The organism is Pseudomonas flavescens (assembly GCF_013408425.1).
Classification (GTDB): domain Bacteria; phylum Pseudomonadota; class Gammaproteobacteria; order Pseudomonadales; family Pseudomonadaceae; genus Aquipseudomonas; species Aquipseudomonas fulva_A.
Genome location: NZ_JACBYV010000001.1, coordinates 2,528,581 through 3,439,334, shown reverse-complemented (window position 1 = coordinate 3,439,334; position 910,754 = coordinate 2,528,581). Strand labels below are relative to the sequence as shown.

Annotated in this window: 802 protein-coding genes, 20 tRNA genes, 7 pseudogenes and 1 riboswitch (2 of these 830 only partly in view); of the genes and pseudogenes, 471 read left to right on the top strand and 358 right to left on the bottom strand. The window is 62.2% G+C overall.

Features of this window, described 5'->3' with window-relative positions:
* On the top strand, positions 1-659 hold the 3' portion of the coding sequence (locus FHR27_RS15355; RefSeq protein ID WP_042556272.1) for a FadR/GntR family transcriptional regulator. The gene continues 97 nt to the left of window position 1, outside the view; the window shows 659 of its 756 coding nt (coding positions 98-756); its start codon lies beyond the left edge, outside the window; the stop codon is at positions 657-659.
* A gap of 83 nt (positions 660-742) precedes the next feature.
* Here the strand turns inward: FHR27_RS15355 and FHR27_RS15350 are convergent, their stop codons facing one another.
* The 6 genes from FHR27_RS15350 to FHR27_RS15325 form a co-directional block, all read right to left on the bottom strand.
* On the bottom strand, positions 743-1,654 hold the full coding sequence (locus FHR27_RS15350) for an EamA family transporter (protein ID WP_179538991.1): 912 nt from the start codon (positions 1,652-1,654) through the stop codon (positions 743-745).
* A 119-nt stretch (positions 1,655-1,773) separates the two neighbouring features.
* A complete protein-coding gene (locus FHR27_RS15345) occupies positions 1,774-3,054 on the bottom strand; it encodes a TRAP transporter large permease (protein WP_179538990.1) in 1,281 nt (426 codons plus the stop codon).
* Positions 3,055-3,582: a TRAP transporter small permease gene (locus FHR27_RS15340; protein WP_042555368.1), complete on the bottom strand. Its 528-nt coding sequence runs from the start codon at positions 3,580-3,582 to the stop codon at positions 3,055-3,057.
* 63 nt (positions 3,583-3,645) lie between these two features.
* The gene (locus tag FHR27_RS15335) at positions 3,646-4,620 is read right to left on the bottom strand and encodes a TRAP transporter substrate-binding protein (protein ID WP_179538989.1); all 975 of its coding nucleotides are present in this window, start codon (positions 4,618-4,620) and stop codon (positions 3,646-3,648) included.
* Between the two features lie 88 nt (positions 4,621-4,708).
* Positions 4,709-5,602, bottom strand: a complete 894-nt coding sequence (locus tag FHR27_RS15330) for an SMP-30/gluconolactonase/LRE family protein (RefSeq protein WP_179538988.1) — start codon at positions 5,600-5,602, stop codon at positions 4,709-4,711.
* A gap of 39 nt (positions 5,603-5,641) precedes the next feature.
* On the bottom strand, positions 5,642-6,469 hold the full coding sequence (locus FHR27_RS15325; RefSeq protein ID WP_179538987.1) for an NAD-dependent epimerase/dehydratase family protein: 828 nt from the start codon (positions 6,467-6,469) through the stop codon (positions 5,642-5,644).
* Between the two features lie 599 nt (positions 6,470-7,068).
* On the opposite strand from FHR27_RS15325, the gene kdgD (FHR27_RS15320) reads away from it, so the two are divergent.
* From kdgD (FHR27_RS15320) to FHR27_RS15295, 6 genes are all read left to right on the top strand, one after another.
* A complete protein-coding gene (kdgD, locus tag FHR27_RS15320) occupies positions 7,069-7,980 on the top strand; it encodes a 5-dehydro-4-deoxyglucarate dehydratase (RefSeq protein WP_042555372.1) in 912 nt (303 codons plus the stop codon).
* A gap of 628 nt (positions 7,981-8,608) precedes the next feature.
* On the top strand, positions 8,609-9,520 hold the full coding sequence (kdgD, locus tag FHR27_RS15315; protein WP_042555373.1) for a 5-dehydro-4-deoxyglucarate dehydratase: 912 nt from the start codon (positions 8,609-8,611) through the stop codon (positions 9,518-9,520).
* 336 nt (positions 9,521-9,856) lie between these two features.
* On the top strand, positions 9,857-10,900 hold the full coding sequence (locus FHR27_RS15310) for a LacI family DNA-binding transcriptional regulator (RefSeq protein WP_179538986.1): 1,044 nt from the start codon (positions 9,857-9,859) through the stop codon (positions 10,898-10,900).
* 417 nt (positions 10,901-11,317) lie between these two features.
* Complete coding sequence (locus FHR27_RS15305; RefSeq protein ID WP_179538985.1) at positions 11,318-12,670, top strand: MFS transporter; 1,353 nt, start codon at positions 11,318-11,320, stop codon at positions 12,668-12,670.
* A gap of 74 nt (positions 12,671-12,744) precedes the next feature.
* Positions 12,745-14,301 carry a galactarate dehydratase gene (gene garD / locus FHR27_RS15300; RefSeq protein ID WP_179538984.1) on the top strand — a complete coding sequence of 519 codons (1,557 nt, stop codon included), beginning with the start codon at positions 12,745-12,747 and terminating at the stop codon, positions 14,299-14,301.
* A 92-nt stretch (positions 14,302-14,393) separates the two neighbouring features.
* Complete coding sequence (locus FHR27_RS15295) at positions 14,394-15,326, top strand: 2-hydroxyacid dehydrogenase (RefSeq protein WP_179538983.1); 933 nt, start codon at positions 14,394-14,396, stop codon at positions 15,324-15,326.
* Between the two features lie 109 nt (positions 15,327-15,435).
* Here the strand turns inward: FHR27_RS15295 and FHR27_RS15290 are convergent, their stop codons facing one another.
* Together FHR27_RS15290 and FHR27_RS15285 are read right to left on the bottom strand one after the other, a co-directional pair.
* Complete coding sequence (locus tag FHR27_RS15290; RefSeq protein WP_179538982.1) at positions 15,436-16,113, bottom strand: GntR family transcriptional regulator; 678 nt, start codon at positions 16,111-16,113, stop codon at positions 15,436-15,438.
* A 48-nt stretch (positions 16,114-16,161) separates the two neighbouring features.
* Entirely contained in the window at positions 16,162-16,896 is a 735-nt protein-coding gene (locus FHR27_RS15285; RefSeq protein WP_042555379.1) for an SDR family NAD(P)-dependent oxidoreductase, read from the bottom strand.
* Positions 16,897-17,332: 436 nt separating this feature from the next.
* On the opposite strand from FHR27_RS15285, the gene FHR27_RS15280 reads away from it, so the two are divergent.
* The 3 genes from FHR27_RS15280 to FHR27_RS15270 all read left to right on the top strand — a co-directional run bounded on the left by FHR27_RS15280 (position 17,333) and on the right by FHR27_RS15270 (position 20,819).
* Positions 17,333-18,364: an ABC transporter substrate-binding protein gene (locus tag FHR27_RS15280; protein WP_179538981.1), complete on the top strand. Its 1,032-nt coding sequence runs from the start codon at positions 17,333-17,335 to the stop codon at positions 18,362-18,364.
* A 71-nt stretch (positions 18,365-18,435) separates the two neighbouring features.
* Positions 18,436-19,503 carry a phosphotransferase gene (locus FHR27_RS15275; RefSeq protein ID WP_179538980.1) on the top strand — a complete coding sequence of 356 codons (1,068 nt, stop codon included), beginning with the start codon at positions 18,436-18,438 and terminating at the stop codon, positions 19,501-19,503.
* Positions 19,500-20,819, top strand: a complete 1,320-nt coding sequence (locus FHR27_RS15270; protein ID WP_042555382.1) for an aspartate aminotransferase family protein — start codon at positions 19,500-19,502, stop codon at positions 20,817-20,819. Before FHR27_RS15275 ends, FHR27_RS15270 begins: the two co-directional genes overlap by 4 nt.
* Here the strand turns inward: FHR27_RS15270 and FHR27_RS15265 are convergent.
* Both FHR27_RS15265 and FHR27_RS15260 read right to left on the bottom strand, forming a co-directional pair.
* Positions 20,816-21,358: an RNA 2'-phosphotransferase gene (locus FHR27_RS15265; RefSeq protein WP_179538979.1), complete on the bottom strand. Its 543-nt coding sequence runs from the start codon at positions 21,356-21,358 to the stop codon at positions 20,816-20,818. The two genes, FHR27_RS15270 and FHR27_RS15265, sit on opposite strands and share 4 nt — an antisense overlap.
* A 156-nt stretch (positions 21,359-21,514) precedes the next feature.
* The gene (locus FHR27_RS15260; RefSeq protein WP_179538978.1) at positions 21,515-22,078 is read right to left on the bottom strand and encodes a tetratricopeptide repeat protein; all 564 of its coding nucleotides are present in this window, start codon (positions 22,076-22,078) and stop codon (positions 21,515-21,517) included.
* A gap of 209 nt (positions 22,079-22,287) precedes the next feature.
* Here FHR27_RS15260 and FHR27_RS15255 point away from each other — a divergent pair, with 209 nt between their 5' ends.
* The 3 genes from FHR27_RS15255 to FHR27_RS15245 are packed head-to-tail and all read left to right on the top strand — an operon-like array spanning position 22,288 to position 25,507.
* Positions 22,288-23,577: an NAD(P)/FAD-dependent oxidoreductase gene (locus tag FHR27_RS15255; RefSeq protein ID WP_179538977.1), complete on the top strand. Its 1,290-nt coding sequence runs from the start codon at positions 22,288-22,290 to the stop codon at positions 23,575-23,577.
* An 11-nt stretch (positions 23,578-23,588) separates the two neighbouring features.
* Positions 23,589-24,146, top strand: a complete 558-nt coding sequence (locus FHR27_RS15250) for a helix-turn-helix domain-containing protein (protein WP_082045850.1) — start codon at positions 23,589-23,591, stop codon at positions 24,144-24,146.
* A 20-nt stretch (positions 24,147-24,166) separates the two neighbouring features.
* A complete protein-coding gene (locus FHR27_RS15245) occupies positions 24,167-25,507 on the top strand; it encodes a glutamine synthetase family protein (protein WP_179538976.1) in 1,341 nt (446 codons plus the stop codon).
* 85 nt (positions 25,508-25,592) lie between these two features.
* On the opposite strand, the gene FHR27_RS15240 is transcribed toward FHR27_RS15245, so the two are convergent.
* Positions 25,593-26,204: a Yip1 family protein gene (locus FHR27_RS15240; RefSeq protein ID WP_156152762.1), complete on the bottom strand. Its 612-nt coding sequence runs from the start codon at positions 26,202-26,204 to the stop codon at positions 25,593-25,595.
* Between the two features lie 432 nt (positions 26,205-26,636).
* Between FHR27_RS15240 and FHR27_RS15235 the strand changes: the two genes are divergently transcribed.
* The 8 genes from FHR27_RS15235 (at position 26,637) to FHR27_RS15200 (ending at position 33,513) form a co-directional block, all read left to right on the top strand.
* Positions 26,637-26,939, top strand: a complete 303-nt coding sequence (locus FHR27_RS15235) for a hypothetical protein (protein ID WP_042555387.1) — start codon at positions 26,637-26,639, stop codon at positions 26,937-26,939.
* Positions 26,940-27,551 carry a DUF6436 domain-containing protein gene (locus FHR27_RS15230; protein WP_042555388.1) on the top strand — a complete coding sequence of 204 codons (612 nt, stop codon included), beginning with the start codon at positions 26,940-26,942 and terminating at the stop codon, positions 27,549-27,551.
* A 450-nt stretch (positions 27,552-28,001) separates the two neighbouring features.
* Positions 28,002-28,898, top strand: coding sequence for a ubiquinol oxidase subunit II (cyoA, locus tag FHR27_RS15225; RefSeq protein WP_042555389.1), 897 nt, complete (start codon positions 28,002-28,004; stop codon positions 28,896-28,898).
* Between the two features lie 3 nt (positions 28,899-28,901).
* Positions 28,902-30,875, top strand: coding sequence for a cytochrome o ubiquinol oxidase subunit I (cyoB, locus tag FHR27_RS15220; protein WP_042555390.1), 1,974 nt, complete (start codon positions 28,902-28,904; stop codon positions 30,873-30,875).
* A gap of 3 nt (positions 30,876-30,878) precedes the next feature.
* On the top strand, positions 30,879-31,502 hold the full coding sequence (cyoC, locus tag FHR27_RS15215) for a cytochrome o ubiquinol oxidase subunit III (RefSeq protein ID WP_042555391.1): 624 nt from the start codon (positions 30,879-30,881) through the stop codon (positions 31,500-31,502).
* The gene (locus FHR27_RS15210) at positions 31,502-31,834 is read left to right on the top strand and encodes a cytochrome o ubiquinol oxidase subunit IV (RefSeq protein WP_042555392.1); all 333 of its coding nucleotides are present in this window, start codon (positions 31,502-31,504) and stop codon (positions 31,832-31,834) included. Before cyoC ends, FHR27_RS15210 begins: the two co-directional genes overlap by 1 nt.
* 12 nt (positions 31,835-31,846) lie before the next feature.
* Positions 31,847-32,791, top strand: a complete 945-nt coding sequence (gene cyoE, locus FHR27_RS15205) for a heme o synthase (protein ID WP_218878656.1) — start codon at positions 31,847-31,849, stop codon at positions 32,789-32,791.
* Between the two features lie 335 nt (positions 32,792-33,126).
* Complete coding sequence (locus FHR27_RS15200) at positions 33,127-33,513, top strand: 3-phosphoshikimate 1-carboxyvinyltransferase (RefSeq protein ID WP_179538975.1); 387 nt, start codon at positions 33,127-33,129, stop codon at positions 33,511-33,513.
* Here the strand turns inward: FHR27_RS15200 and FHR27_RS15195 are convergent.
* Both FHR27_RS15195 and FHR27_RS15190 read right to left on the bottom strand, forming a co-directional pair.
* Positions 33,500-34,438, bottom strand: coding sequence for a class I SAM-dependent methyltransferase (locus tag FHR27_RS15195; RefSeq protein ID WP_179538974.1), 939 nt, complete (start codon positions 34,436-34,438; stop codon positions 33,500-33,502). The genes FHR27_RS15200 and FHR27_RS15195 overlap by 14 nt on opposite strands.
* 167 nt (positions 34,439-34,605) lie before the next feature.
* Positions 34,606-34,905 (bottom strand): hypothetical protein, encoded by a 300-nt coding sequence (locus tag FHR27_RS15190; protein ID WP_179538973.1) that lies wholly within the window; start codon positions 34,903-34,905, stop codon positions 34,606-34,608.
* Here FHR27_RS15190 and FHR27_RS15185 point away from each other — a divergent pair.
* Positions 34,904-35,179 (top strand): hypothetical protein, encoded by a 276-nt coding sequence (locus tag FHR27_RS15185; protein ID WP_042555396.1) that lies wholly within the window; start codon positions 34,904-34,906, stop codon positions 35,177-35,179. The two genes, FHR27_RS15190 and FHR27_RS15185, sit on opposite strands and share 2 nt — an antisense overlap.
* A gap of 149 nt (positions 35,180-35,328) precedes the next feature.
* On the opposite strand, the gene FHR27_RS15180 is transcribed toward FHR27_RS15185, so the two are convergent.
* Positions 35,329-36,573 (bottom strand): OprD family porin, encoded by a 1,245-nt coding sequence (locus tag FHR27_RS15180; RefSeq protein WP_179538972.1) that lies wholly within the window; start codon positions 36,571-36,573, stop codon positions 35,329-35,331.
* 545 nt (positions 36,574-37,118) lie between these two features.
* Here FHR27_RS15180 and FHR27_RS15175 point away from each other — a divergent pair.
* Positions 37,119-37,475, top strand: coding sequence for a 5-carboxymethyl-2-hydroxymuconate Delta-isomerase (locus tag FHR27_RS15175; protein WP_179538971.1), 357 nt, complete (start codon positions 37,119-37,121; stop codon positions 37,473-37,475).
* A 56-nt stretch (positions 37,476-37,531) separates the two neighbouring features.
* Here FHR27_RS15175 and gcvT read toward each other — a convergent pair whose 3' ends face one another.
* From gcvT to FHR27_RS15150, 5 genes are all read right to left on the bottom strand, one after another.
* Positions 37,532-38,653, bottom strand: a complete 1,122-nt coding sequence (gene gcvT / locus FHR27_RS15170; RefSeq protein ID WP_042555399.1) for a glycine cleavage system aminomethyltransferase GcvT — start codon at positions 38,651-38,653, stop codon at positions 37,532-37,534.
* Positions 38,654-38,739: 86 nt separating this feature from the next.
* Entirely contained in the window at positions 38,740-41,592 is a 2,853-nt protein-coding gene (gcvP, locus tag FHR27_RS15165; RefSeq protein ID WP_179538970.1) for an aminomethyl-transferring glycine dehydrogenase, read from the bottom strand.
* A 9-nt stretch (positions 41,593-41,601) separates the two neighbouring features.
* Positions 41,602-41,985, bottom strand: a complete 384-nt coding sequence (gene gcvH, locus FHR27_RS15160; RefSeq protein WP_179538969.1) for a glycine cleavage system protein GcvH — start codon at positions 41,983-41,985, stop codon at positions 41,602-41,604.
* A 294-nt stretch (positions 41,986-42,279) separates the two neighbouring features.
* Complete coding sequence (locus FHR27_RS15155; RefSeq protein ID WP_179538968.1) at positions 42,280-43,083, bottom strand: SirB1 family protein; 804 nt, start codon at positions 43,081-43,083, stop codon at positions 42,280-42,282.
* A gap of 106 nt (positions 43,084-43,189) precedes the next feature.
* Positions 43,190-43,453, bottom strand: coding sequence for a YebG family protein (locus FHR27_RS15150; RefSeq protein WP_042555403.1), 264 nt, complete (start codon positions 43,451-43,453; stop codon positions 43,190-43,192).
* 513 nt (positions 43,454-43,966) lie between these two features.
* On the opposite strand from FHR27_RS15150, the gene FHR27_RS15145 reads away from it, so the two are divergent.
* Positions 43,967-44,440 (top strand): phosphate-starvation-inducible protein PsiE, encoded by a 474-nt coding sequence (locus FHR27_RS15145; RefSeq protein WP_082045851.1) that lies wholly within the window; start codon positions 43,967-43,969, stop codon positions 44,438-44,440.
* A 9-nt stretch (positions 44,441-44,449) separates the two neighbouring features.
* Here the strand turns inward: FHR27_RS15145 and FHR27_RS15140 are convergent, their stop codons facing one another.
* The 7 genes from FHR27_RS15140 to yaaA all read right to left on the bottom strand — a co-directional run bounded on the left by FHR27_RS15140 (position 44,450) and on the right by yaaA (position 51,720).
* Positions 44,450-47,083 (bottom strand): DEAD/DEAH box helicase, encoded by a 2,634-nt coding sequence (locus FHR27_RS15140; protein WP_179538967.1) that lies wholly within the window; start codon positions 47,081-47,083, stop codon positions 44,450-44,452.
* A 146-nt stretch (positions 47,084-47,229) separates the two neighbouring features.
* Complete coding sequence (locus FHR27_RS15135) at positions 47,230-47,463, bottom strand: hypothetical protein (RefSeq protein WP_042555406.1); 234 nt, start codon at positions 47,461-47,463, stop codon at positions 47,230-47,232.
* 65 nt (positions 47,464-47,528) lie between these two features.
* Positions 47,529-48,947, bottom strand: coding sequence for a GGDEF domain-containing protein (locus FHR27_RS15130; protein ID WP_052493838.1), 1,419 nt, complete (start codon positions 48,945-48,947; stop codon positions 47,529-47,531).
* Positions 48,948-49,014: 67 nt separating this feature from the next.
* Positions 49,015-49,401 carry a hypothetical protein gene (locus FHR27_RS15125; RefSeq protein WP_042555407.1) on the bottom strand — a complete coding sequence of 129 codons (387 nt, stop codon included), beginning with the start codon at positions 49,399-49,401 and terminating at the stop codon, positions 49,015-49,017.
* A 56-nt stretch (positions 49,402-49,457) separates the two neighbouring features.
* Positions 49,458-50,288, bottom strand: a complete 831-nt coding sequence (locus tag FHR27_RS15120; protein ID WP_179538966.1) for an SDR family oxidoreductase — start codon at positions 50,286-50,288, stop codon at positions 49,458-49,460.
* Between the two features lie 46 nt (positions 50,289-50,334).
* The gene (locus FHR27_RS15115; RefSeq protein WP_042555409.1) at positions 50,335-50,799 is read right to left on the bottom strand and encodes a hypothetical protein; all 465 of its coding nucleotides are present in this window, start codon (positions 50,797-50,799) and stop codon (positions 50,335-50,337) included.
* A gap of 141 nt (positions 50,800-50,940) precedes the next feature.
* Positions 50,941-51,720 (bottom strand): peroxide stress protein YaaA, encoded by a 780-nt coding sequence (gene yaaA / locus FHR27_RS15110; RefSeq protein ID WP_179538965.1) that lies wholly within the window; start codon positions 51,718-51,720, stop codon positions 50,941-50,943.
* A 406-nt stretch (positions 51,721-52,126) separates the two neighbouring features.
* Here yaaA and FHR27_RS15105 point away from each other — a divergent pair, with 406 nt between their 5' ends.
* The 4 genes from FHR27_RS15105 to moaE all read left to right on the top strand — a co-directional run bounded on the left by FHR27_RS15105 (position 52,127) and on the right by moaE (position 54,818).
* Positions 52,127-53,518, top strand: a complete 1,392-nt coding sequence (locus tag FHR27_RS15105) for a PhoH family protein (protein ID WP_042555411.1) — start codon at positions 52,127-52,129, stop codon at positions 53,516-53,518.
* A gap of 121 nt (positions 53,519-53,639) precedes the next feature.
* Entirely contained in the window at positions 53,640-54,119 is a 480-nt protein-coding gene (moaC, locus tag FHR27_RS15100; RefSeq protein ID WP_042555412.1) for a cyclic pyranopterin monophosphate synthase MoaC, read from the top strand.
* Positions 54,116-54,358, top strand: a complete 243-nt coding sequence (locus FHR27_RS15095) for a MoaD/ThiS family protein (RefSeq protein ID WP_042555413.1) — start codon at positions 54,116-54,118, stop codon at positions 54,356-54,358. The genes moaC and FHR27_RS15095 overlap by 4 nt, the downstream gene beginning before the upstream one ends.
* A 1-nt stretch (position 54,359) precedes the next feature.
* A complete protein-coding gene (gene moaE / locus FHR27_RS15090) occupies positions 54,360-54,818 on the top strand; it encodes a molybdopterin synthase catalytic subunit MoaE (protein WP_042555414.1) in 459 nt (152 codons plus the stop codon).
* A gap of 22 nt (positions 54,819-54,840) precedes the next feature.
* Here the strand turns inward: moaE and FHR27_RS15085 are convergent, their stop codons facing one another.
* Positions 54,841-55,005: a hypothetical protein gene (locus FHR27_RS15085; protein ID WP_179538964.1), complete on the bottom strand. Its 165-nt coding sequence runs from the start codon at positions 55,003-55,005 to the stop codon at positions 54,841-54,843.
* Between the two features lie 296 nt (positions 55,006-55,301).
* Between FHR27_RS15085 and purT the strand changes: the two genes are divergently transcribed.
* Positions 55,302-56,483 carry a formate-dependent phosphoribosylglycinamide formyltransferase gene (gene purT / locus FHR27_RS15080; RefSeq protein ID WP_042555415.1) on the top strand — a complete coding sequence of 394 codons (1,182 nt, stop codon included), beginning with the start codon at positions 55,302-55,304 and terminating at the stop codon, positions 56,481-56,483.
* Positions 56,484-56,521: 38 nt separating this feature from the next.
* On the opposite strand, the gene FHR27_RS15075 is transcribed toward purT, so the two are convergent.
* Positions 56,522-57,769 carry a CNNM domain-containing protein gene (locus tag FHR27_RS15075; RefSeq protein ID WP_042555416.1) on the bottom strand — a complete coding sequence of 416 codons (1,248 nt, stop codon included), beginning with the start codon at positions 57,767-57,769 and terminating at the stop codon, positions 56,522-56,524.
* A 2-nt stretch (positions 57,770-57,771) separates the two neighbouring features.
* Complete coding sequence (locus FHR27_RS15070) at positions 57,772-58,572, bottom strand: cytochrome C assembly family protein (protein ID WP_042555417.1); 801 nt, start codon at positions 58,570-58,572, stop codon at positions 57,772-57,774.
* Positions 58,573-58,765: 193 nt separating this feature from the next.
* Between FHR27_RS15070 and ffh the strand changes: the two genes are divergently transcribed.
* From ffh to thrC, 10 genes are all read left to right on the top strand, one after another.
* On the top strand, positions 58,766-60,142 hold the full coding sequence (gene ffh, locus FHR27_RS15065) for a signal recognition particle protein (protein WP_042555418.1): 1,377 nt from the start codon (positions 58,766-58,768) through the stop codon (positions 60,140-60,142).
* Positions 60,143-60,286: 144 nt separating this feature from the next.
* Complete coding sequence (rpsP, locus tag FHR27_RS15060) at positions 60,287-60,538, top strand: 30S ribosomal protein S16 (protein WP_042555419.1); 252 nt, start codon at positions 60,287-60,289, stop codon at positions 60,536-60,538.
* Between the two features lie 7 nt (positions 60,539-60,545).
* A complete protein-coding gene (gene rimM / locus FHR27_RS15055) occupies positions 60,546-61,082 on the top strand; it encodes a ribosome maturation factor RimM (RefSeq protein WP_042555420.1) in 537 nt (178 codons plus the stop codon).
* Positions 61,083-61,086: 4 nt separating this feature from the next.
* Positions 61,087-61,839, top strand: coding sequence for a tRNA (guanosine(37)-N1)-methyltransferase TrmD (gene trmD, locus FHR27_RS15050; RefSeq protein ID WP_042555421.1), 753 nt, complete (start codon positions 61,087-61,089; stop codon positions 61,837-61,839).
* A gap of 41 nt (positions 61,840-61,880) precedes the next feature.
* Positions 61,881-62,231 carry a 50S ribosomal protein L19 gene (rplS, locus tag FHR27_RS15045; protein ID WP_042555422.1) on the top strand — a complete coding sequence of 117 codons (351 nt, stop codon included), beginning with the start codon at positions 61,881-61,883 and terminating at the stop codon, positions 62,229-62,231.
* Between the two features lie 268 nt (positions 62,232-62,499).
* Entirely contained in the window at positions 62,500-62,907 is a 408-nt protein-coding gene (locus FHR27_RS15040; RefSeq protein ID WP_042555423.1) for an acyl-CoA thioesterase, read from the top strand.
* 50 nt (positions 62,908-62,957) lie between these two features.
* The gene (gene xerD / locus FHR27_RS15035) at positions 62,958-63,854 is read left to right on the top strand and encodes a site-specific tyrosine recombinase XerD (RefSeq protein WP_042555424.1); all 897 of its coding nucleotides are present in this window, start codon (positions 62,958-62,960) and stop codon (positions 63,852-63,854) included.
* A 107-nt stretch (positions 63,855-63,961) separates the two neighbouring features.
* Positions 63,962-64,687: a DsbC family protein gene (locus tag FHR27_RS15030; RefSeq protein WP_042555425.1), complete on the top strand. Its 726-nt coding sequence runs from the start codon at positions 63,962-63,964 to the stop codon at positions 64,685-64,687.
* A 105-nt stretch (positions 64,688-64,792) separates the two neighbouring features.
* Positions 64,793-66,097: a homoserine dehydrogenase gene (locus FHR27_RS15025; RefSeq protein WP_042555426.1), complete on the top strand. Its 1,305-nt coding sequence runs from the start codon at positions 64,793-64,795 to the stop codon at positions 66,095-66,097.
* Between the two features lie 179 nt (positions 66,098-66,276).
* Positions 66,277-67,686 carry a threonine synthase gene (gene thrC, locus FHR27_RS15020; protein ID WP_179538963.1) on the top strand — a complete coding sequence of 470 codons (1,410 nt, stop codon included), beginning with the start codon at positions 66,277-66,279 and terminating at the stop codon, positions 67,684-67,686.
* A gap of 207 nt (positions 67,687-67,893) precedes the next feature.
* Here the strand turns inward: thrC and FHR27_RS15015 are convergent, their stop codons facing one another.
* A complete protein-coding gene (locus FHR27_RS15015; RefSeq protein WP_179538962.1) occupies positions 67,894-68,616 on the bottom strand; it encodes an endonuclease in 723 nt (240 codons plus the stop codon).
* Between the two features lie 260 nt (positions 68,617-68,876).
* Here FHR27_RS15015 and bacA point away from each other — a divergent pair, with 260 nt between their 5' ends.
* From bacA to FHR27_RS14975, 8 genes are all read left to right on the top strand, one after another.
* Positions 68,877-69,491, top strand: coding sequence for a biofilm formation regulator BacA (gene bacA, locus FHR27_RS15010; RefSeq protein WP_179538961.1), 615 nt, complete (start codon positions 68,877-68,879; stop codon positions 69,489-69,491).
* Between the two features lie 12 nt (positions 69,492-69,503).
* Positions 69,504-70,199, top strand: coding sequence for a PspA/IM30 family protein (locus FHR27_RS15005; protein WP_179538960.1), 696 nt, complete (start codon positions 69,504-69,506; stop codon positions 70,197-70,199).
* Between the two features lie 89 nt (positions 70,200-70,288).
* Positions 70,289-70,915 (top strand): OB-fold-containig protein, encoded by a 627-nt coding sequence (locus FHR27_RS15000; RefSeq protein ID WP_179538959.1) that lies wholly within the window; start codon positions 70,289-70,291, stop codon positions 70,913-70,915.
* Positions 70,916-71,005: 90 nt separating this feature from the next.
* The gene (locus FHR27_RS14995) at positions 71,006-73,054 is read left to right on the top strand and encodes a flotillin family protein (RefSeq protein ID WP_042555432.1); all 2,049 of its coding nucleotides are present in this window, start codon (positions 71,006-71,008) and stop codon (positions 73,052-73,054) included.
* A gap of 128 nt (positions 73,055-73,182) precedes the next feature.
* The gene (locus FHR27_RS14990) at positions 73,183-73,422 is read left to right on the top strand and encodes a hypothetical protein (RefSeq protein WP_042555433.1); all 240 of its coding nucleotides are present in this window, start codon (positions 73,183-73,185) and stop codon (positions 73,420-73,422) included.
* A gap of 85 nt (positions 73,423-73,507) precedes the next feature.
* The gene (locus FHR27_RS14985; RefSeq protein ID WP_179538958.1) at positions 73,508-78,739 is read left to right on the top strand and encodes a DNA repair ATPase; all 5,232 of its coding nucleotides are present in this window, start codon (positions 73,508-73,510) and stop codon (positions 78,737-78,739) included.
* Positions 78,736-79,314, top strand: coding sequence for a rhomboid family intramembrane serine protease (locus FHR27_RS14980; RefSeq protein WP_264650072.1), 579 nt, complete (start codon positions 78,736-78,738; stop codon positions 79,312-79,314). Before FHR27_RS14985 ends, FHR27_RS14980 begins: the two co-directional genes overlap by 4 nt.
* A 2-nt stretch (positions 79,315-79,316) precedes the next feature.
* The gene (locus tag FHR27_RS14975) at positions 79,317-80,003 is read left to right on the top strand and encodes a phospholipase D-like domain-containing protein (RefSeq protein WP_042555435.1); all 687 of its coding nucleotides are present in this window, start codon (positions 79,317-79,319) and stop codon (positions 80,001-80,003) included.
* Between the two features lie 27 nt (positions 80,004-80,030).
* On the opposite strand, the gene FHR27_RS14970 is transcribed toward FHR27_RS14975, so the two are convergent.
* The 5 genes from FHR27_RS14970 to FHR27_RS14950 all read right to left on the bottom strand — a co-directional run bounded on the left by FHR27_RS14970 (position 80,031) and on the right by FHR27_RS14950 (position 85,744).
* Complete coding sequence (locus tag FHR27_RS14970; RefSeq protein WP_042555436.1) at positions 80,031-81,071, bottom strand: DUF2157 domain-containing protein; 1,041 nt, start codon at positions 81,069-81,071, stop codon at positions 80,031-80,033.
* A 123-nt stretch (positions 81,072-81,194) separates the two neighbouring features.
* Positions 81,195-82,619 (bottom strand): ATP-dependent RNA helicase RhlB, encoded by a 1,425-nt coding sequence (gene rhlB, locus FHR27_RS14965; RefSeq protein ID WP_042555448.1) that lies wholly within the window; start codon positions 82,617-82,619, stop codon positions 81,195-81,197.
* Positions 82,620-82,721: 102 nt separating this feature from the next.
* Entirely contained in the window at positions 82,722-83,885 is a 1,164-nt protein-coding gene (locus tag FHR27_RS14960) for a dipeptidase (RefSeq protein WP_179538956.1), read from the bottom strand.
* 57 nt (positions 83,886-83,942) lie between these two features.
* Positions 83,943-84,881 carry a GGDEF domain-containing protein gene (locus FHR27_RS14955; protein ID WP_179538955.1) on the bottom strand — a complete coding sequence of 313 codons (939 nt, stop codon included), beginning with the start codon at positions 84,879-84,881 and terminating at the stop codon, positions 83,943-83,945.
* A 209-nt stretch (positions 84,882-85,090) separates the two neighbouring features.
* Positions 85,091-85,744 carry an alpha/beta hydrolase gene (locus tag FHR27_RS14950; RefSeq protein WP_042555439.1) on the bottom strand — a complete coding sequence of 218 codons (654 nt, stop codon included), beginning with the start codon at positions 85,742-85,744 and terminating at the stop codon, positions 85,091-85,093.
* A 482-nt stretch (positions 85,745-86,226) separates the two neighbouring features.
* On the opposite strand from FHR27_RS14950, the gene FHR27_RS14945 reads away from it, so the two are divergent.
* From FHR27_RS14945 to FHR27_RS14910, 8 genes are all read left to right on the top strand, one after another.
* Positions 86,227-87,255, top strand: a complete 1,029-nt coding sequence (locus tag FHR27_RS14945; protein ID WP_042555440.1) for an amino acid ABC transporter substrate-binding protein — start codon at positions 86,227-86,229, stop codon at positions 87,253-87,255.
* A gap of 64 nt (positions 87,256-87,319) precedes the next feature.
* Positions 87,320-88,498 (top strand): amino acid ABC transporter permease, encoded by a 1,179-nt coding sequence (locus FHR27_RS14940; RefSeq protein ID WP_042555441.1) that lies wholly within the window; start codon positions 87,320-87,322, stop codon positions 88,496-88,498.
* Between the two features lie 12 nt (positions 88,499-88,510).
* Positions 88,511-89,611, top strand: coding sequence for an amino acid ABC transporter permease (locus FHR27_RS14935; RefSeq protein WP_042555442.1), 1,101 nt, complete (start codon positions 88,511-88,513; stop codon positions 89,609-89,611).
* A gap of 11 nt (positions 89,612-89,622) precedes the next feature.
* A complete protein-coding gene (locus FHR27_RS14930; protein ID WP_042555443.1) occupies positions 89,623-90,384 on the top strand; it encodes an amino acid ABC transporter ATP-binding protein in 762 nt (253 codons plus the stop codon).
* A 360-nt stretch (positions 90,385-90,744) separates the two neighbouring features.
* On the top strand, positions 90,745-91,251 hold the full coding sequence (locus FHR27_RS14925; RefSeq protein ID WP_042556422.1) for a nuclear transport factor 2 family protein: 507 nt from the start codon (positions 90,745-90,747) through the stop codon (positions 91,249-91,251).
* Between the two features lie 105 nt (positions 91,252-91,356).
* On the top strand, positions 91,357-92,067 hold the full coding sequence (gene pcsA / locus FHR27_RS14920) for a phosphatidylcholine synthase (protein WP_042556421.1): 711 nt from the start codon (positions 91,357-91,359) through the stop codon (positions 92,065-92,067).
* Between the two features lie 9 nt (positions 92,068-92,076).
* Entirely contained in the window at positions 92,077-92,391 is a 315-nt protein-coding gene (locus tag FHR27_RS14915; RefSeq protein WP_042556420.1) for a GIY-YIG nuclease family protein, read from the top strand.
* A 55-nt stretch (positions 92,392-92,446) separates the two neighbouring features.
* On the top strand, positions 92,447-93,382 hold the full coding sequence (locus tag FHR27_RS14910) for a glutathione S-transferase family protein (protein ID WP_179538954.1): 936 nt from the start codon (positions 92,447-92,449) through the stop codon (positions 93,380-93,382).
* Between the two features lie 987 nt (positions 93,383-94,369).
* Here FHR27_RS14910 and eutC read toward each other — a convergent pair.
* From eutC to exaC, 4 genes are all read right to left on the bottom strand, one after another.
* Positions 94,370-95,179, bottom strand: a complete 810-nt coding sequence (gene eutC / locus FHR27_RS14905; RefSeq protein ID WP_042556418.1) for an ethanolamine ammonia-lyase subunit EutC — start codon at positions 95,177-95,179, stop codon at positions 94,370-94,372.
* 9 nt (positions 95,180-95,188) lie between these two features.
* Positions 95,189-96,583 (bottom strand): ethanolamine ammonia-lyase subunit EutB, encoded by a 1,395-nt coding sequence (locus FHR27_RS14900; protein WP_179538953.1) that lies wholly within the window; start codon positions 96,581-96,583, stop codon positions 95,189-95,191.
* Positions 96,584-96,628: 45 nt separating this feature from the next.
* Complete coding sequence (gene eat, locus FHR27_RS14895) at positions 96,629-98,074, bottom strand: ethanolamine permease (RefSeq protein ID WP_042556416.1); 1,446 nt, start codon at positions 98,072-98,074, stop codon at positions 96,629-96,631.
* A gap of 76 nt (positions 98,075-98,150) precedes the next feature.
* Positions 98,151-99,671 (bottom strand): acetaldehyde dehydrogenase ExaC, encoded by a 1,521-nt coding sequence (gene exaC, locus FHR27_RS14890; RefSeq protein ID WP_179538952.1) that lies wholly within the window; start codon positions 99,669-99,671, stop codon positions 98,151-98,153.
* Positions 99,672-100,014: 343 nt separating this feature from the next.
* Between exaC and qhpR the strand changes: the two genes are divergently transcribed.
* Both qhpR and FHR27_RS14880 read left to right on the top strand, forming a co-directional pair.
* Positions 100,015-101,106, top strand: a complete 1,092-nt coding sequence (qhpR, locus tag FHR27_RS14885) for an AraC-like transcriptional regulator QhpR (RefSeq protein WP_179538951.1) — start codon at positions 100,015-100,017, stop codon at positions 101,104-101,106.
* 175 nt (positions 101,107-101,281) lie between these two features.
* Positions 101,282-102,292, top strand: coding sequence for an NAD-dependent epimerase/dehydratase family protein (locus FHR27_RS14880; protein ID WP_042556413.1), 1,011 nt, complete (start codon positions 101,282-101,284; stop codon positions 102,290-102,292).
* Here the strand turns inward: FHR27_RS14880 and FHR27_RS14875 are convergent.
* Positions 102,240-102,623, bottom strand: coding sequence for a MerR family transcriptional regulator (locus FHR27_RS14875; protein WP_042556412.1), 384 nt, complete (start codon positions 102,621-102,623; stop codon positions 102,240-102,242). The genes FHR27_RS14880 and FHR27_RS14875 overlap by 53 nt on opposite strands.
* Positions 102,624-102,816: 193 nt before the next feature.
* On the opposite strand from FHR27_RS14875, the gene FHR27_RS14870 reads away from it, so the two are divergent.
* Positions 102,817-103,305: a GNAT family N-acetyltransferase gene (locus tag FHR27_RS14870; protein ID WP_179538950.1), complete on the top strand. Its 489-nt coding sequence runs from the start codon at positions 102,817-102,819 to the stop codon at positions 103,303-103,305.
* 32 nt (positions 103,306-103,337) lie between these two features.
* Here the strand turns inward: FHR27_RS14870 and FHR27_RS14865 are convergent, their stop codons facing one another.
* Both FHR27_RS14865 and yejK read right to left on the bottom strand, forming a co-directional pair.
* On the bottom strand, positions 103,338-103,661 hold the full coding sequence (locus FHR27_RS14865) for a glutaredoxin family protein (protein WP_179538949.1): 324 nt from the start codon (positions 103,659-103,661) through the stop codon (positions 103,338-103,340).
* 24 nt (positions 103,662-103,685) lie between these two features.
* Positions 103,686-104,693, bottom strand: a complete 1,008-nt coding sequence (gene yejK / locus FHR27_RS14860) for a nucleoid-associated protein YejK (RefSeq protein WP_042556409.1) — start codon at positions 104,691-104,693, stop codon at positions 103,686-103,688.
* Positions 104,694-104,846: 153 nt separating this feature from the next.
* Here yejK and FHR27_RS14855 point away from each other — a divergent pair, with 153 nt between their 5' ends.
* A complete protein-coding gene (locus FHR27_RS14855; RefSeq protein WP_179538948.1) occupies positions 104,847-109,796 on the top strand; it encodes a tetratricopeptide repeat protein in 4,950 nt (1,649 codons plus the stop codon).
* A 2-nt stretch (positions 109,797-109,798) separates the two neighbouring features.
* On the opposite strand, the gene yjeH is transcribed toward FHR27_RS14855, so the two are convergent.
* Positions 109,799-111,055 (bottom strand): L-methionine/branched-chain amino acid transporter, encoded by a 1,257-nt coding sequence (gene yjeH / locus FHR27_RS14850; protein ID WP_179538947.1) that lies wholly within the window; start codon positions 111,053-111,055, stop codon positions 109,799-109,801.
* A 179-nt stretch (positions 111,056-111,234) separates the two neighbouring features.
* Between yjeH and FHR27_RS14845 the strand changes: the two genes are divergently transcribed.
* Positions 111,235-111,654: an Lrp/AsnC family transcriptional regulator gene (locus FHR27_RS14845; protein WP_042556423.1), complete on the top strand. Its 420-nt coding sequence runs from the start codon at positions 111,235-111,237 to the stop codon at positions 111,652-111,654.
* An 83-nt stretch (positions 111,655-111,737) separates the two neighbouring features.
* Here the strand turns inward: FHR27_RS14845 and FHR27_RS26945 are convergent, their stop codons facing one another.
* Entirely contained in the window at positions 111,738-112,019 is a 282-nt protein-coding gene (locus tag FHR27_RS26945; RefSeq protein ID WP_231570233.1) for a tyrosine-type recombinase/integrase, read from the bottom strand.
* A gap of 97 nt (positions 112,020-112,116) precedes the next feature.
* Positions 112,117-112,200, bottom strand: coding sequence for a hypothetical protein (locus tag FHR27_RS26940; RefSeq protein WP_264650104.1), 84 nt, complete (start codon positions 112,198-112,200; stop codon positions 112,117-112,119).
* Between the two features lie 240 nt (positions 112,201-112,440).
* Here FHR27_RS26940 and FHR27_RS14835 point away from each other — a divergent pair, with 240 nt between their 5' ends.
* From FHR27_RS14835 to FHR27_RS14805, 6 genes and pseudogenes are all read left to right on the top strand, one after another.
* A complete protein-coding gene (locus FHR27_RS14835) occupies positions 112,441-112,878 on the top strand; it encodes a barstar family protein (RefSeq protein ID WP_306456091.1) in 438 nt (145 codons plus the stop codon).
* A gap of 336 nt (positions 112,879-113,214) precedes the next feature.
* Positions 113,215-113,760: pseudogene (locus tag FHR27_RS26935) on the top strand (DUF3916 domain-containing protein).
* A gap of 174 nt (positions 113,761-113,934) precedes the next feature.
* Complete coding sequence (locus FHR27_RS14820; protein WP_179538944.1) at positions 113,935-114,345, top strand: hypothetical protein; 411 nt, start codon at positions 113,935-113,937, stop codon at positions 114,343-114,345.
* Positions 114,346-114,482: 137 nt separating this feature from the next.
* Complete coding sequence (locus tag FHR27_RS14815; protein WP_179538943.1) at positions 114,483-114,803, top strand: hypothetical protein; 321 nt, start codon at positions 114,483-114,485, stop codon at positions 114,801-114,803.
* 1,107 nt (positions 114,804-115,910) lie between these two features.
* Complete coding sequence (locus FHR27_RS14810; protein WP_082045669.1) at positions 115,911-116,180, top strand: hypothetical protein; 270 nt, start codon at positions 115,911-115,913, stop codon at positions 116,178-116,180.
* An 80-nt stretch (positions 116,181-116,260) separates the two neighbouring features.
* Positions 116,261-116,554 carry a hypothetical protein gene (locus FHR27_RS14805; protein ID WP_156152628.1) on the top strand — a complete coding sequence of 98 codons (294 nt, stop codon included), beginning with the start codon at positions 116,261-116,263 and terminating at the stop codon, positions 116,552-116,554.
* A 210-nt stretch (positions 116,555-116,764) separates the two neighbouring features.
* On the opposite strand, the gene FHR27_RS14800 is transcribed toward FHR27_RS14805, so the two are convergent.
* The 4 genes from FHR27_RS14800 to FHR27_RS14785 all read right to left on the bottom strand — a co-directional run bounded on the left by FHR27_RS14800 (position 116,765) and on the right by FHR27_RS14785 (position 120,161).
* A complete protein-coding gene (locus FHR27_RS14800) occupies positions 116,765-117,460 on the bottom strand; it encodes a lipopolysaccharide kinase InaA family protein (protein ID WP_179538942.1) in 696 nt (231 codons plus the stop codon).
* The gene (locus FHR27_RS14795; protein WP_179538941.1) at positions 117,460-118,137 is read right to left on the bottom strand and encodes a class I SAM-dependent methyltransferase; all 678 of its coding nucleotides are present in this window, start codon (positions 118,135-118,137) and stop codon (positions 117,460-117,462) included. The genes FHR27_RS14800 and FHR27_RS14795 overlap by 1 nt, the downstream gene beginning before the upstream one ends.
* Before the next feature lie 79 nt (positions 118,138-118,216).
* Positions 118,217-119,488: a sensor histidine kinase gene (locus tag FHR27_RS14790; RefSeq protein WP_179538940.1), complete on the bottom strand. Its 1,272-nt coding sequence runs from the start codon at positions 119,486-119,488 to the stop codon at positions 118,217-118,219.
* The gene (locus tag FHR27_RS14785) at positions 119,478-120,161 is read right to left on the bottom strand and encodes a response regulator transcription factor (protein WP_042551849.1); all 684 of its coding nucleotides are present in this window, start codon (positions 120,159-120,161) and stop codon (positions 119,478-119,480) included. Before FHR27_RS14785 ends, FHR27_RS14790 begins: the two co-directional genes overlap by 11 nt.
* Positions 120,162-120,267: 106 nt before the next feature.
* Here FHR27_RS14785 and FHR27_RS14780 point away from each other — a divergent pair, with 106 nt between their 5' ends.
* Genes FHR27_RS14780 through FHR27_RS14765 form a run of 4 tightly spaced genes read left to right on the top strand, consistent with a single transcriptional unit; the run spans position 120,268 to position 124,040 of the window.
* A complete protein-coding gene (locus tag FHR27_RS14780) occupies positions 120,268-122,223 on the top strand; it encodes an LTA synthase family protein (protein WP_179538939.1) in 1,956 nt (651 codons plus the stop codon).
* Positions 122,224-122,249: 26 nt separating this feature from the next.
* Positions 122,250-123,008, top strand: a complete 759-nt coding sequence (locus tag FHR27_RS14775; RefSeq protein ID WP_218878487.1) for a phosphatase PAP2 family protein — start codon at positions 122,250-122,252, stop codon at positions 123,006-123,008.
* Positions 123,005-123,655 (top strand): dual specificity protein phosphatase family protein, encoded by a 651-nt coding sequence (locus FHR27_RS14770; RefSeq protein ID WP_179538938.1) that lies wholly within the window; start codon positions 123,005-123,007, stop codon positions 123,653-123,655. The genes FHR27_RS14775 and FHR27_RS14770 overlap by 4 nt, the downstream gene beginning before the upstream one ends.
* Positions 123,656-123,680: 25 nt before the next feature.
* The gene (locus tag FHR27_RS14765; protein ID WP_179540098.1) at positions 123,681-124,040 is read left to right on the top strand and encodes a hypothetical protein; all 360 of its coding nucleotides are present in this window, start codon (positions 123,681-123,683) and stop codon (positions 124,038-124,040) included.
* Between the two features lie 7 nt (positions 124,041-124,047).
* Here FHR27_RS14765 and FHR27_RS14760 read toward each other — a convergent pair whose 3' ends face one another.
* Positions 124,048-125,331, bottom strand: a complete 1,284-nt coding sequence (locus FHR27_RS14760; RefSeq protein WP_179538937.1) for an arsenic transporter — start codon at positions 125,329-125,331, stop codon at positions 124,048-124,050.
* A gap of 287 nt (positions 125,332-125,618) precedes the next feature.
* Here FHR27_RS14760 and chrA point away from each other — a divergent pair, with 287 nt between their 5' ends.
* Together chrA and FHR27_RS14750 are read left to right on the top strand one after the other, a co-directional pair.
* Positions 125,619-126,800: a chromate efflux transporter gene (chrA, locus tag FHR27_RS14755; protein WP_179538936.1), complete on the top strand. Its 1,182-nt coding sequence runs from the start codon at positions 125,619-125,621 to the stop codon at positions 126,798-126,800.
* A gap of 27 nt (positions 126,801-126,827) precedes the next feature.
* Entirely contained in the window at positions 126,828-127,058 is a 231-nt protein-coding gene (locus FHR27_RS14750) for a DUF6434 domain-containing protein (protein ID WP_179538935.1), read from the top strand.
* Positions 127,059-127,084: 26 nt separating this feature from the next.
* On the opposite strand, the gene FHR27_RS14745 is transcribed toward FHR27_RS14750, so the two are convergent.
* Genes FHR27_RS14745 through FHR27_RS14735 form a run of 3 tightly spaced genes read right to left on the bottom strand, consistent with a single transcriptional unit; the run spans position 127,085 to position 129,969 of the window.
* Positions 127,085-127,771, bottom strand: a complete 687-nt coding sequence (locus FHR27_RS14745; protein ID WP_042551843.1) for an HAD family hydrolase — start codon at positions 127,769-127,771, stop codon at positions 127,085-127,087.
* A gap of 50 nt (positions 127,772-127,821) precedes the next feature.
* The gene (locus FHR27_RS14740) at positions 127,822-129,171 is read right to left on the bottom strand and encodes an APC family permease (protein ID WP_042551842.1); all 1,350 of its coding nucleotides are present in this window, start codon (positions 129,169-129,171) and stop codon (positions 127,822-127,824) included.
* Positions 129,172-129,174: 3 nt separating this feature from the next.
* Positions 129,175-129,969: a methyltransferase domain-containing protein gene (locus FHR27_RS14735; RefSeq protein ID WP_042551841.1), complete on the bottom strand. Its 795-nt coding sequence runs from the start codon at positions 129,967-129,969 to the stop codon at positions 129,175-129,177.
* Between the two features lie 233 nt (positions 129,970-130,202).
* Here FHR27_RS14735 and sbcD point away from each other — a divergent pair, with 233 nt between their 5' ends.
* Entirely contained in the window at positions 130,203-131,420 is a 1,218-nt protein-coding gene (sbcD, locus tag FHR27_RS14730) for an exonuclease subunit SbcD (RefSeq protein ID WP_179538934.1), read from the top strand.
* Positions 131,421-131,584: 164 nt separating this feature from the next.
* Here sbcD and FHR27_RS27460 read toward each other — a convergent pair whose 3' ends face one another.
* The 3 genes from FHR27_RS27460 to FHR27_RS14715 all read right to left on the bottom strand — a co-directional run bounded on the left by FHR27_RS27460 (position 131,585) and on the right by FHR27_RS14715 (position 136,224).
* Entirely contained in the window at positions 131,585-133,222 is a 1,638-nt protein-coding gene (locus FHR27_RS27460; protein ID WP_179538933.1) for a methyl-accepting chemotaxis protein, read from the bottom strand.
* A 314-nt stretch (positions 133,223-133,536) separates the two neighbouring features.
* Entirely contained in the window at positions 133,537-135,171 is a 1,635-nt protein-coding gene (locus tag FHR27_RS14720; RefSeq protein WP_179538932.1) for a methyl-accepting chemotaxis protein, read from the bottom strand.
* A 315-nt stretch (positions 135,172-135,486) separates the two neighbouring features.
* On the bottom strand, positions 135,487-136,224 hold the full coding sequence (locus FHR27_RS14715; protein WP_179538931.1) for a GntR family transcriptional regulator: 738 nt from the start codon (positions 136,222-136,224) through the stop codon (positions 135,487-135,489).
* A 175-nt stretch (positions 136,225-136,399) separates the two neighbouring features.
* Between FHR27_RS14715 and FHR27_RS14710 the strand changes: the two genes are divergently transcribed.
* A complete protein-coding gene (locus tag FHR27_RS14710; protein ID WP_179538930.1) occupies positions 136,400-137,227 on the top strand; it encodes an amidohydrolase family protein in 828 nt (275 codons plus the stop codon).
* Between the two features lie 33 nt (positions 137,228-137,260).
* Positions 137,261-138,562, top strand: coding sequence for an SLC13 family permease (locus FHR27_RS14705; protein ID WP_179538929.1), 1,302 nt, complete (start codon positions 137,261-137,263; stop codon positions 138,560-138,562).
* 60 nt (positions 138,563-138,622) lie between these two features.
* Here the strand turns inward: FHR27_RS14705 and FHR27_RS14700 are convergent, their stop codons facing one another.
* Positions 138,623-139,645: an AraC family transcriptional regulator gene (locus tag FHR27_RS14700; protein ID WP_179538928.1), complete on the bottom strand. Its 1,023-nt coding sequence runs from the start codon at positions 139,643-139,645 to the stop codon at positions 138,623-138,625.
* A 312-nt stretch (positions 139,646-139,957) separates the two neighbouring features.
* Between FHR27_RS14700 and FHR27_RS14695 the strand changes: the two genes are divergently transcribed.
* From FHR27_RS14695 to FHR27_RS14670, 6 genes are all read left to right on the top strand, one after another.
* Complete coding sequence (locus tag FHR27_RS14695; RefSeq protein ID WP_179538927.1) at positions 139,958-141,205, top strand: dienelactone hydrolase family protein; 1,248 nt, start codon at positions 139,958-139,960, stop codon at positions 141,203-141,205.
* A 9-nt stretch (positions 141,206-141,214) separates the two neighbouring features.
* Positions 141,215-142,018, top strand: a complete 804-nt coding sequence (locus FHR27_RS14690) for an SDR family oxidoreductase (protein WP_179538926.1) — start codon at positions 141,215-141,217, stop codon at positions 142,016-142,018.
* 96 nt (positions 142,019-142,114) lie between these two features.
* Positions 142,115-143,353, top strand: coding sequence for a styrene monooxygenase/indole monooxygenase family protein (locus FHR27_RS14685; protein WP_179538925.1), 1,239 nt, complete (start codon positions 142,115-142,117; stop codon positions 143,351-143,353).
* Positions 143,354-143,370: 17 nt separating this feature from the next.
* Positions 143,371-143,907 carry a flavin reductase family protein gene (locus tag FHR27_RS14680; RefSeq protein WP_179538924.1) on the top strand — a complete coding sequence of 179 codons (537 nt, stop codon included), beginning with the start codon at positions 143,371-143,373 and terminating at the stop codon, positions 143,905-143,907.
* A 38-nt stretch (positions 143,908-143,945) separates the two neighbouring features.
* The gene (locus tag FHR27_RS14675; protein ID WP_179538923.1) at positions 143,946-144,881 is read left to right on the top strand and encodes a SphA family protein; all 936 of its coding nucleotides are present in this window, start codon (positions 143,946-143,948) and stop codon (positions 144,879-144,881) included.
* An 87-nt stretch (positions 144,882-144,968) separates the two neighbouring features.
* Entirely contained in the window at positions 144,969-146,507 is a 1,539-nt protein-coding gene (locus FHR27_RS14670; protein ID WP_179538922.1) for a methyl-accepting chemotaxis protein, read from the top strand.
* Between the two features lie 322 nt (positions 146,508-146,829).
* On the opposite strand, the gene antC is transcribed toward FHR27_RS14670, so the two are convergent.
* The 6 genes from antC to FHR27_RS14640 all read right to left on the bottom strand — a co-directional run bounded on the left by antC (position 146,830) and on the right by FHR27_RS14640 (position 154,124).
* Positions 146,830-147,861, bottom strand: a complete 1,032-nt coding sequence (antC, locus tag FHR27_RS14665) for an anthranilate 1,2-dioxygenase electron transfer component AntC (protein WP_179538921.1) — start codon at positions 147,859-147,861, stop codon at positions 146,830-146,832.
* Positions 147,862-147,879: 18 nt separating this feature from the next.
* Entirely contained in the window at positions 147,880-148,371 is a 492-nt protein-coding gene (antB, locus tag FHR27_RS14660) for an anthranilate 1,2-dioxygenase small subunit (protein ID WP_179538920.1), read from the bottom strand.
* Positions 148,372-148,374: 3 nt separating this feature from the next.
* The gene (antA, locus tag FHR27_RS14655; protein ID WP_179538919.1) at positions 148,375-149,778 is read right to left on the bottom strand and encodes an anthranilate 1,2-dioxygenase large subunit; all 1,404 of its coding nucleotides are present in this window, start codon (positions 149,776-149,778) and stop codon (positions 148,375-148,377) included.
* A gap of 315 nt (positions 149,779-150,093) precedes the next feature.
* Positions 150,094-151,221 (bottom strand): PQQ-dependent sugar dehydrogenase, encoded by a 1,128-nt coding sequence (locus FHR27_RS14650; RefSeq protein ID WP_179538918.1) that lies wholly within the window; start codon positions 151,219-151,221, stop codon positions 150,094-150,096.
* A gap of 175 nt (positions 151,222-151,396) precedes the next feature.
* Positions 151,397-152,698: a C4-dicarboxylate transporter DctA gene (gene dctA / locus FHR27_RS14645; RefSeq protein ID WP_179538917.1), complete on the bottom strand. Its 1,302-nt coding sequence runs from the start codon at positions 152,696-152,698 to the stop codon at positions 151,397-151,399.
* Between the two features lie 70 nt (positions 152,699-152,768).
* Positions 152,769-154,124 carry a class-II fumarase/aspartase family protein gene (locus tag FHR27_RS14640; protein WP_179538916.1) on the bottom strand — a complete coding sequence of 452 codons (1,356 nt, stop codon included), beginning with the start codon at positions 154,122-154,124 and terminating at the stop codon, positions 152,769-152,771.
* A 113-nt stretch (positions 154,125-154,237) separates the two neighbouring features.
* Here FHR27_RS14640 and FHR27_RS14635 point away from each other — a divergent pair, with 113 nt between their 5' ends.
* The 14 genes from FHR27_RS14635 (at position 154,238) to FHR27_RS14570 (ending at position 172,712) form a co-directional block, all read left to right on the top strand.
* Complete coding sequence (locus tag FHR27_RS14635; RefSeq protein WP_179538915.1) at positions 154,238-154,975, top strand: GntR family transcriptional regulator; 738 nt, start codon at positions 154,238-154,240, stop codon at positions 154,973-154,975.
* 73 nt (positions 154,976-155,048) lie between these two features.
* Complete coding sequence (gene sbcC, locus FHR27_RS14630; protein ID WP_179538914.1) at positions 155,049-158,462, top strand: exonuclease subunit SbcC; 3,414 nt, start codon at positions 155,049-155,051, stop codon at positions 158,460-158,462.
* The gene (locus tag FHR27_RS14625) at positions 158,452-158,913 is read left to right on the top strand and encodes a hypothetical protein (protein ID WP_179538913.1); all 462 of its coding nucleotides are present in this window, start codon (positions 158,452-158,454) and stop codon (positions 158,911-158,913) included. Before sbcC ends, FHR27_RS14625 begins: the two co-directional genes overlap by 11 nt.
* Before the next feature lie 133 nt (positions 158,914-159,046).
* On the top strand, positions 159,047-160,690 hold the full coding sequence (locus tag FHR27_RS14620; protein ID WP_179538912.1) for a glucan biosynthesis protein D: 1,644 nt from the start codon (positions 159,047-159,049) through the stop codon (positions 160,688-160,690).
* A gap of 96 nt (positions 160,691-160,786) precedes the next feature.
* Complete coding sequence (locus FHR27_RS14615; protein WP_042551833.1) at positions 160,787-161,338, top strand: YaeQ family protein; 552 nt, start codon at positions 160,787-160,789, stop codon at positions 161,336-161,338.
* Between the two features lie 69 nt (positions 161,339-161,407).
* Positions 161,408-163,120 (top strand): single-stranded-DNA-specific exonuclease RecJ, encoded by a 1,713-nt coding sequence (gene recJ, locus FHR27_RS14610; protein ID WP_179538911.1) that lies wholly within the window; start codon positions 161,408-161,410, stop codon positions 163,118-163,120.
* 220 nt (positions 163,121-163,340) lie between these two features.
* A complete protein-coding gene (locus FHR27_RS14605; protein ID WP_042551831.1) occupies positions 163,341-164,069 on the top strand; it encodes a tellurite resistance TerB family protein in 729 nt (242 codons plus the stop codon).
* 200 nt (positions 164,070-164,269) lie between these two features.
* Positions 164,270-165,892, top strand: coding sequence for a methyl-accepting chemotaxis protein (locus FHR27_RS14600; protein WP_179538910.1), 1,623 nt, complete (start codon positions 164,270-164,272; stop codon positions 165,890-165,892).
* Positions 165,893-165,896: 4 nt separating this feature from the next.
* The gene (locus tag FHR27_RS14595) at positions 165,897-166,412 is read left to right on the top strand and encodes a chemotaxis protein CheW (protein ID WP_042551830.1); all 516 of its coding nucleotides are present in this window, start codon (positions 165,897-165,899) and stop codon (positions 166,410-166,412) included.
* Positions 166,409-167,656, top strand: a complete 1,248-nt coding sequence (locus FHR27_RS14590) for a CheR family methyltransferase (protein WP_179538909.1) — start codon at positions 166,409-166,411, stop codon at positions 167,654-167,656. The genes FHR27_RS14595 and FHR27_RS14590 overlap by 4 nt, the downstream gene beginning before the upstream one ends.
* The gene (locus FHR27_RS14585; protein WP_179538908.1) at positions 167,646-168,326 is read left to right on the top strand and encodes a chemotaxis protein CheW; all 681 of its coding nucleotides are present in this window, start codon (positions 167,646-167,648) and stop codon (positions 168,324-168,326) included. The genes FHR27_RS14590 and FHR27_RS14585 overlap by 11 nt, the downstream gene beginning before the upstream one ends.
* A complete protein-coding gene (locus tag FHR27_RS14580; RefSeq protein WP_179538907.1) occupies positions 168,323-170,614 on the top strand; it encodes a hybrid sensor histidine kinase/response regulator in 2,292 nt (763 codons plus the stop codon). The genes FHR27_RS14585 and FHR27_RS14580 overlap by 4 nt, the downstream gene beginning before the upstream one ends.
* Positions 170,611-171,615 carry a chemotaxis response regulator protein-glutamate methylesterase gene (locus FHR27_RS14575; protein WP_042551826.1) on the top strand — a complete coding sequence of 335 codons (1,005 nt, stop codon included), beginning with the start codon at positions 170,611-170,613 and terminating at the stop codon, positions 171,613-171,615. The genes FHR27_RS14580 and FHR27_RS14575 overlap by 4 nt, the downstream gene beginning before the upstream one ends.
* Positions 171,616-171,680: 65 nt before the next feature.
* The gene (locus tag FHR27_RS14570) at positions 171,681-172,712 is read left to right on the top strand and encodes a diguanylate cyclase domain-containing protein (RefSeq protein WP_042551825.1); all 1,032 of its coding nucleotides are present in this window, start codon (positions 171,681-171,683) and stop codon (positions 172,710-172,712) included.
* A 1-nt stretch (position 172,713) separates the two neighbouring features.
* Here the strand turns inward: FHR27_RS14570 and FHR27_RS14565 are convergent, their stop codons facing one another.
* Complete coding sequence (locus tag FHR27_RS14565; protein ID WP_179538906.1) at positions 172,714-174,366, bottom strand: sensor domain-containing diguanylate cyclase; 1,653 nt, start codon at positions 174,364-174,366, stop codon at positions 172,714-172,716.
* Positions 174,367-174,529: 163 nt separating this feature from the next.
* On the opposite strand from FHR27_RS14565, the gene prfB reads away from it, so the two are divergent.
* The 5 genes from prfB to FHR27_RS14540 all read left to right on the top strand — a co-directional run bounded on the left by prfB (position 174,530) and on the right by FHR27_RS14540 (position 179,701).
* Positions 174,530-175,625 (top strand): peptide chain release factor 2 gene (gene prfB, locus FHR27_RS14560; protein ID WP_156152626.1). Its coding sequence is split into 2 segments (ribosomal slippage): positions 174,530-174,601 and positions 174,603-175,625, totalling 1,095 coding nucleotides; the frame shifts between segments, so codons are not numbered across the junction.
* A gap of 60 nt (positions 175,626-175,685) precedes the next feature.
* The gene (lysS, locus tag FHR27_RS14555; protein WP_042551821.1) at positions 175,686-177,188 is read left to right on the top strand and encodes a lysine--tRNA ligase; all 1,503 of its coding nucleotides are present in this window, start codon (positions 175,686-175,688) and stop codon (positions 177,186-177,188) included.
* Positions 177,189-177,342: 154 nt separating this feature from the next.
* Entirely contained in the window at positions 177,343-177,894 is a 552-nt protein-coding gene (locus FHR27_RS14550; RefSeq protein WP_179538905.1) for a hypothetical protein, read from the top strand.
* A gap of 130 nt (positions 177,895-178,024) precedes the next feature.
* Positions 178,025-179,320: a flavohemoglobin expression-modulating QEGLA motif protein gene (locus tag FHR27_RS14545; RefSeq protein ID WP_042551819.1), complete on the top strand. Its 1,296-nt coding sequence runs from the start codon at positions 178,025-178,027 to the stop codon at positions 179,318-179,320.
* A gap of 60 nt (positions 179,321-179,380) precedes the next feature.
* Complete coding sequence (locus FHR27_RS14540; RefSeq protein ID WP_042551818.1) at positions 179,381-179,701, top strand: hypothetical protein; 321 nt, start codon at positions 179,381-179,383, stop codon at positions 179,699-179,701.
* Between the two features lie 95 nt (positions 179,702-179,796).
* On the opposite strand, the gene FHR27_RS14535 is transcribed toward FHR27_RS14540, so the two are convergent.
* From FHR27_RS14535 to FHR27_RS14515, 5 genes are all read right to left on the bottom strand, one after another.
* Positions 179,797-180,585 carry an OmpA family protein gene (locus tag FHR27_RS14535; RefSeq protein WP_042551817.1) on the bottom strand — a complete coding sequence of 263 codons (789 nt, stop codon included), beginning with the start codon at positions 180,583-180,585 and terminating at the stop codon, positions 179,797-179,799.
* Positions 180,586-180,631: 46 nt separating this feature from the next.
* Positions 180,632-181,051 carry a DUF4398 domain-containing protein gene (locus FHR27_RS14530; RefSeq protein WP_042551816.1) on the bottom strand — a complete coding sequence of 140 codons (420 nt, stop codon included), beginning with the start codon at positions 181,049-181,051 and terminating at the stop codon, positions 180,632-180,634.
* Between the two features lie 470 nt (positions 181,052-181,521).
* Positions 181,522-182,310 carry an OmpA family protein gene (locus FHR27_RS14525; protein ID WP_042551815.1) on the bottom strand — a complete coding sequence of 263 codons (789 nt, stop codon included), beginning with the start codon at positions 182,308-182,310 and terminating at the stop codon, positions 181,522-181,524.
* A gap of 43 nt (positions 182,311-182,353) precedes the next feature.
* Positions 182,354-182,788, bottom strand: coding sequence for a DUF4398 domain-containing protein (locus tag FHR27_RS14520; protein ID WP_042551814.1), 435 nt, complete (start codon positions 182,786-182,788; stop codon positions 182,354-182,356).
* Between the two features lie 251 nt (positions 182,789-183,039).
* The gene (locus tag FHR27_RS14515) at positions 183,040-183,384 is read right to left on the bottom strand and encodes a hypothetical protein (protein ID WP_042551813.1); all 345 of its coding nucleotides are present in this window, start codon (positions 183,382-183,384) and stop codon (positions 183,040-183,042) included.
* 182 nt (positions 183,385-183,566) lie between these two features.
* Here FHR27_RS14515 and ppc point away from each other — a divergent pair, with 182 nt between their 5' ends.
* From ppc to FHR27_RS14485, 6 genes are all read left to right on the top strand, one after another.
* Positions 183,567-186,203 (top strand): phosphoenolpyruvate carboxylase, encoded by a 2,637-nt coding sequence (ppc, locus tag FHR27_RS14510; RefSeq protein WP_042551812.1) that lies wholly within the window; start codon positions 183,567-183,569, stop codon positions 186,201-186,203.
* A 344-nt stretch (positions 186,204-186,547) separates the two neighbouring features.
* Positions 186,548-187,195: an adenylate kinase gene (gene adk, locus FHR27_RS14505; protein WP_042551811.1), complete on the top strand. Its 648-nt coding sequence runs from the start codon at positions 186,548-186,550 to the stop codon at positions 187,193-187,195.
* A gap of 293 nt (positions 187,196-187,488) precedes the next feature.
* Entirely contained in the window at positions 187,489-188,274 is a 786-nt protein-coding gene (locus FHR27_RS14500; RefSeq protein WP_179538904.1) for a 5'-nucleotidase, lipoprotein e(P4) family, read from the top strand.
* A gap of 191 nt (positions 188,275-188,465) precedes the next feature.
* Complete coding sequence (tsaB, locus tag FHR27_RS14495) at positions 188,466-189,158, top strand: tRNA (adenosine(37)-N6)-threonylcarbamoyltransferase complex dimerization subunit type 1 TsaB (protein WP_042551809.1); 693 nt, start codon at positions 188,466-188,468, stop codon at positions 189,156-189,158.
* Between the two features lie 117 nt (positions 189,159-189,275).
* The gene (locus tag FHR27_RS14490) at positions 189,276-189,617 is read left to right on the top strand and encodes a hypothetical protein (RefSeq protein ID WP_042551808.1); all 342 of its coding nucleotides are present in this window, start codon (positions 189,276-189,278) and stop codon (positions 189,615-189,617) included.
* 71 nt (positions 189,618-189,688) lie between these two features.
* Positions 189,689-190,552 carry a DUF72 domain-containing protein gene (locus tag FHR27_RS14485; RefSeq protein ID WP_179538903.1) on the top strand — a complete coding sequence of 288 codons (864 nt, stop codon included), beginning with the start codon at positions 189,689-189,691 and terminating at the stop codon, positions 190,550-190,552.
* Positions 190,553-190,702: 150 nt separating this feature from the next.
* On the opposite strand, the gene FHR27_RS14480 is transcribed toward FHR27_RS14485, so the two are convergent.
* From FHR27_RS14480 to FHR27_RS14445, 8 genes are all read right to left on the bottom strand, one after another.
* On the bottom strand, positions 190,703-191,797 hold the full coding sequence (locus FHR27_RS14480; RefSeq protein WP_042551864.1) for a DUF1513 domain-containing protein: 1,095 nt from the start codon (positions 191,795-191,797) through the stop codon (positions 190,703-190,705).
* A 9-nt stretch (positions 191,798-191,806) separates the two neighbouring features.
* Positions 191,807-192,868 carry an imelysin family protein gene (locus FHR27_RS14475; protein ID WP_179538902.1) on the bottom strand — a complete coding sequence of 354 codons (1,062 nt, stop codon included), beginning with the start codon at positions 192,866-192,868 and terminating at the stop codon, positions 191,807-191,809.
* A gap of 11 nt (positions 192,869-192,879) precedes the next feature.
* Positions 192,880-194,298 (bottom strand): di-heme oxidoreductase family protein, encoded by a 1,419-nt coding sequence (locus tag FHR27_RS14470; RefSeq protein WP_179538901.1) that lies wholly within the window; start codon positions 194,296-194,298, stop codon positions 192,880-192,882.
* Between the two features lie 300 nt (positions 194,299-194,598).
* A complete protein-coding gene (locus FHR27_RS14465; RefSeq protein WP_179538900.1) occupies positions 194,599-195,936 on the bottom strand; it encodes an imelysin family protein in 1,338 nt (445 codons plus the stop codon).
* Between the two features lie 159 nt (positions 195,937-196,095).
* Entirely contained in the window at positions 196,096-198,159 is a 2,064-nt protein-coding gene (locus FHR27_RS14460; RefSeq protein WP_042551803.1) for a putative bifunctional diguanylate cyclase/phosphodiesterase, read from the bottom strand.
* A gap of 295 nt (positions 198,160-198,454) precedes the next feature.
* Positions 198,455-199,036, bottom strand: a complete 582-nt coding sequence (sodB, locus tag FHR27_RS14455) for a superoxide dismutase [Fe] (protein WP_042551802.1) — start codon at positions 199,034-199,036, stop codon at positions 198,455-198,457.
* A 201-nt stretch (positions 199,037-199,237) separates the two neighbouring features.
* Positions 199,238-200,077 carry an EamA family transporter gene (locus tag FHR27_RS14450; protein ID WP_042551863.1) on the bottom strand — a complete coding sequence of 280 codons (840 nt, stop codon included), beginning with the start codon at positions 200,075-200,077 and terminating at the stop codon, positions 199,238-199,240.
* A gap of 69 nt (positions 200,078-200,146) precedes the next feature.
* A complete protein-coding gene (locus FHR27_RS14445) occupies positions 200,147-200,749 on the bottom strand; it encodes a LysE/ArgO family amino acid transporter (RefSeq protein WP_042551801.1) in 603 nt (200 codons plus the stop codon).
* A gap of 152 nt (positions 200,750-200,901) precedes the next feature.
* Here FHR27_RS14445 and FHR27_RS14440 point away from each other — a divergent pair, with 152 nt between their 5' ends.
* The 3 genes from FHR27_RS14440 to FHR27_RS14430 all read left to right on the top strand — a co-directional run bounded on the left by FHR27_RS14440 (position 200,902) and on the right by FHR27_RS14430 (position 203,893).
* On the top strand, positions 200,902-201,795 hold the full coding sequence (locus FHR27_RS14440) for a LysR family transcriptional regulator ArgP (protein ID WP_179538899.1): 894 nt from the start codon (positions 200,902-200,904) through the stop codon (positions 201,793-201,795).
* A gap of 61 nt (positions 201,796-201,856) precedes the next feature.
* Positions 201,857-202,843, top strand: a complete 987-nt coding sequence (locus FHR27_RS14435) for an NAD-dependent epimerase/dehydratase family protein (RefSeq protein WP_179538898.1) — start codon at positions 201,857-201,859, stop codon at positions 202,841-202,843.
* 180 nt (positions 202,844-203,023) lie between these two features.
* A complete protein-coding gene (locus FHR27_RS14430; RefSeq protein ID WP_179538897.1) occupies positions 203,024-203,893 on the top strand; it encodes an ATPase in 870 nt (289 codons plus the stop codon).
* A gap of 278 nt (positions 203,894-204,171) precedes the next feature.
* Here FHR27_RS14430 and FHR27_RS14425 read toward each other — a convergent pair whose 3' ends face one another.
* Complete coding sequence (locus FHR27_RS14425) at positions 204,172-205,221, bottom strand: alkene reductase (RefSeq protein ID WP_042551797.1); 1,050 nt, start codon at positions 205,219-205,221, stop codon at positions 204,172-204,174.
* Between the two features lie 92 nt (positions 205,222-205,313).
* Positions 205,314-205,625, bottom strand: coding sequence for an ArsR/SmtB family transcription factor (locus FHR27_RS14420; protein ID WP_179538896.1), 312 nt, complete (start codon positions 205,623-205,625; stop codon positions 205,314-205,316).
* Positions 205,626-205,781: 156 nt separating this feature from the next.
* Here FHR27_RS14420 and FHR27_RS14415 point away from each other — a divergent pair, with 156 nt between their 5' ends.
* Positions 205,782-206,357, top strand: a complete 576-nt coding sequence (locus FHR27_RS14415; protein ID WP_042551862.1) for an acyl carrier protein phosphodiesterase — start codon at positions 205,782-205,784, stop codon at positions 206,355-206,357.
* Positions 206,358-206,413: 56 nt separating this feature from the next.
* Here FHR27_RS14415 and FHR27_RS14410 read toward each other — a convergent pair whose 3' ends face one another.
* Positions 206,414-207,325, bottom strand: coding sequence for a GntR family transcriptional regulator (locus FHR27_RS14410; RefSeq protein WP_042551795.1), 912 nt, complete (start codon positions 207,323-207,325; stop codon positions 206,414-206,416).
* Positions 207,326-207,755: 430 nt separating this feature from the next.
* On the opposite strand from FHR27_RS14410, the gene FHR27_RS14405 reads away from it, so the two are divergent.
* Complete coding sequence (locus FHR27_RS14405) at positions 207,756-208,805, top strand: AbrB family transcriptional regulator (protein WP_179538895.1); 1,050 nt, start codon at positions 207,756-207,758, stop codon at positions 208,803-208,805.
* A gap of 3 nt (positions 208,806-208,808) precedes the next feature.
* Here FHR27_RS14405 and FHR27_RS14400 read toward each other — a convergent pair whose 3' ends face one another.
* On the bottom strand, positions 208,809-209,585 hold the full coding sequence (locus tag FHR27_RS14400) for a lysophospholipid acyltransferase family protein (protein ID WP_179538894.1): 777 nt from the start codon (positions 209,583-209,585) through the stop codon (positions 208,809-208,811).
* A gap of 120 nt (positions 209,586-209,705) precedes the next feature.
* Positions 209,706-210,449 carry an L-ornithine N(alpha)-acyltransferase gene (gene olsB, locus FHR27_RS14395; RefSeq protein ID WP_444964386.1) on the bottom strand — a complete coding sequence of 248 codons (744 nt, stop codon included), beginning with the start codon at positions 210,447-210,449 and terminating at the stop codon, positions 209,706-209,708.
* Between the two features lie 238 nt (positions 210,450-210,687).
* On the opposite strand from olsB, the gene FHR27_RS14390 reads away from it, so the two are divergent.
* Both FHR27_RS14390 and FHR27_RS14385 read left to right on the top strand, forming a co-directional pair.
* The gene (locus tag FHR27_RS14390) at positions 210,688-210,981 is read left to right on the top strand and encodes a hypothetical protein (protein ID WP_042551791.1); all 294 of its coding nucleotides are present in this window, start codon (positions 210,688-210,690) and stop codon (positions 210,979-210,981) included.
* A 133-nt stretch (positions 210,982-211,114) separates the two neighbouring features.
* Positions 211,115-212,272: a phospholipase D-like domain-containing protein gene (locus FHR27_RS14385; protein WP_042551790.1), complete on the top strand. Its 1,158-nt coding sequence runs from the start codon at positions 211,115-211,117 to the stop codon at positions 212,270-212,272.
* On the opposite strand, the gene FHR27_RS14380 is transcribed toward FHR27_RS14385, so the two are convergent.
* The gene (locus FHR27_RS14380; protein ID WP_179538893.1) at positions 212,247-213,560 is read right to left on the bottom strand and encodes a sensor histidine kinase; all 1,314 of its coding nucleotides are present in this window, start codon (positions 213,558-213,560) and stop codon (positions 212,247-212,249) included. The genes FHR27_RS14385 and FHR27_RS14380 overlap by 26 nt on opposite strands.
* A 302-nt stretch (positions 213,561-213,862) precedes the next feature.
* A complete protein-coding gene (locus FHR27_RS14375; protein WP_179538892.1) occupies positions 213,863-214,954 on the bottom strand; it encodes an NADH:flavin oxidoreductase/NADH oxidase in 1,092 nt (363 codons plus the stop codon).
* A 53-nt stretch (positions 214,955-215,007) separates the two neighbouring features.
* On the opposite strand from FHR27_RS14375, the gene FHR27_RS14370 reads away from it, so the two are divergent.
* Positions 215,008-215,343 (top strand): ArsR/SmtB family transcription factor, encoded by a 336-nt coding sequence (locus tag FHR27_RS14370; protein ID WP_082045663.1) that lies wholly within the window; start codon positions 215,008-215,010, stop codon positions 215,341-215,343.
* A 157-nt stretch (positions 215,344-215,500) separates the two neighbouring features.
* Complete coding sequence (locus FHR27_RS14365) at positions 215,501-215,938, top strand: hemerythrin domain-containing protein (protein WP_042551785.1); 438 nt, start codon at positions 215,501-215,503, stop codon at positions 215,936-215,938.
* Positions 215,939-216,006: 68 nt separating this feature from the next.
* Here FHR27_RS14365 and FHR27_RS14360 read toward each other — a convergent pair whose 3' ends face one another.
* A complete protein-coding gene (locus FHR27_RS14360; RefSeq protein ID WP_179538891.1) occupies positions 216,007-218,775 on the bottom strand; it encodes a PAS domain-containing protein in 2,769 nt (922 codons plus the stop codon).
* A 252-nt stretch (positions 218,776-219,027) separates the two neighbouring features.
* Here FHR27_RS14360 and FHR27_RS14355 point away from each other — a divergent pair, with 252 nt between their 5' ends.
* Positions 219,028-220,632, top strand: a complete 1,605-nt coding sequence (locus FHR27_RS14355; RefSeq protein ID WP_179538890.1) for a histidine kinase famiy protein — start codon at positions 219,028-219,030, stop codon at positions 220,630-220,632.
* Positions 220,633-221,176: 544 nt separating this feature from the next.
* The gene (locus FHR27_RS14350; RefSeq protein ID WP_179538889.1) at positions 221,177-221,728 is read left to right on the top strand and encodes a thioesterase family protein; all 552 of its coding nucleotides are present in this window, start codon (positions 221,177-221,179) and stop codon (positions 221,726-221,728) included.
* Positions 221,729-221,780: 52 nt separating this feature from the next.
* Here the strand turns inward: FHR27_RS14350 and FHR27_RS14345 are convergent, their stop codons facing one another.
* From FHR27_RS14345 to FHR27_RS14325, 5 genes are all read right to left on the bottom strand, one after another.
* Positions 221,781-223,799 (bottom strand): TonB-dependent receptor, encoded by a 2,019-nt coding sequence (locus FHR27_RS14345; protein WP_179540097.1) that lies wholly within the window; start codon positions 223,797-223,799, stop codon positions 221,781-221,783.
* 140 nt (positions 223,800-223,939) lie between these two features.
* Positions 223,940-224,338, bottom strand: a complete 399-nt coding sequence (locus tag FHR27_RS14340) for a DUF2946 domain-containing protein (RefSeq protein WP_042551780.1) — start codon at positions 224,336-224,338, stop codon at positions 223,940-223,942.
* Positions 224,339-224,488: 150 nt separating this feature from the next.
* On the bottom strand, positions 224,489-225,589 hold the full coding sequence (locus FHR27_RS14335) for an NADH:flavin oxidoreductase (RefSeq protein ID WP_042551779.1): 1,101 nt from the start codon (positions 225,587-225,589) through the stop codon (positions 224,489-224,491).
* Between the two features lie 112 nt (positions 225,590-225,701).
* On the bottom strand, positions 225,702-226,475 hold the full coding sequence (locus FHR27_RS14330; protein WP_179538888.1) for an SDR family NAD(P)-dependent oxidoreductase: 774 nt from the start codon (positions 226,473-226,475) through the stop codon (positions 225,702-225,704).
* A gap of 10 nt (positions 226,476-226,485) precedes the next feature.
* Positions 226,486-227,280 (bottom strand): SDR family NAD(P)-dependent oxidoreductase, encoded by a 795-nt coding sequence (locus tag FHR27_RS14325; protein WP_179538887.1) that lies wholly within the window; start codon positions 227,278-227,280, stop codon positions 226,486-226,488.
* Positions 227,281-227,434: 154 nt separating this feature from the next.
* Between FHR27_RS14325 and FHR27_RS14320 the strand changes: the two genes are divergently transcribed.
* From FHR27_RS14320 to FHR27_RS14310, 3 genes are all read left to right on the top strand, one after another.
* Positions 227,435-228,001, top strand: coding sequence for a TetR/AcrR family transcriptional regulator (locus tag FHR27_RS14320; RefSeq protein WP_042551776.1), 567 nt, complete (start codon positions 227,435-227,437; stop codon positions 227,999-228,001).
* Between the two features lie 83 nt (positions 228,002-228,084).
* On the top strand, positions 228,085-228,540 hold the full coding sequence (locus FHR27_RS14315) for a MaoC family dehydratase (protein ID WP_042551775.1): 456 nt from the start codon (positions 228,085-228,087) through the stop codon (positions 228,538-228,540).
* 48 nt (positions 228,541-228,588) lie between these two features.
* The gene (locus tag FHR27_RS14310; RefSeq protein ID WP_042551774.1) at positions 228,589-229,596 is read left to right on the top strand and encodes an aldo/keto reductase; all 1,008 of its coding nucleotides are present in this window, start codon (positions 228,589-228,591) and stop codon (positions 229,594-229,596) included.
* Between the two features lie 53 nt (positions 229,597-229,649).
* Here FHR27_RS14310 and FHR27_RS14305 read toward each other — a convergent pair whose 3' ends face one another.
* Positions 229,650-230,552, bottom strand: a complete 903-nt coding sequence (locus tag FHR27_RS14305) for a LysR family transcriptional regulator (RefSeq protein WP_042551773.1) — start codon at positions 230,550-230,552, stop codon at positions 229,650-229,652.
* Between the two features lie 90 nt (positions 230,553-230,642).
* On the opposite strand from FHR27_RS14305, the gene FHR27_RS14300 reads away from it, so the two are divergent.
* From FHR27_RS14300 to FHR27_RS14275, 6 genes are all read left to right on the top strand, one after another.
* Positions 230,643-231,419: an SDR family NAD(P)-dependent oxidoreductase gene (locus FHR27_RS14300; protein ID WP_179538886.1), complete on the top strand. Its 777-nt coding sequence runs from the start codon at positions 230,643-230,645 to the stop codon at positions 231,417-231,419.
* A gap of 56 nt (positions 231,420-231,475) precedes the next feature.
* Complete coding sequence (locus tag FHR27_RS14295) at positions 231,476-232,231, top strand: SDR family NAD(P)-dependent oxidoreductase (RefSeq protein WP_179538885.1); 756 nt, start codon at positions 231,476-231,478, stop codon at positions 232,229-232,231.
* Between the two features lie 43 nt (positions 232,232-232,274).
* A complete protein-coding gene (locus FHR27_RS14290; RefSeq protein WP_179538884.1) occupies positions 232,275-233,666 on the top strand; it encodes an aspartate aminotransferase family protein in 1,392 nt (463 codons plus the stop codon).
* A 101-nt stretch (positions 233,667-233,767) separates the two neighbouring features.
* On the top strand, positions 233,768-235,135 hold the full coding sequence (locus FHR27_RS14285) for a glutamine synthetase family protein (RefSeq protein ID WP_179538883.1): 1,368 nt from the start codon (positions 233,768-233,770) through the stop codon (positions 235,133-235,135).
* 155 nt (positions 235,136-235,290) lie between these two features.
* Positions 235,291-236,283 (top strand): hypothetical protein, encoded by a 993-nt coding sequence (locus FHR27_RS14280; RefSeq protein ID WP_179538882.1) that lies wholly within the window; start codon positions 235,291-235,293, stop codon positions 236,281-236,283.
* Positions 236,280-237,374, top strand: coding sequence for a hypothetical protein (locus tag FHR27_RS14275; RefSeq protein WP_179538881.1), 1,095 nt, complete (start codon positions 236,280-236,282; stop codon positions 237,372-237,374). The genes FHR27_RS14280 and FHR27_RS14275 overlap by 4 nt, the downstream gene beginning before the upstream one ends.
* 108 nt (positions 237,375-237,482) lie before the next feature.
* Here the strand turns inward: FHR27_RS14275 and FHR27_RS14270 are convergent, their stop codons facing one another.
* Positions 237,483-237,947 carry a hypothetical protein gene (locus FHR27_RS14270; protein WP_042551766.1) on the bottom strand — a complete coding sequence of 155 codons (465 nt, stop codon included), beginning with the start codon at positions 237,945-237,947 and terminating at the stop codon, positions 237,483-237,485.
* A gap of 231 nt (positions 237,948-238,178) precedes the next feature.
* A complete protein-coding gene (locus FHR27_RS14265; protein ID WP_042551765.1) occupies positions 238,179-238,397 on the bottom strand; it encodes a hypothetical protein in 219 nt (72 codons plus the stop codon).
* A 358-nt stretch (positions 238,398-238,755) separates the two neighbouring features.
* Here FHR27_RS14265 and FHR27_RS14260 point away from each other — a divergent pair, with 358 nt between their 5' ends.
* The 3 genes from FHR27_RS14260 (at position 238,756) to FHR27_RS14250 (ending at position 243,229) form a co-directional block, all read left to right on the top strand.
* On the top strand, positions 238,756-240,348 hold the full coding sequence (locus tag FHR27_RS14260) for a YdgA family protein (RefSeq protein WP_179538880.1): 1,593 nt from the start codon (positions 238,756-238,758) through the stop codon (positions 240,346-240,348).
* Between the two features lie 272 nt (positions 240,349-240,620).
* Positions 240,621-240,845 (top strand): hypothetical protein, encoded by a 225-nt coding sequence (locus tag FHR27_RS14255; protein ID WP_052493728.1) that lies wholly within the window; start codon positions 240,621-240,623, stop codon positions 240,843-240,845.
* Positions 240,846-241,135: 290 nt separating this feature from the next.
* Positions 241,136-243,229 carry a putative bifunctional diguanylate cyclase/phosphodiesterase gene (locus FHR27_RS14250; protein ID WP_052493727.1) on the top strand — a complete coding sequence of 698 codons (2,094 nt, stop codon included), beginning with the start codon at positions 241,136-241,138 and terminating at the stop codon, positions 243,227-243,229.
* Positions 243,230-243,242: 13 nt separating this feature from the next.
* Here the strand turns inward: FHR27_RS14250 and FHR27_RS14245 are convergent, their stop codons facing one another.
* From FHR27_RS14245 to FHR27_RS14230, 4 genes are read right to left on the bottom strand one after another with little or no spacing between them, the layout of a single operon-like run.
* Positions 243,243-243,965, bottom strand: coding sequence for a Crp/Fnr family transcriptional regulator (locus FHR27_RS14245; protein WP_042551763.1), 723 nt, complete (start codon positions 243,963-243,965; stop codon positions 243,243-243,245).
* Between the two features lie 15 nt (positions 243,966-243,980).
* Positions 243,981-244,244, bottom strand: a complete 264-nt coding sequence (locus FHR27_RS14240) for a hypothetical protein (protein ID WP_179538879.1) — start codon at positions 244,242-244,244, stop codon at positions 243,981-243,983.
* 25 nt (positions 244,245-244,269) lie between these two features.
* Positions 244,270-244,485: a CsbD family protein gene (locus FHR27_RS14235; protein ID WP_042551761.1), complete on the bottom strand. Its 216-nt coding sequence runs from the start codon at positions 244,483-244,485 to the stop codon at positions 244,270-244,272.
* Positions 244,486-244,490: 5 nt separating this feature from the next.
* Positions 244,491-253,142 (bottom strand): GH36-type glycosyl hydrolase domain-containing protein, encoded by an 8,652-nt coding sequence (locus FHR27_RS14230; protein ID WP_257026905.1) that lies wholly within the window; start codon positions 253,140-253,142, stop codon positions 244,491-244,493.
* Between the two features lie 388 nt (positions 253,143-253,530).
* On the opposite strand from FHR27_RS14230, the gene FHR27_RS14225 reads away from it, so the two are divergent.
* The 3 genes from FHR27_RS14225 to FHR27_RS14215 all read left to right on the top strand — a co-directional run bounded on the left by FHR27_RS14225 (position 253,531) and on the right by FHR27_RS14215 (position 255,409).
* Positions 253,531-253,692 carry a hypothetical protein gene (locus FHR27_RS14225; RefSeq protein ID WP_156152625.1) on the top strand — a complete coding sequence of 54 codons (162 nt, stop codon included), beginning with the start codon at positions 253,531-253,533 and terminating at the stop codon, positions 253,690-253,692.
* A 196-nt stretch (positions 253,693-253,888) separates the two neighbouring features.
* The gene (locus tag FHR27_RS14220) at positions 253,889-254,269 is read left to right on the top strand and encodes a hypothetical protein (protein WP_042551759.1); all 381 of its coding nucleotides are present in this window, start codon (positions 253,889-253,891) and stop codon (positions 254,267-254,269) included.
* 216 nt (positions 254,270-254,485) lie between these two features.
* Positions 254,486-255,409, top strand: a complete 924-nt coding sequence (locus FHR27_RS14215) for an SDR family oxidoreductase (protein ID WP_179538878.1) — start codon at positions 254,486-254,488, stop codon at positions 255,407-255,409.
* Between the two features lie 90 nt (positions 255,410-255,499).
* On the opposite strand, the gene FHR27_RS14210 is transcribed toward FHR27_RS14215, so the two are convergent.
* Positions 255,500-256,294, bottom strand: coding sequence for a molybdate ABC transporter substrate-binding protein (locus FHR27_RS14210; RefSeq protein ID WP_179538877.1), 795 nt, complete (start codon positions 256,292-256,294; stop codon positions 255,500-255,502).
* Between the two features lie 134 nt (positions 256,295-256,428).
* Positions 256,429-257,196, bottom strand: coding sequence for a type 1 glutamine amidotransferase domain-containing protein (locus FHR27_RS14205; protein ID WP_179538876.1), 768 nt, complete (start codon positions 257,194-257,196; stop codon positions 256,429-256,431).
* Between the two features lie 182 nt (positions 257,197-257,378).
* Here FHR27_RS14205 and FHR27_RS14200 point away from each other — a divergent pair, with 182 nt between their 5' ends.
* The 4 genes and pseudogenes from FHR27_RS14200 to FHR27_RS27310 all read left to right on the top strand — a co-directional run.
* Complete coding sequence (locus tag FHR27_RS14200; RefSeq protein WP_179538875.1) at positions 257,379-258,281, top strand: LysR family transcriptional regulator; 903 nt, start codon at positions 257,379-257,381, stop codon at positions 258,279-258,281.
* A 49-nt stretch (positions 258,282-258,330) separates the two neighbouring features.
* Complete coding sequence (locus tag FHR27_RS14195) at positions 258,331-258,783, top strand: HIT family protein (protein ID WP_042551755.1); 453 nt, start codon at positions 258,331-258,333, stop codon at positions 258,781-258,783.
* Positions 258,784-259,145: 362 nt separating this feature from the next.
* Positions 259,146-260,042, top strand: a complete 897-nt coding sequence (locus FHR27_RS14190; RefSeq protein ID WP_042551754.1) for a formate/nitrite transporter family protein — start codon at positions 259,146-259,148, stop codon at positions 260,040-260,042.
* Positions 260,043-260,045: 3 nt separating this feature from the next.
* A pseudogene (locus tag FHR27_RS27310) lies at positions 260,046-260,266 on the top strand (helix-turn-helix domain-containing protein); the annotation flags it as partial.
* A 25-nt stretch (positions 260,267-260,291) separates the two neighbouring features.
* Here FHR27_RS27310 and FHR27_RS14185 read toward each other — a convergent pair.
* Positions 260,292-260,753, bottom strand: a pseudogene (locus tag FHR27_RS14185) (IS5 family transposase); the annotation flags it as partial.
* Between the two features lie 308 nt (positions 260,754-261,061).
* Complete coding sequence (locus FHR27_RS14180; protein WP_042551753.1) at positions 261,062-261,376, bottom strand: hypothetical protein; 315 nt, start codon at positions 261,374-261,376, stop codon at positions 261,062-261,064.
* A gap of 230 nt (positions 261,377-261,606) precedes the next feature.
* Between FHR27_RS14180 and FHR27_RS14175 the strand changes: the two genes are divergently transcribed.
* Positions 261,607-261,963 (top strand): response regulator, encoded by a 357-nt coding sequence (locus tag FHR27_RS14175; RefSeq protein ID WP_042551752.1) that lies wholly within the window; start codon positions 261,607-261,609, stop codon positions 261,961-261,963.
* A 6-nt stretch (positions 261,964-261,969) separates the two neighbouring features.
* On the opposite strand, the gene FHR27_RS14170 is transcribed toward FHR27_RS14175, so the two are convergent.
* Both FHR27_RS14170 and FHR27_RS14165 read right to left on the bottom strand, forming a co-directional pair.
* Positions 261,970-263,100: an HWE histidine kinase domain-containing protein gene (locus tag FHR27_RS14170; RefSeq protein ID WP_179538874.1), complete on the bottom strand. Its 1,131-nt coding sequence runs from the start codon at positions 263,098-263,100 to the stop codon at positions 261,970-261,972.
* Positions 263,101-263,605: 505 nt separating this feature from the next.
* Complete coding sequence (locus FHR27_RS14165) at positions 263,606-263,866, bottom strand: DUF2790 domain-containing protein (RefSeq protein WP_042551750.1); 261 nt, start codon at positions 263,864-263,866, stop codon at positions 263,606-263,608.
* A gap of 239 nt (positions 263,867-264,105) precedes the next feature.
* Here FHR27_RS14165 and FHR27_RS14160 point away from each other — a divergent pair, with 239 nt between their 5' ends.
* The 3 genes from FHR27_RS14160 (at position 264,106) to FHR27_RS14150 (ending at position 266,811) form a co-directional block, all read left to right on the top strand.
* Positions 264,106-264,798 carry a heavy metal response regulator transcription factor gene (locus FHR27_RS14160; RefSeq protein ID WP_042551749.1) on the top strand — a complete coding sequence of 231 codons (693 nt, stop codon included), beginning with the start codon at positions 264,106-264,108 and terminating at the stop codon, positions 264,796-264,798.
* 11 nt (positions 264,799-264,809) lie between these two features.
* Positions 264,810-266,222 (top strand): heavy metal sensor histidine kinase, encoded by a 1,413-nt coding sequence (locus FHR27_RS14155; protein ID WP_042551748.1) that lies wholly within the window; start codon positions 264,810-264,812, stop codon positions 266,220-266,222.
* A gap of 292 nt (positions 266,223-266,514) precedes the next feature.
* On the top strand, positions 266,515-266,811 hold the full coding sequence (locus FHR27_RS14150; RefSeq protein WP_179538873.1) for a hypothetical protein: 297 nt from the start codon (positions 266,515-266,517) through the stop codon (positions 266,809-266,811).
* A 434-nt stretch (positions 266,812-267,245) separates the two neighbouring features.
* Here the strand turns inward: FHR27_RS14150 and FHR27_RS14145 are convergent, their stop codons facing one another.
* Positions 267,246-267,524, bottom strand: a complete 279-nt coding sequence (locus FHR27_RS14145; RefSeq protein ID WP_179538872.1) for a hypothetical protein — start codon at positions 267,522-267,524, stop codon at positions 267,246-267,248.
* Positions 267,525-268,066: 542 nt separating this feature from the next.
* On the opposite strand from FHR27_RS14145, the gene kdpF reads away from it, so the two are divergent.
* From kdpF to FHR27_RS14115, 6 genes are read left to right on the top strand one after another with little or no spacing between them, the layout of a single operon-like run.
* On the top strand, positions 268,067-268,156 hold the full coding sequence (gene kdpF / locus FHR27_RS14140; protein ID WP_082045652.1) for a K(+)-transporting ATPase subunit F: 90 nt from the start codon (positions 268,067-268,069) through the stop codon (positions 268,154-268,156).
* Between the two features lie 5 nt (positions 268,157-268,161).
* Entirely contained in the window at positions 268,162-269,856 is a 1,695-nt protein-coding gene (gene kdpA / locus FHR27_RS14135) for a potassium-transporting ATPase subunit KdpA (RefSeq protein ID WP_179538871.1), read from the top strand.
* A 12-nt stretch (positions 269,857-269,868) separates the two neighbouring features.
* On the top strand, positions 269,869-271,917 hold the full coding sequence (kdpB, locus tag FHR27_RS14130) for a potassium-transporting ATPase subunit KdpB (RefSeq protein WP_179538870.1): 2,049 nt from the start codon (positions 269,869-269,871) through the stop codon (positions 271,915-271,917).
* 10 nt (positions 271,918-271,927) lie between these two features.
* Entirely contained in the window at positions 271,928-272,521 is a 594-nt protein-coding gene (gene kdpC, locus FHR27_RS14125; RefSeq protein WP_231570098.1) for a potassium-transporting ATPase subunit KdpC, read from the top strand.
* Entirely contained in the window at positions 272,518-275,160 is a 2,643-nt protein-coding gene (locus FHR27_RS14120; protein ID WP_042551743.1) for a sensor histidine kinase, read from the top strand. Before kdpC ends, FHR27_RS14120 begins: the two co-directional genes overlap by 4 nt.
* Entirely contained in the window at positions 275,153-275,848 is a 696-nt protein-coding gene (locus FHR27_RS14115) for a response regulator (RefSeq protein ID WP_179538869.1), read from the top strand. Before FHR27_RS14120 ends, FHR27_RS14115 begins: the two co-directional genes overlap by 8 nt.
* Before the next feature lie 100 nt (positions 275,849-275,948).
* On the opposite strand, the gene FHR27_RS14110 is transcribed toward FHR27_RS14115, so the two are convergent.
* The gene (locus FHR27_RS14110) at positions 275,949-276,443 is read right to left on the bottom strand and encodes an AAA family ATPase (RefSeq protein WP_042551741.1); all 495 of its coding nucleotides are present in this window, start codon (positions 276,441-276,443) and stop codon (positions 275,949-275,951) included.
* Positions 276,444-276,497: 54 nt separating this feature from the next.
* On the bottom strand, positions 276,498-276,854 hold the full coding sequence (locus tag FHR27_RS14105) for a winged helix-turn-helix transcriptional regulator (protein WP_042551740.1): 357 nt from the start codon (positions 276,852-276,854) through the stop codon (positions 276,498-276,500).
* Positions 276,855-276,959: 105 nt separating this feature from the next.
* Between FHR27_RS14105 and FHR27_RS14100 the strand changes: the two genes are divergently transcribed.
* The 7 genes from FHR27_RS14100 to FHR27_RS14070 all read left to right on the top strand — a co-directional run bounded on the left by FHR27_RS14100 (position 276,960) and on the right by FHR27_RS14070 (position 284,687).
* On the top strand, positions 276,960-277,667 hold the full coding sequence (locus FHR27_RS14100; RefSeq protein ID WP_042551853.1) for an SDR family NAD(P)-dependent oxidoreductase: 708 nt from the start codon (positions 276,960-276,962) through the stop codon (positions 277,665-277,667).
* A 142-nt stretch (positions 277,668-277,809) separates the two neighbouring features.
* Positions 277,810-278,673 carry a LysR family transcriptional regulator gene (locus FHR27_RS14095; protein ID WP_042551739.1) on the top strand — a complete coding sequence of 288 codons (864 nt, stop codon included), beginning with the start codon at positions 277,810-277,812 and terminating at the stop codon, positions 278,671-278,673.
* A 122-nt stretch (positions 278,674-278,795) separates the two neighbouring features.
* Complete coding sequence (locus tag FHR27_RS14090; protein ID WP_042551738.1) at positions 278,796-279,836, top strand: putative 2-aminoethylphosphonate ABC transporter ATP-binding protein; 1,041 nt, start codon at positions 278,796-278,798, stop codon at positions 279,834-279,836.
* On the top strand, positions 279,836-281,545 hold the full coding sequence (locus FHR27_RS14085) for a putative 2-aminoethylphosphonate ABC transporter permease subunit (RefSeq protein WP_179538868.1): 1,710 nt from the start codon (positions 279,836-279,838) through the stop codon (positions 281,543-281,545). Before FHR27_RS14090 ends, FHR27_RS14085 begins: the two co-directional genes overlap by 1 nt.
* A 17-nt stretch (positions 281,546-281,562) precedes the next feature.
* Positions 281,563-282,390, top strand: coding sequence for a phosphonoacetaldehyde hydrolase (gene phnX, locus FHR27_RS14080; protein WP_042551736.1), 828 nt, complete (start codon positions 281,563-281,565; stop codon positions 282,388-282,390).
* 50 nt (positions 282,391-282,440) lie between these two features.
* Positions 282,441-283,460, top strand: coding sequence for a putative 2-aminoethylphosphonate ABC transporter substrate-binding protein (locus FHR27_RS14075; RefSeq protein ID WP_179538867.1), 1,020 nt, complete (start codon positions 282,441-282,443; stop codon positions 283,458-283,460).
* 69 nt (positions 283,461-283,529) lie between these two features.
* Complete coding sequence (locus tag FHR27_RS14070) at positions 283,530-284,687, top strand: TIGR03364 family FAD-dependent oxidoreductase (RefSeq protein WP_179538866.1); 1,158 nt, start codon at positions 283,530-283,532, stop codon at positions 284,685-284,687.
* 160 nt (positions 284,688-284,847) lie between these two features.
* Here FHR27_RS14070 and FHR27_RS14065 read toward each other — a convergent pair whose 3' ends face one another.
* Positions 284,848-285,678, bottom strand: coding sequence for a hypothetical protein (locus tag FHR27_RS14065; RefSeq protein ID WP_179538865.1), 831 nt, complete (start codon positions 285,676-285,678; stop codon positions 284,848-284,850).
* Positions 285,679-285,999: 321 nt separating this feature from the next.
* Here FHR27_RS14065 and FHR27_RS14060 point away from each other — a divergent pair, with 321 nt between their 5' ends.
* Positions 286,000-287,625, top strand: a complete 1,626-nt coding sequence (locus FHR27_RS14060) for a methyl-accepting chemotaxis protein (RefSeq protein WP_179538864.1) — start codon at positions 286,000-286,002, stop codon at positions 287,623-287,625.
* A 227-nt stretch (positions 287,626-287,852) separates the two neighbouring features.
* On the opposite strand, the gene FHR27_RS14055 is transcribed toward FHR27_RS14060, so the two are convergent.
* The 6 genes from FHR27_RS14055 to FHR27_RS14030 form a co-directional block, all read right to left on the bottom strand.
* The gene (locus FHR27_RS14055; protein WP_179538863.1) at positions 287,853-288,131 is read right to left on the bottom strand and encodes a hypothetical protein; all 279 of its coding nucleotides are present in this window, start codon (positions 288,129-288,131) and stop codon (positions 287,853-287,855) included.
* Between the two features lie 593 nt (positions 288,132-288,724).
* Entirely contained in the window at positions 288,725-289,750 is a 1,026-nt protein-coding gene (locus tag FHR27_RS14050; protein ID WP_179538862.1) for a GlxA family transcriptional regulator, read from the bottom strand.
* Positions 289,751-289,858: 108 nt separating this feature from the next.
* Positions 289,859-291,802: a methyl-accepting chemotaxis protein gene (locus tag FHR27_RS14045; RefSeq protein ID WP_179538861.1), complete on the bottom strand. Its 1,944-nt coding sequence runs from the start codon at positions 291,800-291,802 to the stop codon at positions 289,859-289,861.
* A gap of 199 nt (positions 291,803-292,001) precedes the next feature.
* Positions 292,002-293,237 carry an aromatic ring-hydroxylating oxygenase subunit alpha gene (locus FHR27_RS14040; RefSeq protein ID WP_179538860.1) on the bottom strand — a complete coding sequence of 412 codons (1,236 nt, stop codon included), beginning with the start codon at positions 293,235-293,237 and terminating at the stop codon, positions 292,002-292,004.
* A 220-nt stretch (positions 293,238-293,457) separates the two neighbouring features.
* Positions 293,458-294,801, bottom strand: a complete 1,344-nt coding sequence (locus FHR27_RS14035; protein WP_042553951.1) for an MmgE/PrpD family protein — start codon at positions 294,799-294,801, stop codon at positions 293,458-293,460.
* A 114-nt stretch (positions 294,802-294,915) separates the two neighbouring features.
* Entirely contained in the window at positions 294,916-295,875 is a 960-nt protein-coding gene (locus FHR27_RS14030) for a LysR substrate-binding domain-containing protein (protein ID WP_179538859.1), read from the bottom strand.
* Between the two features lie 337 nt (positions 295,876-296,212).
* On the opposite strand from FHR27_RS14030, the gene FHR27_RS14025 reads away from it, so the two are divergent.
* The 7 genes from FHR27_RS14025 to FHR27_RS13995 all read left to right on the top strand — a co-directional run bounded on the left by FHR27_RS14025 (position 296,213) and on the right by FHR27_RS13995 (position 304,289).
* Complete coding sequence (locus FHR27_RS14025) at positions 296,213-297,244, top strand: quaternary amine ABC transporter ATP-binding protein (RefSeq protein WP_179538858.1); 1,032 nt, start codon at positions 296,213-296,215, stop codon at positions 297,242-297,244.
* A gap of 47 nt (positions 297,245-297,291) precedes the next feature.
* Complete coding sequence (gene proW / locus FHR27_RS14020; protein WP_042553954.1) at positions 297,292-298,248, top strand: glycine betaine/L-proline ABC transporter permease ProW; 957 nt, start codon at positions 297,292-297,294, stop codon at positions 298,246-298,248.
* A gap of 52 nt (positions 298,249-298,300) precedes the next feature.
* Positions 298,301-299,314, top strand: a complete 1,014-nt coding sequence (gene proX, locus FHR27_RS14015; protein ID WP_231570160.1) for a glycine betaine/L-proline ABC transporter substrate-binding protein ProX — start codon at positions 298,301-298,303, stop codon at positions 299,312-299,314.
* A gap of 31 nt (positions 299,315-299,345) precedes the next feature.
* The gene (locus FHR27_RS14010; protein WP_042553956.1) at positions 299,346-300,407 is read left to right on the top strand and encodes a GlxA family transcriptional regulator; all 1,062 of its coding nucleotides are present in this window, start codon (positions 299,346-299,348) and stop codon (positions 300,405-300,407) included.
* Between the two features lie 94 nt (positions 300,408-300,501).
* A complete protein-coding gene (locus FHR27_RS14005; protein ID WP_042553957.1) occupies positions 300,502-301,821 on the top strand; it encodes an NAD(P)/FAD-dependent oxidoreductase in 1,320 nt (439 codons plus the stop codon).
* Positions 301,822-301,894: 73 nt separating this feature from the next.
* Complete coding sequence (locus FHR27_RS14000) at positions 301,895-302,797, top strand: dihydrodipicolinate synthase family protein (protein WP_042553958.1); 903 nt, start codon at positions 301,895-301,897, stop codon at positions 302,795-302,797.
* A gap of 1 nt (position 302,798) precedes the next feature.
* On the top strand, positions 302,799-304,289 hold the full coding sequence (locus tag FHR27_RS13995) for an aldehyde dehydrogenase (protein WP_179538857.1): 1,491 nt from the start codon (positions 302,799-302,801) through the stop codon (positions 304,287-304,289).
* A gap of 114 nt (positions 304,290-304,403) precedes the next feature.
* On the opposite strand, the gene FHR27_RS13990 is transcribed toward FHR27_RS13995, so the two are convergent.
* Positions 304,404-304,730 carry an AzlD domain-containing protein gene (locus FHR27_RS13990; RefSeq protein WP_179538856.1) on the bottom strand — a complete coding sequence of 109 codons (327 nt, stop codon included), beginning with the start codon at positions 304,728-304,730 and terminating at the stop codon, positions 304,404-304,406.
* Positions 304,727-305,467 (bottom strand): AzlC family ABC transporter permease, encoded by a 741-nt coding sequence (locus FHR27_RS13985; RefSeq protein WP_179538855.1) that lies wholly within the window; start codon positions 305,465-305,467, stop codon positions 304,727-304,729. The genes FHR27_RS13990 and FHR27_RS13985 overlap by 4 nt, the downstream gene beginning before the upstream one ends.
* 691 nt (positions 305,468-306,158) lie before the next feature.
* Here FHR27_RS13985 and FHR27_RS13980 point away from each other — a divergent pair.
* A complete protein-coding gene (locus FHR27_RS13980) occupies positions 306,159-307,013 on the top strand; it encodes a glycine betaine ABC transporter substrate-binding protein (protein WP_042553962.1) in 855 nt (284 codons plus the stop codon).
* A 418-nt stretch (positions 307,014-307,431) separates the two neighbouring features.
* On the opposite strand, the gene FHR27_RS13975 is transcribed toward FHR27_RS13980, so the two are convergent.
* A complete protein-coding gene (locus FHR27_RS13975; RefSeq protein ID WP_042553963.1) occupies positions 307,432-308,751 on the bottom strand; it encodes a CitMHS family transporter in 1,320 nt (439 codons plus the stop codon).
* A 431-nt stretch (positions 308,752-309,182) separates the two neighbouring features.
* Between FHR27_RS13975 and FHR27_RS13970 the strand changes: the two genes are divergently transcribed.
* Positions 309,183-310,118, top strand: a complete 936-nt coding sequence (locus FHR27_RS13970) for a GntR family transcriptional regulator (protein ID WP_042553964.1) — start codon at positions 309,183-309,185, stop codon at positions 310,116-310,118.
* 149 nt (positions 310,119-310,267) lie between these two features.
* On the opposite strand, the gene FHR27_RS13965 is transcribed toward FHR27_RS13970, so the two are convergent.
* The 3 genes from FHR27_RS13965 to FHR27_RS13955 all read right to left on the bottom strand — a co-directional run bounded on the left by FHR27_RS13965 (position 310,268) and on the right by FHR27_RS13955 (position 315,259).
* Positions 310,268-310,993, bottom strand: a complete 726-nt coding sequence (locus FHR27_RS13965) for an ABC transporter substrate-binding protein (protein WP_042553965.1) — start codon at positions 310,991-310,993, stop codon at positions 310,268-310,270.
* Positions 310,994-311,070: 77 nt separating this feature from the next.
* On the bottom strand, positions 311,071-313,827 hold the full coding sequence (acnA, locus tag FHR27_RS13960; RefSeq protein ID WP_218878483.1) for an aconitate hydratase AcnA: 2,757 nt from the start codon (positions 313,825-313,827) through the stop codon (positions 311,071-311,073).
* A 505-nt stretch (positions 313,828-314,332) separates the two neighbouring features.
* Positions 314,333-315,259: a GntR family transcriptional regulator gene (locus FHR27_RS13955; protein ID WP_042553967.1), complete on the bottom strand. Its 927-nt coding sequence runs from the start codon at positions 315,257-315,259 to the stop codon at positions 314,333-314,335.
* A gap of 149 nt (positions 315,260-315,408) precedes the next feature.
* On the opposite strand from FHR27_RS13955, the gene prpF reads away from it, so the two are divergent.
* The 4 genes from prpF (at position 315,409) to gabD (ending at position 322,660) form a co-directional block, all read left to right on the top strand.
* Positions 315,409-316,578 (top strand): 2-methylaconitate cis-trans isomerase PrpF, encoded by a 1,170-nt coding sequence (prpF, locus tag FHR27_RS13950; RefSeq protein WP_042553968.1) that lies wholly within the window; start codon positions 315,409-315,411, stop codon positions 316,576-316,578.
* Between the two features lie 1,328 nt (positions 316,579-317,906).
* A complete protein-coding gene (locus tag FHR27_RS13945; RefSeq protein WP_042553969.1) occupies positions 317,907-319,253 on the top strand; it encodes an MFS transporter in 1,347 nt (448 codons plus the stop codon).
* Positions 319,254-319,498: 245 nt separating this feature from the next.
* Positions 319,499-321,148, top strand: a complete 1,650-nt coding sequence (locus FHR27_RS13940) for an acetolactate synthase large subunit (RefSeq protein WP_042553970.1) — start codon at positions 319,499-319,501, stop codon at positions 321,146-321,148.
* A 63-nt stretch (positions 321,149-321,211) separates the two neighbouring features.
* Complete coding sequence (gene gabD / locus FHR27_RS13935) at positions 321,212-322,660, top strand: NADP-dependent succinate-semialdehyde dehydrogenase (RefSeq protein WP_179538853.1); 1,449 nt, start codon at positions 321,212-321,214, stop codon at positions 322,658-322,660.
* 35 nt (positions 322,661-322,695) lie between these two features.
* Here the strand turns inward: gabD and FHR27_RS27455 are convergent.
* A pseudogene (locus tag FHR27_RS27455) lies at positions 322,696-322,779 on the bottom strand (anti-virulence regulator CigR family protein); the annotation flags it as partial.
* Positions 322,780-322,886: 107 nt separating this feature from the next.
* The gene (locus FHR27_RS13930; RefSeq protein WP_197077027.1) at positions 322,887-323,876 is read right to left on the bottom strand and encodes an AraC family transcriptional regulator; all 990 of its coding nucleotides are present in this window, start codon (positions 323,874-323,876) and stop codon (positions 322,887-322,889) included.
* Between the two features lie 3 nt (positions 323,877-323,879).
* Between FHR27_RS13930 and FHR27_RS13925 the strand changes: the two genes are divergently transcribed.
* The 4 genes from FHR27_RS13925 to FHR27_RS13910 all read left to right on the top strand — a co-directional run bounded on the left by FHR27_RS13925 (position 323,880) and on the right by FHR27_RS13910 (position 327,025).
* Entirely contained in the window at positions 323,880-324,932 is a 1,053-nt protein-coding gene (locus tag FHR27_RS13925) for a zinc-dependent alcohol dehydrogenase family protein (protein WP_257026901.1), read from the top strand.
* Positions 324,933-325,033: 101 nt separating this feature from the next.
* Complete coding sequence (locus tag FHR27_RS13920; RefSeq protein WP_179538852.1) at positions 325,034-325,783, top strand: SDR family oxidoreductase; 750 nt, start codon at positions 325,034-325,036, stop codon at positions 325,781-325,783.
* Positions 325,784-325,922: 139 nt separating this feature from the next.
* Positions 325,923-326,708, top strand: a complete 786-nt coding sequence (locus FHR27_RS13915; RefSeq protein ID WP_042554568.1) for a PhzF family phenazine biosynthesis protein — start codon at positions 325,923-325,925, stop codon at positions 326,706-326,708.
* A gap of 98 nt (positions 326,709-326,806) precedes the next feature.
* Positions 326,807-327,025 carry a hypothetical protein gene (locus FHR27_RS13910; RefSeq protein WP_179538851.1) on the top strand — a complete coding sequence of 73 codons (219 nt, stop codon included), beginning with the start codon at positions 326,807-326,809 and terminating at the stop codon, positions 327,023-327,025.
* Positions 327,026-327,172: 147 nt separating this feature from the next.
* Here FHR27_RS13910 and FHR27_RS13905 read toward each other — a convergent pair whose 3' ends face one another.
* Positions 327,173-328,531, bottom strand: a complete 1,359-nt coding sequence (locus FHR27_RS13905) for an FG-GAP repeat domain-containing protein (protein ID WP_179538850.1) — start codon at positions 328,529-328,531, stop codon at positions 327,173-327,175.
* Between the two features lie 204 nt (positions 328,532-328,735).
* On the opposite strand from FHR27_RS13905, the gene FHR27_RS13900 reads away from it, so the two are divergent.
* Positions 328,736-329,632: a LysR family transcriptional regulator gene (locus FHR27_RS13900; RefSeq protein WP_042554574.1), complete on the top strand. Its 897-nt coding sequence runs from the start codon at positions 328,736-328,738 to the stop codon at positions 329,630-329,632.
* 92 nt (positions 329,633-329,724) lie between these two features.
* Here FHR27_RS13900 and FHR27_RS13895 read toward each other — a convergent pair whose 3' ends face one another.
* Positions 329,725-330,624 (bottom strand): LysR family transcriptional regulator, encoded by a 900-nt coding sequence (locus FHR27_RS13895; protein ID WP_042554567.1) that lies wholly within the window; start codon positions 330,622-330,624, stop codon positions 329,725-329,727.
* Between the two features lie 222 nt (positions 330,625-330,846).
* Here FHR27_RS13895 and FHR27_RS13890 point away from each other — a divergent pair, with 222 nt between their 5' ends.
* The 4 genes from FHR27_RS13890 (at position 330,847) to FHR27_RS13875 (ending at position 334,888) form a co-directional block, all read left to right on the top strand.
* The gene (locus tag FHR27_RS13890) at positions 330,847-331,344 is read left to right on the top strand and encodes a (R)-mandelonitrile lyase (protein ID WP_042554566.1); all 498 of its coding nucleotides are present in this window, start codon (positions 330,847-330,849) and stop codon (positions 331,342-331,344) included.
* A complete protein-coding gene (locus tag FHR27_RS13885) occupies positions 331,322-332,101 on the top strand; it encodes a carboxymuconolactone decarboxylase family protein (RefSeq protein ID WP_179538848.1) in 780 nt (259 codons plus the stop codon). Before FHR27_RS13890 ends, FHR27_RS13885 begins: the two co-directional genes overlap by 23 nt.
* Before the next feature lie 160 nt (positions 332,102-332,261).
* Entirely contained in the window at positions 332,262-333,854 is a 1,593-nt protein-coding gene (locus FHR27_RS13880; RefSeq protein ID WP_179538847.1) for a carboxylesterase/lipase family protein, read from the top strand.
* Positions 333,855-333,895: 41 nt separating this feature from the next.
* On the top strand, positions 333,896-334,888 hold the full coding sequence (locus FHR27_RS13875) for an aldo/keto reductase (RefSeq protein WP_179538846.1): 993 nt from the start codon (positions 333,896-333,898) through the stop codon (positions 334,886-334,888).
* Positions 334,889-335,074: 186 nt separating this feature from the next.
* Here FHR27_RS13875 and FHR27_RS13870 read toward each other — a convergent pair whose 3' ends face one another.
* Complete coding sequence (locus tag FHR27_RS13870; RefSeq protein WP_179538845.1) at positions 335,075-335,353, bottom strand: hypothetical protein; 279 nt, start codon at positions 335,351-335,353, stop codon at positions 335,075-335,077.
* A 413-nt stretch (positions 335,354-335,766) separates the two neighbouring features.
* Positions 335,767-336,459 carry a DUF421 domain-containing protein gene (locus FHR27_RS13865; protein WP_042554562.1) on the bottom strand — a complete coding sequence of 231 codons (693 nt, stop codon included), beginning with the start codon at positions 336,457-336,459 and terminating at the stop codon, positions 335,767-335,769.
* A 275-nt stretch (positions 336,460-336,734) separates the two neighbouring features.
* Between FHR27_RS13865 and FHR27_RS13860 the strand changes: the two genes are divergently transcribed.
* Positions 336,735-338,837, top strand: a complete 2,103-nt coding sequence (locus tag FHR27_RS13860) for a TonB-dependent receptor (RefSeq protein WP_179538844.1) — start codon at positions 336,735-336,737, stop codon at positions 338,835-338,837.
* A gap of 532 nt (positions 338,838-339,369) precedes the next feature.
* On the opposite strand, the gene FHR27_RS13850 is transcribed toward FHR27_RS13860, so the two are convergent.
* Complete coding sequence (locus tag FHR27_RS13850) at positions 339,370-340,554, bottom strand: aldo/keto reductase (RefSeq protein ID WP_042554561.1); 1,185 nt, start codon at positions 340,552-340,554, stop codon at positions 339,370-339,372.
* 188 nt (positions 340,555-340,742) lie between these two features.
* Here FHR27_RS13850 and FHR27_RS13845 point away from each other — a divergent pair, with 188 nt between their 5' ends.
* Complete coding sequence (locus FHR27_RS13845) at positions 340,743-341,738, top strand: AraC family transcriptional regulator (protein ID WP_179538843.1); 996 nt, start codon at positions 340,743-340,745, stop codon at positions 341,736-341,738.
* Between the two features lie 108 nt (positions 341,739-341,846).
* On the opposite strand, the gene FHR27_RS13840 is transcribed toward FHR27_RS13845, so the two are convergent.
* Positions 341,847-342,812 carry a LysR family transcriptional regulator gene (locus FHR27_RS13840; protein WP_042554559.1) on the bottom strand — a complete coding sequence of 322 codons (966 nt, stop codon included), beginning with the start codon at positions 342,810-342,812 and terminating at the stop codon, positions 341,847-341,849.
* Between the two features lie 166 nt (positions 342,813-342,978).
* On the opposite strand from FHR27_RS13840, the gene FHR27_RS13835 reads away from it, so the two are divergent.
* From FHR27_RS13835 to FHR27_RS13815, 5 genes are all read left to right on the top strand, one after another.
* Positions 342,979-344,292, top strand: a complete 1,314-nt coding sequence (locus tag FHR27_RS13835) for an MFS transporter (protein WP_042554558.1) — start codon at positions 342,979-342,981, stop codon at positions 344,290-344,292.
* The gene (locus tag FHR27_RS13830; protein ID WP_179538842.1) at positions 344,289-345,044 is read left to right on the top strand and encodes a class II aldolase/adducin family protein; all 756 of its coding nucleotides are present in this window, start codon (positions 344,289-344,291) and stop codon (positions 345,042-345,044) included. Before FHR27_RS13835 ends, FHR27_RS13830 begins: the two co-directional genes overlap by 4 nt.
* Positions 345,045-345,048: 4 nt before the next feature.
* Positions 345,049-345,981, top strand: a complete 933-nt coding sequence (locus tag FHR27_RS13825) for a 2-hydroxyacid dehydrogenase (RefSeq protein WP_179538841.1) — start codon at positions 345,049-345,051, stop codon at positions 345,979-345,981.
* 78 nt (positions 345,982-346,059) lie between these two features.
* The gene (locus tag FHR27_RS13820) at positions 346,060-347,076 is read left to right on the top strand and encodes a histone deacetylase family protein (protein WP_179538840.1); all 1,017 of its coding nucleotides are present in this window, start codon (positions 346,060-346,062) and stop codon (positions 347,074-347,076) included.
* A gap of 327 nt (positions 347,077-347,403) precedes the next feature.
* The gene (locus FHR27_RS13815; RefSeq protein WP_179538839.1) at positions 347,404-358,347 is read left to right on the top strand and encodes an Ig-like domain-containing protein; all 10,944 of its coding nucleotides are present in this window, start codon (positions 347,404-347,406) and stop codon (positions 358,345-358,347) included.
* Between the two features lie 132 nt (positions 358,348-358,479).
* Here FHR27_RS13815 and FHR27_RS13810 read toward each other — a convergent pair whose 3' ends face one another.
* Positions 358,480-359,967, bottom strand: a complete 1,488-nt coding sequence (locus tag FHR27_RS13810) for an MFS transporter (protein WP_179538838.1) — start codon at positions 359,965-359,967, stop codon at positions 358,480-358,482.
* Positions 359,968-360,066: 99 nt separating this feature from the next.
* On the opposite strand from FHR27_RS13810, the gene FHR27_RS13805 reads away from it, so the two are divergent.
* A complete protein-coding gene (locus FHR27_RS13805; RefSeq protein WP_042554552.1) occupies positions 360,067-360,624 on the top strand; it encodes a TetR/AcrR family transcriptional regulator in 558 nt (185 codons plus the stop codon).
* A 263-nt stretch (positions 360,625-360,887) separates the two neighbouring features.
* Here the strand turns inward: FHR27_RS13805 and FHR27_RS13800 are convergent, their stop codons facing one another.
* Complete coding sequence (locus FHR27_RS13800) at positions 360,888-361,412, bottom strand: nuclear transport factor 2 family protein (RefSeq protein WP_179538837.1); 525 nt, start codon at positions 361,410-361,412, stop codon at positions 360,888-360,890.
* 231 nt (positions 361,413-361,643) lie between these two features.
* On the opposite strand from FHR27_RS13800, the gene FHR27_RS13795 reads away from it, so the two are divergent.
* The 4 genes from FHR27_RS13795 (at position 361,644) to FHR27_RS13780 (ending at position 366,283) form a co-directional block, all read left to right on the top strand.
* Positions 361,644-362,543: an AraC family transcriptional regulator gene (locus tag FHR27_RS13795; protein WP_179538836.1), complete on the top strand. Its 900-nt coding sequence runs from the start codon at positions 361,644-361,646 to the stop codon at positions 362,541-362,543.
* Between the two features lie 350 nt (positions 362,544-362,893).
* Positions 362,894-363,322 carry a DUF2231 domain-containing protein gene (locus tag FHR27_RS13790; RefSeq protein ID WP_179538835.1) on the top strand — a complete coding sequence of 143 codons (429 nt, stop codon included), beginning with the start codon at positions 362,894-362,896 and terminating at the stop codon, positions 363,320-363,322.
* Positions 363,319-364,611: a PQQ-dependent sugar dehydrogenase gene (locus FHR27_RS13785; protein ID WP_042554548.1), complete on the top strand. Its 1,293-nt coding sequence runs from the start codon at positions 363,319-363,321 to the stop codon at positions 364,609-364,611. The genes FHR27_RS13790 and FHR27_RS13785 overlap by 4 nt, the downstream gene beginning before the upstream one ends.
* Positions 364,612-364,996: 385 nt before the next feature.
* The gene (locus FHR27_RS13780; RefSeq protein ID WP_373565154.1) at positions 364,997-366,283 is read left to right on the top strand and encodes an OprD family porin; all 1,287 of its coding nucleotides are present in this window, start codon (positions 364,997-364,999) and stop codon (positions 366,281-366,283) included.
* A 314-nt stretch (positions 366,284-366,597) separates the two neighbouring features.
* On the opposite strand, the gene FHR27_RS13775 is transcribed toward FHR27_RS13780, so the two are convergent.
* From FHR27_RS13775 to FHR27_RS13765, 3 genes are all read right to left on the bottom strand, one after another.
* Positions 366,598-366,927: a DUF2790 domain-containing protein gene (locus FHR27_RS13775; protein ID WP_179538833.1), complete on the bottom strand. Its 330-nt coding sequence runs from the start codon at positions 366,925-366,927 to the stop codon at positions 366,598-366,600.
* Positions 366,928-367,049: 122 nt separating this feature from the next.
* The gene (locus tag FHR27_RS13770; RefSeq protein ID WP_257026899.1) at positions 367,050-368,432 is read right to left on the bottom strand and encodes a heavy metal sensor histidine kinase; all 1,383 of its coding nucleotides are present in this window, start codon (positions 368,430-368,432) and stop codon (positions 367,050-367,052) included.
* Positions 368,429-369,103 carry a heavy metal response regulator transcription factor gene (locus FHR27_RS13765; protein ID WP_042554528.1) on the bottom strand — a complete coding sequence of 225 codons (675 nt, stop codon included), beginning with the start codon at positions 369,101-369,103 and terminating at the stop codon, positions 368,429-368,431. Before FHR27_RS13765 ends, FHR27_RS13770 begins: the two co-directional genes overlap by 4 nt.
* Positions 369,104-369,565: 462 nt before the next feature.
* Between FHR27_RS13765 and FHR27_RS13760 the strand changes: the two genes are divergently transcribed.
* The 5 genes from FHR27_RS13760 to FHR27_RS13740 all read left to right on the top strand — a co-directional run bounded on the left by FHR27_RS13760 (position 369,566) and on the right by FHR27_RS13740 (position 376,979).
* Positions 369,566-370,783 (top strand): TolC family protein, encoded by a 1,218-nt coding sequence (locus tag FHR27_RS13760; RefSeq protein ID WP_179538832.1) that lies wholly within the window; start codon positions 369,566-369,568, stop codon positions 370,781-370,783.
* Between the two features lie 524 nt (positions 370,784-371,307).
* Positions 371,308-372,387, top strand: coding sequence for an efflux RND transporter periplasmic adaptor subunit (locus FHR27_RS13755; RefSeq protein WP_264650105.1), 1,080 nt, complete (start codon positions 371,308-371,310; stop codon positions 372,385-372,387).
* A gap of 21 nt (positions 372,388-372,408) precedes the next feature.
* Positions 372,409-375,573 (top strand): CusA/CzcA family heavy metal efflux RND transporter, encoded by a 3,165-nt coding sequence (locus tag FHR27_RS13750; protein WP_179538830.1) that lies wholly within the window; start codon positions 372,409-372,411, stop codon positions 375,571-375,573.
* Positions 375,574-375,722: 149 nt separating this feature from the next.
* Positions 375,723-376,547, top strand: a complete 825-nt coding sequence (locus FHR27_RS13745; RefSeq protein WP_042554531.1) for an AraC family transcriptional regulator — start codon at positions 375,723-375,725, stop codon at positions 376,545-376,547.
* A 48-nt stretch (positions 376,548-376,595) separates the two neighbouring features.
* Complete coding sequence (locus FHR27_RS13740; protein WP_042554532.1) at positions 376,596-376,979, top strand: cupin domain-containing protein; 384 nt, start codon at positions 376,596-376,598, stop codon at positions 376,977-376,979.
* Between the two features lie 46 nt (positions 376,980-377,025).
* Here FHR27_RS13740 and FHR27_RS13735 read toward each other — a convergent pair whose 3' ends face one another.
* The 4 genes from FHR27_RS13735 to FHR27_RS13720 form a co-directional block, all read right to left on the bottom strand.
* The gene (locus tag FHR27_RS13735) at positions 377,026-378,102 is read right to left on the bottom strand and encodes a polyamine ABC transporter substrate-binding protein (protein WP_179538829.1); all 1,077 of its coding nucleotides are present in this window, start codon (positions 378,100-378,102) and stop codon (positions 377,026-377,028) included.
* A 185-nt stretch (positions 378,103-378,287) separates the two neighbouring features.
* Positions 378,288-378,629, bottom strand: coding sequence for a cupin domain-containing protein (locus FHR27_RS13730; protein ID WP_179538828.1), 342 nt, complete (start codon positions 378,627-378,629; stop codon positions 378,288-378,290).
* A gap of 31 nt (positions 378,630-378,660) precedes the next feature.
* Positions 378,661-380,067, bottom strand: coding sequence for an NAD(P)/FAD-dependent oxidoreductase (locus tag FHR27_RS13725; RefSeq protein WP_179538827.1), 1,407 nt, complete (start codon positions 380,065-380,067; stop codon positions 378,661-378,663).
* Positions 380,068-380,112: 45 nt separating this feature from the next.
* On the bottom strand, positions 380,113-380,928 hold the full coding sequence (locus tag FHR27_RS13720) for an AraC family transcriptional regulator (RefSeq protein ID WP_042554535.1): 816 nt from the start codon (positions 380,926-380,928) through the stop codon (positions 380,113-380,115).
* A 187-nt stretch (positions 380,929-381,115) separates the two neighbouring features.
* Between FHR27_RS13720 and metE the strand changes: the two are divergent.
* Positions 381,116-383,412, top strand: a pseudogene (gene metE, locus FHR27_RS13715) (5-methyltetrahydropteroyltriglutamate--homocysteine S-methyltransferase).
* 165 nt (positions 383,413-383,577) lie between these two features.
* Here the strand turns inward: metE and FHR27_RS13710 are convergent.
* Together FHR27_RS13710 and FHR27_RS13705 are read right to left on the bottom strand one after the other, a co-directional pair.
* Positions 383,578-384,126, bottom strand: a complete 549-nt coding sequence (locus tag FHR27_RS13710) for a cysteine hydrolase family protein (protein WP_042554537.1) — start codon at positions 384,124-384,126, stop codon at positions 383,578-383,580.
* A gap of 81 nt (positions 384,127-384,207) precedes the next feature.
* Positions 384,208-384,882: a DUF1028 domain-containing protein gene (locus FHR27_RS13705; protein WP_042554538.1), complete on the bottom strand. Its 675-nt coding sequence runs from the start codon at positions 384,880-384,882 to the stop codon at positions 384,208-384,210.
* Positions 384,883-385,038: 156 nt separating this feature from the next.
* Between FHR27_RS13705 and FHR27_RS13700 the strand changes: the two genes are divergently transcribed.
* The 3 genes from FHR27_RS13700 (at position 385,039) to FHR27_RS13690 (ending at position 389,115) form a co-directional block, all read left to right on the top strand.
* On the top strand, positions 385,039-385,626 hold the full coding sequence (locus FHR27_RS13700) for an RNA polymerase sigma factor (protein WP_042554539.1): 588 nt from the start codon (positions 385,039-385,041) through the stop codon (positions 385,624-385,626).
* Positions 385,623-386,603, top strand: a complete 981-nt coding sequence (locus tag FHR27_RS13695; RefSeq protein WP_179538826.1) for a FecR family protein — start codon at positions 385,623-385,625, stop codon at positions 386,601-386,603. The genes FHR27_RS13700 and FHR27_RS13695 overlap by 4 nt, the downstream gene beginning before the upstream one ends.
* 103 nt (positions 386,604-386,706) lie before the next feature.
* Positions 386,707-389,115, top strand: a complete 2,409-nt coding sequence (locus tag FHR27_RS13690; RefSeq protein WP_179538825.1) for a TonB-dependent siderophore receptor — start codon at positions 386,707-386,709, stop codon at positions 389,113-389,115.
* 595 nt (positions 389,116-389,710) lie between these two features.
* On the opposite strand, the gene FHR27_RS13685 is transcribed toward FHR27_RS13690, so the two are convergent.
* Together FHR27_RS13685 and FHR27_RS13680 are read right to left on the bottom strand one after the other, a co-directional pair.
* Positions 389,711-389,995: a hypothetical protein gene (locus FHR27_RS13685; RefSeq protein WP_179538824.1), complete on the bottom strand. Its 285-nt coding sequence runs from the start codon at positions 389,993-389,995 to the stop codon at positions 389,711-389,713.
* Positions 389,996-390,168: 173 nt separating this feature from the next.
* Positions 390,169-391,692 (bottom strand): fumarate hydratase, encoded by a 1,524-nt coding sequence (locus FHR27_RS13680; protein WP_042552060.1) that lies wholly within the window; start codon positions 391,690-391,692, stop codon positions 390,169-390,171.
* Between the two features lie 196 nt (positions 391,693-391,888).
* Here FHR27_RS13680 and FHR27_RS13675 point away from each other — a divergent pair, with 196 nt between their 5' ends.
* Both FHR27_RS13675 and FHR27_RS13670 read left to right on the top strand, forming a co-directional pair.
* On the top strand, positions 391,889-393,016 hold the full coding sequence (locus FHR27_RS13675; RefSeq protein WP_042552059.1) for a GGDEF domain-containing protein: 1,128 nt from the start codon (positions 391,889-391,891) through the stop codon (positions 393,014-393,016).
* Positions 393,009-393,947 carry an iron-sulfur-binding ferredoxin reductase gene (locus FHR27_RS13670; protein ID WP_042552058.1) on the top strand — a complete coding sequence of 313 codons (939 nt, stop codon included), beginning with the start codon at positions 393,009-393,011 and terminating at the stop codon, positions 393,945-393,947. The genes FHR27_RS13675 and FHR27_RS13670 overlap by 8 nt, the downstream gene beginning before the upstream one ends.
* An 81-nt stretch (positions 393,948-394,028) precedes the next feature.
* Here the strand turns inward: FHR27_RS13670 and pyk are convergent, their stop codons facing one another.
* Both pyk and FHR27_RS13660 read right to left on the bottom strand, forming a co-directional pair.
* On the bottom strand, positions 394,029-395,480 hold the full coding sequence (gene pyk / locus FHR27_RS13665; RefSeq protein ID WP_042552057.1) for a pyruvate kinase: 1,452 nt from the start codon (positions 395,478-395,480) through the stop codon (positions 394,029-394,031).
* Between the two features lie 71 nt (positions 395,481-395,551).
* Positions 395,552-396,460 (bottom strand): universal stress protein, encoded by a 909-nt coding sequence (locus tag FHR27_RS13660; RefSeq protein WP_179538823.1) that lies wholly within the window; start codon positions 396,458-396,460, stop codon positions 395,552-395,554.
* 188 nt (positions 396,461-396,648) lie between these two features.
* Here FHR27_RS13660 and FHR27_RS13655 point away from each other — a divergent pair, with 188 nt between their 5' ends.
* The 3 genes from FHR27_RS13655 to FHR27_RS13645 all read left to right on the top strand — a co-directional run bounded on the left by FHR27_RS13655 (position 396,649) and on the right by FHR27_RS13645 (position 397,900).
* Positions 396,649-397,026 (top strand): tetratricopeptide repeat protein, encoded by a 378-nt coding sequence (locus FHR27_RS13655; RefSeq protein WP_042552055.1) that lies wholly within the window; start codon positions 396,649-396,651, stop codon positions 397,024-397,026.
* 30 nt (positions 397,027-397,056) lie between these two features.
* On the top strand, positions 397,057-397,482 hold the full coding sequence (locus tag FHR27_RS13650; RefSeq protein ID WP_042552054.1) for a DUF4124 domain-containing protein: 426 nt from the start codon (positions 397,057-397,059) through the stop codon (positions 397,480-397,482).
* A 61-nt stretch (positions 397,483-397,543) separates the two neighbouring features.
* The gene (locus tag FHR27_RS13645) at positions 397,544-397,900 is read left to right on the top strand and encodes a PilZ domain-containing protein (RefSeq protein WP_042552053.1); all 357 of its coding nucleotides are present in this window, start codon (positions 397,544-397,546) and stop codon (positions 397,898-397,900) included.
* A gap of 595 nt (positions 397,901-398,495) precedes the next feature.
* On the opposite strand, the gene fdxA is transcribed toward FHR27_RS13645, so the two are convergent.
* Both fdxA and mutS read right to left on the bottom strand, forming a co-directional pair.
* Positions 398,496-398,819 (bottom strand): ferredoxin FdxA, encoded by a 324-nt coding sequence (gene fdxA, locus FHR27_RS13640; protein WP_042552052.1) that lies wholly within the window; start codon positions 398,817-398,819, stop codon positions 398,496-398,498.
* 143 nt (positions 398,820-398,962) lie between these two features.
* Positions 398,963-401,536 carry a DNA mismatch repair protein MutS gene (gene mutS / locus FHR27_RS13635; protein WP_042552051.1) on the bottom strand — a complete coding sequence of 858 codons (2,574 nt, stop codon included), beginning with the start codon at positions 401,534-401,536 and terminating at the stop codon, positions 398,963-398,965.
* A gap of 78 nt (positions 401,537-401,614) precedes the next feature.
* Between mutS and FHR27_RS13630 the strand changes: the two genes are divergently transcribed.
* The 3 genes from FHR27_RS13630 to recX all read left to right on the top strand — a co-directional run bounded on the left by FHR27_RS13630 (position 401,615) and on the right by recX (position 403,728).
* Entirely contained in the window at positions 401,615-402,127 is a 513-nt protein-coding gene (locus tag FHR27_RS13630) for a CinA family protein (protein ID WP_179538822.1), read from the top strand.
* An 83-nt stretch (positions 402,128-402,210) separates the two neighbouring features.
* Positions 402,211-403,254, top strand: coding sequence for a recombinase RecA (recA, locus tag FHR27_RS13625; protein ID WP_042552049.1), 1,044 nt, complete (start codon positions 402,211-402,213; stop codon positions 403,252-403,254).
* Positions 403,255-403,263: 9 nt separating this feature from the next.
* A complete protein-coding gene (recX, locus tag FHR27_RS13620; RefSeq protein ID WP_179538821.1) occupies positions 403,264-403,728 on the top strand; it encodes a recombination regulator RecX in 465 nt (154 codons plus the stop codon).
* Positions 403,729-403,947: 219 nt separating this feature from the next.
* Here recX and FHR27_RS13615 read toward each other — a convergent pair whose 3' ends face one another.
* Complete coding sequence (locus FHR27_RS13615) at positions 403,948-405,021, bottom strand: LOG family protein (protein WP_179538820.1); 1,074 nt, start codon at positions 405,019-405,021, stop codon at positions 403,948-403,950.
* A gap of 77 nt (positions 405,022-405,098) precedes the next feature.
* Positions 405,099-405,500, bottom strand: coding sequence for a quorum-sensing-regulated virulence factor family protein (locus FHR27_RS13610; RefSeq protein ID WP_042552046.1), 402 nt, complete (start codon positions 405,498-405,500; stop codon positions 405,099-405,101).
* A 260-nt stretch (positions 405,501-405,760) separates the two neighbouring features.
* On the opposite strand from FHR27_RS13610, the gene FHR27_RS13605 reads away from it, so the two are divergent.
* Positions 405,761-406,474 (top strand): tRNA-uridine aminocarboxypropyltransferase, encoded by a 714-nt coding sequence (locus FHR27_RS13605; RefSeq protein ID WP_179538819.1) that lies wholly within the window; start codon positions 405,761-405,763, stop codon positions 406,472-406,474.
* Here the strand turns inward: FHR27_RS13605 and FHR27_RS13600 are convergent.
* Positions 406,455-407,357 (bottom strand): DMT family transporter, encoded by a 903-nt coding sequence (locus tag FHR27_RS13600; RefSeq protein ID WP_179538818.1) that lies wholly within the window; start codon positions 407,355-407,357, stop codon positions 406,455-406,457. The genes FHR27_RS13605 and FHR27_RS13600 overlap by 20 nt on opposite strands.
* A 145-nt stretch (positions 407,358-407,502) precedes the next feature.
* Between FHR27_RS13600 and erdR the strand changes: the two genes are divergently transcribed.
* Both erdR and FHR27_RS13590 read left to right on the top strand, forming a co-directional pair.
* On the top strand, positions 407,503-408,153 hold the full coding sequence (gene erdR / locus FHR27_RS13595; protein WP_179538817.1) for a response regulator transcription factor ErdR: 651 nt from the start codon (positions 407,503-407,505) through the stop codon (positions 408,151-408,153).
* An 85-nt stretch (positions 408,154-408,238) separates the two neighbouring features.
* Positions 408,239-408,604 (top strand): diacylglycerol kinase, encoded by a 366-nt coding sequence (locus tag FHR27_RS13590; RefSeq protein ID WP_042552042.1) that lies wholly within the window; start codon positions 408,239-408,241, stop codon positions 408,602-408,604.
* Here the strand turns inward: FHR27_RS13590 and FHR27_RS13585 are convergent.
* Positions 408,601-409,527 (bottom strand): LysR family transcriptional regulator, encoded by a 927-nt coding sequence (locus FHR27_RS13585; protein WP_042552041.1) that lies wholly within the window; start codon positions 409,525-409,527, stop codon positions 408,601-408,603. The genes FHR27_RS13590 and FHR27_RS13585 overlap by 4 nt on opposite strands.
* A 120-nt stretch (positions 409,528-409,647) precedes the next feature.
* Here FHR27_RS13585 and fpr point away from each other — a divergent pair, with 120 nt between their 5' ends.
* A complete protein-coding gene (gene fpr / locus FHR27_RS13580; RefSeq protein WP_042552040.1) occupies positions 409,648-410,427 on the top strand; it encodes a ferredoxin-NADP reductase in 780 nt (259 codons plus the stop codon).
* Positions 410,428-410,698: 271 nt separating this feature from the next.
* On the opposite strand, the gene bfr is transcribed toward fpr, so the two are convergent.
* From bfr to pyrC, 5 genes are all read right to left on the bottom strand, one after another.
* The gene (bfr, locus tag FHR27_RS13575; RefSeq protein WP_042552039.1) at positions 410,699-411,169 is read right to left on the bottom strand and encodes a bacterioferritin; all 471 of its coding nucleotides are present in this window, start codon (positions 411,167-411,169) and stop codon (positions 410,699-410,701) included.
* Positions 411,170-411,373: 204 nt separating this feature from the next.
* Positions 411,374-411,592 (bottom strand): bacterioferritin-associated ferredoxin, encoded by a 219-nt coding sequence (locus tag FHR27_RS13570; RefSeq protein ID WP_042552038.1) that lies wholly within the window; start codon positions 411,590-411,592, stop codon positions 411,374-411,376.
* A gap of 216 nt (positions 411,593-411,808) precedes the next feature.
* Complete coding sequence (argC, locus tag FHR27_RS13565) at positions 411,809-412,741, bottom strand: N-acetyl-gamma-glutamyl-phosphate reductase (RefSeq protein ID WP_042552037.1); 933 nt, start codon at positions 412,739-412,741, stop codon at positions 411,809-411,811.
* 5 nt (positions 412,742-412,746) lie between these two features.
* Positions 412,747-413,421 (bottom strand): ribonuclease T, encoded by a 675-nt coding sequence (gene rnt, locus FHR27_RS13560; RefSeq protein WP_042552036.1) that lies wholly within the window; start codon positions 413,419-413,421, stop codon positions 412,747-412,749.
* Positions 413,418-414,464, bottom strand: coding sequence for a dihydroorotase (gene pyrC, locus FHR27_RS13555; RefSeq protein ID WP_179538816.1), 1,047 nt, complete (start codon positions 414,462-414,464; stop codon positions 413,418-413,420). The genes rnt and pyrC overlap by 4 nt, the downstream gene beginning before the upstream one ends.
* 150 nt (positions 414,465-414,614) lie before the next feature.
* Here pyrC and FHR27_RS13550 point away from each other — a divergent pair, with 150 nt between their 5' ends.
* Together FHR27_RS13550 and FHR27_RS13545 are read left to right on the top strand one after the other, a co-directional pair.
* The gene (locus tag FHR27_RS13550; protein ID WP_179538815.1) at positions 414,615-415,544 is read left to right on the top strand and encodes a flagellar protein MotY; all 930 of its coding nucleotides are present in this window, start codon (positions 414,615-414,617) and stop codon (positions 415,542-415,544) included.
* Between the two features lie 99 nt (positions 415,545-415,643).
* Positions 415,644-416,861 (top strand): argininosuccinate synthase, encoded by a 1,218-nt coding sequence (locus tag FHR27_RS13545; protein WP_042552033.1) that lies wholly within the window; start codon positions 415,644-415,646, stop codon positions 416,859-416,861.
* Between the two features lie 225 nt (positions 416,862-417,086).
* Here FHR27_RS13545 and FHR27_RS13540 read toward each other — a convergent pair whose 3' ends face one another.
* The 6 genes from FHR27_RS13540 to FHR27_RS13515 form a co-directional block, all read right to left on the bottom strand.
* A complete protein-coding gene (locus FHR27_RS13540) occupies positions 417,087-417,428 on the bottom strand; it encodes a HopJ type III effector protein (protein ID WP_042552032.1) in 342 nt (113 codons plus the stop codon).
* Entirely contained in the window at positions 417,425-417,727 is a 303-nt protein-coding gene (locus FHR27_RS13535; RefSeq protein ID WP_042552031.1) for a DUF1244 domain-containing protein, read from the bottom strand. The genes FHR27_RS13540 and FHR27_RS13535 overlap by 4 nt, the downstream gene beginning before the upstream one ends.
* Before the next feature lie 84 nt (positions 417,728-417,811).
* Positions 417,812-418,183, bottom strand: a complete 372-nt coding sequence (folX, locus tag FHR27_RS13530) for a dihydroneopterin triphosphate 2'-epimerase (protein WP_042552030.1) — start codon at positions 418,181-418,183, stop codon at positions 417,812-417,814.
* Between the two features lie 2 nt (positions 418,184-418,185).
* The gene (gene folE / locus FHR27_RS13525) at positions 418,186-418,746 is read right to left on the bottom strand and encodes a GTP cyclohydrolase I FolE (protein WP_042552074.1); all 561 of its coding nucleotides are present in this window, start codon (positions 418,744-418,746) and stop codon (positions 418,186-418,188) included.
* A gap of 21 nt (positions 418,747-418,767) precedes the next feature.
* Positions 418,768-419,478: a dihydromonapterin reductase gene (gene folM / locus FHR27_RS13520; RefSeq protein WP_042552029.1), complete on the bottom strand. Its 711-nt coding sequence runs from the start codon at positions 419,476-419,478 to the stop codon at positions 418,768-418,770.
* A gap of 153 nt (positions 419,479-419,631) precedes the next feature.
* A complete protein-coding gene (locus FHR27_RS13515; protein WP_042552028.1) occupies positions 419,632-420,204 on the bottom strand; it encodes an antibiotic biosynthesis monooxygenase in 573 nt (190 codons plus the stop codon).
* A 384-nt stretch (positions 420,205-420,588) separates the two neighbouring features.
* On the opposite strand from FHR27_RS13515, the gene FHR27_RS13510 reads away from it, so the two are divergent.
* A complete protein-coding gene (locus FHR27_RS13510; RefSeq protein ID WP_042552027.1) occupies positions 420,589-421,542 on the top strand; it encodes a MerR family transcriptional regulator in 954 nt (317 codons plus the stop codon).
* 11 nt (positions 421,543-421,553) lie between these two features.
* Here the strand turns inward: FHR27_RS13510 and FHR27_RS13505 are convergent, their stop codons facing one another.
* Together FHR27_RS13505 and FHR27_RS13500 are read right to left on the bottom strand one after the other, a co-directional pair.
* Complete coding sequence (locus FHR27_RS13505; protein WP_052493738.1) at positions 421,554-422,123, bottom strand: PilZ domain-containing protein; 570 nt, start codon at positions 422,121-422,123, stop codon at positions 421,554-421,556.
* A 63-nt stretch (positions 422,124-422,186) separates the two neighbouring features.
* A complete protein-coding gene (locus FHR27_RS13500; protein WP_042552025.1) occupies positions 422,187-422,669 on the bottom strand; it encodes a PAS domain-containing protein in 483 nt (160 codons plus the stop codon).
* Between the two features lie 139 nt (positions 422,670-422,808).
* On the opposite strand from FHR27_RS13500, the gene FHR27_RS13495 reads away from it, so the two are divergent.
* On the top strand, positions 422,809-423,261 hold the full coding sequence (locus FHR27_RS13495; RefSeq protein ID WP_042552024.1) for a flavodoxin: 453 nt from the start codon (positions 422,809-422,811) through the stop codon (positions 423,259-423,261).
* A 120-nt stretch (positions 423,262-423,381) separates the two neighbouring features.
* Complete coding sequence (locus FHR27_RS13490; RefSeq protein WP_052493737.1) at positions 423,382-423,780, top strand: hypothetical protein; 399 nt, start codon at positions 423,382-423,384, stop codon at positions 423,778-423,780.
* An 84-nt stretch (positions 423,781-423,864) separates the two neighbouring features.
* Here FHR27_RS13490 and FHR27_RS13485 read toward each other — a convergent pair whose 3' ends face one another.
* Entirely contained in the window at positions 423,865-425,394 is a 1,530-nt protein-coding gene (locus FHR27_RS13485) for a sigma-54-dependent transcriptional regulator (protein WP_179538814.1), read from the bottom strand.
* A gap of 170 nt (positions 425,395-425,564) precedes the next feature.
* Here FHR27_RS13485 and mdcA point away from each other — a divergent pair, with 170 nt between their 5' ends.
* The 8 genes from mdcA (at position 425,565) to FHR27_RS13445 (ending at position 433,275) form a co-directional block, all read left to right on the top strand.
* Positions 425,565-427,226, top strand: a complete 1,662-nt coding sequence (mdcA, locus tag FHR27_RS13480) for a malonate decarboxylase subunit alpha (protein WP_179538813.1) — start codon at positions 425,565-425,567, stop codon at positions 427,224-427,226.
* Positions 427,226-428,104, top strand: coding sequence for a triphosphoribosyl-dephospho-CoA synthase (locus tag FHR27_RS13475; protein ID WP_179538812.1), 879 nt, complete (start codon positions 427,226-427,228; stop codon positions 428,102-428,104). Before mdcA ends, FHR27_RS13475 begins: the two co-directional genes overlap by 1 nt.
* A 2-nt stretch (positions 428,105-428,106) precedes the next feature.
* Positions 428,107-428,406: a malonate decarboxylase subunit delta gene (locus FHR27_RS13470; protein WP_179538811.1), complete on the top strand. Its 300-nt coding sequence runs from the start codon at positions 428,107-428,109 to the stop codon at positions 428,404-428,406.
* Positions 428,399-429,256: a biotin-independent malonate decarboxylase subunit beta gene (locus FHR27_RS13465; protein ID WP_179538810.1), complete on the top strand. Its 858-nt coding sequence runs from the start codon at positions 428,399-428,401 to the stop codon at positions 429,254-429,256. The genes FHR27_RS13470 and FHR27_RS13465 overlap by 8 nt, the downstream gene beginning before the upstream one ends.
* Positions 429,253-430,059, top strand: a complete 807-nt coding sequence (gene mdcE / locus FHR27_RS13460; RefSeq protein ID WP_179538809.1) for a biotin-independent malonate decarboxylase subunit gamma — start codon at positions 429,253-429,255, stop codon at positions 430,057-430,059. The genes FHR27_RS13465 and mdcE overlap by 4 nt, the downstream gene beginning before the upstream one ends.
* A 36-nt stretch (positions 430,060-430,095) precedes the next feature.
* Positions 430,096-430,743, top strand: coding sequence for a malonate decarboxylase holo-ACP synthase (locus FHR27_RS13455; protein ID WP_179538808.1), 648 nt, complete (start codon positions 430,096-430,098; stop codon positions 430,741-430,743).
* Positions 430,740-431,675, top strand: a complete 936-nt coding sequence (gene mdcH, locus FHR27_RS13450; protein WP_179538807.1) for a malonate decarboxylase subunit epsilon — start codon at positions 430,740-430,742, stop codon at positions 431,673-431,675. Before FHR27_RS13455 ends, mdcH begins: the two co-directional genes overlap by 4 nt.
* 253 nt (positions 431,676-431,928) lie before the next feature.
* The gene (locus FHR27_RS13445) at positions 431,929-433,275 is read left to right on the top strand and encodes an SLC13 family permease (protein ID WP_042552015.1); all 1,347 of its coding nucleotides are present in this window, start codon (positions 431,929-431,931) and stop codon (positions 433,273-433,275) included.
* A gap of 15 nt (positions 433,276-433,290) precedes the next feature.
* On the opposite strand, the gene FHR27_RS13440 is transcribed toward FHR27_RS13445, so the two are convergent.
* Both FHR27_RS13440 and FHR27_RS13435 read right to left on the bottom strand, forming a co-directional pair.
* Positions 433,291-434,208, bottom strand: coding sequence for a LysR family transcriptional regulator (locus FHR27_RS13440; protein WP_042552014.1), 918 nt, complete (start codon positions 434,206-434,208; stop codon positions 433,291-433,293).
* 66 nt (positions 434,209-434,274) lie between these two features.
* Complete coding sequence (locus tag FHR27_RS13435) at positions 434,275-434,586, bottom strand: I78 family peptidase inhibitor (RefSeq protein WP_042552013.1); 312 nt, start codon at positions 434,584-434,586, stop codon at positions 434,275-434,277.
* A 224-nt stretch (positions 434,587-434,810) separates the two neighbouring features.
* On the opposite strand from FHR27_RS13435, the gene FHR27_RS13430 reads away from it, so the two are divergent.
* The 5 genes from FHR27_RS13430 to FHR27_RS13410 all read left to right on the top strand — a co-directional run bounded on the left by FHR27_RS13430 (position 434,811) and on the right by FHR27_RS13410 (position 438,029).
* Positions 434,811-435,737, top strand: coding sequence for an ABC transporter ATP-binding protein (locus FHR27_RS13430; RefSeq protein WP_179538806.1), 927 nt, complete (start codon positions 434,811-434,813; stop codon positions 435,735-435,737).
* Positions 435,734-436,495, top strand: coding sequence for an ABC transporter permease (locus tag FHR27_RS13425; protein WP_042552012.1), 762 nt, complete (start codon positions 435,734-435,736; stop codon positions 436,493-436,495). The genes FHR27_RS13430 and FHR27_RS13425 overlap by 4 nt, the downstream gene beginning before the upstream one ends.
* 193 nt (positions 436,496-436,688) lie before the next feature.
* Positions 436,689-437,291, top strand: coding sequence for a CoA pyrophosphatase (locus FHR27_RS13420; protein WP_042552071.1), 603 nt, complete (start codon positions 436,689-436,691; stop codon positions 437,289-437,291).
* A gap of 22 nt (positions 437,292-437,313) precedes the next feature.
* Complete coding sequence (locus tag FHR27_RS13415) at positions 437,314-437,838, top strand: gamma carbonic anhydrase family protein (RefSeq protein ID WP_042552011.1); 525 nt, start codon at positions 437,314-437,316, stop codon at positions 437,836-437,838.
* Positions 437,838-438,029: a DUF1289 domain-containing protein gene (locus tag FHR27_RS13410; RefSeq protein ID WP_042552010.1), complete on the top strand. Its 192-nt coding sequence runs from the start codon at positions 437,838-437,840 to the stop codon at positions 438,027-438,029. Before FHR27_RS13415 ends, FHR27_RS13410 begins: the two co-directional genes overlap by 1 nt.
* A 50-nt stretch (positions 438,030-438,079) precedes the next feature.
* Here the strand turns inward: FHR27_RS13410 and FHR27_RS13405 are convergent, their stop codons facing one another.
* Positions 438,080-438,751 (bottom strand): COG3650 family protein, encoded by a 672-nt coding sequence (locus FHR27_RS13405; protein WP_179538805.1) that lies wholly within the window; start codon positions 438,749-438,751, stop codon positions 438,080-438,082.
* A 65-nt stretch (positions 438,752-438,816) separates the two neighbouring features.
* Here FHR27_RS13405 and FHR27_RS13400 point away from each other — a divergent pair.
* Positions 438,817-439,194 (top strand): annotated as a pseudogene (locus tag FHR27_RS13400) (DUF488 domain-containing protein).
* A gap of 222 nt (positions 439,195-439,416) precedes the next feature.
* Here the strand turns inward: FHR27_RS13400 and FHR27_RS13395 are convergent.
* The 3 genes from FHR27_RS13395 to FHR27_RS13385 are packed head-to-tail and all read right to left on the bottom strand — an operon-like array spanning position 439,417 to position 440,924.
* The gene (locus FHR27_RS13395; RefSeq protein WP_179538804.1) at positions 439,417-439,731 is read right to left on the bottom strand and encodes an NIPSNAP family protein; all 315 of its coding nucleotides are present in this window, start codon (positions 439,729-439,731) and stop codon (positions 439,417-439,419) included.
* 52 nt (positions 439,732-439,783) lie between these two features.
* Complete coding sequence (locus FHR27_RS13390) at positions 439,784-440,035, bottom strand: hypothetical protein (protein WP_042552008.1); 252 nt, start codon at positions 440,033-440,035, stop codon at positions 439,784-439,786.
* Positions 440,036-440,048: 13 nt separating this feature from the next.
* Positions 440,049-440,924, bottom strand: a complete 876-nt coding sequence (locus tag FHR27_RS13385; protein WP_042552007.1) for a LysR family transcriptional regulator — start codon at positions 440,922-440,924, stop codon at positions 440,049-440,051.
* Positions 440,925-441,012: 88 nt separating this feature from the next.
* Between FHR27_RS13385 and FHR27_RS13380 the strand changes: the two genes are divergently transcribed.
* The 5 genes from FHR27_RS13380 (at position 441,013) to FHR27_RS13360 (ending at position 446,897) form a co-directional block, all read left to right on the top strand.
* Complete coding sequence (locus FHR27_RS13380) at positions 441,013-441,477, top strand: multidrug/biocide efflux PACE transporter (RefSeq protein ID WP_042552006.1); 465 nt, start codon at positions 441,013-441,015, stop codon at positions 441,475-441,477.
* Positions 441,478-441,598: 121 nt separating this feature from the next.
* Positions 441,599-442,135: a sugar ABC transporter ATPase gene (locus tag FHR27_RS13375; RefSeq protein WP_179538803.1), complete on the top strand. Its 537-nt coding sequence runs from the start codon at positions 441,599-441,601 to the stop codon at positions 442,133-442,135.
* 246 nt (positions 442,136-442,381) lie between these two features.
* Positions 442,382-443,851 (top strand): IMP dehydrogenase, encoded by a 1,470-nt coding sequence (gene guaB / locus FHR27_RS13370; protein WP_179538802.1) that lies wholly within the window; start codon positions 442,382-442,384, stop codon positions 443,849-443,851.
* A 78-nt stretch (positions 443,852-443,929) separates the two neighbouring features.
* Positions 443,930-445,507, top strand: a complete 1,578-nt coding sequence (gene guaA / locus FHR27_RS13365; protein ID WP_042552003.1) for a glutamine-hydrolyzing GMP synthase — start codon at positions 443,930-443,932, stop codon at positions 445,505-445,507.
* 817 nt (positions 445,508-446,324) lie between these two features.
* Positions 446,325-446,897 carry a hypothetical protein gene (locus FHR27_RS13360; RefSeq protein ID WP_179538801.1) on the top strand — a complete coding sequence of 191 codons (573 nt, stop codon included), beginning with the start codon at positions 446,325-446,327 and terminating at the stop codon, positions 446,895-446,897.
* A gap of 52 nt (positions 446,898-446,949) precedes the next feature.
* Here the strand turns inward: FHR27_RS13360 and FHR27_RS13355 are convergent, their stop codons facing one another.
* Positions 446,950-448,134, bottom strand: a complete 1,185-nt coding sequence (locus tag FHR27_RS13355) for a hypothetical protein (protein ID WP_179538800.1) — start codon at positions 448,132-448,134, stop codon at positions 446,950-446,952.
* Positions 448,135-448,609: 475 nt separating this feature from the next.
* On the opposite strand from FHR27_RS13355, the gene FHR27_RS13350 reads away from it, so the two are divergent.
* Genes FHR27_RS13350 through FHR27_RS13340 form a run of 3 tightly spaced genes read left to right on the top strand, consistent with a single transcriptional unit; the run spans position 448,610 to position 450,350 of the window.
* On the top strand, positions 448,610-448,783 hold the full coding sequence (locus FHR27_RS13350; RefSeq protein WP_156152632.1) for a hypothetical protein: 174 nt from the start codon (positions 448,610-448,612) through the stop codon (positions 448,781-448,783).
* 1 nt (position 448,784) lies between these two features.
* Positions 448,785-449,903, top strand: coding sequence for a hypothetical protein (locus FHR27_RS13345; protein WP_042552001.1), 1,119 nt, complete (start codon positions 448,785-448,787; stop codon positions 449,901-449,903).
* Between the two features lie 3 nt (positions 449,904-449,906).
* Positions 449,907-450,350, top strand: coding sequence for a hypothetical protein (locus FHR27_RS13340; RefSeq protein WP_042552000.1), 444 nt, complete (start codon positions 449,907-449,909; stop codon positions 450,348-450,350).
* A 691-nt stretch (positions 450,351-451,041) separates the two neighbouring features.
* Here FHR27_RS13340 and FHR27_RS13335 read toward each other — a convergent pair.
* Positions 451,042-452,988: a putative bifunctional diguanylate cyclase/phosphodiesterase gene (locus FHR27_RS13335; protein ID WP_179538799.1), complete on the bottom strand. Its 1,947-nt coding sequence runs from the start codon at positions 452,986-452,988 to the stop codon at positions 451,042-451,044.
* 680 nt (positions 452,989-453,668) lie between these two features.
* Here FHR27_RS13335 and FHR27_RS13330 point away from each other — a divergent pair.
* The gene (locus FHR27_RS13330) at positions 453,669-456,737 is read left to right on the top strand and encodes an autotransporter outer membrane beta-barrel domain-containing protein (RefSeq protein ID WP_179538798.1); all 3,069 of its coding nucleotides are present in this window, start codon (positions 453,669-453,671) and stop codon (positions 456,735-456,737) included.
* 648 nt (positions 456,738-457,385) lie between these two features.
* Entirely contained in the window at positions 457,386-459,512 is a 2,127-nt protein-coding gene (locus FHR27_RS13325; protein ID WP_179538797.1) for a TonB-dependent siderophore receptor, read from the top strand.
* Positions 459,513-459,692: 180 nt separating this feature from the next.
* Here the strand turns inward: FHR27_RS13325 and FHR27_RS13320 are convergent, their stop codons facing one another.
* From FHR27_RS13320 to FHR27_RS13310, 3 genes are all read right to left on the bottom strand, one after another.
* Positions 459,693-460,064 (bottom strand): PH domain-containing protein, encoded by a 372-nt coding sequence (locus FHR27_RS13320; protein ID WP_179538796.1) that lies wholly within the window; start codon positions 460,062-460,064, stop codon positions 459,693-459,695.
* A 137-nt stretch (positions 460,065-460,201) separates the two neighbouring features.
* On the bottom strand, positions 460,202-460,801 hold the full coding sequence (locus FHR27_RS13315; protein WP_179538795.1) for a TetR/AcrR family transcriptional regulator: 600 nt from the start codon (positions 460,799-460,801) through the stop codon (positions 460,202-460,204).
* A 17-nt stretch (positions 460,802-460,818) separates the two neighbouring features.
* Positions 460,819-461,415 (bottom strand): NAD(P)H-dependent oxidoreductase, encoded by a 597-nt coding sequence (locus FHR27_RS13310; protein WP_179538794.1) that lies wholly within the window; start codon positions 461,413-461,415, stop codon positions 460,819-460,821.
* Between the two features lie 167 nt (positions 461,416-461,582).
* On the opposite strand from FHR27_RS13310, the gene FHR27_RS13305 reads away from it, so the two are divergent.
* From FHR27_RS13305 to FHR27_RS13280, 6 genes are all read left to right on the top strand, one after another.
* Entirely contained in the window at positions 461,583-462,599 is a 1,017-nt protein-coding gene (locus tag FHR27_RS13305; protein WP_179538793.1) for an extracellular solute-binding protein, read from the top strand.
* A gap of 2 nt (positions 462,600-462,601) precedes the next feature.
* Positions 462,602-464,176 (top strand): ABC transporter permease, encoded by a 1,575-nt coding sequence (locus FHR27_RS13300; protein WP_042551994.1) that lies wholly within the window; start codon positions 462,602-462,604, stop codon positions 464,174-464,176.
* 160 nt (positions 464,177-464,336) lie between these two features.
* Positions 464,337-465,713, top strand: coding sequence for a multicopper oxidase family protein (locus FHR27_RS13295; protein WP_179538792.1), 1,377 nt, complete (start codon positions 464,337-464,339; stop codon positions 465,711-465,713).
* Between the two features lie 15 nt (positions 465,714-465,728).
* Entirely contained in the window at positions 465,729-466,205 is a 477-nt protein-coding gene (tadA, locus tag FHR27_RS13290; protein ID WP_042551992.1) for a tRNA adenosine(34) deaminase TadA, read from the top strand.
* Between the two features lie 278 nt (positions 466,206-466,483).
* Positions 466,484-467,131, top strand: coding sequence for a hypothetical protein (locus FHR27_RS13285; protein WP_179538791.1), 648 nt, complete (start codon positions 466,484-466,486; stop codon positions 467,129-467,131).
* Positions 467,132-467,395: 264 nt separating this feature from the next.
* Entirely contained in the window at positions 467,396-467,857 is a 462-nt protein-coding gene (locus FHR27_RS13280) for a hypothetical protein (protein ID WP_179540095.1), read from the top strand.
* Between the two features lie 63 nt (positions 467,858-467,920).
* On the opposite strand, the gene FHR27_RS13275 is transcribed toward FHR27_RS13280, so the two are convergent.
* The 3 genes from FHR27_RS13275 to FHR27_RS13265 all read right to left on the bottom strand — a co-directional run bounded on the left by FHR27_RS13275 (position 467,921) and on the right by FHR27_RS13265 (position 471,027).
* Positions 467,921-468,706, bottom strand: coding sequence for an HAD hydrolase-like protein (locus FHR27_RS13275; protein WP_179538790.1), 786 nt, complete (start codon positions 468,704-468,706; stop codon positions 467,921-467,923).
* Between the two features lie 131 nt (positions 468,707-468,837).
* Positions 468,838-470,421 carry a rhodanese-related sulfurtransferase gene (locus FHR27_RS13270; protein ID WP_179538789.1) on the bottom strand — a complete coding sequence of 528 codons (1,584 nt, stop codon included), beginning with the start codon at positions 470,419-470,421 and terminating at the stop codon, positions 468,838-468,840.
* A gap of 3 nt (positions 470,422-470,424) precedes the next feature.
* Positions 470,425-471,027, bottom strand: coding sequence for a cysteine dioxygenase family protein (locus tag FHR27_RS13265; protein ID WP_042551988.1), 603 nt, complete (start codon positions 471,025-471,027; stop codon positions 470,425-470,427).
* 396 nt (positions 471,028-471,423) lie between these two features.
* Between FHR27_RS13265 and FHR27_RS13260 the strand changes: the two genes are divergently transcribed.
* The 3 genes from FHR27_RS13260 to FHR27_RS13250 all read left to right on the top strand — a co-directional run bounded on the left by FHR27_RS13260 (position 471,424) and on the right by FHR27_RS13250 (position 474,520).
* Entirely contained in the window at positions 471,424-472,497 is a 1,074-nt protein-coding gene (locus FHR27_RS13260; protein WP_179540094.1) for an LLM class flavin-dependent oxidoreductase, read from the top strand.
* Positions 472,494-473,438, top strand: coding sequence for an ABC transporter substrate-binding protein (locus FHR27_RS13255; protein ID WP_179538788.1), 945 nt, complete (start codon positions 472,494-472,496; stop codon positions 473,436-473,438). The genes FHR27_RS13260 and FHR27_RS13255 overlap by 4 nt, the downstream gene beginning before the upstream one ends.
* 98 nt (positions 473,439-473,536) lie before the next feature.
* Positions 473,537-474,520 (top strand): ABC transporter substrate-binding protein, encoded by a 984-nt coding sequence (locus tag FHR27_RS13250; RefSeq protein ID WP_179538787.1) that lies wholly within the window; start codon positions 473,537-473,539, stop codon positions 474,518-474,520.
* A gap of 746 nt (positions 474,521-475,266) precedes the next feature.
* On the opposite strand, the gene mltF is transcribed toward FHR27_RS13250, so the two are convergent.
* Complete coding sequence (mltF, locus tag FHR27_RS13245) at positions 475,267-476,730, bottom strand: membrane-bound lytic murein transglycosylase MltF (protein ID WP_042551983.1); 1,464 nt, start codon at positions 476,728-476,730, stop codon at positions 475,267-475,269.
* 199 nt (positions 476,731-476,929) lie between these two features.
* Between mltF and purL the strand changes: the two genes are divergently transcribed.
* Positions 476,930-480,826: a phosphoribosylformylglycinamidine synthase gene (gene purL, locus FHR27_RS13240; RefSeq protein ID WP_179538786.1), complete on the top strand. Its 3,897-nt coding sequence runs from the start codon at positions 476,930-476,932 to the stop codon at positions 480,824-480,826.
* Positions 480,827-481,175: 349 nt separating this feature from the next.
* Positions 481,176-481,493: a Nif3-like dinuclear metal center hexameric protein gene (locus tag FHR27_RS13235; protein WP_042551981.1), complete on the top strand. Its 318-nt coding sequence runs from the start codon at positions 481,176-481,178 to the stop codon at positions 481,491-481,493.
* A 56-nt stretch (positions 481,494-481,549) separates the two neighbouring features.
* Here FHR27_RS13235 and FHR27_RS13230 read toward each other — a convergent pair whose 3' ends face one another.
* The 4 genes from FHR27_RS13230 to tatA all read right to left on the bottom strand — a co-directional run bounded on the left by FHR27_RS13230 (position 481,550) and on the right by tatA (position 484,242).
* A complete protein-coding gene (locus FHR27_RS13230) occupies positions 481,550-482,560 on the bottom strand; it encodes an alpha/beta hydrolase (protein ID WP_179538785.1) in 1,011 nt (336 codons plus the stop codon).
* Positions 482,561-482,975: 415 nt separating this feature from the next.
* Complete coding sequence (tatC, locus tag FHR27_RS13225; RefSeq protein WP_042551979.1) at positions 482,976-483,725, bottom strand: twin-arginine translocase subunit TatC; 750 nt, start codon at positions 483,723-483,725, stop codon at positions 482,976-482,978.
* Positions 483,722-484,009, bottom strand: coding sequence for a Sec-independent protein translocase protein TatB (gene tatB, locus FHR27_RS13220; protein WP_042551978.1), 288 nt, complete (start codon positions 484,007-484,009; stop codon positions 483,722-483,724). The genes tatC and tatB overlap by 4 nt, the downstream gene beginning before the upstream one ends.
* The gene (gene tatA, locus FHR27_RS13215) at positions 484,009-484,242 is read right to left on the bottom strand and encodes a twin-arginine translocase TatA/TatE family subunit (RefSeq protein ID WP_042551977.1); all 234 of its coding nucleotides are present in this window, start codon (positions 484,240-484,242) and stop codon (positions 484,009-484,011) included. Before tatA ends, tatB begins: the two co-directional genes overlap by 1 nt.
* 149 nt (positions 484,243-484,391) lie before the next feature.
* Between tatA and gspK the strand changes: the two genes are divergently transcribed.
* Positions 484,392-485,363, top strand: a complete 972-nt coding sequence (gene gspK / locus FHR27_RS13210; RefSeq protein ID WP_042551976.1) for a type II secretion system minor pseudopilin GspK — start codon at positions 484,392-484,394, stop codon at positions 485,361-485,363.
* 1,315 nt (positions 485,364-486,678) lie between these two features.
* Here gspK and FHR27_RS13205 read toward each other — a convergent pair.
* Positions 486,679-488,721 carry a PhoX family protein gene (locus FHR27_RS13205; RefSeq protein WP_179538784.1) on the bottom strand — a complete coding sequence of 681 codons (2,043 nt, stop codon included), beginning with the start codon at positions 488,719-488,721 and terminating at the stop codon, positions 486,679-486,681.
* 242 nt (positions 488,722-488,963) lie between these two features.
* Here FHR27_RS13205 and FHR27_RS13200 point away from each other — a divergent pair, with 242 nt between their 5' ends.
* The 12 genes from FHR27_RS13200 to FHR27_RS13145 all read left to right on the top strand — a co-directional run bounded on the left by FHR27_RS13200 (position 488,964) and on the right by FHR27_RS13145 (position 499,868).
* Positions 488,964-490,595: a lipoprotein UxpA gene (locus FHR27_RS13200; protein ID WP_179538783.1), complete on the top strand. Its 1,632-nt coding sequence runs from the start codon at positions 488,964-488,966 to the stop codon at positions 490,593-490,595.
* On the top strand, positions 490,592-491,017 hold the full coding sequence (locus FHR27_RS13195) for a pilus assembly protein PilZ (RefSeq protein ID WP_042551973.1): 426 nt from the start codon (positions 490,592-490,594) through the stop codon (positions 491,015-491,017). The genes FHR27_RS13200 and FHR27_RS13195 overlap by 4 nt, the downstream gene beginning before the upstream one ends.
* A 21-nt stretch (positions 491,018-491,038) precedes the next feature.
* A complete protein-coding gene (gene gspD / locus FHR27_RS13190) occupies positions 491,039-492,973 on the top strand; it encodes a type II secretion system secretin GspD (RefSeq protein WP_373565153.1) in 1,935 nt (644 codons plus the stop codon).
* A 5-nt stretch (positions 492,974-492,978) separates the two neighbouring features.
* Positions 492,979-494,427 (top strand): GspE/PulE family protein, encoded by a 1,449-nt coding sequence (locus tag FHR27_RS13185; protein WP_082045693.1) that lies wholly within the window; start codon positions 492,979-492,981, stop codon positions 494,425-494,427.
* 2 nt (positions 494,428-494,429) lie between these two features.
* Complete coding sequence (gspF, locus tag FHR27_RS13180) at positions 494,430-495,632, top strand: type II secretion system inner membrane protein GspF (RefSeq protein WP_179538781.1); 1,203 nt, start codon at positions 494,430-494,432, stop codon at positions 495,630-495,632.
* A 14-nt stretch (positions 495,633-495,646) separates the two neighbouring features.
* Positions 495,647-496,081: a type II secretion system major pseudopilin GspG gene (gene gspG, locus FHR27_RS13175; RefSeq protein WP_179538780.1), complete on the top strand. Its 435-nt coding sequence runs from the start codon at positions 495,647-495,649 to the stop codon at positions 496,079-496,081.
* A 246-nt stretch (positions 496,082-496,327) separates the two neighbouring features.
* Positions 496,328-496,777, top strand: coding sequence for a type II secretion system minor pseudopilin GspH (gene gspH / locus FHR27_RS13170; RefSeq protein ID WP_042551968.1), 450 nt, complete (start codon positions 496,328-496,330; stop codon positions 496,775-496,777).
* Positions 496,774-497,139, top strand: coding sequence for a type II secretion system protein (locus FHR27_RS13165; RefSeq protein ID WP_042551967.1), 366 nt, complete (start codon positions 496,774-496,776; stop codon positions 497,137-497,139). Before gspH ends, FHR27_RS13165 begins: the two co-directional genes overlap by 4 nt.
* The gene (locus tag FHR27_RS13160; protein WP_179538779.1) at positions 497,136-497,726 is read left to right on the top strand and encodes a prepilin-type N-terminal cleavage/methylation domain-containing protein; all 591 of its coding nucleotides are present in this window, start codon (positions 497,136-497,138) and stop codon (positions 497,724-497,726) included. The genes FHR27_RS13165 and FHR27_RS13160 overlap by 4 nt, the downstream gene beginning before the upstream one ends.
* Positions 497,723-498,829, top strand: coding sequence for a GspL/Epsl periplasmic domain-containing protein (locus tag FHR27_RS13155; RefSeq protein ID WP_179538778.1), 1,107 nt, complete (start codon positions 497,723-497,725; stop codon positions 498,827-498,829). Before FHR27_RS13160 ends, FHR27_RS13155 begins: the two co-directional genes overlap by 4 nt.
* Positions 498,826-499,212, top strand: coding sequence for a type II secretion system protein GspM (gene gspM / locus FHR27_RS13150; RefSeq protein WP_179538777.1), 387 nt, complete (start codon positions 498,826-498,828; stop codon positions 499,210-499,212). The genes FHR27_RS13155 and gspM overlap by 4 nt, the downstream gene beginning before the upstream one ends.
* Positions 499,209-499,868, top strand: coding sequence for a general secretion pathway protein GspN (locus FHR27_RS13145; protein WP_179538776.1), 660 nt, complete (start codon positions 499,209-499,211; stop codon positions 499,866-499,868). Before gspM ends, FHR27_RS13145 begins: the two co-directional genes overlap by 4 nt.
* Before the next feature lie 10 nt (positions 499,869-499,878).
* Here the strand turns inward: FHR27_RS13145 and FHR27_RS13140 are convergent, their stop codons facing one another.
* The 3 genes from FHR27_RS13140 to FHR27_RS13130 form a co-directional block, all read right to left on the bottom strand.
* Positions 499,879-500,382 carry a L,D-transpeptidase family protein gene (locus FHR27_RS13140; protein WP_179538775.1) on the bottom strand — a complete coding sequence of 168 codons (504 nt, stop codon included), beginning with the start codon at positions 500,380-500,382 and terminating at the stop codon, positions 499,879-499,881.
* Between the two features lie 229 nt (positions 500,383-500,611).
* Positions 500,612-501,334, bottom strand: coding sequence for a pirin family protein (locus tag FHR27_RS13135; protein ID WP_179538774.1), 723 nt, complete (start codon positions 501,332-501,334; stop codon positions 500,612-500,614).
* 129 nt (positions 501,335-501,463) lie between these two features.
* A complete protein-coding gene (locus tag FHR27_RS13130; protein WP_179538773.1) occupies positions 501,464-502,351 on the bottom strand; it encodes a LysR family transcriptional regulator in 888 nt (295 codons plus the stop codon).
* A 97-nt stretch (positions 502,352-502,448) separates the two neighbouring features.
* On the opposite strand from FHR27_RS13130, the gene FHR27_RS13125 reads away from it, so the two are divergent.
* Together FHR27_RS13125 and FHR27_RS13120 are read left to right on the top strand one after the other, a co-directional pair.
* Positions 502,449-503,597 carry a pyridoxal phosphate-dependent aminotransferase gene (locus FHR27_RS13125; protein ID WP_179538772.1) on the top strand — a complete coding sequence of 383 codons (1,149 nt, stop codon included), beginning with the start codon at positions 502,449-502,451 and terminating at the stop codon, positions 503,595-503,597.
* A gap of 171 nt (positions 503,598-503,768) precedes the next feature.
* Positions 503,769-504,551 (top strand): amidohydrolase, encoded by a 783-nt coding sequence (locus tag FHR27_RS13120; protein WP_179538771.1) that lies wholly within the window; start codon positions 503,769-503,771, stop codon positions 504,549-504,551.
* Positions 504,552-504,766: 215 nt separating this feature from the next.
* Here FHR27_RS13120 and FHR27_RS13115 read toward each other — a convergent pair whose 3' ends face one another.
* From FHR27_RS13115 to FHR27_RS13105, 3 genes are all read right to left on the bottom strand, one after another.
* Positions 504,767-505,714 (bottom strand): aldo/keto reductase, encoded by a 948-nt coding sequence (locus FHR27_RS13115; RefSeq protein WP_179538770.1) that lies wholly within the window; start codon positions 505,712-505,714, stop codon positions 504,767-504,769.
* A 163-nt stretch (positions 505,715-505,877) separates the two neighbouring features.
* Positions 505,878-506,942 (bottom strand): NAD(P)-dependent alcohol dehydrogenase, encoded by a 1,065-nt coding sequence (locus FHR27_RS13110; protein WP_179538769.1) that lies wholly within the window; start codon positions 506,940-506,942, stop codon positions 505,878-505,880.
* Between the two features lie 652 nt (positions 506,943-507,594).
* Positions 507,595-508,485 carry a LysR family transcriptional regulator gene (locus tag FHR27_RS13105; protein ID WP_179538768.1) on the bottom strand — a complete coding sequence of 297 codons (891 nt, stop codon included), beginning with the start codon at positions 508,483-508,485 and terminating at the stop codon, positions 507,595-507,597.
* Positions 508,486-508,628: 143 nt separating this feature from the next.
* Here FHR27_RS13105 and FHR27_RS13100 point away from each other — a divergent pair, with 143 nt between their 5' ends.
* From FHR27_RS13100 to FHR27_RS13080, 5 genes are all read left to right on the top strand, one after another.
* The gene (locus FHR27_RS13100; RefSeq protein WP_042551954.1) at positions 508,629-510,011 is read left to right on the top strand and encodes a glutamine synthetase family protein; all 1,383 of its coding nucleotides are present in this window, start codon (positions 508,629-508,631) and stop codon (positions 510,009-510,011) included.
* A gap of 13 nt (positions 510,012-510,024) precedes the next feature.
* Positions 510,025-511,518, top strand: a complete 1,494-nt coding sequence (locus tag FHR27_RS13095) for an aldehyde dehydrogenase (protein WP_179538767.1) — start codon at positions 510,025-510,027, stop codon at positions 511,516-511,518.
* Positions 511,519-511,630: 112 nt separating this feature from the next.
* Positions 511,631-512,908 (top strand): NAD(P)/FAD-dependent oxidoreductase, encoded by a 1,278-nt coding sequence (locus FHR27_RS13090; RefSeq protein WP_179538766.1) that lies wholly within the window; start codon positions 511,631-511,633, stop codon positions 512,906-512,908.
* 51 nt (positions 512,909-512,959) lie between these two features.
* Positions 512,960-513,715, top strand: coding sequence for a gamma-glutamyl-gamma-aminobutyrate hydrolase family protein (locus tag FHR27_RS13085; protein ID WP_179538765.1), 756 nt, complete (start codon positions 512,960-512,962; stop codon positions 513,713-513,715).
* Positions 513,716-513,781: 66 nt separating this feature from the next.
* On the top strand, positions 513,782-515,311 hold the full coding sequence (locus tag FHR27_RS13080; protein WP_042551950.1) for an APC family permease: 1,530 nt from the start codon (positions 513,782-513,784) through the stop codon (positions 515,309-515,311).
* 70 nt (positions 515,312-515,381) lie between these two features.
* Here FHR27_RS13080 and leuA read toward each other — a convergent pair whose 3' ends face one another.
* Positions 515,382-517,058, bottom strand: a complete 1,677-nt coding sequence (gene leuA / locus FHR27_RS13075) for a 2-isopropylmalate synthase (protein ID WP_179538764.1) — start codon at positions 517,056-517,058, stop codon at positions 515,382-515,384.
* Between the two features lie 335 nt (positions 517,059-517,393).
* Positions 517,394-518,644, bottom strand: coding sequence for a mechanosensitive ion channel family protein (locus tag FHR27_RS13070; protein ID WP_042551948.1), 1,251 nt, complete (start codon positions 518,642-518,644; stop codon positions 517,394-517,396).
* Positions 518,645-518,814: 170 nt separating this feature from the next.
* On the opposite strand from FHR27_RS13070, the gene FHR27_RS13065 reads away from it, so the two are divergent.
* Positions 518,815-519,222, top strand: a complete 408-nt coding sequence (locus FHR27_RS13065; protein WP_042551947.1) for a DUF6491 family protein — start codon at positions 518,815-518,817, stop codon at positions 519,220-519,222.
* Between the two features lie 61 nt (positions 519,223-519,283).
* Here the strand turns inward: FHR27_RS13065 and FHR27_RS13060 are convergent, their stop codons facing one another.
* From FHR27_RS13060 to xseA, 6 genes are all read right to left on the bottom strand, one after another.
* Positions 519,284-521,764, bottom strand: a complete 2,481-nt coding sequence (locus FHR27_RS13060) for a TonB-dependent siderophore receptor (protein WP_179538763.1) — start codon at positions 521,762-521,764, stop codon at positions 519,284-519,286.
* A 149-nt stretch (positions 521,765-521,913) separates the two neighbouring features.
* Positions 521,914-522,885, bottom strand: coding sequence for a FecR domain-containing protein (locus FHR27_RS13055; protein ID WP_042551945.1), 972 nt, complete (start codon positions 522,883-522,885; stop codon positions 521,914-521,916).
* The gene (locus tag FHR27_RS13050) at positions 522,882-523,400 is read right to left on the bottom strand and encodes a sigma-70 family RNA polymerase sigma factor (protein WP_042551944.1); all 519 of its coding nucleotides are present in this window, start codon (positions 523,398-523,400) and stop codon (positions 522,882-522,884) included. The genes FHR27_RS13055 and FHR27_RS13050 overlap by 4 nt, the downstream gene beginning before the upstream one ends.
* Before the next feature lie 175 nt (positions 523,401-523,575).
* Positions 523,576-524,244: a glutathione S-transferase gene (locus tag FHR27_RS13045; RefSeq protein ID WP_179538762.1), complete on the bottom strand. Its 669-nt coding sequence runs from the start codon at positions 524,242-524,244 to the stop codon at positions 523,576-523,578.
* Between the two features lie 101 nt (positions 524,245-524,345).
* On the bottom strand, positions 524,346-525,167 hold the full coding sequence (locus FHR27_RS13040) for a M23 family metallopeptidase (protein WP_179538761.1): 822 nt from the start codon (positions 525,165-525,167) through the stop codon (positions 524,346-524,348).
* A 175-nt stretch (positions 525,168-525,342) separates the two neighbouring features.
* Positions 525,343-526,722 (bottom strand): exodeoxyribonuclease VII large subunit, encoded by a 1,380-nt coding sequence (gene xseA, locus FHR27_RS13035; protein ID WP_042552067.1) that lies wholly within the window; start codon positions 526,720-526,722, stop codon positions 525,343-525,345.
* Positions 526,723-526,905: 183 nt separating this feature from the next.
* Here xseA and FHR27_RS13030 point away from each other — a divergent pair, with 183 nt between their 5' ends.
* Positions 526,906-527,658 (top strand): response regulator transcription factor, encoded by a 753-nt coding sequence (locus FHR27_RS13030; RefSeq protein WP_179538760.1) that lies wholly within the window; start codon positions 526,906-526,908, stop codon positions 527,656-527,658.
* A 29-nt stretch (positions 527,659-527,687) separates the two neighbouring features.
* Positions 527,688-529,013, top strand: a complete 1,326-nt coding sequence (locus FHR27_RS13025) for a sensor histidine kinase (RefSeq protein ID WP_179540093.1) — start codon at positions 527,688-527,690, stop codon at positions 529,011-529,013.
* Between the two features lie 644 nt (positions 529,014-529,657).
* On the opposite strand, the gene FHR27_RS13020 is transcribed toward FHR27_RS13025, so the two are convergent.
* On the bottom strand, positions 529,658-530,554 hold the full coding sequence (locus FHR27_RS13020) for a LysR family transcriptional regulator (protein WP_042551939.1): 897 nt from the start codon (positions 530,552-530,554) through the stop codon (positions 529,658-529,660).
* A gap of 181 nt (positions 530,555-530,735) precedes the next feature.
* Between FHR27_RS13020 and FHR27_RS13015 the strand changes: the two genes are divergently transcribed.
* Both FHR27_RS13015 and FHR27_RS13010 read left to right on the top strand, forming a co-directional pair.
* Positions 530,736-531,764, top strand: a complete 1,029-nt coding sequence (locus tag FHR27_RS13015; RefSeq protein ID WP_218878644.1) for an SDR family oxidoreductase — start codon at positions 530,736-530,738, stop codon at positions 531,762-531,764.
* 22 nt (positions 531,765-531,786) lie between these two features.
* Complete coding sequence (locus tag FHR27_RS13010; protein ID WP_179538758.1) at positions 531,787-533,124, top strand: NTP/NDP exchange transporter; 1,338 nt, start codon at positions 531,787-531,789, stop codon at positions 533,122-533,124.
* A gap of 688 nt (positions 533,125-533,812) precedes the next feature.
* On the opposite strand, the gene FHR27_RS13005 is transcribed toward FHR27_RS13010, so the two are convergent.
* The 11 genes from FHR27_RS13005 to FHR27_RS12955 all read right to left on the bottom strand — a co-directional run bounded on the left by FHR27_RS13005 (position 533,813) and on the right by FHR27_RS12955 (position 544,080).
* Positions 533,813-535,777 (bottom strand): TonB-dependent receptor domain-containing protein, encoded by a 1,965-nt coding sequence (locus FHR27_RS13005; protein WP_179538757.1) that lies wholly within the window; start codon positions 535,775-535,777, stop codon positions 533,813-533,815.
* Positions 535,778-535,944: 167 nt separating this feature from the next.
* A complete protein-coding gene (locus FHR27_RS13000) occupies positions 535,945-536,358 on the bottom strand; it encodes a hypothetical protein (RefSeq protein WP_179538756.1) in 414 nt (137 codons plus the stop codon).
* A gap of 202 nt (positions 536,359-536,560) precedes the next feature.
* Positions 536,561-536,950 (bottom strand): hypothetical protein, encoded by a 390-nt coding sequence (locus FHR27_RS12995; protein ID WP_179538755.1) that lies wholly within the window; start codon positions 536,948-536,950, stop codon positions 536,561-536,563.
* A 102-nt stretch (positions 536,951-537,052) separates the two neighbouring features.
* A complete protein-coding gene (locus FHR27_RS12990) occupies positions 537,053-537,640 on the bottom strand; it encodes a hypothetical protein (RefSeq protein ID WP_156152630.1) in 588 nt (195 codons plus the stop codon).
* An 89-nt stretch (positions 537,641-537,729) separates the two neighbouring features.
* Positions 537,730-537,891: a DUF2986 domain-containing protein gene (locus tag FHR27_RS12985; RefSeq protein WP_082045683.1), complete on the bottom strand. Its 162-nt coding sequence runs from the start codon at positions 537,889-537,891 to the stop codon at positions 537,730-537,732.
* A gap of 107 nt (positions 537,892-537,998) precedes the next feature.
* Positions 537,999-539,324: a 30S ribosomal protein S12 methylthiotransferase RimO gene (gene rimO / locus FHR27_RS12980; RefSeq protein ID WP_042551933.1), complete on the bottom strand. Its 1,326-nt coding sequence runs from the start codon at positions 539,322-539,324 to the stop codon at positions 537,999-538,001.
* Between the two features lie 153 nt (positions 539,325-539,477).
* Positions 539,478-540,737, bottom strand: a complete 1,260-nt coding sequence (locus tag FHR27_RS12975) for a virulence factor family protein (RefSeq protein WP_179538754.1) — start codon at positions 540,735-540,737, stop codon at positions 539,478-539,480.
* On the bottom strand, positions 540,737-543,367 hold the full coding sequence (gene mprF / locus FHR27_RS12970) for a bifunctional lysylphosphatidylglycerol flippase/synthetase MprF (RefSeq protein ID WP_179538753.1): 2,631 nt from the start codon (positions 543,365-543,367) through the stop codon (positions 540,737-540,739). The genes FHR27_RS12975 and mprF overlap by 1 nt, the downstream gene beginning before the upstream one ends.
* 242 nt (positions 543,368-543,609) lie before the next feature.
* Positions 543,610-543,686 (bottom strand) — tRNA-Met (locus FHR27_RS12965).
* Positions 543,687-543,806: 120 nt separating this feature from the next.
* Positions 543,807-543,883, bottom strand: a tRNA-Met gene (locus FHR27_RS12960).
* Positions 543,884-544,003: 120 nt separating this feature from the next.
* Positions 544,004-544,080, bottom strand: a tRNA-Met gene (locus FHR27_RS12955).
* Between the two features lie 276 nt (positions 544,081-544,356).
* On the opposite strand from FHR27_RS12955, the gene dinB reads away from it, so the two are divergent.
* Complete coding sequence (dinB, locus tag FHR27_RS12950; RefSeq protein WP_179538752.1) at positions 544,357-545,427, top strand: DNA polymerase IV; 1,071 nt, start codon at positions 544,357-544,359, stop codon at positions 545,425-545,427.
* Positions 545,428-545,583: 156 nt separating this feature from the next.
* Here dinB and FHR27_RS12945 read toward each other — a convergent pair whose 3' ends face one another.
* The 25 genes from FHR27_RS12945 to FHR27_RS12825 form a co-directional block, all read right to left on the bottom strand.
* Entirely contained in the window at positions 545,584-545,985 is a 402-nt protein-coding gene (locus FHR27_RS12945) for an META domain-containing protein (RefSeq protein ID WP_179538751.1), read from the bottom strand.
* On the bottom strand, positions 545,985-546,422 hold the full coding sequence (locus tag FHR27_RS12940; RefSeq protein WP_179538750.1) for a hypothetical protein: 438 nt from the start codon (positions 546,420-546,422) through the stop codon (positions 545,985-545,987). The genes FHR27_RS12945 and FHR27_RS12940 overlap by 1 nt, the downstream gene beginning before the upstream one ends.
* 93 nt (positions 546,423-546,515) lie before the next feature.
* Positions 546,516-547,109 carry a biliverdin-producing heme oxygenase gene (locus FHR27_RS12935; RefSeq protein ID WP_179538749.1) on the bottom strand — a complete coding sequence of 198 codons (594 nt, stop codon included), beginning with the start codon at positions 547,107-547,109 and terminating at the stop codon, positions 546,516-546,518.
* Between the two features lie 94 nt (positions 547,110-547,203).
* Entirely contained in the window at positions 547,204-549,354 is a 2,151-nt protein-coding gene (locus tag FHR27_RS12930) for an HlyD family efflux transporter periplasmic adaptor subunit (protein WP_042551926.1), read from the bottom strand.
* Positions 549,355-550,710 (bottom strand): efflux RND transporter periplasmic adaptor subunit, encoded by a 1,356-nt coding sequence (locus FHR27_RS12925; protein ID WP_179538748.1) that lies wholly within the window; start codon positions 550,708-550,710, stop codon positions 549,355-549,357.
* A complete protein-coding gene (locus tag FHR27_RS12920) occupies positions 550,707-551,477 on the bottom strand; it encodes an efflux RND transporter periplasmic adaptor subunit (protein ID WP_052493736.1) in 771 nt (256 codons plus the stop codon). The genes FHR27_RS12925 and FHR27_RS12920 overlap by 4 nt, the downstream gene beginning before the upstream one ends.
* Positions 551,467-553,173: a TolC family protein gene (locus tag FHR27_RS12915; protein ID WP_179538747.1), complete on the bottom strand. Its 1,707-nt coding sequence runs from the start codon at positions 553,171-553,173 to the stop codon at positions 551,467-551,469. The genes FHR27_RS12920 and FHR27_RS12915 overlap by 11 nt, the downstream gene beginning before the upstream one ends.
* A 23-nt stretch (positions 553,174-553,196) precedes the next feature.
* Positions 553,197-563,471: a beta-propeller fold lactonase family protein gene (locus FHR27_RS12910; RefSeq protein WP_179538746.1), complete on the bottom strand. Its 10,275-nt coding sequence runs from the start codon at positions 563,469-563,471 to the stop codon at positions 553,197-553,199.
* 56 nt (positions 563,472-563,527) lie between these two features.
* Positions 563,528-565,132 (bottom strand): Tad domain-containing protein, encoded by a 1,605-nt coding sequence (locus FHR27_RS12905; RefSeq protein ID WP_179538745.1) that lies wholly within the window; start codon positions 565,130-565,132, stop codon positions 563,528-563,530.
* A gap of 249 nt (positions 565,133-565,381) precedes the next feature.
* Positions 565,382-565,837: a YbaN family protein gene (locus FHR27_RS12900; protein ID WP_042551921.1), complete on the bottom strand. Its 456-nt coding sequence runs from the start codon at positions 565,835-565,837 to the stop codon at positions 565,382-565,384.
* 90 nt (positions 565,838-565,927) lie between these two features.
* Complete coding sequence (locus FHR27_RS12895; RefSeq protein WP_042551920.1) at positions 565,928-566,515, bottom strand: TadE/TadG family type IV pilus assembly protein; 588 nt, start codon at positions 566,513-566,515, stop codon at positions 565,928-565,930.
* A complete protein-coding gene (locus tag FHR27_RS12890; protein WP_042551919.1) occupies positions 566,512-567,021 on the bottom strand; it encodes a TadE/TadG family type IV pilus assembly protein in 510 nt (169 codons plus the stop codon). Before FHR27_RS12890 ends, FHR27_RS12895 begins: the two co-directional genes overlap by 4 nt.
* A 4-nt stretch (positions 567,022-567,025) precedes the next feature.
* On the bottom strand, positions 567,026-567,877 hold the full coding sequence (locus tag FHR27_RS12885; RefSeq protein ID WP_179538744.1) for a tetratricopeptide repeat protein: 852 nt from the start codon (positions 567,875-567,877) through the stop codon (positions 567,026-567,028).
* A gap of 13 nt (positions 567,878-567,890) precedes the next feature.
* Complete coding sequence (locus FHR27_RS12880) at positions 567,891-568,862, bottom strand: type II secretion system F family protein (protein WP_042551917.1); 972 nt, start codon at positions 568,860-568,862, stop codon at positions 567,891-567,893.
* A complete protein-coding gene (locus FHR27_RS12875) occupies positions 568,859-569,848 on the bottom strand; it encodes a type II secretion system F family protein (protein ID WP_042551916.1) in 990 nt (329 codons plus the stop codon). Before FHR27_RS12875 ends, FHR27_RS12880 begins: the two co-directional genes overlap by 4 nt.
* The gene (locus FHR27_RS12870; RefSeq protein ID WP_042551915.1) at positions 569,848-571,215 is read right to left on the bottom strand and encodes a CpaF family protein; all 1,368 of its coding nucleotides are present in this window, start codon (positions 571,213-571,215) and stop codon (positions 569,848-569,850) included. Before FHR27_RS12870 ends, FHR27_RS12875 begins: the two co-directional genes overlap by 1 nt.
* Positions 571,216-571,228: 13 nt before the next feature.
* Positions 571,229-572,455, bottom strand: coding sequence for an AAA family ATPase (locus FHR27_RS12865; RefSeq protein ID WP_042551914.1), 1,227 nt, complete (start codon positions 572,453-572,455; stop codon positions 571,229-571,231).
* A gap of 32 nt (positions 572,456-572,487) precedes the next feature.
* Positions 572,488-573,141 (bottom strand): CpaD family pilus assembly lipoprotein, encoded by a 654-nt coding sequence (locus FHR27_RS12860; RefSeq protein WP_179538743.1) that lies wholly within the window; start codon positions 573,139-573,141, stop codon positions 572,488-572,490.
* 11 nt (positions 573,142-573,152) lie between these two features.
* Positions 573,153-574,706, bottom strand: coding sequence for a type II and III secretion system protein family protein (locus FHR27_RS12855; RefSeq protein ID WP_052493734.1), 1,554 nt, complete (start codon positions 574,704-574,706; stop codon positions 573,153-573,155).
* Between the two features lie 23 nt (positions 574,707-574,729).
* Positions 574,730-575,650: a Flp pilus assembly protein CpaB gene (gene cpaB / locus FHR27_RS12850; RefSeq protein ID WP_179538742.1), complete on the bottom strand. Its 921-nt coding sequence runs from the start codon at positions 575,648-575,650 to the stop codon at positions 574,730-574,732.
* Between the two features lie 15 nt (positions 575,651-575,665).
* The gene (locus FHR27_RS12845) at positions 575,666-576,229 is read right to left on the bottom strand and encodes an A24 family peptidase (protein ID WP_042551911.1); all 564 of its coding nucleotides are present in this window, start codon (positions 576,227-576,229) and stop codon (positions 575,666-575,668) included.
* A 21-nt stretch (positions 576,230-576,250) separates the two neighbouring features.
* Positions 576,251-576,451 (bottom strand): Flp family type IVb pilin, encoded by a 201-nt coding sequence (locus tag FHR27_RS12840; RefSeq protein WP_042551910.1) that lies wholly within the window; start codon positions 576,449-576,451, stop codon positions 576,251-576,253.
* Between the two features lie 125 nt (positions 576,452-576,576).
* Positions 576,577-578,010 (bottom strand): sensor histidine kinase, encoded by a 1,434-nt coding sequence (locus FHR27_RS12835; protein ID WP_179538741.1) that lies wholly within the window; start codon positions 578,008-578,010, stop codon positions 576,577-576,579.
* A complete protein-coding gene (locus FHR27_RS12830; protein WP_042551909.1) occupies positions 577,997-578,662 on the bottom strand; it encodes a response regulator transcription factor in 666 nt (221 codons plus the stop codon). The genes FHR27_RS12835 and FHR27_RS12830 overlap by 14 nt, the downstream gene beginning before the upstream one ends.
* A 274-nt stretch (positions 578,663-578,936) precedes the next feature.
* Positions 578,937-581,678 (bottom strand): response regulator, encoded by a 2,742-nt coding sequence (locus tag FHR27_RS12825; RefSeq protein WP_179538740.1) that lies wholly within the window; start codon positions 581,676-581,678, stop codon positions 578,937-578,939.
* A gap of 134 nt (positions 581,679-581,812) precedes the next feature.
* On the opposite strand from FHR27_RS12825, the gene FHR27_RS12820 reads away from it, so the two are divergent.
* The 14 genes from FHR27_RS12820 to FHR27_RS12755 all read left to right on the top strand — a co-directional run bounded on the left by FHR27_RS12820 (position 581,813) and on the right by FHR27_RS12755 (position 599,312).
* Positions 581,813-582,523, top strand: a complete 711-nt coding sequence (locus FHR27_RS12820; protein WP_042551907.1) for a response regulator transcription factor — start codon at positions 581,813-581,815, stop codon at positions 582,521-582,523.
* A gap of 1 nt (position 582,524) precedes the next feature.
* A complete protein-coding gene (locus tag FHR27_RS12815; protein WP_179538739.1) occupies positions 582,525-583,880 on the top strand; it encodes a HAMP domain-containing sensor histidine kinase in 1,356 nt (451 codons plus the stop codon).
* 162 nt (positions 583,881-584,042) lie between these two features.
* Positions 584,043-586,337 (top strand): FepA family TonB-dependent siderophore receptor, encoded by a 2,295-nt coding sequence (locus tag FHR27_RS12810; RefSeq protein ID WP_179538738.1) that lies wholly within the window; start codon positions 584,043-584,045, stop codon positions 586,335-586,337.
* Positions 586,338-586,406: 69 nt separating this feature from the next.
* Positions 586,407-587,909, top strand: a complete 1,503-nt coding sequence (locus FHR27_RS12805; protein WP_179538737.1) for a class I SAM-dependent methyltransferase — start codon at positions 586,407-586,409, stop codon at positions 587,907-587,909.
* Positions 587,909-588,865, top strand: a complete 957-nt coding sequence (locus FHR27_RS12800) for an alpha/beta hydrolase (protein WP_179538736.1) — start codon at positions 587,909-587,911, stop codon at positions 588,863-588,865. The genes FHR27_RS12805 and FHR27_RS12800 overlap by 1 nt, the downstream gene beginning before the upstream one ends.
* 167 nt (positions 588,866-589,032) lie before the next feature.
* Positions 589,033-589,956 (top strand): ABC transporter substrate-binding protein, encoded by a 924-nt coding sequence (locus FHR27_RS12795; protein ID WP_179538735.1) that lies wholly within the window; start codon positions 589,033-589,035, stop codon positions 589,954-589,956.
* Positions 589,953-590,966, top strand: coding sequence for a FecCD family ABC transporter permease (locus FHR27_RS12790; RefSeq protein ID WP_042551901.1), 1,014 nt, complete (start codon positions 589,953-589,955; stop codon positions 590,964-590,966). The genes FHR27_RS12795 and FHR27_RS12790 overlap by 4 nt, the downstream gene beginning before the upstream one ends.
* Positions 590,963-592,027, top strand: coding sequence for a FecCD family ABC transporter permease (locus tag FHR27_RS12785; protein WP_042551900.1), 1,065 nt, complete (start codon positions 590,963-590,965; stop codon positions 592,025-592,027). Before FHR27_RS12790 ends, FHR27_RS12785 begins: the two co-directional genes overlap by 4 nt.
* 39 nt (positions 592,028-592,066) lie before the next feature.
* Positions 592,067-592,903 carry an ABC transporter ATP-binding protein gene (locus FHR27_RS12780; protein WP_179538734.1) on the top strand — a complete coding sequence of 279 codons (837 nt, stop codon included), beginning with the start codon at positions 592,067-592,069 and terminating at the stop codon, positions 592,901-592,903.
* Positions 592,904-593,115: 212 nt separating this feature from the next.
* Positions 593,116-594,021 (top strand): cysteine synthase CysM, encoded by a 906-nt coding sequence (cysM, locus tag FHR27_RS12775; RefSeq protein WP_042551898.1) that lies wholly within the window; start codon positions 593,116-593,118, stop codon positions 594,019-594,021.
* Positions 594,021-595,373, top strand: a complete 1,353-nt coding sequence (gene rlmD / locus FHR27_RS12770; RefSeq protein ID WP_042551897.1) for a 23S rRNA (uracil(1939)-C(5))-methyltransferase RlmD — start codon at positions 594,021-594,023, stop codon at positions 595,371-595,373. Before cysM ends, rlmD begins: the two co-directional genes overlap by 1 nt.
* A 185-nt stretch (positions 595,374-595,558) precedes the next feature.
* Positions 595,559-597,805, top strand: coding sequence for a GTP diphosphokinase (gene relA, locus FHR27_RS12765; RefSeq protein WP_042551896.1), 2,247 nt, complete (start codon positions 595,559-595,561; stop codon positions 597,803-597,805).
* Positions 597,806-597,866: 61 nt separating this feature from the next.
* Complete coding sequence (gene mazG, locus FHR27_RS12760) at positions 597,867-598,694, top strand: nucleoside triphosphate pyrophosphohydrolase (protein WP_042551895.1); 828 nt, start codon at positions 597,867-597,869, stop codon at positions 598,692-598,694.
* A gap of 78 nt (positions 598,695-598,772) precedes the next feature.
* Positions 598,773-599,312 (top strand): DUF2058 domain-containing protein, encoded by a 540-nt coding sequence (locus tag FHR27_RS12755; protein WP_042551894.1) that lies wholly within the window; start codon positions 598,773-598,775, stop codon positions 599,310-599,312.
* Between the two features lie 59 nt (positions 599,313-599,371).
* Here the strand turns inward: FHR27_RS12755 and FHR27_RS12750 are convergent, their stop codons facing one another.
* The 4 genes from FHR27_RS12750 to purM form a co-directional block, all read right to left on the bottom strand.
* A complete protein-coding gene (locus FHR27_RS12750) occupies positions 599,372-599,554 on the bottom strand; it encodes a hypothetical protein (RefSeq protein WP_042551893.1) in 183 nt (60 codons plus the stop codon).
* A gap of 227 nt (positions 599,555-599,781) precedes the next feature.
* Positions 599,782-600,498 carry a DUF3108 domain-containing protein gene (locus FHR27_RS12745; RefSeq protein WP_042551892.1) on the bottom strand — a complete coding sequence of 239 codons (717 nt, stop codon included), beginning with the start codon at positions 600,496-600,498 and terminating at the stop codon, positions 599,782-599,784.
* Positions 600,483-601,157 carry a phosphoribosylglycinamide formyltransferase gene (purN, locus tag FHR27_RS12740; RefSeq protein WP_179538733.1) on the bottom strand — a complete coding sequence of 225 codons (675 nt, stop codon included), beginning with the start codon at positions 601,155-601,157 and terminating at the stop codon, positions 600,483-600,485. Before purN ends, FHR27_RS12745 begins: the two co-directional genes overlap by 16 nt.
* On the bottom strand, positions 601,157-602,215 hold the full coding sequence (gene purM / locus FHR27_RS12735; RefSeq protein ID WP_179538732.1) for a phosphoribosylformylglycinamidine cyclo-ligase: 1,059 nt from the start codon (positions 602,213-602,215) through the stop codon (positions 601,157-601,159). The genes purN and purM overlap by 1 nt, the downstream gene beginning before the upstream one ends.
* A 303-nt stretch (positions 602,216-602,518) precedes the next feature.
* On the opposite strand from purM, the gene FHR27_RS12730 reads away from it, so the two are divergent.
* The 3 genes from FHR27_RS12730 (at position 602,519) to hda (ending at position 605,675) form a co-directional block, all read left to right on the top strand.
* A complete protein-coding gene (locus tag FHR27_RS12730; protein ID WP_179538731.1) occupies positions 602,519-603,601 on the top strand; it encodes a DUF2066 domain-containing protein in 1,083 nt (360 codons plus the stop codon).
* 113 nt (positions 603,602-603,714) lie between these two features.
* Complete coding sequence (locus FHR27_RS12725) at positions 603,715-604,785, top strand: AI-2E family transporter (RefSeq protein WP_042551888.1); 1,071 nt, start codon at positions 603,715-603,717, stop codon at positions 604,783-604,785.
* 185 nt (positions 604,786-604,970) lie between these two features.
* A complete protein-coding gene (hda, locus tag FHR27_RS12720; protein ID WP_179538730.1) occupies positions 604,971-605,675 on the top strand; it encodes a DnaA regulatory inactivator Hda in 705 nt (234 codons plus the stop codon).
* A gap of 345 nt (positions 605,676-606,020) precedes the next feature.
* Here the strand turns inward: hda and FHR27_RS12715 are convergent, their stop codons facing one another.
* The 5 genes from FHR27_RS12715 to arsC form a co-directional block, all read right to left on the bottom strand.
* The gene (locus FHR27_RS12715) at positions 606,021-606,827 is read right to left on the bottom strand and encodes an IS3 family transposase (RefSeq protein WP_264650106.1); all 807 of its coding nucleotides are present in this window, start codon (positions 606,825-606,827) and stop codon (positions 606,021-606,023) included.
* A 26-nt stretch (positions 606,828-606,853) separates the two neighbouring features.
* Entirely contained in the window at positions 606,854-607,156 is a 303-nt protein-coding gene (locus FHR27_RS26930; protein ID WP_257026799.1) for a transposase, read from the bottom strand.
* 132 nt (positions 607,157-607,288) lie between these two features.
* Entirely contained in the window at positions 607,289-607,699 is a 411-nt protein-coding gene (locus FHR27_RS12710) for a DUF2069 domain-containing protein (RefSeq protein ID WP_042552063.1), read from the bottom strand.
* On the bottom strand, positions 607,683-608,297 hold the full coding sequence (gene wrbA, locus FHR27_RS12705; RefSeq protein WP_179538729.1) for an NAD(P)H:quinone oxidoreductase: 615 nt from the start codon (positions 608,295-608,297) through the stop codon (positions 607,683-607,685). The genes FHR27_RS12710 and wrbA overlap by 17 nt, the downstream gene beginning before the upstream one ends.
* Positions 608,294-608,647: an arsenate reductase (glutaredoxin) gene (gene arsC / locus FHR27_RS12700; RefSeq protein ID WP_042551885.1), complete on the bottom strand. Its 354-nt coding sequence runs from the start codon at positions 608,645-608,647 to the stop codon at positions 608,294-608,296. The genes wrbA and arsC overlap by 4 nt, the downstream gene beginning before the upstream one ends.
* 277 nt (positions 608,648-608,924) lie before the next feature.
* Here arsC and FHR27_RS12695 point away from each other — a divergent pair, with 277 nt between their 5' ends.
* The gene (locus tag FHR27_RS12695) at positions 608,925-610,154 is read left to right on the top strand and encodes a YihY family inner membrane protein (RefSeq protein WP_179538728.1); all 1,230 of its coding nucleotides are present in this window, start codon (positions 608,925-608,927) and stop codon (positions 610,152-610,154) included.
* Positions 610,155-610,507: 353 nt separating this feature from the next.
* Here FHR27_RS12695 and FHR27_RS12685 read toward each other — a convergent pair whose 3' ends face one another.
* Complete coding sequence (locus FHR27_RS12685) at positions 610,508-610,906, bottom strand: hypothetical protein (protein WP_179538726.1); 399 nt, start codon at positions 610,904-610,906, stop codon at positions 610,508-610,510.
* A gap of 104 nt (positions 610,907-611,010) precedes the next feature.
* On the bottom strand, positions 611,011-612,408 hold the full coding sequence (locus FHR27_RS12680; RefSeq protein WP_179538725.1) for a PilZ domain-containing protein: 1,398 nt from the start codon (positions 612,406-612,408) through the stop codon (positions 611,011-611,013).
* A 30-nt stretch (positions 612,409-612,438) separates the two neighbouring features.
* Here FHR27_RS12680 and FHR27_RS12675 point away from each other — a divergent pair, with 30 nt between their 5' ends.
* Together FHR27_RS12675 and FHR27_RS12670 are read left to right on the top strand one after the other, a co-directional pair.
* Positions 612,439-612,918, top strand: coding sequence for a TlpA disulfide reductase family protein (locus FHR27_RS12675; RefSeq protein ID WP_042551881.1), 480 nt, complete (start codon positions 612,439-612,441; stop codon positions 612,916-612,918).
* 19 nt (positions 612,919-612,937) lie between these two features.
* Entirely contained in the window at positions 612,938-613,198 is a 261-nt protein-coding gene (locus tag FHR27_RS12670) for an acylphosphatase (RefSeq protein WP_179540092.1), read from the top strand.
* Between the two features lie 4 nt (positions 613,199-613,202).
* Here FHR27_RS12670 and FHR27_RS12665 read toward each other — a convergent pair whose 3' ends face one another.
* The 3 genes from FHR27_RS12665 to FHR27_RS12655 form a co-directional block, all read right to left on the bottom strand.
* A complete protein-coding gene (locus tag FHR27_RS12665) occupies positions 613,203-614,156 on the bottom strand; it encodes a hypothetical protein (RefSeq protein ID WP_042551879.1) in 954 nt (317 codons plus the stop codon).
* 17 nt (positions 614,157-614,173) lie between these two features.
* Positions 614,174-615,889, bottom strand: coding sequence for a proline--tRNA ligase (locus FHR27_RS12660; RefSeq protein WP_179538724.1), 1,716 nt, complete (start codon positions 615,887-615,889; stop codon positions 614,174-614,176).
* Between the two features lie 297 nt (positions 615,890-616,186).
* A complete protein-coding gene (locus FHR27_RS12655; protein ID WP_179538723.1) occupies positions 616,187-617,449 on the bottom strand; it encodes an OprD family porin in 1,263 nt (420 codons plus the stop codon).
* Positions 617,450-618,124: 675 nt separating this feature from the next.
* Between FHR27_RS12655 and FHR27_RS12650 the strand changes: the two genes are divergently transcribed.
* Positions 618,125-618,550: an HIT family protein gene (locus tag FHR27_RS12650; protein WP_042551876.1), complete on the top strand. Its 426-nt coding sequence runs from the start codon at positions 618,125-618,127 to the stop codon at positions 618,548-618,550.
* Positions 618,551-618,757, top strand: a complete 207-nt coding sequence (locus FHR27_RS12645) for a SlyX family protein (protein ID WP_179538722.1) — start codon at positions 618,551-618,553, stop codon at positions 618,755-618,757.
* Between the two features lie 59 nt (positions 618,758-618,816).
* On the opposite strand, the gene FHR27_RS27450 is transcribed toward FHR27_RS12645, so the two are convergent.
* Together FHR27_RS27450 and FHR27_RS12635 are read right to left on the bottom strand one after the other, a co-directional pair.
* On the bottom strand, positions 618,817-619,419 hold the full coding sequence (locus FHR27_RS27450) for a cold-shock protein (protein ID WP_042551874.1): 603 nt from the start codon (positions 619,417-619,419) through the stop codon (positions 618,817-618,819).
* A 253-nt stretch (positions 619,420-619,672) separates the two neighbouring features.
* A complete protein-coding gene (locus FHR27_RS12635; RefSeq protein WP_042551873.1) occupies positions 619,673-620,143 on the bottom strand; it encodes a Dps family protein in 471 nt (156 codons plus the stop codon).
* A gap of 306 nt (positions 620,144-620,449) precedes the next feature.
* On the opposite strand from FHR27_RS12635, the gene aspS reads away from it, so the two are divergent.
* A complete protein-coding gene (gene aspS / locus FHR27_RS12630; protein WP_042551872.1) occupies positions 620,450-622,225 on the top strand; it encodes an aspartate--tRNA ligase in 1,776 nt (591 codons plus the stop codon).
* Positions 622,226-622,299: 74 nt separating this feature from the next.
* Positions 622,300-623,049: a YebC/PmpR family DNA-binding transcriptional regulator gene (locus FHR27_RS12625; protein ID WP_042551871.1), complete on the top strand. Its 750-nt coding sequence runs from the start codon at positions 622,300-622,302 to the stop codon at positions 623,047-623,049.
* Between the two features lie 1,361 nt (positions 623,050-624,410).
* On the opposite strand, the gene FHR27_RS12620 is transcribed toward FHR27_RS12625, so the two are convergent.
* Entirely contained in the window at positions 624,411-624,686 is a 276-nt protein-coding gene (locus FHR27_RS12620; protein ID WP_179538721.1) for a hypothetical protein, read from the bottom strand.
* A gap of 593 nt (positions 624,687-625,279) precedes the next feature.
* Between FHR27_RS12620 and ruvC the strand changes: the two genes are divergently transcribed.
* From ruvC to FHR27_RS12555, 13 genes are all read left to right on the top strand, one after another.
* Positions 625,280-625,804, top strand: coding sequence for a crossover junction endodeoxyribonuclease RuvC (gene ruvC, locus FHR27_RS12615; protein WP_042553179.1), 525 nt, complete (start codon positions 625,280-625,282; stop codon positions 625,802-625,804).
* A gap of 106 nt (positions 625,805-625,910) precedes the next feature.
* Complete coding sequence (ruvA, locus tag FHR27_RS12610) at positions 625,911-626,516, top strand: Holliday junction branch migration protein RuvA (protein ID WP_042553170.1); 606 nt, start codon at positions 625,911-625,913, stop codon at positions 626,514-626,516.
* Complete coding sequence (gene ruvB, locus FHR27_RS12605; RefSeq protein WP_042553169.1) at positions 626,517-627,572, top strand: Holliday junction branch migration DNA helicase RuvB; 1,056 nt, start codon at positions 626,517-626,519, stop codon at positions 627,570-627,572.
* Between the two features lie 50 nt (positions 627,573-627,622).
* Positions 627,623-628,075, top strand: coding sequence for a tol-pal system-associated acyl-CoA thioesterase (gene ybgC / locus FHR27_RS12600; protein WP_042553168.1), 453 nt, complete (start codon positions 627,623-627,625; stop codon positions 628,073-628,075).
* A gap of 2 nt (positions 628,076-628,077) precedes the next feature.
* On the top strand, positions 628,078-628,773 hold the full coding sequence (gene tolQ, locus FHR27_RS12595; RefSeq protein WP_042553167.1) for a protein TolQ: 696 nt from the start codon (positions 628,078-628,080) through the stop codon (positions 628,771-628,773).
* Positions 628,774-628,807: 34 nt separating this feature from the next.
* Positions 628,808-629,260: a protein TolR gene (tolR, locus tag FHR27_RS12590; protein ID WP_042553166.1), complete on the top strand. Its 453-nt coding sequence runs from the start codon at positions 628,808-628,810 to the stop codon at positions 629,258-629,260.
* On the top strand, positions 629,257-630,273 hold the full coding sequence (gene tolA, locus FHR27_RS12585; RefSeq protein ID WP_156152679.1) for a cell envelope integrity protein TolA: 1,017 nt from the start codon (positions 629,257-629,259) through the stop codon (positions 630,271-630,273). The genes tolR and tolA overlap by 4 nt, the downstream gene beginning before the upstream one ends.
* Positions 630,270-631,568, top strand: coding sequence for a Tol-Pal system beta propeller repeat protein TolB (gene tolB, locus FHR27_RS12580; RefSeq protein ID WP_179538720.1), 1,299 nt, complete (start codon positions 630,270-630,272; stop codon positions 631,566-631,568). Before tolA ends, tolB begins: the two co-directional genes overlap by 4 nt.
* A 58-nt stretch (positions 631,569-631,626) precedes the next feature.
* The gene (gene pal / locus FHR27_RS12575; protein ID WP_042553163.1) at positions 631,627-632,124 is read left to right on the top strand and encodes a peptidoglycan-associated lipoprotein Pal; all 498 of its coding nucleotides are present in this window, start codon (positions 631,627-631,629) and stop codon (positions 632,122-632,124) included.
* Positions 632,125-632,130: 6 nt separating this feature from the next.
* On the top strand, positions 632,131-632,949 hold the full coding sequence (gene ybgF, locus FHR27_RS12570) for a tol-pal system protein YbgF (protein WP_042553162.1): 819 nt from the start codon (positions 632,131-632,133) through the stop codon (positions 632,947-632,949).
* Positions 632,950-633,136: 187 nt separating this feature from the next.
* The gene (gene queE, locus FHR27_RS12565) at positions 633,137-633,784 is read left to right on the top strand and encodes a 7-carboxy-7-deazaguanine synthase QueE (RefSeq protein ID WP_179538719.1); all 648 of its coding nucleotides are present in this window, start codon (positions 633,137-633,139) and stop codon (positions 633,782-633,784) included.
* A 1-nt stretch (position 633,785) separates the two neighbouring features.
* A complete protein-coding gene (queC, locus tag FHR27_RS12560) occupies positions 633,786-634,460 on the top strand; it encodes a 7-cyano-7-deazaguanine synthase QueC (protein WP_179538718.1) in 675 nt (224 codons plus the stop codon).
* Positions 634,461-634,520: 60 nt separating this feature from the next.
* Positions 634,521-634,596 (top strand) — tRNA-Lys (locus FHR27_RS12555).
* 122 nt (positions 634,597-634,718) lie between these two features.
* Here FHR27_RS12555 and FHR27_RS12550 read toward each other — a convergent pair.
* Positions 634,719-635,738: a branched-chain amino acid aminotransferase gene (locus FHR27_RS12550; RefSeq protein WP_042553160.1), complete on the bottom strand. Its 1,020-nt coding sequence runs from the start codon at positions 635,736-635,738 to the stop codon at positions 634,719-634,721.
* Positions 635,739-636,141: 403 nt separating this feature from the next.
* Here FHR27_RS12550 and nadA point away from each other — a divergent pair, with 403 nt between their 5' ends.
* Positions 636,142-637,200: a quinolinate synthase NadA gene (nadA, locus tag FHR27_RS12545; protein ID WP_042553159.1), complete on the top strand. Its 1,059-nt coding sequence runs from the start codon at positions 636,142-636,144 to the stop codon at positions 637,198-637,200.
* Positions 637,201-637,283: 83 nt separating this feature from the next.
* Here nadA and FHR27_RS12540 read toward each other — a convergent pair whose 3' ends face one another.
* On the bottom strand, positions 637,284-638,717 hold the full coding sequence (locus tag FHR27_RS12540) for a M48 family metalloprotease (protein WP_042553158.1): 1,434 nt from the start codon (positions 638,715-638,717) through the stop codon (positions 637,284-637,286).
* A 109-nt stretch (positions 638,718-638,826) separates the two neighbouring features.
* On the opposite strand from FHR27_RS12540, the gene FHR27_RS12535 reads away from it, so the two are divergent.
* Positions 638,827-639,078, top strand: coding sequence for a sulfurtransferase TusA family protein (locus FHR27_RS12535; protein ID WP_179538717.1), 252 nt, complete (start codon positions 638,827-638,829; stop codon positions 639,076-639,078).
* Positions 639,079-639,138: 60 nt separating this feature from the next.
* Here the strand turns inward: FHR27_RS12535 and FHR27_RS12530 are convergent, their stop codons facing one another.
* Positions 639,139-639,609: a peroxiredoxin gene (locus FHR27_RS12530; RefSeq protein ID WP_042553156.1), complete on the bottom strand. Its 471-nt coding sequence runs from the start codon at positions 639,607-639,609 to the stop codon at positions 639,139-639,141.
* A 10-nt stretch (positions 639,610-639,619) separates the two neighbouring features.
* Positions 639,620-640,177, bottom strand: a complete 558-nt coding sequence (locus tag FHR27_RS12525) for a glycine cleavage system protein R (protein WP_042553155.1) — start codon at positions 640,175-640,177, stop codon at positions 639,620-639,622.
* A gap of 226 nt (positions 640,178-640,403) precedes the next feature.
* Here FHR27_RS12525 and dapA point away from each other — a divergent pair, with 226 nt between their 5' ends.
* The 4 genes from dapA to FHR27_RS12505 all read left to right on the top strand — a co-directional run bounded on the left by dapA (position 640,404) and on the right by FHR27_RS12505 (position 644,597).
* Positions 640,404-641,282 carry a 4-hydroxy-tetrahydrodipicolinate synthase gene (dapA, locus tag FHR27_RS12520; RefSeq protein WP_042553154.1) on the top strand — a complete coding sequence of 293 codons (879 nt, stop codon included), beginning with the start codon at positions 640,404-640,406 and terminating at the stop codon, positions 641,280-641,282.
* Positions 641,283-641,299: 17 nt separating this feature from the next.
* Positions 641,300-642,418 carry an outer membrane protein assembly factor BamC gene (gene bamC / locus FHR27_RS12515; protein ID WP_042553153.1) on the top strand — a complete coding sequence of 373 codons (1,119 nt, stop codon included), beginning with the start codon at positions 641,300-641,302 and terminating at the stop codon, positions 642,416-642,418.
* 301 nt (positions 642,419-642,719) lie between these two features.
* A complete protein-coding gene (locus FHR27_RS12510) occupies positions 642,720-643,586 on the top strand; it encodes a phosphoribosylaminoimidazolesuccinocarboxamide synthase (protein ID WP_179538716.1) in 867 nt (288 codons plus the stop codon).
* A 393-nt stretch (positions 643,587-643,979) separates the two neighbouring features.
* A complete protein-coding gene (locus FHR27_RS12505; RefSeq protein WP_042553151.1) occupies positions 643,980-644,597 on the top strand; it encodes a recombinase family protein in 618 nt (205 codons plus the stop codon).
* Positions 644,598-644,640: 43 nt separating this feature from the next.
* Here the strand turns inward: FHR27_RS12505 and FHR27_RS12500 are convergent, their stop codons facing one another.
* Entirely contained in the window at positions 644,641-645,171 is a 531-nt protein-coding gene (locus FHR27_RS12500; protein ID WP_257026896.1) for a leucine-rich repeat domain-containing protein, read from the bottom strand.
* 613 nt (positions 645,172-645,784) lie between these two features.
* On the opposite strand from FHR27_RS12500, the gene putA reads away from it, so the two are divergent.
* From putA to FHR27_RS12475, 5 genes are all read left to right on the top strand, one after another.
* On the top strand, positions 645,785-648,961 hold the full coding sequence (putA, locus tag FHR27_RS12495) for a bifunctional proline dehydrogenase/L-glutamate gamma-semialdehyde dehydrogenase PutA (protein ID WP_179538715.1): 3,177 nt from the start codon (positions 645,785-645,787) through the stop codon (positions 648,959-648,961).
* Between the two features lie 191 nt (positions 648,962-649,152).
* Positions 649,153-650,643: a sodium/proline symporter PutP gene (gene putP, locus FHR27_RS12490; RefSeq protein WP_042553149.1), complete on the top strand. Its 1,491-nt coding sequence runs from the start codon at positions 649,153-649,155 to the stop codon at positions 650,641-650,643.
* 101 nt (positions 650,644-650,744) lie between these two features.
* On the top strand, positions 650,745-650,957 hold the full coding sequence (locus FHR27_RS12485; RefSeq protein WP_042553148.1) for a VF530 family protein: 213 nt from the start codon (positions 650,745-650,747) through the stop codon (positions 650,955-650,957).
* Positions 650,958-651,345: 388 nt separating this feature from the next.
* On the top strand, positions 651,346-652,236 hold the full coding sequence (locus tag FHR27_RS12480; protein WP_042553147.1) for a LysR family transcriptional regulator: 891 nt from the start codon (positions 651,346-651,348) through the stop codon (positions 652,234-652,236).
* 112 nt (positions 652,237-652,348) lie between these two features.
* On the top strand, positions 652,349-654,223 hold the full coding sequence (locus FHR27_RS12475) for an MFS transporter (protein WP_042553146.1): 1,875 nt from the start codon (positions 652,349-652,351) through the stop codon (positions 654,221-654,223).
* 56 nt (positions 654,224-654,279) lie between these two features.
* Here FHR27_RS12475 and sugE read toward each other — a convergent pair whose 3' ends face one another.
* The 3 genes from sugE to rdgC all read right to left on the bottom strand — a co-directional run bounded on the left by sugE (position 654,280) and on the right by rdgC (position 656,872).
* Positions 654,280-654,597: a quaternary ammonium compound efflux SMR transporter SugE gene (sugE, locus tag FHR27_RS12470; protein ID WP_042553145.1), complete on the bottom strand. Its 318-nt coding sequence runs from the start codon at positions 654,595-654,597 to the stop codon at positions 654,280-654,282.
* A 223-nt stretch (positions 654,598-654,820) separates the two neighbouring features.
* On the bottom strand, positions 654,821-655,759 hold the full coding sequence (locus tag FHR27_RS12465; RefSeq protein WP_042553144.1) for a bile acid:sodium symporter family protein: 939 nt from the start codon (positions 655,757-655,759) through the stop codon (positions 654,821-654,823).
* Between the two features lie 192 nt (positions 655,760-655,951).
* Complete coding sequence (gene rdgC, locus FHR27_RS12460) at positions 655,952-656,872, bottom strand: recombination-associated protein RdgC (protein ID WP_179538714.1); 921 nt, start codon at positions 656,870-656,872, stop codon at positions 655,952-655,954.
* 320 nt (positions 656,873-657,192) lie between these two features.
* On the opposite strand from rdgC, the gene FHR27_RS12455 reads away from it, so the two are divergent.
* Together FHR27_RS12455 and FHR27_RS12450 are read left to right on the top strand one after the other, a co-directional pair.
* A tRNA-Val gene (locus FHR27_RS12455) sits at positions 657,193-657,268 on the top strand.
* A gap of 12 nt (positions 657,269-657,280) precedes the next feature.
* Positions 657,281-657,357, top strand: a tRNA-Asp gene (locus FHR27_RS12450).
* A gap of 144 nt (positions 657,358-657,501) precedes the next feature.
* Here FHR27_RS12450 and FHR27_RS12445 read toward each other — a convergent pair.
* The 5 genes from FHR27_RS12445 to FHR27_RS12425 are packed head-to-tail and all read right to left on the bottom strand — an operon-like array spanning position 657,502 to position 659,614.
* Complete coding sequence (locus tag FHR27_RS12445) at positions 657,502-658,152, bottom strand: DUF3618 domain-containing protein (protein WP_052493767.1); 651 nt, start codon at positions 658,150-658,152, stop codon at positions 657,502-657,504.
* Positions 658,149-658,553 carry a phage holin family protein gene (locus FHR27_RS12440; RefSeq protein WP_042553142.1) on the bottom strand — a complete coding sequence of 135 codons (405 nt, stop codon included), beginning with the start codon at positions 658,551-658,553 and terminating at the stop codon, positions 658,149-658,151. The genes FHR27_RS12445 and FHR27_RS12440 overlap by 4 nt, the downstream gene beginning before the upstream one ends.
* Positions 658,550-658,963, bottom strand: a complete 414-nt coding sequence (locus FHR27_RS12435; protein ID WP_042553141.1) for a transcriptional regulator — start codon at positions 658,961-658,963, stop codon at positions 658,550-658,552. Before FHR27_RS12435 ends, FHR27_RS12440 begins: the two co-directional genes overlap by 4 nt.
* Positions 658,964-659,005: 42 nt before the next feature.
* Positions 659,006-659,431, bottom strand: coding sequence for a YgaP-like transmembrane domain (locus FHR27_RS12430; protein ID WP_052493766.1), 426 nt, complete (start codon positions 659,429-659,431; stop codon positions 659,006-659,008).
* 45 nt (positions 659,432-659,476) lie between these two features.
* A complete protein-coding gene (locus FHR27_RS12425; protein ID WP_156152678.1) occupies positions 659,477-659,614 on the bottom strand; it encodes a hypothetical protein in 138 nt (45 codons plus the stop codon).
* Between the two features lie 285 nt (positions 659,615-659,899).
* Between FHR27_RS12425 and FHR27_RS12420 the strand changes: the two genes are divergently transcribed.
* The 3 genes from FHR27_RS12420 (at position 659,900) to FHR27_RS12410 (ending at position 664,555) form a co-directional block, all read left to right on the top strand.
* Positions 659,900-661,693, top strand: a complete 1,794-nt coding sequence (locus tag FHR27_RS12420; RefSeq protein WP_179538713.1) for a thiamine pyrophosphate-requiring protein — start codon at positions 659,900-659,902, stop codon at positions 661,691-661,693.
* A gap of 257 nt (positions 661,694-661,950) precedes the next feature.
* Positions 661,951-662,751, top strand: a complete 801-nt coding sequence (locus tag FHR27_RS12415) for a glucose 1-dehydrogenase (RefSeq protein ID WP_179538712.1) — start codon at positions 661,951-661,953, stop codon at positions 662,749-662,751.
* On the top strand, positions 662,744-664,555 hold the full coding sequence (locus FHR27_RS12410; RefSeq protein ID WP_179538711.1) for a glycoside hydrolase family 15 protein: 1,812 nt from the start codon (positions 662,744-662,746) through the stop codon (positions 664,553-664,555). Before FHR27_RS12415 ends, FHR27_RS12410 begins: the two co-directional genes overlap by 8 nt.
* Positions 664,556-664,570: 15 nt before the next feature.
* Here the strand turns inward: FHR27_RS12410 and FHR27_RS12405 are convergent, their stop codons facing one another.
* Positions 664,571-664,819 carry a hypothetical protein gene (locus tag FHR27_RS12405; protein ID WP_042553137.1) on the bottom strand — a complete coding sequence of 83 codons (249 nt, stop codon included), beginning with the start codon at positions 664,817-664,819 and terminating at the stop codon, positions 664,571-664,573.
* Between the two features lie 339 nt (positions 664,820-665,158).
* Positions 665,159-666,013 carry a DMT family transporter gene (locus FHR27_RS12400; protein ID WP_179538710.1) on the bottom strand — a complete coding sequence of 285 codons (855 nt, stop codon included), beginning with the start codon at positions 666,011-666,013 and terminating at the stop codon, positions 665,159-665,161.
* 110 nt (positions 666,014-666,123) lie between these two features.
* Here FHR27_RS12400 and FHR27_RS12395 point away from each other — a divergent pair, with 110 nt between their 5' ends.
* On the top strand, positions 666,124-666,990 hold the full coding sequence (locus FHR27_RS12395) for a LysR family transcriptional regulator (RefSeq protein ID WP_042553135.1): 867 nt from the start codon (positions 666,124-666,126) through the stop codon (positions 666,988-666,990).
* A 50-nt stretch (positions 666,991-667,040) separates the two neighbouring features.
* Positions 667,041-668,096, top strand: a complete 1,056-nt coding sequence (locus FHR27_RS12390) for an NAD(P)H-dependent flavin oxidoreductase (RefSeq protein ID WP_042553134.1) — start codon at positions 667,041-667,043, stop codon at positions 668,094-668,096.
* Between the two features lie 6 nt (positions 668,097-668,102).
* Here the strand turns inward: FHR27_RS12390 and FHR27_RS12385 are convergent, their stop codons facing one another.
* Together FHR27_RS12385 and FHR27_RS12380 are read right to left on the bottom strand one after the other, a co-directional pair.
* A complete protein-coding gene (locus FHR27_RS12385; RefSeq protein ID WP_042553133.1) occupies positions 668,103-668,465 on the bottom strand; it encodes a VOC family protein in 363 nt (120 codons plus the stop codon).
* A gap of 135 nt (positions 668,466-668,600) precedes the next feature.
* Positions 668,601-668,870, bottom strand: coding sequence for a hypothetical protein (locus tag FHR27_RS12380; protein ID WP_042553132.1), 270 nt, complete (start codon positions 668,868-668,870; stop codon positions 668,601-668,603).
* Between the two features lie 479 nt (positions 668,871-669,349).
* Between FHR27_RS12380 and FHR27_RS12375 the strand changes: the two genes are divergently transcribed.
* The 15 genes from FHR27_RS12375 to FHR27_RS12305 all read left to right on the top strand — a co-directional run bounded on the left by FHR27_RS12375 (position 669,350) and on the right by FHR27_RS12305 (position 683,362).
* Positions 669,350-670,573: an aspartate aminotransferase family protein gene (locus FHR27_RS12375; RefSeq protein ID WP_042553131.1), complete on the top strand. Its 1,224-nt coding sequence runs from the start codon at positions 669,350-669,352 to the stop codon at positions 670,571-670,573.
* 126 nt (positions 670,574-670,699) lie between these two features.
* Positions 670,700-671,716 carry an arginine/ornithine succinyltransferase subunit alpha gene (gene aruF, locus FHR27_RS12370; RefSeq protein WP_179538709.1) on the top strand — a complete coding sequence of 339 codons (1,017 nt, stop codon included), beginning with the start codon at positions 670,700-670,702 and terminating at the stop codon, positions 671,714-671,716.
* Positions 671,717-671,768: 52 nt separating this feature from the next.
* Positions 671,769-672,785, top strand: coding sequence for an arginine N-succinyltransferase (gene astA, locus FHR27_RS12365; protein ID WP_042553129.1), 1,017 nt, complete (start codon positions 671,769-671,771; stop codon positions 672,783-672,785).
* 139 nt (positions 672,786-672,924) lie between these two features.
* Entirely contained in the window at positions 672,925-674,379 is a 1,455-nt protein-coding gene (gene astD / locus FHR27_RS12360; protein WP_179538708.1) for a succinylglutamate-semialdehyde dehydrogenase, read from the top strand.
* A complete protein-coding gene (gene astB, locus FHR27_RS12355) occupies positions 674,376-675,737 on the top strand; it encodes an N-succinylarginine dihydrolase (protein ID WP_179538707.1) in 1,362 nt (453 codons plus the stop codon). The genes astD and astB overlap by 4 nt, the downstream gene beginning before the upstream one ends.
* Before the next feature lie 41 nt (positions 675,738-675,778).
* Positions 675,779-676,063, top strand: a complete 285-nt coding sequence (locus FHR27_RS12350) for a hypothetical protein (RefSeq protein WP_042553126.1) — start codon at positions 675,779-675,781, stop codon at positions 676,061-676,063.
* A gap of 9 nt (positions 676,064-676,072) precedes the next feature.
* Positions 676,073-677,083 (top strand): succinylglutamate desuccinylase, encoded by a 1,011-nt coding sequence (gene astE, locus FHR27_RS12345; RefSeq protein ID WP_179538706.1) that lies wholly within the window; start codon positions 676,073-676,075, stop codon positions 677,081-677,083.
* A 43-nt stretch (positions 677,084-677,126) separates the two neighbouring features.
* Positions 677,127-678,128: a low-specificity L-threonine aldolase gene (ltaE, locus tag FHR27_RS12340; RefSeq protein WP_179538705.1), complete on the top strand. Its 1,002-nt coding sequence runs from the start codon at positions 677,127-677,129 to the stop codon at positions 678,126-678,128.
* A gap of 221 nt (positions 678,129-678,349) precedes the next feature.
* The gene (gene alaS, locus FHR27_RS12335) at positions 678,350-680,974 is read left to right on the top strand and encodes an alanine--tRNA ligase (RefSeq protein ID WP_179538704.1); all 2,625 of its coding nucleotides are present in this window, start codon (positions 678,350-678,352) and stop codon (positions 680,972-680,974) included.
* Positions 680,975-681,085: 111 nt separating this feature from the next.
* Entirely contained in the window at positions 681,086-682,324 is a 1,239-nt protein-coding gene (locus tag FHR27_RS12330) for an aspartate kinase (RefSeq protein ID WP_042553122.1), read from the top strand.
* A 181-nt stretch (positions 682,325-682,505) separates the two neighbouring features.
* Complete coding sequence (gene csrA / locus FHR27_RS12325) at positions 682,506-682,691, top strand: carbon storage regulator CsrA (protein ID WP_013792214.1); 186 nt, start codon at positions 682,506-682,508, stop codon at positions 682,689-682,691.
* Between the two features lie 61 nt (positions 682,692-682,752).
* Positions 682,753-682,843 (top strand) — tRNA-Ser (locus tag FHR27_RS12320).
* Positions 682,844-682,913: 70 nt separating this feature from the next.
* A tRNA-Arg gene (locus tag FHR27_RS12315) sits at positions 682,914-682,990 on the top strand.
* Between the two features lie 110 nt (positions 682,991-683,100).
* Positions 683,101-683,177, top strand: a tRNA-Arg gene (locus FHR27_RS12310).
* A gap of 108 nt (positions 683,178-683,285) precedes the next feature.
* Positions 683,286-683,362, top strand: a tRNA-Arg gene (locus FHR27_RS12305).
* Positions 683,363-683,404: 42 nt separating this feature from the next.
* Here FHR27_RS12305 and bamE read toward each other — a convergent pair.
* Positions 683,405-683,896, bottom strand: a complete 492-nt coding sequence (gene bamE / locus FHR27_RS12300; RefSeq protein ID WP_179538703.1) for an outer membrane protein assembly factor BamE domain-containing protein — start codon at positions 683,894-683,896, stop codon at positions 683,405-683,407.
* A gap of 320 nt (positions 683,897-684,216) precedes the next feature.
* Between bamE and mgtE the strand changes: the two genes are divergently transcribed.
* Complete coding sequence (gene mgtE, locus FHR27_RS12295) at positions 684,217-685,665, top strand: magnesium transporter (RefSeq protein WP_042553120.1); 1,449 nt, start codon at positions 684,217-684,219, stop codon at positions 685,663-685,665.
* Positions 685,666-685,731: 66 nt separating this feature from the next.
* On the opposite strand, the gene FHR27_RS12290 is transcribed toward mgtE, so the two are convergent.
* Complete coding sequence (locus tag FHR27_RS12290) at positions 685,732-686,061, bottom strand: Arc family DNA-binding protein (protein WP_042553119.1); 330 nt, start codon at positions 686,059-686,061, stop codon at positions 685,732-685,734.
* Between the two features lie 471 nt (positions 686,062-686,532).
* Here FHR27_RS12290 and phnN point away from each other — a divergent pair, with 471 nt between their 5' ends.
* Positions 686,533-687,090 carry a phosphonate metabolism protein/1,5-bisphosphokinase (PRPP-forming) PhnN gene (phnN, locus tag FHR27_RS12285; RefSeq protein WP_179538702.1) on the top strand — a complete coding sequence of 186 codons (558 nt, stop codon included), beginning with the start codon at positions 686,533-686,535 and terminating at the stop codon, positions 687,088-687,090.
* 36 nt (positions 687,091-687,126) lie between these two features.
* On the opposite strand, the gene FHR27_RS12280 is transcribed toward phnN, so the two are convergent.
* The 3 genes from FHR27_RS12280 to FHR27_RS12270 form a co-directional block, all read right to left on the bottom strand.
* Complete coding sequence (locus FHR27_RS12280; protein ID WP_042553117.1) at positions 687,127-687,312, bottom strand: PA3371 family protein; 186 nt, start codon at positions 687,310-687,312, stop codon at positions 687,127-687,129.
* A gap of 187 nt (positions 687,313-687,499) precedes the next feature.
* The gene (locus FHR27_RS12275; RefSeq protein WP_042553116.1) at positions 687,500-687,736 is read right to left on the bottom strand and encodes a hypothetical protein; all 237 of its coding nucleotides are present in this window, start codon (positions 687,734-687,736) and stop codon (positions 687,500-687,502) included.
* Positions 687,737-687,913: 177 nt separating this feature from the next.
* Complete coding sequence (locus tag FHR27_RS12270; protein WP_042553115.1) at positions 687,914-688,381, bottom strand: Lrp/AsnC family transcriptional regulator; 468 nt, start codon at positions 688,379-688,381, stop codon at positions 687,914-687,916.
* Positions 688,382-688,583: 202 nt separating this feature from the next.
* Here FHR27_RS12270 and FHR27_RS12265 point away from each other — a divergent pair, with 202 nt between their 5' ends.
* The 4 genes from FHR27_RS12265 to FHR27_RS12250 all read left to right on the top strand — a co-directional run bounded on the left by FHR27_RS12265 (position 688,584) and on the right by FHR27_RS12250 (position 694,777).
* A complete protein-coding gene (locus FHR27_RS12265; RefSeq protein ID WP_179538701.1) occupies positions 688,584-692,051 on the top strand; it encodes an indolepyruvate ferredoxin oxidoreductase family protein in 3,468 nt (1,155 codons plus the stop codon).
* 88 nt (positions 692,052-692,139) lie between these two features.
* Positions 692,140-692,214, top strand: a tRNA-Arg gene (locus tag FHR27_RS12260).
* A 376-nt stretch (positions 692,215-692,590) separates the two neighbouring features.
* Positions 692,591-693,250 (top strand): YceH family protein, encoded by a 660-nt coding sequence (locus tag FHR27_RS12255; protein WP_042553113.1) that lies wholly within the window; start codon positions 692,591-692,593, stop codon positions 693,248-693,250.
* A 195-nt stretch (positions 693,251-693,445) separates the two neighbouring features.
* Positions 693,446-694,777 carry an MFS transporter gene (locus FHR27_RS12250; protein WP_042553112.1) on the top strand — a complete coding sequence of 444 codons (1,332 nt, stop codon included), beginning with the start codon at positions 693,446-693,448 and terminating at the stop codon, positions 694,775-694,777.
* A 2-nt stretch (positions 694,778-694,779) separates the two neighbouring features.
* Here FHR27_RS12250 and FHR27_RS12245 read toward each other — a convergent pair whose 3' ends face one another.
* The 4 genes from FHR27_RS12245 to flgA all read right to left on the bottom strand — a co-directional run bounded on the left by FHR27_RS12245 (position 694,780) and on the right by flgA (position 697,443).
* Positions 694,780-695,529, bottom strand: a complete 750-nt coding sequence (locus FHR27_RS12245) for a flagellar brake protein (protein ID WP_042553111.1) — start codon at positions 695,527-695,529, stop codon at positions 694,780-694,782.
* Positions 695,530-695,609: 80 nt separating this feature from the next.
* Positions 695,610-696,077, bottom strand: coding sequence for a flagella synthesis protein FlgN (locus tag FHR27_RS12240; RefSeq protein ID WP_179538700.1), 468 nt, complete (start codon positions 696,075-696,077; stop codon positions 695,610-695,612).
* A gap of 106 nt (positions 696,078-696,183) precedes the next feature.
* A complete protein-coding gene (flgM, locus tag FHR27_RS12235) occupies positions 696,184-696,519 on the bottom strand; it encodes a flagellar biosynthesis anti-sigma factor FlgM (protein WP_179538699.1) in 336 nt (111 codons plus the stop codon).
* A gap of 165 nt (positions 696,520-696,684) precedes the next feature.
* Positions 696,685-697,443, bottom strand: coding sequence for a flagellar basal body P-ring formation chaperone FlgA (gene flgA, locus FHR27_RS12230; RefSeq protein WP_042553108.1), 759 nt, complete (start codon positions 697,441-697,443; stop codon positions 696,685-696,687).
* 79 nt (positions 697,444-697,522) lie between these two features.
* Between flgA and FHR27_RS12225 the strand changes: the two genes are divergently transcribed.
* The 28 genes from FHR27_RS12225 to FHR27_RS12090 all read left to right on the top strand — a co-directional run bounded on the left by FHR27_RS12225 (position 697,523) and on the right by FHR27_RS12090 (position 728,748).
* Positions 697,523-698,458, top strand: a complete 936-nt coding sequence (locus FHR27_RS12225) for a chemotaxis protein CheV (protein WP_042553107.1) — start codon at positions 697,523-697,525, stop codon at positions 698,456-698,458.
* 106 nt (positions 698,459-698,564) lie between these two features.
* Positions 698,565-699,392 carry a protein-glutamate O-methyltransferase CheR gene (cheR, locus tag FHR27_RS12220; protein WP_042553174.1) on the top strand — a complete coding sequence of 276 codons (828 nt, stop codon included), beginning with the start codon at positions 698,565-698,567 and terminating at the stop codon, positions 699,390-699,392.
* A 284-nt stretch (positions 699,393-699,676) separates the two neighbouring features.
* The gene (flgB, locus tag FHR27_RS12215) at positions 699,677-700,087 is read left to right on the top strand and encodes a flagellar basal body rod protein FlgB (protein ID WP_042553106.1); all 411 of its coding nucleotides are present in this window, start codon (positions 699,677-699,679) and stop codon (positions 700,085-700,087) included.
* Positions 700,088-700,098: 11 nt separating this feature from the next.
* Positions 700,099-700,542 (top strand): flagellar basal body rod protein FlgC, encoded by a 444-nt coding sequence (flgC, locus tag FHR27_RS12210; RefSeq protein ID WP_042553105.1) that lies wholly within the window; start codon positions 700,099-700,101, stop codon positions 700,540-700,542.
* A gap of 14 nt (positions 700,543-700,556) precedes the next feature.
* A complete protein-coding gene (flgD, locus tag FHR27_RS12205; RefSeq protein WP_042553104.1) occupies positions 700,557-701,231 on the top strand; it encodes a flagellar hook assembly protein FlgD in 675 nt (224 codons plus the stop codon).
* Between the two features lie 43 nt (positions 701,232-701,274).
* Positions 701,275-702,756, top strand: a complete 1,482-nt coding sequence (locus FHR27_RS12200) for a flagellar hook protein FlgE (protein ID WP_042553103.1) — start codon at positions 701,275-701,277, stop codon at positions 702,754-702,756.
* A 196-nt stretch (positions 702,757-702,952) separates the two neighbouring features.
* Positions 702,953-703,693: a flagellar basal body rod protein FlgF gene (locus tag FHR27_RS12195; RefSeq protein WP_042553102.1), complete on the top strand. Its 741-nt coding sequence runs from the start codon at positions 702,953-702,955 to the stop codon at positions 703,691-703,693.
* Positions 703,694-703,740: 47 nt separating this feature from the next.
* On the top strand, positions 703,741-704,526 hold the full coding sequence (gene flgG, locus FHR27_RS12190; RefSeq protein WP_042553101.1) for a flagellar basal-body rod protein FlgG: 786 nt from the start codon (positions 703,741-703,743) through the stop codon (positions 704,524-704,526).
* A gap of 62 nt (positions 704,527-704,588) precedes the next feature.
* Positions 704,589-705,302 (top strand): flagellar basal body L-ring protein FlgH, encoded by a 714-nt coding sequence (gene flgH / locus FHR27_RS12185; protein WP_042553100.1) that lies wholly within the window; start codon positions 704,589-704,591, stop codon positions 705,300-705,302.
* Positions 705,303-705,313: 11 nt separating this feature from the next.
* Positions 705,314-706,411: a flagellar basal body P-ring protein FlgI gene (locus FHR27_RS12180; protein ID WP_042553173.1), complete on the top strand. Its 1,098-nt coding sequence runs from the start codon at positions 705,314-705,316 to the stop codon at positions 706,409-706,411.
* A gap of 12 nt (positions 706,412-706,423) precedes the next feature.
* Positions 706,424-707,641 (top strand): flagellar assembly peptidoglycan hydrolase FlgJ, encoded by a 1,218-nt coding sequence (flgJ, locus tag FHR27_RS12175; RefSeq protein ID WP_179538698.1) that lies wholly within the window; start codon positions 706,424-706,426, stop codon positions 707,639-707,641.
* A 6-nt stretch (positions 707,642-707,647) separates the two neighbouring features.
* Positions 707,648-709,687, top strand: coding sequence for a flagellar hook-associated protein FlgK (flgK, locus tag FHR27_RS12170; protein ID WP_179538697.1), 2,040 nt, complete (start codon positions 707,648-707,650; stop codon positions 709,685-709,687).
* A 149-nt stretch (positions 709,688-709,836) separates the two neighbouring features.
* Positions 709,837-711,081: a flagellar hook-associated protein FlgL gene (gene flgL, locus FHR27_RS12165; protein ID WP_042553097.1), complete on the top strand. Its 1,245-nt coding sequence runs from the start codon at positions 709,837-709,839 to the stop codon at positions 711,079-711,081.
* A gap of 76 nt (positions 711,082-711,157) precedes the next feature.
* Positions 711,158-712,075: a GNAT family N-acetyltransferase gene (locus FHR27_RS12160; protein WP_179538696.1), complete on the top strand. Its 918-nt coding sequence runs from the start codon at positions 711,158-711,160 to the stop codon at positions 712,073-712,075.
* Positions 712,065-712,802 carry a class I SAM-dependent methyltransferase gene (locus tag FHR27_RS12155; RefSeq protein ID WP_042553095.1) on the top strand — a complete coding sequence of 246 codons (738 nt, stop codon included), beginning with the start codon at positions 712,065-712,067 and terminating at the stop codon, positions 712,800-712,802. Before FHR27_RS12160 ends, FHR27_RS12155 begins: the two co-directional genes overlap by 11 nt.
* The gene (locus FHR27_RS12150; RefSeq protein WP_156152676.1) at positions 712,783-714,171 is read left to right on the top strand and encodes a hypothetical protein; all 1,389 of its coding nucleotides are present in this window, start codon (positions 712,783-712,785) and stop codon (positions 714,169-714,171) included. Before FHR27_RS12155 ends, FHR27_RS12150 begins: the two co-directional genes overlap by 20 nt.
* A gap of 36 nt (positions 714,172-714,207) precedes the next feature.
* Complete coding sequence (locus FHR27_RS12145) at positions 714,208-715,335, top strand: DegT/DnrJ/EryC1/StrS family aminotransferase (RefSeq protein WP_082045752.1); 1,128 nt, start codon at positions 714,208-714,210, stop codon at positions 715,333-715,335.
* A 24-nt stretch (positions 715,336-715,359) separates the two neighbouring features.
* Positions 715,360-715,779, top strand: a complete 420-nt coding sequence (locus FHR27_RS12140; RefSeq protein WP_082045750.1) for a sugar 3,4-ketoisomerase — start codon at positions 715,360-715,362, stop codon at positions 715,777-715,779.
* The gene (locus FHR27_RS12135; RefSeq protein ID WP_179538695.1) at positions 715,772-719,491 is read left to right on the top strand and encodes a glycosyltransferase; all 3,720 of its coding nucleotides are present in this window, start codon (positions 715,772-715,774) and stop codon (positions 719,489-719,491) included. Before FHR27_RS12140 ends, FHR27_RS12135 begins: the two co-directional genes overlap by 8 nt.
* Positions 719,492-719,744: 253 nt before the next feature.
* Positions 719,745-720,905 (top strand): flagellin, encoded by a 1,161-nt coding sequence (locus FHR27_RS12130; RefSeq protein WP_042553091.1) that lies wholly within the window; start codon positions 719,745-719,747, stop codon positions 720,903-720,905.
* Between the two features lie 80 nt (positions 720,906-720,985).
* On the top strand, positions 720,986-721,366 hold the full coding sequence (locus FHR27_RS12125) for a flagellar protein FlaG (protein ID WP_042553090.1): 381 nt from the start codon (positions 720,986-720,988) through the stop codon (positions 721,364-721,366).
* A 78-nt stretch (positions 721,367-721,444) separates the two neighbouring features.
* A complete protein-coding gene (gene fliD, locus FHR27_RS12120; protein ID WP_042553089.1) occupies positions 721,445-722,863 on the top strand; it encodes a flagellar filament capping protein FliD in 1,419 nt (472 codons plus the stop codon).
* Positions 722,864-723,250: a flagellar export chaperone FliS gene (gene fliS, locus FHR27_RS12115; RefSeq protein ID WP_179538694.1), complete on the top strand. Its 387-nt coding sequence runs from the start codon at positions 722,864-722,866 to the stop codon at positions 723,248-723,250.
* Positions 723,251-723,495: 245 nt separating this feature from the next.
* Positions 723,496-723,876: a flagellar export chaperone FliS gene (fliS, locus tag FHR27_RS12110; RefSeq protein WP_042553087.1), complete on the top strand. Its 381-nt coding sequence runs from the start codon at positions 723,496-723,498 to the stop codon at positions 723,874-723,876.
* A gap of 26 nt (positions 723,877-723,902) precedes the next feature.
* On the top strand, positions 723,903-724,199 hold the full coding sequence (locus FHR27_RS12105; protein ID WP_179538693.1) for a flagellar protein FliT: 297 nt from the start codon (positions 723,903-723,905) through the stop codon (positions 724,197-724,199).
* Positions 724,200-724,434: 235 nt separating this feature from the next.
* On the top strand, positions 724,435-725,907 hold the full coding sequence (locus tag FHR27_RS12100) for a sigma-54 dependent transcriptional regulator (RefSeq protein ID WP_042553085.1): 1,473 nt from the start codon (positions 724,435-724,437) through the stop codon (positions 725,905-725,907).
* 223 nt (positions 725,908-726,130) lie between these two features.
* The gene (locus FHR27_RS12095; protein ID WP_179538692.1) at positions 726,131-727,336 is read left to right on the top strand and encodes a sensor histidine kinase; all 1,206 of its coding nucleotides are present in this window, start codon (positions 726,131-726,133) and stop codon (positions 727,334-727,336) included.
* Between the two features lie 2 nt (positions 727,337-727,338).
* Complete coding sequence (locus FHR27_RS12090; RefSeq protein WP_179538691.1) at positions 727,339-728,748, top strand: sigma-54-dependent transcriptional regulator; 1,410 nt, start codon at positions 727,339-727,341, stop codon at positions 728,746-728,748.
* Positions 728,749-729,426: 678 nt separating this feature from the next.
* Here the strand turns inward: FHR27_RS12090 and FHR27_RS12085 are convergent.
* Positions 729,427-729,502 (bottom strand) — tRNA-Asn (locus tag FHR27_RS12085).
* A 67-nt stretch (positions 729,503-729,569) separates the two neighbouring features.
* Entirely contained in the window at positions 729,570-730,766 is a 1,197-nt protein-coding gene (locus FHR27_RS12080) for an amino acid aminotransferase (RefSeq protein WP_042553082.1), read from the bottom strand.
* 187 nt (positions 730,767-730,953) lie between these two features.
* On the opposite strand from FHR27_RS12080, the gene uvrB reads away from it, so the two are divergent.
* The 9 genes and pseudogenes from uvrB to FHR27_RS12035 all read left to right on the top strand — a co-directional run bounded on the left by uvrB (position 730,954) and on the right by FHR27_RS12035 (position 738,078).
* Positions 730,954-732,969 carry an excinuclease ABC subunit UvrB gene (gene uvrB / locus FHR27_RS12075; protein WP_042553081.1) on the top strand — a complete coding sequence of 672 codons (2,016 nt, stop codon included), beginning with the start codon at positions 730,954-730,956 and terminating at the stop codon, positions 732,967-732,969.
* On the top strand, positions 732,966-733,487 hold the full coding sequence (locus tag FHR27_RS12070) for a nucleoside 2-deoxyribosyltransferase (protein WP_179538690.1): 522 nt from the start codon (positions 732,966-732,968) through the stop codon (positions 733,485-733,487). Before uvrB ends, FHR27_RS12070 begins: the two co-directional genes overlap by 4 nt.
* 79 nt (positions 733,488-733,566) lie before the next feature.
* A pseudogene (locus FHR27_RS12065) lies at positions 733,567-735,180 on the top strand (FMN-binding glutamate synthase family protein).
* A 131-nt stretch (positions 735,181-735,311) separates the two neighbouring features.
* Positions 735,312-736,793 carry a glutamate--tRNA ligase gene (gene gltX, locus FHR27_RS12060; protein ID WP_042553078.1) on the top strand — a complete coding sequence of 494 codons (1,482 nt, stop codon included), beginning with the start codon at positions 735,312-735,314 and terminating at the stop codon, positions 736,791-736,793.
* A 146-nt stretch (positions 736,794-736,939) separates the two neighbouring features.
* Positions 736,940-737,015, top strand: a tRNA-Ala gene (locus FHR27_RS12055).
* 58 nt (positions 737,016-737,073) lie between these two features.
* Positions 737,074-737,149, top strand: a tRNA-Glu gene (locus FHR27_RS12050).
* Positions 737,150-737,198: 49 nt separating this feature from the next.
* Positions 737,199-737,274, top strand: a tRNA-Ala gene (locus tag FHR27_RS12045).
* A 47-nt stretch (positions 737,275-737,321) separates the two neighbouring features.
* Positions 737,322-737,397, top strand: a tRNA-Glu gene (locus FHR27_RS12040).
* A 246-nt stretch (positions 737,398-737,643) separates the two neighbouring features.
* Complete coding sequence (locus FHR27_RS12035) at positions 737,644-738,078, top strand: acyl-CoA thioesterase (protein WP_042553077.1); 435 nt, start codon at positions 737,644-737,646, stop codon at positions 738,076-738,078.
* 3 nt (positions 738,079-738,081) lie between these two features.
* Here the strand turns inward: FHR27_RS12035 and FHR27_RS12030 are convergent, their stop codons facing one another.
* Complete coding sequence (locus tag FHR27_RS12030) at positions 738,082-738,471, bottom strand: hypothetical protein (protein WP_179538689.1); 390 nt, start codon at positions 738,469-738,471, stop codon at positions 738,082-738,084.
* Positions 738,472-738,654: 183 nt separating this feature from the next.
* On the opposite strand from FHR27_RS12030, the gene FHR27_RS12025 reads away from it, so the two are divergent.
* Positions 738,655-739,632, top strand: a complete 978-nt coding sequence (locus tag FHR27_RS12025; protein WP_179538688.1) for a tRNA dihydrouridine synthase — start codon at positions 738,655-738,657, stop codon at positions 739,630-739,632.
* A 9-nt stretch (positions 739,633-739,641) separates the two neighbouring features.
* On the opposite strand, the gene FHR27_RS12020 is transcribed toward FHR27_RS12025, so the two are convergent.
* Entirely contained in the window at positions 739,642-740,388 is a 747-nt protein-coding gene (locus FHR27_RS12020; RefSeq protein ID WP_179538687.1) for an SDR family oxidoreductase, read from the bottom strand.
* Between the two features lie 116 nt (positions 740,389-740,504).
* On the opposite strand from FHR27_RS12020, the gene FHR27_RS12015 reads away from it, so the two are divergent.
* Positions 740,505-740,951 (top strand): Hsp20 family protein, encoded by a 447-nt coding sequence (locus FHR27_RS12015; protein WP_042553073.1) that lies wholly within the window; start codon positions 740,505-740,507, stop codon positions 740,949-740,951.
* Between the two features lie 52 nt (positions 740,952-741,003).
* Here FHR27_RS12015 and FHR27_RS12010 read toward each other — a convergent pair whose 3' ends face one another.
* Both FHR27_RS12010 and FHR27_RS12005 read right to left on the bottom strand, forming a co-directional pair.
* The gene (locus tag FHR27_RS12010) at positions 741,004-743,931 is read right to left on the bottom strand and encodes a bifunctional diguanylate cyclase/phosphodiesterase (protein WP_179538686.1); all 2,928 of its coding nucleotides are present in this window, start codon (positions 743,929-743,931) and stop codon (positions 741,004-741,006) included.
* A 93-nt stretch (positions 743,932-744,024) separates the two neighbouring features.
* Positions 744,025-744,930 (bottom strand): LysR family transcriptional regulator, encoded by a 906-nt coding sequence (locus tag FHR27_RS12005; RefSeq protein ID WP_042553071.1) that lies wholly within the window; start codon positions 744,928-744,930, stop codon positions 744,025-744,027.
* Between the two features lie 156 nt (positions 744,931-745,086).
* On the opposite strand from FHR27_RS12005, the gene leuC reads away from it, so the two are divergent.
* The 23 genes from leuC to FHR27_RS11890 all read left to right on the top strand — a co-directional run bounded on the left by leuC (position 745,087) and on the right by FHR27_RS11890 (position 767,322).
* On the top strand, positions 745,087-746,514 hold the full coding sequence (leuC, locus tag FHR27_RS12000; protein ID WP_042553070.1) for a 3-isopropylmalate dehydratase large subunit: 1,428 nt from the start codon (positions 745,087-745,089) through the stop codon (positions 746,512-746,514).
* A gap of 10 nt (positions 746,515-746,524) precedes the next feature.
* Positions 746,525-747,172, top strand: a complete 648-nt coding sequence (gene leuD, locus FHR27_RS11995; RefSeq protein ID WP_042553069.1) for a 3-isopropylmalate dehydratase small subunit — start codon at positions 746,525-746,527, stop codon at positions 747,170-747,172.
* A 27-nt stretch (positions 747,173-747,199) separates the two neighbouring features.
* Positions 747,200-747,958 carry a class I SAM-dependent methyltransferase gene (locus tag FHR27_RS11990; protein WP_179538685.1) on the top strand — a complete coding sequence of 253 codons (759 nt, stop codon included), beginning with the start codon at positions 747,200-747,202 and terminating at the stop codon, positions 747,956-747,958.
* Positions 747,959-748,129: 171 nt separating this feature from the next.
* Positions 748,130-749,212, top strand: coding sequence for a 3-isopropylmalate dehydrogenase (leuB, locus tag FHR27_RS11985; protein WP_179538684.1), 1,083 nt, complete (start codon positions 748,130-748,132; stop codon positions 749,210-749,212).
* Between the two features lie 54 nt (positions 749,213-749,266).
* Positions 749,267-750,379: an aspartate-semialdehyde dehydrogenase gene (gene asd, locus FHR27_RS11980; RefSeq protein WP_179538683.1), complete on the top strand. Its 1,113-nt coding sequence runs from the start codon at positions 749,267-749,269 to the stop codon at positions 750,377-750,379.
* 138 nt (positions 750,380-750,517) lie between these two features.
* Positions 750,518-751,528, top strand: a complete 1,011-nt coding sequence (locus FHR27_RS11975; RefSeq protein WP_179538682.1) for an aspartate-semialdehyde dehydrogenase — start codon at positions 750,518-750,520, stop codon at positions 751,526-751,528.
* 146 nt (positions 751,529-751,674) lie between these two features.
* Positions 751,675-754,536 (top strand): FimV family protein, encoded by a 2,862-nt coding sequence (locus FHR27_RS11970; protein ID WP_179538681.1) that lies wholly within the window; start codon positions 751,675-751,677, stop codon positions 754,534-754,536.
* Positions 754,537-754,572: 36 nt separating this feature from the next.
* The gene (gene truA / locus FHR27_RS11965; RefSeq protein WP_444964385.1) at positions 754,573-755,406 is read left to right on the top strand and encodes a tRNA pseudouridine(38-40) synthase TruA; all 834 of its coding nucleotides are present in this window, start codon (positions 754,573-754,575) and stop codon (positions 755,404-755,406) included.
* A gap of 78 nt (positions 755,407-755,484) precedes the next feature.
* The gene (locus FHR27_RS11960) at positions 755,485-756,117 is read left to right on the top strand and encodes a phosphoribosylanthranilate isomerase (protein WP_042553062.1); all 633 of its coding nucleotides are present in this window, start codon (positions 755,485-755,487) and stop codon (positions 756,115-756,117) included.
* Between the two features lie 172 nt (positions 756,118-756,289).
* A complete protein-coding gene (accD, locus tag FHR27_RS11955) occupies positions 756,290-757,174 on the top strand; it encodes an acetyl-CoA carboxylase, carboxyltransferase subunit beta (protein ID WP_042553061.1) in 885 nt (294 codons plus the stop codon).
* Positions 757,171-758,478: a bifunctional tetrahydrofolate synthase/dihydrofolate synthase gene (gene folC / locus FHR27_RS11950; protein ID WP_179538679.1), complete on the top strand. Its 1,308-nt coding sequence runs from the start codon at positions 757,171-757,173 to the stop codon at positions 758,476-758,478. The genes accD and folC overlap by 4 nt, the downstream gene beginning before the upstream one ends.
* Complete coding sequence (locus FHR27_RS11945) at positions 758,462-759,097, top strand: SPOR domain-containing protein (protein WP_179538678.1); 636 nt, start codon at positions 758,462-758,464, stop codon at positions 759,095-759,097. Before folC ends, FHR27_RS11945 begins: the two co-directional genes overlap by 17 nt.
* Positions 759,098-759,170: 73 nt before the next feature.
* Positions 759,171-759,737, top strand: coding sequence for a CvpA family protein (locus FHR27_RS11940; protein WP_179538677.1), 567 nt, complete (start codon positions 759,171-759,173; stop codon positions 759,735-759,737).
* 28 nt (positions 759,738-759,765) lie between these two features.
* A complete protein-coding gene (purF, locus tag FHR27_RS11935) occupies positions 759,766-761,271 on the top strand; it encodes an amidophosphoribosyltransferase (protein WP_179538676.1) in 1,506 nt (501 codons plus the stop codon).
* 66 nt (positions 761,272-761,337) lie between these two features.
* Positions 761,338-762,549, top strand: a complete 1,212-nt coding sequence (locus FHR27_RS11930) for an O-succinylhomoserine sulfhydrylase (RefSeq protein WP_179538675.1) — start codon at positions 761,338-761,340, stop codon at positions 762,547-762,549.
* Between the two features lie 83 nt (positions 762,550-762,632).
* Positions 762,633-762,708 (top strand) — tRNA-Val (locus FHR27_RS11925).
* Between the two features lie 37 nt (positions 762,709-762,745).
* Positions 762,746-762,822: transfer RNA gene (locus FHR27_RS11920), tRNA-Asp, on the top strand.
* Between the two features lie 97 nt (positions 762,823-762,919).
* Positions 762,920-762,996 (top strand) — tRNA-Asp (locus FHR27_RS11915).
* A gap of 330 nt (positions 762,997-763,326) precedes the next feature.
* Positions 763,327-764,139, top strand: a complete 813-nt coding sequence (locus FHR27_RS11910) for an energy transducer TonB (RefSeq protein ID WP_179538674.1) — start codon at positions 763,327-763,329, stop codon at positions 764,137-764,139.
* An 87-nt stretch (positions 764,140-764,226) separates the two neighbouring features.
* Positions 764,227-764,952 (top strand): MotA/TolQ/ExbB proton channel family protein, encoded by a 726-nt coding sequence (locus FHR27_RS11905; RefSeq protein WP_179538673.1) that lies wholly within the window; start codon positions 764,227-764,229, stop codon positions 764,950-764,952.
* 1 nt (position 764,953) lies between these two features.
* Positions 764,954-765,355: an ExbD/TolR family protein gene (locus tag FHR27_RS11900; RefSeq protein WP_075929518.1), complete on the top strand. Its 402-nt coding sequence runs from the start codon at positions 764,954-764,956 to the stop codon at positions 765,353-765,355.
* Between the two features lie 87 nt (positions 765,356-765,442).
* Positions 765,443-766,375: a LysR family transcriptional regulator gene (locus FHR27_RS11895; protein WP_179538672.1), complete on the top strand. Its 933-nt coding sequence runs from the start codon at positions 765,443-765,445 to the stop codon at positions 766,373-766,375.
* Entirely contained in the window at positions 766,372-767,322 is a 951-nt protein-coding gene (locus tag FHR27_RS11890; RefSeq protein ID WP_179538671.1) for an alpha/beta hydrolase, read from the top strand. The genes FHR27_RS11895 and FHR27_RS11890 overlap by 4 nt, the downstream gene beginning before the upstream one ends.
* Positions 767,323-767,325: 3 nt before the next feature.
* Here the strand turns inward: FHR27_RS11890 and FHR27_RS11885 are convergent, their stop codons facing one another.
* The 4 genes from FHR27_RS11885 to FHR27_RS11870 all read right to left on the bottom strand — a co-directional run bounded on the left by FHR27_RS11885 (position 767,326) and on the right by FHR27_RS11870 (position 774,266).
* Positions 767,326-767,979, bottom strand: coding sequence for a DUF6250 domain-containing protein (locus tag FHR27_RS11885; RefSeq protein ID WP_179538670.1), 654 nt, complete (start codon positions 767,977-767,979; stop codon positions 767,326-767,328).
* A 48-nt stretch (positions 767,980-768,027) separates the two neighbouring features.
* Positions 768,028-770,784, bottom strand: coding sequence for an exo-rhamnogalacturonan lyase family protein (locus FHR27_RS11880; RefSeq protein WP_179538669.1), 2,757 nt, complete (start codon positions 770,782-770,784; stop codon positions 768,028-768,030).
* A gap of 139 nt (positions 770,785-770,923) precedes the next feature.
* Positions 770,924-773,155 (bottom strand): TonB-dependent receptor, encoded by a 2,232-nt coding sequence (locus FHR27_RS11875; protein ID WP_179538668.1) that lies wholly within the window; start codon positions 773,153-773,155, stop codon positions 770,924-770,926.
* Positions 773,156-773,234: 79 nt separating this feature from the next.
* Complete coding sequence (locus FHR27_RS11870) at positions 773,235-774,266, bottom strand: ABC transporter substrate-binding protein (protein WP_179538667.1); 1,032 nt, start codon at positions 774,264-774,266, stop codon at positions 773,235-773,237.
* A 278-nt stretch (positions 774,267-774,544) separates the two neighbouring features.
* Between FHR27_RS11870 and FHR27_RS11865 the strand changes: the two genes are divergently transcribed.
* Both FHR27_RS11865 and glpT read left to right on the top strand, forming a co-directional pair.
* Positions 774,545-775,741, top strand: a complete 1,197-nt coding sequence (locus FHR27_RS11865) for an MFS transporter (protein ID WP_179538666.1) — start codon at positions 774,545-774,547, stop codon at positions 775,739-775,741.
* Between the two features lie 238 nt (positions 775,742-775,979).
* Complete coding sequence (gene glpT / locus FHR27_RS11860) at positions 775,980-777,326, top strand: glycerol-3-phosphate transporter (RefSeq protein WP_179538665.1); 1,347 nt, start codon at positions 775,980-775,982, stop codon at positions 777,324-777,326.
* A gap of 135 nt (positions 777,327-777,461) precedes the next feature.
* Here the strand turns inward: glpT and FHR27_RS11855 are convergent, their stop codons facing one another.
* The 5 genes from FHR27_RS11855 to FHR27_RS11835 all read right to left on the bottom strand — a co-directional run bounded on the left by FHR27_RS11855 (position 777,462) and on the right by FHR27_RS11835 (position 782,299).
* Positions 777,462-778,280: an ABC transporter ATP-binding protein gene (locus tag FHR27_RS11855; RefSeq protein ID WP_179538664.1), complete on the bottom strand. Its 819-nt coding sequence runs from the start codon at positions 778,278-778,280 to the stop codon at positions 777,462-777,464.
* Complete coding sequence (locus FHR27_RS11850; protein WP_179538663.1) at positions 778,277-779,857, bottom strand: ABC transporter permease; 1,581 nt, start codon at positions 779,855-779,857, stop codon at positions 778,277-778,279. The genes FHR27_RS11855 and FHR27_RS11850 overlap by 4 nt, the downstream gene beginning before the upstream one ends.
* A gap of 156 nt (positions 779,858-780,013) precedes the next feature.
* Complete coding sequence (locus FHR27_RS11845; protein WP_179538662.1) at positions 780,014-781,066, bottom strand: ABC transporter substrate-binding protein; 1,053 nt, start codon at positions 781,064-781,066, stop codon at positions 780,014-780,016.
* Between the two features lie 34 nt (positions 781,067-781,100).
* Complete coding sequence (locus FHR27_RS11840) at positions 781,101-781,253, bottom strand: hypothetical protein (RefSeq protein WP_179538661.1); 153 nt, start codon at positions 781,251-781,253, stop codon at positions 781,101-781,103.
* A gap of 92 nt (positions 781,254-781,345) precedes the next feature.
* The gene (locus tag FHR27_RS11835) at positions 781,346-782,299 is read right to left on the bottom strand and encodes a LysR family transcriptional regulator (RefSeq protein WP_179538660.1); all 954 of its coding nucleotides are present in this window, start codon (positions 782,297-782,299) and stop codon (positions 781,346-781,348) included.
* A gap of 191 nt (positions 782,300-782,490) precedes the next feature.
* On the opposite strand from FHR27_RS11835, the gene FHR27_RS11830 reads away from it, so the two are divergent.
* The 3 genes from FHR27_RS11830 to FHR27_RS11820 are packed head-to-tail and all read left to right on the top strand — an operon-like array spanning position 782,491 to position 787,968.
* Positions 782,491-784,842 (top strand): TonB-dependent receptor, encoded by a 2,352-nt coding sequence (locus FHR27_RS11830; RefSeq protein WP_179538659.1) that lies wholly within the window; start codon positions 782,491-782,493, stop codon positions 784,840-784,842.
* A 10-nt stretch (positions 784,843-784,852) separates the two neighbouring features.
* Complete coding sequence (locus FHR27_RS11825; RefSeq protein WP_179538658.1) at positions 784,853-786,175, top strand: aryl-sulfate sulfotransferase; 1,323 nt, start codon at positions 784,853-784,855, stop codon at positions 786,173-786,175.
* Positions 786,176-786,225: 50 nt separating this feature from the next.
* Positions 786,226-787,968 carry an aryl-sulfate sulfotransferase gene (locus FHR27_RS11820; RefSeq protein ID WP_179538657.1) on the top strand — a complete coding sequence of 581 codons (1,743 nt, stop codon included), beginning with the start codon at positions 786,226-786,228 and terminating at the stop codon, positions 787,966-787,968.
* Between the two features lie 32 nt (positions 787,969-788,000).
* On the opposite strand, the gene FHR27_RS11815 is transcribed toward FHR27_RS11820, so the two are convergent.
* Positions 788,001-789,002: an AraC family transcriptional regulator gene (locus FHR27_RS11815; RefSeq protein ID WP_179538656.1), complete on the bottom strand. Its 1,002-nt coding sequence runs from the start codon at positions 789,000-789,002 to the stop codon at positions 788,001-788,003.
* 449 nt (positions 789,003-789,451) lie between these two features.
* On the opposite strand from FHR27_RS11815, the gene FHR27_RS11810 reads away from it, so the two are divergent.
* Entirely contained in the window at positions 789,452-790,252 is an 801-nt protein-coding gene (locus FHR27_RS11810; protein WP_179538655.1) for an EAL domain-containing protein, read from the top strand.
* A gap of 97 nt (positions 790,253-790,349) precedes the next feature.
* The gene (locus FHR27_RS27445; protein WP_179538654.1) at positions 790,350-791,975 is read left to right on the top strand and encodes a methyl-accepting chemotaxis protein; all 1,626 of its coding nucleotides are present in this window, start codon (positions 790,350-790,352) and stop codon (positions 791,973-791,975) included.
* Positions 791,976-792,040: 65 nt separating this feature from the next.
* On the opposite strand, the gene FHR27_RS11800 is transcribed toward FHR27_RS27445, so the two are convergent.
* Genes FHR27_RS11800 through FHR27_RS11790 form a run of 3 tightly spaced genes read right to left on the bottom strand, consistent with a single transcriptional unit; the run spans position 792,041 to position 797,803 of the window.
* On the bottom strand, positions 792,041-793,483 hold the full coding sequence (locus tag FHR27_RS11800; protein WP_042556152.1) for an efflux transporter outer membrane subunit: 1,443 nt from the start codon (positions 793,481-793,483) through the stop codon (positions 792,041-792,043).
* Positions 793,484-793,487: 4 nt separating this feature from the next.
* A complete protein-coding gene (locus FHR27_RS11795) occupies positions 793,488-796,622 on the bottom strand; it encodes an efflux RND transporter permease subunit (protein WP_042556151.1) in 3,135 nt (1,044 codons plus the stop codon).
* 14 nt (positions 796,623-796,636) lie between these two features.
* Positions 796,637-797,803: an efflux RND transporter periplasmic adaptor subunit gene (locus FHR27_RS11790; protein ID WP_042556150.1), complete on the bottom strand. Its 1,167-nt coding sequence runs from the start codon at positions 797,801-797,803 to the stop codon at positions 796,637-796,639.
* Between the two features lie 188 nt (positions 797,804-797,991).
* On the opposite strand from FHR27_RS11790, the gene FHR27_RS11785 reads away from it, so the two are divergent.
* The 3 genes from FHR27_RS11785 to FHR27_RS11775 all read left to right on the top strand — a co-directional run bounded on the left by FHR27_RS11785 (position 797,992) and on the right by FHR27_RS11775 (position 799,369).
* Positions 797,992-798,549, top strand: coding sequence for a TetR/AcrR family transcriptional regulator (locus FHR27_RS11785; protein ID WP_042556149.1), 558 nt, complete (start codon positions 797,992-797,994; stop codon positions 798,547-798,549).
* Between the two features lie 131 nt (positions 798,550-798,680).
* Entirely contained in the window at positions 798,681-799,007 is a 327-nt protein-coding gene (locus FHR27_RS11780; protein ID WP_042556148.1) for a helix-turn-helix domain-containing protein, read from the top strand.
* Entirely contained in the window at positions 799,004-799,369 is a 366-nt protein-coding gene (locus tag FHR27_RS11775; protein WP_179538653.1) for a hypothetical protein, read from the top strand. Before FHR27_RS11780 ends, FHR27_RS11775 begins: the two co-directional genes overlap by 4 nt.
* Here the strand turns inward: FHR27_RS11775 and FHR27_RS11770 are convergent.
* Both FHR27_RS11770 and FHR27_RS11765 read right to left on the bottom strand, forming a co-directional pair.
* Positions 799,351-801,135 (bottom strand): bifunctional diguanylate cyclase/phosphodiesterase, encoded by a 1,785-nt coding sequence (locus FHR27_RS11770; protein ID WP_042556146.1) that lies wholly within the window; start codon positions 801,133-801,135, stop codon positions 799,351-799,353. The genes FHR27_RS11775 and FHR27_RS11770 overlap by 19 nt on opposite strands.
* A gap of 241 nt (positions 801,136-801,376) precedes the next feature.
* Positions 801,377-803,467 carry a carboxy terminal-processing peptidase gene (locus FHR27_RS11765; protein ID WP_179538652.1) on the bottom strand — a complete coding sequence of 697 codons (2,091 nt, stop codon included), beginning with the start codon at positions 803,465-803,467 and terminating at the stop codon, positions 801,377-801,379.
* Between the two features lie 128 nt (positions 803,468-803,595).
* On the opposite strand from FHR27_RS11765, the gene FHR27_RS11760 reads away from it, so the two are divergent.
* Positions 803,596-804,564: an NAD(P)H-quinone oxidoreductase gene (locus FHR27_RS11760; RefSeq protein ID WP_179538651.1), complete on the top strand. Its 969-nt coding sequence runs from the start codon at positions 803,596-803,598 to the stop codon at positions 804,562-804,564.
* Between the two features lie 86 nt (positions 804,565-804,650).
* On the opposite strand, the gene FHR27_RS11755 is transcribed toward FHR27_RS11760, so the two are convergent.
* Entirely contained in the window at positions 804,651-805,355 is a 705-nt protein-coding gene (locus FHR27_RS11755; RefSeq protein ID WP_179538650.1) for an SDR family oxidoreductase, read from the bottom strand.
* A gap of 106 nt (positions 805,356-805,461) precedes the next feature.
* Between FHR27_RS11755 and gcvA the strand changes: the two genes are divergently transcribed.
* From gcvA to FHR27_RS11735, 4 genes are all read left to right on the top strand, one after another.
* Entirely contained in the window at positions 805,462-806,358 is an 897-nt protein-coding gene (gene gcvA, locus FHR27_RS11750) for a transcriptional regulator GcvA (protein WP_179538649.1), read from the top strand.
* Positions 806,359-806,533: 175 nt separating this feature from the next.
* Positions 806,534-807,658 (top strand): beta-ketoacyl-ACP synthase III, encoded by a 1,125-nt coding sequence (locus tag FHR27_RS11745; protein WP_179538648.1) that lies wholly within the window; start codon positions 806,534-806,536, stop codon positions 807,656-807,658.
* 262 nt (positions 807,659-807,920) lie between these two features.
* The gene (locus tag FHR27_RS11740; RefSeq protein ID WP_042556140.1) at positions 807,921-809,240 is read left to right on the top strand and encodes an OprO/OprP family phosphate-selective porin; all 1,320 of its coding nucleotides are present in this window, start codon (positions 807,921-807,923) and stop codon (positions 809,238-809,240) included.
* Between the two features lie 120 nt (positions 809,241-809,360).
* Entirely contained in the window at positions 809,361-810,485 is a 1,125-nt protein-coding gene (locus FHR27_RS11735; RefSeq protein WP_042556139.1) for a GNAT family N-acetyltransferase, read from the top strand.
* A 45-nt stretch (positions 810,486-810,530) separates the two neighbouring features.
* On the opposite strand, the gene FHR27_RS11730 is transcribed toward FHR27_RS11735, so the two are convergent.
* The 4 genes from FHR27_RS11730 to FHR27_RS11715 all read right to left on the bottom strand — a co-directional run bounded on the left by FHR27_RS11730 (position 810,531) and on the right by FHR27_RS11715 (position 814,556).
* Positions 810,531-810,794: a DUF2790 domain-containing protein gene (locus FHR27_RS11730; RefSeq protein ID WP_042556167.1), complete on the bottom strand. Its 264-nt coding sequence runs from the start codon at positions 810,792-810,794 to the stop codon at positions 810,531-810,533.
* Positions 810,795-810,990: 196 nt separating this feature from the next.
* The gene (locus FHR27_RS11725; RefSeq protein WP_179538647.1) at positions 810,991-812,826 is read right to left on the bottom strand and encodes an ABC transporter ATP-binding protein; all 1,836 of its coding nucleotides are present in this window, start codon (positions 812,824-812,826) and stop codon (positions 810,991-810,993) included.
* Positions 812,827-812,981: 155 nt separating this feature from the next.
* On the bottom strand, positions 812,982-813,536 hold the full coding sequence (locus FHR27_RS11720) for a peptidylprolyl isomerase (protein WP_042556137.1): 555 nt from the start codon (positions 813,534-813,536) through the stop codon (positions 812,982-812,984).
* 93 nt (positions 813,537-813,629) lie between these two features.
* On the bottom strand, positions 813,630-814,556 hold the full coding sequence (locus FHR27_RS11715; RefSeq protein WP_179538646.1) for a LysR family transcriptional regulator: 927 nt from the start codon (positions 814,554-814,556) through the stop codon (positions 813,630-813,632).
* Between the two features lie 76 nt (positions 814,557-814,632).
* Between FHR27_RS11715 and FHR27_RS11710 the strand changes: the two genes are divergently transcribed.
* From FHR27_RS11710 to FHR27_RS11695, 4 genes are all read left to right on the top strand, one after another.
* Positions 814,633-814,947 carry a hypothetical protein gene (locus tag FHR27_RS11710; RefSeq protein WP_042554413.1) on the top strand — a complete coding sequence of 105 codons (315 nt, stop codon included), beginning with the start codon at positions 814,633-814,635 and terminating at the stop codon, positions 814,945-814,947.
* A gap of 146 nt (positions 814,948-815,093) precedes the next feature.
* A complete protein-coding gene (locus tag FHR27_RS11705; RefSeq protein ID WP_179538645.1) occupies positions 815,094-815,693 on the top strand; it encodes an FMN-dependent NADH-azoreductase in 600 nt (199 codons plus the stop codon).
* 243 nt (positions 815,694-815,936) lie between these two features.
* Positions 815,937-816,839, top strand: coding sequence for an EamA family transporter RarD (rarD, locus tag FHR27_RS11700; protein WP_042554411.1), 903 nt, complete (start codon positions 815,937-815,939; stop codon positions 816,837-816,839).
* 96 nt (positions 816,840-816,935) lie between these two features.
* Positions 816,936-818,288, top strand: coding sequence for a DEAD/DEAH box helicase (locus FHR27_RS11695; protein WP_179538644.1), 1,353 nt, complete (start codon positions 816,936-816,938; stop codon positions 818,286-818,288).
* Positions 818,289-818,341: 53 nt separating this feature from the next.
* On the opposite strand, the gene FHR27_RS11690 is transcribed toward FHR27_RS11695, so the two are convergent.
* The gene (locus FHR27_RS11690; RefSeq protein ID WP_042554409.1) at positions 818,342-818,632 is read right to left on the bottom strand and encodes a hypothetical protein; all 291 of its coding nucleotides are present in this window, start codon (positions 818,630-818,632) and stop codon (positions 818,342-818,344) included.
* Between the two features lie 81 nt (positions 818,633-818,713).
* A complete protein-coding gene (locus FHR27_RS11685; protein WP_179538643.1) occupies positions 818,714-820,489 on the bottom strand; it encodes a S8/S53 family peptidase in 1,776 nt (591 codons plus the stop codon).
* A gap of 183 nt (positions 820,490-820,672) precedes the next feature.
* Between FHR27_RS11685 and FHR27_RS11680 the strand changes: the two genes are divergently transcribed.
* Complete coding sequence (locus FHR27_RS11680) at positions 820,673-821,080, top strand: hypothetical protein (protein WP_042554407.1); 408 nt, start codon at positions 820,673-820,675, stop codon at positions 821,078-821,080.
* Positions 821,081-821,197: 117 nt separating this feature from the next.
* Entirely contained in the window at positions 821,198-821,923 is a 726-nt protein-coding gene (locus FHR27_RS11675; RefSeq protein WP_231570176.1) for a substrate-binding periplasmic protein, read from the top strand.
* Between the two features lie 16 nt (positions 821,924-821,939).
* Here the strand turns inward: FHR27_RS11675 and FHR27_RS11670 are convergent, their stop codons facing one another.
* A complete protein-coding gene (locus tag FHR27_RS11670) occupies positions 821,940-824,156 on the bottom strand; it encodes an LTA synthase family protein (RefSeq protein WP_179538642.1) in 2,217 nt (738 codons plus the stop codon).
* 273 nt (positions 824,157-824,429) lie between these two features.
* Positions 824,430-824,621, bottom strand: coding sequence for a hypothetical protein (locus FHR27_RS11665; protein ID WP_175154230.1), 192 nt, complete (start codon positions 824,619-824,621; stop codon positions 824,430-824,432).
* Between the two features lie 166 nt (positions 824,622-824,787).
* Between FHR27_RS11665 and FHR27_RS11660 the strand changes: the two genes are divergently transcribed.
* The 4 genes from FHR27_RS11660 to FHR27_RS11645 all read left to right on the top strand — a co-directional run bounded on the left by FHR27_RS11660 (position 824,788) and on the right by FHR27_RS11645 (position 826,765).
* Positions 824,788-825,627, top strand: a complete 840-nt coding sequence (locus tag FHR27_RS11660) for a CvfB family protein (RefSeq protein ID WP_042554406.1) — start codon at positions 824,788-824,790, stop codon at positions 825,625-825,627.
* 68 nt (positions 825,628-825,695) lie between these two features.
* Positions 825,696-825,771: transfer RNA gene (locus tag FHR27_RS11655), tRNA-Thr, on the top strand.
* Between the two features lie 98 nt (positions 825,772-825,869).
* Positions 825,870-826,307 carry a VOC family protein gene (locus FHR27_RS11650; RefSeq protein ID WP_042554405.1) on the top strand — a complete coding sequence of 146 codons (438 nt, stop codon included), beginning with the start codon at positions 825,870-825,872 and terminating at the stop codon, positions 826,305-826,307.
* A gap of 179 nt (positions 826,308-826,486) precedes the next feature.
* Positions 826,487-826,765 carry a hypothetical protein gene (locus FHR27_RS11645; protein ID WP_042554404.1) on the top strand — a complete coding sequence of 93 codons (279 nt, stop codon included), beginning with the start codon at positions 826,487-826,489 and terminating at the stop codon, positions 826,763-826,765.
* A 165-nt stretch (positions 826,766-826,930) separates the two neighbouring features.
* Here the strand turns inward: FHR27_RS11645 and FHR27_RS11640 are convergent, their stop codons facing one another.
* Positions 826,931-827,311 (bottom strand): winged helix-turn-helix transcriptional regulator, encoded by a 381-nt coding sequence (locus FHR27_RS11640; protein ID WP_042554403.1) that lies wholly within the window; start codon positions 827,309-827,311, stop codon positions 826,931-826,933.
* A gap of 97 nt (positions 827,312-827,408) precedes the next feature.
* Between FHR27_RS11640 and FHR27_RS11635 the strand changes: the two genes are divergently transcribed.
* Both FHR27_RS11635 and FHR27_RS11630 read left to right on the top strand, forming a co-directional pair.
* Positions 827,409-827,816: a DoxX family protein gene (locus FHR27_RS11635; protein WP_042554402.1), complete on the top strand. Its 408-nt coding sequence runs from the start codon at positions 827,409-827,411 to the stop codon at positions 827,814-827,816.
* A 15-nt stretch (positions 827,817-827,831) separates the two neighbouring features.
* The gene (locus FHR27_RS11630; RefSeq protein ID WP_179538641.1) at positions 827,832-828,575 is read left to right on the top strand and encodes an SDR family NAD(P)-dependent oxidoreductase; all 744 of its coding nucleotides are present in this window, start codon (positions 827,832-827,834) and stop codon (positions 828,573-828,575) included.
* Positions 828,576-828,619: 44 nt separating this feature from the next.
* Here FHR27_RS11630 and FHR27_RS11625 read toward each other — a convergent pair whose 3' ends face one another.
* Together FHR27_RS11625 and FHR27_RS11620 are read right to left on the bottom strand one after the other, a co-directional pair.
* Complete coding sequence (locus FHR27_RS11625) at positions 828,620-829,768, bottom strand: MFS transporter (protein ID WP_231570172.1); 1,149 nt, start codon at positions 829,766-829,768, stop codon at positions 828,620-828,622.
* A gap of 245 nt (positions 829,769-830,013) precedes the next feature.
* The gene (locus tag FHR27_RS11620; RefSeq protein ID WP_257027083.1) at positions 830,014-831,012 is read right to left on the bottom strand and encodes an alpha/beta hydrolase; all 999 of its coding nucleotides are present in this window, start codon (positions 831,010-831,012) and stop codon (positions 830,014-830,016) included.
* Between the two features lie 272 nt (positions 831,013-831,284).
* Between FHR27_RS11620 and FHR27_RS11615 the strand changes: the two genes are divergently transcribed.
* Positions 831,285-832,229, top strand: a complete 945-nt coding sequence (locus FHR27_RS11615) for an AraC family transcriptional regulator (protein ID WP_179538639.1) — start codon at positions 831,285-831,287, stop codon at positions 832,227-832,229.
* Between the two features lie 6 nt (positions 832,230-832,235).
* On the opposite strand, the gene FHR27_RS11610 is transcribed toward FHR27_RS11615, so the two are convergent.
* From FHR27_RS11610 to FHR27_RS11585, 6 genes are all read right to left on the bottom strand, one after another.
* The gene (locus FHR27_RS11610; RefSeq protein WP_179538638.1) at positions 832,236-832,535 is read right to left on the bottom strand and encodes a hypothetical protein; all 300 of its coding nucleotides are present in this window, start codon (positions 832,533-832,535) and stop codon (positions 832,236-832,238) included.
* A gap of 171 nt (positions 832,536-832,706) precedes the next feature.
* A complete protein-coding gene (locus FHR27_RS11605) occupies positions 832,707-833,387 on the bottom strand; it encodes a DsbA family protein (RefSeq protein ID WP_179538637.1) in 681 nt (226 codons plus the stop codon).
* A 129-nt stretch (positions 833,388-833,516) separates the two neighbouring features.
* Positions 833,517-834,443, bottom strand: coding sequence for a cation diffusion facilitator family transporter (locus FHR27_RS11600; protein WP_042554396.1), 927 nt, complete (start codon positions 834,441-834,443; stop codon positions 833,517-833,519).
* 340 nt (positions 834,444-834,783) lie between these two features.
* Positions 834,784-835,098, bottom strand: a complete 315-nt coding sequence (locus FHR27_RS11595; protein ID WP_042554395.1) for an AzlD family protein — start codon at positions 835,096-835,098, stop codon at positions 834,784-834,786.
* The gene (locus tag FHR27_RS11590) at positions 835,095-835,808 is read right to left on the bottom strand and encodes an AzlC family ABC transporter permease (protein ID WP_179540091.1); all 714 of its coding nucleotides are present in this window, start codon (positions 835,806-835,808) and stop codon (positions 835,095-835,097) included. The genes FHR27_RS11595 and FHR27_RS11590 overlap by 4 nt, the downstream gene beginning before the upstream one ends.
* 304 nt (positions 835,809-836,112) lie before the next feature.
* Positions 836,113-837,825: an amidase gene (locus FHR27_RS11585; RefSeq protein ID WP_179538636.1), complete on the bottom strand. Its 1,713-nt coding sequence runs from the start codon at positions 837,823-837,825 to the stop codon at positions 836,113-836,115.
* A gap of 191 nt (positions 837,826-838,016) precedes the next feature.
* On the opposite strand from FHR27_RS11585, the gene FHR27_RS11580 reads away from it, so the two are divergent.
* The 4 genes from FHR27_RS11580 (at position 838,017) to FHR27_RS11565 (ending at position 841,096) form a co-directional block, all read left to right on the top strand.
* A complete protein-coding gene (locus FHR27_RS11580; protein ID WP_042554393.1) occupies positions 838,017-838,589 on the top strand; it encodes a flavin reductase family protein in 573 nt (190 codons plus the stop codon).
* Between the two features lie 78 nt (positions 838,590-838,667).
* A complete protein-coding gene (locus tag FHR27_RS11575) occupies positions 838,668-839,009 on the top strand; it encodes a hypothetical protein (protein ID WP_042554392.1) in 342 nt (113 codons plus the stop codon).
* Between the two features lie 123 nt (positions 839,010-839,132).
* Entirely contained in the window at positions 839,133-839,444 is a 312-nt protein-coding gene (locus FHR27_RS11570; protein WP_042554391.1) for a DUF485 domain-containing protein, read from the top strand.
* The gene (locus tag FHR27_RS11565; protein WP_042554390.1) at positions 839,441-841,096 is read left to right on the top strand and encodes a cation acetate symporter; all 1,656 of its coding nucleotides are present in this window, start codon (positions 839,441-839,443) and stop codon (positions 841,094-841,096) included. The genes FHR27_RS11570 and FHR27_RS11565 overlap by 4 nt, the downstream gene beginning before the upstream one ends.
* A gap of 150 nt (positions 841,097-841,246) precedes the next feature.
* Here FHR27_RS11565 and FHR27_RS11560 read toward each other — a convergent pair whose 3' ends face one another.
* The 9 genes from FHR27_RS11560 to FHR27_RS11520 form a co-directional block, all read right to left on the bottom strand.
* Positions 841,247-842,278, bottom strand: coding sequence for a GGDEF domain-containing protein (locus tag FHR27_RS11560; protein WP_179538635.1), 1,032 nt, complete (start codon positions 842,276-842,278; stop codon positions 841,247-841,249).
* A 174-nt stretch (positions 842,279-842,452) separates the two neighbouring features.
* The gene (locus FHR27_RS11555) at positions 842,453-842,851 is read right to left on the bottom strand and encodes a GNAT family N-acetyltransferase (protein WP_042554388.1); all 399 of its coding nucleotides are present in this window, start codon (positions 842,849-842,851) and stop codon (positions 842,453-842,455) included.
* 72 nt (positions 842,852-842,923) lie between these two features.
* Complete coding sequence (locus FHR27_RS11550) at positions 842,924-843,256, bottom strand: DUF2025 family protein (protein ID WP_179538634.1); 333 nt, start codon at positions 843,254-843,256, stop codon at positions 842,924-842,926.
* Between the two features lie 177 nt (positions 843,257-843,433).
* Positions 843,434-843,688: a hypothetical protein gene (locus FHR27_RS11545; protein WP_042554386.1), complete on the bottom strand. Its 255-nt coding sequence runs from the start codon at positions 843,686-843,688 to the stop codon at positions 843,434-843,436.
* Positions 843,689-843,811: 123 nt separating this feature from the next.
* Positions 843,812-844,216, bottom strand: a complete 405-nt coding sequence (locus FHR27_RS11540) for an NUDIX hydrolase (RefSeq protein ID WP_042554385.1) — start codon at positions 844,214-844,216, stop codon at positions 843,812-843,814.
* A 5-nt stretch (positions 844,217-844,221) separates the two neighbouring features.
* On the bottom strand, positions 844,222-844,812 hold the full coding sequence (locus FHR27_RS11535) for a hypothetical protein (RefSeq protein WP_179538633.1): 591 nt from the start codon (positions 844,810-844,812) through the stop codon (positions 844,222-844,224).
* A 165-nt stretch (positions 844,813-844,977) separates the two neighbouring features.
* Entirely contained in the window at positions 844,978-845,679 is a 702-nt protein-coding gene (locus FHR27_RS11530; RefSeq protein WP_042554383.1) for a YebC/PmpR family DNA-binding transcriptional regulator, read from the bottom strand.
* 159 nt (positions 845,680-845,838) lie between these two features.
* The gene (locus FHR27_RS11525; RefSeq protein ID WP_179538632.1) at positions 845,839-846,351 is read right to left on the bottom strand and encodes a hypothetical protein; all 513 of its coding nucleotides are present in this window, start codon (positions 846,349-846,351) and stop codon (positions 845,839-845,841) included.
* A 94-nt stretch (positions 846,352-846,445) separates the two neighbouring features.
* Positions 846,446-847,702: a serine hydrolase domain-containing protein gene (locus FHR27_RS11520; RefSeq protein ID WP_179538631.1), complete on the bottom strand. Its 1,257-nt coding sequence runs from the start codon at positions 847,700-847,702 to the stop codon at positions 846,446-846,448.
* A 155-nt stretch (positions 847,703-847,857) separates the two neighbouring features.
* On the opposite strand from FHR27_RS11520, the gene FHR27_RS11515 reads away from it, so the two are divergent.
* Complete coding sequence (locus FHR27_RS11515; RefSeq protein WP_042554380.1) at positions 847,858-848,103, top strand: DUF2789 domain-containing protein; 246 nt, start codon at positions 847,858-847,860, stop codon at positions 848,101-848,103.
* A gap of 119 nt (positions 848,104-848,222) precedes the next feature.
* Here FHR27_RS11515 and FHR27_RS11510 read toward each other — a convergent pair whose 3' ends face one another.
* On the bottom strand, positions 848,223-848,843 hold the full coding sequence (locus tag FHR27_RS11510) for a LysE family translocator (RefSeq protein WP_042554379.1): 621 nt from the start codon (positions 848,841-848,843) through the stop codon (positions 848,223-848,225).
* A 65-nt stretch (positions 848,844-848,908) separates the two neighbouring features.
* Between FHR27_RS11510 and FHR27_RS11505 the strand changes: the two genes are divergently transcribed.
* Positions 848,909-849,838 carry a LysR family transcriptional regulator gene (locus FHR27_RS11505; RefSeq protein WP_179538630.1) on the top strand — a complete coding sequence of 310 codons (930 nt, stop codon included), beginning with the start codon at positions 848,909-848,911 and terminating at the stop codon, positions 849,836-849,838.
* A 36-nt stretch (positions 849,839-849,874) separates the two neighbouring features.
* Here the strand turns inward: FHR27_RS11505 and FHR27_RS11500 are convergent, their stop codons facing one another.
* Positions 849,875-850,069: a hypothetical protein gene (locus FHR27_RS11500; protein WP_042554377.1), complete on the bottom strand. Its 195-nt coding sequence runs from the start codon at positions 850,067-850,069 to the stop codon at positions 849,875-849,877.
* A gap of 118 nt (positions 850,070-850,187) precedes the next feature.
* Between FHR27_RS11500 and dgt the strand changes: the two genes are divergently transcribed.
* The gene (gene dgt, locus FHR27_RS11495; RefSeq protein WP_042554376.1) at positions 850,188-851,660 is read left to right on the top strand and encodes a dGTPase; all 1,473 of its coding nucleotides are present in this window, start codon (positions 850,188-850,190) and stop codon (positions 851,658-851,660) included.
* Between the two features lie 4 nt (positions 851,661-851,664).
* On the opposite strand, the gene FHR27_RS11490 is transcribed toward dgt, so the two are convergent.
* Positions 851,665-852,399 carry a sulfite exporter TauE/SafE family protein gene (locus FHR27_RS11490; protein ID WP_042554375.1) on the bottom strand — a complete coding sequence of 245 codons (735 nt, stop codon included), beginning with the start codon at positions 852,397-852,399 and terminating at the stop codon, positions 851,665-851,667.
* Positions 852,400-852,496: 97 nt separating this feature from the next.
* Here FHR27_RS11490 and FHR27_RS11485 point away from each other — a divergent pair, with 97 nt between their 5' ends.
* Entirely contained in the window at positions 852,497-853,327 is an 831-nt protein-coding gene (locus FHR27_RS11485; RefSeq protein ID WP_179538629.1) for an inositol monophosphatase family protein, read from the top strand.
* Between the two features lie 7 nt (positions 853,328-853,334).
* On the opposite strand, the gene FHR27_RS11480 is transcribed toward FHR27_RS11485, so the two are convergent.
* From FHR27_RS11480 to FHR27_RS11465, 4 genes are all read right to left on the bottom strand, one after another.
* Positions 853,335-853,751, bottom strand: a complete 417-nt coding sequence (locus FHR27_RS11480) for a GFA family protein (RefSeq protein ID WP_179538628.1) — start codon at positions 853,749-853,751, stop codon at positions 853,335-853,337.
* Positions 853,752-853,804: 53 nt separating this feature from the next.
* Positions 853,805-854,953, bottom strand: a complete 1,149-nt coding sequence (locus FHR27_RS11475; RefSeq protein WP_042554372.1) for a zinc-binding metallopeptidase family protein — start codon at positions 854,951-854,953, stop codon at positions 853,805-853,807.
* A 145-nt stretch (positions 854,954-855,098) separates the two neighbouring features.
* On the bottom strand, positions 855,099-855,380 hold the full coding sequence (locus FHR27_RS11470) for a peptidylprolyl isomerase (RefSeq protein WP_042554371.1): 282 nt from the start codon (positions 855,378-855,380) through the stop codon (positions 855,099-855,101).
* Between the two features lie 115 nt (positions 855,381-855,495).
* Positions 855,496-856,419, bottom strand: coding sequence for a LysR family transcriptional regulator (locus FHR27_RS11465; protein WP_179538627.1), 924 nt, complete (start codon positions 856,417-856,419; stop codon positions 855,496-855,498).
* 148 nt (positions 856,420-856,567) lie between these two features.
* Here FHR27_RS11465 and FHR27_RS11460 point away from each other — a divergent pair, with 148 nt between their 5' ends.
* Positions 856,568-856,834 (top strand): DUF2798 domain-containing protein, encoded by a 267-nt coding sequence (locus FHR27_RS11460; protein WP_179538626.1) that lies wholly within the window; start codon positions 856,568-856,570, stop codon positions 856,832-856,834.
* Positions 856,835-856,955: 121 nt separating this feature from the next.
* Positions 856,956-858,005, top strand: a complete 1,050-nt coding sequence (locus tag FHR27_RS11455; protein WP_179538625.1) for a DUF2167 domain-containing protein — start codon at positions 856,956-856,958, stop codon at positions 858,003-858,005.
* Positions 858,006-858,109: 104 nt separating this feature from the next.
* Here the strand turns inward: FHR27_RS11455 and FHR27_RS11450 are convergent, their stop codons facing one another.
* The 4 genes from FHR27_RS11450 to stpA form a co-directional block, all read right to left on the bottom strand.
* On the bottom strand, positions 858,110-858,670 hold the full coding sequence (locus FHR27_RS11450) for an MFS transporter permease (RefSeq protein WP_179538624.1): 561 nt from the start codon (positions 858,668-858,670) through the stop codon (positions 858,110-858,112).
* A gap of 163 nt (positions 858,671-858,833) precedes the next feature.
* The gene (locus FHR27_RS11445) at positions 858,834-859,160 is read right to left on the bottom strand and encodes a hypothetical protein (RefSeq protein ID WP_042554366.1); all 327 of its coding nucleotides are present in this window, start codon (positions 859,158-859,160) and stop codon (positions 858,834-858,836) included.
* 485 nt (positions 859,161-859,645) lie between these two features.
* On the bottom strand, positions 859,646-860,542 hold the full coding sequence (locus tag FHR27_RS11440; protein WP_042554365.1) for a bestrophin family protein: 897 nt from the start codon (positions 860,540-860,542) through the stop codon (positions 859,646-859,648).
* Between the two features lie 84 nt (positions 860,543-860,626).
* Positions 860,627-861,895, bottom strand: coding sequence for a glucosylglycerol 3-phosphatase (gene stpA, locus FHR27_RS11435; protein ID WP_042554364.1), 1,269 nt, complete (start codon positions 861,893-861,895; stop codon positions 860,627-860,629).
* Positions 861,896-862,003: 108 nt separating this feature from the next.
* On the opposite strand from stpA, the gene FHR27_RS11430 reads away from it, so the two are divergent.
* Positions 862,004-862,882 (top strand): CAP domain-containing protein, encoded by an 879-nt coding sequence (locus tag FHR27_RS11430; protein ID WP_042554363.1) that lies wholly within the window; start codon positions 862,004-862,006, stop codon positions 862,880-862,882.
* A gap of 440 nt (positions 862,883-863,322) precedes the next feature.
* On the opposite strand, the gene FHR27_RS11425 is transcribed toward FHR27_RS11430, so the two are convergent.
* The 11 genes from FHR27_RS11425 to napE form a co-directional block, all read right to left on the bottom strand.
* Entirely contained in the window at positions 863,323-865,206 is a 1,884-nt protein-coding gene (locus tag FHR27_RS11425) for a M48 family metallopeptidase (protein ID WP_179538623.1), read from the bottom strand.
* A gap of 14 nt (positions 865,207-865,220) precedes the next feature.
* Positions 865,221-865,817 (bottom strand): LemA family protein, encoded by a 597-nt coding sequence (locus tag FHR27_RS11420; protein ID WP_042554361.1) that lies wholly within the window; start codon positions 865,815-865,817, stop codon positions 865,221-865,223.
* Between the two features lie 104 nt (positions 865,818-865,921).
* Positions 865,922-868,123 carry a mechanosensitive ion channel family protein gene (locus tag FHR27_RS11415; protein ID WP_179538622.1) on the bottom strand — a complete coding sequence of 734 codons (2,202 nt, stop codon included), beginning with the start codon at positions 868,121-868,123 and terminating at the stop codon, positions 865,922-865,924.
* A 49-nt stretch (positions 868,124-868,172) separates the two neighbouring features.
* On the bottom strand, positions 868,173-868,760 hold the full coding sequence (gene lpcA / locus FHR27_RS11410; RefSeq protein ID WP_042554359.1) for a D-sedoheptulose 7-phosphate isomerase: 588 nt from the start codon (positions 868,758-868,760) through the stop codon (positions 868,173-868,175).
* A 7-nt stretch (positions 868,761-868,767) separates the two neighbouring features.
* The gene (locus tag FHR27_RS11405; RefSeq protein WP_042554358.1) at positions 868,768-870,057 is read right to left on the bottom strand and encodes a M18 family aminopeptidase; all 1,290 of its coding nucleotides are present in this window, start codon (positions 870,055-870,057) and stop codon (positions 868,768-868,770) included.
* 200 nt (positions 870,058-870,257) lie between these two features.
* The gene (locus tag FHR27_RS11400; RefSeq protein WP_373565121.1) at positions 870,258-870,980 is read right to left on the bottom strand and encodes a 4'-phosphopantetheinyl transferase family protein; all 723 of its coding nucleotides are present in this window, start codon (positions 870,978-870,980) and stop codon (positions 870,258-870,260) included.
* A gap of 21 nt (positions 870,981-871,001) precedes the next feature.
* A complete protein-coding gene (locus tag FHR27_RS11395; protein ID WP_042554356.1) occupies positions 871,002-871,598 on the bottom strand; it encodes a cytochrome c3 family protein in 597 nt (198 codons plus the stop codon).
* 9 nt (positions 871,599-871,607) lie between these two features.
* Positions 871,608-872,093 carry a nitrate reductase cytochrome c-type subunit gene (locus FHR27_RS11390; RefSeq protein ID WP_179538620.1) on the bottom strand — a complete coding sequence of 162 codons (486 nt, stop codon included), beginning with the start codon at positions 872,091-872,093 and terminating at the stop codon, positions 871,608-871,610.
* A gap of 11 nt (positions 872,094-872,104) precedes the next feature.
* Positions 872,105-874,609: a nitrate reductase catalytic subunit NapA gene (gene napA, locus FHR27_RS11385; protein ID WP_179538619.1), complete on the bottom strand. Its 2,505-nt coding sequence runs from the start codon at positions 874,607-874,609 to the stop codon at positions 872,105-872,107.
* Positions 874,606-874,866 carry a chaperone NapD gene (locus FHR27_RS11380; RefSeq protein WP_042554353.1) on the bottom strand — a complete coding sequence of 87 codons (261 nt, stop codon included), beginning with the start codon at positions 874,864-874,866 and terminating at the stop codon, positions 874,606-874,608. Before FHR27_RS11380 ends, napA begins: the two co-directional genes overlap by 4 nt.
* A gap of 29 nt (positions 874,867-874,895) precedes the next feature.
* Positions 874,896-875,063 (bottom strand): periplasmic nitrate reductase, NapE protein, encoded by a 168-nt coding sequence (napE, locus tag FHR27_RS11375; RefSeq protein WP_042554417.1) that lies wholly within the window; start codon positions 875,061-875,063, stop codon positions 874,896-874,898.
* 299 nt (positions 875,064-875,362) lie between these two features.
* On the opposite strand from napE, the gene FHR27_RS11370 reads away from it, so the two are divergent.
* The 5 genes from FHR27_RS11370 to FHR27_RS11350 all read left to right on the top strand — a co-directional run bounded on the left by FHR27_RS11370 (position 875,363) and on the right by FHR27_RS11350 (position 880,576).
* On the top strand, positions 875,363-875,971 hold the full coding sequence (locus FHR27_RS11370) for an outer membrane protein (protein ID WP_042554352.1): 609 nt from the start codon (positions 875,363-875,365) through the stop codon (positions 875,969-875,971).
* A gap of 162 nt (positions 875,972-876,133) precedes the next feature.
* Entirely contained in the window at positions 876,134-876,811 is a 678-nt protein-coding gene (locus FHR27_RS11365; RefSeq protein ID WP_042554351.1) for a response regulator, read from the top strand.
* Positions 876,808-878,178 (top strand): ATP-binding protein, encoded by a 1,371-nt coding sequence (locus FHR27_RS11360; RefSeq protein ID WP_179538618.1) that lies wholly within the window; start codon positions 876,808-876,810, stop codon positions 878,176-878,178. The genes FHR27_RS11365 and FHR27_RS11360 overlap by 4 nt, the downstream gene beginning before the upstream one ends.
* A 352-nt stretch (positions 878,179-878,530) precedes the next feature.
* On the top strand, positions 878,531-879,859 hold the full coding sequence (locus FHR27_RS11355; protein ID WP_042554349.1) for a dicarboxylate/amino acid:cation symporter: 1,329 nt from the start codon (positions 878,531-878,533) through the stop codon (positions 879,857-879,859).
* 372 nt (positions 879,860-880,231) lie between these two features.
* A complete protein-coding gene (locus FHR27_RS11350; protein ID WP_179538617.1) occupies positions 880,232-880,576 on the top strand; it encodes a hypothetical protein in 345 nt (114 codons plus the stop codon).
* A 142-nt stretch (positions 880,577-880,718) separates the two neighbouring features.
* On the opposite strand, the gene FHR27_RS11345 is transcribed toward FHR27_RS11350, so the two are convergent.
* Entirely contained in the window at positions 880,719-880,994 is a 276-nt protein-coding gene (locus tag FHR27_RS11345; protein ID WP_179538616.1) for a hypothetical protein, read from the bottom strand.
* A 674-nt stretch (positions 880,995-881,668) separates the two neighbouring features.
* Between FHR27_RS11345 and FHR27_RS11340 the strand changes: the two genes are divergently transcribed.
* Positions 881,669-882,796 (top strand): GGDEF domain-containing protein, encoded by a 1,128-nt coding sequence (locus tag FHR27_RS11340; RefSeq protein ID WP_257026888.1) that lies wholly within the window; start codon positions 881,669-881,671, stop codon positions 882,794-882,796.
* Positions 882,797-882,874: 78 nt separating this feature from the next.
* Here FHR27_RS11340 and FHR27_RS11335 read toward each other — a convergent pair whose 3' ends face one another.
* Positions 882,875-886,294 carry a GAF domain-containing protein gene (locus tag FHR27_RS11335; RefSeq protein WP_257027079.1) on the bottom strand — a complete coding sequence of 1,140 codons (3,420 nt, stop codon included), beginning with the start codon at positions 886,292-886,294 and terminating at the stop codon, positions 882,875-882,877.
* Positions 886,295-886,608: 314 nt separating this feature from the next.
* On the bottom strand, positions 886,609-888,729 hold the full coding sequence (locus FHR27_RS11330) for an HD domain-containing phosphohydrolase (protein WP_179538613.1): 2,121 nt from the start codon (positions 888,727-888,729) through the stop codon (positions 886,609-886,611).
* A gap of 104 nt (positions 888,730-888,833) precedes the next feature.
* Here FHR27_RS11330 and FHR27_RS11325 point away from each other — a divergent pair, with 104 nt between their 5' ends.
* Together FHR27_RS11325 and FHR27_RS11320 are read left to right on the top strand one after the other, a co-directional pair.
* Positions 888,834-889,298, top strand: coding sequence for a FecR family protein (locus FHR27_RS11325; RefSeq protein WP_042554345.1), 465 nt, complete (start codon positions 888,834-888,836; stop codon positions 889,296-889,298).
* 14 nt (positions 889,299-889,312) lie between these two features.
* Entirely contained in the window at positions 889,313-889,909 is a 597-nt protein-coding gene (locus FHR27_RS11320) for an OmpA family protein (protein WP_179538612.1), read from the top strand.
* Positions 889,910-889,928: 19 nt separating this feature from the next.
* Here the strand turns inward: FHR27_RS11320 and FHR27_RS11315 are convergent, their stop codons facing one another.
* Together FHR27_RS11315 and FHR27_RS11310 are read right to left on the bottom strand one after the other, a co-directional pair.
* Positions 889,929-892,049, bottom strand: coding sequence for a CHASE2 domain-containing protein (locus tag FHR27_RS11315; RefSeq protein ID WP_179538611.1), 2,121 nt, complete (start codon positions 892,047-892,049; stop codon positions 889,929-889,931).
* A gap of 165 nt (positions 892,050-892,214) precedes the next feature.
* A complete protein-coding gene (locus FHR27_RS11310) occupies positions 892,215-893,846 on the bottom strand; it encodes a hybrid sensor histidine kinase/response regulator (RefSeq protein ID WP_179538610.1) in 1,632 nt (543 codons plus the stop codon).
* Positions 893,847-894,129: 283 nt separating this feature from the next.
* Here FHR27_RS11310 and FHR27_RS11305 point away from each other — a divergent pair, with 283 nt between their 5' ends.
* The 4 genes from FHR27_RS11305 to FHR27_RS11290 all read left to right on the top strand — a co-directional run bounded on the left by FHR27_RS11305 (position 894,130) and on the right by FHR27_RS11290 (position 896,829).
* The gene (locus FHR27_RS11305; protein WP_042555548.1) at positions 894,130-894,432 is read left to right on the top strand and encodes an ArsR/SmtB family transcription factor; all 303 of its coding nucleotides are present in this window, start codon (positions 894,130-894,132) and stop codon (positions 894,430-894,432) included.
* A gap of 61 nt (positions 894,433-894,493) precedes the next feature.
* On the top strand, positions 894,494-895,468 hold the full coding sequence (locus tag FHR27_RS11300; RefSeq protein ID WP_179538609.1) for a zinc-dependent alcohol dehydrogenase family protein: 975 nt from the start codon (positions 894,494-894,496) through the stop codon (positions 895,466-895,468).
* A gap of 41 nt (positions 895,469-895,509) precedes the next feature.
* Complete coding sequence (locus FHR27_RS11295; RefSeq protein ID WP_179538608.1) at positions 895,510-895,878, top strand: antibiotic biosynthesis monooxygenase family protein; 369 nt, start codon at positions 895,510-895,512, stop codon at positions 895,876-895,878.
* Positions 895,879-896,277: 399 nt separating this feature from the next.
* Positions 896,278-896,829 carry a hypothetical protein gene (locus tag FHR27_RS11290; protein WP_257026887.1) on the top strand — a complete coding sequence of 184 codons (552 nt, stop codon included), beginning with the start codon at positions 896,278-896,280 and terminating at the stop codon, positions 896,827-896,829.
* A gap of 117 nt (positions 896,830-896,946) precedes the next feature.
* Here FHR27_RS11290 and FHR27_RS11285 read toward each other — a convergent pair whose 3' ends face one another.
* The gene (locus FHR27_RS11285; RefSeq protein WP_179540090.1) at positions 896,947-897,912 is read right to left on the bottom strand and encodes an AraC family transcriptional regulator; all 966 of its coding nucleotides are present in this window, start codon (positions 897,910-897,912) and stop codon (positions 896,947-896,949) included.
* A gap of 99 nt (positions 897,913-898,011) precedes the next feature.
* On the opposite strand from FHR27_RS11285, the gene FHR27_RS11280 reads away from it, so the two are divergent.
* Positions 898,012-899,262 carry an MFS transporter gene (locus FHR27_RS11280; protein ID WP_179538606.1) on the top strand — a complete coding sequence of 417 codons (1,251 nt, stop codon included), beginning with the start codon at positions 898,012-898,014 and terminating at the stop codon, positions 899,260-899,262.
* Positions 899,263-899,707: 445 nt separating this feature from the next.
* Here FHR27_RS11280 and FHR27_RS11275 read toward each other — a convergent pair whose 3' ends face one another.
* Positions 899,708-900,478, bottom strand: coding sequence for an SDR family NAD(P)-dependent oxidoreductase (locus FHR27_RS11275; protein ID WP_179538605.1), 771 nt, complete (start codon positions 900,476-900,478; stop codon positions 899,708-899,710).
* A gap of 340 nt (positions 900,479-900,818) precedes the next feature.
* Positions 900,819-901,382: a type 1 glutamine amidotransferase domain-containing protein gene (locus FHR27_RS11270; RefSeq protein ID WP_179538604.1), complete on the bottom strand. Its 564-nt coding sequence runs from the start codon at positions 901,380-901,382 to the stop codon at positions 900,819-900,821.
* A gap of 127 nt (positions 901,383-901,509) precedes the next feature.
* On the opposite strand from FHR27_RS11270, the gene FHR27_RS11265 reads away from it, so the two are divergent.
* The gene (locus FHR27_RS11265; protein WP_179538603.1) at positions 901,510-901,698 is read left to right on the top strand and encodes a hypothetical protein; all 189 of its coding nucleotides are present in this window, start codon (positions 901,510-901,512) and stop codon (positions 901,696-901,698) included.
* Between the two features lie 298 nt (positions 901,699-901,996).
* Here the strand turns inward: FHR27_RS11265 and FHR27_RS11260 are convergent, their stop codons facing one another.
* Positions 901,997-903,223 (bottom strand): hypothetical protein, encoded by a 1,227-nt coding sequence (locus tag FHR27_RS11260; protein WP_179538602.1) that lies wholly within the window; start codon positions 903,221-903,223, stop codon positions 901,997-901,999.
* A 372-nt stretch (positions 903,224-903,595) separates the two neighbouring features.
* Positions 903,596-905,506 carry a hypothetical protein gene (locus tag FHR27_RS11255; protein WP_179538601.1) on the bottom strand — a complete coding sequence of 637 codons (1,911 nt, stop codon included), beginning with the start codon at positions 905,504-905,506 and terminating at the stop codon, positions 903,596-903,598.
* 510 nt (positions 905,507-906,016) lie between these two features.
* Here FHR27_RS11255 and FHR27_RS11250 point away from each other — a divergent pair.
* The 4 genes from FHR27_RS11250 (at position 906,017) to FHR27_RS11235 (ending at position 908,742) form a co-directional block, all read left to right on the top strand.
* Positions 906,017-906,454 (top strand): hypothetical protein, encoded by a 438-nt coding sequence (locus FHR27_RS11250; RefSeq protein ID WP_264650076.1) that lies wholly within the window; start codon positions 906,017-906,019, stop codon positions 906,452-906,454.
* 193 nt (positions 906,455-906,647) lie between these two features.
* The gene (locus FHR27_RS11245) at positions 906,648-906,917 is read left to right on the top strand and encodes a hypothetical protein (RefSeq protein ID WP_179538600.1); all 270 of its coding nucleotides are present in this window, start codon (positions 906,648-906,650) and stop codon (positions 906,915-906,917) included.
* A gap of 339 nt (positions 906,918-907,256) precedes the next feature.
* Positions 907,257-908,075: a suppressor of fused domain protein gene (locus FHR27_RS11240; RefSeq protein WP_179538599.1), complete on the top strand. Its 819-nt coding sequence runs from the start codon at positions 907,257-907,259 to the stop codon at positions 908,073-908,075.
* 67 nt (positions 908,076-908,142) lie between these two features.
* Complete coding sequence (locus FHR27_RS11235; protein ID WP_179538598.1) at positions 908,143-908,742, top strand: hypothetical protein; 600 nt, start codon at positions 908,143-908,145, stop codon at positions 908,740-908,742.
* A 110-nt stretch (positions 908,743-908,852) separates the two neighbouring features.
* On the opposite strand, the gene FHR27_RS11230 is transcribed toward FHR27_RS11235, so the two are convergent.
* Positions 908,853-909,128, bottom strand: a complete 276-nt coding sequence (locus FHR27_RS11230) for a hypothetical protein (protein ID WP_052493845.1) — start codon at positions 909,126-909,128, stop codon at positions 908,853-908,855.
* Positions 909,129-909,732: 604 nt separating this feature from the next.
* Positions 909,733-909,792: riboswitch (Fluoride riboswitch) on the top strand.
* Positions 909,793-909,853: 61 nt separating this feature from the next.
* Here FHR27_RS11230 and crcB point away from each other — a divergent pair.
* Entirely contained in the window at positions 909,854-910,231 is a 378-nt protein-coding gene (gene crcB / locus FHR27_RS11225; protein WP_042555814.1) for a fluoride efflux transporter CrcB, read from the top strand.
* 48 nt (positions 910,232-910,279) lie between these two features.
* Here the strand turns inward: crcB and nhaA are convergent, their stop codons facing one another.
* Positions 910,280-910,754, bottom strand: partial view of a Na+/H+ antiporter NhaA gene (gene nhaA / locus FHR27_RS11220; RefSeq protein WP_179538597.1) — the end only. 791 nt of this gene lie beyond the right edge of the window; 475 of the gene's 1,266 nt are visible here — the last part of the coding sequence; the start codon falls outside the window, past its right edge — the gene reads right to left on this strand; its stop codon occupies positions 910,280-910,282.

Sequence of the window (910,754 nt, the reverse complement as noted above, 5' to 3'; positions counted from 1 at the left end):
TGATAAAGCGTGGCGAAAAGTTGCCGACCGAGTCGGCGATCATGGAAGAGCAGGGCGTCAGCCGCACCGTCGTGCGTGAAGCCTTGTCGCGGTTGCAGGCTTCCGGCCTGGTGGAAACCCGCCATGGCATCGGCACCTTCGTTCTGGATACGCCCAATCCCGGTGGCTTTCGCATCGACCCCGCGACCATCGTCACGCTGCGTGAAGTGCTCGCCGTGCTCGAGCTGCGCATCAGCCTGGAAGTCGAGTCGGCTGGCCTGGCTGCGCAACGACGGACGCCCGAACAACTGGCGTCCATGCGTCAGGCTCTGGATGCGCTGAATGAAGGCGCGGCCCACGAGAGCGATGCGGTGTCGTCCGATTTCCAGTTTCACCTGCAGATCGCTCACGCCACTGGCAACCGCTACTTCACCGATATCATGAGCCATCTGGGCACCAGTATCATTCCGCGTACCCGGCTGAACTCGGCGCGCATCGCCCATGACGATCACGCCCATTACATGGCGCGCCTCGAGCGTGAGCATGAGCAGATCTTCGAAGCCATCGCCCGCCAGGACTCCGACGCCGCACGCGCCGCCATGCGCCTGCACCTGACCAACAGCCGCGAGCGGCTGCGTCAGGCCCACGAGGCCGCTGAAGTGGTCGTCAAGCAGGCCTGAGCCCTGCAAGGCAGAAACGGGCTGCGGAGCCAGCCTGTTTCTAACGCCGCAAAATCGATGCACAGCCGATCGCAGGCAGATGCTCAGGCGTCCTTGCGATAGGTCAGTAGAACGATCCCCGCCAGCACGATCGCGCCGCCGATCATCTGTATACCGCTCAATACCTGATCCAGCAGCAGCCAGCCGAACAGTAGCGTGGCGATGGGCTCCATGTTCATCACGGGCGCGTTCTTGGCCATGTTCAGGCGCGGCACGGTGACGAACAGCATGCAGAAGGCGATGCCGTAGAGCAGCACCAGTGCGCCCAGCGCGATCCAGCCGGTCTCGTTGCCCGGCAGGTTCATGCCGCCAGGAATCAGGTCGGCGCTGCCCGCCAGCGCCATGCTGCTGAACACGATCATCAACGTCAGCATGCTGCGCACCGAGCCGCGCAGGCTCGACAGCTTGTGGTCGGTGATCCACAGCGCGCAGGCGAATACGCAGGCGGCGAGGAACGACACGCTGACTCCGACCACCCATTCCGGGCCGGCCGGCTCGCTGGCGCTCAGGCGTGCGGGAAGATCCAGGGCGAACACCAGGCCAAGCAGAATCAGGCCCATGAGCATCACCGTGCGGCGCGTCGGTGCCGAGCCGCCCAGCGCCCAGGTGAGCAGGGCGAGCAGGATCGGGAAGGTATTGCCGATCAGCAACGCGAGCGCCACCGGAATGCGCGCCACGGCCGAGTACAGGCAGATGCTCTGCGTGGCGATCAGCAGCCCCAGCAGCAGTTGCCAGCGCCAGGCACCCGGTGGCATCTGCAGCGCCTGGCGTTGCCAGAGCACGATGCCCAGCAGCACCAGCATGGTGACACCGGAACGACACAGGATCGCAAGCAGCAGGCCGGTGTCGTTGTCGAAAGCGATGCGTGCAGCGATGTGGTTGCCGGCGAAGGAGCATGCCAGCAGGGCCAGCAACAGCACGGCGATGTGGCGGGGAAACAGGGCAGGGGACGTCATGGCAGCAATTTCCGTATCGAGTTTAGCCTTGAGCGCCTGACGGTTTGGTGGCCGTTCTCGCCGCGCTAAAAAAAACGGCGGGTCGCGTATGCACGCGACCCGCCGCGGGTGTAGCAGTATCAGAGTACGACGCTAGGCAGCCACAGCGAAATTGCCGGGATGTAGGTCACCGCCATCAGCACCATGAACAGTGCAGCGTAGAACGGCAGCAGTGCTTTCACGGTGTTTTCGATGGTGACCTTGCCGATCGCCGCGCCGACGAACAGCACCGCACCCACTGGTGGCGTTATCAGCCCGATACCCAGGTTGACCAGCATGATCATCCCGAAGTGCACCGGATCGACACCGATCGACAGCACCACCGGCAACAGGATCGGGGTGAGGATCAGGATCAGCGGCGCCATGTCCATCACCGTGCCCAGAGCCAGCAGCATGAAGTTGATGCACATCAGGATCACGTAGCGGTTGTCCGAGATGGTCATGAACGCGGTGGTGATCTTCGACGGAATCTGCATCAGCGTCATGATGTAGCCGAAGCTGGCGGCGAAGGCGATCAGGATCATCACGATCGAGATCGTGCGTACCGTGCGATGCATCAGCTTGGGCAGGTCACGCCACTTGTAGTCACGGTAGATGAACATGGTGACGAAGAACGCCCACAGCACGGCGATGGCCGCCGACTCGGTGGCCGTGAAGATGCCGGAGATGATGCCGCCGAGGATGATCACCATGGTGAACAGGCCCCAGATGGCATCCATGCAGATCTTCAATGCCTGCTTCAGCGGGATGACTTCGCCTTTCGGGTAGTTGCGCTTCTTGGCGAAGAACATGCACAGACCCATCATCACGGCGCTGAGCAGCAGGCCCGGGCCAATGCCGGCGATGAACAGCGAGGCGATGGAGACGGTACCACCAGCGGCCAGCGAGTAGATCACCGAGTTGTGGCTCGGCGGGGTCAGCAGCGCTTGTACCGAGCCACTCACCGTTACGGCGGTGGCGTATTCGCGCGGATAACCGTTGCGCTCCATTTCCGGAATCATCACCGACCCTACCGAGGCGGTATCCGCCAGGGCCGAGCCGGAGATCGCACCGAAGAAGGTCGAGGCCATGATGTTGACCAGCGACAGGCCACCGCGGACGAAACCTACCAGTACACCAGCGAAAGCCACCAGACGGCGGGACATACCGCCCTCGGCCATGATCGCACCGGCGAGCACGAAGAACGGAATGGCCAGCAGTGAGAACTTGCTGATGCCGCCGGTGACGGAAATCATCACCGCATGCAGCGGGATGTCGATCCACCAGGCGCCGATCAGCGCAGACAGACCCAGCGCATAGGCCACCGGCATACGCAGCAGAATCAGCAGGACGAAACTACCAAGCAGGATGAGCGCGTCCATTTACACGGCCTCCTTGGCTTCTTCAACATGCTCGTAATTGCCCACTCGTCGACCACTCTGATCGCCGAACAACAGTCTTTCGAGGATAAAGATCAGGGTCACGAAACCACCGATTGGAATAGGGGAGTAGGCCATGCCCACGCGTACCGATGTCAGTGAGGCGAGGAACTGATTCCAGGTAGCCATGCACAGTTTGATGCCCCAGATGAGCATGAACAGGCATACCGCTGCCATCAGCAGTTCCACCAGTAGGGTGATTGCGCCATGCCAAGCTTTCGGCAGGCGATCGGTCAGGGAAGTCACGGCCATGTGCGCCCCAGCGCGGTAACTGGCTGCGGCACCGACGAACGTGAACAGTGCCATCAGCAAAATGGCTACAGGCTCTGGCCAGCTGGAGCCGGCGCCGAGTACGTAGCGGGCAAAGATGCCCCAAGGAATGATCAGGGCCATCACCGTGATGGACAGCCCCGCTACCCAGATACAGGTCATGTACAGGGCATCACAGGCGCGTAAGAATGTATTCTTCATGAGACTTCACCACAGCGTGGCGGCGCAGGACGCGCCGCCACAGCGTTCGTCGGAGTGATCGGTTTACTTGACGGCTTCGATGCGCTTGATCAGCTCGACATAAGGTGCGCCGTACTTCTCGCGAACCGGAGCAGTGGCGTCATAGAAGGGCTTGGTGTCGATTTCGATGAACTCAACGCCGGCCGCTTTGAGTTTCTCGACGCTGGCTGCGCTCTTCTCGTCCCACAGCTTGCGCTCTTCGAGTTGTGCTTCCTTGGCGAACTTCTTGACCAGTGCCTGCTGTTCCGGGGTCAGTTTCTCCCAGGCAGTCTTGGACATCATCAACGGCTCCGGCAGGATCAGGTGATGGGTCTGGGTGTAGTACTTGGCCGACTGGAAGTGGTTGTGCTCGAGCAGGGTAGGCGGGTTGTTCTCGGCACCGTCGATCACGCCGGTCTGCAGGGCGCTGAAGATTTCACCGGTGTCCATGGCGATGCCGTTGGCACCCATGGCGTTGAGGGTATCGATGAACAGCGGGTTGCCGATCACGCGGATCTTCATGCCCTTGAGGTCTTCGATCTTGCGAACCGGCTTCTTGGTGTAGATGCTGCGGCTGCCGCCATCCATCCACGCCAGACCGACCATGTTGAATTCGGAAGCGGTGATCTTGTCGAGGATCTCCTGACCGACGTCGCCGTCGATGACTTTGCGCATGTGGTCGACGTCGCGGAACACGAACGGCATGTTGAACACGTTGGTATCCGGTACCACAGGGCCCACCGAGCCAAGGCTCACACGGGTGATCTGCACGGCACCGATCTGAGTCTGTTCGATGACTTCTTTTTCCGAACCCAGTACGCCGCCGGCGAACATGCGGTACTTGATCTCGCCGTTGGTGGCTTCTTCGAGTTTCTTGCCGAGGTTTTCCATGGCCACTACGGTCGGGTAACCGGCGGGATGGATCTCAGCCATCTTCAGGGTGGTCGCAGCCTGAGCCAGGCTCGACAGGCCGATGGCCAGCGGGAGTGCGGCGATGAGCAACTTGCGCTTGAGGTTCATGTGAAACTCCATTTTGTTGTTGTTGGTGTGCAGCGTTATGAAGCGCCAGGGTGGCCCGTCGGATCACGGGTTCCCGGGGGGTTGGTAATCAGGACTGAAACGGTGTTTCTTCAAGGCCACTGACGCCTGGCTGCAGGGCGAAAACGCCACCGGCCAGAGGTTGATCGTCCAGGTTGCCGCCCGGGCGAATCGAAGTGACGTACAGGGTGTCGAGGTTGGCGCCGCCGAAGGCGCACATGGTCGGCTTCTTCACCGGTACTTCCAGCGAGCGATCGAGGCGACCGGCTGGGGTGAAACGGTGAATCAGGCCGGCATCGTTGCCGCAGATCCAGTAGCAACCATCGGCATCCACGGCAGCGCCATCAGGGCGACCGGGGTAGTCGTTCATGTCGACGAACAGGCGGCGGTTATGCGGCGTGCCGCTGTCGGTGTCGTAATCGAACGCCCAGATGAGCTGCACCGACGGGTGCGAGTCGGACAGATACATCGTGCGGCCGTCCGGGCTGAAACCCAGGCCATTGGGGACGATCAGGTCATCGAGCAGCACCGGGAGGGTGCTTTGCCCGGCGCCGTCATAGCGATACAGGGCGCCGACGCTGGCGCCTGCCGCCATGTCCAGGAGCATGCTGCCTGCCCAGAAACGGCCCTGGCGGTCACTGCGACCGTCGTTGAAGCGCATCCCCTCGCGGGCATGGTTGACGTCGATCAGGCGTTCGCCGCTGAGCCGCCCATCGTCACCGGCAGTCAGCTGGAAGATGCCGCTTTCCATGCCGGCTATCCAGCTGCCGTCGCCGTGTCGGGCGATGCAGGCGAGCATCTCGTCCGCTTCCCAGCTTTGCGTGGTGGCGTCGGCCAGGTTCCAGCGGTACAGGCGCTTGTTGGGGATGTCGGCCCAGTAAAGGGCCTGATCCTGCACGCTCCACACCGGGCTTTCACCCACGCTGTTGCGTGCATCGAGAATCAGTTCGGCTTGCTTGGGCATGTCCGACCTCTTTTTTATTGTTATCGAGGATGCGAGGTGTCAGTCGTCGCCGAACGGGCCGGCTGCCGTGAAGGCGCCGCCGTGATACAGGGCGTTCGGGTCGTCTGCCGCCACGGGTGGCTGTGCCTCGACCTTGTCGCGGAATACTTCGGAGCTGTCCTTGGGCTGGAAGCCCAGGTGAGCGGCCTTGCTGTTGTCCCACCACACGGTCTTGTTCGCCGAAGCGCCGTAGACCACGGTGTGGCCGACATTCGGAGTGGTGAGGCCGCGCTCGATCAGTTGCACCAGGTCGTCGTAGCTCAGCCAGGTGCTCATCATGCGGCGGTTGAGCGGCTCGGTGAACGAGGAGCCGATGCGAATGCTGACGGTCTCGATACCGTAGCGGTCGAAATAGAAGCTGGCCATGTCTTCGCCGTAGGACTTCGACAGACCGTAGTAACCATCCGGACGGCGCGCAGCGCTGGCGTCGATGGTGTCGGTCTGTTTGTGGAAGCCGATGACATGGTTGGAGCTGGCGAAGATCACGCGTTTGACGCCGTGGCGGCGAGCGGCTTCGTAGATGTGGAACACGCCGCTGATGTTCGGGCCGAGGATTTCCTCGAACGGACGTTCCACCGACACCCCACCGAAATGCAGGATCGCATCGACACCTTCAACGAGCTGATGAACGGCCTGCTTGTCAGCCAGATCGCAGAGCTGAATCTCGATGTGCTCACCTTCGGCCGGCGCCATTTCGACGATGTCCGAGAGACGCAGGATCTTGGTCAGGGGCTGCAGACGTTCGCGCAGTACCTTGCCCAGCCCGCCGGCTGCGCCGGTGAGCAGCAGGCGATTGAAGGGTACTGGGGCGTTGGAAGTCGTAGTCATGGGCGGAAGGCCTGTTCTCTGCTTGTTGTTATTTAGAGATTGTCATCTGTTGTCGTATGACATTACGGGATTATCGGCATCCCTCGAATCGTTTGTCAACGCGCTCACCTAACAAGAATATTGCTTCATTGTGGCACTTGATAGGGCTGTAATGGGCAGAATAGACGGCTTGCTCTCCTACGTTGTGGGAGTGGGCTTGGCGACCGCTGGCACCCTGCTTAAGTCTAAGGTTGTCTGATGACGTTATCATTGGTACGCCGTCCTGGTGGCCGGCCAGTTATCCCGAGCGGGCCAGCGCGGCGGCGAAAAAACGCGTGGCGAGACGGCCGCCTGGCTTGAGCGAAGCGATACCTGGCGGCAGCATCGGACGTTTGGCGACATTTATGGATGGAGGAGGGCGCAGAGGGTTGTCATATGACGGCGCCCCAAAAATACTTCCGCTGCCTGTCGCAGCGCCTGAGCGTTGCACGTAGCGCCCCATGTAGAGGGCTCTGTAGGTAAGTGAAGAGAAAAGTATGGCTTTCAATAATGTCGTACGATAACGTATCTCTAACAGCCAAGGCTGCTCCATTTCCATACGCGCTACAGGTGTTCGAAGAATGACCCCACAAGAATTAAAATCCGTCCTCTCCTCCGGTCTGCTGTCTTTCCCGCTGACCGATTTCGATGCCCAAGGCGAATTCAATCCCGAAGGTTACGTGCGCCGCCTCGAGTGGCTGGCCCCGTACGGCGCCACCGCTCTGTTCGCGGCTGGCGGTACCGGTGAATTCTTCTCCCTGGCTGCCGACGAGTACTCGTCCGTCATCAAGACCGCCGTCGACACTTGCGCCGGTAGCGTGCCAATCCTCGCTGGCGTGGGCGGTTCCACTCGCCAGGCCATCCAGTACGCCCAGGAAGCCGAGCGCCTTGGCGCCAAGGGCCTGCTGCTGCTGCCGCACTACCTGACCGAAGCGTCGCAGGAAGGCGTTGCCGCCCACGTCGAGCAGGTCTGCAAATCGGTGAAGATCGGTGTGGTGGTCTACAACCGTAACGTCTGCCGCCTGACCGCTCCGCTGCTGGAGCAGTTGGCCGAGCGTTGCCCGAACCTGATCGGCTACAAGGACGGTCTGGGCGACATCGAGCTGATGGTCTCGATTCGCCGTCGTCTCGGCGATCGCTTCAGCTACCTCGGCGGTCTGCCGACCGCTGAAGTCTATGCCGCTGCCTACAAGGCACTGGGCGTACCGGTCTATTCGTCGGCGGTGTTCAACTTCATCCCGAAAACCGCGATGGACTTCTACCACGCCATTGCCAAGGACGATCACGCCACCGTCGCCAAGATCATCGACGACTTCTTCCTGCCGTACCTGGACATCCGCAATCGCAAGTCCGGCTACGCCGTGAGCATCGTCAAGGCTGGCGCCAAGATCTCCGGTTACGACGCAGGCCCGGTCCGCGCTCCGCTGACCGATCTGCTGCCCGGCGAATACGAGCAACTGGCTGCGCTGATCAAGGCGCAAGGCGCTCAGTAAGCAACCGGCTCGAAAACAAAAGCCCAGGCCTAGTGCCTGGGCTTTTGCGTTCGGGGCAATTATTCATGCTGTGGTCGGTAATCCATAGATAGCTAGGCCATTGGTGGTCTGACGGGTGTTACAGAGGGCAGTCATCCATTGTGGGACGGTCACGCGCCAATGGTGGGCTGAAGCCCCACCCTACGAGGGGGGGTAGACGCGCTTTTTGTCCATTATTGCGATAGCGCAGTAGGGGGCCGCGCAGTCGACCCTGCGAGGAGGGTGGGAGCCGTAGGGGGGGGGCGGGCGGCGATCCGTTACAGCCCACCAGTTGATCTGTTATTTCTCTACGTCATCGTACGACTTGTCTGGCATTCACTCTCCTTGAAGAGGCGGGTTGGTGGGAATTCTTTCTGCTAGAAAGCGGCTTTCCACCCATCCAAGGCATGACATTCCCAATTTAATAGCTGATTTTCCCCGCGTATTTCCTGGACTTAGCCATTTCTTTGAATTTCCATGCATTGCCCTCAAACGGTGCAACTCGTAGAAAAAAGCTTCCGAGGGCTTGGAATATATGTAGTTGTACGATAACGTATGACTTCAGTTGCCGGTAACGGCCTCCATGTCCTCATCCAAGGGTGTAAGAAGAATGACTCCACAAGAACTAAAAACCGTCCTCTCCTCCGGCCTGCTGTCCTTCCCGCTGACCGACTTCGATGCCGCTGGTGAATTCAACCCGGCCGGCTACGTGCGTCGCCTCGAGTGGCTGGCCCCGTACGGCGCCACCGCTCTGTTCGCGGCAGGCGGTACCGGTGAGTTCTTCTCCCTGGCTGCCGACGAATACTCGTCCGTCATCAAGACCGCCGTCGACACCTGCTCCGGTAGCGTGCCAATCCTCGCTGGCGTGGGTGGTTCCACTCGCCAGGCCATCCAGTACGCACAGGAAGCCGAGCGCCTGGGCGCCAAAGGTCTGCTGCTGCTGCCGCATTACCTGACCGAGGCCTCGCAGGAAGGCGTTGCCGCCCACGTCGAGCAGGTCTGCAAATCGGTGAAGATCGGTGTGGTGGTCTACAACCGTAACGTCTGCCGCCTGACCGCTCCGTTGCTGGAGCAACTGGCCGAGCGTTGCCCGAACCTGATCGGTTACAAGGACGGCCTGGGCGACATCGAACTGATGGTCTCGATCCGCCGTCGCCTGGGTGATCGTCTCACCTACCTGGGCGGCCTGCCGACCGCTGAGGTCTATGCCGCTGCTTACAAGGCGCTGGGCGTACCGGTTTACTCGTCGGCGGTGTTCAACTTCATTCCGAAGACTGCGATGGAGTTCTACCACGCGATCGCTCGTGAAGATCACGCCACCGTTGGCAAGATCATCGATGACTTCTTCCTGCCGTACCTGGATATCCGCAACCTGACAGCCGGTTACGGGGTCAGCATCGTCAAGGCTGGCGCCAAGATCGCCGGCTACGACGCCGGCCCGGTCCGTGCGCCGCTGACCGACCTGTTGCCGGCCGAGTACGAGAAACTGGCTGCGCTGATCGACGCCCAGGGCGCTCAGTAAGCGACTCGCCTTCGCAGGCACCCAGAAAGCCCGGGCCTCGTGCCCGGGCTTTTTGCATTCGGGAGCAACACCCGACTACAGCTGTGTCTAGGGTCTGTTGACGTTTTACGCACGGCCGCGCCGGCCCTGTGGGTTGCGCGAGAAATCTCGCCATGCGCTGTTGGAGGACTTGGCAAGGGAACAGCCATTCCCTGCGTCCTCCGCCTAGCGGATCGCCGCCCGGCCTGGCGAGATTTCTCGCGGCAACGCGGCTCGCGTTTAAACGTCAACAGACCCTAGTTACTGCCCTGTCCGCTGGTTAAGATGCGGCTTCTCTTGCATAACCCACGGCCCGTCATGGCAAAGAAATCCTCTCGCTCCTCATCTTCTGCTGCCCCGGCGAACAAGGGCGCGAGCGTTACCCTGATCGATGTGGCCAAGGTCGCTGGCGTTTCGCCGATCACCGTATCGCGCGCGCTGCACCGGCCCGAGGTGGTCAGCGAGGATGCGCGCAAGAAGGTACTCGAAGCGGTGCGGGTGACCGGTTACGTGCCGAACATGCTGGCCGGTGGTCTGGCGTCGAACAAGAGTCGGTTGATCGCCATCTTCGTGCCGACCATCGCTCACTCGATCTTCGCCGAGACCGTACAGTCGCTGATGGATCACCTGACTGCCGCCGGCTACCAGACCATGATCGGCCTCACCGGCTATTCCGCCGAGCAGGAAGAGCGGCTGCTCGGCGCGGTGCTGGGGCGGCGCCCCGACGGCATCGTGCTGACCGGCACGTTGCACACCGAGGAGAGTCGGCTGCGTTTGCAGGCCGCGGGCATTCCCGTGGTCGAGGCCTGGGATCTGGGCGCGTCTCCCATCGACATGCAGGTGGGCTTCTCCCACGAAAAGGTCGGCCAGGCGCTCGCCAATCATCTGCACGGCAAGGGCTATCGACGCTTTGCCATCGTCTCTGTGGACGACTCCCGGGCCTTCAGACGTGGCAACAGCGTGATCGCGCAGCTCAAGGAGCTGGGGGTCGATGAAGTACCCATGGCGGTGCTTGGCGCGCCCGCCACGCTGCAAAGCGGGCGGGAAGGGTTGCGCCAGTTGCTTGCCGACGGTCATCAGCCGCAGGTGATCGTCTGCAGTTCGGACACCGTGGCCCAGGGCATCCTGGCCGAGGCGGCGAGCCGCGGCATCGAGGTTCCCGGGCAGTTGGCGGTGATGGGCTTTGGTGATCTGTCCAGCGCAGCGCACCTGCATCCGGCGCTGTCGACGGTGAACGTCGACGGCGCGCGTATGGGCAAGCAGGTCGCCAACGCACTGTTGCAGCGCTTTCGCGATGCTGGCGAGCAGGCTCCCGTGCGTGTGGATACCGGTTTCACGCTGGTCGACCGCTCTACTACCTGACCTCTCATCAGACAACTGACAACGTAACAAGAAATTGCTTGAATGATTGCGCAATCATAGTAAAGTCGACTGTGTAGCGAACTGCGTGGTGCCATGTTCACTGCCGGATTGATTGCGCAATCATCGATTGCCGTCACCGTGCCAGGCGCCGTCAGCCAATAAGGATAATAAAACCGTGAAAAACAGTATCCGCACGTCCTCCCCAAGCCCCAAAACGGGCTGCGTCCGACCGTCCTTGTCTGCGCCCAACGTCCTGAGATCCGATCCGGGTGTCATGACGGCTGCCGCCACGAGCTAGCGCGCCAAGTACAACCTCGTTCAAAACTTGATGATCCCCGCCCCAAGGCGGCTGGTACGCCCGCACGTGCCTGATAAGAACCTTTTCAGTAATAAAAATAACACTGAGGTGAGATCTCCATGGGAGACACGAAGAAAACCCACGTCCGTTACCTGATACTGCTGATGCTGTTTCTGGTAACCACCATCAACTACGCCGACCGCGCCACCATCTCCATCGCTGGCTCCAGCATGCAGAAGGATCTCGGCATCGATGCGATCACCCTTGGCTACATCTTCTCGGCCTTCGGCTGGGCCTATGTGATCGGGCAGATCCCGGGTGGTTGGCTGCTCGACCGTTTCGGCTCCAAGCGCGTGTATGCCGCTGGCATCTTCATCTGGTCGCTGTTCACTCTGCTGCAGGGCTTCGTCGGCATGATGCCGGTCGCCTGGGCCGTGGTGACCCTGTTCGTATTGCGCTTCATGGTCGGCTTCGCCGAAGCGCCTTCGTTCCCGGGTAACGCCCGTATCGTCGCCGCCTGGTTCCCGACGGCGGAACGGGGCACGGCATCGGCCATCTTCAACTCGGCGCAGTATTTCGCCACCGCGCTGTTCGCACCGCTGATGGGCTGGATCGTCTACACCTACGGCTGGGAGCACGTGTTCGTGGTCATGGGCGTACTGGGCATCGTCTTCGCCGGCGTGTGGATGAAAACCATCTACAACCCCAAGGAGCACCCGAGCGTCAGCGCTGCCGAGGTCGAGTACATCGCCAACAACGGTGGGCTGGTCGATATGGATCAGGCGAAGGGCAGCGGTGGTCCGAAGTGGAACTACATCACCCAGTTGCTCACCAACCGCATGATGGTCGGTGTCTATCTGGGCCAGTACTGCATCAATGCCATCACCTATTTCTTCCTCACCTGGTTCCCCGTGTACCTGGTGCAGGAGCGCGGCATGACCATTCTCAAGGCCGGCATCATCGCCTCCTTGCCAGCGATCATGGGCTTCATCGGCGGTGTGCTGGGCGGGGTGATTTCCGACTGGCTGCTGCGTCGCGGCCACAGCCTGACCCTGGCGCGCAAGTTGCCGATCGTCTGCGGCCTGATGCTGTCGACCAGCATGGTGCTGTGCAACTACGTGTCGGCCGAGTGGATGGTCGTCGGGTTCATGACCCTCGCATTCTTTGGTAAAGGTCTCGGGGCCCTCGGTTGGGCCGTGGTATCGGATACTTCGCCCAAGCAGATCGCTGGCCTGTCCGGCGGCCTGTTCAACACCTTCGGCAACATCGCTTCGATCACTACCCCGATCGTCATCGGCTACATCATCAGCGCCACCGGCTCGTTCAAGTGGGCACTGGTGTACGTCGGCGCCAACGCACTGGTCGCGGTCTGCAGCTACCTGTTCATCGTCGGCCCGATCAAGCGTGTCGTGCTGAAGGATGAAAACGGCCAGGCGCTCAACGATCAGGCTTCGCCTGCTCCGGCGACCTGAGTCCCTCATGGCTTCGCCTGGCACCGGCAGGCGAAGCCATGAACGTGTCTTACAACAAGAAAAGGATTAGCCCCATGGATCTCATTCAACATCTGGACTCCCCGCGTTACATCCGCCTGCACGCCGACGACAACGTCGGCGTAGTGGTCAATGAACAGGGGGTGGCGGCCGGTGGCCGTTTCGCCGATGGCCTGGAGGCGCTGGAGGGCATTCCGCAGAGCCACAAGGTGTCGCTGGTGGCGATTCCCGAAGGTGGCAACGTGGTGCGTTATGGTGAGGTGATCGGCTATGCCCTGAACCCCATCGCCGCTGGCACCTGGGTGACCGAGGCGGTGCTGCGCATGCCCGAGCCGCCGGTGCTGGACAACCTGCCCAAGGCGACGATCAAGGCCCCGGTGCCCGCGCCGCTGGAAGGCTACACATTCGAAGGCTTCCGCAACCCGGACGGCACCGTCGGCACGCGCAACATCCTCGGCGTGACCACCACCGTGCAGTGCGTGGTCGGCGTGCTCGACCATTGCGTCGACCGCGTGCGCAAGGAAATCCTTCCCAAATACCCCAACGTCGACGATGTGGTGGCGCTGTCGCACAGCTATGGCTGTGGCGTGGCGATCAACGCGCCGGACGCCGTGGTGCCCATTCGCACCCTCTACAACATCAGCCGCAATCCCAACCTCGGTGGCCAGGCGCTGGTGATCAGCCTGGGCTGCGAAAAGCTGCAGGCCAACCAGTTGATGGATGGCGACCAGCTCACCAACGGCATGCAAGAGGAGGAGTGGCTGTTCCGTCTGCAGGACTCCAGCACCGGCTTCGTCGGCATGGTCGAAGAAATCATGGCGATGATCGAGACGCGCCTGAAGGTGCTCGATCAGCGTCGCCGGGAAACCGTACCGGCCTCCGAGCTGGTGGTCGGCATGCAGTGCGGCGGCAGTGACGCGTTCTCCGGTATCACCGCCAACCCGGCCCTTGGCGTGGCCTCGGACCTGCTGGTGCGCGCTGGCGCCACCGTGATGTTCTCGGAAAACACCGAAGTGCGTGACGGCATCCATCTGCTCACCCCGCGGGCCGCGACCACCGAAATCGCCGATGCGCTGATTCATGAGATGGACTGGTACGACCGTTATCTGGAACGCGGCATGGCCGATCGCAGCGCCAACACCACGCCAGGCAACAAGAAGGGCGGCCTCAACAACATCGTCGAAAAGGCCATGGGCTCCATTGCCAAGTCCGGCAACAGCCCGATTGCCGGGGTCGTCTCCCCGGGTGAGCGAATTCGTGGCAAGGGCCTGTACTTCTGCGCCACCCCGGCCAGTGATTTCATCTGCGGCACGCTGCAACTGGCGGCCGGTATGAACCTGCACATCTTCACCACTGGTCGCGGTACCCCCTATGGCCTGTCCATGGTGCCGGTGATCAAGGTGGCTACCCGTACGCAACTGGCGGAGCGCTGGCCGGATCTGATCGACGTCGATGCCGGGCAGATCACTTCGGGGCGCATGACCCTCGATGAAATGGGCTGGCACATTTTCCAGCTCTACCTGGATGTCGCCAGCGGTAAGAAGCAGACTTGGGCGGAGAAGCATCGTCTGCACAACGACCTCGTTCTCTTCAACCCCGCTCCAGTGACCTGACCGATTACCGGACAGAGATGCCTGCCTCGGTGCTTCCCTGAGCGTCGTGGCAGGTATCATCGGTTCTTTGATCGCCATTACAGGAGAGCTGCATGAGTCGCCCCAACGTGCTTCAGGTCGGTCGCTTCCCGAATCGTTTCAACGAGCGCCTGCAGCGCGACTACTCGCTGACCCGCCTCTGGGAACAGCCCAAGGATTATCTCGCCGAGCACGGTGCCGATATCGACATCGTGGTCACTTCGGCCCGTTACGGTTGCTCGGCCGAGCAACTGGCGCAGATGCCCAACCTGCGGGCCATCTGCAGTTTCGGTGTCGGCTACGATTCGATTGCCGTCGATGAGGCGAAAGCGCGGGGCATTCCGATCAGCACCACGCCGGATGTGCTCAACGAATGCGTCGCCGACACCGCCATCGGCCTGATCATCGACACCGCACGGCAGTTTTCCGCTTCCGATCAGCATGTGCGTCAGGGCAAATGGCTCAAGGGCCAGTACCCGCTGACCCGCAAGGTCAGTGGCAAGAAGCTGGGTATCGTCGGCTTCGGGCGGATCGGCAAGGACATCGCCAAGCGTGCTGCGGGTTTCGACATGGACATCCGCTACCACAATCGCCGTCCCGATCCGACCACCGACTATGGCTACGAGGCCGATCTCAAGGCCTTGGCAGGTTGGGCGGATTTTCTGGTGCTGGCCTGTCCGGGTGGGGCGTCGACCCATCACCTGATCGATGCCGCGGTGCTCGAGGCGCTTGGCCCGCAAGGTATCGTCGTGAACATCGCCCGCGGCAGCGTCATCGATGAGCTGGCGCTGGTCGCTGCGCTGCAGGCAGGGACCTTGGGCGGTGCAGGATTGGACGTGTTCGAAGATGAGCCGCGGGTGCCCGAAGCCTTGTTCGAGATGCCCAACGTGGTGCTGTTGCCCCACGTCGGCAGTGCCACCGAGGAAACCCGGCTGGCCATGGAGAACCTGGTGTTCGATAATCTCGATGCCTTTATAGAGCGTGGTGAGCTGGTCACCGCGCTCTGACCGAATAGGCGGGTCGCCTCGGCGGCCTCGCTTATACGCGCCGGGCCACAAGCCTGACCGCGGTTCTTACCCTTGAGCGTCACCCGGTGCGCCACGAGCGCACCGGTTCTCAGATCACCGTGGCTTCGCGCTGAGCGATGAATTCCATCATCTTCTGATTGCCATCGAGAATATCGGTGCAGATCGCCTGGCGCGCCGCCGCGCCGTCGCCTTTTTGCAATGCACGCAGCACTTCCCAATGATGCTCGATGGCCATGCGCTCGTTGAAGTCGCCATAGGCCAGGGCGATCAGTGGGCCGGTGCGCATCCACAGGCTATCGAGCACATCGCGCAGCAGCGGCATGCCGGCAATATCTGCCAAGGCAAAATGAAAAGCCTGATTGAGCTTCAGCGCGGCGACCAGTTCACCGCTGTGCACGGCTTGCAGATTGTCGCGAACATTGCCTTCCAGCATCTGCAACTGCTCGGCCGTCACCTTGCCGGCTGCGGTTTCCGCCGCCAGGCCTTCCAGCGCCAGACGGATACTGCGGATCTCGGCGTACTGTTCCTGGCTCAGTACCGGCACGCGGATATCTCGCGGCGTTCTGAGGACCAGGGCCTTCTCCTTGGCCAGTTGCAGAATGGCGTCGCGCACCGGGGTGACGCTGGTCCCCAGCTGTTCGGCCAGATCGCGTATGCGCAGACGGTCATCAGGCCGGAAGCGGCCGGTGATCAGTGCCTCGCGCAGCAGTGCATAAACGCCACTGCCGAGGTAGGCGTGGCTGAGGCCTTCGATGGGGTACTTCATGGCGTTCTCTTGTGCAGCGGGTCGCAGGCGGATTCTACTCCGGCCGCCTCACACGTGCTGCCCGCCATTGACGTGAATCTCCGCACCGTTCACGTAACCTGCGCCCGAGGTGCACAGAAAATGTACCAGCGACGCCACTTCTTCGGGTTTGCCCAGGCGGTGCATGGGAATGTCGCGCTCGACGATCAGTTCGGTACCCGAGGAAAGAATCGAGGTGTCGATCTCCCCCGGCGCGATGGCATTGACCCGCACGCCGTGGCAGCCGAATTCATGAGCCATCTCGCGGGTCAGGGCGGAAAGGGCGGCTTTGGAGGCTGCGTAGGCCGACCCGGCGAAAGGGTGCACCCGTGAACCGGCGATGGAGGTGACGTTGATGATGCTGCCCTTGGCTGCCTTCAGCTCTTCGAACAGGCCGCGGGCGAGCAGGGCGGTGGAGAACAGGTTGACGTTGAACACCTGGATCCAGGTCGCGTAGTCGCTGGCCAGCACACCGAGGCGCTGGCCTTCTTCGCCCTTGGGCGATACGCCGGCATTGTTGACCAGCGCATCCAGGCGCCCGCCGAGCTTTTCGCGGATCAGCGGCAGGCTTTCTTCAAGGTGCTCGATGTCTTCCAGATCCAGATGGATATGGTTGAGCTTGCCTTCCGCCCACGGGCATTCAGCCACCCAGTCATGTCGCGAGGCGGTGAATACCCGCCAACCGGCCGCGTTGAAATGCTTCACCGTGGCATGGCCGATGCCACGGCTGGCGCCGGTCAGCAGCAGCGTTTTCTGATCGCTCATGGCGTATCTCCCGGAATAGAAGGCATGTTCAGGCACTACTGCCTGGATGGATCATGGCTCAATTAAAAATATGATGCATCATATTTTTTGTGGTGCTTTAATGGCTCTGCCGTGCCAGCCAACAACAATAACCAGATGGCCTGATGAATCCTGTCAGCCCTACAGCGCTAGGCTCCCGCTCCATCCCGGGTGCTTAGGGTCTGTTGTCATTTCAGCACTGCCGCGCCGGAGCCCGTTTTGCCGCGAGGCAAGGCACGAGCCGCGAAGTTTGGCTGGCCAAATGAGCCGGCGAGAAACGCAGTATTGCGGTAACGCGGCTTGTGCTGAAACGGCAACAGACCCTAGTGGTTCTTGTCGGTAAAGCATCGGTGTTTCTTCCTTGAAGCTGCCCTTACCTAACCAGTGCCAAGTGAGGCCCTGCCAGGAGCACCCCTCAATGTTCAAGAAAACCGCATTACTGATCGCCATCACCTGCAGCGCCGCGACCGTGCAAGCGGCTGAAAAGCTTGCCGTGGTCTCCTTCGGCGGTGACAACAAGGTGGTACAGGAAAAAGCCTTCTACAAACCTTTCGAAGCGCGCGAGAACGTGCGCATCGAGGCGTCCGAGTACAACGGTGAGATGGCCAAGATCAAGGTCATGGCCGATACCGGTCAGGTCACCTGGGATGTCGTAGAAGTGGAGACCCCGGAATTGATCCGTGGTTGCAGTGAAGGGCTGTTCGAGCCGCTGGACTGGGCGAGCATCGGCAAGCGTGAAGACTTCATCCCGGAAGCGGTAAGCGAATGCGGCGCCGGTATCTTCATCTGGTCGACGGTGCTGACCTACGACAGCAGCAAGCTCAAGGGCACGCCGGCCGGCTGGGCGGATTTCTGGGACGTGAAGACATTCCCCGGCAAGCGTGGCCTGCGTCGTGGCGCCAAGTTCACCCTCGAATTCGCCTTGCTCGCCGACGGCGTGGCGCAGGCGGATCTCTACAAGGTGCTGGGGACCGACGAAGGCGTCGAGCGGGCGTTCCGCAAGCTCGATCAGATCAAGTCGAACATCCAGTGGTGGGAAGCCGGTGCACAGCCGCTGCAATGGCTGGCCGCGGGGGACGTGGTGATGACCTCGGCCTACAACGGTCGGGTTACCACGGCGCAGAAGGAAGGCCGTGATTTCGTCATGCAATGGAACGGCAGCCTCTATGATCTGGACCACTGGGCGATCGTCAAGGGCAGCAAGAACAAGGCGCTGGCCGAGACATTCATCGCCATGGCCAGCACCCCGGAACTGCAGAAGGTCTACGCCGAGGGGATTCCCTACGGCCCGACCAATACCCATACCATCGAGCTGATCGATCCGGCGATCCAGGGCAGCCTGCCGACGGCGCCGCAGAACCTGAAGAATGCACGGGCCATGGATATCGAGTTCTGGATCGACCATGGCGAGGATCTGGAGCAGCGCTTCAACGCCTGGGCCAGCAAGTAAACGCGCGCCGCCCGGCCGCCTAGACGCAGCCGGGCAGCGCCAGTAACCAGTCAATTGCGGAGTGTATGGATGTGTCGCTGAATACCCTGGTTGTGCATGACCCCTTGTTGCAGGCGCAACCGGCCCGGGTCGGCCCGGTACGGGCCGGCGCCATCGCCAGCGAGTGCTTTGGCGTATCGGGCGCCGTTCGGCCGTTGGCCGGCGAGCGCGACCTGAATTTCCAGCTGTCCTGTGCGGACGGCTCATCCTACCTGCTGAAAATTTCCCATCCCCTGGAGAACCCTCAGGTGGTGGACTTCCAGAATCAGGCCTTGCTGCATATCCAGCAGGCCGATCCAGAACTCCCCGTGCAGCGCGTGTACGCCGCGCGCGACGGGCGTTATCTGGCCAGGGTCGATGTAGAGGGGCAGCAGATGCTGGTGCGTCTGTTCTCCTTCGTCGATGGCTTGCCGCTGCATCAGGTCGAGCAGCGCAGCTCCGCGCTTCGCCATAACCTGGGCGAGGCGATGGCGCGGCTCGACCGCGCGCTAGGCGACTTTCACCACCCCGCCTCCAGCCACGAGCTGCTGTGGGACATGCAGCAGGCGGCGCGGTTGCGACCATTGCTGCAGCATATAGATGACGGTGAACTGCGTGATCGGGTGACGCAGGCGCTGGATGCCTTCGAGCGCCATGCACAGCCGCGTTATCCGCAACTGCGTGCGCAGGTCATCCATAACGATCTGAACCCGCACAACGTCATCGTCGACCCCCGGCATCCGGAGCGACTGCTCAACATCCTCGACTTCGGCGATATGGTGCACGCGCCGCTGATCAATGAAGTGGGCGTGGCAGCCGCCTATCAGCTGGGCCGCGAAGGTGACGTGCTGGCGCCGGCGCTGACCTTCATCGCGGCCTACCACCGCCTCAATCCGTTGCGCGATGCCGAGCTGGACATTCTTGCCGAACTGATCGCCACGCGGCTGGTGATGACCATCAGCATCACCGCCTGGCGGGCCAGCCTGCACCCGGAAAATCGTGATTACATCCTGCGCAACGTGCGCCAGGCGAGTGCCAGTCTGCGTGGTTTGGCGGCCATCCCCAGCGATACGGCGCGGGAGCGAATTCATCAGGCCTGTCGGGGAGCGCTGCAGCCATGAGCATGATCAACGGATTCAACGCCGCCGATGCGGCGCGGTTGAGCGAAAAAGAACGAAGCCTGATCGAACGCCGGGAGCGGCTGCTTGGCCCTGCCTATCGGCTGTTCTACGAGCGCCCGCTGCACACGGTGCGCGGGGAGGGCGTATGGCTGTACGACGAAGCTGGGCGTGCCTATCTGGATGCCTACAACAACGTCGCCTCCATCGGCCACTGCCACCCGCGGGTGGTGCAGGCCATCGCCGAGCAGGCGGCACGCCTGAATACCCACACCCGCTATCTGCAGGAAGGCATTCTCGATTACGCCGAGAACCTGCTGGCGACCTTTCCCGCTGCCCTGCAGCAGGTGATGTTCACCTGCACCGGCAGCGAAGCCAACGACCTGGCCCTGCGCATCGCCCGCCACTACACCGGCGGCACCGGGGTGATCATCACCCGGTTCGCCTACCACGGCGTTACCGGCGACATTTCCGCTCTGTCACCGTCGCTGGGGGCCAGCATCCAGCTGCCCGCCCATGCACGCACCGTGCGTGCGCCGGACGCCTATCGCCTGGGCGCCGAGCAGGCGGGCAAGCGCTTCGCCGAAGACGTGCGTGCCGCCATTGCCGATCTGCGCGCCAATGGCATCAAGCCGGCAGCGCTGCTGATCGACGGCATCTTCGCCAGTGACGGTATCTTTCCCGGCCCCCAGGGCTGCATCAGCGAAGCGGTTGCCATCGCTCAGGCCGAGGGGCTGCTGTATATCGCCGACGAAGTGCAGTGCGGTTTTGCCCGTACCGGCGATTGCATGTGGGGGTTCCAGCGGCATGCGGTGCAACCGGATCTGGTCAGCCTGGGCAAGCCGATGGGCAATGGTCAGCCGATTGCCGGGGTGGTGGTGCGTCCCGAGGTGCTCGAACCGTTCGGGCGCAGCATGCGCTACTTCAATACCTTCGGCGGCAACCCTGTGTCCTGCGCCGCCGGCCAGGCCGTGCTGGATGTGATTCGCGACGAAGGCCTGCTGCAACGTTCGGCGCAGGTCGGCGGTTACCTGCTCGACGAGCTCGGCAAGCTGGGTGAGCGTCACGAGTGGATCGGCGATGTGCGCGGCGCCGGGATGTTCATTGGTGTCGAGCTGGTGAGCAACCGGGCAAGCAAGGCCGCGGCAGCGGAGCAGACGCGGCGTGTGGTCAACGGCATGCGAGAGCGTGGTGTGCTGATCAGCGCGGCCGGGCCGCTGGAAAATATCCTGAAGATTCGCCCGCTGCTGGCCTTCGAGAAGCCGCATGCCGATCTGTTGGTCTCGGCGCTGGACGAGGCGTTGCAGGCGTTGGGCTAATCGAAGAACTCGACGGGCACCTTGTCCGTCAGCCACACGCCGTTATCCGCCTGGAAGAACTTGAAGCCCTGCTGGTGCATGCGCAGGGCTTCGATTTTCAGGAGCACCGGGGTGCCGTAGCGTTTGCCCACGTCCATGGCCGTCGATCTGTCCGCAGATAGATGCACGTGGTGGCGAGCCCCGGGGATCAGCCCCTCGCGTTCGATGGCGGGCAGGAAACGCGTGGCAGTACCGTGGTAGAGCCACTCGGGGGGCTGCTTCTCGGTGTGCTGAAGCTGCACGTCGGCAGTGGAGTGCCCTTGTACCGCGCGAATCCGCAATCCGTCTTCGGAAATACCGAAGCGTTTCTTGTCGCTGCCGCTGACCACGGCCCGGATCAGTTGCAGATCCAGGTCGCGGCCTTCTCGGGCTGCACCTTCTATCAACCTGTCGATGGAGGCCCAGCCTTCGCTGTCCAGCTGCAGCCCGATTGCCTGAGGCTCGTGCCTGAGCACGAAGCTGAGAAATTTACTGATGTCGTCCAGTTGTCTGTTGCTCATGTCATCCCTGCCTGTCTTGAGTTTCCATTCTGTATGCCCTGATGCCGCCGCTGTCGCCGATGGCGGCAGGTCGGCGATGATAAGCGATAAGCACGACGCGCCACGGCTATCGGTACGCAAAATCCACACGGCACGCGCTCGGCGGGCAGGTGTTGATCAGGCGCCCGGCTTGCTGTCCAGCGCCTTGCAGCTGGCTGCGTAGTTCTGTCGGCAGGCGCTCTGGAACAGGCGGCGGGCCTGGTTGGGGTCGCGTTCGACACCCTGGATACCGCGCATGTAGAGGTTGCCGAGAATGTGCTGAGCCATGGGGTTGCCGCTACTGGCGGACTGATTCAGGTACTTGAGCATGGCCTGCGGGTTGCCGAATTCCGGGTTGTCGCGTCCTGTATACAGGTAGGCGAGGCTCACGGCCGCTTCGGCATGGCCGCGATCGGCTGCCTGTTTCCACCAGTACTCGGCCTGCTTGAGATCCTTCTGCGGTTTGCCGACGAAGTAGAAGCTGCCGAGCTTGAACTGGCTGTCCAGGTCGCCGCGCTGCGCGAGGCTGTTCAGGCGTTGGAAGTCGTCGTCACCTGCCTGTTGTTCGGGCGTCACCACCGTGGCCGGATCCTGATGGGGGGGCGCCTTGGCAGCGTCTTCTTCCCGGCTGGCGCAACCGGCGATCAGCAGAATGCCGCAGGCCAGCAAGAGGGGAGTGGTCAGGTGTGAACGTCGGATCATTTCTAGGCTCCTGGGCAAGGGCGAACTGTACTCGATGGCCGCTTTCGGTCATGCAGTCGCCAGTGCTTCGATTGTTGTGGGGGCTTCGACCCGGTCGCGGCCCAACGGTTCGTTCATCCCGGGAAAAGGTGCCTTCGGTTGGAACCTGCTTGGCGATATGAAATTAATGTAGTATTTTTTCATGAAATATCTTTCGATAATTTCATTTCATGTTCAAGCAGTCCTCCCAGCATGTCGGCACTTATTACGCTGGCAGCTATCCCGGCTCGATTCCGCTTCGCCCCAGCCTGGACGCCAGTCTCGATTGTGACGTGCTGATCATCGGCGCTGGTTTCAGCGGGCTGCATACCGGCCTGCGCCTGGCCCTGGCTGGCAAGCGCGTGGTGCTGCTGGAAGCCAGCCGGGTCGCCTGGGCGGCGTCCGGGCGTAACGGCGGGCAGGCCTTGCTGGGCTGGTCCTGCGATATGCCGCCGCTGGAAAGGGCGCTTGGCCCCGACGGCGCGCGGCGCCTCTGGGACAGCATGTGCTGGGCTGCCGAAGAAATGCGCGAGTTGCCTGGGCGCCATGGTTTCGAGGTCGATTACCGGCTCGGCAGCTTGTGGACTGCGGTCCAGCAGCGGCGTGTCGGTCAGTTGCGCGAGGCGCAGAGCGAAGCGCTGCACAAATGGGGCTACGGGGATCTGCGCCTGATCGAGGGCGAGGAACTGCGTGAGTGGGTCGATAGCCCGCGCTACATCGCTGCGCTGCATGACGCCCGGGGCGCCCATCTCAATCCGCTGAAATTGGCCCAGGGCCTGGCGACGGCCATCGAGCAGGCTGGGGGGCTGATCTTCGAACAGAGCCAGGTGCTCGCGTACGAAGCGTCGGCTGGCGGCTACCGTGCGCGTACCGACCAAGGTGAAGTACGGGCCGATGTGCTGGTGTTGGCCTGTAATGCCTACCTCGACGATCTGGACAGATCCCTGTCCCGGCGCATTCTGCCGGTGGGTTCCTATCAGGTGGCGACGGCGGTGCTCGAGCCACAGCTGGCGCGATCGCTGTTGCCCCATGACAGTTGCGTGATCGACAACCAGTTCGTCCCCGACTATTTCCGCCTCACGCCGGACAACCGCCTGCTGTTCGGCGGTGGTTGTACCTATCTGGGTGGATTGCCCAGCGACGTGCCCGCGGCTACTCGGCCCTATCTGGAACGTGTGTTTCCGCAGCTCGCCGGTGTGGATATCGAGTTTGGCTGGGGCGGGCATATCGATGTCACCCTGAAGCGCACACCCGATGTTGGCCGCCAGGGCCAGCGTTACTGGCTGCAGGGTTTTTCCGGCCACGGCGTGCTGCCGACCCTGGCCGCGGCGCGGGCGGTGAGCGATTCGATTCTCGGCGATGAACAGTTGCTGGCACTCTATCAACGCATCGGCAACCCGCGGTTTCCCGGCGGCTCGTGGCTGGCTGCGCCGCTCGAAGCGGCGGGCAAGGCCTGGTACCGGCTGCGCGACAGCATATGAAGGACAGCAGCATGGACATGCAAGAAGAAATCGAGGGGCTCGCGATCCTGATTCGCGACCTGCGCAAGCACAAGAACCTGACGTTGGGTGAGCTGGCCGCCCGTATCGGTCGCTCGGTGGGTTTTCTGTCCCAGGTCGAACGTGGCCTGTCACGGCCGACCGTGGCGGATCTGACCGCCATCAGCGAGACCCTCGGGGTGCCGACCACCTATTTCTACAGCCTTGCCAAGCCCCGGGCGTTGCCCTGGGTCACCCGGCCCGGGGAGCGTCGCACGCTTTACTACGCCGGAGGGATCACCGATGTGCTGGTGTCGCCGAGCATGTCGGCTGGCTTTGCCATGCTGGAGAGTCACCTGGCGCCTGGCGCCACCAGTGGTGACGGGCACCTGAACGACAGTTCGGAGCAGGGCGGCTTCGTGCTCGAAGGGCAGTTGAGCATCTGGCTGGACGATCAGCCCGATCCCATCACTCTGGGCCCCGACGACAGCTTCCAGTTGCCGCCCCATCGCCACTTTCGTTACGCCAACCTTACCGATCAGCCCGCACGGGTACTCTGGGTGTTCCGCTGAGCGGACACGGGATCCTCGCCATGACCACCGACAACCTGCTCGACGAAGTCCGCGCCTTTCGCGCCGCTCACCCTGACGTCCGCTACGTGGACCTGATCTGTCTGGACATTCCCGGGCACTTCTATGGCAAACGCTATCCCATCGACATGCTGGAGAAGGTCGCCGCCGGCAGCCTGCTCAAGCTGCCGCAGAACTGCGTGCTGCTCGGCGCACAGGGCGGCCTGCACGTGATCGGCGACTACTGCTTCAACGATGGCGACCCGGATGCCACGCGCCGGCTGATTCCCGGCACGCTCAAGCCGGTACGCTGGGGAAGCCAGCCCCTGGGGCAGATGCTGATCAGCTCCGATGGCACCGAATCGCCCATCGAGTTCGAGCCACGGGAGGTGCTGTCGCGGGTTCTGCAGCGGTTGGCGGCCAAGGGCATTCGTCCGGTAGTGGCTTTCGAGCTGGAGTTCTATCTGTTTGACCGTGCCCTCAAGGACGGGCTGCCCCAGTACCCGCGCGACAGCCTGTGTGGCGACGAGGACGATCAGCCCACCCTGCATATCGACCGGCTGTCGCGTTTTTCCACGGTGCTGCACGAGATCGTCGAGGCGGCCGAGGAGCAGGGCATCGATGCCAACGTGATCACTGCGGAAATTGGCCCGGGGCAGTTCGAGATCAATTTCGGTCACTGTGACGACGGCCTGCAGGCGGCGGACTGGGCAGCGCTCTTCACTCGGCTTACCCGCGGCGTGGCGCTCAAGAATGGCCATCGGGCCAGCTTCATGAGCAAACCCTATCTCGATGCTCCCGGCAGCGGCATGCACGTGCACGTCAGCCTCTATGACGCGCAGGGCAACAACTTGCTGGCCATCGATGAACAGCGGCCGTTACGTCACGCCGTGGCCGGCTGCCTGGCATGGCTGCCGCATTGCATGCCGATCTTCGCCGCCCATCACAATGCCTACCGACGCTACGGCTCGCGGGTGAATGCGGCGAGTCGCGCCAGTTGGGGGCATGAAGATCGTGACGCCTGCGTGCGTATCCCCGATTCGGATGCCCGCAACCTGCGCATCGAACACCGCCTGGCGGGTGCCGACGCCAACCCCTATCTGGTGCTGGCGGCGATTCTGGCGGCCATGGAGCATGGTCTGGAGCAGCGCATCGAGCCCATCGCTCCGTTGAACGAGAACCGCCAGAGCGGTATCGATTTTCCCATGGACATGCTTTCCGCGGTCGCAGCCATGCGCCATCACCCGGCGGTGAATGCCGGGCTGGGCGAGGAGTTCGTGATGGTCTATTGCGAGAACAAACGCCAGGATCACCTGGCGTTCATGGACAGCATCAGTGCCCGCGAGTACCGCTGGTTTCTATGACCGACCTGTAAACCAGGAGCCGCAAGTGACGAGCCTTCGCAGGCTCGCAACCTGCGGCTCCAGGCGTGGCGTGTGGGGCTGGCCGTTAGCGGAACAGCGACCAGCTTACCGCGTAGTCGTTGAAGCCCAGGCCCCAGAGCGCTACGGTCAGTGCCAGAATCAGCTCCAGTACCAGCACGCCGATCGCCAGGGTACCTCCCGAGATGGTCAGGCCCTCGTTGACCGGAATGCGCAGAAACGCCGGCATGCCTACATAAAGAAGGCGAGCGCTGTAGGCGAGGGCGATGATGCCGACCATCAGCAGCAACCAGGCTTTCGGGTACAGCAGCGCGATACCGGCGATGAACAGCGGCGTGGCCACGTAGCCGGCGAAGACGATGCAGCGGCGACGGCTCGGGCGGCTGGCGAACGAATCCGACATCCAGTGGATGACGTTACCCATGATGGCGACGCCGACCAGCATCAGGATATAGAACACGATACCCAGCGCTGCTGCCGTGGGGATCGCCACCTTGTAGGCCTCGCCACCCAGATGCCAACCGATTTGGGTGGTGCCGATGAAGGCACTGACGACGGGAATGAGTGCCATCAGTAGTACGTGATGGGCGTAAAGGCGCGTGATGCTTTCCTTTTCCCGGTCGATGTTGCGCCACTCGCGGCCCGGATTGGCCAGTAGCCCCCAAATGTGATTGATCATGACTCTTCTCCTCTGGCTCCGGCATTCCTGCCGGCATGGGATATCCGAGAGCTGATCAGCCTGGATCGTGCGGCACCCGCAATACAATTCAGCCCTCACAAGGTATGAGTGAAGTTCACCGCAATAGGTTTGACCAGAAATTTGCCCGCCGCCCTGATGAGGCATGCTTGGCCAGCCAGGCAGGGCGCCAGAGGCTACGGTTGGCGGGACGATCGGCGGGTTCCCCGGGCCGGCACACGGGTCGTAACGGCGTATGTCGGCTGTCGGTCGGAGAGGCTCGGGCGGCTGCCGCAGAGCCCCCTGATGGCGCGCTTCTGCGCCCCGGCGGGGCAGGGGAGGGCGATAACCCTGATTTTCATGTGTGCTTTTTGGCCCCTGCCCCGCCCAGAGTAAAAATGCTATGTTCCGCACCCTCTTCGGCAGGGGTAGATCATGAGCGACGACAAGGCACGCAATCCATCCACTGAGCAGCCAGACACTGGCAAGCGCGGTGGCTGTCTGTGGCTGACCCTGCTGGGTCTGGGGTTCATCGTGCTGGTGTTCGGCATCATCATCTACGCCATCACCCGCGAGCAGACCGCCGACATTCAAGCCAACGAGCTGGGTGCCATTCAGGCCTGCTGGGTCAAGGCGAATGACCCGACGGCCAAGCCGACCTCGCGCTCGTTCGCTACCGATAGCTGCAAGGAAATGGAAAAGCAGTTCCGTATCAAGTACGGCCGTGAGCCCGAGTAGATGAGCAAGGATCAGACCGCTCCGTCCAAGCGCTTCCTGCTGATTCTGTGCCTGCTGCTGCTGGCCATCGTGCTGGCGATCGGGGCGTGGGTGTGGGGCCGTTTTGGTGTCGCCTACCTGCGCCCCTTCGGCGATCAGGAACAGCAGGCGGTATTCTTTCAGGGCGGCGGGCTGAAACTGCCCGCCGAGCTCGCCGGGCCGGGCAAGATCCGCGTGGTGCATTTCTGGGACCCCCAGTGCCCGTGCCACAAGGAAACCGATGCCCACCTCAATTATCTGATCAGCCTCTACCGCTTTTCCGGCGTCGAGTTCTACAGTGTGCAGAAGCCGGGAAGCGAGGGCGAAATGCTGCCGTTCCTGCGCGGCAAGCTCACGCCTCTTGAGTCGCTGGAGGGCATGGAGTCGATTCCGGCCAGCCCGGCCATCGCCATCTGGGATCAGCAGGGGCGTCTGGCTTATGCTGGCCCCTACAGCGAGGGGTTGGTGTGCAACTCCTCGAACAGTTTCGTGGAACCGATTCTCGACGCGCTTTCGGCGAACCGCAGTGTTTCCGCGGCCAATACCATGTCGGTTGGCTGCTACTGTGATTGGAAGCCTGTAGAAGGATCGTGATTTGAGGCAATGCCCTGCTTTTTTCAGGGTTATTGCTGTGCGACATATTGCCGCGCAATCGCGCCGATATGAGCCACTATTATAAGTCGCAACTCATCCATCCATTCGCGGCCCGCCAGCGGGCCGCGGTTTCGGCTCGCGCTACAGGTGCGGCCACATGGGGCTTTGCGAGCTGAGCGAGATATCACCGGGCGCAGGGTTGCGGCCGGCGGTGTAGGGCTGGGGCAGTGCGGGGCGAGCTATACACCCTGACTATTTGTAGGCCCATCGTCGTTATGCGGTTGGTTTTTTTGGCTGCGTAACCGAAAATGTCGCCCCCTCCGTTTAGTAGTTTCGATGCTGAAACGATTTCGGTGCGCCTGTGCACCGTTTTCCTGGCATGCCCTGCCGTATTGGGCATCAGGCTGAACAGAACGCTATGTGGGATATCACTTTGCTGAAGGTCGTGAAATGAGAGAAGAGAAGTACCACCGCTTGTTCCGCACGCTTCTGACGATTGTCGTGGCCGTCTCCCTGAGTGGCTGCGATTGGATTCTTTTCGATTCGAAAGGCCAGATCGGCATTGAGCAGCGCAACCTCATCATTACCGCCACTCTGCTGATGCTGATCGTGGTGGTACCCGTCATTTTCATGACCATTCTGTTCGCCTGGCGCTATCGCTCCTCGAACAAGGACGCGACCTACGCGCCCGAGTGGGCTCATTCGCACAAGATCGAGGCCATCGTCTGGGGCGTTCCTTGCGTGATCATCGCCGTACTGGCGGTCATCACCTGGAAGACCACGCACGAGCTGGACCCGTACAAGCCGATCGAATCCGATGTCAAACCACTGGTCGTCGAAGTGGTTTCGCTGGATTGGAAATGGCTGTTCATCTACCCGGAGCAGGGCATCGCTACCGTCAATGAACTGTACGTTCCTGCGAACACCCCGCTGAGCTTCCAGATCACCTCTCAGACCGTGATGAATACCTTCTTCATCCCGCAGCTGGGCGGCATGGTCTATGCCATGGGCGGCATGCGCACTCAACTGCATCTGATTGCCAACGAGCCGGGCGAGTTCTTCGGCGTATCGGGCAACTACAGCGGTCACGGTTTCTCGGGCATGAAGTTCAAGACTCATGCAACCAGCAACGAAGAGTTCGAGCAGTGGGTGGCCAAGGTCAAACAGTCGCCGAACACGCTGGACTTCAACGGTAGCTACCAGCTGCTGAGCAAGGCAAGCGAGAACAACCCCGTCGAGTACTTCAACGCTCAGCCTGGTCTGTTCCGTCAGATCCTTGGCCAGTACATCGATTACAAGAGCAACCCTGTGAGCGAAGCCGCGCACGATTCAGGTGCGGAGGAATAAACGATGTTCGGAAAGCTGACACTAGATGCAATACCCCTGCACGAGCCCATCCTTGTCGTCACGATGATTGCCGTGGTGCTGGGTGGTCTCGGGCTGTTCGCCGCCCTGACCTACTTCAAGAAGTGGGGCTACCTGTGGCACGAATGGCTGACTTCGGTCGACCACAAGAAAATCGGCGTGATGTACATCATCGTCGCCCTGGTCATGCTGCTGCGCGGCTTCGCCGACGCGATCATGATGCGTACCCAGCTGGCGATCGCCACTGGCGGCTCCGAAGGGTATCTGCCACCGCACCACTACGATCAGATCTTCACCGCTCACGGTACGATCATGATCTTCTTCGTGGCCATGCCACTGGTGGTCGGTCTGATGAACATCGTCACGCCGCTGCAGATCGGTGCGCGCGACGTTGCCTTCCCGTTCCTCAACTCGCTGAGCTTCTGGCTCTTCGTGGTGGGTGTACTGCTGACCAACGTTTCGCTGTTCGTGGGCGAGTTCGCCATGACCGGCTGGGTCGCGTATCCACCGCTGTCAGGCATCGAGTACAGTCCGGGAGTCGGGGTCGACTACTACATATGGGCGCTGCAGATATCCGGTATCGGTACGCTGCTGACCGGTGTCAACTTCTTCGTGACCATCATCAAGATGCGTGCCCCTGGCATGACCCTGATGAAAATGCCGATCTTCACCTGGACCATCCTGTGCACCAGCGTGATCATCTGCGGCGCGTTCCCGATTCTGACCGCCGTACTCGGCATGCTGACTCTGGATCGCTACCTGGATTTCCACTTCTTCACTAACGAAGCTGGTGGCAACCCGATGATGTACGTCAACCTCCTGTGGGCCTGGGGCCACCCTGAGGTGTACATCCTGATCCTGCCGGCCTTCGGCGTGTTCTCCGAAGTAACCTCGGTGTTCGCTCGCAAGCGTCTGTTCGGCTATGCCTCGATGGTCTGGGCTACCGTGGCGATCACCGTACTGTCGTTCGTGGTATGGCTGCACCACTTCTTCACCATGGGCTCCGGCGCCAGCGTCAACGCCTTCTTCGGTATCGCGACGATGATCATCGCCATCCCGACCGGTGTGAAAATCTTCACCTGGCTGTTCACCATGTACCGCGGTCGTCTGGAGTTCACTTCGCCGATCCTGTGGACCCTGGGCTTCATCATCACCTTCTCCATCGGTGGTATGACCGGCGTACTGCTGGCCGTTCCAGGTGCTGACTTCCTGCTGCACAACAGCCTGTTCCTGATCGCCCACTTCCACAACGTGATCATCGGCGGTGCGGTATTCGGCTACATGGCCGGTATCACCTTCTGGTTCCCGAAAGCGTTCGGCTTCAAGCTGCACGAAGGTTGGGGCAAGGCATCGTTCTGGTTCTGGATCGTCGGTTTCTACCTGGCGTTCATGCCGCTGTACATCCTCGGCTTCATGGGCATGACCCGTCGTCTGAACAGCACCACCAACCCGGAATGGGAGCCGTGGCTGCACATCGCCGTGGTCGGCGCCGTGCTGATCGGTATCGGTATCCTCTGCACCCTGATCCAGTTCGCTGTGTCGATCATCAAGCGCAAGGAACTGGCCGACGTGACTGGCGACCCATGGGACGCTCGTACCCTGGAATGGTCGACTTCGTCGCCACCGCCGTTCTACAACTTCGCGGTCACCCCGCGTGGTGATCGTATCGACGAGTTCCACGAAATGAAGCGTGACGGTCTGCCGGCTGCGCCCACCAAGTACTCGCCGATCCACATGCCGAAGAACACCGGCGTTGGCCTGATCATGTCCGTAGGTGCTCTGGCCTTCGGTTTCGCGCTGATCTGGCACATCTGGTGGCTGGCTGCATTGAGCTTCGTGGGTACCTTCGCCGTCCTGATTCGCAACAGCTACAACACGGACGTCGACTACTACGTGCAGCCCGATGAAATCGAACGCATCGAGAAGGCACACATTCAAGCAAAGGCTAAGCAGGCTTAAACCATGTCTAGTGAAGTGATCAGCAACCACGCTGCTCATGCCGATGAGCATGAGCACGAACATCACCACGACGCGGGTGAGATGAAGGTCTTCGGGTTCTGGATTTACCTGATGACCGACTGCATCCTGTTCGCGAGTATCTTCGCAGGCTTCGCGGTGCTCAGCACCGCGTACGCCGGCGGTCCTACTCCGAAGGATCTGATCGACCTGAAACTCGTTCTGGTCGAAACATTCGCCCTGTTGTTCTCGAGCATCACCTACGGCATGGCCATGCTGGCCATGTACCGTGGCGATAAAGGCAAGGTGCTGTCCTGGCTGGCAGCCACCTTCCTGTTCGGTGTGGTGTTCATCTCGATCGAGCTGTACGAGTTCCATCACCTGATCCACGAAGGTGCCGCTCCGCAGGTCAGTGCTTACTGGTCCGCGTTCTTCACCCTGGTCGGCACCCACGGTCTGCACGTCAGTGCCGGTCTGGTGTGGATGGCGGTGATGATGCATCAGGTCGCCAGCCGCGGCCTGACGCCGGTTACCCAGACCCGCCTGAGCTGCCTGAGCCTGTTCTGGCACTTCCTCGACGTGGTGTGGATCTGCGTGTTTACCGTTGTCTATCTGATGGGGGCTCTGTAATGGCTCATGATCACCACTCTGCCGCCGGCGCGAGCCATGGCAGCACCAAGGATTACGTAGTCGGTTTCGTACTGTCGGTAATCCTCACCGTGATCCCGTTCGCGATCGTGATGAACCCCGTCATGTCGAAAGCGGCCACGCTGTTCACCATCGTCGCTTTCGCGGTCGTGCAGATCTACGTACACCTCGTGTACTTCCTGCACATGAACACCTCGTCCGAGCAGCGTTGGAATACGGTGGCGTTCGCGTTCACCATCCTGATCACCATCATCGTCGTAGCGCTCTCGATCTGGATCATCTGGAGCATGCACTACTACATGATGGCCAACTAAAAAGAGAGCAGCCTGATGTTCAAGCAATACCTGCTCCTGACCAAGCCGGGCATCGTCTTCGGAAACATGATTTCCGTTGCCGGTGGCTTCTTCCTGGCTTCGAAGGGGGATATCGACCTGATGCTGTTCCTGGCAACAGCGCTCGGCGTCGCTCTGGTCATTGCTTCCGGTTGCGTGTTCAACAACTACATCGATAGGGACATCGATGAAAAGATGGAGCGGACCAAGAACAGGGTGCTGGTAAAAGGCCTGGTTCCGCCGACTCATGCCATCGTTTACGCCTGCATCCTCGGGATTGCAGGCGTTGCCTTGCTCTATAAAGCCACGAACCTGCTTGCTGTCGCCTTGGTCCTGATGGGCTTCGTCGTCTACGTCGGGCTGTACAGCCTGTACCTCAAGCGGAATTCGGTTTATGGAACCCTGGTTGGCAGTCTGTCGGGCGCCGCTCCCCCTGTTGTGGGCTATTGCGCTGTAAGCAACGAGTTCGATGTAGGTGCGGCGATTCTGCTGCTGATCTTCAGCCTCTGGCAGATGCCTCACTCCTACGCGATCGCGATCTTTCGTTTCAATGACTACCAGGCCGCCAACATTCCGGTGTTGCCGGTGATCAAGGGCATTCCTGCTGCCAAGCGCAGCATCGTCCTGTACATCGCCGCGTTCCTGGTCGCCACCCTGATGCTGACCATCAGTGGTTACGCCGGTTACAGCTACTTCGTGGTAGCGGTGGTCAGCGGTGCCTACTGGTTGTGGATGGGGGTGTCGGGCTACAAGGCAGTCGATGACAAGGTCTGGGCACGCAAGCTGTTCGTGTTCTCGATCGTCACCATCACCGCGCTGAGCGTGATGATGTCGGTAGACTTCCAGGCTACGCCGAGCCAGATGCTGATGACCTCGGTCAACAACATCTGCGGTGCGGACAACGTCAGTGGTTTCTGCGCGGCGTTCGCCGCCCGCTAAACCTCGACGCGCGAATCGAACGGGCCCCGTCATCGCTGATGACGGGGCCCGTTTTCGTTTGGCAGGTATCGAAAAACGATCTGCGCTTTCTGGTAGACAGGGCCGTGTGCTGTCACCTGTCGACATGCTCGTTCACGACGCGTGAACGCCGCTTTCGGCTCGCCTCCTTCGCCCTGCGGGCCAGCTTTCGGCCGTTACCCCGCTGCGCTACGGCTCGCCTGTTTTCGTGGCGGCGCCCCGGCTTTGCGCTGGCGGCCTCGTTTACCTTTTTAAACTCTCTGCAAGGGCTGTTAAGGTGTCTGCCCTGAAGGGTTCGGCTATCTGGAGAAACGACCATGAGGGAGCAGGATCCTTTCATCAAGGGCCTCAAGGAGCGTCTGCCCGACGACCTCAGGGACTCCTTCAGCGCCGAGCAGCTCGATGCGCTTCAGGTCGCTTTCGGGGCGCGTCAGTGGGGGCGGCATAGTCTGGATCTGCGCGGTACGGTCAAGCTGTGGCGCTGGCGCTATTACTTCGTGCTGCTGGCCGGGCGCAACAAGCGCGACCTCAGTCGGGCCCAGCAGGAGCTGTCGCTGACCGCCAAGGCGATAGGCGTCAGCGTGTTTCTGCTGGTGTCGCTGGCGCTGGGGTTGCTGTTTCTCTATCTGCTCAAGTCGGCCCTGGGTATCAACCTGTTTTCCGGGTTTTCGCTGGGCGTGTGGGACTGGTTCAAGAGCGGCTGAACAGCATCGCCTTCAAGCCGCCTTCGGCCTGCGCATCGGGGAACTCCGCCGGGTTTTCCAGGCGCCGCTCGAAGCGCAGCTCGGGTGCTTCGCTGGCCATGCCGGCGATCAGGAAGTCGCTGCCGATGTTGGGGTCGTTGACGCAGGCCAGCACGCGGCCTTCGGCACTGAGCAGCTCGGGGAGCTTGCGGAGAATTTTCTGGTAGTCGCGGGTGAGGGCGAAGCTGCCCTTCTGGAAGGAGGGCGGGTCGATGATGATCAGATCATAGGGGCCGTGGCGTTTTACCTTGCCCCATGACTTGAACAGCTCGTGGCCCAGAAAGCTGACCCGGCTCAGGTCATGGCCGTTGAGGCGATGGTTGTCACGGCCGCGGCTCAGCGCCGCCTTGGCCATGTCCAAGTTGACCACATGCTCGGCACCACCAGCGAGTGCCGCGATGGAGAATCCGCAGGTATAGGCGAACAGGTTGAGTATCCGCTGGCCGCTGGCATTCTCGCGTACCCAGCGGCGGCCCAGGCGCATATCGAGAAACAGCCCGGTGTTCTGCTTGCGACCCAGGTCGAGAAGAAAGCGCAGGCCGTCTTCCTCGATGATCCACTCTTCGGGCAACTCGCCCACCAGACACTGCATCGGGCTGTCGGTCTGATAGCGATGCTGCAGCAGCAGGCTGTGGGCCTGGCTGCGCTGCCATCCGCCGGACTGGCTCACTTGCAGCAACATCGTCTGCAGGGCCTCGAGTTCATTGGCCGGCGGCTCCCTGAACAGGCACACCAGCACGATGCCCTGCAGCCAGTCGACGGTGATGTGTTCGAGCCCTTCCCAGCAACGACCACGGCCATGGAACAGGCGCAGGGTGTGCGCCGGTGCGTCATCGAGCGCACGGCTGAGGTGCTGGTGGAGAAAATCCAGATTGGCAGGGGTCATGGGGGCTATCGGTTGCCGGGCGCGGCAGTTTAAACCAAAGCGCTGCATCGCTCACGAAGCCTCGCCTGCGGTTTCATGCATGACGCCCCTGTCGGCCGCGTTGGGGCAGTGGCCGCCCGCTTGCCCTCGAGCAGGCCCCGCGCTAACCTGCTCAGGCCGCTGCACAATCAGCGGCCGGGTTTGGCGACCCGAATTCCAAGTTGGCGCATGTGCGCCCCAAGACCATTGTTGGCGCTTTTTTTGTGCCCGCAATGTCGTTTTATGGTGGCCGTGCGCGGGAGACCTTCGGGTCTGCCGGGTGCCAACTTGCCCGGTTCGCCAACCTGCGTACGGCTGCCACCCATGATCGTTTGGCGACGGTTCGTGGCAGCTTCAGAAAACAAGTTGGAGTTACTTTCATGAAGCACATGCACGCTACCAATCCGTCCGTTTGCCACCCTGCTGATCACGAGCACGGAGGCTGCCATGACTGACTTCCTCCCGCTATCCAGCAACCCGACCACCACCCCAGTGCTGCTGATCGACAGCCGTTGTTCCTACGCCGACCTGCATGAAAGCGCCCAGCAGCGTTTCAGGGCGGTGTGCGGCCTGCTGCACAGTCTCGCCGCCATGAGCATCACCCAGGCCGACGGCCTGGACATACAGCACATCAGCGAAGCCGCGTACCTGCTTGCCGAGGATGGCTGCGATCTGGCCAGGGCCGCTCACCAGGCGGCGATGCGCGAGAAGCGTCTGCGCTGAACGAGGGGGGCGGGTCACCGGCCTGCCCGTACCAGGCGCGGCACCTCGACGCTTCACCCAGGCCGGCTTTTTCGCCATGCATAAAAAAGCCCGTCACGAGGACGGGCCAACTGTGCCATGACACTGGAGTAAAACGATGCGACGCAGCCTTACAGGATCGATAGCGGGTAGTTGAAGATCAGGCGGTTCTCGTCGAACTCGTTGGCGCTGTAGTCGCGACGGATGCTCGCGTTGCGCCAGCGCATGCTCAGGTTCTTGAACGCGCCGCTCTGGATCACGTAGGCCAGCTCGGTTTCACGGCCCCATTCCTTGCCATCGTCGGTGGTGCCCACATGCACGTTGCTGCCGCTGATGTAACGGTTCATCAGGGTCAGGCCAGGAACGCCCACACCGGCGAAGTTGAAGTCATGACGTACCTGCCAGGATTTCTCCTTGGCGTTGTCGTAGCTGGAGTTGTAGCTGTCGTTGGCCAGGGTACCGCCGCTGGTGCCCGAAACGCGCATCCAGCCGGTGTCGCCGCTGACCTTCTGCAGGCCGACGTAGACGGTGTTGCTGCCGTACTTGGCGGAGAACAGGCCGGAGTAGACCTTGTTGTCCAGCTTGCCGGCTTTGGCCGAGCCATCGTCTTCGCCCTGGAAGTAGCCGAGGTTGGCGCCCAGTGTCCAGTCGCCGATCGGCTGGCTGTGGGTCAGCTGTACGTACTGCTGCTCGTAGATATCCTTGAGTTCCGCGCCCCACAGGCCGATCAGGGTGCGGTCGCCATTGAACTTGTATTCGCCACCGACGAAGTTGAAGCGGTCGGAAGCGGCACCTGCGTAGATCAGGTCTTCCATGCTCGCGTTGTTACGCTCGCTGTTCTGACGGAACTGACCGCCATACAGGGTCAGGCCGGTGATCTCGTTGGACGTGACCTGGCCACCACGCAGGGTCTGCGGCAGGGAACGACCATCGTCGGCACGCAGGATCGGCAGCACTGGCATCCACTCGCCGACCTTCAGTTCGGTCTCGGAGATCTTGGCTTTGGCAGCCAGGGCCAGGCGACCGTAGTCATCCGCCGGGCGACCATCGTCATGGCGCGGCAGCAGGCCGGTGCCGTAGGTGCCGCCACCGCCGTCGAGCTTGACCGAGAGCATGCCCAGGGCATCGACACCGAAGCCGACCACGCCAGGGGTGTAACCGGAGCGCGCATCGAGGATGAAGCTCTGCGTCCACTCTTCGGCCTTGCTCTGGGCGTTGGCCGGGTTGGTGAAGTTCCGGTTGATGTAGAAGTTGCGCAGGTTCAGGGAAACCTTGGCGTCGTCGACGAAACCTTCGGCCTGGGCTGCGAAGGGCAGGGCGAGGGCCATGCTGCCTGCGCCGATGAGGCCCAGCGAGATGATCTTGCGTGGTGTCATTGTTGTTGTGCTCCCGTTTTTTGAACAGACCATCCTCTGCCAATCACCGATCGACATGCCGTGAGGAAGGTATGGATAGCCCCGTGCAGGGCGACAGACCTGCGTGCAGACACACAGGACTCTGCTTCAGGCCCTAGCCGTCGGCGAATAGGTGGCGCGCAGGTATCGAGATGAATGCGGCAGACTGGGCAAGGGAGCCCAAGGCGACTTGGTGTGGTGCGGATGACGTGAAGGCGACAGTCTTCATGGTGCGACCTTTTTTGTTTTTATTAGGTTCTGTTGTCATACAACATTGCCGCTGATTATCTGCAGCTCTGAATCGGCTTGTCAACGCACTCTGATGAAATGTTCCGTCAGGCCCGTTCACGTCGCTCCTTTGCGATTCCATAATGTGGGAAAACCCGCATGAAACCTGCATTTCAGTTATCGCGGCGGCTAATTTCTGTATGTCCGCATGGGCCAACTATACGACCTTGGCCGCAGGCCAGATAATAAGAAATGTTGTGTGATAACGTATGACGATATTTATCAGTGCAGGAAATCCCATGCCGCATTGTCTTGTCGAGGCCTCGCGCTCACTGGAAAAAACGCTCGGTGGCGATGAGTTGGTCGCTCTGGTGCATGACGCCGCGATGGGCACCGGATTGTTCAGGGAGGGTGAGGTGAAGGTGCGTCTGAGCCTCTACGACCACTACAGTGTGGGCGGCAGTCAGGGCGATTTCCTGCATGTGATCTTCTACCTGCTGGCCGGCCGTACGGACGAGCAGAAGAAAGCCCTGTCGATGGCCATCGTGCGCTCGCTGGTGGAGCGCCTGCCGGAGGTCGAAAGCATTTCTCTGGATGTGCGGGACATGCGCCGTGAAGCCTTCAGCAACCGGCGCAGTTGCCTGGACGCAGGCTGATGGGCAGGCCGGGCGGCCGAGGTGCCGCCCGACTGGTGGTTGAACCCGGCAGGAGATCAGCCCCGGTAGTAGCGCTGCGCCACGAACGGGGTCTTGGCGACCTTCATGGCGACGCGCTTGCCGCGCACCAGGGCCCATACATCGCTGTCCACGGCGACGTGGCTGCTCCGTACGTACCCCATGGCCAGCGGTGCGCCCAGGCTCGGGCCGAAGCCTCCGCTGCACACCTGACCGATGAGCTCGCCCTCGGCATTCACCAGTTCCGCACCTTCACGTACCGGCGTGCGTTCCTGGGGTAGCAGGCCGACACGTTTGCGGGCGACGCCTTCCCGCTGCTGCGCGAAGATCCGCTCGGCACCCGGGAAGCCGCCTGGGCGAGTGCCATCGGCCCGTCGCGCCTTGGAGATCGCCCAGAGCAGGCTCGCCTCGATCGGCGTGGTGTCGGTGCTCATGTCGTGGCCATACAGGCACAGGCCGGCCTCCAGGCGCAGCGAGTCACGGGCGCCCAGGCCGATCGCCTGCACTTCGGGCTCGGCCAGCAGGCTGCGTGCCAGGGCTTCGGCATGGGCGGCGGGCACGGAGATTTCGTAGCCATCCTCACCGGTGTAGCCCGAGCGGCTGACGTAGCAATCGACGCCGAGCAGGCGTACCGCGGCGAACTGCATGAAGGTCATCTTCGCGACTTCAGGTGCCAGGCGGGTGAGTACGTCGACCGCCCTGGGGCCCTGCAGGGCGAGCAGGGCGCGCTCGAAGCGCGATTCGATCTGGCACTGGTTGGCGATGTGCTGCTGCAGGTGCATCAGGTCCTGATGCTTGCAGGCCGCGTTGACCACCAGAAACAGCGTGTCGTCGCCCAGGTTGGCGACCATCAGGTCGTCGAGGATGCCGCCATTGGCGTCGGTGAACATGGCGTAGCGCTGCATGCCCACCGGCAGGTCGACGATATCCACCGGTACCAGGCTCTCCAGCGCCTTGGCGGCGCCGGCGCCGCGCAGGATGATCTGGCCCATGTGCGAGACGTCGAACAGCCCGGCGGCTTCGCGGGTGTGCAGGTGTTCCTTCATCACGCCGAGCGGATATTGCACCGGCATCTCGTAGCCAGCGAACGGCACCATGCGTGCGCCCAATTCCAGGTGCAGCGCGTGGAGGGGCGTTTTCGCCAGAATTTCAGAGCTCATTGCGCTCTCCTGTGTAGGTCGTGAGCGGCCCGCAATCGCGTGCGGGCATAAGGGGGGCTGCCGAAGCGTTCGGCAGCCCGGCGCGATCAGGCGTCCTGATAAGCCTCGATGGGGGGGCAGGCACAGACCAGATTGCGGTCGCCGAACACGTTGTCGACCCGGCCTACCGGCGGCCAGTATTTGCCGTCGATCAGACTGCGGGTCGGGAAGACCGCCTGCTCGCGGCTGTACGAATGCGTCCACTCACCCACCAGTTCGGCGGCGGTGTGCGGGGCATTCTTCAGCGGGTTGTCGTCGACATTCAGCTCGCCGCGTTCGACCGCACGAATTTCCTCGCGAATGGCGATCATGGCGTCGCAGAAGCGATCCAGCTCTTGCTTGGACTCGCTTTCGGTCGGCTCGATCATCAGCGTGCCAGCCACCGGGAAGGACATGGTGGGGGCATGGAAGCCAAAGTCGATCAGGCGCTTGGCCACGTCGTCGACGCTGATGCCGCTGCTGTCCTTGAGCGGGCGCAGATCGAGGATGCACTCGTGGGCCACCAGGCCGCCTTCACCGCTGTACAGCACCGGGTAGTGCTCTTCCAGGCGACGGGCGATGTAGTTGGCATTGAGGATCGCCATCTGCGACGCCAGGCGCAGGCCGGTACCGCCCATCATGCGGATGTACATCCAGGTGATCGGCAGGATGCTGGCGCTGCCGAATGGCGCGGCACTGACCGCGCCTTCCTTGCGCTGCATGTGGGCGTGACCGGGGAGGAAAGGCGCCAGGTGGGACTTCACGCCGATCGGGCCGACACCCGGGCCGCCACCGCCATGGGGAATGCAGAAGGTCTTGTGCAGGTTGAGGTGGGAGACGTCGCCGCCGAACTTGCCGGGCGCACAGAGGCCGACCATGGCGTTCATGTTGGCGCCGTCGATGTACACCTGACCGCCGTTGTCGTGGACGATGGCGCAGATCTCGCGAATGCCTTCCTCGAACACCCCGTGGGTGGACGGGTAGGTGATCATGATCGCTGCAAGCTGATCGCGGTGCTGCTCGGCCTTGGCGCGCAGATCGGCGATGTCGACGTTGCCGCGAGCGTCGCAGGCGGTGACGACCACGCGCATGCCGGCCATATGGGCGGTGGCCGGGTTGGTGCCGTGGGCCGATTGCGGGATCAGGCAGATGTCGCGCTTGTCGTCGCCGCGGCTGTGGTGGTAGGCGCGGATAGCCAGCAGGCCGGCGTATTCACCCTGGGAGCCGGCATTGGGCTGCAGCGATACGGCGTCGTAGCCGGTGGCAGCGCAGAGCATGGCTTCCAGCTCGTCGGTCAGTTGCTGATAGCCGGCGCTCTGCTCGGCAGGGGCGAAGGGATGCAGGTTGCCGAATTCCGCCCAGGTGACGGGAATCATCTCGCTGGCCGCGTTGAGCTTCATGGTGCAGGAGCCCAGCGGGATCATGCTGCGGTCCAGGGCCAGGTCCTTGTCGGCGAGCTTGCGCAGGTAGCGCATCAGCTCGGTTTCCGAGTGGTAGCGGTTGAATACCGGGTGCTCGAGAATCGCCGACTGACGCAGTTGCGCAGCGGGCAGGCCGGTGTCGTCCGTCTTGGCCAGGGCCGCGAAGTCCGGCAGGGGTTTGCCATCGGCGAACAGGGTCCAGAGTTGCTCGATATCCGCCTGAGTGGTGGTTTCGTCGAACGACAGGCCGATACGCCCGGCGTCCACTTCGCGCAGGTTGATGCCGGCTGCACGGGCTTTCTGGTGCAGTGCCGCGGTCCGCTCGCCACTTTGCAGGGTGAGGGTGTCGAAGAAGGCCCGTTGTTCGATCTGCATACCGAGCGCCTGCAGGCCGCGGGCGAAGATCAGCGTCAGTTGGTGGACGCGCTGGGCGATCCGGGTGAGCCCCTGCGGGCCATGGTAGACGGCGTACATGGCGGCGATATTGGCCAGCAGCACCTGAGCGGTGCAGATGTTGCTGGTGGCCTTCTCGCGGCGGATATGCTGTTCGCGGGTCTGCATGGCCAGGCGCAGGGCCGGGTTGCCGAAGCGGTCCACCGAGAGGCCGACCAGGCGGCCCGGCATGTCGCGCTTGAACGCGTCACGGGTAGCGAAATAGGCGGCATGCGGGCCACCGAAGCCCAACGGCACGCCGAAACGTTGCGCGCTGCCCAGCGCCACGTCGGCACCGAACTCGCCAGGCGCCTGCAGCAGGGTCAGGGCCAGCAGATCGGCTGCCACGGCCACCAGGGCGTTGGCGCCGTGGAAACGCTCGACCACGTCGCGGTAATCGAAGATGTCGCCATTGCTCGCCGGGTATTGCAGCAGAGCGCCAAAGAAGGCGCTGGCGTCGTCGATGGCGGTCTCGTCACCGACCACCACTTCGATGCCCAGCGGCTCGGCGCGGGTACGCAGCACGTCGAGGGTCTGCGGGTGACAGTGCTGGGAGGCGAAGAAGGCGTTGGCGGCCTTGTTCTTCGACAGCCGCTTGCAGAAGGTCATGGCTTCGGCGGCGGCGGTGCCTTCGTCGAGCAGCGAGGCGTTGGCGATCGGCAGGCCGGTGAGATCGCTGATCAGGGTCTGGAAGTTCAGCAGCGACTCCAGGCGGCCCTGGGATATCTCCGGCTGGTAAGGCGTGTAGGCGGTGTACCAGGCCGGGTTTTCCAGCAGGTTGCGCAGGATCGGCGAGGGGGTGTGCGTGCCGTAGTAACCCTGGCCGATGTAGTTGCGAAACAGCTGGTTCCTGGCGGCGATGGCCTTGATGGCGGCCAGCGCATCGGCTTCGCTCTGGCCGTCGCCAGCAGGCAGCACGCTGGTGCCCTTGATGCTGCCGGGAATGACGCTGGCGGTCAGTGCGTCGAGGTCGCTGAAACCGAGGGTTTCGAGCATGGCAGCGGTATCTTGGTCGCGTGGGCCGATATGGCGTGCGATGAATTCGTTGCGGGTGGTCAAGTCGGTCATGGTTTTCTCTCAGGCGTCGGCTTTGGCGTTGAGCAGGCGCTCGTAGGCGTCCTGATCGAGCAGGCCGGCCAGCGCCTCTGCGTTGCTTGGGCGGAAGCGGAAGAACCAGCCCTGTCCCAGCGGTTCGGCGTTGACCAGCTCGGGGCTGGCCTCGAGGTCGGCGTTCACTTCGACCACTTCGCCGTCGAGCGGCATGCCGATGTTGCTCGCTGCCTTCACCGATTCCAGCACGGCCACTTCTTCACCGGCGGTGTAGGCCTGCAGGTCGGGCAACTGCACGAATACCACGTCACCCAGTGCGTCTTGAGCGTAGGCGGTGATGCCCACGGTGACCAGCCCATCGGCCTCCTGACGCAGCCATTCGTGCTCGACGGTAAAACGCAATTCGCTCATGGGGACTCCTTGGTGGTTTTCGTGCCCATCTGTGTGGGCGCAGCTAATGGGTAGAGCCATTAGCAAACTAGGTGCCAGTTTATTTTTTATATATAAATCAATGGCTTAATGTTTTTAATTGGGTGTGAGGCGACGATTTGTATCGATTTCGATACGCAGTGTTCCGTCTTTAAGCCCCAGCCCACGGCAAGGCCCCGAATGTCGCAGCTGACAAACTCCGTGTCGTATTCGATACGTTGTATTTAAAACGATACATGTGGCGCAGGCGCCCGCAATCGGGCGGCGGAGGCGGAGTCAGTGCAGGGCGGTACCTGCGCTCAACTGGCGCAGGCGATCGCCCAGGCGGACGTGCAGCGCCGGGTCGTCGCACAGCAGCAGGGCACGCTGGACATCGAAACGCTCCGCCTGTGGGCAATCGAGGCGCTGGTAGAGCTCGGCTCGGGCCAGATGATCACTGACGTTGGGAGGCGCCAGTTGCAACACGCGCTCGGCGTCTTTCAGGGCGGACAGGTAGTCCTCGTCCTGCACATGCAGATAGCGCAGGTTGCGTGACAGGCGCACGATCATGCTGCGGGCATCGCAGGCGAGCATGTGTTCGGCACTCAGCTGGGCCTGCGGGCCGATGTAGCGCAGCAGCAGCTCACGACAGTCGCGGGTATACAGGCGCCGCCCGCCACAGGGGTCGAGCAGGTGGTCGGCACCGGGAACTCGCAACAGGAAGTAGCCAGGGAAATTGACGCCCTGCAAAGGGATGCCCAGACGCCGCGCCAGCTCCAGGGCGATCAGTGCGATGCTCAGGGGCTGGCCACGACGGCGCAGCAGCACCTTGTGCAGCAGCGCTGCCTGTGGCCGCACCGGGTTGTCGTCATCTTCGTGGAAGTTCAGGTCGTTGAGGCGGCGCAACAAAGGCTGCGCGAGCTCCTGCGGGGGGAGGTTGGGGAGGCCTGCATCGACCTGGTGCTTCAAGCCGTCGAGCTCGCTGACGATCAGCTTGGGTTGCACGGCCATGTCATGTTCGGCAGCGACCCACAAGGCCGCTTCGAAGAGCGCCGGCTGCTCGGTGTTCAGACAGGCAAGGCAGTGGTCGCGCGCACTCATGGTCACCTCCCGTGGGTGACCTCTGTTTTAACCGTGCGCGCGCCTGACGTCTAGAGCTGAAGGCCGCGGATATGTTGCCGGCGATTTGTACGGCGCCGCCCGCCGATCATTCCGCCTGGGCTTCGTTACCCAGTTCGCCGAGGGCATCGGGCTGGTTCTTGAAGGCCTTGGCGAACACATCGCGGTTTCTGGCCATGTAGATGCCCAGCTCTTCGCCCTGTTCCTCGCTGAGGGACGGTACCGCCTTCTGCAGTACCTCGCTGAGCAGTTCTGCCAGTTCCAGCATCTTGTCGTGACGGTCGGCTTCGGCTTTATCCATGAATAAACGCTCCGGATCGCGACTGCTGCGGTACACCACTTCGACGGCCATTCATCACCTCTACGCCTTCACGCTAATGGTTGAAAATATACTGTTCATACATACAGTTTCGGCAAGCATAATGAACCTTGCTGCATTTGAACAGGGTAAACATGATTGCCGGTGTGCGCGGCATCTTGGCACGCGCTGCGAACCGTCGCATCCGTGCCTTTTCGCCGACGGCGGGCTTCTCTGTGCCACGGCAGGCGCTGCAGGCCAGCTTCGCTGGTCTCGTTCCTGCATGGAAGTGTCATGCAGACGCGCAATCATGGCGGCGTTCGGCTGCATGAATCGTGTAGAGGGAAAGGGTATGGAGTGGTTGGATAACAGCCGCAAGCAGATGCACAAGGGCGCGAACTCGCTCGCTGTTCGTCGAGGGCCTCCACTACCTGGGCCTGGCGCTGGGGGAAATGGTCAACACCTAATTTAAAGACCAACAAACCAGTACGTACTACAAGGTAGTCATCTGATCGCTTGAGATCTCTGGCATCATCGAATTTTGAATGGTAGGGGAGGGGAGTCTTTGTGAAATGGGCAGATCGCAGCAGGGAACGCATGCACAAGCAGGCTAATTCGATAGGGAACCTTTTTGTCGAAGGGTTCCATTACATGGGGCTATTCGCCATCGGTGCCGCTACCGCATGGGCTTCGGTCATGGCTTTCATGGACATGGTGGAAGCACGCCATGCCAGCGTAGACGACATCTTGCTTCTATTCATCTACCTGGAGCTTGGGGCGATGGTAGGGATCTACTTTAAAACGAACCATCTCCCGATAAGGTTTCTGTTGTACATCGCGATCACGGCGCTTACCCGACTTCTGATCGGTGACGTGTCCCACCACAAGGCGCCGGATATCGGCCTGCTGTACCTGTGTGGCGGTATCTTCTTCCTGGCGCTGTCGGTGCTGGCGGTGCGCTTCGCGTCCTACAAGTTTCCGTCCAGCAAGGCCATCGACTCGAGCGGCGAAGTGGTCGGCGACAACTACTCGGAGAAGTAGTGACGCCTGTCAGTCACTCAGCGGGGCGAACAGTGCCTGCAGGTCGTCCTCGCTGAGTTGCCATTGCGCCTGGCTGCCGCCTTCTTCCAGCAGGCCGTGGGCCAGGCTGGCCTTGGCGTGCTGCAGTTGCTGGATCTTCTCCTCGACGCTGCCACGGGCGATCAGCTTGTAGACGAACACCGGCTTGTCCTGGCCGATCCGGTAGGCACGATCGCTGGCCTGGGCCTCCGCTGCGGGGTTCCACCAGGGGTCGAAGTGGATCACCGTGTCGGCCGCGGTGAGGTTGAGGCCCGAGCCGCCTGCCTTGAGGCTGATCAGAAAGACCGGAAACTGCCCCGCCTGGAACTGCTGTACCGGCGTGCGGCGATCTCGGGTGCTGCCGGTCAGCTTGGCATAGGCGATACCGCGGGCCTGCAGCTCGGCCTCGATCAGCGCCAGCATCGAAGTGAACTGGGAGAACAGCAGCACCCGACGGCCTTCGCCAATCAGCGCTTCGAGCATCTCCAGCAGGCTGCCGAGCTTGCCGGAGTCGGCGCTGCTCAGTTCTTCCGGCGCTTCGTCGAGCAGGCGCAGGTCGCAACACACCTGGCGCAAACGCAGCAACGCCTCGAGGATCACGATCTGGCTGCGGGCCAGGCCCTGGCGGGTGATTTCCTCACGCACCTTGCGGTCCATGGCCAGGCGCAGAATCTCGTAGCGGTCGCGCTGTGCCGGGGTCAGTTCCACCCACTGGGTGATCTCGGTCTTCGGTGGCAGCTCGCGGGCCACCTGTTCCTTCTTGCGACGCAGCACGAAGGGTTTGATGCGCCCACGCAGATGCGCCAGACGCTGTTCGTTGCCATGCTTTTCGATGGGCGTACGGTAGTCGCGGGTGAAGCTCTTGCTGTCGCCGAGCCAGCCCGGCATCAGGAAATTGAACAGCGACCAGAGCTCGCCCAGGTGGTTTTCCAGCGGCGTACCACTGAGGCACAGACGCTGTTGCGCGTTGATCTGGCCAGCGGCAAGAGCCGCCTTGCTGCGCGGGTTCTTGATGCTCTGGGCTTCGTCGAGGATCAGCAGATGGAAGCGTTGCGCGGTCAGCGTCTTGAGGTCACGGGGCAGCAGGGCATAGGTGGTGAGCACGATGTCGTGTTCGGCGATCAGCTTGAACTGGCTGCGGCGCTTTGCACCGTGCAAGGCCAGCACCTTGAGGCTCGGCGCGAACCGCGCGGCTTCATCCTGCCAGTTGGGGATCAGGCTGGTGGGCATGACGATCAGGGCCGGTTGCTGCAGGCGGCCGTTCTGTTTTTCCAGAAGGATATGCGCCAGGGTCTGCAGGGTCTTGCCAAGGCCCATGTCGTCGGCCAGCACGCCGCCGACCTTCAGTTCGGCCAGGGCCTGCATCCAGCCCAGCCCCTGCAACTGGTAGGGACGCAGTTGTGCCGCCAGGCCATCCGGAGCGCTGACCGTCTGCAGCGTGGTGTGCTGCAGACGCTGGGCGAAATCGCGCAGATCGGCGCCACCCTGCCAGTTCAGCGCCGGGCCCTGCTGCAGGACATTGAGGCGTGTCGCATCGGCACGGGGCAGACGCACCCGGGTGCCGATGTCTTCGCCATCACCGATGAACAGCTCACCGAGCGCTGCCAGCAGCGGCTTGAGCCGTGCATAGGGCAGGGCAACGCGACGCTGGCTGTGGGGCAGGGTGACCAGCAGCATTTCTCCATCCTGGCGCTGTGCAAGTGCTTCGCCGGAAAGCAGCCAGGGCGTGCGCCGAATGGCCTGGAGCAGGATGGGCAGCAGGCTGATGCGCTGACCCTCCACTTCGATCCCCAGCTCCAGGTCGAACCAGCCCTGCTCGGGTACCTCGTCGACATCGGCGTACCAGTCGTCGATCTGTGCCAGGTTGTACTGGAAGTCGGGTTGCACCTCGACGCGCCAACCCTCTTCGCGCAAGGCCGGGACCTGCTGCTGCATGAAGGCCAGCCAGGCCGCGTCGCCCTGCAGTTCGAAGTGTTCGCCAGGATGCTGGGCGAGTGCCTCGCTCTGCCGCAGGGCCGTGCGCAGGCCGCCTTCTTCCAGGCGATGACGCAGCTCGGCTTCGCGGGCGCCGTCACGCACGATGCGCAACTGATGGGTCGGGCCCAGGCGATACAGCAGGTCCTTGACCGGTTTGCCAGCGGCGCTGTGGCCCTGATAGTCGAAGGCCAGCGCTGCGCGGTGCTGGGTCTGCTCCAGCATGCGTCCCTTGCGCGCATCGAAGTGCACGCGCACGTGGCTGCCGAGGGTCAGCACCGGTATCGGCGGCACATCGTCGATGCGGGTTTCTTCCATGGGCTTTTCGACGACGATCAACGAGCCGAGGTCCTCGCCGGAACGCTGGCGGGCTTCGAGCGTGAGCAGAGCGGCGGCGACGTGCTTGCAGTTGAAGCCAACCGGGCAGCTGCAATGCCCGGTCACCCCCCAGCCCTGGCCGTAGGGGTGCAGGGTGATGCGCTGCTGGTAAGGTCGCTCGCCACTGCCCAGGCAACTGGCGAGCAGGCTGAGATCCTTGAGGCTGAGCAGGCGGCTGAGCCCGCGCTTGGCATAGTCCTGACCGCGGCGCAGCGCGCCGTCATCGAAATCGCCGCGCCAGTCGGCCTGCTGCAGGTGCAGGATGTCTGGCATCAGACGAGCTCTCCGGGGTCAAAGGCAGGGTTCGGCATGGCAGGATGAATACGGTGGCAAGCCGCCGATGGTCTCATAGCCTGAGCGGGATTGGCAGCACCTGTGCGGCCAATGCGCCTGCGGCAGGTGCTCTACCGTGGCACGGTTCATTGCTCTTCGGTCTTGATCGCACCGCGAATGTTCATGGCCGCCAGGCACAGTTGCAGCACGATCAATGCGTAGGCATGACTGTAGAGGCCCCAGGCGATCCACAGCAGGTTGCTGGCCATGAACACCCAGAAACCCAGGTTACGGCGTTGGCGCTGCTTCGATGCGACCAGCCAGGCCGCAGCGACGGTAACCAGCATGGCTGGCCATTGCAGCCAGTCGATGTATTCCATGAATGCGCTCGTTTATCAGCAGGGACTTGAGGTGCGACCCGGCTGGAAGAGGTCTGTTCGACCTTTCAGACCGATTCGTTCTCGCGCTGGGCCTTGTCGGCGTACATCTCGGCGTCTGCCATGCGCAGCAGGTCGCTGGCGGTTTGGCCGTCCTCGGGGGCGATGGCGATACCGATGCTGATGCCGATCTGCAATGTCTGCTGGTTGAAGGTGATCGGTTCGCTGAGGGCTTCCTCGATACGTTGGCCCAGGCGAATCGCTGCTGCACGGTCGAGGCCGGGGAGCAGGGCGGCGAACTCGTCGCCGCCCAGGCGTGCCGGCATGTCGATGCGCCGCAGCAGGCCGCGCAGGCGCCGGGCACTGACCTTGAGCACCTCATCGCCTGCGGCGTGGCCGTAGCGGTCATTGATCTGCTTGAAGTGATCGAGGTCGATCATCATCAGCGCGAACGGTGTGCTGCGGCCTTTGGACGTGAGCGCATTGGCGACGCTGTGATCGAAGAGCCGGCGGTTCGGCAGGTCGGTCAGTGGGTCAAGGTGAGCCAGGGTATTCAGCGGGCGTAGCAGGTGGCGGCTGATCAGCAGCACCACCAGGGCCGACAGCAGCAGACTGGCCAGCAGCAGATAGCGCTGGAAGGTCTCGATGCGCGCGTAGGCAGCCATGGTCTGTCCCAGCGACTTGCCCATGATCAGCAGTACCTCGCTGGCGCCCTGGGCATTGACGTTGCTGAGCGACACCGAACGCATCAGGTATTCGTTGTCGGCGTCTTGCAGCGTCCAGCTTGCGCCATCGATCAGCGCGGCGGGGTTACCGAGCAGGCGGTCGAAGGTGCTGTTCAGGGTGTCGCCATGCAACTGCCAGGCACCGTTCTCGCCGCGCGAGAGGATGACGAACTCGGTGTCGGTGACCCGCTTCAGATCCTCTGCGAGGTCGTCGTCGATGGCGAAGCCCAGGGTGAGCTCGGCCTGTGGCGTGGGCATGCTCACCACGCTGTGGATCAATTGATAGAGCACGCCGCTCTGGCTGCGCAGCAGGGTGATGGGCAACTGCCCGTCGGTACCGCCGGATTGCGCCGCGGCCTTGAGCAGGGGAACGATGTCGGCCTGCTGCAGCTCGCTGGGCACGCTGGCGATCAATTGCCGGTCGAGGCTGTTGAGTACGGCGATATCGGCCTGCAGGCGTCTGCCGTGATTCTGCAGCATGGATTCGATGGTCGCGCGCTCACCGATGGCGATGGCCTCCTTGAGGCCGTAGTCGGCCGCCAGAACGGCGGCGCCCTGACCGAGTTGCCGATGGCGCAGCTCGAGCAACTGGTCGACCACCTGGGCGGTGGTCTCCAGGCTGGTGTTGATGGTTTCTTCGACGATGTTGCGGTTGGTGCGCACACTGACCAGGTAGATGATGACCTGCACCGCCAGGAGTGCGGCGAGCAGCGCCAGAATGATGCGTCGCTCCTGGGTCCTGATGTGCCTGCTGGTTCTCATCGAATGTCCGATCGGGCTGATTTCGTATCGAGTGTAGAGCAGCGATTTGCCCGCAAGTGCCCTCCGCTCACGGCATACGTTTGAAGATTCGCTCGGAGAACAGCATCTGGGCGAGCAGCGGATAGCTCAGGTAGTGCAGCGCGAAGATCACCACACCCATGGGATTGGGGTCGTCCTGCAGCGTCATCATGGTCAGCAGGCCGGCATACAGCAGCGCCAGCATGCCGCCGTACAGCCAGACCAGGCGGCGACGTTCACCGCGGGTTGGTGGGCGGCGCTGCTGCCAGGCGAACAGAAGGGCCATGATCGCCGCCACGCTGGCGGCGATCACCAGAGTGGCCAGCACGCCGCCGAGTTTCACGAAGCTGCGCAGCAGCAGGTTGAGCAGGACGGCTGCGACCACGCCGATCACGGCATAGCGGGTCATGGCGACGGAAGCATGGGATGGAGGCATGGCGGCACGGCTCGGTGCAAAGGATGAAGCCTGAGTCTCGTCGCTGGAGCCGGGTTCTACAAGGCGCGATCCAGGCCGAAGCGGCGGCTCAGTATGCGATCGAGCAGCGCGCCGGGCAGCAGGGCGGCGAGCAGCGGCAGTGCGCGGCTGCCATTGCCGATGCGGAGCACCCGTGGCCGCTTGCCGCCGTTCACGGCGGCGAACACATTGCGAGCGACGTGGCTGGCAGGGGTCGGATTGTCCTGGGAAGCCATGGCGCGGGCACGGATGCCGTCACGCATGGGCCACCAGGGCGAGCGCTCGCCGATCAGCTGCTCGGCCTGACGGCTGGCGTGAGTGCCGAAGCTCGACTCGATGGCGCCGGGCTGCACCTCCAGCACGCCTACACCGAAAGGCGCCAGCTCCAGGCGCAGGGCATCGCTGAGCGCGTGTACGGCAGCCTTGGAGGCGCAGTAGGCGCCGGCGAACGGGGTGACCAGCACGGCAGAGACACTGCCGATGTTCACCACCAGCCCCTTGTTGCGGCGCAGTATCGGGAACAGCGCCCGGGTCACGCTGACGATGGCGAACACATTGGTTTCGAACTGTCGGCGCAGCGCCGTGGCGCCGCCATCGAGCAGCGGGCCCATGGCGCCGTAGCCGGCGTTGTTGATCAGTACGTCCAGGCCGCCGATGCGTTGCTCGAGCGTCGCGGCCAGCCGTTCGACTGCGGCGGCGTCGTCCACGTCCAGTTGCACGGCGTTGAAGCCCGCCGCGCTCAGGCGCGCCACGTCTTCCTCCTTGCGGGCGCTGGCCCAGACCTGGTAGCCCTGCTGCGCAAAGGTGTCGGCCAGTGCGCGGCCGATGCCGCTGGAGCAGCCGGTGATCAGAACCGTGGGGTGGCTCATGGGGAATCCTTGTGCTTGTTGTTATCTGGATCTTTTCAGGTGTCGGTCAGCGACTGAACGTACCTTGCAGCTGTTCGGCGCGAAACTCCAACGTGCTGGCGCGGTAGCCGCTACGCAGGGTAGGCAGGGGCAGGCAGGTTTGCCAGTCGGCGCCCGGCAGCAATTCGCCGGGGCCGCTGTAGCGCGGGGTCTCGTAAAGCCGCTGCGCCAGGTTGACGCTGTCGCCCGGGCGATAAGCGGCTACCTGCCAGCGCAACTCCAGCAGGGCGGCTTCGCTGCCGTTGTGCAGGTGCAGGCCCAGCGGGCGATCTGCCGGACAGCTTTGCGGCGTGTAAGCCAGGCGCAGCTCGAGGTGAGCCAGGTGGCGATTCTCGCGGCTCTCCTGCCACAGCACCCAGCTCGAGACCAGCCCCAGGCCGACCAGCGCGGCGAGGGATATGGGCAGGGCCTTGGCCGGGTAGCGGATCAGCAGGATGAACCAGCTGAGCACCAGAATCGCGCCGAAAATCATCGCGGGACCTTGATCGTCGAATGTTGGCCAATCCTACACAAGCGTGGCTGCCTCGGCACGCGCGCAGGGGTTGGCGGATGTTTCCACGTAAGGTTTGTTCCCGTTTCAGCGCGGCCGTGCGTGAAACGGGAACAGCCCCTATCACTCCGGGGCGTGGTCGCGCAGGAATACCAGCTTGTCGGCGCTGGAGTCCTTGGCCGAGAAGCGGTAGCCCTGGTCGTTGAAGTCCTTGAGGTCCTTCGGGTCCTTCAGGCGCTCTCTGATCACGTGGCGAGCCATCAGGCCGCGGGCCTTCTTGGCGTAGAAGCTGATGATCTTGTACTGGCCGTTCTTCAGGTCCTTGAATTCGGTATCGATGATGCGCGCCTTGAGCACCTTGCGCTTGACCGCGCCGAAGTACTCGTTGGAGGCCAGGTTGAGCAGCACGTCGTCGCCCTGCGCCTGCAGCGCTTCGTTCAGCCACTGGCTGATGTGCTCGCCCCAGAAGGCGTAGAGGTCCTTGCCGCGGGCGTTGGCCAGCTTGGTCCCCATCTCCAGGCGATAGGGCATCATCAGGTCCAGCGGGCGCAGCAGACCGTACAGGCCGGAAAGCATGCGCAGGTGCTGCTGGGCGAAATCGAAATCCGCCTCCGCGAAGCTTTGCGCATCCAGGCCGGTGTACACGTCGCCCTTGAAGGCCAGCAGGGCCTGCTTGGCGTTCTGCGTGTCGAAGGCTGGCGTCCAACTGCCGAAGCGTGCGGCATTGAGGCCGGCGAGCTTGTCCGACAGGTGCATCAGCTCGGCGATCTGCGCGGGGGAGAATTCGCGTAGCTGGGCGACGAGTTCCTGGGAGTGCTCGAGGAACTCGGGTTGGGTGAAGCGTGACGTCACCGGCGCGGTGTCGTAATCCAGGGTCTTGGCGGGTGAAATCACCATCAGCATAGGTCGTCTCCTTCAGCGGAGCGCCGATTCTAGCCGATTCGGTGGCAGGAGCAGTTAGCTGGCAGGGAGAGGCAGGATTCGCGGTGGTCGAACTCAGGACTTTAGCGGTGAGTGACGCGAGCGCCAAGCGTCATTCGTCTAAGCGAAAAATAAACTTCAAAAATCTGAAAAGATCATTTTCCTGTCACATTTTTTGGAGTATCAACGAACTGTGGTCTGCAGCGAATCGATCATGATGATCCGCCGTCGCAGGCCGCGCCTTGAAAGACCGCCGAACCCTGCAGACAGGTGGCGGCCCTCGGCCCTCATCGTTTGCACCTCTCCGCCCGGGCGGGGAGTCGGTGGCCCTGTGTGGCGGAGCGCCGTCCTGGCATTCCGTCGCTGGATCCGACAAGAGGTGACGAGTATGGATGACCACGGACGCATCAAGCCCACCGCCCCAACCTTGTACGCCCTCGACACCAATGTCCTGATTCACGATCCCAACGCGCTGCTCAACTTTCAGGAACACCACGTCGCCATTCCGATGACGGTGCTGGAGGAGCTCGACAAGCTGAAAACCGGCAAGCAGGGGGTGGCCGCCGAGTGCCGCCAGGCGATCCGTCTGATCGACAAGATCCTCGATGGCGCCAGCCCCGAGGAGGTCGAGCACGGCGTGCCGATCCAGCGTGGCAAGAACGAGCCTCGCGGCTTTCTGTCGATTCTCATGAGCAAGAGTGCGGCGCCCGTCACCTGGCTGCCGGAGGACCTCAACGACAACAAGATCATCAACCAGCTGGTCGAACTGAAATCGCGCCGCCCGGGCACCTCGGTGGTGCTGGTGACCAAGGACATCAACATGCGCCTGAAGGCGCGTGGCTGCGGTCTGGATTCCGAGGATTACCACACCGACCAACTGGTCGACGACATCTCGCTGCTCTCCAAGGGCTATCACAATGTCGAAGGCGCCTTCTGGGATCGTGTCGCCAAGGTCGATACCCGTCAGGGCCATGGCCGCACCTGGCACCGCGTGCAGTTGAGCGAGGAACTGCCGGGGGTCAACGTCAACGAATTCATCATCGACGAGCAGGGTTTCGTCGGCTGGGTCAAGGAGGCCGAGGGTGGCGAACTGCTGATTCTTGATCTGCATCAGGAACCGCTGCTGCATCAGGAAGCCTGGGGCCTCAAACCGCGGGACATCTATCAGGCGCTGGCGCTCTATGCGCTGCTCGACCCCGATATCCACCTGGTCAACCTGACCGGCGCCGCCGGCTCCGGCAAGACCATCCTGGCCCTGGCGGCGGCCATCGAACAGACCATGGTCAACAAGCGCTACCGGCGCATCATCGCCACCCGTTCGGTACAGGGGCTGGATCAGGAGATCGGTTTCCTGCCGGGTACCGAGGCCGAGAAGATGGAGCCCTGGCTGGGCGCCATCACCGACAACCTCGAAGCCCTGCACATGGATGACGAGAACACCCACGGCAGCGTCGACTACATCCTGCAGAAAGTGCCGTTGCAGTTCAAATCCCTGAACTACATCCGCGGGCGCAGCTTCCAGCAGAGCCTGATCCTCATCGATGAGTGTCAGAATCTCACCCCGCATCAGATGAAAACCATCATCACCCGCGCCGGCAGTGGCTCCAAGGTGATCTGCCTGGGCAACCTGGCGCAGATCGACACGCCCTATCTGTCGGCACCCAGCTCAGGCCTGACCTACCTCACCGAGCGGTTCAAAGGCTTCGAGCACGGCGTGCATATCACCCTGCAGGGCGTTCCACGCTCGATACTCGCCGAGTACGCGGAAAGCCATATGTAGCGGCAGGCAACCTGTCTCCAGTGGCAGGCGTGACGAGAGCTGCAACCTCGTCACGCTCTTTTGGCTTGAAGCCTGAGGGTTGAGGCTTACAATCTCCGCATCATTCATTCGGAGATTGCCCGTGCTGACCCATCTCGACTCCCAGGGGCGCGCCAATATGGTCGACGTCAGCGACAAGGCGCAGACCGTTCGCGAAGCCGTGGCCGAGGCGCGCGTGCGCATGCGTGCCGAGACGCTGCAGATGATCGTCGACGGCGAACATCCCAAGGGCGACGTTTTCGCCGTAGCGCGTATCGCCGGTATTCAGGCTGCCAAGAAAACCTCGGATCTGATTCCGCTGTGCCACCCGCTGATGCTGACCAGCGTCAAGGTCGAGCTGCAGGCCGACGGTAACGACGCTGTGCTGATTCGCGCCCGCTGCAAACTCACCGGTCAGACCGGGGTGGAAATGGAAGCGCTCACCGCTGCCAGCGTCGCCGCGCTGACGATCTACGACATGTGCAAGGCGGTGGACCGCGGCATGGTCATCGAGCAGGTGCGCCTGCTGGAGAAGGTCGGCGGCAAGAGCGGCCACTTCCTGGCGGATGAGGACGCGCGATGATCAGCGTGCAGTACTTCGCCCGTTATCGCGAAATCCTCGGCCTGGACACCGAGCAGCTGCAACCCGGCTTTGCCACACTCGACGAGCTGCGTCAGCACCTGCTGGCGCGCGGCGGGGTGTGGGAAGTGCTCGCCGAGCGTGGGCTGATGTGCGCGCGCAATGAAGAGCTCTGCGCGCTGAGCGAGCCGCTGACCGATGGCGATGCGGTGGCGTTCTTCCCCACGGTTACCGGAGGCTGAGATGGGCATTCGCGTACAGCAGGCGGTTTTCGATCCGGGGCTGGAGACCAATGCCGTGCATGCGGCCAATACCGGTGTCGGTGCGGTGGCCTGTTTCGTGGGTTACGTACGTGATTTCAACGATGGCCGCGACGTGGCGGGGATGTTTCTCGAGCATTTCCCCGGCATGACGGAAAAGGCCCTGGCCGGTATCGAAGCCCAGGCGCGCGCGCGCTGGCCGCTGCTGGGCGTCGAGGTGATTCACCGGGTCGGCCGGCTGGAGCCGGGCGAGCCGATCGTCTTCGTCGGCGTGGCCAGTGCCCATCGCCAGGCGGCGTTCCAGGCCTGCGAGTTCATCATGGACTACCTGAAGACCCAGGCGCCGTTCTGGAAGAAAGAGGACACCGCCGACGGCCCGCGCTGGGTCGAAGGACGGGAGAGCGACCAGGCATCCGCCCGGCGCTGGCGCAGTGGCGACTGAACAGGGCTTCGAACGGCAAGCCTCAGCCGAACTCGATGAACACCTTGAAGAACAGTGGCGCGAACATCGACAGCGCGCCCAGGCCGGTCAGCCAGATGCCCCATTCCTGCTCACGGTTGTTGAAGCCGATTCCCAGCAGCAGAAAGCCGCTGACCAGAATCACGATCATGATGTGGAAAGCGTCCATGGCGATGCCTCCTCTGGAAGTCTTGCCTGCCAGGAGCTGCGCCGCCGCGCCAGTCACTGACGCAGCGGCGGCATCCACTTTGAGCGTAGACGAGCGATGACCTTGCCGCGTTGATCCGGCGCAATTCGCGGGATCAATAGTGCTCCAGAGCGTCAGTCGACAGAGCCCGGCGCGGTGCCGCGATCCGGAGCCTTGCGCGGCCTTGCCGATTGACGGCGCAGCGATTTAGTTCGCGGTCGGCGCCTGCCGTGATTAAAATCGCCGCCTGAATTCTCCTGCTACCCAAGGATCCTGTTATGCCCCGTATCGGAACCCCCCTGTCGCCCAGCGCGACCCGTGTGTTGCTGTGTGGCTCGGGTGAGCTCGGCAAGGAAGTGGTGATCGAGCTGCAGCGCCTCGGCGTCGAAGTCATCGCCGTCGACCGTTATGCCAATGCTCCGGCCATGCAGGTGGCGCATCGCAGCCACGTGATCAGCATGCTCGATGGCGCTGCGTTGCGCGCTGTGATCGAACTGGAGAAGCCGCATTACATCGTGCCGGAGATCGAGGCGATCGCCACCGCCACGCTGGTCGAGCTGGAGAACGAAGGCTACACGGTGATCCCCAGCGCCCGTGCCGCGCAACTGACCATGAACCGTGAAGGCATCCGCCGCCTGGCCGCCGAAGAGCTGGGCGTGCCGACCTCGCCGTATCAGTTCGCCGATTCCCTCGAGGAGTTCCAGGCCGCGGTCAGCGCCATCGGGTTCCCCTGCGTGGTCAAGCCGATCATGAGTTCGTCGGGCAAGGGCCAGTCGGTGCTCAAGGGCGCCGATGACGTGCAGAAGGCCTGGGATTACGCCCAGGCTGGTGGCCGTGCCGGCAAGGGCCGGGTGATCGTCGAGGGCTTCATCGACTTCGATTACGAAATCACTCTGCTGACCGTGCGCCACGTCGGTGGCACCACGTTCTGTGCACCGGTCGGGCACCGTCAGGAGAAGGGCGACTACCAGGAGTCCTGGCAGCCCCAGGCGATGAGCCCTGCGGCACGTGCCGAGGCCGAGCGCATCGCTCTGGCCGTGACCGGTTCTCTGGGCGGGCGCGGCCTGTTCGGCGTGGAGCTGTTCGTCAAGGGCGATCAGGTGTGGTTCTGCGAAATATCCCCGCGCCCTCATGACACCGGCCTGGTTACCCTGATCTCCCAGGACCTGTCCGAGTTCGCTCTGCATGCGCGGGCCATTCTCGGCCTGCCGATCCCGGCGATCCGCCAGTTCGGCCCCTCGGCCTCGGCGGTTATTCTGGTCGAAGGCGAGTCGCAGCAGGTCAGCTTCGGCAACCTGGGCGCAGCGCTCACCGAGCCGGATACCGCACTGCGTCTGTTCGGCAAGCCGGAAGTCAGTGGTCAGCGCCGCATGGGCGTGGCGCTGGCCCGTGACGAGTCGCTGGAGGCCGCACGCGCCAAGGCGCTGCGTTCGGCACAGGCGGTGAGCGTCGAGCTGTAAGGAAAAGGCCAGCGGGAGTATCGCTCCCGCTGGCTGCTTCACCTCTGCCGGGCCTCCCAGGCCCGTACCTCGAGGACCCGGCTGCCGCTGGCCTTGAGGATTTCCAGGCGGTAGCGGCCGACCTGCAGGCATACGGCGCTGTCCGGGATGTTCTCCAGTATTTCGGTCACCAGACCATTGACGGTCTTCGGCCCATCGACCGGCAGGCTCCAGCCCAGGCCGCGATTCACTTCGCGTATGTAGGCGCTGCCCTTGATCGACCAGGTGCCGTCCCCCAGGGGGTGGAATTCGCTCGGGTGGGCGGTTTCCACGGTGCTCAGATCGCCGACGATCTCTTCCAGAATGTCTTCCACGGTGACGATGCCCATGGCTTCGCCATATTCGTCGACGACGATACCGGTGCGGTACTTGTGCTGCTGGAAGTTCACCAGCTGGGTGGCCAGGGTCGTCCCTTCCGGTACGAAGTACGGCGCGTCGCAGGCCAGCAGCAGGCTGCTCTCGTTCAACTCGCCACGGCCCGCCAGGCGCCGCATGTGCAGGATGCCTTCGGTCTGGTTGAGGCTGTCGCGATACACCGGCAGGCGGGTGTGCGAGGCATTGCGGATCTGTTCGGCCAGTGGCGTGCCGCTGTGCAGGTCGATGCCGGTGACCTCGTGGCGCGGAATCATGATGTCGTCGACGTTGACCCGATCCAGCTCGAGCACACCCAGCAGCATGGCGCGTCTCTCGCTGGGCAGTGGCAGGTCATCGGCCTGCAGCGCGCCGCGCAGTTCCTCGAGGCTGAGGTCATCGTGCTGCCCAGGCGCGGGCTTGCCGATTCTGCTGCGCAGCGCCTGGCTGATGCTCAGCAGCAGGCTGGTCAGCGGTGACAGCGCAGCGCTGACCAGTGTCAGCGGGCGGCTTGCCGGGTAGGCGAACAGCGGTGCCGGCAGAATGGCCAGCACGCGCCCCAGCGGATGGGCCAGCATCAGCGCGGCCAGGGTCAACAGGAACGGTGAAATGGCCAGGGTGGCGGTACCGCCCTGACTCAGAGCGAGCAGGGTGGCAGCCACGGAGGCGGCCATGGTGCTGCAGATGGTACCGATGCGCAGGGTGGCGGAGAGGCGTTGCGGTTGGTCCAGCAGGCGAATCAGCCGCGCAGCCGCGCGATGGCCCTGGCGGGCACGGTGGCGCAAGCGATAGCGATTGAGGCTGAACAGCACGGTACGCGCGCAGGTGAAGAATGCGGCGCAGCCCAGCAGCAGAAGTAGTACGGCCACTTGGGCGAGGGGAGAGGGCGTGTCCACGGTCAGATGTGGAGGATGAATTCGCGAACCAGCTTGCTGCCGAAGAATGCCAGCATCAGCAGGCAGAACCCGGCCAGCGTCCAGCGGATCGCCTTGTGCCCGCGCCAGCCAAGCTGGTGGCGACCCCACAGCAGCACGGCGAATACCACCCAGGCGAAGCAGGAGAGGATGGTCTTGTGCACCAGATGCTGGGTGAACAGGTTGTCGATGAAGATCGCTCCGGACAGCAGCGACAGCGAGAGCAGGGCCCAGCCGCACCACAGGAAGCCGAACAGCAGGCTTTCCATGGTCTGCAACGGCGGGAAGTTGCGGATCAGGCCTGAGGGGTGCTTGTGCTTGAGCTGATGATCCTGGACCAGCAGCAACAGCGACTGGAACATGGCGATGGTCAGCATGCCGTACGCCACGATCGACAGCAGGATGTGAGCGAGGATGCCGGGCCCTTCTTCAATCGGCTGGGTGGTACCGCTGGGCATGAACTGGGCGAACAGAACCGTCAGGCCGCCAAGTGGGAAGAGAAACAGCAGCAGGTTTTCCACCGGCATGCGCTGGCTGGCCAGCAGGATCAGCACGATCACCGTGTAGGCGATCAGGCTGGCGGTGTTGAAGAAGTCCAGGGTCAGGCCGGCACTGTTGTGCATCTGCATGAACAGGCTGCCGCCATGGAAGAACAGGGCAATGACGCCAAGAAGCGCCAGCATGCGTTTGCTGGGTGTGCTGCGACGGGTCAGGTGCAGGCCTTGGTAGCTGGCGGCGCCAAAATAGAAAATGGCGGCGGCGAGGCTGGGCAACAGAGGGTGCATAGATCCTGAATGACAAGGCCTGAAAGGCGCTGAGTGTGGCACACAACGGTTGTCGCCAAAAGACCGCAAGTGGTATCAGGTCTCATATGTCGCAGCGGCTCCGACAAAGAAGCCTCGAAAGCGCGGCAGTCTCCGTTATAATCCGCCGTTTGCTGCCAGCCCATCCCGGCCCGACGGCCTGAAAGGAACGCGCATGTTCGAAAATTTAACAGATCGCCTCTCGCAGACCCTGCGTAGCGTCACTGGCAAGGCCAAACTGACCGAGGACAATATCAAGGACACCCTGCGCGAAGTGCGCATGGCGCTGCTCGAGGCCGACGTGGCGCTGCCCGTGGTCAAGGACTTCGTCGGTCGGGTCAAGGACCGTGCGGTCGGTACCGAGGTGTCGAAGAGCCTGACGCCTGGCCAGGCCTTCGTGAAGATCGTGCGCCTGGAGCTGGAAAGCCTCATGGGGGCGGCCAACGAAGACCTCGACCTGAGCACTACGCCGCCAGCCGTCGTGCTGATGGCCGGTCTGCAGGGCGCGGGCAAGACCACCACCGTCGGCAAGCTGGCGCGCCTGCTCAAGGAGCGCAAGAAGAAGAGCGTGATGGTGGTGTCCGCGGACGTCTACCGTCCGGCAGCGATCAAGCAGCTGGAAACCCTGGCCAACGACATCGGCGTGACGTTCTTTCCGTCCGATATCACCCAGAAGCCGGTGGCCATCGCCGAGGCGGCGATTCGCGAGGCCAAGCTCAAGTACATCGACGTGGTGCTGGTGGATACCGCCGGTCGTCTGGCCATCGATGCCGAGATGATGGCCGAGATCCAGGCGCTGCATGCCGCGGTCAAGCCGGTGGAAACCCTGTTCGTGGTCGATGCCATGACCGGTCAGGATGCCGCCAACACCGCCAAGGCCTTCAATGACGCACTGCCGCTCACCGGCGTGGTGCTCACCAAGGTCGACGGTGATGCCCGGGGTGGTGCCGCACTGTCGGTCCGGGCGATCACCGGCAAGCCGATCAAGTTCATCGGCATGGGCGAGAAGAGCGAAGCGCTCGAGCCTTTCCACCCCGAGCGGATCGCCTCGCGCATCCTCGGCATGGGCGACGTGCTCAGCCTGATCGAGCAGGCTGAGCAGACTCTCGACCGCGACAAGGCCGAGAAGCTCACCAAGAAGCTGAAGAAGGGCAAGGGCTTCGATCTCGAAGACTTCCGTGACCAGCTCGTGCAGATGAAAAGCATGGGTGGCCTCGGCGGCCTGATGGACAAGCTGCCGCAGATGGGTGGCGTGAACCTGTCGCAGATGGGCGGTGCCCAGGGTGCGGCGGAGAAGCAGTTCAAGCAGATGGAGGCGATCATCAACTCCATGACGCCGGCCGAGCGCCGCGACCCGGACGTCATCAGCGGTTCGCGCAAACGTCGCATCGCGCAGGGGTCCGGTACGCAGGTGCAGGACATCGGTCGCTTGATCAAGCAGCACAAGCAGATGCAGAAGATGATGAAGAAATTCAGCGCCAAAGGCGGCATGGCCAAGATGATGCGCGGCATGGGCAGCATGATGCCGGGCGGCGGTATGCCGAAGTTCTGAAGCCTCTGCGCGGGCCTATCGACGGCCGGCGGAAAAAGAGATTTGCAAACAGCCGCATAATCCTTAGAATATGCGGCCTTTCGGGCCTAGGCCCATTTTTGATGTGTGCCTCAAGTTAGCACCGACTACAGGAACGATGTTCACATGGTAACTATTCGTCTCGCTCGTGGCGGCTCCAAAAAGCGCCCCTTCTACCACCTGACCGTGACCAACAGCCGCAATGCGCGCGACGGTCGCTTCGTAGAGCGTATTGGCTTCTTCAATCCGGTCGCTTCGGGTGCTGAAATCAAGCTGTCCGTGAATCAAGAGCGCGCTACCTACTGGCTGGGCCAGGGCGCACAGCCGTCTGAGCGCGTTGCTCAGCTGCTGAAAGAAGCTGCCAAGGCTGCTGCCTAAGCACTTTATGAGCACGACGCCGGCTCCCGCCGAGGATCTGATGGTTCTTGGCAAGATTGTCTCGGTGCATGGCGTCAAGGGTGAGGTGAAGGTGTTTTCCTTTACCGATCCTCTGGATAACGTGCTCGATTACCCTCGCTGGACGCTGCGGCGCGATGGCGAGGTGAAACAGGTTGAACTGGCTGGTGGACGCTTGCAGGGCAAGGTTCTGGTCGCCAGGCTCAAAGGGCTCGATGATCGTGAGGTTGCGCGTACCTACGCCGGCTTCGAGATCTGCGTTCCCAGAAGCCTGCTGCCTGAGCTGGAAGACGGTGAGTTCTACTGGTATCAGCTGATAGGTCTCAAGGTCATCGATCAGGCGGGGCAATTGCTCGGCAAGATCGACCATCTGTTCGAGACCGGTGCCAATGATGTGATGGTGGTCAAGCCGTGCATCGACAGTCTCGATGATCGCGAGCGTCTGTTGCCTTATACGCAACAGTGCGTGTTGTCGATCAGCCTCGAGGCTGGCGAGATGCGGGTCGACTGGGATGCGGACTTCTGACGCCATGCCGAGCTTGCGCGTCGATGTCATTACGCTGTTCCCGGAAATGTTCGCCGCCATCGGCGATTACGGCATTACCAGCCGTGCGGTAAGGCAGGAGCTGTTGCAGCTGACCTGCTGGAACCCGCGCAGTTACACCACGGATCGTCATCACACCGTTGACGACCGCCCCTTCGGTGGTGGTCCTGGCATGGTGATGAAGATCAAGCCGCTCGAAGATGCACTGGCTGATGCCAGGCAGGCCAGCGGCGGTCAGGCGAAGGTGATCTACCTTTCGCCACAAGGCCGCCCGCTGACGCAAGCGGCGGTACGCGAGCTGGCGAAGGAGGAGCGTCTGATCCTCATCGCTGGCCGCTACGAAGGCGTCGACGAGCGTTTCATCGAAACGCACGTCGACGAGGAATGGTCGATTGGCGACTACGTCCTGTCCGGCGGTGAGCTGCCGGCCATGGTGCTGATCGATGCGGTGACGCGCCTTTTGCCTGGTGCATTGGGTCATGCAGATTCGGCCGAGGAAGACTCCTTTACGGATGGCTTGCTCGACTGCCCGCACTACACCCGTCCGGAGGTGTATGCGGATAAACGTGTTCCTGAGGTGCTGCTTGGCGGCAACCACGAACACATCCGGCGCTGGCGTTTGCAGCAGTCCCTGGGACGCACCTGGGAACGCCGTGTCGATCTTCTGGATAGCCGCTCGCTTTCTGGGGAAGAGAAAAAGCTGCTGGAGGAATACATCCGCCAGCGGGACGATAACTAAATATCGATGGCCGGCCTGATGGCCCGTCTTAGGAGCGCAGCATGACCAACAAGATCATTCAGCAACTCGAAGCTGAGCAGATGAGCAAAGAGATCCCTACCTTTGCCCCGGGCGACACCGTAATCGTCCAGGTAAAAGTAAAGGAAGGTGACCGTCAGCGTCTGCAGGCGTTCGAAGGTGTGGTAATCGCCAAGCGTAACCGCGGTCTGAACAGCGCTTTCACCGTGCGCAAGATCTCCAGCGGCGTAGGCGTTGAGCGTACTTTCCAGACCTACAGCCCGCTGGTCGACAGCCTGTCCGTCAAGCGTCGTGGTGACGTTCGCAAGGCCAAGCTGTACTACCTCCGCGACCTGTCCGGCAAGGCAGCACGCATCAAGGAGAAGCTGGCTTAAGCCACGCTTCCCTCACGAAAAAAGCAGCCCTGGGCTGCTTTTTTCGTTTCTGGCGTTCGTCGAAGTGGCAGCAACGTGGCGAAAGCAGCCTTTCGTAGTCGGGGGACAATTGGTGGGCTAAAGCCCACCCTACGGCTAGATGCGCGGCTGTAGGGTGGGCTTCAGCCCACCAAACCGAAGGTCCGCTTTCGCCTTGTAGAGTCCTTTCCTGTTGGGTGCGATTTTCGTGTCCAATATGCACACCAACGTTGTGAGCAGGTTCTGAGTAATGACCCCCAGAGAGCAGGAAATTCAGCGGCGTACCGAGCTTTCCGAGACCCGTGTGGCCAAGGCGGTGTTTCCGCCGACCACCAATCATCACAACACCCTGTTTGGTGGTACGGCCATGGCGTGGATGGACGAAGTGTCGTTCATCGCCGCCACCCGTTTCTGTCGGCTGCCGCTGGTCACGGTGTCCTCGGACCGTATCGATTTCAGTCATCCGATCCCGGCCGGTAGCATCGTCGAGCTGGTCGGTCGCGTGAGTGCGGTCGGCAATACCAGCATGAAGGTGCAGGTCGACGTGTTCGTCGAGGACATGTACGGCGCCCGCCGCGAGCTCGCCATTCGTGGTGCCTTCAGCTTCGTGGCGATGGGCGAGGATGGCAAGCCGGTAGCGGTGCTGCCGGGTTTCTGATCGTGCGCGTGCCGCTGGTGCCGCCAAACCTTCCGTTTTGGGGATAATCGATGTCCGCAGTCGACCATCCGCTGATCGAGCGCTTCATCGAGACGCTGTGGCTGGAGAAAGGCTTGTCCGTGCATACCCGGTCTGCGTATCGCAGTGACCTGGCATTGCTCAATGGCTGGCTGCAGGGGCGTGGTGTCGAGCTGCAGGCGGTCGGCCGCGAGGTGCTGCTCGATCACCTGGCCTGGCGCATGAACGAAGGCTACAAGGCGCGCTCCACGGCGCGGCTGATTTCCGGGATGCGCGGCTTCTACCGGTTTCTGCTGCGCGAGGGGGTGATCGAAACCGATCCTACCCTGCAGGTGGACATGCCCCAGCTTGGGCGGCCGTTGCCCAAGTCGCTGTCCGAGGCGGATGTCGAGGCGCTGCTGGCGGCCCCCGATCTGGATGACCCCATTGGCCTGCGTGACCGCGCGATGCTCGAGGTGCTGTATGCCTGTGGGTTGCGGGTCAGTGAGCTGATCGGGCTGACGCTCGAACAGGTCAATCTGCGTCAGGGCGTGCTGCGGGTCTTCGGCAAGGGCAGCAAGGAGCGCCTGGTGCCCATGGGTGAAGAGGCGATCGGCTGGGTCGAGCGTTACTGCCGCGAGGCGCGGCCGGCGCTGCTCGGTGGTCGGCCGGGCGATGTGCTGTTTCCCAGTTTGCGCGGCGAGCAGATGACCCGGCAGACCTTCTGGCATCGCATCAAGCATCAGGCCAGGGTGGCCGGCATCGCCAAGTCGCTGTCGCCGCATACGCTGCGGCACGCCTTCGCGACCCATCTGCTCAACCATGGCGCGGACCTGCGCGTGGTGCAGATGCTGCTGGGGCACAGTGATCTGTCCACCACGCAGATCTACACCCACGTGGCGCGGGCTCGCTTGCAGGCCCTGCACGCACAGCACCATCCGCGGGGGTAAGCCGGTTGCGGCAGTTCGCGCTTTGCGTCCCGGCCCTGCGGCCCGCGGCTGCGGTTGTGGTAGTCTTCGTTCTTCCCTTGTCACCCCGTCGCTCGATAGGAGTATTCATGCGTGTGACCCGCATTTTCGCGGCCATGGCCCTTGGCCTGGTCAGCACCCTCGGCCATGCCGCCGACCCGGATCAGACGATTCGCAAGAACCTGCTGTCGATCCAGCCTGATCTGCCGATCGAGGCCATTGCCGAAAGTCCGATGCCCGGCGTCTACCAGGTGCAGCTCAAGGGTGGTCGCCAGCTGTATGCCAGTGCCGACGGGCAGTTCGTCATGCAGGGTTACCTGTTCCAGTTCAAGGACGGGCAGGCCATCAACCTGACCGAGGCCGAAGAGAGTCGCGCCATCGCCAAGCAGATCAACGCCATTCCGGCCAAGGACATGGTGGTGTTCGCGCCCAAGCAACCGAAAGCGCATATCACCGTGTTCACCGACACCGACTGCGGTTACTGCCAGAAGCTGCACAGCGAAGTGGCCGAGCTCAACAAGCAGGGTATCGAAGTGCGTTACCTGGCCTTCCCGCGTCAGGGGCTGGGCAGCAAGGGTGCGAAGGATCTGGCCAGCGTCTGGTGCTCGAAGGATCGCCAGGCGGCGATGAATCAGGCCAAATCGCGTCAGTCGGTCGCCGAAGCCACCTGCGACAATCCCGTGGCCGAGCAGTATCAGCTAGGGCAGATGATCGGGGTCAATGGCACGCCGGCGATCATTCTGGAAAACGGCAAGATGATTCCGGGCTATCAGCCCGCGGCGCAGTTGGCAAAACTGGCGCTGGAAGCCAAGTGATCTGGCTTGATTGACTATCGAACGGCCGCTTCGTAATGTGCGGCTCTTTTTCCACGGCTGGCGCGTGTTCCAGCCGTTTTACGCAGTGCAGTTGGGGAGTCTAGTGTGAATCCGGTCAAAGTAGGCATCTGTGGGCTGGGTACCGTCGGTGGCGGTACCGTCAATGTGCTCAAGCGCAACGCCGAGGAAATCGCGCGTCGTGCCGGGCGTGGCATCGAGGTGGCGCAGATTGCCACCCGTACACCCAAGCCTCAGTACCAGTCGACCGGCATTAGCATTACCAACGATGTATTCGCAGTAGCCAGCAACCCCGAAATCGATATCGTCGTGGAGCTGATTGGCGGCTACAGCATCGCCCGTGAGCTGGTGCTCAAGGCCATCGACAACGGCAAGCATGTGGTGACCGCCAACAAGGCGCTGATCGCCGTGCACGGCAACGAGATCTTCGCCCGCGCTCGCGAGAAGGGCGTGATCGTTGCCTTCGAGGCGGCGGTGGCGGGTGGCATCCCGGTGATCAAGGCGATTCGCGAAGGCCTGGCGGCCAACCGTATCAACTGGCTGGCGGGGATCATCAACGGTACCGGCAACTTCATTCTCAGTGAAATGCGCGAGAAAGGCCGTACTTTCGAGGACGTGCTCGCCGAGGCGCAGGCGCTGGGCTATGCCGAAGCCGATCCGACCTTCGACGTCGAGGGTATCGACGCGGCCCACAAGCTGACCATTCTGGCGTCCATCGCGTTCGGTATCCCGCTGCAGTTCGACAAGGCCTACACCGAAGGCATCACCAAGTTGACCACTGCTGACGTCAACTACGCCGAAGCCTTGGGCTACCGTATCAAGCACCTGGGCGTCGCACGCCGTACCGAGGCCGGTATCGAGCTGCGCGTGCACCCGACGCTGATTCCGGCCGACCGCCTGATCGCCAACGTCAATGGCGTGATGAATGCGGTGATGGTCAATGGCGATGCCGCTGGCAGCACGCTGTTCTACGGTGCTGGCGCTGGCATGGAGGCGACCGCGTCGGCGGTGGTGGCGGATCTGGTCGATGTGGTGCGTGCCCTGACCACCGACCCGACCAATCGCGTGCCGCACCTGGCCTTCCAGCCGGATTCGCTGTCCGACCATCCGATCCTGTCGATCGCCGACTGCGAAAGCGCCTATTACCTGCGCATTCAGGCCAAGGATCGCCCCGGCGTGCTGGCCCAGGTGGCGAGCATCCTGTCGGAGCGCGGCATCAACATCGAATCGATCATGCAGAAAGAAGTCGAAGAGCAGGATGGCCTGGTGCCGATGATCCTGGTCACGCATCGCGTTGCCGAGCAGCGCATGAACGACGCCATTGCAGCGCTCGAAGCGCTGAGCGACGTGGTCGGCAATGTCGTGCGCATCCGCGTCGAACAACTGAACTGAAAGCAGCTACGGCTGCAAGCTTCAAGCTGCAAGAGGGCCTCTGGGTTCACTGCTCGCTTGATGAACTGAACTTGAACACCGCAGCAGGGGAGAAGCGATAAGTCGCGAGCAAGGCACTTGTGCTGTTGCTCGACGCTTGAAGCTTGAAGCTTGCCGCTCGAACCGAAGGTTTGCAGACAATGCGCTATATCAGCACTCGCGGCCAGGCACCGGCCCTGAATTTCGAAGATGTTCTGCTGGCCGGTCTGGCCACTGACGGCGGCCTCTATGTGCCGGAAAACCTGCCACGCTTCACGCAGGAAGAGATCGCCTCCTGGGCGGGCCTGCCGTATCACGAGCTGGCGTTCCGGGTGATGCGTCCGTTCGTGACCGGCAGCATCCCGGATGCCGATTTCAAGAAGATCCTCGAGGACACGTACGGTGTGTTCGAGCACTCCGCCGTGGCGCCGCTGCGCCAGTTGAACGGCAACGAGTGGGTGCTCGAGCTGTTCCATGGTCCGACCCTGGCGTTCAAGGATTTCGCCCTGCAACTGCTGGGTCGCCTGCTCGATTACGTGCTCGCCAAGCGCAACGAGCGCGTGGTGATCATGGGCGCCACCTCCGGTGATACCGGTTCGGCGGCCATCGAGGGCTGCAAGGCCTGCGACAACGTCGACATCTTCATCATGCACCCGCACAACCGCGTGTCTGAAGTGCAGCGCCGGCAGATGACCACCATCCTGGGCGACAACATTCACAATATCGCCATCGAGGGCAACTTCGATGACTGCCAGGAGATGGTCAAGGCCAGCTTCGCCGACCAGGGTTTCCTCAAGGGCACTCGCCTGGTGGCGGTCAACTCGATCAACTGGGCGCGGATCATGGCCCAGATCGTCTACTACTTCCATGCGGCGCTGCAGCTCGGTGGCCCGGCGCGTTCGGTGGCCTTCTCGGTGCCGACCGGCAACTTCGGCGATATTTTCGCCGGATATCTGGCGCGCAACATGGGCTTGCCGATCAGCCAGCTGATCGTCGCCACCAACCGCAATGACATCCTGCATCGCTTCATGAGCGGCAATCAGTACGCCAAGGGTGAGCTGTATCCGACCCTGTCACCGTCGATGGACATCATGGTGTCGTCGAACTTCGAGCGCCTGCTGTTCGACCTGCACGGTCGTAACGGTTCGTCGATCGCGGCACTGATGACCGAGTTCCGTCAGACCGGTGGTTTCACCGTCGAGGACGATCGCTGGACCGAGGCCCGCAAGCTGTTCGACTCCCTTGCGGTGAGCGACGAGCAGACCTGCGAAACCATTGCCGAGGTGTACGCCGCCACTGGCGAACTGCTCGACCCGCACACCGCCATTGGCGTGCGTGCCGCTCGCGAATGCCGTCGCAGCCTGGCTGTGCCGATGGTGGTTCTCGGTACGGCGCATCCGGTCAAGTTTCCGGAAGCGGTGGAAAAGGCTGCCGTCGATCAGTCGCCGGCGCTGCCGCCGCACCTGGCCGATCTGTTCGAGCGCGACGAGCGCTGTACCGTACTGGCCAACGACCTGAAGACGGTGCAGGCATTCGTGGCTGCCCACGGTAATCGCGGCAAGCCGCTTTAAGCGATAACGCTGCAAGGCGAAAGGCGGTCACCTGGTGGTGCCGGCCTTTCGCGTTTTCAGGGGGCGACTGACTGCTGTGGAAGCGGGCAATGCCCACGATTCGAGCGTATGGCGTGCTCCCAGGAAAGCGGTTCTGTAGCTTTCAGGTCCTAGGTTGGGCTTTAGCCCGCCAAACCACGGCCCGCCTTGCCTGATCGCCGCCAGGCCCTACTGCCGATTGACGGCAGTAATCGGTGCCTGCTGGCACAAGCGCTTGTCCAGTTGCCCGACGTAGGGGTTTGCCCAGCCCATGACGCACCCCATCAGCTGGTTGCGCTGGCGTTCCCACTGCTGCGCCGGGTAGGTCTTGTTCCTGGCGGTGAACAGCTGGCGATTCTGTCTCGACAGCTTGAGCTTGTAGCGGTCGCTCATGTACAGGTAAGTGCGGGCGATCATGCCGCGTACTTCCTTGCGCGGCATGACCTTGCGGGCCTTGAAGTCGACCACCGTCGCGCAGGCGCCATACTGGCTGGGCGCCTGGGGTAGCCAGCCGAAGTCGTAGTTGCTGCGATCTCCGTTGACCTCGCCAATCGCCGGTACCAGGTTGTGCAGGTCGGCCTCGGCGCGGCGATACACGCTGTCGTTCTTGCTGCAGTTCTGCCGGCCGCCGTTTTGCCAGCACTGGCGCTGGTGGCCGATCTGCCAGGCTGGGACGATGTGTTCCCACTCGATCCGGGCGGCCCTGTTGGCATTCTTGCGCGGGGTGTATCCGCAACTTTTCAGGTCGACGCGGTTGCCACTGAAACTGCAGCCGCAGTAGAACTCCACCGACTGACGCTCATAGAGCTTCCAGCCGATTTTCTTGGCCTGGCTGAAGGTTTGCGGTGGTGCGGCGAAGATCGATGTGCAGAGGATGAGGCAGAGCAGGGCGAGGAGGCTGCGGGACGGCATGCGGCTTTCCGAAAAGGGGCGAATCATACCGGTTCGCAGCCGGATGCCAAGGCTAGCCAATTGATGGCGCGGTCGTTGCGTCCTGGCTTTTGCGCAACTGCGAAAGGGTCGGCGGATTTTTCCTCGCGCAATCGGTTTAATTGTCGGGATGTCTCCCGCTCCATCCATTCCTTCGCATCATTCCAGGCCTGATCGACGGCCTTAAATTAATTACATGTGATGCGTTGATATGTCACATGTAATGTTCTAGTCTGCGTTTCATGGAAAACAAATCCTCAGCTCATTATCAGCGTCTCTTTCGCCAGCGTCTGCGCGAACAGGGGCTGGTGAAAAAGGAAGTCTGGATACTGCCCGAGCATGCCCAGCGGCTCTCGGCGGTCGAACGGAAACTGCGCCAGCCCCAGTCGGAGCTGGCTTCAATGGAGGAGGGGGTGAGCATGCCTCAGGTTTGGACTGCACAAACGTTGTTCGATGCGCTTTCAGGGGCAGAGCCGTTTGCTGATGGCCGCGCTGCCGTCGAGCTGATTCAGGGCGCCGATGCCAGTTTGCACGTGACCATGAAGGACTATGGTGATCTGCCGCTGTTCATTGCGGTATTCGGTGATCAGATCATCGTCGAGGCGCTGCTCTGGCCTGCCAGTGACGTGCGCGATACTGCCGCTTTCAACGAGGAAGTGCTGCGTAGCCACAAGCTTTTCCCGCTCTCCAGCGTCGGCCTCGAAACCCTGCCCGACGGGCAGGCCTGTTACACCATGTTCGGTGCGTTGAGTGCCTCGTCGATCCTGCCCAACGTGGTGCTGGAGATCGAAACCCTGGCAGACAACGTCATCAAGGCGACCGAAGCCTACGAAGACTTCCTCAAGGCCAGTGCATAAGGAGAAACGCTGATGAACGTCTGGAGCAAATTGCTGACGGCGCTGCGTGGCGGTGCCAACGAATTGGGTGAGACGCTGGTCGATGGGCAGGCGCTGCGCATTCTCGATCAGGAAATCCGCGACGCCGATGTCGAACTGCGCAAATCCAAGGAAGCCCTGGCCGAGATCATGGCCAAGCAGAAGCTGGCCGCCGAACGTGCCGGTAAATCCGCAGCCAAGGTCGCCGAGTACGAGCAATACGCGCTCAAGGCCCTGGAAGCGGGCAATGAGGCACTGGCCGGTGAAGTGGCCGGCAAGATCGCCAACCTGGAGATCGAGCTGGCCAGCGATCGTGAACAGGCTGATGGCTATGCCGCCAGCGTGGCGCAATTGCGCAAGGCCGTGACCCAGGCCGAGGCCAACATCAAACGCCTGAAGCAGCAGGTGGACACCGTCAAGGCGACCGAAAGCGTGCAGAAGGCGCAGATGGCCGTGGCGCAGCGCTACGGTGGTTCCCAGGCCAAGCTGCACACGGCGGTCGAGTCGCTGGAGCGCATCAAGCAGCAGCAGGCGGAGCGTGCGGCCAAGATGGAAGCCGCGGCCGAGCTTGCCGAGGCGTCCACCCCGGATGACTCGCTGGATGCCAAGCTGCGTGCGGCGGGTATCGTCGCCGACAAGACCAGTGCCGACAGCGTGCTGGCGCGTCTCAAGGACAAAGCCAAGCCCTGATTCATCGGGCCAGCCACGACAGGTGGCTGTGGTACGTCATGAATGGTGGAGCCGATGGGCTCTGCCATGTTTTTCAGGGATAGGAAATCATGGAAATCTTCCTGCAGATCTCGCTGGCTTTCCCCACCGTCATCTTCAGCTTCCTGCTGTGTCTGGCGGTGGTGTACTGGGTCATCGTCGCGTTTGGCCTGATCGAGATCGACGTGCTCGACGTCGAAGCCGACTCCGCACTGGACGGCCCGGCCGCGGCACTCCTGTCCAAACTCAAGCTGCGTGACGTACCGCTCACCCTGGTGCTGACCCTGCTGTCTTTCTTCGCCTGGTTCATCAGCTACTTCGTCGACCTCTGGGGGCTTGGCCTGTTGCCACTGGAGTGGCTGCGCTACCCCCTGGGCGCGCTGGTGGCAGTGGCCGCGTTGTTTCTTGCCGTGCCGCCGACGCGCCTGCTGTGCGCGCCGCTGCGCCCGCTGTTCCTCAAACTGGAAGTGACCAGCAGCAAGAGCGTGCTCGGTCAGACCGCCGTGGTGCGCAGTGGCCGGGTGACCGCCAGCCATGGCGAGGCCATGCTCGAAGACGGTGGTGCCGGCCTGATTCTGCGGGTTCGGGCTGACGAACAGCTGGGCTTCAAGCGTGGCGACCGTGTCGTTTTACTGGAATACCTGGAAGCGCAGCATGCTTACCGGGTGATAACTGAAGAAGAGTTCCGGGGTATCTGATGCGCTGATCAGCGTCTGCCGGGCAGCAGTCCGGCAGGTCGTGATCCAGCTTTCAGCCGGTTCCATCCGCCTCAAAGGAGATTGAGCGCAATGTATAACCTTCCACCGTCGTTGATTCCCGTGCTGGTCGGGGTCGGCCTGGTCGCCCTGCTGATCGTTGGGCTGCTGGCCTTGTTCAAGGCCTTCTACATCAAGGTTCCCCAGGGGACGGCGCTGATCGTCAACGACATGTCGTCGACGCCCAAGGTGCACTTCACCGGAGCGCTGGTCTACCCGGTCATCCACCTCAAGGAGTTCATGAAGATCTCCCTGATCACCCTGGAAGTCGATCGCCGCGCCAAAGACGGGCTGATCTGTCGCGACAACATGCGCGCGGACATCACCGTGGCGTTCTACCTGCGCGTCAACGAGACCCAGGAAGACGTGCTCAAGGTCGCCAAGGCCATCGGCGTCGAGCGTGCCTCCGATCGTGCGGCGGTGAACGAGCTGTTCAACGCCAAGTTCTCCGAAGCCCTGAAGACCGTCGGCAAGCAGTTCGACTTCGTCCAGCTGTTCGAGAACCGTCAGGAATTCCGTGACCGCATCGTCGAGGTGATCGGCAACGACCTCAATGGTTACGTGCTCGAAGACGTGGCCATCGATTACCTGGAGCAGACCGCCAAGAGCTCTCTGGACCCGAGCAACATTCTCGACGCCGAGGGTATCCGCAAGATCACCCAGCTGACCGCTGCGCAGAACGTCATCACCAATGACCTGGAGCGCAACGAAGAACTGGCGATCAAGAAGAAGAACGTCGAAACCCGCGAGGCGACGCTGGCCCTCGAGCGTCAGCAGGCCGATGCCGAAGCGCGCCAGAAACGCGAGATCGAAACCATCCAGGCCCGTGAGCAGGCGGAAACCCTCAAGGTCAAGGAAGAAGAGCGTCTGAAGGCCGAGCAGGCGCGCATCCAGACCCAGCAGGAGCTCGACATCCGCGCCGAGAACCATCAGCGCGAAGTGGAAGTGGCGCAGCAGAACCGCCAGCGTGCGGTGGTCATCGAGGTCGAGAAGGTGACCCGCGCCAAGGATCTGGAAGTGGTGGCCCGCGAGCGCGAAGTCGAACTGCAGCGCATCGAGAAGGAAAAGGCGCTGGAAGAAGAGCGCAAGAACATCGCCAGCGTGGTGCGCGAGCGGGTTGCGGTCGAGAAGACCGTGGCTCAGGAAGAGGAGCGCATCAAGGAAGTCCGTGAGGTTTCCGAAGCCGAGCGCATGAAGCAGGTCACCGTGATCAATGCCCAGGCCGAAGCCGAGCAGGAGCTGGTGCGCCAGGTCAAGCAGGCCGAAGCGGACGAAACCCGTTCCAAGCACAAGGCGGTGGAAATCAACAACCTCGCCCAGGCCGAGCTGGAGGCCGCTGCCAAGAGCGCCGAGGCGAAGAAGAAGCTCGCCGAGGGTATCGAAGCCGAGCGCGCTGCGCCGGGTCTGGCCGATGCGCGGGTGCGTGAAGTCACCGCTGCAGCCAAGGAGAAGGAAGGTCTCGCCGAGGCTCGTGTGCAGGCCGAACGTCTGATTGCCGAAGCCAAGGGCGAGCAGGAGAAGGGCCTGGCCCAGGCTCGTGTGACCGAAGCGCAGGCGGCAGCCAAGGAGAAGGACGGCCTGGCCGATGCCAAGGTGCTGGAAGAGAAGCTCGGCGCGCAGGCACGAGGCGAAGAGCAGCTCGGCGTGGCCAAGGCCAAGGCGACCCAGGATCTGGGCATGGCCGAGGCGCAGGTACTGCTGGAGCGTCTGAACGCCGAAGCGGAAGGCCTGGGCAAGAAGTTCGGTGCCCTCGACGCGCTCAGCGACAACGCCCGTCAGCACGAAGAGTTCCGCATGCAGCTGGAGAAGAGCTTCGAGGAAGCCATGGCGGCCATCGCGGCGAACAAGGAAATCGCCAAGGATCAGGCCGAGGTTCTGGCCACCGCGCTGGCCAAGGCGAAGATCGAGATCGTCGGCGGCGAAGGCGACTTCTTCAACTCGTTCGCCAAGTCGCTGTCGGTGGGCAAGGCCATCGAGGGCGTGGTTGGCAAGAGCCCGGTGGTTCAGGACGTGCTTGCCCGTCTGTTGCAGGGCCGCGTACCGGAAGCCAAGCCCGTGCAGCCGGATACCGAGCAGGCGTGATGCACGATGCATGGGGCGTCGCTGGCGCCCCATGCAACCAACCGCTTCGCGATGGCAGGGAGCAGGTAAGCCTGCTCCCTGCCACACGTTGCAGATACAGCGTTCAATCACTCTACAAGGAATGTTTCATGTCAGAACCAAGAGATCATCTGGAAATGACCTTTCGTTCGATCCAGTGCTTTGCCGACGACGGCCGCCTGGATGCAGACGAACTGGGCTCGCTGCTGGCGATCGCCGAGCGCGACGGCGTGATCGATGACAACGAGATTCGTGTGCTGACGCGGATCATCGCCCGCATCAAGCCGGAGGAACTCGACCAGCCGATGCGCGACAAGCTCGCCGAAGTCGCCAGGAAGATCGGTGCCTGAGCACCGCTAGAAATCGCTTTTCGCGCCGCCCTCTCGCGGTAGGCGCGCTTTTGCTTGCAGACAGCGCAGATTCAGGAAGACCACGATGTCGGACGCCCAAGCCGAAAACACCCAGCAGGACATTCTCGACAAAGCCGTTGCCGAAGGCGGTGCCTATGAGGTGCTGCACAAGCGCCTGCAGGAGCAGGGGCTGCGCCTGCGGCAAAATACCGAGGCACTGAACGAGCAGCGTCTACAGGAGTTCGGCAGCAGCCAGATGGAAGTGACCGGTCGGGTTCGCATCCGTACCGAGAACAACTGCATCGCCCGCGATATCGTCCAGGTCGGCGACTGGCTGCTGTTCGGCTACAACGTGTTCCTCGGCCTGAAGAAGGAAACCTCGGTCGCCGACGTGTTCTCGCTCTACCGGCTGGTGGAAGGGCCGGAGGGCTATGAGGCCGAGTCGATCGTTCTCGAGGGCACCTTCCTGGCGCAGAGCGGCTTCGTCAACGACTTCAACGAGCTCTACACCTACTACAAGAACACCCGGCTGCTGCAGCTGGCGATCCGTGACGGCAAGCTGCTGGCGAGCTTCCAGATTGGCGAGCGCATCACCGACATTCGCGTGTTTCGCTGGTCACTGTCGCTCGACGGCAAGGACGTGCGCTACATCGACAACCGCGGCGAACGCGATATCGCGCTGCCGGCGCCGTTCGATTTCGAATGGCAGAAAACCACCCGTGACATGACCGTCAACGGGCGCTTCCCGCACTTGAACATCCTCGACACGGTATTCGTCGAGACCATCGGTGGCGACCTGACGATCAAGGTCGAGAACAACACCGAGAAGGGCGAGGGCATCTACCGCGAAGAGGTGGTGGACAAGACCCAGTCGCTGGACGATGCCCAGGTCGAGTTCGCTGCCCTGGGTAGCCTGATTCTGCTGAAGATCCTGCCGTACCGCGAGGAACAGTGGCGCTATCTGGTGTTCAACCGGCTGACCCGCAAGGTCGAGCGCATCGATGCCATCGGCCTGGCCTGCGTGCAACTGCCCGAAGACCACGGCATCATCTTCCCCGGCGGTTATTACCTGCAGAACGGTGAACACAAGACCTTCGAGCAGTCGATGGCCGGCATGCGCTTCAAGCGCTCGGTGCGTTCGCCCAATGGCGAAGACGTGCAATACATCTTCTACCACCCGGGCGAAGGCCGGGCGGTATTGCTGACCTACAACCTGGTCACCCGGCAGCTGCAGAACCCGATCTTCGGCCACGGCTACGCGCGCCTGGAAGACGGGCGCATGGTGATCTTTTCCGCCGAGGGCGACGAACCGACGCGCATCCACCCCATGCAGATCTGGCAGACGCCATTCTGCAGCGAGGAGTACGCCGCGCGTCAGCCGGCACGCAGCGGTTTCTTCGGGCGAATCGGCAATGCCGAGCTGGTGCGCGGCGTCTCCGACCTGTTCAACCTCAGCCGCGAGATCGACAGCCGCGAAGTCTCGGTGCCGCGCTACACCCTGCTGTGTCAGAACACCCGGCGGCTGTTCGACGTCTATCACTGGCTCAGCGATCCGCAGTGCGCGGGTATGGCACCGTTGCTGCGCGAGATCGCGGCGACCGGCGAGCTGGTGCTCGACGAATTCGAGAAGGTCGAGAGCATTCGCCAGCAGTCGGCCACGGCCATGGCCAGTGCGGAAAGTCGGCAGAAGGCGCTGCTCGAGAGCCTGCGCTCGGAGAGCTGGGACAAGGTCGAGCAGTACGTCGAGGCACTCAACGCCATCACCGCCCAGCGCGGCCAGTTGCTGACCATCCGCGATTATCGCTACATCGACGTGGCACGTATCGACGCCATGGAGCAGGCGCTGCTCGAAGCCCGCGAGCAGACTGCCGCTGCCACTTCAAGCTACCTGGCAGGTGATGCCGCGCTACAGCCGTATCACGACAACCTGCAGGCACTCGATGCCCAGGCGCAGAAAGCCGAGACCGTGGCGCAACTGGCCGAACCCCTGGCAGGGCTGGGCGAGATGGCCGCCAACCTGGACATGCTCTCCGGGCTGATGGCTTCGCTGCAGATCGACGATGCCACCGAGCGGACCCGCATCGTCGACGCCATTTCCGAGGTGTACGCCAAGCTCAACCAGGCCAAGGCGCGAGCCGAGCAGCGCCGCAAGGGGCTTGGCTCGACGGAAACCGTGGCGCAGTTCGGCGCCCAGTTCAAGCTGTTCAGCCAGAGCATCACCAACGCCCTGGCGCTGGCCCAGGATCCCGAGCGCTGCGACGAGCAGCTGTCGCGTCTGCTGGTGCAACTTGAAGAACTGGAGAGCCAGTTCGGTGACCACGAGCAGTTTCTCGGCGACATTCTGGCCAAGCGCGAGGAGCTGCTGGAAACCTTCGAGGCCCACAAGCAGACCCTGCTCGACGAGCGTCAGCGCAAGGCTCAGGCCCTGCTCGATGCCGCCCGGCGCATCCTCGACAGCCTGGGCCGGCGCACCGCGCGTTTCGACCAGGCCGAAGAACTGAATGCGTTCTTCGCCGCTGACCCGCTGATTCTCAAGCTGCGTGAACTGGCCGAACGCCTGCGCGAGCTCAAGGACAGCGTCAAGGCCGATGATGTCGAGGCGCGTCTGAAGGGCGCCCGGGACCAGGCCGTGCGTGCGCTGCGCGACAAGAGCGAACTGTTCGAAGAGGGCGGTGATGTCATCAAGCTGGGGCCGCGCCACCGCTTCGCCGTCAACACCCAGGAACTGGACCTGACCCTGCTGCCCCGTGGCGACGGGCTGTTCCTGCACCTGACCGGCACCGATTTTCTCGAACCCCTGCACGACCGCGAGCTGGAGGCGTTGCGCGATTACTGGCAGGTGGCGCTGGAGTCGGAATCGGCCGCGTTGTACCGCGGCGAGTTCCTCGCCGGTCTGGTCCTCGACGCCGCCGTGCGTAACGCCGAGGGGCTCAGCCTCGACCTGCTCAAGGCGCAGATGAGTCAGCCCGAGGAACTGATCAAGCGCATCCGAGAGTTCGCGGCACCGCGCTACAAGGAAGGCTACCAGAAGGGCATTCACGACCAGGACGCCGTGGCCATCCTGCTCAGGTTGCTGGCGCTGCGCGAAGGCGCCGGGCTGTTGACCTACACGCCTCTGGCCCGTGGTTTCGCATTGTTCTTCTGGAACCGCTGGCGCGAAGACATGGACGCCGCCCACTGGGCCGAGCGCGCCCACACCTGCGCCAACATCCGCAAGCTGTTCGGTCGTGATGAAGGCCTGGTGCAGTTGCGTGCCGAAGTGCTGGCGGCGATGCAGGGGTTCCTGGCACGCCACCCGATGCCGTTCGAGGCGGCGCCGTTGCGCGAGGCTGCCGAGTATCTGGTCGAAGAGCTGGCTGCCGAGCGCGTCGAGTTCGTGGTCAGCAAGTACGCCCGCGATCTGCTCGACGGCCTGCGCCAGCACCTGCAGACCGCACACATGTGGGACGGCTACCTGCAAGCCCAGGAGCGCCTGCGCGGAAGGCCCGATCAGCGCTGGGCGCTGGCGGAGAACTGGCTGCGTGCCTATTGCGCCGAACAGAGCGCGGCCTCCCAGGCCTATGTACCCGAGGCCGTGGCCCTCGGCCTTATCGATGCCGAGCTGCCGGTTCGTGTCACCGAGGCGGATCTGCAGGTGCGCGTCGACGGCCTGCTCGGCGATCATCCACGCATCGAGCAGGGCACCCTGGCATTCGCGCTGGACGATTTCTTCCAGCGTCTGCGTCACCACCGCGAGACGTTCCTGCCGGCTCTGCAGCGTTATCAGGCACTGCGTCAGGAGGTGGTCAATCGCGAGCGCGATGCGTTGCGCCTGAGCGAGTTCAAGCCACGGCCGCTGTCCTCCTTCGTGCGCAACAAGCTGATCAACGATGTGTATCTGGGTGTCATCGGCGACAACCTGGCCAAGCAGATGGGTACCGCCGGTGAAAGCAAGCGCACCGACCTGATGGGCCTGCTGATGCTCATCTCGCCGCCTGGCTACGGCAAGACCACCCTGATGGAGTACGTGGCTCACCGCCTCGGTCTGATCTTCATGAAGATCAACGGCCCGGCCCTCGGCCACGAAGTGCGGTCCATCGACCCGGCTCAGGCTCCCGACGCCACCTCTCGCCAGGAGCTGGAGAAGCTCAACCTGGCGCTGGAAATGGGCAACAACGTGATGCTCTACGTCGACGACATCCAGCACACCCACCCGGAATTCCTGCAGAAATTCATCTCGCTGTGCGACGGTACCCGGCGCATCGAGGGCGTGTGGAAGGGCCGCACCAAGACCTACGACATGCGCGGCAAGAAGTTCTGCGTGGTGATGTCGGGCAACCCCTATACCGAGTCCGGCGACGTATTCAAGATCCCTGACATGCTGGCCAACCGGGCGGATATCTACAACCTGGGCGATACCCTGGGCGGCATGGAAGAGGCTTTCGCGCTCAGCTACATCGAGAACGGCCTGACGTCCAATCCGGTGCTGGCGCCGCTGGCCACCCGCGATATGGCCGATGTCTATCGCTTCGTCGCCAAGGCCGAAGGCAAGCCGTTCTCCAGCAACGAACTGAGCCACGGTTACAGCGGCGCCGAGGTCAACGAAATCGTCTCCACCCTGCAGCGCCTGATGCAGGTGCGCGACGTGGTGCTCAAGGTCAATCAGCAGTACATCGCCAGTGCTGCCCAGGCCAACGAGTACCGTACCGAGCCCTCGTTCAAGCTGCAGGGCAGCTACCGCAACATGAACAAGATGGCCGAGAAGATCTCCTCGGTGATGAACGACGCCGAGCTGCTGCAACTGATCGCCGATCACTACCAGGGCGAATCGCAGCTGCTGACCACCGGCGCCGAGGAAAATCTGCTCAAGCTCGCCGAGCTGCGTGGCAACCAGACGCCCGAGCAGCTCGAGCGCTGGGCGCAGATCAAGCGCGATTTCATGCGCAACAAGGCCATGGGCGGCAGCGACTCCGACATCGGCGGGCGCGTGGTGGCGCAGCTCAACGATCTGGTCGAGGGGGTGCGTGGCCTGGCTCGCGGCGAGCAGGCTGCGCCCGCGCCTGCCGCCGTGCCCTGGCAGGAGCTGCTGGCTGGCCTGGAACGCTTGCGCGAAGTGCAGCCGAAGGTGGAGGTGGCCGTACAGGCGCAGCCGCAACCCGGCATCCAGGCGCTGCTCGAACGCCTCGCCGATGGCCTGCAAGACGGTGTGGTGCCGCTGATCAATGCCATGGACAAGAAGATCGACATCGATCTGGGGACCCACAAGCGTATGGGCGACATGGCCCAGCAACTGCGTGAGATCGCCCGGATGATGGGGCAGGGCGGCGACACGCCGTGACGCTCTGGCTGTTGCCGCGGCTGAAGTTGTTGTTCGGTATCGCCGCACTGATGGTCGTGCTGCAACTGGTCAACAGCCTGGACGGCTACAGCCTGAACCGCTGGGGGCTGATTCCGCGTGTGCTGGAAGCGCTCCCCGGCGTGCTTCTGGCGCCCTGGCTGCACGGCAGTTGGTTGCACCTGTTCGGCAATCTCAGCGGCTTTCTGGTATTGGGCGCGTTGGCCCTGCTGGAGTCGCGCCGCGAGTTCGTCCGTGCCAGCCTGTTCATCATCGTTGCCAGTGGTCTGCTGGTCTGGCTGTTCGGCCGCCCGGGCATTCATGTCGGCTCCAGTGGCTGGCTGTTCGGGCTGTGGGGGCTGCTGCTCGGGCGCGCCTGGTTCCGTCGCAGCTTCGCGGATCTGCTGCTGGCGGCCCTGGCTCTGGTGCTCTACGGCGGCTTCTTCTTCGGCCTGCTGCCGCAGCAGGGCGTGTCGTTCGAATATCACCTGGCTGGCGCATTGTGCGGCGGACTTTACGCTTCATGGCAGCGGGGCGGGCAAAAGCGCCGCACCCGAAAACGAACTCGGCAGGGTTAAAAATGGATTTCGATCGCCTTGATCAACACCTGCGTGACAGCCTCGCGGACCTCACGCTCAGCAACGATGAGCGAGATGAACTGCGTGAACTGGGCAACGACCTGACGCCTGATCAGGTGCGCTACCTGCGCAACCGCGCCTTCTCTCTGGTGCGCGAGTTGGTCGGCAACCCCGAGGACGCCATGCCGGCCCTGAAATGGCTGGAGCAGGTGATCAAGACCCTGGAGGTGCGCTGCTCGCCGGCCCGTGGCCACGCCAGCGCGCATTTCAGCCCGGGGGAAAGTTGCCGTCAGCGTATTCGCGGCCTATGCCAACAGGCCCGGGAGTCGGTGGATGTGTGCGTCTACACCATTTCCGATGACCAGCTCAGTGACGAGCTGATCGCCGTGCACCGCCGTGGCGTGGCTGTACGGATCATCAGCGACAACGAGAAACGCTTCGATGCCGGCAGCGATATCCAGCGCCTGATCGACCAGGGCGTGCCGCTGCGGATCGACAACAGCCCGTTTCATATGCACCACAAGTTCGCCCTGTTCGACGGGCGCCTGCTGCTCAACGGCAGCTTCAACTGGACGCGCAGCGCCAGTGTCAGCAACGAGGAAAACCTGCTGGTGACCGACGACCCTCATCTGGTCGCCGAGTATGCGCGTGAGTTCGACAGGCTGTGGACTCGCTACCGCCCGGGCTGAGCGGCGGCGCAAGGCGGCTTTGCGAGATCAGCGACGCAACGCTGGCAGAAGCGTCTGCCAGCTGGCTGGCACGTGCCGACGCAGCGCGCTGCTCATGGCGTCCCGGCGTTTCTGGTACAGCAGCCCGAGGCCCATGACGCCCAGGCCGATCAGGCTGACCACCACCGGGAACAGCAGCGAGTCCTCGAACACGTCATGGGCCAGGTAGCCGAGGTAACCCGCCACGCCCAGCGCGCCGAAGACCATGAACAGCGGGCGGCGCAGCAGCACGGCGAGGCCGATCAGGCCCAGATTGATCAGGCAGTAGAGCAGCTTGCCGAACTCGCTGCCGCTGTCCTGCAGGCTCAGGCCGCACCAGAACGCGGTGAGGCCCGCCAGGTAACCCCAGAAGGCGAAATCCTGTTTGCTGCGCCCGTCGACCAGCAGGCTGACGAGCAGCACCAGCAGGCCGAACCAGAGCGAAACGTCACGGCGTTGTTCCCAGGTGATGTACTCGTCATGAAAAAGTTCGCTGAGATCCATCGACATGAACCAGAGGGCCACGGCGATCGGCATGACGATGAACGGGAAGGGCATCACGCGCAGCACCAGCAGGCCGACAACGATGGTGGCGACTTCCATGAGCAGCCAACCGCCTTGCACGTAGCGGTAGTAGTCGGCGTAGTCGGTTTGCGTGTCCCCCATGGGCCACAGGCCGAATACACGCTGGGCGGCGAACACCACCAGCGGCACGAGGCTCACCGCCACCGCCGCCAGCAGGCCGCCCGGAATCGGCTGGCCGCGTTGCCACAGGCTGCGGCCACCGAGGAAGAACAGCAGCAGATAGGCAGCGCTGATCAGCAGTAGCGCAGTGTCGCCGATGCTCATCCAGGCTTCGGTCATCAGCCAGCCCATGGCCCCGATGATCAGCAGCGCACCGAAGTAGTAGGCCACATGGGAGAGCTGAAAGCTGGGGCGGCTGTGTGGATCGTGCTGGAGAAAGTCCACCAGGGCCTGATCCTGACCCGGCTGCAGGACGCCGGCCTGGACGGCACGCTTCAGGTCGCTGCTGTCGATCTTGAGTGTCATGAACGAGTCCCTGTAAGGCGTGGCGCCCTGTCGGCCATTGGCGTGCGTCACGCTCTGGTCGGTGGGCCAGGGCGCTGGGCCACCCTGGCGGGCTGGCTGCCGAATGGCGGGCCAGCGTTGCTGTCAGTGTTTGCGCGGTACGGGCTTGAGCAGTTCGTCTGGCGGCATTTCGCAGGCGATCTTGCGGCCCATCAGCGCTTCGATGGCTGGCAGCGCGTAAGCGTCGTCTTCGCCGGCGAAGCTGATCGAGGTGCCGCTGGTGCCCGCACGACCGGTACGACCAATGCGGTGCACGTAGTCATCCGGCGTTTCCGGCAGGGTGAAGTTGATGACGTGGCTGATGGCATCGACGTGGATGCCTCGGCCCGCCACATCGGTGGCGACCAGCACGCGAATGCTGCCCTCACGGAAGCCTTCGAGCACCTTGATGCGTTTGTGCTGCGGCACGTCGCCGGACATCTGCGCGGCACTGATGCCATCGCGGGTGAGGCGCTCTTCGATGCGCCGTACTTCGTCCTTGCGGTTGGCGAATACCATCACGCGGATCCAGTCGTTCTGAGCGATGAGGTTGTAGAGCAGCTTGTACTTGTCTGCCGAGGCGACGGCGTAGACATGCTGTTCGACGGTATCGCTGGCGACGCTTTCCGGTTCGATCTCGACGATAGCCGGATCGGTGGTCCACTGTTTGGCCAGGTTCATCACGTCTTCGGTGAAGGTGGCGGAAAACAGCAGCGTCTGGCGTTCGCCCTTCATCGGGGTCTGGCGGATGATCTGCCGGACCTGCGGGATGAAGCCCATGTCGAGCATGCGGTCGGCTTCATCGAGCACCATGACCTCGACCATGTCCAGGTGGACTTCACCGCGCTGGTTGAAGTCCAGCAGGCGGCCCGGGGTGGCGACCAGAATGTCGCAGAAGCGTGATTCGAGCAGCTTGAGCTGTTTGTCGAAGTCCATGCCGCCGACGAAGCTCATGACGTTCAGGTCGCTGTACTTGGTCAGTTCGGCCGCATCCTTGGCGATCTGCACCACCAGCTCGCGGGTCGGCGCGATGATCAGGGCCCGCGGCTCGCCCATGTAGCGGTCTTTCGGCGGCGGGGTCTGTTGCAGCTGGGTGATGATCGAAATCAGGAAGGCGGCGGTCTTGCCTGTGCCGGTCTGGGCGCGGCCGATGGCGTCGCGGCCCTTGAGGGTGTAACCCAGTACGCCCGCCTGGATCGGCGTGCAGTAGGGGAAGCCCAGATCATGAATGGCATGCATCAGGTCCGGGGACAGCTTGAAGTCGTGGAAGCGGGTCTTGCCAGGGGCTGGTTCGACCTTGAAATCTTCGAGCTTCCAGGTGTCGACCGGCTTGGGTGCGCGCTCTCGGCGAGGTTTCGCGGGTTTGCTCTGGGGTTTCGGGGCAACGGGAGCCGACGCTTTCGGTGGCCTCGGTGGGCGTTCCTCGCGAGCTGGGCTGGCGGGTGGCGGGGAGGGCTCGATGGTCGGGGAGACTGAGCTGTGTGGCTCATTTTCGGCTTTGCCGAATATTTTTTTGAGTGCTTTGAGCACGGTCATCTCGTCGGTTGATTAAGGAATGAACGACAGCCAGTGTAAAGCAAGACGCGCGCAGGGCGAAGTACCCTGCGGATACCGTCATTGCGGGCTTTGCGATCAGCCTGCCGGCAGGCTGGCGAGCAGCAGGCGCTGCACGTTGCCGCCCATGATCGCGGCGATCTCCTGGCGGCTGAAGCCGGCACCGAGCAGGCCCTCGGTCAGCTGGGCGAGCCCGGTCACGTCGAACGGGGCGTGGATGGTGCCGTTGAAGTCGGAGCCCAGGGCCACATGGCGCACGCCCACCAGGTCGGCGGTGTAGCGAATCGCCTTGACGATGGCAGCCACCGAGGTGGCACACACGGCCGTGTCCCAGTAACCGATGCCAATCACCCCGCCGGTGGCGGCAATGGCGCGCAGGTGCCGGTCGCTCAGGTTGCGGGTACCGGGGCAGGTGCCTTCGACGCCGCCGTGGGAGACCAGCAGCGGGCGTTTGGCGATGGCCAGCACATCATCCATCAAGGGGCGCGAGGCGTGAGCCAGATCGATCAGCATGGATTTCTCTTCGAGGCGGGCGATCACCTGCCGGCCCAGCGGTGTCAGGCCACCCTTCGCCAGGCCATGGGCCGAGCCGCCGACCTCGTTGTCGAAGAAGTGAGTCAGGCCAGCCATGCGGAAACCTGCGTCGTAGAGACGGTCGAGGTTATCCAGCTGCCCTTCGAGCGGGTGCAGGCCCTCGGTGGCCAGCAGGGTGGCGACGCGACGCGGGTCCTCGTTCCAGGCCTGCAGGAAGGTGGCCAGGTCGGCTCTGCTCCTGATCAGCACCATGCGACCATCGCTGCCTGCGGTCGCCTCGCGCAGCTTTTCGGCCTGGTAGAGGGCGCGCTGCAGCAGGCTGTTCCAGGTCGCCCGAGGCCAGCGCTGGGCCATGGCGAGCAGCGTGATGGTGTCGCTATCGGCAGCGTTGCTCTCGTAGTTCAGCCCGCGTGGCGATTTGGTCACGGTGGAGAACACCTGCAGGCCGACGCGGCCTTCGAGCATGCGCGGCAGATCCGAGTGCCCGTAACTGTAGCGCTTGAGCAAGTCTCGCTCCCAGAGCAGCGCGTCGTCGTGCAGGTCGGCGATGAACAGGGTGTCGTGCAGGCGGGTGGCGGCCTCTCCGGCAGGGTAGGGCGCAGGTGATTCGACGCTGTTCATGTGTCGGTCGAGGATGCTGGGCAACGTGAAGAACACGCCGGCAGCGACGATCAGGGCAATCGGAGCGATCAGCAGGCGTTTACGCATCGGGGGCATCCACGCAAAGGTATGGGCCCGAACAGCATGCCACGCGGTGACGGCATTTCAGTGACAGAGGCGGTTGCGGCCTTCGTCCTTGGCCCGGTACAGGGCCTTGTCGGCACGGGCGATCAGGCTGGTCAGGCTGTCCTTGGGCTGCATCTGGGTCAGCCCCAGGGAAATCGTCACACCGGGCTGGGCGCCCAGCGGCGAGTAAAAGGCGCCGATCTGCTCCAGGCTCTCGCGCAGACGCTCGGCGATGTCCACTGCCTGTTTCAGGTTCAGCTCAGGCAGCAGCACGACGAATTCCTCACCCCCGAAACGCACCAGGCTGTCACGGGGGCGCAGCTGTCGACGCAGGGTGTGGGCGACCAGGCACAGGGCATAGTCGCCAGCCAGGTGGCCGTGCTGATCGTTGTAATCCTTGAAGTGATCGACATCGAGCATCAGCAGGCTCAGGGGCTGGCAACTGAACAGGCAACGGGTGCGTTCGCGTTCGAACACGTGCTCCAGCCAGCGCCGGTTGAAGGCCCCGGTGAGTTTGTCGACGTTGGCGTTCTGCTCGCTGTCGATCAGTTGCCGATTGCCCTGGCGCATGCGGCTGCACAGCACTTCCAGCAGGTTGTGCATCATCTGCGGCGATTGCTGGAACAGCGTGGTCAGTGCATCACGGTGCAGGCGCAGCACGCTGCTCGGCTCGTTGGCCACCACGTAGGCGCTGGGATGCTCGTTGTCGATGAAGCTGATTTCGCCGGCGCAATCACCCGAGTGCAGGGTGGTGACCGGCTGATTGTCCAGCGAGCCCAGATAAACCTTGAGGCTGCCGTTGACGACTATATAGAGGTACTGGTTGCGGTCGAACGGCGAGAGCAGCACTTCGCCGGTGTCCAGATCGCAGGCACGAAAGGAATCCAGCAGCCGTGTCAGGCTGCCGAGTGCAACATTGTTGAACAGGCGCAGTTGTCGGATCTGCTGTAGATCGGTCTGCCATTGGGCTGCCTTCATGGCATCAGCATCCTTGCTCGAAAACGACTAACGATCGGCACCGCTAACGCTCCCTGGGTCAATGACCCCATTCATGGTGAATGGACGGGCCTCATTACCCTGACAGTATCCGTCGGCCCGAGGACTGACAATGCTCTTGCGCCTCGACGACGACAGGCGGCGCGTGGACTGTGACCTGGGTCACAGGCCTGGCCCCGCGCAAACCGGCGTTATAGACGGGCCGCCAGCCAAACGCCGACGTCGCGTATTTCCTCCGGTAACACTTCGTGGCCCATGGGATACTCCTGCCATGTCACGGTGACATCATGCTGCAGCAGCCAGTCGTGAGCGGCGCGGCCCATGGGTGGCAGCACCACGCCGTCCTGATTGCCGTGCAGGCAGTACACCGGTATCGCACGCTGCAGGTCGCTCAGTTGCACCTGCTCGGCAAAGGTCGGGGCGTAGGTGGACAGCGCCAGGACGCCGCCGAGCGGGCCCTGCCAGCGCAGGAAGGCGGTATGCAGCACCACCGCGCCGCCTTGGGAAAAGCCGGCGAGAAAGATGCGGGCCGGGTCGATCCCTTCGTTGCGCTGCGCCTCGATCAGGTCGATCACCTGCTGGGCCGACTGTTCGAGCTGCTCCCGATCGATCGCCCTGGCCGGGCTCATGGCGAGAATGTCGTACCAGCTGGGCATCTCGTAGCCGCCGTTGACGGTGACTGCGCGAGTGGGCGCCTGGGGCAGTACGAAACGGGTGCTGCGCAGCGATTGCTGCAGCGCCTGGGCGACCGGTTGAAAATCGAAGCGATCTGCACCCAGACCGTGCAGCCAAATGACGCATGAATCGGCGGGAAGTGGGGGCTGCAGTAGCAATGTGGTATCCATGTGTTGCTCCAATATGGGGCCTGTGCGTTATTTTGGTGCGTAACTGTTTTTCGTCACTGTACTGATCCGTGAACAAGATGTCGCAAGATTACAAGTTTGCCCCCTTGACCCGCCTATCTCGCGGGCAAAATCACCGTGTGGTATGGCCTTTGCTATAGAGCCTGAGACTGATGTCGTCGGCCTGGCGTGGTAACACCGCTCCGAGCCGCGGAGCAGACGGGAAAGCCGATTTGATGGGGTTTCCAAAAGGTTCGCCGGGCGCTGCATGCCTGTCGATGTGCAAATTCGCGATCCGTCTCGGGCCCGTTCACCAATGGGCTGGTGCAAGCGTCGATGACCTACTTTTCGAATAGGCCACGGCATTCGCACCGAGGTCTGGTCACCGGTCTACACTGTCGCTGCCTACAGTGACGACATGCCCCAAAAGGGTACGGCGATCCGACTGAGACTCCAACACAACAAAAGCAACCGGAGAATGTTCAATGAAGATGGTTAAAACCACCCTGGCGATGTTGACCGCCGCCGCCGTTCTGGGTGCAGCAGGCATGGCTCATGCCGGTGCTACCCTGGATGCAGTCAAGAAGAAAGGTTTCGTACAGTGCGGCGTCAGCGATGGCCTGCCTGGCTTCTCGGTACCGGATGAGAAGGGCAACTATCAGGGTATCGACGTCGACATCTGCCGCGGTGTGGCCGCAGCGGTGTTCGGTGACGCGACCAAGGTCAAGTACAGCCCGCTGACCGCCAAGGAGCGTTTCACCGCGATCCAGTCCGGTGAAGTCGATGTGCTCTCGCGCAACACCACCTGGACCAGCTCCCGCGACGGCGGCATGGGTCTGGTATTCACCGGCGTGACCTACTACGACGGTATCGGCTTCCTGGTTAACAAGAAGCTGGGCGTTGCCAGTGCCAAGGAACTGGATGGCGCGACCATCTGTATCCAGGCAGGCACCACCACCGAGCTGAACGTCTCCGACTACTTCCGCTCGAACGGCCTGAAGTACACCCCCATCACCTTCGACACCTCCGACGAAAGCGCCAAGTCCCTGGAAGCTGGTCGTTGCGACGTACTGACCTCCGACCAGTCGCAGCTGTACGCACAGCGCATCAAGCTGGGCGCGCCGGATGACTGGGTAGTACTGCCGGAAGTGATCTCCAAGGAGCCGCTGGGCCCGCTGGTTCGTCGTGGCGACGAAGACTGGATGGCTATCGTCAAATGGACCCTGTTCGCCATGCTCAACTCCGAAGAGCTGGGTGTCGACTCCAAGAACGTCGAAGCCCTGGCCAAGGAAACCAAGAACCCTGACGTAGCCCGTATGCTGGGTGCCGACGGTGAGTACGGCAAGGATCTGAAACTGCCGAAGGACTGGGTCGTCCAGATCGTCAAGCAGGTCGGTAACTACGGCGAAGTCTTCGACCGTAACATCGGCAAGGGCAGCGAGCTGAAAATCGAGCGTGGTCTGAACGCTCTGTGGAACAAAGGCGGTCTGCACTACGCTCCTCCAGTGCGTTGATTGACCTGTCGCCCGGCAGCCGGCTGCCGGGCGATTTTCGTTCCGTTATACCTGGGGCATTCCCATGCAGAAAAACATCGGCGCACCGCAGGGGTTCTCCCTCAGCGATCCACGTGTGCGCGCCTGGCTATTCCAGATCATTACCGTTGTGGCCGTGGTCGCAATGGGGTGGTTCCTGTTCAGCAACACACAGACCAACCTGCAACACCGGGGCATCACGTCCGGCTTCGACTTTCTCGAGCGCAGTGCCGGTTTCGGCATCGCCCAACACCTGATCAGCTATACCGAAGCGGACAGCTATGCCCGCGTCTTCGTCATCGGCCTGCTCAACACGCTGCTGGTGTCCTTCATCGGTATCGTGCTGGCTACCTTCCTCGGCTTCCTCATCGGTATCGCGCGACTGTCGCCGAACTGGATGATCAGCAAGCTGGCGACCGTCTACATCGAGGTGTTCCGCAACATTCCGCCGTTGCTGCAGATTCTCTTCTGGTACTTCGCCGTGCTGCTGCCGCTGCCGGGACCGCGTGCCAGCATCAGCATCGGCGAAAGCTTCTTCCTCAGCAACCGCGGCCTGAACATGCCGGCTGCCGAGGCGACGGGGGCTTTCTGGCCGTTCGTGGCCGGCCTGGTGGTGACCCTGGTCGCCATCGTGCTGATGACCCGCTGGGCCAACAAGCGCTTCGAAGCCACCGGCGTGCCATTCCACAAGTTCTGGGCTGGCCTGGGGCTGGCGATCGTCATTCCCACGCTGTTCGCGCTGGTGTTCGGTAGCCCGCTGCACTGGTCGGTACCGGAGCTCAAGGGCTTCAACTTCGTCGGCGGCTGGGTGATGATCCCGGAACTGCTGGCGCTGACCATCGCGTTGACCGTCTACACCGCGGCCTTCATCGCCGAGAACGTGCGCTCCGGGATCAACTCGGTCAGCCACGGGCAGACCGAAGCCGCTCGCTCGTTGGGGCTGCGCCCGGGCCCGACCCTGCGCAAGGTGATCATTCCCCAGGCCATGCGGGTCATCATTCCGCCGCTGACCAGCCAATACCTGAACCTGGCGAAGAACTCTTCTCTGGCCGCCGGTATCGGTTACCCGGACATGGTGTCGCTGTTCGCCGGTACGGTACTCAACCAGACGGGCCAGGCCATCGAGGTGATTGCCATCACCATGAGCGTGTACCTGGCGATCAGTATCAGCATTTCCCTGCTGATGAACTGGTACAACAAGCGCATCGCGCTGATCGAGCGGTGAGGACCTAGCGCAATGAGCACAACCCATATTTTCAAACCGGATCAGCCGCCACCCAGCTCCAGTGTTGGTGTGGTCGCCTGGATGCGCAGCAATCTGTTCTCCAGCTGGCTCAATACGGCGCTGACCTTCTTCGCCATCTACCTCGTTTGGCTGATGGTGCCGCCGCTGCTCAAGTGGGCGTTCATCGACGCCAACTGGGTGGGCACCACCCGCGCCGACTGCACCAAGGAAGGCGCCTGCTGGGTGTTCATCCAGGCGCGTTTCAGCCAGTTCATGTATGGCTTCTACCCCAGTGAACTGCGCTGGCGCGTGGACCTGACCGCGGTTCTGGCGATCGTCGGTGCGGCACCGCTGTTCATTTCCCGCTTCCCGCGCAAGGCCTTCTATGGCATCGGCTTCCTGGTGATCTACCCGGTGGTTGCCTGGTGCCTGCTGCATGGCGGTGTGTTCGGCCTGGAAACCGTGCCGACCAGCCGTTGGGGCGGCCTGATGCTGACTCTGGTGATCGCCGCGGTAGGTATCGCCGGTGCATTGCCGCTGGGCATTCTGCTGGCTTTGGGGCGCCGCTCCAACATGCCGGCGGTGCGCGTGGTCTGCGTGACGTTCATCGAGTTCTGGCGTGGCGTTCCACTGATCACCGTGCTGTTCATGTCCTCGGTGATGCTGCCGCTGTTCCTGCCCGAGGGCATGAGCTTCGACAAGCTGATGCGGGCGCTGATCGGGGTCATCCTGTTCCAGTCGGCCTACATCGCCGAAGTGGTACGTGGTGGTCTGCAGGCGATTCCCAAAGGGCAATACGAAGCGGCCGGCGCCATGGGCCTGGGCTACTGGCGGATGATGGGTCTGGTGATCCTGCCGCAAGCGCTCAAGCTGGTGATTCCGGGCATCGTCAACACCTTCATCGCCCTGTTCAAGGACACCAGCCTGGTGATCATCATCGGCCTGTTCGACCTGCTCAACAGCGTCAAGCAGGCGGCTGCCGACCCGGCGTGGCTGGGCATGGCGACCGAGGGCTATGTGTTCGCTGCCCTGATTTTCTGGATTTTCTGTTTCGGCATGTCCCGCTACTCCCTCCATCTGGAGCGGAAGCTCGATACCGGCCACAAGCGTTAGGAGTCACTTAGATGAGCGAAGCAAACAAGCAACCCAGCGCCGAGCCGATCATTCAGCTGCAGGGCGTGAACAAGTGGTACGGGCAGTTCCACGTACTCAAGGACATCAACCTCGACGTGCGTCAGGGCGAGCGTATCGTGCTCTGCGGCCCGTCGGGCTCGGGCAAGTCCACCACCATCCGTTGCATCAACCGTCTGGAAGAGCACCAGGCCGGTCGCATCGTGGTCGATGGCACCGAACTGACCCGTGACCTCAAGGACATCGAAACCGTGCGCCGCGAAGTGGGCATGGTGTTCCAGCACTTCAACCTGTTCCCGCACCTCACCGTGCTGCAGAACTGCACGCTGGCGCCGATGTGGGTTCGCAAGATGCCCAAGCGCAAGGCGGAGGAAATCGCCATGCACTTCCTCGAGCGCGTGCGCATTCCGGAACAGGCCCACAAGTTCCCGGGGCAACTGTCCGGTGGTCAGCAGCAGCGTGTGGCCATTGCCCGTGCCCTGTGCATGAAGCCGAAGATCATGCTGTTCGATGAGCCGACCTCGGCGCTCGACCCGGAAATGGTCAAGGAAGTACTCGACACCATGATCGGCCTGGCTCAGGACGGCATGACCATGCTCTGCGTGACCCACGAAATGGGCTTCGCCCGTACCGTGGCGGATCGGGTGATCTTCATGGACAAGGGCGAGATCGTCGAACAGGCCGAGCCCAATGCCTTCTTCGACAATCCGCAGAACGAGCGCACCAAGCTGTTCCTCGGGCAGATCCTGCACTGAGAACGAACTTACGAGGCCGCTGCGGCGTAGGAGACGGACTGGATTGCCAGCCCAGTCGGAAAGCCGCTTGCGGCTAACGCGCTTTAGGGCGGCCCCGGGGGAGCGAGCGAAGCGAGTTGTGCTCATGCACGAGCGTACACTCGCATGCGAGCCCAGTCCGCTTCCTCGCCTGTATTCGCGGGGCAGCCCAGGTCTTGCAGGACTCTAGCTCGCTGGATCGAAAGCGCGTTCTTGCTAGTAGAAGGGAGCCTCCGCAGGGCTCCCTTTTGCGTTCTGATAAGGGCGTATCAATGGCCGATATGCCCATCGTCGGATCGGCGTTTTGCGGCGATACTCTGCGTATCGCCAAGGAGCTCAGCCATGTCTCACCCGAATGCCGATCTGATCACCCGTTTCTACCAGGCCTTCCAGCAACTGGATGCCGAGCGCATGGCGAGTTGCTATGCGCCTGATGTCAGCTTCAGTGACCCGGCATTCGGCACGCTCACCGGTGACGATGCCGCGGACATGTGGCGCATGCTGACCACCCGGGCCAAGCAGTTCTCCCTGACCTTCAGCGATGTGCAGGCCGATGCCAATGGTGGTAGCGCCAACTGGGTGGCCACTTACCTGTTCAGCCAGACCGGCCGCACCGTGGTGAACCGCATCCAGGCGTCGTTCGTGATTCGTGACGGGCTGATCGTCGAACACCGTGATCAGTTCGATATGTGGCGCTGGTCCGCTCAGGCGCTGGGTTTTCAGGGCATGCTCATCGGCTGGACGCCGCTGCTGAAAAACACCGTGCGCAGGCAGGCCAGGAACGGTCTGCGGCAGTTTCAGGCCTCCCGTGCGTCAGACGGGCAGCACGGCGTAGAGGCGCGCAGCTGAACGGAGTGGTAGGCTTCTCGGTCTGAATGTTCATCGATGAATGGCTGAGTGCATGTAAAGGCTCCGTTCGTTGCGTGAAAGTCCGTCTACCAGAGTATTTCGATCATGAGTGTTATGTCGCTATCACCCAGTAAAGCCAAGGCATGGAGCGTTCACGCGGTAACCGCCAGCGGGGTAATCCTTGGCATGTTGGCGCTGCTCGCGCTGATCGAGGGGAGGGCGGAAAGCTGCCTGCTGTGGCTGGGGCTTGCCTTGTTGGTCGACGGCCTGGACGGCACCCTGGCGCGCAAGTACGACGTCAAGGTGGTACTGCCGCATTTCGACGGTTCGACCCTCGATCTGGTGATCGACTACCTCACCTACGTATTCATCCCGGCGATCTTCGTCTATCGCTTCATCCCGCTGCCCGAGTACACGCTGCTGCTGTCGGTGGGCATCATTCTGCTGTCGTCGCTGTTCTGCTTCTGCAACGTCAACATGAAGAGCAAGGACAACTACTTCGTCGGCTTCCCGGCGGCGTGGAACGTGGTGGTGGTGTACCTCTATCTGCTGGATTTCGAGCCGTGGGTGACCTTCCTGGTCATCATGGTGCTGGCGGGCCTGACACTGACTCGCATGAAGTTCCTGCACCCGTTCCGGGTCAAGCAGTTCATGCCGTTGAACATCGCCGTGACCATGATCTGGATGTTCGCCTGTGCCGGGTTGATCATCCAGTTCCCGACCCAGCCGGTTTGGCTGCTGGCGCTGTGGGGCCTGTCTTCGGCGTATTTCGTCGGCATGTGCGTGTGGCGCTCTGCCCGCGAATGGTTCGCCTGATCGCCGGCAATGAGCGTTACGCCGGATAAGGTCTGGTTCGTTTACCTGGTGCGCGCCGCCAATGGCGCGCTCTACTGCGGCATCAGTGACGATCCACTGCGCCGTTTCGCCCAGCACCAAAGTGGCAAGGGCGCTCGCTTCTTCTTTTCCAGCCCGGCAGTGGCCCTGGTCTACAGCGAAAGCTGTATCGGCAAGGGCGATGCCCTGCGCCGCGAGCGGGCGATCAAGCGACTGGGCAAAGGCGCCAAGGAAGCGCTGGTGGCCACCGGTAGCCTGATGCATGTCCTTGATGAGCACTCATCAGCCCCAATGGGTTCTGTCTAGTACCAGCAGCAAGCTGAGTTAAGCTGCAGGCCTTACCCGTTCCCGGAGGTCTGCAATGTCTGAGCTCATCCTGCACCATTACCCCACGTCGCCCTTCGCTGAAAAGGCGCGCCTGTTGCTGGGCTTCAAGGACCTGGCCTGGCGCTCGGTGCAGATTCCACCGCTGATGCCCAAGCCGGATCTCACCGCCCTGACGGGAGGTTATCGCAAGACCCCGGTGCTGCAGATCGGTGCCGATATCTATTGCGACACCGCGTTGATCGCGCGTCGTCTCGAAGCCCTTCAGCCGCAGCCGGCGCTGTTGCCGGGCAATCGGGCGTTCGCCATCGCCGCCTTCGCGCAATGGGCCGACTCGGTGGTGTTTCAGCATGCGGTCAGCCTGGTGTTCCAGCCCGAGTCCATCGCCGTGCGTTTCGCCAAGGCACCCCCGGAGTTCGTCCAGGCCTTCATCGCCGACCGCGCCAAGCTGTTCGCCGGTGGTCAGGCCAGCCGTTTGCCCGCCGAGCAGGCCAAGCACCAGTGGCCGGCGTTTATGGCACGTCTGCAGGCTCAGTTGGAGGCGAGCGGTGTTGACTTCCTGTTCGGTGAGCCGAGCCTGGCCGATATCGCCATGGCTCACCCGCTGTGGTTCCTGCGTGCGACGCCGGTGACCTCGCCCCTGGTCGATGGCTACCCGGCCGTCGCCGCCTGGCTGGATCGGGTGCTGGCACGTGGGCACGGCAAGCCCGAGCCGTTGAGCAGCGAGGAGGCCATCAGGGTGGCGCGCGAAGCCACGCCATCGCCGCTGCCGGACGAGGTGTTTACTGACCCGAATGGTTTTGTCAGCGGGCAGGCCGTCGCCATCTCGGCGATTGATTACGGCGTGGATGCCGTGGAAGGCGAGCTGCTGTTCGCCGGGGCCGAGGAGTTGATCCTGCGCCGTGAAGATGACCGCGCTGGTGTCGTGCATGTGCACTTCCCGCGGCTTGGATTCTCTATCAAAGGACTTTAAGGGCTAGAGCCAGAGCCAGGACAGTTGTGTATTACTCCTGTGAGAACGGGCCATGCCCGTGAAACGATCACGGGCATGGCCCGTTCCCACAGGTTCTGCGCCATGCTCGCTTTTTGTGTTCTGCCTTTCTTGCGGCTGCTGCGATAGTCGAAAGTATCAGAAGTGGTGACTGTTCTGTGCCTTTGTGGAAGCGGGCCATGCCCGTGAAACGATCACGGGCATGGCCCGTTCCCACAGGTTCTGCGCCATGCTCGCTTTTTGTGTTCTGCCTTTCTTTCGGCTGCTGCGATAGTCGAAAGTATCGGAAGTGGTGACTGTTATGTGCCTTTGTGGAAGCGGGCCATGCCCGTGAAACGATCATGGGCATGCCCCGTTCCCACAGGTTCTGCGCCATGCTCGCTTTTTGTGTTCTGCCTTTCTTTCGGCTGCTGCGATAGTCGAAAGTATCGGAAGTGGTGACTGTTCTGTGCCTTTGTGGAAGCGGGCCATGCCCGCGAAACGATCATGGGCCTGCCCCGTTCCCACAGGTTCTGCGCCATGCTCGCTTTTTGTGTTCTGCCTTTCTTGCGGCTGCTGCGATAGTCGAAAGTATCGGAAGTGGTGACTGTTCTGTGCCTTTGTGGAAGCGGGCCATGCCCGTGAAACGATCACGGGCATGGCCCGTTCCCACAGGTTCTGCGCCATGCTCGCTTTTTGTGTTCTGCCTTTCTTTCGGCTGCTGCGATAGTCGAAAGTATCGGAAGTGGTGACTGTTCTGTGCCTTTGTGGAAGCGGGCCATGCCCGTGAAACGATCACGGGCATGGCCCGTTCCCACACGTTCTGCGCCATGCTCGCTTTTTGTGTTCTGCCTTTCTTGCGGCTGCTGCGATAGTCGAAAGTATCGGAAGTGGTGACTGTTCTGTGCCTTTGTGGGAGCGGGCCATGCCCGCGAAAGATTACGGGCATACTCCATTCCCGAGGCGCCTACACCGATGGCCCAATGCGGTCTAACGCTGATCCGGCAGCAGGAAGTTGCCCGGCCCGGCGTCCTCCAGGGTCGGCACTTCGGCTTCGTCCTTGAGGTCGACGCCCGATAGCTGGCGCCGGCAGGCCTCACGCATCAGGTACATCAGGCGAAAGGTCGCCATGCCGTAACTCAGGCCTTCCAGGCGCACGTTGGAAATGCAGTTGCGGTAGGCGTCATTGAGGCCTACCCGCGGCGCGTAGGTGAAGTACAGACCCAGGCTGTCGGGGGAGCTGAGCCCGGGGCGTTCGCCGATCAGGATCACCGTCATCTTCGCCCCCAGCCGTTCGCCCACTTCGTCCGCCACCGCGACCCGGCCCTGTTCGACCAGGGTGATGGGTGCCAGGGTCCAGCCTTCCTCGCCCAGCTGATCGAGCAGCCTTTCCAGGAACGGCAAGCTGTGGCGGCGTACGGCCAGTGACGACAACCCATCGGCGATGACGATGGCCAGGTCGTAACCGCGGCCCTTTTCTGCGGCGTAGCCATCCAGCGCGGTGGCCGACTCCTCGTTGAGGCGTCGGCCCAGATCCGGGCGTTGCAGGTAGGTATGTCGATCCGTTGCGGCACTGTGCAGCAGCAGGGTGTCGAGCCCTCGGCCCTGCAGCTCCTCACGCAGGCCTTCATGGTCGAACGGCAGGTGCACGGCGTCACGGGCCTGGGCATGGGCGAACTGGAAATCCAGCTGCGCGGCAGTCGGCAGGCTGGTGCCCGCGCGCCCGAGGGCGATACGGGCTGGGGTCAGTTGCCGCAACTGCTGCCAGGGGTTTTCGGTAGCGGGGGATTTGTCTGACATGACGTCCTCTTAAGCCAGTTGCGCCAGGGCCTGGCGGAACACCGGCGGCAGCTCGTCGCCCATGCGTAGTTGACCGCCCTGTTGCTGGAAGATGCCCATGCGCGCCAGCCATTGCTCGAACTCCGGCGCGACATGTAGGCCGAGCACCTTGCGCGCGTAGAGAGCATCGTGGAACGAGGTGGTCTGGTAATTGAGCATCACGTCGTCGGAGCCGGGAATACCCATGATGAAGTTGATGCCAGCGGTACCGAGCAGAGTCAGCAACGTGTCCATGTCGTCCTGATCGGCTTCGGCATGGTTGGTGTAGCAGATGTCGCAGCCCATGGGCACGCCGAGCAGCTTGCCGCAGAAGTGATCCTCCAGGCCGGCGCGGATGATCTGCTTGCCGTTGTACAGGTACTCGGGGCCGATGAAACCGACCACGGTGTTGACCAGAAACGGGTTGAAGTGCCGCGCCACGGCGTAGGCGCGGGTTTCGCAGGTCTGCTGGTCGACGTCGTGGTTGGCGTTGGCCGACAGGGCGCTGCCCTGGCCGGTTTCGAAGTACATGAGGTTGTTGCCCAGGGTGCCGCGCTTGAGGCTCAGACCGGCCTCGTAACCTTCCTGCAGCACCTTGAGGGTGACCCCGAAGCTGGCGTTGGCCGCCTCGGTGCCAGCGATCGACTGGAACACCAGATCCAGCGGTGCGCCGCGCTCGATGGCGGCGATGGAACTGGTGACGTGAGTCAGTACGCAGGACTGGGTGGGGATTTCATAGCGCTGGATGATCGCATCGAGCATGTCCAGCAGGGCGCGGATCGAACTCGCACTGTCGGTGGCCGGGTTGATGCCGATCATCGCATCGCCATTACCGTAGAGCAGGCCGTCGAGGATGCTGGCGGCGATACCGGCCGGATCGTCGGTGGGGTGATTGGGCTGCAAGCGCGTGGACATCCGCCCGCGCAGCCCCATGGTGTTGCGAAAGCGGGTAACCACGCGGGTCTTCTGGGCCACCAGCACCAGATCCTGCACACGCATGATCTTCGAGACGGCCGCCGCCATCTCCGGTGTCAGCCCCGGCGCCAGGGCGCTCAGGCAGGCTTCGTCGGCAGCCTCACCGAGCAGCCAGTCGCGCAGCCCGCCAACCGTCAGGTGGCTGACCGGAGCGAAGGCAGTTGCATCGTGGGTGTCGATGATCAGCCGGGTGACCTCGTCCTTTTCGTAGGGAATCAGTGCTTCCTGCAGAAAATGCTTGAGCGGCACGTTGGCCAGAGCCATTTGCGCCGCAGCCCGTTCGGCGTCGCTCTGCGCGGCGACCTCTGCCAGATAATCGCCCGAGCGCGCCGGGCTGGCCTTGGCCATCAGCTCGCGCAGGCTGTCGAAGCTCCAGGTCATGTTGCCGATGGTGTGGGTAAAACGAGCCATAGCGTATCTCCTGTCGTGGCCGCCGCAGCGGCCACTTGGGGTCAATCAGCGTAGGGAGCGTTCAGCTGCCTGGATGGCGGCGAACTCTTCCTCCGGCGTACCGGACACCAGATGGTGACGGCTGTACAAGGCGAAGTAGGCGATGAACAGAGCGTAGATGATGGCAGCGCCGATCACGACGCGCAGGTCGACCAGGAAGCAGGCCACCAGCGCCACGGCAGCCAGCACCAGAGCCACCGACGAAGTCAGCACGCCGCCAGGGGTCCGATAGGGGCGGGGCATGTCGGGGCGACGGGTGCGCAGGGTGATGTGCGCCGCCATCATCAGTACATAGGATACGGTGGCCCCGAATACCGCGACCAGAATCAGCAGGTCGCCCTGGCCGGTCAGCGACAGGCCGAAGCCGATGATGCCCGGTACGATCAGCGCCATCACCGGTGCCTTGTTGCGGTTGGTCAGCGACAGGCTACGTGGCAGGTAGCCGGCGCGCGATAGGGCGAAGATCTGCCGCGAATAGGCGTAGATGATCGAGAAGAAGCTGGCGATCAGGCCAGCCAGGCCGACCAGGTTGACGAACTGGCTCATCCAGGTGGAACCACCGTAGACCTTGACCAGCGACTCGACCAGCGGGTTGCCCGAAGCCACCAGCGACTGCGCACCGGCAGCGCCAGGGCCGACCAACAGAATCAGCCCGGCGAACACCAGCAGTACCAGCACGGCGCCGATCAAGCCGCGTGGCAGGTCGCGCTTGGGATCCTTGGTTTCCTCGGCGGCCAGCGGCACGCCTTCGACCGCCAGGAAGAACCAGATGCCATAGGGCAGGGCGGCCCAGATGCCCAGGTAGCCGAACGGCAGGAAGGCGCTGGCACCAGTGGCCTCGGTAGCCGGGATATCGAACAGATTGGCGACCTGAAAGTGCGGCACCATGGCCACGATGTACACGCCCAGCGCGATGGCCGCCACGGCGGTGATCACGAACATCAGCTTCAGCGCCTCACCGGCACCGAGGATGTGGATGCCGATGAACACCACGTAGAACACCAGGTAGATGATCCAGCCGCCGATGCCGAACAGCGACTCGCAGTAGGCGCCGATGAAGCAGGCGATGGCTGCGGGGGCGATGGCGTACTCGATGAGGATCGCCGTACCGGTCAGGAAGCCGCCCCACGGGCCGAAGGCGGTACGGGTGAACCCATAGCCGCCGCCTGCGGTGGGGATCATCGAAGACAGTTCGGCCAGCGAGAAGCACATGCACAGGTACATGGTCGCCATCAGCAGGGTGGCGATGAACATGCCGCCCCAGCCGCCTTGCGCCAGGCCGAAGTTCCAGCCGGCGTAGTCGCCGGAAATCACGTAGGCAACGCCGAGGCCGATCAACAGGATCCAGCCCGCAGCGCCCTGCTTCAATTGCCGGTTGGCGAAGTACTCGGCGCCAACGGCTTCGGTTTCCACACCACTCTGAGAGGGTGTGGAGAGTGTCTCTTTGGACATTTCAGGACTCCTTCACGCCCGCCGCGGTGCGGCGAGCGCTGCTTTATGGGTTGGCTGGCTATGGCAAATCGGCAGATCAGAAGAAGCCCAGCGGATTGATGTCGTAGCTGATCAGCAGGTTCTTGGTCTGCTGGTAGTGGTCGAGCATCATCTTGTGGGTTTCGCGCCCGACCCCGGACTTCTTGTAGCCGCCAAAGGCAGCGTGCGCCGGGTACAGGTGGTAGCAGTTGGTCCATACGCGACCGGCCTTGATGCCACGGCCCATGCGGTAGGCGCGGTTGATGTCGCGCGTCCACACGCCAGCGCCCAGGCCGAACTCGGTGTCGTTGGCGATGGCCAGGGCTTCGGCTTCGTCCTTGAAGGTGGTCACGCCGACCACCGGGCCGAAGATTTCCTCCTGGAACACGCGCATCGTGTTGGTGCCCTTGAGCAGGGTCGGCTGGATGTAATAACCGCTGGCCAGGTCGCCTTCGAGCTTCTCGGTGGCACCGCCAGTGAGCAGCTCGGCACCCTCCTGCTGGGCGATCTCCAGGTAGCTGAGGATCTTGTCGTACTGCTGCTGGGAGGCCTGGGCGCCGACCATGGTCTCGGTATCCAGCGGGTTGCCGCGCTTGATGACCTTGATCTTCTTCATCACCTCGACCATGAACGGCTCGAAGATCGACTCCTGCACCAGCGCGCGGGACGGGCAGGTACACACCTCGCCCTGGTTGAAGAAAGCCAGCACCAGGCCTTCGGCGGCCTTCTCGATGAACGCCGGCTCGGCTTGCATGATGTCTTCGAAGAACACGTTGGGCGACTTGCCGCCCAGCTCCACGGTGCTCGGGATGATGTTGGCGGCCGCGCATTTCATGATGTGCGAGCCGACCGGCGTGGAGCCGGTGAAGGCGATCTTGGCGATGCGCGTGCTGGTGGCCAGCGCCTCGCCGGCTTCACGGCCATAACCCTGAACGATGTTGAGTACGCCCGGCGGCAGCAGGTCGCCCACCAGCTCGGCGAACACGCTGATCGACAGCGGCGTCTGCTCGGCGGGCTTGAGCACCACGCAGTTGCCGGCCGCCAGGGCCGGAGCCAGTTTCCAGGCGGCCATCAGCAGCGGGAAGTTCCAGGGGATGATCTGCCCGACCACGCCCAGCGGTTCGTGGAAGTGATAGGAGGCGGTGTGTTCGTTGATCTCCGCCGCGCTGCCTTCCTGCGCGCGGATGCAGCCGGCGAAGTAGCGGAAGTGATCGGCGGCCAGCGGCACGTCGGCGTTGAGGGTCTCGCGCACGGCCTTGCCGTTGTCCCAGGTTTCCGCGACGGCGAGCAGTTCGAGGTTGGCTTCGATGCGGTCGGCGATCTTCAGCAGAATCAGTGCACGATCCTGCACCGAGGTCTTGCCCCAGGCATCGGCGGCGGCATGGGCGGCGTCGAGGGCCTTGTCGATGTCCTTGGCGTCGGAACGGGGGAATTCACCGATCACCGAGGCATCCACCGGGCTGGTGTTGGTGAAGTACTGGCCACCGACCGGGGCGACGAATTCACCGCCGATGTAGTTGCCGTAGCGCGGCTTGAGGGTGACGACAGCGCCTGCGGTACCGGGTTTGGCGTAGATCATGACAGTTCTCCCAAGGACGGTTTCTTGTAGTTGTAAGGGGTCGATGGTTCGACCGGAGCTCGCTTGAACTATGAGACGAATTCATGTCGCTGACTTGACGCTAGGCGGGGCTGGCTGTTCTGCAAGGTCAAATTTTCACCACAGCCTTGGCTCTGTCGTGGTGAGTCAAATGGTGCGCCCCGTTTCGGTGCGGGTGTTTCCGAATGACTCGTTTTGGGGCTTTTTAGCCGGGTGCGATACCACCTTCTGTCCGCAGAGCCTCGGTGCAGAGCCTGTACGGTCGATCCGACGAGGGGCGGCGTGCTTCTTGCTTCCAGACATGAATTGTCACGAAGGAGGCGCCATGAGCTCCGTTCTCGCCCAGTCCGGTTTGGCTGCTGGTTTGTCCCTGTTATCCGGTGGGCAAACCAATAGCGGCGTCCTGGCGGCCGCTGCCAGCGGTCTGTGTGGCTTTATCGAAAAACACGGTGGTGACGCGGATCGCATCCTCGGCGTTTCCGGTATCGACCCGGAGTCCCTGCGCCACCCGACGCTGAGCCTGGCCCTGCCCAATTACTGCCAGGTGCTGGAGGAGGCCTCGCGGCAATCCGGCTGCGACAACTTCGGTCTCTACTATGGGCAGCAGTTCAAGCCTCAGGCGCTGGGGCTGCTCGGTTATATCGGGTTGTGCTCGGCGACCGTCGAGCAGGCGTTGATCAACTTTTCCCGTGCCTTCCCCCTGCATCAGCGCAATAGCCTGATTCGCCTGGTGGATGAAGGCGAGTGCTACCGCTTCGACTATCAGGTACGCCACGGCGCCATTCTCTGCCGCCGTCAGGATGCCGAGCTGACCCTGGGCATGGTGCTCAATCTGGTGCGTCACGTGCTCGGCCATCAGTGGGCGCCGCGGGCCGTGCATTTCGAGCACCCGCGCCCCGAACACTGGCATGAGCACTGCAAAGTCTTCGATGCGCCGGTGTATTTCGAGCAGCCGTTCAACTCGCTGGTAATTCCCAAGCGCGGCCTGGATCGCGCCATGCCGCAGAGCGACCCGGTGTTGCTGCTGGTCATGCAGGACTCGCTCAGCCAACTCAGCAACCTGAGCGGGCGAGGCGAGCGGGATATCGCCGACGACGTCCGTGAGCAGATTCGCCAGCAATTGCTGATTGGCGAGCCGGTGCTGGAACTGGCTGCCGAGCGGCTGGGCATGAGCAGTTGGTCACTGCAGCGACGCCTGCGCGACCAGGGCCTGACCTTCTCCGCGATGGTGGACAAGCTGCGCCGCGAACTGGCCACCCATTACCTGCGTCAGCACCAACTGCCCATCTCCAACCTGGCGCCACTGCTCGGTTACTCGGAAGTCAGTGCCTTCTCACGCGCCTTCCGCCGCTGGTTCGGCGTCAGCCCACGGCAGTGGCGACACGACAGTGACGGCGTCGGCGGGCGCGCTCACTGAGTGAGCGGCTCAGTACGTCGCAACAATGCTTGTGGGATTAAGCGTGGATGAAGCTCCTCCCACAGGGACTGTGGTCTGTCTGGTCTGTTCCCGTTCTCGTTGACTCTGCCCCTAGGGGCAACCCTCACGATGCCTTATCTGTTTCGGGTTCCACTCCTAGTGGATAAGGCTACCTATGCAAACGCTATCGCTCGTCACCGGTGCTAATGGGCATCTTGGCAACACCTTGGTCAAAGAGTTGCTCGCCAGAGGGCAGCAGGTGCGCGCAGGCGTTCGTGACCCGCAACAGCCCACAGAATTGAACACGCTCGGCTGTCATGTGGTTCGTGCCGAACTGCTAGATCCGGACTCTTTGCGCCATGCCTTGCAAGGCGTAGACGTGTTGTACCAAGTGGCAGCTGTGTTCAAACACTGGGCGAAAAATCCGTACGCCGAGATCGTTGAGGTCAATGTGCAGGGCACACGAAACGTGTTGCGTGCTGCTGCCGAGGCGGGCGTCAAGCGCGTGGTGTATGTAAGTTCAGTGGCCGCCGTGGGGCACAGCGGCAAGCAGTTGGATGAAACTATCTGGAACACCGAGGAGCAGAATCCGTACTACCTGTCGAAGATTCTGTCTGAGCGCGCTGCATGGGAAACCGCAAAAGCTATGAATCTATCGATGGTTGCCATATTGCCGTCAGCGATCATCGGCCCGAATGCTACACGGCTGACCGACACCATGGGCTTTCTCGCTGCCGTTCTTGATCGCAGACTGGTAATTGATCCGAACTTTCATTTCAATTTTGTCGATGTACGTGACGTAGCCGATGGCCTGATTCGAGCTGCACAGAGTGGCCTCTCTGGCCAACGCTACATTCTGGCGAACTCGCAATCATCGTCACTGGCAGACGTGATTTTAGCGCTTAACGCCTGCTGCCCCGGTTATCGGCTGCCACCGCGTGCACCCAAGGCGTTACTCCTGCTGATCGCCTGGCTGCAAGAGCTGCGTGCCACCATCATCGGCAAACCAGCCGAATTGCTGCGAAGTCAGGTACGGATGTTTTATGGCGTGCAGCAGCGCTACAGCATTGAAAAAGCGGTCACCGAATTGGGTTACCAACCTCGCCCTGCGCAGGAAGCCCTGATACAAGCATTTACGCACCTACTGGCGTACAGACACCCGAATCCGGGCCAAATTGCTCGTTGAGTTGCTGCTGTAATTGGGTGAGATTAGCTTGGCGACTCAACAGAGATTGGATTTCTACGTTTAGCTCCACGCGCTTGGCTTCGATACCCTGATTGGCAAGGGCCAGGGGAAACGGCGCCTGGTGCTGCTTGGCGGCTAGCAGCTCACTCATTTCTGCCAATTTGAAACCCACCGTCTGGGCCTGACGGATCATCTGAACAAGTTTTAGATGATGTGCGGTGTAAGACCGATAGCTGCCCATCCGCTGAGGCGTTATCAGCCCCATCCGCTCATACAAACGAATGGCCTTCGGTGTGCAGTGCGCTCGTTTGGCAAGTTCACCAATATACATAAATCACATCCTGATCGTTTGGTCTGCAGGTCACAGCGAGAAATGGCCAAAACGCAAAATGACCGCTTTTTGGCCGAAAGCTGCCGGTCGCGAACGGCTGCAATCGCATTGATGTGTATCCCGATAACCAAATAAAGCGTTTGATAAGATTGATGAGCTAGAGTGCCGAAAGCAAAGACCTCAAGGACGCGCGATGATATTGCAACACAGGCCTGTGAAGGCTGATGACATCAAGACGATTTGTAGCTTTCCCCTTAACGCTCAGGAACTGTTCTATATGTTCCCGAAAGCTCAATACCCTTTGACTGAAGCTCAGCTGTCTAACGCGATTACTCAACGATTCGATTCGACGGTTGTCGAGAGCGAGAATGGTGTAGTCGGTTTTGCTAACTTTTATCAGGTTGAAGCGGGTGGGGTTTGCTGTATTGGCAATGTCGTCGTTGCCCGAGAGGCAAGAGGTAACGGCGTGGCTACCTTTATCGTAGAGACGATGACAGCTCTGGCGTTCGACCGTTATGACGCCGCAGAGGTACAGATCTCGTGCTTCAATGAAAATACAGCAGGCTTGCTACTTTATCCGAAACTAGGTTTCTTGCCCTTTGCTGTCGAAGAGAGAGCCTCTCTGGATAGCCGTAGATCAGCACTCATCCATATGACCCGCAGCAGAGCGGATCGACCATAGCTCACCTTGAGCCGCCAGTTCCTCACCTGAACTCAGTACGCCGCCAAAATCCCCTGCGGGTTGTAGCCGTGGATCACCGTGTCGTTGACCTTGAGCACCGGCACGCCGCGGCCACCCAGGGCGTCGTAGGCGCGGCGGGCTTCGGGGGACTTTTCGATGTCCAGCTCGGTATAGGCGATACCGCGTTCGCCTAGGAACTCTCGGGTCTTGGCGCAGTAGCCGCACCAGCTGGTGGCGTAGAGGATCACCTCGCCCTGGCCGGCGACCTGCTGGTTGCTGCCGAACAGCCGTGGCTCGATGCGATCCCAGTGTTGCCAGGTCGCCAGTACCGCAAGAATCAGCAAAATCCGTTTCATGCTGCAGCCCTCTGCTCAGGTCGATCAGTCTTTGCGGCGCTTCAACTGGTCGGTCAGTTGAGTCGGCAGGTTGCGAATGGTCAGGGTGTCCGAGGCCTCGTCGTACTCGATCTTCGAGCCCAGCAGGTGGGCCTCGAAGCTGATCGACAGGCCTTCGGCACGGCCGGTGAAGCGGCGGAACTGGCTCAGCGTGCGCTTGTCGGCAGGGATCTCCGGCGACAGGCCGTAGTCCTTGTTGCGGATATGATCGTAGAACGCTTTCGGCCGCTCTTCGTCGATCAGCCCGGAGAGTTCTTCCAGGGTCATCGGCTCGCCCATCTTGGCCTGGCTGGTGGCGTAGTCGACCAGGGTGTCGGTCTTCGCCCGGGCCTGTTCTTCGGGCAGGTCTTCGCTCTCGACGAAATCGCTGAAGGCCTTGAGCAGGGTGCGTGTCTCGCTGGGCGAGTCGACGCCTTCCTGGCAGCCGATGAAGTCGCGGAAGTACTCCGAGACCTTCTTGCCGTTCTTGCCTTTGATGAAGGAGATGTACTGCTTCGACTGCTTGTTGTTGCGCCACTCGCTGATGTTGATTCGCGCCGCCAGGTGCAACTGGCCCAGATCCAGGTGCTTGGCCGGGGTCACGTCCAGCGCATCGTTCACCGCCACACCTTCGCTATGGTGCAGCAGGGCGATGGCCAGGTAGTCGGTCATGCCTTGCTGATAATGGGCGAACAGTACGTGACCACCGGTGGACAGGTTGGACTCTTCCATCAGCTTCTGCAGATGCTCCACGGCCTGACGGCTGAACGCCGCGAATTCCTGGCCTTCATCGAGGTAGGTTTTCAACCAGCCACTGAAGGGGTAGGCACCGGATTCCTCATGAAAGAAGCCCCAGGCTTTGCCCTGTTTGGCGTTATAGCTCTCGTTGAGGTCGGCGAGCATGTTCTCGATGGCCTGGGAAGCGCCCAGTTCGCTGTCGCGGGCGTGCAGCACGGCAGGGCTGCCGTCGGGCTTCTTGTCGATCAGGTGGACGATACAGTGACGGATCGGCATGGGAGGTCCTTGTGACAGCGAGTGGGTGACGAAGCGCAGCGAGGCGCTAGTGTACCCGAGCAGGCCGTCACAGGTGCAGCCTGCCACCCTTGTCGATGACGCCGTGGCGGCATAGAGTGCCGCCGAGATTCGACGACCAAGGAGGGTAGTGCAATGTCCGTTTTCAATCCCCATTCCCAGACGCCATCACCGGCTCTGCTCGAACGCCTCGATGCGCTGGTCGATCGTGGCCTGCTGCTGCAGGCCTACGCGCTGGCCAGCGAGCAGGGCGATCCCCGTTACTGGCAAGGCGCCGAGGCGATGACCAGCTTTGCCCGGCTGGCAGGGCACGTCGGTGCACCACGGCTGGCCGATGCGCTGAACTGGCTGGCTTATCGACGCTATCCGCAGTCCTCCCATGCGCGTCTGCGTTACGCCCGCATGCTGTTCGCCCGCCGAGGTCACTATCGTGCCTGGCGCTTGTTCCAGTCGTTCGGCGACTGGCTGCCGCCCGAGCAGGGGTTGCGTGCTGAATGGCTGTCGTTCAAGGGCTTCCTGTATGCCTCGTTGCGTGATTTTCAGGCAGCCGAAGCGCTGTTCGAGGAGGCTCGCGCACTGAGTGGTGATGACCCCTGGTTGCTGGTCGAGCGCAGCCATGCGCTGGAGCAGGAGGACCGCCGCGAAGAAGCACTGGCGCTGTGCGAACAGGTACTCGACTCACGCCCCGATTTTCGTTCCGCCCTGATGCAGGCAGCCTCCCTGCAGTTGCAGCTCGGGCACGCCGATGGGGCTCTGCAACTGATGCGCCGTGGCGCCCGTGACATGCAAAGCCCAGGCATCTGCGCGCACCTGGTCGATCACCTGATCGAGCGCGGGCTGCTGGACGAAGCCTCGTCCTGGCTCGATCACATACAAACGCTCGAGCCGATCACCGAGCGCCGGCGTACCGACTGGGCCGCCGCCCGCCGCTGTGACATTGCCTGCCTGCAGGGCGACTACGCGGCAGCCCGCGAGCTGGCAGGCAAGGCGGGCGGCGGGTTCTACCTGAACGTGCAGACCCGTCTCGCCGAGCCGACGGGGCGGCGTCAGGTACTGCCGGTACGTTTCGTCAGGCAGCATCACATGACCTGTGTGCCTGCCACCCTGACGGCGATTTCCGATTACTGGGGGCTGCCCGTCGAACACCTCGAGGTTGCCGAGGAAATCTGCTACGACGGCACCTCGCACCAGGCCGAGCGCGCCTGGGCGGAGCGCAATGGCTATCTGGCCGTGGAGTTCACCGCGGACTGGGCGACCACCCGTGCGCTGATCGACCGCGGTGCACCCTTCACCCTGACCTTGCAATACACCGGCAGCGGTCATCTGCAGGCGCTGGTGGGCTACGACGAACCACGTGGCACGCTGCTGGTGCGTGACCCCGCACAGCCACAGCATGGCGAGTACCTGGCCGAGGAACTGTTCGAGGCACAGCGCGCCTCCGGTCCGCGGGGCATGCTGTTGCTGCCGGCTGCCGAAGCGGGACGCCTGGAAGGCCTGGTGTTGCCGGATCGTGACCTGTGGGATCTGTACTATCGATTCACCAGTGCCCTGGAAGTCCATCGCCGCGACGAGGCACTGACTGCCTACCAGGCCTTGCAGGCGCGTGCTGCCGAGCACCGGCTGACCCGCCAGGCGCAACGCTCCCTGGGCTGGTACGACGGTCAGGAACGTGAAGTGCTGCAGGGTACCGAGGCACTGCTGAAGCAGTTTCCCGAGGACTCCAACCTGATTCTGGCCAAGGCCAATTCGCTGGCGCAGCTACAGCCCCGTTCCGTTCAGCTGGACTGGCTCGCCGGGCACTGCCAGGAGCGCTGGAACGAGCCGACGATCAGCGTGCGCTATGCCGAACTGCTCAGCGAGGATGGCCGTACCCATGAACAGGTCAGCGGGATTCTCGAACGGGTGCTGCTGCAGACCTCCACCCAGGCCCGCGCCTGGAATGCCCTGGCCAGTTTGCGCTGGGGCGAGAACCTGCGCGAACAGGCCTGCGAGCTGTATCGAATCGCTGCCTGCCTGCACGCTTCCCACGAAGGCTACAGCGTGCAGTATTTCCGCGCGCTGCGGGCGCTGGGGCGTACGGCAGAAGGGCTGCAATTCCTCGAACGGCGTCAGGCCCAGCTTGGCCGGCTGGCTGCCGCGCCCAGCCTGACCCTCAGCGAGATGCTCGACGAGTTGTTGCGCCCCTATGACGCCCAGGCCCTGCTGGAGCAGGCACTGGAGCAGCGCCCCGAGGACGGCGAACTGCTGTTGGGGCTGGCCGAATACCACGGGCGCAACGGTGACATCGATGCCTGTCAGGCGCTGCTGGCCCGCGCCGAGCCGCGGTGTCGTCGCGCCTGGTGGCTGCGTGCCGCGGTCAAGCAGGGTATGCGCCGTGCCGCCGATGTGCTGCAGACGCTCGAGTGGGCACGGGAAGCCGCGGCCCTCGAGCCATTGTCGGTAGCGGCGCAGCGCATGTGCGTGACCCTGCTGGAACAGAGCGAGGGCAGCGAAGCGGCTGACCAGTACGTCGAGGAACTGGCTGGCCAATACCCGCACCATCTGGGCATCGCCGAGCTGCAAGTGGAGCGCGCGCAGCGCCGCTCGCTGCCAGCGGCGGAACAGGCGCTGCGTCGCCTGTTGGAGAATCATCCCCAGTATTCCTGGGCTCTGCGCGAACTGGCCATCTGCCTGGCTCGGCAGGGGCGTCGTGACGAGGCGTTGCAGCTCTGCGAGCAGGCTGGTCAGGTCGACATGCAGAGCACCTTCTACCATTCCACCCGCGGCTTCGTCCTGTTGCAGGACGGTCGTCGGGAGGCCGCCCGGGAGGCCATGCGACTGGCCCTGCGCCTGTCGGTCGACAACGACTATGCCAGCAATGTCCTGCTCGACACCTGCGATGGCCAGCAGCAGGCCACCCAGACGCTCGTCGAGATCCACGCCGAACTGGTGCGCCAGGTGACCTTCGGAGACGGCTGGCTGGCGTATGAGCAACAGGCGCAGCGCTTGCTCGAGCCACAGGTATTGCTCGACCAGTTGCGCGAGGCGCTGGAGCAGCGTGAGGACCTCTGGCATCTCTGGGTGGTCGTGGCCCGCCAGTTGGCGCGCATGGATCAGCACGAGGCGGCTGCCGCCACCCTGCGCCAGGCGATCGAGCGTTTTCCACTGCTGCCCAGGCTGTCGCTGGAGCTGGCGCGGCTGCACAAGCACCTTGGCGAGCTCGATGCCTGTTACGAGACGCTGCAGGAGAGCTTGCGCATCAATCCGTTGTGGACGCCCAGCGTCAGTCTCTATGTCGACTGCCTGCTGGAGCAGGACGATCGCCTGGACGAGGCCGAGCGCATGCTGCGCCAGGTGTTGTCGCGTGCGCCGGAGAACACCGAGCTGCGGGTCTATCTGGCCTACGTACTGGGCCGCCGCGATGCGTTCGCCGAAGCGGCGGATCAGGCCGAGCGGGTGCTGCGCGACGAGCCGGGCAACGAGTGGGCGTGGAATCAGCTGAGGCACTATGCGGGCACGCTGCAGTGCGAGCAGCGCCCCTTGCAGTTGGCGCGGGAACTGGTGGAGAGCCGGCCGGGGGACTCCGATGCCTGGATCGCCCTGGCCGATCAGGAAAGTGACCTGGCCGAGCGTGAGCGTGCCCTGCGCGAGGCATTGCGCTACAGCCCTCGGCATCGGGCAATCAACGGCCGCCTGCTGGATCTGCTGCTGGAGGCGGGGCGCCACGACGACATGCGCAGGGTGCTCGCCGCCCCGTACTGGGAAGGCAAACCGCCGATCGACATGGCGCTCTACGGGCCGCGCGCCTCGCGTGCCGAGGGGGATGGTCCTGGAGCCATCGCCGCCCTGCGTGACCTGCTGACGCAGCATCCGGACAGCTATCAGGGCTGGCGCCACCTGGCTGACTGGCATGACGAAGATGGCGACCACCCGGCCTACATCGGCGCCGCTCGCGAAATGGTCCGTCTGGAGCCTCAGGTCGCCATGGCCCATGGCTTCCTTGGCCATGCGCTGCTGCTGCATGGCGACAAGACTCAGGCATTGCCTGCGTTCGAGCGTGCCTGGGCACTGGATGCCCGCTACAGCTTCGCGGCCTTCAACGCGTTCGATCTGGTCGCTGAACTGCAGGGCACTGGCGCCGCGCTGCAACGGCTGGACGCATTGCTCGAAACCGGTGACCAGGTCGCCGCCTGGGGTCGGGTGCTGCCGTTGGCACGGGCGAGCGGTGAACGCGAACTGCAGCGTCGGGCATTGACCTTCCTGGCCAGCGAGGCGGCCGCAGAGTCGCGCTGGGACGATGACGTAACCGACTTCGCCGTCCGTGAGCCACTGCTGCGTGAAGTGCTGGATGCCGGGATCGCCGACGGCAGCCTGCATAGCGCAGCGGTGGAAACCTGGCTGAGCTGGCGTACCCATGACCTGCTGAGCAACCTCACGCTGTCGTACGCCTTCCGCAAGGCGCTGCGCAATGACCCGCGTCACGCGGCCAAGTGCGCGATGTTCCGCGTACTGGGCAGGACGCCGCACGCCAATCGCATCCTGCTCGGCTCCGTCCTGAACAGCTGTCGACAGGCCATTGCCGAAGAGGCCGACGTATGGGGCGCCGCCAGCTATGCCCTGGTCGAAAGCAAGCGCTATCGACTGCTGTTCGACACCCTCGGTGACTGGCAGCGGCCCGATGCACCGGCCTGGGCATTGGGCAACCTGGCGCTGGGCTATCGTGTGCGCGGCATGGATGACACTGCCGCGGCGATTTCAAGGCAGGCGCTGGAGCGTGATCCACGGGAAGCCGATGCCATGGTGTGGCTGGCTGTCGACGCGGCACTGGCCGGTGATCAAGAAGCCCTCGGTGGCTGGCTGGAGCGCCTGGAGGGCGCCTCGATGCGCAATTATTATCGCGCCTTGCTGAACCTGGCCGAGGCCTGTGCCGACGCCGTCACCCCGGACCAGGCTCGTGAGCGCCTGCAGCAAGGCGAGGATCTGGCGGGGCCGAAGCACCTGGCATTCTGGCGCCTGCGCCAGCGCGTTGGCGTACGCCTCGGGTTGCATGGCGAGTTGCTTTCCGCGCGCTGGCGCTGGCGTCTACGCCGCTGGTGGAAGGGCTGACCTCATGCCACGCAGGCCCGGCGCGCCTGGCGCCTGCGGTCGAGCAGCATCAGCACACCCAGCAGGCCGATGGCATACAGCGCGTCGATGCCGAGTATCAGCAGAATGCCGAGGCAGAGCAGGGCGCTGATGCCGGCCAGCCAGCGCCATACGCCCTTGAGCAGCACCCAGCCGGCGGCCATGCTGAGCAGGTAGATGACGACGAAGTTGCCGTTGGCATAGCGGATCAGTTGATCCAGCGACAGTGACAGGCACCAGATCACCGTGGTGCTCAGTGCACAGCTGAGCACCACCAGCAGCAGCGCCCTGGCCGGCACGCCATTGGCGTTGCGGCCGGCCAGTGGGCGCGGCAGCTTGCCTTCGTCGGCGAGGCTCCAGATCAGCCGGGCGAAGCCCTGGATGTACACGTTCATGGAGGCGAAACAGGCCAGATAACCGATGCTCGCGCTTAGCCAGCGAGCCCCGTCGCCGAGCAGTAGATCGAGCATGCGTGGCAGCGAGGCCGCGTCGGTGCGTGCATCGCCGTAGGCGTGAAAGCTCAGTACCGCCACCGAGCAGGCCCAGTACACCAGGCCGGCGAGCACCACGCCGAGCAGCAGGGCCAGGGGAAAGTCGCGCTGCGGGTTCCTGAACTCCTCGCCCAGGTGGGTGAAGGCCTCGATGCCGACGAAACACCAGAACATCACGCCCAGCGCCACCGGGAGCAACTGCCAGTTGCCCGCCAGAGGCGGCAGCAGGGGTTGATCGGCGTGAGGCAGGTCGCCCTTGAACCAGATCAGCGCGATGGTGGCGACGATGGCCAGGGCTATGACGAGCTGCACGCTGCCCGAGGTGCGTGCCGGCCGTTGGCCGAGCAACAGGATGATGCCCAGCGTAGCCAGCTGGATGGCCAGCACCGCCAGGTCGCTTAGCTCAAACAAGGCATGCCAGAACCCGCTGGCGATATTCAGCGCCGCCGGCAAGCCGACCGGAATCACCGCGAGAAACAGAAACGCGCTCAAGCGCTCCATGCGCTCGCCGAATGCACGACCGATCAGGTGCGGTGCACCGCCAGCATGGGGGTAACTGCGGCCGAGCTGGGCGAAGGTGAACGCCATCGGCAGCACCAGCGCGATCAGCAGCAGCCAGGCCCACAGCGAGATCTCGCCAGCAGCGGTGGCAGCCAGCGCCGGAATCACGAAAATCCCGGTGCCCAGCAGTGACGTGCACAGCAAACCCACGCCCTGCAGCAGCCCCAATTCCTTGTTCAATCGACTCATGTTGTATGCTCTCGCTCGTCGTGACATGGCGGCTGTCACCCGTTGCGGTGCGCTGATCCGCCAGGCTGTCATGGTAAGGCCGCCTCGCTTCGGCGGCTGCTGGCGAAGTGTCGGCGTAGACCGACGAAACGGCGGGAATGCCCGTCATCTTGTATGTGCAGACGGGTGCAGAGAGCCACGTGGACAAGTTCGATCAACGCATCATCGCCTTGCTGCGCGCAGACGCGCGCCTGACCGTCACCGAGGTCGCCCGGCAGGTCAACCTGTCACGCTCCGCGGTGAGCGAGCGCATCCGCCAGCTGGAAGCGTCCGGGGTCATTCAGGGCTATCACGCCCGCATCGCCGAACCCACCAGTATCGCGGTGCGGGCTTATCTGGAGCTGTTCTACACCGGCGGGCGCTGCGAACAGTACGTCGAGCGCATGCGTGTATTCCCGGAAATCCGTCGCTGCTCCGGCATCAGCGGCGAAACCGACATGCTGCTGTATATCGAGGCACCTTCCATGGAACGGTTGGCTGAAGTACGTGGCGAAATCGAGAACTTCCCCGGCGTCTTCAAGGTGAAGACCCATGTGCTGGTCAAGGACTGGCTGATGTGAGCTTGAGCCGTGGCGAACATGCAGTGCCATGAGCGGCAAGGGCTACTCAGCAGTGATACGCAGCACGCAGGCCTTGATCAGGTTCACCCGAGCCGGCGAGCCTGCGTGCCCGCCGCTCCTGCAATAAGCGAAGTAGGTAACAAGGTCATCCGCTCCTTGGCGCCCTTGCCGTCATGTACGGTGATCACCTGCCGATCAAAATCCACATCCTTGCTACGCAGGCGAGCAGCCTCCACCACGCGCAAACCGGTACCTTGCATAAGTGCGGCCAGTAACTGATACGACTGGCCAAGCTGGGCGATCAGTGCCGTTGCCTCAGCATGCGTCAATACGCAGGGAATACGTGTGGGGCGTTTGGCATGCACACCTCACCAAGTTGGCCCAGCGGCACAAGCACGTTGGTGCATAGAAACACCAACGCATTGAGCACCAGGTTCTGGGTCGCGGCAGCCACCTTGCGATCTACCGCCACGCCAGCCACGCAAGAAAATCGCTGACCTCCACAGCTCCCATCTCCACCGGATAGCGCAACCGATGAAAGCGGATGAAATAGCGAATCCAGTACCAGTAAGACTGCTCGGTGCGAATGCTGTAGTGATCACACGCATCACTGCGCTGACCTGCTCACGCAGGCGAGGCTTGGAGGGTGAACGATCCATGTCGACTCCAGTGTGGTGCTTCTGGTTTTATATGCAGTGGTGGCGGCAGGTGGAATGCACAAGTCAAGCGAGTACGGCGTGTGGGGATGTATGGGCTTAAGATCCTGATAAATAAGTATTTTTTCTTATGCTTACGTTGGGTGGTGCGGCATTATGCGGAATTCTTTACTATTGCTTTAACGAAGAATTCCATCTAATCACTGTTAGGCCAAAACATATGCCTCGCGTACAGCTCATAGAGATCGATCTACGAGCGGTTACTAGTGCAGAAGAATTACATTCGTTGCTGATGAGTTCGCTGAATTTTCCGGGCTGGTATGGAGCTAACTGGGACGCTTTCTGGGACGCCATAACGGGCTTGGTTGAAATGCCATACACAGTTAGGTTCTTGGGGTGGCCGCAGTTCTCCGAGCGCCTGCCTCGTGACGCTGTACTACTAAAAAATGCCTTGTTGAAATGCAGGGTGAATATCCGCAGCTCGCAAGCGAAGTGGTTTATGCCTAACCAGACGCTCAAATCGCTCACTACGTTCACTGGGACGTCGTGCCGCCGCTCCTTAGCTTAATCTTTAGGTAGATCATGCCAAAGCTTGCATGCCCATGCGGCTACATTCATAACCTCTCGCCAATCCCAGACACCGGCTGGATAACGATTCGAGACGAGGAGTTTGACTCAATCAGCACCTCTGGCCTTGGGAGTGAAGAAAAACTCGATGCCTTGTATTCAGTGTCGGGCAGCATTTATATCTGTCCCAACTGCGAACGACTAATGTGGGCAAAAAAAGGCAGTGCCGAGTTTGCTACCTACTCCAGAGAACAACCTAACTAGTGGTTCAAGTCGCCCGCTCCGCTCACTGGGACGGGCTAAAGCCCGCCCCTTAACCAAACGTTAGCCATACTTTATGACAGCTCGCAGATTTTCGTTTAGCAATAAAAAACTTCGTGGCATACCACGTCGTTTACGTGCACTCGCGCGCTGGAAAAAATCGTTCTCAGGATATTTTCCAAGCCAGCTAACACCAGAGGAAAAGTACTGGAACTATAAGATCCCTGTGTATCGAAATCTTGTTGAGGGCAAGCAAACCACCAAGAGCATACAAGCATTTTGTGCACAGCAACTTATAGATGCCGCACACCATATATACAAAGCCAAACCCCAAGACGCTGAGTACTCTAGAGTCACATGCGTTATTTAATTTCCCTGCATGTTCTCAAGTGAGTTGTGCGTTTATACAAGTGAAGAATATTTTAAAGAGCACACAGTCGAACAAACTGGACGCTTCGGGAAAATTGAAAGAATCCAAGGAAAAAGTCTTGCTCAAGAATTTGGGCTAGAACTACCGGAGGGTTTTAATGAGCTTGGAGTTTTGCGTATTGACAAAGATGATGATGGAAATCCATATATTTCTGAGCATTGGTATTTTGGCGAAGTCCATCAGTACGGCTAACAAGTGGTTCAAATCGTTCGCCTCGCTCACTGGGATTTTTCAAATACCATTGGGAGCGTGAGCATCCTGGTGAGCGCTGGCCGTGTGCCTGACACCTAACTAGCGGTTCAAATTGCTCGCTCCGCTCACTGGGACTGCGTTCCGCCGCCCCTTAACCAAACGTTAGAGAACATCATGTCAGTTAGTGTCTATGGTTTTATTGCAGGGATCACGACATCATCTCAAGATGCTCATAATATTGTGCAGCTTCAAGCTCTGCCAGAGACCGGCGCTTATCTAATCAAAAGACTTTTCTCCCATATTCCTCAGAGCCAACCTCACTCTTACTACGGTAGCCATATAAATTTTTCCGCAGGGTATAAAGAATTTTACTGCCTAGAAAATGATTGGCTCGAAGAGTTTGAAGCACTGCTATCAAATTTATACTGGAGCGAAGCAGAGTTAATAGTTACTTGGTCGAGAGAGCGCTACACGTGGCGCTCCAACTACTCCGCTGAGGCACCAGAAAGCGGGCCAAATAAAATTACGGAACGCTCAAGGTATGGAAGCGCTTGGGAGCTAAAGCAAGTCCCATGGAACTCCTAAAATGCTCTCTAACAAGTGGTTCAAATCGTTCGCTTCGCTCTCTGGGACGGGCTAAAACCCGCCCCTTAACCAAACGTTAGGACTTCCATACTTCTGAAGTGCCAGTTGGCCCACGAACATCTGAATACGGAGCACGAATGAGCTTTGCAACATTCCTAGAGATCCAATATATCGAAAACGAGATCGACGTCGATTCGATACAAGTTGAATTGAAGAAGGTTCTTGCCGAAGACGGCATGAACTTCGATGTACTCCAAGACCTGAGGGACGCGTTCTCTGGTCAGGAAGTCATGTTCAACGTCTCAGCAAGCTATCTCTCTTACCTAGTCGAGCGTGTCGCTAGTTTTCAACCCTCCGTCTCATTTCACGCGCGCGGTCGTGGTGAAGAGTTACGTGATGTATGGGTTCGAGAATTCGAGGATGGCGAGATAACCTTTTCTCAAGGCAGCTTTCTTTAGAGCCTCCCGTGGTGCTACGCGGAGCGGCGCCGAAGCCTATCCATTCCTTCAAGCGGACCCGCCTGCGGTGGTCCGCTTAACTCAAACGTTAGAAACGGTTATTCGTTTTGGTGGTTTTATATGCACGGAAGCCTTAAATCAGTTCATCAGCCAAACCTTTGCGCAGCTACAAGCATTAGGCATCAGCGCACCAGTCAGCTGAATGTCCGCAGCGTTCTGCAGTGGCCTTACCGGCCCATCGCCGGAGCAAGCCTCGTTGACGCCTCACCTTTCTTTATCTGCCAGCGCCCGCACGTTCGTTGCCCACCCTTTCGGTTCGGCTTGAGGTACATTTGGCGTCGCCTGCACATTCAATGCTCGATTTACCACCGCGTCTAACTAGTGGTTTAAGTCGCTCGCTGGTACGGGCTAAAGCCCGCCCCTTAACCAAACGTTAGGCCTCACAATGGATCCGCGAGCCTTAGTTGTTTACTTAGAGTCACCCTACAGCGAACAACGCTGCAATCAGCCCCCTGCACACGAAATTGTTCTTGCGGGTTTACAAGCTCCATCAGAATATTGGGTTGGTCTTGCTGTTAGCTGGCTAGAGCAAGGAGCGCCAGCCAACAACGAGATCACCCAGGAATTAAACTCAATTGTAGAAAACAAACATTTTTCACAGAGAGTTCGCCATCATTCATCTGCTCTTGTTAAAAAGTGGTACCAAGCTAATGGCACAGCCTAACAACTGGTTCAAACCGTTCGCTGCGCTCACTGGGACGGGCTAAAGCCCGACCCTTAACCAAACGTTAGGTCTCACATGAAGAATCCTGAGTGGACGTCCAGAGGCAAGACAATAGCTGGCTTGATTAATGAACTACTCTCGTTTGAAGATCAAGAAATGGAGGTAAGGATATCGCTGGATGGTGGCGACACTTCACAGCCAATTTCCTTAGTGGACAAGTCCAATGGAAAATATGCCTTACTCCAGAACTGCCAAGATACTCCAACCCCGATCAGGCATCGTGATGAAAGCTAACAAGGCGCTGAAATCTCTCACTTCGTTCGCTGGGACGGTGTGCCGCCGCCTCTTAGCTTAATCGTTAGGCACCATGGAGATACATTTGCATGGACATTACGCAAAACCAATTGTTGGCTTTCGCAGTTTACGAAATCCGGCAATTGCTCGCCCATCATTTAGGTAGCGACGACACTCCTGATCCGGCGGTAAAAGCTGCAGCCCATCTGGCATATGCTCTCCATAATCAAGCTGACGCTATCCTGCAAGGACGCACATTTGATCCTCAGCAAGCAATAGAATCTCTGAATGCAGTAGATCGAATGCTGGCAACAAATTTTCAAGCTAGGTTCTTACAATCAGTTAGCCATGATGCCTAACTAGTGGTTCAAATCGTTCGCTACGCTCACTGGGATGGCCTAAGGCCCGCCCCTTAACCAAACGTTAGCGGTAGTCCAGTATGAAATATCGAGATGGCGTAACTGTTGAGCTAGAGGACAGGGTGATTGTTTACTCTTTTGGTATACCTATGGAGGCATCCGTAGTATTCATAAGCTCACCGATGCGATCAATTAATGGCTATGAATGGTTGGCTTCTAATTTTTCCTCGGAATGCATTGCGATCCGCTGGGAAAACCAAGCTAAAGCACAGGAGCTTTATTGGCCTTCAGCGGAGATAGGTGAAATGGCCGATTTTTTGATAACAGATTCAGATGATGAAGAGGTTATTTTTGTATCGAGAGCAATAAATTAACGCGGTAAGACGGAACAGCACCTGTAGGATGGATCGGTGCGCGTAGCCTAGCGCAGCGTAATCCGTCATTTACCGCTAACTGGCTATATCCACCGCTAGACTGAGCGCCTCGCCTCGCACGGGGCGTTCTGTTATTGGAGCACGGTGAGGCCACTTTCATTCGGCGGATTACGCCTTAATACGCTCTACGCCTTGGTGCGTAAGTACATTTTAGCGCTGCATCAACGACGCATAGGCTTCCATCAGTAAATCCCAATCCTCGTCGGGCATGGCGCCACGGTGGCGTTGTAGCTGGCGCATGTCGTGGCGTGAGGCATCGGTTTTGCGCCAGCGGCGGCGGCTTTTTTCCAGGTCGAGTAGGGCGATCTCTGCGCTGGGTGAGTTGTCTTCAAGATCGTTGACCTTGACGAAGATGTGCTTGGCATAACAGCAACTGTGTTGCCAGCGGTTCTGGTGCAGGCGTGCCAAGGTGTTGGCCAGGGCCGTCAATATGCAGCGGGATTGCTCGGGAGCGCGTGCTTCGGCGTACCACTGATCGAGGCTGATAAAGCCCGGAAGGGCCTGGGTGATGAGCAGCGCCTGCCACTGGCCGGCTTGTTTTCTGGCCGATCCATAAACGAGTTTTGGCACATGGATGCCCAATTGCGCGAATGCCTGGTATGCCTGTAGCTCGCGCATGATGGTCGGGCGGCCCAGCGGATGGCGCAGGCTGCGATATAGATGGCCGGTCTGGCGCTTGCTGTACAGCGCCAGGTAAGACGGGTTGCGTGGTTGCAGAAATTGCACACCGCTTTCTCCCTCGCGGCGCTGGTTGAGGGGCTCCACCCAGGCGCCGCTGCATTGCCACCAGCGCTCGAAGGTCGAGCTGGCCTGCACTGCCGATTGATAGCCGATTACCGTTGCCATTACAGCACCTCACGCTTGCGCAGCACGTAGGTGCGCCACATGGCGTAACCGGGCAGGAAGTCGCGGTGGCCGAGGATCTGGAAACCGGCTTTGAGAAACTCGAATTCGATTTCGTCGCGGCGCACCACGAAGCGATTCTCGCCAACGCCGCGGCGCTGTTCCAGGCGGCGCCGACGCCAGGCCTTGTAGTTGCCGTCGACCCATAACGACACGATCACGGTATCCCGGGTGACGCGATGAAATTCGCCCAGCGCCGCCAGTCGATGTTCCGCTAACTGGAGGTGGTGCAGCAAACGAATGCAGAACACGCAGTCCACCGAGTTGTCGCCCAGGGCGATGTCGAACGCCGAGGTCTTGAAGGCTTTTACCCGAGCGACCACCTCGGCTGGTTGAGCGGCGAGGGCGGTGCTGAGCATGTCAGCGGAATTGTCGGCAGCCAGGATCACCCGGTTCGGGTGTTCGGCGAGCATCGGCCAGAAACGGCCCGCACCGCAGGGCAGGTCCAGCACCAGGTTGGGATCGCCGGCCAGGCGCAGGGCGCTACGGCCTACCTGAAGATCGCGCCAGTGGGAAAGCCGACGGGCCAGCCCGTCCTGGTGTTTGTTGAGGTAACCCTGAGCATGGTTCTGGTCGTACTTGCCGGAGAATGCGAGCTCGATGGATCTGGGCTTGGACATGGCGAGGCACCTTGGTGGTAGTGCCTCGATCTTATGCAGCGGCTTCTGATGAAGCCGTTAAGCAGACGTGAAAAAAGTGTCAGGACGGCGCCTCGAACGACACCTGAAAACAGCTCCCGGTGACGGGCAGGCTGTGCACCGATATCTGCCAGCCCTGGTGCGCGCAAATCCGTTTGACCAGCGACAGGCCCAGGCCGAGGCCCTCGCCCCGGGCCTGCTCGCCGCGCACGAAGGGGTCGAAGATTTGTTCGTGCTGCTGTTCCGGAATGCCGACGCCGCTGTCCTCGACACGAAAGCCGCCGGGCTGCAGGGTCAGCTTCACGAAGCCGGTTTCGGTGTAGTGCAGGGCGTTGCGCAGCAGGTTGGCCATCACCGTACGCAGCAAGGTGGGGTTGTAGACACCATCGTCCTGTGCAGCCACCTCCATGCGGAAATCCAGACCTTTCTCGCGCATCAGCGGTGACCAGATATCGAGCTGTTCATCGGCGATCTGGCGCAGGCTGGCGCTGCCGGCGAACAGGCTTTCGTTACCCTTGACCCGGGCCAGTTGCAGAAAGGTCTGCACCAGATCCTGCATCTCGGCGCTGGCTCTTTCGATACGTTCCAGCTGCTTGCGTTGTGCTGGCTGCAGCGCGACCTGAGAGAGCAGTTCGCAGGAGCTGGCGATGACCATCAGAGGCGTGCGCAGCTCGTGGCTGACGTCGCTGGTGAACAGGCGTTCGCGCTCCAGCGACTGGCGCAGGCGACCCAGGGTGCTGTCGAATGCGGCCGCCAGCTGGCCGACTTCGTCGTCCGGGTACTCCGGGGCCAGGGCTGGCGCCAGCGGCAGCAACTGGTCACGGTGGCGTACCTGATTGGCCAGCTTGCTCACCGGGCGCATCACCCGTTCGGACATGAACCAGCCCAGCGCCAGGGCGCCGAGCACGGAAAGCAGAAAGCCGGCGAGCACCACGTTGAACAGCACCTGCTCGCGTTTTTCGAATTCGCTCTGTTCCTGCACCAGCAGGTAACGCTCGCCGCCGATGATCTGCGTGAAGATATAGAAGGCCCGCTCGCCTTCGAACTGTTCGCTGAAACCCTCCGGCAGGTCCGCATAGCGGCTGGGCACCGTGTACTGCGGGTAGTTAGAAGCATAGAAACGGGTGCGCGAGTCGAGGCGCGGCTCCTGGCCGCTCTGCAGATCCTGCTGCACTACCACGCCCAGTTCGAGGGCGAGCTCCTCGGAAACCAGGTGTTCTTCGATCAGATGAACGATGGCCACGATGCTCAGGGAGAAGATGCCGCTGACCAGAATGGTCATGGTCACGAAGGCGATGAGAATGCGCCGTCGGAACGGTTGCCTAGTTTCCATCGCGATTCGCTGCCAGGCGGTAGCCCACGCCGTGCAGGGTATGCAGCAGTGCCGTGGTGAAGGGTTTGTCGATGGCCTGGCGCAATTGATGGATATGGCTGCGCAAGCTGTCGCTGTCCGGGCAGTCGTCGCCCCACAGAGCTTCCTCCAGCGCCTCGCGGCGCACCACCGCGGGCGAGCGCTGCATCAGTACCGCCAGCAGCTTCATGCCCAGCGGGTTGAGCTTGATGAGCGTACCGGAGCGGCTCACGGTCAGCGTGTCCAGGTCGTAGGTGAGGTCGGCGACCTCCAGCAGGCGTCGCCGATTGCCCTGGGAGCGCCGCAGGATGGCTTCGATGCGGGCGACCAGCTCGGAGAGCGCGAAGGGCTTGACCAGATAATCGTCGGCGCCCGCACTCAGCCCTTGCAGGCGGTCTTCCAGGGCGTCACGGGCGGTGAGCATGAGGATCGGAATGCTGCTGCGCGCTTCTTCGCGCAAGCGGCGGCACAGCTGATAGCCGTCCAGGCCGGGCAGCATGATGTCCAGCACGATCAGGTCGTAATGCCCCTGGGTCGCCAGGTGCAGGCCGGACAGACCGTCCTGGGCACAATCGGCGGTGTAACCCTTGAGCTGCAGGTAATCCAGGATATTGGCCAGGATGTCACGGTTGTCTTCGATCACCAGAATGCGCATGCAACGTTCTCTTCACAGGGATTGACGCTTTTTTCACGAAGCGATGACGAAGCCCTCACGGGGCGATCGCAAGACTGTAGCTCGTTCATCCAGCCAGGATCATACGATGCCACAGCTTCGCTACGCTCAACTACGCTACCTGTCGATTATCCTGCTCGCCTGGATGGTCACCTTCCTGCTCACGCGCAGTGCCCTGCTGATCGGCTATTGGGGCGAGGCCGGGGCGAGCAGCGCCGAGATCCTGCGCATATACGCGGTGGGCCTGGTCTATGACACGGCCTTCCTGCTTTATGCGGCCCTGCCGCTGGCGCTCTATCTGCTGCTGTGCCCGCAGCGCCTCTGGCGGCATCGCGCTCACGCCGCGTTCCTTCACGTCCTGTTGGGTATCAGCCTGTTCGCCATGCTTTTCACGGCAACGGCGGAATGGCTGTTCTGGGACGAGTTCGGGGTGCGCTTCAACTTCATCGCAGTGGACTATCTCGTCTATTCGGAGGAGGTGATCAACAACATTCTCGAGTCCTATCCGGTATACCCGCTGATCGCCGCGTTGGCATTGATTGCCCTGATCCTGACCATCGCCTTGAGGCGGATCGTCAGCGCTGCCGTATCCGCTGTACCGATGCCCCGAAAGACCGCCTTGGGGGCCTGGGCCGTGGTGCTTGCCTGCGCGTTGCTGGGCACCCTGGCGATAAACCAGAACTTCCCCCGTGGCCTGGGTGGCAATGCCTACCAGAACGAACTGGCCAGTAACGGCCCCTTCCAGTTCTTCGCTGCCTTTCGCAACAACGAACTCGATTACCTGCAGTTCTACGCCACCTTGCCGGATCAGCGCACGGGCTCTCTGTTACGCCGGGAAGTGGTGGAGGGCAACGCTCGTTTCGTCACCAACGACCCCGAGGATATCCGGCGCGTCATCGACAATCCGGGGCCTGAGCAGCGACACAATGTCGTGCTGGTCACCGTCGAGAGTCTGAGCGCCCGCTACCTGGGCAGCTTCGGCGACAGCCGTGGCCTCACGCCGAATCTCGATGCATTGCGCGATCGCAGCCTGTTCTTCGACAACCTCTATGCAACCGGCACGCGAACCGATCGCGGGCTGGAAGCGATCACGCTTTCCGTACCCCCCACGCCGGGGCGTTCGATCGTCAAACGGATCGGCCGGGAGTCGGGCTATGCCAGCCTCGGTCAGCAGTTCAGGGACAAGGGTTATGACAGCGTTTTCGTCTACGGGGGGCGTGGCTACTTCGACAACATGAACGCGTTTTTCAGCGGCAATGGCTACCGGGTCATCGATCAGAGCAGCGTGGCCGAGGCGGACATGTCGTTCCAGAATGCCTGGGGCATGAGTGACGAGGATCTCTACCAGCAGACCCTGCGTGTCGCCGACCAGGACCACGCTGCCGGCAAGCCGTTCTTCCTGCAACTGATGACCACGTCCAACCATCGCCCCTATACGTATCCGCAAGGGCGCATCGACATTCCCTCTGGCAGCGGCCGTGAGGGCGCCCTGAAATACACGGATTACGCCATTGGCCAGTTCCTGGCCGAGGCGAAGGAAAAACCCTGGTTCGCAAACACGGTATTCCTGTTCGTTGCCGACCACACGGCGGGCAGCGCGGGTAAGGAAGATCTGCCGGTCGCCAATTACCACATCCCACTGTTCATCTATGCCCCCGGTCTCATCGAGCCGGCTCGTGTGTCGCGGCTCACCAGCCAGATCGACATCGCGCCCACGCTGCTGGGGTTGCTGGGCTTCGATTACACCTCGACATTCTTCGGCCGCAACGTCTTGCGAGAGCAGGCCGGTGCCGGGCGGGCCTTGATCGGCAACTACCAGCATCTGGGCCTGTTCGATGGCCGCGACCTCGCCATTCTCAGCCCGAAGCGGGCCATGCGACGACATGACGATGCACTGGGGATCAGCCACGAAAGCCTGGCTGGCGCCGATGACGATCTCGTGGCTCGCGACATCGCCTACTACCAGGGAGCCAGCCATGCCTTCACCGAGGGCCTGTTGAGCTGGAAACCGGGGACCACGCAAACCGTTGCCACCCACCCCTGACCCCGTCGTTTCCGAGGAGCTCTCCCATGCAGGTTTCTTACGCCCAGCCGGTCGCGTCGCGTCGGTTCGATTTCAAACGGTGGCTGGGTATCCCATTGGCACTTATGGCACTGCTGTTGGTGGTCGATCCCCAGCCACTGGATTTTGCCTTGGCCGGGCTGTTCTACGATCCCGCCAGCGGGTTCATCGGCAGCAGCAGTTTCTGGCTGGAGGATGTCCTTCACGATCAGGCCAAGATACTGGTCATCGGCCTTGGCGTGATGTGCATCGCCGCGTTCTTGCTGAGTCTGCTGCCCGTGAAACTGCGCGCCTGGCGCCGGGAGCTGGGTTATCTGGTGCTCTCGCTGAGCTTGTCGACCGGCATCGTCACGCCACTGAAAACGCTCACGGCGGTGCAGTGCCCGTGGAGCCTGACCCAGTTCGGTGGCCGCGAAACCTTCAGCCCGCTGATCGGCGCCCGCCCCACGACGGACAAACCGGGCCGTTGCTGGCCGGGCGGGCATGCTTCCGCGGGTTTTTCCCTGCTCGCCCTGTTTTGCGCCCTGCGTGATCGTCGCCCACGCCTGGCTAAATGGGCACTCGCTTTCGCCCTGGCCCTGGGCACCGTGCTGTCGCTCGGGCGGATGCTGCAGGGTGCCCACTTCCTGTCTCACAACCTGTGGACACTGCTTTTCGACTGGCTGATCGCCGTGATCGGCTATCGCGCCTTGCTGTATCGGCCGATGCCGGTTCCCCGACAGACGCCAGCTCGACTGCAGGCCACACGTGAAGGAGCCCGCCCATGAGACTGCGCAGCCTTCTCGGGCTCCTGCTCGCAATGCTTGTCTGTACGCCATTCGCTTCGTCCTGGGGCGCCTTACGACCGGAAAACTCCAGCGCCACGCAGCCGCTCTGGGCGACGCCTGTGGACAAGAGCTTCAACCTCTATCGCATGCAGCCCGATCTCTATCGCAGTGCCTTGCCGAGCGCCGCGCAGCAGGGCGAGTTGCAGCAATTGAAAATCGCCACGGTGATCAACTTCTATCAGCGCAGCGATGCCGACTGGCTGAGCGATGCGGGCATTCGCCAGGTCCATCAGCCGCTGCATGCCGACCGTATCGACGACGCCGATGTGTTGCAGGCCCTGCGCAGCATTCGCCTCGCCCAGGCCCGGGGGCCGGTGCTGATTCATTGCAAGCATGGGCAGAACCGTACCGGGATGATCGCGGCCATGTACCGCATCGTCTATCAGGGCTGGAGCAGGCAGCAGGCCATCGACGAGATGCGCGAGGGAGGCTTCGGCGGCAGAGAGCGCTTCGAGGATGCCGAGGATTATTTGCAGCAGGTCGATCTGCCGCGCTTTCGCGCGGCCCTGGACAGCGGTGCCTGCAGCACCAGCCCCTGGGCCTACTGCGTGCTGAAGGAAAAAGTGCTGGATGCTTTCAACGGGTGAGGACCCTGCCATGACCATGATCGATGTGCGCCAGCTGGCCCTGGCGCTGCTGCTCGTGCCGCTGTTGAGTGCCTGCCAGAGCACCCGGGACTACATGCTTGCCCAGGGGTACTCGGTGGCCTTCGCCACCGGCTACGAGGATGGCTGCGTCAGCGGTAACAGTGCCGCCAAGGCACTCGGTGCGTTTCGCAAGAACGTGCCGGTCTATCTTCAGGATACCCAGTACGCAACCGGCTGGGACGACGGCTTCCGCCAGTGCCAGGCCAGTGCCAACGCGGAAATCGAACGGCGCCTGCAGCCCGACAGCGACGAGGATCGCGCGTGGCGCAGGCAAGTGGATCAGGACATGGCCAGGGCACTTGGCCGCTCGCTGAAAAAGAGCTGAGCCGACCTTACAGGCTCAATCGCAAGGCGAGGGCGCACAGGGTGATCAGTAGCACTGGCAGTGTCAGCACCAGGCCCACCTTGAAGTAGTAGCCCCAGGTGATGCGCACGCCCTTGCCTTGCAGGACGTGCAGCCAGAGCAGCGTGGCCAGGCTGCCGATGGGGGTGATCTTCGGGCCCAGGTCGCAGCCGATGATATTGGCGTAGATCATCGCCTCACGGATCAGCCCGCTGGCATCACTGGCGTGAATCGACAGTGCGCCGATCAGCACGCTGGGCATGTTGTTCATCACCGAGGACAGCCCGGCGGCGAGCAGCCCGGTACCCAGTGTCGCGCCCCATAGGCCGTGCCCGGCGAGGCCATCGAGCACCCGGCTGAGCAGATCGGTCAGCCCGGCGTTCTTCAGGCCATACACCACCAGGTACATGCCCAGCGAGAAGATCACCACCTGCCAGGGGGCTTCACGCAACACGCGACGGGTGGAAATCACCTTGCCGCGCGCGGCGATGCTGGCCAGCAGTGCGGCGCACAGCGCGGCCACCGCGCTGATGGGGACGCCCAGTGGCTCGAGGGCGAACAGGCCAACCAGCAGCAGCCCCAGTACCCACCAGCCCATGGCGAAGGTGGCAGGGTCACGGATGACGGTCTCCGGCGCCGGCAGTGCCTCGGGCGCGTAGCGGGCTGGAATGTCGCGGCGATAGAAGAGGTAGAGCACCAGCAGGGAGGCGGCGACGCTGGCCAGGTTCACGGGCATCATCACCGCTGCGTATTCGCTGAAGCCGAGCTTGAAGTAATCCACCGAGACGATGTTGACCAGGTTCGACACCACCAGCGGCAAGCTGGCGGTATCGGCGATGAAACCGGCTGCCATCACGAAGGCGAGGGTGGTCGCGACGGAGAAGCCAAGCGCCACCAGCATCGACATCACGATCGGCGTCAGGATCAGTGCCGCGCCATCGTTGGCGAACAGTGCGGAAACCACTGCGCCGAGCAGCACGGTAAAGGCGAACAGGCGCGGGCCGCTGCCACCGGCCCGGCGTGCCACGTGCAGGGCGGCCCAGGCGAAGAAGCCGGCTTCGTCCAGCAGCAGGCTGATGATAATGATCGCGATGAAGGTCGCGGTGGCGTTCCAGACGATGCTCCAGACGGTGGGGATGTCCTGCAGCGACACGGCGCCCACCGCCAGCGCCAGCAGGGCGCCGAGGCTGGCGCTCCAGCCGACCCCCAGCCCCCTGGGCTGCCAGATGACCAGAAGCAGAGTGAGCAGAAAGACCCCGGAGGCGATCAGCATGGCACGCTCGCGCTGCCGAGGCAGGAGCGAAGCGGTGCACCAGCGCAGCAATCGAGAGAGTCGGTGGGGGTAATCATGATGGCTCCGTTGGCAGGCATGCCGACTATACGAGTGGATGTGAGCAAAGCAAACCAGCGGCGGAGATCGTCAGCCTTCTTTGAAACGTCATCGGCGCAGGGCACAGTGACGGCTCGAAGGGCAGGCGTGAAAAGAGCGATGCGCGATCCAGTACCTGCATTGGATACTCGTGATGCCTGTCGCTCCCAAGCCCGTACCGAGAAACCCGCATGCTCCGCACCGCAAGCGATCGCCATCCGTGGTCCATCTTTCTGATTTTCCTGCGCCTAGGGCTGACGTCGTTCGGAGGCCCGGTCGCTCATCTCGGCTACTTTCGTGAAGAGTTCGTCAGCCGCCGACGCTGGTTGAGCGAGGCCCGTTATGTGGAGCTCATCGCGCTCTGCCAGTTCCTGCCGGGCGCCGCCAGCAGTCAGGTCGGCATGGCGATCGGCTTGTCCCAAGCCGGCTACCGCGGTGCGCTGGCCGCCTGGGTAGGCTTCACCCTGCCGTCGGCTGCGCTGCTGATGCTAGTGGCGCAGGGGCTTTGCGCTGAGGGCGAGGCCATGGCGGCCGGGGCACTGCATGGTTTGAAGATCGTCGCCGCCGCCGTGGTCGCTCAGGCGGTGTGGGGCATGATGCGCACGCTTTGTCCGGACACGCCGCGGCGGGTGCTGATGGTGATCGCCGCCTGCACGGCATTGTCGGTGCCGGGTGTATGGGGGCAGCTCGCGGTGATCCTGTTTGCCGGGCTGGCCGGCTGGCTGTTGCTCAAGCCTGCTGACCGGAACGGCGAGGATGCGCTGGCTATCGACATCAGCCCGCAGGCTGGGGTCTTCTGGCTGGTTCTGTTCGTCGGTCTGCTGCTTGGCTTGCCTGCGCTGGCGCACCTGTTGGAGAGCCAGACGCTGAGCCTGCTGGACGCCTTCTACCGAACCGGCGCGCTGGTATTCGGCGGTGGGCACGTCATGCTGCCGTTGCTGCAGGCCGAGGTAGTGGCCACCGGCTGGATCGACAAGGATCTGTTCATCGCCGGTTACGGCGCTACCCAGGCCGTGCCCGGCCCTCTGTTCACCTTCGCGGCCTTTCTCGGTAGCGCCATGCAGGGTTGGAGTGGCGGCCTGCTGTGTCTGCTGGCGATCTTCGCGCCTTCGTTTCTGCTGCTGGTGGGGGTGTTGCCGTTCTGGGCTCTGCTGCGCAGCCGCCCGCGGGTGCAGGGGGCGATGCTTGGCGTCAACGCGGGAGTGGTCGGTCTGCTGCTGGCCACGCTGTACCAACCCGTCGGGATCAGCGCCATCTTCGGCTTGCTGGATCTTGCCCTGGCAGCCGTCGCACTGGCCGCCCTGACGCTCGGCAGGCTTGCGCCCTGGCTGGTGGTGCTGGCTGGCGCGCTTGTCGGCTGGCTAGTACTGTAACGGCCACTTTCCCAAAGAGATGCAGCAATGGCTTTCGACTGGCATGGCGGCACCATCACCCGCGATACGCCCATTGGCAGTGATTATCGCAGTACCCAGAACGTACGCCGTTTCATGTGTGAACAGTGCGGGGCAGGCTTTCGTTTCGACCGGCCCTTCATGGCCTGGATTCGCAGCGGAGCGCCACGCACCATGGGGGAGGTGGTCGACGAGTGGAAACGCCTCAACGGCGAGACCGGAGCGAGCGCCTTGCCGTAAGACGCTGCACAGGCTCCGCTGGCGCCTCAGGCGCCGCCGTTCTGCAAGCGCTGCACCAGCGCCGGCAATTCACTCATGCGCCCGATCAGGTGCTGCACACCCAGTTGGCGCAAGGTTTCGCCGTGCTCCGGGGGGATATGGCTGGCGCCCAGAAAACCGACGACTTGCATGCCCGCCGTCAATGCGGCGGTGGCGCCGGTGACGCTGTCTTCCACGACCAGGCAGTTGCGCGGATCGACGCCAGCGCGCTCTGCGGCCAACAGGTATAGATCCGGAGCGGGTTTGGGCCGTTCGACCTGATCGGCGCTGAACGCACCGCGGTTTACCCGTTCGACCAGTTCGCAGCGTTGCAGGGCGAAGGCCACGGCATCACCGTAGCTGTTGGAGGCCACGGCCAGCGGCAGGTCGATTTTCAACAGGGCCTCGCGCACGCCTTCGATCGGCTGCACTTCAGCGCGGATCAGTGCCTTGATACGGGTGCGGTTCTCTTCGAGAAAACCGTCGGGCAGGCGTTTGCCGAAGTGCGCCTCGACCCGGGCCAGAATGTCACGGCTCTGCAGTCCGAAGGTGCCGGCCAGTACCACGTCCAGCTCATGGGCCGGATAGTGTTCGGCCAGTGCCGCGTGCAGGTGACGCTCGGCGATGATCTCGCTGTCGATCAGTACGCCGTCGCAATCACAGATCAGCAGTTCGATGGGCGGTTTCGGCTGCATGGCAAGCAGTCTCCTAAAAGGCGGGAGGATTGTGTAACACAGATCCCACCTCAGTTCGAACCGCTGGGCACCGTTTGCGCAGGTCTTTGCAACAGCAGCAGCGGCAATCCTGCTGCAAGCACGACCAGGCCGAGCAGTGCTCCAGCGCCCGCATACAGTGCGCTCGACACGAACAGCGCCAGGCAGCTGCCAGCGAACAACACCGGCATCAGCGGGTACAGCGGCACGCTGAATGGCCGCGTACTGTTCGGTTGCAGTCGGCGCAGACGCAGCAGCGACAGGGCGGTCAGGCACATGAACAGCCAGAACACTGGTGCGGTGTAGGCCACCATGCTTTGTACGCCGTTCTCGCTCAAGGCGCCGAACAGCAACAGCGGCAGGGTGATCAGGCATTGCACCAGCAATGCCCGCACCGGCGTTGCCGCGCGGTCGTTCCAGGCGCCGAGCATCGACAGTTGAGGCACGTCCCGCCCTAGCGCGTAATACACCCGTGAACCGGTAAGGATGGTGGCGTTCAGCGTGCTGATCGCGGTGATGCAGATCAGCACGCTGAGCAGTACACCGCCCCAGGGGCCGGCGACGATGGTCATCAGGTCAGCGCCAATGGCGGTCGACTGGCGCAGGCCCTCGAGGCCGAAGATGTTGATGAACACCAGATTGGCCAACAGGTACACGGCGGTCACCACCAGCGTGCCGAACAGCAGCACGCGGCTCATGTTGCGTGCCGGGTTGCGCAATTCGCCGGAAAGGTAGGCCGCCTCGTTCCAGCCGCCGTAGGTAAGCAGCACGAAGACCATGCCCATGCCGAGCATGCCCGCCAGGTTGCCGCTGCCTTCCGCTGCAGCCGCCGGCACGGCCGCAACCGGTTCGGCCAGCAGCAGACCGGCGAGTATCACGGTGACCAGCGCCACCAGGGTGATGCCGGTGAACAGCACCTGCAAGCGCTTGGATTCATGAGTGCCGAGGATATTCAGCGCGGTCAGTGCCAGTACCACCAGGGTGGCGTGCCAGGCGCTGCCATGGTCGCCCAGCGGTAGCAGGCGCTGGGCGTAATCGCCATAGATGAACGCCACCACGGCGATTGCGCCGGTCTGGATCACCGTGCCCCTGGCCCAGGCGAACAGCAGGCTGACCTGCCGGCCCCAGGCCAGGTTGAGGTAGTGGTATTCACCGCCGCGATCCGGATAGCTGGCGCCGAGTTCGGCATAGCACAGCGCGCCGACCAGCATCACCAGGCCGCCGGCCAGCCACAGGCCGATGTACACGAAGGCATTGTCGGCGTGCTGGGCCACCAGCGGCGGGAAGCCGAAGATGCCGACGCCGATCACCACGCCGACCAGCATGGCGACGCCGTCGATGACCGACAGGCCGGGTTGTCGTGTCGCTGTGCGTGCGTTCATGGCTTAGCTCCGTCGTGCGCTCCAGCCGGTCACCGCGCCTTCGGCGGAAATCGGTTCGATGCGATCACCCTCGACCTGGCCGACGTACAGCTTGCCGTCGACCTCGAAGCGCAGCTCGGTACCATTGAGGCGACCACGCAGGTTTTCCTGGTGCTGGGTGGTGCCGCTGATCTCCTGGAAGCGCTGCTGCAGGTCGACATGGAAGGTCTCGCCTTCGCTCTCGATCTGCCAGTTGCCAGCGATCTTGGCTGGGACCACCCACAGGTAGATGCGTGCACCTTCGACGATATCGCTGCGATCCGGCTCCCAGTCCTCCATGCTGAAGGCGTGGGAAACCACACGGGTGCCGGGCTCCAGGGTGTCGAGGATCACCGGGCGCAGGCGCATGTTGACGGAGTTCAGCAGGTACATGGTCAGCACGTCGGCATCGGCGATGTCCTTCTTGAACAGGTCGCCCTGCTCGAACACCACCTTGTCCATGACGCCGGCTTGCTGCGCGTTGGCTTCGGCTTCTTCGATGCGCTGCGGGTTCAGGTCGATACCGTAGGCAGCCTTGGCGCCCCGATCCTTCACTGCCGAGATGGCGATGCGGCCATCGCCCGAGCCGAGATCCACCACGTAGTCGTCCGGGCCGACGTTGGCCATCTCCAGCATGCGTGCCACCACCGGTTCGGGAGTGGGCACGTAGGGCACGTCGAGGGCGATCGTCTGGGCGTGGGTGGACGCGCTGTGCAGCAGGCCGAACAGGGCCAGCGCAGTGGCGCACAGGGAGAGGGGGCGGGCGGACGCGGTGTTCATCGGCGGATACTCCTCAGCGGGGTCGGTAAGGGAGGTGAACGATTTTCCGACCGAGGCCGTTGCGCCATGGTTCGACCCGTGATCCGGCCCGTGCCGGGCGATTCGCCGCAAATAGGCCCGCAGCGCAGGTGGTACGGTCGCTGCGGGGTGTGTTACCTGATGTGAAACCATTGCCTTGGCGGCGTCGAAAAGGCATGGTGGCCGGATTTTTCAGTCACTGGATCGGGCCGTTCATGCGCCTTCTGCACACCTCCGACTGGCACCTGGGCCAGCACTTCATGGGCAAGACGCGCCAGGCCGAGCATCAGGCGTTCTGTGCCTGGCTGATCGAACAGGTGCGCGAGCATGCGGTGCAGGTGGTGCTGGTGGCCGGGGACATTTTCGACACCGGCTCACCGCCCAGTTATGCCCGCGAGCAGTACAACCATTTCGTCGTCGCGCTGCGCGACACCGGGTGCCAACTGGTGGTGCTCGGCGGTAATCATGATTCGGTGGCCATGCTGGGCGAGAGCCGTACCTTGCTGGCGCAGCTTGGCACCCGGGTGATCCCCGGCGTCGGTGTCCATCTGCACGAGCAACTGCTGGTGCTCGAGGGCGCCGATGGCCAGCCCTCGGCACTGCTCTGCGCCATCCCCTTCATCCGCCCGCGTGATGTGCTGCGCAGCGAGGCGGGGCAGAGTGCAGCGGACAAGCAGTTGTCGCTGCAACAGGCCATCCATGCTCATTATCAGGCGCTGTTCGAGCTGGCTCTGGCGCGACGTGCCGAACTGGGCGCGGCCTTGCCGATCATCGCTACCGGGCACCTGACCACCGTCGGTGCCAGTGCCAGTGAATCGGTGCGAGAAATCTACGTCGGCGCGCTGGAAGCCTTCCCGACGTCTTCCTTTCCCGCTGCCGACTACATCGCGCTCGGCCACATCCATCGGCCGCAGAAAGTCGGTGGTCTGGAGCACATCCGCTACAGCGGCTCGCCAATCCCGCTGAGCTTCGACGAAGCGCGTCAGCAGAAGGAGGTGCTGTTGGTGGACGTCGACGAAAGTGGTCTGCGTGAGGTGCGCGCTTTGCCGGTGCCGCGCTTCCAGGCCCTGCAATCGATTCGCGGTTCCCTGAAAACGCTACCTGCTGCCCTTGCAGAAGCTGCCATCGACGGCACGCCCGAGCGCCCGGTCTGGCTGGAGGTGCAGGTCGAAGGTGACGATTACCTCAGCGATCTGCAGGTACGTATCGCCGCGTTGTGCGAAGGCCTGCCGGTGGAAGTGCTGCGCATCCGCCGCGCCCGGGGCACGGCGGTGGCCAGCCTGCACGGTGAGCAGAGCACCCTCGATGAATTGACGCCCGAGCAGGTATTCGAGCAGCGTCTGCTGAGCGAAACCTTTGAGCCGGATCAGGCGCATCGGCTACATGGCCTCTACAACCAGGTGGTTGCGAGCCTGCGCGATGACGACACCTGAGAGCCTGTTTGCGATCTGCCGCGCGTCAGCCCTGCTGCGTTAAAAACAGACGGGATTGCCAGCCCTGTCGAAATTCTCATTTACCCCAGCAAATTCCGCTTCCTCGCCTATGTTTGTGGGGGCGCATGACTCTAGCTCGCCAGATCGTAAACGGGCTCTGAAACTCAGGCCTTGAAGAAACTCACCCGCTCCATCAGGCGGCGTGCCAGTGAAGACAGCTCCTGGCTGGCCGCCGACACCTGCGTGGAGCCTGCGGTGGTCTCCAGCGTGCTGGCATGGATGCGGCTGATGTTCTGGTTGACGTCCTCGGCTACCAGGCTCTGCTGCTGAGCGGCGCTGGCGATCTGCGCGCTCATGTCCTTGATGGCCCCTACCTCCTGGCGAATGCGGCCTAGGGCCTGTTCGGTTGCCGCAGTCTGTTCGACGGTCTTGCGCGCCATCTGACTGCTGGTCTGCATGATCTGCGCGGCGCCACTGGCGCCGGCCTGCAGCTGTTCGATCATGCTGCTGATCTCTCGCGTCGACGCCTGGGTGCGGTTGGCCAGGGAGCGCACTTCGTCGGCCACCACGGCGAAGCCGCGACCGTGCTCGCCGGCGCGCGCCGCTTCGATTGCAGCGTTCAGTGCGAGCAGGTTGGTCTGGTCGGCGATGGCGGTGATCACTGCGATGATGGTTTCGATGTTGGTACTGTCACGCGACAATTGCTCGACCTTGTCCGCAGCCGAGTCGAGCACCGTTGCCAGCTCCTGAATCGCCTGGCCGCCCTGCATCACCAGATGGCTGCCATGCTCTACCTCGGTGTCGGCCGTGCGTGTCGCGGAGGCTGCCGTACCGGCATAACCTGCCACTTCATTGACCGTTGCGGCCATCTGGTTGATGGCTGCGGCCATTTGCTCCGCCTCTTCGGATTGGGCCTGCAACTGCCTGTTGTTGCTCGCCGAAGTGGTCAGCAACTGTTGCGAGCAATGGTTGAGCTCGTCAGCGGCGCTGCGCACCTGGCTGATGGTGTCGCTCAGGCGCGCGCTCATGTCCTTGACCGCACCCATTACGCTGCCCGGGTAGCGGGTATCTATTCGCTGGTCGAGAGCGCCATCGGCCAGCCGCCGGATGACCAGGGCCACGTCATGGGGCTCGGCGCCCAGGGTCGAGCGCATCTTGCGGATGATCAGCATCGAGACGATCACACTGAGCAGAATCGCGATGGTAGTGACCGCAACGATCAACCGGGCAAAGCTGCCGGCGGTTTCGCGCACGCCGTCCAGGCTGGTGGTGATTTCTCGTTCCTGCAAGTCGATGAAGGTATTTATGCGTTTCAGCCATTCCAGATAGGCGGCTGCCACCTCTGTGGATAGCAGCGTTTGCGCGCCTTCCACATCACCGCCCTGGCGCAGGCTGATCAGGCGCTGGGTCAGTTCGCGAGCACTGCTCTCGATGGCCTTGATCTGGGCAAGCTGGCGCTGTTCCTCTGCGCTCGACGTGTTGTCAGCAACCAGCCTGTCGAGGGGCGCGGCCGACTCCTGATAGAACCCATGCAGCCGCTCGATGTTCTGCAATTGGTCATTCAGCGCCGTGGTGTCGCGGGCCAGTACCAGGTCGCGGATGGCAATCGCACGGTCGTGCACGCTGCCGCGGAAATTGATGGCGTAGCGCTGCTTGAGGCTGGCACCTTCGCTGACCTCGCCAAGGCTGCTGTCGATGACCTGAACGCGCTGGATGCCCACCAGCGCGATGAGGATCATCAGGGACAGAACCAGGCCGAATCCCATTGCCAGGCGCTGGGCGATCGTTAACGGTTGGGACATGTGCAGCGTACCTCTGGCAGGGGTGTGGCCATGCCGATCGAGTGGATCGAGGTGTATTGGCTGAAGGGTGGCCTGAGGACACTGAGGCTATTATTTCTGTACGGGAAAGCAAGCGTTTAATGATGGCTAATTGATGCTATAGCGGGCGTCTATCGTGCGTGGTGCCGACGTTTGCCAGTGGGAGGCCGGTCTTTGCGATGGGGCGGTCGCAGCTGAAGGCGCCCGAGAGTCGTGCGAGCCTCTCGGGCGGATGATCTGCCCGAGGCGTTCGGCCCTTCGCCGGGCCGAACGCAGGTACGAACATCCAGGTCCTGTCAGACGCGGAATTGCCCCAGCAGACGACTGAGCTGCTCGGCCAACTGCTTGAGGTGCTGGCTGGCGGCACTCGATTGCTCGGCGGACTCGGCAGCGCTGTGGGCCAGCCCGGCGGTGTGGGTGACGTTCTGGTTGATGTCGTCGACCACGTGGGACTGCTGCAGGGTGGCACTGGCGATGGAGGCATTGAGCCCGGTCAGGTTGCGCAGCGATTGCGCGATCTGCGCCAGACTTTCACCGGCCTGGCTGGCCTGGCCGACCGTCAGTTGCGAGGCCCGGCTGCTGTCGCTGATGGCTTTCACCGCGGCCTCGGAGTTGCCTTGCAGGCGTTCGATCATGCCCTGGATTTCCGCGGTGGATTTCTGCGTGCGTTGGGCCAACAGGCGAACCTCGTCGGCGACCACGGCGAACCCGCGGCCCTGTTCGCCGGCCCGCGCCGCTTCGATGGCCGCGTTGAGCGCCAGCAGGTTGGTCTGCTCGGCGATCGAGCGGATGACTTCCAGCACGCCGCCGATCTGCGTGCTTTCCGTGGCCAGTGACTGGATCACCGTCACCGCCTTGTCGATGGTGCCGGACAACTGGTCGATCTGCTCCAGGCTGGCGTCGATATTGCGCTGGCCTTGCTTGGCCTGCTCCTCTGCGGTGTGCACTTCGCTCGAAGCATGCTCGGCGTTCTTGGCCACGTCCTGTACGCCGTAGGTCACTTCGTTGACCGCGGTGGCGACCAGCTCCATCTGCTGGGCCTGTTGCTGGCTGTGCTGCTGGGCGGCGCTGGAAATGTCACCCAGCGAGCGCGCGGCCTGGTCCAGTGAGGCGGCGGAGTCGAGCAATTGTCGGATCACCTGGCGCATCTTGCCGGTGAAGGCGTTGAAGTGCCCGGCCAGGGCAGCCAGTTCGTCGCGGCCCTGATCGTCGAGGGTGTGGGTCAGGTCGCCTTCACCACTGGCGATATTGGCCATCGCCGTGACAGCCTGCTGCAGGGGCAGGGCGATGCTGCGCGAAATCATCACCACCAGAACGATCAGCAGCAGGGTCGCGGGCACGCCAATGGCCAGGGCGCGCAGGGCCTGGGATTTGAATTCGGCCTGCACGTCATCGACATAGACGCCGGAACCGATGATCCAGCCCCAGGGCTGGAACAGCTCGACGTAGGAAATCTTCGGTACCGGCTCGCTGCTGCCAGGCTTGGGCCAGCGATAGTTGACCGCGCCTGCGCCCTGGCTGCGGGTGATGGCGACCATCTCGTTGAACAGCGCCTTGCCGTCCGGGTCCTTGAGCCCGGAGAGGTTCTGCCCTTCGAGCTTGGGGTTGGTCGGGTGCATGATCATGGTCGGCGTCTGATCGTTGATCCAGAAGTACTCCTGGCCGCCGTAGCGCAAGCCGCGAATCACCTCCATCGCCTGCTTCTGCGCCTGCTCGCGGCTCAGGCTGCCGCTGGCTTCCAGGCCCTGGTAGTACTTCAGCAGGCCGACGGCACTCTGTACCACGTGCTGAGTCTTTTCCGACTTGCCGGCGTAGAGGCCAATGCTGATCTGGTTGAGCATGTAGGCGCCGAGCAGCACCAGCATCAGGATCGGCAGCACCATGATGAGCCACAGACGACGGTTTATCGGCAAGCGACGTAAGCTGTTCATGGGGGCATTCCTGATGTGTTTTTGTTGTAAGTGACGCGTCTGCAGCGCGCCCTTTCTTTCAGCACCTGATAGCACTTCGGCAGCACCGCGTAAATCTAAATAGTGGCCGGGCAGGATTTTTCTCTCTGAAACGTCTCAGGCCCCCATGCCAGAGGCTCCGTTGGCAACCCTGGCAAGTGCTTGATGGGGTGGAAATTGGCGCTTTTGCCGCGCAGCTATCGCGCTGATCAGGCCCTGGCAGGCGGTCGTTGGCGGGGCGTTACGGGGCGACGAACGGTTGGCGACCGTCCTGCCTATGCAGGGCCCCGCGGGTATTCAGCAGATATCGATCTGATAACGGAAGTTGGCTGCCGCGGCGCGCGAGAGGCGGTACTCCAGTGGGCTGCGGTCGTAGCCCAGGGCGGTGCGTTCGATCACCACGATGGGCTCTCCCTGGCCGATGGACAGCGTATGGGCGATCTCTGCGCTGGCCGAGCCGACGGTGAGGGTTTCCCGGGCCGAGGCGATGCACTGGCCGCATTGCTTCTCGTAGAAAGGGTAGAGCAGGTCGCCGAAGGTGTTCGAGTCGATGTCCAGCAGCACGATAAAGCGCGAGGCGGGCAGCCAGATTTCCTCATGGAACAGGGTGCGGTCTTCGATCACTCGCAGGCGTTCCATGCGCAGCACCTGCTCGCCGTTTTTCAGGGCGAGTGCCTTGGCAACCTCCTTGGAGGGCTTCTGCAGTTCCTTGGAAAGGATCTGGCTGCTGGGAATCTCCCGGCCGCCGCTGGCATTGACCTGGCGAAAGAAGCGCGCCAGCGACGCATCGAAATTCGGCCGACGCACGAAGGTGCCACGGCCCTGGCTGCGCAGCAGCAGCCCTTCGCTGACCAGTGTATCCACCGCCTTGCGAACCGTGCCGATGGCCACGCCATAGAGCTTGGTCAGTTCCGCCTCGGTGGGAATGGGCGCGCCGGGTGACCACTCTCCGGCAGCGATCTTGGCGAGCATTTCCTCGCGCAGCCGCTGGTACAGCGGCAGGCGTTCGTCGTATCCGAGGGTCGAGGCATTCATAGCGTGTCGTTGTCCGGTTGCCACAGGCTGGCGCCACTCTACCACCGGCGGGTCGATTGACAGAATGTCCGACACAGATATATGGTCAACTATTCATATATATGACTGGATGTCGTGACAAGAACGGTCAGCGCCCGATGCCGGCCTCTACAACAATCGATCAGGTATTTCCTTCATGAGTACTCCCAGCCCTGCCATCACCGGCATCGACACCCATGCGCATATCTTCCGCAAGGATCTGCCGATGGTCGCCAACCGTCGTTACAGCCCCGATTACGACGCGCTGGTCGAACAGTATCTCGAGCACCTGGACCGCCATGGCCTGTCCCATGGCGTGCTGATCCAGCCGAGCTTTCTCGGCACCGACAACAGCTTCATGGTCGAGGCCCTGCGCCGCTACCCGCAGCGTCTGCGCGGTGTGGCCGTGGTCGACGCGTCCATCAGCGAAGCGCAACTGGACGAGCTCGCCGCATCCGCTGTGGTGGGCATCCGCCTGAACCTGATCGGCAAGGCGCTGGAGGATTACACGGGCCCCGAGTGGGCGGCATTGTTCGGGCGCCTGGCCCGCCGTGGCTGGCAGGTGGAAATCCAGCGTGGCATCGATGACCTCGCGCAGGTCGTGCCGGCCATCGTCGCCACGGGCGTGAACCTGGTGATCGACCATTTCGGTCTGCCGACTGGCGGCATCGACCCGCACAAGCCCGGTCATCAGGCTTTTTTGAATCTGCTGGGCGATTCGCGCGTGTGGCTGAAACTGTCGGCTGCTTACCGCAGCCGGTCCGATCAAACCCAGGCGGCTGCCGCGCTGGCGCAGGTGCGTGGGGCGGCAGGCGGTATCGAGCGTTTCCTGTGGGGCAGCGATTGGCCCAACACCCAGTTCGAAGATCGGACAGACTACGCCGAGCAGTTCACGTTGATCGAAGCGCTGTTGCCGGATGCAGCCGAGCGCAATCGGGTGCTGGTGGATAACCCCGCCAGGCTCTTCGGCTTCACCCCCCGCTGATCAACCTCGAACAACAATCTGGAAGCTTCCATCATGATGAGCCTGCTCGTTGTCGCGGCGATCATTATCGCCGTGGCTCTCGGCTACAAGACCAAGATCAATATCGGTCTGTTCGCCATTGCCTTTTCCTACCTGATCGGCTGTTTCGGCATGGGCCTGAGCCCGTCCGACATCATCGGCATGTGGCCGCTGAAGATCTTCTTCATCATCTTCTCGGTGTGCCTGTTCTACAGCTTCGCGACGGTCAACGGCACCCTTGAGAAACTGGCCGAACACCTGATCTATACCTGCCGCGCGGTGCCGCAACTGATGCCGTTCGCGGTGTTCGCCACCGCCGGGGTGATCGCCGCGATGGGCGCGGGTTACTACACGGTGCTGGCTTTCATGGCGCCGATCACCCTGCTGCTGTGCGAGCGCACTGGCATGAGCCTGATCATCGGCGGCATGGCGGTGAACTATGGCGCGCTGAGTGGTGCCAACTTCGTCTCCAGCCAGAGCGGCATCATTTTCCGTGGCCTGATGACCAACGCCGGGCTTTCCGAAAGTGATGCCTTCATCAACGCCTTCGGCATCTTCGTCAGCACCCTGATCATTCCGATTGTGGTGATCAGCGCCTTCGTGTTCCTGTCGAAAAATGGCCAGGCGATGAAAGTGTCCACCTTCGTCGCGACAGCGCCGACCCCACTCAATCGCGAACAGCGCATCACCCTCTGGCTGACCCTGGCGATGATGGCCATCGTGCTGGCAGCCCCTATCGCCAATATCGCGATGCCGGATAACCAGACGATTGCTTTCATCAACTCGAAGATGGATATCGGCCTGATCGCCAGCATCTTCTCGGTCATCGCCCTGCTGTTGAAATTGGGTGACGAGCGCAAGGCCATGGCCTCGGTGCCGTGGAGCACGCTGATCATGATCTGCGGCGTGGGCATGCTGATCTCGGTGGCGATCAAGGCGGGCACCATCGACATCCTCGCCTCGTGGATCGGCAGCACCATCCCTCCGCTGCTGGTGCCCGTGGCATTCGGCATCATCGCTGCGATCATGTCGATCTTCGCCAGTACCCTGGGGGTGGTGACGCCGGCGCTGTTTCCCATCGTGCTGCCGATCGCCTCGGCCATGGGCATCGAGCCGATGGTGATCTTCATCGCCATCGTGGTGGGCGCCCAGGCCACGTCGATCTCGCCATTCGCTTCCGGCGGCAGCCTGATCCTCGGCTCCTGCACCTCGGAGCAGAGCCGTGCCACGCTGTTCCCGCAGTTGCTGTTCAAGGCCGCGCCTATCGGTTTCGTCGCCGCCCTGGCGTTCAACGTGCTGCTGACGTTCGTCTACTGATCGAGCCTGACGCCCATCGTCCTGCGCTGGCTGCTCCGTGAATGCAGGGGCAGCCAGCCGCTAACGCCGATAGCGCAAGGTGGCGGACGGAAGCTCGCCGTAGCGCTTGCGGTACTCCTGAGAAAACCGACCAAGGTGAGTGAAGCCCCATTTCAGGGCGATGTCGGTTACCGATTCGCTCTCTTCATGCCGCAGGGATTCATGGACGCGTTGCATGCGGACTTCGCGCAGGAAGGCCATTGGGCTGGTGCCGCGGAACTCCCGGAATCCCGAAAACAGCGTGCGTACGCTGACGCCAGCCTGATCGGCCAACTGTTCGACGGTCAGCGCTTCATGGGCGTGATCGAGAATGTACTCCTCACTGCGTTTGACGAAGTAGGGCGAGATCCTGCGTTCGCTGGACAGGGCACCGACCATGCGCTGCATGCTATTCGGCTGCCCGTAGATCAGGGCATTGATCAGGGTCGCCTCGAACTGCTTGAGCACCATGGGCTGATGGATCGGGTGGTCGGCGCAGGTCAGGGCATCGGTCAGGGTGGACAGCAGCTGGAGGAAATAGCTGGCGCCCGGCTTGTCCAGATCGAAGGCCGGCTCGAAGCGCAGCGGGGTTTCCAGGCGCCGGCCAAGGTGTTGGGCGCAGTGGCTTTCGACGTCTTCGCGATCCAGGCGCACCGCCAACTGCGGGGCATCTGCAGCCCAGTGCATCGATACCGGTGTATCAGGGGAAATGAACGAGGCGCAACGCGGCGACGAGGTGAATTTACGGCCGTCGCAATTGATCTCGGCGCTGCCCTGAAGGGGGATCTGGATCAGGAAGAACGTATCCAGGCTGCCGGGATCGATGCGCACTGCAGCCCCGTACTCCAGACGGCTCAGAGACAGACGCCCAAGGCTGACATGGTGCATCGAGGCACTGACGTTCTGGCCCGGCTCGACCAGGCTCAGATCGTGGGGTTTGAACACGCCGCCGACCTGGTCACGAATGCTGTCGCGGTCGTTGAGCAGGAACAGTCGATTGTGTACCGAGAACAGAGGGGGGCGCAGGAAGCGCGTTCCCCCCTCCGAATTGAACTCCGTATTCATGAACACCTCACCCGCGTGCACGATTTCAAGGCAGTGTGTGCCATTGCGTTACCGGTCTCTTGCACGATCCGGATAGTCGCTGCAGTGCGTGGATACTGCGGCACCTCTGCTGTTTCTTAACGGCACGTTTTTTCGTGCCTGGTGTTGCCAAAGCAATACCTGAGCCAGCATGGAGCTCCGCCCATCGCGGCCTCGCGCCAGGGGCTGGAAACTTTCCGCGTGTCACGGACAGACCTTGCGCTAGGCGGATAGTGGCCTGGCGTCGGGGAGTCGCACCATCGTTTCCAACCTCACTGGACGTTGGAGACACACATGAAAGGTCGCTATGTCAGCGTCGCCGCCAATGGCGGCGGAGCGTTCCAGGCCTACCTGGCCACGGCAATCGGCGGGCAGGGGCCCGGTGTCGTGCTCTGTCAGGAGATTTTCGGCGTCAACCAGGCCATGCGCGAAGTGGCCGACTTCCTGGCGGAGGAGGGCTATAGCGTGCTGGTGCCGGATCTCTACTGGCGCCAGGAAGCGAACGTCGAACTGGGTTACACCGAGGAAGACTTCGCCCGCGGCCTGGCCCTGTACCAGGCCTTTGACGAAGACCTCGGCGTGGTGGATATCCAGGCCAGCCTCGCCGCGCTACGGGCGTTGCCGGTCTGCACCCCGGGCCCGCAAGGCGTGGTCGGCTATTGCCTGGGGGGCAAGCTCGCCTACCTGGCAGCCTGTCGGCTCTGCGAAGTGGCCTGTGCGGTCGGTTACTACGGCGTCGGCATCGAAGCGGCGCTGGATGAGCTGGCTGGCCTGAACGGTCGTCGGCTGGTGCTGCATGCCGCCGAGCTGGATGCCTTCTGTCCTGCCGAAGCGCGGGCGGCGATCTTCGCCGCTGGCCGCGCCACACCGGGAGTGGAAACCTACCTGTATCCCGGTGTCGACCATGCCTTTGCCCGCCCCAATGGGCATCATTTCGACAAGCCGGCAGCGCTGATGGCCCACGAGCGGACGGTTGCCGCCCTGCGCCGCAGCATCGGCCCTGACTATGACCTGTCGACCTTGTGGGAGGAGCATATCCGCCACGAGTTCGATACCCGTGACGTGCCGGCGACCATGGCGACCATGGTTGCCGAGCCCTACGTCAACCATATCCCGACCATGACCGGTGGTGTCGGCTACGCCCAGCTCAGCCGCTTCTATCAACACCATTTCGTGCATGGCAACCCCCGGGACATGGCCCTTACGCCGATCTCGCGCACCGTTGGCGCGACCCAGATCGTCGATGAATTCATCATGACCTTCACCCACGACAGCGAGATCGACTGGATGCTGCCCGGCGTCGCGCCGACCGGGCGGCAGGTGCGGATTCCCATGCTCGGAGTGGTCAAGTTCCGTGGCCCCAAGCTCTGCCACGAGCACATCTACTGGGACCAGGCCAGCGTGCTGGTACAGATCGGCCTGCTTAGCCCGAACGGTTTGCCCGTCGCCGGGCAGGAGACCGCCGCCAAGCTGCTCGACGAGAGCCTGCCTTCCAACACCCTGATGCCCAGCTGGGCCAGCAGCGCCGCCAAGAGCGCCTGAGGAGATCCCATGTCTGCATTTCTCAATGACCAGGCGCTGCGGGGCAAGGTCGCCCTGATCAGTGGTGGCGCGACGCTGATCGGCATGGCCGTGGCACGCGGCCTGATCGCCTGTGGTGCGCGTGTCGCCCTGCTGGATATCGATGCCCAGGGTGGCGATCGGGTCGCCAGCCAGTTGGGGGAGGGCGCGCGTTTCTGGGCTGTGGATATCACCGAGCCCGCTCAGGTAGACGAGGCACTGAGCGCTATCCGGCAGAGCCTGGGGCCGATCGATCTGCTGATCAACCTGGCCTGCACCTATCAGGACGACGGCTTCGCCTCGACCCGTGAAGACTGGTTGCGTGCTCTGGACGTGAACCTGGTGTCGACCGTGACCCTGACTCAGGCCGTGCATGGCGACCTCAAGGCGCGCGGCGGAGCCGTCGTCAACTTCACGTCGATTTCCGCAGGCTGCGCACAGACCGGACGCTGGCTGTACCCGGTCTCCAAGGCCGCGATCAGGCAGCTCACGCGCAGCATGGCCATGGATCTCGCCCCGGATGGCATCCGCGTCAACTCGGTATCGCCTGGCTGGACCTGGTCGCGGGTCATCGCGGAGGTCAGCGGTGGCGATCGCGCCAAGGCTGACCGCGTCGCTGCGGCCTATCACCTGCTCGGGCGCCTCGGCGAGCCCGCTGAAGTGGCCAATGTCGTCGCTTTTCTCTGCTCGCCGGCGGCCAGCTTCGTGACCGGCGCCGACTACGCGGTGGACGGCGGCTATTCGACCATGGGCCCCGAGCAGAACCTGCCCGCCATCTCTCGCTTGGCCGAGTGAGGTACCTCGATGAACAAGCTCCTCGCCCGCCTTCTGAACCTCACCACAACGCCCGGTACGACTGTGCCGGCTCAACCCGCCACCAGGAAAACCATCATGCGTCGCATCGCTATCGTCGGAGCCGGCCAGGCCGGTTTGCAACTCGCCCTGGGCCTGCTGGCCAAGGGGTATCAGGTCACCCTGACCACCAACCGCACCGGTGAAGAAATTCGCAATGGCAAGGTCATGTCCAGCCAGTGCATGTTCAACACCGCCCTGCAGACCGAGCGCGATCTCGGCATCAACTTCTGGGAAAACGAATGCCCGGCGGTCGAGGGCATCGGCCTGTGCGTGCCGGATCCGCAGCAGCCTGGCGAGAAGCTGTTCAACTGGAGTGCGCGCCTGGAGCGCTACGCCCAGTCGGTCGACCAGCGCGTGAAGATGCCGGTCTGGATGGACACCTTCGTCAAGCGTGGCGGTGAGCTGGTGATCAAGGACGTCGGCCTGGCCGAGCTCGAGGAACTGGCCGCCAGCCATGACCTGGTGCTGCTCGCCGCTGGCAAGGGCGAGATCGTCAACCTGTTCGCCAGGGACACCGAGCGCACCCAGTTCAGCACACCGCAGCGTGCCCTGGCGCTCACCTATGTGAAGGGCATGACTCCGGTTTCGCCTTTCTCGCGCGTTGCCTTCAACCTGATCCCCGGGGTGGGCGAGTACTTCGTGTTCCCGTCGCTGACCACCAGCGGGCCCTGCGAAATCATGGTGTTCGAAGGCATTCCCGGTGGTCCGATGGACTGCTGGCAGAACATCAAGACCCCCGAAGAGCATCTGCGCAAGAGTCTGGAAATCGTCCGTCAGTACCTGCCGTGGGAGGCGGAGCGTTGCCAGAACCTGACGCTGACCGACGACAACGGTTTCCTCTCGGGACGCTTCACGCCCATGGTGCGTCGTCCGGTGATGACCCTGCCGTCAGGCCGGGAAGTGTTCGGCATGGCCGACGCTCTGGTGGTCAACGACCCGATCACTGGCCAGGGTTCCAACAATGCCGCCAAGTGCAGCAAGGTCTACTTGCAGGCGATCCTCGCTCAGGGTGACCAGCCCTTCAATCGCCTGTGGATGGAGCAGACCTTCGAGCAGTACTGGAGCTACGCCCGCCACGTGGTGTCCTGGACCAACAGCATGCTCACACCGCCACCGGCTCATTTGCTCGAACTGCTCGGTGCCGCCAGCCAGATACCGCCGCTCGCCGCTGCCATCACCAATGCCTTCGACGACCCGCGCCAGTTCGCACCCTGGTGGTTCGATGCCGAGCAGTGCCGGACCTTCATCCAGAAAATGAGCCAGCAGGCCGCCTGACCCGAGGGGAGATGACCATGAATGATCTGACCGCCCCATGCGCCGACCTGCAGGATGCCGAAGGCCGCGATGTTCGTGAGTTGCGCAACCTGCTGGGCCAGTTCGCCACCGGTGTGACGGTGATCACCGCGTGCACCGCCGACGGCCGCAAGCTGGGCATGACCGCCAACTCCTTTTCCTCGGTCTCGCTGACCCCGGCGCTGGTGCTCTGGAGCCTGGCCCGGACTGCGCCGAGCCTGGACGACTTCCAGGCCGCCAGCCACTTCGCGATCAATGTGCTGGGTGCCCATCAGCATGGGCTGTCGGGGCAGTTCGCCCGGCCGGCGGCGGACAAGTTCGCCGGGGTCGCCCACGCCCTGAGCAAGGCTGGGCCGCCGGTACTCGATGACGTGGTCGCGGTGCTGGTGTGCCGTAACGTCACCCAGTACGACGGCGGTGATCACCTGATCTTCATCGGTGAAATCGAGCAGTACCGATACGGCGGCACAGAACCGCTGGTCTTCCACGCAGGCCAGTACCGGATCGCCGCCGCGCACCCTGGCCTCACTCAATGAACGTTCTGCCGCAAGCCTTGCCAATGGGGAGAAGCAGCATGAAGAAACGACTGATGTGTGTGTGCGGTGCCGGTTTGCTCGTCGCTCAGGGCGCGCAGGCCTATGACCTGCCCGTGGTCAACCTGGGGCTGACCAGTTTTCTCGATGGTGGGCTGCCGGCTGGCCCTGGCTGGTATCTGCAGGAGTATTTTCAGAACTACAGTGCCAGCCGCCTGCGTGACAAGGATGGCGATGACATCGGCCTGCCCCGTCAGGATCTCGATTATCAGGTCGCGGTGACCCAGTTGAGCTACCTGTCCGATCTGCGTCTGGGCAACGCCAGCCTGGGGCTCAATGCGGTATTGCCGCTGGTGACGCGGATGAAGGTCGACGATGGCCTGGACAACGCCGCGCTCAGAGGGCAGACCGGCATGGGCGACCTGCTGATCGGGCCGTTCATTCAGTTCGATCCGATCATGGGCCCCGAGGGCCCGCGTTTCGTGCACCGCATCGAACTGCAGGTCAATCTGCCCACCGGTGAGTACGACAGCGATCGCGACATCAATCCGGGCAATAACGCCTGGTCGTTCAACCCGTACTGGGCCGCAACCTACTGGTTCACTCCAAAGTGGACGGCGTCGATCCGCGCGCATTATCTCTACAACGGCAAGAACGACGACCCCACCCGAGGTTTCGGTGACGCCAGCGACATACAGGCCGGACAGGCACTGCACGCCAATCTGGCCACCGAGTATGCGCTCACCGACAAGCTGCGTCTGGGCATCAACGGCTACTGGCTCAAGCAGTTCACCGATACCGAGGTCGACGGCCACGACGTTTCCGGTCGCCGGGAAAAGGTCTGGGCCATCGGGCCGGGAGCCATGTACAGCTTCTCCCAGGACGATCACCTGTTCGTCAACGCCTACTTCGAACAGGAGGTGGAGAACCGTCCCGATGGCAGCCGCGTACAGGTGCGCTACGTCCATCACTTCTGAGCCCTGACCGCTGCTCCACAGCACTTGGTTTGCGCCCTCCCTCCATGGGGGGGCGTTTTTTTATCGCTGCAACACGAGTGCCGACCGATGAACGACCTCTCTTGTGTCTCTGCGCTGATCTGCCGTACCGATCTCAATGGGCGTATCACCCATTGCTCCGAGTCGTTCGCCGACAGCCATGGTTATCGCCCCGAGGAATTGCGTGAGCAGCCGATCACAGTGCTGCGTCATGAATGGGTTCCCGCCCAGGTGTTCGATAGCCTCTGGCTGACCCTGAGGCAGGGATCTCCGTGGATGGGCCTGATCTGCAACCGCGCCCGCGATGGTAGTCGCGTGTGGCACAACCTCTACGTGAAACCCGCCTACGGGCGCGATGGTGTGCAGGGCTATGGCGCCGTGTATTTGCCGACCACCGTCGACCAAATCGAGCGTGGGCAGCAGCTGTTCGACCACTGGCGGCGCCACGGCACACCACTGACCTGGCGCCTGCGCATCGCTCGACAGTGCCAGGCCCATTGGCCGGCCGCCGGTGTCGGCATCGGCCTGGCCGCCTGCACCTCGTTTCTGCCCTCGCCGGTATTTCAGGGCGCAGCGCTGGCGGTTGCCGTGATCGCCACCGGGATATGGCAGCGCCGGCGGCAGGATCATGCGCTGCGCAGCGTACTGGCTGAGCACCCCAAGGCCTTCAGCGATCCGCTACTGGCCGAGCTGTACAGCACCCAGGGTGGCAATGCCGCGCTGATCAACATGGCCCTGATCACCGGCGAAGCGCGTCTGCAGACCGCGTTGTCGCGCATCGGCATGAGCGGCCAGCTCCTCGATGCGCACACCGGCGCTCTGACCCATCTGATCCAGCAAGAGGCACAGCGCCTCGAACACCAGCGTAACGAGACGGATCAGTCGGTGGTCGCCTTGAGCCAGATGACCGCGACCATTCAGGAAGTTTCGCGCAGCCTGCACGAAAGCCTGGGGGCCACCCAGCAAGCGGTGAGCCTGTCGAATCAGGGCCAGGGCCTGGCCGAGCAGAGCCTGTCGGCGATGCAGCGCCTGAATGCGTCGGTGGAGGAGATCGCTTGCGCATCCGGCGAACTGGCAGCGGCCACCCGGGCGATTGGCGAGATCACCGACATCATCAGCGCGATCGCCGGGCAAACCAATCTGCTGGCCCTCAACGCCGCCATCGAGGCGGCCCGCGCCGGAGATGCCGGACGTGGGTTCAGCGTGGTGGCCGACGAGGTACGGCAACTGGCCACGCGCACGCAGCAGGCGACTGGCAGGATCCAGCCGTTGCTCCTGCGTTTCAACCAGACCACCGAGCAGACCGTGCAACTGACCCGCGAGGGGCAGGCGCTGGCGACCCAGACCACCGAAGCGGTTACCTCGGTGCAGGCAAGCTTTCATGGAGTCAAGCAGGCGCTCGAGCAGATATCCGACATGAACGTGCAGATCGCCAGCGCCATGGAAGAGCAGGGGCAGGTGGCAGATGGTCTGAATCGCCAGGTGGTGCAGATTGCCGAGCTGTGCCATCAGAGTGCGGCCAAGGCCCAGGACGGCCACAAGGTCAGTGCGCAAATCGGCCAGCAGATCGAAGCGCTGCGTAACCTGGCGGAGCGGTTCGACCGGTGACCCATCTGGCCGCCGGATGCAAGGGCATCCGGCGTGCCCAGGGTCTGTTGACGTTTCAGCGCAAGCCGCGTTGCTGCGAGAAATTTCGCCAGGTTAGGCGGAGGACGCAGAGAATGGCATTCCCTTTTCAAGTCCTCCAACGACGCCTGGCGAGATTTCCCGCGCAACCTAGGCGGCCCCACCCGAAGGGCCGGGCCATTTTTAGCGCGATGCTGCGTTTCTCGGTGGCTCATTTGGCCAGCCAAACTTCGCACCTCGTGCCTTGCCTCGCGCTAAAACTGGCTCCGGCGCGGTCGTGCTGAAACGTCAACAGACCCTCGGGTCAGCGGCTCGAATTGCTTTCCACGAATTTCTCGTAGTACAGGTTGCCGTTGTCGATGCCGTGATCATGCAACCAGGTCTTGATCGCTTCGACCATGGGAGGTGGCCCGCATACGTACATGTCGAAAGGCTGCGCGGCGAGGACGGAGCGCTCGAAGTGCTCGGGGATCCAGCCGGATTTGCCGGTCCAGCCCGCTGACGGCCGCGATACGACAAGATTGAGGTCGAAGCCTGGCAGCTGATCGGAAAAGCCCTGCAGGCGTTCGATCTGGCACAGGTCGGCTTCCTGATTCACCCCGTAGAACAGCGTGACCGGCTGGCCGGCGCTGCCGCGTTCGGTCATTTCATCGAGCATGCCGAGGAACGCCGAAAGCCCCGTGCCGCCTGCGACCAGGAACAGGGGCCGGGCCACCTGGCGCAGGTAGAAACTGCCCAGGGGCGCTTCGAACTCGAGCACCTGGCCGGGCTGGCAGCGCTCGCGCATGAAGTCGCTCATCACCCCCTGTGGCAGCAGACGCACGAGGAACTGCAACTGATTGGCCATGCCGGGGCGGTTGGCGAACGAGTAGGAGCGCCACTGCTCGGTGCCCGGCACGCGCAGCCGTGCGTACTGGCCAGGCAGGAAGTCCAGCTGCTGGCGATGCTGGCTGGCGTCCACGTGCAACACCGCGGTGCTGTCGGACACCTGCTCCACAGCGCTGATCACGCCCTGTATGTGGCGCGGCCCCTCGGCATGGCAGAGGCTGGAATCGAAGTCGAAGTAGAACGCCGCGTCGGACTGCACGCGGGTCTGGCAGGTGAGTACCTTGCGCTGTTGCAGATCGGTTGCCGACAGTGCTTCGTCATCGACGTAGTCCTGGGTGTATTGACCCGATTCACAGCGACCCTGGCAGGTGGCGCACACACCTTCCCGGCAATCCAGGGGGATCTTGATGCCTGCGCGCAATGCGGCGTCGAGCAGGATCTCGTTGCCCTGCACCGGGCAGAACAGCGTCTTGCCGTCCGCGAAACTGAAGGCGACCTTGTACGTCATGATCGATAATCCGCTGAATCAGAGGTGGTAGAAGTCGAGCACTGAATTGATGGTGTCGTTGAGCAGCACCACGTGCTTGCGCGCGATCTTCCAGCTGTCGCCGGCCGGGCGCAGCCGGTAGTTGGCATGGCCGAAGAACTGCTCGGCGCTGCCCATGCGGTAGTACAGCGTCAGCCAGTTGACCCGCACCTCCAGCGCGTCGTCGGCCAGCGGGGCGATACGCAGGTTGCTGATCTGGTGCAGCGTGCGCGGCATGGGAATGGTCGACGCCGCCTTGCCGGTGCGGATGCGGAACACCCGATCTTCCAGGCCGCCGCGGTTGGGGTAATAGATCAGCGACATGCCTTTCTTCGGATCGCGGGTGTAGACGTGTTCCGACTCCCACTGCGGCAGATGGAACTCGCTGTCCTCGCTGAACAGATCCAGGTAGGCATCCCAGTCCTGTGCATCGCACAGCTCGGCCATGCGGTAGAAGAATTGCTCGATGCGGTATTGCAGTTCGGCATTCATGGCTCAGACCTCGTGCAGTTTCAGTGCTGCTTCGTCGGCGGCCTTGCGCGCCAGGCCGTCGAGCAGGAAGCGTTGCCAGTTGGCGTGCTGGTTGACGTACAACCCTTCATGGGTGAATTCGGTACCGGTAAGTACCGGCGCGATGCCGATGGCCTCGCTGTTGGGGGTCGCACCGTCCACCCATTTGCCGTGCCCGCGGGAGATATCGCTCCAGCGCTCCAGGCGTGCCTGGAAGCCTCGCTGGGCCTCGCGAAACTCCACCAGATCGTCCGGCGTACCCATGCCCGAGACGTTGAAGAAGTCTTCGAACTGACGGATGCGGTTTTCGCGATCAGCGTCGGATTCGCCCTTCACGCCAAGGCAGAAGCTGTTGATCTCGGTCTTGTTCCAGGCAATCGGACGAATGATGCGCAGCTGCGAGCTGATCTGATCGAGGAAGAACATGCTCGGGTAGATGTTCAGGTTGCGCAGGCGGTGCATCATCCACTCGGCCTTGCTCTGCCCGTACTCCTCCACCAGGCGCGGCATGATGCTGGCGTAGCCGGGGCGCACGGCGGGGTTGGGCATGTCGCTGAACAGCAGGCTGTGGCCGTTGTGGAACGAGAACCAGCCATCGTCGGTCTGCGCGTCACCGGCACCCAGCTTGCTGTAGTCGAGGGTGGCACTGGCGGCGGTGCCTTTCTCCGCGTTGACCTGCTGGCGGTGCTGCACGGTAGCCACGTAGTTGTAGTGCACGGTACTGACGTGATAACCGTCCAGACCGTTCTCGTTCTGCAGTTTCCAGTTGCCATCGTAGGTGTAGGCCGACTTGCCCGGCAGCACTTCCAGTTCACCGGTGGGCGACTGGGCGACCATCATGTCGAAGAACACCCGAGCATCGTTGAGGTAGTCCTCCAGGCTGTCGCTGCCGCTGGTGTCGAGGCTGACGAAGACGAAGCCCTTGTAGCTGTCGATACGCGCCTTCTTCAGGCCACGGGTGGCTTTGTCGAAGTCTTGCGGGTACTCGCCAGGTGCTTTCACCTTCACCAGGCGCCCGTCGCTCTTGTAGCACCAGGCATGGAACGGGCAGGTGAAGGTCGACTGATTGCCCTTGCTCACTCGGGTCAGGGTGGTGCCGCGGTGCTGACAGGCATTGATCAGCGCGTTGAGTCGGCCCTCGCCATCACGGGTGATGATCAGTGGCTGGCGACCGGCACGGATGGTCACGAAGTCGTGCTTGTTGGGTATTTCGCTTTCGTGGCAGGCGTAGATCCAGTTCTTCTCGAAGATCAGCTCCATCTCCAGGTCGAACAGTTCCGGCTCGGTGAACATGTCCCGGGCGATGCGATAAACACCTTCCACGGGGCGAAAGTCCAGGCAGCCCTCAATGAAGCGCTGCCATTGGGTCACGGTTCTCATGTTGCTCATCGGGGGCTCCTTTCGAGTGATCAGGCTCGACTCGATTGAAGCGCCGGTGCCCCCGGCTATCTATCCATTTACTGCGAGGGGACTATCCGTTTTGCGGTTATCCGCACTAAGTGGATAGTGGCTGCGCAAGGTGTCCATCGGCGGCAGGAGCAAGGCCGGGGCGGGGTGCAGCCAGCCGCTGGTTCGACGTGCTTCCTGGCGATTGTTGCCAGGCATGAAAAAACCGCAGCCAGGCTGCGGTTCTTTCATGGGGGCACGCCGTGTTCAGTGTGGCGTCGAGCGAGGCGATCCCCTGGGCCAGGTATCGCCGGCCAGCTACTTGGGCTGCAGCTCCAGCAGGCGACCGCCGCTGCCATCTTCCAGCAGCCAGATGCTGCCATCCGGGCCTTCCTGCACTTCGCGGATGCGTGCGCCCATGTCGTAACGCTCGGCCTCGCGGGCGTTGTCGCCGTCGAAGGCGACACGCACCAGTGCCTGCGAGGACAGCCCGCCGATCAGCCCTGCGCCGTCCCAGCCCGGGAAGCGCTCGCCCTGATAGATGACGAAACCCGCCGGGGAAATGACCGGGTTCCAGGTGATCTTCGGCGCTTCGAATTCGGGGCGGGTGTCGTGATCCGGGATCGATTTGCCGCCGTAGTGATCGCCGTTGGAAACTTCCGGATAGCCGTAGTTTTCGCCACGCACGATCAGGTTCAGTTCGTCGCCGCCAGCCGGGCCCATTTCGTGCACCCACAGCTTGTCCTGAGCGTCGAAGGCGATGCCGAGCATGTTGCGATGGCCCAGCGACCAGACCTGGGCAGCGACGCCGCCCTGGTCGGCGAACGGGTTGTCGCCAGGCACGCTACCGTCATCGTTCAGGCGCACGAGCTTGCCCAGATTGGCCTGCATGTCCTGGGCCGGGGTGAATTTCTGCCGCTCGCTGGAGGTGATCCACAGCTTGCCGTCCGGGCCGAAGGCCAGTCGATGACCATAGTGGCCGGCGCCGCTGACTTTCGGCGTCTGCTGCCAGATCACGCTCAGTTCGGTGAGTGCGCCACTGCCGTCGTCGTTGAGCTGCAGCTTGGCGCGGGCCACTGCTGCGCCCCGGGTATCGCCATCACCGGCTTCGGCATAGCTGATGTAGACCCAGCCGTTAGTGGCGAAGTCCGGATGCAGGATCACGTCGCCGAAGCCACCCTGGCCGCCGTAGGCGACTTCCGGCACACCGGCGATGTCGTGGGTAGCGCCGCTCTTCGGGTCGACATGCTTGAGTGCGCCGCGCTTTTCGGTGACCAGCAAGGTGCCGTCGGGCAGGAAGGTCATGGCCCAGGGCTCGTCGAGGGTGGCCCGGGGTTCGGCGGTGAACGGCCATTGCGCCTGGGGCAGGGCGTCTGCAGCCTGGGCGCTGAGGGTGGCGAGACTGAGTGCGATACCACCGAGCAGGTGGTGGACGGGACGGACCATGGCGAATCTCTCTCCTTAAGGACGGATCTCACACGTTACCCGCGCCTTGCGAGGGTAGCCGGACGTATTTGTTACGACGCACGTCAGCGCCGCTCCGTTCAAACGAAAAGCCCCGGCTACGCGCATGAAGCGCATGGCCGGGGCCCTGGGAACGCCGGGTTTCAGCGAACGGCTATCAGAGCGCTGCCTGCGGGCTGCGGCCCAGCACGCGCTGGTATTCCTCTCTGGCCTCCTGCTCGGAGAACTCACCCGACCACTTCGACACCACCACCGTGGCGACGCTGTTGCCGATGGTGTTGCAGGTGGCGATGGCCATCGACATGAAGCGGTACACGCCGAACAGCAGCGCCAGGCCTTCGACCGGTAGCGAGCCGATCGCCGTCACCGTGGCCGCGAACACCACGAAGCTGCCACCGGAAACCGCTGCGGCGCCTTTCGAGGTCACCAGCATGATGGCGAGAATCCCCAGTTGCTGCTCCCAGCTCAGCGGTACGCCATAGGCATTGGCGATGAACAGCACGCACAGCGACATGTAAATCGACGTGCCGTCCAGGTTGAAGGCATAGCCGGTGGGCAGCACCAGGCCGACGCTCTGCTTGGAACAGCCGAACTTCTCGAGTTTCTGCAGCAGGCGTGGCAGGGCACTTTCCGAGGAGGCGGTGCCGATGACGATGAAGATCTCGTCCTTGATGTACTTGAGGAAGCGCCACAGGCTGAAGCCGGAGAGTCGGCAGATGGTTCCCAGCACCACGAAAATGAAGAAGAACACCGCTGCGTAGAACATCAGCACCAGGTTGGCCAGCGACATCAGCACCGCGGTGCCATTGCTGCCTACCGCGTAGGCCACCGAGCCGAAGGCGCCCAGCGGGGCCAGTTTCATGATCAGGTTGATGAACTCGAAGAAGCATTCGGAAACGCGGTTCAGGCCGTCCTCGATCACTTCGCGTTTCTCGGCCTTGAGCGCCAGCAGGGCGAAGCCGAACAGTACCGAGATCACCAGCACCTGCAGCAACTGGCCACCGGCGAAGGCGCCGACGAAGTTGTCGGGGAAGATGCCGTAGATGAAGTCAATGGTCGATTGCGGGGCGTGACCCTTGGCGACCGCCGCTGCGGCAGCCGCCGAGGTGGCACCGCTGGGGTGGGCATCGTGCATGCCGGAGCCGATCTCGATCAGGTTGCCCCAGAGCAGGCCGATGGCCAATGCCAGTGTGGACACCACCTCGAAGTAGATCAGCGCGCGTATGCCCACTTTGCCGACGCGCTTGATGTCGCCCGCCGAGGCGATGCCGTGTACCACGGTGAAGAACACCAGCGGCGCCACGGCGGTCTTGATCAGCTTGAGGAAGATGTCGCCGAGGATCTTGAACTTGGCCGCGAGCTCGGGGGCGATGAAGCCGAAGGCGATACCGAGCACCATGGCCGCGATGACCTGGAAGGTCAGGTCGCGATAAAACGGTTTTTTGGCTGTGGATGACATGTCGGAATTCTCAATTGTTGTCTTTATGGTCTTGAGAGGTTTGGGCCCGTCGCCAGGCCCGGAGCGGCGATCAGCGGGCGACGCGCCCCTGGCGCTGCAGGGCGCGGTCGACCATGGGCCCGGCCAGGCCGAGGTAGTTGGCGGGATCGGTCAGGCGTTGCAGTTCGGCGCGGGGCAGGTGGTCGGCGACTTCGGGATCGCGCAGCAGGGCGTCGAGCAGGCTGACGTTCTCGTCGTTGGCCACACGGCAGGCGGCGTAGACCACGTCATGGGCGACCTGACGACCGAGCTCCGGAGCGAGGCCCATCATCACCGCCTCGGCGACGATCAGGCCGCGGGTCATGTCCAGGTTCTGACGCATGCGCTCGGTGCGCACGTCCAGCCCGGCGAGCATGAACTTGGCCTGGCCCAGTGAGGCCGCGCTGAGGGCGAAGGCTTCGGGAATGGCGATCCACTCCGCCTGCCAGGGGCCGGTGGAGCGCTCGAAGTCCTGGATCATCGCATCGAGCATCAGCCCGGCCTGCTGGCGCACGCCCTTGGCGGCGGCGTACATCAGCTCACAGGAAATCGGGTTGCGCTTCTGCGGCATGGTGCTGCTGGCGCCACGGCCCTTGACGAAGGGTTCGTAGGCCTCGCCCAGCTCGCTGGTCATCATCATCATGACGTCCAGGGCCACCTTGCCCAGCGAGCCGGTCACCAGTCCGAGGAAGTTGAGGGTCTCGGCCAGGCCGTCGCGGGCGACGTGCCAGGTGGCCTGTGGCACGCCCAGGCCGAGTTCCGCCATCAGCGCTTCCTGCACCTCCAGGCCCTTGTCGCCCAGCGACGCGAGGGTGCCGGCAGCACCGGCGAACTGGCCGATCTCGACCCGCGGGCGCAGTTCCACCAGGCGCTCGGCATGGCGGTCGAACATGCTCAGCCATACCGCGCACTTGTAGCCGAAGGTGATCGGCAGGGCGTGTTGCAGGTGGGTACGGCCTGCCATCGGCGTGTCGCGGTAGCGCTGCGCCAGGTCGGCGAGCAGACCCCGTACGGCCTGGATGTCACGCTCGACGATGGCCAGGGCGGCGCGCACCTGCAGGACCACGGCGGTGTCCATGATGTCCTGGGTGGTGGCGCCCCAGTGCACGTAACGACCGGCGTCACCACAGGTCTTCGACAATTGCTCGACCAGCGGCAGGATCGGGTAGCCGACGATTTCCGTTTCGTGCTGCATCAATGCCAGGTCGAGGGATGCGTAGCTAGCCTTGGCGGCAATCACCTCGGCGGCCTCGGCAGGAATCACGCCGCAGCGGGCTTCGGCGCGGGCGAGTGCGACCTCCACCTCGATATAGCGCTCGATCAGCGCTTTGTCGGAAAACACGTTGCGCATTTCGGCGGTGCCGAACATGTCGCGGAACAGGGCGGAGTCGAAGACGGTGGTGGACATGGGAAAGGATCCTGGCTGTTATTATTGATCGGACATAACTTATATGTACGGACATAATAAATACGCCTGCGCTGATACACTGTCAACCGCAACGGATCGGGAGCAGGTGAACGGTGAATCAGGCGCTTTATGCGGTCGTGGCAAGGGATCTGACGGAAAGCATCGTCAACGGGCGTTACCCGGTGGGGTCCCTGCTGCCCACGGAACTGGAGCTGTGCGAGATCTACGGGGTCAGCCGGCACACGGTGCGAGCAGCCATCACCCAACTGCTCAACCAGGGGCTGGTATCGCGTCGCAAGCGCGTCGGCACCCGGGTCGAATCGGCTTCGCCCAGCGGCGGTTACTCGCAATCGCTGGCGTCGGTCGCGGACCTGGTGCACCTGGCGGAAACCCAGATCCGCAGCATCCAGCGCGTCAATCATTTCGTCGCCGATATCGCCGAAGCCAAGCGCCTCGGCCTGCAGCCAGGCGGCCGCTACTTCTGCGTATCGAGCATCCGCATCGAGGAGGGGCACGCCCATGCTCCGCTGTGCTGGACCGACGTGTACGCCGAGCAGTGCTACGAGGCGGCCATCGAACTGGCCCGTGAGCACCCGGACGAACTGATCTCCGCACTGATCGAAAAGCGCTATGGGCGGCATATCGAGATCGTCGATCAGCAGGTCAAGGCCGTGCTGCTCGATGCCGAGCTGGCGAGCAGCCTGAATGCCGAAGTCGGTGCGCCGGGGCTGAAGATCGTCCGCCATTACCGCGACGAGCAGGGCGAACTGGTGGTGGTCTCGGAAACCGTGCACCCGGCTGACCGCTTCACACTGGTCATGCAGATGAAGCGTGAAAGGTCGCAGAGCTAGGGGCTGGCTGCACCCCTGCGGCAACGGTGCCACAATAGCCGTTCTGCCGTGACCCGAGCCCAGCCCCCCGTTCATGAAAATTCTCAGCCTGCGTCTGAAGAACCTCAACTCGCTCAAGGGCGAGTGGAAGATCGATTTCACCGCCGAGCCCTTCGCCAGCAATGGCCTGTTCGCCATCACCGGGCCGACCGGTGCGGGCAAGACCACCCTGCTCGATGCCATCTGCCTGGCGCTGTACCACCGCACGCCGCGCATGGAGCGGGTCGGCGGCGAAAACGAGCTGATGACCCGGCACACGGCCGAGTGCCTGGCCGAGGTCGAGTTCGAGGTCAAGGGACAGGGCTATCGCGCGTTCTGGAGCCAGCGGCGCGCGCGGGACAAGTCCGACGGCGCGTTGCAGGGCGCCAAGGCCGAGCTGGCGCGGCTGGATGGCGAAATCATCACCGACAAGCTCAGTGAGAAACCCCGCGAAGTGGAGCGCCTGACCGGCCTGGATTTTGGCCGTTTCACCAAATCGATGCTGCTGGCCCAGGGCGGTTTCGCCGCTTTTTTGGAGGCCTCCGCCAACCAGCGCGCCGAGTTGCTGGAAGAGCTGACCGGTACCGACATCTACGGGCTGATTTCCCAGCGGGTGTTCGAGCAGACCCGCGACGTGAAGACCCATCTCGATCAGTTGCGCGCCCGTGCCGAGGGCGTCGAGCTGCTTGGTGACGAGCAGCGCCAGGCCCTTGGTGACGAGGCGGCGCAACTGGCGGTAGAGGAAGGCGAAACGCAGAGCGCGTTCGCCGAAGCCGGCCGACAGCGGCAGTGGCTGACCGATCTGGCGCGCGCCGAGGCGCAGGTCACGGCGGCGGCCATTCAGGTCGAGGCCGCCAGCCAGGCCGAGCACGAGGCGGCCAGCGAACTCACGCGCCTGCACAAGAGCGAGCCCGCGCAGCGGCTACAGCCTGCGTATCAGGCCAGGCGCGAGGCTGCCAGGGCGTTGGCGACCAGTGAAGATCAACAACGAGCGCATCGTCAGGAGCTTGCCGCAGTCGGTGAACGTCTGCAGGCGAGTCTCGAGCTGGCAGCGCAGGCCAGCGCTGCGATCGCCCTGGAAAGGTACGGGGCCTTGCAGCGCCTGGACGATGAGTGTCGCGCCCTCGATGTGCAGTTGCAGGCCTCTGCCGACCATGAACGATTGAGCACCCAGCTCAGCGGCTGGCAGCATGCCTTCGACGCGCGCGATCAGGCGCAGCAGGCCATGGCCACGTTACAGGCCAGGCGGCGGGCTGGCGACGATCAGTTGCAGCAGTTTCAGCTCAGCCTCAGCGGGCTTGCCCAATCGGTGCAGGCTGCCGCCCAGACCAAGGCCAATGCCGAACAGCGTGTCGCCGAGGTGGAAGCGCGCTGGCAGAAGGCCCTGGCCGGGCGCAGCGAAACCGACTGGCGCAATCACTGGCAGCAGGTGCACGCCCGCGGCAGCGCACTGGAGCAGCTGGGGCAACTGGCTGAGCGACGTAGCCAGCTCGGGCAGCAACAGCAGCGCGTTGCGGCCGGTCTTGCCCGACAGCAGCACGATCTGGCCGAGCGCGAGGGGCGGCGTTCGGCATTGCGCGAGCGCTATCGGGAGGTCAAGCAGCGGCTGACCGATCAGGACAAGCTCCTCGAGCAGGAGCAGCGCATTCAGGCGCTGGAGGCCTATCGCAGCCAACTTCAGGCCGGCGAGGCCTGCCCGCTGTGTGGTTCCACCGAGCACCCGGCCATCGCCGCCTATCAGGCACTGGACGTATCGGCGACCCAGCGTGAGCGCGATGAGGCGCGGCAGACGCTCGAGGCACTGACCGAGCAGGGGCAGGATCTCGGCAATCAGCTTGCCGCGCTGCAGGCCCAGGTGGCGCAGAGCAGGGAGCAGGAGCAGGAACTGCAGCGCCAGCTCGATGCGCTGGTCGCTGCCTGGCAGCGTCAGGGCGAGGTGCTCGACCCACTGCCCGATGACGAGCCAGCACTCGCCGCCGCGCAAACCCGGCAGATCGCCGAACGCGTCGAGGTCGACGCGACCCTCAAGCAGCTCGATGGCCTCAAGCAGGAACTCGAACGCACCCGCCAGGATGCCGGCATCAGCACCCAGAAACATCTGGCGGCCCAGCAGCAACTGAGCGCCATCGAGCGCGACCGCGATCTCGCCCAGGCGGCGGCGCAGGCGTTGAGCGAGCAGCTCGACGCACAGCGAGAGCACCACGGCCAGGTCGAGGCCGAACTGACGGCACAACTGGCCGCCTTCGGTCATTCACTACCCGCTGACGGAGCGGCCTGGCTGGCCGATCGCAAGGCCGACGCCGGGCGCTGGCAGGAGGCGCAGCAGCGGCGTCAGGTGCTGGCACAGCAGCAACCAGGCTTGCAGCACCAGGTCGCCGATGCGGATAAACAGGCACAACAGTGGCAGGCACGCTGGCAGGAGGCGGGCGGTGAACCGCTGGTCACCGGGTTGCTGGACCAGGCCGCTGCACGTCTCGAGTCGGCCGAGGCGGGGTGGCGGAGTGCGGAGCAGCGCGGCCTGGAACTGCGCGTCACGCTGGAGGGCTTCGCTCAGCGGCAGGTCGGTCTGAGCGAGGCCGAGCAGAGCGCTGCCGCTCATTGGCAGGCGGCACTGGAGGGCAGCCCGTTCGGCGATGAAGGCGAGTTCCTGGAAGCCCTGCTCGACGAGAGCCAGCGCGAGCAGTTGCTGGCGCTCAGGCAGCGCCTGGAGAAAGCCCAGACCGAAGCCCGAGCGCTGCATGCCTCGGCTCAAGCACAGTTGAGCACGCTGCATACGGACCCACAGACCGAGCACAGTGCCGAGCATCTGGACGAACAGCTGCAGGCCTTGCAGGCGGCCTTGAAGCAGCTGGGCCAGCGCCAGGGCGAAATTCGCGGGCAGTTGCAGGGCGACGCCCAGCGCCGTCTCAATCAGCAGGCGCTGTTCGAGGCCATCGAGGCACAGCGCCGCGAGTACGATAGCTGGCAACAGCTCAACAGCCTGATCGGCTCGGCCGACGGCGCCAAGTACCGGCGTTTCGCCCAGGGGCTGACCCTCGGCCATCTGGTGCACCTGGCCAATGGTCAACTGCAGCGCCTGCATGGTCGTTACCAGTTGGCGCGCAAGTCGCTGGGTGAGCTGGAACTGGAGGTGATCGATACCTGGCAGGGCGATGTGGCCAGGGACACGCGCACCTTGTCCGGCGGCGAAAGTTTTCTGGTCAGCCTGGCCCTGGCTCTGGCGCTGTCCGATCTGGTCAGCCACAAGACGCGCATCGACTCGCTGTTTCTCGATGAAGGCTTCGGTACCCTGGACGGGGAAACACTGGAGGTCGCCCTCGATGCATTGGACAACCTCAACGCCAGCGGCAAGATGATCGGTGTGATCAGCCACGTCGAGGCGCTCAAGGAGCGGGTCGCCGTGCAGCTCAAGGTCAGCAAGGGGGTTGGCATGGGTTACAGCACGTTGGAGAAACGTTATGCGGTCTAAAGTTCTTGTGCTGTGCCTACTGACCAGCCTTGCCCATGCCGAAGATGCCCAGGAAGATCATGGCCTGCAGGTGATGGACGAGCGTGGTTGCGTGCTTGGCAATGCGAGCATGCAGGCACCGACCCTGACCCTGATGGCCGCCGCCTATGGCGAGTCGCCAGCGCGCAAGGACATGGCGCTGGCGCAGATGAAAGAGGCGCTGCAGGCCGGTTGCCCGGTCGACGAACCCGATCAGATGGGCCTCTCCGCCCTCAATGGCGCGATCCTCTATGACGAGCCGGAGCTGGTGAAGCTGCTGCTCGAAGGCGGCGCCGATCCGCGGCGCAAGATCGTCAGCCCGAAGACCACGCTCAATGGCCTCGATTCCTTCGCCTTTCTCGAACTGCTCGGCAAGCGCGATGGCAAGCGTGATCGCAAGGCCATCAGGGCGCTGCTGCAAGCGAAACGCTAGGCGTTTCGCCTGTCATCCTGCGGCCGCACACTGACGGTTGCAAATTCTCCGTGGAACCATGTGGCGGGTAGGGCTATCTGTTGTAGGTCTTTTTTATCGCCTTCGGGCAGATCCCAACCCATCAGGTACGCCCATGCAAAGACGTAACCTCCTGAAAGCTTCCATGTTGATGGCAGCTTGTGCCGGTCTTCCTGCCGGACTGTTCAGCCTGCGCAGCTTCGCCGAAACCGCCGACGGCAAGGCCGAATCCTTCGATTTCAAACAGCTGCAGTCGCGCGCCAAGAGCATGGCCGGCAGGGCCTACAAGAGCACCGCCGAGGTGTTGCCCAAGACCCTCGCCGAGCTGACGCCCCAGCAGTTCAATGCCATCCAGTACGACCCGGCGCACTCGCTGTGGAACGAACTGGACGGGCAACTGGATGTGCAGTTCTTCCACGTCGGCATGGGCTTTCGTCAGCCCGTGCGCATGCATGCCGTCGATGCCAAGAGCCGGGTCGCCCGCGAAGTGCATTTCCGTCCCGAACTGTTCGAATACGGCAAGAGTGGCGTGGACGTTGCGCAGCTCAAGGGTGACCTGGGCTTCGCCGGTCTCAAGGTGTTCAAACAGCCGAACATCGCCAAGTACGACATCGTCTCCTTCCTCGGCGCCAGCTATTTCCGCGCGGTGGACAACACCGGCCAGTACGGCCTGTCGGCCCGCGGCCTGGCCGTCGATACCTTTACCGACACGCCTGAAGAATTCCCCGATTTCACCGAATTCTGGTTCGAAACGCCGGACAAGAACGCCACCCGTTTCGTCCTCTATGCGTTGCTCGATTCGCCGAGTGCCACCGGTGCCTTCCGCTTCGATATCGATTGCCTGGAAGACCGCGTGGTGATGGACATCGACGCCCACATCAATGCCCGCAAGACCATCAAGCAACTGGGCATCTCACCGATGACCAGCATGTTTTCCTGCGGCGGGCACGAGCGGCGCATGTGTGATTTCGTCGCCACGGCGATTCACGACAGCGACCGCCTGTCCATGTGGCGCGGCAACGGCGAGTGGGTCTGCCGACCGCTGAACAATCCGGAGAAACTGCAGTTCAACGCCTTCGCCGATACCAACCCGAAAGGCTTCGGCCTGGTGCAGTTCGACCATGACTTCAAGTCGTATCAGGACACCGTGGTCTGGTACAGCCGCCGGCCGAGCCTGTGGGTCGAGCCGACCACCCCGTGGGGCGAGGGCAGCATCGATCTGCTGGAGATTCCTACCACCGGCGAAACCATGGACAACATCGTCTGCTTCTGGAACCCCAAGCAGGCCATCGAGCCCGGCACGTCGCTCAACTTCGGCTACAAACTGCACTGGGCAGCGCTGCCGCCGGTCAAGCCGACCCTGGCGCAGGTGCAGGCTACCCGCTCCGGCATGGGTGGTTTCACTCTTGGCTGGGCGCCGGGCGAGCACTGGCCAAAGCAGTGGGCACGTCGTTTCGCCATCGACTTCGGTGGCGGCCCGCTGGCCAAGATGGACGCCAAGGCCCAGGTCGAGGTGGTCGTCGAGGCTTCCCACGGTGAGGTCAAGGATTTCAGCATCCTTGCCCTGTACCCGGAAGTCGAAGGCTTCCGCGCACAGTTCGACTGGTTCCCGAGCAGCGACAGCGTCGAGCCTGTGAACATGCGTGCCTACCTGCGCCGCGTCGACAACAAGGAAGTGCTGAGCGAAACCTGGCTGTACCAGTACTTCCCGCCGGCGCCAGCAGAGCGTCGCTATCCGGACTGGAAAGCCGAGTCCTGACGAGGCAGGGCAGGCGCCCCTTTGGGCGGCGCTCTGCCCACGCTTCCAGCTGGCCTGCTAGACTGGCGCACTTTTCCGAATTCCAAGAAGTGCGCCATGGCCCAGCCGTCCACGACCTACAAGATCGATCTCAACCTCACCGATATCGATCGCAGCATCTATGAGAGCCTGCGTTTCACCGTGGCCCGTCATCCCTCGGAAACCGAGGAGCGTCTGGCGGCGCGGCTGATCGCCTATGCCTTGTTCTATCAGGAGCATCTGGCCTTCGGCCGCGGCCTGTCCGATGTCGACGAGCCGGCGCTGTGGGAGAAGAGCCTTGACGGTCGTGTGCTGCACTGGATCGAAGTCGGCCAGCCGGACAGCGAGCGCATCACCTGGTGCTCGCGCCGTACCGAGAAATTCAGCCTGGTGGCCTACGGCAACCTGCGCGTGTGGCAGACCAAGTGCCTCGACCCGGTGCGCACCCTGAAGAACATCAACGTGGTCGCCCTGGGTCAGGAGGCACTGGCCGATCTGTCCCTGGATTTGCCCCGTTCCCTGAGCTGGAGCGTGATGATCAGCGATGGCGAGCTGTTCGTGACCGACGAGCGCGGCCAGCACGAAATTCCCGTGGAGTGGTTGGCTGGCGAGCGAACGCTGGGCAACTGATCCGACCCGCGCCACGCCTGCGGGCCTGGCGCGCCCCCTGTTTCACCGCACGAGTAGAATCCGACGTCCATGCGTATCGAGTCCCGCCCGCTTCCCGCTTCTCTGCCCGATCTGGGTAATCTGCCACCGTTGTTGACCCGCCTTTACGCGGCCCGTGGGGTGCTCTCGGCAGTGGAGCTGGAAAAGGGTCTGGCACGGCTGATTCCGTTCACCCAGCTCAAGGGCATCGAGGCGGCGGTGGCGCTGCTGGTCGAAGGGCTGCGTGAGCGCCAGCGCCTGCTGATCGTCGGCGATTTCGATGCCGATGGCGCCACCGCGAGCACCGTTGGCATGCTCGGTTTGCGCATGCTGGGCGCTGCCCATGTCGATTATCTGGTGCCGAACCGCTTCGAGTACGGCTATGGCCTGACGCCGGAAATCGTCGCCGTGGCGCTGACCCGCGAGCCGGAACTGCTGATCACCGTGGACAACGGCATCTCCAGCATCGAGGGCGTGGCGGCGGCCAAGGCGGCGGGGCTGAAGGTGCTGGTCACCGACCATCACCTGCCGGGCCACGAATTGCCTGACGCCGATGCCATCGTCAATCCCAATCAGCCGGGCTGCAGCTTCCCGAGCAAATCGCTGGCCGGCGTCGGGGTGATTTTCTACGTGCTGCTGGCGCTGCGTGCGCGACTGCGCGAGCTGGGCTGGTTCAGCGCCGAGCGTCCCGAGCCCAATTTGGGCGAGTTGCTCGACCTGGTCGCGCTGGGCAGTGTGGCCGACGTCGTGCCCCTGGACGCCAACAACCGCATTCTGGTGCACCAGGGCCTGGCGCGTATCCGTGCCGGGCGCGCGCGGCCGGGGTTGCGGGCGTTGCTGGAGGTCGCCGGCAAGCAGCATGGGCGCATCACCTCCACCGACCTAGGCTTCATTCTCGGCCCGCGCCTGAATGCCGCCGGGCGTCTCGACGACATGAGCCTGGGGATCGAATGCCTGCTCTGCGAGGACGAAGGCCTGGCCCGTGACATGGCCGTGCAGCTCGATCAGTTCAACCAGGACCGCAAGGCCATCGAGCAGGGCATGCAGCGCGAGGCGCTGGCTCAGCTCAAGGATCTGCCCCTGGAAAACCTGCCGTTCGGGCTGTGCCTGTTCGAGGCCGACTGGCACCAGGGAGTGATCGGCATCCTCGCCTCGCGCCTGAAGGAACGCTATCACCGTCCGACCATTGCCTTCGCCGACGCCGGGGAGGGTATGTTCAAGGGCTCCGCGCGCTCGGTACCGGGCTTTCATATCCGCGACGCGCTGGATGCCGTGGCGTCGCGCCATCCGGGGCTGATCAGCAAGTTCGGCGGGCACGCCATGGCCGCCGGCCTGTCACTGCCGGCCGAGCACTTCGAGACCTTTGCCGCGGCGTTCGACGAAGAAGTTCGTCGTCAGCTCTGCGAGGACGACCTGACCGGGCGGCTGCTGTCCGACGGCGTGCTGAGTATCGACGAGTTCAACCTGCCGCTGGCCCGCGAGCTGCGCAATGCCGGGCCCTGGGGGCAGCATTTTCCCGAGCCGCTGTTCCATGGCGCGTTCCAGCTGGTGCAGCAGCGCATCGTCGGTGAGCGCCACCTCAAGGTGGTGCTGAAGAGCGAGTGCGGCAGCCTGCAACTGGACGGCATCGCCTTTGGCGTCGACCGTGAGGTGTGGCCCAACCCGACGGTGCGCTGGGTCGAGCTGGCCTACAAGCTGGACGTCAACGAATTCCGTGGTCAGGAATCGGTGCAGTTGTTGATCTCTCACCTGGCGCCGCGTTGACGTTCAGTCACGGAGCCCCGACGCTATCTTGAACGTTGCCCACAGGCCGATTGTCTATCTGCCTGTGCGACGCGGCCGTACGCGCAATATCTTGACGCAATCTGTAACCAACGTCGGCCAGGCTTCGCAGTAGTACGCGCAATATCTTGACGCAATCTGTAACCAACGTCGGCCAGGCTTCGCAGTAGATTCGTCCGTTCCTGAACCATTGGAGATCTCCATGAATACGCGCGGCTTGCTCGACCAACTGCTGAAGTCCGGGCAGGAATTGCTGCAACAGAAAACCGGCGGCAAGTCCTCTTCGGGGCTGGGCGGAGCGCTGGGTGGATTGCTGGGCGGCGGCAGTGGTGGCGCCGGCAAGGCTGACAACGGTGGTATCGGCTCGATGCTCAAGGGCGCCGGTGGTGGTGCCGCGCTGGCCATGCTGCTGGGCAACAAGAGCGCCCGCAAGGTCGGTGGCAAGGTCATCACCTATGGTGGCCTCGCCGCGCTGGGCGTGATCGCCTACAAGGCCTATGGCAACTGGCAGGCCAAGCAGGCCGGTGCGCCACAGGGCGAGCCGCAGACCCTCGACCGTCTGCCTGCTCCCCAGGTGGAGCTGCACAGCCAGGGCATTCTCAAGGCGCTGGTGGCTGCGGCCAAGGCCGACGGCCATGTCGACGAGCGCGAGCGCGAGCTGATCGAAGGCGAGTTGAGCAAACTGGCCAGCGACGCCGAAACCCAGCGCTGGCTGCAGGCCGAGCTGAACAAACCGCTGGACCCCGCCGATGTGGCACGTTCGGCCAGCACGCCGGAAATGGCTGCGGAAATGTACGTCGCCAGCGTGCTGATGGTCGATGAAGAGCACTTCATGGAACGCGCCTACCTGGAAGAGCTGGCCCGCCAGTTGAAGCTCGACCCGGCCCTCAAGGCCGAACTCGAAGCCCAGGTTCGCCAGGATCTGCAGTAACTCCGCCGTACCGGCTGCCGACGGCTCAGTACCGTTCGGCAGCCTTATTTCTTCTTCCCCCCTGACACTCAAGCGCCTGTTGCTACAGTAAATAGGTCTGTCTCGCTTGCGCTGCAACCGCAACGCCCATAGAGTCCGGCGCATGACCTGCGGAGGCTACCCGCAGGCTTCATTTAGAGTCTCGGCAGATGGGGTTGAATGTGAAGAACTGGACTGTTCGCCAGCGTATCCAGGCAAGTTTCGCGATCATCATCGCGATCATGCTGTTGATGGCCGCGGCATCCTTCGAGCGCCTGCTCAAGGTCGAGGGTGGGGCTACCCGTCTGCTGGACGATGCCATGCCTGGCATGTTCCACATCACTCAGGTGCGCAGTGCCTGGACGGACCTGTTCCACCAGACCATCGTGCAGGTCAGTATCAAGGAGCAACACAGGCTCAGCGATGCCGACCGTCAACTGATCAAGGGCGCCAGCGACAAGCTGGTCACGTCGCTTGCCGACTACCGGGCGACCATTCGCGATGACACTGACCGGAGTGCCCTGGAGGCCTTCGATCAGACCCGTGAGCTGTTCGCGCAGCAGCAGGCCAGCGTGCTGACGGTCTATGACGAAGGCCGCTCCGTCGAGGCGCGGGCCCAGCTGGCCGGGCAACTGACCGATACCTGGAACGTCGGGCGTACTCAGCTCACCTCGATGATCGAGCTTAATCGCGATGTGGCGTATTCCTCTGCCGGGGATATCGTTTCTGCGGTCAGCCGAGCCAAATTGAGCATGGTGGTATCTGTGCTGCTGGCAATCATCGCCGCTTTCGTATGCGGTTACTTCCTGATGCAGGCGATCACCCGCCCGGTGCAGCAGGTGGTGCACACCCTGCAGGCACTGGCCAGTGGCGACCTGACCGTGCGCCTGAACCTCGGCCGTCGTGACGAGTTCGGTGCCATCGAAACCGGCTTCAACGGCATGGCCGAAGAGATCAAGACGCTGGTCGCCCAGGCGCAGCGTTCCGCCGTGCAGGTCACCACCTCGGTGACCGAGATCGCCGCCACCTCCAAGCAGCAGCAGGCCACCGCCACGGAAACCGCGGCTACCACCACCGAGATCGGTGCCACCTCCCGAGAAATCGCCGCCACGTCGCGGGATCTGGTGCGCACCATGACCGAGGTTTCCGGCGCCGCCGAGCAGACGTCGACCCTGGCCGGAGCAGGGCAGTTGGGCCTGGCGCGCATGGAAGACACCATGCACCAGGTGATGAGCGCCGCCGAGCTGGTCAACGCCAAGCTGGCGATCCTCAACGAGAAGGCCGGCAACATCAATCACGTGGTCACCACCATCGTCAAAGTCGCCGACCAGACCAACCTGCTGTCGCTCAACGCCGCCATCGAAGCGGAGAAGGCTGGCGAGTACGGCCGTGGCTTCGCGGTGGTCGCCACCGAAGTTCGCCGTCTGGCCGACCAGACCGCCGTGGCTACCTACGATATCGAGCAGATGGTTCGCGAGATCCAGTCGGCGGTTTCCGCCGGCGTGATGGGCATGGACAAGTTCTCCGAGGAAGTGCGCCGCGGGATCGGCGAAGTCGGCCAGGTCGGCGAGCAGCTCGCGCAGATCATCCATCAGGTGCAGGCGCTGGCGCCCCGTGTCTTGATGGTCAATGAAGGCATGCAGGCGCAGTCCACCGGTGCCGAGCAGATCAATCAGGCGCTGGTGCAGCTCAGTGAAGCCTCGTCGCAGACCGTCGAGTCGCTACGCCAGGCCAGCGCATCGATCGACGACCTCAATCTGGTGGCGAACGGTTTGCGTACCGGCGTCAGCCGCTTCAAGGTCTGAGCCGGTGAGCGAAACAGGCAGGCCATCGCCGGGGCGGCGTAGCCCCGGTCAGCTGTTCCTGTTGTTCAGCATGGGCACGGATCGCTACGCCCTGGATGTTCGTGAAGTGGTCGAAGTGATGCCGTTGCGCAGCTTCAAGCAGATCCCGGCTGCCCCCGATTGGGTTGCCGGGCTGTTCGCCTATCGCGGCAAGCCGGTGCCGGTGCTCGACCTGTCTTTCCAGGCACTCGGTCAACCAGCCACGGTGCGCACCAGCACGCGCCTGGTGATCGTCAACTACCAGCCCCAGGCGAGCCAGCCTGCTCGCCTGCTGGGACTGATTCTGGAACAGGCCAGCGATACCCTGCGCAGCCCCGCCGAGGCATTCGTCGACGCCGGGGTGAGCGTGCCCAATGCCCGCTACCTGGGGCCGGTGCTCAAGGCCGAACAGGGGTTGGTGCAATGGGTCCGCGTGGCCGATCTGCTCGACGAAGCGGTGCGTGAGCTGCTGTTCGCGGCAACCCTGGAGGCCAGCGTATGAGCGGCCGTTTCGAGCGCCTGTTGCATGGCCTGATCGGACTCGATGCCGAGTCGGTAGGCCAGGTGGTGATCGAACGTGCGGTTCGCCAGCGCGTCGCGGCACTGGGCTGTGCCGACGAGGAGGCCTATTGGCTGCAACTGCAGGCCTCCGCCATCGAGCAGCAGGCACTGGTCGAGGCCGTGGTGGTACCGGAGACCTGGTTCTTTCGCTACCCGGAATCCTTCGTCGCGCTCGCGCAACTGGCCCGTGAGCGGGTCGCGCAGATCATGGGCGTTCGCCCGCTGCGCATACTCAGCCTGCCCTGTTCGAGTGGCGAAGAGCCGTATTCCATTGCCATGGCGCTGCTCGATGCCGGGCTGCCGGGCGAAACGTTTCGCATCGATGCCATGGACATCAGCGAGCTGATACTGGTTCGCGCACAGCGAGCGCTGTACGGGCGCAATTCGTTCCGTGGCGACAACCTGAGCTTTCGTGATCGGCACTTCGTCGAAACCCCGGAAGGCTTTCAGCTCCAGGACGAGGTGCGTCGCAAGGTCCGTCTGCTCGCCGGCAACCTGCTGGCCCCCGGTCTGCTGGCTGGCGAGGCGCCCTACGATTTCGTGTTCTGTCGCAACCTGCTGATCTACTTCGACCGACCGACCCAGCAATCCGTGGCGGCCGTGCTGCAACGGCTCATGCGTGACGACGGTGCACTGTTCATCGGGCCGGCCGAGGCCAGCCTGTTCAGCCAGGTTGGCATGCAGGCCTTGAACATCCCCCTGGCCTTCGTGTTTCGCCGAGCCAGTGACACGCCGCCGCGCCTCGCGGCCTCGCTGCGCCAGGTCGCCCCGGCCATACCCGCGCGGGCACGGGTCGCAGCACCTGTCGCTGCGCCAGACAAACCGCCGGTGCGCCGGGTGCCTGCCGCAGCGCCGCCGCCGGTGGCCGCAGGCGATGCCGCCCTGGATGAAATCGCCACGCTGGCCAACGCCGGGCGCAGCGACGAAGCCCGCATGGCCTGCGAACGCTATCTCGCCGCGCACGGCCCGACGGCTCAGGCGTTCTACTGGCTGGGCCTGCTCAGCGATGTGGCCGGGCGTAGCAGCGAGGCCCAGGATTATTACCGCAAAACCCTGTATCTGGCGCCCAGGCACGCCGAAGCGCTGGCTCACCTGTCGGCGCTGCTCGCTGCCCGTGGTGATCTGGCGGGCGCCAAGCGCCTGCAGCAACGCGCCGGGCGTGGAGTGAGCCGCGATGACCGATAGTCTTCTGCCGCTGAGCGATATCGAACGGGCGGCCATCGACGATTGCTGGAACCGCATCGGCGTGCAGGGCGACAAGTCCTGTGAGCGCCTGGTCCAGCACATTCACTGTCGCAACTGCGAGGTTCACGCGTCCCTGGCTACCCGCCTGCTGGATCGGTTCGCTTTGCAGCGCGATGAGGATGAGCCAGAGCATGAGTGGGTCGAGGAAGAGAGCGGCGAGCGTCGTTCGATTCTCATCTTCCGGGTAGGGGAGGCCTGGTTGGCGCTGGCCACCCGTGCATTGAGCGAGGTGGCGACGCGCACCTCGATCCACTCGCTGCCACACCAGCGTTCATTGGGTTTGATGGGGGTGACCAACGTGCGTGGCGCGCTGGTGGCCTGCGTTTCGTTGGCGGAGATGCTCGGGCTGGAGAGCGCCGAGGCGGTTACCGAACGTCGCGTGGTGCCACGCATGCTGATCTTCAGCCTGGCGGATGGTCCGGTGGTCATGCCGGTCGACGAGGTCGAAGGCATCGAGGCCATTGCCGTCAGCCAGGTGGTCGAGACCGGCAACGGCAGTGTGCCGATGGCGCGGCGTTTCGCCTCCGGGGTTCTCCAGTGGAAAGGTCGCAGCGTGACCCTGCTCGATGAGCAGATACTGCAGCAAACCATCGCCAGGAGCCTCGGATGACGCCCGACCAGATGCGCGACGCTTCGCTGCTGGAGTTGTTCAAGCTCGAAGCCGAGGCCCAGACCCAGGTGCTCAACAACGGCTTGCTGGTGCTCGAGCGCGATCCGCGTCATGCGGACTCCCTCGAAGCCTGCATGCGCGCAGCCCATTCCCTCAAGGGCGCGGCACGTATCGTCGGTCTCGACGCCGGGGTGAAGGTCGCTCACGTAATGGAAGACTGCCTGGTGGAGGCTCAGGAAGGCCGCCTGTTGCTGCAACCCGAATACATCGATGCGCTGTTGCAAGGCGCCGACATTCTGCTGAGCCTGGGCTCGCCCGCGGCCGATACGAATGGAACCGGCGCGGCTGTCGATGCGCTGATCGAACGCCTCGGTGCTCTCGCGCGGGGTGGTTACGTACCGGCCCAGCGCTCAGCGGTGCCGGTGCCGGTGGCGCCCGCCGTCATCGCCGAGCCAGAGCCGTTCGTACAGGAATCGCCGGAGCCGCAAAGTGCACCTGTCAGGGCGAGAGCCGAAGGCGGCGAAGTGCAGGGCGAGGGGCGTGGACGCATCCTGCGGGTCAGTGCCGAGCGACTCGACCATCTGCTGGACATCTCCAGCAAGTCGCTGGTCGAGTTCCAGCGCATCAAGCCCCTCGGCGATGGCCTGCAGCGTCTCAAACGGCTGCAAACCGTCGCGCGGCGCGCCCTCGACGTAGCCCGTGAAGCGCTACCGGAAGGCAGCATCGATGCGCAGGCCGAGGCCATGCTGGTGGAAACCCGCCAGGCGCTCACCGAGTGCCAGCAGGTGCTTGCCCAGCACATGACCGATCTGGACGATTTCGGCTGGCAGGGCGGCCAGCGCGCCCAGTCCCTCTACGACGCCGCGCTGGCGTCGCGCATGCGGCCGTTCGCCGATGTGTTGTCGGGCCATGAACGCATGCTGCGTGACCTGGCCCGGGCGCTCGGCAAGCAGGTACGGCTGGTGATCGAGGGCGAAAGCACGCAGGTCGACCGCGACGTGCTGGAACGTCTCGAGGCACCGCTGACGCATTTGCTGCGCAATGCTCTGGACCACGGCATCGAGCCGCCCGAGGTGCGCCTGGCGCGCGGCAAGACAGCCGAAGGCCAGATACTGATTCGCGCCCGTCACCACGCCGGCATGCTATTGCTGGAACTCAGCGACGATGGGGGCGGCGTCGATCTGCATAAACTGCGCAGTGCGGTGATCAGCCGTGGTTTCGCCACCGAACAGACCGGCGAGCAGCTGACCGAGGAGGAGCTGCTGGCCTTCCTGTTCCTGCCCGGTTTCAGCATGCGTGATCAGGTCACCGAGGTGTCCGGCCGCGGTGTTGGCCTGGATGCCGTTCAGCACATGGTGCGGCAACTGCGCGGCGGTGTGCGCATGCAGCAGCGCCAGGGACAGGGTTCGACCTTCCACCTGGAGGTGCCGCTGACGTTGTCGGTGGTGCGCAGCCTGGTCGTCGAGGTCGGTGGCGAAGCCTATGCCTTGCCGCTGGCCCACATCGAACGGATGACCCGCCTGCAGGCCGAAGACATCGTTCAACTGGAAGGGCGTCAGCACTTCTGGAGCGAAGGGCAGCACGTCGGTCTGATCGCGGCCAGCCAGATTCTCCAGCGCCCGGAAGGCAAGCCCAGCGACAACGGCATTCCGGTGGTGCTGATCCGTGACCGTGACAACCTGTTCGGTCTGGTGGTGGAGCGTTTCGTCGGTGAGCGCACGCTGGTGGTGATGCCGCTGGATCCACGGCTGGGCAAGGTGCAGGATGTGTCGGCAGGTGCGTTGCTGGACGACGGCACGCCGGTGCTGATCCTCGACGTCGAGGACATGCTGATGTCGGTCGCCAAACTGCTCGGCAGCGGTCGCCTGGAGCGGGTCGACCGTAGCGTCCGCCAGTTTGCCGGTGTTCAGCGCAAGCGCGTGCTGGTGGTCGACGATTCGCTGACCGTGCGCGAGCTGGAGCGCAAGCTGCTGCTCGGGCGGGGTTATGACGTGGCCGTGGCGGTCGATGGCATGGATGGCTGGAACGCCCTGCGCGCCGAGCACTTCGACCTGCTGATTACCGATATCGACATGCCGCGCATGGACGGTATCGAACTGGTCACCCTGGTGCGCCGCGACAGCCGCCTGCAATCGCTGCCGGTGATGGTGGTGTCCTACAAGGATCGCGAAGAAGATCGCCGGCGTGGTCTGGATGCCGGAGCCGACTATTATCTTGCCAAGGCCAGTTTCCATGACGAGGCGTTGCTCGACGCCGTGGTCGATCTGGTTGGAGAGCCGCACGAATGAGGATCGGGATCGTCAACGACATGCCGCTGGCGGTGGAGGCTCTGCGCCGAGCCCTGGCTCTGGAGCCGGAGCATCGCATCGTCTGGGTGGCGGGCAACGGTGCCGAGGCGCTGCAGCGCTGCGAAGTCGATCTGCCGGATCTATTGCTGATGGATCTGCTGATGCCGGTCATGGATGGGGTCGAGGCGACGCGACGGATCATGGCGCAGAGCCCCTGCGCGATCCTCATCGTCTCGGTGGATATCGAGCAGTACGTCAACCGGGTGTTCGAGGCCATGGGCCATGGGGCTCTGGACGCGGTCAATACGCCTTCGCTGGGCGGCGACGCAGCGGCTGACGCGGCGACGTTGCTGCGCAAGATCCAGAACATTGGCTGGTTGATCGGCCAGAACACGGGCCGCAAGCATAGCGTCTCAGCCCAGGCGCCCAGAGCGTCGGCGGCACGCCGGCTGGTGGCCATCGGTGCCTCGGCGGGCGGCCCGGCGGCGCTGGCCTCGCTGCTCAAGCAATTGCCGGGAAATTTCAATGCGGCGGTCATGCTGGTGCAGCACGTCGACGAGGTGTTCGCCGCTGGTATGGCCGACTGGCTGGCCGGTGAGTCGGCCCTGCCGGTGCGCCTGGCCCGCGACGGCGAGCAACCGCAAGCGGGTGTGGTGCTGCTGGCGGGCACCAACAACCATATGCGCCTGCAGCGCAATGGCGAGCTGACCTATACAGAAGAGCCACGCAGCCACGTCTATCGCCCCTCCATCGATGTGTTCTTCGACAGCGTGGTCGAGCACTGGACGGGCGATGCCATCGGCGTGTTGCTCACCGGCATGGGCCGTGATGGCGCGCTGGGGCTCAAGAACATGCGCGCCCGCGGGTTCCTCACCATCGCCCAGAACCAGGCCAGCTGCGCGGTGTATGGCATGCCCAAGGCAGCGGCGGAACTCGATGCCGCGAAGGAGATACTCGCCCTCGAACGCATCGCTCCCCGTATCGTTGAGCTATTTGGCTGATAGACTTACTCTGCGTCCAACTTTTAAGAGACTCGCCTTCAAGCCAGGTGGGTCTGGAGACCAACATGCAAGCCCCCCCACATTCCACGGAAGAACTCGGCTCACCCAAGGAAGGCGCGGTCATGGTGCTGCTCGTCGACGATCAGGCGATGATCGGCGAGGCCGTGCGCCGCGAGCTGTTGGGCGAGGGCGGCATCGACTTTCATTACTGCTCCGACCCCACTCAGGCCGTCGCGGTGGCCGAACAGCTGCGGCCGACGGTGATCCTTCAGGATCTGGTGATGCCCGGTGTCGATGGGCTGACGCTGCTGGGCGCCTACCGTGCGCGGCCTTCGCTGCGCGACGTGCCGATCATCGTGCTGTCGACCAAGGACGACGCGACCGTCAAGAGCACCGCTTTCGCCTCCGGTGCCAACGATTATCTGGTCAAGCTGCCGGACACCATCGAACTGGTGGCGCGCATTCGCTATCACTCGCGTTCCTACACCGCGCTGCAGCAGCGCGATGAGGCTTACCGTGCGTTGCGTGAAAGCCAGCAGCAGTTGCTGGAAACCAATCTGGTGCTGCAGCGCCTGATGAACTCCGATGGCCTGACCGGGCTGTCCAACCGCCGGCACTTCGACGAATATCTGGAAATGGAATGGCGCCGCGCCCTGCGTGAGCAGACGCCGATGTCACTGTTGATGATCGACGTCGATTTCTTCAAGAGCTTCAACGACAGCTTTGGGCATGTCGCCGGTGACGACGCCCTGCGCCGCGTTGCCGGAGCCTTGCGCGGCTGCTGCAGCCGCTCCACCGACATGCCTGCCCGCTATGGCGGCGAAGAGTTCGCCATGGTGCTGCCGAGCACCTCTGCGGGCGGAGCGCGGCTGCTCGCCGAAAAGGTTCGTCGGGCCGTCACCGACCTGGGCATTCCCCACGACAAGCCCGAACCTGGTTCGGTGCTGACGACCAGTCTCGGCGTCGCTACCCTGGTGCCGCGCGCCGGTCAGACCTCCCTGCAACTGGTCAATCTGGCGGACCGCGGCCTTTACATGGCCAAGCAGGCGGGTCGCGATCAGGTCGGTCTGGTGAACGACACCAGCTCCCTGGCCTGAATCAGACGGGCGAGTTGTCGATCTGCGGCTCGCCATGAAATACCGCACGACCGCGGCCGCTCTGCTTGGCGCGATACAGGGCCTGGTCCGCCAGTTCCACGACCTGTTCCAGGCTGGCGTGATCCTGCGGCCATAGCGCGCCACCGATGCTGCAGCCGATCTGCAATTCTCGGCCCTCCCACTCGATCACCGCCCCCAGCGTCTGAATAGCTCGCTCGGCCACCTGGCGGGCCTGTCCGGCCGCTTCATCGAGCGGTACCTGGAGGATCATCAGGAACTCGTCGCCCCCCAGGCGCACCACCAGATCCCCGGCACGCAGGCAGCCGCGCATACGCGAGGCCGACTCACGCAGCACCCGGTCGCCAACCGCATGGCCGTGGCGATCGTTGACCGGCTTGAAACCGTCCAGGTCCAGATACAGCACCGCCAGCCCGCAGGGCGTTCCCTGGCTACGCTGCTCTGCCCGCGGCAGGTACCTGGCCAGTGCCGCGCGGTTCGGCAGGCCGGTCAGCGGGTCATGATGGGCACGGTTGTCCAGGGCACCGAGCTCGGCGTGCTGATGGGTCAGGCTTTCCACCAGATGGCGGATGGAGTGGCTGAGCTGGGCGACTTCCCGCGGGCTGTCGACTTCAGGGATCACGATGATTTCGCCATTGGCGAGACGATCCGCTGCCTTGGCGATGCTGCGCAGTGGCCGGGTGACGTAGGTCGCCAGCAGCCAGCCACAGGCTGCGAACAGCACTGCCAGGACGCCGCCCCAGAGCACGATGCTGGTGTGGATGGCCTGTACCGGTGCATCGGCCTGCGCCAGTGACTGGCGGGCGACCACCGTCCAGCCCAGGCCCTGATAGTCGAGGTAGCCCTGGCTGAGCGCCAGGCCGGTCAGGTACTGCTTGCCGTCCGGCCATTGCTGAACGGCCCAGTGGGTAGTGTTGCCCGGCAGGTCCTGCATGGCGGGAAGGTGCAGGCGCTGGCCGATCATTTCCGTGGGGGCCAGCAGCAGGGTGCGGTCGCGACCGACCACGAAGAACTCGATCTGCCGACGCTCCTCGATGGGTTTGAGGATCGCCTGGCGTACCTCGTCGGCCCATGACCACGACAGGTGCGACGCCAGCACGCCGACCAGGCTGCCGTCCGCCGCATGCACCGGCAGGCTGATATCCACGAACTTCATCGCTTCGCCCGTCGGGTTGGGCAGCAGCTTGGCCAGCAGCACGGCCTCGTGCACGTCACCAATGAACAGGCCCTTGCTACCCTCCAGGAATACCGGGCGCTGAGCAATGCTGGCGCCTTCCAGCACACGGTTGCTGGAGGCCAGCACCGTGCCCCGGGTGTCGGTGAAACCGATCCAGGCGATGCTGGGGAATTCGCCCTGCAGGTGGTCCAGCAGGCGGCGTACATCGTCGATGTCAGCCGGCTGGCGCAGTACGCGAAGGCTGCCGATGACCTGCAACATGCTGGCGCGGCTCTGCATGTCGCGGTCGAGGCGGTCGATCATCATGTGCGACACCTCGGCCAGATCCCGACCCACGTCCTCGCGAATGCGCTGGGCGGAATCCTGGCTGATCAGGCTGCCAAGCAGCCAACTCAGCAGACTCACCAGCAGGGCGATCGACAGGGCTAGACGGCTACGCAGGCTTTGGGCACGAAACATGGTGCGCGATGATCCTTCAACGGCTCGATGGGCAGCCTCTCGAGTATAGATGGCCGTCGGTCCGTCGCAGGGTGATTGATAACGCCAGGCGTGCTGCCAGAGAACCGCGACTCGGGTATACTCGTCGGCTTTTCCGAAGTTTTACCTGTGAGTGCCGCCAGCCATGGAAATCAACCCGATCCTTAACAGCATCAAGGACCTGTCCGAGCGCACCCAGACCATTCGGGGGTATCTTTGACTACGATCACAAGCATGATCGTCTCGTCGAAGTAAACCGCGAACTCGAAGACCCGAACGTCTGGAACAAGCCGGAATACGCCCAGAACCTCGGCCGTGAGCGTGCCACGCTGGCGCTGATCGTCGAGACCATCGACGACCTGACCGGCAGCCTGGCCGATTCCCGCGACCTGCTCGACATGGCCGTCGAAGAAGACGACCAGAGCGCCGTCGACGACGTCGCCGCAGAAATCGAACGCCTGCGCGAAATCCTCGAGAAGCTGGAATTCCGCCGCATGTTCAGCCACGAGATGGACCCGAACAACTGCTACCTGGATATCCAGGCCGGTTCCGGCGGAACCGAGGCGCAGGACTGGGCCAACATCCTGCTGCGCATGTACCTGCGTTGGGCCGACAAGCGCGGTTTCAGCGCCGAGATCGTCGAACTGTCCGAAGGCGAAGTCGCCGGTATCAAGGGCGCCACCGTGCACATCAAGGGCGAGTACGCTTTTGGCTGGCTGCGCACCGAAATCGGTGTCCACCGCCTGGTGCGCAAGAGTCCGTTCGACTCCGGCGCCCGTCGCCACACCTCGTTCTCGGCGGTGTTCGTGTCGCCCGAGATCGACGACAAGGTCGAGATCGAGATCAACCCGGCCGACTTGCGTATCGACACCTACCGCTCCTCCGGTGCGGGTGGTCAGCACGTCAACACCACCGACTCGGCGGTACGTATCACTCACGTGCCGACCAACACCGTGGTGGCGTGTCAGAACGAACGTTCCCAGCACGCCAACAAGGACACCGCCATGAAAATGCTGCGGGCCCGGTTGTACGAGCAGGAAATGCAGAAGCGCAACGCGGCTTCCCAGGCGCTGGAAGACACCAAGTCCGATATTGGCTGGGGTCACCAGATCCGCTCCTACGTGCTCGATGACTCGCGCATCAAGGACCTGCGTACCGGCGTCGAGCGCAGCGACTGCCAGAAGGTTCTCGATGGCGACCTCGATCAGTACCTCGAAGCCAGCTTGAAACAAGGCCTGTAATACCTTTTGGTTCCGCCCCGGTGGGGGCGGCGACTACCCCGTGATGGAATCCCGACGAACATGAGCGACCAACAACCCGACCAGCAGCAACTGCAACAGGAAGAGAACAAGCTGATTGCCCAGCGCAAGGAAAAGCTTGCTGCCATCCGTGAGCAGGGCAACGCCTTCCCCAACGACTTCCGTCGTGACAACCTCTGCGCCGACCTGCAGAAACGGTACGTCGACAAGACCAAGGAAGAGCTCGAAGCCGCTGCCATTCCGGTCAAGGTTGCCGGTCGCATCATGCTCAACCGTGGCTCCTTCATGGTCATTCAGGACATGAGCGGGCGCATTCAGGTCTACGTCAACCGCAAGACCCTGCCCGAAGAAACCCTGGCAGCGGTGAAGAGCTGGGACATGGGCGACATCATCGCCGCCGTTGGCACCCTGGCCCGCAGCGGCAAGGGCGACCTGTACGTGGAAATGACCGACGTGCGCCTGCTGACCAAGTCGCTGCGTCCGCTGCCGGACAAGCACCACGGCCTGACCGATACCGAGCAGCGCTATCGCCAGCGCTACGTCGACCTGATCGTCAACGAAGACGTGCGCGAAACTTTCCGCGTGCGCTCCCAGGTGATCGCCCACATCCGTCGTTTCCTCGCCGAGCGCAACTTCCTCGAAGTGGAAACGCCGATGCTGCAGACCATTCCCGGCGGCGCTGCGGCCAAGCCTTTCGAAACCCACCACAACGCCCTCGACATGGCCATGTTCCTGCGCATCGCGCCGGAGCTGTACCTCAAGCGGCTCGTCGTTGGCGGGTTTGAGAAGGTGTTCGAGATCAACCGCAACTTCCGTAACGAAGGCGTTTCGACCCGGCACAACCCCGAGTTCACCATGCTCGAGTTCTACCAGGCCTATGCCGATTACGAAGACAACATGGACCTGACCGAGGAGCTGTTCCGCGAGCTGGCGCAGAGCGTGCTCGGCACCACCGACGTGCCATACGGCGACAAGGTGTTCCACTTCGGTGAGCCGTTCGTGCGCCTGTCGGTGTTCGACTCGATTCTCAAGTACAACCCGGATATCACCGCCGCCGACCTGCAAGACGTGGACAAGGCGCGCGCGATCGCCAAGAAAGCCGGCGCCAAGGTGCTCGGTTTCGAAGGCCTGGGCAAGCTGCAGGTGATGATTTTCGAGGAACTGGTCGAGCACAAGCTGGAGCAGCCGCACTTCATTACCCGTTATCCGTTCGAAGTCTCGCCATTGGCCCGTCGCAGCGACGATGATCCGAGCGTGACCGACCGTTTCGAGCTGTTCATCGGTGGCCGCGAGATCGCCAACGCCTACTCCGAGTTGAACGATGCGCAAGACCAGGCCGAGCGCTTCCAGCAGCAGGTGGCCGACAAGGACGCAGGCGATGACGAGGCCATGCATTTCGATGCCGACTTCGTTCGCGCCCTCGAATACGGCATGCCGCCCACTGCCGGTGAAGGCATCGGTATCGATCGCCTGGTGATGTTGTTGACCAACTCGCCGTCGATCCGCGACGTCATCCTGTTCCCGCACATGCGCCAGGAACTCTAAGGGTTTGCCAGAGCCGCCTTCGGGCGGCTTTTTATTACCTGTGATTCAGCGCCTATCCTGTTGATGGACAACTGGTTTGGACGCTTGACGCGCTGCGTCGAGGGAATGGACTATCAGCGCGTGGCGGTCCCACGATCGTTTCAAGGAGAGCATGATGAAAGCCTGGCGTGCACTGGTGGTGCTGTCGTTTCTGTTGTTGAGCGGTTGCCTGGTGACCTTCAAGGAGCCGATCCCGGCCAACGAAGCAGCGCCGATTCCCCTGCTTGGTACCTGGTCACGCACCGACGAGTGGGGCGAGCTGCGCTTTCTGGACATCAGCCGTTCGGGCTCCAATCTCTACAAGGCCGATGCCTACACCGACAGCATCGACAACGTCGCCAGCCTGCAGAGCTACAGCTTTACCGTCGCCCACCACGGCCGACGCTGGTACCTGTCGGCGGGGGTGCCCAAGCGCATGGGCGCGAATTTCGCCATCGGCGGCTTCGAGTTGACCCACAACAATGAGCTGGTGCTGTTCAACCTCGACGTCGAACGTATCCTCCAGGCCATCGACAACGGTGAGCTCAAGGGCAGCACCGTGGCGATGCCGCAGGGCGATGGGGTACTGGTCTCCAGCGGCCTGGAACAGGTGTTCGCGTACCTCAACGATCCGGCCAACTCCGATGTGTTCGTCGAGGTGGCGCGCTATCAGCGAACCGGGCCGTGAGTGCTTCTCACGATCTGCTGCACGCCGGCCCTGGAACGCTGAAAAAACGCTCGCATGAGGCTGTCCGGCAAGGTCGTGACCAGGCTCTGCGGGTCGATTCGGCACTTTCAGCAACGCAAAGAGGATTGCCATGAACAGCCACACAGGACTCGACGGTTACCAGCTGGTCGTGCGCGCGCTGTCCGATCGTATCGTCGAGGCGCAGACGCCGATCCGTGTACTCGATGCGGTGAAATGGGACGACTCCATCCGCCAGACCTTTCTCAAGCACAAGGGCAGGGAGCTGCCGGCGATAGACCGTGGCTACTACGACAGCCGACCGCTGGCCTTCGATCCGGCCGCCAAGAAGCTGGAGTTCCAGAACATCGAGCGCGACATCACCCGCCAGCTCGGCCAGTTCAATCCGGTGGGGCAGATCATGCGCCGCATGTGCCGCGAGTACCGCATGGTCATCCGCATGCTGGAAGCCCGTGGTACCTCGGATTTCGGGTTGATTTCCCAGGAGCTGTACGGCGCGGCGTCCGACGCCTTCCATGCCGGTGATCCGACGCTGGCCGATCTGGGGCTGATGTTTTCCGGCTACCTGAACAACATCGACAGCCGCGGCGACCTCAAGGACGAGCCCAAGACGCTGACTGCCAAGGACGCCGTCGCGCTGCTGCAGAGCCGGCTGAATCTGGTGTTCGGCGAGAGCGACAGCACCATTCGCGTGTTCGAGTCCGACGGCATTCTCGCTGACGCCGCGGCCGGTGCCGATTACATCAAGATCCGCGCCGATGCGATGTTCAACGAACGCGACGTCAAGGCACTGGAAGTACACGAAGGCCTGGTGCACGTGGCAACCACGCTCAATGGCCAGAACCAGCCTGTCTGCACCTTCCTGGCCAAGGGGCCACCCTCGTCGACGGTCACTCAGGAAGGCCTGGCCATCCTCATGGAAGTGATCGCCTTCGCCTCCTACCCCAGTCGCCTGCGCAAACTCACCAACCGCACCCGCGCCATTCACATGGCCGAGCAGGGCGCGGATTTCCTGCAGGTCTGCGATTTCTACCGTGAGCAGGGGTTCAGCCTGGAAGACAGCTACAGCAACGCCGGTCGCGCGTTCCGGGGCTCCGCTCCGAACGGTTTGCCCTTCACCAAGGATCTGTCCTACCTGAAGGGGTTCATCATGATCTACAACTACATTCAGCTCGCCGTGCGCAAAGGCAAGCTGGAACAGATCCCTTTATTGTTCTGTGGCAAGACCACGCTCGAAGATATGCGTACGCTACGTCAACTGGTCGATGAAGGCCTGGTGAGCCCCCCCAAGTACCTGCCGCAGCAGTTTCGTGATCTCAATTCGCTGTCGGCCTGGATGTGCTTCTCCAACTTCCTCAACCACCTGAGCCTGGACCGCATCGAAGCCGACTACGCCAACATTCTCTAGGGGCAGCCGCTGCGGTTTTCCGGGGCGTACCGTACGAGCTTGTCTTCAACTGAGAGGTTTATGAGCGAGCGCAATCCCATTCCCCTGATTCTCACCGCCATCGGCAGCATCGCCGGCACTGTCATGGTGCTCGGCTACTATGGCTATCTGCACTTCGCCAAGCCTGAGGATGCCTTGCTGCTGTCCGAATTCACCATGCTCAAGACCGTTCCTGGCGAGGACTACAAGGTGTCGCTGAAGGCAGCCGACCAGGTTGCCCAATGCATCGATGGCGTGCTGGTGCTGTTCGATCTCAAGCAGAAGGGGCTCAGCGGGGTACTGGTCGATAACCGCAGGCAGGCCGTGCGTTGCATGGTCGATGACATGCCGCCGGATCGTTAGGGGCTGGGCGACGCAGGGCGCCCCTGTACGCAGATTCGCGGAGCCAGAAATGACGAACCCCGCCGTGGCGGGGTTCGCTTTCGTTCGGCCTGCGCTTAGTAGCTGCGGAAGGACGAGCGGGGGGCGACGGCTTTGTTGTCGTTGGAAATGGTCACTTCCACGCGGCGGTTCATGGCACGGCCAGAGGCGCTGGCATTGCTGGCGACCGGGTATTCCTTGCCGTAGCCCTGGGCGACGATTCGCTCCGGGCCCACGCCCATGCGTACCAGTGCGGTGCGTACGGCGTTGGCGCGGCGATCCGACAGGTCGAGATTCAGGGCTTCCGAACCGGTGCTGTCGGTGTAGCCTTCGACCAGAACCTTGCGGCCGGGATTGTCACGCAGGAACTCGGCCAGTTGGTTGATGTTGTGCAGGCCTCCGGCCTTGAGCTCGGCGCGGCCAACGTCGAACAGCACGTCACCAAAGGTGACCAGCGTGCCGCGTTCGGTTTTCTTGCCGTTCAGGCTGCTCTGCAATTGCTTGATTTGCGCTTCACGGGCTTCCAGGCGTGCCTGAGTGCGCTGTGCGGCGGTCTTTTGCAGGTCCTGCTCGGTGGTACGCAGGGCGATGGTCTGGCGCGCCACTTCGACACGCTGGTTGGCCAGGTAAGACAGCTGATCGACGATCTTCTGGTCTTCCTTTTCACGATAGGCCTTCTCGGCTTTTTCCAGGAATTCGCCGGCGTCCTTGGTCTCCAGGGCGGCTACCTTGATCGCCTTGGGATCGCTTTGCAGGGTCGAGAAGTTGCTGCGCGCCTGTTCCAGATTGACGTTGGGCTTCGTCGAGCAGGCTGCCAGGCCGACGCTCAGGGCCAGCAGGGCGGGGATCATCAGTTGATTACGCATGTTTGGTCATCCTTTAACGATTAGCGAGGTCTGTTCGACAGACCTGTTACTGGCCTTGGGCAGGAGTGCTCTGGAAGCCGCGCAGGCCTTCCTGACGCAGTTCTTCGATGCCTTGTTGGGCATCCTTCAGTGCTTTCTCTGCCTTCGCCGCCTGGGTCTTGCGAACCGCCAGGCGTGCATCCCACTCGGCCTGCTCTGCCAGCCGTTTGGCTTCCTCGAATTTCTTTTCGTAAACCTTCTGCTCGGCCTGCTTCAGCTTGTCCTGGGCGGAGCGGGTTTCCACTGCGGCGAATTCTGTTCCGCCAGAGCTCACGGCTTCATTGACGGCAGACTTGGTCACCGCCAGTTGCTCGCTGGGCGGGGTGCCTGCACAGCCAGCGAGAATCAGGGCGCTGCCGACGGCCAGTGTCGCGGCTTTCCAGCCCGCCAGTTGAGTGCGCGCTTTTGAAGCAGTCTTGGTGCTCATGGTGTATGCAACTCCATAGGTAGTTTCCTGGCAGGTAGTCGATTTCCATGATGGTTTACCTGCCGCATCGAAATGGGCCGCGGAGGCCGATAGCTGCGAGCAGCTACCGTTCGTCCGTCGACCAGCGGGCATTATTGCATGACGAACGGTCGTTTTCACCGATTAGTGGTTGTTTGCTCCGATGAGCGGTATTTTCGGGTGCCTGGAGTCTGCTCGGCGCTGTCGAGCGAGGTTCGCGGGTCGCGCGGCGAAGGAGGCACGGAAGGCGTGAGTCGCGGGTGGTAAACGCGGGTTCGAGGGCTGGGCGATTGGTCGTGCGGGGGCAGGGTTACGGGCGTGTGGCGAGGTTGGCAATCAGGATCCCATTTGCCGGAGCTACAAGGCGCAAAGATGTCGCCAGGGGCGCGTGCCGGCTGCCCCTGAAACGACAGAACCCCGCCGAAGCGGGGTTCTGGTGCAACAGCAGCTACTTAGTTGCTGCTTACGGACGAGCGAGGAGCAACCGGCTTGTTGTCGTTGGAAATGGTCACTTCCACACGACGGTTCTGAGCGCGGCCGGCAGAGTCGGCGTTGCTGGCAACCGGGTATTCCTTGCCATAGCCCTGAGCGACGATGCGCTCCGGACCTACGCCCTGACGTACCAGTGCGGCACGTACGGAGTTGGCGCGACGCTCGGACAGGCCCTGGTTGTAGTCAGCCGAACCGGTGCTGTCGGTGTAGCCTTCGACGATTACCTTGCGATCCGGGTTTTCCTGCAGGAACTGGGCGAGCTTGGCGATGTTGGCGAAGCCGCCTGGCTTGAGCTCGGCACGGTTCAGGTCGAACAGTACGTCGCCGAAGGTGACCAGAGTGCCGCGTTCGGTCTGCTTGGCGTTGAGGCTGTTCTGCAGTTGCTTGATCTGCGCGTCACGGGCTTCCAGGCGGGCCTGGGCACGTTGGGCGCCCGTCTGCTCGAGGCTCGCTTCGGTGGTGCGCAGTGCGATGGTCTGACGCGCCACTTCGATGCGCTGGTTGGCCAGGTAGGAAAGCTGGTCGACCTTCTTCTCGTCTTCTTTCTCGCGGAAAGCGCGCTCGGCTTTTTCCAGCGCTTCACCGGCATCCTTGGTTTCCAGTGCCGCGACCTTCACCGCTTGCGGGTCGGTCTGCAGCGTGGAATAGCCGCTACGCGCCTGCTCGAGGTTCACGTTCGGTTGGGTGGAGCAGGCAGCGAGGCCAACGCTCAGAGCCAGCAGGGCTGGAATCATCACTTGTTTACGCATGATCGTTCATCCTTTATTCAATTGGCGAAGTCTGACGAAGCCGTTACTGACCTTGGGTCGGAGCCGGCTGAGCGCTGCGCAGACCTTCCTGACGCAGTTCCTCGATACCCTGCTGGGCATCCTTCAGTGCCTTGTCAGCCTTGGCTGCCTGGGTTTTACGCACGGCTACGCGTGCGTCCCACTCGGCTTGTTCGGCCAGGCGTTTGGCTTCTTCGTAGTTCTTCTCGATGACTTCCAGCTCGGCCTGCTTCAGTTTGTCCTGGGCAGACTTGGTTTCGACCGCGGCGAATTCGGTACCGCCGGAGCTCACGGCTTCGTTGACGGCCGACTTGGTCACAGCCAGTTGCTCACTGGGCGGAGTGCCTGCGCAACCGACGAGCAGCAAGCTGCTGCCGATAGCCAGTGCCGCAACTTTCCAGCCGGCTAGTTTGGTACGAGCGTTTGGGGCAGTTTTAGTGGTCATGGTGTGCAACTCCATTGGTAAATTCCTGGCAAACAGTCGGTTTCCACGATGGTCACCTGCCGTCCGGAAACTCAGGAGCGATAGCGGCTGAGTTAGTTTTTCTCCGGCGACCAGTGGTCATTACGGCATAACCCTGTGAGTTGGCTGAGTCAGGAAACGTTCAGCAAAAAAGTGCACGTTGCCAGGATCGCGTCGCCAGAAAAATGTCGAAAGCCGCGCCACTCGGCGCTTTGCGCGGCATCTGGCGACAGGGCCGCGGTTCTCGATCAGGGCTCGCTTCGCTCGGCTTCGGCATTCATTTCATGCAGGTAGTGGCGAGCCAGCTCCAGAAAACGCGGGGTAGGGCCGACGTCTTCATAGACCGGGTTGCCTTCTTCGTCCGTGGCGACCACGTGAGTGCCCTGAACGTAGGGCAGGCTGGCTTCGAGGTCTTCCAGAGCGGCACCGAGCAGCTCGGCGATCAGCTCTTCAGGGCGCCGTTTCGGGTACATGTGGCCGAGTGCCGCCAGGCGCGCGGCCGACTCCACATCCAGATGCACCTGGTAAGGCGTACTGACCAGGCGGCCGGTTGCGTTCTGTTCCCATTGCTGGACGAGTTCGCGGATCTTCATAGGTACCTCGAGGTGGGGCGGGTTCTCTGTTACAGACCTGAGCCCTCCGGCTGCGTTCCGATTGACGCCTGTGGCGGCGCGTATCGGCGCTTCGTTCTGCTGCTTTGGTCGAAGGGCTGCTTGTCAGGCAGTGCCAGGCTGGGCCAATCTGCAGGTTCACGCAGCGGCGGAGGCACACCGGTATGACGCAAATCGACGCACGTCTACGCGAGGACGTTCACCAGCTTGGCGAGTTGCTCGGCACCACCATCCGCGAGCAGCACGGCGATGCTTTCCTCGACAAGATCGAGCGCATCCGCAAGGGCGCCAAGGCTGCGCGCCAGGGTTCGGCGGACGGGGCTCGACAGCTGAGCGATACCCTCGACCAACTGCACGACGACGAATTGCTGCCGGTCGCCCGTGCCTTCAACCAGTTTCTGAACCTGGCCAACATCGCCGAGCAGTATCACCGCGTGCGCCGACGTGATGCCGGCGAGGCGCAGCCCTTCGAGAACCGCATACTGGACGAGCTGCTGCAGCGTCTGCGTGCCGGTGGGCATGATCGCGAAGCCCTGGCCCGGCAGGTCGGTCGGCTGGATATCGAATTGGTGCTCACCGCGCACCCGACCGAAGTCGCCAGGCGCACCCTGATTCAGAAATACGATGCCATCGCCGCGCAGCTGGCGGAGCAGGATCACCGCGACCTGTCCGCAGGGGAGCGCGACGCGATTTCCAGCCGCCTGCAGCGGCTGATCGCCGAGGCCTGGCACACCGAGGAAATCCGTCGCGTGCGCCCGACCCCGGTGGACGAGGCCAAATGGGGCTTCGCGGTAATCGAAAACTCGCTGTGGTACGCCCTGCCGACCGTGCTGCGCAAGGCTGACCAGGCACTGCTGCGGGAAACCGGGTTCCGTCTGCCGCTGGAGGCCGCGCCGATCCGATTCGCCTCGTGGATGGGCGGCGATCGGGATGGCAACCCCAACGTGACGGCCAAGGTGACCCGCGAGGTTCTGTTGCTGGCCCGCTGGATGGCCGCCGATCTGTATCTGCGTGACATCGACAGCCTGGCCGCCGAGCTTTCCATGCAGCAGGCCAGCGATGAGTTGCGCGCGCGCAGTGGCGACAGTGCCGAGCCCTACCGGGCGCTGCTCAAGCAGCTCCGCGAGCGCTTGCGCGCCACCCGGACCTGGGCTCACGAGTCGCTCGCCGGTCCGGTCAGCCCGCCTGCCGCCGTGTTGCAGGACAACAGCGACCTCTACGACCCACTGCATCTTTGCTACCGCTCGCTGCACGAGTGCGGCATGGGCGTCATCGCCGACGGCCCGCTGCTCGACTTCCTGCGTCGGGTGAAAACCTTCGGCCTGTTCCTGGTGCGCCTGGACGTTCGCCAGGACGCCACTCGCCATGCCGCCGCGCTGGGTGAGATCACCGATTATCTGGGCCTTGGCCGTTATCAGGAATGGGATGAAGAACAGCGTCTGCACTTTCTGCAGACCGAGCTGAACAGCCGTCGTCCGCTATTGCCCGCGGACTTCCGTCCCGCAGGCGAGACCGCCGAAGTGCTGGCGACCTGTCGTGAGGTCGCGGCCGCGCCCGCGGCGTCTCTCGGTTCCTACGTCATCTCCATGGCGGGAACCGCCTCCGATGTGCTCGCGGTACAGCTGCTGCTCAAGGAAGCCGGGCTGCGCAGGCCGATGCGTGTGGTGCCGCTGTTCGAAACCCTGGCCGATCTGGATAACGCAGCGGTCGCCATCGAGCAATTGCTGGGGCTGCCGGGCTATCGAGCCAGCTTGCACGGCCCGCAGGAAGTGATGATCGGCTACTCCGACTCCGCCAAGGATGCCGGGACCACCGCTGCCGCCTGGGCGCAGTACCGTGCCCAGGAAAGTCTGGTGGAGATCTGTCGTCAGCATCAGGTCGAGCTGCTGCTGTTCCATGGCCGCGGTGGCACCGTGGGCCGCGGTGGTGGTCCCGCCCACGAGGCGATCCTGTCGCAACCACCGGGCTCGGTGAACGGGCGTTTCCGCACCACCGAGCAGGGCGAGATGATCCGCTTCAAGTTCGGCATGCCGGACATCGCCGAGCAGAACCTCAATCTCTACCTGGCCGCCGTGCTGGAGGCGACCCTGCTGCCGCCGCCCGCGCCCGAGCCAGCCTGGCGCGCGCAGATGGACAGGCTTTCTTCCGACGGCGTGGTCGCCTACCGCGGCGTGGTGCGCGAGCATCCGCAGTTCGTCGAGTACTTTCGCCAGGCGACGCCGGAGCAGGAGCTTGGCCGCCTGCCGCTGGGCAGCAGGCCGGCCAAGCGGCGCGAGGGCGGGGTGGAAAGCCTGCGGGCAATCCCCTGGATTTTCGCCTGGACGCAGACCCGCCTGATGCTGCCGGCCTGGCTGGGCTGGGAGGCCGCCCTGAGCGGAGCGCTGGAGCGCGGCGAGGGCGAGTTGCTGCGCGACATGCGCGAACACTGGCCGTTCTTCCGCACGCGCATCGACATGCTGGAAATGGTGCTCGCCAAGGCTGACGAGTCGATCGCCAGGCTGTATGACGAGCGTCTGGTCAGTGCCGAACTGCACCCATTGGGTGCGCATTTACGCGACCTATTGTCGCAGGCGGGTGGTGTCGTGCTGGGTCTCACCGGGCAGTCGCAGTTGCTTGCCCACAGCCCGGAGACGCTGGAGTTCATCACCGTACGCAATACCTATCTGGATCCATTGCACCTGCTGCAAGCCGAGCTGCTGGCCCGCTCGCGGCAGCGCGAGCAGGAGGCGGGAAGCCCTCTGGAACAGGCATTGCTGGTCAGCGTGGCGGGTATCGCCGCCGGTTTGCGCAATACCGGTTGAGGGCATCGGGCGCAGCGGGTGATTGCTGCGCCGATAGGCGGAAATTGCCGGTAAAAGCTGGGAAGATTGTCCTCTGTGGCAGTTTTTGGGGAAATTCTGTTCGGCTTTGACCTTGGTTGTATGGCGGCGCCGCGAAAATATGATGCAAGCTGCGAGGCGTCGTCTGGAAATGAGGCCCCGGTCGCATTTGTCTGCGACTTTCGATGGCTTGTGCGGCATTGGGGCGCTGTGTATCTTGATCGACCTTCTGGCAGTTCGGCCCCTGGCCGGCCTGCCGAAACCTTCTGAGATTGGCCCCACGAGGCGAGTCCACCATCACTACCAAGAACTTGAGGAGCACATCGATGCGCGTGATTCTGTTGGGGGCGCCCGGTGCCGGCAAAGGTACTCAGGCTGGTTTCATTACCAAGAAATTCTCGATTCCACAGATCTCCACCGGTGACATGCTGCGGGCAGCGGTCAAGGCAGGCACTGAACTGGGTCTGGCCGCGAAAAGCGTGATGGATGCCGGTGGCCTGGTCTCCGATGAGCTGATCATCAACCTGGTCAAGGAGCGCATCGCTCAACCCGATTGCGCCAATGGCTTCCTGTTCGACGGCTTCCCGCGCACCATCCCTCAGGCTCAGGCCCTCAAGGACGCTGGCGTGCAGATCGATCACGTGGTCGAAATTGCCGTCGATGACGAGGAAATCGTCGGCCGCATCGCCGGTCGCCGCGTACACCCGAACTCCGGTCGCGTGTACCACACCGAGCACAACCCGCCGAAAGTCGCTGGCAAGGATGACGAAACCGGTGAAGATCTGATCCAGCGCGACGACGACAAGGAAGCCACCGTGCGTCATCGCCTGTCGGTCTACCATTCGCAGACCAAGCCCCTGGTGGATTTCTACCAGAAGCTTTCGGCTGCCGAAGGCACGCCGAAATACAGCGCCATCGCCGGCGTCGGCTCCGTCGAGCAGATCACCTCCAAGGTCCTGGCAGCGCTCAGCTGAGCCCTGTTTACCGGATATCAACGGCCCGCTTGCGGGCCGTTGTCGTTTCTGGGCATGCCGATGGCTTGGCGGGTTAAGCCAGTGTCGTTCCTGGAGCGCGGATCGAGCGCCTGGCTATCTAGTATCGGTACGGTCCGCGCCTTTCGGGCGTCAGGCCGCCACCTTCGGCATGCCCCATCGTTCCCGGCTGAGCAGCGCAGGAAATCCGCGCTGCTGTGCTGGTTTCATCGACCGTCACGAAACAGCTTCGAGGAAGGCGGCTTTACATCAACCACCCCATCAGAGTGCATTCCATGACCAAGAACAGAAGATTCGTCTGCTTGCCCATCGCCATCGTGGCTTCGGCATTGAGCGCATCCGTCGCATTCGCCGACGACGCCCCGGAAAAAAAGGGCGAGTGCCCGGTTGACCAGTTCACCATGGCGTTGCGTTATCAGCAGCAATCAGCGGAAGTTCGCGCCCTGCAGATGCAGGCTTACAACATCGCCACCGAGAAGCTGGATGCAGCGGTGGCTGCGGCGGAAGATCCTTCGAAGCTCGCCATCGTTTCCGATGTGGATGAAACCATCATCGACAACTCGGCGCTGCTGGCCCGTGACCTTGCCAATTGCCACACCTACGACGGCTGGGACACCTGGCTGCCTTGGGAGCGCGACGGCAATCCGGTATTGATCCCGGGTGCCAAGAAATTCCTCGAGCACGCTGACAAGCTGGGCGTCGCCATCCGCTATGTATCGGATCGCTCGCAAGAGCAGAAGGACTACACCCTCAAGGCCCTGAAGAAGCTCGACCTGCCGCAGGTCAGCGCAGAAAGCGTGCTGCTGCTCGGACCGCCCAAGGTCGAGCGCCGAGCGCTGGTCGCCAAGGACTACCGCATCGTGATGCTGCTCGGTGACACCCTGCATGACTTCGATGCACGTTTCCGCAAGACGCCGGTGGCGGAGCAGCGCGCGACCGCCGAGGCAGAGTCCGCTAAATGGGGCACCGAGTGGATCGTGTTCCCCAATTCCGGCTATGGCACCTGGTCGAAAGAGCCCCTGAAGGGCTGGGACGCCAAGCCCGTCATCGAGAAGTGGTAAGCGAGCCAGCCCGTCCGCTCGCGGGCTGACCCGCTGCTTGCCGGTGCCCATCCAGGGCATCGTCGTGGTGGTGTAGCACTCAGTTGCACCGCCTCATGGGCCGCAGGACCTGCCGTTTGCCCCGCTGTGCTGGAAAAAAACGCATCAAACCGTTTTAATGCCCGCCCGCTCAGCCACCTCTACAGATCACCATGACCACTCTGCTGGCCCTCGATACCGCCACCGAAGCCTGTTCCGTCGCCCTGCTGCACGATGGTCGAGTGACGAGTCACTACGAGGTGATCCCGCGTATGCACGCTCAACGGCTGTTGCCGATGATCAAGGCGCTGCTGGGCGAGCAGGGCGTCGCACTGTCGGCGCTGGATGCCATCGCCTTCGGTCGTGGCCCAGGTGCCTTCACCGGTGTGCGCATCGCCATCGGCGTGGTTCAGGGGCTGGCGTTCGCGCTCGATCGCCCGGTGCTGCCGGTGTCCAACCTGGCGGTGCTGGCGCAACGCGCGCTTCGTGAGCACGGGGCCAGCCAGGTCGCTGCGGCCATCGATGCGCGCATGGATGAGGTCTATTGGGGCTGTTACCGCGCCGAGCAGGGCGAGATGCGGCTGGTCGGTCACGAGGCCGTGCTGGCGCCGGAGCAGGCGCTGCTGCCGAGCGAGGCGGCAGGCGAGTGGTTCGGTGCCGGTACCGGCTGGGGCACCTTTGCGCCGCGCATTGCCGCACAGGTTGCTGCCAGGGATGATGACATGCTGCCCCACGCCGAGGACCTGCTGAGCCTGGCGCGTTTCGCCTGGGCGCGGGGTGAGGCGGTGGTTGCCGACCAGGCGCAGCCGATCTATCTGCGTGACAAGGTGGCCACTCCCAAGATGCCGCCACCGGCTGGATTCTGAATTTGCCGACGGACGAGCCGTCCTTTTGTCGTCAACTTCCCGCCATGCATTGCCAAGGCCGTGTGGTGCAGCTAAATTGCCAGCACTTCCGCACGTCTTTCTGCCGAGCCTTCACTGATGCGTATCGACGGTAACATCGCGCCCTACTCACCGGATCGTGGCCCCCGCTCGGGGACTGCGGTCACGCCCTATCGTGAGGCGAACCGGGAAGAGGAAGTAAAGCGCGAGCAACCGGCAACCACCGCCGCTACTCAGGGCTTCGAGCAGACCCCGCAAATTCGTCGCGTGCAGCAGACCAACTCCAGCACCGACAACTTCCCGGTGCGCTCGCTGGACGTGACCTACCAGCCAGCCATGAGCAATCGCGCCGCTCAGGCCATCGCCAGCTACAGCAGCACCGAGGCCTATGCCCGTGACGTGGATGCCCAGCAGGTGTTGGGTCTCGATCTGTACGCCTGATCGACTTCCGATCTGCACCTCTGGCCGTACACAGGGCACAATAGCGGCCTTTGACTCGTCAGCGATTTGCCATGCTTCCCTATTTCCTCGGTTGCCCTTCCTGGAACGAGACCGCCTGGCGCGGCAGTTTCTATCCGGCCGACCTCAATCTGGCTGACAGCCTCGAACACTACTGCCGCGTCTTCAATGCGGTGGAAGGCAATACCACGTTCTATGCCCGCCCTGATCAGGACAAGCTGGTTCGCTGGGTACAGCGCATGCCCGAGCACTTCCGCTTCTGCGCCAAGGTGCACAAGGACATCAGCCACGAGGGGGATCTGCGTGATCAGCTCGACGGCACCCAGGCGTTTCTCGAACTCCTGGCGCCGCTGGGAGATAGAGTGGCGCCGCTGTGGCTGCAGCTGCCGGCCATGTTCGGGCCTTCTCGACTGAACGAGCTGGCGGTGTGGCTGGATGCGTTCTCGCAGCGTCGGCTGGCCGTCGAAGTCCGCCACCCGGCGTTCTTCGACAAGGGTGACGAAGAGCGCGCCCTCAATCGGCTGCTGCACGAACGGGGTGTCGAGCGCATTTGCCTGGATTCCCGTGCGCTGTTCAGTTGCCGCTCCAGCGACCCGGCGGTGTTGCATGCGCAATCGAAGAAACCCCGCCTGCCGATTCGCCCGGCGGCGTTCAGCGACAGCCCCCAGGTGCGCTTCATCGGCGGTCCGGATCTGGATGCCAACCAGCCCTTTCTCGAGCCCTGGCTGGACAAGGTCGCGGCCTGGATCGAAGACGGTCTGACGCCCTATGTATTCCTGCACACCCCGGACAACCACCTCGCTGCCGCCCAGGCGCTACGCTTTCACCAGTCGTTGAGCGAACGCCTGCCGGGCTTGCCGCCGCTCCCCCCATACACCGACAAAGCCCCTCGCGCCGAACAGCTCGGCCTGCTTTGAGAAAGCGTGGAAGCAGCTTGTCGATCGTTCCTCAGGCTCTGCGTGGGAGCGCCTGTCAGGACGCCAGGCCAGGATCTTGACCGCTTGTCGGAGGATAGCTGGCGTGGGCTGGTGGGCTGAAGCCCACCACTGTCAAAGGCCACTGGCCCGTCAGGCCAGGCGCAGGTGGTTGTCCCAGAGCCCTGCCGGGAGTTCCAGGGGCTGCATGGCGATGCGTTCGCTGCGGCAGTCGTACAGCCGGCAGCGGCCAATGCCGGCGCTGACCACGAAGCCATTTTCCACCGCGCCGACCCCCGCGCAATCGGGTAGCGAGGCATCCAGGCGTACTGCGCCGCTGTCCAGATCCCAGATGAACAGGCGGTTGCCTCTGGGGGCGGTCATCGCCAGCAGGCGCAGGTCGCTGTGCACCGCCACGCTGGCGGTGTACTGGTTCATCATCTGGCGTTGCGCATCGGCCATCGGGAAGTGCTGGAACGGCTGGCCCGGACGCTTGATCGCCACCAGCGGCACAGCGTCCATGGCGTCGCCCATGTACTGCTGGCCGCTGACGATGGTGCCGTCGCTGGCCACGGCCAGGTGGCGCACGCTGTTCATCTGCTCGGGCAACTGCTCCTTGCTCTGCAGGGTGCCGTCGCGGGCCATCAGCACCAGGCTGGCTTCCATGGCATCGAGGTTCATTTCCACCCGGCTTTCCGCCTCGGTGCGGATGCCGCCGTTGGCCACCACCAGGGTTTCGCCATCCGGCATCCACAGCACCTGATGCGGGCCCAGGCCGTGGGTCGACAGTTCGTCGCGGCGTAGCAGGCGCTCGCCTTCCAGGCGGTAGGCGCCAAGTACGCCGCGACCGGGGTCGCGGGTATCGTTCTCGGTGGCGTACAGCCATTCGCCGTCCTTGTGGAATACCGCGTGGCCGTAGAAATGCCGGTCCTGCTCGCTGTGCAGGGTCTGCAGCAAGCGTCCGTCGCGGGTGTCGACCAGATAGCTCTCGGTGCTCGGTCGGCGCCCGACGAACAGCGCCATGGGCAGGTTCGGGTGGGGCACCACGTCGTGGCAGCGCTCGCTGACCTGCGTGGCGAATGCCCGCTGGCCGTCGAGCCGATAACCGACCGCGTAGTGCTTGCCACCTTCGTCGTTGCGTGCCGAGAGCAGCAGGGGCTGGCCGCCGTTGTGGCTCAGCTTCCAGCCGCCCACGGCACCGGCAGCGAGTACCGCGGCACTCAAGCCAAGAAAGGCTCTGCGTTTGATCGCCATGAGTCAGTCTCCGTCGTGGGCATTGAAGCCCAGTTGGATGCCCAGCGCCCGTGCCAGCTCGCCTTCGTGCAAGCGGTGCAGCACATTGAGGCTGTCGTAGAAGGCATTGAGGCTCTGCCGTCCGGCCTCGTCAGCCAGCAGTTCACCCAGTGGGCGTTGCAGGCCGGCGAGCTGCTGCCGGGTATCGGCGTAGGCGGCATCGATACGCTGCTTGAGCGCATCCTGATCGCTGCCCAGCAGGGCCTGGATACCGTCGTCCTTGGCGCCGCGCCAGAGTTGCTCGGCACCGCTCAGGGCAGCGCCGAGGTTGGCCAGGCTGGCCTGACTGCGCCAGGCTTCCGCCTGGTAGGGCTGCGGTACGCCCTTGCTCTGGCGGCCCAGCGGCGCGCCGAGTTTCTTCTTCAGGCCATCGATGGCGCTGACCTGGGTGCGCAGCAGATCGGAGATGGCCTCACCGGCTTCGGCATAGCGCTCGTTGGGAAAGGTCTTGTACTGGCTGAGTGCACCGGCCTGGTCCTGCCACTGCGTCAGCACGGTGTCCGCCAGGGCCTGCTGATGCTCGCCGATGGCCACCAGCAGCGGGCAGTAGCGCGCCTTCTGTTCGGCATTCTGCAGATCGATCTCCGCATCGAAGATCAGGTACTCGTAGGCGGTAAGCCCCTGGACGACGACGCTGGCTTTCTCCAGGTCGGCGGCGTTCAACTGCGGCTTGCCGTTGACCAGCGCCTGAACCTGGCGGGCCACCAGGTTCTTCTTGTCCGGCCAGAACTGCACCTGCCAGGCGCGATTGCCTTCGGCAAGCGGCCCTACGGCCAGCGGCTGCAGGCTGGCCCAGGCACTCTGCGCGGTAAGGAACGCCTGGCGAGCGGCAGGCAGATCTTCATTGCCTGCGCAGAACGACCTGGCGCTGCTGGCCAGGCTGCTATCGGCTTCCTTCCACGTGATGTGCGCGGGCAGCAGTACGCCTTCGGCCAGCGCGGCACTGACCGTGGCCTGCGGATCGGCAGGTGAACAGGCGGCCAGAGTCACGCCCAGCAGGGCGATGGTCAGCGGAGAACGGATCATGCGCGGCTCCTTTACAGTGAGTTCAGAAAGGCCAGAAGCGCGGCGCGCTCCTCGCTGGAAAATGTCAGCACCTGGCGTTTGGCGGCTTCGGCTTCGCCACCGTGCCAGGCAATCGCTTCGAGCAGGTTGCGAGCGCGACCGTCGTGCAGGAACTGGGTGTGGCCGCTGATCGTCTCGGTCAGGCCGATGCCCCACAACGGCGCGGTGCGCCATTGCCGACCGCTGGCGCGGAATTCGCTGCGACCATCGGCAAGGCCCTCGCCCATGTCGTGGAGCAGCAGGTCGGTGTAGGGGCGAATGGTCTGGTTGGCCAGCTCCAGCTCGGCCGCATCGGCGGCAGTCACGAAGCTTGGCGTGTGGCAGCTCTGGCAGCCAGCGCGATGGAACAGGGTCTTGCCTGCCAGCACCTGGGCGTCTTCGGACTTGCGACGAGCTGGCACGGCGAGGTTGCGGGTGTAGAACAGCACCATCTTCATGATGTTGTCGCTGACCTCCGGTTCGCCACCGTGGGCCGCCTCGCGGCAGGCGGCTTGCGCATCGGTGCACTGGTCGTGCGGCACGACGTTGCTGGTCAGGCCCATGTCGTGGGCGAAGGCGTGGGCGTTCTGCTGATTCAGGCTCGGCTGCCCGGCCTTCCAGCCGAAACGGCCGAGCACGGTTTTCTTTTGCACATCGTCCCACACCCAGTTGGGCTGCCCGGCGATGCCGTCACCATCGCGATCCTCGGGGTCGGCGTTGGCCAGGATGGCCTCCTGTGCAATCGCCTCGAGCAGGCCGAGGCCGATCATCGGTGGGGCGACCCGGGCCGAAAACTGCGTGTCCGGATGCATCGGCCCGTAGCCGAGCTGGCTGATGTTCAGCTGCGGCTTGCGCAGCTCGATGCTGTAGCCGTCGTCGAACTGCACGCTGTGGGTGCTGTACTCGACGCGCACCTTGCCTTCGGGCGCTACGCCGGGATTGGCCATGTCCTGCAACTGCGCGCCGTACTTCGGTTCCGGCAGCACCCCCTGGCGCTCGATGATCCACTCGTCCGCGCTGTCGGCAGGAATCGACAGGCGCACCAGCATCGATACGGCGTTGACGCTGCCGGGCTCGGGAGGGTGACCACGGCCATCGCGGATGTGGCAGTTCTGGCACGCATTGGTGTTGAACAGTGGGCCGAGACCGTCCCGGGCGGTGGTGGTGGACGGCGCGATCACCCAGGGGTTGCGGAAGAAACTGTTGCCCACGCTGAAATCCAGACGACGTTCGGCCTTGAGGTTGGCGGAGGGCAGGGAGAACGCGTTGTGGTCGCTGCGCGATACCGTGGCCGTGCCGCCGGAAAGCGCTTCGCCAGGCTCTGCTTCGGTGAAGCGCGGGGACTGGTCACACGCCGCCAGGCTGAGGGCCAGGCCCAACAATGGCAGCAAACGACCGGATGGCGCAGGCATCGACAGAGTCCGTGACAGGAAAATCAAGGGCGGGAATCTTAGCAGCCTATGCAGCTTTAAATAAGATGGATTTGCATGTGCAGCGCTCAAAACTACCTGCGTTGTCATCGCTGCGTTAAAAACCGGCTGAAAATGCATTTACCCTCGTAAATTCCGCTCTTTCGCCTGTTCTTGCCTTGCACGGACCTCCTCGCCAACGTTTTTAGAGGTGCCCCTATCTTGATGGTATCCGGCGCAGAAACGAAAAAGGCCGATGCGAGGTGAGTCGCATCGGCCTGGTCTACGCCTGAGGTTCTGGAATCAGAACTCGTGGTCGGCGGTATCCGGGTTCAGATCGCTGATGCCCAGTTTGCCAGCCGCCTGCTCGATGGCACCGGTCTGCTTGACCAGGGCGGCAATGGCGTCGCGCACCAGTTGCTGACCTTCGGCGTTGTCGGCAGCGATCAACTGGTCGAAGTGCTGACCCTTGTTGGCACTGTCGACCAGGGCCTGCAGCTTGGCTTCGGTGGCTTCCAGGTCGGCCTTCAGGGTGGTGTCGGCGGCGGCGTCCGCCTTGGCGACCAGCGACGACAGGCTCGGGCCAGTCAGGCTGGTGCCGTCGACCTTCTTGTACTCGCCCAGGTAGACGTTGCGAATGCCCTTGCCGTTGTAGAAGTGCGAGTTGTGCGTGTTGTCGCTGAAGCAGTCGTGCTCGTCTTCGGTGGAGTTGGCTTCCAGCGCGACCTTCATGCGTTCGCCGGCCAGCTCACCGAGGGACAGGCTGCCCATGCCGAAGAGGATCTTGCGCAGACCGTTCTCGGCCGATTCGCTTTCCAGGGTGGCGCGGTAGTTGTCGGCAACGCCGGCTTTCCACTGGCCAGCCATTTCGTCGAGGTCGGCGACCAGCAGTTCGGTGGCGGCCTTCAGGTACGCACGACGACGCTCGTTGTGGCCGCCGGTGGCGCCTTCACCGACCACGTAGTCGGTAGCCGGGCGCTCGCCTGCGCCTGGGCCGGTGCCGTTCAGATCCTGGCCCCAGAGCAGGAATTCGATGGCGTGGTAGCCGGTGGCGACATTGGCTTCGGAACCGCCCAGCTCGTTCAGGCTGGCGAGCAGGTCCGGGGTGATTTCGGTGACGTCGAGCTTGTCTTCGCCGACCTGGATCTCGGTGTTGGCGATGATGTTGGCGCTGGCGCCCGGGTTGCCCAGCGCGTGCTGGTAGTCCGCGGCGACGTAGTCGATCAGGCCTTCATCCAGCGGCCATGCGTTGACCTGGCCTTCCCAGTCGTCAACGATGGTGTTGCCGAAGCGGAACACTTCGCTCTGCATGTAGGGCACGCGTGCGGCCAGCCAGGCTTCGCGTGCAGCCTTGAGGGTTTCCTCGTTGGGGGTGGCGAGCAGGGCGTCGATGGCGGTCTGCAGCGTTTTTGCGGTGCTGGCGGCGTCGTCGAACACGGCCGACGCGATGTCGGCATAGTGCTTGACCACGGCCTGCGCAGCGGCTTCGTCGAAGGCGCCGGCTGCTGCTGGTGCACTGCTGGTGCTCGCTTGCGGAGCCGGGGCGGCGGCTTGATTGGCAGGCGCTTTGTCTTCACCGCAGCCCGCGAGGGCAATGGCGATTGTCAGCAGGCTGGCAGAGGCCAGGGGCATACGAATCATGACGAAATCCTTTGCGTGTTAATGGGGAGCGCGCGTGGTCGTCCACGCGAGCTGCAACATAATGCGAAAGATTTGCATTTTACGCAAAGGCTGGATGTGCTACTGCCCGTTCCGAGCCCGGATAATCGCGCTCAGGCTCGATTCAGAGCGGCGCGTGCCTCAGAGCGTTGCCGGATTCACGCGGTGCTGCGCGCGGCTGGACTGCTTGAGGTACTGGGTCAGTTCGCGGGCCGGCAGCGGCCTGCTGTAGTAGTAGCCCTGACCTTCATGACAACCCTGAGCGATGATGTAGGCCTCCTGCTCGGCGGTCTCCACGCCCTCGGCGATGACCTGCATGCCCAGGCTCTTGCCGAGCTGGATGATGGCGCGAACGATGGTGGCGTCGTCCTCGTCCTCGAGCAGATCCTGCACGAAGCTCTTGTCGATCTTGATCTTGTCCAGCGGCAGGCTCTTCAGGTAGCTGAGCGACGAGTAGCCGGTGCCGAAGTCGTCGATGGCGATCAGCGCTCCGGAGCGACGCAGGCTGAGCAGGTGCTGGGCGGCGGTGCTGATGTCTTCCATCAGGCCGGTTTCGGTCACTTCGAGTTCCAGGCTGCGGGCGGGCAGGCGGTACATCTGCATCAGGTTGTTGACCACCCGTGGCAGCTCGGCGTGGTGCAACTGCACGGTGGACAGGTTGACCGCCATGCGCAGGTCGCCGTAGCCCTGATCATGCCACTCGCGAAGCTGACGGCAGGTCTGATCGAGCACCCACTCGCCGATCGGGATGATGCTGCCGTTCTGTTCGGCCAGCGGGATGAACAGGTCCGGCGCCACCAGCCCGTGTTGCGGATGCTGCCAGCGCAGCAGCGCCTCTACGCCCACCACGCGGTGATCGCTGAAGCTGATCTGCGGTTGGTAGACCAGATGCAGCTGATCCTGCGCGAGAGCCTCGCGCAAATCCTTCTCCAGCTCGCGGCGGCGGCGCATCTCGCTGTCGACGCTGGCGATGTAGAACTGGTAGCGGTTGCGTGAGCGGCTCTTGGCCAGGGTCATGGTCTGTTCGGCTTTCTGCAGCAGCTTCTCGGGGCTGTCGCCGTCTTCCGGAAACAGCGTGATGCCGATGGTCGCGCGCAACTGCACCAGGTGGTCGTCGAGGGCGAACGGCGCCTCCAGGTCGTCCAGCACGCTTTGCGCCAGCTCCGCAGCCTCGTAGGGCTGCTCGATATCGGCCTGCACCAGGGCGAACTGGTCACCGCCCAGGCGGGCCAGGGCGCCCAGCCGTCCGCTGTGGCTGCGCAGGCGATCGGAGAGGGCCAGCAACAACTGGTCGCCGGTCTGGTAACTGAACTGCTCGTTGATGCCCTTGAAGTCATCCAGCCCGACGCACAGCACGGCAACCCGACGCTGCAGACGCCCGGCATCCTCGAGGATCTGCTCGAGCTGCTGCTGCAGTTGCTGGCGGTTCGGCAGGCCGGTCAGGAAGTCGTACTGGGACATGCGCTGCAGGCTGTTCTCGGCTTCGCGGCGCAGGTGGGTATTGCGTTCGATGGAGGCGAGCAACTGGTTGGCGGTGTTGATCCACAAACCGAGCTCGTTCTTCTCGTTGCCGGCGAGCATGGGCAGCTTGTTCTCGCTGGGGCGATCCGGGTTGATGCTGCTCAGGTGTTCGATGATCTTGGCCAGCGGCTTGGTCAGCAGCCAGTAGTAGACGAGGTACAGCACCAGGCCCATGGCCAGTGCACGCAGTACCCCGGAAATGAAGATGATCACCGAGTTGGTGATGAAGCTCTCACCGTACAGGGCGGTGTCGAGGGTGATGTTCAGATCGCCGTAGTATTCGTTGTAGGGTTCGCGGCCCACCAGGCGGATGGTGAAATCCTGCTCCTCACCGAGAATCGGGTCGGTCAGCCAGCGCACGGACGGCTCGGCCAGGGGCCGGCTTCTTTCCGCCAGCATTTGCTCGCCCGGGTGGCCGATCGAGGCATGGCGCACCGATTCATGCTGGAACAGGCCCTCGACGACCTGCATGCCCATCTCGCGGTCGAGGCTGTAGACCGCCTGGGTCGAGGGGTCGCGGAACATGCCGAGGATGCGCTGGGCATCGCTGGTGATCGAATGGCGGGTCTTGTAGATATCGAACACGATCTGGCCGAGGCTCAGCACCACGCCAACGGCAAGCGCGGACAACAGCACGACGCGAAGCAGTTTCACGGACAGACTGTGCTTGAGTTCCAGCTTCAAATGGCAGTTCCTTGTGCGATACCGGGCGCCGGATAGGGGTTGAGTATTGGCAAAGTCGCGGTAGCAGTCAAAGGCCAGTGCTGCACGGCGTTCATCCAATAGTGCCGGTTTCCCGCAGCACCTGCATTGTTTCGGAGGCCGCCCTCAAGTCTTGAGTACCGTCCGTCGATCCCGACGCCTGTGCCGCGCACCGCAATATGCACCCTGCAGACGAAAAAATGCCCCCCTGACTCGCGTCGGGAGGGCATCTCTATCATGCAGCACGTTCGCTTGCAGGCAAGCGTGACGTCAGGGATCAGGCGGCGAAGTTCTTCGCCACGAAGTCCCAGTTGACCAGGTTCCAGAACGCCTCGACATACTTCGGACGGACGTTGCGGTAGTCGATGTAATAAGCGTGTTCCCACACATCGCAGGTCAGCAGCGGAGTATCGCCTGCGGTCAGCGGGCAACCGGCGCCGATGGTGCTGGCCAGTGCCAGGGAACCGTCAGCCTTCTTCACCAGCCAGCCCCAGCCAGCACCGAAGGTGCCGATGGTGACCTTGCTGAACTCTTCCTTGAATTTCTCGAAGGAACCGAAGGATTTTTCGATGGCCGCGGCCAGCTCACCAGTCGGTTGACCGCCGCCGTTGGGGCTCAGGCAGTTCCAGTAGAAGGTGTGGTTCCATACCTGGGCCGCGTTGTTGAAGATGCCGCCGGAGGAAGTCTTGACGATTTCTTCCAGGCTCTTGCCTTCGAACTCGGTACCGGGCACGAGGTTGTTCAGGTTCACGACATAGGTGTTGTGGTGCTTGTCGTGGTGATACTCCAGAGTTTCCTTGGAGATGTGCGGCTGCAGAGCATCATGTGCATAAGGCAGCGGCGGCAATTCGAAAGCCATGGTTATTCTCCTAATCAGGTCAGTTGCGATGAGCGCAAGGCCGATCACGGGCGGCCAAACATGCGTCGGCGGATTTATACCCTTTGCGACGCAGGGCAGGGATCATAGCACCGGGGCTACCGCATAACCACGCAGCAACTGTGCGGGAAAGCGGTGCTAGAGCCTTCGTCGGCAATCGCGCCGATCCTGCTTCGCAGCGACTCAGGCGAGCTTCATGGTCGCCACGCCGGCGAGGATGATCAGGCAGGCCAGCAGGCGAATCGGCGGCAGGCTCTCCTTCAGCCACAGGCTGCCGATGAGCAGGGCAAACACCACGCTGGTCTCGCGCAGGGCCGATATCAGCGCCACCGGGGCCTGGGTCATCGCCCAGATGACGATACTGTAGGCGAACATCGACATGGCCCCGCCGAGCAGTCCGGCCTTCCAGTGCGGGCCCAGTTCGGCAACGATGCGAGGGCCGCGTTGGCCGAGAATGATCAGCGCCATCACCAGGCCGTTCACGGCGAACAGCCACAGCGAATAGGACAGCGGGTCGCCATTGGCGCGGGCACCGCTGGCGTCGGACAGGGTGTAGCCAGCGATGAACAGGGCGGTCATCAGCGCGCTGAACAGCAGGCCGCCGTTGGCTTTGCCGCTGCCACCCCGGACCGCCATCAGCCAGATGCCGGCGACCAGCACCGCCAGGCCGAGCAGTTGCCCGGCAGGCAGGACTTCACCCAGCAGCAGTACCGAGAGGCCTGCCACCAGCAATGGAGAGCTGCCCCGGGAAATCGGATAGACCTGGCCCAGGTCGCCATATCGGTAGGCGCGGCTGAGAAAGACGTTGTAGCCGATGTGCAGGATTGCCGAGAGCACGATCCATGGCCAGGCCGCGGCATTCGGCATCGGTACGAACGGCAGGGCCAGCAGCGCGACGGTCCCGGCGCCGATCTGGATCAGCGAAGCGGTGAGAAAACGATCCAGACCTATTTTCAGCAGCGCGTTCCAGCCTGCATGCAGAGCCGCCGAAGCGATGACCATGAGAAAGACGCTGGTTTCCACGAAGGCTCCGGCAGATTTCGACAAGGGTCGCAGCATAGCACCTGGCCCGGTCCCGAAGCCCTTCCTGGGTCAGAGCGGGCTGGCGATCAGTTGCCAGGCAATCGCGAACATCATCGCGGCGACGATCAGGTCGATGATTCGCCAGGTCAGCGGCCGAGCCAGCCACGGCGCCAGCCAGGCCGCGCCGAGCGCCAGGCACATGAACCACACCAGCGAAGCACTGGCGGCACCTGCCGCGTAAGCCTCGGGGACGCTCTGCTGGGCGCCGAGGGAGCCGATCAGCAGCACGGTATCCAGGTACACATGGGGGTTGAGGAGCGTCACCGCCAGGGTCGCCAGCAACACCGCGCGCAGCGAGCGAGGCGTGTCGCCCTGTACCTGAAGGGCATTCGGCCGGCAGGCACGCCGCAGCGCCTGAGCGCCGTACCAGAGCAGAAAGGCCGCGCCGCCCCAGCGTGCGACGCTCAGCAGCAATTCGCTTTGCGCCAGCAGGGTGGCCAGGCCGAATACGCCCGCGCTGATCAGCAGGGCATCGCAGACGATGCACAGCAGCGCCACCGGCAGATGATGTTCGCGGCGCAGGCTCTGGGCGAGGACGAACGCATTCTGCGCGCCGAGGGCGATGATCAGGCCGGCTGTGATCGCCAGGCCGTTGCTGTAGCTCTGCCACATGATCAGTACGTCCTTGCTGGAGTGATGAAAACCGAATTGCCGGGATCCGACATGAGCGATGCATCCTGAATAGGGGAGGGATGGCTATCAGTCTGCGGCGATTGCTTGTATAAGAAAAAGCAATATTGCTGATCGCTCATTAGGAAAATCGATTGCTCGATTACAAGTTGCTGGCCGCCCTTGCCGCGGTCGTCGAACAGGCTGGCTTCGAGCGCGGTGCCCAGGTCCTGGGGCTATCGCAATCGGCGGTCTCCCAACGCATCAAACTGCTGGAAGCGCGCATCGGCCAGCCGGTGCTGCTACGCGCCATGCCACCGACGCCCACCGATGTCGGCCGACGCCTGCTCAACCATGTGCAGCAGGTGCGCCTGCTCGAGCGCGATCTGCAGGAGCAGGTGCCGGCCCTGGAGGCCGATGGTGAGACCCAGCGGCTGCGCATCGCCGTCAACGCCGACAGCCTGGCCACCTGGTGGGCGCGGGCGGTGGCGGACTTCTGTGCCCGCCACCGCGTGCTGCTGGAACTGGTGGTCGAGGATCAGGAAGTGGGCCTCAAACGCATGCGCGCCGGTGATGTGGCGGCCTGCGTGTGTGCGGCCGAGCGCCCGGTTTCCGGCGCTCGCAGCCTGCCGCTCGGTGCCATGCGCTATCGGGCCATGGCCAGCCCGGCCTTCGTCACTCGCCATTTTCCCAACGGCGTGACGGCCGAGCGCCTGGCCCATGTGCCAGCGATCGTGTTCGGCCCGGATGACCAGTTGCAGCACCGCTACCTCAATGAGCTGGGTATCTCGGGCAGCTTTCTGCATCACCTGTGCCCATCGTCGGAAGGCTTCCTGCGGCTGACTGCCGAGGGCCTGGGCTGGGGCATGGTCCCCGAGCCGCAGATGCAGGAGGCGCTGGCCAGCGGTGAGCTGGTCGAACTGCTCGCCGACCGGCCCATCGACGTGCCGCTGTACTGGCATCACTGGCGCAATGGCGGCGAGCTGCTCGACCGCCTGACCGGGCATTTGCATCGCCATGCAGGTGATTATCTGGTGCCAATCACGTGAGCGGTCTGCAGCGACACCGCGCCAGGCTTTATAGTGCGCCGACGAGCGAGCGGAGGACGTGATGAAGATTCTGGTCACCGGAGCAAGCGGTTTCATTGGCGGGCGCTTTGCCCGTTATGCCCTGGAGCAGGGCCTGGACGTGCGCGTGACCGGGCGCCGAGAAGACGCCCTGGAGCATCTGCTGCGCCGTGGCGCGCACTTCATGCCCGGCGACCTCAACGACCCGGAGCTGGCCCTGTCGCTGTGCAGCGACGTCGAGGCCGTGGTGCATTGCGCGGGTGCCGTGGGTGTCTGGGGGCGCTACGAGTATTTTCATCGCGGCAACGTCCTGCTCACCGAAAACGTCATCGAAGCGTGCCTCAAACGCCGGGTTCGGCGACTCGTACACTTGTCGTCACCGTCTATCTATTTCGATGGGCGCGATCATGTCGGTCTGCGTGAAGAGCAGGTGCCGAAGCGTTTTTCCAGCCACTATGCGCGTACCAAGTTTCTCGCCGAACAGCGCGTGTTCGGTGCTCAGGAGTTTGGCCTGGAAGTGGTTGCCCTGCGTCCGCGCTTCGTCACCGGGGCAGGCGATGTGAGCATTTTCCCGCGGCTGATCGCCATGCAACGCAAGAAGCGCCTGGCGATCATCGGCAATGGCCTGAACAAGGTCGACTTCACCAGCGTGCACAACCTCAACGAGGCCCTGCTCAGCGCCTTGCTGGCCGCCGGTCCGGCCCTGGGCAAGGCCTACAACATCAGCAATGGCGCAGCGGTGCCGCTCTGGGATGTGGTCAATTACGTGCTGCGCCAGCTGGAGATGCCGGTGGTCACCCGGCATGTCCCGGTCGGCCTGGCACGCAGCGTGGCGACCCTCAACGAGGGGCTCTGCAGCCTGTTGCCGGGGCGCCCCGAGCCGTCGCTGTCACGGCTGAGCGTGGATGTGATGAGTCGCAACTTCTCGCTGGACATCAGCCAGGCGCAGCAGCACCTGGATTACGAAGCCAGGGCCGGCTTGTGGCCAGCGCTCGACGAGTTCTGTCGCTGGTGGCGGGCTCAGGGGTAGCTCCAGGTTTCTGCACGGCAGGGCGCTGCGGAACCTGATGGGTATCCGGTGGGTCTTTTTGCGCAATACGCCCGCCGCGGTGCCGCCATTTCCTGACGGCACGACACCCAAGCGCCACGTGCGAATCGGTATACTGCGCGGCAATTTGCCTCCACCGTGGTTTTCTCAAGGTCTCCCTACATGCGTAACGATGCCCACGACGAATTCGATGACGTGCCCAGCCTGACGCCGGATCGCCGCGATCAGGACGATTTCGACCCCGAGCCGCAGCCCTATGCCCGTGCCGCTGCTCCTGGCAAGGCCGCTGTCGCACCCCGTGCAGCCAGCACCGGCCCGCTGTGGGCACTGGTGGGTGCGCTGAGCATCGCGCTGGGCGCCGTGGGCTGGTGGAGCTTCCAGCAGATCAACCTGATGGAGCAGCAACTGGTCGCCACGCAGGAAAGCTTCGCGCGTATCAGTGAAGAAGCGGCTGGCCGCATTCAGGACATCTCCGGCAAGGTGGTTGCAGCCGAATCCAACGTCACCACCGGCAGTGAGGCCCTGCGCCTGCAAGTGCGTCAGCTGGAAGGCAAGGTTGCCGAACTGACCAAGCAACAGCAGGCCGCTGGTGGCCAGCAGAGCGGGCAGGACAAGCGCATCGAGCAATTGATCGCCGACCTCAAGGCCCAGCAGGGTGACACGGGCAAGTACGACGAGAGCCTCAAGACCCTCGGTAGCGAGCAAGGCTCGCTGAAAAGCGAATTGGCTGCCGTGAAAAGCGAACTGGCCACCCTGAAGAGCGCCCAGGCGGATGCCGGCAAACTGACGACCCAGGTCAGGAGTCTGGCGGGTGACATCGAAGCACTGAAGAAGGCTGGCAACTCCAACGCCGCTGTCGATCGCCTGGAGCAGGATCTGCTGGTGCTCAAGAGCCAGATGGACAATCGCCCGGCGGCCAGCAGTGGCAGCAGTACCGCCGAGTTCGACGCGTTCCGCGCGCAGACCACGCGCAGCGTCAACACGCTGCAGGCGCAAATCCAGAACTTGCAGCAGCAGATCGACGCGCGCTAAGGGCGATCTGCTGCGCGTCGGCCCTGCGGCGTTGAAAACAGGCTCGGACAGCCGCTCGCGGCTGACGCGCTTTAGCGCGGCCCGAAGGGTGAGCGAAGCAAGTCATGCTCATGTACACCAGTACACTGCGCTTGCTCGCCTGGTTTTGTGGGGCGCCTGGCCCTTGCAGGTCTCTAGCTCGCTAGACCGTAAGTGCAACTGCGATTTGCCATTTTAGAGAATTGCCAGCCAACAAAAAGCCCGCGTGAGAACGCGGGCTTTTTGTTGCGCGGCGTAAGTTACAGGCGCGGGTAGTCGATATAGCCGACCGGGCCCGAGCCGTAGAAGGTCTCGCTGTGCGCTTCGTTCAGTGCGGCGCCCTGGCGCAGGCGCTCCGGCAGGTCCGGGTTGGCGATGAAGGGCACGCCGAAGGCCACCGCATCGGCCTTGCCGCTGGCCAGCCAGGCATTGGCCTGATCCTTCGAGAAGCGCTCGTTGGCGATGAATACGCCGCCAAAGGCTTCTTTCAGGCTCGGCGACAGGCTGTCATCGGCTTCCCGCTCGCGAGCGCAGAGGAAGGCGATGTTGCGCTTGCCGAGTTCGCGAGCCACGTAGGTGAAGGTTTCCGCGCGGTTGGAATCGCCCATGTCATGGCTGTCCGCGCGGGGCGCCAGGTGCACGCCGACACGGCCCGGTTCCCAGACGCTCAGCACGGCATCGGTGACCTCCAGCAGCAGGCGCGCACGGTTTTCCAGGGAGCCGCCGTAGTTGTCGGTGCGCTGGTTGGTGCTGTCCTGCAGGAACTGGTCGAGCAGGTAGCCATTGGCGCCGTGGATTTCCACGCCGTCGAAGCCGGCAGCCTTGGCGTTTTCCGCGCCCAGCCGGTAGGCCTCGACGATATCGGCGATCTCTTCGGTTTCCAGGGCACGTGGGGTCACGTAGTCCTTCATCGGGCGAATCAGGCTGACGTGCCCGGCGGGCTGGATGGCGCTGGGGGCCACCGGCAGTTCGCCGTCCAGGTACGACGGGTCGGAAATCCGCCCCACGTGCCAGAGTTGCAGAACGATCTTGCCGCCATTGGCATGTACCGCCTTGGTCACGCCGCTCCAGCCGCGCACCTGATCGTCGGACCAGATGCCGGGGGTATTCGGGTAGCCCACGCCCATCGGTGTGACCGACGTGGCTTCGCTGATGATCAGGCCAGCCGATGCGCGCTGTACGTAGTACTCGGCCATCAGCGCATTGGGCACACGACCTTCGTCGGCGCGGCAGCGGGTCAGGGGGGCCATGATGATGCGGTTGGCGAGTTCCAGATCGCCGATCTTGATGGGGTCGAACAGTGTGGTCATGGTCAGGATCCTTGGGTCATTCGCTCGGAACGGGTTGATGTACGGGTGTGCGGTTGGAAGAGATCGGCAAGGTGGCGATCCGCGCCGGAGAATCAGAGTGCCTGGCCGATCTGGCGCAGGAAGGCATCGATGGTTGCGTCGTTGCGTTTGAAGAAATTCCACTGGCCGACCCTGCGGCTGGTCACCAGACCGGCACGCTGCAAGGTGGCCAGATGTGCCGATACCGTGGATTGCGACAGGCCCGTGCGCTCATCGAACTTGCCGGCACACACGCCGATGTCGAAGGCGTGATCCGGCTGGGCGAAATACGCCTCGGGCTCCTTGAGCCAGCGCAGGATGTCCCGGCGCACGGGGTGGGCCAGGGCTTTGATGACGTCATCCAATTCGATGTCGTCGCTGCTCATCGGTTCTCCTGATATCGGTGCAACGCAATATCGCGATGCAGCGAACTCTATATCGGGACTTGGCGATATACAGATCGTTCAGGCAGATAATGCATATCGACCGGTGTGATGGGCGGCATCTCGCCAGTGGCAGGCCCAGGCCTTAAGCTGCCGGACATGAACTACCTCGCACATCTGCATCTGGGCGGAAACGCGCCCGCCGAACTGCTCGGCAGCCTGTACGGCGATTTCGTCAAAGGGCCGCTGACCGGACAGTGGCCGGCTACCATCGAAGCGGGCATCGCGTTGCACCGGCGAATCGACGCCTTTACCGACAGCCATCCGCTGCAGGCCCAGGCCCGGGCGCGCTTTCCCGCAGAGCGCCGCCGGGTCGCCGGGATCTTCCTCGATCTGTTCTTCGACCATTGCCTGGCGCGGGATTGGCAGCGTTACAGCGAGCAGCCGCTGGATCGCTTTACCACCCGCGTTTACCAGATACTGGCCGCCGAGGCGCAGTTGCCTGGCCACTTGCAGTACATGGCGCCGCGTATGGCCGCTCAGGATTGGTTGGGCAGTTATCGGGATTTCGAGGTGCTTGGCCAGGTGATCGCCGGCATGTCGCGTCGCCTGTCGCGGCCTGGCTTGCTGGATGGCGGGCTGGACGACTTGCGCCGTCTGTACGAGCCCTTGAGCGAGGACTTCCGCGCGTTCTACCCGCAGCTCATGGCCTTCGCCCGCGAGCAGCGGGGCTAGGGTCTGTTGACGTTTCAGCGCGAGCCGAAGGGCCGTGGGCGAAACCTCAACACACCCTAGTCTTCGTTCTGCAGGCCGAGTCGTTCGAGCAGGGCCGGGTTGAGCTTGTTGCGTCTGGCACCTTCCAGGTGCGCACGCAGGCGGTCAGCGGCACCGAGGCGGTCGCCGCGTTCGATCAGGTCGAGAATTTCCAGATGCTCCAGTACCTGCTTGCGCCGCGTCGGCCTGGGCAGGTCCACGCTGTATTCGACCAGGCGGCGCAAGCCATTGAGGCGTTTCAGCGATTGCAGCAGAAAGCGGTTGCCGGAAAAGCCGGCGAGTATCTCGTGGAATTTCGAATTGGCTTCGAACAGTTCCTGGGTGGTCATGCTCAGGTAGCCGGTGGTGGCGATGTATTCCTGTTGCTGGCGACACAGCGCCAGTACCTTCTGGTCGACCTGAAAGGTCGGTGAGAGCAGACCGGCCGGCTCGATGGTGACCCTGAAACTGAAGCTTTCCTCGTAGGCCTCTATCGAATCGATCACCGGCAGCATGCGCCAGCCCTGGCCCGTGCGCTGTTCGGCCCAGCCTTCCTGCTGCATGCGCAGCAGCGCCGAGCGCAGTTCGGTGCGCGATACACCGAACTGGCGCATCAGGTCGATTTCGCTGAGGTGCTCCGGGAGCTGCCGTGACAAACGCAGCTCGACGAATTTCATGTACACCGAATTCTCTTCGGCTTCGGCAATCTCCAACACCAGATCGTTGAGGTCGTCGGCTGCCCGGGCCAGGAAGAAGCCTCGGTTGCGGTCGTGCTTGAGCATGCCGCGCTCGGTGAGATGGTTCAGGACGAACTTCACCGGCGTGCGTGAGGTGTTCAGGGTCTGCGCCAGATGGGACTCCGCCAGGTGATGGCCAACGGGCAGGCGCTCGTGGCGGACGTAGGCGATGACCTCGCGGGCAACGCGTTTCTGCAAGGCGGTGAGAACCATCGGGGTGTTGTTTTCCTGAGCCATTACGGTGGGCGTCGAGTCTCGTCCGGGACACTGTCGAACTGGCCGATTTCAGCAGCCAGGCGCTGCATTCTGCTACGTAATCCGCTGCGCGCAAAGATGCTGCAGCGCTTCGTTACGATAAACGAATATTGTTTTTTGTTTGAATTAAGATCAATATTGCATTCCCTGAGTAACCGATGAGTATCGCTTTGGCGGGCTTTCATCTGGTTTTTCGGTGATCGGATGAGCTGCGTGACGACAAAGAGCATACGCGTTGTGTCGCCTCCGATTCTCTCCAGCGCCCATCGACGCTCGATCAGCCACGTCGGCTGATCCGATCGCTCCGCATGAGCTGGCTTTTTTCGCGGTGCGCCACTCGACGTGGCGTTATCGCGGTACTGCAGTCGTATCCATCCAAGGGAAAACAATGTTCAAAGGCCACTGGCTGAATTACCTGGGAACGCCCCTGGTTGGCGCGATCGGAGCCGTGATCGCCAGCGCCATCGGCTGGCCGCTGCCCTGGATGATCGGCTCGCTGGTCGCCGTCATCCTGGTGCGCTGTGCCACGGCCTGGCAGCTGCGACCATTTCCCGGAGGCCGCAAATTTGGTCAGTGGATCATCGGTATCGGTATCGGTTTGCACTTCACCCCGGCACTGGTCGGGCAGATCGCCGGGCACCTGATACCTATCGTCATCGGTGCGTTGATCACCGTGCTGAGCAGCATCATCGGCGTGTGGTTCATGCGCCGAACCGGGGAAACCATGGCGACCGCGTACTTCTCGAGCATGCCTGGCGGCTCCGGAGAAATGGTCAACCTGGGCGCGCGCAATGGTGCCGAGCTGACCCGCGTCGCGGCGGCGCAGAGTCTGCGGGTTGTTGCGGTGGTATTGCTGGTACCGGCGCTGTTCAAGTTTCTGATGGGCGAGGGTGAGGTTCACCTGCACGCGTCCAACCCCGACTGGCCCTGGCTGGCGATGATTCTGCCACTGGCGGGGGGCGCCGGTTGGCTGCTGCAGCGGCTCAAGCAGCCCAACCCCTGGCTGTTCGGGCCACTGCTGATCAGCGCGCTGTTCAGCATCGGTTTCGACCTGAGCAGCACCCTGCCTGCTGGCGCCAGTCAGGTCGGACAATTGATGATCGGCAGCGCATTGGGCTGTTTCTTCAACCGTGCTTTCTTCCGCTACGCGCCGTCCTTCCTGGCCCGCACGCTGGTCACCACCCTGGCGATGATGCTGGTGGCGTTCCTCGCTGCCGTGCTGATCGGCTGGGTGAGCGGCTTGGACTTCCAGTCCCTGACCCTGGGCATGATGCCGGGCGGCATCGCCGAAATGAGCCTGACCGCGGAAACGCTGCAACTGGCGGTACCGCTGGTGACCGCCATGCAAGTGATCCGCCTGTTCCTGGTGTTGTTCCTTGCCGAACCGATTTTCAGGCGCTGGCTGCGCACGGAAAATCAGGCGCTGGCAAAGTCGTGAGCCTCATGCCGCCTGCGCGGCATCCTGGCTTTGGTCCGCGCCGTACAGCGCGGCATTGACGGCTGCCTGGGCGCGACGGGCCAGTTCGTTTCGGTTGCCCGAAGTGCTGTCGATCGGCTCCAGCAACTGGATCTGCACCTCGGCGACATCGCTGCTCATCAGGCGCAGCAGGTGCGAGAGCATATCGTCGTCACCGATGAAGGGCGCCACGGGGCAGCGCTTACCGTCGCGCAGGTAGCGGATGGCCACAGGCTGCAGCGCAATGCCGCTTTCGATGGCGCTGCTCAGCAAACGGCCGTGGAACGTGCGCAGTGCCGTGCCATCGCAGGTGGTGCCTTCCGGGAAGATCAGCAGGTGCCTGCCGCCGTTCAGGTGGCGGCCCAGCTGCTGATTCAGCAATCCGCCATCTCCCGCACCCCGGCGGATGAACAGCGTACCGGCCTTGTGTGCCAGCCAGCCGGCTATCGGCCAGGTGCGTACTTCGGCCTTGGACAGGAACGACAGCGGCGCCAGCATGCCGATCAGCGGAATGTCGGTCCAGGAAATGTGATTGCTCAGCCACAGCATGGGTTTTTGCGGCAACTGCCCGCTAACGCTGACCCGAAAGGGCAATGCGTTGCTCAGGCGCGCCATGAACCAGCGGGTCATGCGCTGGCGCAGGCCCGTCAGGTCACGGCGGGTCAGCCGTTCGATGGGCACCAGCGAGGCGGCGAGCAGGGTACCTGCAGCGATCACCACCAGCAGGCGGATCAGACGCACATACAAACGCAGTTTACTCATAGGCGGTTTCTGACCTGCAGGGCGGTGGGTGGACGCGTACGCTGGTCGCAGCCGTGAGCCATTGGCGGCAACCTGCGGCGCATTATCTACCGCGCCCGGCTGCCGCCAGCAAGTTTTCACTCAGACCGCCGCCTTGAAATGCCGCGCATAACGCGGGCACAGCTCGTCACGCTTGAGCAGGATGAACACGTCAGCGACCTGGAAATCCTTGTCCCAGCACGGCTCGCCACACACCTTCGCGCCCAGACGCATGTAAGCCTTGAGCAGTGGCGGCATCTCGGCGATGACGTTGCCGGAAAGCTCCAGGGCAGGCAGCGGCGTTTTCGGCTCCGCACGCAGGTTTTCGGTGCACAGGTGGCGCTCGCGCAGGCGCTGCATGATCGCTTGCGCCTGGATGCCGCCGTCCTGCATGGGGATGCTGGCGCAGCCCATCAGGTAGCGATAGCCGCCTTCGTTGAGCACTTCGGCCAGCTCGGCCCACAGCACGGCGATGGTGCCGCCGTTGCGGTACGCGCTGTCCACGCAGGTGCGGCCGATCTCCAGCACCGGCCCTTGCAGGTGGCGCAGGCCATGCAGGGCGAATTCTTCTTCGCTGTAGAAACGGCCGAGGCCGGCTGCGGCCTGATGGTCGAGCAGGCGCGTGGTGGCCACCAGCTCGCCGCTGTTCAGGTCGCGCACGCCGATGTGCTGGCAGTGCAGGTCGTAGTCGTCCATGTCCAGGCCCAACTCGGCGCCTTTCAGTTTGGCGTCGAACTCGGCGCTGAACACACGAAAGCGCAGGGCCTGTGCTTCGCGCAGGGCGCGCGAGGTGGTCAGGCGTTCTGCCTGCAGGCGACGGGGAGTGGTGCTGCGCGCGGGTGCCATGGCGTTCTGGGTCATGCCTTACCTCCGTTGCGGTCGGGGCAGCGTTGCTGCGCACTCGAACCGGATTGGCCTGCTGACCTGAGCAAACTCAGGAAACAATTGCAGGCTAGGCAGGGCGGGTGTCACCACTGTGAAGCTTCGATGATGCTTGTGTGACAGGGGCGACCAACGATCAGGTTCAGTCTTTGCGCAACCTTGCTTACCATAGGCGCCCGATAGTTCTCGAGCGTGTGCGCGGATGTTCTTCGTCAGAAACCTGGCTGTGCCCTTCATCCTCATCATCGGCGGCGCGATCCTGATGATGGCTCTGGTGCTGTTGTCGCAGCAGGGGGCTGCGCTGGCATCCTGGGCGCCGACCGTGCGGGCGCTTTTTCCCTGGATGGTCCTGCTACCGGCGGGCGGGGCCTTGTGGGCTGTGCAGCGTCTGCTGCAGATCTGGCGCTGGCGCCGCGGCACCCTGAACGGCGACTGCCAGCGCTGCACGGGAGTGATGGTGGGAGGCCGCTGTCGGATGTGCGGCCAGCGGCAGTGATGCACGAGCCCCATGGCAGCCTTTGGGTGGCGCTTTGCAAGGCGCTCGCGGGCGGCTATCGTGGCGCATCACTAGCCCTCGGCCGAAATGCCATGCGCCCGTCGTCCTACCTTTTGCCCGCTGAGAACGATTGATGTCCGGTCAGGTATTTCCCTGGCGGGAAGGTAATCGCTTCACCCTGCTCAACGATGGCCCTGCCTTTTTCCCGCGGATGATCGCGTGCATCGACGCGGCCCGGGAAACGGTCGAGCTCGAGCAGTATCTGGTGGTCAGCAGTGCCTGTACCGACGCGCTCTTGCGTGCCCTGTGCGAAGCCGCACGGCGGGGCGTGGTGGTGCGCTGTCTGTTCGACGCCTTCGGCTGCCAGGGGCTTGGCCAGCAGGACCGGCAATCGATGCTCGATGCCGGTATACAGCTGCGCTGGTACAACCCGATACGCTGGCGCCGCGGTGCGCGCAATCTGTACCGTGATCACCGCAAGCTGCTGGTGGTCGACGACCGGGTCGCCTTCGTCGGTGGAACCGGTTCTACCGATGAGTTCTGGACGCCCAGCGAACCGGTAAGCGCCTGGCACGAAGTGATGGTGGAGATCGACGGGCCGCTGGTGGCCGACTGGTTGCAGCTGTTCGACCGTCAGTGGCAGGCCAACAATGCGCGTTTCGCCTGGCGCCCTTACCTCACGCCGCACCGCAAGCCGCTACCCCACCTGCCGTCCGCCGGAGCGGGCTGGGGCAGGGTGGCCTACGCCGATGCCCGCCAGCACCGCGATATTCTGCAGTCGTTGATCCGCGCCCTGAATGGCGCGCAGCAGCGCGTGTGGCTGGCCACACCCTATTTTCTGCCTACCTGGAAAGTGCGCCGTGCTCTGCGCAAGGCCGCAGCGCGGGGCGTCGACGTTCGCTTGCTGCTCAGTGGCCGGCACACCGACAACCCACCCGTGCGCTTCGCCGGTCAGCGTTATTACCCGCGATTGCTCAAGGCCGGTGTGCGTATCTTCGAATTCCGCCCGCGGTTTCTGCATCTGAAGATGGTGCTGGTGGACGACTGGACAAGTGTCGGCTCCTGCAACTTCGACCACTGGAACCTGCGTTTCAATCTGGATGCCAACGTCGAGACCCTGGATGCGGATTTCACCGAGGCGGTGCAGCGGAGCTTCGAAGTCGACTTCCCGCAGAGCCGTGAGGTCGACCTGCAGATGTGGCAGGCGCGACCGTTCTGGAAGCGTCTGCGTCAGCGCCTGTGGGGCTGGCTGGACCGTCTGGTGGTCAACCTGCTCGACCGACGGCGCTGATGCGGCCCAGCACTCGCAGGTAGAGGTTCATGGTGGTGCCGGCGCCTGGCGCCGTTTCGACACGCACGTCACCGCCGGTGTCGTTGGCGAAATCACGCGCCTGGGCCAGCCCTAGCCCGGTTCCCTGGCCCGCCTGCTTGGTGGTGAAGAACGGGTCGAACACCTTGCTCGCCAGTTCCTCGGACATGCCCGGGCCAGTGTCCCTGACGCTGAGCACCAGGTAGGTGCCGTCGCCCAGCAGCGAATCCCCCGAGACCTGTTGCTGGCGCGTGGCGATCTGCACCTGACCGCGGCCTTGCATGGCGTCGCGGGCGTTGCTGAGCAGGTTGAGCACCACGGCCTGCAGTTGCACCTCGTCGCACATCACCGCCACGTCTCTGGCCGCCAGGTCGAAGCTCAGTTCGATGGCATCGCCCAGGGTGCCAGCGAACAAGTCACGGGATCTTTCGATGCGTTCGCTGATATCGACGCAGGCCAGCTCCGGGCCGTCCTGACGCACGTTGGCCAGCAACTGGCGGATCAGCATGCCACCTTGCTCCACCGCTTGCAGGCCGGTCTGGCAGAAACGCTCCACCTCCGCCGGTCGACGGGCACGCAGATGAGCCATCTGCAGGCTGGCACTCAGCACTTGCAGCAGGTTGTTCACATCATGGGCGATGCTCGCCGTGAGCATTCCCAGAGAAGACACGCGCCGCGCATGGCGCAGCGATTCTTCAGCCTCGCGGTGTTGAGCCTGAGCCTGCTGCAACTGCACGATCAACTCACCGGCTCGCTGTTCACGCTGCACTTCGAGCAGACGCAACTGCAGCAGCGCTGCGGTTTGCCGTGCCAGCGCCTGTAGTGCAACGCGCTGCGCCGCGCTGAGCGTACGTGGTCGTGTGTCGATCACGCAGACGGTTCCCAGTGGGTGGCCCGCGTCGGTACGAATCGGCGCACCTGCGTAAAAACGGATGTAGGGCGGGCCGAGTACCAGAGCGCTTTGCTGGAAGCGCGGATCCTGGCTGGCATCCTCCACGACGAGCAGTTCCTCGGGCTCGAGAATCGCATGGGCACAGAACGCCAGATCGCGATGGGTCTCACTGACCTCCAGGCCGATGCACGCCTTGAACCACTGCCGCTCGCGGTCGACCAGTGACACCAGAGCGATCGGTGTTTCGCACAGGGTGGTCGCCAGTTGCACCACGTCATCGAAGCCCTGCTCCGGAGCGGAGTCGAGAACCTCGAGGTGTTCCAGAGAAAGAACACGCTCTTCCTCATCGAGCGTGAAGGGGGCAGGGCGATGGGGCATCGGAGGTACCGCAGGCAGGGAATGGCCGCATCATGCGCTGTGCCGCCGATGAACGGCAAGCAACTTGTGAGGTGATCGGGCGCGCTTGTTTTCGGCCTTGCTGGCGGAGTCACAGGCGGGCTTTCGGTGATTGCGCAACCACCCGGAGGAAGCCGATTTGGAGGGACAAAGAGTCGGAGCCAAGCGGCAGCGGTCAGAAACCTCATCTTGAAAGCGGCAAAGCCGGCCAGGGATATTGGCCGGCTTCGCCGCTTTCGAATCAACTACCTGGCGTCGCAGCCGGGCGACCGCGCTATCGCCGCTTAGCGGTAGCGTTCCAGCCAGTGGGCGTAGGGGGCTGGCAGTGTCCAGGAGGCGTTGTCGACACCCAGTTCCTTGGCGGCGAAGTACGGCCAGTGCGGGTCGGCCAGGTGGGCGCGGCCGATGGACACCAGGTCGAGGTGGCCGGCCTTGACCGCTTCTTCGGCCAATTGCGGCGTACCGAAGCCCCAGGCGGAGGTCACCGGCAGGTCGGCCTCGCGGCGTACGCGTTCGGCGATGGGCCCCATGAAGGCCGGGCCCCATGGAATGTTGGTGTCGGGGATGGTGAAGCCGACGCTGACGCTCAGCAGGTCCAGACCGCCCGCCTTGAAACGGCGTGCCAGTTCGATGGATTCTTCGAGGGTCTGCTCGTCACGGCCGTCGTATTCGATCACCCCGAAACGAGCGGTCAGCGGCAGGTGCTCGGGCCAGACTTCGCGCACGGCAGCGAGGGTTTCCAGCAGGAAGCGGCTACGGTTGTCGAAGCTGCCGCCGTAGGCGTCGGTGCGCTGGTTGGAGTGCTCGGAGAAGAAGCTCTGGCCCAGGTAGCCGTGGGCGAAGTGCAGTTCGATCCATTCGAAACCGGCGTCACGGGCGCGGCGGGCCGCGTCGACGAAGTTCTGGCGTACCCGGGCGATGTCTTCCAGGGTCATGGCGCGCGGCACTTTCGGCAGGTTGGCGCCAAAGGCGATGGCGGATGGCGCGATGGTTTCCCAGCCGCGTGAATCGTTATCGGCGATGTGGTCGTCGCCTTCCCATGGGCGATTGGCGCTGGCTTTGCGGCCAGCGTGGGCGATCTGGATGCCTGGCACCGAGCCAGCGGCCTTGATGGATTGCACCACCGGGACGAATGCCTGGGCGTGCTCGTCGCTCCAGATGCCGGCGCAGCCGGGGGTGATGCGGCCTTCCGGGGCAACGGCGGTAGCCTCGACGACCACCAGGCCGGCGCCGCCACGGGCCATGCCAGCGAGGTGAACGTGGTGCCAGTCGTTGATGATGCCGTCGTCGGCCATGTACTGGCACATCGGCGGGATGGCGATGCGGTTGCGAAGGGTGACGTCTTTCAGCTTGAAGGGTTCGAACAGCGCAGACATGGGCTAACTCCAGATTGATTCGTTCGTTACTGTTGTTCGATCATAATCGAACTATGGCAATTGTCGATAGCCCCGTTATCATGTGCACCATGCGCCCCTTCAAACATCCCGATCCCCGTGACCTGACACTCGAGCGTCTGTTGTACGCCCTGAGTGACCCCGTTCGCCTGGAGATCGTTCGCTGCCTGGCCGGTGTGGCGGAGGCCACTTGCGGTGAGCTCGATGGCGGCCGCCCGAAGTCCAGCATGTCTCACCATTTCAGGGTGCTGCGTGATGCCGGTCTGGTGCATACGCGCAACATCGGTACCACGCACATGAACTCCTTGCGCAGCGCCGAGCTGGATACGCGCTTTCCCGGGCTGCTGACCGCCATCCTTTCGCAGCACTGATACACCACTCACACCCACTGCTTTTTTTCCTGCCGCATGTGCCGGTGGGCTCGGTCGCGCGTGTTTATTGGTTGAACCACGATTTTGCCGCCTCGGTCTGACTCTGCAGATGGCCTCGAAAGGCCACGGACAATCCGTAACCTGATGAGAGAACCCCATGCAGATATTCGAAGCATTGCGAGAAAGCCACGATCGCCAGCGGGCCATGGCCGAGGCGCTGGTCGCCACCCAGGGCGATTCGCCGGAGCGCGCCCAGTATTACCGTGAGCTGAAAGAGGAGCTTCTCGCCCATGCGCGAGCGGAAGAGCGGTTCTTCTACTCGCCGCTGATGAAGCACGACTCCGGTGTCGATCTTTCGCGCCACGGTGTCGCCGAGCACCACGAGATGGACGAACTGCTGGAGACCCTGGAAGAAACCGATCCTTCCAGCCCTTCGTGGATCGCCACCGCTCGCAAGCTGAAGGAGAAGATCTTCCATCACCTGGAGGACGAGGAACACACCTTCTTCCAGCAGGCCGGCAAGATGCTCACCCAGCAGCAGAAAACCGCGCTGGCGAGCGACTACGTCAAGGACTACGAGGACGCTCTGGGCTGAGAGCGGTTTGCCGCGCGAGCTGCCGATCGCGCGGCCATGCGTCTGCAGCCTTGAAGAGGCGTCGACGGTTAGCCGACCATCAACTCGCGTATGCGCGAGGCCAACGCATCGAGGGTGAACGGCTTGGTCAGCACCGTCATTCCCGGGCGTAACTGGCCATCGGTGAGCAGTGAGTTTTCCGCGTAACCGGTAATCAGCAGTACGGGCATCTGCGGTCGGCGAGTCAGTGCGGCATCGGCCATTTGCCGGCCGTTCATGCCGCCTGGCAAGCCGACGTCGCTGATCAGCAGGTCCACCTGCGTTTCCGATTGCAGAATGCTCAAGCCCTCGGCGCTGTCGCCGGCTTCGATCACCTGCAGGCCAAGTTCTTCGAGCACTTCGCTGACCAGCATGCGGATCGCCGGTTCGTCATCGACAACCAGCGCCGTCTTGCCACTGCCCCCGGGCGTCAGCTCGAGCCCGGCGATGGAGGAGGGCGTCGCCTCGACTTCCGCCTTGCCGTCATGACGTGGCAGGTAGAGGGTCACTACCGTGCCTTCGCCCACCGTCGAGGTGATGCGCATCTGACCGCCGGACTGCTTGGCGAAACCGTAGGCCATGGACAGGCCGAGACCGGTACCTTCGCCCATCGGTTTGGTGGTGAAGAAGGGTTCGACTGCACGGGCGACCACCTGTTGCGACATGCCCACACCATTGTCCTGCACGGCCAGGCTCAGGTAGTGGCCCTCGGGCAGGTTGAGCGTCGCACCCCGTCTGGCGTCTATCCACAGGTTCTGCGTGGTGGTCCTGATCACGCCGCCATTGGGCATGGCGTCACGGGCGTTGATGCACAGGTTGAGCAGGGTATTCTCCAGCTGCGAGGCATCCACCAGTGCGGTCCACAGGTCGGGCAGCAACTCGCTTTCCAGGCTGATTGCCGGGCCCACGGTGCGCTGGATCATCTCCAGCATGCCGGCGATCAGCAGGTTGGCGTCCGTCGGCTTGGGCAGCAGCGTCTGCCGGCGCGAGAAGGCCAGCAGGCGATGGGTCAGGGCGGCGGCACGGCGGGTGGCGGTTTCCGCCGAGCCCATGTATTTGGTCAGTTCATGGAAGCGGCCCTGTTCGATGCGCAGATGCATCAGTTCCAGCGAGCCGGAAATACCCGCGAGCAGGTTGTTGAAGTCGTGGGCGATACCCCCGGTCAATTGTCCGATCGCTTCCATTTTCTGGGACTGGCGCAGCGACTCTTCAGCCATGTGCTGGGCGGTGACGTCGCGGCCGACGAAATGGATGATGCTACCTTGTGCGTCTGGCGCGGCCGTCCACAGGAACGAGCGTGCTTCACCGGTCTTGCAGCGCAGGCGACTGGTGAAGCCGCTGACCTTCTCACCGTTGCCGAGGCGTTGCATCAGGGCGCTGACATCGGCTCGGTCCTCTTCGACCACCACGTCCATGAAGGGCGCGCGAAGCAGCTGTTCCGGTTCCCAGCCAAGCAATTGTGACCATGCCGGATTGATCGTCTTGAAATAACCATCGAGCCCGGCAGACCCCATCAGGTCATTGGTGCTTTCCCAGAGGCGGTCGCGTTCGGCGGTGCGCTTTTTCAGCTCGGCCCGGTTGAGCTTCTCGCGGGTCACGTCCCGGGCGGAGCAGTAGGTCTTGCCGCCACTGGGCACGGCCACCCAGGACAGCCAGCGCCATTCACCATCCTTGCTGCAGAAGCGATTCTCCAGGCCCAGGGCCGGCTCGCCAGCCTCCTTGATCTGCCGCCAGACGCGTTGCGTATCGGCCTGGTCCTCGGGGTGTACGAATGCCTGGAAGTGGGTATTGGACAGTTCCTCTTCGGTCCAGCCCAGGGTCGCCTGCCAGGCGGGGTTGGAGGCTTCGAAAAAGCCATCGTCGTTGAGTACGCCAAGCAGGTCCGGCGTTATCTGCCAGGTGCGACCACGCTCGAAGGTCTGCGCGATGACTTTCTGCTCCAGTTCATCGTTGAGCGCCATGACCCGGGCGATGGCACGGTCGCGCTCGCCCTCGATGGCGCGTCGCTCTTCCACGTCGATCAGCACGCCAGGAAAACTCAGCCCACTGCCATCGGCCGCCAGCTCGACGCGCCCATTGGCCTCCAGCCAGTAATAACGGCCATCGGCCCGCCGCACCCGATACTGGTGGGCGTAGGGGCCGCCGCGGGAGATTGCCTCGTTGATGGCATCGAGCAGGCTCTGAATATCGTCGGGATGAACCGTTTCGACCACCTGTTGCAGGCTGAGGCCGTCACGGCCAAGCGCCGGGTCCAGACCGAAGTTGCGGGCGAACGCCTCGTCCACGGTGAAGCGGTTGGTGGGCAGATCCCAGAACCAGGTGCCGATAATGGCCCCTGCCGCGAGGGCCAGTTGCACGCGCTCGGCGTTGGCGATGGCGGGCTGCTGGATCGTCACCACCTGAGTGGTTTCGATGGCTACGTTGAGGAAGCCTGCGACTGCCCCTGAGGCGTCTTCCAGAGGGCTGTAGGAAAACGTCCAGTAAGTGTCTTCGGGGTAGCCGTTGCGGGTCATCACCAGGTGCATGTTCTGGTCATGAATCGGAGTGCCAGCCAGTACTTTTTCCACCAGTGGGCCAATGGCGTCCCACACGTCGCTCCAGACGAGGTGTATCGCCATGCCAAGCGCCTTGGGATGGCGATCACCGAGGAAGGGTATGTAAGCGTCGTTGTAGATCAGGGTGCGTTCCGGGCCCCAGGTCGCGCACATGGCGAAGCTGCTGGTGCTCATGATGCCGTAGGTGGTGCGTAGCGCGGCTGGCCAATTCTCGAGTGCGCCAAGCGGCGTCGATGACCAATCGAAATCTTTGCTGGATTGCACGAGGGCACCTTGTGCTTGCGGACGGGCGACAGCCAGGAGTTAGCCATTAGAGGCATTGGCGTTCACAGGTTCATTGTTTCAGCGCAGCACCGCCGCCGACTTCGTGGCTGCAGGGTCTGTCGCCAATAAGTTCGCCATACGCTGCTCGAACTTGTACATGCAGCATTGCCTGTAGAACTTCTTGATGGCCATTTGCTCGAATTATACAGAGTGGCCGCTTCGCTGGCTGCGACAGTCATACAGGTAAAGCCGATGTCTACCAGCGGTAAACAGAACTTTCGGGTCGATAACTCCTCATCCGGCGATATCTCTGCTTCCGGCAAGAACATCTTTTTCGCTGCGGTGGAAACCACCCGCATGCCGATGATCGTTACCGACCCGAATAGAGACGATAACCCGATCATCTTCGCCAATAACGCGTTCCTCGAGATGACGGGCTACGGCGTCGAGGAAATCGTCGACAGGAACTGCCGATTTCTGCAAGGGCCGGAAACCGATCGTTCCGTCGTCACACAGGTGCGTGAAGCCATCGCGCAGCGCAAGGAGATAGCCGTTGAACTGATCAACTACCGCAAGGACGGCTCGACGTTCTGGAACGCGCTGTTCATCTCGCCGGTGTACAACGATGCCGGTGAACTGATCTATTTCTTCGCCTCGCAGCTCGATATCAGCCGTCGTCGCGATGCCGAAGAGGGGCTGCGTCAGGCGCAGAAGATGGAAGCGCTGGGCCAGCTCACTGGCGGTATCGCCCACGACTTCAACAACCTGCTGCAGGTGATGATCGGTTATCTCGAGGTGCTCGATCGCACCGCGAGCAAACCCGAATACGATCAGGATCGCATCCGCCGCTGCGTGCACAATGCGCGCAACGCCGCCGATCGCGCTGCCACGCTGACTCAGCAGTTGCTGGCGTTCTCGCGCAAGCAGAAGCTCGAAGGCCGGGTGCTCAATCTCAATGGGCTGGTCAATGGCTTCCAGGAACTCGGCGAAAGAACCCTGGGCAGGGTGAACCTGCGCCTGACGCTGGAAAATTCGCTATGGAATTGCCGGATCGATCCGACCCAGGCCGAGGTCGCCTTTCTCAATATCCTCATCAATGCGCGCGACGCTCTCGAAGGGCGCGACCATCCAATGGTTCATATCGAAACCAAGAACGTGGTGGTCGAGGACCTGGGCAGCATGTCCTATGACGGGCTGATGCCGGGTCGCTACGTGAGCATCGCCATCACCGACAATGGTATGGGCATGCCCGAGAGCGTAAGCAAGCGGGTGATGGATCCGTTCTTCACCACCAAGGAGGAAGGCAAAGGCTCCGGCCTTGGTCTGTCGATGGTCTACGGGTTCGTCAAGCAGTCTGGCGGCACCGTGAGAATCTATTCGGAGGAGGGTGTCGGCACCACCTTGCGCCTGTATTTCCCAGCCGATGACAGTCAGGTCATCCACAGCCCGTCGAAAGAGCGATCCGGCGAGCGCAATGGCACCGAGCGCGTGCTGGTCGTCGAGGATCGCCCCGATGTCGCGGATCTGGCCAAGATGGTGCTCGAGGACTACGGCTACGTGGCAGAGATCGCCCTGAACGCTCGGGAAGCCTTGCAAATGCTCGAAGCGGCCGATTACGACCTGTTGTTCACCGATCTGATCATGCCCGGTGGCATGAATGGGGTCATGCTCGCCCGCGAGGCAAGGCGTCGCAAGCCCGGCCAACGGGTGCTGCTCACCACCGGTTACTCGGAAAACTCCCTGGAGCGCACCGACGCCGGTGGCAGCGAATTCGACGTGATCTCCAAACCCTATGTGCCGAACGACCTCGCTCGCAAGGTGCGCCAGGTCATCGAGGGGCCCACGGGCGTGGGGTGATCAGCGCTCGGGTTCCGAGCGGCCCGGCAGGCGCTGCAAGCGAACCCCTGACGAGTGGTATCGATACAATGCGAACCGATTTATGCCTATGCGCCTCACAAGCTTATGGACATATATATAAATAGATTTACCGAGGAAACGGGCTGCCAGCTGGACCTCGAAAGAGGCCCTACGGGCATATGCTTCACGGCTATGTCCAACGAAGGCCAGTGCTTGGGTGTCAGGTGCCTGAGCACCGCGCAGTTGGCCAATGGGCCATTGGTGCAGGCGGTGATGCTCGATTTCATCGCCCAGACCAAAAGGGTGCAGGAGCTTCGCAGCCTTGGCCGAGCGACCAGGCCATGGCCCGAACGGCATTCCGGCCCCGCACCCGGCCTGGGAAGTCGCCGCTAGCATGAGCTGTTCGATGATCGGCTTGCAGTCCATGCGTTTCAGCGTGGCTTGGTTTGCGTAAATCCCATGGAGTAAGGCAGTTCTGCTGCTACCTCGCCTGACGAGCGGCGCATACAGTGCACGCTCTTTCGTTCGTGCAGGCTCTCGCTCCATGAATCTCTGGTTTCGCCTTTTCCTGATGCTTCTGCGCCGCCCCTGGCGCCGCCCGGTCTCCGCGTTCGAAACGACGGTGGTGCGCATGCGCGTCTGGCCGTTGGACCTGGACCTGAACCGGCATGTCACCAACGGTCGCTACTTCACCCTCGCCGATGTCGGACGCATGGATTACGTGCTGCGCAGCGGCGCATTTCGGGTTGCCCTGAGGCATCGTGCCCTGCCCATCGTCGGTGACGTATGGGGCAAGTTTCGCCGCGAACTGAAGTTGTTCCAATCGTTCGACATTCATACCCGGATGTTGGGTTGGGATGAGAAATGGAGCTTTATCGAGCACCGCTTCGTGAAGGATGGCCGGGTGCTGGGCATGGTCATCATGCGCGGGTTGTTCCGCGGGCCGAACGGTAACGTGTCGCCAGGAGCGTTCGCGCTGGAGCTGAATTTGCCCGAGCAGTCGCCGCCACTGCCCGACTGGTTGAGCAACTGGTCGGAGAGCTGTGACAGGTTGAGCAGCCAGTTGCGTGACGAAGAGCAGGGCGAGCCAAGCTAGCGTCATCGCGCCATGGCCACGTATGCAGTCGCTACGTGGCCATGGCCGTCCTCTAGAAGTCCAGCGTCAGGCCTGCATAGACCGCCCGACCATCGCCGGCAGCGTGTAGCGATTGCTGCACACTGGCGCTGTCGTCGTACCAGGCGTATTCGTAGTAGCGGTCGGTGATGTTCTTGGCTTGCACGTCGACGCTCAGGGTGGGCGTGAGCTGATAGACCGCCCCAAGGTTGAGCAGCACGTAATTGCCGAATTTGCCGGTGCTGTTGGTGCGCTCCAGGTAATAGTCGCTCTGGCCGTTGAGCCAGGCGGACAGCTCGAGCTCAGGGGTCAGCTGGTAGGTCGAGCCTGCGGCGTACAGGTGATGGGGCACGTGATCCATCTCCTTGCCCTTGCTGGCTGGCAGGTTGGGGTTGGGCTCGAGGATCTCCGAGAACTGCCGCGAGTAGGACAGCCAGAGGCTGCTGGCGTCGGTGGGGTACAGGTTAAGCTGCAGATCCCAACCCTTGCGCAGGGTCTTGCCGACGTTTTCGGCATCGCCGACCGCGTCGTTGAGCTTGCGCTGCACTTCATCCGACGCCTTCTGCTCCCAATAGGCGATACGGCCATCGATCCAGGCGGCTGGCTTGAACTTGATCCCGGTTTCCCAGCCATCGTTGATCGAGGGTTTCAGGTCGTCGCTGAGGGTCGCCAGGCGATAAGCCGCCGAGCCGACACCGACCTGATAGCTGCGGCCCCAGTTGGCGTACAGGCTGGCTTGCTCCCAGGGCGAGTAGACGACGCTGATCTTCGGTTGTTTGATCAGGCCATAGTCGTTGACGTCGGCATGCTCACCGCTCAAACCATTGACGTAGCCGCCATACAGCTTGTCGACCCGGTACGCCGGGATGATCTTCAGCGTGTCGGTGGGCTCGATCACCGCCTGCACATAGGTGCCGTAAACATTCAGGTCGAACTGCTGATCGCGGGTCTGCGCCACGCGGCTGCGCTGCTGCGTTCGGTAACGCAGGCTTTCGTTCTCCTGGCGCTGTACCTCGGCACCACCCTCAAGGGCGAAGGCATGCAGATGCTCCACCTCGGGGCGCCAGGTCAGGCTGCTCAGCGCGCCGTACTGGGTTTCGTCGGCGTAGCGTTCCTGTTGCGACGAGGTGCGCCAGTACTGCGTCCAGCGGCGGTCTTCGAAGGTGTTCACATAGGCTTTGCTGGCCCAACTCAGGGTCTGCGACAGGTTGGCATCCAGGTGCAGGCTGAGCTGGTTCATTTCCCGCTCACCGGTATCGGTGGCGTTGTTGGTATAGGACTGCCGTGGCCGCTCGCGAGAGTCGGCACGGCTCAGGTAGCCCGCTTCGTCGGCATCGGCCGTGTAGTGCCGGGCGATCAGACCGGCACGCCAGGCGTCATCGTCTGCGGTATAGAACCACTTGCCGGCGAAGCTCATGCGCTCGGCCTTGGCATGATCCCGGTAGCCCTCACTGCCTTGGTAGCTGAACGAATAGTTCTGGCTCCAGTTGCCGTCCTCGACGCCCTTCACCAGTTGCAGCTCACGGGTGTCGAAGCTGCCGTAGCGCAGCCGCAACTTGCCGTCGTTGCCGCCCTGGCGGGTATTGATGCTGGCGTTGCCGGCGATGTTGTGCAGCCCGTAGCGCGGGTCGTTGGTGCCGCGCACCACTTCGATACTGTCGATCTCCAGCGGGAAGACCATGTCGATGAAGGGCATGTTGCCGTCGTTGGTATTGCTGGGAATACCATCGATCAGCAGCTTGACGGCATTCACCTCACCCTCGCCGTTGAAGCCGCGAAACGACAGCTTGCCGGAGGTGGTGCCCTGATTGAATTGAGTCAGCATCACGCCGGGCGCTCGGCTGAACAGTTCCCAGCTGTATTGCACCGGCTGCTTTTCGAGGATGTCGGCGCCGAGCACATCGACCGAGCTGAGAATGTTGTGGCTGGCCAGCGGGCCGGCTTGCCCGGCAACGACGCTGACCGCGCCCAGGGTGACGACCGAATCGCCGGGGCTGCGGGTGTCGGCAACGGCCTGGCTCAGCGGCGTGAGGGCGAACAGGCAGGCGAGCATGACGGTTGGCGCCGAATGGCGCGCGAGTGGTAGCGGCAGAGTGGTATCTGTTGGGTTCATCAAAGGTTTTCCACGCGGAACAAGTGACGCTGTTTCCCGGCCGCGCGCGGGCGCAGGCCGATGGAATCAGGCTGATTGGGTCACACGGCGAGGAGGCGAAAAGGGGAGGCGCGGGGATTCAGGGAGGGCCATAGATAGCGCGGTGGCGGTTGTGCCAGGCTGCGCGCGACGATTGGCGACGGCAGTGCCGAGAGCAGATGGCCAATGTTCCAGCTGGCGGTATTGACGGCGACGGCCAGGGAAGAGGAGGAGCACAGCGGGCAGTTGAACGGCGCACTCATTTGCTGAGACTGGCTGGAACCGCCGTCGTCGTAGCTCTGGCCGTGGTCACTGCCAGAGGCGCAATAGCCACCGTTCAGACCGCTGAGGGCGAGGCCGCTCATCTGTCCATGATGAATCCCGCAGACGAACAGACTGAACAGGACGCTGGCGTAGAGCATCCATGCAATCAGTGAGCGTTCATCGCGGGCGAGTTTCATGGGGCCGAACTTTACCACTGCGGTAAGGTTTGGCACGTGCAGCCGGCGTGGTGAATTGCCGCATCCGCGGCACGAGAGGAAAACGCCAAGGGCGCGGAGCGTCGGCTGCGGGTCCTTGGCGTTTCAAGTGCGCAAACTGCGCGGCGACGATCAGGCCAGGGTGGCGAGGTCGGCGGCATTGAAGCCCGGCAGCGGCTCACCGTTGCGGACCTTGTTGGCCCACTGTGCGTCGGAGATCAGCACACGGCCGACGGCGATCAGGTCGAACTCTTCACGCTCGAGGCGCAGGTGCAGGTTGTCCAGCACCGCGGCATCGGAGCCCTTGCCGCCAAAGGCGCCGAAGAAGTCGCCATCGAGCCCTACCGAGCCGACGCTGATGGTCGCTGCCCCGGTGAGTTTCTTCGCCCAGCCCGCGAAGTTGAGGCCTTGTTCGCCGTCGATATCCGCGAACTCCGGCTCCCAGAAACGGCGCTGCGAGCAATGCAGAATATCCACGCCGGCCTCGACCAGCGGCGCCAGCCAGGCGGTCATTTCCTCTGGCGTGGTCGCCAGGCGAGCGGCGTAGTCCTGCTGTTTCCACTGGCTGACCCGCAGGATCAGCGGGAAGTCCGGCCCAACGGCCGCGCGAACGGCGCGTACCGCCTCGGCAGCGAAGCGCGAACGCTCGGCGATGGTCGCACCGCCAAAGGCATCGGTACGGGTGTTGGTCCCCGGCCAGAAGAACTGGTCGATCAGGTAGCCATGGGCGCCATGCAGCTCGACCGTGTCGAAGCCCAGACGTTTGGCATCCGCCGCAGCGCTGGCGAATGCGGCCACGGTATCGGCGATGTCTTCCAGGGTCATGCTCACGCCGCGCGGATCATCGGGGGCCACCAGCCCGGAGGGGCTTTCGACCGGTGCATCAGGCACCCACTCGCCACGGGAGCGGGTCGAGCCGGTGTGCCAGATCTGTGGGCCGATACGACCGCCGGCCGCATGTACGGCCTTGGCCACTTCAGCCCAGCCAGCCAGCGCTGCATCGCCATGGAAGAATGGAATGCCCGGCATGTTGCGCGAGGCCGGGCGGTCGATCACCGTGCCCTCGGTCAGAATCAGGCCCACGCCACCGGCAGCGCGCCGGCTGTAGTACTCGGAATGCGCCTGGCCAGGAATGCCTTCGGGCGCCATGCCACGGGTCATGGGCGCCATGACGATACGGTTGGGAAGATCCAGGCTTTTCAGCTTGAAGGGGCTGAACAGAACGTCGGACATGACTCACTCCATCTGGGATAAGTGGCCGCTGAAAGCTCAGCGGTACCTGCAAGTACGGTTAACTGGAAAATTGGCGACGCCAAGCGGGTTATCTCGTTATTACCGTTGACGATCACGCAGCCATTATTCGGGCCAGCACGGCCTGGTGAAGCCAGCGCGGCGTCGCCCACATGAACACGACATTCAGTTTGTTGGCAATACCGGGAACCACGCTGATACGCCCGCCATTCATGGCGCGAATACCTGCGCGCACCACGGGCGGCGTCTTCATCATCACGGCCTCCAGGGCTGGCGTGATGCGTTGCTTTGCCGTGCTGGCGAAGCCCGTGTCGGTCATGCCCGGGCACAGCGTGGTGACGGTCACGCCATCCGCCTTGAACTCCCTGTGCAAGGCTTCGCCGAAACGAAGCACGTAGGCCTTGGCCGCCGAGTAGACCGCGAAACTCTCGACACCCTGATAGGCCAGGATGCTGGCGACCTGCAGGATCTTGCCGCGCTTGCGCCGGCGCATGTCCTGGCCGAACAGGTGGGTCATGGCCGTGAGGCTGGCGATATCCAGCCCGATCATCGACAGGGCGGAGTCCAGCGGGCCGTCCAGGAACGGGCCCTGGAGCCCGTGCCCGGCGTTGTTGATCAGCACGTCGACCTCGATGCCGCGCTGATTCAAACGGCGATGCAGATCACGGACCGCCTCGATATCCGCGAGGTCGACCTGTTCCACCACGACCTCGATACCGTGCTGCTGGCGCAGCGACTCGGCCAGCGCTTGGAGGCGATCCAGGCGCCGCGCCACCAGTATCAGGCGGTGCCCGAGCTGTGCGTACTGCCTGGCGAATTCTTCACCGAAACCGCTCGACGCGCCGGTGATCAGTACCCATGGCTGCATGTCGTTGACCTCACTGAGCCTCGGGAGACAGATAACGTTCGGCCGCACGGGCCTGTCGAATACCGGAGAGCAGGGTCAGGCGTGCTGCTTCCAGACCACCCCAGCCCGCTTCGTCGTGCAGCGGCGGAATGGTCACCAGCTCGCGGCGGTCGAAGCCGACCAACGCCGCGTCCACCAGCTCGTCCACCTCCATCACCTCGGGCAGGGCGTTGACGTCCATGCCTGCGCGCTCCCAGATTTCGGTACGGGTCGCCGCCGGCAGCACGGCCTGCACGTAAACGCCTTTGGGGCCCAGTTCCAGGTTCAGCCCTTGCGACAGGAAAAGCACGAAGGCCTTGCTCGCGCCGTAAACCGACATGCCGAACTCCGGCGCCAGGCCAACCACCGAACCGATGTTGACGATGCTACCGGCACCTGCTGCGGCGAACCGGGGCGCGACGGCGCTGGCAAGGCGTGCCAGGGCAGTGGTATTGAGGGTGATCAGGCGGTCGATGCTGTCGGCCGTCTGCTCGATGAAGCTGCCGGATTGAGCCACACCCGCGTTGTTGATGAGCACGCCGATCCGTGCGTCATCGCGCAGGCGCGCCTCCACCTCCAGCAGATCGGCTGGCTGAGTCAGGTCAGCCTGGAGAACATCGACGGCGACGCCATGTTCTGCACGCAAGCGGGTCGCGAGGGCATCCAGGCGCGTCTGGTCACGCGCCACCAGGACCAGATCATGGCCGCGGCGTGCGAAGCGTTGTGCATAAGTGGCGCCGATGCCGGAGGAAGCGCCGGTGATGAGGACGGTAGTAAGGCTGGTCATGGAGGCTCTCGCTGATTGGGGGAGACGCGCGTCGTCTGCGCGTCGTGCAATTAAGATGTCGATCGTAATCTTAATTGTCAATATTTTTTGATTATGATCGACATCAATGTATGCTTGACGCATCGATAGGCGATTCACCAGGAGGCATGTGGATATGCGAGTCACCAAGGCCCAGGCCCAGGCGAACCGAGCGTTGATCGTCGAAACCGCTTCAACGCTGTTTCGTGATCGTGGTTATGACGGAGTGGGCGTGGCCGACCTGATGGCCGCCGCCGGCTTCACCCATGGCGGGTTCTACAAGCACTTCGGCTCCAAGGCCGACCTGATGGCGGAAGCGGCTGCGTGCGGGATTTCGAAAACCCTGGAGCGCAGCAGCGATGTGGACGCGGCCACCTTTTTCAAATTCTACGTTTCCCGACAACACCGAGATGCCCGTGGGCCTGGCTGCACCATGGCCGCCCTCGGCGGCGATGCGGCGCGTCAGCCTGACCAGATCAAGGCGATATTCGCTGACGGCATCGAGGGTTTGCTGGCAACGCTCCAGCAGCAGGACGGCTCTCGAAGCCAGGAGGCGCGAGCGCAAATGATCGGCCAGCTCGCACAGGCGGTCGGGGCAATCGTGTTGTCGCGCGCCTGCCCGGACGACTCTGCGCTGGCGGACGAGATCATCGACGCCTGTCGCGTGCAGATCCTCGCGGCCTTCCCCGAGAAGGCGGATTGACGTCGCCGGCCATTCGCGGTGTCCGGCCACCAAGAACACCTGTTGGTGCCGCACTCGCGGCCCGAAAAAGAGGGAGCCTGAAGATGACCATCCACTACCTGGACGACCTGCAACCGGGTCAACGCTTCGTTGGCACTACCCGGGTTCGCCTCGACGCGGAGGCCATCAAGACCTTCGCCGCCGAGTTCGACCCCCAGCCATTCCATCTCGACGAAGCCGCTGCCAGCACCTCGATCTTCGGCGCACTGGCCGCCAGCGGCTGGCACACCGCAGCGTTGACCATGCGCCTGCTGGTGGACTGCGAGCCGAAACTTGCGGGCGGCATCGTCGGTGCCGGATTCGATGAGCTGCGCTGGCCGTTGCCGGTCAGGCCCGGTGACGAGCTGCGCGTGGAGCTCGAGGTGCTGGAGGTGCGGCCATCCAGGTCGAAGCCTACTCAAGGGCTGGTGAAAATGCGCACCACCACGCTGAATCAGGATGGCCAGGTCGTGCAGGTTTCCGTGGGCAATCTGGTGGTGCCTCGTCGCCCTGAGCAATAGCGCTAATCGACCTCTAACAGTGGCTGCCTGACGGCGGTGGAGAACAGCATGAAATACACAACGTTCGGCAAAACGGGCTTGCAGGTTTCCCAGGTTGCGCTGGGCACGGGCAATTTTGGAACCGGCTGGGGTTATGGCGCCGACCCTGATACCAGTCAGGCCATTTTCAACGCCTATGCCGAAGCTGGTGGCAACTTCATCGACACAGCCGACGTGTATCAGTTCGGCCAGTCCGAAGCGCTGCTGGGTACGCTGTTGGAGGGGCGCCGCGAGGATTTCGTCCTCGCGACCAAGTTCGCCAACGGCGCGGCAGCCGATGCCAACCGCCTGGTCACCGGTAACAGCCGCAAGGCGATGGTCGCGTCGGTCGAGGCGAGCCTGAAGCGCCTCAAGACCGACCGTATCGATCTCTACTGGGTGCACCATCCTGACGCTGTGACGCCCATGGAAGAGGTGATTCGTGGCCTCGACGATCTGGCTCGTGCCGGCAAGATTCTCTATGCGGGCCTGTCGAACTTTCCGGCCTGGCGTCTCGCCCATGCGGCTACCCTGGCGGAGCTGACGCGTGCGCTTCCCATCGCGGCGGCGCAGTTCGAGCACAGCCTGGTGCATCGCGACCCCGAGGCCGATCTGTTCCCGGCATCCCATGCCCTGGGGCTGGGTATCGTCACCTGGTCGCCGCTGGGTGGTGGCATGCTCACCGGCAAATACCGACACGGCGAGAAGGGCCGGGCCGAAGGCTTCGGTGGGCGGGTATTCCAGGCCGAGAACTCGGCGCAGCGCACGCAGATTCTCGACGTGCTGATCTCGGTTGCCGATGAGCTGGGCATCAACCCGGGCCAGGTTGCGATTGCCTGGGCCGGCACTCACGGCGCGGCGCCGATCATCGGCCCACGTTCCCTCGCGCAGCTCACCGATAACCTTGGTTCTCTGGCGCTCGAGCTGTCGACCGAGCAGATCGCCCGCCTCGATGCGGTGAGCGATCCGGGCCAGGCCACAGCTGCGCGAGTCCCGGTTGCCTGGGCTTCGGGCAACCTTCCGAGAGTCGTTGCCTAAACGGGCGTTGGCGGTTGGTCGATGAAGTTCGGACGCTGCAGCGGAGCGGATGCTTACGAACGCGCCGGCCCGGCCTCGACCTGCTCGCGCAGCAGTTGCAGGTAGCGGCGTGCCCCCAGGCCCAGAGGTCGGCTCTTGTACCAGATGACATCGACCCACAGGCGTATCTGGCTGGCCATGTTGTCGAACTTGACCGCAGCCAGCACGCCGGAGGCGATCATCGGCTGAACCAGCGGCTGTGGCAGGTAGGCCCAGCCCATGCCAGCCTGCACCAGATCGAGGGTGGCCATGTAGCTGTCCGTCAGCCACACGCGATGGGACAGTACGATCTGCGGGTCCGAGGCATTGGGGTCGCCACTGGCCACCACGATCTGCCGCGTGTTCGCCATGTGCGCCTCGTCCAGCGGTTCGCCTTCACTGGTGAACGGGTAACCCGGCGCCGCGACTGCGGTAAGCAACTGGCTACCGGCCTCGGCAAAGGCTTCGCGTTCGTCGATGCCGGGGCGTTCGAACATCAACGCCACCTGCACGCTGCCCTCGTGGAGCATGCGCACCGCATCGGTCTGCGCGGCTGAGCGTATCTCTATTTCCAGCGTCGGAAACTCCCGAGCCAGAGTCGTCAGCGGGCGACTCCAGGCGCCGGTTTGCAGTTCCGGGGCCATCGCCAGGACCAACCTTCTTTCCAGGCCCTTGTGCAATTGCAACGCATGGGCATCGAGCAGGTTCAGCTGGCTGGCCACCTGCCTGGCCTGGGGTTCGAGGGCCCGAGCGGCAGGGGTGGGCAGCGCCTTGCGGGTCGAACGGTCGAAGAGGACCAGGTCGAGTTCCGCCTCCAGTTGCGACACCGCCATGTTCACTGCCGAGGGCACCCGGCCCAGGGCACGGGCTGCGGCGGAAAACGAGCCTTGATCGATAACGGCGAGAAATACCCGCAACGATTCGCTGGTGAACACCATGGTTGTCAGTTTCTCTGATAACAGTTGTCTTTTTGTATCAGATTTATGCGCTTAGCATCCAGCCCATCAAACCCGTGGGATGAGATCGGTATGTTCAGGGCAATGGCAGGTCAGGTGGCGTTGGTCAGCGGGGCCGGTAGCGAGCGTGGCATCGGTATGGCCATCGCGCGCAGGCTCGGTGCGGCTGGCGTGAAGCTGATCGTCACCGCCAGCAGCGCGCGCATCGCCGAGCGCGTGGCCGAGCTGCGCGCCGCCGGTTTCGAGGCCGAGGGCCGTGCGGTCGACCTCACCGAAGAAGCGCAGGTGCAGGATTTCGCGGCCTGGGCCGAGTCGCGCTGGGGGCGCATCGATATCCTGGTCAACAACGCCGGCATGGCCATGCAGGGTAGCCCCGAGCCCTTCGTCGAGGTGTCGAAGATGAGCCTCGCCGTATGGAACCTGTCGATCTCGCGCAACCTGACCACCGCCTTTCTGCTCACCCGAGCCGTGTTGCCAGGCATGCAGCAGCGCGGCTATGGCCGTGTGGTGCATGTCAGCTCGGTGACCGGCACGCGGGTCGGCAATCAGGGCGAAGCCGGCTACAGCGCGGCCAAGGCGGGCATGGTCGGGCTCAACCTGTCGCTGGCGCTGGAAGTGGCCGGGCAGGGCATCACCGTCAACTCGGTGGCGCCTGGCTGGATCGCCACCGGCGGCGCCCAGCCGGAAGAGGCGCGTGCCGCTGCCTACGTGCCAGTGGGCCGCGCTGGCCACCCCGAAGAAGTCGCCGCCGCGGTGGCCTTCCTGGCGTCCCCCGAGGCGAGCTACATCACCGGTGAGACGCTGGTGATCGATGGCGGCAACAGCCTGATCGAGAACAAGGCGCCCTGAGCGCCAACCCCTCTTTTTATCCCTTCGAGCGGCCTGCGGGCCGAGGAGCGAACCCGATGCAGCCCGTCGTTCTGATCACCGGTGCCCTGGGAGGTATCGGCCAGGCCATGTGCGAGCGTTTCAATGCAGGCGGCTGGACCGTGTTCGGCACCGACCTGGACGCTACCGCGCTTGCTGCCCGGCAGGCCGAAGGCAAGCTGGCCGGCGCCCACGCTGCCGATATTCGCCAGCCGAGCGCCTGCAAGGCGGTGGTCGCGGCGCTGCTCGCCAGCGCCGGCCGGCTGGACGCCTTGGTCAACTGCGCCGGGGTGTGGCGGGAAGGGCCGGTCGAGTCGTTCAGCGAAGACGATTTCGACATCGTGCTGGACGTCAACCTCAAGGCCACGTTCTTCATGTGCTCGGCCAGCATCCCGGCGCTGCGCGAGAGCCAGGGCGCCATCGTCAACATCTCCAGCGACGCCGGGCGACAGGGCAATCGCAACGCCGCTGCGTACTGCGCGAGCAAGGGCGCGGTGACCCTCATGACCAAGGCGCTGGCGCTGGACCTGGCGCCGTCCGGCGTGCGCTGCAACAGCGTGTCACCGGGCGATGTGCAGACCCCGATGCTGGCGTTCCAGGCCCAGCGTTACGGCAACGGCGACCAACCGGCGTACTACCGGGACCTGCTGGCCAAGTACCCGCAAGGCGAGGCGGCACGCTTCATCCAGCCCGGCGAAGTGGCCGACCTGGCGTATTTCCTTTGCCAGAGCGGCGCACGGTCCATCACCGGCGCCGACATGGCAATCGACTGTGGTGTGTCGGCCGGCAACTGAGCGTTGCGGCGACCTGATGGGTACAACAACAGGAGCGTTCTTCATGTTCAACAGTGGAATCAGCGAGTCGGCGGTGGAGACCTTCGCCAGCCGCGAGCGCGAGCGTTTTCTGCAGCGCAACCCGAAATCCGTCGAGCTGGCCAAGCGTGCTCGCAAGTCGCTGTTCGGCGGGGTGCCCATGCACTGGATGAGCGACTGGTCGATGCCCAGTTCGCTGTTCGTCAGCCGTGCCAAGGGGGCGCGCTTCTACGATGTCGACGGCCACGAGTACATCGACTTCTGCCTCGGCGACACCGGCAGCATGTTCGGCCACTCGCCCGATCCCATCGCCCAGGCCATCGCCGAGCAGGGCGCCAATGGCCTGACCACCATGCTGCCCGGTGAGGATGCGGTAATCGCTGGCGAACTGCTTGCCGAGCGCTTTGGCCTGCCGTTCTGGCAGGTGGCGACCACCGCCACCGACGCCAACCGCTTCGTGATCCGCTGGGCGCGGGCGATCACCGGGCGCAAGGTGTTGCTGGTGTTCGACGGCTGCTACCACGGCACCGTCGACGATGTGATGGTGCGCTGCAAGGAAGGCCGCACCGTGCACCGCGGCGGCCTGATCGGCCAGGCGCGCAACCTGGCCAAGACCAGCCGCGCCGTGCCGTTCAACGATGTGACCGCGCTGGAGGCGGCGCTGGCCCAAGGCGACGTGGCAGCGATTCTCTGTGAGCCGGCGATGACCAATATCGGCATGGTGCTGCCCGAGCCGGGCTTCATGGAAAAGGTTCGCGAACTGAGCAAACGCTACGGCAGCCTGCTGATCATCGACGAAACCCACACCATCTCCACCGGACCTGGCGGCTGCACCCGCGCCTGGAACCTCAAACCGGACTTCATCACCCTCGGCAAGCCCATTGCTGGCGGCGTGCCGTGTTCGGTGTACGGCTGCAGCCATGAGATGGCCCAGGCCATGCGCCTGGCCCAGCAACACGCCAGCGAAACCAGCCATGGCCATGGCCATAGCGGCATGGGCACCACCTTGTCGGCCAACGCCCTGGCCATGCACTGCATGCGCGTCAACCTGGAGCAGGTGATGACCCCGTCGGCCTACGAGCACATGCTGCCGCTGGCCGCGCGACTGGCCGCTGGGCTGCGCCAACTGATCGCCAAGCATGGGCTGAACTGGTCGGTCACCGAGCTGGGCGCGCGCTGCGAATTCCAGTTCTGCGCCACCTCGCCGAAAACCGGTGCCGAGGCCGAAGCGGCCTTTCATGACAGCCTGCAGATGGCCTTGCACCTGTACCTGATCAACCGTGGCATCCTCATCACGCCGTTCCACAACATGACCCTGTGCTGCCCGGATACCAGCGCCGCCGATGTCGACACGCTGCTCGCCACCCTCGATGAGGGGCTTACCGAGCTGCTGGCGATGCCAGGTGCGCGTGCCTGACCTGTACGGTCGATTGACTGGCATGATCCTCGTGCCACGCCGTGAAGGCGGGGCAGGGGACCAGGCCGGTGTTTCCTGCCATTTTTTTACGAGAGCTGACCATGCAATTCGCCGACATTCAGGAAGCCCGCGACTTTCTCGCCGCCCACCCCGAGGTGCGCAGCATCGAGCTGATGCTGATCGATGCCAATGGCGTGCCGCGTGGCAAGCTGCTGCACCGTGATGAGCTGCTGGCGATCTATGAAAATGGCCGGCCACTGCCCAGCTCGATCCTGGCCCTGACCATTCAGGGTGAAGATGTCGAAACCACTGGCCTGGTCTGGGAAGTGGCCGATGCCGACTGCTGGACCTACCCGCTACCCGGCAGCCTGACCCTGCAACCCTGGCGCAGTACGCCCACCGGGCAACTGCAGGTGAGCATGCACCCGACCCAGGGCCTGCCCGCCACCCCTGCCGACCCTCGGCATGCCCTGGTGCGGGTGATCGAACGCCTCAAGGCCGACGGCTTTCATCCGGTGATGGCCGTGGAGCTGGAGTTCTACCTGCTGGACAAGCAGCGCGCTGCCACGGGCCGTCCGCAACCGGCTCTGCAAATGAACGGCGTGCGCCCCCAGGCGCCGCAGGTCTATGGTGTCTACGAGCTGGAGCAGCTGCAGCCGTTCCTCGACGATCTGTATGCCGCCTGCGAAGTGCAGGGCCTGCCGGTGCGCACGGCGATTTCCGAGTACGCGCCGGGCCAGGTCGAGTTGACCCTGGAGCACCGCTTCGATGCGCTGCAGGCCATCGACGAAGGCATTCGCTACAAGCGCCTGGTCAAGGGCGTGGCCAACCAGCACGGGCTGCAGGCCTGCTTCATGGCCAAGCCGTTCGGTGATCTGGCCGGCAGCGGCATGCACCTGCACGTCAGCCTGGCCGATGAGCAGGGCAACAACCTCTATGCCAGCGAAGACCCCCAGGGCACACCGCTGCTGCGCCACTCCATTGGCGGCATGATGGCCACGCTGCTCGATTCCTTGGCGATCTTTTGCCCCAACGCCAACTCGTTCCGCCGCTTCCAGGCCAACAGCTATGCGCCGCTGGCCAAGAGCTGGGGCGTGAACAACCGTACCGTGTCGTTCCGTGTGCCAGGTGGCCCGGCCAACAGCCGTCACATCGAGCACCGCATCTGTGGCGCCGACGCCAACCCGTATCTGGCGGCAGCGGCGATTCTCGCCGGCATCCATCACGGCATTCGCGAGCAGATCGATCCGGGCGCAGCCATCGTCGGCAACGGCTACGAGCAGGCCAGCGAATTCTTGCCGACCGACTGGCTCACTGCACTGCGTGCCCTGGAACAGTCCAGCTGGGCCAAAGAAGCCCTGGGCGAGGCATTTCTCAAGGTGTTTCTGGCGATCAAGCAGACCGAATACCGTCAGTTCATGGCTGAGGTCGGTGAGCAGGATTGGCGCTGGTATCTGCATCACGCTTGAGCGGCCTAGGTTCGCAGCAGCTACGCGAGGCTCGGACAACATTGCGCTGCTCTAGCTGGATTGGGCCAAGCAAAACACCTGCTCTCACAGTATGATGGCGTATAGCTATGTCGTGCCTCGCGCCGGCATGAGGCTGCGCATCGTCGGGAGAGGGTATGGGCACGGATCCGCTGAGCAAACCGCAACTCAAGGAACTGGTACGGCGAGTCATCGTCGCCCAGGGCAATGCCTTCATCAAGGAGCTGCTGCGTGGCACCGGTGTCAGGATCGGCGCGACCAAGGAAGACTTCGCCGCCAACCTGGATGCGGCCATCGATGCCGATGAGCTGACCCAGGAAACCCTGGAGGCCTGGCTGGCGGAAGTCGAGGGCTGGGGCGATCAGCACCTTTATCTGATCCAGCCACCCCAGGTCGAGAGCGGCGCGCTGGCTGCCGGTATCGCGGCCAGCCCCCATGCCGCAGCGCTGCATGCCAGTGCCAGTCTGGACTTCCCCGAGGCCTTGGAGTTGAAGCACATCGACCTGAGCGAGGGCGGACTGTCGATGGTCTGGCACCAGTGCAAGGCGGGCTGGAATCGCTGGAAACCCAAGGATTTTGTCACCGAGGAAGGGTTGGAGCGTTATCGCTTCGACGCCTATCGGCAGCGGCTGGACCGCAGCGTGGTGCGCTACGAATGGCGCTTCGGCGATCCCTACTGCGCGATCCTCATCCACCGTAACCCCGAGATCGACCACAAGGCCGTGTTCACGGATGTGCGCATGACCCTGGCGGCGATCGGCTGCCCGGATACCGCTGCGCTGCCGATTCCCCTGGACCAGGCGGTGAAGGTGGCGGCGATGAAGGGCAAGGGCGTGCACTCCACTCGCTTCGAACTCGATGGCGGTTATGTGGAAATGGCCTCGACCCTGGCCGAAGGTGGGATCGAAGCCGTGGAGCCGGTGCGCGTGGTGCTGCAGGCCGTGGATACCGGCCAGTTCGACAGGGCCCAGGGCATGCTGCATTTCGCTGCCGAAGAACATGGCACCAGCCGCCGTATCGCCGTTCAGGTCCATGGCCGTGAGGCGCGGCTGCGGATCTGGGCGCAATGCAAGCGCGAGGACATCGTGCGCATCGTCGAGCTGCTCTGGGAGTACAACAACGCACCATGAGCCCCTCACTGCACAGCCGCTGGCAAGCGGAGATCGACCGGCGCCTGGAGCAGGGTGTCGAACTCGAGTTCACCCTCGCGCAGTTCGCCGGCGCGGTGGATGCCCCGGACAGCGATACAAGCCTGCTGGCGTTCCTGGATAGTCTGGTGGCATCAACGGCTGCCCGCACAATCGAGGCCTATCGCTGCCCGGTACGCGGCTGCGGCCGAGTCCTGCCACCTGGCGAACCGCCTGCGTCATGCCCTTATTGCCATACCGACTATCTGCTGGAAGGCTGCGAGGCCGTCGTCGAGCATTTCTATCGGCTGGTGGGCCAGACCAGTCGCGATATCCGCTGGGTGATCGTCATCCATGGCATGAACAGCCGCGCCAAATGGCAGGAAGAGTTCAGCTGGGAAATCGCCAATCGCCTCAGCTATTCCGCCCCCGTGCTCATCTACAAATACGGCTGGGCGACCATCGATGTGTTCACGCGCTGGCTGCACCGCCGACTCGCCAGGCGGCTGGGAGAGCGAATGAGGATCGCCATCCGGCAGGCGGAGAAAAGCCGGCTGCCCGCTCAGCCGGACATCATCGCCCACAGTTTTGGCACGCTGTTGCTGTCGCGCGTGCTGGAGGATGCGGATTTCGCCGACCTGAAATTCGGCCGCATCATCACCGCAGCGAGCATCGTGCGGCCTGATTTCGACTGGGATCGGCTCGTCGCCGAGGGCCGGGTGGAAGCGGTGCTCAACCATGTCGGCGGCCAGGATGGTGCGGTGCCCTACGCGCAATACGCCATTCCCGGGGCAGGGCCTGGCGGCGTGGCAGGTTACGACGCGCAGGCGGTTCTCAACGTGCGCACTGACACCTACCGCCACTCGGGCTTCTTCATCCCGGAAAATTTGCGCGTGCTGATATCGCGTGAGGGACTGTGGCACGGCTTTCTGACCCGCCCGCTAGCGCATTTCAGACCGCCTGGCCGCTTCGTACCCGAGTCACCATGGCGCCCGGCCCCGCTGCCGGCGCGCATCCCCACACGCCTGTTGGCCTATGTGGTGTTCTGCCTGCTGGCGCCGTTCTCCTGGCTGCGTCGGCGGCTCGATCCCTGATCGAGGCTCGAGAACATCGTTGCGCGATAGCGGCAACGACCGAACGCCAGAGGCCTTGCGATCCTCTGGCGTTCAACGGGGAGCAGGGGCTGCGGGTGCGCCCCGGTATCAGTTGCTCGGCCGCTGCTTGGTCGAGTCCAGCTCGGCCTTGCTGGCGGTGGTGATCTCGGTGATTTGCGCGGACTTGGCGATCGCGTAGTCGAAGGTGTCCTGCATCTTGGCGATGGCTTCGGTCGAGGTGCCCTTGAGCCCGCCACTGGCTGCCCAGTCGAGGTTCCAGACCCCGGAGAGATCGTCCGCGCCGGCCACGTCATGGGTCTCGATGGCGGTGAATACGTCAGGATGGCGCTGCATGTACTTGGCCGCCTCGACGACGTCACTGGGCACCTTGCCCGAGGTGTCGTTGGCCAGTTGCGAGACTTCCTGTTTGGTAATCGCACCCTTGCCGTTCTGGCGCATGTAGTCGGCCAGGGTTTTGCTGGACTTGGCGATGTCCAGCTTCGCATCGAATACCGATGTCGACGAACTCGGAGTATTCGGGTTACCGCCAGTCGGTGAAACGGTAGTAGACATCGGCCCTGCTCCCTCAGTGGATTGATGACGCGTGGCAGCGATACTGCCTTCACCACGGACGTTATCAGCAAGCAAATGGCCACTGCGTGTCGCCTTCACAGCAATTCGCAACTGCACGAAGATTTCACAGCGTTTCACAGGTTGCGCACGTGACGAGTGCCAGATCGACGGGCGCAGTTCCGTCCTTCGAGTGGCCCTGCGATCTCCCATTGCCCGCAACGGATGGACGCGCTAGATGCGCGGTGCGCTCTTCACGGTCGACAGCGCTCGTTCGATGGCCTCGTGTGGCGTCGTGGCGTGGGGCTGCTCGACGTAGTTGTACTTGCTGTTATCGAGAATCAGCATCTGCGCTTTCTTGGTCAGCTTGTCGACGTCATAACCCAGGTCGATACAGGCCCCCAAAACGGCCAACATGGCCTGCTCCAGCACCATCTCACTCTGCGTAGCCATATCTGCACCTCGATCAGGGCCCGTAGCCGGCCGGAAGAAAGGCTCGAAAGGATTCGAGCGCTACTGGTGAGGTATGACTGCGCACGAACCAGAAGGATTCAGCTCATATCGACGCGAAATGAAGTTTGCCGATGAAGCGTCATGCCGCTGGCTCGCCGCGGCTGCCAATGGCCCTTTCCGGTCGACCAGTAGCGCCGCTGCGGCAGTGCCGGTGGATGAGAATAGCGAGCGATCGCACAGTGCCGCGGGCCGCATGGTGCTAACATTCGCGCCGCCTTTCGCAGTGCCGCGCTCGTCGCGTAGGGGTTATTGCCAGGAAGGCTCTCCATCCACATCACGGACATGCATTGAGCAGACGATGAAAAAAATTGCAGGAATAGCGGTAGGCGTAGTGGTAGCCGTTGGCGTGCTCAGCACCGCCGGTGCCTGGTACACCGGCACTCAGTTGCCGGGTGTTTTGCAGAACGCCATTGCAGAAGCCAACCAGCAGAGCCAGGACGCGCTGCTCGGTTCGGGCGCCACCGCCAAGCTGGAGCTGGTGTCGCTGGAAACCCGCCTGTTCACCAGCACCGCTCGCTACCGCCTCACCTTCGACGCGCCGGACAAGGAAAACCTCCCCAGACACATGGAAGTGCTGCTGGTGGACAACATCGAGCACGGTCCGCTGCCTGCGTCGCGCCTCAAACGCCTCAATCTGTGGCCGGTCATGGCTGCCAGCAACTACGCACTGGAAGCCAACGAATACACCCAGAAGTGGTTCGATGCCGCCAAGGGCGCTGCGCCGCTCACCGGTCAGGGCAGCCTGGGCTACGACGGATCCACCAGCGGTACGCTGGTGCTCACCCCGCTGGACTTCGCGCCGACGCCGACCTCCACGGTCAAGTTCTCCGGGCTGACTCTGGACGGCGAAGCCAGCAAGCATGCGGTCGCATTCAAGGCCGTTGGCGCCATGGACAGCCTGCTCGTGACCGCGACCGACAGCGAGGGCGCACCCATTCAGGTCGAGCTGCGGGGCCTGACCCTGGACAGCGACCAGAAGCGCGGCAGCGGCGATTTCTACCTCGGTGACAGCGCCCTCAAACTGGCTACCGCGCAGATCAAGGTCGGCGACAAACCCCCGGTCCTGGTCAAGGACATCGCCCAGTTCGGCAGCCTGCAGGAAACCGGCAATGTGCTTGGTGGGCGCATGGGTTATGACATCGGCATGGTCAGCTACGACGGCAAGGACCTCGCCGGCATGCACATGCTCTGGTCGCTGCAGAATTTCGATGCCGCTGCGGTGCAATCCTTGCTCGAGCTGTATCGCGACAAGCTCAAGCCCATCCAGGAGGCTCAGGCCCTTGGTGAGGATGGGCCGGATCTGGCGTTGTCGCCCGAGGACGAAACGCGTCTGAAGGCCGATCTGGAAAAGCTGCTGGCCGCCAAGCCACAGATCGCCCTGGAAAAATTCAGCGTCAAGACCACCAACGGCGAAGCATCGCTGAGCATGGCGCTGGACTTGGCCAAGCCCGAGTCGTTCGAGCAGGCGCCAGACCAGATCGCCAAACAGATGATCGCCAAGCTGGATGCCAAGCTGTCCATCGCCAAGGCCATCATCGGTGATGGCGTCCGTGCCCAGGCACTGATCGAAGGTCAAACCGACGCCAAGGCCATCGAAGACCAGGCGGCCATGTTCACCGAAATGGGCAGCGGCATGGCCCTCGGTACCGGCCTGCTGACTCTGGAAGGCGACACCCTGCAATCGTCGCTGCACTATGCCAACGACAAGGTGACCTTCAACGGCCAGGACATGACCGTCGAAGAGTTCGCCATGTTCGTCATGTCCAAGGCCAATGGCCTGGGCGGTGGCGCTCTGGGTGGTGACGATCAGTCGCAATACGACGACGCCGAACAAGCCTACCCCGAAGGTGGCATCGGCGAGGAAGACTACGACGAAGACGCGCAGCAATAAGCGCGAGGCTCGCGAAGGGCATCAGGCTCGTGAGCAGCATGGAAAAGGCCAGTCATTCGACTGGCCTTTTTCGTGGGCGCTGGTGCGACGCCAGCAGACCTTTGGCGATTCAGCGGGCTGCTCGTGTCCAGAGCATGAGATGTCTGGTCGTGCGCGTATTTGGCCATGCTGCTATTTCCGCCAGCCGGTGCCGTGATCCCCTGAACCTCTCCTGACGTGCACCTCTCGGATGTCATGAGGCCAAATCGTTGGCTTCATCAGAGGTACGCATCATGAACGTCAATGTTACCGACAATGCATGTGACTCGACTCGCGCCACCTATCAGGACGTCCTCAGCGGGGCGGGTTCGTTGCGTGCTCAGCGGCCCATGGAGGAAGACGATGAGCCATTGGAGCAGGACCCGGGTTGGAACACCGACGCCCAGCCGGATGAGTTGCCGCAAGAGCAGCCCGAAGAGCTGCCTCAGGATCCGGGTAGCAGGCAGAGCGAGATCTGACTGATTCTCCTGCGACTACAACGCCCCGCGAACGCCCGGCCAGCAGCCGGGCGTTCGCGTTTGAAATCGACCGCTCGGCTGCTGGCCGTGGCTTAAGCGCGTCAGCGCACGGACCGTACCCCGCGAATCTGTAATGTTGCAGGGCAAGGATAATTGGCCAACACCCTGTGTCCGCAAAGCGAGCATAAGCGCTCGGGCAACTCAAGGAGCAGGCTGGGCTGCGTCGCAGTGATGCGTCAGCCCGGCTCTGCAGTTGCACCGCAATGGAATCTGCACGGGAGTGGGGCGTGATGAGCTACCGGGTTCTGCTGGTCGCTGAAGTGGAGCTGTTCAAGGGTTTGCAGGCCGCGTTGAGCGAGTCGCGGGACGATTCGTTCGACTGCGTGGGAGTCGCCAGTCTGTCGGCGGCCGACACTCGCCTCAAGCAGCGCGGTATCGATGCGGTATTGCTGGATGTCAGCCTGCTTGGCGGAGCCAGCCGCGCGCTATGTTCGCGGATGTTCGCGTCGGCGGCGGACGTCCCTGTGTTGCTGCTCGGCGAACCGGACAACACGGGGCTGGCGCGCCAGGCTCAACGCTGGGGAGCTCGCGGCTATGTGCTCAAGGGGCAGACCGGCAGTGGCCTGCTGGCCCGCACGGTAAGCGCGGCCATCCACCGGCAATTGGCTGAAATGCATCGCCTGAGTGCCCGGTCGCGCGCCGAGATCACCCTGGATTGCCTCGGCGACGCGGTGATCGGCACCGATGTCTGTGGCCAGGTGGATTACCTCAATCGCGCCGCCGAGCGTCTGACCGGCTACCAGCGTACGGAGGCCCTGGGCCGGCCCATCGCCGAGGTGATGACGTTGCTCGACGGGGTCACCCGGACTGCCTGCCACAACCCTGTCGAGCGGTTGCTGCGGCGTAGCCAGCGTACGCCAACGGCAGGCAGTACGTTGTTGATGCATAGCGATGGCAGCACCCTGGCCATCGAACAGTCGGCAACCTCGATCCGTGACGGCAAGGGCCCGATCAGCGGTACGGTGACCGTGTTCCGCGACGTCAGTGCCGCCCACGCCATCGCCGCCAGAATGTCGCACCTGGCGCAGCACGACGACCTCACCCAGTTGCCCAACCGCGCATTGCTCAACGACCGTATCCACCAGGCGATCAGCCTCTCCCGGCGCACCGGTAATGCGGTGGCGGTGATGTTTCTCGATCTGGATCACTTCAAGAGCATCAACGACTCACTCGGTCATCACCTCGGTGACAAGTTGCTGCAGGCCGTGGCCCAGCGGCTGTCGGCCTGCGTGCGCGGCTCCGATACGGTGAGCCGTAATGGCGGCGACGAGTTCGTGGTGCTGCTGGCCGGTGATAGCAACGAAAGCAGTGCAGGGCTCACCGCCCGCAAGATCCGCGACGCCCTGCAGATCCCGTATTTCCTCGAAGAGCAACGTCTGCAGATCACCTGCAGCATCGGCATCAGCCTGTATCCCAGCGATGCAGGCGATGCCGAGGCACTGTTGAGAAATGCCGACCAGGCCATGTACTGCGCCAAGGAGAGCGGGCGCAACCAGTATCTGTTCTTTCAGCACGACATGGAGCAGCGCGCCAGCGAGCGCCAGATGGTGGAGCGCGGCTTGCACCAGGCCATCGAACAACGGCAATTACGGCTCTACTATCAGCCTCAGGTGGATCTGCGCAGCGGGCGCATAACCGGTGCCGAGGCGTTGTTGCGCTGGCTGCATCCGCAGTGGGGGCTGACCCTGCCGGAGCGCTTCGTGCCGATTGCCGAGGCCAGTGGCGTGATGGTCCGCCTGGGGCGCTGGGTGCTGCAAGAAGCCTGTCGGCAGGTCGTACGCTGGGAGGCTCAAGGCATCCGCCTGGAAGCGATTTCGGTGAACGTCTCGGCAGCCGAGTTCCGTCATCCTGCCTTCGTTGCCGGGGTGTGCGAAGAGCTGGCCGCCTGCGGTTTGCAGCCTGGGCGCCTGCACCTGGAGTTCACCGAGAGCGTGCTGATGCACGATGCCCAGGCGAGCCAGCGGGTGTTGGGGCAGCTCAAGGAGCTTGGGGTACGGTTGAGCATCGACGATTTTGGCACTGGCTATTCGTGCCTGAGCCTGTTGCTGCTGTTGCCCATGGATTCGCTGAAGATCGATCAGCGCTTCATTGCCGCGATCACTGCGTCGGGCGGCAGCGATCCCATCGCCCGGGCGCTGATCGCCATCGCCACCAGCCTTAAACTCAAGGTAGTGGCCGAGGGGGTCGAGACCTCTGCGCAACTGGCCTTTCTCGATGCTGCCCATTGCGACGAAGGGCAGGGACACCTGTTCAGCGCAGCGCTGAGCGAAGAGCACTTCACCACTCTGATGCAGTCATCGCGGCCGTTGCACCTTCAGCCGTGAGCGCTGCAGCGCGTCATTGGCGCATCGGCATGTAGGACAGCAGGCGGTCGGTTTCCTTTTTCACCACCGCATAGCATTCGCAGCTCATCTGTTCGAGTCGTTTGCGATTGAGCACGGTGATATGCCCGCGGCTGTACTCGATCACGCCCTGGCGCTGCAGCTTGCCGGCGGCCTCGGTAACACCTTCGCGGCGTACGCCGAGCATGTTGGCGATCAGCTCCTGGGTCATGGTCAACTGGTTGCCGGGCAGGCGATCGAGTGACAGCAACAGCCAGCGGCACAATTGCTGGTCGATCGAATGGTGACGGTTGCACACGGCGGTCTGCGACATCTGGGTGATCAGTGCCTGGGTGTAGCGCAGCATCAGTACCAGCATTTCCCCGTGGCGATTGAACTCGTCCTTCAGGCGCTGCCCTTGCAGGCGATAGGCGTAACCACCGCTTTGCACCACGGCACGGCTAGGGGTGCTTTCGCCGCCCATGAACAGTGAGATACCGACCAAGCCTTCGTTACCCACCACGGAGATTTCCGCAGAGGCGCCGCTTTCCATGACATTGAGCAGGGAGATGATGGAGTCGGTCGGGAAGTACACGTGGCGCACGGACTCGCCAGACTCATAGAGCACCTGTCCGAGCGGCAGGTGAACATGTTCCAGGTGTGAAAAGAGCCTCTGCTGGACTTCACCAGGCAGAGCTGCCAACAAGTGGTTCTGCTGCGGTATGCAGTCTTCGGGCATGAAATCCCTTATGAATTATTCGAGTGAGCTCCTCACCATACGCCCGGCCAGCGCGCCGCTCCGTTCGCTGCCGTACATAGTGCCGCAATCGCTCTGCAGCAAGTGCTCGACGCTGATCAGATCCTGGCCACCGTCTAGCAACCGCTGATAGCGCTCGACCAGGCCCGACGAGGCCTGAACGTGAGTGATGGTAGCCGAATCGTCCGGTCGGGCATCGCGCCGAGTCATCCGGATGATGTTGCCCGAACTGTTGGCAATGACGAAGTAGGTGTCGAGCATGCTGATTCCTCGAATGGATTGCCGGTCAGGTCATGCGGTGCCGCTCGAAGAAGCTGACGATCTGCTTGCGCGCCTCGTCGTGGGTCATGTCGTAGCGTTTCTGGATCAGGTTGGTGAGCTTGTCCAGGTCGCCGCCGGACTTGAGCAACTCATCCAGCGTCAGTTCATCCCATACGATCCGCGCCAGGCCTGCCAATAGCCGCCATTTTCCCTTGATGATTTCGGTCAGTGGTCTGTTCATGTTCGCTACTCCGGTAGCTGGTTCGGTTGAGCGATCACCCTGACAGGTTTATCGGTATCCGTCGGTGTGCCAGACCCCTTAAGGTGCCCCTTGTGAGGCCACTGAATATCGACCTGATGATCCTGGTCATCGTCGACCAGGGTGATGCTGTCGCCCTGGACCGCGATGCCGTCCAGGTGCAGGGTCGAGTCGGCGGCATCCGTGCAGCACAGGGTGATGCGGTAGCACGACGAGCCGAAGCGGTAGTGCAGGCTGAATCCGCGCCAGTCCGCCGGCAGCACCGGTTGCATGCGCAACTGCGTACCGTTGCGCTGCAGACCGAGCAGCGACTCGACGATCAGCCGGTACATCCAGCCGGCCGAACCGGTGTACCAGCTCCAGCCGCCACGTCCCTCATGGGGCGGCATGCCATACACGTCGGCGGCCACCACATAGGGCTCGACCTTGTAGGTGGCAATGGTTGCGGCACTGTTGCCGTGGCTGACCGGATTGATCAGGCGCAGCAGCTCCCATGCCCGTGCGCTGTCGCCCAGTTCGGCGAAGGCCATGCTCGCCCACACCGCGGCGTGGGTGTACTGGCCGCCATTCTCGCGCACGCCAGGTACGTAGCCCTTGATGTAGCCAGGGTCGAGCACGCCGTGGTCGAAGGGGGGCGCAAGCAGTTGCACCAGGCCGATGTCGCGGCGCAGCAGGTGCCGCTCCAGTGAGTCCATGGCCGTGCGCTGGCGCCCATCGGGTGCCGCGCCGGACAGCACCGACCAGCTTTGCGCGATGGAGTCGATGCGGCACTCGTCGTTGCCGGTCGAGCCCAATGGCGTGCCATCGTCGAAATAGGCCCGGCGATACCACTCGCCATCCCAGGCGTGGGCATCGAGGCTCAGGCGCAAGGCATCGGCGTGCTCGTCGCAGCGTCTGGCGAACTCGGCGTCACCGTTGAGCAGGGCTGTGGTGGCGAAGCGGCGCAGCACGTCGTAGCCGAAGAAGCCGAGCCAGACGCTTTCGCCCTTGCCCCCTTCGCCGACGCGGTTCATGCCGTCGTTCCAGTCGCCGTGGCCCATCAGCGGCAGGCCGTGAACGCCCCGTGCCAGGCTGTGCTCGATGGCTCTCACGCAGTGCTGGTACAGGGTTTCCTGCAGGGCAGAGTGGTGCGGCAGGTCGTAATAGGACTCCTCGCCGCTGTTGAGCAAACGGCCTTCCAGGTAGCCCACGGTTTCCCCCAGCACCGTGTGATCGCCGCTGACCTGAACGTAGCGGCTGGTCGCCTGGGCCAGCCACAGGTAGTCGTCGGAGCAGCCGGTGCGCACACCGCGATCCAGTGGCGGGTGCCACCAGTGCTGTACATCGCCTTCGATGAACTGGTGGGCGGCGCACAGCAGCAGGTGCCGGCGAACCGCGGCCGGGTCGGCATGCAGCATGGCCATGCTGTCCTGCAACTGATCACGGAAGCCGAAGGCGCCACCGGACTGGTAGTAACCGCTGCGCGCCCAGAAGCGGCAGGCGATCACCTGATACATCAGCCAGCCATTGACCAGCACGTCCACGGCCGGCTCCGGGGTTTCGATCCGCACCTTTCCCAGGGTGTCCTGCCAATGCTCGCGCACCCGCTGCAGTTCGACCTGGGCGACGTTGCCGCCGCGCATGCGCTGCACCAGGCGCGAAGCGGTCTTGGCGTCCTGGGCGGCGCCCAGGCGGAAGGTCACGCTGCGCTGCTCGTCGGCAGCCAGTTGCAGATTTGCGCGCAGCGCCGCGCACGGGTCGAGCCCCGGGCCGCTGCGCCCCGACAGGTGCGGCTGGGCCATGGCCGCAGGGGCGCTCAGGTGGCCGTTACGGCCGATGAAGTCGCAGCGCCCGGCGGTGCTGCTGGCCAGCGGTACGTCGACATCGAAGAAGGCCACCCGGCCAGGGAATTCGATGGAGTAGGCATTGCGAGCGAACAGCGCACCGCTGTTCGGATCGGCCTCGCTGACCACGTGCATGGAGGATTTTTCCCGCAGGTCGCCCAGTACCCAGGCCACGTAGCCGGTGACCGACAGGCGCCGTGCTCGGCCGGAGACATTATGGATTTTCAGGTGCGATAACTTCACCGGATCCTGCAGCGATACGTAGACCCACAGCTCGCTGCGAATCCCGCCTTCCTCGTGTTCGAAGACGCTGTAGCCGAAACCGTGTCGGGTCACGTAAGCGCCCTTGCCAGGGCGTGGCAGCGGGGTTGGCGACCAGTAGTGGCCGCTGTCTTCATCGCGCAGGTAGATGGCCTCGTCGCCCGGGTCGCTGACCGGGTCGTTGCGCCATGGCGTGAGGCGGAATTCGTGGGCGTTCTCATGCCAGGTGTAGGCGCTGCCGCTTTCCGAAATCACGCTGCCGAAATTCGGGTTGGCCAGCACGTTGACCCAGGGCGCCGGGGTCGGCTGACCGGCTTGGCAGTGAATGACGTATTCCTTGCCGTCGGCGCTGAAACCGCCATGGGGGTTGCTCAGGATCAGCGACGAGTCAGCCAGCGGAACCACCACTGGCGGCGCCGGCCTGGGCAGCAGGCGGGCATCGAAGGCCGGCATGGCGGGCTCTGCCCGACGCCGATGAATCTGTTCGGCGAGGCTGCCGCGTTCGTCGCTGAGCACCAGATGGGCCACGGCCAGCATCAGCACGCGATCTTCATTGGAGAGTTGCTGGGCCGGGCGCACGAAAATGCCACCAGGCCGGTCCAGCAGGTGCGCCTCGCTGCCCGAGGTCACCAGGCCCATGATCACGTCCTGCAGATCCTGCCGGTAACCGGCCTGGTCCTCGTTCCAGATCACCAGGTCGACGATCAGGCCCTTGTGTCGCCAGTAGGCATGGGCCTGCACCAACTGGCGCACCAGGTCGATATGCGCGGTGGCGGAAATCTGTAGCAGCACGATGGGCCGGTCACCGGAAATCGCCTGGCCCCACAGGCCGCTCTGGTTGCGCTGGTTGGCGGCCAGCACGCCCGGTGCGGCGCGCAGCGAGGGGTTGGTATAGATGATCGACGCGGCCATCTGCTCGAACAGACGGGCCTCGGCATGGGAGGTGTTGAGCTGGCGCAGCAGCACCTGGCTGTGGGTCCAGGCCAGGTCGAAGACACGGTCGGCCAGGTGCCGATCGCGGTACTTGTTGATCAACTGCAGGCAACCGTCACGGCTGTCACTGACGCCGGTCACCAGGTCGATGGTGGCGGTCTGGCCAGGCTCCAGGGTGATCCGGCAGCGGATCGAGACGATCGGATCGAGCACCGCACCCGCGGTGCCGGACAGCGTCTCGTTGTCCATCGCGGCGGGGTGCGTCAGGTTGCGCCCGCGACCGATGAAGCGGGCGCGGTCGGTTTCGTAGGAGATCGCCGCGATGTCCACCTCGTGGGCGGCCAGCAGGTGGCACAGCCACGGTACCTTTTCCTCGCTCGAACGTGGCCGCCGGCTGCACAGAATCGCCTGCAGCTCAGTGAGCAGTTCGCTCTGTACGAACAGCTTGCTGAAGGCCGGATGCAGGGCGTCACTGAGGGCCGGTGCCAGCACCACTTCGGCGTAGCTGGTGAGTTCCAGGGTACGGCGCTGCGCACCCCGGTTGCTGATGTGCAGGCGCCGCAGTTCGATGTCGTCTTCGGGTGAGACGACGATCTCGGTGTGAGCGTCGAAGTCCCGTTCGCGCACGCGGAATTCGGCCCGGGCATCGGTGAAGATCGCCTCGAAGCTTTGCGTCGTGCGCAAGGTCGGCTGGTGCGCCGAGGACCAGAAATCCCCGCTGTCGACATCCCGCAGGTAGCAGAAGGTGCCGGTGTTGTCGCAGGTTATGTCCTCGTGCCAGCGGGTGACCGCCATATCGTCGCGGCGGCTGTAACCACCACCGGCATTGCTGATCATCACGTGGTAACGGCCGTTGGAGAGCAGTTGTACGGCGGGGTGTCGGCGCCCCGGGTCGGTGTAGACCCGCAGCTTGTTCTCGTTGACCCGGGCGACCTTGCCCTCCAGCGAGGCATTGGCGGTGTGCAGGTATTGCGCGGCGCTTTTCGGCACCCGTTCCTGCAGCAGCAGGGCGGTGGCCTGGAACTGCGGGTCGGCCTCGAAGCGGCGCTGCATCGGGCGATCGAGCAGCACATGGGTCAATGACAGCAGGCTCATGCCCTGATGGTGCGCCATGAAGGACTGGATCAGCGCAGCGTTCTGCCCCGGTGGCAGCCGGGCACTGGTGAAATCGATGGCTTCGTACAGACCATAGCGGCCTGCCATGCCCATGCCCGCCAGGCGCTGGAGGTTCTTGCAGGCCGCTTCCGGGGCTACCATCAGCGCCAGCACCGAGGCATAGGGGGCCATCACCACGTCTTCGCCAAGGCCGCGCTTGAGACCCAGGCCGGGTACGCCGAAGGCCCGGTACTGATAATTCAGTTGGGCGTCCAGGGTGCTGTAGCCGGACTCGGACACGCCCCAGGGCAGGCCCAGTTGCTGGCCGTATTCGATCTGCCGGGCCACGGCGGCGCGGCAGGTCTGGTCGAGCAGGGTGCCGGCATAGCTGGGCATGACCAGCATCGGCATCAGGTACTCGAACATCGAGCCGGTCCAGGACAGTAGCACCGGGACCCCGCCGTTGCTGGTCAGCAGCCGGCCCAGGGTGAACCAGCTGTCCTGAGGCAGCTGTCCCTGGGCGATGACCACGAAATTGGTCAGCCGCGCTTCCGAGGCCAGCAGGTCGTAGTAGGCGCCGTCCAGGCGCTGGTCATCGGCGTTGTAACCGATGGCCAGGAGCTCGCGTTGCGCGTCGTACAGGAAGGTGAAGTCCATGTCCGCCAGCTCGGCCGCCAGATCCGCCAGGCGCAGCGCCGTGGCGATGCGCTCGCTGGCGTGGGCGATCACCGCGCGGACCTGGGCCTGTTCGGCTGCCGGCCATTGCGCGGCATCGAGCTGTGCCAGCTCATGCCAGCTGGCCGAGGCCAGTGGCTTGCCGGGTAGGGTCAGGCAGGTCAGTTCGCTGTGCAGATCCTGGCAATGAGCGAGCAGCGCCTGGCGCCAGTAGTCGGCCTCGACAGCCGTTGAAAGAGCGGGTTGCAGGCCCTGGGCGAGGGCGATCAGGCGCTGCAGTACCGCACTGATATCGGCCAGGCTCTGCGCGTCGAGGGCAGGTGTCGTGGCCAGCTCGCTGAACGCCTCGTCGAGCAGGTGCTCGTCCAGCCCGCCCGCCAGCATTGCCTCATGCAGCACGCCCAGGCTGTCTGCCAGACCGATGCGCCAGTTCGGGCTGAGCAAGGCCGCTTTTGGCAACTCGTACAGGCCTGGCCGCAGGGTCAGCAGCAGACCGGCCAGGTTGCCGCTGTCCACGGTGGACACGTAGCGGGGCGGCAGCGGTTGCAGGGTCTGAGTGTCGTACCAGTTGTAGAAGTGGCGGCGATGACGCTCCAGCCGCGACATGCTGGTCAGGGCGCTATCCAGGCGTGCGAGCAGGCGACCGCCACTGAGGTAGGCGAAGTCGTGAGCGGCCAGGTGCGAAAGCAGTGCCATGCCCATGTTGGTTGGCGAGGTTCGGTGGGCGGTTACCGCGGTCGGCCGTTCCTGGATGTTGTCCGGTGGCAGCCAGTTGTCCGCAGGGCCGACATGATCGTCGAAGAAAGCCCAGGTCTTGCGTGCCAGGCGGCGCAGAAACTGTTGCTCTTCGAGCGATGGGGCGAACAGCACATGGGCCGCCGGCCTGCTCAGCCAGCAGGCGATGGCCGGGGCCAGCAACCAGGCCAGCAGGAAGGGCGCGGCGATTGCCAGCGTCACCGGCTGGCCGAGCAGCGCGATGGCCACGGCGACCGCCAGCAGCGGCGCCACCCACATCAGCCGATACAGGCCAGACAGGTCATTGTTGCTGCTGCGCTCCACTTCTCGGGAGGGGTTCCATTGCAGCAGGTGGCGCTGGCTGATGGTCATGCGCCACAGCGTGCGGGCGATGGCATCCAGGCTGCTGAAGGCCTCGAACGGCAGCCACACCAGCGTCAGCAGCGCACGACCGAAGTGCTGCGCCGCATCGCGCAAGGTTACCTTCAGGTGCTGGCCGAGGTTGATGTCATGGGCTTTGTGCAGCACATCCAGCAGGGTGCTGATCAACGGCTGGGCGATGATCAGCAGCAATACCCCCAGGCTCCACTGCAACGGCTGTGAACTGGCCAACCAGCCCCACAGCAACATGCACAGAAAGGCCGCTGGCTCGAGGCTGCGGCGCAGGTTGTCGACGATCTTCCAGCAGGCCAGGTTGGTCAGACGGTTCTGCTCCAGGCCACCACCGGGTTTCGGTGTCCAGGGCATCAGCCACGGCAGCAACTGCCAGTCTCCACGGATCCAGCGATGCCGACGTTTGGCATCGGCGCTGTAGCGCGCCGGGTGTTCTTCATACAACTGTACGTCGCTGATCAGCCCGGAGCGGGCGTAGCAGCCCTCGATCAGGTCATGGCTGAGAATGCGGTTGTCGGGAAAGCAGCCCTGCAGGGCCTGCTCGAAGGCATCCACGGCGTAGATACCCTTGCCGATGAACGAGCCGTTGCCGAACAGGTCCTGATACACGTCGGATACCGAGCGGGTGTAGGGGTCCACCCCCGCATCGCTACCGAACAGCTGGGCGTAGGCGGAGCGGGCGATGCTCGGCAGGCTGATGCCCACACGGGGTTGCAGGATGGCGTAGCCACTGACGATGCGGCGTTGCTGCGCATCGAAGCGGGCCTGGTTGAGCGGATGGCAGATGGCGCCGAGGAACTGCCGGGCCACATCGCGCGGCAGCTGGGTGTCGGTGTCCAGGGCGATGACGTAGTTGACCTCCGGCAGCGCGGCGATATCGCCGACGATCAGGGAAAACCGGTCGTGGCCATGACCACGCAACAGCGCATTGAGCTCGGCGATCTTGCCGCGCTTGCGCTCATGGCCCATCCAGCGTTGTTCGGTGGCGTTCCAGCGTCGTGGGCGATGCAGCAGGAAGAAGCGCGACGCGCCAGTTTCGGGGTATTTCAGATTCAGCGCATCGACCGCCAGGCTGGCCTGTTGCAGCAAGGGCGCATCGCCGTCGAGCACCTCGCTCTGGGCATCCATGAAATCGGTGAGCAGGGCGAAATACAGGTTGGCATCCCGGTTGGCGAGGAAGCGTATCTCCATGCCATCCACCAGTTCTTCCACGTCCTGAGCGCTGCCGATCAGCGTTGGCACCACTACCAGCGTACGTGCCTGGGGGGGAATGCCGGCGCTGTAATCCAGGCGTGGCAGGATGTCTGGTGGCAGGCTGAGGGTCACCAGCCGGTTGACCAGCGCGATGGCCAGGTGGCTGGTCATCACCAGTGTCGGTACGCTGAGCGACAACAACGTCCACAGGCCCCAGCCGTCGGCGCGCAGCATGCCGTAGAACGGCCAGGCCAGCAGCGCGCTGAGCAGCACCACCGGAGTCATGAAGAAAACCAGCGGCGACTTGCGCAACACGCGTCGACAGCGCTCGGCCAGGGAGCGTCGCGCACCCAGTTGCCGCTCCAGATCGGCCAACCCCGGGCCCAGCAGGTAGAAGCCGACGTGGCTCATCAGGGGTTCATGATCCGGTGCCGCGCGGCACAAGGCGATGGCGGCGCGGGCGATGTCGATCTCCGAGTGCGGACAGCTGCGCGCCAGGCGCTCGACGGCATGCCGGTAGTGGTCGCGGGTGGCGAAATCCATGCAGGCGTAGACCGCAGATGGATCTTCGCCAAGGGTGTGTTCGACACCGCTCATGTGCTCGACGAACTCGCGCCAGTCGGTGGCCGAGAGCAGGCGCAGGCTGTTGATGCTGTTGCTGATCGACACCTGCTCCGTGGCCTGCAACTGAGCGTCGAGGTGAATCAGGCGCTCCACGCTCTGGCCAGACTCGGCCAGGGCCTGCTCGACCCAGGTCATCGGCAGAATAAGTGCGGTGCTCTGGCCCTGCAGGCGCCGCGCCAGTTCGGCCACGAAGGCACTGGTCATCGGCGGTGCCGAACGTGCCAGGTCGGCAACCAGCAGCACCACGCTCTTGGCGTCGCGTTCTGCGGTGGCAATCAGGCGATCCGCCCAGTCATTGGCCAGGTTGCGGTCGTTCCAGTTGGCCATCACCCGTGAAGCGACCCGGCGCAGGTTCTCGATCAATGCCAGGCGCAACATGATGGGAATGCCCCACAGCTCGCCCAGCGTCAGCGGTGTGACCACCTGATAGGCGGCCACGAAGCGGCTCAGGCTGTCGCTGTCGACCCGGCCGTCACCGTGGGCAATGGTTTCCAGGGCGATGTCGTAGACCCGCGGCAAGGTACGCGAGGGCCCATCATCCAGGCCGGGCAGTTCGCGGCAGTAGCCTTTGGGTAGATGTTTCTGCGCCGTGCGTATCTGCTCCTCGACCAGGTAGAAGTTGTCCAGCAGCCACTCCGCAGCCGGCGTTGCGCGACGGTTGGAGAGCGCTGCCACGGTCATGGCCTGGCAACTGCTGGCCAGCACTGCAGCATTCTCGGCGAGTCGGTGAAGCAGGGCGTCGGAGGTGGAGTCGCGGCTAAGGTGATGCTGGCGGGCCAGGTGGGCACCGTGGGTGGCCATCTGTTCTGCGCTGAACAGTTCCGCGCGCAGGGCCGGCTCGTACTCGAAGGTGCGGGGCGCGGGCCGCCACAACCGTTGGATTGCTCGAAGCCATTGCCTGTCCATGTTTTCCTTGGCGTGCAACGTGAAACGCGGGCAACGTTGCAGTGATGCGTGTCACGCAAGCGCTGCGGGCGTGACGAGTGAGGAGGGTGCAGAGAGGCAGTGTGAAATTCTCCCGGTAGGGCGTCTGTCTGCTGGCACACATAGCGGTGGCCCTGGCCGTTGCGCTTGGCCACCGGCCGTCCGATAGACCGTCGTGGCCACATTCTCTGCAGCTGGCGGCCCAGTTGGCGCTGGGTGGAAAAAGGCCGTTGCAGTGAGGCAATCGTGCCTCTTCGAGTGATGGCCTATTGCGCGGCAAGGGAGTATTGCTGGCGCGCCGGCAACCAGCCGGCACACGCAAAGGAGCTACACGATGGGCACCAGAGGATTGGTCAGGCTTATAAGCGTCATGAGCTTCACGTCCGCGATACTCTCCGGCTTTGCCGTTTACTGGGCGCACCAGGCCTACGTATCGGCGGCTCGAACCAACCTTGCCGCACTCTCCGCCAGCGAAAATGCCCTGACCGCCGCTGCTTCCTGCCAGGAAGGCACCTTGCTGCTTTCGCGCTGAGCTCGCTCATACCATCGCGCACCGGTAGGCCTCCACTCCCTCGGAGCCTGATCGCCATGCAAACCGCGTAGCCCGTGCTTGAGCGCAGCGATGCCCAGGGCCGCAGGCTTGCGCACCCAAGCGGATCTCCAGACGATGTCAGGCGCTTCGGTTCTGCAAGCCTTATGCTAAAGGCTGCACGCTCGGAGATTCGCTCATGCGCAAGCAGTATCACTTTCGTGAAAGCAAAGACGGCCTGCTGGCCTGGGATGTCCATCGCCTGATCGACCTTGCCAAAGGCATAGCGCCTGGCCCCGTCGATCTGTCCGCGATCAGGGAAGTCGACGAGCCCTATTGGTTCGACGCCGAAGATCCGCCCCCCACGTGCCGTGACCTGATCGAGCACATGCGGCTCGTCGACGCCACGGACCTGGCCTATCCGATCATTCTTTCACCTGACGGACGGGTCATGGATGGAATGCATCGCGTGGCCAAGGCCTTGCTGCAAAACCAGCGCCGCATCATGGCCGTACGCCTGCCAAGCATGCCCGAGCCGGATTACATTGGCGTCGATCCGGACGACCTGCCGTACGACTGATCGCTGTGCAAAACGCAGCCTGTGGTTGAGCGCAGCGATGCCCAGCACGGCTCAAGCAGCACACGCCGATTGATTAGCTCTGCTCATAGGCCCTTGCCGGTTTGCCTGGCTAGTCCGGGCCGACGTCCTCGCTTAACGTCCTTCATCCGCATTGCAGTCACTGGCCAGCCGTTGAGTGCAGCGCATCCTGCCTTTCGCTCACACGGGGTACGCTCGATGAATCGACTCACCATTCAATACGGCATGACGTTGCTGCTGGCGATGTTCGCCGAAATCGCCATGGCAGGATCGACCGCGCCGCAGACCGCCCCGAAGGCCAATGAAAGCCGCGCCGCCATTGAGCGGGAATCCGAAGAGGGTGGCGCCAGCGGTGCGCAAACGCCTGTGGTCCTGGTCGTGGGTGCCAGTGGAAGCATCGGCCGACTGGCGGTGGCAGAGGCGTTCAGGCGCGGCTACGAGACGCGCGCACTGGTGCGTGACCCCGACCAGGCCGAGCTGTTTCCTGCCGGGGTGAAGGTCGTGGTCGGTGACCTGACTCGCGCCGAGACGCTGCCGGAGGCTGTCGCCGGCATCAGCGCGGTCATCTTCACCCATGGCATCAGTGGCAATGATCCGAGCGGTGCGGAGGCGGTGAACTATGGGGCGGTGCGCAACGTTCTCGGCGTGTTGCAGGCGCCTGTGCGCATCGCCCTGATGACCACCGTCGGCGTCACCAAGCCCACAGTCGGGCATGACTGGAAACGTCGCGGAGAACGCCTGGTGCGTGCCAGCGGGCTGCCTTACACCATCGTGCGGCCTGGCTGGTTCGACTACAACGCGGCCGATCAGCAACGCCTGGTCTTGCGCCAGGGCGATACGCACTGGTCCAGTTCACCGTCCGATGGCGTGGTGGCTCGTGCGCAGATCGCCGAGGTGCTCGTCGCGTCCCTGACCTCGCCCAGCGCGAACCGCAAGACCTTCGAACTGGTCGCCGAGCGTGGTGCCGCTCAAACGGATCTCGAGCCGCTGTTCTCGGCTCTGCCGGCAGACCCTGCAACGGGTTACGACGCCGTCGGTGATCAGGACAACCTGCCGCTGAGCGAAGAGCCGGACAGGGTCGTCCAGGCGCTCGATGCTGTCAGCGTGCAGTTCGACGAGTGATCCCCATGCGGCTGCGCGCGCAGTGAAGGTTTTCGATCACTCTGGTCATGAAGAATGTACGTCAAGATCGGCAGTTGCCGGTGTAGGCATTCATTGCTCGAGCTGCTCCAAGCCGAGAGGCGTGAACCCTGATGCTTTCAGCTCGTGGGCTGCTTCAGGGCTTTGCAGGAACGCGATGAAAGCCTGCGCCGATGCAGGTTGAGCTGCAGCAGTCGTTACCGCTGCCGCAATGATGTTCACCCGTTGAAGCTCTTCGGGAAGGGGACCGACGACGTCGATTCCCGGCACGGCCAGAAGCTCGCTCATCTGCTGCAACCCGACCTCGGCATCACCGCGCAGCAGGGCGTCGCCAACCAGCTCGGGAGCCTCGATGACGATGCTTCTGGGCTTCAACCTGTCGGCTATTCCCAGTTCAGGGAGCAGAGTGCGCTGCACGTAAACCCCGCTCACACCGCTCGAAAAGGCCAAGGACCTGGCGGCCAGCAAGGTGTGCCGCAAGTCTTCGATACTGCCGATCTCAGGCCGTGGCGTACCCGCTCTGACCGCCAGGCCCAGCCGGGAGCTGGCCAGGCTGGTGGCGGTTTCGGGGCGCAGGTGGCCCTGTTCGATCTGTTCATTCAGGGCGTCGGCAATCATCACCACCAGGTCAGCGGCCTGCCCATTTCCAAGGCGTATGGGGAGCGCATCGGCGCTGGCTCCATACGAGGCGCCCCAGGAAAAAAACAATCGATCACCGGTGGTTCTTTCGAATTCAGGTGCCAGCTTCATGAACACCGGCTGCAGGGCCGTGGAGGCCAGGACGTTTATATCCGCGGCGTGGAGGCTTGCGTCCGAAAACAGCATGGCCAGAATGCCCGGTACAACCGCTCGACTCAGCTGACGCATTTCATGTTCCTTGGGTAATCGTCGCCCCTATCCGTTGCAGATGGGGGCGAACGGTCAGGTGAGAGCGGGAGGGCGAGTCGGCATCGCGTCGCCCTTGCTCAGGTCGTCAGGCCCACTTGTGGAGCTGAGGCAGGTCACCGCTTGGCTTTGAGCGCCGTGACGATGGCTTCGCCGAACGATTTGGCGGAGGTCGGGTTCTGGCCGGTAATCAGACGCCCGTCGACCACCACTTTATTTTCGAAGATCGGTGCTTCTTCGAAGGTGGCCCCGGCTTTCTTCAACGCTCCTTCGAGCTCGAAGGGGACGATCTTGTCGTAGTCGCGCGAGCGCTCTTCCTCGGCCGTGAAGCCCGTGACACGGCGGCCGCTCAACAGGCTCTTGCCGTTACCGAGCTTCACGTCGAGCAGGCCTGCAGGCCCGTGGCAAACAGCGCTGACGATACCGTCGTTCTCATAGATGTCGGCCACGATGCCGCTCAGTTCCGGGTTGTTGACGAAGTCCCACATGGGGCCATGGCCACCGACCAGCAAGATCGCATCGTACTTCGACGCATCGACATCCGAGAGCTTGAGGGTGTTGCCCAGCTTGTTGCGGTGTTGCGGGTTGGTCCAGAACTTCAGGGTCGCCTGGTCACTCAGGTCGAAGCCATCGAACGGAGCGAAGCCGCCTTTCGGGCTGGCGAGATCGTAATCGATGCCAGCCTCATCGAAGACTTCGACCGGGTGGGTCAGCTCGGGAAACCAGAAACCGCCGACCAGGGTCTCGGTCTTTTTGTCCAGGCTCGATACCACGATCAGAATCCTGTCAGCCTGTTCGCTTTCCTCGGCGATGGCGGCCGTGCTGGACACGGCGAGTGAGATGACCGCTGCGGCGAGACCGAGCAAGCGCTTGCGAATAGCCATGTGAATTCCTTCGAATGGTGGGGGTGAGCTCACTCTATCCAAGATGAAATCACGCCAGTAGCTGGCCAAATCCGAATGCACTATTCAATTTATCGTTGTAATTCGACGAAATTGGCTCGATATAATCATGTAAATGTCTCCCGCTTGCATGGCTGCCCGAGCGCACTGGTTGAAGGACTCGAATGAATCTGCCCCACAGTTTCGATGGATTACCCGAATTTCTGGCGGTCGCCAGGCGGTTGAGCATCAGCAAGGCTGCGTTCGATATCGGCAAGACTCCGGGTGCGGTAAGCCATGCCTTGCAGAAGCTTGAGCAGCGGCTTGGCGTTCCGCTCTTTCACCGCACCACGCGCAAGGTGTCCCTTACCGAGGCCGGTGAGGAACTGCTGCACAAAGTCGAGCCTGCCGCCCTGGCCATCTCGACCGGGCTGGAAGATGCCGCGCAGTCGGCCAAGGCTCCCTCGGGTACCCTGCGGCTCATCGTCGAACGTCTGGCCTTGCCGCATGTCATCGAGCCTCTGCTGCCTGCCTTCAGAGAAGCGTGGCCCAATCTCAATCTGGAAATCACCGTCAGCAACCGCCACGAGAACTTCGTCTCCGAGGGCTATGACGCAGGCATCCTGATCGGCTCGTACATCGCCCAGGACATGATCGCGGTACGGCTTTGCAAACCCTTCCAGTGGGCGGTCTTCGGTTCGCCGGCGTATTTTCGGGCTAACGGCAAGCCGCAATCGACCGGCGATCTGGTGCGCCATCAGTGCATCCGCTTTCGGCGGCCCGAGAAAGGCGATATCTACCGCTGGGAGTTCGTCGAGAATGGCTCGACCGTGAGGATCGATCCGGCGGGCTCGATCACCGTCAACGACGGTGAACTCATGCGTAGCCTGGCGGTTCAGGGGGCGGGGCTGATCTACTCATCGACGTTCCACTCCTCTCGCGAGTTGGCCGCAGGCACCCTGGAGCCCGCGCTCCTCGAGTGCTCGCCGGGCTACGACGGCCTGTTTCTGTATTTCTCGAGAACGGCCAGGAACCAGCCCAAGCTAAGGGCGTTCATCGAGCTGTGCGGCCAGGTACTGAAAATCTGACGGCGTTCGGCTACTTTGGGTTGCGACCCGCCACCATCGAGGAACATGCATGTCTCTGATTTCGCAGCGAGTGGAACTGGCACGCCATGGAGCCAACGACAAGGTCATCTGCCGAATGGCCTCCGGCTGGGCAGTCATGGGCGACGTGCAGTTTCTGCCTGGATACTGCCTGTTGCTGCCCGACCCTGTCGTTCCCAGTCTGAACGATCTGGATACCGAGGCGAGAACGCGTTATCTGCTCGACATGGCTCGAATTGGCGATGCCGTGCTGCAGGCGACCGGAGCGCTTCGCATGAACTATGAAATTCTCGGTAATACCGAGCCAGAGCTGCATTGCCATATTTTTCCTCGTTACTCTTCGGAACCGGAGGAAAAGCGCAAGATGCCGGTGTGGTTCTACGATTGGAAAGCGGCTACACCTTTCACCGAGCAAGCGCACGGTGCGTTGCGTCGGCAGATCGCTCAGTTGCTCGCTGAATCATGCTGGCGCCCGAAAGAGTGATCGCTTGCCTGAGTATTCGCATTGGTTCCGACATCTATTCGGATCCCTCCGACACCTATTCGCACACGCCGACAGTTCGCTTTGCCGACGCCCTGAGATATCCAGTCACTGACTCGCAGTTCCAAATGGCCTCTCGCTGATGACTGCTACCGGCCAGAAGAGCCGCTCGGTTGTCTCTACAAAACAAGGGGCGATTCAATCTACGAAACTAAGGTCTATTGACGTTTCACGCACGGCTGCGCCGTAGCCCATTTCGCCGCGAGGCAAGGACGCCTTCATCACGGCAGAACGACAGCGGGCGCCGCAGGTCTGAATCCTCAGACAGACGGGCCTCCGTCGTTCCACCCGTGAAGGTAACTGGTATGCAAGAACAAGCAGACGGCAAGACCCCCGGCCTGTCAGCCGAAGAAGAGCGCGAGATCGATGAGAAGCTGCCGCCGCGGGCGGCGGTGTTGCATGAAACCATCAGGATTCAGGGCGACCATGAGCTGGAACGCAGCATCGCAGCATTATGGTGGTCGGCGCTGGCCGCCGGGCTGACCATGGGCCTGTCGCTGATGGCCATGGGGTTGTTCCGCTCTCGGTTGGGCCCCAGCGATGAAAGTCATGTGATCGCCAGCCTCGGTTATTCGGCAGGCTTTCTGGCGGTGATCCTCGCCCGTCAGCAACTGTTTACGGAAAACACCCTGACCGCCGTGCTGCCGGTGATGAGCAAGCTGACCCTGAACAATGTCGGGCGACTATTGCGTCTTTGGGGCGTGGTGCTATGCGGAAACCTAGCCGGCACCCTGCTGGTGGCTTGGGTGATGCTGCGCCTGCCGATTTTCGATGCCCAGACCGACCTGGCGTTTCTGGAAATCGGCCGTAAGGTGATGGAAAACGACGTGTCCAAGATGCTTGCCAAAGGCATTATCTCGGGCTGGATGATCGCCACCATGGTGTGGATGATCGCCTCGATGGAAAGCGCCAAGATCGCCATTATCGTGATGATCACTTACCTGATGGCACTGGGTGACTTCACCCATATCGTGGTTGGCTCGATAGAGGTGTCTTATCTGGTGTATGCCGGTGAAGTGAGCTGGGGCGATTTCTGGCTGGTGTTTGCGGGGCCTACCCTGGCCGGCAATATCATCGGCGGCAGCTTTATCTTTGCCCTGCTCAGCCATGCTCAGATCCGCAGCGAGCGTGACGTGATTGCCAAGCGCGAGCGCGACAAGCAGAAGTTGCTGGAGGAGTTGCGCCGCAATCGCAAGGACTGACCGTGCAAGATCGCCAAAGGCCTCAAGGTCGGTGGCCGCTTTTCTCGAAGTCGAGTCTTCGAAGGCGTCGCACTGATGCCGGCGCGCACCAGCAATGCCTGGTCAATGTTGGTGGCGCGTTCGTCAGCAGAGCGCTGTGCCCATTCGATATCACGCGCCAATCGAAACGCTACGCACTGCGCCTCGCGCCGCTGGGCGAAGAACAAACTGAAGGCCATGCCCCGCACTGCATGCCAGGGCCTGCTGCCGTTACATGGGCAACCATAAAAAGGCACAGGCCATTGCCACCGCGCTCTCGTAATTTCTCTTGAGCTTGTCGAATCGAGAGGCCACCGCCCGGTAGTGCTTCAGCCGGGCGAAGGCGTTTTCCACCAGGTGGCGATTTCGGTACAGACCTCTGTCCAGATCCGCGTTGCCTTTCACAGAGTTACGCTTGCTCGGGATCACGGCCTTTGCCCCTTGTCGCTCAACCTGCTCTCGGATTCTCTCGCTGTCATAGCCCTTATCCGCAACGATGGTTTCTGCCGCCGGGAGTTTGGAAATCAATGCGGGTGCCTGAGTACAGTCATTGATTTGGCCTCCCGTGATTTCAAACTCGATGGGTAAGCCATGGGCGTCCACTGCCAGATGAATCTTGCTGGTATTACCGGCTCGGCTTTTCCCTATGGCTTCATCATTTGCGCTGCCAGCGCCTGCGCTGTGCTGGTGAGCCGAATCCAGCCGGTCGGCCACAGGCAGAAACCGGCCAAGAGCAGCCGATCATGAGGGGCCGCTAACGGCTAGTCGATTTTAGAGTCAGTTCTGAACGCCTGCTTGGCGCTGTGCGCATACTGGGTGAAGCACTGCAGAGGCCGAAGCCCCTAGTGACGAACCATGCGGAAGCCTGTCGGTTTTGCGTGCGGCTGAATGGCGGCGGCCGATGCGAACGCCTGACGGTTTTCATGCGAATACTCACTTGCCGCCGGCCATGAACGAAAAAGCCCGGCAACCGGGCCGGGCTCTCTACTGACTCGCCTGCGTTACATCGGCCTGCTTGAAGCCTGAGCTCGCTTTATATCCAGCTCGGACCTATTGCCGTCGAAGTCTTCAGGCTCCACTGCGGGGGCCTCGTCCGGCAGCGAGGTGGGCTCGCTTTCGGTACCGGTGCCGGGGTCCAGCTCTTCATCCTCTTCGTCGCCAAGCTCTTCCCCCGGGCGCTGCATCTGCATATGCGTCTGACCTACCGCCTGCAGCTGCCATTGCTGGCGGGAGCCGTCTGCGAACGCCTTGGGGGCGGCGTAGCCCGGGTTGCCCTGATAATGAGCCGTGCCATCTTTCAGATTGATAACTTTCATGGCGGTGTACCTCGAATGAGGCCAAAGAGTTGGCCTCATCGAATCTGAGCAGGGCAGGGGCACGAGGTTCAGGCTAAACCCGTGACCACCGGGCGGATCGATGACTGCCTGCACGTCCCAGCGCAGCGGCCCCGTGGCCCGATTCGCGGCGGGTGACCACCCGTCCACTTTATGAGACGTCCCGCTGCATGCGTACCCTAATTTCTATCGAATAAAAACGGGCCAAGCACATGACCTTCACCGTACTGCTCGCCGAGGATGAACAGATCCTTCGTGATCTTCTCGTCGAGCTGATCTCTCCGTTGAGCCTGGACGTGATTCAGTGTGCATCGGCTGACGAGGCTCTGGGGCACTTGGAGCACAAGGCCGTGGACCTGTTGCTGAGCGACATTCGCATGCCGGGGCATCTGGACGGCTGGGAGCTGGCTGAAATCGTCTGGGTTCGCTGGCCCGAGTTGCCGGTGATACTGACATCCGGCCATATGCAGGTAACGGCCCAGCAGATGCCGGAAAACTCGGTCTTCATTCCCAAACCCTGGAAGCTGGACGTGCTGTACGACGCCGTGGAGCATTGCGTCGAACGCTGACAGAGCTCAGAGCGCCAGGCTCTCCAGCTCTTTCTCCCGGCCCAGCCTGCTGGTCAGTGGTGCCGTGATCCTGCAGGTGAAACCTGACGCCTCGTAAGACAACTCGGCGGCGCCGTCGAATGCGTTGCGCAGGCTGCCGGTGATCATGGTCGTCCCGTAGCCCTTGCGCGAAGGCGGCTTCACGGCAGGCCCGTTGCTTTCCGCCCAGTTGAGCGTGAAGATAGCGCCCGCCATGCCATGCTCCGTCGCCCAGCGCACGTGCAGCACTCCGCCAGGCTGCGACAAGGCGCCATATTTGGCTGCATTGGTCGCCAGCTCGTGGATCACCAGCGCCAAGGCCGATGCGGCTTCACCCGCAAGCACGATAGGGGGGCCGGAAAACAGAATGTCGTAGTCCGCGCAGTAGGGCGAAAGCACGTTGTGCAGTAGCGTGGAGAGCTCCACTTCCTGGGCATCCATCGCCAGGGAATGAGCGCGCTGCATCATCACCAGCCGTTCATCGAGCACCTTTCGGAATTGCCGAGGTTCCGGGTGGCCCCTCATCGTCATGATGGCCACACCGCCGATGGTCGCGAAGAGATTTCTCATTCGATGGTCCATCTCGCCGATCAGGATCTGCGTGGACTCCTGGGTGCGGCTGTAGATGCAGATCTTGGCGCACAATGCTGACGCCAGTTGCAGGAAGGCCCGCTGATCCGGGTTGGGTGGCGACCCCAGCGGATGGATGACGGCGAGGCTGCCTTGCACCAGGCCCTCGATGCTCATCGCGGGTATGGAAAGCATGGCCTCGAGGCCATGTTGGCGAAACAGCTCCTTCCACTCGGCCGAGAACCGCTCGTCGCTCGCCACCTCGGGCACTTCGACGATACGGCCGGTCATTATGGCCATGCCGCAAGAGCCTCGCTTACCGGTAATGCGGTTGTTGACCAGGCTGTTGCTGAACTCCAGCGGCAGGCCGGGGAAGACCGACAGACGAAACGTATTCCCAGGTTTGTCCAGCACGTTGATGCCGATCACCGTACCGGGGAGCTCCGCCTGCAGCGATACCGCGAACTCTCTGAGCAGCGGCTCGACGGGAGCGCCGGCGGACATGACGTCCAGCGCGCGTTCGCTGAAGCGGGAAAGGAATGTACGCATCGTCGTGCGTCCTCTAGCGGGAGGCCGAGAAGTATCCCACCGGCAATGATCTACCGCCAATTTTCTGTTTTCCGGTCCACGACCAATGGTAGCCGAGTGGGCTTGTGAGGCATGCCATGTACCGTCCTGGCAGCCCAGTGAGCTCGGTCGGTTTTGGCGCGAGCGAATTGCCTTGCCTAGGCGAGTGGTCGTGATCCAGCATCTGCTAACGGCCTGTGGGCGCGGGCCGTAGCGATGGGCGCGGATATCGTGAAGCGCTTGCAGGCGCATCTTGGGCTGCTGATGCCGGGTAGCGCTCTGCAAATGGCCGCCCGGAGGTCATCCGCGTGACCAATTGGGCCGGTTAGTTGAAACCTGACCACTGGAGATGGCTGATGGCAGTCCTTTGCCTGGGCTGGAGTTCAACAGCGGCCTTGCAAACATCATCCGAGTGAGCGCAAGTCAATCCGGAGGATTTAAAAGGTTGAGGCGAAAAGTCAGCGCTTATCGACACGACGTGTTCGACTCAATTGTCTGGACACCCAGGGCCCGCGTTGAGTTGATTGTAACGCAGACTATGACGCTCTCCCTGGTCATCCTCATAGTTCATGGTCACCGGTACGAGACCGCAAGTCTTGGCCGTGTCAGTAATGGAAATAACCCTGGCTATGTTCAGGTTCATGCCATATCGGTACTGGTTGTCGCTGGAATTGTGCGTGGCGCGATTTTCAGCCATTGCGACAGTGAAAGGGAGCAGAGCGACAAAAGCGATTGCGATGGTTTTCATATGCGGTCTCTCATTATCGGAGGAAGTTATTAAAGTCAGGTCTGCCAGATGAGAAATGCCTGGCTGGATATGAGAGTAGAAATGATCCGCTGTCACTTGCATGACCAGTGAATAACATTTTTGTCAGGAAGGATTTAGTTGGTTTCTGACAGAAATGTCAGCCAGGCGTCAGCGTTCTGTTGGTCGCCAATCGTATGATGAATGCAGACATATTGGCCTAGGCCAGACGGGTGAGATACATGAGGCTACTGCTGGTCGAAGATGAGGAAAAAACGTCCTCGTATATAAATAGAGCGTTCAGTGAACTGGGCTTTACCGTTGACGTTGCGTCCTCGGGAACCGTAGGCCTGCACCTTGCACTCGAATATGACTACGATGCAGTCGTTCTGGATGTAATGCTTCCCGGTATGGATGGTTACAGCGTTCTCGAAAGTCTACGCATGAGCAAACAGACTCCCGTCCTGATGTTGTCTGCGCGAGGCTCGGTGGACGAACGAGTGAAAGGCCTGAGACATGGTGCGGACGACTATCTGCCTAAACCATTTTCCCTGATAGAACTCGTTGCACGTATCCAGGCCCTGCTGCGTCGACGGCCGAGCGATGGGGCCGATATTACCCAGTTGCAGATACATGATCTGCATCTTGATCTATTGGCGAGGAAAGTATCGCGGGCGGGCGAGCGCCTGGAACTGACAGCCAAGGAATTTTCCTTGTTGAGTCTTCTGGCCAGGCATCAAGGGCAGATTCTCTCGAAAATGATGATTGCGGAGCAGATCTGGGACATGAACTTCGACAGCGATGCAAACGTCGTCGAAGTTGCAATAAAACGGCTCAGAGCCAAGGTTGATGCTCCCTATGAAATGAAGCTGCTGCATACCGTTCGAGGCATGGGTTATGTTCTCGAAGTACGTCCAGAGCGTCAGTCCGCTTAGAGTTATATCCGATGATCAAGAACTCAGTATCTGGCCGCCTGGCTTTGATGTTTGCCGTTGCCTCCGTGTTGATCGCTTCGGTGTTCGGTATTTCCTTGCGAATGTCGCTTCACCAGTCGCTGCAGAGTCAGATGCATAACGAGCTGTTGTTCAGGGAGTCGCTCATGAAGCCCTGGATAAGTGCTCGCACCAATCATGATGGCTGGCAGGCCATCGCGACTAAGGTGACCGACTTGTCTGCTGCGGAAGGCGGGCGGGTTCAATACTGGATATTGAGTGAAGACTCGTCATACCGAGTGGGCGGCATGCCAGTTGCCGATGTTGATTTAGCCGCTCTGCCAGGCGGTTTCAGTCAGGTGCCAGGTCTACGCGAGGAGTCCTGCGCGCTTTACCTGCTGATCTCGGATATCCCGGCTCGTGGCGATCGCCCTGCGCTCAGGTTCGTTGTCGCAATAGACTCAACCCCGTATATGGGGACGTTGAGCGAGTTCACCCGTGCGCTTCTGTTCATCAGTGTCTTCGGCGTTGTATTGGTGGCTTTGTTAGGTTACTTCATTTCCAAAATCGGAATGCGACCGGTCAGCAGTCTCAGTGATCAAGCGCAGCGCCTCGCGCCAGGAAAGTATGGGCAGCGGTTGGATGCATCCATTCTTCCTCAGGAATTGAAGAACCTGGCTGCTTCGTTCAATGGCGTCCTCGAACGGCAGGAGATCGCGTGGATGCAACTGGAAAGTTTCAATGCCGATGTCGCTCACGAATTGAGAACGCCGCTAACCAATCTCATCGGCCAAACGCAATTGGCCCTCTCGCGCGAGCGAGAGACCCATGAGCTCGTGGAGTTGCTGGAGTCCAATCTGGAAGAACTCGAGAGAATGACCTCTATCGTCAACGATATGCTTTTTCTCTCTCACGCGCAGTCTGGGGAACACGCAACGCAGCTCAAGGAAGTCTCCTTGAGTGAGGAGGCGTACAAGACCGTCGAATACGTGGAGCCTCTCTTCCAGGAAAACAGGAATGTGGTCGTCATCGAGGGCGATGGCAGCGCGTGCATCGACCGCCGGCTGTTCCATCGTTCGCTGGCCAACCTTCTGGACAATAGCGCCAGGCATGCGACTCCTGGCACTACGGTAACGGTTTCCATACGGATGCAGGTCAACATGGCCGTCGTTGCCGTCGCCAACCATGGAGAGCCAATAGCTGAGGAGCACTTGAAGCGTCTGTTCGAGCGGTTTTATCGGGTGGACTGCTCACGTTCCAGAAGTGATACGCACCATGGGCTGGGGCTGTCGATAGTGAAGGCCGTGGCCACCATGCACAGCGGCGAAGTGTTCGCCAGCAGCCAGGATGGGATCAATACCTTTGGCTTCACCTTGGCGGTTGGTCACGTCGGCACGAAAGAGGCGATGGATCCCGAATTCAGCTAAAGCTCGCGGGCTTCGATTTCCGCGCTCTCTGTTATCGGGGCCGCCCAATTGTGATCGGATCCCCTCGTATACACCCCTGCCTGTTGAATCCGGCGACGCAGAGTTGAAACTCGCCACTCCAATGTTCGTTTTGTCCGTGTCGCCCTAACGCGTTGCTGGAAGATAAGGATCACTCGCTGGTTGTTTGTCTTGAGGAACTCGAAGTTCTTGCCAAGTTGGGCGTCTGTTCGCGATCGCCCTATGTCGAACCATTTATCTCGATATGCCGTGCTAATGCTAAGGAGATGATGCCATGACCATTGAAGCCGTGACGACTGTAAAGATCAGAGCCAGGGAAGTGGACTCGAAGAAAGTCGAAGATCAATTAGCCATGGGGGCTGCTGTTCTTTCACGTTCGGCAGGATGCCTGAATTGCTTGTATACGCGTAGATTTTCGAGGTCGCCCGAGTGGATATTGAGCACGTACTGGGTCGACCGAGCGTCCATGGCCGAGAACATGAGCTCACATCAGATGCAGGATTTCATCAGGGATATCTATGAGTGTTCTCTGGAAGTTGACTTTCGTTGTTTCGTTGCTGATGGCAAGTGAGCAGGCCCGGGGTCAATGGCGCTCGTCGGACTGCCTGGTAACGCTGGGGGCATGGCATTTCTCTTAACAGAAAGATCGTTTTCACAGGGCATTTTCAGCTCTAGATTCAACAGCCCTTGCTGCCCGTATCTATGAGCGCTCCGCGGTCTAGGGTTCCACGCCTTGCCTGGAAGAGAGTCCAACCGCCCACGTTCTTGTGAGCATCACTGTCATAGTCGTTGCCGACCATGACAGCGATAATTTAACGATCAGACATAACCACGGCACCTCATTGCATCTGGAGCCAGGCCGCCGGCTCATATCAGGGCACGCTGCCGCTGTTTGACGTCTCATTTTCTCTGCTGAATCGCCGAGCTTGAACGCAGTGACTTACTGCTCAGCTAGATCGACAGGCCGTAGTGGCTGTTGTAGAGGGGATGGTCTTTTCTCCTCCGCTAAACATGGCCACTACCTCCTTGCGCCTCGCACAGCGCCTGGCGATAGAGCACCACCATCTCTTCGAGCAGGTCCTTTGCGAACAGCGCTGCGGCGTGCACTAGCAGGCCCTCGGGGTGTTCGCCTTTCTTGCGGATCAGTTCGTCGAATACGTCGGCCAGCAAACTGGCACGCAGCTCGGCGTCACCCTGGGTATCGCGAGGGGGTGGTGGGCAGATTTTGGGAATGGGGCTTTGCCGTCTGGGGAAACGAATGACCGGGCTGCGTGGTTCAGCCATGGCGCACCTCCTGGCTGGAGGCGAAGGGTGTCAGTGTGCAGGCAGGGCGGTGCCCTGGCGTAAAAGCTGGATGGCGCATTTTCCTTATGCTCCTCGGACAGTTAGAAGCACCACCAATGCCGTTTCGACCCGGGAATGGTGGCGAACCGTACGGGGGTCGAAATACCGGCGTCCGAGGGAACCGGCCAGGCAAAAGCCTGCCCCGCACGGTCCGCCATAGAAATGCAGCAGCCGGGCGCAATAAGCACCTGCCGCGCATCTATGAACACATCCGTGCCCTCAGACAACTCGGGTTTCGACTCCCGGTCACGGGATAGACCGTGACCGGCGCACTCTAGCTCGCGGGTTACGGGATGGCAACCTGCACGGCGTGATGATTGTTCTGCGCAGCCTGACAGTCGCCAGCGGCCATAACAGGATTCTTTCGACGTCAAAAATACGGATTCTTTACATCCCGGCAGCGGTTTCGGAATCGATTCTTTACGCCTGTCCCACCGAGAATTTTCACACCGCGGAATGGGTCCGCATCCAAGGAGTGAAAGATGAACCTTCTCGATGGGCTATCGCTGCTCATGGTCGCAGGCCTCTTCGTCTATCTGCTGTTCGCGCTGCTCCGTGCCGGAAAGGAGTGAGCGTCATGTCCCTACAGGATTTCCTTCTGCTTCTGGCTTTCTTCGCGCTGGTGCTGTTGCCGGCACCCTTGCTGGGCAAGTTCATCTACCGGGCCATGGAGGGGCAGCGCACCTGGTTGCGGCCCCTCTTCGAACCGGTGGAAAAGTGCATCTACCGCTGCGCCGGCATTCGCCCGGAGCAAGGCCACAGCTGGAAGCAGTACGCCGGCGCCGTGGTGATCTTTTCCGCAGTCAGCTTGCTGGTTCTGTTTCTTCTGCTGGTCGCCCAGGGCGTGTTGCCGCTCAACCCTCAGGGCATGCCGGGTATCGAGTGGACGCTGGCCTTCAATACCGCCGCGAGCTTCGTGGGCAATACCAACTGGCAGGCCTACAGCGGCGAGGCCACGATGAGCTACCTGAGCCAGATGGCCGGCCTGACCGTTCAGAACTTCCTCAGCCCCGCCGTTGGCCTCGCCGTGCTGGTGGCGCTGGCACGTGGCATCGGGAGCCGCTCGGCGCAGAGCCTGGGCAACTTCTGGGTCGATCTGACCAGGGCGACACTGTATGCACTGCTGCCCCTGAGCGTGGTGCTCGCGCTGTTTCTGGTCTGGCAGGGCGTGCCACAAACCTTCGATGCCTACGCCAGCGCCGTGACCTTGCAAGGGCAGGAGCAGAGCATTCCTCTCGGGCCAGCGGCCAGCCAGATCGCCATCAAGCAACTGGGCACCAACGGTGGTGGTTTCTTCGGCCTGAACTCGGCGCATCCGTTCGAGAACCCGACCGTGTGGAGCAACCTGTTCGAGCTGGTGTCGATTCTGCTGATTCCCGCCGCCTTGCTGTTCACCTTCGGGCACTACGTCAGGGACCTGCGGCAGAGCCGTGCCCTGCTGTCGAGCATGCTGATTCTGTTCGTGCTGGGCCTGGGCGTCGCGCTGTACGCCGAGTACCAGCCCAACCCGGCATTCGCCCACTTGCCGGTGGAGCAGGCGGGCTCCCTGGAGGGCAAGGAAAGCCGATTCGGTGTCGCCGCGTCCGTGCTCTGGGCTGCCGCCACCACCGCTGCCTCCAACGGTTCGGTCAACGCCATGCACGACAGCCTGAGCCCGCTGGCCGGGATGGTCGCGATGCTCAACATGATGCTCAGCGAGGTGATCTTCGGCGGAGTAGGGGCGGGGCTCTACGGCATGCTGCTGTTCGTGCTGATCGCCGTGTTCCTGGCGGGTTTGATGATCGGCCGCACGCCCGAATACCTGGGCAAGAAACTCGATGCCCGGGACGTGCGTCTGCTGGTCGCGACCCTGGTGGTGATGCCCATCGGCGTACTGGTTTTCTCGGCCCTGGCCGTGAGCCTGCCGGGGCCAATGGCATCGATCAGCAACCCGGGGCCCCATGGCTTCAGCCAGGCGCTCTATGCCTACACCTCGGCCACGGCCAACAACGGATCGGCGTTCGGTGGTTTCAGCGCCAACACGCCATTCCACAACCTGATGCTCGGGTTGGCGATCCTGCTTGGGCGCTTCGGCTACATCCTGCCGATTCTCGCCATCGCTGGCAGCCTGGCGGCCAAGAAGCAGGCGCCCACCGGCCCCAACAGCTTCCCGACCCATGGTCCGTTATTCGTCACGCTTCTGACCCTGACCATCCTTCTGGTTGGCGGCCTCACCTTTCTACCAGCGCTGGCGCTCGGCCCCATCGCCGATCACCTCAGCTCAGCCCTGTAAGACGGAGCGAACATGAACGTGCAAAGTCAGGCGCCGCTGCGCGCCACTCCTGTCGCCACCAGCCTTCAGGCATTGTGGCGGCCGGCATTCAAGCAGGCCTTCATCAAGCTGGACCCACGCCAGTTGATACGTTCGCCGGTGATGCTCACCGTCGAGCTGACTGCCGTGGTGACGACGGTGCTCTGCGTCATCCCGAACCAGGCGGTGAGCCCCTGGTTCACCCTGCAGATCGCCTTGTGGCTGTGGTTCACCGTACTGTTCGCCAACTTCGCGGAGGCGCTGGCAGAAGGCCGCGGCAAAGCCCGCGCCGATAGCCTGAAATCCGGCAGCGAAGGGCTTACCGCGCGCTACATGACGGCGCACGGCTACTTCGAGCAGGTACCGGCCAGCCGGCTGCGCAAGGGCGATGTGGTACGCGTCGACGCGGGTGAGCTGATCCCCGGGGATGGCGAGGTGATCGAGGGCGTCGCCGCGGTCAACGAGGCGGCCATTACCGGTGAGTCTGCCCCGGTGATTCGTGAGTCCGGTGGGGACCGCTCGGCCGTGACCGGCAACACCCTGGTGGTATCGGACAGCCTGACGATTCGCATCTCCGTGAACCCGGGCGAGTCCACCCTGGACCGGATGATCGCCCTGGTGGAGGGCGCCAAACGGCAGAAAACCCCGAACGAAGTGGCCCTCGACATTCTGCTGATCGGCCTGACCCTGATTTTCCTTCTGGTGGTCGCCACCCTGCAGCCATTTGCCCGCTACGCCGGTGGTGATCTGCCTCTGGTCTACCTGGCGGCCCTGCTGGTAACGCTGATCCCGACCACCATTGGCGGGTTGCTGTCGGCGATCGGCATCGCCGGCATGGACCGCCTGGTACGCCTGAACGTGATCGCCAAGTCCGGGCGTGCGGTCGAGGCCGCTGGCGACGTGCACATGCTGCTGCTGGACAAGACCGGCACCATCACCTTCGGTAATCGCCGCTGCAGCGCCTTGTTCAAGGCACCTGGCGTCACCACGCCGGAGCTGGCGGATGCCGCGCTGCTCGCCTCGCTTGCCGACGACACGCCGGAAGGCAAGTCCGTGGTGGAGTACCTGCGAGCGCTGCATCCTATGCAGGAGCCTGCGCGTACCGATCTGCAGGCAGTGCCGTTCAGCGCCGAAACGCGGCTGTCGGGAGTGAACTGGAACGGCATGCAGTACCGCAAGGGCGCCGTCGATGCGGTGCTGAACTGGCTGGCCATGAGCCGGGCCGATATGCCCGAGGTGCTTGCCCGTGAAGTGCAGCAGATCGCGCAAAGCGGCGGCACGCCTTTGCTGGTGGCGAGCGACGGCAGGCTGCTGGGTGCCATCCACCTCAAGGATGTGATCAAGCCCGGCATTCGCGAGCGCTTCGCCGAGCTGCGGCGCATGGGCATTCGCACCGTGATGGTCACCGGCGACAACCCGCTGACCGCTGCGGCCATCGCCGCCGAGGCAGGCGTCGACGATGTGATCGCGGAAGCCACGCCAGAGAAGAAACTACAGCGCATCCGCAGCGAACAGGCAGACGGCAAGCTGGTTGCCATGTGTGGTGACGGCGCCAACGATGCACCGGCACTGGCGCAGGCCGATGTCGGGCTGGCCATGAATGATGGCACCCAGGCTGCCCGCGAAGCGGCCAACCTGGTGGACCTGGACTCCGACCCCACCAAACTGCTGGACGTGGTGCAGGTCGGCAAGCAGTTGCTGGTCACCCGCGGTGCGCTGACCACCTTCTCGGTGGCGAATGACGTCGCCAAGTACTTCGCCATTCTGCCTGCACTGTTCGCAGGCATTCATCCGCAGCTTGGCGCCCTGAATCTCATGCAGTTGCACAGCCCGCAGAGCGCGATTCTGTCCGCCACCGTGTTCAACGCGCTGATCATCGTCGTGCTGATTCCGCTGGCCCTGCGTGGCGTGCACGTGCAGGCCGCGGATGCCGCCAGCCTGCTGCGCCGCAACCTGCTCATTTATGGTCTGGGCGGCATCGTCGCGCCCTTCATCGGCATCAAACTCATCGACCTGCTGCTGGTCGCTCTGGGACTGGTTTGAGGGCTCTCGCATGAACGACATGAATGTTTCCAATCGCTGGTTTTCGCACCTGCGCCCGGCTGTGGCGATGCTTGCCCTGCTGACGCTGGTCACCGGCGCGGCTTACCCGGTTTTCGTCACCGTCATTGCCCAGAGCCTGTTCGCCCACCAGGCCAACGGCAGCCTGATGCGGGACGACAGTGGCGCCGTGCGTGGCAGCTGGCTCATCGCCCAGCAGTTCGACGGGCAGCAGTGGTTCCAGTCGCGCCCGTCTGCGGGAGGTTTCGCCACCGTGGCCAGCGGCGCGAGCAACCTGTCGCCCAGCAACCCGGCGCTCGCCGAACGGGTGGCGGCGGATACCAGCCGTTGGGGGGCAACCGAGCAGCGCCGCGTTCCCCTGGCGCTGGTGACCACCTCCGGCAGCGGCCTCGATCCGCAACTGCCGCTCGCGGCGGTTCTCTATCAGGTCCCTCGCGTTGCCGCCGCACGGGGCATCACCGCGGAGGCACTGCAACGGCAGGTCGAGAGCATGGTGCAGCGTTCGCCAATCGGCCCGGCGCTGGTGAACGTGCTGGCACTCAACGCATCCCTGGCCGGGCTCGGCGCCGAGGTCGAGGTGCCATGAACAGCACCCAGCGAGCGGACGCGCTGCTGGCCGACCTTCCCAGGGAGGGGCGCGGCCGGCTGAAGGTCTTTCTGGGCGCGGCGCCTGGCGTGGGCAAGACCTACGCCATGTTGCAGGCTGCGCGCAGGCAGCTGGAGCTCGGCGTCGATGTGCGGGCTGGCATCGTCGAGACCCATGGGCGCAGCGAGACCGCCGCGTTGCAGGCGGGCATTCCCCAGCAGCCGGCGCGCGCGGTTGCGTACCGTGGCCTGAACCTGGCCGAGCTCGATCTCGATGGGCTGCTCCAGGCGCGCCCGGCCCTGGCTCTGGTGGATGAGCTGGCCCACACCAACGCCCAGGGCAGCCGGCACGCGAAGCGCTGGCAGGATGTTCAGGAGTTGCTCTGCGCGGGCATCGACGTCTACTCGACCATCAACGTTCAGCACCTGGAAAGCCTCAACGATCAGGTTTTCGAGATTACCGGCGTGCGGGTGCGGGAAACCGTGCCGGACTGGATCATTCAGGATGCGGACGAGATTCTGCTTATCGACCTGCCACCCAGGGACCTGCTCGAACGCTTGCGCGAGGGCAAGGTTTACGTGCCGGACCAGGCGCGAGCCGCCATCGAGGCGTTCTTCAGCCAGACCAACCTGACGGCGCTGCGTGAGTTGGCGATGCACACGGCCGTGGCGCGGGTCGATGCCGAGCTGGATCGGCGCACGCTGCACTCCGGTGAGGTTCTGCCGGCGGTCAGGGGGCGGCTGCTGGTCGGCATTCAGGGCGATGACTGCGCCCAGGCTCTGGTGCGCCATGCCTGCCGCGTTGCCGACCGCCGCCACTTGCCGTGGTCGGTGGTGCATGTGGACGATGGGCGGGCGGTGGATGACCGCTGGCGACAACGCCTGCAGCAAGCCTGTCAGCTTGCCGAGCGTCTCGGTGGCGAGGTGGTGACCCTGCGTGGCGAACCGGCGAGAAGCCTGGTGGAGCACGCCCGCGAACGCCGCGCCAGCCTGATCCTGATCGCCCGTGGCAGGCCGCGGCCCGGTTGGCGGCGCAACCTCTGCAGCCGGCTTCTGGCTCTTGGCGAAGGGTTGGAAATCAACGTGCTCGATGTGGCCGCCAAGGCACCCACCGCCCGGCCATCGGCCGCGCCGAAGATCGTCTGGAGGCACTACCTGCTGGCCGCGCTGGTCAGCCTCGGCGCCACCCTGGCAGCCATGCTGCTGACCCTGTTTCTCGAATTGCCCAACGTTTCCCTGGTGTTTCTTTCCGCCGTTCTGGTGGTCGCCGTGCGCAGCAGCCTCGGCCCGGCCCTCGTCTGTGCGGTGCTGTCATTCATCGCCTACAACTGGTTCTTCATCGAACCGCTGTATTCGCTGACCATCGATCGCCAGCAGGATGTGCTTTCGCTGTTCTTCTTTCTGTTCATGGCCACGCTCAGCGGCAACCTGGCTTCTCGGCAACGGCGTCAACTGCAGAGTCTGCGGGAAACCCAGGGGGAAACCATTGCATTGCTGGAGCTGTCGCAGCGCCTGGCCGCCGCCACCGATCGCAAGGCGGTCATCAGTGCGGCCCAGCAGCATCTGCAGGAGCGCCTGCCAGTGGAGGTGCAGATCCTCGATCGCGGTACCGGGCAAGCGTGGCTGAGGGAGACGGGCGGGCCAGCGGACCTTGGCGAACGCGATGCCGCTGCCGCCGATTGGGCCTGGCGCCATTACGAGCCTGCCGGCCTCGGTACCGACACACTGCCTGAGTGCGTCTGGTGGTGGTTCCCGTTGACCGCTGAAGATGGCCCGCTGGCGATGCTCGGTGCACGCCCGCGCGACGGCTCCGTGTTCCCGGCCCCGCAGCGCCGCAAACTCACCGCGCTGTGCCAGCCCATCGCCCAGGCACTGGCCCGTGCACGGCTGGCCGAGGAGCTGGAGGCAGCCCGTCTGCACGGTGAGACCGAGCAACTGCGCAGCTCCCTGCTCGCGTCCGTTTCCCATGACCTGCGGACCCCGCTGACCTCCATGCGCGGCTCCATCGACACCCTGCTGACGCTCGGCGCGGCCATCCCTGCGGCGGATCGTATCGAACTGCTCGAAGGCACCCGGGACGAAGCCGAGCGCCTGGATCGCTACATCCAGAACCTGCTCGACATGACCCGGCTCGGCCACGGTGGCCTGAAGCTTTCCAGAGACTGGGTCGCCCCCAGTGATATCGCCAGAAGCGCCCTCAATCGCCTGCGCCAGGTGCTGAGCGGGCTGGACGTTCAGGTCGACATCCCCAGTGCACTGCCGCTGTTGCACGTACACGCCGCGCTCATCGAGCAGGCGCTGGTCAACGTTCTGGAGAATGCCGCACGTTTTTCACCCGAGGGCGGGCAGGTCCGGGTGAGGGTATTCAGCGACGCTCAGGAGCTGGTATTCGCCGTCAGCGATCAGGGCCCCGGCATTCCGTCGAGCGAGCGCAGGCAGATCTTCGACATGTTCTACACAGCAGCGCGAGGTGACCGCGGCGGCAAGGGAACCGGCCTGGGGCTGGCGATCTGTCAGGGCATGCTGGGCGCCCACGGCGGCCACGTCGAGGTGTCTGACGGGCCTGGCAACCGCGGTACCACCTTGTCTCTGCACCTGCCCATGGCCCCGGCGGTCGAGAGGGATGGCAATCATGAGTGAACGACCGCGCATTCTGGTCATCGACGATGAAAAGCAGATTCGCAAGCTGCTCAGGATCAGCCTGGCCACCCAGTCCTGGGAGGTGCTGGAGGCCGCTACGGGGGAAGCCGGGCTGGCACTCGCGGCCACCCAGTCGCCCCATGTCATCGTCCTCGATCTCGGCCTGCCGGACATGGATGGCCATGACGTTCTGGAAGCGTTGCGCACCTGGTCGACCCTGCCGGTTCTGGTGCTCTCGGTGCGCAGCGACGAAGAGCAGAAGGTCAGGCTGCTCGACAGCGGCGCGAATGATTACGTCACCAAGCCCTTCGGCATTCAGGAGTTTCTCGCGCGGGTCAGGGCGCTGTTGCGTCACTCGCCAGGCGAGCTGGTGGTACAGCCTAGGGTGCACGCGGGGCCGCTGTGCATCGACCTGGCGACACGGCTCGTGACCCTGAATACCGGCGAGGTCAGCCTGACCCGCAAGGAGTACAGCGTGCTCGAGCTGCTGGCCCGCAACCCTGGCCGGGTGGTGACCCAACAGCAGCTGCTGCGAGACGTCTGGGGCGCCAGCCATCTCGAAGACAGCCACTACCTGCGCATCGTGGTCGGCAAGCTGCGCCAGAAGCTGCACGACGAACCGAACGACCCCCACCTGATCCGGACGGAGCCCGGCATCGGCTATCGCCTCATGGCGCAGGCCTGCTGAACGCTGAGGGGGCTGCGGGCCAGGCTGCCTGCCGTGCAGGCCATGGCACCGATGAACCGCGCTGGGCAGATGGGAAGCCCTTGACTGTCTCGTGGTTGCCCTAGAGCTGGCGGGTGATCATCGCCACCGACTGCTCAGGGGAGGTCAGCGCCGTGTCTATCAGCAGCGCATCACCCTGCCAGGGCTCGTAGTCGTGATCCAATACCGACTGCCAGGTGGGTGGGGTCAGGCCGGGGATATCGATGGCTCTGCTTTCCACCCGGCGCCGGTGCTCGTCTCTGTCGGAGCAGATGACCTGAACGTCGAGCAGGCGAGTGCCAGCCTGCGCGGCGATAGTGGCCCACGCCTGGCGGCTCTCGGCGACCGGATTGACGCAGTCGACGACGACCCGGTTGCCGAAGCGCAGGTTGCTCAGCGCCAGCTCGTTGGCGACCAGGTAGCCGCTGCGCCCCACGTCTGCCGCCAGCACCTCGGCCTCTCTGATCGCCTGCTCGATGCTGTCGATGCGCAGGTACAGCGCACCCAGCCGTTCGACGAGGCGCCGTGCCACGGTGGTTTTCCCGGTACCCGGGAGGCCGCTGAATACGATCAGCATCGGATGTCCTCTGTGGATGGTTCGTGCCGGCCCAGTCGGTTGTTTGTCGTGCGCCTACTCCGGCAAGTACTGCGCCCTCGCGGCCTGCACCTTTTCATGATTATCCAGCGCCCAGAGCGCCAGCGCGCCGAGGTGGGGTAGCAGGCTTTGGCCCAGCGCGGTCAGTTCATAGGACACACTGGGAGGCTTGGTGGGAAAAACCGTTCGGCTTAACAGGCCGTCCTGTTCGAGGCTGCGCAGGGTCTTGGCAAGCATGCGCCGGGAGATCTGCGGTATCGCTCTGGCCAGCGCCGAGAAGCGCAGCGGCCCTTCGTCCAGCGCGCAGAGTATCAGCGAGCTCCAGCTGTCGCCGACGCGATTGAGCAGCTCTCGCACGGGCTTCTGAATGGCCTCGTCGCCATAGAACTTCATGCAGATGGTTACTCCGGAGTAACAACGTGACTGGAAAAACCCGTCTTGTGGGCCAGACAGCATGACGGTTATACAGGGTTACCAACGATAACCATGGTGCAACGCGTGAAAAAAGTCATCGCGATATTCGGTGCTGGTTCTGGCCTCGGCGCATCCGTCGCGCAGCGTTTCGGCCGCGAGGGCTATGCCGTTGCGCTTGTCGCCCGGCGGCGCAACAACCTGGAGAGCCTTGCCGACGAGCTGCAGGGCAGAGGAATTACCGCGCTACCGTTCACTGCCGACCTTGGCCAGTTGAACGAGGTGGCGCCGCTGATCGAAGCGATCAGATCCACCCTGGGACGCATCGACGCCATCTACTACGCCCCGGCATCCACCGAAGCGTTTTTGCCCGCTTCGCAAATGACCGTCGAGATGATGCGCACCCGCACGGACTACCTCTTTCTGGGGCTGGTTGCCGTGGTCAACGAGGTCTTGGCCGACTTCAGGCAACACGGGGAGGGTGCCGTGCTCGCCGGTTTCGGCGGCTCCGCTGCGCAGGGCATCGCGTTCATGTCCGGGCCCGCGCCGGCCCAGGCAGCGGCACGCAACTACCTGATGTCCCTGCATGGCGAGCTGGCGCAGGAAAATATCCACGTCGCCATGGTGACCATCTCTGCGGTCATCGAGGGCAGTGCCTACCACCTGAGTGTCGAGAGCAGCGAGTCCGATGCCCCGGACGACTTCGAGATGCCGGTGGTCGATCCCGATGTACTGGCCGAGCAACTCTGGGAAGCGGCCAACGGGCGAGGCGAGGTGGAGTTCGTGGTTCCCTGATGTGTTCAGGGGGACTGACGTTTCAGCAGCGTTCACGCCTCGCAATGTGGCAATGGCCTTTTGCGGCTTTGCCGGCGTACCATTCTCGTTCCGTTAACCAGGCGGCCTGAATTGGCTTCCGCCCCGAGGCGCCACATCGGACATGCTATCTGCCGAGCTCAAGTCCTTCCACATGGTCGCCCGTCTGGGCAGCATCACCCATGCGGCGAAGAAACTCGGTCTCAGCCAGCCTACAGTCACTACCCAGATTCGCAATCTGGAGGCGCAGTATGGTGTCGAACTGTTCTACCGAGGTGGGCGGCGGTTCACCCTGAGTGAGGATGGCGCGCGCCTGCTGCCGATGGTGCAGGCACTGCTGCAGCAAGAAGCCGATATCGAATTCTACCTGCGCAATTGCGGCCAGGTGCAGGGCAGCCTGCGCATCGCCGCGACCGCTCCCTATTACGTGCTCGACCTGGTCCGGCGCTTTCGCGAGCGCCTGCCGCAGATCCAGGTGACGCTGGAGATCGGCAATTCACTGCAAGTGATCGAGGCGCTGGAAGAGTATCGAGTCGATCTGGCCGCCTCCTCACAGCTGGAAGAGGATTCGCGCTTCACCCGTTTGCTGCTCGGCGAGGACCCTCTGGTACTGGCCGTGCACCGCAGCCATGCGCTGGCCAACCACAAGAGTTTGCCGCCCTCGGCGCTGGCCGGGCACTGTCTGTTGATGCGCGAAGTGGGTTCGACCACGCGCCAGCTCACCGAGCAGATGCTGCGTGAGGCCGGTGTCGCCTTGGGGCCGTTACTGGAAATCGGCAGCCGCGAGTCGATTCGCGAGGCAGTGCTGCGCAATATCGGCATCAGTGTCATCGCCCGCCACGAGGTGCCGGACAATCAGGAACTGCGCGTCATCGCCCTGGATGGTGCGCCGCTGATCCCGGAATACCTCTACTGCCTGCGCGAACGCCGCCAGGCGCGTCTGCCGGCGGCCTTCCTGGCCATCGCCCGGGAATCCACCGACGCCTGATCAGGACCTTGTCTTCATAAAAACGCTGATAGCACTATCGGCGGCTTTTGCCCTACTGCCACAAAGCCTTCGCATGCCGACCCCAAGATGACACTCGTTCGATTCCAAACGAGGTTCCTGGCATGGCTACCGTCGACCTGCAACTGCGCGACATTCATAAAGGCTTCGGCACCTTCAAGGCGCTGGATGGCGTATCGCTGGACGTCAACGCCGGCGAGCTGGTCTGCCTGCTCGGGCCGTCCGGCTGCGGCAAGACCACGCTGCTGCGTTGCATCGCCGGCCTGGAGCGTCAGGAGCAGGGCAGCCTGCACTTCGCCGGGCGAGACGTTTCAGCGCTGCCGCCCCAGGCACGTGACTACGGCATCCTGTTCCAGTCCTATGCGCTGTTTCCCAACCTGACGGTCACCCAGAACATCGCCTATGGCCTGTCCGGCCGTGGGCGAGATGAGGTCCGCAGGCGCGTCGAAGAGATGCTCGAACTGGTCAGCCTGAGCGGCAGCGGGCACAAGTACCCGGCACAGCTCTCCGGCGGCCAGCAACAGCGTGTTGCATTGGCCCGCGCCCTGGCGCCGAGCCCTTCGCTGTTGTTGCTCGACGAGCCGATGTCGGCCCTCGATGCCCAGGTACGCGAGCACCTGTGCGGCGAGCTGCGCAGCCTGCAGCGCCAGCTTGGCATCACCACCCTGATGGTCACTCACAATCAGGAAGAGGCCATGTTGATGGCCGACCGCATCGCGGTGATGAATCAGGGGCGGATCGAGCAGTACGCCACCCCAAAAACCATCTACAACGCACCGGCAACGCCTTTCGTTGCCGAATTCGTCGGCCAGGGCAACTGGTTACCATTCGAGCGAGATGGTGGTCATGCCCGTGTCGGCCAACTGAGCATACGTCTGGCAGACACCGGGCAGGGAGCGGGCGGGCGCCTGTTCTGCCGACCCGAAGCGATCCTGATCAACCCTGAGCTCGAGCAGGACAACCTGTTCCCGGCGCATATGCGCGAGCTCACCTTCCTCGGCAATCGCTGCCGCCTGAGCTTCGAACTGGACGATCTGCCGGGCCATGCACTATTGGCCGAAATGGCTCCCGAAGCGCTGCCTAATTTGCACGGCAAGCAGATTCGCGTGGCCTTGCCGCCGCGCAGCCTGCAGGTGTTCGCCTGATGGAACAGGTCGTGACGGCGCAGCGTGTAGCGAAACTATCGCAGCGCTCGACGGATACCGCCGACCGGCTGTTCGTATTGGGCGGGCAATGGCTGTTGCTGGTGCTTCTGGTGCTGGCCGTGCTCCTGCCCTTGCTTGCCATGCTCTGGCGTGGGCTGGCAGGCGATCCGGGGCAGGGCGGCGGCCTGGCGGCTGCTGGAGAGCTATTCTGCAGTGCCAATTTTCGCTGGCTGCTCGGCAACAGCCTGACCAGTGCCCTGGCTGTGGTGATGATCGTGCTGCCACTGGCCTATGGCTTCGCTTACGGTCTGCTACGCACCTGCCTGCCGGGCAAGGGACTATGGCGCGGCATATCGCTGCTGCCTCTGCTGGCGCCCTCGATGTTGCCGGGTATCGCTTTGATCTACCTGTTCGGCAATCAGGGCATGCTGCGTGACTGGATACCTGACAGCATCTACGGCTTCTGGGGCATCGTGCTGGGCCAGGCCATCTACACTTTTCCCCATGCCCTGATGGTGTTGCTCAGCGCTTTGGCGCTGGCTGACGCCCGCCTGTTCGACGCCGCTTCGAGCATGGGCGCCTCGCCCTGGCGCGCTTTTCGCAGCATCACCTGGCCAGGTAGCCGGCAAGGGGTCTTCGCCGCTGGCTGCCTGGTGTTCACCCTGTGCATCACCGACTTCGGCGTGCCGGTGGTGGTCGGTGGCGACTATCAGGTGCTGGCGCTGGAAGCCTACAAGGCGGTGCTCGGCCAGCAGCAGTTTGGCCGTGGTGCTCTGATCGGGCTGTTCCTGCTGCTGCCGGCACTGTTCAGCTTCGCCGTCGACTTCTGGTTGCGCCGCCGTCAGCGCGATGCCATGGGCGGTCGTGCCCAGGTTTATCACCCCCAGCCCCGGTCGGGTCGCGACAGCGCCTTTCTGCTGCTGGTGTTACTGGTGTGTACGGTTCTGCTCGGCGTGTTCGGCATGGCGGTGTACTCGTCGCTGGTCAAATTCTGGCCCTACGACCTGTCGCTGTCGCTGCACAACTACGCGTTCTCGGATCTGCCCGGTGGCTGGCTGGCCTATCGCAACAGCCTGTTGCTGGCGACTGCCACGGCATTGTTCGGCAGTGTGCTGATCTTCACTGGCAGCTACTTGCTGGAAAAGACTCGGCAAAACCCGCTGACCCAGGTGCTGCGCCTGCTGTGCTTCATCCCTATGGCCGTGCCCGGATTGGTGCTCGGGTTGGGCTACGTCTTTTTCTTCAACCTGCCGGCCAATCCGCTGCATGGGCTTTATGGCAGCCTGGCGCTGCTGGTGGTGTGCACCGTGGCGCACTTTTTGACCACTGCGCAGATGAGCGCAGCCGCCGCGCTGCGCCAGCTCGACGGCGAGTTCGAGTCCGCAGCGCTGTCGTTGAAGGTGCCGCTGCTGCGCCACTTCCTGCGGGTTACGGTGCCGATCTGCCTGCCGGCGCTGCTGGATATCGTCCGCTATCTGTTCGTTTCAGCGATGACCACCGTCTCGGCGGTGATCTTCCTCTACAGCCCGGACAGCGTGGTGGCGTCCGTCGCCGTGCTGAACATGGACGATGCCGGCAACGTCGGCGGTGCCGCCGCCATGTCGACCCTCATTCTTCTCACCTCCGCCAGCGTATCGCTCCTGCTGGCCTGGGCTTCGCGCGGCTTGCTGCGAAGCTCCCAGGCCTGGCGTGCTGCGCCTGGCCTTTGATCTCCCGGAGCATCCATATGCGCTACCAGCACCCCGATCATCTGCAGGCCGTTATCCTCGACTGGGCGGGTACCGTGGTCGATTTCGGCTCCTTCGCCCCTACCCGCATCTTCGTCGAGGCGTTCGCCGAGTTCGACGTACAGATCAGCCTCGCTGAAGCTCGCGGCCCCATGGGCATGGGCAAGTGGGATCACATCCGTACCCTGTGCGACCAGCCCGCTGTGGCTGAGCGCTTCCAGACGCGTTTCGGGCGCCTGCCGAGCGATGCCGACGTGACCGCCATCTACGAGCGATTCATGCCTCTGCAGATCGCCAAGGTCGGTGAGCATTCCGCGCCGATTCCCGGTGCTCTGGACGCTGTGGCGACCCTGCGTGGACGGGGCCTGAAGATCGGCAGCTGTTCAGGCTACCCGAAGGTCGTCATGCAGCAGGTCGTCGAACTGGCAGCGGCCTCTGGTTATTGCCCGGACCATGTCGTGGCTACCGATGAAGTGCCTAAGGGCCGCCCGAGCCCTGCTCAGGCACTGGCCAACGTGATCGCTCTGGGGCTCGACGACGTGGCCGCCTGCGTCAAGGTCGATGACACCGAGCCCGGCATTATCGAGGGCCGTGGGGCCGGCATGTGGACGGTGGCACTGCGCTTTTCAGGCAACTTTCTGGGCCTGACCTGGGAGCAATACCAGGCGCTGCCCGGCGAGCGCCTGGAGACCGAGCGTCAGCGTATCGATGCGTTGTTCGCCGCTAGCCAACCCCATTACCTGATCGACACCCTGGCCGATCTGCCGCCGGTCATCGATGCCATCAACGCGCGTCTGGCTCGCGGCGAAAGCCCGCAAGGCTGCTGAGTCCGTCTTCCCCATTCGTACGCCCATCCCTCGCACACAGGATCCACACCATGTTCAAGCGCATCGCCCTTGCCACTGGCCTGCTCGCCGCTGGCGCCCTGCATGCCCAGGCCGCCACCGAACTGACTGTCTACAGCGCTCTGGAAGTCGAACAGCTCAAGCCTTATCAGCAGGCATTCGAGAAGCAGCACCCCGATATCCGCATCAAATGGGTACGCGATTCCACCGGGATCGTCACTGCCAAACTGCTGGCCGAGAAGGATCGCCCACAGGCCGATGCCGTCTGGGGCCTGGCGGGTTCCAGCCTGGCTATCCTCAAGCAGCAGGGCATGCTCGAAGCTTACGCACCGGCCAGCCTGGACAAGATCGGCGCCAACTACCGCGACAGCGACAATCCGCCGTCCTGGGTGGGCATGGACGTGTGGGCCGCGAGCATCTGCTTCAACACCATCGAGGCCGAAAAACAGGGCTTGCCGAAGCCGACCAAGTGGGAAGACCTGACCGATCCGGTCTACAAGGGCAAGATCGTCATGCCCAACCCGGCGTCTTCCGGCACCGGCTACCTGGACGTCAGCGCCTGGCTGCAGATCTTCGGCGAAGACGGCGGCTGGGCCTACATGGACAAGCTGCACCAGAACATCGGCCAGTACACCCATTCCGGTTCAAAACCCTGCAAGCAGGCCGCCGCCGGCGAGTTTCCCATCGGCATCTCCTTCGAGTACCCGGCCGTTCAGCTCAAGCGCAAGGGTGCGCCGCTGGCCATCGTGCTGCCCAAGGAGGGCCTGGGTTGGGAGATCGAGGCGAGCGCGATCATCAAGGGCACTCAGCACTTGGATGCAGCCAGGAAGCTTGCCGACTTCGCTGCCAGCCGGGAGGCCATGGAACTGTACAAGGCCAACTTCGCCGTACTGGCTCAGCCGGCCATCGCCGAGCGGTTTCAGGAACTGCCGGCCGACTACGAGCAACGCCTGATCAACAACGATTTCAACTGGGCCTCGGAGAACCGCGAGCGGATTCTCGCCGAATGGCGCAAGCGCTATGACGGCAAGTCCGAGCCGGTCAGTCAGTAAGCCGCACGGGCTTTTACTTGCAATCTGCTGGCCGCTCTGGCGGCCACTTCCCCTCTCGAGGAGTTTTCCATGAGTCAGCACGACTGTGACCTGCTGATCGTAGGTGCCGGCATCCTGGGCCTTGCGCATGCCTGGGCGGGTGTGCGCCGCGGCCTCAAGGTTCGCGTATTCGAACGCAGCCATACGCCTCTGGGTGCATCCATTCGCAATTTCGGTCAGGCCCTGGTGACCGGCCAGGCGCCCGGCCCGATGCTCGACCTGGCGCGCCAGTCCCACGGCCTTTGGGCGCACTTGGGCGCGGCCGCCGGGCTGTCGATGAAGAAACAGGGTTCCTTGGTGCTGGCCCGCACCGAAGCCGAAGAGGCCATGCTGGAGGCATTCTGCGCCGGTCGTGCCCAAGAGTTTGGCTACCGCACCGAACTACTGCGCGGAGCAGCCCTCGACAGTCTTTATGACGGCCGCTTCGCTCATCACCGCGCAGCCCTGCATGGCCTGGACGACCAGCAACTTTTCTCCCGGGAAGCGCTGCCACAGATCATCGATTACCTGGCCGGCCAGGGCGTTGAATTCCACTTCTCGACGCTGGTGCGGGACGTCGAGCCTGGCAGTGCCCTGACGACCACGGGGCGCTTTTCGGCGCGGCACATCGTCGTCTGCTCCGGCCACGACTATCAGACCCTGCTGGCCGAGCCGATGGCCAGGTTGCAGCCTTCGGTGTGTCGCCTGCAGATGCTGCGGGCTCGGTTGGCGCAGCCGCTGGACCTGCAGCACGCCGTGCTCACGGGCCTGAGCTGCGTGCATTACGGCGCATTCAGTGACCTGCCCGAGGCCGAAGCGATTCGTACGGAGATACGTCGCGATTACCCGATATTGGAAGAGCGCGGTATTCACCTGCTGATCAGCCCCACGCCCTACGGTGAATTGATCATCGGTGATTCCCATGACTACGGTAGCGATGCCGCGCCGTTCAACGAGGAGGGAGTGGATGATCTGCTCATCGGGCTGGCTGAGCACACCCTCGGCGGACGCCTGCACGTGCTCGAGCGCTGGCAGGGCGTATATGGCACGCGCGGTCCAGGCCCATTCAGCGTATTGCCTGCTGCCGATGGGGTGACTGCCGTGCTCATGCATACCGGGCTGGGCATGAGCGTGGGCCTCGGCCTGGGCGAGCGAACCGTTGCCGCGCTGCTTGGCGAGAGCGAGTGGCCCGAGGCGCACGCGGTGTAACAGCTGAGCCAGGAGTGGTCCGGCAGCGTGTTCCAGGTCCCGAGCTGATCTTCCGGCTCGGGCCTGATACTACGGGCGCGAACCCTGCTCCGGGCCGGGCGAAAGGTGCGGTACTGAGTGAATCACCTGGAACATGAGTGCGTGACGCACAGCATCGACCTCAGCCAACCTCGACCTTGAGCAGGCTCCTCTCGCCGTGGGTCCATAACTGCTGTCTCCAGTTATTGTCCCAGTTCCTCTGGTGCGCACCGCTCGCGGAGTCGGAACGGGAAGCATCGCGAGCCCCGGCTCGTGCCAGCAGCTCGGCACCGATATCGATGGTCCGCGCATAGTTGTCGCGATCGAAATCGATGCCAAGGCTGAAGTTCTCGACCTTGAAGAGCGCGATCTGCGCATCGGCCAGCTCACCGGCCTGCTTCACCAGATCCGCAGATGCATTCAGTGCGTGGTCCAGCCAGGCAGCCTGATCGCTATCGAGCCCCTCGATGTTGGTGAGCGTGAGCCGCCCACCGGCTTCTACGCTGAAACCGAAGGATGCGTCCTGCAGGTCCGGTCGCTCTGCGTGGATAGCTTCGAGGAGGTCGGTATAGGTCTGCTCGATCTGTCGAGATGTGGCGCCAAGCACGGCATTCGCGGCGTTCATTTCCTGCTGCTGACGCTCCACGAGGCCCAGCCGGTCGATGGGCAGGTTGGCGAGAAAGGCTTCGCTCTCTTCTGCGCTGAGCCCGCTTGGGTTGTGAATCCTGCCGGCCACGGAAAGCGCCACGCTGTGGCTGACGCTGCCAGCCCTCACTGCCGCTGCGTAATCGTGGTATTTGCGCAGCGACTCCTCGCTGAGCTGCACGCTATTACCCTGCGCCAGCGCAGCGGCGTTGCTGCCGCCAGCACTCGCACCGCCAGATTTCTCCGCAGGTTCGGCAGATACCCGCCAGGCTTGGTTGGTTCGTGGAGCAATGGCTCTGTAGGCGCTCAGTGCCGGCATGTCACTCATCTCACCCATCCCTATTCGTCTCTATCCCTAAGTCCTGGCGCGACGTGTCGGTGATGGCGCCTGGGCAAGATGCTCACCCCATCGCTGGGCGAGCGTTGGCATCGATAGCCTTGTGCCTGATTAACGGCTGCTTCGTGTGATTCTTTAGGCAATGGGGCTGCTCCGGAACGCCATGCTCATCTGCAGTTCGATGCGCATGCGCTTGCAACGGCTGTGCGTTGATCGCACACAACTCACACCGTCGATCTAAAGTTTTCACCGCTGCGTTGGATACCTCTAGGCATTCGAGCCCGTCTTGGGCTCCTGCCTGGAGCGATCGCCATGTTTCCTCACCTGAAAGTCCGCACCGGAATGGCTGCGGTGCTTGTCGTGTTCGTCGTCGCGCTGCTGTTTTCGGTGGTCAACAACTGGCGATCGGCCGAGCTCAGTCACGAGCAGATCAGCGAGCTGAACCGCGCCACCCGGCAGATCGACGGCATCAACAACGCTCTGTTGCTGGCCATCCGCACCAGTGCCAACGTGTCGTCTGCGTTCATCGAGTCGGTGGGTGGGCATCAGCAGGATTCCGAGGCCCGCCTGGTACGCAGTGAGGGCATCTGGAAAGAGGCCATCGCCAAGGTCGAGTCCGCCACTGCCGACATCACCGACCCGGTATTGCAAGGCTATGTCCGTGAGTTGAAGGCGGCCTTCACCGAGTACGGCGAGGCCATCGTCGGCCAGCGTGCGGCTACCCGCTCGCAGTCTGCCGCTGATTACTTCCAGGTGAATATCGCTGCCGGTAATGGCATGACCAAGTTGCAGGCGGTGCGCGTCAAGCTGGTCGACGAACTGGATGCACGCAGCAAGCAGATCATCGCGCAGTCGGCGCAGCGCCTGACCCTCTCGCAGACCCTGGCGATCGCTCTTGCCGTGGTGACGCTGGTGCTGGCCGTGCTGTGCTGGGGCTTCATCGCTAGCCGCGTGCTGCGCCCTCTGCGCGAGGCGGGCGAGCATTTTCGGCGCATTGCCGGGGGCGACCTGACCCAGCCGGTGTCGGTGCCCGGGCGCAACGAAATCGGCGAGTTGTTCGTCGAGCTGCAGCAGATGCAGACCAGCCAGCGCGACACCCTGAACCTGATCGCAGGCTCCGCCACCCAGTTGGCGTCCGCGGCAGAGCAGCTCAACGTGGTGACTGAAGAGAGCAACCGCGGCCTGCAACAGCAGGACCAGCAACTCGAACAGGCCGCCACGGCAGTCACCGAAATGACCAGTGCGGTGGAGGAGGTGGCGCGCAATGCCGTGTCCACCTCCCAGGCCGCCACGGCCTCCGACGGCCTGTCGCAGAAGAGCCGCGAGCAGGTGCGGGAAAACATTCAGGGCACCCATTCGATGGCCACCGAGATTCAGGACAGCGCCGAGCGCATCCAGAACCTGGCCAGCGAAGTGCAGAACATCAGCACGGTACTGGACGTGATCCGCTCGATATCCGAGCAGACCAACCTGCTGGCGCTCAACGCCGCCATCGAAGCCGCACGCGCCGGTGAAGCAGGGCGTGGCTTCGCCGTGGTGGCCGACGAGGTGCGCACCCTGGCGCACCGCACCCAGACCTCGACCCGGGAAATCGAGCAGATGATCGCCACGGTGCAGAACAACGCCGAGCAGGCCGCCAGCGTCATGCGTTCGAGTACCGAAAAAGCCCAGGACACCCTGAAGATCACCCAGGCCAGTGGCGAAATGCTGGAAGAAATCTTCTCCGCCATCGGGCAGATCAACGAACGCAATCTGGTGATCGCCAGCGCTGCGGAAGAGCAGGCCCAGGTGGCCCGCGAAGTGGACCGCAATCTGGTGGCCATACGCGATCTCTCGGCTCAGTCAGCGGCTGGCGCGCTGCAAACCAACTCGGCCAGCCACGAGCTGTCGCGCCTGGCGGTGGAATTGAGTGCGCTGGTGGGGCGTTTTCGTATTTGAGGGCGGGGTTGCCACCAGAAGGGGAGCGAGCCACTCCGTCAAGCTGGGTCGCTATCGCTTTCTATAGGCATCACTGCCGTGGCCGACAACGACCCCGACAGTGATGCTCTGTCGTTTACCGATAAGGTTGAAGTGTTTCTGATATCCCTTGAAGCCGCGTCAAGGGCGTTCGCTGATGCCAGGCGCCATTACCTGTGGCATTGGCGGGAAGAATCGTGATATCGCCTCTAAACATGCCCACTGCCTCCCTGCGTCTCGCACAGCGCCTGGCGATAGAGCACCACCATCTCTTCGAGCAGGTCTTTTGCGAACAGCGCGGCGGCGTGCACTAGCAGGCCTTCGGGGTGTTCGCCTTTCTTGCGGATCAATTCGTCGAATATGTCGGCCAGCAAACTGGCACGTAGTTCGGCGTCACCCTGAGTATCGCGAGGCGGTGGTGGGCAGGTTTTCGGAATGGGGCTTTGCCGTCTGGGGAAACGAATGACCGGGCTGCGTGGTTCAGCCATGGCGCACCTCCTGGCTGGAGGCGAAGGGTGTCAGTGTGCAGGTAGGGTGGTACCCTGGCGTAAAAGCTGGATGGCGCATTTTCCTTATGCTCCCTGGTTTGCTTAAGGAGCCGCCACCGCCGTTGCTACGCGGTTATGGTGGCGGACCGTACAGGGGTAGCAAACCGGAAACCAAGGGAACCGGCCAGGCCGAAGCCTGCCCCGTACGGGCCGCCATAGAAATGCAGTAGCACGGCACCGAGTACCGACTATGCAAGTGCGACGCACCGCGTCTTGGTTTTTCAGGTTGCTACACCCGGTCACGGCATCGACCGTGACCGGCGCACTCTAGCTCGCAGGTTTGGCGATGGCAACCTGCCGGAGCGTTGCAACGTGACTGCCTTGATTCACGGGGTGGTCATGACCCGCCTCCCGTGTGGCAGCCTGCTCTGCCGTTGTTCTCCTGGTTCGCTGCAGCGCGTGAGCAGAATCGCTCTTTGGCTGCAGCCACATGGGGCGTCACGTGTCGGGGGGTGATTGCAGTCGGTAACGAGGGTGAACAGCATTGTTCGAGGCTGGTATGGGCCCGGCGAGAAACGAATTGGCCTGGCGATCTATTTACGTGATCTCACGTTACCGTGCCGTACCTCTTTCGAGGGCGAGTTACCGAAGTAGGCGGCGTAGCATTTACTGAAATGGCTTGGCGAGGCGAAACCGCAGGCGACGCTGACATCTAAGATAGGTAAGTCGGAGTACTGGAGCAGGCGTCGACCTTCGGTGATACGAAGCTCCAGATAGTAACGTACCGGTGTGGTACCAAGTTGCTGCTGGAAGAGCCGCTCGATCTGCCGCCGAGAACGGCCAGAATATTGGGCTAATTGCTCGGCACTCAGGGGCTCTTCGACATTCGCGCTCATCAAACTGATCACATTACGCAGCGGTTCGCTCATTTTGGCGTGCAGAGCCGGACGGACGCGCCTAAACCGAGACTCTTCGAAAGCCAGGATATCTACGATCCCTTCAACCAGATCGCGGCCATGGAGTTTGTTGATCCACTCCAGCACCATGTTGAACGCACCGGTAGGGCTAGCGGCCGTCAACCTGTCGCGATCGACCATGAAGCTTTCCGAGGTGACTTGGCTGTTCTTAGCGATCTCCGCCAGGGCAGATCGATGTTCTGGGTGGATCGCACATTTATAGCCGTCAAGCAGTCCTGCTTGTCCTAGAAACCAAGCGCCGCTCCACAGGCCTGCCAAGGCGATTTGCTTTTCACTCGCAGTGTGGAGAAGTTGTTTCAGAACAGAAATCGGGCGCAAGTTGGTACGCAATCCGCCGCAGACCACCAGCAGGTCGAGTCCAGCAAGGTGGCTCACGTTCAGTTCAGCACTTGGACAGATGGTGATGCCTAGATCACTGACTACCGCTTCCCCGTTCAGGCTGAATGTTCGAGTCGCGAATACGTTAGCGCTGATCAGGTTGGCCGTTACCAGGATATCCAGTGCCTGAGTGAAGGCAGGCAGGGAGAAGTGCTCCAGAAGCAAAAAACCGACATTAGCTTTTTGTAGGGTGAGGCTCTTATCACGTATAAACCGAAGGTTTTGCCCCTGTAGCAGCTCACTGAAGCTTCGTCTGTTCGGCATATTATCGATCTCATTCTTGTCGAGTCGGCGCCAATACCTTCTCTGATGCGGTTTAAATCAACGAAAAGTAGGCAGCCAAAAAACAATCTTGCTGATTTTGAGGGCAGGTCAAGTTCTGAAGCGCCCCACCAGACCATTCAATTCGCCGGACAGCGACTCCAGGCGCTGTGAGTCGCTGCGCGCCGAATGCGCCAGTTCCTCGACCAGTTGTGCGTCGGTCTGAATCTGCGCGATGTGCCGGTTGATGTCTTCGGCCACGTGGTGCTGTTCTTCGGCTGCGGTGGCGATCTGATTGTTCTGATCGCGGATCTCGTCCACCGAGGTGCGGATCTGCTCGAAGCTGTCGCGAGCCTGCTGAATCCGTTCGACGCTCTGCTGCGACATGCTCAGGCTGCTCTGCATCTGCTTGGTCACGTCCTGAGTGCGTTTGGCCAGGCCACCCAGCAGGCTGTCGATCTCGCCGGTTGAATCCGCCGTGCGCTTCGCCAGTGCGCGTACTTCGTCGGCGACCACGGCGAAACCACGCCCCTGTTCACCCGCGCGTGCGGCCTCGATGGCAGCGTTGAGGGCCAGCAGGTTGGTCTGCTCGGCGATCGAGCGGATGGTGTCGAGGATGGCGTTGATGTTCTTGCTGTCCTGCTCCAGCACCTGCATGGCCTGGGCCGACTTCTGCAGGTTCTCGCTCAGCCGCGAGACGCTGCCGGTGGCTTCGTCGATCTGCAACTGACCATCGTGCACCTGACGTTGGCCTGAGTCGGCCGAGGAGGCTGCGTGGCTGCAGGAACGGGCCACTTCGTTGGCGGTGGCGACCATCTCGTTGAAAGCGGTGGACACCAGCTCCACGGCCTCGCGCTGCCGGCCGGCGGCGTCGTTCATGTCGCGGGCCACGCGGGTGCTGGCATCCGAGGCGGTTTGCAGATCCGCCGAAGCGCTGCCGATGCGTTGCACCAGGGTGCGGATGGCGCCGAGGAACTGGTTGAACCAGCGTGCCAGCAGGGCGGTTTCGTCATTGCCGCGCACGTCGAGGTTGCGGGTCAGGTCGCCTTCGCCCTGGGCGATGCCTTCCAGGCCACCGGCCACGCTGCGGATCGGTTTGACAATCAGGCCGGCGAAGCTGGCACCGACGATGGCGAACAGCACGGCCAACACAGCCGCGATGATCGCGATCTGCCAGGTCAGGCTGGTGGCCTTGGCCATGACTTCACTGCGCTCGATCAGGCCGATAAAGCGCCAGCCCAGAGTGCTCGACGACCAGACGTTGGCCATGTACGGCACGCCGCCTAGTTCTACCTCGACCAAGCCATTCTGTACGCCGGCCAACTGTGTGTAGCCGTCGCCCAGCTCGCTGATCAACTTGAAGCCATGGGCGGGATCGCGGGGGTCGACCAGCACGTTGCCGTTGCTTTCCAGCAGCATCAGGTAGCCACTTTCGCCAAGCTTGATCTGCTTGACCAGTTCGGTGAGCTGCTTGAGCGAAACGTCCAGGCTGATCACCCCGAGGTTTTTACCCTGGCTGTCATCAACGGTGCGGACGGTGGCCATCAACACTACATCGTCGGTCGCCCAATAGTAGGCAGGGCTGCGTACTACTTTGCCTGGCGAGTTCAAAGCGCTTTTGTACCAAGGCCGCACGCGAGGATCGTAGCTATGCATTTTGGGGTCATCAGGCCAACTGACGTAAGTGCTATCTGTATTGGCAAAGGACAAATACGCCGTAGTCGGGTGGGTAGCCGCGAACTGATCGAAGAGTTGCAGCAGCTCTTTGCCCGTCTCTGTCATCGGGGTCTGAGCCGCATCGGCGCTGACATAGCTCTTAAGGTCTCGGGCGTTCTGAATTTTCGGGCTTTTCGCCAAGTATTCGACGTTCTGTGCGATTGCGTCGAAAAACTGGTTCATGGCGTTTTCGATCTGACGAATTTCTCGATTGCTGCTGTCGAGGAAGTTGTCCTGCGCCTGAGCGCGAAGGTTTACGACCACCACGATAGCGACCACCACGACGGGCACACAGGCTATGGCCGCGAAGGCCCAGGTGAGTTTCTGTTTGATGTTCACGGGTGGTTTCCTGCGGGGTGGGAGGCATTGTTATTGGTATAGCTTCGCGGAAAGAAGTTTGGGCTTGCAAAGATGCCTGAGTCCACGCGTCGATGCAGAATTCACATAGTGTCTTTCTATTTGGTATTCAGGTGAGGTATTCCAGAAAGCTACGTCATGAATACGTAGCTTTCTGGCACGTTCACGAGCGAGCCGCCGCTCAGCCCACAGACTTCAGCGCAATCGGCCCGCGGAGGCGCTCTAGCATGGTTGCGCAGTACCAATCATCGAATTGGCATACGCCATTTTCGGCAATTTCCGAGTATGGGCCTGGTTCGTAGGAAGGCGAATTGACGCCGGCCTGAGTGCCCTCGACCAACTGACGATCCTGATCGTTGGTTGCGATCCACACCTTGGTCAGGCGCTCGATGTCGTAATCCACACCCTCGACCGCTGACTCTGGCACCAGCCACTTTGTAGTAACCAGGGTTTCGTTCGGGCCAATGGGCAGCACTCGGAAACTCAGTGCGTGGTCGCCCAAAAAATGGTTCCAAGTGGACGGGTAATTGAAATAGAGCAGGGCACCGATGTCAGCTTCGCCGCTTTTGTCGAGCCGACCATTGACGGCGGGCTTGCCATCCATCGTGTAGCTCACTGCACCAGCGGAGAGCGGGATGCGGGTCATGCGGAAGCGGCCGTTGATGTCCATGACCAGCTTGCTTGGCATACCGGCTCGTTCGCAGCGAGCCCAGTGGGCGCTCAGTTCCGGGTCGTCTTCGCCACCCACGCCTGCGACTGAGAGGTTCTCCACGAAGGAATTGAGCAGCTCTGGGTGTGTGCCGTCGCAGTGGTAGCACTCGCGGTTATTCTCGAAAACCAGCTTCCAGTTGCCTCGTTCGATCAGGTCGGATTTGAAGGCGACTTTGCAGTTATCCAGAAAGTGCGGCGCGATGAAGGGCTTTACCGCGCTGCGGAAAGAGTCGAAGTCGGGTGCCTTGGTGGCGACACAGACATAGATGAAGCTTTCGACGATTTCGCAGTGCACGGGCTTCAGGTTGTACTGGGTTTTATCGAAGTCAGTGCCCATGTTGCCAGCGAACAACAGGTTGCCGTCCAGCTCGTAAGTCCACTTGTGATAAGGGCATACGAGCTTGGCTACTTTACCCTGTTCGTGCTCGCAGACCTTGGCGCCACGGTGGCGGCAAGCGTTATGAAAGGCATGCACCTGGCCGTTCTTGCCACCTACCACAACGACCGGGTAATCCCCGATCTGCAAGGTGAAGTACTGGCCAGGTTTGGCGACTTCGAATGTATGGCCGGCGAAGATCCAATCCTTGTGCCAGATCTGCTCCAGATCCTGGCGATAGACCTGGGGATCACTGTACAGCTCACGGGGTAGCGAGTGTCGGGCTTTGCGTTGAGAGATCAGGTCGATGACGGTTTGCTTGTTACTCATAGTGGTCCTCCAGGAAACATACCTTGAGCCGAATTTCGTTAACGGTCTTGTTGGTCTTGTGATGTTTGAAAACTCATGGCAAACGCCGCCATCGCTATGAAAGCCTTCGGCGGCGGGCAGGCCGGAGACACCCTGCTGCGCAGTGATGCATGGTCGGAGCGTATTACGCCACCTGTGGCGCTACAAACGACATTTCAGGAGGGGAAAGCATGATTGCAGGTTATTGATCGTGTGGCCGGAACAGTGGCGCCAGAGCATCGATGGCTGATGCGGAATGCTCCAGTTCCTTTATGGCCGACTTCAACTCGAAGCAGGCTTGGTGACGGAGGTTCACACCGGCAAACAGATCGAATTTCATGTCGATATCTTCTGAGGTCATGGGGCGTTCAGGGTCACCCAATGCGGCTGTAATGGGTGACTCCAGCTGCTCGCCGCTCTTCAGTGCCACGAGTACGCGGGAAAGAATTTCCTTTGGGAAGCGTGCCGAAATATCTGCTGACTCTACGATTTCGATGCGTTCACTGACGGCAAGAATGTCTGGCGCGGTGATTGCTGCACCGGTGACTTCAACTGGGCCGACCTTGCCGCGTGCAATGAGCGCCGCCAGTGGAAAGGCGAGGGCATACTGGGCTTCGTCGGCGTTGCTGGGGCGGTGGCCCTGCAGGCACATCGACTCCCAAAAAGTTTCCACACGAATCGATGCGATGTTGTCAGCACATATTTGCGGGTGCTCGCGCATCAGCTCGCTCATGGCGGTGAGGGCGGGCTGAGCCCAGCGGCACACGGGCCAGGGTTTGAAGTACTGGGCGTCTATTTCCCAGCGGCTGCCCAGATCATCCCAGTAGGGTGCTGCAATGGCATCTTCGACTGTCTCGGCCGGAGCGCCGGTTACCCCCTCGCGGGCCATCAGCAATGCGTTCAATCCAACGAAAGCCCCGGAGCCATGGGCATCACGCAGCATGGTCGGGTGCTGAACCACGCGCATCATCGGGCAGCGCGCGCTGAAATACTCAGCGATTCCCAGTGCATGGCGGAAGGTGGTTTCATCGAGCCCCATCAGACGCGCGCCCGCGCACACTACGCCAATGGCTGAGAAACCGCCCGAGGCGTGGTAGGTAGGAGAGGTGGATATCAGCGACACACCAGCACGCAAGCCTGTTTCATAACCAATGCAGAGCGCTTCGAGCAGTTGTCGGCCAGTGATCGGCTGGCCCTGCGCATGCAGTGCGTCAGCCAAGGCGAGGATAGCTGGAACTACCGTTGCGCCCGCGTGGCCCTTGGACGTGAAATGGCCTTCGTGGGCATCCAGGCTATCGGCCGTGAAGCCGCCAGCCCAGCCGGCGCCCAAAACACTTACCTGGGTACCATCGAAAGGCAGCCGACTGATGAACGCTCCACCGGGATAGTGTTGGCGAGCGAAGCGATAGAGCGTCTGGCTGGTCTCGTTGGTTACCGCCCCAGCCATTACCCCAACGATATCGAGCAGGCTTTTTTTCAGTATTGCCTGGGTATGAGCAGGCAACTGGGAAAACTCAAAGTCACGGCAGAAGATGTACAGCGACATGCGATGGCTCCTTTTGAACTCTGCTCGGGAAATATTCACCCCGCAGACAGTGGGCCAGCGCATCGTCGTACTCTAGCGACATTTTCTTCGTGCAAAGGATAACCGCAGGTCAGGCTAGCGGCGTGCGAAGTGGCCCAATATCCATTGCTGAAAACGCCGCACGGCATCGACGTCTTCCGCCTCTTCGCGAATAGAAAGATAGTGACGGCTGTTGCGCAGTTCCACCTCCGCCTCGATTGGCCGTACCAGAAGGCCCTGTTCGAGCAGGGCCTTGACCAGATGATTCCAGCCCAGCGCAACGCCCTGATGAGTGAGCACCATGCTGATGATCAGGTTGTAGTCGTTGGCGCTGAAAACCTGTGGGCTGGTCGCCGGGCGCTCATCGATATCGACGCCCTGAAATGCCAGCCATACGCCCCAGTCGACGTGCTCGGCGACCTGTGAACGCCCATAGGGGCTCAGGTTGAGCAACAACGAGTCACGTACGCCCTCGAGCGTGCGGATCTGCGGGTTGCGCTCCAGATAGTGTGGTGAGCACACAGGGTAGATGACGTCGTGGAACAGAGCAGTCCTGCGGTATCCCTCGCCCACCTTGGGCAGTTTGGTAATAAAGATATCCGGCTGTACACCGGGTTCCATGACCAAGAAGTTCTGAGTCGTGATCAGGTTCAGTTCGATGTCGTTGTGCTGGGCGAAAAAATCCGGGAGATGCTGCGACAGCCACAGCGCCGAGAACGCGGGTGAACAGCAAACCGTCAGCATGCGTTTACTGGCTTGATTACTGCGGATGCGCTCGGCGGCCTGGGCGATGTTGACGAACGATAACTGTGCTGCATCGAAGAAAAGCTCGCCGGCGCTGGTGAGCTGCACCGCCCGACCAACACGGTCAAACAGTTGGGCGCCTAGATAACCTTCAAGCTCTCGAATCTGCCGGCTGATTGCGGCTTGCGATACGCACAACGCTTCTGCGGCACGAGTGAAGCTTTCATATTTTGCAGCAGCAACGAATGCCTTTACCGCGCGCAATGAGGGCATTCTGAGGAGTAGGGCATCTGGGTCGGTGTGCTTGGACATTCGAGCCTCGTTAATAACTGCAGTGCCATGCTCAGGGGGCACGGTGCACGCGTGTCGAAGGGTAAGACGCGCAAGCGCGTAGGTCTGTTCTCTACACGACACTCCGGTGGCGTTGAGCGAATGCATAACGCGAGGTTATCAAATTGCCTTTGGAAATGTAGTTGGATTTGCCGGGGGGATGATTATAGTTTTGACGAAAGCCCTACTCCGCGGGCAAACAATAAAAATAGGATATCGTCGTGAAAACAGACACTCATTGCTCCTGCCCATCAAGAATTATTTTCTATCACTGTGCGCTGGTTTATGGCGAGCGCGCCGAGGTTGAAGGAGGCGAGTCATGAGTGAAACCGATGAAATCATGTCTGTTCGTAATGTTTACAAGGTGTTCGGCTCTCAACCGAAAATAGCGCTGGATATGGTGCGCGATGGCGCAACCAAGGCAGATATATTTGAAAAGACCGGGCAAGTGATTGGCGTATTCGATGCCAATTTTTCGGTCAGGCGTGGTGAGATCTTCGTCATAATGGGTTTGTCTGGGTCGGGCAAGTCGACCATGGTGCGTTTATTCAACAGACTCATCGAACCCAGCTTCGGCTCCATCTTTCTCAATGGCCAGGAAATCACCGGCCTTGCTGATAAAGACCTGCTGCAAGTTCGTCGCAGGGACATGGGCATGGTGTTTCAGTCCTTTGCTTTGATGCCTCACATGTCGGTACTCGATAATGTCGGCTTCGGCCTGGAGATAAGTGGCGTTTCGGAAAAGGAGCGCAATGCGCGTTCTCTCGAGGCGTTAAGCCAGGTAGGCCTTGCCGGGCAGGAACATTGCTTTCCGCACCAGCTCTCGGGCGGCATGCAGCAGCGTGTGGGGCTGGCAAGGGCGTTGGCAAACGATCCGGCTATCTTGCTGATGGATGAAGCATTTTCAGCCCTTGATCCTATGATCCGCTGTGAGATGCAGGGTGAACTGATAAAGCTTCAGAAAGAACAAAATCGCACCGTTATCTTTATTTCCCATGATATTGAAGAGGCCGTTCGTATTGGCCATCGCATTGCAATAATGGAAGGTGGCAAAGTTGTACAGATCGGTACGCCACGTGAGTTGTTGAGCAATCCGGTTAACGATTATGTTCGCGCATTTTTCAACGGATTCGATTCCAGTCGAATTCTCAAGGCTGGAGATATCGCCCAAGAAGGCGGTATTGCCTATGAGCCGGGCCGACAGCCCTCGCTGAAGGCCGAAACTCCGCTCAACGAGATCTTCCATATTGTGGCGCAGGCCGCTTTGCCCGTTCCGGTAGTTGATGAGGCTGGCGTCTATCGGGGAAGTATTTCTCAAGGCCGCTTGCTGAGTTGTCTTGGCGGAAACTAAACCTGCACTACGTAAAGTAAGCCGTTGTTGAGGCTGAGGTACAGCTCATGTCCGATTTTAGTTTTCTCGACCCGTTCAAAACGATCAATGTTCCAGTAGGGACATGGGTGGAAGATGCACTTCGTTATTTGGTGCATAACTTTCGCGATGTATTTCGCTCCATTCGCTGGCCTGTCGATCAGGTGCTCGATGGTGTCCAGGCAGCGCTGATGTCGGTACCACCTAGCGTATTCATCATCCTGGCGGGCCTGATCGGCTGGCAGGTGGGCGGACGCCGAATCGGTGCGCTGATGGTCGTCACGCTCACTGCCCTGGGATTGATCGGCGTATGGGGCGACGCCATGGTCACTCTCGCACTGGTTCTGACCTCGCTGTTTTTCTGTGCCGTGATCGGTATCCCACTGGGCATTGCCTGTGCACGCAGCGACCGTCTCGAGGTGTTGATTCGCCCAGTGCTCGACGCCATGCAGACCTTGCCCGCATTCGTCTATCTGGTTCCGGTGGTGATGCTGTTCGGCATCGGCAACGTGCCTGGCGTAATCGTCACCATCATTTTTTCGGTGTCGCCACTGGTACGTCTCACCAACCTGGGTATTCGTCAGGTTCCTGAAGACAAAATCGAGGCCGCACGGGCCTTTGGCTGTACGCCTCGACAGATGCTGCTAAGGGTGCAGCTGCCGCTTGCCGCTCCCACCATCATGGCTGGTGTCAACCAGACCCTGATGCTGGCGCTGTCGATGGTAGTCGTGGCGTCGATGATTTCCGTCGGTGGTCTGGGGCTGATGGTACTGAGTGGTATTGGCCGGCTCGACATGGCGCTGGCGAGCGTTGGCGGTATCGGATTGGTACTGCTGGCGATTTGTCTGGATCGTTTCACCCAAGCGCTGGGTGAGCGCAGTCAACACCTGACTACCGGTCAGCGCTGGTACCACAGTGGTCCGGTCGGGCTAGTGGTGCGGTTGAAGAAGAAAAAGAAAGACGTTGCACAGCCTTTAACTCATTGAACTTGCCTTTCCTCTAATTAAAAACATCAGCAGGTGACTCATGAATTTCTCCATGTGCAAGAGAGCTATCGTTGCCGCCATGGCCGCTCCGGTTATCGGCATGATTCTGGTATCCGCCGCTCAGGCAGCCAACCCGGACAAACCCGGTGAGGGGGTATCGGTCACGCCTATCTTCCCGACCATCGCCGAAGAGCGTTTTCGCGGCGAAATAGCTATAGCGGGGCTCGAGGCGCTTGGCTACGAGGTCAAACAACCGAAAGAGACTGACTACCCAGCATTGTTTCTGGCGCTGTCTTACGGCGATGCAGACTTCACCGTGCACATGTGGGAGCACCTGCATGCTGCGTTCTACGCCAAGGCTGGCGGCGATGACGTGATGACCGCGGTCGGTGACGTGATGCCCGGGGTATTGCAAGGCTTCATGATCGACAAGAAAACCGCCGATGCCCACCACATCAAGGACGTGTCTGACCTCAAGAAGCCGGAAATCGCCAAGCTCTTCGACAGCAACGGTGATGGTAAAGCTGACCTTACCGGCTGTAACCCGGGCTGGGGTTGTGAGGTGATCATTGAGCACCAGCTCAAGGCTTACGGCCTGAACGATACCGTCACCAATAACCGTGGCTCTTACTTCGCCCTGATGGCCGACACCATTTCTCGTTATCAGCAGGGGCAACCGATTCTCTACTACACCTGGGTGCCGCAATGGATCTCTGGCGTGTTGGTGGAAGGGCGCGACGTCGTATGGCTGCCGGTTCCATTCACTTCATTGCCCGACGGCAAGAATGACGTGAACACCACATTCGATGGCAAGAATCTCGGCGCTCCGATCGACAACGTGAAGGCGGTTCTCAACAAAGAGTTCGCCGAGGAAAATCCGGCAGCGCGCACCTTCCTTTCCAAAGTCCGCATATCCACTGAAGACGAAAGCGCACAGAACCTGCGTATGCAAAATGGCGAGAAGTCACTCGAGGCTATAAAGCGCCAGGCCCAGGAGTGGATCAGTGCTCACCAGACCGAATGGGACAGCTGGCTGAAAGATGCACGGGCAGCTGGACAGCAGTAACGGCAGAGTTTTCTGGGCAGGCAGGTGAATCATGAAAGACTCCTTTCAAAGCGTACTGAAATCACGAAACCAGGTGTTTGGCGTGGGTGGCACTCCGGCAAGCCGCTGTGTTCGTGTCGCCTTCATCCTGCTTGACCAGTTTTCTCTGACGTCCTTTTCCACTGCACTGGACGCGCTCAATACGGGCACTGCACTCGAGCAGGGTGTCGACTACCAGATCAGCACATGGTCGCTGACTGGTGGTGCCATCCGTAGTGATGTGGGTGTGACGGTTGATACCCAGCGCCTGCCACTGGTTCGTGTGCAGCACCATATGCTTGTGCTCGTCGGAGGGCACCGCGTCAGGCTGGCGCCAAACGCCGTACTGAGTAAGGTGCTGCGCCGCGCCGCCCTCGAGCGCACGATGATGTGCGGCCTGTGGAACGCTGCATTTCATCTGGCGCAGGCTGGGCTTCTCGAAAACCGGGCCGGTGTATGCCATCCCGATAGTCTCGCGCCGATCAAGGAGTATCACCCGTCTTTGGATCTCGGTGGCAGTGGTCACGCACTCAGCGGCCGCGTTGGCACCAGTGCCGAACCTGGTGCGGTGCTGGACTTGATGCTGGCGGTGATGAAGCGCTGCGCACTGGGGCATACACCGGTGTTCGAGGACGAGATCAAGCGCTTGCACCAGCCGGAGCGTCATCAACAGGATTTGCCCGCCATTTCGAGGCCGAGTGGCAAGTGCCTCCCCAAACCGTTGAGTGTGGCGTTGTCGATGATGGAGGAGAACATAGAAGAACCGCTGGACATCGATCTGATTGCTGATCAGGTCGGCGTTTCACGGCGACAGCTAGAACGTCGTTTCTCACGTCATCTTAACGCGCCACCGTTGCGCTATTACCTGGAGCTGCGCCTGACTCGCGCGCGTCAGTTGATCGTCCATAGCAACCGCTCGCTGACCGATGTAGCTCTGGCTACCGGGTTCGTCAGCTACCCGCACTTTCACCGTCGTTTCAAGGATCTGTTCGGGCTGCCGCCGATGGAATTCAGAACCACCTACGACTCGCATTTGAGCCACCACTCGGCTTTCCAGGCACAGCCGAGCACCTGATCACGATAACCAAGGAACCGCTCGCCAAACAGCGGGTGTAGCTCAGTAGGCCCTGCATTCAGGCCGCTTCCTCAATTGCAATGGTTCAGCACTCATGAAAGTTCACGCCTTGCCTGCCGATGACAACAGCTGTGGCTGGTTCCACCTCAGCCCGCCGCGTAAACCCTGTGCCAGCCATCATGGGCACAGTGAGGCACCCTGGGTGGTTATCGGCGCGGGGTTTACCGGCCTGTCGGTAGCTCGGCAACTGGCGCTGAACTTCCCGGATGACGAAGTGGTGCTGATCGAGGCGCAGGAGGTTGGCCTCGGACCCTCCGGGCGCAACGCCGGCTTTGCAATCGATCTGCCCCATGACATCGGCGCCGAGGATTACATCGGCGATCTCGATATCGCCAGAACCGTTCTCAAACTGAACCTGGCTGGCCAGCGTCTGCTCAGCCAGTGGGTCGAGACCTTTGGCATCGACTGCCAGATGAAGGCCTGCGGGAAGTATCAGGCCGCAGTCGAGCGGCGAGGCCTGGCGGTGCTCGATGCATACCGCCGTGGCCTGGACAAGCTCGGCCAGCCTTATGAAATGCTCAGCGAGCAAGAGTTGCCGCATCACATTGGCACGCACTTCTATCGCCGGGCCCTGTACACCCCAGGTGCGGTGTTGATTCAGCCTTCGGCGCTGGTCAAAGGCCTGGCCGACAACCTGCCCGCGAACGTGACGCTTTACGAGCGCACGCCGATTCTGGAAGTTGAATACAGCACCAACAAAACACGCTTGCGGCATGCCGCTGGCAGCATCTCTGCCAGCCGGCTGGTGCTGGCCAACAATTCCTTTGGTCAGCATTTCGGTTTTCTGCAGGGGCGCATGTTGCCGATCTTCACCTACGGCAGCATCACCCGCCAGCTCACCAGCGACGAACAGGCGCGCCTGCAAGGCAAACCCTACTGGGGAGTCATTCCGGCCGATCCGTTCGGTACCACGGTTCGCCGCACGCCGGACAACCGTCTGCTGATTCGCAACAGCTTCAGTTTCAACCCTGATGGCCGCAGTAACCCCAAATACCTGCAGCGTTTTCTGCAGCGCCACAGGGCCTCCTATGCGCAACGTTTCCCCATGCTGCCCAACGTCGATTTCGAATACACCTGGGGCGGCGCACTGGCGATGACCCGCAACCACAACGGCTTCTTCGGCCAGCTGGCGCCCAACGTCTATGGCGCTCTGGGCTGCAACGGGCTAGGCGTAACACGCGGCACCATCACCGGTAAGTTGCTGGCCGACTGGCTCGCTGGCGAACGCAATGACTTGATCGATTTCCTGCTGGCCGCTCCAGGCCCCAACGCAAACCCACCGCAGCCGTTCCTGTCAGCAGGGGTCAATCTGAACCTGCTCTGGGGGCAGCGCCGGGCAGGGCGGGAGAGCTGAGGCCAACGTACTGCCGAAACGCGGGGCTCCGGTTCCGCACTATCAATGAATCAACCAGATGGAGGCTCTACCCATGAACTTCGACGGCATCTTCACTCCGGCCATTACTCCGCTGCAGAGCAATGGCGAGATCGACCATGGTGCGTTTGCGGAGGTTCTCGAATACCTGATCGAGGCCAAGGTGCACGGCATTGTCATCGGCGGCTCTACGGGTGAGTACTACGCCCATACCAGCGAAGAGCGTATCGCGTTGATCACCCGTGCTCGCGAAGTGATCGGCAACCGCTTGCCGCTGGTAATTGGCACAGGCGCCATTCGCACCGAGGATTCCGTGCTCTTCGCCGAGGTGGCCAAGTCCCAAAAGGCCGACGCCATCCTCGTCGGAACGCCGCCCTATGCACTGCCGACTCAGCAGGAAATCGCCGAACACGTGCTCACCGTGGACAAAGCCGCTGGCCTGCCGATCATGCTCTACAACTATCCCGGCCGTATGAACGTGGCTATGCAGCCGCAATTCTTCGACGCCGTAGCTGCATGCAAGAACATTCAGGCGATCAAGGAAAGTTCGGGTGATATGGCGAGCCTGCATCACCTCGCGGTTCATCGACCCAACCTGCAGATTTCCTGCGGTTGGGACGACCAGGCGTTGGAGTTCTTCGCCTGGGGCGCCCGTAGCTGGGTGTGCGCCGGCTCCAACTTCGTGCCACGCGAGCACGTCGCGCTCTATGAGGCGTGCGTGATCGAAAAGGACTTCGACAAGGGCCGCCGCATCATGGCAGCGATGCTGCCGCTGATGGACTTCCTGGAGGGCGGCAAGTTCGTCCAGTCGATCAAGCATGGTTGCGAAATCAGCGGCCTTCGCGCTGGTGGTGTACGGACTCCGCTCAAGGATATGAGCAGCGAGGAAAAAACCGAACTGGAGCGCGTCGTGGCCGCGCTGAAGAAAAACGTATCGCTGATCACTCAGGAGGCCTGACATGACCGAGTTGCTCACCAAACAAGCTTATGCAGACATCGCTGCCAAGCTGAACGTCCGTACCCAGGCCTTCATCGGCGGTGAGTTCCGTGATGCGCTGTCGGGCGAAACCTTCATCACCACCAACCCGGCAACCGACGAACTGTTGGCCAACATCGCAGCCTGTAACGCCGAGGATGTCGACGTCGCTGTTGCAGCCGCTCGCGAGGCGTTCGACGATGGTCGCTGGCGACTGCTTTCGCCCGGTGCACGTAAAAGCATCCTTCTGCGTTTCGCTCAACTGCTCGAAGATAACGCTCACGAGCTGGCCGTGTTGGAAAGCCTGGACAGTGGCAAGCCTATTCAGGAATGCCAGAACGTCGACCTGCCGGAAACCGTCAATACCCTGCGCTGGCACGCCGAGTTGATCGACAAGATCTACGACAGCACCGCGCCGGTTGGCTCGGCAGCCATGGCCATGGTCGTGCGTGAGCCGGTCGGTGTGGTTGGCCTGGTGCTGCCCTGGAACTTCCCGCTGCTGATGCTGGCCTGGAAGATCAGCCCGTCGCTGGCCGCTGGCTGTTCCATCGTCGTCAAACCGGCTGAAGAAACCACACTCACTGCCTTGCGCGTCGCCGAGCTAGCCCACCAAGCGGGGGTTCCTGCAGGTGTGTTCAACGTGGTCACCGGTGGCGGCCGTGAAGTCGGTGAGCCCATTGGTCGCCACAACGATGTCGCCATGGTCAGCTTCACCGGCTCCACTGAAACTGGCCGCCTGTTCCTCAAGTACGCCGCTGAATCCAACCTCAAACAGGTCGTGCTTGAGTGTGGTGGCAAGAACCCGGCAGTCGTCATGAACGATGTCGAGGATATCGACCAGGTCGCCCAGTTCATCGTCAATGGCGCATTCTGGAACATGGGCGAGAACTGCTCTGCCTCATCCCGCCTGATCGTCCACGCCGAGGTCAGGGATGCGTTGCTGGAACGCATTGGTGTACACATCCAGAGCTGGAAGATGGGTGACCCGCTGGATCCGGAAAATCGCCTCGGTGCGATGGTCAGCAAGGCGCACTTCGAGAAGGTTCGCTCCTATCTCGACCAGGCGCATAGCGACAAACTGGACATCGTTTATGGCGGGCAGACGGAGAAGAACATCTTCGTTCAGCCGACCGTGGTCAACGACGTGGATCGTCAAAGTCGCCTGTTCCGCGAGGAAATCTTCGGCCCTGTGCTGTCGGTGACCACCTTCACGGATATCGACGAAGCCATCGACCTGGCCAACGACACCGTCTACGGTCTGGCAGCATCGGCCTATACCGGCAGCCTGCGCAACGCGCTGCGCCTGTCACGGGAAATCCGTGCCGGCATCGTCACGGTCAACTGTTTCGGTGAGGGTGACGCATCAACGCCGTTCGGTGGCTACAAGGAATCCGGCTTCGGTGGGCGCGACAAATCGATCTGGGCGCATGACCAGTACACCGAGCTGAAAACCATCTGGATCGATGCGTCGTAGCACGCTCATTCGGCCCAGCGCGGAGCGATCAGGGCATCCAGCATTTGAGTAGTGCTGGATGTCTTGCTCAAGGAGAGTAGAGCAGTATTAAGCCGTGCAAATACTGCAACTCCATCACCAACCCAACAGCTCAAGAGCCCATAGCGTCCCCATGCCCGCCACGAGCGTCAGCGTGGTATTGCGTACCTTCCAGGCTATCAAGGTGGCCACGATGGCGGCCGGAATCTGCGGGCTGCTCCATACCACTTCGCTTTGTCCGCCGGGGTATACCACCGCCGGTAAAACCAGCGCGGCCAGCACGCTGGCAGGAACGAACTGCAAGGCCTGGCTGAGAATTGCCGGAATCCTGATCTGGCCATAGAGCTCGAGAAAGGAAAGTCGTATGGCGAAGGTTCCGAGGCCGACAGCCAGGAACAGCCCCCACAGGAACAAATCGCTCATGGGGCTTCTCGATCGGCATTGCTGACGCTCGTGTCATCCGCCGTTTGCTGGCGCGTCTTGCTGATCAGCAGACCCGCACCGATCCCGGCTATCGATGCAGTCAGCAGGCCCAGGTTATACGGCATGTTGACTGCCCATACCGCGACCACGCCTGCGACCACAGCAGCGCCAAGGCTTGCCGAATTGCGGATTGCCGGAACCAGCAGAGCCAGAAACGAAAGGGGGATCGCGAAGCTCAGCGACCAGGTATCGGGAATGCTGGTGCCCAGAAAGATGCCGGCCATGACCGAGAGCTGCCAGGACAACCACATGGTCAGCGCCGTACCGACGTAGAAGAAGTGAGCAAAGCGCCCCAGTTCGCCAGATGACAGTTTGAGAATACAGGTGGCGTACGACTGGTCGGACAGCATGTAAGACAGAGGCCATGTCCAGCGACGAGGCAGGTGATGCAGGTAGGGCGCGAGCGATGCGCTGTACATCAGAAAGCGCAAATTGATGATCAACGCAGTGAATATGATCGCCACTGGCAAGACATCGTCTTGCATCAACTGCAGCGCGACCATCTGTGCGGAGCCGGAATAGAACAGCAACGTCATGCCCATCGCCATGCCCGGTGTCATGCCGACTCCGATGGCCATGACACCTGCCAGAAGCCCGAATGGAACCACGCCCGGAGTCAATGGAATGAGCGCACGGACACCTGCCCAAAAAGCGTCTGCTCTTGTTCGGTAGGGCATGCTGGCTCCTCCAAAGTAAAACTCTCCCCCGGCTAAAGATACATGCGGGGCGCCGCTGTCGAACTATTTCAGTTCATACGAGACTCTATTGCTGGTTGCTTTGCCGATGCCACGTCACCCACTACTTAGTAACGATTGAGGTACGCATCTCTAGAGATGAGCCAAGGTATTCCGGCAAATGCGAGCGTTAGGCTAGATGCTCTTGATCTCGCTTGCCCGATCATGTGCCCACTAGAGATTTTCACGACCAACGAGATCCGACTTCCAATGGCCTCATTGCGACACTGAGGCTGCACTATATTTGCGAGGGCCTGTATCTGCAGGCCATCAGGTGGCGCCTTTTTCGCGAATCGGCTCGTCGAACAGGTCTCCCGGCAAACTGGTACGCAGTTCAGCATCACCTTGTGTTGGGGTTCCCTGTCGCTATGTCGGCCGGTGCCGCGGCTGGGCACGATTCTTCCGCTCGTATCAGTGCTCTCGCCACACGCTCGGCTACACCGCATTTCTGGTTAGGACGCTAACCGAACCCGGGTTGATCGTGATGGCGGATACCGCATCTCACTTGAACGAGATCGCCCATTTGACCCTCAAAATCTGGCTAGCGACATCTCGGTATCGTTAGCCCGACTATCAAGCAGTACCACTACCGCGAGTAATCATCGCCAACAATAATCATAAGGAAACTTCCCACATGCTCTCTTTGAAGGACATCATCACTGGCCTCGGCGCGGCCACATTGAGTCTAGGTATGGCTGCCAATGCAGTAGCCGAAAAACCTGAACTTTCATTTGGTTTCGTCAACGGTTGGGATGACAGCGTGGCCACGACCCATGTCGTGACCCAGATCATCCACGAAAAGCTTGGCTATCCGGTAAAACTGCAGCCGGCAGAGCCGGCCATAATGTGGCAGGGCGTAGCCAGAGGGGATCTGGATGTGCTTCTTTCTGCCTGGCTACCGGCGACCCATGGCGACTACTACGAGAAATTCAAAGACAAGGTTGAGATTCTTGGCACCAATTACGAAGGTGCCCGGATAGGCTTGGTGGTACCAGACTACATGGATGCCAAAAGCATCGAGGATCTCAACGGCATCAAGTCCGAGCTCAACGGGCAAATAACCGGAATCGACGCTGGCGCGGGCATCATGCGTCGGACTGAAGATGCGTTGAAGCAATACGAGCTCGATTACAGAGTGATGCCGAGCTCAGGTCCGGCTATGACTATCGCGCTATCCAGAGCCATTCGCGCAGAAAAGCCAATCGTGGTGACGGGATGGGTTCCCCACTGGATGTTTGCAAAGTGGAAGCTGCACTTTCTAGATGATCCAAAGAAAGTCTTCGGAGATGCTGAACGCGTTGATACCGTCATCAATCCTACCGTGAATGAGAAGGCTCCTGAGGTAGTGGCGCTCTTGAAACGATTCACCTGGACTTCCGATGAGGTTGGCGCAGTGATGCTCGCCATTAACGAGGGCGCCAAGCCAGAGGTTGCCGCAAGGGATTGGATCGCCAAGAACCCGGAAAGAGTGGCTGAATGGCTAAAATAGTCGGCTAGAGCTCGGATACAGAGCGGCCATGCTCGGCTTTCCCGTGGTCGCTCTTGAAGCATATCTCCTCGCGCCCCGATCGTTTTGACGACCCGGGGCCTGGGCGTAACCCAACATCTGACGTTCGACTTCACGACAGATTTAAACCACCCCCTCAAACCGACCTGGTTTCTGATCATTGCGGCCAGAATTTCGAGGGTCGTGACGCCATTGTCCGGGCGATACACCCGTCGCTGCCTGAGCGCGATATTGATGCCGTATCCCGTTTTTCGGCTGCGCTCGCGATGGAATGACCTGCTTCGAGAATGAGCTTGGCCCGATATATACCGGCCTGTCGCTGAAAGAGACTGCTCAGTAATAAGCGGTAGAGAATTGCTGTTCCGGCCAATCCCTGGCCAGAACAGCACGCTCTAGATTCTTATGGGGTGACGGTCGAGTAAAGCGGGAATGCGCCAGTCAGCAGAGCGCCAACAAGTAGCGCCATACACGCAAGAATCGCCCATTTGAGAGTGAAGCGCTGATGGTCACCCAGATCTACTTTGGCCAGTGCGACCAGGAGATATAGTGACGGCACCAGTGGACTCAAAAGATGTACCGGCTGACCAACCACCGATGCCCTTGCGATCTCAACAGTGGTGAAGCCGTAATTTGCAGCAGTCTGTGCGAGGACGGGCAAAATTCCAAAGTAGAACGCGTCATTGGACATGAAGAATGTGAATGGCAGGCTGACAAGAGCTGTGAATACCCCTAAGTAAGGGCCGAAGCTTTCAGGAATAACAACCAGTAAGCTGTTGGCCATCGCGTCTACCATTCCGGTTCCTTGCAGGATCCCGGTGAAAATACCGGCAGCGAAAATCACGCATGTAACTGCAAGTACATTTGAAGCGTGGCTACCAATTCGCTCCTTCTGCTCCTCAATTCGCGGGTAATTGAGCATCAAGCCGATGCCAAAGGCGACCATGAATAGAACCTGAAGCGGCATCAGTCCGACAACAAGGCAGACAAGCAGAGCTGTGGTAAGAATAAGGTTTGGCCAAAACATGCGTGGGCGCCGTGCAGCTTCACACTCCTCAGCATTCCCATTACCCAGAGCCAGGTTTTCACCAAAGCCCGTAACATCAATGACGCCAAGCCGCTTGCGCTCGCGCTGACCTATAAGGAACGCGGTAAATATAAGCGTTAAACACGCCAGTCCCATGGCCGGCAGCATCGGTAGAAAGATATCCATCGCATCCACATGCAGCGCAGCTGCCGCTCGCGCAGTCGGCCCACCCCACGGCGAAATATTCATGATGCCGCTTGCGATATTGACGATGCACGTAAGCCCTAGAACGCTCATCCCCAGCTTCTGATAAAGCGGCAGGAACGCAGCAATGGCAATCATGTACGTGGTTGAGCTGTCCCCGTCCAGTGACACCAGTAGTGTGAGCACAGCAGTGCCCACACTCACCCGCAAGGGATCTCCTTTAACCAAACGCAAGATGAAGCGAACCAACGGATCAAAGAGACCAGCATCGATCATGATCCCGAAATAGAGGATCGAGAAAGTCAACATCACACCAGTCGGGGCGAGTGTCTTGATGCCATCCAGCATCATGCCTCCGAGCCCGTTATAGAACCCACCGATCACTGCGAAGACAATTGGAATCAGCATCAGCGCAATCAGCGCAGTCATGCGCTTGGTCATGATCAGATACATGAAGCAGGTAACCATGGAGAAACCGAGAACCGTCAACACAGCATTACTCCTCTATTCACGCCACAGCGGCATTTTGGCGGCGTAGGGGTACGCCACCTCAAAGTAGGCACAGTGATTAATGTGGGAGGGTTGGCCGGCGCGGCTCTTGTGCAACTCGCGGGGTCTTACTGGAGGGATTGGTACTCATCATTTCAAGCCTCATTTTTATCTTTATTGGACGCTTTTCGTCTCAGTTTTGCTTATTAGCATCTAAAAGCGCACTGATTTCGACTTATGAGGCTACGATACTGAGCTTGTTGACCATAAAACGCAATTGCGTAAAATGATTTTCATCACCTGATTCCTTGCCGCAGATGCCGCAAGGAGACAGCCAGCAAGTTCAGAACGTGCTGATGGCTAGCCCACTGAAGAGTTTCCACGGTATCGCCGATGCATAAGCCAACTAAATCCCAACCTTCAGGTTCAGCTGAATGACGCTAACCCAGCTGCAGAAACGCATAGCTCGCGAAATACTGGATTACGTGCGTTCCCGCCGCCTACCTGCCGGCCACCACTTGGTGGAACTGCACCTTTCAAGGCTGCTCAATGTCTCCCGAACGCCTGTTAAGGCCGCGTTGGTACATCTGGCTGAGTGTGGAATTCTGAGGCATGAACACAATCGTGGTTTTTTCCTGGCACGCGCTGCAGAAGCACTGCAGGAACTCATCCTGGAATTTTCTGCAAAGGACGAAGATTCGGTTTACCAGAGGCTGGTAGCGCTAAAGCTTGACCAACAGCTCCCTGAACACGTTACCGAGATTGCCTTGATGCGAGAGCTCAACGAATCCCGCAGCAGCCTCAGAGCCGCATTGTTTCGCATGCAAAAGGAAGGTTGGGCAGTGTTACGAAAAGGGCAGGGCTGGAGCATCCTGCCAATAATCGACTCACTGGCGGCCTATGAGGAGAGCTACTTTTATCGCCTGTCCATTGAAACGGCAGGGCTGCGCAGCTCGACGTTTACTGCCGATCCTTGTGAGCTGAAAGCTTGCAGAGATCAGCAGCAGTACATTGCCGACGGCGGATACTTGAGCATGACTCCGTGGGAGATTTTCGAAGCCAATTCAATGTTCCATGAAACGCTTGCGAAGCTTTCCGGCAACAGGTTTGCCTTGCAGTCCCTTAGACGGATCAATGCGTTACGTGCGATTGTGGAATCCCGCCTGAATCTCTCTCGCAAGCATTGGCATGGCCAAGTTTTAGAGCACCTTGAAATTCTGGATTGTGTCGAGCGAGGCGATCTTGAAGCGGCAGCGGAGCGAATGCACGCGCATCTAGACGGGGCAAGAAGGTGCAAGGCAAAGTCGGGGCTGTTTGCGCGGGTGTATCCACGATCCGAGAGCAAGGCTACAACGTTATCTAGCAAGTGATGCGCGGCTTCGACGTTGGCCAAGATCTCTGACGAGCCGCATGCATATTGGAAGGCCTCGCTCGACTAACTGCTCGCCTTATAGAGCAGGCGCTATAAATACTGGCTAGAGGTCACTAGGCGTAGCAATGTCGACAGGATAGCTTTCACTCACCTCGGCGCGCTTACATCGGTCTGGCCGGTTGCGAGTAAGGCACCCCGTATAAAACCGCTTTCAAGCCGCTTGCTCAAAAATGTCTGGATATAGGCTGCGGCTTGCTTATGCTGCTTAGGCACCGCCATCGCCTGACGAATCGCCGTGAATCCGCCTTCCAGAACCCGGTAACCCGTATTGCTGGCTGCGAACAGCTCAAGGGGCTGCCGTACCCCCGCTGCCGCATCAAGGGCATCAGAAATGAACAGATCAACTGCCCCCGAGGAGGTTGATGCTCTTTCTAGTGTCGCCTTCTGCAGTGTTCGACTTAGGTACAAGTCATAGGCAGCCCCTTGCCCCACGGCAATCCTGATTCCATCATTATCCAAGTGATCACAATGAGTGTAGGGCGAGTCATCCTTGACCAGGTAAGTGCCTTCAATGATTACGTAGGGCTCGCTGAAATCGATTTGCTCCGCTCGAACGGGTTCTATTGCAAGAAACGCAATTGACCATACGCCATCTTGCATCGCCGCAAAGACCTTTCCCGCGGCGTCGAAAGAAATCAGCTCAAGCTCAACCTGCAGTTCGCTCGCCAGCTCTTTGGCAAGAGAAACGGATACGCCATGTGGCGAACCGTCGTGCCCGGGTTGCGCCAAGACCGGATTTCCAAAGTTGATCGCTGCTCGCAGTACTCCTTCTGGAGCAAGCTCGCCTTTCACGATATGCAGTAACTCATTCATGTCATCGTCCCGTTCTTCGACAAAAGCCCATCAAGTGATGGGCTGTAAATGATCGTGAGGTCAGTGACGCAAGGCTCTTACGACATGACTTTGCGCTGGCTATTTGCAACCTTGCTGGCCGGCGCGAGCAGGCTATCAAGGACGTAGGGCAGAATCCCACCGTTTTGGAAGTAGGTGGCTTCGATCGCAGTATCGATTCGAGCAAGAAGTACGACCTCTTCTTTGGTGCCGTCCTTACGTGTGATGCTCAGCACGACGTCCTGCCCAGGTTCGACGCCATCATCGATTCCGAGTAGATCAAAATGCTCCGAGCCGTCGAGACCAAGTGCTTGCGCGTCGTGACCATTCTTAAACTGCAGCGGCAGCACACCCAGCCCTGCCAAATTGTTGCGGTGAATACGCTCAAAACTTTTGGCTATCACGGCCCGGACGCCAAGTAGGCGCGTGCCTTTGGCAGCCCAATCACGGCTCGACCCAGTGCCGTACTCATCACCCGCAAAAATTAGAACAGGCGTCTCTTTTTCCAGGTAATGGCGAGATGCCTCGAACAGGCCTACGCGCTCACCAGTGGGCTGCAGCAGCGTATAGGGCCCCTCGTCAGCCGAGCCATCAGCTTTCAACGGCAACATCTGATTCTTCAGACGGACGTTGGCAAAAGTCCCTCTGACCATGACTTCAAAGTGGCCGCGTCGAGCGCCATAGGTGTTGAAGTCTTTCTGATCAACACCATGCTCCATGAGCCAGCGTCCTGCGCTTGAACCTGCGGAGATCGAGCCTGCAGGGCTTATGTGGTCGGTGGTGATAGAGTCGCCAAGGATCGCCAGCGCGCGAGCATTCTTGATCGGCTTGGCAGCGATACTCGTATCGAAGAAGTCCGGTTCTGCCGCGTAGGTAGAAGCAGGCCAGTCATACACATTTCCAGTCGCGCTCGTGATGCCGTTCCACAGATCGTGATCGCGCGTGAGGTCGGCGTACCACTCCTGATACAGCTTGGGGTTGCCTGCTTTTACGCTGAGCGCCTTTATCTCGTCGTTGCTCGGCCAGACGTCTGCGAGCATTACTGGCTCGCCATCTTTACCGTGGCCCAACGGAACCCTGGTGAGATCCACACGAGTGCTTCCCGCCAACGCGAACGCCACCACAAGCGGTGGGCTGGCTAGGAAATTTGCACGTAGATTGGCGTGGATACGAGCTTCGAAATTCCGGTTTCCGGATAGCACCGCACTGCAAACCAGATCTTCGCCAACGACCACCTTCTCCAACGCCGGCTCCAGTGGACCGATGTTGCCGACGCATGCACCGCAACCGTAGGCAGCGATTCCAAAACCCAACTCGTTCAACGGGGCGATCAGTCCAGCATCTTGCAGATAGGCGGAGACTACGCGTGAGCCCGGGGTAAAAAGCGTCTTCACCCACGGCTTGGCTCGCAAGCCGTGCCGCAGCGCATTACGAGCTAATAATCCTGCCGCGATAAGCAGCTCCGGGTTGGAGGTATTCGTACAGGACGTGATTGCCGCGACCAGCACATCGCCGTGGCCAACCTCGTAGTCGGCCTTACTGCCATCGACCGAGCGGGTGCTTACCGGAAAACGCTGCTCCAGTTGCTCTTCATTCTTGGCATATCCACCGCTCTTGGCATCCTGCAGCATGACCTCGTCAAAACGGCAGCCGAGGGCGGCAAGATCCACCCTATCCTGAGGACGCTTGGGGCCGGAAACACAAGGAACAATCTGGTCGAGATCGATCGTGATCACCTGGGAATAATCGATGCTTCCGCTTGCAGGCAACCCGAACAGTCCCTGAGCAGTGAAGTACCGGCGTATGAGCTTGACCTGATCGTCACTGCGACCAGTGTGGGCGTAGTAATCAAGAGTCTTCTCATCGACCGGAAAGAAGCCGGTGGTAGCACCGTACTCAGGTGCCATATTGGCGATTGTTGCGCGGTCGGTCGCACTAAGCGACCTCGCCCCCTCGCCGAAGAACTCCACCAATTTGCCAACGACCTTAGCAGCCCGGAGTGTTTGAGTTATCTGCAGGACGGCATCAGTAGCCGTAACTCCTGGGCGCAGCTCTCCCGTCAAGTCTACCCCCACGACGTCGGGCATCAGCATATAAACCGGCTGGCCCAACATGCCAGCTTCTGCCTCGATGCCGCCTACCCCCCAACCGAGGACCCCGATTCCGTTGATCATGGTTGTGTGGCTATCAGTCCCGACCAGGGTATCTGGATAAACCACACCGTCCTTCTCGATAACGCCCTGTGCCAAGTACTCGAGATTGATCTGATGGCAGATCCCGATTCCCGGCGGGATCACCTTGAATGTATCGAAGGCTTGCATTCCCCACTTCATCAACTCGTAGCGTTCACGATTGCGCTGGAACTCAATCTCCATGTTCTTACGCAGGGCGTTAGGCTCATTGGAGAATTCAGTCTGAACGGAGTGATCAACCACCATGTGCACGGGCACTAGCGGCTCGATCAATTTCGGATCGGCACCTCGCTTGCTAGCCTGACTGCGCATGGCGGCCAGATCCGTCAGCAGGGGAATGCCGGTAAAATCTTGCAGCAGCACACGTCCTACCACAAAAGGGATCTCTCGCTCGCGCTTGGCATTGGGCCGCCAGCTAGCGAGATCTTGAACATGGCTCGTCAGAACTTTGCTGCCGTCGCAATTACGCAGCACTGATTCCAGAAGAATTCGAATGACGACCGGGAGCCGAGAAATCGCAGGATAGCCTGCAGACTCCAACGCATCCAATGAGTGGTAGGACAGGGCTCTTCCATCCTCTGCCTCTAAGGTACGAAGACTGTCGAAGTACTTGGAATCGGTCATTATTATCATTCTCGATGTGCTAATCAGGGGGTACGTAGTGGTCTGCCGCTTACCCAGGCATGCGCGCGATAACGCCTTGGGAGTGAGACGAACGCGCTGAACGCATTGAGACAGAGCCTCAATGGCACGCTAGATGGGTACTAACCACTGCACTTGCTTGTGGCTGAGATGAGGTGCGCCGTTTACAACTTGATAATCCGACGCCATACAAATCACAGATTGCGTATTTATTTTATAAAGCGCAATCAGACTATTTCGATTGAATTGTGTTTGTCAACACGCATGCGCACTGCGGCCTGTCAACGCAACTCGGCACGATGCGGCCATCACGAACAAGAAACGCGCTTAGCTGACGTTACTTGAGCCATTAGCCGAGTGATGACAGTCGCTCCCGGCAAAATGAAGGTGCTCGGCGCAGTAGATGCAGATGATCCACTGGCTACGTCAGGAGCTTTCAGCGCACAGCCGATGAGCGGCTGCACGAGTAGATCGGAGCTTAAACGGGTCATCCTGACGCTGGATGATCGCTCTTAATGGGATGTTCGAAGACTTTGGAAACGGCCTTCTTGCGCCTTGCATCCTCGATGTGTTGGCGCATCAAACTCGCTGCGTAGAGATTATCGCCCTGACTGATCGCATCGAGAATGTGGATGTGCTCCTGCGCAAGCTCTTGACGGGGAAGCTCGTGTCGGGCCTGACGGTACTCAACTAACCTGCGCATTTGATCGAGGCGACGAAGAGTTTGCAGCGAGAATCGGTTACCTGACCATTTGGCAATCGTTTCATGAAGGCGTGCATTTGACTCAAACCGATCAATGCTGGTCATCGTCTTGTAGCCACCGTTCAAGATGCTCATTTGCTCCTGGCGCAGCATCTGGAGCTCTTCGAGATCAGGGCGAAATTTAGGGCTTAGAATGCCCGCCGGCTCAATGGCAATTCGCAGGCTGTACATGTCGTCGTAGGCTTCGAGCGAGTCGATCATTGGTAGGAAGCGCCAACCGTAGCCCACTTCCTTCTCGACCCAGCCTTCACTTTGTGCCCGGCCAAGCGCCTTACTCACCTCACTGCGCGTAGCGTTGAGCAATCGCACCAAATCGGCCTCGGTGACCGAGTCCGGTAGAAGACCATCGAAGCGAGCTTCTGCCAGTCGCAAATACATCGGGTCATCGCCTTCTCCGAGGAGGTCTAGCACCTCGCTTGGCAATGAGTCGATCTCTCCTTCCAGGTGATATCCGCGATTGCGGTCATAGCGCATGAAGCCAACACCTACGAGGCACTCCAGCGCGATCTTCACCGGTGATCGAGATGTGCCAATGAGCTTGGCGAGCGTCCATTCAGGCAGATGGGCGCCAGGGGCGAGCTGCTCGCGGCGTACGTAGCTAATTATCTCGCGAAGCGCCTTTCGCTGGCTGTTGGTCAAGTCAGTGGTCATGCGTTTTTCTTTTTAAGATTCAGTCAGATCGCTCAAATATACACATCCCTGCCCATGTTGCATCCAGCCTGCAAATTGGCGTCCGTTAAAAAATATGAGACAATTGCGCTTTAGTATCAATAAGCGCAATTTAGATTGAGGGTGGTGTCATGTCACAGAAGTCATTCAAAGCTCATTACATGCGCGGCGGTACCAGCAAAGGGGTCTTTTTTTGCGATGACGCTTTGCCCAAAGATCAGGCCCTCCGAGATCGGATCCTACTTAGGGTGGTGGGCAGCCCTGATGAGTATGGACAGCAGATAGACGGAACTGGCGGTGCCACTTCTAGCACTAGCAAAGTTGTAATCATCGCTCGATCTGAGCGAGACGACTGTGATGTCGACTATCGCTTTGGCCAGGTCGCCATTGATCGTCCCGTCATCGACTGGTCTGGAAACTGTGGAAATCTCACTTCCGCAGTCGGGCCTTTCGCTATTAGTCAGGGCCTTGTCGATGCCCCTGCGGATGGCATCGCAATTGTCCGTATCTGGCAGGCGAATATCGGTGCTCGGATCATCGCTCATGTTCCTATGCGTGATGGGCAGGTAATCGAAGAAGGTCGCTTTGAGCTGGATGGTGTTGCGTTCCCGTCTGCCGAGATCAAGCTCGAGTTTATTGATCCTAGCGGTGGCGATGATGGCGACGGCGGTAGCATGTTTCCGACCGGAAGCCCGGTCGACACCCTTGAGGTTCCTGGGGTCGGTGAGGTCAAGCTGACACTGATTAATGCAGGCAATCCGGCAATCTTCATTCAGGCCGAGGCTCTGGGTCTGCGAGGCAATGAGCTCCAAGCGGAGATCAATCAAAACGTAGATTTGCTAGCTAGTGTTGAGGCGATTCGTTCTCACGCGGCCGTGCGCATGGGGCTGGCCAAGTCCGCAGAAGAAGCGACTCGCAATCGTCCCCACACACCTAAGCTTGCGTTCATTTCCTCGCCTATTGCTTATGTTGCCGCAGGCGGTAAGTCGATCAATCCTGATGACCTTGATCTCAATGTTCGAATCTTTTCGATGGGCAAACTCCACCACGCTATGACGGGTACCGGTGCGGTAGCTATTGCAGTCGCCGCGATGATCCCTGGAACCATCGTCAATCAGCTGGTACCTGATGCAAGCGGGCGTCAAATACGGTTTGGTCACCCATCTGGAAGTTTGGCTGTCGGGGCAGAGGCTCGTGAGGTGAATGGAAAGTGGGTTGTGTCCAAAGCGGTAATGAGCCGATCTGCTCGCCGAATCATGACGGGTGATGTGTGGGTTCCAGCAGACGTATGCTCCCTCTAAAGCAATTCATTAATGCCTGAAGCGAATCCTATTGCTTATAGGATCCGCTATTTTCTCTGGCATGGCAGACAAGCGTTGCTTTGTGCATGAAACGTTCATGTGGGTGCTTGCTCAGGCTGTATGAGGCTTACCCTGTTTGACATCCACTCTGGTTGCCAGCAATGACTACTTGGGTAGCAGCAGTCCATCGATGATCCGAGTGACCAAGAGTATTTTCTGATTGCTATAGATAAGGCGGCACCCATGGCCGGGTGCCGCAAGGCCTAGCTCATCGCAGCGCACTACAGCTTCAGTCGGAAGGTGCCGAAACACCAGTGATCTCATCTCGCTTGGTCGCTCCCTCGATGAGGCCGGTCTTGTGCAGCTGGTTGATGAAATGATCCAACCATTTCGGAGCACGAATCCCCCTGGATGACGGCAATCCTATCGCGCGTCTGATTTCCATAAATGAAGGTTCAAACAGCCGTAGTTCGGTAGGCGTCTTCAGGTCTGCCTGCAGCTGCTGCCTGATTGGCAGCGCGTTTACAGCAGGAGCGCAGGTGCTATCAGGCTGAGTAACTTGGAAAGCGCCTCTTTTTGTCCTTAGCCGAATCCACGGTGCAATGCCGATAGCGTCCTGCCTGGGTTCGCAATCTAGTCATCAAGCGCTAGGAGCGCTGCCGCTTCAAAAACAGGGCGTCCACTCACCTGAGGTGGCTGAGCGATCATAATGGCTATTGCTGTTATGGCATATCAAACGCATATTCGAGCAGGTGGCGCTTCCCAGCCTTGAAAATCGCTCCTGTGATTGCGGTATGCGTTTAATATAAAAACCCTTAAAAATCAAAAGCATGAATATTTTAGATTCGTCGAATAGATGTTGGTGCGACAGGTTTGTGGGGTTAGAGATACGCCTTGGTTGCGTTTGCGCGTTGACAAGCTCAATTTTACAGGCGTAGCCTAATGGCGTTTCTGCTGCAAAATAAACAATCTCGAGAGACCGCCTGTTTTCGAGTTTGCCTGGAACGGTAAATCAGCTTCTTTCTGTCTGGGGCACGGTGAGATCGCACGTGTGGAGCGCGTGTGCAGGTAGGGACGCCAGGCGTGCCAACGGGTTGTCCTGATAGAGCGCCATGAGCATTTGGAATAGCACTGGTTTTGCAACGCACTGCGCCGAGCGACTAACTCATCCAGGGTGGCTGTAAGCCGAGATAACAGCATGTCTGAGCCTGTGCGCTGAAGACGAATGCAGTTGGCGAAGGCTGCCGCAGATCGACTGCGCTAAGTCGACCGAGACTGGGCCCATGGCCGCAGTTTTCAAATAAGTCTAAAAATAGAGAGGAAACACCATGCGCACTGACGCAAGCGTGGCTGACATCGAGAAGGCTACGATCAAGAAGATGACCATCCGGCTCATTCCCTTCCTGATGCTCTGCTACTTCATCGCTTACATCGACCGAGTCAACATCGGCTTCGCAGCCCTTACGATGAATGACGACATCGGCTTGACCGCCACCATGTTTGGTTTTGGTGCAACTCTATTTTTCGTTGCTTACGTGCTCTTCGAAATGCCCAGCAACGTGGCGATGGAAAAATTCGGTGCCCGTCGCTGGATTGCCCGAATCATGATCACCTGGGGCATTGTTGGTTTTTGTACTGCTTTCATCACTGGCCCCATCTCTTTCGGCATCGCTCGTTTCCTTTTGGGGGCGGCAGAAGCGGGCTTCTTTCCTGGTGTCATCCTTTACCTCACCACTTGGTTCCCAAAAGCCTACATGGCTCGGATCGTCGCCGTGTTCATGGTAGCTGTACCGCTGTCTAACTTCATCGGCTCGCCGCTTTCCGCTTTGCTTCTGAAGATGGATGGGATTTTGGATTTCAGAGGTTGGCAGTGGTTGTTGATGCTTGAAGCGGCCCCAGCGGTGATCCTCGGGATCTTGGTGTTATTCATTCTTCCAAGTAACAGCAAAGAGGCCCGCTGGCTGACTCAGGAGCAGAAAGATTGGCTCGCCAATAAGCTGGAAGAAGAACGCAAGGAGCGTGAGGTCAAAGGCGATGGTAAGAAAGCCAAGCACGGCATGGGTAAGATCTGGGCGGCAATGACCAATAAGTACGTACTATTGCTTTCCGTCATCTACATGAGCATCTCGGCAACCAGTAATACCCTTTCTCTTTGGATGCCTCAGATTCTCAAAAGCTTTGGTCTCACAGAGATGGAAACTGGCTTGCTGAACATGATTCCTTTTGGGATCGGTGCGGTTTTCATGATCTATTGGGCAATTCGTGCCGACAAGATCGGTGATCGTATGTATAGCACTGCCATACCACTGGCGATCACGGGCCTGAGCTTCGCGGCTACCTTGCTGACCGATTCGCTCACCGTAACGCTGATTCTGCTCTCTATGGTGCTCATCAGTAACTTCGCGTTGAAAGGGCCTTTCTGGGCTCTCACTTCGGAAACACTGTCGCCAGCAGTTTTGGCAGTCGGAATTGCAGCCGTTAACACTCTGGGCCACATCGGAACGGGGACTCTGAATTACTTTGTCGGTGTTATTCGGCACCACACCAACAGCTTCCCACTCGCACTGTTGCCGCTGGCCTGTATGTGCTTCGTAGGGGTTATTCTGGTGTTCTTTATCGGGCATCGAAATGCTCGTGAGCTGCGAAAAGCTGAAGCGACTTTAGCTCAAGGCTAAGCTGCAGAGAGGGCCGAGCCTACTGAGGTGTGTCTCGGCCCTTCTTGGATGATCTGCATATAAAAAGCTCGTCACAATTTTTTGCGTGAGTTGCTGCAGCAGCACCTTCGTAGAAGATCCGAAAGTAGCCGATCGCGGCTTTACTAGTTTTAATCGCAGGTGCATTCGCCCCGCTAGTCGACCTCACATTACTTTAGACATGAGAGGTTGTACCCAGCCCATGAAATATTGAGGATTTGAGTAGAATGGCCAAGGCCGCTGATGTCGTTGTTCAATGCCTGGAAAACGAAGGCGTCGAGTATGTGTTCGGAATACCAGGGGAGGAGAACCTCGACCTGCTGGAGTCGCTACGCAAATCCGAAATCAAGTTAGTGCTCACCCGGCATGAACAGTCAGCAGGGTTCATGGCGGCAACTTATGGGCGGCTCACTGGCAAGACTGGTGTAAGTCTGTCGACCCTTGGCCCTGGCGCCACCAATCTTGTCACGGCGGGTGCCTATGCCTACCTAGGCGGTATGCCGATGCTGATGATCACCGGCCAGAAGCCGATCAAGAAGTCCAAGCAGGGCCGCTTCCAGATCATCGACGTCTGCGGGATGATGGATCCCATCACTAAGTACACCCATCAATTCGCTTCCGCTGACAACATTCCGGCTCGCATGCGTGAAGCTTTCCGCCTCGCTGAGGAAGAAAAGCCTGGCGCTGTGCACTTAGAGCTACCGGAGGATATCGCTGCCGAACAAACCGAAAGCTTGCCGATTCCACCAAGCCTGCATCGCCGTCCGCTCGCCGAGCACAAAGCTATTGATGCAGCAGTCAGCAAGCTGAAGGCCGCGCGTAATCCGATCCTGGTACTCGGTGCCGGCGCCAATCGCAAGATGACCGCTAAGGTTCTCAAGCAGTTGATTGACAAAATCGGTATCCCTTTCATCACGACCCAACTAGGCAAGGGTGTGGTTGATGAGCGTCACCCGCGCTTCTTGGGCAACGCTGCGTTGTCGTCCGGTGACTTCGTGCATCGTGCCGTGGAGGCAGCCGACCTAATCATCAATATCGGTCACGACGTAATCGAAAAACCGCCGTTCTTCATGGTGCATGGCGGTACCGAGGTCATTCACATCAGCTTCCGATCCGCCGAAGTCGACGCCGTCTACTTCCCGCAGATTGAGGTGATCGGTGATATCGCCAATACCATCTGGCAGATCGGTGAGGCCCTAGATACCGCTGACATTGAACACTGGGATTTCACCCGCCTGCTGAACATCCGCGAGGCCAATGAGGTTCAGATCATCGAAGGCGCTGACGACAGCCGTTTTCCGGTCTACCCGCAGCGTATCGTCGCAGATGTTCGTAGCGCACTTCCTTCCGACGGCATCGTCGCCCTTGATAACGGCATCTACAAGATTTGGTTCGCCCGTAACTACAAAGCGCACAGGCCCAACACAGTGCTGCTCGACAACGCTCTGGCAACCATGGGCGCAGGCCTCCCATCGGCCATGGCCGCCCACCTGGTTTATCCCGACCGGCCGGTTGTCGCCGTCTGCGGTGACGGTGGTTTCATGATGAACAGCCAGGAGCTGGAAACCGCCGTACGACTCGGCATGCATGTCACGGTGGTGATCTTGCGTGACGATGGCTACGGCATGATTCGCTGGAAGCAGGCCAACATGGGCTTTACCGATTTCGGTCTGGATTACGGTAATCCGGACTTCGTCAAATACGCCGAAGCCTATGGTGCCAATGGGCACCGAGTTGAAAGTGCCGAAGGCTTCCTTCCGCTGCTGAAACACTGCATCAGCACCCCGGGCGTTCACGTAATTGACTGCCCTGTGGACTACTCCGAGAATGACAGGATTCTAAACACTGAGCTTCGCACGCGTAGCGCACAGGTCTGACCAGTTTCTTTGTGATGGCCCTTCGGGGCCGCTTTCAAGTCTGAATTATTCTGAGACCTCACCATGCAACTGAAAGACGCTCAACTGTTCCGCCAGCAGGCTTTCGTCAACGGTGCCTGGGCTGATGCCGACAGCGGCCAGACCATCAAGGTGACCAACCCGGCCACGGGTGACGTGATCGGCACCGTGCCGAAGATGGGTGCGGCCGAGACCCGCCGCGCCATCGAAGCGGCCGACAAGGCGCTGCCGGCCTGGCGTGCGCTGACCGCCAAGGAGCGTTCCGCCAAGCTGCGTCGCTGGTATGAGCTGATGCTGGAGAACCAGGAAGACCTGGCTCGCCTGATGACCATCGAGCAGGGCAAGCCGCTGGCCGAGGCCAAGGGCGAAATCGCCTACGCGGCGTCCTTCATCGAGTGGTTCGCCGAAGAAGCCAAGCGCATCTATGGCGACACCATTCCGGGTCACCAGGCCGACAAGCGCCTGATCGTCATCAAGCAGCCGATCGGCGTTACCGCGGCCATCACGCCGTGGAACTTCCCGGCTGCGATGATCACCCGCAAGGCTGGCCCTGCGCTGGCTGCTGGTTGCACCATGGTGCTCAAGCCGGCTTCGCAGACGCCGTACTCCGCTCTGGCTCTGGCCGAGCTGGCCACCCGTGCCGGTATCCCGGCTGGCGTGTTCAGCGTGGTGACCGGTAGCGCTGGCGATATCGGCAGCGAGCTGACCGGCAACCCGATCGTGCGCAAGCTGTCGTTCACTGGCTCCACCGAAATCGGTCGCCAGCTGATGGCCGAGTGCGCCAAGGACATCAAGAAAGTGTCGCTGGAGCTGGGTGGTAATGCGCCCTTCATCGTGTTCGACGATGCTGACCTGGACAAGGCCATCGAAGGCGCGATCATCTCCAAGTACCGCAATAACGGTCAGACCTGCGTGTGTGCCAACCGCATCTATGTGCAGGACGGCGTCTACGATGCCTTCGCCGAGAAGCTCAAGGTAGCGGTCGAGAAGCTGAAGATCGGCAACGGTCTGGAAGAGGGCACCACCACCGGTCCGCTGATCGACGAGAAGGCCGTGGCCAAGGTCAAGGAGCACATCGAGGACGCCGTTTCCAAAGGCGCCAAGATCCTCTCCGGCGGCAAGACGCACGCCCTCGGCGGTACCTTCTTCGAGCCGACCATTCTGGCCGACGTACCGAAGAACGCGCTGGTCTCCAAGGACGAAACCTTCGGCCCGCTGGCGCCGCTGTTCCGCTTCAAGGACGAAGCCGAAGTGATCGCCATGGCCAACGACACCGAGTTCGGTCTGGCTTCCTACTTCTACGCCCGTGACCTGAGCCGCGTGTTCCGTGTGGCTGAGGCGCTGGAATACGGTATGGTCGGCATCAACACCGGCCTGATCTCCAATGAAGTGGCGCCGTTCGGCGGCATCAAGGCCTCGGGCCTGGGCCGTGAAGGCTCCAAGTACGGCATCGAGGATTATCTGGAAATCAAATACCTCTGCCTGAGCATCTAGGCGCTCGCACGGTTGCTGTCCACATTACCAGCCGTGACTTCAGGGGGGAGCGTTTTGCCACGCGCCAAGCACTTTTGAATACCTGGCGGAAGCGACGGCTTTGGTGACCAGTAGGAACGACTACATGGCAGGTTGGCTGCGCACGGTCGAACAAGCGCTCTAGTGCTGATGCGAGGGCGCCCAGAGCGGATCAGCAGGCCGCGCTAGGTTGAATAGGCGATTCGATTCAGGTAGGAGTTGCCGATTGGTCAGGGCGCGAGTTTCTTGCGGAGGTTCGATGGTCGTGGCGCCATTGTCCGGGCGCTACACCAGTCGCTGCCTTGAAGGCACGGCTGAGCGCGATATCGGTGCCGTATCCCGTCTTTTCGGCAGCGACCGCGATGGAATGGCCTGCTGCAAGAATGAGCTTGGCCCGATAGATACGCCACGTTGCGATATAGCTCAGCGGCGGCACGCCGACAACCGACTTGAACAGGGCGGCGAAACTGGAGCGTGACATTCCGGCGTCGCGGGCGAGTTGCTCCAGCGTCCAGCGGTGCGCCAGATCGGCGTGGATGCGGTTCAGGGTCTGTGCCAGTTGGCGATGGGTCAGCCCGGCTAGCCAACCCTCGTGCATATTGCCCTCAGAGCTGGCCCAGGTGCGGATTGCCTGGATGAACAGAACGTCGAGCAGCCGACCGACAACGTAGGAGCCCCCGAGCGAGGCCTGCGCTTCCTCGGTGCCGATCTGTTCGAGTATGGACACCATCCGCCCGGCGTCTGACTCCGGCATCGCGATATGTACTACGTCAGGCAAGAGTGCCGATAGCGGCTCGCCGGCAGCGTGGTCAAAAGTGAACAAGGTCGAAAAGAACTCACACGCTTCACCATCCCCACCGAACGAGACTTTCTGGCCTGTCACGTGGTCAGCGATCTGCCAGCAGGGCACGGCGACGCGCTCCGGTGCATCGCCCAATATGCCCATGACTCCCTGCTTGATGATGAGGCAATCGCCTTGCTGAACCACGACCGGCGGGTGACCGATATGGGTAAACCAGCAGTTGCCCTTCGCGACGACGACAAGACGCGCCTGAGCTCCGCTGTCGAACGAGATCGCCCATGGCGCCTGGGCGTGTAGCCGGACGAAGAGCGAGCTTTCGAGCTGCATGGCGCTGAGCACGGAGTCGAATGGATGCATGACGATCTCGGACGATAGGTTATGAATTAAAGACTCCATGTAATGGATGATCCGGTCAAGCTCCGAGATACTTTTCCCACCAACATGGGGATACGTATGAAGATCTATCGTTTGCAGAAAATCGGCTCGATCAATGGCCTGGCTTTATGTGAGGAGCCCACGCCGCAGCCCGGCCCTGGAGAAGTGCTGATAAATATCAAGGCAACCTCGCTCAACTTCCGCGACCTCTCGATCATCAGCGGTCAGTCGCCGTTCCCTCTCGAAGAAGGGCGTGTGCAGTTGTCTGATGCAGCCGGGATCGTCGAGGCAGTCGGTACGGGTGTAACCCGCTTCGCGGTCGGCGACCGGGTGGTGAACAACTTCATGCCTGGCTGGCATTCAGGGTCGTTTCGCGAGTTCACACCGCAATATGGCACGCAGCTCGATGGCTGGATGGCCGAATATCGCGCTGTCGACCAGAACGAGTTGGTCGCTATTCCCGATTCGATCAGTTTCGAAGATGCAGCGACACTGCCATGTGCTGCAGTCACCGGTTGGAACGCCGTTGCCGGTGTCGGGCCGCAGCACAGCGTGCTGACCCAGGGCTCCGGTGGCGTATCACTATTTGCGCTGCAATTCGCCAAGGCGCGTGGCGCCAAAGTGATCGCGACGACCTCTTCGGCTGAGAAGGCGCAGCGGCTACTGGCATTGGGTGCCGACCATGTCATCAATTACGCCGAAAACCCCAACTGGGGCGAGCAGGCGAAAGCGCTTACCGATGGGCGTGGTGTTGATCGCGTCGTCGAGGTCGGTGGCCCCGGCACTTTCGCTCAGTCGCTCAAGGCGGTCGCGCTCAGCGGCCAGGTATCGATGGTCGGTGTGCTGGCCCAGGGCGAGATGCCCAGTTACCTCGAGATGTTCCTCACCTTCGCGCGGTTCCAGACGATCGTGACGGGCAACCGCCAGGATCTGCAGGATGTGATCGCGGCCGTGGCGCAGAACCGTATCCGCCCGGTGATAGACAGCCGCTTCAGCTTCGACGACGGCAAGGCCGCGTTCGAGCATTTCGGCAAGCGCAATCTGTTCGGCAAGGTCGTCATCACCAACGAACGCTGAGACCGAGCTTCCCAAGCTTTCAATAGCGCGCAGCAAGGCGGGTATCGACGCGTCGGTGCTGCGCGTTTATCGCGCTTTTCTCATTACATGGAGCATGCAACATGGCAAAACTGACGGGTAAAGTCGCGGTGATCACCGGTGGCGGAAGCGGCATCGGTCTGGCCTCCGCGAAGCTGTTCGCGGAGGAGGGGGCACAGGTTGTCATCGTTGGCCGCAGCAAAGCCGCCCTTGAGGCGGCCGCGGTTGAGATCGGTGAGCGTGCCGTGGCCATCGTTGCGGACGTTTCCGATCTGGCTGCGCTCGATGCGCTGTATGCCGAAGTTGGCAAGCGCTTTGGCAGGGTCGACGTGCTGTTCGCCAATGCGGGCGTGAACAATCTCGCGCCATTCGAAGCGGTCACCCCGGAAGACTTCGACAGGCAGTTCAACGCCAATGTCCGTGGGCTTTTCTTCTCCGTACAAAAGGCGCTGCCGCTACTCAGCGAGGGTGCATCGGTGATCCTCAACGCCTCGGTGGCACATAAGAAGGGCAGCCCGCTTCATTCGGTGTACGCCGCCACGAAAGCGGCGACCCGTTCGTTTGCCCGAAGCTGGACGACCGATCTCAAGCACCGCAAGATCCGCGTCAACTCGATCAGCCCCGGCCTGGTCGAAACGCCTATTTTCGGTAAGCTTGGCGTTCCAGCCGAGGCCATTGAGCAAGCACTGCCGACGCTACTCGAGGCGATGCCCATGGGCAGGGTAGGGCGGGTGGAAGAGGCCGCAACCGTTGCGTTGTTTCTGGCCAGCGATGACAGCTCTTTCGTGACTGGAATCGATCTACCTGTCGACGGTGGCCTTGGGCAGGTATAAGGCCATGCTGGATAGGGTTCGAAACGGCAGCCGCGAGTAGTCGAGGCTCGTTTCGGCGGGTGCGGTCAACCAACAGGGTGAGTGGCGCTTCGAAGTGGCAACGCCCACAGACTCAGAGACAAGAACCGGATCGATCAGAATGCAGCTCGATATTTTCCAGGTGGATGCGTTTTCTTCCGAGGCGTTCGGTGGCAATCCTGCGGCAGTTTGTCCGCTTCAGGCCTGGCTGCCTGATGAAGCACTGCAACGAATCGCCGCAGAGAACAACCTGTCCGAGACGGCCTACTTCGTTCGTAGCGGTGAGGTGTTCGAGCTACGTTGGTTTACGCCTGCGGTGGAAGTCGACCTGTGTGGCCACGCCACCCTGGCAGCCGCCTGGGTGTTGTTCGAGCAGCTTGGTGAAAGCCGTGATACGGTGCGCTTCTCCACCCGCAGCGGTGAATTACGGGTACGCCGCGACAGCGGGCGCTTGGCGATGGACTTCCCGGCCAAACAACCCGAAGCCGCAGCTGTTCCGCCCGGCCTTTTGCAAGCGCTGGGGCTGGAGCGAATCGATGCGCTTTATCGCACAGATGATTACCTGGTCGTTGTCGAGAATGAAGCCATCGTTGCCGCTTTGAATCCCGACTTCGTTGCTCTGACCGAATTCGACGTGCGTGGCATCGCGGTCACCGCGCCGAGTCATCGCTTCGATTTTGTCTCTCGCTGGTTCGGGCCGAGGGTGGGCGTGAATGAAGACCCGGTCACGGGCTCCGCTCACACTTCTCTGGCGCCCTATTGGGCCGGGCGCCTGGGCAAACGCCGCCTGAGTGCTGAACAGGGTGGGGCGCGCAAGGGCCGTTTGCACTGTGAGGTTCTGGACAGCGGCAGGGTGATAATCAGTGGGCACGGTGCACTGTACTTGCGCGGCACTATTTTCATCTGAGGTCAGTGCATGCAGAGTCAGTCATACTCTGAGTAGTTAGTCGGCTGCAAAGATAAGAGCTTGAGGCGACCAAGCTCAATGCTTGCAGTGAGGCCTAGTTGCATGATGAGGCAAAATATCCAAGCTCTCTTGTTGATAGAGAGCGGGCAAAAAATAATTCCCGAGAGGTCTTCGAACTCAAGAAGTTTGGCTTTGCCGTATGGTCGGATGTGCAAGCAGGCGCTGCTATAACAGGAGCGATATTTTCGGGGAATTTCGTCGCGCTGGGCTTGGGTTCGCACAGTGAAATTCCAGAAATTATTGATGAAGTTCGTTAACTGGACTACATCAAGGTCTTGGCGCCGAGCTCAATGCCACGGCATTCCAGGTTGACGGTCAAGAGCGCCTGACGACTTCTGAGCTTGGACAGGTTCTGCCACGGACGTGCAAGGCGATGCGCACGTAACAGGATAAAGTCACATGCTCTAGTTGCGGTCTTTGCTACGAGCCGGCGTCAATCTTTGCTGCGCGGGCAGGCCGTCTTGATAGCCTTGTTTATCGGTAAGCAGCAGCCTGGCTTGTGTGCCCCAGCCGCCAATGAAAATGTCGGTCTTGCCGTCGCCATCGAGGTCGCCAGAGCCCATGCTCCAGCTTCGGCCAACGGTAATGCCAGGTACCGCGTCAAGCGTGACATCCTTGAAGAAGCCCTTGCCATCATTCTGCCAAGCCCTCAACTGCAGCGGCACGAACCCAGGTACCTGAATCGCGCCGGCGAGAATATCCGGGGCACCGTCGTTGTTGAAGTCGACTATCTTGCCCGCCCAGCTCGAGAAGCGGTGCGCTGGCAGGCGTTCGGCGGTTTCGTCAATGAAGCGGCCTTTACCGTCATTGATCAGAAGCCGTGTCTGAGGATCTTTGTCCCAGCCGAAGTTATTGCTCGTAATGTTGAAGAACAGAATGTCATTGAGGCCATCTCCGTTCGCATCGAAAACCTGCACTTCGCGGGTTTCCATCGGCACTTGCAGATCAAGCCGATCAGATGCGTCGGTGAACCGGCCTTGTCCATCGTTGATCAGCAATCGGTTTGGATGGGCCGGGCTCGCGATCACCATGTCCAGATGGCCGTCGCCGGTCATATCGGCAAGTGCAATGCTTTCCGTCTGATCATTGCTATCGGGGAGGTGTGTTTTCGTGGCGTCGATGAAGTGCCCTGGGCGCTTCGGATCGTTGAGGAAGAGCAGGTTGCTAGCCGGAATGATCTGCGCATCTGGCGTGTGCCCCGTTTCGCCTGTACTGCCCACCACGATATCAGGCAATCCGTCGCCGTTTACGTCGCCGACTGCCAATCCATTACCTTGGCTATGTGCCGGGAGACGCTCGCTGGCATCTATAAAACCACCTTTGCCATCACCCAGAAACAGTTGGTGTACCTCATCGGATTCAGCGACGAAAACCACATCCATATTGCCGTCGCCGTCGAAGTCGGCAGCTCTCACATGCTCGTTGTCATGAGGCTCTGTCCCAAAGGCATCGGGCACGTAAGTCAGTCGCCCGGTGCCATCGTTCAAATAAAGCCTGTTAACCCCGTACTCGACGGAAACCACCACGTCCAAATGCCCGTCATTGTCGACGTCGATAAATACCGAGTCGGTAGCGTGAAGACTGGGGGCGATGGGAACATGAGTTGCCGTGGCGTCGACATAAGCGGAGGAGGGGCTCTCGGGAATCAGTATGAACGCGTCGGAAGCGGGGTTTCTTGTTCCGTCCTGAGCTCCCGCAGCTCCCGCCATTACGGTGACTGATGCGAGGAGCGTAATGGGTGATTTTAGAAAGCGTCTCATCATCGTGATCGATCCTCCGCAGGCCATGGCATTGGCACATAGTGAGCAAAGACTCTAACCCGCATGAGCCGCTGTGATTAGCCGCTTGAACACACTTGGACTTATGACGGTAAGTCATAAATTTTTGCTGGGAGCTATCATCCGTTCTTCGGTTCTGGCCGTGGATGACTCGCGGTTTGAGTGGTGGGGTATGACGGGGAGTCATTAATCATGCAGGACGAACTTGGCAGCCTGGCTGCCTTCGTGGCGGTGGCGCAATTGAACAGTTTTACCCGGGCCGCTGGGCGCCTCGGGACGTCTCAGTCCGCGTTGAGTCATAAAATCCGTCGCCTCGAAGGTAGACTCGGCATCCGCCTGCTAAGCCGAACCACTCGCAGTGTTGCACCCACTGAAGCTGGCGCTCGTCTGCTGGAAACGCTTGGTCCGGCGCTGGAGGATATACATCGGCAACTGGGTGCGTTGACGGGGGCTGCTGACCAGCCGGCAGGTACGGTGAGGATCACCTCCGCGGATCATGCTGCAGAGACCATTGTCTGGCCTGCTGTACACACGCTGCTTTCTGATTACCCCGATCTCAACATCGAGCTCGATGTGGACAATGGTTTTGTCGACATAGTCGCGGAGCGCTACGACGCCGGTATTCGCCTTGGCGCCAACCTGGACAAGGACATGGTTGCCGTTCCCATTGGGCCACCGGAGCAGTTGGTGGTGGTGGGTGCGCCTTCTTATTTCTCCACATGCCCCAAGCCCGAAACTCCTTTCGAGCTTTCGTCCCACCGATGCATCAATCGTCGCCTGCCCACCTTGGGCGGCGCATCAATGTGGGAGTTCGCGCGGGACGGTCAGCCGCTGAAGGTCAGAGTATCCGGCCAGCTGTCGTTGAACAGGCCTGAGTTGATAATTCAAGCCGCCATGTCAGGGCTCGGTTTGGCTTGCTTGTTGAGATCGCAAGTTGAGGCGCAGATCAAGGCGGGGAGTCTGCTACCGATTCTGCAGCAGTGGTGCCCATCATTTGCTGGGTATCATCTCTACTACCCAAGCCGGAGGCAGAATACAGCTGCTTTCCAGCTTCTTGTCGCAGCCCTGCGATACCACGAAAATTAGCCGCTGCAGAAGGACATTGGTGCTAACACGAGGCTGTGATTGAGAGGTGATCGTTGCAGCAATATGCAGCGCTTGAGCGATTAATCCGCGAGTCACGGCGCTTGGTGATAACGCAGCGCGTTGATTACCAGAGTGAGTGCCGGCGAGACCTGTCGCCTGCTAGCGTAGTAAATGTGGTAGCCGGGGAACGTGGCGCACCAGTCTTCGAGTAGCGGCTCTAGCTCCCCGGACTTGAAATGCTGCTCCAGAATATCGAATGGCGCATAGACCAGCCCCCGGCCATCAATAGCTGCTTTGATCATGAGAAACGCGTTATTGAAGATGACCTGCCCTTCCACGCGAACACTGAGCTCGTTGCCATCTTTTTCAAACTCCCAGGCATAAAGGCCGCCGTAGGTAGGCAGCCGCAGGTTAATGCAATCGAACTCGGTCAGCTCATGGGGGGAGGCCGGTGGACGTTTCCCCTCCAAGTATTTAGGCGCCGCGCCTATTGCCATCCGCATGTCCGGCGCGATGCGCGTAGCAATCATGTCTTTATCTACGCTGTCGCCAAGCCTGACGCCGGCGTTGAAACGTTGGGCCGCGATATCGGTAAAGCCGTAGTCCGCGCTGAACTCGATCTGGATGTCCGGGTATTCTTCCAGCAACGGCAGCAGCCTGGGCCACAGCACGGTTTGGATTGAATGGTCATTTGCCGTGATGCGCACCATCCCGGCGGGCTTCTCGCGCAAAGCGGTCAGGCTCGCGAGCTCCTCTTCAATCTCACTGATTCTCGGCGCGACAGCACTCAATAAGCGCGCGCCCGCTTCAGTGGTCGAAACGCTGCGCGTGGTGCGTGTCAGCAATTGCATGCCGAGCAGTTCTTCCAGCGCGCGCATTTTGTGGCTCAAGGCGGAGCGCGATATACCCAGCTGCGCCGCTGCCCTTGTGAAGCTCCGCTCCCGCGCCGTAGTCGCGAACGCTAACAAATCATTGAGATTGGGCTTTGCCATTGGTGAGCTCAGTGCACTAGTGCGTTCCGTTTTTACCATCTTATCAGCAAGTGCATTAAGCCCTAGTGTGATTAGGCAGCATTACGCTTGGCGGTAGAGGTTGTATCCAGGGTTCTTTAGGAGTGGTTGCCGCCGCCGCCAGACTGCCATTTGCCGAAGCACCAGAACGCATCACGGTGCCCCATTCCAAGCAGGTTAGGCGATGTTTACAGGAGAGTTGTCATGTCCACCCCCTTAGTAAGATTTGCCTTATGCGCTGCAGCGCTTCATGTCGGCGCGTCGAACGCTGCGGGTGAAGAACCTGCAAGCGATTCGAGCCAGCAGATAGTCAGAGCCGGCAGCGAAGCATCGATCGTTGGGCCTGCGGAGTATTTCACCGGCCCGGTTCGTATCGACATGATCTGGCCGGCCGAGGGCGGCATCAATGTGTCGGGAGCGCTGGTGACGTTCGAGCCTGGATCTCGCTCTGCCTGGCATACCCATCCCGTTGGCCAGCGTTTGTCAGTGGTCTCGGGTGTCGGACTCACTCAGGAGTGGGGTAAGCCGATCCAGGAGATTCGCCCGGGTGATGTCGTGTATTGCCCGCCAGGTGTGAAGCACTGGCATGGAGCATCACCGAAAACGGCCATGACGCATTTGGCGGTTACCGGTGTGCAGGCGGATGGAAAAAATGTCGAATGGATGGAGAAAGTCAGCGATGACCAATACCACGCTCACTAAGTGCAGCAGAATCTGCATGCTGGCTGTTGGCGGCTTGTTAAGCCTGTCCACGGCCGTCAGCCAAGCCGCTCCCGCAACAAACTCGGATCGCGCCCGAAGCAGCACGCAATCCACTTCCGAGACACTTTCCGCCCAGCAGCAGGCGATCATTCCCATCGCGGCCTTCGCGGCAGCAGGCAACATCCCTAAGTTGGAAGAAGCGCTAAACCAGGGCCTTGATGATGGGCTCTCGATTAGCGACGTCAAAGAAGTGCTGGTGCAGTCATACGCCTACGCTGGATTTCCCCGCAGTCTGAATGCGTTGGGCAAGCTGATGGAGGTTGTGGAGTCACGCAAAGAGCGTGGCATTAAGGACAACCCGGGGCGTGAGCCAAGTCGCGAGATCCCCACCGGTGACGCGTTGCTGGAAGCCGGTACTGCAAACCAGACCAAGTTGGTAGGCCAGCGGGTAGAAGGGGCATTGTTCGAGTTTGCGCCTGCCGCTGATACCTACCTGAAGACCCACCTGTTTGGTGACATCTTCGAGCGGGACAACCTGGACTGGCAAAGCCGCGAACTGGCAACCGTCAGCTTTTTATCTGCACTTCCTGGCGTGGAGTCCCAGCTTCAATCCCACATCCGCATCAGCCGGAATGTTGGCCTTACCACAGGTCAGCTGAGTCAGGCGGCGCAGGTATTGACCGAGCGCGTAGGCGCCGACAACGGGCAGCGTACTCGCGATGCCATAGCAGCAACGCTAGATAATTCCGCGGGTTGATCCGCGGTTGCTATCTCGCCGCGAATCTTCATTAGAACGAGCGGTTAAGGCCCAACCTTGGTACGAACCACGGTTGGGCCTCTATCAGCTGTGGCGGTGAATCCAGCGCCATCGTACTTGGATCCCGACCTGGCGATACCTTAAATACTCAAGGATTCACATGCATAACCTGATTTCGCGGCGTTGCCTTTTGGCCACCTTCGCGCTTGTCGGAGGGCTTTGCGCCACTCTTCCAAGTCAAGCCGATGAGCGTCTTGCTATCGACTTAACATCTGGCCCCATCATTGGCACAGCAGCCGGGGGCATCGAGTCCTGGCAAGGGATTCCATATGCCGAGCCACCGGTGGCGGATCTGCGCTGGCAGCCGCCGCAGCCTGCCAAACACTGGACGGCTCCCATCAAGGCTAACGCATTGGCAAGCAGCTGCGTGCAGAGTGCGGACTTAGGTGTTTTCGCCAAAGCGGGTGGAAGTGAGGATTGCCTTTATCTCAACGTCTATCGAGATGCGAATGCCAGCAACGGCGGCCAGAAACTGCCTGTTTTCGTTTGGATACATGGAGGTGCTCTTCAAGTCGGCCAAGGCGGCGATTACGACCCGAGCAAACTTGCCAAGCAGGGTAACGCGGTGGTGGTAACGCTCAACTACCGCTTGGGTGTATTCGGCTTCCTCGCACACCCTGCACTCGATAGTGAAGGGCATGACTTCGGCAATTACGGCCTGATGGATCAGCAAGCTGCCCTGCAGTGGGTGCAAAGCAATATTGCAGCCTTTGGCGGAGATCCTTCCAACGTAACGATTGCTGGTGAGTCATCTGGCGGCAATAGCGTAATGGTGCATATGGCCTCCCCGCAGTCGGCCGGGCTGTTTCAACACGCGATTGCGATGAGCGGCGGCGGTGTAATGACCCGGCATCCGGCGTTCGGTGCCCCGCGGCCGTTGGCGGTTGCGCGAGAAGTCGGCGCAGCCTTTGCGAAAGGGGCCGGTTGCGACACCGGTGGGGCCAATTGCCTGCGCGCGTTACCGAGCAAGCGAATCCTCGACATTCAGGCTCCATTCGCGCTCAACGAATTCATCGTTGATGGGAAATCGCTGCCGATGCATCCATCCGATGCCTACCGTACAGGGAAAATCAACCGTGCCACGTTGGTCAACGGGAGCACCCGCGATGAGGGGCGATTTTTCGTCGCACTGCCAGAGCTGATGACCGGCAAGGTGATGAAGGAGGCGGACTACCCCGTAGAGGTCGAGCGCATGTATGGGAAGGCGCTGGCACCAAAGGTCTTGCTCGAGTATCCCTTCGAAAACTATGAAAGCCCAAGTGAGGCGTTCGCCGCAGCTGCCACTGACAGCATGTTCGCTTGCACCGGCCTTGAGATGAGTCGAGTTCTGACAGACAAGATCCCCGTATACGCCTATGAGTTTGGTGATCGAACCGCGCCGTCATATGTCGGGCCTACCTCGTTCCCGATGCTTGCAGCCCATACCTACGAGCTGCCTTACCTATTCCCCGGTTTTCGCGGTGGCGGTGACGTGCAGGTCAAGCTCAATCCCTTGCAGGAGAGGCTCTCCGACCAGATGGTCGCTCACTTCTCAAACGTCGCTGCGCTTGCTGGCAAGCAGAGCGACTGGCCGCGCTTTGATCCCAGGCAGGACAACGTCATGACCTTTGCACTGCCTACTGCAAAGTTGGTGTCCGGCCGCTTCGCAGGCACGCACCACTGTGAGTTTTGGGATCAGACCGGGGTGTACTGATCGCCTGAAGCGATTGTTGTAATCAGTAACGGAGACAGACTATGAAAAAGCGAACTCTAGGCATCGGCAAGCTCGAGGTCTCGGAAATCGGCTTAGGTTGCATGGGCCTGACCTTTGGCTACGGCCCTGCGGCCGCGAAGGATGAAGCCATCACGCTCATTCGGTCGGCGCATGATCTTGGCGTCACGTTCTTCGATACCGCAGAAGCCTATGGTGCGCAAAACGAGGAGTGGCTCGGAGAAGCCGTAGCCCCGTTTCGTGACAAGGTCGTTTTGGCAACCAAGTTCGGTTGGAAGGACGGCAATGCTGCTACCGGTGAGCTGGACAGCCGCCCTGAACGCATCCGTCTAGTCGCCGAGCAGTCGCTGAAGCGTCTTCGGACAGATCGAATTGATCTGTTCTACCAGCACAGGGTTGATCCGCAGGTTCCAATCGAAGAAGTGGCTGGCGCAGTCAGAGACCTGATCGAAGAGGGCAAGGTTGGCCATTTCGGGCTATCCGAAGCCGGGAGCGCGACGATCCGCCGTGCGCACGCGGTGCAACCTGTGGCAGCACTCCAAAGCGAGTACTCCATGTTCACCAGAGACCCAGAGGCAGTGATCCTTCCGACGCTAATTGAGCTGGGAATCGGCTTCGTACCTTTCAGCCCCTTAGGCAAGGGATTTCTCAGCGCGAAGATCGACGCAGATACTCAATTTGGAAGCGGCGACATCCGCAATACGTTGCCGCGCTTTCAGGGTGATGCACGCATTGCCAATCAACAAATCGCTGAAGCAATTAGCGTCATTGCGCAGCGAAAGAAGGCAACACCCGCTCAAGTGGCACTGGCATGGCTTCTCGCTCAGCAACCGTCGATTGTGCCTATTCCTGGAACGACTAAACTGCATCGTTTGCAGGAGAACGTAGGGGCGACCCAGGTACATCTCAGCGAAGCAGAGATGCTGGAAATCGGCAGCATTCTCGAAAGGCACCTTGTTCAGGGTGAACGCTATACAGAACAAGGTATGCAGCTAGTTGATACTACGTCCGCCTAAACCTCCCTGCTGACGATAGGGCCACTGACATAACCGCCGGTGATGACTGTGATGCCTGTTGGTGAAGGTTTCAGGGCTTTAGCACGATGACTAGCCGAACCGTACAAACGTATTCGCCGACGGAAGTGGGGCATGGTCCGAATGCCGTGGCGATTACCGTGGATGGGGAGGGGCGTGACATTGTCTCTAAACATGCCCACCCCCTCCCTGCACCTCGCACAGCGCCTGGCGATAGAGCACCACCATCTCTTCGAGCAGGTCCTTTGCGAACAGCGCGGCGGCGTGCACTAGCAGGCCTTCGGGGTGTTCGCCTTTCTTGCGGATCAGTTCGTCGAATATGTCGGCCAGCAAGCTGGCACGCAGTTCGGCGTCACCCTGGGTATCGCGAGGGGGTGGTGGGCAGGTTTTCGGAATGGGGCTTTGCCGTCTGGGGAAACGAACGACCGGGCTGCGTGGTTCAGCCATGGCGCACCTCCTGGCTGGAGGCGAAGGGTGTCAGTGTGCAGGTAGGGTGGTGCCCTAGCGTAAAAGCTGGATGGCGCATTTTCCTTATGCTCCCTGGTTTGCTTAAGGAGCTGCCACCGATCGTTCTGACTCGATTTGGGTGGCAGACCGTACGGGGGTCAGAAACCGGAAACCAGGGGAACCGGCCAGGCCGAAGCCTGCCCCGCACGGCCTGCCATAAAGACGCAAGCGAGCATGTACATGCCCACTAGGCTATAGCGCTAGTGCGTTCCTGATTTCTCGGGTTCTGACGCCCGGTCGCGGGATAGACCGTGACCGGCGCACTCTAGCTCGCAGGTTTGGCGATGGCAACCTTGCGGCCTCACCAGTGCGCTCGCTTTCCTTTGCACGAGCAGGGCCCTCGAGGGTGTTGATCAGCGCAAGCGTTGATGGCGCAGCGCGAGGGACCAGATGCGGTGCTCGCAGCGCGGGCAGGTTGCCTGCTGCTGGTTTTCGATGCGTTGCGCATGGCCGCAGCGGACACAGGCATAGACGTCATCACGCGGCACCTGCTCGTACTCGGGGCGGTGCTCGGGTGGCAGCACCGACAATCCTGGCTTGATGGCCTCGGGTGGGTAGAAATACAGGCTGACATCGCCGTCGGTCTCCAGAATGCCAAGGCGAACCTGGCCGAGGTGCTCGACGCCTTGCTGGCGAAGCTCCATGAAGAACTCTTCGGGGGATATGTTCAGGTGATCCAGGCTGTTGAGCTCGTACAGCCCGCCCTGGATGATCGTTACCGGTTTGCCTTCCATCCAGTCCGAGAACCGCTCGCTATGGCTCATCACCAACACGGTGACGCGGTAGAGCAGCAGCAAGGTGACGAAGACCATCGCCACCGGCAGCAGGGGCACGTCGTCGTAGAACGACACGTCGCCCGCGGCCGAGCCCAGCGTCAGGATCACCACCAGCTCGAACAGCGAAAGCTGCCGAATGCCGCGCCGGCCACTGACCTTCAAGAACAGAAAAACCACCACGAAAGCGAACAGCGCGCGGAAGGCCACTTCCCCCAGAAACAGATAGGGGAAATCACCCAGCAGCATGCGCTGCCAATCGAATGCACTCATCAGCCGCTCCGTGAAGGTTTCTGTATGAGGTTGAGACCTGCAGGATGGGAAATGGGTCGGGTGGCGTTATGCGTTGCGCTGGAGGGCCTGGCCGAGCGGCTCCACTGGTCGCGGGGCCGTGGACAGAGCGAACCAGAGGTTTTTAGCGTGAAAACGTGGCCATTCGACAGGATGCCGACGCCTGGGGCGCAGACCCTGTGAAAGGAATATTAAATGTTATGGTATAACGTTTTTAGCTTATGTCATGGCCATACACAATCAGGGAATTCTGCTTCATGTACGCATCTGCGAATCGCAGCAACGTTTGGGTTTTTAGTGGTGCAGCACTGGTCTGCGTGGTGTCGTGCGCATCGGTTGCAGCGGAAGGTGAAGCCGATGGGGTCACCGAGCTAGGTGCAATCGAAGTCGTAGGGGAGGGCGGTAATCTGGATCGTGCCAGACCACTGGCGCGTGGCAGGGTAAGCAACGCATCGCAAAGCCTTCCGGCTGCGGTCACCACGATCACGGATGAGGACATTCGCACGCTCAATGTCGACCGCGATATCTCCAACATCTACCGCCGTGTACCAGGGGTGGTAGCCAACAACATCGACCAGGGCGACACCGGCAATGGCTTCCGTATGCGCGGCTTCACCACCAACGGTACCCATGGCGCCGACGTGGCGGTATACGTCGACGGCGTACCGCAGAACATTCCGTCCAGCCAGGGTGGTGCCGGTCACGGCCCGGTTTTCCTCGAATGGCTGACACCTCAGATGATCAAGCGCGTCGATATTATCAAGGGCCCGGTATCGGCGCTGTATGGCGACCAGAACCGTGCAGGTGCGGTGAATATCGAAACGCTCGATGGGGGGGACGTGGCGTCGAGCATTGGTGTGGACCTCGCCAGCTTCGATGGTCGCCGAACCAACCTGGTGCTGGGCGGCGAGCATGAAGGTTTCCAATCGTTGTTCGTGGCGGATATCTACAAGACCAATGGTTATCGCAAGGCCGCTGAGACCAACCGCGACAACTACTTCTGGAAGCTTTCCAAGGTCTTTGGCGATGCGAAGTATTCGGCGCGCTTCAGCCACTACGAGTCGGATTTCAAGAACGATGGCTACCTCAATTTACCCGCGCTCAAGGCCGGAACGATCAGCCGCCGTGATACCGATAACCTGTATGGGTTCGGCAACGCCAACCGAAACACCTACGTCTTCAATCGCGCACCTGCTGAGGGAGAAGAGGGGCTTTACTACACGGCGTACTTCGAGGATTTCAAGCGTGTGCGCGGCATTTCCAATGGCACCAACACCCACAATTACGGCAAGGATGATCGTGACATCTACGGTGGTCGCCTGGCCTACAACTTCGTCTACGAAGACTCGGCATCGCTGATGGTCGGCGCCGACGTGCGCCGAGACAAGGGTGATGCCTACCGTCAGCAGTACCGCAACTTCGAGCCCACCCCCAATTTCTACTTCGACTTCGATCAGGATCTGATCACTTACGGCGTGTTTGCCCAAGGACAGTACAAGCCGCTCGATTCCCTGAAGGTGTTAGGCGGTATTCGCTATGACCGCTTCGATTACGACATCGAAAACCTCAAGTTCCGCAACGCCGATACCGGTTATCACAGTTCGGTGACCACACCGAAGCTGGGGCTGGTGTGGACGCCGACCGAGCAGTTCGAAGTGTTCACCAATGCTTCGCAGGGCTTCCGCTCGCCAGCTGCGGAGTACATCAGCTCCGGCAGCAGCGGCGCTCTGCCGCCCAGCGACACGGGTGGCCGAATCAATGGCAGCGTGCGACCCAGCAAGGTGACGTCCTATGACATCGGCTTCACCGTGCGTCCGACCGAGCGTTTCTCCAGCACCACCGAGTTCTATTACATTCAGAACGACAGCGAGACCTTGCAAACCTCGCCGGGAGTCTTCGAGCAGGTCAGCGACACCACGCGCAAAGGCGTGGAAACCAGCTTCAACTACCAGGCCACCTCCACAGTCAGCACCTACGCGAGTTATGGCCGGATCATCGATGCGGTGATAGACAACCCACCCAGTGGCACCGGTGACCGGCTGGTGGTGCCTGAACACACCTACAAGGCGGGGGTTCAGTATCGAGATGCTTTCATGGCGGGGCAGTTGACGCTCAATGCCGATGCGTACCACCTCACCGGCATCCCTTACTACGTGGGGACCGAGAAGAAGGAAATGCCCGTCTATACCCGGTATGACCTGCGCGCGTCCTATGACTACAGCGACTACCAGTTCAGCGTGTACGGGACTTTCCAGCCCCACCGTTACGGCACCGAAGTCGCCTATGGCACCACCAGTGGATTGGTGATCGTCCCGCAGCCTTCTACAACGTTGGGTGCGTCGGTCAGGTACTTCTTCTGACCATCGGCACACTGGTGCACGTCGCGCCATGGCTGCATGTGGGCGCCGGTCCTCGAGCCGGCTGCCCACCTCGAGTCGACTCAGTCGATTGGCATAGCGCAAGGCTGGCCGCTCCCGGCACATCACTGCTTGCAGCGGTGGTCCGAGAGGTGCTGCGTGTGATGTCTGGCTTTTGCGGGCCGGCGGTTCGAGTGCGCTGATGGCCGCGAAGGTGATGGGCATAGTTGAGCTTGCAGGCGATCAGATCATTGCGTGGCGAGATTACTTCGATGTGAACTTCGCTCAGAAGATCTCCGATAGCCAGTAAGTAGGTCGTGCCGCGACCGTGCCTCCCGCGGATTACCGCTTTGCGTCGATCCTCGAAATGCCCTCCAATTCACCTGGTTGGCGATGGCGGGCACTTTCAGGTGTGGTTCCGCTCGCATCTCCTTCGCACGGTGCCCAGCAGATGACAACGCGTCGATTCGCTCGCGATGCCTCTCTGATGAGCGTCTTCGAATGCGTGACGCCAGCAGCTCGCCAATAACGCCAATCAGGACGTTACCGGTGCTTGAGCATCGATCAAGCTCTGGCTCTTCAGCTCGTCCCAGAAGGCTGCGGGAATACCGACCTTCATCGCCTGGACATTGGAAACTATCTGCCCCGGCGAGCGTGCACCGGGAATGATCGCGGACACTTGCGGGTGCGCCGCTGCGAACTGTAGGGCGGCGGTATGGATATCAATGCCATGTCGGCTGGCAACCGCCATGATCCGCGCGCGTTTTTCCACCGCCCCGGCAGGCAGATCCTGGCTGAAGTTGTAGCGGCTGCGACCGCCCAGAAACCCATCATTCAGCGGTGTTCCCACCATGACGCTGGTGCCTTTGCTTTGCAATGCCGGAAAGGTGTTTCGCAGTGCATCGCCGTGGTCCAGGAGTGAATACTGGCAGGCAAGCAATACGATGTCCGGTGTCGGGTCATCGCTGGTCATTGCCTGTACCACGGCGTTGGGTGTATTGACGCCGAAGCCCCATGCCTTGATGAGGCCCTCGTCACGCATCTTTTCAAGCTCGACCATCGCGCCCGTGCGGGCGATTCGATACGCCGCTTCCCAGCCGCCCTCCAGCTCGGTGTTATCGGGTGACACGTCATGAATGAAGACGATGTCGATACGGGGCAACCCCAAGCGCTGCAAGCTGTCCTCCACGGAGCGTCGTGTACCTGCTGCGGTGTAGTCGTAGCGGTAGTTGAACGGCGCGGGCGACTTCCAGATGGCATGATCCGCCCGCTGACCACCCGCCGCCGTGAGCACGCGACCGACCTTGGTGGACACCACGTAGTCGTCTGGCGACTTGCCACGCAGAAAGCGGCCCAGGCGGTATTCGCTCAAGCCAAACCCGTAGAAGGGCGAGGTATCGTAGAGCCTGACGCCAGCGCCCCAGGCCGCCTGCAGAACTGCGTCCGCCTGCTCGTCGCTGATCGGCGCGAAGATATTGCCGATCTGCGTCCCGCCCATACCAAAGCGCTGAGACGTCATGTATCTCATCGTGTGCGAAGGCGAATTGACGGGCAGGTCAGCACGCACGAGCTGCCCCTGCGTGCGCATCACGCTTCCGCGCTCGGTCAGGGAGGTGGGCACGGTTGCTGGAACCGCCGAGCTCGCGACGCTCGAGGCCGGCAGCAGAGCAGCCGCAACGGCGCCAGCCGCCGAATAGGTAAGAAAATCTCGTCTGTCCATCCAAATTTCCTTTCGCGACTGAGTGTCCACGGATTTATCGAAGCCGGTATTGGTGCTAGAAATTAGAGCAACGAGGGGTGCTCGGGTGACCCTAATGCGCCTCATCTTTTGCACAATCCTGCCGATATGCTTGTGCTGGCCACGCACTCTCAGCAGACTCGAACAATCCGTTAACAGGGGCGCATGTGATGACGAGCGGTTCCTTCTCGCAGTTCGGTTTCGGGCACGTGCATTCCCCTACCTCGAGCGATTCCGCTCAGCCCAACGAACGCGTCCAGGCACTGCGGGGGCTTATCGATAAAGTCACCCGGCAGATTGGCTTGAACGAGGTTTGCACGACATCGATTCCAGGCCTGACCTTTTATCGAATGGCCGAACTCGGTACGCCCACTTACTGCATTTACGAGCCCTGCGTGGCCATCATCCTGCAGGGCGCGAAGGAGATCACGTTCGGTGAGGAGGCCTGTGAGTTCAGTCAGGGGGTGTTTTTCGTTACCTCGGTGGACATACCGACGTTGGCTCGGGTAACTGCAGCCAGCGAGCGAACACCTTATCTGTCCGTTGTGTTGAAGCTCGATCTTTCCATGCTCAATGAGGTAATCCAGACCCTGGAGGCACCACGGCAGGAGGCGGCTTCCGAGGCGCGGGGGTTTGCATCGGGCGCAGCGTCGGGTGAGATGCTCGACGCCTTCTCGCGACTCTGCACACTGACCGAGCGGCCGCTCGAGGCCGGCTTGATGTCGGATCTCGTCAAGCGCGAGATCTGCGTTCGGCTGCTGCTCAGTGGCGCGGGGCAGTGGTTGCGCAGCGTCACTCGCGACGGTTATCGAGACAAGGGCATCGTCAGAGCCATTGAATGGCTTAAACATCACTACGACAAACCGCTGCACGTGGCCGATCTCGCCGAGCGATCGGGAATGGCCAGCTCTACGCTGCATCACAACTTTCGCAAGCTGACAGGCACCAGCCCGGTTCAGTATCAAAAATCTCTACGGCTGCAAGCCGCGCGCAGCCTGATGTTGACCGACAGGGTCGATGTGAACACCGCTGCGCTGAGGGTCGGCTACGAAAGCGTCGCGCAATTCAGCCGCGAGTATGCACGGCGTTTCGGGGCGCCACCCTCGAGAGACATCAGGCAGGCACGGGAGCAGGGGGGCAGGCTGGACCAGCCCCATCACGCATGAGGCTCGTGTGCAGGACGACGCTGAAAATCGTCGGTCTACTCGCTCCCTCTCCATGAAGCGCCACGATCCTGAACGGCTGCAGCGCAGCGGCTGTTCCGAGCTGACTTTTCAAAACCGATCCTGCAACTCCGTCGCCCGCAATGCCTGCTCGAAGCGCTCGAGAAAGATCGCTTCGGCGTGGGTGCGTTTCTGGTCGCGGTTCCAGAGCAGGTAGACGTCCACGTCGATCACCCCTTCGGCAGGCGGAAGGCGCCAGACTTCGCCAGCTTGCACGTCCCTGGCGACGATATGTTCCGGCAGGCAGCCGATGCCATAGCCGGCAGCGACCAGGCGGCGTATTTCGTCGAGGCTGGGGGAGGAGGCCACGATGCGGCCGGTGAAGCCCTGCTGGTCCCTGAAGATGGTCAGTGGCGAGAGGTTGCCGCCGATCTGGTCGCTGGTGAAGCTGACGAAGTTCTCGCTTTGCAGGTCGCCGAGTTTCAGGTTCTTGCGCCCGAACAGGGGGTGGCGCCTGCCGCAGAAGAACGCATAGCGCTGCTTGAGCATCACGCGTTGTTCCAGGCGCGGCTGCGGCGTTCGGCACAGGCTCAGGCCGAAGGAGGCGGTTTTCTGCAGCAGCGCGCTCACCACGTCGGAGCTGCGCAGCACGTCGAATTCGAACTCGACCCTGGGGTAGTCGACATGGAAATTGGCCAGGAAGTCGTCGTAGAAGCTCGACTGGATGCGGCTGATCATCAGCATGCGGATCTTGCCGGCGACGGTTTCCTCCGGGGCATCCAGCGCCGGGCCGAGGCGCGAGACGGTGCCGTAGAGTTCGGCGGCGATCTGCATGACTTCTTCGCCGGCCTTGGACAGCGCGATGCGTGGGCCGCTGCGAATCACCAGGGCGCTTTCCAGCTGTTCCTCGAGGCGTTTGAGGGCCTGGCTGACGGCCGGCTGGCTCAGGTGCAGGCGGGCTGCGGCGCGGCTGATGCTACCTTCCTGGCCGATCACCAGGAAGGTGCGCAACAGGTTCCAGTCCAGCCGGTCGTTGAGGAAACGACGGGCCTCGGGGTTGCGGTGGCCGGGGTTCATGGGCGTTCGATTATCCGCTGTGCTTATACTTGAGTATTGATATTAGAAGCTTTGCTTAGCATAGGGGTGGGGGCATGATCTAGCAATGCACCGCCAGAGTGCGACCGATCCCGTACCTGGGATGTGCTTTTTCTCCTGCCTATAAAAACGAATCCGGGAGCTTGCGATGACTACACCCACCTCCACGCCGCGCCGTGCCGCGGCGGCCGCCTTCATTGGCACCACGATCGAGTTCTACGATTTCTATATCTATGCCTTCGCCGCCGCGCTGGTGCTGGGGCAGCTGTTCTTCCCCAGCGATAACGCGGTGTTGAGCACCATGGCGGCCTTCGCCACCTTCGCTGTCGGTTTCATCGCGCGGCCGTTCGCCGGGGTGGTATTCGGTCATCTTGGGGATCGTCTCGGGCGCAAGAAGATGCTGCTGTTCACCATGGTGCTGATGGGCGTGGCGACCACCTGCATCGGCTTGCTGCCAACCTACGCCCAGGCCGGTATCTGGGGCCCGATCGGTCTGGTCGCGCTGCGCTTCCTGCAGGGTATTTCGGTGGGCGGCGAGTGGGGCGGCGCGGTGCTGATGGCCAGCGAACACGCGCCCAAGGGCCGCAAGGTGTTTTTCGCTTCCTTCGCGCAACTGGGTAGCCCGGCTGGCCTGCTGCTGGCGCTGATCGCCTTTCGCGCGATCAGCGAGATGGATCAGGAGGCGCTGATGAGCTGGGGCTGGCGCGTGCCGTTCCTGCTGAGTGGCGTGCTGATGATGGTGGGTCTGTTCATCCGCTTCGGTGTTCCCGAGTCGCCGGAGTTCGCCAAGGTCAAGGAGCAGAAGCAGACCTCCAAGAGCCCGGTCAAGGATGTCATCCGCCATAGCTGGCGGCAGATTCTGTTCGCCGCCTTGGCGGTGACCATCGGTTCCGGTGGGTTCTTCTTCACCAACACCTTCATGATCACCTACGTGACGCAGTACCAGGGCATATCCAAGTCGACCATTCTCGACTGTCTGTTCCTGGTGACCATCCTGCAGTTTCTCTCTCAGCCGTGCTCGGCGCTGCTCGCCGAGCGCTTCGGTGAAGGGCGCTTCCTCAAGTGGGTGGCGGGGCTGTGCATGCTGGTGCCGTACCCGATGTTCCTGCTGGTGCAGACCGGCAACCTGATCTACATGACGGCAGGCATCGCCCTGGCCGTATTGCTGCTGGCGGCGCTGTATTCGGCGATCGCCGGCTACATGGCCGAGGCCTTTTCAGCGCAGGTGCGCTACTCGGGCATTTCCATCGCCTATCAGCTAGGCAGTGGCCTGACCGGTGGTTTGACGCCGCTGATCGGCACCTACCTGGCCGGCCAGTACGCCGGGCAGTGGTGGCCGCTGGCGCTGTTCTTCAGCGTCCTGGCGCTGATGTCGCTGGTTGGCGTCATCGGCCTGGCCCACCTGCGCGCCAGCGAGCGGCAAACCGTCAGCCTGTCCAACCCTGAGGCCGTTACCCCATGAGCAAACCCGATACCCTCACCGAGGTCGAATGGCAGGCCCGTTGCGACCTGGCCGCGCTGTACCGGCTGGTCGCCTACTACCGCATGACCGACCTGATCGACACGCACATCACCCTGCGCGTGCCAGGCCCCGAGCATCACTTTTTGATCAACCGCTACGGCGTTGCCTTCGAGAAGATGCGCGCCAGCGACCTGGTATTGATCGACCTGCACGGCAATGTCGTGGATCGTCTGGACGGCCAGGGCCGGGTCAACGCGGCCGGCTTTGTCATCCATTCGGCGATCCACGCTGCACGGCCGGACATGCAGTGCATCGTGCACACTCACACCGCCGCCGGAATGGCCGTGGCCGCTCAGCGTGACGGCCTGTTACCGCTCACTCAGCATGCCCTGAAGTTCTACGGCAACCTGGCGTATCACACCTACGAAGGCATCGCGCTATCGCTGGATGAGCGTGCTCGCCTGGTCGCCGACTTGGGCACGCACAACGCGATGATCCTGCGTAACCACGGCTTGCTGGCCGGCGGTCAGAGCGTGGCGCATGCCTTCCACGAGATCTATTTTCTTGAGCGTGCCTGCCAGGCGCAGATTCAGGCGATGGCAGCGGGGGTGGCGTTGAGCATCCCCAGTGAAGAAGTGTGCCGGCATACCGCGGCGCAATTCTCCCGCGATGGCGTCGAGGGCATCATCGGTCTGGCCTGGCAGGCCGCCCTGAGCCTGATCGACGATCAGCGCAACGACTGGTGCAGCTAGGCTCATGGCGCGCATCGTATTGCTCTGCCGAGAGCCGAAACTGGAAGACTGGCTGGCCGGTCTGTTCACTCGACATGCGCCACATCTGCAGGTGTTGCGCCCTGGCGAGAAGGGCGCCGAGCAGGCCGAGGTCGCGGTGTGCTGGTACCCCGCAGCCGGAAGCCTGGGCAGGCTGCCGGCGCTGCGGCTGATCCATTCGATCGGTTCCGGCGTGGATCATCTGGAGCATGACCCTTCGCGGCCACGTTCGATTCCCGTCTGCCGCGTGGTGGATCCGGATCATAGCCAGGGCATGGCCGAGTACGTGCATTGGGGTGTGCTGCATTTTCACCGCGGCTTCGACCAGGTGCTCAATGGTCGCCAGAGCCAGCAGTGGCTGCGGCCGGTGCAACGTACCGCGCGTGACTTCAAGGTTGGCGTCATGGGCCTGGGCTCCATCGGTACGCCGGTGGCCTCGCGGCTGGCGCAGGCTGGCTACACCGTTCGCGGCTGGGCTCGCACCGCGCGCGAGCTCCCAGCTGTCGCCACCTTCGCCGGTGATGCGTCGCTGCCCGAGTTTCTCGACGGCCTCGACCTGCTGGTCAATCTGCTCCCGCTGACCCCCGCGACCCGCGGCCTGCTCAACCACGAGGTGTTCGCGCGCATGGCCGAGGGAGCTGCGCTGGTCAATTGCGGCCGCGGCGAGCACGTCGACGAGAGCCATCTGCTCGAAGCGCTGGCCAGCGGTCAATTGCGTGGCGCGCTGCTCGACGTGTTCGCCGAGGAGCCGCTGCGCAAGGCGTCGCCACTGTGGCACGCGCCCGGTGTGTGGGTGACGCCGCACATGGCCTCGGCCGCCTCCGATGCCTGCATCGCCAGCCAGATCGCCGACAACCTCGAACGCCTGAATGCGGGCCTGCCTTTGAACAATCAGGTCGACGCTGAACTGGGCTACTGAAATGACAGGCGCTGCTGGCCGTCAGCCTCGGCGCTGGCCGCCGGCACCGCGAGACCAACGCTTTTGACGAGAATCGCCATGAAGACTTTCTTCCATCCGCACCAACGTCTGCATCATCCACGCTCCTACCTGTCCCGCGGGCAGATGCGCGAGCCCCAGGAAGTGCCGGCGCGTATCGACCCACTGCTGGCCATGGCGCGCCAGCTGGGCTTCGCGCTGATCGAACCCGAGGATCACGGCCTCGCGCCGCTGAGTGCCGTGCACAGCACCGCTTATCTGGAGTACCTGCGAGACGCCTACACGCAGTGGCACGAAGTGGACGAAGACTGGGGCGACGAGGTGATGTCGAACATCTTCATCCGCGAGAACAATCCGCTGCGCGGCATCCTTGGCAAGACCGCACGCTACCTGGCCGACGGCAGTTGCCCTATCGGTGAGCATACCTGGCAGGCCGCCTACTGGTCGGCGCAGGCGGCAGTCGCTGCCGCTGCGGCGGTGCGCGATGGCGAACCCCAGGCCTACGCCCTGTGCCGGCCGCCGGGCCACCATGCCCGTGCCGAAGGAGCCGGGGGCTTCTGCTTCCTCAACAACGCCGCCATCGCCGCCGAAGTGCTCAGGGCTCGTTTCGACAGGGTGACCATCCTCGATACCGACATGCACCACGGCCAGGGTATCCAGGAGATCTTCTACGAGCGTGACGACGTGCAATACATCTCCATCCACGGCGACCCGACCAACTTCTACCCGGTGGTGGCAGGCTTCGATGACGAAACAGGCAGCGGCCGAGGCGAAGGCTACAACCTCAACCTGCCGATGCCCCATGGCGCGTCCGAGGCGGATTTCTTCGCCTACCTCGGCCAGGCCGAGCGGGCCCTTCGCGACTTCGCCCCGCAGGTGCTGGTGCTGTCGCTTGGCTTCGACATCTACGAGAACGACCCGCAGTCGAAGGTCTCGGTAAGCCATGCCGGCTTCGAGGAACTGGGTCGTCGCATCCGTGCCCTCGGCTTGCCTTGCGTGGTGGTGCAGGAAGGCGGCTACGACATCGCCACCCTCGACGAAAACGCCTCGCGTTTCTTCAAGGGGTTGCTGGGCTGATCATCGTTGTCTGGGCGGCCGGCAGTCGATCTGGAGGTCCCCGATTGCCGATTGTGCGATCTCCCGCTTGCGTGGTGCTGGTGCCGGAGGTGGTGAGGACCTCTGCCCTTACCCTCACGTAACGCGGTGGCTCGAGCAGGTGGAGAGCCTGCATGGGGATTTTTCCAAGCCTCGGGATCTGCACTGGGGTGCCGCTCAGCAGGCCTTTGCCATCCGCTCAGTGAACACTTGTGAACAATTGTCACGACTTCGCTTTCGATCAGGGGGGCGTTGTTACCGTCTCGCGCACTGGGCCATGCGTCTGCCCGAAAAAATGCCGAGGCTGCAATGCAAAACCTGATCACTGTGGTCAACAAGTCGACCCACGAGAAAGTTTCAACGGCCAGTCATGAGGTGGCGCTACAAGCCCCCTCGGTCGTCCAATTGGCGACCAAACGTTCCGACATGCAGAGTATCGAGCGTCAGGGTGGCACGCTGGTCGTCACCCTGACATCGGGCGTCGTGCTCAAGGTGCAGGGTTTCTTCCCTGTGCAGGGAGCCCCGCAGAATGATCTGGTCATCGACGATGGTCAGCAGCTCTGGCACGCCGAGTTCGCGGACGACATGCAGTTGCTCGGGCAATACACGCCTATTGATTCCATAGAGCCACTGCTCGGCAACGAAAGCTTCGACCTCTCGACGGTGGCCTGGGTGCTGGGCGGCGTCGCGCTTGCCGGCATCGCAGTAGCCAACAATCGCGGTGATGGCAGTAGCCGGTCGCAGGCAGAGGAGGCAGACACCACGCCGCCAGCAGCGCCCAGCGTGAATCTGGGCGTCAACGCGGACGGCAGTCTCACCGTGACCGGGCTCGCCGAGGCGGGCAGCACCGTTACCGTGACTTACCCGGATGGCACGTCCAGCCAGGTTCAGGCGGATGCCAACGGCGCTTATACGGTTCAGTCACCGGCTGATCAGCCAACCGGTGATGTGGTTGCGACAGCGACGGATGCTGCTGGCAATGTCAGCTCGGCAACGACCGCGCCCTATGTGGACGTCATCGCTCCGACCACCACGGCCATCATCGTCAATTTCGCCGATGATGTCGGCTCTGTTCAGAATGCTGAGCTGCCTTCAGGCAGCAGTACCGATGACACCACACCGACGCTCAATGGTTCGCTGAGCGCGGAGCTGGTCGCGGGTGAACGCGTCAACGTCTACCGCGACGGTACCCTGGCTGGTCAGGCAACGGTTACCGGAACCACTTGGACGTTCACCGATGCCAGTCTGGCGGATGCGACCTATCTCTACACCGTTCGGGTGGTGGATGCGTCGGGCAATCTGGGCGAGATTTCCAACAGCTTCGAGCTGACGGTGGATACCGTCGGCCCATCGGCCTCGACCACTCAGGTGACCATCGACGCGCTCACCGGTGACGACATCGTCAATGCCGCCGAGTCGGGCGGGGTGGTGACGGTTACCGGCACCATCACGGGTGATTACAGCGTTGGCGATGTAGTCACCTTGATCGCTACGGGTGGTACCTACACCGGATTGGCTGCAGCAGACGGTACCTGGAGCGTCGAGGTACCGGCAGGCGGCCTGGGTGGCAATGGTAACCATGTCGCGCAGGTGAGCATCCTGGCCCACGACAGCGTTGGTAATTCCGGCACCGTGACGGCCAGCCGTGCCTATGCGGTCGACGTCGAGGTTCCTGACAGTAGCTCGACCACCATCAGTTTCGACTCCGTTACCGACGACAATATCGTCAATGCGACCGAGGCCGAGACCACGCTGACGCTGACTGGCAACGTAACCGGTGATTATCAGGTGGGTGACATCATCACCCTGACCATCAACGACGTGCAGTACAGCGGCAGCGTAGCGGCCGGCGGTGTCTGGACGGTGGGCAACGTGGCCGGCAGCGATCTGGCCGCCGATGCCGATCGCGTCATCGACGCTTCCCTGGTGGCTCATGACGATGCTGGCAACGCAGGGATCATCACCGCAGCGCACGGCTACGCCGTACAAACCGAGCAGGTGATCACCGAGCTGTCGATCGATGCCATCGCTGGCGACAACGTCATCAACGATGCTGAAGCCCAGGCGGGTGTCATCTTCAGTGGTGCCGCCAGCGGGACGTTCACCGCGGGTGACGTGGTGACCCTGATCGTCAACGGCACCACCTACACCACGGGTGTCGATGTCAGCGGCACCTGGAGTGTCGAAGTCGCAGGCTCGGCGCTGGGGGCCGACGGCGCCTATACCGCCACAGCTTCCATCGTTTCGAGCGACGGCGCAGGCAATCTGGGCAATGCCCAGGCGCTGCGTGCTTACAGTATCGATACCGCTGCACCGTCGTCCGCCACCACGCAAGTAACCATCGATGCCATCACCGGTGACGACATCGTCAACGCCGTTGAGTCGAGCGGGGCGGTAACGATTACCGGGTCTGTCAGCGGCGATTACAGCGTTGGCGATGTAGTCACCTTGATCGCTACGGGTGGTACCTACACCGGATTGGCTGCAGCAGACGGTACCTGGAGTGTCGAGGTAGCGGCAGGTGCGCTGGGTGGTAATGGCGGTCAGAGCGTGCAAGTGAGTGTTCTGGCCCACGATGCTGCCGGTAACTCGGGCACCGTAACGGCGAGTCGCCCTTATCTGGTCAACCTCAATGCGCCTTCGGGAACCGCTCTGTCGATCGACATCGTGGCGGGTGACGACATCGTCAATGCCAGCGAGGCTTCGGCGAGCAACACGGAAGTCATCAGCGGCACCGTGACGGGGGAGTTCAGCGTCGGCGACGTGGTAACCCTGACCATCGGCAGCTTCATCACCACGACGACAGTGGCCGCGGGTGGCCTGTGGAGTGTGAGCGTTGCCGGCGATGTGCTGGCTGCCGCTTCGAGCATTGACGCCAGCCTGCTGGCCAGCAACGCCGCCGGCAACGAAGTGACCGTCACGGCCACGCGTGGCTACGTGGTCGACACCGAGGTGCCGAGCAATACCTCCACCACCATCAGCTTCGATGCGGTCACCGACGACAATATCGTCAACGCGACCGAGGCCGAGACCACGCTGACGCTGAGTGGCAGCGTGACCGGTGACTATCAGGTGGGTGACGCCATCACCCTGACCATCAACGGCGTTCAATACAGCGGCAGCGTGGGGGCTGGCGGAATCTGGGTAGTCGCCAACGTAGCCGGCAGCGACCTGGCTGCCGATGCCGATCGCGTCATCGATGCTTCCCTGGTCGCTCATGACAACGCCGGTAATCAGGGTACGGTCACCGCGTCGCACCATTACGCCGTACAGACCGATGGTGTGACCACCGCCCTGTCGATCGATGCCATTGCGGGCGACAACATCATCAACAACGCCGAAGCCCTGGCTGGCGTCACCTTCAGTGGCGTGGCCACCGGGACGTTCAGCGCAGGCGACGTGGTGACTCTGACCATCAATGGTACGGCCTATACCACTGGCGTCGATGCGGCTGGCATCTGGAACGTTCAGGTCCCGGGTTCGGCGTTGGGGGCCGATGGTGCCTATACGGCCTCGGCCTCGATCGTTTCGACTGACAGCGCGGGCAACCCCGGCAGTGCCCAGGCGCAGCGTGCCTACAGCATCGACACGGCCGTGCCGGATGCGTCCAGCACCAGCCTGGCGATCAATACCGTCGCGGGAGACGATCAGGTCAACCTGGCGGAAAGCTCCGCTGCCGTGTTGCACGCCATTTCCGGCACGGTCAGCGGCGATTTCACCCTGGGTGACGTGGTCACCGTGACCATTGGCAGCCAGAGTTACACCGCGAGCGTGGTTGCAGGCACCGGTGCGACCGGTGTATGGCAGGTGGATGTCGCGGGCGATGTGTTGGCGTCCGCCAATTCGGTCTATGCGAGCCTGGCCGCGAGCGATGCAGCAGGCAACGTCGGCACCATCCTGGCCCAGCACAACTACGTGGTGAGCATCGAAGTTCCCAATGCGCCAACCCTGCAGGTCATCGATGATGTCGGCAGCGTAACCGGCGACGTTGCCGACAACGGCGGGGTGACCGATGACCAGACCCCAACTTATCAGGGCACGGGGGCGGCGGGTGCCACCATCAGCCTGGTGATCAACGGCGCCGCCGCAGTAAGCGTACTGGTCGATAGCGATGGCACCTGGAGCTACACGGCGCCCCTGGCGGTGGCCGACGGCGACTACACGGTGGTCGCCACGCAGACCGATATGGCAGGCAACATCAGCATGCCTGTCAGTACGACCTTCAGCGTGTTCACCGGCAATGTCGAGCTGCCGACCCTCGTGGTCTCCGATGACCTGCTGCCCGTGATTGGCGTGGTAGCCGATGGAGCCAGCACCAACGACGCTACCCCGACCTTCAGCGGTACTGGCGTGGCTGGCGCTATCATTCACCTGGTCATCAACGGCGCCACGCCTGTCGATGTGACGGTCGACGCTTCGGGTGAGTGGAGCTACACGCCGTCCGAGTCGATAGGGACCGATGGCAGCTACACCGTGAGTGTCACCCAGACCACGGCAGTGGGTACCAGTGGCGTGGTCTCCAGCCAGTTCATTCTGGATACGCGCATGCCGAGCGCCGAAGACGGCTATGCGGTAGCCATCGATTCCTTCGCCGATGACGTCGACGCTCAGGTCGGCAACTTCCCAAGTGGCAGCAGCACCAATGACACCTCACCCTTGCTGCAGGGCAGCGTGGCGGGGCTGGTCGCGGGCGACTTCGTGGCCATCTACGAAGGCAGCATTCTGCTTGGGGCCGCCGTCGTAACGGGTGATAACTGGATATTCCAGCTGACGGATGTTACCGAAGGGGCCCACGAGTATGTGGCTGTCCTGACCGATGCCGCGGGCAACCTCGGACTGCAATCCGCTACGTTCACCCTGATTGTCGATACCAGGGCGCCTAGCGCCGAAGATGGTTATGCCGTCGCAATCATCGACTATGTCGACGACGTGGAGGAGCAGACCGGCACCTTCGGCAGTGGAACCACCACCAACGATACGTCGCCAGTACTGCAGGGCTCGGTTTTCGGATTGGTCACGGGGGATTTCGTCCGTATTTACGATGCTGGCGTCCTGCTTGGTGTCGCCACCGTATCGGGCAACACCTGGAGCTATGAAGTCGTCGATGCCAGTGAGGGAGGCCACAGCTACACGGCTGTGCTTACCGACGCGGCGGGCAATGAAGGGCTGGTATCGAGTGCCTTCGATCTGACCGTCGATACCAGAGCACCAAGCGCAGACGATGGTTATGCCGTGGCGATCGTTTCCTACACCGATGATGTGGAGGAGCAAACCGGGACTTTCGGCAGCGGCACCAGCACCAACGATCGCTCGCCGGTGCTCAACGGTACCGTGTCGGGGCTGACCAGCGGCGACATGGTTCGTATCTACGAAGGCACTACCCTGCTGGGTACCGCGGCGGTAACCGGGGGCGCCTGGACATTCGAGGTGGTGCAGGCCAGTGAAGGTCCGCATGACTACACGGCGGTCCTTGTGGATGCCGCCGGTAACCAGGGCCTGAGCTCTGAGGTGTTTTCCCTGATCGTCGACACCACAGCGCCAGATGCCGCCAGTGGCTACGCCGTGGCCATTGTTTCCTACACCGACGATGTGGAAGCGCAAACCGGCAACTTCGGCAGTGGCACCAGTACCAACGATCAGTCACCGGTACTGAACGGCACGGTATCGGCCCTGGCCGCAGGCGAAGCGGTGCGTATCTACGAAGGTACCAACCTGTTGGGTACTGCGATTGTCAGTGGTGGTAGCTGGTCGTTCGAATTGGCCACGGTCGCCGAGGGGCTCCACACCTACACCGCGGTGATCGTCGATGCCGCTGGTAATCGGGGCGTGGTGTCGAACCCCTTCGAGCTTACCGTGGATATCACCGCGCCAAGTGCCGAGCAGGGCTACGCGGTGGCGATCACCTCGTATGTGGATGATCAGCAGCCGCAAACGGGCGAGTTCGGCAGCGATACGTTCACCAACGACACCAACCCGCTTTTGCAGGGCACCGTTTCCGCGTTGGGCAGTGGTGAGCAGGTGCGCATCTACCAGGGGAGTACCGTGCTGGGTAATGCCGTGGTGTCGGGCGGCACCTGGAGCTACAGCCTGTCGGACCTGGCGGACGGCACCTACAACTACACCGCCAGGGTAGTGGACGCAGCGGGTAACGAAGGGGCGCTCTCCGATGTCTTCACCCTGACCGTGGATACATCCGCCCCGAGCGAGGACGATGGCTACGCCGTGGCGATCAGCGGTTACAACGACGATGTGGAAGCGCAAACGGGCAGCTTCCCCAGCGGTACCAGCACCAATGACACGTCACCCCAGCTTTTCGGCAGTGTCGTGGGGATGCAGGCCGGTGACAGCGTGCGCATCTATCAGGGCACTGTCCTGTTGGGCAGCGCCACTGTCACGGCTGACACCTGGGTCTATGACCTGTCCGGTCTGGTCGACGGTACTTACAGCTACACCGCTGTCGTCACCAGTGCCGCCGGCCTGGAAGGGCTGACCTCCAACCCCTTCACCCTGAGCGTCGATACCCGAGCGCCAAGCGCCGAGGATGGCTATGCGGTGGCAATCACCACCTTCATCGATGATCAGCAGCCCATGGTCGGTGAGTTCGGCAGCGGTAGCAGCACCAATGACACCTCACCGCTGCTCACTGGCACCGTCGCCGGTCTGGTTGCCGGGGATCAGGTGCGTATCTACGAGGCGGGCATACTGCTCGGCACTGCCACGGTGTCGGCGGGCAACTGGACCTATCAGGTCAGCGATGCCAGCGAAGGCAGCCATACCTATACCGCAGTACTGGTCGACGCGGCGGGCAATGAAGGCGTGACTTCCAGCCCCTTCACCCTGATCGTCGACATCACGGCACCGAGTGCCGAAGACGGTTATGCCGTGGCCATCGACTCCTTTGCCGATGACGTGGAAGCACAGGTCGGCGACTTCCCCAGCGGCAGCAGCACCAACGATACCTCGCCGCAGCTCAAGGGCACCGTGGCCGGGCTGTTGGCGGGTGAGATCGTCCGTTTGTACGAGGGTGCCAACCTGCTGGGCAGCGCCATCGTCACCGATGGCGAATGGGTCTATCAACTGCAGGATGTCCCCGAAGGCACTCACACCTATACGGCCGTGGTGGTCGATGCAGCCGGCAACGAGGGCCTTCGCTCGGATCCGTTCACGCTGACCGTCGATACCCGCGCGCCGAGTCTGGAAGACGGCTATGCCGTGGCCATCATCGATTACGTCGACGACGTGGAGGCACAGACCGGTACCTTCGGCAGTGGCACCAGCACCAACGACACCTCGCCGGTTCTGCAGGGCTCGGTCGCGGGGTTGGCCAGTGGCGATGTGGTACGCATCTACGAGGGCGACACATTGCTGGGCGTCGCCAGCGTAACGGGCAACAACTGGAGCTATGAGCTCGCCACCGTCAGTGAAGGTTTGCATACCTACACGGCAGTGCTCGCCGATGCAGCGGGTAACGAAGGGCTGGTGTCCAACGCGTTCAGCCTGACCGTCGACACCACGGCACCCAGTGCCGAGGATGGTTACGCGGTAGCGATCGTCTCCTACACCGATGACGTGGAGGCGCAAGTCGGTAGTTTCGGCAGCGGTACCAGCACCAATGACATCTCACCGGTATTGAGCGGCACCGTGACGGGCCTTGCAGAGGGTGACCTGGTTCGTATCTACGAAGGCACGCAACTGCTTGGCGCAGCCACTGTCACCGGTGGTACATGGACGTTCGAGGTGGTGCAGGCGAGCGAAGGCAGCCACACCTACAGAGCGGTGCTGGCCGATGCAGCAGGCAACGAGGGCGTGGTATCCAACGACTTCATGCTGACCGTCGACACCCGGGCGCCGAGCATCGATGACGGCTACGACGTGGTGATAACGGCATTCACCGATGACGTCGAGACGCTGGTGGGTGACTTCCCCAGTGGAACCACCACCAATGACAATTCGCCGTTGCTCAAGGGAACCGTCACCGGCCTGCAGCCTGGGGATTTCATTCGCATCTATCAGGGGGGCACCGTACTCGGCGTGGCGGTGGTCAGCGATGGTCTGTGGACCTTTCAGGTGACCGATGCGAGCGACGGTAGCCAAAGCTATCTGGCGCGGCTGGTCGATGCAGCGGGCAACGAAGGGCTGGCGTCGAACGTCTTCGAGCTGATCATCGATACCGTGGCGCCCACGCAGACGGTGACCATCGACAGCTTTACCGATGACTTCGGCCCCCTCACCGGCGACCTGCCCACCGGCTCGACCACGGACGATGCCACGCCGGTCCTGAACGGCACGCTGTCTGCCGCCATCGAGGCCACCGACAGCGTCAATATCTACGAAGGCACCACCTTGCTGGGTACTGCCACGGTAACGGGGAATACCTGGTCGTTCGCGATTCCCGCAGAGAGCATCATCGGCGGTACCGTGCATACCTATACCGCCGTGATTGCCGATATGGCGGGTAACGAGGGTAGCCCGTCGGCCACGTTCAGCCTGACCAGCATCATCGAGGTCAATGCACTCACCACGCTGGATACCACGCCGATCATCACTGGCCGCATTCCCTATGCGCTGGTGGACGGCGCTCAGCTGGACGTCACCATCAACGGCAAGACCTACACATCCGTCGATGGCTCGGTGGTGGTCGATAGCCTCAATTCGACCTGGTACGTCCAGGTTCCGGACAGCGATGAGTTGCCGGTCGGCACCCACGCCATCGTCGCTCAGATCGTCAACGGCGACGGCAGCCTTGGCGCCAGCGGGTTGCAGACCAGCGAGTTGATCGTTGCGCCGGTACCGGAGGCGAACTTCGGTGCCGCCGGTGGCGACGGCAACAACAAGGGCACCACGGTCACCATGAGCACCAGCGGTACCTGGGAGTTCTTCAGCAACCAGGTGGTGTACCGCAGCACCGCCACTGACAACGCCACCATCGCCCAGTACAGCGGCACGACGTTGACCAGCAACACCGGTGGGGCCGGTTATGGCAACGACAACATGAACATGGTGCAGAACGCGACCTACATCGATATCAACCGTGATGGTCACATGGACATCATTGGTATCGACAGCCGTTACAGCAATGGTCAGCAGATGTTCATCAACAATGGCGACGGTACCTACACCGCCGTGCAGATGGCGGACACGAACTCATCTGGCGACGGCTTGGCCAACGTCTACAGCTGGTACGGCGGCGTGATTGCCATCGACTTCCGTGGAGACGGTTACGTCGACGTGGTGTTCGGTGATCAGACTCCCAATGATGCAGCCGCGCCCGGCGGCTACAACTCCCAGTTCGTGCAGAACAATGCAGGTGTGTTCATCAAGGACGCCGTCTACACCTACACCCAGGCCAACGGCGGCCTCAATACCGGCAATGGGCAGCCGAATCAGGAAGTGTCCGGTGTCGACCTCGATAACGACGGCACCGTCGACGTGGTATTCCATGGTTCGTTGGGTACCAACAAGATCGGTGCTGCCAATGCCACCGGTGCGGCCACCAGTGGCAATACCGCTCGCCTGGTGGTGGTGAAGAACGACGGTGCTGGCGGGTTCACCACCAGCCAGATCATCAACAACGCCCTGCACTACGCCGCGGCTCCCTACGTGGCCAACGAGCCATCCATGACCTGGGCCGACTACGATGGCGACGGTTACATGGACCTGTTCATGGGCAAGGTGTATGGCGCCAACACCGCTGCTCAGAACAACAGCACCATCTTCTTCAACGACGGAGCGGGCAACCTGGCCTCGACCAACACCTCGGGTGTGGGGACGGCTTCGGGTACCTACACCTTCAACGACACCGTGCCGGGTGGTGCTTCGCTGGCAGTGGACTGGGACGGCGACGGCCGCATGGACATCATCGAGGCACCACAGATCGGCGTGGGCACAGCCTCCGTAACCGGCACCGTCAACCTCTACGTCAATCAGACGTCGGGCGGTACGGTGAGCTTCGACACCTACTACCTGCAGTCCACTTCGACCTTCGCCAGCGACTCGGCCAGTGCCACCACGTTCAGCGGCGCCATCAGTCAGGCAGGCGTCGTCACGGGCAATCCGGTCACCGGGATGATCAGCGTCGACGTCGATTACGACGGCGCCAAGGACCTGTTGATCTTCACCAGCAACGGCACCACCACTTACGTACGCAACACCAATACGATCGCCGACGGCACCAGCATGCACGTGCGGATCCTCGACCCCCAGGGCATCACGACCTACTTCGGCAATACGGTGAAGCTGGTCAACTCGGCAGGTGAGGTGGTTTCGACGCAGATCATCAATCCGCAATCCGGTAGCCAGACCAACGACAGCACCAGCATCGTCGACTTCTACGGTCTCGATGCCAACGAAACCTACAGCATCATCCTGCTGCGCAACATCGGCGGTACCGCCAGCCATGTGGGCGCCAGCAGCGATGTGGCGGGTTACAGCGTCGACAACGTCAACTCGACATGGGGCGGGCTGAAGGCCGGTGCTGCCGACTCGGCCTACGTCCTGACGGCCCAGGGAGAGGCCCAGGCCTCCGATACCATTGGCGCCGGTGTGGTGGGTACGGGCTACAACGATACCTTCTTCGCCACGTTGGGAACCAAGCGTTACGAGGGTGGCGGCGGTACCAGCAATGAGTCGAACTACAAGTCGTGGAGCAACACGGGCGGTATGGATATCGTCGACTTCAAGCTGGCGGGCAGCACCGCGTTGACCATCGACCTGAGTCAGACCACGGCGCAGAACACCGGTTGGAACACCGTGACCCTGAGTGACATCGAAGGCATCGCCGGGGCAGGGGGCAATGACACCTTCACCGACGACGCAGGCGACAACCTTTTCGAAGGCCGCGGTGGCGACGATACCTTCAACCTGGTGAACGGCGGCCGTGACACCTTGCTCTACCGAGTGCTGGAAGGCTCGATGGCGGATGCCGCAGGCGGCAATGGCTCCGACACGGTCAACGGCTTCACCATCGGTACCTGGCAGGCCACACCGGATGCCGACCGTATCGACCTTGCCGACCTGTTGGTGGGCTACACCGCTGGTGGTGGGGCTCGTTACATCAACGGTGTCGCCACCATCGCCAGCGACGAGACCATCGGCCAGTTTCTGTCGGTGACCTCCGGTGGTGGCAACACCACGGTAAGCATCGACCGCGACGGTGATGGCTCGGCCTATGAGTCGACGGTACTGTTGACCCTCAATGGGGTCAGCACGGATCTGGCGACCCTGCTGGCCAACCACCAACTGATCGTGGCATGAGTCTGCGGGCCCCCTGACTGACGGACGCGCCGGTAAGGGGCACGCTGTACGTCCCCATCGATCGCCTCATGTCAGTCGAAGGCCCGGATCATCCGGGCCTTCGACTTTCCAGAGAGCTTGCAGCACGCCGTGCTAGACGAAAGGCTTGTGCACCGATTTATCCACTTTCACGAACACTGCTGCCAGCAGCAACAGCACCGTGGCCACGGCCAGCACCGCGACGAAGGCGGTATCGAACGCCGAGCGCGCCAGGCTGGTCAGGGCGGCTGCCGCTTCCGGTGGCAGACGCTCGGCGATCAGCAGCGCTTCATCCAGGCTGTCGCGGGCCTGGGCTGGCACGGATAGCTCGGCAGGCACCACCAGCACGATGGTGTAGATCACCGACAGGATGCTGCCCAGCAAGGTAACCCCGATGGCGCCACCCAGTTCGAACGAGACCTCCTCCAGCGAGGCGGCCATGCCTGCCTGGTCGGCTGGCGCGCTGTGCATGATGGTGCTCGAGGCCGCCGTCATCGCTGCGCCGACTCCGAAACCCAGCACTACCAGGCTGGCGATCTGTGCGGCGCTTGGTGCGTTGTGCAGCAGCAGGTAGGCGAACATGCCCAGTGCCGAAGCCAGCAGTGCCCAGAGCATCACCCGTGGCCCACCAAAGCGCGGCAGGTAGTGCCCGACCAGTGGCCCTGCGAAGAACGAAGCCAGAGGCAGGGGCAAGATGAACAGGGCTGCCTGCAGTGGCGAAAGCCCCAGCACCAGTTGCAGGCGCTGGCTGAACACCAGCTCCATGCCGATCAGTGCAGCGGCCACCGTCAGCGCCGCCACCACCGCGGCGCTGAAGCCCGGATTGCGGAAAATGACGAAGTCGAGCATGGGCTGAGCGATGCGCCGCTGGCGCCAGATGAAGATGGCCATGAACAGTGCGCCGATCAGGAATGCGATCAGTGCTGCCTGCAGGGAGGGTTCACGTTTACCCAGTTCCTTGATCGCGTAAGCGATACCGATCAGGCCAGCCATCACCTGCAGCGAACCGATCAGGTCCCAGCGCCGTTCGGCATTGCCGGGCCGTGAGGGGATCAGAATCACCGCCAGCACCAGCGCCACCAGCACGATGGGCACGTTGATCAGGAACACCGAGCCCCACCAGAAATACTCCAGCAGTATCCCGCCGACCACCGGACCGAAGGCTGCACCGCCGGAAGCGACGGACGCCCAGATGCCGATGGCCATGGCCCGTTCGCGTTCGTCGGTGAAGGTCAGGCGCACGATGGACAGCGTGGCTGGCATCATCATCGCCGCACCCACCGCCAGCGCCGCCCGGGCGCCGATCAGGAAACCCGCCGAAGGCGAGAAGGCCGCGGCCAGGGAGGCCAGGCCGAACACGCACAGCCCCGCGACGAACAGGCGCTTGTGGCCCAGGCGGTCACCCAGGGTGCCAGCCCCGAGCAACAGCCCGGCCGCCACCAGTGAGTAGGCGTTGATGATCCACAGCTTTTCCGACGCGGTGGCCTGCAGGTCGTGGGTCAGGGTTGGCAGCGCGGTATACAACACCGTCATGTCGATGACGATCAGCAGCAGGGCGCTGGAAATGATCGCCAGAATCAGCCAGCGTTTCGGGGATTGCATGATTCACCTGTGTAAGGGCACGTCCGCCTGGGTCGGAACATTGTCGCCGCGGATAATGAATATTAAAATACGATCGTATTTTAACAGGAGATAACCCGCATGAGCAGGCCAGTGGTGATCGACCGCAACCGCATCCTCGACAGTGCCGAAACGCTGGTGCGCAGTGGTGGTATCGCGCGCCTCACCATCGGTGCAGTGGCCCAGGCGGCGGGCATCTCCAAGGGGGCCGTGCAGGGCGCTTTCGGCACCAAGGCCCAGCTTATCGACGCGATCTACCAGCGTTGGAGCGATGAGTACGACACGCAAGTGATCGAACTGACCGGTGAGCGACCCACTGCCAGCCAGGCGCTGCGCGCTCACCTCGATCTCACCCGGCGTACCGACGAGGCCGAAGCCGACCGCGCCGCGGGCCTGATGAGCGCCTTGCTCGGCAGCAATCAGCGCCAGGGCAGCGACGCCTGGTACCGCCAGCGCCTCGACCTGATCGACACCTCAACCCCTCAAGGTCGCAGAGCACGCCTGGCCTTCCTGGCGGCCGAAGGCGCCTTCATGCTGCGCTGCTTCGGTTTTTTGCAGATGCCCGATAGCGAGTGGCAAGCCATCTTCGAGGATGTGAGTACGCAGTTGCTGGAGGGCGACGACGAGCAGAAGCGCTGAGCGATCAGACCAATCAGGCCGCGATATCGGCGATCACCGTCAGACCGATCGCCGGCAAGCCGGCTCCTACAATGGCGATCGCCACGCTACGACCCACTCCGTAGGAGCCCGCTTGCGGGCGATATTCATAGGCCCCAGGCTGGGGGGCATTATTGCGAGCGTCCAATGTTCGAGCGCTTGCTGGCCGCCGCTGTACGACCCGTAGGAGCCCGCTTGCGGGCGATTCCTCTCAGGCCACCGCAGCGAACAGGGCGTGTGCCCGATCACCTGGCCGCAGCGGCCGGAATACGCTGCAGCACGTCATCGTAGGGCACCAGATCGAGGAATGCGGTGACTTCTACGGCCTTGCCGTTCTGCATGTGGAAGATCCATGCATAGCTGTTCTCATAGGCCTTGCCGTCGCTGGCAACGCCGGCGCCATCCCAGTTGATGATCACGTGATCGCCATCTGCCCAGACCTGTTTGCTGGTGGGCCTGACTGGCGTGGACAGTCGCGATACGAAGGGGCGAACGGCGCGTTCGACGAAATGCTCGCGCCCCTGGAAGACGCCAGCACTGGGGCCGGAACCCTTGATCGTCCACGTCACGTCGGGCGTCAGTACGTCGCTGAAAAAGGTCGTACCGCCCGCTGCCCAGCGGTCGAACGCCTCGCAGACGATCTGCTTGTTGCGTGTTTCGACGTCGTTTTCCACGCTCGCAGAGACAGCGCTCGAGCATAAAACGAGGCTGATCAGCAGACCGGAGGCCAGCATGGCAGGGCGGATGGGGGGCAGGGTCGTTGAGTGCATGGTGAGAGCTCCTCTGTCTCATCGTCGTCGTTGGGATGAGCCGATTGGTTCCATCCCGGTCGCAACGAGTCTGTCGCCATGACGACGTCTGCCCGTAGCCGCATCGTCCTGCTTCCTTGTACGATCGTCCGAGTTGATAGGGGCTGTTGACGTTTCACGCCGCAACCCGGCTCGTGCTGGAACGTCCACAGCCCCCAGCGTGCGTACACGCGGATTATGCAAGGAGGAGGCATGAGCCCTCTTGAAACGCTGATCGACATCATCAGTCGCCATATGCTGTGCGACGGCATGCAGCGCACGCCGATTCCGGGTGTCAGCCTGGTTCGTTCGGGTACACCGACGGTACCGATGCCCGTGGTCTATGAGCCGACCCTGTGCCTTATCGTGCAGGGGCGCAAACGCGTGATGCTGGGCACCACGGCTTATGTGTACGACGCTGCCAACTATCTGGTCGCGTCCGTGCACCTGCCGGTGTTCGGCGCGGTGATCGAGGCCAGTGAGCAGGTTCCCTATCTGTGTCTGGTGCTCGATCTGGACATGGCCGCCTTGAGCGATCTGGCGCTGCGCTACCCGTCTGCGGACAGCATCGAAGGCGTTCCCGCCGCGGGCATCGCACTCAACGATACCAGCCCCGAACTGCTGGATGCGGCGGCTCGGCTGGCCAGTCTGCTGGATAAACCGGGTGACATAGACGCGCTGACCCCGCTGGTGACGCGCGAGATGCTGTACCGGCTGCTGACCTGTAGTGGCAACGGCGTGATTCGACAAATGGCCCAGGCCGACAGTCGCCTGAACCAGATCGCCAAGGCCATCGTCTGGTTACGCAGCCATTACAGCGAGCCCTGCCGAATCGAAGAAATTGCCGATATCGCTGGCATGAGTCGCTCGACTTTCCATGCCCACTTCAAGGCTGTCACCGCGATGAGCCCGCTGGAGTTCCGTAGCCAGCTGCGGTTGCAGGAGGCACGCCGCTTGATGGTCGCCGAAGCGGTCGACGCGGCTGGCGCCGGATTCCGCGTGGGCTATGAAAGCCCGTCGCAGTTCAGCCGCCACTACGCCCGCATGTTCGGCCTACCGCCAGCCAAGGATGCTGTTCGCTTGCGCCGGGCGGCGGAACTGCCCGCGGATTGATCGACGGCAGCCAGCCAGCTGAGGCGTCCATAGGAGCCCGCTTGCGGGCGATTTTCTCGAACTGCCGATGCGGCGCGTAGCCCGCGGTCGAGCGCAGCAACTGCGAGAAGGCGATCTGGCTATCGCTTCGCGCTACCAAGGCCAGGGTGCTGCCAATCCAGGCACTCATTGGTGGCGGATTCTGCGTTGAATATCGCCACCGATCTTTCAAAATATTTCGGTCGGGAAATGGAGGTGAACTAACTTTCCGGCAGCGCGATCCTTTCCTATGCGCAGTCAGCGCGAGCCTGACGGGCCGGTGCATTCGTACCGAGCCTCGATCCAGTTTCGCTGAACGATAAGGAGCCGCCGTGACCGTTACCACCCACCCCGTCTATCGACGCACGCCAAGCCCGCTACACGCGATACTGCTTGCCGGAGCCGTACCCCTGTTTCTCGGCGCCTTGCTGAGCGACATCGCCTACTACAAGACCTTCCAGATCCAGTGGAGCAACTTCGCCGCCTGGCTTATCGCCGGTGGGTTGTTGTTCTCCGGTTTGGCGTTGCTGTTCGCGCTGGCCAATCTGATCCGCGCCGACCGCAAGGCCGGGCGCCCGGTCATGTACTTCCTGCTGTTGCTGATCACCTGGGTGCTCGGGCTGGTCAATGCCTTCGAGCACGCCAAGGACGCGTGGGCCATCATGCCGGCGAGTCTGGTGCTGTCGGTGATAGTGACCCTGTTGATCAGCATTACGGCGTGGATCGGTCTCAGCGGCCTGCGTTCGGGAGGTGCCGAATGAGAACTGCATGTTCACTGACTGTCCTGAGCATGGCGCTGTTGCTGAGTGCATGCGGCGGCGAAGCCGATAGCGCCATGGATCGTGGCCCGGATCCCAAACTGCCTGAACCACAACGTGGTCTGTTGCCGAGCATGAAGATCGCCGAACCGGCGGAGTGGGGCGATCAGAAACCGACCGTACCCGAGGGCTTCAGCGTCACGGCGATCGCCACCGACCTGCGCATTCCGCGGCAGACTCTGGTCCTGCCCAATGGCGATATCCTCGTCGCCGAAGGCCGCGGCGGCAACGCCGCGAAGCTCAAGCCCAAGGACGTGATCGCCGGTTACATCAAGGCCCAGGGCAACACCAAGGTCAAAGGTGGCAATCGCCTGACCCTGTTGCGTGACGCCGATGGCGACGGCACCTACGAGGTGCAGACGGTATTCGCCGAAAACCTCAATGCGCCTTACGGCCTGGCCTTCTTCGAGGGCAAGTTGTACGTCGCCAATCAGGATGCGCTGGTCAGTTTCGATTATGAAGATGGCCAGACCAAGGCGGGCGGCCCACCGACCAAGGTCACCGACCTGCCATCCGAGATCAATCACCACTGGACCAAGGCACTGACCATCAGCCCGGACGGGCGCTACCTGTACGTGGGCATCGGCTCCAACAGCAATATCGGCGAGCGCGGCATGGAAGTCGAAGCCGACCGCGCGCTGGTCTGGCAGGTCGACGCCGAGACGGGCGCTCACAAGCCTTATGCCACCGGCTTGCGCAACCCCACGGCACTGACCATTCAACCTGAAACCGGCCAGCTCTGGGCGGTGGTCAACGAGCGCGATGAACTGGGCCCCGACCTGGTGCCGGATTACCTGACCTCGGTGCGTGAAGGCGAGTTCTACGGCTGGCCTTATAGCTACTGGGGCCAGAACGCCGACACGCGGGTGAAACCGGACAAGCCGGAGAAAGTCGCCGCGGCGATCAAGCCGGACTACAGCCTGGGTTCCCACGTTGCCGCGCTGGGTGTCGACTTCTCCATTGCGGAGATGGGCGAGCAGTTCGCCAACGGCGTTTTCGTCGGTGAGCACGGCAGCTGGAACCGCGACAACCCGGTGGGCTACAAGGTGATCTTCGTGCCGTTCAATGACGGGCGTCCGGCGGGGGAGCCAATCGACTTCGCCACGGGCTTCCGCACCGACGAGGGCAAGACCCGCGGTCGGCCGGTGGGTGTCACCGTCGACCCGAAAGGCGCACTGATCATCGCCGACGACCTGGCCAATACCATCTGGCGCGTGACGCGTAATCAGTAAGTCGTGAACCCCGGGGCGGGCAAGCCGTCCCGGGGTGTTCCCATGCACGCGGTTCGCGACCCAGACACTTCGTGTTGAACGGTGGATTGCCCGCCGCAGAGCATGCCTTGCTGGGCAAGGTCGGCGTCGAGTCGCTGTCCGCTCTGTCTTCATCCCTTCGCTGCACTTGCAGACAACCCGAAAAGTAGCCGTCAACGCATGGCTCGCGCGGCTGTCCATTCCTTTCAGAATTGTAATTTCCCCATCACCTTGCCGTTAGCTCCCGGGCGGAAGATAGCGTTTGGCCAACGTTTCACGAACTACAAAAGTGCCACCTATCTATAAGAAAACTGCCTTAACGTCTGGAGCAACCATGAAGAAAAAAGCCGCACTGTCGCTTGCCGTCATGTCAGCGATCGTTGGAAGCAATTGTGCAATTGCGGATGAGCGGAAGGAGGGGTTCATCGAAGGCAGTAGTTTGAGCATCCTCAACCGTAATTTCTATTTCAACCGTGATCACCGCAACGGCGATACCGCGCCGGGTGGTGCCGGTTATTCCGAGGCTTGGGCACACGGCATCATTGGCAAGTTCGAGTCCGGGTTCACCGAGGGCACCGTGGGTTTTGGCGTCGATGCCTTCGCCATGCTCGGCATCAAGCTCGACACCGGCGGCGGCCGCAATGGTGGGCGCAGCTCGTTCGATGTTCTGCCGGTGGATCGTGCAGGAGAGGCCCGCGACGACTACAGCAAGGTCGGTGGCGCACTGAAGGCGCGGGCATTCGACACCACGGTGAACGTCGGCGATGTATTTCCCGCCACACCCGTCGTTCATTACGGTGATTCGCGACTGTTACCCGAGTCTTTCCGCGGCGTCACCTTCGTCAATAACAGCCTGGATGGACTGACCCTGCAGGGTGGTCGTCTGCACTCGATGAGCCAGCCGGTGTCGAGCAACATGCGTGACAACTTCGTGACCTTTTACGCTGGCGGCGTGGATTCGCCGTGGGCCGGCTACTTCGGTGGTGATTACAGCCTCAATGAAAACGTCAGCTTCAGCGCTTACAGCAGTCGGCTCAAAGACGCCTGGGATCAGTACTACGTGGGCACGTCGCTGCGCTATCCGATCAGCGATGACGTGGCACTGATCGGTGGCTTCAATTACTACAAGGCGGTGGACGAAGGCTCCCGGCAACTGGGTCAATTCAACAACAGCATCTGGAGCGGCAAGCTTGGCGTGCAGTTCGGTGCTCACACACTGGCGCTGACGCACCAGCGCAACAACGGTGACGACGACTTCGATTACCTGCGCCAGTCCGACTCCATCTACCTCGACAACTCGATCCAGTACAGCGACTTCAACTCGCCCAAGGAAAAGTCCTGGATGCTCCGTTACGACCTCAGCATGGCGCCCTACGGCGTGCCAGGTCTGTCGTTCATGGCGCGTTACGGCAAGGGTACGGACGCCGACTACACCAATGCCAACAGCGTCTACATGCGCCGGGATGCAGATGGCAATCCGTTGACCGACCAGAAACGATGGGAGAGGGACTTCGAAGCCAAATACATCGTGCAGACCGGATCACTCAAGGATATGAGCTTGCGTATTCGTCAGGCCAATACACGGGCGACCCAGTTCGAGTCGGATCTTGATGAAGTTCGCTTGATCGTCGAATACCCACTTAGCGTTCTCTGACGGCGAACTCTGCAACTAACGGGACATGATGGTTGGTGACAGGATTGTAATGTGCCTACCACGCTCTCGTTATCTTCGGTGGATATAGTCATTGCATGTCTCTTACCGCGTTCGGAACGTTTCGAACGCTTACCCCATTCACCTTTGAAGCATTCGTGCTCCTTTGGAAGAGGTGAATCCTGGCGCCCTTGGTGGGCGCCTTTTTTATGCGTGGTCGGTAACGCTGGAGCGCCACTTTCCTGTTCAGGGCCCAGCGAATCGCAGGCAATAAAAAGCCGCCTGGGGAGGCGGCTTCGCTATGCGGCACGGCTGAGTCATCGCTGGTTGACGCATTGTCCTTGCATCGTATAACGCACGGAATGCAGCGTTCCTTGGGAGTCTTCGTAACTCATGATCTTCTTGAAGTTGCCGCAGGTGCTGATGTCCTTGGTCGTGTGCACCAGCTTGGCCACGTCGATTTTCATGCCATAGGCATAGTCACGAATCAGCGGGGCGGGCTTGCCCGTGCTCGCCGCATATTCCTGCATGGTCACGGTACTTTCGTTCTGGTACTTCTCGTTGAGTTTCTCGACGGACACTTTGGCCTGAGCGAAAGATGCACCGCCCAGTAGTACAAAGGCAACCAGATACTTGCTGACGTTCATAACTGCACTCCTCTTTAAATGTGCAGTCATTATCGGTTGTCGATACTATCGCCAGCGTGGCGTCACCATTACATTGTTGACAGAAATCCTCCCGGTGAAACGTAGGCGATGAACAGGACGTTCTAGTGCGCAAAGGTCAGCCGGAAGAGCGTCGTTCCTCCAACGGTGGAATCCACACTGACACTGCCGTGGTGCAGGCTCATGATCGAGCGCACGATGGACAGCCCCAGCCCGGTACCGCCATCTGCACGGCAGCGGCTGGCATCGACGCGATAGAAACGTTCGAAGATATGCGGCAGGTGCTGCTGCGCGATACCGCTGCCGGGGTTGCGGATGGACAGTATCGTCGAGCCTTCCCGCTCTTCGATGCTCAGGTCGATGCTATTGCCTGTCGGTGTGTGCCTGATCGCGTTGGACAGCAGGTTGGAAATGGCGCGCTGGATCATCAGGCGGTCACCGCGCACCTCGCCGGCGCCTTCGATGGCCAGGGTTATGTGCTTTTCTTCTGCTGCCATCTGGAACAGATCGACAACCCGGCTCACTTCATCGCCCAGGCTGATCGCTTCGAATTTCACCAGCGCAGCCGGGTGGCTGACGTGGGCGATGAACAGCATGTCGGAAACGATGCGAGTGACTCTTTCGAGCTCTTCGATACTGCTTTCGAGAACCGCCTTGTACTCTTCCTGAGTTCGTTGCCTGGACAGCGACACCTGGGCCTTGCCCATCAGGTTCGAGATGGGCGAGCGCAGTTCGTGCGCGAGGTCGTCGGAGAACTGCGAGAGCTGTTGAACGCCACCATCGAGGCGATGAAGCATGAAATTGATGCCTTCGGCCAATTCGCCCAGCTCTTTGGGAAGACGTTCCACCGGTATGCGGTGGGTCAGGTCCTGCGTGGATACCAGTGAGGCTATCTTGCCAAAGCGCTTCAGCGGTTTGAGCCCACGCTGCACCACCCACCACGCACCGGCCCCGATGAACAGAAGCACGAACGGCAGTGCCGCCAGGGTCGACTTGAAGTAGGCGCTGAGCAGGTCTTCGTCGCTGGTTCGGTCCATGGCGAGGCGGACGATGATCTTTTCGCCATCGACAAGGCGCATCGCCGTCGTGGCGATGAGGATGTTGTGGTCGCGGCTATCGGTGCTTTTTTCGTAGCTGATCGTGCCCAGTGCGATGTCACTGGCAGGCGAGGCGGCGGGCAGATCGTTGATGCTGAGCAGCTCGCGTACCTGGGCGCCCGATTCATAGATGGTCAGGCGCAGGTTGTCGTGGCCGAGCACCAGGTCGAGCAGTTCGTGTGGCTGGTCCTTCAGGTCGCGTGTGGTCAGCTTGTCTTCGGCGAGCCTGTGCTCCATCTGGCTGAGCTTGCCGCGCAGGCTCTCGGTCGCCAGTGAAGACAGCTCGTGGGTCAGTGCGAAGTAGGCCAGTATGGTCAGCAGTACCACCAGCGCGGCCCCCATGAACACCACCGAGAGGCCGAGGCGCATGGACAGGCTGGCGGGCTTCAAGGGCGTTCCTCGAGTACGTAGCCAACGCCTCTGAGGGTGTGGATCAGCTTGTGGTCGAACGGGTCGTCGATCTTGGCGCGCAGGCGTCGAATGGAGACTTCGACCACGTTGGTGTCGCAGTCGAAGTTCATGTCCCACACCAGTGAGATGATTTGCGTACGTGAGAGCACTTCACCCGAGCGGCGCATCAGCAGGTGAAGTAATGCGAACTCCTTGGTCGTCAGGTCGATTCGCTGAGCACCACGGAACGCCCGGTGCCGGCCCGGGTCCAGCTCGAGATCGGCCACCTTCAAGACGTCTGGTACCGGCGCGTGCTCCGTGCGCCGCAGCAGTGACCTGACCCTGGCCAGCAGCTCGGGAAACTCGAACGGCTTCACCAGATAGTCGTCCGCGCCAAGGTCCAGCCCTTTGATCTTGTCGGCCAGCCTGCCGCGGGCCGTGAGCATGATGACCCGTGTGCTGGTGCTGCGCCTGATGTTCTCGAGCACTCCCCAGCCGTCCATTTCCGGCAGGTTCACATCGAGTATTACCAGATCATAGATATGTTGTTTGACCAGATGTAATCCATCGATACCTGTTGCAGCTCTATCTACCACATAACCGCTTTCGCTGAGGCCCTGATGGAGATATTCGGCAGTTTTTGGCTCATCCTCGATAATTAGGATTCGCATAGTGAGTTACCTGAAGAGATTGATTCGGGGGTTGTTCTGGACGTTATTCTTGGGGGACGAAATCCTGTGACGAATCAAGAAAGTCTAAACCCTGTAGTCACTTCAGGGTAAAGGCTCTTGGCCGCTATTTACGGGGGCTGTGGCAACCTGACGCAGCCCTTTGACGGCACCGACCCGTTCGTGAGTACGTTGGGTTCGCGAGGGACCGAGCGACCTGTGCGCTTGCCGGCAGGATTATTTGGCGAGGCGATCTTAATGCAAAAGTTTTTGCCGAAAGAGTGGATTACATATTTGTAATGCTGCGGTCACCTTGACGATAAGTGCGCCTAATTAGATTTAGCCCCAATCACTACTTCGAATAATCATCGGTCGTTTGGCTGCCCCATTGCGGCACCGATACCGTATTGATTGAGGGCTTAACAATTGTTTGCCAATCCAGGTTTGTTTGGATGCCCACGAGGCATGACGCTGGTGCTCGCTGCGACGGCTTTTCTATGGGTGGGGCAGGCCAATGCCCGTGCAGCGGCTCTGACGCTGCCTGAAGCGCTGCGGCTTTCCCAGCAGAACAACCCCACGCTGGCGGCTGCCGGGTGGGAGCTGGATATCAGCGAGGCCGAGCGCAGGCAGGCAGGCTTGCTGCCCAACCCGCAGTTGTCGTGGGAGGTTGAAGACACCCGCAGCGATACGCGGACCACCACCGTGCAACTGACTCAGCCCATCGAGCTGGGTGGCAAGCGCGGCGCACGTGTCGAGCTCGCCGAGCGTGGCATGGATGTCGCGGCCGTCACGGTGGAGCAAAGTCGCAATGCACTGAGGGCGGACGTCATCCAGGCTTTTTACGGCGCGCTGCAGGCCGGTATGCGTGTCGAACTGGCCAATGAGTCCCGTGAAGTTGCGCAACGCGCGCTCGGCATTGCGCAGGGCAGGGTCAAGGCTGGCAAGGTTTCACCAATAGAGCTGACGCGTGCTCGGGTGCAACTTGCCGAGCTGCAGTTGGAGTCCAGCCGAGCCACCCGTGATCAGGGCATCGCCAAGGCTCGTCTGCGCCTCGTTCTGGGCGAGGAGCAGGTTGCCGACACGCTTCGGTTGCAAGGTGATGCGACCCGTATCCCGGAGCTGCCACCGGTTGCCCGTTTGCTGTCGGCACTTGCCAGCAGTGCCGAGTTGCGTTCTGCGAAGCTTGCCATCGAACAACAGGAGGCTTCTTTCGCGCTGGAAAGAACACAGCGCATCCCTGATCTGGATGTCAGCCTTGGCAGCCAGTACAGCGCTGCGGACCGCGAGCGTGTGAACCTGGTTGGGCTGTCCATGCCCCTGCCGCTCTTCAATCGCAATCAGGGAAATATCCTGGCGGCGGCGCGTCGTGCGGATCAGAGCCGTGATCAGCGCAATGCCACCGAGCTGCGGCTGCGCAACGAAGTCGCGACTTCAGCTGACCAGTGGCTGATGGCCAAAGAGGAAATCCGTTCCTTCGAATCGATGATTCTGCCCTCGGCCCAGAGCGCCGTCGAAAGCACTGCCCGTGGTTTCGAGATGGGCAAGTTCGGCTTCCTCGATGTGCTCGACGCGCAGCGCACCTTGATCCAGTCCCGTGCGCAATACATCCAGGCGTTGTCTGCGGCCACCGAGTCGTGGGTGCAGCTCGAACGCATCCTCGGTGACGTCACCGCTGTCGAGTGAGCCTCGGCACTCATCACCCAGGTTTCCATTTTCAGAGTCGCCATGGGCCGCCTACCGCTTTGCTAGGTGCCTGGCTTATCCATTCGGGAGTATTCATGAGTAAGAAATTGGCCTTGGCGATCAGCCTCGCCCTCGGGATTGGCGTGGCCGCTGGCGGCGCCTGGTACCTGAATGAACCCGCGGCCGACCACGCGAGCGAGGAGGCCGCCAGTCACGCCGAAGAGGGGCATGCGGACAGCGAGAGCGGGCATGGTGATGAGGCCGTCGGGCCCAACGGTGGTGAAATTCACACCCGGGGTGCCTTCAGCCTGGAGTTGGTGGCTCCCGAGAGCGAGGACGGTTCGAAGCCGATTTCCATTTACCTGTCGAAAGATGGCAAGCCCATTGCGCCGTCAACCGATACCTCCGTCACCCTTGAAGCGAAGCGTGCCTCGGGCGAGCGCGTCACCCTCGTATTCGCGCCGCAGGAGGCAGCGTTCGTCAGCCGCGTCGGCATCGCTGAACCGCATTTCTTCGACGCGCAAATCATCGTGCGAAGTGCGGGGCAATCCCTCGAATTCGCCTATTCGAAAACCGAGGGGCTGCTCGAGCTGACTGAGCAGCAGATTCGCGTTGCCGGTATCCAGAGCGAGAAATCGCAACCGCGGGTCATCGACTCCACCGCTCGGCTGCCCGGGGAGATTCGCTTCGACGAGGATCGTACCGCCCATGTGGTACCCCGCATTGCCGGCGTGGTTGAAAGCGTACCCGTCAATCTGGGCGACATGGTCCGCAAGGGCCAGACACTGGCGGTAATCGCCAGCCAGCAGATTTCCGATCAGCGCAGCGAGCTCGCCGCAGCACAGCGCCGCAGCGAGTTGGCCAGAACCACCCTCGACCGCGAGAAGCAGCTATGGAAGGACGGCATCTCCGCCGAGCAGGACTATCTGCAGGCACGCCAGCTTTCGCAGGAGGCGGATATCGCGCTCGGCAATGCCAGGCAGAAGATGAACGCGCTGGGTGGGCAGGGAGCGTTATCCCAGGGTAATCGCTACGAGCTGCGTGCACCGTTCGACGGCACCGTCGTGGAGAAGCATTTCGTGCTGGGCGAGGTGGTCGATGCATCGAGCAACGCCTTCACGCTCACCGATCTGAATCATGTGTGGGCCACGTTCAACGTCGCGCCAAAGGACCTGGCGGCCATTCAGGTCGGCAAGCAGGTTCAGGTGCTGTCACCTGAGCTGCAGACCCAAGTTCAGGGCAGTATTTCCTATATCGGCAGCCTGCTGGGCGAGCAGACGCGCACCGCGACCGCCCGTGCGGTTCTGACCAACCCCGATGGTGCCTGGCGGCCTGGCTTGCCCGTCGCCATCGAGGTGGCGACCGCATCCCGTGAGGTTGCCGTCACCATTCCTGCAACTGCCGTGCAGCGTATCGATGAGCAGCCTCAGGTGTTCGTCAGGGTCGACAACGGATTCGTCGCTCAGCCGGTAAGGCTGGGCGTGGCCAGCGATGGTTTCGTAGAAGTCACGCAGGGTTTGAGTGCCGGCGTCGAGGTTGCCGCGCAAGGCAGCTTCATCCTCAAGTCCGAGCTTGGCAAAGGCTCCGCAGACCACGCCCACTGACGGCTACCAGCGAGAAATCTCATGTTCGAGCGTATCATCCAGTTCGCTATCGAGCAGCGCTTCGTCGTGCTGCTTTTCGTACTCGCAATGGCAGGTATCGGGATCGCCAGCTATCAGAAGCTGCCGATCGATGCCGTCCCCGATATCACCAACGTCCAGGTGCAGATCAACACCGCTGCAGCAGGCTTTTCGCCACAGGAAACCGAACAGCGTGTGACCTTTCCCATCGAAACCGCGATGGCAGGTCTGCCGCAACTGATACAGACACGTTCTCTGTCGCGCTCCGGGTTTTCCCAGGTCACGGTGATTTTCGAAGACGGTACGGACCTGTACTTCGCCAGGCAACTGGTCAACGAACGCCTGCAGATGGCCCGCGCGCAACTTCCCGTCAACGCGGAAACGGCCATGGGGCCGATTTCCACAGGGCTGGGGGAGATCTTTCTGTGGACCGTCGAAGCCCAGCCCGGCGCCACCAAGGAGGACGGTAGCGCCTACACCGCCACCGATCTGCGCGTCATCCAGGACTGGATCATCAAGCCGCAATTGCGCAACGTGCCCGGCGTTGCGGAGATCAACACCATCGGCGGTTTCGCCAAGGAGTTTCAGGTCGCCCCGGATCCCAGGCGACTGGCTGCCTACCGGCTGACCCTGAGCGACCTGATCACTGCGCTCGAACGCAACAATGCCAACGTGGGCGCGGGTTTCATCGAGCGTAACGGCGAACAGCTGGTGGTTCGCGCACCGGGGCAGGTATCGGACGAGAAAGACATCGCCAACATCATCGTTTCGAACGCCGGTGGCACGCCGATTCGCGTCAGTGATGTGGCGCAGGTGCAGATCGGCCGTGAACTGCGCACCGGCGCCGCAACCGAGAACGGCCGTGAGGTGGTCCTCGGCACCGTGTTCATGCTGATCGGCGAGAACAGTCGCAGCGTGTCTCAGGCCGTATCGGCCAAGCTGGTGGAGATCAACCGCTCGCTGCCGAAAGGGGTGGTGGCCGTCGCCGTGTATGACCGAACCAACCTGGTCGACAAGGCCATCGCCACCGTCAAGAAGAACCTCATCGAAGGGGCGATTCTGGTCATCGCGGTGCTGTTCCTCTTCCTGGGCAATATCCGTGCGGCGATCATCACCGCGATGGTGATTCCGCTGTCGATGCTGTTCACCTTCACCGGGATGTTCGCCAACAACGTCAGCGCCAACCTCATGAGCCTGGGGGCGCTGGACTTCGGCATCATCGTCGATGGTGCGGTGGTGATCGTGGAAAACTCGATCCGCCGGCTGGCCCATGCCCAGCAGCACCACGGTCGCATGCTGACCCGCGCCGAGCGATTCCGCGAGGTGTTCGCGGCGTCCAGAGAGGCCAGGCGTCCGCTGATCTTCGGTCAGTTGATCATCATGGTCGTTTACCTGCCGATCTTTGCCCTCACCGGGGTCGAGGGCAAGATGTTCCACCCCATGGCGTTCACGGTGGTGATTGCGCTGCTGGGGGCGATGATCCTTTCCGTGACCTTCGTGCCCGCCGCCATTGCCCTGTTCATCACCGGCAAGGTGAAGGAAGAGGAAGGCGTGGTCATGCGCTCGGCCCGCCGCGCCTACCAGCCGGTTCTGGCCTGGGTGATGAGCCATCGTACCCCGGTGTTCGCAGCCGCTCTGGTGGTGGTCGCGCTGTCCGCTCTGGTCGCCACGCGCATGGGCAGCGAGTTCGTGCCCAGCCTGAGCGAGGGCGACTTCGCACTGCAGGCGCTGCGGGTACCCGGAACCAGCCTGACGCAATCCGTGGAAATGCAGCGCCGCCTGGAAACCGCGCTGATGGAAAACATGCCGGAGATCGAGCGCGTGTTCGCCCGAACCGGCACCGCGGAAATCGCCGCCGACCCGATGCCGCCGAATATTTCCGACGCTTACGTGATGCTCAAGCCTAAAGAACAGTGGCCGGATCCGGACAAGTCACGCGAAGCCCTCATCGCCGATCTGCAGCGTGTCAGTGCCACGGTGGCCGGGAGCAACTACGAGCTGTCGCAACCGATTCAACTGCGCTTCAACGAGCTCATTTCCGGCGTGAGGAGCGACGTGGCGGTCAAGGTGTTTGGTGACGACATGGACGTGCTCAACAAGACGGCTGGCGAAATCTCCGAGGTGCTGGAATCGATCAGCGGTGCTTCCGAGGTCAAGGTCGAGCAGACGTCCGGCTTGCCGATGCTGACCATCAACGTCGACCGCGAAAAGGTCGCGCGCTACGGCCTGAACATCGGCGACGTGCAGGACACCATCGCCTTCGCGGTAGGTGGGCAGCAGGCCGGTACCGTGTTCGAGGGCGACCGGCGCTTCGCTATCGTGGTGCGTCTTGCGGATCAACTGCGTACCGATGTGGAGGGCCTGTCACGTCTGCCCATCCCCATTGCGCCGCGCCCTGGCAGTGCCGCGGATCAGATCGAGTTCATTACCCTGGCGGATGTCGCCAGCCTCGATCTGGTGCTGGGGCCCAATCAGGTCAGTCGTGAAAACGGCAAGCGCCTGGTCGTGGTCAGTGCCAACGTCCGTGGTCGCGATCTGGGCTCGTTCGTGGAGGAAGCCGGGCAACGTATCGAGCAAGGGGTGCAGATACCCACGGGCTACTGGACGACCTGGGGCGGTCAGTTCGAGCAGCTGCAATCAGCGGCCAAGCGGCTGCAGATCGTGGTGCCGGTGGCGTTGCTACTGGTCTTGACCTTGCTGTTTATGATGTTCAACAACCTCAGGGATGGCCTGGTGGTATTCACCGGCATTCCCTTCGCGCTGACGGGCGGCGTGCTGGCGCTGTGGTTACGGGATATTCCCCTGTCGATCTCTGCCGGCGTGGGGTTCATCGCATTGTCCGGCGTGGCCGTTCTCAACGGCCTGGTGATGATCGCCTTCATCCGTAGCCTGCGCGAAGAGGGGCGGCCGTTATCCGCGGCGATCACCGAGGGTGCCCTGACACGCCTGCGACCCGTGCTGATGACCGCCCTGGTCGCCTCGCTGGGGTTCGTGCCCATGGCATTGGCCACCGGTACGGGGGCCGAAGTTCAACGGCCATTGGCGACCGTGGTGATCGGCGGAATTCTCTCCTCCACCGCACTGACCCTGCTGGTGCTGCCTGCGCTCTATCAGTGGCTGCACCGCCGAGACGAGGACGAGCAAGTCGTAGCGCAGAGCGCCCGGTAACCCCTGCTGGCGGCACAGGGCTGGAGCTGTGGAGAAGGCCCTGAACCGCCCTCGTGGCTTTCCCGCCGGGCGCACGCGAAGGGAGACTTACGGCGCATGTCGATTTACTGTGGCGGCGTCAGACAGCGCAGCGGCAGGGGAGTCGAGCCATGGGCACGGATACGAACGGTCGAGACTGGGTGCTGCGCAGCCACGTGCCGGGGCGGGTGGAGCGCATCGAGGCCTATTTCAGCGGCCATGGGTACGACCCGCATCGCCACGACGCCTACGCCATTGGCCGCACGCTATCCGGCGTGCAGAGTTTTCGTTATCGGCGGGCCATGCGTCATAGCCTTCCTGGCGGCACGCTGGTCTTGCATCCGGACGAGCTGCACGACGGCATGGCGGGCACCGCGGACGGTTTTCGCTACCGCATGCTCTATATCGAGCCGCTGCTGATCCAGCAGGTGCTGGGCGGCAAGCCGCTGCCCTTCATCGCTGGCGGGCTTAGCGATGACCCGCGCCTGCGCCGGGCCACCGAGTCGTTCATGCAGGCGATGGATCATCCTCTCGAATCGCTGGAGGAAGACGATGCCATCCATGACCTCGCTCGCGCACTGGATGCGGTCGCCGGCACGAGTCGAGGGCGGCGCACCGTCGACTATCGCGCTGCGCAGCGGGCGAGGGAGTACATCCATAGCCGTAATGGCGCGAGCATCACCCTGGACGAGCTGGAGCATGTCAGCGGGCGCGAGCGCTGGAGTCTTTCCCGGGATTTTCGCGCGCTGTTCGGCACCAGCCCCTACCGTTACGTGACGATGCGGCGGCTGGATCGTTGCCGTGAGCTGGCATTGGCGGGTATCGGCCTGGCCGACGCGGCGCTGATCGCCGGCTTTTTCGACCAGAGCCACATGACGCGTCATTTCGTCAGAAGCTTTGGCCTGTCCCCGGCTCGCTGGCTGAGCATGGTGAGGTTGCAGGATCGTACAAGATAGCGCTCCGGCGCCTCGCTAGAGTGGTGAAAACCAACCGAGGAGCCGCCCATGTCCAGCCAGAATCCGTCGTCGAAACGCCCCGTCAACCTGGAGCAGAAATTGGCCCTGATCCAGGATCAGTGGTCACCCAGAGTGGTCGCGGAAATGAACGACTACCAGTTCAAGGTCGTGCGCCTGCAGGGCGATTTCATCTGGCATGCCCATGCCGAAACGGACGAAGCCTTTTTCGTCCTCGATGGGCAGTTGCGACTCGATTTCCGTGATGGCCAGGTAACGCTTGGCAGCGGCGAGCTGTACGTGGTGCCCAAGGGTGTGGAGCACAAGCCTTACGCCGAGCATGAGGTGAAGCTGATGCTTATCGAGCCGCGGGGTGTGCTGAATACCGGAGAGCAGGGCGGCGAACGTACGGCGATGAACGATCTGTGGATCTGACGGTTGGGCCGGTGTTCATTGCGAACGCCGGCCTTTGATCACTGCGTCAGGTGCCGCTTTTCACCTTGGTCCAGATTCGCGTGCGGATGCGGTCGATGTTCAGCGGCATGGCTTCTAGGGCGTAGAGCTTTTCCATGACGTCATCGGGCGGGTAGACGGTGCTGTCGGCCTTGAGCGCCGGGTCGACCAGCGCGTCGGCCTTGCTGTTGCCGTTGGCGTAGTGCACGTAGTCACTGATGCCGGCGATCACCTTGGGCTCCAGCAGATAGTTCATGAAGGCGTAGGCGGCCTTTTCGTTGGGCGCGTCCTTGGGGATGGCGACCATGTCGAACCACATCGGCGCACCTTCCTTGGGAATCACGTAGGCGATGTCGACGCCATTGCCGGCCTCCTTGGCGCGGGCGCTGGCCTGCATGATGTCGCCGGAGAAACCCACCGCCATGCAGACGTCGCCATTGGCCAGCTCACCGACGTATTTGGAAGAGTGGAAGTAGGCGACGTTCTCTCGCATTTCCATCAGCAGCGCTTCGGCCTTCTTGTAGTCCTCGGCCTTCTGGCTGTGGTGCGGCAGGCCCAGGTAGTGCAGGGCGATGGGCAGCATTTCCGGGCCGTTGTCGAGAATCGCCACACCGCAGGTGCTCAGCTTGGCCATCAGCTCGGGCTTGAAGATCAGGTCCCAGGAATCGAGCGGCACGTCGTCGCCGAGTACGGCCTTGACCTTCTCGACGTTGTAGCCGATGCCGGTGCTGCCCCACAGGTAGGGGAAGCCGTGCTGGTTGCCCGGGTCGTTGCCTTCCAGCGCCTTGAGTAGCGTCGGGTTGAGGTTCTGCCAATTGGGCAACTGGCTCTTGTCCAGCTGCTTGAGCGCGCCACCCTGAATCTGCCGGGCCATGAAGTGGTTTGAGGGGAAGACCACGTCATAGCCGGAGCGGCCGGCCATCAGCTTGGCGTCGAGGGTTTCGTTGCTGTCGTAGACATCGTAGTGGGGCGTTACGCCACTGGCCTGCTGGAAGTCTTTCAGGGTGTCGGGGGCGATGTAGTCCGTCCAGTTGTAGATGCGTACGTCCTGCGCTGCCTGGCTGACCGAGGCGACGAGCATGAGCGGGATGAGCGATTTCAGCATGGGAGACCTCAACGATTGTTGTCGATGTTTTGGAGGCAGCAGTCAGGACCTGTTCAAAGTCTGCTGCGCGTCGGCACTGCTGCGTTAAAAACAGGCTCAGAATGCTCATTTACAGCGCGTAAACTGCGCTTCTTCGCCTGTTTTTGCCTTGCATTGCTCTAGCTCGCGAAACTTTGAATAGATCCTCAGAAAATCAGTACATAGGTTTTACGCAGCGTTTCTTGTATGTCCCACACGCCAGTGGTGTTGGCCGGCAACATCAGCGCGTCGCCGGCCTTGATCTCGATGGGCTCGCCCACGTCGGGGATGAAGGTGCAGCGCCCGGCGATGAAGTGGCAGAACTCCTGTTGCACGATCTGCCGACGCCAGCGGCCGGGCGTGCATTCCCAGATGCCGGTTTCCACGCCGTCGTCGCGCTCCACGCAGGTCACCGAAGTGACGGCGGCGGGCTCGCTGAGCGGGACCGCGACCGGGTTGTGTTGGTCGAGTGCGACGCTGTCGGTATTACGAAAGTGGGTGATGGTCATGGCTTGCAACCTGAGTGGCAGATGAGGGTGTTCACTTCATGAAGCCTTCCATCAGGCTGGCCACGCGCTGCGCCATGTAGCGCTGCCACGGGCGGCTGGATGGGTCGGCCAGCAGTTTGTCTTCGCGCACGAAGCTGCGGATGATGGCGTTGTAGCCGAGCCAGCGGCAGGGCTCCGGCTCCCAGCGCGGCAAGTCCTGCACACGGGTGTCGTGGCGTACCCAGGGCTGACGGGTGAGCAGGCTGTCGTTGCCGAGGATCAGATCGGCCAGGGTGCGTCCGCCGAGGTTGCTGGCGCCCACGCCTTCGCCGCCGTAGCCTCCGGAAAGGGCGATGCCGTTGCCACGGTCGCAGAGCATGTGCGGATGGAAGCGCCGGGCCATGCCCAGGTTGCCGCCCCAGGCGTGGGTGATGCGCACATTGCGCAGTTGCGGAAACAGTTCGCTGAACAGGTAGCGGCGCAGGCCGCGCTCCTCGTCACTGAGGTTGAAATCGCTGCGCAAGCGACTGCCGAAGCGATAGCCGCCGCGCGCGCCGAAGATCAGCCGGTCATCCATGCTGCGCTGGCCGTAGGTGACCTGGCGGCTGGTTTCGCAGAAGGCCTGGCCGCGTTCCAGGCCGATCTCCGCCCAGATCGAGGCGGGCAGTGGTTCGCTGGCGACGATCAGGCTCTGCACCGGGATCTGATGGCGGCCGAGTGGCGGCAGGTTGGCGGCGTAGCCTTCCACGGCAGGCACCACCCAGTCTGCGCGCACTTCGCCCGCTGCGCAGCGCACGCTTCCGGCCTGCCAGCTCAGGGCCGGCGTGCCTTCGTAAATGCTCACGCCCAGCGCTTCCACGCAGCGGGCCAGGCCGCGCACCAGCCGGGCCGGCTGAATGGTCGCGCAGTGGGGCGTGTAGAGCGCGCCATAGGCGCCGGGGATACGCAGTTGCTGGGCGAGTTCTTCAGCGGGCAGCCAGCGGTAGTCGTCGTCACCCAGGCCTTCTTCGCGATAGCCGCGCAGGTACTCGCGCAGACGCAGTTCCTGCTCCGGGTAACGGGCCGCGCAGTACAGCACGCCGCCCTTGCGGTAATCACAGTCGATGCCTTCGCGCTGCAGCACCTGGCCGACTTCATCGGGAATGCCATGCAGCAGGTCGTAGGATTCACGGCGGGCCTGCGGCGACAGGCCCGACAGCAGGCGATCCTCGCCAAGCAGGTTGCCCATCAGCCAGCCGCCGTTGCGACCGGATGCACCGAAGCCGGCGATCTTCGCTTCGAGGATGACGATGCGCAGCTCGGGAGCCTGGCGCTTGAGGTAGTAGGCCGTCCACAGCCCGGTGTAGCCCGCGCCGATGATGGCGACATCGGCCTGGACATCGCCTTGCAGCGATGGGCGCGGTGTCAGCGGCTCATCCAGTTGATCCATCCACAGGCTGATGTTGCGCCAGTCGTTCATGCACCGCTTCCACGCAGAATGTATGCAGCAAGACTAGAAGCCCGATCAGGCGTTGTCTTGCGCGCGTACCCGCGCGTAGAGGTCTTTCAGGTAGGCCTTGGGTGACAGGCCGGTGTGGCGGCGAAAGGTGCTGTAGAAGGCGGTCAGGGAATTGAAGCCGGCTTCGAAGGCCAGCTCGTCCATGCGCCGCAGGTCATTGCCTGCCTGCAGGCGTTGCAGCAGGTGCTGCAGGCGCGCCTGGTTGACGTAGCGGTAGAAGCTCTGGCCGAGCACCTGGTTGAGCAGGTAGGAAATCTGGTTGCGACTGTAGCCGGTGGCAGTGGCCACCTGTTGCAGGCTCAGGGCCGGGTCGAGAAAGGGCTGCCGGCGCTGGAAGTAGTCCTGCAGGTCCTGCGCCATGAAGCCCAGCTGGCGGGTCGACAGCCCCAGCTTGCTGATCGCCGCGCTGGTCTGGATCGGAGGGCGCGTGTCCTGACCTTCATGCACCAGCGAGGCGTATTCGTTGACCCGCCAGATCAGCCCGTCGCGCACGGTGATGGCCTCGGCGGTGCGAAACGACACCAGGCCCTCGCCGCCATGCAGCGTGGTGCGGTACTGGATGAATGCGGTATGGCCGTCGATGCGGATGCGGTCGGTGTGTTCCAGGGCTTCGTCCGGGTGGCGCGGCATTGTGCTGAGCACGTAGTCGCGCAGTTCGGCCAGGCCCATGCTGCGGTTGAGGAAGAAGTCGTTGTACTCGACCTCCGGGTGATAGAGCGCCATCACCGCATCCAGATCGCGGTACTTCCAGCTGTAGTGGTAGCGCAGCACGGTTTCGCGGGTGCGTTCGGTCTGGGCGGGGTCGTCGGGGATATCTGGCATGCCGGGTTCGTCCAGGGGGCAGAGGGCAGCTTGCCCGAGTCAGGGGGTGTCCTCAAGGGGCGGCCAAGATGAGCCGTACGGGATCAACGTGAGTAAAACTTGTTTTTAATGTTAATCGATTGAGTTTGTTTCACTCTTTCGCGACCTCGACAATGCACACCATCATTTATGCATTGGAGATATCGCCATGGCCCTGGCACACAGCCTCGGATTCCCCCGAATCGGACGTGACCGCGAACTCAAGAAAGCTCAAGAGGCCTTCTGGAAAGGCGAGCTGGACGAAGCCGGCCTGCGTGCCGTGGGCCGTGAGTTGCGTGCCCGGCACTGGCAGGTGCAGAAGGAGGCCGGTATCGAGCTGCTGCCGGTCGGCGACTTCGCCTGGTACGACCAGGTGCTGGCCCATTCCCTGACCTTCGGGGTGATCCCCGAGCGTTTCCGCCCTGCCAGCGGCAAGCCGACCCTGGACACCCTGTTCGCCATGGCCCGCGGCGTGAGCGGCGACAACTGCTGCGGCGGCGCCCATGCGCAAGAGATGACCAAGTGGTTCGATACCAACTACCACTACCTGGTGCCCGAGTTCACTGCTGACCAGCAGTTCGCCCTCAGCTGGGAGCAGCTGTTCGAGGAAGTGGATGAGGCCCGTGCCCTGGGCCATGAGGTCAAGCCGGTGGTGATCGGCCCGCTGACCTACCTATGGTTGGGCAAGCTCAAGGGCGAGGCTCAGGGTTTCGACAAGCTGGAGTTGCTCGAGCGCCTGCTGCCGCTCTACGGGCAGATATTCCGGCGCCTGGCCGAGCAGGGCGTGGAATGGGTGCAGATCGACGAGCCGATTCTGGTGCTCGACCTGCCTCAGGACTGGAAGAACGCGTTCGAACGCGCCTACAACATTCTGCAGCGCGAACCGCTGAAGAAGCTGGTCGCCACTTACTTCGGTGGTCTTGAAGAGAACCTCGGCCTGGCGGCCAATCTGCCGGTGGACGGCCTGCACATCGACCTGGTGCGCGCGCCACAGCAGTACCCGACCATCCTCGACCGTCTGCCAGCCTACAAGGTGTTGTCCCTTGGCGTGGTCAACGGCCGCAACGTGTGGCGCTGCGATTTGGAAAACGCTCTGGCGGTGATCGGCCATGCCCACAGCCGGCTCGGCGAACGCCTGTGGATCGCGCCGTCCTGCTCGTTGCTGCACAGTCCGGTTGACCTGCAGCGTGAAGATCAACTGGATGCCGAGCTGAAGGGCTGGCTGGCCTTCGCCACCCAGAAGTGCGCCGAGGTGGCGCTGCTGGCGCGTGCCGTCAATCAGCGGACGCTCCCGAGGTGCGCACCGCGCTGGCCGAGAGCCGCGCCGTGCAGGCCAGCCGAGCGGCTTCACCACGTATCCACAAGCCTCAGGTGCAAGCGCGCCTGGCTGCCGTGACCACCCGCGATAGCCAGCGCGAGTCGCCGTTCGCCCAGCGTATCGTCAAGCAGCGGGCCGGCCTCGATCTGCCGCCGTTCCCGACCACCACCATCGGCTCGTTCCCGCAGACCTCGGCGATTCGCCTGGCGCGCCAGGCTTTCAAGCAGGGCAAGCTGTCGCTGGGTGATTACACCGACGCCATGCACAGCGAGATTCGCCATGCGGTTGAGATTCAGGAGCGCCTGGGGCTCGACGTGCTGGTGCATGGCGAGGCCGAGCGCAACGACATGGTCGAGTATTTCGCCGAGCAGTTGGACGGCTACCTGTTCACCCGTTTCGGCTGGGTACAGAGCTACGGTTCGCGCTGCGTGAAGCCAGCGGTGATCGTTGGCGACCTGAGCCGACCCCAGGCCATGACCGTGGAGTGGATTCGCTATGCGCAGAGCCTCACCGGCAAGGTGATGAAGGGCATGCTCACCGGTCCGGTGACCATGCTGATGTGGTCGTTCCCCCGTGAAGACGTCAGCCGCGAAGTGCAGGCCCGGCAGCTGGCCCTGGCGATTCGCGACGAAGTCGTCGACCTCGAGCGTGCCGGCATTCGTATCGTGCAGATCGACGAAGCGGCATTCCGCGAGGGGCTGCCGCTGCGCAAGGCCGACTGGCAACACTATCTGGACTGGGCTACCGAGTCCTTCCGGCTGTGCGCCAGTGGCGTACGTGACGAAACGCAGATCCACACCCACATGTGCTACAGCGAATTCAACGACGTGATCGAGTCCATCGCCGCCATGGATGCGGACGTGATCACCATCGAGACCTCACGCTCGGACATGGAACTGCTGCAGGCCTTCGAGGCTTTCGAGTACCCCAACGAGATCGGCCCGGGCGTCTACGACATCCACTCGCCGCGGGTGCCGGACACCGGCGAAATGGTCAAGCTGATGCGCAAGGCCGTGCGCCGTATCCCAGCCGAGCGCCTGTGGGTCAACCCGGATTGCGGCCTGAAGACCCGCCGCTGGCCAGAGACCGAAGCCGCGCTGGTCAACATGGTCGCTGCCGCCCGTCAGCTGCGCAAGGAGCTGGCCTGAGGCTCCGCCCGCAGCCTCTGGTGCAGCAGTTGTAGGAGCCGGGGGGACGCCTAGTCCCTTGCCGGCGAAAGCGGTGGAAGATTCGCCGATGGTGTCGGAGCGCAGATCGATTCGCTGGCAAGCCAGCTCCTACTGTTTTTCTGTCGGTAGCCTGTGGTTTACCGCCTAACCCGCCAGGTATTGTTCGGTCGAGGTGACGGTCGCATAGGCGAAGGCCAGCGCGGCCATATAGGCTGCCTGGACCTGCGTGGCTGGAACCTGATTGCCTTCGAATTCCTGGTCGCGTGTCGCGCAGGCATCATGGATCACCGTGGTGGCGTAGCCGAAGTCCGCACTGGCGCGGGCGGCGGCATCGATGCACATATGGCTCATGGCGCCGACCAGGGTGATCTGTTCGACGCCTGCCTTGTCGAGCTGCGCCTTCAGATCGGTGTCGCGAAACGCGTTGACCTTGTGCTTGAGCACCACGCTCTCACCCGCCTGCGGCTGCACGCTGGCATGGATCTGCGCACCGCTGGAGCCTGCGGCGAAGAAGGGCGCCCCGTCTCCCTGAAATTCATGACGCACGTGCACCACCGTATCCCCGGCAGCGCGAGCGGCTGCCAGCACGCGTGCGGCGTTCCGCGCTGCCGCGTCGATGCCGTGCAGCGGCCATTTGCCGTCGGCGAAATAGTCGTTCTGGATGTCGATAAGAATCAGGGCGCGCTTGCTCATGATGTGCTCCATGGGAAGGGGATGGTTTACACCTTAGCCTGTACAGGGGAACAGGGGGCCAGTCAGCGTTGTGGCGATCTTTCAGACCGCATCTTCGGCAGCCTTGCCGGCAGGGTTCTCGCGGGTCGGCATGGCGAGTATCTCCGGCAGCACTTCGCGCGCGAATACGCCGTGCAGGCGCCACAGCTCGGCGACCGGATCGAGGTGATGATCGACGCGGATATCCCACAGCGGGTACTCCTCGCGGTCGACGATATAGATCACCGCCGAGGATTCGCCATGGCGGTCACCGCCACGGGCATCACCGGCGGACAGGGCATGGATCAGCCGTTCGACCAGCGGCCGATCCTCGCCATGGCGAAAGGCGTCGGCCACGGCGTCCAGCACCTGCGGCCCGACAAGGCGATTGCCCTGCACGGAAAACTGTTCACCGGATAGCGAACCCGCCCAGGGAATGCACTGATCACCCGTCCAGCAGACACTGTCCCCCTCGCGGTCGATCAACGCCAGCTGACGCAGTTCCATGCACGGGTCGGTATCCATCAGCCGTTTAAGTGCTGCGGGGGCTGAATGGCCCTGGCGTAACAATGCCAGCCCGTCGAGGCCCAGGTAGGGATTGACCTGCGCCTGGGTCGCCACCGCCCCAGCACCTGCGGCGGCGTGGCTGAGCAGCTTGCCGACGGCGGGCATTGCGGTAGCGGCGGCAACGCCGAACTGGCCGGTTCTGGGGCAGCGGGCAACGATGGAAAAAGTCATGGCAGCTCCTTTATGCGCATGTGCCTTAGGCCGCGGACCGGTCGCGATCGTTCCGCTTGTCGGTCGTCGCAACGCTATCGGTATTTGTTGATAAGCATTATCATTCGCCTGATTGCTGCCACGCCTCTGGCGCATCGTCACGAGCAACCCCACTTCATGGTCGACCAGCCGTCTTCACTCGAGCCTCGCCAGCCCGATCCGTCCGCGACGGAGCCGGTACAGCGCGATGCTTTCCTGCGCACCTTTCTCGCCCGTCGTGAACAGATGGAAGCGGTGTTGCGGCGGCGCGTCGGTTGCCGGGCAACTGCGGCGGATCTGGTGCAGGAGCTGTTCCTGCGTTTCTGGCGACGGCCCAGTGCGCCGCTCGAAGACATGGGCAGCTACCTGATTCGCAGCGCCCACAACCTGGCCATCGACCATTTGCGCAGCGAGGGCGCGCGCAGCCGTAACGAAGCCGGACTGCTGTCCGAGCAGCGTAATGACACCAGCGTCTCACCGGATGCCGCCCTGGAAGCGGGCAGCGATCTGCGCCGTGTGGAGGCCGCGCTGCGGGGGCTGCCGGAGCGAACCCGGCACATTTTCCTGCTCAATCGCATTCACGGTCAGACCTATGGGCAGATCGCCCGCAGCATGGCGCTTTCCCAGAGCGCCGTGGAAAAACATATGATGCGCGCCCTGGAAGCCTGCAAGGCCAGCGTCATCGACACGCCGGCCAGCCACTCACACGGAAGCGTCGCGCCATGAGCCACGAGTCATACATACAGGAGGAGTCACTGTCGCGCATCGAACAGGACGCCTGGCTGTGGCTCGGCCGTCTGCAGGGCCAGCCGGGCGACAAGGTACAGATGGCCTTCGAGCAATGGCTGGCCGCCGCGCCCGAGCATGTCGATACCTTCGTGCGCATGCAGTCGCTCTGGCACCTGAGCCGCCCGGCTGCCCAGCGCCTGGCCGAGGAAGAGGCCGCCGCCTTGCAGCAGTACCTGCGCCCGCCGTCGAGCCGCCGCCCGTACTGGGCCTCGGCACTGGCGCTGGCCGCCTGCCTGCTGCTGGTGGTCTGGGGAGGCGGGTGGCAGCCGTTGCGCTGGGTCGATGACCTGGGCGCGGACATGGTCTCGGCACCCGGGCAGGTGCGCAGCGTGACATTGAGCGATGGCTCCACCGTGGTGCTGGATGCCGACAGCGCCATCGCCGTCGAGTATGGCGCGGGCGAGCGGCATGTCGAGCTGCGGCGTGGTGCGGCGTATTTCAGTGTGGTGCCGGGCGATATTCCCTTCACCGTGGCCGCCGCCGGTGGCGAGGCACGGGTGCTCGGCACGCGTTTCGAAGTGCGCCGGTTCGATGATGGCGCCCGGGTCTCGGTGCTGCAGGGCCGGGTGGCCGTTCGTGGTGGGCCACTGGAGGCACCGCGGGTGCTCACCGCCGATCAGCAACTGAGTTTTGCCGATGGCGTCAGCGGCAAGTTGCGCAGTGTCGATGCCGAAGCGCTGACTTCCTGGTGTGACGGCCGTCTGAGCTTCTACCGTACGCCGCTGGGCGAAGTGCTCGACGAACTGCGCCGCTATCACCCGGGGCGCATCGTGCTGCTCAACGATGACCTGCGCGAGCGGCGGGTCAGTGGCAGCTTCGCCAGCCAGGATCCCCAGGCGATTCTCGATGCCCTGCAGGGCGTCGTCGGCTTCCAGCAGCACACTGTGCTGGGACGCCTGATCATCCTGCGCTGAAAATATTTTCGCTGGAGGGTGAGGTAAACCCCATCGGCATCCGTGTACTGCTTTGAATGCGACTTTTTCGCAATGAGAACCAGCACCTGGGATGATGAAAGCCATGAATCACCGCACCATGCGTCGGCAGGATGCCACCTTGAAACATGTCGGCCTGGCGGCCCTCCTGCTGAGCACGGGGATGCTGCCACTGGCACCGCCGGCGCTGGCCCAGGCCGTGGCCGATCAGGCGGCGACCTATGCGTTCGCCATACCGGCGCAGCCGCTGCCGCAGGCGCTCGATGCGTTCAGCCGAACCACCGGCCTCAACGTGGTGTATACCGACGAAGCGCCATACGCCGTGCAGGCCTCGGCACTGCAGGGGCGCATGAGCGTCGAGCAGGCGCTGGCCCGCTTGCTGGCCGGCTCCGGTTTCACCTTCGCGCGAGCGGGCGCCGGCACCATCACGCTGCAGGCAGTGCCTGCCGATGGCGCAGTGAATCTGGGCGCCGTGAACATTCAGTCGCAACGCACCACGGCCTACAGCTATCAGCCACCCGAAACCACCTCGCTGACACGCAGCGACACGCCACTGCTGGATATTCCCCAGGCCGTCGCGGTGGTGCCGGCGCAGGTGCTGCAGGATCAGCAGCCACAGAATCTCGATGATGCCCTGGTCAACGTCAGTGGCATCACCCAGTCCAATACCTTGGGCAGCACGCTCGATGCGGTGATGAAGCGCGGGTTCGGTGACAACCGTGATGGTTCCATCCTGCGTGACGGCATGCGTACCATCCAGGGCCGCAATTTCACCGCCACCGCCGAGCGCGTCGAGGTGCTCAAGGGGCCGTCGTCGATGCTCTACGGCATTCTCGATCCGGGCGGCGTGATCAATGTGGTCAGCAAGAAACCTCAGCTGGAAAGCTACCGCGCCATCACCGGCCGGGCTTCGACCTTTGGCCATGGCAAGAACGGCAGTGGCGGCACCCTCGACCTCACCGGCCCACTGGGCGAAACCGGCCTGGCCTATCGGCTGATCGCCGATTACGACGACGCCGACTACTGGCGTAGCTTCGGCACCAATCGCGACAAGACCTTCGCGCCCTCGCTGGCCTGGTACGGCGAAGACACCACCGTCACCCTCAGCCACGAGTACCGCGAGTATTCGGTGCCTTTCGACCGGGGCACGGTGTTCGTCAATGGCAAGCCGCTCGACATTCCCAGCGAACGTCGTCTGGATGAGCCTTACAACGTCACCGAAGGTCGTTCCAACCTGAGCATCTTCGACCTCTCCCACCAGCTCAACGATGACTGGAAGGCCCATTTCGCCTATAGCTACAACCGCGATACCTATGACGATTACCAGGCGCGGGTGACCAGTGTGAATACCAGCAACGGCACCGTAGGGCGCCGTCTGGATGGCACACGTGGCGCGGTCAGCACCTCGCACTTCGCGACGTTCGACCTAGACGGCAGGGTCGAGCTGGGCGGTATGCGGCACGATCTGCTGATGGGCGTGGATCACGAGTACCGCAAGTTCTACCGCGAGGATCTGATTCGACAGACAACCACGCGCCGGCTCGATTACAACCAGCCTATCTACGGGCTCGACCCGGTGCCCACGACGGTGGTTGCCAGCGACAGCGACCAAACCGATCGAGTGGTCACTCAGTCGGCCTTCATTCAGGACTCCATCCACCTCAACGAGCAATGGATCTTCGTCGCTGGTGCCCGTTATCAGCTATATGACCAGCTTGCCGGGCGTGGGCGGCCGTTCAACAAGAACACCGACATCAACGGCCAGTTGTGGATGCCGCGTGTCGGCCTGGTCTACAAGCTCAACGACGAGCTGTCGCTCTATGGTGGCTACAGTGAATCCTTCAAGCCCAACTCGACGATTGCACCGCAAAGCGGCATCGGCTCTGTCAACGAGATGGCGCCGGAGGAGGGCAAGAGCTGGGAGCTGGGGGCCAAACTGGATATGCCCGGGCGCATCACCGGTACCCTGGCGCTGTTCGATATCGTCAAGGAGAACGTTTCGGTTCTCGATCTCGAGGGCTATCGCCGAGCGGCGGGGGAAGTCCGCTCGCGGGGCGTCGAGCTGGATCTCACTGGCCAACTCACTGATCGTATCAGCCTGATCGGCACGTTCGCCTTTACCGATGCAGAGGTGACCAAGGATCCGTCGATCAAAGGCAATCAACTGCAGAACGTCGCCAGGCAAAGCGCTTCGCTGTCTGCCGTCTATGACCTTGGTGCGCTGCTCGGCGGCGATCGCCTCAGAGTGGGCACGGGGGCTCGCTATGTTGGTGATCGCCAGGGGGACTCCGACAACACCTTCACGTTGCCGTTGTATACCGTTGCCGATGCCTTCGCCAGCTATGAGACGCGCCTGGGCGAGAACAAGCTGCGCTTGCAGCTCAACGCCAAGAACCTGTTCGACAAGACCTACTACAGTTCGTCGGTGAACAGTCTCAACGTGTCCATTGGCGAGCCGCGTCAACTGCAACTCTCCAGCACCCTGGAGTTCTGAGCGCGTCCACAATCGCTTCGCCCCGAGGGCGGGGCTCCTACGCGGTGTCTAGTATCCACGCGAGCGCGTAGGAGCTGGCTTGCCGGTGAATGGCAGCCATACCGCGATCTTGCTGAATGACCACCATCGCATCGCCCGCAAACGGGCTCCTACGCGGTGTCTGGTATCCACACGATGGTGTAGGAGCCAGCTTGCCGGCGATTGGTAGCCATACCGCGATCTTGCTGAATGGCCACCATCGCATCGCCCGCAAGCGGGCTCCTACATGGCTCTGGCATCCACGCGAACGCGTAGGAGCCGGCTTGCCGGCGATTGGTAGCCATACCGCGATCTTGCTGAATGGCCACCATCGCATCGCCCGCAAGCGGGCCCCTACGCGGTGTCTGGTATCCACGCGAGCGCGTAGGAGCCGGCTTGCCGGCGATTGGCAGCCATACCGCGATTGTGCAGGATGACCACCATCGCATCGCCCGCAAGCGGGCTCCTACATGGCTCTGGCATCCACGCGAACGCGTAGGAGCCGGCTTGCCGGCGATTGGTAGCCATACCGCGATCTTGCTGAATGGCCACCATCGCATCGCCCGCAAGCGGGCTCCTACGCGGTGTCTGGTATCCACACGATGGTGTAGGAGCCGGCTTGCCGGCGATTGGCAGCCATACCGCGATTGTGCAGGATGACCACCATCGCATCGCCCGCAAACGGGCTCCTACATGGCTCTGGCATCCACGCGAACGCGTAGGAGCTGGCTTGCCGGCGATTGGTAGCCATACCGCGATTGTGCAGGATGACCACCATCGCATCGCCCGCAAGCGGGCTCCTACATGGCTCTGGCATCCACGCGAACGCGTAGGAGCCGGCTTGCCGGCGAATGGCAGCCATACCGCGATCTTGCTGAATGGCCACCATCGCATCGCCCGCAAGCGGGCACCTACATGGCCCTGGCATCCACGCGAACGCGTAGGAGCCCGCTCGCGGGCGATTCGATCGAGGGCTTCCCCAGAAACGCAGAAGCCCGGCACTTGGCCGGGCTTCTGGTTACCGCGGGGCGATGCTTACTGCACTTCCACCGCCAGGCTTTCGGCGATCTTCTTGTTCCAGATCGCCGGGCCGGTGATGTGTACCGACTCACCGTTGCTGTCGACGGCGACGGTGACCGGCATGTCTTTCACGTCGAACTCGTAGATCGCTTCCATGCCCAGTTCGGCGAACGCCAGCACCTTGGACTTCTTGATCGCCTGAGCCACCAGGTAGGCGGCGCCGCCGACGGCCATCAGGTACACGGCCTTGTTGTCCTTGATCGCTTCGATCGCGGTCGGGCCACGCTCGGATTTGCCGATCATGCCCAGCAGGCCGGTCTGTTCGAGGATCTGACGGGTGAACTTGTCCATCCGCGTGGCGGTGGTCGGGCCGGCAGGGCCAACCACTTCGTCGCCGATCGGGTCGACCGGGCCCACGTAGTAGATGAAGCGGCCTTTCAGATCGACCGGCAGTTCTTCACCCTTGTTGAGCATCTCGACCATGCGCTTGTGCGCGGCGTCGCGACCGGTGAGCATCTTGCCGTTGAGCAGGATGGTCTCGCCCGGCTTCCAGCTCTGCACGTCTTCCGGGGTCAGGGTGTCGAGGTCGACGCGCCGCGCCGACGGACCGGCTTCCCAGACGATTTCCGGGTAGGCGGAGAGGTCCGGTGCTTCCAGCTCGGCCGGGCCGCTGCCATCGAGCACGAAGTGGGCGTGACGGGTCGCGGCGCAGTTGGGGATCATGCATACCGGCAGCGAGGCCGCGTGGGTCGGGTAATCCATGATCTTGACGTCGAGCACGGTGGTCAGGCCGCCCAGGCCCTGGGCGCCGATGCCCAGCTGGTTGACCTTCTCGAACAGCTCAAGACGCAGTTCTTCGATCTTGTTCTGCGGGCCACGGGCTTGCAGTTCGTGGATGTCGATGTGCTCCATGAGCACTTCCTTGGCCATCACCGCAGCCTTTTCGGCAGTACCGCCGATGCCGATGCCCAGCATGCCAGGCGGGCACCAGCCAGCGCCCATGGTCGGGACGGTCTTGAGTACCCAGTCGACGATCGAGTCGGACGGGTTGAGCATGGCCATCTTCGACTTGTTCTCCGAGCCGCCGCCCTTGGCTGCGACATCGACCTCGACCTTGTCGCCGGGCACGATGGAGTAGTGGATCACCGCCGGGGTGTTGTCCTTGGTGTTCTTGCGGGCACCGGCCGGGTCGGCCAGGATCGAGGCGCGCAGGACGTTTTCCGGCAGGTTGTAGGCGCGGCGCACGCCTTCGTTGATCATGTCGTCGACGCCCATGGTGGCGCCATCCCAGCGCACATCCATGCCCACCTTGATGAATACGGTGACGATGCCGGTGTCCTGGCAGATCGGACGGTGGCCGGTGGCGCACATGCGCGAGTTGATCAGAATCTGCGCCATGGAGTCGCGGGCGGCAGGCGACTCTTCCTTCAGGTATGCCTCGTGCATGGCCTGAATGAAGTCGACGGGATGGTAATAGGAAATGAATTGCAGGGCGTCGGCGACGCTCTGGATCAGATCGTCTTGCTTGATCACGGTCATGCGGGGCGCTCCCTTATAGGGCAGGAACTTGGGCGCCGGAACATGGCCGGCGCGTTCTAAAAGGCGCGGCAGTATACCGCGGGGCCGACGCCTGGGACACCCGTCAGGGCCCAGCGGCGATAACGCGAAGCGTCGCTAGGCTTTTTCACGGCGCGCGGGTAGAGTGGCGGCTAGTTGCCAGTATGGGACGGAGCCCATGATCCCAAGCAACCGTCGATTGACCCAACGTACGTTACAGAATCTGCTGATCAAGCGTTTCGGCATGGCTGTGGCTACCTATCTGATGATCGCTGCGCTGGCAGGGATTGCCTATTATCACGACCTTTTCAGCGCTTCTGGCAGCTCGGTCGCAGGGCTGCTGGGTATTGCCGTCGTCAGTCAGTCGCTGTTCTTCGCCCTGTTCATGTCGGGCCGCAATCTGACCTTTCGCGACCCCAGCCTCACCGAGGCGCAGGTACTGGTAGGTCTGGGCCTGATGACCGCTATGGTCGCCATGCTCGACGAAGGGCGCGGCAGCCTGCTGCTGATCTATCCCATGTCGTTGCTGTTCGGCCTGTTCCAGCTGCCGCCGAGGGTGTTCTTTCGCTGTGCCGGTCTGGCGTTCCTGGGGTTCGTGCTCATCAACCTGTACGACGCCTACCAGATGCGCATGCGCGATCCCGGTCTGGCTACGCTGCAGGTCTGCGCGCTGGGTCTCGTGCTGTTTTGGCTGAGCCTGTTCGCCTCTTATATGCAGAGCATGCGTCAGCGCATGCGGCAGCGTCGTTTCGCGTTGCAGGCGCATCAGGAAACCCTGCGCGGGATGATGCGCCAGCTCGAAGATCTGGTGGCCACCGACGAACTCACCGGGTTGTGCAACCGCCGTCATTTCCTGCGTCTGGCCGCCCGGGAGCTGGAAGGGCTGGGAGCCAAGCGGCGCCATGGGCTGGCGCTGATCGATCTCGATCACTTCAAGAACATCAATGACCGGCATGGCCACGCGGCGGGCGACCGCGTGTTGCAGGCATTTGCGGGGATTGCCACGGCCTGCCTGCGCGACGGCGACATCATCGCCCGTTACGGTGGCGAGGAGTTCGTGCTGCTGGTGCCCAATACCGATGCGGATGCCTTCCTGTCCTGCTGCGAGCGGCTGCGGGTGGCGTTCAGCGAGGCCGAGCCGATAGGTGTTAAAGTGCACAACCTCAGCCTGTCCGTGGGGATGACCCTGGTATCCATGCACGACGACCTCGATGAAGCCCTGCACCGTGCTGATCAGGCGCTGTACCAGGCCAAACGTACCGGGCGCAACCGCTGCGCCTCGACCTGGGAACAGGCGGATGCCTGACCTGCTGGTCGGCGAGCGGCGCGTGAGCGTCGACCCTGCAAGTAACCTGCTCGATTCGCTGCTCGGCGCCGGCATTGCCGTGCCCTACAGTTGCCGCGCCGGCAGTTGCCAGGCATGCCTGGTGCGCTGCCTGGCCGGCGAGCCGCTGGATGCCAAGCCCGAGGCCCTCGATCCGGCGCGTCGGGAGCAGGGGTGGCGCCTGGCGTGTCAGTGCCGAGTGATCGATGATCTGCAGATCCAGCTATTCGACCCCGGACGCGATGGCATCCCTGCACGGATCCAGGCGTGCGACTGGCTGAGCGAGCATGTGTTGCGCTTGCGCCTGTTACCGCAGCAGGCCATGCGCTACCGTGCAGGGCAGCATCTGCTGCTGTGGACGGCCGACGGTATCGCCAGGCCGTATTCGCTGGCCAGCCTGCCGCAGGAAGACAGCTTTCTCGAATTTCACGTGGATTGTCGTCAGCCGGGAGCGTTCAGCGATGCGGCCCGGCAATTCAGGGTCGGGGAGCCTTTGCGCCTGGGCACCTTGAGTGGCGGGGCGCTGCACTACGATCCGGATTGGCAGGCCCGGCCGCTCTGGCTGCTTGGTGTCGGAACCGGCCTTGCGCCGCTGTACGCCATTCTGCGCGAGGCCTTGCGCCAAGCTCATCAGGGGCCGATCCGGGTCATGCATGTGGCGCGCTCGACTCGCGAGCATTACCTGGCTGGCTCGTTGCTCGAACTGGCCGCGCGTCATCCCGCCATACAGCTCGACCTGATCGAGGCGGCAGCGCTGCCCGATGCTCTGGCGGCGCTGCGTCCTGGCTCACGGCAGACCATCGTGCTGGCCTGCGGTGGCCCTGACAGCGTTGATGCCATCGCTCGACGCCTCTACCTTGCCGGGCTGCCGCGCAGCCAGCTGTTCTCCGACCTGTTTCTGCCTCACGCCTGAGCGGCTACGCAGTCCGACGCCTATCTCAGAAACCAGAAGGCCCGCGTCGAACGCGGGCCTTCTGGTGGATGCCGCTGGTGATCAGACCAGCGCGTCACCGACATGCAGGATCTTCATGCCGTTGGTGCCACCGATGGTGTGGTAGCTGTCGCCCTTGGTCAGGATGACCCAGTCGCCTTGCTGGACGAGGCCACGCTTGAGCAGTTCATCCACTGCAGCCTGGCTGACTTCGCCTGGTGGCAGGGCCGCCGGATCGAAGGGGATGGTGTACACGCCACGGAACATCGCCGAACGCGCCTGGGTGTCGCGGTGCGGGGAGAAGGAGTAGATCGGCACCGAGGAGCGGATGCGCGACATGATCAACGGCGTGTAGCCACTTTCGGTGAGGGCGATGATCGCCTTCACGCCTGGGAAGTGGTTGGCCGTGTACATGGCTGCCAGGGCGATGCTTTCGTCGCAGCGCTCGAAGGTTTTGCCGATACGGTGGCTGGAGCTCTTGCCGGTCGGGTGACGCTCGGCGCCGAGGCAGATGCGCGCCATGGCCTGCACGGCTTCCAGCGGGTAGGCGCCGGCGGCGCTTTCTGCCGAGAGCATGACCGCATCGGTGTAGTCGAGCACGGCGTTGGCCACGTCGGACACTTCCGCACGGGTCGGCATCGGGTTCTGGATCATCGACTCCATCATCTGGGTCGCAACGATCACTGCCTTGTTGTGGCGGCGTGCGTGCAGGATGATCTTCTTCTGAATGCCCACCAGCTCGGCGTCGCCGATTTCCACGCCCAGGTCGCCACGGGCAACCATCACCACGTCGCTGGCCTTGATCAGGCCGTCCAGGGTTTCGTCGTCCGCTACAGCTTCGGCGCGTTCGATCTTGGCGACCAGCCAGGCCTTGCCGCCGGACTCGTCACGCAGTTGACGGGCATATTCCATGTCCGCCGCGTCACGCGGAAAGGAAACGGCCAGGTAGTCCAGGTCCATTTCGGCAGCGAGCTTGATGTCGGCCTTGTCCTTTTCGGTCAGGGCTGGCGCGGTCAGGCCACCGCCGCGGCGGTTGATACCTTTGTGGTCGGACAGCGGACCACCGATCAGCACGACGCAGTTGAGGGTGTCAGCGGTGGTGGTTTCGACACGCATGACCACACGGCCATCGTCGAGCAGCAGTTCGTCACCGACGCCACAATCCTTGACCAGATCCGGGTAGTCGATACCCACGACTTCCTGGTTGCCATCGGTCAGCGGATGGCTGGTGGAAAAGGTGAAGCGATCACCGACCTTCAGCTCGATACGCTTGTTGGCGAACTTGGCGATACGGATCTTCGGCCCTTGCAGGTCGCCCAGCAGGGCGACGTGGCGACCGTGCTTGGCGGCGATGTCCCGCACCAGCTTGGCACGCGCCTTGTGATCTTCGGGCGAGCCGTGGGAGAAGTTCAGACGAGCGACATCCAGCCCTGCGAGAATCAGCTGTTCCAGCATTTCCGGTGAATTGCTGGCTGGGCCGAGGGTGGCGACGATTTTGGTGCGGCGAGCGGTCATGCGCGGACTCCTTAATTGAAGCAGACCGCGAGGCTACTACGCCGCAGCGCTGTAGTCATTGTTCCTCTGCACTACTTTTCGGCAGACAGCTTGACCACCAGCAGGTCGCAGTCCACCGATTCGAGCAGGCGCTCGGCGGTGTGGCCGATGAGAATGGTGTCCAGGCGGCCTCGGGCGATGGCACCCATCACCAGCAGGTCGATTTCGTGCTTGCGCACGAAGCGCGGCAGCATGTTTTCCGGCGCGCCTTCGAGCAGGTGGGCCGATTCCGGGGCGATGCCGTGCTGGCGGACCAGCTCGTCGAACGCCTTGTGGTGCTGCTGCGCGTCGTCACTGACGTACTGCTGGTAGGTGGCCAGCAACTCGGTATTGTTGAGCAGCGTACGTGGCATTGGCGCATGGCAGTGCACGATGTCGGCATGCAGGCCTAGCGCGGAGGAGAGCGCCAGGCTGGTGTCGATCAGGTGATGATCGAGTGCGGCGGGCTTGTCGTCCTTGTGCAGTGGATCGACGGCGGTGCACAGGTTGCGCCCGCGCCATTCGGCGTGATGCACCAGCCATAGCGGAAACGGGCAGTGGCGCATCAACTGCCAGCAACTGTCGGTCAGCAGCAGACGGCGCAGCAGGTTGTTGTGGGCGGCGGATTTGAGCACCAGATCCGGCTGCAGCTCGGCAGCCGCTTCGAGCACCGTTTCATGCAGGCGCTTGCCCCAGCGTACTTCCTGCTGCAGCGGCAGGCCTTCGTCACGCAACGGGGTGAGCAACTCCTCCAGCCATTTTCCTCGCTGCTCGAGCAGCGCGTCGCGAGCTCTGTTCTGCAGGCTGTTCTCGAGCAGGCTGCCATCCAGCGCGGCGCTATACTCCACCAGCAGCACATGCAGCCGAGCCTGAGTGCCACGGGCCAGCCAGACCGCACGCTCGAGGGCCGGGTGACTGGGTTGGCTGGCGTCGATCACGACCAGGAGCTTTTCGAGTTTCATGGGTCGACCTCGCAGGGTAATTAGGCAGCATTGCACCCCATCGTCCGATGAGGTGCCTTGACCTGAATCAGCTTAGAAGATCGAGCCCACTTGTCCGAGCCGTGCAGCGCGATAACGCAATGCAGCATGTTACCGCTGTTCAGTTTTCCGCGGCCTCGCCGATACGCTGCTCATTGGAGGAGAAACCCATGCGTATTCTGTTGCTGCTGTGCTGTGTTCTGGTCGTTGGCGGGTGTACCCGCATGTCCCTCGATCATCATCTGAACAAGGCCTATCAGGCCTACGATCTGGGCGAGTGCGAGGATGCGCTGCTCTATTTGTCGCAGGCCGAGCGCGCGAGTCGCTCGCGCAGCTACATCCAGCCGGAAATCTCCCTGCTGCGTGGCCAGTGCCTGGAGCGGCAGAACCTGTACATCGACGCGGCGCAGACCTACCAGTTCATCATTGGCCGCTATCCCACCAGTGAATACGCGTTCCGTGCCCGAGCACGGCTGGAAACCCTGCGCCAGCTCGGTCATCATGGTTTGCCGGAGCCCGCCAAGGTATCGCCTGCTCGAGCGCTTTGACGGCCCGAATATCGACTGGGGATTGTCGTGATGCGCATAGGTATCTGCCTGCTTCTTCTACTGCCCACGCTGGCGTTCGGGGAGGTTTATCGCTGGGTGGATGAGCGCGGGCAGGTGCATTACGGGCAGCAACCTCTGGCGGCGGATGCCGACGTGGTGGACGTCCGCCCGCAGGTGGTCGAGCGCGATGCCGCTACCCGGGAGCGCGAGCAGCGCAGCGAACGTTACTTTCAGGCCCGACGCGACGAGCAGGCTCAGGCCTCTCAAGCCCGCAAGCAACTGCAGGGCGAGAGGGCGAAAGAGTGCACGACGCTGCGTAACCGTCTGGCCTCGATGCCCGAGGGACGCCGCTACTACCGACCTGGCGACGATGGCGAGCGCCGCTATTACAGTGATCAGGAGCTGGATGCGGGGCGTGATTATCTGCGCAGCCAGTTATCCGAGCGGTGTAATTGAGGGCTGGTCAGCTCGCCGCACTGCCGCCATACTCAACCGACACTCATAGCGCTTCGCCATTATGAATGCCAATCGCCATATAGAACGGCACCAGCTGCCGTACTACCTCAACGTCTTCAATGCCTTTACCGACAAACCGATCGGTCATCTGGGCAATGTCTCGCTGGATGGCCTGATGTTGATCAGCCAGCTGCCGGTATTGGTGGGCGGCTGTTTCGACATGCGCCTGAAAATCCCCGGGCCGGATGCACTGCGGCACATCGACTTCAGTGCGACCTGCCTCTGGTGCCGCGAGGATGTCACGCCTGGCGGCTTCGATTCCGGGTTCGCGCTGACTGCACCGCCAGCGGAATACGTCGAGATGGTCGAGGCCTTGCGCTACTACTTCAGTTTCCATCCCCTCGCTGCGTCGGTTTGACCAGTGGCTGAACGCTTGCAGCAATTCTCTGTCTGTTCAATACAACGCGCAGAACCAGCACTGGCTGGCATGGCTCTGGTGCCGTTATTCAGCTTTTCTTCGTGCGTGTGTAAGTCTTTGCTTACACCGTCTGTAAGCATTAGTGGCGATTGGTTGTTGGAATGTGCCGCGCCACCCTATTAACTTGTTGATATAAATGATTTTTTAATTATTTGCGAATGGCTGGCTCAGCTAGGCGCGGCTTAAAGGTGCCGTTGTGATTGATACTAGGGCCGTTAATATCTGAACCGTGCTTAGGGAAAAGCGCAGGTCGTTAAGGAAAATGGCCAGGACATCGCGGGACGCGATTCATCAGGATGATGAGTTGGGAGTTTAAGGGAATAGGGACAAAAGAGTGGGCGGGTAAAACCGCCCCTTTTTTTCGCCTGCAGAAAAGTGCTCGGTCACTTACGCCGCTCTGCTGATAGCCGCGTTCTCCGAGCTCAGCGGCATTGTCGCGATGGCTGTCGCCGCAACGGTGAGCCATAAAAAATGCCGCGACCCTTTCAGGTAGCGGCATCTCTAGCGGCGGTCTGCACTGCCGAACCCCCGAAGCTTAGCGCTCCAGGTGCTGCAGCTTGTCTTTCACGCCATCCCACTCTTCGGCATCTGCCATCGCGTCTTTGCGCTCGGTGATGTTTGGCCAGACTTCCGCCAGTTCGGCGTTCAGCTCGATATATTCCTGCATGCCATCCGGTATCTCGTCTTCGGAGAAGATGGCCTGCGCCGGGCACTCAGGCTCGCAAAGCGCGCAGTCGATGCATTCATCCGGGTGGATCACCAGGAAGTTCGGGCCTTCGTAGAAGCAGTCCACCGGACAGACTTCCACGCAGTCGGTGTACTTGCACTTGATGCAGTTGTCGGTGACGACGAAGGTCATTTCTAGTTCTCTCCTCGGGCTACGGCAGCGAGCCACTCCTTGATTCAGCAGCTCTCAGGCTCGGGATTGGGGCTGTCAGACCAGGCTAAAGGCTGCAGCGCTTCCGGAGCGCGCGGGATTCTAACAGCTTGTTGGCTCCGGCGTTAGACTCGCGCTTTCCATGCATATAACAGTTCGAGCGCCTTGCGTGGGCTGAGATCGTCGGGATTGACCTTCTGCAGCTCTTCCAGCACGGGATGCGGCAGGCTGGAGAACAGATCGCTCTGCATCGGCGCGGCGCTTTGTCCCATGCCTTTGGTCGGCAGATCGTGGGGCAGGCTGGTGGTTTCCAGGCGAGCCAGATGCTCGCGGGCACGCAGGATCACGGTGTCCGGCACCCCTGCCAGTTGCGCGACCGCCAGACCGTAGCTCTGGCTGGCCGGGCCAGGCAGCACGTGGTGCAGGAAGACGATGCGTTCGTTGTGCTCGGTGGCATTGAGGTGCACGTTGGCGACCACCGGCTGGCTTTCCGGCAGTACGGTCAGCTCGAAATAGTGGGTGGCGAACAGCGTGTAGGCCCGCAGGTTGGCCAACTGCTCGGCAGCTGCCCAGGCCAGCGACAGGCCATCGAAGGTGCTGGTACCGCGCCCCACCTCGTCCATCAACACCAGGCTGCGTTCGCTGGCGTTGTGCAGGATGTTGGCGGTCTCGCTCATTTCCACCATGAAGGTCGAACGCCCGCCGGCCAAGTCATCGCTGGAGCCGATCCGGGTGAAGATACGGTCGACCATCGACAGTTCGCAACGCGCGGCTGGTACGAAGCTGCCGATATGGGCGAGCAGCACGATCAGCGCGGTCTGGCGCATGTAGGTGGACTTACCGCCCATGTTCGGGCCGGTGATGATCAGCATCCGCGTGGCATCATCGAGTTTCAGGTCGTTGGCCACGAACGGTGTGGTCAGAACCTGCTCCACCACCGGGTGGCGGCCTTGCTCGATCAACATGCACGGCTCTTCGACGAAGCGCGGGCGGTTGAGATCCAGATTCAGTGCGCGTTCGGCCAGGTTGCTCAGCACGTCCAGCTCTGCCAGTGCCGCAGCGCTGTCCTGCAGCGGGCCCAGGTGGCCGATCAGGCGCTCCAGGAGTTCCTCGTAGAGCTGCTTCTCGCGAGCCAGAGCTCGGCTCTTGGCGGACAGCGCCTTGTCCTCGAACTCCTTGAGCTCCGGGGTGATGAAGCGCTCGGCGCCCTTGAGGGTCTGGCGGCGGATATAGTCGGCCGGTGCCGACTCTGCCTGTTTGCTCGGCAGTTCGATGAAGTAGCCGTGCACGCGGTTGTAGCCGACCTTGAGGTTGGCCAGGCCGGTACGGGCTTTCTCCCGGGCTTCCAGATCCATCAGGTACTGGCCAGCGTTCTCGCTCAGTGACTGCAGGTCATCGAGTTCGGTGTCGTAGCCGGTTTTCAGCACGCCGCCATCACGGATCACCGCCGGCGGATTGTCGATGATCGCCCGCGACAGCAGCTCGGCCAGCTCCGGGTAGGTGCTGATGGTGGTTGCCAGTGTCGCCAGGTGCGCGCAATCCAGTTGAGTCATTGCCGCCTGCAACTGCGGTAATGCACCCAGGGCGTCGCGCAGGCGCGCCAGGTCACGGGGGCGGGCGTTGCGCAGGCCGATACGGGCCAGAATGCGCTCCAGATCACCGATTTCCTTGAGCTGCGGCTGCAGGGATTCGAAGCGATAGCGGTCCAGCAGGCAGGCGATCGACTCCTGGCGTGCTTCGAGCACGGCGCGGTCGCGCAGCGGACGATTCAGCCAGCGACCGAGCAGGCGGCTGCCCATGGCGGTCTGGCTGCGATCGACGACGGACTGCAGGGTATTGTCGCGGCCGCCGGCCAGGTTGATGTCCAGTTCCAGGTTGCGGCGGCTGGCACCGTCGAGAATCACCGTGTCGTCGATGCGCTCATGACGCAGGCTGCGCAAGTGCGGCAGGGCAGTGCGTTGCGTCTCCTTGGCATAAGCCAGCAGACAGCCGGCCGCACCGATGGCCAGGGTCAGCGTCTCGCAGCCGAAGCCCTTGAGATCCTGAGTGCCGAACTGTTGGCACAGGCTCTTCTGAGCGCTGTCACGCTCGAAATCCCAGGGTGCACGGCGACGCGATCCGCGGCGTTTCTCGGCCGGCAAGCCTTGCGGCCAGTCATCGGGGATCAGCAGCTCGGCAGGATTGAGGCGCTCGAGTTCGGCCAGCAGGTTTTCCCAGCCGCGGATTTCCATCACGCTGAAGCGCCCGCTGGTGATGTCCAGCACGGCCAGGCCGAACAGGCGCTCGTCACCGAGCACGGCGGCCAGCAGGTTGTCACGGTGCTCGTCTAGCAATGCCTCGTCGCTGACGGTGCCTGGGGTGATGATGCGCACCACCTGGCGTTCCACCGGGCCCTTGCTGGTGGCAGGATCACCGATCTGCTCGCAGATGACCACCGACTCACCCAGCTTGACCAGCTTGGCCAGGTAGCCCTCGGCGGCGTGGTAAGGAATGCCGCACATCGGTATCGCCTGGCCGGCGGACTGGCCGCGGGCGGTCAGGGTGATGTCGAGAAGCTTGGCGGCTTTCTTCGCGTCTTCGTAGAAGATTTCGTAGAAATCGCCCATGCGATAGAACATCAGCTGATCAGGGTGCTGGTTCTTCAGTCTCCAGTACTGCTGCATCATCGGGGTGTGGCTGGAGAGGTCGCTTTGGCTCATCGTGTCGAGTGTCCGGCTGATTAGCAAAAGCGCCTAGTGTACGGTATCGACCCCATCACCTTTAACCCCGGAGCGCAGATGAATTTCGATGATCAGCCCCTGAGCAGACTCGCCGCTCGGCTTGGCGAGGCACTGCTGGAACGTGGTGCTCAGGTCACCACTGCCGAATCCTGTACGGGGGGCGGTATTGCCGAAGCCATCACCCGCATCGCCGGCAGCTCGGCCTGGTTCGAAGCGGGTTACGTCACGTACTCCAACACCCAGAAGACCCGTCAACTCGGCGTGCCCGAGGCGCTCTTCAGCAGTGTGGGCGCGGTCAGCCGTGAAGTGGTCGAGGCCATGGTGCGTGGGGCTCAGACCCATAGTGGCGCGCGTTATGCCACGGCAGTCAGCGGTGTGGCGGGGCCCGCTGGTGGCAGCGCGGAGAAGCCGGTCGGCACGGTGTGGATCGCCTGGGCCGATGGCGGGCAGGTGTTCACCAGGCGTTTCCAGTTCCCCGGCTCCCGTGACGCGGTGCGCGCGCAGACCGTGGAAGCGGCCCTGCTCGGACTAATGCGACTACTGGTACAAGAAAATCCATCAGTGGGGTAGGCGAGTGACGAACCCTGTGGAATAATACTGGCTACTTATACAGTTATTGGCCGTCAGGCCCTTCTGATCACGTGAGGAATGTAATGGACGAGAACAAGAAGCGCGCTTTGTCGGCTGCACTGGGCCAGATCGAGAAGCAGTTCGGCAAAGGCGCGGTGATGCGCATGGGCGACCATGATCGTCAGGCGATTCCAGCCATTTCCACTGGCTCTCTGGGCCTGGACATCGCGCTGGGTATCGGTGGTCTGCCGAAAGGCCGCATCGTCGAAATCTACGGCCCGGAATCCTCGGGCAAGACCACCCTGACCTTGTCGGTCATCGCCGAAGCGCAGCGCATGGGCGCCACCTGTGCCTTCGTCGACGCCGAGCACGCACTGGACCCGGATTATGCCGGCAAGCTGGGCGTCAACGTCGACGACCTGCTGGTTTCGCAGCCGGATACTGGCGAACAGGCACTGGAAATCACCGACATGCTGGTGCGCTCCAACGCCATCGACGTGATCATCGTCGACTCCGTGGCGGCACTGGTACCGAAGGCCGAAATCGAAGGTGAGATGGGCGACATGCACGTCGGCCTGCAGGCTCGTCTGATGTCCCAGGCGCTGCGCAAAATCACCGGCAACATCAAGAACGCCAACTGCCTGGTCATCTTCATCAACCAGATCCGCATGAAGATCGGTGTGATGTTCGGTAGCCCGGAAACCACCACCGGTGGTAACGCCCTGAAGTTCTACGCTTCGGTTCGTCTGGATATCCGTCGCACCGGCGCCGTGAAGGAAGGCGACGAAGTGGTCGGTAGCGAAACCCGCGTCAAGGTGGTCAAGAACAAGGTGGCACCGCCATTCCGCCAGGCCGAGTTCCAGATCCTGTACGGCAAGGGCATTTACCGTAACGGCGAGATCATCGACCTGGGCGTACAGCAGGGTCTGGTCGAGAAAGCCGGTGCCTGGTACAGCTACCAGGGCAACAAGATCGGTCAGGGCAAGGCTAACGCCGCCAAGTACCTGGAAGACAACCCGGAAGTGGGCCGCGCCATCGAAGGCCTGATCCGCGAGAAGTTGCTCGTTGTCAGCCCTACCGTCAAAGCCAATTCGGGCGCTGAAGTCGACGCCGAAGTCGACCTCTGATTCCAGCTCGTGGCCGTGATACTGGATAACGTGCAAGCGGTGCGTCATAGCGCCATGGATCTGCTGGCGCGCCGTGAACACGGCCGGGTCGAGCTGTCGCGCAAACTGCGACAGCGCGGCGCCAGCGATGAGCATATCGAGGCCGCTCTCGACCGCTTGAGCGAAGAAGGGCTGCTTTGCGAGGCACGTTATCTGGAGAGCTTCATCAGTTATCGGGCGCGCTCGGGCTTTGGCCCGCAGCGCATTCGTGACGACCTTTCCCAGCGCGGCCTTGCCCGTGCCGATATCGAACAGGCACTGCGTGACAGCGGTATCGACTGGCGCGATGGCCTGCAACAAACCTGGCAACGCAAGTTTGCCGGGCAGCTACCGACCGATGCCCGTGAGCGGGCCAAGCAAATGCGTTTTCTGGTTTACCGCGGCTATCCAATGGATCTGGTCGGGCAACTGATGCGCGGTTCGCTCGACGACTGACAACGCTCGCCATTGGCAGGCAGCGGTGCTCGGATTTCGCATGGGAACCATCCAATCACTCCAATCGGTGGGCTGAAGCCCGCCACACTACCTGTGCGCACCCGCTGTAGGGTGGGCTTCAGCCCACCAGATTCATGCCCGCTTCCGCCACTCCCTCGCCATTGCGGCGGGAAATTCGTCGAAAAGACGACGAGCAGAAGGCTCTGAGCCGCCCTGCGCTCAGGTCAGCCAATTCTGGGGCAGGTTGATCACATCGAGCAATTCACGCAACCGCCCGGCGCTACGACCGCTGAACGCGAAGGTCAGTCTCGGTTTGTCGCGTAGTTGCGGCCCGTCCGTTTCCACGCTGCCACTGAGCTGCTGCTGTATATCGCCGCTCTTGCACAGATCGCTGAAGTGCAGATTCAGCTGCTCGAGGGCGCGATCCGTCAGTGGGTGGTGCATGCGAATAACGAACTGTTGCTTCAGCCAGCGGCTGGAGTGGAAGTTGGCGTAGAAGCGATCGATGGCCTCGGCAGCCTCGTCGACATCATGCACCAGCTGCATCAGGTTCATGTCACTGGCGAGTATGTAGCCGTTGCTGTCCAGATTCTGCTGGATGTAGTCGAGCAAGCCCTGCCAGAACGTGCCGCCGGGTTCGTCCAGCAGAATCACCGGTACCAGCGGGCTCTTGCCGGTCTGGATCAGGGTGATGACTTCCAGCGCTTCGTCGAGGGTGCCGAAGCCGCCGGGGCAGAGCACGAGGGCGTCGGCTTCCTTGACGAAGAACAGCTTGCGCAGAAAGAAGAAGTGAAACGACAGCAGGTTGTCGCTGCCTTGCATGGTCGCGTTTGCAGATTGCTCGAAGGGCAGGGTGATATTGAAACCCAGGCTGTTTTCACGGCCGGCACCTTCATGGGCCGCGGCCATGATGCCACCGCCTGCGCCGGTGATGATCATCAGGTCGTGGCGGGCCAGGGTCGCGCCCAGGTCGCGCGCCAGGGCGTATACCGGGTGGCCGGGCTGGGTCCGGGCAGAGCCGAACACGGTAACCTTGCGGCGATGCCGGAAGCGTTCCAGCACGCTGAAGGCACGCTCCATCTCACGCAGGGTCTGCAGCATGATCTTGGCGTCCCAGCGGTTGCGGTCGGCCTGGGCCATGCGGGCCACGGTGGCGAGCATTTCCCGGTACAGCGCGAGGTTGGGGCTGTCTGGTGGCGTTATTCGAGCGGCCAGCTCGTCGAGGCTGTCCGCCAGCTCGGTGCCGGTAGCTTGCGGTTGACGGGAAAGATGGGCGTTCGCGTGATCATCCATAGCGCTTCTCCTTTTCGTCAGCGCCCCCTTGGTTACCTGTGCCGAGGCGCCTCGAGATTTGTCACTGGGTACCTGGCTTACAGCCGGCAATCGGACTTGCTGAAGCGTTCGGTGGTGACTGGGCGATTGCTCTGGATTTCACTGAAGTCATAGCGCAGTACCGCTCCGCTGGCCAGCAGCTTGCGGAAGCCAGGGTTGGCGCACACGCTGTTGGCCAGCTGCGCGCGAACGGTGTCGGGGTTGCCGCGCATCTGCGAGGCGTGCCCCGGGCGAACGCTGAGGTGGTTGATCAGCTCGTTGCCCTGCACCGTATACCCCTGATCGAGGATGTCCTCGTTGATGGCGCGGGGCGTGCCGACGCTGCTTTCGCGAGCCACTTTTTCCAGCGTTTGCGTCAGCTCGTAGCCTTTTAGCGAAGCAGCATGCGCCGTCGGGACGAGAAGGCTGACGAGTAGGGCGGAAAGGGCGAAACGCTGCATGGCTGACTCCTGAAGACGGTAAGCGGTAATAGACCCGGCTCTTCTCTTTATGTTCGCTTTGGCGAGGTGCATCGACGGGCAATGGGTGGATGTTACCAATCCTGGGCGCTGCATGGAGATTGGTGATCTATCTTGCCGTCGAAGTCCAACGTGGTGCTGGCGCAATTGATAGACTACGCGCCCTTCGTTACGCGACTCCAGATGGCCATGCCCTTTTCTGCCTTCGATCCGCTGTTTTCTGCCCGTCCGGGCAAACGCTCATGAGCCACGCCGTTGCTGCACTGCGTGCCGCGCGCCTGGCGCGTAGCGTCAAGCCGTTCCTGGCCAGAGGTTCGCGGGCCGAGCGCTGCCCGGATTGTCGTCTGGCGCGCAGCCATTGCCTGTGTGCCTGGCGTCCACAGGTGTCGGCGAAGGCCGGGGTATGTCTGCTGATGCACGACGTCGAGGCGCTGAAACCGAGTAATACCGGCTGGCTGATCGCCGATGTGGTCGCGGATACCTCGGCCTTCGGCTGGTCGCGTACCGAGGTCGATCCGCTGCTGCCCGCGTTGCTGAGCGAGCCCCAGTGGCAGCCGTATCTGGTCTTTCCGGGCGAATATGCCGAGGCCGAGCGGGTGGTGAGCTCCGTGCAAGTGGGCGCGGGCAAGCGGCCGTTGTTCGTGATGCTCGATGCGACCTGGACCCAGGCACGCAAGATGTTTCGCAAAAGTCCGTATCTCGATACGTTGCCGGTACTCAGCCTGCAGCCGGAGGCCTTGTCACGCTATCGGCTGCGCCGCTCCAAGCGCGATGATCACCTGTGCACCGCCGAGGTTGCGGCGTTGTGCCTGGAACTGGCGGGCGATGAACACGCCGCCGACGCCCTGAATACCTATCTGGATGTATTCAGCGAGCATTATCTGGCATCCAAGGCACCCCGCGCCGTGGACCTGGAAAACGAGCTGCACCAGCGTCTCAAGGCCTTTCTGCAATAACGGAAGCGGACGGTTTCGGCCAGAGCTGAGCCAGCAACATGCCACCGAACATCAACGCACAACCGAAATAGCCCCGTGCCGACAGCGATTCTCCCAGCAGCAGGGCACCGGCGATGGCCGCGAACACGGCTTCCAGCGACAGGATGATCGCCGCATGGGAGGCAATCGCGTGTCTCTGCGCCACCACCTGCAGGGTGAAACCCACCGCCACGCCGAAGATGCCGCCATACAGAATCGCTGGCATGGCCTGGGCGATATCGGCGCCTGGCAGGTCTTCGAAGATCAGCGCCAGCGCCAGGCTGATCAGCGCGCAGGTGACGAACTGTACCAAGGCCAGGAGCAGCGCATCGTGACGTGTGGCGAAGAACCCCACCAACAGCACGTGCACCCCCCAGACGAATGCCCCAGCCAGTTGCAGCCAGTCCCCGGACGCGACCTGAAAGCCGTCACCGACGCTCAGCAGGAACATGCCGACCACTGCCAGCGAAGCGCCCAGCCAGATGCCCATGCCGGTCTTGTGGCCCAGCATCAGGCCGAGTAGCGGCACCACGATCACGTAGAGCCCGGTGATGAAGCCCGAGTTGGTGACGCTGGTGAACAGCAGGCCAACCTGCTGCAGGTTGATGCCCAGTGCCAGTACCGCGCCCATCAGGCAGCCGCCGAGTAGCAGCGGACGGCTCAAGGGCGACGCGGGCTGTTTGCTGCGCCGACGCAGCAGCATCAGCAATGGCAGTAGCACGACCACGGCCAGAGCGAAGCGCAGGCCGCTGTAGAGAAATGGGCCGATGGCATCCATACCCAGGCGCTGGGCCACGAACGAAGAGCCCCAGATCATGGCGGTCAGCAACATCAGCAGATCGGCACGCAGCGCTTGGTTGGGCATCGTCGGCATCCTGGCGAGAAGGGCGCAGACTTTGCCGCAAAGCTTCGCGCTTGACCACCCCGTCTGCGCTGGGCATTCTGGTGGGTGCCGTACGCCCCGCTGTAATCCGTGATACGGCCTGCCTATAAAAAGAACAGGATATGCCATGGTCGCTTACGAAATCCTGATAGCTGATGATCACCCCCTGTTTCGCAGCGCGCTGCAGCAAGCCCTGACAATGGGGCTTGGTGCTGGCGTGCGACTGGTCGAAGTGGCCAGCATCGCCGAGCTGGAAGCCCGGCTGGCGGAGAAGACCGATTGGGATCTGGTGCTGCTCGACCTCAACATGCCTGGTGCCTATGGGTTCTCCGGGCTGGTGCTGTTGCGCGGCCAGTACCCGCAGATTCCCGTGGTGATGATTTCCGCCCAGGAAGAGGCTGCCGTGGTGGTACGTTCCCGTGAGTTCGGCGCCAGCGGGTTCATTCCCAAATCCAGCTCGCTGGAAGTGATCCAGCAAGCCGTACGCCAGGTGCTCGACGGTGAAGTCTGGTGGCCACCGCAGAGCGATGAGGCCATCAGCCTGTCGTCCGAAGCCAGGGCGGCCAGCGCGGGGCTGGCCAGCCTGACGCCACAGCAGTTTCGCGTGCTGACCATGGTTTGCGAAGGCCTGCTGAACAAGCAGATCGCTTATGAACTGAGTGTTTCCGAAGCCACGGTGAAAGCACACGTCACGGCGATCTTCCGCAAGCTCGGCGTGCGCACCCGCACCCAGGCGGCACTGCTGCTGCAGCAACTGGAGTCTGTGCCCGCCGCCTGAGCAGGTGCTTGGGCAACCGATTGTGCGGGATTTTTTTCGGCCTCTGGCGTACCCTGCCGGCCTTTTCCTGTCGCGGTTCGCTGTCATGTCGCCATTCAAAGGACAAACCGGGTTAAAGCGTATTCTCAATGCCGCCGGCTATTCGCTGGATGGCCTGCGCGCCGCCTTCGTCGGCGAAGCGGCGTTCCGCCAATTGGTATTGCTCAACGTCGTGCTGATTCCGCTGGCACTGCTGCTCGACGTCAGCCGTGGCGAACGCGCCCTGATGGTCGCCGCCTGCCTGTTGGCGCTGATCGTCGAGCTGCTCAACTCCGCCGTCGAAGCGGCCATCGACCGCATTTCCCTCGACCTGCATCCCTTGTCGAAGAGCGCCAAGGACATGGGCAGCGCCGCGCAACTGGTGTCACTGACGCTGATCGCCAGCGTCTGGGGCATCATCCTGCTGGGCTAGCGCACCTCGGGCAGCACGATCTCGTCGCTGCGGCGGATACCTGCCGTCAGCGCCCGACACATGTCGAGAAATTCGCGCATGGCTGCGGTCTGGTATTTCTGCCGATGCCAGATGAAATAGAACTGCCGGCGCAGATCCAGATCCGGGGTCTCCACTGGCACCAGGCTGCCGCGGCGGAAGGCGTCGCGCAGTGCCAGGCGCGAGATGCAGCTGATGCCCAGGCCCGACTCCACGGCACGCTTGATCGCCTCGGTGTGTTCCAGCTCCAGGCGAATGTTCAGGGCGTCGGAGTGGTGACGCATGGCCTGGTCGAAGGTCAGGCGGGTGCCGGAACCCTGTTCGCGGAGAATCCAGGCTTCGCCGCTCAGCTCCCGGATGCTCGCGTGGCCTCGCTGCGCAAGGGGATGCTGAGGGGCACAGAACACCACCAACTCATCTTCAACCCAGCTCTGCACCTCGATATCCGGATGGTTGCAGTCCCCTTCGATCAGACCCAGATCAATTTCATAATGCGCGACCTGTTGCACGATATGCGCAGTGTTCTGGACGTGGAGTTTCACCTGGCTTTCCGGGTGGACCTTCATGAAGCCGCCGATCAGCAAGGTCGCCAGGTAGTTACCGATGGTCAGGGTCGCGCCCACTGCCAGTGAGCCGAAACCGGATTTGCCGTTGAGCAGGTCTTCGATTTCCTTGGCCTGATCCAGCAGTGCCACGGCCTGCGGAAGCAACTGGCGGCCCAGGGCGTTGAGGCTCAGGCGCTTGCCGGCCCGGTCGAACAGCTGGCAGCTCGATTGCCGCTCCAGCTCGGTAATCGAGGTGCTGGCTGCCGACTGGGAAAGGGCGAGGAGGGTAGCGGCTCTGGATACGCTCTCCTGCTGGGCGACGGCGACGAACACTTGAAGTTGACGGAGAGTAAATCGCATATCTATATAACCGATAACCTATATCTTGATAATTCATTTAACAGATATTGTGGCCGCGATTAGAATGCCGCGCAATTGCGCTTAAGAATCAGCGCGTCTGAAGTTTTTAGGAGCCCGTACATGAGCAACATGAACCACGAACGCGTTCTCAGTGTTCACCACTGGAATGACACGCTGTTCAGCTTCAAGTGCACCCGCGATCCGGGTCTGCGCTTCGAGAATGGCCAGTTCGTGATGATCGGCCTGCAGCAGGAAAACGGCCGCCCGCTCATGCGCGCATATTCCATCGCCAGCCCGAATTGGGAAGAGCACCTGGAGTTCTTCAGCATCAAGGTGCCGGATGGTCCGCTGACCTCGCAGTTGCAGCACCTCAAGGAAGGCGACGAAGTCATCATCAGCAAGAAGCCCACCGGTACGCTGGTGCTGGATGACCTGAACCCTGGCAAGCATCTGTACCTGCTCAGCACCGGCACGGGTCTGGCGCCCTTCATGAGCGTGATCCAGGATCCGGAAACCTATGAGCGCTTCGAGAAGGTGATCCTGGTTCACGGTGTTCGCTACGTCAACGAGGTGGCCTACCGTGAGTTCATCACCGAGCACCTGCCGCAGAACGAGTTCTTCGGTGATGCGCTGAAGGAAAAGCTGATCTATTACCCGACCGTGACCCGTGAGCCGTTCGAGAATCAGGGGCGTCTGACCGACCTGATGCGCAGTGGCAAACTGTTCGCGGACATCGGCCTGCCGCCGATCAACCCACAGGACGACCGTGCGATGATCTGCGGCAGCCCCAGCATGCTCGACGAGACCAGCGAAGTGCTCGACAGCTTCGGCCTGAAGATCTCCGCGCGCATGCGTGAGCCGGGTGACTATCTGATCGAGCGCGCCTTCGTCGAGAAGTGAGTTAGGAGTAGCTGCGCGTCGGCCCTGCGGCGTTGAAAGCAAACTCAAAATGCTCATGTACAGAAGTACAGTCGCCCGCGACCCCGGCCGCTTTTTCGTTTGCTTTTGTGGGGGCGCCTAGCCCTTGCATGGCTCTAGCTCGCAAGCTCCTCGATTCAGTATCAAAAAATCCGGAGCGCCTAAGGCGTTCCGGATTTTTTATGCCTCTAATATTTAATTCGAGCACAAAAAAACGGGAGCCTTGGCTCCCGTTCTTGTTTGCAGCTGACCTTTACTCTTCCATCTGCGACTGCAGATAGTTCTGCAGACCAACGGCCTTGATCAGGCTGAGTTGGGTTTCGAGCCAGTCGATGTGCTCTTCCTCGGACTCGAGGATGTCTTCGAGCAGTTCACGGCTGGCATAGTCGCCCACGCTCTCGCAGTAGGCGATGGCCGCTTTCAGGTCGATGTGCGCCTTGTGCTCGATCCGCAGGTCGCATTCGAGCATTTCCTGAGTGTTTTCGCCGATCAGGATCTTGCCCAGGTCTTGCAGGTTCGGCAGGCCTTCGAGGAACAGGATGCGCTTGATCAGCTTGTCCGCGTGTTTCATCTCGTCGATGGACTCGTGGTACTCGTGCTTGCCCAGCTTGGTCAGGCCCCAGTCTTCATACATGCGAGCGTGAAGGAAGTACTGGTTGATCGCTACCAGCTCGTTGCCAAGGATCTTGTTCAAATGCTGGATAACTGTCTTGTCGCCTTTCATGGTGGAGCCCGTCCTGCCTGGAAATGAGTAACCGATGGCGAATTCTGGGCTTGCAAAATAAGACTGTCAAACGTAAGTTATTGAAATATAAGTGAAAATAAATATAAATACGAATGTTTAAGTTATGCGTCTTGGCGCTAACTCATTGAATTATGGGCATAAAAAAACCGGATACGAGATCCGGTTCTTCGAAAAACGGCCTATTTAGGCGGCAACAAAATTTCCTGGGTAGGTCATCGCCACCTGACTTTGTTGCACTTCGCCCAGTGTTTCGCGAACGACCTGCTTGGCCAAGCACGCACATTTGCCACATTGACTGGCAACGCCCAACGTTTCACGGACTTCACGGTAGCTGCAGCAACCTTCATAGATTGCTTCGCGGATCTGACCGTCGGTGACACCTTCGCAGAGGCAGACGTACATGGCTTGGCCCGTCGTTTGGCTGAGACTGATGGCGAAGGATACTAATGTTAATGAGAATGCGTGTCAAAGATAAACCGACTCTTGATTGGCTCACATCGGTAACTTTGGATGAGCGGCAGTCTCGCGAGGCCCAGAATCCGTATGCGTGGTTTTCGGATCGGTCTGAGGGCCAATAAAAAACCGGCACGAGGCCGGTTTTTCATTCGCAGGCAGGGCTCAATCGATCTGCGTGCACAGTCCTTCATCGAGGCCGAGCATGATATTGAGGTTCTGCACCGCAGCACCCGAGGCGCCCTTGCCGAGGTTATCGAGCTTGGCTACCAGCAGGGCCTGCTTGCCGCCGCTCGCACCATACACCTGCAACTCGGCGCGATTGCTACCGTTCAGGCCGTGGGGCGTGATGAACGGCGCCGAATCGGCAGGGATCTCGTTGTAGGGCAGAACCTGCACGAACTGCTCGCCCCGGTAATAATCGCTCAGGGCTTTTTGCAGCTCGACGCCGTTACTGCCTTGCAGAGGGATCATCACCAGCATGCCTTGGTCGTAACTACCGACCGCTGGCTGGAAGATGGGGCGTGCCTGCAGGCCGCTCCAGTGCTGGATCTCCGGAATGTGCTTGTGATCGAAGCCCAGGCCGTAGGCCGCGTAGACCGGCGCACCTTCCTGCTCATAGCGTTCGACCATCTTGGTACCGCCACCGGTGTAGCCGGATACGGCGTTGATGCACAGTTCGCGATCGGAGCCGAGCAGGCCCGCTTCGATGAGCGGGCGCAGCAGCAGAATGGCGCCGGTGGCGTAGCAGCCAGGGTTGCTCACGGCGGCGGCCTTGGCGATGGCCTCGCGTTGGCCCTTGGCCAGTTCGGCCATGCCGAACACCCAGTCACTGGCGGTGCGGTGTGCAGAACTGGCATCGAGCACCCGGCAGCCGACTTCACGAGCTTGAGCAGCCGTTTCTTTAGCCGCATCGTCAGGCAGGCACAGCACGGTCACGTCGACCGAACGCATCAGCTCGAGCTTGGCCTCTACGTCACGGCGTTTGTCGTGGTCAATGGTGACCACTTCGATCTGCGGGTGGTTGGCCAGCCGCTGGCGAATCTGCAGGCCTGTGGTGCCGGCCTGCCCATCGATGAAGATCTGATATTTTTTCATGGCACTCACTCGTCGAAATCTTCCCAGCCGCCCATTTCCTTCCAGCGATTGACGATGCCGCAGAACAGCTCGGCGGTCTTCTCGGTGTCATAGCGGGCGGAGTGGGCTTCACGGCCGTCGAACTCGATGCCGGCGGCCTGGCACGCCTTGGCCAGCACGGTCTGCCCGTAGGCGAGGCCGGCGAGGCTGGCGGTGTCGAAGCTGGAGAAGGGGTGGAAGGGATTGCGCTTGAGGTCACAGCGAGCGACCGCGGCATTCAGGAAGCCCAGGTCGAAGCTGCTGTTGTGGCCGACCAGAATGGCGCGCTTGCAGCCATTGGCCTTCAGGGATTTGCGCAGGCCGCGGAAAATCTCGGTCAGCGCGTGCTCTTCGCTCACCGCCATGCGCAGCGGGTGATCGAGCTTGATGCCGGTGAACTCCAGGGCCGCCTGTTCGATATTGGCGCCTTCGAACGGCTCGACCCGGAAGAAATGCGTGTGATCCGGATACAGGTAGCCGCTCTCGTCCATGCCGATGGTGGTGGCCGCGATCTCCAGCAGGGCATCGGTGGCGCTGTTGAAGCCGCCGGTCTCGACATCCACCACGACCGGCAGGTAGCCGCGAAAGCGCGCTGCCATGGGATGGCGCGGGCCGCTGCTGCTCGGCTGATCCTGGTCGTCTTCGTACTGTTCTTCGCTCATTGCCCTGCCTCCAGCAGACGCCAGCGCAGCGATTCGCCCGCGCGCAAGGGGATTACCGTCTGCTCGCCGAATGGCAGGCTGGCCGGTGCGTTCCACGACTCACGCACCAGGGTGATGGTGTCGGTATTGCGTGGTAGAGCGTAGAAGTCCGGGCCGAAGTGGCTGGCGAAGGCTTCCAGTTTGTCCAGCGCGCCACGCTGCTCGAAGGCCTCGGCATACAGCTCGATGGCCGCATAGGCGGTGTAGCAGCCAGCGCAGCCGCAGGCGTTTTCCTTGGCGTGCTGCGCATGGGGGGCCGAGTCGGTACCCAGGAAGAACTTCGGATTGCCGCTGGTGGCTGCATCGAGCAGCGCTTCCTGGTGCGTGTTGCGCTTGAGGATCGGCAGGCAATAGAAGTGCGGACGAATGCCGCCGACCAGCATGTGGTTGCGGTTGTACAGCAGGTGCTGGGGGGTAATGGTGGCGCCGACGTTGGCCGGTGCTTCCTTGACGAACTGGGCGGCATCACCGGTGGTGATGTGCTCGAATACCACTTTCAAGGTCGGGAAGCGTTCCACCAGACGACGCATGTGTTCGTCGATGAAGGCTTTTTCGCGATCGAAGACGTCGATCTCGGCGCGGGTGACCTCGCCGTGTACCAGCAGCGGCATGCCGGTTTCTGCCAGGGCCTCGAGGGCGCCTGTGATGTTGTCCAGGCTGGTCACGCCAGAGTCGGAGTTGGTGGTCGCCCCGGCTGGGTACATCTTCGCGGCATAGACGATGCCGCTGGCCTTGGCTGCGCGGATGTCGTCACCGCTGGTGCGATCGGTGAGATACAGCACCATCAACGGCTCGAACTGGCTGCCGGCTGGCCGCGCGTCGAGGATGCGCTGGCGGTAGCCAACGGCCTCGCTGGCGTTGCGCACCGGCGGCACCAGGTTGGGCATGATGATCGCGCGGGCGAAGGTACGGGCGACATCGGCCACGGTGTGCGGCAGTACCGCGCCATCGCGCAGGTGAATGTGCCAGTCGTCAGGACGCAGCAGGGTGATGCGGTCGGTCATTGAGGCTTCCAGGCGGGGGCGAAACATGCCCGGAATGCTACCGGAAAAGGCCGGCGGGGGCACGCCGCAGATAGGCCATCGCACGGCTCAAGTTTTCCCCGCCTGCACCGATACCCACAGGGAACGTTGTGTTTTCTTGTGGAGCTCGCTGTGCGCCAGCCTCTTTTCCTCATCGTCGGATTGCTCGCCGGCGCAGGCTTGAGTCTGCCTGCGGCCGCGATCAGCTTCCAGACTCGTCTGGAAAAGGTCGAATGGCAGGTGGCCGGCGACCAGTTCGAGTGTCGCCTGACGCAACCGATCACCGATTTCGGTTCGGGACAGTTCGTGCGCCGCGCTGGTGAGCAGGCGACCTTTCGCCTGCAGCCTCGGGAGCGCTGGCTGGGCAGGGGCTCGGCGACGCTGCTGGCGGCAGCCGCGCCCTGGCAGCCGGGGCGCGGCGACATCAACCTCGGTGTGGTCAGTGTCGGCAGCGGCGAAGTGCCGTTCAACAGCAGCCAGGAGCAGGCCGGGCGTTTGCTGACCGGTCTGCTGGAAGGGCGCAGCCCGCTGGTGCGCCATCGCAGCTCGATGGGCGGCGATCTCGAAGTGCGGATGCTGCCGGTGCGTTTTCGCAAGGCCTACGAGGATTACCTGAACTGCACCGCCAAGCTGCTACCGGTCAACTTCGACCAGGTCCGGCAGTCCACCATCGGCTTCCCGGGCGGCGGGGCAGAGCTCGACCCCATGGCCAAGGCCAGGCTGGAGATCATTCTCGATTTCATGAAGGCCGACCCGACGGTCAACCGCATCGAGCTGGACGGTCACTCCGACAACAGCGGCAACCGCCTGACCAACCGTGACCTGTCGCGCCGCCGTGCGTTGGCGGTGATGGAGTACTTCAAGGCCCAGGGCATCCCCGAAGAGCGCATCGTCATGCGCTTCCACGGCGAGCGTTATCCGCTGGCGCCCAACACCACTGCCGCCAACCGGGAAAGGAACCGCAGGGTTTCCATAAAGCTGGAAAAAGTGCCCGAAGCCCCCGTGCAGCCTGTCGAACAAGCTGCTCCACCGGTGCCTTCCACGCCTGCCGCCACCTCCTGATCCTGTCGCTTCAATGCCATGGCCTGTCGCACCCCTGTAAATCGCGGGCCATGGGCAGTAGAATCACGGGCTTTCCGAACAACCCGTGGAGTGGATGGCATGGCGGACGTCAAAAAGGTAGTTCTGGCCTATTCCGGTGGCCTGGACACCTCGGTGATCCTCAAGTGGCTGCAAGATACCTATAACTGTGAAGTGGTGACCTTCACCGCCGATCTCGGTCAGGGCGAAGAGGTCGAGCCGGCCCGCGCCAAGGCCAAGGCAATGGGCGTCAAGGAAATCTACATCGATGACCTGCGCGAAGAGTTCGTTCGCGACTTCGTCTACCCGATGTTCCGCGCCAACACCGTTTACGAAGGCGAGTACCTGCTGGGTACCTCCATCGCTCGCCCGCTGATCGCCAAGCGCCTGATCGAAATCGCCAACGAGACCGGTGCCGACGCCATCTCCCATGGCGCGACCGGCAAGGGCAACGACCAGGTTCGCTTCGAACTGGGTGCCTATGCCCTCAAGCCTGGTGTCAAAGTCATCGCTCCCTGGCGCGAGTGGGACCTGCTGTCCCGCGAGAAGCTGATGGACTACGCCGAGAAGCATGCGATCCCGATCGAGCGTCACGGCAAGAAGAAATCGCCGTACTCCATGGATGCCAACCTGCTGCACATCTCCTATGAAGGCGGCGTGCTGGAAGACACCTGGACCGAGCACGAAGAAGACATGTGGCGCTGGACCAAGTCGCCTGAAGCGGCTCCGGATACCCCGACCTACATCGAGCTGACCTACAAGGCCGGCGACATCGTCGCCATCGACGGCAAGGCGCTGAGCCCGGCTACCGTGCTGGCCGAACTGAACCGCATCGGCGGCGAGAACGGCATCGGCCGTCTGGACATCGTCGAGAACCGTTACGTGGGCATGAAGTCCCGTGGCTGCTACGAGACCCCGGGCGGCACCATCATGCTCAAGGCGCATCGCGCCATCGAGTCGATCACCCTGGACCGCGAAGTCGCTCACCTGAAAGACGAGCTGATGCCGAAGTACGCCAGCCTGATCTACAACGGTTTCTGGTGGAGCCCGGAGCGCCTGATGCTGCAACAGATGATCGACGCTTCCCAGGCCAACGTGAATGGTGTGGTGCGTCTGAAACTGTACAAGGGCAACGTCATCGTCACTGGCCGTCAATCCGACGACTCGCTGTTCGATGCCAACATCGCCACCTTCGAAGAAGACGGCGGTGCCTACAACCAGGCCGACGCGGCGGGCTTCATCAAGCTCAATGCGCTGCGCCTGCGCATCGCTGCTGGCAAGGATCGCAAGCTGCTGTAAGGCAGCGGCGTTCCAGCCCCCATCCACACCGGGCCCTGCATTGCTCAGGGTCCCGGTGTGCGATTCTCCGTAAGCATCACCCACGACGTATCAACCGGCTCCCTTGGCGATCTCGCTGCAGGGCGGTTTTGCTGTGGGCGTGATGATTGTCAGGAGTGCCGCCGACCGGCTAGGCAGGGCGGCGGAGCTGGCCGGGCGAGCGCCCAGCCGTGGGGGCGGGAGGGCTCAGGCCTTGCGGGTCAGCGGCTGCTGTTCGAAGCTGACGCCTGCCAGGCCGCTGCTCATCAGGGCGCGGATGTTGGCGTGGTCACTGCCTTCAGGGGTGGCCAGAACGCTGCGGTAGTGTTCGCCAAAGCACAGCAGGGCTTCCTTGTCGCTCAGGTTTTCGAGCAGAGCCAGGCCGAGGGTCTTGCACGAGCCTTCGTTCTGGCCAGCCGCGTTGCTGACATCGCCGTTGCGAAAGGCGCTGGGCTGATAGGCATAGTGCTCGGTAATGAAGGCCAGGGTCTCGGCGAAGGCGAAATGCTCGCCGCTCAGGCGGGCGCGGAAGTCGTTCAGGTGGCTCATGCTGTTCCTTTCGGGGTCTTGGCGTTGAAGGCAGCCTGTTGCTCGGCGCTGGCTTCGGTCTGGTACTTGGCCTTCCATTCGGCGTAGGGCATGCCATACACCTCTTCACGGGCCTGATCCGGGGTGATCGCGATATCGAGGTCGTCAGCTGCGGCCTTGTACCACTTGGACAGGCAGTTGCGGCAGAAGCCGGCCAGATTCATCAGGTCGATGTTCTGTACGTCCGGCCTTTCGCGCAGGTGCTGAACCAGGCGGCGATAGGCGGCTGCTTCCAGTTCGAGACGTTCTTGATCATTCATGGCGATGCACTCTGGAGGGCGTGGCGGCGATGATAGAAGCCGGCGGGCAGGTCGGCAACAGGGCCGCCTGCCGATTGCGGCGGATCAGCGATGGCCGGCGAGGGTGATCGACACCGACTCGGCGAAGCGCAGGGCGTGTGGCTTGTCGACTTCCACTTCAGCGTAGCGCACCGTTTCGTTGGCCATCACCAGGTCGAGAATTTCCTGGGTCAGGCGTTCCAGCAGGGCGAAGCGGTTGCCTTCGACATGGCTGATGATGGCCTTGGTGATGGTCCGGTAGTTGAGGGCGTGATCGATGTCGTTGTCACGCACCGCGTCGACGGCCGGGTAAAGGATGGTCAGGTTGATCAGCACGTCCTGCTTGTTGTTGATCTCTTCTTCCTTGATGCCGATGAAGGTGCGCAGGCGCAGATCCTTGACGCGGATACGCGCCATGCCAGGTTCCAGTCTGGGCATGGTTACTTGCTCCGTCCGATCAGTTGCAGGAATTCATGGCGCGTATTGTAGGACTCGCGGAAGGCGCCGAGCATCACTGAGGTGCTCATCACCGAGTTCTGTTTCTCTACGCCACGCATCATCATGCACATGTGCTGGGCCTCGATGACCACGGCCACGCCTGCGGCCTGGGTGACTTCCTCGATGGCGTTGGCGATCTGCCGGGTAAGGTTTTCCTGGATCTGCAGGCGGCGTGCGTACATGTCGACGATACGGGCGATCTTCGACAGCCCCAGCACCTTGCCGGTGGGGATGTACGCCACGTGAGCCTTGCCAATGAACGGCAGCAGGTGGTGTTCGCAGAGCGAGTACAGTTCGACGTCCTTGACGATCACCATCTCGTCGCTGTCGGAGCTGAACAGCGCGCCGTTGACCACCTCCTCAAGGCTCTTCTCATAGCCGTTGCACAGGTACTGCATGGCCTTGGCGGCGCGCTTGGGGGTATCCAGCAAACCTTCGCGCTCGGGGTTCTCGCCGATGCCGAGGAGGATTTCGCGGTAATGATTGGGCAGTAATGGGTTCATCTTCATTGTCCTCGCGGCGCCTCACTTGAGGTGGCGGCCGCCGTTCACGGTCAGGGTGGTGCCGGTAATGTAGGGGGTGTCCAGCAGATAGCGCAGGCTCTGGTAAATCACATGGGGCCCGGGCTCGAAGCCCAGTGCCGATTTGCCGAGCGCCTTGGTGCGGTATTCGGCGTCGTCTTGCGGGTTGAACATCAGCAGGGCCGGGGCGATGCCATTGACCTTGATGCGCGGGGCGAAGCGCGCAGCGAAGGACAGGGTCAGGCTGTCCAGGCCCGCCTTGCTGGCGCAGTACGCCGGGCGGTTGCCGCTGCCCTTGCGCACCACGTCATCGCTGATGTGGATGATGTCCGCCTGTTCGCTGCGCTGTAGCAGCGCGGCGCAGTGCAGGTTGATCAGGTAGGGCGCCAGCATGTGCACGGTGAACAGTTGCTGGAAGGCCGCGGCTTCGTCGCCGGACGTTTCCGCGAACCAGGCCGATGCGTTGTGCACGATGGCGCGCAACGTATCGGTATGGCGCTGCAAGCGTTCGATGAAGGCGAGAATGCTCGCCTCGTCCGTGAAATCGGCATGCAGGGTCAGCACGCCGCGCTCACGCAGTTTCTCCAGTTCAGGCCTGTCACTGCGGTAGGTGACGATCAAGGAGTGGCCGTCATCGAGCAGCCGTTCGGCGCAATGGAGGCCGACACGCTGGCTGGCGCCGGTGATCAGGATCGGGGCGTTGCTGACGCTCATGGGAAATGGCCGGGAGTGAACGGGAAAGGCGCCGTTATGAAGGTCGGTAGCCTTGGCCATGCAACGTTATAGTAGCCACAGAAGCTGTACAACCCTTCGTACAGTGTGGAAAAGCGAAGCGCCATGGCCTGCGAGGGCCATGGCGTTCCCGGCTCAGCGGCCGGTGGAGGGGCTCACGCGGCGCATCAGGCCGGCGGGACGGTTGCCCTGCAGCCATGGAGCCAGCAGGCGGGTGACCAGAGGGATGAACAGGTAGGTCATCAGCGGCGTTAGCGCCAGGGTGCTGAGCAGCACGCGGGTCACCAGCGGAACGTCCGCCAGCAGGCCGCCGAACAACAGGTTGAAGCCAAGTGAAACCGGGAAGAAGGCCAGCCAGATGGCGATGGTCTGCTTCCAGCGCGGAGGTTGCCGCAGGCCGCTGCCGAACCAGGCGTCTATACCCAGAGCGCGCTGCTCATGGGGCTGAGCGAAGAGCCCCTTGCCGCGGCTGAGCCAGGCACGACGAGAGGCGGAGTGCTCCCAGGCGGCCATGGTCTGCTCGTCGGTAAAGCGAAATACCATCTGGAATTCGTCGTCGTCTGGCGGCGGAGCCAGTACGCCAGAGCCCAGATAGCCGGGGAAGTCGGTAGCCAGTTGCTCGCCTTCGCGTAGCCAGGCGATGAAATCCTGATAGCGCCCGTTGGCGACACGGCGCGCCACCATGAGGGTGACCGGTTCGGTAGACATCGTGTATCTCCTGCAGAGCACCTGGCCAGGGTAGGGTCAGGCGGATAGCGCGGCTCGGGGTGGTGAGTCGCGTCTTGAACGCAGCAAGGATTATTCCTGTTTTGTACAAATTATCCAGCAATGTCGTGCGTAACCGCTAAAAAACGCTTCAAGCCCGGCAGTTGCAAGGGCTTCGAGTCTTGGTCGCCTGTCGACGTTCGGAATTTTTGCAGGCCGTCATGGCCCCTTGGAGCATCAATCATGCCCTGTTTCAGGGCGCCTGCCGGTGCAATGAAGTGCTACGGAGCCGACGATCGCCCATGTACAGGATTTGTACAACTAAACTGAAAGGCACTCGCAGCTGGAGTAGACTTGCAGGCTTCTGACCCTGCTGCGGTTTTTCTTATGTCCGATCTGGTTGGTTCCGTACCTTTCAACTCAAGCGCTTTCAAGGAAGAGGAACTGTTTCCGATTCGCGAAGTGGCTCGGTTGACGGGTGTGAACCCTGTGACGCTACGTGCCTGGGAGCGGCGCTACGGCCTGATCCAGCCGGTGCGTACCGACAGTGGTCATCGCCTGTACTCACCTGTCGACGTGGAGACGGTACGCAGCGTGCTGGCCTGGATCGAACGCGGGGTGCCGGTCAGCAAGGTCGGTCGGATCCTCGCTCGCCACGCTGCCAGTGAAACCAGCGGTGCTCCGACTTACGAGTCGGCTACGTCGGGCGAATGGGCGCAGTGGCAGAGCCGCCTGCTGGAGGCCGTGCAGGCTTACGACGAGGCCGAGCTGGACCGCGTGTACGGGCAGGTCTTTTCCAGCTACCCGCTGTCGGTCACCTTTCAGGACATCATCATGCCGCTCTGGCAGCGCCTGCTGTTGCGTCATGGTCGTCCTGGGTACGGCAGTGAATGGCTGTTCTTCGATACCTTCCTGCGTGGCCGTGTGTTGCAGCGCTTGCACAACCTGCGCGATCAGCCTGGGGGCCGCCTGCTGCTGGTGGCACTGCCGGGGCGTTGCCGCGAACTGGAGCTGCTGGTCACCGGCCTGCTGCTGAACCCGGCCGATGTCGCCGTGCATGTACTGGGCATCGGTCAGTCGCTGGAAGAGCTGCCGCAGGTGTGCGGCAGGATGCGGCCAGTTGCGGTGGTGGTGTTTTCCAACCAGGCGCCGGTCGCGGATACCCCGCAGGCGCTGGAGCGCCTGGCGCTCGCTCTCGAATGCCCGGTCGCGCTGGTGGGCGAGGGTGCCGATCTGCTCGAGGAAGGGTTGCGCGGTTCAACCATCGCCTGCCTGGGCAGCGAGGGCCGTCTGATGCGTCGGCGTCTGCGGCAGTTTCTGGCGGGTCGCCTGGATACCTGAGGCCGCTTGTTTCAGAGCGGGTGGGCGCGGGGATACAGACTGCGGTGTTGCTGATAGAGGTAGCTCTGCAGGCGTTCGCCGTTGTCTTCGTCCAGCGTCAGCTCATAGGCCAGCATGCCGTCGTCGGTGACGCGCACCAGGCTGCCCTGCAGCGTGATCGGCTGCACTTCATCGACATCCAGATCGAGGCTGAAACGCTCGGGTGGCGAGGCTTTTGCGGTTTGCGCCACCAACAGACCACTTAGCGACAGTTCATGGATGAACAGGCTGCCCGGCTGCCCGTCGCGTGCCAGCAGGGGGCGCGGCGGGTCGAGTGGCAGGCGCCAGGCGCGGTCGAACGAGCCCTCTTCGAAAATCTGCGGCACCCCCAGTTCCAGATGCGGGGTGTTCTGCTCGTCGGTGACCAGATGAGGCGTGAACGACAGGCGCTGATTGGCGACATGCGCCTCGATCGTCAGTTGTTCCATGGCGGCGCAACTGGCCAGCAGCTCGGCGGTCTGCCGCGCGGCATCGACCTGCAGGCCCGGATCGGAGTCGACCGGGGCAGGGCTGTTTTCGGTAAGTTGTTGTATGAATTCCATTTCGAGGGGAGTCAGGAGCGACGAATCTTGCATGACGGCTTTCTGCGCAAGGTGGGAGCACCCTTATGACAACTCGCCAGCGGTTTCGTTACCGTACGTCCGTCGTTTCAATTCATCCAGCTCGCCTTGCAGGGCCTGCACCTCGGCCTCCAGCTTCCTGACCCGCTCTTGATTCTGCACGTGCTCGCTGACGTTCTTCTGAATGCCGATGAAGTAGGTCAGTTGATCGCCTTCATTGAATACCGGGGTGATCGACAACTCGTTCCAGAAAGGACTGCCATCCTTGCGATAGTTGCGGATCACCTGGCGGCAGGGTTGCTGGGTGCGCACGGCTTCGCGGATGAGGGCCAGCGCCGGCTGGTCGCGATCCCCTGCCTGGAGAAAGCGACAGTCCTGATAGAGGATTTCTTCGCTGCTGTAGCCGGTCAGGGCTTCGAATGCCGGATTGGCGTAGATGAGGATGTTGTCCTCTCCTTCCTGCTCGGCGACCACGATGCCGTCATTCGAAGCATCGACCACCAGTTGCAGCAGTTTGGCGTTGATCATTTCCTGCGTCCCTCAGCCATTTTCGCCAGTTTATCAGAGGCCCGCCCGGCCGCTGTCGTCCTGCTGCGTGGCGGCGCCGAACGAGCGCTCGCGCAATGCGGCATAATGCTCGGCGCAGCCCTGAACATACGGAGTTTTCATGAAAGTCGCGATTCTGTCCGGGTCGGTTTATGGCACCGCCGAAGAGGTGGCCCGACACGCTGAAGGTTTGTTGAAACAGGCCGGCTTCGACGCCTGGCACAACCCGCGGGCGAACCTGGAGGATGTCCTGGCGTTCGGCCCGCAGGGGTTTCTGGTGGTGACGTCTACCACCGGTATGGGGGAGTTGCCGGATAACCTGCAGCCGCTGTACTACGCGATCCGTGATCGCTTCCCTGCCTGGAGTGGCCTGCCCGGCGGTGTGATCGCGCTGGGTGATTCGAGTTATGGCGATACCTACTGTGCGGGGGGCGAGCTGGTGCGCGAGCTGTTCGCTGAACTGAGCATCCGCGAAGTGCTGCCCATGCTGCGCGTGGATGCCAGTGAAAGCGTCACCCCCGAGCAGGACGCCGAACCCTGGCTCGCCGAGTTGGTCGAGGCCCTGCGCGGGTAACGACCGTTTATCCTGCGAGGCGAACATTGTTGAACCAAGGCCGGTCGGGTGTAGGGAGCGTTCGCTTCATTGAAGAAAGCGGGCGAGCTTCCCCACCAACCTGGATGAAAGGTGACGACAATGAACAAGATGAAAATTCCAGCTCTCGTACTCAGCGGCCTGCTGGCCGGTGCCGTTCTGCCAGCCATCGCGGATTCCAGTGCTCCGGCACCGGGAACCACCGCGCCGACGTCGCCTACCACGCCAGGTGCTCCACCTAGCGACAACGGCACCATGACCCCGGGAACCACCACGCCCGGCACCACAACCCCGGGTACCGATGGCAGCACCACGGCGCCAGGTACCGGAACCGGTACGGGTAATGGCACTGGCGCCGGCTCCGACCCAATGCCCGGTGGCACCGGCGGCAATGGTGGCGGTACCGGTGGCGCAGGCAGTGGCACGGGTGATGGTACCGGTGGCGGTGCAGGCAGTGGCGCAGGTGGCGCTGGCGGTGCCGGTGGTGGTGCTGGCCAGTAAGTCATGAGCCAGGTGCAGGTGTTTCCGGCCAGCAGGTCGGGAGTGCCCGCCCGATTCGCAGGCGACCGCGGCTAGCGGTCGCCTTCAGCGATTCCCCTTGATGCCGTATTTGCGCAGCCGTGTGGCGATGGCGCTATGCGATGTGTTGAGTCGGGCAGCCAGTTGCCGAGTGGAGGGATGGCTGGCGTAGAGTTTCTCAAGCAACTCCTTCTCGAAAGCTGCGACCGCGGCCTCCAGGCTGCCGACTTCCCCTCCGGTTTGTTGGGTGACGGCGGTGTTGGCGATGTCCAGATCGCCGATCTGTACAAGATTGCTGTCGCATATCGCCGCCGCGCGAAAGATCACGTTCTGCAGTTGGCGCACGTTGCCCGGCCAGCGATTGCCCAGCAGGGCGGGGTAGGTGTCCGGGGTCAGTCGGCACTGGGTTCGCTGGATCTGCGCACAGGCGTGTTGCATGAAGTGTCGAGCCAGCAGCAGGATGTCCTGGCCGCGTTCTCGCAATGGAGGCACCTGCAGGTTGAGCACGTTCAGGCGGTAGAAAAGATCCTCGCGAAACTCCCCTTCGGCGACCATCCGCTCCAGGTTGCGGTGCGTGGCACTGATGATGCGCACGTCGACGCGCTCTTCGCGGTCCCCGCCAACCCGGCGGAAGGTGCCGTCACTGAGAAAACGCAGCAGCTTGGCCTGCAGATAAGGCGACATCTCGCCAATCTCGTCGAGAAATACCGTGCCGTGATTGGCCAGTTCCAGCAGCCCCGGCTTGCCACCGCGCTGCGCACCGGTGAACGCCCCTGGGGCATAGCCGAACAGCTCGCTCTCGGCGAGGCTTTCCGGTAGGGCGGCACAGTTCAAGGCCAGGAATGGCGCGCTGTGGCGCGTGCTGATGGCGTGGCAGGCGCGTGCCACCAGCTCTTTGCCAGTACCGGTTTCGCCATGGATCAGCAGCGGCGCGTCGAGGGTCGCCACTCGCTGGGCACGGGCCTTGAGGGTGCGGATGGGCGCCGAGTCGCCGAGCAATGAGTCGAAGCCTTCCGCATGGTCATGATGCAGCGCCGCCAGGCGTGCACCGATGCGGCTGGGCTCATAAAGGGTGAGCAGAGCGCCGGCCAGTTGGCCCATGTCGGCCGATTCACTGATGGGCGTGGCGTCGAGCAGCAGCGCCTGGCCGTTCAGCGTCACCTCGCGCAGTGGCAGGCGGAAATGCTGGTCGAGCAGTGCCTGTTGCAGATCCGTTTCGGCGAACAGTTCGCCAAGCGCCACGCCTTCCGGCTCACGGCCACACAGGGCGATCAACGCCGGGTTGGCCAGCAGCACGCGGCCGTCACCATCGACCGCCAGCACCGGATCGGTCATCGCCGCCAGCAGGGCATCGAGCTGCAGGCGACGGCGCTGTCCGGGCAGAATGTCGACCACCGTCACCGCCTGCACACCACGCACCTTGAACAGTGCTTCGCGCAGCTCGTCGAGCACCGCGGCACTGAGGGTCGGGGCGTCGATATAGACGTTGGGCGGCACCATCTCCACGGCATCGAGATTGAGGTTGCGACCGCCCAACAGGGCCAGCACTTCCTGGGTGATGCCGACGCGATCGATGAAGGTAACGTGAATGCGCATGGGGGGGCCGGGCAGCGGTGAACGGTGGCGCAGTATGCCCGGTCTGTCCGCTGACGTTAACCGGTGCGCATCGTTAACCTGAGCGTAACGTTATGACGCCGCGCTTGATTGATGGGGTTGGTCCACGCTCCTACTGTGATGCCACGACAGCGGAACTCGTGGAGTCATTAATGACAACTACAATCGCCCCACCGCCGCAGTGGTCGCGCCGCCGTGCCGAAAAGGCCCGGCGTCTCGATCAGGTGCGTGCCCTCGCCGATGGCGTGGTCTTGCCCAGCGACAAGATAGTCGCCGCGCTCGAAGCGCTGATCGCCCCAGGCGATCGCGTGGTGCTCGAAGGCAACAACCAGAAGCAGGCGGACTTCCTCTCCCGCTCGCTGGCCCAGACCGACCCGGGTCGCCTGCATGACCTGCACATGATCATGCCCAGCGTCAGCCGCGCCGAGCACCTGGATCTGTTCGAGCGCGGCATCGCCCGCAAGCTCGACTTCTCCTTTGCCGGCCCGCAGAGCCTGCGCATCAGCCAGTTGCTCGAGGACGGCCTGCTTGAAGTGGGTGCCATCCACACCTATATCGAGCTGTACTCGCGGCTGCTGGTCGACCTGATTCCCAATGTCGCCCTGGTTGCCGGCTTCCAGGCCGACCGCCACGGCAACATCTACACCGGGCCGAGCACCGAAGACACGCCGGCGCTGGTCGAGCCCACGGCCTTCAGCGACGGCATCGTCATCTTTCAGGTCAACGAGATCGTCGACGAACTGCCTCGGGTGGACATTCCTGCGTCCTGGGTCGACTTCGTGGTGGTGGCGGACAAGCCGTTCTACATCGAGCCGCTGTTCACCCGTGATCCGCGCCATATCAAGCCCGTGCATGTGCTGATGGCGATGATGGCGATCCGCGGCATTTACCAGAAGCACAACGTGCAGTCGCTCAACCATGGCATCGGCTTCAATACCGCCGCCATCGAACTGATCCTGCCGACCTACGGCGAGTCCCTCGGCCTGAAGGGCAAGATCTGCCGCAACTGGACGCTCAACCCGCACCCGACGCTGATCCCCGCCATCGAGACCGGCTGGGTCGAGAGCGTGCACTGTTTCGGCACCGAACTGGGCATGGAAGGCTATATCGCTCAGCGTCCTGACGTGTTCTTCACCGGTCGCGACGGCTCCATGCGGTCCAACCGACTGATGTGCCAGCTGGCCGGCCAATACGCCGTCGACCTGTTCATCGGCGCGACCCTGCAGGTCGATGGCGACGGTCATTCTTCCACCGTGACCCGCGGTCGCCTGGCCGGTTTCGGTGGCGCACCGAACATGGGGCATGACCCGCGTGGACGCCGCCACAGCACGCCTGCCTGGCTCGACATGCGCCCTGCGCAGAGCGAAGCGCCTCTGCTGGAGCGGGGCAAGAAGCTGGTGGTGCAGATGGTCGAGACCTTTCAGGAGGGTGGCAAGCCGACCTTCGTGGAAACCCTCGATGCCGTCGGCGTGGCGCAGAAGGCGGGCATGCCGCTGGCGCCGATCATGATCTACGGCGACGACGTCACCCACCTGCTGACCGAGGAAGGCATCGCCTACCTGTACAAGGCCCGCTCGCTGGAGGAGCGCCAGGCGATGATTGCCGCCGTCGCTGGCGTTACCAGCATCGGTCTGCGCCACAACCCGAAAGATACCGAGCGCATGCGCCGTGAAGGGCTGATCGCCTTGCCGGAAGACCTCGGCATCCGCCGCGCCGACGCCAGCCGTGAACTGCTGGCGGCCAAGAGCATCGCCGAATTGGTCGAGTGGTCCGGCGGCCTCTACAGCCCGCCCGCCAAATTCAGGAGCTGGTGATGAGTGCGATCCATTCCAAGCAGCCGCAGCGGTCGCTCGACGAGTACCTGGCAGATCTGGCGGTGGACGTGCTGATCGACGAAGCCGATCTGTCACCCAAGCCCGGGCTGGTCGATAAACGCGGCAGTGGTGCCCATCAGGATCTGCATCTGGGCCTGATGCATGCCTCTGCATTGTCGCTATGGCCATGTTTCAGGGCGATGGCAGAGGCTGCGCTGAGCGAAGGCGAGGTTACCCAAACGCTGCGCGAAGCCCTCGGCCATATAGGCCGCGAAGGTGAGCAGGAAATGCTGCGCGTCACCGCTGGCGTCAACACCCATCGCGGCGCCATCTGGGCGCTCGGGCTGCTGTGTGCCGCCGCGGCGCAGGACAGCCGCCAACTCACCGCCAGCAACGTGGCGGTCCGTGCTGCCCGTATCGCGTTGCTCGATGACCGAGCGGCGCCGGTCAGCAACGCTAGCCACGGTGCCCAGGTGTGTCGGCTCTATGGCGTTCATGGCGCCCGCGAGGAGGCGCAACAGGCGTTCCCGTCGGTCATTCACCATGCCTTGCCCCAGTTGGCCAGCAGCCGTGCTGCTGGCGCCGGCGAGCAGAACGCCCGGCTGGATGCCTTGCTGGCGATCATGAGTCAGTTGGCCGACACCTGCGTGCTTTACCGCGCGGGCCTCGAAGGGCTGCACTGCGTGCAGAGTGGCGCCCGCGCCGTGCTCGATGCCGGTGGCGTTGCCAGCCTGGCTGGGCGCCGCCGTCTGCGTGAACTGGAAGGCGACATGTTGCGGCTGCGCGCCTCGCCAGGCGGTGCAGCCGATCTGCTCGCCGCCTGCCTGTTTCTCGACCGCCTGCAGCCTGGTCTGCCGGCCCAGCTTGGGAGTCTCTGAACATGGAAACCCTGTCCTTCCAATTCCCCGCCGGTGCACCGGCCCGTAATCGCGCCCTGGTCGGCTGTGTCGGCTCCGGCGATCTCGAGGTGCTGCTGGAGCCCGGTACCGATGGCACCCTGGCGATTCAGGTGGTGACCTCGGTAAACGGTAGCGCGCCGCGCTGGCAGCAGCTGTTCGAGCGCATGTTCCGCGAGCAGCACCTGCCGGCGCTGAACATAGAGATTCACGATTTCGGCGCAACGCCCGGCGTGGTGCGTCTGCGTCTGGAACAAGGCTTCGAGGAGCTGAGCCATGACTGACGCCACGATCCAGCGGTTGCTCGAACAGCGCAGCTTCACCGAGCTCGGTGCACGTCAGCGGGCCCGCGCTCTGCTCGATGCGGGCAGTTTTCGCGAGTTGGTCGATCCGTTCGCCAGGCTGGTCTCGCCGTGGCTACCCCTGCAGGGCATCGTGCCCCAGGCCGACGACGGGGTCGTGGTTGCCAAGGGGTTGATCGACGCGCAGCCCGCGGTGGTGATTGCCATCGAAGGTGCTTTCCAGGGCGGCAGCCTGGGTGAGGTGGGCGGCGCGAAGATTGCCGGCGCATTGGAGTTGGCCGCGCAGGACAACCGCGACGGTACGCCGACCCGCGCTGTACTGCTGCTGGAGACTGGTGGCGTACGCCTGCAGGAGGCCAACCTCGGTCTGGCGGCGATTGCCGAGATCCAGGCGGCGATCGTCGATCTGCGCCAGTACCAGCCGGTGATCGGCCTGGTGGCCGGCCCGGTCGGCTGCTTTGGCGGCATGTCGATCGCCGCAGGTCTGTGCAGTTATCTGCTGGTAACCCGCGAGGCTCGCCTGGGGCTCAACGGCCCGCAGGTGATCGAGCAGGAGGCGGGAATCGATGAGTACGACTCACGGGATCGCCCCTTCATCTGGAGCCTCACCGGTGGTGAACAGCGCCATGCCAGCGCGCTGGTGGACCGCTACGTGGCCGACGACGTCGAACCGATTCGCCAGACGTTGATCGAGCTGTTGTGTCAGGGCAAGCCTGCGCTGGAGCGCAGTCGTCGCCATGCCTGGTTCCTCGAGCGCCTGCAGGGCGTCGACACCCGCGTGCAGGCCGATGCCGCTGCGGTGCGCAGCGCCTTTCAAGGAGAACAGTCATGAGTGGTGCAAGCGAACAACGCGGACGTAGCTGGTTTCAGGCACTGACCAGAGGCGCCACACCGCTGGAGGGCCTGCCAGCTTCGCTGCTGGTCGCCGACGGCATGCTTGGCGAACAGCCGGTGCGCTACCTGGCGGTGGTAGCCGATGGCGACAATCCGTTTCCCCGTGCCCGCGATGGTGAAGTAGGACTGCTCGAGGGTTGGGGGCTGGCCAAGGCGGTGGATGACGCCATTCAGGCCGATGCCGAGGGGCCGCAAAAGCGGGCGCTGATCGCCATCGTCGACGTGCCGAGCCAGGCCTACGGTCGTCGGGAAGAGGCTTACGGCATTCACCAGGCTCTGGCCGCGGCGGTCGACAGTTATGCCCGTGCCCGTTTGGCCGGGCATGCGGTGATCGGCCTGTTGGTCGGCAAGGCGATGTCCGGTGCCTTTCTGGCTCACGGTTACCAGGCACAGCGGCTGATCGCCCTGCGCGATCCTGGCGTCATGGTGCATGCGATGGGCAAGTCTGCTGCCGCACGGATCACGCTACGCAGCGTCGAGGAACTGGAAAGCCTGGCAGCCAGCATCCCGCCGATGGCGTACGACCTGGACAGTTACGCTTCCCTCGGCCTGCTCTGGGAAACCCTGTCGGTCGAGAACATTGCAGAGCCTACCGGCGGCGATCGCACGCGGGTGGAGGGCTGCCTGGTCCAGGCATTGGCTGATATCGCCGGTGGCAGCAAGGATCTGCGCAGCCGCCTGGGGGCGCCCAATCGGGCGGCGTCTTCCCGCGTACGCGAGCTATTGCGCACCCAGTGGTAGGGGGCGGTCGTCGTTGCCTGGACCGAGGACTCGTTGATGGTCAATGAAAGGTCGCTGGTGCCCATCCCCCATGATCTGCTGTGGGGCTTGGCTGCCGCACAACTGCCGCTGGACGCTCCGGCCTGGGTGCATGGCGCCCTGAGCCGTCACGCCCCGGTGGTGGTGCGCCGTGCCCTGGCCGAGCCATGTTGGGTTGCCGTGGGCGTTCGCGGCCGAGTGCGGGAGGAGCGTTTCGCTACCTGGATGCGCCTTGACCAGGTGCGCCGACGCGTCAGCCCGGAGGGGGTCGCGCGTACCGGGCGCTGGCTGCGCCATGCCAACGGCGCCTGGCCGGCACTGCGTGCGCTGGCCTGGCTCGCGCCACAGCTCGACCGTGCCGGCCTGCGCTGGGGCGTGACGGGAAGCCTTGGTTTCGAGCTGGCCAGTGGGCTGTGCGCTGCGCACCCGGCCAGCGACCTGGATCTGCTGATACGCGCCGCCCAGCCAGTACCACGGGCCTGGGCCGGACAATTGTGCACATTGATCGACTCGGCACCGGGCAGCATCGACGTGCAGCTGGAAACTCCGCACGGCGCGCTGGCCCTGCGTGAGTGGGCAAGTGGCGCAGCACGGGTTCTGCTCAAGAGCAACGCCGGGCCACTGCTGGTCAGCGACCCCTGGGCTGCAGAGCGATCGGTGGCATGAGCACGCTCTGGGCGTTCCCCGGCCAGGGCGCGCAGCAGCCCGGCATGTTGCATGACTTGCCGGCTGAGCCCGCCGTTCGGGCGTGCCTGGACGAAGCCGCAGCGGTGCTCAATGAGGCGCTCTGCGATCTGGATTCCGCCGAGGCCTTGCGGGGCACCCGCGCCGTACAACTGTGCTTGCTGATCGCCGGCGTGGCGGGTGCCCGATTGTTGACGGCGCGAGGACTGAAGCCCGACTACGTCGCCGGGCTGTCTATCGGAGCCTACGCCGCTGCGGTAGTCGCCGATGCGCTGAGTTTTGCCGATGCGCTGCGTCTGGTCGCTCTGCGTGGCCAGTTGATGCAGCAAGCCTATCCCCAGGGCTACGGCATGACGGCGATTCTCGGCCTCGATCTGAACCGTATCGAGCGCTTGCTGGCTGAGGTGAACGGCCCGCAATCGCCGGTGTTCCTGGCCAATATCAATGCCGAAAACCAGTTGGTGATCGCCGGCAGCCGCGCCGCCATGCAGGCCGTGGGCGAGCGTGCCCGGGCTGCCGGTGCAGGGGCGGTGAAGCCGCTGGCGGTCAGCGTCCCCTCGCACTGCGCGCTGCTCACCGAACCCGCCGCCAGGTTGAACGAAGCGTTCGCCACGGTCACCCTGCGGCGTCCGGCCGTCCGTTACCTGAGTGGTAGCAGCGCGCGACTGTTGAGCGAACCTGATGCGCTGCGCGATGACCTGGCCAACAACATGTGCCGAATCGTGGATTGGTACGGCACCTTGCAGACGGCGTTCGAGCGGGGCGTGCGGCTGCACCTCGAGCTGCCGCCTGGCAGCGTGCTGAGCGGGCTGGCCCGGCGCGTCTTCGAGCCGGGCATGGCCATCGCCTTTCAGGGCGCGCGTCTGGATACGCTGGACGCCCTGCTGCGTCAGGAGGTGAGCCAGAGCCGATAACAACGCCCGATTGCCGAAGCACAAGAACAATAACTTCGATGCGTCACGAGGATAAAAACAATGATCACCTACCGACGAACTCCACTCGCCATCCTTACTCTGGCCGGCTTCATCACGCCGCAAGCCGTCGTGCAAAGGGCGGTAACCGCTTGGGTGTGCGCATGAGCAGACGCGCAGCACCGCACGGCCAGGCAGCACCCATGGATGGCGTGTCGCCATCGGATGAAACCAACCAGGTGTCTCGGGAGGGCGTATGAGTCCGGAAATCGCAACGATCATCGGTCTGGTGATCATGTTCATCGTGGCCACGGCCCTGCCCATCAACATGGGCGCCGTCGGCTTCGCATTGGCGTTCATCGTCGGCGGTATCTGGGTCGGCATGGGGGGCAAGGAGGTTCTAGCGGGGTTCCCCGCCGATCTGTTCCTGACCCTGGTCGGCATTACCTATCTGTTCGCCATCGCCCAGAAGAACGGCACCATCGACCTGCTGGTGCATTGGGCGGTGAAGGGCGTGCGCGGCCATATCGTGGCCATTCCGTGGGTGATGTTCATCGTCACCGCTGTGCTCACCGCCTTCGGCGCGCTGGGGCCAGCGGCGGTCGCGATCATCGGTCCGGTCGCGCTGCGTTTCGCCAAGCAGTACGAGATCAACCCGTTGATGATGGGCCTGCTGGTGATCCACGGGGCGCAGGCGGGCGGGTTCTCGCCGATCAGCGTGTACGGTGGCATCACCAACCAGGTGGTGCAGAAGGCCGGGCTGGACGTCACGGAAATGGCCGTGTTCCTCACCAGCCTCGGCTTCAACCTGCTGATGGCGTTCATCTGCTTCTTCGCTTTTGGTGGTATCGCACTGCTGCGCCGTGGACGTGCCGTGGCCGATGAGCCGTTGATCGCCGGTGTGCAGGCGTCGTCGCGTCAGTTCGCCATCGAGGGCCATGGCGCGGTGGTCAGTGCCGGTGGCGGCACCTTGTCCAATAACCCGCAGGCGCTGGATGAGGTGCGCATCAACCGCGATCACCTGATCACTCTGGTTGGTCTGCTGGGCCTGGGCATCGCTGCGCTGGTGTATGACCTCAACGTCGGTCTGGTGGCGATCACCGTGGCCGTCGCTATTGCGGTGATCTCGCCGTCCGCGCAGAAGGGCGCCGTGGACGGCATCAGCTGGTCCACGGTGCTGCTGATCAGTGGTGTGGTGACCTACGTCGCCGTGCTGCAGAAGGCCGGTGCAGTCGACTTCGTCGGCCATGGCGTCAGCGCCATCGGTATTCCGCTGCTGGGAGCACTGCTGGTCTGCTATGTCGGTGGCATCGTCTCCGCCTTCGCGTCTTCGGCGGCCGTGCTGGGCGCCACGATTCCGCTGGCGGTACCGTTCCTGATGCAGGGCCAGCTCAGCGCGGCAGGCGTGATCTGTGCGCTGGCGGTGTCCTCCACGGTGGTGGACGTCAGCCCGTTCTCCACCAATGGCGCGTTGGTGGTGGCTTCGGCGGCGAAGGAAGAGCGCGAGGCGTTGTTCCGTCGTTTCCTCGTCTACAGCGGGCTGGTGGTGGCCTTCGGCCCGCTGCTGGCCTGGTTGCTGTTCGTGGTGCCGGGCTGGATGTAACCCACCGGGCTGGCCTCAGGCATTCAGCCCGAGGCTGTACATGCGGCATTCGGCAAGGAGCGCGAGCAGGTTGGGGTCGCGCTCCTTGGCTTTGAGAAACACCACGCCGATGTGCTGCTGCAGGTGGTACTTGGTCTGCAGTGCAATCAGCTTCACGCGGTTCTCGTACACCGCCGCGATGCGCCCCGGCAGCAGGGCGTAACCCACGCCGGAACTGACCATGCTGAGCAGGGTGAAGATGTCGTTCACCTGCATGGCCACATTGGGCTCGAACCCCGCCTGCTGAAATACCCGCACACCGTCCTGGTGGGTGGCGAAGCCCTGGGTCAGGGTGATGAAGGTGGATTCGCGCAGGTCGGCCAGGTCCACTTCGGCCTGCTCGGCGAAGGGCGAGTCCACCGGTACGGCGAGGAAGATGTCATCGGAAAACAGCGGCAGTTGCTCGCAATCGGGATGGGGATCGCAGTCGCTCAGGGCGACCAGAATCGCGTCCAGCTCCATGTTCTTCAGCTTGTACATCAGGTCGATGTTGGAGCCGAGAATCAGGTCGATATTCAACTCGCTGCGCCGTATCTTCAGGCCCATGATCAACTGCGGTACGGTTTTCACCGTCAGTGAATACAGCGAGCCGAGCTTGAAGCGCTCGGCCGAGAATCCGGCTGCTTCGCGGGTCAGGCGTACCGTGTCGACCACGTCCTTCACCAGCTGGCGAGCCTTTTCCTCCAGCACGTAGGCGCTTTCGAGGGGAATCAGATTGCGCCCTTCGTGCTTGAACAGCGGGCAGCGCAGGGCGCTTTCCAGCGAATGAATGGCGCGGTGCACGCTGACGTTGCTGGTGTCCAGCTCGCTCGCGGCTTTGGTCAGGTTGCCGCAGCGCATGAAGGCCAGAAAGATTTCCAGCTTCTTGAGCGTCAGTTCTTCATCTATCTGCATGGGCCAGATCCACTCCTTGGCAGGGGGCTGGCCCGATTGTGACGCAGATCGGCAGGGGCTACCAAATCAACCGCAGGCGATGCGCTCGATCACTTCCGCTTCGCTGATGTCGATGTTCAGGCGTTGGGAGTCGTAATCCAGGGTGACCATGTCGCCAGGCGAGAGTACCCGTGCGGTGCGTGCGCCGGACTGCTGGCGTGCCTGTTCGACGATTTCCGCGGTGGCGACCTGACCGAGCAGGCCCTGGGCGGCTTCGGCACTGCATTTGCCGTTGTTATTGGCGGGTTTCGAGGCCTGGGTGGGCGCTGTGTCGGTCGAACTGCAGCCGGCGAGCACGGCGAGCAGGGCGGCGCCGCCAATCAGGTGTTTGAAAGCCATTGCATGATCCTTGTGTCTGAAGGGTTCACTGTGAAGTACCAGAGTGTGCCGTGTATCGGACTGTCTTGTCGTGCCCGTGTTCCGAATTCGGCCTATCCACAGGCTGTCGAGGTGCGCCTGGTCGCCATCGAACCCCGTGATGGCGCGCGCTCCGCCGAGCGGGGCAGCGTGGCGTGTAGCATTTCTTTACAATGGCCGACTGTTTCCAGGATCAAGGCGATGCCGTGCAATCGGTCATTTCTATTCAGCAGTTGAACAAAACCTATGCGTCCGGGCATCCGGCGCTGAAATCCATCGATCTGGACATCCACAAGGGCGAGATCTTCGCGCTGCTGGGTCCCAACGGCGCCGGCAAGACCACGCTGATCAGCATCATCTGCGGCATCGTCAATCCCGGCAGCGGTTCGGTGACGGTTGGCGGCCACGACATCCTGCGTGATTACCGGGCGGCCCGGTCGAAGATCGGCCTGGTGCCCCAGGAGCTGTTCAACGAAGGTTTCGAAAGCGTGTGGGCAGCGGTGCGCTTCAGCCGTGGCCTGTTCGGCAAGGCGCCGGACAACGCGTATCTGGAGCAACTGCTGCGCGACCTGTCGCTGTGGGACAAGAAGGACGCGCGCATCTTCGAACTGTCCGGCGGCATGAAACGCCGGGTGATGATCGCCAAGGCGCTGTCCCACGAACCGGAGATCCTCTTTCTCGACGAGCCGACCGCCGGAGTCGACGTCGAACTGCGCCGCAACATGTGGGAAATGGTGCGCAAGCTGCGCGAACGCGGCGTGACCATCATCCTGACCACCCACTACATCGAGGAGGCCGAGGAAATGGCCGACCGCATCGGCGTGATCCGCAAGGGCGAGATCATTCTGGTGCAGGACAAGGACACCCTGATGCGTCAGCTCGGCAAGAAACAGCTGACCTTGCACCTGCAGCAGCCGTTGAGCGAACTGCCGCCGGCGCTGCAGCGCGATGACCTGCAATTGCGCGACGACGGCCACGAGCTGGTCTACAGCTTCGACGGCCAGCAGGAGGACACCGGCATCGCCGCATTGCTGCAGGTGCTGGCGCAGCACGGCATCGCCTTCAAGGATCTGCAGTCGAGCGAGAGTTCGCTGGAGGACATCTTCGTCAGTCTGGTGAGGGATCGGACATGAATTTCTACGCGATCCGCGCCATCTACCTGTTCGAACTGGCCCGCACCTGGCGCACCCTGCTGCAGAGCATCGCCACGCCGGTGATCACCACCTCGCTGTACTTCGTGGTGTTCGGCTCGGCCATCGGTTCGAGCATGACCCAGGTGCATGGCGTCAGCTACGGCGCCTTCATCATCCCCGGCCTGATCATGCTGGCCCTGCTGACCGAGAGCATCTCCAACGCCTCGTTCGGCATCTACATGCCCAAATACTCGGGCACCATCTACGAGGTGCTGTCGGCGCCGATTTCCTACCTGGAAATTCTCCTCGGCTACGTGGGCGCGGCGGCCACCAAGTCCATCGTGCTCGGCCTGATCATCCTCGCCACGGCGCGGCTGTTCGTCGATTTCGAGATTCTCCATCCGTTCTGGATGCTGGCCTTCCTGGTGCTCACTGCGCTGACCTTCAGCCTGTTCGGCTTCATCATCGGCGTGTGGGCCGACGGCTGGGAGAAGCTGCAGATCGTTCCTGCGCTGATCGTTACGCCACTGACCTTTCTCGGCGGCAGCTTCTACTCGATCAGCATGCTGCCGCCGGTGTGGCAGACGGTGACCCTGTTCAACCCGGTGGTCTACCTGATCAGTGCGTTCCGCTGGAGCTTCTACGGCGTATCCGACGTCAACGTGCTGGTCAGCCTGGGGATGATTCTCGGCTTCCTGCTGGCGTGCATCCTTACCGTTGGCTGGATCTTTAAAACCGGCTATCGCCTGAAAAGCTGAAAAAACTGCTGCGCGTCGGCCCTGCTGCGTTAAAAACGGGCTCGAAATGCTCATGTACAAAAGTACATTGCGCTTTCTCGCCTGTTTTTGCCTTGCATGATCCTAGCTCGCGAGTTTTTCGCAGGGTGTGAAAGGGTGGGTTCCAGGCTTTTTTCATGCCATTATCCGGCGCAGAAGAATTCCGAGAATGGTCATGCTGGACGAGTTACTCCAACGCGTTCGAGGCTACAGCCCGCACTTCATGGAGGCCCAGGAGGGTTTTCCCGAGGCTGCGGTGCTGGTGCCCATCACCCGCAGCGATGAGCCCGAAGTGGTGCTCACCCTGCGCGCCAGTGGTCTGTCCACCCACGGCGGCGAAGTCGCCTTTCCCGGTGGCCGCCGCGACCCGGAAGACCGCGACCTGATTGACACCGCCCTGCGCGAGGCCGAAGAGGAAATCGGCCTGCCGCCCGGCCTCGTGGAGATCGTCGGGCCGCTCAGTACGCTGGTTTCCAGGCACGGCATTCAGGTAACGCCCTATGTCGGGGTGGTGCCTGACTTCGTCGACTACCAGGCCAACGATGGCGAGATCGCCGCGGTGTTTTCCGTGCCCCTGGCGTTCTTCCGTGATGACCCCCGGGAAGTCACCCACCGCATCGATTACCTCGGCCATAGCTGGTACGTGCCGAGCTACCGCTATGGTGAGTACAAGATCTGGGGGCTGACGGCGATCATGCTGGTGGAGCTGGTCAATCTGGTCTTTGATGCCGGCATCGACATGCAGCGCCCACCCGAGTACTACATTCACCTCACGTGAGCCTGGCTCCGAGACTTTCGCCATGAAATACCGCCTGGGCAATGCCCGTGTCGAACAGCATCCGCAAAGCTGGGTCGCTCCCAGCGCCACCCTGATCGGCAAGGTACGCCTCGAGGCGGGGGCCAGTGTCTGGTTCGGCGCGGTGCTGCGTGGCGACAACGAACTCATCCATATCGGCGAGGACAGCAACGTCCAGGACGGTGCGGTCATGCACACCGACATGGGCTCACCGCTGACCCTGGGCAAAGGCGTCACCGTGGGCCACAACGCCATGTTGCATGGTTGTTCGGTCGGTGATTACAGCCTGGTCGGCATCAACGCCGTGGTGCTCAATGGCGCGCGTATCGGCAAGCACTGCATCATCGGCGCCAACGCGCTGATCGCCGAGGGCAAGGAAATTCCCGACGGTTCGCTGGTGGTGGGCTCGCCGGGCAAGGTGGTGCGTGAGCTCACCGAGCAGCAGAAGAAACTGCTCGAAGCCAGTGCCGCTCACTATGTACAGAACGCCAGGCGTTATGCCACCGATCTCGCCGAGCAGGAAGACTGATGCAAACCGCCGAACGTCCCGTCGCCTCACCCTGCGTGCACGTCTGTGCACTGGACGAGGAGGACATCTGCATCGGTTGCCAGCGCAACGTCGACGAGATCACCCGCTGGAGCCGCATGGAAAACGCCGAGCGCCGCCAGGTGCTGCAGCTTTGCCATGAACGTGCCCGGGACAAAGGCATCCTGCTCTAGCGGGGCGCGCCGGCCCATTGCGACGCATCCAACGCAGGCAACGGCTCCGATCAGTCGTTACGCGCTCCGCCGAACGCCGCGCAGCCCCGCATCAGCTTGCCATTGAGGCGTAGCTCGGCGCTCAGGTGCTGTACCGCGCCGCTCATGGTGTCGACGCAACGCTGCGGCGCTATCCACAGCTCCACGCGCTGGCCATTGGCTTCGCTGGTCAGGTTGATGCGGCCATCGGGCAGTTGCTCTTCCATGTAGGGCAGCGCCAGGGGCTCGTGCTCCGGGCCGCTGAGCACCATGCCCTGATTGCTCACGGTCACGCTCCAGAACGGCTCCTGGCCGCTGGCGCGCACCAGTGTGCGCTTGAAGTTGGGGTCGTCGCAGCCATGGCCTTCACCCTGCAGCCGATACACGCGGCTCAGCTCGAAGCCGCCGTCGGCACCGCTGATCTTGGTCGGCCCCATCTGCCCGCGCAGGTCGGCGAACAGAACGGAATGACCATCGCCCAACAGCTCGCTGCTGTCCTGGGTGATACCGGTGCTGCCCTCGCCGATGGCGAAGCGGCGTGGATCGCTACAGGGGGAAAACCATAGCTGGCCGGCTTCGCGAGTCAGCTGGCCCTGCAGGCGTGTCTGCGATTTTTCCGGGTCCACGGGCTTGCCCGTATACACCGCGCAACTGGCGAACAGTGGCAACAGGGTGAACACTAGGAATTTGCGGCTGATAGGCATGTGGCTCTCCGTTTGCGAGCGGCCACGTTACCGAGGCCGCTGGGCAATCTCAAGGGACGCCAACGATGATCCGCTGCAAGCGTGTTTACCAGGCGCAGGAGGAGGGCGACGGCTACCGGGTGCTGGTCGACCGCCTGTGGCCATGAGGTTGTCGCAACGATGCGCTGCACCAAGATGAGTGGCTGCCAGCTGTAGCGCCTTTCGCCGAACTGCGCCGCGAGTTCGCTTACCGCGCCGAGGTGTTCGACGCCTTTCGTGAGGGCTATCGCCGCGAGTATTGGCAAGGCCTGCTGACGCGCGCCGCAGCAGGCAAGCTGACGCTGTTGTACGCCGCCTGCAACAGGGAGCACAACAACGCCCGGGTACTGCAGGATTTTCTGGAAGATGAGCTGGAGCGGCGTGGCGCGAGTAGCTCGCTGGTGCGTTATGCGGGCGAGCTGTAGGACTTACAAGCTGTTTACGATCATTCGCCGTAACTCCGCACGTAGAGACTGTAACGTGGCGGAAACGGCCGGCTGACCGCCACTTGTGGGAACGGGCCATGCCCGTGATTTCGCGGGCATGGACCAGGTGTCCCCGCCCGTTCCCACAGGTACTGCATCAATGGCTGCTCCTGCCTTATTGCAGTCGATTCCGGATACAAACTCCCAAAAAATCAAAGGTCTTTAACGGGGCTCGACACCTACCGGGCGCATGAAGCTGCGCTCGTAACTGATGATGCAGCGGTTCTGCTGTGCATAGGCGAAGGCCTCCAGGCACTCGGCATCTTGCATCGAGCGCTCACGGTACTCCTCGTAGGTGGCCAGGCTGGGGAAGCTGAACAGTGCCAGGGCCACGTTGTTGGCACCTTCCAATGGCAGGAAGTAGCCGTGATGCTGGCCGCCGAATTTCTCCACCAGGGGTATCCATAATTTTGCGTAGTGCTCGAACTCGGCCAATTGGTACGGGTCGATGATGTAGCGCAGGTAGCAGGTGATCATGAGGGGCTCCTTGACGGCGGGCAGCATAGCTCAGCTCAACAGCGCTTGGCACTTAGCCGAATGTCTGTCCCAACTGCCGCAGTGTCTCGCTGGTCTTTCGTAGCGTTGCATCCTTCGCGAAGACGGCAAGGTAGATCAACAGGCCATTGGGCAGCAGCAGAAAGCCGGCGAGCCAGAGGTTGAAAGCAATGCCGAACAGCGCGTAAAGCGACAGCCCCAGCACCACCGCCAGCAGCAGAAAAAAGCCGAGACGTGTGCCGGTGAAGCTTCTGCGTTCTATATCGAGTGGGGTAAAGCTTTTCATTCATGACACTCCTTCATACAGCCAGCAGCCGCTCCAGCAACCAGGCGGCAGCCGGGCCCAGCGGCCGTTCCCGCGACCAGACCACATCCACCGCAACCTGCTTGGGCCAGCCGTTGATGGCCAGTTCCTGCAGGCGATCCCCGCCATGGCCCATGACCAACTGGCGAGGCAGGGCAGCCCAGCCAAAGCCCAGCGTGGCCATCTCCAGCAGCAGCAGGTAGTCCGGCGCCGACCAGCAGCGCCCGCCGCTGCCCGGCAGATCGTCCAGTTCTTCTTCCTGCTTCGCCACAGTGCTCAGGCGCAGTACGCGCCAGTGGGCCAGATCATCCGCAGTGACTCGCGGTAACTGGCTGAGCGGATGCCCTCTGGCGACGAATAGACCGAAATCTGCACAGTCGGCCAGGCTGGCGTGGGCCAGTTCCGGCGGATAACTGGGTTGGGCAGCGAGCAGGCCAAGATTGACCCGGCCCTGGCCGACCAAGTCGAGAACATCAGCGTGTTCGGCGAAAAAACACTCGAATTCCAGATCCGGGTAGCGCTGGTCGAGCTCCACCAGACGAGCCTGATACTGGCTCGCCTGGTAGGCGTCCGACAGCACCAGGGTCAGCTTGGGCTCCAGGCCCGCAGCCAATTGTCCGGCCTGGCGCAGCAGGCGATCGGATGCGGCCAGCACATCCTGTACCCGGCTCAAGAGGCTGCAGCCGGCCTCGGTCAGCGTGAGCTGGCGCGCGCCGCGTACGAACAGGCTGACGTTGAGGTCGATTTCCAGCCGCGCAATGGATTCGCTGACCGTCGACTGGCTTTTGCCCAGGCGCCGGGCCGCGGCACTGAACGAGCCGGTGGCGGCCGCCTGGGCAAACGCCTGGAGAGATTCGGGAGAAAGGTTCATATCGGTTTTTCCGATGGCTGGAAACTTTGCTCTGGCTGTTTTTCCGATGAGGATAGCCCCATCGACGTTACCTTGCGAGTCATCAAAAATGAGTCAGTCCAATCAGATCGCCCGTCGCTCCTTCAAGGAGCGCGTGCTGCATGCAACCCTGTTCGAAGTGATCGCCGTGGTGGTGTGCGCGCCGTTGCTGGCCTGGGCCATGGGTAAATCCCTGGCGCACATGGGCGCCCTGACGCTGATGTTCTCGGCCATCGCCATGTTCTGGAACATGATCTTCAACGTCATGTTCGACGCCGCGCAGCGCCGCATGGGTTTCGAGCGCGGCCTGTGGGCGCGGATCAGCCATGCCCTGCTGTTCGAGGCTGGCCTGATTCTGGTGCTGGTACCGCTGGCGGCCTGGTGGCTGTCGATCAGCCTGGTGGCGGCATTCTTCCTGGATATCGGCCTGATCCTGTTCTTCCTGCCCTACACCCTGGGCTACAACCTGGCTTACGACAGCCTGCGCGAGCGTTACTTCCAGCGCCGCCAGGCCAGCGAACTGGCCTGCCGCTAATCGCCTGGCTTTGGCCACGGCCTGCCACGCTGCAGGCCGTCGGCCGAGCGTCATGCGGCTTGTGATCCGCTGCCGGCAACCCCTAAGCTTCGCGGTTTACGGTTCCCCCGAAGGCAAGGGCATGGCTACTCAGAGTATCGTCGTTCCGCGGATTTCCAGCTTCCCCGGCCACGAGCGCAAGGCGCAGCAGATTCTTCGCTGGCTGGCCAAGCGCGATATCGTCGAGGCGCTGCCGACCACCTGTGGGCGCAATGGCATGGCCTACGCCATCGCGCCTGGAGCGAGCAGGGTGGTCGAGTTCGCCGAGCGGCTGCCGTTCGGCCAGGCTGTCAATGGGCTGGAAGTCATCTACCGGCGCTGCATCTACACGCCCGTCGACGGTTTCCTCGAAGAGGCGGGTTGCCCCGAATGCCGCAAGGAGATCGGCGAGGCGTTGTTCGAAAGCCTGGACGAGTGGTCGCCAGGAGAAACCGACAACTTCACCTGCCCCGAATGCAGGCACGAAGACGACATCAACGGTTTCCTGTTCCTGCAGCCTTGCGGCTTTTCCAACCTGGGTTTCATCTTCAATGGCTGGGCCGATGCGCGGTTCACGCCTGCCTTTCTCGAAGAGTTCGCCGAACGGCTGGGGTATCCCGTCGCGCTGGTAAGCGCCTAGGTTTATTACGCAGGCAACGCCCTGCCTGGTATGGCGATCCGCCAGTGGTGCGGCGTTGCAAGGGGAGGGGGAGCTCTTCCCTGAGCCTGAATAGATCAGGCTGCATGAATGCTCATCGGTTCCCCGCCAGCTGAGAATCATTGATATTAATTGCCGAACGGTCGATATCCATTCTTTACATTGAGTGACAGGGGCTGACTCGGTATAATGGCGCGCTTCCAATTTTCCCGTCTGGGAGCCCCCGCCATGCTGCGTATCAGTCAAGAAGCTCTTACCTTCGACGACGTTTTACTTATCCCCGGTTTCTCCGATGTTCTGCCGAAGGACGTCAGCCTCAAGACTCGCCTCACCCGTGGCATCGAGTTGAATATTCCGCTGCTGTCCGCGGCCATGGATACCGTGACCGAAGCCCGCCTGGCCATCGCCATGGCGCAGGAAGGCGGCATCGGCATCATCCACAAGAACATGACCATCGAGCAGCAGGCTGCCGAAGTGCGCAAGGTCAAGAAGTTCGAAGCCGGTGTGGTCAAGGACCCGATCACCATCGAGGCCGACGCGACCGTGCGCGACCTGTTCGAACTGACTCGCCAGAACAACATCTCCGGCGTTCCCGTGCTGAGCAATGGTGATCTGGTCGGTATCGTCACCTCCCGTGACGTGCGCTTCGAGAACCGCCTGGACGCTACCGTCCGTGAAGTGATGACGCCCAAAGAGCGTCTCGTCACGGTCAAGGAAGGCGCTGCCAAGGACGTCGTTCGCGATCTGCTGCACAAGCACCGTATCGAGAAAGTCCTGATCGTCGACGATGCCTTCACCCTCAAGGGCATGATGACCGTCAAGGACATCGAAAAAGCCAAGGCCTACCCGCTGGCCAGCAAGGACGATCAGGGTCGTCTGCGCGTGGGTGCTGCTGTCGGTACTGGCGCCGACACCGGTGACCGCGTTGCCGCGTTGGCCAATGCCGGTGTTGACGTGATCATCGTCGACACCGCCCATGGCCACTCCAAGGGCGTGATCGAGCGCGTGGGCTGGGTCAAGCAGAACTTCCCGGACATCCAGGTGATCGGCGGCAACATCGCCACCGGCGCTGCCGCATTGGCCCTGGCCGAAGCGGGCGCCGATGCGGTCAAGGTCGGCATCGGCCCTGGCTCGATCTGCACCACCCGTATCGTCGCCGGTGTCGGCGTGCCGCAGATCTCCGCAGTGGCCAATGTCGCCGCCGCGCTGGAAGGCAGCGGTATTCCGTTGATCGCCGATGGTGGCATCCGTTTCTCCGGTGACCTGTCCAAGGCCATCGTTGCCGGTGCTTCCTGCGTGATGATCGGCTCCATGCTGGCCGGTACCGAAGAAGCTCCAGGCGAGATCGAGCTGTTCCAGGGCCGCTCCTACAAAGCCTACCGTGGCATGGGCTCGCTGGGCGCCATGTCCCAGGCTCAGGGTTCCTCGGATCGCTACTTCCAGGACTCCGCTGCCGGTGCCGAGAAGCTGGTGCCTGAAGGCATCGAAGGCCGTGTGGCCTACAAGGGCGCCATGGGTTCCATCGTCCATCAACTGATGGGCGGTCTGCGGGCCTCCATGGGTTACACCGGCTGCGGGACCATCGAAGAGATGCGCACCAAGCCCGAGTTCGTCCGCATCACCGGTGCCGGCATGGCCGAATCTCACGTCCACGACGTGCAGATCACCAAAGAAGCGCCGAACTACCGGGTAGGTTGATGCTTCGGTAATACCTGTAAGCGGGGCTGTTATCGACAGCCCCGCGTTGTTTCTGCTTACCACTGACGAGAACTAGTCATGGCCCTCGACATTCACGCTCACCGCATCCTGATCCTCGATTTCGGTTCCCAGTACACCCAGCTGATCGCCCGCCGCGTGCGCGAGATCGGCGTGTATTGCGAACTGCACCCGTTCGACATGGACGATGACGCGATTCGCGAATTCGCACCGCGCGGCGTCATCCTCGCCGGTGGCCCGGAGTCGGTACACGAAGCCAACAGCCCGCGTTGCCCGCAAGCGGTATTCGACCTCGGCGTGCCGGTATTCGGCATCTGCTACGGCATGCAGACCATGGCCGAGCAGCTCGGTGGCCGAGTGGCCGGCTCCGACTTGCGCGAATTCGGTTACGCCCGCGTCGATGTGGTCGGCAAGAGCCGCATCCTCGACGGCATCGAAGACCATGTCGATGCCGACGGCGTATTCGGCCTGGACGTCTGGATGAGCCACGGCGACAAGGTTACCGAGATCCCGGCTGGCTTCCATGTGCTGGCCAGCACGCCAAGCTGCCCGATTGCCGGCATGTTCGACGACGACCGTAACTACTACGGCGTGCAGTTCCACCCGGAAGTGACTCACACCAAGCAGGGCGAACGCATCCTGTCGCGCTTCATTCTCGACATCTGCGGCTGTGAAGCCCTGTGGACGCCGTCGAAAATCGCCGAAGATGCCATCGCCCAGGTGCGCGCCCAGGTCGGCGATGCCAACGTACTGCTCGGCCTGTCCGGCGGTGTAGACTCCTCGGTGGTCGCGGCGCTGCTGCACAAGGCCATCGGCGATCAGCTGACCTGCGTATTCGTCGACAACGGCCTGCTGCGCCTGCACGAAGGCGAGCAGGTGATGGCCATGTTCGCCGAGAACATGGGCGTCAAGGTGATCCGCGCCAACGCCGAGGCGCAGTTCCTCGACAACCTGGCCGGCGAAGCCGACCCGGAGAAGAAGCGCAAGATCATCGGCCGCACCTTCATCGACGTGTTCGATGCCCAGGCCAGCCAGCTCGACAACATCCAGTTCCTGGCCCAAGGCACCATCTACCCGGACGTGATCGAGTCCGCTGGCGCCAAGAGCGGCAAGGCGCACGTGATCAAGTCGCACCACAACGTCGGCGGCCTGCCCGAGGAAATGAACCTCAAGCTGGTCGAGCCATTGCGCGAGCTGTTCAAGGACGAAGTGCGTCGCCTCGGCCTCGAGCTGGGCCTGCCCTACGACATGGTCTACCGCCACCCATTCCCGGGCCCGGGCCTGGGCGTGCGCATCCTCGGTGAAGTGAAGAAGGAATACGCCGACCTGCTGCGTCGTGCCGACCACATCTTCATCGAAGAACTGCGCAAGGCCGACTGGTACCACAAGGTCAGCCAGGCGTTCGTGGTGTTCCAGCCGGTGAAATCGGTTGGCGTGGTCGGTGACGGCCGTCGTTACGCCTGGGTCGTGGCCCTGCGTGCGGTGGAAACCATCGACTTCATGACCGCCCGCTGGGCACACCTGCCGTACGAACTGCTGGAAACCGTCAGCGGCCGCATCATCAACGAAATCGACGGCATCTCCCGCGTCACCTACGACGTATCGAGCAAGCCGCCAGCGACCATTGAGTGGGAGTAGGATTTTTTCTTAATATTTTGATTTATAAAGATAAAATCTGATTCTGGACTGATGTGCTCTGTATTGTTAATGGTCTTTCGCATGGCTCGAAAAGGCTAAGTCATAAGATTTATCTCGGTACCATGCTTGGTGGAGCGTTCTAGGCATGGTATCCGAGCCAGCTAAGTTCCAGGCAGGAGCTTGTGCCGGGGGTAGTGGCCGACTGCTGTCTTTGGTATCCGGCAGCTAACGGGGCTAAGCCAACGCGCGGGCGATGCGCTCATTTCCAGCTTGGGCGGTTCTCGTCCATATCAATTAAAAAGACCTGAAAAAACAAAGGCCCTCGTTAGCAGGCCTTGTTCGGTGTTGCTTGTAAACATCGTTTTGGAACTGCGCTGGAGGCTTTACGAATGCGCCCCTCTACCAACTGAGCTATTCCGGCGGAGCCGCGAGTAGGGCGGGTCAATGCGCGGGTGTTCGGGATGGGTTGGTAAGCCGCTGGGAAGCCGGGGTGCTCCCTACTCTGGCCCCTGCTTTGGAAAACCAGTGATCGCAGCACACCAGTAGTAGCGAACAGCAACCCTCGCTGGTCACGTCAAGCGGGGACATATCCATCAAATTCCCAGTCCATCACTTCAGCCAAGTTACCGGTACTCCTATGGGGCACAGCCGCGCGCACAAGCTCGGCTGTGTGCACTGCCCACTACACTGGCTACGCTGCTGGTCGCCGGCCACCCGTGCTTGCCGCTAATAGGGCATTCCAGCAGAATGTACCGAAGTCACACGACGGCCAGCAGGTCGTTCCCAGATGTGCAGACCGCCCCGAGAGAACGCCGACATGAAACTCCGCCCCCGCATCGCCGCATGCATGCTTGCACTGCTTCCTACGGCCTTGATGGCGCAGGTACCAACGGAACTGTTGGGTGGTGGCAACTCGGCGAATGACGGGAAAATGGCAAACACGCCGTTCTACAAAAGCAAGGAAGGCATTTGGGTGCTGTCGCACAAGGCGGTGAACGATGGCTACCAGTGCTCCGTAGGTTTCATCACCGAGACGGCCTCGCTGAAAATTGCAGGTCCGTGGGATGCCGAAATGGCCAAAAAAGGCGACGGGATGCTGTGGTTCAACAGCAAGGACATTCCCCAGGTAAAAGCCCCTAAGACCGTAAGAGTCACATTCGGCAATGGGCTGGGCAATGCTGATGTCGGGGCCTACCAGATACCCGGCAGTGACGGCCAGGGAGGGGGTTTCATCCTGTCGCTCAAGTTTGACTCGGTTCTGAAGGATAAAAGCGACACTGCCCACTACACCATCGGCATGGATGGCAAGTCCATGGTCGATATAAAACCCATTGCCGTGCAGGCCGCCTATAGGCGTTTGAAGGAATGCATGGCGGTGCGGGTAAAGTAAGCCCCCGGACTACAGCTCCGGGGCAGTACGTTACACCGCCTTACCGTGCCGTCTATTGGCCGGGCGCGTTCATGATGTCGGCGCAGGCATGCATGCCGCGGGTATCCCCTGCAGAGTCAGCCGTCACCCGGACATCGACAACCTTGTATACGTTGTCCGACTCGTCCGGCATCAGGACATAGCGCACGTTGCAATACTGCCAACCGCCCGCCGTGCCCATTGGGGCGCCATTGAAAGCATTCACCCACTGCACCTGGTTGTCGTACGAACTGCCGTAGGAAAGAAAGCGCATCCCACCGGCATCATTGATTGCCGGCGGCCCGTTCGCCACGACCACATCGTGTTCTGTCTTCCCCACCCACAGCTGGACCAGCGTTGACTCGGCCCGCGACAGCTTGCGCTTGCCGCGCAATTGCGCAGCCTTGGTGGTAAAGGAAAGTTCTCCGCCAAGCTTCTTGAGCGTTGCATTGGTCTCATCTGCTTCACGGTCAACTCTCGACTTGAGCTCGGCCATGTTTCGTTTGAGTCCGGCGATTTCATCCGGCGTCATTTCCCGCGCGGCTACCGAGGGTGGACGTACCGCGTCCTTCCAGATGTGCTTCCAGGTGAAATCCGCCGCATCCTCACCAGTACCTATCGGAACCGCGCCCAAAACATGGATGCCCAGCCCTTCCATATTTTTTGCAAGCAGTTCGTTATTGATGGAGCGGTCCGGGTTACCCGACGCCTGCAGTGCGCTCGAGAAAGCATCCGGCTGACAGGCAATGCGATAGGCCTGCAGCAAGGTGTAGCTCGAGGTCGTCTGCCAATCCGTGGGTTGTGTTGCTTCGTACCTGTCCTTCTTCCGGGACCAGGTTCCACCTCCATTGGAACGGAACCTGATGGTGTCTACCTCCGGCAAGGATGCAAGTTTGATCTCGACATCTTTCGGAACCCGCACATTGCTTCCGTTCAAGTCCGGCATGATCATGCGATTCATGTTGGGGCATTCGAATTGCGCCGCCATGACCGTCCAATGAGGCTTGTCCGCCGCCTCGTAGACCAGTTCCAGCTCCATCCCTCGGATCAGCGTTTGGGAGAATGCACTGCCACCCAGTCTGGCGATATCCTCCGCATTGGCATACACGATCACGCGGTTGGGCGATTCACCCTGCATGTCGATGATGTACTTGTTCGCCAGTACCGGGCTGGCCATCGCCAATATGGCCAGCCCGCAAAACATTTCTCGAATTTTCACTGAAGGATCCTTTGTTGCCATCCACAGCGCAGCGCATGGCCGGCTATGACCTTGAGATGGTTCGATCTTAGAGCCGCTCGGTCCGGCTAACAAGCCGAGGTATAACCGGACCCAACGTGGTGCAGAGCGTGCGCTGCGACGGATGTTCGTTTTGGGTCGATAGCAGTCGCCGGTGACGAGGGGCAACTACCGGCCAAGAGCAGATGTAGATGACAGGCCGCTATCGGCCAAAAGCTGCCGGTCGCCAATAGGCCGGTTTCCGCCTGTGGCCAGCGGGTTGGGGTTGGCCTATAGCGGTCAATGCTAGCCGCAGCCCCCATTTTGCTCGCAGTATGCTCTGTACCTTGTAAGGGCGGTCAATTCCATTTGTTGTCGGACGGATCCGCTGCCCTTTTTCAGCTAGATTCACGAAGCTAATAACTGCCTGCCACATCAGCTTGCCCTAGATGACGAATGTCTATCTACAGCTGAGTGGATGAAGGATGCGTTCGACACACCGGCTAAGGTTAACCAGCGCAAGACGTGGGTTATTGAGGCTTGCCTGCAGGCGATCAAGCCGTTCCCGAGCGCGGGTTTTGATTGCAAGAAAGATATTTCCTTTAAAGTGCTTTCCGAGGTCATTGACCCGTTGACGACTAAGGGCAAATAAAATGGCAGTAGGTATCCCCGCGAAAAAAGCGACCTTTCGCTTTGCGCAGAAATTCAACGGTGTGGTATCCACCGCTATTGGTGGTGATCAACTGTATGTGCTGTACAGCAGTAAAGACGCCGAGGGTGAGCGTTACTTCAAGGCTTTTGACCTGCCTCGGTACAACGGCCTAGAGGACGATGTGCCGGCACGTCTGAGCCGCAAGTCGGAGCCACGCTGGCGCCCGATGTTTCTGAAGAGTGGCTTGTTGTATGTCTATGGGGAATCCCCCGAACTGATTGATGTGACTGACTGGCAGCCGCGTTACAGCGAGCATGAAGCGGTCGCCAACCCTGAATGGGCAATCGACGGCCGCTTTGTCTACGACGGCAAACGGATTTACCGCGCTTTTGGCTGGAATGACTACAGCCGTGGCCTGGATATCGTCGAGAACGGCAAGGTGGTCGATCATGTTGACATCGATATCCAGTATTTCATGCCGGCCGCTGACGGCCTGATTTACGGAGTACGACTGTCTGCTCCGGTTTTCTGTGTGTACTCACTCACTGAAAAAACCGTGAAGCTCGAAATTCCTCTGGACCGTTTCGAGTTTGCGCCTGGCGTTACCCTGGCTCCGACTTCGCGTGACGGCGACACGCTCTACGTGCTGGCAGGTGATCATGTACTGGTCATTGATTTGACCTCTTTCACCCTCGTCGGCGAGTTTGCTTACTTCAATACCGCGTTCATGCAAACGCTACTGGCTGGCATGAAGTACAAAAATCAGGCATTTCCGCGCTACATCAGCGCCCGTGGCGGCACCGTCCTCTTGAGTAACGTCAACAGCAGCGGCTTCGTACTCTGCTTATCCACGGTTGATGGAGTCCAGCTTTGGGCACGCAAAAGCAACGATGAAATGCTCGCCGCGAATACCGATGGCGACCTTGTGTTCGGTCTGGAGGAGCGCCGACCCCGCGCCTGGGACAAGTACACCGGCGCGGAGGTTTGGCAGGCATCGGCCGGGACCATTGCCAATACCATCGAGGTGAGTGGCGACTGGGTGGTCTACCACCAGCCTGCCGGCGATATTCAGTGCTTCACCTGGAAAAAGCCCTATTCGTCACCTCATCGTCGGGGTTGAGGGATGTCCAACGTCGTCACGCCGTTGTTGAAAGCCGCCACCTGGCAAGAGCAGGCCAATGAGCATGGTCTGCTTCTTTCGCCGTTGTCTGTGTCGGTATCGCCCGCCCAGGCGCCGTTGCTGGCGTATGCCATCGATCAGGGCGAAACCGTGGCGTATGTGTCGGCCAGTGAGGTGGATGTCGCGCAGCGGGCAGACTTTCATCAGTCTGCGCTGGCGGCTTTACGCCAGCGCCTGAGCCAGCTGGATTGGGTGCCTGTCGCCGAGCATGAGCACACGCTGATACTGGCGGGCGATTTCAATGCCGCCGAAGGCCTGCTGCTGCCAGAGCGCCTGCAGGAAGCACAAGCCTTGCTTGGCGCCACGGCGTTGCTGGCGTGTACGCCCAAGCGCGGTGTGTTGCTGGTGGGCGCTTATGAGACCGACAATAAAGCGGGTGTCGTGTAGAGGCTAAAAGGATTATGTCGCTGGGTTTGAAAGTTGCAGCGACTGGCCAGCCGTTTATATCCATTGGAATTGACCAGCACGCTTTGGTCCCTCGACAGGCAGGAGTCGGCCAGAAGCGGCCCTTCGCTGTGGCTTGAAACTGGCGAAAAGAGGACGGTCTCACCGCCGTTGGGGGACCATCTTGAGGCTTGAGGATCTCTGGAAATGGGGGGCGATTCATTCAGATGATATGCCAGAGATAAGAACGTGAGAGATCGTGGTCACGATGAGGCAATGGCAGAGGCTTTTCAGGCTGGTCCGTCGATGCCATCGTATTGCTTGCCGAAGTCTGCGCTGAGGGAGCAGTTTTTGAGCTTGCCGTGCTGATGCGTCTCCTTTCTGCGGGCCGTCCTCTAAGTGCATGTATCTTGGCGACGCTAGCCCTAAGAAGTGATTTTTATCCTGCATGGTATTTTTCATGGTTTTGAAAAAATTAGTTCCTTGAAAGCCACTAAATACATGCTTTCATGGCGTCTGTTGATAAGAGAGTGAGAGTGATCCCGCGTCCGGCATTTCCCGGCACGATCTAGCAAAAAATGCCCTGAAGCCCGCGTAATTGCGGGCTTCTTGCATTTTGAGCCTGGCATTTTCTGGCAGAGTTTGTGTAGCTCTCAGGGCATGAGCGCGAGCGGCGCCTTGCCCTATCGGCGGATCAAACCGCCTGCACCTTGGCCAACTGCTCGCCGCCAAGCCAGGCGCTGATGTCGCTGGCTTGCATGGGTTTTGAGAACAGGTAGCCCTGGGCCCAGACGCAGCCGAGGTTCTTCAGGGCGCCGAGTTCGGCGGCGGTTTCCACGCCTTCGACGATGCATTCCAGTTGCATGTCCTGGCACAGGGCAACCAGCGATTTGACGATCTTGAAGCTGGCCGGGTCGAGGTGGATGTTGGTGACGAAGGTGCGGTCCACCTTCAGTTTGGTCAGCGACAGCGCGTGGATCTGGCTCAGGCTGGAATAGCCGGCGCCGAAGTCGTCGAGGGATATGCCGCAGCCCAACTCGCGAAACCGGCTGATCGCTCGCTGGGTCTGCGGCAGGTCCTGGATGGCCGCGGTTTCGGTGATTTCCAGATCGAGACAGGCCGGGTCGAAACGGCTGCTCTTGATCAGTTCGACGATCTGCTGGGCCGCGTCCTGCGAACCACAGTCGTGGACGGACAGGTTGAATGACAGGCGGATGCCCGCAGGCCAACTCGCGGCCGCGTCCAGCGCCGCTCTGAGCAACGGCACCGTGAGGCGATTGACCATGCCGACACGCTCGGCAATCGGAATGAAATCACAGGGCGGCACGCTGCCCAACTCTGGACTTTCCCAGCGAGCCAGTGCTTCGAACGCGACGGTTCGCTCACTGTGAATATCCACGATGGGCTGGAACACCACGTGAAACTCACGCTCCAGATCGGCCCGGCGCAGGGCCTGCTCGGTCAGCCCTTCGCGGTTGAGCTGCTGGCGGTGGGCTGCGCTGAACAGGCAGACCGTGCCGGGGCGGTGGCGCTTGCTCTGATACAGGGCGTAGTCGGCATATTCATACACGTGCGTGGCGCAGGATGCCTGATCCGGGAAGGTCGCGATGCCCAGCGATGCACTGATCTGGATAGGAATGTCCACCAGCAGAAACGGCTCGCGCATGCTGGCGCAGATTTTCTCGCCAAACGCCCGCAGCTGGTCGTCGCTCATGGCCTGAGTGATGATCAGGGCGAACTCGTCGCCGCCCAGCCGGGCCAGGTGCACGTTTTCGTCGAGCAGCCCGGTCAGGCGCTGGCCAACTTGATAGAGCAGCTTGTCACCAATGCTATGGCCATACAGATCGTTGACCGGCTTGAAGCCATCCAGGTCGATCAGCCCTACGGCCAGGCGAATATCCTGCTCGCGGGCGCGGGACAGTTGCGTATCGAGGCGGGAAAAGAACTGCCGTCGGTTGGCCAGCCCGGTCAGGCTGTCCTGATTGGCCAGGTGGAGGTTTTCCTCACTGAGTTTTGCCGTGTGCGCCTGCATGTTCACCAACCGGGTGAAGTCGGCGTACTGCGCCTTGAGAATGATCAGCATGGCGATGGACACCAGCAGCACGTCAATTGCAGTGGCAACGAAGGTAATGATATTGGTGGATGCGAAGAACACCACGAACGCCGTGTTGACCACTGCTGTGGTAGCCAGGGCAGCTGGCAGCAGGTGCATCATGCAGAAAATGCAGCCGATGACGGTGATCGCCATATAAAAGGCGACATGCGCCTGGGCATAGCCGTCGCCATAGGGAAACAATGCCAGCGACCAGGCGGTGAACGCCACGGCCACAAACGGCGCGAGCATATTGGTGCGCTTCAGCGCCGTCAGCATCTGCGCCGGGCTGCGTGTCTGCCCTCGCGTGCGCATCCATTCCACCGCACGAATCACGCCGAACACCGTCATGATCAAGGGGCAGTACACCACCAGCCAGCGCGGCGCGACCGCGAAGTGGGTGCCCGCCAGCATCAGGGTGTTGATCAGCAGGATGAAATACATCATCGGCAATTGGCGAGACAGCGCGAGGTATTGCGCCTTGACCAGACCAGGATTGTCCTCAGGCACGGACATCAACGCTCGTACGCCCAGCAGTATTTTGTTCATCAGGCGACGCTCTGAAAATAAGACCAGATAAATAACCGAGCGGATCATCCTTTCCAGCCTGGAGAGAGCAGGCCTAAACGCTGCGCTCATGGGATCGTGTCGGCCGATCTTCAGGTTTCTGCAATCTTTACGACTAGTGGCACTTTGATTTCGTTCCGTCAGCCGGTCGTGACGGTGCTAAGCGAGGCGAGCGCCGATGGCGAATTGAAAGGCGAATTGGGCGTTGTATTCGGGTCTGTCTGCGGGATCCGCGTCTGCCGCTTATGGGCAGCGAACGAGCGCGAGCTCAGGTTCATGCGGCAGTCCGCTAATCAGAAACGGGTGGAATCAAGCATGAGGGTTCGTGAAGGTTGACCGATGCGGCCTCGGAGCGAGTAGCGCCGGCAGCGGTCGGCGTTCTCGCAAGAGTGTGACGGCGATGTTCCATTGGCCGATCGAGCATGCTCAGCGCATGCCTTTGACTGAAGCGCTCCAGCAGGTCGCTCCCCGGCTGCACTCCAACCTGTCACGGCGCCACACAACTGTTCGAGCTTATGCACGGAAGCTAGTGCATGCGTGCTATATCCATTGCAACTGCGCCTCCTGATACTCCCCCCCGTTGGCAACCTGCCTAACGGAACGCTTGGCCTACGCGGCTGGGCAGCCACCTTCGTGGCCTTTATGGAGTATCTGGAGTCGCTATGAACCCCTTGTTCAGAATATCCCCTCTTGCTTTTGCGATTACTCTTGCACTGCTCTCGGAGGCTCAGGCAGCGGACTACACCCTCACCGATGGTCAGGAAACCTTCAGCAGCGACCGCGTAATCGATGGCTCGATCAACGTTCGGTCAACTGACGGCAACACCTCCAGTCTGACTATCAACAGCGGCGCAACCGTGACCAGCGAAGGCGGCAGCATTATTGGCCAAGCCAGCAGTACGGGCGTCAATCAGGCTCAGGCCAGCGTGGTGGTCGAAGGAACGGGGTCGCGCTGGGTGGTGCCCCGCACTTCATTTGTGTTGGGTAACACGATCGTTGTCGGTGGTGTCGGTCAAGGCGACCTGACCGTGCGCAACGGCGGCCAGGTGTCGGTGCGGGATCTGGATCTGGGGGAGGTCAACGGTTCGCGCTCCAACGCATTTTCGAACGCCCAGCTGCTCGTGAGTGGCCAGAACTCCCTGGTCGACGCGGTCAACATCGAGGCCGGTGGGGTATTTGTCTACAGGTCGGGCATCACGGCCAATGATGGCGGGAAAATCAACAGCCAGCAGGTCGATATCGATTCCGTCGTCAGGCTTTCCGATGCCGGAACCCGCTGGGACAACAGCGGTGTGTTCAGAAACAGAAACGATCTTACGCTCGAGAATGGCGCCGTACTGGCGACCGACTCACTGTTGCTGGGCTCGGCCATTAGCAGCCGCAGTAATCAGGTGAGTGTTTCCGGACAAGGCACACGCCTGGAAACGCAGAGCATGACACTCGGCACCGGCGACACCCGCACTTACCTGACGCTGTCCAACGGTGCCGAACTGAGGGCTACCAACGGGATCCTCATCAGCACGATCAGCAGCATCAACAATCCGACCCGGGGCACGCTTGCTGTGGGCGGTTCGGTCGTGACCGATCCTAACCGTACCGATATCGATTCGGTAACTGCCGGAGCCGCTCAGGCGGCCGGCCGGTTGGACCCGCAAACCGCCATTCGCTTTGGCACGGGCAACGGGCACCTGGCGTTCAACCACACGGACACCGATCTGCAAGTCGCCAACACGTTGAGCGGAACGGGCCGAGTGTATGCGTTCAACGGGAATACCACCCTGAGCGGCGACCTTAGCGGACTGGCCGGTAGCGTCGTAGTACGCGGCGGGCGACTCGTGCTGTCGGGTGATGTCGACCAGGTCAATCAGCGCGGCAATACGGCCACCACCCAAAGCCTTTCGCGGTTGAACGTCGGCAACGGTACCCTCGTAGTCAACGGCACTGTGGGGCGCAATGAATTCGGGGTCTACACCAACAGTACCCAAGTATTGGATGGCGGCGTTCTGGCCGGCGTCGGTCAAGTGGGCACTACCGACGTAGCCGCCGGAGGTACGTTATCGCCCGGTGAAAGTGCCATAGGTGCGCTGGCCATACAAGGCAACCTCGACATGGCCGCTGGCTCACGTTACGCAGCGGATATTGCCGGCGACGGCGGCGCAGATCGGGTCAACGTGAGCGGCACGGCCACCCTGCGCGGTACGCAGGTCAACGTGACGGCACTGGATCCAGCGCAGAGTTATCAGAGCGGCAGAACCTACACCTTGCTCTCTGCCCAAGGCGGCTTGATTGACGGCGCCGCTGCAGGAACCGCCTATGCCCAGGCGTTTACCAACTCGGCATTCCTCAATGTCGGCCTGCAGCGCACTGCCAATGATTTGAACCTTACCATCGAGCAAAAAAACACAGCACCGACGCCGACGCCGACGCCGACGCCGACGCCGACTCCAACGCCGACGCCGACGCCGACGCCGACGCCGACGCCGACGCCGACGCCGACGCCGACGCCAACGCCAACGCCGACTCCAACGCCGACTCCGACTCCGACTCCAACGCCGACTCCGACGCCGACGCCGACGCCGACGCCAACCCCAGAACCTACCCTGGGCATCTTCCAGACGGTCATGTTGACCGAGAACCAGTTCAATACAGCTGGCGCGCTGAGCGTACTGGAGCAAAGCGGCGATTCCCTGAGTCTCTACAACAACCTGCTGATTCTGGATGCCGAAAGTGCTCGTGACGCTGTTGATCAGCTAGCCGGTGACTATCACGGCAGTACCTCAACCGCGCTGATCGCCAATAGCCAAGTGGTGTCCGGAGTGGTGGGGACTCGTGTGCGCAGTCTTCTGGATGGCGGGACATTGCGCATGCCAGCCATGGCAATGAGTCTGATGCCCAGCACGCCACCCACTGAAAATGGCGCCTGGGTGCAGCCATTCGGCAACTGGACCAAGGTAGGCGGCGGCAACGGCGCCGGTGGCCTGCACCAAAGCACGGGCGGCCTGCTGTTCGGTGCCGATGGTAGTTTCACCCCGGATTGGCGCGGTGGCGTCTATGGCGGCTACAGCCGTTCGAAGTTCGATGCCGATGACAGTGATGCTGAGGGTCACAGCGACAACTATCATCTCGGTCTCTATACCGGTGGCGAGATCGATGCTCTGCGCCTCAGCGCAGACGTTGGTTACACCTGGCACCGTCTGGAGAGCGAGCGCAACGTTGCTTTTGCCGGGTTCAGTGATCGCCTGACCGGCAAGCGCGATGCCCAATCGTTGCAGGCAAGTGGTGAAGTGGCCTACCGCATACCCGTCGACCGCGTGGTACTGGAGCCGTTCGCCGGCCTTTCCTACGTACGCTACGACGCCAAGGATATGCATGAAAAAGGCGGTGCGGCTGCTCTGGACGTGTCCAGCGACAAGCAGGACACCGTCTTCTCGACGCTGGGCCTGCGCGCGTCGACGAACGCCCGTGTAGCGAACCTCGATACGCAGCTCTACGGCTCATTGGGATGGCGACGTGCCTATGGTGATCTGGACCCGCGAAACGTTCAGTCCTTTGCAGGCGGTCCGAACTTCGAAGTGCAAGGTGTCGCCCAGACCCGCGACACGGCTCTGACTGAAGTGGGGGCGAAACTGCGCTTGAATCGACAGACCGATCTGGGCCTGTCCTATCAAGGGCAGTTCGGTTCCGACACTCGTTTCCACTCGGTTAACGCGGGGGTGACAGTCCGCTTCTGACCGAAACTGCGGCGTCGGGCTGGATGATCATCCGGGTAGTTTCGCCTCGAGTGGTGTCCAGCCCGAGCTCATTGAATAGCTTTTTCGACCTGAAGTTTTGGCGATGTCCCGCTGGGGCAACGCGCCGGTTCTGTGCGCAGGGCGGCGGACTTCCCCCGCCTGGTGCATCGCTGGTTCGGCCACGCTGAGCGAACTCACCCACATCCTCCCGATTGCTGCGGCGTGATCCGAGCACAGCCTGCGCCATCGTCACCATCAACGCACCGCCTTCGACCAGCGCGGCGTTCGATCACCAGGGGTGACGGCTGTGAGTGGTCCTTTCTGTGAGCTGTTGGCAGTCACTGTTAGCCATAACCAGAAGCCCGCTCGATTGCGGGCTTTTTCTATTCTGCGCTCGGTCTTTTCCAGCTGCGCTGCGTACCGCGAGGCAACGCTCTCCTTGATCAAACCGGCGAGCTGCGTTCCTGTCCGGATCTTTTTAAAAAAAGAGTGGCGGGATTCACCGGCGAATCCGGCCTGTATGTGAATGACTATCGTTGTGATAGATATTTTCGAATATCATCAGTTGTACGATCTCTGCCGAGTTGTCGCGACAACGCTGAACGGGGCTAACGGCGGAAGCCCGCAAACAATCCAAGGATCTTGAGCATGACCGATAGTAAAAACGGGGTTATCAACGCGCACGCCTCCTGGCAGCGTGCCGCGACGGCAGCCATGTTCTGCGCCCCGCTGGTGGCTGTTCCCTTCGGTGTGAATGCCCAGGAGGCGATCACCATCGGGGAGGAGGAGAGCTATCGCCTCGCACCGATCATCGTGAACTCTCAGGCTGCGGCAAGTGATGACGCCAGCACGGTGGTCGCTCAGGAGCTTTGGGTCGGCGGCAAGGTCGCTACCAGCATCCTCAATACCCCAGCTTCGGTTTCCGTTGTGACCCAGAAGGAAGTCGAGCAGCGCAGCGCAAGCACCACTGAGGAAGTTCTGCAATACACGCCAGGCATCCTTACTGACTTCTATGGTACGGATGATCGTAACGACTATTTCAAGATCCGTGGCTTTCAGGCCACTACCTACCGTGATGGGCTGACTCTGGGCTCAATGCGTGGCGTTCGTGAAGAGCCTTTTGCCTATGAGCGTATCGAGATCCTGCGTGGGGCAAACTCCACGCTGTTTGGCGCAGCTGACCCAGGGGGCTCGGTGAACTTCGTGACCAAGAAGCCACGATTCGAGAAGTTCGGCCAGGTCTATGCAACCTATGGTTCCTTCAACCACAAGGAGACTGGCATCGACGTTGGTGATTCTTTGAATACGGATCAGACCGTTGCATACCGTTTTACCGGCAAGCTTCAGGACAGCGACCGTGAGTACGATCACTCCCGCGACGATAACGGCTTTGTCATGGGTAGCTTGACTTGGGCCCCTACGGCTTATACCTCAGGTACCCTGACTCTTGACCACCTCAAAACCAAGAGCTCTCCCAACAGCGGTGGCTATCCGCTGGATCGAGAGTACAGTCGTAGCAAGTTCTACGGTGAACCCGACTACAACTTCCATGATGTTGAACGGACCAGTATCAGCGGTAACTTCACCCACGATTTTGATAATGGTTTCGTCCTGCGTAGCAACCTACGGTACAGCGAGCTGACCGATGACTTTGCTTATCTCTACCTGAGTGGTACAGGAACTGGGACATTGCGTGATCGAGATGTTTTCGGTACAGACACCGAATCCGATCAGATCAACGGCAATCTGATGCTGCAGTACGACGCCCGTTTTGAAAATATCGACAGTAGTACCATGGTGGGCGTGGAGTACGGCGACTCATCGTCCGACGCGGTTTCCATATATCAACAAGGGGTTTCCGCGATTGATATTGCCAATCCGGTCTACAGTGGCGCCCCGAACGGATTGGTACCCTATCTTCACACCAAGCGGGACTACACCACTAAATCTGTATTCCTGCAGCAGAACTTTTCTTTCTACGAGCGCTTTATCGTCACGGCGGGCGTGCGTAATGACTCCATGGACCTTGCTGAAACCAACAAGCTCAACCAGGCGAGAACGTCGGATAGTTTTTCTGAAACATCGCTGCGAGGTGCGCTGACCTACATCGTTACCGATGAGGTTTCCACCTACGTCAGCATGGTGGAGTCCGTCTCACCACCCGAGATTGGTACTACTCCGAAGCGCGGTAAACAGTATGAGGTTGGTGTGAAATATTCCCCTCTGGGAATGAATGCATTGTTCTCTGCAGCTATTTACGACCTGACTCAGGAAGATGTCACTATCGCTGTAGTTGTGCCAGGCGGCGGTATTCAGCAGCAAAATGTTGGTGAGACAAATGTTCAGGGCCTCGATCTGGAGGCCAAGGCCGAATTGACCGATAACCTGAGCCTAGTCGGCGGCTATTCCTACATGAAGTCGGATGTCGTTCGTGGCACGCTGTGGGACGGTACGTCCCTCAAAGGCAATGCGTTCGAGGTGACACCTCAGCATTCCGCATCACTTTGGACCTACTACGATCTGCCAGGAACAGCCATGAGTGTTGGGCTTGGGGCTCGTTATGTCGGCTCCTACTACTTTGACCCGGCGAATACCGGCAAAAGCGAAGCAACCACGCTGTACGACGCCGCGTTCAATTACAACATCGCCAAAGGCACCGACCTGGCGCTTAACGTCAGCAACCTGCTCGACGAGCAGCATGTGGTCGGCTCCGGTACCGCCAACTACTACAACCCTGGCCGCGAAGTCACTGCGAAGCTGAGCTACAACTGGTAAGCAGGTCGATCGTCGCCCGAGCGGTTTCGTGCCGCGCTGGCGATGCTCCGTGATTGCGCTCGGTCTCCTTTGAGGTCGGGCAGCAAAGGGGAATGCCACTAATGAAAAAGGCGCGAATCGCCAATCGATTCGCGCCTTTTTCAGTTTTCCGGGTACCGCAAACGGTGTGGTTTGCCAGCGTCAGCCAAAAACATGCGCCGAGATAAGCTTGGAAATTTCCACGATCGCCGTCTTGCCGGTGAACTCGAACTTCACCTTGCCGAGTGACGAGAAGTGGATCTCCAGCTCCGAGTCCAGATCGAAGGTGCCGGAGGTTTCGATCGAATAGGCGACGATGTTCTTGTAGGGCAGCGAGGTGAAATCCTTCTTGCTGCCGGTAAGGCCCTGCACGTTTACCGCGATGATGCGCTTGTTGGTGAAGACCACGCCGTCGCGCATGGACTTGTAAGAGTCGATGACCTGCTCATTTTCAAGCAGCAGGTCGCTGACGCGCTGGGCGTATTCGTCGTTCTGCTTGAGTTTGAAAAAGCCTTTGTTGTTGAAGTCGATCATCCGCGCATTTCTCCATGGGGGGGCAGGTTCAAGTGGTTCCGCTTAGAAGACGGCCGCGGAGCGTTTTTGGCAAGCTGCAAGTGGGATCAATAACCCGTCGATCCAGGTCGGCTGGCGGCTGGTTGGTCGAGATCGCTTTATCGGCTTCGCTCGACCAGCCCGAGAATGATCGCCTGCAGCTCATCCTGGGCCTGCTCTTCGCTGATGTCGCCAGCGACGGCTGCATCCGAGAGCGAGTCGGCGGCGCCGAGCATGGCCCACATGCCGGCTGAGGACGTGCCTCTGGGGGCGCAGAAGGGCGCCAGAATCGCTGCACATTTTTCGATGAAGGCATGCTGGTACTGCTTCTTCACCGCTGCCAGCTCCGGGGAGCCGTTGAGTGCCGCCACCACATCGGATATCTCGCGCCCCTGGGTCAGTACGCAATTGACGTAGCTGACGGCGATGACGCGACTCTTGTCCTGCAGGTTCGCGGCAGCGGCTTCGATGGCGGCATCGAAGATCCTGGTCTGGCGCTCGTCATAATCCTGATAGAGCGCCGCCAACAGCCCGTTGCGGGTGCCGAAGTGGTCGTACACCACCGGTTTGGTCACGCCCGCTGCTTCGGCCAGATTACCCAGCGTCAGGGCATCCGTGCCTTCATCACCGATCAACTGCCAGGCCACTTGCAGAAGCTGGCGCGTGCGCTCCTCCCGTGGCAGGCGGCGACGTGGCGATACGGGGGGCTGGGAACTCATCGATACTCCGGGGCATTTCAGGATTGCTCGGCGAACAGCTTACGGCCAATCGCCTGCGCCGTCTCCAGATGCGCTTGCGGGAAACCGGGATCCGAGGCCAGCAGAAACTGCGATGAGGCGACCGGTGCGCCGCAGTAATCGAAGATGCCATGGTCGATCTGGGTTTGCATCGCCTGGTCATAGCCGTGACGGGTGAAGGTGCCTGCGTCGGCACCACCAATGGCCACCAGATGGACCTGCAGGCGCTGCAGCTTTTTCACCACCTTGCCGTTGTCGGCCTCTTCATAGGCCCAGCCGTTGGTGAACACGCGGTCGATCCAGCCCTTGAGCAGGGCAGGGAAGGACCACCAGTAAATCGGGTAGACCAGTACCAGCGCGTCGGCCCGCTCGAGCCGAGCATGTTCGGCGGCGACGTCTGCCGGTGCTGGCGTGTTTTTCTGGAACAGGGCGATATCCGCTTCGTTGAAGCGTGGGTCGAACCCTTCGGCTGCCAGATCGGCCAGTTCGGCCGAGTGCCTGGCTTCCATGCTGGCAAGTCCATCGGCGATACCGTTAGCGATCGCGTGGGTCAGGGAGTGTTTGTCCGGGTGTGCAACGACGATAAGGGCATGCATGGGTTAGCTCCAATAATGACTTCCTACTATTGGTAACTTACTTTTAGTAGGATGTCGAGAGGCGATGACTCTTTACGTGGTTAGCGCCGATGCACGCATTGCTTGAGAATCAGCTGCAGTTGGCCCGTATAATCGCCAGTAACTTTTTGTTTCAGAGGACGTGGTCAATGTCATCTCATCGAGTAACCGGTCTGGCGCGTGCGATTGCCGCGGGTGTTCTGTCTTCCCTGCTGTTCGCCGGTGCTGCGCATGCTGACGATGCCGTGACCCTGACGCTGTACAACGGCCAGCACGAGGCCACCGGCAAAGCGGTGGCGGCTGCCTTCGAGAAAAAGACCGGCATCAAGGTGCTGATCCGCAAGGGCGGTGGCGGCCAGTTGGCCAACCAGATCGCCGAAGAGGGCGAGCGTTCGCCGGCAGATATCATCTACACCGAAGAAGCACCGCCGCTGATCAAGCTCGGCAGCCAGGGCCTGCTGGCCAAGGTGGATGACAGCACCCTGTCGCAGATCGACTCCAAGTTCTCCGATGACAACGGCAACTGGATCGGCATCACTTCGCGCGTGCGCGTGCTGGCCTACAACCCGGATCTGGTCACCGAGGCCGAACTGCCGAAAAGCGTGCTGGAAGTGGCCGACCCCGAGTGGGCCGGCAAGATCGCTTTCGTGCCGAGCAGCGGTGAGTTCCTTGGCCAGACGGCAGCGGTCATCCGCCTCGATGGTCGCGAGGCCGCCGAAGAGTGGCTGACCGGCCTCAAGGCCTTCGGCAGCACCTACACCAACAACGTCATCGCCATGAAGGCGGTGGAAAACGGTGAGGTCGGTGCTGCACTGGTCAACAGCTACTACTGGACCGCATTGAAGAAAGAGAAGGGCGAGCTGAAATCCAGGCTGCACTACTTCGCCGATGGCGATGCCGGCGGCCTGTCGAGCGTGTCCGGCGCGGCCGTGGTCAAGGCCAGCAAGCACCCGAAAGAGGCCCAGCAGTTTCTCGCCTTCATGATCAGTGAGGAAGGCCAGCAGGCCGTGCTCACCCAGTCTGCCGAGTATCCGGTCAACCCCAAGGTGCAGGCCGATCCGCTGCTCAAGCCCTATGACCAGCTCAAGCCGCCGGCCATCACCGCCGCGCAGATCGGCCTGGCCGAGGACGCGCTGGAGCTGCAACGCGAAGTGGGAATGAACTGACCATGCAGCCCCAGGCGGTAACCCCCGAATTGCCGCTGCCCCCGGTAAACGTCACCACGCGGCGCCGCAAGGCACCACCGATCTGGCTGCAGCTTCCGATCCTGGCCTTGCTGTTGCTCGCCGCATTGCCGCTGTTCTTCGTGGTCGCCCGCGCCACGCAGGTCGGGCCGCACGAAGCCTTCGCGCTGCTCTGGCGGCCGTTCGTATTCGGCCTGCTGGCCAATACCCTGAAGCTGATGGTACTGGTGACCCTGGGCTGTGCGCTGCTTGGCCTGGCGCTGGCCTGGCTGGTGGAGCGCAGCGATCTGCGCTGGCGTCAGCACTGGAACGTGCTGCTATGCCTGCCATTCGCCATTCCCTCGTTCGTCAGCGGCTTCACCTGGGTGTCTATCAGCCCCATGTTCGAGGGGCTGGGCGGCACGGTGCTGGTCATGGTGCTGTCGAAGTACCCGCTGATCTACTTGCCGGTGGTCGCGGTGCTGCGCAATCTCGACCCGGCCCTCGAAGAATCGGCGCGGATGCTCGGTTGCAGTCGCCGCCAGGTGTTCTGGCGGGTCACGCTGCCGCTGCTGCGCCCCGTGCTGATGGCCACCAGCCTGCTGGTCGCCGTGCATATGCTGGTCGAGTTCGGCGCGCCGTCGATCATGCGTTACCAGACCTTCACCACCGCCATCTATCAGCAGTTCGAACTGGAGTTCAGCGGCAGCAATGCGGCCATGCTGTCCGCGCTGCTGCTGGCGCTGTGCATGCTGCTGCTGTGGGGCGAGTTCCGCCTGCGCGGGCGCGGCTATGCGCGCACCGGCCAGGGCGTGGCACGCAGCGCCGCACGGCTGCGCCTGGGTCGCTGGAGTGTGCTGGCTCAGACGCTGCTGCTGGCGCTGGTAGCCATCGGCTGCGGTGTGCCGCTGGTGATGCTGGGGTTCTGGATCGTCGAGGGCAGCTCGGCCAGCTTCCCGGTGCTGGAAATCGCCGAGACGCTGTGGTCGTCGCTGACCTATTCCTTTGGTGGTGCCTTGCTCAGTTGCCTGCTGGCACTGCCGGTATGCCTGGTGGTCGTGCGCTACTACGGTCGCATGGCGACGCTGGCGGATCGTTTGCCGTACCTGCTGCACGCCTTGCCGGGCCTGGTGATCGCCTTGTCGCTGGTGTTCTTCGCCCTTGGCTACGTGCCTGCGCTTTATCAGACCAGCATCCTGCTGCTGGTGGCCTATGCGTTGTTGTTCATGCCCATGGCTCAGGGGCCGATCCGCGTGGCATTGGAAAAGGCTTCACCGCAGCTGGAAGAAGCCGCGCGCACCCTGGGGCATACGCCGATCGCCACCTTTCTGAGGGTCACCTTGCCAATCATCTCGCCCGCTATCGGCGCCGGGTTCGTACTGGTATTTCTCGACTGCATGAAAGAGCTGACCGCCACCCTGATCCTCGGCCCGACCGGTCTGGAGACCCTGGCGACCAAGGTCTGGTCGCACACCGGCAACCTGGAGTACGCCGGCGCCGCGCCTTATGCGGCGCTGATCGTGCTGGTGTCGGGGTTGCCGGTGTATCTGCTGACCACGCGGGCCTATCGGCGTACGTAGATATGGCGTGTAGGGGGCTGGGCGCCTAACCCGTCCACCGCAGCGACCCTTAACGCCCTCGCTTGCAAGGTGTATCGTGCGCAGCTCTCCAGCGTCCGCAGAGACGTATCCGATCAGACCTGATTAGCGTTATCGCAGTCCCGCTTCAGGAGCAGGCTTCATGAGTTTCACCCGTAGACAGGTGTTGGGCGGTTTGGTCGGTCTTGGCGTCGTTGGCCTGGGCGCTGGCGGCGCACGTTATTGGTTGGGGCGCCCGTTCGACCGCAAGACCCACGACTACGAGCTGATCGCCGCGCCCCACGATATCGAGCTGGTGCCCGGTCATGTCACGCCTGCCTGGACGTTCGGCGGCCAGGCACCCGGCGTCGAGTTGCGCTGCCGTCAGGGTGATGAGCTGCGTGTGCGCTTCATCAATCACCTGCCCGAGGCCACCACCATTCACTGGCACGGCATACGCCTGCCGCTGGAGATGGACGGTGTGCCCTATGTCTCTCAATTGCCTGTGCTGCCGGGCGAATACTTCGATTACCGTTTCGTTACCCCGGATGCCGGCAGCTACTGGTATCACCCTCACGAGTCGAGCGCCAAACAGCTGGGGCGCGGCCTGGTTGGCCCGCTGATCATCGAGGAGCGTGAGCCCACCGGTTTCCAGCACGAACGCACGTTGTGCCTGAAGAGCTGGCACGTGGACGAGCAGGGAGCATTCACCGAGTTCAGCGTACCCCGGGAGGCTGCCCGCGAGGGCACCCGTGGGCGCCTGTCGACCATCAATGGCATCTCGCTGCCCACCCTGGAGCTGCCGGCTGGACAGGTGGTACGCCTGCGGCTGATCAACGTCGACAGCACCGTCACTTACCGCCTCAACCTGCCAAAGGGCAATGCCCGCATCTACGCGCTGGACGGTAACCCGATCCAGCCGCGCCCATTGGGCAAGGAATACTGGCTGGGGCCGGGCATGCGCATCGACCTGGCGCTCAAGGTGCCCGAAGTCGGCAGCGAAGAACTGTCGTTGCGCAATGGGCCGCTGCGCCTGGCCACCATCAAGTCCGTCGCCAGCAGTGAGCCCGCCGCCGAGTGGCCGCCCGCGCTGCCGCCAAATCCGGTGGCCGAACCGGATCTGCAGCGCGCCGAAACCCTGCGCTTCAACTTCGAGTGGGCAGCGTCACTGGCATCCCCGGCCGATGAAGCCGCAGGCCGCTACAAGTACTGGCAGATCAACGGCCAGGCCTGGGACATCAACGACAAGACCTGCGCCGATCGCCCCATCGCCAGCCTGAAGAAGGACGGTCACTACATTTTCGTGCTGCGCAACATGGCCCAGTACCAGCACCCGATCCACCTGCACGGGCTGATCTTCAAGGTGCTGGACTCCAATCGCCGCAAGATCGAGCCGTACTACACCGACACCTTCCTGCTCGGCAAGAACGAGACCGCGCGCATCGCCTTCGTGGCCGATAATCCTGGTGTATGGATGTTCCATTGCCACGTCATCGACCATATGGAAACCGGCCTGATGGCCGCCATCGAGATCGCCTGACGTGAGTGCCCTGACTTGAGAGCCCCGCTGATCATCGACCGCAGCCACGACGAGCGCTTCATGCGTGAAGCGCTGGAGCTGGCAGGAAAAGGCGCCGAGCTCGGCGAGGTGCCGGTCGGCGCTGTGCTGGTGCAGGATGGCGAGGTGATCGGCCGCGGCTTCAATTGTCCGATCTCCACCAACGACCCCAGCGCCCACGCCGAAATGGTCGCCATCCGCGCCGCCTCCCAGGCCGTCAGCAACTACCGTCTGCCTGGCAGCACCCTGTACGTGACCCTGGAGCCCTGCGCCATGTGCGCCGGCCTGATCGTCCACTCGCGGGTACAGCGCGTGGTGTTCGGGGCCAGCGAACCCCGCGCCGGCATGGCCGTGAGTCGCGGGCAGTTCTTCGACCAGGGCTTCCTCAACCACCGCGTGCTGGTCGAGGGCGGGGTGCTGGCGGAGGAGTGTGGGGCGGTGCTGAAGGCGTTTTTCAAGGCGCGGCGGGGATAGATAGGCGAGTGCGCCTGCTGTTTTTTGAATATCAGTGGTCTACCGCAATCGGCTGCCAGTTCATTGTTCAAGCTATCCAGGCTAGATAGGATTTAACCCACGCTGCTTTTACTCGTAAAGGATTTTCAGTGATCAATTTTTATTGTCCGTCCGTCTCTCCTCATTCGCCTTCTTGTAGCGTGTATTTTTATCTTCGGGATTAGCATGCGTTGTCTGTGTGGTGAGAGTGTTTGGGAGTGGGTCGGGCTGTAGTCGTTTTTAGTGGTAATGGGTGATTTATGAAAGTTAAATATTTATTTTTTTTCGTCATCTTGCTGTGTTCTTGTGCGACGGTTAAATCTGAGCTGGAAACAGGATCTGTTCCAAGCGAAGAGGTAGCAATCGTTATTGGGCGATCAGTTGTTTTTCATAATGAGCATGAGGTCGTTTCTAACGAATCGGGCATTCTCGCTCCGGCCACCATGATTCATGTTAGGCGTTTTGCGGGGGCGGAGTCGGTCGTGAAAGACTTATATGCTGCAGGGCAGTATGCTATAAGAGCTACTCCACTAAATGGGGGGTATTTTGCAGTAAGTCTTCCCCCTGGGAATTACTATATCTCTGAGTTTACTTACCCCAATATGGTAGATGGCTTTGTTGGGATGAGAAGCTATATGCCAACTCCAAATAGTGTCGTGGCAAAGCCGGTGATGAGTAGTTTCCAGGCTTCTGCCGGAAAGATTAATTATGTTGGGACCATTGTTCATAATGTTAATGATCTTCCGGTTTTGAATGAGGGTACCCCGGACGAACGAAAGCAATGGAGCTGGTCATATTCAATTCTCAATGAGTACGCGGCTACGGAATCATGGCTGTATAATGTGCATCCTCAGCTCTCATCCTTTGTGATAAAGGAATCGACTATAAAGACCACGCCCTATCCATGATTGATGTGTGCCGGTTATGAACTCGCACTAATTTGTGTGCTGCATCACCTAATGACAGCTGTGTTTGTCTCCAAGGTGCTACCTTTTAATTTAAGATGATAGAAATTTGCGTGTCAGGATGAGATAAAAGAGCGTTGACGAGCACGTCAGTTCTCTAAGGCAGTTAGACATCTAACGATTTGAATGGCTGGATCTCGGAGGCTAAGTTTTGTACAGACTGCCTATCCTAGGTTTTTAGGAGTAATGCAATTGATCAAAGCAGGGATGTTGGTTCTGGCGGCACTGCTGGGCGCAGCTGCCCAGGCGGCCGAGCGGCAGGTTTATCTGGTTGCGACGGTGCATCTGGACGGGTCCAACCAGGCCCAGAGCATCTTTCTGCACGAGCCGAAAATTACCGAGTTACAGGGCTGCCTCGATGCCGTGCGCAAGGGCCAGCGCGAGCGTGACTGGCAGCAGTATCACCATATCTTCCGGCGTGATGCGTTCAAGGGTTTCACCGGGCATATGCGTTATCGCTGCGCCTATAGCGATCTGCAGATCAGCGGCTGGTACGACGGGCCGCGCTACAACCAGCCCTACCTGATCACCGTCGATGATGATTCCGTGCTTGGCGTGACCCGTGCACCGAGTCAGGCGCAATGCTCTACGCAATTGCGGGCACTACCGGCGAAGAAGCAGGCGCAGAGTTTCTGTGCGATGGGTAACCAGAGCGTTACCTCGCGTTAGTGTGTGGCGTACCCGTAACTCAAGGTGGGTCGGGCTCCAAGTGTTCGGGCTATGGCAATGCCGTCAGGCCTCGGGTTGGCCGCGAATGATTGAGTTAACAAGTGCCGGAAGAGCGGCCACGCTAGGGATTTTGTGGTCTGGCTGAAGCTTGTGTTCGACGGCATCCCGGCCTTTTCCGGTTTCTACCTGTACGGTACTGATACCAGCGGCCTGGCCACCAGCAATGTCGGTCAAACGATCGTCCCCGACGATAATTGTGCTTGCCGCTGAAGACCCGAGATCGGAAAGAACGGAGGCAAAAAATGAAGCCGAAGGCTTGCCGCAAATAGTCGCTTTCGTGCCCGTCGCATATTCAAGTGCTGCAATATAAGCGCCGCTGTCCAGTTCGGGCCCATGCGGGGTAAGACTGTATGCATTCTTGTGCATTGCAATAAGCTTTGCGCCTGACCTTATGAGCTGGAATGCTCGGTTAATGGTGGTGATGTCAAAGCCGTCGGATACCCCGCCAACAATGATGTAGTCGGGGTTTTCTCTGTTCAACTGCGAGGAGGGGAAAAGCGGCCTGACAGCGTCCGGTATCAGCAGGTCTGTGTAGCTTGCTGCGGATGTAGATACCCACTGTGCCGCCGCTAGAGAGGATGTGTAGATATGGCTTGCTGTGATGTTGGTGAAGCCAAGACTCTGTAGTTCCTGTGCGATTACCCCGGGAGAACGTTCGCTAATGTTACTCAGTAGCTTGAATTTGAGGCCAAGTCTTTCTATGGCCAGCAGGGCTTCGTTGGCGCCTTCAATCGCTGTTCCTTGAAACGTAAGTGTTCCGTCTATATCGAGTAGAACGGCATCCAGCATGATTGATGTCGCCTCGACTACCAGGGGGATCTCCCCCCAGCCCTGCACTGAGTTTTAGTCGTATCGCTTTCAGGCTCTGCTGGTCATGGGGCAGCGGAAAACGTCTTACGGTTTTCCACCGCGCATGAACGTCAGATCACCCTGAACCCATGGGTGCCATCCCGGCCGAGTTGTTCGACCAGGCCGAACTCCCAGTCCAGATAGCCCTGCATCGCCTCGCGCGGATTGTCCGTGCCCTCGTACGGGCGGCGATAGCGGTCGCTGCGCGGCACGGCCAGGTGCTGTTCGCCGGATTCGTCCGGCAGGCCGGCGGCGAACCAGGCAGCATTGCCGCCAGCCAGCAGGAACACCGGTTTGCCGGTCAGGGCCTGCAGTTCATCCACCACGAAGCGCGCCAGCAGGCTGCTGCCACAGGTGACTACGTAGCGTTCGGCCACCGGCAGGTTCTCCAGGGCCTGTGGCAGTTGTGCGCGGATGGCCCAGTGAGCCCCGGCGATGTGGCGTTTGACGTGGTTGGCGCTGGTGGTGAAGTCGATCACCACCGTATCGCCTGCTGCCAGCCAGCTTTGCAAGGTGTGCGGGCTTATTTCCTCCGGCTGCGGCAGAGCGGGCAGGGGGGCGATCCAGGCGCCGGTTTCGCTGAAGGCGCTCTGTGGCAGGTTGTCCAGCACGTGCACGTCCCAGCCCAACTGAGCCAGCCAGGAGGCGCTCATGTTGGCGCGCACGCCATCGTCGTCAGCGAGCACGATGCGCGCGCCACGTACGCTGGCGAAATGATCGGTTTCCTGAACCAGTTGGCCGCCCGGCGTGGAGCGCGCGCCGGGCAGGTGACCGGCTTCGTACTCTTCCGGCGTGCGCACGTCGAACAGATAGGTGGTACGCGCCGGTTGCGCCTGCCAGGCGCTCAGGTGCTCGAGTGTGGCGCGGCCGACGCCGGCCTTGTCGGCCACGACGCGGGCCGATCGTGCGGCCTGTTCATGGTTGTTGGTGCTGACCCCGCCGAAGCGCCGGCTCTGGCCATGCTCCAGTTGCTGGCCGGCCAGGGTCCAGCCGATGGTGCCGTTGCGTAGCGCGGCGACCGGGTTGGGCACGCCGGCATTCACCAGCGACTGGGTGCCGATGATGCTGCGGGTGCGCCCCGCGCAGTTGACGATGATTTGCGTGGCCGGATCAGGCGCCAGCTCGCGGGCGCGCAGCACCAGTTCGGCGCCCGGGACGCTGATCCCGGTAGGGATGCTCATGGTCTGGTATTCGTCGAAACGGCGGGCGTCGAGCACCACCACGTCGGCCTTGGCATCGAGCAGGGCCTGTACTTCTTCGGCCGCCAGCGAGGGCGTGTGGCGCTGGCTTTCCACCAGTTCGCCGAAGGCCTTGCTCGGTACGTTGACGTCACGGAACAGCTCGCCACCGGCGTTGCGCCAGCCGGCCAGCTGGCCTTCCAGCAGGGCCACGTCGCTGTAACCGAGTTGCAGCAGGCGCTCGGCGGCGACCCGGGCCAGGCCTTCGCCGTCGTCGTAGACGGTGATCGTGGTGTCGCGGCGCGGCACCCGGGCGTAGATCTCCAGTTCGAGTTTGGAAAGCGGAATGTTGGCGGCGAACAGTGGGTGGTCTTCGGCGAAGGGTGCTTCTTCACGCACATCGATGAGGGCGACTTCCTGCTGTTGCAGCAGGGCGGTGCGGATATCGGCGAAAGAGCGGGTTACGACTTGGCTCATGGTTCAGGACTCGTGTTGGGCGGGCTGCCGTTGGGCAATGGAAGGCGGCGTGGAGTAGCCGGAGATGAACAGTTTTTCGCTGCCGTCCTCGCGGTACACGGCGCGATGCACCGCACCGATGTCGGCACCGTAGACGTGGATGCTGATCGACACGCGATCGTCGAACGCATTGCTGACCTGATGGATGTCGCCAATGCGCGGCGATACCGCTTCCACCTGGCCAGGCTCCAGGCGCACGGCATCACCATCGGCATGCAGGCTGCCGTCGGCCTGACGGCTGAAGCCCTGGGAAGCCTCGGCGCCGCGCAGCATGCCGATCAGCCCCCATACACGATGGTCGTGCACGGGCGTGCTTTGTCCCGGGCCCCAGACGAAGCTGACCACCGAGAAGCGTCGCGCCGGGTCGAGGTGCAGCAGGTACTGCTGGTAGCGCTCGCTGCTTGGCTGGGCCAGTTCGTTGGGCAGCCAGTCGTCATGACTGACCAATTGCTGCAGCAGCTCGCCACCGCGTTCGATCAGGGTGCCCTCGTCGGGCTCGCGGTTCAGCAGGTCCGAGAGGCTGGCAACGAAGACATTCAGGCGTTGTGGCGTTGCGGGATGACTCATGGCGGGAATCCGTAGCGGTTTGAAGCCTAAGGTAGCAATCCGCTATTGATTATAAAAATTCAATTTATTCATAAGCTAATATGCGTATTGAGTAATTTCAGGCGCGTCGTTCGGCTCGCTTCGCTCCGCTGCTCGCTTCACTCTTCGGGCATGCCGGGGCCATTTCCATGCTCATGGCCTGGCCAAAGCCCACGCTTGAGCCTGTTTCCTTGGTTTTGATTGTTTTGCATATTAGGTTATTCCTAAAATGAATTTCATTTCCTGTTCTGCTGTCTATAAATTTTATAAGAAATAGCCAGTAAAGACGTTTTCATTATAAGTGGGCGTTTGCAGCACCTTGGCTCCCGGACATGACTACGTGACAGGAATCGCGACATGAGCATTGAAATCATCGGCATGATCACCGCGGCGCCAGCGTCGGAAGTGGATCAGCCTCTGGGCAATGCGGTGGATCCGGCGTTCGTCGCCAGGTTCGCCCAGGCTCATGAAGCGGCGGGCTTCGACCGGGTGCTGGTTGGTTACTTTTCCAACGGCCCGGAGGGGGCGGTGGTCAGTTCCTTCGTGGCTGCCGCGACGCACAAGCTGGGCATCCTGCTGGCATACCGGCCCGGGATGATCGCACCGCCCCTGGCCGCGCGGCAGCTCGCCACGCTGGACCAGTTCAGCGCTGGTCGGCTGGCACTCAATGTGGTCAGCGGCGGTAATGACGAGGACCTGCAGCGAGACGGCGACTACCTCGATCATGCCCAGCGTTATGCCCGCACCAACGAATACCTGCGCGCGCTGAAGGCCGTCTGGACGGCCGATCAGCCGGTGGATTTCAGCGGCGACTTCTACCGCTTCCAGGGCGCCTCGCCTGCGGTGCGCTGTACGCAGCGGCCGCACATCCCGATCTATTTCAGCGGTGCGTCGGCTACGGCAGTGCAGGTCGCGGCGCAGCATGCGGATACCTACATGTTGTGGGGCGAACCTCTGGCTTCGGTGGCCGAGCAGGTCGCTTGCGTCAGGACGGCAGCTACTGCATATGGCCGCACGCCGCGATTCTCGGTGTCGTTCCGGCCGATCGTCGCGGACACCGAGGAGGCTGCCTGGAAGCGTGCCGCCGAGATACTCGAGCAGGTTCGCGAGAACCGCGTTCGTCTGGGTTTGCCGCTTACCGAACACGCTCCCGAGAACGTCGGCTCCCAGCGTCTGCTGGCGGCGGCGGGGCAGGGGGAGGTGCTGGACAGTCGCTTGTGGATGGGCGTCGCGCGGCTGACCGGCGCGCGCTGGAACTCCACGTCGCTGGTCGGCACGCCGGAGCAGGTCGCCGCGGCGCTGGGCGAGTACTACAAGCTTGGCGTGTCCACGTTTCTGATTCGCGGTTTCGACCCGCTGGGCGATGCCATCACCTACGGGCAGGGGCTGATTCCCGCCATCCATGAACATATCGCCCGTCTGGGCAACCCAGCAGAGGAAACCTTGCAATGAAACTGTCCGCATTGTTGCGTACCGCGTTGGCTGGCGCGCTCCTGGCCGCGCCGGTGGTCCAGGCTGCCGAGCAGATCACCCTGCGCGTGGGAGACCAGAACTACTACAACGTCCGCGCTTCGGTGGAGGCGTCCGGGGTGCTCGAAGGCGCTCCCTACAAGGTCGACTGGAAACACTTCCAGTCCGCCGCGCCGGTCGCCGAAGGCCTGGATGCCGGTGCCCTGGACCTGGGGTTTCTTGGCGATTCGGGGTTTATCTTCCTGGCCGCCAAGGGCGCGCCGGTAAAGCTCATCGGCGTATCGCGGCAGAACCCGGATACCATCGCCCTGCTGGTACCCAAGGATTCGCCGGCCAAGACCATCGCTGACCTGAAAGGCAAGAAGGTCGCCTACTGGCCGGGAGCCTGGAGCCAGCAACTGACGTTGCGTGCGCTGGAGAAGGCCGGGCTGCCCCGCGACTACGTGCAGTTCGTCAAACTGATGCCCATCGACGCCGCCGCGGCATTGCCACAGGGCAGCATCGACGCCTTCCCGGTGTGGGAGCCCTACATTTCCCAGCAGATCGTGTTTTCCGGCGCCAAACCGATCATCACCGCCCGCGACCTGATGCCGGGGCTGTCGAGCATCGCAGCCAATGCCGCTACCCTGGACGAGAAACGCGCGGCCATCAGCGACTTCCTCGGACGTCTGCAGAAGGCCCGCGCCTGGGTCGATGCGAACAAGGAAACCTACGCCGACCTGTGGGCGAAGAAAGCCAATCTCGATCAGGCGGTATCGCGCCACTGGATCGGCCAGGCCAACATGAGCGTCGGGCCGGTGGATGAACAGGCTGCCCGTGACTATCAGGACACTGCCGACTTCCTCGTCGAAACCGGCGCACTGCCAGAGGCATTCGACACCAGGACGGTCATCGACACCTCGTTCGGCAACGCCTTCAAGTAAGACGGGTCTGTCCCCGTACCACGCAACGACTGTCTTTCGAGCCTGTGAGCGTTCCAACGCAGCAGCTCCCGCGCATCACCGCCACTGGAGCTTTCTGCATGTTCCCTTTTCGCTTTACCACCGTTTCTCTGCTGGCCGCACTGTCGTTCAGCAGCCTGTTGCAGGCCGCCGAGCCGGTCACCATTCGCCTCGGCGACGTGAAGGGCGATCGCTACGCCTCGCTGCGCGCCTCGGGTGAGCTGGAAAACCTCGATTACAAGGTCGAGCTGACGCCCTTTGCTGCGGGTGCCCCGGTGCTCGAAGCGCTGAATGCCAATGCCCTGGATGTCGGTTTCACCGGCGATATTCCGTTTCTCTTCGTGCATGCTGCCGGCGCCCAGTTGAAGGCCGTTGGCGCCTGGCGTTACAACACCGAGACCGTGGCGCTGGTTGTGCCGAAGGACTCGGGCGCGCAAGGCGTGGCGGATCTCAAGGGCAAGCGCATTGCCGTCAATCGCGGCGGCTGGGGGCATTTTCTGGCGCTCGGCCTGCTGGAGAAGAACGGCCTGACAGACAAGGACGTGACCTTCTCCTTCCTCGGCCCGGTCGATGGTCGTGCCGCCCTGGTGCGTGGTTCGGTTGACGCCTGGGTGCCGTGGGAACCCTACACCTCCAATGCCATTCTGATCGATGGCGCGCGAGTGATCGCTGACGGGCGCGGCATCATGAGTGGTTATTCCTATGCCCTGGCCAGCGACAAGGCCCTGGCCGATGCCGACAAGAAAGCCGCCATCGGCGATCTGCTGGTTCGCCTGGCCAAGGCCCAGCAGTGGGCGCTCGCCCATCCACAGCAGATGGCCGACGCCCTCTCCGAAGACCTCAACATTCCCCAGAACGTCGCCCGCCGCTGGGTGGAAGAGGCGCGCATCCAGCCCGCCTCATTGGACGAAGAAGTCGCCACCAGCCTGCAGAAAGCCGCTGACTTCTTCCATCGCCACGGCGTGTTACCGAAAAAGCTCGACGTACAGCAGGCGTTCGATTTCAGCCTGGCAGGAGACGTGCGCAAGGCGATTGCGGAGGATCAGTCGCAGGCCGCACGCTGACAGCGATATCGCCCGCAAGCGGGCGGGGCTAATCCAGTGATCCCAATCGTAGGAGCTGGCTTGCCAGCGATGCGATCCGGCAGGCGCTATCGCCCGCGAGCGGGCTCCTACGGACCGTGGCTAATCCAGTGATGCCAATTGTAGGAGCTGGCTTGCCAGCGATGCGATCCGGCAGGCGATATTGTCCGCAAGCGGGCTCCTACGGACTGGTGGTGATCCAGTGATCCCAATCGTAGGAGCTGGCTTGCCAGCGATGCGATTCGGCAGACGCTATCGCCCGCAAGCGGGCTCCTACGGACTGGGGCTGATCCGGTGATCCCAATCGTAGGAGCTGGCTTGCCAGCGATGCGATCCGGCAAACGCTATCGCCCGCGAGCGGGCTCCTACGGACCGTGGCTAATCCAGTGATCCCAATCGTAGGAGCTGGCTTGCCAGCGATGCGATCTTGCAGGCGATATCGCCCGCAAGCGGGCTCCTACGGACCGTGGCTGATCCGGTGATCCCAATCGTAGGAGCTGGCTTGCCAGCGATGCGATCTGGCAGGCGATATCGCCCGCGAGCGGGCTCCTACGGACTGGAGCTGATCCAGTGGTTCCCATTGTAGGAGCTGGCTTGCCAGCGATGCGATTCGGCAGACGCTATCGCCCGCAAGCGGGCTCCTACGGACTGGGGATCACCTTGCTCCGGCCGGCGAACCGATCTGACGACTGCAGTGGTCTGGAGGAGGAACCCTTCACGACAGCGCGCTAAAGCGGCGTCTTGTCCTGCTGTTCGGGGTGGTCCTTGGAGACGCCGGGGACGTGCAGGCCGCTTTCGGCGACCTGGCTGCCTTCCAGTTGCGGCTGGGTCACCCAGGTGAGGATGTCGTAGTAGCGGCGGATGTTGCGCACGAAATGCACCGGCTCACCGCCGCGGGCGTAGCCGTAGCGGGTCTTGCTGTACCACTGCTTCTGCGACAGGCGCGGCAGGATCTTCTGTACGTCGAGCCACTTGTTGGGGTCCATGCCCTCGGCTTCGGTCAGCTTGCGGGCGTCTTCCAGATGGCCACCGCCGATGTTGTAGGAGGCGAGGGCGAACCAGGTGCGATCCGGTTCGGGGATGCTGTCCGGCAACTGTTCCTTGACGTGCACCAGGTACTTGGCGCCGCCCTGAATGCTCTGCTGCGGGTTGAGACGGTCGGACACACCCATCGCCTGGGCGGTGCGCAGGGTCAGCATCATCAGCCCGCGCACGCCCGTCTTGGAGGTGGCGCCGGGCTGCCAGAGCGATTCCTGATAGCCCACGGCGGCGAGCATGCGCCAGTCCAGGCCGTTTTCCTGGGCGGCTTTGCGGAAGTGTTTCTCATAACGCGGCAGGCGTTGCTGCAGATGCTGGGCGAAGGTGTAGGCGCCGACGTAGCCGAGTACATCGACGTGGCCGTAGTAGCGCTCCTTCAGACGTTGCAGGCTGCCGTTGTCCTGAGAGCGGCGCAGAAAACCGTCGACCTGATCGAGCAGGCTGGTGTCTTCGCCCTGGGCCACGGCCCAGCCCAGATTGCGCGAGTCGCCGAGGTCGAAGCCAACGCGTACGTTGGGGAAATACACCTGGTTCATGGCCAGCTCGTTGGAGTCGACCAGGGTCAGGTCGATCTGCCCTTCATCGACCATACGCAGCAGGTCGACCACTTCCACATCGGCCGACTCCTCGTACTGCAGGTCCGGCTCCTCGATCTTCAATGCAGCCAGCTGTTCGGCATGACTGCTGCCCTTGAGCACCAGGATTTTCTTGCCGAGCAGATCCGCAGGGCGGCTCGGGCGGCGTTGGCCGTTGCGGTAGACGATCTGCGGAGTCACTTCCAGATAGGGCACGGAGAAGCGTGCGCTTTGCTGGCGCCCCTGGCTTTCCACCAGACCGGCGGCCGCGAGCACCGGCCCGTTGGGCTGGCCGAGGCGGGAAAACAGGTCATCGAGGTTGTCGGCGGTCTGGATTTCCAGCTTCACGTCGAGATCGTCGGCGAAGCGCTTGACCAGTTCGTACTCGAAGCCGGTTTCACCGTTGCGATCCTGGAAGTAGGTAGCCGGGCTGTTGCGGGTTATCACGCGCAGCACGCCTTCCTCCTTGATACGCTCAAGGCTGCTGGGAGGTTCCGCGCAGCCGCTGAGCATCAGGAGTAATCCGATCGCCGAGAGCCAACCGGCGTAGCGCTTGCCAATCAGGTAGGAGGAGGGCATCGGGGCAGTATACGCCAACGTCGTGCCGTTCCATATCTGGACAGCACCGCTTCGCTCTGCTAGGCAAATGCGCTTTTTTCGGCTTATGTGGCTCGCCACGTGCCGATGACCGCAGGGCGCGAGCGGGCGTGCCGCAGACGACGCTTTAGGCTAGAATATGCGGCCTCAAAGTACACCCCCTTCCCAGAGGCTGTCCCCGATGTTGATCCTGCGCGGCGCTCCCGCCCTTTCTGCTTTTCGTCACGGTAAATTGCTCGAGCAACTGACCGGCAAGGTTCCTGCTGTGACCGGCCTTTACGCCGAGTTCGCACACTTTGCCGATGTCGACGGTGCGTTGAGTGCCGATGAAGAGCAAGTGCTGGCCCGTTTGCTGAAGTACGGCCCGAGTGTGCCGGTGCAGGAGCCCAGTGGTCGTCTGCTGCTGACCATCCCGCGTTTCGGCACCATTTCGCCCTGGTCGAGCAAGGCCAGCGACATCGCCCGCAACTGCGGCCTTGGCAAGATTCGCCGCCTGGAGCGGGGCATCGCCTATTACGTGTCGGGTGAGTTGAGCGACGCCGATGTGCAGCAGGCGGCCGCCCTCCTGCATGACCGCATGACCCAACTGGTGCTGAGCAACCTGCAGGACGCCGCCAAGCTGTTCAGCCATGCTGAGCCCAAGCCGCTGACCGCCGTGGATATCCTCGGTGGCGGCCGCGCCGCACTGGAAAAGGCCAACACCGACCTGGGCCTGGCCCTGGCCGAAGACGAGATCGATTATCTGGTCAGCGCCTTCCAGGGCCTGAAGCGCAACCCGCACGACATCGAACTGATGATGTTCGCCCAGGCCAACTCCGAGCACTGCCGCCACAAGATCTTCAATGCCAGTTGGGACATCGACGGCGAAAGCCAGGAGAAATCCCTGTTCGGCATGATCAAGAACACCTACCAGATGCACAGCGAAAACGTGCTGTCCGCTTACAAGGACAACGCATCGGTCATCGTCGGCCACACCGCCGGGCGTTTCTTCCCCAATCCTGAAACGCGCCAGTACGGCGCGGTGCAGGAGCCGGTGCATATCCTGATGAAGGTGGAAACCCACAACCACCCGACGGCCATCTCGCCGTTCTCGGGGGCTTCCACCGGTTCCGGCGGCGAGATTCGCGACGAGGGCGCCACCGGCCGCGGCGCCAAGCCGAAAGCCGGTCTGACCGGTTTCACCGTCTCCAACCTGAATATCCCCGGCTTCGAGCAGCCGTGGGAGCAGGCCTACGGCAAGCCCGAGCGCATCGTCACGCCGCTGGACATCATGATCGAAGGCCCACTGGGTGGCGCCGCGTTCAACAACGAATTCGGTCGTCCGGCGCTGACTGGCTATTTCCGTACCTTCGAACAGTCGATCAGCACTCCCCATGGCGACGAAGTACGCGGTTATCACAAGCCGATCATGCTTGCCGGTGGCATGGGCAACATCCGTGAAGATCACGTGCAGAAAGCCGAGATCACCGTTGGCGCCAAGCTGATCGTGCTCGGCGGCCCGGCCATGCTGATCGGTCTGGGCGGCGGCGCCGCTTCGTCGGTCGCCACCGGCGCCAGCTCGGCCGATCTGGATTTCGCCTCGGTACAGCGCGAGAACCCGGAAATGGAACGCCGCTGCCAGGAGGTCATCGACCGCTGCTGGCAACTGGGCGACCAGAACCCCATCGCCTTCATCCATGACGTTGGCGCCGGTGGTATCTCCAACGCCTTCCCGGAGCTGGTCAACGATGGTGGCCGCGGTGGCCGCTTCGAACTGCGCAACGTGCCCAACGACGAGCCGGGCATGGCCCCGCACGAGATCTGGAGCAACGAGTCCCAGGAACGTTATGTATTGGCCGTCAGCGCCGTCGATTTCGAGCGTTTCCAGGCCATCTGCGAGCGCGAGCGCTGCCCGTTCGCGGTAGTCGGTGAAGCGACCGAAGAGCCGCAACTGACCGTAACCGACAGCCATTTCGGCAACACGCCGGTGGACATGCCGCTGGAAGTGCTGCTCGGCAAGCCGCCGCGCATGCACCGTTCGGTAACCCGTGAGGCCGAGCTGGGCGATGACTTCGATCCGAGCACCCTGGACATCACCGAAGCCGCCGAGCGTGTATTGCGCCACCCGGCCGTGGCCAGCAAGAGCTTCCTGATCACCATCGGCGACCGCACCATCACTGGCCTGGTCGCCCGAGATCAGATGGTCGGCCCGTGGCAGGTTCCGGTGGCCGACGTCGCCGTCACCGCTACCAGCTTCGACGTCTATACCGGTGAAGCCATGGCCATGGGCGAGCGCACCCCGCTGGCACTGCTCGACGCCCCGGCGTCCGGGCGCATGGCGATCGGTGAGACCCTGACCAATATCGCCGCTTCGCGCATCGAGAAACTCTCCGACATCAAACTGTCGGCCAACTGGATGTCCGCCGCGGGTCACCCGGGCGAAGACGCACGTCTGTACGACACGGTGAAAGCCGTCGGTATGGAGCTGTGCCCGGAACTGGGCCTGACCATTCCGGTGGGCAAGGACTCGATGTCGATGAAGACCAAGTGGAGCGAGGAGGGCGCGGAGAAGAGCGTGACCTCACCACTGTCGCTGATCGTTACCGGTTTCGCGCCGGTCGCCGATGTGCGCAAGACCCTGACTCCCGAGCTGCGCATGGACAAGGGCGAGACCGATCTGATCCTGATCGACCTTGGCCGTGGTCAGAACCGCATGGGCGCTTCGATCCTCGCCCAGGTGTACAGCAAGCTGGGCCGTCAGGCGCCGGACGTCGACGACGCCGAAGACCTCAAAGCGTTCTTCGCGGTGATCCAGGGCCTCAACGCCGACGGTCACCTGCTGGCCTACCATGACCGTTCCGACGGCGGCCTGCTGGTCAGTGCGCTGGAAATGGCCTTCGCCGGTCACTGCGGCCTGAACCTGCAGCTCGACGGCCTTGCCGAGGGCAGCGAGGAACTGGCGGCCATTCTGTTCAACGAAGAACTCGGTGCGCTGATCCAGGTTCGCCAGGACGCTACCCCGGACGTGCTGGCGCAGTTCAGCGCTGCCGGCCTTGGCGACTGCGTCGCGGTGATCGGCCAGCCGGTCAACAACGGCGATGTGGCCATCAGTTTCAACGACCAGCCGGTGTTCACCGGCCAGCGTCGCCTGCTGCAGCGTCAGTGGGCCGAGACCAGCCATCGCATTCAGCGTCTGCGTGACAACGTCGACTGCGCGGACCAGGAGTTCGATGCGCTGCTGGAAGAAGACAACCCTGGTCTGAGCGTCAAGCTCGGCTTCGACGTCAACGACAACATCGCTGCGCCTTACATCAAGAAGGGCGTACGTCCGCAAGTTGCCGTGCTGCGTGAGCAGGGTGTCAACGGTCAGGTGGAAATGGCTGCGGCCTTCGACCGCGCCGGTTTCGCCGCGCTGGACGTGCACATGAGCGACATCCTCGCCGGTCGTGTCGACCTGAACGACTTCAAGGGCCTGGTCGCCTGTGGTGGTTTCTCCTACGGCGACGTACTCGGCGCCGGTGAAGGCTGGGCCAAGTCGGCACTGTTCAACGCCCGTGCCCGCGATGCCTTCCAGGGCTTCTTCGAGCGCAAGGACAGCTTCACCCTAGGTGTGTGCAACGGTTGCCAGATGCTCTCCAACCTGCACGAGCTGATCCCGGGTAGCGAGTTCTGGCCGCACTTCGTGCGTAACCGCTCCGAGCAGTTCGAAGCCCGCGTGGCCATGGTTCAGGTGCAGGAGTCGGCGTCGATCTTCCTGCGTGGTATGGCCGGTTCGCGCATGCCGATCGCCATCGCCCACGGTGAAGGCCATGCCGAGTTCGAAAGCGAAGAGGCACTGCTGGAGGCCGACCTGTCCGGCACCATCGCACTGCGTTTCGTCGACAACCACGGCAAGGTCACCGAGAGCTACCCGGCCAACCCCAACGGTTCGCCGCGCGGGATCACCGGCCTGACCAGCCGCGATGGCCGCGTGACCATCATGATGCCGCACCCGGAGCGCGTGTTCCGCGCCGTGCAGAACTCCTGGCGCCCGGACGAGTGGCAGGAAGATGGCGGCTGGCTGCGCATGTTCCGCAATGCGCGGGTGTGGGTCGACTGATCCGCAGTCGGTGACAAGAAAAACGCCAGGCATTGCCTGGCGTTTTTCGTTTCAGCGTTACGGCTAAGGCTGCACCCGCAGGGTGGGGAGGCCGTTCCGGCTTGGGTAATCACAAGATTTTCGTCGCGCCGTAACCCATCATCGCTGCAACGCACAATGTCGTCAGGTGAAGTGTGCGACGCATCGCCCAATCCCATTACAACGTCTTTCCGGTCGGGAACGGCGCCTTGTGGGGCGAGTCTGAATATATCAGCAGTGTCGGCTACGTCACGAACCCGGTACGGCAATGTGCCATCATTCTGTGGCATGATTAGCTCATTGTTTTCAGCGACTTGCAGCGGAGTAGTTGATGTACAAATTTTGTTTCTACGTTCCGGAAAGTCATCTGGAAAGCGTCAAGTCCGCCGTATTCTCGGCTGGCGGTGGGCGTGTCGGCGACTATGAACAGTGCTGTTGGCAAACCCTGGGCCGCGGGCAGTTTCGTCCGCTGGAAGGCAGCGCGCCGTTCATTGGCCAAAGCGGTGAGCTGGCAACCCTCGCCGAATGGAAGGTCGAGCTGGTGGTGGCCGATGAGCTGATCCACAACGCAGTCAAGGCCATGAAGAAAAGCCATCCCTACGAAATGCCCGCCTTCGAAGTGTGGCGTCTCTCTGATTTGACGTTCTAGATTCCATAAAAAAGGCCCCGCAACACCAGATGTTGCGGGGCCTTTTCCGTTTTCGCTTACTTCAGGTTCTGCTTGAGCGCTTCGCCGGCCTGCTGTACTGCCAGGCGCACGGTCGGCACCTGGCTCAGTGCATTGAGCAGGCCATAGTCATGGATCATGCCGTTGTAGCGAACGGCGGTGACGGTGACGCCGGCAGCGTTGAGGTTGCGAGCGTAGGCTTCACCCTCGTCACGCAGCACATCGAGCTCGGCTGTCTGCACCAGAGCTGGCGGCAGGCCTTGCAGTTGCTGCCTGGTCGCGCGCAGAGGCGAGGCGTAGATTTCCGCGCGCTGCTTGGCATCGGTTGTGTAGTTGTCCCAGAACCACTTCATCATGTTGCGGGTCAGGAAGTGCCCCTCGGCGAATTGCCGATAGGACGGCGTATCGAAATTCGCATCGGTGACCGGCCACAGCAGAGCCTGGAATTTCAGCTTCGGTGTGCCCTTGTCCTTGGCCATCAGCGCAACCACGGCTGCCATGTTGCCGCCCACGCTATTGCCGGCCACGGCCAGCCGCTTGCCATCCACCTCGATCTGCTGACCATGCTCGGCTACCCAGCGTGTCGCGGCATACGCCTGATTGATCGCTGTCGGGTAATGCGCTTCGGGAGACGGCGTGTAGTCAACGTAGATCGCAGCGGCGCCGGAGTGGTTGACCAGGTCGCGGATCAACCGCTCATGGGTTGGGTAATCGCCCAGCACCCAGCCGCCACCATGGAAGAACATGAAGCCGGGCAACGTGCCTTTGGCACCCGCCGGACGAACCACCGTGAGGTTGATGGTCTGGCCGTCGACAGTGATCGCCTTGTGGCTGACGTCCGCTGCCGGCAGCTTGGCGCCAGCCTGCGCGCCGCTGAGCACGGCGCGAGCATCCTTGGGCGCAAGGGTTTCAAGTGGTTGTCCGCCGCCTGCGGCGAGAGCGTTGAGGAACCCCTGCGTTTGCTGCTCGACGGCGGGGCTTTCTGCAGCGAATGCATGGCCGATGGACAGAGCGAGTGCGGCACTGGCGAAGACTTTGGTGAGTGTCATGAGCGCGTTCCTTTGAGGCGAGTGAGTTCAGGTGAGGGTCAAGCGCACGGCGATGTGACGACGGGTGAAGCTTTGGGCTGCATGGCTGTGATGCTGTCTTGGTAAAATACTTTGCGCGCAAAGTAATTTGCTGGCAGTGAATTTATTGCTATTTAATTTTGTGCGCAATATAAATTTTGATGGTCGTGTCGCCGAGCGTCATAGCCGACGTGGGAGGCCGCTAGACAGGTGCGAGTGGCGAAGTGCTCATGGCAGGAGCAGCCCTTCTTGCAGGGCGCAGTAGCGAGGATGGACGAGGGTGAAGCGGCGAGTTCGCTCGCCGCACATGCCAGGGGTTGGCAAGCGGTTTCGATGAGTCAGAAGGCCCTGTAGAGCGCGCTGGTCACTTCACCGCGCTCCAGGGCTGGCTGCAACGCTACTCCGTCGCGACCAATTCCTGCGCAGGTTCCCGCTCCGGCCGACGCTGGATGCTGCCGCAGGCGATCAGGCCGACTTCGAACAGTAGCCACATCGGCACCGCCAGCATGGTTTGCGAGAATACGTCTGGCGGGGTCAGCAGCATGCCGACCACGAAGCAGCCGACGATCACGTAGGGTCGGCTACGGCGCAGCGTGTCGACATCCGTCAGCCCGGCCCAGACGATGATGAAGGTTGCCACGGGAATTTCGAAGGCCAGCCCGAATGCCAGAAACAGGGCGAGGATGAAATCCAGATACAGGGCGATGTCGGTCATCATCTCCACGCCATCCGGCGTGACGCTGGCGAAGAAGCCGAACATCATCGGGAACACCGCGAAGAACGCGAAGGCCATGCCTGCATAGAACAACAGAATGCTCGAGACCAGCAGGGGCACTGCGATGCGCCGCTCGCGGCGATACAGCCCCGGTGCCACGAACCCCCACGCCTGATGCAGCAGTACCGGCATGGAGAGGAACACGGCGACCATCATGGTCAGCTTGAATGGCGCCAGGAAAGGCGACGTCACGCTGGTTGCGATCATGCTCGCGCCTTCGGGCAGGTAGCGGCGCAGCGGTTCGGATATCAGTGTGTAAAGGGTCTGCGCGAAGGGGAACAGGCCGAGGAAGGCCAGCAGAATCACCAGCAGGCAGCGCACCAGCCGCTTGCGCAGTTCGCCTAGGTGAGCGGTCAATGGCATGCTGCTCATGCGCTGCCCTCCGATTTGCCTACGGCTGGTTGCGGCTCCTGCAGGTTGATGCCGCGACGCAGTTCCTGCTCCAGTTGCCGCAACGGCGCGGCGTCCAGCTCCTTGCTCACGGCCTGGGCATCGAGTTCACGTTCTACCTGATCACGCAGCATGCCCATCGCCCGTTTTGCCTGGCCAAGGCCGCGCCCCAGGGTGCGGGCTGCGACCGGCAGGCGTTCCGGGCCGAGCACCAGCAGTGCCACCACGCTAACCAGCAGCAGTTCGGTGAAGCCTATTTCGAACATCAGGCCTGGCGATCCGTGTGGGTGTGGGACTGTTGAGCGGTTCCCGACAGCGGTGCCTGCTGCTGGACCTGTGCCGGCGACTCGTCCGCTTCGCTGTTGCTGGCCATGGATTTGCGGAAACCCTGGATGGTTTCACCGAGATCGCCACCCAGCGTCTTGAGGCGTTTGCTGCCGAACAACAGAAACACGATCAACAGCACGATGACCAGTTGCCAGATACCGATGCCGCCCATGAAAACTCTCCAACGCTATGAAATTGAAGGGCTAATCTGCCTGGGCTTTGTGACGCTACGGTGACGCGTCGATGACGAAAAAAGGTGGCTGCCACCTCTCTGCAACATTCAGCCTGTTGACTGTCGGCTCTTGGTTCGAGGGGTGAGCGATGGGTGGCAGGCGGCAGCACGGCGCAGCGTTATTGATGGTGCTGGTGGCCTTGGCCATGCTCGCCGGTGGGCTGGCGTGGATGGTGCAGCAAGGGCGGCAACAGGTCGATGCGGTGCGCCTGCAACAGCAGCGAATCCAGGCGCGAGCCATGGAGGTCGCCGGCCTGGCGTTCGCCGAACAGGCACTCAGGGATCCTGCCTGGCGGCAGAGCCCGTTGTTCTGGCAAGCCCTGCGTGGGCAGCCGTTGCGTTACGACTTCGCCGGCGGTGCGGCGACCTTGCGCATTCGTGATCTGCACAGCTGCTTCAACGTCAATGCGCTGGCCGGGCAGGAGGCCGAACGGGCCGAGCGTCAGCTGCAATACCTGCTCGGTGACGACCTGGCCGCCGAACAACTGGTGCATGCCCTGGCTGACTGGATCGACAGCGACGGCCAGAGCCGCCTGCACGGTGCCGAAAGCGATCAGTACCTGCGCCAGACGCCGCCGCGGCTCGCTGCCAATCAGCCCATGGTGGACATGAGCGAACTGAACCTGCTGCTCACACCGCAACCTGGCCGACAGCTGCGTTATCCGCAACTCTGTGCGCTGCCGCAGACATCGGGCTGGCGCTTGAATGCCAATGCCCTGAGCCTGGAGCATTTGCCCCTGCTCGATGCGCTCTACGAGGGTGAGTTCGCACGCTCGCTGCTGACCCGCATCATCACCGGCCGACCAGCCAACGGTTACCCCGATGTGGCCGCTTTGCGCGAGGCATTGGGAGCCGTGGACGACCTGGCGTTCGAGCGCCTCAGTGAGGGCTTGCTGCTCAACAGCGGTGATTTCATGCTGCAGCTAGAGTTCGAGCAGGATGACCGGCTGATCAGCAGCCAGTTTCAGGTGCAGGCTCAGGGTGTGGTGCGCTGGCATGCGCAGGTGCCGGTGCAGCGGGTGCAGGTGATCAGCCGCGAACCCTTGCCATTTGCCTTGTAGCGCAAGTCGCCTAGCCGTGCAGGAGCCCGCTTGCGGGCGATGCGATCTTGCTCATCCTGCGGATGGGGATGCCGTTGCCATCGATCGCGGCCTGCGCACCGGGTATTCAGATGAATTGACGGCACGTCCGCGGATCGCCGGCAAGCCGGCTCCTACAAGATCGGTGTGCCTGCAAGCTGGGCGCCCGGCACTGCATTCGTAGGAGCCCGCTTGCGGGCGATGCGGTCGTGTTCATCCAGCGGATGGCATGCCGTTGCCATTGATCGCGGCCTGCGCACCGGGTATTCAGATGAATTGACGGTACGTCCGCGGATCGCCGGCAAGCTGGCTCCTACAGGATCGGTGTGCCTGCAAGCTGGGCGTCCGGCACTGCATCCGTAGGAGCGTCGCCCCCGGCGCGAATGCGCTGTTAGCCAGCTCTGACGATACGTGGTGATCTAACCCGTAGGAGCCCGCTTGCGGGCGATGCGATCTTGCTCATCCAGCGGATGGCATGCCGTTGCCATTGATCGCGGCCTGCGCACCGGGTATTCAGATGAATTGACGGTACGTCCGCGGATCGCCGGCAAGCCGGCTCCTACAGGATCGGTGTGCCTGCAAGCTGGTCGTCCGGCACTGCATCCGTAGGAGCGTCGCCCCCGGCGCGAATGCGCTGGTAGCCAGCTCTGACGATACGTGGTGATCTAATCCGTAGGAGCCCGCTTGCGGGCGATGCGGTCTTGCTCATCCAGCGGATGGCATGCCGTTGTCATTGATCGCGGCCTGCGCACCGGGTATTCAGATGAATTGACGGTACGTCCGCGGATCGCCGGCAAGCCGGCTCCTACAGGATCGGTGTGCCTGCAAGCTGGTCTTCCGGCACTGCATTCGTAGGAGCCCGCTTGCGGGCGATGCGGTCGTGTTCATCCAGCGGATGGCATGCCGTTGTCATTGATCGCGGCCTGCGCACCGGGTATTCAGATGAATTGACGGTACGTCCGCGGATCGCCGGCAAGCCGGCTCCTACAGGATCGGTGTGCCTGCAAGATGGTCGTCCGGCACTGCATTCGTAGGAGCGTCGCCCCCGGCGCGAATGCGCTGGTGGCCAGCTCTGAGGATACGTGGTGATCCAATCCGTAGGAGCCCGCTTGCGGGCGATGCGGTCGTGCTCACCCAGCGGATGGCATGCCGTTGCCAGCAATCGCAGGCTACGCACCGGGTGCTTTGGTAGCCGGTGTCGAGCGTGGCGATACACGGAAAGAAGGGCCTGGATGTCGCGGTGCTCGATCCAGGCTAAGAGATACGGCACGAGATGACCCCGTGCCGCGTGGGCCGGTCAGACGCCGATTTCGCCACCGTCGTTGCGCTGGATCACCACCGTGGAGGCGCGTGGGCGGACGCTGGTGCCGGCTGGCGTTTCGTCCGTGGCGACGTCGGTGGATGGCCAGTTACCCGGGTGCTGGATGTTGACGAAGATGGTCTTGTTGTCCGGCGTGAAGGCGATGCCGGTCACTTCGCTGCCGTTCGGGCCAACGAAGAAACGGCGCAGATCCACCTGATTCTGAGCATTGACCGGGACTTGCTTGCCGCTGGCATCGACCAGGTTGGTGGGGATTACCGCCAGCATCTGGTCGTTGGTGTAGCTGGTCACGCTCGATTCGCCGTTGTCGGTCTGGATCCAGAGAATCCCGCGGCTGTCGAAGCTCATGCCATCCGGGCTGGCGAACTGGTTGAGTTCGGTCAGGCCGGAGCGGTTGATGTCGGGGGTGCCCGAGGCGTTGGCGCCGAACACGAAGATATCCCAGGCAAAGCTGAGCTGATCGTCGCTGTCATGCCAGCGGATCACGTGACCGTGACGGTTCGGGCCGCGTGGGTTGGCAGCGTCGACCGCGGCCGCAGTGCGCGCGCTGTTGTTGGTCAGGGTCAGGTAAACGTCGCCATTGAGCGGGTTGACGGCGGTCCACTCCGGGCGGTCCATCGGCGTCGCGCCGACGGCATCGGCCGCGCCGCGGGTGTTGAGGATGATCCCCGGCAGGTCGGTGAACTTGGTGCCCAGGGTGCTGCCGTCGGTGGTCTGGGTGGCCGCTACCAGAGGGATCCAGGCACCGGTGCCGTCGGCATCGAAGCGGGCGACGTACAGGGTGCCGCTGTCCATGTACTTGGCACCGGTGGCCAGGCGGTCGCTCGGGTTGGCATCGGCAGCGTCCCACACCGCGTCGGAGACGAACTTGTACAGGTACTCATTGTTCGAGTCATCACCGGTGTAGAACACCACCGGCTTGCCGACTACCGGCAGCGCCGGCCAGCAGCCTTCGTGGCGAATACGGCCCAGGGCGGTACGCTTCACGGCACGGGTGCTGGAATCGTACGGATCGATCTCGACGATGTAGCCATAGGTGCTGGCTTCGTTGCGGTAGTCGTCGGTCGCCGACGCACCGCTCGGGGTGATGTTGAAACGGGTGAATTCGTCGTTCTGTTCCGAGGCATCCCCGGCAGCGGTTTCCCAGCCATAGCGGCCAGTGCTGGTACCGACACCGATACGTGACTGATCGGCAGGACGGGGGGAGGTGTTGATGAAGATCGACGGCCAGTTCTCTTCGCAGGTCAGATACGTGCCCCACGGGGTGTAGCCGTTGCCGCAGTTGTTGTTGGTGCCGCGGGTTTCGGTGCCGTTGATCGAGAACTTGGTCTTGACGTGGTCGGTGCCGCGCAGCGGGCCGGAAATATCCATCACGGTGGCGGTGGTGAAGCGACGGTTCAGCGGATCGTTATCGACGACCTGCCAGCGGCCGCTGACCTTGCTGATGCGGATCACACCCGCGCCATGGGCGTTGATCTCCTTGCGCACTTCTTCGGCTGGGCGCCGGCCGTTGACCGTGGTCTGGCCGTTCGGGTGCAGGGCGTCTTCGTCGATGTATTCGTAGTTGATCGCCATCAGGCCATCATCGGAGCTGCCGTTGATGGGGAAGAAGTGCATGCCGTCGTGGTGCATGCCTGCCGAGTTTTCCTGCTCGGTGGAGGTGTTGCTGCCATCCGCTTTCCAGGTGCCACCGGCGCTGTTGAACGGCGTTCCCCAAGGGGCCAGCACATAGGCGCTGTAACCGGCAGCTACCACGCAGGCATCGGTGCGCGAGCCGGCAATCGACTGGAAGCCGAGAGCCAGTTTCGGCTCGGCGGGTGGCTCGGTGGAAGGGCTGTCATTGCTGGAACCGCCGCTGTCGAAACAGCCGGTGAGGCCGGTGCCCGCGATCATGGCGATCGCGGCGCCCAGGCCACCGCGCATCACGCTGCGGCGGCTCAGGTACGAATCCAGAACCGATGCCATCGGCAGGTTGCCACTGGGGTTGCGGTCCAGGTTATCGCCGGTATCTCGACTCATCAGGTCATGTCCTTTTTCTGTTGAAGCGGCTTGAGGAAACCGGGACTTTAGAGACCGAATGTGATGATTTTCTGGCAGTTCTGTTAACGGCTATTGAAAGCTTTGTGACGCTACCTTTCTGATTTATCTGATTTTTTCGATTGATGACCGAGGTATGGCTGTCGAATAACCGCCATTAAACTGTCACATAAGCTGCCCAGTATCCCGCCCCGACAATGCATAAAGATGAGGCGAGCGGGGCGATGACGAACATCGGCAGACGTGAAGTGATGAGCTGGATGGGCATCGGTGCAATGGCCCCGATGCTCAGCGCCTGCTCGGGCTTCGCAACCCCGCGGCAGAATGGCCAATCCGAACTGGAATTGCTGTATTTCGCCGATACCCTGGATGCCCGCCAGCCGGGTCAACCGGTGGTGCCGGCCACTCGACTGGGGCCGGTTTCCCACCTTGGGCGAGCGCCCTGGCTCAGTGGCAGCAATGCCCACCAGGCCCGCAGCGAACTCAATCCGCTGCTCGATGCGCGCCTGGCCGAAGGCGTCAGTACCGGTGGTTACGCCGTACTGGGTGCCTTGCTGGAAGAGCTGCGTCAGCGCCACGGCGCCGAGCGCTGCCTGACCCTGGAGAACGGCCAGGGCTGGAACGGCAGTGGGCTGGCCTATCTGACCCAGGGAGAGAGTGGCGCGCAGGGTAGCCAGTTGCTGGGCAGCGAGGTGCGGGTCAGCAGCGATGAACGCGTGCTGTGGCCACAACGCTGTGCCGGCCTTTATCGGCATTTCGCTCGGCCCGTCGTCGGTGCCGGCCTTGCAGACGCCGAGGCGCTGGGTAGCGAGCCTTTCACCATCATCCGGCGCGCCGGGGTGCGGATCGCGGTAGTGGGGATTACCGACCCTTATGCCGGGGATCAGAATGCCTCACTGAAACAGTGGTACCAATCGCTGCTACCGGCCTTCAGGGAAGCACGTGCCCAGGCCGATCTGGTCATCGCCCTGGCCGATGTGGGGACCGGTCCCGGCCTGTGGCTGGCCGAACGACTGAGCGATGCCGATCTGCTGTTGTGTGCCCGTGGTCAGGACTTCTGGCCGGCGCCGATCGAGGTGCTGCAGAGCAGCGGCAGACGGGTGCCGGTGGTGCTGGGCGGCTGCCGGGCCAGCGGTGCCTTTCATATCGCTTGCCAGCGGCAGGCGGGGCAATGGACCTTCGTCGCGCGCTTTCACCCAGCGTTCGAACATCTGCTGTCCCCGGCAGGTCAGGCGCATGCGGCGCGCCTGCGGACGCAGTTGCAGGGCCAGCGAGCGCCTCACGCCGCCTGGCTCGATCAGCCCCTGGCCAAGGCGCCGCAGGCGCTGTGGCGTCGCGACACCCGGGGTGGCAGCTGGGACCGCCTGCTGCATCAGGCGCTCTCCGATGACGGCCAGATGCAGGTGTTGCTGCCTGGCCTGCGTTACGACAGCCCGGTAGCCGCTGGCCAGGCGATTACCCGAGAACAACTGATCAGCCTGACTGGCGGCTATCCGGCCCCCGTCGTGGAGGCGCCGGTAAAGCCGCTCGAAAGCGTGCTGGAAAACGCAGCCGATCAACTGTTCGGCGATCCCCTGTTGCTCGACAACAGCCAGGATCTGCCGCGCTGGCAGGGGCAGGCCTGGCAGGTCAACTACAGCCCGACCGGCAAGCGGGTTTCCGGTCTGGCTCCACTCGACGGCCTGTGCCGCAGCGTGTCACTGACCGATGACGCCAGCCCAGGCGAACCCCTCTGGCAGCGTGTGGAAGCCTGGCTGACCAGGCAGCCAAGCGACTGGCAGCTACCTGCTCTGCATCTGCCCAGCGTGCGTTACGTACAGGGCCATCCCGGCTGGCATCCCAGAGGCGTCAGTTGATCAGCGCGCAGCGACTGTGGAGCGGCTTTTGGCTGACCCTCGGTGCCTGGCTGGCGGCGCAGTGCGTATTGCAGCTCAGCCGTGAACCGCAACCGGCCCGTGCCGCTGCCGTCGATGTGGCAGCGCCCCCTGGCCTGCTGGTGGGCCACTGGCAACTGAATGCCGATGGCGACGCACTGCCGCTCACGCGCCTGCCGATCCAGTACCTGGGCGGGCTGCGCGCGGTGCCGCTGAGCGCCACCGTGGTGGTGTTGCGCTACGGCGAGCAGGTCCGCAGCTTCAGCCGTGGGCAACGCCTGGGGCCCGGCATCGTGCTGCAGGACATCGACGAAACAGGGCTTATTTTCGATAACCAGGGGCGGCGCGAGCGCCTGCCCTGGCCGCCACGGCCTGCCGTGACCGGCTTCAAGCGGCAAGGATAAGAGATGATCGTTCGCTACTGCCTGGCCGCTCTGCTGGCCTTGGGCTCGACCCAGTCTCTGGCCGATGACGTGCTGGATCTGCCGGTCGCCGAGTCGCCGCTGTACGAGGTGAATTTCGTCGACACCGAGCTCAGCGAGTTCATCGACAGCGTGTCGCAGATCACCGGGACGACCTTTATCGTCGACCCGCGGGTCAAGGGCAAGGTCACCGTGCGCACGGTCGAGCGCCATGACAGCGAAGCGATCTACGACATCTTCCTCGCGCAACTGCGTGCCCAGGGTTTCGCCGCGGTCAATCTGCCTAACGGCAGCGTGAAGATTCTCCCCGATCAGGCGGCGCGCCTGGAGCCGGTGCCCGTGGACCCCAGCGGCGGGCAGCAGGCGGGCGGCGATGGTATCGCCACCCGGGTATTCAGCGTACGCAACGCTGCCAGCGAACAGCTGCTCGGCATCCTCAAGCCGCTGATCGACCCTCGGGTGGGTGTCATCACACCGTATCCCGCCGCCAACCTGCTGGTGGTCACCGACTGGCGCAGCAATCTGGAACGTATCGATCGTCTATTGGCCGAGCTCGATCAGGTCAGTGACGAGCCGTTGCAGGTGATGCCCCTGCAGCATGCCAGCGCTGCCGACACCAGCGTGCTGATCACTCGCCTGCTGGCCAGCGAGAAGGGCGGCGACAGCGCCCAGGTGATCGCCGATCCGCGCAGCAACGCCTTGCTGGTACGAGGCAGTGCCGATAGCCGCGAAAGGGTGCGCGCCCTGCTGACACAACTGGATCGGCCGGGTGGCGAACTGCGCAGCTCCAATACCCAGGTGATCTACCTGCGCCATGCCAACGCCAGTGAGGTGGTGAAGGTGTTGCGCGGTCTCAGTCAGGAGGCCCCCCAGGCCCCCGGCGAGGGCACGGAGGGCGTCCAGGCTGCGCGCCTGCCGATCAGTGATTCGGGGGTACGCCTGGAGTACGAGGAGGGCACCAACGCAGTGGTGATGGTCGGCCCGGACAGCGAGCTGGCAGCCTACCGCTCCATCGTCGAACAACTGGACATCCGCCGTGCTCAAGTGGTGGTCGAGGCGATCATCGCCGAGGTCTCCGATTCCCGTGCCGAAGAGCTGGGCGTGCAGTGGCTGTTCGCCGACGAGAAACTTGGCGCCGGGGTGGTCAACTTCAGCGCGGGCGGCGCGAACATCGCGGGTATCGCCGGTGCGGCGGCCAGTGGTGACAATGCCGCCCTTGGTGAGCTGCTTTCGGGGGTCAACGGCGCGACCGCCGGCATCGGCCATTTCGGTGGCGGGTTCAATTTCGCCGTGCTGCTCAACGCGTTGAAGAGCAAGAGCGGCTTCAACCTGCTGTCCACGCCGACGCTGCTGACCCTGGACAACGCCGAGGCGTCGATTCTGGTTGGCCAGGAAGTGCCTTTCGTCACCGGTTCGGTGACCCAGAACAACAGCAACCCGTACCAGACCATCGAGCGCCGCGAGGTCGGTGTGAAGTTGCGCATCAAGCCGCAGATCAATATCGACAACAGCGTGCGTCTGGATATCGTTCAGGAAGTGTCTTCGATCGCCGACTACGCCTCGGCCAGCGATGTGATCACCAACAAGCGCGAGATCAAGACCAAGGTGATGGTCGAGGACAATGGCCTGATCATTCTCGGCGGGCTGATCAGCGATGAAGTCAGCAATACGGATCAGAAAGTACCGCTGCTCGGTGACATTCCCGGGCTCGGCCGGCTGTTTCGTTCCTCCGGCAAGAGCGGCGTCAAACAGAACCTGATGGTGTTCATTCGTCCGCGCATCCTGCGTGACGGGCCAAGCATCGCCAGTTTCAGCGCCGACAAATACCAGAATCTGCAGCGCGAGACGGCGCTCAAATTACCCGCGCTGGATGGCGATGCCCGGCTGCAGCAGCTCTTCCCGGCAAGCCGCGCACGCCTCGATGGAGGCGCCTGGTAATGAGCCTGTTGCCCTACCGTCTGGCCCGTCAGGCCGGCCTGGCCTGGGTGCCCAGCGAGGGTAGCTGGAGCCTGTGGCTGTGCGATGACGCCGACAGCGACCAGTTGCAGGAACTGTTGCGTGTCGAAGGTGCGCCCGGCGCGGTGTGTCACTTGCCGCGGGCCGAGTTCGAACGGCGCCTGGGCCAGCTGTACCAGGCCGGCGAGGGGGCGAATGCGGCGCTGATCGAGGGCATTGGCGAACAGGTCGATCTCGACAGCCTGATGAATGACATGCCACGCATCGAGGACCTGCTCGAGAGCGACGACGAGGCGCCGGTGATCCGCCTGATCAATGGCCTGTTCGCCCAGGCGCTGCAGTTGCAGGCCTCGGATATCCATATCGAGACCTTCGAGCAGAGCCTGGTGGTGCGCCTGCGCATCGACGGCCACCTGCGCGAGGTTCTGCGCCCGCCACGGGCGTTGTCAGCCATGCTGGTGTCGCGGATCAAGGTCATGGCACGGCTGGACATCGCCGAAAAACGCCAGCCCCAGGATGGCCGCATCACCCTGCGGGCCGCCGGCCGCGAGGTCGACGTGCGGGTTTCCACGCTGCCGGGCATTCATGGCGAGCGGGTGGTGATGCGTGTGTTGGACAAGCAGGCCAGCCTGCTGGCGCTGCCCAACCTGGGAATGCCGCCTGCCGTGGAGCAGGGCTTGCGTGCCTGTCTGGGCCGCCCCAACGGCATCGTGCTGAGCACCGGCCCGACCGGCTCGGGCAAGACCACCACCCTCTACGCCAGCCTCAACAGCCTGAATGACGGCAGCCGCAACATCCTCACCGTCGAAGACCCGGTGGAATACGCCATCACCGGTATCGGCCAGACCGCCATCAACCCGCGTGCCGGGCTGACATTCGCCAGTGGCCTGCGGGCGATCCTGCGTCAGGACCCGGACGTGATCATGCTTGGCGAAATCCGTGATCGGGAAACCGCGCAGATTGCCGTGCAGGCCAGTCTCACCGGGCATCTGGTGTTGTCGACGCTGCATACCAACAGCGCAGTGGGCGCCGTGACGCGGCTGCGCGACATGGGTATCGAGCCCTTCCTGATCGCCTCCTGCCTGCGTGGCGTGCTCGCCCAGCGCCTGGTGCGCCGCCTGTGCAGTTGCGCCGAGCGTAGACCCTTGCAGGCCGCCGAACGGCAGTTGATGCCGGAGCTGGCCGGCCTCGAGTACAGCTTTCATCCGGTCGGCTGCGAAGAGTGCCAGGGTTGCGGTTATCAGGGCCGCCTGGGGCTCTACGAATTCATCGAGCTGGATGCCGGGCTGATCGCGCTGCTGTACAGCGGCGCCAGCGAGGTGAGCATGCAGGCCTACCTCGAGGATCGTCGGCAGAGCCTGTCGGCCATGGCCTGCGACTGCCTGGCACGCGGCGACACCAGCCTCGCTGAAGTGCTGCGTGCGGTGCAGGGCTGAGTATGCCGACCTATCGCTATCAGGCCGTCGACCTGGCTGGCAAGCCGCACAAGGCCAGTCTGCAGGCGGACAGCGAGCGCCACGCCCGGCAGCTGCTGCGCGAGAGCGGCTTGTTCGCCCGCGAGTTGCATCGTCACGACCCGCAAAGCCGGCAGCCGCGCCGCCAGCGGGTCAGCCGTGCGCAACTGTGCGAGCTGACCCGGCAACTGGCGACCCTCACCGGCGCAGGCATTCCGCTGGTCGACGCACTGGGTACTCTGGAGCGGCAGCTGGTCCAGCCAGCGCTGCGCAGCCTGCTGGTGGCGGTGCGCGGCTCCCTCGCCGAGGGCGTTGGCCTGGCCCGCAGCCTGGCGCGTCAGGGCGGCGTGTTCTCGACGCTGTATTGCGCGCTGGTCGAGGCGGGCGAGCGCTCCGGTCGCCTGGCCCAGGTGCTCGAGCGCCTGGCCGAGCACCTGGAACAGGTCCAGCGGCAACAGCACAAGGCCCGCACCGCGCTGATATATCCGGCCGTGCTGATGGGCGTTTCCCTGGCCGTGGTGATCGGCCTGATGACCTTCGTGGTGCCCAAACTCACCGAACAGTTCACCCATGCCGGGCAGAGCCTGCCGTGGATCACCACGCTGCTGATCGGCATCAGCAATACGCTGGTGCTGCTCGGCCCCTGGCTGCTGGGAGCGGCACTGCTGGCGGCATTGGTCGGCAAGCTGCTGCTGCGCAAGCCGCACTGGTGCCTGCGCCGCGATGACCTGCTGCTGCGCCTGCCCCAGGTCGGCGTGCTCCTGCAGGTCCTGGAGAGTGCCCGGCTGTCGCGCAGCCTGGCGATCCTCGCCGGCAGTGGCGTGCCATTGCTCGAAGCCCTGCAAGTGGCGACCGCCACGGTCAACAACCGGCGCATCCGCCTGGCCCTGGAGCGGGTCGGCAGCGAGGTGAAGGGCGGCGTCAGCTTGCACCGCGCTCTGGAGGCCAGCGGCCATTTTCCACCGTTGCTGCTGAACATGGTCGCCAGTGGCGAAGCCAGCGGCACCCTGCCGGACATGCTCGAACGCGTGGCGGACAACCAGGAGCGTGGCTTCGCCCGCCAGGTGGACACCGCCATGGCGCTATTCGAACCCCTGATGATTCTGGTGATGGGCGGCGTGGTGCTGTTCATCGTAATGGCCGTGCTGCTGCCGATCATGCAGCTCAATCAGGGCCTGACACTTTGAAGAGGAAAGCCATCATGTGCAGCAATCGTTTCACTCAACGGGGCTTCACCCTGATGGAAATCATGGTGGTGATCTTCATCATGGGGCTGTTGATCGCCGTGGTTGCGCCCAGCGTGCTGGGTAGCCAGGACAAGGCCATGAAGCAGAAGGTGATGGCCGATCTGTCGACCTTCGAACAGGCCCTGGACATGTACCGCCTCGACAACCTGCGCTTCCCCAGTAACGAGCAGGGGCTGTCGGCCCTGGTGATCAAACCCACCGTCGAACCGCTGCCGCGCTCCTGGCGCGCTGACGGTTACATCCGCCGCTTGCCGCAGGACCCGTGGGGCAATTCCTACCAGTACCGCAGCCCGGGCGAGCATGGTCGGGTCGATGTCTATTCGTTGGGCGCCGATGGCATCGCGGGCGGCGAGGGCATCGATGCCGACCTGGGCAACTGGGAGCTTTGAGACGTTGCCATGAACCGGAATGACAGCGGGGTGGAAGGCCCTTACGTAGGATGGACAACGCCGTTTTTTTCCACCGTTGCGATCGTGAGCGGTGGGCGGGTGAAGCGTCGTCCATCCTGCGTGGCTGATGCCATTGTGGATGAACCGGTACGTTGGGTGGACAACGCTCTTTTTGTCCACCATTGCGATCGTGAGCGGTGGGCGGGCAAAGCGTCGTCCACCCTACATGGCCGGGAGCTCTGGTAGGTGTCCAGGCAGCGCGGTTTCAGCCTGCTGGAGCTGCTGGTCGTGCTGTTCATCGCCGGCTTGCTGACCAGCCTCAGTGTGGCCTGGCTCGACAGCGGTCAGGCGCCGGCACAGCAGGCGCTGGAGCGCCTTGCCGCGGCCAGCCGCGCTCAGGCCGCAGTGGCGCTGCATGCCGGACAGATTCATGGCCTGCGCTGGAATGGCCAGCGCCCGGAGTTCGTGCGCCAGGTACGCGACAACGATCAACTGCACTGGCAGGTCGAGGCGGTCGCATTGGGGGAGTGGCCGGCAATGTTGCGACCTGACTGGCCGGCTGCCGGTGAGCCGCGTCTGGTCTTCACGCCAAACGGGGTCGGTCGTCCGCAGGCACTGCGCTGGCATTGGCCCGATGGAGGCGAACGGTGGCAGTGGGACAGCGCCGGTCGCTTGCAGCGGACGTCGCTGCCATGAAGCGCCAACGGGGTTTCACCCTGCTTGAAGTGACGGTCGCCCTGGGTATCGCCGCCACGCTGGCGGTCATGACCAGCCAGGTGCTGCGCCAGCGCCTGGCCGTACAGCAGAGCGTCCAGCAGCATCAACTGGGGGCGTTGTGTGCTCGTGAGCTGGAGGCACGCTTCGCGGTCGAGCAGCTCTGGCCTGCGCAGAACAGCCTCGCTGGCGTTCTTGCCCAGGGCCACGAGAACTGTCACTGGCAACTGCAGATGCAGGGCACCGGTGTGCGGGATCTGCGGCGTGCCGAGTTGAGCCTGTTCGCTGATGGCGATCGCCGCGAGTCGCTGGGGCTGTATCAACTGTTTCTGGTGCGCCCATGAGGGGCAGGCAGCGCGGTTTGACCCTGGTGGAACTGCTGGTCGCCCTGGCGTTGACGGCGTTGCTGGGTGTGCTTCTGGCGGCCCTGGTCAATGGCTGGATCAACGTTCGTGAGCGCTTGGCGCAAGGTTCTGCAGGGATGCCGGTTCTGGATTTCTGTCTGGCACTGGAGCGTCGTTTCGATACCACCGTGCTGCGTCAGCTCCATGAGCGGCGGTTACCGCTGGCCTTCAACTGGCTGGACTGGCGGCCGGACGAGCTGCAACTGCAGTGGGTCGCGCTGGGTGCCTGGCCGAGTGCCGAGGGCGGTGCCCGTCTGCAGCGTCAGCGTCTTGATTACGACCGCCGCAGCCAGCGTCTGCTGCTGCACACCTCCAGCGATCTGTACGCCGCAGCCGCACCTGTCTGGGCACTGCGCGAGCAGCTGGATCGGGTGGAAGCGGTGAGTTTTACCTTTCGTCAGGACAGCCGCTGGCTGGCCTGGCCATCGACGGACAGGTTGCGACCCGACAGGGGCGTGCGCCTGACTTTTCAGCGGGATGGAGCACCCTATGTCTGTACGTTCGCCCTGCCGTGGGGCCGTTCATGAAGCGTGAGCGCTGGCGCCGCCGCGCGGCACGGCCCTGGCTGTTATTGCGCCCGGGCGCGGATGCCCAGGCCTGGCAATGGGCGCGGGTAGAGCAGGGGCGCGTGCAGGCGTCAGGTTGTGGTGCGCCGCCGCCGATCACGGGCGCACGGGTGGCATTGGTGCTGCCGGGTGAGCTGTGCAGCCACTTTCAGGTGCCCGCGCCGCCTGGGCTGAAGCGTCACGAGTGGCCGTTGTTGCTCGAGGATCGCCTGCTGCAGAGCGCTCAGGATCTGGCCTGTGGCTGCCTGGCCCGCGAGCCCGGCTCCATGCAACTGGTCTGCGTCGAACAAACGCTGCTGGATGGCTGGCTGGCCCGGTGCGCCGAGTGGCAACTCGATGTGCAGCGTTGCTGGGCGCAGTTCCAGCTATTACCGGTGCCGGCCCCAGGCTCGGCATGGTGCTGGCGACAGGACGCCGGCGCGAGCCTGTTCGTCGGTCGCAGTGCCGAGGCGCGCCTGCACTGGCTGGCCTGGCCAGTCGCGCTTCAGGCGGCAACGCCTGCCGGTGTTTGGCGCGAGCTCGAGATGCACACGGTCGAGGGCGATTGGCCCGAGCCTCTCGCCGCGCTGGATGGCATGCCCAGCCTGTTCGAGCGGCGCCGGGGCAAACGTCAGGTCCGCCAGATGAGCCCTGGCCTCTGGCGCCTGCCTGCTGCCTGTCTGGCCGTGGCCGTGCTCTGGGCTGGCCTGTGGTCCAGCCAGCAGTGGCGGCAGCAGGGCGTCTATCAGGCGCAGGTGGAAGCGCTGGTCGGGCCGGTCGCATCATTGCGCGAAGCCGCGCAGCGGGTGAGGCAGCAGCGTCTGGGCGCGGATGAGCGACAGCTTCGCTTGCGGCAACTGGAACATCTGCAGACCGAACTCGATGGCTGGTTGCGGGCCAACGGGAGCTGGCAATTGAGCGCTGCGCGGTTCGATGGTCAGCGCTGGGCACTGCGTCTGCAGGGGCATGAGGTCATCGACGATGCACCCTGGCAAGCGATGGCCAGCGCCATAGGCGTGGCGGTGCAGGTGACTCAAGCAGGCGACGCTCTCAATCTGACCTTCGACCTGGGAGCCGCATCATGAGGCTGAATCTCGAAGGACGCGGCGTACGAATACTGGCGGTGGCGATCATCGCCGTGTTGCTGGGGCTGCTGGCCTGGCGTGAAGGCCAGCAGCGCTGGCAGACGTTTGGCCAATGGCAGGCGCTGGCCCAGTCGGCCCAAGCCCTGCGGGCCGCCAGGACACTGACCGTCGATGACCTGCAGCAGGTCGCCAAGGCCCGTGCAATCAGCATCGAAACGCTGGAGCCTGGCAGTGAAGAGTGGCTGGTGCGCGGGCGGTTGAAGGATGAGCGCGTGCTACAGGACTGGCTCCAGCAGTTGGAGGGAGAGGGTGCACGACCGTTGCGCTGGGGGCTGCGGCGTGACGACTCGGCGCTGCACTTCGAATTGGCGTTGCAACGATGACGCGGCGTCGTTGGCTGTGGGCATTGCTGGTCTTTGTCATGACGCTGCTGGTCGAGCTGCCCGCCCGCTGGCTGTTGGCGCCGCTGCCCGTCCCGCTGGCAGGCATCAGCGGCAGTATCTGGCAGGGGCAGGCCGAGCGCCTGGGCGATCTCGGCCCGTTGCGCTGGAATTGGCAACCCTGGCGGCTCAGCGCACAGGCGAGCGCTGGCTATCAGGGGCAGCGCTGGCAACTGCAGGTGTCCGGCTGGCCCTGGGCCTGGCATGCCTCGTTGCAACCCGCCAGCGATCCACATACGTTCGTGACCGGTTACCGCTTGGCAGGGCAATGGCAGGGCAGCATCGAGTTGAAAGGCCGTGGAACACGCTGCCTGTCAGCCAACGGGAATTTACAGGGTGATGATCTGGCGCTGCTCGCACCCTGGCAGCTGGACCTGGGACGTGCGCGTGTGGCGCTCGATTGCAGCGCTGGCTGGAAATTGGCAGGGCAGTTGAGCCTGGCTGGGCAGCATCATGCCGACCTGGCGGCCGATCTGCTCGCCAGGCAAGCCAGGTTGACGGGGCGAGTCGAGCCTGGCGCGGCACTGCAACCGGTGCTGGTCAGTGCGCAGTGGCTGGCGCCTGGCGGCAGTGAGGTGGCGCGCAGTATCCGTTGGTAATCACGCCCTTTCAGGGACGAATCTCGATCAGCGTGCCGTCTTTCACCAGGCCCCAGACCTCGCGCATGTCGGCGTTCTTCATGGCGATGCAGCCTTCGGTCCAGTCCAGCGTGTGGAAGAACCACTCAGGGTATTCGTCGTCCACTGGCGTACCGTGGATCATGATCATGCTGCCCGGCTTCACCCCGGCGGCTTTGGCCTGGGCCTGATCGCGGGCGTTGGGGTAGGAGATGTGCATGGATAGCTGGTAGTTCTCGCTCTTGCGGCGCCAGTCGATCCAGTAGAAGCCTTCCGGCGTGCGCAGGTCGCCTTCGCGCTGCTTGGCACCGAGCGGCTGCTTGCCCAGGGAAATGCGATAGGACTTGAGCGTTTCACCCTGGCCGATCAGGTACAGCCGACGCTGGGACTTTTCCACCAGGATCTTGTCGACGGTCGCGGCGGGGGAGGCAGGCGCGGTGGCAGCCTGACCAGCGAAGGTCAGAGAGAGCAGGGTGAAGGCGAGCAACCAACGCATGGGATTTCGACTGAGCGGATGGCCGGCGGGCGGCGGAGGCTCATTCTAAGGCAGGCGTATAGGAGCGCCTAGGGGATCGCGACAAGAGCCGCCATTGGTATCGGTAGCCTGGCGTAGAGCGAAGCGAAACCCGGGAGGCGGTATCTGGTCTGCCCAAGGCTACCGAAGCGGGCAGCGACACCCAGGGGAATCCCCCAGGTATCGCCGCTCGACGCCGGGCTACTGCCTGTCAGTACAGCGACGGCAGTTCGTTGGGGCGCAGATCGAACACCAGCACTTCGGCCTGTTCGCCGTTGCTCAGGTGCAGATCACGCACATCGCGCAGCCGTACGCCATCGCCTGCCTGCAGCGGCTGTCCGTTCAGTTCGACGCTGCCGCGAGCGACGTGAACGTAGGCATAGCGGTTCTCGTCGAGCTGCAACTGAGCCTGCTCGGCGCCGTCGAACAACCCGGCATACACCCGCGCACTCTGCCGCACGGTCAGCGAGCCATCGGCGCCGTCCGGCGAGATGATCAACTGCAGGCGGCCGCGTTTCTGCGCCTCGCTGAAGTGCTCCTGCTGGTAGCGTGGCTCGGCCTGGCGCTCGCTCGGCACTATCCAGATCTGCAGAAAGTGCACCGAGTCGCTGCGCGAGTGGTTGAACTCGCTGTGCGAAACACCGGTTCCTGCGCTCATCAGTTGCACGTCGCCAGGGCGGATCACCGAGCCGGTACCCAGGCTGTCCTTGTGCTCGAGAGCACCTTGCAGCACATAGGAGAAGATCTCCATGTTGCGGTGCGGATGCTCGCCGAAGCCCTGACCGGCAGCCACGGTGTCATCGTTGATGACCAGCAGGTCCGAGAAACCTCTTTCTTTCGGGTTGTTGTAACTGGCGAAAGAGAAGGTGTGAAAGGAGTTGAGCCAGCCATGGTTGGCGTGGCCACGATCGGTCGATTTACGGATAGCCAGCATGATGAATCCTCCTGTTGATGATCGCTGCCTGATTCGGCTGCATGGGGGAAGTCTACTGACTATCTGTGGATTGATTAACTTGCTGTAAATGGACTTATTGTCTTCTTTGGGTTGACTATTGCGTCAGGGTCAGCCGCCCATGTGCTGAATCTGTTCCTTGATGAAATCCGAGAACACCTGCACCGCTCTGGCAGTCTGCCGGTGTTGCGGGTACACCGCGTAGACCGCCGCCGGCGCCGGCCAATGCGTCTCGAGTATGGGAACCAGTGCGCCACTTTCCAGCGCCTGCCCGATGATGAAGGTGGGCAGGTAGGCGATGCCCATGCCGGCGATGGCTGCATCACGGATCAGTTCGCCGTTGTTGGCGCGCAGCTGACCACGCATGGTCAGGTTGCGGGCCTTGCCCTGATCGCGCAGGCGCCATTCGACATGCCGGCTATGGCCGTAGAGCAGGCAGGCATGCGGCTGCAGATCATCGAGGTTCTCCGGCGTGCCGCGTTCGTCGAGATAGGCCGGGCTGGCGCAGAGAATGGTCTGCATGTCGGTCAGGCGCTTGGCGATCAGGCTGGAGTCTTCCAGGGTGCCGATGCGGATCGACATGTCGTAGCCGTCGGCGAGCAGGTCGACGGCGCGGTCATTGAGGTCTATTTCCAGATTGATGTGCGGATGCTGCTGCATGAACTGCGGCAACAGGTGGCTCAGGTGCAGGGTCGCGAAGGTCATCGGCGCACTGACCCGCAGAGTGCCGCGCAGTGAAGCCCCTTGGGCCGACACCAGTTCCTGAGCGTCGCGCAGGTCGGCCAGGATGGTGGTGGCCTTGTCATGCAGCAGCACGCCCAGTTCGGTGGCCTGCAGGCGCCGCGTGGTGCGGTTGAGCAGGCGCACGCCGAGCAGCGCCTCGAGCGCGGCGACACGCCGACTGACGTACTGCTTGGTGACGCCGAGGGCATCGGCGGCTGCGGTGAAACTGCCGGTGTCGAGGGTGGTGACGAACAGGCGCAGGTCTTCGACGTTCATGGGCTTCTCATCGGTTGGCCTGCGATTATTACCGGGTGCGTGGGCTTCACGCCATCGGCTATCCTCGGCGTCTGCCTCAATTGCCCAGGACGCTGCGATGTTCACCAGCAAGTTGCCGTCGATCGGCACCACCATCTTCACCACCATGTCCCAGCTCGCCGCCCAGACCGGCGCCATCAACCTGTCCCAGGGCTTTCCCGATTACGATGGCCCCGAGGCGCTGCGCGAGGCCGTCAACCGGCACATCGCTGCCGGGCACAATCAGTACGCGCCGATGACCGGCCTGCCGGCGCTGCGCGAGCAGATCGCCCTGAAGATCGCGCGCCTGTATGGCCGCCAGGTCGGTGTGGACAGTGAGGTGACCGTCACGCCCGGCGCGACCCAGGCGATCTTCTGCGCGATCCAGGCGCTGATTCATCCCGGCGACGAAGTGATCGTCTTCGACCCGAGCTACGACAGTTACGACCCGGGCGTCACCCTGGCCGGCGGCCGCTGCGTGCACGTCCCGCTGGCCAGCGGCGATTTCGCCATCGACTGGCAACGGCTGGAAGCGGCGCTGAGCCCGCGTACCCGGCTGATCATCCTCAATACACCGCACAACCCCAGCGGTGCGCTGATCAGCCGTGAAGAGCTGGATCGTTTGGCCGCGTTGATCCGCGACCGCGACATCTATCTGATCAGCGACGAAGTCTACGAGCACCTGGTGTTCGATGGTCGCCAGCACGCCAGTGTGCTGAGCCATGACGAACTCTATGCCCGCGCCTTCGTGGTCAGCTCGTTCGGCAAGACCTATCACGTCACCGGCTGGAAGACCGGTTACGTGGTGGCGCCAGCCGCGCTGAGCGCCGAGCTGCGCAAGGTTCATCAATACGTCAGTTTCTGCGGCGTGACCCCGCTGCAGTGGGCGCTGGCCGACTTCATGGCCGCCTGCCCCGAGCATGTGGACGAGCTCCCCGGCTTCTACCAGGCCAAGCGCGATCTGTTCTGCGACCTGCTGGGGGGCTCGCGCTTCACCTTCAGCCGCACGCCGGGCACCTATTTCCAACTGGCCGACTATTCGGCGATCCGCCCTGATCTGGACGACGTGGCCATGGCCCAATGGCTGACCCGTGAGCATGGCGTGGCGGCGATTCCCGTGTCGGTGTTCTGCCAGACGCCGGATCCGGCGCAGCGTCTGGTGCGTTTCTGTTTCGCCAAGCGTGAAGAGACCTTGCGCCAGGCAGCGGAAAAACTACGGCAGATATAGTTGCGCCGCGGGGAAGACGAACGGTAGGAGCGTCGCCCCCGGCGCGATGGTGGTGGCCATCACGCAGAATCGTGGGCGTGACGATAATCGCTGCGGGGTCGCAGCTCCTACAGCTGGGCAACGCAGCTTTATTCACATCGCACGGATCCGCATCCAGCAAGAGAGGCATTGATGAGCGAAGCAACCAATCTGCAACTGGCGCTGATCCAGAGCGACCTCGCCTGGCACGATCCCGAGGCCAATCGCAGGCATTTCGAAGCGCAGTTGCAACAGGCTGCTGGCGCCGAACTGGTGATACTGCCGGAGATGTTCAGCACCGGGTTTTCCATGCAGTCGGCCGAGCTGGCCGAGCCGGAAGATGGCCCCACCAGCCGCTGGCTCAGCGAGCAGGCAAGGCGGATCGGCGCGGTGATCACCGGCAGCCTGATCATCCAGGCCGCCGATGGCAGCTATCGCAACCGCCTGCTGTGGGCGCGACCCGATGGTTCGCTGGCGCATTACGACAAGCGCCACCTGTTTCGCATGGCCGGTGAACACGAGCACTATGCGGCGGGTGACCGCCAGGTGGTGTTCGAGGTCAAGGGCTGGCGAGTGCGGCCACTGATCTGCTACGACCTGCGTTTCCCGGTCTGGAGCCGTGATCCCCAGGGCACCGACCTGCTGCTCTATACCGCCAACTGGCCCGCGGCGCGGCGCCTGCACTGGAACCGGCTACTGCCGGCCCGAGCCATCGAGAACCTGTGCTACGTGGCCGCGGTGAACCGCATCGGTGTGGATGGCAAGAATCACCCCTACAGCGGCGACTCCCAGGTGCTGGACTTCCAGGGCGACAGCCTGCTCGATGCTCACGACAAGGCCGGCGTGTTCCATCAGCGCCTGGATGGCGCCGCATTGGCTGCCTATCGCGAGCGTTTTCCAGCTCATCAGGATGCCGATCCGTTCGAGTTTCGCTGAATCAGGAAGGTTGCACGCAACGCCCGGAAATGGCTCCTGCGCAGAGCGTGGGAACGATCGTCAAAAGCGCATCGAATCGACCATCCGCAGGATGGGTCGGGCCGCGTAGATCGAGGAGCGAAGCGACGATACCCATCAGGCCTTGCAAGTAGCCCTTGACGGGTATCGCTTCACTCGACGCCGTCCTACGGCAACGGCGCTTTTACTTCATTGCCTCAGTACGCGCTGGCCTGGTTGAGCATGGTCACTTCGTCGGCGCTCAAGTGCAGGCGGGTGGCGGCAACCAGATCGGCCAGTTGCCTGCTCGATGTGGCACTGGCGATGGGCGAGGTAATGCTCGGGCGGGCGATCAGCCAGGCGAGGGCAACCTGGGCTGGCGTCGCGTCACGGGCTGCGGCGACCTCATCGAGCGCGGAGAGGATGGTGACGCCGCGTTCATCCATGTAGCTCTTGACCATCTCGGCGCGGGCGCCAGCGATATCGTCGCGGGTGCGGTACTTGCCGGTGAGAAAGCCGCTGGCCAGGGAAAAGTAGCTGATCACCCCGATGCCGAGTTCCTGCACCACCGGCTCCAGTTCCTCTTCATAGGTCTTGCGTTCGTGCAGGTTGTAGTGCGGCTGCAGGCTCTGGTAGCTCGGCACGCCCAGGCGCTGCGCCACCTGATGCGCTTCGCGCAAGCGCTCGCCGCTGTAGTTGGAAGCGCCGATCACCCGCACCTTGCCTTGTTCGATCAGGCGGGAGAAGGCGCCCAGGGTTTCTTCCAGAGGGGTGTCGGCATCGTCCTGATGGGCCTGATACAGGTCGATGTAGTCGGTCTGCAGGCGTTTGAGCGAGTCCTCCACGGCTTTCTGGATGTAGTCCGCCTTGAGGCCTTCGCCGCCGTGGCCCATTTCCATCCCGACCTTGGTCGCCAGCACGATACGTTCGCGCTTGCCGCTGCGTTTCAGCCATTTGCCGATGATGCTTTCCGACTCGCCACCCTGATGGCCGGGGGCCCAGGCCGAGTACATGTCCGCGGTGTCGATGAAGTCCAGGCCGTTGTCGACGATGGCATCGAGCATGGCGAAGGACTGCGCTTCGTCCAGCGTCCAGCCGAATACGTTGCCACCGAAGGCGATGGGCGAAACCTGCAGGCCGGACTGACCGAGAGTGCGTTTGGACATCTAATGCTCCTCGAGTTGATGGGGCGTCAGCGTGTGACCGCCCGACCGTCTGCGAGGTTCGCCTGGTAAACGCCCTGGCCGCACGCAGGCATACCGCAGAAACGCGACCGGCCCGGTTCGCGAGGGCGAGACCGGGCCGGTGGCGGGTGGCGATTGGCCTGCGTTACGCGGCGTGCTCGTCCTTGGCCAGGGAGGCCATGTCGATCACGAAGCGGTACTTCACGTCACTCTTGAGCATGCGCTCGTAGGCTTCGTTGATGTTCTGGATATCGATCATCTCGATTTCCGAAACGATGCCGTGTTCGGCGCAGAAATCCAGCATCTCCTGGGTCTCGGCGATGCCGCCGATCAACGAGCCGGCCAGGCGGCGGCGCTTGAAGATCAGCCCGAACACTTCCGGCGACGGGTGCGGTGAGTCGGGGGCGCCGACCAGGGTCATGGTGGCGTCGCGCTTGAGCAGCCCGAGGAAGGCGTCAAGGTTGTGCGGCGCGGCGACGGTGTTGAGGATGAAGTCGAAGCTGTTGGCGTGGGCGGCCATCTCGTCGGCGTTCTTCGACACCACCACTTCGGCCGCGCCAAGGCGCAGGGCATCTTCACGCTTGTTCGGCGAGGTGGTGAACAGCACCACATGAGCGCCCATGGCGGCAGCGATCCTCACGCCCATGTGGCCAAGACCACCAAGGCCGACCACACCGACCTTGTCGCCGGGCTGGACGTTCCACTGGCGCAGCGGCGAGTAAGTGGTGATGCCCGCGCACAGCAGCGGTGCGACCGCAGCCAGGTTGTCGCTGTGGCTGATGCGCAGGACGAATTTCTGGTCGACGACGATGTTGTCGGAGTAGCCACCAAAGGTGTTTTCGCCACCGAATACCGGGCCGTTGTAGGTGCCGGTGAAGCCGTTCTCGCAGTACTGCTCGAGGCCTTCGGAGCAGGACGAGCAGCTCTGGCAGCTGTCGACCATGCAGCCGACGCCAGCCAGATCACCGACCTTGAAGGTCGTTACCGCGCTGCCCACTGCGGTGACCTTGCCGACGATCTCGTGGCCCGGTACCGATGGGTAGAGGGTGTTCTTCCACTCGTTGCGCGCGGTGTGCAGGTCGGAGTGGCAGACGCCGCAGTAGAGGATGTCGATCTGCACGTCGTGGGTACCGACGGCGCGGCGCTGAAAGCGATGGGGCGCGAGAGGTTTGCTGGAGTCCTGGGCGGCGTAGCCGAGAATGGTGGTCATGGGCAATTCCTATCGTTTGCAATGCGGCTGCGTATGCCGCGGGGGGTGACAAGCGTAGCGCTGGACGCTCGAATGTCGATTGCACAATCCTGCTGCGCTCTGTCCTGATCCTCCATCGAATGCCGTTCGGATCGTTCCTCACGTGAGTATGGTTGCCCCGTTCTCGTTGGCGCGCCGCGCGCGCGAATCGCGGGCATGGCCCGCTCCCACAGAGTGGTTTGAGTTGTTGAGTGCGCGATATTCAATCCAGGCCGCGTCTTTGAAATCGGCGCGTTCCTTCCGCTCTGGATGGGAATGCCGCGTCCGGTAAGCGATATCCCGTGGCAAGGGCGAGGAGGGGGGAGATCGATAAAACCGTGTGGGCGCGCGCAGTGCGCGCGAATCGCGGGCATGGCCCGCTCCCACGGGATGGTTTGCGTTGCAGAGTGCGCGATATTCAATCCAGGCTGCGTCTTTTGCTTTGGTTCGTTCCTCCCGCTCTGGATGGGAATGCCGCGTCCGGTAAGCGATATCCCGTGGCAAGCGGAGGGGGTGGAGAGCGATAAAGCCGTGTGGGAGCGCGCAGTGCGCGCGAATCGCGGGCATGGCCCGCTCCCACGGGGTGGTTTACGTTGCCGAGTGCAGGGTTTCAACACGGGCTAGGTCTTTGGGTTTATCGCGTATTGAGCCGTGCGCGCAGCAGTGGGGTGAGTTGGTCGAACAGGGTCTGTACCGAGCGCAGGGCCAGGCAGTCGGGGCGGGTCAGCAGCCATAGGTCGGTGTCGCAGTCGGCCAAGGCGTCACTCAGGCGCTGCACGCCTTCCAGGCTGCGGGCCATGAAGTCGGGCAGGGCGGCGACACCCAGGCCTGCCTGTACCAGCGTGGCCACCGCCGACATGCTGCTGCAGCGGTAGCGCGGCACCAGACTGGGGTGCACCTGATGCCGCCAGGCCACGGTGATGTGGTCGGGCATTGAGTCGTCGGGGGCGATCCACGGCACCGAGGTGGGTGCCTGCACGAATGCTTCGCGGTGCTCGGGACGGCCGCAGATGTAATAGGCGGTGTGCCCCAGTTGCCGGCCAACCAGATGCTCGGGCGGTGCGTTGGACAGGCGCAGGGCGATGTCGGCGTCGCGGCGGCTGAGGTTGGCGAAGGTGTTGGTGGTCGCCAGCTCCAGCGCCAGCGCCGGATAACGCGGCATCAGCTCGGCCAGGCTGGGCAGTAGCAGGTTCTGCAGCACGGCGTCGGTGCAGGTCAGGCGAACGGTACCGCTGATCACCTTCTCGCCATGTTGCAGGGCGATGCGCGCCGCATCCAGGGCCTGTTCCGCACGTTCTGCCTGTTCCGCCAGGGCCTGGGCGCTCTGAGTCGGCATGTAACCGCGGCGGCTTTTCTCGAACAGCGCCACGCCCAGGCTGGCTTCCAGCTTGCGGATGGCGCGAAATACCGTTGATACGTCGACATGCAACTGCTCTGCGGCTCGCGCCAGGGAGCGTCCGCGCACTAGAGCGAGTACGAGAGCGAGGTCGGCATGGCTGATCTGGTATTGCGTCGATGCAATCATGAATTGTCTGAATGCCAGTATCGGTTGCGTATGCGCCCACTTATACTCAGGGCGTTGCCTAGAATCAATTACCCAGAATAATGAGGCGCCAGGCTCGTGAGATGTCTTCCGCGGGCGCGCCGAGCCAAAAGGAATGATTTTCCATGACTTCGGTAACCCCACGTGTCGTCCAGCTCAACGAGGCGAACACTTTCCTCAAGGATCATCCGGAGATCCAGTACGTCGATCTGCTGATCACCGACATGAACGGCATCGTGCGTGGCAAGCGTGTCGAACGCGCCAGCCTGCACAAGGTGTATGAGAAAGGCATCAACCTGCCTGCCTCGTTGTTCGCGCTGGACATCAATGGTTCGACCGTCGAAAGCACCGGCCTTGGCCTGGATATCGGCGACTCCGACCGCATCTGCTACCCGATCCCCGACACCCTGTGCAAGGAACCCTGGCAGAAGCGCCCGACCGCGCAACTGCTGATGACCATGCACGAACTGGACGGCAAGCCGTTCTTCGCCGACCCCCGTGAGGTATTGCGTCAGGTGGTGGAGAAGTTCGACGAACTGGGCCTGACCATCTGCGCCGCCTTCGAACTGGAGTTCTACCTGATCGACCAGGAGAACGTGAACGGCCGTCCGCAGCCACCGCGTTCGCCGATTTCCGGCAAGCGCCCGATCTCCACGCAGGTTTACCTGATCGACGACCTCGACGAGTACGTCGACTGCCTGCAGGACATGCTCGAAGCCGCCAAGGAGCAGGATCTGCCGGCCGATGCCATCGTCAAGGAAAGTGCCCCGGCGCAGTTCGAGGTCAACCTTCACCACGTCGAAGATGCCATCAAGGCCTGCGACTACGCCGTGCTGCTCAAGCGCCTGATCAAGAACATCGCCTACGACCACGAGATGGACTCGACCTTCATGGCCAAGCCCTATCCGGGCCAGGCGGGCAACGGTCTGCACGTGCACATCTCGCTGCTCGACAAAAAGACCGGCCAGAACATCTTCGCCACCGATGACCCGGAACAGCACGCACCGCTGCGCCATGCCATCGCCGGCATCCTGGAAACCATGCCGGCTTCGATGGCCTTCCTGTGCCCGAACGTCAACTCGTACCGCCGCTTCGGCGCCCAGTTCTACGTGCCGAACGCGCCGAGCTGGGGCCTGGACAACCGTACCGTGGCGGTACGCGTGCCGACCGGCAGCAGCGACGCCATCCGCATCGAGCACCGGGTAGCCGGCGCCGATGCCAACCCGTACCTGATGATGGCGTCGATTCTCGCCGGCATTCACCACGGCCTGACCAACCAGCTGGAGCCGGGCGAGCCGATCGAGGGCAACTCCTACGAGCAACTGGAGCAGAGCCTGCCGAACAACCTGCGTGATGCCCTGCGCCAGCTCGACGACAGCGAAGTGATGAACAAGTACATCCGCCCGGAGTACATCGACATCTTCGTCGCCTGCAAGGAAGCGGAAATGCACGAGTTCGAGACGACCATCTCCGACCTCGAATACAACTGGTACCTGCACACGGTCTGACGGAGCGGCGAGCATGACAATCACTACCCGCCAGGACTGGGAGCAGCGCTACCGCAGTCTGGACATCGAGGCGCGTGCCTTCATCGACGGCGCCTACCGCGACGCCGTGGGCGGCGCGACCTTCGACAGCGTCAGCCCGGTGGACGGTCGTCACCTGGCCCGCGTGGCCAGTTGCATGGCCGAGGACGCCGAGCTGGCCGTCAGGGCTGCCCGCGCGAGTTTCGAGCGTGGCGACTGGGCCCATCAGGCCCCGGCGCAGCGCAAGCGTGTGCTGATCGCCTTCGCCGACGCGTTGCTGGCCAATGCCGAGGAGCTGGCGCTGCTGGAAACCTTCGACATGGGCAAGCCGATCAGCGACTCGCTGAGCATCGACGTGCCGGCGGCGGCCAACGCCATCCGCTGGAGCGCCGAGGCGATCGACAAACTGTATGACGAGGTGGCGCCGACGCCCCGTGACCAGCTTGGTCTGGTTACCCGCGAAGCGGTCGGCGTGGTGGCGGCCATCGTGCCGTGGAATTTTCCGTTGATGATGGCCTGCTGGAAGCTAGGGCCAGCCTTGGCTACCGGTAACTCGGTGATTCTCAAACCGTCCGAGAAGTCGCCGCTGACCGCTATTCGTATCGCCCAGCTGGCGCTGCAAGCCGGTATTCCTGCTGGCGTGTTCAACGTGTTGCCCGGTTATGGCCATACGGTTGGCAAGGCGCTGGCGCTGCACATGGACGTCGACACCATCGTGTTCACCGGCTCCACGAAAATCGCCAAGCAACTGATGATCTACGCCGGCGAGTCGAACATGAAGCGCGTGTGGCTGGAGGCGGGCGGCAAGAGCCCGAACATCGTCTTCGCCGATGCACCGGATCTGCAGGCCGCCGCCGAGGCCGCTGCCGCTGGCATCGCCTTCAACCAGGGCGAAGTATGCGTGGCGGGCTCGCGGCTGCTGGTGGAAAACTCCATCAAGGAGCGCTTCCTGCCGATGGTGGTCGAGGCCCTGCAACGCTGGAAGCCCGGCCATGCGCTGGATCCGCAGACGCGTGTCGGCGCCCTGGTCGATGACGGCCATCTGGACACCGTGCTCGGCTTCATCGAGGCCGGTCGCCAGCAAGGTGCGGTGATCATCAGCGGCGGTGAGCGTGCCCTGCAGGAAACCGGCGGCAGCTATGTGCAGCCAACGATCTTCGACGGCGTGGACAACGCCATGCGCATCGCCCAGGAAGAGATCTTCGGCCCCGTGCTGTCGGTGATCACCTTCGACAGCGACGAGGAAGCGGTACGCATCGCCAACGACACGCCTTATGGCCTGGCCGCTGCCGTTTGGACGCGCGACATCTCCCGGGCGCACCGCACCGCGCGGGCACTGCGGGCCGGCAGCGTGTGGGTGAACCAGTACGACGGTGGCGACATGACCGCACCGTTCGGTGGTTTCAAGCAATCGGGCAACGGGCGTGACAAGTCGCTGCATGCCTTCGACAAGTACACCGAACTTAAAGCCACCTGGATCAAGCTCTAGCGACCTCGGGTGACCTGCCTCGCGCCTGTTTCTGCAAACAGATGCGCTGGTATCGGCGCCCGATGGGATGGCTATGCGGAGCGGAAACTTTGGAGTTCCTAGGGAGTTTCACATGACTCAACACGTCGACAGTTACTACGCCGCCTCGCGCAATCCGCGAGTCGATTACCCCGCGCTCGGCGAATCCGTCGAGACGGATGTCTGCGTCATCGGCGCCGGTTATACCGGCCTGTCCACGGCGCTGTTCCTGCTCGAGCATGGCTTTCGCGTGATCGTGCTGGAAGCCGCCAAGGTCGGCTTCGGCGCCTCGGGGCGCAACGGTGGGCAGATCGTCAACAGCTACAGCCGCGATATCGACGTCATCGAACGCCAGGTCGGCGCACGCCAGGCACAGCTGCTCGGCGAGATGGCCTTCGAAGGCGGGCGCATCATCCGTGAGCGGGTCGCCAAGTACGGCATCCAGTGCGACCTGAAGGATGGTGGCGTGTTCGCCGCCATCACCGACAAGCAGATGGGCCATCTCGAGTCGCAGAAGAAGCTGTGGGAGCGCTACGGCCATACCCAGCTGGAGCTGATGGACGAGCGCCGCATTCGCGAAGTGGTCGGCACCGAGCGCTATGTCGGCGGCATGCTGGACATGAGCGGCGGTCATATCCATCCGCTCAACCTGGCTTTGGGTGAGGCCGCTGCGGTGGCATCCCTGGGCGGTGCGATCTACGAGCAGAGCCCGGCGACCCGCATCGACCGTGGCCCGCAGCCGGTGGTGCACACACCGAACGGGCAGGTGAAGGCCAGGTTCGTGGTGGTGGCGGGCAACGCCTACCTGGGCGGGCTGATGCCGGAACTGGCAGCCAAATCCATGCCCTGCGGCACTCAGGTGCTGACCACCGAGCCGCTGTCGGACGAGCTGGCCCATAGTCTGTTGCCGCAGGATTACTGCGTGGAAGACTGCAACTACCTGCTCGACTACTACCGCCTCAGCGCCGACAAGCGCCTGATCTACGGCGGCGGCGTGGTCTACGGCGCCCGCGACCCGGCGGACATCGAAGCGATCATCCGACCCAAGCTGCTCAAGACCTTCCCGCAGCTCAAGGACGTGAAGATCGATTACACCTGGACCGGCAACTTCCTGCTGACCCTGTCGCGCCTGCCGCAGGTCGGTCGCATCGGCGACAACATCTACTACTCCCAGGGGTGCAGTGGCCATGGCGTGACCTACACGCACCTGGCCGGCAAGGTGCTGGCCGAAGCACTGCGCGGCCAAGCCGAGCGTTTCGACGCGTTCGCCGGCCTGCCGCATTACCCGTTCCCAGGCGGGCAGCTGCTGCGGGTGCCGTTCACGGCCCTGGGCGCCGTTTATTACCAGTTGCGCGATCGCCTCGGTATCTGATGCTGCGCCTGCCGACGTGATCCGTCGGCAGGCTTTTCCGGAGAGAACAACATGACCCGCATGCCCCTGATCGGCGTTACTGCCTGCCGGCAGCAACTTGGCAAGTACGATTCGCACACCGTCGGCGACAAATACGTCGAGGCCGCGGCTTACGCCGGCCTGCCGCTGGTACTGCCAGCGCGCAGCACGCCGAGCGATCCGCATCAACTGCTCGCGCAACTGGACGGCATCCTGTTCACCGGTTCGCCTTCCAACGTCGAGCCCCGTCATTACCAGGGCACGCCGAGCATCGAGGGTACTCAGCACGATCCTCGTCGCGATGCCAATACCTTGCCGCTGCTGCGCCTGGCGATCGAGAAGGGCGTGCCGGTGTTCTGCATCTGCCGCGGCTTCCAGGAACTCAACGTGACCCTTGGCGGCACCCTGCACCAGCGGGTCCAGGACCTGCCGGGTTATCTGGACCATCGCGAGCCGCAGAGCGAATCGGTCGCCGAGCAGTACGCGCCACAGCATGCGGTCACCGTGCAGCCGGGCGGAGCGTTCGAGCGCATCGGCTTGCCGTCGCAGTTTCAGGTCAACTCCCTGCATAGCCAGGGCATCGATCGTCTGGCCGACAGTCTGCGCATCGAGGCCCAGGCGCCGGATGGCCTGGTCGAGGCGGTGTCGATACCGGGCTCACCAGGCTTCCTGATCGGCGTGCAGTGGCACCCCGAGTGGCGCTTCAGCGAAAACCCCGAGTCGCTGAAGCTGTTCCAGGCATTTCGCGATGCCTGCCAGGTGTATGCGAAGACCCGCCAAACACGCTGAATCCGCCTGAACCCTGCCGGGTTCGAGGCGCTCTGACGAACAATTCTAAAATGATGGCAGAGGCTTATGAGTGAATCATCGACCGTTCAGGGAAGCCCGCTAGCGGCCACCGGAGCCTCTTCCAAGGGGCTGGCGCAAGGCAAGGTCGGGCTGCTGGCCTGCGTGGTGTTGGGCATTTCCACCATCGCGCCGGTCTATACGCTGACCGGCGCCCTCGGCCCCACCGTCCGCGAAGTCGGTGTTTACCTGCCGGCGGTATTCATCGTCGGCTTCCTGCCGATGCTGCTGGTGGCGCTGGGTTACCGGGAGCTCAACGCTGCCGAACCGGACAGCGGCACCTCGTTCACTTGGTCGGCACGGGCATTCGGGCCGATGATCGGCTGGATCGGTGGTTGGGGGCTGGTTACCGCCACGACCATCGTGCTTTCCAATCTGGCGGGCATCGCGGTGGACTTCTTCTACCTGTTTCTCGCCCAGTTGACCGGGCTGGATTGGCTGGCGGACCTTACCCAGAACCTGCTGGTGAACATAGTCACCTGCTGCATCTTCATCGCCATGGCCGTGTGGGTCTGTTGCCGGGGCATCGGCATGACCATGGGTGTGCAGTACACGCTGGTGGCCCTGCAACTGGTGGTGCTGATCGGTTTCGCGCTGGCCGCCTTCGCCGCTGCGCCGGACAGCTCGCCAGTGGTCTTCCATCCCGAGTGGTTCAACCCGTTCAACATCGACTCGTTCTCTGCCTTCGCAGCGGGTCTGTCGCTGTCGATCTTCATCTTCTGGGGCTGGGATGTCTGCCTGACGGTCAGCGAAGAGTCGGTGGGCAGCGAGAAGGTGCCTGGGCGCGCGGCGACCATCACCGTGCTGCTGATCCTCGCCCTCTACCTGTTCACCGCGGCGGCTACCCTGCAGTTCGCCGGCACCGGCGATACCGGTCTGGGCCTGGGCAATGCGCAGATCCAGGAAAACGTCTTCGCCCACCTGGCTGGCCCGGTCATGGGGCCGTTGGCGATCCTGATGTCCATCGCGGTACTGGCGAGCACGGCGGCGTCGCTGCAATCCACCTTCATTTCACCGGCGCGTACGTTGCTGGCGATGGGGTATTACCGGGCGGTGCCGAAGCGCTTCGCCAGCGTGCATCCGCTTTCGCAGACGCCACGTTACGCGACCATCGCTGCGGGCATCGCCACGGCGGTGTTCTACGTGACCATGCGCACCCTGAGCGAGAACGTGCTGGCCGACACCATCACCGCCCTGGGCATGATGATTTGCTTCTACTACGCGCTGACCGCCTTCGCCTGCGTGTGGTATTTCCGCCACAGCCTGTTCGACAGCGTGCGCCACTTCTTCATGCGTGGGCTGTGCCCGTTGCTGGGGGCGGTGATGCTGTCGATCATCTTCTGGCAGACCACCTTCGACAGCATGTCACCAGACTTCGGCAGCGGCTCGCACATCGCCGGCCTCGGCCTGGTGTTCGTGATCGCCGTGGTGATTCTGCTGCTCGGCCTGGTGCTGATGTTCATCGCCCGCTGGCAGTCCCCGGCATTCTTCCTCGGCAACACCCTGCAGCGGCAGGTGAAACCGGCCAAAGCGCAATAGGCCACAGAACCATCGCTCCAGAAACGACAAAGGGACGCCAGGCGTCCCTTTGTGCATTGGCGGCCGAGCGTCAGGCTGCCTGGGTTTTCCCGTCGGCCTGGCGAATGGCGCGGTTGAGTGCGCTGAACAGAGCGCGGAAGCTCGCGGTGGTGATGTTCTCGTCGATACCGATGCCGTGCAGTGGACGTTGGCCGTCGAGACGGATCTCGATGTAGCAGGCCGCCTTGGCGTTGGCGCCACCGCCGATGGCGTGCTCGTGGTAGTCCATGATTTCCACCGCCAACGGTACGCTCGACACCAGGGCTTCCAGTGCACCCTTGCCAGCACCGCTCCAGCGTTGCACGGCGCCGTCCACCTGCACTTGCACCTCGACGTTGCTGTCGCCGTTCTCTTCCTGCAGGCGATGGCCTTTCAGCTCATAAGGCGCCTTGGCTTGCAGGTACTCGCGCTCGAGCAGGCCGTGAATCTGTCCGGCCGTCATTTCCAGGCCCAGGCGATCGGTCTCGCCCTGAACCACCTGGCTGAACTCGATCTGCATGCGACGCGGCAGGTTGATGCCATATTCCTGCTCGAGCAGGAAGGTGATGCCACCTTTGCCTGACTGGCTGTTGACGCGAATCACCGCTTCGTAATCGCGGCCGATGTCGGCCGGGTCGATTGGCAGGTACGGGACTTCCCAGATCTGGCCTTCCTTCTGCTGGGCGAAGCCCTTGCGGATGGCGTCCTGGTGAGAGCCGGAGAAGGCGGTGTGCACCAGGTCACCGACATAGGGGTGACGCGGGTGCACCGGAATCTGGTTGCAGTCTTCGACCACCTTGCGCACGGCGTCGATGTCGGAAAAGTCCAGTTGCGGGTCGATGCCCTGGGTGTAGAGGTTCAGCGCCACGGTCACCAGGCAGACGTTGCCGGTGCGCTCGCCGTTGCCGAACAGGCAGCCTTCGACACGGTCGGCGCCCGCCATCAGGCCCAGCTCGGTAGCAGCCACACCCGTGCCACGGTCGTTGTGGGTGTGCAGGCTGATCAGCACGCTGTCGCGCTTGTCGACGTGCCGGCCGAACCACTCGATCTGGTCGGCGTAGTTGTTCGGCGTGGCGTTCTCGATGGTGGCCGGCAGGTTGAGGATCAGCTTGTTCGCCGGGGTTGGCTGGAACACGTCGATCACCGCGTTGCACACCTCGACGGCGAAGTCGATTTCGGTGGAGCTGAATACTTCAGGCGAGTACTCGAAACCCCATGCTGTTTCCGGTGCGCCCTCGGCCAGGCGCTTGATGGTGGTACCGGCCGCCACGGCGATGGCCTTGACGCCAGCCTTGTCCTGGTTGAAGACGATCTTGCGGAAGCTTGGCGCGCAGGCGTTGTAGTAGTGAACGATGGCCTTCTTGGCGCCCTTGAGCGATTCGAAGGTGCGCTCGATAAGGTCGTCGCGAGCCTGGGTCAGTACCTGGATGGTGACGTCATCCGGGATGTGGCCGCCTTCGATCAGTTCGCGCACGAAGTCGAAATCGGTCTGCGAGGCGGACGGGAAGCCCACTTCGATTTCCTTCAGACCCACGGCGAGCAGGCACTTGAAGAAGCGCATCTTCTTCTCGGCATCCATCGGCTCGATCAGCGACTGGTTGCCATCGCGCAGGTCGGTGGACAGCCAGATCGGCGCCTGGTCGATGATCTTGTCCGGCCAGGTGCGATCCGGAATGTTGATCGGGGTGAAGGCGCGATACTTGTTCGAGGGGTCTTTGAGCATGCTCATGGAAAATTCCTGAAGACGAAGGCCGGCAACGGCCGAACTGAAAACAAAAAGATGAAGAGGGATAAGCGGGGAGCGGGTTTGCCGACGTGCTTGGCCGCCAACAGACCCTAGCGCAGTCGCTGGGCGACCAGGCAGAGATTGGCGTGTTGCCGGAGGAGGATGAGGGTTTGCGAGACATTCATGTGGCTAACCCTAACCAGTGAGGGGAAAGCTGGCAAGCCTGTCTGGGAAATTGGTGAAAACCACCAAGGTGAGACCCTTGGTGGTTTTTTATTGCGCTATCTGTGTTTTTTCAGCTGCTGCATTGCGTGCCATGAGCAGGCGCGTCTTGCTGCTCAGTTTCCGGCATCGAGTACCGGACGCAGCTCGCGCATGTCGGCACCGCTCGGGTGCTGGAACACGCGCAGACCGAATTCCGGGAGGATCGCCAGCAGGTGATCGAAGATATCCGACTGATAGCCCTCGTATGGCACCCAGGCCACGGTGTTGGTGAAGCAGTAAAGCTCCAGCGGCAGGCCGTCGGCGGTGGGCTGCAACTGACGGACGATCTGCGTCATGTTCTGGTTGATGCCCGGGTGCTGACGCAGGTAATGCTCGACGTAAGCACGGAAGGTACCGAGGTTGGTGACCCGGCGCGTGTTGGCCGGCTCCTGGGCGGCCTCGGCCAGCTCGGTGTTCCAGCTCAGCAATTCGCTCTGCTTGCTGCTCAGGTATTGGCCGAGCAGCAGGAAGCGCTGCAGGTGAGCGATTTCGTCTGGGCTGAGAAAACGTACGCTGGTCTGGTCCAGATAGATGCTGCGTTTGATGCGACGGCCACCGGACTCCTGCATGCCGCGCCAGTTCTTGAACGGATCGCTGATGAAGCGCTTGGTCGGGATGGTGGTGATGGTCTTGTCCCAGTTCTGCACCTTGACGGTGTGCAGGGCGATGTCGATCACGTCGCCGTCGGCATTGAGCTGAGGCATCTCGATCCAGTCGCCGACACGGACGATATCGCTGGAGGAGATTTGTACGCTGGCCACCAGCGACAGCAGTGTGTCCTGGAAAATCAGCATCAGTACCGCAGCCATGGCTCCGAGACCGGAGAGCAGGATCAGCGGCGAGCGGTCGATCAGCGTCGCGACCATCAGAATCGCGGCGATGGCGTAGATGACGATGGTGACGACCTGGATGTAGCCCTTGACCGGCTTCAGGTGCGCATTCGGTCGGCGCTGGTAGAGGGTGTTGACCAGATTCAGCACGCCGCCGATGGCCAGGGCGATGGTCAGGATGATGAAGGCGCTGCAGACGTTGTTCACCACCGTGACCGCGGCAGCGGGCAGATGCGGGACCACCTTGATGCCACTGGCGAGGATCATCGCCGGCACGATGTTGGCCAGGCGTCGCACGACATGGGAGTCGGCCAGGGCCTTGTCCTGACCGACCGTGGTCGAGCGCAGTACCCGATAGAGGCCGCGCACGAGGATGCGCTTGACGATCCAGTTGGCGATCCAGGCGCCGAGGATCAGCAGGCTCAGGCTGATCAGGGTGTGCAGTTCGGGGTAGTTTTTCAGCCATTCGAGAGTGGCGTCGTAATGCTCTTTCATCGCGTTCCTCAGCTTTCAGTCAAACCCGCTGCGAGAGAGTGCCCTTGTGCAGCGGCGGCGTACCTTAGCAAAAGCGGATCACGATCAGGCGTTTCTGTCAGGTTTGTTCAATATTGAAGTGGCTGCGGCTATGCTCGACGCTGAGTCGACACCTCTCCAGGAACTCTCGTATGTCCCGAATCGGCTGTGGCGCTATCACGCTGCTGACGCTCCTGCTCGGTGCCTGTGCGCAATCGCCGGCGCGAGATGAAAATCTGCCGTTGGAGCAACGCCTGGCCAGCCTCGGCTACCGGCAGGGCGAAGTGGTGGATGCGCTGCAGCGCTTCGATATCGACGGATGGCAGTACCTGGACAAGACCCACATCATCCTCGGTGACGGGCCCGGACGATCCTATCTGGTCACCTTCTCGCGACCGTGCCGCAACCTGAACGTCAGCAATGGTCTGGGGTTCAGCACGACCGTGGGATTGCTGACACGCCTGGACCGCATCGTATCGAGCGACGGCAGCGGCTTTGCCGAACACTGCCTGATTGGCGAACTGCATCGTCTGGAAAAGGTGCCCAAACCGGGCAAGTGACTCCGTAAGTACGGCTGCCAGGTGAGCCGCTCCCGTACCAGGGCACGAGAGCGGAGGGCGATCAGAACTCGCCGCGCAGGGTCACGGCGAAGTTGCGGGGTTCGCCGTAGTAGTAGTTGGCGCCGGTTACGCCAATCTTCTCGTAGTAATACTTGTCGAAAACGTTGTTGGCGTTGAGTTGTGCCGAGTAGTGCTCGTTGAAGCGGTAAGCGAGCATGGCGTTATACACCGCATAGCCTCCCTGTTCGGCACGGGCGGTTCTCGCTGTATTGGTTGCATAGGTGTCGCTTTGGGTCTGAACGCCGCCGCCTACCGTCCAGTTGGACAGTTGGCCCGGCAACTTGTACGAGGTGAACAGACGCATGAGGTGTTTGGGGTCGGTGGTGCGAAGGGCATTTCCGGTATTGGCGGCGCTATCCTTGAGATACTCGCTGGTGGTGTAAGTGTATCCGCCTGTGACTTGCCAGCCCGGCGCCACCTCGCCAGAAATTTCCAGTTCGACGCCTTCACTACGGCTTTTGCCCGATGCGCTCATGCAGGAACCCTGTGCAAACGTGGGCTGACAGGTAATGCCATTTGCGAGAGCTTCGGCGTCCTGCAGGCCTTTGCCTATGAGGTTGGTACGAAACACCGCGATGGAGCTGTTCAGGCGTCCTTCATAGAATTCGCCCTTCAGCCCAAGTTCGTAGACTTCACCCGTCATGGGCTCAAGCAGAGAACCCGAGGTGTCGTAGCTGGTTTGTGGCGCGAATATTTCGGTATAGCTGGTATAGGCACTGATGTTTGCGGTCAGGTCGTAGATCAGCGCGGCGTAGGGGACGACCTCTTGGGTGACCTTGTAGTCGCCCGTTGTGCTGTTCTGGTTATCGAAGTCGTACCAGTTCAACCGTGCGCCGATGATGGCATTCAGCGGGTCGGCCAGCGACAGGTTCAAGCTCGCGTAGGTGGCTTTCTGAGTCGTGATGGTATGCGCCTGAGGATTCACCGTCGGGTTGATACGGTCTTTGTTGACCGTCGACGGATTCCAATTGCGTACATCTACCCCGCGGGCGTTATAGCCCCACACGGACTCGTTGCCGATGGCGTCCGCTTCGTTCCATTCCGCGCCGGCGGTGAGTCGATGTTCACGCCCGAGCACGTTGAATGGGCCATCCAGCACGGCCCCGAGGTTGCTGTAGTTGGTTCTGCCACCACCATCGCTGAAGTTGTAGTTGACGTCCCACAGGTAAGGGTTGGTAGCGCCCACCGATCTTGCCAGCGAGGTCTGCTGGAAACCGTGATCCTTGTAGGCGAGACGGCTGCGATTACCGTTCAGTTTGAGATTCCAGCCGCTGTCGAAGGCATGCTCGAGTTCGATGAAGGTATGTGCGTTGGTACGGTCCCAGCGTGCCCAGTTCGCGCCCAGAAAAGTCGAGCGCGAGAACGGCAATGGCGAACCATCGAAGTCAGGCACCAGGCCACCCCAGGCACCCGTTGCATCCATTTCCGTGTATTCGAAACCACCTGTCAGCGTGGTTCTGTCAGTGAGGTCTGCTGCCAGCACGGTATAGAGCACGTTCTTGCGCTCCATGCGTGCGTCCTGAAAGAAGTCCTTGTCGCTGTGCACCGCAATGACTCGTCCACGGATGGCGCCGCCCTCGGTCAATGGGCCGGAGATATCGGCGGTGTAGCGGTTCGCTTCCCAGGAGCCAGCCGTGTAACTCGCTGACCCCTGGAAGTCGCGTGTCGGGCGTTTGCGCACCATGTTCACGGTGCCGGACGGGTTGCCGGAGCCACGTAGCATGCCGCTGGCGCCACGCAGCACCTCCACGTGATCGAGCGTGGCGACATCCGGCTGGATGAAGTTGCCATTGCGCGAATCGATGTTCAGGGTGGCACCGTCGAACTGCAGGGCGTCGATCTGGTAGCCCCGGGAGTAGTAGTTCACCCGCTCGCTATCGGTCTGGTCGACCACCACGCCAGGTGTCTGCTGGAGCATCTCCTTGAGGTTGGTCAGGTTCTGATCCTTCATGCGCTGTTCGGTCAGTACCGTCACCGACTGTGGGGTGCGGCGCAGCGACTGCGGCGTCTTGCCGATGCTGACCGCCCCGGTGGTGTACGAGCCACTGCCTTCGGTCGTGCCGCCCAGGCCGGTGCTGCTGATTGCTGTCGCGCCCAGCTCCATGGCGCTGCCGACGTCCAGGCGTTGGCTGAGAATGAAGCTGCCATTGCCCTGGTTCAGGGCTTCCATATCGCTGCCTTGCAGCAACTGGTTCAGCCCTTCATGAGCCTCGTATTCGCCTTGCAGGCCCGGCGAGTTCTTGCCGGCGGTTTGCTGCGGGGTCGTGGCCAGGGTGATCCCGGCGGTACGGGCGAACTGATTGAGGGCATCGGCCAGCGGCCCGGCAGCAATCGAATAACGCTTAACGCTGGCAGTGCTACCGGGCTCGTCCGCCAGCAGGGTGGCTGGGGCAGCGGCGAAGCCCAGAGCTGCCCCGAACAGGGCGTGGCGCAGGGCGCGATTGAGCGGGGTGAGGCGGGCGGCGTTTAAGCGTGGTTGCATGGGGCTCACTGTCGACGGAACGGCTATGAATAGGAATGGTTCTGATTCCTTGCCGAACCGTGTCGGAAAAGCCGACAGTTTTTTCCAACTTTTTTCAGCGCGAGAACGACGCTCTTTTCAGCCTGCGCGCAGATGCGAAGTGGCTGGCGTCAGGCCGCTTCCACCCGAACCCACCAGCGCGTCATGTACTGCACGCGAATCGGCAGGGTCTGCGCCATGACCCGCAACAGTTCATCCGTATCGCCGAGACGGAACACGCCGGACAGGCGCAGATCGGCAACGCTGCGGGTGTAGCCGAGATGACCGTTCCGGTAACGGCCGACCTCGTCGAGAAAATCCTGCAAACGCATGTCGCGGGTGACGATCAGCCCCTCGCGCCAGGCGGAGGGGTCCATATCGTCACGCTCGAACGCTGAAGCGCGGCCATCGGCGACCCGGTAACGATTTCCGGAAGTAGCCAGAAAGGTGGGCAGCCCGGCCACCGCGACCTGACCCTGTTCGACATGCAGGTTGATACCGCCATCACGTATGCGCAGGCCGAAGCGGGTGGCCGGCTCGGCTCCCGCCTGAGCCTCGAACGATCCGTACGGGGTACTGACCCGCAAGGGACGCCGGCTGTTGGCTGTGCAGCTGACGAACAGTTCGCCCTGACGCAGGACGATCAGGCGCTGTCTGTCGTCGAGGCGTACATCCACGGCGGTGTCGGTGTTGAGGTCGAGTTCGTCACCGTGGCCGAGGGCCAGGTGGCGATGTTCGCCCACGGCGGTTGCCTGGTCCGCCAGTAGCGGCTGGACGATGGACAGATCCTTGGCCAGCCAGGCACTGCCACCTGCCACGGCAGTCAGCGACAGCAGCTTGAGTGCCTGTCGACGGCGCAGACGCATGGCCGAGTTTTCCAGCGTATCGACGGTGCCTGCCGGCAGGGTCCGCAGATCCTGGCTCAACTCGGCATGCATGCCGCTGACCCGCTGCCAGGCGCGTTCGTGGCCGGCATCCTCGCGTCGCCACTGCTCGCACTGGCGACGCAGCGCGGGGGCGTCGTCCTGCTGCAGGCGCATCAGCCAGCCGATCGCCTGCTTGACCCGGCGTGCTTCGGCATCCTTGTTGGTCAGGTCGCTCATGCATCTTCGCCATAGCGCAGCAGATAGCAGTGATACAGCGCGTCGGCGATATAGCGCTCTACGGAGCGAACCGATACACCCAGACGCTCGGCGATTTCCCGGTATGACAGGCCTTCGCACTGGGCAAGCAGAAAGGCGGTGCGAACCCGGGGTTTGAGGCCGTCGAGCATCAACGCGATGCGTTCGAGCAGCTCCAGCACCAACTCCCGGGATTCCGGCGAGGGCGCTTCCGCGTCCGAAAGGTGCGCGATGCTCTCCAGCCAGGCGCGCTGCAGCTCTTCACGGCGCCAGTGGTCGATCACCAGGCCGCGGGCGACGGTACGCAGAAACGCGCGGGGCGTATCGATGGCGCTCAGGTCGCAGCGCTGGATGACCCGCACAAAGGTATCGTGGGCGAAATCCGCAGCATCGCTGGCATTGCCGAGGCGGCCGCGCAACCACGTCTTCAGCCAACCATGATGGTCGCTGTAGAGCGTGTGGATGACGGTGCGCTGAGGTGAGTCGAGGGCTGACATGAAGAGCCAGGAGTGAGTCTGATAATTCCTCGCATTGTCATTCCCGCGGCGGTTCTTTGCAATGCCGCGGGTTGCCAGATGATAAGCGGCACCCATCAATCACCCAGTTCAGGCGGGTTCGGTTCGACCCTGATTCCGACTGCCTGCACTACCCCGAGCCGCCGACCGGCGTGCCTCAGTTGGCGTAGGCGTATTCTCCGCCTCGTTGCAGGGCGCGTTGGTAGGCGGGGCGGGCATGGATACGTTCGAGGAAAGCCTTCAGCCGAGGGCGGCTGGCATCCAGCCCGCCTCGCGAAGTGGCCGCCTCCAGTGGAAAGCTCATCTGGATATCGGCCACGCTGAATTGCTCACCGGCGAACCAGGTGCTCTTGCCAAGCTCGCCTTCCAGATAGTCCAGATGCAGTTTCAATTGTGGGTTGATCAGCAGGTTCTTGACCTTCTGCGCAATGCCGCGGGCGACGGGTTTGACGAAGAAGGGCATGGGGCTGTTTTCCACCTTGTCGAATACCAGCTTGAGCAGCAGAGGCGGCATCGCCGAGCCTTCCGCATAATGCAGCCAGTAGTTGCAGCGCAGACGCTCGGGGCTGTCTGCTGGCGGTAACAGGGCCGGGCCATGACGGTTGGCCAGGTAGTCGATGATGGCGCCGGACTCGGCCAGGGTCAGGTCGCCGTCGGTAACCACCGGCGACTTGCCCAAGGGGTGCACGGCGCGCAGCTCCGGCGGGGCCAGCATGGTCTTGGAGTCGCGCTCGTAGCGCTTGATCTGATACTCCACGCCCAGTTCTTCGAGCAGCCAGAGGATGCGCTGCGAGCGCGAATTGTTCAGGTGATGGACGGTGATCATCGTGGCTCCTGGTCGTGAGGGGGCGATAGCCATCCATGAAGCGCTGCGTTCAGGGCGATCAGCCAGTGATCGCCACTCTACACGTCAATGCCCGGCGCTGGCTAAGGCTTGAACGCACCAATGAAGATCGCCGGATCGACCCGTGCATCGTTGAGGCTGACGTTCCAGTGCAGGTGCGGCCCGGTGGCGCGTCCGGTGGCGCCGACCTTGCCGAGCACGCCGCCGCGGGGTAGCTCGTCGCCGACCTTCACGCCGACCTCCGACAGGTGGCAGAACATGCTGATCAGGCCCTGGCCGTGGTCGACGAAAACGGTCTTGCCGTTGAAGAAGTAGTCGCCCACCAGAATCACCTTGCCGGCCGCGGGTGCCTTGATCGGTGTGCCGCGATTGGCGGCGAAGTCCAGCCCGGAGTGCGGGTTGCGCTCCTCGCCATTGAAGAACCGGCGCAGCCCGAAGGGGCTCGACAGCGGGCCGTTGACCGGCTTGTCGAACATCAGGTTGCTCGGCTGCCGTGGGCTGAACTGCTGGTAGGCACGGGTCTGCTCGGCCAGTTCCCGCTCGATGCGCGCGAGGTTCTTGGCGTTGGGGTTGACCTGCTGCTGGTTCTTGATGGTGATGCGCTGCTCGACGTAGGTCTTGCTGCCCACCTGAAAGCTCAGACGCTGGCCGCCCGTTTCGATCTGCTGGGTGCCGGGTTTGACGCTCAACGGAATGCCGACGATGGCGATCCAGCGCTGCTGATCTTCATGCACCACCAAGACCGGCTTGCCCTGGTAGGTGGCGCTGGGTGCACTGGCCGAGGCACCGAGTTCGACCACGGCGACGCCACCCGGTACCGGCTTGTTCAGCAGGCGGCTGATGAAGCCTTCGGCGTGAGCGGGCAGGGCGAGGCAGAGGGTGAGCAGCAACAGCAGGGAGCGCATTGATTTTCCTTTTTTATCGAGGCTTGAGAGGGGCTCTTTCAGGGTGAGGGGCGTTCTGCGAAACCGCGATACGGCCACCAATCGCCAGCAAGAACCAGGCGCCCCGGACTTCCACGTGAGTTTTCGGCAACCTGTAGGAGCCCGCTTGCGGGCGATGCGAGCGTGGCCATGATCTTCAGTCCAGCAGCGAAAGCGTGACGGGCGCGACATGATTGTCCTCGACGCGTACGTCCAGCTCGCCTTCACCAAGGCGCGCCTTGAGGCGCTGCCCCGGTTGGGTGGCGGCAGCGCTGCGGATGGCCTGGCCACGGTCGTCGAGCAGGATGCTGTAACCGCGTCCGAGGGTCGCCAGGGGGCTGACCACGTGGAGCGTCTGCATCTGACTCTGCAGCAGCAGGCGGCGGGCCTTGAGGCCTTCCTTCATGGCCCTAGGCAGACGTTCGGCGAGGCTGTCGAGACGCTGGCGCAGCAGCTTGAGATGACGGCCCGGATGCTGCCCGGCCAGGCGCGCCTGCAACTGCGCGAGCTTGTGGGCACGCTGATTGACCTGATGCGTATAGGCACGGCGCAGACGCATGTCGAGATCGTCGAGGCGCTGGGCTTGCTGACGCAGCCGTTCGCCGGGATGGCGCATGCGCCGGGTCAGGCCTTCGAGGCGCATGCGTTCACGGGCCAGGCGGCCGTTGATGGCCAGGGTCAGACGACGTTGCAGCACCGTGACCCGCTGCACCAGGTCATCGCTATGGGGCGCCAGCAGTTCCGCCGCGGCTGACGGCGTAGGAGCGCGCACGTCGGCGACGAAATCGCTGATCGACACATCGGTTTCATGACCGACCGCACTGACGATGGGCGTGACGCAGGCGTCCACGGCGCGTGCCACGGCTTCTTCGTTGAAGCACCAGAGGTCCTCCAGCGAGCCGCCGCCACGGGCGAGGATCAGCGCATCGAAGCCCTGGGCGTCAGCCAGCTTCAAGGCCCGAACGATCTGTGCCGTGGCCTCGCGGCCCTGTACGGCGGTGGGGATCAGGCTCAGTTCGACCTGCGGAGCACGGCGACGAAACACGCTGATGATGTCGCGGATCACTGCGCCGGTGGGCGAGCTGATGATGCCGATACGCCGCGGGTGAGCCGGCAGAGGGCGCTTGCGTTCGGCGGCGAACAGGCCTTCTGCACCGAGCTTCTCCTTCAAGGCCTCGAAGGCCAGGCGCAGGGCACCGTCACCGGCCGGCTCCACGGCGTCGAGAATCAGCTGATAGTCGCCACGGCCCTCGAACAGCGAGACCTTGCCGCGCACCTTGACCGCCAGACCATCACGCAGCGCCTGGCGTACCCGTGCGGCGTTCTGCCGGAACAGCGCACAGCGCACCTGAGCCTGGCTGTCCTTGAGGGTGAAGTAGACATGCCCGGAGGCTGGCCGTGCGAGGTTGGAAATCTCCCCCTCGACCCAGATGCCGCCGAAGACATCTTCGAGCAGCAGGCGCGCACGGTTGTTGAGCTGGCTGACGCTGAGCACCTCGCGGTCGAGGTTCAGACGTTGGAACGGGTCTTTGATCATGGACGGCATCATAAGCCGAGGCGCGTGTGGCCGAAACCGTGCGTCATCAAATGAAGCAGATACGCCAGCCTGCGACGCGACGCCGCTGCAGTTGCAGCGGGCTCTGGCGTATCATCGGCATGCAAATGATAATCCTCCGCACAGGCGGCCTGTTGGTTCAGGCTGCGACTGCCCCGAGCCATCATGAATCCGACTTCTCCACTCTCCGCACCGCGCGTTCTGGTGGTCGACGACCATCGCAAGATTCGCGAGCCGCTGGCCGTTTATCTGCGCAAGCACGCCTTCGACGTGCGTACCGCGGAGAGCGCCGAGGGCATGTGGCAGTTGCTCGACGCCCAGTGCTTCGACGTGGTGGTGCTGGATGTGATGCTGCCGGACGGCGATGGCTTCGAGCTGTGCAGCCGCCTGCACCGGCGCAACGGCGTGCCGGTGATATTGCTGACCGCCCGCGATACCACCCGCGACCGCATCCGTGGGCTGGACCTGGGCGCCGATGATTACCTGACCAAACCCTTCGAACCCCGGGAGCTGGTGGCGCGCATCAACAGCGTGCTACGTCGGCGCGGCCCGCTCAGCGCCGAGCCTGCGCTGTTCGAACCGACGCCGCAGCCGCTGCTGCGCCATTACCAGTTCGCCGGCCTGGCGTTCGCCAGCGGCAGTGGCAGCCTGAGCGACAGCAGCGGGCAGTCGACCCGTCTGAGCACGGCGGAAGCGCGTTTGCTGCAGGTCTTTCTCGACCATCCGAACCAGGTACTGGATCGCGCCCGACTGATCGACCTGACGGCTCGCCCGGACAGCGATGTGTTCGATCGCACCATCGACCGCCAGGTCAGCCGCCTGCGCCGCAAACTGATCGACAGCGCCGGCTGTGAGGACCTGCTGCGCACCGTATGGGGCGGCGGCTACATGCTGGTCGCGGAGGTGACGCGCTCATGAGGTGGCTGGCGCGCCTGTGGCCGCAGCGTTTGATTCATCAATTGGCGGTGTTGCTGATCCTCGCGCTGCTGGCTTCCCACGGCATTGCCGTCCTGCTGCTGCAGCGCACCGGCGCGCTGGTGCATCCGCTGTCCCGTGCCCAGATACTGGAGCGTCTGGGTACCGCTTACCACGCGGCCGTGGAATTGAATCAGGGCGATGGCGAGCGCCTGTTGATATCGATGGGCGGCGTCGAGGCGCGTTTCTGGATCGCCGCCGAGGCGGATGTTCCAAGCTTCGAGATGCACCCGGAAGAGTTGCGCCTGACCGCCGAGTTGGCCAATGAGCTACAGGCGCCTGCAGAGCTGATCCACATGCAGCTCGAACGCATCGGCGGCGGGCCCGCGCGCGAAGACGTGCTGAGCCCTGCCGGCTGGGAGCCGTTACGCCTGCGCAGCAGTATCAGGCTGCCGTCGGGGCAGTACCTCAATGCCCTGCAGCATCCATCCGGTGCCTATGAATGGAGCCGCCTGCTGGCATATGCCTTGCCGGTGAGCATCGTGCCGATTCTGTTGATCCTGCTGTTTTTCATGGCCCGGGTGGTGCGCCCGTTCAGGACGCTGGCCGCGGCCACCGAACGCATCAGCCGGGGCGAGCGCATCGCCCCCCTGTCGCTGTCGGGCCCGCGCGAGGCTCAGGAGCTGAGCCGAGCCTTCAACCTGATGCAGGAGCGCCTGGCTCGCCATGTGGAGGGGCGCACGCGAATGCTCGCAGCGCTGAGCCACGACCTCAATACACCCTTGACCGAGCTGCGCTTGCAGCTCGAACTGCTCGATGACGGCCCCTTGCGCGAGGACCTGCTCGACAGCCTCGACGAGCTCCGTGCGATGGTCGCCGAGACGCTGGACTTCATCCGCGACGATGCCGTGCAGGAACCGACGGTGCGCCTGTCGTTGACCGCGCTGCTCGATGATCTGGCGCGACGTTATCGCACCTTGGGGCAACCGGTCAGTTGGCAGAGCGGGCCCGAGGTCTTCTGTCGTTGCCGACCGTTGGCGCTCAAACGCGTGCTCACCAACCTGATCGACAACGCCCTGCAGCATGGTGGGGATGCCGTGATCAGCTTGGAGCGTACCGCAACGGGCGAGATAAGCCTGGAGGTCCTCGATCATGGGCCGGGCATTGATCCCGCGCGACTGGAACAGGTGTTCGAGCCGTTCGTGCAGTTGAATGCGGAGAACGGTGCGAGCGGGCTAGGGCTCGGCCTGGCCATCGCGCGTGCGTGCGTGCAGGCCCACGGTGGTGAACTGACCCTGGAAAACCGCCCGCCCGCCGGCCTCTGTGCGGTAGTGCGTTTGCCGGCCGGGGGCCCTTGAGTTGCGCCGCCCGGCAGTGCTCCTATCGTTCCTCACGCTTCGCGTGGAATGCCTTCGCAGGACGCTCAGCCCGTAGGGTGGGCTTCAGCCCACCACCACAACGGCCACAGCCCGAAGCACTGAACCGCATGTTCTGAACCTACAGCCAACATCGGCGTTGAATGGCTTTGGTGGGCTAAAGCGCCACCCTACGGTTGATGCCTCTGGGAGTAGGGTGGGCTTCAGCCCACCACCCAAAGCGCCCACAGCCCGAAGCACTGAACCGCATGCTCTGAAACTCCAGCCACCATGGCATTGAATGGCTTTGGTGGGCTAAAGCCCCACCCTACGGTTCATGCCTCTGGGAGTAGGGTGGGCTTCAGCCCACCACCACAACGGCCACAGCCCGAAGCACTGAACCGCATGTTCTGAACCTACAGCCAACATCGGTGTTGAATGGCTTTGGTGGGCTAAAGCGCCACCCTACGGTTGATGCCCCTGGGGGTAGGGTGGGCTTCAGCCCACCAAATCCAAGCGCTCAACCCTCCGATCGTTCCTCACGCTCCGTGTGGGAATGCCTGCGTAGGACGCTCTGCGTCCAATCCGGGTGCAGTGGCGGGCGCGGAGCGCCCAGGGCCGAATTCCCACGCGGAGCGTGGGAGCGATCAAACTGTTTCGGCCTTGAGAAAATCCACGAATGCTCTGAGCGGCGAGGGCACGTGGCGGCGGTCGTTGTAATACAGATAGGGGCCATCGAATGCCTGCCACCAGTCCTCCAGTACCGGTATCAGTGCTCCCTGTGCGAACAGTGGGCCGAGGTATTCCTCGAAGGTGTAGATGAGGCCAACGCCACCGATGGCGGCACCCACTTCAAGATCCTGGGACGAGGAGAGCAGCGGGCCCTGTGGCGGTACGCGCACGATGGCGCCGTCTTTTTCGAACTCCCAAACACCCAGCTTGCCGCTCTCGAAACGATGGCCGATCAGGCGATGCTCGAGTAGGTCGCGGGGATGTAGCGGCATGCCGTTTTTCTCCAGATAAGCAGGCGATGCGGCTGCCACGAAGCGCTGCCGACGAGGCCCGATGGGTACTGCGATCATGTCCTTGGCGACACTTTCTTCGTAGCGCACTCCCGCGTCGTAGCCGGCAGCGATCACGTCGATGAAGGTGTTGTCCATCGTCACTTCCACGCTCACGCCGGGATAGCGCTCCAGAAAAGTGGGGATCAGCTGCGGCAGCACGAAGCGGGCAATCGGCACCGGGACATTGAGGCGCAGCGTGCCGACCGGGTGTCGCGCATCGTTATCGAGGTCGCTGAAGGCGGCGCCTATCTCGTCGAGGGCAGGGCGCAGCCGCTCCAGCAGGCGAGCACCGACTTCGGTCGGAAATACGCTGCGAGTGGTGCGGTTGAGCAACCTGACGCCCAAGTCGCTCTCCAACCGGCGCACGCAATCGCTGATCGATGACGCCGACATGCCGCGTTTCTGCGCCGCCACCCTGAAGCCGCCGGCTTCCACGACCGCTGCAAACAGGGCGACATCCGTCAGGTTGGGCTGGCGCATGGCCGAACTCCAGAAAGGAAAACTGGATTGTACGAATGGGCGTACATAGCGTCCATTTTTGTGCGGCTTATCACCGGTAATTCAACGGTGAACAATGCCTCACGTCGACGTGCCGCCTTGCCGCGGTCCGTCAGATCATTCCCTACGTGAGGATCGAACCATGACAGACACAACCCTGCAGATGGACCCCACAAACGCTGCCAGCGCGGCCTGGCGCAAAGGCCTGGCAACCATCGGTCTGGCCCTGAGTTGCGTGCTGGAATCCGGCGTGTCCAGTGCCCAGAGTCAGCCGAAGCCTGACTGGAGCCTGTCGGATATGCCATCGCAGAGCGGGCGTATCTTTCTGGTCACCGGTGGCACCAGCGGCATGGGTTATGAGGATGCCAAGGCGCTTGCAGCGGCTGGTGCCGAGGTGGTGATTGCCGCACGCAATCCACAGCGCGGCAAGGAAACCATCGCTCGCATCAAGCAGGAAGTCCGTGGGGCCCAGGTGCAGTTCGAAGCGGTCGACCTGGCTGACCTGGCGTCGGTCAAGGCGTTGGGCGAACGCCTCAATGCCACCTTGCCGCGCCTCGATGGGCTGATCAACAACGCCGCGGTAATGGCGCCGCCAGAACGTGGCACGTCGGCCGATGGCTTCGAGCTGCAATTGGCCACCAACTATCTTGGGCATTTCGCGTTGACCGGCCATGTGCTGCCGCTGTTGCGCAAGAGTAGCTCGCCTCGGGTCGTCACGCTCTCCAGCATCGCGGTCACACGGGGCAGCATCAACTTCGAGGACCTGCAATCCGAGCAGGCCTACAACCCCTATGCGTCCTACGCGCAGTCCAAGCTGGCCGTGCTGATGTGGGCTTTCGAGCTGCAGCGCCGCAGCCAGGCGCAGGGGTGGGGTATCCAGAGCATCGCCGCGCACCCGGGGGTTGCCGTAACCGAGCTGATCAAGCGCGGCCCTGGCCTGGAAAGCGACTTCGGACGTGACTGGGCCAAGGATCGTGAGCGCTACCACTCCGCTGCCCAGGGGGCATTGCCGACCCTGTACGCGGCCACCGCGCCAGACGCGCAGGGCGGTGCCTACTATGGGCCAATCGGCGAAGAGGAGAAGCGCGGGCCGCTTGGCCTGGCCAGCGTGCCAGCCGCGGCGAAGGACATCGACGCAGCGGCTCGTCTGTGGCAGGTTGCCGAGCGGTTGACCGGTGTCAGCTACCGTTGAGCCTCGTGGCAGGAGTGTCATCATGCTCTCAGCAACCCTGACGCAGCGTCTCGGCGCTGCCATCAACGCCGAACGCCACGAACTGAATCCCGCGCTTGCGGGGTTCGCCCTGTTTTTCTGTCTGTTCTCCGGCTATTTCATGCTGCGGCCCATCCGCGAGTCGATGGGCATCATGGCCGGTATCGAGAACCTGCAATGGCTGTTCACCGCCACCTTTGTGGTCATGCTGGTGGCTGTGCCGTCGTTCGCCTGGCTCAGCTCTCGGGTGCCGCGTATCCACTTCGTGGATTGGGTCTACGGGTTCTTTTGCGTGAACCTGCTGGCATTCGCCGGGCTGTTTCAGCTCGGTGACGACAACGTCTGGCTGGCGCGGGTGTTCTACGTGTGGATCTCGGTCTACAACCTGTTCGTGGTGTCGGTGGCCTGGAGCCTGATGGCCGATGTGTTCGACGGGCACCAGGCCAAGCGGTTGTTCGCCTTCATCGCGGCCGGCGCCAGTGTCGGCGGCCTGGTCGGGCCGGCCATGAGCGCGCTGCTGGTCGGCATCGTCGGCCAGTCCGGCTTGGTCCTGCTGGCAGGTGTACTGCTCGGCATCGCCCTGGCGCTCAAGGCGCCGTTGATGCGCTGGCGGGACGTGGGTGGCGCCGGCAGACCGGGCGCTGCATCCATCGAAAGCACTCGCAAGCCGGTGACGGGCAATCCATTCAGTGGTCTGACGCGAGTCCTGCAATCACCTTATCTGCTGGCGATTGCCGGATTCGTGGTGCTGCTCGCGACCGTGACGACCTTTCTGTACTTCGAGCAGGCGCGCCTGGTGGCCGAACGCTTTCCCGACCGCGAGTCGCAGATCCGGGTATTCGGCATCATCGATGTGGTCGTGCAGGCCGGTGCCTTGCTGTCGCAGGTGTTCATCACCGGGCGCATCGCGCAGAAAATGGGCGTGCGCATGCTGCTGGCGATCGTGCCGATATTGGTCTGCGTTGGCTTTATCGGGCTTGCCCTGGCGCCGACGTTCGCCATGCTGGCAGCGCTGATGGTCGTCAGGCGCATCGGTGAGTACGCCTTCGTCAGGCCCGGCCGGGAAATGCTCTTCGCACCGCTGGATGCCGAGAGCAAGTACAAGGCGAAGGGGTTTATCGACACGGTCGTCTACCGGGCAGGTGACGCAATCAGTGGCTGGTTGAAGAGTGGCCTGGACATGCTCGGCCAGGGTGCGGTGCTGGTGGCGACCGTGGGTGCGCTCTGCGCATTGGTATGGGGAGTGCTCGGCTGGTACCTGGGTAAGCAGGCCGACAAGATGAGCACGCGCGCCACGCCGGAGGCGAAAGAGGGGACGAGGGTGGTGCTGGCCAGTCACTAGTGATCGTTCCTCACGCTCCGCGTGGGAATGCCTTTGCAGGACGCTCCGCGTCCAACTCAGGTGCGGTAGCGGGCGCGGAGCGCCCAGTGCTGCGTTCCTACGCGGAGCGTGGGAACGATCGAATAGCCAGCCACCATCGGCGTTGAATGCCTTTGGTGGGCTAAAGCCCCACCCTACGGTTCATGCCCCTGGTGAGTAGGGTGGGCTTCAGCCCACCACCTCGATCGTTCCTCACGCTCCGCATGGGAATAATTTCGCAGGACGCTCTGCGTCCGACTCAGGTGCGGTAGCGGGCGCGGAGCGGTTCCTACGCGGAGCGTGGGAATGATCGAATAGCCAGCCACCATCGGCGTTGAATGGCTTTGGTGGGCTAAAGCCCCACCCTACGGTTCATGCCTCTGGGGAGTAGGGTGGGCTTCAGCCCACCACATCGATCGTTCCTCACGCTCCGCGTGGGAGTGATTTTGCAGGACGCTCTGCGTCCGACTCAGGTGCGGTAGCGGGCGCTCCGCGTGGGAATGATCGAATAGCCAGCCACCATCGGCGTTGAATGGCTTTGGTGGGCTAAAGCCCCACCCTACGGTTCATGCTTCTGGGGAGTAGGGTGGGCTTCAGCCCACCACATCGATCGTTCCTCACGCTCCGCGTGCGACTCAGGTGCGGTAGCGGGCGCGGAACGCTCAGGGCATCAGAAGTCCAGCGACGCACCCAGCCAGTAGGTACGGCCATAATTGACCGTGCCGTCGTCCTCGTCGTTGAGGCGTTTGTTACCCAGGTTGTAGACGGCCGAGTTGAGTGTCAGGTTCTGCGTCAGCTTGTACGAGCCACCGATGTCGGCAGTGGTGTAGGCGCGGGACGATTGGCCGGTCAGCGTAGCGCCATATTCCTCGCCGCTGTAGTTGGTGGCAGCCCAGGCCAGGGTCCGGTCATTGATATCCCAGTCGGCACGCAGGCTCGCCTTGCGCTTGGGTGTCAGGGACAGCGGCCGGCCCTTGTCGACGCCGCTCTTCTGCTCGGAATCCAGGTAGGTGAAGTTACCCTTGATCGCCACGTTGGCCAGCGCCTGCCAACTGCCGTTCAACTCCAGGCCACGGATCACCGCTTTGTCGACGTTGACCCGCTCCATCACGGTCAGGCCCTGCCACTGTTCGGTGGTGGTGACCGTGGACAGCTTGTCCTTGAAGTCGTTGTAGAACAGCGTGGCGCCAGCCGACAGGTCGTCACGGTTCGACCACATCGCGCTCAACTCGTAGTTGGTGCTGCTCTCGGGTTTGAGGTTGGAATTACCGAACTGCACGAAGCGGTTGCGGCGCACCACGGCGTAGTCGTCGATTACCGCGCGCAGTTCCGGCGCCTTGAAACCGCGGGCCACGCCACCTTTCAGCGTCCACTCGTTATTCAGGTGCCAGACGCCATAGACACGTGGGTTGACGTGACTGCCGTACTGCTCGTGATGATCCAGACGCACGCCGGTGGTGAGGGCGAAATCGTCGGTGAGCGACCATTCGTCTTCGGCGAACAGGGCCTTCTGTACCACCGAGTATTCCTCGTTCTCGCGCTCGCGAGAGGTGCCGCGGTTGGCCTGGTTCCAGTCGGTCAGCGTGGCTTCGTTCCACTGCACGCCGGTGGTGGTGACGTGATAGTCGGTAGGGATCACCAGCTTGCCGTCCAGCACGCGGTTGCGGATCTTCGGCTTGCGCCCGAACACGTCGGCCTGCGCCGGTGTCGCCTTGCCTTCGCGGCTGGTGGTTTCTTCGGCGAACGACAGTGTCGAATCCGCCCAGCCCCAGCGGCCTTCGTGAGTCAGCGACCAGTGATCACGGTTGTTCTTCTGTTCGCGGGTCGACCAGTTGGCGCTGAGACCATCGCCGTTCTTCAGGCGCGAGGCGCCCGCTTCGAGCAGGAAGTCATGATTCTCGGTCGGCGTAAGGGCCAGGCGAGCGGTCAGGCTCTTGTTGTCGGACTTGGCGAAGCCTTCGTTGGCTTCGACGTCGTCATCGGCCTGGCGGTCGAGGTAGCTGCCCCAAACCTGCAGGCCGAGCACTTCGTTGATCAGCGGGCCATTGAGATAGAACTGGGTGTTGCGGGCATTGCCCTGATCGCTATTCGGGCGTGCCGAGTAGTCATAGGAAATGTTACCGCCCCACTCGGGCGATACCTTGCGGGTGATGATGTTGATCACCCCACCGATGGCATCCGAGCCGTACAGCGACGACATCGGTCCGCGCACCACCTCGATGCGCTCGATGGCTGCCGTGGGCGGCACGAAGCTCTGCTCATAACCCCGGTTGCCATTGACCCGTGAGTCGCGCCCGCTCTGGCGTTTACCGTCGACCAGAATCAGCGTGTAGTCGCCAGGCATGCCGCGAATCTGGATGTCGGTCTCGTTGGCGCCACCGTTGACCACCACACCTTCCACATCACGTACCGCATCACTCAGGTTCTGCACCGAGCGCTTGCGCAGATCATCACCGCTGATCACCGTGACCGACGCCGGGGCGTCTTCCAGATTCTGGGCAAAGCCGGAGGCGGTCACCACCATGTCGTCCAGTTCGACGGTGTCGGCATGGGCGAAGGTGCTGCCAGTGGCCAGGCAGAAGGTCGCCAGGCGAATCAGGGTGCCAATACGGCGGCGAGGGAAGGGCGCGTGCATGGAGTGTTCCTTAAGAATCGTTTGCAGGCGCGAATCGTATGCATCCATGGCGAGGAAGGTTGGACAAAGTGAGACAGGCTGGTCGCGTGGGTTGGGAACTTGGAGTGTCTGTTGGAACGTGCCGCGGACAGCAGATCTGCCGATAGCCTAATGGTTGACCTTGAAGGCTACGTGTACCAGTGCCAATTGCGGCAATGCCCGCGATCATCCATGCAGGCTTCCGCGACCGCGATTGCGGAGAAGCCGATGAGGACCAATGTCGCCACAACGCAAGCCGTTATCGAGCCCCAACCACGCTTTTCGGTGCAGAACACCTTGAAGGAGGCAATCAACCCCAGCGCTAGCAGTGCGAGCGCCATATGAGACATCAGTAGCTTGAGTATCAGTTCACCAAAGCCCCCAGGCCCATCACCGCGGATCATCAGCGCCTCTCTGACGAATAGAGAAAACAGAGCCGAGTTGAATAGGTTGTAGGCCAGGCATGCCACCAACGCTCTTGGATTTCTCCGACGGCCATTGACGGTGCTGCTTGTCGGTTCGCCGGTATGTCCGCACGGCGTTTGCTTGGGACGCTTCAGCATGGCGCTAATGTTTCACCCGAATGCCTTCGCCGCAGCGGGCGGTAAAACGCTCTAGACGATCACGGCGCTCCATGTCATTGCTGTGATCCTGATTCGACAGTCTGTTGGCGTGCCTTATGGCTGCGTTGAACGAAGCCTCTTCGCTGGCAGAGGCAGGTTCAAAGGCGCCCCGAACCCTATGGTCTTCGTCGAACTGCGCGTCTCAGCTTCTGAACACCAGGTTGTATTGATGGTCCTCGGCGTCTTCATCGTAGTGGGCAGTATCGACCTCCAGGGCGACACGGCCTGCGAAGTCAGGCACGGGCGAGCGCAACGCTACCCAGGCCATGTTGGTATCGGGCGAGAACCTCACCACGACAAGACCCGGTTGCCATTCGACGCACCAGTAGATGGCTCCTGCGCTGAGTATGTAACTGTAACGAGCGCCGGTTTGCAGTATCGCCGCCGGCCCGTCGAGATAGTCCTCCTCGCTCAGCGGTTGCAGATGAGGGATCACGCAGCGGGTGAGGTAGCCAGCGTCTTCTGGCGCGACCGGGCCGGTGTAGAGACCGTCGGGGCATGATTGTTCACTGATGGGTACGATGTACTTCATAGGCGCATTGAATCTTGAAAGAGTGGTTCAGTGAGGAGCGCGGTGGACAAGCTTAGCGTTGGCTACGCGACCCTATCCACCCTATATGTCCGGGCTATCTAGTCATTGTACGGGCACCGTGTACCACTGCCTGGCTCTGAGAATTATCGTTCGTTTCGGGATTTCGACATCTGCATCGGCGATGCTCACTTTGCCCAGGTGCAAGGTCCATCGTGATCCTGCCTCTGGTGGCGATGTATCGAAACGCAAGTCAACGCCGCCATGCACTCCGCCGCTATCGTTGGGGTTCACTGCCGGTTGGTGTACGGCGATATCCGGAATTTTCCCTGCCCACGGAAGGCCCGGCGATATGTTTTCTGCATGCGGGCTGGTGATATAGAGCGTTGGTGTAAGGCGTTCGCCGTTTTCCTTTTCCATGTAGGCACCTTTGGCCGAATAACTTATTGGGGCTGAGCCTCTTTTGAAGTCATTCACATACAGGTAGATCCAGGTGCTGGACGTGTCTACATAATGGATTTTCGTGGCGATTTCGAAGGGCTGTGGTTTTCCGTCAGTGGTCACTTCAAACCTGTGAATACTCGGCCATGCGGCCTCGCCCTCGAACCAGGGTTGAGGCGGTGTTGAACCGATGCAGGCACTGAGCAAAAAACAAAGCGCATAAACAGTGCTTATCTTCCATGGCTTGCACATGACTACCTCTACGGCCGACGTTTGGTTGAGGCACTTTTGCCCGCGCCCAAAAGCAGTATGGCGTATTAGCCACAGGCGTCAGCGAGTACTCAGCTCTCAGGCAAAACGGCTGGCGCCTCGGCCGCTTCATTGGCCAGTTTCAGCCTGTCGGCCTTGCAGATGTACTTGGGCTTGTTCTTCGGCGCCAGCTTGGCGTTGGCCTTTTTGGCGTGGGCCTCTAACAGCTGCTTTATCTTCTTGCGGCGGTTCATGATTTCTCTGCTCTTTGTCGAAGGGCCCGATACTAAAACGCCCATTGAGCCGGGCTGACGCGGTGCGTCATTCCGGCCCAATGGGCGTTTTTCGTGAGGGAAGGGGCTTAAACCCGCTCAGCCCACATATCGTACTCATCGGCATCGACGATACGCACGCGTACCTTGTCGCCCGGCTGGAAGTCGGTGCCTTCGATAAAGACGCTGCCGTCGATTTCCGGGGCATCGGCCCAGGAGCGGGCCACGGCGCCCTGGTCGTCGACTTCGTCGATCAGTACGTCCATTTCGCGGCCGATCTTCATCTGCAGGCGTGCGGTACTGATGGCCTGCTGGTGGGCCATGAAGCGATCCCAGCGATCCTGTTTGACGTCATCCGGGACGATATCCACGTCCAGGTCGTTGGCCGGCGCGCCTTCCACCGGCGAGTACTGGAAGCAGCCGACGCGGTCGAGCTGGGCTTCGGTCAGCCAGTCGAGCAGGTACTGGAAGTCTTCTTCGGTTTCGCCGGGGAAGCCGACGATGAAGGTCGAACGGATGGTCAGGTCCGGGCACTGCTCGCGCCAGGACTTGATGCGCGCCAGGGTGCGGTCTTCGAAGGCCGGGCGCTTCATCAGCTTGAGGACGCGCGGGCTGGCGTGCTGGAAGGGGATGTCCAGGTAAGGCAGGATCTTGCCGGCGGCCATCAGCGGGATGATGTCGTCGACGTTGGGGTACGGGTACACGTAATGCAGGCGCACCCATACGCCCATGCTGGAGAGCGCTTCGCAGAGCTCTTTCATGCGTGTCTTGACCGGCTGGCCGTTCCAGAAATCGGTCTTGTACTTGAGGTCGACGCCGTAGGCGCTGGTGTCCTGGCTGATCACCAGCAGCTCCTTGACGCCGGCCTTGACCAGGCGCTCGGCCTCGCCCAGCACGTCACCCACCGGGCGGCTGACCAGCTTGCCACGCATCGACGGGATGATGCAGAAGCTGCAGCTGTGGTTGCAGCCTTCGGAAATCTTCAGGTAGGCGTAGTGGCGCGGGGTGAGTTTGACGCCCTGGGGCGGCACCAGATCGATCAGCGGGTTGTGATCCTGGCGCGGTGGCACTACGTCGTGCACGGCGTTGACCACCTGCTCGTATTGCTGCGGGCCGGTGACCGACAGCACGCTGGGGTGCACGTCACGGATGCTGCCTTCTTCGACGCCCATGCAGCCGGTGACGATGACCTTGCCGTTCTCCTTGATCGCTTCACCGATCACTTCCAGCGACTCGGCCTTGGCGCTGTCGATGAAGCCACAGGTGTTGACCACCACCACGTCGGCATCCTGATAGGTCGGCACGACCTCATAACCTTCCATGCGCAACTGGGTGAGGATGCGTTCGGAATCGACCAGGGCTTTCGGGCAGCCAAGGGAGACGAACCCAACTTTCGGGGTGGCGGTGGTGGTCATGCGGGCGAACCTCAGGCTGAGATGATGCGGGCGCTCGGGCGCCTCTGATCAAAAAGTGCGCAATTCTAGCGGCGAGCGCGAGACTTTGCCAGCACTGCCGACGGGCCGTGCTGCACGCCGACGCCTGGTCTCACCTCAGAGGCTCAGTTGTGTCTACTTCTGGCGCTTCTGGATCGCCCCGATGAGCCGCTCGGCCAGCGCCGGGTAATCCTTGTCGTAGTGATGCCCGCCGGGCAACTGTAGTTTCTCACCGACGCTCTGCTCTTGCGTGCAGCCGCTTTCCGGCGCCTCTTCGCTGCCATAGACGCACAGCACCTTTTCCGCCGGCAGCTTGACCAGCTCCGGCCCGGTGGCCGCTTCGCTGGCATCTTTGCCGAGCCAGCCCTGAACGCGGATCTCGAAGGCGCCGCTGCGCGCCAGGGCCAGCAGCAGCACGGCGTCGACCTGGCGCTTGTCGCTGTCGGGCAGGCGGTTGTAGAGCGCCGGCATCACATCGGCGCCGAATGAGTAGCCAATCAGCACGAAGCGTTTGGCGTGCCATTTCTCCCGGTACTCGCGCATCAGTTCGGAGAGGTCGCTGGCGGCTTGTTCGGGGCTCTTGCGCTGCCAGAAGTAGCGCAGGGTGTCGACGCCAACCACCGGGTAGCCCCGTTCGGCCATCTGTTCGGCGACTGCCTTGTCCAGGTCACGCCAGCCGCCATCACCCGAGTAGAACAGGCTCACGGTCTCGCCGGGCTGGGTTGCCGGCACTTCGACCACCGGCAGGGCATCGCTGGCGCCTTGCAGCAGGCGACGCAGTTGCGCGGTGAGCAGCGCCTTGGGCGCGGTCTGGTAGTCGCCGATCAGGGTTTCGGCATTGCTCTGCTGGCGCACGAAGCGCGCGCTGGCGTCATCCGGGTTGTCGTTCCACACGGCCAGCCAGTGACCCTGTGCGCTGCTCGTAGGTGGCGGCGTATCGCAATCGGGTTTGTCCAGCGAGAAGCCAACGGAGAGCGCCTGGGCCTTGTCATCATTCTGGGTGGCGAGCCAGCGCCAGGCGAGCATGGCGGCATTGTCGCTGCCAGCGAACAGGTTCACTGGGCCGTCCATCTGGGCGGTGGCCTCTTGCAGACGTTTGGCCTGGACCTCGCAGCTCTGCGCTATGGCCTGGTACTGGCCGATCATGGCGTGATTGGATTGCGCCAGTTCCAACAGCTCGGCATCGCTGAGTTGCTGGTCGGTGGGCAGGGCCAGGAGCACGCGACGTTGCACCCTGTCACCCGGCGTGACTAGCACCAGATCGCCGCCGGAGGCCAGTGGCTGGCGTGCCAGGCTGGCTTCGGCGGGCGGCCGCAGCCAGTAGTAGAGGCCGCCAGCGAGCGGCACGAGCAGGAGGATCAGTATCGGTATCAGGCGTTTGGCAGTACGGGTCATCAACGTTTCACCAGTCCGGTAAAACCGCCGGCGATCAGCGCGGCGGTATCGGTCAGCGCCACCAGCGGATCGAGCCCGGCAGGTACGGCCATGTAGCGGGGTTCCCAGTCCGGCTGGAACTTGTCCTTGAAGCGACGCAGGCCTTGGAAGTTGTAGAACGCCTCACCGCGCTGGAACACCAGGGCGCCAAGGCGCTGGGCCAGTGGCGCACCGCGACGCGGCTGCAGGCCGGAGAGCGGTACCATGCCGAGGCTGAAGCGGGCGAAGCCGGCTGCCTTGAAATGCAGGATCAGGCCGAGCATGAGAAATTCCATGGTCAGCTTTGGCGCATCCGGCAGCACACGCATCAGATCGAGAGTGGCGAGGTCGCGGCTGTCGGTCTCCAGCAGGTTGGCGAAGGCCACGGCACGGCCCTCGACCCGCGCGACGACGATACGGAAGTGACGCAGATAGGCGGGGTCGAAACGACCGAGGGAAAAGCCTTTCTCGCGCATCTGCTTGCCGTTCAGCCAGGCATCGGAGATGCCGCGCAGTTCGTCGAGAGGCGCTTGGCCGGGCTCGAAGAATTCCAGCACCAGGCCGTCGCGCTGCCCGCGGTTCCAGGTGTAGCGCAGGTCCTTCATGGTCTTGCCGGTGCTGTCCAGGTCGAAGCGATTCAGATCGACCCGGGCTTCCTCGCCCAGCTTGATGGCGGTGAGGCCGATGTCCATGTACAGCGGCAGGTTCTCGGCGCGCACCTGATAGAACACCGGGCGGGTGTGGTGGCGGTCGCACAGATCGCGGAATTGCCAGACCAGCTCGGCACGCCGCTGCGTGGTGCCGATTGGATCGAACAGGGCGACCATGCTGCGGGCGCGGCGCGAGTACATCAGAAAGGCATCGCCCTGCGGGTGTACCAGCAGGGCCTTGTCGCCGGTCAGTGCGAGGCCGCCATCGGCCTGGTCGGAGGCCTTGATGATCTGCGCTGCGCGATCCAGTTCTTCGCTGCTTGGCAGGGTGATGGCCGGTGGTGCGGCGCGCAGCAGCCAGGCAAGGAAGACCACGCCGAGCAGCAGCACGCAACCGAGGGCGGCACGCAGGCCCCGTGGTGCATCGGCGTTGACCGCGAACTGCCACCACAACTGGTGTTCGTAGGGCACGTCCTGATAGGCGAAGAACAGCAGCCAGATGGAGGCACCGAGCACGCAGGCGCTGGCCGCCAGGTGCCAGGGTGAGAACGGCAGCTCCATGATGCGGCTGGGGCGATAGAAGTAGGGGCGGAATAGGGCCAGCAGGCCAGCGGTGATGCTCAGCAGCAACGCTTCCTCCCAGTCGAAGCCCTTGAGCAGCGAAAGCACCGCACCGGTGACCAACAGCCCAAGGGTCATCGCCCAGGCCGCGGAGAGACGGCGGCGCAGCCCCTGGGCCAGCAGCAGACAGAGCAGGCCGATCAGGCTGGCGCCGAAGTGCGAGGCATCGATCAGTCGGTGCGGAATGAGAAAGTCGAGAATCTCCAGGCGTTCGTCCAGGCTCGGTGTCGCGCCGGAGAACAGCAGCACCATCCCCGAGATGAACACCAGCAGCGCCAGAACTGGAGCGGCCAGGCCGCTGGCCGCACGAATCGCCTGGCGGGCATCCACCAGACGGCGCAGCTCGATGGCCAGCAGCAGCAGGCAGGCCACCAGCAATGGCAGCACGATATAAATGAGGCGATACAGCAGCAGCGCTGCAGCCAGGGGGGCAGCGCCCAGTTCGTTGGCGAAGGCTGCCAGCAGCACCGCCTCGAACACCCCTACGCCGCCGGGCACGTGGCTGAGCACGCCAGCGGCCAGCGCCAGCAGATAGACCAGCAGGAAGGTGGTGAAGGGCGGCGCTTCGGGCAGCAGCAGATACAGCACGCCTGCTGCGGCACTGACATCGACCAGGGTGATCAGTACCTGAAGCAGGGTCAGGCGTGTGTCGGGCAGGCGCAGCAGGTGCCTGTGCAGGCGCACGGTGACGCAGTCCGGGGCTGGTCTTTCCGCCAGGCGAGCGCGGTGCAAAGCCAGAAGCAGCGCCGCGCCGAGGGCCAGAAGAACCAAACAGAGGGCGATCAATACCGGTGTTGGTAGGTGCAGGGCGGCGGCCGCTGCACCAGGATCCGCCAAGGCTGCGAGGGCTGCCAGCAGGGGCAGGGCGCAGCCGAGTGACAGGCTGGCGAATACCGTCATGCGCGCCACGTCACCGGCGCCGATGCCATGGCGGGCATACAGGCGATAGCGAATCGAGCCCCCGGAAAGCATCGACAGGCCGACCGCATTGCCGATGGCGAACGCGCAGAAGCCGCCGGTGGCCAGTGTGCGGGCTGGCAGGCTGACGGCTGCGTAGCGACTGGCCGACCATTCGTAACCGAGCAGGGCGATGAAGCCCAGTATGGTCAGGCCAACGGCGCCGAACAGATTCACGGTCGGCACCGCCAGTATGGACTGGTGCAGCGCACTCGGGTCGAGTTCATCGAGCAGATGCCGGCAGGCGAGCAGCGCCACCACGAATAGCAGCAGGGCGGCACTCAGCCCCAGCGGCTGGCGGTATCGGTCCAGGCGTTGGCGCCATAGCAGCAGTTGAGATTTGGGCAGGGAAGGTGGGGCAGTAGCGTCGGAGCTGGCGCGCATCGGATACCTCTTGGGTAGTGCGGCTCAGATTGGAAGGCGGAAGCCAAGTTTCTTTGTGTGACAAATAATGTATGGGTACAGGCGTGCCGCTTCAAGGTGTGCATGCCTGACACCGGGAAAGATTTATCTGCAGAAGAGGATAGTGCCTGAAGAGAGTGTGTGCAGGTGGTGCCCGGACGTTTTCAGGCGCCCATAAAACGAAAGCCCCGACAGCTAGGCTGTCAGGGCTTTCGTTTCGAAGGTGGTTGCGGGAGCCGGATTTGAACCGACGACCTTCGGGTTATGAGCCCGACGAGCTACCAGACTGCTCCATCCCGCGCCGGCAATTCTATATGGAAACGGACATCTGTCAATCGATTTGTGCTTTTCAATCAATTAGTTAAATCGACAGAGCGGAAAAACAAAAAGGCCACTCGATTGAGTGGCCTTTTTGAGTATCTGGTTGCGGGAGCCGGATTTGAACCGACGACCTTCGGGTTATGAGCCCGACGAGCTACCAGACTGCTCCATCCCGCGCCGGCAATTCTATATGGAAACGGACATCTGTCAATCGATTTATGCTTTTCAATCAATTAGTTAAATCAATAGGGCAGAAAAACAAAAAGGCCACTCGATTGAGTGGCCTTTCTGAGTATCTGGTTGCGGGAGCCGGATTTGAACCGACGACCTTCGGGTTATGAGCCCGACGAGCTACCAGACTGCTCCATCCCGCGGTCGCCATTCTATTCATCTGAGGCATGCTGTCAACGCTTATCTGGGAAAAAACTGTTTTCCGTTCAATCAGTTAGCAGCGCTGCGCACGTGTCGTAGACAGTCTAGCCCCTGCCATGCGGGCCTTTCAGGCGGTTTTATGGCGTCAGCGCCCATGGCATGCAGGGCGATGAAATGCGCAACGTCGAGCTGGAAGGCTGTTCTTATATACAGTAAGGTGCCCATCCACCTTTGCCCGCCGCTGTTCATGGTCGGCCAGCTCTCTCGTTTTCAGGTCTATGGCACAGCGCAAGATCATCCATATCGACTGTGACGCCTTCTACGCCTCCGTCGAAATGCGCGACAACCCGGCCCTGGCCGACAAGCCCATGGCCGTGGGCGGCTCGGCGGATCGGCGCGGAGTGATCGCCACCTGCAACTACGAGGCGCGTGCCTATGGGGTGCGCTCGGCCATGGCCTCGGGGCATGCGCTGAAGCTGTGCCCGGACCTGCTGATCGTCAAACCCCGCTTCGATGTCTACCGCGCCGTATCCCTGGACATTCACGCGATCTTTCGCGACTACACCGATCAGATCGAGCCGCTGTCCCTGGATGAGGCCTTTCTCGACGTGTCCAACTGCCAACACTTCGGCGGCAGCGCCACACGTATCGCCCAGGACATTCGACGCCGGGTATCCAGCGACCTGCATATCACCGTGTCGGCAGGGGTCGCGCCGAACAAGTTCCTGGCCAAGATCGCCAGCGACTGGCGCAAACCCAATGGCATATTCGTGATTACCCCCGATCAGGTCGAGGACTTCGTCGCCGAGTTGCCGGTCACCAAGCTGCATGGTGTCGGCAAGGTGACCGCCGACAAGCTGACCCGCCTGGGCATACGCACCTGCAGTGACCTGCGCGAGTGGAACAAGCTGCGCCTGGTGCGTGAGTTCGGCAGTTTTGGCGAGCGCCTGTGGAGCCTGGCCCATGGCATCGACGAGCGCGCGGTGCAGACGGACAGTCGCCGTCAGTCGATGAGCGTGGAAAACACCTACGATCAGGATCTGCCAGACCTGGAAGCCTGCCTGGCGCAACTACCTGCGCTGCTGGAAGAGCTGGAGCGGCGCATGACCCGCCTGGACGGCAGCTATCGGGTGGGCAAGCCCTTCGTCAAGGTCAAGTTCCACGACTTCACCCAGACCACCCTCGAACAGGCCGGCGCCGCCCGTGATCTGGACAGCTATCGAGCCCTGCTCAGCAACGCCCATGCGCGCGGCAACCGACCGGTACGTTTGCTGGGCGTGGGCGTGCGTTTGCAGGATTTGCGTGGCAAGCATGAGCAGTTGGATCTGTTCACGCCCGTTGAGTCGTAAATAGGCAGAGCTGCGCCAGTAGTCCCCAAAGCGTATCGCCGGCAAGCCAGCCCCTACGTGTTGTCTGTGCACAGCAGTTGCCAGGCACAGCACCATGTAGGAGCCCGCTTGCGGGCGATCAAGGTTTTCCGCCGATCGCCACGTCGGCCCCGGCTCTTATTCGTCAGGCCACAGCCGGATCGGTTTGCCGCTGGCTGGCCACAGGCGCAGTTGCTCGATCGGCGAGATATCCCAGCGTTCGATGGTGCTCAGGCTCTGCAGGAAACGGCTTTCCTGTTCCATCAGTGCCGGTGCGCACATTTTGCGGGTGCTGCCGGCCTGGCTGAAGGTCAGCTTGTCGCCTTCACGCTGGTAACTGGCGAACCAGTGGTTGCAGCCGGCGTTGCCATAGGCGCGACCGTCGTCATCCAGGGTGATGGTCAGGTGGCTGTTGTCGATCAGCGGACGTTCGCCAATCCATTCGACGCGGTAGACGCGCTCGGTTTCCAGTTGCACCGGTTTGCCGGCGCAGCCAGCCAGGGCGGCGGTCGCCAAGCCCAGGGCGAGAAGCGGTTTCATCAGGCCTCCTTTTTCAGACACGCAGGACACAGGTGTTTGTCCTGCTGTTTACGCCAGCCCAGCTCCACGAGGCGAGCATCGGCAGCGGGCGTCTGGGCTTTCTTGCCCAGCGCACTATCGACCGCGAATTCGAAGTCCAGTTGCTTGCCGCAACCGTCGCAGGTGACTTGCCAGTTGAAGATCGACAGTTCGGTAAAGGCAGGCCCGTGGGCGACCGCAACCCACTGGCCGGGAGGATTGATCAGGTGGCGAACCTTGTCGACCTGCAGACGCATGCTCAGGTCACGGCTGCCTTTGAGGCTGACCACCAGGGCGTCGTTGCTCTTGATCGAGCCGCCGTTACCGGTGACCTGATAACGGCCGGGAGCCAGCGCGCGGCACTCGATCAGGGTGTGTTCGGGGTTGAGCAGGTTGTAGCGGAAATCGTGTTCGGCCATGGTTCCTCCGGGTGAGGAGGGCATTCTAGCAGGCCGCGATTGGGGAGGGCGGGGCGGTGAAACGCTGTTTGATCACGTTCCACCCTTGGCTCTTCAGGCCGCTGGGAAGATCTCGCGTAGCGCGGCACGATAGAAGTCGAATGCCGCAACGGCGCCGCTGACCGCTTCTTCGCGCTGGGGCTCGGTCAGCTCAAGGCCGTCGAGCAGGGCGACGAACTGGCGCCAGTGCAAGCCGCGACCATCCGGGTGGGCCGCCAGGTGGCGGGCGCCGTTCTCGGCATCGAGGCCGATCTGCTGGGTTTCCTTGAACAGAAAGGCCGCACCCAGGTTGGAACCTTCACTGCAATACAGCCAGCCCAGGGCTGCATGGGTGCTGGTGGGGGCCACCGCTGGCGGGGCGGATGGCACCACCAGATCCAGGTCGGCCATATCCGCGCACACCGCTTCGAAACGCGGCAGCTCACTCAAGCCCGGCAGCAGACGATTGAGTTCGATATCGTCATACAGCGCGTCGATGGAACCATGGAAGCGATGCTGCAGGCGCAGGAAATAGCCATAGCGCAGCAGGCTCTCGAACGGACGGGCCTGCATGACCAGTGTATCGACGCTGTCATGGTCGCGGCTGGTGCCGGCTTTCAGGCGTTTGCTCAGGGGCAGTTGCGCGGTGGGGTGGGCGATGGCTGTCATCGTTGGGCTTCCGGTGCAAGATTCTCAATGAGGCCGATGATGGCGAGAACCCGGGTGCAGGGCAATCTGCGGATCATTAAGAACGCTTAACCGTTCAAAACGCCGATTCACGTATCAGAATAGTCAGCACGCGGCGCCACGCCTGCATCAGCGGGCTGCGGGCATCACCACTGATCGAGGCATTGCCACGCAGGGTGATCGGCATCGCTTCGCTGTGGTTGTCCAGAGGGCGCAGTTGCACACGATACAGCGCCTGTTCGGGAACCGGTACACGCTGCTCATCGAGTTGCGCCGCCAGCGCGCCCTGATAAACCGACGCCAGTTCCGGGGCAGAGGTGAGCTGGCGTACTGCGGTCTGGCCAATGTCCTCGACCTGCAGCAGGCGGCGCGGGCGCCCCGGATCTTCTGGCAGGAACCAGGCCTGAGCGCCGACCTGCAGGCGCTCGCGATCCGCCTCGCCGACGAACGCTTCGACCCGTTCGCTGCCTGCATTGGCGACCGTGCCCAGCCATTCGCCTGCAGGCAACCATTCACCTGCGGCCAGCGGAGCGGCGCTATCGACCAGCACGCCATCGAACGGTGCCTTGACCTGCAGTTGCGCCATTCGCTCCTGCAGGGCAAGACGCCGCTCGAGCGCCACCTGTAATTCTTCCCGGGCGATCGACTGGCGGGCGGATCCTTCACTGGCGCGAACCTGCAGGCTGCTTTGCTGGCGCAGTTGCTCGATTTCTCGCTCGAGGCCTTGCAGGTCGTGCTGCAGCTGCGCCGAGTGCAGGCGAAACAGCGTTTGCCCAGCACGTACGGGTTCCCCCGGCTGCACCTCTATACGCTCCAGCCTGGCGCCCGCCGGGGTGAGCAGAATCGCCTGTCGTTCTGCGCGTAACAGGGCTGGCGCCTCGATTCGGCTGCGCCACGGCCAGGCCAGCAGAAAGAGTGCGACCAGCAATACGCTGGCGCAGATCAGGGTGTTGCGGTTCATGCGGTAGTCCTTGCGGCGTTGGTGCCAGTGGCGCAGCTCGCCGATGATCGGGCGGAGAATGAAATGCACGATCTCGACGATGAACAGCAGCACGCCGAGCAGCTTGAAGGCGAAGTGATAGACCAGCAGGGCGATGCCCAGAAACAGGAAGAAGCGGTACACCCAGGTGGCGAATGCGTAGCCCAGCAACACGCGCCGCAGCGCCGGTGCGAAGTGTTCGGGAGGCGCATCGCCGAAGCCGAACAGGGTTTCGCGCATGCGCCAGCGGGCGAGGGCGAAGGCGCGCTCCTGCAGGTTGGGTACGTCGAGCAGGTCGGAGAACAGGAAGTAGCCGTCGAAGCGCATCAGCGGATTGAGATTCACCGCGAGGGTGAGTATCCAGGTGGTACTGGCCAGCATGAATGCCGCGCTGCGCAGCATGCCATCCGGTAGAAAGCTCCAGGCCAGTGTCGCCCAGGCGGCCAGACACAGTTCCACGCCCATGCCGGCAGCGCCGATGGCCATCCGTTGACGTCGTGAGGTGAGCCGCCAGGCGCCGCTGGCGTCGGTGTAGAGCACCGGCCACAGGACCAGAAAGGCCACGCCCATGGTCGGCACTCGGCAGCCATAGCGTTTGCAGGTGTAGGCATGTCCGAATTCGTGGAGCACCTTGGTCAGGCTCAGCGTTACGGCTGCCAGCAGCGCGCCTTCCAGGCTGAAGAAATGCAGGAAGGTGTGTAAGAAACTGTCCCACTGGCGCGCCGCCAGATACAGGCCAAGCACTGCTGCCGTGAGCGTGGCCAGTGCGAAGCTGCGGCTGAACAGCGGGGCGACGTGGCGATAGCTGCGCGACAGGAAGCGATCCGGACGAAGCAGCGGAATGCGGATCGACAGGTAGTTGCTCAGCAGCCAGGCGCTCCAACCGCTGCTCTTGCCCGCTTCGCCGCGTTTGCGCAGATCGGCCAGGGCTGCGTCACCACTGACTTCGACCAGTTGCATGCTGCGCAGGAACTGGCTGAAGGCGTCGACGTCCTCACGGCTCAGGGCCAGTGTGGTTTCCCGGTTAATTGCTTCGGCGATTGCCTGGGCACTGCCCATCTGCCAGCGGGCGAGAATTTCCGCTTCGGCCCAGCCGATCCGGTAGAAACGCCCGCGGGCAGCGTCTTCGAGTGTCCAGCTTGGCGCGCCGTCTCGCGAGCGAGGGCCTGGGTGTAGGCGCAGGGTCCGGCGCAGATCGGGCAGGCGTGGTGCGCGATTCGTGGAGGGCAGAGCGAGCGGTGCGTTCATCTACCAGCCCAGGTGGACGCGCAGCGCTGCCAGGGGGCGGCGCAGCAGGTAGTGAATCAGCAAGGTACGTTCGCCATATAGCTTGGCCGTGCCCTTGAGGCCGACGCGCAGGCGCGGGTCGGCCTCGCTGAAGCCCGCTTGCAGGCGGTAAGCCATGCTGCCGTCCGCACTCGCTGAGGCACGATAGCCATAGCGCTCGAGGCTGGCGGGGAGGGGGCTGCCCGGTTGGCTGTTGAGAAACAGCAGCACCTCGGCACCCGGCTCCAGGGCGATGGCATCGGCCACCGGTAGCTGGATTTCCAGGCGCGCGTCGTGGGGATCGGCGACCTGCATGATGCGCTCGCCGAGGCTGACCGGCCGGCCGATCCAGTCACTGGGGTCGTCGAAGATCGCCACCCCATCACGGGGGGCCAGAATCAGGCTGCGCTGCAGGTTGTCTTCGATGAAGGCCAGGTCGGCGCGGGCCTGGTCGCGACGGGTGATCAGTTCGGCCAGGGCGGCCTTGGCACGCTCGTCGAACAGTGCCTGCTGGCGCGTCTGGCGCAACTGGGCGTCGGCCGCCGCGAAGGTTTGCCGGGACGATTCCAGTCGGCTTTCCAGCTCGCGCTTGTCCAGCTGTACCAGCGCATCGCCGTTCTTCACCTCCTGGTTGGGTTGCACCAGAATGCGTTCGACCACCGCCTGCAGCGGGGCACGCAGCACCGCCGGGTTGCGCGGCATGATTTCGGCCGGGGCCAGTACCGTCTGATGCACCGGCAGCAGCGCGGTCGACAGTGCCAGGGCGCAGGCGACCAGCGCGATCCGCCGTGGTCGCTTGCGCAAGCGATTGACCAACGAGCGCTTCTTGCCGCCCATGAGGCTGGCCCAGGCATGCCCGTAGGCGTCCAGCAGTAGCTCCAGCAGCGCCCGTTCCGGACGTGCCAGCGCGGGTTCGCGGCTCAGCAGCAGGCTGCCGAGCACCTGGCCGTCGCGGTCTTTCAGAGGCAGGCGCAGCAGGCGGGGCGCCAGGTATTCCGACCATCCGGCCTGCAGAGCAGCGGGGGCATCGGCGGTGCTCAGATCACGCAACTCGGCCGCCCGGGGCTGGCTATCCCAGCCCGAACAGAGGCGGCCCAGAAACAGCATCAGGGGAGCATTGGCCTCTACCTGGGCGAGCCCGGAGCAGGCGCTGATACGTCCCTTGTCGGCATCCCACAGAAAGGCTTCCTGATAGTCGAGTAGCTGGCGCGTATCGTTGACCATCAGGAAACCGAGGCCGGCCACGTCGTTCTGGGCGCGGGCGCGACGCTCGAGTTGCAGCAACAGCGCCATGCGCTCGGCGCGTTTGTCAGGCAGGGTGGTGACACTGGCGTTCATGAGCCATCTGCCGGCGGTTGCAGCAGCGCGACGCCGCTCATTCCCGGGAGCAGACCCGCGTTGTCGCCGGTGATGCGCGCGAATACCTTGAGCGATTGGCTGAGTGGGTCGATGGCCGCGCCGAGCCGTTCGATCTGCGCGGGGTAGCGTTGCCCGGTTTCGTCCAGTTTGACCTCGAACTCGACGCCGGGCTTGAGCCAGGTCATCCAGGTCGAGGGGGCGATCAGTTCCAGCTGGTAGGCGCTGTCGTCATAGATCGCCAGTAACTCGGTGCCTTCGGCGACGTGCTGGAAGCGCTGTGCCATGCGTTGCGAAACACGTCCGGCAAAGGGCGCATCCAGATTGCAGCGCTTCAGCATGGCGCGGCCCACGCCGCTTTCCGCCTGGGCCACGGCCATGTCGGCCTGGGCCTGGGCGACCTCGGCCTGGCTGATGGATTCCAGGGCATCGAGGCGCTTGGCGACGTCGAGCTTCTTCTGCGCACCGCGCTGCACCGCTTCACTGCGGTTGAGTTGCGCGCGCTGCACCGAACAATCGAAGGCGGCCAGGCGCTGGCCTTCCTTGAAACGATCACCTTCCTTGACGGCCAACTCGGTGAGCTTGCCGCTGAGCTCGCTGGACAGCACCGTCTGACGGACCGGGCTGAGCTGCACACGCAGCTCGTTGCTCGTTTCATCGGCATGGGCGAGGTTGGCTGCCGTGGCGACCAGTATCGCCAGGACGGAGGGCCAGAAGCGTTCCGTGGCGCGCGGCTGATCAGCGGCCATTGGCCTGCTCCACCGGAACCAGCTCGGCGCCCCGCAACGAGCCGAGGCTTTCCCACATATCCAGGCGCAGGGTCTTGGCGGGTGGCTGTGCACGCTGGGCTACCAGTGGCGCGCTCGTTGCCGCAGCCGTCACCAGCGGCGTGGAGGTAGCGTAATGAACCTGTTGCGTGGCGGCGATGCCGGCCGGCACGGCACCCTGGCCCTGGTTGAGGCGCATGGAGTTGCCTGCGATGGCGCGGGTCAGCTCATCGACGCTGCTGCCAGCGATGCGTTCGGGCAGCGGATCGAGGCCGGCGGCCTGGTAGACGGCGCCGTGAGCGACCTGCAGTTCGGCGAAGGCGCGGTCGCGGGTACGGGTCGCCAGTACCGTTTCGGTTGCCGTGCGTACGCGCTCCAGTCGGCTCTGCGCCTGGCTGGAGAAGGCGCTTTCACTCTGCCGCAAGATGCCGCGTTGCACCTGCTGCAGTTCATTGGAACGGGCGAACACCTGGCTGGAACGCTCGTACTCGCGCCAGGCCACGTTGACCTGGGTTAGCACCGCCATGCGCATGGCCTGGCGGCGCAGCTCGGCGACCTGCAGGCGGGTTTCACCGGTTTTCTTGATGGCCGGGTAAGCCAGGACGTTGAACAGGTTCCAGCTCACCTGCATGCCGGCGTCGGCCCAGTTGTCGTTGACCAGATAGCTGTTGCTGTCGTAGTTGGCGCCGACGAACAGGTTGGCTCCCGGCAGCAGCTTGAGCATCGCGGCTCTGGTTTCCAGCACGGCATTGCGTGCCTGATAGCTCTCGCTGCGAATCTCCGGGCGCTCCGTCATGGCGGTCACTTCGAGATCCGCCAGGTTGTAGGCCAGGGCCGGTTGGGTGTAGCTCGATTCGTCCGGCAGAACCAGGCTGAAGGTCGTCGCCGGCGGCAGATTCATCAGGCTGGCTAGGCGCGCCTTGGACACCGCCAGTTCACCTTCCACCACTTCGAGCTGGCGGATCATTTCCAGCAGGCTCTTCTGGTAGCGCAGCGATTCCAGGGGCGCAACGAGGCGCTGGCGCTCGGTCTGCCGGGCCTGGTCCAGAGCGCCGCGGGCATCACTCAAGGCGCGTTGCACCTCCGGCTGCAGGCGCTCGGCGCTGGCGGCCTGCCAATAGGCGTCACGAACCTGCTGAACGATATCGGCGACCACCTTGCGGCGCGCCTCTTCGGCGGCCAGTACCTTGTTGGCCTGGGCCTTGGCGCTGAAGTAGCTGACCCCGAAGTCGAGTACGTTCCACGACAGGCGCAGGTTGGCGTCGCGGCTGGAACGGTCGCTGCTGGTCGACGGCTCCAGGGATTGCCGCCCGGTGGTGACCGATTCGCTGGATGAACCGGCGACATTGTCGCGTCCCTTCCACCCGGCACTGGCCGCCAGTTGAGGCAGCAGGCTGAGGTTGGCGACGCTCAGGCTGTTGTCTTCCAGGGCGCGCTGCATCAGGCCCAGGCGCTGTTGCAGGTTGTACTTCACGGCGCGGGCCATGGCTTCGTCCAGGCTGATGGCGCGCGTCACCGGCTCCTGATCGTCGAACATCGCGCTGCGATCTTTCTGCGCGTCGGCCAGTTGCTGCTCGGGTGTCAGCTCTTGCGGGGTGACCGCGCAGGCACTCAGGCCCAGCGCGGCACAGGCGATGGCCAGACGCAGGGTGGAACGGTCGAAGGTTTTGCGGTTCATTGATCGATGATCCTTGGCAGTGTTCAGGCGATATGGCGTGTGGTGACAGCGACCGGCTCCCCAGCCAGGTCGCTCAATTGCTCGAGCAGCTCGAGCGCTTCGCTGAGCAACGCGCTCGAGGTGTCCTGGCGTATCCGCTCCGGCAGCGACTCTGCTGCGGGAGCGGGTTGCTGCAGCGCTTCACTGGTGCTTTGCGCCGCCGCGCCCTCGGCACGAATGTCCATGGGCGTACGCTGTTCGTGGCCCTCGCCATCGCGGCTGATCAGGGTCAGGCGCAGCACGCCATCGCGCTGCAGGCGCTCACGATCGATGCGCAGCTCCCCGCTGCGCGCATCGAACGATGCCCAGCTCGGCAGCGGCAGGCCGTTGGCCAGGGTGATGCGCTGCGGTGCACTGCCATCGGGCAATTCCCCGGGCAGTTCGAGGGTGATGCTGCGGGCACCGCCCGAGCTCAGGTCTACGCTTGCGCTCAGGCGCGAGCCCTCGACGCTGAAGCTGCCTGCGCTGTTCTGGTGGCCCGTATCGGTGAGCACCGTGTCGGCGTTGGCCAGTTGCTGGCTCAGCGAACCGCGTCCGTCGGCCAGGCCGTTACCGCTGCTGCGCAGCAGGCTTTGCACCGTTGGTGCCGGTTGCGCGGAGGTAGGCGCTTCGGCCGGGGTGTTGGCCGTTACATCGCTGGCTCCGAACAGAGGGGCGTTCAGGGCCTGGCCGCCGAAGCTGGCAGTTGGCGTCGTGTTCGCCTGCTGCGCGAAGCCGGTGTTCAGCTCCGGCAGGGCGGCTTCGCCCGTGTCTTGTACCGGGGGCAGGGCCACCGCCAGGGTTAGCGTGCGAGAAACCGTCGCGCCATGTGGGTCGGTGGCGGTGATGGTAATCGAATGATTGCCCGCCACATCCGGCGCGGTGCCAGACAGGGTGCGGGTGGCCGCGTCATAGCTCAGCCACTCGGGCAGCTCGAGTTCCCAGGTCAGGTCGCTGTCATTGGCGTCGCTGAACAGATTTTGCGGCAGGGTAACGCTGTAGCTTTCCCCGGGAGCTGTTCTGTCCAGGCTGTAATCGCTACCAGCGACCGGCGCGGAGTTGCTGACGTTCAGCGTCAGCTCCAGCGAGACGGCGCCGCCGCTCGGGTCTCTGGCCGTGACCACCACGCTGTGCTCACCCATTACGGTCGTGTTGCCGGAGATGACGTGGGTGGTCGGGTTGAAGCTCAGCCCCGCAGGTAGACCCGTCACCGTCCAGGTCAGGCTGTCGCCTTCGGGATCGCTGAACAGGTTGGCCGGCAGCGTGATGCTGTAGGCCTGACCGGCCTTGGCCTGGTTCAATGCGTAGTCGCGGTGCGCGTCGTTGATCAAGGGCGCCTGGTTCGGCGCCAGCAGGGTGACGTCGACACTGCGCGCCTGGCTGTTCACGGCACCATCATTGAGCACGATGCTGACAGCGTGGCTGCCTGGCACAGCCGAGGTGCTGGTGTAGGTCACCTGGCGCAGCAGTGCGGTGGCTTCGCTCTGGGTCACGCCAACGCCAAAGCTCAGTACCGCTCTATTGCCGTTCTGCGTCAGTGTTGCGACGTCTACATCACCACGCACAATGCGCTCGCCATCGAGATGGTAGGTGCCATTGTTGAGAAAGCCGAACTGATCGCCGCTCTGGCCGCTGATGGTGACGCTGGCGCCCTGGTAATCATTGGCGGCATCCAGTTCGGCATCGTTCAGGGTCAGCGCTGGGAACAGCACGACAGGTGCGCCGTTGACCTCGACGGTAGGGCCTGGCACCGCAGGTGCATTGAGCACCAGCAGTTTGCTGCCGGTGACGATAACGCCGCCATCGGCCGACACCGAGATATGGCTGGTCCCTTGCAAGCCGTTCTGCGAGGAGTCGAGCTTCTCCAGGGTAATGGCCGAGTAGTACGCCACCGAGCCGTCGGCACGGATGACGAACAGGGCCTTGCCGTCGCTGGAGACGGCGATGTCTTCGACCGTCGGGGTGTCGTTGAGGGTGCCCTGGTGGGTGAGGGCGCCGGTGGCGGGGTCGAGACGGAAGGCGTCGATCTGCTGCGGGTGGTCATGGATGATGGTGGTTACCGGCGTGCCATCCCCGCCACCGCCTTCAGTCGTGGTGGTGCGGCTGTTGGCGATGATAATGGTACGGCCATCGGCGCTGACGGCGATGTGCTGAACGCGGTCCAGGGTGATGGTCTTGCCGGTGGCGTCGGTTTCGCCTGAGTGGATATGGCCCAGTGAGCTGAGGCCACCGTTGGCATCACGCTTGTAGACGAGCAGGGTCGAGCCATTGCTGGGGTGCGTGACGACGAACACCAGCTCGCCTCTGACGACGATTTCCTGTGGATCCCACAGGTAAGGCGCGCTGGTCATGGAGCCTTCGAGGGTGGTGGCCAGGCTGATTGCACCCGTTACCGGGTCGCGGTTGTACACGTACAGGTTGGTGGTGTGGATCAGGTACAGGTTCTTGCCATCGTCGGACAGGGCGAGGCCCTTGATATTCCACAGCGACTCGGAGAATGAACCCTGCACCTGCAAGGTGCCGTCGGTGCCGATAGTGAACCAGGCGATGGTGTTGGCGTTGCCGTCGACCTTCAGCACGTACAGGCTGTTGCCGTCGGCGCTGAGTTGCAGGCTTACGACCTCCTGTTGGCCTGGGAGGGTTTGCACATGGGTCAGTTCGCCCGTTTCGGTATTGCGGCTGAACAGCGCGATGTTGCCTTGGCTGTCGGCCACGTAGACGCGGCTGCCATCGCTGGACACCACGCTGGTGGTGGGTGTCGAAAGGCCGGGAATGTTGGTCAGGTCTTGCAGGCGTTCGAGGTCGCCCAGCGACAGGATCGGGTCATCGTTGATGGCTGGCGCGTCGTTGACGGCGGTAATCGCGATGTTCAGGTCTTGCGCGGTTGACGCCAGGCCGCGCTGGTCGGCCAGCTTGATGCTCACCTCGACCCTGGCGGGCGGTGCGTCGCTGCTGTTGGCGTAGGTGACCTGGCGCAGCGTGTTCTGTACGTCGGCCGTGGTCGGGATGGCGCTGTGGGCATCGGTGAAGGTAATGGTCATCACGCCATCGGCAACGGTTACGCTGCCGATCACCTTGCCATCCTTTTGCAGGGCGTTGCCCGCCAGGGTCAGGCCGTTGCCGGCCTTGAAGCCCAGGCTGTCGGCGGAACTCTTGCCGTCACCCAAGGTGATGGTGAGCGTGGCGCCATCGTAGTTGCCGGCACCGCCATTGAAACGGTCCAGTTGAGTATCGCCAATGCTTGCGCCCGGCGCGATCAGCACCGGTTCCTGCTGCTCGGTGTAGGGTACGGAGCCTGAAATACCGCCCAGCGTGGGTGGCGTGTTGGGCTCAGTGGCGGCGGTAAGGTTCACCACGGCACTTCGCTGTACCACGGTGGTGTCGTTTTCGCGCCAGTCGGCCACGCTTTCCACGATGCTCAGGCTGATGTTGCGTTGACCGCTGCTCTCATTGCCGGTGTGGCCGTAGCTGAGGCTGTCGATGACCTCGGTGGTGGCCGCGGCAGAGCGGGCTACGTAGAGCGTGACCGTGGTGGTCCCGGTGCCGGCGTTGTAGCTGACCATGTACTGGATAGCGCTTCGGCCGACGAATACGCTGCCGTCGATGCTCCGGGCAAGGTCGACCCTGCCGCCGTCCACACCCAGCACGTCGCCTGCGGTTACGCCGGTAATGGTGACGATGACCCGGTGAATGTTCTGGCCCGCCTCGACGGTGTCGATGGTGGTGTTCTCGAACAGTGGCACCCGCTCGCCTTCGGCATTGAAGGTTGGGGTCAGTGCGGTGGTGTCGATGATGGCGGTGTCGTTCACGCCCACCAGGTTGACCTCGAGGGTGCGCTCGTCACTGAAGCCGCTGCCATCGTTGAATGTCAGGTTGAAGGTGGCCTTGCTACCCCCGGCGGTAGGGTCGTCGCTGGCGTTGCGGTAGGCGATGCCGCGCAGCACGTTCTGCGCGTCGGCACGGCTGACGTCGCTGGTGAAGGTCACGGTCAGCGTGCCGTTGGCCGAGGCCAGGGTGGCAAGGCTCATGTTGCCAAGCCAGATGGCGCCGTTCCTGAACTGCAGGCCGCTGCCGTCGAGGAAGTCGAATACGTCATCGGCATTGGCCTGGCCGTCACGGCTTATCACGATGGATGAGCCTTTGTAGTTACCGGCGCCGTTGTTCAGCGCATCCAGTTGCGGGTCGGACAGGGTACCGCCAGGCAGCAGCGCGACGACCTGGTTCAGGGTGGCGGTTTGGGCCGAGCTCACCCCACCCTCGTTGATGCTGACCGAGAAGCTCATTTGCTTGGCCGGCTCGCCAGACAGGTTGTCGTAGGCGATCTGACTCAGGATGTTCTCGGCCTGGGTTTGCGTGGCCTCGCGGGTGAAGGTCAGGGTCAGCGTGCCATTGGCCTGAACGAAGTCGGCGATCACCGTGGTGCCATTCAGAATCTGGCCGTTGACCAGGCTCAGGGCGTTATCTTCCAGGAAGGTGAAGCGATCGGTGCCCTGGGCCCCGCCAGTGCGTTCGATCACGATGCTCGCACCGGCAGTCAATGCGGCGCTGTAGCTGGCGTCCGGAAGCAGGACCGAAGCGTCTGCCGCCTCTACATAGCTCACGCTGGCGGGCTTGAGGTCGAGTACCAGCAGCCCCTCGTTCCAGGAGAACGAACCGGTCACGTAGAGCTGCGTGCCATCGGTGCTGAAGTTGGCGCCACGCAGCTCGGTGCCGTTATCGGCAAGGCGGGTGAGTGCACGTGCGGCGCCCAGCGAGCCGTCGCTGGCACGGGCATGCAGCGTCACCTGTTTTCCGCCGACGACGACCAGGAATTGGCTGTCTGGGCTGACGAGCAGTTGCTTGATCGGCCTCTGCACGTCAACCACGTTGCCGCTGAGGGTCAACTCGCCGCTTGCCGATATCGAAAGGCTGCGCAGGCTTTCATCGTTGTCGATGAGGTACAGCGACCTGCCGTCTGCGGACAGCGCCAGGCGGCTGACGTAATGCTCCTGCCCATTGCCTTGCACATCAGGGCCGCGGGTGAGGGCGCCGTCACTGCCGACCCTGAACACGCTGAGCAGGGTATTGCCGCCGGTGGTGGCGACATACAGGAAGCTGCCGTCGGCAGACATTTGCAGGTCGGTGAAGCTACTGTCGCCCGGTGGCGCGAAGGTACTGCCGGCTACCCAGCCGTCGGCGCCGCGCTGCAACACGGTCACGCCGCTGGAGCTGCTGACGTAGGCGGTGTTTTCGCTGATGTGCAGGTCGTTGACCAAGCCGAGGTCTGCACCGATCGCGCCGAGGGCGGTGAGGGCACCGGTTTCGCTGTCGCGGGCGAACAGGGCGATCCCTTTGTCGGTGATGGCGTACAGCGTAGTACCGTCAGCCGATACCCCCAGGCCGCTGGCGCTGAGCAGGCCGTTCTGGTCGTTCGAATCGAGGCTCGACAGCAGTTGCAGCGTACCGTCCGCGCCACGCTGGAAGACGTGGAGGGTGCTGATCGGTACGTCGGCGAGGGCGTCCGAGTTCCACACGGTAGTGGTACGCACCACATACACCTTGTCGCCTACCTGGATGACGCTCTTGGTACCGTCGTACGGGCTTGGGTAGTCGCTGGAGCTGATGATTTCGGCCACTTCGCCTGCGCCGACTTCGGCGCCCAGGGTCGGGCTTTGGTTAACCGTCACTTGCAGGGTATTGCTGATCTGCAACTGAGCGGTGTCCTGGCCACCGTTGGCGCTCCCGCCGTTGTCCTTGATGCTGGTCAGGGTGACGGTGCGCTCGCCCGTGGTGCCGGTGGCCTTGTCGAGGTTGGCATAGCCCAGCCCGCTGACCAGGGCGCTGGCTTGGGCGCCTGTCAGCCCGGCAGCGCTGGACAACGTCACCGTGGCCGCACCGGTGGTGGTATCGAGGGTCACGGTCCAGGCATGGCCACCGCGGGTGGTGCCGCTACCCGCGACCAAGGCAATGCTGCTGCCATCGATACGCAGGGTTTCGTTGGCGCCATCCTTGAGACCGGAGACGGTGAAGGTGAGGCCGTTGATCAGCTGGCCTTGCTCGGTGGTGGTGATGGCTGCACCGCTGAACAGTGTCACAGCGGCGCGCCCGGCATCCTGGCTGAGGTTGGGACGTGGCGTGGCGCTGGCCTGCGGGGCGTCGTTGATCTGGGTGACGGCCAGGGCCAGGGTGATGCTGTCGGTGCCGCTGGTGAACTGGTCTTTCACGCCCAGGGTGAGGCGGATGCTGGCGCCGGGGTCGGCGCTTGCGTTGGTGTAGGTGATCTGGCGCAGAACGGCGTTGGCGGTGGCGGTGCTGACGTCGGCGGTGAAGACGATGGTCAGCTTGCCGTCGACGTTGCTCAGGCTGGCGATCTTCTGGCCATCGAGGCGGACTTCCTCGCCAACCAAGCTCAGGCCGTTGCTTGCGCTGAGGCCGAAGCTGTCATCGGTATTGGCACGGCCTTCGCGTTGCAGGGTGAGGGTGGCGCCGTTGTAGTTGCCGGTGCCGTTGGCCTGGGCGTCGAACTCGGTGTCGGAGAGGGTCAGGCCACTGGCTGGGGTAGTGGTTTGTTTCTCGGTATAGGGCACGGATATCGCGTCTTCGACGGCGATATGGCCTAGCCCCTTGAAGTTGTAGAAAGACCCGACGTAGACCGACGAACCGTCAGGGGCTATTGCGATCCGTAGGGCACGGTAGTCGCCGTTGGCACCGTTGTACCCCACGGTCTTGACCAGCGTTGGCTTGCCATCGCTGCCGATGCTGTAGATGTGCAGCGCTCCGGTGTTGTTGCCTGCGTAAAGCGTTTTTCCATCGTCAGACAGTTGCAGCCCCCAGACCTGGCTGGCGGAAAGAGCGCTGGGCGTGGTGAGCGTTTTTGCCCTGGTGTCGTAATGGAAGGTCAGGATGCTTCCGGGGGAACCGGTCGAAATGTAGACATAGCCGTCGTCGGAAACCGCGATGGTGCGGACAAAGTTGCCGATATTGCCGGTGTGGCTGGCAACTCTGACCAGTTGCCCATCCGCATTGCGCTCATAAATGACCAGTGAGTTGGTACCGGTTACGAACACGCGGCTCTGGGCGTCTATCGCAATGGCGTAGCCGGTGCCGCCGAAAGTTTGGTCGGTGAAGGTCTCTGCTGTGCCTAGGGTGCCATCCGCGCCGATCGCGTAGGCATAAAGCGTATTGCCTGCGACCGCGTAGATATGGCCGTCAGCCGAGGTGGCCAGGTATTTGACCTGCGTATTTCCGAGCGTCACGCTCTCGCCGGTTGCACTGAGTGTGCCGTCGGCATTCACGGTGAATTTACTCAGGACATAGCCTGTCTGGCCTTCTTTTTGGCCAACCAGATACAGGTACTTGCCGTCGGCGGAATAGGCGGCTGAGGCAGAGACGCGCAGACCATCGACCTCAATGCCATTGCCGTTGTTGCCATCGTTGCTGGCGCCTTGCACGAACCGCTGTAGCTGGGTAAGAGCGCCGGTCGCCGGGTCGCGGCTGTAGACGGTGAGCGTGCTGTTTCCGGTTGGATTCAAGGCGTGTTGAGTCGAGTCATTACCCAATACGATCACGGTTCGACCGTCGTCGGATATTTCAATGCTGTAGACAGATGCGCTGTAGCCGTTGATACGCCCATCCGAGGTGTGGATCAGCCCACTGGTGCCCGGTGAAACGGAGGGCGGGCGGTTATCGGCCTCCGCCTGGCTGATTACACGAAGTACCACGGTGTGTTGGGCGCTAGCGCCGTGTTCGTCGGTAGCGGTCACGACAAGGGCGTAATCATTGACCGCGCTCGGCGCGCCACTGAGCGTGCGGGTCGCCGGGTCGAAACTCAGGCCCGCTGGCAGCCCACTGACGCTCCAGGTCAGGGTGCTGTCGCTGTATAGGGCGTCGGCATCGCCGAACAGCTCGGCGGGCAACTCTTGGCTGTAGCCAGCGGTGCCGACCACCACGGAAGGCAAGGCGGTGATGGCATCTGCACTGACCACCGGCGCGCGGTTGGCGATCTGTTCGACCTCCAGCACCAACGCCAGCTCGGCGCTCTTGCCGTCACTGTCGGTGGCGATGAGGGTCAGGGTGTGCGTGCCTGTTTGCGTCGTGCTGCCGGAGAGGGTGCGTGTCAACGGGTTGAAGTGCAGGCCAGCGGGCAACCCGCTGATCTGCCAGGTCAGCTTGCCACCGTCGGCGTCGGTGAACAGGCCGGCAGGCAGAGTGATTTCATAGGCTGTTTCGCTGGTGGCCTTGGGCGGACGATAGCCATCGGCATTACCGCGTGGGGCGCTATTGGCCCATAGCTGCAACACCTCGGTGTTGCTGGCCAACAGTCCATCGCTGCCCTGCAGGGTCAGGCTGACGAAACTGCCGGCGGTGAGGCTGGCGGCACTGCTGTAGGTGACCTGGTGCAGTACCTGGTTGGCAACGGCCTTGCTCGTGTCGCCAGTGAAACGAACGGTGAGCTTGCCATCGCCTGCCACGCTGAACGTGGCGATGACGTTGCCGTTCAGGGTGATCGAGGTGCCAGACAGCGCCAGCCCGTTTTCATTGGCGAAGCCAAAACTTCCACTCGAAACACTGGCAGCGAGGGTGAAGTCGGTACCGTTGTAGTTACCGTTGCCATTGGCGAGGGCGTCGAAGTTGCTGTCCTTGAGGGTGATGCCAGAGGCGACTTTCGTGGCTTCGCCAATGTTCAGGGTCTGCACGGCGCTGTAGCGGGTGACGCCTTCGCTGGCTGACACCAATACAGAGCGGCCATCGGCGGAAAGCGCGATGTCGCGGATATCGGTTTGGGTGGCGATGCTGCTCAAAAGGTTCAGGGTGCCATTGGCGGCGACCTTGTAAACCATCACACCGCCATCGCGGCTGCTGGCATAGAGCAGGCTGCCGTCACTGTTCAGGGCAATGTCGCTGACACGAGGCAAGGACTGTGTTGCTACCAGCGAAAGCTCATTGCCCGTGGCGTAGACGTCGATGGTGCCGTTGCCTGGGTGAGCGATGTAGAGGTAGCGACCATCCTGGGACACCGTCAGGCTGTAGTCGACCGCGGCGAAGCCGGCGGCGCTGCTGTTGAGGCTGGCCACTTTGGTAAGGGTGCCATTGTCGTTGCGCTGGTAGCTGATCAGCACATGGGCGGTGCCCGAATAAATCACATAGACATGGTTGCCGGAGACGGTGACCGAACCGTTTCGGCTGTTGCTCCCGCCTTCACCCTCGGCACGGGCCAGGAACGTGATGCCGCCGGTTGCGACATCACGGCTGAAGATGGCGACATCGTTGCTGGACGTGCCGACGTACAGGTAGCTGCCGTCTTGCGAAAGCGCCAACCCGCCGGTCGTGCCGCCATTGCTGCTGTTGACCTTGGCGGCATGCTCGATTGCACCGCCGTTGACGTTGAGAACGTAGATGTAATCAGGGTTGTATTCAAACTGGCCGGCGCCCAGGGTATCGATCAGGTAGATCGAGCGGCCATCGGCGCTGATGACCATTTCGGTGGCCGTGTTCATCCCCTCGACGGTGAGGGTTGCGACCAGCGTCAGGCGGCCACTGCTGTCCACCGAGAATGAAGTGATGGCGCCGCTGCCCGCCACGTAGGCGTACTTGCCATCGCTGGAATAAACCACCTCGGTCGCGCCGCCAATGCCCAGTTGCTCGGGGCTGAACGACTCACGGGGTGTGAGCGACTGGTCGTTGACCAGCACCGGTGCGGCATTGATCCGGTTGTCCAGGGTAACGGTCGCGCTGATGTCCAGCCTGGTGCTCTCACCTGTGTCGCTGAGGCTTTGCAGCGTGATGTGGCGATCGCCGGCTTCGACCGTGGTGTCCCGGGCCTGGTACTGCAAGCTGTCGATCAGGGTTTCGATCTGCTCGGGCGTGACAGCGCTTGAGGTCCCTTCGAAGTTCAGGCGGATAGTTGTCGTCGCGCCGCTGACCTCGACGGTGTAGCGATAGCCGTTGGCGTTCGTGAAGCCCGACTGGTTTTCCAGGGCGAGCAGCTGGCCATCGACGTGCAGCCCTTGGTTGGCGCCGCTGGTGTCGAGGGTGACGACGAGCTCCTTGAGCTCTTCATTGTCGGCGGCCAGGGTAACGTCGACGTTCTTGAACAGGTCCACCGGCGGAAAACTGTCGGTGCTGCCGGTAATGGTGATTACGCTGTTCTGCGGCGTCGCCTTGACCCCGGGCGCCTCGGCGGTCGCATCAACCTGGGCAGCCACGTCCGCGGCGGTGGCCACTGCAGCGGCATCCAGAAGGATGCGCGGCTCCAGAGCCAGAGCCCGGAAATAGCGTTGCGAGTGCTTGCGTGTGGTCATGGCAGTCTTCCAGGACAAGGGGCGGTGAAAATGAAAGAGTGGGATGAGAGTCGGGGCTACTCGACCAGCCGGACGTAGGAGCCTTGCCTGCGTATCTCTTCGAGAATCTTGTCGAGGCGATCCTGTATGCCGCCTTCGGCGGTCGTGAAGTCGAAGCCGGGCAGGTAGGTGATGTCGCCCGCCTGTTCGGCGCAGCGGGCCAGGCCGGGGCCGGCAAGGCGGCGGAACTCGGAGGCGCCGTTGATCAGCGTGCCTTCGGCGCCCAGGTCGTTGTTCTCGATTTCGTCCTGGCCGATCGCGATCATGAAGAAGCGCAGCTTGCGTTGGCGAAAGCTGTCGCACAGCCGGGCGAAGCGCTGTGTTCTCAAACTCTGGTTTTCGCCGTCAGTGCCAGCCTCGCCATCGATGGCCTGGGCCGTCTCGGCGTTGTAGGAATCGCTGTCGAACCAGCGCTGGCCGGTGGTGTTGACCAGCATGACGATGGCCTTGTAACTGTCGCCGCCATCGTCCTTGAAGTCCTTGGGCAGCTCGTCCGGCAGATCCCAACCGCTGCTGCCCCGGAAGGCTGGAGCCAGCGCCATGGCGCTCCAGCCCATGGCAATGGCGTAATTGACATTGAAACGCGTGGACATCTGATCGAGGCGCTCTTCGATCTTGTCGAGGTCATTGCTCAGTGGCAGCAGGGGGGCCGAGGGGCAGCCTTTGTCGGCGACCATCCAGCGGGTATCGTTGGTGCCGGTGGCTTGGCCATCCAGCGGCGGAGGGCCGATCCAGCTGATTGGCGTGGCGCCGGGGCTGCCGTTTTCTGGCAGGTCATCGCGATAGTAGATACGGAATTGTCCACTGGGCGCGCGATCCCAGAAGTAGTTCTGCCCACGGCCCAGGCCGCGGTACATGCACAGCAGATTGGCGCGGCGATCCGGAATGCGGCGATCCTGCAGACCCGCGTAGCCACTGCGGAACAGTGTGGTCAGTTCCACCGGGCGCAGGGCGCCGGTCATTGCCCAACCGTTCAGGCGTCGCGCATGGTTGGCGCTGGGGCCCGGCGGGGTTCGTGACGTCGGGTTGGTGTAATCCGGCGAGACGTTGACCGCCTGGCTGTAAGGCACCAGTGCCAGCCAGGCATCGTCGCGCCCCTCTACCAGCTTTCGGGCGAAGCGCATGCTCTGGCGACGCAGTACGCGCAGATTGCTTTCGTTTTCCGAGCCCGTGTTGGGTAAGGCCAGCGCGACCTCCAGGCCGCTGGGTTGCACCTCGACGGTGGAGTGCACGCGGATCTCTTCCACCTCGCCACCGAGCAGTTCCGGACTGGCCTCGAAGACCACCTCGACTCTGTAGCGCGTGCGTTGCTGGTCATCGGTTTGCTGGCTCAGCACGATGGCCTCGCTGCTGATCTGTTCGCCCAGAGCGCTGTCCATGCCGAGGTTGTTGAGTACGTAGCCCTCGGCCAGCAGCTGCAGCTTTTCCAGGGGTTGCTCACCATTGAGCAGACGCTCGTTACCCACCGCCATCGCCGCAGCATCGGTCGCGCGTTTGATCTGGCTGGCGCTGTTGGTCATGCGGCTGGTGTCCAGCGCATAGGCGGTGGCCAGCAGCGCGCCGCCGATGGCCAGCACCATGAAGGGCGCGACGCTGCCACGCTGCTGCGTGCGGCGCATCATGGGCGGCGATCCTCACGCAGAGTGCAGCTGAGGATGAGAGGGCAGTTGAGGCAGAGGTGGGCGGCTGTCATGGAGGGTAGGCGAGCGATCCGTGGGCGATGCTGGTGGGAGGTGCCAGAATGGGTATAAAGATAAGAATAATTCCCAATATCAGGCAATCGCCGCTTCATTAAGAATGCTTAATGAGCGCTGTGCAGTGGGACTGCAGGCCCGTGCGTCAGGGAGGTCGTTCGAAGGTGATGCAGGGGCTCAGTGGCTTTCCAGCTCTGCGTGAACGACCTGCTGCGGGCGTTGTGGCTCCGTACGTGACCACAGCCACAGTGCCCCGCATGACATGCCGCCACCGGCAGTCAGCAGTAGCCATAGCGGCGGTTGATGCCAGAGCAGCACGGCCAGACACAGCAGCATGCTCAGGCTCGCTGCCCATTTGGTTCTACGTGCCACCACCCCGACCTGCCAGTCGCGCAGCAGGGCACCGAACAGGCGGTGTTGCAGCAGCCAGCGATGCAGTCGAGGCGAGCCCTTGGCAGACGCCCAGGCGGCCAGCAGCACGAACTCGGTGGCTGGCAGGCCGGGGAGGAGTACGCCGAGAATCGCACAGCTCAGGCTTAGGTAAGCGAGCAGCAGATAGGCCATGCGTTTGATGCGACTCATCGGCGGCTGCCGGCTGGCGTCGGAAGCATCCCGGGAGGTGTTGGCGGTCATGGCGAGAATCCGTTCTGGAGAGCGCGCAGTTAAAGAGACGTGCCGCTGGCCATCAAGTTAAGAGGGCTTCATGTTTGCGGTGGGGGCGTCTCAGTCCTGATAATCCACGCCGACTTCCTCGCTCAGCAGCCGGTCCAGTGCGACTTCGCTGTAGACCATTCGCCCAAAGGCGATGGCCTGCATGTCCTTGTCCAGCAGCAGGCCATTGCTCAGTGCCAGGTTGTCACTGTTGCGACAGAGCTGCACGACCAGTATCGACGCGCTGCTGGCCGCGGTCTCTTCGCTTTCTGCCGCTGTCCGTTCTATCTCCTCGGGGAGTTCGCCCGTGTAGCGCTCGCCTTCCGAGTTCTCGGCGCACAGCCCTTCGAGATTGCCCCGTCGCAGTGGGCGCCAGGTCATGCTGCGGTCGAGGTTCACCTTGCTGATCAACAGTTCGTAATCGCCCAGGATATCCGGCGCAGCGACCTGATCGATAAGTGCCTGCAGGCCGTCCTGATCAAGACGGTTCTGCATGGCCAGCGTGCTGGCGATGCCATGGGCCGATTGTTCGAGGTGGGCGCGAGCCAGGTTGATGTTGTACAGATCGCCGATCAACAGGGCTGCGCCGATCAGCAATGGCAGGCTCAGGGCGCCTTCGACCAGGGCATTGCCGCGCTGACGCTTGAGGCTGTTGCTCATCGTTCTTGCTGCTCCGCTTCACGCTCGCTGGTCAGGTTACCCAGCAGTTGGCGGTACTGATATTGAAAGGCGTCACCCAGGCCGAACAGGGCCGGCAGTGGGGTGATGAAATGCTGGGTCATATCGACGGTGACGCTCAGTACTTGGGGCGAAGCGTCCCCATCATCGAGCTCGGCATTGGGCTGGCCGCCGCCGAACTGGCGCAGGTTGTCGAAGGCCAGCAGCTCGACCTGCAGGTCGCTCTGGTCGAGCAGGCCATAGGAGCCTTCGACCAGGCGGGTCTCGATGGCCTCCTGAAGGGTTTCCGGGCTCTGCTGGTAGAAGGCGCGATCCTGGCGGAAATCCTGTAGCGAGCGCTCCAGCGCCAGGCTGCCGACGCCGATCATCAGCGCGATGCGCGCCAGTTCGAAGATCATCATCACACCGAACAGCAGGACCGGCAGGATCAGCGCGGTCTCCACGGCGGTGACGCCATCCTGCTCGCGCAGCAACGCCTTGGCATTCATGGCTTCAGTCCTGCTCCTTGAGTGACAGAGGCTGCTGACTGGCGGCCAGCAGTTCGCTTGCCAGCGGCGCGCCACCCTGAATGCGTTCGCGGGCGGCGCGGAAGCCGTCGAGAATCCGCGTGGCGTATTCCTCTTCCAGATTGTCGAGCAGGACCCGTTTCGCGGTGTCGTCATGGCCGGAAATCACATAGGCCAGGGCGAGGTTGAGCTGCAGTGAAATATCGCCTTGGCCGCGTGCGCCGTTGAGCAGGCCAATGGCCCGGCTGCTGTCGCCATTGGCCAGCCAGGACAGTGCCAGATTATTCAGCGCCGGGCTGTAGCCAGGGGCGTTTTGCAGGGCCAGTTCGAATTGTTGGCGCGCCTGATCGTTCTGGCCTTGCAGGTTCATCGCCACGCCCAGGCCGTTAAGGGCCGTGGCATCGTTGGGGCTGGCCTCCAGGGCGCAACGGAAGTCCCGTTCTGCCTGGGTGGCCTGACCCAGTGCCAGGCGTGCGCGCCCCGTGCCGTTGCACAGCGCCAGACGTTGCTCGTTCGGCAAGCGGCTGCTGTCGCTGGCGAGCGCCAGCTGAGCGCGCTGGTACAAGGCCAGGGCTTCCTGCGCAGGTCGCACGGCACTGGCGACGCTGGCGTATTCGAGCAGGTAGCTGCCATCGAGCTGGCCGCGTTCGTCCATGCGCGCATAGACCGCGTGAGCCGCCTGCAGGCGGCCATTGTCACGCAGGGTGTGGGCGAGATGCAGGGCTTCCCTGGCTTCCTTGCCCAGTGAGGGATTGGCGTTCGGCAAGCCGATGCTGGCGCAGCCGCTGAGTGCCAGGACCAGCAGGGCAGGCAGGAGAAGAGGGCGGATCAGGTGCATGGCAGGTCTCGATTCATTGGCTGAGCAGGCGGACGATGCGCACCATGGCCGGTGCACCCATCATCGCCACGATGGGGGGAAGGATCAGGGTCATCAACGGAACGCTGAGTTGGGCAGGCAGCTTGCCGGCGCGCTCTTCGAGCGTGAGGATCAGGGTCTTGCGGCTTTCCTCGGAAATGGTGCGCAGCGCCTGAGACAGCGGCGTGCCGTAGCGTTCGGCCTGGATCAGGGTCGCGACCATGCTCTCGATACCTTTGGCACCCGTGCGTTCGGCGAGATTGAGCAAGGCGCGCGGGCGATCGCTGAGGATCTGCAGCTCGGCATAGGTGTAGCGCAGCTCGTCGGCCAGCTCCGGGGCCGAGAGGGTCAGCTCCTTGGAGACCACCTGCAGCACACGGCCGAGGGGCAGACCGGCTTCGGCACAGATCACCATCAGATCGAGGCCGTCCGGCAGGCTGCGTTCCAGGCGTTCGCCGCGCTGAGCGCTGCGCAGCTTGAGCCAGACTTCCGGCAGGGTGGTACCGACGAACAGCGCGATCAGACCGCCTGCCAGGCCGTTGAGGCCCAGCCGCGAACCAGGTTCGAGCACACCGAACAGCACGATACCGGCCAGCAGCAGACCCAGTGCATATTTGCCGGCCAGCAGCAGGCCCAGCGCTTCGCGGTTGCGCAGGCCGGCCATGGATAGCAGCCGCCGCAGTTTCTGGCGATCCTGGTCGGTGCCGGCGAGCGTTTCACCCACGCGCGCCACCGGCAGCAACAAGGCCTGCAGGCGTGGCGGCAGTTGCATGCCCTGCTGGCGCAAGATGTCGTTGACTTGAGCCGCTCCCAGAGCAGGGCTGCTCCGCTGGCTGCCGGGCAACAGCCGTTCACGCAGTGCCGCCGGTCTCGAACGCTGGTGCAGGGCGATCAGCAGCAGGCCGATGCCAGCGAGCAGAATGGCCAGGGCGACGCTGGCCAGCGGGTCATCGAGCCAGTTGGTCATGACACCCTCCGAACCATCAGTTGGGTGATCGTCAGACCCAGGGCGACGCTACCGAAGGCGTAGAAGAGCACGATATTGCCGGTCGGGTCGTTGAGCAGGAAGTGAAAGTCCTTTGGCGAATTGAGGTACATGTAGCCCAGCGCGAAGGGCACCAGTGAGGCGACGATCTTTGCCGATGCACGTGCCTCGGAGGTCTTGGCCTGGATCTTCAGGTGCAGTTCCTGGCGGTCGCGCAAAGTGGCGGAGAGGCGGTCGAGGGTTTCTCCAAGACGGCCACCGGCTTCCTGGTTGATGATCAGGATCACCGCGAAGAACCGATACTCGTTGAGCGGAATGCGCCGTGCCGAATCCTGCATGGCCTGGCGCAACGGCACGCCGAGGCGCAGCCAGTTGTCGATCAGGGCGAATTCCAGGGCCAGGGGGCCTGTGAGGTTTGGTCCGACCAGCGCGAAGGCATTGCTGACCGGCACCCCGGCACGGGCGGTACGGGTCACCGCGTCGATGGCTTCCGGCAGGCTCATCTTCAGTTCGTGCAGGTGCTTGGCCATGCCGCTGCGGTACCCCAGCAGGGCCAGTACGGCGAAGGCGAACAGGCCCAGCAGCAGGCTGCCGAGCACGGGGAAGGGCGTTTCGCGGCCGAGCAGCACGCCGATCATCAAGCTGGCGAATGCGGTCAGGGTCACGCGCATGCCGAGGTTCTTCTGCCAGCCCAGCACGCTGAGGCCGAGCCAGATACGGGCGATATGCGGGCCGAGCAGGGGCAGGTCGGCGAATGGCGTGCGCTCCATGTCGCGCAGAATGCCGTCTACCGTCGGCAGGCTGCTGTCCTGACGAGCCTGGCCGTCCAGCGTCGCCTTGAGCTTCAACAGGCGCAGGTGCACGGCCTTGTCGCCCTGACCGCGTCGGGACAGGCTGCGGGCCGCGAGCACGGCGAGAATCACGGCGACGAATACCAGCAGGGTCAGCAGGTCGAGTACGGCGTCCATCAGTGCTGGCCTTCGAACAGGTGTGCGTGGGTGCCGTAGAACTGCGGGCGCTGCCCGCTGGCCACGTACTGCCCGACCAGGCGCCCCTGGGCATCGATGCTGCTGGTCTTGAAGGCGAACAATTCCTGAGTCTGGATCACGTCGTTTTCCATGCCGCACACCTCGGTGATGGAGACGATCCGTCGACCGCCGTCACGCATGCGTTCGACCTGCACGATCAGGTTCACGGCACTGGCGATCTGCCGGCGAATGGCTTCCAGAGGGAGCTGCATGCTGGCCATCATCACCATGTTTTCCATACGCATGATGGCGTCGCGTGGGGTGTTGGCGTGCACCGTGCAGAGCGAACCGTCGTGGCCGGTGTTCATTGCCTGCAGCATGTCGAAGCTCTCACCGCCGCGCACCTCGCCGAGAATGATGCGGTCCGGGCGCATGCGCAGGGCGTTGCGTACCAGATCGCGCTGGTCGACCTTGCCGGTGCCTTCGGCGCTGACCGGGCGGGTCTCCAGGCGCACCACGTGAATCTGTTGCAGTTGCAGTTCCGCTGCGTCTTCGATGGTGATGATGCGGTCATCGAAGCTGATCTTCTGCGACAGGGCGTTGAGCAGCGTGGTCTTGCCCGCGCCGGTGCCGCCAGACACGATGATGTTGAGCTTGGCGACCATCGCCCGGCGCAACACCTCGACCATCTCCATGGACAGCGCGCCGCGTTCGGCGAGGATCTCCAGCGACATGTTGCGCCGCATGAACTTGCGGATCGAAATGGTCGTGCCGTCGATCGCCAGTGGGTAGGTGATGACGTTGACCCGGCTGCCGTCGGCCAGGCGCGCATCGACCATCGGATGGCTTTCGTCGATGCGCCTGCCCACGGCGGCAGCGATGCGTTGGGCGGTATTGAAGACGTGTTCCTCGTCGACGAAAGTGATCGACGACAGTTCCAGTTTGCCGAAGCGCTCGACGAACACCTGGCCGGCGCCGTTGACCAGAATATCGTTCACCGAGTCGTCGGCCAGCAGCGGCTCGATGGGCCCGATACCGACCATCTCGTTGAGCATTTCCTCGCCGATGGCTTCCTCTTCCTGGCGCGACAGCTGCAGGCGATTGTCGTCGCAGATGCGGCGGATCATCGACTCGATCTGCCCGCGCAACTTGTCGCGCCCCATGGCCGCCGCCTTGAGAGGGTCGATCTGGTCGTAGAGGTAGCCGCGAATCAGCTTGCGATTCTGTGCTCCGAGGCTATCGGTGGGGCGTGCCTGTGCAGTGCGCTGCACGCTGGTGGCGCGCACGTCCTGGGTTGCTTCGGGGGTCGCTTGCGGCGCAGTGGTCTTGCGCGCTTCGCGGCTGCGGGTGGGATGGCGGATAAGCATCGACGGTATCCTCTCAGGCCGCAGGGCGCTGACGGTTCAAGACCTGGCGCAGGCGTGCCAGCAGGCTGCCCGAGACGCTGGCAGCGCGTTTCGGTGAATGACCGGTGGCGAGGTCGGCCAGGTCCAGCAGCGCATCCTTGAACCCGGCTGCATCGTCCAGCCTCAGTGGCCCGCTCAGCAGGCTGCCGGCCAGAGCGCCAGCGGCATGGGGCAGCAGCAGGTCGATGGGGCGCTCGATGAACGCCTCGAACTGCTCTCGTTCGACGACCGCCGAGGCATGGCCGCGAGCGGCGTTGGCGACCACCAGCAATTGCTGGCCGTCGCTCTCGTCACCGATTTCGCGCAGCAGGCGATGCAGGTTGCGAGCGTCCTGTACGCTCAGGTCGGTGATGACGATGCGCGTCTGGGCGTGGGCCAGCACATCGAGGCTGCCTGGCGGCTGGCTGGCCGGCAGATCCCAGATCACCTGGTTGAACAGACGGCAGAGGTTGCCGCCGAGGTTCAGCAGGTGCTCGCGGTCGAGCGCGGCATCGGCACGCAGCACGGGTGTCTGGGCCAACAGGTGCAGGCGCTCGTTGATTTGTCCCATGGCCCGTTGCAGCAGGCGGGTGTCGATCTCGCTGCTGGACAGCGCGCCGGCCAGGCCGGCCTCGCCGTCATAGCCGAGCAGCAGATTCTGATCGCCGTTGCTGCGGTCGAAGTCGACGATCGCAGTGGCCGTGTGGCGTTGTTGCGACAACAGCAAGCCGAGGCCGGCGGCCACCGTGCTGGTGCCGCAGCCGCCGGATGCGCCGGTGACGGCGATGGTACGACCACTGCGCACACCATGCGGGTCGCTGTGGCCGAGGGTGCGGGCGCGGTTCAGGGTCGCGGCGAGCAGATCCAGCGGCACCGGCTTGACCAGGTAATCGAACACGCCGCCGTGCAGCAGGCTGCGGTACAGGTCGACGTCCTGCTTGCTGCCCAGGGCGACGATATGGCAGGCGGGGTCGCAGACTTCGGCCAGTTCGGCCAGTGACTGCAGGGGCAGCGGATCGTCATCCAGATCGACGACGAGAAGCTCCGGTGACGGGTTGCCGCGACTCCAGGCGATGGCGGCGGCCAGGCCTCCGGTACGCGCCTGTTCGGCGCCGAGGCCGAGGCGGGCGAGGCGTTCGCCGTAATGCCCGGCCTGTTCGCTGTCGACGGCGAACAGCATGAGATTCGCCGTGGCTTGGCTGTGGATCGAGGTGTCGTTCATGTCGCGATTCTCTCTGCGCCGGGCCCGGGGGCTCAGTCTTCCTGGAAGTCGATGTCGAGCAGTTCACGGATCTCGTCGTCGTGGTAACGGCCAACCGCATTCACGGCAGCCATGCCGTCGCCGGCATCCAGCGCCTGAGGACGCATCAGGTCACGTGGGTCCGAGACCATGCGGGCGAGGTTGGCGCGGGTGGCGCAGCCCAGCGGGCCAACGGCCTCGTAGGGTTTGACCGTCCAGGCTTTCTGGTTGGCGATGCTGCAGTCCGGCACTGTCACGACCAGGGCTTCGGAGACCACCTGCAGATCCCAGTCACCACCATTGGCCGCTTCCAGGCGCGACGGCATGACGATCACCTGCTGCGCGGGCGCGCCCTGTTCGCGCAGTACGCTGGCCAGCCGCTGAGCCAGGCGCTCGCCGCTCGGGGTATAGGGCTGCAGGGTCAGCGTCTGCTGTGACAGCCGGCCCTGGGCGCGCAGGAGGGTGTTGAGGTTGTCCAGTGACTCGGCCGTGAAGCTGCCGTTGCCACTGGCCTGCAGTGAGGCGACCAGCGCGGAGGGGGCGACGCTGGCCTGTGGCGCGGTTTCGTACGGGGCCAGGCGTTGTTCGCGCAGTTGGTTGATGTGCCGGTCACAGCCGGAGACCAGCAGTGAAACTGCCAGCAGCGGCAGCAGCGATCGAATGGACATGGTGACGCTCCTCAGAACAGATAGCCGGCGGTGGCCTGGGCAGGTAGCTGGGCATCCAGCGCACGAATGCCGCGGCCAGGTGTTTGCAGATCGCCGGGAGCGGTGGGCTCGACCACATAGGCGGTGGCGATGATCACCAGTTCGGTGTCTTCCTGGGTGTTGGTTTCGGTCTCGAACAGGCGGCCGAGGCCGGGAATGCTCTTCAGCCCGGGCACGCCATTGATCTGTTGCGCGAGGTTGCTGCGCAGCATGCCGGCGAGGGCGAAACTCTGGCCGCTGGCCAGTTCCACCGTGGTATCGGCGCGGCGCACCTTGAAGGCCGGGATGGTGAAACCGTCCAGCTCCACCGCGCCGTCGTTGGACAGGTCGCTGACCTCGGGTGCCACGTGCAGGCTGATGCGTTTGGGCGACAGCAGGGTTGGCGTCATGCGCATGATCACGCCGTACTGTTTGTAATCGATGTTCACGCTGTTGTTGACGAAGGTCACGATCGGCACCTCGCCACCGGCAGCGAAACCGGCGGTTTCGCCGGACATCGCGGTCAGGTTCGGCTCGGCCAGCACCGTAGCCAGGCCGTCTTCGGAAAGAGCGGTGAGCAGGCCGGCCACGGTGGTCGAGCCGTTGCGGTGGAAGCCGCCGGCCACCGCGTTGGTGGCCGTGCCGCCGCTGAAGGCGCCAGTGGTCGCGTCGAACAGCGACGCGCCATTGCGCAGGAAGTAGTTGCCGTCTTTCAGCGCGACGTCCCAGTTCAGCCCCAGCGAAGTGCTCAGGCTGCGAGAGACTTCGACGATGCGCACGCTGATGTTGACCTGGGCGGAGAGCTCGACCTTTAGCTGGTTGATCACTCTGGGTGCGGGTGTCTGCCCCTGCTGACCGCCCTGCGGTGCACGGGCATTGCCGCCCGCGCTGCTGGATGCTGCGCCGAGGTTGGCCTCCACGCTGTCCATCACCTGCTTGGCCTGCTGCGGGGTACGTACGCTGCCGCGTACGATCAGACTGCTGCCGGACGGCAGAAACTCGACCTTGGCGCCGGGAATCTCGTGGGCGATCTGGTCGCCCAGGCGGCCGAGTGCTGCCATATCCTGGCTGGCTACCAGGCGGATGGCGGAAATCACTTCATCGTTGCCATCCAGCGCGTAGAGCGTGGTGGTACCGGGGGCCTTGGCGAACACGAAGACGCTACCCGGCGTCGGCACCTGATAGCTGGCGATTTCGGGGTTGGCCACCATCACGGTGGCGGCGGCGCGTGGCAGTTGCAGCAGGCGGCCCTGGTTGAGCATCAGTTGCACGGTTTCGGTTTCGTCGACCTGCACAAGTTGCTTGCGCACCGGGCGTGGAGCAGGTTTTGGCGTGGGGCTTGCCGCCTCGGCGGGGCTGGCCATGCCATTCTGCGCGTAGTACTCGCGGGCGAACTGCAGATCCAGATCCGGGTTGTAATCGGCCGGCTCTGCAACCGGCAGATCGAGTTCTTCCTGTGTTTGCGCTTGTGCGAACCCGGAGGCGAGACTGCCGGCGGCGAGCAGACAGGTCAGGGACAGGGCGAGAGGGGTATACGCGAACTTCATTCTCGGTATCTCGGTTGGCCGGCTCACCGGGAGCCAAATTGCACGGCGGTGGCTGCATCGCCACGGAAGGTCTGCACGTTCGGTGTAGAGGTTTGCGCCGACGCCTTGTAGACGCTGGTGGTCTGGGCCAGCGTGGTGACCCGGTCAGTGCCTAGCTTGGCCTGCCCGTCGCTGGCTTCCAGGCTGCTGCGCAGAACCAGTTGCAAGGTGCCGATCTGGCTGGCCAGGGCCAGGCGTTCGGCATACACGGGCGGGACTTCCAGGGTGACGATTTCCGGGTAGGAGTCAGGGTAGGCGTCCGGGCCCTTCTTCTGAGCCTTGGCGTCTGCCACCGGCATCGGCTGCAGCGGGCTGCGCACGCGGTTGTTGATCGACAGCACGCGCACGTCCTGCAGCAGGGTCTGTGCTGCCAGGCGCGGCGTCTGCTGAGCGTCGCCCTGGGCTTGTTCCTGATCGCGCTGCAGGTTGACCAGCACATCGACTCGGTCGCCCAGGCTGAGCATGCTGTACAGGCTGGCACTGTTGCTGGTCGGTACGGCGATGGCACGCATCCCTGGCTTGACCACGGTCGCGATGAAGCCGGGTTCGTTGGCCTTGACCACCAGGTTGCTGGTCAGCGCGGCACCGGCGGCAATCGGCTGGCGCACGCTGGCACCGGTCAGCAGGCGGCTTTCTTCACCCCCCTCGACGAAATACAGGCGATCGTCATGGGCCGTATCGCTGGCTTGCCAGCGCAGCGCCGACGGGTCGATGAAATCCCCTGGGCGCAGGTCACGGCTGGCGACCAGAATTGCCGGGTGCCTGGGCTTGGGCTGCTCCACGGGCTTGCTCTCGACCACTTGTGGAGGGGGCGGTGGTGGGGTGAGCAGTACGCGAGCCAGCAGCGCAGCGCTACCGGCAACCAGCAGGGTGCCGGCCAGAAGAAGGACGGAAGGGGTTTTCATGGTTGAACCGTGCACTCAGTAGTGAATGGGGCCTAACAGCGTGTAGAGGGCACCCGCCGCGATGGCCAGGCCGTACGGGATTCCGGCAGGCCTGTCGTCGGTCAGTACCGTTGGCGTAGGTATCTGCAGGGATGGACAGTTGGCGCCGAGGCGTTGCCAGGCCTGCGCCAGTGCGGTCTCCAGCGTCGCGAGCAAGGGCAGGGCCAGTGCCAACAGGCCACCGGCCAATGCGGTGACGATGAGGAAGGTCACTTGATTGCCCTGTCCCATCCACAGGCAGATGACTGCCATCAGCTTGACGTCCCCCGCACCGACTCGACCGAGACAGAACAGGCCGTAGCCCACCAGCATCACCAGCGTGGCACCCAGCAGGTTGCGGGCGATGCGCTCCAGCAGTTCGCCGCCGCTCAGGTCGCCCCAGGGGCCGAAACCGAACGGCGCGCAGACCGGCAATATCAGCCACAGTGCCAGCAGCACCAGAATCAGCAGGTTGTGTATGCGCCGGTAGAGCAGGTCCGAGGCGCAGACGAAAGCCAGCGCCGGCAGCAGGACTAAAAGGCTGAAGGTATCCGTGTCCATGGGGTGCTCCAGCCTGGATGCTTACTTGCTGCTGCCGGGATTGTTGGTATTGGTGATCTGGTCGGCGATCGACGAGAAACGCTCCTTGAGAGCGGTGACGAACACACCGTCCGAGCCGAAGATCACGCCAATGGCTGCGGCCATGGCGGCGGCGAGAATGCCGTATTCGATGGCGGTCACACCGCTTTCATCGGCCAGGAATTTCTTCAGTTGGTTGGCCATGGGCACAACTCCTTGGATGCATTTGGAGGGTGATTAATAGAGAGTGATATTAGGATTCATTATCAATTGAGCTTCAAGCGGCGCTTCATTAAGAATGCTTAAGGAAGGTTGCCGGGCGGCTGCAATCAGGCGATCGAGGCGTGTTTCGCGGGGTCTGTCACTGCGTTGTCGGGCAGCGGTCTGGCGGCGGCCTTGAGACGTAATATGGCGCGCAGGCCGGGCTTGTTGTCTTCCAGAAGCAGTTCTCCGCCGTGCAGCTCGGCGATCGCCTTGGTCAAGGTCAGGCCCAGGCCATTGCCGGGAATATCCGCGTTGAGGTGCAGGCGCTGGAAGCGCTCGATGGCCTTGCCGTTGAGCTCTGGCGCGATGCCGGGTCCGCTGTCGGCCACGCTCAGGTGCGCCCAACCGGCCTGGCCATAGGCGCTGAGCGTGATGGGCCGGCCGGCCGGGGCGTACTTGAGGGCGTTATCGATCAGGTTGGCCAGCGCCTGGAACAGCAGGGCCTGGTCGCCATACAACAGCAAGTCGTTGTGCCTGATCTTCAGTTCGCAGCCGCGCTCCTCTGCCAGAGGCAGGTAGTAGTCACAGATGTCTTCGAGCAACTGGCGTGCCCCGAGTGAGCTGAACTGGTGGGCGCAGCGGCCGGTCTCCACCTCGGCCACCCGCATGACCGCACGGAACAGGTTCTGTATGCGTTCGCTGTCCTGCACGGCGCGTAACAGCTCTTCGCGCGGCTCGCCTTCGAGGGTCTCGGCGACATTCAGCAGGCGGTTCTGCAGGCGGGTAAGCGGTGTGCGCAGTTCGTGGGCGATATGGCTGGTGATGTTCTGCACCTCGTCCATCAGCCGGTTGATGCGCAGCAGGGCGTGGTTGATCTCTTCGCCGAGCTGATCGAACTCGTCGCCGCGATGGTCGTAGGGCACTTTCACGCTGTGGTCGCCACCGGCATAGAGCACCAGGGCATCGCGAATACGGTTGATGCGATACAGGTTACGCAGGCTGAACGGCAGGCTGATGATCAGGATCGAGAGCAGAATGATCAGCAGGCCGGCACCAGCCATCAGCGGGATGATGCGTGTGCGCTCGAGCATGGGACGCAGGTCGTAGGCGCTGAAATACTGACCGCCGTCGTTTAGCGGGACCACCAGACCGAGCATTTCACTGGGGTTGCCCTGAGCGTCCAGTAACTCCGCATGGCGCCAGTTGGTTTCGCAGGGGGCAGGGCAGTCGCTGGGAAACAGATGGGCATCGCCGTACAGCGCTGTGCCTTGACTGTCGAGCACGATGGAGTGGCGGTCCTTGCGTATCTCCATTGGCTGACGGTAGCGCAGTGCCGAGGCGACCTGAGGCGCGTTGGCCAGGCGGCCGTGCATCTGCTGGGTGCGGATGTCGAGCAGAATCATGTCGCGAACATGGTTGCGCATGATGATTTCGAGCAGGTGGTTGCTGAGGATGATGGAGGCCAGGGCAACCAGCAGGCAGATGAAAGCCACCGTCGTGGCCTGGCGGAAACTGCTGGTATTGAGTAGTTGATGCAGGCGGTTGTTAGCCAAGTACATAGCCGATCGCCCTGATGGTGCGGAGCAAGGCGGGCTTGAAGTCCTTGTCGATCTTGTTGCGCAATTTCGACAGATGCACGTCGATCAGGTTGGTCTGCGGATCGAAGTGATAGCCCCAGACCTTTTCCAGCAGCATGCTGCGCGTCACCGTCTGGCCACGGTTCTCGGCCAGCACCTGGAGCAGCTTGAATTCCTTGTCGGTGAGGTCGATGCGCTGTCCCGAACGCGAGACCTCGCGGCGGCCCAGGTCGATGCGCAGGTCTTCGATGTGCAGGCTGTCGCCCGCTTGTGCCTGCGGTCGGCGGCGGATCAGCAGCTCGAGACGCAGCAGCAGTTCGGTGAAGTCGAAGGGTTTGCCCAGGTAATCGTCGGCACCGGCGCGCAGGCCTTCGATACGATCCGAGGTCTGGTCGTTGGCCGAGAGAATCAGGATCGGTGGATGGCTGCGACCGTTCAGGCGGGTCAGCACTTCGATGCCGTCCATCTTCGGCAGGATGCGGTCGAGCACCACCACATCGAAGGCCTCGGTCTGGATGATCTGCAGTGCACCTTCGCCATTGTCGACCATTTTGCAGTTATGGCCGGATGCGTGAAGTTTGCTGCTGATCCAGCGGCTGACGGCTACATCGTCTTCGACTACGAGCACACGCATGAACTGTTCCTCGCCCCGACTCCTTCTTCGCGAGCGCCTTTTTAACAGGCCGGACGAGGAGGCAGGAGTTAAGAATTCTTAATTTTAGTGTTAATGATTCTCATTATGCAGCAAATCTGAACTAAGTTGATAGAGTTTTGTCATGCGCGCTCAATTGGTGTATGAGCGCTGCATGCGGTTGGGGGGGCTGCCGCCAGCGCCAGGCCGGCGAGGCGAAGGGCTGCATCAGGCCTGGTAAGGGCCTTGCGGAACACCTGCAGTGGTGTTCCGCCGTTCACATTGGTGGCTGGCCAGGCTCATTCCTGAGTCGGTGCCTGATCGAAACGAGCCCGCTGCTGCGAATGGGCTGATCCTGCTTGAGCTGGGTCTCGCTGTTCTGGCAGGCGGCGCGCAGTTGCGGTACGCCGCAGTATCGAGTGGCGCCATGCAAGCGATGGATGCGCTCGATCAGCGCATTGCGGTCGCCGTCGGCTCGGGCCTGACGGATGGCCTGGAGGTCGCCTGGCAGCCCGGCCAGCAGCATGCTCAGCATGTCGGCGGCCAGGTCGGCCTTGCCAGCGGCCAGGCGCAGGCCTTCCTCGTTGTCGAGTACCGCGGTGGGCGGTGCAGCGATATCCGCGGGGGCATGGTCCTGGTTGGCGCCCTGCAGCGACAGGCCTGTCCACTTGAGCACGACCTGTGCCAGTTGCCGCTCGCTGATCGGCTTGGTGAGGTAGTCGTCCATACCGCTCTGCAGCAGGGTGCGTTTCTCGTTGGCCAGGGCATGGGCGGTCAGCGCGACGATGGGCATCGGCGAACGAGCGCTGTCCTGTTCCCACTGGCGAATCGCTTCGGTGGTCTGGCGCCCATCCATACCCGGCATCTGCACGTCCATGAGCACCAGGTCGAAATCCTCTTCGCGGGTGATGGCCAGGGCATCGAAGCCGCTGCTGGCGACCGTGACCACGGCGCCCATGTCGTCGAGCAGGGTCTGTACCAGCAGCAGGTTGGCGGCGTTGTCGTCGACGCAGAGGATGGCGGGCGAGCGCGTGGCGCTGCGGGGTGCCTGCTGGCGGATCTGCTTGGGCACCAGCAGGTCGGTCAGTGCGCGTTGCAGCCTGCGCGTACACGCGGGCTTGGCCTGCAACTGGCTGTGCCAGTCGGGCACGCAGTCCTGATACTGCGTCTGCTCGGTGGTAGGGCACAGCACCACGCTCTTGCAGGTCAGGTGCTCGAGGTCCCAGACGTACTTGCTCAGCTGATCCGGCGGCAGATAGCTGGCCGTGACACCGAATACCGCGCAGTTGAATGGCTGTGCAGAACGACTGGCGGTGCTCACGGCTTCGCAAAGGCTTTCCGGGTCGCTGAATACGCTGACCTGCAAGCCGCAGTCTTCCAGTTGATGCTGCAGCGCCTGCCGGGCCAGTTCGTGGGCTTCCAGCACGGCAGCTCGGCGTCCGGTGAGCGCGCGCGGTTGATCTTCCGCGTCACTGCGCGCCTTGGGCAGGCTGAGGCTGACCCAGAACTCGGAGCCTTCGCCGGGGGTGCTGTCCACGCCGATTTCCCCACCCATCTGCTCGATCAGACGCTTGGAGATCACCAGGCCGAGCCCGGTACCGCCGGCCTGGCGCGAGATGGAGTTGTCCGCCTGGCTGAAGGCCTGGAAAAGCGCACGCAGGTCTTCTTCGGCGAGGCCGATGCCGGTATCGCGTACGCTGATGCGCAGTTGCGCGCGGTCGGCCGTCTCTTCCTCGAGCATGGCACGAATGACGATGCTGCCTTCACGGGTGAACTTGATCGCGTTGCTGACCAGGTTGGTGAGCACCTGCTTGAGGCGCAGCGGGTCGCCGGACAGCGACACCGGGGTGTCACGGTAGATCAGCGAGAGCAGTTCCAGCTGCTTTTCGTGAGCGGCGGGGGCGAGGATGGTCAGGGTGTCCTGGAGCAGGTCGCGCAGGTTGAACGGGATGTTCTCGAGCACCAGTTTGCCGGCCTCGATCTTGGAGAAGTCGAGCACCTCGTTGATGATGCCCAGCAGGCTGTCGGCGGACTTTTCGATGGTGCTCAGGTAGTCCTGCTGGCGCGGGCTCAGCTCGCTCTTCTGCAGCAGGTTGGTGAAACCGAGAATGCCGTTGAGCGGGGTGCGGATCTCGTGGCTCATGTTGGCCAGGAACTCCGATTTGATGCGGCTCGCCTCCAGGGCTTCCTTGCGGGCGAAGTCCAGTTCGATGTTCTGGATCTCGATGGTTTCCAGATTCTGCCGCAGGTCTTCGGTGACCTGATCGATACTGTGCTGCATTTCCTCCTGGGCATTCTGCAGGGACTCGGCCATGCGATTGATGCCCGAGGCGAGTTCGTCCAGCTCGTGGCTGCCCAGTGGCGGCAGACGGGTTTCCAGATGGCCGTCCTTGAGCAGGGCGACGCCATTCTTGATGCGCAGCAGGGGGTCGTTGATGCTGCGGCTCATGCGCAGCGCCAGCAAACCGGTGATGATCAGCCCGGTGACCACCAGCAGCAGGCTGGTCAGCAGGCTGCGATAGCCGCTGAGCAACGTGTTGTGATGCGACAGTTCCAGCTCCACCCAGCCGATCGGGTCGCTGCCCGGGCTGGACTCTTCGCCGCTGAGGGTCAGATGCTGGGCCATCACCGGCAGCAGAAAGCGGGTCGCGTCCTGGCTGCTTTGCTGGGCGACGTCCACGGTGTCGCTGTCGATGGTGGGCCGCTCGTTGAGCATGCTGGGGCCGGCGTGGGCCAGGCGTTCGTTCTGCGTGGCGAGAAAGCTCACCGCGCGCACGTCCGGCTGTTCCAGGGCTTCGGTGGCGATGCGCTGCAACAGCGATTTGTCGCTGTGCAGCAGTGCGGGCGCAGCCAGAGGCGCCAACTGCTCGGCGATCATGTGCCCGCGCTGCAGCAGTTGCGCCTGCAGCCCGGAGAGTTGCATCCAGATGAAATAGCCACCCAGCACCAGCGCCAGCAGGCTGGTAGGCAGCAGGGTAAGCATCAGTACCCGGCCCTTGATGCCGATATCCTTGAACACGCGACGTCCCCTTTCCACGATGCCAGGCAGTGTAGCGATTCCGCCGTGCAGACGCTTGCCTGGCGTTCGACTGCTTACCGGGTATGCCGCTAATAGGTAGAATCGTTCACATTTGCTTTCAGAGCGCTCTCGTCATGATGTCCTCAGCCACCCACGCCATCCGGATTCTCGCGGTCGAAGATGACCCGGCTCTCGCCTCCCACCTGCAGGCTCATCTGCAGGGTTGCGGTTTCGAGGTTACCGTCAGCCGCGACGGTAGCGAGGGGTTGCGCCTGGCTCAGGAGCAGGATTTCGACCTGATCCTGATGGACATTCTGCTGCCCGGCAGCAACGGCCTGGATGTGTTGCAGCGCCTTCGCGAGCGGCGCCATGTGCCGGTGATCCTGATGTCTGCGCTGGGCGCCGAGCAGGATCGCATCGCCGGGTTCAGCAAGGGGGCCGACGACTACCTGCCCAAGCCATTCAGCCTCGGCGAACTCAGCGTGCGTATCGAGGCGATCCTGCGTCGGGTGGCCTACGAGCGGCGTGAGCAGCCGCCGCCCTTGCAGGAAGGCGCGCTGAAATATGACGAAGACCGTTCCGATGTCTGCCATGACGGTCACTGGGCGTTGCTGACACCTACCGAGTACCGTCTGCTGGAAACCTTCTCCCGGCATGCCGAGGAGGTGCTCAGCAAGGCCTTCCTTTATCAGCATGTGCTGCACCGCGGTTATGCCCAGCATGACCGTAGCCTGGACATGCACGTCAGCAACGTGCGCCGCAAACTCAAGCAGATCGGTTACACCGGCATGCGCCTGGAGTCGGTCTGGGGCAAAGGCTACGTGCTGACCGGTCGGGAATCCTGAGGTGCCCGGCCGGCACTCGCTGTTCTGGAAACTGGTCGTCGGGCTGGCGCTGTTCTGCCTGCTGATCATCAGCCTGCATGTGGATCTCGACAAGCGTGTCTACGACTCGATGTCCATTTTGTCCGACTCCAGCCAGCGGGCTATGCGCGGCTTCGCGCAGGAGGCCGAAAGCGCCTGGACAGAGCGAGGAACCCCGGGGCTGGATGATTTTCTCCGTGAGTTGCGCGAGCGCGAGGAGGTCTGGGCCATGGTGGTGAATGACGATCACCGGTCGCTGTCCTCGCAGGCGCTCACTAGAGAGGAGGCGCTACGCCTGGACTTCGTGCGCAGCCTCGATCAGAAGGTCGGGCGGCCAGGCGGGCGGCCGACCTTTTACGTGCCCTTCAGTGACGGCCATACCCGTCTGGTGATGGAGCTGCCGCCACGGCTGGACCCGCGCTACTACCAGCCGCTGTGGGAGTTTTTCCTGCGCCAGGTGCTGCCGGCCTCGCTCGCCATACTGCTTGGCACCTTGCTGTACCGCCTGTTCATCGCGCCGCTGGTGATCCTGCGCCGCCAGGCCAATGCCCTGAGCGCCGGGGACCTGAGCGCTCGCGTGGGGCCACCGGTGGCGGCTCGCAAGGACGAGCTCGGTGAGCTGGGACGGGCTTTCGATCACATGGCCGAGCGCCTGCAGGGCACCGTTGCCTACCAGCGCCGCCTGCTGCGCGACCTGTCCCATGAGCTGCGAACGCCCTTGAGTCGCCTGCGCGTTGCCGCTGACGGCGAGAGCGACCCGCAGGTGCTGCGCCAGCGTCTGGATCGTGAAATCACCATCATGCAACGCCTGGTGGAAAACTCTCTGGAGCTGGCCTGGCTGGATTCCGAACGCCCGCAGTTCGCCCGTGAGCCGATTCGCCTGGTGCAGCTCTGGGACATGCTGGTCGAGGATGCCTGTTTCGAAACGGGCTGGTCGAGCGACCAGTTGCAGTTCCAGGTGGATGAGAGCTGCCTGGTCGCCGCCAACCTGACCAGCCTCGCCCAGGCCCTGGAGAACCTGCTGCGCAATGCCATCCGCCATTCGCCAGCCGACGGCAGGGTGCGTTTGCTGGGAGAGCTGGAAGGGGATAGCTGGCACCTGCGCCTGGTCGACGACGGGCCGGGCATCGATGTCCGTTATCTGGAGACCATCTTCGAGCCCTTCTCGCGGCTGGACAGCGCACGACCCGGTGACGGTGGCTTTGGCCTCGGCCTGAGTATCGCCCGTAGTGCCATCGCCTTGCAGGGCGGCCGCCTGTGGGCCGAAAGCCCCCCCGGCAGCGGCCTGCACATGCATCTGCTGCTGCCAGCCGCCGAGCTCCGGGAGCAAAGTGTATAGAGTGTAAATGACGTTTACTCTCATATGATATTTACTATCATTTGCGCCGTTATGACGGCGGGGACGCCTCTAGAATGGCTGCCTGAGTAATCAGTTCCGACATCCCCGTCCGCCGATTTCTGCCCGCTTGGGCATGACGCGTATGGGGTTGAAGGGACGTCTATGAATCCGAAGTACAAACCGAATCTGCTAGCCACGGCCATCATGCTGGCGTTCAGCGCGCCAGCGGCGGTGTATGCGCAAGTGACCGAAATTACCCTCGACGAGGCGGCAGCCAGCGGCGAAGGCAGCGTTTCTGCCGAGGGAACACGCGCACTGGAAATCGGCGAGACCCGGGTCATTGGTACGGCCGAGCAGGAGCTCAAGCAGGCCCCCGGGGTGTCGGTGATCACTGCTGACGACATTCAGCGTCACCCGCCTGCCAACGACCTCTCGGAAATCATTCGACGCATGCCTGGCGTAAACCTGACAGGCAATAGCGCCAGTGGGCAATTCGGCAACAGCCGGCAGATCGACCTGCGTGGCATGGGCCCGGAAAATACCTTGATCCTGGTCGATGGCAAGCCCGTCACCTCGCGTAATTCGGTGCGCATGGGCCGCTCCGGCGAGCGTAACGGTCGCGGCGACAGCAATTGGGTACCGGCCGAGGCGGTTGATCGCATCGAAGTGCTGCGTGGCCCGGCTGCTGCGCGTTATGGCTCGGGTGCCGCAGGTGGTGTGGTCAATATCATCACCAAGGCGCCTGGCAAAACGGTTTCAGGCTCCGTCACTGCATATACCAACATTCCGGAAGACAGCGATGAGGGCGCGACCCGTCGCTTGAGTTTCAACACAGCAGGGCCGCTGACAGAAGATTTGTCCTACCGTGTCTATGGCAACTTCAACAAGACTGACGCCGATGAGCCGACGCTCAACGGCGAGCATGCGGCCGGTACCAATCCGGCTCCTGCAGGGCGTGAGGGCGTGCGCAACAAGGATCTCAATGCGCTGCTGCGTTGGGATATGAATGATCAGCAAACTTTGGAGTTCGAAAGCGGTTTTAGCCGTCAGGGCAACATCTACGCTGGCGAGCGCGCCCAGGATCACCCCAGTACGATCGCCAATACCACCGGCCTGCTGGGCCGGGAAACCAACACCATGTACCGCCAGACTGCCGGCGTTACCCACCGTGGTGATTGGGATTTCGGCACCTCGCAGCTCGGTCTTTCCTACGAGAACACTCGCAACCGTCGCATGTCCGAAGGCCTTGCCGGTGGGCCGGAAACCGGTATCAACGGGACGGATAAGGCGACCTCCGAGCTGCAGAACTACCGCCTCTTCGGTGAGCTCAACCTGCCGCTGGAGCTAGGTTTCCACCAGACCCTGACGGTCGGTGGTGAGTTCGTGCGCGAAGAACTGGACGATCCGTACTCCAACAGCCAGTCGGGTAGCTACAACGGCGCAACGCTGCCAGGCATGAGTGCCGGTGGGCGCAGCGGGGAGTCGGACGCCGACAACTATGCGCTCTATATCGAGGACAATATCGAGCTGACGCCGGACTGGACGCTGACGCCTGGCCTGCGCTTCGATGACAACAGCATCTTCGGCAGCAACTGGAGCCCGAGCCTCAACAGCTCCTACAAACTGACCGACACCATTACCCTCAAGGGGGGAGTGGCCAAGGCGTTCAAGGCGCCCAATCTGTATCAGTCCAACCCCAACTACGTGTATTTCTCGATGGGTAATGGCTGCCCGATCAACTCCCCGAATCAGGGCGCCGGTTGCTACATCCTGGGTAACGAGAATCTCGATGCCGAGACCAGCATCAACAAGGAAATCGGCATCGCGTTCGATGACGCGGGCTGGATCGCGGGGTTGACCTACTTCCACAACGACTACAAGGACAAGATCGTCGCCGGCATGGGCAACGGCAGCGGTCCGGTTCAGCTCATTCCTGGTACGGGTACCAATGTCGCACAGGTTTTCGAGTGGGAAAACGCCCCCAAGGCCATCGTATCCGGCTGGGAAGGGAACCTCACGGTCCCGCTGCTCGGCACCCAGGGCGAGACCCTGAGCTGGAATACCAATTTCACCTACATGATCCAGAACAAGAACAAGAGCACCGGCGAGCCGCTGTCGGTGATTCCGAAGTACACCGTCAACTCCATGCTCGACTGGAGCGTCACCCAGGCGCTGGATCTGTCGCTGATCGTCACCCATTACGGCAAACAGGAACCGCGACGTCTGACCACCGATGGTGGCGCTGCCAGCGGCGATGCCTTGCGGGCACGTGATCCCTACACGCTGGTCGGTCTGGGGGCCAACTACGAGCTGAGCGAAAACTGGCGTTTCGCGGCTGGTGTCAGCAACCTGTTCGACAAGCAGATCCGCCGCGAGAGCATTTCCGGTGCCGAAGGCGCCAACAACTACAACGAGCCAGGTCGAGCGTTCTATGTCTCCGCGACCACCTCGTTCTGACTAGTCGCATCCAGGCCATCGCCCCTTGCACAGGGCGATGGCTTTTCGCGTTTCTACGGATCGAGATCCATGGCTGCCGAGTACATCACCGACGTTCCCTATCCGCATTTCTTCCAGCGGGAAACCACGCCGATCTGGCTGAGTTTCGCGGCCCGTGCGCTGGGGCGTGCGAGCCCCGACTTGCGTCAGCCATTCGTGTCCTGCGAGCTGGGTTGCGGTCAGGGCTTCGCCACCGTGCTGCAGGCTGTGGCCAACCCCCATGGGCATTTCGTTGGAGTGGACTTCAATGCTCGGCACATCGCCCACGCCCGAGCGTTGGCCAAGGCCGCAGGCGTGAGCAACGTGGAGTTCGTCGAAGACAGTTTCCAGGCCATGCTGGAGAACGCCAGCCCATCGCCACGATACGATTTCATCATCCTGCACGGCGTGTACTCCTGGGTTCCCTCGGCGGATCGGCAACGGCTCCGGCAGTTCGTCGAGCGGCAACTGAAGCCGGATGGCATCGTATTCCTCGGCTACATGGCACAGCCCGGGCTGGACTTCTTCGCGGCGCCTCGACGTTTCGTGCAGCAATACGCACAGACCCTCTGCGGCTCTTCCGCGCAACGCGTCGTCGAAGCCTTGCGTGCACTGCAGCGTCTGTGCGCGAGTGGTGCGGGGTTGTTCGCCCATGATCGGCAAGTAGCCGGGCATATCGAGCGCAGCCTGCAGGACGACCCTTGTTACCTTGCCCACGAGTTGCTCAACGAGCACTGGTCGACGCTGCCGGTCGCCGAGGTGATGGCGGACTTCGAGTCGTGCGGCACGGGGTATATCGGCAGCGCCAGCCTGATGGACAACATCGACGACCTGTCCCTGCCGGCGAACGTCATCGAGCAGCTCGCCGGGCTGCAGGGGGCTGCCCTGCGGGAAACCTTCAAGGATCTGGCACGCAACCAGACCCAGCGCCGCGATCTCTACCAGCGTGGCGGCAGCACGCTCGACGAATACGCGCACAAGGCTGCCTTGTTCGATCAGGTAGTGGCCGCGTTACCGGGGGCGCCGGCCAGCGGGGGCGTGACATTCGATACGCGGATTGGCGCGGTCGAGGGCGCCGAGCAGCTGTTCTCGCCGATTCTGCAGGCCCTGGCGCAGCGTCCGCAGAGCTTTCCCGCTTTGTTGAGGTTACCCGCGCTGGCAGGGCAGGCAGGGAGTATCAGCCCGGCGCTGCAAGCACTGGCTGCCGCCGGGCACGTGCATCCCTTGCTGCCCGGCCAGATCGATCTGGCGGGCTGCCAGGCCTTCAACAGAGTGATCAGCGAGCGCGTTCTTGGCGGTGCTCGCTATTCCCATCTGGCGGCGCCAAGTCTGGGCTCAGGGATCTCCGCTAATTTCGTCGAGATGGCTGCCGCGCGGGTTCTGCTCGACCATCCGCACTTGCGTGGCGCGGCGCTTCGCCAGACCGTGGACGCCTTGCTGCGAAAGGTCGGCTGGCAGCCCCTGGCCAACCCCGTGGATCCCCTGCAGGCCCAACTGAGCCGCTTCGAAAGCGACACGCTGCCCATCTGGCAACAACTCGGTGTGGTGGGCTGATGAACGCATGGCTGGGCATCTTCGTCCTGTTACTGACAATCACTGGTGTCGCCGTGGCCAGGCCGGATCTTTCCCAACCGCTGGGGCCGACCCTGGCCGATCACGGTTCTGCCCATTACCGTTTCACCCAGCAGGATCTGGCTTCCGTTGACGGCCAACGCCATTACCGCATCTGGATCGCTACCCCCAGACAGGCCGCGCCTGCCTCTGGCTATCCGGTGCTTTACCTGCTCGATGGCAACGCCGCGCTCGGTGCATTGCAGGAGCAGCAGTTAGTTGACCTGGACCGGCGTGGACCGCCCGTGCTGGTGTTCGTCGGTTATGCCACTGACCTGCGTTTCGATGCGACTGCCCGGGCGTACGACTACACACTACCGCTGCCCGGCGGCGAACCGGTGATCGACGATATAGCCCGTCAGCGCCACGGCGGGGGGGCGGATCTGTTCCTCGATCTGCTCGAGCAGCGCATCAAGCCGCTGGTCCAGGCTCGGGTCAGCATCGACCCGCAGCGACAAAGTCTGTGGGGACACTCCTATGGCGGTCTGCTGACCCTGCACGCGCTGTTCACCCGTCCTGACAGCTTCCAGCGCTACATCGCTGCCGATCCTTCGCTGTGGTGGCAGAGCGGTTTCATTCTTCAGGAGGCCCGGGCGTTCATCACCAGAGGGCAGGCGTTCGACCTGACGCTGCTGACCGGGGGCGCAGAGCGCAAGCGCCCGCCTGTCGACAAGGACGAGGCCCCGCACGTGCGCGCGCGCCGCGAGGCCACCGCAGCAGTACCGGCCAACGCCGCCGAGCAACTGGTCGAGCGCCTGGCGGCCATCCCGCAAGCCCGCGTTCGCTATCGGCGCTATCCGGAACTGAGTCACGGCCCGATGCTGCCGGCCTCGCTCGGCCCGGCTCTGCGCCTGAGCGCCGGAGACGATACCGCCGTTGCCCGAGTGGTGCCGCAATGAGCCGGTTCGGCGCGGCGGCGATGCACCCGGAATTTACATATGTAAATGAAAATCCTGAACATTTTTGCCGCAGTATGGCTGCTGCCGCGAAGCCAGGACCGTGCCACTGCGCTGCGACCGCCTGCAGGGCGCAGCCGTTCGTTTCACCCTAAAGAAAGGAGGTTTCGATGATTGCTAGCTTATCCCGATGCTCACGCCTGCTGGCGTTTTCCGGCCTGGTCGCGCTGTTGCCACTGGGCAGTGCCGTGGCCGAATCACGCACCCTCGATACGGCCTTCGGTGCGCTCGAGTTGCAGGGCACGCCGCAGCGTGTGGTCACCCTGGGCGAGAATGCACTGGATGTCGCCCTGGCCGTTGGCGTCAAGCCCCTGGGCAGCGTTGCCACGCGCGGTGGCAGCGATGTGTCGGCGTACTTGAAGAGCAAGGCGGGTGATATCCGCATCGTCGGCACCGCCCGGGAAACCAATCTGGAGTCGGTGTTCGCCCTGCAGCCGGATCTGATTCTGGCTTCGCCGGAGCTCACCCGGGATCAGTACCAGAAGCTCAGCCTGATCGCGCCGACCGCGGTGCCCAAGGGCAACTCGTTCCAAGACTGGCGCAATAATGTCGAGTTCTATGGCAAGGCTCTTGGCAAGGTCGATGAAGCCAAGGCCGCCATCGCCGCGGTCGACACGCGCATCCGGAGCATCAAGAGCAGGGTCGAGCCGGGGCAGGTCGCTTCGGTGGTGCGCTGGAGCCCGCAGGGGCCGGGCGTGATGTCCCAGCACCTGTTCGTGGGCCAGCTGCTGAGCCAGCTTGGTTTCAAGGGCACGGCAATGGCGGCGGAACTGACCAGCAAGCCCCATAGCGATGCCCTGAGCCTAGAGAACCTGTCGCGCATCGACGGTGACTGGCTGTTCCTTGCCACCCTCAACGCCGATGGCGACAAGGCCCTGGAGCAGGCCCGCCAGCAGCCGGCATTCGCGCGCCTGAAGGCGGTCAGCAGCGGCCATGTGCAGAGCGTCGACGGGCAGATCTGGAGCAGTGGCAGCGGGCCGCTGGCTGCCAACGTGATTCTCGATGACGTGGAGAAGGCCGTCGCCTCGCAATGACCGTGGATGTGAAGGGCGGTCGTCCGCCACTGGCCAAAGCGCTGGCGGGGGTGGCCGCGTCGTTGGCGCTATTGTGCGTTGCCAGCCTGCTGATCGGCGCGGGGGAGGTCGGTATCACCCGGAGCCTGTGGGCGCTGTTTGGCGCTGCGGATGACGAAGCGCGCTTCGTGCTCTTCGAGTTGCGCCTGCCCCGCACGCTGCTGGGTGTGCTGGTCGGCGTCGCGCTGGGGGCCGCTGGTGTGGTGCTGCAGTCGGCGACCCGCAATCCGCTGGCCGAGCCCGGTCTGCTGGGCGTGAGTGCCGGGGCGTCCTTCGCGGTGGTGGTGGCGATCAGTCTGGGCGCCAGTGCGGCCACCCTGAATCTCGGCGTGGCCATCGCGGGCGCCATGGCGGGTTGCCTGCTGGTATTGCTGGTCACCCAGGTGCGTGGTGTCGGTGACGATCCGGTGCGCCTGGTGCTGGCCGGTGCAGCCTTCTCGGGCATTCTCACCGCCATCAGCACCTTGATTCTGCTGCACGACCAGCGCAGCGCCGACGAGATTCGTTTCTGGATCATCGGTGCCCTGGCCGGTCGCCCTCAGGATGTATTGACCTGGAGTACGCCTGGCCTGGTGCTGGGCTTGCTGCTGCTCGTGCCGTTGATCCGCCCGCTGGCTGCCCTGGCCCTTGGCGAGAAGATGGCCACCGGTCTCGGCCACCATCCTGGCCTGACCCGGCTTGGCGCCTTGCTGGGCGTGGCCGTGCTGGTCGGTACCGCCACGGCGGCGGCCGGCCCGATGGCCTTCGTTGGCCTGGTCGTGCCGTTCGTGGCGCGTCGCCTGCTGGGGCCGGACATTCGCCGCACCATCGGTGCGTCGCTGTTGCTCGGGCCGATCATCGTGTTGTTCGCCGATATCCTGTCGCGCCTGCTGGTCAGCCCCTACGAGCTGCCGATTGGCGTGGTGACCGCCCTGATCGGCGCGCCGGTGCTGATCGCCGTGGTACGTAGCCACAGGTTGCCGACCTTATGAGTGGCCCTCTGTCGTCCATGCCCAAGGCACCGAGCGGATACTGGTTGCTGGCGTTTGGCTCGCTGCGCGTGCTGTTGAACAGGCGTGGCGTGTTCGCCGCACTGGGGCTCTCGGCGGCAATCGTGCTCATCACCGGCATCAGTCTGGCCTCCGGCGCCGCTGGCCTGTCCCCATGGACGGCCCTGGCGGCTGCGTTTGGTCAGGGTGAGCCCATGCACGTGTTTCTGGTTCAGGAGCTGCGCTTGCAACGCCTGGTCGCCGGTCTGCTCACCGGCGCGGCGTTCGGGATTGGTGGCTGCTTGCTGCAGACCCTGGCGCGCAACCGCCTGGCTACCCCGGGAGTGATCGGCATCGACGACGGCGCCACGGCCTTCGCCGTGGCGTCCATCGTTGCCGTACCCACCACCCTGGCACCTTCCGCGCTGGCGCTTACCGGCGCTACCACTGCGGCGGTGCTGGCTTTCGGTCTGAGTGCCGGTGCGGGTGCCCGGGGCTATCGCTTCATCGTGGTCGGCATCGCCGTGGGTGCCGTGTTCGGCGCGCTGACCAATTTGATGCTGGCACGCGCCGATATCGATGCCGCCAACGTGGCCTACCCCTGGACGGTCGGCAGCCTCAACGCGCGCCCCGCGCTGGCCATCTGGCTACTGGGTATCGGCCTGACCCTGTGCCTGCCACTGGTCAAGTACCTGGCTCAGCGCCTGGAACTGATGCGTTTTTCCGACAGCGTGGCGGTGGGGCTTGGCGTGCGTCTCAGGGCCATGCGCCTGCTGACCCTGATCACTACGGTACTGCTCACCGCGCTGGCCGTTGCGGTGGCCGGGCCGGTGGGGCTGGTGGCCCTCGCCGCGCCGGAGATGGCCCGCTACCTGAGTGGCCATCGCGGCGTGCCTGTGCTGTGTTCGGCATTGGCGGGTGCGCTGTTGATGACCTGTGCGGACTGGGTCGGGCGTACCTGGCTGGCACCCATCGAAATTCCCGTCGGGGTGATCACCGCCGTGGTTGGCGGGCCCTATTTGCTGTGGATCCTGTTGCGCCAGCCGTCGCGCAGACTGACATGAAAGGCCGCCCCCATCGGCGGCCGCTGCGGAGTTGAGCCGATGACTACGTCCAAGCTGTTCGCCACTCGGCCCGAGGCCGAGGTTACCCTGCAGGCCGAGGGCCTGAGCCTGGGTTACCCCCATGCAGCGATCATCGAGCGCTTGTCCCTGCGCATTCCGTCAGGACAGGTGACCGCCATCGTCGGCCCCAATGGTTGTGGCAAATCGACCTTGCTGGCCGGCCTGTCGCGTTTGCACAAACCCAGTGCCGGCGCGGTGCTGCTCAACGGCCGGGCCATCGGCAGCCTGCCGTCCAAACAGGTGGCGAGGCAACTGGCACTGCTGCCCCAGGACGCCACGGCACCCGACGGCCTGACCGTTTCCGAGCTGATCCGCTTCGGTCGCCAGCCGCACCAGAGCCTGCTGCGTCAGTGGTCGGCGGACGACCAGGCCATCGTCGAAGAGGCGCTGCGCGTGGCCGACCTGCAAACACTGGCCGAGCGTCCGCTGGAGTCGATGTCCGGTGGCCAGCGCCAGCGCGCCTGGATCGCCATGGCGGTAGCGCAGCAGACGCCGTTGCTGTTGCTCGACGAACCCACCTCGGCGCTTGATTTAGGCCACCAGATCGAAGTGTTCGAGCTGATCCGCAGCTTGGCGTCGGTGGGCAAGACCGTGGTGATGGTGGTACACGACCTGTCCAGCGCCTGCCGCTATGCCGATCATCTGGTGGCGATGAAGGCGGGGCGTATCGTCGCCGAGGGTTCGCCGGTCGACATCGTCACACCGGCACTGGTCGAGGAGCTCTACGACGTACGCTGCACGCTGATGCGCGATCCGCTCAGTGGCACCCCGGTGATCGCGGGTGTCACGAGGGGCGCCCGCACGGCCGAGGGTTGAACCTCCGTGAATCCTAGACCGATCCGTTATTAGCTTAGATCGTCTTGTTTGATGGTCTTGATCCGTTGGCCTGCGACGCAGAGGGCTGGGGCTCCAGCGCTACCCGACAGCCGTTGCCAGCCAGTCGACGGCGATGCAGGTGATAGTAGGGCTCGGACCTTTTTGCCGGTATCATTACCGCCCCCTGCAGCCGTCTGGACTCGATCGACGCTATGACCCCGCAATACCCCACGATCGCCGAATGCGTCGGCAATACGCCTCTGGTTCGCCTGCAACGACTGGCCGGCGATACCAGCAACACCCTGCTGGTGAAGCTCGAAGGCAATAACCCGGCCGGCTCGGTGAAAGATCGCCCGGCATTGTCGATGATCACCCGTGCCGAACTGCGCGGTGACATCGAACCCGGCGACACGCTGATCGAGGCGACTTCGGGTAACACCGGCATCGCACTGGCCATGGCCGCAGCGATCAAGGGCTACAAGATGATCCTGATCATGCCGGACAACTCCAGTGCCGAGCGCAAGGCGGCGATGACCGCCTACGGCGCCGAGCTGATCCTGGTGAGCAAGGAGCAGGGTATGGAGGGTGCCCGCGATCTGGCCCTCTCCATGCAGGCCGACGGCCGCGGCAAGGTGCTCGATCAGTTCGCCAACGGCGACAATCCGGTTGCCCATTACACCGGTACCGGCCCGGAAATCTGGCGCCAGACGGGCGGGCAGATCACTCACTTCATCAGCTCCATGGGAACCACCGGCACCATCATGGGCGTGTCGCGTTACCTCAAGGAGCAAAATCCGCACGTGCAGATCGTCGGTCTGCAGCCTATGGAGGGCTCGGCGATTCCGGGCATCCGTCGCTGGCCGGAAGAGTACCTGCCGAAAATCTTCGAATCCGAGCGTGTCGACCAGATCGTCGACATGGCGCAGGCCGAGGCCGAAGACGTGATGCGTCGCATGGCACGCGAGGAGGGTATCTTCTGCGGCGTGTCCTCCGGCGGTGCGGTCGCGGCCATGCTGCGCCTGTCCAGGCAACTGGAGAATGCGGTACTGGTCGCCATCATCTGTGATCGCGGTGACCGCTATCTGTCCACTGGCGTGTACGACGCCACGGAGAACTGATGGCCGGCAAGAATGGCGGTCTGCGCTTTCAGCCAAGCGGCGGCACGCGAACGGCTCAGGTGCCCGTCGGCAAGAAACAGCGTCTGAAGATCGAGCGGCTGGCCAATGACGGCCGCGGTATCGCGTTCATCGAAGGTCGAACCTGGTTCGTCAGCGGCGCGTTGCCCGGTGAAGAGGTCGAGGCGCGGGTGCTCGGTGCCCGCAGCAAGGTCGTGGACGCGCGTACCGAACGGGTCTTCCAGGCCAGCTCAGAGCGCCGCGACGAGCCGTGCGTACACGCCCGCGTGTGTGGCGGCTGCAGCGTGCAGCACATTGCCCATGGCGAACAGCTTGCCCTGAAGCAGCGCATGCTCGCCGAGCAGCTCGAACGTCTTGGCGGCTTGCGACCCGATATCTGGGCCGAGCCGCTGAGCAGCCCCGAATTCGCCTACCGCCGCCGTGCACGTATCGCCGTCCGTTGGGACATGCGCGGCAAGCGCCTGGAAGTTGGCTTCCGCGCGGCGGCCAGCCAGGACATCGTCGCCATTGGCGACTGCCCGGTACTGGTCGAACCGCTGCAGCCGATCCTGCGTGCGTTGCCCGCGTTGCTCGGCGGATTGCAGGCACCTCGCGCCATCGGTCATGTCGAGCTGTTCCAGGGCACCGCCAGTGCCGTTCTGGTGCGCCACACCGACGCCTTGAGCGAGGTGGACCAGGCTCGACTGCAAGCCTTCTGCACGGTGCATCGCGCGCAGCTGTGGCTGCAGGGCGAGGGTGAGCCTCAGCCGGTGGATGCCGCGCAGCAACTGGGCTATCGGCTGGACACCTGGAACCTGCAGTTGGCTTACCGGCCGGGTGACTTCGTGCAGGTGAATGCCGCCGTCAACGAGGCGATGGTGGCCCAGGCCTTGCACTGGTTGGCGCCGCGTAGCGATGAACGGGTGCTGGATCTGTTCTGCGGGCTCGGCAACTTCGCCTTGCCGCTGGCCCGGCAAGCGCGCGAAGTGATCGCCGTGGAGGGCGTGCAGGCCATGGTCGAGCGTGCGGCAGACAATGCCCGCGCCAACGGCCTGGGCAATGCGCACTTTTATCAGGCCGACCTGTCCAAACCGCTGACCGATACTGACTGGGCTGCGGGCGGTTTCGACGCTATTTTGCTCGACCCGCCACGTGATGGTGCGCTGCAGGTGGTTCAGCGGATCGCGGGCCTCGGCGCCAAGCGGCTGGTTTACGTATCCTGCAACCCGACTACCCTGGCGCGGGACAGTGGCGAATTGTTGCAACAGGGTTATCGACTGAAAAAAGCCGGTATTCTGGACATGTTTCCGCAAACGGCACATGTTGAGGCGATGGCGCTGTTCGAGCGCTCATGACATGCCTGGGGGCGCGCTGGGCAACTGTCCATCGGATGCCTCTCCAGGCCTCGGGCAGGTTCCGAGATGTAGGTAGATAATAAGTGCAATGGCGCACAGGGATTGCGCCGATGTGGTCAAACCGACCGGCTCGCAGAAGCCAGGCGACATTTAGTGGGGCACGCCCCGCTGTAGGGAAGGTAAAGATGGTTCAGGTTAGAGTGCACCAGCCCATCAACGATGATGGCAGTATCAATCTCGAGGCCTGGTTGGAGCACGTTACGAGTGTCGACCCCGCACTCGACCGTGATGCTCTGCGTGACGCTTGTGAGTTTGCCCGAGCGGCCGAGCAGCAGGCCAACGCAGCACAGAATCTGTGGACCGAGGGCTCGTCCAGCTACAGTGCCGGGCTGGAAATCGCCGAGATCCTCGCCGACCTCAAGCTCGATCAGGATTCCCTGGTCGCTGCGGTGATTTATCGCGGCGTGCGCGAAGGCAAGATTCCCCTGGCTGACGTCCGTCAGCGCTTCGGCCCGGTAGTGGGCAAGCTGATCGAGGGGGTGCTGCGCATGGCCGCCATTAGCGCCAGCCTCAATCCGCGTGGCGAGTCCCTGGTGCTCGGTTCCCAGGCCCAGGTCGACAACCTGCGCAAGATGCTGGTGGCGATGGTCGATGACGTACGCGTCGCCTTGATCAAGCTGGCCGAGCGAACCTGTGCGATCCGCGCGGTGAAGGACACCGACGAGGAGCGTCGTCAGCGTGTCGCCCGTGAAGTCTTCGATATCTATGCGCCGCTTGCCCACCGTCTGGGCATTGGTCATATCAAGTGGGAGCTGGAGGACCTGTCCTTCCGCTACCTCGAGCCCGAGCAATACAAGCAGATCGCCAACCTGCTGCACGAGCGCCGGCTCGATCGCGAGCACTACATCAACGAAGTGATGGAACAACTGCGCGACGAACTGGAAGCCACCGGCATCAAGGCGGACATCAGCGGCCGGGCGAAACATATCTACTCGATCTGGCGCAAGATGCAGCGCAAAGGCCTGCAGTTCAGCCAGATCTATGATGTGCGTGCGGTACGCGTACTGGTGCCCGCGGTGCGCGATTGCTACACCGCGCTGGGTATCGTGCACACCCTGTGGCGGCATATTCCCAAGGAGTTCGACGACTACATCGCCAACCCCAAGGAGAACGGCTACCGCTCGCTGCACACCGCCGTGCTGGGGCCCGAGGGCAAGGTGCTGGAGGTGCAGATTCGCACCTCCAACATGCACGAAGAGGCCGAACTCGGCGTCTGCGCCCACTGGCGCTACAAGGGCACCGACGTCAAATCCGGTTCCAGCCATTACGAAGAGAAGATTTCCTGGCTGCGCCAGGTGCTGGAGTGGCACGAGGAGCTGGGCGACATCGGCGGTCTGGCCGAGCAGTTGCGTGTCGATATCGAGCCCGACCGAGTCTACGTATTCACCCCTGACGGCCATGCCATCGACCTGCCCAAAGGCGCCACGCCGCTGGACTTCGCCTACCGCGTGCATACCGAGATCGGTCACAACTGCCGTGGCGCCAAGATCAACGGTCGCATCGTGCCGCTGACCTACAGCCTGCAGACCGGCGAACAGGTCGAGATCATCACCAGCAAGCAGGGCACGCCGAGCCGTGACTGGCTGAACTCGAACCTCGGTTACATCACCACCTCGCGGGCGCGGGCGAAGATTGTCCACTGGTTCAAGTTGCAGGACCGCGACCAGAACGTCGCTGCCGGCAGAACCATGCTCGAGCGCGAGCTGGCGCGGGTAGCGCTGCCACCGGTGGACTTCGAGAAGCTCGCCGAGAAAGCCAATCTGCGTACCGCCGAGGATATGTTCGCGTCCCTGGGGGCCGGCGACTTGCGTCTGGCGCAACTGGTCAATCTCGCTCAGCAACTGGTAGAGCCGGAGCGTGGGCACGAGCAGCTCGAGCTGATTCCACGCAAGGCGCAGGGCTTCAAGCCTGGCAAGCGTGGCGACATCCAGATTCAGGGCGTCGGCAACCTGATGACGCAGATGGCCGGCTGTTGCCAGCCGCTGCCGGGGGACCCCATCGTCGGCTACATCACCCTGGGGCGCGGTGTCAGCATCCATCGTCAGGATTGCGCGGCGGTCCTGCAACTCGGTGGGCGCGAGCCGGAGCGGATCATTCAGGTCAGCTGGGGCCCGGTGCCGGTGCAGACCTACCCGGTGGACATCATCATTCGTGCCTACGACCGCTCCGGTCTGCTGCGTGACGTGACCCAGATGCTGCTCAACGAGAAACTCAACGTACTGGCGGTCAACACCCGCTCCAACAAGGAAGACAACACGGCGTCGATGTCGCTGACCGTTGAGATTCCGGGGCTGGATGCGCTGGGGCGTCTGCTCGGCCGCCTGTCGCAGTTGCCCAACATCATCGAAGCGCGGCGCCATCGGGCACCTTGAGCCGCTAGACAGGGGGCAAGGCGCACCTGCGCCTTGCCCCCTGTATCGACTGGAAGACTTCATGTACCAACTTACCGACCTGCTCAACCTCATGGCCCGCCTGCGTGACCCGCAGCATGGTTGCCCCTGGGATCTGCGTCAGTCCTACGCCAGCATCGTGCCGCACACCCTCGAAGAAGCCTACGAAGTAGCGGATGCCATCGAGCGCGAGGCCTTTGCCGAACTGCCCGGCGAGCTCGGCGACCTGCTGTTTCAGGTGGTTTACTACAGCCAGCTGGCCAGGGAAGAGGGGCGTTTCGAGTTCGCCGACGTGGTCGATGGCATCACCCGCAAGCTGGTTCGTCGCCATCCCCATGTATTTCCCGATGGCGACCTGTACGGCCCCGTGGATCAGCCACGGCTGAGCGAGGCCGAGGTCAAGCAGCGTTGGGAGACCATCAAGGCCGAAGAGCGTGCCGAGCGCTCAGCGGCACCTCAGCAACTGTCATTGCTCGATGACGTGCCCAATGTGTTGCCAGCCCTGAGCCGCGCCAAGAAGCTGCAAGGCCGGGCCGCTCGGGTCGGTTTCGACTGGCCCGATGCACTGCCGGTGCTCGACAAGGTGCGCGAAGAGCTGGACGAGGTGCTCGAGGCGATCAGCGAAAACGATCCGCAAGCCATTGCCGAGGAAATCGGTGACCTGCTGTTCAGCGCCACCAATCTGGCGCGGCATCTCAAGGTCGATCCGGAAGCGGCGCTGCGGGCAGCCAATGAAAAATTCGAGCGGCGCTTCCGTTTTATCGAGCAGGCATTGCGCGAAGCAGGGCGCCCCATCGAGAATTGCACACTGGATGAGCTCGATGCCCTGTGGGGTGAGGCCAAGAAGAACGAGAGGCAGCGAGGCTGCTGAACCGGGGTGGCACTGTCGCCTTGATGGAAATCCGATGGGCGTGCCCATCTCATTAAATTGTCTGCGGATAGGTAGGTTATGGCGATTTCATTACGTGACCAGTTGCTCAAGGCCGGGTTGGTCAACGAGAAGCAGGTCAAGCAAGCCAGCAAGCAACAGCACAAGCAGCAGCGAATGGTGAAGAAGGGGCAGGCCGAGGAGGACAAGTCCGGTCAACTGGCCGCCCAGCAGGCCAAGGCCGAGAAAGCCGCCCGTGACCAGGAACTCAACCGCCAGCAACAGGAAAAGGCCGAGCAGAAAGCCCGTGCTGCGCAGATCAAGCAACTGATCGAAATTTCCCGGTTGCCCAAGCTGACCACCGAGGATTATTACAACTTCGTCGACGACAAGAAGGTCAAGCGCCTTTCGGTCAATGCGCTGATGCGCGACAAGCTGAGCCGAGGCTCCCTGGCCATCGTCCGTCATGGCGGCGGCTACGAGGTGATTCCCCGTGAAGCGGCGCTGAAGATCCAGGAGCGCGACCCGCAGCGTATCCTGTTGCTCAACACGCCAACCGAAGCGCCGGACGAGGATGATCCGTACGCTGCGTATCAGGTGCCCGACGACCTGATGTGGTGAGTGCCTGACAGTGAAAATTGAAAAGCCCGCGATCCGCGGGCTTTTTGTTGCGATTCCGATCAGTGCGAGTGGGCGACTTCGGAGGACTCCAGTTCCGCCTGGTAGGCGACTGCCTCTTCTTCAGAGGGGAATATGCCGACCAACTGGTCGTTCTGGTGGACGTCCCAGATGCGTTTGCCTTCGGCCTGGGCTTCATGAGACATGTGGTGTTCGTCACGCTCGGTCACTACTACTACGCTCATTGTTCTTTCTCCAGTTTTGCCGGATAGATGCGGCGCAAAGCCTTCACGGTCGCGCTTAGCCTGCTAAGCAACGACACGATTAGGACTGTAGTAATTAGTTACAAGTTCCGCAAGCGCTTCGCTTGGCGATTGGCGATGGCTCTAGAATGGGCCGCCTGGCCTGGCGGTATTCTGCAGGCATGAAAAAGCCGGGACATGCCCGGCTTCTCGTTTCCTGCTGCTCGACGTCAGTCGCGGCGGCCTTCGACGGGTTTGCCGTCGACCGTGCCCGACTTGAGCATGATCTGGTATTCCTTGCCGTCCTTCTCCACTTGGTGCAGGCGCACCAGCAGGTAGTCCCAGTCCTTGGCGAACCAGAGGATGGTCTTGCGGCTGCTCTGCGTGGGGTCACGCACGCGTTCGACCTTGATCGCATCGATCAGTCCGGCGCTGGTGCGCACCACTTCTTCGCCAAGCACACGGAAGTCGTAGGTTTCGATTTCGTCACCGTCGACCACCTGATAGCTCATGCTCTTCTCGCCAGCGGCAACGTCATGCTGCAGGACGAGCTGGTAGGTGGACTTGTCCTGCATGCCGCGGTTGAGCGGAAAGCGCACGGGGTCGCCACGGTCGCTGCCGATCACCTGTTTCTGCGACCAGTCGAAATCGAATTCGACATCCTTGCTCTTGCCCAGGCCGCTGCGTTCGAACTTGTAGCTCTGCGGCAGGAAGGCATCGTCCTCGACCGTGAAGGTGCTCTGCTCGGTCAGGCCGGCGACCAACATCGAGGCCTTGAAGACCAGCTGCCAGCGTCCATCGTCTAGTTTCTGCAGGCTGCGTTCGGCCGAACCGCTGACCGGTACCTGTTTCCAGTCGGCGGTATAGCTGGCGGAGAAGGGCTTGGGCTCTTCGGCGAGGGCAGGCAGGCTGAACAACGCCAGGGCTAACATTAGGGCGCGGCGCATGGAGTCTCCTTGCTGTTGATGAGGTAGCCGGTAGCCGGCAATGCATTGCCGTCGAGCAGCGGGCCCGACTCGCCGAGGCGCAAACGGCCTTCGGCGAACCAGCGTACGGCGAGCGGGTAGATCTGGTGCTCCTGCACGTGAACCCGCTGCGCCAGGCTGGCGGCAGTGTCTTGCGACTGTACCGGGATTACTGCCTGTACGACCAGAGGGCCACCATCGAGTTCCTCTGTCACGAAGTGCACGCTACAGCCATGCTCGGCGTCTCCGGCTTGCAGAGCGCGCTGATGGGTGTGCAGGCCTTTGTGGCGAGGCAGCAGCGATGGGTGAATGTTCAGCAGGCGCCCATGGTAGTGGCGCACGAACCCGGAGGTGAGGATGCGCATGAAGCCTGCCAGCACCACCAGTTGTGGCGCGAAGTCATCGATGGCCTGCATCAGCGCCTGGTCGAAGGCATCGCGCCCGTCGTATTCGCCATGCTCCAGAACGCGGGTCGCGATACCCGCGTCCCGCGCTCGCTGCAGGCCGAAGGCATCGCTGCGATTGGCGATCACCGCGGCGACTCGCGCCGGGTTTTCGCCCTGGTCGATGCTGTCGATCAGCGCCTGAAGATTGCTACCGGTGCCGGACAACAGCACCACCACGTTACAGGGTCGCGGCATCAGTGGCTTTTCAGGTTGTTCAGCACGACGCGCTCGGCACCTTCGGCGGCCGCGGCGATCTGACCGATGACCCAGGGCTGCTCACCAGCGGCGCGCAGGGTCTGCAGGGCGACTCCGACATGCTCCTGGGCTACGCAGATGACCATGCCCACGCCGCAGTTCAGCACGCGGTGCATTTCGTGCTCGTCGACGTTGCCTTTTTCCTGCAGGAAGTCGAATACCACCGGACGCTGCCAGCTGGCCACGTCGATCACTGCCTGGGCGTTGTCCGGCAGCACGCGCGGGATGTTGTCGAGCAGGCCGCCGCCGGTGATGTGGGCCATGGCCTTGACCGCGCCAGTGTCCTTGATCAGCTTGAGCAGGGGTTTGACGTAGATGCGCGTCGGAGCCATCAGCAGGTCGGCCAGCGGTTTGCCATCGAGTTCGGTCTTCTCGATGTCGGTAGCGGACACTTCGAGGATCTTGCGGATCAGCGAGTAGCCATTGGAGTGCGGGCCGGAGGAGGGCAGTGCGATCAGTGCGTCGCCGGTAGCGACCTTGGAGCCGTCGATGATCTCGGCTTTTTCCACGACGCCGACACAGAAACCGGCCAGGTCGTAGTCTTCACCTTCGTACATGCCAGGCATTTCTGCGGTTTCGCCGCCGACCAGCGAGCAGCCGGCCAGTTCGCAGCCGGCGCCGATACCGGTGACCACGGTGGCCGCCACGTCGACGTTGAGCTTGCCGGTGGCGTAATAATCGAGGAAGAACAGCGGCTCGGCGCCGCAGACCACCAGGTCGTTCACGCACATGGCGACCAGATCCTGGCCGATGCTGTCGTGCTTGTTCAGGTTCAGGGCCAGGCGCAGCTTGGTGCCCACGCCGTCTGTGCCGGAGACCAGTACGGGTTGCTTGTAGCCGGCCGGGATCTCGCACAGGGCGCCGAAGCCACCCAGGCCACCCATGACTTCAGGACGGGCGGTGCGCTTGGCTACGCCCTTGATGCGCTCGACCAGGGCTTCACCCGCGTCGATATCTACACCTGCGTCCTTGTAGCTGATGGAGGGTTGCTTGCTCATAGATCCAGGCCTTTGGAAGGGGAAAAGTCGGAATAGCACCGGCCCCTCGGGGCCGTTCTGCGAAGGCGCGCGATTTTATCAGGCTTGCCCGGCAGCGGCCAGCCACAGCGCCGGGCGGAGGCTGATCGATATGTCCTGCGAGGTTCGAAAATGAAACCCACGCTCTGGGCGCAGGTCACAAACGGACACGGCACCAGCGTCTGACGTGGCAACGCGGCTTGCGATGCGAGGGCAACAGCCCCTAAGGTATAACGCCTCGGCTTCTGCCGTGCGCCGTCTTCTTTCCGTCGAGAGTCCCAATTCATGCGCCCGACCTTCCGCCCGCTGCTTCTTTGCCTGTCGCTCCTCAGTCTGCCGACCCTGGCGGCTACGGTCAGTGACCTCTATCAGGTGAAGGAGCCGGTCGCCAGCCAGCAGCCCGAGGAACGTGATGCCGCCCTGCAACGTGCCGTAGAGACACTGGTGCTGCGCCTGACCGGCAAACCTGAGGCGGCCAAGGGCAGTGCGCTGGCGGAGCTGCGCAAGGACCCTCAACAGATCGTCAGTCAGTACGGCTACGAGGGTGATCACCTGGTGGTCGATTTCGATGCCGTGTCCACGGATCGCTCGCTGCGCCAGGCCGGGCTGCCGCTGTGGGGTGTCAATCGCCCGGCCATTCTGGCCTGGTGGCTGAACGATACGGCCAACGGCTCGAACATGGTCGGCGATGGTCAGGCCAGCGCCGAACCCCTGCGGCTGGCTGCGCAACACCGCGGTCTGCCGTTGCGCCTGCCGCTGGCGGATCTTAGTGAGCAGTTGCTGGCGACCAGCGAAAATCTCGCTGCGAAGGATCCGGATTCCCTGCGCTCGGCCTCCGAGCGCTACGGCGCCGACGCGTTGCTGGCCGTTCGTGCCAGCGAGGCCGATGGCAAGTGGCAGGCCAGTTGGCAGCTGTGGCTGGGCGAAGAGCGCGAGCAGGGCAAGGCCGAAGGTGCCGATCAGGCTGCTCTGGCCGATGCCGTGCTGCTGGCGGTGAGCGAGCGCCTGGCACCACGTTTCGTGGTTGCGCCGGGCGCGAGCACGACCCAAACCGTGGAAATCATCGGTGCCGATCTGTCGCGCTACGCCGAGCTGCAGCGCGTGCTCGAACCCTTTGGTGCGCAGCTGCAGTCGGTGCAGGCCGATCGCCTGACCTACAGGGTCAGCGCCAGCGTCGAACAGTTGCGTACCCAGCTGGGCTTATTGCAGTTGCGTGAGGTCTCCGCCGCCGAGCTGGCTGCCGAGGCACCCGCTGAAGCCGAGGCGCCGGAGCCCGTGGATGCGGGCCAGGTGCCTGCCGAACCTCAGGCAACACCTCCCGCGCCCGCCATCGTGCCACGTGACGATGTCCTGCGCTTTCGCTGGTAGACTGCCCGCAATCTGAACCGAACCGTTTCGCTGTCGACTGCTCCGGGCTCCCGCCGCTTGCCCGCGGCAGTCGAGCGCGCCGTGATCCGTCACTTCCCCCCTGAGGATTGAGCATGCCCCTTTCGTCTCGCTGGCTATGGATAGCTGCATTGCTGGTGCTGGGTGGCTTTCTGTACGTGTTGCATCCCATCCTTTCGCCTTTTCTGATCGGCATCCTGATCGCCTACCTCGGTGATCCGCTGGTGGATCGTCTCGAGCGTCTGAAACTGTCGCGCACCTGGGGCGTGATCGTGGTGTTCACGCTGTTCACGTTGCTGATAGCGCTGGCGATGCTGGTGCTCATCCCGATGCTCGGCAAGCAGCTGGCGCGCCTCTACGAACTGCTCCCGCAGATGCTCGACTGGGCGCAGAACCAAGCGTTGCCGTGGATTCAGGTCAAGCTGGGGCTCAACGAGGGCTTCTGGCGCTTCGATCAGCTCAAGGCGGCGATCTCCGGCCATCTGGGGCAGACCACCGATATCGCCGGGCTGATTCTTTCCCAGGTGACGGCGTCGAGCCTGGCGCTGATGGCCTGGGTCGCCAACCTGCTGTTGATTCCGGTGGTCAGCTTCTACCTGATGCGTGACTGGGATCTGCTGGTCGCCAAACTGCGCAGCCTGGTGCCGCGCGACAACGAAGGCGTCGTGGTGAAGCTGTTCGCCGAGTGCCACGAGGTGCTGGGTGCCTTCCTGCGTGGGCAGTTGTTGGTGATGCTCGCACTGGGTGTGATGTATTCGGTCGGCCTGATGGCCATCGGCCTGGAACTGGGCTTGCTGATCGGCCTGCTGGCCGGCCTGGCCAGCATCGTGCCTTACCTCGGTGTGGTGGTCGGGATCGGTTCGGCGCTGATTGCCGGACTGTTCCAGTTCGGCGGCGATCCCTATCCGCTGCTGGCCATCGCCGGGGTATTCGTGGTTGGGCAGATGCTCGAGGGCATGCTGCTGACTCCGCTGCTGGTCGGTGATCGCATCGGCCTGCACCCCGTGGCGGTGATTTTCGCCATCATGGCGGGCGGCCAGTTGTTCGGCTTCACCGGCATTCTGCTGGCTTTGCCGGTGGCGGCGGTGATCATGGTGCTGCTGCGCCATGTGCACGATCTGTACAAGCAATCCGAGGCTTACAGCGGAGAGAAGCCCGGCGCCTGAAATCCCTGGCATGGCCGCTGCCAGGTACCGGCGTCTCGCTGGAAACCTGGCGCGGTACCGCTCTGGTTACCTAAACCCTTGTATTGCCTTGGAAAGTACATCAATGACAGGGCGCCTCCAAGGGTATAGACTTTGCCACCTTTATCCAGAGCCTCGATCTGGCTCCGACGAGCCTTCCCCCCAGCATGAAACCGATTCAGTTGCCCTTGGGTGTGCGTCTGCGTGACGACGCTACCTTCGCCAATTACTACCCGGGCGCCAATGCCGCAGCCCTGGGGTATGTCGAGCGCCTGTGCGAAGCGGACGCTGGCTGGACGGAGAGCCTGATTTACCTGTGGGGCGGTGAGGGTGTCGGTCGCAGCCATCTGTTGCAGGCCGCCTGCCTGCGTTTCGAGCAGCTTGGTGAGCGTGCCGTTTACCTGCCGCTGGCCGAGGTGGTGCAGTACGGCCCGGAGATTCTCGACAATCTCGAGCAGTTCGAGCTGGTTTGCCTGGACGACCTCGAAGCAGCCTCCGGTCAGCGTATCTGGGAAGAAGCGCTGTTCCATCTGTTCAACCGCCTGCGCGACAGCGGCCGCCGCTTGCTGCTGGCAGCGAACGCTTCGCCTCGTGAGTTGCCGATCAAGCTCCCCGACCTGAAATCACGTCTGACCCTGGCACTGGTATTCCAGCTGCAGTCGCTGTCCGATGAAGACAAGCTGCGCGCGCTGCAATTGCGCGCCTCGCGGCGCGGGCTGCATATGAGCGACGACGTGGGGCGCTTCATCCTCACCCGTGGCGAGCGCAGCATGAGCGCCTTGTTCGAACTGCTCGAACGCCTCGATCAGGCCTCATTGCAGGCCCAACGCAAGCTGACCATTCCCTTCCTGAAAGAAACCCTGGGCTGGTAGTCGGCGTCGGGGCTCTGGCCCGTTTGCCGAACCATGCGACTGCAGGCATCCAGCCGAATCCGCGGCAGGCTGACTATTCGCCGGCAAGCCGGCTCCTACAGGGCTGCATCGATACCAGTCACGTAGGAGCCCGCTTGCGGGCGATGCGATTGCAGGTATCCAGCCGAATCCGTGGCGTGATGACTATTCGCCGGCAAGCCGGCTCCTACAGAGCTTTGTCGGTGCCAGCCACGTAGGAGCCCGCTTGCGGGCGATGCGATTGTAGGTATCCAGCCGAATCTGTGGCGTGATGACTATTCGCCGGCAAGCTGAACTGGTCAAGTAATTCTGGACACCGTTTATGGTTTAGGCCGCCAGCTTCTCTGCAGCCACGGGTGATCGGTAGCCGTTATAACTGTGAGGCCTGATGGTGTTGTAGCGCGTGATGTAAATCTGCACATCCACCCGGGCCTCATGCTCTGTTTCATAACCTCCATCGGGCACCCATTCCGACTTCAGGCTGCCAAAGAAACGTTCCATTGGAGCATTGTCCCAACACTCGCCTTTGCGACTCATGCTCTGCTGAAGACCATGCCGGCTCAGCTCATCCCTGAATCGATGGCTGGTGTACTGGCAGCCTTGATCGGAGTGGAACAGCACATTTGTCGGGTGCCCCCGCAGTTCAATGGCCATTCGCAACGCCTCGCAGGCTAACGCCGCATCCGAAATCAACGAGAACGACCAGCCCACGACACGCCGGGCAAACAGGTCTAGAACCACCGCCATGTAAAGCCACCGTTTCCCAATCTTGATGTAGGTGACATCCCCACACCACACCGTGTCAGGAGTCTTTACATCGAACCGGCGCTTGAGGACATGCGGTGCCGTTAACGCCTCTACTCCTGAGGACTTGTACTTGTGCCGGCGACGTTGCCGACTGGCGATACCGGCTTCAAGCATCAGTCCACTCGCCTTGAAACGGCCCACCCGGTGGCCGTCGGCCTGCAGCAACTTGGCCAACGTGCGAGCACCAGCCGATCCTCTCGTGGCTCGGTGATGCCTGACCAGCTTGGCCTTGAGCTGCTCGCGCTCAGGGCAAGGTCGGCCTTTGCGTTGACGCCAGTTGTAAAAGCCGCTGCGACTGACGGCCAGTACACGGCAACATTCATTGATGTCGTACTGCTCGCCCAGCTTTTCGATTAACGCGAAGGTTCCTTGGCGTCCGCAAGCAGGAGAGCACTGGCCTTTTTTAGGATTTCGATGTCCCGGTCTTTTTGCTTGAGCAAGGCATGTAACCGCTGAATTTCTCGCTGATCAGAGGTTATCGCCTTGGCTCCAACCGGCGTGATGCCTTCACGCTCCTGGCGCAACTGACTGACCCAGCGGCGAAGTGCGGTGGGCCCGATATCCAGATTGGCGCAGACCTGGGGCACTGATTGCCCTTCGTCCAGCACCATGCTGGCCGCCTTGATCTTGAAATCGTTCGAGTAGGAGTTACGCATAACAAAACACCCCCTGTTGTGGACGCCATCATAGCGCCCGATTGAGGTGTCCAGATTTATTAAGCCAGTTCAAGCCGGCTCCTACAGGGCTGCATTGATACCAGTCACGTAGGAGCCCGCTTGCGGGCGATTCTATTCCCCGGCAGCGCCGATGCGCTGGTACTGCGCGCACCAGCGGGTGTAGAACAGCGCGCTGGTGAACAGGCTCAGGCTGAGGATGATTTCCAGCCAGCCGAACAGTTGCTTGGACGGGTCGAAGGCCGCAAGCACGCCCTGGATGAAATACAGGTTGACCACGAAGCAGGCCCAGGAATGCGTTCGCGGATGACCGCCGATGATGCCTGGTGCAAGCAGCAGCAATGGCAGCATCTGGAATGCCAGCACCGCCCACAACAGCGAACTGGGTACCGCTGCGTAACCCAGGTTCCAGATCAGCAGCAGCGCCGCCAGCCCCAGAAAGCTGGCCAGGCTCAGGTAGCGGCACAGGCGCAGGCGCGGCAGCAGCCAGTCGATGCTGGGAAGTGGCTTAGCGGTTCTGCCCACGGTCATTTCCCAGTGTGGCGGCGATGCTCGCCAGGCGTTGGCCCAAGGCGCGGCACAGGGTGATTTCATGCTCGTCCAGCGCACGCTTGCCGTCGGCGCCTGCGTGATGGCTGGCGCCATAGGGCGTGCCGCCGCCGCGCGTCTCGACCAAGGCCGACTCGCTATACGGCAGGCCGGTGATCAGCATGCCGTGGTGCAGCAGCGGCAGCAGCATCGACAGCAGCGTGCTCTCCTGGCCACCATGCAGGCTGGCGGTGGAGGTGAATACGCCGGCTGGTTTGCCGACCAGGCTGCCGGTCAGCCACAGGTTGCTGGTGCCGTCGAGGAAGTACTTCAGCGGTGCGGCCATGTTGCCGAAGCGGGTTGGGCTGCCCAGGGCCAGGCCAGCGCAATTCTTCAAGTCGTCGAGGCTGGCGTAGGGCGCGCCCTCGGCCGGAATGGCAGCGCTCACCGCTTCGCACTCGGCAGATACGGCGGGGACGGTGCGCAAGCGCGCCTCCATGCCTTGCATCTCCACGCCTCGGGCGATGTGGCGAGCCATCTCGGCAGTGGCGCCATGTCGGCTGTAATACAGCACGAGGATGTAGTCATTGCTCATGGCAGCAGGTCCAGGACGTTCTCGGGAGGGCGGCCGATCACGGCGCGGTCGCCGGCGATCAGGATCGGTCGTTCGATCAGGCGCGGGTGAGCGGCCATGGCCTCGAGCAGCTGCGCTTCGCTGAGGGTTTCGTCCGCCAGATTCAGTTCGCGGTACTCGTCTTCGCCGCTGCGCAGCAGTTGCCGCGCCGGGATGCCCAGCTTGGCCAGCACATCGCGCAACTGCGTGGCGCTGGGAGGCGTATCCAGATACAGCAGCACCGTCGGTTGCACACCGCGCTCTTCGAGCAGTTGCAACGCTCCGCGAGATTTGGAGCAGCGCGGGTTATGGTAGAGCGTCAGGTCGGTCATGAGAGGGTCGCTTCTGGCGGCAGGTGAACGCTATTCTAACCACGTAGGCGCCCTGCGCTGAACCAGGTGCGTCAATGGATCCGAACCTAAGTGCGCGCTCAGCGTCTGTTATGCGTCGGCTGCATCGCCCTTGCCCGATTTCGGCGTGGTTTCAGGGGCTTCGGCCTCAACGCTACCCGGCTTTTCGATTCACTGGCGCGGCGTACTGACGCCGTGCTGAGCGTGATGTCTGCAGGGCGGTAGTTCGCGAGATATGGATCGGTTCCGAGAGGTAGGTATGCAGCAACTTTTGCGCGACTGGTGGGAGTTCGTGCGATTTCTCTGGCATCGGTTTTTCGAAAACCGCGGTGCCGACAATGCCGCCGCACTGACTTACACCACGCTGTTCGCTGTGGTGCCGATGATGACGGTCACCTTTGCCATGCTGTCTGCGGTTCCCGCTTTCCAGGGCAGTGGCGAGCAGATCCAGGCGTTCATATTCCACAACTTCGTGCCCTCGGCGGGTGAGGCGCTGCAGGAATACCTGAGCGATTTCACCACTCAGGCACGTCAACTGACCTGGATCGGCGTCGCGGTACTGGCGGTGACGGCGTTCTGGATGCTGGTGACCATCGAGCGTACCTTCAACACCATCTGGCGGGTTCGGCAGCCGCGCCGGGGTATTTCGACCTTCCTGCTGTACTGGGCGATTCTCAGTCTCGGGCCGATGCTGCTCGGCGCCGGTTTTGCCGTCAGCACCTACATCGCCTCGCTTTCGCTGCTCAGCGGGCCGGATGCGGTCGTCGGTGCCAAGACTTTGCTGCGTTTCACGCCACTGCTATTCAGTGTCGCAGCGTTCACGTTGCTCTACGCCGCTGTACCCAATGCGCGAGTGCCCCTGCGGCATGCGTTCTGGGGTGGCCTCTTCACGGCGATATTGCTGGAGCTTGCCAAGGCACTTTTCGGCATCTACGTGCGCCTGTTTCCAGGTTATCAATTGATCTACGGGGCGTTCGCCACGGTGCCGCTGTTTCTGTTGTGGATCTACATGTCCTGGCTGATCGTGCTCGTCGGCGCCGAACTGGTGTGCAACCTCGGCGTATCCCACCACTGGCGCAAGCAGGCGATGCCTCGCGTGCTGGTGTTGCTGGGTATTCTGCGAGTCTTCCAGGCGCGGCAGCGTACGGGGCTGAAGGTGCGTCACCGTGATGTGCAGCGGCAGGGCTGGCTGTTGCCTGGGCATGAATGGGAGGAGGTGTTGAGCTTTCTGGAGAACCAGCGTCTGGTTGCCTGTACGGGCGGAGACAGCTGGATGCTCTGTCGCGATCTTGGCCACTACTCGTTGCAGCAGTTGCTGGAACGTAGTCCCTGGCCGCTGCCGCATCTCAATCAGTTGCCGGCAGAGCTGGACGAGCCCTGGTATCCCGCGTTGCGCCAGGCGCTGCAGCGTCTGCACGAGGAGCAGACGCTGCTGTTCGGTGACAGCCTGGCGCACTGGCTCGAAGGCGACGGAGGTGACAAAAAATGACAGATTGCGCGTTAGTTGCGCGCCCATTCTGGCAGGGGGCGGTGGCGAAACTCGGTGAAGTCCTGTCGTGTCGACGTTTAACTGGCGTCAGCACAATGGCATGATTCTGGCTAAGTGCCATACTCAATAGGTTGTCGATAGCCGGGTCGGGGAATGCATGCCATGAGTAACGCCACAGAGAAGGTCGTCATGCTTCATCCGCGAGATAGCAGGGCCGCGCTGGAGAGCCTGAATCGCATCACCGGGCTCACGTTCAGCCGCTGGCCCGAGTCTCTCGTTTGCAACGCGCGAATGGGGGCGCCAACGGTGGCACCTTCGCGCCCCGCAGAGCCAGGCGCCGATGCACCCGCCAGTCAGGCGTTCGCCTGATTTCCTTGCGTTTGCGCTATCGCCGGCTCGACAGCTTGGACGAATAGCTCTTCGACCTTCACCTCGATTCGCGGCAATGCCGTGCGCAGGCGAATCTGCATGTCCTCGATGCGCTGCGAAACGGCCAGGCGCGCGATGCCTGACAGAAGGATTCTGTCCTGGGCGCCCACCTTGGCATGATCCAGATTCACCGAGCGCAGTTGGCCACCGTCGCGATAGCTGACCTGCAGCGAGACCAGGCTGTTGGCTTGACCTGGCAGGTGCAACCAGGCAGCGATGTTGAATTCGGCCACCCGGCCTTCGTAAGCGGTGAGTTGCAAGTGCGCACCCTCGATTAGGTGCGCCGGTACGTGGCCGATCAGCGTGTCGTGAGCGTTGGGCATGGGGCTTTCCCTGGCTGCAAAAGGACGTCAGCGCGAAAGTATAAAGAGCCCACCTGTTGCAAGACTGTGCGCCAGGCCGGCGTTCGGTGTGACCTGTCTCTCATTTATGGCAGTTCGAGCGGGTGGCGGCTAACCGTGGCGCTGGCCAGATTGCAGGGTGGCAGTTGCAGTTGGTTCTGGCTGACCGCGTTGGGTAGCTGCAGCCAGAGATTCTCTTCGTCGGCGAACTGGTTGCGTGGCACCCACAGGCCGTGGTGCCAGCCGTTGCGGGGTTTTGGTGTGCTCTGCAGGATGCCGAGGTGGGGCTGGCTGCTGGGTGTGCGCCTGAGCCAGGTCGGTTGCGCCAGTCCCTTGAGGTAGCGCAGGCCGAGATGCAGGCCCTCGGCATTCAGGTGCCGCCAGCAGACCAGCGCGAGGACGTCGCTCTCGGCGATCAGCAGCACCAGTTGGCCGATGGGCAATGTGCTCGCTGCCTGGGCGGAGCAGAGCAGGCGCGCGCCGCCGGGGCCGACATCGAGGATCTGCCCCGGCGTGCATTGCGGGCGTTGCTCGAGCAGTTGCGCATGAATGGCCGGTACGCCAATCGCCAGCCGGCAATCGCTTTGCTGCGGTGTACGCAGGTGGCGGCGTTGATTGTTGCCGTACCAGTGCTGTTGTACCCGTTCGAGCAGCTCACGCTCGGCGCTGCTCTGCAAGGGTGCAGGCTCGCTCAGCGCCACCTGCAGTGCGCCCAGTTCCAGGCGACGCAGCGTATCCGAGCCGGCTTCCGGTCGTTGCAGATAGGTCAGGCAGGGCTGGGCGCGAGCCAGATCGATCAGCGCGCCTTCGGATTTGTCCTCCACATCCCAGGGCAACAGCCGGGCGGTCGCTGCCAGCGGTGCCAGGGCCGCGAACAGTCGCTCGCTTTCTTCGGGAAGCAGGTGGGGCGGATTGCTCAGGGCCAGCAACAGCATTTGCTGGTAGAGGCCGCGCAACGTATCGGCAGGCGTTGGCAGGAAGGCTGCCGCCACTGGTTCGTCGAGGCAGTCCTGCTGCTCGCCGAGCCAGTACAACAGGTGGCTGTCGCGCCACAGTTCGGCGGCGGGCTCGCGGTACTGCTGATAGTTGCGCAGCAGCGTCTGGGCAATGAAGTGCTGGGCCATGTACAGGCACCAGGCCAGGTGAGGGCGAGACGGCTTGTGCCCCTGGAATATTTGCAGCAACAGGCGCTTGAAGCCGATGGCCAGCTCGCTGCACAGCGCAAGCAACTGCACCGAAGGCACGCCGTGTTCGGCGGCGCTGTAATGACGATATTCATCGCTGAAATTTTGCAGCGTGCGCTGCCTTTCGAGTAAGGTCATTGCACTGCGATTGAGGCGTGCGAGCAATGCTTGCGTCTCCTGCAGTCCGGCTTGCACGGGCTGCTGGCGAGCCGCGTCGAGCCGCTCGGCCAGTTCGGCCTGGGTAGTCGATTTGGTCTGCTGCGCGTCGGGTACGTCGAGCTGCAAGGCATCCAGTGTCATAGCAACCCTACCGGTATGAGGACCGTTTCCATGGTAAAGCGACTCCAGTCAGTCATTCGGATCATGATGGTGCTCGTCGCCGGATTGGCGCTGGCGGGATGCGGGGATGACTTCGGTGTCGACCAGCATGGGCGAAAGGTAGCGGCTGAGCGCCTTGAAGGCCAGTGGTTGGTCATCAATTATTGGGCTGAATGGTGCGGCCCCTGCCGTTCCGAGATCCCCGAGCTGAATGCACTGAGCCCGGAGCTGGAGAAACAGGCGGTAAGTGTGTTCGGTGTCAACTTCGATGGCTTGCAGGGTGATGAGCTCACCCGTGCCGCCGAGGCGCTGGGCATCGAGTTCACCGTGCTGGCCAAGGACCCCGCCGAGCGTTACGGATTGCCACCCAGTGATGCACTGCCGGTGACCTATATCGTCGACGACAAGGGTAAGGTGCGCGAGCGGTTGCTTGGCGAGCAGAATGCCGAGGGGCTCAAGGCGCGCCTCGCTGCATTGCGTCAGGAAGGGTAGAGCGGTGACCGGTTCGAGTATGCACGGCCATGTGACGGGGCGCGTTCAAGGCGTTGGTTTTCGCCAGGACACCGCGGCCGAGGCCGTCCGTCTGGGGCTGTGTGGGTGGGTGCGTAACCTCGGTGATGGCCGGGTCGGAGTGTCCTTCGAAGGCGATCCAGCTGCTGTTCGCGCGTTGGCGAGCTGGCTGAAAAGTGGGCCACCGCAGGCCAGGGTGACCGAGCTCGAGCTGCAGGAGCAGCCCTGGCAAGGGCACACGGATTTCGTCGTGCGCCGGTGAGTGCTTAATCTTCGCCGGGATCGGCGACCAGCCGTCCTGCATCATCGGTCAGCGACTTGAGAAACGCCGCCTGCAGTTCCGGGTCGTTGCGCGTCAGTTCGATCAGGCTCTGTTCGAGCTCGCTGGCTTCTTCTTCGAGGCCCAGTTCGGACAGGCGCTTGACCCGATGTACCCACTGCTCGACTTCCGCGCCTTCGAGATCGTCATAGATCAGGTCATGGGCCTCGCGCAGCTTGCCGCGCAGGGTTCGGCTGACCAGCAACGTGGCCTCGGCACTGGTCGAGTCCTGATCGTCGTTCACCGTCAGCAGCAGCGTGCCGATACGGGCGATGTCCTGATCGGCGAAGGGGCCGTCGAGCAGGTTCAGGCGCAGCACGCCGTTGCGATCGGTCAGTAGTTCGTGGGTCTGGTCGCCGGCCTTGATCAGCACTGGCCGCTCGGCCCACGGCAAACTGGAGTATTCGGTACGGGTGTCCTGACGTTTTTCATCGATACCCGCCAGGTTCTGTTGCGAGCGGCCGTTGGACTCGACGTTCATGAACGGATTGATGCCCGCCACGCCGTAGCTGATCCAGTCCTTGGTCGCTGTATCCGGCAAGCGCCCGAGGGCCACCACGTTGAGCACGTTGGCGCCAACGCCGCCAACGATGGCCACCGCGCCCAGCGGCACCTCGTAGATTTCGCGCCAGGGCTGATACGGTGTGTAGCGATCGTAGTGGCGCGTGACCTCGAAGGGCGTCACCTCGAAGACCTTCTGCTCGTGCACCCGCACACGACGCTGCGGCAGCTCCAGGACCTGAGGCTGGCCGACGTCGATCTGCAGGCTGTGGCTCAACAGTTTGCGCTCGATGCGCTCCTCGTGCTCGCTGCGCTGTGGCAAATGATTGGCACAGCCAGTGAGGAGCAGGGCGCCACAGGTAGTGGCGCCGACGAGGCGTAAGGTGCTTCGCTTGAACATGACGGCTCTTTGGCGGGTCAGCGGCGGATACGGTTCTGGATGAACGACAGGACATCGGCAACGGCAACCGGCTGAGCCTCGGTTTCCACGCGGCTCTTGTATTCCAGATTGCCTTCGGCGAGACCGCGGTCGCTGACCACGATGCGATGCGGGATGCCGATCAATTCCATGTCCGCGAATTTGATGCCCGGACTGGTCTTTTTGTCACGGTCGTCGAGCAATACGTCAAAGCCGGCAGCGGTAAGCTCCGCATACAGCGTGTCAGTCGCCTCACGCACCGCGTCGGTCTCGTAACGCAGCGGCACCAGAGCGATCTGGAAGGGCGCCAGGGTGTCGTTCCAGATGATGCCGCGCTCGTCGGAGTTCTGTTCGATGGCAGCTGCCACCACGCGGGAAACACCGATGCCGTAGCAGCCCATGCTCAGGGTGACCGGCTTGCCGTTCTCGCCCAGCACCTGGCAGTTCATCGATTCGCTGTATTTGCTGCCCAGCTGGAAGATGTGCCCGACTTCGATGCCACGCTTGATTTCCAGGGTGCCCTGGCCGTCCGGGCTCGGGTCGCCGGCCACCACGTTGCGCAGGTCGGCAACGGTCGGCACGGGCAGGTCGCGCTCCCAGTTGACGCCGAAATAGTGCTTGTCGTCGATGTTGGCGCCGATGGCGAAATCGCTCATCAGCTCTACCGAGCGGTCGATGATGATCGGCAGCGGCAGATTCAGCGGGCCCAGAGAACCGGCGCCAGCACCGATGGCAGCACGCAGTTCGGCATCCGAGGCCATTACCAGCGGGCTGGCGACGCCCGGCTGGTTGCCTGCCTTGATCTCGTTCAGCTCGTGGTCGCCACGGATGATCAGCGCGATCAGCTTGCCTTCTTCTTCGGCGTGCACGATCAGCGTCTTGATGGTGCGCTCGACGGGCAGATCGAAGCCATCCACCAGTTGCTGAATGGTTTTCGCGTTTGGCGTGTCGACCAGGCGCAGTTCTTCAGCGGCTGCCGGGCGAGTGGTCTCGCGAGGAATCGCTTCGGCCTTTTCGATGTTGGCAGCGTAGTCGGAGACATTGCTGAACACGATGTCATCTTCGCCGGAGTCGGCCAGCACGTGGAATTCGTGGGAACCGGCGCCACCGATCGAGCCGTTGTCGGCCACTACCGGGCGGAAGTTCAGGCCCAGGCGGGTGAAGACATTGCAGTAGGCCTGGTGCATGCGGTCGTAGGTCTGCTGCAGGGAAGCCTGGTCGGCGTGGAAGGAGTAGGCGTCCTTCATGATGAATTCACGGCCACGCATCAAGCCGAAGCGCGGGCGGATTTCATCGCGGAATTTGGTCTGGATCTGGTACAGGTTCAACGGCAACTGCTTGTAGCTGTTCAGCTCGTTGCGGGCCAGGTCGGTGATGACCTCTTCGTGGGTTGGGCCAACGCAGAACTCGCGGTCATGGCGATCCTTCACGCGCAGCAGTTCCGGGCCGTACTGCACCCAGCGACCGGACTCCTGCCACAGTTCGGCAGGCTGAATGGCGGGCATCAACACTTCCAGGGCACCGGCAGCGTCCATCTCTTCACGCACGATCTTCTCTACCTTGCGCAGGGTGCGCAGGCCCATCGGCAGCCAGGTATAGAGACCGGAGGCGAGCTTGCGGATCATCCCGGCGCGCAGCATCAGCTGGTGGCTGATGACGACAGCATCGGAAGGCGTTTCTTTGAGGGTCGAAAGCAGGAACTGACTGGTACGCATGATGGGCCGTTCTGTCGGTTGCAAAGGGGATTTTTATGGCTCGGCATTGTACGGCGACAGCTCTGTGGCGTACAGGACGCAGAATACCCGTGAGGGATGGGAGTCAGGCTTGTGCGTCAAGGCGGGGCGTCACGTCTGCTCGGGCATTCCATATTGGTGCGCTTGTGGGCGTCTGGAGTCGATCTCTGGCTGGTTCAATGTGCTGTTCGTGGCTGACTCGCCTCGAGGGTTTCTTTCAGTCAATAAAAAACCCGGCCGAAGCCGGGTTTTCTGAACCGTTATCAGGCTTGCGCGAGATTACAGAACGCTGAGCGGGTAGTTCACGTAGAAGCGGACTTCGTTGGTGTCAGCGATGTTGACGTCGCTAACTGCCGAGTTGGCACGCAGCAGCGAAGCACGCAGGCGGAAGGACAGGTCCTTGGCTGCGCCGCTCTGTACGGTGTATTTCACCTGGTTGAAGAACTCGTGTTCTTTACCGTTGGTATTGGTGATCACGCCGCCGTCGCGGGAAGTGATGTTGTCAGCCCAGATATAAGCGGTCTTGAAGCTCAGGCCTGGGACGCCGAATGTAGCGAAGTCGATGTCATAGGCAGCTTGCCAGGAGCGTTCGTCTTCCAGGTTGAAGTCGGAGAGGAAGCTGTTGGCTACGAAAATCGCGCCGCCGCCGTCGCCGTTGCCATACAGGAAGCCCTGGCTGCCGGTGTTGCGCTGGTGAGCGATGGTGAAGGCGTGAGCGCCGATGCTGTATGTGGTCGCGAGGCTCCAGATGGTGTTGTCGCCGCCACCAACCTGGCGATTGTAGTCGCTGTCATAAATATTGAAGTCGAAGCTCAGAGCCTGTTCTTCGGTCAGCGGCAGTTTGTAGTTCAGGTTGCCGTACTTACGCTTGTACTGATCTTCCAGGTCGCTGTAGTAAAGAGCGGCGCTAAAGTCATCAGTGAACGAGTAAGAGCCACCTACAACGTCGATCGACTTCAGGCGAGCGCTATCGCTGCCAGACTGACGCATGGTGTTCTGAGCGGTGAAGCGACCAGCATTCAGCTCGAGACCTTCGATCTCGGTGCTGGTGATCATGGTGCCTTCGAAGGTTTCCGGCAGCAGACGGCCGTCATCGTAAGCCAGGACCGGCAGGGCAGGCATTTGCGAGCCATAGGTCACTACGGTGTTGGAGAAGCGAGCCTTGACCGCAGCATTCGCGATGCTCAGGTCTTTACCTTCGTTCTCCGGGAACATGCCAACGCCGCGACGGCCGCTGCCAGTGTCGAGCTGCCACAGAGCGCCAGCATAGGCGTTAACGCCAAAACCAACGGTGCCTTGAGTGAAGCCGGATTCGAATACAGCGCGAGCACTGGCGCCCCATTCTTCGGAGTAGCCGTTGCCGCGATCGCCACGGGAAGCGCCGTTCCGAGCATCACGGTTGTAGTACATGCTGCGCGCAAGGAGCGACAGGCTGCTGTCTTCGACGAAACCCTTGGATTCGGACTGGTCCGAAGCCACTGCCATTTGAGAGGTACCCGCGGCTACTGCCAGGGCGATTACGCTCCACTTCATCACTCGCATCGTGATTTGCTCCTTTGGTTTAGAAGAGTAGTTCCACTGCTCAGTTGGTTGTTATGGAGAGCAGCTCTATTTCTTTTTGTGTCGGATGGAACTTATAGCACGGCGCTTTGTATGGCGATAGTTTCAATCTATCCACTGGTCGCACTCCTCTGCTTTTGTCGCAAAGCGGCTAGGAGGTACGTCGCAATCTCAAGCATCTCCACTCGTGCAGCACCTGCCGACTATTTTTCAGCTCTTGATCAGGCGCGGTGACGTTACCACGTTGCCCTGAACAGGAGCGTTGCAGGCTTTAAAGCAAGACTCGTGCTCAAATTGCCCATGCCGCCGAATAAATAGGCCAGTGCGTCTAAATAGGTCGTTTTGCGGAATGAAAATACAAATTTTCGACCTAAAGTTGTCATTTTCAGCGCAGTACTTAGGAAGCTTATTAGTAGGTGGGAATCTTTGGGTGGGTTTTCTTGATAATGAGTTTTAATTAAGGTCTCGGCTGTTCCGGCAATGTTTACTTTGGGAAACAATATGGTGCGTGTTGAAATTTTCTTGTGGGGGCTCTGCGACTTTTTGGTGCATCACTGCCAGGGTTAAATTTTCGCCAGATGCCCGGTATGCTGGCCGCCCTTGTTTCGGTCGCCGACGCTCCTTCGGTGGCTACCTTTTACGTCGAGTGGTGAGTTGATGTTCGTTCTGGATTCACGCCTGCAGCAGGACACTTTCGTGCTCGGGGAATTTCCCCTGAGCCGTCTGCTGCTTAGCAACGATGCGCGCTATCCGTGGTTCATTCTGGTTCCGCGCCGGGAGGATGTCAGCGAAGTGTTCCAGCTCGATGCCGATGATCAGCGTGCCCTGTGGGCGGAAACCGCGCTGCTTGCCGAGGTGCTGAAGGATGCCTTCAAGGCGGACAAGATCAATATCGCCACCCTCGGTAATGTGGTCAGTCAGTTGCACATGCACGTGATCGTGCGTTACCGCGGCGATGATGCCTGGCCCGCTCCCGTGTGGGGTCGCCACCCGGCGAAGCCTTACCAGCCGGAGCAGGTGTCCGCTCTGCGTGAAAGGCTGCGTTCGGTCATGCCGGGGCAGTTTCGTGCAGGGGATGCATGAATGAAGGTTCTGGAAGATCGCATCGTCGAACTGGAGAGCCGTCAGGCGTTTCAGGACGACACCATCCAGGCGCTCAACGATGCGCTCGTGGAGCAGCAAAAACTCATCGAGCGACTGCAACTGCACATGCAGGCGCTGGCCAAGCGGCAGGACGAGGTCAGCCCCTTCGGCAGTTCTCAGGATGAGGCGCCGCCGCCTCATTATTGAGTGCATGCCTCGAAAACCAAAAAGCCCGCATCGCTGCGGGCTTTTCTTTGTGCGGTGATTCAGCGTCGGGTCGGCAACGCCGCGATCACGTCTTCAGCCTGCAGGCCCTTGTCACGCTGCATCACGGAAAACTCGACGCGCTGGCCTTCGACCAGAACGCGATGGCCTTCGCCGCGAATGGCGCGGAAGTGCACGAAGATGTCCTCGCCCACATCGCGGGAGATGAAGCCGAAACCCTTGGAGGTGTTGAACCACTTGACCGTACCGGTCTCGCGATCACCCAGGTCCTGTGGTACGGAGGTTTTCTGCCTGTCGAAGCGCAGATTGGTCGCCAGATGCAGGGCGACAGCGATGGAAATGATCAGCAGGCTGAACAGAAGAGCTGGCTGCTCGGCGATCAAGGGCAGCGGTGCAAGCAGAATCAGTGCTTGCAGCAGTGTGCCGAGGATCAGCAGGGCGCACACCAGGTTTTGCAGTTGTTGACGCAGGTTGTTGTGCCAGATCGGGAACTGAGTGGCCAGTAGTAGATTGAGAAAGCCGAAGAGAGCCAGGCACAGGGCGTCCGCATGTTGCAGGAACGGCTGGGCGTGGTCGCTCAGGCTGGGTGTGGTGGATAACAGCAGGGCGGACAGCCCCACCAGCAGGTGGACGATTTTCAACATGTTTAACGCACTCACTTGATAAAGGATCACCAGGAAGAGCTGGCTCCACGCGATTTGCCGTGACGTAAGGGCGATGGAATAAACGAGAGGGCCAGCCTATGCGTCTTCCGAAGGCTCGGCATGACGGCACGGGGCGTATTTAACAGCAAAGGAGGGGGCTTCTCAAATCAGCGCTGCGATAGTGTGCGGTTGTTGCGCGAATATGGAGGCGGGAATGAATGATGGCCGCCAGAGTGGCGGCCATCGAGGGGGATCAGGAAGCCAGCAGGCTGCGCAGCATCCACGCGGTTTTCTCGTGAACCTGCATGCGCTGGGTCAGCAGGTCGGCGGTCGGCTCGTCGCTGACCTTGTCCAGCAGCGGGAAGATCCCGCGGGCGGTGCGCACCACCGCTTCCTGGCCCTGAACCAGCAGTTTGATCATCTCGTCGGCGCTCGGCACATTTTCCTCTTCCTTGATCGAGGACAGGCGCGCGTAGGCGGCGTAGGTGCCCGGCGCCGGGAAACCCAGGGCGCGGATACGCTCGGCGATGGCGTCGACAGCCAGCGCCAGTTCGGTGTACTGACCTTCGAACATCAGGTGCAGGGTGTTGAACATCGGCCCGGTAACGTTCCAGTGGAAGTTGTGGGTTTTCAGGTACAGGGTGTAGGTGTCGGCCAGCAGGCGCGACAGACCTTCGGCGATGGAGGCGCGATCCTGTTCAGCGATTCCGATGTTGATTTCCATGGATTTTTCTCCTGTTGGTGGTAATGGGGCGCTTAGCCTTGCAGATGGGCAGAGCCTATCATGGTGAACCCGAGTGACCATGTGCTTTGTATCAATGGCAGCGATCAGCGAAAACTATGCGTGACGTCGATGGATGCTTGCTCGGCTGCGCGGTGCTGCTTAACCATATATAATCGGCTGCTTTGCTGCAGCGACACACCGTCTGGCTTGTCCGTGCCAATCCGCGCAATGCTTAGCGCCGGATCGGACGAAAGACGCCGGCTCGCGGTTCAATGAATTTCAGACTCAAGAGAAGCGATTATCCCCATGATGCGCAGCCACTATTGCGGCCAGTTGAACGAAAGCCTGGAAGGCCAGGAAATCACCCTCTGCGGATGGGTTCACCGTCGCCGTGACCACGGTGGCGTGATCTTCCTCGACATCCGTGACCGTGAAGGCCTGGCTCAGGTGGTGTTCGACCCGGATCGCGCCGACACCTTCGCCAAGGCTGACCGCGTGCGCAGCGAATACGTGGTCAAGATCACCGGCAAGGTACGTCTGCGTCCGGCCGGAGCGGTCAACGCCAACATGGCCTCTGGCGCTATCGAAGTGCTCGGCTACGAGCTGGAGGTGCTGAACGAAGCGGAAACCCCGCCGTTCCCGCTCAACGAATACTCCGATGTCGGTGAAGAAACCCGCCTGCGCTATCGTTTCATCGACCTGCGCCGCCCGGAAATGGCCGAGAAGCTCAAGTTGCGTTCGCGCATCACCAGCAGCATCCGTCGCTACCTGGACGAGAACGGCTTCCTCGACGTGGAAACGCCGATCCTCACCCGCGCTACCCCGGAAGGTGCCCGTGACTACCTGGTGCCGAGCCGCACCCACGCCGGCAGCTTCTTCGCCCTGCCGCAGTCGCCCCAGCTGTTCAAGCAGTTGCTGATGGTTGCCGGCTTCGACCGCTACTACCAGATCGCCAAGTGCTTCCGCGATGAAGACCTGCGTGCCGACCGCCAGCCGGAATTCACCCAGATCGACATCGAAACCAGCTTCCTCGACGAAGCCGACATCATGCATCTCACCGAGACCATGATCCGCAACCTGTTCAAGGAAGTGCTGGGCGTCGAGTTCGCCGAGCTGCCGCACATGACCCTGGCCGAAGCCATGCGTCGTTTCGGCTCCGACAAGCCGGACCTGCGCATTCCGATGGAGCTGGTCGACGTTGCCGATCAGCTCAAGGATGTCGACTTCAAGGTCTTCTCCGGCCCGGCCAACGATCCGAAAGGCCGCGTTGCCGCGTTGCGCGTACCGGGCGGGGCGAGCATGCCGCGCAAGCAGATCGACGACTACACCAAGTTCGTCGGCAACTACGGTGCCAAGGGCCTGGCCTACATCAAGGTCAACGAGCGCGCCAACGGCGTCGAAGGTCTGCAGTCGCCGATCGTCAAGAACATCGCCGAGCCGAACCTCAACGTGATCCTCGACCGCGTTGGCGCTGTCGACGGTGACATCGTGTTCTTCGGGGCCGACAAGGCCAAGGTGGTTTGCGATGCGCTGGGCGCGCTGCGCATCAAGCTCGGCCATGACCTGAACCTGCTGACTGCCGAGTGGGCACCGCTGTGGGTCGTCGACTTCCCGATGTTCGAAGAGAACGACGACGGCAGCCTGACCGCCATGCACCACCCGTTCACGTCGCCGAAATGCTCGGCCGAAGAGCTCGAGGCCAACCCGGCCGCGGCCCTGTCCCGCGCCTACGACCTGGTGCTCAACGGTACCGAACTGGGTGGCGGTTCGATCCGTATCCATGACAAGGGCATGCAGCAGACCGTGTTCCGCGTGCTGGGCATCAGCGAAGACGAGCAGCAGGAGAAGTTCGGCTTCCTGCTCGACGCCCTCAAGTACGGTGCACCGCCCCATGGTGGTCTGGCCTTCGGCCTCGACCGCCTGGTGATGCTGATGACCGGTGCGAGCTCGATTCGCGAAGTCATCGCCTTCCCGAAAACCCAGAGCGCTGCCTGCGTCATGACCCAGGCGCCGGGTGTAGTGGACGGCAAATCGCTGCGCGAGCTGCACATTCGCCTTCGCGAACAACCCAAGGCGGAGTAAGCGCCAAGCGGTATGCCGAGCCCAGGGAAACCTGGGCTCGTTCATTGTGAAATCTGAAAAATCTGGAGTGGAATATGGCCGGTCATTCCAAATGGGCCAACATCAAGCACCGCAAGGGACGCCAGGACGCCAAGCGCGGCAAGATCTTCACCAAGCTCATCCGTGAGCTGACCGTCGCCGCCAAGCATGGCGGGCCGATCCCGGCGGACAATCCGCGCCTGCGCCTGGCCGTCGACAAGGCTCTGACCAACAACATGTCCCGCGACGTGATCGACCGTGCCATCGCCCGCGGTGCCGGTAACAACGAAGCCGACAACGTCGTCGAGTTCAGCTACGAAGGTTATGCGCCGAGCGGTGTGGCGATCATCGTCGAAGTGATGACCGACAACCGCAACCGCACCGCCGCCGAAGTGCGCCATGCGTTCACCAAGTGTGGCGGCAACCTGGGCACCGATGGCTCGGTGGCTTACATGTTCGAACGCAGAGGGCAGATCGGTTTCGCTTCCGGCGTCGATGAAGATGCGCTGATGGAAGCAGCGCTGGAAGCCGGCGCCGATGACGTGGAAATGGGCGATGACGGCGCTGCGCTGGTCTCGACCAGCTTCACCGAGTTCCATGCGGTGAACGAAGCGCTGAACGCTGCCGGCTTCAAGGGTGAAGAGGCGGATATCGCCATGATCCCGTCGATCAGCGCACCGATCACCGATCTGGAAACCGCGCAGAAGGTATTCAAGCTGATCGATATGCTCGAAGACCTGGACGACGTACAGAACGTCTACCACAACGCCGAAGTCTCCGACGAGATCATGGAACAGCTCGGCTGATTCCTGGCTGTGGCTGAAACCGGAGGTAGCCATCGGTACCTCCGGCTGCCTACCACGCTGCAGGAGTCGACTTGCCAATGAATCGATCTCGGCCGCGACACACCTGCTTGAATGTCGTAACCGCAATCGCCCGCAAGCGGGCTCCTACGACAGGTGTCTACCCAATCCATCTGCCGCGCAGAGGCCCAAAATTGTAGGAGCTGGCTTGCCAGCGAATCGATCTCGGCCGCTACACACCTGCGTGAATGTCGTAACCGCAATCGCCCGCAAGCGGGCTCCTACGACAGGTGTCTACCCAACCTATCTGCCACGCAAAGGCTCAGAATTGTAGGAGCTGGCTTGCCAGCGAATCGATCTCGGCCGCTACATACTTGCGTGAATGTCGTAACCGCAATCACCCGCAAGCGGGCTCCTACGACAGGTGTCTACCCAATCCATCTGCCGCGCAGAGGCCCAAAATTGTAGGAGCTGGCTTGCCAGCGAATCGATCTCGGCCGTGACACACCTGCGTGAATGTCGTAACCGCGATCGCCCGCAAGCGGGCTCCTACGACAGGTGTCTACCCAATCCATCTGCCGCGCAGAGGCCCAAAATTGTAGGAGCTGGCTTGCCAGCGAATCGATCTCGGCCGCTACATACTTGCGTGAATGTCGTAACCGCAATCGCCCGCAAGCGGGCTCCTACGACAGGTGTCTACCCAATCCATCTGCCGCGCAAAGGCCCAAAATTGTAGGAGCTGGCTTGCCAGCGAATCGATCTCGGCCGCTACATACCTGCGTGAATGTCGTAACCGCAATCGCCCGCAAGCGGGCTCCTACGACGAAGTCTGCACAATCCACCTGCCGCGCAAAGGCTCAGAATTGTAGGAGCTGGCTTGCCAGCGAATCGATCTCGGCCGTGACACACCTGCGTGAATGTCGTAACCGCAATCGCCCGCAAGCGGGCTCCTACGACAGGTGTCTACCCAATCCATCTGCCGCGCAAAGGCTCAGAATTGTAGGAGCTGGCTTGCCAGCGAATTGATCTCGGCCGCTACATACCTGCGTGAATGTCGTAACCGCGATCGCCCGCAAGCGGGCTCCTACGACAGGTGTCTACCCAATCCATCTGCCGCGCAAAGCCAAAAATTGTAGGCGCTGGCTTGCCAGCGAATCGATTTCGGCTGCGATACATCTGCGTGAATGTCGTAACCGCAATCGCCCGCAAGCGGGCTCCTACGACGAAGTCTGCACAATCCATCTGCCGCGCAAAGGCTCAGAATTGTAGGAGCTGGCTTGCCAGCGAATCGATCTCGGCCGCGACGCGAAGGTTCCAGGTGAAAGGCGCAGCCCGAGGTGGGCAGGGTCGATGGTGCCTGATGCCTAGCGCTGACTCGCTTCGCGCAGCGCGGCATGGTGAGCGGCTTTGGCCAGGTCGTAGGCATCCTCGGTAAGCAGGTACGCGGCTTCGCTCAGATAGCGCAGGTCATTGGCGTCTGCCAGTGTGATGGTCATCAGCGCCAGGCTCTGCAACAGGCCGCGCACCGCGCTGAGGCGTTGCTCCGCGCTTTCCTGCAGGTCGATATAGGAGCGGCTGGTATCGATCAGCAGCACGGGTGCGCTGCCTGGATTGCTGGACAGCGGCATGAGGTCAGTCATGGTGCCAGCCTCCTTTCTTCATCACTGGAAAGGCTGCGTACGGACGGATCAAGGGTATACGACGTCATGGGCTGGTGCTCCTATATCTGCTGAAGAGCTGCCACGAACCGTCGCCAAACGATTTGGGTGGCAGCCGTACGCGGGTTGGCGAACCGGGGATATAGGAACCCGGCAGACCCGAAGGTCTCCCGCGCACGGCCGCCATAACACGGCATTGCGGGCACAAAAAAGCGCCTGCAATGGGGTAGACGGCGCCTGTGCGCCTATATCTGATCGGGTCGCCAAACCCGTTCGCTGATTTTGCAGCGACGTGGGAAGGGTAGCGTGGCAAATGGTCAACGGCAAGCCGGCTGCGAGTGGCACGCGCGGGGTGCTGAGGCCTTGGGTCCGCGGTGCGGGCGCGATCACCGGCATACGAATCGGCGATCGCTCCCCGCGAGCGAGCCTGGCCTTTACTGGCAAAACGGTGCTTTCAGGCATTTATGTCCGACGGGCTGTGGATCCTGTGGATGACGGCAAGCTATCGACGACCCTATACTCGCGCCTGGATAAATAGACAGTGTGGCAGCCGATGCCACTGGTGGATGAAAGGCATGACGCTGATTCTGGGAATCGACCCCGGTTCCCGCATTACCGGTTACGGCGTGATACGCGATACGGGGCGCACTTGCGAATACGTAGCGTCAGGCTGCATTCGAACGGGCAACGGACCGCTGCCCGAGCGCCTGCAGATCGTCTTTCGCGGCGTCAGCGAGGTGATTCGCACCTTCGGGCCGGTGACCATGGGGATCGAGCAGGTATTCATGGCGCGCAATGCGGATTCTGCGCTGAAGCTTGGCCAGGCCCGTGGCGCCGCCATCGTCGCCGCCATGGAAGCCGGCCTGGAAATCAGCGAGTACACCGCGACCCAGGTCAAGCAGGCAGTGGTAGGAACGGGCGCCGCCGACAAGCAACAGGTGCAGATGATGGTCATGCACCTGCTCAAACTGGTGCAGAAGCCGCAGATCGATGCCTCGGACGCCTTGGGCATCGCCCTGTGTCATGCTCATCATCGGCAGAGTCTCATTCCCCATGGGTTGGCCAGCGCCAAGCGGCGCGGCGGTCGTCTTCGTTTATAGGTGCCTGGTCAAGATGTGCCGTGTGTCGGCGCTGCTGCATCAAAAGCAAGCTGGTGCACGGGACATCAACAGGGCCCACGTTTTCTAAATTGAAAGGAATGCGCCGGTGATCGGACGTTTACGCGGCACTCTGGCGGAAAAGCAGCCGCCACATTTGATTCTGGATGTGAATGGTCTGGGCTATGAGCTGGAAGTCCCCATGACCACGTTGTACCGTTTGCCCTCGGTGGGTGAGCCGCTGACGCTGCACACCCACCTGGTGGTGCGCGAAGATGCGCACCTGCTGTACGGCTTTTTCGAGAAGCGTGAGCGCGAGCTGTTTCGTGAGCTGATCCGCCTCAATGGTGTCGGCCCGAAGCTGGCCCTGGCCTTGATGTCCGGCCTCGAAGTGGATGAGTTGGTGCGCTGCGTGCAGGCTCAGGATACGGCCGCGCTGGTGAAGATTCCCGGCGTCGGCAAGAAAACCGCAGAGCGCCTGCTGGTCGAGCTCAAGGATCGCTTCAAGGCCTGGGAGACCGTGCCCGGCATGGCCAACCTGGTGGTTGAACCTCGTGCGGGTAGCGCAGTCACAAGCGCGGAGAATGATGCGGTCAGTGCGCTTATTTCCCTGGGCTACAAACCGCAGGAAGCCAGTCGCGCCGTTTCGGCGGTCAAAGAAGATGGGTTGAGTAGTGAAGACATGATTCGTCGTGCGCTGAAGGGAATGCTGTAGATGCTCGAAGCAGACAGGCTGGTCACGGCAGGTGGTCGCGACCGCGAAGAGCAGGTCGATCGTGCCATTCGTCCGCTCAAGTTGGCCGAATACATCGGTCAGCCTGTGGTGCGCGAGCAGATGGAGCTGTTCATCCAGGCGGCCCGCGGCCGCAAGGAGTCCCTCGATCACACGCTGATCTTCGGTCCGCCGGGGCTGGGCAAGACCACCCTGGCGAACATCATCGCCCAGGAAATGAACGTCTCCATCAAGAGCACCTCGGGCCCCGTGCTCGAACGCCCGGGTGACCTGGCTGCGCTGCTGACCAACCTCGAACCCGGCGATGTGCTGTTCATCGACGAGATTCACCGTCTGTCGCCCATCGTCGAAGAAGTGCTGTACCCGGCGATGGAGGATTTTCAGCTCGACATCATGATCGGCGAAGGGCCTGCCGCTCGTTCGATCAAGCTCGATTTGCCGCCTTTCACGCTGGTCGGCGCGACCACCCGGGCGGGCATGTTGACCAACCCGCTACGTGACCGCTTCGGTATCGTGCAGCGTCTCGAGTTCTATAACACCGAGGACCTGGCGACCATCATCATGCGCGCGGCGGGCATTCTCGAATTGCCGATCGAGCCCGAGGGGGCCTTCGAGATCGCCCGCCGGGCTCGTGGCACGCCGCGTATCGCCAACCGTCTGTTGCGCCGCGTGCGGGATTTCGCGGAAGTGCGCGGGCAGGGCGAGATCACCCGGCAGATCGCCGATCTGGCCTTGAACCTGTTGGATGTGGACGAGCGCGGCTTCGATCATCAGGACCGTCGCCTGCTGCTGACCATGATCGAGAAGTTCGACGGTGGGCCGGTCGGGGTCGACAGCCTGGCAGCGGCGATCAGTGAAGAGCGCCACACCATCGAGGATGTACTGGAGCCGTATCTGATCCAGCAGGGTTACATCATGCGTACGCCGAGAGGGCGAGTGGTCACGCGACATGCTTATTTGCACTTTGGCCTGAATACGCCGAAACGCATGGATGAGCGACCGACACCTGACCTGTTCAGCGATGGAGATGGGCAATGAAAAAAATACTTGTCGGGCCGATTGGCAAGACTCGAGGCTGGCACTAGAGTATGCGCGCGCAATACGCTGGTCAGCCGTTCGCCCATCGCTGTCGTGTTTACTACGAAGACACCGATGCCGGTGGTGTCGTCTATTACGTCAACTACCTCAAATTCATGGAGCGGGCTCGAACCGAGCGGCTGCGCGAACTGGGTTTTGCCCAGTCGACGCTGGCGGGAGAGGGCCTGTTGTTCGTCGTGCACTCCAGCGAGGCGCGCTATCACGCGCCGGCGCGGCTGGACGACGAAGTGCTGGTGAGTGCCGAAGTAACCGAATTGAACCGTGCCAGCCTGCGCTTTCGTCAGCAGGTGAGGCGAGTGACGGATAACGCGCTGCTCTGCGAAGGGCAGTTTTTGGTGGCCTGTGTGGGCGCCGACAATTTCAAACCCCGGGCCATGCCTCCGTCTCTGCGAACAGCCTTCGCCGAGCAGGTCGGTACCGGTACATCTACTGCAGGAGAGTAAGCGTGGAAGCCAACGCCGTTGACCACATGTCTATGTGGAGTCTGATCAGCAACGCCAGCCTGGTGGTGCAGTTGGTGATGTTGATCCTGGTGGCCGCCTCGGTCACTTCGTGGGTCATGATTTTCCAGCGCAGCAACTTGCTGCGTGGCGCCAAGCGTGCACTGGACAATTTCGAGGAGCGCTTCTGGTCCGGTATCGACCTGTCCAAGCTGTATCGTCAGGCAGGCAGCAACCCGGATCCGGATTCGGGCCTGGAGCAGATCTTCCGTGCCGGTTTCAAGGAATTCTCCCGCCTGCGTCAGCAGCCCGGCATGGACCCGGATGCAGTCATGGATGGCGTTGCCCGCTCCATGCGCGTTGCCATCTCCCGCGAGGAAGAGAAGCTCGAGCAGAGCCTGCCGTTCCTCGCCACCGTCGGCTCCACCAGCCCGTACATCGGTCTGTTCGGTACCGTCTGGGGGATCATGAACTCCTTCCGTGGCCTGGCTCAGGTGCAGCAGGCCACCCTGGCGACCGTAGCGCCCGGCATCGCCGAGGCGCTGATCGCCACGGCGATCGGCCTGTTCGCTGCGATTCCCGCCGTTATTGCCTACAACCGCTTCGCTGCCCGCGGTGAAATGCTGATCTCGCGCTACTACACCTTCGCCGATGAGTTCCAGGCGATCCTGCACCGCAAAGTGCACAGTAGTGAAGACTAAGCCTCAGGCGATCAATAGATAGGTTTTCAGAGCCATGGCCAGAATTCGCAACAGACGCAAGCCCGTCGCCGAGATGAACGTAGTGCCCTACATCGATGTGATGTTGGTGCTGCTGGTCATCTTCATGGTGACGGCGCCGATGCTCAACCAGGGGGTCAAGGTCGACCTGCCGCAGGTCAGCAGTGAAGTGTTGCCTCAGGACAACGATTCACAGGTGCTGACCATCTCCATCAAGTCCGACAAGTCCTACTACTGGAACATGGGCACTGAGGTGGATACCGATACCGTGCAGGATCGCGCCCTGACCCTCGACGAGATGACCCGTGCCGTCACGGCGATCATCAATCAGACTCGTAGCCAGGGTAAGAAGGTGCAGGTGTTCGTGCGTGGCGACAAGTCGGTCGATTACGGCACCGTGATGTCCGCCATGGGTGGCTTGCAGCAGGCTGGCGTGGGTAACGTCGGTCTGATTACCGAGGCGCCCTGATGCAGCAGCGTGAACGCTCACCTTCGGAAAGCCTTTTCTGGCCGGTGATCCTGGCCGTAGGCCTGCATGTGCTGATGTTCGGCATGCTGTTCGTCAGTTTTGCCTTCGCGCCCGATCTGCCGCCAGCGAAACCGATCGTGCAGGCTACCCTGTATCAATTGAAGTCGCAGAGCCAGGCCACTACCCAGACCAATCAGAAGATTGCGGGTGAGGCGAAGAAGACCGCCGCGCCGCAGTTCGAGACCGAACAGCTCGAGCAGAAGAAAGCCGAGCAGGAAAAGCAGGCGCAGGCCGAAGAGCAGAAGCAGCAGGCAGCGAAAGCAGCGGAACAAAAGAAAGTCGAGGAAACTCGAAAGGCCGATGCGGCGAAAAAGGCTGAGGCCGATGCTTCCGCGGCGAAAGCCGCCGAGCAGAAGAAGCTGGCCGACGTCGCCAAGGCGAAAGCTGCGCTGGAGGCCGACAAGAAGAAGGCCGCTGAAGCGGAAGCGAAGAAAAAAGCCGCTGAGGATGCCAAGAAAAAGGCAGCCGAAGAGGCCAAGAAGAAAGCGGCAGCCGATGCAGCGAAGAAGAAAGCTGCCGAAGATGCCAAGAAAAAGGCCAATGCCCAGGCAGCCGAGCGCAAGGCCGTCGAGGACAAGAAAGCGGCGGCTCTGGCCGAGTTGCTGTCCGAAGACACCGAGCGACAGCAAGCGCTGGCCGAGACACAGGGCGATCAGGTTGCGGGTAGCCTCGATGATCTGATCGTCAAGCTGGTGAGCGAGCAGTGGCGGCGTCCGCCGTCGGCGCGTAATGGCATGAGTGTGGAAGTGCTGATCGAGATGTTGCCCGATGGCACCATCACCAATGCCAGTGTCAGCCGTTCCAGCGGCGACTCGCCGTTCGACAGCTCAGCAGTACAGGCAGTGCGCAACGTAGGTCGCATTGTAGAGATGCAGCAACTGGATCGGGCTACGTTCGACCAGCGTTACCGGCAGCGACGTGCCGTCTTCAAACCGGAGGATTTAGGTCTGTGAATACCCTGATGCGAATCATTGTACTGGGGCTGGCCATGCTGGTCGGTTCCGTGCAGGCGGCTGATCCACTGGTGATCAGCACCGGCACCGATCGGGCCACCCCGATCGCCGTGGTGCCTTTCGGCTGGCAAGGCGGCAACGTCCTGCCCGAAGACATCGCCACCATCGTCGGTAACGACCTGCGCAACTCCGGTGTGTTCGAGCCGATCCCGCGGCAGAACATGATCAGCCTGCCGACCCAGGGCAGCGAAGTCATCTACCGTGACTGGAAAGCGCTGGGCGCCCAATACGTGCTGGTTGGCAACATCGTGCCCAACGGTGCACGTCTGCAGATTCAATTCGCCCTGTTCAACGTGGCCACCGAGCAGCAGGTGCTGACCGGCAACGTGGGGGGGAGCACCGATCAACTGCGCGACATGGCTCACCATATTGCCGACCAGTCGTTCGAGAAGCTCACCGGCGTCAAGGGTGCATTCTCCACCCGCATGCTGTATGTCACTGCAGAGCGTTTCGGTGTCAACAACACCCGTTACACCCTGCAGCGTTCGGACTATGACGGTGCTCGTGCAGTGACCCTGCTGCAATCCCGTGAGCCGATCCTGTCGCCGTCGTTCGCGTCGGATGGCAAGCGTATCGCCTATGTCTCATTCGAGCAGAAGCGCCCGCGCATCTTCGTGCAGCACATCGATACCGGTCGTCGCGAGCAGGTCACCAACTTCGAAGGCCTCAACGGCGCCCCTGCCTGGTCGCCGGATGGCAGCAAGCTGGCGTTCACCCTGTCGAAAGACGGCAACCCTGAAATCTATGTCATGGACATTGGTTCGAAGAACCTGCGCCGTGTCACCAATCATTACGCCATCGATACCGAGCCCTTCTGGGGCAAGGACGGTCAGACCATCTATTTCACCTCCGACCGTTCCGGCAAACCACAGATTTACAAGACCAACATCAATACTGGTGCGGTCGACCGAGTGACCTTCGTCGGCAACTACAATGCCAACCCTAAATTGTCTGCCGACGAGAAAACCCTGGTAATGATTCATCGCCAGGATGGTTACACCGTGTTCAAGGTAGCGGCACAGGACCTCGAGCGTGGCAATCTGCGCATTCTTTCAGATACAAGTTTGGATGAGTCGCCTACTGTTGCGCCCAATGGCACCATGCTAATCTACGCTACCCGCCAGCAGGGGCGGGGAGTCCTGATGTTAGCGTCCGTTAACGGTCGCGTTAGGCTCCCTCTACCTACCGCTCAAGGCGAAGTTCGAGAGCCATCCTGGTCCCCCTTCCTGAACTGATGCGCGGTGCTTCACCTGTTTGTATGCTTAACACACTGGGGTTCATTAGGAGTTACACATGGAAATGCTGAAATTTGGCAAATTTGCTGCACTGAGCCTGGCTCTCGCCGTGGCTGTTGGCTGTTCCTCCAAAGGCGGTGACACCGCTGGCGAAGGCGCTGTAGACCCGAACGCTGGCTACGGTGCAAACACCGGCGCCGTCGACGGCAGCCTGAGTGAAGAAGCCGCTCTGCGCGCTATCACCACTTTCTACTTCGAATACGACAGCTCTGACCTGAAGCCGGAAGCCATGCGCGCTCTGGACGTTCATGCCAAAGACCTGAAAGGCAATGGCGCTCGCGTCGTCCTGGAAGGCCACGCTGACGAGCGCGGTACCCGCGAATACAACATGGCTCTGGGCGAGCGTCGTGCCAAGGCCGTTCAGCGTTACCTGGTACTGCAAGGCGTTTCCCCAGCTCAGCTGGAACTGGTTTCCTACGGTGAAGAGCGTCCTGTTGCCACCGGCAACGACGAGCAATCCTGGGCTCAGAACCGTCGCGTCGAACTGCGTAAGTAATTCGATATGCGAATGTGCCGACGTGTAGTAACCGTAATGGCGCTGAGCCTGCCGCTTGCGGCCTGGGCTCAGATTCCCGTACAGGATGGCAGTACCGGTAACGGTGGTGGTAATCCGAATGCCGGTTACGGCACGTCTGGCGCCTACGCCGGAGGTGGGGTGGAAACCCCGTCTTCGGCGCAGGGCATGCTGTTCAATCAGCTCCAGCAGATGCAGCAGGAAATCGCGCAACTGCGTGGCATGCTCGAAGAGCAACAGAACGATATTCAGCGTATGAAGCAAGAAGGCCTGGAGCGATACCAGGATCTTGATAAGCGTCTGAGTAGTGGTGCCGCAGCCGGTGCTGCAGCCACACAGAATTCTCCAGCCACGGGTGCCAGCAATGGTGCCGGTGGTGCTTCCGCGGGTGATGCAGGGCAGGCACAAGCCTCCGGCGAGCCGGCAGACCCGGCCAAGGAAAAGCTGTTCTACGATGCAGCTTTCGACCTGATCAAGGCCAAGGATTTCGACAAGGCCAGCCAAGCCTTCGCAGCATTCCTGCGTCGTTATCCGAACAGTCAATACGCGGGCAATGCCCAGTACTGGCTTGGTGAGGTGAACCTCGCCAAGGGCGATCTGCAGGGTGCGGGTCAGGCCTTCGCCAAGGTCAGTCAGGCCTATCCGCAGCACTCCAAGGTGCCGGATTCGCTGTTCAAGCTGGCCGATGTGGAAATCCGCATGGGCAACAACGACAAGGCCAAGGGCATTCTGCAGCAGGTCATCGCGCAGTACCCGGGCACGTCGGCTGCCCAGCTGGCCCAGCGTGATCTGCAGCGCATTCAGTGAGCCTCGGCTTGTGAAAGAAACCCGTGCCTGTCGCGGGTTTTTTTTGCCTGCAAACCGGGCACTTGACCTGCAGGCCGTCGCCAGCAGACGTCAAAAATGGCTGCCAGCCATGCTTTTCGTTTAGAATCGCCGTCCTTTTTCGCAACGGAGGCGGATGGCCTGTTTCGCCGTCACGCCCGTGGCCCTTATGAAAGATACCCTGCGCATTACCGAGATCTTTTTCTCGTTGCAGGGGGAAACGCGTACTGCCGGCTTGCCGACGGTATTCGTGCGCCTGACCGGCTGCCCCCTGCGCTGTCAATACTGCGATACCGCCTACGCCTTCAGTGGCGGGAAAATCCTCTCGCTGGACGCCATCCTCGAGCAGGTGGCGAGTTACCGTCCGCGCTATGTGTGCGTTACCGGTGGCGAACCGCTCGCGCAGCCCAACTGCATTCCCTTGCTCCAGCGTCTGTGTGACGCCGGTTACGACGTGTCTCTGGAAACCAGTGGCGCGCTGGATGTTTCCGCTGTCGATATTCGGGTCAGCAAGGTCATCGACCTGAAAACGCCGGGTTCGGCCGAGGTGGCCCGCAACCGCTACGAGAATATCGAGTACCTGCAGCCGCGGGATCAGGTCAAGTTCGTGATCTGTTCGCGTGAGGACTACGACTGGTCGGTGAGCAAGATCATCCAGTACGGCCTGGCCGAGCGTGCCGGCGAGCTGCTGTTTTCGCCGAGCCACCAGCAGGTGAGTGGGCGTGAGCTGGCCGAATGGGTGATCGCCGACAATCTGCCAGTGCGCATGCAACTGCAGCTGCACAAGATTCTTTGGAACGATGAGCCGGGGCACTGACATGAGTGAAAAGAAAGCGGTCATCCTGCTATCCGGTGGCCTCGACTCCGCGACCGTGGTGGCGATGGCCAGGGAGCAGGGCTACAGCTGCTACAGCATGAGCTTCGACTACGGTCAGCGGCACCGTTCCGAGCTCCAGGCAGCCGAGCGGGTCGCCCGGCAGTTGGGTGTAGTCGAACACAAGGTGATCGGCATGAACCTCGGTGGTATCGGCGGCTCGGCGTTGACCGACTCGAGCATCGATGTACCGCAGAGCCCGACCACGGGTATTCCGGTCACCTATGTGCCTGCACGCAATACCGTTTTTCTGGCCCTGGCACTGGGCTGGGCCGAGGTGCTGGAAGCCCAGGACATCTTCATCGGCGTCAATGCGGTGGACTACTCCGGTTATCCCGATTGCCGGCCTGAGTTCGTCGAGGCCTTCGAGCGGGTGGCCAACCTGGCGACCCGGATGGGCGTGGAAGGGCAGGGCATCCGTATCCAGGCGCCGTTGCAGATGATGAGCAAGGCTGAAATCGTCCAGGAGGGTTCGCGTCTGGGGGTGGATTACGGTCTGACCGTTTCCTGCTATCTGGCCGACGATGACGGCCGTGCCTGTGGGAAATGCGACAGCTGCCGTTTGCGCTCGGCCGGCTTCGCCGCCGCCGGTGTGCCCGATCCCACCCGTTACCAGTAAATTATTTTCCGGTGGGTGTTGAATTCCTGAATTAAATCAGTATCATGCCGCTCGCACCACGGGTCGTTAGCTCAGTTGGTAGAGCAGTTGGCTTTTAACCAATTGGTCGTAGGTTCGAATCCTACACGACCCACCATCTCAAGCCTTCCAAGTGAAGGCGCAGAAAAAAGCCCGGATCTCTTGAAAAGATCCGGGCTTTTTTCGTTTCCGGCAGTCAGTCTGTGCTGGCGAGCCGTCAAGGCCCGCCAGCGCGTCGCATCAGACTTTGACGATCCAGCCTTGCGGTGCTTCGACATCACCGGACTGCACGCCGGTCAGCTCGCTGTACAGGCGGCTGATGGTCGGACCGACCTCGGTCTCGCTGTGGAACACGTGCAGCTTGCCCTGGTACTCGATACCGCCGATCGGGGTGATCACGGCAGCGGTGCCGCAAGCGCCCGCTTCCTTGAAGTCGCCCAGGCGGTCGATGAATACGTCGCCTTCGATGACCTTCAGGCCGAGGCGGCTCTGGGCTAGTTCGATCAGCGACAGGCGGGTGATGCCTGGCAGTACCGATGGCGATTTCGGGGTGACGAATTCATCGTTGTGAGTGATCGCGAAGAAGTTCGCCGAGCCCACTTCCTCTATCTTGGTGTGGGTCTGCGGATCGAGGTAAATGCAGTCGGCGAAGTTGTTCTTCTTGGCCTGCGAGCCGGGCATCAGGCTGGCGGCGTAGTTGCCGCCGACCTTGGCTGCGCCGGTGCCCTGGGGGGCGGCGCGGTCATAGCCGGAGATCACGAAGTTGTTAGGCTTCATGCCGCCCTTGAAGTAAGGGCCGACCGGGATGCAGAACACCGAGAAGATGAACTCCGGCGCGGTGCGTACGCCGATGTTGTCGCCAACGCCGATCACGAACGGGCGCAGATACAGCGCGCCACCGGAACCGTATGGCGGGATGAAGCGCTCGTTGGCGCGTACCACCTGCTTGCAGGCCTCGATGAATTGCTCGTTCGACGGTGCCGGCATCAGCAGGCGCGCACAGCTGCGCTGCATGCGCAGAGCGTTCTGGTCAGGGCGGAACAGGTTGATCGAGCCATCCTTGCAGCGGTAGGCCTTGAGGCCTTCGAAGCACTGCTGGCCATAATGCAGGGCCGTGGAGCCCTCGCTGATGTGCAGTACGTTGTCTTCGGTCAGGTTGCCCTGATCCCATTCACCGTCGCGCCAGTGCGACAGGTAGCGCTGGTCGGTCTTGATGTAGTCGAAACCCAGCTTGTCCCATTCGATGCTTTCGTAAGCCATGACATCCTCAATCGCTGAACGACCACCGCGGGGCGCGCGCGTGGTCGATGTTTTCCAAAATGGTGATAACGGTGCTTCTTGCAGAAGTCGCATTCGGCCTCTGCGCGACTGAACCTGGTTGGCCACCTGCGGCCCTGCTGCCTGGCGGCTGTCGCTCGGCCAAGTCGTTGTCCTGATGCTGATGATGCGGCGGATTATCCTGGCGATCAACCGGTGGATCGATGCGAGGTCGTCCGGGCGATTGAAAATCGTCCGACAAAGCCCTTAACATGCGCGCCCGCGCAAGGTTCGCAGCCCGCGGCTGTGCAACCTGCGACGCCCCTCTGCCTGTTCCGGCCAGCCCGGTGCGTCTGGCGGTATACTCAACGTTCCGTGCTCATAGACCTCGATAGGGCCTGACGACATGACGCAGATTGCCGAACGACTTCTTGTCCAAGCTCATCTCGATGCCAAACAGCCAGAGACGCTGACGGCGGAGCAGGAAGCGTTCTACCGTGATGAAATTGGCAAAGAACTGAAGCGCCAGAATGCCGTTCTGGTCGCCCACTACTACTGCGACCCGGTGCTGCAGGCGCTTGCCGAAGAAACCGGTGGCTGCGTGTCCGACTCGCTGGAGATGGCCCGCTTCGGCAATCAGCATTCGGCGCAGACCGTGTTGGTCGCCGGCGTCAAGTTCATGGGCGAGACGGCGAAAATCCTCAACCCTGAAAAGCGCGTGCTGATGCCGACGCTGGAAGCCACCTGTTCTCTGGATCTGGGTTGCCCGGTCGACGAATTCGCCGCGTTCTGCGATCAGCATCCGCAGCGCACCGTGGTGGTTTACGCCAATACCTCGGCAGCGGTGAAGGCGCGGGCCGACTGGGTGGTGACGTCCAGCTGCGCCGTGGAGATCGTCGAGCACCTGATGGACAACGGCGAGAGCATCATCTGGGCGCCGGATCAGCATCTGGGGCGTTTCATCCAGAACAAGACCGGTGCCGACATGCTGCTCTGGGACGGTGCCTGCATCGTCCACGAAGAGTTCAAGGCCCGCCAGCTGGAAGAAATGAAGGCGCTGTATCCGCAAGCGGCCGTGCTGGTGCACCCTGAGTCGCCGACCGCGGTGATCGACCTGGCCGATGCGGTTGGCTCGACCAGCCAACTGATCGCTGCCGCGCAGCGGATGCCGAACAAGACCTTCATCGTCGCCACCGATCGCGGCATCTTCTACAAGATGCAGCAGCTGTGTCCCGACAAGGAGTTCGTCGCGGCGCCGACAGCTGGCAATGGCGCCGCCTGCCGCAGTTGTGCCAACTGCCCGTGGATGGCGATGAACACCCTGCAGCGCACCTTGCAGTGCCTGCGTGAGGGCAGTAACGAGGTGTTCGTCGACCCGGCGCTGATTCCCAGAGCGATCAAGCCGCTCAAGCGTATGCTCGACTTCACCCAGGCGGCACGCCTGAAGCTCGCTGGCAATGCCTGACAGCAGCGGCACTCTGCAAGGGCAAAGCGCCAAGCGAGAGACGGCTGCAGGAGACTACCAGGCCCTGACTTGGCGCTCGTTCATCAGCGCAGCATCTCTTCGGTCATGCGCTTCTCTTCGATCAGCTCTTTCTGGCGGGCGTCGATGCGTGAAGCCAGCTGGAAGTTGTTGCTGGCGCGGCGCTTGGCGAAGTCGAGCTGCTCGATGGCCTGGTTGAAATCCCCCACCAGCGCGAAGAACTCTGCCCGGGCCTGATGCAGGCCGATGGTGTTGCCGCTGAGGCCGCGCACTTCCGCAACCTGATACCAGACGTCCGGATCCTTCACGCGGCGCTTGAGCAGATCGTTCAGGGCCTGCTCGGCCTCGGGAATTTTGCGTTGTTTGAGCAGCAGGTCGATGCGCGCCTGGTTCAGCGGGTAGTTGCCAGGGTACAGGTCGAGCAGACGCTTGATGCGCTGATCGGCGGCGGCGAGGCGGTTGGCTGCACTGTCCAGGCTGATCTGCGCCAGGTTGTAGGTGACGTCGTCCGGTGCCTTCTGCAGCAGGGGCGCCAGGGTGTCGCGTGCCTCGTCGAACTGGCTGCCCTTGATCAGGGCGATGGTCAGGCCATAGCGGGCGGCGTCCATGTTCGGGTTTTCATCGAGCTGGGCACGGAAGCGTTTGGCGGCGATGCCCGGGGTTTCTTCATAGGTCAGCTGCACCCGGGCACGCATCAGCTGGTAGCGCAGGCTGTCTTCGGTGCCGCCAGCCTGGTACTGCTCGGCGCGGTTGCGGGTATCGGCGATACGCGATTCGGAGACCGGGTGGGTCAGCAGGAATTCGGGTGGCATGCGGTCGTAGCGGTACTGACGCATCAGGCGTTCGAACATGCTCGGCATCGAGCGGGGGTCGTAGCCGGCCTTTTCCAGGTTGACCAGACCGATGCGGTCGGCCTCCTGTTCGTTCTGCCGGGAGAAGCGCCGCTGTTCCTGAATCGCTGCTGCCTGGGTCGAGGCGATGGCGGCGATGCCGGCATCGCCGGCACCCGCTGCCGCTGCGACGATACCAGCGAGCATCGCGGCCATGACCGGCAACTGCATGCGTTGCTGGGCCTCCAGGCCGCGGGCGAAGTGGCGCTGCGACAAGTGGGCCAGTTCGTGGGCCAGTACCGAGGCGTATTCGCCTTCGGTCTGCGCGTAGAGGAACAGCCCGCCGTTGACGCCGATGATCCCGCCTGGCGCTGCAAAAGCGTTGATCTGCGGGCTGTTGAGCAGGACGAACTCGAGGCGCCGGTCCTGAACCTGGCTGGTTTCCGCCAGGCGGTAGACGCTGCTTTCGACGAAGTCCTTGAGCTGCGGATCCGACAGTTGGCTGACCTGGCCGCGGACGATGCTCAGCCAGGCCCGGCCCAGTTGATACTCCTGTTGCGGAGAAACCATCGACGAGCTGGCATCGCCAAGTGATGGCAGGTCGTTGGCCATCGTCGGTTGTGCCAGCAGGCAGGCGAGCGTCAGCAGGGTAGGGCGCAAAACATTCATGCATGGAGCTCTTGTCGGATCAGTGCCGTACTGTAGCCGGGAGGCACTTGCCTGACCAGCGTCGGCGGGCCTTGGGTTATGCTGTCGGCCTGGAAAAACGGAGGGCGTTATGGGGGATGTAGCGGTGTGGCGGGGCGAGCATCAGGCCGAGCTGGATGCGTGTGGCTTGAATTGCCCGCTGCCTTTGCTCAAGGCCAAGATGGCGCTCAATGGCCTGGCCAGTGGCGAGGTGCTCAAGGTGTTGGCCACGGATGCCGGGTCGCAGCGCGATTTCCGGGCCTTCGCCCGGCTGGCTGGCCATGAGCTGCTGCGTGAGGAAACCGAGGGTGACGTGTTCCGTTACTGGCTGCGCAAGGCGTGATGCCAGGGTGAAGAGGTCGCCATGAAAAATGCCGCTCGAGAGCGGCATTTTTCATATGTATCAGGCTTTGTTGAGGGCCTGGGCTGCGGCCAGTACCTCATCGACATGGCCGGGCACCTTGACCCCTCGCCATTCCTGGCGCAGTACGCCGTTCTTGTCGATCAGGAAGGTGCTGCGGTCGACGCCCAGGTACTCCTTGCCGTAGAGCTTCTTCAGCTTGATCACGTCGAACAGCTGGCAGACGCTTTCGTCCTTGTCCGAAATCAGTTCGAAGGCGAAGCCCTGCTTGGCCTTGAAGTTCTCATGGGTCTTCAGGCTGTCGCGCGACACGCCGACGACGACCGTGTTGGCCGCAGCGAAGGCCGCGTGGCCATCCCGAAAGCCCTGGCCTTGGGTGGTGCAGCCCGGAGTATTGTCCTTCGGGTAGAAGTAGATCACCAACTGCTTGCCCTTGTAGGCGGCCAGGTTGAACTCGCCGCCCGTCGCGGGGGCGCTGAAGTCGGGGACAGGGGCGTCGATAGCGATGGCCATGAAGGGCTCCTTATGGGTTCTGTGGGCGCCAGGGTTCGATCAGCGCATCCAGATTCAGCGCGTCGGCGAAATCCAGGAACTGGTCGCGCAGCCAACTGATCTGGGTGCCGGCTGGCAGGGTGACGGTCAGCGTGGCGTTGAGCATGGTGCCGCCGGTCTGCGGCGCCTGATAGGTGTCGCAGGTCAGGGCCTCCAGTTCGACGCGGTGATCGATGAAGAACTGGCACAGCTCGTTGAGGATGTCCGGGCGGTACACCGAGCTGACGTAGGCCACGTAGGGCAGCGCCTGGGGGCGGACCTCCGACGCTGCGCTACGGATCACGTTGGCGGTGAACTCATGCTTCTTGGAGAGTGCCGGCAGGCCCGTTTCCAGGCGCGCCAGGGCATCCCAGTTGCCAGACACCTGCAGCACCAGCGCGCTGAACTCGCCGTGGCGGCTCAGGCGCGTGCTGACGACCGCGCAGCGGTTTTCATGGCTGGCTCGGCACAGTACGTTGGTCAGCTCCATGGCGTTGGTGCCGAGTGCACTGATGACGAGGAATTGTTCGCGAACTGGGGGGGTGGACATGCAGCCTTCCTAAACGTTGAACGCTCGGCTCTATAGACAGTGCCAAACAAACTCGCAGGGTAGCGAAAAGCGCCCGCCAGGGGAATGACCAGATACCGCTATCGGCAAGCGAAGCGCGGCGCCAGAGGCATGCAATGACGGTCGTTCACGCCACCTGCTACTTAGCTTGTGCAAGGCTGGTGGCGCCAGTACCATTACGGCTCTCTTTTTCAGCAGGAGCGGTTGCATGATTGCGGGCAGTATGGTGGCACTGGCCACGCCCATGGATGCACAGGGTAATCTCGATTGGGATGCCTTGAGCAAGCTGGTGGATTTCCACCTGCAAGAGGGCACCAACGCCATCGTCGCGGTCGGCACCACGGGTGAGTCGGCGACCCTCGATGTCAACGAGCACATCGAAGTCATCCGCCGCGTGGTCGATCAGGTCGCCGGGCGCATCCCGGTGATCGCCGGCACGGGTGCCAACTCCACCCGCGAAGCGGTCGAGCTGACCCAGAACGCCAAGACCGCCGGCGCCGATGCCTGCCTGCTGGTCACGCCGTACTACAACAAGCCGACCCAGGAAGGCCTGTACCTGCACTTCCGCCACATTGCCGAAGCCGTGGCCATTCCGCAGATTCTCTACAACGTGCCGGGGCGTACCGCCTGCGACATGCTGCCGGAAACCGTCGAGCGCCTGTCCGCCGTCGACAACATCATCGGCATCAAGGAAGCCACCGGCGACCTGCAGCGTGCCCGTGACATCCTCGACCGTGTCAGCTCGAACTTCCTGCTCTATTCCGGCGACGACGCCACGGCGGTCGAGCTGATGCTGCTGGGCGGCAAGGGCAACATTTCCGTGACCGCCAACGTGGCCCCGCGGGCGATGAGCGACATGTGTTCGGCGGCCATGCGCGGTGAAGCGGCGATCGCACGGGCGATCAACGACCGCCTGATGCCCCTGCACAAGAACCTGTTCATCGAAGCCAACCCGATTCCGGTGAAATGGGCGCTGAACGAAATGGGCATGATGGCCGACGGCATTCGCTTGCCGCTGACCTGGCTGAGCCCCCGTTGTCACGAACCGCTGCGTCAGGCCCTGCGCCAGTCCGGTGTATTGGTCTAATCGAGGAATTACGACGCATGAAGCGACTGGCCGGACTTTCCGCACTTGCTCTGATCATCACCAGCACCAGTGGCTGTGGCTGGATCTGGGGCGAAAATGGCTACTTCCGCGATCGCGGTAGCGATTACCTGACCGCGCGGCAGACCGCACCGATGCAACTGCCTGCCGATGTCGAGGCCAAGCGTCTCGATCCGCTGCTGCCGGTGCCGAATCAGATCCGCAACAGCGACGTGGAGGGCGAGTACGAAGTGCCGCGCCCGCAAGCACTCGCCGTTAGCGAGAGCGTCAGCGAGTTCAGCCTGCAGAACAGCGGCGACTCCAGCTGGCTGGTCGCTCAGCGCGTTCCCGCTGAAGTCTGGCCGGGTGCCCGCCAGTACTTCGAGGACGGCGGCTTCCGCATCGTCGACGAGCGTCCACAGACCGGCGAATTCAGCACCGACTGGCAGCGCTTCGATGCGCTGTCCAGCAGCATGCAGAGCCGCCTGGGCGGCCGTGTCGCCGGCCTCGACAGCAACACCGAGACCCGTGTGCACGTGCGCCTCGAGCCAGGCGTACAGCGCAACACCAGCGAAATCTTCGTGGTCACCGCTCAGCGTCCGGCCGGCAGCACCAGCGACGTGCCGTTCACCGAGCGTAGCGTCAACAAGGCATTGGATGCCGCGCTGCTCGACGACCTGCAGGCCAGCCTGACGCGCAGCGTCGAGCAGGGCGGTTCGGTATCGCTGCTGGCCGGTCGTGACTACGACGCACCGAGCCGCGTGAGCCTCTCCGCCGATGGCAATGGCAACCCGGTGCTGAACCTGAGCACCGACTTCGACCGTGCCTGGTCCGGCGTTGGCCGCTCGCTGCGTATGGCTGACCTGCGCGTCGACGACATCAACCGTACCCTGGGCGTCTATTACGTCAACCTGGCCGAAGGCCCGCAACGTGCCAACGAGAAGCCTGGCTTCTTCAGCCGTCTGTTCGGCGGCTCGGAGAACAAGGACGACATCGAAGCTCGCGCCGAGCGCTATCAGGTCCGCCTGACCGCCGTTGGCGATACCGTGCAGGTGACGGTCGAGAAAGACCTCAACACCATCGCACCGGCCGATGTCGCACGCCGCGTGCTGGACATGATTCAGGAAAACCTCGGCTAAGGATTCTTGGCGAGTGGTTGGCGATAGGCGAAACCTCCAGGGGTTTCGCCTTTTGTTTTCACAGGCAGGCCAACTGGGGCCTCTAAAAACCTAGGCGAGGCAGTCGGCGCAAGGCGAGAACAGGCGAAAAGCGCAGTTCACGAGTTGTAAATGAGCATCTCGAGCCTGTTTTCAACGCAGCGATGACAACGCAGGTAGTTTTTAGAGGTGCCCTCCGGCGCTGTTGCTACTTACCCGGCCGTCGGTCGTCAGCTTTGACGAAGAGCGGCGCGACTTTCACGCGACAAGGCGGAATCTCGATATGACCACACCTTCCCTGAGCCTGAAAAAGATCTATTCGGGCAAAGTCCGCGATCTCTACGAGATCGACGACAAGCGCATGCTGATGGTCGCAACCGATCGCCTGTCGGCTTTCGACGTGATCCTCGAGCAGCCAATTCCGGAGAAGGGCAAGATCCTTACCGCCATCTCCAACTTCTGGTTCGACAAGCTGGCCCATGTGGTGCCCAACCACTTCACCGGTGATCGCGTCGAAGACGTGGTGCCGGCCGCCGAGCTGTCGCTGGTCGAGGGCCGCGCCGTGGTCGCCAAGCGCCTCAAGCCGGTTGCCGTGGAGGCCATCGTGCGCGGTTACCTCGTCGGTTCGGGCTGGAAGGAGTATCAGAAGAGCGGCACCGTATGCGGTATCCAGCTCCCCGCCGGTCTGAAGGAAGCCGCCAAGCTGCCACAGCCGATCTTCACCCCGTCGACCAAGGCCGCCGTGGGCGACCATGACGAGAACATCAGCTTCGAGCAGTGCGAAGCGATCATCGGTGCCGAGCTGGCCGCCAAGGTGCGCGACACCTCCATCGCGCTGTACGTCGCGGCAGTCGAGTACGCAGCCACCCGCGGCATCATCATCGCCGACACCAAGTTCGAATTCGGCCTCGACGAAAACGGCACCCTGACCCTGATGGACGAAGTGCTGACCCCCGACTCCAGCCGCTTCTGGCCAGCCGACAGCTACGCCGAAGGCACCAACCCGCCGAGCTTCGACAAGCAGTTCGTGCGCAACTGGTTGGAATCCACCGGCTGGAACAAGGAGCCGCCAGCGCCGGCAGTACCGGCCGACGTCGCGCAGAAGACCGCCGACAAGTACCGTGAGGCGCTGACCCGTCTGACTGCCTGATTGCGCAATGCCAGACCGTGCGCCGCCGTTACCGTAAAGGGCGGCGGCGTTCTCGTTGAGGGTCAGGGGTTTTGCCTGGCAGCGGTTCGGCGCTTGGTGACATCTTCAGCGGGGTACAGGGCGCTGCGTTCGCTTGCGAGCGCTACGCCCCAGGGTTTCCACGCTGCAGAGCTTGGTGTAGGTTATTTCACGGGTGCCACCGCAATCGCGGCAAGGCAGGTTCAGTTTCGCGCAGGTCGGGCCGCCAGCGCAGAGTAAATGCAGCATGATTCCAGCCTTTTCTTGCCAATCCTTCCCTCGATACCTTCCCTCATCGCCGCCACACAAATCTATCAGCGTCATCTCGGCAGCCGCGATGCGGTGCAATGTGGCCTTGCCCGGAGTTACCCGCCGATGAGCGTTGCGCCGGAATCAGAGTCGCTCCAGGAAACGGGACCCCGTTACCTCGGTTATGCGAGAGCCAGTGAAACGCCAAACCTGCTCAGCCAGCTGTTCGGGCTGGAGCTGGCGGGATGCACCCGGCTCGTTTCGGAGCAGACCAAGAACAACTGGCGCAACCGCCCCGAGCTGACCCGCTTGCTCGCCGAGCTGGGCCCAGGTGACGTGCTCACCGTGACCAAGCTCGATCGCCTGGCACGCAGCACGCGAGAGTTGTTGGAGATCGCCGAGCGGATTCACGTCAGTGGCGCGGGGCTTCGCAGCCTGTCCGAGCCCTGGGCTGACACCACCACGGAAAACGGTCTGGCGGTTCTGGCGGTTTTCGCCGGTATCGTCGAGTTCGAGCGCTCGCTGATTCTCGAACGAACCAAGGACGGCCGCGACGCTGCCAAAGCCCGCGGCGTGAAATTCGGCGCAAAACCCACGCTGTCCAGTGAGCAGATCGACGAGGCGCGCCGCTTGATCAACGAGGACGGGCAGTCCGTCGATCAGGCCGCCAAGGTACTCAAGGTTCACCGCTCCACGCTCTACCGGGCGTTGCGGCGGGTGGAGAAACAACAATCTAGTGACTGATGCGCGATTTTTATCAGCTATCGCCATGTTTAAATATATGTAGTTATGAGTTGAGCGCCATCTGCTTAAACTCACGGGTCAGCTTTTCAAAACGCGCTGTATCACAGAGTCGGCAAAGAAATGGCATTCTCCGCCCCGTGAACATTGATTTCAGGCCATTGCATTTTTCGCAGTTTATGTGGGTGCCAGTGTAAGCGGTCAGAGGTTCAATGAGTTGCTCGTTCAGCCGGCTGGCAAGAAATGCGACTTGGCTTCGCTCAAACTGATTCGACAGCCGTAGGTTGCGAAGCTGAGAGCAGCGAGCAAGGGATGTGATGTCATTGGTTTGAAGTTTTATATTAAGCAAAGAAAGCTTGGTGAGTTTAGGAAGTTGCGATACAGGCTCAATGGAATTGAGGCGAAGAGGGGAGGAGCCGCCCCCAAGGTTGCCAGACAGGTTCAATTCGACCAGCTCATGCAACTCGTGGATACCATCAATATCCCGTAATTTTGGAAAATCTGATACGGAGAGATGTGTCAGATTCTGGAGCTTAAAAACAGGCATTAAGCTTTCAATTTTCGTTGCCCATTCCAATGCAAGTTCTCGAGTGTTAATGAGTGAATCAATCCCTTCAAGCGAGCTTAGTTTCAGGTGATAGAGGCGTAGATTTGTAGCAGTGCACTTGGATAGCAACGTTGGCCAGACTTTAATCGATATGTTGCGAAGATCGAGTTCAGCACTGCCTTAAAGTTGCTTCGCAGGAAATGCGCTATCCAGTAGTAAAATCATTGTCTTTCTATACCTGCCGTGTTGTGGTGCCTGCGGTTTTCTTGGCTCATAGGGGGAAGGTATCCTGTGTCTTTTTAGTGATTCGTGGCTCCAGCAGCTTCTGTTGGGTCCACTTGGTATATAGCGGATTTCGCTGTTCTCGTGCTGTCCTCTATTGCCCATTTAGGTGATAGCAGTCTGGCTACCGGCGATGCGCCCCCATCGACGCATCCTGTCTGCCATGCATACCCAGAGATCTCACCAACTCTTCGGAGTTTTCTGCAAAAACTCCAGAGGTTTTCGCAAGAAGCCGTCACCAATCTGCCTCTACATTCCGCCATCCACTTCTGCGTCGTGCGATCGCCAGATACCCGTATCTGAGCTAGACCCAAAGCAGGGGTATCCCACAGATAATCTCCATAACAAGAGGATGGGCGTGATGTTCAAAGCCAGTCACGTCTTGCACCAGGAGTTCCTTGACCGGATCTCCGCTGCCAAGGCCGCCGATTTTTTCCCTGTCATCAGCGCCAACTACAACGTTGACGAGGCAGCCTATCTCGGCGAACTGCTGCAGCTGGCCGATCCCGGTGCTGCCGGTATCGATGCCGTTCGCCAGCAGGCGCGCAGCCTGATCCAGGACGTGCGTGGTCGCGACAACGCGGTCGACACCCTCGATGCGCTGCTGCGTCAGTACAGCCTGGATACCCAGGAAGGCCTGATGCTGATGTGCCTGGCCGAAGCCCTGCTGCGGGTGCCGGATGCCGCCACCGCCGATGCCTTGATCCGCGACAAGCTCAGCGCCGCCGAGTGGGAGCGTCACCTCGGCAAGAGCGACAGCGTGCTGGTCAATTTCGCCGCCTGGGGGCTGGTGATGACCGGCAAGGTGGTCGATCCGCAGACCCGCGATGGCCGTCCGAAGAACGTACTCGGTCGTCTGATCCAGCGTTCCGGCGAGCCGGTGATCCGCGCGGCCATGAACCAGGCCATGAAGCTCATGGGCAAGCAGTTCGTGCTCGGCCGTACCATCAGCGAAGCGCTGAAGAACGGCCGCCCGGAGCGTGAAAAGGGCTACACCTATTCCTTCGACATGCTCGGTGAAGCGGCGCTGACCGCCGAAGACGCCGAGAAGTACATGGCCGACTACCGCAAGGCCATCGATACCGTCGGCGCCGAGCCGCAGGTCGGCCCGGGCCCGAAGCCGTCGATCTCGATCAAGCTCTCGGCACTGCACCCCCGTTACGAAGTGGCCCAGCGCGAGCGCGTGCTGAGCGAGCTGTTCGCCAACGTGCGCGAGTTGGTGATCCGGGCGCGCAAGCTGAACGTCGGGATTTCCGTGGACGCGGAGGAGGCGGATCGCCTCGAGCTGTCCCTGGAACTCTACGAGAAGCTGCTGCGTGATCCCGCCGTCGCCGGCTGGGGCGAGTTCGGTCTGGTGATCCAGGCCTATTCCAAGCGCTGCCTGCCGGTGCTGGTCTGGCTGACCCTGCTGGGCAGGGAACTCGGCGAGAAGATGCCGCTGCGCCTGGTCAAGGGGGCCTACTGGGACAGCGAGATCAAGCAGTGCCAGGTCTGGGGCCTCGACGGCTACCCGGTGTTCACCCGTAAGGAAGGCACCGATACCTCCTACCTGGCTTGCGCCCGCTACCTGCTCAGCGAGTTCACCCGTGGCGTCATCTACCCGCAGTTCGCCAGCCACAACGCGCACACCGTCAGCTGCATCCTGGCCATGGCCGCCGAGCAGACGTCACCGCGCGAGTTCGAGTTCCAGCGCCTGCACGGCATGGGCGATGCGCTGTACGACACGGTGCTGGAGACGCATCGCAAGACCGTGCGCATCTATGCGCCGGTGGGGGCTCACAAGGATCTGCTGCCTTACCTGGTGCGCCGCCTGCTGGAGAACGGTGCCAACTCGTCGTTCGTTCACCAACTGGTCGACCCGAGCGTGCCGGTCGAATCGCTGATCGATCACCCGGTCACCCAGCTGAGCAGATTCGCCAGCCTCGGCAATAACAAAATCCCGCTGCCACCTGCGCTGTACGGGGCCACACGGAAAAACTCCCAGGGCATCAACATGAATATCCAGAATTCTTTGACCGAGCTCGAAAACGCCTACAAGCCGCAACTCGACCGTCAATGGCAGGCTGCCCCTGTGATAAACGGCCAGACCCTGAGCGGCACCGCCCAGCAAGTGCGCTGCCCCTTCGACCTGGACAAGGTGGTCGGCACTGCCCAGTTCGCCACCGCCGCCCAAGCCGCCCAAGCGCTGGATGGCCTGAGTGCCGCCTGGCCGCGTTGGAATGCGGTCGCTATCGATGAGCGGGCAAGCATTCTCGAGCGCCTCGCTGACCTGCTGGAGCGCAACCGTGCCGAGTTGATGGCGCTGTGCACCGTGGAAGCCGGCAAGTCCATGCAGGACGGCATCGACGAAGTCCGCGAAGCCGTGGATTTCTGCCGCTACTACGCGCAGCAGGCGCGCCTCAAGCTGGGCCGCGAAGAGCTCAAGGGCCCGACCGGCGAGCGCAACGAACTGTTCCATGAAGGCCGTGGCATTTTCGTCTGCGTCAGCCCGTGGAACTTCCCGCTGGCCATTTACCTCGGCCAGATCAGCGCCGCGCTGGTGGCCGGCAACGTGGTGCTGGCCAAACCGGCCGAGCAGACCAGCCTGATCGCCGCACGCGCCCTGGAACTGATGTTCGAAGCCGGCCTGCCAGAGGATGTGATCGCCTTCCTGCCAGGCGACGGTGCCACCCTGGGCGGCGTGTTCTGCCGCGACCCGCGCGTTGCCGGCGTGTGCTTCACCGGTTCCACCGACACGGCGCGCATCATCAACCGTCAGTTGGCCGAAAAGGACGGCATGATCGCCACCCTGATCGCCGAGACCGGCGGCCAGAACGCCATGATCGTCGACTCCACTGCGCTGCCTGAGCAGGTGGTCAAGGATGCCGTCGGTTCGGCCTTCACCAGTGCGGGCCAGCGCTGCTCGGCACTGCGCGTGCTGTACGTGCAGCGCGATATCGCCGAGCGGGTGATCGACCTGCTCAAGGGGGCCATGGCCGAGCTGAAGATCGGCCCGACCCACCTGCGCGAGAACGATATCGGCCCGGTGATCGACGCCGAAGCCCGTGAAGGCTTGCTGGCGCACATCAACCAGCTCAAGGGCGAAGGCAAGCTGATTGCCGAGGCCTCGCTGCGTGCCGATCTGAACGGCCACTTCATCGCACCGGTGGCGTTCGAGATTGGTGGCATTGACGAACTGAAGAAGGAACAATTCGGTCCGGTTCTGCACGTGGTTCGCTTCGACGCCAGCGATCTGGAGAAGGTTGTCGCGGCGATCAACGCCACCGGGTACGGATTGACCCTTGGCATCCACAGCCGAAACGAGGAAACTGCCGCCCGCATCGAAGCCCTGGCGCGGGTCGGCAACCTGTACGTGAACCGCAACCAGATCGGTGCGGTGGTCGGCGTACAGCCGTTCGGCGGCTGCGGCCTGTCCGGTACCGGCCCGAAAGCCGGTGGCCCGAGCTACCTGTTGCGCTTCGTCAACGAGCGCACCACGTCTGTGAATACCACGGCGGTGGGCGGAAACGCCTCACTGCTGTCGCTGGGCGACGAGTGATACCAACGGGCAGAAATCATCAGGTTTCTGCCCGTTTTGCTATTGGGGGCGTATGCCCCGAATCGGTAACGCCATCTGCGGTTAGAAGAATGGCTTATCTGGAGCACGACCGTGACCGATGGTCGTGATGTGCCAACTGGACCGGGTAATCCCCGGTTCGAATAAAAACAAACGAGAGGGGCATTCCCCAAATGACTGCAAGTACTCCCATGCTGGTCACCTTCGTGGTCTATATCCTGGCCATGGTGCTGATTGGCTTCGTTGCCTACCGCGCGACCAAGAACTTCTCCGACTACATCCTCGGTGGGCGCAGCCTCGGCAGCTTCGTTACCGCTCTGTCGGCTGGCGCCTCGGACATGAGTGGCTGGTTGCTGATGGGCTTACCAGGCGCGATCTTCATCGCCGGTATCTCGGAAAGCTGGATCGCCATCGGCCTGATCCTCGGCGCCTGGTTGAACTGGCTGTTCGTTGCCGGTCGCCTGCGTGTGCATACCGAGCACAACAACAATGCGTTGACCCTGCCAGACTTCTTCACCCACCGCTTCGAAGACACCAGCAAGGTGCTGCGAATTTTCTCGGCAGTGATCATCCTGGTGTTCTTCACCATCTACTGCGCCTCGGGCGTGGTGGCCGGCGCCCGCCTGTTCGAATCGACCTTTGGCATGAGCTACGACACCGCCCTGTGGGTCGGCGCAGCAGCCACCATCGTCTACGTGTTCGTTGGCGGCTTCCTGGCAGTGAGCTGGACCGATACGGTGCAGGCCACCATGATGATCTTCGCGTTGTTGATCACCCCGGTGTTCGTGATTCTCGCCCTGGGTGATTTCGACGCGGCCATGGCTACCATCGAACAGGCCAACCCGGCCAACTTCGACATGTTCCGCGGCCTGTCCTTCGTCGCCATCGTTTCCCTACTGGGCTGGGGCCTGGGCTATTTCGGCCAGCCGCACATTCTGGTGCGCTTCATGGCGGCCGATTCGGTCAAGTCGATTCCGGCCGCACGCCGTATCGGCATGATCTGGATGATCCTGTGCCTGGGCGGCGCTGTGGCAGTCGGCTTTTTCGGCATCGCCTACTTCGCCAACAACCCGGCGCTGGCCGGCCCGGTCACCGATAACAGCGAGCGTGTGTTCATCGAACTGACCAAGATCCTCTTCAACCCATGGATTGCCGGCCTGGTGCTGTCTGCCATTCTGGCTGCGGTGATGAGTACCCTGAGCTGTCAGTTGCTGGTGTGCTCCAGTGCCCTGACCGAAGACTTCTACAAAGCCTTCCTGCGCAAGGGCGCTAGCGAGAAGGAACTGGTATGGGTCGGTCGTGGCATGGTGCTGCTGATCGCCATCGTCGCGATCATTATCGCCTCCAATCCCGATAGCAAGGTGCTGGGCCTGGTGTCCTACGCCTGGGCTGGTTTCGGTGCCGCCTTCGGCCCTGTGGTGATCCTCTCCTTGGTGTGGAAAGGCATGACCCGTAACGGCGCGTTGGCCGGTATGGTGGTCGGTGCATTGACCGTGGTGCTGTGGAAGAACTTCGTCGGGCTGGGTCTGTACGAGATCATCCCGGGCTTCATCCTCGCCACCCTGGCCATCGTCATTTTCAGCAAGATCGGTCGCCCGGCAACGCCAGCGATGGTCAAGCGCTTCGACGAGGCCGAGAAGGAGTATCAGGACGCGCACATCTGATCGCGCTTCCGTAACTCGATTGACCAGAGGCCCGGGCATTGTCCGGGCCTTTTCGTTGCGGCCTGCTGGTAAGCTGACGGGCCAGGAATCAGGAGCCCGATATGAGTACGTCCAAAGATCCGCTGCACGGCATCACATTGCAGGCCATTCTTGCCGAACTGGTCGAGCAGTTGGGTTGGGACGGCCTGGCACAGCGCATCGATATCCGCTGTTTCAAGAGCGACCCGAGCATCAAGTCGAGCCTCACCTTCCTGCGCAAGACGCCCTGGGCGCGGGAAAAGGTCGAAGCGCTGTACCTGAAGCTCAAGCGCTGATTGATACCCTTGTAGGATGATGTCGAGCACAGGAGCACAGGGTGAATGGCGTTTGAGAAATGGCAGCGTCCCTGACCTGGCCGACCCCGTCCCGTAAGGTGGGCTTCAGCCCACCAGCCAGCCGAATCGAATCCTGACTGTCTGCCGTGCTCTTGGCAGTGGGTGTCGGATCTCTGTTGGGGGCGGGCAATTGGTGGGCTGAAGCCCACCCTTGTATCTACGGTTGCGAGCAGGCTCTGTAGGCGCGTCGATGCACTACCTGTGGGAACGGGCCATGCCCGTGATTTCGCGCGCACGGCGCGCTTCCACAATGCTCGCCTATATACGGCATACTGCTCCGCTGCGCTTGGTGCGTAGTCAACGCTGAAACCAGAGGAATGGCAGGCAGATGGATCGTTGGCAGGCGATGCGGGTATTTGTGAAGGTCGCGGAAACCGGCAGCTTCGCCAGTACCGCGCGGCAGATGCACATGAGTGCGCCAGCGGTAACGCGCATCGTCGCGGGCCTCGAGGATCTGATCGGCGCCCGGCTACTGGTGCGCACCACGCGCTCGGTGAAAACCACCGATGCAGGCAACCGTTATCTGCAGGATTGCCGGCGGATTCTCGGCGATATCGCCGAAGCGGAACTGGCCGCCGCTGGCCATTACGCCGAGCCCTCCGGCAGCCTGGCCGTCACCGCGGCGTCGATGTTCGGCCACCTGCACGTGCTGCCGCTGGTGCTGGATTACCTGGATGCCTACCCGGGCATGCATGCGCGTACCTTCTTCGTCGACCGGCCGGTGAACATCGTCGACGAGGGCATCGATGTGGCGGTGCGTATCGGTCATCTGGCCGACTCCGGCTTCACCGCCATTCAGGTCGGGTCGGTGCGGCGGGTGATCTGTGCGGCACCGTGCTATCTGCAGAAATATGGCCTGCCATCCACGCCCGCCGATCTCAAACATCACCGTATCGTCGTGTCGCAAAGTGCCTGGGCCTCGCCGGAATGGCGCTTCGCCGAGGGGCAGCGGGTGGTTGTCGACCCGGTTCTGCACTGCAACACCAACGAGTCGGCGATCGCCACCGCGAGCGCCGGGTGGGGGCTGACCCGCGTACTGAGTTATCAGGTTGGCCCGGCCCTGCAGGAAGGCGCGCTGCAGATCGTGCTCGACGCCTTCGAGGAGCCGCCGTTGCCGATTCACGTGCTGTATCCCGAGGGGCGCCAAGCGCCCGCCAAGGTGCGCGCGTTCGTCGATCTGGCCGTGGCGCGGCTGCGCGGTAATCCCTTGTTCAATTGAGCGCACCACGACGTGGAAGTGGCCTTTCACGGAAACAAAAGTGCCGGGGCTGTGGCTTTGCTCGGGCAGTTGCAGTCCAATGTTCAGCGAATCACCAATAGGGAAGGTATCGATGAGCCAGCAATCTCAATTCGCCCTGCTCAAGAGCAGGCGCTTCCTGCCGTTCTTCATCACCCAGTTGCTTGGCGCATTCAACGACAACATCTTCAAGCAGTCGTTGATCCTGGCGATCCTCTTCAAGCTCAGCCTCGACACGGACAGGGACCTGATGGTCAACGTGGCGGCGATGCTGTTCATCCTGCCGTTTTTCCTGTTCTCCGCACTCGGTGGGCAGTTCGGCGAGAAGTTCGCCAAGGACTGGCTGATTCGCCGGCTCAAGTTCTTCGAGATATTCATCATGCTGATCGGGGCGGCCGGCGTGCTGCTCGGTAACCTCGCGCTGATGCTCGCGGTGCTGTTCGCCATGGGCCTGCAGTCGGCGCTGTTCGGCCCGGTCAAGTATTCGATCCTGCCCCAGGCGTTGAAGCCCGAGGAGCTGGTCGGTGGCAACGCGCTGGTGGAAATGGGCACCTTTCTGGCGATTCTGGCTGGCACCATTGGCGCCGGCATCATGCTCACCAGTGCCCATTACGGGGTGATCGTCGCCGTCTCGGTGGTGCTGGTGGCGGTGATCGGTTACCTGACCAGCCGCGCCATTCCGCGTGCAGACGCCGCGTTGCCGAATCTTGCCCTGGACTGGAACATCCTGCGCCAGACCTGGCTGACCCTGCGCATGGGCCTGACCCAGCCCAAGGCGGTCTCCCGCTCGCTGGTCGGCAACTCCTGGTTCTGGTTTCTCGGCGCGGTGTACCTGACGCAGATTCCGGCCTATTCGAAGGAGTGGCTGCACGGTGACGAGAGCGTGGTCACGCTGATTCTCACCGTGTTTTCGGTGGGCATCGCCCTGGGGTCAATGCTCTGTGAGCGGATGAGCGGGCACAAGGTGGAGATCGGCCTGGTGCCGTTCGGCTCCATCGGCCTGTCGGTGTTCGGCATTCTGCTGTGGTGGGGTTCGGGTGGTGTGCCGGAGGCGGCACAGCCGCACAACTGGCTGGCGCTGCTCGGCTATGGCCATGCCTGGTGGGTGCTGGGCTCGATCCTCGGCATCGGGGTGTTCGGCGGTTTCTACATCGTGCCACTGTACGCCCTGATCCAGTCGCGTACCGCCGAGAACGAGCGGGCCCGGGTGATTGCCGCCAACAACATTCTCAATGCGTTGTTCATGGTGGTATCGGCGCTGGTGTCGATCCTCTTTCTCAGCGTTGCCGGCCTGTCGATCCCGCAGCTGTTCCTGGTCATTTCGCTGATGAACGTGGCGGTCAACAGCTACATCTTCAAGATCGTCCCCGAATTCACCATGCGCTTCCTCATCTGGCTGCTCGGCCATTCGATGTACCGGGTGTCGCACAAGGGGCTGGATGCCATTCCGGACGAGGGGCCGGCGGTGCTGGTTTGCAACCACGTGTCGTTCGTCGATGCACTGCTGATCGGCGGCGCGGTACGCCGGCCGATACGCTTCGTCATGTACTACAAGATCTACAACCTGCCAGTGCTCAACTTCATTTTCCGCACCGCGGGTACCGTGCCGATCGCCGGGCGCAGCGAGGATCTGCTGGTCTTCGATGCGGCGTTCAAGCGCATTGGCGAGTACCTGCGTGACGGCGAGGTGGTATGCATCTTTCCCGAAGGCAAGCTGACCGCTGACGGCGAGATCGACGAGTTCAAGGCAGGTGTCGAGCGCATTCTGCAGGACAACCCGGTGCCGGTGATTCCCATGGCGCTGGGCGGGTTGTGGGGCAGCTTCTTCAGTCGTGATCCGCAGAAGCGCCTATTCCGCCGGTTCTGGTCGCGGGTCGATCTGGTCGCCGGTACGCCAATCGAGGCAACCGCGGCCACACGACAGGTGTTGCAGGCAGAGGTTGCCGCGTTGCGTGGCGACAGGCGCTGAGCTGCGATTTCTCTGCCACTCAACGAAGAGCCCGCCAATCGGCGGGCTCTTTCATTTCAACCGTGGCTCATCTTCAGCCCGACCAGGCCGCAGATGATCAGTGCCACGCTGGCCAGGCGGATCAGCGCCATGGACTCACCAAACAGGATGATGCCGGCGATCACCGTGCCCACCGCGCCGACGCCGGTCCAGATGGCGTAGGCGGTGCCCAGGGGCAGCTCCTTCATGGCCAGGCCGAGCAGGCCCAGGCTGACGACCATCGCCGCGACGGTGAGGAGGGTGGGCAGGGGGCGAGTGAAGCCGTCCGTGTATTTCAGGCCGACGGCCCAGCCGACCTCGAACAGGCCAGCGAAGAACAGAATGATCCAGGACATAAAGCGACTCCCGTGTGGTGGGGTCGTCCCCGGCAGTAAGGCACTCGAACCCAGGGTCGTCCCCGGCGTGCCCCACTATTGTGCATGAAGTGTCTGGCGGGGCAAAACGCAGAGGGGGTCCGATCGCCTCCTATGCCGCGTGGGCAATGCCGTTAGGAACTGGGCATGCGAATTTGGTGGGCCGAAGCGGATCGCCGCCCGGCCCACCCTGCAGGTGCGTCGGTCACTTGTCCCGGTCGTCCTTCATGCGGCGCAGGAAGGTCGCCAGCAGTGCACCGGAGAGGTTGTGCCACACGCTGAACAACGCGCTGGGAACCGCCGCCAACGGCGAGAAGTGGGCGCTTGCCAGGGCAGCGCCGAGCCCGGAGTTCTGCATGCCGACTTCGATGGACAGCGTCTTGCGCTGCGCCAGCGGCATGCCGGTCAGTACGCCAGCCAGGTAGCCCAGGCCCAGGCCCAGGCTGTTGTGCAGGACCACGACGGCCATGATCAGCAGGCCGGATTCGGCGATTTTCGCCTGACTGGCGGCGACAACAGCAGCGACGATGGCGACGATGGACAGCACCGAAACCAGCGGCAGAATATCCACCGCAACCTTGACCCGATCACCCAGCACGCGCTGTACCACCAGACCAATGATGATCGGCAACAGTACTACCTGGAGGATCGACACGAACATCGCCCAGAAAGACACCGGCAGCCATTCCGAAGCCAGCAGCCAGATCAGTGCCGGTGTCACCACGGGTGCCATCAGCGTGGTCACCGAGGTGATCGATACCGACAGGGCGACGTCACCACGGGCGAACCAGGTGATCACGTTGGACGCCGTACCACCAGGGCAGCAGCCGACCAGAATCACGCCCACGGCGATTTCCGCAGGCAAGGCGAACAGTTTGCACAGCAGCCAGGCCAGGCCCGGCATGATGATGAACTGGGCCAGCACGCCGACCAGCACGCGCCCCGGTCGCCGGGCCACTTCACGAAAATCTTCGGCCTTGAGGGTCAGGCCCATGCCGAACATGATCAGCCCGAGCAGTGGCACGATCCACGAGGTCAGCGGCAGAAACGCACTGGGGATCACGAACGCCAGAACGGCGAAGAGCAGGACCCAAATGGCGAAGGTGTTACCGACGAAGCGGCTCAGAGCGATCAGCGCAGACATGGCGGAGATTCCGTAATGACGTGTAGCGGGCTCCGCGGCCGGAAGAGCGTGCGGAGCTGGTTATTGTTGGATGCTGGCGCGGGTGTCAGAGGTGACGGCAGCGCAGTGACGCGGGGCGCTTTTGACGTGCGCCATGTGAGCGTAGCGCGGTGGACGGACAAGGCGCCGTCCACCTGACTGATTGGCGCTATCTCAGAGGCCTTGCGGGGTGTCTTCGCCGCCCAGGGCTTCGAACAGCGCTGGCAGGAACTCGATCAGGGTCAGCATCATCAGCGTGAAGCTGGCGTCCTGCTGGCTCAGGTCATCATCGCCGCCATCCTGCTCGGCCTGTTCCTGCAGCAGGTCTTCGAACTTCAGGCGCTTGACCACCAGCTTGTCGTCGAGCACGAAGGACAGCTTGTCCTGCCAGGCCAGCGACAGTTGCGTGACCTGCTTGCCCGAGCTCATGTGCAGCTGGACTTCTTCGCCGGTCAGATCCTGACGCTTGCAGCGCACGATGCCGCCGTCTTCGTGGGTGTCGCGCAGCTCGCACTCGTCCAGCACGTGGAAGTCGGCGGCTGCCTGCTGGGCCTTGACCCAGTCGGTCAGGGTCGCGCTTGGGGCGATCTTCACGGTCAGCGGGCGAACTGGCAAAGAACCGATGGCTTCACGCAGGGTGGAGAGCAGGTCTTCGGCGCGCTTCGGGCTGGAGGCGTTGACGATGATCAGGCCCTGAGCTGGCGCGATGGCGGCGAAGGTGGCCGACTTGCGAATGAAGGCGCGCGGCAGGAAGGCCTGGACGATTTCGTCCTTGATCTGCTCGCGCTCCTTCTTGTAGACCTTGCGCATCTGCTCGCTTTCGATCTCGTCGACCTTTTCCTTCACGGCGTCCTTGACCACGCTACCCGGCAGAATGCGTTCTTCCTTGCGTGCGGAAATCAGCAGGAAGCCCTGGCTCTCGTGCACCAGCGGCGCATCGGCGCCCTTGCCGAATGGGGCGACGAAACCATAGGTCGCCAGTTCCTGGCTGGCGCAGGGGCGGGCAGGCTTGGCGGACAGGGCTTTTTCAAGTGCTTCGGTTTCGAAGGAAACGTCTTGGGTGAGGCGGTAGACCAGCAGGTTGCGAAACCACATGAGCGGTGTGTCTCCAGTTTGCGGGCGCGCGCTTGGCGCGCAAAAAATCATGAGTCCGTGCGCAAGGCTTCTGCATCGGTGCAGAGCGTGGGCAGTCTGGCGGCAGATGTTCGATACGCCGCGCGACGATCAGACCAGCGCGAGGGCGCATTATTCCTTCCAGCGGCGGATTAGGCCAACCCTGTATCGAGGCAGCCTCAGGTTTGTGCGCTGAAACCGTGATGATTCCTAAGCCTTTGGAACGCCAATAAATTTTTTTCACAAAGGGGGTTGCCAAGGTGCGGGTCGCTCTCTACAATGCGCCCCACTTCGAGAGTGAAGGGTGATTAGCTCAGCCGGGAGAGCATCTGCCTTACAAGCAGAGGGTCGGCGGTTCGATCCCGTCATCACCCACCAATCGAGGTATGCGCAGCGGTAGTTCAGTCGGTTAGAATACCGGCCTGTCACGCCGGGGGTCGCGGGTTCGAGTCCCGTCCGCTGCGCCATATATAGCTTCCAGGGCCCACTGAACACCCGGAAGCAACGCGAAAAGCGCCCTAGGGCGCTTTTTTCGTTTCTGCGTTGTGTATCGATGCATTCCTGCTCTTGGGACGCCAGGCTTTCACCTGGGCCGCAAGAGACCGTAGCGGTCAGATCGCGCCAGGGCGAAAGGGCGGTTCGTCGTCCAGATCGTCGAAGCCGTCGATGATGTCCGGCACGTCGTAGCGCTCGACTTCAATTTCCACTTCTTTCTTGCGGCTCGTGCCGAGAAGGCCGACCACCGCGCCCAGGGCCAAACCGGCCGCGGCGAATTTCCATGGGTGGCGATGCAACGCCACGTTCAATGTGTCGGCACCCTGTTTCACCTGATTCTTAACCGCCTCGGCGCTGTCCGCGAGGTCGTGCAGCTTCTGCCTGGCTGCGTGAGTGCCCTGGTCCAGGGACTGCCGGGCTTCGCGCAGTGCGTCGGCAAGTGACTCGTGGTCGGCCGGTTCGGCGAATCGCTCAGCTGGCTGCGGGCGACCGCGGGTCTGTTCCACGGCCAGCCAGGCCAGGCCGATGGCGGTCATGGCCACTGGAACTGGGTTGGCCTTGAGGGTCTGCCCCAGCCGTTCGGCCATTTCCAGCCCACCGCTTTCACGGCCGTAGGCGAGCGCCTGATCGATCAGGCGCTGGGGCGTCAGGCGTGCTTCCACATTATCGATCAATGCGTCGATGCGGCTGCGCTGCTGATCGATTTCCTGCTCGAGCACTTCCGGAGACTTGAGCGATTCGGCTGCGATGGTGCTGTGGGTACTCATGACATTTGCCTCTGCACGGCTTCCTTGTCTTTCTGCAAGGAGTCCAGGGTGCGTTCGGGGGTGAGTTGAGAGGGCGTGAATTTTTGCTGGCCGACCTTGAGCATGACCAGGCCGATAATGATGACCACCACCCCGACGATCAGCGCAGCCAGCCAGGGCGCCACCACGGTGCTCAATCCGTACACGGCCGAAAGCAGCAGCATCAGCACGCCACAGAGCAGCACGATGGCACCGCCAGCCACGGCAGCGATGCCGGTCTTGGTGGCTTGCAGGGAGGCATTGAGCTCGACCTTGGCCAGCGCCAGTTCCTTGGTGAAGAGCGTCTGCACTTCACGGGTCAGCTGGCGCAGCAGGCCGAGCAGGGAAGGCTCTACCGGAGGTTGCCGCGGGTCTTCGGTCATTGCAGAACTCCTTTTCCTACGTGACGTTCCAGCCGACGCTCGCGCTTGAGCAGCACGCGGCTGGCCAGGAAACCTGCGGCCAGACCGGCAGCTGCCAGCCAGAACGGGTGGGTATGGGCGAAGCGGTCGACGGTGTGTACGGCGTGCCCACTGGCGTTGTTCAGGGCATCGCGCAGGGCGGCGAGCTGCCGTGCCGCCTCTTGCAGGCGGTCGGCAGATGGCGCTGCATCGAGATTTTCCAGGTCGGCGATGGTCGAGCGGGCGACCTGGGCCAGTGCTTCGAGTTCGTCGGTGTGCGACTGATCGGCCTGGATGCGTGCGCGCAGCTGCTCCTGAGCATCCTGTTGCCAGTGCCCGGAAATGATCTTGCCTGGGCGCTTGTGAGGCCGTTCTTTGCTGTCGTTATCCATGTGGCTACACCTGTTCGTGATTGAAAGGGCTGTACGTCGTCGTTATCGGCTGTGCTCGCGACCGGCGAGTTCGTCTGCAAGGGGCGTATCGATATTCACGGGCGCGGGCGTGACTGGCGTAACCGGTGCAGGGGACACTGGTGTCACCGCGGGTGAGCGCGTTCGGTCTGCCAGCTCTTCGGCCATCAGTACCAGCTCCTGCAGACGCTGGACCCGGGCACGCAGGTAGCGGATTTCTTCGAGGGGATCTCGCGCTGCACTCTTCACGCTGCAATGACCGCTCAGACCACGCAGCAACAGCAGGCCGCCGGCACTCAATTGGCGATTACCCTGCTGGCCCTGCTTGCTGGCGCCCAGGGCAGCCAGCAACAGACCGCCACCGATCGACAGCAAGCGCTCCCAGCCTCTCACGTTCTGGCGTGCCGGGCCCTCTCGGGTGGGTTGCGACTGCGGTTCGAAGGCGACCATGGGTTCACTCCTGCCTGGTAGTTGATGGAAGCTGGATCAGCGCGCTCAAACCGGATCGGGCTGAGGCTTGTCCGGCAGTACATCGTTGTCCGGTTCCTGGGGATGGCCGAGGGGAGGCTGCTCGCCTGGCGTGTCCAGTGTGCCTGGGGCCTGGGTAGGGTCCTCTGGTAGTCGCTGGGTCATTACCTTCCCTCCGCTCTCGATGCTCTTGGTGGTTTGAGGGTCGCACGCGCTGCATGTTCGATCTTTTTGCCAAGAGACATGCGCATGCCGCCATCGCCAGGCCCCAGCCTGGCACAGGCGCAGCGGCCTCCGGCAGAAACCTTAAACCTCTGCGCTGCGGGCCCGGTCAAGATCCCTGCGCCCGGCAGTGAAGCTGTCCGGGCGATCCGTCGCGCACGCTGAACGCCGCGTGGCAACTCCATCCATGTCGGCCCTTTATGGGCCTGAACTTCGAGCGAGTTTTCCATGAGCATGACAGTCGCAGATTTCATCGTCGAACGCCTCCATGAGTGGGGCGTGCGACGTATTTACGGTTACCCGGGTGACGGCATCAACGGTGTGTTCGGCGCCCTGGCCAGAGCCGACGGCAAGATCCGTTTCATCCAGGCCCGCCACGAAGAGATGGCCGCTTTCATGGCCTCGGCCGATGCCAAGTTCTCTGGCGACCTGGGCGTGTGCATCGCCACCTCCGGCCCGGGTGCCACCCACCTGCTCACCGGTCTGTACGACGCGCGCATGGACCATATGCCGGTACTGGCCATCGTCGGCCAGCAGGCCCGCAATGCGTTGGGTGGGCATTACCAGCAGGAAGTCGATCTGCTGTCGATGTTCAAGGACGTGGCCGGCGCCTTCGTGCAGCAGGCCAGCTCGCCGGCGCAGGTCCGTCATCTGGTGGACCGCAGCATCCGCACGGCGCTGGGCGATCGCCGGGTAACCGCTATCATCCTGCCCAACGACCTGCAAACGCTGCCCTACGAGGAGCCGGCTCGCGAGCATGGCACCCTGCATTCCGGGGTTGGCTACAGCCGTCCACGGGTGGTGCCTTACGACGCTGACTTGCAGCGTGCCGCCGAGGTGCTCAACGCGGGCAAGAAAGTGGCCATTCTGGTCGGTGCTGGCGCGTTGGGGGCGAGCAGGGAAGTGGCGCAGATCGCTGAATTGCTCGGTGCCGGTGTCGCCAAGGCACTGCTGGGCAAGGCGGTGCTGCCCGATGAACTGCCCTGGGTGACTGGCTCCATCGGCCTGCTGGGCACCAAGCCCAGCTACCAGATGATGAACGAGTGCGACACCCTGCTGATGATCGGCTCCGGCTTTCCCTACGCCGAGTTCCTGCCCAAGGAAGGCCAGGCCCGAGGGGTGCAGATCGATATTCAGGCGGACATGCTCGGCTTGCGTTACCCCATGGAGGTCAACCTGCAGGGGGATTCAGCCGATACCCTACGGGCTCTGTTGCCGTTACTCGAGCGCAAGAAACTGCGCACCTGGCGCAAGCGCATCGAGCGCTGGACGGCGCAGTGGGAAACCACCCTGCAGCGCCGCGCCATGGCTTCTGCATCGCCGATCAACCCGCAGCGGGTCGCCTACGAGTTGTCGCCGCGCCTGCCGGATCGCGCGGTGGTCACCTGCGACTCGGGCTCCTGTGCCAACTGGTTCGCCCGTGACGTGAAGATCCGCGAAGACATGCTCTGTTCCCTGTCCGGCGGCCTGGCGTCGATGGGGGCGGCGGTGCCCTATGCGATCGCCGCCAAGTTCGCCCACCCGGATCGACCGGTTGTCGCGCTGGTGGGAGACGGCGCGATGCAGATGAACAACATGGCCGAGTTGATCACCGTCGCCAAGTATTGGCAGCAGTGGCAGGACAAACGCTGGATCTGCGCGGTTTTCAACAATGAAGACCTCAACCAGGTGACCTGGGAACAGCGGGCGATGGAGGGGGATGCGAAGTTTTCAGCGTCTCAGGACATTCCCAACGTGCCCTATCACCAGTTCGCCGAATCCATCGGCCTGAAAGGTATCTACGTCGACCGCGAAGAGGATGTCGCCCAGGCCTGGGAGCAAGCCTTCGCTTCGGACCGGCCGGTGCTGATCGAATTCAAGACCGATCCAGACGTACCGCCGCTGCCGCCGCACATCACCCTGGCTCAGGCCAAGGCGTTCGCTTCCGCGCTGTGGCAAGGCGACCCGAATCAGGGCGGGATCATTCGGCAGGCCACCAAGCAGGTGCTGGGTTCGATCCTGCCGGGCAAGGCGCGGCGCTAACGGCTGGCTTCGGCCAGCAGTTGCGCGTGCCAGTGCGGCGGGAGTCGGCAGTGGTCAGCTACAGCCGCTGACGCGTCAGCTGATCAGGCAGTGATTCGATGTCGCCCAATGGTGGTTTTGCGTGGCTTCACCTTGCCGGCATTCGCTACGCGAGGGGACGGCCAGGTGCTGGTGATCGGATCGACGGCGCCGGGCTTTTCCCTGAACTCTGCCGCTTGCCGGTCAGTCAGGTGTTACAGGTTCAGGAGTGAAAACCCATGCTCATTTCTCTGCACAAGCAGGTCGCACTGGTTACCGGTGGCAGTTCAGGCATTGGCGCGGCATCGGCGATAGCGCTGGCGCAGGCCGGTGCCGCGGTGGTGGTGAATTATCGATCCGGGCGCGAGGCGGCGCAGCGACTGGTCGAGGAGATACGTAGCGCCGGCGGCGAGGCGATTGCCGTGGGTGCGGACGTGTCCAGTGAGAAGGAGGTCGAGGCATTGTTCGCCGAGACCGTCTCGGCCTTTGGGCGGCTGGACATCCTGCTGGCCAACTCGGGCATGCAGCGTGATGCGCCAACGGTGGACATGAGCCTGGAGGACTGGAACCAGGTGCTGCAGGTCAACCTCACCGGTCAGTTTCTCTGCGTGCGTGCGGCCCTGCGGCAGTTCCGTCAGCAGGAGATTCGCGAGGCGGTGTCGCGGGCGGCCGGCAAGATCATTCAGATGAGTTCGGTGCATCAATTGATCCCGTGGGCAGGGCGCGCCAACTACGCGGCGTCCAAGGGTGGCCTCGATCTGTTGATGCGCAGCGTGGCTCAGGAGGTGGGCGAGCAGCGCATTCGCGTCAATGCCATCGCGCCTGGGGCGATCCGCACCGCGATCAACCGCGAAGCCACCGAAGGCGAAGCCGCCAAGTCATTGCTCGAGCTGATTCCCTACGGCCGTATCGGCGATGCCGAAGATATCGCCAATGCGGTGGTCTGGCTGGCTTCCGATGCGGCCGATTATGTCCACGGCACGACCCTGTTCATCGACGGTGGTATGAGCCTTTACCCGGAGTTTCGCGACAATGGTTGAGATTCAGGGGCGTCAGATGCCCATCGAAGCCCACGGCATCATTGGTGACATGCGCAGTGCAGCACTGGTCGCTGACAGCGGTTGCGTGGACTTTTTCTGCTGGCCGGATTTCGACAGCCCGTCGATCTTCAGCGCCTTGCTCGACAGCCCCGAGGCTGGAGTTTTTCAGCTGGCGCCGGATCTGCCCGGCGCGCGTCGGCAGCAGCTTTATCTGCCCGACACCAACGTGCTGCAGACACGCTGGCTGGCCGAGTCTGCCGTGGTCGAGTGCACCGATGTCATGCCGATCAATGCCGATGTGGACGACCATCCGCGGCTGATTCGCCGGATTCAGGTGGTTTCCGGCCATGCACGAATCCGCATGCGCTGCCGTGTTCGTCACGATTACAGCCGCGCTGACACGGTCGCGGAGATGGCGGGCGACGATGTGCTCTTCCACGCACCCGATCAGCCGAGCCTGCGCCTCTCCGCCAGCCAGTCACTGAAGATCGATCGGCATTGTGGGGTTGCCGAGTTCGAGTTGCAGGAAGGCGAACATGCCGAGTTCGTGCTGGGTGCGCCAGACGATCCGCTGGTCGCTGCCGGTGCCTGCGAGCATTGTCTGGAGGCCACCGTTGCCTACTGGCGGCGCTGGATCAAGCAGTCCAACTACCGCGGGCGTTGGCGCGAGATGGTGCACCGCTCGGCCCTGGCACTGAAGCTGCTGACCTCACGCAAGCACGGTGGCATTCTCGCTGCGGCCACCTACGGACTGCCCGAGGCAGCGGGGGGCGAGCGCAACTGGGATTACCGCTACACCTGGATTCGCGATGCCTCGTTCACCGTCTACGCATTCATGCGCCTGGGCTTTACCGAGGAGGCCAATGCCTTCATGCGCTGGGTGCGCGAGCGCGTCGACGACTGCTCGGAAACCCCGGCTCACCTGCGTATCCTCTACAGCCTTCGTGGCCAGCACGAATTGCCGGAGACCTCTCTCGATCATCTTTCCGGGCATGGTGGGGCGCAGCCGGTACGGATCGGCAACGAGGCCCATGATCAGGTTCAGCTGGATATCTTCGGCGAGTTGCTTGACGCGGTGTACCTCGCCAACAAGTACGGTGAGGCGATCTCCCACGACGGCTGGCACCATGTGGTGGGCATCGTCGATCAGGTCTGCGACAGCTGGCAGCAGAAGGATGTCGGCATCTGGGAGATACGCGGCGAGGAGCAGCACTTTCTGCATTCGCGGCTGATGTGCTGGGTAGCGCTGGATCGAGCCATCCGTCTGGCGGAGAAGCGCTCGCTGCCGGCGCCTTTCGCGCGCTGGAACGACCAGCGTCAGGCCATTCATGACGACATCTGGAGCAACTTCTGGGATGAGGACTGCGGGCACTTCATTCAGCGCATCGGCTGTCAGGACGTCGACGGTTCGATGCTGTTGATGCCGCTCATGCGTTTCGTCGGCGCCAGCGACCCACGCTGGCTGGCGACGCTGGAAGCCATCGAGCAGCAACTGGTGCGCGACGGCATGGTCTATCGCTACCGCACCGACGACGGCCTGAAAGGCGAGGAGGGCTCGTTCGTCGCCTGCTCGTTCTGGTACGTGGAGTGTCTGGCACGCGCCGGGCGTGTCGATCAGGCGCATCTGGAGTTCGAGCAGCTGCTGCGCTACGCCAACCCGGTGGGGCTGTACGCCGAGGAGCTCGATCGGCGAGCCCATCACCTGGGCAATACGCCGCAGGCGCTGAGTCATCTGGCGCTGATCAGTGCTGCCAGCTTTCTCGACCACAAGCTCAGTGGCGAACGTACCACCTGGCAGCCCTGAGCGACGTGCGCCGGGTCACGCTCGTTTCTCATCCGGCGGCACGGATTTGCGCACCGGCAGCACGTCGATGATCTCGATGCCTAGCTGCCGAATCAGCTCTCGCACCGAGCCGCTCGCCTGGTTCGCACCTTGCGAGAGATGGCCGGCAGGCAGCTCGGCGCTGAGTACGGTGAATTCCACCGCTTTCATGTTGGGTATGAAGCGGGTGGTGAGGGTCTGGAATCGCCTTTCGCCGTCGCGCGAATAGATGATCAAACAATCCATGGTCACAATGCCCTGAAGTCCGTTGATATGCAGTGCAGGCTATGTGGCTGCCCCAGAAGGCAAGGCGGGCACCGGTCATGGCCGTCGTGTCGATGATCCTTCGATCAGGCCGGATGCCGGTTTCACTGCGCTGGGCAGTGAATGTTGTTGCGCGCGGGAATGCAGGTCTGCGCGGTACGGGTCTGATGCCCGAAGCCGCAGCATAGGCGATAAAACTCCTGGGCGAAAGCTAGCGTGAGGGCATGAGCTCGACTCGGCGAACGACGAATGGCTCGACCGATGCCCAGGCCCTGCCTGGGTTTCGTATGACCCGTTGCAGGCGCGATGTTGGCCGGGCAGTCAGGTTTTGCTCTTCAGCCCCGCCCAGGCGACTGCGCCGAGAATCAGCAGGCCGCCCAGCACCATGCCGACGCTCGGTACCGAGCCGAAGAGCAGCCAGGCCCCGGCGATGGCGTAGATCGGCTCCATGGCGATCACCACCGCTGCGGTGTGCGTATGGACATGGCGCAGCGAGGCGATGAACAGGCTGTAGGCCAGCGCCGTGCAGAGCACGCCCAGGGCCGCCAGTTGCCACCAGTCGTGGCGGCCGATCGCGGGGAGCTCCCACAAGCACCAGGGCAGCAGCGCCACGCTGATGGCCAGGCATTGCCACCAGCACGACGACAAACCATCGACCTTGCTGGAAACGTGTTTGTTGGCGACCGCGATGGCAGCATAGCTGGCGCCGGACAGCACGCCCCAGAGCAGGCCCTCGGTAGCACCATCGCGCAGGTCGAAGGAGGGTGTGACCAGAACCAGGCCTGCCGATACCAGCAACAGAATCAGCCGGTCGCTACGTCCCAGGCGCTGACCGAACAGCAGGCGCTCGAGCAGTGCTGTAAAGGCCGGAAACGACGCGAAGCCCAGGGTGGCCACCGCCACGCCACCGGTCTTTACCGCCAGGAAAAACAGAATCCAGTGGCCACCCAGCGCCACCCCGGTGGTCAGCAGCCTGGCGATGGTGCCACCGCTGATGCCGCGCCAGGGTCGCAGATTCAAGCACAGGCAGATCATGCTCAAGGCCAGCAGGGCGAACGCGGCACGGCCGAGCACGATCATGCTCGCGCTGACGTTCAGCGATTCGCCGAACAGCGCGGATACGCCCACCAGCAGGGCGGCGCAATGCAATTGAAGGTGGGCGATGCGCTGACTCATGGTGTGCCTTGCAGGTCTGTTTGTCGGATAGCGAGCAGGGTGCCAAGAGCGGGTGATCCCGTAAAACGGATTATAGTGTGGCTTGTTATTCGATAATCGAATGGTAAGCCATGGCCAGACAGGATTTGCAGATCGATTGGTTGCAGGCATTCGTCGCGGTGGTCGGCAGTGGTTCGCTGACGGCCGCGGCCGCGGGGCTGGCACGTTCGCAGTCGGCGGTAAGCATGCAGATCAAGAAACTCGAAGCAGCGGTGGGGCGTCCCTTGCTACTGCGTGGGCCACGGCACCTGAGCCTGACGCCGGCAGGCGAAGAGTTGCTCGGGTATGCCCGCAAGCTGCTGCGGGTGCACCGTGAAGCGCTGCTGGCCTTGGGTGGCGTGCGGCTGGAGGGCAGTATCTCGCTTGGTATCCCCGATGACTACGCGCTGGGTTATCTGACCCCGTTGCTCAACGACTTCGCCAGCGCTCAGCCCGCTGTGCAGGTGAATCTGGTGTGTGAGCCTTCCACGCAGCTGATTCCCAAGGTCGAAAGCGGCGAGATGGATGTGGCCATCGTCACGCGTGACAAGCCGCAGCGCGGCGAGCTGCTGTTTCGCGAGGAGCTGGTGTGGGTCGGCAATGCGCGACAGGAAACCTGGCGGCTAACCCCGCTGCCCATTGCCGTGTACGAGTTGGGCAGCCAGGCGCGCAGCCGCGTGCTCAAGAGCCTCGAGGTGTTGGGGCGCGATTACCGGGTGGTCTACAACAGCCCCAGCGTGGCCGGGCAACTGGCGGTGGCGCAAAGCGGCGCAGCGCTCGGTGTATTGACCCGGTGTTGCGTACCGTCCAGCTTGCAGGTGCTTGGCGCTGCCCAGGGGCTGCCGGGCCTGCCATTGCTCGATGTGGTGGTGATACGCAGCCGTGCGCCTGCACTGCCGGCACTGGTCGATGCTCTGCATGAGCAGGTGCTGCAGACCCTGCGTCGGGATTTCGAATGATCAGTGGGCTATAGTCGCAGGCCCCTGCAACGGACATCACCGAGGACCGTATGAACTGTGCAGCACTGGGTATCGAGTATCCGATCATTCAGGCGCCGATGGCTGGCACCGCCACACCGGCATTGGCCGCAGCGGTCAGCAATGCCGGTGGCCTGGGTTCCATCTCCATCGCTGCGGTAAAGGCCGACGCCGGGCGGCAGATGATCATCGAGACCCGTGCCGGCACCCGCAGGCCGTTCAACGTCAACGTCTTCTGTCATCGCCCCAGCGTTGTCGATCGGGCCGCGGAGCAAGCCTGGCTGGATCACCTGCAGCCTTACTTCGCCGAGTTCGATGTGCCGACTCCACGAGCCATCGGTGACATCTACAGCAGCTTTCAGAACGATGACGGTCAGCTCGAGGTACTGCTGGAAGAGCGCCCGCCGATCGTCAGCTTTCACCTTGGGCTACCTGCCCAGGATCGTATCGATGCGTTGAAGAAGGCCGGCATCACGCTGCTGGCGTCGGCGACCACGCTGGAGGAGGGGTACCAGCTGGAAGAGGCCGGTATCGATGTGATCGTCGCCCAGGGTATCGAGGCGGGTGGCCACCGTGGCGTCTTCGACCCGCTGCGTGGCGATCAGGGGATCGGCACCCTGGCGCTGGTGCGTGTGCTGGTGCGCCATCTGTCGCGACCGGTGATCGCCGCAGGCGGCATCATGGACGGCGCCGGTATCGCCGCTGCCATGACCCTGGGCGCCTGCGCGGCCCAGTTGGGTACGGCATTCATACTCTGTCCGGAGTCGGCGGCCAACGATGCTTACCGAGCCATGCTGGGCAGCGTGCGCGCGCAGGTCACGCAGGTGACCACGGTGATCTCCGGGCGTCCGGCGCGCGGCATTCTCAACCGCTTCATGGCCGAGGTGGGCGCGGCCGGGCATCCGCCGGTGCCGGGTTTCGGTATCGCCTACGATGCCGGCAAGCAGCTCATCGCCGCAGCGGCGAAAGCCGGTAATGCCGAGTTCGCTGCTCATTGGGCGGGGCAGGGTGCCGCCCTGGTACGGGCCATGCCGGCAGCCGAGCTGGTGGCGGTCCTGCAGCGTGAGTACCTGGCTGCGCGTACCTGAGGCTGGTTAACGCGAGCGGAACGCCCGGCTGGAGATGCTCACGCCATTGCCATCCGGGTCCTTGCTGTTGGCGAAGCCGTAGCCCTCGCCCTGGTGGATCGGGCCGAACTCCAGGCCATTGCTCAGCGCGCGACCGCGGAAGGCCTCCAGGTTCTCCACGTCGAACACCAGCTTGACGCGGGCCTGGTTGCCTTTCAGCGATACCGCGGCGCGGTGTATCAGCAGAATGAGGCCGCCACGAGGGTGGTGCAGCTCGATCACGCCCTGATCTTGCGCGCTGCTCACGAAGCCGAAATGGCGCTCGTAAAAGGCGCAGGTCCTGCCCGGATCACTGGCATACAACATGACTCGGGTGCTGGGGGCGCTCATCGGCGGTGTTCCTGTAACGGGGTGGGCAGACGCAGCCGCGATGACCTGCATACGGCGCACATGAGCGCTGAGTATGGGCCAAGACGCTTACGGGCCGACAGTGCCAAGCGGTCGGCCAGGGCGAAGCGGCCTGATTCAGGCGGTATGCAGCTGGACTTCTTCGATGGTGTCGTGTCGGTCAGGGGCTTCCACGCCGGTCAGTTCACTGATCAGCGCCCATTGCTGATCGAGTTCCTGGCTGACCGCACCAAGGCGGGTGATCATCTTCGAGGCGGCGGAGCGAACACCGCTGTCATCGCTGCGCAGCAGATCGAACGACAACGCGGTCATCGCGGCTGTCATGTGAGTGATCGTGCGTGAAGTGAGGGTGAGCAGTTCGGTGAGTTGTTGTTCTTTAGCGGTCATCTCGCGCTTCCTTGACTGGACGAGTCGATGCATTGCGTTGGGTTGAACTGCACTTGGCTGTCATATCCTTGATCAGCACATTGCAGGACGCCGTTCACGAACGAGCGTCGTGATGCGAGCAAAATGATATCACCGTCACACCTGGCGCTGGCAATATGCTGCATGGGGTTGGATGCAAATAATTTTCATATGTGCGTTTTAAACCCGGACCGCTTTTTTCATGCGCTCTGACGCAACTGGCAGTGGCCGTTCGCAGCCCTTGAAAGGTTAAATAGCTGCCACCCCGTGCGTCTGGATAGCGGCAGCGTTTAAACTGCGCCTCACCGACGCGTCGTGCGGCTCTTGTCGCGAGCGTCTGGAGCCTGGGTTGGCGCTGTAAGAAGTTGTCGCATGCCGGCAATGCTGCCCCTCGAGCACCCCCTACAATCTTTCGCATCGCTGGCCCGTCGGGGCTTGCGTGTCTCGTCAGGAGAGTTCCGATGTCCGTTCAGCACGACCCGGTGCAACGCGCCGATTTCGACCAGGTGATGGTGCCCAGCTACGCGCCCGCGGCCTTCGTGCCGGTGCGTGGTGCCGGTTCGCGCGTCTGGGATCAGAGTGGTCGTGAACTGATCGACTTCTCCGGCGGCATCGCCGTCAACGTGCTGGGCCATGCGCACCCGGCGCTGGTCAAGGCGCTGACCGAGCAGGCCAATACCCTCTGGCACGTGTCCAACGTATTCACCAACGAGCCGGCGTTGCGCCTGGCCAAGAAGCTGGTCGATGCCACCTTCGCCGAGCGCGTGTTCCTCTGCAACTCGGGCGCGGAAGCCAACGAGGCGGCCTTCAAGCTGGCGCGTCGTGTGGCCCATGACCGGTTTGGCGCTGACAAGTACGAAATCATTGCCGCCACCAACAGCTTTCACGGGCGCACCCTGTTCACCGTGAGCGTGGGTGGCCAGCCGAAGTACTCCGATGGCTTCGGACCGAAGATCCAGGGCATCACCCATGTGCCGTACAACGATCTCGACGCGCTCAAGGCGGCGATCAGCGACAAGACCTGCGCCGTGGTGCTGGAGCCCATTCAGGGCGAGGGCGGCGTACTGCCAGCCGATCAGGCCTACCTGCAGGGCGCCCGCGAGCTGTGCGATCAGCACAATGCGCTGCTGGTGTTCGACGAGGTACAGAGCGGCCTGGGCCGCAGCGGTCATCTGTTCGCCTACCAGCACTACGGCGTGACGCCAGACGTGCTGTCCAGCGCCAAGAGCCTGGGCGGCGGCTTCCCGATCGCCGCGATGCTGACCACCGAGGCGCTCGCCAGCCATCTGGCGGTCGGCACCCACGGCACCACCTATGGCGGCAACCCGCTCGGGTGTGCGGTGGCCGGCGCGGTCCTCGACGTGATCAATACCCCCGAGGTGCTGGACGGCGTGAAAGCCAAGCACCAGCGCTTCAAGGCGCGCCTCGAGCAGATCGGCGAGCAGTACGGTGTGTTCTCCGGTGTGCGCGGCATGGGCCTGTTGATTGGTGCTGTGTTGTCCGAGGCCTGGAAGGGCAAGGCGCGCGCATTCTTCGACGCCGCGGCCGAAGAGAATCTGATGATCCTTCAGGCCGGGCCGGACGTGGTGCGTTTCGCACCGAGCCTGGTGGTCGAGGACGCCGATATCGACGAAGGTCTGCAGCGCTTCGAGCGCGCGGTGGCCAAGGTGGTTGCCGCTGCCTGATTTGCCTGGCGGCCCGAGTGCCGCCAGTGCTCTTGCCCGTCCGCCCGGATGTTCCGGCCGGCCCCATGGATGATGGTTCTCGCTACCGGGACTGCTGTGCCCGGGCTCTGCTTAAGGAGTGACACCATGCTGGTTATGCGCCCCGCGCGAATGACCGACCTCGCTGAAGTGCAGCGCCTGGCTGCCGACAGCCCGGTAGGGGTCACCTCGCTGCCGGACAACGCCGAGCGGCTGCGCGACAAGATCGCTGCCTCCGAGGCCTCGTTCGCGGCCGAAGTGAGCTTCAATGGCGAGGAACGCTATTTCTTCGTGCTCGAGGACAGCGAGTCCGGGCGCCTGGTCGGCTGCTCCGGCATCGTCGCCTCGGCAGGCTATTCCGAGCCGTTCTACAGCTTTCGCAACGAGACCTTCGTTCACAACTCCCGTGAGCTGAAGATCCACAACAAGATTCACGTGCTTTCGCTGTGCCACGATCTGACCGGCAACAGCCTGCTGACCAGTTTCTACGTCGAGCGCTCGCTGGTCGACAGTGTCTGGTCCGAGCTCAACTCCCGTGCTCGTCTGTTGTTCGCGGCCTGCCACCCGGAGCGGTTCGCCGATGCCATGGTGGTGGAGATCGTCGGCGAGAGCGACGACGCGGGCGAGTCGCCGTTCTGGGATGCGGTGGGGCGGCATTTCTTCGGCATGAGCTATGGCGAGGCCGAGCGACTGTGCGGCCTGCGCAGCCGGGCCTACCTCGCCGAGCTGATGCCCCACTACCCGATCTACGTGCCACTGCTGCCGGATACCGCGCAGGAGTCCATGGGCCTGGTGCACCCGCGTGCGCAGGTGTCCTTCGACATTCTCATGCGTGACGGTTTCGAGACAGATCACTACATCGATATCTTCGATGGCGGGCCGACCCTGCATGCGCGGACCTCGGGCATTCGCTCCATCGCCCAGAGCGTGCTGGCGCCTGTGGTGTTCGGCGAAGCCGACGGCAGCGGCCGCCCCTATCTGGTCAGCAACGAGCAGTTGCAGGGCTTTCGTGCGGTGATCGCCGAGATGAACTGGGCGCCCGGCCAGCCCGCTGTGCTCGACCCGCTCACCGCGCAGACGCTTGGTGTCGTCGAAGGCGGTCAGGTAAGGCTGGTGGCGGTATGAAGGTGTCAGCAATGAATGCCACCTGGCTGGCTCGCAGTTTTTCGGAGGCATCATGATCGTTCGCTCCGTACGTGCCGGCGACCTGCCGGCGCTGATTGACCTGGCGCGCAGTACCGGCACCGGGTTGACCACCCTGCCGGCCAACGAGGCACGCCTGGCCTACCGGGTCGGTCGTGCCGAGAAGACCTTTCGCGGTGAAGCCGAGCGCGGCGATTGCGATTACATGTTCGTGCTCGAGGACGACGACGGCCGCGTGCTGGGTATTTCCGCGATCGCGGGTGGCGTCGGCTTGCGGGAGTCCTGGTACAACTACCGGGTCGGCCTCACGGTCTGCGCCTCTCAGGAACTGAATATCCACCGCCAGGTGCCGACCCTGTTCCTGGCCAATGACCTGACCGGTCATTCGGAGCTGTGCTCGCTGTTCCTGCACGCCGATCACCGCAACGGCCTGAATGGGCGCCTGCTGTCCAAGGCGCGCCTGCTGTTCATCGCCGAGTTTCGCGAGCAGTTCGGCGAAAAGATCATCGCCGAGATGCGCGGCGTGTCCGATGAGCAGGGCCGTTCACCGTTCTGGGAATGCCTCGGCCGGCACTTCTTCCGCATGGAGTTCTCCCAGGCAGACTACCTCACCGGCGTCGGCAACAAGGCGTTCATCGCCGAGCTGATGCCCAGGTTCCCGCTGTATACCTGCTTCCTGTCCGAGGCCGCACGGGACGTGATCGGCCGCGTGCACCCGGACACCGAGCCGGCCCTGGCGATGCTCAAATCGGAAGGGTTCAGCTATCAGGGGTACGTCGACATCTTCGATGCCGGCCCGGCCATAGAGGCGGAGACCGCGAAGATACGTGCGATTCGCGACAGCCAGTTGCTGGTTCTCGCCATCGGTACGCCAGGGGACGATGCGCCGGTGTATCTGGTGCACAACCGCAAGCGCGAGGATTGCCGAATTACCGCGGCAAGGGCGCGCATGGCCGCTGGCACTCTGGTGGTCGACCCGCTGACCGCCAGGCGCCTGCGCCTGAGCGTGGGGGATCAGGTGCGCGCAGTGATGTTGGCCGCGCAGGCCTGACGCCGTGTTTTCGATGTGATCGGGGGCGACGTACCGTCTGCTCCGACCGGTGATGCCGCCATGAGAGCGGCAGCCGTTACAGGTACAAGGCCATCGCCTGCGGTGGCCTGTCGAACCGTGAAGCCTGGAGTGATAGACCATGAGCACGCATTACATTGCAGGTCTCTGGCAGATAGGACAGGGCAATACCCTGGAATCCCTCGACCCGGTCAGCCAGCAGGTGCTCTGGGTCGGCCGTGAAGCTGATGCCGAGCAGGTCGAAGCCGCTGTGCAGGCCGCTCGCGATGCATTTCCTGAATGGGCCCGTGTGCCATCGAACGAGCGAATCGCGCTGCTCGAGCGTTTTGCTGCGGTCCTCAAGGCCCGGCAGGATGAGCTTGCGCAGGCTATCGGCGAAGAGACCGGCAAACCGTTGTGGGAGGCTGCTACCGAAGTCGCCAGCATGATCGGCAAAGTGGCCATTTCGGTTCAGAGCCACGCAGAGCGCACGGGGCACAAACAAGGCGTGCAGGGCAGCGTGCTGCGCCACAAGCCACACGGCGTGATCGCCGTGTTCGGTCCCTACAATTTTCCAGGCCACCTGCCCAATGGGCATATCGTGCCGGCCTTGCTCGCTGGTAACTGCGTGGTATTCAAACCCAGCGAGCAGACGCCGAAAGTGGCCGAGTTGACGCTCAAGTGCTGGATCGAGGCGGGCTTGCCAGCGGGCGTGCTGAATCTGCTGCAAGGGGCGCGGGAAACCGGCGCCGCGCTGGCGGCTCATCCGGGTATCGATGGGCTGTTCTTCACCGGCTCCAGCCGCACCGGCAATCTGTTGCACGCTCAGTTCGGCGGCCACCCGGAGACCATCCTGGCGCTGGAGATGGGCGGCAACAATCCGTTGATCGTCGAACAGGTCGCCGACATCGACGCGGCGGTTTACTGCATCATCCAGTCCGCTTTCCTCTCCGCCGGTCAGCGCTGTACCTGCGCCAGGCGCCTGCTGGTCCCGGAAGGGGCCTGGGGCGACGCGCTGTTGGCGCGTCTGGTCAGCGTGGCGGCAAGCCTCAAGGTCGGTGCGTTCAACGCCCAGCCGGCGCCGTTCATGGGGGCGGTGATCTCCCTCGATGCGGCTCAACACCTGCTCAAGGTGCAGATGCGTCTGGTCGACAAGGGCGCGCGACCGCTGCTGGACATGAGCCAGCCGCTGGAAGGCGCCGCCCTGCTGACGCCCGGGATCATCGACGTGACCGCCGTGCAGCCGCGCAGCGACGAGGAGATTTTCGGGCCGCTGCTGCAGGTGATTCGCTATGCCGACTTCGATTCCGCCATCGAGGAGGCCAATGCCACCCGTTTCGGTCTCGCGGCCGGTTTGTTATCCGATTCCCGCGAACGTTACGAGCAGTTCTGGCTGCGCAGCCGCGCCGGCATCGTCAACTGGAACAAGCCGCTGACCGGCGCCGCCAGCAGCGCGCCGTTCGGCGGCATCGGCGCTTCGGGTAACCACCGCCCCAGCGCCTACTATGCGGCGGACTACTGCGCCTACCCGGTCGCCTCGCTGGAAAGCGAGCGTCTGGTGCTGCCCGACAGCCTGGCGCCGGGAGTCAGCCTATGAGTCGTTCAAGCGCTTCGGCCTGCGAGCTGAACATCGACGGGCTGGTTGGCCCCACGCACAACTATGGTGGCCTGTCCTACGGCAACGTCGCCTCGCAGAACAACGGCCAGGTCGCCTCCAACCCTCGGGAGGCCGCCCGTCAGGGGCTGGCCAAGATGAAGGCGCTGATGGACATGGGCTTTGCCCAGGCCGTGCTGGCGCCTCAGGAACGGCCCGATGTGCAGGCGCTGAGGCGCTGCGGTTTCAGTGGTAGCGACGCTCAGGTGATCGAGAGGGCGGCACGCGAGGCCATGCCGCTGCTGGTCGCCAGTTGCTCGGCGTCGAGCATGTGGACGGCCAACGCCGCCACCGTCAGCCCGGGTGCCGATACCGCCGACGGGCGCGTGCATTTCACCGCGGCCAATCTCAACTGCAAGTTCCATCGCTCCATCGAACACCCGACCACCAGCCGTGTGCTGGCGGCGATGTTCGCCGACGAGCGCTACTTCGCCCACCATGCCGCCTTGCCTGCGGTCAGCCAGTTCGGCGATGAGGGAGCGGCCAATCACACCCGTTTCTGCCGTGACTACGGCGAGCCGGGTGTGGAGTTCTTCGTCTTCGGCCGCAGTGCCTTCGACCTGCGCCTGCCGGCACCGCAGCGCTATCCGGCGCGACAGACGCTGGAAGCTTCCCAGGCGGTGGCGCGTCTGCATGGTCTGCGTGACGCTGCAGTGGTGTTCGCTCAGCAGAACCCTGCGGTGGTCGATCAGGGCGTGTTCCACAACGATGTGATTGCGGTGGGTAATGGCGAGGTGCTGTTCCACCATGAAGATGCCTTCCTCGACAGTGAACGGGTCATCGGCGAACTCGGTGACAAGCTCGCGCGTCAGGGCGGCCGATTGCAGACGGTTTGCGTGCCGCGCCATGCGGTGGGCGTCGAGGATGCGGTGCGCTCCTATCTGTTCAACAGCCAGCTGTTGACCCGCGCCGACGGGCGTATGCTGCTGGTCGTGCCGGAAGAATGCCGCGGCAACCAGCGGGTCTGGGCCTATCTGCAGACGCTGCTGGGCAGCGATGGGCCGATTGCCGAAGTGCGCGCCTTCGACCTCAAACAGAGCATGCAGAACGGTGGCGGTCCGGCGTGTTTGCGCTTGCGGGTGGCATTGACCGCTCGGGAGCAGGCGGCGATGAACCCCGGCGTGATGCTCACCTCGGGGCTTTACGAACGGCTGTTGCAGTGGGTCGATCACCATTACCGGGATCGCCTGAGCGAAAGTGATCTGGCCGATCCACAGCTGCTGAACGAATGCCGAACCGCGCTGGACGAGTTGACCCGAATTCTTGGACTTGGCGCCGTATATCCCTTTCAATTGAATTGAGTCGGCTCGCACCATGAGCCGCCATTGACCCTGGAGTACCTATGAGCGACGCCCTGCAACTGATTCTCGAAGACAGCGACGGCACCCAGCTGGAAACGTCGTGCACCCGTTTCGCCGTGCTCTGGCAGGGCAAGGAAGTGTGGATTCAGCAGGTCGGCAACGGCCAGTTGATGATTGGCGTGGATGTCGCCGAGGGTGATACCGAATACGCCAACCTGCTGCTGCGCCCGCTGGCGACCAACCTGGTGAGCCTGGAGTTGGAGATGGAGCCGGCCGATGACGGCGCCGATGACGATCATGTCCATGGTCCGGATTGCAATCACTGAGGAACGCCCATGCTCGCCCTCGGCAAACTGCTCGAACTGACCCTGGCCGGCCACGAGCCGGCCTCGAAGATCCAGCTGACGCCGGAGGGTACGCGCCTGCGATGGCTGGCCGAGGGGGCACTCGAAGTGACACCGGCTGGTGGTCGCGACAATGGCATGGACCTGCTGCTCTCGGCGGGTATCCATGGCAACGAGACGGCGCCGATCGAGCTGCTCGACAGGTTGCTGCGGCGCATCGCCCGTAACGAGCTGCAGCCGCACGCGCGTTTGCTGCTGCTGTTCGGCAACCCACCGGCGATGCGTCGTGGTGAACGCTTCATCGAGCAGGACATCAATCGCCTGTTCAGTGGTCGGCATGAGCTGAGCAGTGGTGCCGAGGCGATGCGCGCCTGTGAGCTGGAGCACCTGGCGGCTTCGTTCTTCGCCGATGCCGGACGTACCCGCCTGCATTACGACTTGCATACGGCCATCCGCGCGTCGCGGATCGAGCAGTTCGCCCTGTATCCCTGGGTCGAGGGGCGTCGTCAGTCGCGGCACGAGTGTGCCCGCCTGCAGGCTGCCGGCATCGACGCGGTGCTCCTGCAAAGTCAGCCATCGACCACCTTCAGTGCCTACACCTACGCCGGGCTGGGGGCCGAGGCATTCACCCTCGAGCTGGGCAAGGCCAGACCGTTCGGGCACAACGAACTGGTCAATCTGGACCGCCTGGAGCTCCGTCTGCAAGCACTCATCGAAGGCTGCGAACCGCCGGTGGACGAGGCCGCTACCGAGCACCTTCAACTGTTCGCCTTCGCCCGTGAGGTGATCAAGCACAGCGACGCCTTTACCTTGCACCTGCCCGCCGACGTGGAGAATTTCACCGAACTGGCGCCCGGCTATCTGCTGGCGGAAGACCTGGCCAGCAGCCGCTGGGTGGTCGAGGAGCAGGGCGCACGCATCATTTTCCCCAACCCCAAAGTGCATAATGGCCAGCGCGCCGGCATCCTCATCGTCCCGGCCGAGGCCTCTCTACTGGGGTGATGGCATTGCCATCCTCCGTTCACCTGCTCGCACAGGAGTGCCCATGCCTATCATCGATCTGCGTAGCGACACCGTCACCCAGCCCACTGCCGGCATGCGAGAAGCGATGCTGGCCGCCGAGCTGGGCGACGACGTGTATGGCGAGGATCCGACCGTCAACCGCCTGGAACAGCGCCTGGCGCAGCAACTGGGGTTCGCCGCGGCGCTGTTCGTACCGACCGGTACCATGAGCAACCTGCTGGGCCTGATGGCCCACTGCGAGCGCGGCGACGAATACGTCGTCGGCCAGCAGGCGCATACCTACAAGTACGAGGGCGGCGGCGCTGCCGTGCTCGGCTCGATTCAGCCCCAACCGCTGGACATGGAACTCGATGGCTCGCTGGATCTGGCCCGTGTCGAGGCGGCGATCAAGCAGGACGACTTCCATTTCGCCCGCACCCGTCTGCTGGCGCTGGAGAACACCATGCAGGGCAAGGTACTGCCGCTGGAGTATCTGGCTGCCGCCCGCGCCTTTACCCGCGACAAGGGCCTGGCGCTGCACCTCGACGGTGCTCGCCTGTTCAATGCGGCCGTCAGGCAGAATGTCGAAGCGAGTGAAATCACTCGGCATTTCGACTCCGTTTCCGTGTGCCTGTCCAAGGGCCTGGGGGCGCCGGTAGGGTCCGTGCTGTGCGGCAGTGAGGCGCTGATCGGCAAGGCCCGGCGCCTGCGCAAGATGGTCGGTGGCGGCATGCGTCAGGCTGGCGTGCTGGCGGCCGCTGGGCTGTACGCGCTGGATCATCAGGTCGAGCGGCTGGTCGAGGATCACGCCAATGCCGATTGCCTGGCGGCAGGCCTGCGTGAGCTGGGTTACTCGGTCGAGCCGGTGCAGACCAACATGGTCTACGTGCAGATCGGTGAGCGTGCCGGCGAACTGAAAGCCTTCTGCGCCGAGCGCGGCATTCGCCTCAGCGCTGCACCACGTCTGCGTATGGTCACCCATCTGGATGTGGGGGCCGATGCTGTGGGGCAGGTGATCGAGGCCTTCGCCGCGTTTCGCGCCTGAGGCTGCCCCATGGGCCAGGCTCCTGCCATGCCGACCTGGCCTGCGGGCCGTATCATGCAGCCCGCTTCCGGTTTGCCGGCCAGTGGTGCAGGCCGCTGATTTCCGGCCATCGAGCCTGCGGGAAATAATTCAGGCTATGCCCTAGCCGCCACGGACAAGCCCGATATAATGCGGGCTTTTGCCGGCTTCGCCGTGGCCGCCTGTTTTCCTGGAAAATGCCAATGAAAAGCGCAGAAATCCGTGAAGCTTTCCTGAGCTTCTTCGAAGAGAAGGGGCACACCCGTGTCGCTTCCAGCTCCCTGATTCCGAACAACGACCCGACGTTGCTGTTCACCAACGCAGGCATGAACCAGTTCAAGGACTGCTTCCTGGGCCTGGAAAAGCGCGCCTATACCCGCGCCGCGACCAGCCAGAAATGCGTGCGTGCCGGTGGCAAGCACAATGACCTGGAAAACGTCGGCTATACCGCGCGTCACCACACCTTCTTCGAAATGCTCGGCAATTTCAGCTTTGGCGACTATTTCAAGCGTGATGCCATCCACTTCGCCTGGGAATTCCTCACCGGTGAGAAGTGGCTGAACCTGCCCAAGGAAAAACTCTGGGTAACGGTCTACGCCACCGATGACGAGGCTTACGACATCTGGAACAAGGAAGTCGGTGTGCCAGCCGAGCGGATGATCCGCATCGGCGACAACAAGGGCGCGCCATACGCGTCCGACAACTTCTGGACCATGGGTGACACCGGCCCGTGCGGCCCGTGCACCGAGATCTTCTTCGACCACGGCGACCACATCTGGGGCGGTCCACCCGGCTCTGCGGAAGAAGACGGCGACCGTTACATCGAAATCTGGAACAACGTGTTCATGCAGTTCAATCGCACGGCTGACGGTGTTCTGCACCCGCTGCCGGCGCCGAGCGTGGACACCGGCATGGGCCTGGAGCGCGTCAGCGCGGTCCTGCAACATGTCAACTCGAACTACGAGATCGACCTGTTCCAGAGCCTGCTCGATGCCAGCGCCCAGGCTATCGGCTGCGCCAACAACGGCGACGCGTCGCTGAAAGTGGTGGCTGACCACATCCGCTCCTGCAGCTTCCTGATCGCCGACGGCGTCACCCCGTCCAACGAGGGCCGCGGCTACGTGCTGCGCCGCATCGTCCGCCGCGCCTGCCGTCACGGCAACAAGCTGGGCGCCAGGGGCAGTTTCTTCCACAAGATCGTCGCGGCACTGGCCAGCGAGATGGGCGAAGCCTTCCCGGAGCTCAAGCAGCAGCAGGCGCATATCGAGCGCGTGCTGAGAACCGAAGAAGAGCAGTTCGCCAAGACCCTGGAGCAAGGGCTGAAGATCCTCGAGCAGGACCTGGCCGAACTCAGCGGCACGGTGATTCCGGGCGAAGTGATCTTCAAACTGTACGATACCTACGGCTTCCCGATGGACCTGACCGGTGACATCGCCCGTGAGCGCGAGCTGACCCTCGACGAGGCCGGCTTCGAGCGCGAGATGGAAGCTCAGCGCGTGCGTGCGCGCTCCGCCAGTTCCTTCGGGGTGGACTACAACAGCCTGGTCAAGGTCGACACCGATACCCGCTTCCTCGGTTACACCGCCACCGTTGCCAGTGGCGAGCTGCTGGTGCTGCTGCGCGACGGTCAATCCGTCGACACCCTGAGCGAAGGCGAGGAGGGCGTGGTGGTTCTCGACCAGACGCCGTTCTATGCCGAATCCGGAGGCCAGATCGGTGACTGTGGTTTCCTCGAAGGCCCGGGCGTGCGTTTCGACGTGCGTGACACCACCAAGGTCGGTGGTGCCTGGCTGCACCACGGCGTGGTCAGCAAGGGCAGCCTGAGCGTGGGCGCCACCATCAATGCCGAAGTGGATGCCTCGGTGCGTACTGCAACCGGGCTCAATCACTCGGCGACTCACCTGTTGCATGCCGCGTTGCGTCAGGTCCTTGGCGAGCACGTGCAGCAGAAAGGTTCGCTGGTGGACAGTCAGCGCCTGCGCTTCGACTTCAGTCACTTCGAGGCGATCAAGCCGGAGCAGCTCAGGGAGCTGGAAGAAATCGTCAACCGCGAAGTGCGCCGCAATACGCCCGTGCAGACCGAAGAGATGGATATCGAAAGCGCCAAGGCCAAGGGTGCCATGGCGCTGTTCGGTGAGAAGTACGGCGACAACGTGCGCGTGCTGACCATGGGCGATGGCTTCTCGGTCGAGCTGTGTGGCGGCATCCACGCCAACCGCACCGGTGATATCGGTGTGTTCAAAATCGTCAGCGAAGGCGGTGTGGCAGCGGGTGTACGGCGTATCGAAGCGGTTACCGGTGCTGCCGCGTTCGCCTACCTCAATGGTGCTGAAGAGCAATTGAAGGAGGCCGCGTCGCTGGTCAAGGGCAGTCGCGACAACCTTCTCGACAAGCTCGCTGCGGTGATCGATCGCAATCGCCAGCTGGAAAAGGAGCTGGACCAGCTCAAGGCCAAGGCTGCCAGTGCAGCAGGCAGCGACCTGGCCGGTTCGGCCGTGGAGATCAAGGGCGTCAAGACGCTCAGCGCGCGCATCGATGGCCTGGATGGCAAGGGCTTGCTGGCGCTGGTCGATCAACTGAAGAACAAGCTCGGCAGCGCAGTGATCCTGCTCGGCGGCGTGCAGGACGACAAGGTCGTTCTGGTGGCCGGTGTGACGCAGGATCTGACTGGCAAGCTGAAGGCCGGTGACCTGATGAAACAGGCCGCTGCTGCCGTCGGCGGCAAAGGTGGTGGTCGGCCGGACATGGCGCAGGGTGGTGGGGTCGATGCGGCCGCACTGGACGGCGCTCTGGCGCTGATCGGCCCGTTCGTCGAGCAGGGCCTCTAAGGCCCGTAACGCAAGCGTGGCCAGATCGCCCGCCGTGCCCGGCGAGCGGTCTGGTGGTGTGCGGTGTTGTCTGTTTAATGGGCGCCCTTCATGGGCTGAGGCAGCTTTGAAATGGCTTTGATCGTACAGAAATTCGGCGGTACTTCCGTCGGCACCGTCGAGCGTATCGCGCAGGTCGCCGAGAAGGTGAAGAAATTCCGCGAAAAGGGTGACGACATCGTCGTCGTGGTATCGGCCATGAGCGGCGAGACCAATCGCCTTATCGAACTGGCCAGGCAGATCAGCGATGACCAGCCGATAGCCCGCGAGCTGGACGTGATGGTGTCCACCGGCGAGCAGGTGACCATCGCGCTGCTGGCCATGGCCCTGATCAAGCGTGGCGTGCCGGCGGTGTCCTACACCGGCAGCCAGGTACGCATCCTGACCGACAGCGCGCATACCAAGGCGCGCATCCTGAGCATCGACGACACCAATATCCGTGCCGACCTGAAAGCGGGTCGCGTGGTGGTGGTGGCCGGCTTCCAGGGCGTCGACGAGCAGGGCAACATCACCACCCTCGGGCGTGGTGGTTCCGACACCACTGGCGTCGCTCTGGCGGCGGCCCTGAAGGCCGATGAGTGCCAGATTTACACCGATGTCGATGGTGTCTACACCACCGACCCGCGGGTGGTGCCGAAAGCCCAGCGCCTCGAGAAGATCACCTTCGAAGAGATGCTGGAAATGGCCAGCCTGGGCTCGAAAGTCTTGCAAATTCGCTCGGTGGAATTCGCCGGTAAATACAACGTCCCGCTGCGCGTTCTGCACAGCTTCCAGGAGGGCCCGGGCACCCTCATTACCCTTGATGAAGAGGAATCCATGGAACAGCCGATCATCTCCGGCATCGCTTTCAATCGCGACGAAGCCAAGCTGACCATCCGTGGCGTACCTGATTTGCCGGGCGTTGCGTTCAAGATCCTTGGCCCGATCAGCTCCGCCAATATCGAAGTGGACATGATCGTGCAGAATGTCGCTCACGATAACACCACCGATTTCACCTTCACCGTGCACCGCAACGACTACCAGAGCGCCCAACAGGTGCTGGAAGCCACTGCGCGCGAGCTGGGGGCCCGTGAGGTGGTCGGTGACGTCAACATCGCCAAGGTGTCCATCGTCGGCGTCGGCATGCGTTCCCACGCCGGTGTGGCCAGCCGTATGTTCGAGGCGCTGGCCAAGGAAAACATCAATATCCAGATGATCTCCACCTCCGAGATCAAGGTCTCGGTGGTCATCGAAGAGAAATATCTGGAATTGGCGGTGCGTGCCCTGCACACTGCGTTCGAACTCGATGCTCCGGCCCGTCAAGGCGACTGAGGCATCTGCAAGAGGCGCGGTCATTCCGCGCCTTTTGCTCTTTTGGTCGGTGTTGGTGGAACTTTCTTTCCGTCCGCGCTGGTCAAAACTCGGGTGCTGGCGGTTTCGTCTTGATTCTGGCCGGTGCTTTGCAACCGCTTAAAGACTTGTTGTCCGAAATTGAATCCGTAAGGAGAAAGGAATGCTGATTCTGACTCGCCGGGTCGGAGAGACCCTGATGGTGGGTGACGAAGTCACTGTCACCGTGTTGGGCGTTAAAGGTAATCAGGTGCGGATTGGCGTCAATGCGCCTAAGGAAGTCGCCGTTCACCGTGAAGAGATTTACCAGCGCATCCAGAAAGAGAAGGGCGAAGAACCAAACCACTAATTTTTATCGAAATTTTGGTTTGCAAACGGGGAAAACATGTTTATCATGCGCCCCGTGTTGCGGAGAGGTGGCCGAGTGGCCGAAGGCGCTCCCCTGCTAAGGGAGTACACCTCAAAAGGGTGTCGGGGGTTCGAATCCCCCCTTCTCCGCCATTATTTGGCAAATCGGGCTCAGGCCGGATTGGCAAACAAACCAGAGGTGATCTGGTCTAAAAACACCAACGGACTCATAGCTCAGCTGGATAGAGTACTCGGCTACGAACCGAGCGGTCGGAGGTTCGAATCCTCCTGAGTCCGCCATCTTGAATGGCTTGTAGCAGTACGGGCCATTTTGTTTCAACCAGCGGTGATCTGGTCTAAAAGCGCCAAGGGTCGCATGAAGGCGCATTGGCTTTCAGGTGATCTGCAACGGACTCATAGCTCAGCTGGATAGAGTACTCGGCTACGAACCGAGCGGTCGGAGGTTCGAATCCTCCTGAGTCCGCCATATTGAATGGCTTGTAGCAGTACGAACCATTTTGTTTCAACCAGCGGTGATCTGGTCTAAAAGCGCCAAGGGTCGCATGAATGCAACGGCATTCAGGTGATCTGCAACGGACTCATAGCTCAGCTGGATAGAGTACTCGGCTACGAACCGAGCGGTCGGAGGTTCGAATCCTCCTGAGTCCGCCATACCCAAAAGGGCCTGCAGTGATGCAGGCCCTTTTTCTTTGTCTAGCGTTTTCCCATTACGCAGTCATTCTGGTCGAAACTGACCGTGCGCCGCTCGCTGTTGTCCTTGCTGGTGTAATGGTAGGTCGTCTGGCCGTTGCGTTGGCTGATGCGCTGTGGCTTGCCTGGCGCGCTCTCGACGTCCTTGCGGGTCATGCCGGTGCGTATCTGCTTCCTGATGATCGCTTCGCGTCTGGCGCTGCCTATGATGGCATTGCCACAGCCGTCCTGCTGCTCGCCGATCACGGTCAGCGTCTTTTCAGAGGGTTCCGTTGCGCTTTTCGGTGTGGGCTCTGGGCGCGTCAGTGGGGTGACGACGCTCCCGGGGTTGGGGTTGTGGGTGTCCTGAATTCGCTGCTGCTGACTTTCGCTGCAGCCATATTGGCTGAAGGTGATATGGCCATCGCCATGTTCGCAGCGAAACACGCTAGACGCGGGCAGTGTGGTTGGGCTGAGCAGAATGGCGTAGACGGCTGTGCAGCGTATCCATTGCATGGTGACGTCCTCCCTGACGTGTTCTGGCAAGCTTAGTCGCTGCTCTGCCCGTTGCCACGTGCCTTCTGCCTGATGACGTGCGTCGCAGTATTCGAACTCATGCGGACGGGTTCAGGAAAACGCTGCAAGCGCTTGTCTTGCCATGCCTTTGTCACGTACATGGCTGATTAGCGTGTTATTATTCGTCTGTCAGCCCCGCCGGGGCTTGTGGATCCTCACCATGGACTTACCCAGTAGTAACTCAGAATTCCAAGTGTGCAATCACGTATTGACTGATTGACCCTCGCGGGCGCGCGCCGCCGCTGGGGGCGGAGTGTGCCATGTCAGAAGTAGAAACCAAGAAGCCGCAAGAAAGCCTGCAGGACCGACTCGCTCAGGTCGTCGAGTTGCTGCAGCGGCACAGACTGGTCGAAGACCTTACCCATCGCCAGGAAGGCCACCACCAGGACCGCGTCGAAGGTCTGGTGCATCGGCAGAACCTCGCCGAGCTGCAGCGCAAGCTCGATGATCTGCACTCCGCCGACGTCGCTTACATTCTCGAAGCCCTTCCGTTGGAAGATCGTCTTGCCATCTGGCAACTGGTCAAGGCGGACCGTGACGGCGACATCCTTCTCGAAGTGTCCGACGCCGTGCGTGAGACGCTGCTCGCCGACATGGAGGATCATGAGATCCTCGCGGCGGCCAAGGAGATGGATGCCGACGAGCTGGCGGATCTGGCATCCGAACTGCCGCGTGACGTCGTCCATGAGCTGATGGAAACCCTCGACGCTCAGCAGCGCGAGCGGGTGCGTTCCGCGCTGTCCTATGAAGAGGAGCAGGTCGGTGCGCTGATGGACTTCGAGATGGTCACCATCCGCGAGGACGTCAGCCTGGAGGTGGTGTTGCGCTACCTGCGTCGCCTCAAGGAGCTGCCGGGGCATACCGACAAGCTGTTCGTGGTCGACTACGACGGGGTGCTCAAGGGCGTGCTGTCGATCAAGCGTCTGCTGGTCAACGACCCGGAGAAGCAGGTTGCCGAGGTCATGGCCAATGACCCGGTCAGCTTTCATCCCGATGAAGACGCCTATGACGCTGCTCAGGCTTTCGAGCGTTACGACCTGATCTCTGCGCCGGTAGTCGACAAGAACGGCAAGCTCATTGGCCGCCTGACCATCGACGAGATGGTCGACCTGATCCGTGAGGAAAGCGAAAGCGAAGTCCTCAACATGGCGGGTCTGCGTGAAGAGGAAGATATTTTCGCATCGGTCTGGAAGTCGGTGCGCAACCGCTGGGCCTGGCTGGCCGTCAACCTGATCACTGCGTTCATGGCCTCGCGTGTCATCGGCCTGTTCGAGGGCTCCATCGAGAAGCTGGTGGCACTGGCGGCCTTGATGCCGATCGTGGCGGGTATCGGTGGTAATTCGGGCAATCAGACCATCACCATGATCGTCCGCGCGATGGCGCTCGATCAGGTCAGTACCGGCAACGGCAATACATCGCGGCTTATTCGCAAGGAACTGGGCGTTGCATTGATCAATGGCCTGGTCTGGGGTGGGGTGATCGGGGTGGTGGCCTACGGTCTGTACGACAGCTGGTCGCTGGGCGTGGTGATGACTGCGGCAATGACGCTCAACCTGCTGTTGGCTGCGCTGATGGGGGTGCTGATCCCCATGACGCTGATGCGCTTGGGGCGTGACCCGGCGATGGGCGCCAGTGTGATGATCACTGCGGTAACCGACAGCGGTGGTTTTTTCATCTTTCTCGGGCTGGCTACGCTGTTTCTCCTCTGATGGGGAAACAGCTTTTCTGAAGCAACAAAAAAACCGGCCTGGAGCCGGTTTTTTGTTTTCGCAGATTCAGTCGTCGTTGCCGGCGGCCATCTCAGCGTCGTGCGCGATCAGTGCGACGAGTGCATTTTGCTGGCGACGCGACAGCTGGCGGAAGCGCTGCAGCAGTTCCCGCTCGTGCAGGGAAAGCTCCGGGCTGTCCAGGCGCACATCGGCCTCGTCGTCCAGTACGCCTTCCTGAAGCATGCTCTGCTCCAGGCGGGCGATGATCTCGGAGTTCATGCTGCGGTGGTGTTGGCGGGCGACATCAGCGATGCGCTCGCGCATGCCGTCGGGCAACCGAACGACGAACTTGTCAGCCGTACGGCTGGAGTAGATAGCCTGTTTCATAGGGCGCATACATCAACCAATTAGTTCAAGGAAACGAAGCCGTAATGGCATATAGCTACGAGATTGTCGTTACTTCGACCATCCCAAGCGGCAGCCGTTCAACCGCGGCCAGCATTTTGTCTGGTGATCGTGCTTCTTGTCAGCAAATAATTGACGCCAATTACGTGTCGTATTCTGGCCTGGGTAAAGGCTTTTTGCCAGCACCAATTATCGAAATTATTTTCAAATGCGCTGTAAGTCCCATTTAGCGGGCCTCAATTGTCAAATCACGGATACGCCATGATGGCTTTGGCCAGAGTGAAACAGCGGTTTTGCGGGGGAACGTATATGTGTATGTATGTGACGGGCGACGAGTCCGCGGCAAACCAGCCGGCTTGCAAGACCGGGCGCATCATAGCGCCCCATCTGGTTCATGCAGTGAACTACTTCGCTATGATGGGAGATTGTCTGCAGTGACAGATGCTACGGAGGTCGTTGCGAATGGCGGGTAGGCTGATCTATCTCATGGGGCCTTCGGGGGCGGGCAAGGACAGTGTGCTCGACGCCGCGCGGGGAGTGCTCGACGCTCGAGGCTGCAAAGTGGTCAGGCGGGTGATCACGCGCTCCGCCGAGGCTGTCGGGGAGGATGCTATCGCCGTTTCACCCGAAGCGTTCACGGCACGTCTGCAGTCCGGTGACTTTGCCATGAGCTGGCGAGCCAATGGATTGTGGTATGGCATCCCAAAGGAAATCGACGTCTGGCTGTCCGCCGGCCATCAGGTACTGGTCAACGGTTCTCGTGGGTATTGGGAGGAGGCTCGGCAGCGTTATCCGCAACTGTTGGCCATCCTGTTGGAGGTTGACCCCGACGTACTGCGCTCGAGGCTGCTGCGTCGTGGTCGAGAAACGCTGGATGAGATCGAAGCCAGGTTGGCGCGCAATGCCAGGTTCGCTGGTGGTGGGCATGGCGCGATTGTTCTGGATAACTCGGGCCCCATAGAGCAGACGGTTGCCAGGTTGGTGCAACTGATCGATACGCCAATCCAATTGCGCGATTAGCGCGCATCCAACGGCTTCGCGGTGGAGGGTTGGCGGCTAGCGAAGGATCGGATCGAACTTGACCCGTTTGCCGATCAGCAAGGCGACCGTCAGTGATACCACACTGATCGGTAGCGCGATCCGTGCGGCTGCAGTCAGCCATTCGGCTTGGCCAGGGGCCATCCACAGCAGGCTTGCCGATACCACTGCCATCAGCAGAAACAACAGGGCTGGTTTGGACATCATGCTCTCCTCGCGTTCTGCGGTTGGCATTCAGAAAAATGGGTCATGGGGGCCATTCTGGTCATCTCTGGAGATCTGCGGCGGAATGCGATCGGAAAGTCCGTCGATCAGCCAGATTGCCACACAGGCGATAGTGGCCAGCAGCAATACGAAACCTGGGAAAAATACGCTCCACATGGCCCGGCACTCAGAAGGTGAAACGCTGTTGCGGGCGGGGTTGCCACTCGCTGTTGGTCAGGGGCTTGGCCTCGAACTGGCCAGGCTCCACCTTGGTCGCGTGCTGAAACTGTACGGGTGTGGCGCGCATTTGCTGGACCAGCTGCATAGCCGTGGCCTGCTGCTGATTATTTTGAAAGTTGGCGAATGCGGCGCCTGCTAGCAGGGTCAGAGCGATGGCGGTGGCCAGGGCGATGAAGCTGTTCATGGTGGGGTTCTCGCATTCGGATTCTATGCGAGTAAAAGAGCAGTTCCCGTGCCAATCTTTTTAAATAAAAAAATACTTATAAATCAATCACTTAAATAACTATTTACGGCTTGTTGCCGTGCATGTTGCAAGGTCGCTCGACTGCCGCATTGCAAAATGCATGAACGTCGCCAGGCGTCAGTCCAGGGGCAGCTCCGTCGTGCGCTTCACTTCGCTCATCGCAATGCCTGAATGCGCCTCCTGTACGTGTGGTCGCTGCAGGAGTTGGTCGCGCAAAAAGCGCTCATAGCTGGCGATATCCCGTGCCACCACTTTGAGCAGATAGTCAGAGCTGCCCGCCATGGTGTAGCACTCCAGAACCTGCGGATAGCCGGTTATCGCCTGCTCGAATTCGTCGAGATTGCTGCGTCCGTGTGCCGACAATTTGATGCTGACGAAAACGGTGATGTTGAAACCTAGCCGTTTATGGCTGAGCAGTGCGACCTTGCGTTCGATGAAGCCTTCCTCCTGCAGGCGGTTGATGCGTCGCCAGCAGGGGGACTGGGACAGCTCCACTTTCTTGGCTATCTCGGCGGCGCTCAGGTCGGCATTGCGTTGCATCAGGCGCAGGATGCGGCGGTCGATGGCGCTCAATGGCTCGTGCATGTTCGTTTCCGGTTAGTCGTTTTTATTGGAACGTTCATGCTCAGTATTGGCATTGGCGGCGCAAATGAGAAAGAAAAAATCGCTGCGCTCCGGTCTATGCTTAAGGTAGCCATCCATACAGTGATCCTGATGGATGTGGACAGGTGGTACCTACCGTTGCCACTTGAAAAGGTCGCCATAAAAACAACAGGAGCGCCGCCCTATGTCTTTGGCCGAAATCCGCCTGGACGACAAGTACCGTCTCGCCACGGGTCATCTGTACCTCACCGGCACCCAGGCACTGACTCGCCTGCCCATGTTGCAGAAACAGCGTGATTGCGCTGCGGGCCTGAATACGGCCTGCTTCATTTCCGGTTATCGCGGATCGCCGCTGGGTGGGTTGGACAAGAGCCTCTGGGAGGCTCGCGAGTTTCTGCAGCAGAACGCCATCCACTTTCAGCCCGGCGTCAACGAAGAGCTCGGTGCTACCGCGGTCTGGGGTAGCCAGCAGACCAACCTGTTTCCTGGCGCCCGCTACGATGGGGTATTCGCCATGTGGTATGGCAAGGGCCCGGGTGTCGACCGCAGTGGCGATGTGTTCAAGCACGGCAACTCGGCGGGTGTCTCGCCCCATGGCGGTGTGTTGCTGTTGGCGGGTGACGACCACGGCTGCAAGTCGTCGACCATCGCACACCAGAGCGAGCATGCCTTCATTGCCGCTTCGATTCCGGTGCTCAACCCCGCCAACGTTCAGGAAATCCTCGATTACGGCATCATCGGCTGGGAGCTTTCGCGCTACAGCGGCTGTTGGGTCGCACTGAAAACCATCGCCGAGAACGTCGACTCGTCTGCCGTGGTGGATGTCGACCCGCAGCGGGTCAAGGTCAGCCTGCCCGATGATTTCGAGCTGCCGGAAGAGGGCGTGCACATTCGCTGGCCGGACCCGCCACTGGCCCAGGAAAAACGTCTCAACGTCTACAAGATCTACGCGGCCCGCGCTTTCGCCCGCGCCAACGGCCTGAACAGGGTCATGCTCGACTCACCCAACCCGCGGCTGGGGATCATCACCACGGGCAAATCCTATCTGGACGTACGCCAGGCGCTGGAGGATCTGGGGCTGGATGACGCGCTCTGTTCGCATATTGGCTTGCGCGTGCTCAAGGTCGGCATGAGCTGGCCGCTGGAGCCGGTGTCCGTGCACGACTTCGCCGATGGGCTTGATGAGATTCTGGTGGTCGAGGAAAAACGCAGCATCATCGAGGATCAATTGACCGGTCAGCTCTATAACTGGCCCGTCGGCAAACGGCCGAGGGTGGTGGGCGAGTTCGACGAACAGGGCCAGTCGCTGTTGCCCAACCTGGGTGAGCTGACGCCAGCGATGATCGCTCGGGTCATCGCCCGGCGGCTGTCTCCCATCTACACCAGTGATGTCATCGAAGCGCGACTCGGCTTTCTCGATGCCAAGGAAAAGGCCCTGGCGGCGCGCAGCTACAGCACCGTACGTACCCCGCATTTCTGTTCGGGTTGCCCGCACAACAGCTCTACCAAGGTGCCGGAAGGCAGCCGAGCCATGGGCGGCATCGGCTGCCATTACATGACCCAGTGGATGAATCGCAGCACCGAGACCTTCACGCAGATGGGCGGAGAAGGGGTGACCTGGATCGGTCAGGCGCCGTTCACCGATACGCCACACGTGTTCCAGAACCTGGGTGACGGCACCTATTTCCACTCAGGGCATCTGGCCGTGCGCGCTGCCGTCGCGGCAGGCGTCAACATCACCTACAAGATTCTCTACAACGATGCGGTGGCCATGACGGGTGGTCAGCCGGTGGACGGCGAGTTGCGCGTCGATCAACTGAGCCAGCAGGTATTCGCCGAGGGTGTGAAGCGCATCGCGGTGGTCAGCGACGAGCCGGACAAGTACCCGAGTCGCTCGACCTTCGCGTCGATCACCACCTTTCATCACCGTCGCGAGCTGGATGCCGTGCAGCGTGAAATGCGCGAGTGCAAGGGGGTTTCGGTGATCATCTACGATCAGACCTGTGCGACCGAGAAGCGCCGCCGGCGCAAGCGCGGCAAACTGGTCGATCCGGCACGGCGGGCTTTCATCAACTCCGCCGTATGCGAGGGCTGTGGCGACTGCAGCGTGAAATCCAATTGCCTGTCGGTGCTGCCGCTGGAGACGGAACTGGGGCGCAAGCGGGAGATCGACCAGAACGCCTGCAACAAGGATTTCAGTTGCCTGGACGGCTTCTGCCCCAGTTTCGTGACCGTGCACGGCGGGCAGTTGCGCCAGCCGCAGGCGGTCGGCGCGGGGGCGTTGTTCGTGGCGCTACCGGAACCGCGCCTGCCGTCGTTGCAGCGGCCCTGGAGCATTCTGCTGCCCGGTGTCGGCGGCAGCGGAGTGACCACCGTTGGGGCATTGCTGGGCATGGCGGCGCACCTGGAAGGCAAGGGCTGTACCGTGCTCGATCAGGCGGGCCTGGCGCAGAAGTTCGGCCCGGTGAATACCCATGTGCGCATCGCCGCCCATCAGGATGATATCTGTGCGGTGCGTATCGCCGCCGGTGAGGCGGATCTGCTGATCGGCTGCGACCTGGTCGTGGCGGCGGGTGAGGATGCCCTCGCCAAGCTCAACGAGCAGGTGTCCCACGCGGTCATCAACAGCCACGAGGCGGCCACGGCCGAATTCACCCGCAACCCCGATGCTCAGGTTCCGGGGCAGGCCATGCGCCAGGCGCTGAGCGATGCCGTTGGCGCGAGCAAGACCTGGTTCGTCGATGCCACTCATCTGGCGACTCGGCTGTTGGGCGATAGCATCGCCACCAACCTGTTCATGCTCGGTTATGCCTACCAGAAGGGCCTGGTGCCAATCAGCGCCGAGGCCATCGACAAGGCCATCGAACTCAACAACGTGGCGGTCGCATTCAATCAGCAGGCATTTCTCTGGGGACGGCGCGCGGCGCATGACGCCGCAGCCGTCGAGCGCCTGGTGCGGCCAGCGATTGCAGAGGCCCCGCGTTGCGAAACGCTGGAGGCCATCATCGAGGATCGGGTCACGCGTCTGACCGCTTATCAGAATGCGGCCTACGCCGAGCGCTACCGGCAGTTGGTGATGCGCGTTGGCGAGCGTGACAGCGATCCTCAGCGGCGCCTGAGTCGGGCCGTGGCGCGTTACTACTTCAAGCTTCTGGCCTACAAGGACGAATATGAAGTCGCACGCCTGTATAGCGACAGCGCTTTCAGCGAGGCATTGCGGGCGCAGTTCGAGGGTGATTTCCGCCTGCAGTTTCATCTGGCGCCTTCCTGGCTGAGCCAGACCGACAAGGTGACGGGCGAGCCTCGCAAGCGCAGCTTCGGGCCATGGATGCTGAGGGCATTCAAGGTGCTGTCGACACTGCGCTTTGTGCGCGGTACCTGGCTGGACCCTTTCGCACGCAGCGAGGAGCGCCAGCTGGAGCGCAGCCTGATCGACGATTACGAGCGCAGCGTGGGCAAGCTGCTGGAGGCGCTGAGCTCCACCAATTACCCGACGGCGCTGATGATCGCCGAGCTTCCAGAGCAGATTCGCGGCTACGGGCATGTCAAGGAGAAGGCGGTGCTAAGCGTGCGTGAGCTGGAGCGGCAGTTGCAGATACGCATGAAGGCGGGTGAGATTGCGGTGGTGAGGCTGTTCGAACCGGCGGCCTGATGAGCGATGGCATGTCAACGGCATGACAAATCTCGTCGTGATGGTTAACATGCCGGCCGGCTGCTGTAATGGGCGGTGGGTCTAACGGGTCTCCTTAGTTCAACGGATAGAATAAGCCCCTCCTAAGGGCTAGATGCTGGTTCGATTCCAGCAGGGGACGCCATGATCCGGCGCCGAGGATGGAGATGTGCCATCGCGGTTCAGCCATACCAGTTTGCGTTAGCCTGATAAAAATCAAAAAAAAGACCCGGCAAAAAGCCGGGTCAATAACCGTGATTAGCCTGATGAGGAGATAAACTGGAGCTTCCGACTGGATGCATTCAGATTATCAAGCCAGCTTCGCAGCTGACGAAGTAGATAATAATGATTCTCGATCATTAGTCAATAGAAATACTTCTCATTTCTGATCCTGATTTTTCCTGGGCCATTTTTGCTCAGGAAAATCAGCGATTTGCACGCTGCTAAATTCTTTCGCAAGCGTGTCATCTTGCCGCCTTGCAGGCTACGCTAGGGGTCTTTCCCTCAGCCAGGTATGCGACATGTCCGATGAGCCTAACGATGTGCCCCGCCCAGAGCCGCTGACCAGCGCCGAGGCCCGGGTATTGGGTTGTCTGATCGAGAAGCAGGCCACGACCCCTGAAGCCTACCCCCTGACCCTGAATGCGCTGGTGCTGGCCTGCAACCAGAAGACCAGCCGCGACCCGTTGATGAACCTCACCCCTGGCGCTGTCGGTCAGGCCTCGCGAAGCCTGGAAGAGCGCGGTTTTGCGCGGTTGGTCATGGGCAGTCGCGCCGATCGCTGGGAGCAGCGGGTCGACAAGGCGCTGGAGTTGGTGGCGCCACAAGTGACCCTGATAGGCTTGCTGCTGTTGCGTGGGCCGCAGACGGTCAGCGAGCTGCTCACTCGCAGCAACCGCCTGCATGATTTCGACGATGCCGATCAGGTGCAGCACCACTTGGAGCGTCTGATCGGGCGAGACCTGGTCAGCCTGGTGGGGCGGCAGCCGGGGCAGCGCGAGGATCGCTATGCCCATCTGCTGGGGGATCCGGCTGAGCTGCAGGCGCAGTTGCACGAGCGTGCGGCGCAGGGGGAGCGATCGGTCACGGGATCTTCCGCGGATCGCCTGGAGGCACTCGAGGCGCGTATTGCCGAGCTCGAAGCCCGGCTGGCGGTGCTTGAAGGCAATGCTGCCGTTTGAGTGGCAATGCTGGTCGGGCGGTACCTGCAGGGGCTGCGATTCAGGCGGCGGAATAATGAACTGTTGCGGGTCACGCATTATCCATATGGCACTGCGACCGTCGGCTCCGGCCTGGATGGCTGCTTGTCCATCGGGTGTCGTTGATCGAGGTTGAGTCTCCTGCGGGAGCTGGTTACAAGGAGTCGTTGCAGTCCAATGCGTTTGATCTGGAAGTCTTTCAGTTCGCTGTACATCGCCACTGTCCTGATGCTGCTCGGCTCGGGCCTGCTGAGTACCTATCTGGCGCTTCGGCTGGCCGAGTCCGGGGAGGGCGTGTGGGCCGGTGCACTGATGGCGGCCAACTATTTCGGGCTGGTACTCGGTGGCAAGATCGGCCACCGGCTGATCGCCCGGGTCGGGCATATTCGCGCCTACGTCGCTTGTGCTGGTGTGGTCACTGCCGCGGTGCTGGGGCATGGCCTGCTCGACTGGCTGCCGGCCTGGCTGGTGCTGCGTGTGCTCGTCGGGCTGGGGATGATGTGTCAGTACATGGTCATCGAAAGCTGGCTCAACGAGCAGGCCGACACCAAGCAGCGTGGGCTGGTGTTCGCCGGTTACATGGCAGCGTCCTATCTTGGACTGGTGCTTGGCCAACTGGTCCTGGTGGTGCATCCGACCCTGGGGCTGGAGCTGCTGATGCTGGTGGCGCTGGCGTTCGCCCTGTGTCTGGTTCCCGTGGCGCTGACCCGACGCCTGCACCCTGCGGCATTGCATCCGGCACCTTTGGAGATGCGTTTCTTCTTCAAACGGGTGCCGCTGTCGCTGACCACCATCGGTGTGGCGGGCCTTATGATCGGCTCCTTCTATGGCCTGGCGCCGCTCTACGCGGCCGATATGGGGCTGGCGACCGAGCAGGTCGGTATCTTCATGGGTTGCTGCATTCTGGCGGGCCTGATCGTTCAGGCGCCGCTTGGCTGGCTGTCCGATCGTTTCGACAGGGTCAAGCTGATACGCGGCATGTCAGGGATCATGGTGGTGGTCGCCGCCCCCCTGGCCATATTGTCCGAAGCTCCCCTGTTGTTGCTGATTTCGGTGGGTTTCATCGTCAGCATGCTGCAGTTCAGTCTCTATCCGCTGGCCGTTGCATTCGCCAATGACCACGTGGAAACCGATCGACGTGTGTCGCTGACCGCCATGCTGCTGGTGACCTTTGGCGTCGGTGCCTGTATCGGCCCACTACTGGTCGGTGTGCTGATGCGCTTTTTCGGCGCCAACATGCTCTACGCGTTCTTCTGTGTCTGCGGGCTGTTTCTGGTCTGGCGGGTGCGCTCGAACATCGTTACCCACCTTCACCAGGTCGATGATGCGCCACTGCAGCACGTGGCCATGCCAGTCAACATGACCGCTTCGCCGCTGGTGGCTGCGCTGGATCCGCGCGTCGATGAGCAGGTGGTGCAGGAGCAGATGCAGGAGCCTGTCGTTACCGATCCCGATGTACAGGGTGGCGACGATCTGCAAGACAGGCCTGCGCCATCGCCGCAGGCCTGAGCTTATAGAAAGGTATCGCTTTCAAAGCGTCGGGCTTCGCGTTGCAACTGGTAAACGAAACGCTCTACCAGTCGCTGCTGCAGCCCACTGAGGTTGGCGAAATGCAGGCCAGCGAAGGTCAGGTCGAGCTTGTCGTCATAGCGGGCATGGCGCAACTCCACGGCGGCCTCCAGGCGGCCGACTGGCAGTAGGGCGTAGAAACCTTCGTACACTTGTCCTGGCTGCAGTTTTTCGCTGGCGTTGCCGGGTAGGCGAACCTTGCACCCCGAGGCGGAGATGTCCAGCATCAGGCCTTCGAGCGGCGTGCGCAGTTTGGCACCGATGATTTCCACCTTGACCTGATCGGATTGCTTGAGAGCGGCCCGGAACGCATTGCGGCGCTGGTGGTAGAGCACCTCACCGGGAATACCGCCGACATAGCAGCGCTCGCCCTGATATTCACTCGCCTGCATGCCGGTTGGGCAATCCCAGGCAATGCGCACGCCGTCATGCAGCGATTCGACGCGAAAGGCTTCGCCATTCTGCATGTAGCGCTCACCATCGCTGGGCATCATTTCGTCGAGAACCAGCAGGTTCTGATCGCGGTCCACCTCGATCACATAGCTCTGGAAGCGCTGGTTGCGTTCATGGAACACGATCACCAGGGGATCATGGTGTTGTTGCAGAAGGCGTAGGTTGGCAACGATTTCCACGGGTGCCTTGAGCACTTTCGGGGGTTGCGGGCCACCATCCTGAACGAAGGGGTTGGACACGGTCCAGTGATCTCCGGGGCAAGGTACTACTGCGTCAATGATAATGCCATTTTGACATCATTGCGCATCTTGTCGTTATGTCAGGCCTGGCTCAGCGGGCGCTTGCCGCCGATCTTAGCGGTACTCCCGCTGCTGTCATAGAGCGATGGGGTCTCGTTTCCACGCAGGATGCCGAGCATTTTTTCTGCCGATTTCTGGCTCGAGCGGATGACCCGACCGTTGCGCAGGTTGGCACTCTGGCAGTTCTCGAGCAGGTCACTCAGGCGGTCGCTGGCGGCCATCAGCGCGGCACCTTGAGCGGAGCGTTGCGCGAGTGCCTGCAGGCCTGCGCGGTCAGCGCTCAGATGAAGACCAAGAAGAATCTGAGTGCGGGCCTTGCCATGTTGATCGAGACTGGCCAGCAGTGGCTGCTTGTCTGCCAGTATCTGCTGCAGACTGGGCAGATCGTTGTCGCTGAGAGCCTGGAATTCGCTCTCTATCAGCTCAAGCAATCGCTCTGCGTGGCCGATATCTTCGTTGAACAGGTCGAGCAGGGTCGTAGCGGTCATGAGCGGGCTCTCTGGGGTAGAACCTATCCGAGCTCTGCCAGCTTGGGTGCCGGCAAAACGTCAAAGCGGTTTCTGGGCGTCCAACACCCCAGCGCGAGCCCTGGGACTAGCGCTGGGACTCGAAGTTGAGCAGCTTGCTGGCGACGCGCTGGCTGTCGACCTGATAGCTGCCATCGGCGACGGCCTGCTTCAGCTTGGCTACCCGGTCGGTATCCACAACTGGCTGATCGCGCAGCTTGTCGACGGTTTTCTGCAACTGTTGCGCTTCGCTGCTCAGCTGAACGGATTCGCCGCTCTTGCTGCTGACAGCTGTTTTCTGGGCTGCGGCTTCGCTGCCACCGGCCTTGTTGTCGATGGCTTCGTTCTTGCCGCCCTGGGCGCTGCCGGCACGTGTGGTGCTGGCTGGCGTGGTGCTGTTGAGTCGGTTGAAATCGATGACCATGATGCAGAACCTCTGACGGAGTTTGGACGCTTGCCTAGTTTGTCGGCTATGCCCGAGAAAACTTTAGGCAAAAAAATCGCGTCGCTCGCACAGTCTAAAACACCCATCTGCGCCAGTCAGCCAATCCGTTCGCCAATCTGCCAGATAAATGAATACCCATGATACCTACATCGACACTTCGACTTGCCCGGGGCCTGTCACCCGAGCGCGAACCACGCGCTGCGAGCGCTGGTTGCGTACGCTTATCTGCTTGCCTATGGCGCCATCCGAGAGCGCTTCGCCGGGCATGCGCACATTGATGCCGCCGCTGCGCGCGCTGATTACGACCTGGTCACCGCGGCGGATGACCTCGGCCTGGCGGATATGCACGGGCGCCAGGACCTGGTCCGGTTGCATGGCGCGCGTGGCCTTTCTGCCGATCGCCTGCTCCATCTCGGTCAGGTAGCCCTGATTGAGCAGGCCGACATCACGTTCCGCCAGCATTATGTCGGCTTCGCCAAGCACGCCTTCGCGTTTGACCGGGCGTACCAGGGTGACCACTTCGCGATAAAGACGCACCTGGCCGGGTACGAATACCGTCCAGGGGGCCGCGCCGTCACAACGCACGCGCATGGTCACCCGGCCTACGGGTTCAGCGGGTGTTTCCAGGGTGGTGGTCAGTGGCTGATCGCATAATGGCAGGCGCAGGCGTGGGTCCAGACGGTTGATCTGCACCTCGTGGCGCGCCTGGATATTGCTGCGCTGCAAATAGTCCTCCACTGCCTGCTCAAGAAAGCGCTGGGTCTCGCCGATAAGCTGATCGGGCAGGGTGACTGAGGCAGTTGTCAGCGTGCTATAGCCGAGCGCCATCAAAGCAGGTAAAACTGCCAGGCAACGAAGGCTCTTGGCCATCGCGCGTCGAATAATTGTCGTTTGTGCATTCATGTCTGGTTGGAAGCAAGGCGCGTGCCGCCTGCTACGCTGACCAAATCAGATGCGTAATTGGAATCATGGGAGCCCGTACATGGCCGGTGTGATGGATTCGGTCAACCAGCGTACTCAGCTGGTTGGGCAGAATCGCCTGGAACTGTTGCTGTTTCGTCTCGACGGCCCACAGCTGTACGGGATCAACGTCTTCAAGGTGAAGGAGGTGTTGCAATGCCCGAAACTCACCATCATGCCCAAATCGAGCCCGGTGGTTCGGGGTGTGGCGAATATCCGCGGCGGTACCATCCCGATCCTTGACCTGTCCATGGCGACGGGCAAGCGACCGCTGGGTGATCTGCAGGGCAGCTTCGTCATCATCACCGAGTACAACACCAAGGTGCAGGGCTTCCTGGTGCGCTCGGTGGAGCGCATCGTCAACATGAACTGGGAAGAGATCCATCCGCCACCCAAGGGCACCGGGCGCGACCATTATCTGACGGCGGTCACGCGGTTGGATGACAAACTGGTCGAAATCATCGACGTGGAGAAGATCCTCGCCGAGGTGGCGCCGACTTCCGAGGTGATTTCCGTCGGCGTGGTGGATGTCGAGACCCAGACCAAGGCTGTCAGCCAGCACGTGCTGATCGTCGACGATTCGTCGGTGGCGCGTAAGCAGGTGATGCGCTGTCTGCAGACGGTAGGGGTCGAGGTCACCGCCTTGAATGATGGACGCCAGGCGCTGGACTTCCTGCGAGCGATGGTCGACGAGGGCAAGGTGCCGGAGCAGGAACTGCTGATGATCATTTCCGATATCGAGATGCCGGAGATGGACGGTTATACCCTGACCGCTGCGATCCGCTCCGATCCGCGCATGCAGAAGCTGCACATTCTCCTGCATACTTCACTATCGGGTGTATTCAACCAGGCGATGGTGAAGAAAGTGGGGGCCAACGATTTTCTGGCGAAATTCCGTCCGGACGATCTGGCCTCTCGCGTGGTCGAACGCATCAAGTCGAGCGATCACTCGGCATAACGCAGGAATTGCCCGGATTCACTGAACGGGCGGTGGCGGCAAAATCGACAGGTGGGCCTTGGCCTACCTGCCGCATTCGATTTTTTAGATGGGCGAGGCTCAGCGAGTGTCTTCAGGTAATTTGGATTTCGAACAGTTCCGGATCTTTCTGGAAAAAGCCTGTGGCATCGTGCTGGGTAGCAATAAGCAGTACCTGGTTTCCAGTCGGCTGAACAAGCTGATGGAGACCAACGGTATCAAGACCCTGGGCGAACTGGTGCAGCGCATGCAGACCCAGCCGCGCAGTGGTCTGCGCGAGCAGGTGGTCGATGCCATGACCACCAACGAAACCCTGTGGTTTCGAGATGCCTATCCGTTCGAAGTGCTCAAGAATCGAGTGTTGCCCGAGCTGATCAAGGCCTACCCTGGGCAGCGCCTGCGAATTTGGTCGGCGGCCTGTTCGTCGGGGCAAGAGCCCTATTCGCTGTCGATGAGCATCGATGAGTTCGAGCGCAGCAACATCGGCCAGCTCAAGACCGGTGTGCAGATCGTGGCCACTGATCTTTCGCCGACCATGCTCAACAACTGCAAATCCGGTGAGTACGACAGCTTGGCGATGGGCCGCGGTCTTGCCCAGGAGCGGCTGCAGCGTTACTTCGACCCCAAGGGGCCGGGGCGCTGGGTGGTCAAGCCGGCGATCAAGAGCCGCGTCGAGTTTCGCCCGCTGAACCTGCTGGACAGTTACGCCAGCCTCGGCAAGTTCGACATCGTGTTTTGCCGCAACGTGCTGATCTACTTCTCCGCCGATGTGAAGAAGGACATCCTTACGCGCATCCATGCGATGCTCAAGCCAGGCGGTTATCTGTTCCTTGGCGCTTCCGAAGCCCTCAATGGTTTGCCGGAGAAGTACCAGATGGTGCAGTGCAGCCCAGGGATCATTTACAAAGCCAAGTGATTCAGCGATAGCGAAAAGGAGGCCCCACCGGCCTCCTTTTTTCATTCGGTTCGTTCTCCTCGCCTGACGGTGTTCCGTCACCCTCGCGTCAGAAAAGCGGCAAGCCCTGGTTCAATTGCCGCTCTCAGCTTGCCAATCGGCGGAAAAGCTTTGCCGCCCGCGCCTGCCGCTTCCCTTTGTTTTAGCTTATCCAGCTGATTTATAAGATAAAAAATAAATTGGCACGTGCTTTGCTGAGAACTTTGCACGAAAACCGGCTGGCCGATACGGCAAAGGTTCCTGAGATGAGCATCAGCTTTGATAACGCGCTTGGCATTCACGAGAAGGCACTGGGCTTCCGCGCTCAGCGTGCCGAGGTGTTGGCCAATAACATGGCGAATGCCGATACCCCCAACTACAAGGCGCGAGATCTGGATTTCGCCTCCGTGCTGGCCCAGCAGGCTGCCAAGAGCAGCGGCAGCGGCAACTCCGGTCTGAAAACCACCAACAGCCGGCATATCGCAGCAGAAGGCGTGCCAATGGGCGATGCGGCGTTGGCTTATCGAACGCCGACTGCGCCATCGATCGATCAGAACACCGTGGACGCTCAGGTCGAGCAGGCCAACTATGCCGAGAACTCGGTGGCTTTCCAGACCAGCTTCACGCTGCTCAACAGCAAATTCAAAGGGCTCGTCAGCGCCCTGCGTGGTGAATAAAGGAGCCCGATATGTCACTTACCAGCGTTTTCAACATCGCCGGAACCGGCATGAGTGCCCAGAGCACTCGCCTGAATACCATTTCCAGCAACATCGCCAACGCCGAAACGGTGTCTTCCAGCATCGATCAGACCTACCGGGCTCGTCATCCGGTATTCGCCACCGTGTTTCAGCAGGCCCAGGGTGGCGAGAACGGTTCGCTGTTCGCCGATCAGGATCAGTCAGGCGCGGGTGTTCAGGTACTGGGTATCGTCGAGGATCAGAGCAGCCTGATGCCACGTTACGAGCCTAACCACCCGGCCGCCGACGAAGCGGGCTACGTGTACTACCCCAACGTCAACGTGGTCGAGGAGATGGCGGACATGATTTCTGCCAGTCGTGCCTTCCAGACCAACGTGGAAATGATGAATACCGCGAAGCAGATGATGCAGCGCGTTCTGACCTTGGGTCAGTGAGCCGGGAGTGAGAGATGAGCACTGTTGATGGCGTCAGCTCCAGTTCGGTACTGGACAAGTATCAGGTCAAGCAGGATTCCACCACGCAGAACAAGGAGCTGGGCAAGGACCAGTTCCTCAACCTGCTGGTGGCGCAGCTGAACAACCAGAACCCGCTTGAGCCTCAGGGCAATGGCGAGTTCATCGCCCAGCTGGCGCAGTTCAGTACCGTTGAGGGCGTCGAGAAGCTCAACTCGAGCATGGAAACCATTCTCTCCGGCTACCAGTCTTCCCAGGCCCTGCAGGCTTCTTCGCTGGTCGGTCGCAAGGTGATCGTGCCGGTGGACAAGGCGGTGGTCGATACCAGTGAAAGCTTCAAGGCCAGTGCCGTGCTGCCAACCAGCAGCAGCAACGTGTACGTCAACGTTTATGACACTGCCGGTGCGGTGGTGAGCCGCATCAACCTGGGTGAGCAGCAGGCTGGCAACGTGAGCTTCATCTGGGACGGCAAGGATGCCAGCGGCAATGTGATGAAGCCGGGTACCTACAGGTTCGAGGCGCAGGCGACCTACGGCAACGAAACCAAGGGGCTCTACACCTTGCTGCCGGCCAACGTCGACAGCGTCACGCTGGGCGGCAACGAATTGATGCTCAATCTTGCAGGGGTCGGCAATGTGCCACTTTCGCAAGTGCAGGTCATTGGTCAGTAATTAACAGGCTATAACTGCCGGGCTTTCGGCAAGGAGATTTTTCATGTCGTTCAATATCGGTCTTAGCGGCCTGCGCGCTGCAACCAGTGACCTCAATGTGACCGGTAACAACATCGCCAACGCCGGTACTGCGGGCTTCAAGCAGTCGCGTGCCGAGTTCGCCGACCTGTATGCCTCGTCGATGCTCAGCAGTGGCTCCAACCCGATCGGTAGCGGTGTGCTGCTCAGCGATGTGTCCCAATTGTTCAGCCAGGGCAACATCAACTACACGCAGAACTCGCTGGATCTGGCCATTCAGGGCAACGGTTTTTTCCGCACCAGCAACAATGGCGATATCAGCTACACCCGTGCCGGTTACTTCGGTACTGATCGTGAAGGCTTCATCGTCAACAATTTCGGCCATAACCTGCAGGGTTATGGCGTGGATGCCAACGGTAATTTGCAGAACGGCATCATCGGCAACCTGAAGGTGGAAACGGCTAGCCAGGCGCCTAGGGCTACGTCCACCATTACTCAGCCGTTCAACCTGAACTCGACCGAGAGCGTCCCGGTGCTGCGCCAGAGCGCCTATGACGGCGCCTATCAAACCGCGTTCAACGGCTCTTTGTTGCCGGGTAACCCGAACCCGACGCCTGCCGAGATCGCGGCCGCCACTGCGGCTGCAACGCCTGCACAGCTTGCGGCTGCCAATGCGGCGGGGGCTGCGGCGGGTACCACTGCAGCCAACGCTTCGTTCAACCCGGCGGATCCGACCAGCTACAACCGTTCCACCTCGGTCAATATTTACGACGCCCAGGGCAATGCGCACTCCTTCACCCAGTACTTCGTGAAGACCGGAGCGAACAACTGGGACGTGAAGATTCTGGTGGACGGTCGTAATCCGCTGGATCCGACCAGTACTCAGGCGCTTTCGGCAGGGGTGAGCTTCGACTCGTCCGGCAAGCTGCAGACCATCGATCCGGCAAGGCTGAGCACAGGGTTGTCGATGAACCCTGATGGCACCCTCAGCATGAATGGCTGGGTGCCTGCGGCGCCGACCAATGCCGAGGGTACGACCTGGGCAGCAAACGGTTCCACGGCCAGCGGGGCGGTGAAGTTCGATTTCCGTGGGTCTTCGCAGTACAACAGTACGTTTGCGGTCGCCAAGGTCGAGCAGGACGGTTATAGCACCGGGGAGCTGTCGGGCCTGGAAATTGACGAGACCGGTGTTCTGTTCGCTCGCTATACCAATGGCCAGACCAAAGTTCAGGGCCAACTGGTGCTGGCCAACTTCGCCAACATGCAGGGGCTTACACCGGTTGGCAAAACGGCGTGGGTTCAATCGTCGGCATCTGGTGAGCCGGTCATCGGCACGCCAAAAAGCGGCACCCTGGGGTCGTTGCAGGCTGGGGCGCTGGAAGATTCCAACGTCGAGCTGTCGGATCAGCTGGTCAACCTGATCGTTGCCCAGCGCAACTATCAGGCCAACGCCAAAACCATCGAGACCGAGAGCGCCATCACGCAGACGATCATCAACCTGCGTTGATGCCCGCGTCAGGGAGTCGTTGCCGCTAGCGGCAACAACTCGCCAAGCGACAAATTACAGGCTCCCTCGGGAGCCTGTTTCGTTTATATAAATCCAATAAAATCATTAGGTTGCGATTTTTTGTGGTTGGTGGCACGTGAATTGCTTTTAAGCTCTTGTCAGAGTCGCGGGCGAGTTGCCCCACCTCGGAGGAAACATGGACAAGATGCTGTACGTCTCCATGACTGGTGCCCACAACAACACGTTGGCCCAGCGTGCCCACGCCAACAATCTGGCGAACATCTCCACGAGCGGTTTTCGCCGCGATTTCGAGCAGGCGCGCTCGATGCCGATTTTTGGAGAAACGCAGCCTAGCCGTGTGTTCGCCATGAGCGAGCGACCCGGTACCGATTTCACGCCTGGCTCCTTGCAGGAAACCGGTCGTGATCTGGATGTGGCGATTGGTGGCAAGGGCTGGTTGGCCGTGCAGTCGCCCGATGGCACCGAAGCCTATGTGCGTACTGCGAGCCTCAACGTGGATGCCATGGGCATGCTGCGCACCGGTAATGGCATGCCGGTGATGGGCAATGCCGGGCCGATCGCCGTGCCGCCCGAGCAGAAGATCGAGATTGGCCAGGACGGCACCATCAGCATCCGTGCCTTGGGCGAGGCGCCCAATGTGTTGGCCGAGGTCGACAGGTTGCGGCTGGTGAACCCGGACCTCAAGCAGATGCAGAAGGGCAGCGACGGCATGATCCGTTTCAACGGCCCGCAGCCACCGGAAGCCGACGCCACCGTGCAGATTACTTCGGGCTTTCTCGAGTCCAGCAACGTCAATGCCGTCGAGGAAATGACCTCGATTCTGGCGCTGTCCCGGCAGTTCGAGCTGTCGGTAAAGATGATGCGTACCGCAGAAGACAATGACACCGCCATGGCGCGTGTCTTGCAAATGACCTGATAACCAAACGCGCGGCGCCATGAATCCGGCGCCCGAGGAGAAACGCTATGCTTCCGGCACTTTGGGTCAGCAAGACCGGCCTGTCCGCTCAGGACATGAACCTGACGACCATTTCCAACAACCTGGCCAACGTGTCCACCACGGGCTTCAAGCGCGATCGCGCCGAGTTCGAGGACCTGCTGTACCAGATCCGTCGCCAGCCTGGCGGTCAGTCCAGCCAGGACAGCCAGCTGCCTTCCGGCCTGCAGCTCGGTACCGGTGTGCGTATCAATGGCACGCAGAAGATCTTCACTGCCGGTAGCCTGCAGACCACCGAGCAGCCGATGGACATGGCGATCAACGGCCGCGGCTTCTTTCAGGTACTGATGCCCGATGGCACGGTGTCCTACACCCGTGACGGCAGCTTTCACCTGAACTCCGATGGCCAGGTGGTGACGTCTCAGGGTTTCGCGCTGGAGCCGGCCATCGTGCTGCCACCGGAAGTGCGTACCTTCACCGTGGGTGAGGACGGCACCGCGTCGGTGACCACCACCGGCAACCCGCAGCCGCAGATCGTCGGCAACATCCAGATCACCGACTTCATCAACCCGGCGGGTCTGGAAGCGATCGGCAACAACCTGTTCCTGGAGACCGCCTCCAGCGGTGCGCCGCAGGTCGGCACGCCCGGCCTCAACGGCTTGGGTACGACCCTGCAGAACACCCTGGAAAACTCCAACGTCAGCGTGGTCGAGGAGATGGTCAACATGATCACCACTCAGCGCGCCTACGAGATGAACTCCAAGGTCATCTCCACCGCTGACCAGATGCTGTCCTTCATCACGCAGAACCTTTAAGAAACCCGGGGTAGGGCAGCAGCTCACCCCCTGATACGCCTGAACGCTGTGAGGTAGTGGTTATGAACCGCTTGGTGTGTGTGTTCTCGATTCTCGGCAGCGTAGTGCTGAGTGGCTGCGTGGCGCCGGTCGCCAAGCCCAACGATCCGTACTACGCACCTGTGTTGCCACGCACGCCGCTGCCGGCCGCGCAGAACAATGGCTCGATCTTCCAGTCGGGCTTCGAGAACAATCTGTACGGCGACCGCAAGGCGTTCCGCGTGGGTGATGTGATTACCATCAGCCTGAGCGAGCGCATGCAGGCCAGCAAGAACGCCAGCTCGCAGATGTCCAAGGACAGTAATGCCAATATCGGCCTGACGTCGCTGTTCGGCGGTGGCGTATCGATCGACAACCCCAGCTCCAGCCTCAATCCGCTGAAGGCCGAGAACCTGGGACTCAGTGCCCAGTACGGCGCCCAGCGTGACACCAATGGTTCCGGCCAGGCCGGGCAGAGCAACAGCCTGACCGGTTCGATCACCGTGACCGTGGCCGAAGTACTGCCCAACGGGTTGCTGGTCGTGCGCGGTGAGAAGTGGATGACCCTCAACACCGGTGACGAGCTGGTGCGCATCGCCGGTCTGGTTCGTTCCGACGACGTTGCTCGTGACAACACCGTGGCCTCGACCCGTATCGCCGATGCACGCATCACCTATTCCGGTACTGGCGCCTTCGCCGATGCCAGTCAGCCAGGTTGGCTGGATCGCTTTTTCGTCAGCCCGCTGTGGCCGTTCTGAGGTTCATGATCATGCGCAAATGGATCATCACCGTTGCAGCTCTGCTGCTGGCCTCGACCGCTCAAGCCGAGCGACTCAAGGACCTGGCCAGTATCCAGGGTGTGCGTAGTAACCAGTTGATCGGTTACGGCCTGGTCGTGGGCCTCAATGGCAGCGGCGACCAGACTACCCAGACGCCGTTTACCGTGCAGACCTTCAACAACATGATGGCGCAGTTCGGCATCAAGGTGCCGGAAGGCGGCAACGTGCAGTTGAAGAACGTCGCTGCGGTGTCGATCCACGCCGACCTGCCGCCTTTCGCCAAGCCCGGGCAGACCATCGACATCACCATTTCCTCGATCGGCAACGCCAAGAGCCTGCGCGGCGGCAGCCTGTTGATGACGCCCCTCAAGGGGATCGACGGCAACACCTACGCAATCGCCCAGGGCAATCTGGTGGTGGGCGGTTTCGATGCCAGCGGCGCCGATGGTTCGCGCATTACCGTCAACGTGCCTTCGGCCGGTCGCATCCCCGGTGGCGCCACGGTGGAGCGTCCGGTGCCGAGCGGCTTCGATCAGGGCAACACCCTGACACTGAACCTCAACCGTCCGGATTTCACCACGGCAAAGAACATCGTCGACCACATCAACGAGCTGCTCGGCCCAGGTGTGGCCCAGGCGCTCGACGGCGGCTCGATTCGCGTCAGCGCGCCGCTCGATCCGAGTCAGCGCGTCGACTATCTGTCGATTCTGGAAAACCTCGAGGTCGACGTCGGTCAGGCGGTTGCCAAGGTCATCATCAACTCGCGCACTGGCACCATCGTCATTGGCCAGAACGTGCGTGTGCAGCCGGCAGCCGTGACCCACGGCAGCCTGACGGTGACCATCACCGAAGACCCGATCGTCAGCCAGCCGGGCGCGCTGTCCGGCGGCGAGACTGCGGTAGTGCCGCGTTCGCGTGTCGGCGCCGACGAGGAAATGAAACCGATGTTCAAGTTCGGCCCCGGTACCACCCTCGACGAAATCGTGCGTGCGGTGAATCAGGTAGGCGCTGCGCCTTCCGATCTGATGGCCATCCTGGAGGCGCTCAAGCAAGCCGGCGCTCTGCAGGCCGACCTGATCGTGATTTAAAAGGAGCGGGACATGGATACTCGACTCGCGGCCGCCGGCACCACCACTCTCGACACGGGCGCCTATACCGATCTCAATCGCCTCAACCAGTTCAAGGTTGGCGGCGACAATGAGGAGAACATTCGCAAGGTCGCGAAGGAGTTCGAGTCGCTGTTCCTCAATGAAATGCTCAAGACCATGCGTTCGGCCAACGAGGTGTTCGGCGAAGGCAACTTCATGAACAGTAACGAGGCCAAGACCTACCAGGACATGTACGACCAGCAGTTGTCGGTGACCATGGCCGGCAACAAGAACGGTATCGGTCTGGCGGACGTGATGGCGCGGCAAATGTCGAAGATGCGCAGCGTCAGCGATCGACCCAATCCATTCGCTCAGGTCGATGCGCCGGTGCCTGCTGCGCCGAGCAAACCGCTGGCTCGCACTGAACAGACCGCTGCGCCTATGCAGGTCGAAAAGGCCCAGGGTTCCGCCGAAGGCGAACGCAACGACATGGCCTTGCTCAATCAGCGTCGTTTGTCGCTGCCGGGCAAACTGGCGCAGCGGATCCAGGCTGGTATCGTGCCGAGCGCCGAGGCGGCCAGTGCCTCCACGGCTGCGGGAACGCCCGCGGGCGATGCGGTCGGCAAACCCCTGGCCAAGGGCGACTGGTTGCCGGCCAAAGCCTATGCCGCACCGGCCGAACGCAGCCTGAACATCAACGGCAGCGAAGAAATCGCCAGCCGCACGACCTTCAAGTCGGCCAAGGAATTCATGGAAACCATGCTGCCGATGGCCGAGAAGGCCGCGGCCAAGCTGGGCGTCGATCCTCGCTATCTGGTGGCGCAGGCAGCACTGGAAACCGGTTGGGGCAAGTCGATCATCAAGCAGGGCGATGGCAGTAGCAGCCATAACCTGTTCGGTATCAAGACCCACAACAGCTGGGGCGGCGATTCCGCGCGGGTGATGACCACCGAATACGAGAACGGCAAGCCGGTGAAGGAGGCCGCGTCCTTTCGTGCCTACGAATCCTATGCCCACAGCTTCGAAGACTACGTGAGCTTTCTGCAGAGCAACGGGCGTTATGAAAAGGCCCTGAGCTCGACCGCCAACCCCGAGCAGTTCGCCCGTGAGTTGCAAAAAGCCGGCTATGCCACCGATCCGCAGTACGCCAAAAAGGTGTCGCAGATCGCTCGCAAGCTGTCGACCTACCAGATGATCGCCGCCAACGGCGCGCCCTCCAACCAGGGATGATGAAGCATGGCTGACTTATTGAGTATTGGCCTGTCAGGCCTGTCGGCGAACAAGACCTCGCTGGCGGTCACTGGCCATAACATCACCAATATCAACACGCCGGGATTCTCTCGTCAGGATACGATTCAGGCTACGCGTACGCCGCAGTTCAGCGGGGCCGGCTATATCGGCTCCGGCACTACCTTGGTCGACATCCGCCGCAGTTACAGTGAGTTTCTCACTACCCAACTGCGCAGCAGCACCGCGCATAGCAGCGATGTCGCCGCTTACAAGAGCCAGATCGATCAGCTCGACTCGTTGCTGGCCGGCACCACCACGGGCGTCACGCCGTCGCTGCAGAAGTTCTTCTCGGCCCTGCAGACCGCTGCCGAAGACCCTTCCAATGTGCCCGCTCGGCAGTTGGTGCTTTCCGAAGCCGAGGGGCTGAGCCGGCGCTTCAATACCGTTTATGACCGCTTGAGCGAGCAGAACAGCTTCGCCAACAAACAGATGGGCGCCGTGACCGAGCAGGTCAATCGGCTTGCCACCTCCATTGCCAGCCTCAACGAATCCATCGCGGTCGCTCAATCCAATGGCAGTCAGCCCAATGACCTGCTCGACGCCCGTGAAGAGGCGGTACGCCAGCTGTCGACCTTCATCGGCGTCAATGTCGTGGCGCAGAACGATGGCACGCAGAACGTCTTCATTGGCTCCGGTCAGCCTCTGGTAATCGGCAGCAATGCTGCACGCCTGGAGGTGGTGCCTGGTAGCAACGATCCGAATCGCTCCGAGATACAGTTCATCGTTGGCGCCGCGCGGCAGACCATCACCACACAGGTTACCGGTGGGGAGTTGGGCGGTATCTTGCGGTATCGCGAGGAGGTGCTGGACAGCACCTTCAATTCGCTGGGGCGCCTGGCATTGGCGGTGAGTGATCAGGTCAACAGTCAGTTGGGGCAGGGCCTGGATCTGAAGGGCCAGGTGGGTGCCAAACTGTTCGGTGATTACAACGCGGAGTCACTGGCCCGCTTGCGCGTACTGTCGTCGTCCAGCAACAGCAGCAATGCGTCACCGATCCTGAACATCACCAACAGTTCGCTCTTGACCACCAGCGACTATCGACTGGAGTTCGACGGCAGCAATTACACGGCGCGGCGCCTGAGTGACAACCAGCCGATGACCGTCACCCAGAACCCTCCCGGCACCCTGAGCTTTCAGGACAGTGCCGGACGTAACCAGGGGTTCCAGATCGTTGTCGGCACTCCTGCACCTGCCGCGGGTGATTCGTTCGTGCTGCAGCCGACGCGCATTGGCGCCTCGACCATATCCACCGTGCTGGACCAGGCCGACCAGCTGGCGTTCGCTGCGCCGGTTCGCGCCGAGGCCAATCTGCAGAACCGCGGCAACGGTGTGATCAGTCAGCCGACGCTGCAGTCCACGGGTAGCAATATCGACCCGGCAGCGTTGCAGGCCGCATTTCCTCCGCTGACACTGACTTACGATTCGGCTGCGGGCGGTTTCAACGGGTTGCCTGCTGGTGCGACGCTGACCCGCGTCGATAACAAGGGGCAGCCGATCACTCCGGCGCCGACCCCGCTCTTCGAACCGGGCCAGCAGAACAACTACCAGTTGACCCTGGCCGATGGCACCAGCGTCAACATGAGCGTCAGCGGCCGTCCGGAAAACGGCGACCGCTTCAACATCGCCTTCAACCAGAACGGTGTTTCGGACAACCGTAACGCTCTGGCGCTGGTTGGCCTGCAGAACAAGCAGGTAATCGGTGTCGACCCCACGGTAACCGGCATTACCACCGGCTCCAGCTTCACCGACAGTTATGGCGACCTGATCGAGCGCGTCGGCACCCTCACTGCCCAGGCCCGCCAGGACAGCGAGGCGACAACTGCTATCCTCAAACAGGCGCAGGACAACCGCGATTCGCTGTCGGCGGTCAACCTGGACGAGGAGGCGGCCAACCTGATCAAGTTCGAGCAGTACTACAACGCGTCCGCCCAGGTGATTCAAGTTGCGCGCTCTTTGTTCGATACCCTGATCGGGGCATTCAGGTAGTGGCGTGAACGTGCTTAGCGGGTAGGGTGGGCTTCAGCCCACAAACACACAATACGATCAACCATCCAGCAATGGCCAGATGGTGAACAAATCCCAAGAGGGTGCGGCTCAGGCAAACGCCAGTCACCGCCAGAGAAGACGAGGCAGCTATGCGCATTTCCACTGTTCAGGCGTTCAACAACGGCGTGCAAGGCCTGCAGCGCAACTACGCCAATGCCATACGCACTCAGGAACAGATCAGCACCGGCAACCGCATCCTCACCCCCGCGGATGACCCGGTCGCCTCGGTACGCCTGCTGCAGCTCGAGCAGCAGCAGAATGTGTTGACTCAGTACAACGACAACCTGACGGCAGCGAAGAACAGCCTGAACCAGGAAGAGGCCACGCTCAATTCGGTAAACACCGTCATACAGCGCGTTCAGGAACTTGCCGTGCGAGCAGGCAATGGTTCGCTGGGTGTCGAGGAGCGCAAGTCCATCGCTGCCGAGCTGCGCGAGCGCGAGGATGAGCTGCTGGGCCTGATGAACACCAAGAACGCCCGTGGTGAGTATCTGTTCTCCGGGTTCCAGGGCAAGGCTGAGCCTTTCACTCGTAACGCCGATGGCACTTATTCCTACCAAGGCGATGAAGGGCAACGCAAACTGGAAATTGCCAGCTCCCTGAGCGTGGCTATCAGCGATAACGGCAAAAGAGTATTCCAGAACGTCACCAACGCCGGCCGTCTGGATGCGGCCGTCACCGCGCAGCCCGGCTCTACCCTCCGTGCTTCAACGCCTCTGGTGCAGGACGAAGTGGCATTCAGCGCAACGCCTGCCTTCCCTGAGGGGGGGATAGATATCGTTTTCGGCAACCCCGATGCCAACAGCTACGAGATCTTCGCTGCCGGAACCACTACGCCGGCGCTGGGTACCGGATCCATGGACGAAGAGCCTGGCTCGACTGACAAGCTGGTGTTCCGCGGCGTAGTGGTCAATTTCGACGGTGCACCCGCAAGCGGCGATACCGTAACCGTCACTTCTGACCCTAACCGGCAAAAGCAAGGCTTGCTCGATACCATAGGCAGCCTGCGCAAGTCTCTCGAAGACGCACCAGCGACCGAGGAGGGCAGTCGTCTTGCCCGTGACGCCGTGGCGCAAGCGATTACCAATCTGTCGCATGCCAGCACCACGGTCGACAGCACACGTGGTGAAATCGGCGCACGCCTGAACGTTGTCGAGAACACCCTCACCGATAACGAAGACGTTGGCCTGATCAATAAGTCGGTACAGGCCGAGCTACGCGAACTGGATTATCCCGAAGCGCTTTCGCGCTTGTCGTTCCAGACATTGATTCTCGAGGCTGCGCAACAGAGTTATGTGAAGGTGAGTAGTCTGAATCTGTTCAACAAGCTCTGATTGAGCGATCGGGTGTTGGCTTTGAAAATTAAATATTTAAGATTAAATATTTTGCGACTGTTCAGGAGCAATGATTGTGTTGGCAGTTAATGAGTATCTTCCTCAAGAGTCGCTGAATTTTTTTAATACCAGTATTTTTTTCAAGCTCCATGCCACGTCTAATAGTTATTATTTTCAGTGGCTGGTACATGAAAGGCCGGTGTTAACCCTGAATCTGTCAGAAACAGAAGAAGGTTGCTATATTAGTCCGGTGCGTGGCACCTATGGTGGGATAGATGGTATTACGAATGTTCGGCACTCAGAGAGTATCGCTTTTATTAACGAAGTAGAGCGCTTTTTGACTGAGCGCGGGGCTAGTAAGGTAAGAGTTTTATTACCGCCAAGTTTTCATGATCTTCATGGCGTGTCTTTACAGCAATTCCTGCTAGAGTCTCAAGGCTATCACAGCGTATTTTGCGATATTAACTATAGCGCACCGGTAGATGCCGTCGCTTTTGAAGCGCGGACATGTTCCGATAGCAAACGGCGCTTGAAAAACTTGAGGTCAAGCGGACTCTCTGTCACGCGAGGGGGCTCAGAGATGCTTGAAAAGGTATATGGTTTGATAGAAATTCATCATTCCGCTAAGGATTTCCGTTTAAGCATGACAATGGAACAATTGGCTTTAATGCTGAATGTATATCCTGATAATTTTGAGCTTTTCTGTGGTGAGCTGGATGGGGTCTGTATAGCTGCAGTTATTGGTGTTCATTTGAATGATAATATTTTTTATATATTCAAAATTGCTGACTTGCCTGGCTATGCAAATTTTAGCCCCTCAATCGCGATGGTACAGGCTTGCTACGATCAAGCCTATCAGCGTGGATGTAAATTCCTAGATTATGGGATTTCCTCAGTCGCTGGGGTTCCAAATTTGGGCCTTATGAATTTTAAACGTGGCCTAGGCTTCAGTGAAACGTTGAAAGTGACAATGGAGAAGTCCCTTGGATCGTGATATTGAGCGCTATGCTGCTAGTTATTCTGAAATGCCGTTCGAACCTGTCCAGGCTGAATTTCGGCGCGCTTTTGTTTTAGAGCAAATTGAGCGCATGGCGCCGCGTTCTATACTTGAAGTCGGATGTGGTTGGAATCCTCTGTTCATGGATGTCCAGAGTAAAATTAAAATATGCACAGTTGAACCTTCACAGCAGTTCTATGACCATGCATGTAGTTTGATCAAGGGGCACGGTAACGCAAGGCTCATACAAGGTTTCTTGGAAGAGGTTGCTCTGGAAGATATTGGGACTTTTGACTTGGTAATTTTGAGTGGCGTGCTTCATGAGGTTTCGCAGCCTTTAGCGCTTCTTGAGTCAGCTAAAAGATTTTGCTCCGCTCACAGTCAGCTGCACGTCAATGTTCCCAATGCTAAATCTTTTCATCGTTTACTTGCCTTGGAGATGGGGTTGATAGAAAGCCTCTACCAGCTATCTGAAAGTCAGCGGGCCTTGGAGCAAAACAATACTTTTGATCTAGATAGCCTATCTGCTCTTCTACAGGACGCTGGTTTCGTTGTTGGGGATGCCGGAAGTTACTTCGTCAAACCATTTACGCATAAACAGATGCAGTCTCTGATTGATCGAGGAATTATCAGTCGTACAATGTTAGACGGCCTAATGAGGTTGTCGAAACATTTTCCTAATAATGGGTCTGAGGTATATGTAAATGCCCGCCTTGCACTATGATCAAGTATTGATCGGTAACAATCTCGCTGTAATGGTTGCTGCATTGGCCTGTGCTGATGCAGGACAGCGGGTTTTATTGGCGACTGATGGTCTGATTCTAGGAGGACACTTTGCTGGGATTATTGCGGGGGGGAAGCTTTTTGACTTGGGCATGGTTGCCTTAGACCTGAAAGTATCAGGTAAGCAGCTTAATGATGTGCGTTACTATGATCCGGCTATTCGAAATCATAATGCTCATTTTGCTTCTTCAATAAAGGCATTCTTAGGAAGCCTTATCGATATACGTCGTGTCAACTGTCCTCAGGTTTGGCTTGAGGGACGCCGGTATCCTGATTATCTGTTGAGTAATAAGCTTGATGCTTTTCGAGGTGATGTCCTTGTACAAGAAATCACCAATGACCCGCATGGCCAGTCGACGCATTTACATGCGTCCAATAAGGTTTCCGATCCAAATTATCGCGACCTGAGTTATGCTAGCGCATCTGTTTATAATCATGGCAAATATATACATAATCGTTATATTGAACCGGTTTGCCAGAAAATTCTTGGCTGCTCCAGCGAATCAATATCTGCTAGCTTCCATCGCTTGGGATGGTTGCCCCTCTATTATCCCGAGACGCTAAATGAAGTCATTCGGGGGGAAGCCTGTAGCTTGCCTGAATATCCATTTTGGACGACGGATCAAGGTTGTGTCGCTGAACTGGTAAGATTTATTGCTCGCGCATTAGAGTCCCATTCGTTAGTGGATATTGATCGTTCTAGAATGTTGGCGGTTGATTCAACTCAGCAAACACCACGTCTGCGTTTAGAAAGTGGTTTGCCCATTGATTGTCAGCGTTTAGCGGCGGGGCTAGCGGATAGGAGACTGGCTGAGTTAACAGGAGTGCCAGTTATACGTCATTTGCAGCGCATAGATGTGCGTGTGGTTTTTCTCTTGATACACCGAGATAGCATGCCAGCTTTTTTTCCTTGTTTATTTATTGCTGATGAAAAGGTTGCTGCTTATCGAGTCACAGATCAAGACTCGATGGCCGGGCTTGATCCGCAGTGGCATAGGGTGTCTGTGGAGTTTAATCAAGACCAGTTCGTAAAATACTACCCTGACCCGGTTAAAGCCGATGAGGCAGTCTTGCATGAGTTGCTATACCTTTCAGTAGTATCTGAGTTGCGGTCTGCGCATATAGTTAGGACATTGGTAGCGCCCAAGGCTCTTCCTCTTCCTAGCTTGGACAATCTCCCATATCTTGATCAGCCGGTTTTCGATCTAGAGAGGCTTGGGCGCGTCGAGCTTACGGGTAGTTTATTAGGCGCGGCTCTGGCTTCGCTCAATGATCAGATTATTCAAGGAATGAAAATCGCTGCACGCTGATGCAAATCTGACGTGATCACATATAAGGGGGTATTCATGAGTGTGCAGAGCCAGAGAGTTTTACCATTTTTAGATCTGCTTGCTTTGAATCAGCGCTTCAAAGAACAGTTTATAGACGTAACAGAGCGTGTGCTATGTAGTGGGCGTTTTATTTTAGGTATGTACTGCTTGGATTTTGAGAAGGTGTTTGCGAGCTATTGCGGTGTAGCTCACGGCGTAGGTGTTGGCAATGGGCTTGAGTCTCTACAATTGATTTTGAAAGCGTTACTTGAACTTGACCGAATAAAGGTCGGTGATGGTGTTATTGTTCCTGGCAATACTTTTATTGCTACTGCTCTCGCAGTCACTAATAATTCCTTGCGGCTTCAGTTGGTGGAGCCTGATGCTGAATCCTTTAACTTGGATATTAACGAAGTTGAAGCTGCGATTGATGAGCGTACACGTGTAATTATCGCAGTGCACTTATATGGGCGTCTTGCGAATATGAGCGCACTGCGTGAGCTTGCAGAGCGACGTGGGCTTTTGCTAATCGAAGATGCTTCTCAAGCTCATGGTGCTAGCTTTGAAGGCCGTAAGGCTGGTAGCTGGGGAATTGCCGCAGGTTTTAGCCTTTTCCCAGGTAAACCGCTTGGTGCGCTGGGTGACGCGGGTGTAATTGTTACTGATGATCCGGAACTGGCCGAGACCGTTCGAGCTTTGCGCAATTATGGTAGTTACATCAAGTACCAACATGAGTATCTTGGGTCGAACTCTAGGCTCGACGAATTACAAGCTGCATTTTTGCTAATAAAGCTCGACCATCTTGATGCTGACAACCGTGAGAAGGCAAATATTGCCGAAATCTACTGTCAGGGTATAAAAAATAATGCCATATCTCTGCCACGGACGCCTAGTGCCGATGAGGTGCACGCATGGCATATCTTTACAGTACGCAGCACTAAGCGGTCGGCGTTGCAGGCTCATTTATTCAAGGAGGGAATAGAAACACTCGTCCATTATCCATTGCCTATTCATAAGCAGCCTGCTTATTCCGAATATAATCACCTTGCCTTGCCAATAACAGTAGAACTTTCCAATCAGGTGCTAAGTTTGCCCATTTATCCAGGCTTATGTGAGTCAGATATTCAGCGCGTCGTTGCTGCGTGTAATAGTTTTATTGGCTAGTAATTGGTCGATAGAGGAGAGGCTATGTCTCTACAGAACTGCAGAATAATAGATTTACCAAAGATAGAAGATAAACGTGGTAATTTGACTTTTATTGAAGGTGGGCGTCATGTTCCATTCGATATTGGTCGAGTCTATTATTTGTACGATGTTCCTGGTGGTGCTGATCGGGGGGGGCATGCGCATAAAAAATTGCATCAGTTGTTGGTTGCAATTTCAGGAAGTTTCGACGTTACCCTGAGTGATGGGAAGGCAAGCTTCAAGTATAGCTTGAACCGTTCTTATTATGGATTGTATGTTCCTCCGATGATGTGGCGCGACATAGATAACTTTTCCAGTGGCTCGGTATGCTTGGTTTTGGCTTCGGACTATTACTCTGAAGATGACTATTTTCGCGATTATGGTGCTTTCAGTCAGGCCGTTTTGGAACGTTCAGATGCTTAAAATAATTTCGAACTCTCTTGATGCAAACCCGGCTAAGCTACCTTTGGTTACAGTTTGTATTTGTACCTATAATCATGAGAAGTATGTTGCCGAGGCCATTGATTCAGTTTTGCAGCAAACGTATCAGAATATTGAAATCCTTTTGCTTGATGATGCTTCAACTGACAATACGGCATTGATTGTTAAGAGCTATGCAGATAAAAATCCTGAAAAAATAAAAGCTATTTTCCTAGACGTTAATGGTGGTGCTTCTGCCGCCTGTAATCGTGTTTTTTTCTTGGCTGCTGGTGAGTTTGTCGCTTTTCTAGGATCCGATGATCGGATGCGGCCTCTCCGTATCGAGAAACAGGTGGAGTTTCTACTACAAAACCCAGGATGCGTGGGTGTATTCACCGATATCTGTGTAATTGATCAGCAAGGCCGTTCCTTTGAAAGAAGTGTTGTATACGAAAATTTTTTCAATAGGTCTTTGGCGGATTTGCGAATAAATTTACTTAGTGGAAATTTTCTAAATTCACCTTCAGCCATGGTTCGCCGTGACGACATGAGGGCAACGGGCGGATACAATCCTCTTCTGCGTTATGTTCATGACTATGATTTTTGGGGAAAGCTTTTGGCAAGGGGGGAGCTCGGAAAGATTCCCCAAGTATTAACTGACTATAGAGTACATGGTCATAATTTGAGTGTCGGCGTTACGGGGGAAGGCGGTGTCCGGCTCAATATGGAAATGGTCTCGGTTATTATTGGCTTTGTCCGTACTTGGACGCTAGAGATGCTCGCTGGCATACCAGTGTTAACAAGTTTTCAAAAAAGAGACTTGCTGCTGGAACTTATCCAAGTACTTGAGTTGGTGGATCGGAAGTACTTGAAAGTTCCTGCTAATGGCTGCGCGCTGGCTTACGATCTTTCTCTCCAAGTCGCTTGGATAGATTCAGTAAAAGCCCGGCAGGCACAGGCGCGTATTGAAAAAATATTTTCGCAGGGTTTTTCATCTGTAGAGTTGCCCTTTTCAGGTGAAACCCCAATATGGCTTAAATCTCCTGCCCGGAGCTTGGGTGTCAACTTCAATTCTGGACTATCACTTGACAATTGGTTGGCTCGGCGGGTTTTGACCCCCGTTCAGGTAAGGTTGATCGAAGACGTAAGTCGGGGTCAGCAAGTTAGTCTTTCTTTGTTTATCTTTTGGTCTGGCGAAAATGTCGCCTTATTAAGGCAGACAATTGATAGTCTGGCGAACAGTTCTTCATTAGTTAGAATCAATCCCCTTGTGGTTCTTGCGTCTGATAGTGGTTTTCATTCTGAGTGTGCTGAATTTAAAGATATTGAATTTATTAGTTCCACTGTTGACAGTTTTCATGCGCTGAATGCTTGCATAAGCAGTTGCACGTCTGATTGGGTTCTGCAAGTCCAGGCAGGAGAAGAACTTCGGCCGAGCGGTTCTACTATGCTAGGTTTGGAGTCTTCTGCTGCAAATGCATGTAATGCTCTGTTCTTTGACGAGGTTTATAGTCAGGATGGTTCTGTGTGTGGAATAGCTTTACGTCCTAGCTTTAACCTTGACTATTTTCTCAGTTTTCCCTCTGCGTTATCGCGTCATTGGTTGTTGAGGCCTGCTGTAGTAAATGAGCTTGGTGGCTTCTCAGACCATTGTGGAGGGAGTCATGAGTTCGATCTGATCCTTCGTATGCTCGCAAAATTCGGCACCGATGGGATAGGTCATATAGCTGAGCCGTTGGTTCAATGTAGCTCGCCGTGCTTGATCGATAGTGGGTATGAACGACGTGCTTTAGTTAGCCATCTTAAGCAGCGTGGCTACGAACACTGCTCTGTTGGTGCAGACAAGCCAGGTCGCTACCGGATCGATTACGGTCATGCGCACACACCGCTTGTGTCTTTTTTGATTGTTGCTGGTGATCGCCTCCACTCATTGCAGCGTTGTATTGAGAGCATCCTTGAGAATACTCGCTATCCTTATTATGAATTGCTCATTATTCAATATTATGGCCAACCCGCCGAAGTGAGTTCTTGGCTGAGCGTTTTGGAAGGGCTTGGAGAAACTCGTATTCGTATTATGACGGCTGGAGGCCATAAAGACTCTCGCCAGATGCTGATTAACCAAGCTGCGTTTCAGGCTAATGGTGATTACGTACTGCTTTTTTCAGCCGATGCGGCGGCAGTTAGTGAGGAGTGGTTGAGCGAACTGCTGAATCATGGGCAGCGTCCAGAGGTCGGTTGTGTTGGTCCCAAGTTCCTGTCGTCGGATGGGAAAATAGCGCAGGCTGGTCTGATTCTTGGTTTGACAGGTCCGATCGGCTACCCCGATGTTGGGGAGTCCTTAGATGCACCGGGCTATATGCAGCGGCTTCAGGTTGTACAAAACAGTAGTGTTATAGGCCACGAATGTTTGCTGGTAGAAAAAAAACTTTATTTAGCATTAGGAGGGCTGAGTGAAAGTTCGATTTCTTTTCGTCATGCTGGTGCAGATCTATGTTTGAAGGCTCGTCAGGCGGGTTATCTGACCGTGTGGACACCCTTTGCGCAGTTGATGCTTGATCGTGTCGACACCACGTTCGATAGCGTTGCAGACCAGGACGCTATGTACGCCAAATGGCTACAGCAATTGCGGCACGACCCGATATACAACCCAAATTTCTCGCTGGCGCAACCTGGGGGCTTTAAGCTTGCCGATACTGCGCTTTCGTGGCGCCCCTTGGCTTCGTGGAAGTCCTTGGTAACTGTCCTTGCTCATCCTTCCGATAACTATGGTTCGGGCCACTACCGAGTGATACAGCCATTCACTGCATTGCAGGAAGCAGGGCTTATTCAAGGTGCGCTGTCTTCCGGCTTAATGCACGTGACGGATCTCGGGCGCTACGACCCGGATGTAGTCGTTTTGCAGAAGCAGATTGGTAATGACCGTTTCGAGGCCATGCGTCGCATGCAGGCGTTTTCACGAGCACTCAAGGTCTACGAACTCGACGACTACCTGCCGAATCTGCCTGTAAAAAGTGTTCACCGGGCGCAGATGCCCAAGGATATTCTGAAATCCATGCGGCGCGGGCTGAGCTATGTAGATCGTTTCGTAGTGTCCACCCAGGCCCTGGCCGAGGCCTGTGGCGGCCTGCACGATGATATCCGGGTAATCGAGAACTACCTGCCACCTGCCTGGTGGAAAGGGCTTGCCAGCCCGCGCAGCCGGTCCGGTAAACCCAGGGTCGGCTGGGCGGGTGGCATAAGTCACACCGGTGATCTGGAAATGATTGCCGATGTGGTGCAAGCGTTGGCCGATGAAGTCGATTGGGTGTTCATGGGCATGTGTCCGGAGAAGCTTCGGCCCTTCGTCAAGGAGATTCACCAGGGGGTCGATATCCTGGCTTATCCGCGTGCACTGGCTGCGCTCAATCTGGATCTGGCGGTGGCTCCGCTGGAGGAGAATCCGTTCAACCAGTGCAAGAGCAATCTGCGCTTACTGGAATACGGAGCCTGCGGCTTTCCCGTCGTCTGCAGCGACGTGCGCAGTTATGAAGGATCGCTTCCCGTCACCCGTGTGAAGAACCGTTACCGGGATTGGGCGGAGGCCATCAGGATGCATGTCGCCGACCTCGATGCATCGGCTCATGCAGGCAGTGCCTTGCACCAACAGGTCATGCGTGACTGGATGCTGGAGGGCGGCAACCTGATTGCCTGGCGGCATGCTTGGTTGCCTGACTGAAGGCGCACGTAGCGGCGCGATTCATCGGACTCAAGAATTCGTGAAGCGCGCCGACATGCTGTTCAGGATAAGGTTGAAGAGTCATGGCTCCCAGGCTGTCAAGGGAGTCGCAAAAAAATTCAACTTCTCTCCTAAAGCTTCGCAGATTCAGGTCGATAAAGAGTATGAAAGCGAACTCAATGTTGCCTGAGCATTGCAGGCCAGAGTCGCAAGCCCAGGCAAACACGTTAGTGTCCGATGGAGGACAAACATCATGGCTTTGACCGTAAACACCAACATTGCGTCGTTGAACACTCAGCGCAACCTGAACACTTCGTCCAACGCGCTCAACACCTCCCTGCAGCGTCTGTCGACCGGTTCGCGCATCAACAGTGCCAAGGACGATGCGGCTGGCCTGCAGATCGCCAACCGCCTGACCAGCCAGGTGAACGGCCTGAACGTGGCGGTGAAGAACTCCAACGACGGCATCTCCATGGCGCAGACCGCTGAGGGCGCACTGCAGCAGTCGACCACCATCCTGCAGCGTATGCGTGACCTGTCCCTGCAGTCGGCCAACGGCTCGAACAGCGAAGGCGAGCGTAAAGCACTGAACTCGGAAGTGACCGAGCTCAAGAAAGAGCTTAACCGTATCTCCAACACCACTACCTTTGGTGGCAAGAAGCTGCTGGATGGTAACTTCGGCACCACCACCTTCCAGGTAGGTAGCGCAGCCAACGAAACCATCAGCGTGAAGATCGACGAGATGAGCACTTCGTCGCTGAAGGGTAAGTATTACGAAGGGACCATCGCTTCGGGTAGTGGCACTGCGACTGCTTCTGGCACCGTTACGGTTTCCGGAACTGTGAATGGTACAGATTTCTCGGTTGACGTAACCGTGGCCAGTGGATCAACAGGGGAGCAGTTCAGTCAGGCTGTTGCTACTGCTATCAACGATGCCAACATCGGGGTCGGTGCTTTCGTGGACGACACTGGAGCCACCACTCTGATTTCTGGTCAGAACACAGATGGTACGGCGAATGCGCTTTCTGCTTTGAGTGTTAGCGGTACCGTGGCTGGTATCACTGCTGGTGCTTATGCTAGTGGCACAGCTGTCACCGAAACAGAAATGACCAACATCGACGTCAGCACCGTACAAGGTGCCCAGGAGTCGGTAATCGTCATCGACCAGGCTATCCAAGCGATCGACAAGCAACGTGCCGACCTCGGTGCTGTGCAGAACCGCTTCGAGAACACCATCGGTAACCTGCAGAACATCGCAGAGAACGTTTCGGCTGCACGTGGTCGGATTCAGGATACGGACTTCGCGGCAGAAACCGCGAACCTGACCAAGAACCAGATCCTGCAGCAGGCCGGTACTGCGATCCTGTCTCAGGCCAACCAGCTGCCGCAGGCGGTGCTCAGCCTCCTGCAGTAAGCCAAGTCGGCTAGGCTGCTCTAAACTCCGGGGGGAAGTGCATAGCGCTTCTCCCCGTTTTGCCTTGCGAGGTAAAAGAAATGGACATCGCAATAAATAGTTTGTCGCCAGTACTGGCAAAGCCCACAGGTACGTCTGTACCTGCTGCGTATGCCGGGGCGGCAGCTTCTTCAGAAGCGTCTAGTGACCAGCCTGCTGTGCGTCAGGGGCAGGCCGCGGCTGAAGATGCGGGGCAGATGTACGAGCAGGTGGATAATGCTGTCACGTCCATCCAGAGTTTCGTACAGAACATTCGGCGTGATCTCAATTTCAGCGTCGACGACTCGAGCGGCAGGGTTGTGGTCAAGGTCACCGACCGTGCTTCAGGTGATGTCATTCGCCAATTGCCGTCTGAAGAGGCATTGCGTTTGGCAGAGAGTCTGGAAGAGGTGCGCAGTCTCCTGTTCAAGGCCGAGGCCTGACATGGCTCGGTTTTTGAATGCAGGATGGGACTGAATGAACTTTCACGCATGAGCGTCAATATCGTGACGGAGTAGATTATGGCTATTGGTGGAGTTTCGACAGGCATCAACTCAGGGCTGCCCATCTCTGATTTGGTTACGGCGATGGTCAACGCCGAGAAGGCGCCCAAGGAAGCGCAGCTGGCGCGCCTGTCGACGTCGACGACCACCAAGCTGTCTGGCTTGGGGCAACTGAACAGCGCGCTCGGCGAATTCCAGACCTCGCTCAAGGATCTCAACAGCGCGACGCTGTTCGAGAAACGTACTGCCACGTCATCCAACACCAGTGCGCTGACGGCCACTGCCGGTAAGACGGCATCAGCTGGCAACTACCAGGTGACCGTGGACAGTCTCGCTTCGGCCAGCAAGGTAGCGACGAAAGCTCTGGACGGCACCTTCAAGAGTGGAGCTGGCGACGAGACGCTGAGCGTCAAGCTCGGCGAAAGCGGTACCGCTATCGATGTGAAGATTACCGCAGGGTCTGACCTTGCCAGTATTCGTGACCAGCTCAATACCGCGTTGAAGGGGAAGGGTGTAACCGTCAGCACGATCAACGATCCTGCCAGTGGCAAGTCTCGCCTGGTTTTCAGTGGTAACGAGACGGGCGAGGGCAAGGACGTCATCGTTTCCGGCAGTGGCGATCTTGCCGGTCTCAGTGTCGATGGTCGTAACAAGCTCGCTACGGGTGATGACTCCGCTGCCGGATTTATCGTCCAGGCGGCCAATGCCAAGTTCTCCATCGATGGTCTTGCGCTTACCAGCCCGACCAACTCGATCAAGGGTGCGATCGCTGACGTCAGCTTCGAGTTGCTTGCGGCAACCGAAAAGGACAAGCCACTGACCCTCAAGGTCGGTGAGGACAATGCCGGCGTCAAAGCAGGTATCAAGAAATTCGTCGATGCCTATAACAAGCTGATCAATACCACCAACGATCTGACCCGCGTCACCAAGGTCGGTGAGGATGGAACGCCGTTGGTCGGTGGTCTTGTAGGGGACTCGACCGTTCGAAATCTGCTTGGCGGTATTCGCAACGAGTTGGTGAACCCTGTTGGCGGTGATGGTGTGAAGGTGCTGGCGGATCTGGGCATTACCACCCAGAAGGACGGTACGCTGAAAATAGAGGACACCAAGCTCGATGCCGCACTGAAAAGCAATTTCGATGCGGTCGGGTCATTTTTCCTTGGTGATACCGGCTTGGCGAAGCGTCTCGATGGCCAGGTCGCTGCATACAGCCAGACGGGCGGCATCCTTTCGCAGCGTATGCAGGCGTTGGAGTCCACCCGAACCGATATCAAGAAGCAAACCGAAGATCTCAAGCTGCGTGTCGATAGTATGCAGAAGCGCTTGCTTGCTCAGTTCAACGCGATGGACGCTCTGGTCGGTCAGTTGAATGGTACCAGCAGTCAGCTGCAGAACACGCTTTCCAGTCTGCCCGGTGTAGTGAAGAAGAGTAGCTAAATGAACGGTCCTATCGATACTTACAAAAGCGTCAAAACCAGTCAGGTCGTTACGCCTTATCAGGCGGTACACCTCCTTCTGGATGGCGCCATCGAGCGAATCTCACTGGCGCTGCTGGCACAGCAGCAGGCTAATCCCGGGTTACGCGGTGAGGCGGTCAGCGGCACGATCTCCATCATCTCGGTACTGCAGTCGAGCCTGGACAAGGAGCTCGGCGGCGAGCTGGCGCAGAATCTCGACAACTTGTATGACTACATCAACCGCCGATTGGTTGGCGTAGCGCTCGACGAGACGCCGCGCAGGTTGGAAGAAGTGCAGGAATTGCTCACGCAGATCCGTGATGCCTGGAAAGCGATTGGCCCAGAGGTCGAGCCCACTGCAAGCTGAGCCGCTCTGCCGCGATCGGCCATACTGCCTTCCTCAGAGTGAGCAGGCTCGCCTACTCATGGCGGTTGAGTCGTTGCGCTCCAGCGCGAGCCACCATTTCTGGTTGTCCGAGCGTGTGCGCTCTTCGGTGACAGCCAGTTTCATGGTGTGACTTGGAATCTACATTAATGATTAATCCCCGCTAAAGCTCACGCCCTCCATGCCGATACATTAAGTATTCCCGCTGTACACTGGAGTACATCAGCATGAACGCCATGGCCGCTATGCGTCAGTATCAAAACGTCAACACTCAGGCTCAGGCCGTCGATGCCAGTCCGCATCGTCTGATCCAGATGTTGATGGAAGGTGGCCTGACTCGTCTGGCTCAGGCGCGTGGTGCCATGGAGCGTGAGCAGTTCGCGATGAAGGGTGAACTGATCGGCAAAGCCATTGGCATCATCGGTGGCCTGCGTGCTGGTCTGAACCTGGAGCAGGGTGGCGAACTGGCCGAGAATCTGGATAACCTGTACGACTACATGACCCGTCGTTTGCTCGAAGCTAATCTGAAGAACAGCGTCGAGCCGCTCGATGAAGTTGCCGGTCTGCTGCGTAATGTAAAAACCGGCTGGGACGCAATCGCCCAGTGACAGGCACGCGTGAAAGGAGCATCCCCGTGAATACATCTGTTCAGCGCTTGCAGAGCACCGGTAGCGCCATGCGTCAGGCGTTGTCCACCCAGGACTGGGCTGCCATCGGTGAACTGGACCTGCAGTGCCGCCAGGCTGTTGAAGAGGCAATGGTCGATGCCGCGGATGACGACGGCGCCCTGCGCGCTCGTATGCAGGAACTGTTGGATCTGTACAAGGATCTGGTGAGTGCCTGTCAGGTCGAACGTCAGCGGCTGGCCGGTGAGTTGATTCAATTGAATCAATCGCAACAAGGCGCTAAGGTCTATCAGCTGTTCGGCTGATCTGCCTAATCAGATCATGGGCCGAGGCGGTCCGCGCCTTGCCCGTCATCGCATGACTTCACCCCTGCACCGGGATGAATCCACCAGCTGTCGCGAAATATCACCCCGCCAATTTTTTAGTTAACAAAAAAACACGCCATAAAATTGACTAAGCGCCAATAATTGTCTTAACTGCTGGCCAAATGCTGGCGCTAAAAGGCGTTAGGTGGCTTTTTCTTTCTGGGCCAGACCAACTATGTGGCGTGAAACCAAACTCCTGCTGATTGATGACAACCTCGAGCGACGCCGTGATGTATCGGTGATCCTCAATTTTCTCGGCGAGGATCATCTGGCCTGCGGCAGTGGCGATTGGCGCGAGATGGCCGATCAGTTGGAATCCAGCAGAGTCGTGCTTGGCGTATTGCTCGGCGAGGTCCGTCTCAAGGGTGGAGCCCTGGACCTGCTCAAGCAGTTCGCTGCATGGGATGAGTTTCTCCCTGTGCTGCTGATCGACGAGCATGCCATCACCGAATGGCCGGAAGAGTTTCGCCGTCGCGTGCTCGCCACGCTGGAAATGCCGCCCAGCTACAACAAGCTGCTGGATTCTCTGCACCGTACCCAGGTGTACCGCGAAATGTACGACCAGGCTCGCGAGCGTGGTCGGCAGCGCGAGCCGAACCTGTTTCGCAGCCTCGTAGGCACCAGTCGGGCCATTCAGCAGGTGCGGCAGATGATGCAGCAGGTGGCCGATACCGAAGCCAGCGTGCTGATCCTCGGCGAGTCGGGCACCGGCAAGGAAGTGGTTGCGCGCAACCTGCATTACCATTCCAAGCGCCGTGAAGCGCCCTTCGTGCCAGTGAACTGCGGCGCGATTCCCGCGGAATTGCTGGAAAGTGAATTGTTCGGCCATGAGAAGGGGGCCTTCACCGGCGCAATCACCAGCCGTGCCGGGCGTTTCGAGCTGGCCAATGGCGGTACGCTGTTTCTCGACGAGATTGGCGACATGCCGCTGCCCATGCAGGTCAAGTTGCTGCGTGTGTTGCAGGAGCGCACCTTCGAGCGTGTGGGCAGCAACAAGACCCAGAATGCCGATGTACGAATCATCGCCGCGACGCACAAGAACCTCGAGAACATGATCGAGGGTGGCAGTTTCCGTGAGGATCTGTATTACCGTCTCAACGTGTTCCCCATCGAGATGGCGCCGTTGCGTGAGCGCATCGAAGATATTCCGTTGCTGATGAACGAATTGATTTCGCGCATGGAGCACGAGAAGCGCGGCTCCATTCGATTCAATTCGGCAGCGATCATGTCGCTCTGCCGACATGACTGGGCGGGCAACGTCCGTGAGCTGGCCAACCTGGTCGAGCGCATGGCGATCATGCACCCCTATGGGGTCATCGGCGTTGGCGAGCTGCCGAAGAAATTCCGCCATGTGGATGATGAAGACGAGCAAATGGCGGCCAGCCTGCGCGAGGAGCTCGATGAGCGTGCGGTATTGACCTCCGCTTCGCCAAGCCTGGGGTCGTCGGCCATGCTGCCTGCCGAGGGGCTGGACCTGAAGGATTACCTCGGTAATCTGGAGCAGGGTCTTATTCAGCAGGCGCTGGATGACGCTGGCGGGATCGTGGCGCGTGCTGCCGAGCGGCTGCGCATTCGTCGTACCACCCTGGTGGAGAAGATGCGCAAGTACGGCATGAGCCGGCGCGAGGACGAGGCCGGCGACGAGTAGGTCGCTGGCCGAAGCGAGATGGCGGCTCAGCGATCTGCTGCCGCCTCTGTGCCAGATTCCTGGCAGTGCAAGAATGGACCACCTGTCAGTCAGTCGATTGACGGCGCCCCGCTCAATGAATCCCTATCTGCCTGAAAATAAAGGATTTTATTTTCAGGCATGAGTATTGCTATCTCCTTGGCAACTGACCGTTCCATGACGGCTCGCCACGCGAGAGAGCGCAATGAAACCAAGCCCGCATCTACATGCCCAGATCGAACCCACGGCGCCCGCGCGGGCGGAACGTGGGGATCTGGAGCAGTCGCTGGCCTTGTTCGAGCAGATGTCGAGTCGGCTTGGCAGCTCTTACAGCCTTCTGGAAAATCGCGTCAATGAACTGACTGGTCAACTGGCCCAGGTCAGTGAGCAGCGCGTTCAGGAGTTGAACGAGAAAGAGCGCCTCGCTCATCGCCTGCAAAGTCTGCTGGATCTGCTGCCCGGAGGCGTGGTGGTGATCGATGGCCACGGCGTCGTGCGTGAGGCCAATCCCGTTGCCCGTGACATGCTCGGTGAGCCGCTGCTCGGCAGGCTCTGGCGTGAAGTGATCGCGCAGCGTTTTGCGCCTCGACAGGACGATGGTCATGAGATCTCGCTGACCGATGGCCGGCGTCTGTCGATATCCACGCGCTCGCTGCAGGGCGAACCAGGGCAACTGGTCCTGCTTACCGACCTGACGGAAACCCGTCGTCTGCAGGATCAGTTATCTCGCCACGAACGCCTGAGCGCCCTCGGGCGCATGGTTGCCTCCCTGGCGCATCAGGTGCGTACGCCGTTGTCCGCCGCGCTGCTATACGCCAGTCACCTGACCGATCAGGTGTTGCCGGTGGAGCAGCAGCAGCGTTTCGCAGGTCGCCTGAAAGACCGGCTGCACGAATTGGAGCATCAGGTGCGCGACATGCTGGTGTTTGCCCGTGGTGAGCTGCCGCTGTCGGATCGTCTGTCCCCGGGCCAGCTGTTCGATGCGTTCAGGCGCTCAGGCGAGTCGCTGGTGCAGGGTGTGGACGTGCGCTGGCAGTGCGACGCCTGGCGCGGCGAGCTGTTGTGTAACCGCGACACGTTGGTCGGCACGCTGCTCAATCTGGTGGAAAACGCCATTCAGGCGGCGGGGCAGGGCGCGCGCCTCAAGGTTCATGCCTATGTGCGTGGCGACACCTTGCGCTTGTGCATCAGTGACAACGGGCCCGGTATCGACGCTGCAACCCTGGCGCGTCTGGGCGAACCGTTCTTCACCACCAAAACCACCGGAACCGGCCTTGGGCTGGCAGTGGTCAAGGCCGTTGCCAGAGCTCACCAGGGTGAGCTGCAACTGCGTTCGCGGCCAGGGCGTGGTACCTGTGCCTTGTTGATTTTGCCGCTGATCAAGTCAGCGCATCCCACGATTCAGGAGTGACCATGGCTGCCAAAGTCCTGCTGGTTGAAGACGACCGCGCGCTGCGCGAGGCCCTGGCCGATACCCTGGAGCTGGGTGGCTATGACTATCGAGCGGTCGACTGCGCCGAAGCGGCGCTGGTTGCCATCGCCGAGGAACCCTTCGGATTGGTGATCAGCGACGTGAACATGCCGGGCATGGACGGCCATCGGCTGCTGGCTGAGATTCGTGAGCGCCAGCCTCAATTGCCGGTTCTGTTGATGACGGCGTTCGCGGCTGTGGAGCGTGCGGTCGAGGCGATACGCCGCGGTGCGGCCGATTACCTGGTCAAACCCTTCGAGCCCAAGGTGCTGCTGGCGCTGGTCGCACGGCATGCCTTGGGCCGTGCGGGTGGGCTGGAGCAAGACGGGCCCGTGGCGCGTGAACCAGCCAGCCTGCAATTGCTGGAGCTGGCTGCGCGGGTGGCACGTAGCGATTCCACCGTGCTGATCACGGGGGAGTCCGGTACCGGCAAGGAAGTGCTGGCCCGTTATCTCCATCAACAGTCGCCGCGCGCGGCTGGACCGTTCGTGGCCATCAATTGTGCAGCGATTCCGGACAACATGCTCGAAGCCACCCTGTTCGGTCACGAGAAGGGCGCGTTCACGGGAGCCGTTGCCAGTGCGCCGGGCAAGTTCGAACTGGCCGAGGGCGGCACTATCCTGCTCGATGAGATCTCCGAGATGCCGCTCGCCCTGCAGGCCAAGCTACTGCGTGTGCTGCAAGAGCGCGAGGTCGAGCGGGTCGGGGCGCGCAAGCCGATCAGTCTGGATATTCGGGTGCTTGCTACCAGCAACCGTGACTTGGCTGCTGAGGTCGCGGCAGGGCGGTTCCGTGAGGATCTGTTCTACCGCCTCTCGGTATTTCCACTGGCCTGGCGACCACTGCGTGAGCGTCCGGCGGATATCCTGCCCCTGGCGGAGCGACTGCTGGCCAAGTACGTCGGCAAGATGAATCTGGCGCCGCTGCGCCTCTCCGCTCAGGCGGTCGCCTGCCTGACCAGCCATCCCTGGCCGGGTAATGTGCGTGAGCTGGACAACGCCATCCAGCGTGCGGTCATTCTTCAGCAAAATGGCGTCATCGAGCCTCACGACCTGTGCCTGACCGCGCCGATCGGCTTCGCTCAGCCGCCCCAGGTCGCCCAGCCGCAGTTGGCTGTGGTGCAGAGCATGGCAGCGCCATCTGCGCCTGAGCCTGTCGTGGCGGATGGGGCGCTGGGTGAGGATCTGCGCCGCCGTGAGTATCAGGTGATCATCGACATCCTGCGCGCCGAGCGAGGCCGCCGCAAGGAAGCCGCGGAGCGCCTCGGCATCAGCCCCCGCACGTTGCGCTACAAGCTTGCGCAGATGCGTGACGCCGGTATGGATGTCGAGGCCTATCTCTACGCGAGCTGAGCGCGAGCAAGCGCTCTGAAAGCGTGCCGTAGTCCTGCATGCGTTCTAGGCAGCTATCGTATGGTGGGTTACGCGCCAGCTACACCACCAAACCAGGCGTCGGTACCCCCGCTGTAGGGTGGGCTTTAGCCCACCACATCGAATATCCGCTATCGCCAGCTTGTCCGTGGCGTGAACGAATCATCAGGTCGCTCCTCGCGCTTGGCGGTATGGGTGGGCTGAAGCCCACCCTACGTTTGAACGCGCTTCAGCGCGGCCCCGTCGGAGTGAGTGCAGTAGGGTGGGCTTTAGCCCACCAAATCGAATATCCGCTGTCGCCAGCTTGTCCGTGGCGTGAACGAATTATCAGGTCGCTCCTCGCGCTTGGCGATATTGGTGGGCTGAAGCCCACCCTACGTTTGAACGCGCTTCAGCGCGGCCCCGTGGGAGTGAGTGCAGTAGAGTGGGCTTTAGCCCACCACATCGAATATCCGCTATCGCCAGCTTGTCCGTGGCGTGAACGAATTATCAGGTCGCTCCTCGCGCTTGGCGGTATGGGTGGGCTGAAGCCCACCCTACGTTTGAACGCGCTTCAGCGCGGCACCGTGGGAGTGAGCGAAGCGAATAGCCTGGGATGCAGTCCCTGGGAGAAGTCGCAGGCAATAAAAAACCCGGCCGATTGGCCGGGTTTCTTGAATTTGGCTCCGCGACCTGGACTCGAACCAGGGACCCAATGATTAACAGTCATTTGCTCTACCGACTGAGCTATCGCGGAACAACGACGCGTATCCTACTGATTACGAAGGGGAAGTCAAGCATCTGCCTGCTTCCCCTCCAGCCACTCAAAGCACTTCGGCGATGGCCTTGGTGACGACTGGCAGGTTGCGGGTGTTCAGTGCGGCCACGCAGATGCGGCCGGTGCCCACGGCGTAGATGCCGAACTCGCTACGCAGGCGCTCGACCTGTTCGGTGGTCAGCCCCGAGTAGGAGAACATGCCACGCTGTTCGGCGACGAAGCTGAAGTCGCGCTTGGCGTTCAGGGCAGCGAGTTGCTCCACCATGGCCAGGCGCATGGTGCGGATGCGATCGCGCATTTCACCCAGTTCGGTTTCCCACATCACGCGCAGCTCAGGGCTGTTGAGTACGGCAGCGACTACGCTGGCGCCATGGGTCGGCGGGTTGGAGTAGTTGGTGCGGATCACGCGTTTGACCTGCGACAGCACGCGGCCGGTCTCTTCCTGGTCGCCGGTGACGATGGTCAGGGCGCCGACACGCTCGCCGTACAGCGAGAATGATTTGGAGAACGAGCTGGAGATGAAGAAGGTCAGGCCAGATTGGGCGAACAAACGCACCGCGGCGGCGTCTTCTTCAATACCGTCGCCGAAACCCTGATAGGCGATATCGAGGAAGGGCACATGTTCACGCTCGCGCACGATTTCCAGCACCGCTTGCCAGTCTTCGGGCGTCAGATCGACACCGGTAGGGTTGTGGCAGCAAGCATGCAGGACGACGATGGAGCGAGCCGGCAGGTTCTTCAGGTCTTCGAGCAGGCCGCCACGGTTGACGCCATTGCTGAAGGCATCGTAATAGCGGTAGTTGCGCACTGGGAAACCAGCGGTTTCGAACAGCGCGCGGTGGTTTTCCCAGCTCGGGTCGCTGATGGCGACGGTCGCGTCGGGGAGCAGGCGCTTGAGAAAATCAGCGCCGGTTTTCAGAGCGCCGGTGCCGCCGATGGCCTGGGTAGTGATCACGCGGCCTTGCTGGATCAGTGGCGAGTCGTTGCCCAGCAGCAGTTTCTGCACGGCCTTGTCGTAGGCAGCGATGCCTTCGATCGGCAGGTAGCCACGGGGTGCGTGGGCGGCGGTCAATGCGGTTTCCGCTTCGATCACGGCACGCAGCAGGGGAATGCGACCTTCTTCGTTGGTGTAGACACCCACGCCAAGGTTGACCTTGTCCGTGCGTGTATCGGCGTTGAATGCTTCGTTGAGGCCCAGGATAGGATCGCGCGGAGCCATTTCGACGGCGGAGAACAGACTCATGAGGGCGGCAGCTCTGTAGTGAGGGTGGGTTTAGAAACCGATTTACGTTCTTAGAGCAACCCCGGCAACTGAGACTAGGGGTTGCGCAAGCGGGCCGTTAGTATAGCGGCCCATATTCTGTGTCGCGACAGCGTACACCAGGTATGACGCCAGCTCTTTCGCGGCGTCACAGCCTTTTGAGGTATTTATGTCCGAGTTCCAACTGGTCACCCGTTTCCAGCCCGCCGGCGATCAGCCCGAGGCGATCCGGCAGATGATCGAGGGCCTGGAGGCAGGCCTGTCGCACCAGACGCTGCTCGGCGTGACGGGCTCCGGCAAGACCTTCAGCATCGCCAACGTCATCGCCAAGGTACAACGACCAACGCTGGTGCTGGCGCCGAACAAGACCCTGGCCGCGCAGCTGTATGGCGAATTCAAGTCGTTCTTCCCGAACAACGCGGTGGAGTACTTCGTCTCCTACTACGACTACTACCAGCCCGAGGCCTATGTGCCGTCGTCGGACACCTTCATCGAGAAGGATGCGTCGATCAACGACCACATCGAGCAAATGCGCCTGTCGGCGACCAAGGCGCTGATCGAGCGCAAGGACGTCATCGTGGTCTGTACCGTCTCCTCGATCTACGGTCTGGGCAGTCCCGAGGAGTACCTGAAAATGGTGCTGCACCTCGACCGTGGCGACAAGATGGATCAGCGTGCGCTACTGCGCCGCCTGGCAGAGCTGCAATACACCCGCAACGACATGGATTTCGCCCGCGCAACCTTCCGGGTGCGCGGTGATGTCATCGATATTTTTCCGGCCGAATCCGACCTGGAGGCGATCCGCGTCGAGCTGTTCGATGACGAGGTCGAGAACATCAGCGCCTTCGATCCGCTGACCGGCGAAGTGATCAGCCGCCTGCCGCGTTTTACCTTCTATCCCAAGAGCCACTACGTGACGCCGCGCGACACGCTGCTCGAGGCGATGGAGAAGATCAAGGTCGAGCTCAAGGATCGTCTGGACTACCTGCGTGGCGCCAACAAACTGGTGGAAGCGCAGCGCCTCGAACAGCGCACCCGCTTCGATCTGGAGATGATCCTCGAGCTGGGTTACTGCAACGGCATCGAAAACTACTCGCGCTACCTCTCGGGGCGCGATTCGGGGGCGCCACCGCCGACGCTCTACGATTATCTGCCCGCCGAGGCCTTGCTGGTGATCGACGAGTCCCACGTCAGCGTGCCGCAGGTCGGCGCGATGTACAAAGGCGACCGCTCGCGCAAGGAAACCCTGGTCGAGTACGGCTTTCGCCTGCCGTCGGCGCTGGATAACCGGCCGATGCGTTTCGAAGAGTGGGAGGCAGCCAGCCCGCAGACCATCTTCGTCTCTGCCACGCCTGGGCCCTACGAGGCCGAACATGCCGGCCGGGTGATCGAGCAGGTGGTGCGGCCGACCGGTCTGGTCGACCCCGAAGTCGAGGTGCGCCCGGCGCGCACCCAGGTCGATGACCTGCTTTCGGAGATTCACAAGCGTGTCGCCCTCGAGCAGCGCGTGCTGGTCACCACGCTGACCAAGCGCATGGCCGAGGACTTGACCGACTACCTGGGCGATCACGGCGTCAAGGTGCGCTACCTGCACTCGGACATCGACACCGTGGAGCGGGTGGAAATCATCCGTGATCTGCGTATCGGCACCTTCGACGTGCTGGTCGGCATCAACCTGCTGCGCGAGGGCCTGGATATGCCCGAAGTGGCGCTGGTGGCGATTCTCGATGCCGACAAGGAAGGCTTCCTGCGCAGCGAGCGGTCGCTGATCCAGACCATTGGCCGCGCGGCGCGTAACCTCAATGGCCATGCCATCCTCTACGCCGATCGCATGACCGGCTCCATGGAGCGCGCCATCGGCGAAACCGAAAGGCGCCGCGAGAAGCAGGTGGCCTTCAACGAGGCCAACGGCATCGTGCCCAAGGGCGTCTTCAAGGACGTCAAGGACATCCTCGAAGGGGCCGTGGTGCCTGGCGCGCGCAGCAACAAACGCAAGGGCATGGCCAAGGCGGCGGAAGAAAGCGCCCGTTACGAAGCCGAGTTGCGCTCGCCTTCCGAGATCACCAAGCGTATTCGTCAACTGGAGGAGAAGATGTACCAGTTGGCACGCGATCTGGAGTTCGAGGCAGCTGCGCAGATGCGTGACGACATTCAGAAACTCCGTGAGCGGCTACTGGCGGTATGAGTGGAGTTGGCAAACCGCGTATCTACCTGGCCGGTTTCGACGTGTTCAGGCGCGATGCGGTCGAGCATGGCGAATACCTGAAGCGTCTGTGCCGTGAGCAAGGCATGCAGGGCCTCTATCCATTCGATAACGAGGTCGCGGCCGATCTCGCGCCAGCCGAATGCGCGGCGCAGATATATCGGTTGAACCTGGCGATGATCCGCGAGGCGGATGCCGTGCTGGCCAACCTGAACCTGTTCAGAGGCTTCGAGCCTGACTCCGGGACGGCCTTCGAAATCGGTGCAGCGGTAGCCCTCGGCAAGCCCGTCTGGGCCTACTTTCAGGCCCAGGGCAGCATGCGTGAGTGGTTGCCTGGAGACGCTCTGGGACGTGACGCCGAGGGCTTCCTGATCGAGGATTTCGGCCTGCCGCGCAACCTGATGCTGGCCTGTTCCTGGGCCGGCTGCAGCGACAGTGTCGAGCGGGCCGTGCCGGCGCTGCACGATTATCTGCTCGGCCTGGCTGCCAGCCGCCGCTGAACCGATGCGGGCTCGGCGACCGCTCATCCGCTGTCAGCGGTGTATGCTTGGGAAACCTTACTCAAGATAAGGATGTCCCGTGAGCCTGTCGCTGTTGAACCGTTACGCCTTTTTTGCTTTCTGTGTGCTCTTTACCCTGGCCAGCCTGCCATGGGTTGGCGCCCATGAATGGCTATGGATGTTCACCCTGATCGGTGCTTTTCTGAGCCTGGTTGGCATCACCGACGTGCTGCAGAGGCGCCATGCGGTACGCCGTAATTACCCGATTCTCGGCCATATCCGCTATCTGGTCGAAGCCATTCGCCCCGAGATTCGCCAGTACCTGCTGGAGGCCGACGAGGATGAGCTGCCATTTTCGCGAGCCCAGCGCTCGCTGGTCTATGCGCGAGCCAAGAACGACGGCGCCGACAAGCCGTTCGGCACCCTGATCAACGTCTATCAGTCCGGTTATGAGTTCATCAGCCACTCCATGCGCCCGGCAACGGTCAGCGATCCTTGCGGTTTCCGGGTGATGATCGGTGGGCCGCAATGCCGGCAGCCCTACGAGGCGTCGGTATTCAATATTTCGGCGATGAGCTTTGGCTCGCTCAGTGCCAACGCCATTCGTGCGCTCAACCAGGGCGCCAAGCGCGGCAACTTCTATCACGACACCGGGGAGGGCAGTATCAGCCCCTATCACCGCGAGCACGGCGGTGATCTGGTCTGGGAGCTGGGCAGCGGGTATTTCGGCTGCCGTACGGCGGCCGGTGCGTTCGACCCCGAGCGTTTCGCCACCCAGGCACAAAGTCCTCAGGTGCGGATGATCGAGATCAAGCTCAGCCAGGGCGCCAAGCCTGGCCATGGCGGCATCCTGCCCAAGCACAAGGTTACCGAAGAGATTTCCGCTACCCGTGGCGTGCCCATGGGGGAGGATTGCGTGTCACCCTCACGGCACAGTGCCTTTTCCACGCCGCTGGAGATGATGCAGTTCATCGCTCAACTGCGCGAACTGTCCGGCGGCAAGCCGGTGGGCTTCAAGCTTTGCCTGGGCCATCCCTGGGAGTTCATGGGCATTGCCAAGGCCATGCTGGAGAGTGGCGTCCTGCCGGACTTCATCGTCATCGACGGCGCAGAGGGCGGTACCGGTGCCGCGCCTTTGGAGTTCACTGATCATATCGGCGTGCCCTTGCGCGAAGGCCTGCTGTTCGTGCACAACACCCTGGTCGGCTGTGGTCTGCGCGACAAGATTCGCATCGGCGCCAGCGGCAAGATCGTCAGTGCATTCGACATCGCCAGCGTTCTGGCGCTTGGTGCCGATTGGGCGAATTCGGCCCGCGGCTTCATGTTCGCGGTGGGCTGTATTCAGAGCCAGAGCTGCCACACCAACAAGTGCCCGACCGGCGTGGCGACCTAGGACGCTTTGCGGCAACGTGCGCTGGTGGTGCCTGACAAGGCCGAGCGCGTACACAGTTTTCATCGCAACACCCTCAAGGGGCTCGCCGAGATGCTGGCGGCCGCAGGTCTGAGCCATCCGTCGCAGCTCGAAGCACGGCATCTGGTGCGGCGCATGTCGGCCAGCGAGATCAAGCTCTACTCGCAGTTGCATGTATTCCTCAAGCCTGGCGCGCTACTGAATGCGCATATCGAGGGTGAGTTCTACGGGCGCATGTGGCAGATGGCACGGGCAGACAGCTTCGAGGCCTATCCTGGCTAGGGTCTGCTCGATGCCGCGCGGGCGACGCTCTGGAGCCATCGGGGCTGGCCCTGCTACTATTCGCACTTTCCGCGGAAACCCTCCAGGCCCTGCCTCATGCTGGTTTTCGCCCCATTGTCCCGGGATCTTCCATGACCACCGTCCGCACTCGCATCGCACCGTCGCCAACCGGCGATCCCCATGTCGGCACTGCCTACATCGCCCTGTTCAACCTGTGCTTCGCCCGTCAGCACGGTGGTGAGTTCATCCTGCGCATCGAAGACACCGATCAGGTGCGTTCGACCCGCGAGTCGGAACAGCAGATCTATGACGCCTTGCGCTGGCTGGGCATCGAGTGGAACGAAGGCCCGGACGTTGGCGGTCCTTATGGTCCATACCGGCAGAGCGAGCGCGGCGAGATCTATCGCAAGTACGCGCTGGAGCTGGTCGAGAAGGGCCATGCCTTCTACTGCTTCTGCACCCCGGAAGAGCTCGACCAGATGCGTGCCGAACAGACCGCCCGTGGCGAGACGCCGCGCTACGACGGTCGTGGCCTGCTGCTTTCCGAAGAGGACGTGCAGCGTCGCTTGGCTGCCGGTGAGCCCCATGTGATCCGCATGAAGGTGCCGAGCGAGGGTATCTGCGTGGTGCCCGACATGCTGCGCGGCGATGTCGAGATTCCGTGGGATCGCATGGACATGCAGGTGCTGATGAAGACCGATGGCCTGCCGACCTACTTCCTCGCCAACGTGGTCGACGACCACCTGATGAAGATCACCCATGTGCTGCGCGGCGAAGAGTGGCTGCCGTCGGCGCCCAAGCTGATCCTGCTGTACGAGTACTTCGGTTGGGAAAAACCGCAGCTGTGCTACATGCCGCTGTTGCGCAATCCGGACAAGAGCAAGCTGTCCAAGCGCAAGAACCCGACCTCGATCACCTTCTACGAACGCATGGGCTTCCTCCCTCAGGCGATGCTCAACTACCTGGGCCGCATGGGCTGGTCCATGCCGGACGAGCGCGAGAAGTTCACCCTGGACGAGATGGTCGCCAACTTCGATGTGCAGCGTGTTTCCCTGGGTGGGCCGATTTTCGATCTGGAGAAGCTGTCCTGGCTCAACGGTCAGTGGATGCGTGATCTGAGCGTCGAAGAATTCGCCGCCGGTGTGCAGAAATGGGCGTTCAACAGCGACTACTTGATGCAGATCGCTCCGCATGTACAGGGCAGGGTGGAAACCTTCAGTCAGATCGCTCCCCTGGCCAGCTTCTTCTTTGCCGGCGCAGTGCAGCCGGACAAAGCGCTGTTCGCTCACAAGAAGCTCTCCGACGATCAGGTGCGCCAGCTCATGCAACTGATCCTGTGGAAGCTCGAGGCCCTGCGGCAGTGGGAGAAAGAGCGCATCACCGGCTGCATTCAGGCGGTGGTCGAACACCAGGAGCTGAAACTGCGCGATGCCATGCCGCTGATGTTCGCTGCCGTCACCGGGCAGGCCAGTTCGGTGTCGGTACTCGACGCCATGGAAATCCTCGGTCCGGATCTCACCCGTTTCCGTCTGCGCCAGGCCATCGAGTTGCTCGGTGGCGTGTCGAAGAAAGAGAACAAGGAATGGGAAAAACTCCTGGCCAGCATCGCCTGATACCTGGCCACCGGTCGTTTTCCCTGCCGATACACCGGGTTGGATAGGTAAGTGTTTGTTATGTCAGCGAAAAAAAACGCATCACCGGCTAAAATTTTGTTGACAGGGTGCGGGGCCGCACTTAACATGCGCCCCGTCCTCGAGATGGGGCTATAGCTCAGCTGGGAGAGCGCTTGCATGGCATGCAAGAGGTCGACGGTTCGATCCCGTCTAGCTCCACCAATCTCGATAGCCACAACCGGTTCCTCGGAACAGGTTGAGTTGTAAAGAAGGGCTTTGCGTCCCCTTCGTCTAGTGGCCTAGGACACCGCCCTTTCACGGCGGTAACAGGGGTTCGAGTCCCCTAGGGGACGCCATTATTTCCAGCTGCAGTGCTTCGGCATTGCAGCCAGACCGAAAGGTTCTGGGGCTATAGCTCAGCTGGGAGAGCGCTTGCATGGCATGCAAGAGGTCGACGGTTCGATCCCGTCTAGCTCCACCAATCCACGACAGGCCAGCCTAGTGCTGGCCTTGTTCTTCGAAGGTTTCGTCCCCTTCGTCTAGTGGCCTAGGACACCGCCCTTTCACGGCGGTAACAGGGGTTCGAGTCCCCTAGGGGACGCCATTTTTGCCCGCTCTGCGGGATTTTTAAGGGTCACTTCTCACGAAGTGGCCCTTTTGTTTTTGTGCGTTCGAAAAAGCGTGCCGGCCAGGCGCACGGTCTCAGATGCGGCTTGCGCGGCGGCAGCCAAAGCCCCTAATGTCTGGCTCTGAACAGGGGCTGGTCGATAGAGGAAGGTTGTATGAGGCTGACAATGGATGCTGCGCGACGGTCTGCACGAGAGCTGGCCGTCAGTCCGGGGCGTCACTCGTGAAGTGGGATCGCCCCAATCCCTTCACTCTCGAGCTGCTGGTCGGCAGTGAGGACATCGACGGCCTCGGGCATGCCAACAATGCCGTCTACGTCACCTGGCTGGAGCGTTGCGCCTGGCGCCACTCGCAATCGCTCGGGCTGGATCTGGTCGAGTACCGGCGCCTCGATCGCGCCATGGCGGTGGTACGTCACGAGATCGACTACCTGAGCAGCGCCTACGAAGGTCAGGCGTTGTTGATCGGCACCTGGATCGTCGAGTCCGATCAGCGCTTGAAGATGGATCGCTGCTTCCAGCTGGTTCGCCCGCAGGACGGCGCTACGCTGCTTCGCGCAAAAACCACTTTCGTTTGCATCGAGCTATCCACCGGTAAGCCGAAACGCATGCCCGCCGAGTTCATCGAGGGCTACGGCAAGGCGCTGCCGAGTTCCTAGGTACTACTGCTGCGGCGCCAGAAACAGTTTCTGCTCTTCGTAGATCGCCTGATAGCGCCGCACTTCGCCGGGCTGCAGCAGGATCGACTGACTGCTGACCAGATCGATCTGCGCGCAGAAGCCTTCCCGCGACGGCGTGAGCACGACGCTGCGCTCGCCGCTGGGTACGTCCAGCGTCACGCTTTCGCCTGCGGGTATCGGCACCACTAACTGCTCGTCGACACGCAACTGCAAGTCGCAGGCATTCGGCGCGTTGCGGTCGCGACTGACGATGAGTTTGGCGCTGGCTGCCGGATCGATCGGTACGCCCTCGGAGATGGGCGTTGTCGCGAGGGCCGCGGGCGCGTGCAGCAGCAGTGCAAGCAAGCTGCCGGTCAGTAGAGGTCGGCTCATTGGGGCTCCAGGCGAGGCATCGGTATTGCAATGGACTGCGTGCGGCAGTCGGACGTTCAGCTCACCGGTAGCTGTCCTGGCTGGTCGGTCGCCGTTACACTACGCGCCGTTTTCGGGGGCTGTGACCGGCTCCAGCCGCCTCCCGTGTTTGTCGGGCTTCAGTCATTTTTCGAGAGAGTCGCTATGCAGATCGCCCTGGCGCCCATGGAAGGATTGGTCGATGAAATCCTTCGCGACGTGCTGACCCGGGTCGGCGGCATCGACTGGTGCGTCACCGAGTTCATTCGTGTCACCGATCGGGTATTGCCACGATCCACCTACCGCAAGCTGGCTCCCGAGTTGTTCAACGGTGCCAGGACCGCGGCGGGTACGCCGCTGCGCGTGCAACTGCTCGGCTCAGACCCGCAATGCCTCGGTGACAACGCCGCCTACGCCTGCAGGCTTGGCGCGCCAGTGATCGACCTCAACTTCGGCTGCCCGGCGAAGACCGTGAACAAATCACGGGGCGGGGCGGTGCTGCTCAAGGAGCCGGAGCTGTTGCACGCGATTCTTTGCGAGGTGCGCCGCAGCGTGCCGGCCGCCATCCCCGTTACAGCCAAGATGCGCCTGGGGTTCGACCACAAGGACTGGGCCATCGATTGTGCCCAGGCCCTCGCTGAAGGTGGCGCGTCGCAGATCGTCGTGCATGCCCGCACCAAGGTCGAGGGTTACAAGCCTCCGGCCCACTGGGAGTGGGTGGCGCGGGTTCAGGAGGCGGTAGCGGTTCCGGTCTACGCCAACGGTGATATCTGGTCGCTGGAAGACTGGCGGCGCTGCCGCGAGGTGAGCGGCGTCGAAGACATCATGCTCGGTCGTGGCGTGGTCGCGCGGCCCGACTTGGCGCGGCAGATCGCTGCTGCGCGGGCAGGGCAGGATGCCGGGGTGATGACCTGGGAGGAGCTGCAGCCGCTGCTGGCCGACTTCTGGTTGCAGGCACGGCGCAAGATTTCCCCGCGCTATGCGCCGGGGCGGCTCAAGCAGTGGCTGGCCATGCTTACCCGCAGTTACCCGCAAGCCGTTGAGCTGTTCGCCCAGGTGCGCCGCGAAACCAGTTGCGAGCACATCGATGCGTTGCTCGGTGTCGCCTTCGCGCCGCGCGATCAGGGCCGTGAGGCAGGCTAGCCAGGTCGCTCAACGGCCGCCACTGACGTCCAGCAGCGCGCCGGTGGTGTAGGAGGCCTGTTCGCTGGCCAGCCACAGAATGGCTTCGGCCACTTCTTCCACGCGCCCGCCACGCGCCAGGGGAATGCTCCCGGCAACGCGGGCGACACGCTCCGGCTCGCCGCCACTGGCGTGGATCTCGGTGTCGATCACCCCGGGGCGCACCGCGTTGACGCGGATACCGTCGGCGGCCAGTTCCTTGGCCAGGCCAATCGTCATGCTGTCGACGGCACCTTTGGCAGCCGCGTAATCGACGTATTCCTCCGGAGCGCCCAGGCGGGCGGCGATCGATGAAACGTTGACGATGGCCCCGCCGCGGCCGCCCTGGCGGGTGGACATACGCTTCACCGCTTCACGGTTGCACAGGAAGCTGCCGAATACGTTGGTGGCGAAGACTCGCTGCCAGCGTTCGAGGCTCATCGCCTCCAGGCGCATCTGCTGCTCCAGGATGCCGGCATTGTTGACCAGCGCGTCGAGACGCCCCAGGTGCTCGTCGATCTCGGCGAAAAGCCGGTGCACCTGCGCTTCGTCTGCTACGTCTGCCTGTAGTGCCAGGGCTGTGCCGCCAGCTTCGACAATTTCACTGGCCAGCGCTTCGGCCACGCCGGCCTGCTGGCGATAGTTGATCGCTACCGCATAGCCACGCTGCGCAGCCAGGCGAGCGGTGGCGGCACCAATGCCCCGGCTGGCGCCGGTAATCAGGATCACTTTGCTCATCGAAAACTCCATTTCCAGCCCTTGAAATTTTTTTGGTGGTCCACATTTTCAATACTGCGGGATGCCGAAGTCGGGTCTCGCACTTTATCACTCGCTGAAAAATCAGGAGATTCAACATGAGCAACGCTTTTTCCATGACCCCGCTGTTTCGTCAGTCCATCGGCTTCGACCGCTTCAACGACCTGTTCGAGTCCGCCATGCGCAACGAGACGAGCAGCAGCTATCCGCCCTACAACGTCGAAAAGCATGCCGATGATCAGTACCGCATCGTCATCGCAGCCGCCGGTTTCCAGGATGAAGATCTGGATCTGCAGGTCGAGCGCGGTGTGCTGACCGTGACCGGGGGCAAGCGCGCGGGCAATGGCGACAACGTCACCTACCTGTATCAGGGCATCGCCCAGCGCTCCTTCAAGCTGTCGTTCCGGTTGGCTGACCATATCGAAGTCAAAGGCGCCAATCTGGTCAACGGCCTGCTCAATATCGAGCTGGAGCGTCTGGTTCCGGAAGAGGCCAAGGCCAAGCGTATCCCGATCGGCGCTGCGCGTCCGGCGCTGGAGAGCTGATTTCTCGCTTCGGCAATGAGAGAAAAGGCGCCCGGTTGGCGCCTTTTCCGTTTCAGCCCAGCCGCGGGCGTTGCATGCTGTGGGCCAGCAAGGCGCGGAACTCGTTCAGCGGCTGCGGACGGCTGAACAGGTAGCCCTGGTAACAGTGGCAGCCCTGGCTCTGCAGAAAGTCCAGCTGGCTCTGTTGCTCCACGCCCTCGGCGATGACCTCCAGGCCCAGGCTCAAACCAAGTGCCACCACGGCGCGGATGATTTCCGCGTCGCTGGGGTTGCTGGTGGCGTCGCGTACGAACGACTGGTCGATCTTCAACACGTCCACCGGCAGGCGCTTGAGGTAAGTGAGCGACGAATAGCCGGTGCCGAAATCGTCCATGGCGAAGCTCACCCCCAACTTGCGCAGGCGATTCATCTTGGCGATGGTTTCGTCGATGTCCTGAATGACGATGCCTTCGGTGATCTCCAGCTTGAGCATGCCAAGCGGCAGTCTGTTCTTGCGCAGGCAGTGTTCGACCCGTTCGACGAAATCGCTCTGACGGAACTGCCGGGTGCTGATGTTCACGCAGAGACTGAAGTTCTCGTCGATGATGCGTTCTTCCAGCAACTGCGCGCAGACGTGACAGGCTTCGACCATCACCCAGGCGCCGACTTCGAGGATCAGCCCGCTTTCTTCCAGAACATGGATGAACAGCGCCGGTGATTGCTCCCCCAGGGTCGGGTGCGCCCAGCGCAGCAGCGCTTCGGCACCGATGATCTGGTCCTTGCGTGCGTCTACCTGAGGTTGGAAATAGAGCTCGAACTCCCCGCGGGCCAGGGCCATGCGCAGTTCGTTCTCGAGGCGCAGGCGCTCGCTGGCAGCGTGCTGCATGGTGCTGTGGAACAGCTGGATGGCATTGCGGCCGGAATCCTTGGCTCGGTACAGGGCGATATCCGCGCGCTTGAGCAGATCGGCCGGGGTCTGGCCGTGATCCGGGATGAGTGCGATGCCGATGCTCGGGGTTACCTGCAGGCGGTGACCATCGAGCAGCATCGGTTCGGTGAGTAGTTTGCGTAGCTTGTCGGCAGTGCTGCGGGCATGGCTGATCACCTGATTGAGCTTGCCCTCGATGCCGGTCAGCAGCACCACGAACTCGTCACCGCCGAGGCGCGCCACGGTATCTTCCTCGCGCACGCTGACCTCCAGGCGTGCGGTGATCAGCTTGAGCACCGCATCACCGACCGGATGGCCCAGCGAATCGTTGATGTGCTTGAAGTGGTCGAGGTCGAGAAACAGCAGCGCGCCGCGTAGCCCATGGCGTTGCAGCAGGGCGATCTGCTGGGTCAGGCGATCCATCAGCAGGGCACGGTTGGGCAGGTTGGTCAGCGAGTCGTGATAGGCCAGGTGCTGGATCTGCGCCTGGGCGGCCTTGAGTTCGCCGATGTCGCGGGCGGTGACCAGCAGGCAGGGCTGCCCGTCCAGTTCGATCTGCTCGACCGAGACTTCCACCTCCACGCAGTTGCCGTCGCGATCCCGGGCGCGCATTTCCATGCGCTGGATATGCCCTTCACCGCGCAGCGTATCGAGCATGCGTCGACGTTGCTCGGCGTCCGCCCAGATGTTCACTTGCGCGGACGTCTGGCCGATTACCTCGTCCGCGCTGTAGCCGGTCAGGCGCGTGAAGCCGTCATTGACTTCGATATAGCGCCCGCTGTCACGGGTGGTGATGGTGATGGCGTCCGGGCTCGAGTGAAAGGCTTTGGAGAACTTCTCCTGGCTGGCCTTGAGCGCCGCCTCGGCACGCTGCTGCTCGGTGATGTCTCGAAATTTGCTCAGTACGCAGGGTTGTCCGCTCAGTTCCAGGCGCCGGCAGGAGACAACGCAAGTCATGCTGCGGCCGAGGGGGTCGATCAGGTCGATGCGCTCGTCGGTGAGGTCCGTGCCGTTGAGAATTTTCTGACGCAGGCCTGAGGATGCGGGCAGGGTTTGCCAGGGCTTGAGCTTGAAGATGTTGCGCCCGGTAATTTCCGCCGATTGCCAACCGAACGCCTGGGTGAACGCCGGGTTGATCTCCAGAATGCGGCCTTCGGGAAGCGTCGTCACGCAGATCGGGTCCGGGCTGGCCTGGAATACCGTGGCGAATTTGCGCTCGGAGGCTTGCAAGCGTTGTTCGCGCAGCGTGCGTTCGCTGGTGTCGATAAGAATGCCGGTCATGCGCACGGGCTGACCCTGGGCATCGCGATGCAGTTTGGCGGTGCTTTCCAGGTAATGCGTTTGCTTGCCTGGATGTACCGTTCGGTAAGTGACCTGATAATCCTGTCCATCATTGGGCAGCAGGTCCCGATATACCTGGCGCATGGCCTGACGATCCATCAGGGGAACGTGCGCGAAAAAATCCAGAAAGGGGCCGTGGAAGGGTTCGGCCGCCAAGCCGTGCAAGGTCGCTGCCCTTGCCGAGGCGAACATGGTATTGCTGGGGATGTGCCAGTCCCAGGTGCCAAGGTCCGCCGACTCCAGGGCCATGCGCAGGCGCTCCTGGCTGTCGGCCAGTGCCTGTTCCTGAGCGCGCTGGCGACTGATGTCGCGGATTACCCCGAACATCTTGTGCTGCCCGGCCTCGCCGGCCTGCAGGCTGCCGGTGATCTCCAGCCAGCGCAGGCTGCCGTCCGGCCAATGGATGCGGTGACGGATCGGCTCGGCGGTAGGCGAGCCGTCGAGCACGGCCTGGAACATCCGCATCACTTCAGTGCGTTCTTCTTCGGGTATCAGCGCCATGTAATCGACGGGGGCGCTCAGCGGGCTGTTGGGGTCGATGCCGAACAGCTTCTGCGCCCCGCGTGACCAGTTCACTTCGCCGGTGTCGACGTTCCAGAACCAGGCGCCGAGCCCTGCGCCATTGAGGGCAGCCAGCAGGTGCTGGGAGTCGTGCCAGGTCTTCTCGAACTCGGCAGGGTCGAGTGCTGGGACGTAGGGCAATGGCGGGCGTTTGTCATTGGAGTTGCCCATAACCCTTCCTCTACAAAAAAGGACGGCAGAACATGCGGTGAGGCTATCCGTGGCACGCAGCATGACGCAGGCGGCAAATGGCCTGCATGGGTATCAAGTTAGCCTTTGCCCGGGCGCGAAAGCAAGGCTGTCACGATGACTGTCGAGCAACTGCATGAAGGCCCTGGCAGCGTTGGACAGCGTACGTTCCGTGTGCACGATGTAGCCCAGTTGGCGCGACAGCTGAATGCCCGGCAAAGGCAGGCGTGCGACCTGATCATCGAGCATGGTGCGTGGCAGCACGCTCCAGGCCAGACCGATGGACACCATCATCTTGATGGTTTCCAGATAGTTGGTGCTCATGGCGATATTGGGGGTCAGGTCTTCGGCCTCGAACAGGCGCTGCACGATGTGGTGGGTGAAGGTATTGCCACCGGGAAACACCGCCGGGTGCAGGGCGACATCGGCCAGCGTCACGCCGCTGCTCTGCGCCAGCGGATGCTCCGGGGCGGTTACGAAGTCCAGAGGGTCGTCCCACACCGCCACGGCGCGTACCGGCTCACGGGTATCCGGCGCCAGCGTGATGACCGCCAGCTCGGCGCGCCCATGGAACACCTCGTCATAGGCCACCTCGGAATCGAGAAACTGGATGTCCAGAGCGACCTGGGGGTGCGCGCGGGTGAAGGCGCGCAGCAGCGGCGGCAGGCGGTGCAAGCCGATGTGGTGACTGGTGGCGAGCGTCAGGCGGCCGGTGATCTCGCCGTTGAGGTTGGTCAGCGCGCGGCGGGTGTCCTCCAGTACGTTGAGAATCTGGTAGGCGCGTGGCAGCAAGGCGCGGCCGGCCTCGGTCAGGCTCACTTCGCGGCCCAGGCGGTCGAAGAGGCGTACCCGTAGCTGTTGCTCCAGGCTGGCGATCCGTTTGCTCACCGCGGGTTGAGTGAGATGCAGGCGTATGGCCGCCTCGGAAAAGCTGCCAAGTTCGGCAATGGCGATAAACGCGTTGAGGGTGGCGAGATCCATTGGAGTTCCGAGGCTGGTTCGATGATCGCCGCATTCTGTCAGGGAATGCTTTGGATGAAAAATATGAATTTGAGTAATTTGACGACGAGTCGTAGCATTACCCCATAAGCCAAAGGGCTATTGCCCTGGCATAGAAAGACCGATGAGGACAGGCTGATGGCAGGCAAGACGCTCTACGACAAGTTGTGGGAAATGCACGAAGTGAAGCGACGCGACGATGGTTCGTCGCTGATCTACATCGACCGCCACATTCTTCACGAAGTGACGTCGCCCCAGGCCTTCGAAGGTCTGCGTCTGGCTCAGCGCAAGCCGTGGCGCATCGATGCCAACATTGCTACGCCCGACCATAACGTGCCGACCACCCGCGCCGAGCGCCAGGGCGGCCTCGAGGCCATCGCCGACGAGGTCTCGCGCATTCAGGTGCAGACCCTGGACGAGAACTGCGACGACTTCGGCATCCTCGAATTCAAGATGAACGACGTGCGCCAGGGCATCGTTCACGTGGTCGGCCCGGAGCAGGGGGCTACCCTGCCGGGCATGACCGTGGTCTGCGGTGACTCGCATACCTCTACCCACGGCGCTTTCGGTGCGCTGGCCCATGGCATCGGCACGTCCGAGGTCGAGCACGTGCTCGCCACCCAGTGCCTGGTCGCCAAGAAGATGAAGAACATGCAGGTGCGGGTCGAGGGCAAATTGCCGTTCGGCGTCACTGCCAAGGACATCGTGCTCGCGGTGATCGGCAAGATCGGCACCGCCGGCGGCAATGGCCACGCGCTGGAGTTCGCCGGCAGCGCGATCCGTGAGCTGTCCCTCGAAGGGCGCATGACCATCTGCAACATGTCGATCGAGGCCGGTGCCCGTGTCGGCCTGGTCGCGGTGGATGAAAAGACTCTGGACTACGTCAAGGGTCGCCCGTATTCGCCGAAAGGTGAGCACTGGGAGCAGGCGGTCGCCGTATGGCGTGACCTGGTGTCCGACGCCGACGCGCATTTCGACACCGTGGTCGAGCTGCGTGCCGAAGACATCAAGCCGCAGGTCAGCTGGGGGACTTCCCCCGAGATGGTCCTGGCCGTCGATCAGAACGTCCCGGATCCGGCCCGTGAAAACGACCCGGTGAAAAAGGATTCGATCACCCGCGCCCTCAAATACATGGGCCTTGCCGCCAACCAGCCGATCACCGATATCCAGCTCGATCGCGTGTTCATCGGTTCGTGCACCAACTCGCGCATCGAAGACCTGCGTGCCGCCGCTGAAGTGGCCAAGGGGCGCAAGGTCGCCAGCACCATCAAGCAGGCGCTGGTCGTTCCAGGCTCCGGTCTGGTAAAGGCCCAAGCGGAAAGCGAAGGGCTGGACAAGATCTTCATCGAGGCCGGTTTCGAATGGCGTGAGCCAGGCTGCTCCATGTGCCTGGCGATGAACCCGGACAAACTCGGCAACGGCGAGCATTGCGCGTCGACCTCCAACCGCAACTTCGAAGGCCGCCAGGGCGCCGGTGGCCGTACCCACCTGGTCAGCCCGGCCATGGCTGCCGCCGCTGCGGTGACCGGTCGCTTCATCGACGTTCGCGAATTGATCCAGGCCTGAGGAGCACGACATGACACCTTTCACTCAACACACCGGCCTGGTCGCTCCGCTGGATCGCGCCAACGTCGACACCGACCAGATCATCCCCAAGCAGTTTCTCAAGTCGATCAAGCGTACCGGCTTTGGCCCAAACCTGTTCGATGAGTGGCGTTATCTGGATGTCGGGCAGCCGAATCAGGACAACTCCAATCGGCCGATCAACAAGGACTTCGTGCTCAACTTTCCGCGCTATCAGGGCGCCAGCGTGCTGCTGGCGCGCGAGAACTTCGGCTGTGGCTCGAGCCGTGAGCACGCCCCCTGGGCGCTGGACGAGTACGGTTTCCGTACCGTGATCGCACCGAGCTTCGCCGATATCTTCTTCAACAACAGCTTCAAGAATGGCCTGCTGCCGATCATTCTGGCTGAGGAGGAGGTCGATGCCCTGTTCGAACAGGCCGAGGCTCAGGAAGGCTATCAACTGACCGTCGACCTGGCGGCGCAGACCGTCACTCGACCCGATGGCGTGCAGTACCGCTTCGAAGTCGATGCCTTTCGCAAGCACTGCCTGCTCAACGGCCTCGATGACATCGGCCTGACCCTGCAGGACGCCGATGCGATTCGCGCGTTCGAAGTCGGTTACCAGCAGCGTCAGCCCTGGTTGTTCGGCGCGATCAAGTAAGCCAGCGGTCTTCAGGGAGCAGGATAGATGTCAGGTCACGAGCAGGTGGTGCAACGCCAGTTTGGCGAGCAGGCCAACGCTTATCTCAATAGCGCCGTGCATGCACAGGGCAGCGAGTTCGCCCTGTTGCAGGCCGAGGTAGCGGGGCGAGGCGATGCCCGCGTGCTGGATATGGGCTGTGGCGCCGGGCATGTCAGCTTTCAGGTCGCGCCGCTGGTTGGCGACGTGGTGGCTTACGACCTCTCCGCGCAGATGCTCGCAGTGGTCGACAAGGCTGCCGCCGAGCGGGGCTTGAACAACCTGCGTACGGTGCATGGCGCTGCGGAGTCGCTTCCATTTGCCGATGGCGAGTTCGATTTCGTGTTCAGTCGCTACTCGGCCCATCACTGGAGCGACCTGGCGGTTGCCCTGCGCGACGTGCGGCGGGTGCTCAAGCCCGGTGGTGTGGCGGCGTTCATCGATGTTGCCTCGCCGGGCAGGCCGCTGCTCGATACCTACTTGCAGAGCGTTGAAGTGCTGCGCGATACCAGCCATGTGCGTGACTACTCGGTGTCTGAATGGCTGCAGCGGATCAGCGAAGCGGGTTTGCAGGTGCGCAGCCACACCCGGCAGCGTCTGCGGCTGGAGTTCGCGTCGTGGGTCGAGCGCATGCGTACGCCTGCGGTCATGCGCGAGGCCATTCGCGCCTTGCAGGCTGCGGTGGGCGAGGAAGTGCGCGATTACTTCGAGATCGCTGCCGATGGCTCGTTCAGCACCGATGTGCTGGTGCTCTGGGCGGAAAAATAAGGTTACGTGTTATCAGCGAGTGGGCCTGACGCCCCATTGACCCATGCCCCGCGGGCGCCGAACATGGCGCCCCTCGCGGCAGGGCGATAGGCGCAGGCCCGCTCAGGTTTCTAAATAATGTCGCGTTTGCCGCCTAGCGCATGCGCCTCGAGCTTCGTGAAGGAAATAGCGATGAGCAAGCAGATTCTGGTTCTCCCCGGCGACGGTATCGGTCCTGAAATCATGGCCGAAGCGGTCAAGGTGCTGCGTCTGGCCAACGACAAGTTCGCGCTGGACGTCGAACTGTCGTTCGACGAATTGGGTGGCGCTGCGGTGGACAAATACGGTGTGCCCCTGGCAGACGAAACCCTGGAGCGCGCACGCGCTGCCGATGCCGTACTGCTTGGCGCAGTGGGTGGGCCGAAGTGGGACAAGATCGACCCGGCCATCCGTCCGGAGCGCGGTCTGCTGAAAATCCGTTCGCAGTTGGGCCTGTTCGCCAACCTGCGTCCGGCGATCCTCTATCCGCAGCTGGCCGATGCGTCCTCGCTCAAGCCCGAAGTGGTCGCTGGCCTGGACATCCTCATCGTGCGTGAGCTGACCGGTGGCATCTATTTCGGCCAGCCCCGCGAGAGCAAAGTGCTCGATAATGGCGAGCGCATGGCCTACGACACGCTGCCCTACAGCGAAAGCGAGATCCGTCGCATCGCCAAGGTCGGTTTCGACATGGCTCGCGTGCGGGGCAACAAGCTGTGCTCGGTGGACAAGGCCAACGTGCTGGCGTCCAGCCAGCTGTGGCGTGCCGTGGTCGAGGAAGTGGCCAAGGATTACCCGGATGTCGAACTGAGCCATATGTACGTCGACAACGCTGCCATGCAGCTGGTGCGCGCACCCAAGCAGTTCGACGTGATGGTCACCGACAACATGTTCGGCGACATCCTGTCCGACGAAGCGTCGATGCTCACCGGCTCCATCGGTATGCTGCCGTCCGCTTCGCTGGATGCCAACAACAAGGGCATGTACGAGCCGTGTCACGGTTCGGCGCCGGATATCGCCGGGCAGGGCATTGCCAACCCGTTGGCGACCATCCTGTCGGTGTCCATGATGCTGCGTTACAGCTTCAACCAAGCTCAGGCCGCCGATGCCATCGAACTGGCCGTGAGCCGCGTGCTCGATCAGGGCCTGCGTACCGGTGACATCCACTCGGCAGGTACGACCAAGGTCGGCACCGCGGCAATGGGTGATGCGGTAGTCGAAGCGCTGCGTAGTCTGTAATCTTCCAGGCCGCTGGAAAGTGTCCGGCGGCTTGTTCATATAGGTGTAGTGGTTATGAAACGTGTAGGTCTTATCGGTTGGCGTGGCATGGTGGGTTCCGTGCTCATGCAGCGCATGCTGGAAGAACAGGATTTCGATCTGATCGAGCCGGTGTTCTTCACTACTTCCAATGTCGGCGGCCAGGGCCCGGCCATCGGCAAGGAAACCGAAACGCTCAAGGATGCCTACAGCATCGATGAGCTGAAAGGTCTGGACGTGATTCTCACCTGCCAGGGTGGCGACTACACCAACGAAGTCTTCCCCAAGCTGCGCGAAGCCGGCTGGAAAGGCTACTGGATCGATGCGGCGTCCTCGCTGCGCATGGCCGACGACGCGGTGATCGTGCTCGACCCGGTCAACCGCAAGGTCATCGACCATCAACTCGACCTGGGCACACGCAACTACATCGGTGGCAACTGCACCGTCAGCCTGATGCTGATGGCGCTGGGTGGTCTCTACGAAGCCGGCTTGGTCGAGTGGATGAGCGCCATGACCTATCAGGCGGCCTCGGGTGCCGGCGCGCAGAACATGCGCGAGCTGATCAAGCAGATGGGCGCGGTCAACGCCAGTGTCGCCGACGACCTGGCCGACCCGGCCAGCGCCATCCTCGACATCGACCGCAAGGTGGCCGAGGCCATGCGTGGTGATGTCTTTCCGGTCGACAACTTCGGCGTGCCGCTGGCCGGCAGCCTGATTCCCTACATCGACAAGGAGCTGCCTAACGGCCAGAGCCGTGAAGAGTGGAAGGCCCAGGCGGAAACCAACAAGATTCTCGGTCGTTTCAAGAACCCGATCCCGGTCGACGGCATCTGCGTGCGCATCGGCGCCATGCGCTGCCACAGCCAGGCGCTGACCATCAAGCTGAACAAGGACGTACCGCTGTCCGACATCGAAGGGCTGATCAGCCAGCACAACCCCTGGGTCAAGCTGGTGCCGAACCATCGTGAAGCGAGCATTCGTGACCTCGGCCCGACTGCCGTTACCGGTACGTTGAGCGTACCGGTGGGGCGCTTGCGCAAGCTCAACATGGGCTCGCAGTACCTGGGCGCCTTCACCGTGGGTGACCAGCTGTTGTGGGGGGCGGCCGAGCCGCTGCGCCGCATGCTGCGGATCCTGCTGGAACGTTGATCTGCTGACGGCACGCTACCACGCGTGCCGTGAAGGGGCGGGTGTATGGCGGTCGCATTGCGATTGCCATCGCCCGCCCCTTTGCTTTTCGGTAGAGTGCCGGGTCTGTTTCAGCTATCGAGCGTCAGGCTCCCCCTCATGACTTCTACCTTTGATATCGCCATCGTCGGCGCCACCGGCAGCGTTGGCGAATCCCTGCTGCAGATTCTCGAAGAGCGCGATTTTCCGGTCGGTGATCTGCATCTGCTCGCCAGCAGCGAATCTGCCGGCCGTACGCTAGCCTACAAGGGGCGCAACCTGCGTGTGCGTGCCGTGGACGGTTTCGATTTTCGCGCCGTGAAGCTGGTGTTCTTCGCCGCCGATCAGGCTGTGACCCTCGCCCATGTCGACGCGGTGCGCAAGGCGGGTTGCTCGTTGATCGACATAACGGGTGCCTTGCCGTGCGAGCAGGCTCCCCGCGTCGTGCCCGAGGTCAATGCCGCTGCGCTCGAGGGGCGTGAGGCGCCATTCATGCTCAGCAGCCCTTCCTCGGTCGCCGTGGCGGTAACGCTGGTGCTGGCCGCATTGAGAGAGCAGGTATCGGTGCGTCGGTTGGTGATCGACGCCGGGCTGGCGGTTTCCAGCCGTGGCAGGGAAGGGGTGTCCGAGCTGGCTCGGCAGACGGCCGAGTTGCTCAATGGCCGTTCGTTCGAGCCGCGTCTGTTCGATCGGCAGATGGCTTTCAACGTACTGGCCCAGGTAGACGAACCGGACGCGCAGGGGCACGGTCGCCTGGAACGCCGGGTGAACGAAGACATCAAGGCGTTGTTCGATGATGCCTCGCTGAGTGTCGCGGTCAGTTGTCACCAGGTGCCGGTTTTCTTCGGCGACAGCTTGAGCGTGACAGTTCAGTCATCTACACCTGTAGAGCTGGACAAGGTCATTGCAGCGCTGGATGCGGCATCCGGCATAGAACGGGTCGATGCTGGGGATTATCCGACCGTCATCGGCGATGCCGTTGGCCAGGATGAGGTGTACGTAGGCCGCGTGCGGCGCGGTTTGGACGACCCCAGCGAGCTCACTTTGTGGATTGTGTCTGATAATGTGCGAAAAGGTGCGGCTTTGAATGCCGTGCAACTGGGCGAGTTATTGATAAAACACCATCTGTAAAAGATACTTATCCGGAAATTTGAAGATCTATTCGAGCTTGGCAAATACTGAGCGCGCTGATTGTTGGCTGGGGGGCCTGAAAAGGGGCAGCCGACGATCACCAACCCTCTCGTTATGCGAGAGCAGTTAACACAAAGGAAAAGGCTATGGTTCGGGTTCGTAAACTGGTACTGGCTATCGCTGCGGCGACGGCGTTGTCTTCCGGTATGGCGCATGCGTTGGGTGTCGGCGAGCTGACGCTTCAGTCGTCTCTGAACCAGCCTCTGGTGGCAGAAATTGAACTGCTGGATGTTCGCGATCTTTCTGCGGCGGAAATGCGCCCTGCGCTCGCCTCGCCTGAAGAGTTCAACAAGGCCGGCGTCGATCGCCAGTATTTCCTGACCGACCTCAAGTTCACGCCTATCGTCAAACCCAACGGCAAGAGCGTGATTCGCGTCACTTCGACCAAGCCGGTTCGTGAACCCTACCTGAATTTCCTCGTGGAAGTGCTGTGGCCCAATGGCCGCCTGCTGCGTGAATACACGCTGCTGCTCGATCCGCCGCTTTATTCTCCGCAGGCTGCGGCTGCGCCGCAATTGCCTGTCGCTGCCCCCGTGCCGCGTTCAGCTACCCCCGCGGCGACGCCGCCACGTGCAGCAGCACCTGCGGCCACGCCTGCCGCCCCCCGTGCCGGGACCGCCGAGCCGGGCGGCGAATACCGCACCAACACCAATGACACCCTATGGGAAGTCGCCCAGCGCGTACGCGGCAACGGCAGCGTGCATCAGGCGATGCTCGCCATCCAGGACCTCAATCCGGATGCCTTCATCGGTGGCAACATCAACCGCATGAAGAGCGGCCAGGTGCTGCGCCTGCCCGATGCAGCGCAGGTTGCCAGTCGCAGCCAATCCGAAGCATTGGCCCAGGTCGGCGAACAGAACAGCTCCTGGCGCCAGGCGCGTAGCGCTCCGGCCGCCGCCGGCACCCGCCAGATCGATGCCACACGGCGTACCGGTGCTGGCGCTGCGCCTGCCGAAGTGCAGGCCGAAGACAAGCTCAAGCTGCTTGCCGCCGATTCAGGCAAGGCCACTGCTGGCAGTGAAAACGGCGCCAACAACAGTACCGCGCTGAGCAACCAGCTGGCAGTCACCCAGGAAAGCCTGGATTCGACCCGTCGTGAAAACGACGAGTTGAAAGACCGCATGACCGATCTGCAGAGTCAGCTCGACAAGCTGCAGCGGCTCATTCAACTGAAAGACAATCAGCTGGCCAAACTTCAGGCAGACGTCTCTGCACCTGCAGGTCAGGCCGCTGGTGCCGCAGGTGCCGCAGCAGAGTCGGCAACTGCGGCAGCGGCTCCCCAGGGGCAGGCTCCTGCCGCTCCGGCTGGCGCTCCAGGCAGCGAGGCTTCCACGCCTGTCGCACCGACGGCTGAAGCACCGGCTGCTCCGACCGAGCCTGCAGGCCAGACTCCTTTGAGCGGTGAGCCTGCTGCACAGACGGGTACCGATTCCGCCCCGGCTGCACCCGCCGATGGTGCTACCCCGGCCGCAGAACCCGCTATAGCCCCTGCGCCGGCCCCTGCCGAACCAGTTGCCCCTGAAGTTGCCCAGGCACCCGAGCCGGTAGTCGCCGCGCCCGAGCCGGTCGAAGAGGACAGCGCCCTCGACAACCTGCTGGCCAACCCGATGCTGCTGGGGTTGATCGGTGGCAGCCTGTTGCTGGCATTGCTGCTGGTGCTGTTGATCCTGTCGCGCCGCAATGCACGCAAGGAAGCCGAGCAGGAAGAGAGCCTTTCGGTGTATCAGGAAGACACCCATCGTTTCGATAGCGACCTGGAGCTGCCAGCCGACAGCCTGAACGATCTGCCGGACGACCTGAACGCTCCGCTGCAGCCTGTCAGTGAAGAGCGCGTTACTGCACAAACCGGTGACGCCCTCGGCGAGGCGGATATCTACATCGCTTACGGTCGCTTCAACCAGGCGGCCGAGCTGCTGCACAACGCCATCAACGACGAACCGCATCGCACCGATCTGCGCCTGAAACTGATGGAAGTCTATGCCGAACTGGGTGATCGCGAAGGTTTCGCTCGCCAGGAAAGCGAGCTGCGCGAGATTGGCGGTGCCAACGCCGAAGTCGAACAGCTGAAGAGCCGTTACCCAGCCATGGTCGCCCTTGGTGGCACCGCTGCGCTGGCGGGCGCTGCCGCCGCCGATGATCTGGACACCTTCAGTCTGGACGATCTGGCGCTGGACGAGCCTGCTCGACCCGTGGCATCGCAACCTGCCAGCGACGACTTCGATCTCGATCTGGATGCACTGGAAGCAGAGTTCGCCGCTGATCCGCAGGCCAAGCAGAGCGCTGACCGTTTCGACGAGATCGACACCCTGGGCCTGGATTCCGATCTGGATCTGCAGGCTCCCGAGCAACCGGCTGCCAGCAAGGACGACGCCGTGGCTTTCGATCTCGACCTCGGCAACGAAGCCGACAACCGTCAGGAGTTGGGCGGCGAACTGGCCGACTTCAGTCTCGACCTGGACTCGCCCAATACCCCGGCCGCTGCTCAGGAAGATGATTTCCTGCTGAGCCTCGATGACGACGCTGACAAGGCGCCAGCCAATGATTTCTCCTCCGCTCTGGCTGATGAGAAGGCCCAGGACGATTTCGGCTTGCCCGCTGATTTCGACCTGTCGCTCAACGAGGAAGCGCCGGCGCCGACCACGGGTGCCAGCTTCGCCGCCCAGCTCGACGACGTGACAGCCGAGCTCGATCTGCTGGCCGAAAGCCTCGAGCAGCAAGGTCAGCTGGAGCCGCAGGAACTGCAAGCGGATAGCTCATCGCTCGATGACGACGAGGATTTCGACTTCCTCTCCGGCACCGACGAGACCGCTACCAAGCTGGATCTGGCGCGGGCTTACATAGATATGGGCGATACCGAGGGTGCGCGTGACATCCTCGACGAAGTGATCGCTGAAGGTAACGATGGTCAGCAGCAGGAAGCGCGAGAGCTGATCGGCAAACTGGTTTGATACATGTCTGATGTGCGTACCTCGACGGCAGCCGAAATGGCTGCCGTCGGCATTTACAAGATTGCCCTGGGTGTCGAGTACCGTGGCGCCCGTTATCGTGGTTTCCAGCGCCAGCGTGACGGCGTGCCGTCGATTCAGGCGTCCCTCGAGAAAGCCCTTTCCAAGGTTGCCGGCGGTGCGCCTGTCACGCTGAGTTGTGCGGGGCGCACCGACGCGCTGGTGCATGCCAGCGGGCAGGTGGTGCATTTCGACACCACGGTCGAGCGATCCATGCACGCCTGGGTCATGGGGGCCAACATGAATCTGCCAGGCGACATCAGTGTCACCTGGGCCAAGGCCATGCCAAGGCATTTCGACGCGCGCTTCTGCGCCATGGCGCGACGCTATCGCTATGTGATCTACAACGATCAGATACGTCCGGCGCACATGGCCGAAGAAGTCACCTGGAACCACCGTCCACTGGATATCGAACGCATGCGTGAAGCGGCCCGCGTGTTCCTCGGTACCCATGATTTCAGCGCATTCCGTGCGCGGCAGTGTCAGGCCAAATCACCGATCAAAACGGTGCACCACCTGGAGTTGCTGCAACATGGTCGCTTCATCGTGCTGGATATCCGCGCCAATGCCTTTCTGCACCATATGGTGCGTAATATCGCTGGCGTGCTGATGACCATTGGTGCCGGTGAGCGTCCGGTCGAGTGGGCTGGCGAGGTACTGACTACCGGTGTGCGGCGTACTGGCGGCGTAACGGCCCACCCTTACGGGCTGTATCTGGTGCAAGTGGATTACCCGGCCGAGTTCGATTTGCCGACGCGTTATCTGGGGCCGCACTTCCTGTCCGGCCTGAAAGACGTGGCAATCCCGGAGTAGGCGGCGGGCAGAGTAATTAATGGCCCATCGCCTACGGTCATTTGTTACCATCCGGCCTTTCGCGGAGGTATTCGTCTGTTGTCAGTCGTTCGCTGCAAGATCTGCGGGATTACCCGCCTCGAGGATGCGCTCGCCGCGGTGGCGGCTGGTGCCGACGCTATCGGCCTGGTGTTCTATGCGCGCAGCCCGCGAGCCGTGTCGATCGAGCAGGCGCGGGCCATCGTGACTGCGCTGCCGCCTTTCGTGACCACGGTCGGTCTGTTCGTCGACATGTCGCGAGCCGAGCTCGATGAGGTGCTGGCTGCGGTACCGCTGGATCTGCTGCAGTTTCATGGCGATGAAACCGCTGCCGAGTGCGAAGCCGTCGGCCGGCCCTATATCAAAGCGCTGCGCGTTCGCGCAGGCGATGACGTGGCGGCGCTGGTGGACGTTTATCCTGGTGCCCGCGCAGTTCTGCTCGATACCTTCGTGGAAGGTGTTCCCGGAGGGACGGGGCAGGCCTTCGACTGGTCGCTGGTGCCTGCGCGATTGAGCAAGCCGGTCATCCTCGCCGGTGGCCTGACCGCGAGTAACGTCGCTGCGGCAATCGCCCAGGTGCGTCCTTATGCGGTCGATGTCAGCGGCGGCGTGGAGGCGAGCAAGGGCATCAAGGATGCCAGCCGGGTAAAAGACTTCGTACGCGCAGTGCGGGCGGTTGGCGAGTCGATGTGACGACGTCGCGCAGCGAGCCGTCCATACTCCTATCGCCGCGATAAGTGCGTGCTTTTTTCGTGGTCGGGTCAGGTGGCGGGCGTAACGCCGGCCCCTGAGGCGGCCACTTTGTGAATTCGCTTGTCATGTGCAACAAGCATGTTGAAGCCTACAGCGTTGGAGAATTGAGAGCATGAGCAACTGGCTGGTAGACAAACTGATCCCATCGATCATGCGTTCCGAGGTCAAGAAGAGTTCGGTGCCGGAAGGTCTGTGGCACAAGTGCCCGTCCTGTGAGGCCGTGCTGTACAAACCCGAGCTGGAAAAGACCCTGGACGTTTGTCCCAAGTGCAGTCACCACATGCGTATCAATGCGCGTGCGCGTCTGGACATCTTCCTCGACGCCGATGGTCGTGAAGAGATCGGTGCCGATCTGGAGCCCAGTGATCGCCTGAAATTCCGCGACAGCAAGAAGTACAAGGATCGCCTGGTCGCTGCGCAGAAGCAGACCGGCGAGAAGGACGCGCTGATTTCCATGAGCGGTACGCTGGAAGGCATGCCGATCGTGGCCTGTGCCTTCGAATTCTCCTTCATGGGCGGCTCCATGGGTGCCATCGTCGGTGAGCGTTTCGTGCGTGCCGCCAACGTGGCGCTTGAACAACGCTGCCCATTCGTATGCTTCGCTGCCTCCGGTGGTGCGCGTATGCAGGAAGCGCTGATCTCGCTGATGCAGATGGCCAAGACTTCCGCCGTGCTGGCGCGTCTGCGCGAGGAGGGTATCCCCTTCGTTTCCGTACTGACCGACCCGGTCTACGGTGGTGTTTCCGCCAGTCTTGCCATGCTGGGTGACGTGATCGTCGCCGAACCGAAGGCACTGATCGGTTTTGCCGGCCCGCGAGTGATCGAGCAGACCGTTCGCGAGAAGCTGCCAGAAGGTTTCCAGCGCAGCGAGTTCCTGATCGAGCACGGCGCCATCGACATGATCATCCACCGTGCCGAGCTGCGCTCGCGTCTGGCTCGTCTGTTGGCGCAGTTCACTCACCAGCCATCCCCTGCAGCGCTGCCGGTCACGGCATGACCCAGCGCTCCCTGGCCGAGTGGCTGGCGTACCTGGAGCGTTTGCATCCGAGCGCCATCGACATGGGCCTGGAGCGTTCCCGGGAGGTTGCCGAGCGCCTTGGGCTTTCCCGTCCGGCGCCGCGGGTGATCACGGTCACCGGCACCAACGGCAAGGGCTCGACCTGTGCTTTTCTCGCCGCGTTGCTGCGCGCCCAAGGGCTCAAGGTTGGCGTCTACAGCTCGCCGCACCTGCTGCGTTACAACGAGCGGGTGCAGATCGATGGGCAGGACGCCAGCGATGCAGGTCTCTGTGAGGCTTTCGCCGCCGTCGAGGCTGCACGGGGCGAAACCTCGCTGACCTACTTCGAGATGGGCACTCTGGCTGCCTTCTGGTTGTTCGAGCGTGCCGGTCTGGATTTCGCTGTGCTGGAAGTCGGTCTGGGCGGGCGCCTCGATGCGGTCAATCTGATCGATGCTGACCTGGCGCTGATCACCAGCATCGGTGTGGATCACGCCGACTGGCTGGGGGATACCCGCGAGTCGGTTGCGTTCGAGAAAGCCGGGATCATGCGCCCCGGCAAGCCGGCACTTTGCGGCGACTTCGATCCACCGCTGCCATTGCTGGAGCGGGTGGTGGAAATCGATGCACCGTTCTTCCTGCGCTGCCGGGATTTCGACCTGAGCATCGCCGAGGACGGCTGGAGCTGGTACGGGCTCACGCCGCGTGGGCACGTGCTGCGTCTGGCCGGCTTGCCACTGCTCGATCTGCCCATGGAAAACGCCGCGCTGGCTCTACAGGCCTATGCCTTGCTCGATCTGCCCTGGGATGCCGGCGTCATCGCCGCAGCATTGGCCGCTACCCGGGTAACCGGTCGCCTGGACCGTCGTCACTTGAACTGGCGGGGCAAGTCCCTCACTCTGTTGCTCGATGTAGGGCACAATCCCCACGCCGCGCAGTTTCTTGCCGGTCGCCTGCAGTCTCGTCCTGTCGAAGGCGAGCGCCGGGCAGTCTTCGGCCTGTTGGCCGACAAGGACCTGCCTGCTGTCGTGGCGCCCTTGCTGGGCGAGATCAGCCACTGGGCGGTGACGCCCCTGCCGACCGAGCGTTCGCGCTCTGCGGCCGAGCTGCATGGCCACCTGGTCGCCTGCGCTACCCAGGCCGAGATGTACGCCGATGTGGCAAGCGCTCTGCAGGCGCAGTGCGAGCGCGCCGCGGCAGGGGATGAGATTCTGCTCTTTGGTTCTTTTTTCTGCGTGGCCGAAGCCCTGATATGGCTGGAGCGTCACGCCCAGGAGGATGTGCAGGATGGCAATGCTGGATAGCGGAACGAAGCAACGTATTGTCGGGGCTCTGGTGCTGGTCGCACTGGCGGTGATTTTCCTGCCGATGCTGCTGTCCCGTCCTGACGAGTTGCGTCATGTGGTGGTCGACGCGCCAAGCATGCCGGCCAAGCCCGTAGTGGCTGAAATCGAGATGCAGCCGGTGATCGTCCCCGACCCTCAGGAATTGCCGCAGGAGCCGGTGCCTGGCGACAGTGCGGCTGCCGATCAGGCGCAAGCGCCCGTCGAACAGCCGATTGCCGAGTTGCCCGCCAGCCAGGAACCGGTCACCACTCCCGCTCCGCAGCCAACGCCCAGCAAACCAGCCGAAGTGGCGCCGCCGCCGCAGAAAGCACCAGCCGAGCGCCTGGACGCCAATAGCCTGCCGGTCAGCTGGTCGGTGCAATTGGCCAGTCTTTCCAGTCGCCCAGGTGCAGAAACGCTGCAGAAGACCTTGCGTGCCCAGGGGTACAACGCCTACATCCGCAGTGTCGATGGCATGAACCGGGTATTCGTCGGGCCGCTGATCGAGCGGGTCGAGGCCGACCGCCTGCGTGATCAGCTCAATCGTCAACACAAGCTCAATGGCTTCGTGGTGCGCTTTCAGCCTGAAAGCAACTGACTCGGTATCTGCGCTTAACCGATGGGCAGGGGTCTGCTAAAATGCAGCGCCTCTTCCATCGGTAGCCTGCATCGTGGCATTCACTTGGGTCGATTGGGCGATCATCGCCATCATCGTCGTATCGAGCCTGATCAGCTTGAGTCGAGGCTTCGTCAAGGAAGCCCTGTCGCTCGTCACCTGGATCATCGCTGGCGTCGTTGCCTGGATGTTCGGGGGCGCGCTTTCACAGCACCTCACTGCCTACATCGAAGCCCCTTCTGCCCGCGTTATCGCTGCCTGTGTGCTGCTGTTCGTATTGACCCTGCTGGTCGGTGCGCTGATCAACTATCTGATTGGTGAGCTGATCCGGGTGACCGGGCTTTCGGGCACGGATCGTTTTCTCGGTATGGTATTTGGCGCCGCCCGCGGTGCCTTGCTGGTCGTGGTCGCCGTCGGGCTGTTGAGCCTGGCGCCCGTCGAGCAGGATGTCTGGTGGCAGCAATCGACACTGCTGCCGCATTTTCTGTTGGTTGCAGACTGGTCGAAGAACCTCATATTGGGGATGTCCAGCGAGTGGTTGGCGAGTGGTATTCGCGAACCGGTCGAGCTGCCGTTCAAAGACGTGCTGCCGGGGTCCATTCCCGTCGGCACTGGTAATTAGTCGTCTCACTGAGTAGGGGTTGCGTCACATGTGTGGCATTGTCGGTATCGTCGGTAAATCGAACGTCAATCAGGCGCTGTATGACGGCCTCACCGTCCTCCAGCACCGCGGCCAGGATGCTGCCGGTATCGTCACCAGCTACGAGGGGCGACTGTTCCTGCGCAAGGACAATGGGCTGGTGCGCGATGTGTTCCAGCAGCGCCACATGCAGCGGCTGATCGGCCACATGGGCATCGGTCACGTGCGTTATCCGACTGCCGGCAGCTCCAGCTCGGCCGAGGCCCAGCCGTTCTACGTCAACTCGCCTTATGGCATCACCCTGGCGCACAACGGCAACCTGACCAACGTCGAACAGTTGGCCAAGGAGATCTACGAATCGGATCTGCGCCACGTCAACACCAGCTCCGACTCCGAAGTCCTGCTCAACGTGTTCGCCCATGAACTGGCCGTGCGCGGCAAGCTCAACCCCAGCGAAGAAGATGTCTTCGCTGCGGTCAAGGACGTGCACAAGCGCTGCCGTGGCGGTTATGCCGTGGTGGCGATGATCACCGGTTACGGCATCGTCGGCTTCCGCGATCCGAACGGCATCCGCCCGATCGTCTTCGGTCAGCGTCATACCGATGAAGGCGTCGAGTACATGATCGCTTCCGAAAGCGTGGCGCTGGACGTGCTCGGCTTCACCCTGATCCGCGACCTGGCGCCGGGCGAAGCGGTGTACATCACCGAAGAAGGCCAGCTGCATACCCGTCAGTGCGCACCTAACCCGCAGCTCAAGCCGTGCATTTTCGAACATGTCTATCTGGCTCGCCCCGATTCGATCATGGACGGTGTATCGGTTTACAAGGCGCGCCTGCGCATGGGCGAGAAGCTTGCGGACAAGATTCGGCGCGAGCGCCCTGAGCACGATATCGACGTGGTCATCCCGATTCCGGATACCAGCCGTACCTCGGCGCTGGAACTGGCTAACCACCTTGGCGTGAAATTCCGCGAAGGCTTCGTCAAGAACCGCTACATCGGCCGTACCTTCATCATGCCGGGGCAGGCTGCACGCAAGAAGTCGGTGCGCCAGAAGCTCAACGCCATCGAGCTGGAATTTCGCGGCAAGAACGTGATGCTGGTGGACGACTCCATCGTGCGCGGCACCACCTGCAAGCAGATCATTCAGATGGCCCGCGAAGCCGGCGCCAAAAACGTGTATTTCTGTTCGGCCGCACCTGCCGTGCGTTATCCGAACGTCTATGGCATCGACATGCCGAGCCCGCACGAGCTGATCGCCCATGGTCGCACCACCGATCAGGTTGCCGAGTTGATTGGTGCCGACTGGCTGATCTATCAGGATCTCGATGATCTGAAAGAGGCGGTCGGTGGCGGCAAGATCAAGATCGAGCACTTCGACAGCGCGGTGTTCGACGGCGAGTACGTGACCGGCGATGTCGATGAGGCTTACCTGAATCGTATCGATCTGGCCCGCAACGACGGCTCCAAGACCAGCAGCCAGGCGGTCAGCGAGATCATCGATCTGTATAACAACTGATCGATAAATAACGAGTAAATGACCGGGCCCATGTGGCCCGGACTGGTTTCTGGACGAGGACAGGATATGACACAGGAATGGGATGCGGGTCGGCTCAACAGCGATCTGGATGGTGTCGGCTTCGACACCCTGGCGGTACGTGCCGGACAACATCGCACGCCTGAGGGCGAGCACAGCGAGGCGCTGTTCACCACCTCCAGCTATGTATTCCGTACCGCCGCCGATGCAGCTGCACGTTTTGCTGGCGAAGTACCGGGTAACGTTTACTCGCGCTATACCAATCCCACTGTGCGTGCCTTCGAGGAGCGCATCGCGGCCATGGAAGGGGCCGAGCAGGCCGTCGCCACCGCTTCGGGCATGTCGGCGATTCTTTCCATCGTCATGAGCCTGTGCAGCGCTGGTGATCATGTGCTGGTGTCGCGCAGCGTGTTCGGTTCGACCATCAGCCTGTTCGAGAAGTACCTGAAGCGCTTTGGCGTGCAGGTCGACTATGTGCCGTTGGCCGATTTGCAAGGCTGGGCCGCTGCGTTCAAGCCGAACACCAAGCTGCTGTTCGTCGAGTCGCCCTCCAACCCGCTGGCTGAACTGGTCGACATCGCTGCGCTGGCGGATATTGCCCATGAGCGCGGCGCGTTGCTGGCCGTGGACAACTGCTTCTGCACGCCTGCGCTGCAGCAGCCGCTGAAGCTCGGTGCGGATATCGTCATGCACTCGGCGACCAAATTCATCGACGGCCAGGGTCGCGCCATGGGCGGCGTGGTGGCCGGTAGCGCCAAGCTGATGACCGACGTGGTGGGCTTCCTGCGTACCGCAGGGCCGACGCTGAGTCCGTTCAATGCGTGGATCTTCCTCAAGGGTCTGGAGACTCTGCGTATTCGCATGCAGGCTCACTGTGCCAGCGCCCTTGCACTTGCTCAGTGGCTGGAGCAACAGGACGGTATCGAGCGCGTGTATTACGCCGGTCTTGCCAGCCACCCTCAGCATGAGCTGGCTGCGCGTCAGCAGAGCGCCTTTGGCGCGGTGGTCAGCTTCGAGGTCAAGGGAGGCAAGGAGGGCGCCTGGCGTTTCATCGATGCCACGCGAGTGATTTCGATCACCACCAACCTGGGCGACACCAAGACGACTATCGCTCATCCTGCGACCACCTCCCATGGTCGCCTGTCGCCGCAAGAGCGTGCTAATGCCGGTATTCGTGACAGCCTGATCCGGGTTGCGGTCGGTCTGGAAGACGTCGCTGATCTCAAGGCCGATCTGGCTCGTGGTCTGGCAGCACTGTAAAAACCTTTATTTTAGAAAAAAGCGAAGCGGGGCCTTGACTTAGGTTAGATCCCCGCGTAAATTTCGCCTCCTCGCAAGGCCAAGGGTGATTAGCTCAGCCGGGAGAGCATCTGCCTTACAAGCAGAGGGTCGGCGGTTCGATCCCGTCATCACCCACCACTTGCCTTGAGAGAATCGGACGCAAGTCCACCGACGCGCAGCGGTAGTTCAGTCGGTTAGAATACCGGCCTGTCACGCCGGGGGTCGCGGGTTCGAGTCCCGTCCGCTGCGCCATATTTTCCATCCAAGACACCGTTCTGGGATGTGATACGAAAGCACTGCTAGCGTATCTGACGAAGCAAGAGTTGTACGGACGCAAGTCCACCGACACGCAGCGGTAGTTCAGTCGGTTAGAATACCGGCCTGTCACGCCGGGGGTCGCGGGTTCGAGTCCCGTCCGCTGCGCCATATCCACCTGCCTTGAGCAGGTTTCCTGAAAAGCGGCCATTGGCCGCTTTTCTTGTTTCTACTCCCCCTCATTCTTTTTGGCTGGCGCGCCTCTGTTCCAGGCCGTTGGCTGGAGAGGCATCGCGACCAAACTGCCTTTTCAGCGCAAGCCAGCTCATTGAGCGGCCGACTCGGCTTTCAGTCTTCGATATTCTCCAATCGAATAACCATCTGAGAAAAAGTGATTTTACGAAATAATCGGTAACCCTCATTCTTAGCAGCACCAGACAACTGGAATTCCGTTTTTGCTTAGACCGGCTCTAAGTCGGTACTTCCAGGAGTCTGTTGGTGATGGGTAATCTTCAATCCTCCGTGCGTTCCAATGCCGCCTGGCAGCAGGCGCGTGTGCCCGGAGAGGTCTTTGACCTTGGTGTACCGCTGCGTCAAGCGCTGGGTACGCTACGTCACGCCCCCCATGCGTCGCGTCCCGTTCTGGGTCGCCGTGAAGCGATTCTGCTCGGTACTTTCGCACTGGTGCTGCACGCTACGGTGCTGGTCTGGCTGAGCCAGCGGCCCGAGCCGGTGCTGCCCGAAGTGCCGGTGGAAATCCCGCCGATGACCATTGAATTCGCCGCCCCGACTCCGCCACCGGAGCCAGTGGTAGAGCCACCACCTCCCGAGCCGATCGTCGAGCCGCCACCACCTCCGCCGGTGGTCGATGAGCTTGCGGTGAAGCCGCCGCCCAAGCCGGAACCTCCGAAGCCAAAGCCGCAACCGCCGAAACCCAAGCCCGTGCCGAAACCGGTCGAGCCTACGCCTGCGCCGCCCAAGGTCGAAGCGCCACCGGCACCGCCCGCGCCACCCGCACCCAAGCCGGTGACCGAGACGCCGCCGTCGGCCAACGCCGCCTACCTGCGTAACCCAGCGCCGGAATATCCATCCCTGGCTCAGCGCCGTGGCTGGGAAGGCACCGTTCTTCTGCGCATTCGCGTGCTGCCCAACGGCAAGCCAGGCGATATCCAGATCCAGACCAGCAGCGGTCGTGACGTACTCGACCAGGCTGCAGTTAAGGCGGTACAGCGCTGGAGCTTCGTGCCTGCCAAGCGTGGCGATGTCGCTCAGGAAGGCTGGGTCACGGTACCGCTGGACTTCCGCCTGAACTGACGCTCACGGCAACACCCTTTTTCCACGAGCCCGGATCGTCCGGGCCCGAACCCCGTCATTGACATACCGTTTTCCGAGGACCGCACCATGAACCTGCTAGTCGATTCCCCCCTGCAATCGGTCGAACATGCCGTCATCTGGCTGCTGATCGGCTTCTCCGTCGTCACCTGGGGCCTGGCCCTGATCAAGGGCATCCAGTTCGCACGCCAGCGGCATCAGGATCGCAAGTTCCAGAAGCTGTTCTGGTCAGCCACCAGCCTCGATTCAGCTGCAGAGCTGGGGCAGAGCCAGTCGGGCGCCGTGGCTCACGTGGCTCAAGCCGGTTTCGCTGCCATCCAGGTACCGGACGGCCAGCAGCCGGGTGACCTGAGCCAGGCGATCAACCATCAGGATCGCCTCGAGCGAGCCCTGCGCCAGCAGATTCAGCGTGAGCGTCGCTCGCTGGAATCCGGCCTGGCGGTGGTTGCCTCCATCGGTTCTACCTCGCCTTTCATCGGCTTGTTCGGCACCGTATGGGGCATCATGGAAGCGCTCAAGGGCATCAGCGCGGCGGGCAACGCCAGCCTGGAAACCGTTGCCGGCCCGATCGGTGCCGCGCTGGTCGCCACCGGCGTGGGTATCGCCGTCGCGGTGCCAGCGGTGCTGGTCTACAACTACTTCCTGCGTCGCCTCAAGCTGACCGCAGCGGATCTCGACGACTTCGCCCATGACTTCTACAGCCTGGCGCAGAAGAGTGCTTTCAAGGTCATCGTCCATCCCGGCGCCAAACGTGGCGGTATCGTTACCGGGCAACCTGTAAAAGAGGCGGTGTGACATGGCGTTCTCAACCCAGGATAACGACGAAGTACTCAGCGAAATCAACGTTACGCCGCTGGTAGACGTGATGTTGGTGCTGCTGGTGGTATTCATCGTCACCGCGCCACTGTTGACCAACTCGATCCCGATCAACCTGCCGAAGACCGAAGCCGTGGCCCCAGCCGATCAGAAAGACCCGCTGGTGATCAGCATTGATGGCGACGGAAAGTTGTTCATCAACAAGGACGAGATTCAACCAGAACTGCTGGAAAGCAGCCTGATCCAGGCCAAGGCGGACGACGCCGAACTGAAGGTGCAGCTGCAGGCCGACGATCAGGTGGACTACGGTTCGGTCGCCAAGGCCATGGCCGCCATCGAACGGGCCGGTATCACCAAGCTGGCGGTGATCACCGCTCGCTGATTCAGCGCTCACCTGCCGCAAGACACGAGGGCCTGCAGCGATTGCTCAGGCCCTCGTTCGTTTCCGATCACCATCTCCTGGCCTCCCATGCATATCGATCTTCGCCAACTCCGCCATTTCATCGCGCTGGTCGAACACCGCAACTTCACCTCGGCCGCCGAGGCGATGAGCATTTCCCAATCGGCGTTCAGCCGCAGCATTCAGGCGCTGGAGCAGGGCTTTGGCGCGCGGCTGGTGGATCGCACCCGCAACCTGGAGCCTACCCGCAAGGGGCGGCTGGTCCTGGAACATGCCAGGCGGTTGATCGGCGATGCCCAGGAGTTGCTCAACGAGGTTCGCCAGTTCAATGAGCAGGATGCCGGCGAAGTTCGTTTCGCCTGCGGCCCGGCGCCTGCTGCCTGGCTGATGCCTCAGGCCATCGGCCTGTTCAACCGGCGCTTGCCCAAGGTGCGTCTGCGTTTTCAGGTGGATAACTGGCAGGCATTGGGGCAGCGTCTGCTGGCCGAGGAGTTCGAGTTCTTCGTGGCCGATAGCCGTAATTTCGAGATCGACCCGGACTATCAGGTGCAGCCGCTCAGCCAGCATCGCTGGGGTTTCTGCTGCCGTCAGGAACACCCACTTGCGCTATTCGATGAAGTTACCGTCGAGCAACTGCTCGGCTATCCGGTAGCCGGTACGGTGCGGCCGCCGAACCTGCGCAAGGCGCTGGTCGAACTCAGCGGCAAGCCGGACTTTCAGACCAGCATCGAGTGCGAAAATGGCTACAGCCTGGTGGCCGTGCTGCAGCATTCCGATGCCATTGGCACCACCAACGTCAGCGACAGCAACCCCCACTTAGGCGCCGGCGGTCTCAAGCTGCTCAAGGTGGCCGGTCTGGATATGCAGGGTGAGGAGTTCTATACCCACTACGGCATCATCAGCCGTGCGGGCTATCGCTTGTCCTATCCTGCACAGCTGATGATCGAGAGCTTTCTGGACGCGGATCGCCAGCTTCAGGAGCGTGAAGGGCAGCGACCTTGAGGCGAGCAGGGCTGCTGGCCAGCGTCGTACTGTTCGCCGCCTGTAGCCAGTCGCCCCCGCTCTTCACTGACGGCATCCAGCTGGCCGCCAAGGCACAGCAGCTCGACGCTTACCCGCTTCGGTCGGCCTCCTTCGCGGGCGGCGTGCGTAGCCTGGCCGACGTGGTGTATGCCACGCACGAAGGCTTTCGGCCATTGAACCTGGATCTCTATCTGCCGCCCGAGCCGCTGCCTGCTGCTGGCGCACCGCTGATCATCTATGTGCATGGCGGCGGCTGGGCGGGTGGTCACGCTAGGGCCAGTGGTGCCTTTACTGATTTTCCCGGCGTACTGGCACGCTTTGCCGCCCGAGGTTATGCGGTGGCCTCGATCAATTATCGGCTCAGTGGCGAGGCCCGGTTTCCGGCGCCGCTGGACGATCTACGAGCGGCCATGGCCTGGCTGCACAAACAGGCTTCTATCTATGCCCTGGATACCAGCAGGGTCGCGCTATGGGGTGGTTCGGCAGGCGGGCACCTGGCGGCGTTGGCGGCGCTGGACTGCACAACCGAGTGCCCGACGGTGCTGGTCAGCTGGTATGGCGTGCATGACCTACAGGCATTGCGTGATACACCGGGTTATCCGGCCATCAAGCATGCCGCGGGGCTATTGCTGGGCTGTGAGCTGACGCGTTGCGATCTCGCCGTTCTGCAGGCGGCCAGTCCTGTCGAGCGTATGCAGGGGCGTGGGCCGGCGACCTTGCTGATCCATGGTGATGCCGACCGCGTTGTGCCCTACGAGCAAACGTTGCTTCTGGCCGACCGCTTGCGTCGACGGGGCGGGACGGTGCGCACCCTGATCGTTCCCGGTGCCGGGCACAGCCTGGTCGGCGCTGATCAGGCCGCTACCACGGCAGATAACAAGGCCGCCCTCGAGGCGACCCTGGAGTTTCTGCAGCAAAATCTCTGACGCCTACAGACGCACCACCCGAAACTCGCTGATCAGCTGGCGTGACCAGACCAGGCGAAAGCCAAAGTATCCCGGCGCAGGTACGCCGTCGTGGCGGGCCTCAAAGAAGGTGTTGCCGTCAACCTGATAGCGGGTGCCTCTGGCGTCCACCTCGATGACGATCTGGTAGGTGCGGTTGGCTTCCAGCAGGTGCGCAGGATCCGCATATTCTCCAAGCAGCAGCCGCTGGCCGCTGCCGTCGTAGCGGCGAAAGCGGGTGGTGCTGTTGTAGTTGCCGCCCATGCCCACGTAGTAGAGATCCAAGTCGTCGTATTCGTCGAGGGCACCGTTGCGCGTGAACAGCTCTGCTCGGCCTGGATCACGCACGGCCCAGAACTGATTGAAGTCAGAAAGGCGGTCGTTTACGCCGCCTTCCAGCAGTACCTGCCGCTGGAACTCGATGCGGTAGGCACCCTGCAGCGGCTGCCTCAGCCAGACGGTCACGCCCTTGGGGCTATCGATCAGCAACTGGCCATGTTCGGCACTCACACGGGTTGCCGGATCCTCTGCTTCGACGTGCCAGCGTTGGCTGGAGAATTGAGTGAAATCGTCTTCGAGCAACACATGGGGCAACTGGCCGCCGCTGCTGGAGGGCTCGGTGCACACGGGTAAAGGCATTGGAAACTCTCTGTCTGGACAGGAGCGCCGACTGGGCGGCGCGTGTGTTCATTGTTCTACTGGGGGCGGGCCGGCCAGTGCCAATAGCGCCATTGCGGTCAGCCCCCATTGAGCAACGGCATTGGTCGACAGATTGGCGCTCGTGGTACTGCCCGAACGTTGGTCGATCACCGAAACCGGCTCGGCTTCGCGCAGCGGATAGAGGTAGGCCGGTGTGGGTACTTGCCGGTAGGTACGGTTGGGCTGCGGTATGCCGCCTTCGCCCTTGCCGAACTCCTGCCAGGCGCGGCGCTGCAGGGCCGCATCGTGCAGGTGATTGCCGGCGAAGGCGCTGAGCCGGGCATGGGCCTGGGTCAGGTTGGTCTTGGTCAGCGCTTGGCCAAGTGCTTCGCGTTGCTCCTGGGCGCTGGCGTTGTACAGGCGGCAGTAGTCCAGCCAGGCCCGCTCGAACGTGGCTGAAGGCAGTAGCTGCAGCAGCTCGCCACAAATCTCCGCCAGGCCGAATACCGCGCTCAGGTGCAGCACATAGAGCTGGCCACTGTCATTGCGGTCGAAGTGGCCGCTGGCAATGTGCATATCCGCCGAACCACTGAAGAAACCGTGTGGCTGGCTGGCAATGCTTTGCATGCCATTGAGCAGGCGCTGGCGGATGCCGGCATCACCGGTGCGTTCCCACTCGGTCAGCCAGGCGGCGGCGATGGCGCCCCAGTCGATACCGAAGAACAGGTTGACCTTGTCGGGATCCTGCGCCTTGCGCTGGCCGATCTTGCGCGCCGGTACCACCTCGCGCAGGGTGCGTAGCGCCTCCACCTGTTCGCGCAGCAGATCACCAGTGCGTTCGTCGGCAGTCAGGTAGTGCAGGAAGCGCCGATTGGCCGCGGTGGATACGCGTAGCTGCTTGGCGCTGTCGCCCCAGTGGCGCACGTTGTGGCGTGAACCCAGTGGTGCGAATGGACCCAGGTGGTGCACGTCGACCTCGCTGGTGTGCCGGGTCATGGCTTCGGCCATGCGGAACACATCGGCTCGGCCGCTGCGCAGAAAGTAGTACCAGAGCCACAGGTCGGTACTCAGCTCCGAATTGTCCCAGGCGTAGCCGCCGACGTCGTAGCGCCATACATGGCGGTCGCCATCGTAGGTGTGCATGACATCGCCGTAGTCCCAGAAGCCATACCATTTGCGCTGCTCGACCTCGCCTTTGTAGAAATCGAAGTACCAGGCCAGTTGCTCCTCCAGCTCGTCTTCGCCAGGACGCTGTCGCTGGACCGGCGACCAGGCCGGGCCGAACACGCCGGCGGCATGCAGGCGTTCCGGACTGGCCTGCAGCAGTGGCGGTTCCTGTATGCGTGCGGCGATGGCCAGCAATTGTTCGCTAGAAGGTGTGGCGGCGAGGAGTTCCAGCTGCAACTCGCTGGTGCGGGCGACACCCTTGGGAGAGCCGAAGCCTGGCTCGTAATCCTCGTAGGTGATGTCCAGCGCTTCACGTTGCCGCGTATGTGTGTCCTGGCCGAGGCCGTCGTGATAGAAGCGCAGATCCATCGGCTCGGCCTGGGGCGCCCACAGCCATACGGTGACCTGGGCGAGATCGCGGTGGGCGTCCTCGATATCCAGTTGCGCCGGATAGCTCTGCCAGAAGTTGCGCAGGCCGAATGCCACGCCGCCGCTGGGGGAGCCGAGGTAACCGACACCCGCAGCGCGCTCGCCATTGGCGACCTGCACCCAGCCCTGACCGCTGGCCGTGCGCTTGCTGATGCTGTACGCATCGGGGTGCGCCTGCAGCAGCCGATAGCTGCCGAATGCCGGCACATAGCCGAGGCCTTCGGCAACTGGCGAAACCAGCGGCGGTGTGGCCTTGCCTGCCAGTTGTGCCGCGACCACCCCGGGCCCAGGGTCTCGACGCAGGCCGCTGAGCCCGCGTACTGCCTCGCGCAGCAGGCCGCCATTGGCGGAGACGAAGCGCACATGACGATCATGCAGAGGGGCGTCCAGCGGTACACCAAAGCGCAGGCCGATGCCCTTGATGAAGTCGCGCTGTTCGTCAGCGTCGTAGACGATGGTATGCATCAGTCGTACTGCGGCGGAGCCCGCATAGAAGTACAGGCGCACGGTGAATGGCAATAAGGTTGGCAGGCCCGGGGTATCGCTGTGATGTTCGCCGCGCAGGGTGATGACCGCGCGTACCGGGCCGCGCTGCTCGATCTCGACCTGCGTGACTTGGCTGCGATAGTGACGTGTAAGCACCTCGTCCTGATCGGGGTCGCCTTGTACCTGCAGCACCAGCTCGCCGCCCAGCAGTGCCGGTTGGTTCTGACGCAGCATGCGTTCTATCAGCAGCGATCCACTACGGGGGATGATGCAGCGCAGGGCGCCGGTATCGACGCTGATCGACTCCGGCGATTCGCTGACCAGTGATGCTGCCCGTACGCGGCCTGCCGCCACGGGTTGCAAGCCATACCGCTCGCTGGGTGCCGAGTGAGGCCCCAAGGCATGTGCCGACCATTTCAGCGAGCCATCCGGCCACCAGGCCAGGGGCCAACTCTGCAGCGGCAGGGCGCGCCCCGCCGCATCGCGAATCTCGAAGTCGCTGGCAGCGGGCACCTGACCCTGGGCCCATGGGGTACCCCAGGTGACGCCGGCGAAGGCGGGAGGCAATTCACCGGTCAGCCAGTGCAGGGCAGCGCCCGCCGGTGCGGTACTGCCCTGGCTGCGTGAGTCAGCCAGGGCGCCTGCCGCCAGCAAGGGCGTGGCCAGAGCCGCGAGGCCACTGCCCTTGACGAAGGTGCGGCGGGAGAAGGTCAGCTTGTTCATGGTATATCCGTTCTGAAGCGTTCTGGAACCTGTTCACGATCTACGCAGCTACGAGGCAAAAGCGGTCATCGAAAGGGGGCTGAAGCCAGCCCACCCTAGGATCTACGTCCGCTGCTTTCGCTTCTCTCTTGCCGCCGCTTTAAAAGTCGTAGCCCAGGGTCACACCCAGCGTGCGTGGTTCGCCGCGGTTGCCGTACACCTCGCCATAGCTGCCGGCACTGAGGGTGCGGTAGTAGGTCTTGTTGAGGGCATTGTTCAGCCAGACCGAGGCATTCCAGCGGCCGTCGTCGTACTGCCCGCCCAGGCCGGCTGAGAGGTTGAGCAGGCCATAGCCGGGGATGCGCGTGTAGCGCGAGTTGTCGACGGTACCGTAGGCCCAGGAGCGATAGTTCCAGCGAGCCTGAACGTGCGCGTCGAGGCCGTCACCCAGGCCCCAGTCATAGCGGCTGGTCAGGTTGTAGGTGACCTTGGGCGAGCGGAAGACCTGCTCGCCGGAGAGGTCGCAGGTGGCCGGCGCGTTGCCGGCCAGGGTCACTTCCGCCGGGCAGCGGGCGTTGCTGAACTCCATGTAGCTGGCATCGAGTAGGGTGCCGTCGAGGTTCAGGCTCAAGCCGTCGATGGGCGTCAGGCCAATGCTGGCCGCCACACCGCGCGAGCGGATGCTGCCAGCGTTGATCAGGTACGAGGTCTGGAATTCCTCGTCATAGGCGTTGGTCTGGAAGTCGTTCACCCGCGACCAGAACAGCGCCACATCCGCGCTCAGACGTTGATCGAACCATTTGCTCTTGAGGCCCAGCTCCGCGCCGCGGGTGGACTCCGGGAGGATGAACAGACTTTCGGTGCCAGCCCTGCCTGCCGCGCCGGAGGAAATGTTCAGGCCGCCGGCCTTTTCGCCGTAGCCCAGGGTCAGGTAACCCTGCACGTCGGGTACGAACCAGTAGCTGAAGTTGAGCAGGCCGGAGGGCAGGAATTTGCGCTGCACCAGTTCGCCGGAGTTGAAGTCGTTGCGGTTGACCCGAACGAAGGAACCTTGTTTGCGCTGATGAGTGCCGCGCACGCCTGCAGTGATGTCGAACTTGTCGGTGACGTGCCAGGTGCCCTGGGTGAACAGCGAGAAGATGCGTTCGTCGATTTCGCCCCAGCGCTGTACCAGTTTGCCGTTGAGGTTGCGGTTGCCGTACCAGGTGGCAGCCTGGTCGTTGTCCGCGTAATTGTCGTGGGCGTAGGTGTCGAGGTTCTCGCCGAAGTACAGGGCGCCGAGGGCGTAGTCGAAATGCTCGCCGCGCGGTGAGTCCAGGCGAATTTCCTGGGACCAGATACGGTCGCGCACATCGGCACCACTGTCCGAGTAGAGCGGAATGTCGAGGGTATCGGTGGTGCTGGGTTTGTAACCGAAATATCGAAAGGCGGTGGTGGAGCGCAGGTTGTAGCCACCGTCGAGCGTCCAGTTGGCTTCGGCGGAAACCCCACCTTGCTGCAGGCGGGTGTTGTTCTCGTCGTCGGTATTCACGCCGCCCACCACCGGGCTCGCACCGGCACGGGCGGCTCGTTCGAGGAACAGATCACGGCCGTTGGTACGGTTGGTCGACTCCAGTACCGATACCGGCGCATTGCGTGCGTCATTCCAGTCGGCGATCAGGCGCAGGCTGAAGTCATCGGCTGGAACCCAGAGCAACTGGCCGCGCACACCATCCTTGATGCTGCCGCCGAGTTGATGGCCACTGTACTGGTTCTTGACGTAGCCACCGCGTTCGCTGTGGGATACGTTGATGCGCCCGGCCAGGGTTTCGCTCAGCGGGCCGGAGAACATTGCCTGGGTCTGGGTCAGGCCGCGTTGGCCGAAGGACTGGCGGATCGAGCCTTCCGGAGTGAACGTCGGCTTGCGCGAGCGGATGTCGATGGCGCCACCGGTGGTGCTGTAGCCATATAGCGTGCCTTGCGGGCCCGCCAGCACGGTCGCGCTTTCGATATCCAGCAGGTCGTTGGAAAGCATCCCCGGGCGGCTCAGGTAGACGTTGTCGAGGAAAAGGCCGACGCTGCTGGGCATGCCGATGTTGATCTCGGTGCCACCGCCGTCACCGATGCCGCGTACGGTCAGGCGGGTGTCGAACGGATCGACCACCGCCACGTCCAGGCCGGGCGCCAGTTGCGGAAGGTCTTCCAGGGACTGAATGCCCTGGCGCTCCAGCTCCTTGCCGTCGATCACGGTGGAGGAGCTGGGCGTGCGTTGAGGATCCTGTTGCAGGCGTTGGCCATCGACACGTACGGCTTTCAGGCGCGCGGTGTCCTGACTGACGTCGGCGCTCTGCGCCAGGGCCATGCCATGGGAAAGTGCCAGGGCCAGGGTGATGAGGGAGGGCAGGTGCTTCATGGTGCTTCCTTTCTGCGTGCAGGTGGCGCCCGCCGCCGGGCTTACCGGGCGGTGGGGCAGGCAGGGGGTTGAAAAAGGGTCAGGGCAGTTCGCGGGTCTGTTCGAGAAAACGCTCGTCGAGCCAGATATCGAGGTCGACAGGGCGGCGAATCAATTTGGCCTCCTGGGCGATCTCGATGGATTCGCGCAGCCGGGCGACGAAGGCGTCGTCCAGCTCCGGTGAAAGCAGCTGGGCCAGCTCGGCTCCTTCCAGCTCGGCGCGCAACAGGCTCTGCGGGTAGCCGCTCTGGGTGGCCTGCAGTTCGATGTAGGCCTCGCGGTTGGCTGGCTCGCCGGCCCAGCGCACGGCCTCGCGCTGCACCTTGATCAGGCGCTGCAACCATTGCGGGTGCTGCGTGGCGAAGCGCTCGGTGACCAGCACCAGGCCGCTCAACTGGCCAGCGCCGTGTTCGGTGTGCTTGGTCGACACCGGCAATTCGGCAAGGCCGCGTTCCGCCAGTGCCAGGGCGTTGTTACCGCCCCAGGTGGCGTCGATATGGCCGGCTGCCAGGGCTGCGCTAGCGGCAGCGAAGTCCAGGTTGATGACCTGCAGGTCTCGCTCGCTCAGGCCGCTGGAGCGCAGTGCGCTGATGAACGACAACTGGGCCGCGGTACCGCGGAACAGGCCGACGCGTTTGCCTTTTAGATCTGCCAGGGATTTGATCGATGAGCCAGGGCGTACTGCCAGGTAATGGTTGACGCCACGTGCAGCGGCGGCGATCACGCGGGTATCGAGATTGCCCGACCTGCCGACGATGCTGGCCAGGTCACCAAGAAATGCCATGTCTACCTGGCCGTTGGCGAAGGCCTCGTTGATCACCGGGCCGGCGCCTTTGACGAACACCCATTGCACGTCGATGCCATCGGCGGCGAACTCCTTTTCCAGGCGCTTCTGGGCATGCAGCACATCGACCAGACCGCCGCCTGCGGGTTTTCCGCCGGCGCCGATGTCGGACACGGCGATGCGGATTTGCCCGGCAGCCAATGTGCCTTGTGTCAGGCACAGCAGGGCTAGCAGTGCAACGCCTGCCTGCAGGCGGCGAAAAGAAGAAGCGAGCCGGGAGGCGGCCATGATCGATGCTCCGTGAAGGGCTGTGATGGGCACGGAAGATCAGGCAAATCCATCGAGCAAACTAATACTAAAAAATGATTTATTAGGTCGTAAATTGCATAAGCATGCTGTGGCGTGGCCTGGCGCCACTATGTGGAGACAGCAAAAAAACTATGCTCGAAATGCATTGGCGCCCTAGCTGCTGCCGACGTTGAATGCCCGCCGGTTTTCCCTTCGCGCGCGCAGAGCTGCCAAGGCTTGTGGCCAGGTGCCGCGGTCAATGCTTTCCCGGACTGCCCATGCCCAACACCCCCGCTGCTGCAACGCTGCAAGATCGCCCGGCCATGCCGCTTCTGCTGCTGATCGGCCTGACCCATCTGCTCAATGACATGCTGCAGGCGGTGCTTCCCACTCTCTATCCGGCACTTAAAGCCGAGTACGGCCTCAGCTACGGGCAGCTCGGGTTGTTGACCCTGGTGTTTCATCTGGTCGGCGCACTGTGCCAGCCGCTGATCGGTTATTGGGGCGACCGCCGCAGCCGGCCCTGGCTGCTGCCTTCAGGCATGCTGTGCATGGCCATCGGCCTGTGGCTGCTGGCGCAGGCAGAGTCTTTTGCCGGGCTGGTCTGGGTAGCGGCGCTGGTCGGGCTCGGTTCGTCGATCTTTCACCCCGAGGCGGCTCGCGCCTGCCGCCAGGTGTCGGCTGGGCGCTTTGGTCTGGCGCAGTCGGTGTTCCAGCTGGGCGGCAATATCGGCTCGGCGCTGGCGCCGCTGCTGATCGCGCTGGTGCTGCTGCCCGCTGGCGCCGAAGGGATGGCATGGCTGCCTGTTCTGGCGCTGCTGGGATTCATTCTGCTGGTATGGGCGAGGCGTGGCGTGAGTCGCTACCTCGGCGCGCGTTTGTCCATGGCTGCAGGTGAGGCGCCGACGCTAGGGATCGGGCGCCGACGCCTGCTGTTGGCGATGGCTCTGCTCAGCGTGATGATTCTCTCCAAGTACGCCTATCTGGCGGCGATGGCCAACTACTACAGCTTCTACCTGATCGAACGTTTCGAACTGAGCGTGGCCGACGCGCAACTGCAGCTATTTGTGTTTCTCGCCGCCGTGGCGGTTGGCACCTTGATGGGCGGGCCACTGGGTGATCGCATTGGCCATCGCTGGGTGATCCTGCTGTCGCTGCTCGGCAGTTGCCCGTTCACCTTGCTGCTGCCCCATGTCGGGTTTTCTACCTGTGTGCTGCTATCGGTGGTGATCGGCGTACTGATGGCGTCGGCCTTTCCCGCGATCATCGTCTATGCCCAGCAGTTGCTGCCAAACCGGGTCGGTCTGGTGGCGGGCTATTTCTTCGAGCTGACCTTCGGCGTGAGTGGTATCGCCGCTGCCGCGCTGGGCCTGCTCGCCGACCGCTGGGGTATCGAGGCACTGTTCATGCTGGTTGGCTGGCTTCCGTTATTGGGCTTGCTGGCGCTGTGGTTGCCGGCTGTACGGCGCGCGTAACTCAGCAAGTCATGGGTATAACGCCTGGCCGCTTCGAGGTTCAGCGTCTGATTTCGATGGAGGATGGCCTGGCCAAAGCGGCTGAATCGCCCTCCCGTCCGAATAGCGCGGATTAGTTCGAATTCCAACAGTTTCTTGGCTTTACCGCTTCAGTTGTGAGTGCTATTTTCGTTAATGAAAATGTCACATAACTGTCACATTCAAAGTGCGCAGCTAAAACAAGAACTGGAGTCTCAGGATGTTCGCCTTCTTCCGTCCCGCCCCTCATCGGGAAACCCTGCCCGAAGAACAGATAGACAGCACCTACCGTCGCCTGCGTTGGCAGATATTCGCCGGGATATTCATCGGCTACGCCGGTTACTACCTGCTGCGCAAGAACTTCTCCCTGGCCATGCCCTACCTGATCGAGGAAGAGGGCTACAGCCGTGGTCAGCTCGGCTTGGCGATGTCTGCCATCGCCATCTCCTACGGGCTGTCGAAGTTCCTGATGGGGCTGATTTCCGACCGCTCCAACCCTCGCTATTTCCTGCCGTTCGGTTTGCTGGTGTCAGCAGGCGTAATGTTCGTTTTCGGTTTCGCGCCCTGGGCTACCTCCAGCGTGACCATGATGTTCATCCTGCTATTCATCAACGGCTGGGCACAGGGCATGGGTTGGCCGCCCAGCGGCCGAACCATGGTGCACTGGTGGTCGCAGAAAGAGCGTGGCGGCGTGGTGTCGGTCTGGAACGTCGCCCATAACGTCGGCGGTGGCCTGATCGGGCCGCTGTTCCTGGTCGGTATGGGGCTGTTCAACGACTGGCACGCGGCGTTCTACGTGCCGGCTGCAGTGGCGTTGCTGGTGGCGGTGTTCGCCTTCATGACCATGCGCGATACCCCGCAGTCGGTCGGCCTGCCGCCCATCGAGCAGTACAAGAATGACTATCCGGAGGGCTACGATGCCAGCCACGAGAAGGAATTCAGTACCCGCGAGATCTTCGTCAAGTACATCCTGCGCAACAAGATGCTGTGGTTCATCGCCCTGGCCAACGTGTTCGTTTATCTGCTGCGTTACGGTGTGCTGGACTGGGCGCCGACCTACCTGAAGGAGGTCAAGCACTTCTCGGTCGACAAGACGTCCTGGGCGTATTTCTTCTACGAGTGGGCGGGCATTCCCGGCACGCTGCTGTGCGGCTGGATGTCGGACAAGGTGTTCCGTGGCAACCGTGGCCTGACCGGCGTGGTGTTCATGGCGCTGGTGACGGTCGCGACCGTGGTGTACTGGCTCAATCCGCCGGGCAACCCGATCGTCGACATGGCTGCGCTGTTCTCCATCGGCTTCCTGATCTACGGGCCGGTGATGTTGATCGGTCTGCACGCGCTGGAGCTGGCGCCGAAGAAGGCGGCAGGTACTGCAGCGGGCTTCACCGGCCTGTTCGGTTACCTGGGCGGTTCGGTCGCGGCAAGCGCGGCAATGGGCTACACCGTCGACCACTTCGGCTGGGACGGCGGCTTCGTACTGCTGATCGGCGCGTGCCTGCTGGCGATCGTGTTCCTGATCCCGACCCTGTGGCACAAACAGGCGCCGAGCGAAGAGCGCGCGTCTTGATCTGAATCGATCACCTCGGTCGTCGTGCCCTTTGCGGCAGGCGACCGAGCTGATTCGCCAAGTCGGCAGGTGGGGCCGGCGATGATTCTCCTCAACCCACCGCTTTCATCGTTTCCCTATCTCGATGCCCAACTGCTACCAAGCGATGGACGCCATTGGCAGGTCTTCCACCCGCGGCGGTGGAGCGCGGTATTCGCCATCCCCGGTCAGCTGGAACAGCAGCTCTTCGCGCAGTTGCTGGAACTCGTAGCCGTTGCGGTTGCGCGGATGCGGCAGGTCGATATCGACGATGCGTTTGATTCGTCCTGGTCGCGGTTCCATCACCACCACGCGGTCGGCGAGAAAGATGGCTTCCTCGACATCATGGGTCACCAGCAGGCTGGTGATGCCGGCACGGGCGCGGATGGTCAGCAGTTCTTCCTGCATCTGCTGCCGCGTCAGCGCGTCGAGAGCGCCGAACGGCTCGTCGAGCAGCAGGATGCGCGGGCTGCATACCAGGCCGCGGGCAATCGCCACGCGTTGCGCCATGCCGCCGGAGAGCTGGTGTGGATAGGCGCGCTGGAAACCATCCAGGCCGACCAGCTGAACGAATTCGTTGACCCGACGGAAACGCTCGGCCTGGGTCAGCCCCTCGTTGACCAGCCCCAATTCGATGTTCTGCTCAACGCTCAACCAGGGGAACAGGCGGTGCTCCTGAAAGACGATGGCGCTTTCACTGCCAATGCCGTCGACTGCCTTGCCATCGATCTGGATGGTGCCGCGAAACTCGTGGTCGAGGCCGATCAGCAGGCGCAGCAGGGTGGATTTGCCACAGCCGCTGGACCCCAGGATGGCGATGGATTCGCCTTCGCGGATCTGCAGGCTGAATTCGCGGATCGCTTCGAGTTCGCCGGCTTCGACGGGAAAGAACTTGCCGACTTTGTCGAAGCTGACGATGGGGGCTGAGGCGGTCATGCGTTTCTCCAGCGCGTGGCGCGCGCTTCGATCAGTTGTCCGAGATGGTTGAGCAGGGCGCCGGTAAGGCCGATCAGCAGCATGCCGGCCATTACCTGATCCATACGGAACAGTTGTTGGGCGCCGATCATCAGGCTGCCGATACCGCCATTGGAGGGCATGAAGTATTCGGCGCCGATGGTGCTCAGCCAGGCGAAGATCAAGGCCAGCTTCAAACCGGCGAAGATTGCCGGGGCGGCACCCGGCAGAATCAGGCGCAGCAAGCGCTGGCGGCTGTTCAGGCGCAGCGCGCGGGCGGCTTCGTCGAGCTGTGGTGACAGGTTGGCGACGCCGCGCTGGGTGGCGATCAGCAAGGGGAAGAAGGTGGCCAGACTGACGAATACCACTTTGGCCAGTTCACCGAGGCCGAACCAGGCCGTGAGCAGTGGCACCCAGGCGAAGATCGCGATCTGCCGCAGGGCGCTCAGGGTTGGCCCGAAGACCCGCTCGGCGGGTCGGTACAAGCCCAGCATCAGCCCGCTGAGCAGGCCAAGCGTGCTACCCAGCAACAGACCGCCGACCGCACGACCGAGGCTCTGCAGCATGGCCTGGATCAGGCTGCCGTCGACCAGGCCTTGCCAGGTGGTGCGCAGCACATCCAGCGGGGCGACCAGAATGCTCGCGTCTACCCAGCGTGCCATCACCGCAGCCTGCCACAGGGCAGCCAGCCCCAGCGGCAACAGCCAGGCCTGCAGGCGCGCCCAGCCCTTGGCACGACTGCGCAGGCGCAGTTCGGCAGTGGGCGGATGGGGCCAGTAGATCAAGCGTGCGTCGAGCCATTGCACGCCGCGGTCGAAGACGATACCGAACACGCCGATGACCAGGATGCAGACGAACACGATATCCAGCATGAACAACTGGCGTCCCCAGACCATCAGGTAACCGATGCCCTCGCTGGAGGCCAGCAGTTCCACTGCCAGTAGCGAAGACCAGCCGGTAGCCAGGGCCAGGCGCAGGCCAGCCATGAACGAGGGCAGGGCAGCGGGAATCATCAGGCGGGTGATGCGCAGGTGCCAGGGCAGGCGCAGTACGGCAGCCGCTTCGCGCAGGCGCGGTTGCGCATCACGCACACCGACCAGAGTGTGCACGGTGATCGGCACGATCACCGCCTTGATCAACACCACCAGCTTGAGCGCTTCGCCGATACCGAACAGCAGCATGAACAGTGGAATCCACGCCAGGGTCGGCACCTGTGCAAGCGCGCTGAAAGTCGGGTAGATCAGTCGTTCGGCACGGCCGCTGCTGCCCAGAAACGTGCCTAGCAGTACGCCGGCTGCCACACCGCCAAGCAGACCATAGGCGAGGCGCTGCAGGCTGATGCACAGGTTGAACCAGAGCTCGTCTCGGGCCAACTCCAGCAAGGTCTGCCAGACCAGCGCCGGGGTCGGCAGAATCTGCTCACTCATCCAGCCGAAGCGGCTGCCCAGATACCAGAGAGTAAACAGCACCAGCGGCAGCAGCCAGGGCACCGAACGGCTGGTGGAGAAAGCCGCACCGGAGCCCTGAACCTGAGAAATGGACAGAGGCGAGGCGCTCATGTGGGCGCTCCGACAGTGCTGGGCTTATGACTAAATGTTATTTTTTGCATAAGAAAACGAATATAAATTCTTTCGAGAAATAAGAGTCCGCATTAAAAGTGCCTCGCCGACGTGCGGCCAATGCATTCGCCACATATCTTCCATGCCTGCTGCGCATCACTCTGCCGCACCTGAGGCGTCGTAGCGCTGCCAGCGTTTTTGCAGGCTCTGCCGTTCTATGGCCTGCTCGACGAAGCGCGGCTCGAACCACTCCTCGACTTGAAAGGTGCGGCGGATAAGGCCCAGAGCCTTGGCTTTGTCGACGCTGTCCTGATAGCTGTGACGCAGGAAGCTGTCGAGCAGTGGCGAGGCGCGAAACGCCAGGTCATCGCCGCGATATTCCCGGGCGTAGAGCCCGGCGGGCACCGCGCTCTGTTGCGAGAGCAAGGTGATATAGGCGTCCAGGTTCTCCGCCTTGGAGATCCAGTCGGCATTGCTCACCAGCACGTCGACCAGCTTCTGGGTGGCCTCGGGGTAGCTTTCGATGAAGGCGTTGCTGGCGATCACGCCGGTCTGGGTGGTGGCGGTAACCGGCAGTTGCTTGGTGCTGACCGGGAACTCGATGCCCTGTTTGCTCAGCGCCAGAATGCCCATACCGGACCAGGCGGCATCGATCTGCCGGCCCGCCAATGCGGCACGAGCAGCGCTCCAGTCCAGGCTGACGATTTGCAGGTCGCGCTCTTTCAGGCCGGCGGCGGCCAGCACCCGGGCGAAGGACAGTTGATCCGCCGTGCCGCGGTACACCGAAACACGCTTGCCCTTGAGATCTTCCAGGCTCTTGATAGCTGATTCGGGCGTGGCGGCGAGGTACATGTTGGCGCCACGGCCACCCAGGATCAGCCGGGTATCCAGACCCGAAGCGCGACCGATGATCGCCGCCAGATCACCGAGGCCGGCGAAATCCAGCTGGCGGTTGGCGAAGGCTTCATTGACCGCTGGGCCGGCCCCCTTGAAAAAGTGCCATTCAACCTTGATGCCATCCGCTGCGAAGGCGTCTTCCAGCTGTTTGCGGATATGCGCCAGGCCGAGTACGCCGGATGCGAAGGGCTTGTCACCGGCGCCCTGATCGGGAGCGCCGATGCGGATCACCGCTGGCTGTTCAGCAGCCTGGGTAACCAGGGTGGTCAGCGCCAGCAGGGCGCTGCAAAGCAGATAGGTCAGTCGTTTCATAGGTCGGTCTCGGCGAGAAATCGTGAGGGGCATTTCACGAAGCCCGTGCTGCGCTGACAAACGCAAAGCGGGAATACTTTGTATGCACGACATGCAACACGGGGCTGGCAGGCCGTTGAAAAACTAACTGCGTTGTCATCGCTGCGTTAAAAACAGCCTGGAGCGCCAGCCCGGTCAAAATGCTCATGTACCGCTCGTACGCTCCGCTTTTTCGCCTGTATTTGCGGGGCCACCATTGGCCTCGCGCTGACTGCCTCGTCTACGTTTTTCAACGGCCTGCTAGACCCCGACCTGTGCCAGCGGCATGCCGGCCATCTGGTCGGCCAGTCCGGCATCGCTGCGTTCTATCTGCTCGACCATGGCCCGTGCCAGCGGCGACAGCGCCCGGCCAACACGGCTGACGATGCCATAGCGGGTGTTGAGTTCTTCCAGGTGGCAGGGCAGGTCATGCACTTCGAGGATCTGCAGTTCTTCGCTGAGCAGGTAGTCCTGCAGGTTGATCGGGTTGGCGATGCCGATGGCGTCCGAATAGCGCACCACGTTGAGCAATGCATGGCTGTATTCGCATTCCACTGCTGGCGCGAAGTCGCGGCGGCCGCTGTATTCGGTGAGCACCTTGCGGATGTTCGGCGGGCGAAAGGTGGTGGCCAGCGGATAACTGAACAGCTCCGCACAACTGACGCTTGGCTTGCTGGTGAGCGGGTGGCCGATGCGGCAGCAGAAATGCCATTTCTGGGGGCGCAGGCGGGTGATCCGGTAATCCGGATCGGCCTCGAAGCGACGGGTGTCAGCGACGAAAAACTCGATCTCCTCGGCTACCAGACGCTTGTTCAACTCCTGCCAGTTATCGACCTGAAAATGCACCCGCGCCTTGGGGTAGTCGCCAATGAAGCGCGCCACCGCTCGCGGAATCAGTTGCGCAGCAGGGGCCGGGCCACTGCCAAACAGCAAGGCGCCGGTGCCCGCGTCGTTGAACCGGCTGATTTCGTTGTTCAGGTCGTGGGCATCGCGCAGCAGGCGTCTGGCGTGCTCGAGAACCACCAGGCCCTGCTTGGTGGGACGCAGTTGCTTGTTGGCCCGATCCACCAGCTGGAAGCCAGCCGCATGCTCCAGTGCCTGGATGCTGCGGCTGAAGGCGGATTGCGAAAGGCTCACCGCTTCGGCCGCGGCAACGAAGCTGCGGTGCTCGGCGAGGGCGACGAAGTGGCGGAGTTGGCGGAGATCGATATGCATTTTCTACATGGAAAGATTCGGTCGAATGCAATTGCTGCAACGGCTCGTGGCTCTTTATAAAGGTAAACGCTTATTACGAAAACTTCGAAGTAAGCATAAATAAAGATCCGTATCGAATATCAAAAATCCGTTCTACGCCCGATTCGCCTCCGCCATACGGCAGCGCTCGCCGCGACATCAAGGAGCAATACATGAACCTGAGCTACCCCGAGCGCGCTGCCGTCTTATCGATTCCCTTGAAACCGCTGGTTGCTGCGCTGTTGTTCGGCTCTGCCTGCTTGGCTCTGCAGGCTCGCGCCGATGAGCCAGCCCCAGCCCCTCAGCCCGCCGCACAGAGTGGCACTGCGTTGGGCACGGTGACCGTCAATGCCCGGCGCCGCGAAGAAAGTGCGCAGTCGGTGCCGACACCGATCAGCGTGCTGGGGGGCGAGACGCTGGAGAATCAGCGCATCTACCGCGTGCAGGACATCCAGCAACTGGTGCCCAGCACCAGTGTTGCCTACGTGCATGCGAGGCAGTCGAGCATTTCCATACGTGGCCTGGGTAACAACCCGGCCAGCGATGGTCTCGAGGGCAGCGTTGGCGTGTACCTGGATAACGTCTATCTGGGTCGCCCAGGCATGGCCGTATTCGATCTGCTGGATGTCGAGCAGATCGATGTGTTGCGTGGCCCGCAGGGCACCCTGTTCGGCAAGAACACCACCGCCGGGGTGCTCAACATCACCACCCGCAAGCCGACCTTCACGCCGGAACGCAGCATCGAGACCTCGATCGGTGAAGACGGCTATTTCCAGACCAAGGGCAGTATTTCCGGGCCGTTGAGCGAGACCCTGGCCGGGCGATTCTCGGCTTACCGCACCCGCGACGATGGTTATGTCGACAACGTGCACAACGGTGACACGCTGAACGGCGGTGCCCGTCAGGGGTTTCGCGGGCAACTGCTGTTCAAGCCCAGCGAAACCTTCAGCCTGCGCTGGATCGGCGAGTACAACGAAGAGGATTCCAACAATGGCATTCTCTCGCTGTACAGCACCGGCCCCACCATCAATGGCGTCAACCGTTACGAGCAGCGCGCAGCCTCGGCTGGCGCGACCCTGGTGTATGGCAAGGATCGCAAGGTCAACTTCGATTCCGATCAACAGGTCACCGTGTTCCAGGGTGGCACTTCGGTGGAGGCCAACTGGACACTGCCCAACGATTTCACCCTGACCTCCATCAGCGCTTATCGCTGGTGGGATTTCACCCCGCGCAACGACGACGGCCTCAACGTTCCGGCATCGATCAATGCCGGCGTGGCCGTGCGTGACAAGCAGTATTCCCAGGAAATTCGCCTGGCATCGCCCACGGGCGGGGCATTCGATTACGTGCTCGGTGCCTACTATTTCAAGCAGGACCTGGATAACCGCTCGTTCAACCAGAACGGGCCACTGGCCGATGTGTGGAATGGCACGGCAGCAGGGGCCCTGGCCAACGTCAACAGTTTCGGCAATGGTCATATCGATACCGACAGCTATGCGCTGTTTGCCCAGGGCACCTGGCACCTGACCGACAAGCTGGATTTCACCGCCGGCATTCGCGGTACCTATGAGGAGAAGGATGCCTGGATTTCCCGTGATGCGCCGCAGGGCGGTGCTGCGGTCACTGGTGCTGCCGCGGCACAGCGTCAGGGGCGTTACGGTGCCTATGACTCGGGCAATCTCAGCCAGCACAGCTTCAGCCCTTCCGGGTTACTCAGCCTGAGCTACCAGTTCAATCCACAGTTGCTCGGCTACACGTCGCTGTCTCATGGCGAAAAATCCGGCGGGGTCAACCTGACCGTCGGTGCAGCGCCTACGGCAGGGGTCGATTCGCTGCTGGTCGGAACCGAGCGCGCCAACAATGCCGAACTGGGGTTCAAGAGCACGTTGCTCGACAACAGCCTGTTGTTCAACGCCAACCTGTTCTGGACCGAGGTCAACGGTTACCAGGCCAATGCCTATGACCAATCCACCCGCACGCAGTACCTGACCAATGCCGGCTCGGTTCGCTCGCGCGGCGTCGAAGCCGAAGCCACCTGGAAGCCGCTACGCGGGCTGACCCTCAACGCCAACGGCTCGTTCAACGATGTGCGCTACACCGATTACGAGAACGCGCCTTGCGCGCCGGAAGTGGCCTTCCAGGCGGGCGCTCCGGCCTCCTGCGATCTGACCGGCCATCAAGTGGTGGGTGCTTCGAAGTGGATCGCCAACCTCAACGGCAGCTATCTGTGGGACCTGGGTAACGGGCTGCAGCCCTATGTAAACGCCAGTTATGCGTTCCGTTCCCGGGCCGTGGGCACCATCGACGACTCCGAATACGGGCAGATCCCCAGCTATGCGCTGATCAACCTTTCCACAGGGTTGCGCGGTGACCTCGCCGATGGGCAGTGGGACGTTTCCCTGTGGCTGAAGAATGCCGGCGACAAGACCTATTTCACCAGCCTGTGGAACAGCGCCAACGGTGGTTACGCCGGCGTACTCGGTACCCCGCGCACCCTGGGCATGACTGCCCGTTACGACTTCTGAGGACCAGCCCATGCGAGTTACTGCACTGACCATTGTCAGCTTGTTTCTGGCTGGCGCCGTACAAGCGGCGCCCAGCGTCTATCCCACAGGTGTCACGCGTTACGATCCGGCCAAGGCCTGGAACGGCTATGTGATTTTTACCGGCGCGGATCAGCGAACGCGCTTGATCGACATGAATGGCAATCCGGTGCGCGAATGGCCCTATCGCGGTTTCCCCGCAGCGGTGATCGACCCGGCCGTCAATGGTGGCCGACGCGGCGATGTGATGCTACAAACCGCCGAAACCGAGCAGAAGGACCCACGGGCCTTTGGCAATGGCCTCAACAACCAGGCCATCGGCGTGCTCGACTGGGACGCCAAGCCTGTGTGGGAGTGGTCACGCCAGGCGCCGGGTGGCGCTGCCAGACAGCACCACGACGGGCAGCGGCTGGCCAATGGCAACACGCTGGTGCTGGCCAACAAGGTACACAAGATTCCGGGATTTGCGCTCGACGAAACGATCGACGATGTGATCTATGAGGTCGACGCGAATGGCAAGGTGGTCTGGCAATGGCTGGCCTCCGAGCACCTCGAAGAATTCGGTTTCAGCAAGCAGCAACTCGAACTGGTGCGCGCCAGCGACAAGGCCGATGTACTGCACCTCAATAACCTCAAAGCGCTGGGTCCGAACAAATGGTACGAACAGGGCGACCAGCGCTTCCACCCGGACAACCTGATCATCGATTCGCGAGAAGCCAACTTCATCGCGATCATCGACAAGAAGACCGGCAAGGTGGTGTGGAACCTCGGCCCCAACTACCCGAAGCTGGACACGCGCAATACCACCCTACCGCGCCCAGTGGACCAACTGGCCGGGCTGCATGACGCCAACCTGATCGCCAGGGGGCTGCCGGGTGCCGGCAATATTCTGGTGTTCGATAACCAGGGTGGCTCCGGCTATCCACCCGTCGCTGCCACGGTAACCACGGGGTCGCGTGTCGTCGAGATCGACCCGATCAGCAAGCAGATCGTCTGGCAATACAGCGCGGCCGACTCCAACCAGCCGTTGTGGGCCTTTCACAGCTCCTTCATCAGCAGCGCCCGGCGCTTGCCCAACGGCAACACCTTGATCGCCGAAGGCATGTTCGGGCGTTTCTTCCAGGTCACCCCGGCAGGTGAAATCGTCTGGGAGTACGTCAGCCCGTATTTCGGCCCGTTGTTTGGTTCCAAGGCCTCCAGCAACTGGTCGTACCGCGCCACCCCCGTGCCCTACGACTGGGTTCCTGCCGGCACGCCGCGCAGTGAAAAGGCGGTGCTGCCGCCAGCGCTGAGCGACTTCCGCATTTCCCAATGACACCCATGGTGGGCGGCGCCGCTGCGTCGTCCGCATTCTCTGGAGCCCCCATGAGCAATTACAACCAAACCCGCGATAACCAAGCCGAGGATGGCATTCCCGAGGGCGCCTGCCTGACGGCCGGCATCCCCGATACCACGGTCAGCCGTCTTGGCGCCATCGTGCTCAACCCCTATGGCATCGCACCGCTGACCGCGCTGATCCGCGACGGTGGGCAAACCCTCAGTAATGCCCGTGTGCGGGTGCTGGGCCGTGGCGAGCAGGGCATCGATATCGATTACCCGGTGAGTGACAAGGCATTGTGGACCCACGGCGGTATTCCGCTGTTCGGTCTTTACCCTGACCACCGCAACGAAGTGGAGGTGGCCTACACCTTGAGAGGCGAGCGCGTCCGCGAGCGTTACAGCGTCTATGCGCCGGCCGTACGTCTGCCGACCATCGCCGCTCAGCAAGGCGCTTTGCCGCTGGTCGAACCGGTCAAGGTCGATGCGTCCCTGAAGAAGCGTCTGTACCTGTTCAATCATCTGCTGACGGATGTCGCCGGCAGCAACCGTCAGTTGAAATGGAATGCCCAGGGTGGCGCCGCCGAATGGGATTCGGTGGGCATCAATTGGATCACCGATAGCCGGGGCGAGGTGCGCTGGTACCTGGACATCGAGCGCCTGCACGACTCGACCCGCGTCGATGGCCTGGGTGCCAGCATGGGCTTCCAGCAGACCGCCGATGGCAAGCTTATCTGGGGCCAGGGTCAGCGTTACTTCAAGCATGACCTGCTGGGGCGGCCGGTGTGGGAACGTCGCTTGCCGGGCAAGTTCGCCGACTTTTCCCACGAGATTCGTCAGACCGGCAAAGGCACCTACCTGCTGCGCGTCGGCAGCAGCGACTACCGGCGCGACGATGGCAAGCAGGTGCGCTCAGTGCGCGACCAGATCATCGAACTCGACGAGTCCGGTGAAGTGGTGGATTTCTGGGATCTGGGGCGCATTCTCGACCCTTATCGTGCCGAACTCCTGCATACCCTCGGCAAGGCTGCGGTGTTTCTGCCGGAGGGCGCGAGCAAGGGTGACAGCCTCGCCGACAACGAGGCGCAGGAAGGCGACAACCTGCCGTTCGGCGATGTACCGGGCGTCGGTATCGGGCGCAACTGGGCGCACGTCAACTCCATTGCCCATGACCCGGTGGACGACGGCATCATCGTTTCGGCGCGTCACCAAGGGGTGGTGAAGATCGGCCGCGACAAGCAGGTGAAGTGGATCCTCGCCGCGCCCCAGGGCTGGCGCAGCGAGTTGCAGGGCAAGCTGTTGACCCCCGTGAATGCCCGGGGCGAGCCGCTGGCGCGTGATGAACAGGGGCGCTACGCCGACGGTTTCGACTGGTCGTGGACCCAGCACACCGCGTGGCTCAGCGGCAAAGGCACGTTGACCGTGTTCGACAATGGCTGGGGCCGCGACTTCGCGCCGACGCGTCTGGAAGGCAATTACAGCCGCGCGGTGGAGTACCGCATCGATGAAGCCAAGGGCACCGTCGAGCAGGTCTGGGAGTATGGCAAGGAGCGCGGTGACGACTGGTACAGCCCAATCACCTCGGTGGTGGAGTACCTCGCCGACACTGACACGCAACTGATCTACTCGGCTTCGGTGAGCTATCTCACCAAGGAGAAGCTTACCCGCCCGGTGCTCAGCGAAGTGAAATACGGTACCCAGGACGTTCTGGCCGAATACCAGATCACCAGCCGCCAGCCGGGCAACGTGGGCTATCGGGCCTTGGTCATCGAGCTGGATAAGGCGTTCTGAGTCGGCTCAGAGGTGCTGGGCAGCGTCCCTGCTCAGCACTCTTCCTGACGATTTCGGTACTGGCTCGGCGGCATGCCGAACCAGCGCATGCTCGCCTTGTGAAAGCTGCTCTGATCGCGAAAGCCCAGGGTGGCCGAGATGTACTTGAGGCTGCGGTTGGAGTTGCGCAGAAAATTGTGCGCCAGCTTCAGGCGTGACTCCTCCAACAGCTGGGTGAAACTCACCGTCTCACGCTCCAGCGCATGCTGCAGGCTGCGTTTGCTCATGCTCAAGGTGTCGGCGATCTCGCTCAGGCTTGGGTTGAGCCCCTGGGTGAGTTGCTCCACCAATAGCCTTACCACGCGGGCGGCGATGGAGCCGTTGACCATGTCGTCGAGACGCGCCTGGGCGTATTCCTGATGCATGACGTGCAGTGCTTCATCTGCCGTCGGCAGGGTGTAGTCGCTGATTTTCTCGTGGAACGTCAGGCTATTGTGTGGCGCCGAGAAGCGCAGGTTCTCGCCGAACAGCTGCTGCAGGCGTTCGGTGTTCTCTGGCTGGGGGTAGGTGAACTCCGCTGCCAGCGGCATGGGCTTTTCGTGGGGCGTCAGCCAGTGGATCAGGCCAAGGGTCAACGCCGCGCCGGCATCGATGAAGGCGCGTGGGGCCGGCGTCGGGGCCGTGCCCACTTCCAGGCCAACCAGCTTCAAGGTGCCGTGTCCTTGTTCGAGAAGGATGTGCGAGCCATTGCTGGTCAGTGGGTGGAAGTCCGCCAGCAGTTTGAGCGCGCAGCCCAGGGTCGGGCTGGACATGATCGAGTAGCACTGCGCGCCAAGAATGCTCGGGTGAGCATGGACGTAGGTCGCGAGGCCGATATCCGGGTTGTTCGCCTGTTCGGTCGCCTGGGAAAACAGGCCATAGACCTGAACCAGCCTGATCGGCGCGCCGCGGCTCAGTGCAACGACCAGTTGGTGATCCAGCTTGCTCGGGTCGATACCTTGTTCGAGCAAGGTCTTGGCCATCACCTGGAAGCAGGTACTCGTCATCGTGTACATCGGCGTTTCCTGAGTCGCGGGCGATTTTGGGGACGAAGCAGATGAAGACTGCCCGTGGCGCGCGCGGACAAGAAACAGGTGCGCGGGAACACTATTCGAGTCTGTGCGGCGATGTAAACATAAGCGTGCTTATAAACATCCCTCCAGCCTATCTCAGTCTTTTTGCGACAAGCCGATATGACCGCGCCTTGGTCGTCAGTCGGTGTTGATCTCCATCCTCGATCCATAAAACCAATAAAGCGTTTCGTGAACACGTTGCAGACCCGAGCTGGCGCAAGCGCAGTCCCGGTGTGGCGGCGCGTCATCTCGATCCTGGGTTTTCTGGTCCATGCCAGGCTCGACTTCACGGGCCGTCTCTGTATCACGGGGCATGCATCGAGCGAGTGACGAGGTGCGCAGGGGCAGCATATGGAATGTCGTGTAATGCAGAACTATTTTCGGGTAGCCCAATGATCCACCTGGCGCAGACGCCTGCTGCCGTCACTGCCGTTGCTTCCACCGATGAGGCTCGAGCCCGCCATTTTTACGGGCAGTTGCGGCAGGGCCTCTTTCACCTCGCGTTTCAGCCTGTGGTGTCACTCGCGAATGCGCAGCGCGTGCTCTATCACGAGGGGCTGCTGCGCAGCACGGGTGAACCGCTTGGTTTCAACCCGTTCGCCGTTCTGGAGCGCCTGCAGTCGATCAGGCAGCTCGATCGCTGCGTGGTCAGCCGCGTGATCGCACTGCTGCAGCGTCACCCGCGCATGACCCTGGGCTGCAATATATCGGCGCAGAGCACCAGGCTGGACCCACACTGGGAACGCGTGCTGCAGCAGCTCGCGGACGATGCTGACCTGGCGCGACGGTTGGTCATCGAGATAACCGAAAGTTCGGCGCAGCCCAGTCATGAAAAGGCGATCGAATTCGTCCATCAATTGAGAAGCACCGGTTGCCACGTGGCGATCGATGACTTCGGGTCCGGCTTCGCGACCCTCACCTTCATTCAGCAAGGGCAGCCCGATCTGATCAAGATCGATCAGGGCTACATACGTCGGGCTCGGCAGTCACCCCTGCACGTCAAGACCCTGAAGCACCTGATCGGCCTGTGCAGCACCCTGGCCGCCCATGTCGTAGTCGAGGGCATCGAGACGGTCGAAGACCTGGCGATCGCCCAGGAGTGCGATGCGCAGTGGGTGCAAGGGTTTCTCTTTGCCCGGCCGAAGGCGCTGATCGATGGCCTCGAGGAGCCTTGCGTCATCGCCTTGAGATGACCGCGCGAGCAGGCCTCAACTGCACGTAATTGATATGCCCTCCAGGCCCGGCGACGTGCGCCTGAGCAGAATATTTAGTGATCCAGGAGCAGGTGAGATGTCGTTCAGGAATGTGAAAATCGGGTTGCGCGCGGGTCTGTCTTTCGCCGCGCTGGCGATTCTCGTGGTGGTTCTGGGGGTTACTACCCTGGGGCAGATGAAGCGCATGGACAGCATGTCCGATGCCATCGAATCGAAGTGGTTTCCCTCCACGCTGGCGTTGAACGAATTGAGTACCGCAACGCTGCGTATCAGGGCACTGACTTTGCGTCTCTACATCCTTGAAGACGACCAGGCGAGGCGTGCAGCGTTGGGCGCTATCGATGGCGCCAAGGCCGATCTCGAGCGCGTCCAGACGCGCTATGCGGAGCTGGTCGATTCCGAGGCCGAGCGTGCGCTCTATCAGCGCTTGGTCAGTGTCAAGGAACGCTACATGAAGCACCAGGTCGAGGTGGTGGATCTGCTGCTCAGTGGGCAGCGTGATAGGGCCAGGGCAGTGATCACCGGGGTGATGGCCGAAGAGGGCGACACCATCGTCAGCGAGCTGCAGGGGCTGACCGAATTCAACCGTCAGGGTGCCGCGCAAGCGTCGGCAGAGAGTGAGAGCGTGTACGGCAGTGGTAACACCATCGTGGTATCGGCGGTGTTGATCGCCACGCTGCTGACCCTCTTCCTGGCCATCTTCTTCACCCGCAGTATCGTCAGGCCGCTGAGCAAGGCGGTTGGTGTTGCGCAGACCATTGCCGCCGGCGATCTCACCCACGCATTCAGCGACGATGGACACGATGAGCCGGCTCAGTTGCTGCAGGCGCTGGCCGTCATGCAGGGGAGCTTGCGTGGCACCCTCCAGCAGATTGCCGATTCTTCGAACCAGCTGGCGTCCGCTTCCGAAGAGCTGCACGCGGTGACCGAGGATTCGACCCGCGGTCTGCATCAGCAGAACAACGAAATCGAACAGGCCGCTACCGCGGTCAACCAGATGACCGCGGCGGTGGAAGAGGTGGCGCAGAACGCGGTCAGCACGTCCGAAGCCTCCCGTGAATCGGACAGCAACGCACGCGTTGGGCAGAACCAGGTGCGCCAGACGGTCGACTCGATTCACCTGCTGGCCCAGGACGTCACCTCGACGTCCGACGAGGTCGGCAAGCTGGCTGGCAACGTGCGCAACATCAGCCAGGTGGTCAATGTGATCCGTTCGATTGCCGAGCAGACCAACCTGTTGGCCTTGAACGCGGCCATCGAGGCGGCCAGGGCTGGCGAGCAGGGTCGTGGTTTCGCGGTGGTCGCCGATGAGGTGCGGGCGCTGGCGCATCGTACCCAGCAGTCGACCCAGGAAATCGAGCAGATGATCGAGACCGTCCAGCAGGGCACCGAGCACGCGGTCAGGGCGATGGAAAGCAGCAGCGTACGCACCGAGTCGACCCTGTCCCTGGCGCAATCGGCCGGTCAGGCGCTGGACGGCATCGTGCAAGCCATCGGCTCGATCAACGAGCGCAACCTGGTGATCGCCAGCGCCTCGGAACAGCAGGCACAGGTGGCTCGCGAGGTTGACCGTAACCTGGTGAACATTCGTGATCTGTCCCTGCAAACCTCCGCGGGTGCCAACCAGACCAGCGCGGCCAGTCAGGAACTGTCCCGTCTCGCCGTTAGCCTCAATGGCCTGGTGGCGGGCTTCCGGGTCTGACCGAAACGGGCTGCTGCTGAGGTGATGCACAAGGGCGTGTGGTGTTTGCCAACACGCCCTTTTTCTCAGCGCACCACGGGTGCCGGGGCATCCGCGCGTGCCACGCCATCGCCCGCCCAGCCACCGCCCAGGGTCCTGAACAGGTCGGCCAGGGCGAGTTGTCGCTCGGTGCTGATCTGGATCAGGGTGGTCTGGTCGGTGAAGCTGCTGCGTTGCGCGTCGAGGTAGCGCAGGTGGTCGTCCACACCGCCTCTGTAGCGCGCCTCGGCCAGGGTTTCCGCAGCCCGGCTGGAGTCGGCCAGTGCACGCCGCGCGGCTTCCTCGCGGCGTAGCGTGTCGGTGGCGGCGAGGGCGTCGGCGACTTCTCGGAAGGCGGTCTGGATGGTGCCTTCGTATTCAGCCACCGCAGCGTCCTGGCGGACTTCGGCGAGGTCCAGATTGGCACGGTTGCGGCCACCGGCGAAGATCGGCAGCGATAGGCTTGGCGCGAAGCTCCAGGCCCGCGAGCCGCCATCGAACAGCCCCGACAGCTCGGTGCTGGAACTGCCTACCGAACCGGTCAGGGTGATGCGCGGGAAGAACGCCGCACGGGCAGCACCGATATCGGCGTTGCGTGCCTTGAGGCGGTGTTCGCTGGCCAGAATGTCCGGGCGCCGCTCGATCAGCGCCGAGGTGGTACCTGGGGCGATGTCCTGCAGCACCATCAGGTTGTCGCGCGGTTTGGCGGGCAGCAGGCGCTCCACGTCCGGGGTGCCGAGCAGCAGCACCAGGGCGTTGTCCGCCTGGCGCAACTGACGCTCGGTACTCTCGCGCTCGGCCTTGGCCTGTTCGGCCAGGCCGACCGCTTCCTGGTAGTCCAGCGCCGTGGCGGTGCCGGCCTCGCGACGCCTGCTGACCAGATCCAGCGAGGCCAGGCGGCTGTCCAGCGTCTGCTCGACCAGCGCGATGCGGCGCAATGCGCCGTCGCGGGTCAGGTAGGCCTGGATCACTTCGGCGATCAGGCTGATCTGCGTGGCGCGGGTTGCTTCCTCGGTGGCCAGGTAGGTTTCCAGTGCCGCCTCGGAAAGGTTGCGCACGCGGCCGAACAGGTCGACTTCGTACTCTGCCAGGCCCAGGCCAACCTGATAGACGCTCGTCACCTCGGAGCGTCCGGTCTGCGACTGATCGGCCGGCAGCCGTTGGCGGTTACCGGTGGCGTTGGCGTTGATCGACGGCAGGCGATCGGCGCGCTGTATACGGTACTGGGCGCGCGCCGCTTCGATATCCAGCAGCGCCTGGCGCAGGCTGCGGTTGTTGCTCAGGGCGGTGTCCACCGCGCGGCGCAGGTCGGCATCGACGATGAAGGTCTGCCAGTCCAGCGCGTCGGCACGGGTGCCGGCCGTGCTGGCGGCCCTCCATTGCTCGGCGACCGGTGCATCAGGACGCTCGTAATGAGGGGCCAGTGAGCAGCCGCCGAGGGTGATGGCCAGGGCCAGCAGGGCGGGGCGCAGCATGATGTGGGAAGTCATGGCATTACTCCGCTTTATGCAGGGGGTGATTGTCGGTCTGCTTCGGCTTGGTACGCAGCAGCGAAAGCAGCCAGACGAAGAAGATCGGCACGAAGATCACCCCGAGCAAGGTTGCGCTGAACATGCCGCCAAGTACCCCGGTGCCGATGGCGCGCTGGCTGGCAGCGCCGGCGCCGCTCGCGATCACCAGGGGGACCACGCCGAGCATGAAGGCCATGGAGGTCATGATGATCGGCCGGAAGCGCAGGCGTGCGGCTTCGATGGCGGCATCGCGCAGGGAATAACCGTCTTCCCACAGATCCTTGGCGAACTCGACGATGAGGATGGCGTTCTTCGCCGCCAGGCCGATCACGGTGATCAGGCCGACCTTGAAGTACACGTCGTTGGGCAGGCCGATGGCCGTCACCGCAAGTACCGCGCCGAGGGCGCCGACCGGCACGATGAGCATCACCGTCAGCGGAATCGCCCAGCTCTCGTAGAGGGCGACCAGCAGCAGGAACACCACCACGATGGCCAGGGCGAAGAGCATCACCGCCTGACCGCTGGCGACCTTCTCCTGGTAGGACAGGCCCGTCCATTCGTAGCCGATGCCCTCCGGCAGTTCACCGGCGATGCGCTCCAGCTCGGCCATGGCCTCGCCGGTGCTGACGCCTGGGGCGGCGTCGCCGGAAATGCGGATCGACGGGTAGCCGTTGTAACGGGCCACCTGGGTCGGGCCTTCTTCCCACTGGGTGGTCACGAAGGCGCTCAGTGGCACCAGGCTGCCGCTGTCGTTCGGTACGTGCAGCTTGAGCACGCTGTCCGGTGTCATCCGTGCGCCTTGCTCGGCCTGCACGACGACGCGTTGCTGGCGGCCGGCGTTGGCGAAATCGTTGATCACCGATGAGCCGAACGCGGTGGACAGCGCACTGCTGATCGACTCGAAGCTGACGCCCTGGGCACGTGCCTGATCGCGGTCGATGACCAGACGCAATTGCGGCGCTTCGGGCAGGCCTTCCATCATCCCGTAGAGGAACAGCGGATTGCCGTTGACCTTGCCCAGCACTTCGTCACGCGCTGCGAGCAGCGCTTCACGGCCAAGGCCGGCGCGGTCCTGCAGGCGCAGGGAGAAACCACCCGAGTTGCCCAGCCCTTCGATAGGTGGCGGTGGAACGGCCATCATGGCGCCGTCGTCGAGGTTGGCGAAGCGCCCGTTGACCGCAGCGGTCTCGGCTTGCACGGATTGCTCGTCGTTTCGTTCGGACCAGTCCTTGAGCAGCGGGAAGGCGATGGCGGCGTTTTCACCCATGCCCGAGAAGCTGAAGCCCAGCACCACGAACGAAGTAGCCACGGCCTCGCGGGTGGCGAGGAATTCTTCCAGTTCCTTGGCGGTCGTCGAGGTGCGCTCGCGGGTAGCCCCCGGCGGCAGCTGGATGTCGACGATCATGTAGCCCTGGTCTTCTACCGGCACGAAGGATTCCGGCAGGCGCAGGTAGAAGAAACCCATCAGAATCACGATGCCCAGATACACGAGCATGAAGCGCCCGGCGCGCGGCACCAGCTTGCTGTTGAGCTTCGTGTAGCGGCCCGTCAGCCCGGTGAACTTGCGGTTGAACCAGCCGAAGAAGCCGGTCTTTTCGTGATGACCCTGGGGAATCGGTTTGAGCAGGGTGGCGCACAGGGCCGGGGTGAAGGTCAGGGCGAGGAAACCCGAGAACAGGATCGACACCGCCAGCGACAGCGAGAACTGCTGGTAGATCACGCCCACCGAGCCGGCCATGAACGCCAGCGGCAGGAACACCGCCGACAGCACCAGGGTGATGCCGATGATCGCTCCGGAGACCTGGCCCATGGCCTTGATGGTCGCCGGCAGGGGCTCCAGGCCTTCTTCGGCCATGATCCGCTCGACGTTTTCCACCACCACGATGGCATCGTCCACCAGAATGCCGATGGCCAGCACCATGCCGAACATGGTCATCATGTTCACCGAGAAGCCGAGCAGGTACATGAAGGTCAGCGTACCGAGCAGGCACACCGGCACCACGATCCCCGGAATCAGGGTGTAACGCACGTTCTGCAGGAACAGGAACATCACCAGGAACACCAGCACCATGGCTTCGATCAGGGTCATGATGACCTTGTCGATGGCCACGTCGACGAACCGCGAGGTGTCGTAGGGCGTGGAGAATTGCACGTTGTCCGGGAAGTTGGCCGACAGCTCGGTGAGACGCTGCTTGACCGCTTCGGCCGTCTGGATGGCGTTGGCGCCCGGCGCCAGCTGCACGGCGGCGGCAACCGCCGGCTTGCCGTCCTGGCGTGAGCCGAAGTTGTAATCCTGGCTGCCGATTTCGATGCGTGCGACATCGCCCAGGGTCAGGCGCGAGCCGTCCTGGTTGGCGCGCAGCACGATGGCGGCGAACTCTTCCGGATTATCCAGAGTGCCCTTGACCGCCAGGGTCGCGGTCAGCTCCTGCTCCGCCGTACCCGGCGTGCTGCCAAAGGCGCCCGCCGGTACCTGTACGTTCTGGGCACGAATGGCGTTGTTGACGTCGTCGATCGACAGGCCGTACCCGACCAGTTTCTGCGGGTCGATCCACACGCGCATGGCGGCTTCGGAGGCGAAGAACTGCAGCTTGCCGACGCCCGGCACACGGCGGATCTCGTTGTTGATGTTGCGCGCCGCATAGTCGGCCAGCGCCGTGGTGTCGTCGTTGGCGCTGCCGTCCTTGTAGCTCAGCGCGTAGATCAGCAGAAAGCCGGCAGTGGCCTGCTCGGTCTGGATGCCCAGGGTAAGAACCGCTTGAGGCATACGCGCCTCGGCACGTTTCAAGCGGTTCTGCACGTCGACCTGGGCCAGCTCGGGATTGGTTCCGGGCTGGAAGGTCACGGTAATTTCAGCGATACCGTTGGCGTTGCTGGTGGACTCGAAGTACAGCAGGTTCTTCGCACCGTTGAGCTCTTCTTCGATCACGCTGGTGACCGAGTCGGTCAGCACCTGTGCCGAAGCGCCCGGGTAGGTCGCGGTGACGGTGATCTGTGGCGGCGCCACGTTGGGGTATTGTGCCACCGGCAGAAAGGGGATGGCCAGCAAGCCACCCATGGTGATGAATAAGGCGACTACCCAGGCAAAATTGGGGCGCCGGATGAAAAACAAGGACATGTCGTTGCTCCGACTTATTGCGCCTGGGGAGTGGTGTCGTTCTGCGCTTCAGCGCCTGGCTGGCGCGGTACGACTTTGGCGCCCGGTCGGATTGCCGCCAGGGAGCTGGTGATGATCTGGTCGCCGGCTTTCAGGCCTTCGGTGATCTGCCAGCGCGCGCCTTGCATGGCGCCGGTGGTGACCGGTCGCACTTCCACGGTGTTCTCGGCGCCGAGCAGCATCACGCTGGCCTTGCCGTCCGCAGCGCGTTGCACGGCGCGTTGCGGTACCAGGATGGCATCCTGATCGAGGCCCTGCGGCGTGCGCACGCGCACGTACATGCCCGGCAGCAACACGCCATTCGGGTTGTCGAAGCGTCCGCGCAGGGCGATCTGGCCGGTACTGCGGTCCACCGAGATATCGGTGAACAGCAGGGTGCCTTTGCTCTCGATATCGGTGCCGTCGACGCGCAGCGACAGCGTCTTGTCGCCGTCACCGGACACCTTGCCGTCGGCGATGGCGGCGCGCAGGCGCAAGGCGTCGGCGGCTGGCTGGGTGAAGTCGGCGTACACCGGGTCGAGTTGCTGGATGCGTGCGAGCAGGGTGGTTTCGCCCTGACCGACCAGCGCGCCCTCGGTGACCTGCGCACGACCGATACGGCCGGCGATGGGCGCACGCACCTGGGCATAACCCACGTCCAGCTTGGCGGTTTCCACATTGGCCTGAGCCGAGCGTTTGTCAGCCTGGGCGCTTTGCAGGGCCGCACGGGCGACATCGAAGTCCTGCTGACTGACCGCGTCTATCTTGACCAGCGGCTCGTAGCGTTTGACGGTGGCTTGAGCCTGGAACAGCTGCGCTTCGGCGCGGGCCAGTTCGCCCTCGGCCCGGGACAGCGCCGCCTTGAACGGGGCAGGGTCGATCTGGAACAGCAGGTCGCCTGCCTTGACGTCGGCGCCTTCCTCGAAGGTGCGCTTGAGTACGATACCGGCGACCCGGGCGCGCACTTCGGCGACGCGCACGGGCTCGATACGGCCCGGCAACTCGGCGACCACGGTGAAGGGCTCGGTCTTGACGGTCAGTACATCGACTTCGCGGGGAGGCGCTTCGCCCCAGCCTTGCTCGCCTTTGTCACAGCCGGCGAGGCTGATCGCCACCAAAAGGGTTATCGCCGAAAAAACGCAACGTTCGCGAATCCTGCTCATGCTTCACCTGGGGCGATGCCCCTCATTAGTTAGTTCTCGAAAGGCGCGAATGATCAGCTGATAATGCAAATGAGTCAATATTGACTCATTTGCATTTTTTGTGACTAAACTTGACCGTCCTTTTGAAGAAAAAGGTTTTTCCTGCACAATGGCGCGCCGCCACCACTGAATGAGTGAAGACTGTTTTGATGGATAAACCTGCCGCTGAAGAGAAATTGCTCAAGGCCCTGGCCGTTGCCATGGTCGAGCACCCGCGTGGCACCTTCAAGGAAATAGCTCAGGCCGCAGGGGTGAGCAAGGCCACCTTGAATCGTTTTTGCGGTACTCGCGACAATCTGATCGACATGCTCTTCGATTACGGCTCGGTGGTCATGAACACGGTCATCGCCGAAGCCGACCTGCAGAACTCGCCAGCGCCGGAGGCATTGCAGCGGTTGGTGGACGGCCATCTGGTTCACCGTGATCTGCTGGTATTCCTGATGTTCCAGTGGCGCCCGGACTCGCTGCATGAGTGCGGTGAAGATGCACGCTGGTTGCCCTATACCAACGCCCTGGATCAGTTCTTCCTGCGTGGGCAGCGCGAGCATGTATTTCGCATCGACATCGGTGCGCCAGTGCTGACCGAGCTCTTCGCCTCCCTGCTGTTCGGGCTCGTCGATGGTGAACGTCGTGGTCGGGTCGCACGGGCCAGCATGGGCACCTCGCTGATGCAGTTCTTCATGCAGGGCGCTGCCGCGGGGCGATGATCGCCGCGGCGGCGATCGTGTGACGAGCGCTGGGTGCGGGATCGCTGATAAGATGCGCGAACAACACGGCAGGCGCTATCGCCCAGGCCGGACCACGCAGAGGGACGCTGCGCCTCGCGGAGAAATTAAGCATGAATCTACAGGTGATCGAGCGCGACGGCGAACCCGAGTACGCGGTATTGCCCTGGGCCGAATACCAGGCGCTGCTGCAGGCTGCAGGCAAGAGTGCGGCGGCACCGGCTACCGAAAAGCCCACCGCCGATGCCCCCAAACCCCTGGCCCAACTGGCCACACTGCGCGAGGGCAAGGGCTTGAGCCGTGATGAGCTGGCCCGCGCCGTGGGCATCAGTCCTCATTACCTGGGCATGATCGAAAGTGGCGAGCGGCAGCCCGATGCCGCGATCCTGCGTGCCTTGGCCTGGGTACTCGGCATTTCCGGCTGGGAGGCGGGTGCATGAGCGTGCGCATCAGCCGCGTGCACTGGGACGCCCTGCTGGCCGCACTGGACGATGCGCGGCGGCAGCGCCACCTGCTGACCTATCGCGCGCTGATCGAACGCCTGGCGCTGCCGGCGCCCGCCATGCAGACCCTGACCGCGGCTCTCGAACACCTGGCCGCACTGGATGCCCGCGGCGAGCGCCCACTGCGCAGCGCGCTGGTCATCAGCCAGGGAGCCAGCCGCCTGCCGCGCACCGGTTTCTTCGAATGCGTGACCCGCCTGGGGCGCTTCGAGGGTGCCTCTGACGGCGTTGCGGCCGCCTCGTGGCACGCGTCCGAAGTGGCCCGGGTGTTCGAGTTCGATTACCCCGCAGAACCCTGAGTGAGCGCGCCCTGCAGGGTGTGCGTATCGATCACGTGCAGGCTGTAACCGGGTATCGCCTTGGCATGGCGCTTGGCTTCCGAGGCCAGACCAGCCAGCTCGCTGGCGTCCAGCAGCGTGCAGTGTTGCGGATGCAGATGAACGACGCCGAGTGACAGCGACAGCAGCGCGAACTCCTCCCGTTGCCCCTGGCGGTTGTGGCTGACGAAACAGCCAGCATCCAGATGCTCATCCAGATAGAACCGCCGGCACTGCCCCTGAAAGTCCTCCAGCAGCCGATTGAGGCGCGCACGCCAGTCCTTCGAGCCGAACACCAGCAGGAAGTCGTCACCACCGATATGGCCGACGAAGTCACGTGTCGGGTCGATCCTTTCGTTGAGGCAATGCGCCAGGCACAGCAGCACTTCGTCGCCCTTGGCGTAACCGTAGAGGTCGTTGAAGGGTTTGAAGCTGTCGATGTCGACATAGCAGACCACCGCTTCGCGGCTCTGCTGCAACAGCCGGGTCAGGCACTGCTGGATGGGCACGTTACCCGGAAGCAGGGTCAGCGGGTTGGCGTAACGGGCCTGCTGGATCTTCAGTTCGGTGATCAGCTTGAGCACGTCGATGACCCGACCGAGGCCAAGGTAGTGGCCGTCCACGGTAATCACGAAGTCTTCCTCGATACGCTGGCGCGCACGGCTGGTCAGCAGGCGGCTGACCTTTTGCAGCGACTGGCTGATTTCCACGGCAAGAAAGTCGTTGCTCATCAGGCGGCTGATCGGCTTGCGAGCGAACAGCTCGGTGGCGAAGGGTTTGAGCAATACCTCCGACAGCGAATGGCGATGCACGATGCCTACCGGTCGCCGATCCTCGTCCAGTACCGCCAGCGAGTTGAGGTTGGCCTGGGCACGGAAGGCTTCGAGCACATCGGCGGTGGGCGTGTTGATGGATACCGATGGGTGTTCGTTGAGCAGGGCAGTGAGGTCACTGCCTTCTTCGCTGAGCGAGGTCGGCGAGGAGCCTGGCTCGGGCAGCAGTGCACTGGCGTCGGTCGGTGGCTGGTCTTGAGGGCGACAGAGCAGGTAGCCCTGAAGCAGGTCCACGCCCATTTCGCAGAGCACCGCCAGCTCTTCCTCGAGTTCGATGCCTTCGGCGATCACCTGTGCCCGGGAGGCCTTGGCCATCTGCAGGATCGAGCCGACGAACTCGCGCTTGACCGCATCCTGATGGATACCATCGATGAAGTGGCGGTCGATCTTCACGTAATCGGGGCGCAGCTCCGACCACAGGCGCAGGCTCGAGTAACCGGCGCCGAGATCGTCCAGGGCGATGGAGAAGCCCATGTCCCGGTAATGGTGTAGGGCGGTGTCGAGCAGGTTGAAGTCGTCGGTGGGCGACTGCTCCGTCAGCTCGATCACCACCCGGCTGGGGGGAATGCCGTAAGTCTGCAGCAACTGCAGCGTTCGTCCCGGCTGGTGCCGGGCATCGAGCAGCGAATCCGGCGATACGTTGAGAAACAGCAGGCCGTCCAGTTTCAGTTCGCTGAAGCGCCGGCAGGCGCTCTTGCGGCAGGCCATTTCCAGCTCGTTGAGCAGGCCGGTTTGCCGCGCCGCGGCGAACAGCGTGATTGGCGAGTGCAGCGGGCTGTTGGACGGCCCGCGGGTGAGCGCTTCATAGCCAAGAATGCGCCGCTCGGAGAGCGACACGATGGGCTGAAACAGGCTATGCAGGCCGCCGTGCGCGAGGATTTGGCCCAGCGCGCTCAATTGCTCGGTGACGGTCATGGCAGGTCTCTAGTGAAATCGGGGAGCGAACGAGCGGCGTGGCCACTCGCGGATGAATACTGCTGAATGCTCGGGATTTCACTACAGATTGATGACCGTTTAATGAAGGCTGAGTGCCATCAGTCAATCGGCTGGATAGCGTTACGCCCTTCGCTCCGGCGGCCATGAGCAGGTCGCCATCGATGCGGGCACAAAAAAGGGCGTCGTATGCACGACGCCCTTCTGGGTTACCGCTTGCCGATTACTGCTTGGCTAAACGCGTATTGAGCTTGAGGTAGTCGATCAGGATGTGGCCGGTTTCCGACAGGTAGGCGTCGTCTTCCGGTTTGGTCTTTTTCTCTTCCTCGCTCTGCGCCAGTGCGTCGTCCTCGTCTTCCTTCTTCAGCTCGGTCAACGGCTCTTCGCCCTTGGCGCTGCGGCGGGCGTTCTCGATCGCCAGTTGGCGCTTCTCGATATCGGCCTGCTGGGTGCGGCGCTTGGTTTCGTTGAGGCTGACGGTCTTCTCGGCCATCAGTTCACGGGACAGGGCCAGGCGCTCACGGGCAAAGTTGAAGTCCGGGTTGTCGGCGGTACGGCTGTCGTAACGATTCTTCAGCTCGGTGAGAAATGGCTTGATCGGGTCCAGTTCAGGTTTGATCGCCGGGCGGATGCTGTCCCACGGCATGGCTTCGGGAAGGGCGCTCTCGCCGATTTCCTTGTTGTCCATCACGTCAGGGTAGGAGATGTCCGGCACCACGCCGCGGTGCTGGGTGCTCTGCCCGGACACGCGATAGAACTTGGCCAGGGTCAGTTTCAGCTCACCATGGTTGAGCGGCTGGATGGTCTGCACCGTGCCTTTGCCGAACGTCTGGCCGCCAAGAATCAGCGCGCGATGGTAGTCCTGCATGGCGCCGGCGAAAATCTCCGAAGCCGAGGCGGACAGGCGGTTGACCAGCACGGCCATGGGGCCCTTGTAGAAGGCGCCGTCCTGCTCGTCAGCCAGTACATCGACCCGGCCATCGCTGTTGCGCACCAGAACGGTCGGGCCCTTGTCGATGAACAGGCCGGTCAGTTCGGTGGCTTCCTGCAGCGAGCCGCCACCGTTGTTGCGCAGGTCGATGACGATACCGTCGACTTTCTCGGCCTGCAGCTCGGTGATCAGCTTCTTGACGTCGCGCGTGGTGCTCTTGTAATCCGGATCGCCAGCGCGGAACGCCTTGAAGTCCAGATAGAAGGCCGGGATCTCGATCACGCCGAGGGTATACGGGCGTCCGTCCTGCTCGACCTTGAGGATGGATTTCTTGGCCGCCTGCTCTTCCAGCTTGACCGCTTCACGGGTGATGCTGACCACCTTGCTGGTCTGGTCATTCGGCGCATTGCTCGCTGGAATCACTTCCAGACGCACGCGCGAACCTTTCGGACCACGGATCAGTTTCACCACCTCGTCGAGGCGCCAGCCGATCACGTCGACGATCTCGTCGTCACCCTGGCCAACGCCGACGATCTTGTCGGCAGGCGAGATCTGCTTGCTCTTCTCGGCAGGGCCGGCAGGCACCAGACGCACCACCTTGACGTGCTCGTTATCGCTCTGCAACACGGCGCCGATGCCCTCGAGGGACAGGCTCATGTTGATGTCGAAGTTTTCCGCGCTGTCCGGTGACAGGTAGTTGGTATGCGGATCGTAGGTCATGGCGAAGGCGTTGATGTACGCCTGGAACACGTCCTCGCTGCGGGTCTGCTGCAGGCGTGCCTGCTGCGCCTTGTAGCGTTTGGTGAGCAGCTCCTGAATCGCCGCAGGCTCCTTGCCTGCCAGTTTCAGGCGCAGCACTTCGTCTTTCAGGCGTTTGCGCCACAGCTCGTCCAGCTCGGCGACGTCCTTGGCCCAGGGGGCTTTTTCACGATCGACCAGCAGGTCTTCGTTGACCGTGAAGTCGATCTTGTCGACCCCCTTGGCCAGCAGACCCTGAACGTAGGTCAGACGACCCTGCTGACGCTCGAGCTGACGCTTGTAGATATGAAAGCCGGGTTCGAGATCGCCCTTCTTGAGCAGGTCGTCGAACTTGTCTTTCCAGCGATCGAATTCGGCGATATCCGCTGCGGTGAAATAGCTGCGCGCCGGATCGAGCATCTTCAGGTAACCCTGATAGACCTTCTCCGAGCGCGCATCATCGAGCGGCGGCTTGCTGTAGTGGTGGCGCTGCAGCAGTTCGACCACGTTGAGACTGGCGATGACCTGATCGCGATCAGGCTGCAAGTATTCCCACGGATCGGCTTGGCTGGTTTTGGCTGCGAGGGGCAATGCGCCCAGCCCGAGAACGAGGGCCAGGGTGGCGCTGATGAGAGATCGCTTCATGCTGATTCGACGTGGGGACAGTTGATAACGCATATTAGGCCGTCTTTGAGGGCGCCAGGTTCCATCGGCGCAATGCAAAAGCCCAGCGGCGAGCGCTGGGCTAGGTTCAAATGCACTATGGAGGCAGCGTGAAAGCATTGCAAGGCGTTGAAGGGCAGGTGGAATGGGTCGATCGTCCCACGCCTGCCTGTGATGTAGGGGAAGTACGCATTCGCGTGGCGGCAGCGGGCCTGAACCGCGCCGATCTGTTGCAGCGGGCCGGCAATTACCCGCCGCCGCCGGGGGCCAGCGATACGCTGGGCCTGGAGTGTGCGGGCATCGTCAGTGAAGTGGGTGCCGGCTGCGATGACTGGCAGGTGGGGGATCGCGTCTGCGCATTGTTGGCTGGCGGCGGCGTGGCCGAAGAGGTGGTGGTCGATGCGCGCCATGTGCTGCCGGTGCCCGAAGGCTTGTCGCTGCACGAGGCTGCGGCTTTGCCGGAAGTGTACGCCACCGCCTGGCTTAACCTGTTCCAGCTGGCCGGCCTGAAACCCGGCGAAAAGGTGCTGCTGCACGCAGGTGCCAGTGGCGTCGGCTCGGCGGCCATCCAGCTGTGCAAGGCCTTCGGCAGTACCTGCTGGGTGACCGTCGGCTCGCACGATCGCCTGGCGTATTGCGAGAGCCTGGGCGCCAGTGGTGGGGCGATTCGCGACAAGGATGGGCTGAAGGTGCCGGATGATTTCGGCCCGTTTGAAGTCATCCTCGACCCGGTCGGCGCCAGCTACGCCTCGTTGAATCTCAAGCTGCTGGCGCTCGATGGCCGCTGGGTGAACATCGGTCTGATGGGGGGACGCAAGGCCGAGATCGACATGGCCCAGGTGCTTGGCAAACGCATCCAGCTGATCGGCTCGACGTTGCGCAACCGCGACGATCTGTTCAAGGCCGAACTGCTGCGCGACCTGCGCCAGCACGTGTGGCCGCTGTTCAGCGAAGGCCGGCTCAAGCCGCAACTGGCCCGCACCTTTGCGATTGCCGAGGCCCATGAGGCCTATGCGACCCTGGAAGGCAATCAGGTCAACGGCAAGCTGGTGCTGGTGATCGACGAAAGCCTGAGCTGAAACCCCGGCCACGAGCGCCCGGCGATGGTCGGGCCGCTCGTGGCTGTCATGTTTCGTTGCTAGCGGCTCATGCGTGATCCGGCCGATCAGACGGCGCGGGTGATGCCGCCATCCACGCGGATGTTCTGTGCGGTGATGTAGGCCGCTCCCTCCGAGGCCAGGAATGCGATGGTCGCGGCCACTTCCTCGCTGCTGCCATAACGTTGCAGCGGCACGCTGGCTCTGCGCGCTTCGGTGGATGGCAGGCTGTCGATCCAGCCCGGCAGTACATTGTTCATGCGGATGTTGTCGCGGGCATGGGTGTCCGCGAATACCTTGGTGAACGACGCCAGGCCGGCGCGGAACACCGCCGACGTCGGGAACAGCTCACTGGGCTCGAACGTCCAGGCGCTGGAGATATTGATGATCACCCCAGCCTGTTGCTGCTGCATGACGGGGGTGACCAGGCGAGTGGGGCGAATCACGTTGAGCAGGTAGGTATCCAGGCCGCGATGCCAGTCTTCGTCGCTGATTTCCAGAATCGGCGCGCGCGGGCCGTGGCCGGCGCTGTTGACCAGCGCATCGATCCGCCCCCAGCGCGACAACGTGCCGTCGACCAGCCTGGCGAGATCCTCGGTGGACTGATTGCTGCCCGTCACCCCGAAACCGCCCAGCTCCGTGGCCAGTGCCTCGCCCTTGCCAGACGAGGAGAGAATGGCGACCTTGAAGCCATCCGCGGCCAGGCGACGTGCGGCCGCTGCACCCATGCCGCTGCCTCCAGCGGTGATGATTGCTACTTTTTCTACAGACATCGTATTGTCTCCGTTGCGGTCGTGGCGTTGGCTATAAGGCTAGCAGCCGGGGGGCGCAGGTAGAGAGGCAGTTCCGGTACCTTGACTCAGTAGAAAAACTACACTCATGTCTGAAGAATTCGGTCAGCTCCCGTCGCTCAATGCGCTGCGTGTCTTCGAAGTGGTGGCGCGGCACCTCAACTTCCGCCTTGCGGCTGAAGAACTGGGCGTGACTCAGGGCGCGGTGGCCCAGCAGATTCGTGGTCTGGAGGCCGACCTGGGGCTCAGGCTGTTCGAGCGGCAGCCGCGCGGCCTGGCGCTGACCGAGAGCGGCAGAAGCTACAGCCTGAGCGTGCGCCGGGCATTCGAGCTGATCGCCGACGCCACTCAGGGGCTGCGACCGGCGCCGCTGCACCTGACCGTCAGCGTGACGCCAACATTCGCTTCCAAGTGGCTGATCCCGCGGTTGCCGGACTTCTCGATGCAGCATCCGCAGATCGACCTGAGAATCCTCGCCAGCGAGCGGCTTTCCAGCTTTCACAACGATGGCGTGGATGTGGCGGTGCGCTATGGGCGCCCACCGTTCGGCCCCGGGCTACAGGCTGAATTGCTGCTCGAGCAGGCGATCGTCGCGGTGATGAGCCCGGGGCTGCTCGAGCGCTTCGGACCACCGAGCGATCTGCAGGGATTAGCGCGCTATTCCTTGCTGCATGATGCGCACAACCTCTGGCCACGCTTTCTCGATCTGCTGTTCCCCGAGGCGCCACAGGCCACCGCCAGGAGCGTGCGCTTCAATCAGACTTCGCTGGCCATCGAGGCAGCCATTGCCGGGCAGGGCATTGCCCTGGCCAATCGCTTCTTCGTCGCGCGGGACATTCAGGCCGGTCGACTGATCGACCCGTTCGACGCCACCCTGCAGGACGAGCGCGGGTTCTATCTGCTCAGCCCACGGCGAATACGCCAGCAGGCACCGTTCGCGGTAGTGCGTACCTGGCTGCTGGAGCAGACGCGCGACGATCGATAGCGGCGATGCGCCCGTCAGTTTGTCTGCCCAATGGGCGCGACCGCTGAGCCTGTGGCACACTTGAGCGCCAGTGATTACGGGTTATGAGGTGGCGTGTGTCGCCCGCCCGTGCACCGGTGCCGTCGGCTGCCTGCCACGGCCTGACCGGCAACAGCCCCGAACAAGAGGAAACAGCGTGCATAACGTCGTCATCAGCGGCACAGGCCTGTACACACCGGCCAACAGCATTTCCAACGACGAGTTGGTGGCGTCCTTCAATGCCTACGTGCAGCAGTTCAACAGCGAGAACGCCGAGGCCATCGAGCGGGGTGAAATCGAGGCGCTCAGCGAGTCGAACAGCGCCTTCATCGAAAAGGCCTCGGGTATCAAGAGCCGCTTCGTGATCGACAAGCAGGGCATCCTCGACCCGCAACGCATGGTGCCGTACATCGCCGAGCGCGATAACGAGCAGTGGGGCATTCTCTGCGAGATGGCCGTGGCGGCTGCCGAGCAGGCGCTGGCCCGTGCCGGTAAGACCGTCGCAGACATCGATGGGGTGATCGTCGCCTGCTCCAACCTGCAGCGCGCCTATCCGGCGGTGGCCATCGAAGTGCAGGCGGCGCTGGGCATCCAGGGCTTCGGTTACGACATGAACGTCGCCTGTTCCTCGGCCACCTTCGGCATTCAGGCGGCGGTCAACAGCGTGCAGCTGGGGCAGGCGCGGGCGATCCTGATGGTCAACCCGGAAATCTGTACTGGCCACCTGAATTTCCGCGACCGTGACAGCCATTTCATCTTCGGTGATGCAGCTACCGCAGTGATCATCGAGCGAGCCGATCTGGCGACGTCCGAGTACCAGTTCGAGGTGGTCGGCACCAAGCTGCTGACCCAGTTCTCCAACAATATCCGCAACAACTTCGGCTTCCTCAATCGTGCCGCGCAGGATGGCAGCCAGGCTGCCGGCGACAAGCTGTTCGTGCAGGAGGGGCGCAAGGTGTTCAAGGAAGTCTGCCCGATGGTGGCCGAACTGATCGCGGCGCATCTGCAGGAAAACCAGCTGGACGTGGCGGACGTGAAACGTTTCTGGCTGCACCAGGCCAACCTCAACATGAACCAGTTGATCGCCCGCAAACTGCTCGGTCGCGACCCTGAACCACAGGAAGCGCCGGTGATCCTGGACACCTACGCCAACACCAGTTCGGCGGGTTCGGTGATCGCTCTGCACAAGAATCAGGATGATCTGCCGGCCGGTTCGATTGGTGTGCTCAGCTCCTTTGGCGCCGGCTATTCCATCGGCAGCGTGATCCTGCGCAAGCGCTGATCGCCTCCCGGGCAGCATGCAAGGTGCTGCCCGTCGCTGTGCCTGAACCCCTCTAGAACGGCCCATACAGCCTGGTCAGTTACTTGGCCGGGGTGAGGCTTGTCAAGCTTTATATTCAAAGGAAGTAAAAAGTTCCCTTGTCATCAAATATTTATATATCAGCAACGGCGCTGAAATAAGCCGCCGCGAAGATTCCCCCAGCACGAACGAGCCCACAGCTCGGGTGTTTTTCAGCACTTAAGTTCAATTAGGGGAATTCTCGATGATCCGTAAGCACTTCGCCGGTTTCGCAGCCAGCGCCCTGGCTCTGGCCGTTTCCGCCCAGGCTTTCGCCGGCACCGTCACCACCGACGGCGCTGACATCGTAGTTAAAACCAAAGGCGGCCTGGAAGTCGCTACCACCGACAAGGAATTCAGCTTCAAGATCGGCGGTCGCGTACAGGCTGACTACAGCTCCTTCGACGGTTTCTACACCGTGAACGGCAACAAGGCTGACGCCGGTTACTTCCGTCGCGCTTTCCTGGAAATCGGCGGCGTTCTGTATAGCGACTGGGCTTATCAGGTCAACTACGACTTCTCCAAGAACTCCGGCGGTGACAACCGTGCCGAGGACGGTTACTTCGACGAAGCCTCGCTGGCTTACAACGGCTTCAAGCCGCTGTCGATCAAGATCGGTCGCTTCGACCCCGAGTTCGGTCTGGAAAAAGCCACCAGCTCCAAGTGGGTGACCGCTCCCGAGCGTACCGCTGCCTACGAACTGGCCGACTGGGCCAACAGCCACAACGGTGGTCTGGGCATCCAGGTTTCGGGTACCGCTGGTGATTCGATCTACGGTTCCGCTGGTCTGTTCGCCAAAGACGCGACCAACGCTGACGAAGACGGCGACAGCACCAAGCAGTTCAACCTGCGCGGCGTATTCGCCCCGCTGCATGAGGCTGGCAACGTGCTGCACCTGGGTTTCAACTTCGCCCAGCGTGACCTTTCCGACACCGCGTTCGATGGCCGTATTCGCAGCCGTCTGGGCATGCGTGGCGTGAGCACCGACGGTGGCCAGGATGCTGGTACCAACGGTAACCGTCTGCTGCTGGGTGGTGCCAACAACCTGCCGGCCGGTTCCTACGACACCGACCGTGCACTGGGTCTGGAAGCAGCCTGGGCAATGGGGCCTCTGTCCATCCAGGGTGAGTACATCACCCGCAAGATGAAAGCCGATGCAGCCAACCGTGAAGACATCAAGGCCAAGGGTTACTACGGCCAGGTCGCTTACACCCTGACCGGTGAAGCGCGTGCCTACAAACTCGGCAAGTTCGATTCGATCAAGCCGGCCAACAAGTCCATCGGCGCCTGGGAACTGTTCTATCGCTACGACCACATCGCGGTTGAAGACGATACCGTGGGTATCGATCCGACCGACGACGTGACCGGCAAGGTGCACAACCTGGGTGTGAACTGGTACGCCAACGAAGCGGTGAAAGTCAGCGCCACTTACGTCAAGGCCAAGGCCGACAACCAGGTCAACTCCGTAGCAGCCAACGATGACAGCGGTGACGGCATCGTTCTGCGCGCCCAGTACGCGTTCTAAGCAATACGTTTCAACGTGGTGCTCCTTTGAACCCCGCCTCGTGCGGGGTTTTTTATGGGCGGTCGGATCTACACGGCGCTTGGCGATATAGTGTGCGCTGATTGCCCGCGGATATTGCCGATGCCTGTCTACAGCCTGCACGCCCTCAACGAACTCGACGCCGCCACCTGGGACGGCCTGCTCAGCGGGCCCCAGCCGTTTCTGCGTCACGCCTTTCTTGCCTCGCTGGAAGACAGCGGCAGCGTCGGTGGCCGCAGCGGTTGGCAGGCTGCTCACCAGGTGCTGCTCGGTGCCGACGGCAAGCCGCTGGCGGCGCTACCGGCCTACGTCAAATACCACTCTTCCGGCGAGTACGTGTTCGATCACGGCTGGGCAGATGCCTGCCGTCGAGCTGGTATCGCCTATTACCCCAAGTTGCTGGGTGCCATTCCGTTTTCGCCGGTGACCGGCCAGCGTCTGCTGGGGACGGCCGAGTCGGCTGGGCAGTTGCTCGACGCCGTGACCGCGTCTCTGCAGGAACAGGGGCTGTCCAGCTTGCACGTGAATTTCACCGACACCGCTGGCGACGAGGTGCTGCAAGGACGTGATGGCTGGCTGCAGCGCCTGGGCTGTCAGTTTCACTGGCATAACCGCGGCTACCGGGATTTTCAGGATTTTCTCGACACCCTCAGCTCACGCAAACGCAAGCAGATGCGCAAGGAGCGCGAGCAGGTGGCGGGGCAGGGCATCCATTTCGAGTGGTGCGAAGGGCAGCAGTTGAGCGAGGCGCAGTGGGACTTCGTCTATCACTGCTATGCCAATACCTACCATGTACGCGGTCAGGCACCTTACCTGACCCGGGCCTTCTTCAGCCTGCTGGCCGAGCGTATGCCCGAGGCCATTCGCGTGGTACTGGCCTGTCGTGGTGCACAGCCGGTGGCCATGGCGTTCAGCCTGCTCGGTGGCGACAGCGTGTATGGCCGCTACTGGGGTTGCCTGGCCGAGTTCGATCGGCTGCACTTCGAGACCTGTTTCTATCAGGGCATGGAGCAGGCGATCGAGCTGGGTCTGCAGCGCTTCGATGCGGGCGCTCAGGGAGAGCACAAGCTGATTCGCGGCTTCGAGCCGGTCATCACCCATTCCTGGCACTACCTGGTGCACGACGGGCTACGTGATGCGGTGGCGGGGTTTCTGCAGGAAGAGCGGGAGGGCGTGCTGGCCTACGCTGAGCAGGCGCGCGAGATGCTGCCTTACAGGCAGGTCTGACCTGCGCGGTGGCGCGCTGCGGGGGAGCCGCAGCGCCGCGACCGGTCAGCCGTCGTAGCGGCCGCCCCACTCGAGGAAACGCATCTTGTGGGTTTCGCCCTGGCTGTCGGTGAACACCATGATCACCGGCACGACACCCCTCTTGTCGGAGACGTCGGTGCGATACAGGATTTTCTGCACATCGACTTTCATGCCGTAGTGATAATCCTCGGTCGGCAGGCCGGCACCGGGTTTGGGCTGAACGTCGGCGGCGAACACGGCAGGAGCGAGACTGGAAAGCAGGGCGGTAACGGCAGTTGCGATTTTCATGATGATGTCCTCGATCATTTCGATGTGAGGCAGCCTGACCGATCCAATCGGTTTCGTTGCCTCTTGGGACTTATATGACCAGCAATGTCGGCATCGCGGAAATTGATGCCTTTGCTAGTACACATCATGAAAAATGATGATGTTAGCAAGCTAACGATTAGCCTGGGCTTACTCAGCCTGGTGCCGCCTGCCAGCATCAATCGACGCCGACGAAGCCGCCTGTCTGGTGTTGCCAGAGACGGGCATACAGACCGCCACGCTCGATCAGTTCGGCGTGGGTGCCGGTCTCGATCACCTGGCCCTTGTCGATCACCACCAGGCGATCCATGCGCGCGATGGTCGACAGGCGGTGCGCGATGGCGATCACCGTCTTTCCATCCATGAGGCTGTCGAGGCTCTCCTGGATGGCCGATTCGACTTCCGAATCGAGGGCCGAGGTGGCTTCGTCCATCACCAGAATCGGCGCGTCCTTGAGCAGCACCCGGGCAATGGCGATGCGCTGACGCTGGCCGCCGGACAGCTTGACTCCACGCTCACCGACCTGGGCCTCGAAACCGAGGCCACCCTGGCTGTCGTCCAGCGTGCTGATGAAGCCATCCGCGCGGGCCTTGCGGGCGGCGGCCCAGAGCTCTTCATCGCTGGCATCGGGCCTGCCGTAGCGCAGGTTGTCGCGGATCGAGCGGTGCAACAGGGACGTGTCCTGAGTGACCACGCCGATGTTGGCACGCAGGGTTTCCTGGCTGACATCGGCGATGTTCTGGCCATCGATGAGGATGCACCCGCTTTCCAGGTCATAGAGGCGCAGCAGCAGATTGACCAGGGTCGACTTGCCGGCCCCCGAGGGGCCTACCAGGCCGATCTTCTCGCCGGGGCGAATGTCGATGGTCAGGCCGCTGATCACGCCGCCTTTCTTGCCATAGTGGAAATGCACGTCGTCGAAGCGTACGCCGCCTTGTCGTACCTGAAGCGGTTTGGCGTCTTCGTGGTCGAGCACCTGGCGCGGCTGAACGATGGTCTGCATGCCGTCCTGCACGGTGCCGACGTTCTCGAAAATGCCGTTGACCACCCACATGATCCATTCGGCCATGTTGTTGATGCGGATCACCAGGCCCAGCGCCAGGGCGATGGCGCCGGTGCTGATAAGCGCCTCGCTCCACAGCCACAGCGCCAGGGCGCCGGTACCGACGATCAGCAGACCGTTCATGCAGGTGATGAGGAAGTCCAGGCTGGTGATGGTGCGTGACTGCAGGCGGAATTTGTCGAGTAGTTCCTGCATGGCCTCGCGGGCGTAGGTTTCCTCTTCGCGGGAGTGGGCGAAGAGCTTGAGGGTGGCGACGTTGCTGTAACCATCCACCACCCGGCCCATGACCTTGGAGCGCGCCGCGGAGGCAGCGGCCGAGCGCGCCTTGATGCGCGGCACGAAGTACCAGAGCGCGGCGCTGTAGCCGATGATCCACAGTGACAGCGGCACCACCAGGCGCAGGTCGGCCGCTGCGAACAGGTACAGTGCGCTGCCGGCGTACACCACCACATGCCACAGTGCGTCGATCACCTGCATGGCCGAATCGCGCAGCGATGGCCCGGTCTGCATGACCCGCTGGGCGATACGCCCGGCGAAGTCGTTCTGGAAGAAGTTCAGGCTCTGCTTGAGCACGTAACGGTGATTCTGCCAGCGAATCAGGTTGGTCAGCCCCGGGTTGATCGCCTGGTGGGTAAGCAGATTGTGCAGGCCGAACACCAGAGGCCGGATGATCAATGCCACCAGCGCCATCCACAGCAGTTCGTCGCGGTGTTCGGCGAAGAACGTGCGGGCGTCGGCAGTGGCCTGCGCCATGTCGATCAACTGGCCGAGAAAACTGAACAGCGCGACTTCGATCAGCGCCGCGAAGAAGCCGATCACCAGCACGGCGATCATCAACGGCCATACCTGTTTGAGGTAGTGGGCGTAGAAGCGCAGCATGCCGTCGGGCGGTGCCACATCAGGGCTGGGTTTGAAGACGTCGATCAGATTTTCGAAGCGGCGGAACAACATGAGGCACAGTCTGCTCTGGCGAGTGGGCGGGTGTTTCACGTGTTGCTACCGACAGGCGTAACCGGCCGGCTGGAATGCCGAGAGGCGCGAGCGCTGGGCTCGAGGGGCAACCCGCATGCTCTGGCACGCGGGTCTACCGGCAAAGGGTAGCAGTATCAGAGGCGCTTGGCGTCGAGAATCACCACCGGGTCAACCGGTACGTTCTGCTGACCGGCGCGGTTGGCCGTGCGCACCTGGGCGATACGGTCGACCACTTCCATGCCGCGGGTCACCTTGCCGAAAACCGCATAGCCGAAGTCCCGCGAGCCGTGGTCCAGAAAGGCGTTGTCGGTGTGGTTGATGAAGAACTGGCTGGTCGCCGAGTCCCGCGCCTGGGTGCGTGCCATGGCCAGCGTGCCACGCACGTTGTGCAGGCCGTTGTCGGCTTCGTTCTTGATCGGCGCGCCGGTGTTCTTCTGGCGCATGCTCTCGTCGAAACCGCCGCCTTGCACCATGAAACCCGGAATCACACGATGGAACTGGGTGCCTTTGTAGAAGCCGCTGTCCACGTAAGCGAGGAAGTTCTTGGTACTGATCGGCGCTTTCTGCTCGTCGAGCTGCACCTCGATTTCGCCCAGGCTGGTGGTCAGCAGCACGAGCGGATTTTCGGCCGCCATGAGCTGGGCGGTGAACAGCAGCGAGCAGGCGGTAAGGGCGAGTTTCTTCAACATCGTGTTCGAGTCCTGAGGTGAGGTGGCAGCAGTGTTTTCGACTTCATGGAGAAAGGCAAGCACGTGCGCTTGCCGGGGGCAGGCGAACCCTGATCAGGCCAGCGCCGGCGGCGAGGCGAAGGCCGCGTTGAGCGGCGCGGCATCGAAGCGTTGAATCAGGTCGGTGAGGATCTGCGTGGCAGGCCCCAGGGCCTTGTCCTTGCTGGCATAGAGGAAGAAGACCGGGCTGCGACTGCCGCCTTTTTCCAGCGGCAGGGGCTTGAGCAGGCCGTCGCTCAGTTCGCGCTCGATCATGTGGCGCGGTAACCAGGCGAAGCCCAGACCGTTGCCGACGAAGTTGGCGGCGGTGGCCAGGCTGCCCACCGTCCAGCGCTGTTCGGCGCCGAGCCAGCCGACGTCGCGGGGCTGGTGGCGCCCGGAATCGCGGATCACCACCTGCATCTGGGTTTCCAGGTCCTGGAAGTTCAACTGTCGTTGCAGGCGGTGCAGGGCGTGATCGGGGTGGGCCACGGCGATGAATTCCACCGGGCTCATCTCCGAGCCCAGGAAGCCGGGAATGTTATAGCCACTGATTGCCAGGTCGGCGACGCCTTCCTTGAGTACTTCCTCGACACCCGACAGCACTTCCTCTCGCAGGCGTACGCGACAGCCGCGACTTTGCGGCATGAAGGCGGTGAGTGCGCGCACCAGGCGAGCGCTCGGGTAGGCAGCGTCGACCACCAGGCGAACCTCGGCTTCCCAGCCCTGCTCCATGTGGTGCGCGAGGTCTTCGAGCTGGCTGGCCTGCTTGACCAGTTGCCGGGAGCGGCGCAGTAGCACGTCACCCGCTTCGGTAAGCACGGCCTTGCGCCCATCGATACGCAATAGCGGCACGCCCAGTTGCTCCTGCATACGTGCCACCGTATAGCTGACCGACGATTGCGAGCGGTGCAGCATCTCGGCGGCCTGGGCGAAACCGCCATGGTCGACCACCGCCTGCAGAGTGCGCCACTGATCGAGGGTTACGCGTGGGGCCTTCATTTCATCTCCTTCGCCGGTCCCTGTGCACGGGCAGGGTACTGGCCCTAAACTGACGGCCCACCATTGGAGGCTGGCCATGAGAAAACTCTGTTGTGCGCTGATCGCCTTGCTGCCGCTGGCAGCTCAGGCCTATCCCATCGAACTCGAGAAGCAGCTCAATGGCGCCGAGGTATCGGCCAGCCCCCAGGAAATCGACCACAACATGGCAGCGGTGCGGGTGCAGAACTACGGTGAAGCGGCGGCGTCCTGCAAAGCGGTATTTCGCAATGGCCCGGAAGCGCCAAGAGCACGTAGCGTGAACCTGGCAGCAGGGCAGAGCGGCAACCTGACGGTGAAATTCGCCCGCAGCATCATCCGTCTGCGCGTGCAACTGACCTGCGAGCCACAGTGACCCGAGCTTCGAGCAGCCTAGGGGCTGCGGTGGAACAAATCAACTTCATCGATATTTAGTGGTGGATATTTACGCTTTATTATCGAACCTCGTTTATCTAGTCTCGCCTCCATCGTTTGATACCCGACTATCGATGGAGTGACCCCATGGCTCAGTTGCTGGTGATTGATAGCAGTGCGCGACAGCACGGCTCGGTTTCACGACAACTGACCGAGCGCTTTCTGGCGCACTGGCTCGAGAAGCGCCCCGGCGACGCTGTCTGCCGTCGTGATCTCGGCGTCGAGCCGCTGCCCCATCTCGACGTCAGCCTGCTCGACGCCTGGATGCAGCCCACTGAATCCCACGGCGCTGCCGAGTGTGCCGCGCTGCAACGTGCCAACCGGTTGGTCGGTGAACTGGTGGCCGCCGATGTACTGGTGCTGGGTGCACCGATGTACAACTTCGCCATTCCCAGCACGCTCAAGGCCTGGTTCGATCACGTGTTACGCGCCGGCGTGACCTTTCGTTACAGCGAAAACGGGCCGCAGGGCCTGTTGCATGGCAAGCGGTCTTTCGTGATCACCGCCCGGGGGGGTATCTACGAGGGGGGTTGCCAGGACCACCAGGAATCCTATCTGCGTCAGGTACTGGCCTTCATGGGCATTCACGACGTCACCTTCATCCATGCCGAGGGCCTTAACCTCGGTGCCGAGTTCATGGCCAGGGGGCTGGAAGCCGCCGAGCTACGTATCAGTCAGGTCATCTGATCGCCGTCTCCACGCGCACCCGCCGCTCCTGGGTGCGACTTTTCAGGGAATCGCCTCGTCGATTCCTTTTTTTGCCTGTGATTTGGCCGCGCGGGTGATTGTCTGTCTGGCAATGAACCGTTATGGTGCGCCGCCGTTCGCGCAGCGTCGCTGACGTGTCTGCCCGCGCCGTTTCGGCGCCGCCAATGCGGCCGCCTGATAGGCTGAATGGCGTGGGTGATCTTTCTCTCTTCGAGGTGCGCAATGACGCTTTCCGGACGTGGTGTGGTGTTCTCTGTCAGCGCCTCGATCCTGTTCGCCATGATCCCCGGGTACGTGCAGATGCTTACCCCGCTGGACGGTTTTCAGGTGTTCGCCCAGCGCGTGCTCTGGTCGATTCCGGCGGTATTGCTGCTGGTCACCGTGCTGCGCCAATGGCCGGTGCTGCTCGCCGTCCTGCAGCGCCTGCGCAGCGAGCCTTTGCTGTTGGCCGCCTTGCCGCTCTCGGCCGTGCTGATCGGGGTGCAGTGGTTTCTGTTCGTATGGGCACCACTCACGGGCCACATGCTGGATGTTTCGCTGGGTTACTTCCTCTTGCCGCTGGCCATGGTGCTGGTGGGGCGGGTGTTCTACGGTGAACGGCTGCGCCCCCTGCAGAAGATCGCCGTGGCCTGCGCCTTCGCCGGGGTGCTGCATGAGTTGTGGCGTTCCCAGGCGTTTTCCTGGGTGACGCTGGTCACCGCACTGGGCTATCCGCCGTATTTCATGCTGCGCCGCTGGATGCGGCTCGATGCCCTGTCCGGGCTGATTCTGGAAATGCTGATGCTGGCGCCTCTGGCCATCTGGATGATCCTGCAGTGGGCGCCGGACAACGTATTCGGCGAGTTTCCTCGGTTGTGGTGGCTGGTGCCGGGCATGGCGCTGCTGGGCACCGTCGCCCTGGCCGCCATGATGGCCTCGTCGCGGCTGCTGCCGCTGGGGCTGTTCGGCATCCTCAGTTATGTGGAGCCGGTGCTGCTGTTCATGGTTTCTCTGCTGTTTCTGGGTGAGCGGTTCGACCCCGGCCAGTTTCTCACCTACCTGCCGATCTGGCTGGCAGTGGTGCTGGTGGGCTGGGACAGTGGGCGTTTACTGATCAAACAATGGCGCATGCGGCCGGCCATCTGACAGTTTTCAACCATCCGTTCGGAGAAAGCATTCGGCCCCGGAGCGCGAACGCGGTAACCTATGCGGCTGATTTAGCATTTGCATCGAGGTTGCCCCGTGTTTGCCCAATTTGCCCTGCATGAACGCCTGCTCAAAGCCGTGGCCGAGCTTAATTTCGTCGAGCCGACTCCGGTACAGGCGGCGGCGATTCCGCCTGCGCTGCAGGGCAAGGATCTGCGCGTGACCGCCCAGACCGGTAGCGGCAAGACCGCTGCTTTCGTGTTGCCGATGCTCCATCGCCTGCTCGGTGACGGTAATTCCAGGCAGAGGCTGAGCGTGCGCGCACTGATTCTGCTGCCGACCCGCGAGCTGGCCCAGCAGACGCTCAAGGAAGTCGAGCGCTTCGCCCAGTACACCTTTCTCAAGGCCGGTCTCGTGACGGGCGGCGAAGACTTCAAGGTGCAGGCCGCCATGCTGCGCAAGATCGACATCCTGATCGGCACCCCAGGGCGTCTGATCGAGCATGCCAACGCCGGCAACCTGCTGTTCGAAGACGTTGAAATGCTGGTGCTGGACGAAGCCGACCGCATGCTCGACATGGGTTTCGCCGAAGACGTGCTGCGCCTGGCGGAGCTGTGCGGCAGCGAGCATCAGACCCTGCTGTTCTCCGCGACCAGCGGTGGCGCCGGCCTGCGTGAGGTGATCGGCAAGGTGCTGCGCGATCCCGAGCACCTGCAGCTCAACCGAGTCAGCGAGCTGGCCGAGGGGACCCGTCAGCAGATCATTACCGCCGACCACAACTACCACAAGGAACTGCTGGTCGAGTGGCTGCTGAGTAACGAGACCTACGACAAGGCGATCATCTTCACCAACACCCGCGCCCAGGCCGATCGTCTGTACGGCAAGCTGGTGGCCAAGGAATTCAAGACCTTCGTGCTGCACGGCGAGAAGGACCAGAAGGATCGCAAGCTGGCCATCGATCGCCTGCGTCAGGGCGCCGTGAAGGTGCTGGTCGCCACCGACGTCGCTGCCCGTGGCCTGGACGTCGACGGTCTGGACCTGGTGATCAACTTCGACATGCCACGCTCCGGCGACGACTACGTACACCGTGTTGGCCGTACCGGCCGTGCTGGCAGCGAAGGCACGGCGATCTCGCTGATCACTCACGGCGACTGGAACCTGATGTCGAGCATCGAGCGCTACCTCAAGCAGCGCTTCGAGCGTCGCAGCATCAAGGAGCACAAGGGCGTTTACCAGGGGCCGAAGAACCTCAAGGCCTCAGGCAAGGCCGTTGGCCCGAAGAAGAAAAAGATCGATCCGAAGACCGGCAAGAAGCTCGCCAAGAAGCCTGCGGCGAAGACGCCTGCCAAACGCAACACGGTGAACAAGCCGAAGAGCGATGCGCCGACCCTGGTCAGTCAGGACGGGCTGGCACCGCTCAAGCGCAAGGCGCCTTCCGCCGACGCCTGACGCGCCAGGGCTGCTGACAGGCGCGCTGCATGCCGCGCCTGTCATCGCCAACCTCACTCCATCTGTTCCTCGACCTCGCCGCCGATCTCCTCCAGTTCGCGCAGACGCTGGTCGTACGCGTCGCAATCGGTGCCCAGCTTGTCGGCTTCGGTTTGTGGCGCCGCGTCCTTGAGTTCCTCACGCAACAGGGCGGCCCGTTCGGGATCGCGCTGGGTGATCTCTTCGACCTTGGCGGCCAGTTCCTGAGCCTTGGCAGCGGCCTCGTCGGCCGTGCAGGCCTGGGCGTGGCCAGCGCCATACAACGCCAGGGCCAGGCCGCAGAGTGGCGCGATATGTTTGATCATCTCAATTCCTCACGCTTCGCAGGGTCATGTCTGCGATTGAGTGCCCGCCAAGCGTGAAGGTTCAGGCTTTCGGCCAGTGCGCTATTTCACGCTGTCCAGGCTGCGCACCGTCAGATCCAGGGCTTTTTGCATGTCCAGCCTGGCCGAACGGCCGATGTCCTTGTCCTTCAGATCGAAGCCGCGCTCGGAGGGCAGAATGGGGGCCGTCAGGTCGTCGGCATCGGTTGGCTCGAAGTCGAATTCCTCACCGATGGTCATGGCACTGCGGCGCAGCAGCATGCGCAGCTGATCGGGATGCAGCTCGGGGTTGATCGACATAAGTGAAGCAACCACGCCCGCGACCAGCGGCGTGGCATAGGAGGTGCCGCAATGCACGCTGCCCTGTTTGCCTTCTTCTGCGGTGGAGGCGCGCACGCAAGCGGCAGCGGTGATGTCGACACGGGTATCGACGTTCGACGAGCTGCGTCGGGTGACGTAAGCCGGGTCGTCGACCGCGACATCCTTGCGTTCGCTGCGCTGGTGACCGCCGACCACGAACAATTGTTCGGTGACGAAGGAGGAGGGCAGGCGGTAATCGTCGGCGCCGGAGAATGATGCACCGTTGCCAGCGGAGTTGATCACCACGACATCCGGGTGCTCGCGACGCAGCCACAGGAAGAATTCCTCCAGCAGTTCCTCGTAACCGCTCATGGCAATGCCCGAGCGCACCAGCGAGTCGATCTCGTCGCCATGGATGTTCTTGGCGCCCACGCGGTGGATGCCCCAGCTCCAGTTCAGCACGCGAACGCCGTCTTCGACCAGGTTGACCGAGGCCGCGATGTTGGCGGTGATGCCGGCATCCGAATTGCGGTCGACGATCACCTCGAAGCCCGGGCCGGCGCCATCCAGCCCACGCAGGAAGCCGGTATTGCCGCCGTTGTCCCAGCGCGCGGCGAGAATACCCGCCACGGTCGAGCCGTGCCCGTTGGGTTTGTCGGCGTCGCGGCTGTACAGGCGGGTGTGAGGGGTATGGCCCTCGCGTTCGGCGGCGCCGAGGTAGTCCTTGAAGTCCGGAGCGTCGAAGTCGACATTGCGCTCGATCAGCCCGATGCGTACCGGTTTGGTGTCGATGGGCGAGCGTTTCGAAGGGATGCGCCGCTGGTAGTAGTTCACCGCGTCGATGAAGCGGTTCGCCGCCCATTCCTCTTCATCGAGATGAGCATCCGCGGACTCGCCGGCCGGCGCCTCCTGCTCCTCCGCCGAGGACTCCTCGATGACCACGGCGTCCACGCTCAACTCGCTACCCAGGCGCAGCACCATGGCGTCGCGCTGGACAAGGTCCTTGGCCGGCAGGCGCAACTGGAAGGTATTGAGCGGGGGAATCGCGCCGACCACTTCAGCGCCGTATTTCTTCGCCAGAGCCCTGGCCGTGTCGAGGCCCTTGGCGTCTTCTTCGATGACCACACTGACCAGGTCGACATAGGTGTTCAGGCCATCCATGTTCTTGGCCACTTCACCGGGCTTGGCTGCCAGCACGTGGCTGCCCGCCATGGACAGCCACACCGGATTGCTGACGGCGTCACCCTGTTGCAGCCATAGCGGGCCGCTGCGGTAAGCGTCGCTGTCCAGGCTGATGCGCAGGCCATCGCGACGGTCCACGGCACTGGCGGGCAGCGGCTTGCCATCGAGCAGCACCTGCAGCTCGCCGTTGGCCATGCCTCGGGCATCGAGGCAGAAGGTCTGGCGCTGCCGATCCAGTACGTCTTCACAGCGGTACAGGTGCTTGAGCCGCAGCGGCTCGGCCGCCAGTACCGACGGCGCGATGGTCGCCAGAAGCAGGGCGCTGAGAACGGGGCGCAGCGGTGGCCGGCGGAGCATGGGTGAGTCCTTTGTGCGAAGGGGGAGATGCGCCTCAGACTGGCGCCGTTTGCCTTGGTTCAGGCTGCGTTCGAGCAGATAGGGCGAACCTTGCTCAGTGCAGCGACGTCACAGTTTTACAGGTGCCTGCGAGCGCCGCATCCGATAGTCCCATCGGGTGCCCGAATGCTGGGAGATGATGATATGACGACTCAGACCCAAACCCATAACTGGGATCTCATCGAGCGCATCCTGCACGATGTGCAGAACAGCGCTGGCCAGGCGTTCGTGCCGCGCCGCTGTGCCGAGGAGCTGGCCGAGGCGCTGCAGCAGGCCGGGCAGGAAGTGAAGGATGTCGACGGGCTCAAGGCTCAGGCCGACCGCTACGAAGCCACGCTGCTCGCTGGCGGCTTCATCGCCCCGCGACCGCAAAGCGAGGGTGGCAATGGCGAGAACTTCATTCTCACGCCGCGTGGCTCCCAGTTGCTGAGCATGATCGACAGTACCTTCCCGGGAGAACAACATCCCCGCGAGGTGCTCGATCGGCACGGTCTCGCGGCGCTCACTCCAGAGGTGTTCGATGGGCTGGGGCCGAGGGCGACGCTGGTTTGACAATCGGTAACTGACGCAGTCGTTGGTAAGCTGTGGCACGGGCGGCAATTTCCCGTGCTGGACAGCCTGATTCGACCCCGCTATACCAACTGACTACGGAGCCGATGAGTGGCAGCTATGCGCATGAAGTGGTGGGTGGTCGGGCTGTCGCTCCTGGCGCTTGACTGTGTGGCCGAGGAGCTGAAAATCGGCTTCGGCACCCACAAGCCGCCCTATGTCTTCGAACGAGAGAACAGAGGGCTCGAGTACGATGTGGTAATCGCCGCAGCACGTGCCGCCGGCTTTACGGTAAAGCCTTACTACTCGCCCATGGAGCGCCTGCATCGGTCGTTCAGCATGGGCGAGATCGACGCCATGACCACGACCAATCCGAAGGGGGGAGTGGCGCGTTTCTATTCGCAGCCTTACATCCACTATCAGAACGTCGCCATGTCGCTGGCCTCCCGGGGCTATCGCATCGAAAGCATCGCTGATCTTCGCCACTACTCGGTTCGCGCCTTCCAGCGTGCGCGCTTCCTGCTCGGCGACGACTTTCGGCAGATGGCCGAGAGCAATCCGCGTTATCACGAAGAAGCCCAGCAGGTCGCCCGCAATCGGCTGCTCTACAGCGGGCGTGTGGATGTGGTGATCGGTGACCGGCGCATCCTGCATTACTTCAATCGCGAGGTGTATGCCCAGGTCGATGTCGGTCAGCCAGTCACCGAACACCTGCTGTTTCCGGCCACGGCCTACCACCTGGGGCTGCATGACGAGGCGTTGCGTGATCGCTTCGACCGCGGGCTGGCCGCCATTCGCGCGAGCGGCGAGTACGCAGAAATCGAACGGCGCTACGCGATTTACTGAGCCCGACGCGCGTCGCTCACTGGGCCAGCTCTTCGCTTTCTTCCTCTGCCTGGGCGGCCAGCAGTTCGGCTTCCATCGGCCGCGTCTCGACGCTGAAATCGGTGATCTCGATGGAGCCCTTACCTTCACCCACCAGGTGGAAGGAAAATGCCTTGCGCGTATCGAGGTTGTCGAAGGAGAAGCTGAGCTCCAGTGGCTGGCCCTCCCTGAGCAGCGGAATCTCCGGGATGTTGATCAGCACGTCGCGATCGAACTCCTTGGTCTTCAGGCGCAGCGTGGCGCCCGACTTGGCCATCTTCAGCGCATTGACCTTGAGGGTCACCGTGGTTTGCGTGCCCTTCGGCAACTCCAGGTACTGGGCGCCGATCAGGTTGTCGGCCCAGTCGTCGCCCGGTGTGGTACGCAGGCGAATGCGTTCGTTGCTGGCGAACTGCAGCAACTGGTTGCCCTGACCATCACTGAGCGAGCGATCCAGCAGCTCGGCGCGCTGACTCACCAGGCGCGCCGGTTTGCCACTGACGCGACCCAGGTAGTCGGCGTGATCGGCGATGAAACCCGGGCTGGCATAACGGCGGCAGACCTGCTGGAAGTTGCACTCGGTGAGCGTGCCGTGGCCGTCGTGTTCACGCAGCAGGCCATTGGTATAGGAGATGATTTCGCGGCCCTGGGCGTAGTCACGCAGCATCGAGCGGCCAGCGATATCCGCCGGCAAGGGCAGGGCGAAATAGTCGAGAACCGAGGCGGTCAGGTCGACATGCCCGTAAACGCCGCCCTTGATCGATGGCAACTGGGCCTGCTCCGGCGCGAGCATGAGGTTGAAGCCCCAGGCTGAAGCCAGGCGTACGTTCTCGATGCCATGGGACTCGTCGGAGGTGACGATCACCAGGGTGTCGTCGAGTACGCCACGCGTGTCGAGCGCCTCGAGAAACTCGCCAACGGCGTCGTCCAGGTAGGCGATGGCGGCCTGCTTGGCGCTGGGGTGACGGTCGAGGTAGTCGGCTGGGGCGGAGTAGGGCTGGTGGGTGCCGACGGTGAGCAGAGTCAGCATCCACGGCGCTTTCTGCTTGCGCAGGCCGTCGACGTAGGTCAGTGCGCCTTCGAAGTAGGCTTTGTCGTCCATGCCCCAGGCGAAGTCGAGATACGGTGTGTTGCGGAACCAGTCGCGGCCGAGGGTCTTGTCGAACCCCATGCGTGGCATGATCTGGTCCTTGGCCATGAAGCGCAGCCCGGCTCCCTGCAGGAAGTGCGTGCTGAAACCCTGTTCGCGCAGTTGCGCGGGCAGACACTGAGCGCTGCGCTCGGCATTGGCCAGCAGCTCGATGCCTTTCGGCGTGCCCGACGCGAGCTTGTCGTAGTCACCACAGAGCATCGCGTAGAGCCCGCGAATGGTCTGGTGGCCGTGCAGCACGTAATCATGGGTCAGCATGCCGCGCTCGGCCCATTGGCTCAGGCGCGGCATCGGATCGGCCTGGTAGCTGCTGCCGATGGCCTGGCGACTGGCGGCGATGTAGGCGCCGGGAATGCCCTCCAGGGTGATGATCAGAACATTGCGCGCGCGGCCTGGCTCGCTCAGCAGCGAGGTGCCGTCCATGTCCAGTCGGGTCAGCCCGGTCACATCTGGCGGGCTGCTTGGCTGCCCCCTGGCGATCCAGTTTTCGACACCGATCTGCGCGGCGCTGATGCCTTCCGCCAGCCACTTGTGTGGCAGGTTGAATTGCAGCCACTGGTCCGCTTCGCTGGGGCTGCGGTACTGATAGATACCATGAGCGGCGAGCAGGCCGAGCGGCAAGAGCAGCCAGGCGGGCGAGGGTTTGCTGGCGCGCTGTTTGCGGCCGATGGCCAGGAGCACGAAGAACGCCAGGGCAGCCGCGATCAGCCCGGCAGCCAGCCAGGGATGAGTGAGGCCGCCGCCTTGGGTCGAGTGGCTGAGGAACTGTGCATCGGTCAGGTAGTGCAGGTCTGCCGGCTCCGGCATGCGGCCGACGGCACTGACCAATTCCACGGTGCCGAGGTTGAGCGTCACCCAGCCGATAATCAGCGGGATGCCCAGCAGCAGGCCGCGGCGCATGACCAGCCACAGCAGCAGGCTGCCGATGGCCAGGTCCGAGAGGTAACCGAAGGGGTGTGACCAGCCCAGGGTGTAGCGGCTGACAAGCGGAAGAGCAATGAACAGGACAACCAGCGCCGTCAGAGCACTGACAGGCCGCTGCAGCCATGGGCTGAAAAAACGCACTTATATTCCTCGGGGAGTTGCCAGTGATCGACATGCCCGCTCGCGCTCTGGCCCATCGGTTCACTGCATGGCAGGCGGACACGACGCCGAGTCGGTAGCAACCGACCGCGCTGAAAGCGGGTGTCATCATTCTGAAACATGCGTGTGCTCATCGCCAGCGACAAGCGGCGAAGACGAGAAATAAGTCGTTCAAATCATTGCCCGGACGGGCGAGGGGAGGGTTGCCGACCTGGCGCCTGGCACGCAGACGCTACAGGCCGATACAGACCGGTATTACTTCTTGGCGATAGTAATGTGGCGGCTGGCTGGACCGTTGGTCTGGCCACTCACGCCTTTGGCGATTTCCTGGATCTTGCCACCGGACTGAAGAAACGCCGCTATCTGGGCGTTGATCGATTCGCTGGTTTCCACCGCTGGGGCGGGTTTAGCTTTGCTCTGGGATGCTTTGACGCGCATGACGGCCATTTAACCTACTCGAGAATCAAGATGGCCGCCTATTGTACCACCGTGAGGCGCTTCGCTGTTCATTCAATGACCAGTGGGCAGAAAATGCGTCGCACCTGGCCCGCACAGCCGAGAATCCGGCGGGCGAGTCGGGTAAACTGCCGGCCTGAAAATGAGGGTAGGCACCATGGCTGTTATCGGACGTATGAATTCCTTGCAGGTCGTCAAGCACACCGACTTCGGTCTGTATCTGGATGGCGGGGCGGATGGCGAAATCCTGCTGCCCAAACGCTACATCCCCAAGGAGACGCCGAGCGAGGTGGAAGACTGGCTCAACGTGTTCGTCTATCTGGACAGCGAAGACAAGCTGATCGCCACCACCGAGAAACCCAAGGTGCAGGTCGGCGAGTTCGCCAGCCTGAAGGTGGTCGACATCAATCGCGTTGGCCTGTTCCTCGACTGGGGGTTGCCCAAGGATCTGCTGCTGCCACACTCCGAAGAAAAGCGCCCGCTGCAGATTGGTGATTACTGCGTGGTCCACGTGTTCGTCGACAAACGCAGCCGTCGCATCACTGCGACCGCACGCCTGGACCGCTATCTGGACAAGCTGCCGGCCACCTACAAGGCTGGCGAGGAAGTCGATCTGCTGGTGGTCGAGCCCACCGACATGGGCTTCAAGGCGATCATCAACGGCAAGCACTGGGGGCTGATCCACAAGAACGAAGTGATCGGCTTCATGCGCCCCGGCATTCGCCAACCCGGCTTCATCAAGGAGATGCGCGGCGACGGCAAGATCAGCCTCAGCCTGCAACCGATCGGTCAGCAGGCAGCCGGTGGCCTCAGTGAGCAGATTCTCGATCGCCTGCGCGAAAGCGGCGGCGTTCTGGAGCTCAGCGACAAGAGCTCGCCGGAACGTATCAGCGCCATGTTCCGGGTCAGCAAGGGCAACTTCAAGAAAGCCATTGGTGGCCTGTACAAGCAGGGGCTGATCCATATCCACGAAGACCGTATCGAACTGGTCGGCTGATAGCAGGTGCCGTGCCGGCGAAAAAGCGCTTGAGTGGCGTGCTTGGCCTGCTGAATAATGCGTCTCCCGCCGGTGTAGCTCAGTCGGTAGAGCAGCGCACTCGTAACGCGAAGGTCGTAGGTTCGATTCCTATCTCCGGCACCAGACATTGATCTCCATTGAAACCCGCATGAAGCGGGTTTTTCTGTTTCTGGAATGCCCCGCGAGTGTGACGATCGCCCTTGATGGCATGGAGGCCGCTCATGTTTCATCGCAACAAGCTGGTCCCCGAACTGATGGTCACCGACCTGCAAAGCAGCCTGGCGTTCTGGGTCTCCTGCCTGGGGTTCAGGGTGGCGTACCAGCGGGCCGAAGACGGATTCGCCTATCTGGATCTGGATGGCGCTCAGGTCATGCTCGAGCAGGTTGACGTCTCGGCAGGCCAATGGCTCACAGCGCCATTGGCCAGGCCATTCGGAAGGGGCATCAATCTGCAGGTGGACGTTCCCGCAGTCGGCCCCGTCATCCATCGCCTTGGCCTGGCGGGCTGCAGCCTGTTTCGAGGCTGCACCGATACCTGGTACAGGGTTGACGCCCTGGAGGTCGGCCAGCGCGAGTTGCTCATCCAGGACCCCGACGGCTACCTGATCAGGCTGGTAGAGCGGTTGGGGGAGCGGCCTTTGCATCCCGCCATAAGCTAGCGTGGTTCAGGCCAGGTCGACGTCTCGAACGCCTGATGGCCCCACATATGTCGATACAAAGGCGGGCGCCTCGGACCGGCTGTTTTAACGAATTTTTTACATTCGCCATCGCCATAATCGCCGCGTTTTCGAGGGCTGCACGAGCAGCTTCGTTTCGACTATCGATGAGTGAGGCGTATATGAAGTTCGCAATGAAGTATCTGGCTATCGGTGCCATCAGCGTCATCGTGCTCAGTGGCTGCGATGCCGCGGAAAACGCGGCGAACAAAGCCGTTGAAGACGCCAAGGAAAGTGCCGCGCAAATTGCCAAGGACACCTTCAGCGATTCCGCGAAGCAACTCAGCGAGCAGATAGACAGTGCTCAGGAGTCCACCCAGTCGTGGCTCAATGGCGAGAAAGCCGAGGATGAAAAGTCCGAAGACAAGGAAGCCGCGACCCAGGACCGCGATGAAGCCTGAAGGCACGGATTCGCTTCCGATTCAGTGATCGTCACGGCCCGAGCAGGGGCTGATTGGCATTGTCGATGGATAGGGAGCTTCAGCTCTCAATCCGTTAGTCCACCTGCTGGCTTGCAGCCCCCGTAGGATGGGCTTCAGCCCGCCGACCGCACTGCCATACGCGTTTCAAGCATCCCTCGGCTTGCGGCCTCTAGGGTTGGGCTTTACCGGCACGCTGTTGCCGTATTCGCTCCACCATTGCATCAGTGCCTCCATGGTCGGGCCGAGGGCGCGTGCCTTGGTGGTCATTTCGTATTCGACTCGGGGTGGCACTTCCGCGAACACGGTGCGTGTCACCAGCCCGTCGCTTTCCAGCTCGCGCAACTGCGCTGTCAGCATGTGCTGGGTGATACCGGGGATGGCTTTGCGCAGCTCGCCAAAGCGATAGACACGCTGGTTCAGCAGCCACATGACTTCCAGTTTCCACTTGCCCGAGAGCAGCGCGAATGCGCGGCGCATTTCCTCGTGCATGTTGACCTGTTCGGCGTCTTTAGTCTGGTTTTCCATACTAACTATCACTTTTTCATCCTACTTGTGGCTTTTCATCTTAGACGACATCGTAGCCCCGGTTCGATGCGAAAACCCTATCCAGGAATGAAATAGCATGATCGAAAGTTACCTCTATTGGTTCAGCACCGCGCTGCTGTCTCTGCTCTACCTGGCTTCCGCCACGCTGTACATCGTCAAGCGTGACTGGGTTCGTCAGGCCCTCGCTGATCTCGGTTACCCGGCCTACCTGGTGCCGCTGCTCACTGCCGTGAAGCTGCTGGCGGTGGCCACGATGTTGTCGCGTTTCAGTGTGGTGCTCAGTGATCTTGCCTATGCCGGCATGTTCTTTCATCTGTTGCTGTCCGGGCTTGCGCACATCGGTGTGCGCAAGCCCGGTGGCGCGCTGCCGGCACTGATCGGTCTGCTACTGCTGGGTGCTTCCTTCGTCACTCAGAACGCTGCCCGCGAGCTTGCATCCCCCTACGGGCCGATGGTTGTCGCTCAGCAAACTTCCCCCAACTGAATTGGAGATCGAGCTATGTCCCGGCTCAACGGAAAAGTTGCCATCGTCACTGGCGCTGGTCGCGGCATCGGCCGCGCCACCGCCAAGCTGTTCGCTGCAGAAGGTGCCAGTGTCGCGGTGCTGTCGCGCACACCTGAAAACGTCGAGCGCGTGGTCGCCGATATTCGTGCGGCTGGCGGCGTGGCCCTCGGTGTGGTCTGCGACATCGCCGATGCCGGGCAGGTCAGCGCAGCGGTGGACAAGGTGGTAGCGGTCTATGGCCGTATCGATATTCTGGTCAACAACGCTTTCGACCCCGCGGCAGTGACGTCATCGGTGCTCGAACTCTCGGTCGAGCAATTGCAACGCAACTTCGCCATGGGGCCGGTCGCCTACCTGTGCACCATGCAGGCCTGCTATCCGTACCTCAAAGCCAGCGGGGAGGGGCGGATCATCAACTTCGGCTCGTTGGCCGGTGTGGTCGGCCTGCCGGGCTATGCGCCCTACAACATGGCCAAGGAGGCGGTGCGGGCCCTGACGCGTTCGGCGGCGCGGGAATGGGGGGCAGACAGGATCACCGTCAACAACGTGCTGCCGATTGCAGACACCTGGGGAGCTGCGGTCGATGTGCCCACGCCTAGCAATGCGCTGGCCCGTCATGGCTCGCCGGAACAGGACATCGCACCGGTGGTGCTGTTTCTCGCCAGCAAGGATGCGCAGTTCCTGACTGGTTACAGCCTGACACCCGATGGTGGCCAGATCATCGACAGCGCCCGTTGAGGGTCGAGGCAAGGCACGCAGGCGTGTGCCTTGCCTCGATTGCGTCACGCCGCAGTACGCGATGCCATCGATGGTGCCTGTAGCGCGGCACGCCCCGCCAGGCAGGCGAGAACAGCGGCGACCACCAGCAGTGCTGCACTCGATTCGAAGGTTGCCCGATAGCCACTCAGGTCGAACACCAGCCCTCCAACGGTGGCGCCCAGGGCTATCGCCAGCTGGATGATCGCCACCATCAGCCCTCCGCCCGCTTCGGCATCGTCTGGCAGGTTTTTCGCCAGCCAGGTCCACCAGCCGACTGGCGCAGCCGTCGCCACCAGCCCCCAGAGGCCAAGCAATAGGGTCGTGGTGGCGGCCGAGCCACCGAAATGAATCAGCGCCAGTGCAATTGCCGCCATCAGCAGCGGGATGGCGATGAGCGTGCGATACAGGCCTCTTTTCAGAAATACCTCGATCACGAAGGTGCCCACCAAACCGGCCACGCCCAGTACCAGTAGCATGAGCGACAGTATGCTGATACCGACCTGAGTGACGGTTTCCAGAAACGGGCGCAGGTAGGTGAACAGCACGAACTGGCCCATGAAAAAGACACTCACTGCGACCATGCCCAGCGCCACGGGCAGGTTCTTCATCAGCCGAAAGACATTGCTGCTTTTGCCGCTGCGCTCCGTTTTGATCGAAGGCAGGCTAAGCAGCAGCCAGACAGCGGCAAGTGTGGCGACCGGCACGATGCAGAAAAATGCGCCGCGCCAACCGATCAGCGAGCCGAGAAAACTGCCCAGGGGTGCTGCAACGACTGTCGCCAGAGCGTTGCCGCCGTTGACGATGGCCAGTGCCCGGGGCACCTGATCCTTGGACACCAGGCGCATCGCCGTCGCCGCCGACAACGACCAGAAGCCACCGATGGCCACGCCGATCAGGGCGCGGCCCAGCATGAAGATCAGGTAGTTCGGTGCGAACGCCACCACCGTTCCCGAGACGATCATCAGCAGCGTCAGTGAGAGCAGCAGCCTTTTGCGATCGACACGTGCTGCTATGGCCGCGATGACCAGGCTGGTGAGCAGGGCGAACAGCCCCGACACGGCGATACCCTGGCCAGCCTGGCCCTCGGTGATCTGCAGATCCGCTGCAATCGGCGTGAGCAGGCTGACCGGCATGAACTCGGAGGCGACCAGGGCGAATGCGGCGAGCGACATGGCAAGCACTGCGCCCCAGCCGTGTGGAGCCTGGGGCGGTAACGAAATGGGTGTAGGGGACATAAGTGAGTCCTGTGTTTCGTGAACGCTATTCGGTAGGGCAGTGTTCAGCCGCAACGGGCCGGCGAATGGCGTATTCGGGGTGGATCGAAGGCTGGGGCGGGCGCACTGCGAGGGCGTTTGCAACTGAAACGTGAAGCCTGGCCGGGCGCAGGCATGTTGCGCTCGGTCAGGCTTGGCAGTGGTTACTTGAGGTTCTTGTCGAAGAAATGGGTGATCGTCTCGAAGGGGATTTTGTCCATGCGGTCATAAAGATCTACATGGTTGGCGTCCCTGACGATCAACAGATCCTTGGGTTGTGCAGCCGCCTTGAAGGCGTCCTCGCTGAAGTAGCGCGAATGCGCATGCTCACCGGCGATGATCAGAATCGGCCGTGGTGAAATGTCCGAGATGTTGGTCAGCAGCGGCAGATTCATGAACGGCAGCGGTGTGGTGGTGGTCCAGGCGCCATTGGAGTTCGGCGAGTTCTTGTGGAAGCCGCGTGGCGTGCGGTAATAGTCGAAGAACTCCTCGATGACCGCGCCGTCGTTACCACTGAGTTTCTCCGGCAGGATGCGTGGCCCCGGCATTGGCGCTCCGTTCTGGGCATCGACCCAGCGCTGCTGGCTCAACTGCTCCAGCGTCTGTGCGCGTTGTTCCTTGGTAAGGCTGTCGTTCATGCCCTTTGCCATGACGCGCGACATGTCGTACATGGCGGTGGTGACCACGGCCTTGATGCGCGTATCGACCGCTGCGGCGCTCAGCCCCATGCCACCGAAGCCGCAGATGCCGATGATGCCGATGCGCTGGCGATCGACCGATTTCTGCAGTCCGAGGAAGTCGACAGCGGCGCTGAAATCTTCGGTATTGATGTCCGGTGAGGCCAGATCGCGAGGTTCGCCACTGCTTTCACCGGTGTAGGACGGATCGAACGCGAGCGTGATGTAGCCGCGTTCGGCCATGGTCTGGGCGTACAGGCCGGACGACTGCTCTTTCACCGCGCCGAACGGGCCACTGACAGCCAGTGCCGGAAGTGGCTGGCTGCCGCGCTCCCTGGGCAGGTAGAGATCGGCTGCCAGGGTGATGCCGTAGCGGTTCTTGAAGGTCACTTTCTGGTGTTCGACCTTGGCGCTTCTGGGGAATGTCTTGTCCCACCCCTGGGTCATGGTCTTTTCCGCTGTCGCGCGTTGTGTTTCCTGAGCCATTGCGGCCGGCACGCTGGCGAACGCCGCGATGCCGGCAAAGAGGGCGCTCTGGATCAGTCCCAGGCGTGAAAACGAGTTGTCCATTGAATGCACTCCGGTAGTGATGCGATCGGTGGTCTGTCGCAGGTCGTGCCATTCTGCGCAGCTGCCCATGCGGTCTGTAGCGCAATTCACTGGATTACTTGCCCGATCCGATGAGCTTGCCGGCTTTCGATGGGAAGGGCGGAGCGAGCGGGTTAGAGTGCGATGAAGAAGCAGATACAGGCTTGACGATGAACAGACACAACGCGCCAATCGCATCGCTGCACGAGTCGCTCACGCAGCATATCGGAGCACGCATTGCCCGCCCGGGTGATGAGAAAACCGCTATTGCCGGACTTGGTTTTTTCAGGCGTGAAGAGCCTTCGCCGCCGGTAGTGTGCATGGTCGAGCCGAGCATCATCCTCGTCGCTCAGGGAGAGAAGCGCCTGTGGGTCGGCGGCGAAGGCTATCCGTATGATCCTTCGCGTTTTCTGGTCACTTCGCTGAACCTGCCCGCCAATTCCGAAGTGCTGGTGGCGAGCCCGCAGCGGCCCTGCCTGGGGCTGACCCTGAAGCTCGATCTGCGCGTGTTGGCCGAGCTGATCGCCGAGGGCGGTCTGCCGACCACCCGTGATCGATCTGCGGGCACGGGGGTGGGGATCGGCGGGGTCACCGCGCCGCTGCTGGCATCTTTCGAGCGGCTGCTGGCGTTGCTCGATGAGCCGGAGGCCATCCCCGTACTCGCACCGTTGATCCAGCGTGAGATTCACTACCGGCTGTTGATGAGCGATCAGGCTGGCAAGCTGCGCCAGATCACCTCCGTCGATGGCCAGGGTTACCGCATCGCCAAGGCCATCGACTGGTTGAAACTCAATTTCGCCATGTCACTGCGTGTCGAGGAGCTGGCCGCCCGCGTGCAGATGAGTTCACCGACCTTCCATCATCATTTTCGCCAGCTCACCGCCATGAGCCCGCTGCAGTACCAGAAGTGGCTACGCCTGAACGAAGCCAAACGGCTGATGCTCAACGAGCATCTGGACGTTTCCAGCGCTGCTTTCAAGGTCGGCTACGAAAGCCCCTCACAATTCAGCCGCGAATACAGCCGCCTGTTCGGCGCGCCGCCCAAGCGGGATATCGCCGTGTTGCGCGGGCTGGCAGATAGGCAAGCGTTTGAACAGGGCCAGCTCGCTGGCTAGAGAGGCTTAACTGTCGCGTGCTCCAATCAGCGGAAGCCTGGCCAGCATCGTTTTGAGCGCCAGGGCGTCCCAGGGCAGATGTTCGGCGATTCCGATGCCGACTACATCGGCGTTGGCTGAGAGATCACTCAACACCTCGACGACCTGCGCCATGCTCAGTTGGCCTTGAGCTACGCCATCGAAGGTGCCTTTGGGCATTGCGGGGTTAGCGAACAGCAGCCCTCGGAAGAACGCCGGATCCAGCGCATCGAGGTCGAAGTGAATGGCCAGGTGCCTGGCGCCTGTGGCCTTGAACCATTCGATCACCGGCTGGCTGCCTCGCTCGGCGAGCGAAGAGGGGCTGACAGTGCCGAGCCCCATGAGATCCGGTAGGGGGCCGCCCTGCCATTGCGGAAATAGCAGGCGCAGCCTCTTGCCGGTGAAGTCGGGTATGGGATCTCCCGAGGTTCGGGGGCTCGAAAACGCGCAGAGGCGCGATCAGCCCAGTGCGCTTCCAGCCACTTTGCGCAGCTCGCCCAGCAGTACGTCACGCCCTTGATACAGCGCCGCCGAGGGAATGGCGTGAAGCGTCTCATCGACCTGTACCAGCAGTTGCGGTACGCCACGGATGCCAAGTCTGTTCATCAACTGTTGAGTGGTGTCGATGCGTGTTTGCGTCTGTCGGGTCAGCGCGTCATCCGTTTCCAGGCGCTGACCCAGCTCCGTGGCGTCGGTGGTGTGGCCGGCGTCGCCGAGAAACCCTGCCGTCACGTCGGCGACGACCTGAACGATGGCGGTGTTGCTGCCTGCCACGTACCTGGCGACCTGCAGCTGCCTGAGCAGGCCGGGCTCCAGCTCGGCGCCGATCTGCTGGACGGCGGTCAGCGCCCGGTTGATGTATGTCGAGTCGAATGGCGTGGCGTCATCCATCAGCACCTTGTCGCGGTATGCCTCGCTGAACGCTTCGCCGGTCGCCGCGGCAATGCGTTGATCGTTGCTCCACGCGTAGCCCGCCCACTCGGCGGACATCGCCCGCGCACCCGGGCCGGAAAACAGACCACTGGGGCGCATTTCGAGGCGTTCAGGCCAGGCCTGTGCCAGCGTGGCCAATGCAGGGGAGCTGGCGTAGCACCAGCCACACAGGGGGTCGAAGATGTACTGGAAGCGAACGGATGCCATGGCCAAAGCCCTCGTGGAATGCTAGTGGCCGCACCTTAATAGCTGGCTCGAGAGTGATCTACTGCCCCGAGGTTGACGCTTTGTTGCTTGGAGCGTGCATATCGATCTGCTCGCTCGCCAGCAGGGCCGCTACCTGGCCCATTGCGGATCGGTGGTGAAGGCGATGGTCAGCCAGCGGTTGGGGCCTTCGTCGCCAATCGCTTCGCCGATGGCGTCGCGCAGCCGGTCCCAGTCGTCCAGGGTCTGGGCTGGCCAGTCGGCAGGCACGATGAAGTACAGCTCGACCTGCAGGGCACGGCCCACCTTGGCGACGTAGGCTTCATAGCCGACGAAGCCCTGTTGGGCGACCACGCCGGAGGCTACCTCGTCGACGTGCATCTTCAGCGCTGGCGGCGTGACCAGCAGGATATCGGCCATTGCCTGGCGGATGGTCAGCAGCGGCATGGGCAGAATCACCAGGCAGATGATCGCCAGCACCGCCGGGTCGATGTAGGGGCCAAGCCAGCCATAGGTGGTCGAGGCGGTAACCTCGCCCAGCATGAAGGCGATCAACAATGCCAGCGAGATGCTCCCGGACATCACCCAGGCCTTGGCATCCAGGGCCACGAAGTCCGAGCGGATGAGTTTGTTGGCGCGAAACTCCAGGGCGGCCAGGCTGAAGCAGGCGATGGTTGCCACGAGCGCGTAGATGATCGCGAAGCCGAAGTCGAGGGGTTTGCCGCCTGCCAGCAGACTGCCGACCGCATTGATCAGCGCGTACAGCGTCACGCCGCACAGCAAGGTGCCGTTGAGCGCCAGCACCATGGGCTCCAGGTGCCAGAACCCCATATTGAAGCGCTCGGCGAGGCGGCGGTTGGCGTCGCTGTTGGACGTGTGCTTGCGGATCAGCGTGGCGACGATCAGTGCCAGGCCACTCATGCTGGCATCGGCGAGCGAATAGACGCCGTCGAAGACGATGGAGAAGGACCCCGACAAGAGACCAAAGAGGATACCGCCACCCGCTAGCAGCAGGGTGACGGCGATGGATAGGCGCAGGATGCCTTGTTCTGTTTTCATGATCGATTACCGGATACTGGGACGAGATGCCAGGCGTGGCCTGTCATTTCGGAGACTCAAAAAACTATCTTTCGGCTGGCCTGAGCGATGGCGCCTGGCGCCTGGCGCCTGGCGCCAGGAACTGGGCCTGGAGTGGCTTGTGACGGGCTCTGACTGAGCAGTTCCTGCCCCTGCATTGCAGGAGTCCGGGAAGGCGAGAGTGACCAGCACGATGATATTCGTCAGCCAGTATAGGTGAGCGCTCGCGCATAAAAAATTGGCGAATTGGCAAGTATTCAATGCGCTGGCGCAATGTTGGATGCCGCGCTGACCACGCGTGGTGGCAGCGCCAGGCTGCGGTTTAAAGCCCCGTTTGCCTGACGAGAGCGGCAACCAGTATCCCCGCGGCAATCGCCGGCAGTGGTTTCTTGACCAGCAGCATGACAACCGCCGTGCTCGCCAATGCCAGCCGTGCACCGTTGTCGCCTTCAAGTGCCAGGGGCGCCAGCAGTGCCACCAGTACCGAGCCGGACATGGCACTGATGAACTGCTGGGTTCTGAGGTTTATCGGCACGAACGACATGACGAAAATACCGCCCCAACGGGTGGCGAGCGTCACCACCGCCATCACGATGACGACGATCATGGCGCCGGAACCCGTCGATTCGATCATCATGCTTGCTTCTCCATCCACAAGGCACCGAGCACGCCGCCCGCCAAGGCACCGACCACCACATGGCTGTTGCTGGGCAAATACCAGTAGGCCAGCAGCGAGGCGCACGCAGCGACCGTCCAGATGATCAAAATCCGCAGATCCTTCTTGCCACCGACCACCATGGCCAGCAGGAAACAGCCCATGACCATGTCCAGGCCAAAGCTCACGGGGTCGTCGATTGCACTGCCAAAATAGATACCCAGCCAGGTTCCCAGCAGCCAGGCTGACCACAGCGCCAGGCCGCCACCGAGCAGCAGCCCCAGTCCTGGCTTGCCAGAACCGAAGGCCTGCATGGACATGGCCCAGTTGGCATCGGAGGCGACCAGCATGACGCCGTAGCGTTTGGCTGGCGGCAGGTTGCTCAGCCAGGGGTACAGCGTGGCACCCATCAGCAGGTGACGGGCATTGATCGCGAACACCGTCAGCGCCAGAGGCACTAGTGGTATGTGCGTGCCCCACAGATCCAGCGCCGCGAACTGCGATGCCCCGGCGAAGACCAGTGCGCTCATGACGAGGCTGGTCTCGGTGCTCAGCCCGGTCTGCGTGGCGGCCAGCCCGAAAGCCAGCCCGAACAGCACGACGAAGGCCGAAATGGGCAGGAATGCCTTGAATCCATCCCAGGCGATCGAGACATTAATCGCTTCCAAGTTCTTATCGCTGTTCGACAACATATCGTTCCTGTTCATGCATCCGTTGCGCTTATCGACAGCATTCGCGATGTCCGAAAAGGCGGTTAATGCGAGTTTCTCCACCCGGGGTGTAGTGAGCCTATGGCGAAAGTATGTGTCGGGTGCATTCTTCCGTAAAACGCATAATTCGCCGGTCTATCATTCGAATTGCGAATGCAGTGATGAGGGGGATGGGCTCCAGCCCGAGCTTATCCCGCTAGCCACGCTGGCAGGCCAGTTGCTGCTCGGTCAGGCGATACAGCGTGAGCGTGATTGTCGCTTGCAGCTCGACAATCACGCGGGCTCATCACTCGGCTTTCGACAGCGGCGGGGTGCGCGGTGGAATCTGGCGTTGCGAACCTGTCGACTCATAGGCGCAGGCCAGTCGCAGCAGCGCCGAGTCATCGTAGGCGCGGCCGGCGAAGGTCAGCCCGACGGGCATGCCGATATCCGCCATCACACCCATCGGCACCGTCACCGTGGGCACGCCGAGGTGGCGAATGGCGAGGTTGCCGTTGGCGACCCAGATGCCGTTGCTCCAGGCGATATCGGCGGAAGCCGGGTTGATATCGGCATCCGCTGGGCCCACGTCGGCGACGGTAGGGAAGAGCACGGCGTCGAGCCCGAGCGCGTCCATCCACTGTTCGAGATCGATCTGCCGGGTCTTCTCCAGCCCTCGCAGGCCATCGGGCAGCGTGGCGATCTCGTTCCACGGCGTGATGCCGCGTTCGGCCATGCGCACGTACTCGTCCATCCCGGCGGCCAGATCGTCCTCGCGGTTGGGCAGGGTGCCTGGGTCGTGGGGGAAAATCTGCGGCCCATCGACGTCCGCCAAACGGTTCAGTTTCGGATCGCCATTGGCACGCAGGAAGTCGTCGAAGGCCCAGGCTGACAGTTCCCAGAGTTCGTCATGCAGAAACTCTTTGGAAACCAGGCCACGGTTGAACACCGTCGAGGCGCCAGGGCGGTCGCCCTCGCAGTTGGAAACCAGCGGGAAGTCCACCTCGATCACTTCGGCGCCAGCACTTTCCAGCGCCTTACGGGCGTTCTCCCATAGCGCGATCACCGAGGCACGGGTGTTGATACGCTGCCCGGTTGGCCCGCCGATGCCTGGCGAGTCGCTGGTGCCTGCGTCCGGGTCGGCATTGATGAACATGCGTGGCACGCCGAAGCGTTTGCCGGCCAGTGCGTCCGCACCCACAGCCAGTGCCTGATAGCGGTCGGGTCTTACCGAGGAGGCGGCGGGGATCGGCACCCAGGGCTGCAGGCGCCACAGGTCGCCCCGAGTGTCGGGGTCATCGGCGGCGACCACGTCCAGCACTTCGAGCAGATCGACCATGCTTCGCGCGTAGGGCACCACCACGTCCATGGTTGGCGTCAGCGGCCAGTTGCCGCGCACCGAGATCACCCCGCGCGACGGCGTATAGGCGCACAAGCCATTGTTCGAAGCCGGGCCACGACCGCTCGACCAGGTTTCCTCGGCGAGGCCAAAGGCGGCGAAACTGGCAGCCGTCGCAGTACCAGCCCCGTTCGAGGAGCCCGAGGCGAACGGGGCGGTCAGGTAGCTGGCGTTGTACGGGCTTTCGGCGCGGCCATAGACGCCACGCTGCATGCCACCGTTGGCCATCGGCGGCATGTTGGTCTTGCCCAGGCAGATGGCGCCGGCCGCGCGCAGGCGTTCGACGGTGAAGGCGTCGCGGTGGGCGAGCAGGTCCTTGAAGGCCGGGCTGCCCGAGGCGGCGGTCAGCCCCTTGACCAGGTAGCTGTCCTTGGCGGTGTAGGGGATGCCATCGAGCGGGCCGCGGGTTTCGCCACGGGCGCGGCGGGCGTCGGATGCCTCTGCCTCGAGCAGCGCGTCCGGGTTGCGCACCACCACGGCGTTCAGCGCGGTGGCCGTCTGCGGGCCGTCATAGGCGTCGATCCTGGCGAGGTAGGCTTTGACCAGTTCGACCGCTGTGGTGCGGCCCGCCTCCAGCGCAGCGCGCAGTTGGGCGATGGAAACTTCGGTTACCTCGATCATGGTGTCACCACTGTTAGCTGGCAGGTGGACGACGCCTGGCGTCATGCTGCACCTGAATGGGATGGAGGGCTCGAGCAAAGCCTGCACGGGCGCCGATTCTAGCGCGCGAGTGGCCGTCCGGGCGATCACGTCGTGGCTCGTGAGGTGCGATGTTGTACATTGCCGTTTTCGAGTTTCGCAGAGGCGCAACGATGGACAACCCGATCAAGCCCGTGAGCCTGGACAAGGCCTACCGGTTGCTCAACCACGGCCCCACGGTGCTGGTATCCGCACGCCATGACGGCGTCGACGGGGTGATGGCCGCCGCCTGGGCTTGTGCCCTGGATTTCGACCCGCCCAAGCTGACCGTGGTACTGGACAAGATCACCGCCACCCGTGCGCTGGTCGAGCGTAGCGGTCGATTAGTCATTCAGGTACCCACTGCCGCGCAGCTGGAACTGACTCACCAGGTCGGTTCGCGCAGCTTGAACGATGAGCCCGACAAGTTGGCCACTACCGGCGTCGAACTCATCGCCCTGGGCGATCAGAATCTGCCGTTCGTCGCGGGCTGCTCGGCATGGCTGGCCTGCCGCCTGATCGTAGAGCCGCACAACCAGCAGACCTACGACCTGTTCATCGCCGAGGTGACCGCTGCGTGGGCCGATTCGCGGGTGTTTCGTGACGGGCGCTGGCACTTCGAGGAGGCCGATCCCGCCTGGCGCAGCATCCATCACGTAGCCGGCGGTCACTTTTATGGGATCGGCGAGGCATTGAGTCGCAAATGATCCGCGCTGCGCGCTGTCTCAGCTAGACATGGGGCGAGGGCGTGATTACCTGGCGCCTGAACGCTATCGGAGTTCGAGATGAAATCACTGATCGGTTTTACCCTGATGCTGGCTGTGCTGACCGCCACCGGCGCATCCGCCGACGAGCGCGCGCCGCAGACCATCCGCGTGATTCCCAAGGCTTACGTCAGCCCGGGTGCCAGTGGCAGCGTCGACACCTATGAGCGTCAGGAGCGTTACAACCTGTATGGTGGCCAGCGCATACCGCAAGGCATCGATTCAAGCCGTTATGAAAGCGGCCAGCGCAGCTCGACCTTCGAGACCCGTGGCGGCATCCGGCAGAGCACCGAGTACCCGAACGGTTACCAGATTCAGCGATATCCGGGGCAGGGCACGCAGCAGTACCAGCAGCGGCGCTGAGTGCGCCGGGCATTAGACTTTGGTCTAAAAGGGAGGGGGTTTCGACTAAGGTCGTCTGTCGGAAGTTGAATGCTGACTTACAGTTATCCATACCAGCATCCTGCTGTGGAGGATAACAATAAAATGAACGACAGCATCTACCGGCGGATCGAGCAAAGTCCGCACTTCAAGGAGCTAGTAGCCAAGCGTGAAAAATTCGCCTGGATACTTTCCGCCATCATGCTTGGCATCTATATCGGCTTCATCCTGCTCATCGCCTTCGTGCCCGGCTGGCTGGGAACCCGCATCACCGAAGGTTCTCCGATCACCTGGGGCATTCCAGTTGGCCTCGGCGTAATCCTCTCGGCCTTCGTGCTGACCGGCATCTACGTGCGCCGCGCCAACAGCGAATTCGACAACCTGAACCAGGTGATCCTGGATGAGGTGGGCAAATGATCGGCCGTATCCTCTCCACGTTGGCCCTGATGGCCCTGGCCCCGACCTTGTGGGCCGATGCATTGACCGGCGACGTTCAGCGCCAGGCAGTCAATACGCCCGCGATCCTGATGTTCCTGGCTTTCGTCGGTGGCACCCTGTGCATCACCTACTGGGCTTCAAAACGCAGCAAGTCGACGTCTGATTTCTATACCGCGGGGGGCGGTATCACAGGCTTCCAGAACGGCTTGGCAATCGCTGGTGACTACATGTCGGCGGCGTCCTTCCTGGGTATTTCCGCCCTGGTGTTCACGTCCGGCTACGACGGCCTGATCTACTCGATCGGCTTCCTGGTCGGCTGGCCGGTGATCCTCTTCCTGATCGCCGAACGCCTGCGCAACCTGGGCAAATACACCTTTGCCGACGTGGCGTCCTATCGCCTCAAGCAGAAGGAAATCCGTACCCTGTCAGCCAGCGGGTCGCTGGTGGTGGTGGCTTTCTACCTGATCGCGCAGATGGTCGGTGCAGGCAAGCTGATCGAGCTGCTGTTCGGCCTGCAATACCATGTGGCGGTCGTGCTGGTCGGTATCCTGATGGTGATGTACGTGCTGTTCGGCGGCATGCTGGCCACCACCTGGGTGCAGATCATCAAGGCGGTGTTGCTGCTTTCCGGTGCGTCGTTCATGGCGTTCATGGTGATGAAGCACGTCGACTTCAACTTCAACACCCTGTTCACCGAAGCGATCAAGGTTCACGCCAACGGCGAGAGGATCATGAGCCCCGGTGGCCTGGTGAAAGACCCGATCTCGGCGATCTCCCTCGGCCTGGCGCTGATGTTCGGTACTGCCGGTCTGCCGCACATCCTGATGCGCTTCTTCACCGTTGGCGATGCCAAGGAAGCCCGTAAATCGGTGTTCTACGCCACCGGCTTCATCGGTTACTTCTACATCCTGACCTTCATCATCGGTTTCGGCGCGATCCTGCTGGTCAGCACCAACCCGGCCTTCAAGGACGCTGCTGGCGCTCTGCTGGGCGGTAACAACATGGCGGCGGTGCACCTGGCCAATGCCGTGGGTGGCAGCATCTTCCTGGGCTTCATCTCGGCCGTGGCCTTCGCCACCATCCTCGCGGTGGTTGCCGGTCTGACCCTGGCGGGCGCTTCGGCGGTTTCCCACGACCTGTACGCCAGCGTGTTCAAGAAGGGCAACGTCAACGAGAAGGACGAGCTGCGCGTATCGAAGATCACCACCGTGTGCCTGGGTATCCTGGCCATCGGCCTGGGGATTCTCTTCGAGAAACAGAACATCGCCTTCATGGTGGGTCTGGCGTTCTCCATCGCGGCGAGCTGTAACTTCCCCGTACTGTTCCTGAGCATGTACTGGAAGAACCTGACCACCCGTGGCGCGATGGTCGGTGGCTGGCTCGGCCTGATCACCGCCGTGGTACTGATGGTGCTCGGCCCAACCATCTGGGTCACGGTGCTCGGTCACGAGAAGGCGATCTTCCCGTACGAATACCCGGCGCTGTTCTCCATCATCGTGGCCTTCGTCGGTATCTGGTTCTTCTCGATCACCGACAAGTCCGAATCGGCTGCAGAGGAACGTGCGCTGTTCCTGCCGCAGTTCGTGCGCTCGCACACCGGCCTGGGCGCCAGTGGCGCTTCGTCTCACTGATCGGTGCAGTACTGAAAAGGGCGGCCCTCGGGCCGCCCTTTTCTTTTCTGGCGATCGGCAATCCGCGGTGGCGGACCAGGCGCATATGCAGCGTTTGCTACTCGGGCCAAGGTTGGGTCCTGCAAGAGGTCGCTGCGGCCGGGGTTGACCCTAGCTTGGTTCGAGCGTTGCGTCGCTATCGATGTGGATGCGGTCACGGCCCGCGCCCTTGGCCTGGTAGAGCTGCTGGTCCGCGCGCTGCAGCCAGCTTTCCCATTGCTCGCCAGCCCTTAGCACAGCGCCACCCATGGAAACGGTCACCAGGCCGCCAGGGCTGCTCAGGTGCTGGGCTATCTGCGCCTGCAGGTGTTCCGCCGCCGAGAGCAGCCCCTGTTCATCGGTATTGCCCAGCAACAGCAGAAACTCTTCGCCACCAAAGCGAAACAGCCGATCTTCCTGGCGGACGCTGCGCTGGGCCAGTGCGACGAAATCCACCAGCACCTGGTCGCCGGCCTGGTGACCGAAGCGGTCGTTGATCTGCTTGAAATGGTCGAGGTCGATCAGCAGAACCGAGGCATTGATATCGTGCCGGCGCCGGTTGGATACGGCGATTTTCAGTTCATCGTTCATTACCCGGCGGTTGCGGGCGCCGGTCAGCGGGTCGCGGGTGGCCCAGGCATGCAACTGGTCACGCTGGTGCTGGGTGCGGTAGGCAAAGATGAAGGTCAGCACACTGGCCAGCAGTGCGGTGACCAGAAACGACAGCATCTGGTAACGGCTTTCGAATACCGTGCCCGGCACCAGCAGGGAATAGATCGCCAATGCGGCGACCACCAGTACGGTCGCGAGCAGTGCCCTGGGCGGTGACACCATGAAGAAGTTGAAGAGGATCAGCGGGTAAATCCAGAACAGCCCGTTGACGCCCAGATTGAGGGTGATCAGTGTGGCGCACAGCGAGAAGATACCGGCCAGCCAAACCCCGGGTCGGACCGTGTCGCCGGTGCGCCAGGCGTGAATGACGGCCAGGATGGTCGACAGCACGATCACCGTATCGGCGACGCTGACCAGATAGTTACCGTGCACGGCGCGGTAGACGGCATAAGGCGAAATGCCCAGTACACCGAACAGCCCCATGAGGGTAATGATCGAAAGTTGGAAATCCTTGCGCAGCCGCGCAAGCAGACGCTTCACGTGAATAGCCATGGTGCTTTCATTCTGGTTGTGGGCGCGCGTGCTCGATTGCTGCAGATAGGTCGCTTGCAGATGAGCGTCTCGACCTCAGGCAGCCGTTCACATTGGCGGGGTCGCTGGCGGACCGCAAGTGAGGAAAGTGGTCAAAGTGCCAGCATATGCGCCAGGATGCACGAATGGCGTGTTTCAGCGCCGCATGGCGTCCAGTGTCTTGCTGCGCCGGTAGCGGGCCAGGCGTTCGGCAAGCGGTGAGGGCAGTTCGTGGCACGCTTGAAAACCCTGGCGCTCGTAGAACGGTTGCAAGTCGGGATGGCAGAACAGCCAGGTGGGCGTCTGCGCATCCTGCAGCGCAGCGTCGATCAGGGCGCTGGCCAGGCCCTGTTGGCGCCGTGCCGGCGCGACCAGCAGGCTGGTCAGCCACTGGCCGTGAGCGGCCTCCTGCAGGCACAGCGCGGCAACGATCTCGCCATCTCTGGCGACCCAGACCTGATGGTCGCTGCGGGTACGCATGGCGGAGCGATGGCTGCGATAGAACTTGTCCGCCAGTGGGCGCAGATGATCGGGCAACAGGCAGAACACGGGCATGGCAAACGGCCGCGTTGAATGGCCGGCCAGTCTAAGTGGCGGGCGAGGGTGAAACCAGTGGTTCGCGCCAGATCAGCCGCTCGGTTGCAACTGCCTTTGCGCGCTGATTTCCGGCAGATCCTCGCGGCGCAGGTAGATACGCAGCGGCTCGCCGATGTTCAGGCGCTCATCGATACGCAGGCCGGAGAGCAGGCTCAGGCGGTCGCGTTTCAGGGTCATCAGTTCGGGTGTCTCGCCAGTTGCCCAGACGAACTCGCTGGTTGGTGTGATGCTGTTTTCGGCGACGTCGAGGCCAAAGGCGTCTTCGCTGAAACGCACGATGTGTTGACCGGTCTTGACGTTGAAGCCGACGAAGCCTTTCAGCTGGTCGGCGGCGGCGCAGATGTCGGCAGAAGTGATAGCCATGTGAACCCTCGCGTATGAGAAGCGGATCGCCACAGGCTAAGGGCTGTGAACACACAGGCCTTGCCGTAGATCAATAGAGGGTGGGTGGCGCGGTGGACAGCTTGTCGCAGGCGGTTGGCGGTAACCGTGCATGACGGACAGCCGCCAGAGTCGAGTCCGTCGACGGGTTCGCTGCACTCAGCCTTCGGGATCGATACCACGCAGTGGGCCCACGTCGCGAATCGAGTTGGAGACCCGGTAGTTCGGCGCTTGCAGTGCGCTGCGGATCTTCTCGTAATCTTCGTAGGGCAGACCACTGCGGCTGAGCATCTCCAAGGCGAATTGCTTGACCTCTGCGTCCGTGTAGGGGCGTTCGGCTGCCGATTGCGGGCTGGCACAGCCGGTCAGGAACAGGATGAAAACCGTGAGCAGGGGGAGCAGGGAGCGTGGCATGGGAGCACCTGTGAACGAGGCCGTTTGTATGCCTCATAGGCTATTCACTGGCTGCCGCCGGAAGAAATCATTCGCTTCGATAGTGGCTATCGTCGCTTCCGCTCGAATGGCGGGGTCGTACGCTCAGGCGCTTGGCCAGAGCAGGGGCAGGACGTGTCGGCGCAGCAGCGGCGCCAGGTCGTCCGTTCGCGGGTCGCAGGCGCTTAGCCAGCGCAGCTCTTCCAGTTCGGCTGCGGGGTGCACCGGGTGTGGCAGCATGCCGCTGAAGATATCGGCTTCGACCCGGGTATTTGCCTCGTTGGCGGCGACTTCGCTGAAATGGCCCAACGGCGTGAAGGCTGACTCGGGCACGCGCAGCTGCAGCTCCTCGTGGAGTTCGCGCAGCAGGGTCTGCATCGCTGTCTCACCCTCGTCACGCTTGCCGCCTGGCAGCATGAACCTGTGCGTGCCGCGCTTGCGTACCAGCAGCAGGCGGCCGGTTTCGTCGAACAGGCAGGCTGCTGCGATGTGCAGAGTACGAGGAGGCATGGCTATCAGTGCAGGTTCTTAGGCTGCATCAGGCCATCGAGCAGGCCGACCTTCACCGCCATCAGTGGCGAGTTGTTGATCCACACGTCGTCGATGACGATGGTGCGGCCGATGTCTTCCTTGTCAGCTGCCACGAGCAGGTAGTAGGTGCCGTCTTCCGGTGCCTCACCATCCCAGCCCAGGGTGCTCATGCCGATCACCGTGGCAGGACGGGCGGGCTTGTTGGGGATTACCGTGCCGTAGGCGTCCATCAGTACTGCACGGGGCTTCAGGGCGAACTTGTTGATGCCCATGCAGGTGTGATCGCACAGCGAGTTGACGTTGAGGCGATAGCGCTCGCCTTGCTTCAATTGCAGGGAGTACACGCGGTAGTTGGACAGCGAACTGCCGAACTGCATGCTGGCATTGCCGGCCTTGCCACGTGGCAGGCTGGAATGCGGGTTGAGTGGCAGCGGAACGACCTGGGCATTGTGGATCGCCTCCAGGTTGCTGCGAACGATACTGTTGTGGTCGGTCGTGGTGGTGGACGACGACTGGGGGGCGCTACTGCAAGCTCCAAGCATTAAGCAGGCGGCGAGAACGAGATATTTGTGCAAGATGCAGCTCCTGTGCGGCAATGTTCCGCTCTGCGATTGATCCGCAAAGAAGGAAGCCGGACAGTATACCGGGTTATTGCGGCAATACCGTGATGGAATGCCGCAATTCGCCCCAGCCTGCTTCAACGCCGCGGTACCGGCGCGCAGCAGGCGTTGATCGGGTGCTTAGCCGGCCAGACCCACGTAGACGTTCTGTACATCGTCGTGGTTGTCGATGGCTTCGAGGAAGGCTTCGACTTCTTCGCGCTGTTCGGGCGTCAGGTTCGCGACCGGGTTTTTCGGGCGGTAACCGAGGTTCGCCGAGTTCACCGTGAAGCCCTGTTCCGGCAGCGCACGGCTGACCAGATCGAGATCGGTCGGCTCGGTGATGAACAGAGTGTTGCCTTCATCGGCTTCGTCGAAGTCCTGAGCGCCGGCTTCGATAGCCGCCAGCTCCGGGTCGGCACCGCTCTCGCTGGAGGCCTCGATCAGCCCGACATGATCGAAATCCCAGGCTACCGAACCGCTGCTGCCGAGCTGGCCCTTGCGGAACAGCACGCGAATCTCCGCCACGGTGCGGTTGACGTTGTCGGTCAGGCACTCGACGATCAGTGGCACCTGGTGCGGCGCGAAGCCTTCGTAGGTGGTGCGTTCGAAGTTGACCGTCTCGCCGCTCAGGCCTGCGCCTTTCTTGATCGCGCGATCCAGGGTGTCCTTCGGCATCGAGGCCTTTTTCGCCTGATGGATGGCCAGGCGCAGCTTGGGGTTCATGTCCGGATCGGCGCCATTGCGCGCGCAGACCATGATCTCCTTGACCAGGCGACCGAAAATCTTGCCCCTGGCGTTGGCGGCGGCTTCTTTAGGTTTGGCTTTCCACTGGGCGCCCATGTCTGTTCTCTCGACTATGCGGATGATGGATAGGCGCAGCCTTGCGTTGGCGGGCAAGGGCTGCACGGCGAATCTGGTGGCGGATTTTAATCCGTCGCCGCCGCGCTGGCACCCTGCAAATTGCTTAACAGCCCGATAACGCGCGCAGCAACGCCGGCGTCAGGGCGTCTGCACCAGTTGATTGACCAGGTTCAGCGCCTTTTCGAAGGACGGATAACCGCTCTTGGCCACGTCCAGCTCGGCATAGTCCGCGCGATACTCTTCGGCGCGAATGGGATCGGCCTCGTCGACCAGATAAGGCTCCGACCAGATCTTGTAGAGCAGCGCCACGGCGTAGGGTTGCTGTTGCGCCGCAGCGTCCTCCAGCTTGCTCAGCACCTCGTCGGTCTGCGGGCCCTCGCGAATCATCAGAATCGCCTGATAGAACTCGACCTCTCCGCGTTCATCCAGGCTTTCCGAGCGGCGCAGCAGGGCACCGGCCAGCTCATGGCTTTCCATGTCGCCGGACACCACCAGCATCTTGGCCTGCAGCATGTCGTTCTGATAGAGCAGTTGGCGGTCGCGACAGCTGTCTCCACTCAGGGGCTCGTCGCAGGACGTCGAAGAGGTGCAGCCGCCGAGCATCAGGACGCTCAGCAGCAGACAGCCAATGCCGTGTCGGCAATCAATCATGGGTATCCCTCAGGCAAATCTGATGTATCGACCAGCAGGGCGCCGTCGGGTTCGACCAACCGACGATCTTTCTGGGGTGGGCGAGTCGGTCCGATCAACGCAATGCCTTCACCGCCGCGCCGATGAAGGCGTAGGTTTCCATCTCCCGCTCATCCATCTCCGGCTTTGGCCAGGTACTCCACACCACCGCCACGATCTTCTCCTTGGGGTTGATGTAAAGGAATTGCCCAAAGATGCCCTGCGCCTCGAAGGCCCCGCCGCCATGCTCGGGCAGTGCTGCGGCACCGGTGGGGAACAGCCACCACTGGTAGCCATAGCCGAGCGCGTACTCACCGTCGTACAGCTTGCCGGGCTCAAGGTGGGAGCCCGGTGTGGCGCGGGTGGCACTCGCCAGCCAGCCGGCAGGCAGGATGCGCTCGCCGTCGATCACCCCGTCATCGAGGATGAACTGGCCGAAGCGGCCGTAATCGCGCAGGGTCGCTGACAGGCCGCTGCTGCCTATTTCCTGGCCGGCACGGCTGTCCAACTGCCAGAAGGCGTCGCGCTCCATGCCCAGGCGTGCCCAGATGCGTTCGGACAGGTAATCACTGGTGGTCATGCCGGTCGCAGCGCGTACCAGCTCACTCTGCAGGTGGGACTCGCCGGTGCTGTAGGCGAATGCCGTGCCAGGGGCGTGGGCCCTCTTCAGGCCTGACATCTGCTTGAGCAGGGCGCCCGGGTTGTTGGCCAGTTGCAGCTCGAACATACGGCGGCGGTCGGATTTCGGGTCACGATACGTTTCGTCCCAGGCTGCGCCCGAACTCATCTGCAGCATCTGCTCGACGCTCACGCCGTCATAGGCGCCGCCCTTGAGTTGCGGCAGGTAGCGGGTCAGTGGGTCTTTCACGCTGGCGATACTGCCTTGTTGCACGGCAGCGCCCACCAGTGTCGAGGAGATCGACTTGACCACGCTGAACGAGGTCCAGCGGGTACTGGCGTCGTTACCCATGGCGTACTTCTCCAGGGCGATCTTGCCGTCCTTGATGATCAGCACGCCGCCGACCTGATTGCGGCGCATGAACGCCTCGACGCCCACTAGCTGGCCGTCGACGCTGTACTTCACCGGCACCTCGGCACCGGCTGGCAGCGGATAGACCTTGGGGCCACGGTGCACAGTCCGGGTGAAGAACAGCTCGTCCATGTGCCGGTAGGTGCCGGGCTGGTAGGCCGGGCTCAACTCGTAGAGATCCTGAGCGCGCCCGATTCGCTCTGGCTTGTCGGGCGCAGGTGTCTGCGAGCTGGCGCAGGCACCGAGCAGCAGGGCGATTGCGGGTAGGACGAGGGCGTTGCGGCATGCGGCTCTGGTGCTCATGGTGCGTTCCCGATCATGGCTGTTGGCTTCAACCATAGCCGATAACGGCAGCGAGCAGCCGGCCAACCGTGGGCCGGAGAGGTTGAACTGTCGTTCGTCGATGTCGCTCTACTGGGCACGTGCATGAAAACCGACCCACCTGATGGAGACCCCACATGGAACTTCCCAACAAAGACCTCGGCACCCTGTTCCAGCAACTGGGCCTGGACTCCGACCCGGCCAGCATCGACGCGTTCATCGCCGAGCACTATCCGCTGGCCGATGAGGTCAAGGTGTCCGAAGCGTCATTCTGGACCGAATCCCAGGCGGCTTTCTTGAAAGAAGAACTGCTCGAAGACGCCGAATGGGCGCCGGTGGTCGATGAGCTCAACGTGCGCCTGCACGAGAGCAAACCGGCATAAACGCATGTGCGCCACCGTGGCAGCTGGCGTGCCGTGAATGGCATCGCCAGCGCGCACGTCGCTTCAGCGCACCTCGCACACCCTGAGCATGGTGCTACGGATCCCTGGACCCATGCCACTCAACTCCCTTGACTGGTCATCGCCAGCATCGCCCCCAGGCCTACCAGCAGGCAGCCGAATACGCGGTCGATCAAATGCCTGACCGCTAGCAGCCTCTGCCTTATCGCCCCCACCGAAAAACACAGTGCCACCAGGCTGAACCAGCCCACATGCGCCAGTGAGATGAACGCGCCATAAGCGATCTGGGTCGCCAGGGAGGCGCTCGGCTGCACGGCCTGCATGAACAGGCTGACGATGAAAATTGAGGTCTTGGGGTTCAATGCATTGGTCAGCAGGCCTGTGCGCAGGGCGATCAGGTTCGACAGTGGCTCGGTGGTGGGAGCGGCGGATGCTTCGGAGGCCGGCCTGGCCAGCAGCATTCTGACGCCGAGGTAGATCAGGTAGGCCGCACCAGCCAGCTTCAGCAGGTTGAACAGCCATAGCGACTGCTGCAGTAGCAGGCCAATGCCGAGCAGGGTATAGCTCAGGTGGATCACTACCCCCAGGCCAATCCCCAGAGCAGTGAACACACCCGCCTGCCGCGACAGCAGCAGGCTGTTGCGGGTGACCAGGGCGAAGTCAGCACCAGGGCTTATCACCGCCAGCAACGTTATGCTGACTACAGCTATCCACTCGCTCATGGCTTATCCTTTTGTTCATTTGGAAATAAGCCAATTATTCAGCTTGTTAGCCTTGGTGGATAACGATGAGTTCTGACATAGATAGTGAGCTCTACTCACAACTTGGTGATTCCCGGCTGCCGTCTTTGATGGCACTGCGGTGCTTCGAAGCGGCGGCGCGGCTGGAGAACTTCAGCAAGGCTGCGCAGGAGCTTCACCTCACCCACGGCGCCATCAGCCGCGCTGTGCGGCTGCTGGAGCAAGACCTTGGGGTGGCGCTGTTCGAACGGCGCAGGCAGCGGGTTTTTCTCAACGAAGCGGGGGGCAAGCTGGCGCGCGCAGTCACTGAAGGTCTTGGCGTGATGCGTCAGGCCGTGCGCGAGCTGCGCGACAGTGCCCTGCGGATACGGCCGCAGGTGCTGTCCTGCGAGCCAACCTTGTTGATGCGTTGGTTGATTCCGCGCTGGAGCGACTTTCAGGCTTCTCATTCCGGGCTGGAACCGCATCTGCTCGCCGGTGGTGGCTCGTTCAGCTTCGATAACGGAATCGACCTGGCTATCCGTCGTGACGATTTTTCCTGGCCCGACGATTATCACGCCGAGATCCTGTTTGCGGAAAAGGTAGGGCTCGTCTGTCGACCAGATAGAGTCGGCGACTGGTTCGTCGAGGATGATGGCGGATTGTCGTTGCAGTCGCAGGCACCGCTCTTGCAGACCCGCACGCGACCTGCCGCCTTCGAGGAGTGGGCCGCAGCCACCGGCAGGCGTTTGCCAGCTGGCCCGGTGCGGGCCTTCGAGCACTTTTACTTCAGCTTGCAGGCCGCGGTTGCAGGCTTGGGCGTGGCCGTCGGCCCATGGCATTTGGTGCGCGATGACATCGATGCCGGTTTGCTGGTGGCGCCGCTGGGTTTCATCGAGGATGGTTCGCACTACTGCCTGCTGGCCCCCAAGCCGATGCGGGTGGATAGCCTGGAGGCCCGGCTGGTCGAGTGGCTGCGGGTGGCGGGTAGCGCTTAGCGCAGATACGGCCTGGACGCTTCGGCAGTGGCTGCCTCAGGGGCGCCCGCTGTCCAGGCGCTGCAGTTCGCGCCTGACCATGGCTGCGTACTCGGCAGGTGAAAGGCTGTAGAGTTCGCTGGCCACCCAGCTCAGCCAGCGAGGCCCGAGCGCCGCCCGCTGGGCCAGCAGGCGCTGGGCTTCGGCGGTCGCCTGTTCGGCTTGTTGCTGATGAAAGTCGGCGCGGCTCATTGCGAGGTCTCTTGCGGTTCGATGGGCGTGGCGCCCATTCTCGCCACGCACAGGTGCTTGGTAAACCGCTGCTTGCGCGTTAGGCTCGCGGTCTATGCGCCTGGTCGAGACTCTAGCGATGCCCTCAGTGGTGAATTTCAAAGACAGGATCGTTGCGTTGCGCCCTGGTGATCAGGTTGGCGCAGCGGCCGATGTCGATCTGCTCTATGCCTACGAAAGCGACCGTGGGCGCATCATCAATTCCGCGGCCATCCGCCGCCTCCAGCAGCGCACTCAGGTGTTTCCGCTGGAGCGCAACGCTGCGGTGCGCAGCCGCCTGACCCATTCGATGGAGGTGCAGCAGACCGGGCGCTTCATCGTCCGTACCCTGTATGCGCAGCTGGGTGATCGCGCTGCCGATTACGGTCTCGATGGTTTGCAGGGCGCTTTGGAAAGTCTGGTGGAAATGACCTGCCTGATGCATGACATCGGCAATCCGCCTTTCGGTCACTTCGGCGAGTTCGCCATCGGTGAGTGGTTCGAACGCGGGCTGGACGGGTTGTTCGCCGTCGCCCTGCCGCAGCCGTCGGACAACCACGAACTGCACGCCCGGATGCGCGCCGACCTGCGCAATTTCGAAGGCAATGCCCAAGCCGTGCGGCTGGTGGTCAGCCTGCAGCGCCTGCGCCTGACCTACACCCAGACCGCCGGCCTGCTCAAATACCTGCGGCCCGCTTATCAGCCGAAGCCGGCCAAAGGTACCGCCAACGCTTACCTGAACAAGAAGCCGGGTTTCTATCTTGCCGAGGAAGACTTCGTCACGGGGCTGCAGCAGGCGTTGGGTCAACAGCCGGGAACCCGCCACCCGGTGGCCTACATCATGGAAGCGGCCGACGACATTTCCTACTGCCTCGCCGATATCGAAGATTCGGTGGAGAAGGGCATCCTCAGCGTGGCCGAGCTTGCGCCGCTGCTGATCGAGACCTTCGCGGGCATGCAATCGCCCGATGTGCAGATTCCCGGCTCGCGTCACTCGTTCCGCAGCCTGGTCGAACAGGCGCTGGAGAGCTATCACCAGGAAGAAATCAACAAGGCTGGCGAGTTCTTCGTCAAGCTGCGGGTCAGCATGATCCACCCGCTGGTGCAGCATGCGGCCCGCCAGTTCATCGATAACATCGAAGCGGTCCACGCTGGCACGCTGGACCGTGCGCTGATCGAAGACGACAGCCTGCCCCATGCCATCGTGCAGACTTTCAAGGATGTCGCCATGGCGCGGGTGTTCTGCCATCGCGAGGTGGAAACCCTGCAGTTGCAGGGCTACCGGATCATCCATGGCTTGCTGGACAGCTATGGCGCACTGTTGCGCGTCGATGCGCAGACCTTCGTGGAACTGACCGAGGGGCGATGCCGCCGTGAGGCCTATCTGCAGATGCTCGTGCGGCGCCTGCCGGGCCAACTGCTCAAGGCCTATCGTCAGGCCGTGCGCGAGTCTGCCGAGAGCGATCAGGCTGCCTGGGAGTTCTACCACCGCTGCCGTTTGCTGCAGGATTTCATCAGTGGCATGACCGATCAGCACGCCCATGACGAGTACCGCAGCCTGTCGGCGCTGTAGCGCTCTAGATGTTCTTCCAGATCAGTTGCAGCCCCGCGATCAGCATGCCCAGGCGCGCGATGCGGTAGAACCAGGTGTGATTGATGCGCGGTTGCAGCCACAGGCCCGCCCATACGCCGAGCGGCACGATGGGCGCGAGCATCAGGCTGAGCAGCAGGTTCTCCTGGGTGAACTGACCGAGCCAGGTGTAGGGAATCAGCTTCATGGCGTTGGTCAGCAGGAAGAACATGTTGATGGTGGCCACGTAGCGCACTTTCTCCAGCTGCTGCGGAAGCAGGTGCATCATCACCGGTGGCCCGCCTGCGTGGGCGATGAAACTGGTGAAGCCGGCCAGCGACGACAGCGTCAGGCCGCGCCCGGAGCGCAATGGGCGTGGCGTCGGGTCGCTCTTGAGCAAGCCCATCAGCACGAAAGATATGGCGATGATGCCGATCAGCAGGCCGATCAGGTTCTCGTTGAACAGTTCGAAGGTCAGTGAGCCGATGACGATGCCGATCAGTGCGCCGGGCAGCATGACCTTGAGGTTCGCCACGTCCCACTTGCCCCAGTAGGCCTTGAGCCCGACCACGTCGGCCAGGCAGAGTATCGGCAGCATCACCGCCACGGCCTGCATCGGTGAAGTGGCCAGGGCCAGCAGTGGCACCGCGATGCCGCCCAGCGCACCACCAAAGCCGCCTTTGGAAAGACCGGTGAGAAAAACCGCCGGAATGGCGAACAACAGGAGGTCGACGAGGGTCATTGCACTGCAGCCCGATCAGGAAGCGCGCAGGGTAGAGGCTGTTGCCGCCGCACCGCAAGTCGGCTGATTCCCTTCTTCACTCAGGAGTGCCCCGAGCATGTCGAGCCCCCACCCTGCACCCGACCGCGACGATGGTCTGATCGCTCGCTACGCGTTCGCCAGACGCGTCGCCCTGGCAGCCGCAGCGCGCGGCATGGCCTACTACGCACGGCGCAACAGCCTCGCCGTGCAGCACAAGGGCGATGACCTGCAGGACGTGGTGAGCATCGCCGATCAGGACGTGGAGGCCTTCATCCGCGCCGAGCTGGCCGCACATTTTCCCGAGGATGGCATCGTTGGCGAGGAGGGCGGCAGCGCTGGACTGCAGGCCCGCTGCATCTGGGTGATCGATCCCATCGACGGTACCGCGTGCTTTCTCAACGGTCTGCACAACTGGTGTGTGTCCATCGGCCTGCTGGTGGATGGGCAGCCACTGCTCGGCGCGATTGCCGATCCCAATCACGATGAGCTGTTCCACGGTTTCATCGGCCACGGCGCGTTCGTCAACGACACGCCGCTGGCGGCTCATGGCGCTGGCAATGTGCGTGAGGGGCTGGTCGGTGTGGGCACCACTCACCGGGCGGGCAAGGAGAACTTCCTGCCCTTCATCGGCGCGCTGCTGGAGCAGGGCGGCATGTTCCTGCGCAACGGTTCCGGCGCGCTGATGACCGCCTACGTGGCAGCCGGCCGCCTGATCGGCTATTACGAAACTCACCTGAAAAGCTGGGACTGCCTGGCCGGCCTGGTGCTGGTGCGCGAGGCCGGTGCTCGCCATAACGAGTTTCTGCGTGGCGATGGGCTGCTCGGTGGCAACCCCTATCTGGTCGCCGCGCCGGGTGTCTACGAACAGCTGGCGGCCATGGTCGGGCCGTCGCTGGATGCCGATTGAGGCAGCGTCAGGTGGCCTTGTAGTGCGCGAACAGTTGTTCGCCGGTCAGCTCCCGCGTTTGGTTGGCGAAGCAGTAGTAAGCGGGTTTGGCATCGATGAATACCTGGCTTTCGAACTGCCAGTTCTCGTCGCCGTCGAGCAGGCCCACCGGCACTGCGTAGAACCCACCATTGGTGAGGCGATAGAACAGGTGGGTGCCGCATTCCACGCAGAAGGCACGTTCGGCCCATTCTGAGGACGCGTAGGTGCGCACATGCCGTTGCCCGGTGAAATGCGCGGTTTCCCCTTCGACCACCAGCAGCGGTCCGCCGCCCCATTTGCGGCACGTTGTACAGTGGCAGGCGCTCACGTTTGTGGCGGTGACATGCAACGTGAGGCTGACCGCCCCGCACAGGCAACTGCCGTGTTTCTCCAGATGAGCCATGCTGCGCGCTCCTGAAAATGAGTCGATGGTTCGGTGGTGCTGCCATTGCCCGCCTACTGGGTGGGAGAGGCTGCCTGCACCACACGATGAATGAACTGTAGCTTGCCGATCACCGCGGCGGGCAGCACGAAGGGGTAGAGATCCTTCTGGCCCATGCTGCGTGCCAGTTCGTTGAGCATGGCGGCGAGTTCGATCCAGGCATTGACGAACTGCAGGAACTCGTCTGCCAGCGGATCGTTCGGGTCGTACAACGCCGCTCGGGTGAAGGGCCGGAATTCCAGCTCCACGTCACCGGCACGCATGCCGAAGCTCAGTGCGGTGTCCAGGGTGTCCATCATGTGCAGGTAGTGAGCCCAGGTTTCCGCCCAGTCTTCCCAGGGGTGCATGGTGGCGTAGGCGCTGACGAAGGAAGCCTGCCAGTCGGCCGGTGCGCCCTGCTCATAATGACGCTGCAGGGCGGCGCCGTAGTCGGCTCGTTCGTCACCGAACAGCATGCGGTAGTCGTTCAGCCACTGGCTGTTGGCGATCAGCCGGTCCCAGTAGTAATGGCCGACCTCGTGGCGGAAGTGGCCGAGCAGGGTGCGGTAGGGCTCGCGCAACTGGATGCGGGTCTGCTCGCGCACGTCGTCGTCGGCTTCGGCGATGTTCAGGGTGATCAGGCCATTGGCGTGGCCAGTGGTGGGCTGCTTGCCTTCGGCATCCGGGCCGAGAAAGTCGAAGGCCAGGCCATTGATCTCGTCCTGGGTCTTGCTGACAAGCGGCAGACCCATGGTCAGCAGCTGCGCCACCAGGCGACGCTTGGCGGTTTCGAAGCGCGCCCAGCGCCTGTCGTTATCGGGCACCGACAGGTCGGGGATGGTGCGGTTGAGCTGGCAGGCCGTGCACAGGCCTGCGCCGTACATGGCGGGCAGCAGCCAGTTGCAGCCCGCGGCGGTGTGCAGATTGTCACAGCGCCGGTAGCGCCAGCCCTGTGGATCACCTTCCACCCGCCATACATCGGTTTGCTCGCTGGCCACGAGGGTTACCACCTGACCGCGCTCGGGCTCGTAGCCCAGCGGTGACTGGCAGGCCAGGCACTGGCTGTTGCGGAAGAAGATCGGCTGGCCACAGGTGCATTGTCCCAATGCCTTCTGGCTGGGCGTGCGTGCCTGCTTTGCCGAGTCGCCAATGCGCAGGCCGAGGGCCTGGAAGAACCGGTTCATATCATGGCCTCGCGGAAGGTGGGAACTACCGGAGCGATAGAGTGGTGCGGTGGTGGGGCGGTTCCGGCATTTTCTGTGGCCTGGGGCGGCGTACCGGGAAAAGCGGGCGAGCGGCCTGGTGCCGAGGGCACCAGGCGCGGTGCGATCAGTCCTGGCGGCTGGTCACTTCGAGCAGGTGATAACCGAACTGGGTTTTCACCGGGCCCTGAACCACGTTGACCGGTGCGCTGAACACCACGGTGTCGAATTCCTTGACCATCTGGCCCGGGCCGAACGAGCCGAGGTTGCCGCCGTCGCGGCTGGATGGGCAGCTGGAGTTGTCTTTGGCGACCTGGGCGAAGTCGGCACCGCCTTCGATGGCAGCTTTCAGTTCGTTGCACTTGTCTTCGGTAGCAACCAGGATGTGACGGGCAGTGGCTTTGGCCATGGGGGAAACACTCCATTCAAATGAGCTGCCGAGCCTACCGGATTCGTCTGGCGAGTCAAATTCGCTGCCCGATTTCGCTGCCCTGTGGTCGACGCGCAGCAGACTTCGAGCAGGCCTAAGGGCGCCAGTCGGCGCGCAGGCTGTTTTGCAGATGATCGACGAAAGCGCGCACCTTGGCCGTCAGCTCGTAGCGGTCACGCACGCACAGGTAGTAGTCCAGCGGCTCGACAATTGCCTGGCTGCCCGAGCTCTGTGGGCTGGCGAAGAGCTGCTGCAACTGACCGCTGGCCAGCAGTGGCTCGGCGACGAAGGCGGCGAGGCGGGTGATGCCACCGCCGTTGACGGCCACCCGGGCCAGGACGTCGATATCGTCGCTGACCAGCGCCACCCGTATCTGCGCGTCGAAGCGCACTCCATCGCGGGCGAAACGCCAGGGCATCAGGCGCCCGTCCACGGCGACCCTGAAAGCCAGGCAATCGTGCTCGCGCAGCTGTTCCGGGGTGACCGGCGTGCCGGCCTTGAGCAGGTAGGCCGGCGAGGCGCAATAGATCGACGGTATGCTGGCGATATGCCGGGCTACCAGGCCGTCCTCGAGCTGCTGCGGAATACGGATGCTGATATCCACCGATTCCTGAATGTGATTGACGCTGCGGTCAGTGGTGATCAGCTCGCAGGCGATACGTGGGTAGCGGGCGGTGAAGGCGGGCAGCAGCGCTGCCAGCACATAGCGGCCGAATGCGGCGCTGGACGCGATTCGCAAGCGGCCCTGAGGAGCGTCGTGTGCTTGCGTAGCCGTGCTGCGTGCCAGTTCCAAGTCGCGCAGCACATCACGCACCTGCTCGAAATACAGCGTGCCGCTTTCGGTGAGCGCCAGGCTGCGGGTGGTGCGCGTCAGCAGACGTACGCCGAGGGATGATTCCAGGCGGGCAATATTCTGGCTGGCCGCTGCGGCGCTGATGCCCAGCAGGCGAGCGCCCGCAGCGATGCTGCCGGTTTCCACCGCCTTCACGAAACTCTCGATGCCGCGCAGGGTATCCATGCTGAAGCTTTCTACTGATGGTCGGATTGATAAGGTTAGCTTGGTACTGACCTTACCCGCGGCCCGCTACCCCTGGCAATGAGCGGTCGCGATAATGGCTGCGTTCGCCACACGTTGGCGTGTCGCTCTTACCTCGAAGGATCTGCCCATGCCTGACACGACGCTCAGCCGTACCCGCCGAAGCTGGAAGCTGCCAGCCAGACTATCGTCGGTGGCCTTCGCCTTTTTCATGTCCGGCATCATGGCGTTTCTCATGTGCCTGGTGATCACCGCCACCAACCGCGGCCTCAGCGACGGCTACCTGGGCGCGGTACTGGAGGCCTACCAGTTGGCGATGCCGGTAGCGTTCGTCTGCGTGATGGGCGTTCGGCCAGTGGTGCTGCACCTCGTTCGGCTTACCGTACGGGCCTCGTAACGCCGGGAGTTCGGGCGCTTCTTTGTGAGATGTATCCAGAAATGACAGGAAGTTACAAAATGATTCCGTCGTCGATGGTAGGCTAGTGCCCGAAATTCAAGCCGATCTCATGGAGCGTTACATGTTGTTCAAGGAGTTGATGCTGGCCAGCCTGTTGGCCACGGTAGTTCCCCTGACCTGGGCCGACCAGGCCCCCGCCGCGCAGAATGCGCAAGAAGCCCCCGCCGCTGAAGTCGCCGACGGTGATTCCGTCAGCGAAGAGCAGTTTCTCGACAGCCTCGATTTCCGTTCCGGCAAGGTGGTGGTCGGCAGCAACCTGGCGACCCTCGATCTTCCGGAAAACCTGGTATTCCTCGACGGTGCCGACGCCGAGCGCGTGCTGGTCGAGGCCTGGGGCAATCCGCCAGACGACAAGCTGCCGCTGGGCATGATCCTGCCCAAGGGCGTATCGCCCCTGGCGGACGAGTCGTGGGCCGTCACCGTGGAGTACGAAGAAAACGGCTACGTGTCCGACGAGGACGCCGCGGACATCGACTACGCCGACATGCTCAAGGACCTGCAGGACGGCGCCAAGGCCGAGAACGAGTGGCGTACCGAAAACGGTTACGAGCCCATCGCCATCGTCGGCTGGGCATCCGCCCCGCATTACGATGCCGCAGGCAAGAAGCTGCACTGGGCCAAGGAAGTGAAATTCGGCGACAGCGACGAGCACATCCTCAACTACAACATCCGCGTGCTGGGCCGCAAAGGCGTACTGGTGCTGAACTTCATCGCCGGCATGCATCAGCTGCCGCAGATCGAAGAGAACCTGCCGGCAGTGCTGGCCATGACCGACTTCAACGACGGCAACCGCTACGCTGATTTCAACCCGGATATCGACGAAGTCGCGGCCTATGGCCTCGGTGCGCTGATCGCCGGCAAGGCAGCTGCCAAAGTGGGCCTGTTCGCTGCGGCGCTGGTGCTGCTCAAAAAGGCGTGGTTCCTGCCGGTACTGCTGATTGGCTGGGTATGGCGGCGCATGACCGGGAAGAAGAAGGAACAGCCGCAGCCGCTGGCGCCTGAACCGCAGGTGCAGCCTGAGGCCAAAGCCGAGACTGACCCACCGCTACCTGTGCAGCGCGTTTCCAGCGTGATGGATCTGAACAATCCGCGCGAAGACGACAAGCGCTGACAGCCCCACCGCGCTGACGAAAGAGCCCTGGCCATTGCCGGGGCTTTTTGTTGGCCGATGGAACTGCGTTTCGGCCCTGACCGCCGTAGCGGCGATGCGGAAAATCAGAGGTAGGAGCCGATGATGATGAGCAGCCAAAGCAGGCCGCCCGGCAGCATGCACAGATAATTCGCGGTGCTGAAGCGGCTGTTGCTCTGGCCGGTCGGATCATCGCTGGCCAGGTTGGCTTTCTCCTGGATGATCGACAGCGGCCAAGCCGGCAGGATGGTACCCGCGAGCAACAGCATGATTTCCAGGGTCACGCCGATATGGCCGTCCAGACGCGAAAGACCGTTGCTGGCGAATACCAGAACGATGTACATCCACGCCGCACTCGCATATCGCCAGTCGCCCAGACCCTTGGCTTGCAATTGCGCGAGGATCAGCCGGCACAGCGAATGAATGAAGAAAATATGGAAGATCGAGCGCGCTGCGGGGCTGATCTTCTTCGGGCGCATGGTGGCCCGTTGGGTATCCCATTGCTTGTAGGCCCAGTAGACCGCGTAGAACCCAAGCGTCATGAAGAACAGCACATAGAGCTTGCTGGTGGAGGTGACGAAGAAGGTGGTGCGCGGGCGTTCCTCGGCCAGTAGTGGGGCACTGGGTGTCTGATACAGATTTTCCATTGATCTATTTCCATGTAAGTGCCGCGTTATGGCTTGGCACTCGCCACCCGTTGCGTGGTGGCGAACGACTCCTCCAGGAGTAGCGGCAGTTTACAGGGTAATAGCTGATGAGGCAGGGCGAGGCTGGATGCGATGGGCCAGGGCGGCCCATCGCAAAGGGTTTTCAGCAGTAGCGGTCGAGCAGGCGATCCTGCCTGGCCTGCTGGCCTGTCCACTCGTGCTCCAGGGTGCGCAATACGTTGCCCAGGAAGTCGCGGTCGGCAGCGGCACGGCGGCCTACGTAGCCCTGGCCGCGACGGTAGGTACGCAGGCGGGTGCGCATGTTCGGCCGCTGGCTGACGAACTCCTGTTCCTCCTGATCCGCCGGCAGGCAGTCGATGCGAACTTCGCCCGATTCACATACCCATAGGATGTGGTTGTCGAGGCTGTCCTTGCGCTTGGCGAACAGTTGAGCGAGGTCTTCGATGGTGGGTTGTTTATTCAGGTTCATGGCGTGTACCCCTTCATTCTCTGATCTGTCTTGGGCAACCGCTTGCAGTGCGGTGCCGTCGTTGCCCGTGGCGTTTGAGTGCTGCCGAAGACCGTGTAGCGATGTGTAGGTAACGCTACGCAGCGGCGGCTAACGGAGGTCGGGACGAAGCGGGGAGAAGAAAATCAGCTGAGACGGGGCCGGATGCAGGTGATCCGCAGGATCAGCCACAGGCATCATGACAATGTCTCGCTAACGCTCTCGTCCTCGCAGGACGCTCGACTTCATCAATCTGCCTTGTGGGCAGTACATATCGTGGAACGCTCGGCTGGTGTTACCGAGTTTGCCCAAGTGCCCTTGTCAGGGCTCCCGTCAGGGGAGGCAGGTCCATCATGCAAAAGCGCGAAGAGGTCGTCAATAGGTTTTGTAGTGATTTTTTTAGATCACTACAAAGCGCGTATGGACCTCGTTGGAAGTGTCTGGCGCGGCGAAAAATGACCGCATGGTCAGTCTTCCAGGAGCCTTCCGTCACGCTCGCGCTGGGCATCGCGTTGCATCGATTCGAGGTTCTTCTCGATGGTCTCGCAGAGCGCATCCATCTGGATCTGGTGCTCGCTGACCTGGAACGGGCTCTGCAGGTCACTGCCCACTCGCTCGATGGCCAGCAGCATGAAGCCGACCACGGTCGAGGCCAGCGGCGTGAACCATTCCAGGGTTTCCACCAGGCCGATGGGCACGATCAGGCAGAACAGGGTGATGAACAGCCGCGGGAAGTACACGTAAGGGTAGGGCAGCGGCGTGTTGGCGATACGCTCGAGGCCGCCCTGGCAGTTGGAAACGTCGACCAGCGTCGACTCCAGGCGTGTCAGGCGAATGCTATCCAGGCGACCTGCCTTGTATTCACTGGCCAGAATGGCTGCAGAGCCATTGAGAATATCGTTGGGAAAGTTGTTGGTGGTATGGCGGCGTTCGAATTCGTCCGCTGCCACGAAAGCCCTGACCTCGTCGGCGCAGGGCTCGTTGCGCAGGGTTGCGGACAGGCTTCTGATGTAGGCCACATGGCGACGCAGCAGGACCGCCTTGACCGGATTGCGGTCGTCGTTGTCGTCGATCAGTGTCAGCACCTGACGGGCGAAGCTACGCGAGCTGTTGATCAGCGCTCCCCAGATGGTGCGTGCTTCCCACCAGCGGTTGTAAGCGCTGCTGTTGCGGAAGCTGATCAGTACCACCAGGGCCGAACCGAGCAGGGTCAGGGGCATGGACGGCAGGCTGATCTTGCGTTCCAGAAACAGCATGTAGTCGACGGTGACGACGATGTCCCAGATCAGCAGCCAGAACAGCGACCAACCGACGTAACCAAAGGTCTTGATGAGGTAGCGATAACCGCGGGTGATGGAGTGCATCGCTTGGAGTTCTCTGCGGGCAATTAAGGCGAAGGCGCAGAGCTTCGGACGTGAAGCGGTGACAAAGGTTCTGAAATTGAGGAATCAGCGGTTACCACGCGCCTTCGCCAGGGCGCAGAAAAACTCGATGTACTGCGCCGGCCCTCCGCTGAAAACGCTGTTCGGGCGCAAGGGATCTTCGCCATCGGTAATCCCTTTCAATGCTGGCCAGGGATCTGCCGGCCGCTCACGCAGATGGCGCGCGTCGACACCCGGTCGCTGCACTTCGCCACGGCTGCTGTCGATGTACAGCACGCGATTGTCCTGCCCGAATGCCTTGCCGAGCTCCTGCACCAGGGTGAGAAAACCTCGATCGCTACCGCCGCGCAGCCAGGTCACAGCGCCGTTTTCGCCCTCGAGTGGCGAGCTGGTCAGGGTATCGCCCACGCCGACGAGGCGCGGCATATGCTGCGGGTCGAAGCGTTCACGTGCCAGTTGCAAGAGCGCATCCAGATCGGTGGGCGCCTGGCGCACATTGAAGTCTTCGCCCAGCGGACAGTCACCGGTGCGCAGTTGGTAAAAGCGGTTGAGGATCACCAGAACGCCGGCTTCCTTGACGGCGCCACGCAGCATGAACTGCAGGTCCGTGGTGCCTGCATTGCCGGCGTTCGCTGGGCGCATGCGCTCCCGGCCCTCGGCATCGCGGCCCAGGTTGGGCGCGTAGTGGATGAAGAACGATTGCTGCAGGCCTTCTCTGGCGGCGTCGCCTAGCAGGCTCTGCACGAGCGCTGCGGCATCGGCCTGCAGGCCTGCGTAGAGCGCCGGGCGGTCGTGCCAGTGGTGATGGAAGGCGTTCAGGTTGAGCGTCGGCGACAGCGGGTTGTCGAGCACGCTGCTGGCCAGCAATCGATCGATCGTCGGCTGGTCCAGGCCATAGGGTGGCTGGCTCAGCAGCTGTCCGAGCGACTCGCTCAGGCGCTGCGGCACCGCTGCCAGAAAAGCCAGCTCAGTGGCACTGACGCCCGGGTGCGAGACCTGCCCGTAGCGATCCTGCAGTTGCACGCCGCCAGCAGCCAGCCCGGGGAGGTAAAGACCCTGTTCACGGCACCGCTGCGGTGTACCAACGGTCCGTTCGACCAGGCCGTTCACACCCCGACTGCCGATATGCTCACCGTTGGTGAGCACCTGGAAATGGCCATCCAGATCGCGGGCTGCAAGGATGTAGCGATGTTCCAGGGTGCGGGTGAGCGGGTCGCGTACCAGGTTCATGCACACACCATCCAGGTCCTGGATGATCAGCAGATTATCGGTGCCGCAGAGGCTCTCCAGCAGGGATTGAGGGTCGAGGGATAAGGTGGTTTCGGTCACAATCATGGTCCCGAGTTTAACGCGGTTTCGCTTTGATCAGGCGATTGACTGAAGCGTTTGGCCCAAGCCATTGTCCATCAACAGATAGGCAATGCGGATTAAGAGGAAGCATGGATGAGTGATTCACCCAAGCACGTTCGGCAATTGGCCGCTGTGGCGATGTTGCTTTGCGCGAGCGTTGCCGGTAGCGCATGGGCCGACGATGCGGCGCAACTGACCAAGCTGATCAACGGCTACCGGGAAGCAGGGCAGGGGTGCGATGGGCAGCCGAGCCCGGCGGCCGGCCCGCTGGCCCCCGACAGGCGTCTGGCCGGGCAGAAGGTCAACTCGTCCGAGCAACTGCAGCAGGCTTTGCAACAAGCCGGTTATCAGGCGGCGGCCGTGCAACTGATCAGAGTGACCGGGCCGGACAGTGCCGAGGCCGCCATGGCCATGCTGCGCACGTCTTACTGCGCGCAATTGCTGGATGCCCAGTTCGCCGATGTCGGCGTTCTGCACGAGGGCAACAGCTGGCAGGTGGTCCTTGGTCGGGCGTTGCTGCCGGCGCGTCTTGGCGACTGGCAGGAAGAGGGCAAGGCGATTCTGGCGGCGGTCAACGAGGCGCGGGGCACCCCACGGCGTTGTGGCGATCAGCCGTTCGATGCCGCCGAGCCGTTGAGCTGGAACGATTCCCTCGGCCAGGCCGCGCTGACCCACAGTCGCGACATGGCGATGAACAGCCTGTTCAGCCACCAGGGCAGCGACCGCAGCCTGGTCGGCGCCCGCGCTACCGCTACCGGCTATGCCTGGACGGTGATCGGCGAGAACATCGCCGCTGGCCAGGGACGCGCGCAGCAGGTGGTCGAAGGCTGGCTGGCAAGCCCCTCGCATTGCTACAACCTGATGAACCCGGACTTCCGCGATATGGGCGCCGCCTACGCCAGCAACCCGCAGAGCCAGGCGACCATCTACTGGACGCAGGTCTTCGGCGCTGCGGGGCGGTCGGGCCTCTAAGCGGGATACCGCCTAGCCTGCGCTAGTTAATTTGGCATCAAAAGGCAGCTTCGATTTCATTGGGTACGCGGCCCGATCCGTCCGCCAATCGGTAACCGTGGTGGTGGATGAAAACAGCGTCATCCACCCTACATGGCTTGACCCAAGGGTGGGCTTTAGCCCACCGATAGTGGTTATTGTCGGCGTGAACGGATCATTCCTGCCCGCGCTCAAGCCTGAGCATCGCTCAACAGGGGCGGCATCGGGCAGTCCAGACCCGTAGGGTGGGCTTTAGCCCACCGATAGTGGTTATTGTCGGCGTGAACGGATCATCCCCGCCCGCGCTCAAGCCTGAGCATCGCTCAACAGGGGGCGGCATCGGGCAGTCCAGACCCGTAGGGTGGGCTTTAGCCCACCGATAGTGGTTATTGTCGGCGTGAACGGATTATCTCTGCCCGCGCTCAAGCCTGAGCATCGCTCAACAGGGGCGGCATCGGGCAGTCCAGTGTGTCGGCGACCGCACGCATCAGTTCCGCCTCGCTGGCGCTGATGCGGCCATCGTGTTCGATGCAACGGGCCATGGCCTTGAGGAGCTGCGGCTTCTGCAGGGGGCGCATCTGGTTGAGGCGGTTGAGGGCATCGTTGAGCGCGGTGATGCCTGCCTGGGGCTGTTCGGCGAATACCCGCGCGGTGAACGGCAGGGTAGCCCAGGCCGCCTGGAACGCCTCGGTGGCGGCTTCTTCACTGGTATTGCCGGCCCGTGACAGAGCCACCAGCAGCACGCCGCTCTCGTTGCCCAGCGCCGCCAGCGGCAGGCGCCCTTGAACCGGGCGCTGCATACCGAGGTTGCGTTCGACGATGCGCAGCAGCGCCCATTCGATCAGATCCAGCTGCTTGGTGCTGATCAGCAGCGTGCCGATGTCACGCTTGAGGCTGACGAAATCCTGAGGCTCGAGCTGCTTGAGTGCCGGGATCGCCAACTCCAGCAAGGGCAGGCGTCGACCGGCTGGCAACCGTTCCAGTGCCGTGCCCAGCTCCTGCAGACGGTCCGACAGCAGCGGCGGCAGATTGGCCTGCATCCAGCTCATGCGCTGCTGGCGCGTGTCTGCATCACGGCCGAGCAGCAGACCGTAAAGGATCGCCAGGGCGCCATGAGGGTCGTGAGCGGCATTGCGCAGGCGGTCGTCGATCTGCGCCAGGCTCTCGCGGGCTTCTTCGATATGCAGGGGCTGCGGTTCACCGATGCTGGCAATGGCGATGCCCGCGGCGGCGGCGCTGAAACCTGCGATTTCTTCGTGGCTTCGCGCAGCGGCGCGCGCAGGGCGCTCGAATACCTCGTTGCCAAGCACCACACCGTCCCAGCTGGGGTCGATGCGGCGGATGCGCTCTTCCAGTGGCGGGTGCGTGGCCATCATCTTGCTCAGCGCCAGGCCCTGGCCGAAATACATATGGCTGTACTCGGCGGCATGCCCGGCTTCGATCTGCGATCCGCCGCCCAGCTTCTTCAGCGCACCCGCGATACCGTCGGGGTTGCGGGTGTACTGCACGGCCGAGGCGTCGGCAAGGAACTCGCGCTGGCGACTCACCGCCGCCTTGATCAGGTTGCCGAAGAAGGTACCGGCGTAGCCGATGATCAACAGTGCCAGGCCGACCACCATGACCAGCGCGACGGCATTGCCTTTGCCCTTGTCGTTGGAACTGCTGCGCGGCGCATGGCGGGTATGGCTGCCGCCACGCAGCACCAGTTCACCGATCAGGCCGAGCAGCAGAATGCCGTGCAGCACCGCCACCAGGCGCGTATTGAGGCGCATGTCGCCATGCAGGATGTGACTGAACTCATGGGCGATCACGCCCTGCAGCTCATCGCGGCTGAGCTTTTCGATGGCGCCACGGGTTACTCCGATCACCGCGTTCTCCGGTCGCAACCCGGCGGCGAAGGCGTTGATCGAGGGCTCCTCGAGCAGGTACACCGGCGGCACCGGCGTACCTGCCGCCAGCGCCATCTCTTCCACCACGTTGAGTACGCGCTGCTCGTGCACGCCCTGGGGCTGCAGATTGAGCAGGCGCCCTCCGAGCCGCTCCGCGACCACCTTGCCGCCAGCCCGCAGCTGCATGGCCTTGAAGGCCCAACCGAGCAGCACCACACCGACCACCACCAGGGCCACGCTGACCAGCAGCTCGTGGCTGAGCGCCTGCAGGCTGTAGTTGCCGTACTGGTAAACCTGCCAGGCAATGGCGATCACCAGCGTGGTGGTGCCGATCAGGGTGATCACCGCCAGTACCAGCAGTATCACCAGGCGGGAACTGTTGCGCCTGGCGCGGTCCTGTTGCTCGAAGAAGTCCATCGGTTTCGCCGTGCTCAGAAGGAGACTTTCGGGGCTTCCTGAATCGCCGCGCTATCGGCGAACTCCAGCAGGGCGGCATCGCTGCCGTGGCCGAAGGCGCCGGCCAGGACCACCGGCGGGAAGCTCTGGCGGTAGGCGTTGTAGGCGGTAACCGCGTCGTTGTAGGCCTGGCGAGCGAAAGCCACCTTGTTCTCGGTGCTGCTCAGCTCCTCGCTGAGTTGCTGCATGTTCTGCGAGGCCTTGAGGTCGGGGTAGGCCTCGACCGTCACGTTGAGGCGGCCCATGGCGTTCTTCAGCACGCCTTCGGCATTGGCCAACAGGTTCATGCTCTGGGCATCGCCGGGATTCTCCGAGGCCTGCTTGAGGCCTTCCACCGCACCGTTACGGGCAGCGACCACGGCTTCCAGGGTTTCGCGCTCGTGGGACAGGTACGCCTTGGCCGTTTCCACCAGGTTGGGGATCAGGTCGTAACGGCGCTTGAGCTGCACCTCGATCTGCGCGAAGCCGTTCTGGTAACGGTTGCGCAGGTTGACCAGGCGGTTGTAGATGCTGATCACGTAGAACACCACCGCAACCAGTACGGCAATGATGATGAGGGTGGAAATATCCATGGGATGTCCCTATCGATTGGAAAGTGTGGTGCCATGGTAGCGGAAACTACCCCAGCCGGTGTGCATGCCGGCTGGCTTGCGTTGCGGATGTGAGCGCGGTCGCGTTATCGGTCGGCGTCCGGTTGCTCCGCCTGGGCGCTGTGGCCGTTCGGGCTGACGGCGCTCATCTGGATGTTCAGGCGCGGCGTTGCCAGGCTCAGGCCGGATTCGTCCAGGTGCCGCTTGAGCGCCAGGTTGAAGGCACGGGACACCTCCCACTGCTTGATCGGCGCGGTCTTGAAGCGCGCACGCAGTACCGCGTTGCCCGAATCGAAGCTTTCCACGCCCTGGATCTCCAGAGGCGACCAGATGTTGCGGCGCATCAGCACATCGTTGCGCAGCTCGCTGGCGACGTCGCGCAGCAGCTTGATGGCATCGTCGATATTCATGTCGTGGGGCACCGCGACGCGGAAAATGGCGTAGCCGAACTCCCGCGAGTAGTTCTTGATGCTCTTGATCTCGCTGAACGGGATGGTGTGCACGATGCCGTCGATGTCACGCAGGCGCACGGTGCGAATGGTCAGGCCCTCGACAGTGCCCAGGTGGCCGCCGACGTCGACGTAATCGTCGATGGCCAGGGAGTCTTCGATGATGATGAACAGTCCGGTGATCAGGTCGGCAACCAGCGACTGCGCGCCGAAGCCGATGGCCAGGCCGATGACGCCGGCGCCGGCGAGCAGCGGCGTGACGTTCATGCCCATGTTGGCCAGGGCGACGATCAACGCGATGATGAAGATGCTGATGAACAGCACGTTGCGGATCAACGGCATCATGGTCTGTGCGCGGGCGTTGGTCTGGCCCTTGCGTGAGCGCGTCAGGGCGTGATGCACCGCCGTGTCGCTGAGAATCCACACCAGCCAGCCGCACGCCAGGGTGGCGCCGAGGCCGAACAGTTTCATGCTGATTTCGTGGCCGTCGCCCTCGGCGAAACGGATCAGCGAAAGGCCCCATACGCGCAGCCCCAGTTCGATGAAGAACAACCAGATGATCAGGCTCAGCAGGAAGTGGAAGAAACTCTGGAAACGCTCGAAATAGGCGGCATGGCGACGATGGCGCAAACGGGCCTTGTGCATGCGCCGGCGAATCAGCCCATTGATGACCATGCAGGTCACCAGCAGCACTGTGCAGACCAGCGATTGCCGAAAGGCGGTGCTGGTGTCGCCAGCGGACACGAAGGTGGCCGCCAGTGAAATGCCCACCAGCGCCAGGGCCGGCAGGTACCAGAAGCTGCCGAGCAGTTCCACGGTCTCGCTGATACCGCGCTGCCGGAGGCGACGGGCCAGCGGTTGGTTGCGCATCAGGTGGGCGATTGGCCGGCGGAAGCGCAGGATGAACAGACCGGTGCACAGCGCCGCCAGCACGTTGGTCAGGGTCGCGGTGGTGTGTGCCAGGTTGGCGCCCAGGCTGGCGACCAGACGCGGGTCGCTGAGCGCTTCGCCAAAGGCCGCGAAGCTGCCGATCAGCCACAGCGGGTGGAACGCGCGACGGCGCAAAATGTTCAGCGCCGTGCGCCGGTGCGGGCCGTCGAGCAGGGAAAAGGCGATCACGCAGATCGCCGAGAAACAGGTACCGATCACCAGGGCGTAAGCCAGCACCATGGCCAGGTCGCGGCCCAGCGAGGCGGGCAGCACGTAGCTCAGGTAACCGGTGATCAGCAGCGCCGCGAACCAGGGGCCGAGCTTGCGCAGCGCGAAGCGCAGCAGGTCGGTGGGCCGCGGGTTCTGTGGCAGTTCTTCGGCCAGGCCGAAACGCAGGCGCACCTGATGGCTGAGCGCCCGCAAGCCGAAGGCCAGCAGGCTCCAGATACCGAGAATCAGGGCGAAGTTGCTGACCAGGGCCAGGCGTTCGCCGGCCTCCGGCATCAGCGCCGCCAATTCGTCCTGGCTGCGGGCGATCTCCAGTTGCCAGCGCGCCAGCGGGCTATGCTCACCGGAAAATTGCTTCTCGATGCCCGTCAGGGTGCTGCCGATCAGCCCGAGCACGCCATCGGGGGTGTCCGGCTGGGTTTTCTGCGTGCTGTCGCGCAGGGTCTTGAGGTCATTGAGCAACTGCGCGCGCTGCTTGTCGTTCTCCAGCGACTGGATCACCTCGTCGAGCGAGCGATCCAGCGGCTGATCCGCCTGAGCCTGGGTACTGCCGCTGCCACCCGTGCCGAACAGCCCGGGTATGCCTGCCGCTTGAACGGCAGAACAGGGCAGGGCCATTAGGAGCAGAACCAACAGACGAGGCAGCAGATCATTGAGGCGGATCACGCGCGAGTTCTCCATCACGCGGGCGGGGTTTGAAGGTGCGTCGTCAACCGACGGCGCACCTCGCTCACGCGTAGTTTTCGGGGCTGAGGTGGCGCTCTACCAGCTCGATGAGGATGTGGATGACCTTGATGTGCAGCTCCTGGGTGCGGTCGGCGAAATCGCCGCCCGGCGCGCAGATGCTGACGTCGGCCAGGCTCTCCAGCAGCGAGCCAGGTTTGCCGGTCAGGGCGATGACCTTGATGCCCAGCGCCTTGGCCGCTTCAGCCGCCTTGACCACGTTGGGGCTCTTGCCGCTGGTGCTGATGGCCAGCAGCACATCACCCTCACGGCCGTGGGACTCCACGTAGCGCGAGAAGATGTGGTCGTAACCGAAGTCGTTGGCCACGCAACTGATGTGGCTGGCGTCGCTGATCGACACCGCGGCGATGCCCGGACGATTCTTGCGATAACGCCCGGTGAGCTCCTCGGCGAAATGCATGGCGTCGCACATGGAGCCGCCATTGCCGCAGGAGAACACCTTGCCCTTGGCTTCGAAGCTGGTCACCAGCAGGCTGGCGGCCCGCTCGATATTGGCCAGGGTCTGCTCATTGCCTAGAAATGCATCGAGCGCACGCTGGGCTTCGAGCAGGCTGTTGCGGATATGTTCGATCATGCTGGCCTCAGGGCAGGTCATGGCTGTTGTAGAAGGCACCGAGTACTTTCACCAGGTGTGCCAGATCCTGGCTGCCGGCCAGTTCGCGAATCGAGTGCATCGCGAAGGTCGGCAGGCCGATATCCACCGTGCGCACGCCAAGGCGGCTGGCGGTGATCGGGCCGATGGTCGAGCCGCAACCCATGTCGCTGCGGGTCACGAAACTCTGCACCGGCACTTCGTTTTCCAGACACAGGTGGCGGAAGAACCCGGCGGTTTCGCTGTTGGTGGCGTAACGCTGGTTGCTGTTGATCTTGATCACCGGCCCGGCATTGAGTTTGGGGCCGTGGTTGCCGTCGTGCTTGCTCTCGTAGTTCGGGTGCACGCCGTGGGCGTTGTCGGCGGACACCAGCAGCGAGCGCTGGATGGTGCGCACGAAACCGTCACCTTCCGGCAGCACACGGCGTAGCACCTGTTCGAGCATCGGGCCGTCGGCACCGCAGGCCGAGCAGGAGCCGACTTCCTCGTGGTCGGTGCACACCAGCACGCAGGTTTCTTCGTCGCTGGCGTCCAGCAGGGCCTGCAGACCGGCGTAGCAGGACAGCAGGTTGTCCAGGCGTGCACCGGCGATGAAGTCCTGATTGAGGCCGACTACCGCGGCGCTCTGGGTGTCGTAGAAGCTCAGCTCGTAATCGAGCACCGCATCGGCGTTGAAGTCGTGTTCCATGGCCAGCTGTTCGCTGAGCAGGGCGCGGAAGTCCGCGCTTTCACTGCTTGCCAACTGGGCGAGGATCGGCGGCAGTTCGTTCTGCGCATTGATCGCCCAGCCCTGATTGGCCTCGCGGTTGAGGTGGATGGCCAGGCTGGGGATCACGGCGATGGGCTGGTAGAAGTCGATCAGGTCGCTTTCCACCTTGCCATCGCGACGATAGGTCACGCGGCCGGCCAGGGACAGGTCACGGTCGAACCAGGGGGCGAGCAGAGCGCCGCCGTAGACTTCCACGCCGAGCTGGAAGAAGCCCTGGCGTTGCAGCTCGGGGTTCGGCTTCACGCGCAGGCAAGGGCTGTCGGTGTGGGCGCCAACCAGGCGGATACCACCCTCGACAGGCGAACGATGGCCCAGCTTGAAGGCGATGATCGAGGAGTCGTTACGGGTCACGTAGTAGCGGCCACCGGGCTCGGTGTGCCAGGTCGCGCGCTCGTCGAGGTGACGATAACCGGCAGCCTCGAGGCGCATGGCCAGGCTGGCGGTAGCATGAAAGGGGGTAGGTGAGGCGTTGAGAAAATCGATCAGGCCTTGGTTCAGTTCTTCGCGCATGGGGCACTCCGGACGGCAATGTGCCGAGTTTATCGGATTTGCCCCCGGCGCTGTTGGCGTTTCCTCGCGGATTGCTGGACCCATGTCGGGTGGAGCGAGGCACGTAGCTGACTGCCACTCCGCAGGATGGCGTTGAGCGAAGCGATACCCATCAGGGGTAATGGCTCGCGTTGCTGCGCTCCTCGACCTACGCGGCCCCGTCAGGCCTCGATGGCCACCAGGCTGAGTACCTGATTGTCTAGCTCGGCATACAGGCCGACCAGTTCGCTTCCGGCTGGCCACTCTTCGCTCAGCTCGACCAACAGGCGCAGGCGCGCCCCGCCTGGCTCGGCGTTTAAGTCGAGCAATTCGGCGTCCTGAAAATAGAAACGCTTGAGCACGAGCGGATAGAGCGCCTTGAACAGGCTTTCCTTAAGGGAAAAAGTCAGACTGATCTGCCAAGCTCGCTGCTCGGGCGTTAGATGCGCGATGCGGCTCAGCTCGTCTGGGGTGAGAATTTCACCCACTAGCCGCTCGGCACGCTCGCTGGACAGCAGTCGCTCCACATCCAGACCCAGGCCGCGCCATTGCTGCGTTGGCGCAACGATAGCGGCTGCCCAGTCCTGGCCGTGGGTGATCGAGCCGCTGACCTGCGCTGGCCATTGGGGCGCGCGATCCTCGCCCACGGCTGGCACGCTTGCCACACCCGTTACCCGATACAGCGCCTCGCGAGCACAAACCCGTCCGGCCAGGTGCTCGGCCTGGCGCTTGGCGACGCCGCGAACCGGGGGCACGCCAGCGGCCAAGTAGTCGGCATCATCGACCAGCGCGGAGTCGAAATGCGTGCTGATCAGTTGCGCACCGAGCAATGGCCGGGCAAACGGCCAGTGATCATCGAGGGCGCTGCAGCAGCGTGGCAGATGGGCTGTATTCATGGCGGGCATTCTGCCGCGCCAGCGAGCTCCTTACCAGCCGTGCACGCCGCTCATGTCGGGCAACTTGTGGGCGATCCCCTTGTGGCAGTCGATACAGGTGGCCTCGCCATTGGCCAGGGCGGTGGAATGCATCTGTGCGGCGCGCTTGCTCTGCCGAGTGAAGTCCATGAAGTCGAAGTCGTGGCAGTTGCGGCATTCCAGCGAGTCGTTGGCCTTGAGACGGGCCCACTCGTGTTCGGCCAGTTCGCGACGTTTCTCGAGAAACTTTTCGCGGGTGCTGATGGTGCCGAAGATCTTGCCCCACACCTCCTTGGAAGCCTGCATCTTGCGGGCGATCTTGTCCGTCCACTGATGCGGCACGTGGCAGTCGGGGCAGGTGGCGCGCACCCCGGAGCGGTTGTTGTAGTGGATGGTTTCCCGCAGTTCGACATACACGTTGTCGCGCATTTCATGGCAGGTAATGCAGAACTGTTCGGTGTTGGTGGCCTCCAGCGCGGTGTTGAAGCCGCCCCAGAAGATGATCCCGGCGATGAAGCCGCCCAGGGTCAGGAACCCCAGGCTGTAATGCACGCTCGGGCGGCGCAGCACGTTCCAGTAAGTGCCCAGCAGGGAGAGCAGGAATTTCATGGTGCCTCCTCAGCGACGCCCGGCAGGGTTGGCTTCTTTCAGCAGAATCTGGTCGATGTTCTCGAAGGCGTTCTCCACCAGCGGGCTCACCTCGGCCTGGGTCACATGGCATTGGGTGCAGAAGTAGCGGCGCGGCGACATGGCCGCCAGGGGCTGGCCTTCACGGTCCATGTAGTGAGTGATGCTGATCATCGGCGCCTGGCTGCGCGCGCTGTTGGCGCGGCTGTGGCAGGTCAGGCAGCGGTTGCCGAACCTGTCCACCTGATAGCCGACGATGGTGTGGGGAATGGTGGGAGGCTGTTCGGGGTAGTTGCGCTCGCGGCGCATGTCCCTGTTTTCCTCGGCCGCGATCGGTGGCGCGGGAAACGCCTGGGTCAGCGTGCCGCCGGGGCGGCGACCATCCGGCGCGGGAGCGTCGAGGGGGTAGCCGAGGTCGGCGGCCAGGGCCGCACCGAAGGCGGCGAGCAGTAGCAGGGGCAGGTAACGCAATTTCATGACCGTTCTCCTCAGGCCGCGCTGATCAACTGGATCTTCACCGCACACTTCTTGTAATCGGTCTGCTTGGAGATCGGATCGGTGGCGTCCAGGGTGACCTTGTTGACCAGTTTGTTGGCGTCGAAGAAGGGCACGAAGACCAGGCCCCGAGGCGGCTTGTTACGCCCGCGCGTCTCGATGCGCGCGCGGATCTCGCCGCGTCGGCTGATGACTTTCACCTCGCTGCCACGGCGTGCATTGAGTGCCCGGGCATCGTCCGGGTGCATGTACACCAGGGCATCTGGCACGGCGCGGTGCAGTTCCTCGACACGCTGGGTCATGCTGCCGGTATGCCAGTGCTCCAGCACGCGGCCGGTGCTCAGCCAGAACGGGTAGTCGTCGTCCGGCGCCTCGGCTGGTGGCTCGTAGGGCAGGGCGAAGATGATCGCGCGGTTGTCCGGGTAGCCGTAGAACTGCACGCCACTGCCCTTGGCCACGTAAGGGTCGTGGCCCTCGCGGTAGCGCCAGCGGGTTTCCGAACCGTCCACGACCGGCCAGCGCAGGCCGCGTTCGCTGTGGTAACGCTCGAAGGGCGCGAGGTCGTGGGCATGGCCGCGGCCGAACTGGGCGTATTCCTCGAACAGGCCTTTCTGCAGGTAGAAGCCGAATGCCTTGGCCTCGTCGTTGCGCAATCCACCCTCCGGCTGTTCGGCCGCAAAGGCGTCGACGTTGCCGTTGCGGTACAGCACCTCGAAGAGGGTCTTGCCCTTGAGTTCGGGGGCCTTTGCCAGCAGCTCGGCCGGCCACACTTCATCGGTGGTGAAGCGCTTGGAAAATTCCACCAGTTGCCAGAGGTCGGATTTCGCCTCGCCCGGCGCGCCCACCAGTTGGTGCCAGAACTGCGTGCGACGCTCGGCGTTGCCGTAAGCGCCTTCTTTCTCGACCCACATGGCGCTGGGCAGGATCAGGTCGGCAGCCTGGGCAGACACGGTCGGGTAGACGTCCGATACGATCACGAAGTTGTCCGGCTTGCGCCAGCCCGGCAGTACTTCCTGCATGATGTTGGGGCCGGCCTGCATATTGTTGCTGACCTGCGTCCAATAGACCTTGAGCACACCGTCCTTGAGCATGCGGCTCTGCTCCACGGCGTGGAACCCGGGCTTTTCCTGAATGGTGCCAGCGGGCAGCTTCCAGATCTTCTCGGCGGTGGCGCGGTGTTTCGGGTTGGTCACCAGCATGTCGGCAGGCAGGCGATGGGAGAAGGTCCCCACCTCGCGGGCGGTGCCGCAGGCCGAAGGCTGGCCGGTCAGCGAGAAGGGGCTGTTGCCCGGCTCGCTGATCTTGCCGGTCAGCAGATGGATGTTGTAGATCAGGTTGTTGGCCCACACGCCACGGGTGTGCTGGTTGAAACCCATGGTCCAGAACGACACGACCTTGCGTTGCGGGTCTGCATACAGCTGCGCCAGTGCCTCGAGGCGCTCGGCGGGGACGCCGGTTTCCCTGGCGGCGCGCTCCAGGGTGTAGGGTTTGACGAAGGCCGCGAACTGCTCGAACGACATGTCGCTCCAGGTGTTGGCCTTGTCGGCGTTGGCTGCCTGCCGTTCCAGCGGGTGATCCGGGCGCAGGCCGTAGCCGATATCGTCGGCACCGAGGGCGAAGCGCGTGTGCCGTTTGACGAATTCCTGGTTCACCGCGCCGCTCTGGATGATGTGGTTGGCGATGTAATTGAGGATCAGCAGATCCGTCTGTGGCTTGAACACCATGGGGATGTCGGCCAGGTCGAAGCTGCGATGCTCGAAGGTCGACAGCACCGCAACCTTGACGTCGGGCTTGCTCAGGCGCCGGTCGGTGACCCGGCTCCACAGCACCGGGTGCATCTCCGCCATGTTCGAGCCCCAAAGCACGAAGCTGTCGGTTGCTTCGATATCGTCATAGCAGCCCATGGGCTCGTCCATGCCGAAGGTGCGCATGAAGCCCATCACCGCCGAGGCCATGCAGTGGCGCGCGTTGGGGTCGATGTTGTTGCTGCGAAAGCCGGCTTTCATCAGCTTGTTGGCAGCGTAGCCTTCCCAGATCGTCCATTGCCCTGAGCCGAACATGCCCACCGCTTGTGGGCCGTGCTCGCGCAGTGCCTGCTTGAACTTGTCCTCCATGATTTCGAAGGCCTGCTCCCAGCCGATCGGCTGGAACTCGCCCTGCTTGTCGTAGACACCGTTCTTCATGCGTAGCAGCGGCGTGGTCAGGCGATCGACGCCGTACATGATCTTCGACAGGAAGTAGCCCTTGACGCAGTTCAGGCCACGGTTGACCTCGGCCTTGATATCGCCGTGGGTGGCGACCACGCGGTTGTCGCGGGTCGCCACCATGACGCTGCAGCCCGTGCCGCAGAAGCGGCAGGGCGCCTTGTTCCAGTCCAAGCGGGTGGATTCCGCGTCGGCCACCAGGTTGCTGGCGGTCGAGGCGAACGGCAGGCCGGCGGCGGCTGCGGCGATGGCAGCGGCCTGGGCCTTGGTGAATTCGCGGCGGGTCATGCTCATTGGGCGGCTCCTTCCGAGCTGAGGCATTCGTGGTAAATCAGTGCGGCATTGAGCACGCCGGGCAGGGCGTTGATCTGCTCGATGCGCTGCATGATCAGGTGCTCGTCGACGGCTTCGATCACCACGACCAACTTGCCCTCCGGGCTGTGCTGGTGCACTTCCAGGTCGGCGAGCAGGCGCAGGTTGGCGAGCACCGCCGCGAAATGTTCGGGGCGTGCGTGCACGATGAAGCTGGCGATATGCAGGGGGGCGTCCATGGCGGATTCCTGTAAGCGGGCTAGGGCGATCAGTTCGGCGGGCCGGGCGGGCCGAAGAGCATCTGCAGGAACCACACGGTGAATCCGTAAGCGCCGACGAGGGTCACGCTAAGCAGTGGGAAGAGGAATATCACCAGGAACAGAAACAGCCGGCGTTCGCGGCGTTTGCCCCCGGCGTCTTCGGATGGGCTGGGCATGGGCAGGTCTTCATCGGTCAGGCTGATCGGGTGTGCCGTCACTGCAGGGATTCACCGATCTGTTGGGGTGAACCCGACGGCATCTGGTCGTTATGCCTCGACCTTAGTCTCAGGAGCGAACGAGGTATTGATCTGCGTCAATATTCAGACGCTTTTTTCATGGCAGCGGGCCGAGCCCAGGTTTTCCAGGCTCGTCGTTCAGGTCGGGTTCAGGAGGGGTTCAGGGGAGGTTCAGTCGACGGCAGGCAGGATGGTCCTCGAGTTATTCATCAACCCACTGCCATTCGAGAGGCATATCCATGAAAACGACTCTTACCAAGCTGGCTCTGGCGACTTCCCTGGTGTTCGGCGCTGCGACCGCCGCCCATGCCGACAACAATTTCGCCGGTCTGACCTGGGGTCACACCAGCAACAACATCCAGAAATCGTCGGCACTGAACGCCAATCTGGGCAATCCGAATTTCGACAGCGTCATCAATAGCACCAGCACCTGGGGTATCCGTGCCGGTCAGCAGAACGATGCCGGCCGTTACTACGGCACCTACGAATACATCTCCGGCACCAACAACGGCTACAAGCTGCGCCAGCAGAACCTGCTCGGCAGCTACGATGCCTTCCTGCCGCTGAACCAGAACGGCACCAAGCTGTTCGGTGGTGGCACGCTGGGCCTGGTCAAGCTGGAGCAGAACAGCCCAGGGGTCTCCCGTGATACCAATGTCGGGTATGCTGCCGGTCTGCAGGCTGGCCTGCTGCAGGAAGTCAACGAGAATGCCTCTGTCGAAGGTGGCTACCGTTACCTGCGTACCAACGCCAGCACCGAGTTCGCGCCGCACGAGCAAGGCAAGGTCGGCTCCCTCGACCTGCATAGCAGCGGTCAGTGGTATCTGGGTGCCAACTACAAGTTCTAACCAGGGCCTGCGTGCTCGTATCGGGCTGCACCGCCGCCCGATACGAGCCGATAACAACCACAACGGGCTTTACGCTGTAGGTTGAAGCCAGATCGTGCACCATGGCTTCCAACTTGCCGCTGAAGCTTGCGGTTTGAAGCTTATGTTGGAGGGCATGCAACGATGAAATTGCTGGTCGTGGAGGATGAGGCGCTGTTGCGTCACCATCTGTATACCCGACTCGGCGAGCAGGGCCACGTGGTGGACGCGGTCGCCAACGCCGAAGAGGCGCTGTATCGCGTCGATGAGTACCACCATGATCTGGCCGTGGTCGATCTCGGTCTGCCGGGCATCAGCGGGCTGGATCTGATTCGCCAGCTGCGCAGCCGTGACAAGACCTTTCCCATCCTGATCCTGACTGCCCGTGGCAACTGGCAGGACAAGGTCGAAGGCCTGGCTTCGGGCGCTGACGACTACGTGGTCAAACCGTTCCAGTTCGAAGAACTGGAAGCACGCCTGAATGCCCTGTTGCGCCGGTCATCCGGTTTCATTCAGTCGACCATCGAAGCCGGCCCTCTGGTGCTGGACATGAATCGCAAGCAGGCACTGATCGATGGTGCCGGCATGGGCCTGACCGCCTACGAATACCGCATCCTCGAATACCTGATGCGCCACCACCAGCAGGTGGTGCCCAAGGAACGGCTGATCGAGCAGCTTTACCCCGATGACGAAGAGCGCGACCCCAACGTGATCGAAGTGCTGGTTGGCCGGCTGCGCCGCAAGCTGGAAAGCAGCAACGGCTTCAAACCCATCGAAACGGTACGTGGCCAGGGTTACCTGTTCACCGAGCGCTGCCGATGACGTCAGGCTTCAGGCGATTGCGAGGCCGCTGGATTTCCTCCCTGCGTCTTCGCCTGATGTTCGGCAGCACCGTACTGGCGGTGCTGTTCATGCTGGCACTGCTGCCAGCCCTGCGGGGCGCCTTCCTGATCGCCTTGGAAAAATCCGTCGAGAAACGCCTGGCCGCCGATGCGGGCGCGCTGATCTCCGCCGCTCGCACCGACGACGGCCAGCTACGGATGCCGAGCAAGCTTCCTGACGAGGAGTTCGACATTCCCGACGCCCAGTTGCTGGGCTTCATCTATGACCGTGACGGCCGCCTGGTCTGGCAATCGCCTTCGACACGGGACATTTCCGTGTCCTACCTGCCGCGTTACGACGGCCGCGGCGATGAGTTGCTGCGCGTTACCGACCGCCAGGGCCGCGAGTTCTATATCTATGACGTGGAAATCAAACTGCTGCGCGGCGAGAGCGCGGCCTTCAGTATCGTCACCATGCAGCCGGCCAGCGACACGCAGGCCCTCTACAACGATTTCATGACGCAGCTCTACCTGTGGCTCGGGGGCGCCCTGTTGCTGCTTCTCGGCTTGCTGTGGTTCGGCCTGACCTGGGGCTTTCGCAGCCTGCGCGGGTTGCGCGAAGAGCTGGACGAAGTGGAGGGCGGTACCCGTGAGCGCCTCAGCGACGAACATCCTCGCGAACTGCTGCGCCTCACCGGCTCGCTGAACCGCCTGCTCGACAGCGAACGCCAGCAGCGCGAGCGCTACCGTCACTCGCTGGACGACCTGGCGCACAGCCTGAAGACTCCGCTGTCGGTGCTGCAGGGGGCGGCCGAGGTGATCGCTGCCAAGCCGGATAACCGTGAGCAGTCGCAGATCCTGCAGGGGCAGATCGAACGCATGAGCCAGCAGATCGGATATCAGCTGCAGCGCGCCAGCCTGCGCAAGAGCGGTCTGGTGCGCCACCGGGTATCCATGACGGGCGTGGTGGACAATCTCTGTGGTGCCCTCGACAAGGTCTACCGCGACAAGCAGGTGACCGTGCTGCGCCAGTTCGAGCCCTGGCTGGAAATTCCCATGGAGCGCGCGGCGCTGCTCGAACTGCTCGGCAACCTGCTGGAGAACGCCTACCGCCTGTGTCTGGGCCAGGTGCGGATTTCCGCCAGTATCGAACATGGCGCCTGCCTGCTGTGCGTCGAAGACGACGGCCCGGGCGTACCGGTCGACCAGCGCGAACGCATTCTGCGCCGGGGCGAGCGCCTGGATGCCCAGCATCCGGGGCAGGGTATCGGCACCGCGGTGGTCAAGGACATCATCGAGAGCTACGAAGGCGAGCTGTTTCTCGAGGATTCAGAGCTGGGCGGCGCGGCGTTTCGGGTACGCATCTAGAGTCACCGAGGGCGGGGGCCTGGTTCGGCGAGCGAGAGTCCGTCGAGGAAAGCCCGAGCGGCTTCGAGACGTTCTTCAGCTGCTTTGGTGGGAATCCGCCACGCCTGCCTGAGGCGCCGTGCGGAAAACCGCCAAATGCTTTCGTCAGAGCACGCTTTGGTTCGCTAAAAGTCCAGAGTATCAAAGGTTTATCCGATTTTTTCTTGTGTGGCATGAGGTTTGCTTTTGCAGGCTCAAGGTCGCGATAAGCGTGCCTATAACAAATCCCTCCAGGTCAGGAGGGTTGGCGCCTAAACAAGAAAGGTGGTGCGGACGTCTCTGGATGTCATTGCCGCGCCCATGAGGATTCACCATGACTGCCACAACGAACGATGTTGTCCGTCAACCGTTCTACAAAATGCTCTATGTCCAGGTGCTGGTCGCCATCACCATCGGCATCCTTCTCGGTCACTTCTACCCAGAAACAGGCGTTGCCCTCAAACCGCTCGGCGATGGTTTCGTCAAGCTGATCAAGATGGTCATCGCCCCCATCATCTTCTGCACCGTGGTCAGCGGCATCGCCGGCATGCAGGACATGAAGGCAGTCGGCAAGACCGGCGGCTACGCGCTGCTCTACTTCGAGATCGTTTCCACCATCGCCCTGATTATCGGTCTGGTCGTGGTCAACGTCGTGCAGCCGGGCGTCGGCATGCACATCGACCCAGCCACGCTGGATGCCAGCAAGATCGCAGCCTATGCCCAGGCGGGCGAAGCGCAGACCACCATCGGCTTCCTGCTCAACGTGATCCCGGCAACCGTGGTCGGTGCATTCGCCAACGGCGACATCCTCCAGGTGCTGTTCTTCTCCGTGATCTTCGCTTTCGCCCTGCAGCGCATGGGTGAATTCGGTCGTCCGGTGCTCGAGTTCATCGATCGCATCGCTCACGTGATGTTCGGCATCATCAACATGATCATGAAGCTCGCGCCTATCGGTGCCTTCGGTGCCATGGCCTTCACCATCGGTCAGTACGGTGTCGGCTCGCTGGTGCAGCTCGGTCAGCTGATGATCTGCTTCTACGTCACCTGCGTGTTCTTCATCCTCGTGGTGCTCGGCGGTATCGCTCGTGCCCACGGTTTCAGCGTACTGCGCCTGATCCGTTACATCCGCGAAGAGCTGATGATCGTGCTGGGTACTTCCTCTTCCGAGTCGGCACTGCCACGCATGCTGACCAAGATGGAAAAACTCGGTGCCAACAAGTCGGTCGTCGGCCTGGTGATTCCTACCGGTTACTCCTTCAACCTCGACGGTACTTCGATCTACCTGACCATGGCTGCGGTGTTCATCGCCCAGGCCACCGACACACCGATGGATATCGGTCACCAGATCACCCTGTTGCTGGTGCTGCTGGTCGCTTCCAAAGGTGCTGCAGGCGTTACCGGTAGTGGCTTCATCGTCCTGGCCGCCACGCTGTCGGCCGTTGGCCACCTGCCGGTCGCCGGCCTGGCGCTGATCTTGGGTATCGACCGCTTCATGTCCGAAGCCCGTGCCCTGACCAACCTGATCGGCAACGGCGTTGCCACCATCGTGGTCGCCAAGTGGTGCAAGGAGCTGGACGAAGACACCCTGCAGCGCGAACTGGCTTCCGGTGGTCGTCCGGACATCGTGACCCTGCCTGGCGACACGGCTGGCAAGGTGTCCTGATACGTGATGTCGTCGACCTCCCCGGCTAGGGGGAGGTCACCTGGCCCGCCCTTGTGGCGGGCTTTTTTATGGGCGTTGAAAACAGGTGGCCTCGACGCCGAGAGCCTGCCGGGCCTCGGACAGGGGGGGCCGTATTCTGCCGGCTCGCCTCGATCACTTCCTGACGACTGACTCGCGCATCGCAAGAGCGCTCACGGTCTCGACCGATGCTGGCTGCTCAGCTCAATCCACTAGTGTCTCAGTGCGTCTTGACTATGCTTCTGGCTGGCTCCTGCCGGCAGTAGTGTGCAGAAAAGGGCACCAGGCGTAGGGTCATAAGTCGATCGAGGACAGGGTGTTGCAGTTATTGTCGCCAGGGAGTTGCAGTGAGCCATGGACGTGAAGCCAATTGCGCGCGGCGCCAAAGCCCTATCGAAGTGGCTATTCATCGTTGCGGTCGTACCGTCATCGATAGGGATGGTTTGTTTTTCCGGTGACATTCGTGAATTGTCGATTCTGATCGCCGGCGCAAGCCTGTCCGTCCTGTTCTTGGTGAACGCCATTGTCTGCATCGTTCTCAGAACCGTCCCGGCCTCGTTCAGCGAATATGGCCGAGTCGATCCCACTCCCTGGAAGACCAAGCCACTGCAGTTCGTGTTGTGCATACTCCTGTTCGTTTCAATATCGGCAGCGATGATGCTAATCACGGTGCAGCGTTACGCGGAGTTTTATCCGTAGCATTCATGGCCGTCAGGTCGTCACCACTGATGTTTGCCAGACCCAATGCAATTCCTCGCTCAAGGTCCTGTAGATCGTCGGGCGGCGAGTGAAATCAGGATAGGGCGGGCAGGGCAGCTGTTTGCCTTCACCCGCCCAATACTCAACGCTGGCGCGCCTCCCGCACCGCTGCCTGGTGGGCTGCCCTGACCAGGTCCCAGGCGTCTGCGCTAAGCAGGTACGCGGCTTCGCTTATGTGTTGCACGTCCAGCGCATCTGCCTGGGTAATGTTCATGGCGGCGAGACTGTGCAGCAGGCCGCGCACCGCTCTGAGGCGCTGTTCGACGCTTTCCTGCAGGTCCATGTACGAGCAACTGCTGTCGATCAGCAGCACCGCTGTGGTGGTCGGGTTGCTGGAGAGTGGGAGGAGGTCAGTCATGGCGCTGGCCTCCGTTCTGGTGATCAGCGGGGCGGCGTGCGGACGAATTTAGGGCGTGTTTGTGCTTCATTGGGTGGTGCTCCTAGAGTTGAGGAACTGCCACGAATCGTCGCCAAACGATATGGGTGGCAGCTGTACGCAGGTTGGCGAACCGGGACTCTAGGCACCCGGCGCACCCGAAGGTGCCCCACGCACAGCCGCCATAGCACGAAGTTACAGGCACAAAAAAGCGCCTGCTTTCGGATGGTGGGCGCTTGTGCGCCTAGAGATACTCGGGTCGCCAAACCCGGTCGCTGAATATGCAGCGACGCGCGCAGGTTAGCGTGGCAAATGCTCAAGGGCAAGCCAGTGCCACACCTGATCGAGTGGCCGATGCCCGCTGGGAAGCCGCAATTGCCGCAGGGCGTGCAAGCGATAGTGCAGGCATTCTGTGCCGCTGGTCGACACACCGTGTCGTCCGCTTTCCAGCACCGCGCGTGTTTACCGGATTATCCTGATATGGCTATATGCGATTACTATTTGCAGCCTTAGATGGCCGAATGGCTTAAAAGCGGGATCGGCGGGTTCGCCGCTCCTGCAATGCCCGGCTCCTGCCAGCTCTCCACGTGCACGAATCCATGGTCACCACCGTCATCCTTGGCATGCTCTGCGTGCATTTGCTGTGTTTCAGCGTGATGTTCCTGCTGATCAGCACCCGGCTGAGCGGCAAGAAACTGGGCATGGATGTCTTTGCGCTAGGCAACCTTCTGCTCGGGCTCGCCTACATCTTGCAGTTGTTCGGTGGCCCCGCGAGTGGCGCGGTGCTGAGTATCGTCAACCACACGCTGACGCTCTGCGCTCCCGTTGCCTATGTTTTGGGTGCCATGCGTTTCTTCGATCGGCCCACCTCGGTATGGCGCCCGCTGCTCGCGCTGGCAGGTACCTACACGGCAGTGCAACTGCTGGTGCAGTCGACGCTCGGGACCGAGGCGCGTCACGCGCTGCTGGCGGGGGCCTGTGCGTCGCTGTTTCTGGCCATGGCCCTGGGCGCGCTGCTTGTCAGACGAAATCTGGCCAGGGATCTGCGTGTCGAAATGCTCGTGTTTGCCGTGTTGATCGGCGGCATCTGCGCTCTGAACGCGGCGAAACTGGTGATGATTCTCGGTGGCGGGCTGGCGGCGCTCGATATGAACACCAGCTTCCAGCGCACCTTCTACATCTACATGTCGTTCCTGGGGACGGTACTTCCTCCCTGCGCCGTCTGGCTGGTGCTGCGCCGCCTCACCGACGAGCTGCGCCGCGTGGCCGCACAGGACCCGCTCACCCGCCTGCTCAACCGGCGCGGGCTGACGGATGGCCTGGATGCATATTTCCGCTCGCGAACGGCCGCCCCTGCGTACCTGCTGATCGTGGATATCGATCACTTCAAGCGCATCAACGATACCTACGGCCACAAGGTGGGCGATCTCGTGCTGTGCCATGTGGCCGGCGTGCTCAACGCCAGCGCCCGGGAGCGCGATCTGACCTGCAGGCTGGGCGGCGAGGAGTTCGCGGTCGTCTGCCTGGGTACCGACAGGGCTGGCGCCATGCAACTGGCAGAACGCATGCGTGTGGCCATCGAACGAACCCAAGTGCCTGGCATCGGCCTGAACCCGTTCATCCGCTGCACCGCCACCATCGGCGTTTCGGATCACTTCACCAGCACGCACGCGCTCGACGAAGCGATGCAGCAGGCAGATGCCGCGCTCTATCGAGGCAAGGCGTCAGGGCGCAATCGCGTCGAGGCAGACCAGGCGCGGTCCACCGTGATCCAGGGTGGTTGATGGCGCAGGGAAGCCTGCGGCCTGACAGTGCTACAGGACCGTACGCGGTACCCATCCGCCCTCAGGCTCGCGATCGTCTCAGGGTTGGCCGCCGAGCTGGGAAAGAGTTTCTGCAAGCTCGTTCTTGCGGAACGGTTTGGCAAGCCGCGGGATATCCGGATCTAGCCCTTCAAGTTCGGCATAGCCAGAGACGATCAGAACCGCGGTGCCGGGCCGGGCAGTACGTACCCGCCTGGCCAGATCGGTGCCGCTGATGCCGGGCATGAGGTGGTCCGTGACGAGCAGGTCGAACTGCTGCCCGCTGTCCAGCAGGCGTATGGCTTCTTCGCCTGACGCGGCCTCGATCACCCGGTAGCCCAGGTCCGCCAGCATGTAGGAGGTGCTGGCGCGTACCAGCTCTTCATCGTCGACCAGTAAGGCCACCCCACGCGTCGATCGTGGTTCTGGGGCCTCGACGATGCGCGACGCCTCTAGCGGCATTGTCGTGCTGCGCGGCAGCCAGAACTCGACATTGGTGCCCAGACCGGGCGTGCTCTGGATCGTCAGCGCGCCGTTTAGCTGGGATGCCAGCCCGTGGGCCATCGACAGGCCGAGCCCGGTCCCCTTGCCGATGCCCTTGGTCGAGAAGAATGGCTCGATCGCCCGGGCGAGCGTGGCCGCATCCATGCCGGTGCCGGTGTCCGCCACGGACAGGCAAAGATACTCGCCTGCCGCAAGCTTCGAGCGGTGTCCCTCATGGACCGACTCCGTGCTTGCCGATATGCGCATCGTTCCGCCCTCGAGCATGGCATCGCGCGCGTTCACGGAGAGATTCAGGAGGGCCATTTCCAGCTGGTTCGGATCCGCGATCGCCGCTGGCAGATGCTCCGGGGCATCGACGACGACCTTGATTTGCGGCCCCGTAGAGCTGGCCACCAGATCGCCCATGTCGCTCACCAGCTTGCCCACGTCGACCGAAACCGCCTGCAGCGGCTGGCGGCGAGCGAAGGCGAGCAACCTCTGCACGAGCGTCTTCGCCCGGTCGGCCGATTGCATGGCGCCGGCGATCAGCCGCTGTTCCCGTTCGCCCCCTACGCCTCTGCGCTGGAGCATGTCGAGCGTGCCGACGATCGGCGTGAGCAGGTTGTTGAAGTCGTGTGCCACGCCGCCGGTAAGCTGCCCCATGGCTTCCATCTTCTGGCTCTGGCGCAGCGCCGCCTGAACTTCTTCCCGTTCGGCGATGGCCTGGACGATCCTGCCTTCGAGCGTGGCATTGAGTTCGCGCAGATCTTCCTCGGCGGCCTTGCGGGCGGAGATATCGACTGCAGTGCCGGTGACGCGCAGGCAACGGCCAGCTGAATCGAACACCCCACGGCCTTTGGCTGCCACCCAGCGAACGATGCCATCCTCCCGGCCAATCGTGCGGTAGTCGACATCGTAAAGCGTACGGCGCTCAGGGTCGGCCGCCGCTACGAAAGCGTCTATCGTCGCCTCTCGGTCCTCGGGATGCAGGCCATCGTAGAAGTCGTCCAGCGTCACCGGCACGTCAGTAAAGATGCCGAAGATCTCTTTGGTCCGCAGCGACCAGATCAGCGTGTCTTGAACGATATCCACGTCCCAGAAGCCGACCTCGGCGTTGTCGACGGCAAGGCGCAAGCGTTCCTCGCTCTCGCGCAGGCGCATCTCGGCAGCCACGCGTTCGACATGCGCCCAGCAGCGCTCGACGACCTCCCTGACCAGGGAAATTTCTGACGGCGACCAGTCCCGGGGCTGATTCTGGTGAACCGCCATCATTGCCGTCAGCCGGCCATCCTTCACCAGCGGGCAGCAGATGATCGCGCCGATGTCGATGGCGCTGAAGGTCTCGCGGCCCTCATCCTGGCCAAGCTCCGCCATGACGTCGCGGACGATCAACGTGCGCCCGGCGCGCATGTCCGCCGCAGCCCTTGGGCCAAAGAGGTCGAGGCTATAGGTTCCGGCCGAACTCTGGATGCCGGGCGCGTTGTAGTCACTGCGGATCCAGAAACGGTCGTGATCGATATCCACGTCCGCATAGGCGCAGCGCGATACATTCAGCGTCCGTCCGAGCAGCCCGATCGCTGCGAGCATCGCCTCTTCGGCATGGCGGATGTTGAAGAGCTGGCTGTCGAGCTCATCGAAAAAGTGCAACCGCGCTGCGCTCTCTTGCAGCGCCGCCTCTGCCTCGTGCTCCGCGGTACGGTCGCGGAAGATCTTCACGAAACCGCCATGATCCATGGCCAGCGGCATCATCAGCCCTGAGCCCCAGAAGCGCGTGCCGTTCTTGCGAACGTGCCAGCGTTCGTTGGCTGCCCGACCCTGAGCCTGGGCGAGTTCGAGCTCGGCGTGGAATACATGCTCGGTCTGGTCCACGGCCGTGTAGAACAGGTCGCCCGCGCGGCCCACCACCTCTTCGGCGCGGTAGCCGACGATGCGCTGCGCACCGATGCTCCAGCTGGTTACCGTGCCTTGCGCATCGAAGGTGATGATCGCGAAGTCCTCGGCGCCCTCGACGATCTGCCGATAGCGCGCCTCGCTGACCCGGATAGCGGCCTCCGCCCGGGCGCGGTGCACGACCAGCCCGACCGTCTGCACGACGAAGTCGACGATCTCGAGGTCCGCCGACAGAGGCTGGCGGGGTTCACTGTGGTACAGGACGAAGGTGCCGAGCAGGTCGCCCTGCGCCGAACGGATCGGCGTCGACCAGCAGGCGTGCAGACCCTGCCCGACGGCCAGCTCCCGGAACTCGGCCCACAGCGGATCGTTGGCGATGTCCGACGCGTACCGTGGTTCGCTGTGCAGTGCCGCGGTGCTGCACGCGCACAGGCTCTGGCCGATGGCGAGGCCGCTGATGGCGTCATGGTAAGCGCGCGGCAGGCTCGGCCCTGCGCAGTGCCGCAGTTGCTGGCTGTCTTCGTCCAGAAGCAGGATGCTGCCCAGGAAACGGGAGGTGGACAACGCTTCCACCTCACGGACGATCGCATCCAGGGTGGAGCTGAGGGGCGTCTCTGCGACGGCCAGTTCCAGGATGCGGTTCTGCGCAGCCCCAAGTGCTGCCGCGCGATTGCGTGCCTGGGTAAGGCGCGCATTCTCGATGGCGATCGTCGCCAGGCGCGCCAGACTTTCCAGGCGTTTGATCGTATCGTCGTCGTGTTCGCGAGCCTCCGACCAATAGGCCCCGAGCGCTGCGACCGGAACCGGCCTGCCGATGGGCACCATCACCAGGCTACGGACGAAGGTCGGCGCGTAGGCATCCTGCGGGATGCGCGGGTCGAGGCGGACGTCACGCAGGGCGACCGTCTCGGCGTGGTGCATCACCCACCCCGAAATGCAGTGGTCGGCCGGAAAGGTCTGGCCTTGCCAAAGGGGAGACACCGCATCTTCCGCCACGTAAGAGCAGCGTCCGTCGTGTTCGATGACGACCGCGACGCCCTCCGCGCCGACAGCAGCCCGCGCGGTGTCGCGCAGGATGGCGACGACCTCGTCCACCGATCCGGCCATGACCAGTCGCTCGCTGGCATCGAGCAAATGAGACAGGCGCTCATCACTCTGTGGGGCTACCGGAACAGTAGGCAAATCGATCTCCCGACGGCGGCCACAGATATCTCTTCCGGGGGCTGCTGCAAAATGAATGTGGCGAAAGGGGAAGGGCGTCCCCCTTGCTTGGCATGGTCCAATTTCAGTTTCTCAGCATACGACTGCCGAACAGTACGAACAGCATCGCTCAATTTTAGGACGCCTGAAATGGGCCGCCCGAAAATCTTCGGGGGTACGCAAAACAGCCGCACTGGCAAGGTCGGGTCGAGGGCTCTAGATCAGGCGATTGGGTGTGCGGTCTCGGCAGTTTCACGGATTTCTTCCTGGGGCAGAAAGCGATCGACGTCGATGGCGTCGATCTGATCGGCGTGCAAATGGCGCTCGGCGTAACGCATCGGCAGCCCTGCCTGCAGAAACAGTGCGAACAGATCGGCATCGATATGGCCCTTGTCGCGCAGCCTGGCGAGGATTTCGATCGACTCGGACAGGGTCTTCGCCTGCTTGTAGGGGCGGTCGGAGGCGGTCAGCGCTTCGAAGATATCCGCGATGGCCATGATGCGCGCCGGAATGGACAGCTGGCTCTTGTCGAGCTTTCGCGGGTAGCCGGTTCCGAGCAGGGTTTCGTGGTGGGTGCCGGCGTACTCGGGAACCCGCTTGAGGTTCGAAGGCAACGGTAGATTTTCGAGCATGACGATGGTCTGGATGATGTGCTCGTTGATCTTGAAGCGCTCTTCGGCAGTCAGGGTGCCGCGGCTGATACTCAGGTTGTAGAGCTCACCATGGTTGTAGAGATGCTCGGGCACGCTGACCTGAAAACCGTACTTGGGGTCGAACGCCTTGGTCTCGGGGCGCGGGAATATGTGATGGGGCTTGTCGGCCAAGAGCCGTTCGACCGCAGGCAGCGGCATTACCGGCAGTTCGGCGACGCGCGCCAACTCGGCGGTGGAGAGCCCCAGGCGATCATCGAAATGCCGCAGCCAGGTTCGTTCTCCCGCTGTGTGAAGGGTGCCCACATGCTCGGGGTTCATGAGCTCGCCGCCGATATTGCACCCGGCAATGAAGGCGAATTCATCCTGCAGCGTCTGGGCCAGTTGCCGATACTGCGCATCGGCCTGCGCCCGATCCTGGCCATCCAGCACGCGCTGCAGGCGCTCGATCTGCGCATCGCGCAACAGCACCTCGAAGCGCATGCGCACCTCGTGGATGCGGTTGTAGATCGTCTCCAGCTTGGTGGCCTTGTCGACCACGTGTTCCGGCGTGGTGATCTTGCCGCAGTCGTGCAGCCAGGCACCGATACGAAACTCGCGCCATTCGTCTGCGGTGGTGAAACGGAAGTGCTCCAGCGGCCCTTCGCTGACCTCGCTGGCGGCCTCGGCGAGCATCATCGCCAGCTCCGGTACGCGCTCGCAGTGCGCGCCGGTATAGGGGCTCTTGGCGTCGATCGCGCCGGCGAGGATTTCGATCATGCCGTCGATCAAGGCCCGCTGCGAATCGATGAGGTTGTGGTTTTCCAGGGCGACGGCAGCCTGGGAGGCCAGCGCGCCAATGAACGAGATCACCTGTGGCGAGAAGGCGATCACCTCGCCGGTGTCGACATCCAGGGCATTCATGAACTGCAGCACGCCGATCACTTCGCCGCCACGTGGCGCCAGCGGCACGGTCAGCATGGAGACGGTATGGAAGCCGGACTCGCTGTCGAAACCACGGGTGCCGCTAAGGTCGAAACGGCTCTCGGCGTAGACGTCGTCGATCACCACGGTTTCGTTGTGCAGTGCCGCGTAGGTCGACACATGCCGTTCGTTGCGCAGCCCGGTCTGCGGGTCGTACAGGGGGATTTCGAACGTCGGCAGTTCATCGTCCATGGAGCGCAACGCGAAGCGCAGCGTTTTGTGCTCCGTCTTCAGGTACATGGTGGCGGCCTGGGCATTACAGATGCGCTTGCCCTGCATCAGGATATGCCGCAGCAGCGCGTCACGGTCGCGTTCGGATGACAGCAGCAGGCCGTTCTCGACCAGGCTGGAAAGCTTCATCTGGGAGACCTGCAGCGCGTGGGTCTGGCTTTGCAGGGCCGCTTTCATCTCGATGTGGTTGCGATTGAGGGTTTCGATTTCGGCGAACATCGACGCGGGCGGCAGCTCGCCGGAAAAATCCATCTGGCGGATTTTCTGGGTGTCCTGCACCAGCAGATCGATGGTGCGATCGATGCTTTCCATTCCGTTGAGCACCAGCGGCATGGTGCACAGCACTATCACGATGGACAGGCAGAGCGAGACCGCTGGCGCAACACCCAGGGTAAGCGCCAATATAGGCCCCAGCTGCAAAAGCACGAAGCTGGCGACCACCAGCTTGCTGCTTCTGAACCGTAGCCTGAATCGCGGCTTGATTTGCCCTGATGACATACTGCAACCTGCGCTCGGGTCCCATCGCGTACTACTCGTACATCCGGCCACGCAACGCTGTGGCGGCTGGATGTGCAACGCTCAGTTCAACTAAGGGAAATAGAATGAAGAAGGAGATTACTGTGTTTGCTCGCTTCAGGATATGGCCACTTGCCAGTGCCTTGCTGGCCTCGGTAGCGCTCGCAGCTGAGCCAGCGACATCGATAGGTTACGTGATGAAGGTACAGGGAGAAGCCACCGTCAGCATAGATGGCACAACGCAATCGGCGACGATTGGCACGCCATTGTACGTCGGCAGCGTGGTAAAAACCGGTCCGGCAGGCTCGATGGGGGTGACCTTGAAGGACAACACCCTGATGTCTTTCGGCCCCAACAGCGAGCTGACCATCGATGAATTTCTCTTCGACCCGGCCCAGGACGACCTGAAACTCAGCGCCAAGATCACCCACGGCACGCTCGATTACGTTTCCGGCACCATCGCCAAGCTCAAGCCCAAGGCCGTCGAGATCAACACCCCGACCGGCACCATCGGCGTGCGTGGCACCCACTTCCTCGTCAAGGTCGACTGAGTTCGAGTACGGCAATGTCCACATCATCCACGCATGCAATCGCCGTTGTTGTCTTCGCATTGCTGGCCAGCGGCTGCGCCTCCAAATCCTATGTGGTGCTGGTGGAGAGCCCCGACGGAACCACAGGCGCCATCGAGGTCAGGACCGACAAGGGCCTCACGCGTGTCGACCAGAAGGGCTATGCCGTCAACCTCGACGGCAGCAGCGCCCAGCCGTTCCAGGTGGCCGAGCCCCGTCTCGACAAGGACTTTTCCGCGGCACGGGCGGCGCAGCCCGCGATGCCGAAAAGCTACCTGCTGTACTTCAAGACCGGCGGCGCCAGCCTGACCGAGAAGTCCCAGGCGGAAATTCCGGAAGTGCTGCAGACCGTCAGGGAGCGTGGGCCTTCGGCGGTGTCGGTGATCGGCCACACCGACACCGTTGGCAGCAAGACGTACAACGAAGATCTGGGGCTGTTGCGCGCCCGGGCCATTGCCCGGCAGTTGCAAGACAATGGCCTTCAGGCGCTGGAGCTCGTCGTTACCTCCCATGGCGAAGGCAACCTGTTGGTCGATACCCCGGACAACAAACCGGAGCCCGCCAACCGCAGGGTCGAAGTCACCGTGCGCTGAAGCCTGCACCGGCAGGCGTCTACTTGCGGGCCATCACCAGGCGGGTGCCTCGCTCGCCACTGCGCAGGCGCTGAAGGTGAAAGGCCGTCAGCCCGTCCCACGGGCGCTGCTCGCTCAGCGTCTCGAACACCGTCAGCGCCGTGTGATCACCGCGCTCCAGCAGAGCGTAGGCGGCCTCGTAAGCCTCGTCGCAGGTCCCGACCGGCGCCATCATCGCCTCGAGCGGCTCGAACACCTGCACGGCTTCGACCTTGCCCTTGAGCACGATTTCGCCAACGGGCCGCATCGGCACCTCGGGGCAGCTGTCACGAATCGCCTCGGACACGCACAGCAGGGTGCCGATCTGGCTGTTCAGGCTCTCCAGGCGTGACGTGGTGTTCACCGGATCGCCCAGGGCGCGGTAGTCGAAGATCATCGAGCCGCCGAAGTTGCCCACCACCACTTCACCGCTGTGCACCCCGATGCGCGTCTGGCCGAACTCGATGCCTTGCTCGTGCAACGACGCCACGTAGGACCGGGTAAAGCGATTGATCTCCAGCGCGCAGGACAGCGCCCGATGCGGGTGGTCGGCCTGGGGGATGGGCGCGGAAAACATGATCGCCACCGCATCGCCGACGATTCGATCCAGCGTGCCGTCATGACGGAAGGCGATGCCAATGACCTGTTCCAGGTAATCATTGAGCAGGCTGACCGCCGCCTCGGGAGTCCGGCGCTCCATCATCGAGGTAAATCCGGTGATGTCGGTGAACACGAAGCTGCACAGCTGCCGCTGACCACCGAGCGTCAGGCGCTCCGGGTGCGCCACCAGATGGTTGACCAGGTTGGGCGATACATAGCGTGAGAATGCCGTCTGTATCCAGCGCTGTTCGCGTTCGGCAGCCATGTGGCGGACGATACTGGCGGCGCCGTACACCAGTATCAGCCCGATCGAGGGCGTGAACAGATCGAGCAGTAGCCGGTGCGCCACGAAACCGTACCAGGCGCCAGCATTGAGCAGGGCGACCAGCGCCACCATCAGCACCGCCGATACCAGGGCGGGCGCATTCAGTGCCAGCAGCCCCAGTGCCAGGCTGCCCAGCAGCAGGGTCAGGCTCTCCACCGCCAGCGACCAGCCTGGCCGCAGCAGCAAGGTGTCGGTCAGCACCTGTTCCAGTGCCTGGGCGTGAACCTCCACCCCTGGAATGATCCCGCCCAGCGGGCTGAAACGCAGGTCCTGCAAACCCTGGGCAGAGGTGCCGATCATGATGATGCTGCCCGCAACGGGCGGCGCCGAGCCGTCCAGCACTTGCCAGGCAGGGATGCTGCGGGCCGCTCGGGGCGGGGAGAAATACACCCAGAGCTCGCCGCTGGCGGCAGTGGGAATCTGCAGCCGGCCGATATCGACACGCTGCACCCCGGCCTCGCTGCTGATGATCCGGTAGCGACCGGCGCGCTGTGAAACGCGCAGGGCCTCCGCCACCAGCGACGGGCGCAACTCGCCAGCCAGCGACACGAATAGCGGCACGCGCCGCACCACACCGTCGGCATCGGGCCGGAACGTCATGGCGCCGACGCCGCGAGCCGCCTGCTCCAGCTGCGGCAGCGGGCGGGTAGCACCCTGGAAGGCCGGCACGAACGGAACCGGGGAAGGGCCTTGCAGCACCATGCCAAAGCGACTCAACGGTGGGCCGAGCTCTTTACCGCGTCGCTCGGCGGCAAATCCGAGCACCGTATTGCCACGCTTCAGCACATCGGCGAATTGCGCATCATGGTCCGGCAAGGCTGCCAGCCCGGCGGCCAACTCGGCTGGCAACGGGTTGCCACGCAGAAGCTGGGAAGGCGAGGTGCGATCCGCTTCGGCGAACAGTACGTCGAACACCACGGCAGCCGCCCCAGCCTGCTCCAGCTTGTCCACCAGCGCCGCGACCTGGGTGCGAGCCCAGGGCCACTGGCCGATGCGCTCGAGGCTTTGCTCGTCCAGGTCGACGATACGCACTGGCGCAGCCTGGTAATCACGTGGCTGCCAACGTTGATACTGGTCGAAAACCGCGTTGCGGACTTTCTGTACCGGCAGCGGGTCGAGCAGAAATACCAGCAGGAGGCCCAGCAGGACGGCAAGGCAGAAGCCGCCGCCCACTGAAAACAGACGGAATCTAGGCACGCTCAAAGGCTCTGGGCAGGATGGAGAACTGCAAATGGGTGTGCCGAAGATACCGAAAAAAATGCCGCGCAGGTCGAGTGCCTCGCTTCGGCAACGTGCAAGGCCCCGATCCGGCCGGTAAAACCGACCTCGAGGCGCGTACGAACCGGCTCGATGCTGCAGGCGCTAGGCAGCCTGCGCTTTCAGTTTCAGCGCCACCAGTAGCGAACGCAGTTCCGCAGGCTGCACGGGCTTGGACAAGATCGGAATAGCGTCGTCGGCCAACTGCTCCTGTACATGGCGCACGTCGTGCCCGGTCATGATGATGGCAGGCACGTTGCGGCCGCTGAGTGCGCGCACATGGTTGATGCAGTCGGCCCCGGAGGCCTCGCGGCCGAGGTCGAAGTCGGTGACCACCAGGTCGAAGTCCGTCGACACGTCGGGTAGCGAGGTGAAGGTGGAGACCTCGCAGCCCCATTTCGTCAGCAGGGTGGCGGTGGCCAGCAGCACGTTCTGATCGTCCTCGATCAGGCACACCCGCAGCCCGTGGAGCATGCGAGGTACCTGGCTCACGCCCGTCGTGGGCGCGCTGCGCTCGACCGGCGCCGCCACCTGGTGCAGGCCGTCGATTGCCGCCAGGGTGCCCCGGCCCTCTACCGAGCGAATGCGGATGCGCAGATTCATCAGCGTGCCCAGCCGCCTGACGATCGTCAGCCCCAGGCCCATGCCCTCGACATCGCTGTCGCGCGCCTGACGCACGCGGTAGAACTCTTCGAAGATGTTATCGAGGTGCGCTTCGGCGATACCGCGGCCCTTGTCGTACAGCTCGATGGAGAGCCCAGTGCCTTTGCGCCGGCAGCCAATCAGCACGGGTTTGCCCGACGCGTACTTCAGCGCGTTGGAGAGCAGGTTCTGCAGCATGGTGGTCAGCAGGGCGTGATCGGCACGTACGTAGATCGGTTGGCAGTGCAGGCGAACATCGACTCCGGCCCAGCGAGCCGCCTCGGTGTTCTGCTGGATCAGGTGCTCCAGCAGCTTGTGCAGCGGCAGGGTCTCCATCTGCGGAGCCACCTTGCCGCTGTCCAGGGAGTAGATGTCGAGAATCGAACGGAACAGGCGGGCAACGCTGTGCAGCGATTTGTCGATGTTCTCGACCAGACGCTTCTGCTCGGTATCCAGGCTGCCGTCGCGCAGGCAGGCGGTGAACAGGCTGATGGAGTGAATGGGCTGGCGCAGGTCGTGACTGGCCTGCGCCAGGAACTGCGATTTGGCCAGGTTGGCGGCCTGCTCGGCCTCGGTCGCCCGGCGTGAGCGCTTGATCAGGGTGTGTATGTAGGCGGGCACCATCAGGGTAGTGAGCATCAGGGTGACGATCAGATACGGCTGCGACTGCCAATAGGTCGAAATGCCAGCGGTCATGAGCAGCGAGAGCATGGCCATGATGGTTGCCAGCAACAGGTAACCTGACTTGTAACGCAGCCCGTAGCCGACGGTCACCCAGAGCAGCACGGCATAGATCGGCAGCATGGGCGCGCCGCCTGCGGCGATCATCGCGGTAAGGCAGCCATAGTCAATGAGCATGGTGAGCACTCGCCTTGCCGGTCGGTTGCCGGGGCGGCGACGAATATCGACCCACAGCACCAGGGAAACGACGAAGCACGCCGTCATCAGCCAGAGGACCTGCAGGGCCAACCACGATTCTATGATCGATAGCTGATGGAGCAGCAGCGCGTAGCTGGTGATGATGGGGGCGATGATCAGACGCACCACCGCCTGAGAACGCTCGACGTCGTATACGGTGGGGGCGGTTGCGAACATGGAAACTTCCCGAAAGCCATTCGATTCGAATATCCGCCCACCTTAGTGCGCAGACTTTTGCAGGCGCAATACGACAAGGGCGTCACGGGGGCCTTTAGTACATTCGTACTATTCGGTCGCCAACACGCCCTGCCTTGAAACCCAGGCACCGTTTTCTCGTTCAGAGGCCTCTCGACGGTAGAGAGGAGAGGGCGATGGCTTCGAGAAGACGGCATGCAGGGGACCGCCTTCGATGCGCTGCAGCCCGTATTGACATATCGATAAATCTCGATATTATCGGCGCATGGAATTGATCGAAGTATTCAAAGCCCTCTCGAACCCTACACGCCTGGCAATCCTGAAAGGCTTGAAGGACCCCGCAAAGAATTTCCCTCCGCAGGATGAGGGTGACGTTCTCACGGTGGGCGTCTGCGTCAGCAGTATTCAGGAAGGTATCGGCCTGTCGCAGTCGACGGTGTCTGGTTATCTAGCCACGCTGCAGCGAGTGGGCCTGGTCGAAGTCAGGCGCATCGGTCAATGGACCTACTACAAGCGCAACGAAGCAACCATCGGTGCGCTTGCCGAGGTCATCGGGAAAGAGCTGTAATTTTTTACCGCAATATATCGAAATATCTCGATATCCCTTTTTGTCGATACGAGGATTCACCATGAAAGCCATGACACTCACATCATTCGGCGGTCCTGAAGCGTTCCAGCTGCACGACGTAGCCAAGCCCGTACCACCAGCAGGGCACGTGCTGGTCCGGGTTCACGCGACCTCCATCAACCCGCTGGATTACCAGGTGCGGCGTGGCGACTATGCCGACCTGGTGCAGTTGCCGGCCATCACCGGCCACGACGTATCGGGCGTTGTCGAAGACGTCGGGCCAGGCGTGACCCGCTTCGTTCCGGGAGACGAAGTCTGGTACACCCCGCAAATCTTCGCAGGGCCAGGCAGCTATGCCGAGTACCACGTCGCGGCCGAAAGCATCATCGGCAAGAAGCCTCCTTCACTGAGCCATCTCGAAGCGGCGAGCCTCACCCTGGTTGGTGGCACGGTGTGGGAGGCGCTGGTCGTGCGTGCGGTGCTCAGAGTAGGGGAGAGCATCCTGATACACGGTGGCGCGGGCGGCGTCGGCCATGTGGCGATCCAGGTGGCGAAAGCCATGGGCGCACGGGTGTTCACCACCGTGCGCCAAGCGAACGCCGAGTTCGCACGCAGCATGGGTGCCGATGTGATCATCGACTATGAAAAAGAGGACTACGTCGACGCCGTCATGCGGGCAACCGATGGCCATGGCGTCGATGTGGTGTTCGACACCATCGGCGGCAACACGCTGTCACGCAGCCCTGACGCGCTTGCGCAGCTCGGCCGCGTCGTCACGATCGTGGATATCGCGCAGCCACAAAACGTCGTGCAGGCCTGGGGCAAGAACGCCAGTTATCACTTCGTCTTCACACGGCAGAACCGCGGCAAGCTCGATGAGTTGAGCGCATTGGTGGAGCGCGGTCAGCTGCGGCCTCACATTGGCGCCGTCTATTCGCTTGCCGACATCGGGCTGGCCCACGCCCGGCTGGAAAGCCCCAACAACGGCATGCGAGGAAAAATCGCGATTGCGGTCGAGCCATCGCTCATCCCCTGAGTGCGTCCTTTCACCCGGCCAAGCCATTTTGGAGTAATGCCATGATTTACGAGATCGCTGTACTGCCCGTTCACGAAGACCGCATTGCACTGTTCAGGCGAGCCTTTGCCGAGGTCGCACCCTTGCTCACCCGCGCGAAGGGCTATTGCGGCCACATGCTGGCGCAGGGCATCGAAAGCCCCCAGCAATTCAACCTGATAGTGCGCTGGCAATCACTCGAGGACCACACGCCAGGTTTCGAAGAGAGCGAAGACCACCAGTTGTTCATGCAGGGCCTGGCGCAATACTTCTCGGCAGAGCCGACGGTTTACCATATCGAAGGGGCGGCTTTTGCTGCCGGCGAACAGGCCGATTCGAACAGCGCCGTCAGCTTGGGTAGTGCGGGAGCCTCAAAAGGCGTGTGGTTCTGAAGCGATGGGCTGTTTCGGAGATATCCAACCCGAAGCAAGCGGTGAACCGCCGGGTGCGAAGTCATGGGTACACGACCCGGATCAGCACGTGGTGGAGGGACAGGTGCGAATGGAAGGTTCTACCCACCTGATTGTCGTCAGCGGGTTTCAGTGCGAGGGATTCTGGTGAAAGACAGGTGTACGTATTACGTCGGTTGGGACGTTGGGGGCTGGAATTGCGACAAGAACCCCGCGAGTCGGGATGCGTTGGTCATTCTCGACTCGGCCAGAGCGCTCGTTGGCACCCCATGGAGGGGGAACCTGCGCAGGCTCTTCAACGAAGCGAACAGCGCTCAGGGCTTGGTCAAGGGAATCCTCGAACTGTGCCAGGTCCAGCCACCTCGGGGTGATTCATGCCGGTTGCTCTTCGCGATCGACACACCGCTGGGGTTCTCCAAAGGCTTCACGGATCTGATTGTTTCCAGGCGGGCGCCTGCGCAAATATTTTCCTCATCATCGAACCCTTATCTCCACAGAGAGACGGAGCGGTTTCTGTTTGAGCGAGGGCTGTCCCCGTTGTCTCCCATCAAGGACATGATCGGCAGTCAGGCCACCAAGGGTATTCATTTCCTTGCGCGTTTCGCACCGGAACTCGAAAGGTGTGGGCTGTGGACGGACGGCTCTAGCATCCACGCCATCGAGGCCTACCCATCGGCGTGCAAGCGATCAGCAAGCATCCGCGCGCTCCGCTTGCCGTTTTACGAGGATATTGATGGCACTGCCTCGGCAAAAGCCAAGCCCCGCGATGAGTTGTACCACCCGGATCTGGAGGACGCGCTGACCTGCGCGCTCATTGGGTGGGCATTCGAGAAACGACCGGATCTGCTGGCTCATCCGCCGCCTACCATCGACCCTTCTGAAGGATGGATCTACGTCCCGTCCGATGGTTTGAAAGAGGTGGAAAAGGGATGACTCGTTGCGGTGTTGGTGCCTGGTGTGAAGGGCGCCGGTCGACCCATAGCATCCCGCTCATCGGGGGGAATTACCAGATCGATACAAGTGCGTATGCACACTCCACATTTTCATCCTTCAGGATGCGATAGAACGAGCCGTTCGCCGGCTAGCGCCCGGTGGCTGGCCGGTGATGCGCTTGAAGGCGCGGCTGAAGGCCGCCTGAGAGGTGTAGCCCAGGCGCTGCGCTACGGCCTCAATAGGCAGTCGCTCAAGACTCAGCCACTGGCTGGCAAGGCGCATCCGCAGTTCCGTTGCATAGCGCAGCGGGGGGATGCCTACAGTGACCTGGAAGCGTTCCGCGAAGACCGAGCGAGAGATATTACATTGTGCCGCCAGTTCCGCGACGGTCCAGTCACGCGCAGGCTCCCGGTGCAAGGCCAAGAGCGCACTGGCCAGCCTGGGGTCGCGCAACGCGGCCACCAGGCCTGAGGCATTGCCGCAGGCGCACTCAACCCAGCCACGGACGATCATCGCCGCCACTACGTCGGCGAGACGAGCGAGGATGCCTGCGAAGCCGATGCGTGCAGAGCGAACTTCGCGCTCCATGGAGGCGAGAATCGGCATAAGCCCAGGGTAACGCTGGCCCCTGGCATCAATCAGCATCAGACCAGGCATCAACCCGCCGAGGCCTTGCAAGCTTGTGAGTTCGAACTCCATGCAGCCGCTGAAGATAATGGTGCTGGGGCTGACATCGGGGGAAGCATCCACGGCGCAGATCGCGTCGCCGAGGGGGACCGCGTCGAAGCTACCGATGTCTTGGGCGGGTACGTCCAAGCTTGAGAGAAGTTGATGGGCTTCACCCTGGGCGATGAACACCGCGTTGCCGGCCGACAACTCGTACAACGTGCCATCCGCCGCACGCAGGACGGCGGTGCCGACGGCAAGGAAGTGGAAGTAGGCGTGTCCTGGTTTGGCAGCAAAACCCAGCCCGAAAAAGGGGCCGGCCTGAATGCGGCGGTACTCGACGCCCCGCAGGCGCATGCCGCGTAACAGCTCGTTGATGAGATCGGACGATAAGGCGAACTGATCCATGGATGTCATTTCGGGGTTTTGGTCAAAAACTGAAGGCTTTGCATCATAGAACATCCTGCTCTGCGTCCATAGACTTCTGGTTGAGATTATTTCCAGAGGTATTTAGTGATGGGTAATAGGGTGTGTGACGTCGAGGCTGACGCGAGCTTTGGCACCAAGGCTGATGTAGAGCCAGCAACACCGGCCTGGATGGCGGTATTTTCGCTTGCGATGGGCGTGTTTGGATTGTTGACGGCGGAATACCTTCCGGCGAGCTTGCTGACGCCGATGGCTGTTGAGCTGGGTGTGTCGGAAGCCTTGGCGGGGCAGGCGGTGACAGTCACGGCGGTAGTGGCGCTGTTCTCCGGGTTACTGGTGCCAGGCTTGACGCGAGGGATCGACCGGCGCGTGGTATTGCTGTGCTTTTCCACGCTGATGATTGCCTCCAACTTGCTGGTGGCTTTCTCTTCCAGCCTGATGGTTCTGCTGATCATGCGGATTTTGCTCGGCATCGCACTGGGCGGCTTCTGGAGCATGGCGGCGGCAGTGGCGATGCGTTTGGTGCCGGCGACGCTGCTGCCGCGGGCCCTGTCGATTATTTTCAGCGGTATTGCGGTGGGCACTGTGGTGGCGGTACCGCTGGGCAGCTATTTGGGCGGGCTGTATGGCTGGCGCAGTGCTTTTGTGGCGGCCGCCGCCGTCGGGGTAGTGACGCTGGTTTTCCAGCTTTTCACGCTGCCACCTCTGGCACCGCGCAGGCCGGCCCGCTTGAGAACGGTGCTGGAAGTGTTGCTGCGCCCGGGCATTGCCGTGGGCATGTTGGGCTGCGTGCTGGTGCATACGGGGCACTTCGCGTTGTTCACCTATATCCGGCCGTTCCTGGAAAGCACAACCGGCGTGGGGGCCGAAGGATTGGCGCTGATGCTGCTGGGTTTCGGCGCCGCTAACTTCGTCGGCACCCTGCTGGCAGGTTGGCTACTCGAGCGTAGCCCCTGGGGGACGATGGTGATGATGCCTGCGCTGGTCGGCGTTGCAGCATTAGCCCTGGTTTTGCTGCCTGCTTCTGTGCCGTCTCAGGTGTTGTTATTGGCTCTCTGGGGCATGGCTTTCGGTGGTGTTCCAGTAGCGTGGTCAAACTGGGTAGCCCGGGCGGTGCCAGACCAGGCAGAAAGCGCGGGAGGAATGGTCGTAGCCTCGGTGCAGTCGGCGATCGCAGCGGGTGCCGCTGCCGGGGGCGCTATGTTCAGTTTCAGTGGCGTCGCCGGCGTATTTGTCGCTGCCGGAATCCTGATGCTGCTCGCAGCGCTGTTGATCGGGATGCGGGTCAAGGTCGAAGCGCCAGGGCACGGCGCAGGGGACAGGCCGGTTCTGCATCTTTAGGATGTGTGGTCACTTGTTGGGAGTCGGCGAATAGCGCCCATGGCCGGTTGCTATCGGCGGCCTTTGAGATAGAGCCGAACGTGACATGCTCCTGGATGAGGGAGAACCTGCTTGCAGGTCTATAAGCAACCCAGCTTGAGAACACAAAAAATTGCGCAGTTGAGGGAGTTGTTGGCTCTTTAAATGGGCAAGAACCTTGGCTGGCCGGATTCAGAGTTAAGTTCAAGACCGGTGACTCATTGATCTACCTTCACCAGGGCGACGAGGCCGTCGTATTGATTAATGAGCTACCGCCGGTAAATGTAGCCCTCGAAACCCGCGTTGTTACCTCAATTTAATGACAGCTAGAGGTGGTGCTGTTCATAAAGGGCCGCTCTGGCCGAAAACAGCCGCTCGGATGGGGAAGGGGTGGGCTGACAGCTATCTGGTTTTCGCCAGTAGCAAGTCACCAGACAATGGGCTTGTCGTCCCAAGCCCAGAAGGTTCCGCTGTCGGCCGGTCCATGTGCTCCTACCAACTCGATAATGCGATCCGCCGAGAACGCTGGTTCGAACAGTTGTCCATCGGGCACGTTCGCCTGGAATGGCTGAGACAGACCCGTGTCCGTCGTGCCTGGATGCACTGCCAGGACGGTGGAGGCAGGGTTCAGGCGTTTCAGTTCGATACTGGCCGTGTGTAGCAACTGGTTGAGCGCCGCTTTACTGGATCTGTAGCTGTACCAGCCACCCAATCGGTTATCGCCGATAGAGCCCACTCTCGCGGAGAGCGCCGCGAAGGTGGAGGGCTGTTTGCGCAATAACGGGAGTAGGTGTTTAAGCAACAGGATCGGCGCGAAGGTGTTGGTCGCGAAGCTCGCTTGCAGGCTCGCCAGCGTCACTTGTGTCAGGCCCTTTTCCGCTTTTGCACCGTCTTGATGAAGAATGCCTAGCGTGCTGATGACGAGGTGCAGGTGATCGCATTGTTCACGCGTCTCGCTCGCAAGTGCTTCGAGGGATCGCTCATCGCGCGCGTCGCAGTCGACGCGTTTCAGGCGATGGCCGTACTGCTTTCCAAGCTTTTCCAGCTCTGGGGAGGTGCTGGCTTGTCGCGCTACCGCCCATACCCGGGCCACGTCATCGTGAGCAAGTAACGCTGCGCACAGGGCCAAGCCGATACCTCGGCTGGCCCCGCATATGAGCACATCAGCTTCGCTGTCCAGTCCGGGGATCAAACTCATAAGGCACCTTGAGGAGCATGGCTGAAGTGTCAGTTATGACCTGAGAACCCGGAAAAGGGTAGCTTCGGTTCTATCTTGAATGGCTTCAAAAGACTGTAGCTGGACACCGATGCACGCGACGGTGCCCCTGTGCACCCAGGGCGATCACGTATCGATCAGCGGATTCTCCAGCGGTAAATGGCAGCCCGGTCGGGCTGCCGTTCACGCTGCTCAGTGCCCAAAGATCAGCCCAGCCACTGGACGTGGCCAAGGGCTGCCGTTGGCCTGAAGCCCACACTGCGTTGGAGACCTCAGGCACTGATCCAGTAGCCGGCCGGCTGGGCCTTTGCTGATCTGCGCCTCACGCCACCTCAAGCGCTTTAGCGATAGCTTCGTTGAACGCCGGGATGTCATTGGGGTTACGCGAAGTAATCAAGGTCCAGCCATTGGCCTGGCATTGCTTGACTTCAACGTCCACCCAACCGGCGGCACCGGCGTTTTCCAGATCGAGCCTGACACTGGGATAGGAGGTGAGGGTCTTGCCACCGATAACGCCAGCGTTGATCAGCAGCCACGGCCCATGGCAAATCGCAGCGATTACCTTGCCCGCATCGGCGAATTCCTTCACCAGGCGCTGGGCGTTTTCATCCAAGCGCAGCGTGTCGGCATTGACCGTACCGCCCGGGATTACCAGCGCATCGAAATCCGACGCCTTGAGGCCGGTCAGCGCAACCTGAGAGTCGACCGTGCGATCTTTCTCCGTGTCCTGAACGAACGTCTGGGTCGTTCCGCCGTCACTCGAGCCATGGGTGACCGAAGCACCCTGCGCCTTGAGCGCTTCAAGCGGTTTAACCAGCTCATCGCGCTCGATCCCCGTATTCGAGGTGATGAACAGTACTTTTTTGCCTGCCAGTTGATTACTCATGGTGGTCACTCAGTCCTCTCATCAAGGTAAAAAGGAAGCGTGCGGCTGATGATTCTTCCGACGCGTTGAAGATGGGAGGTCAGAGCGGTTTTGAAAGTTCATCCGGATTCGTCCTGAGCGCAATGCGATGGAAGAAGCCAGGAAAGTCGAGGATTTAACATTCGTGCCTGCAAGAATCGAGCAGGTAAAGCGCATCACCCGCGTGACCTGGAGCCACGGAAAGCAAGGTTTTCTGCGCCTTGAAGCTCGTACAGAGCACGTCTATGCGAATGTCGATATTGCGCGAGCAGGCGCCGGTGAGCGACTTGGCAACTGAGCGGGCAGGGTGAGGCGGGCGGCAGTCGAGCGCTGGGTGCCATTGGCCGAATGCTGCCGGTGACGACGGGCAGCATTCGGCCAGAAGCAGTCATTAACATCAACACGCTTAGAGACGGTCTGAAAAAGGCCTTTCTTGCAACAGTCAGCCCAACAACCATGCGGGTTACAAGGTTGCGATTTCACGAAATCCGGGCTTGTTCAGAGCATCCTTGGGGACAATTCCGTCCGCTTGGTTTCGCCTGTAATTAAGCAAATTAACGAATGCCAGTGCGCCAAGCTGATGTTTATTTCCAGCCTCAAACTATCGTTGTATATGCAACCTTGCAGGCCAACTCTGCAATCACCAATTCTTTGTCTTCGTCGGAATACTCAATAAACCTGGCCGCCAACAGCTTGGCTATTTCATGTCTATTCTTCATTAGTAACTTTGGCTTGAGATAAAGGCCAGCACCTAATTGCGCATAAATCTCAGGCACCTCTCTTTTAAGCTGCTCATCTAGCTCTGGGTCTTGGATCTCTATGCGTGTATCGCTCTCCTGCCAACGGTCGTATAGGTAGTACTTTTCATCGCATCTTACAAGCCTGCCTATGTACGGCGAAATTACTCTGCCATCAAATATGTTCACCCAGCTTTGTGCATCGAATGGACTGATGTCGATGCTTTCCAGGGGCGCGTGTAGGTACTCGTCCGTCGGAGGTGCAATGACAGTGGGTTTTTCTGCTTCTGGCAAGTCATTGTCATAGTAAGCAGCCAAAATGGCTTCATCTGCAGTCAGATCACTATAGGAACTGACAATGCGTTGGCAATAGGACGATTCGCCAAAATGAAGAAAGATTAGAAAAACTTCGCGTTGGCCACTTGACCACGACCAGACATAGCCAATGTCACCTTCAACGATATAGCTACGGCGGTATTGAACAGTGTAGTCATCAGCAAGGCACTGCAAAGCTATGCCCTTTGCCAGGCTTTGGTAATCTGGAACGTACCAGTCCCAGTATTTGCCAGCGTGCGGGACTGTGAGATTCTTACCAAATAGTGTCGCACCGCTGTTAATTAGTGAGCGAAAAGAGATAGGGTCGGTTACAGGGTTTCCGGCAGCGTCAAACAACCCGTATTTTTCTTCCAGCACTCTGAGCTCGCTAGGCTCCAGAACGCCGTAGTTGATGCCTTCAAGCCCCTGATGCCAGTTAGTGTAGGCACGCAGTGTGTGATGGTTGGGTTCGTCCTGCTCAGTTTGAGTTCGCCACGCTCTGTTCTGATCAACATACCAGAACGTTTCAGTTCCGTATTCGTTGTTTTCGTAAAGGCGATACCAACCGTTTTCTTCGAGCAAATTTTGGAGAAAGCTCACCACTTTCTTCGGGCTTAATTGGAACTCGGTTTCAGCACTAATTATCCGATAGAGCTCCGTGCGGGTCTGCTCAATGCCCACTATTTCGTTCTCGTTCAAAAACGCTAGAAGCTTGTCCAGGTTTTTGTCCTGAGATTTAGGGGTAATTATGACGAATGATCCTTCGGACATTACAGTTCCTTAATTTGGTTTTCACGGTAGTAAAAACTGCGAGTCTTGGTACGGCAGGCCTCTGACATGCTTAAGTAGCGCATCCTGCAGCAAATATACAAAAACGGACAAGAAATTGGGGGGATTTGCTCAGCGTGCTGGATGTCTGCTTCTGGCCGGTAGCTGCCTGCTGCCACCGGCTGCAACCGGCCAATAGCGGACAGCGCAAAACCGCTAACTTCGGACCTGCTAGGGAGCGCAAGCCGTTGGTGCTCTAACATGGGGCAATCGATAAGCACGGTAGAGCGCCTTGCCAATAGGTGCCGAGAAAAGCACCGGCCACAAGACCGGGGCTTTTTGTGGGCATCTATTCGGCAGGAGTCTAAAGCGGCCTTATTGCTCATCGCACCCAGCGTTGCCACAGCTTTCCAGGCACTTCTGGTTGGCGGCACCCATACGCTCGACATCATTGCAGGCATAGACCTGGAACCAGTTCTGCTTGGCGACGCGGCAAGCTTCACTCTTGTACGGCACGGTGACGTGTTGCTGTGGCTCCTCTGGTGAGCACTGGTAGGTGGCATCGAAGGTTTTCATTCCAGCATCGGCGGCTACCTGGGCAACGATGTCGTCCAGCTGTTGGCTGCGCTCGGCATGGCCCGGAGTGCTGCTAATACCAGCGATGTTCTGCAGGGTTGCATTAGAGGCGTCGGTCTCCGAACGACGGGCTACTGCTGAGCTCCCCTTGAGTGCACTGTTGGTGCCCATGCTGGCACCACTCAGCGCCGACACCGCGGGCTGCAAGCTCCCTGCATTCTGTACGCCGAGGTTCTGTTGTGCGGTGGCGATGCCTCCGGCTTGGCCGTCGGTGAGAATATCGGCCGCCATCCCGGTGATCATTTGGTTGCGGATTTCGCTGGAAACTCCAGATACCGAGCTGACAGCTCCCGCGCCAATACCAATAGCCATGACCTTGCCGAACAGGTCAGCACCGCCCGAGCCAGTTTGCGCCTGCTGGCGAGCTGCAGCTTGTTGTTGAGCTAGCTGCTGTGCCTCCTGATTGGTCGCCATCTCACGGCGCAGGCGATTGTTTTCCAGCCGGGTCTTGTACAGGGCATCGATGCGCTCTCCCTGGGAGTATTCACAACGCTCGGGACTGCCATCGACAGTGCAGACTCCATTGCCGTCGGGAGCGAAGCTGCTCATCTCGCCTTCATAAATCGGGCTTTCATTGATGCTCACTTGGCCCTTGGTGAAGCCCAAGCCACCGTTGACTGCCACCATGGTGCCTCGAATCTGCAGGCCGGTGTCCAATCTGGACCAGGTGACGGTACCAGCAGGAACGCCTTTCTTGAACGGGCCGGAAATGCGTTCCAAACCGGATGCATCGTAAGCATCCACAGTGCCTGACCAGCTGTTTTGTTCGCAGGTACCACTTGCGAGGCGCCAGCCAGGGAAGCCGCACGACTTGGCGCTGGCCAGTTGAGCGCTGGACATATGGCGGGACCCCAGCTTGCCATTGCTGACCATGGCCTGAGAAACCTTGCCATCAGGTGAAGTGACCTGTACCAGGCCATCATCCAAGTGGCCGAGGTCGAAGTTCCCCTGTACCTGCTCGCCGTTGGCAAAGCGCATGACGCCTGGGCCGTTGGCCAGGGGGAAGTTGACGATGCCTGCCGCATCGAAGTGAATATATTGCTTGGTGGCCTCTAGATGGGGAAGGCTGTAAGTCACGCCGTCAAAAGCAATGTTGGCGTGTTTGGACTGTGTGGGCAGGCTGCAGGTGCCGGTCCAGGTATTGCCCTGAGGATCGCCCAAGGTACAGGTGCTGCCTGGGAGCAAATAAACTCCCATCGAGAAGGAGACCATGGTGAATTTGTCGGAGCTGACCGTCCAGCCCGCAGGTGAGGTGTAGGTCCCTTTGGGACCGGCCATGCAGCCGGAGCCGAACGTCAGGCTCCCATTAATTTGTCCGCGAAACAGCACCGTGCCGTTGGGGCGGTAGATTTCCCCGTCGCCCTCAAGATAGCCGGGCTGGGGCGTTCTGAACTCACCTTTGCAGGTTACATTCAGGTTGCCGCTGAAGTCGAACCAGCGCCCCGATCCCTTACCCTGTGGTACGCCGCCTTTCCACTCGCCGCTGTATTCGAAAGCCGAGGTGGCCGGACTGGTCTGAAAACGGTGGGTATAGACGCCATCGGAGATACCGGTTGGCATTGCTGCTGGCGTGAATTGCGTGCACCCGACGAGAAGCATGGACATCGCGCCCAGGAAAATGGTGGTGCGTGATGAGGCGAGCAGGCGCATATGGCACATCCTTGATTGGTTTATCGGATCCGAAGTTTCGCTCGCCGCCTGCTTTAGGAGAGGCGCGGATGAGAGCGATCGCAGATTGCCATATTCCGGGAAGGGCTCAAGCGTGAAAGGCTCGACTTTTATTGGTACGTTTGGAGTCTCGAGGAGGCAGTTAGCTCTTAGTCTTGCTTGGCCTATCGAGACCAACAGCTATTGGCCCAGAGTGTGTAAAAACGTCCGGATAAACCCCTGCTATGATTTCTGAGAAATTTGTCGCGAGGGAAGCCCGCGCAGAGGTTTATCCAAGGTGAGTACCGAGGTCACAGCAACTTGCTTCCCGAGAGCCTCGGTGATTACCTCAGCGAGACTAATGTGGTGCGGGTGGTCGATGTCTTCGTCGATGTATCTGCCTCTCTTCCCATCTGCATGAGGCGCTCGATGTCTAGCCGATACTCCCCATCTCCTACCAGAGCTGTCCTAGACCTGCAAAACGCACGTTCGCTTGTGGGAAAGCGGCTGAGTGTGCTGCTGCACGACCAGTACTATTTCAACGACGAGAAAGATCCGGGATATATAGGTTCTCTAGAGTGGCGTTTTGGCGAGCAAGAAGTTCTATCCATGTATCTCTTGAGTGATGGCCAGCGAGTCGGCTCGGACTTGTTGCCTTCTGATACGCCGGCTTCCTTTGAGATAGAGCCGAACGTGCCATGCTCCTGGAAGAGGGAGAACCTGCTTGCAGGTCTATCAGCAACCCAGCTAGAGAACACAAAAATTTGCGCAGTTGAGGGAGTTGTTGACTCTTTAAATGGGCATGAGCCTTGGCTGGCCGGATTCAGAGTTACGTTCGAGACCGGTGACTCATTGATCTACCTTAATCAGGGCGACGAGGCCGTCGTATTGATTAATGCGCTACCGCCGGTAAATGTAGGCCTCGAAACACGCTTTGTTACCTCGATTTGATGACAGCTAGAGGTGGTGCTGTTCATAAAGGTCAGCAATTGGCCGGTAGCTGCCCGTCGTCACCGCCTGCAATCGGCCAGAAGCGTCGCACGGGAAGGTGACTTTCTAGCGGAATCACGTGCTGAAATTGCCCGTTTGCTAAACTCTTAAACTCTCGAAGCAACCATCAGTACTCCCAGGGAAGCAAGCACCAATGGAACTGACATTGAACGCCGCACGAGCATTAAGAGATGGTGGCATCGATGCCATGGCTGCCTTGGATCAGATGCTGATCCAGACCCTGAAATACCTCCCTGCAACACAGCATGCAGACATCAAGCTCGTTACCGGCCGGCTCATGGGCGCTGTCGCGAAGGAAACAATTGAAAAGGCCATTACGGCTTTCCCTGAGCTGAACCCGGACGACGAAACCTGGATTTCGGTGGCGATCAGCAAGGGGCTCGAAAGATCTTCAGTACCTTAAACATTGGCAAAGTGTCTTGCACACATGTCGCCAGATCCGTACTCAACTAGCCTCCAGCTCCGACCGCTCTTCATAGCCGCTGGCAGGTAGCTACCCCTCGAGAAAGCCCACTATCGCCGCCGAAAGCGGCCGGTTGCGAGTTGCTCGCTCTCGGCCGGCAGCTTCCATATCTACCAGCAGCATCCTCGCTGCCCTCCGAAAAGGCTGCTCTCGCTCCGTGATCTGGAACGTGGCCCATTCGGTTTTCACCTCCGGGCCAACCGGCCATAATGGCGCCTGCTTCTCCACTCAACCTGGCTGCCGCCATTGCGCAGCAGCGCGACTCTGCAAGGAACGCTCATGAGCTTTTTCCGGAAGCTGTTCGGACTCTCACCCAAACCCGCCACCGAGGCAGCATCGCCAACGCCACAGGCGGCGCAGACGCCTGACAGCGAGAGCCTCTTCGACGCCGCCAACCAGGCCGCACGGGAGGCCAGTGCCGACTGCCTGGCTCGCCACTGGCAGTCGGTCGGCAGCGTCGAACAGGATGTGCTGGGCTACCTCATGAGCCCGAGTTTTTCCGGCGGCCCGTATTGGCCCTCCACCCGCCAGGCCTATCGCATCGTGCGCCGCGGTGACGCCATCATCCTGGCAACCGAAGGCCTCTCGGATCCCTTCGACGATGAAGAGGGGCAGGGCAACGGCTTCGAGATGGAGCTGTTCCTGGAAACCGCCGATATCCCGGAGCATGCCCGCGGCAAGCCGGGCGAGGTCGACCCGCTCAGGTACAGCTGGGCCTTTGAGCTGATCAAGCACGTGGCCGGCACCGTGGCCAATGCTGGCGGCATCGTCAATCAGATCGAGCAGTACGGCGTGCTGTCCCTGGAGTTGCCTGGCCTAAGCCAGTCGCACTACATGAGCGAGCAGATTCCCCCTGCATTCGTCAGCGGCGACGATGCCGTGGGCGTACTCATCGGCGGCCCGGCGCCTGACTTCGCGACGCGCCTGGATGACATGCCGTTGTCGCCCGTCACGCTGATGCCCGTGGTGCTGATCACCGCCGCGGAGCTCGACTACGTGCGTGCTGGCGGGGGCGCCGCCCGTGAGGATCTGGTGCAGCGCCTGCAGGCGGCCGGTGTCGGCCACCGCAGTAACCTGCAGCGCGCCAGCGTGGTGTGAGTGGGCGGGCTGCTGCCTGGCGGCCTGACCTTTCAACTTCACCAATTCATGACTCGAGTGCCGACAGATGTTATCCGCACAGCAAGCCTGCTCAATCGTCCTTGGCCTCTGTGAAGGTGTCACCAGAGACGGCAAGCCGGAGCGTTTTGCCATTCAGTCTTGCGAGCTTTCGGCGAAAGGCGACTATTGGGTGATCTGCTGCAACAGCGAAGACTACGTAGTGCACGGCAAGACCGAATACTGTTACGTCGGCGTCAACGCCCATCTCGTCGACGTCACGACCGGTGAATGTGAAACAGTGGCCAGCTGTTTTTCGGTTGAGCAATACCTGCAAGACAAAAGCGACCGTCAGGCCGCCGCTGGCAACAGCTATGTACTTTGCCCGGCCTTCTCCCGTGAAGATAAAGCTGCAGTGATCAACCTGCGACGAAAGCTGTCGTGCTCATACCCGGACAGCTTTGTCCTGCTATCGAGCACCGGCCGACATTGGCTTACCGGCATACGCAGGTACCTCGAAGATGCCCAGCGAATGCTCGCGGGCGAAGGCATCACGACAACCATCGAGCTAGACCCAGACCCGAAAGGCGCCATCGCCATCGGGCCGGAGGCTTGGCACATCGATAGCGTGCTAAAGGCTGTTCAGAAAAAGCTCGAAAGGGACGATTGACGAGAAAGGCGAAAAATTCTTCTCTGCCACAGCCGGCCTGAATGCTTGGCAGTGAGAGACGCCAGCATGGAGCGGGCAGGGCAGATGGCTGCCGTGCCCCGCCCCAATCTTCAACCCTTGCGCGCCTCCCGCACCGCTGCCTTGTGAGCCGCCCTGACCAGATCCCAGGCATCCGCGCTAAGCAGGTAAGCGGCTTCGCTTATGTGTTGCACGTCCAGGGCATCTGCCTGAGTGATGTTCATGGCGGCGAGACTGTGCAGCAGGCCGCGCACCGCTCTAAGCCGCTGTTCGACGCTTTCCTGCAGATCCATGTACGAGCAATTGCTGTCGATCAGCATTACCGCTGTCGTGGTTGGGTTGCTGGAGAGTGGGAGGAGGTTAGTCATGGCCCTGGCCTCCGTTCTGGTGACCATCGCGGCGGCGTGCGGACGGATTTAGGGCGTGTTTGTGCTTCATGGGTTGGTGCTCCTACTGTTCGATAAGAGCTGCCACGAACCGTCGCCAAACGATCATGGGTGGCAGCCGTGCGCAGGTTGGCGAACCGGGACAGTAGGCACCCGGCAGACCCGAAGGTCTCCCACGCACGGCCACCATAAAGCAGCACTGCGGGCACAAAAAAAGCGCCTGCAATGGACTCTCTGGCGCTTGTGCGCCTACTGAAGTTCGGGTCGCCAAACCCGGTCGCTGAATTTGCAGCGACGTGCGCAGGTTAGCGTGGCAGATGTTCGAGGGCAAGCGGGTGGTCGGCTCAGTAGCGGCGGTTGTTGAGCGCCTGTGTTGGATCAGGCTGCTACGGAGCGAGGTGCAGAATGGAAGTGGTCGAGTCGAACAGGGAGATAAGGCTTTTGAAGGTTTGAAAACCTGCTGCTCGCGGGCTGTTTCTGATTCATACCGGCAGCTTCTGGCTGGTAGCTGCTACCTGGGACAGGCTGCTGTCGGCCAAAAGTGGACATTGGCGACGCTTTATCTAGCGTGTATTTGAGATTAAGATCTAGCTCAGGAGATGGCATTCCTCCTTAACCGCCTCTGGCTAATGATGCCTACGAACCCTGGAAAGGGCCGTAGGCTATTGCGCGCTTTCCAGTATCACCCCCTCTTCTGGAAAGCCTCTATGTACAGCTCTCTGCTTGCCGTCATCATTGGCGGATCTCTCGGCTGTGTTGGCCGTTGGGTTTTGTCGATGAAGCTCAACCATCTGTTTCCGAACCTCCCGCTGGGCACCCTGTTAGTCAACCTGATCGGTGGATTCATCATCGGAATGGCGATGGCGTTCTTTGGCCGCTTTCCGAACCTTGACCCAGCGTGGAAGTTGCTGATCACCACGGGGTTCTGTGGTGGGCTGACGACTTTTTCCGCGTTTTCTGCCGAAGTGATGTTCATGCTTCAGCAAGAGCGCTTAGGGTGGGCGGCGGTCACCATAACCACACACGTGCTGGGCTCGTTGCTGATGAGCTTCGCCGGCTATTATGGCGCTACCAAACTTTCGTAGAACCCACTAAAAAAGGCCCGTCTGCGACAGGCCTTTTTGGCAGCGGGATCACATCCGCTGGACGTCCCCATCCTGGCGAATCTCAATTTTCTGCTGCTGTTCCTCCTGCAACTGATCTTGCGCTTTGGGTGCAAAGCGCAAGATCAGGCAGGCCACAGCGGCGGATAGCAGCGAGCCCAGCATGATGCCGATTTTGGATTCTTCGACGAACTCGGGGTGGCCTGGGAAAGCTAGCCCGCTGATGAAGAGGCTCATGGTGAAGCCAATCCCGCAGAGCATCGATATGGCATAGATCTGCAGCCAAGTGCAGCCTCGCGGCTTGGCCGCCAGCCCTGACTTCACCGCCAGCAGCACGCCGCCGAACACCCCTAGTTGCTTGCCGATGAACAGCCCTGCTGCGATGCCGAGCGGCAGCGGCGCGATGACGTCCGCCATGGAAAGGCCTGCGAAGGAGACGCCTGCGTTGACGAAGCCGAAGGCGGGGACGATTAAGAAGCCTACCCATGGTGCGATGCCATGCTCC

What these genes read in the sequence shown, in the direction of transcription:
- sugE (WP_042553145.1), bottom strand. Translation starts at nt 654,597, where the DNA reads ATGTCCTGGATCATTCTGTTCTTCGCTGGCCTGTTCGAGGTCGGCTGG.
- FHR27_RS11710 (WP_042554413.1), top strand. Translation starts at nt 814,633, where the DNA reads ATGAGAAAACTCTGTTGTGCGCTGATCGCCTTGCTGCCGCTGGCAGCT.
- FHR27_RS14195 (WP_042551755.1), top strand. Translation starts at nt 258,331, where the DNA reads ATGTCTCTGATTTCGCAGCGAGTGGAACTGGCACGCCATGGAGCCAAC.
- FHR27_RS12620 (WP_179538721.1), bottom strand. Translation starts at nt 624,686, where the DNA reads ATGACTGACCTCATGCCGCTGTCCAGCAATCCAGGCAGCGCACCCGTG.
- FHR27_RS13000 (WP_179538756.1), bottom strand. Translation starts at nt 536,358, where the DNA reads ATGCTGAAGCGTCCCAAGCAAACGCCGTGCGGACATACCGGCGAACCG.
- FHR27_RS13750 (WP_179538830.1), top strand. Translation starts at nt 372,409, where the DNA reads ATGTTCGAGCGTATCATCCAGTTCGCTATCGAGCAGCGCTTCGTCGTG.
- ltaE (WP_179538705.1), top strand. Translation starts at nt 677,127, where the DNA reads ATGCCTATCATCGATCTGCGTAGCGACACCGTCACCCAGCCCACTGCC.
- FHR27_RS14910 (WP_179538954.1), top strand. Translation starts at nt 92,447, where the DNA reads ATGTCTGAGCTCATCCTGCACCATTACCCCACGTCGCCCTTCGCTGAA.
- FHR27_RS13965 (WP_042553965.1), bottom strand. Translation starts at nt 310,993, where the DNA reads ATGAATGAGTTACTGCATATCGTGAAAGGCGAGCTTGCTCCAGAAGGA.
- FHR27_RS13435 (WP_042552013.1), bottom strand. Translation starts at nt 434,586, where the DNA reads ATGGCTTTCAAACACCTGATTGGCGGCGCCGCCCTGCTCGCCGTGCTC.
- gcvP (WP_179538970.1), bottom strand. Translation starts at nt 41,592, where the DNA reads ATGACCGACTTGACCACCCGCAACGAATTCATCGCACGCCATATCGGC.
- FHR27_RS13785 (WP_042554548.1), top strand. Translation starts at nt 363,319, where the DNA reads ATGAGAACTGCATGTTCACTGACTGTCCTGAGCATGGCGCTGTTGCTG.
- gcvH (WP_179538969.1), bottom strand. Translation starts at nt 41,985, where the DNA reads ATGAGCGAATTGCGTTTTACCGTCGAGCACGAATGGCTGCGTCAGGAG.
- FHR27_RS11830 (WP_179538659.1), top strand. Translation starts at nt 782,491, where the DNA reads ATGAACCTGAGCTACCCCGAGCGCGCTGCCGTCTTATCGATTCCCTTG.
- FHR27_RS14205 (WP_179538876.1), bottom strand. Translation starts at nt 257,196, where the DNA reads ATGGCTATTCGCAAGCGCTTGCTCGGTCTCGCCGCAGCGGTCATCTCA.
- FHR27_RS14485 (WP_179538903.1), top strand. Translation starts at nt 189,689, where the DNA reads ATGCTTCCCTATTTCCTCGGTTGCCCTTCCTGGAACGAGACCGCCTGG.
- leuA (WP_179538764.1), bottom strand. Translation starts at nt 517,058, where the DNA reads ATGAGCATGCTCAAAGACCCCTCGAACAAGTATCGCGCCTTCACCCCG.
- FHR27_RS12140 (WP_082045750.1), top strand. Translation starts at nt 715,360, where the DNA reads ATGTCTCTACAGAACTGCAGAATAATAGATTTACCAAAGATAGAAGAT.
- FHR27_RS11665 (WP_175154230.1), bottom strand. Translation starts at nt 824,621, where the DNA reads ATGGCCGTCATGCGCGTCAAAGCATCCCAGAGCAAAGCTAAACCCGCC.
- FHR27_RS11780 (WP_042556148.1), top strand. Translation starts at nt 798,681, where the DNA reads ATGAATCTACAGGTGATCGAGCGCGACGGCGAACCCGAGTACGCGGTA.
- bacA (WP_179538961.1), top strand. Translation starts at nt 68,877, where the DNA reads ATGGAAAACAAATCCTCAGCTCATTATCAGCGTCTCTTTCGCCAGCGT.
- FHR27_RS13995 (WP_179538857.1), top strand. Translation starts at nt 302,799, where the DNA reads ATGACCGAGTTGCTCACCAAACAAGCTTATGCAGACATCGCTGCCAAG.
- FHR27_RS13005 (WP_179538757.1), bottom strand. Translation starts at nt 535,777, where the DNA reads ATGCACGCGCCCTTCCCTCGCCGCCGTATTGGCACCCTGATTCGCCTG.
- FHR27_RS14305 (WP_042551773.1), bottom strand. Translation starts at nt 230,552, where the DNA reads ATGGTGTTCACCAGCGAATCGTTGCGGGTATTTCTCGCCGTTATCGAT.
- FHR27_RS15135 (WP_042555406.1), bottom strand. Translation starts at nt 47,463, where the DNA reads ATGGAATACATCGACTGGCTGCAATGGCCAGCCATGCTGGTTACCGTC.
- prpF (WP_042553968.1), top strand. Translation starts at nt 315,409, where the DNA reads ATGTCACAGAAGTCATTCAAAGCTCATTACATGCGCGGCGGTACCAGC.
- FHR27_RS14280 (WP_179538882.1), top strand. Translation starts at nt 235,291, where the DNA reads ATGGGCACGGATCCGCTGAGCAAACCGCAACTCAAGGAACTGGTACGG.
- FHR27_RS12095 (WP_179538692.1), top strand. Translation starts at nt 726,131, where the DNA reads ATGAAACCAAGCCCGCATCTACATGCCCAGATCGAACCCACGGCGCCC.
- yejK (WP_042556409.1), bottom strand. Translation starts at nt 104,693, where the DNA reads ATGCCGATCCGTCACTGTATCGTCCACCTGATCGACAAGAAGCCCGAC.
- FHR27_RS15230 (WP_042555388.1), top strand. Translation starts at nt 26,940, where the DNA reads ATGAGCAAGGATCAGACCGCTCCGTCCAAGCGCTTCCTGCTGATTCTG.
- FHR27_RS12990 (WP_156152630.1), bottom strand. Translation starts at nt 537,640, where the DNA reads ATGTGCAAGCCATGGAAGATAAGCACTGTTTATGCGCTTTGTTTTTTG.
- FHR27_RS11525 (WP_179538632.1), bottom strand. Translation starts at nt 846,351, where the DNA reads ATGATTGATTGCCGACACGGCATTGGCTGTCTGCTGCTGAGCGTCCTG.
- FHR27_RS13045 (WP_179538762.1), bottom strand. Translation starts at nt 524,244, where the DNA reads ATGATCACCGTCCATCACCTGAACAATTCGCGCTCGCAGCGCATCCTC.
- FHR27_RS13775 (WP_179538833.1), bottom strand. Translation starts at nt 366,927, where the DNA reads ATGAACGTCAGCAAGTATCTGGTTGCCTTTGTACTACTGGGCGGTGCA.
- flgH (WP_042553100.1), top strand. Translation starts at nt 704,589, where the DNA reads ATGAACCGCTTGGTGTGTGTGTTCTCGATTCTCGGCAGCGTAGTGCTG.
- leuD (WP_042553069.1), top strand. Translation starts at nt 746,525, where the DNA reads ATGACACCTTTCACTCAACACACCGGCCTGGTCGCTCCGCTGGATCGC.
- FHR27_RS12900 (WP_042551921.1), bottom strand. Translation starts at nt 565,837, where the DNA reads ATGACCGCCAACACCTCCCGGGATGCTTCCGACGCCAGCCGGCAGCCG.
- FHR27_RS14985 (WP_179538958.1), top strand. Translation starts at nt 73,508, where the DNA reads ATGTCGGACGCCCAAGCCGAAAACACCCAGCAGGACATTCTCGACAAA.
- FHR27_RS11555 (WP_042554388.1), bottom strand. Translation starts at nt 842,851, where the DNA reads ATGCCCGTGTTCTGCCTGTTGCCCGATCATCTGCGCCCACTGGCGGAC.
- FHR27_RS13315 (WP_179538795.1), bottom strand. Translation starts at nt 460,801, where the DNA reads ATGAGTTCCCAGCCCCCCGTATCGCCACGTCGCCGCCTGCCACGGGAG.
- FHR27_RS13990 (WP_179538856.1), bottom strand. Translation starts at nt 304,730, where the DNA reads ATGAGCGATTTGTTCCTGTGGGGGCTGTTCCTGGCTGTCGGCCTCGGA.
- FHR27_RS11240 (WP_179538599.1), top strand. Translation starts at nt 907,257, where the DNA reads ATGAGCTTTTTCCGGAAGCTGTTCGGACTCTCACCCAAACCCGCCACC.
- FHR27_RS14950 (WP_042555439.1), bottom strand. Translation starts at nt 85,744, where the DNA reads ATGGATACCACATTGCTACTGCAGCCCCCACTTCCCGCCGATTCATGC.
- FHR27_RS11625 (WP_231570172.1), bottom strand. Translation starts at nt 829,768, where the DNA reads ATGTCGCTCGCCGCATTCGCCCTGGTCGCCTCCGAGTTCATGCCGGTC.
- FHR27_RS12015 (WP_042553073.1), top strand. Translation starts at nt 740,505, where the DNA reads ATGAGCAACGCTTTTTCCATGACCCCGCTGTTTCGTCAGTCCATCGGC.
- flgJ (WP_179538698.1), top strand. Translation starts at nt 706,424, where the DNA reads ATGGATACTCGACTCGCGGCCGCCGGCACCACCACTCTCGACACGGGC.
- pcsA (WP_042556421.1), top strand. Translation starts at nt 91,357, where the DNA reads ATGAGTGTTATGTCGCTATCACCCAGTAAAGCCAAGGCATGGAGCGTT.
- FHR27_RS11450 (WP_179538624.1), bottom strand. Translation starts at nt 858,670, where the DNA reads ATGGAAAATCTGTATCAGACACCCAGTGCCCCACTACTGGCCGAGGAA.
- FHR27_RS14400 (WP_179538894.1), bottom strand. Translation starts at nt 209,585, where the DNA reads ATGAGTAAACTGCGTTTGTATGTGCGTCTGATCCGCCTGCTGGTGGTG.
- ybgC (WP_042553168.1), top strand. Translation starts at nt 627,623, where the DNA reads ATGCGCGCGCAATACGCTGGTCAGCCGTTCGCCCATCGCTGTCGTGTT.
- FHR27_RS13955 (WP_042553967.1), bottom strand. Translation starts at nt 315,259, where the DNA reads ATGACCACTGACTTGACCAACAGCCAGCGAAAGGCGCTTCGCGAGATA.
- FHR27_RS12265 (WP_179538701.1), top strand. Translation starts at nt 688,584, where the DNA reads ATGTCTTTGGCCGAAATCCGCCTGGACGACAAGTACCGTCTCGCCACG.
- folX (WP_042552030.1), bottom strand. Translation starts at nt 418,183, where the DNA reads ATGCCCAGACTGGAACCTGGCATGGCGCGTATCCGCGTCAAGGATCTG.
- FHR27_RS11370 (WP_042554352.1), top strand. Translation starts at nt 875,363, where the DNA reads ATGAAAACGACTCTTACCAAGCTGGCTCTGGCGACTTCCCTGGTGTTC.
- FHR27_RS15155 (WP_179538968.1), bottom strand. Translation starts at nt 43,083, where the DNA reads ATGAGTGCGCGCGACCACTGCCTTGCCTGTCTGAACACCGAGCAGCCG.
- FHR27_RS12330 (WP_042553122.1), top strand. Translation starts at nt 681,086, where the DNA reads ATGGCTTTGATCGTACAGAAATTCGGCGGTACTTCCGTCGGCACCGTC.
- FHR27_RS13685 (WP_179538824.1), bottom strand. Translation starts at nt 389,995, where the DNA reads ATGGCTGCCATTCGCCGGCAAGCCGGCTCCTACGCGTTCGCGTGGATG.
- FHR27_RS13465 (WP_179538810.1), top strand. Translation starts at nt 428,399, where the DNA reads ATGACTGACGCCACGATCCAGCGGTTGCTCGAACAGCGCAGCTTCACC.
- FHR27_RS14210 (WP_179538877.1), bottom strand. Translation starts at nt 256,294, where the DNA reads ATGCGTCAGCTGAGTCGAGCGGTTGTACCGGGCATTCTGGCCATGCTG.
- FHR27_RS13100 (WP_042551954.1), top strand. Translation starts at nt 508,629, where the DNA reads ATGACTTCGGTAACCCCACGTGTCGTCCAGCTCAACGAGGCGAACACT.
- FHR27_RS13335 (WP_179538799.1), bottom strand. Translation starts at nt 452,988, where the DNA reads ATGAACAAAATACTGCTGGGCGTACGAGCGTTGATGTCCGTGCCTGAG.
- FHR27_RS15310 (WP_179538986.1), top strand. Translation starts at nt 9,857, where the DNA reads ATGGCAAAGAAATCCTCTCGCTCCTCATCTTCTGCTGCCCCGGCGAAC.
- FHR27_RS14800 (WP_179538942.1), bottom strand. Translation starts at nt 117,460, where the DNA reads ATGGCAACGGTAATCGGCTATCAATCGGCAGTGCAGGCCAGCTCGACC.
- FHR27_RS14225 (WP_156152625.1), top strand. Translation starts at nt 253,531, where the DNA reads ATGAGCTTCACGTCCGCGATACTCTCCGGCTTTGCCGTTTACTGGGCG.
- FHR27_RS14685 (WP_179538925.1), top strand. Translation starts at nt 142,115, where the DNA reads ATGCGTCGCATCGCTATCGTCGGAGCCGGCCAGGCCGGTTTGCAACTC.
- FHR27_RS14435 (WP_179538898.1), top strand. Translation starts at nt 201,857, where the DNA reads ATGAAGATTCTGGTCACCGGAGCAAGCGGTTTCATTGGCGGGCGCTTT.
- FHR27_RS12830 (WP_042551909.1), bottom strand. Translation starts at nt 578,662, where the DNA reads ATGCGTGTGCTCGTAGTCGAAGACGATGTAGCCGTCAGCCGCTGGATC.
- FHR27_RS11840 (WP_179538661.1), bottom strand. Translation starts at nt 781,253, where the DNA reads ATGAGCATTTTGACCGGGCTGGCGCTCCAGGCTGTTTTTAACGCAGCG.
- FHR27_RS12730 (WP_179538731.1), top strand. Translation starts at nt 602,519, where the DNA reads ATGCGCCCGACCTTCCGCCCGCTGCTTCTTTGCCTGTCGCTCCTCAGT.
- phnN (WP_179538702.1), top strand. Translation starts at nt 686,533, where the DNA reads ATGGCGGGTAGGCTGATCTATCTCATGGGGCCTTCGGGGGCGGGCAAG.
- flgA (WP_042553108.1), bottom strand. Translation starts at nt 697,443, where the DNA reads ATGAATGCACAAACGACAATTATTCGACGCGCGATGGCCAAGAGCCTT.
- FHR27_RS15235 (WP_042555387.1), top strand. Translation starts at nt 26,637, where the DNA reads ATGAGCGACGACAAGGCACGCAATCCATCCACTGAGCAGCCAGACACT.
- xerD (WP_042555424.1), top strand. Translation starts at nt 62,958, where the DNA reads ATGTCCGCAGTCGACCATCCGCTGATCGAGCGCTTCATCGAGACGCTG.
- FHR27_RS14340 (WP_042551780.1), bottom strand. Translation starts at nt 224,338, where the DNA reads ATGAAACTCGCCCGCGATGAACGCTCACTGATTGCATGGATGCTCTAC.
- FHR27_RS13080 (WP_042551950.1), top strand. Translation starts at nt 513,782, where the DNA reads ATGAGTGAATCATCGACCGTTCAGGGAAGCCCGCTAGCGGCCACCGGA.
- FHR27_RS13680 (WP_042552060.1), bottom strand. Translation starts at nt 391,692, where the DNA reads ATGACCGTGATCAAGCAAGACGATCTGATCCAGAGCGTCGCCGACGCC.
- FHR27_RS14385 (WP_042551790.1), top strand. Translation starts at nt 211,115, where the DNA reads ATGTCCGGTCAGGTATTTCCCTGGCGGGAAGGTAATCGCTTCACCCTG.
- FHR27_RS13120 (WP_179538771.1), top strand. Translation starts at nt 503,769, where the DNA reads ATGAGCGAAGCAACCAATCTGCAACTGGCGCTGATCCAGAGCGACCTC.
- FHR27_RS12125 (WP_042553090.1), top strand. Translation starts at nt 720,986, where the DNA reads ATGGACATCGCAATAAATAGTTTGTCGCCAGTACTGGCAAAGCCCACA.
- FHR27_RS13615 (WP_179538820.1), bottom strand. Translation starts at nt 405,021, where the DNA reads ATGGATGATCACGCGAACGCCCATCTTTCCCGTCAACCGCAAGCTACC.
- FHR27_RS14090 (WP_042551738.1), top strand. Translation starts at nt 278,796, where the DNA reads ATGGCTACCGTCGACCTGCAACTGCGCGACATTCATAAAGGCTTCGGC.
- gabD (WP_179538853.1), top strand. Translation starts at nt 321,212, where the DNA reads ATGCAACTGAAAGACGCTCAACTGTTCCGCCAGCAGGCTTTCGTCAAC.
- FHR27_RS11300 (WP_179538609.1), top strand. Translation starts at nt 894,494, where the DNA reads ATGAAAGCCATGACACTCACATCATTCGGCGGTCCTGAAGCGTTCCAG.
- tolR (WP_042553166.1), top strand. Translation starts at nt 628,808, where the DNA reads ATGGCCAGAATTCGCAACAGACGCAAGCCCGTCGCCGAGATGAACGTA.
- FHR27_RS15290 (WP_179538982.1), bottom strand. Translation starts at nt 16,113, where the DNA reads ATGAAGTACCCCATCGAAGGCCTCAGCCACGCCTACCTCGGCAGTGGC.
- FHR27_RS13735 (WP_179538829.1), bottom strand. Translation starts at nt 378,102, where the DNA reads ATGCTGAAATCGCTCATCCCGCTCATGCTCGTCGCCTCGGTCAGCCAG.
- FHR27_RS12530 (WP_042553156.1), bottom strand. Translation starts at nt 639,609, where the DNA reads ATGGCCATCGCTATCGACGCCCCTGTCCCCGACTTCAGCGCCCCCGCG.
- FHR27_RS12840 (WP_042551910.1), bottom strand. Translation starts at nt 576,451, where the DNA reads ATGGCCAACCAACTGAAGAAATTCCTGGCCGATGAAAGCGGTGTGACC.
- FHR27_RS12890 (WP_042551919.1), bottom strand. Translation starts at nt 567,021, where the DNA reads ATGAATGCCAAGGCGTTGCTGCGCGAGCAGGATGGCGTCACCGCCGTG.
- FHR27_RS14420 (WP_179538896.1), bottom strand. Translation starts at nt 205,625, where the DNA reads ATGAGCAGCGACGACATCGAATTGGATGACGTCATCAAAGCCCTGGCC.
- FHR27_RS12975 (WP_179538754.1), bottom strand. Translation starts at nt 540,737, where the DNA reads ATGACCCGTACTGCCAAACGCCTGATACCGATACTGATCCTCCTGCTC.
- FHR27_RS13720 (WP_042554535.1), bottom strand. Translation starts at nt 380,928, where the DNA reads ATGCCAGATATCCCCGACGACCCCGCCCAGACCGAACGCACCCGCGAA.
- FHR27_RS15015 (WP_179538962.1), bottom strand. Translation starts at nt 68,616, where the DNA reads ATGCCGTCCCGCAGCCTCCTCGCCCTGCTCTGCCTCATCCTCTGCACA.
- FHR27_RS13420 (WP_042552071.1), top strand. Translation starts at nt 436,689, where the DNA reads ATGCTGGACGAGTTACTCCAACGCGTTCGAGGCTACAGCCCGCACTTC.
- FHR27_RS12130 (WP_042553091.1), top strand. Translation starts at nt 719,745, where the DNA reads ATGGCTTTGACCGTAAACACCAACATTGCGTCGTTGAACACTCAGCGC.
- queE (WP_179538719.1), top strand. Translation starts at nt 633,137, where the DNA reads ATGAAAGATACCCTGCGCATTACCGAGATCTTTTTCTCGTTGCAGGGG.
- FHR27_RS14650 (WP_179538918.1), bottom strand. Translation starts at nt 151,221, where the DNA reads ATGGTCCGTCCCGTCCACCACCTGCTCGGTGGTATCGCACTCAGTCTC.
- FHR27_RS13940 (WP_042553970.1), top strand. Translation starts at nt 319,499, where the DNA reads ATGGCCAAGGCCGCTGATGTCGTTGTTCAATGCCTGGAAAACGAAGGC.
- FHR27_RS14525 (WP_042551815.1), bottom strand. Translation starts at nt 182,310, where the DNA reads ATGCGTAAACAAGTGATGATTCCAGCCCTGCTGGCTCTGAGCGTTGGC.
- FHR27_RS15325 (WP_179538987.1), bottom strand. Translation starts at nt 6,469, where the DNA reads ATGACTACGACTTCCAACGCCCCAGTACCCTTCAATCGCCTGCTGCTC.
- FHR27_RS12395 (WP_042553135.1), top strand. Translation starts at nt 666,124, where the DNA reads ATGGCCAGACAGGATTTGCAGATCGATTGGTTGCAGGCATTCGTCGCG.
- FHR27_RS14170 (WP_179538874.1), bottom strand. Translation starts at nt 263,100, where the DNA reads ATGCGTACATTCCTTTCCCGCTTCAGCGAACGCGCGCTGGACGTCATG.
- fliS (WP_042553087.1), top strand. Translation starts at nt 723,496, where the DNA reads ATGAACGCCATGGCCGCTATGCGTCAGTATCAAAACGTCAACACTCAG.
- FHR27_RS14270 (WP_042551766.1), bottom strand. Translation starts at nt 237,947, where the DNA reads ATGTCTACTACCGTTTCACCGACTGGCGGTAACCCGAATACTCCGAGT.
- FHR27_RS15195 (WP_179538974.1), bottom strand. Translation starts at nt 34,438, where the DNA reads ATGACCCCTGCCAATCTGGATTTTCTCCACCAGCACCTCAGCCGTGCG.
- FHR27_RS11880 (WP_179538669.1), bottom strand. Translation starts at nt 770,784, where the DNA reads ATGAACAAGCTGACCTTCTCCCGCCGCACCTTCGTCAAGGGCAGTGGC.
- astD (WP_179538708.1), top strand. Translation starts at nt 672,925, where the DNA reads ATGAGCACGCATTACATTGCAGGTCTCTGGCAGATAGGACAGGGCAAT.
- FHR27_RS12925 (WP_179538748.1), bottom strand. Translation starts at nt 550,710, where the DNA reads ATGAACGCCAGTGTCACCACCCTGCCTGACAAACGCGCCGAGCGCATG.
- bamE (WP_179538703.1), bottom strand. Translation starts at nt 683,896, where the DNA reads ATGCAATGGATACGCTGCACAGCCGTCTACGCCATTCTGCTCAGCCCA.
- FHR27_RS13875 (WP_179538846.1), top strand. Translation starts at nt 333,896, where the DNA reads ATGAAAAAGCGAACTCTAGGCATCGGCAAGCTCGAGGTCTCGGAAATC.
- purF (WP_179538676.1), top strand. Translation starts at nt 759,766, where the DNA reads ATGTGTGGCATTGTCGGTATCGTCGGTAAATCGAACGTCAATCAGGCG.
- sbcC (WP_179538914.1), top strand. Translation starts at nt 155,049, where the DNA reads ATGAAAATTCTCAGCCTGCGTCTGAAGAACCTCAACTCGCTCAAGGGC.
- sbcD (WP_179538934.1), top strand. Translation starts at nt 130,203, where the DNA reads ATGCGCCTTCTGCACACCTCCGACTGGCACCTGGGCCAGCACTTCATG.
- FHR27_RS13060 (WP_179538763.1), bottom strand. Translation starts at nt 521,764, where the DNA reads ATGCAACCACGCTTAAACGCCGCCCGCCTCACCCCGCTCAATCGCGCC.
- FHR27_RS13675 (WP_042552059.1), top strand. Translation starts at nt 391,889, where the DNA reads ATGATCCCAAGCAACCGTCGATTGACCCAACGTACGTTACAGAATCTG.
- FHR27_RS15250 (WP_082045850.1), top strand. Translation starts at nt 23,589, where the DNA reads ATGGACATGCAAGAAGAAATCGAGGGGCTCGCGATCCTGATTCGCGAC.
- FHR27_RS11680 (WP_042554407.1), top strand. Translation starts at nt 820,673, where the DNA reads ATGACGACTCAGACCCAAACCCATAACTGGGATCTCATCGAGCGCATC.
- argC (WP_042552037.1), bottom strand. Translation starts at nt 412,741, where the DNA reads ATGAAAAAATATCAGATCTTCATCGATGGGCAGGCCGGCACCACAGGC.
- FHR27_RS14115 (WP_179538869.1), top strand. Translation starts at nt 275,153, where the DNA reads ATGAGTGAACGACCGCGCATTCTGGTCATCGACGATGAAAAGCAGATT.
- FHR27_RS13925 (WP_257026901.1), top strand. Translation starts at nt 323,880, where the DNA reads ATGGATGATCCGGTCAAGCTCCGAGATACTTTTCCCACCAACATGGGG.
- arsC (WP_042551885.1), bottom strand. Translation starts at nt 608,647, where the DNA reads ATGACCGACCTGACGCTCTACCATAACCCGCGCTGCTCCAAATCTCGC.
- FHR27_RS13490 (WP_052493737.1), top strand. Translation starts at nt 423,382, where the DNA reads ATGAACAAGATGAAAATTCCAGCTCTCGTACTCAGCGGCCTGCTGGCC.
- FHR27_RS12845 (WP_042551911.1), bottom strand. Translation starts at nt 576,229, where the DNA reads ATGGACACGGATACCTTCAGCCTTTTAGTCCTGCTGCCGGCGCTGGCT.
- kdgD (WP_042555373.1), top strand. Translation starts at nt 8,609, where the DNA reads ATGACTCCACAAGAACTAAAAACCGTCCTCTCCTCCGGCCTGCTGTCC.
- folM (WP_042552029.1), bottom strand. Translation starts at nt 419,478, where the DNA reads ATGAGCGTCAGCAACGCCCCGATCCTGATCACCGGCGCCAGCCAGCGT.
- FHR27_RS15345 (WP_179538990.1), bottom strand. Translation starts at nt 3,054, where the DNA reads ATGGACGCGCTCATCCTGCTTGGTAGTTTCGTCCTGCTGATTCTGCTG.
- FHR27_RS11600 (WP_042554396.1), bottom strand. Translation starts at nt 834,443, where the DNA reads ATGAAAACAGAACAAGGCATCCTGCGCCTATCCATCGCCGTCACCCTG.
- FHR27_RS14155 (WP_042551748.1), top strand. Translation starts at nt 264,810, where the DNA reads ATGATCAAGAACTCAGTATCTGGCCGCCTGGCTTTGATGTTTGCCGTT.
- FHR27_RS11365 (WP_042554351.1), top strand. Translation starts at nt 876,134, where the DNA reads ATGAAATTGCTGGTCGTGGAGGATGAGGCGCTGTTGCGTCACCATCTG.
- FHR27_RS12505 (WP_042553151.1), top strand. Translation starts at nt 643,980, where the DNA reads ATGAGCGTTGCGCCGGAATCAGAGTCGCTCCAGGAAACGGGACCCCGT.
- FHR27_RS13860 (WP_179538844.1), top strand. Translation starts at nt 336,735, where the DNA reads ATGTACGCATCTGCGAATCGCAGCAACGTTTGGGTTTTTAGTGGTGCA.
- FHR27_RS14295 (WP_179538885.1), top strand. Translation starts at nt 231,476, where the DNA reads ATGCAGCCCGTCGTTCTGATCACCGGTGCCCTGGGAGGTATCGGCCAG.
- FHR27_RS14355 (WP_179538890.1), top strand. Translation starts at nt 219,028, where the DNA reads ATGTCTACCAGCGGTAAACAGAACTTTCGGGTCGATAACTCCTCATCC.
- FHR27_RS11705 (WP_179538645.1), top strand. Translation starts at nt 815,094, where the DNA reads ATGGCTCAGTTGCTGGTGATTGATAGCAGTGCGCGACAGCACGGCTCG.
- dctA (WP_179538917.1), bottom strand. Translation starts at nt 152,698, where the DNA reads ATGTCATCCACAGCCAAAAAACCGTTTTATCGCGACCTGACCTTCCAG.
- FHR27_RS14290 (WP_179538884.1), top strand. Translation starts at nt 232,275, where the DNA reads ATGTTCAACAGTGGAATCAGCGAGTCGGCGGTGGAGACCTTCGCCAGC.
- FHR27_RS13320 (WP_179538796.1), bottom strand. Translation starts at nt 460,064, where the DNA reads ATGATCGACTTCAACAACAAAGGCTTTTTCAAACTCAAGCAGAACGAC.
- FHR27_RS13040 (WP_179538761.1), bottom strand. Translation starts at nt 525,167, where the DNA reads ATGCGCTCCCTGCTGTTGCTGCTCACCCTCTGCCTCGCCCTGCCCGCT.
- FHR27_RS15190 (WP_179538973.1), bottom strand. Translation starts at nt 34,905, where the DNA reads ATGGCAGCCTCCGTGCTCGTGATCAGCAGGGTGGCAAACGGACGGATT.
- FHR27_RS14190 (WP_042551754.1), top strand. Translation starts at nt 259,146, where the DNA reads ATGCAAGAACAAGCAGACGGCAAGACCCCCGGCCTGTCAGCCGAAGAA.
- FHR27_RS13805 (WP_042554552.1), top strand. Translation starts at nt 360,067, where the DNA reads ATGAGCAGGCCAGTGGTGATCGACCGCAACCGCATCCTCGACAGTGCC.
- uvrB (WP_042553081.1), top strand. Translation starts at nt 730,954, where the DNA reads ATGTCCGAGTTCCAACTGGTCACCCGTTTCCAGCCCGCCGGCGATCAG.
- FHR27_RS13505 (WP_052493738.1), bottom strand. Translation starts at nt 422,123, where the DNA reads ATGGAATTCATACAACAACTTACCGAAAACAGCCCTGCCCCGGTCGAC.
- FHR27_RS14050 (WP_179538862.1), bottom strand. Translation starts at nt 289,750, where the DNA reads ATGCCGAACAGACGAAGCTTCAGTGAGCTGCTACAGGGGCAAAACCTT.
- FHR27_RS14925 (WP_042556422.1), top strand. Translation starts at nt 90,745, where the DNA reads ATGTCTCACCCGAATGCCGATCTGATCACCCGTTTCTACCAGGCCTTC.
- FHR27_RS15265 (WP_179538979.1), bottom strand. Translation starts at nt 21,358, where the DNA reads ATGAGCAACAGACAACTGGACGACATCAGTAAATTTCTCAGCTTCGTG.
- FHR27_RS12995 (WP_179538755.1), bottom strand. Translation starts at nt 536,950, where the DNA reads ATGAAGTACATCGTACCCATCAGTGAACAATCATGCCCCGACGGTCTC.
- FHR27_RS13660 (WP_179538823.1), bottom strand. Translation starts at nt 396,460, where the DNA reads ATGAAACTCGAAAAGCTCCTGGTCGTGATCGACGCCAGCCAACCCAGT.
- FHR27_RS14770 (WP_179538938.1), top strand. Translation starts at nt 123,005, where the DNA reads ATGAGACTGCGCAGCCTTCTCGGGCTCCTGCTCGCAATGCTTGTCTGT.
- yjeH (WP_179538947.1), bottom strand. Translation starts at nt 111,055, where the DNA reads ATGAGTCGATTGAACAAGGAATTGGGGCTGCTGCAGGGCGTGGGTTTG.
- FHR27_RS13330 (WP_179538798.1), top strand. Translation starts at nt 453,669, where the DNA reads ATGAACCCCTTGTTCAGAATATCCCCTCTTGCTTTTGCGATTACTCTT.
- FHR27_RS13105 (WP_179538768.1), bottom strand. Translation starts at nt 508,485, where the DNA reads ATGATTGCATCGACGCAATACCAGATCAGCCATGCCGACCTCGCTCTC.
- FHR27_RS14245 (WP_042551763.1), bottom strand. Translation starts at nt 243,965, where the DNA reads ATGCCCGAAGACTGCATACCGCAGCAGAACCACTTGTTGGCAGCTCTG.
- FHR27_RS13870 (WP_179538845.1), bottom strand. Translation starts at nt 335,353, where the DNA reads ATGGCTGAACCACGCAGCCCGGTCGTTCGTTTCCCCAGACGGCAAAGC.
- FHR27_RS13765 (WP_042554528.1), bottom strand. Translation starts at nt 369,103, where the DNA reads ATGCGAATCCTAATTATCGAGGATGAGCCAAAAACTGCCGAATATCTC.
- FHR27_RS11970 (WP_179538681.1), top strand. Translation starts at nt 751,675, where the DNA reads ATGGTTCGGGTTCGTAAACTGGTACTGGCTATCGCTGCGGCGACGGCG.
- FHR27_RS11685 (WP_179538643.1), bottom strand. Translation starts at nt 820,489, where the DNA reads ATGCTCCGCCGGCCACCGCTGCGCCCCGTTCTCAGCGCCCTGCTTCTG.
- FHR27_RS14670 (WP_179538922.1), top strand. Translation starts at nt 144,969, where the DNA reads ATGAACGACCTCTCTTGTGTCTCTGCGCTGATCTGCCGTACCGATCTC.
- FHR27_RS15130 (WP_052493838.1), bottom strand. Translation starts at nt 48,947, where the DNA reads ATGAGAACCAGCAGGCACATCAGGACCCAGGAGCGACGCATCATTCTG.
- flgD (WP_042553104.1), top strand. Translation starts at nt 700,557, where the DNA reads ATGAGCACTGTTGATGGCGTCAGCTCCAGTTCGGTACTGGACAAGTAT.
- kdgD (WP_042555372.1), top strand. Translation starts at nt 7,069, where the DNA reads ATGACCCCACAAGAATTAAAATCCGTCCTCTCCTCCGGTCTGCTGTCT.
- FHR27_RS11580 (WP_042554393.1), top strand. Translation starts at nt 838,017, where the DNA reads ATGGACAACCCGATCAAGCCCGTGAGCCTGGACAAGGCCTACCGGTTG.
- gcvA (WP_179538649.1), top strand. Translation starts at nt 805,462, where the DNA reads ATGTCTGAAGAATTCGGTCAGCTCCCGTCGCTCAATGCGCTGCGTGTC.
- FHR27_RS11325 (WP_042554345.1), top strand. Translation starts at nt 888,834, where the DNA reads ATGAAGAAGGAGATTACTGTGTTTGCTCGCTTCAGGATATGGCCACTT.
- relA (WP_042551896.1), top strand. Translation starts at nt 595,559, where the DNA reads ATGGTTCAGGTTAGAGTGCACCAGCCCATCAACGATGATGGCAGTATC.
- FHR27_RS11755 (WP_179538650.1), bottom strand. Translation starts at nt 805,355, where the DNA reads ATGTCTGTAGAAAAAGTAGCAATCATCACCGCTGGAGGCAGCGGCATG.
- FHR27_RS14575 (WP_042551826.1), top strand. Translation starts at nt 170,611, where the DNA reads ATGAGGATCGGGATCGTCAACGACATGCCGCTGGCGGTGGAGGCTCTG.
- FHR27_RS11975 (WP_179538682.1), top strand. Translation starts at nt 750,518, where the DNA reads ATGACTTCTACCTTTGATATCGCCATCGTCGGCGCCACCGGCAGCGTT.
- flgG (WP_042553101.1), top strand. Translation starts at nt 703,741, where the DNA reads ATGCTTCCGGCACTTTGGGTCAGCAAGACCGGCCTGTCCGCTCAGGAC.
- FHR27_RS11520 (WP_179538631.1), bottom strand. Translation starts at nt 847,702, where the DNA reads ATGAGCACCAGAGCCGCATGCCGCAACGCCCTCGTCCTACCCGCAATC.
- astB (WP_179538707.1), top strand. Translation starts at nt 674,376, where the DNA reads ATGAGTCGTTCAAGCGCTTCGGCCTGCGAGCTGAACATCGACGGGCTG.
- FHR27_RS13130 (WP_179538773.1), bottom strand. Translation starts at nt 502,351, where the DNA reads ATGAACGTCGAAGACCTGCGCCTGTTCGTCACCACCCTCGACACCGGC.
- FHR27_RS14945 (WP_042555440.1), top strand. Translation starts at nt 86,227, where the DNA reads ATGAAGATGGTTAAAACCACCCTGGCGATGTTGACCGCCGCCGCCGTT.
- FHR27_RS13825 (WP_179538841.1), top strand. Translation starts at nt 345,049, where the DNA reads ATGGCGCGCATCGTATTGCTCTGCCGAGAGCCGAAACTGGAAGACTGG.
- FHR27_RS11725 (WP_179538647.1), bottom strand. Translation starts at nt 812,826, where the DNA reads ATGTTGTTCCGCCGCTTCGAAAATCTGATCGACGTCTTCAAACCCAGC.
- FHR27_RS13945 (WP_042553969.1), top strand. Translation starts at nt 317,907, where the DNA reads ATGCGCACTGACGCAAGCGTGGCTGACATCGAGAAGGCTACGATCAAG.
- FHR27_RS13230 (WP_179538785.1), bottom strand. Translation starts at nt 482,560, where the DNA reads ATGACACTCACCAAAGTCTTCGCCAGTGCCGCACTCGCTCTGTCCATC.
- tatA (WP_042551977.1), bottom strand. Translation starts at nt 484,242, where the DNA reads ATGGGCGGCATCGGTATCTGGCAACTGGTCATCGTGCTGTTGATCGTG.
- FHR27_RS15140 (WP_179538967.1), bottom strand. Translation starts at nt 47,083, where the DNA reads ATGCCAGACATCCTGCACCTGCAGCAGGCCGACTGGCGCGGCGATTTC.
- FHR27_RS13055 (WP_042551945.1), bottom strand. Translation starts at nt 522,885, where the DNA reads ATGAGCGACCTGACCAACAAGGATGCCGAAGCACGCCGGGTCAAGCAG.
- FHR27_RS12865 (WP_042551914.1), bottom strand. Translation starts at nt 572,455, where the DNA reads ATGAACGACACCTCGATCCACAGCCAAGCCACGGCGAATCTCATGCTG.
- FHR27_RS13260 (WP_179540094.1), top strand. Translation starts at nt 471,424, where the DNA reads ATGATCACCGCGGCGCCAGCGTCGGAAGTGGATCAGCCTCTGGGCAAT.
- FHR27_RS15175 (WP_179538971.1), top strand. Translation starts at nt 37,119, where the DNA reads ATGCCGCATTGTCTTGTCGAGGCCTCGCGCTCACTGGAAAAAACGCTC.
- FHR27_RS11245 (WP_179538600.1), top strand. Translation starts at nt 906,648, where the DNA reads ATGGAACTGACATTGAACGCCGCACGAGCATTAAGAGATGGTGGCATC.
- FHR27_RS14235 (WP_042551761.1), bottom strand. Translation starts at nt 244,485, where the DNA reads ATGAACAGACCACTGACCGAAATCATCAAGGGAAAATGGCGGCTATTG.
- FHR27_RS11785 (WP_042556149.1), top strand. Translation starts at nt 797,992, where the DNA reads ATGGATAAACCTGCCGCTGAAGAGAAATTGCTCAAGGCCCTGGCCGTT.
- FHR27_RS14750 (WP_179538935.1), top strand. Translation starts at nt 126,828, where the DNA reads ATGGCTTTCGACTGGCATGGCGGCACCATCACCCGCGATACGCCCATT.
- FHR27_RS13285 (WP_179538791.1), top strand. Translation starts at nt 466,484, where the DNA reads ATGAAAGTTAAATATTTATTTTTTTTCGTCATCTTGCTGTGTTCTTGT.
- FHR27_RS11740 (WP_042556140.1), top strand. Translation starts at nt 807,921, where the DNA reads ATGATCCGTAAGCACTTCGCCGGTTTCGCAGCCAGCGCCCTGGCTCTG.
- mgtE (WP_042553120.1), top strand. Translation starts at nt 684,217, where the DNA reads ATGTCAGAAGTAGAAACCAAGAAGCCGCAAGAAAGCCTGCAGGACCGA.
- FHR27_RS14405 (WP_179538895.1), top strand. Translation starts at nt 207,756, where the DNA reads ATGTTCAAAGGCCACTGGCTGAATTACCTGGGAACGCCCCTGGTTGGC.
- FHR27_RS14795 (WP_179538941.1), bottom strand. Translation starts at nt 118,137, where the DNA reads ATGTCCAAGCCCAGATCCATCGAGCTCGCATTCTCCGGCAAGTACGAC.
- FHR27_RS11770 (WP_042556146.1), bottom strand. Translation starts at nt 801,135, where the DNA reads ATGACCGTCACCGAGCAATTGAGCGCGCTGGGCCAAATCCTCGCGCAC.
- accD (WP_042553061.1), top strand. Translation starts at nt 756,290, where the DNA reads ATGAGCAACTGGCTGGTAGACAAACTGATCCCATCGATCATGCGTTCC.
- FHR27_RS13275 (WP_179538790.1), bottom strand. Translation starts at nt 468,706, where the DNA reads ATGCTGGATGCCGTTCTACTCGATATAGACGGAACACTTACGTTTCAA.
- FHR27_RS14620 (WP_179538912.1), top strand. Translation starts at nt 159,047, where the DNA reads ATGCAAAGACGTAACCTCCTGAAAGCTTCCATGTTGATGGCAGCTTGT.
- FHR27_RS12375 (WP_042553131.1), top strand. Translation starts at nt 669,350, where the DNA reads ATGTCCGTTCAGCACGACCCGGTGCAACGCGCCGATTTCGACCAGGTG.
- FHR27_RS14570 (WP_042551825.1), top strand. Translation starts at nt 171,681, where the DNA reads ATGCAAGCCCCCCCACATTCCACGGAAGAACTCGGCTCACCCAAGGAA.
- FHR27_RS14915 (WP_042556420.1), top strand. Translation starts at nt 92,077, where the DNA reads ATGAGCGTTACGCCGGATAAGGTCTGGTTCGTTTACCTGGTGCGCGCC.
- bamC (WP_042553153.1), top strand. Translation starts at nt 641,300, where the DNA reads ATGAAGCGACTGGCCGGACTTTCCGCACTTGCTCTGATCATCACCAGC.
- FHR27_RS12510 (WP_179538716.1), top strand. Translation starts at nt 642,720, where the DNA reads ATGACCACACCTTCCCTGAGCCTGAAAAAGATCTATTCGGGCAAAGTC.
- mltF (WP_042551983.1), bottom strand. Translation starts at nt 476,730, where the DNA reads ATGCCCTCCTCCTACCTGATTGGCAAGCGCTACGCCGGTTGGCTCTCG.
- FHR27_RS13405 (WP_179538805.1), bottom strand. Translation starts at nt 438,751, where the DNA reads ATGCCTATCAGCCGCAAATTCCTAGTGTTCACCCTGTTGCCACTGTTC.
- FHR27_RS13205 (WP_179538784.1), bottom strand. Translation starts at nt 488,721, where the DNA reads ATGAGTCGAGATACCGGCGATAACCTGGACCGCAACCCCAGTGGCAAC.
- queC (WP_179538718.1), top strand. Translation starts at nt 633,786, where the DNA reads ATGAGTGAAAAGAAAGCGGTCATCCTGCTATCCGGTGGCCTCGACTCC.
- FHR27_RS13780 (WP_373565154.1), top strand. Translation starts at nt 364,997, where the DNA reads ATGTCAGCGATCGTTGGAAGCAATTGTGCAATTGCGGATGAGCGGAAG.
- FHR27_RS11850 (WP_179538663.1), bottom strand. Translation starts at nt 779,857, where the DNA reads ATGAGCGCCTCGCCTCTGTCCATTTCTCAGGTTCAGGGCTCCGGTGCG.
- rplS (WP_042555422.1), top strand. Translation starts at nt 61,881, where the DNA reads ATGACCAACAAGATCATTCAGCAACTCGAAGCTGAGCAGATGAGCAAA.
- FHR27_RS15295 (WP_179538983.1), top strand. Translation starts at nt 14,394, where the DNA reads ATGAGTCGCCCCAACGTGCTTCAGGTCGGTCGCTTCCCGAATCGTTTC.
- proW (WP_042553954.1), top strand. Translation starts at nt 297,292, where the DNA reads ATGTCCGATTTTAGTTTTCTCGACCCGTTCAAAACGATCAATGTTCCA.
- FHR27_RS14030 (WP_179538859.1), bottom strand. Translation starts at nt 295,875, where the DNA reads ATGTCCAAGCACACCGACCCAGATGCCCTACTCCTCAGAATGCCCTCA.
- FHR27_RS13985 (WP_179538855.1), bottom strand. Translation starts at nt 305,467, where the DNA reads ATGCCCTACCGAACAAGAGCAGACGCTTTTTGGGCAGGTGTCCGTGCG.
- rimO (WP_042551933.1), bottom strand. Translation starts at nt 539,324, where the DNA reads ATGACCACCACCGCCACCCCGAAAGTTGGGTTCGTCTCCCTTGGCTGC.
- FHR27_RS14220 (WP_042551759.1), top strand. Translation starts at nt 253,889, where the DNA reads ATGCGCAAGCAGTATCACTTTCGTGAAAGCAAAGACGGCCTGCTGGCC.
- FHR27_RS13885 (WP_179538848.1), top strand. Translation starts at nt 331,322, where the DNA reads ATGACCAATACCACGCTCACTAAGTGCAGCAGAATCTGCATGCTGGCT.
- FHR27_RS15115 (WP_042555409.1), bottom strand. Translation starts at nt 50,799, where the DNA reads ATGATTTTCGGCGCGATTCTGGTGCTCAGCTGGTTCATCCTGCTGATC.
- tatC (WP_042551979.1), bottom strand. Translation starts at nt 483,725, where the DNA reads ATGAGCAGCATGCCATTGACCGCTCACCTAGGCGAACTGCGCAAGCGG.
- FHR27_RS12005 (WP_042553071.1), bottom strand. Translation starts at nt 744,930, where the DNA reads ATGGATCTCGCCACCCTCAACGCGTTTATCGCCATTGCCGAACTTGGC.
- FHR27_RS11455 (WP_179538625.1), top strand. Translation starts at nt 856,956, where the DNA reads ATGTTGTTCAAGGAGTTGATGCTGGCCAGCCTGTTGGCCACGGTAGTT.
- stpA (WP_042554364.1), bottom strand. Translation starts at nt 861,895, where the DNA reads ATGATTGTGACCGAAACCACCTTATCCCTCGACCCTCAATCCCTGCTG.
- pyrC (WP_179538816.1), bottom strand. Translation starts at nt 414,464, where the DNA reads ATGACCGACCGCATCACCCTGCTGCGTCCTGACGACTGGCACATTCAC.
- FHR27_RS13125 (WP_179538772.1), top strand. Translation starts at nt 502,449, where the DNA reads ATGTTCACCAGCAAGTTGCCGTCGATCGGCACCACCATCTTCACCACC.
- lysS (WP_042551821.1), top strand. Translation starts at nt 175,686, where the DNA reads ATGAGCGACCAACAACCCGACCAGCAGCAACTGCAACAGGAAGAGAAC.
- FHR27_RS11405 (WP_042554358.1), bottom strand. Translation starts at nt 870,057, where the DNA reads ATGCGCGAAGAACTGAACCAAGGCCTGATCGATTTTCTCAACGCCTCA.
- FHR27_RS11810 (WP_179538655.1), top strand. Translation starts at nt 789,452, where the DNA reads ATGATCCACCTGGCGCAGACGCCTGCTGCCGTCACTGCCGTTGCTTCC.
- lpcA (WP_042554359.1), bottom strand. Translation starts at nt 868,760, where the DNA reads ATGATCGAACATATCCGCAACAGCCTGCTCGAAGCCCAGCGTGCGCTC.
- FHR27_RS13050 (WP_042551944.1), bottom strand. Translation starts at nt 523,400, where the DNA reads ATGTCAGCCCTCGACTCACCTCAGCGCACCGTCATCCACACGCTCTAC.
- FHR27_RS13695 (WP_179538826.1), top strand. Translation starts at nt 385,623, where the DNA reads ATGAGCCACGAGTCATACATACAGGAGGAGTCACTGTCGCGCATCGAA.
- flgC (WP_042553105.1), top strand. Translation starts at nt 700,099, where the DNA reads ATGTCACTTACCAGCGTTTTCAACATCGCCGGAACCGGCATGAGTGCC.
- FHR27_RS14005 (WP_042553957.1), top strand. Translation starts at nt 300,502, where the DNA reads ATGAAAGTTCACGCCTTGCCTGCCGATGACAACAGCTGTGGCTGGTTC.
- FHR27_RS13915 (WP_042554568.1), top strand. Translation starts at nt 325,923, where the DNA reads ATGCAGCTCGATATTTTCCAGGTGGATGCGTTTTCTTCCGAGGCGTTC.
- FHR27_RS12425 (WP_156152678.1), bottom strand. Translation starts at nt 659,614, where the DNA reads ATGACCCAGCGACTACCAGAGGACCCTACCCAGGCCCCAGGCACACTG.
- FHR27_RS12855 (WP_052493734.1), bottom strand. Translation starts at nt 574,706, where the DNA reads ATGAAGTTCGCGTATACCCCTCTCGCCCTGTCCCTGACCTGTCTGCTC.
- FHR27_RS13305 (WP_179538793.1), top strand. Translation starts at nt 461,583, where the DNA reads ATGTCATCTCATCGAGTAACCGGTCTGGCGCGTGCGATTGCCGCGGGT.
- fpr (WP_042552040.1), top strand. Translation starts at nt 409,648, where the DNA reads ATGAGCAACATGAACCACGAACGCGTTCTCAGTGTTCACCACTGGAAT.
- FHR27_RS11815 (WP_179538656.1), bottom strand. Translation starts at nt 789,002, where the DNA reads ATGTACACGATGACGAGTACCTGCTTCCAGGTGATGGCCAAGACCTTG.
- FHR27_RS11640 (WP_042554403.1), bottom strand. Translation starts at nt 827,311, where the DNA reads ATGGAAAACCAGACTAAAGACGCCGAACAGGTCAACATGCACGAGGAA.
- FHR27_RS14870 (WP_179538950.1), top strand. Translation starts at nt 102,817, where the DNA reads ATGATATTGCAACACAGGCCTGTGAAGGCTGATGACATCAAGACGATT.
- FHR27_RS13070 (WP_042551948.1), bottom strand. Translation starts at nt 518,644, where the DNA reads ATGAAAGAGCATTACGACGCCACTCTCGAATGGCTGAAAAACTACCCC.
- FHR27_RS13605 (WP_179538819.1), top strand. Translation starts at nt 405,761, where the DNA reads ATGAGCCACGCCGTTGCTGCACTGCGTGCCGCGCGCCTGGCGCGTAGC.
- FHR27_RS12145 (WP_082045752.1), top strand. Translation starts at nt 714,208, where the DNA reads ATGAGTGTGCAGAGCCAGAGAGTTTTACCATTTTTAGATCTGCTTGCT.
- FHR27_RS13930 (WP_197077027.1), bottom strand. Translation starts at nt 323,876, where the DNA reads ATGGAGTCTTTAATTCATAACCTATCGTCCGAGATCGTCATGCATCCA.
- FHR27_RS13890 (WP_042554566.1), top strand. Translation starts at nt 330,847, where the DNA reads ATGTCCACCCCCTTAGTAAGATTTGCCTTATGCGCTGCAGCGCTTCAT.
- FHR27_RS12805 (WP_179538737.1), top strand. Translation starts at nt 586,407, where the DNA reads ATGGCTGCCGAGTACATCACCGACGTTCCCTATCCGCATTTCTTCCAG.
- asd (WP_179538683.1), top strand. Translation starts at nt 749,267, where the DNA reads ATGAAACGTGTAGGTCTTATCGGTTGGCGTGGCATGGTGGGTTCCGTG.
- FHR27_RS14815 (WP_179538943.1), top strand. Translation starts at nt 114,483, where the DNA reads ATGAGCTTTGCAACATTCCTAGAGATCCAATATATCGAAAACGAGATC.
- FHR27_RS27445 (WP_179538654.1), top strand. Translation starts at nt 790,350, where the DNA reads ATGTCGTTCAGGAATGTGAAAATCGGGTTGCGCGCGGGTCTGTCTTTC.
- FHR27_RS11330 (WP_179538613.1), bottom strand. Translation starts at nt 888,729, where the DNA reads ATGTCATCAGGGCAAATCAAGCCGCGATTCAGGCTACGGTTCAGAAGC.
- FHR27_RS15200 (WP_179538975.1), top strand. Translation starts at nt 33,127, where the DNA reads ATGAGGGAGCAGGATCCTTTCATCAAGGGCCTCAAGGAGCGTCTGCCC.
- FHR27_RS11540 (WP_042554385.1), bottom strand. Translation starts at nt 844,216, where the DNA reads ATGCCTCCTCGTACTCTGCACATCGCAGCAGCCTGCCTGTTCGACGAA.
- FHR27_RS11470 (WP_042554371.1), bottom strand. Translation starts at nt 855,380, where the DNA reads ATGGCCAAAGCCACTGCCCGTCACATCCTGGTTGCTACCGAAGACAAG.
- folC (WP_179538679.1), top strand. Translation starts at nt 757,171, where the DNA reads ATGACCCAGCGCTCCCTGGCCGAGTGGCTGGCGTACCTGGAGCGTTTG.
- FHR27_RS14095 (WP_042551739.1), top strand. Translation starts at nt 277,810, where the DNA reads ATGCTATCTGCCGAGCTCAAGTCCTTCCACATGGTCGCCCGTCTGGGC.
- FHR27_RS14060 (WP_179538864.1), top strand. Translation starts at nt 286,000, where the DNA reads ATGTTTCCTCACCTGAAAGTCCGCACCGGAATGGCTGCGGTGCTTGTC.
- FHR27_RS13740 (WP_042554532.1), top strand. Translation starts at nt 376,596, where the DNA reads ATGTCCAGCCAGAATCCGTCGTCGAAACGCCCCGTCAACCTGGAGCAG.
- FHR27_RS12255 (WP_042553113.1), top strand. Translation starts at nt 692,591, where the DNA reads ATGTCCGATGAGCCTAACGATGTGCCCCGCCCAGAGCCGCTGACCAGC.
- FHR27_RS13350 (WP_156152632.1), top strand. Translation starts at nt 448,610, where the DNA reads ATGAAGGATGCGTTCGACACACCGGCTAAGGTTAACCAGCGCAAGACG.
- FHR27_RS13515 (WP_042552028.1), bottom strand. Translation starts at nt 420,204, where the DNA reads ATGTCTACCGAACCGGTCACCCTCATGGTGGCGCGCCGTGTCGCCAAC.
- FHR27_RS12430 (WP_052493766.1), bottom strand. Translation starts at nt 659,431, where the DNA reads ATGGTCGCCTTCGAACCGCAGTCGCAACCCACCCGAGAGGGCCCGGCA.
- FHR27_RS11310 (WP_179538610.1), bottom strand. Translation starts at nt 893,846, where the DNA reads ATGTTCGCAACCGCCCCCACCGTATACGACGTCGAGCGTTCTCAGGCG.
- antA (WP_179538919.1), bottom strand. Translation starts at nt 149,778, where the DNA reads ATGAGCAACATGAGAACCGTGACCCAATGGCAGCGCTTCATTGAGGGC.
- FHR27_RS11500 (WP_042554377.1), bottom strand. Translation starts at nt 850,069, where the DNA reads ATGAGCCGCGCCGACTTTCATCAGCAACAAGCCGAACAGGCGACCGCC.
- gspM (WP_179538777.1), top strand. Translation starts at nt 498,826, where the DNA reads ATGAGGCTGAATCTCGAAGGACGCGGCGTACGAATACTGGCGGTGGCG.
- FHR27_RS14565 (WP_179538906.1), bottom strand. Translation starts at nt 174,366, where the DNA reads ATGTTTCGTGCCCAAAGCCTGCGTAGCCGTCTAGCCCTGTCGATCGCC.
- FHR27_RS13655 (WP_042552055.1), top strand. Translation starts at nt 396,649, where the DNA reads ATGCGTATTCTGTTGCTGCTGTGCTGTGTTCTGGTCGTTGGCGGGTGT.
- FHR27_RS14705 (WP_179538929.1), top strand. Translation starts at nt 137,261, where the DNA reads ATGATGAGCCTGCTCGTTGTCGCGGCGATCATTATCGCCGTGGCTCTC.
- fliS (WP_179538694.1), top strand. Translation starts at nt 722,864, where the DNA reads ATGAACGGTCCTATCGATACTTACAAAAGCGTCAAAACCAGTCAGGTC.
- FHR27_RS14180 (WP_042551753.1), bottom strand. Translation starts at nt 261,376, where the DNA reads ATGAAAGTTATCAATCTGAAAGATGGCACGGCTCATTATCAGGGCAAC.
- FHR27_RS13600 (WP_179538818.1), bottom strand. Translation starts at nt 407,357, where the DNA reads ATGCCCAACCAAGCGCTGCGTGCCGATCTGCTGATGTTGCTGACCGCC.
- FHR27_RS11550 (WP_179538634.1), bottom strand. Translation starts at nt 843,256, where the DNA reads ATGGCTATCACTTCTGCCGACATCTGCGCCGCCGCCGACCAGCTGAAA.
- FHR27_RS12910 (WP_179538746.1), bottom strand. Translation starts at nt 563,471, where the DNA reads ATGACCACACGCAAGCACTCGCAACGCTATTTCCGGGCTCTGGCTCTG.
- FHR27_RS11430 (WP_042554363.1), top strand. Translation starts at nt 862,004, where the DNA reads ATGAGTGATTCACCCAAGCACGTTCGGCAATTGGCCGCTGTGGCGATG.
- FHR27_RS11440 (WP_042554365.1), bottom strand. Translation starts at nt 860,542, where the DNA reads ATGCACTCCATCACCCGCGGTTATCGCTACCTCATCAAGACCTTTGGT.
- FHR27_RS11620 (WP_257027083.1), bottom strand. Translation starts at nt 831,012, where the DNA reads ATGGCTCAGGAAACACAACGCGCGACAGCGGAAAAGACCATGACCCAG.
- rlmD (WP_042551897.1), top strand. Translation starts at nt 594,021, where the DNA reads ATGGCCGGCAAGAATGGCGGTCTGCGCTTTCAGCCAAGCGGCGGCACG.
- FHR27_RS12880 (WP_042551917.1), bottom strand. Translation starts at nt 568,862, where the DNA reads ATGACCAACTGGCTCGATGACCCGCTGGCCAGCGTCGCCCTGGCCATT.
- FHR27_RS12435 (WP_042553141.1), bottom strand. Translation starts at nt 658,963, where the DNA reads ATGGATAACGACAGCAAAGAACGGCCTCACAAGCGCCCAGGCAAGATC.
- dapA (WP_042553154.1), top strand. Translation starts at nt 640,404, where the DNA reads ATGATTGCGGGCAGTATGGTGGCACTGGCCACGCCCATGGATGCACAG.
- FHR27_RS14715 (WP_179538931.1), bottom strand. Translation starts at nt 136,224, where the DNA reads ATGAATGCCTCGACCCTCGGATACGACGAACGCCTGCCGCTGTACCAG.
- FHR27_RS13590 (WP_042552042.1), top strand. Translation starts at nt 408,239, where the DNA reads ATGTCGCCATTCAAAGGACAAACCGGGTTAAAGCGTATTCTCAATGCC.
- guaB (WP_179538802.1), top strand. Translation starts at nt 442,382, where the DNA reads ATGCTGCGTATCAGTCAAGAAGCTCTTACCTTCGACGACGTTTTACTT.
- FHR27_RS14035 (WP_042553951.1), bottom strand. Translation starts at nt 294,801, where the DNA reads ATGTCGCTGTACATCTTCTGCCGTGACTTTGAGTTTTCCCAGTTGCCT.
- FHR27_RS11305 (WP_042555548.1), top strand. Translation starts at nt 894,130, where the DNA reads ATGGAATTGATCGAAGTATTCAAAGCCCTCTCGAACCCTACACGCCTG.
- FHR27_RS12940 (WP_179538750.1), bottom strand. Translation starts at nt 546,422, where the DNA reads ATGGCCGAACACGATTTCCGCTACAACCTGCTCAACCCCGAACACACC.
- FHR27_RS11930 (WP_179538675.1), top strand. Translation starts at nt 761,338, where the DNA reads ATGACACAGGAATGGGATGCGGGTCGGCTCAACAGCGATCTGGATGGT.
- FHR27_RS11425 (WP_179538623.1), bottom strand. Translation starts at nt 865,206, where the DNA reads ATGGACTTCTTCGAGCAACAGGACCGCGCCAGGCGCAACAGTTCCCGC.
- FHR27_RS12090 (WP_179538691.1), top strand. Translation starts at nt 727,339, where the DNA reads ATGGCTGCCAAAGTCCTGCTGGTTGAAGACGACCGCGCGCTGCGCGAG.
- FHR27_RS11260 (WP_179538602.1), bottom strand. Translation starts at nt 903,223, where the DNA reads ATGTCCGAAGGATCATTCGTCATAATTACCCCTAAATCTCAGGACAAA.
- FHR27_RS14010 (WP_042553956.1), top strand. Translation starts at nt 299,346, where the DNA reads ATGAAAGACTCCTTTCAAAGCGTACTGAAATCACGAAACCAGGTGTTT.
- FHR27_RS14085 (WP_179538868.1), top strand. Translation starts at nt 279,836, where the DNA reads ATGGAACAGGTCGTGACGGCGCAGCGTGTAGCGAAACTATCGCAGCGC.
- FHR27_RS12860 (WP_179538743.1), bottom strand. Translation starts at nt 573,141, where the DNA reads ATGTCCATTCGATCGCTGCTGCCGCTGCTGGCAGTTTCACTGCTGGTC.
- hda (WP_179538730.1), top strand. Translation starts at nt 604,971, where the DNA reads ATGAAACCGATTCAGTTGCCCTTGGGTGTGCGTCTGCGTGACGACGCT.
- purN (WP_179538733.1), bottom strand. Translation starts at nt 601,157, where the DNA reads ATGCCGCGACCCTGTAACGTGGTGGTGCTGTTGTCCGGCACCGGTAGC.
- FHR27_RS14445 (WP_042551801.1), bottom strand. Translation starts at nt 200,749, where the DNA reads ATGTGGCAGAGCTACAGCAACGGCCTGGCGATCACAGCCGGCCTGATC.
- FHR27_RS14990 (WP_042555433.1), top strand. Translation starts at nt 73,183, where the DNA reads ATGTCAGAACCAAGAGATCATCTGGAAATGACCTTTCGTTCGATCCAG.
- FHR27_RS14805 (WP_156152628.1), top strand. Translation starts at nt 116,261, where the DNA reads ATGAAATATCGAGATGGCGTAACTGTTGAGCTAGAGGACAGGGTGATT.
- FHR27_RS12485 (WP_042553148.1), top strand. Translation starts at nt 650,745, where the DNA reads ATGAGTACGTCCAAAGATCCGCTGCACGGCATCACATTGCAGGCCATT.
- FHR27_RS13880 (WP_179538847.1), top strand. Translation starts at nt 332,262, where the DNA reads ATGCATAACCTGATTTCGCGGCGTTGCCTTTTGGCCACCTTCGCGCTT.
- FHR27_RS13095 (WP_179538767.1), top strand. Translation starts at nt 510,025, where the DNA reads ATGACAATCACTACCCGCCAGGACTGGGAGCAGCGCTACCGCAGTCTG.
- FHR27_RS12410 (WP_179538711.1), top strand. Translation starts at nt 662,744, where the DNA reads ATGGTTGAGATTCAGGGGCGTCAGATGCCCATCGAAGCCCACGGCATC.
- FHR27_RS14025 (WP_179538858.1), top strand. Translation starts at nt 296,213, where the DNA reads ATGAGTGAAACCGATGAAATCATGTCTGTTCGTAATGTTTACAAGGTG.
- FHR27_RS11270 (WP_179538604.1), bottom strand. Translation starts at nt 901,382, where the DNA reads ATGAGTAATCAACTGGCAGGCAAAAAAGTACTGTTCATCACCTCGAAT.
- FHR27_RS13155 (WP_179538778.1), top strand. Translation starts at nt 497,723, where the DNA reads ATGAAGCGTGAGCGCTGGCGCCGCCGCGCGGCACGGCCCTGGCTGTTA.
- FHR27_RS14490 (WP_042551808.1), top strand. Translation starts at nt 189,276, where the DNA reads ATGCGTATCGACGGTAACATCGCGCCCTACTCACCGGATCGTGGCCCC.
- FHR27_RS12655 (WP_179538723.1), bottom strand. Translation starts at nt 617,449, where the DNA reads ATGCGAGTGATGAAGTGGAGCGTAATCGCCCTGGCAGTAGCCGCGGGT.
- FHR27_RS14680 (WP_179538924.1), top strand. Translation starts at nt 143,371, where the DNA reads ATGAATGATCTGACCGCCCCATGCGCCGACCTGCAGGATGCCGAAGGC.
- FHR27_RS13895 (WP_042554567.1), bottom strand. Translation starts at nt 330,624, where the DNA reads ATGGCAAAGCCCAATCTCAATGATTTGTTAGCGTTCGCGACTACGGCG.
- bfr (WP_042552039.1), bottom strand. Translation starts at nt 411,169, where the DNA reads ATGAAAGGCGACAAGACAGTTATCCAGCATTTGAACAAGATCCTTGGC.
- chrA (WP_179538936.1), top strand. Translation starts at nt 125,619, where the DNA reads ATGCTCCGCACCGCAAGCGATCGCCATCCGTGGTCCATCTTTCTGATT.
- FHR27_RS14820 (WP_179538944.1), top strand. Translation starts at nt 113,935, where the DNA reads ATGTCAGTTAGTGTCTATGGTTTTATTGCAGGGATCACGACATCATCT.
- FHR27_RS11275 (WP_179538605.1), bottom strand. Translation starts at nt 900,478, where the DNA reads ATGAGTTTGATCCCCGGACTGGACAGCGAAGCTGATGTGCTCATATGC.
- kdpF (WP_082045652.1), top strand. Translation starts at nt 268,067, where the DNA reads ATGAACCTTCTCGATGGGCTATCGCTGCTCATGGTCGCAGGCCTCTTC.
- FHR27_RS13630 (WP_179538822.1), top strand. Translation starts at nt 401,615, where the DNA reads ATGAATTTCGATGATCAGCCCCTGAGCAGACTCGCCGCTCGGCTTGGC.
- FHR27_RS13165 (WP_042551967.1), top strand. Translation starts at nt 496,774, where the DNA reads ATGAAGCGCCAACGGGGTTTCACCCTGCTTGAAGTGACGGTCGCCCTG.
- FHR27_RS11590 (WP_179540091.1), bottom strand. Translation starts at nt 835,808, where the DNA reads ATGTTGTCGAACAGCGATAAGAACTTGGAAGCGATTAATGTCTCGATC.
- gspK (WP_042551976.1), top strand. Translation starts at nt 484,392, where the DNA reads ATGGGTGGCAGGCGGCAGCACGGCGCAGCGTTATTGATGGTGCTGGTG.
- FHR27_RS13830 (WP_179538842.1), top strand. Translation starts at nt 344,289, where the DNA reads ATGAGCAAACCCGATACCCTCACCGAGGTCGAATGGCAGGCCCGTTGC.
- FHR27_RS14675 (WP_179538923.1), top strand. Translation starts at nt 143,946, where the DNA reads ATGAAGAAACGACTGATGTGTGTGTGCGGTGCCGGTTTGCTCGTCGCT.
- purL (WP_179538786.1), top strand. Translation starts at nt 476,930, where the DNA reads ATGTTGATCCTGCGCGGCGCTCCCGCCCTTTCTGCTTTTCGTCACGGT.
- FHR27_RS13725 (WP_179538827.1), bottom strand. Translation starts at nt 380,067, where the DNA reads ATGAACGACTGGCGCAACATCAGCCTGTGGATGGATCAACTGGATGAG.
- FHR27_RS11795 (WP_042556151.1), bottom strand. Translation starts at nt 796,622, where the DNA reads ATGTCCTTGTTTTTCATCCGGCGCCCCAATTTTGCCTGGGTAGTCGCC.
- FHR27_RS12385 (WP_042553133.1), bottom strand. Translation starts at nt 668,465, where the DNA reads ATGAGCGCCCCCAGCACCCGAGTCATGTTGTATGCCAGTGATCCGGGC.
- FHR27_RS12010 (WP_179538686.1), bottom strand. Translation starts at nt 743,931, where the DNA reads ATGGGCAACTCCAATGACAAACGCCCGCCATTGCCCTACGTCCCAGCA.
- folE (WP_042552074.1), bottom strand. Translation starts at nt 418,746, where the DNA reads ATGAACCCATTACTGCCCAATCATTACCGCGAAATCCTCCTCGGCATC.
- FHR27_RS11905 (WP_179538673.1), top strand. Translation starts at nt 764,227, where the DNA reads ATGAACCTGCTAGTCGATTCCCCCCTGCAATCGGTCGAACATGCCGTC.
- FHR27_RS14695 (WP_179538927.1), top strand. Translation starts at nt 139,958, where the DNA reads ATGAAAGGTCGCTATGTCAGCGTCGCCGCCAATGGCGGCGGAGCGTTC.
- csrA (WP_013792214.1), top strand. Translation starts at nt 682,506, where the DNA reads ATGCTGATTCTGACTCGCCGGGTCGGAGAGACCCTGATGGTGGGTGAC.
- FHR27_RS15340 (WP_042555368.1), bottom strand. Translation starts at nt 3,582, where the DNA reads ATGAAGAATACATTCTTACGCGCCTGTGATGCCCTGTACATGACCTGT.
- FHR27_RS13710 (WP_042554537.1), bottom strand. Translation starts at nt 384,126, where the DNA reads ATGAGCAAGCGCGCCCTGATTCTTATCGACATCCAGAACGACTATTTC.
- mdcH (WP_179538807.1), top strand. Translation starts at nt 430,740, where the DNA reads ATGAGCACGCTCTGGGCGTTCCCCGGCCAGGGCGCGCAGCAGCCCGGC.
- FHR27_RS11895 (WP_179538672.1), top strand. Translation starts at nt 765,443, where the DNA reads ATGCATATCGATCTTCGCCAACTCCGCCATTTCATCGCGCTGGTCGAA.
- FHR27_RS14500 (WP_179538904.1), top strand. Translation starts at nt 187,489, where the DNA reads ATGACCAAGAACAGAAGATTCGTCTGCTTGCCCATCGCCATCGTGGCT.
- FHR27_RS14735 (WP_042551841.1), bottom strand. Translation starts at nt 129,969, where the DNA reads ATGAACACCGCGTCCGCCCGCCCCCTCTCCCTGTGCGCCACTGCGCTG.
- FHR27_RS14520 (WP_042551814.1), bottom strand. Translation starts at nt 182,788, where the DNA reads ATGGAGTTGCACACCATGACCACTAAAACTGCCCCAAACGCTCGTACC.
- FHR27_RS11265 (WP_179538603.1), top strand. Translation starts at nt 901,510, where the DNA reads ATGGAAGAAGCCAGGAAAGTCGAGGATTTAACATTCGTGCCTGCAAGA.
- FHR27_RS11475 (WP_042554372.1), bottom strand. Translation starts at nt 854,953, where the DNA reads ATGAACCGGTTCTTCCAGGCCCTCGGCCTGCGCATTGGCGACTCGGCA.
- FHR27_RS14370 (WP_082045663.1), top strand. Translation starts at nt 215,008, where the DNA reads ATGGCAATTGTCGATAGCCCCGTTATCATGTGCACCATGCGCCCCTTC.
- FHR27_RS14300 (WP_179538886.1), top strand. Translation starts at nt 230,643, where the DNA reads ATGTTCAGGGCAATGGCAGGTCAGGTGGCGTTGGTCAGCGGGGCCGGT.
- FHR27_RS12535 (WP_179538717.1), top strand. Translation starts at nt 638,827, where the DNA reads ATGGGGGATGTAGCGGTGTGGCGGGGCGAGCATCAGGCCGAGCTGGAT.
- antC (WP_179538921.1), bottom strand. Translation starts at nt 147,861, where the DNA reads ATGACGTACAAGGTCGCCTTCAGTTTCGCGGACGGCAAGACGCTGTTC.
- leuB (WP_179538684.1), top strand. Translation starts at nt 748,130, where the DNA reads ATGAGCAAGCAGATTCTGGTTCTCCCCGGCGACGGTATCGGTCCTGAA.
- ppc (WP_042551812.1), top strand. Translation starts at nt 183,567, where the DNA reads ATGACGCAAATCGACGCACGTCTACGCGAGGACGTTCACCAGCTTGGC.
- FHR27_RS14325 (WP_179538887.1), bottom strand. Translation starts at nt 227,280, where the DNA reads ATGACCAGCCTTACTACCGTCCTCATCACCGGCGCTTCCTCCGGCATC.
- FHR27_RS15285 (WP_042555379.1), bottom strand. Translation starts at nt 16,896, where the DNA reads ATGAGCGATCAGAAAACGCTGCTGCTGACCGGCGCCAGCCGTGGCATC.
- FHR27_RS12350 (WP_042553126.1), top strand. Translation starts at nt 675,779, where the DNA reads ATGAGCGACGCCCTGCAACTGATTCTCGAAGACAGCGACGGCACCCAG.
- FHR27_RS12935 (WP_179538749.1), bottom strand. Translation starts at nt 547,109, where the DNA reads ATGACAGCCATCGCCCACCCCACCGCGCAACTGCCCCTGAGCAAACGC.
- FHR27_RS14780 (WP_179538939.1), top strand. Translation starts at nt 120,268, where the DNA reads ATGCCACAGCTTCGCTACGCTCAACTACGCTACCTGTCGATTATCCTG.
- alaS (WP_179538704.1), top strand. Translation starts at nt 678,350, where the DNA reads ATGAAAAGCGCAGAAATCCGTGAAGCTTTCCTGAGCTTCTTCGAAGAG.
- FHR27_RS14810 (WP_082045669.1), top strand. Translation starts at nt 115,911, where the DNA reads ATGGACATTACGCAAAACCAATTGTTGGCTTTCGCAGTTTACGAAATC.
- FHR27_RS11295 (WP_179538608.1), top strand. Translation starts at nt 895,510, where the DNA reads ATGATTTACGAGATCGCTGTACTGCCCGTTCACGAAGACCGCATTGCA.
- FHR27_RS14315 (WP_042551775.1), top strand. Translation starts at nt 228,085, where the DNA reads ATGACCATCCACTACCTGGACGACCTGCAACCGGGTCAACGCTTCGTT.
- FHR27_RS12645 (WP_179538722.1), top strand. Translation starts at nt 618,551, where the DNA reads ATGAAGGTTCTGGAAGATCGCATCGTCGAACTGGAGAGCCGTCAGGCG.
- FHR27_RS14585 (WP_179538908.1), top strand. Translation starts at nt 167,646, where the DNA reads ATGACCGATAGTCTTCTGCCGCTGAGCGATATCGAACGGGCGGCCATC.
- FHR27_RS12895 (WP_042551920.1), bottom strand. Translation starts at nt 566,515, where the DNA reads ATGAGCAACAGCCTCAAGCGTCAGCGCGGCAATGCCCTGGTCGAAGGC.
- FHR27_RS11845 (WP_179538662.1), bottom strand. Translation starts at nt 781,066, where the DNA reads ATGAAACGACTGACCTATCTGCTTTGCAGCGCCCTGCTGGCGCTGACC.
- FHR27_RS11875 (WP_179538668.1), bottom strand. Translation starts at nt 773,155, where the DNA reads ATGAAGCACCTGCCCTCCCTCATCACCCTGGCCCTGGCACTTTCCCAT.
- FHR27_RS14275 (WP_179538881.1), top strand. Translation starts at nt 236,280, where the DNA reads ATGAGCCCCTCACTGCACAGCCGCTGGCAAGCGGAGATCGACCGGCGC.
- FHR27_RS14250 (WP_052493727.1), top strand. Translation starts at nt 241,136, where the DNA reads ATGAGCTACCGGGTTCTGCTGGTCGCTGAAGTGGAGCTGTTCAAGGGT.
- FHR27_RS13585 (WP_042552041.1), bottom strand. Translation starts at nt 409,527, where the DNA reads ATGCGATTTACTCTCCGTCAACTTCAAGTGTTCGTCGCCGTCGCCCAG.
- FHR27_RS12420 (WP_179538713.1), top strand. Translation starts at nt 659,900, where the DNA reads ATGAGCATGACAGTCGCAGATTTCATCGTCGAACGCCTCCATGAGTGG.
- xseA (WP_042552067.1), bottom strand. Translation starts at nt 526,722, where the DNA reads ATGATCAAAGACCCGTTCCAACGTCTGAACCTCGACCGCGAGGTGCTC.
- FHR27_RS13795 (WP_179538836.1), top strand. Translation starts at nt 361,644, where the DNA reads ATGAGCCCTCTTGAAACGCTGATCGACATCATCAGTCGCCATATGCTG.
- gspG (WP_179538780.1), top strand. Translation starts at nt 495,647, where the DNA reads ATGTGCAGCAATCGTTTCACTCAACGGGGCTTCACCCTGATGGAAATC.
- FHR27_RS11460 (WP_179538626.1), top strand. Translation starts at nt 856,568, where the DNA reads ATGCCTGACACGACGCTCAGCCGTACCCGCCGAAGCTGGAAGCTGCCA.
- FHR27_RS14540 (WP_042551818.1), top strand. Translation starts at nt 179,381, where the DNA reads ATGAGCGAGCGCAATCCCATTCCCCTGATTCTCACCGCCATCGGCAGC.
- FHR27_RS12240 (WP_179538700.1), bottom strand. Translation starts at nt 696,077, where the DNA reads ATGACCGCTACGACCCTGCTCGACCTGTTCAACGAAGATATCGGCCAC.
- FHR27_RS14465 (WP_179538900.1), bottom strand. Translation starts at nt 195,936, where the DNA reads ATGATTCGTATGCCCCTGGCCTCTGCCAGCCTGCTGACAATCGCCATT.
- truA (WP_444964385.1), top strand. Translation starts at nt 754,573, where the DNA reads ATGGCTGCCGTCGGCATTTACAAGATTGCCCTGGGTGTCGAGTACCGT.
- FHR27_RS14310 (WP_042551774.1), top strand. Translation starts at nt 228,589, where the DNA reads ATGAAATACACAACGTTCGGCAAAACGGGCTTGCAGGTTTCCCAGGTT.
- FHR27_RS13820 (WP_179538840.1), top strand. Translation starts at nt 346,060, where the DNA reads ATGAAGACTTTCTTCCATCCGCACCAACGTCTGCATCATCCACGCTCC.
- gspF (WP_179538781.1), top strand. Translation starts at nt 494,430, where the DNA reads ATGCCGACCTATCGCTATCAGGCCGTCGACCTGGCTGGCAAGCCGCAC.
- FHR27_RS12475 (WP_042553146.1), top strand. Translation starts at nt 652,349, where the DNA reads ATGAGCCAGCAATCTCAATTCGCCCTGCTCAAGAGCAGGCGCTTCCTG.
- FHR27_RS14260 (WP_179538880.1), top strand. Translation starts at nt 238,756, where the DNA reads ATGAAAAAAATTGCAGGAATAGCGGTAGGCGTAGTGGTAGCCGTTGGC.
- FHR27_RS11445 (WP_042554366.1), bottom strand. Translation starts at nt 859,160, where the DNA reads ATGAACCTGAATAAACAACCCACCATCGAAGACCTCGCTCAACTGTTC.
- FHR27_RS11765 (WP_179538652.1), bottom strand. Translation starts at nt 803,467, where the DNA reads ATGAAGCGATCTCTCATCAGCGCCACCCTGGCCCTCGTTCTCGGGCTG.
- FHR27_RS12070 (WP_179538690.1), top strand. Translation starts at nt 732,966, where the DNA reads ATGAGTGGAGTTGGCAAACCGCGTATCTACCTGGCCGGTTTCGACGTG.
- FHR27_RS11515 (WP_042554380.1), top strand. Translation starts at nt 847,858, where the DNA reads ATGGAACTTCCCAACAAAGACCTCGGCACCCTGTTCCAGCAACTGGGC.
- flgB (WP_042553106.1), top strand. Translation starts at nt 699,677, where the DNA reads ATGAGCATCAGCTTTGATAACGCGCTTGGCATTCACGAGAAGGCACTG.
- thrC (WP_179538963.1), top strand. Translation starts at nt 66,277, where the DNA reads ATGCGCTATATCAGCACTCGCGGCCAGGCACCGGCCCTGAATTTCGAA.
- FHR27_RS11870 (WP_179538667.1), bottom strand. Translation starts at nt 774,266, where the DNA reads ATGGCCGCCTCCCGGCTCGCTTCTTCTTTTCGCCGCCTGCAGGCAGGC.
- FHR27_RS13265 (WP_042551988.1), bottom strand. Translation starts at nt 471,027, where the DNA reads ATGAGTCATCCCGCAACGCCACAACGCCTGAATGTCTTCGTTGCCAGC.
- FHR27_RS12445 (WP_052493767.1), bottom strand. Translation starts at nt 658,152, where the DNA reads ATGAGTACCCACAGCACCATCGCAGCCGAATCGCTCAAGTCTCCGGAA.
- FHR27_RS12625 (WP_042551871.1), top strand. Translation starts at nt 622,300, where the DNA reads ATGGCCGGTCATTCCAAATGGGCCAACATCAAGCACCGCAAGGGACGC.
- FHR27_RS13540 (WP_042552032.1), bottom strand. Translation starts at nt 417,428, where the DNA reads ATGAGCCACCTGAACGACTTCCGCGCCCGCCTGAGCGGCGAGCATTTC.
- FHR27_RS14055 (WP_179538863.1), bottom strand. Translation starts at nt 288,131, where the DNA reads ATGGCTGAACCACGCAGCCCGGTCATTCGTTTCCCCAGACGGCAAAGC.
- FHR27_RS13865 (WP_042554562.1), bottom strand. Translation starts at nt 336,459, where the DNA reads ATGAGTGCATTCGATTGGCAGCGCATGCTGCTGGGTGATTTCCCCTAT.
- FHR27_RS13090 (WP_179538766.1), top strand. Translation starts at nt 511,631, where the DNA reads ATGACTCAACACGTCGACAGTTACTACGCCGCCTCGCGCAATCCGCGA.
- FHR27_RS14145 (WP_179538872.1), bottom strand. Translation starts at nt 267,524, where the DNA reads ATGGCTGAACCACGCAGCCCGGTCATTCGTTTCCCCAGACGGCAAAGC.
- FHR27_RS14790 (WP_179538940.1), bottom strand. Translation starts at nt 119,488, where the DNA reads ATGGAAACTAGGCAACCGTTCCGACGGCGCATTCTCATCGCCTTCGTG.
- ruvB (WP_042553169.1), top strand. Translation starts at nt 626,517, where the DNA reads ATGCTCGAAGCAGACAGGCTGGTCACGGCAGGTGGTCGCGACCGCGAA.
- FHR27_RS11230 (WP_052493845.1), bottom strand. Translation starts at nt 909,128, where the DNA reads ATGACTAACCTCCTCCCACTCTCCAGCAACCCAACCACGACAGCGGTA.
- FHR27_RS11335 (WP_257027079.1), bottom strand. Translation starts at nt 886,294, where the DNA reads ATGGCCGGATCGGTGGACGAGGTCGTCGCCATCCTGCGCGACACCGCG.
- FHR27_RS11650 (WP_042554405.1), top strand. Translation starts at nt 825,870, where the DNA reads ATGTTTCATCGCAACAAGCTGGTCCCCGAACTGATGGTCACCGACCTG.
- antB (WP_179538920.1), bottom strand. Translation starts at nt 148,371, where the DNA reads ATGAATGCCGAACTGCAATACCGCATCGAGCAATTCTTCTACCGCATG.
- FHR27_RS13535 (WP_042552031.1), bottom strand. Translation starts at nt 417,727, where the DNA reads ATGAATGATCAAGAACGTCTCGAACTGGAAGCAGCCGCCTATCGCCGC.
- FHR27_RS13395 (WP_179538804.1), bottom strand. Translation starts at nt 439,731, where the DNA reads ATGATCACCTGCTACCTGCGCTACATCATCGACCCGTACCAATTGGCC.
- FHR27_RS13295 (WP_179538792.1), top strand. Translation starts at nt 464,337, where the DNA reads ATGAGTTTCACCCGTAGACAGGTGTTGGGCGGTTTGGTCGGTCTTGGC.
- FHR27_RS13730 (WP_179538828.1), bottom strand. Translation starts at nt 378,629, where the DNA reads ATGACCATCACCCACTTTCGTAATACCGACAGCGTCGCACTCGACCAA.
- FHR27_RS14550 (WP_179538905.1), top strand. Translation starts at nt 177,343, where the DNA reads ATGAAAGCCTGGCGTGCACTGGTGGTGCTGTCGTTTCTGTTGTTGAGC.
- exaC (WP_179538952.1), bottom strand. Translation starts at nt 99,671, where the DNA reads ATGATCTACGCCAAACCCGGTACCGCAGGCGCTGTCGTCACCCTCAAG.
- FHR27_RS12885 (WP_179538744.1), bottom strand. Translation starts at nt 567,877, where the DNA reads ATGCACCTGATCCGCCCTCTTCTCCTGCCTGCCCTGCTGGTCCTGGCA.
- FHR27_RS14625 (WP_179538913.1), top strand. Translation starts at nt 158,452, where the DNA reads ATGCGGTCTAAAGTTCTTGTGCTGTGCCTACTGACCAGCCTTGCCCAT.
- FHR27_RS13690 (WP_179538825.1), top strand. Translation starts at nt 386,707, where the DNA reads ATGAATCACCGCACCATGCGTCGGCAGGATGCCACCTTGAAACATGTC.
- FHR27_RS13845 (WP_179538843.1), top strand. Translation starts at nt 340,743, where the DNA reads ATGACGAGCGGTTCCTTCTCGCAGTTCGGTTTCGGGCACGTGCATTCC.
- astE (WP_179538706.1), top strand. Translation starts at nt 676,073, where the DNA reads ATGCTCGCCCTCGGCAAACTGCTCGAACTGACCCTGGCCGGCCACGAG.
- FHR27_RS12745 (WP_042551892.1), bottom strand. Translation starts at nt 600,498, where the DNA reads ATGCGCCGCGCCCTAATGTTAGCCCTGGCGTTGTTCAGCCTGCCTGCC.
- FHR27_RS15000 (WP_179538959.1), top strand. Translation starts at nt 70,289, where the DNA reads ATGGAAATCTTCCTGCAGATCTCGCTGGCTTTCCCCACCGTCATCTTC.
- purT (WP_042555415.1), top strand. Translation starts at nt 55,302, where the DNA reads ATGCCCCGTATCGGAACCCCCCTGTCGCCCAGCGCGACCCGTGTGTTG.
- FHR27_RS12930 (WP_042551926.1), bottom strand. Translation starts at nt 549,354, where the DNA reads ATGAACGCACCGCTCGCTCTGCCCTCCACGAATCGCGCACCACGCCTG.
- nadA (WP_042553159.1), top strand. Translation starts at nt 636,142, where the DNA reads ATGACGCAGATTGCCGAACGACTTCTTGTCCAAGCTCATCTCGATGCC.
- FHR27_RS14200 (WP_179538875.1), top strand. Translation starts at nt 257,379, where the DNA reads ATGAATCTGCCCCACAGTTTCGATGGATTACCCGAATTTCTGGCGGTC.
- FHR27_RS14745 (WP_042551843.1), bottom strand. Translation starts at nt 127,771, where the DNA reads ATGCAGCCGAAACCGCCCATCGAACTGCTGATCTGTGATTGCGACGGC.
- FHR27_RS12195 (WP_042553102.1), top strand. Translation starts at nt 702,953, where the DNA reads ATGGACAAGATGCTGTACGTCTCCATGACTGGTGCCCACAACAACACG.
- FHR27_RS14740 (WP_042551842.1), bottom strand. Translation starts at nt 129,171, where the DNA reads ATGAACGCACGCACAGCGACACGACAACCCGGCCTGTCGGTCATCGAC.
- FHR27_RS12945 (WP_179538751.1), bottom strand. Translation starts at nt 545,985, where the DNA reads ATGAAACCGCTTCTCGCCCTGGGCTTGGCGACCGCCGCCCTGGCTGGC.
- FHR27_RS12985 (WP_082045683.1), bottom strand. Translation starts at nt 537,891, where the DNA reads ATGAACCGCCGCAAGAAGATAAAGCAGCTGTTAGAGGCCCACGCCAAA.
- FHR27_RS13375 (WP_179538803.1), top strand. Translation starts at nt 441,599, where the DNA reads ATGGCTACTCAGAGTATCGTCGTTCCGCGGATTTCCAGCTTCCCCGGC.
- FHR27_RS14605 (WP_042551831.1), top strand. Translation starts at nt 163,341, where the DNA reads ATGAATACGCGCGGCTTGCTCGACCAACTGCTGAAGTCCGGGCAGGAA.
- FHR27_RS13010 (WP_179538758.1), top strand. Translation starts at nt 531,787, where the DNA reads ATGCTCTCAGCAACCCTGACGCAGCGTCTCGGCGCTGCCATCAACGCC.
- FHR27_RS14710 (WP_179538930.1), top strand. Translation starts at nt 136,400, where the DNA reads ATGAGTACTCCCAGCCCTGCCATCACCGGCATCGACACCCATGCGCAT.
- rimM (WP_042555420.1), top strand. Translation starts at nt 60,546, where the DNA reads ATGAGCACGACGCCGGCTCCCGCCGAGGATCTGATGGTTCTTGGCAAG.
- FHR27_RS11900 (WP_075929518.1), top strand. Translation starts at nt 764,954, where the DNA reads ATGGCGTTCTCAACCCAGGATAACGACGAAGTACTCAGCGAAATCAAC.
- ybgF (WP_042553162.1), top strand. Translation starts at nt 632,131, where the DNA reads ATGCGAATGTGCCGACGTGTAGTAACCGTAATGGCGCTGAGCCTGCCG.
- FHR27_RS11350 (WP_179538617.1), top strand. Translation starts at nt 880,232, where the DNA reads ATGGACGTGAAGCCAATTGCGCGCGGCGCCAAAGCCCTATCGAAGTGG.
- FHR27_RS12875 (WP_042551916.1), bottom strand. Translation starts at nt 569,848, where the DNA reads ATGGACGCCGTACTCGACCTGCTGACCCTGCTGGTATTCGTCGCCGTG.
- FHR27_RS13345 (WP_042552001.1), top strand. Translation starts at nt 448,785, where the DNA reads ATGGCAGTAGGTATCCCCGCGAAAAAAGCGACCTTTCGCTTTGCGCAG.
- FHR27_RS13475 (WP_179538812.1), top strand. Translation starts at nt 427,226, where the DNA reads ATGAGTGCGATCCATTCCAAGCAGCCGCAGCGGTCGCTCGACGAGTAC.
- FHR27_RS15245 (WP_179538976.1), top strand. Translation starts at nt 24,167, where the DNA reads ATGACCACCGACAACCTGCTCGACGAAGTCCGCGCCTTTCGCGCCGCT.
- FHR27_RS14255 (WP_052493728.1), top strand. Translation starts at nt 240,621, where the DNA reads ATGAACGTCAATGTTACCGACAATGCATGTGACTCGACTCGCGCCACC.
- FHR27_RS14615 (WP_042551833.1), top strand. Translation starts at nt 160,787, where the DNA reads ATGGCCCAGCCGTCCACGACCTACAAGATCGATCTCAACCTCACCGAT.
- FHR27_RS12795 (WP_179538735.1), top strand. Translation starts at nt 589,033, where the DNA reads ATGATTGCTAGCTTATCCCGATGCTCACGCCTGCTGGCGTTTTCCGGC.
- FHR27_RS13385 (WP_042552007.1), bottom strand. Translation starts at nt 440,924, where the DNA reads ATGAACCTTTCTCCCGAATCTCTCCAGGCGTTTGCCCAGGCGGCCGCC.
- mprF (WP_179538753.1), bottom strand. Translation starts at nt 543,367, where the DNA reads ATGCGCGCCAGCTCCGACGCTACTGCCCCACCTTCCCTGCCCAAATCT.
- FHR27_RS12635 (WP_042551873.1), bottom strand. Translation starts at nt 620,143, where the DNA reads ATGGAAATCAACATCGGAATCGCTGAACAGGATCGCGCCTCCATCGCC.
- FHR27_RS11355 (WP_042554349.1), top strand. Translation starts at nt 878,531, where the DNA reads ATGACTGCCACAACGAACGATGTTGTCCGTCAACCGTTCTACAAAATG.
- FHR27_RS13470 (WP_179538811.1), top strand. Translation starts at nt 428,107, where the DNA reads ATGGAAACCCTGTCCTTCCAATTCCCCGCCGGTGCACCGGCCCGTAAT.
- napE (WP_042554417.1), bottom strand. Translation starts at nt 875,063, where the DNA reads ATGCCCAGCCCATCCGAAGACGCCGGGGGCAAACGCCGCGAACGCCGG.
- FHR27_RS14760 (WP_179538937.1), bottom strand. Translation starts at nt 125,331, where the DNA reads ATGCTGATCGCCTCCGGGGTCTTTCTGCTCACTCTGCTTCTGGTCATC.
- FHR27_RS11235 (WP_179538598.1), top strand. Translation starts at nt 908,143, where the DNA reads ATGTTATCCGCACAGCAAGCCTGCTCAATCGTCCTTGGCCTCTGTGAA.
- FHR27_RS14535 (WP_042551817.1), bottom strand. Translation starts at nt 180,585, where the DNA reads ATGCGTAATCAACTGATGATCCCCGCCCTGCTGGCCCTGAGCGTCGGC.
- FHR27_RS12440 (WP_042553142.1), bottom strand. Translation starts at nt 658,553, where the DNA reads ATGACCGAAGACCCGCGGCAACCTCCGGTAGAGCCTTCCCTGCTCGGC.
- FHR27_RS13810 (WP_179538838.1), bottom strand. Translation starts at nt 359,967, where the DNA reads ATGCAATCCCCGAAACGCTGGCTGATTCTGGCGATCATTTCCAGCGCC.
- FHR27_RS12790 (WP_042551901.1), top strand. Translation starts at nt 589,953, where the DNA reads ATGACCGTGGATGTGAAGGGCGGTCGTCCGCCACTGGCCAAAGCGCTG.
- FHR27_RS12750 (WP_042551893.1), bottom strand. Translation starts at nt 599,554, where the DNA reads ATGAGCGTAGTAGTAGTGACCGAGCGTGACGAACACCACATGTCTCAT.
- FHR27_RS12290 (WP_042553119.1), bottom strand. Translation starts at nt 686,061, where the DNA reads ATGCGCCCTATGAAACAGGCTATCTACTCCAGCCGTACGGCTGACAAG.
- putP (WP_042553149.1), top strand. Translation starts at nt 649,153, where the DNA reads ATGACTGCAAGTACTCCCATGCTGGTCACCTTCGTGGTCTATATCCTG.
- FHR27_RS14285 (WP_179538883.1), top strand. Translation starts at nt 233,768, where the DNA reads ATGCAATTCGCCGACATTCAGGAAGCCCGCGACTTTCTCGCCGCCCAC.
- aspS (WP_042551872.1), top strand. Translation starts at nt 620,450, where the DNA reads ATGATGCGCAGCCACTATTGCGGCCAGTTGAACGAAAGCCTGGAAGGC.
- FHR27_RS11380 (WP_042554353.1), bottom strand. Translation starts at nt 874,866, where the DNA reads ATGGACGCCCCCCTGCATATCGCCAGCTTCATCGTGCACGCACGCCCC.
- FHR27_RS14900 (WP_179538953.1), bottom strand. Translation starts at nt 96,583, where the DNA reads ATGGCTCGTTTTACCCACACCATCGGCAACATGACCTGGAGCTTCGAC.
- FHR27_RS12695 (WP_179538728.1), top strand. Translation starts at nt 608,925, where the DNA reads ATGCAGCAACTTTTGCGCGACTGGTGGGAGTTCGTGCGATTTCTCTGG.
- FHR27_RS14475 (WP_179538902.1), bottom strand. Translation starts at nt 192,868, where the DNA reads ATGATCCGTTCTCCGCTGACCATCGCCCTGCTGGGCGTGACTCTGGCC.
- FHR27_RS13920 (WP_179538852.1), top strand. Translation starts at nt 325,034, where the DNA reads ATGGCAAAACTGACGGGTAAAGTCGCGGTGATCACCGGTGGCGGAAGC.
- mutS (WP_042552051.1), bottom strand. Translation starts at nt 401,536, where the DNA reads ATGAGCCAAAGCGACCTCTCCAGCCACACCCCGATGATGCAGCAGTAC.
- FHR27_RS11730 (WP_042556167.1), bottom strand. Translation starts at nt 810,794, where the DNA reads ATGAAAATCGCAACTGCCGTTACCGCCCTGCTTTCCAGTCTCGCTCCT.
- FHR27_RS11660 (WP_042554406.1), top strand. Translation starts at nt 824,788, where the DNA reads ATGGCTGTTATCGGACGTATGAATTCCTTGCAGGTCGTCAAGCACACC.
- FHR27_RS12020 (WP_179538687.1), bottom strand. Translation starts at nt 740,388, where the DNA reads ATGAGCAAAGTGATCCTGATTACCGGCGCCAGCCGGGGCATTGGTGCC.
- FHR27_RS11865 (WP_179538666.1), top strand. Translation starts at nt 774,545, where the DNA reads ATGCCCAACACCCCCGCTGCTGCAACGCTGCAAGATCGCCCGGCCATG.
- FHR27_RS14720 (WP_179538932.1), bottom strand. Translation starts at nt 135,171, where the DNA reads ATGAACAGCTTACGTCGCTTGCCGATAAACCGTCGTCTGTGGCTCATC.
- FHR27_RS11490 (WP_042554375.1), bottom strand. Translation starts at nt 852,399, where the DNA reads ATGACCCTCGTCGACCTCCTGTTGTTCGCCATTCCGGCGGTTTTTCTC.
- qhpR (WP_179538951.1), top strand. Translation starts at nt 100,015, where the DNA reads ATGAGCTCCGTTCTCGCCCAGTCCGGTTTGGCTGCTGGTTTGTCCCTG.
- FHR27_RS12810 (WP_179538738.1), top strand. Translation starts at nt 584,043, where the DNA reads ATGAATCCGAAGTACAAACCGAATCTGCTAGCCACGGCCATCATGCTG.
- FHR27_RS13485 (WP_179538814.1), bottom strand. Translation starts at nt 425,394, where the DNA reads ATGCGCATTCACGTTACCTTCATCGATCGCGTCGGCATCACCCAGGAA.
- FHR27_RS14365 (WP_042551785.1), top strand. Translation starts at nt 215,501, where the DNA reads ATGCAGATATTCGAAGCATTGCGAGAAAGCCACGATCGCCAGCGGGCC.
- FHR27_RS12080 (WP_042553082.1), bottom strand. Translation starts at nt 730,766, where the DNA reads ATGAGTCTGTTCTCCGCCGTCGAAATGGCTCCGCGCGATCCTATCCTG.
- FHR27_RS12180 (WP_042553173.1), top strand. Translation starts at nt 705,314, where the DNA reads ATGCGCAAATGGATCATCACCGTTGCAGCTCTGCTGCTGGCCTCGACC.
- FHR27_RS15030 (WP_042555425.1), top strand. Translation starts at nt 63,962, where the DNA reads ATGCGTGTGACCCGCATTTTCGCGGCCATGGCCCTTGGCCTGGTCAGC.
- FHR27_RS15330 (WP_179538988.1), bottom strand. Translation starts at nt 5,602, where the DNA reads ATGCCCAAGCAAGCCGAACTGATTCTCGATGCACGCAACAGCGTGGGT.
- FHR27_RS11690 (WP_042554409.1), bottom strand. Translation starts at nt 818,632, where the DNA reads ATGATCAAACATATCGCGCCACTCTGCGGCCTGGCCCTGGCGTTGTAT.
- FHR27_RS15210 (WP_042555392.1), top strand. Translation starts at nt 31,502, where the DNA reads ATGGCTCATGATCACCACTCTGCCGCCGGCGCGAGCCATGGCAGCACC.
- crcB (WP_042555814.1), top strand. Translation starts at nt 909,854, where the DNA reads ATGTACAGCTCTCTGCTTGCCGTCATCATTGGCGGATCTCTCGGCTGT.
- FHR27_RS13545 (WP_042552033.1), top strand. Translation starts at nt 415,644, where the DNA reads ATGGCGGACGTCAAAAAGGTAGTTCTGGCCTATTCCGGTGGCCTGGAC.
- FHR27_RS14120 (WP_042551743.1), top strand. Translation starts at nt 272,518, where the DNA reads ATGAACAGCACCCAGCGAGCGGACGCGCTGCTGGCCGACCTTCCCAGG.
- FHR27_RS11630 (WP_179538641.1), top strand. Translation starts at nt 827,832, where the DNA reads ATGTCCCGGCTCAACGGAAAAGTTGCCATCGTCACTGGCGCTGGTCGC.
- FHR27_RS15125 (WP_042555407.1), bottom strand. Translation starts at nt 49,401, where the DNA reads ATGCCTCCATCCCATGCTTCCGTCGCCATGACCCGCTATGCCGTGATC.
- FHR27_RS14960 (WP_179538956.1), bottom strand. Translation starts at nt 83,885, where the DNA reads ATGCGTAAACGCCTGCTGATCGCTCCGATTGCCCTGATCGTCGCTGCC.
- FHR27_RS14160 (WP_042551749.1), top strand. Translation starts at nt 264,106, where the DNA reads ATGAGGCTACTGCTGGTCGAAGATGAGGAAAAAACGTCCTCGTATATA.
- FHR27_RS13445 (WP_042552015.1), top strand. Translation starts at nt 431,929, where the DNA reads ATGAGTCCGGAAATCGCAACGATCATCGGTCTGGTGATCATGTTCATC.
- FHR27_RS14390 (WP_042551791.1), top strand. Translation starts at nt 210,688, where the DNA reads ATGTTCTTCGTCAGAAACCTGGCTGTGCCCTTCATCCTCATCATCGGC.
- FHR27_RS13020 (WP_042551939.1), bottom strand. Translation starts at nt 530,554, where the DNA reads ATGCGCCAGCCCAACCTGACGGATGTCGCCCTGTTTGCAGCGGTCGTG.
- FHR27_RS11825 (WP_179538658.1), top strand. Translation starts at nt 784,853, where the DNA reads ATGCGAGTTACTGCACTGACCATTGTCAGCTTGTTTCTGGCTGGCGCC.
- FHR27_RS11820 (WP_179538657.1), top strand. Translation starts at nt 786,226, where the DNA reads ATGAGCAATTACAACCAAACCCGCGATAACCAAGCCGAGGATGGCATT.
- FHR27_RS12415 (WP_179538712.1), top strand. Translation starts at nt 661,951, where the DNA reads ATGCTCATTTCTCTGCACAAGCAGGTCGCACTGGTTACCGGTGGCAGT.
- FHR27_RS12870 (WP_042551915.1), bottom strand. Translation starts at nt 571,215, where the DNA reads ATGCTTATCCGCCATCCCACCCGCAGCCGCGAAGCGCGCAAGACCACT.
- FHR27_RS13380 (WP_042552006.1), top strand. Translation starts at nt 441,013, where the DNA reads ATGAGTCAGTCCAATCAGATCGCCCGTCGCTCCTTCAAGGAGCGCGTG.
- FHR27_RS12480 (WP_042553147.1), top strand. Translation starts at nt 651,346, where the DNA reads ATGGATCGTTGGCAGGCGATGCGGGTATTTGTGAAGGTCGCGGAAACC.
- FHR27_RS15280 (WP_179538981.1), top strand. Translation starts at nt 17,333, where the DNA reads ATGTTCAAGAAAACCGCATTACTGATCGCCATCACCTGCAGCGCCGCG.
- pyk (WP_042552057.1), bottom strand. Translation starts at nt 395,480, where the DNA reads ATGACCGCTCGCCGCACCAAAATCGTCGCCACCCTCGGCCCAGCCAGC.
- FHR27_RS13280 (WP_179540095.1), top strand. Translation starts at nt 467,396, where the DNA reads ATGTTGGTTCTGGCGGCACTGCTGGGCGCAGCTGCCCAGGCGGCCGAG.
- FHR27_RS13310 (WP_179538794.1), bottom strand. Translation starts at nt 461,415, where the DNA reads ATGCATGCCCTTATCGTCGTTGCACACCCGGACAAACACTCCCTGACC.
- pal (WP_042553163.1), top strand. Translation starts at nt 631,627, where the DNA reads ATGGAAATGCTGAAATTTGGCAAATTTGCTGCACTGAGCCTGGCTCTC.
- FHR27_RS12755 (WP_042551894.1), top strand. Translation starts at nt 598,773, where the DNA reads ATGGCGATTTCATTACGTGACCAGTTGCTCAAGGCCGGGTTGGTCAAC.
- FHR27_RS11420 (WP_042554361.1), bottom strand. Translation starts at nt 865,817, where the DNA reads ATGGATATTTCCACCCTCATCATCATTGCCGTACTGGTTGCGGTGGTG.
- FHR27_RS13235 (WP_042551981.1), top strand. Translation starts at nt 481,176, where the DNA reads ATGTACAAATTTTGTTTCTACGTTCCGGAAAGTCATCTGGAAAGCGTC.
- kdpC (WP_231570098.1), top strand. Translation starts at nt 271,928, where the DNA reads ATGAACGACATGAATGTTTCCAATCGCTGGTTTTCGCACCTGCGCCCG.
- FHR27_RS13425 (WP_042552012.1), top strand. Translation starts at nt 435,734, where the DNA reads ATGAATTTCTACGCGATCCGCGCCATCTACCTGTTCGAACTGGCCCGC.
- FHR27_RS13670 (WP_042552058.1), top strand. Translation starts at nt 393,009, where the DNA reads ATGCCTGACCTGCTGGTCGGCGAGCGGCGCGTGAGCGTCGACCCTGCA.
- gcvT (WP_042555399.1), bottom strand. Translation starts at nt 38,653, where the DNA reads ATGAGCTCTGAAATTCTGGCGAAAACGCCCCTCCACGCGCTGCACCTG.
- FHR27_RS13840 (WP_042554559.1), bottom strand. Translation starts at nt 342,812, where the DNA reads ATGAACCCCGGCCACCGCAACCCCGAGGCCCGTCGTTTCCTCAACGAC.
- cyoA (WP_042555389.1), top strand. Translation starts at nt 28,002, where the DNA reads ATGAGAGAAGAGAAGTACCACCGCTTGTTCCGCACGCTTCTGACGATT.
- FHR27_RS15120 (WP_179538966.1), bottom strand. Translation starts at nt 50,288, where the DNA reads ATGAGCCACCCCACGGTTCTGATCACCGGCTGCTCCAGCGGCATCGGC.
- FHR27_RS14580 (WP_179538907.1), top strand. Translation starts at nt 168,323, where the DNA reads ATGACGCCCGACCAGATGCGCGACGCTTCGCTGCTGGAGTTGTTCAAG.
- dgt (WP_042554376.1), top strand. Translation starts at nt 850,188, where the DNA reads ATGCCCTCAGTGGTGAATTTCAAAGACAGGATCGTTGCGTTGCGCCCT.
- FHR27_RS13340 (WP_042552000.1), top strand. Translation starts at nt 449,907, where the DNA reads ATGTCCAACGTCGTCACGCCGTTGTTGAAAGCCGCCACCTGGCAAGAG.
- FHR27_RS13410 (WP_042552010.1), top strand. Translation starts at nt 437,838, where the DNA reads ATGCAAACCGCCGAACGTCCCGTCGCCTCACCCTGCGTGCACGTCTGT.
- FHR27_RS11395 (WP_042554356.1), bottom strand. Translation starts at nt 871,598, where the DNA reads ATGAAATTCCTGCTCTCCCTGCTGGGCACTTACTGGAACGTGCTGCGC.
- FHR27_RS11800 (WP_042556152.1), bottom strand. Translation starts at nt 793,483, where the DNA reads ATGACTTCCCACATCATGCTGCGCCCCGCCCTGCTGGCCCTGGCCATC.
- FHR27_RS27450 (WP_042551874.1), bottom strand. Translation starts at nt 619,419, where the DNA reads ATGTTGAAAATCGTCCACCTGCTGGTGGGGCTGTCCGCCCTGCTGTTA.
- FHR27_RS13970 (WP_042553964.1), top strand. Translation starts at nt 309,183, where the DNA reads ATGACGCTAACCCAGCTGCAGAAACGCATAGCTCGCGAAATACTGGAT.
- FHR27_RS14425 (WP_042551797.1), bottom strand. Translation starts at nt 205,221, where the DNA reads ATGACCACACTGTTCGACCCCATCAAGATCGGCGATCTGGAACTCGCC.
- tatB (WP_042551978.1), bottom strand. Translation starts at nt 484,009, where the DNA reads ATGTTCGAAATAGGCTTCACCGAACTGCTGCTGGTTAGCGTGGTGGCA.
- FHR27_RS14375 (WP_179538892.1), bottom strand. Translation starts at nt 214,954, where the DNA reads ATGTCTGCGCTGTTCGAACCCTTCAAGCTGAAAGACGTCACCCTTCGC.
- FHR27_RS14165 (WP_042551750.1), bottom strand. Translation starts at nt 263,866, where the DNA reads ATGAAAACCATCGCAATCGCTTTTGTCGCTCTGCTCCCTTTCACTGTC.
- FHR27_RS11715 (WP_179538646.1), bottom strand. Translation starts at nt 814,556, where the DNA reads ATGAAGGCCCCACGCGTAACCCTCGATCAGTGGCGCACTCTGCAGGCG.
- FHR27_RS15350 (WP_179538991.1), bottom strand. Translation starts at nt 1,654, where the DNA reads ATGACGTCCCCTGCCCTGTTTCCCCGCCACATCGCCGTGCTGTTGCTG.
- FHR27_RS11480 (WP_179538628.1), bottom strand. Translation starts at nt 853,751, where the DNA reads ATGGCTCATCTGGAGAAACACGGCAGTTGCCTGTGCGGGGCGGTCAGC.
- flgK (WP_179538697.1), top strand. Translation starts at nt 707,648, where the DNA reads ATGGCTGACTTATTGAGTATTGGCCTGTCAGGCCTGTCGGCGAACAAG.
- FHR27_RS11675 (WP_231570176.1), top strand. Translation starts at nt 821,198, where the DNA reads ATGCGCATGAAGTGGTGGGTGGTCGGGCTGTCGCTCCTGGCGCTTGAC.
- FHR27_RS14995 (WP_042555432.1), top strand. Translation starts at nt 71,006, where the DNA reads ATGTATAACCTTCCACCGTCGTTGATTCCCGTGCTGGTCGGGGTCGGC.
- FHR27_RS14335 (WP_042551779.1), bottom strand. Translation starts at nt 225,589, where the DNA reads ATGTCCGACGTTCTGTTCAGCCCCTTCAAGCTGAAAAGCCTGGATCTT.
- aruF (WP_179538709.1), top strand. Translation starts at nt 670,700, where the DNA reads ATGCTGGTTATGCGCCCCGCGCGAATGACCGACCTCGCTGAAGTGCAG.
- FHR27_RS14410 (WP_042551795.1), bottom strand. Translation starts at nt 207,325, where the DNA reads ATGGTTCTCACCGCCTTGCAGAAACGCGTTGCCCGCGAGGTCATCGCC.
- yaaA (WP_179538965.1), bottom strand. Translation starts at nt 51,720, where the DNA reads ATGCTGATGGTGATTTCACCCGCCAAGACCCTGGATTACGACACCGCG.
- FHR27_RS11945 (WP_179538678.1), top strand. Translation starts at nt 758,462, where the DNA reads ATGGCAATGCTGGATAGCGGAACGAAGCAACGTATTGTCGGGGCTCTG.
- dinB (WP_179538752.1), top strand. Translation starts at nt 544,357, where the DNA reads ATGGCACAGCGCAAGATCATCCATATCGACTGTGACGCCTTCTACGCC.
- FHR27_RS13065 (WP_042551947.1), top strand. Translation starts at nt 518,815, where the DNA reads ATGTCCCGAATCGGCTGTGGCGCTATCACGCTGCTGACGCTCCTGCTC.
- FHR27_RS13455 (WP_179538808.1), top strand. Translation starts at nt 430,096, where the DNA reads ATGGTCAATGAAAGGTCGCTGGTGCCCATCCCCCATGATCTGCTGTGG.
- FHR27_RS13255 (WP_179538788.1), top strand. Translation starts at nt 472,494, where the DNA reads ATGAAACTGTCCGCATTGTTGCGTACCGCGTTGGCTGGCGCGCTCCTG.
- FHR27_RS11505 (WP_179538630.1), top strand. Translation starts at nt 848,909, where the DNA reads ATGAGTTCTGACATAGATAGTGAGCTCTACTCACAACTTGGTGATTCC.
- leuC (WP_042553070.1), top strand. Translation starts at nt 745,087, where the DNA reads ATGGCAGGCAAGACGCTCTACGACAAGTTGTGGGAAATGCACGAAGTG.
- FHR27_RS11345 (WP_179538616.1), bottom strand. Translation starts at nt 880,994, where the DNA reads ATGACTGACCTCCTCCCACTCTCCAGCAACCCGACCACCACAGCGGTG.
- napA (WP_179538619.1), bottom strand. Translation starts at nt 874,609, where the DNA reads ATGAGCATGACCCGCCGCGAATTCACCAAGGCCCAGGCCGCTGCCATC.
- FHR27_RS13500 (WP_042552025.1), bottom strand. Translation starts at nt 422,669, where the DNA reads ATGATCAACGCCAAACTGCTGCAACTGGTGGTCGATGCTTCGAATGAC.
- FHR27_RS12540 (WP_042553158.1), bottom strand. Translation starts at nt 638,717, where the DNA reads ATGAATGTTTTGCGCCCTACCCTGCTGACGCTCGCCTGCCTGCTGGCA.
- FHR27_RS11835 (WP_179538660.1), bottom strand. Translation starts at nt 782,299, where the DNA reads ATGCATATCGATCTCCGCCAACTCCGCCACTTCGTCGCCCTCGCCGAG.
- FHR27_RS14640 (WP_179538916.1), bottom strand. Translation starts at nt 154,124, where the DNA reads ATGTCCACCACCGTCTTCGACTCCGCCCTGTTCCGCGACATGTTCGGC.
- FHR27_RS13200 (WP_179538783.1), top strand. Translation starts at nt 488,964, where the DNA reads ATGACGAACATCGGCAGACGTGAAGTGATGAGCTGGATGGGCATCGGT.
- FHR27_RS13835 (WP_042554558.1), top strand. Translation starts at nt 342,979, where the DNA reads ATGACTACACCCACCTCCACGCCGCGCCGTGCCGCGGCGGCCGCCTTC.
- FHR27_RS14865 (WP_179538949.1), bottom strand. Translation starts at nt 103,661, where the DNA reads ATGAAACGGATTTTGCTGATTCTTGCGGTACTGGCGACCTGGCAACAC.
- FHR27_RS11320 (WP_179538612.1), top strand. Translation starts at nt 889,313, where the DNA reads ATGTCCACATCATCCACGCATGCAATCGCCGTTGTTGTCTTCGCATTG.
- glpT (WP_179538665.1), top strand. Translation starts at nt 775,980, where the DNA reads ATGTTCGCCTTCTTCCGTCCCGCCCCTCATCGGGAAACCCTGCCCGAA.
- FHR27_RS12820 (WP_042551907.1), top strand. Translation starts at nt 581,813, where the DNA reads ATGATGTCCTCAGCCACCCACGCCATCCGGATTCTCGCGGTCGAAGAT.
- FHR27_RS11340 (WP_257026888.1), top strand. Translation starts at nt 881,669, where the DNA reads ATGTTCCTGCTGATCAGCACCCGGCTGAGCGGCAAGAAACTGGGCATG.
- FHR27_RS14975 (WP_042555435.1), top strand. Translation starts at nt 79,317, where the DNA reads ATGGATTTCGATCGCCTTGATCAACACCTGCGTGACAGCCTCGCGGAC.
- FHR27_RS14240 (WP_179538879.1), bottom strand. Translation starts at nt 244,244, where the DNA reads ATGCTCGACACCTACTTCGTCATTGCCAACAGTTCGGGCAACATCATC.
- FHR27_RS11585 (WP_179538636.1), bottom strand. Translation starts at nt 837,825, where the DNA reads ATGATCGAGGTAACCGAAGTTTCCATCGCCCAACTGCGCGCTGCGCTG.
- FHR27_RS14430 (WP_179538897.1), top strand. Translation starts at nt 203,024, where the DNA reads ATGCGTAACGATGCCCACGACGAATTCGATGACGTGCCCAGCCTGACG.
- FHR27_RS11545 (WP_042554386.1), bottom strand. Translation starts at nt 843,688, where the DNA reads ATGCCACGCTCCCTGCTCCCCCTGCTCACGGTTTTCATCCTGTTCCTG.
- FHR27_RS15305 (WP_179538985.1), top strand. Translation starts at nt 11,318, where the DNA reads ATGGGAGACACGAAGAAAACCCACGTCCGTTACCTGATACTGCTGATG.
- ruvC (WP_042553179.1), top strand. Translation starts at nt 625,280, where the DNA reads ATGACGCTGATTCTGGGAATCGACCCCGGTTCCCGCATTACCGGTTAC.
- FHR27_RS13250 (WP_179538787.1), top strand. Translation starts at nt 473,537, where the DNA reads ATGTTCCCTTTTCGCTTTACCACCGTTTCTCTGCTGGCCGCACTGTCG.
- recJ (WP_179538911.1), top strand. Translation starts at nt 161,408, where the DNA reads ATGCGTATCGAGTCCCGCCCGCTTCCCGCTTCTCTGCCCGATCTGGGT.
- FHR27_RS11855 (WP_179538664.1), bottom strand. Translation starts at nt 778,280, where the DNA reads ATGACCGCCTCAGCCCCCATCGTCAGCTTCGACAAAGTCGGCAAGTTC.
- cyoB (WP_042555390.1), top strand. Translation starts at nt 28,902, where the DNA reads ATGTTCGGAAAGCTGACACTAGATGCAATACCCCTGCACGAGCCCATC.
- putA (WP_179538715.1), top strand. Translation starts at nt 645,785, where the DNA reads ATGTTCAAAGCCAGTCACGTCTTGCACCAGGAGTTCCTTGACCGGATC.
- phnX (WP_042551736.1), top strand. Translation starts at nt 281,563, where the DNA reads ATGCGCTACCAGCACCCCGATCATCTGCAGGCCGTTATCCTCGACTGG.
- rnt (WP_042552036.1), bottom strand. Translation starts at nt 413,421, where the DNA reads ATGAGCGAAGAACAGTACGAAGACGACCAGGATCAGCCGAGCAGCAGC.
- FHR27_RS13745 (WP_042554531.1), top strand. Translation starts at nt 375,723, where the DNA reads ATGGGCACGGATACGAACGGTCGAGACTGGGTGCTGCGCAGCCACGTG.
- FHR27_RS14700 (WP_179538928.1), bottom strand. Translation starts at nt 139,645, where the DNA reads ATGAATACGGAGTTCAATTCGGAGGGGGGAACGCGCTTCCTGCGCCCC.
- FHR27_RS13610 (WP_042552046.1), bottom strand. Translation starts at nt 405,500, where the DNA reads ATGCAGCGTTTCGCCCTTTCCGCCCTACTCGTCAGCCTTCTCGTCCCG.
- FHR27_RS14880 (WP_042556413.1), top strand. Translation starts at nt 101,282, where the DNA reads ATGCAAACGCTATCGCTCGTCACCGGTGCTAATGGGCATCTTGGCAAC.
- FHR27_RS12725 (WP_042551888.1), top strand. Translation starts at nt 603,715, where the DNA reads ATGCCCCTTTCGTCTCGCTGGCTATGGATAGCTGCATTGCTGGTGCTG.
- FHR27_RS13140 (WP_179538775.1), bottom strand. Translation starts at nt 500,382, where the DNA reads ATGCGTTGGTTGCTCGCCTTCACCCTGCTCTCTCTGACCTTCGCTGGT.
- mazG (WP_042551895.1), top strand. Translation starts at nt 597,867, where the DNA reads ATGTACCAACTTACCGACCTGCTCAACCTCATGGCCCGCCTGCGTGAC.
- FHR27_RS14785 (WP_042551849.1), bottom strand. Translation starts at nt 120,161, where the DNA reads ATGCGCATTCTGGTGATCGAAGACAACCGTGACATCCTGGCCAATATC.
- FHR27_RS12685 (WP_179538726.1), bottom strand. Translation starts at nt 610,906, where the DNA reads ATGCCCAACGCTCACGACACGCTGATCGGCCACGTACCGGCGCACCTA.
- FHR27_RS12915 (WP_179538747.1), bottom strand. Translation starts at nt 553,173, where the DNA reads ATGAACCGCAAAACCTTCGACCGTTCCACCCTGCGTCTGGCCATCGCC.
- FHR27_RS11285 (WP_179540090.1), bottom strand. Translation starts at nt 897,912, where the DNA reads ATGACATCCATGGATCAGTTCGCCTTATCGTCCGATCTCATCAACGAG.
- FHR27_RS13015 (WP_218878644.1), top strand. Translation starts at nt 530,736, where the DNA reads ATGGACCCCACAAACGCTGCCAGCGCGGCCTGGCGCAAAGGCCTGGCA.
- flgM (WP_179538699.1), bottom strand. Translation starts at nt 696,519, where the DNA reads ATGGTCATCGATTTCAACCGACTCAACAGCACCACGCCAGCCAGCACC.
- FHR27_RS13325 (WP_179538797.1), top strand. Translation starts at nt 457,386, where the DNA reads ATGACCGATAGTAAAAACGGGGTTATCAACGCGCACGCCTCCTGGCAG.
- FHR27_RS12660 (WP_179538724.1), bottom strand. Translation starts at nt 615,889, where the DNA reads ATGCGTACCAGTCAGTTCCTGCTTTCGACCCTCAAAGAAACGCCTTCC.
- FHR27_RS11530 (WP_042554383.1), bottom strand. Translation starts at nt 845,679, where the DNA reads ATGGGCGCCCAGTGGAAAGCCAAACCTAAAGAAGCCGCCGCCAACGCC.
- eutC (WP_042556418.1), bottom strand. Translation starts at nt 95,179, where the DNA reads ATGTCAGACAAATCCCCCGCTACCGAAAACCCCTGGCAGCAGTTGCGG.
- cysM (WP_042551898.1), top strand. Translation starts at nt 593,116, where the DNA reads ATGACCCCGCAATACCCCACGATCGCCGAATGCGTCGGCAATACGCCT.
- FHR27_RS13390 (WP_042552008.1), bottom strand. Translation starts at nt 440,035, where the DNA reads ATGAAAAGCTTTACCCCACTCGATATAGAACGCAGAAGCTTCACCGGC.
- FHR27_RS11510 (WP_042554379.1), bottom strand. Translation starts at nt 848,843, where the DNA reads ATGAGCGAGTGGATAGCTGTAGTCAGCATAACGTTGCTGGCGGTGATA.
- FHR27_RS13570 (WP_042552038.1), bottom strand. Translation starts at nt 411,592, where the DNA reads ATGTACGTCTGCCTCTGCGAAGGTGTCACCGACGGTCAGATCCGCGAA.
- FHR27_RS13270 (WP_179538789.1), bottom strand. Translation starts at nt 470,421, where the DNA reads ATGAGCCAAGTCGTAACCCGCTCTTTCGCCGATATCCGCACCGCCCTG.
- FHR27_RS11720 (WP_042556137.1), bottom strand. Translation starts at nt 813,536, where the DNA reads ATGTTGAAGAAACTCGCCCTTACCGCCTGCTCGCTGCTGTTCACCGCC.
- FHR27_RS13850 (WP_042554561.1), bottom strand. Translation starts at nt 340,554, where the DNA reads ATGGACAGACGAGATTTTCTTACCTATTCGGCGGCTGGCGCCGTTGCG.
- rpsP (WP_042555419.1), top strand. Translation starts at nt 60,287, where the DNA reads ATGGTAACTATTCGTCTCGCTCGTGGCGGCTCCAAAAAGCGCCCCTTC.
- FHR27_RS13110 (WP_179538769.1), bottom strand. Translation starts at nt 506,942, where the DNA reads ATGACCACCATTCTCGGCTACGCCGCCCAGGACTCCAGCAAACCTCTC.
- FHR27_RS12835 (WP_179538741.1), bottom strand. Translation starts at nt 578,010, where the DNA reads ATGTACTTGGCTAACAACCGCCTGCATCAACTACTCAATACCAGCAGT.
- recA (WP_042552049.1), top strand. Translation starts at nt 402,211, where the DNA reads ATGGACGAGAACAAGAAGCGCGCTTTGTCGGCTGCACTGGGCCAGATC.
- FHR27_RS14150 (WP_179538873.1), top strand. Translation starts at nt 266,515, where the DNA reads ATGACCATTGAAGCCGTGACGACTGTAAAGATCAGAGCCAGGGAAGTG.
- FHR27_RS14330 (WP_179538888.1), bottom strand. Translation starts at nt 226,475, where the DNA reads ATGCAGCCATGGGTACTGATCACCGGCGCGTCGAGCGGTTTCGGTGAA.
- FHR27_RS12275 (WP_042553116.1), bottom strand. Translation starts at nt 687,736, where the DNA reads ATGAACAGCTTCATCGCCCTGGCCACCGCCATCGCTCTGACCCTGCTA.
- FHR27_RS14930 (WP_042555443.1), top strand. Translation starts at nt 89,623, where the DNA reads ATGAGCGAAGCAAACAAGCAACCCAGCGCCGAGCCGATCATTCAGCTG.
- acnA (WP_218878483.1), bottom strand. Translation starts at nt 313,827, where the DNA reads ATGACCGATTCCAAGTACTTCGACAGTCTTCGTACCTTAGAGGCAGAG.
- FHR27_RS12525 (WP_042553155.1), bottom strand. Translation starts at nt 640,177, where the DNA reads ATGTCCACCCCCCCAGTTCGCGAACAATTCCTCGTCATCAGTGCACTC.
- FHR27_RS15270 (WP_042555382.1), top strand. Translation starts at nt 19,500, where the DNA reads ATGAGCATGATCAACGGATTCAACGCCGCCGATGCGGCGCGGTTGAGC.
- FHR27_RS13115 (WP_179538770.1), bottom strand. Translation starts at nt 505,714, where the DNA reads ATGTCCAAACGCACTCTCGGTCAGTCCGGCCTGCAGGTTTCGCCCATC.
- moaE (WP_042555414.1), top strand. Translation starts at nt 54,360, where the DNA reads ATGGGCATTCGCGTACAGCAGGCGGTTTTCGATCCGGGGCTGGAGACC.
- FHR27_RS15150 (WP_042555403.1), bottom strand. Translation starts at nt 43,453, where the DNA reads ATGGCCGTCGAAGTGGTGTACCGCAGCAGTCGCGATCCGGAGCGTTTA.
- FHR27_RS14215 (WP_179538878.1), top strand. Translation starts at nt 254,486, where the DNA reads ATGAATCGACTCACCATTCAATACGGCATGACGTTGCTGCTGGCGATG.
- FHR27_RS15260 (WP_179538978.1), bottom strand. Translation starts at nt 22,078, where the DNA reads ATGATCCGACGTTCACACCTGACCACTCCCCTCTTGCTGGCCTGCGGC.
- FHR27_RS12100 (WP_042553085.1), top strand. Translation starts at nt 724,435, where the DNA reads ATGTGGCGTGAAACCAAACTCCTGCTGATTGATGACAACCTCGAGCGA.
- FHR27_RS11910 (WP_179538674.1), top strand. Translation starts at nt 763,327, where the DNA reads ATGGGTAATCTTCAATCCTCCGTGCGTTCCAATGCCGCCTGGCAGCAG.
- erdR (WP_179538817.1), top strand. Translation starts at nt 407,503, where the DNA reads ATGGTCGCTTACGAAATCCTGATAGCTGATGATCACCCCCTGTTTCGC.
- FHR27_RS14415 (WP_042551862.1), top strand. Translation starts at nt 205,782, where the DNA reads ATGAACTACCTCGCACATCTGCATCTGGGCGGAAACGCGCCCGCCGAA.
- FHR27_RS11255 (WP_179538601.1), bottom strand. Translation starts at nt 905,506, where the DNA reads ATGCGCCTGCTCGCCTCATCACGCACCACCATTTTCCTGGGCGCGATG.
- FHR27_RS11400 (WP_373565121.1), bottom strand. Translation starts at nt 870,980, where the DNA reads ATGCCCGCCATGAATACAGCCCATCTGCCACGCTGCTGCAGCGCCCTC.
- FHR27_RS13440 (WP_042552014.1), bottom strand. Translation starts at nt 434,208, where the DNA reads ATGCAGATAGATGAAGAACTGACGCTCAAGAAGCTGGAAATCTTTCTG.
- FHR27_RS14875 (WP_042556412.1), bottom strand. Translation starts at nt 102,623, where the DNA reads ATGTATATTGGTGAACTTGCCAAACGAGCGCACTGCACACCGAAGGCC.
- FHR27_RS14065 (WP_179538865.1), bottom strand. Translation starts at nt 285,678, where the DNA reads ATGAGTGACATGCCGGCACTGAGCGCCTACAGAGCCATTGCTCCACGA.
- FHR27_RS11790 (WP_042556150.1), bottom strand. Translation starts at nt 797,803, where the DNA reads ATGAGCAGGATTCGCGAACGTTGCGTTTTTTCGGCGATAACCCTTTTG.
- FHR27_RS14000 (WP_042553958.1), top strand. Translation starts at nt 301,895, where the DNA reads ATGAACTTCGACGGCATCTTCACTCCGGCCATTACTCCGCTGCAGAGC.
- FHR27_RS14040 (WP_179538860.1), bottom strand. Translation starts at nt 293,237, where the DNA reads ATGAGTAACAAGCAAACCGTCATCGACCTGATCTCTCAACGCAAAGCC.
- FHR27_RS12150 (WP_156152676.1), top strand. Translation starts at nt 712,783, where the DNA reads ATGCCCGCCTTGCACTATGATCAAGTATTGATCGGTAACAATCTCGCT.
- FHR27_RS15095 (WP_042555413.1), top strand. Translation starts at nt 54,116, where the DNA reads ATGATCAGCGTGCAGTACTTCGCCCGTTATCGCGAAATCCTCGGCCTG.
- FHR27_RS27460 (WP_179538933.1), bottom strand. Translation starts at nt 133,222, where the DNA reads ATGTCCCAACCGTTAACGATCGCCCAGCGCCTGGCAATGGGATTCGGC.
- FHR27_RS11990 (WP_179538685.1), top strand. Translation starts at nt 747,200, where the DNA reads ATGTCAGGTCACGAGCAGGTGGTGCAACGCCAGTTTGGCGAGCAGGCC.
- kdpA (WP_179538871.1), top strand. Translation starts at nt 268,162, where the DNA reads ATGTCCCTACAGGATTTCCTTCTGCTTCTGGCTTTCTTCGCGCTGGTG.
- FHR27_RS12200 (WP_042553103.1), top strand. Translation starts at nt 701,275, where the DNA reads ATGTCGTTCAATATCGGTCTTAGCGGCCTGCGCGCTGCAACCAGTGAC.
- FHR27_RS11575 (WP_042554392.1), top strand. Translation starts at nt 838,668, where the DNA reads ATGAAATCACTGATCGGTTTTACCCTGATGCTGGCTGTGCTGACCGCC.
- FHR27_RS26930 (WP_257026799.1), bottom strand. Translation starts at nt 607,156, where the DNA reads ATGCGTAACTCCTACTCGAACGATTTCAAGATCAAGGCGGCCAGCATG.
- mdcE (WP_179538809.1), top strand. Translation starts at nt 429,253, where the DNA reads ATGAGTGGTGCAAGCGAACAACGCGGACGTAGCTGGTTTCAGGCACTG.
- eat (WP_042556416.1), bottom strand. Translation starts at nt 98,074, where the DNA reads ATGTCCAAAGAGACACTCTCCACACCCTCTCAGAGTGGTGTGGAAACC.
- FHR27_RS15005 (WP_179538960.1), top strand. Translation starts at nt 69,504, where the DNA reads ATGAACGTCTGGAGCAAATTGCTGACGGCGCTGCGTGGCGGTGCCAAC.
- FHR27_RS14855 (WP_179538948.1), top strand. Translation starts at nt 104,847, where the DNA reads ATGTCCGTTTTCAATCCCCATTCCCAGACGCCATCACCGGCTCTGCTC.
- ffh (WP_042555418.1), top strand. Translation starts at nt 58,766, where the DNA reads ATGTTCGAAAATTTAACAGATCGCCTCTCGCAGACCCTGCGTAGCGTC.
- FHR27_RS11390 (WP_179538620.1), bottom strand. Translation starts at nt 872,093, where the DNA reads ATGAAATTGCGTTACCTGCCCCTGCTACTGCTCGCCGCCTTCGGTGCG.
- FHR27_RS11280 (WP_179538606.1), top strand. Translation starts at nt 898,012, where the DNA reads ATGGGTAATAGGGTGTGTGACGTCGAGGCTGACGCGAGCTTTGGCACC.
- FHR27_RS15185 (WP_042555396.1), top strand. Translation starts at nt 34,904, where the DNA reads ATGACTGACTTCCTCCCGCTATCCAGCAACCCGACCACCACCCCAGTG.
- FHR27_RS14350 (WP_179538889.1), top strand. Translation starts at nt 221,177, where the DNA reads ATGAATCTCTGGTTTCGCCTTTTCCTGATGCTTCTGCGCCGCCCCTGG.
- FHR27_RS14070 (WP_179538866.1), top strand. Translation starts at nt 283,530, where the DNA reads ATGAGTCAGCACGACTGTGACCTGCTGATCGTAGGTGCCGGCATCCTG.
- FHR27_RS13085 (WP_179538765.1), top strand. Translation starts at nt 512,960, where the DNA reads ATGACCCGCATGCCCCTGATCGGCGTTACTGCCTGCCGGCAGCAACTT.
- FHR27_RS12135 (WP_179538695.1), top strand. Translation starts at nt 715,772, where the DNA reads ATGCTTAAAATAATTTCGAACTCTCTTGATGCAAACCCGGCTAAGCTA.
- guaA (WP_042552003.1), top strand. Translation starts at nt 443,930, where the DNA reads ATGGCCCTCGACATTCACGCTCACCGCATCCTGATCCTCGATTTCGGT.
- FHR27_RS13980 (WP_042553962.1), top strand. Translation starts at nt 306,159, where the DNA reads ATGCTCTCTTTGAAGGACATCATCACTGGCCTCGGCGCGGCCACATTG.
- FHR27_RS14320 (WP_042551776.1), top strand. Translation starts at nt 227,435, where the DNA reads ATGCGAGTCACCAAGGCCCAGGCCCAGGCGAACCGAGCGTTGATCGTC.
- FHR27_RS15085 (WP_179538964.1), bottom strand. Translation starts at nt 55,005, where the DNA reads ATGGACGCTTTCCACATCATGATCGTGATTCTGGTCAGCGGCTTTCTG.
- mdcA (WP_179538813.1), top strand. Translation starts at nt 425,565, where the DNA reads ATGACAACTACAATCGCCCCACCGCCGCAGTGGTCGCGCCGCCGTGCC.
- FHR27_RS14775 (WP_218878487.1), top strand. Translation starts at nt 122,250, where the DNA reads ATGCAGGTTTCTTACGCCCAGCCGGTCGCGTCGCGTCGGTTCGATTTC.
- FHR27_RS11415 (WP_179538622.1), bottom strand. Translation starts at nt 868,123, where the DNA reads ATGGAGAACTCGCGCGTGATCCGCCTCAATGATCTGCTGCCTCGTCTG.
- FHR27_RS13145 (WP_179538776.1), top strand. Translation starts at nt 499,209, where the DNA reads ATGACGCGGCGTCGTTGGCTGTGGGCATTGCTGGTCTTTGTCATGACG.
- FHR27_RS13815 (WP_179538839.1), top strand. Translation starts at nt 347,404, where the DNA reads ATGCAAAACCTGATCACTGTGGTCAACAAGTCGACCCACGAGAAAGTT.
- FHR27_RS14175 (WP_042551752.1), top strand. Translation starts at nt 261,607, where the DNA reads ATGACCTTCACCGTACTGCTCGCCGAGGATGAACAGATCCTTCGTGAT.
- FHR27_RS14935 (WP_042555442.1), top strand. Translation starts at nt 88,511, where the DNA reads ATGAGCACAACCCATATTTTCAAACCGGATCAGCCGCCACCCAGCTCC.
- olsB (WP_444964386.1), bottom strand. Translation starts at nt 210,449, where the DNA reads ATGGCACCCGCGCGCAGCACCACTCCCCGTCGCCTGCAGGCAGAACGC.
- FHR27_RS13905 (WP_179538850.1), bottom strand. Translation starts at nt 328,531, where the DNA reads ATGATGAGACGCTTTCTAAAATCACCCATTACGCTCCTCGCATCAGTC.
- FHR27_RS14690 (WP_179538926.1), top strand. Translation starts at nt 141,215, where the DNA reads ATGTCTGCATTTCTCAATGACCAGGCGCTGCGGGGCAAGGTCGCCCTG.
- proX (WP_231570160.1), top strand. Translation starts at nt 298,301, where the DNA reads ATGTGCAAGAGAGCTATCGTTGCCGCCATGGCCGCTCCGGTTATCGGC.
- purM (WP_179538732.1), bottom strand. Translation starts at nt 602,215, where the DNA reads ATGAGCAAGCAACCCTCCATCAGCTACAAGGACGCAGGTGTAGATATC.
- FHR27_RS12250 (WP_042553112.1), top strand. Translation starts at nt 693,446, where the DNA reads ATGCGTTTGATCTGGAAGTCTTTCAGTTCGCTGTACATCGCCACTGTC.
- FHR27_RS13495 (WP_042552024.1), top strand. Translation starts at nt 422,809, where the DNA reads ATGAAAGTCGCGATTCTGTCCGGGTCGGTTTATGGCACCGCCGAAGAG.
- FHR27_RS12675 (WP_042551881.1), top strand. Translation starts at nt 612,439, where the DNA reads ATGGTAAAGCGACTCCAGTCAGTCATTCGGATCATGATGGTGCTCGTC.
- FHR27_RS12225 (WP_042553107.1), top strand. Translation starts at nt 697,523, where the DNA reads ATGGCCGGTGTGATGGATTCGGTCAACCAGCGTACTCAGCTGGTTGGG.
- FHR27_RS14530 (WP_042551816.1), bottom strand. Translation starts at nt 181,051, where the DNA reads ATGAGCACCAAGACTGCTTCAAAAGCGCGCACTCAACTGGCGGGCTGG.
- FHR27_RS13160 (WP_179538779.1), top strand. Translation starts at nt 497,136, where the DNA reads ATGAGGGGCAGGCAGCGCGGTTTGACCCTGGTGGAACTGCTGGTCGCC.
- FHR27_RS15040 (WP_042555423.1), top strand. Translation starts at nt 62,500, where the DNA reads ATGACCCCCAGAGAGCAGGAAATTCAGCGGCGTACCGAGCTTTCCGAG.
- FHR27_RS13360 (WP_179538801.1), top strand. Translation starts at nt 446,325, where the DNA reads ATGAAACTCCGCCCCCGCATCGCCGCATGCATGCTTGCACTGCTTCCT.
- FHR27_RS12380 (WP_042553132.1), bottom strand. Translation starts at nt 668,870, where the DNA reads ATGACCGCTAAAGAACAACAACTCACCGAACTGCTCACCCTCACTTCA.
- kdpB (WP_179538870.1), top strand. Translation starts at nt 269,869, where the DNA reads ATGAACGTGCAAAGTCAGGCGCCGCTGCGCGCCACTCCTGTCGCCACC.
- FHR27_RS12670 (WP_179540092.1), top strand. Translation starts at nt 612,938, where the DNA reads ATGCACGGCCATGTGACGGGGCGCGTTCAAGGCGTTGGTTTTCGCCAG.
- FHR27_RS12390 (WP_042553134.1), top strand. Translation starts at nt 667,041, where the DNA reads ATGAACTGTGCAGCACTGGGTATCGAGTATCCGATCATTCAGGCGCCG.
- fliD (WP_042553089.1), top strand. Translation starts at nt 721,445, where the DNA reads ATGGCTATTGGTGGAGTTTCGACAGGCATCAACTCAGGGCTGCCCATC.
- FHR27_RS12550 (WP_042553160.1), bottom strand. Translation starts at nt 635,738, where the DNA reads ATGGCTTACGAAAGCATCGAATGGGACAAGCTGGGTTTCGACTACATC.
- FHR27_RS15335 (WP_179538989.1), bottom strand. Translation starts at nt 4,620, where the DNA reads ATGAACCTCAAGCGCAAGTTGCTCATCGCCGCACTCCCGCTGGCCATC.
- FHR27_RS13650 (WP_042552054.1), top strand. Translation starts at nt 397,057, where the DNA reads ATGCGCATAGGTATCTGCCTGCTTCTTCTACTGCCCACGCTGGCGTTC.
- FHR27_RS12030 (WP_179538689.1), bottom strand. Translation starts at nt 738,471, where the DNA reads ATGAGCCGACCTCTACTGACCGGCAGCTTGCTTGCACTGCTGCTGCAC.
- FHR27_RS14970 (WP_042555436.1), bottom strand. Translation starts at nt 81,071, where the DNA reads ATGACACTCAAGATCGACAGCAGCGACCTGAAGCGTGCCGTCCAGGCC.
- FHR27_RS15240 (WP_156152762.1), bottom strand. Translation starts at nt 26,204, where the DNA reads ATGATCAATCACATTTGGGGGCTACTGGCCAATCCGGGCCGCGAGTGG.
- FHR27_RS11570 (WP_042554391.1), top strand. Translation starts at nt 839,133, where the DNA reads ATGAACGACAGCATCTACCGGCGGATCGAGCAAAGTCCGCACTTCAAG.
- trmD (WP_042555421.1), top strand. Translation starts at nt 61,087, where the DNA reads ATGCCGAGCTTGCGCGTCGATGTCATTACGCTGTTCCCGGAAATGTTC.
- FHR27_RS14110 (WP_042551741.1), bottom strand. Translation starts at nt 276,443, where the DNA reads ATGCTGATCGTATTCAGCGGCCTCCCGGGTACCGGGAAAACCACCGTG.
- FHR27_RS14940 (WP_042555441.1), top strand. Translation starts at nt 87,320, where the DNA reads ATGCAGAAAAACATCGGCGCACCGCAGGGGTTCTCCCTCAGCGATCCA.
- FHR27_RS12800 (WP_179538736.1), top strand. Translation starts at nt 587,909, where the DNA reads ATGAACGCATGGCTGGGCATCTTCGTCCTGTTACTGACAATCACTGGT.
- FHR27_RS15070 (WP_042555417.1), bottom strand. Translation starts at nt 58,572, where the DNA reads ATGCACCCTCTGTTGCCCAGCCTCGCCGCCGCCATTTTCTATTTTGGC.
- FHR27_RS14955 (WP_179538955.1), bottom strand. Translation starts at nt 84,881, where the DNA reads ATGAAGGCAGCCCAATGGCAGACCGATCTACAGCAGATCCGACAACTG.
- FHR27_RS14545 (WP_042551819.1), top strand. Translation starts at nt 178,025, where the DNA reads ATGAACAGCCACACAGGACTCGACGGTTACCAGCTGGTCGTGCGCGCG.
- FHR27_RS14590 (WP_179538909.1), top strand. Translation starts at nt 166,409, where the DNA reads ATGAGCGGCCGTTTCGAGCGCCTGTTGCATGGCCTGATCGGACTCGAT.
- FHR27_RS14105 (WP_042551740.1), bottom strand. Translation starts at nt 276,854, where the DNA reads ATGAAGTTCTATGGCGACGAGGCCATTCAGAAGCCCGTGCGAGAGCTG.
- FHR27_RS11735 (WP_042556139.1), top strand. Translation starts at nt 809,361, where the DNA reads ATGCCTGTCTACAGCCTGCACGCCCTCAACGAACTCGACGCCGCCACC.
- tsaB (WP_042551809.1), top strand. Translation starts at nt 188,466, where the DNA reads ATGACCACTCTGCTGGCCCTCGATACCGCCACCGAAGCCTGTTCCGTC.
- sodB (WP_042551802.1), bottom strand. Translation starts at nt 199,036, where the DNA reads ATGGCTTTCGAATTGCCGCCGCTGCCTTATGCACATGATGCTCTGCAG.
- rdgC (WP_179538714.1), bottom strand. Translation starts at nt 656,872, where the DNA reads ATGTGGTTTCGCAACCTGCTGGTCTACCGCCTCACCCAAGACGTTTCC.
- FHR27_RS14835 (WP_306456091.1), top strand. Translation starts at nt 112,441, where the DNA reads ATGCTTACGTTGGGTGGTGCGGCATTATGCGGAATTCTTTACTATTGC.
- wrbA (WP_179538729.1), bottom strand. Translation starts at nt 608,297, where the DNA reads ATGAGCAATGACTACATCCTCGTGCTGTATTACAGCCGACATGGCGCC.
- FHR27_RS11615 (WP_179538639.1), top strand. Translation starts at nt 831,285, where the DNA reads ATGAACAGACACAACGCGCCAATCGCATCGCTGCACGAGTCGCTCACG.
- FHR27_RS11595 (WP_042554395.1), bottom strand. Translation starts at nt 835,098, where the DNA reads ATGATGATCGAATCGACGGGTTCCGGCGCCATGATCGTCGTCATCGTG.
- rarD (WP_042554411.1), top strand. Translation starts at nt 815,937, where the DNA reads ATGACGCTTTCCGGACGTGGTGTGGTGTTCTCTGTCAGCGCCTCGATC.
- FHR27_RS11565 (WP_042554390.1), top strand. Translation starts at nt 839,441, where the DNA reads ATGATCGGCCGTATCCTCTCCACGTTGGCCCTGATGGCCCTGGCCCCG.
- FHR27_RS14470 (WP_179538901.1), bottom strand. Translation starts at nt 194,298, where the DNA reads ATGCCTGCGCCATCCGGTCGTTTGCTGCCATTGTTGGGCCTGGCCCTC.
- FHR27_RS11465 (WP_179538627.1), bottom strand. Translation starts at nt 856,419, where the DNA reads ATGGATACCCTGCGCGGCATCGAGAGTTTCGTGAAGGCGGTGGAAACC.
- gltX (WP_042553078.1), top strand. Translation starts at nt 735,312, where the DNA reads ATGACCACCGTCCGCACTCGCATCGCACCGTCGCCAACCGGCGATCCC.
- FHR27_RS14345 (WP_179540097.1), bottom strand. Translation starts at nt 223,799, where the DNA reads ATGCTCGCCTGCCTGTTCGCCCTCACGCCGCTGAGCCAGGCCGTTGCC.
- FHR27_RS12780 (WP_179538734.1), top strand. Translation starts at nt 592,067, where the DNA reads ATGACTACGTCCAAGCTGTTCGCCACTCGGCCCGAGGCCGAGGTTACC.
- FHR27_RS14515 (WP_042551813.1), bottom strand. Translation starts at nt 183,384, where the DNA reads ATGAAGATCCGCGAACTCGTCCAGCAATGGGAACAGAACGCAACCGGC.
- FHR27_RS13700 (WP_042554539.1), top strand. Translation starts at nt 385,039, where the DNA reads ATGGTCGACCAGCCGTCTTCACTCGAGCCTCGCCAGCCCGATCCGTCC.
- FHR27_RS12270 (WP_042553115.1), bottom strand. Translation starts at nt 688,381, where the DNA reads ATGCACGAGCCATTGAGCGCCATCGACCGCCGCATCCTGCGCCTGATG.
- FHR27_RS15180 (WP_179538972.1), bottom strand. Translation starts at nt 36,573, where the DNA reads ATGACACCACGCAAGATCATCTCGCTGGGCCTCATCGGCGCAGGCAGC.
- cpaB (WP_179538742.1), bottom strand. Translation starts at nt 575,650, where the DNA reads ATGAAAACCCCTTCCGTCCTTCTTCTGGCCGGCACCCTGCTGGTTGCC.
- FHR27_RS13760 (WP_179538832.1), top strand. Translation starts at nt 369,566, where the DNA reads ATGACGCTGGTGCTCGCTGCGACGGCTTTTCTATGGGTGGGGCAGGCC.
- FHR27_RS12465 (WP_042553144.1), bottom strand. Translation starts at nt 655,759, where the DNA reads ATGTCTGCGCTGATCGCTCTGAGCCGCTTCGTCGGTAACACCTTCGCC.
- FHR27_RS11560 (WP_179538635.1), bottom strand. Translation starts at nt 842,278, where the DNA reads ATGGCTATTCACGTGAAGCGTCTGCTTGCGCGGCTGCGCAAGGATTTC.
- adk (WP_042551811.1), top strand. Translation starts at nt 186,548, where the DNA reads ATGCGCGTGATTCTGTTGGGGGCGCCCGGTGCCGGCAAAGGTACTCAG.
- FHR27_RS13510 (WP_042552027.1), top strand. Translation starts at nt 420,589, where the DNA reads ATGTCCGATCTGGTTGGTTCCGTACCTTTCAACTCAAGCGCTTTCAAG.
- cyoC (WP_042555391.1), top strand. Translation starts at nt 30,879, where the DNA reads ATGTCTAGTGAAGTGATCAGCAACCACGCTGCTCATGCCGATGAGCAT.
- FHR27_RS12280 (WP_042553117.1), bottom strand. Translation starts at nt 687,312, where the DNA reads ATGTCCAAACCAGCCCTGTTGTTTCTGCTGATGGCAGTGGTATCGGCA.
- FHR27_RS11360 (WP_179538618.1), top strand. Translation starts at nt 876,808, where the DNA reads ATGACGTCAGGCTTCAGGCGATTGCGAGGCCGCTGGATTTCCTCCCTG.
- FHR27_RS12025 (WP_179538688.1), top strand. Translation starts at nt 738,655, where the DNA reads ATGCAGATCGCCCTGGCGCCCATGGAAGGATTGGTCGATGAAATCCTT.
- FHR27_RS13030 (WP_179538760.1), top strand. Translation starts at nt 526,906, where the DNA reads ATGAATCCGACTTCTCCACTCTCCGCACCGCGCGTTCTGGTGGTCGAC.
- FHR27_RS11485 (WP_179538629.1), top strand. Translation starts at nt 852,497, where the DNA reads ATGTCGAGCCCCCACCCTGCACCCGACCGCGACGATGGTCTGATCGCT.
- FHR27_RS12680 (WP_179538725.1), bottom strand. Translation starts at nt 612,408, where the DNA reads ATGACACTGGATGCCTTGCAGCTCGACGTACCCGACGCGCAGCAGACC.
- FHR27_RS15105 (WP_042555411.1), top strand. Translation starts at nt 52,127, where the DNA reads ATGGATGACCACGGACGCATCAAGCCCACCGCCCCAACCTTGTACGCC.
- FHR27_RS12785 (WP_042551900.1), top strand. Translation starts at nt 590,963, where the DNA reads ATGAGTGGCCCTCTGTCGTCCATGCCCAAGGCACCGAGCGGATACTGG.
- astA (WP_042553129.1), top strand. Translation starts at nt 671,769, where the DNA reads ATGATCGTTCGCTCCGTACGTGCCGGCGACCTGCCGGCGCTGATTGAC.
- FHR27_RS13645 (WP_042552053.1), top strand. Translation starts at nt 397,544, where the DNA reads ATGAATGCCAATCGCCATATAGAACGGCACCAGCTGCCGTACTACCTC.
- FHR27_RS13135 (WP_179538774.1), bottom strand. Translation starts at nt 501,334, where the DNA reads ATGCTGGCTATCCGTAAATCGACCGATCGTGGCCACGCCAACCATGGC.
- FHR27_RS15255 (WP_179538977.1), top strand. Translation starts at nt 22,288, where the DNA reads ATGTTCAAGCAGTCCTCCCAGCATGTCGGCACTTATTACGCTGGCAGC.
- FHR27_RS12400 (WP_179538710.1), bottom strand. Translation starts at nt 666,013, where the DNA reads ATGAGTCAGCGCATCGCCCACCTTCAATTGCATTGCGCCGCCCTGCTG.
- FHR27_RS11605 (WP_179538637.1), bottom strand. Translation starts at nt 833,387, where the DNA reads ATGGCATCCGTTCGCTTCCAGTACATCTTCGACCCCCTGTGTGGCTGG.
- garD (WP_179538984.1), top strand. Translation starts at nt 12,745, where the DNA reads ATGGATCTCATTCAACATCTGGACTCCCCGCGTTACATCCGCCTGCAC.
- FHR27_RS12665 (WP_042551879.1), bottom strand. Translation starts at nt 614,156, where the DNA reads ATGTTCAAGCGAAGCACCTTACGCCTCGTCGGCGCCACTACCTGTGGC.
- FHR27_RS13705 (WP_042554538.1), bottom strand. Translation starts at nt 384,882, where the DNA reads ATGACTTTTTCCATCGTTGCCCGCTGCCCCAGAACCGGCCAGTTCGGC.
- fdxA (WP_042552052.1), bottom strand. Translation starts at nt 398,819, where the DNA reads ATGACCTTCGTCGTCACCGACAACTGCATCAAGTGCAAGTACACCGAC.
- FHR27_RS11775 (WP_179538653.1), top strand. Translation starts at nt 799,004, where the DNA reads ATGAGCGTGCGCATCAGCCGCGTGCACTGGGACGCCCTGCTGGCCGCA.
- FHR27_RS12405 (WP_042553137.1), bottom strand. Translation starts at nt 664,819, where the DNA reads ATGGATTGTTTGATCATCTATTCGCGCGACGGCGAAAGGCGATTCCAG.
- FHR27_RS12920 (WP_052493736.1), bottom strand. Translation starts at nt 551,477, where the DNA reads ATGGCCGCTGATCAGCCGCGCGCCACGGAACGCTTCTGGCCCTCCGTC.
- FHR27_RS11885 (WP_179538670.1), bottom strand. Translation starts at nt 767,979, where the DNA reads ATGCCTTTACCCGTGTGCACCGAGCCCTCCAGCAGCGGCGGCCAGTTG.
- FHR27_RS13800 (WP_179538837.1), bottom strand. Translation starts at nt 361,412, where the DNA reads ATGCACTCAACGACCCTGCCCCCCATCCGCCCTGCCATGCTGGCCTCC.
- FHR27_RS14230 (WP_257026905.1), bottom strand. Translation starts at nt 253,142, where the DNA reads ATGGACAGGCAATGGCTTCGAGCAATCCAACGGTTGTGGCGGCCCGCG.
- FHR27_RS11645 (WP_042554404.1), top strand. Translation starts at nt 826,487, where the DNA reads ATGAAGTTCGCAATGAAGTATCTGGCTATCGGTGCCATCAGCGTCATC.
- FHR27_RS13415 (WP_042552011.1), top strand. Translation starts at nt 437,314, where the DNA reads ATGAAATACCGCCTGGGCAATGCCCGTGTCGAACAGCATCCGCAAAGC.
- FHR27_RS11635 (WP_042554402.1), top strand. Translation starts at nt 827,409, where the DNA reads ATGATCGAAAGTTACCTCTATTGGTTCAGCACCGCGCTGCTGTCTCTG.
- FHR27_RS12905 (WP_179538745.1), bottom strand. Translation starts at nt 565,132, where the DNA reads ATGATGCGCCGCACGCAGCAGCGTGGCAGCGTCGCGCCCTTCATGGTG.
- FHR27_RS14265 (WP_042551765.1), bottom strand. Translation starts at nt 238,397, where the DNA reads ATGGCTACGCAGAGTGAGATGGTGCTGGAGCAGGCCATGTTGGCCGTT.
- FHR27_RS13300 (WP_042551994.1), top strand. Translation starts at nt 462,602, where the DNA reads ATGCAGCCCCAGGCGGTAACCCCCGAATTGCCGCTGCCCCCGGTAAAC.
- FHR27_RS12650 (WP_042551876.1), top strand. Translation starts at nt 618,125, where the DNA reads ATGTTCGTTCTGGATTCACGCCTGCAGCAGGACACTTTCGTGCTCGGG.
- FHR27_RS14075 (WP_179538867.1), top strand. Translation starts at nt 282,441, where the DNA reads ATGTTCAAGCGCATCGCCCTTGCCACTGGCCTGCTCGCCGCTGGCGCC.
- FHR27_RS14380 (WP_179538893.1), bottom strand. Translation starts at nt 213,560, where the DNA reads ATGCCCCATCGCCCTGCCCCCTTCACGCTCGATGAGGAAGAGCGTGTT.
- flgL (WP_042553097.1), top strand. Translation starts at nt 709,837, where the DNA reads ATGCGCATTTCCACTGTTCAGGCGTTCAACAACGGCGTGCAAGGCCTG.